The following is a 687602-nucleotide window of genomic DNA, read 5'->3' as shown; positions in this document are numbered from 1 at the left end:
TGCGCCAGTCTACAAGCCGGGTCCGACCGCTGCGTTCCACCCGAGGTGCGGTCCGGCTGTGATTTCCCCGGCAGGCTGCTCCCGCGCGCGAGCACGTCACGGCAAGTAGTGTGGTGGCCATGACCACATGGGAATACGCAACCGTTCCGCTCATGATCCACGCCACCAAGCAGATCCTCGACAACTGGGGGGAGGACGGGTGGGAGCTCGTCACCGTGCTGCCCGGCACCCAGGCCGCGGACACCCCCGCGGGCAACATGACGGCGCCCGTGCAGACCAACCCGATCGCCTACTTCAAGCGCCCCAAGAACTGAGCGCGAGGAGGATCACGCCATGAGTGAGGAAGTCGAAGCCAGGATTGCGCGGCTCGGCCTGCAGCTGCCCGAGGTGGCCAAGCCCCTGGCGGCGTACGCTCCGGCCGTGGTGAGCGGCAACCACGTCTACACGGCGGGGCAGCTGCCCCTCGTGTCCGGTTCGTTGCCGGCCACCGGCGTGGTGAGCGACACCGGCGCGGAGGGCACCGTGTCCCCCGAGCGCGCCGCCGAGCTCGCCGAACGCTGCGCGCTCAACGCCATCGCGGCCGTGAAGTCGCAGATCGAGGACCTGGACCGGATCCAGCGCATCGTGAAGGTCACGGGCTTCGTGGCCAGCGCCCCGGACTTCTACGGCCAGCCGGCCGTGGTGGACGGCGCGTCCACCCTGCTGGGCAGGGTCTTCGCGGGCGCCGGTGTGCACGCCCGCTCCGCCGTGGGTGTCAGCGTCCTGCCGCTGAACTCCCCGGTGGAGGTCGAGCTGATCGTCGAGTTCGCCTGAGCATGTCCGGTCACCGCGGCGGGGAGCGGATCTTCGCCGTGCCCCCCGCCCACGCCAAGGCGGCCCGGGCGTGGCTGGACCGCGGGATCGGGCTCAACGGTTCCTCGCCGCGCCACGGGGCGGCCACCGTCTTCGTGAGGGACGGGCAGCGCGGGGTGGAGACGCTCATGCTGCACCGCCCCGGGCGGCAGGCCATGGGCACGCTGTCGTTCCCCGGCGGCATCACGGAGGCCAGCGACGACGAGCCACTCGACTGGCGCGGGCCGTCCTCGGCGGAGTGGGCCCACAAGCTGCTGTCCGAAGACATCGGCCTGGCCCGGCGCAGCCTCGTGGCGGCGGCCCGCAAGACGTTCGTGGAGGCGGGGATCCTGTTCGCGGGAACCCCCATGCACGGGGTGGCGGAGAACGTGGAGGGCGTGGACTGGATGCGCTCGCGGGAGCTGCTGGCCACGGAGGACATCTCGTTCGCGGACCTGCTGGCCAAGCGCAGCATGGCGTTCCACAGCGAGTGCCTGCGGCCCCTGTCCCACTGGGCCACGTCGGACTTCGTGCACCAGCGGCTGGACCTGCTGTTCTTCGCGGCCGCGGTGCCCGTGGGGCAGCGCCACTGCGCGCTGGCCACCCAGCGCGGTCGGGCCTGGCTGGGATGGGTGGATGCCCGCGCGCTGCTCGAGGACCCCTGGTCAACGGACGTGCCCGAGACGTTCCGGCAGCAGGCGGAGGACTCCGCGCGCAGCGACGACCCCTGGCACTTCGACCTGGAGGAGCTCACCACACCGGGCGTGCGGTGCGCGGTGGAGGCCGTGGCCGAGGCGTCCTCGGCGGTGGCCTTCCTGGCGGCTCGGCGGGACATGCGCGTCAAACGGCCGCGGCTGGACCTGCGGGACGGTGAACCCGTCCTCGTGCTCGACGGCTGAGACCCGCCCGCACCCTGCGTGCGGTGCAGAACGCGAGACGCCCGCGGCACGTGCCGCGGCACGTGCCGCGGGCGTCGTCGTGATCCGGGGAACGGATCAGCGCGAGCGCTGCTTGAGGCGCTGCAGGTCCAGGATGACCACGGCGCGGGCCTCGAGGCGGATCCAGCCGCGCTGGACGAACTCCGCCAGCGCCTTGTTCACGGTCTCGCGGGAGGCGCCGACCAGCTGTGCGAGCTCCTCCTGGGTGAGCTCGTGGGCCACCAGGATGCCGTCTGTGGCGGGGCGGCCGAAGCGGTCCGCGAGGTCCAGCAGGGCCTTGGCCACGCGGCCGGGGACGTCCGAGAACACGAGGTCCGCGAGGTTCTCGTTGGTGCGGCGCAGCCGGCGGGCCAGGGCCTGGAGCAGCTGGGCGGAGACCTCGGGGGAGTGCTGGATGACCTTGCGCAGGTTCTCGTGCTTGAGCCCGGCCAGGCGGGTCTCGGAGACCGCGGTGGCGGAGGTGGAACGGGGACTGGGGTCGAACAGAGCCATCTCGCCGAAGATCTCGCCCGGGCCCATCACGGCCACGAGGTTCTCACGGCCGTCGCTCGCGGTGCGGCCGAGCTTGATCTTGCCGGAGACGATGAAGTAGAGCTGGTCGCCGGGATCGCCCTCGTGGAACAAGGTGGCGCCGCGGGAGAGATCCACCTCGGTGATCTCCTTGGTCAGAGCGGCGAACGCCTCGTCGTCCAGGGAAGCGAAAAGCGGAGCGCGGCGCAGGACGTCGGTATCCAAGGTAGATCTCCTCACGAAGAAGGGTGAGCCCGTGTGGGGGCCACGTGCTAGATGACGTTCCATCGTAACGAATTTCACACGGTCCGGGTCCAGCCCTCGGGTGGTGCTCAGAGTGAACGTTCAGGGAATTATCGGGTTCCAGGTCCGGGCCCATTGCGCGGAGCCGGGATTCATGGTCTGCCCCGTCACCCACCGTATGCTCGACCCGACACGCACCAGCTCCCGCGTGGCCCCCCACCTTTAGAGGACCTCCATGACCCTGGCCCTGAACCTCCTGGACGTGCTGCTGATCGTCGTGCTCCTGGCGTACCTGGTGGCCGGATACCGCCGGGGGTTCTTCCGGTCCCTGGCCGCGATCCTGGGGCTGGTCCTGGGGGCGGTGCTGGCGTTCTGGGCCGGCCCCGTGGTGGCCTCGTACGTGGACCCGCAGTGGCAGATTCCCGCCGTGCTGCTCACGGTGCTCGTGCTGCTGGCGCTCGGCGAGTACCTGGGCACCCTGCTGGGCCGGACGCTGTCGGGGCTGCTGGAGAAGTCTGGCGTGGGGCTGCTGGACCGGCTCGGCGGCGCGGTGCTCAACGTGGCGGTGGCGGCACTGGTCATCTCCCTGCTCGGTTCCCTGGTGGGCCAGTTCGGTCTGCCCGCGCTGTCCCAGCAGGTGGCGTCCTCACAGGTGCTGCGGGGCATCGAGCGGCTCACGCCGGACGCGGTGCGCCACGCCATGACACAGACACGCAACGCGATCAGCGGCGCGCAGGGCATCCGTCAGCTGGACGAGCTGCTCTTCCCCACGGAGGCGGCACCGGATCCCCAGGACACCCCCGACTCCCAGGTGGTCGCGGATGCCGGGCAGTCCGTGGTGCAGGTCTACGGCACGGCCGCACAGTGCGCGCAGAACCAGACGGGCTCAGGGTTCGTGGCGCAGCCAGGCACCGTGGTCACCAACGCGCACGTGGTGGCCGGGGTGGACCAGCCGGTGGTGGAGACGCGCGACGGTCGGGTCTACCAGGCCCAAACGGTGCAGTACGACGCCGCCTCGGACCTCGCCGTGCTGCGCGTCCCCGACCTGCCGGAGGCCCCGCTCCCCATGCAGAGCGAGGTGAGCCCGGGGGAGTCCGTGTCCTTCGCGGGATACCCCCTGGGCGGTCCCTACACCCTGCGTCCGGCCACCATCCAGGGTGAGGCGGTGGCACCCGTGCAGAACGTGACCACGGGTGAGACCCAGACTCGCAGCATCATCCAGATCGCCGGCAACGTGGAGCAGGGCAACTCGGGTGGTCCGCTGCTCAACGCCAACGGCCAGGTGGTGGGCGTCGTGTTCGCCAAGGCGGTGGAGGGTGAGGCCGGGTACGCGATTCCCGTGGAGCGGGTCACCGAGATCCTCGCCACCACCGGGGACTCCACGGTCCCCGTGCCCACGGGCCAGTGCGTGGCGGGCTGACCCTCTGCCCGGGGCCGTGGACGGACCGGACGCACCGAGCACGCCGCCGCGGGGTGGCGCACCGGGTGTTTCAGCCGATCCCGAGGTTACGGGCCACCACGTCCACCGCGAGCTCGTACCCGAGCACGCCCGCCCCGGCGATCACGGCCGTGGCCTGCGGCGAGACGAACGAGGTGTGCCGGAACCCCTCCCGCCGGTGCACGTTGGAGATGTGCACCTCCACGACCGGCATCTCGCACATCTCCAGCGCGTCGTGAATGGCCACCGAGTAGTGGGTCAGGGCGGCGGGGTTGATCACGATCCCGCAGGCCTCCGTGCGCGCCCGCTGGATCCAGTCCACGATCTGGCCCTCCCAGTTGGACTGCTCGAACACGACCTCCAGGCCGTAGCCCTGCGCCCTGGCGCGCACGTTCGTCTCCACGTCCGCGAGCGTGGTGCTCCCGTAGATCTCGGGCTTGCGGGTGCCCAGCGTGTTCAGGTTGGGGCCGTTGAGGACGTGGATCGGCAGCTCGCTCATGCCCCCATTCAAGCGCATCGGCACCGCCCACCGTGCCACGGACGCGCGCCGCCGCGGTGCCCCTCCCGGGCAGATCGTGCGGGCCGTTCCTCCGGCGGGTGGCGCCGCCCGGGCATCCGGCGGTCTCCGCCGCGCCGGCCCTCGGCACGGACGACGCCGCCGCGGTGCCTCCCGTGGGGAAGGCGCCGCGGCGGCGTCGTGGGTGGAGCGTGCGGGTGGGCTACTTGGCGCCCAGGGAGTCCACGATCTGCTGCATGACCGTCTGGTCCGCGAGCGTGGAGACGTCCCCCACGGGGCGGTCCTCCGCGACGTCCTTGAGCAGGCGGCGCATGATCTTGCCCGAGCGGGTCTTGGGCAGCTCGGGGACGATCAGCACCTTCTTGGGCTTCGCGATCGGGGAGATCTCCCGGCCCACGTGCGCCCGGATCTCCTCGGCGAGCTCGGCGGCGTCCCGGTTCTCGGCGGTGGCCTGGTCCGAGAGGATCACGAACGCGAAGACCGCCTGGCCCGTGGTCTCGTCCTTGGCGCCCACCACGGCGGCCTCGGCCACGGACGGGTGGGAGACCAGGGCGGACTCGATCTCGGGGGTGGACAGGCGGTGGCCGGAGACGTTCATGACGTCGTCCACGCGGCCCAGGATCCACACGTCCCCGTCCGCGTCCCGCTTGGCGCCGTCACCGGCGAAGTACTTGTCCCCGAACTGGCCCCAGTAGGTGTTCACGAAGCGCTCGTCGTCACCCCAGATGGTGCGCAGCATGGAGGGCCACGGCTTGCGGACCACCAGGAAGCCGTCCGTCTCGTTGGGAAGCGAGGTGCCGGCGTCGTCCACCACGTCCACGGCGATGCCCGGCAGCGGCACCTGCGCGGAGCCCGGCTTGGCGGTGGTGACACCGGGCAGCGGGGAGATCATCATGGCGCCGGTCTCGGTCTGCCACCAGGTGTCCACGATGGGGCAGCGCCCGCCGCCGATCACGCGGTGGAACCAGGTCCACGCCTCGGGGTTGATGGCCTCGCCCACGGTGCCCAGCAGGCGCAGGGAGCTGAGGTCCCACTCGCCGGGGATCTCCTCGCCCCACTTCATCATGGTGCGGATGGCCGTAGGGGAGGTGTAGAGGATGCTCACGCCGTACTTCTGCACGATCTCCCAGAACCGGCCGCGGTGCGGGGAGTCCGGGGTGCCCTCGTAGATCACCTGGGTGGCGCCGTTCACGAGCGGCGCGTAGGCGATGTAGGTGTGGCCGGTGACCCACCCGACGTCCGCGGTGCACCAGTAGACGTCCGTCTCCGGCTTGAGGTCGAACACGTTCTTGTGGGTGAACGCGGCCTGGGTGAGGTAGCCGCCGGTGGTGTGCAGGATGCCCTTGGGCTTGCCGGTGGTGCCGGAGGTGTACAGGATGAACAGGGGGTCCTCGGCGTTCTGCTCCGAGGGCGTGTGCTCGGTGGAAGCGTTCTCGGTGACCTCGTGCCACCACACGTCACGGCCGTCCTGGAACGCGACGTCCTCGCCGTTGCGCTTGACCACCACCACGTGCTGGACGGAGCTGCCACCCTTCTCCAGGGCGGCGTCCACGGCGGGCTTCAGCGTGGTGGGCTTGCCGCGGCGGTAGGAGCCGTCCGCGGTGACCACGAGCTTGGCCTCGCCGTCCTCGATGCGCGAGCGGAGGGCGTCCGCGGAGAAGCCGCCGAAGACCACCGAGTGGATCGCGCCGATGCGCGCGCACGCGAGCATGGTGATCACGGCCTCCGCGATCATGGGCAGGTAGACGGCCACGCGGTCTCCCTTGCCCACGCCGAGCGCCTCGAACGCGTTCGCGGCCCTGGAGACCTCGTCCTTGAGCTGCGCGTACGTGTAGGACGCGCTGTCCCCGGGCTCGCCCTCGAAGTACAGGGCCACGCGGTCACCGTTGCCGGCCTCCACGTGGCGGTCCACGGCGTTGTACGCGGCGTTGAGGGTGCCGTCCTGGAACCACTTGGCGAACGGCGGGTTGGACCAGTCCAGCACCTCGGTGAACGGGGTGGACCACGTGAGCAGCTCGCGGGCCTGGTTCGCCCAGAACTCCTCGCCCTGCTCCTCGGCCCGCGTGTACAGCTCCGCGGTGGCGTTGGCCTGGGCGGCGAACTCCTCGCTCGGGGCGAAGGTCTTCGGCTGGGCTGCGGGATCCGGGGTCATGGTGCTCCTTCACTGGGGCCGGTGCGCGCCGCTCGCGCGGGCGCGTGGTGCAGTTCACATTCTCCCGTCCAGCCTAGTGGAACCGCGCGGGCCCGCTCCATCGCGTGCGGGCGCATGTCGGGCCCGTGGCACAGCGCCCGGGCGGGTTTGACCCCCGTCACGGGGCACAGCATGATCGAGGGCATGGAGACCCCCGCCGCAGCCGAGCACGTGCGTTTCGTCCCGGCGCGGCAGGCGGAGCAGGCGGCCGCGCGGCGTCGTCGTGCCGGGAGCGAGACGGCCCTGTCCAGGACGCGGCGCGCACGGCGCATCCAGCGGATCCTCGCGCAGACGTACCCCTACGCCGTGGCGGAGCTGGACTTCGACGACGCCTGGCAGCTGCTCGTGGCCACCGTCCTGTCCGCGCAGACCACCGACATCCGCGTCAACGCGGTCACGCCGGGGCTTTTCGCCGCGTACCCGGGCCCGCGCGAGCTGGCCGAGGCGCCCGCCGAGGACGTCCAGGAGATGGTGCGCTCGCTCGGCTTCTACCGTTCCAAGGCACGGTCCATCCAGGCCCTGGCCACGCGCATCGTGGACGAGTACGACGGCGCCGTGCCCGGCACGCTCGCGGAGCTCGTGACCCTGCCCGGCGTGGGGCGCAAGACGGCGAACGTGGTGCTCGGCAACGCGTTCGGGGTGCCCGGGATCACCGTGGACACCCACTTCGGACGGCTCGCCCGCAGGCTGGGGTGGAGCACCCAGGACGATCCGGTGAGGGTCGAGGCGGACGTGGCCGCACTGTTCCCGTCCGCGCTGTGGACCGAGCTGTCCCACGAGCTGATCTACCACGGGCGGCGGATCTGCCACTCCCGCAGGCCCGCGTGCGGGGTGTGCCCCGTGGCGGACCTGTGCCCCTCCTACGGCGAGGGCCCCACGGACCCGGAGGCGGCGCGGACGCTGCTCGGCTACGAACTGAAACCCGGCCGCGAGGACCTGCTGGCCGGGTTCATGGCGGGACGCACCCGGCGGCAGCTGCGCGCCGAGGGACACACGCTCAGCGCGTGAGAGGACGGACGATGACCACTTCCCAGGCCCAGCCGGGCAGCCCGCGCGAGCAGCTCGTGGAGCTCGCGCGCCACGGCTCGTCCGTGATGATGCAGGACCGCGAGCCGTGGCGGATCGGGCAGCTGGACGAGAACTTCCGGCACTCGGCGGTGCTCATCCTCTTCGGCGCGCTGGACAGCGTGCCCTCCGCCTACGCCGAGCACGCGGAGGGCCCCGGGCGGGACCTGGACGTGCTGCTGGTGCAGCGCGCCTCCACCTTGCGGGCGCACCCCGGCCAGGTGGCCTTTCCGGGCGGGCGCCTCGACCCGCCGGACGGGGAGCTGGGCACCACGCTGGAGGTCCCCGGTGGGACCGTGAGCGCCCCGCACGTGCGCGCGGCGCGGCGTGAGGCCCATGAGGAGACCGGGGTGGACCCGGACGGGGTGGAGGTGCTCGGTGCACTGCACGAGGTGCCGCTGCCCGTGAGCAACCACCTGGTGACCCCCGTGATCGGGTGGTGGCGCAGCCAGTCGCCCGTGGACGTGGTGGACCACGCCGAGTCCTCCCTGGTGTTCCGCGTGCCCGTGCTGGACCTCATCAACCCCGCGCACCGCTACTACGCCACCGTGACCCGGGGGAACCAGACCTACAAGTCCCCGGCGTTCGACGTGCGGGTGGCCGGTGTCCCCGAGACCGTGACCGTGTGGGGCTTCACGGGCGTGGTGCTGGACCGGGTGCTCGAGTGGCTCGGGTGGTCCGTGGAGTGGGACCGCTCGGTGAAGCGGCCGGCGCCGGGGATGGGGCCGAAGGACTAGGGCCAGGCTGAGGCGCGCTCTGCGCCAGCCCAGAAAATAATTCGTGTGAGGTAGACCACCTGACTGCTAATCTCCGAGCTATCCACAGCGGTGTCCTCATGCGAGAAGAGCGGTCATGCGATCACAACGGATCATCAGTGTGGGCGGTCTTCAGGTGGAGTTCGTCACTCCCGTGGAGACCGTCCGCGCTGTGAACGGGCTCGACGTCTCCTTCGCGGAGGGGGAGTTCGTGGGGCTCCTGGGGGCCAGTGGGTCAGGCAAGACGACCTTCGTCAATGTGCTGGCCGGGTTGGAGAATGCCACGGTGGGTGTGGTCACCGTTGCTGGACACGACATGGGTGCGCTCAGCTCGACGGAGCGGGCCCGGTTGCGCCGTGAAGACATTGGTGTCGTGTTCCAGGACAACAACCTCATCCAGGAGTTCACGGCACGGGAGAACGTCGCCCTTCCACTGATCATGGGCGGGGTCCGGCGCAGGGACGCACACGCCGAGGCCGATGAGATGCTGGGTGTCCTCGGTCTCTGGGACCTTGGCGACAGGGTTCCCGGTCAACTCTCCGGTGGTCAGCAGCAGCGGGTGGGTGTCGCCCGGGCCCTGGTGGGCGGTCGGCAGGTACTTTTGGCGGATGAGCCCACCGGTGCGTTGGACACCGAGAACTCCCGGGCGATCTTAGGTCTCTTCGCCGAGCTGGCCAGTACCGGCGTGACGGTGGTGGTGGCCACCCACGACAGCCTGATCGAGGAATACGCCGACCGAATCCTTGTGCTTCGCGACGGCCACCTCGTCGAGGACCGGCCCGCCCACGGGGCGCCGGTGAGTGGACGGTGAAGCATCCCGTTGCCCACCTGGTGGGTTTCTACCTGCGCTCACGCGTTGTCCGCAGCATCGTGGTGATGTGCTTCATCGCGTCCTTCGCGGTGGTGGCAGCTTTCCAGACGGCGGCAGCTCTGCGTCTGGACGGGCCGCAGCAGGCGGCACAATATCTCGGGGATGCGCAGTACGCCGCGGAGGTTCCGACTCCGTCAGGCAGCATCCGGGCCCTCCACGATGAAGAGGACCGTCTCGGGGCTGCCGTGACTGGCGCTGGGGGCACCGTGGCCAGCATGGGCCAGGTGGTCTCGTTCCTGGACCTGGATGAATCATCTGAGCAGGTGACGCTGTGGGAAGGAGACTGGTCCGAGAACCCCTATCCCGAGCGTTTCTCCCTGACCGAGGGGCAGTGGCCGGACTCCGACAGGGATGTGGTGGTGCAGGACACCCTGGCCACCTCGTATCCGGTGGGAGACCAGGTCTCGCTGTTCTCTGGCGGGGTGAAGTTCACTGTCGTCGGAATCGTCCACGACGACTTGCAGAGGAAGGGGTCTCTCGTGCTGGCGGCCCCCGGCGGGTGGGACCGCGTTGTCCAGTACGCGAGCACGGGACCTGCCCGCTATGACGCCGACGAGGCACGGACCATGGTGCGCTGGAACGGTGGCGATGGCACGGCTGTGCAGTCAGCGATATCTGCCGAGCACGGGGGTGGAGACGCGGCCCCGGGGGAGCTGACGTCTTTCTCCTTCTACTCCCGGGAAGATTTCCTCACCTCGCCTGCACCGGGGCTGGCGACAGTGCCTGCGCTGATCGGGGTGGTGCCTCTGACCGTGGTTCCGGTGACGGTCGGTGGGCTGGGGGCGCTGCTGCTCACGCGTCTCATCCGGCGTTCACGGCTGAGCATGTGGCGGATCGGTGTGGATTCGCGCACCAGCGCCGTCGCCGGGTGGTTGGCTGTGCTCGTCGCCGTGGGCGGAGCAGGTTTGACCGGTGGTCTTCTCGGGGCTGGGGCGGCATGGGTGCTGCGCCCGGCCGTGGACCGCCTCTCCGATCACGCCCTGAGTCCCTTTGCGGACCCGGCCCCTGCCGTGCTGCTCGTGGTCGTCTCTGCAGCCGCCGGGGCAACGGGCGCCCTTCTCGTGGGTGGCCTGGGTCGTCGACCAGCAGGAAGTGCCCGGCCGGGAAACGCGGCCGACGGTCAGTCATCCCGGGCGAGGATGGTGGACACCGTGCTGGTCGTCCTCACAGCCCTGGCCTGCGCCGGGTTGTCCTGGGCGGCGTGGAGTGCTGTCACACAAGGTCTTGCCTCCACCGCTGCCGCCACACGCACCACCGTGGTGCTGTGCATCGCTCTGGCTCTGGCCGTGGGACTGCTGGTCCGCGGGGCGGTGATGCTGCCCACCGGTGGTCCCGTGTCCGCCCTGGCGCTGCGGCGTCTGCGTCGCACCGCAATCACCACCATGGTCACGGCGGCAACCCTGGCGTTGGTGGTCGCGGTGCCGGTGGCGCTGGCCACCACCACGGCCACCGAAGCGCAGGTGATCAACAGCACGATTGTCTCCGCCGTGCCCGCTGACCAGGTCGACCTTGGGTACTCCACCGCTTCCAGGGGCGGGGTGCCGGCCACGGTGCACCACCAGTTCGAGGACCACACCGGACTCACCGATCCGGTGGACCTGCGCACGGTGCTCGCCTCCTCTGATCCTGGAGACGGGGCGGAACCAGCCATGAGCGGACTCCCCACAGCAGTGGCGTCACCGGCCGCTCTGGAACGCGTCCTGGGCCGGGCACTGACCGCTGACGAGCAGCAGAGCTTCACGGCCGGGAAGATCCTCACCACCAAACCCGTGACCGTGGACCGGGTGGAACTCAGTTCTACACAGGGGCCATCAGCTACCTTCGCACTCGACGCCCTGAGCCAGGTGCCGCCGGAATACCGGGAAGCCACCGCCGGTTTCGTTGCCTCCCAGGCCGTGGCCAAGCTGCCGATGGAAGCCACGTACTACGTCTACACCGGGTTGACACCCCAGCAGATCGAACGAGCTCGTGCCGCACCCCTGGAACTGGGCTTCGACCCGTCCTGGGTCCGGACCCAGGAACCACCGGTGATGTTCGAGACCCCTCCCGCGTGGATCATCACCTCGTGGGTCATGGTCGGCGTCGTGGTCCTGATCGCGGCTCTGCTGGCCCGGGCACAGGCCAGGGTGCTCCAGCCCTACCTCGGTGGTCTCTACGCCGTGGGGGTGGGGCCGTCCATGCTGCGGCGGGTCGTGCTCGCCCAGATGGTGATCCTTCTCGGGCTTCCCGCGGCCGGGGGCATCCTCGTGGGGGTAGCCGCCACAGCCGCAGTGTGGGCACTGTTCCCCGAACCAGCCGCCGTGACCGTGCCTTGGACGGTCGTGGGAGTGGCCTCAGCGGGGTGCGTCATGGCCATGGTGATCGGCACCGTGACCGGCGCGGCGCGCCTGAATGCCCGCGCGCGCTTCACCGACTGACTCGGGGCCCGTCCACCGGGCCGGCCAGAGCCGCATCACCACAGACGCCCCGGGACGTCACCAGGACCAGGGCTTCTTCACGATCCGCGAGGCACACGCCGATGCCCAGCGGGGCTTCCCCGGAGTCATCCTGGACCGCGTGGGAGACTCAACCGCATGATGATGTGGCAGTCAGAGATCGGCCGGGTCCTGGAACTGGAGCGCGACCTGCAGTCACATTCCACTCGAGGTGATGTGGCGCGTCTCCGTGAACTACTCGCGCCGGATTTCGTCGAAATTAGTGCTTCCGGTCGCCAGTGGGACTTGGAGACGATCCTTGGTCTCTTGAACAAGGAATTGAGCGCACCTGACAGCACGGAAATCGAGATGGTCGGTTTGTCGGCACGCACTTTGGGCCCCGATGTCGTTCAGGTGTTCTGGGAATCTCGACGAGGGGAACGACGGGCTCGCCGGACATCCTTGTGGCGGCGCAGCGGCGGCAACTGGCAACAGGTCTACCACCAGGGAACGCCGCTGACTTGAAACCGCTGCACGGAAGCCTCACGTGCTGGCCTCGGAAGACGCGGCCGACCGCGTGTGCACTCCGACGGGGCGGTGCGGGGCGTTTTCGTACCCGGTCGCAGACCCCTGTCGGAGACTTCCCCTCAGCTCTCGTCGAGGCGCATGGCGCGGACGGGTCGTGACGTCACCAGCAGCAGGACACCCACGAGTCCCACGAGGCACACGCCCACGCCCAAGATGGCGCTCAGCCCGGCGGACACAGCGGCGCCGGAGAGCACCGGGGCCACCACGGATGCCAGTCCGCCTACCAGTCCAAAGGTGGCGAGCACGCGTCCCTGCATGCCGGATGCGGTGCGGGCGAAGACGTAGCCGAACAGCCCGCCGTTGAGAGCGGGGGAGGGCAGCATGCACACCACCGCGATCACGAACATGAGCACGGGGTGGGGTGGTGCCGCGAAGAACGCTCCGAACGCCACCACCATGAAACCCAGGCCGAGGATGGCGGTCCAGCCGGCGTGAACATGGTCGGTGATGACCGGGGTGATGGCGCTGCCGAGGATGCCTCCCACCGCGAACCCGGCCATGACCAGCCCGATCTGGAACGCAGGCATCCCTTCGGCGCGCAGGGAGAACACGGCCCAGGTGGTGGCGGTGAACACCATGAGGTTCACCAGTGGCGCGCTGATCAGCACCCGGAGCAACGCGGCTTCACTGGCGAGGTAGCGCAGACTCTCGCGATATCCGCTGCTGATCTGGCGGGGCAGCATGCGTTTCCGGGCGTCCGCACCGAGAGTGGGCGGAGGGCCCAGGTCGACGGTGATGGGACGCAGGCACAGCAGGAATCCGGCATCGCACATGCAGCGCAGAATGAACGGCAGCCCCGGGAGAACGCCGTAGAGGGCTCCTGATGCGGGGGACCCGACGATGGAGAGTGTTGCGCTTCGTGCGTGTCCTGCACTCACGGCCCGGGGGTACTCGACGGGCGTGATCAGCGTCTTGAGGGATCCATCCAGCGCCGGATCCGACAGGCCGGAGGCGGCCGAGGCCACCGCAGTGAGAGCGACGAGCGTCGCCGTGAAGCCCCAGGAAGGCCCCGCACCCGCCAGGGTGACGCCCACGAGCAGGACGGCCAGAGCGACGTCGGCGGCGCACAGCGCCAGGACGGCCCGGTTCAGGAGCGTACGACGCGACCTCAGGTCCGCGAGCCCACCGCCCACGATCCCTGCCACCAGTTCGAGTGCCGTGAGGCAGCCCGCTGCCACGCCGGCAACAGCGACATTCCCGGTGGCGTCGATGATGGCCAGGGAAACCGCCAGGTTGGTGCTGGACGACACCGTCAAGAACGTGGTGGCCCCGAACCACCGTCGGTAGGACGGATGACGGAACGGGTTGCGGGACTTCACCACTGTGCGCTGCGGGGCCTTTGCTGCTGGGAGCGGGACGCCTCAACATAGCACCGGTGTGTGCTGCAGCTCACTTCGCGTCCGCGTAGGACGTCACCACAGTGGTGGCCACCGGGACCTCCACCGGCACCGTGCCGAACACCGTGTGCACCGCCTGCTCCGCGGCATGCTCCACGATCTGCTGCACCCGGTCCGCGTGCTGCTCGGCGCAGTGCACCATGACCTCGTCGTGGAGGAAGAACACGAGCTCCGCGTCCACATCCGCGCTGTGGAGGCCCTGCCGGATGTGGCCGAGCCACGCGAGGGCCCACTCCGCCGCCGATCCCTGAACCACGAAGTTGCGGGAGAACCGCCCGTGGCTGCGGGACGCCTGCGCGGCGCGGCGCTCGCCGGCCTGCGTGTCCGTGGCGCGCTGCACCTCGAACCACTCCGGGCCCGGCGCGGGGGACCAGCGGCCCAGGTAGGTGCACACCTGCTGGCCGAGCTCGCCCACGCGCGCGGCGTGCTCCACGTAGCCCACGGCCCGCGGGAACATGCGGGTCAGCTGCGGCATGAACCGCCCACCCGCCCCGGACGTGGCGCCGTACATGGCCCCGAGCAGCGCGAGCTTCGCGTGGGAGCGCTCCGTGAGCTCGGAACCGCGGGCCTGGCCCTGCTCCGCGATGGCGGTGTAGAGGTCGCGGCCGCGCGAGGCCTCGGCCAGGGCGCCGTCGCGCGCGAGGATGGCGAGCACGCGGGGCTCGAGCTGGGCGGCGTCCGCGACCACGAGCGCGTGCCCGGGATCTGCACGCACCGCGTCCCGGATGTACTTGGGGATCTGCAGGGCACCCCCGCCGCGCGCCGCCCACCGGCCGGTGACGACGCCGCCCACCACGTACTCGGGGTGGAAGCGGCCCTCGTGCACCCAGGTGTCCAGCCAGTGCCACCCGGTGGCGGAGAAGACCCGGGAGAGCTTCTTGTACTCCAGCACCGGGGCCACGGTGGCCACGCGCTGCTCCTGCGGCTGACCGTTGACGAGCGTCCACTCCTGGAGCTTGAACGCGCGGGTGGTGTCCACGTCCACCCCGGCGTTGCGCAGGGCCTTGAGCAGCTCCACGGGCGAGTCCGGGTTCAGGGTGGGAGCGGCCAGCGCGGTGCGGACCTCCTGTGCGAGCTCCTGCATGCGTGCGGGGCGCTCCTCTCCCGCCGGGCGCGGGCCGAGCTTGTCCTCCAGGATCTGCTCGTGCACCGTGGGGTTCCACGGAATGCCCCGGTGGCGCATGTCCGCGGCCACGAGCGCCCCCTGGGACTCGAGGCTCAGCAGCCGTTCGAGGCGCTGCGGATTCCGGGCCGTGGCGCACGCGCTGGTCTGGGCCGCGAGCTCTTCGATCAAATCCGTCACGCCCGGCCCATGCTCCTCTGCCACCGCGAACAGCGATCCCTGGTTGCTCGCCGGTGCCAGGGGCCGGGGCCCTGGAACGTGCCGGGGGTCCGCCGGTTCGAGGACGGGACGGTAGGCGAGGGGGCGGGGTTCCCCGGCGTCGTCGGGCGCGCCTGAGCCCGGCGCGGTGGAGGCCGTGGCGAGGATGGTGGCGCACAGTCCCAGGTCCCGGCACCGCGTGACCCACACCCCCGCGGCGCACAGCAGCGCGGCGGGCACGGAGGTGTCCTGCCAGGTCCACACCGGGGGCTGCACACCCGCGCGGGCCGCCGCCTCCTCCCGCTGGGCGACGACGCGGGGCAGCTCCGCGTCCGAGACCGTGAGTTCCTGCCCCGCGCGCTCGCCGTTGGCGGAGACCACCTGCAGGACCCAGGTCCCGGGCTCGGCGGCGGCCACCACGATGTGCATGGGGTTCATTATGCGGACCGGTTCCGACACCGCCGGCCGCGCGGCGCCGGGGCGCGGGCGGCGTCGTGCTCCGCGGTGCCGGTGGGAGACTGGGAGGCATGACGAGCGAACCGAGCGAGGAGCAGGACGTTCCCTGGGCCATGCAGCTGGTCGTGCACCGGGACAAGGCCCTCCCGGCACGCGAGGTGGACGTGGCGGAGGCGGCCGCGAGCGCCGTCGTCACCCTGCTGGCCGATGAGCGCAGTGCCCCGGGCGGGCCCTGGCACGAGGCCGTGCGGACCTGGCGGGACGTGCAGATCCGCAAACTCGTGCGCCGGGCGGACGGCAAGCGCTGGGAGGACGTCCAGTCCCTGCCCGGCGTCACGGTGGTGCATGCCGCCACGGACGACGCCGCCGCGGCCGCCGTGCGCGCGTTCGTCCCGGCCCCGGTGCGCCCCCTGCCGAAGGAGCTGCACAAGCTGCAGGTGTCCGGAACGCAGTTCCCGGCGGGCGGCGCGTCCCGGAACGTGGATGCGGTGGTGACCGTGGAGGTGGCGCCCGGGTTGGGGATCTCCAGCGGCAAGCTCGCCGCGCAGTGCGGTCACGCCGCGCAGCTCGCGTGGGAGGACATGCCCGCCGACGTGCGGGAACGCTGGCGTGTGGACGACTACCGCGTGCGGGTGGTCTTCCCCTCGGTGCGGGAATGGGCCGAGGAGCGGCGGGCGGTGACGGTCACGGACTCCGGGCTGACCGAGCTGGACGGGCCCACGGACACCACCCGGGCGTGGTGGTGAGGGGGAATCCCCCTCACCGCGTGAGGGGAGTGCCTCTCACACGGTGTGAGGCGGCCCGGCGGTGTGGGACGGGGCCTGTGGCTGGAGGGATTCCCGGTGCAGGTCGCGCAGGAACTCGCGGAGGATCGTTTCGCTGCGGCCCCAGTCCGAGACCACGAACGGGACCACCGGACGGCACGTGGCCTCCACCTCGGAGCCACCGTCCGAGGACGGGCGGATGGCGAAGCGCAGACGCTCGCCCCACGTCCGGAACGAGGGCCCCGTTGCTGCCGTGCCGCCGTGGGCCGCGAGTGTCCGCAACCCCAGCTCTTCATTGCCCTGACACACCCGCTCCACCAGTGCCGGCACGTCCTCGGCGGGGACATCCAGATGGGCCCGGCCCTGGCAGCGGGCGCCGTGGACCGTGAGTTCCCACCCCTCGTCCCGGCGGACGCCGGGGCGCCAGGACACCACACTGAAGATGGCCGCCGACACGCCCGCCACCACGGCCCCGGCCACGACGATCGGGGCGAACTCGCCGCTGGCCCAGCGGAAAAGGAGCACCACGAGCCCCACATAGATGAACCAGAGGGCGAGGGCGCCGGCGACTGACGCGCGGGTGACGGGCCTGATGTCCATCACCTCATGGTCGCCGTCCGAGCCGGCGGAAGCAATGGACCTTCGGCCAGAGTCCACGGCGCGCGGCGGAGTCACTGCACAGCCGAATCTGCTCGGAACGGACACCGGCGGTGCTCCACAATCCCGAGACCGCCCGGCCGGTGGGCGTGGCGGGACCGTCACCGTGGGGCCATGACCACAGCACCCACGACCGCCCCGGTCGCCCCCGCCGCAGACAGCCCGCGCCGCGCTCGTCGCGCCGCGGGCCAGCCGTCGCAGGCCGACGGACCGACCTCGCCCCGAGGGCCCGTCGGCGTCCGGACGGGGAGCCACCCGGGCGGGCCCGCCTCGTGGGACGGGCCCATCGCACCCCGCCAGTGGGGGCGCACCCGCCCGGGGTCGTCCCCTGCCTCTGCCCCCGCCCCGGCCTCGGAACGGTCGGACCGTGGGCGGGGCGTTCGGCTGCTCACCATCTCCGCGGAGCTCACGGAAGCCGTGGAGGCCGTGTGCATCGGTGCCGGGGTACCGCTCGTGGTGGGGGATTCGGGGGCACGGGCGGCGTCGTCGGACGTGGTGCTCGTGGACGCCTCCTGGCCAGGCGAGGCCGTGCCTCCGGGGGCGGTGGTCGTGGCGCTCGCCGAGCACGGTGACGCGTGGGACGTCGCCGCACGGCACAGGGCGTCCGCCGTGGTGGTGCTGCCGCAGGCCGCCGCGTGGCTGGCCGAACTGATTTCCCGCTCCGTGGACGCGGAGGTGCCGCGGGCGCTGGGGCGCGTGTACGGCGTCGTCGGGGCCACCGGAGGGATTGGCGCGTCCACCGTGGCGAGCTGGCTCGCGGGGTACTTCGCCGCGCAGGGTCGCGAGACCGCCCTGGTGGACGGTGACCCGTTGGGTGTCGGGCTGGACCTCGTGCTCGGCGAGGAGGGCACGGACGGACTGCGCTGGCCCGAGCTGAACCAGTTCTCCGGCGCCGTGGCCGCAGATCAGCTGTGGGCCGCCATGCCGCGCGTGGAGACGCTGCGCTACCTCTCGTGGGACCGTCGCGCCACGCACGCGGAGACGGTTCCCGCGGCCGCGGTCGTCGCGGCCCTGCGCGGGGCGGCCGCGGTCCAGGTCGTGGATCTCTCCCGCGGCGATCTCGAGCGGCAGGCGCGGTGGTGCGACGCCGTGCTGGTGCTGACCCCGCGCACGGTGCGAGGTGTGCTCGCGGCCGAGCACGCCGTGGCCCGCTGCGGTGCGGTGCCCGTGCTCACCGCACTGACAGGGATCAACGTGGCGGACCTTGAACCGCGCGTCCTCGCCGACGCCACCGGGGTGCCCTGCGCCGCCACGATTGCCTTCGATGCGCGCGTGCCCCAGCACCTGGACGACGGCACGGTGCTGCGCCGCGGCCGGACCGCCAAGCACGCCAAGACGGTTGCGGTGCTCGCCCGGGCCCTGGAGGAGCTGTCGTGACTGCCGTGTCCAGCCGTGCGAGCCACGACCGTGCCACGGCCACCGACGCCGCCGGGAGCGCCACCGAGCTCGACGACGCGTTCGTGGAGCAGGTGCGTGAACGGCTGCTCGCCGAGGGAGGCGCCATCACGGACACCCGGATCGCCACCGCCGTGCGGGAGACCGGACGGGTGCTCGGCGCCGTGGGCTCGGTGCGCGCGGCCCAGCACGTCAAGGCGCAGCTGACCGGCCTGGGCCCGCTCGAACCCCTGCTGCCCGCCTCCGGGCTGAGCGACGTCTACGTCAACGGCCACGAGAACGTGTTCGTGGAGACCCTGGAGGGGATCCAGCGGGTGGCCTCCCCGTTCACGAGCGAGGCGCAGCTGCGGGCGCTTGCCGTGCGGCTCGTGACGGCCGCGGGGCGGCGACTGGACGACGGCCACCCCTGCGTGGACGTGCAGACCGCCGCCGGACTGCGCGTGCACGCCGTGATCCCGCCCGTGTCCACCGGGGGAACGCTGCTGTCCATACGGTTCAGGGCGCCGCAGCGGCTGTCCCTGGCGGACCTCGTGGCCTCCGGCACCGTGCACCCCTTCGTCGCGGACGTGCTCACCGATGCCATGGCGGCCGGGGCAAACCTCATGATCAGCGGGGCCACCGGCTCCGGTAAGACCACGGTGCTCTCCGCACTGCTGTCCCAGTGCCCGCCCGAGCAGCGGATCGTGCTGGTGGAGGACGCCGCGGAGTTGAACCCCGAGCACCCGCACGTGGTGGGTCTGCAGTCCCGCCAGGAGAACGTGGAGGGCGCCGGCTCCGTGGACCTCTCGGAGCTCGTGCGCCAAGCCCTGCGGATGCGACCGGACTGGCTCGTGGTGGGGGAGTGCCGCGGGGCGGAGGTGCGGGACCTCCTGACGGCGCTGAACACCGGGCACTGCGGAGCAGGCACGGTGCACGCGAACTCGGCGCGAGCGGTACCCGCGCGGCTCGCCGCGCTCGGATCCCTGGCGGGGCTCAGCCGGGAGGCCGTGGACCTGCAGGCGTCCAGCGCGCTGGACCTCGTGGCCCACGTGGACCGCACGCCCGCCGGTCGGCGATTGACCGAGGTGTGCGTCCTCGCCCTGGAGGCCGGTGCGCTGCGCACCCTGCCCGCACTGAACACCACGGACGGCCACCCGGTCCAGGGCCCCGGATGGCCCCGGCTGGCACAGCTTCTTGCGCGCGGACGGGAGCTGTCGTGACGGCCACCGTGCTCGCGGGCGGTCTGGTGCTCGCCGCTCTGCTGATCGGCTCCGGTGCCGCTGCGCCTGCCGGCCGGTTGAGGTCGGTGGGGGCTCTGTCCCCACGACGCGAGGGTGAGACGCCGCGCTCGCGCCTGCTCAGGACGTGGCGGCGCCGGGACCGGGCCACCGAGGCCATGCGCTGGGTCACCACGGTGCGCCGCCTGGCCGCGCTGCTGCACGCTGGGCGGGCGCCGTCCACGGTGTTTGCAGAAATCACTCCCGGGGCCTCCGCGACCGATCCCACCTCCCGGTGGATCACGCGGGTGTGCCAGGAGGTGCACGCCGCGGTACTCGTGGGCATCCCGGTCTCGACCACGCTCGGGCGGTTCGCCCGCCGGCCCGCCAGTGTGGGTGACCGCATGCTCGGCGCCACGGCCCGCTCGGTGTGCGCGCAGCTCGCGGCGTGCTGGGAGATCTCGGAACGTTCCGGATCGTCGCTGGCCCACACTCTCTCCGGGGTGGCGGAGTCCCTCGAATCGCAGCTGGACGCCCAGGCCGCCCGCGAGAGCGCCCTGGCCGGGCCGCGCGTCACCGTCCGCACCCTGTCCTGGCTGCCCGTCCTTGCCCTGGCACTCGGCATGCTCATGGGCACGGACCCGGTGACCACCCTGCTCACCACAGGGTGGGGGCAGATCGCGCTCGCCGCGGGAGCCGGTCTGAGCATCGCGGGCCGCCTGTGGACGCGCCGCCTCCTGCACCGCGCCGAGGCGGTGAACGGATCATGATGGCCGCCGCCCTCGCGGGTCTGCTCGCCGCCGCAGCCCTGCTGCTGTGGGTGTCACCGGGCATGCCCGGGGCCGGCCCACACGTTCCGGGCCGACGACGCCGCGCAGCCGGCCACGCTGCCCCGCTCACCGCTCCACCGGAGGCTGAAAAGTCTGCATTCCCCGCCCTCCCCGCTGCGGCTCTCGTCGAGCTCACGGCCTGCCAGCTGGATGCCGGGCTGCCGCTCGCCGAGGCCGTGGGGGTCCTGGCGGACAGCAGCGCGGGGCGCCCGTACCCGGCACTGTCCCGGGCAGCCGCCGCCCTGCGGCTCGGTCTCTCCTGGGAGGCGGCCTGGCCGCACGAGAAGGCGCTGCCGCAGGAGATCCAGGACTACCGCGACGCCCTCGAGTTCACGGCCACCTCGGCCACGGCGTCCGCCTCCGTGCTGCGCGGGCAGGCGGAGCTGGTGCGCCGCGCCGAGTACCGCCGGGCGGAGCGTGCCGCCGAAGCCCTCGCTGTGCAGCTCGTCCTCCCGCTGGGACTGTGCTTACTGCCCGCGTTCATGTGCTGGGGCGTGGTGCCCGTGCTCATGAGCCTGCTGCCCAGGGCGTTCGGCTCATGACCGCCCGGCGCATCCACCAGGTTTCTCGGGTCCGGGGACCGCCCGCTCGTGTGCGTGCGCGCGCCCACCACACCCCTTTTCACACCACGCATTCCACACCACAGTTCCACCCACCGAAGGAGACCCACATGTCCACGCTCACCTGCCCTTCCGCCACCCCCGATGCCTCAACTCCCGCGCACGACGACGCCACCCGCCTCGCTGACCTGCCGCCCCGGGCCGTGCCGGTCACCGAGCCGTCCGTCGGCGAGGGTACCGAGGTTCCCGCCGAGGCCACGGACCCGTCGCATCACCCGGTCGAGGACGCGGGAGATGCCGCGAACCCGGACGCCTCCGACCTCGCCTCCCTGGACCAGGACGACCCCGACCTCGGGGCGTCCACCGCGGAGTACGCGGTCATCGTGCTGGCCGCCGCCGCGTTCGGCGGGGTCATGGCCGCGGTGCTGTCCTCGGACTCCGTGTCCGGGATGCTGCTCGGGATCATCCAGAAGGCCCTGGCCATCTGAGATGCCCACCGGATCCGCGGGGTGCGGGGCGCTCGTCCCAGCGAATGAGCGTCCCGCACCCCGGTGGGCCGGTGCAGCGGAGACCGGGCTGCCGAGTCACCCACCACCCGTCAGGAGGAACCATGATCGACCGGACCAGAGCTCGTCCAGACCACACCGACCCGGACCGGGGCGCGGTGACCGTGGAGACCGCCGTCATCATGCCCGCCCTCGTGCTGCTGCTGGCGGTGCTGCTCGCCGCGGCCGCCGCCGGGATGACCACCGTCCGGTACGAGGAAGCGGCGCGGGCGTCCGCCCGTGCTGCTGCGCGCGGTGAGAACACGGCGGTGGTGGAGCGCACCGCGCGGGAGATCGCGGGTGAGTCCGCGAGCGTCGACGTCGGGGCCGCGGCCGGTCGTGTGACGGTGGCCGTCAGCGGCCCCGCCCCCGGAATCCTGGGGCAGTGGAGCGACTGGCGTCTCGACGCGAACGCGAGTGCGGCGGTGGAGAGAGGCGCGGGCGCGCCGTCGGATGACGGGCAGGGCGGAGCCGGGGAGCGCGAACTGGAGGGCGCCACGAACCACGCCGGTGGGACCGGGCCCACCACAGACAAGGACGGAGCCGGTGATGGAGGACCGTGACGAGGGCTCGGGGACGGTGCACGGACTGACCCTCGCGGCGGTGCTGTGCACGCTGCTGATCGCGCTGCTCCTCGTGGCGCAGGCGGGGATCGCCACTCACCGGGCCGCCAAGGCCGCGGACCTGGCGGCGCTCGCGGCCGCGGACGTCGCCCGCGGACTCACCTCTGGCATCCCGTGCGAGACCGCTCAGGCGGTGGCCCGGGAGAACGGGGCGGACGCTGTCGAGTGCGCGGTGCTGGCTCCGGAGAACACCACGGTGGACGTCACCGCGACCATCGATCTGCCGCCCCCGCTGACCCCGCTCGGACCCGCGCGCGGGGTGTCCCGCGCAGGTCCGCCACCGGGGGAGACGTGATGGCCACGACCCGGGGGAAGCGCTCAGGATCTCCGGGGTCGGGTGGACACGGATGGAACGGGCCGGCGTCGCGGAAGGAGGGCCGCCGGCGGCAGGAGTCCCCGTCCGCCCTCGCCCGCACGGAGACCGCACGAGGCGCCCACCCCGTGGAGGGTGGGCACCTCGCCTGCCCTCGTCCGCGCGGAGGCCGCTCAGGGTGCGAAGCGCAGCACCCCGTTGAGCAGCTTCAGCGCTCCGGCCTTGTCCAGCGGATTGTTGCGGTTGCCGCACTTGGGAGACTGCACGCAGGACGGGCAGCCGGACTCGCACTCGCACTGGGCGATCGCGTCCCGGGTGGCGGCCAGCCACGTGCGGAACATGTCGTAGCCGCGTTCGGCGAAGCCCGCGCCGCCGGGGTGGCCGTCGTGCACGAAGATCGTGGGCAGCTCGGTGTCCACGTGCAGCGCGGTGGACAGCCCGCCCACGTCCCACCGGTCGCACGAGGCCAGCAGGGGCAGCAGCCCGATCATGGCGTGCTCCGCGGCGTGCAGGGCGCCGGGGATGTCCGGCTCCTCGATGCCCATGGCGGCCAGTTGAGGCCCGGACACCGTGAACCACGTGGCCACCGTGGACAGCTGCCGGGGTGGCAGCTCCAGGGGTTCCTCGCCCGCCACTTCGTTGGAGGCCACGAGCTTGCGCTGGTAGCTGATCACCTGCGTGGTCACGTCCACGGCACCGCGGTGAATGGTCACGGGACCCCACTGCATGGAGTCCGCGACCGAGTCCACCCGCACCTCGGTCACGTCCCGCGCCACGGTGTAGAAGTCCGGGAACGCCCGCCGCACGGCTGCCACGTGCAGCTCCTCGTCCAGCTCGTCCACCAGGTAGGTCCTGCCCTGGTGCACGTACACCGCCCCCGGGTGCGCCTGGTAGTGGGACTGCGGCGCTCCCATGGTGCCCAGCACGGTGCCCGTGTCCGAGTCGATGATCTGCACCGGTCCGCCGTCCCCGGAACGGATCGAGACCATGCCCGCGGGCTGTTCGGCGCGGGTCCAGAACCACCCGGACGGGCGGCGTCGCAGGTGGCCCGCCGTGGAGAGGGAGTCCACCACGTCGCGGGCCGTGGGACCGAAGCGTTCCAGCTCCTCGGGCCGCAGCGGCAGCTCCGCGGCCGCCGCGCACAGGTGGGGTGCCAGCACGTAGGGGTTGGAGGCCTCGAACACGGTGGCCTCCACAGGGACGTCGAAGATTGCCTCCGGATGGTTCACCAGGTACCCGTCCAGCGGGTCGTCCCCGGCGATCAGCGCCGCCAGGGCGTGCTGCCCCGAGCGCCCGGCCCGCCCGATCTGCTGCAGGAATGAGGCCCGGGTGCCCGGCCACCCGGCCACGAGCACGGCGTCGAGGCCCGCGATGTCGATCCCCAGCTCCAGCGCGGAGGTGCTGGCCACCCCGAGCAGCCGGCCGTCCCGCAGCTGCTGCTCCAGCTCTCGCCGCTCCTCCGGGAGGAAGCCGGAGCGGTACGCCGCCACCCGGTGGCCGAGCGAGGGGTCAACCTCCTCCAGTTGCCGGTGGGCGGCCTGGGCAATCGTTTCGGCCCCGCGCCGGGAACGGATGAACGCGATGGTGCGGACCTGGCGCAGCACCAGGTCCGTGAGCATGTCCGAGGCCTCGGCGGTGACCGTGCGGCGTCGTGGGGCGCCGTTGTCCGAGCCGCCGGGGGACTGCTCCGGCTCCCACAGCACCACCGTGCGCGAACCGTGGGGCGAGGTGTCCTCGGTGACCGCCGTGACGTCCTCGGGAGGGCAGCCGATGAGCTTGGCGAACGACTCCTGCGGGGACGCACTCGTTGCGGAGGCCCCGATGAACCGCGGGGACGCCCCGTAGTGCGCCGCGATCCGCGCGAGGCGGCGCAGCACCACCGCCACGTGCGAGCCGAAGACCCCGCGGTAGGAGTGGGCCTCGTCGATGATCACGTAGCGCAGCCGCCGCAGGAACCGGGACCACCCGGCGTGGTTCGGCAGGACCCCGTGGTGGAGCATGTCCGGGTTGCACAGGATCACGTCCGCGTGCTCGCGGATCCAGCGACGTTCCCCGGGATCGGTGTCGCCGTCGTACGTGGCGGCCCGGACGTCGTCGAACCCCAGGGCGCGCAGGGACGTGAGCTGGTCCGCGGCGAGTGCCTTGGTGGGGGAGAGGTAGAGCGCGGTGGCCTCGTCCGGGTGGTGGAGCATCCCGGGGCGCTCGGCCAGGGCCAGGCGACCGCGGTGCACGGCGTCCACCACGAGGGTCTGGTAGACGAGCGACTTGCCGGAGGCCGTACCGGTGGCCACGATCGCGTGCCGCGGGGCGGTCAGTGCGGCCACCTGATGGGCGTAGGGCTCGTGGATGCCCAGCCGCTCGTAGGCGGCCACCACGTCCGGGTGCAGCCAGTCCGGCCAGGGCGCGTGCACGGGCGCCCGCTCCGGGATCTCCCGGACGTGACGGACCTGCTCGGGGCGCGGTCCGCGGCCGAGCAGGTCCACCATCTCCTGGGAGGTCGTCATCCCGTCATTGTCACCCACCCGGTGAGGGGCCACGAACGAGCTGCCCGGGCCCCGGGGGCAGAAGGCGGCCCGCACCGCATCGCCGCTGCCCCACGCCCCGGCCGTGCCGCGCCCCGGCCACATCGCACCTCGGCCGTACCTCACCTCGGCCCCACGGCGAACCGGCGGCGTCGCCCGACCCGGCCCTGCTGGTCTCCCACTCGCCTGCCTCGGGGTCGGGGTGCCGACGACGCCTCCGGCCACCCTCACCCACCGCGCGCACGTGCGTGGAATCATGGGGGCATGAGCAACGACGCACATCCCCACCCCATGAACATCTCCGGAGAGCACGAGGACGCCCCGCAGGGCTCGCCCATCTCGGAGCTCAGCGAGGAGCAGAGCTGGGAGCTGCTCCGGCAGGCCCGCTTCGCCCGGCTGGCCACCCGCGACGGGGACGAGATCGACATCACGCCCCTGAACATCGTGGCCGACGGCGAGAAGATCTACTTCCGCTCCGCCAAGGGCACCAAGGTGCTGCACCTGCAGCTGAACCCGAACGTGGCCCTGGAGATCGACCGCACCGCCGGTTCCGAGGCGCACTCCGTGGTGGTCCGCGGCACCGCGGCCATGATCACGGACGCGGACGAGATCAAGCGCGTGGAGGAGCTCGGGCTGCGTCCGTGGCTGAACACGGAGAAGATCGAGTTCGTGGAGATCACCCCCACCCGCATCACCGGCCGCGCGTTCCGGCTGGGTCACTGAGCGTGGCCGCTGCTGCCTCCGGTCCCGCCCCGTTCAGCACCGTCCCGGACGCACCCCGTTCCGACGACGCCGCCCTGGTCGCCGCCCTGCGCGCGGATTTCACGGCGGCGGGCTTCACAGTGGACCGTGTCACGGACCTGGTGGGCCCGGAGGCCATGTCCGCGTGGTCGCGGGACCAGGCGGTGCCCGCCCGGCGCGCGCTGCACGAGTGCGGATCGCAGGATCCTGTGCTGAGCACCCTGACGGCGTTCTTCCTCCTGGGCGATCCCGTTCAGTCCTCCGCGCTCGACGCCGCCCTGCCCACCGTGGGTGCCTCCGGGCTGGCGCGCCTCGGGCTGGTGGAGGACACCACCGAGCACACGGGCAGCGGCACGGCCACCGGTGCAGGCACCGACCCGTTGCTGAGCGCCGCCATGGACCTGCGCCCCTACGCCACGGACTCCTCCGAGGAGCTCTGGGTGGCGAGCGACCTGGGTGCCTTCCAGCGCCCGGGCGTGTTGCGCCACGACCACGTGCTGGGCATCGGCGGCGCCTCCACCACCCTGGTGCAGTCCACCCCGCGCCGCCCGGTGGCCACGGCCCTGGACCTCGGCACGGGCTGCGGGATCCAGACGTTCCACCTGCTGGCCCACGCCGAGCACGTCACCGCCACGGACATCTCCGAGCGTGCCCTGGCCACCACGCGCTTCAACCTGGTGCTCAACGCCCCGGCCCTGGGCCTGGACCCGGAGCACCTGAAGGACCGGGTGAGCCTGGAGCTGGGCAGCATGCTGGAGCCGGTGGCCGGGCAGCACTTCGAGATGGTGGTGTCCAACCCGCCGTTCGTGATCACCCCGCGCACCCCGCAGGAGACGGACGCCGAGCGCTTCACCTACCGGGACGGCGGCCTGCCCGGGGACCGGATCGTGCGGGACCTGCTCGCGGAGCTGCCCTCGGTGCTCACCCCGGGTGGCACCGCGCACCTGCTCGCCAACTGGGAGATCCCCCGCGATCCCCAGGGCGAGCCCGAGTCCACATGGTCCCGGGGGCCGGAGTCCTGGATCCCCGCGGGTACCGGGGCGTGGATCATCCAGCGCGAGCTGCAGGACCCGTGCGAGTACGCCGAGACCTGGTTGCAGGACGCCTCCCAGCAGCGCGATCCGCAGGCATTCGACCGCGCCTACGCCGCCTACCTGGACGACTTCGCCTCCCGGGACGTGGCCGCGATCGGCTTCGGCATGGTGTGGCTGCAGCGCCCCGAGGGCAGCGAGCGCACGGCTGAGCCCCACGACGGCGCCCTCAGCGCGGACGACGCCGCCGTCGCCCCGAGCCCTGCGCACGTCTGCTCCCAGTCTGATGTGTCCGCCCTCGCCGGGCCGGGCGCCGAGCGCGCGGCGAGCGGGAGCGCAGAACCCGGCCGTGCGGCGTCGTTCCCCCTGCCGCGGATCTTCGAGACCGTCCCGCACCCGATCCAGCAGCCGATCGCCCCCGCCCTGGCCGCGGAGTGGGAGCGGACGGTGTGGCTCAACAGGGAGGCGGTGGACGCCGAGAGCGGTGCCCCCGGCCAGCCCGCGTGGCTGGAGCGTCGTCTCACCGTGGCGCCGGATGTCACCGAGGAGCGACACGGCACCCCGGGCGCGGAGGACCCGTCCCTGATCCTGCTGCGACAGGGCGCGGGGCTGCGGCGCACCGTGATCCTCTCCAGTGAGGCCGCGGGTTTCGCCGGGGTGTGCGACGGCGAGCTCCGTGCCCAGCAGATCCTCACCGCCCTGGGTGTGCTGCTGGGGTGGCAGGAGGGCCCGTCGGAGCAGCTGGTGGCCGAGATTGCAGGTCTCATCGCGCACGGGTTCCTGCTGGAGGTGTCAGACTGACCCCGTGGGCGAGCCCGTGATCCTGATCCGGACCACGGCCGCGCACCGGGTGTGAACGCCTGCACAGTCACGAGGCTCGGCGGAGCCGGTGAGCCGCGTGACGTACGCTGACGTCTCAGACGCGGGACGAGACACACCACGAGCACCAGACCGGGCGCCGTCGCCTACGCTGAACGGCGACCACCAGCAACAGACCCGCCCCGCAAGCACGGGTCACGACGAGGAGCACCTTTGGCACCGAAGGCCACCAAGACCGCCGGCACGGGCAAGAGCCTGCTGATCGTGGAGTCACCGTCCAAGGTGAAGACGATCGCGGGCTACCTGGGGGACGCCTACGAGGTGGAGTCCTCCATGGGACACATCCGTGACCTGCCGCAGCCCTCCGAGCTGCCCACGGACATGAAGAAGGGCCCGTACGGCAAGTTCGCGGTGGACGTGGAGCACGAGTTCGACCCGTACTACGTGGTGAACCCGGACAAGAAGAAGAAGGTCACCGAGCTCAAGCGCAAGCTCAAGGACGCGGACGCCCTCTACCTCGCCACTGATGGGGACCGCGAGGGCGAGGCCATCGCGTGGCACCTGCTGCAGGTGCTCAAGCCCAAGGTGCCCGTCTACCGCCTGACGTTCCCCGAGATCACCAAGGAGGCCATCGAGCGCGGCTTCGGCCAGCTGCGGGACATCGACCAGGACCTCGTGGACGCGCAGGAGACCCGCCGCATCCTGGACCGGCTCTACGGCTACGAGATCTCCCCGGTGCTGTGGCGCAAGGTGTCCTCGGGTCTCTCCGCCGGCCGTGTGCAGTCCGTGGCCACCCGCCTGGTGGTCCAGCGCGAGCGCGAGCGGATCGCGTTCGTCCCCGCCGACTACTGGGACCTCACGGGCCAGTTCTCCCGCCCCGAGGGCCAGGACGCCGGACGTGCGTTCTCCGCGCGCCTGAGCTCGGTCAACGGCCGCCGCGTGGCCACGGGCAAGGACTTCGACGACCGCGGCCAGCTCAAGTCCCCGTCCTCCGGCAACGCACCGGTCACGCTGGACGAGACCGTGGCCACGGCGCTCGCGGCCGGCCTGCAGGACGCGCCCTTCTCGGTCCGTTCCCTGGAGACCAAGCCCTACACGCGCCGGCCCGCGGCACCGTTCACCACGTCCACGCTGCAGCAGGAGGCCGCGCGCAAGCTGCGCTTCACGTCCCGCACCACCATGCGTGTGGCGCAGCGGCTGTACGAGAACGGCTACATCACGTACATGCGAACGGACTCGGTGGCCTTGTCCGACCAGGCCGTCAACGCCGCCCGCGCACAGGCCAAGGAGCTCTACGGCCCGGAGTTCGTGCCGTCCTCCAAGCGCGTGTACGCCTCCAAGTCCAAGAACGCGCAGGAGGCCCACGAGGCCGTGCGCCCCGCCGGGGACACCTTCCGCACGCCCTCCCAGGTGCGCTCGCAGCTGTCCGTGGACGAGTTCAAGCTCTACGAGCTGATCTGGAAGCGCACCGTGGCCTCCCAGATGCAGGACGCCAAGGGCGACACCGCCACGGTGCGCCTGGGCGCCACGGCCACCTCCGCGGCCGGTGAGCACGCCGGGGCCGACGCCGAGTTCTCGGCCTCCGGAACCGTCATCACCTTCCGGGGGTTCCTGGCCGCGTACGAGGAGGGCCGGGACGTGAACCCGGACCTCACCGCGGACTCCGGCAAGAAGGGCGCCAAGGACGAGGACAAGCGCCTGCCCGTGATGGCCGAGGGCGATGCACTGGACGCCTCCGAGGTCACCGCGGACGGGCACACCACCACCCCGCCGGCCCGCTACACCGAAGCCTCCCTGGTGAAGACCCTGGACGAGCTAGGCATCGGCCGCCCCTCCACCTACGCCGCCACGATCTCCACGATCATGGACCGCGGCTACGTGCAGGTGCGCGGTTCCGCCCTGATCCCGTCCTGGCTCGCGTTCTCCGTGGTGCGGCTGCTGGAGGACCACTTCTCGGACTACGTGGACTACGACTTCACGGCGGAGCTCGAGGAGGACCTGGACCGGATCTCGCGCGGCGAGGCCGAGCGCGTGAAGTGGCTCTCGGGCTTCTACTTCGGGGAGAACCCGTCCGATCCCGGCCTCAAGCCCATCGTGGAGGACCTCGGGGAGATCGACGCCCGGGCCGTGAACTCCATTCCGATCACGGACGAGATCACCCTGCGCGTGGGCAAGTACGGCCCCTACCTGGAGTCCGGCGGCACCCTGGACCCGGAGACCGGGGAGATCACGGATCCCGTGCGCGCAAACGTCCCCCTGGACCTCGCCCCGGACGAGCTCACACCCGAGAAGGCGCAGGAGCTCATGGAGATCGGCAAGGCGGACGGCCGTGAGCTGGGCGTGAACCCGGAGAACGGCCGCACCATCGTGGCCAAGGACGGACGCTACGGTCCCTACGTCACCGAGATCGTGCCCGAGCCCACGCAGGAGGAGCTCGACGCGATCCCCACCGAGTACTACAAGAACGGCAACCCCAAGCCCAAGAAGATCGAGAAGCCCAAGCCGAACACGGCCTCGCTGTTCTCGTCCATGAACCTGCAGGACATCACACTGGAGGACGCCCTGAAGCTGCTGTCCCTGCCGCGCGAGCTCGGCCAGGACACGGACGGTGAGACCATCACGGTGCAGAACGGCCGCTACGGGCCGTACCTCAAGAAGGGCTCAGACTCCCGCTCGATCTCCTCCGAGGACCAGATCTTCACGATCACCCTGGAGGAGGCCAAGACCATCTACGCGCAGCCCAAGCAGCGTGGCCGCCAGGCCGCGCGGCCGCCGCTCGCGGACCTGGGCGCGGACCCCCTCACGGAGAAGCGCATGGTCATCAAGGAGGGCCGCTTCGGCGCGTACATCACGGACGGCGAGACCAACGTGACCGTGCCGCGCGCCGAGGCGATCGAGCAGATCACCGCGGCCCGGGCCTCCCAGCTGCTCGCGGAGAAGCGCGCCAAGGGCCCCGCCCCGGCCAAGGCCCCGGCGCGCTCGCGGGCCAAGAGCTCCACCGCCAAGAAGCCCGCGGCCAAGAAGCCGGCCGCGAAGAAGCCCGCCGCCAGGAAGCCGGCGGCCCGGAAGACGGCCACCACCAAGACCACCGCGAAGTAGGGTCCACCCTCGGCCCGGCACCCCTGGGGGTCAACCGACCGGCTCGCGCCCCCGAGCTGGGCCGGGCCGGGCACCGCACGTCTGCGAAAGTAAGGAACTCCCATGAGGCTCTCCGTCCTGGACGTCGGCTCCAACACGGTGCACCTGCTCCTGCTGGACGTCTACCCCGGCTCCCGCCCGGAGCCGTACGCGTCCCACAAGGTGGCGCTGCGGCTGGTGGACCACCAGGACGCGGACGGGCGGATCACGGACGAGGGCCGGGACCTGCTCACGTCCTTCGTGGTGGAGGCCCGGGACTTCGCGGTGGAGCACCGTGCGGAGGACCTGCTGGCGTTCGCCACCTCGGCCATCCGTGAGGCCACGAACGGCAACGACGTCCTGGAGCACGTGCAGTCCACCTCGGGGGTGACGCTCACGGAGCTGTCCGGGGACCAGGAGGCCGCCATCACGTTCTCGGCCGTGCGCCGCTGGTTCGGGTGGAGTGCGGGCCGGATCCTGGACTTCGACATCGGTGGCGGCTCGTTCGAGATGGCGATCGGCACCAATGCGCTGCCCACGGTGGCCACCTCCGTGCCGCTGGGAGCGGGCCGGTTGTACCGGACCTACCTGGCGGGGTCCGACGTCGCCTCTCCCGCCCAGTTCAAAGCTCTGCGCAAGCACGTGCGCACCACGCTGCGCCCGGCCGTGGACCGGATCGCCGGGGGCGGGCACCCGAACCTCGTGGCAGGCACCTCCAAGACCTTCCGCTCCCTCGCCAGGATCTGCGGGGCGGCGCCCTCCGCACAGGGACCGTACGTGGAGCGGCTCATGCACCTGGAGGACCTGCGGCTGTGGACCCGTCGCATGGAGGCCATGAGCGTGGTGGAGCGCGCGGACCTGCCGGGCGTCTCCGAGCACCGGGCCGCCCAGGTGGTGGCTGGGGCGATCGTCGCGGAGACCGCGATGGACATGCTCGCGGTGGACACCGTGCAGATCTCCCCGTGGGCGCTGCGCGAGGGCCTGATCCTGCGCCGCATGGACCGCCTGGTCCGGGACGCCACGAGCGAGACCGTCAACCCTAAGGACCTGGTGAACCGCCGATGAGCGAGACCCCTGCCGTCTACCGGCCCCACGTGGCGCTGTCCACGAGCTCGCTGTACCCCCAGGGCGTCCCGGAGACCTTCGAGGCCGCCACCCGCCTGGGCTACGACAGCGTGGAGGTGCTCGTGACCCACGAGCGCATGAGCCAGCTGACCCACCAGCTGCTGGACAGCGTGCAGAAGTACCAGATCCCCATCTCCACCATCCACGCGCCCACGCTGCTGTTCACCCAGCAGGTGTGGGGCAAGTCCTGGACCAAGATCCAGATGGCCGCGAAGCTCACCCACCAGGTGGGCGCCGAGGTGGTGGTGGCCCACCCGCCGTTCCGGTGGCAGCGCAAGTACGCCCGGAACTTCGTGGCGGGGGTCCGGGAGGTCTCCCGCATGACGGACACCAAGATCTCCGTGGAGAACATGTACCCGTGGCGCGTGGCCGGACGGGAAGCGGTGGTCTACTCCCCGCACTACAGCCCGCTGGGCCAGGACTACGACTGGGTCACGTGGGACTTCTCCCACGCCGCCACGGCCACGATGGACTCCCTCGCGGCCGTGCAGGAGCTCGGCTCCCGGCTGGGCCACGTGCACCTCACGGACGGTTCCGGGGAGACGCTCGCGGACGAGCACCTGCTCCCGGGCCACGGCGTGCAGCCTGTCGCGCAGACGCTCGAGTACCTGCGCGACCAGCGCTGGCAGTGCGTGGTGGGCGTGGAGGTCTCCACGCGCAAGTGCGAGACCCCGGACCAGCGCGACGAGTGGCTCGCGGAGTCCCTGGACTTCGCCCGCCGCCACATGACGGTCCAGGGCTGAGGCGGCCGCCCCGGCACGGGCACTGTCACCCGGCGAGCCGCGCGCTCGCACCGGCGGCGCGGCAGAGGACGCATCCGGGCGACGTCGCCGGGCTGGCACCGCGCGCGGGGACGGCCCCGCGGGTGCGAACCTACCCGGGCAGTCGCTCCCCGAGCCGCCGGGAGATGGCGGAGACGAGGAACGTCAGGAAGACCACGTGGAAGCCCATGGCCACGACCACGAGTGCGCGGGCCGTCTGCCCCACGGGGTGGATGTCCCCGTAGCCGATCGTGGCCAGGGTGACCACCGTGAAGTACAGCGCGTCGGTGCGCGTCTCCAGCCCCTCGAACTGGCCGGGGATCATGGACACCGCGTGGAACGACAGCGCGATCACGGCCACCGCCACCATCAGCAGCAGGAACAGCCGGCCCACGGGATCGTCCCCGCGGCGCAGGTGGCGGATGATCACGGCACCCACCACGGTCAGCCCCAGCAGTGAGGCGATGATGCGTCCACCGAGGTCTCTGTCCGGGTCCAGGGGGATCGCGTAGTACGTGACGGTCACCGCGAGCAGACCGACCAGGGCCCGGAGGGGGCGGATCGAACTGGTCCACCCGCGCCCGTGGGAACCACGCTGCACGCGGGTCGGTGTCTGGGTCTCAGCGGGCTCCGAGGACATCGCGCACCTCCTGTCCCGTCAGCGGATGCTGAGCCGCCGGGCGGGCCGCCCGGGGGTGCAGGGGTGCTACGGGAACCACCCGTGGGCGCAGTGCCACTCCGCGGACCACCCGCGGATGGTGAGCCGCCACGAGCGGACGCCGCGCGGCGCTCGTGGACGCGGTGGACGGGCTCCGCTCGGGGAGCCGGACGCGAGGGCACCGCCGCGAGGCACGGTGGAGGGAAGAGGACACGCGGGCTCCTGACTCGATGCGTGGTGTGCTGGGCCCAACCCTAATCGGGCAATCCGCGAACGCCCCCGCTGTGTCCCCGGAGTGCCTGCCGTTCCGTGGGCCCGGTGAACGCCTCCGGCGGGCCCAGGAACACTTCCGGTGGGTCCCACGAACGCCTCCCACGGGTCCCGCGAACGCCCCCGGTGTGCCCCGCGCGAACGGGACCGTCCTCCCTGGGTCCTCCCTGGGCCCCGCACACTCCCACGGGCCGCCGGGCCCCCAGTCGCGGGCCCCCGGGGCGGCGCGGTACCGTCGGGGGAGCTTCCCGACCACCACAGCCCGTGAACGGCGCCACCCGGCGTGCCCGCGGGGCCCGAGAGGATGAGACACCATGGCTGAGCTGACACTGACGTTCCTCGGAGCCGGTTCCATGAACGGCTCCATCCTGCGCGGCGTGCTGGCCGCGGGCACGGAGGCGGGCGGCGTGCGCGCGACGACCCGTTCGGCGTCGTCCGCGGAGGACCTGCACCGGGAGACCGGCGTGGAGGTCTTCGCCGGGGAGTCGGACCCGGAGGCCAACCGGAAGGCCGTGGCCGGCGCGGACGTCGTGCTGCTGGGCGTGAAGCCCTACGCCATCCTGGACCTGGCCCGTGAGGTCGCGCCCGCGCTGGACCCCTCCACCGTGGTGGTCTCCGTGGCCGCGGGCGTCACCCTGGACGCGCTGCAGCGGGCCCTGCCGGACGGCCAGCCCGTGGTGCGCTGCATGCCCAACACGCCCTCCAGCGTGGGCCGCGGGGCGCTGTCCGTGACGCCGGGGGAGCACACCTCGGCCGAGCAGCTCGCGCAGGTCAAGGACGTCCTCGCCACGGTGGGCACCGTGGTGGAGGTCCCCGAGCATCTGATCCGCGCGGTCACCGGCGTCTCCGGCTCGGGCCCCGCCTACGTGTTCTACCTGGCCGAGGCCATGCAGCAGGCCGGCGAGAAGCTGGGCCTGGACCCGGAGACCGCGCGCGTGCTCGCCAAGGAGACGGTCTCGGGTGCGGGAGAGCTGCTCGCCCCGGACGACGCCGATCCCGCGGATCTGCGCCGGGCCGTCACCAGCCCGGGCGGCACCACCGAGCAGGCCATCACCACGTTCGACGAGAAGGGTCTGCGGGACATCGTCGCCGCAGGAGCGGAGGCCTCCGCGACCAAGGGCGACGAGATGGAGAAGGAGTACGACGGGCAGTGACGCCCGCTCCCACGCCCACCCCACGAGACCAACAAGGCGGTACACCATGAGCACGTTCGGCATCGAGGAGGAGTTCCTCCTGATCGACCGCGGGGACAGGCTTCCCGCCCGCCCCACCCCCGAGCAGTCCGCGCAGCTGGTCTCCCTGGAGGCGGGCGGCGGCGCGGCCACGCCCGAGTGGCTCTCGTGCCAGGTGGAGGAGACCTCCCCGATCTTCCACGACGCCGCCGGGGCCGTGGCCTCGCTCGTGGACTTCCGCACCACGCTGCACGAGGCCACGGACGCCATGGGCATGGACGTGGTGGGCGTGGCCGCCGCCCCGGACATCCGCCCCGAGCCCGCGGACATCACGGTGAACGAGCGCTACCAGCGCCTCGCCGGGTACACGCCCGCGATCGCCGCGGACCAGTACATCAGCGGCATGCACGTGCACCTGGGCTTCCCGGACATGGAGGACGCCGTGCGGGCCCTGAACGGGCTGCGCGGCTGGCTGCCCGCCCTCGTGGCGATCGGCGCCAACTCGCCCCTGTGGCGGGGCGCGGAGTCCGGCTTCGAGTCCTGGCGCTCCATCCACTACCGCCGGTGGATCGCGAACGACATCCCGCCGCACTTCAAGGATCTCGCGGACCACGAGCAGCGTGTGGCCGTGCTCAGCGCGTTCGACGTGATGGAGAGCCCCTCCACCCTGAGCTGGCTGGCCCGGCTCTCCCACAGGCACGGCACCCTGGAGATCCGGGCGTGCGACGTCCAGCTGGAGGCCCAGGACTCCGTGGCCATCGCGGTGCTGATCCGCGCGCTCGCGGACTACGCCGTGGACGTGCCGCCCACCGTGGAGCTGAGCCAGGAGTACCTGGACATCGCCCTGTGGCAGGCGGCCCGGTGGGGTCTGAGCGGTCGCGTCCTGGACCCTGTGGCCGCGGAGCTCGTCCCCGGGGAGACCCTCGTGGACACGCTGCTGGAACGGGCGCGGGACTACCACCCCACGGCCGCGGACCGGGAGTTCGCGGAGACCGGCGTGCGCCGGATCGTGGCGCGCGGCAACGGCGCCATCCGGCAGCGCCGCGCGTTCGCCCGCGCCGGGATCCCCGGGCTCATGGACATGGCCACGCAGGCGATGACGGCGGACCCGCGCGCCTGAGCCGGGGAACCGCGCACGGTTGCGCTGCGGCGTTCACGCGTGTGCGGGCCGGTACGACGCCGCCGCACCCGCGGGTGCCGTTGCGCGTCTTCTCCCGCGGGCCGGGACGGCCGCCGACCTCCGGCGGGTGAAGGACGCCCGGGAGGCGACCGTGCGGCGTCGTGCTACGGGCGGGCGGCGAAGCGCTCGATGAGGTCCACGTGCCCGGAGACGATCAGCAGGTCCCGCGAGGAGACCGTGGTCTCGGGGCGGGCGTAGGTGAAGTCCTCGCCGGGGGACTTCACGCCCACCACGGTCACGCCGTACTTGGAGCGGATGTCGGACTCGCCCAGCGTGAAGCCCTGGGTCTCGCGGGGCGGGTACATCTTGACGATCGCGAAGTCGTCGTCGAACTCGATGTAGTCCAGCAGGCGCCCGGAGACCAGGTGGGCGGTGCGCCGTCCGGCGTCCGCCTCCGGGAAGATCACGTGGTGCGCGCCGATGCGCGCCAGGATCTTGCCGTGGGCGGGGGAGATGGCCTTGGCCCAGATCCGGTCGATGCCCAGGTCCACCAGGTTGGCGGTGATCAGCACCGAGGACTCGATGGACGTGCCCACGCCCACCACCGCGGAGGAGAACTCCGCGGCACCGATCTGGCGCAGGGCGTCCATGTCCGTGGCCTCGGCCTCCACCACGTGGGTGAGCTGCCCGGCCATCTTCTGCACGAGGCTCGCATCGCGCTCCACGCCGAGCACCTCGCGGCCCTGCTGGATGAGCTGCAGCGCCGTGGCGGCACCGAACCGGCCTAGCCCGACCACCAGGACGGGGGCGGCGTGGGAGGAGTTCTTAGCCAATGATCGGCCTCTCTTCCGGGTAGGAGTACAGACGACGGCGGGAGCGCAGCGCCAGGGCGGTGGCCACCGTGGTGGTGCCGATGCGCCCCACCAGCATGATGACGGACAGCACGTACTTCCCGGCGTCCGGGGACGCCGCAGAGACACCCGTGCTCAGCCCGCACGTGGCGTACGCGGAGATGACCTCGAACAGCACGTGGTCCAGGGGCAGGTGCGTGAGCGCGACCATCACGGCGGAGCCGGCCAGCACCACGGACGCACCCATCATGATCACGGAGATCGCGATGCGCAGCACCGAGTCCGGGATGGTGCGGAAGAACGCGATCACGGACTGGTCGCCGCGCGCCTCCGCGAGGATCGCCAGGAACACGACGGCGAGCGTCGTCACCTTGATCCCGCCCGCGGTGGACGCGGAGCCGCCCCCGGCGAACATCATGGCGTCCGTGAGCAGCAGCGTGACCTGGGAGGTGTCCGGCATGTCCACCAGGTTGAAGCCGCCGGAGCGCATCATCACGGACGCGAAGAACCCCTGGAAGATCCGCTCCGGGACGGACTTCCCGCCCAGGGTCTCCGGGTTGTTCCACTCCACGGCCAGGAACAGCACCCACGCGAGCAGCAGCAGGATGGCCGTGGTCACCACGGTGAGCTTGGCGTTGAGGTTCCAGCGGTTGAAGCGGAAGCCCACCTGGCGCAGCACCAGGATCACGGGGAAGCCCAGGGAGCCCATGATCACGCCCACGCACACCGGCAGCAGGATGAGCCACACCGTGGGCCCGGCGTGGTCGTAGGGCACCAGCCCGTCCGTGTGCGGGGTGAAGCCGGCGTTGTTGAAGCTGGAGACCGCGTAGAACACGCCGTGCCACAGAGCGGTGCCCAGGGGCTCGCCCTCTGCCAGGAAGCCCACGGAGAGCACCACGGCCAGTGCGGCCTCGATGGTGATGGAGGTGATCACGATGATCTGCAGCAGCGAGCCCACCTCGCCCAGGCGCCCGATGTTCAGCGCCTCCTGCGTGATGAGCTTGGACTTCAGCCCCAGTTTCCGCCCGATGGCCAGGGCCAGGATGGAGGTCATGGTCAGGGTGCCCAGGCCGCCCACCTGGATGGCCACCAGAATGACCACCTGCCCGAACAGGGACCACTGCGCGGCAGTGGACACGGTGGTCAGCCCCGTCACGGTCACGGCGGAGGTGGCGGTGAACACGGCATCGGCGAAGTCCGTGTGCCGACCGGGCTGCGCGGAGACCGGCAGCCACAGCAGCAGCGCGAAACCGAGGTCCACGATCACGAACACGATCACGGCCAGCCGCGCGGGGGAGGAGTCCGCGATCCGGTCCACGAAGTCGCGGATCCCGCGCGCAGTGCGCGTGGTCAGAGGTTCTGTGGCGGAGGCGTCGGCATCCTGCTCCTCCACGGCGCTGGGCTGTTCGAGCTCGCTCACGGCACCTCCTCGGGCGGTCACGGGGTGAACCGGGGTGCGCGGCGCGGATCCCGGGAGTTGCTGGGCGCAACGTCCTCCAGTATTCCCTGTCCCGGTGCGGTGCGGCGACAGCCCCGCAACCCGAGTGGTCTAATGGGTTTGTGAGCTCCGTGACAAAGGGCAACGACGCCCAGCACCCCACCAGCGTCTACTGGGACCCGCAGCTGCTGCAGTACAACTTCGGGGACTACCACCCCATGAGTCCCACGCGGCTGGACGCGACCATGCGCCTGGTGCAGGACCTGGGCCTGGACACGGCGGAGAACGTGCGGGTCACGGTGCCGGAGGTCCCGGAGGACGCCGTCCTGGAGCTCGTGCACACCCCGGAGTACGTGCAGTCCGTGCGCGCGGTCTCCGAGGACCCCACCCGTGAGATCCCGGAGTGCGGCCTGGGTACGGAGGACACCCCCGGCTACTCGGGCATCCACGAGTCCAGTGCGCGGCTGGTGGGCGGCAGCTACCAGGGGGCCATGGACCTGCTGAGCGGGAAGGTGGTCCACGCCGTCAACTTCAGCGGCGGCATGCACCACGCGGCCGCGGACAGGGCCTCGGGCTTCTGCGTGTACAACGACTGCGCCGTGGCCATCCAGCACCTGCTGGACAACGGCGTGCAGCGCGTGCTCTACGTGGACGTGGACGGCCACCACGGGGACGGCACGCAGTCCATCTTCTACGACGAGCCCCGCGTCATGACCATCTCCCTGCACGAGACGGGGCTCTCCCTGTTCCCGGGCTCGGGCTTCGCCAACGAGATCGGCGAGGGCGAGGCCGCCGGGACGGTGGTCAACGTGGCCATGCCCACGCGCTCCGACGACGCCCAGTGGCTGCGCGCGTTCGACGCCGTGGTCCCCCCGATCACGCGGGAGTTCGCCCCCGAGGTGATCGTCTCCCAGCACGGCTGCGACTCCCACTTCCAGGACGAGCTGACCCACCTGCGTGTGAGCGTGGACGGCCAGCGTCAGGTGGCGCTCGCCGTGCGTGACCTCGCGGACGAGGTCTGCGAGGGCCGCTGGCTCGCCACGGGCGGCGGCGGCTACGACGTCCACGACGCCGTGCCGCGTTCCTGGGCGCACCTGGTGGGCGTCGCATCGGGCCACCCCGTGGCCGTGACCACCAGGGTGCCGCAGTCCTGGCGGGACTACATGAGCGAGACGTACGGCGGCCGGCCTCCCGAGGTCATGGGTGACGACGTGGACCTGTGGTGGCGGTCCTGGGAGATCGGCTACGACCCCAACGACGAGACCGACCGCAGCATCATGGCCACCCGCAAGGAGGTCTTCCCCCACTGGGGGCTGGACCCCTGGTACGACTGACACGCCTGCCGGGCGGGGCGCACCGGGCAGCGGATTGGGGTGGACGCGCGCGCTCCCACTAGGCTGTTTCCCATGTCCCACGATGCATATTCCGCGCTCTCCGATCCCACACGACGCCGCATCCTCGCGGCCCTGCAGGACGGTGCGCGGCCGGTGGGCGAGCTCGTCACCGAGCTGGAGGTCTCCCAGCCCACGGTGTCCAAGCACCTCAAGGTGCTGCGTGACGCCCGCATGGTGAGCACCCGGGCGCAGGGGCAGAAGCGCTTCTACAGCATCGCCCCCGAACCCCTCGAGGAGGTCGTGGCCTGGCTGGGTGAGCTCGTCGTCGCCGCCGCGGATCCCGCACAGGGGACGACGCCGCCCGCGCCGGCCTCGGAGCCCGTCCCGCCGATCGCGTCGGACGATGCCGAGGAGGGAGACCGCTCCCCGGCCGCCGAATCCGCCCCCGAGCGGTCCGTGCCGTGGTTCACCGCGGAGGTCACCGAGGTGACGGAGGACGAGGAGTCCGGGACCGGCGTCGTACCGGCTGCCGTGGATGACGCGCCCGGGGCCGGTGTGGCGGACCACGAGTCCGGGGCGCCTGCCGTGTCCGACGCCCAGGACGAGGCTGCGGAGCACCGCGCCGGGTTGGGGGAGCCGGACCCCGCCGCCGACCGCGAGAGCGAGGACCTCGAAACCGCCGTGGAGCACTGGGTCGAGACCCTCCCCGAGGAGGAGGCCCCGGTCACAGCGGCTAAGGTGGACAACGATGTCCCCGCCGACGCACGCGCGCAGTCCGGTGCCGTGCGCGAGGCCGGCCCCCGCGATCTTGCAGGGCCCGACCCGTCCGAGAGCGCGGAGCTGCTGCGTCCGCGCGGTGGGGCGCATCGTCGTCAGAGCGGTCTGCTGTCCACTCTGACGGGGTTCCGGCGCCGTGGCCGCGGCACACGCCGCGACTGAGGGCCCCACCCACCGACACCACGAGACGGCAGGAGAGCCATGCACGAGAAACTGATCCCCATCCGGCAGATCATCACGGCACGCAACCCGGGAGAGTCCGAGTTCCACCAGGCCGTGGACGAGGTCTTCGAGTCCCTGGGACCCGTGGTGGCGCGGCACCCGGAGGTGCTGGACTCCGCGATCGTGGAGCGGATCTGCGAGCCCGAGCGGCAGATCATCTTCCGTGTGCCGTGGGTGGACGACCAGGGCGAGGTGCACATCAACCGCGGTTTCCGCGTGGAGTTCAACTCCGCCCTGGGCCCGTACAAGGGTGGGCTGCGCTTCCACCCCTCGGTGTACCTGGGCATCGTCAAGTTCCTGGGCTTCGAGCAGATCTTCAAGAACGCGCTCACGGGCATGCCCATCGGCGGCGGCAAGGGCGGCTCGGACTTCGACCCCTCCGGGCGCAGCGACGCCGAGATCATGCGCTTCTGCCAGTCCTTCATGACCGAGCTGTACCGCCACATCGGCGAGTACACGGACGTTCCCGCCGGTGACATCGGCGTGGGCGGCCGGGAGATCGGCTACCTGTTCGGGCAGTACAAGCGGATCACCAACCGCTACGAGTCCGGGGTGCTCACGGGCAAGGGCCTGTCCTGGGGCGGCTCACTCGTGCGCACCGAGGCCACCGGCTACGGCGCGGTGATGTTCGCCGAGGAGATGCTCAAGACGCAGGGCAAGAGCTTCGACGGCCGGGACGTGGTCGTCTCCGGTTCCGGAAACGTGGCCATCTACGCGATCGAGCGCGCCCAGTCCCTCGGGGCCAAGGCCCTCACCGCCTCGGACTCGGGCGGCTACGTGGTGGACAAGGACGGCATCGACCTGGAGCTGCTCAAGCAGGTCAAGGAGGTGGAGCGCGGGCGCATGAGCGACTACGCCGAGCGCCGCGGCTCCTCCGCCACCTACGTGGCCGGCGGTTCCGTGTGGGACGTCCCGGGTTCCGTGGCCCTGCCGTGCGCCACCCAGAACGAGCTCAACGGCCGCCAGGCCAAGACCCTGCTGGAGAACGGCGTGGTGGCCGTGGCCGAGGGCGCGAACATGCCCTGCACCACGGACGCCGTGCACCTCTTCCAGGAGTCGGACGTGCTGTTCGCGCCGGGCAAGGCCGCGAACGCCGGCGGTGTGGCCACCTCCGCCCTGGAGATGCAGCAGAACGCCTCGCGGGACTCGTGGAGCTTCGAGCACACGCAGGACCGGCTGCAGGAGATCATGCGCGGCATCCACGAGACCTGCGCCGCGACCGCCGAGGAGTACGGCATGCCCGGCAACTACGTGGCCGGTGCGAACATCTCCGGGTTCATCAAGGTGGCGCGCGCCATGGTGGCCCAGGGCATCATCTGAGACCGCGCACGAGAGCAGAGAGCACGAGAATACGGGGGCTCGCGACGGTGACCGGCCGCCGCATCCAGCGGTTGGTCACCCGTCGAGATTAGGGTGGAGACTATGGCAACGCATCGAGAGGTTCTGCAGTGGCTCGAGAACGAGCTGTTCGACGGACACCTGGTGCTGGGGCAGCGGCTGCCCACTGACAAGGACATGGCCGCGATCTTCCGCGTGTCCCGCAACTCCATGCGCGAGGCCCTGAAGATCCTCGAGGCGCAGGGGATCGTCAAGCTCTTCGAGGGCCCCCACCGCAGCATCCTGCCCATCCTGGTGCGGGAGCCCGCCGCGTCCGCCGGTCCGGCGCTGCAGCTGCACATGGCCACCTCCGAGCACCCCCTCCGGGACATCGTCCAGACCCGGGTGCTGCTGGAGACCTCCGCCCTGCACGCCTCCGAGCAGCGCTGGATCCCCCGGGACGAGCTGCAGGGGATCATGACGGAGATGGACCGCGAGGACCTGGGGCTCAAGCAGTTCCACGACCTCTACGTGAGCTTCCACATCGCCCTGGTGAAGTCCTGCGGCAACGCGGTCAGCACGGCGCTGTTCACCGCGCTGCGCGACTCGATCTACGAGTACACGATGGCGCTGGTGGGTCACGTCCCGCTGTGGTCCACCACGTCCAGCCGCATCCGCGCGGAGCACCGGGCGATCGTCGGGGCCCTGGACGCGGGGGACCGCACCCTCGCGGCCCGTCTGGTGCGCGAGCACATCGAGTACCAGTACGAGGAGGCCGGCGTGGACCCGGACCAGGCCCGCAGCACCGCGGCGGACCCGCGTGCCCTGGGCGACGCGGCGGCGTCGCCGGACCGGGCCACCGAGGACGACGAGCTCTCCACCGCGCCCCGCGCGAGCGCGTGAGCCCGGCCCCCGTTTTCAGGCGAGGCGGGGTCACGCGGTAGGCTATGGCGTAGTTTGCCGTTAATCGGATGTTGCCCCTGAGTTCGATGGGGCGGGGTGGCGTTGACTCGCAGCCCCCAGCAAACACACTGTCCAGAGAATTGTGAGGGATCCTATGGGTTCGGTCATCAAGAAGCGCCGCAAGCGCATGTCCAAGAAGAAGCACCGCAAGCTGCTTCGCAAGACCCGCCACCAGCGCCGCAACAAGAAGTAGGCAGCGCGCGTGCCAGGCCCCGTTCCCCGTTGGGGGAGCGGGGCCTTGCCATGTGCGTAGCATGGTCGCCATGACCGATCAGCCCCGATCTGCGCAGGCCCCCGCCGGCACCGGCCCGGGCTCGTCCGGGCGCACGGGTGGGCTACTGTCCGGTGTGGACTGGACCCGTACGCGTCCGCGGCACGAGGTCACGCTGCTGACCAAGCCTGGGTGCCACCTGTGCGACGACGCCCGGGACGTCGTGGAACGGGTCTGCGCACAGACCGGCACCGAGCTGCGCGAGCAGGACATCACCGGGGACCCCGCCCTCGTCCGGGACTACGCCGAGTTCGTGCCCGTGGTGTTCGTGGACGGCGCGGCCTGGGACCGCTGGCGGATCGACGGCGAGCGGCTGCGCGCGGTGCTCGCCTGAACCTCGGAGCCTGGACCTCGGATTGGGGCCTCCCGGCGGGGTTTGAGACACTGGGGCCATGCCTTCAGCTACCGTTCACCTCCTGCGCCACGGCGAGGTCCACAACCCCGAGCACGTGGTCTACGGTCGCCTGCCGGACTACCACCTCTCCGAGAAGGGCGCCCGCATGGCGGAGGCCGCCGCGGCGGACCTCGCGCAGCGCGTGCAGGAGGGGGAGAACATCGTGCTCCTCGCATGCTCCCCGCTGACCCGCACCCGGGAGACGGCCGCACCGGTGGCCCGTGAACTGGGCCTGGACGTCCGCACGGACGAGCGGCTGATCGAGCCCGCCAACCACTTCGAGGGCCTGCACGTGTCCGGCCGGGAGCTGGCCAGGCCCAAGCACTGGCCGCACCTGCTCAACCCCCTGCGCCCCTCGTGGGGCGAGCCGTACCGTCAGCAGGTGGAGCGCATGGCCCAGGCCGTGCGGGAGCTCGCCCGGGAAGCCGTGCAGATCGGGGGCGACGGCGCCCAGGCCGTGGCCGTGTCCCACCAGCTGCCCATCTGGCTGACCCGCCGCTCGGTGGAGGGACGCCCCCTGCCGCACGATCCGCGGCGCCGGCAGTGCAACCTCGCGTCGCTGACCTCCCTGACGTTCCGTGACGTGGACGCGGCCGAGGTCCCGCAGCTGCACTACCGGGAACCGGCCGCCCACCTCTATCCAGGTGTCAACCAGCTTCCCGGCTCATAATCGATGTCCCACTGCACCCCCTCACGTCTTCAGGTGATGACTCCGTGACCCCACAGCCCTCCTCCGCCCGGCGTCCGCGCGCCCGCACGCGTGTGCGCACGGGGCTGATCGCCGTGGTGGCCGCGGCGGGCCTCGCACTCACGGGCTGCTCGGCGTCCTCCGACGACCTCGCGGACCAGGCGAACTCCGGCGGGGACAAGGGGTACGTGGCCGGGGACGGTTCCGTGAGCGAGTACGCACCGGAGCAGCGCGGCGAGCCGGTGTCCTTCGACGCCGCCATGTACGACGGCTCCACCGTCTCCGCAGAGAGCCTGCGCGGCAAGCCCGTGGTGCTCAACTTCTGGTACGCCGGGTGCGCCCCGTGCCGTGCGGAGGCCCCGGACCTCGTGGCGCTGCACGAGGAGTACGGGGACCAGGCCCAGTTCATGGGCGTGAACCTGCGGGACCAGCAGGCCACCGCCGAGGCGTTCGAGCGCACCTTCGGCGTGGAGTACCCCTCCGCCACGGACCTCAACGGTGAGGTGCTGCTGGCCCTGAGCGAGTACGTGCCCCCGCAGGCGGTGCCCACCACCCTGGTGCTGGACTCGGAGGGCCGGGTGGCCGCCCGGATCCTCGGCAAGGCGGACAAGTCCACCCTGGACGCGCTCATCAAGGACACGGTGGCCGAGTCCGCATGAACGGCAATCCCTTCGCCGAGGTCATCCTCGACGGCTCACTGATTGCCGCGCTGCCCGTGGCACTGCTGGCGGGCTTCGTCTCCTTCGCCTCCCCGTGCGTGCTGCCGCTGATCCCGGGCTACCTGGGGTACATCACCGGGCTCACCGGGGCGGACCTGCGCGAGCAGCGCCGCGGCCGCATCTTCTGGGGGGTCCTGCTCTTCGTCCTGGGCTTCTCCCTGGTGTTCGTGCTCATGTCCGTGGTGCTCGCCCAGCTCGGGGCCTTCGCGTGGTTCCGGGGCCAGGAGTGGATCATGGTGGTGCTCGGGATCCTGGTGATGGTCATGGGCGTGGTGTTCCTGGGCGGGTTCTCGTGGTTCCAGCGGGACCGCAAGATCGAACGCCGGCCACCTCCTGGCCTGTGGGGAGCGCCCGTGCTGGGCATGACCTTCGGGCTCGGGTGGGCGCCGTGCATCGGACCCACCTTCGCGGCCGTGCAGGCGCTGGCCTACGTGGACGGTGCCTCCACGGGCAAGGCCGTGGTGCTGACCACCGCCTACTGCCTGGGACTCGGCGTCCCGTTCATCCTCATCGCCCTGGCCATGCGCCGGGGGATGGGGGCCATGTCCTTCTTCCGCCGCCACCGCCTCACCCTGCAGCGTGTGGGCGGCGTGGTGCTCGTACTCATCGGCCTGGCCATGGCCACGGGCGTCTGGTCCGCACTGGTCTCCTGGATCCAGTCCGAATTCGTAACCGATTGGGTGATGCCGATATGACGACAGCGCGCACTCCGCGTGAGCGGAAGCCGAAGCGCCCCGATGTGGAGGTCCCGGCACTCGGGTTCATCGGCATGCTGCGCTGGGCGTGGCGGCAGCTGACCAAGATGTCCACGGCGCTGGTGCTGCTGCTGCTCCTGGCGATCGCCGCGGTGCCCGGTTCCCTGTTCCCGCAGCGGGTGCAGGACCCTGAGGCCGTCACCAGCTACATCGAGGCCAACCCCACGATCGGGCCGGTGCTGGACACCCTGCAGCTCTTCGACGTCTACCAGTCCTACTGGTTCTCGGCGATCTACATCCTGCTCTTCATCTCGCTCGTGGGCTGCGTGATCCCGCGTGCCATCCAGCACTTCAAGGCCTGGCGCTCCAAGCCGCCCCGCACGCCCAAGCGGCTCACCCGGATGCCCCAGTACCGCAAGGTCATGCTGGGCGGCCGGGACGGCGGCGAGGGCCCCACCCCGGACGAGGCGATCGAACAGGCGGAGGCGGCGCTGAAGAAGCGCGGCTACCGTGTGCAGGTCCAGGACCTGGGCTCCGCGGCGCCGTCGGTCGCGGCCGAGCGGGGCATGCTCAAGGAAGTGGGCAACATCCTCTTCCACGTGGCGCTGCTGGCCGTGCTGATCTCCGTGGCCATCGGATCCCTGTACGGGTACAAGGGGCAGAAGGTCGTGGTGGAGGGCGAGTCCTTCGTGAACACCCTGGTGGCCTACGACTCCTTCGAGCCGGGCAACAACTTCGACGAGGACTCCCTCAACCCGTTCTCCCTGCAGCTGGACTCGTTCGAGGCCACCTTCAACCGTGACACCTCGGACCCCGAGCACTACGGACAGCCCACGGACTTCAACGCGGACCTCACCGTCACGGAGGAACCCGGGGCCGAGCCGGAGGACGTCCAGCTGGAGGTCAACAAGCCGCTGAACGTGGACGGCACCAAGGTGTACCTGGTGGGCAACGGCTACGCCCCCGTGCTGCGCGTGAAGGACGGCGAGGGCAACGTGGCCTACGAGGGGCCCGTGGTCACGGTGCCCTCCGACTCGGTCTACACCTCCTCCCTGACCCTCAAGGTGCCCGACGCCGCTCCGGACCAGCTGGGCTTCGTGGGTCTCCTGCTGCCCACGGCGGTCTCCCAGGACGGGCAGATCCCGCAGTCGGTGGACCCGGCGCTGAACAACCCCGCACTGCTGCTCTCCTCGTTCAGCGGTGACCTGGGACTGGACAGCGGCCAGCCGCAGAACGTGTACGTGCTGGACACCCAGAACCTGGAGGAGCTCAACTCCATGAGCTCGCCCAACGGGCCCATCGTGCTGGACGGCCAGCACCGCACGGCCACCCTGCCCGAGGGCAAGGGCAGCGTGGAGTTCGTGGACGTCAAGCGCTACGTGGGCCTGGACGTGCACTACGACCCGGGGCGGATCCCGGCCTTCATCTCGTTCCTGGTGGCGTTCACCGGGCTCATCATGAGCCTGTTCATCGCGCGCCGCCGGGCGTGGGTGCGGGCCGTGGAGACCGAGGACGCCCACGGGGTGCGGTGTACTGTTCTGGAGTACGGCCTGCTGGCGCGTGGCGAGGACCACCGCCTGGGTGCGGAAGCCGAAAAACTGACAGCTCTGTGGACGTCATTGTGGGAGGACCGCGGCGTGCGGGAGTTCCACCTGGATTCGTCGGATAAGGCGCAAAACAATGGGTAGCGACATCAATGTGACTTTGGGCAACTGGAGCGAGTGGTTCATGCTCCTGGCCGCCATGACCTACATGGTGGCGTTCGTGGCTTTCGTGTGGGACATGGCCACCCACTCCAAGACCCTCGCGGTCAAGGAGCGCTCGCGGGCCGCCAAGCAGGCCGCGGCCGAGCGGAAGTCCGAGCAGCTCGTGGGCGCCGGCGCGGCTGCTGCGGGCGGTTCCTCCGCGGCAGGTTCCGTGGACACGGTCTCCGGCCCGGCGGCGTCGGGCGCCAGCGGCCCGTCCACCGCGGCAACGGACGGGGGCGGAACGGTCTCCGACGAGTTCCGCACCTCCGCGCAGAACACCACCAAGGGTGCCGGCGAGTTCGAGGCGCTGAACTACAAGCACAACACCCGCCGCCCGGCGGCGCGCGTGGCCGTGGCCCTCATGGTCATTGCGTTCGTGCTCCACGCCTTCGCCGTGGTCTCCCGCGGGATCGCCGCGGACCGTGTGCCGTGGGCCAACATGTACGAGTTCTGCAGCACGGGTGCCCTGGTGGTCTCCGGCGTGTACCTGGTCACGCTGATCTTCAAGGACCTGCGCTTCGTGGGCCCCATGGTCTCCGGCCTGGTGCTCACCATGCTGTGCCTGGCCACCATCGCGTTCCCCACCCCGGTGTCCCCGCTGCAGCCCGCCCTGCAGTCCTACTGGCTGATCATCCACGTCTCCATCGCGGTGGCGGCGTCCGGCGTCTTCACCATCACGTTCGCCATGGCCGTGCTGCAGCTCATGCAGTCCCGCCGCGAGCGGCTGCTGGCCTCCGGGCAGGAGTCCCGCATGGGCTTCCTCCGCGCTGTGCCGGACTCGGTCACGCTGGAGAACTTCGCGTTCCGCCTGAACTCGGTGGGCTTCGTGTTCTGGACCTTCACCCTGGCCGCCGGCGCCATCTGGGCCGACCAGGCCTGGGGCCGCTTCTGGGGCTGGGACACCAAGGAGGTCTGGACCTTCGTGGTGTGGACCGTCTACGCCGCCTACATGCACGCCCGCGTGACCCGCGGCTGGAACGGCAACCGCTCCGCGTGGCTGTCGATCGCCGGCTACATGTGCGTGGTCTTCAACTTCACCGTGGTCAACACGCTGTTCCCGGGCCTGCACTCCTACTCCGGCCTGTGACGCGCGGGGCGGCGTCCACAGACATCATGACGCCGCCCACCGCCTTCCACGAACGAGCCCGCCTCCGCTGCTGCGGAGGCGGGCTCTGTCATGAGGTGCTGGCTGCGGGGTGCTTCGGGGCACACGAGGGGGGGGCGGGGTGCCCGGGTGCAGGGGGACACCGGGGCGCGCGGTGGCCGGGCGCCAGGACCGTCCGCGTGTGGCTGTTCAGCGACCGTGTCCCGGACGGAGGTCAGTCGTGGCGGGGAGGCTCTCCCTCGGGGCGACCGGGGCCGGTGCCGTCGCCGTCCGGGGTCTCGTCCGTGTGGTGGTCCCCGGCGGTGCTCCGTCCACTGCCCGGGTCCGTGTTCCCGCCGCCGTGCGAGTCGTCCACGGCGTGTGAACCGGTGGTGGGCTCCGTCCAGCGCGGGTCGGAGGGGTCCAGCGGCTCGTCCACCTGCGGCTTGGCTCCCGGTGCCCTACCGGTGCGCTTGAGCTCGTTCTCCCACTCCTGCAGCTTGCGTGCCTGCTCCTGCTGCTTGCGGCGCTCCTCGAGGTTGCGCAGGAACTGGGGATCGTCGTCCGGGCCGCGGCCGCGGGCGGCGTCCCGGGCGGCGTCGTCCGTGCGGGGACGGCCGAAGAAGAGCCACAGCACGGCCCCGACCACGGGCAGCAGCAGGATGATGAGCAGCCACGCGCCCTTGGGGACGGCACGCACCCGGTACCTCTCCGACTGTGCGCACTCGATCAGCGCATAGATGACGAGGCCCACTGCCAGTGCGCCGGACCCGATGATGAGAATGGCTCTGCCCATGCCGATCATCCTAGGGGAGTGCGCCGGCGCCACCGTGTTCATGGCCGCGGGTGTGCAGCGCCGCGCCCGGGGTGTGCACAGCGAGACCACCTAGAATGGGCCCGTGAACTTCTTGAAGTACTCCCTGCTGCGCCTGGGCATCCTGGTGGCCCTGTTCCTGCTGTTCATGCTCCTGGGGCTGGGACTGGTGTTCTCCGGGATCGCGGCCGTGGTGGCCGCGTTCGCCATCTGCTACATCTTCTTCCCCAAGCTGCACTACGCCGCGGGTCAGGACTTCCACCGCTTCATCGCGCGCTCGCCCAAGCCCACCAACCGCGTGGAGCTCGAGGACCAGGAGATCGAGGACTCGTACACGGATGCCGAGTCCCGCCGGGAGCTCTGAGCGGGCTCAGCCCACGTACTGCTGCACGAACACCGCCACCGCGTAGAGCACGGTGACGCCGAGGTTGATGAAGCCGCACATCTTGAGCACGGGGATCAGCTCGCGCCGCTCGGGGGTCTTGAGCACCGTGGAGCCCGCGTTCACGGCCAGGGGCGTCATGGCGTAGACCAGCAGCACCCACGGGTTGCCGGGGACCAGCAGCAGCGGCAGGACCATGCCCACGAACAGCTCCGCGGTGAACGCGAGCCTGGCCTTGGGATCCCCGAGCCGCACGGCCAGCGTCTGCTTGCCCACCTCACGGTCCCCGGGAATGTCCCGGATGTTGTTGGCCATGAGCAGGGCGCACGCGAAGAGCCCGGTGGACACCGCCATGACCCAGGCGTCCATGTTCAGCCGGCCGGCCTGGGTGATCGTGGTGCCCAGGGTGGCCACCAGTCCGAAGAACAGGAACACGAACAGGTCCCCGAGGCCCATGTAGCCGTACGGCTTCTTTCCGCCCGTGTAGCCCCAGGCCGCTGCGATGGCCAGCAGCCCCACGAGGGCGAGCCACCACTGCTGCGAGAGCACCACGAGGGCGGCACCCGCCACCGCTGCGATGCCGAAGCACGCGAACGCGGCGGTCTTCACCTCCCGCGGGGTGGCGGCGCCGGAACCGGTCAGGCGCAAGGGGCCCACGCGCTCGTCGTCCGTGCCGCGCACGCCGTCCGAGTAGTCGTTGGCGTAGTTCACACCGATCTGCAGCGCGAGCGCGACCACCAGGGCCAGCAGTGCGGGCACCACGCGGGCCTCGTACATGGTCTGCGCGGCGGCCGTGCCGGCGATCACCGGGGCCGCGGCCATGGGCAGCGTGCGCAGACGTGCCCCCTCGACCCACTGAGCTGGTGTGGCCACGGTGCAACCTTTCGTGAACGGACGAGGACGTTCCGTCATTGTTTCATGCTCTGTGCAGGTGCACATGACCTGCGGACGACGCCGGCGCGGGCGGCCTCGGAGCGCTCCGAGCGCGGGGCGGGGCGGGGCTCAGGGCACCTCCACCGTGACCTCTCGTGCGTCCGGGTCCCAGCGCCGCAGCGCGGTGACGTCCAGCGAGCGGGGTGGGGCGACGTCGCTCAGCACCTCCAGCGCCCGGCCCACGGCGGGGGCGTCCAGGCGTGTGCCGAGGGTGACGTGGGGAACCCAGGGATCGGACGGGGTGCGCTGCTCCGGCAGCAGGCCCCGCAGTTCCGCCACGGCGCCGAGCACCGCGGGCGGAACCGCGAGCGACTCGGCCAGCACGTACGGGCCTGTGCCCAGGACCGTGAGCCCGGTGACGGGAACGGCACACGGCAGCAGCGCACCGAACAGCTCCCTGGCCCGCCGCAGCACCGCCTCGGGGAAGCCCGGGGCGGAGACCACAGTGATGTGCGGGGCGTTGGACGAGCTGCGGTGGCGGGCCTGGCTCGGCAGTCCCGCACGGTTCAGGGCATCCCACCGGGCACGGACGAGGGCGTCGTCGCCCGGGGCGAGAACGAGGTCCAGGGAGTGCAGGGGCACGGTTTCTCCGCTCCGTCGTTCAGCGTTTGCCGGGGTGCGGGCCCAGCACCGCACCGGAGCTCGCTCCCGATTCCCCGGTGAACAGCGCGGCGGTCGCCTGGCGGTCGGGCTTGCCCGTGGCGAGCAGGGGGAGGCGGTCCACTCGGCGCCACCGCTTGGGAACGGCGGGCGCTCCGAGGCGTTCGCGCACCGACTGGGCCAGCTCTTGTTCAAGGAAGGGGTCGAGGTCGGGACCGCAGTCGGAATGGTGGTCGTCCGGGACGGGCTCGTCGTGCATGGGCCGCCGCACGGCCACCACCGCGGCCACCTCCTGGCCCCACTCCGGGTGGGCCACAGGGAGCACGAGCGCCTGTCGCACCCGGTCGTGGTCCAGGAGGACCTCGGCCACCCGGCCCGCGGAGACCTTCACACCGCCGGTGTTGATCACGTCGTCCGTGCGGCCCAGCACGGTGAGGCGGCCGTGCTCGTCCATCGATCCGAGGTCGTCGGTGCGGTACCAGCGTCGCCCCTCGAAGACCCGGAAGTGGGCGGCGGTCTGCGCGGGATCGTCCAGGTAGCCCGAGGCGACCACCTCGCCGCCCAGCCAGATCCGGCCCTCGGCCGGTGCCACCGGGGCCGGTTCACCTGCAGAACCTGCCGCGACGGAGGGAGCCTCCGCCGTTCCTGCCTCTGCAGGCAGGGTTCCCACGGGCACCTCCACGGCAGACGAGGTTCCTGTGGACCCCTCCTCGGCGGACCAAGTTCGCGCAGACGCCTCCTCGGCGGGCGGCGCGCTCGGTGCGGGGGCGTCCGCGAGGTGGGGAGCGGCGTCGTCGGGCAGGATGCGGACGGTGACAGTGTCCAGCGGGGCGCCGTTGTAGACGCAGCCCCCGCACGTCTCCGACATGCCGTACGTGCGGACCACGCGCACGCCGGCGACGTCGGCCAGGGTTGCCAGCGCCGGGGACAAGGGCGAGCCGCCCACGAGCACGGCGTCGAAGCGCGCGAGCGCCGCCACCGCGCGGGGGTCCGGGGAGCCGTCGGCCGGGTCCAGGATGCGCTGCAGCTGGGTGGGCACCACGGACACGTACCGCACGGGGTGGTCCATGCCTGCAGCGACATCTGCGAATGCCCCGGGGGTGAAGTGCTCGCCGGTCATGACCACGGGGGTGGTGCCCGCGAGGACCGAGCGGGCGAGCACCTGCACCCCGGCCACGTAGTGCGCGGGAAGGCACAGCAGCCACTGGCCGGGTCCGGAGGTCGCGCGCTCGGTTGCCCGCCCGGAGGCGGTCAGCGCCTCTGTGCTCAGCACGGTCTTCTTGGGGCGTCCCGTGGACCCGGAGGTGGCCACGACCACCGCGGGCCCCGGCCGGGACAGCGCCGCCCGCAGCCGGGGGAGCAGCTCGACCGGGTCGCCCGCCACGGGGCCGTCCAGCATGACGACGTCGCTCGGCAGCTCCGCGGCCCGCGGCGCCTCGAGTGGGTGGCCGAGCTCCGTTCCGGACGCGGAGGTGCCCGGCCCGGACGGGGCGACCCGCGGGTCAGCTCCGGGGGAGGGGACAACCGGTTCCGTGGCGGGTGACGTGGCACCGGCTCCCGGACCGGGAGCGGGGGTGCGCGGCCCGCGGTGGGCGGGAGCGGCGTCGTCGTGCGGAGGGGTGGAACCGTGGGGGCTCACGCGGCGGCTCAGAAGTAGTAGGGGAACGCGGACCAGTCTGGGTCCCGCTTCTGCAGGAACGCGTCCCGGCCCTCCACGGCCTCGTCCGTCATGTAGCCCATGCGGGTGGCCTCCCCGGCGAAGACCTGCTGACCGACCATGCCGTCGTCCGGGAGATTGAACGCGTACTTGAGCATGCGCACGGCCTGCGGGGACTGTGCCGCGATCTTCCGGGCCCACTCCAAGGCGGTGGACTCGAGTTCGGCATGGGGGACCACGCGGTTCACGGCGCCCATGCGGTGCATGTCCTCAGCGGAATACTCATCGGCCAGGAAGAAGATCTCCCGGGCGAATTTCTGACCCACCTGGCGGGCGAGCAGAGCGGAGCCGTAGCCGGCGTCGAAGGAGCCCACGGTGGCGTCCGTCTGCTTGAACTTGCCGTGCTCGGCGGAGGCAATCGTGAGGTCGCACACCACGTGCAGCGAGTGCCCGCCCCCGGCGGCCCAGCCCGAGACCGCGGCGATGACCACCTTGGGCATGGTGCGGATCAGACGCTGCACCTCCAGGATGTGCAGGCGCCCGGCGCGGGCGGGGTCGATGGAGTCTGCGGTCTCACCCTCCGCGTAGTGGTAGCCGTCCCGCCCGCGGATGCGCTGGTCCCCGCCGGAGCAGAACGCCCAGCCGCCGTCCTTGGCGGAGGGGCCGTTGCCGGTGAGGATCACAGCGCCCACGTCCGAGGACATCCGGGCGTGGTCCAGCGTGCGGTACAGCTCGTCCACGGTGCCCGGGCGGAAGGCGTTGCGCACCTCGGGGCGGTCGAAGGCGATGCGCACCCACGGGAGGTCCTTCACCACGGCACCACTGGCATCCCGCTCCACGCCGCGGTGGTAGGTGATGTCCTGCAGGTCGGTGAAACCCTCCACGGGGCGCCACTGCTGCGGGTCGAAGATCTCGGACACTCGGTCGGGAAGCTGCGCGTTGGTCATGGGTACCACTGTAGGACGGGGCGGGCGGTGCCCCCGCGTGCCCTCGGTGGCCCGCACCACCCACCCCCGCCCGAGCGCCTGCATTTGCTCCGTTGGTGCAGATGTCGGGCCGTTGGGCTGTCTTTGCTTCACTAGATTGTGCGGAGCGCCGGGGATGTTCTCCGCCCGTCACGCGGAAAGGACCTCCCATGACCCTGCTCCCGGATCTGAGCACCCTCGCCTGGGCCGCCCTGGCGGTGAGCGCGGTGCTCGTGGGGTTCTCCAAGACGGCGCTGCCGGGCATCAACACCCTGGCCGTCGCGATCTTCGCCGCGGTGCTCCCCGCCAAGCCCTCCACCGGCGCGCTGCTCCTGCTGCTGATCGTGGGGGACATGTTCGCGCTGTGGACCTACCGCAAGCACGCCCACTGGCCCACGCTGATCCGCATGCTCCCGGCGGTTCTGGTGGGTCTCGGGCTGGGTGCGGTGTTCCTCGCGTTCGCGGGGGACTCGCTGGTCCGCCGCGTGATCGGCGTGATGCTGCTGATGCTCATGGCTCTCACGCTCTGGCAGCGTCACCGGGACTCTGCACCCCGGGACGACGACGCCGCCCCGCCCGCCCCTGCCTCTCGCGCCGTGGCCGCGGGGTACGGCTCGCTGGGTGGGTTCACCACCATGGTCGCGAATGCCGGGGGTCCGGTGATGTCCATGTACTTCCTGGCCGCGCGCTTCCCCAAGCACGCGTTCCTGGGGACCGCCGCGTGGTTCTTCGCGGTGATGAACCTTTTGAAGGTCCCGGTGTCCGTGGGACTGGGGCTCATCACCACGCAGACTCTCGTGCTCGACGCCTTGCTGGTTCCCGGTGTGGTGCTCGGCGCGTTCGCGGGGAGGTGGGCGATCACCCGCATCCGGCAGCGGGTGTTCGACACCGCCGTGATCGTGGTGACGGTGCTGGGGGCGCTGTACCTTCTGGTCTGATGTGGCGGCACTAGGATGCAGCCGTGGACTCGATGACGCAGGTGCTCAGCGACTCGGTCGTGCAGATGCGGTCAGTGCTGGGTGCCGTCGCTGACCTCTCGTGGGCGGCCCCCGCCGGCGACCTGGAGTGGTCCTGCCGGGACACGGCGGTGCACGTGGCAGACGACCTGTTTTCCTACGCGTCTCAGGTGATCGCTCAACCCCAGGACAACTATCTGCCCATCGACGTGGTGGTGGATCAAAACGCAACCAACTGCCAGATTCTTGAGGCAATCGGCATGTGTGGCCGAATGCTTGAACAGGCCGTTGAGAACGCCCTCCCTGAGGTCAGGGGCTGGCACCCTTACGGTGTCTCAGACGGCCCCGGGTTTGCTGCGATGGGCGCGGTAGAGGTCCTGGTTCACACCTATGACATAGCCCGTGGCCTGGGTCTGGAGTGGAGGCCGCCCGCAACCCTGTGCGCACCGCTACTGAGTCGGCTTTTCCCCTGTTCGCCCGACGGTGACCCCACCGCTGTATTTCTTTACTGCTGTGGCCGAGCGCCCCTGGATGAGCATCCCCGACTGGAGGAGTGGTCATGGGACTCCAGTGTTCCTGTGGCGAGCTGACCTATTGCACTCATGAAGTGGTGCGGTTCCTCTCCTGCTCTGCCGGCGGCAAAGAAAAATGGCCTGTGGAGCTACGCAAGGATCGGTACAAGACAGTCGATCTCACCCTCGCGGCGGTAGTTCTCAATCTGCGGGCGTGTCGAGTCATGCTCCGCGCACGTGAAAAGAACTTCGAACGCTTCACCGATCTGCTCGTACACTGCTGGCACCTCACCTCGAAGGCGCAGGCGCAGGTACGACCCGCCTGGGATCACCGTCTCGTCCAATCCGAGAGGGTTGCCGGCGTCGCGGTCCAAGCGTGTCGAGCACATGCGGTAGATCTGCGATGTTCCGTAGACGAGACCCATCATGCGCCGCCCCTTCAGAGAGTCGAACCCATGCTCGAAGTCAGGCCACCCGGTCTGGATGCTCGGAAGGTTGAAAGGAACGTCCCGGCTCAGTGCCGGGAGGTCGTCGAGGGCGATGACATCGATCCGCCCCAGGGCATGACGACACGGATAGTTGCTCATGTGCCAGGTCTATCCAAGATTTTGGGATGTTTTCAAGCGCTCATGCCAGAGAGGTGCGCACGTGGTCATGTGAGCTACAGGGCCGTCGAGCGTTAGAGGTCGTCGCCGGGTCACGCCGACGCCTCTCGTGTCAGGGGAGGCTCAGCGCCTCGACCGGCTCGACGGGCACGAGAGACTGCAGCCGGCGCAAAAAGCCCGTGTCGACGGAGACCAGAGCGTCTGCCTGCAGGCGGGTGACGGCGGCGTACTCTGCCTCGACCAAGTCGCCCCAGTCCTGTTCCCGGGCTATCCGCCACGCCGTACGCCGCGAGACCCGATCGCCGAGAAGCCGCATCTTGACCTCCGTCATCCGGTCCTCGATCGCGAGGGCCTCCTTCTCGGCCATCCGGCCATCACGTACCGCTTCCAGCAGCAGCATCAACGCTTGTGAGCGGATGGCATTGGGCGCCACCAGCCGATGAGCCGCGTGGACCTCGACCCGTTCCGAGACGAGATGGATCAGCGTAAGAGCATCGATGACGAATCTGGTCACTCGGCCACCGTACGCCCCACCAGGACCACCTTGATCGAAACATCCGGGTGGAGTTTGTGTGGGAGGGCGACCGCTATGGGGAGGACCATGATCCGTGGTTCCGGGTCTCCTCCCACAAAGGGATCCACTCCGAGACCGGCGGCTGGACCACGGTCTACGACATCACCGGCGCCGACGTGCTGCAGGCGATCGACTGGGCCCAGCGCCGTATGCTCTAACGCCGCAATGACCTGATCCAGATCCCGGCCACCGCCCCACACCTGCTGCCATAACGGTCTTGTCCACCACGTCCCTCCATGCATTCGGATCTGAACATTCTTAGCGGGTTCCCTGTAGCGAGACTCAGGGCACGGCATGGTGGTGCACCGCGCCACCCCCACCGTGCTTCTGCTGTCTGCGGCCCATGCAACGCAGAGCCGCCAATTCAGGAAGGACGCACTTAGGGTGAGGCCATGGCTTCCCCATCCTTCGACCTGAACCGCATCGGCCGGGGTCTGCCGTTTGCGCGGGCCCTCCCGCGGCTTGAGCAGGCGCTCGTCGGCCGGGCCGCCGTGGTCCAGGCCCCTCCGGGCACGGGCAAGACCACGGTGGTCCCGCCGCTCGTGGTCAACCTGGTGCACGACGGCGACACAAAGGAGGCTGGCCGCGTCGTCGTCGTCCAGCCCCGCCGGGTCGCCGCCCGTGCCGCCGCGCGCCGGCTGGCCGCGCTCACGGGGACGGAGCCGGGCGGCGTCGTGGGCTGGACCGTGCGGGGCGAGCGCAGGACGTCGAGGGCCACCCGCGTGGAGTTCGTGACCCCCGGGATCCTGCTGCGCCGACTGCTGCGGGACCCGGAACTGACCGGGATCGCGGCGGTGGTGCTGGACGAGGTGCACGAGCGCGGCGTGGAGTCGGACCTGCTCGTGAGCATGCTCGCGGAGCTGCGGCAGCTGCGGGATGACCTGGTGCTCGTGGCGATGTCCGCCACGGTGGAGGCGGAGCGGTTTGCCGCCCTGCTGGGCGGGGACGCGCCCGCCCCGGTGGTGGACTGTCCGTCCGCGCTGCACCCGCTCGCCGTGGAGTGGACGCCGGGCCCGCAACGCCTCGATGAGCGCGGCGTCACCCCTGCTTTCCTCCGCCACGTGGCGCGCACCGCCGCGGCTGCCCACGCCCGCGCCGTGGCCGCGGACCCGTCAGTGGATGCCCTCGTGTTCCTCCCCGGGGCCCGGGAAGTGTCCCGCGTGGCGGCCGAGCTGCGGGGTCTCACCGACGCCGAGGTCCTGGAGCTGCACGGCCAGCTTCCCCCGCGCGAGCAGGACCGCGCCGTGGCGGGCCGCTCGCCGGGGGAGCGTCCGCGCATCGTGGTCACCACGTCCCTCGCGGAGTCCTCGCTCACGGTCAACGGCGTGCGCCTGGTGGTGGACTCCGGCCTGGCCCGCCAGCCCCGCCGGGACGCCGGGCGCGGGATCTCCGGGCTCGTCACGGTCTCCGCGTCCAAGGCGTCAGCCGAGCAGCGCGCGGGCCGCGCCGCCCGCCAGGGCCCGGGCACGGTGGTGCGCTGCTACGACGACGCCGCCTGGGGCGCCATGCCTGCCCACACCGTTCCCGAGGTGCGCACCGCGGACCTCACCTCCGCGTGCCTCGCGCTCGCCGTGTGGGGTTCCCCGGGTGGTGAGGGCATGGCCCTGCCGGACCCGTTGCCTCCCCGCGCCCGCGCGGACGCGGAGGCCGAGCTGACGCGCCTCGGCGCCGTGGCCGAGGACGGCCGCGCCACCGACCTTGGGCGCCTGCTGGTCTCCCTGCCGGTGGAACCCCGGTGGGGCCGCGCCCTGCTGGACGGCGCGGATCTCGTGGGCACCAGAACGGCGGCGGAGGTCATCGCCGCGGTGTCCGACGCCGCCCGCGTGCCCGCCGCGGACATCCTCGCCCTCGTGCGCGGTCTGCGCTCCTCCCGCGGCGGCGAGTCCGCCCGGTGGCGCCAGGAGGTGCAGCGCCTGGAACGGATGGCGGCGCACCCCGCGCTCGCGGTCGAGGAAGCGGCGAACGGGGCCGAGGAGAACGCGGATGCGCCGCCCCGCGGAACGGAACCGGACGTGCCCGCCGGCGTCCGGGAGGGCGTCGTCGTGGGCCTGGCGCGGCCCGAGTGGATTGCCCAGCGTGTGGACGCCCACGGCGACCAGTGGCTGCTCGCCTCCGGCACGCGCGCGGGGCTGGAGGCCGGGAGTCCCCTGCGGCACCACGAGTGGCTCGCGGTCGCTGACCTCAGCCGGGCCGCGGGACGAGCCGCCGCGGGCACGGGCGCGGTGATCCGCGCGGCGGCACCCCTGGACCTGGCGCACGCGCAGCTCGTGGCGGGCCCGCTCGCCCGCACCGAGACGCGCGCAAGCTTCTCGAACGGCCGCGTGAGCACCCGCGAGGTGCGGGCGGTGGGCGCGATCGAGCTCTCGGCCACGCCCGTGCGCGCGGACCCGGACACGGCCGTGCCCGCCATCCGCGCCGCGCTCGCCGCCGAGGGCCTGGACCTGCTGCCCTGGGACGACGCCGCCCGCGGGCTGCGCGCCCGCCTCGCCATGCTGCACCGCCACCTGGGGGACCCGTGGCCCGCGGTGGACGACGCCGCCCTGCTCGCCCGCGCGGACGAGTGGCTCAGTATCGAGCTGCGGGACGTGGCGCGCGGTGCCTCCCTGCGGTCAGTGCACGTGGCGGATGCGCTGCGCCGGCTGCTGCCGTGGCCCGAGGCTGCCCGCCTGGACGAGCTGGTCCCGCGGCGGCTGGACGTGCCCAGCGGGAACTCCGCCCGGATCGACTACCCGGAAGTCTGGGACGAGGAGGAGCCCGCGCGACCCCCCGTGGTGGCCGTGAAGCTGCAGGAGTGCTTCGGCTGGGCGGAGACCCCGCGCGTGGTGGACGGGCGCGTGCCCGTGCAGTTCCACCTGCTCTCCCCGGGGAAGGCCACCCTGGCCATCACCGAGGATCTCGCCTCCTTCTGGTCCGGGCCGTACGCCCAGGTGCGCGCGGAGATGCGCGGGCGCTACCCCAAGCACCCCTGGCCCGAGGACCCCTGGAACGCGGTGGCCACCGCCAAGACCTCGCGGGCCCTGCGGCGGGACGGCCGCGGACACCCCGTTTGAGATCGAATGTGACCTGGGTTACTGTGAAGTTTCGCCCGATCCCCGGGGCGCACCACCACGTGCGTCGTGGGCCTGCCCGTTCACCTCACGGGTGGGGCCCGGGCAGCACGACTGGCAGACGACCCGCACCAGCCGCCCCATCATCCAGGCTGGTCCGAGTGCTCGGCTGACCCGCGCCATCCCGCCTCACCCGTTCCACCGCGCGGACGGGCCGGTGGGCGACCACGGAGCACGCGCTCGGTGCCGCACACCGTCCGGACGTTCACCGGGATCGGGGGACCAGGGGGCGTGTCCGTTCTCAGACACAGATCGCGAAGTGACTTTCATGACCACCACCACTGCGGAAACCGCCATGACCATCGACCCCACCGAGATCCCCGCCGTGGGCCCCGAGCTCGCCCGTTCGTGGCTGCTCGTCAACGGCTCGCACGTCTCCCGCTTCGACCAGGCCGCCCAGAGCGCCGCGGACGCCGTGGTGCTGGACGTCGAGGACTCCGTGGCACCCGCGGACAAGGCCCAGGCCCGCGAGAACGTGATCGCGTGGCTCGGCTCCCGCAACCAGGACGGCCAGGTCAACCGCGCGTGGGTGCGCATCAACGGCTTCGGCACCGCGTGGTGGGAGGAGGACCTCCAGGCGTTGCGGGACGTCCCCGGCCTGGACGGCGTGATGCTCGCCATGACCGAGTCCCCCGAGCACGTCACCCGCACCGCGGAGCTGCTGCGCGGCACCCGGATCGTGGCCCTGGTGGAGACAGCCCGCGGGGTGCAGAACCTGCAGGACATCGCCACCGCCCGCTCCACGTACCGCCTGGCGTTCGGCATCGGCGACTACCGCCGCGACACCGGCTTCGGTGAGAACCCCATGGCGCTCGCGTACACGCGCTCGCAGTTCACCATCGCGTCCCGCGCCGCGAACCTCCCCGGTCCCATCGATGGCCCCGCGGTGGGCGCGCTCGGCGCCAAGCTCGCCGAGGCCACCGGCGTCACGGACGAGTTCGGCATGACCGGCAAGCTGTGCCTCATGCCCGAGCAGACCGCCACGGTCAACGAGGGTCTGTCCCCGTCCCTCAGCGAGCTGTCCTGGGCCAACGAGTTCCTGCAGGAGTTCGAGGAGGACGGCGGCCAGATCCGCAACGGCTCCGACCTCCCGCGCCTGGCCCGTGCCCGCAAGGTGCTGGGCCTGGCCACGGCGTTCGGCATGCGCCTGCCCGAGGGCTACGACATGCACTTCGAGGCCCCCACGGACACCTACCACTGCTGAGCGCGCGGCGCCCCACCCGGGCGTTCGTGCGGAACCCGGCGCGGCGGCGTCGTCATCCCCGGATGGCGACGCCGTCGCGCCGTCTCGTGCGCGCACGTCCCCTCCGCTGTCCCGTGATCTCGCCTTCCCGCGCCACCTGGTGCCCGCACTTTCCCGCGCCGTCGGGCACCCGCGCATCCCCGCACCGTCGGGACGGCCGCGGTGGGGCCGTGACGGAGGGCTCCCGGCCCGTGGGCGGGCCTTGATAGAGACACGCCGCTGCGGAGTGGGCTGCGTCATTGCCCGGGGCGGGGTGACGGCGGAAGATGGTGGTGGGAACGCATTTCGGTGCCACCTGTATCCGGCCTCGGCCGGGCGCGGAACGCGGAACCGGGAGGCGTTCCCGCCAGCCGGACCGTGTCCGTGCCGCCCAGGCGGCCGGGCGTGGCCGGGCAGTCCGCGTCGAATGGAGCAGTGACACCGTGAGCCCGTCCAACGAAACGACCGTCCGCCGTACCAAGATCGGAATCGTGGGAGCGGGGTCCGTGGGAACCTCGCTGGCCTACGCCGCGATGATCCGCGGAACGTCCACCGACATCGCGCTCTACGACCTGCAGACCGCCAAGGTCCAGGCCGAGGCCCTGGACCTCTCCCACGGGCAGATGTTCGCCCCGGGTGTCCGGGTGGAGGGCTCGGACGACGTCGCCGTGCTCAAGGACGCGGACATCGTGTTCGTGACCGCCGGCGCCAAGCAGAAGCCCGGGCAGACCCGCCTGGACCTGGCCGGCGCCAACACCGCGATCCTGAAGTCCCTCATGCCGCAGCTGCTGGAGCAGGCCCCGCAGGCGGTCTTCGTGCTGGTCACCAACCCCTGCGACGTGCTCACCGTGGTGGCCCAGCAGATCACCGGACTGCCGTACCAGCGGATCATGAGCTCCGGCACGGTGCTGGACACCTCCCGCCTGCGCTGGCTGATCGGCAACGAGGCGCAGGTCAACACCAGCAGCGTGCACGCGTACATCATCGGCGAGCACGGGGACAGCGAGTTCCCCGTGTGGTCCTCCGCGAGCATCGGCCAGGTGCCGGTCAGCGAGTGGGAGGTGGACGGGCGCCGCCCCTTCACCCCGGAGCGCCTGGTGGAGCTCAAGGACCAGGTGGTCAACGCCGCCTACCGTGTGATCGAGGGCAAGGGTGCCACCAACTACGCGATCGGTCTGGCCGGTGTGCGGATCGCCGAGGCCGTGCTCAAGGACCAGCAGTCGGTGCTGTCCGTGTCCACGGTGCTGGACGACTACTACGGCGTGAGCGGTGTGGCCCTGTCCGTGCCGTCCGTGGTGGGCGGCACCGGTGTGGGCCAGCGTCTGCGCATCCCCATGGGTGAGCCGGAGAAGGAGCAGCTGCGCGCCTCCGCAGAGACCATGCGCACGTCCCTGCGCGACCTGGGGTTCTGATCCCGGTCGCGGCAGGACCGCCACTGCCGTGGACGTGAGAACGCCCTCGCACCGGATGGTGCGAGGGCGTTCTGCCGTGTCAGCGCCGGGGCGCCGTGTCTGCTCAGACGGTCCCGGCGGGAGCCTCACCGGCAGCGGCCTTGGCGGCGGCAGCGGGGTCAGCCTCCTCGGGGTGGTTGACCAGGCGCAGGGTCTCGTCGAACTCGCGGTCGATCTCCGGGTTGTCCCGGTAGGTGATCAGGGAGACGACGATGCCCACCAGGCCACCCAGGATGAAGCCGGGGATGATCTCGTAGAGGTCGCTCCACGGGGTGTACTGCCACAGGAACACCGTGGCGGCGCCCACCACCATGGCGGAGATGGCACCCGCGTTGGTGAGCTTGCGCCAGAACAGGCTCATGAGCACCACGGGACCGAAGGCGGCGCCGAATCCGGCCCACGCGAAGCCCACGAGGTCCAGGATGGTGGAGTTCTGCTCCCACGCCAGGGCGGCGGCCACCACGGCCACGAGCAGCACGCCGCCGCGGCCCAGCCACACCTGGGCCTTGGGGGACGGGGTGCGCTTGGCGGCCAGGTTGTAGAGGTCCTCCACCAGGGCGGAGGAGGAGACGATCAGCTGGGAGGAGATGGTGGACATGATCGCGGCGAGCACCGCGGCCAGCACGAACCCGGCCACCAGGGGGTGGAACAGCACCTGGGACATGTCCAGGAAGATGGCCTCGGGGTCCGTGGGCTCCTCGCCGGGGCGGTTGCCGTAGTAGGCCAGACCCACCAGGGCGGTGCCGATCGCGCCCAGCACGCTCAGCGCCATCCACCCGATGCCGATCCGGCGCCCGGCCTTGGCGTCCGCGGGGGTGCGCAGCGCCATGAAGCGCACGATGATGTGGGGCTGGCCGAAGTAGCCCAGACCCCACGCGAGGGACGAGATGATGCCCACCGCGGTGCCGCCCGCGAAGAGCGAGAGGGCATCCGGGTTCACGGCCTCGATACGGTCCACCATCTCCGCCGGGCCGCCTACCATGATGACTCCCACGATGGGCACCAGGATCAGCGCCGCCAGCATGAGCACGCCCTGGAAGAGGTCCGTGTAGGACGCACCCAGGAACCCGCCGAAGAAGGTGTAGAGCACGGTCACGCCGGCCACCAGGAGCATGCCGGCCTGGTAGCTCGTGCCGAACGAGGACTGGAAGAACACACCGCCGGCCACCATGCCGGAGGACACGTAGAACGTGAAGAACATCAGGATGATCACGCCGGAGATCACGCGCAGCACCCGGGTGTTGCCCTTGAGGCGGTTGTCCAGGAAGGACGGGATGGTGATGGAGTTGTGTGAGACCTCCGTGTACGCGCGCAGCCGCGGCGCCACGATCTTCCAGTTCACCCACGCACCGGCGGTCAGGCCGATCGCGAGCCATGCCTCCACCAGGCCGGAGAGGTACACCGCACCGGGCAGGCCCATGAGCAGCCACCCGGACATGTCCGACGCTCCCGCGGAGAGCGCGGCCACGCCGGGCTTGAGGTTGCGCCCGCCCAGCATGTAGTCGTCGAGGTTCTTGGTCTTGCTGTTGGCCCACAGGCCGATGCAGATCATGGCGATGAAGTACGCCAGGATTGCCACGAATTGGTACGCCTGATCGGACATACGCGTGCCTTCCGGTACGGGGTCGTTGGACTGCGCCCACTGTATAGGGGGATGAAATGGTTCCCGGTTGCATGAAGTGAGGCAGAGCACAAGGGTACGCCGCCGGGTCCTCAGCTGGGGCGACGCTGGTTGGTCTCCTTGACTCTGCTCATACCGGCGCACCAGTCCCTGGTGGCTGGGCTGACAGCGGCTATGACGCGAAGAACATCCGTGTGACGTGCCGACACGTTGACGGTCAGCAACGGTTCCAGGTGGGAGACCCGGTTGCGCAGTGCGTGCAGGCGCCCCACGCGGTCAGCGAGAACGATCCCCAGGGGGTCGTGACTGTCGTTGTGCGGGAACGCAGTTCTCATGGCCTCGCTCCACAGGATGTGGCGCGCGCGGTACGTGGGGGCATCCTCATCCGGGGTGGGTAGCAGCTTCACGAACGCGCCGAAGGTCAGCTGGGCGAGTATGTCGTCGTGCGTGATGGGCGCGAACTTCCTGGGGTGGTTCTGAGGCCGGGCGGAGCGTGCAGCTTCGGCCTGTCGACGTGCATTGTCCCGCGTCCTGCGGGTCAGTGAGGCGAGCGGGCGGGCGGGGTCCTGGAGCCAGTGCGGGGAGTGCAGTCCTTCACCATCGGGGCGTGGTTGCCCCGCGTTCCATGTGCGCAGCGCGTGGTCCACCGCGTTGCGGAGGGTGATTTCTGTCACGGCGAGAACTTCCTGGAATGCCGCTCCCAGCTGGAGGTTCCACCGGTACAGGTCAAGTGCGCGGGCGACGTCGTTGTGGGTGGAGCCCAGGTAGGTGGCCATTCTGGCCGAGTGCAGCGTGTGCGCAATCTGCAGGAGGGAGGACCGTTGAGCCATTCTCTGATTCTGTGACAGAAAAGGGTCCTGGGGTAGACTGTGGGTCAACACGAGGACAAGGTCCCTCGTTCACTACATGGAGTTTCCCCCAGGGCAGATTGGTCCTGGGGGTTCTTCGTTTAATTCGTTTGACTCGTGCGGAATCCGCTCATCTGCGGGTCAGACCTGAGCCGCATCCCACGGCTCGAACACCGTGGGTTCCCTGGTCCAGCTGGAGGGATCCCAGTGCTCCAGCACCTCGGCGGCCGTGCGCACGGGGTGGGTGATCCCCAGCGAGCGGGCCAGCCACCCCACCACGTCCTGCGCCGTGTGCCCGAGCTCCTGCAGCTCCCGCAGGGTCACCGCGCCGTCCCGTTTGGCCAGCCGCTCCCCGGAGGGGCCCAGCACCAGGGGAACGTGCGCGTACTCCGGGACGCCGTAGCCCATGAGCCCCGCCAGGTAGGCCTGCCGGGGAGCGGAGGGCAGCAGGTCGTCCCCGCGCACCACCTGGTCCACGCCCTGCTCGGCGTCGTCCACCACCACGGCCAGGTTGTACGCGGGGGTGCCGTCGTTGCGCACGAGCACCATGTCGTCCACGGCACCCGTGAACTCGCCCGCGAAGCGGTCGTGCACCGTGAACTCACGCACCCCCGCGCGCAGCCGCACGGCGGGAGGACGCTCCCTGCGGCGTCGTGCCCGCTGCTCGTCGGTCAGGTTCCGGCACGTGCCCGGGTATGCGCCCGGGATGCCGTGGGGCGCGGAGGCCGCCGCGTGGATCTCCCTGCGCGTGCAGAAGCACTCGTAGGTGAGCCCGGCGTGCGTGAGGGTGCGCACGCGCTCCAGGAACAGGGGGATGCGCCGCGACTGCAGGTCCACGGGGCCGTCCCAGTCCAGGCCGATGGCCCGCAGGTCTGCCACGTTGCGCTCGGTGGCGCCCTGCTTCACCCGGTCCAGGTCCTCCACGCGCAGCAGGAACCGGCGGCCGGTGGCACGCGCGAATCCCCACGCGGCCAGGGCGGTGCGCAGGTTGCCCAGGTGCAGGTCCCCGGAGGGCGACGGCGCGAAGCGGCCCGCGGGGGCGGGGACGGTCTCGGGGTGGCGGGGAATCACGCGAGAGACAGTAGCACCGGGGGTCAGCGCACCGGATGGATGCGGGCGGGGCCGAGAAGGCTGCGCTCCCGTCCCCGCCCGCGCAGCGCGTGGCCCGCACCACGACTGCTGTGCCCCCGTCCCCAGGCTCCGCGGGGCCCTTCCCGATGCGGGACCGGTAGTGCGTTACGGATAGAGTGAAGCGCATGGCACGCACCCAGGAGCTGCGCCCCGGCGTCTACGTGATCGGCACCGACAACTGGAGACTGAACTCCGGTCTGGTGCTGGGCACTCAGCGCGCCCTGGTGGTGGACACGGGCGCCGGACCGCGTCAGGGCCGGGAGATCCTGGCCGCCGTCCGCGAGATCACGGATCTTCCGCTGACCGTGGTGAACACCCACGCGCACTACGACCACTTCATGGGCAACGCCGTGTTCGCGCGCGCCGGCGCCACCGAGTTCTGGGCGCACAAGGCCTGCGCGAGCGCGATGGCTGAGGTGGGGGAGTACCAGCGCAGCTTCGTGAGCACGCAGGAGCCGGAGATGGGCGCGGGCGAGGGGATCGACACCCGCCTGGTGCTGCCCACCAACACCCTGCCCGGCACAGGCCTGCGCCCGTCCCTCACCCGCATCGACCTGGGCGAGCGGCCCGTGACCCTGTTCTTCCTGGGCCCCGGCCACACGGACAACGACGTCTGCGTGGGCGTGGACGACGTCGTGTTCTGCGGGGACCTCGTGGAGGAGGGCGCGGACCCCAACTTCGAGGACGCCTTCCCCCAGCGCTGGGTGGAGTCCCTGCGCGCGCTGGCCACCCTGGAGCGCTACACCGCGTTCGTGCCCGGCCACGGGACTCCCGTGACCGTCAACTTCGTCTCCCAGCAGGCCGACACCATGGAGCTCGCGATCCGCCGCGCCCGCGACGTGCAGGTCACGGAGGAGGGCCCCTCCACCGCGGCGATGTACCGCCTGCCCTACCAGGCCGGCGTGGCCCGGGTGTTCCTGGACCGCTGGGCGCTCATCGAGTCGCAGAACGCAGCCGACGTGCCACCATCGACCATCCCAGAGCAGCTGCGGCCGCAATCCCCAGATACCCCGCCGTCAGTGTGACCCGTCCGCCGAACGTCCCCGCCACCGCGGGATAGGGCCACCACACCGCCACGGCCAGCAGCACTCCCGTGAACACGATCAGCGTGATGGCGGTGCCCAGCCGCGGCCTCGCGGGAACGCGCACGGTGGCGCCCCGGTACCCGTAGGGCTGCGGGTCCCACGCCGCGCGCGGTGCCCGCGGCTGGTTCCGGCGCTCCGCGTCCCTCGCCGCCGACGCCGCCCGCTCCAGTTCCCGGGCCTGCCGTTCGTGCGCGGGCGGAACGTAGGCGCTGTCCCCGCGGTCCTCGCTCCACGCGCGTGTCTGGCGGCGGTGGGAGCGCTCGTCCATGAACCGGCGGTAGCTGCCGGCCGGGGTGCTTCCGGTGCGGAGGCGGGCACGTGCCACGGCGGCGTCGATCAGCTGTGTGGCCAGCGCCGCCAGCACACCCCAGCCGCCCACGATGAGCAGGGCGGCCACGGCATCCGTGGGGCGGTGCCAGCCGTTGAGCACGGTGGTCATGCCCACCACGGCCGCGAGGAACGCACCCCACCGCCCGGCGCGGGCCCGGCGGTGCGGCGGGGCCACGAGCAGCGCGGCCATGAGAAGGGAGGCGGCCGCGGTGGTGTGGCCGGAGGGGAACGAGTTGGAGGTGATCTGCTGCACGCCCAGGTCCGGCTTGTCGAGGACGCCGTGCTTGAGGAACTGGGTGGTCACATTGGCGGCGACCACGGCCACCGCCGCGCACGGGGCGGCCACCCACCGGCGGTAGCGCACGGCCCAGACCAGCGCCAGGATCCCGGCGGCCACCGCCACCACCTCGGGCAGGAACTGGGCGGCCACGAGCACGAAGGACGGGAAGAAGGTGTTGCGGTCCGCCTTGGCCTGCTGCAGGGCGGTCTCGTCCAGGGCCTGACCGGTCACCGTGTTCAGCCCGGCCTGGGCCACGAGCAGCACGAGCCCCCACAGCAGGGCCACGGACAGCGCCGCGCCCACCACGGTTCCCGCGCTCAGCGGCCTGGCCGGGGGCACGGGCACGCGACCCGGGGAGCCGGGAAGTGGAGCGGGGGCGCCGTAGCCGCCGTAGCCGCCACCGCTGTAGGCGGGCGCGCGGTACTGGCCGCCGCGGTACGGGTCACCGTGCTGGGGGCCGGGGCGGTAGGGGTCGGAGCCAGGGGGGTACGGGGTGTGGGACACGGGCGGCGGACCTCATCGGAAGACAGCGGGCGGGTCCCCTCGGAGATGGTGGACCCGGCCCTCCATGGTGACACGATCCGCCGGGACCCGGCTGTGAGCCGCACGTCACCGTGCTGGATGCCCGCTCGGAGCGAACCGGGCCCCGGGCCCCGGGATCAGCGGCGGGAGCGCGTGAACGCGGAGACCCCCGTGATGGCGCGACCCACGATGAGCGCCTGGACGGAGTCCGTGCCCTCGTAAGTGGAAACCACCTCCATGTCCGTGAGGTGGCGGCCGATGTGGTTCTCCAGCAGCAGCCCGTTGCCACCCAGCATGTCCCGGGCGGTGCGGCACATGTCCAGGGCCTTGCGGGACGTGGTCATCTTCACCAGGGAGGCCATGGCGTCCGTGAGCTGGTCGTTCTCCTGCAGCTGGGCCATGCGGGTGCACATCAGCTGCAGGGAAGTCAGGTCCGAGAGCATGGTGGCCAGGCGCTCCTGCACCAGCTGGTAGTTGGCGATCGGCATGCCGAACTGCTCGCGCTGCAGGGCGTAGTTCGCGGCGATCTCGAATGCCGCCATGCCGTGGCCCACGGCTTCCCAGGACGCACCGCCACGCGTGGCCTTGAGGACCTTGTTGACGTCCTTGAAGCTGTGGCAGTTCTCCAGGCGGTTCTCGTCCGCGAGCCGCAGGTCCTCGATCACGATGTCCGCCTGGTTGATGGCGCGCTTGCCGATCTTGCCGGCGATGACCTCGGGGCGGTAGCCCTGCGGGTACTGGCCGTCCGCCTGCTTCTCCACCACGAAGCACTTGACCTGCCCGTCCGCCTCGTCCCGGGCGTAGAGCACGGTGACGTCCGCGGCGTGGCCGTTGCCGATCCACCGCTTGTGCCCGTTGAGCACCCAGTGGTCTCCGTCCCGGCGCGCGGAGGTCTCCAGGGACACCGAGTCGGAGCCGTGGGTGGGCTCGGTGAGGGCGAAGGCCCCGGTCTTCTCCATGGTGGCCATGGTGGGAAGCCACCGCTGGCGCTGCTCCTCGTTGCCGAGCATGTAGATGCTGCCCATGCACAGGTTGGAGTGCACGCCGAAGAACGTGTTGACGGAGCCGTCGATCCGACCCATCTCCCGGGCCACCAGACCGGCCGCCTGGCGGGAAAGCCCCGGGCAGCCGTAGCCCTTGATGAACGTGCCCACGATGCCCAGGTCCGCGAGGCCCTGGAACACGGGCAGGGGATGCTCACCGGCCTCCCACGCCTCGTTGATGGTGGGCAGCACGTGCTCCCGGCCGTAGGCCCGCACGCGGTCGCGCAGGGCGGTCTCCTCGGCGGAGAGCTCCTGGTCCAGGAGGAAGAAATCGGGGTTCTCGAGCAGTTCGCTCATGACGGGTCCTTTCGGTGGGAGCGGAGCCAGTCCACGACCTCCGCGCGGTCCGCGCCGAGGGCCGGCGGGGCCTTGTCGTAGCGCACCGGGGTACGGCTGAAGGTCACGGGGTTCTTGATCAGGGGCACGGCCTCGTCGCCCTCGCCCACCTGGACCACGGGCTCCAGGCCCAGGGACGCGGCGTACTCCACGCCCTCCGGGATGGTGAGGATGGGGGCGCACGGCAGGCCCTCGGCCTGCAGCCGGGACGCCCAGGACTCGGCGGTGTCCGTGGCCAGCGCGGCGTTGAGCAGCGGACGCAGCTCCTCGCGGTGGTTGTTGCGCTTCTCCACGGTGTCGAAGCGGGGGTCCTCGCCCAGCTCGGGCAGGCCCAGCACCGTGACCAGGCGGACGAACTGCGGGTTGTTGCCCACCGTGAGGATCAGCTCCTTGTCCGCGGTGGGGAAGGGGCCGTACGGGAAGAGACTGGGGTGCTCGTTGCCCATGCGCTGGGGGTCGTTGCCGCACGCGGCGTAGCCCGTGGTCTGGTTGACCAGGGAGGACAGTGCGGAGGAGAGCAGGTCCAGGTGGATGTGCTGCCCCTTCCCGGAGGAGTCCCGCTCGTGCAGGGCACCCAGGATGGCCACGGCGGCGTGCAGGCCGGTGAGGACGTCGAACATGGCCACCCCAGCGCGCTGGGGCGGGCCGTCCGGGGAGCCGGTCACGGTCATGAAGCCCGAGACCCCCTGCACCAGCAGGTCGTAGCCGGGCAGGTGCGAGCCGCCCGCCGTGCCGAAGCCCGTGATGCTCGTGTGGATGAGGGCGGGCCAGCGTTCGGCCACGGACTCGGGGTCCAGGCCGAAGCGGGCCAGTCCGCCGGGTTTGAAGTTCTCGATGAACACGTCCGCGGCATCGATGATCTCGTACGCGGTCTCCAGGTCCGCGGGGTCGCCCAGGTCCAGCACGATGGAGTGCTTGTTGCGGTTGACGGACAGGTAGTAGGTGCCCACCCCGTCCCGGCTGGGCGGCTTGAACCCGCGGGTGTCGTCCCCCGCGGGGCCCTCCACCTTGATGACGGTGGCACCCATGTCCGCGAGCAGCATGGTGCAGTACGGGCCCGCCAGCACGCGGGAGAAGTCCGCGACGACGATTCCGCTGAGCGGCCCGGGGGTCGACTCCTGAATGGGGGACATGAACGCTCCACTGGGACGGTGACTGTGTTACACCACACACAACCACCGGCATTGGGTTCTGTCCAATACAAGAAAAGCCCCTCAGTGATGCCCCTGTGGTAACAATCACGTAGGCTCGGGGCATGGAAGTCCACGAGGCCAAGGCGTTCCTGGCCGTTGCCGAGGAGCTGCACTTCGGTCGGGCCGCCGCCCGGCTGCGGATCGCGCAACCGCCCCTGAGCCGGCTCATCAAGAGCATCGAGAAGTCCCTCGGAGCTCAGCTGTTCGAGCGCAGCACCCGGCAGGTCTCACTGACCCCGGCCGGGCAGGCCCTGCTGGATCCCGCGCGCGACCTGGTGGCGGCGTCCGAGAACGCGCGCCGCGCCGTCGCCAAGTCCGTCACGGGGGAGACCGGGCGGGTGCGCCTGGGGTTCGCGGGCGCCTCGATCAACCGCAAGGTCGCGGAGCTGGCGCGCCACGTGCGCACCCACCGCCCCGGGGTGCACCTGGAGCTGCACGGCTCGCAGTTCTCCCACACGGCCATGCAGAAGGTGCTGGACGGCTCCCTGGACGTGGCCATCGGGCGCTGGGACTTCATCCCCTCGGAGCTGCGCTGCTCCGTGCTGGGCCACGAGGAGGTCATGGTGGTGCTGCCCAGCAACCACCCTCTGGCCGATTCCGCCCGCGTGGACATGGCCCAGCTGTCCGAGGAGTCGTGGGTGGTGCTGCCCGCGGGCCCCGGAGCGGCCCTGCAGAACAGGCTCACCTCCCTGGCCACCGCTGCGGGGTTCGTGCCGCGCGTGGCGCAGGTGGCGCCGGACTCGTGGACCCTGGTGGTGCTCGTGGCCGCCCAGATCGGCTGCGCCCTGAGCCTGGACACCGTGCGGGACAACGTGTCCTCGGACGGCGTGGTGTTCCTGCCCCTGGTGCAGCCGCAGCGGCCGCTGGACGTGCAGCTCGTGTGGCGCGCCGCGGATCCGAACCCTGCACTGCGCGCCGTGGTGCGCCTGGCCCAGAACCTCTACGGGGACCCCCGCGGCCAGGCCGCAGAGGTCCCCGGGAGCTGACGGGTCCTACTCGTAGTCGTACCAGCCGTGGCCGGTCTTGCGGCCGTAGTCACCGGCCTCGTACTTCTCCCTGACGGACTCCGCGGGCAGGCTCGCGGGATCACCCGTCTGCTCGTACTCGGCCAGGCGGATCAGGTAGACCACGTCGATGCCCACCATGTCCATGAGCTCGAACGGGCCCATGGGGTGGTTCAGGGCGGTCTTGGCCGCCACGTCGATGTCCTTGTAGTCCGCCACGCCGTCCTCGTAGAGCTTCAGCGCCTCGGAGCGCAGCGCACCCAGCAGGCGGTTGGCCACGAAGCCCGGGACCTCCTTCTTGAGCTCCACGGGGGCCTTGCCGATCGAGCGGGCCAGCTCCATGGCGGTCTCCACGGTCTCGCGGGAGGTGGCCTCGTGGGGGACCACCTCCACGCACTTCATCACCAGCGCCGGATTGAAGAAGTGCACGTTGCACACCTTCTCCGGGCGGTTGGTGGCATCCGCCACCCGCGAGGACACGATGTTGGAGGAGTTCGTGGCCAGGATGGTGTGCTCGGGGCACACCGCGTCCAGCTCCGCGAAGACCTGGCGCTTGATGGTGAGGTCCTCCACCGCGGCCTCGATCACGAAGTCCGCCTGCGCGGCGCACGCGTCCCGGTCCGTGGAGAACGTCAGGCGCTCGAACGCCGCGTCCACGTCCTGCTGGGTGCGCCGGCCCTTGCTGACGTCCCGGTCCATGCGGGAGCGCAGCTGCTCGGACGCCTTGTCCACGGCCTCCTGCTTGATGTCCACCACGTCCGTGTCGTAGCCGGCCAGGGCGCACACCATGGCGATCTGGGAGCCCATGGCCCCGGCGCCGACCACGGTGATGTGCCGGATGTCCTGCAACGGGTTCTCGCTCACTTGCTCACGTCCTTCTGTACGTTCTGCGGCGTCTGCTGCGGCGCGTCCTTCTGTGCCGCGGTGCGGAAATCCGGGGTGCGCTTCTCCAGGAACGCGGTGGTTCCCTCGGCCTTCTCCGCGCTGCTGTAGAGCACGGACTGGGCCAGGCGCTCCAGCAGGATCCCGGTCTGGTGGTCCACGTCGAAGCCGTGGCGGATCACGGTCTTGGCCAGCTGGATGGCCAGCGGGCCCTTGGCCATGATGGCCTGCGCCGTCTCGCGGGCGGTGTCCAGCAGCTGGTCCGGCTCCACCACCTGGGTCACGAGGCCCATGGCCAGGGCGTCCTCGGCCTTCACCCGGCGCCCGGTCAGCACGATCTCGGTGGCCCGGCCCAGGCCCACGAGCTTGGCCAGGCGCTGCGTGCCGCCCGCGGCGGGCATGATGCCCAGCCCGGTCTCGGGCAGCGCGAACTGCGCGTTCGTGGAGGCCACGCGGATGTCGCACGCCAGGGCCAGCTCGTGCCCGCCGCCGAACGCGTAGCCGTTCACGGCCGCGATGGTGGGCTTGGGGAACTGCTCCACCTGCTCGTACACGCCCTGCATGGTGGCCTTCAGCCCGTCCTTGGGCGTGCGCACCGCAAGCTCGTTGATGTCCGCGCCCGCCACGAACGCCTTGTCCCCGGCGCCCGTGAAGACCAGAACCTGCATGCCGTCGTCCTCCGCGAGCTGCGCGAGGGTCTCGGTGATGGCCCGCAGCACGGTGGCGTTGATCGCGTTGCGCACCTCCGGCCGGTTCACGGTGACCAGGGCGATCCCGTCCGTGACGTCCACGGTCAGGACGTCGGTGTTCTCTGTGCTCATGGGGCGTTCTCCTTGCTGTGCTCGTGCGGGATCGTGCGGCCCGCGCTCGTCGTCACCTTCTTTCATACCGCGCGAAGGTGACGCGGGCCGCACTCGTGGGGGATTCATTCCGATCCGGCATCAATCCGGTGCGGTGCGGGCAACGCGCTCGGGGGTTGCGCTCGGCAGCCGGTCACGCGCCCTGGGGAACCCGGGTGATCTCCCCGGTCTCGGGGTCGACGACGGGCCGAGGCTTCCTGAGGCGCGCCAGCGCGGCCGCGGCGACCACGAGGGCCAGCCCGATGACCGTGACGAGCACGCCGGGCAGGAACATCATGAATCCGCCCACGGCGAGAACGACCCGCAGGTACAGGGGCAGCTGCCGCTCCACGAACGTGAGCCACCCGCCCATGGCCCCGGCGATGGCGTAGACCGCCACCAGGCTGGAGAGGAAGGCCAGCACGATGTGCATCGGCTCCCCCTGGGCCACCAGCGCGGGGTTGAGCGCGAACCCGAACGGCACCACGTACTTCACCGCGCCGAGCTTCATGGCGGAGAAGCACGTGGCCATGGGGGAGGCCTTGGAGATGCCGGCTGCCGCGAACGCCGCGAGCCCCACGGGCGGGGTGATGTAGGAGACCGAGGCCCAGTAGATGACGAACAGGTGCGCGGCGATCGGGTCCACACCCAGGGCCGTGACGGCCGGGACCATCACGATGGCCAGGAACACGTACGCGGCGGAGATCGTGAGCCCCATGCCGAGCACGAAGCACACCACGGCGCCGGCGATCAGGATGAGCACCACGTTGTCGCCCACCAGGGCCACCAGATCGCGGGACAGGGACAGCGCCACGCCCGTGGCGGTGAGCCCGCCCAGGATCAGGCCCACACCCGCGATGATCCCCACGATCTGAGCAAGGGTCTTGCCCACGTCCACGCCCATGTCCACCCACTGGCGGGGGCCGAACGTGACGCTCGGTTTGATCAGGGCGATCAGCAGCAGGATGGCCACCACCCAGTAGGGCACCTGGGCCTCGGAGTCCGTGGTGAACAGCAGCACCGTGAGCACGGCCAGCGCACCCAGGTACGGCCAGCCCATGGCCAGGGCATGGCGGGCGCGGGGGAGCAGGTTCTTGGGCGTGCCCCGCAGCCCGCGCTGGGCGGCGTAGCCGTCGATCTGCAGGAAGATCCCCAGGTAGTAGAGGATCGCGGGGATCGTGGCCGCCACCAGGATGGAGGTGTAGGGCACGCCCACGAAGGAGACCATGAGGAACGCGGCAGTGCCCATGATGGGCGGGGTGATGGAGCCGCCGGAGGACGCGGTGGCCTCCACGGCGCCGGCCACCCGGGCGCTGAATCCGGAGCGCTTCATGGCGGGGATGGTCATGGGCCCCGTGGTCAGCACGTTGGACACCGCCGAGCCGCTCATCATGCCCATGGCGGCAGAGCTCGCCACGGCCACCTTGGCGGAACCGCCGCGGTAGCGGCCGAACACGGCCATGGACAGCTCGTGGAAGAAGTCCGCGCCGCCGGTGTGCTGCAGCACCACGCCGAAGAGCAGGAAGCCCACCAGGATGGTGCCCGCGGTCTGCAGGGGCAGGCCCAGGACACTGTCCACGCCCATGGTGTGCACCTGGGCCAGGGTGGGCAGGTCGTAGGAGATGCCCTGCAGGAAGGACAGCGGGATCATCCCCGCGAACAGCGGGTACACGGAGAACAGGAACGCGATGACCAGCACCACCAGACCGGCGGCACGGCGCAGGGTCTCCAGGATCAGGGCCCAGAACACGAAGCTCAGCACGGTGGCCAGGGTGGGGGCCATGTACTGCCAGCCGTACTCCTGGATCTCGATGCCGTGCACCGCGAAGTACCCGCACGTGCCCATCACGGCCAGCAGCAGCAGGACGTCGTACCACGGCACACCCCGGCGCTGCCGAGCGGCGGACCCGGGGGATCGCTTGCGCAGGGGCGTCACGATGAACACGATCGGCACGAACACCGCGATCAGCAGGTACAGGAACGAGTTGGTGGGCATGGTCACCCCGCCCACGTTCCAGAAGAACACCTGGTTCATGGTCAGCAGCACGCCCACCACGGTCAGCACGATCACCAGGCTGCGCCAGAACGGCGTCAGGCGCGGGCTCGCGTCGTGCAGGGAGACGTCCGAGGGCATGGTGGGCTGGGCGGCGTCGTCCCCGGAGGCGGCGGCGGACGCGGAGCTGCCAGCGCCCGCGGCGTGCGGGTGCAGGCGCGTGGCGGTGATCTCAGCGCCGGTGCGGGGGTCGATGGCCGGCCCGGGGGCGGTGATGGGGCCAGCGGTGCCAGCGGGACCCGCGGCACTGGTGGGGCCGGCGGCGTCGCCAGCCTGGTAGGGGGTGCTCATGCGTGGCCTCCGGAGGGTGCGGTGGTGGAGGACGTGCCGGGCAGGGTGCCGGGGGTCTCCGGGAGTTCGGGGAGGTTGGACTTCTTCCAGTCCACCCACTCCTTGCGCGCGGCCTTGGGGTCCTCCTGGTCCTTGTGGTCCTGCCAGAACGCGGGCCAGGCCTCGTGCATGTCGCGCTCGCGCTCCAGCAGGGCGTCCTGGCGGGTCTGCAGCTCCTTGCTCCAGCGGCCCTTGCGCTCGAGGAACTCCACCATGGCGTCGTGGAACGGGATCACCAGGGGTGTGAGCTGGATCTGGTCCGCGCCGAAGCGGTGGGCGTCCGGGGTGGTGTCCTTGTAGTCGGGGTAGTAGCGGTCCATGTCAGCCACCAGAGAGGCAACTTCCTCGTGGGGCCGGTCCGCCCGGGCCACCATCGGGATGGTGTACTGCATGTTCACCGCCGTCTCGCCCTCGGCCAGGCCCGCGCCCTTGGAGAACTCGCCGGGCTTGACCATGGGGGCGAGCTCCTTCCACGTGGCGTACTGGGAGGGTGTGCCCCCGCCCAGGTCCAGCCAGCGGATGGGGTACTGGGACGCCAGCTCGGACACGTTGGCGCCCACCACGTTCTGATACAGGGTGTCGATCTGCCCGGTCTTCAGCGCCTCGATCTGGCCGCTGTATGTCACATCCACCATCTGGACGTCCTTGCCCGTGAGGCCGCCGAAGTTGAGGATCGCCTCCATCTTGCGGTTGATGGACGTGCTCGCGATCAGCTTGGGGAACTTCCGGCCCTTGAGGTCCGCCACGGTCTCGATGCCGCTGTCCTTGCGCACCAGCACCCCGTAGTTGCCCGGGGGAGTCCACACCAGACGCACGGCCTGCGGACCCCACTGCTCGGAGCAGTACTCGTCGTTGCCCTCGAACGCGTAGTAGTACTCGTCCCCCGTGCGCGAGTACTGCGCCGTCCCGTTGATCAGCGGCGCCAGGCGCCCGATGCCGGTGTCCGAGGTCATCAGCCGGATCTGCCGGCCCGTCTTCTGAGTCAAGGTGTTGGCCACCGCGGCGAGGTCGTTGTACGTGCCCGTGCCCACCCCGAACGTGGACCACACGAGCTGCTGGGAGCCCCCGGCGGCCGTCGAGCCGCCCGAGCACCCGGCCACGCCGGCCAGCACGGGTAACGACGCCGCTGCGGCCAGGAGCGCGCGGCGGTTGAGGGTACGCGGCATGGTGCCTCCACTGAACTGGTCCGACGGATCAACCGGGCCCTGCTTCCCGCCCAGAGGGTGCGGCCAGGGGAACCGGAGGTTCTCATTCATACAGCCATGGAGTGATCCACGACACTTACTCGCGAGTTTTATGCGTAACGGGTATCAGTGGTGGTTGGGGTGGACAACGCCGCGCCGGGTTGCGACACGGGTGAGTGCCGTTGGCGCTCTCAGGAAGTGCGCTCGTGGCGCGGCGCGAAAGGGTCAGGCCCAGCCACTGGGATGGGCCTCAGGCACTCTTCCGTGCATGCACCTGCGGGAAAAGGCCGGAGATCCTCACCCCTTGGTGGGCCGCTCGACGGGTTCGTCGTCGTCCAGCCACTCCACGGGGTCGTTGCGAAGGCCGGCGGCCAGGGCGGTGGCCGTTTCTTTCCACGAGGTGAGTTCGGCGACGGCCAGGTGCGGCTGCCCGGTTGAGGACGACAGCCGTGCGGCCTGCAGAATGTCATGTGCGCAGTCCGCCCGCCCCTGCGGGGAGAGGTCCTGCATCCAGGGGAACGTCTCGTTCATGTCTTCATCGTAGATTCGACGGGCGCCTGGCAGAGATCCTCCGCCCGCGGCGTCTGAGGCTGTAGTTCCCCCGTTCGAGGCTGATCAGCGGTTGGATGGCGTCTCGACTCATCGCGCTCGGTGTCAGTGCCGTGCATCTGTGGCCTCCCCTTCTGCCACGGTGTGGCGATAGGCCTGCACATCCGCCAGCAGACGACGCCGCTGGTCCCGGACCCTGCGCTCCTCACGGTTTCGCGCGGCCTCCTGCGCCGCCCGCTTTCGGGCCGCCGTGCCCGGTGCTGGAATCTGCCCGATCATGAGCCCCAGCAGACCCACCATGAGCGCCCAGGTGCTCTCGTGCCACACGAATTGCAGGAGCAGCGCAACCACCACGCACAGCAGGGAGATGATCCCGGGCAGGAATTTCTCGATCTGGTTCACGGGCGCTCCTCGGGTGCTGGCCCCGCATGGCGCGAGGCGTGGGCTGGTCTTCCTCCACGCTGACAGACCCGAGCGGACAGCGCATCAGCCGAACGGCCACTCTCCCCGGCCGTTGGCCGTCTGCCGCGCCCCCGCCTGCCCTCAGCCGAGAGGTCTGCCGAGAAGACGGCCAGCACATGGTCGCCAGACACCACGGAGGCCCAGGCACCACGGAGGCCTCCGCGCCCTACCCCGCCTGCCCCCGCAGCCGCTCGTAGAACCCCGCCGCCATGGCCAGGGACACCAGCTCGTCGGTGGGCATGTCCTGCAGGAGCTTCGCGAACTTCTCGGAGAGGTCGTTGTGCCGCCACACGCTGTCCTCCAGCACCACCCGCAGCTCGGGGGAGCGGGCGAAGTCCGCTGGCGTGTTGTTGCGGGCCTGCTGGCGGAGGTTCTCGTTCTCCTGGGCCGGGGTGAGCCACAGCTCCACGGAGGTGACCTTGTACTCGTCCGAGGCATCCAGCCCGCCCAGGTACTTGTTGACCTTCTCCACCAGCTCGGCCTTGGCGGCACGTTCGCGCTCCGCCTGCTTGCTCATGCCCACCTCGGTGAGCCCGCGCAGCCCCTCGGCCTGGTCTTCCTGTAATTTCAAGTCTTCTTCGCGCTGCTTCTCCAGGTGGTAGTGCGTGAGCACCACGTCCTCCGCGGTGACCGTCTCGGGGATCTCGGTGTCCAGCCTGGCGTTGAGCTGGCGCCCCAGCAGGTCCGCGAACACGGAGAGCTTGATGAACTCCGGGTCCCCGAAGTTGAGGATCTGCGAGAAGAACGCGTAGGACGTCACGTACTGGCCCAGCAGGGAACGGAACTCCTCAAGCGTGTCCCGCTCTGCGGCGTCGTCGCCCGCGCGGTCCCAGCGGTCCATGAAACGGGAGACGGCGGGGTCCAGGCCCGGGAGCAGCGCGGTGTGGCGGCCGTGGACGTGGTTCCACGCCTGCCACACCTGATCGACCTCCGCCTCCGTGAAGATGGCGGCGGCCTTGAGCTTCTCCAGCTGCTTGATCACCAGGTCCAGGTCCGAGGGAGTCTTGATCTCGGCGTCCTCGTAGTACTCCTGGAACGCGGCGAGGATCTGGTCCGGGTCGTTCACGAAGTCCAGCACGTACGTGTCCGTCTTGCCGTCCATGCGGCGGTTGAGCCGGGACAGCGTCTGCACGGCGGCGATGCCGGAGAGCTGCTTGTCCACGTACATGCCAACCAGCAGGGGTTGATCGAAGCCGGTCTGGTACTTGTTCGCGACGATCAGGATGTTCTGGTCGTCCTGGTTGAACACCGCCGCGAGGTCCCGCCCGCGCACGTCCGGGTTCATGGACGCCTCGGTCACCTCGGGGCGCTCGCCGTCCCCGATCACCGCCACGTCCGGGTCCGGCAGCGCGCCGGAGAACGCCACCAGGGTCTTCAGCGGCAGGTTCTCGCGCTCGATGTGGCGCTGGAACGCGCGCTGGTACTGCACCGCGGCCGCGCGCGAGCCGGTGACCACCATGGCCTTGCCGCGCCCGTTCAGCGCGGGCTGCACAGTGGTGAGGTAGTGCTTGACGATCACGTCCACCTTGGAGCTCACGTTCGTGGGGTGCAGCTCCACGAACCCGATGTACGCGCGCGTGCCCCGGCGCACGTCCACCTCGCCGCCATCCGCATTCTCCCCGGACGACGACGCCGCTCCCGCGCCCTCCCCGCCGTTCGTCCCGTTCCCGCCGGGCACGTTCGCGGGGTCCGAACCCCGAAGCGCGATCTTGGCCACGCGCTCGTAGGTGGTGTAGTTCTTCAGCACGTCCAGGATGAAGCCTTCCTGGATGGCCTGCTTCATGGAGTAGAGGTCGAACGGCTCCTTCTTGCCGGCCTCGTTGGGGGTGCCGAAGAGCTCGATGGTCTTGGCCTTGGGGGTCGCGGTGAACGCGAAGTAGCTGATCCGGTGGCCGTCGTCCGCCTGGGCGGCCATGCGGACCAGGGCGTCCTGATCGGCGCCCGGTTCCAGCTCGCCGTTCTCGTCCACTGCGGGGGAGTCTGTGCCCGTGGCCGCGGTGGGGTCGTTGAGGTACAGCAGCTCCTTGACCGCGCTGGCCGCGTTGCCGGACTGCGAGGAGTGGGCCTCGTCCGCGATCACCGCAAAGCGCTTACCTGCGAACGAGCCGCCCTCCTCCTGGATCTTGGAGAGTGCATAGGGGAAGGTCTGCAGGGTCACTCCGATGATGGGCACCCCCGCCGAGAGCGCCTCGATGAGCTGCCCGGTCTTGGAACCCTCCGAGCCCGAGGTGATGGGCTGGAACTGTCCCGTGCTGTTGACCAGCTGGTCCACGGCGTCCTGGAGCTGGCGGTCCAGCACCTGGCGGTCAGCGATCACGAAGACGGTGTCGAACACCTTCTCGCCCGCCGCGGTGTGGAGGGTGGCCATGCGATGGGCGGTCCACGCAATGGAGTCCGTCTTGCCGGAACCGGCGGAGTGCTGGATGAGGTACTTGTGGCCCGGGCCGTCCTCCCGGGCGGCGGCGGTGAGCCGGCTGACCGCGCGCCACTGGTGGTAGCGGGGGAAGCGGATCTGAGCAAGGTCGATCTCCGCACCCGTGCGCGGATCCACCTTCTTCTGGTGGTTCACGTACACGAACTTGGTGAGGATGCTCAGCCACGTGTCCCGCTGCAGGGTCTCCTCCCAGAAGTACGAGGAGCGCGCACCGTGCGGGTTGGGCGGGTTGCCCGCGCCGTTGTGGTGGCCGCGGTTGAAGGGCAGGAACGAGGTCCCCGGGCCCTTCAGCTCGGTGGTCATGTAGACGTCGTGGTCCGTGAGCGCGAAGTGCACGAGCGCGCCCCGGAACGGGGTCAGCAGGGGCTCACCGGCGGGCGTGCGGTCGTTCTCGTACTGCTTGATCGCGGCTTGGAGCGACTGGGTGAAGTCGGTCTTGATCTCCACCGTGGCCACGGGCAGGCCGTTGAGGAAGAACACCAGGTCGATCCGGTCCGCCTTGCGGGTGGAGTACACGACCTCCTGGACCACGCGCAGCCGGTTCTGCGCGTAGCGAGCGGCAATCTGGGGGTTGCGGTCATCCGCCGGAGGCATCTGCAGCATCTTGAAGCGGCGGGCACCGGGCACCAGGAACCCCTTGCGGAGCACGTTCAGCACCCCGCCGCCATCCCGCTCGGGCTGGGAGAGCTGACTGGCGAGCCGGTCCAGGATGCGACGCTCGCCCTTGGCCCGGGCGGCATCGTCACAGTGGGGTGGGACGACCTTGGCGAAGTTCTCCGGGTCCGTGTCCTCGAGCCAGCCCAGGACGTCCTCGGGGAAGATCGCGCGCTCCTTGTCGTACCCCTCCGAGCTGGGGGAGTGGAGCCACCCGTGCTCCGCGAGGTAGGTGGCGATCTCCTGCTGGAGCTTCTTCTCCTGGTGCTGCTGACTCATGGGCTCTCCCTAGTTCTCCCTGTGCAGACCCTGTGCGATGTCGTCTTCCAGCTGCTCCGCGGCGGGCTTGTTCCGTGCGGTGACGTCGATCTGACCCGTGACCGCCGCCGTGATGAGGGCGGCGCGGCGCTGGCGGGCGAGGGCGATGGCTCGCTTCCCCTCGTCCCGCACTGCGTCCACGCGTTGCCACATAGCATCAAGTTCGTCGGCGATTTCGGTCTGCCGTGTGAGGTCCATGAGTGGGATAGGAGTGTTCGCAAGTTTGTCCACGGTGAAATGCGGCATGGACGTCACTGACGCGGCCATCTTCATGTATCCCCGGTGACGTAGAAGAAGAAGTGCATATGTGATGAACCTGCCATCTGCGTGGGCATTGGGCCTTAGTCGGAGGATCGAGTTTTGAAAGCCAGTTTCAGGAATATCCTCAGAAACATACGCAGCCCGACCGTAACCACCGACGCCACCCTCTACGACAAGTACGTCCCCACCTTTGATAGTCAAATGCGCAGCCTCGCGATGGGTGAAGCGCATGTGCTTGATGTCTTCGAGGGCCAGCTTCCCCATTGGCTGCACGTTGGCTGCTCGCAAATAGGGGTGCGTGGTGGAATCCGCGTCTTCCTGCCGCGCGTCGAGCATCTTCCCCAGGGCGATGTCCCCCAGGTACTTAGCTTTCACGATGCCAGAAGCGCACCCGTGGGACGTGCTGAGATCAGCCGGGTATGCAATGAGGTCGGAAACCTGCGCCATTTGCCGCTCTGTGTAAATGGTGTCGAATGACTGAAGATCCGCGATGAGTTTGTCGATTTCGGCGGTCTCGTGGTCGAGGTAGTCCGCGATCGCGTCCTGTGAGGCGATGGGCGGTCGGAACAGGAGGGTGCGCTCGAAAGCGGCAGGATCTAGGTCCCATTGGTTGGGCCGCACGCCCGTCGAGATACTGCCGTAGTGCTGGAAAAAAAGGCCCGAACGTAGTAGATAGTGTAAATACCTAGTGTTCATGCCTGCCGTGAGTGCAGGGCGGTAGACGAAATAGGCGGGGCTGATGATGCCAGCATGATCTGAGATGGCAACCGAGCCTTGCCAGGCTTTCATCTTGTTGACGACTAGATCGCCCATATCGACCTTCTGGTACTTGCTGAGGTCGTCTGATGCCTTGTTGAAGTTGTCGGAACGGCTGTTCTTGGGGATGACGCCATGGTCACGGTAGATTGACAACAGTTGCTCGGACCCGTCTCCCAATTTTTTGCTGCGCCGAAATAGGAATTTCAACGGCGTGGTGGCCCACCCGCGGTGGGTTGCAAGCGTTGTGACAGATTCGTTGAAGCTGGTAGTCATCACCTCTTGACCTCCTCCAGTCGCGCGTGGATGCGGCCCAGGACCTCGTCCAGGTCTCGGTCGATCTCCTCCAGCGGGCGGGGTGGGACGTACTCGTAGAAGTGGCGGGTGAAGGGGATCTCCGCGCCCTCCTTGGTCTTGGACTCGTCAATCCACGCGTCCGGAACGAAGGGCTTGACCTCGCGCTCCAGGTACTCGTGGATGTCCTCGTCCCAGGGGACGTTTTCGGTGTCCCGCAGCGTGGAGTCGGCCTCGGGCTGGTTGAGGCGACCGGTCTGCAGCTCGCCGTCCTCGTCCCGCTCGCTCAGCTCGTTCACGATCACCTTCACCAGGGCCGGCTTCAACCGCAGGCCTGCTTCGGTGGCGGCTTCCATGAACTCATTGGTGAACCGCGCGCGGTTGGTGCCGACCGTGCCGTCTCCACGCTGGGACAGGCCGGTGAGTGCGGAACGGAGCGCAGCGGCGTCGTCGTCAGGGAGCTTGGAGACCTGCTTGGCGGCCATGACGCGCTCGATGCGCTCGGGCGTGCACGCGAAGTTGAGCTTGAGCGGGCGCTCCACCGTAATGGTGCGGTAGAAGAAGTCCTCGGTGCGGAAGATCTTGGAGCATTTGGTCTCCGTGAAGTCCCGGTAGAGCTGGGCGATCTCCGCGATGTTCTCCACGGAGAGCTGCTTGCGCTTGGAGCCCACCGATTTGCGCATCTTCACGAACATGTCCGTGGCGTCGATCAGCTGGACCTTGCCGCGGCGCTCCTCGGGCTTGTCCTTGGACAGCAGCCACACGTACGTGGAGATGCCCGTGTTGTAGAACATGTCCGTGGGCAGGCCGATGATGGCCTCCAGGTAGTCGTTCTCCAGGACCCACTTGCGGATGTTCGACTCGCCGGAGCCCGCGCCGCCGGTGAACAGCGGGGAGCCGTTGAGCACGATGGCCGCGCGGCCGGCCGCCTGGTTCTCGTCTGCGGAGCCCGGCTCGCGCATCTTGGAGATCATGTGCATGAGGAACAGCAGCGAGCCGTCCGAGACGCGGGGCAGGCCGGGGCCAAAACGGCCGCCGAAGCCCGCGACCGTGTGCTCGCGCTCCACCTCCTTGCGGTTCTGCTTCCAGTCCACCCCGAACGGCGGGTTGGAGAGGCAGTAGTGGAACGTGCGGCCCCGGAACGCGGGCTCGGTGAGGGTGTTGCCCAGCACGATGTTGTCGATCGGCTGGCCCTTGACCACCATGTCCGCCTTGCAGATGGCGTAGGACGCGGGGTTGATCTCCTGGCCCAGCAGGTTCACCTGCGCGGACGGGTTCAGGGCGGTGATCTTGTCGTCCGCCACGGAGAGCATGCCGCCGGTGCCGGCCGTGGGGTCGTACACCTCGCGGATCAGGCCGGGGACGGTGAGGTCCGCGTCGTCCGTGAGCAGCAGGGTGACCATGAGGTCGATGACCTCGCGCGGGGTGAAGTGCTCACCCGCGGTCTCGTTGGAGGCCTCCGCGAACTTGCGGATCAGCTCCTCGAAGATGTGGCCCATCTGGTCGTTGCTGACCGCGTCCGGGTGGAGGTTGGCCTTGGAGAAGTGCTGGAGGATCTGCAGCAGCAGGTCGTGATTGGCGAGGTCCACGATGGTGTCCTCGAACCGGTACTTCTGGAAAATTTCGCGAACGTTCGGGGAGAACGCGTTCACGTAGTCCCGGAGGTTCTCCTCCAGGTTGTCCGGATCGCCCTGCATGGACTTGAGGTCGTGCTGCGAGCGGTTGAAGAAGCTGTAGGTGTGGCCCGCGCGGTTGCGGAGCATGGCGATGGGCGGCTCCACCCCCACGTACATGGGGCCGATGGCCTCCAGCACCGCCTCTTTCGTGGGGGCCAGCACCGCATCCAGGCGGAAGAGGACCGTGAACGGCAGGATCACATCCCCGTACTCGTGCTGCTTGTAGGTGCCGCGGAGGATGTCCGCGGCACCCCAGATGAAGGATGCGTGGTTGAACACTTGTGGGGCCTTACGTGGTGATCGGGGGGTGTCCCTATGTTCCGAGTCAAGCCGCGAGAGCGGTTGGTTCGGGGGTAGGGGCGGTGGGTGGTTGGTAGTAGGTGCCGTTGCGGAGCATCGCGAAGATGACGTTGCAACGACGACGGGCCAGGCAGATCACGGCGGCGTTGTGTCGTTTTCCTTCGGCTCGTTTGCGATCGTAGTAGGCCTTCGAGATCGGGTCGCGATTCGAGGCGATCCACGCGGAGTAGAACAGTGCGTTCTTCAATCGTTTGTTGCCCGAACGAGCGGGGAACTCACCACGGATCGACGTCCCTGATCGCCGTGTGATCGGGGCGATGCCCGCATACGCGGCCAGGTGGCCCGCGGTCTCGAACCCGGTGCCATCGCCGATCGCGAGGAGGATCTGGGCTGCGGTCTTGATGCCGATCCCCGGCATGCTCATCAAGACCGAGGCGAGAGGGAAGTCCTCCAGCATGGCCTCGACTTCGTGGGCGACCGTGGCCCGTTGCGCTTTCAACTCCTTGACCTGCCCGGCCACCCTGGGGATCACGAGCTCGACCGCCGCGGTCGCCGGCACTGTCACGGTCTGCTCGCTCAGCGCCGTGAAGATCTTCTCGACCAGCGCAGAGGGATCGCGGCGAGAATGGGAACGAGCGAACCTCAAAACCCGCCCCCGCCCAGCGGACGTGAACCCGGTGGGGCCTCCGAACTTCTCTAGCAGCTCCAGCACGAGGTCGGTGGAGAGGGTCCCGCCGGGGAAGACACGTTCTAGTGCGGGGTGGATCTGGGTGAGCAGCGAACGGATCCGGTTCAACGCCCTGGTGGTCTCGTGGGCGAGGTCCTCGTCGAACCCGGCGAGGACTTTCAGCGCGGAGAGGACCTCGTTGTCATGGTCGACCTGCCGCAGCGTGTGGGGCATGGTGCGGGCGGTGTCGGCGATGATGAACGCGTCTCTGGCGTCGGTCTTCGATCTTCCCGGATACAGGTCTGCTGCCTTTCGCATAGCTAACCCGGGAAGATAAGCCACAGCGCAGCCGGTGTCTCTGGCCACCGCGATCGGCAACGCCCCGATGGTGTTGGGCTGGTCCACGACCATCAGCACCTCACCACGCTCCTGCAAGCTGGTGAACAACTCACGCAGCTGGGTCTCGTCCTGCGGGAGGGGTTTGTCGAACAGTCTGTGCCCGGTCGCATCCAGCGCGCACCCGTGGTGGGCGGTCTTGCCCACATCCAGGCCGATGATCACCGCGAAACGGTTCTCCATGATGAGCCTCCTTGGCACACCATCGCTGGTCGCAGTCTTGACACCCGATGCCGGCACCCACGTTACGAAGAGACCTCGCCACCACGGCGGCGGGCCGTGTCCCTATCAGCGGTCAACGCGTGTCTCTCGACCGGGCGGCAACACCCCCCGGACCATCAATGGCAGGGCAACAAAGCCATACCCGGCCGAGCGACCAGACCCCCGACCATCGGAGGCACTCACAAGGTAACGGGTACTGCGAGTGTAAGGCGCGCGGGTGCCGGGGCGCGGAAGCCGGGGGAGCAGCGTCGTGCGAGCCTTTGGGTGGAGGCGCCGGGGTGCCGCTGTGGGTGCGTAACTCATAATGTGCCGTCGCATTTTTATGAGTAACTCAGTTGCTCATAATTTTTCGGAAGCCTGCTGATCAACTGAGGGGACAGATCAGGAGCACTCCTGGTTGAAGGCAGGGCAGCCAGCTCGGAGTGGAGTCTGCCGGCTCGTGGTTTTCATCATTAAGATGGTTCCATGCACACGAATGGAACGGTCGTTGAGCATGCGGGCCTCTGGCTTGAGAATGCCCTGCAGTCCGATGAGGGCGACGTGCTGCTGACCAGCCCGTACCTGTCCTTCACAGAGTGCGCACGGGTGGCGCGCGCCGCGCAGGAATCCACTCGGGAGATCATCCTCTGCACCGTCCTGGACCCCTTCGCGGCGGCCCAGGGGTACCTTTCGGTGGAGGGCTTGAGAAGGCTTGCCGCCGCGGGGGTGGAGCTGCGCCACGTGAAGCGGTTGCACGCCAAGTGCTTCCTGGTGGGGGAGCAGGGACTCGTGGGTTCCGGAAATCTCACGGGCGCTGGCCTGGGATACGCCGCCGAGCCGAATCGCGAAATCGGTGTGGAGCTGGCACCCGATCAGGTGGCAGCTCTGCGAGCCACCATCGAAGGCTGGCCCGCCCACGTGGTTTCCGACGCAGACCTGGATGATTTGGAGCAGAGGGCGCGGAGCGTCGCCCCCATGCCGGGGCGGATGCCGGACCCAGCCGACCCTACTGAATTGCGCCGCGCGGCCGAGCAAGTGCTCCTGGATGCGCAGAGTGGGGAACGAGAGCTGTGGATCAAGGTCGAGTACGGGGAGCCAAAGCCAGAGGCATGGTTGGCTCCGTACTTCTTTGCGAGCCCCAAAAGCGGTCGCCCGGGGTTCAGGGCTGGCGATCTGGTGTTGATCTGCGCGGGAGATACCAACGACTGCTACGCCATCGTGGAGATAACAGGTGAGGCGGAGTGGAAGACGGACATTCCCCTGTTCCGAGGTCAGGTGCGAAATGACGACGCCATCGAACGCTGGCCCTGGATCAACAGAACCCGCCCTCGCCTGGTGCCGCTGCACAATGTGGACTACAGGAAAGCTGACCTGGGCCTTCGCGCCCCGGTGCGGCGGGGCCACATGCGGCTACGTCTGGACCAGTTCGCTGAGGCCGTGAGGTGTCTGTATGTCGATGGGGTCGCGCCACGTTCTTGACGCAGGACTCTCGCTGACTCACGGCGGGGAAACCTTCGTTTCGGCAGCAGCCACCAGTTTCTTCGCCCACTCGATGCACCTCGTCGCGTTCGCCACTGTCAGACTCTGGACTCCGTACCCGGCGCGTGTCTTCAGGGTGAGCAGGCGACCAAGGGTGGTGTGGTCACCGCCAGCAGAGCGGAGGTACCGTACGGCGTCAACGTCGTTGCCTGCCTTGGAATGCCCTCCCAGGGTGATGAGGCAGAGGGCATCCGAGGCTGCGATCCCAGCATGTATGGCGTTGGTAGCCACGACATCCGCGTACTCGACCTGAGGGTGCATCACCATGATGGTCTCAGCGGCGTCGAGAAACGCCTGGGCATCTGCCAGGCGAGCGAGTGCATCCGATCGAGCGGACATCAGGCTGCCACCGTCAGGCCCACTCGCTGCCGCAGCCACTGCTGGTCTCCGTACACGTGGACACCGTCCCGCAAGATCGAGTCGAAGATCGGTGCGGGTAGGACCTCGGAGATTTCGTAGACCAGAGGGCGAACATCGTTCCCGGTCAGCGCGTTGGCATGGATGGCGAGGTCGTTCAGGTCCTCGAAGAACTCGTCGTCCGGGTCGTCCTCCACAATGACGAGGAGGTCGATGTCGGAGTCGTCCCTCATGTCTCCGCGAGCTGCGGAACCGAACAGTGTGACCTGCACGGGGTTGGTGCTCCACCGGGCGATCCGGGACTGCAGTTCGGACAAGAACTGGGCGCGAGCGTTTACTGCCTGGCTCACCACTCCGGCCAGAAGGTGCTCCTTGTTGAGCGAATATTCCCGTCGGTTCCCGACCGAGTGTTCACGGACCAGACCCCCACTGGTGAGCCGTTCCAGGCACCTCCGGGCGCCCGAGACGGATCCCGCGATGCCTTTGCTCCGTACCAGCTGGCCCGGGGTGAGGCCATCTTCCTGAGCGAGCGCCAGAAGGATCTCCGATTCCAGGGTGGGGCACAGCGCCCGAAGCGGATTCTGCAGTTGCATGGCACCTCCTATCGCTCACTATTGTACGCGTTCGAGCTCCCAATGGCCTCCGCGTCAGACGCATCCTCTGCTGGTGCCGCTCTACCCTAGACCCATGCCCACCCCGCACCTCACCCTCCCCCCGCTCCCGGACCTCCTCGACTCCGCCCACGTGGTCTCCCTCCCCATGCGCGTCACGTTCCGCGGCGTCACCGAACGCGAGGCCGTCGTCTTTCGCGGCCCCGCCGGGTGGGGCGAGTTCGGCCCGTTCCCCGAGTACGGGGACACCGAAGCCGCCACGTGGCTGCGCGCGGGAATCGAGGCCGCGTGGCAGGGCTTCCCGGAACCCCTCCGTGACCGCATCCCGGTCAACGCCACCGTCCCCGCGGTCCCGGCCGAGCGCGTCGCGGACGTCCTCGGCGGCTACTCCGGGCAAGTCCACGCCGTGAAGATCAAGGTGGCCGAGCGTGGCCAGAGTCTCGCGGACGACGTCGCCCGCGTCGCCGCCGTCCGCCACCTCCTCCCGGACGCCGAGCTGCGGGTGGACGCCAACGCGGGCTGGGATCACGACGCCGCCGTGGCCGCCCTGAGTGCGCTCAGCGAGTTCCAGCTCGCCTACGCCGAGCAGCCCGTGGCGAGCATCGAGGGCCTGGCGAGCGTGCGGCGTCGGCTGCGGGACAACGGCGTGGGCACGCTGATTGCCGCGGACGAGTCCGTGCGCAAGGCCGAGGACCCGCTGGCGGTGGCGCGCGCGGGTGCCGCGGACCTGATCGTCGTGAAAGTCGCGCCGCTCGGAGGAGTGCGCCGCGCCCTGGAGATCGTGGCGCAGGCGGGACTGCCCGCCGTCGTCAGCTCGGCCATCGACTCCTCCGTGGGGATCCGCGCGGGTGTCGCCCTGGCCGCGGCACTTCCCGAGCTGCCGTACGCGTGCGGGCTGGGCACGCTCTCGCTCATGGCGGCGGACGTGACCGCCGACCCCCTGCGCCCCGTGGACGGGTTCCTGCCGGTGCGGGATGTCGCCGTGGACGAGGCGCTGCTCACCGAGCACGCCGTCACCGGTGAGCGCCGGGACTGGTGGCTGGACCGGGTGCGCCGCACGCACGCGCTGCGGGCGGGGCAGTAGCGACACCCGGAACGACGCCGGTCGGTCGCCGCGCACACGCGGCTCGCTGTGCGTGGACGGCGTGGGCGGCGAGCCGCGTGTGACGGGCCTCTGTGCGTGTGCATGCACCTGCCGGTGGCGCAGTCCCGGGTTAACCCGCAGTTCGCTTCCAGGTCGCGTGATGATCACGCCCGGGTGGTGAGGTGGACCACGGAATCACTCGCTGACATGCACGGACGCATGTCTCACCCAGGGAGCCACTCCATGACCCAAGCACCCGAACGCCGCCGTCTCCTGCCCATGCTGGGCCACGTGAACGGCAAGCGCAGCCCGCTCACGTGCGAGCTCAAGTGCGGCAGCCAGTGCACCACCCCGGACACCAACACCTCCGGCAACGAGTACGTGCAAGACGTCATCTCCGCCGCGATGAGCCGCCGTGCCGCGCTCGGGCTCGGTGCCGCCGGAGCCGTCACGGTGGGTCTGGTGGCCGCCACCGCCCAGCCCGCGGAGGCCACCTACGGCTACTGGGGCAAGGGCAAGTCCCGCCTGGACTTCACCCCCATCAAGCCGGTGAACATGACGGTGGACGATCTCAACGTCCCCAAGGGCTACGACTGGTCGCCCATCATCCGCTGGGGTGACCCCCTGTTCTACGACTCCCCGGAGTTCGACCCCAAGAACCAGACCCCGGAGGCTCAGGCCAAGCAGTTCGGCTACAACTCCGACTACCTGGACATCATCCCGGACCCGAACGGTCTCACGGGCGTGCTGGTGAACAACCACGAGTACACCAACGAGAACACCATGTTCCCCACGGGGTACGAGAAGACCAACCTGACCAACATGGTCAAGACGGCCATCCAGGCCCACGGCATGGCGGTCGTGGAGCTCACCCGCACCAAGGTGGGGGAGCCCTGGACGTACGTGCGCGGCGGTGCCCGCAACCGGCGCATCACCCTGACCACCCCGTTCGTGGTAGACGGCCCTGCGGCCGGCTCGGACCTGCTGAAGACGCAGGACGATCCCACGGGCAAGCGCGTGCTGGGCACCCAGAACAACTGCTCCGGTGGCGTGACCCCGTGGGGCACCGTGCTTTCCGGCGAGGAGAACATCCACCAGTACTTCATCACCTCCGGCACTGCCGAGGAGAAGCGCTACGGGTTCCCCACCACCATGCCCTCCCGCCGCTGGCCCGAGGTGGAGAAGCGCTTCGACGCCCGCATCCCCGGGTACAAGAACGAGCCCAACCGCTTCGGCTGGGTGGTGGAGATCGACCCCCAGAACCCCAACTCCGCTCCGCTCAAGCACACCGCGATGGGCCGCTTCAAGCACGAGGGCGCCAACGTGCGCGTGGGGGACGACGGCACCGTGGTGGCCTACTCCGGCGACGACGAGAAGTTCGAGTACATCTACAAGTTCGTCTCCGCCAAGAAGTACAAGGAGGGCGACAAGAAGCACAACATGACCCTCCTGTCCCAGGGCGACCTCTACGTGGCCAGGCTCAAGGGCAACTCGCCCAAGAAGCAGATCACCGGTGACGGCACCCTGCCCAAGGACGGAGAGTTCGACGGCTCCGGCGAGTGGCTGCCGCTGGTCAAGGACGGCAAGTCCAAGATCAAGGGCATGTCCGTGGAGGAGGTGCTCGTCTACACCCGCCTGGCCGCGGACAAGGCCGGCGCCACCAAGATGGACCGCCCGGAGGACGTGGAGCCCAGCCCCCACACCGGCAAGGTGTACGCAGCGCTGACCAACAACTCGGACCGCGGGTCCAAGGGCAAGGCGGGCGTGGACGAGGCCAACCCGAAGACCGGCAACCGGGACGGCTACGTCCTGGAGCTCACCGAGCGCCACGACCTGCCGCAGGCCACGCGCTTCGACTGGAACCTGCTGCTGGTGTGCGGCGACCCCACCAAGGACTCCGGCACGTACTTCGGTGGGTTCCCCAAGGAGAAGGTCTCCCCGATCTCCTGCCCCGACAACGTGGCGTTCGACAAGGCCGGCAACCTGTGGATCTCCACGGACGGTGCGCCCTCCAAGATCGGCTACAACGACGGCCTGTTCAAGGTGACCCTCAACGGCTCCGAGCGCGGCCGCGTGCAGCAGTTCCTCTCCGTCCCGCAGGACGCCGAGACCTGCGGCCCGGTGATCCACGACACCGAGGGCATGGTCTACATCTCCGTGCAGCACCCGGGCGAGGACGGCACGTTCGAGCAGCCGCGCTCGTACTTCCCGGACTACGCGCTGCCCACGCGGGTCAAGCCCGGTGAGTTCTCCATGCCGCGCCCCGCGGTGGTGCAGGTCTTCCGCAAGAACAAGAAGAACCAGCCCCAGTTCCCGGGCGGTGTGAGCGATCAGCCCGGTCAGACCGCCAACCAGGACAAGAAGCGCAAGAACGGCGCCACCGGTCCGCAGTACCGCGGCTACGACGAGAAGCCCACCCCGGAGCTGCAGCAGCGCGCCAAGCAGGCCCCCAAGAGCTACGAGAGCTGAGACTCTCCGGCTCGGCCTGACCAGGTGGGCGGGATCGCGGACATCCGCGGTCCCGCCCGCTTTTCCATGCCCGGCCGACGACGCCGCCCGCGCGCCGCCATTCCGGTGCGGCCCGCCGGGAAGCCGGCGGAGCGGCGTCGTCGTGCCACCGAAGCAGCCTGTGACGTGGGAGGACACCGGATATGTGACGTGTTTGTGACGGGGGTTCGTGGGGGTTACCAGCCGGTCTGTACGTTGGAACGACTCGACCGGCCCTCACCCAAGGAGCACCCCATGACCACCTCCGCAGACACCCGGGAGGCAGCCCCCGCGGCCTCATCCGGACGCGTGCGCGGACCTCGCAAGGGCACCGATCTGGGCCAGTGGAAGGTCAGCGGGCGCACGCCCCTGAACCACAACGAGGAGTTCAAGGCGGAGGAGAACTCGCTCAGCGTGCAGCGGCGGATCATCGAGGAGTACTCGAAGACCGGCTACGCCTCGATCCCCGCGGACGACGTCCACGGCCGGTTCCGCTGGCTGGGCCTCTACACGCAGCGCAAGCAGGGCGTGGAGGGTGCCAGCACCTCCAAGCTGGATGCCGAGTCCCTCTCGGACGAGTACTTCATGCAGCGCATCCGCCTGGACGGCGGGCAGCTGAGCACCATGCAGGCGCGTGTGCTGGGGGAGATCTCCCGGGAGTTCGCGCGCGGCACCGCGGACGTCTCGGACCGGCAGAACATCCAGCTGCACTGGATCCGCATCGAGGAGGTCCCCGAGATCTGGGAGCGCCTGGAGGCCGTGGGCCTGACCACTTTGGAGGCGTGCGGGGACACCCCGCGCGTGTTCCTGGGCAGCCCGGTGGCGGGCGTGGAGAAGAACGCCGTCATCGACCCCTCCCCGGAGCTCGCCGCGCTGCGCGAGGAGTTCATCGGCAACCCCGAGTACGTGAACCTGCCGCGCAAGTTCAAGACCGCGATCACCGGCAGTCCCACGCTGGACGTGGTCCACGAGATCAACGACGTCAGCTTCGTGGGCGTGAACCACCCCGAGCTGGGCCCCGGCTACGACCTGTGGGTGGGCGGGGCGCTGTCCGTGGCGCCGCGGCTCGGCGAGCGCCTGGGCGCGTTCGTGTCCCGCGAGAACGTGGTGCCCGTGTGGGCCGGGGTGTGCGGGATCTTCCGCGACTACGGCTACCGCAAGCAGCGCACCAAGGCCCGCCTGAAGTTCCTCCTGGCCGAGTGGGGCCCGGAGCGGTTCCGCCAGGTGCTGCAGGACGAGTACCTGGGCTTCGAGCTGCCGGACGGTCCCGCCCCGGAGCGCGCAGTGGGCCACGCGGACCACGTGGGCGTGCACGAGCAGGTGGACGGCAACCGGTACGTGGGCTTCGCGCTCACCGCGGGCCGGCTCTCCGGGGACGCACTGGTGGCCCTGGCCGACGCCGCCGAGGCCGCCGGTTCCCGGCGCATCCGCCTGACCCCGCACCAGAAGGTGCTGGTGCTGGACGTCCCCGAGGAAAACGTCAACGGGTTGATCGAGGCCGTGCAGCCGCTGGGACTGCACGCCAAGCCCAGCCCGTTCCGCCGCTCGACCATTGCGTGCACGGGCATCGAGTTCTGCAAGCTCGCGTTCGTGGAGACCAAGGGCCTGGCCGCCCGGGTGGTCGACGACATGGAGCAGCGCCTGACGGACGTGGAGATCCCCACGCCCATCTCCCTGCACATCAACGGCTGCCCCAACTCGTGCGCCCGCATCCAGACCGCGGACATCGGGCTCAAGGGCCAGTACATCGGGGAGGAGTACGTGTTCCAGGTCCACCTGGGCGGCGGGCTGGCCTCCACCGACCGGGAGGAGGGCGGCCTGGGCCGCACCGTGCGCGGGCTCAAGGTCACCGCGGACGACCTCTCGGACTACGTGGAGCGCGTGACCCGCACGTTCCTGCGGGAGCGCCAGGACAACCAGAGCTTTGCCGAATGGGCGCTGAGCGCCGAGGAGGACTCCCTGCGATGACAGCCACCGACGTGACGGCATCCCCCGGGCGCACCCGCTCCACCGAGGAACTCAGGGCCCTCGTGGCGGAGGCGCAGCAGCGCTTCGGCGCGCGGGACGCGGACCCGGACGAGGTGCTCGCGTGGGCCGCGGAGACGTTCGGGCAGAAGCTCGCGGTCGCGTGCTCCATGGCCTCGGACACCGTGGTGCCCGCCCTGGTCAGCACGCACCTGAAGAACGTGGACGTGCTGTTCCTGGAGACCGGCTACCACTTCCCCGAGACCCTGCAGACCCGCGACGAGTTCGCCCGGGACTGGCCCGTGAACGTGCGCACCCTGCTGCCCGAGCTCACCGTCCCGGAGCAGGACGCGACGTACGGCGCGAAGCTCCACGACCGCGACCCCGGCCTGTGCTGTGGAATGCGCAAGGTCGCGCCGCTGGACAAGGCGCTGGCGGGCTACGAGGCGTGGGTGACCGGGCTGCGTCGTGAAGAGACGCCGCACCGCGCGAACGCCGCACCCGTGGAGTGGGACGAGCACCACCAGATGGTCAAGATCAACGCCATCGTGGACTGGACCTTCGACCACGTGGTCCAGTACGCCGAGCAGAACCTGGTGGTGGTCAACCCGCTGCTGAGCCAGGGCTACCCCTCCATCGGGTGCGCCCCGTGCACGCGCAAAGTTGCCCCCGGAGAAGACCCCCGCGCCGGACGCTGGTCCGGTGCGGGCAAGACAGAATGCGGGATCCACCTGTGAGCACCACGACTGCCCCCACGGCACTGACCCAGCTGCAGCGGCTCGAGGCCGAGTCCATCCACATCTTCCGCGAGACCGCGGCGGAGGGCGAGCGCCCCGTGCTGCTGTTCTCCGGCGGCAAGGACTCCGTGGTCATGCTGCACCTGGTTGCTAAGGCCTTCTGGCCCGCACCCATCCCGTTCCCCGTGCTGCACGTGGACACCGGGCACAACTTCCCGGAGGTCCTGGAGTTCCGGGACCGCACGGTGGAGGAGCTGCACATCCGCCTGGAGGTCGCAAAGGTGCAGGACTACATCGACGATGGCCGCCTCACCGAGCGCCCAGACGGCACCCGCAACCAGCTGCAGACCGTGCCCCTGCTGGACGCCATCACGAAGGGCCGTCACGACGTGGTCTACGGCGGCGCCCGGCGGGACGAGGAGAAGGCCCGCGCCAAGGAGCGGATCATCAGTCTGCGGGACGAGTTCGGCCAGTGGGACCCCCGCAACCAGCGCCCGGAGCTGTGGAGCCTGTACAACACGCGCCACCGCCCCGGGGAGCACGTGCGGGTGTTTCCGCTGTCCAACTGGACCGAGCTGGACATCTGGTCCTACATCACCGAGCAGGGCATCGAGTTGCCCTCCCTCTACTACGCCCACGAGCGGGACGTGGTGAGCCGGGACGGCATGTGGCTGGCCGTGGGAGAGCACGTGAGCCCGCGCGAGAACGAGACCGTGCAGACCCGCACCGTGCGCTACCGGACGGTGGGGGACATGAGCTGCACGGGCGCCGTCGAGTCCCCGGCCGCCACCGCGCAGGACGTGCTGGCCGAGGTCCGGACCAGCACGCTCACCGAGCGCGGGGCCACCCGCGCGGACGACCGCGTGTCCGAGGCCGCCATGGAGGACCGCAAGCGAGAGGGCTACTTCTAGAGATGAGCACCGAGAACCAAGCGAGCCTGCTGCGGATCGCCACGGCCGGCAGCGTGGACGACGGCAAGTCCACCCTGGTGGGGCGGCTGCTGCACGACACCAAGAACATCCTGGTGGACCAGCTGGAGGCCATCGAGCGGGTCAGCGAGTCCCGCGGGCTGAGCTCCGCGGACCTGGCCCTGCTGACCGACGGGCTGCGGGCGGAGCGCGAGCAGGGCATCACTATCGACGTGGCCTACCGCTACTTCGCGACGCCCGCGCGCAGCTTCATCCTGGCCGACTGCCCCGGGCACGTGCAGTACACCCGCAACACGGTCACCGGCGCCTCCACGGCGGACGCGCTGATCGTGCTGGTGGACGTGACCCACGGGATCGTGGAGCAGACCCGCCGCCACCTGGCCGTGGCCGCGCTGCTGGGCGTGCCGCACCTGATCGTGGCGGTCAACAAGATCGACCTGGTCCCGGACGCCCAGGACGCCTTCGAGACGCTGGAACGGGACCTGCACGCGCTCGCGGACGAGCTGGGGGTGCTGAACCTGCAGACCATCCCCGTCTCCGCGCTGCGCGGGGACAACGTGGTGGAGCCGTCCGGGGCCACGCCCTGGTACGCGGGACCGTCCCTGCTGGGCTGGCTGGAGAACCTCCCGGACTCCTCGCAGCTCACGCGTTCCGAGCCCCTCGCGCTGCCCGTGCAGACCGTGATCCGCCCGCAGTCCGCAGCGGTGTCACCGGAGTTCACGGACTACCGCGGCTACGCGGGTCAGATCGCCTCCGGGTCCGTGTCCGTGGGGGACTCCGTGACGGTGCAGCCCGCGGGGCGCACCACCACGGTCACCCGCATCGACGTGGCAGGCGCTCCCGCCGAGCACGCCGTGGCCGGGCAGTCCGTCACGCTGAGTCTCGCGGACCAGATCGACATCAGCCGCGGCGACCTGATCGCGGCCCCTGCCGAGTCGCCGCAGGGCTCCAAGACCGTGGACGCCGTGGTGTGCTGGCTGGATGATACGAACCCCCTGCGCGAGGGCCAGCGCGTGCTGCTCAAGCACACCACGCGCGTGGTCCGCGGCATCGTCGGTTCGCTGAACGGGCGCCTGAACCTGGAGAGCCTCGCGGCGGAGTCGGTGGGCGCGTTCGAGCTCAACGACATCGGGCGCGTGAGCATCCGCGTGGCCGAACCCCTGTTCACCACCGCGTACACGGCCTCCCACGCGCTCGGCTCGTTCCTGCTGATCGACCCGCAGTCCGGACGCACCCAGGCCGCGGGCATGGTCCAGGACGACAGCGTCCACACCCCCGGCGTGCTCGGCAGCCTCCGCGCGGACGCGGGGGAGTGGGCCATCTGATTCCCGCCTGACGACGCCGCCCGGTCCGGTTCCGCAGGGTCGCTGGGCGGGTACCGTGCCCGGCGCCGTCGCGCCCGCGGGAGACGGTCGCGCCGCCCGGTCCGGTTCCGCGGTGCCGTCGGGCGGGAGCCGTGCCCGGTGCCGTCGACCGGTCCGCCGGCGTCGGTGCGGCTGAGTACCCTCGGGAGGGTGATCACCCCCAGCATCCTCACGGCCACCACGGTTCTGCGCGCGCTCGCGGTGCGCGGGATGCGGCACCTGGTGGTGTCCCCGGGCTCCCGTTCCGCACCGCTGGCCTACGCCGCGGCCGCCGCCCACGCGAGCGGCGCGCTGAGCGTGCACGTGCGGATCGACGAGCGGGACGCGGCGTTCACCGCCCTGGGGATCTCCCGGTCCACGGGCCACCCGTGCGCCGTGCTCACCACGAGCGGCACCGCCGTGGGAGAGCTGCTGCCCGCCGTGATGGAGGCCTCCCACGCGGGCGTGCCCGTGGTGGTGCTCAGCGCGGACCGCCCGCCCGAGCTGCGCGGCACCGGCGCCAACCAGACCACCCGCCAGCCCGGAATGTTCAGCACCTTCGTCCGCGCGGAGGTGGACGTGCTGCCCCCGGACGGCACCGGGACCGAGGCCGAGCAGTGCGCCGAGGTGGACGCCGCCCTGCAGGCACCGCTCGCCGCGCTCGCCGGTGACCGGGACACCGCGCCGGGTCCGGTGCAGCTCAACATCGCGCTGCGGGACCCCCTCTACCCGGTGTCGGAGGAGGACCACGAGCACCTGAAGGACTGGGCCGGGGAACTGGCCGGAGAGCTGCGCCGCACCCGGTCCGAGGAACCGTCGGATCTCACGGCCCACCCGTGGTCCGTGCTGCCCGAGCCGTTCCTGTCCGCCGGGGCGCCCACTGATGACGCCTCGACAGATGGCGCGCCGACCAACGCCCCGACCGCACCGCTCCCTGACACGACCACGATCCCAGCGCCGTCGCACCCCGTGGTCTTCGCTGGCGACGGCGCCGGGCGGGCCGCCGCCCGATTCGCCCGGGAGCGCGGCCTCCCCCTGCTCGCGGAGCCCTCCTCGAACGCACGAGAGGGGGAGGCGATCGCCTCCTACGAGAGCCTCCTGGACACCACGCTCGGGCACCAGATCGACACCGTGGTCCTCGTGGGGCGGCCCACCCTGAGCCGCGCGGTCTCCGCCCTGCTCAAGCGTCCCGGGGTCAGGGTCACTGCGGTGCGCCCGCACCCTGCACCGTGGTTCGAGCCGGGGCGCCGTTCTGAGACCGAGGTGCGCGGCTTCGCGGAAGCCGCGAGCGCCGTCGGGCCCGTGGCGGAGAGCTGGCTCGATGCGTGGCGCGAGGCGGGGGACGCCGCCGACGCCGCCGTGCTGCGCTACGCGGACACCCAGGAGGAGCTGACCCGCCTGCACGTGGCACGCGCGGTCTGGGACGCGAGCTGCCGGGACGGCGCCGTGCTGGTGGTGGGCTCGTCCACGGTGGTGCGGGACGTGGATCTCGTGGCGCGGGCGGACTCGCCCGTGCCCGTGATCGCGAACCGCGGCCTGGCCGGGATCGACGGCACGGTGGCCACCGCGTTCGGCGTGGGGCTGGGCACCGGCCGCCCGGTGCGCGCGGTCATGGGCGACCTCACGTTCCTGCACGATGCCGGGGGACTGCTCGTGGGCCCGGGGGAGCAGGTCCCGGACGCGCACCTGGTGGTGGTCAACGACTCCGGCGGGGGCATTTTCCAGACGCTCGAGCACGGCGGGCTGGGCCTGGACGAGCGCTACACCGCCGCGGTGGAGCGGTTCTTCGGGACCCCGCACCGGGCGGGAATCGCGGACCTGTGCGCGGCCCACGGCGTGGAGCACGTGCGCGCGGAGACGGCCGTGGAACTGGCCGCCGCGCTCGCGGCACCCGTGGTGGGTCGCCGGGTCATCGAGGTGCCGGTGTCCCGGGAGACCCTGCGGGACGTCAACGCGGCCGCGCGGCAGGCGGGAGCGCGGGCGGCGCAGGAGCACCTCGCAGCACGTTGACCCCGCTGGCCCGAGGTGTGGGGCCGCTCGTTAGCATGGCGTCATGAGTGAACAGACCGCACAGCAGAGAACCCCTCGCACAGCCCTGGTCACGGGCGCGACCCGCGGCATCGGCCGGGCGATCGCCCGAGCCCTCGCCGCGGACCACGTGGTGTTCGTGGGCGGGCGCTCCGAGGAGGACGTCGAGCGCCTGCGCGCCGAGCTCGCCGGCACCGGACCCGGGACCCGCCCGTTCGTGGCGGACGTGACCGACGACGAGCAGGTGGCCGCCGCATGGGCGCCCCTGCGTGAGGAGTTCGGTGCGCTGAACGTCCTGGTGCACTCGGCGGGCATCGCCCCGCAGTCCCTCGTGGCGGACGCACCGCGCGAGATGTGGGAGCAGATCTTCGACGTCAACGTGATCTCCGTGGCGCAGCTGACCCGGCTCACCCTGCCCGAGCTGCGCGCGGCGCAGGGGGACGTGGTGGCCATCAACTCCGGCTCCGGGTTCACGTCCCGCGCGTCCTCCGCGCTGTACTCCGGCACCAAGTTCGCGCTGCGGGCCCTCACGGACGCGCTGCGGGAGGAGGAGCGCGAGCACGGTGTGCGCGTGTCCTCGGTGCACCCGGGCCGCGTGGCCACGGACATGCAGGAGCAGCTGCACGAGTACATGGGCCAGCAGTACCGCCCGGAGGAGTGGATCCAGCCCGAGCAGATCGCGGCCGCGGTCCGCATGGCGGTGGACGCCGAGCGCACCTCCGAGGTGGAGGTCATCTCCGTGCGCCCCTCCGGGATGCGCTGAGCACCACCGGGACGTGGATCCCGGCGGCCCGGAGCCGCGTTCAGGCTCCGTGCCGGGTCCGGGGCCGCGGGGCCCGGGTTCTCCACCCGGCGCCCGCGGGACCGACCGCGGGGTGTGCCTCCCCGACGCAACCAGCCCCTTCAGCCGCCCCGTACCTCCGTGCCTCAGACGCCGGCGGGCGGGGCTTCCGGCGCCTCCACCGTGGTGGGGTTCAGTACGCGGGAGAGGAACGACCGGGTGCGCTGGTGCTGCGGTGAGCCGATCACGTCCCGGGACGGTCCCTGCTCCACGACCACGCCGCCGTCCATGAAGACCACGCGGTCGGCGACGTCGCGCGCGAAGGACATCTCGTGGGTCACCACGAGCATGGTCATCCCGTCCGCGGCGAGCCCGCGCATGATGGCGAGCACGTCCCCCACGGTCTCCGGGTCCAGGGCGGAGGTGGGTTCGTCGAAGAGCATCAGGTCCGGGTCCATGGACAGGGCCCGGGCGATCCCCACGCGCTGCTGCTGACCTCCCGAGAGCTGGGCGGGGCGGTTGTTCGCCTTGCTCCCCAGCCCCACGCGCTCCAGGTTGGCCAGGGCCACGCGCTGGGCCTCGGCCTTGGAGCGCTTGAGCACCTTGACCTGGGACACGGTGCAGTTCTCCAGCACGCTCAGGTGCGGGAACAGGTTGAACTGCTGGAACACCATGCCCACGCGCCGGCGCATGGCGTCCACCTCCAGGTCCGGGTCCATCACGTCGAAGCCGTCCACGGTGATGCTCCCGGACTGCGGGGTCTCCAGGAGGTTGAGGCAGCGCAGCAGGGTGGACTTGCCGGAGCCCGAGGGCCCGATCAGGCACACCACCTCGCCGGTCTCCACGTCCAGGTCGATCCCGCGCAGCACCTCCAGCTCCCCGTAGGACTTGTGCAGCTCCCGCACGCGCACGGCGGTGCCGCTGCGCTCGGGGGAGGCGGTGCCCTGGGCTGTGCCGGGCTGCTCGCGGTCGGTGCGCGCGGCGGGTGTGGGCGGCGTCGTCGCTCCCGGCGCTGTCTCGCTGCCGGGGGTGGCAGTGGCGGACGACGCCGCCGCGCGGTCCGCTCCGGTGGACGTACCGGGGGCGGGGCGACCGGGACCGGGCGTGGGGGATGCTGCGGAAGTGGACACGGGGGCTCCTAGGACTGTGTGACCCGGTCGGTCTTGTGTTCGAAGTGGCGGGACAGCAGCCCCAGCGGCACCGTGATGATCAGGTAGCAGACGCCCGCGACCACGAGCGGGGTGAGCCCGGCGCCGGCGTCGGAGATGCCCTCGCGGCCGTACTTGGTGAGCTCGTACTGCTCCACGCTCATGCCCAGCAGGTACACCAGGGAGGAGTCCTTGGTGAGCAGGATGACCTCGTTGGTCAGCGGCGGGAGCACGATCCGCAGTGCCTGCGGGATCACGATGGTGATCATGGCCCTGCTGTGGGACATGCCCAGGGAACGGGCCGCCTCGTACTGGCCCGGCGGCACGGCCTGCAGGCCGGCGCGCAGGGACTCGGCGATGTACGCCGCGGCCACCAGGCCCAGCGCGATCATCACGGTCACGTAGTGGTTGAAGCGGAAGCCGAACGCCAGCGGGATGCCGTAGCCCAGCGCCAGGAAGACCAGCAGCGCGGGAACCCCGCGGAAGAACTCGATGTAGAGGGTGGCCAGCCACCGGTACGGCGCCACGGAGGAGAGCTTCATGAGCGCGAGCAGCACGCCCAGGGTCAGGCCCACCACGAAGCCCAGCACCGTGTAGATCAGGGTGTTCTTCAGTGCCACCGTGATGATCTCCGGGAACTGGGCCAGCGCCACCTCCGGGTTGAAGACCTTCTGGTAGAGCACCTCCCAGTCCGCGAGCACCACGAAGGCGATCAGTGCGATCACGAGCACGGCGTACTGGATGCCGCGTGACAGCCTGGCCCGCTGCCGAGTGGTCATGGCCATCGGTGTCTCCCTGTCCGTGGGTGGTCCACATGTGCGTGCCGGGCGGTGGTCACCGCCCGGCACGGGTGTTCGTCGGCGGGGCCTACAGGCCCATCCACTCTTCCTTCATCTTGTCCACGGTGCCGTCGCCGGTGATGCGGTCCAAGGTCTTGTTCACGGAGTCGAGCAGCTCCGTGTTGCCCTTCTTCACGGCCACCCCGAGGTTCTCGTTGGTGTCCACGGACTGCACGACCTCCAGGTCCGGGTTCTCGCTCGCGCGCTTGGACAGGGTGGAGATGTTGCCGGACACGGCCTGCACGCCGCCGGACTCGAGGGCCTGGAACATGAGCTCCACGTCCTCGAACTGCTGGGTCTTGAGGCCCTTGTCCTTGGCGTACTGCTCACCGGAGGTGGCCTGCTGAACGCCCACGGTCTTGCCCCCCACGCCGTCGAAGCCGGTGATCCCGGAGTCCTTGGTGGTCAGCAGGGCGATCTGGTCGTTGAAGTACGGCTTGGAGAAGTCCACGGACTCCTTGCGCGCGTCCGTGATGGTGATCCCGGAGATCGCGGCGTCGCACTGGTCGGTGTCCAGGGCGGCCCCGGACTCCAGGGTCTCGAAGTTCGCCTGGACCACCTTCTTCTCCTTGCCCAGGTCCTTGGCGATCTCGTCCGCGAGCGACATGTCGAAGCCCACGATCTCACCGTCCTTCTCGAACTCGAACGGGGCGTAGGGGGAATTGGTGCACACGGTGAAGGTGCCGGATCCGCCGCTGGCCTCGGAGTCCCCGCCGGAGGTGGACTCGCACCCGGTCAGGGCCAGTCCCGCCACGGAGACGACGGCGAGCGCGGGGACGAGCTGGCGCAGGGAAGGCATGGGGACTCCTCATCGAGTGGGGCGGATCGGGTGGTGCTTGCTGGCGATCGTACTATGCCGCAGATCACATCCAGCCCGTTTCTCGGCCCGTGACCGGCGCGCAGCGGTCCCGGCGTCCGGCCGGTGATGGCCCGCGGTGGCACCGCAGGTCGCCCTGACGCGGCCCCGGCGAGGCCCTGCCGCGTTCTCGCCGAGGGTCCCGGAGAAACCCCGGCGCTGCCCGACACGGACCCCGGCGCATCCTTAGGGGCCGGGTCAGGGTTCGTGCCGCGCGGGCAGCGACTCCAGCATGGGACGCAGCTTGGCCCACGTCTCGGCGAGCTCGGCCCGCGGGTCGGACTCCGCCACGATTCCGCAGCCCGCGCTCACCCGTGCCCGGTGTGCGTCCAGCTGGACCGCCCCGCGCAGGGCGATGCCCCACTCGCCGTTGCCGGCGCCGTCGAGCCAGCCCACGGGCCCCGCGTAGAGGCCGCGGTCCATGCGCTCGAGGTCCTCGATGACCGCGCCCGCGGTCTCGGTGGGGGTCCCGCACACCGCGGCGGTGGGGTGCACGGCCTCCGCGAGCTCCAGCGCGGAGGGCAGGGTGCCGTCCACACCGGTGCGCAGCTGCGCGGTGACGTCCGAGGCCAGGTGCCACACGTTGGGCAGGGCCAGGATGAACGGGTGCTCGCCGCCGGAGACCTCGTCCGCGTACGGGGACAGCCCCGCCACCAGGGAGTCCACGGCAAAGCGGTGCTCGCGCTGCTGCTTCTCGGACCCGCCCAGCTCGGTGCCCGCGAAGTCCTCCGGGTTCGCGCCCTCCGGGAGGTCCTGGCGGTCCAGCGTCCCCGCGAGCACACGGGCCGTCGCGGTGCCGCGGTGCACGCGGATCAGCATCTCCGGCGTGGCGCCGAGCAGCCGCCCCGCGCACGGCGAGACCTCCTCGCCCAGGCGCACGCAGTAGGTCCAGCACGTGTCGAAGCGCTCGCTCAGCCGCCCGAGCACCCCGCCCAGGTCGATGTCCGCGCCGGTGTCCACCACCACGTCCCGCGCGAGCACGAGCTTGTCCAGCTCTCCGGCGCGGATCATGCCCACGCCGTCCGCCACCGCCGCCATCCAGCGTTCCTCGTCCAGCGCACCGGGCACCGCCGTGGGGTGCGACGCCGCCGCACGGCCGGCGTCCGCGCGGGGCGCCGCGGCGGCGTCGTGCCCGTTGGGGGCAGCGTGCCCGGTCGGGGCCACGCGTGCGAGGCGGCGCCAGGCGGCGTCGAGGTCCGAGACCGTGGGGGAGGGGTCGGTGGTGACGAGCGTGAGCCACGCGGTGTCACCGCTGGTGCCGACCACGAGCTCGGGCACCATGAGCCCGGAGTCCACGGTGGAGGACGGGGCGAACGCGAACGCGCCGAAGGCCAGCAGCCCGGTGCCCGGCAGCCGCACCTCGTCCGTGACCCGAGCGGCCTCCCGCACGGCGTCCCACCACACGCGCGCGGACGTGAACCGCGTGCCGCCGCGCACCCGGTAGGCGGCGGTGCGCCCGAGGCCCACGAGGCCCTGACCGCGCACGATCCACGTGGCGGGGTCCTCGCTGCCGAGCAGGCGGCGGACGTCCGGGTCGCGCGCGAAGTCCGAGGCGGCGGGGACGTCCGAGAGGGGGAGGGTGAGCGCGCTCAGACGGGGCGCGGGGAACTCTGGTGTCATCGCCCACCAGCATAGGACGCGCGGGGCGCCGGGGGACGACGGGTGGGCGGGCGGCGTCGGCGGGCAGTGACACAATGGTCCGTGGATTCCAGGGCTCACGCGCGCCGGCCGGCGCGCGCCCGGGTGCACGAGGACGCGGAGGGCTGCGGCGCAGTGAAGGTTCTGATCAGCGGGGGCGGTCCCGCCGGCGCCACGGCGGCGTACTGGCTCGCGAGCCAGGGCATTCCCGTGACCGTCCTGGAGAAGACGGGCTACCCGCGGGAGAAGGTCTGCGGGGACGGGCTCACCCCGCGCGCCGTGCAGCAGATGCGGCTCATGGGACTGCCCCACGGCGAGGCCGAGGGCTACACGCACAACCGCGGGCTGCGGCTCGTCGCGGCCGGGCGCACCGTGGAGTTCGCCTGGCCGGAGCTCACCGACTTCCCCTCCTACGGTCTGGTCCGCACCCGCGCGGGCTTCGACGAGGACCTGATCCACCACGCGCAGCGGGCCGGGGCGCACGTGGTCGAGCACCGTGCCGTGAAGGACGTGCTGCGGGACGGCACCGGCCGCGTGGTGGGCGTGCGCGCCACCGTGATGGACCCCGCCACCGGCCGCCGCACCGCAGAGACCGAGGAGCACACCGCGGACCTCGTGCTTGCCGCGGACGGGAACTCCACCCGCACGGCCGTGGCCGCGGGCCTGCACCGGCGCACCGACCGGCCCATGGGCGTGGCCGTGCGCACCTACTACCGCTCCCCGCGCTCGGAGCTGGACTGGATGGAGGGCTGGCTGGAGCTGCAGGACGGCACCTCCCCGCAGCGCTCGCTGCTGCCCGGCTACGGCTGGGTGTTCGGCGTGGGGGACGGCACCGCGAACGTGGGCCTCGGCATCCTGGACACCTCCCCCGCCTTCGGCACCCTGGACTACCGCGCGGTGCTGCGCGACTGGGTGGCCTCCATGCCCGCGGAGTGGACCTTCGACCCCGAGCACCAGGTGGGACGCATCGGCTCCGCGGCCCTGCCCATGGCAGGCAACCGCACCCCCCACTACGTCCCCGGCCTGATGCTCCTGGGCGACGCCGCCGGGCTGGTCTCCCCGTTCAACGGTGAGGGGATCTCCAACGCCATGGAGTCCGGGCTCTTCGCCGCGTCCTGCATCCTGGACGCCGCCGGTGCCAACGGGGTGCAGCAGCGCGAGAACGCCCTGGCGCGCTACCCGCAGCTGGTGCGCGACGAGTGGGGTTCGCACTTCACGCAGGGCAGGGCGCTGGCCGAGCTCATCGGCCACCCCGCAGTGCTCTCCGCGGCGGTGCGCGCCGGGATGCACGTGCCCGCGCTGACGCGCTTTGCCGTGCAGGTGATGACCGAGCTCTCCGACCACCCCGCCCGGACCCTGACGGACCGCGCCATCGCGGTGCTGGACGCGCTGACGCCCGCGCGCTGAATTGTCGATAGAGTGGTGGACCGTGACTGATCCCAGCCGCCCCGAGGCCTCCCCGCGCCTGCCCGCGGGGTTCGAACTCATCGCCCAGGACCCTCGTCTGGGTCCCCTCATGCTGCGCTCGCTCGAGCGCGTGGAGCAGCGCCTGGGTGAATCGGTGCGCTCCACGGACCAGCTGGCGGACGTCACCGCGCGCCACCTGCTCAAGGCCGGCGGCAAGCGCATCCGACCCCTGCTCGCGCTGCTCGCGGCGGAAGTGGCCGGGTCCGTGAACGAGGACGTCGTCGAGGCTGCGGTGGTGGTGGAACTGACCCACCTGGCCTCCCTCTACCACGACGACGTCATGGACTCCGCCCCCATGCGCCGGGGCGTGGAGACCGCGCACACCGTGTGGGGCAACACGGTGGCCATCCTCACCGGGGACATGATCTTCGCGCGGGCCTCGTCCATGGTGTCCGAGCTCGGCCAGGAATCCCTCATGATCCAGGCCCGCACCTTCGAGCGTCTGGTCATCGGCCAGCTGCGCGAGACGGCCGGGCCGGCCGAGAGCGAAGACCCCGTGGCGCACTACCTGGACGTGATCGCGGGCAAGACCGGCTCGCTGATCGCCGCGAGCGGCCAGTACGGAGCCCTGCTCGGTGGTGCCCCCGCCCCCGTGGTGGACCTCATGGTGGTCTACGGCGAGAAGCTGGGGCTCGCGTTCCAGCTCGCGGACGACATCATCGACCTCACCGGCCACCCGGACGTCTCCGGCAAGACCCGCGGCACGGACCTGCGCGAGGGCGTGGACACGCTGCCCGTGCTGCTGCTGCGCCGCGAGGCCGCGGGAACCGACACGCAGGCGGCCGCCACGGCACGCGAGGTGCTCGCCCTCGTGGACGGGGACCTCTCCGAGGACGCGGCACTCGCCCGCGCCGTGGACGCCGTGTCCGAGCACCCGGTCTCTGCAGAGGCCTGGCGGATCGCCAACCAGTGGGCGGACGAGGCCGTGGCGGCGCTCGCACCCCTGCCCGATTCCGTGGCCAAGTCCGCACTCTGTGAATTCGCTCACGCCGTGGTCCACAGAACCGGCTGAGTTGTCAGTATCCTTGGGGCATTCACGATCCGCTTGCGTGCCCCGGGACCCCGGTGGCCGCGTCTATGGGACGAATTCCCCCGTGAGGTTCACACATGACCACTGACAAGCAACAGGGTGGCGCCGCGAAGGAAGCCTTCTCCGGCCGCACCATGTTCATCCTCGCCGCCATCGGCTCCGCCGTGGGCCTGGGCAACATCTGGCGCTTCCCGTACGTCGCCTACGAGAACGGCGGCGGCGCCTTCATCATCCCCTACCTGGTGGCACTGCTCACCGCTGGCATCCCCCTGCTCATGCTGGACTACGCGATCGGGCACCGCTACCGCGGTTCCGCCCCGCTGTCCTTCCGGCGGCTGCACCCCAAGCTCGAGACCATCGGCTGGTGGCAGCTCGGGATCTGCGTGGTCATTGCGGTCTACTACGCGCTGATCATCGGCTGGGCCATGCAGTACACCGTGTTCTCCTTCACCAAGGCGTGGGGGGATGATCCCGCCTCCTTCTTCATGTCGGACTACATGCAGGTCTCGGACGAGGTGACCATCGGCTTCGACTACATCTGGCCCGTGTTCCTGGTGACCGCGATCGCCTGGCTCGTGCTGCTGGTGGTGCTGATGATGGGCGTGCAGAACGGCATCGGCAAGCTCAACCTGGTGCTCCTGCCGCTGCTCGTGGTCATGTTCCTCATCATGGTGGTCATGGCCGTCACGCTGCCCGGCGCCTCCGCGGGGCTCAACGCGCTGTTCACCCCCAACTGGGCGGCCCTGGGTGACTCCTCCGTGTGGGTGGCCGCCTACGGGCAGATCTTCTTCTCGCTCTCCGTGGGCTTCGGCATCATGGTCACCTACGCGTCATACCTCAAGCCCCGCTCGGACCTCTCCGGCTCGGCCCTGGTGGTGGGCTTCGCGAACTCCTCGTTCGAGATTCTCGCCGGCATCGGCGTGTTCGCCGCCCTGGGCTTCATGGCCACGGCCTCCGGCGTGGGCGTGGACGAGGTGGCCACGTCCGGCATCGGTCTGGCGTTCATCGCGTTCCCCGCCATCATCTCCGAGGCACCGTTCGGCACCGCCCTGGGTGTCCTCTTCTTCGGTGCGCTGTCCTTCGCGGGCTTCACGTCCCTGATCTCCATCGTGGAGGTCATCGTGGCCGGCGTGCGCGACAAGCTCGGGCTCTCCCGCAAGGCGGCCGTGGCCACGGTGGTCCTCCCGCTCGCGGCCGTCTCCCTGCTGTTCTTCCCCACCACCACGGGGCTGAACCTGCTGGACGTGGTGGACGCGTTCGTGAACAACTTCGGCATCGTCACCGCCGCACTGGTCTCGGTGCTGCTGCTCACCTCCGGGTTCACCGCGCTGCCCACGCTGCGCGACCACATCAACTCGGTCTCGTCCTTCAAGCTGGGGCGCACCTGGATGATCCTGGCCGGCGGTGTGACCCCGGTGATCCTGGGCTACATCCTCATCGACCAGCTCACGCAGACCGTGGCCGAGGGCTACAACGACATGCCGCAGTGGTTCGTGAACGTGTTCGGCTGGGGCATGGCGGTCGGGCTCATCGTGATCTCCTTCCTGATCTCCCGGCTGCCGTGGAGCAGGCGCACGTCGGAGGCCTTCACGAGTCCTGCCCCCTCGGTGCAGGACGCCTACCTGGACCGCAAGGCGCTGGAGACCCAGGAGTCCCTGACCCACTACCCGGACACCGCCGGGCGCACCCCGGCACTGGGCCAGGACTTCTCCCTGCGCGCCATCTACCGCGGCACCGTGGTCCGGCGCAGGATGCCGTGGTCACGCTCGAACGCCGAGCGCGGCACCCGTGAGACCACCCCTGCGGGCAGCGCGTCCCGCCCCACTGAAGGAGACAACCGATGAACGGCAGCGCAATCGTCATGATGGTCGTGGCCATGACCCTGGTGTGGGGCGGTCTCATCCTGGCGCTGATCAACATCAAGCGCTCTCCCGAGCTGGAGGACGAGATCGACACTCCCGCCGAGGACGAGGGTGACCTCGTGGAGGCGCACCACGGCGGCGTCGACGACGCACCGGGCCGTTCGGGTGCACCGGCCGAGGGGTCCCAGGCTCCCGAGCAGACCACCGGTCGCCACCTCTGACCCGCCCCGCGCGCGAAGGCCACTCCCGGAGATCTCCGGGAGTGGCCTTCGTCGTCCACGGGCCGCGGCGCGCCATGGGGCTGGCAACGGTGCCGGAGCGCCGTCGTCCGGCGGGGGCTCAGCGGCGCGGGCTCAGCGGCGGGGCAGCCGTGGAGCCCGCGGTGCGCGCACGGCGTCGAGCACGAGCAGCACCACCGCGATCCACACGAGCACGAAACCGGCCCAGCGCTCCGGGGGCATGGCCTCGTGGAACACGGCCGTGGCCAGGATGAACTGCCCGATGGGAGCCACGTACTGGATCATGCCCACGGTGCTCAGGGGCAGGCGGGAGGCGGCGGCGCCGAACAGCAGCAGGGGCACCGCGGTGATCACGCCCGCGGAGAGCAGCAGCAGGAAGTGACCGGCGCCCTCCGAGACGAGCGTGATCTGCCCCTGCACCCCGAGCACCGCCACGGCCACCAGGGCCAGCGGGGTGATCATGGTGGTCTCCGCGGCCAGCGTGACGAGGGCGGGGTACCGCGACCCCAGCCGGGACTTCACGAGCCCGTAGAAGCCGAAGGAGAACGCGAGTCCCAGGGACAGCCACGGCACGGATCCGTAGAACACGGACATCACCAGCACGGCGACCACACCCACGGCGATCGCGGCCCACTGCAGGGGCCGCAGCTTCTCGTGCAGCACGAGCACACCCAGCAGGATGGCCACGATGGGATTGATGAAGTACCCCAGGGACGCCTCGAGCGTGTGCCCGGTGGTGGCGGCCACGGTGTAGAGCAGCCAGTTCCCGGCAATCAGCACACCCGCCGCGCTCAGGGCCAGGACGGCACGGCGGTCGCGGAAGACCCGCAGGTACTGCCGCAGCCCGCCCGTCACCGCGAGCAGGACCAGGCAGAAGAGCAGCGAGAAGACCACCCGCATGGCCACGATCTCGAAGGGCGTGGCGGGCGCCAGCAGCACGAAGTACAGCGGCAGCAGCCCCCAGATCGCGTAGGCGCCGAACCCGTAGCCGACTCCGGCCCGGGCCCGACCGTGCTGGTCGGGTCCCGGGCCGGGTGTCATCTCATCACTCACCGGAGCATCCTACCGCCGGTGGGCGGGCGCGCAGGACGCGCAGGGAGGGCCTACAGGTCGAAGAATCGGCTGAGGAAGCCGCGCTTCTTCTTGCCCTTGCGCTCCGCCTGCTCGTTGGTCTCGACCTCTTCGCCGTCCACCACGGCGGGGGCGGAGATGTCGTCGTCCGCGGCCTCGGGCCCTGCCACGGTCTCGCGGGCCACCACGGCCTCGCGCTCCACGTGGGCCTCACGCGTGCCGGCGGGGGAGACGTCCTCGCGCACCACGCGCTCCTCGGAGACAGTGACGCTCTCGCGCTCGGTGCGCACGTCCTCCTCGCGGGCGAGCCCGGCGCGGGTCTCCTCCTCGGCGGTCCCGGGCTGGCCGGCCGCGAGATCCGGATCCGGGATCCGGGACATGGCGGTGGTGTCCGGGTGCGGGGAGGCCTGCGGTCCGGCGGTGAGGGTCTCCTCCTGGTGGCCGGGCAGCACGGTGGTCTCCACGCGTCCGGGCTCGGCGGGCCCGGTGGGCTCCTGGTCGAACGGCGCGTCCGCGTCCCGCACCTGGCTCGCGGGCACGGCCACGTCCCCGGCGGGCTGCTCGGGCTCGGGCGCCTCGATGTCCTCGGGGGACAGCTCGGTGGGCAGCGGCTCCTCGTCCGTGGGCTGGGCCGCGGGGGCGGACGACGCCGCCGCGGCGGCCTCCTCCCGCTCGCGGCGCTTGCGCTCCGCGGCCTCCGCGCGCTGCTGCTCGCCCAGGCGCTCCGCCTGGGCCACGGCGGCCTGACGGTCCTGGACCAGAGCCTCGCGGTGGGTCTGCGCCTGACGCTCGAGCTCCCGCAGCTCGTCCTCGCCCACGGAGGGCTCGGCCGGTTCCACACCGGTGATCTGGTGGTCGTCGAACCAGAAGCGCTGGGCGCCGTCGTGGACCGTGACCACGCAGGTGGCGTCCGTGTCCCACGCCACGTGGGCGCCACGCAGCTTGGCGTAGCTGGCCACGGCCAGATTGTGGTCCACGGCGGTGTCCGTGGTGAGGGACTCCCCGATCACCTGCATCATCCGCTGCTCGGTGAGCCGCGGGAGCTCGAACTGCTGGCCGTCCAGCAGCAGCCACGCCGTGATGTTGCCCCCGGCACGCGCGGGGTAGTGGGCGTAGAGGCCGGTCACGGCCTTGGCCGCGAGGGTCACCCGGCGGGCGAGGCCCTCCTGCAGCGGCAGCTCGGCCGTGCTCAGCTCCGCGACCTCGTGGCGCTCCCCGGCCTGCTTGGCCTGCACCGCGGCGGAGACCACCTGCGGGTTGAAGTGGCCCAGCTCCTGCCAGCACCACACGAAGGACCCGCGGGACGCGGACTCGGTGCCCAGCAGGTAGGGCGTGAGGGTGACCGGAGGGCTGGTCTGCAGGGTGAACGACGGCGCGGAGAAGTCCACGTCCCAATCCGCACCCTGCGACAGCTCGGCCAGCACTGCCTGGTACTCGGTGGAGATGAAGATCGACGCGTCGATCAGCTCCTGCAAAGTTTTCGTCATGTTCCCAGGCTAACAACTGGTGCGGGGTCCCACCGCCCGGCCCGCCCTGCCGCAATGCCGGGTGCGCACCGCACGGGGTCGGGGAGCCGGGCCACGCGCGGGCGGTGCGCGGCGTGCGCGCCGGGCACAGCGGCGTCGTCGTGCGGGGTGGCCACCAGCGGGGCCGGGCCCGGTCGCACGGGGGGACACACCGCTCAGACGCACCGGGGGCGCAACGCACCCCTGCGCCGAGGTGACGCCGCGCACGTTGGCTAGGCTGGGGCCACGCGGCCCGGACCACCGACCGGGGGCCTCCGCGCACGCCCGAGACGAGACTGGCCCGGGGACACCGGGCCGAAGGGACACTGACGAGAACATGAGCTCCGCACCCGAGTCCGGCCCGACCCCTCCGACCCGCACCGAGCGCGAGCTCGTGGCCCAGGTGGGCGAGTGGGTGATGTCCGTGCTGCGCACTGATCCGGGCTGGGACTCCATGCTCGTGGAGTTCAAACCGCAGGGCGGGCGCGTGCACCTGCGGGTCATCGAGAACCGGGAGGGCGCCGTGATCCCGGGTGCCGCCGGGCCCATCAAGGAGCAGAGTCCCGTGCTGGAGCTGCTCTCGCAGCTGCAGCGCAGCTGCTGGTCGGCCGGGCGCGGCAGCTGGTTCTCGATGTCCCTCATGATCGCCGCGCAGGGCTGGCCCGAGCCCACCCTGCGCACGAACGCCACCTACGACTTCGAGCGGATGCCCGCCACCTACGCGCAGGAGGGCTCCTACACCGCCCAGGACGTCCTCACCCAGCTGACGGAGTTCCCCCGCACCCAGGAGCACGTGCCGCTGTGGGCCGTGGAGCTCGCGGACGCCGCGGGTCTCAGTCTCCCGTTCGCGGATCCCGGCCAGGACGAGACCCACGGGGACGTGCACCCCCGGCTGCGGGCCGCAGCGCAGGCACACGTGGACGCACCGGGGGACCGGTCGCTCGCGGGAGTGCTGCGGGAGGCGCTCGCGGGCACGGTGCTGCTGGACGTCTCCGGCTCCGACATGGTCCCGGGTGAGGACGGCCAGCCCATCGGCCCGGACTCCCACATCCGCGTGCAGACCGTGAACCAGCCGGACGGCTCCCGCGCGCTGGCCGTCTACACCAGCGCGGACCAGGCCCGTGAGATGTTCACACGCAGCAACCGGAACGAGGACCTGCAGGAACCGGTGCTGCTGCGCCAGCGGGCCAGTGCCATGGTGCAGATGGTGGTCCAGGACGGGCAGTACGACGAGATCGTGGTGGACCCGGCCTCCGCGCACGCCACCCGGATCTCCCGGCAGCAGGTCGAGTGGGTGGGCAGCTCCCCGCACAACGAGCCCCTCAAGCAGGCCCTGATCAGCGGCAACATGGCCAACGTGCTGGGTGCGCTGTTCAATCCGGACGCCCACCTGATGCTCGGCACCCGGGACCACGGTGAGGACGCCGTGCCCGTGATGGTCCAGCCCGAGCAGGAGGGCGCGGCACCCGACACCCTCCTGGTGTTCACCTCCGCCGCGGAGGTCGCCGCGCTGGACCCCGCCCTGACGGTGCGCTCCGCACCGGCCCGCCAGATCCTGCAGTTCGCGGTGGACTGCGGCGCTGCGGCCGTGTGCCTCAACGCCATGGCCCCCGTGGCCACCCTGCCCACCGAGCAGCTCAAGGAGATGCTCGAGCTCGTGACGCAGCGCGAGGAGGAGCGCGCAGGGGGCCAGGACTCCGAGTAGAGCCGGGGCACGCAACAGGCCCGTCCCCGCCGGAGCGGGAACGGGGCCTGGGGATCAGCGGCGCCGCGGCGCCGGGTCACCCGAACGGATCAGATGCCGTAGGCGTCCGAACCGGAGTTGCGGGCCTCGGCCTCGCGGACGCGGCGGCCCAGCTCGGGATCGACCTTCTCCCAGTACTGGAACGCGGCCTCCTTGATGGTCTCGTCCATCACGTCGCCCACGTGACCGGCGATGTTCTCCACCGTCTCCGCCTTCTCCTCGTCGGAGAAGACCTCACGGTAGAGGGTGCCGGCCTGACCGAAGTCGTCGTCCTCGGAGTGCAGGGTGGCGGCGGTGCGCAGCAGATCGCCGTCGGACTCCCAGCGCATGTTGTCCGCCACGGCGGAACCGGCACCGGCCACGGGGCCGCCCTGGGTGTTGGGCGCGTACACCGGCTGGTTCGGGTGCTTGAACGTGTACCGCATGGGGCCGTCCTGCGAGTACGAGTTCTGCTCCGAGCGGTACGGGAAGTTCACGGGAAGGTCCGCGAAGTTCGCACCGATGCGGTGACGGTGCGTGTCCGGGTAGGAGAACACGCGGGTCATCAGCATCTTGTCCGGGGAGATCTCCACACCGGGCACGGTGTTGCCGGGGGAGAACGCCGCCTGCTCGATCTGCGCGAAGTAGTTCAGCGGGTTCTGGTTCAGCGTGAACTTGCCCACCTTGATGCGCGGGTAGTCCTTCTTGGAGATCGTCTTGGTGACGTCGAACGGGTTGAAGCGGTAGGTCTTGGCGTCCTCGTACGGCATGACCTGCACGTACATGGTCCAGGACGGGAAGTCGCCCTTCTCGATCGAGTCGTAGAGGTCGCGGCGGTGCGCATCCGCGTCCTTGCCCGCGATCTCCTCGGCCTCCGGGCCGGTCAGGCCCTCGGCGCCCTGGTCGGAGACGAAGTGGTACTTGATCCAGAAGCGCTCGCCGGCCTCGTTGCTCCACTGGTAGGTGTGGGAGCCGTAGCCGTTCATGTGGCGGTAGGTCTTCGGGATGCCGCGGGGGCCCATGAGGTAGGTCACCTGGTGTGCGGACTCCGGGGACTGGGTCCAGAAGTCCCACTGCATGGTGTTGTCACGCATGCCCGAGCCGGGAAGGCGCTTCTGCGAGTGGATGAAGTCCGGGAACTTGATGCCGTCGCGCACGAAGAAGATCGGGGTGTTGTTGCCCACGATGTCCAGGTTGCCCTCGGTGGTGTAGAACTTCAGCGCGAAGCCGCGGGGGTCGCGCCAGGTGTCCGGGGAGCCCTGCTCTCCGGCCACGGTGGAGAAGCGCGCCAGCATGGGAGTCTTGGTGCCCGGCTGGAACACGGCGGCCTTGGTGTACTGGGAGACGTCCTCGGTGATCTCGAGCTCGCCGAAGGCACCGGCGCCCTTGGCGTGCACCACGCGCTCCGGCACGCGCTCACGGTCGAACGCGGCGAGCTTCTCGACGAGGTAGGAATCGTGCAGGACGATCGGGCCGTCCGCGCCCACGCTCAGCGAGTGGGCGTCGGCGTTCGTGGGGACCGGCAGGCCCTCCTGAGTGGTGGTGAACGAACCGGTCTTGCGCAGTCCGCGTTCATGGGGAGTGGTGTCAGACATGATTCCTCCTGGGTGATGGATGGGATCCGACGGGAAGTGGTGATGTGCTACGCCTCGAGGTCCGCCGCCGCATTCTGTCGGCACTGCGGGCAGACGCCCCGGTACACCACCTCGGCGGACAGCAGCTCGAAGCCGTGGTCCTGCGAGGGCGTGAGACACGGCGCGTGTCCCACGGCGCACGGCACGTCGCGGATGACGCCGCAACGGATGCAGTACGCGTGGTGATGGTTGTCCCCGGTGCGGATCTCGTACCGTGCCGGGGATCCGGGCGGTTCGAACTTGGACACCATGCCGATGGCCGCGAGGTCCGCGAGGACCACGTAGACGGACTGGACGGACATGTTCGGCAGGACCGAACGGACCTGCCTGACCGTCTCCTCCGCAGTGGCGTGCGGCACGGCGTCCACGGCGTCGAGCACCGCGAGACGCTGCTTGGTGACCCTGCGCCCGTGCGAGCGCAGATGCGAGGTCCACGCGTCCCGTGAGGGATGCGGTGCGATCTCGGCGGCGGTCTCCATGCCCACGACTCTAGTCTTATTCTGAGCGATTCACAATAGTTAGCCCACCCTTACCCTCGGTCCGCCGCGCCACGGCGGGGGGATGCGCCACCGTGGCGCGGCGGCCGGCACCACGCGTGCCGGACGACTCCGAGGGGTCGTGCAGTGGCCCCGCGAGGACCGGAAAACTTTTGTCGTGTTCTCGCGTCACGATCTGTGGAACCGGGTGTCTACACAGTGAATCCGGCGCGGGCTGCGCGGGATTCCGGACGGTCCGATCGCTCTGGGACCGACGAGCCGGTGCCACGGTCAGTACGGGGACGCATTACGCGGCACACGGCGGGCGAGAGCGTCTCTTCGCCGGGTGGGCTGCCCGGCACGGGGGAGAGGGAGCGGTGCTAGGAGACGGGGGCGAGGTCGGCGGGGGAGCCGACCCCGCCCCCGACCGCGACACTGCACGGCGCCCCATCTGTCATGCAGGCGACGGTCTGCTGCTTCTCAGCAGCGACTGTCACAATGGGGACATCTACCACGCGTCGTCAGAGAGAGTCATGCCCCACAGAGCAGACCCGGATTTTGGACGTCCCTCGCCCCAGGGCACTGAGCCCGCGAGCGACGAGCAGCTGCTCAGCGCCGTGCGCGAGGGGAACACCGCGGCCTTCGGCGAGCTCTACGAACGCCACCGCGGTGCTGCCCTGGCGGTCGCGCGCATGCACTCCCGCAACGACCCCGATGCCCAGGACCTGGTCTCGGAGGCCTTCACCCGTGTGCTCGCGCTGCTGCGGGAGGGTCGGGGCCCGCGCGAGTTCCTGCGGGCCTACGTGGTCACGGCGGTGTCGCGGCTGGCCGCGGACCGCGCCAACGACCTCACCCGCACGCGTCCCGAGGACCCGCAGCCGAACGGGCCGCTGGACCGCGTGGAGCTCTTCGACGACACCGTGGTGCGCCAGGTCGACGCCGCCGTGGTGGCCCGAGCCTTCGCCTCCCTGCCCGAGCGGTGGCAGGAGGTGCTGTGGTACCTCGAGGTGGAGCAGCGCCGGCCCCGTCAGGTGGCGCCCGTGGTGGGCGTGCAGCCGAACGCGGTGTCCGCGCTGGGCAAGCGTGCCCGTGAAGGTCTGCGCGCCGCGTACGTGCAGGAGCACGTCTCCGCACAGGCACTTGAGGACTGCCACCAGTACTCGTCGCAGCTGGGCGCCTTCACCCGGGGCTCCTTGACGCCCGCGCGCACGCGCGCCGTCCAGCAGCACCTGGACCAGTGCTGCCGCTGCACCGCCGAGTACCTGCAGCTGCAGGATCTGGGTCTGGGGATCCGCGCCTGGGTGCTTCCCGTGCTCGCCGCGCTGCCGCTGTGGAGCGGCGCGGGAAGCCGCCTCGCGGACTTGCTGGGCGGACTTCCCCTGCTCGGTGCGTCCTCGGGTGCGGCAGCCCAGATCGGCACTCCCCCGGACGGGAGCGTTCAACTCGGCACGCACGACGCCGCCGCCGCAGCTCCCGGTGCGGGCGCACCCGCCACGGTGGAGCTCGGTGCGGCCAGTGGGTCCGCGGCTGCCCCGGCAGCGGTCGCGGCGAACGGTTCCTCGGGTGGCGCGACGGCCACCGGGGGAGGCGTGGCGGCATTCGTGGGCTCAGGTACGGGTCTCGTGGTCGCGGTGGGATCGGCCCTCGTGCTCGCGGCCTCGGCGGTGGGCCTGGTGGCCTGGACGAATGCCTCGCAGGAAGCGGGCCCGGTCGCCGCGAGCGTCTCGGCGTCGGACGGTGTCGGGCGCAGCGCCCGTCCCCCCGCCGCGTCCGGCTCCGCCGGCACCGCACCGGACGGGCCCTCCCCGAGCGCCCCCGGGTCGGTGGGGGCCTCCGGGCCGGCGGGTGCCGTGGAACCTGAGGGCGAGGCCCGGGACGAGGTGCAGCCCGGAGCGGATGACGAGCCCGGCGTTCCGGAGGCTGCGGTGCCGCGTCCCGAGAACCCGGTGGCCCCCGCGCCCTTCCTGCCCGGACAGGAGCCCTCCCTGCCCGGCCCCGTGCGCAGCCTGCCGGTGATCGACCCCACGACCGCCACGACCTCCGACCCGACCCCCGACACCACCCAGGGCGGCGGTGAACCGAGCTCCGGCTCCGACACGACCGCAGACCCCGCACCGTCCTCCGGGAACACGGCTCCGCCGGCCACCCCGGCGCCCGTTCCCAGTGATGACTGCGACTGGGTGGTGGGCCCGGGCGGCATCGAGATCTGCTTCCCCTGGATCAGCGGCTGATCCGTCCCCCACGATCCAGAGACCCCCGACACTGAGGAGAACCACCTGATGCACCGTCACTTCAACGGCCTGAAAACCGTCCTGCTCCTGGGCGGGATGTGGGCGGTCCTGCTGGGAATCGGCTGGGCCATCTCCGGGGCCACCCGCAACTCCGTGTTCATCATGGTGTTCGCGGTGATGGGTCTGCTCGGCACCGCGATCAGCTACTGGAACTCGGACAAGCTCGCGATCCGCTCCATGCGCGCGGTCCCGGTGACCCCGCAGCAGGCCCCGGCCATGTACCGGATCGTGCACGAGCTGTCCCAGAAGGCAGGGCAGCCCATGCCCCGGCTGTACATCGCCCCGACCATGAGCCCCAACGCCTTTGCCACGGGCCGCAACCCGGAGAACGCCGCGGTGTGCTGCACGGAGGGCATCCTGCAGCTGCTGGACGAGCGTGAGCTGCGCGGCGTGCTGGGCCACGAGCTGATGCACGTCTACAACAGGGACATCCTGACCTCGTCGGTGGCGGCCGCGGTGGCCGGTCTGATCACGTCCGCGGCCCAGATGCTGCAGTTCGCCGCGATCTTCGGCGGGCGCGGCGGCGAGAACCGCGGCAACCCGCTGGTGGGTCTGCTCATGGCGTTCCTGGCACCGTTGGCCGCCACCGTGATCCAGCTGGCCATCTCCCGCACCCGTGAGTACGACGCGGACGAGGACGGGTCGAAGCTCACCGGCGACCCTCTGGCGCTTGCGTCGGCCCTGCGCAAGATCGAGGGCGGCGCCTCGCAGCGGCCCATGAACCCGGCCGACCAGAAAGTGGTCAACACGTCCCACCTGATGATCGCCAACCCCTTCCGCGGCGGCTCGGTCACCGGGCTCTTCCGCACCCACCCCGCCACGGACGACCGCGTGGCGCGGCTCGAGAACATGGCCCGCAACGGCGGGCGACCGGGCGGACGCTGAGCCTCCGCGCCCCCGGTGCGGTGCGGCGTCGTCGTGAGTTCGCACCCGGCGCGCAGCGGGTCCGGCGGCACCCCCGCCCGCGTAGGAGCGGGGCCGGGAGCGCGCACCCGGCAACGCACGAGGGGCCGGGACGGAGGAATCCGTCCCGGCCCCTCGCGTGTGACATCAGCGGTAGTTCACGAACTGCAGGTCGACCTCGAGGTCCGAGCCCTTGAGCAGGGAGATGATGTCCTGCAGGTCGTCGCGGGACTTGGAGGACACGCGCAGCTCGTCGCCCTGGATGGTGGCCTTGACGCCCTTGGGGCCCTCGTCCCGGATGAGTTTGGTGATCTTCTTGGCCTGGTCCTGGGCGATGCCCTCCTTGATGGAGGCCTCGATCCGGTACTCCTTGCCGGAGGCGTACGGGTCACCCGCGTCCAGGGACTTCAGGGAGATCCCGCGCTTGACCAGCTTGGACTGGAACACGTCCAGCACGGCCTGCGCACGCTCCTCGGAGTTGGCCTTGATGAGGATCTTCTCGCCGGAGAAGTCGATGTCCGCGCCCACGCCGCGGAAGTCGTAGCGCTGGGCCACTTCCTTCTGCGCCTGGTTCAGGGCGTTCGCCACTTCCTGCTTGTCGACCTTGCTGACCACGTCGAACGACGACTCTGATGCCATGCTCTGCTCCTCGGCTGTTCCGGTGCGATCGGCGGAGCGCGCGAGGCCGTGCGCTCACGCGTTCCAGAACTCTGTGACCCGGTCCGCGAGCTGACGCGCCTGCGCGAGACCGGCCTCGAACGAGGGTATCCGACGCGCCGGATCCAGCGGGTTCATCCCGAACGCCCGGTGGCTGGCCTGGTCCGCGGTGACGTGCAGGGCAGTGCCCGTCTCCCCGATCAGCCGCAGGGACTCGTCCAGGGTGGGGCCGAACGGGCTCGTGGGCGGCTCGGGGTTGCACGAGACCACGAGCACCCGGTCGAACCCTGCGGCCAGGTCCGCGTTGGTGGCCGAGCGCATGCCGCCGTCCATGAGGGCGCGGTCCCCGACGTGCACGAGCGGGAAGACCATGGGGACGGCGCAGCTCGCGGCCACGGCCTGCACGAGCGGCACACCGCTGTCCGCGTGGAACACCACGAACTCACCGCTGCCGGCATCCACCGCGGTCAGCGCGAGGCGCCCCGCCGGCCACTGCCCGGGCAGCATGCCCCCGATGCGAGCGAGCCACGCCTCCTCGGTCAGGGCAGGGGAGGTCGACGCCGCCCGCGCCCCGATCGCCGCGCGTCCCGCCTCGGGCGTGGTGGCGCCCTGTGCGGCCTCGCCCATCAGCTGCATGAACTGTTCTGCGTCGAAGGCCGGAGCGGCGTCGTCGGGGGCGGACTGCTGACCGTCCGCCTCGTGGCTCATCTCGGCGCGCAGGGCATCGAGGTGGAGCCCGCCGGCGCGCAGCTGCACGGCCACCGCGGAGCCCGCGGAGGTGCCGACCACGAGGTCCGCTGCTCCCAGGTCCGCCCCGGCCTCCAGGAACCCGGCCAGCAGACCGCTCTCCCACGCGATGCCGGCGGAACCACCGCCGCCGAGGACGATGGCGCGGGATGTCGAGGTGGTGTCGTGCATGGTGTTCCGCCTTCCTGGTACGGGTCAGTGCTCGGTCACGCTACCCGGCACCCGGGTCGGTGCGCCGGTAGGCCCGTTACCCGCGATTTTGGGCCCGCCCCGCTCGCCGTGTACTGTTGAGGTGCTTCGCCGCGCGGTGCCACCGCGTGCGCAGGGCGTCTCGGCAGGTTACCCGAGCGGCCAAAGGGGGCTGACTGTAAATCAGCTGGCAACGCCTACGGGGGTTCGAATCCCTCACCTGCCACCGAGGACGATGTCCTGGACATCACGAAGGGGCTTTCCGGATCACTGGATCCGGGGAGCCCCTTCGTCGTGCCGGGAGGGCGTCCCAGGAGCATCGGCGGGTGGCGGGCGGACCCGTGAGCTCGGGCGGGGCGTGCCACCGGTGGTGCGCGAGGCCGCCTCTCCCGCACGAGCCGGCAGGGGACGGCGCTTGCCTCTGCCAACACGCCCGGGAGGCGTTCCTTGTGCCACCAGTGAACGGTCTGGAGACGCTCGGGGGCGGCTCCTATGGTGGAGGGCATGGCTACCGTTGACATCACCCAGGACACCCTGGGCCAGACCATTTCCGACAACGACATCGTGTTGCTGGACTGGTGGGCAGACTGGTGCGGACCCTGCAAGCAGTTCGCGCCCACCTACGAGGCCGCCTCCGAGAAGAACCCGGAGATCGTGTTCGGCAAGGTGGACACCGAGGCCGAGCAGGGCCTGGCCGCCGCCGCCCAGATCTCCTCGATCCCCACCCTCATGGCGTTCCGCGAGGGCATCCTCGTGTTCTCCCAGCCGGGAGCACTGCCCGCCTCTTCGCTCGAGGAGGTCATCACCGCGGTCAAGAACCTCGACATGAACGAGGTCCGGGCAGAGGTCGAGAAGCAGGCGGCGCAGGCTGAGGCCGCCGCCGAGCCCGAGGCTCCGCAGAACTGATCCGGGTCCGCGCACCACTGCGCGGATCCCGCCCCGCGGACGCGGGGCACGGACACGACGAGGGCGGTTCCCCACCACGGGGAACCGCCCTCGTCCTGCGCCGGGGCACTGCGGGCCCTGGCGGCGTCGTGCGGCGCGCGCGTCAGGCTGCCGAGACGCCCAGCAGAGAGCCGATCAGGAACGTGGCGCCCAGCGCGATGGCACCGCCCACGACCACGCGGACGGCGGCACGCGCCACGTGGGGTGTCCCCCCGAGCCGGGCGCCGAGCGTGCCCGTGAGGCCCAGCGCCACGAGCACGGCGGCGAACGTCACCGGGATCCGCCACTCCGGGGGCGGCAGCAGAATGGCGAGCATGGGCAGCAGGGACCCCAGGAAGAACGCCAGGGCGGAGGAGATCGCAGCGGACCACGGGTTCACGATGTCGTCCGGGTCGATGCCCAGCTCGGCGTCCAGGTGCGCTCGCAGGACGTCCTTCTCGGACAGCTCGATGGCCACCTGCCGGGCGGTGGCCTCGCTCAGGCCACGCTCCCGGTAGAGCTCCGCGAGCTCGTCGAGCTCCGCCTCCGGCATCTCCTGCAGCTCCCGCTTCTCCTTCTCGATGAGAGCTTCCTCGGAGTCCTTCTGGCTGGACACGGACACGTACTCGCCCAGCGCCATGGACAGCGCCCCGCCGATCACGGCCGCGGAACCCGCCACGAGGATCGGGCCGGTGGCCGCGGTGGCACCGGCCACGCCCACCACCGTGGCCGCCACGGACACGATGCCGTCGTTGGCGCCCAGGACCGCGGCGCGCAGCTTGTTGAGTCGGTCCCCGGACTTCTCGGCATGGGGTTCTGCCATGGTGTGCTCTGTCATGCGAGTAGTGTGCGCCGGATTCGCGCGCACTTCCACGCAGGGCAGGCACACCTCAGCCGGGTGCCACCGTGGGCGCTCGTCGCCCGGGAGCCCACGGCACGGGGCAGGTGGCCGCCCGGTGAAACGCCCGGGTGGCGTCAGTGGTGCCGGTGGTCCTGCGGGCTCAGTCGCGGCCCGAAGGACGGTTTGCGGTGGCCGCTGGCCTTGATGAGCCGCACCACGCGCTGGCGGTGTCCACGCCAGGGTTCGAGCAGCTCGAGCATCCGCTGGTCCGAGCCCGGTGCCCGGTCGAAGAACCAGCACACGTAGTCCGCCAGGTGGTAGTCGAACACACTCACCCCGTCCGGGTCCCCGTGGGTGCACTGCGTGATCTCCGCGGCCGTCCACGGGCCGATGCCCGGGATGCTCTGCAGCGCCGTGCGCACCCGCGCCGGATCGGGATCGAGCGCGAGCCGTTCGAGCGCCGCGGCCCGGTGCATCGTGCGCATGACCGTGGCCGAGCGCGCAGGGTCCACCCCCGCGCGGTGCCACTGCCAGGACGGTGTGCGCCGCCACTGCTCCGGCGTGGGCGGAACGCGCATCCCGTGCGGGACGGGCCCGGGTGCGGGCTCGGCGTTCCAGCGCAGCAGCGCCCGGTACGCCCGCACGGCTTCCATGGCCGTGACCCGCTGCTCGAGAATCGCCACCACGGCCCGCTCCAGCAGGTTCCCGGTGGCCGGGAGCCGCAGACCGGGGTGCTCGTGCCGGGCACGGATCAGTGGGTGCGGCAGCTCGGAGAACGCGGCCGAGGAGTCGAAGTCCTCCCAGGAGTCCTCGTGCCCCACCCAGCGGGGAGCGGTGGACAGCCAGCCCTCGGCGCCGGGACCCCAGGCCTCCACCAGGACGTCGCGGTCCAGGGGATTCGTTCCGGTCACACCGGCCGGCCGGGTGAAGCGTGCGCTCACGGGCAGGCGGTTCCACCGGGTGGTGATCCACACGCAGTTCTCACCGAGCACCCGGCACGTGGGATCCTCCGCACCGCGCCCGAGCACGCGCAGTGTCTGCCCCAGGTGGAGCGGTCCCCGCGGGGACCAGCGCCACCGGGCGGGCGCGTGGTCCGTCCCCGTGCCGCGCGTGGTCACCTCCGTGGTCATGCAGCGATGATGTCAGCGGGTTCCGACACCCACACCGTGCGCGGTCCCGGCTGCCGGTAGTCTGCGTGACAGGCTCCGACGACCGCCGTCCCCGGCCGTTTACGTGCGATGCGACCCGGGCACGGTCTCGGCGCCGTTCCACGCGGCCCAGCGACAGCGGGGCCCGGCAGCGTCATTGCCCCGCCTGCCCTGCCTGCCCCGTCCCCCACGGGCCGCGCCCCCTACCCCCGGACGGAGGACCGTGGACCGCCAGAATTGCGCAGCCCCGGCGGTCGAACCTCCCGTTCCCGGCGCGCGGGGCTCGTACTGGGCGTGGCTGCTCCCCGTTCTGGTGGGCTCGGTGGCCACCGCGCTGTACTGCGCGCTGTCCTGGAGCCAGTGGATCCGCTGGGACGTGCCCTCGTGGGACAACGCGATCTTCACGCAGCTGCTGTCCTCCTACGCGGCCGGCGAGGGTCCCGTGGTGGACATCAAGGGGGACGGCTTCAACCTCCTGGGTGACCACTTCCACCCGCTGCTGATCGTCCTGACCCCGGTGTACGCGCTGTTCCCGTCCGCGCTGACCCCCATGATCGTGCAGGACGTCCTGTTCGGGGCGTCCGCGGCCGTCATCACCCGCTGCGCTGTCCGGGTGGTGCACCCGGCTCCCGCGGCCGCCATCGGGGTGGCGTACGCGCTGAGCTTCGGCCTGCAGAACGCGGTGGCGGTGCAGTTCCACGAGATCGCGCTCGCCGTGCCCCTGCTCGCCACGGGTCTCTGGGCCCTGCGGGAGCGCCGCTGGCTCGCCGCCACCCTGTGGTGCGCGCCGGTGGCGCTCGTCAAGGAGGACCTGGGGCTCACGGTGGCCGCGGTGGGAGCGCTCATGCTCGGCCACGCGGCACGCCCCGTAGTGCGGCCCTGGGCTTCGGAACTACGACGCCGCTGGGACGCCTTCTGCACGCGGCCCTCCCGCCCGGGATCGTCCCGGGTTGCGGCGGAACCGGGCCCGGCGGCGTCGTCCCCGCCACGCCGGGAGCGAGTGAGCGGGGAGCGGATGTCGCTGCGTGACCCGGCCGTGGTGTGCGGTGCCGCGCTCGTGGTGTGGGGTGTGCTGGTGTCGGCGCTCGCGGTGGGGGTGGTGCTGCCCGCGCTGAACCCCGCGGGCGAGTTCGCGTACGCGGACAAGCTGGACCTGGCGGGCCTGCTGCGGGACCCGGCGAGCGCCGTGATCCTGCAGGTGGTGCCCGCGCAGAAGCTCGGCACGTGGGCGCTGCTGCTGCTCGCGGGAGCGGTGGTGGCGGTCCGTTCGCCCATTGCGCTCGTGGCGCTGCCCACCCTGGCGTGGCGCATGCTCTCACCCAACGACGGCTACTGGGGTGCGGGGTGGCACTACAGCGCGGTCCTGATGCCGGTGGTGTTCGTGGCGCTCGTGGACGCGGTGGTTCGGCTGCGGAGGGACTCCGCGAGGGCGCAGGAGCGCGTGGTCGCGGGGACCGCGCGGTCGGGACGCAGCGGCCGGGCGGAGGCCACCGTGCTGTGGGCCATGGCCACGGCCGCCCCGTGGTGCGCCCTGCTGGTCGCTCTCGTGGTGGGGACGCAGCTGCCGCTCGCGCAGCTGGCCTCTCCCGAGGCGTGGCGACCCGACCCCCGGGCGGATGCGAAGAGCGCCGCGGTGGCCGAGATTCCCGCCGGCGCGAGCGTGGCCACGGACCTCTCGCTCATGAACGCCCTCGTGAGCCGCGCGGACGTGCACTGGATCGGCAACGGGGACGATCCCGACCCCCAGTACGTGGTGCTGGACCGTTCCGGCGCCACCTGGGGGACCACGCCGCCGGAGGACGTCGCCGCGTACGCGGGCCAGGTCTACGGCGCCCGGTACAGCGTGGTGAGTGACGAGCAGAACATCGTGGTGGCCCGTCTGGAGGGCTGATCCGGGGACACCGTGCGGTAGGCTGGAGTGTCATCATCCCGGTCTCATGTCCTCAATCCACCGTTTCGCCGCTCCGGCATGTCGGTCCAGGACTTCGGCGGAGGTTCCGCTCGCACCGGTGTCAGTCACTCCATTCCACCGAAGCGAGGTTCTTCCGTGCCCACTGAATCCACCCCCGAAGACCACACGACCGCCCAGACCGTTGCCCCCGCGAGCGCTCCGGGCGAGACCCAGGTCGTCGCCGACGACGCCGCCGCGAGCCAGGACGCGACGCCCGCCACCGAGCCGGGCGCCGTCGACAGCTCGTCCGCGCAGGCGGCGCAGGCACCCTCCGACGAGCCCCAGCTGCCCACGTTCGCCGAGCTCGGCGTGGACGGCCGAGTGCTGGCAGCCCTGGACGAGGTGGGCTACGAGTACCCCTCGCCCATCCAGGCGGCCACCATCCCCGCGCTGCTGAGCGGCCGGGACGTCGTGGGCCTGGCCCAGACCGGCACCGGCAAGACCGCCGCGTTCGCGGTGCCCGCGCTGTCCAAGCTCGCGGAGCTCTCCGACCTGCACGGCCCGCAGCGCAGCACCCGCGTGCTCGTGCTGGCCCCCACCCGTGAGCTCGCGCTGCAGGTGGCCGAGGCGTTCGGCTCCTACGCCACGCACCTGGAGGACTTCACCGTCCTGCCCGTGTACGGCGGCTCCTCCTACGGCCCGCAGCTGGCCGGGCTCAAGCGCGGCGCGCAGGTGGTCGTGGGCACGCCCGGTCGCGTGATCGACCACCTCTCCAAGGGCTCGCTGAAGCTCGACGACATCGCGTACGTAGTGCTGGACGAGGCCGACGAGATGCTGCGCATGGGCTTCTCCGAGGACGTGGAGAAGATCCTGGCCCAGACCCCGGAGGAGAAGCAGGTCGCGCTGTTCTCCGCCACCATGCCCAAGGCCATCCGCCGGATCGCGCAGCAGTACCTGCGCGACCCCAAGGAGATCACGGTCAAGGCCAAGACCACCACGGGCACCAACACCCGTCAGCGCTACATGCAGGTCATGGGCCCCCACAAGCTGGACGCCATGACCCGCGTGCTCGAGGTCGAGGACTACGACGGCGTGATCGTCTTCGTGCGCACCAAGGCCGCCACGGAGGAGATCGCGGACAAGCTCAAGGCCCGCGGCTACACCGCCGCGGCGATCAACGGCGACATTCCGCAGAACCTGCGCGAACGCACCGTGGACTCCCTGCGCGAGGGCAAGATCGACATCCTCGTGGCCACGGACGTGGCAGCGCGCGGTCTGGACGTCGAGCGGATCTCCCTGGTGGTCAACTACGACATCCCCCACGACACCGAGTCCTACGTGCACCGCATCGGGCGCACCGGCCGCGCCGGGCGCAAGGGTGAGGCCATCCTCTTCATGACGCCGCGCGAGAAGTACCTGCTGCGCGCCATCGAGAAGGCCACCCGCCAGCCCGTGGAGCAGATGCGCGTGCCCACCACGGACGAGGTCAACCAGACCCGCAAGGACAACTTCGCGCAGCAGATCGAGGAGACCATCGAGTCCGAGGACCTCGGACTGTTCCGCGAGATGGTCGAGCGCTACGAGGCCGAGCACGACGTGGACGCCGTGGAGATCGCCGCGGCCCTGGCCGTGATCGCCCAGAACGGCCGTCCGTTCCTGGTGGAGGACCTCCCCGAGGTGCCGCAGCGCAAGCGCGACCGCGAGCGCAAGGACGGGGACGGCCCCCGCAACCGGCGTTCCCCGGGCGACGAGGCCGGCATGAAGACCTACAAGCTGGCCGTGGGTCACCGCGACCGCGTGGTCCCCGGTGCCGTGGTGGGTGCGCTCACGCACGAGGGCGGACTCAACGGCTCGCAGATCGGCGCGATCGACATCCGCCCCACCTTCACCCTGGTGGGCCTGTCCGAGAACCTGCCCGCGGGCACGCTCGACAAGCTCTCCAACACCCAGATCAACGGCGCTCCCATCCGCATCCAGGAGGACCGTGGACCGGGTGGCGCCCGCAGCGGCGGTGGCAACCGGTTCCGCGGCGGGGACCGTGACCGCGGGCCCCGCACCGACCGTGGCGACCGCGGCGGGTACCGCGGTGACCGAGGTGGCTACCGGGACGACCGCGGTGACCGTGGCGGCTACCGTGACGATCGCGGTGGCGGGCGTCCCCGTGGCGGCGGTTCCTCCTACCAGGACCGGCCCCGCAAGAAGAGCTACGGCCGCACCAACGGCGGCTACTCCGGACGCTGATCCAGCCACCACTCACGCGCGGCCTCTCACGCCCCGGCGGATCCTCGGAGGATCCCCGGTGGGGTGAGGGGCCGCGCGTCGTTCGGGGGACCGGGCGGCCGGGCGTCCACCGACCCCGGGGTGCTCGGTCGTCCCCGGGGTGCTCGGTCGTCCCCGGGCCCCCGGGGGCGTGCATTTGCTCCGTTAGTGCAGAAATCGGGGCTCTGTGCTGCATTTGCTCCACTTCACAGCATCTGCGCCAGCCAGCCCCCGCGCCAGCCACTCCCCGCCGCGGCCGCCCACCCCTGCGCGGGCCGATTCACCGGCGCCGTGGCGGGCGCCCGTCGCGTGATTCAGGGGTCTGAGCCGTTTTGTGCATCGCGCGGGGATGCTGTTAGAGTGTTCCGCGTTGCCCCGATAGCTCAGTGGTAGAGCGCCATCTTGGTAAGATGGAGGTCCCGGGATCGATTCCCGGTCGGGGCTCTCATGATGACAACCTGCGGGACCTTGTGAACCGTGGGTTTCATCCATGACGTGGCGGTGTAGCTCAGCTGGTTAGAGCGCACGACTCATAATCGTGAGGTCGACGGATCGAGCCCGTCCACCGCTACCGTTCAGGCGCCGTTCCCCTCGGGGAGCGGCGCCTTTTCCGTGCCCGGCCCCGCCGCTGCTCCCACGCCCTGGTGGACCGGCGCACGTGTGCCCATGTGGATGCCGGTGGGGAGAACCCGTGCCATCCGCCCCAGTATCCGGTGCGGCGGCGTCGTCGGCCGGGCCCGGACGTGACAGGCGCGTGTGCACCGCCCCGGCGGCCACGCGTCGTCGGCGGACCGGAGGTGAGAGGGGCCGATAGGCTGGGCGGAAAGCCGTCCGTCGAATCGAGGAGACCATGGCCGTATCCCCTGACGTGGTGGGCACCACCTACCCGTCCATCCCCGCGTACCAGGTGGGCCGCGAGACGATCCGCGAGTTCGCCACGGCCGTGAAGGCCACGGATCCCGTGCACCACGACGTCGCAGCGGCGCAGGCCGCCGGCCACCCGGACCTCGTGGCCCCGCCCACCTTCGCGATCGTCGTGTCCCAGCGGGCCGACGCCGCCCTGGTCAACGATCCCGAGGCCGGGATCGACTTCTCGCGCGTGGTCCACGCGGACCAGCGCTTCACGCACCACCGGCCCATCGTGGCGGGGGACGAGCTGACGGCGGCGGTCACGGTGGACGCCGTGCGACCGCTGGGATCGGGAGCCATGGTGACGTCACGCGTGGAGATCACCACGGTGGACGGGGAGAAGGTGGCGACCACCGTGTCGTCGCTGCTCGTGCGAGGAGAGGACCAGTGACCGTGGAGTTCGAGAGCCTGGAGAAGGGCCAGAAGATCGGTGAGCGGCGGGTCGAGGTGTCACGGGCGGACCTCGTGGCCTACGCGGGAGCCTCGGGGGACATGAACCCCATCCACTGGAACGAGGACTTCGCCCGGTCGGTGGGGCTGCCCAACGTGATCGCCCACGGGATGTTCACCATGGGTGCCGCCGTGGGACTGGTGACGGAGTGGGTCGGCGACCCGGGTGCCGTGGTGGACTACCAGACGCGGTTCACCAAGCCCGTAGTCGTCCCCAACGCGTACGGCACGGAGGTCGAGCCGAGCACCGCGCTGTCGGTGAGCGGCGTGATCGGGGCCGTGGATCCGCAGGCCCGCACCGCGCGCGTGGACCTCACGGTGACCGCCCCGGACCTCTCGGACCCGGAGGCGCAGCCGGACACCGCCACGGCGCTCAAGGTGCTCGTCAAGGCCCAGGCCGTCGTGAGGTTCCCGCACTAGGATTGACCACCATGACTGCACCGTGCCTCTCCCAGCTCACGTCCACTGCCGTGGGCGGCCCCGTGTCCCGCTGCGTGGAGGCCGGCACGGAGGAGGAGCTCGTCGCGGCGGTCTCGCGCGCCGACCAGGCGGGGGAGCGCGTGCTGATCGTGGGCGGGGGGTCCAACATCCTCGCCTCGGACGAGGCGTTCGACGGCACGGTGGTGCTCGTGGGCACGCGCGGGTTCACGGTCACGGAACCGCGCCGCGCGGCGGGCGCCGCACCTGACGACGTCGCCCGCGAGCCGGCCGGAGCATCTCCCCACGGCGGGACCCACCACGGCACCGCCCGGTGTCTGCCCCGGGCCGCCGGTGGCACCGAGACCGAGACCGGGACCGCAACCGAGGCACAGACATGGACCGAGCCCGGGGGCAGCACCGGGGGCGACGCCGCGGATGAGCGCTCCGTGCTCGTGGAGGCCGCCGCCGGACACCCGTGGGACGACCTCGTGCGGGAAACCGTGGAGCACGGGCTCGCCGGGCTGGAGACCCTTGCGGGGATTCCCGGAACCACGGGTGCCACCCCGGTGCAGAACGTGGGCGCGTACGGCTCGGAGGTCTCGCAGAACATCGTGCGGGTGCGCGTGTGGGACCGGCAGGAGCAGCGGCACCGCACGTTCTCGTTCGAGGACCTCGAGTTCTCCTACCGTGACTCCCTGCTCAAGCGCAGCACGGACCACGGCTCACCGCGTCACGTGGTGCTCTCCGTGACGTTCCGGCTGGAGCGGCGCGAGGACTCCACTCCCGTGCGCTATGCGCAGCTGGCCACCGCACTGGGTGTCGAGGTGGGGGAGCGCGCCCCGTTGAGCACCGTGCGGGACACCGTGCTGCGGCTGCGCGCCGGCAAGGGCATGGTGCTGGACCCCGCGGACCGCGACACCTACAGCACGGGCTCCTTCTTCACGAACCCCGTGGTGCCCGAGCACGAGCTCACGGACCGGATTCCCGCGGACGCCCCCCGGTACCCGGTTCTGGACGCCCGGGGCCGCACCGTGGAGGGCGCGGTCAAGCTCTCCGCGGCGTGGCTGATCGACCACGCGGGCTTCGGCAAGGGCTTCGGGCTGCCCGGCACACGCAACGAGCTGCTGGACCTGGCAGGGGAGGACGTCGCCGGAGGGCGGGCGTCCCTGTCCGGCAAGCACACCCTGGCCATGACCAACCGCGGTGGGGCGTCCGGGGAGGACGTCGCGGCCGTGGCCCGTGCGGTGCAGCGCGGTGTGGAACAGGTCTTCGGGGTGCACCTGGAGCCGGAACCGGTGCTGCTGGGGCTGTCCCTGTGACACGCGTGCGCCCCGCGGCGGCGTCGTTCTCCGCGTCCCGGGCGGTGCTGGCGTGAGTTCTGAGCTCCACGAGGAGATCGAGCGCGGGGAACGTGGCGGGCGGGTGCACGACGCCGTCCTGCGGCTGCGGGCCTGGTCCGAGCGGCACCCCGTGCTCCGCGTCCTCCACAAGGGCATCGTGATCGTGCTCGGCGGTGTGTTCGCGCTCGCGGGCCTCGTGATGCTCGTGACCCCGGGGCCCGGGTGGCTGTTCATCTTCCTGGGGCTGGGCATCTGGAGCACGGAGTTCGAGTGGGCGCACCGGCTCAACATGCGCATCAAGCGGGCGGCGCTGCGGATGTGGCGCTGGTGGTCCAACCTCGTGGCCGAGTGGCGCTACCGGCGGGCGCGGGACAAGCCGCACGGGTGGGAGCAGGGGCCGCGGCACATGCGCGCGACCCCCGACCCCGACTAGCTGATCTCAGAGCGTCCCGAGGGCGATCTTGAGCATCCGGCGCACCGGTTCGGCCGCGCCCCACAGCAGCTGGTCCCCCACGGTGAACGCGGAGATGTGCTGCGGTCCCATGGACAGGGTGCGGATGCGCCCCACGGGGATGTGCAGCGAACCGGAGGCGGCCACGGGGGTGAGGTCCCTCATGGTGTCCTCCCTGGTGTTGGGCACCACAGTGGCCCACTCGTTGTCCTCGTCCAGGAGCCGCTCGATCTCGGGCACGGGGATCTCCTCGCGCAGCTTGAGGGTGAGCGCCTGGGAGTGGGAGCGCATGGCGGCGATCCGCACGCACAGTCCGTCCACGGGGATGGTGGTGTCACCGGAGCGGCCCAGGATCTTGTTGGTCTCCGCCTGCGCCTTCCACTCCTCGCGCGACTGCCCGTTGCCGAGGTCCGCGTCGATCCACGGAATCAGGGAACCTGCGAGCGGCACCCCGAACTGGGTGGTGTCCAGCTCCCCGCCGCGCTGGGCGGCCAGCACGGCGCGGTCGATCTCGAGGATCGCGGACGCCGGATCGGCCAGCTGCTCGGCCACGGTGTTGTTGAGGTCCCCGAACTGCCGGAGCACCTCGCGCATGTGGCGGGCCCCGCCGCCGGAGGCCGCCTGGTAGGTCATGGAGGTGGCCCACTCCACCAGCCCGTTGCGGAACAGCCCTCCCAGGCCCATGAGCATGCACGAGACGGTGCAGTTGCCACCCACGAAGTCCTTGACGCCGCGGTCCAGGGCGGCGTCGATGACGTCCCGGTTGACGGGGTCCAGCACGATCACGGCGTCGTCGTCCATGCGCAGCGTGGAGGCGGCGTCGATCCAGATGCCGTCCCAGCCGGCGGCGCGCAGCTTCCCGTGGACGGCGGTGGTGTAGTCCCCGCCCTGCGTGGTGACCAGCACCGGGAGCTTGGCGAGCGCCTCGAGGTCGTGGGCGTCCTGCAGCGTGCCGGTGTCGCCGAGGCAGTCGATCGCGGGAGCCGACCCCCCGGCGTCGGACGTGGAGAAGAACACGGGGTCCAGCTCGGCGAAGTCGTTCTCGGCGCGCAGGCGGTCCATGAGGACGGAGCCGACCATGCCGCGCCAGCCGACGAAACCTACGGCGGTGGGGTGTGAAGTCATGCGGGCCAGTCTAGCCAGGGGCCGTGCGGTGGCGGCCGGTGCAGGCAGTCAGGGTGCGGAGCGCGCTCCCGCGGCTCAGCCCTCGGCGCGCGGGTCCGGCGTGGTGGCCAGCAGATCCCGGTAGGCCGGGAAGCGGTCCATGAAGTCCCGCACGTAGCTGCACGTGGCCCGCACCTTCGTGCCGCGCTCGCGGTACTCGTCCAGCACGCGGGTCACGAGCGTGCGGGCGTAGCCCTGGCGGCCGAAGGCCTCGGAGATGATGGTGTGCTGCAGGTCCACGGTGGCGTCCGGGAGCACCTCGACCCCCAGGAAGCCGATGTACTGCCCGCCGTCCCACAGCTCGTAGCGGGAGTTGTCGTGGTTGGGCACGATCCTCAGCTCGGGACTCGTGATGGTGCTCGGTGTGCTCTCATCGCTCACGGGGGGCTCCTCCGGCTCGGTGTGTGTCACCTCACGCTATCCCACGGGAGTGCGGGTCCACTCGTCGATCCGGAACCGGGTTCCGTTGCGCGACTCGGCCCAGTCCGCGACCTCCCGGCGGGACCACGAGCCGCCCAGTACGGGGGCGTGGGTGTCACCGGGCACGTCCAGGTCCACGGTGGTCACCAGGGCGCGGGTGAGCGGCAGGGGACGGTGTGCCGCGGCCTCGCGCCACACTCCCGGGCCGCCGATCACCCACACCTCACGGGCGGTGTCCTCCTGCTCAGTCCCGGGTGCGGGGAGCAGGGACACGGCGAGGTCCAGCGCCTCGGCGTAGGAGCCCACGGCCCACACGCGCTCGCCGTCCGCGGGCACGGACTCCGGGCGGGAGGTGATCACGATGTTCGGTCGCCCCGGCAACGGTCGGAACCTCTCCGGGAAGGACTCCCACGTGCGCCGCCCCATGACCACGGGGTGCCCGATGGTGGTGCGCGCGAAGAACTTCAGGTCCTCGGACAGGTGCCACGGGATCCCGCCGTCCACCCCGATCACACCGTCCGGGTTCTGCGCCCAGATGCCCCCCACCACGACGCTGCCCACCACGACGTCGCCCGGCCCGGTGTCGGTCGCGGACGGGGCGTGAGCGGCGTCGTCGTCCGCCGGGGGCTGCGCGGGGTGCGGGGCAGGGAAACGGTCCACGCTCACACCGCCACCGGCGCCTTGATCCCGGGGTGGTGCTGGTAGCCCTCCACCGCGAAGTCCTCGAACGCGTAGTCGAAGATGGTCTCCGGGCGGCGCGTGAGCCGCAGCGTGGGGTACGGGTAGGGCTCGCGCGCGAGCTGCGTGCGCACCTGCTCCAGGTGGTTGGTGTAGATGTGGCAGTCCCCTCCGGTCCACACGAACTCGCCGGGCACCAGGTCGCACTGCTGGGCCACCATCACGGTGAGCAGCGCGTAGGAGGCGATGTTGAACGGCACCCCCAGGAACAGGTCCGCCGAGCGCTGGTAGAGCTGGCAGCTCAGGGCGTCCGGGCCGTCCGCGCGCGGCTGCACGTAGAACTGGAACAGCGCGTGGCACGGGGGCAGCGCCATCCGGTCCACCTCCGCGGGGTTCCACGCGGTGACCATGTGCCGCCGGGAGTCCGGGGTGGTGCGGATGGACTCGACCACGCGCGCGATCTGGTCGATCGTCTCCCCGTGCCCGGCGGGCCAGCTGCGCCACTGCACGCCGTACACCGGACCCAGGTCGCCGTTCTCGTCCGCCCACTCGTCCCAGATGCTCACGCCGCGCTCCTGCAGCCAGCGCACGTTGGAGGAGCCGGAGAGGAACCACAGCAGCTCGAGCGCCACGGAGCGGAAGTGCACGCGCTTGGTGGTCAGCAGGGGGAAGGAGGCGCCCAGGTCGTATCGGATCTGGCGGCCGAACACCGACAGCGTCCCGGTCCCGGTGCGGTCCGTCTTGGGCGTCCCGTTCTCCAGGACGTCCCGCAGCAGGTCCTCGTACGGTGTGGGGATCTCGCTCATGGCTCTCCTCTCACGACGCCGCACGCGCGCGTCGTCCTCTCTGCTTGCGGGGGTCGCGGCGGCGCCGCCGCGGGACGGTCAGTCGTCGAAGGGGGAGATGATTTCGAACGCCACGGCGCGGGAGCGCTGGGAACCGCGCGGCATGTGCATCACGATCATCTGCCCCGGGCTCAGGTAGGGGTCCGAGTCCGGCAGCCCCTTGGCCATCCCGGAGGGCATGTGCGCCGCGAGCACCTTGAGCACGGTGGGGAGCACGGGGCGGTGGGTGCACAGCACCACGGGGCGCTCGCTGTCGAAGAGCTGCTCGGTGACCTGCGCGGCCCGCTTGGGGTGACGCTTGTGGGTGGCCTCGGTGAGCTGCGGACGCTCCTTGACCTTCACGTTGTGCTTGGTGGCGTAGGGGACCACGGTGGACATGCAGCGCAGCCACGGGGAGGTGACCACGCGCTCCGGCTGCCACGCCGCGAGCAGCCGGGTCACGGCGAGGGCCTGTCGCTTGCCGGTCGCGGCCAGCGGACGGTCCCCCTCGGCCCGCTGCCAGGACGAGCGGGGCTTCGCCTTGGCGTGGCGGATCACGATCACGGGACGGGTGGGCAGCAGGCCCTGCGAGTAGAGCCGGGTGAGCCGCTCCAGCGGTGCGCGGTCGTCCTTGTTGCTGAGCATCTCGTGGGCGCGGGCGGGTGTGACCCACCGCATCTCGTCCACCTCGTCGTCCTCCGGGGCCGTCTGCGCGGTGGGGGAGACCTCCGCGGCCCAGTAGCGCACGAGCTTGTCGTTGCCGCGGACCTTGTACGCGGAGTCGCCCAGGTGGACCCCCAGGGTGATGCGCAGCCCCGTCTCCTCGCGCAGCTCGCGCACGGCCGTCTCCGGCAGCGTCTCACCGTCGTCCTGCTTGCCCTTGGGCCAGGACCAGTCGTCGTATCGGGGACGGTGGATGACCAGCACCTGGAGCTCGTTGTCCACCACCCGCCAGCAGAGACACCCCGCGGCGAGGATGTCGTACGTGCTCAGGGTGCTGCTCTTCGCCATGGTCTGCTCTCCGTGCTCGGAAACTCATGTCCCGCCCGCGGGGAGGGGGCGGGGATCCCGTACCGATGGTAGCGGGGCTCAGCCGCGGTACATGACGTCCACGTGCCAGCGCTCGAAGCCCAGGGACCCGTAGAGGGAGACGGCCGCCGTGTTGTCCGCGTCCACGTACAGCATGACCTCCCCGAGCCCCTCGCCGGCCAGGTGGTTGATGCCCGCGGCCGTGAGTGCCCGGCCCAGGCCGCCGCCCTGCTGATCGGGGTCCACGCCCACGGCGTAGACCTCGCCCAGGGCCGCGGCGCCCTCGCCGCCCGGGTGCACCTTGGTCCAGTGGAAGCCCACCACCCGGTCCGGGTCCTCGGTGGTCACCGCCAGGAGGAACCCGGCGGGGTCGAACCAGGACTCGCCCTCGCGCTGCTGCAGGTCGGACAGTGTCAGGCGGCCCTGTTCAGGGTGCTGGGCGAAGGCGCGGGAGTTGACCCGCAGCCAGGACTGCTCGTCCCGGCCCACCTCGAACGCGCGGATCTCCACACCCTCCGGCAGCGACACGTCGAGGGGCACGTCCTGGGCGTCTGTGACGGTGCGCCTGAGCTGCAGCAGGTCGCGCACCGCGGTGAGTCCGTGCAGCTCGGCGAGCCGCCGCGCCGCGGGCTGGTCACCGTGCGCCCAGGCCTCCACGGTGCCGTCCACGAGACCGCGCAGCTGGCCCGCGATGGCCGTGGCCACGCCCCGGTCGCGGTGCTCCGGGTCCACGGTGAGCTCCACGGTGAACGTGGAGGCGGCGTCAGGCTGGGGCATCACCACGGCGGCTCCCACCAGATCCTCGCCGTCGGTGGCGGCCACGCACGTGACCCCCGCCCGGCCGGAGCGCAGCTCCACGAGCGTCTGGTCCGAGAACGGCGGCTCGCCGTCGTGTGCGCGGGAGCGCTCCGCGAGGGCCACCAGGTCCTCGGGGAACGGGATGCTGTCGTACGGGGTCACGGTGACGGACATGGCAGTGCCTCCTCGGCGGTCGTCGGCGCGGTGCTCAGGCAGAGGTCTCCCTGCCTGCCGCGAAGCTGTACCCCACGTTACGCACCGTGGTGATCAGGTGCTCGTGGTCCGAGCCGAGCTTGGCGCGCAGCCGCCGGATGTGCACGTCCACGGTGCGGGTGCCGCCGTAGTAGTCGTAGCCCCACACCTCGGACAGCAGCTGGCTGCGGGTGAACACCCGGCCCACGTGCTGGACCAGGAACCGCAGCAGCTCGAACTCCTTGAACGTGAGGTTCAGGGCCCGCCCCGAGAGCTTCACCGTGTAGGAGTCCTCGTCGATGCTCAGCGAGCCCGCGCGCAGCACGCTCCCCTCGGGCTCCGGTTCCGGGGCGGCGCCGCCCGCGCTCACGAGTCGCAGCCTGGCCTCCACCTCGGCGGGCCCCGCGGTGTTCAGCACCACGTCGTCCACGCACCACGACGCCGCCACGGCCGCCATTCCGCCCTCCGTCACGCTCAGCAGCACGGGCAGGGGGCGCGGGGCGGCGGAGAGCGTCTGCGCCGCGTTGCGGGCGCCCACGAGATCCGCGGTGCCGTCCAGCACCACGACGTCCGGCCGGTTCGGCCCCGTGAGCCCCCCGGTGGCCGTCAGAGGATGGACCGAGACCGTGTGGGTGAGCAGCTCGAGGGCGGGCAGCGCGGTGTCCACCGCACCGGGGGCGGGGCTGAGCAGGGCGAGGTGGGACACGGCGTGCTCCGCTCGGACGCGTGGGGGGCCGGCCCCGAGCGGGCCCGGCCGATGACCGGGCCAGTATAGGCGGGGGCGCGCCGACGCCGCGGGGCACCCCACCGGGGCCCGGCCCTGCGGTGGTGCGGTCCTGACCACCGCCCTGCACCGCGTCCAGCGGGTGGCCGGGGCCCGGCGGGGGACGCGCGGCGGTTACCCTGGCACCAGGGCGCAGAACAGATCACCGCCCGCAGGTCGGCCCGGAGGAACCTCCCCATGAAGTACGCGCGCATCATCATCGCCGCCGTGGTGGCGCTGGTCCTCGCGCTCACGGCCGGCCTCGTGGGGGGCTGGGCGCCGTTCGTGGTCTCCGTGGGCATGGCGGTCACGATCGGCGTGGGGTGGCCCGCCGCGGCGGGCATCCAGGCCCGACGCCGCCACAACGTGCTCATCGCCTCGGCCGGCACCCTGGCGTGCCTGCTCGTGCAGCTCGTGCCGTCGCAGCGTCTCGTGTGGCTGCCCGCCGTCATCGGTGTCTCGTTCATGGCCGTGTGCGTGGCCGAGCTCGTGCGCGGTGAGGGTGCGAAGTACCGGCTGGAGTCCACCCTGGCGTCCGTCACGGGCGTGCTCGCGGCCGTGGCCGCCTCCGGGTGGATCGCGTTCTCCACCGTGGCCCACGAGCAGGGTCTCAGCGGGTGGCTCACCGTGGCCGGTGTGGGTGCGCCGCTGACCGTGATCCTCGTGGTCGCGGGGGCCCGGGTGATCTCCGCGGCCCCCGAGAACCTCCGGCGCAGGGGGATGATCACCCTCGGCGTGACCCCCGTGGCGCTGCTCGGAATGGTGGCCGTTTTCGCCAGTCAGGTCCTGGCCGCCGTGGTAGCGTGAAGCCATGCTTGCACTCGAAATCTTCTACCTGGTCCTCCTGGGTCTCGCGACCCTCGCCATCCTCGGAATCGGCGCGAAGGTCGTGTTCAGCCTCTTCAAGGGGCAGATGTAGCTCGTGCCCATCGAGATCCCCTCTGACCTGACACCCGAGCTCGTTCCCTTCTCGTGGCTCCTGGGCACGTGGGAGGGCAACGGCTTCATGGGGTACGGCGACGCCGAGCAGCGTGCTTTCCGCCAGCGCGTCACGTTCGAGCAGACCGGCCTACCGTTCGTGATCTACCGCGCGCAGACCACGCTCCTCGACGAAGAGGGCGAGCCGCAGCGCGAGGCCACGTACGAGCAGGGCTTCTGGGAGCTCGCGCGTCCCCGCGAGGACGGGGACATCGGTCCCGGCATGCTGCCGCCGGATCCCGTGCCGGTTCTCACGTCCGCGCAGGACGTCGAGGCGTTGCGCAACGCGGACGGCGGCTTCGACATCTCCGTGAGCATCCTCCAGCCGGGTGGCGTGGCGGAGCTGTACCTCGGGCAGATCAAGGGTCCCCGTGTGGACCTGCGCACCGACGCCGTGATCCGCGCCCAGGGCGCCAAGGAGTACCAGTCCGGCACGCGCCTCTACGGACTCGTGAACAACCACCTCATGTGGGCCTGGGACATGGCCGCCCAGGGGCGGGAGCTGGCCACCCACGCCTCCGCCGAGCTCACCAAGGTCGAGCCGGCGGCCGACCAGCAGTCGTGAGCGGAGCAGCTCCGGTGCACTCGTCCGTGCTGCTGGGACGCCACGGCGCAGTACCCGCCCAGGGCTTCGACGCCGGGGTGCCCGCCCACTACGGCGACCCCGTTCCGGAGCAGCGGGCCCTCGCGCGCGGGCGTGCGGTGGTGGACCAGTCCCAGCGCGGCGTGGTGACCGTGACCGGCCCGGACCGCCTGACCTGGCTCACAACGCTCTCCTCCCAGGTGCTGACCTCCCTGGAACCCGGCCGCAGCACCGAGGCCCTGTTCCTCAGCGTGCAGGGGCGCGTGGAGTACGCACCCCACGTCGTGGACGACGGCGCCACCACCTGGCTCATCACCGAGGCCGCCGAAACCTCCGGTCTCGTGGACTGGCTCAGCTCCATGCGCTTCGCGCTGCGGGTGGAGGTGCAGGACGTCTGCGCGCAGTGGGCCGTGCTGGCCGCCACGCAGGATCTCTCCGCCCGGATCTCCGCTCTGCTCCCGGACCTGCCGGGCCCCGCGGTGGCCGCGGTGTGGCACGATCCCTGGCCCGGGATCGCCACGGGCGGTCACGGGTACGCCGCTGAGCAGGACCACCCCGGTAGCGGCCGCACCTGGTTCGAGCACCTCGTGTCGAGGGATGCCCTGGCGTCCGTGGTCGAGGGCCTCGAAGGGGAGGGTTTCCAGCTCGCGGGATCGTGGGCCGCAGAAGCCCTGCGGATCGAGTCCTGGCGCCCCCGCTGGGGCGTGGACACGGACGAGAAGACCATTCCCCACGAGCTCGACTGGATGCGCACGGCTGTCCACCTGTCCAAGGGATGCTACCGCGGGCAGGAGACCGTGGCGCGCGTGCACAACCTGGGGCACCCGCCCCGCAGGCTCACCTTCCTGGACCTCGACGGCTCCCAGCACACCCTGCCGGAGGCGGGGGCGGCGGTGGAGCTGTCCGGGCGGGTCGTGGGTCGTGTGACCGCGGCCCAGCTGCACCACGAGGCGGGGCCCATTGCCCTCGCCGTGCTCAAGCGTTCGGTGGATCCGGAAGCGGTCCTCACGGTGCGGGAGGCGAGCAACGACCCCGGCGCGGAGGGCTCCGACGGGGTTGCTCCCGCCGCGGAGCAGTGGGCGGCCGCACAGACCGTGGTGGTCCCGCCGGAGGCCGGCTCGGTGGTCGGCCGTGCGGGTGGACTCATGCGCGGACCGCGCGGTGGAGGCATGCGGATCTGAGCCGCGCGGCGTCGGGGCCGGGAGCCACGGCGTCCACGCGGACTGACTGCGGCACAACGAACACGCGGGTCCTCGGAGGCAGTCCCTGCGAGGACCCGCGGTCGTTGGACGGGACTCAGCGGCCGAAGAGCTCCTTGGCCTCGTCGTAGCGGTCCCGGGGAACGGCCTTGAGGCCGTCGAGGGCAGCGGAGAAGTCCACGCGGACCACGTCGGTGCCGTGCAGGGCGCACATCTTGCCCCACTCCTGATCCGTCACCATGGTCACCGCCGCGATCCCCAGGCGCGTGGCCAGCACGCGGTCGAAGCCCGTGGGGGCACCACCGCGCTGGATGTGGCCCAGGATCGTGTTGCGGGTCTCGATGCCCGTGATGCTCTCGATCTCCTGGGTGACGAACTCGCCGATGCCTCCCAGACGCGGTCGGCCCGAGGCCTCCACGCCCTTGCCCGCAATGGCCTCCTCGCGATCGTCCGGGATGAAGCCCTCGGCCACGACCACCAGCGGGGACCGGCCGCGGTCGTGGACCTCGCGGACCCACTCGGAGACCTGTTCCATGGACTCCCGGAACTCGGGGATGAGGATCGCGTGGGCGCCGGCGGCCATGCCGGAGTGCAGTGCGATCCAGCCCACGTGGCGGCCCATCACCTCGGCCACCATGCAGCGGTGGTGGGACTCGCCGGTGGTGCGGATCCGGTCCATGGCGTCCGTGGCGATGGACACCGCGGTGTCGAAGCCGAACGTGTAGTCCGTGGCCTGGAGGTCGTTGTCGATGGTCTTGGGCACACCCACCACCGGGAGCCCGGCGTCCGCGAGGCGCTTGGCCCCGGCCAGGGTGCCCTCGCCGCCGATCGCGATCACGGCGTCGATGCCGTTGCTCTCGAGGACCTTGGCGATGTTCTCCGGCCCGCCGTGGGGACCGTCGAACGGGTTGGTGCGGGAGGTGCCCAGGATGGTGCCGCCCTCGCGGGCCAGGCCGCGCACGCTCTGGCGGGGCAGCTCCATGATGTCGCCCTCCACCACGCCGCGCCAGCCGTCGCGGAAGCCCACGAACTCGTGGCCGAAGGATTTGATGCCGTGCAGCACCGCCCCGCGGATCACCGCGTTGAGCCCGGGGCAGTCGCCGCCGCTGGTCATAAGCCCGATTCGCATGATGGGGTCAGTGCTCCTCTGTGGTGTCGTGGTCGATCTGACACCCTCCATCCTAGTGACCGGGGGTCCGCGCGGGGCGGGCGACGCCCCCGCACACTGACGGGTTCCGTGAACGTTCCCGCCACGGCACGCCCCGGACATTCACCCGGGGTTAATGCGGGGAACTAAGATCGGAGCCGAGAACTGTGAACACGCCGTTCGCGATGTCAGGCCACCAGGAGGATCAGATGACCGCCCAGCAAGAACCGGCCCGTGAGAACCTGCGCGAGTTCATCGACAAGCTCGTGGACCAGGGGTACACGGTGCGGGACGGGCAGTCCCCGGACCCGGACCTGATCGATCCGGGCGGAAGCGCCGTGGAGACGTGGCGCGAGGGCTACCCGTACGACGAGCGGATGTCCCGGGAGGACTACGAGCTGGAGAAGTACCAGCTGCAGATCGAGCTGCTGAAGTTCCAGTACTGGGGCCAGGACAACGACCTCAAGCACGTGGTGGTCTTCGAGGGTAGGGACGCCGCGGGCAAGGGCGGCACCATCAAGCGCTTCACGGAGCACCTGAACCCGCGAGCCGCCCGCGTGGTGGCGCTGAACAAGCCCTCGGACCGGGAACAGGGGCAGTGGTACTTCCAGCGCTACATCCAGCACCTGCCCACCAACGGGGAGATCGTGCTGTTCGACCGCTCGTGGTACAACCGCGGCAACGTGGAGCGCGTCATGGGCTTCTGCACGGACGAGCAGTACGAGGAGTTCATGCTGCAGGCGCCGGTCTTCGAGAAGATGCTCGTGGACTCCGGGATCCACCTCACCAAGTTCTGGTTCTCCGTGACGCAGCACGAGCAGCGCACCCGCTTCGCGATCCGCCAGATCGACCCCGTGCGCCGCTGGAAGCTCTCGCCCATGGACCTCGCGTCCCTGGACCGCTGGGAGGACTACACCGTGGCCAAGGAGGAGACCTTCCGTCGCACGGACACGGACCACGCCCCGTGGATCACCATCAAGTCCAACGACAAGAAGCGTGCGCGCCTGAACGCCATCCGCTTCTTCCTCAACCAGTTCGACTACGAGGACAAGGACACCTCCGTGGTGTACCCGCCGGACCCGCTGATCGTGCGCCGCGGCCGGGACGCCGTGGACGACTGACGGCTCCAGCACGCACGCGCACCCCGGCGGCTCGGCCACCGGGGTGCGCGTGCGTTCGGAACGGGCTCAGGCGGCGTCGGGCCCGAAGTTGTGACGGTCCACGAGCGCCCAGGATGCAGCGGCGTTGACCGCGGCCACCGTGAGCACCGAGGGCCACGCGCCCATCTTCTTGGCCAGCGGGTGGGACGCGCCGAAGCTCCCGCCGTAGAGCATCCCCAGGCTCGTGGCGGTCGTGGGGCCCGCGGACGCGAGCCACGTGCGGCCCGCTGCGGCGCCGCACGCCGCGAGGACCACGCCGCCCAGGGCGCGCACGCCGGTGACGCGCGCGATGCCGTAGCCGCCGATCAGCCCGGCGCCCACGAGGACCGCGCTCGGCACGGCCACGGGGGACGGCAGGTGCGCGTCCAGGGTCTTCACGGTGTCGGTGGTGGCCATGTCAGTTCTTCCCTCCCAGGAACGCCTGCAGCCGGGAGAGTCCCTCGGCGAGGTCGTCGTCGCCCAGCGCGTAGGACAGCCGCAGGTAGCCGGACGGGCCGAACGCCTCGCCCGGGACCACGGCCACCTCGGCCTTCTCGAGGATCAGCTCCGCGAGCTCGGCGGAGGTCTGCGGCGTGACGCCGTCGAACTCGCGTCCGAGCAGGGCGGTCACGTCCGGGTACGCGTAGAAGGCGCCCGTGGGTACGGGGCAGTTCACGCCCTCGATCGCGTTCAGCCCGTCCACGATCGTCCGACGACGCCGGTCGAACGCCTCCCGCATCTCGGCCACCTTGTCCATGGGGCCCTCCAGGGCGGCGAGTGCGGCGGCCTGTGCCACGTTGTTCACGTTGGACGTGAGGTGGGACTGCAGGTTGGTGGCGGCCTTGACCACGTCCTCGGGGCCGACCATCCAGCCCACGCGCCACCCCGTCATGGCGTAGGTCTTGGCCACACCGTTGAGCAGGATCAGGTGCTCGTGCAGCGCGGGGACGGCCTGGGCCATGGACACAAACTGCACGTCGTCGTAGGTGAGGTGCTGGTAGATCTCGTCGCTGATCACGAAGATGCCCTTGGCCGCGGCCCACTCGCCGATCGCGCGGGTCTCCTCCGCGGTGTACACGGAGCCCGTGGGGTTGGACGGCGAGCAGAACAGCAGCGCCTTGGTGGCGGGGGTGCAGGCGGCCTCCAGCTGCTCGGGGGTGAGCCTGTAGTTGTTCTCCGCCCCGGCGAAGACCTCCACGGGGTTGCCGCCGGCCAGGCGGATGGCCTCGGGGTAGGTGGTCCAGTACGGGGCGGGGAGCAGGACGTCGTCGCCGTCGTCCACCACGGTCTGGAAGGCCTGGTAGACGGCCTGCTTGCCGCCGTTGGTCACGAGCACCTGCGAGCTCGTCACGTCCCAGCCGCTGTCCCGCGAGGTGGCCCGGGCGATCGCCTCGCGCAGCTTCGGCTGACCGGCGGCGGGGGAGTAGCGGAAGTTCGCCGGGTCCCGCAGGGCCTCGGCCGCCGCCGCCACGATGTCGTCGGGCGTGGAGAAGTCCGGTTCGCCCGCGCCGAAGCCGATCACGGGACGGCCCTCGGCCTTGAGGGCCTTGGCCTTCGCGTCCACCGCGAGGGTCGCGGACTCCGCGATCGCCGCGATCCGGTGCGAGATGCGCTGCTGCGCTGGTGACATGGGGATCATCTCTCCTGGGCTGGCTGGCGTCGCCCGCGGCGGAACCCGGGCGCTGGTCTCCCAGCTTAGGTGCCGCGCCCCCGGCTTTGCACGGAACGAGACGGCCGCGTACCATAGTTGGTTGGTGCCGCCACCCGGGACCCCGTTGCCCCCACGGCGGAACGGATCCGGGTGACACGAGCCGGTGATAGGCTCGGGCACCGTTGCCGCGGTCGTGGTTGTCTCGACGCGGCAGATGAAGGGCAGTGGCGCAATTGGTAGCGCAGCGGTCTCCAAAACCGCAGGTTGCAGGTTCGAGTCCTGTCTGCCCTGCTTCACGACCCACCACGGCACGAACACCACCGCCGAGAAGCTGCTTCACGCAGGGGAGAGCCGATGTCGCACACCGTCACAGGACAGACCCCGGGTCAACCCGCCGGTTCGGAGCGCAAGCGCGGCTTCTTCGGACGGATCTGGCTGTTCATCCGCCAGGTCGTGGGGGAGCTCAAGAAGGTCGTCACCCCGTCCCGGCGGGAACTCGTCAACTACGTCCTGGTCGTGCTGGTGTTCGTCGCTTTCATGATGGTGCTGATCTCCCTGCTGGACCTGGCCTTCGGGCAGCTGGCCCTCTGGCTCTTCGGTAACGGCGACCAGGCCCAGTAAGACCGCGCAGCACGTCCAGCCGTCCACAGAAAGCAGGAGAAGCCAGTGACCGATCACGAGCTCGAGAACGACGACACTCAGCCCGCGCAGCTCGACACCCCGTCCGGGGACGCTGCGCGCGAGGAGTCGGCGGAGAGCGTGTCCGACACTGTCGCGTCCGCCGAGCCCACGGACTCGCAGGACGTCACGGACGAGAAGGCCGTCCAGGAGGCGGACCTCGACGTCGCCGAGGGCAACGGCGAGGCCACCCCGGTGCCGCTCGTGGAGGTCGAGGTCACCGAGGAGGCCGCCGAGGACCAGGTGGATCCCGTGGCCGAGTTCAAGGCCAACCTGCGCCGCCAGGAGGGCGACTGGTTCGTCATCCACACCTACGCCGGCTACGAGAACCGCGTGAAGACCAACCTCGAGACCCGCATCCAGTCCCTCAACATGGAAGAGGACATCTTCCAGATCGAGGTGCCCATGGAAGAGGTCGTGGAGATCAAGAACTCCCAGCGCAAGACCGTGCGCCGCGTGCGCATCCCCGGGTACGTGCTGGTCCGCATGAACCTCACCGACGCCTCCTGGGGCGCGGTGCGCCACACCCCGGGCGTCACGGGCTTCGTGGGCCAGGACGCCTACAACCCCGCGCCGCTGCGCCTCGACGAGGTGTTCGACATGCTCGCACCCACGTTCGAGACCCCGGACAAGGCCAAGGGCCTCGGCGAGACCGCCGGTTCCGGAGCCGGATCGCAGGGCGCCGCCGCCCAGCAGGTCACCGTGGACTTCGAGGTCGGCGAGTCCGTGATCGTGAAGGAGGGCCCGTTCGAGACCCTCCCGGCCACGATCTCCGAGATCAAGGTGGAATCCCAGCAGCTCGTGGTGCTGGTCTCCATCTTCGAGCGCGAGACCCCCGTGACCCTGGGCTTCAACCAGGTCACCAAGATCTAGCACCCCAGACTTCGGAGTTCCCCGGATGCGCTTTGGTCCGGGGCTTCTCCGTCCGGTCGCCGCGCCACGGCGACCACCCGCCGTCGTACGCTCCTGTGCGGCGGTACGCACAGCCAGAAAGAGGACCATCACATGGCTCCCAAGAAGAAGAAGGTCGCAGGCCTGATCAAGCTGCAGATCCAGGCAGGCGCCGCCAACCCGGCTCCTCCCGTGGGTCCGGCGCTGGGTCAGCACGGCGTCAACATCATGGAGTTCTGCAAGGCCTACAACGCGGCCACGGAATCCCAGCGCGGCAACATCGTGCCGGTGGAGATCACCGTCTACGAGGACCGCTCGTTCTCGTTCGTCACCAAGACCCCGCCCGCCGCGCAGCTGATCAAGAAGGCCGCCGGCGTCGCCAAGGGTTCCGGCGTCCCCCACACCACCAAGGTGGGCAAGATCACCATGGACCAGGTCCGTGAGATCGCCGAGACCAAGAAGGAAGACCTCAACGCCAACGACATCGACGCCGCCGCGAAGATCATCGCCGGCACCGCCCGCTCCATGGGCATCGAGGTCAACTGAGTCCTTTCGACTCACCAGCAACACACTTCATCGTGGCAGGGCCGAGCGCGGTCCGCAGACCACAACTGCACAAGGAGAAGAAGCAGATGGCACAGCGCAGCAAGGCATACCGGGCAGCTGCCGAGAAGATCGAGGCGGGCAAGTTCTACGCTCCCGCCGAGGCGGTCGCCCTGGCCAAGGAACTGGCCGAGGGCAGCAAGTCCGACCCCACCGTGGAGGTCTCCATGCGTCTCGGCGTGGATCCCCGCAAGGCGGACCAGATGGTCCGCGGCACCGTGAACCTGCCCAACGGCACCGGCAAGACCGCCCGCGTGGTCGTCTTCGCCACCGGTGACAAGGCCGCCGCGGCCGAGGCCGCCGGCGCCGACTTCGTGGGCAACGACGACCTGATCGCCAAGATCCAGGGCGGCTGGACGGACTTCGACGCCGCCGTGGCCACCCCGGACATGATGGGCAAGGTGGGCCGCCTGGGCAAGATCCTGGGTCCCCGCAACCTCATGCCGAACCCCAAGACCGGCACCGTGACCATGGACGTGGCCAAGGCCGTCAACGACATCAAGGGCGGCAAGATCGACTTCCGCGTCGACAAGCACTCCAACCTGCACTTCATCATCGGCAAGGCGTCCTTCGACGCGCAGAAGCTCGCCGAGAACTACGGTGCAGCCCTGGAGGAGGTGCTTCGTCTGAAGCCCTCCGCCTCCAAGGGTCGCTACATCACCAAGGCCACCGTGGCCACCACGTTCGGCCCGGGCATCCCCGTGGACCCGAACGCCACCGAGGTGACCGCCCAGGCGTGATCCCGGCTCGCCGTGGGGCCCTGCAGGACCCACGGCGCAGGAGTGACAGTAGGGTCCGTGCCGTCCCAGGCCGGGCCCTACTGCCATGTTCGGGGCCGGATCGCGGTGGGCGTTCCATGATGTACTGGAGGTGGAATCCCCGCGGGGATCCGCCACCGGGGTGTCGTCCGGGCTGTGGACGGCACGGAAGGAGAACACAGTGACGCAGTCGTCACCGGTACGTATCGAGCTCTTGCGCATCCCCGATGCGTTCGACGCGGACGCCCAGCAGCAGCTGGGGGACGTGGCGGCCCTGGTGCAGTCCTCCCGACGCCACGTGTGGGGCACGGACCAGCTGAGCAACGAGGCCCACGACATCTTCCGGGACCTCAAGGACCCCTACGAGCGCGTCAACATCCTGTGCGCCTTCCTTGACGAGCGCCTGGTGGGGCGCGCCGAGGTGCGGATGCCGCTGATCGCGGACACCGGGATGGCGCAGATCGTGGTGCACGTGGACCCGGACGAGACGTCGGAGGGCATTGGACGCGGCCTCCTGGGTGCTGCTGAGCAGCTGGCCCACGGGGAGTCACGCCGCCTGGTCCGGCTCGTCACCGAGCACCCCGCATCCGAGGCCCGGGATCCAGCGGGCCCCGGGGACGGCAGCGTGGACGGCAGCTCCGACGGCGAGGAGCCGTCCGGCGACCCGGCCACGCCGGTGCCGTGGCTGGAAGCCGCGGACGGCTCGGGCCGGCTGCCGGCCAGCCACCGCCAGACCCGGTTCGCGCAGCACGCGGGCTACGGCCTGCGCACGGTGAGCAGCTTCGCCCTGCTGCCCGTTCCTCTGGCGGAGTCCCGGCTGCAGCGCATCCAGGAGTCCCTGAGCTCCACCCCGTTCGCGGAGCACTACCGCATGCACACGTGGGTGGGAGAGGCCCCCGAGGAGCTGCTCGCCCCGCTCGCGCAGCTGCACGCGAAGATCCCCACGGACTCGTTCGTGCGCCCCATCGTGGCGGATCCCGATCCGTGGGACGGGGACCGGGTGCGCCGCACCGAGCAGCTGCGCCAGGAGGACGGCGACCGCTCGCTCATGGCCGTGGTCCAGGACCTGCGCACCGGTGAGCTGGTGGGCATGACCGAGCTGATCCTCGCGCAGCACCGCCCCGTGCTGGCGCTGCAGGACGAGACGCTCGTGGTGCGGGAGCACCGCGGCCACCGCCTGGGCATGCGTCTCAAGCTGGCGAATCTGGAGCAGCTCGCGGCCGTGGCGCCGGAGGTCACCACCGTGTACTCGTGGACCCACAGCGGCAACGACCGCATGAACTGGGTGAACGCGCAGCTCGGGTTCCAGGAGGCCGGACAGTCCGCGATCTGGGAGCAGGACTTCAGCGTCGTCTGACCGCTCCGGGGGACGTGCCGCCCACGCGGGGCACTCCGCCGGGTGTCACCAGGGCAACGGCAGGACCACGGAGCTGTCCCCTGGCGCGAGCCCCGCGCGCGGTACGCTCAGCAGCCCCTGCGCTTCGCTCAGACCGCGCAGCATGTTGGAGGAGACGGCGCGGCACGGCTCCCACGCGTCCCCGCGGCGTCGTGCGGGCACGAGCTTCTCCCGCCGTCCGCCCGCCGCGTCCGCGCCCACGGTGACGGGAACGAGCTGCGCTGCGGGGTGCCCCGCGAAGCCGGCGAGCAGCGGCCCTCCCACGAGCAGCAGCACCGTGAGCGCCGCCAGGGGGTTGCCGGGCAGGGCCAGCACCGTACTGCGCTCTGCCGCACCCAGCAGGGCGGGGTGCCCTGGCTGCAGGTCGAGCTGGTCCACGAGCACCCGGGTCTCCCGCTCCAGCAGCGGGCGGACGTGGTCCGCCCCGGAGCGGGACGTGCCCCCGGTGGTGAGCACCACGTCGTGCTCTGCACACGCGGCCCGGAACGCAGCGGCCAGGGACACCGGATCGTCGTCCACCCGGTGCACGGTGCCCGGCACGGCTCCGTACGCGGTGACCACGTGGGGCAGGGACATGCTGAACGCGTCGCGCACCAGACCGGGCCCGGGCACACCGCTCGTGCGCACCTCGGAGCCCGTGAGCAGCAGGGCGACCCGGGGTGCCCGCCGGACGGGGAGGTGGTCCAGCCCGGCCACGGCGGCGAAGGCGGCGTCCGCGGGGGACAGCACCCGGCCGGCGTGGAACAGCACCTCGTGGGCCTGGCACTCCGTGCCCGCCGCGCGGATGTGGCGGCCCTCCAGCTCGGAGGGTGGGGCGCCCGGCGCCGGGCGCACGCTGGAGCCGGAGCGGCACGAGAACTCCTCCCGGACCACGCTCGTGGTGCCCGCGGGAACCACGCCACCCGTGACCACCGGGACGGCAGTGCCCGGTGCGAGGACCACCGCGGAGGCCGCGCTGGGAAGATGCACCGTGGCACCGGGCCCCGTGTGGGCGGACGGTGAGCCACTGGTCACCAGCTCCCACGGACCAGGTCCCCTGACGGCGTAGCCGTCCATGGCACTGGAGGCGTAGTGCGGTACAGCGCAGGCGGCCCTCACGTCCTCGGCCAGGACCCGTCCGGACGCCCGTGACAGTGGTACCTGCTCGGTGGGCACCCCTCCGGGGCCGGCGGCCGACCCACGCCGCCCGGTGGCCGGGGCGGCTCCGGCGCGGTGGGCGAGGGCGGCTCCGACGCGGTGGGCGAGGTCCCGCGCGTCGTCCCGCCCCGCGTGACGTCGCACCGGGAGACCGCAGGCCCACGGGGGATCCGCTGGGGTGGGCACGGGCTCAGCCACCGGCGAAGGGTGGCAGGACGTCCACGGTGGCGCCGGGAGCCACGGGCGAGAACGGATCCTTGGCGGCGATCCCGTCCACGAGCCACGAGCAGCGGGGGAGCACCTGTGCGAGGGTGGGCTCACCGGGCGGAGCCACGGGGTGCAGGCTCACGAGCAACTGTGCGAGGTCGGTGCGGCTCAGCGCCGCCGGTGTGGCCACGTGCTCCTCCTCGGTGCCTGCGGCGGCGGCGGCCGCGGCGAAATACCTCACGCGCACCTCGTCAGCCCCCGATCGCGCTCATGCTGCGGTCCGGCTGGATGTAGTCCCCGGAGTCCAGCCCGGTGTGGTCCATCCCGTGCGCCCTGGGTTTGACCCACATGGCCTCGCGCCAGCGCTGGGTGACCTGGGCGTCGGTGGCGCCGGAGCGCAGAAGGTGCATGAGGTCGGTCTCGTGGTGGGAGAACAGGCACGAGCGCACGTGGCCCTCGGCGGTGATGCGGGTGCGCGTGCAGTCCTCGCAGAACGGCTCGGTCACCGAGGCGATGATGCCCACGGTGCCCACCACCCGGTCCTCGGCCTTCCGGCGCACGAGGTACTTCTCGGCGGGCGCGCCGGCCCGTGGTGCGGTGTCCGGGGTGAGGTCGAAGTCCCGGGAGAGGCTCTCACGGATCTGCGCGGCGGTCACCATGTTCTCCCGGGTCCAGCCGTGGTCCGCGTCCAGGGGCATCTGCTCGATGAACCGCAGGTCGCACGCGTTCTCGAGCGCCCAGTGCAGCAGCCCGGGCGCCTCGTGATCGTTGACGCCCCGCATCAGCACGGCATTGATCTTCACGGGGCTCATGCCCGCGCGGCGGGCCGCGGCCACGCCGTCCAGCGCCTCGGCGAGCCGCCCACGGCGAGCGAGGCGTTCGTAGGTCTCCGCGCACAGGGTGTCCAGGGAGATGTTCACGCGCGTCATCCCCGCGTCCGCGAGTCCCGGCGCCCGGGCGGCCAGGCCGATCCCGTTACTCGTCATGGACACGGGCACGCCCGGCAGCGCGGTGTGCAGGGCCTGCACCAGCTGCTCGAGGTCCGGCCTGATGAGGGGTTCGCCCCCGGTGAGGCGGATCTCGCGCACCCCGAACTCGGTCACGGCGATGCGCGCGAGCCGCACGATCTCCTCGACCGTCAGCAGGGACTCCCGGGGGAGCCACTGCATGCCCTCCGCGGGCATGCAGTAGGTGCACCGCAGGTTGCACTTGTCGGTGATGGAGATGCGCAGGTCCGTGGCGGTTCGTCCGAAACGGTCCGTCAACGGTCCCTGCCTGGGCACTCCCCGCGTGGGAAGCACGCGGGGGTTGCCGAGGAAAACGGACATGCGCCCCAGTGTAGGACTCCGCCCCGACACCCTCGCCGCCCCCGGGAGGGTGACTACCCTGGAGCCATGTCCCGCACCCCGTCCGCGCACCGCACCATCCCCGAGCACCGGGACGCGGTCCGGGCCCTGCTCGGCCGCGCCCGCTCCCGGGACCGGGAGGACGACGCCGCACGGCCGGTTCCGCTGGCGGCGGCCCACGGGTGCGTGCTCGCGGAGGATCTCGTGGCCCCTCTGGACCTGCCTCCCCACACCAACTCGCAGATGGACGGCTTCGCGGTGCGGGTCGCGGACCTCGCCCCCGCGCCCGGGGCAGGGGAGGTCACGCTCCCCGTGCACGGCACCCGCGCCGCCGGGGCCGCCCCGGCACCCCACGTCCCCGGTACCGCGACCGCCGTGATGACCGGGGCGGTGCTCCCCGAGGGAGCCGATGCCGTGATCCCCGTGGAGCGCGTCCAGCCCCCGCGCTTCGACACCCCCACCGTCACGGTCGCCGCCGCCGACGTCCCCCGGGAGGGCAGCTTCGTGCGGGAGGCCGGCAGCGACGTCGCCCGGGGGGACGTGGCCCTGCCCGCCGGAACGGTGCTCGGGACCGCCGCGCTGGGCGCGTGCGCGGCGCTCGGGCTCACGGGGGAGGATCCGGTGCCGGTGCACCGCGGGCCGCGCGTGCTCGTGGTCAGCGGCGGGGACGAGGTGGTTCCCGCCGGCAGACCGCTGCCCACGGGGTCCGTGTACGACGCGAACGGGCCGCTGCTCGAGGCGTGGCTCACCGGCCACGGTGCCGAGCACGTGAGCCGGCTGCGCGTGGACGACGACCCCCACGCGCTCCTCACGGCTCTTCGTGCGGGACTGGAGGAGTCACGCGCGGACCTCGTGGTCACGAGCGGAGGCATCAGCGCGGGTGCTTTCGAGGTGGTGCGTCAGGGCCTCGAACGGGCGGGCACGCAGATGTGGTTCGGCCACGTGGACATGCAGCCCGGCGGTCCGCAGGGCTGCGGGCTGCTCTGGGGGACACCCGTGCTGTGCCTGCCGGGCAATCCCGTGAGCACGTGGGTCTCGTGCGAGGTGTTCGTGCGCGCCGCGCTCGCGGACGTGTGGGCCTGCTGCCCGCCCGCGCGCTGGAGCTCTGCCCGGCTGGACGCCCCGGTGGAGCCCTTGGAGTCCCGCACCCAGCTGCGTCGGGGCACGCTGCTGCCCAGCGCTCCGCCGCGGGTCGCGCTGGTGGGCGGCGCGTCCTCCCACCTGCTGACCGCGGCCGCCCGGGCGGACGTGCTCGTCGGCATCCCGCCCGGCACCGGTACCCTGCCCCGGGGGACCGAGGTGGACGTGCTCCTCCTCGACGGCGGGGTGGTGGCCCGGAACCCGGAGACCTCGAACGCGGCGACCGGAGCGATGGCCTGTCGCTCGGAAACCTCGGACGCGGCGGCCGGGGCACCTCGCAGAGCCCGGAACGGACCCTGAACCCGGAACGCATGCCCGCCCGCCCGCCCGCCCGCGCCACACCACGCACGGCGCCCCACGGCCCACGACCACAAGGAGAACAGTGAGCGATCAGCCCGAGGACAGGACGCGGCAGCGTCTCACGCACGTGCGCGAGGACGGCACGGCGCACATGGTGGATGTCAGCGAGAAGGCCGTGACGTCCCGGGAGGCCACGGCCCAGGCAGTGCTCGTCACGCGCCCGGACGTGGTCGAGCTGCTCGCGAACGGGGACCTGCCCAAGGGTGACGCCCTGGCCGTGGCTCGGATCGCGGGCATCATGGCGGCCAAGCGCACGCCGGAACTGGTGCCCCTGTGCCATCCGTTGCCACTGAGCAAGGTGACCGTGGACCTCGAGCCGCAGCGGGACAGGGTGGTCGTGCAGGCCACTGTGCGCACCCGCGGTGTCACCGGTGTGGAGATGGAGGCGCTGACCGCCGCGAGCGTGGCGGCTCTCACGCTGTACGACATGGTCAAGGCCGTGGACAAGGCCGCCAGCATCGAGGACACCCGGGTGCTGGCCAAGTCGGGCGGCAAGAGCGGTGACTGGAGCGCATCGTGAGCGGACACGGCGAGCGGCACGTGGGCGCCCGGCGTCCGGCCCACCGGGACGAGATCGGCGACTTCCACCTGGTGGGACGCCGGGCGGAGGTCGTGATCGTCTCCAGTTCCGCGGCCGCGGGAACGGCGCAGGACCTGTGCGGACCTGTGCTGCGGGACTGGCTCGAGGGAAGGGGCCTGCGGAGCCGGGTGCACGTGGTTCCGGACGGACCGGAGGTGCTTGCCGCACTGCGGCGTCTCACTGCGCACTCCCACACGGAGGAGGGGCCGCGGTTCGTGGTCACCTCTGGGGGGACGGGGCTGAACTCGGACGACGTCACTCCCGAGGCCACCGCCGCGGTGCTGGAACGGCAGTCCCCGGGCATCGTGCACGCGCTGTGGGCGCAGGGACTTCAGAAGACTCCCACCGCCGCGATGAGCCGCGGCGTGGCCGGTCAGGTGGGGCGGACGTTCGTGGTGAACCTCCCGGGCTCGCGCGGCGGGGTCAAGGACGGGATGGCGGTGCTGGATCCCCTCATCGACCACATCAGCGCCCAGCTGGAGGACGTCCACGGCCACGGGGAGGACCGCTCGGTGACCCGCTCCGGGGACGAGGTTCTCCCCGCCGCCGAGGGCGACTCCCACCCGGCCGGGGCGGACGCCCAGGTGGCGGCCGGCAGCACGGTCGCCTCCGGGCCCGGGCCGGCGCACGACGCCGCCCGGGCCGCGGACCCGGACGCGGCGGCGTCGTCCCCGGGTGGCGGTGACCCGTGCAGCGGGTCGGAGGCGGCAGACCACGTGCTCCGGGCTCGGATCACGGAGGAACCGCTCGACGGGGACCTCGCCCGGCGCGAGGTGGCCGACCCCGGCTGCGGTGCGGTGGTCGGCTTCAGCGGGGTGATCCGCGACCACGACGGCGGCAGGAGCGGTGTGACGGGGCTCGAGTACAGTGCGCACCCCGCGGCCCAGCAGGTCATGACGGACACGGTGCGGGAGGTCGCCCGTGAGCACCCGGGGGTCCGGCTGTGGGCCGAGCACCGCATCGGGGCGCTCGCCGTGGGGGACAGCGCCCTGGAGGTCGCCGTGGCCGCGGCCCACCGAGCGGAGGCCTTCGCGGCGTGCTCCCGGCTGGTGGACCGCATCAAGGAGTGCGTGCCCATCTGGAAGCGGGAGAGCTTCGAGGACGGGCGGCACACCTGGGTGGGACTGGACGCCTGAGATGGTGGCGCGCAGAATCGTCCCCGCCCGCGTGCGGAGCTTCGACGCCTCGGGGGAGGTCGCCGCTGGGCCGGACCGGCTCGCGGGGGAGGAGCCGATGGAGATCCGCCTGGACGGTGAGCCGTTCACCGTGACCATGCGCACCCCCGGGGACGACTTCGAGCTCGTGACCGGCCTGCTGCTGAGCGAGGCCGTGATCACCGAGATCGCCCACGTGCTCAAGATGGACTACCGCTCCGGTGTGGACCAGGACGGGCACCGCACGTACAACGTGGTGGACGTGCGGCTCTCCCCCCGCGCTCCGGGCCCGGACCGCGGTGCGCGGCGCCAGGTGTTCACGAGCTCCTCGTGCGGGGTGTGCGGCACGCCGTCCCTGGACTCCGTGGCGAAGCCGAGCGCCCACCCGGTGGCCCCGCCCCGCCCCCTCGTGAGCGCGGCACGGCTCGTCTCCCTGCCGGATGAGCTGCGCGGGCACCAGCGGATCTTCGACGCCACCGGGGGAGTCCACGCCGCGGCCCTCTTCCCCGTGGGGCGGGACGAGCCCCTCGTGGTCCGGGAGGACGTGGGTCGCCACAACGCCGTGGACAAGGTGGTCGGGTGGGCCGTTCAACGAGAGCTGCTCCCCCTGGACGAGGTGGTGCTGCAGGTCTCCGCACGAGCATCCTTCGAGCTCGTGGGGAAGGCGGCCATGGCCGGGATCCCCGTGCTCTCGGCCGTCAGCGCGCCCTCGGCGCTCGCCGTCAGTGCGGGGCGCGAGCGCGGTGTCACCGTGGTGGGTTTCAACCGCCGGGGCCGGTGCAACGTCTACACCCTTGCGGAGCGCATCACGGGACGATGACCCGCGCGACCGTCAAGACGCGCCGTCACCTCGCTGGGCGGTCACTCCGCCGGGCGGCCGACGCAGCGCAACCGTCGCGCCGCGGGGAGGGGCCGCTCCCGACCCCACCCGTGCTCACGACCACGCCCCGGGTGGGCGGTGACCGCGGGAAATTGCGTGGGCCCACGCCCCTGGGGTACGGTGGTGGTACCAAAGACCGCCGGTCATCATGCGCACCTCGGTGCGCGTGGTCTAAGAGGTTCTCGGCAACGAGGACCGTCCAGCGCAGGTGAACCAGCACGAATCCTTCATCGGAACACGTACTCACGTGTGTGAATCCGAGCATGGTCGAGCCCCGGGCATCTGCGCGGGGCTTTTGTCGTGTCAGCCTCCGGCGGACACGGAGCCGGCATCCACATGTAAGGAAGGAGCACCATGGCGAATCCTGAAAAGGCTGCCGCGGTTGCAGAGTTGAAGGACTTGTTCTCCAACTCGCACGCTGCCGTCCTGACGGAGTACCGCGGGCTCACCGTGGCTCAGCTGAAGACGCTGCGCCGTGCACTCGGTGAGAACGCCGAATACGCCGTGGTGAAGAACACGCTCACCGCCATTGCCGCGCGTGAATCGGGCATCGAGGCGTTCGAGGGCCAGCTCACCGGCCCCTCGGCCATCGCCTTCGTGTCCGGTGACGCCGTCGAGGCCGCCAAGAGCCTGCGTGACTTCGCCAAGGACAACCCCCAGCTGGTCGTCAAGGGCGGTTACCTGGACGGCGTCGCAATGGACGAGAACGAGATCAAGAAGCTTGCGGACCTCGAGTCCCGCGAGGTTCTGCTGGCCAAGGTCGCCGGTGCCGCCAAGGCGTCGATGTCCAAGGCCGCCGCGCTGTTCCAGGCCCCGCTGTCCAAGACTGTGCGCACCGCGGATGCGCTGCGCGCCAAGCTGGACGAGCAGGGCGAGAGCGCTGCCTGATCCCCTCCGGGGAACCCCAGGTTCCGGGTGGTCGGGCCCCGTCCCGCACAGACCCGTGTTCTTCCCACGCACACCTCGTCGGAGCCACCCGCTCCGGCACCACGTACAAGTAAGGAGCCAACACCATGGCTAAGCTGACCACCGAAGAGCTCATCGAGGCCTTCAAGGAACTGTCCCTCATCGAGCTGTCCGACTTCGTGAAGGCCTTCGAGGAGACCTTCGACGTCACCGCTGCCGCCCCCGTGGCCGTGGCCGGTGCAGCCCCCGCCGGCGGCGACGCCGGTGCCGCCGAGGAGGAGAAGACCGAGTTCGACGTCGTCCTCGAGTCCGCCGGTGACAAGAAGATCCAGGTCATCAAGGAAGTTCGCGGCCTGACCTCCCTGGGCCTGAAGGAAGCCAAGGACCTCGTGGACAGCGCCCCCAAGGCCGTCCTCGAAGGCGCCACCAAGGAAGCCGCTGACAAGGCGAAGGAAGCCCTCGAGGGCGCCGGCGCCACCGTCACCGTCAAGTGATTCCCGGCGCCTCGCGCGCCTGCCGCGCCCGAGCGAGCGTTCTCTGACGCCGCCCGACCGGCTCCCTGCAGAACCCCGCACCGCACGGTGCGGGGTTCTGTGCGTTCCGGGTCTCGTGGGCCGCTCCTCGGCCGGGGGCGTTCACGTCGTCGGTGTGATGTGCGAAACTGTCTCCTGACCATTCGGCCGTCACAGTGCGGCGGGAGAGCGTGGCGGGTCGGGGGCGGGGAACCGTCCGGGACCGCGCCATCGCCGAAGGAGCAAACCCTCCCCGGGAATCTCTCAGGCACCCGTACCGCCGCACCAGGCCACTCTGAAGAGCTCACCGTCCTGCGGGCCGGGGAGCACCGGCGGGGCAGGTCGGTGGCACGCCGCGGGCGGCCCCGGCGAAATCTCTCAGGTCATGGAACAGAGCGGGGAGGACTCATCGGGCACGCCGTGCCCACGAGCAGCCCAGGAGACTTTCGCATGTCCTTCCTGTCACGCCACATCGGTCCCGACGCCGATGACCTCACCACCATGCTCGGCGCCGTGGGTGCCGAGAGCCTGGACCAGCTGATCGACCGCGCCGTCCCGGAGAGCATCCGGATGCGCGAGTCGCTCGACCTGCCCGAGCCCCTGGACGAGCCCGAGGCGCTGTCCGCGCTGCGCCGGATCGCCTCCCGCAACACCGTGATGCGCCAGATGATCGGCCAGGGCTACCACGACACCGTGACGCCCGCCGCGATCCGCCGCAACATCCTGGAGAACCCGGGCTTCTACACGTCCTACACGCCGTACCAGCCGGAGATCTCCCAGGGCCGCCTGGAGCTGCTGCTGACCTTCCAGAACGCGGTCATCGACCTCACCGGCCTGGAGGTCGCGAACGCGTCCCTGCTGGACGAGTCCTCCGCCGTGGCCGAGGCGGTGCTCATGATGCGCCGCGCCAACCGCCGTTCCAAGAGCATGCGTGTCCTCGTGGACAGCCGCAGCCTGCCGCAGACGCTGGCGGTGCTCACCGGACGCACGCGCGCCGCGGGCATCGAACTGGTGCTCGCGGACCTCGGGGATCCCCAGGCCGCCGCGCAGGCGATCTCGGAGGGTGACTTCTTCGGCGTCGTCGTCGCGCAGATCGGCGCGGACGGGGACGTCACCGATCCCACCGCCGTGATCGAGGCCGCCCACGAGGCCGGAGCGCTCGTGAGCGTGAGCACGGACCTGCTCGCCCTGACCATGCTGCGCAGCCCGGGGGAGATGGGCGCGGACATCGCGGTGGGCTCCGCCCAGCGCTTCGGTGTGCCCCTGTTCTTCGGCGGCCCCCACGCGGCGTTCCTGGCGTCCCGCAAGGGCACGGAGCGCTCCCTGCCCGGGCGCATCGTGGGCGTGTCCACAGACTCGTCCGGTGCCCCCGCCTACCGCCTGGCGCTGCAGACGCGCGAGCAGCACATCCGCCGCGAGAAGGCCACCTCCAACATCTGCACCGCCCAGGCGCTGCTGGCCATCGTGGCCGCGGCGTACGCGGTGCACCACGGCCCGGTGGCGCTGCGCGCCCTGGCCGAGCGGCTGCACGGCATGGCCGCGGACCTCGCGGCAGGACTGCGGGCCCGTGGCATCGAGGTGGCCCACGAGCGCTTCTTCGACACGGTGACCTTCTCCGTGCCCGGCCAGGCCGACGCCGTCGTGGCCGCCGCCGCGGACCGCGGGTACAACCTGCGCCGCGTTGACGGGGACACCGTGGGCGTGAGCTTCGGCGAGCCGCACACGGACCGGGACGTCGCGGAGGTGCTCACCGCGGTGACCGAGGCGTGCGGCGCGTCCGAGGGCGAGTCCGCCGCGGACGGCTCCGCGTACGAGCTGCCGGAGACGCTGCTGCGCACGGACGAGTACCTGACCCATCCGGTGTTCCACACCCACCGCTCGGAGACCTCGCTCATGCGCTGGCTGCGCGAGCTGTCGGACAAGGACCTCGCGCTGGACCGCACCATGATCCCGCTGGGCTCGTGCACCATGAAGCTCAACGCGGCCGCGGAGATGGAGCCCATCTCGTGGCCCGAGTTCGCGAGCATCCACCCCCTGGCCCCCGAGGACCAGACCCGCGGGTGGACCGAGCTCATCGAGCAGCTGCAGGACTGGCTCGCGGAGATCACCGGCTACGCCGCGGTCTCCGTGCAGCCGAACGCGGGCTCCCAGGGCGAGCTGGCCGGTCTGCTGGCCATCCGCCGCTACCAGGTGGACCGCGGCGAGCACCAGCGCAAGACCATCCTGATCCCCTCCTCGGCGCACGGCACCAACGCGGCGTCCGCGGTGCTCGCCGACCTCAAGGTCGTGGTGGTGGCCACCGCCCAGGACGGCACGATCGACCAGGACGACCTCCGGGCGAAGATCGACACCGTGGGTGACGAGCTGGCCGGCATCATGGTCACCTACCCCTCCACCCACGGCGTGTACGACACCGACATCACCGAGGTCTGCGCCGCGGTGCACGACGCCGGTGGGCAGGTCTACGTGGACGGCGCCAACCTGAACGCGCTCATGGGCCTCGCACGTCCCGGCCGCTTCGGCGGGGACGTGTCCCACCTGAACCTGCACAAGACGTTCTGCATTCCGCACGGCGGCGGCGGACCCGGCGTGGGCCCCGTGGCCGTGGCCGAGCACCTCGTGCCGTACCTGCCCGGCAACCCGGCCACGGCGGATCTGGACGAGCGCGGCGCGGGCTTCCCCGTGGCCCAGGCGCCGCACGGCTCCGCGGGCGTCCTGCCCATCACGTGGATGTACATCGCCATGACCGGGGCACAGGGGCTCACCGAGTCCTCCCGCACGGCCGTGCTGGGTGCGAACTACATCTCCCGCCGGCTCTCGGACGTGTTCCCCACGCTCTACACGGGGGACGGCGGGCTGGTGGCCCACGAGTGCATCCTGGACCTGCGTCCCATGACCAAGGTCTCGGGCATCACGGCCGAGGACGTGTGCAAGCGGCTCGTGGACTTCGGCTTCCACGCGCCCACGCTGGCGTTCCCCGTGGCGGGCACCCTCATGGTGGAGCCCACCGAGTCCGAGGGGATCGAGGAGCTGGACCGCTTCATCGAGGCCATGCGGACCATCCACGCGGAGATGCAGGAGATCGCGGACGGGAAGGTCTCCCTGGAGGAGTCCGTGATTCGCCACGCGCCGCACACCGCGCAGGTGCTCACCGCGGACGAGTGGGACCGTTCCTACTCCCGCAGCCAGGCCGGCTACCCCGTGTCGGGGCTGCGCCGTGTGAAGTACTGGCCCCCCGTGGGTCGCATCGACAACGCCGCCGGTGACAGGAACCTGGTGTGCGAGTGCCCGCCGATCGAAGCGTTCGACGCCGCGCACGCCGCCGCGTCCGGAGAGGAGAAGTGATGAGCGAGCGTCAGACCGCACTGCACGCGGCCCACGAGCGTCTGGAGGCCCGGTTCACGGACTTCGGCGGCTGGTCCATGCCCGTGCGCTACGCGAGTGACACCGCCGAGCACCACGCCGTGCGCCGCGGCGCCGGGATCTTCGACCTCTCCCACATGGGCGAGGTGGAGGTGACCGGGCCGCAGGCCGGGGCCTTCCTGGACCACGCCCTCGTGGGTGTGCTCTCCGGCATCGGCGTGGGTCGGGCCAAGTACTCGGTGATCGTGGACGAGGACGGCCGCGTGCTGGACGACCTCATCACCTACCGCCTGGGCGAGGACCGCTACCTCGTGGTGCCGAACGCCGGCAACCAGGACACGGTGGTCGAGGCGCTGCAGCAGCGGGCCGAGGGCTTCGACGTCACGGTGCAGAACCAGGGGCCGGAGACGTCCCTGATCGCCGTGCAGGGCCCCCGGGCGCTCGAGGTGCTCCGGGCCACCGGTCTGGACCCCGCCGAGGAGGTGGCCGGCCTGAAGTACTACGCGTGCGCCGTCGCCCGCTGCGGCGGTGTGGACGTGCTGGCCGCCCGCACGGGCTACACCGGCGAGGACGGCTTCGAGCTGTACTGCGCGAACGCCGACGCGGAAACCCTGTGGAACGCCCTGCTCGCGACCGCCGAGGAGCTCGGCACCGAGGACGCACCCGTGCAGCCGGCGGGACTGGCGGCGCGGGACTCCCTGCGCCTGGAGGCGGGCATGCCGCTGTACGGGCACGAGCTCTCGACCGAGATCACGCCCGTGGAGGCTGGACTGGGCAAGCTCGTGGAGATCGCCCTGCGCAAGAAGGACGAGGCCGGGACCCGCACCGTGGGCCACGACGCCCTCGCCGCCATGCTGCAGAACGCCCCCGAGCGCACCCTGATCGGGCTGGAGGGCCTCGGACGCAAGCCCATCCGTGCGGGGTACACGGTGCTGGCGGGGGAGCAGACCGTCGGTGAGGTCACGAGCGGCCTGCCCTCGCCCACGCTGGGCAAGCCCGTGGCCATGGCCCTCGTGGCCACGGACGCGCTCGCCGAGATCGAGGCCGGGAACGTGAGCGTCCAGGACGCCCGCGGCCGCGGCGTCGAGGTCGCGCAGACCGGAATGCCGTTCTACAAGCGGGGCTGATCGCACCGCGCACGACCCCCAGGGGTGGTGCCACGAGCGGGCCTGTCGGGAGTAGCCTCCTGGCAGGCCCGCTCCGTCGTGTGACACCCGACCACCGTGCGGGCCGGGAGAGGCCCGCCGCGCGTGAGCGGGGCGGGCGGAGAAGGAGACACCGTGTTCCTGCGAGACGTCGCCCCCGGGATCCACATGATCCAGAACCACCACGTCAACTGCTACCTGCTGGAGGACTCGCGCGGGCTGACGCTCGTGGATGCGGGACTGCCGCGGGTGTGGAACGAGCTGGGGTGGGCGGTGCGCGAGCTCGGGAGGACGCCGCAGGACATCCGGGCTCTCGTGCTGACCCACGCGCACTTCGACCACGTGGGGGTCGCAGCCAGGCTCGTGCGGCGCCTGGGGATCCCCGTGCACGCCCACGTGAACGAGCGCCACCTCGCGGCGCACCCCTACTCCTACGCCCACGAACGACCCACCGCGCTGTACCCGCTGCGCCATCCCCGGGCCGTTCCCGTCCTGGGATCCATGCTCGCGGGCGGGGCCGCCGCCGTGCGCGGGGTGGCCGTCACCCGGGAGCTCACCGCGGGGCAGATCGTTCCCGTCCCGGGCAGCCCCCGGGTGGTGGCCACCGCGGGGCACACCTGGGGACACTGTGCGCTGCACCTGCCGGACTCCGACGCGGTGATCACGGGCGACGCCCTCGTGACCCTCGACCCCTACACCGGTCTGACCGGGCCGCGCATCGTGGCCGGCGCCGCCACCGCGGATGCGGACATGGCCCTGGACTCCCTCGCTGCGATCGCGGACACCGGCGCGGCCCTGGTGCTGCCCGGTCACGGAGATCCGTGGCGGCTCGGGGCGGTCCGGGCGGCGTCGGAGGCGCGCGCTAACGGCGTCGCCTGAGGGACGGCCGGGCATCTTACGGCCCGGGTGGGGTTTCGTCCAGCAAGGGTGTGGACAAGCTCCGGCGGTTCGCCTAAGCTAGTGCTTTGCGTTGTCCCTTATACATGCGTGCCTTCATATAGCGGTGGGCGCCGCAGGGGCGGTCCGCGACACTCGTCGTCACCGGCCCCTTTCTCTCTCCCCGGGAACCTCGCGTATTCACTGCATGTCTGTGGAAGGATCACATCTTGGTCGCCTCGAGCACCGATACGAACGTCTCCGCCAACCACCCCACGAGCGACAACATTCCGCGTCGCATCTCCTTCGCGAAGATCCACGAACCGCTGGACGTCCCCAACCTGCTCGCGCTGCAGACCGACAGCTTCGACCGCCTGGTGGGCAACGAGCGCTGGCAGGCCCGCGTGGTCGAGGCCCAGGAGACCGGTGACACCAGCGTGTCCACCACGTCCGGGCTCTCGGACATCTTCGAGGAGATCTCCCCGATCGAGGACTTCCAGGGGACCATGTCCCTCTCGTTCTCCGAGCCGGAGTTCTACGACCCGAAGTACACCATGGACGAGTGCAAGGACCGCGACGCCACGTACTCGGCGCCGCTGTACGTCAAGGCCGAGTTCATGAACAACAACACGGGCGAGATCAAGCAGCAGACCGTGTTCATGGGCGACTTCCCGCTGATGACGGAGAAGGGCACGTTCGTGATCAACGGGTCCGAGCGCGTCGTCGTGTCCCAGCTGGTGCGTTCCCCGGGTGCCTACTTCGAGAAGGGCCAGGACCGGACGTCCGACAAGGACATCTACTCCGCCAAGATCATCCCCTCGCGCGGTGCGTGGTTCGAGCTCGAGATCGACAAGCGCGACCAGGTGGGCGTCCGTCTGGACCGCAAGCGCAAGCAGTCCGTCACGGTGCTGCTCAAGGCGCTGGGCTGGAGCGAGGCCAAGATCCTGGAGGAGTTCGGCGAGTTCGACTCCATCCGCGCCACCCTGGAGAAGGACACCACGGAGTCCCGCGAGGACGCCCTGCTGGACATCTACCGCAAGCTGCGTCCGGGGGAGCCGCCCACGGTCGACGCCGCGCAGTCCCTGCTGGACAACATGTACTTCAACCCCAAGCGCTACGACCTCGCGAAGGTGGGCCGCTACAAGCTCAACCGCAAGCTGGGTCTGGACAAGCCGTTCTCGGACCCGGACGCCTCCGTGCTGTCCCTGGACGACATCGTGGCCATGATCCGCTACCTCGTCACCCTGCACGACGGCGGCTCCACCATGCCCGGCACCCGCGACGGCGAGGCCCGCGAGATCCACGTGGACGTGGACGACATCGACCACTTCGGCAACCGTCGCATCCGCGCCGTGGGCGAGCTGATCGAGAACCAGATCCGCACCGGCCTCTCCCGCATGGAGCGCGTGGTGCGCGAGCGGATGACCACCCAGGACGTCGAGGCGATCACGCCCCAGACCCTGATCAACATCCGCCCCGTGGTGGCCGCGATCAAGGAGTTCTTCGGAACCTCCCAGCTGTCGCAGTTCATGGACCAGAACAACCCGCTCGCGGGTCTGACCCACAAGCGCCGCCTGTCCGCGCTGGGCCCCGGTGGCCTCTCGCGCGACCGCGCGGGCATGGAGGTCCGTGACGTCCACCCCTCGCACTACGGCCGCATGTGCCCGATCGAGACCCCTGAGGGCTCCAACATCGGTCTGATCGGCTCGCTCGCGACCTACGCGCGCATCAACCCGTTCGGGTTCATCGAGACGCCCTACCGCAAGGTCGTGGACGGCACCGTCACCGACGACGTCGTCTACCTCACCGCGGACGACGAGCGCGGGCTCACCATCGCGCAGGCCAACGCGCCCCTGACCGAAGACGGGCACTTCGCCGAGGACGCCGTCCTCGCGCGTGCCTCCGACGGCTCCGGCGAGGCCGTGCTGGTGGAGCCCACCGACATCGAGTTCATGGACGTCTCCCCGCGCCAGATGGTGTCGGTGGCCACCGCCCTGATCCCGTACCTCGAGCACGACGACGCCAACCGCGCGCTCATGGGTGCCAACATGCAGCGTCAGGCCGTGCCGCTGCTCACCTCCGAGGCGCCCCTGGTGGGCACCGGCATGGAGCGCTACGCCGCGCTCGACGCCGGCGACTCCGTTCTGGCCACCAAGCCGGGCGTGGTCGAGGAGGTCTCCGCGGACCTCGTCACGGTGCTCAACGACGACGGCACCACCAAGCTCTACCCGATCAACAAGTTCGTGCGCTCCAACCCTGGCAACACGTACAACCAGCGCGTGATCGTGTCCGAGGGCCAGCGCGTGGAGCCCCGCACGGTGATCGCCGACGGTCCCTCCACGGACCACGGCGAGCTCGCACTGGGCAAGAACCTGCTGATCGCGTACATGTCCTGGGAGGGCCTCAACTACGAGGACGCCATCATCCTCTCCCAGCGCATGGTCTCCGAGGACGTCCTCACGTCCATCCACATCGAGGAGCACGAGATCGACGCCCGCGACACCAAGCTCGGTGCCGAGGAGATCACCCGTGACATCCCGAACGTGTCGGAGGAGGTGCTCTCCGCACTGGACGAGCGCGGCATCATCCACATCGGTGCCGAGGTCCAGGCCGGCGACATCCTCGTGGGCAAGGTCACGCCCAAGGGCGAGACCGAGCTGACCCCGGAGGAGCGCCTGCTGCGCGCCATCTTCGGCGAGAAGTCCCGCGAGGTGCGCGACACCTCCCTCAAGGTGCCCCACGGCGAGTCCGGCACCGTGATCGGCGTGCGCGTCTTCGACCGCGAGGACGAGGACGACGACCTGCCCGCCGGCGTCAACCAGGTGGTGCGCGTCTACGTGGCGCAGAAGCGCAAGATCACGGACGGCGACAAGCTCGCCGGACGCCACGGCAACAAGGGCGTCATCTCCAAGATCCTGCCCGTCGAGGACATGCCGTTCATGGAGGACGGCACCCCGGTGGACGTCATCCTGAACCCGCTGGGCGTGCCCGGGCGCATGAACCTGGGCCAGGTGCTCGAGGTCCACACCGGCTGGCTGGCCAAGCAGGGCTGGAACATCGAGGGCGACCCCGAGTGGCTCAAGGGGCTCAGCAACTTCCCCAAGAGCTCCGGTCCCACCAACGTGGCCACCCCGGTGTTCGACGGCGCCCGCGAGGACGAGATCTTCGACCTGCTGGACCACACCAACCCCACGCGGGACGGTCAGCGCCTGATCGGGCGCTCCGGCAAGGCCCGGCTGTTCGACGGCCGCTCCGGTCAGCCGTTCCCGGACCCGGTCTCCGTGGGCTACCAGTACATCTTGAAGCTCCACCACCTGGTGGACGACAAGATCCACGCCCGCTCCACCGGCCCGTACTCCATGATCACCCAGCAGCCGCTGGGCGGTAAGGCGCAGTTCGGCGGTCAGCGCTTCGGCGAGATGGAGGTGTGGGCGCTCGAGGCGTACGGCGCCGCCTACACGCTCCAGGAGCTGCTCACCGTGAAGTCCGACGACGTCCACGGCCGCGTGAAGGTGTACGAGGCCATCGTCAAGGGCGAGAACATCCCCGAACCGGGTGTGCCCGAGTCCTTCAAGGTGCTCATCAAGGAGATGCAGTCCCTGTGCCTGAACGTGGAGGTCCTCTCCGCGGACGGCAACGCAGTGGAAATGCGTGATTCCGAGGACGACAGCTTCCGGGCTGCCGACGAGCTCGGCATCGACCTCTCCCACTCCGAGCCCAGCTCGGTCGAAGAGGTCTGAGACCCCGCTCGTCCACAGATCAGCTCGTCACACTTCAGGATTTTACGAAAGAGGGACAGGACCTTATGTCCAACGATTCTTCACTGGGTCTCATGCAGATCGGCCTGGCCACCGCGGATCAGATCCGCGGCTGGTCCTACGGCGAGGTCAAGAAGCCGGAAACCATCAACTACCGCACGCTCAAGCCCGAGAAGGACGGCTTGTTCTGCGAGAAGATCTTCGGTCCCACCCGGGACTGGGAGTGCTACTGCGGCAAGTACAAGCGTGTGCGCTACAAGGGCATCATCTGCGAGCGCTGCGGCGTGGAGGTCACGCGTGCCAAGGTGCGGCGTGAGCGCATGGGCCACATCGAGCTCGCCGCTCCCGTGACCCACATCTGGTACTTCAAGGGCGTTCCCTCGCGCTTGGGCTACCTGCTGGACCTCGCGCCCAAGGACCTCGAGAAGGTCATCTACTTCGCGGCGTACATGATCACGTCCGTGGACGAGCAGGCCCGTCACGACGACCTGCCCAACCTGCAGGCCGCGATCGACCGCGAGAAGAAGCAGCTCGAGGACACCCGGGACGCGGACATCAACGCGATCGCGCGTGATCTCGAGAACGACCTCGCACGCGTCGAGGAGGAGGGCGGCAAGGCCGCCGAGAAGCGCAAGCTGCGCGACTCCGCCGACCGCCAGATGGCCAACGTGCGCAAGCGCGCCGACCGCGAGATCGACTACCTCGAGAAGGTCTGGGACCGCTTCAAGAACCTCAAGGTCAACGACCTCGAGGGCGACGAGGCCCTGTACCGCCAGATGGTGGACCGCTACGGCATGTACTTCGAGGGCTCCATGGGCGCCGAGTCCATCAAGAAGCGCCTGGAGACCTTCGACCTCGCGGCCGAGGCCGAGGCGCTGCGCGAGACCATCGCCACGGGCAAGGGCCAGCGCAAGACCCGCGCCCTGAAGCGCCTCAAGGTGGTCAACGCGTTCCTCACCACGGACAACTCCCCGCTGGGCATGGTCCTGGACGCCGTCCCGGTGATCCCGCCGGAGCTGCGTCCCATGGTGCAGCTGGACGGTGGCCGGTTCGCGACCTCCGACCTCAACGACCTCTACCGTCGCGTGATCAACCGCAACAACCGCCTGAAGCGTCTGCTGGACCTCGGTGCCCCCGAGATCATCGTGAACAACGAGAAGCGCATGCTGCAGGAGGCCGTGGACTCGCTGTTCGACAACGGTCGCCGCGGTCGTCCCGTCACGGGCCCGGGAAACCGTGCCCTGAAGTCGCTGTCCGACATGCTCAAGGGCAAGCAGGGACGATTTCGTCAGAACCTGCTGGGCAAGCGCGTGGACTACTCCGGTCGTTCCGTGATCGTGGTGGGCCCGCAGCTGAAGCTGCACCAGTGCGGTCTGCCCAAGCAGATGGCGCTGGAGCTGTTCAAGCCGTTCGTGATGAAGCGTCTGGTGGACCTGAACCACGCGCAGAACATCAAGTCCGCCAAGCGCATGGTGGAGCGCTACCGCCCCCAGGTGTGGGACGTGCTGGAAGAGGTCATCACCGAGCACCCGGTGCTGCTGAACCGTGCTCCCACCCTGCACCGTCTGGGCATCCAGGCGTTCGAGCCGCAGCTGGTGGAGGGCAAGGCCATCCAGCTGCACCCGCTCGTGTGCGGTGCGTTCAACGCCGACTTCGACGGTGACCAGATGGCGGTGCACCTGCCGCTGTCCCCGGAGGCCCAGGCCGAGGCGCGCGTGCTGATGCTGTCCTCGAACAACATCCTCAAGCCCTCGGACGGCAAGCCGATCGCCCTGCCCTCGCAGGACATGATCATCGGCCTGTACCACCTCACCACCGTGCGTGAGGGCTGGGCGGGGGAGGGCAACAGCTACTCCTCCGTGGCCGAGGCCATCATGGCCAACGACTCCGGAGAGCTGCACCTCAACGCCAAGTGCAAGATCCGCCTCGAGGACTTCGTGCCCTACGCGGGCTGGGAAGCCCCCGAGGGCTGGGAGCCGGGTCAGCCCGCCGTCGTGGAGACCACCCTGGGACGCGTGCTGTTCAACGAGACGCTGCCCGAGGACTACCCGTGGGACGAGAACGTCGCGGACAAGAAGCACCTGTCCGCGCTCGTGAACGACCTCGCGGAGCGCTACCCGATGACCCGCGTGGCCAGGACGCTGGACAACCTCAAGGACGCCGGCTTCCACTGGGCGTCGCGCTCGGGTGTCACGGTGGCCATCTCGGACATCGCGACCCCGCCGGAGAAGCCCGCCATCATGGAGGGCTACGAGGCGCAGGCCGCGCGCATCCAGGGCCAGTACGACAAGGGTCTGATCGACGACGACGAGCGCCGCTCGGAGCTCATCGACATCTGGTCCAAGGCCACCGACGAGGTCGCGCAGGCCATGCGCGACAACCTGGAGCCCACCAACACCATCAACCGCATGGTGTCCTCGGGTGCTCGAGGCAACTGGATGCAGGTCCGCCAGATCGCCGGCATCCGTGGCCTCGTGGCCAACCCCAAGGGCGAGATCATGCCCCGCCCGATCAAGTCCTCCTACCGTGAGGGCCTGTCGGTGCTGGAGTACTTCATCGCGACCCACGGTGCCCGCAAGGGTCTCGCGGACACCGCGCTGCGTACTGCCAACTCGGGCTACCTGACCCGTCGTCTGGTGGACGTGTCACAGGACGTGATCGTGCGCGAGTCGGACTGCCAGACCGTGCGCGGTCTGACGCTGCCGCTGTCGGACATCACGGACACCGGTGTGCGCACCCTGGGCGAGGACGTGGAGAACACGGTGCACGGCCGCGTGCTGGCCAGCGCCGTGGCGGACGAGAACGGCGAGGTGCTGGCCGAGGCCGGTGCGGACATGTCCGACGCCATGATCGAGAAGCTCTACAACGCCGGTGTGGACCAGGTGCGCGTGCGCTCGGTGCTGACCTGCGAGTCCGCCGTGGGCGTGTGCGCCGCGTGCTACGGCCGGTCGCTGGCCACCAACCAGCTGGTGGACATCGGCGAGGCCGTGGGCATCGTGGCCGCGCAGTCCATCGGTGAGCCCGGTACCCAGCTGACCATGCGTACCTTCCACACCGGTGGTGTGGCGTCCTCGGACGGTGACATCACGCAGGGTCTGCCCCGTATCCAGGAGCTCTTCGAGGCCCGCACCCCCAAGGGTGTGGCCCCGATCTCGGAGGTGGCCGGTCGGATCCGCATCGAGGACACCGACAAGTCGCTCAAGATCGTGGTGGTCCCGGACAACGGCGACGAGGAGTTCGCCTACCCCGTGCTGCGCCGCGCCAAGCTGCTCGTGGCGGACGGCGACCACGTGGACGTGGGCCAGCAGCTCGTCACGGGCGCGGTGGATCCCAAGGAGGTGCTGCGCATCCGCGGTCCCCGCGAGGCGCAGAAGCACCTCGTGGACGAGGTCCAGGGCGTGTACCGCTCGCAGGGTGTGGGCATCCACGACAAGCACGTGGAGGTCATCGTCCGGCAGATGCTGCGCCGCGTGACCATCATCGAGTCCGGTGACACCGCGCTGCTGCCGGGTGAGCTGGTGGACAACGTGCGCTTCCTCGAGGCCAACCGCGGCGCGGTGGCGGAGGGCAATCGTCCCGCCGCCGGCCGTCCGGAGCTCATGGGCATCACCAAGGCCTCGCTGGCCACGGACTCGTGGCTGTCCGCCGCGTCCTTCCAGGAGACCACGCGTGTGCTCACGCAGGCCGCCATGGAGGGCAAGTCGGATCCGCTGCTGGGTCTCAAGGAGAACGTCATCATCGGCAAGCTCATCCCCGCCGGTACCGGTCTGGACCGGTACAACAGCGTGGACGTGGAGCCCACCGAGGAGGCGAAGGCCCAGATGTTCACGGACCCGTCCGCGTTCGCCGACTTCAGCTACGCGGAGGAGAACGCCGGCGGACTCGGCTCCGAGTTCCAGGCCATCCCGCTGGACGACTACGACTTCGGCAACTGAGTCGTCCGCACTGCCGGTCCCGCGCCACGGGCGCGGTGACTGCGTGGTGAGGAGCGCCTGAGCTCCGATCCGGCCCGGGTGGGTCCCCGCACGAGGGGACCCACCCGGGCTTCGTCGTGTCCTGGCATCTGCCGCTGCTCCGGATGCGGTCGGCCGCGGGGGAGGGGAGCGCCTCCACGAAAGCCACGATCACTGGACAAACGCATCCAGTTGACTGGGCTTCAGGGTCCCACTGCCAGTCCGACAGACAAACGAAAACAGTTGTCCGGACCAGCGGGCGTCGACGGGCGGGCAGCCGCACGAACTGCTGGCCGGCGGGACGCACACACGTGCGGCGAGGACAGCTCGTGGGCATTCCCAGGACGACCCGCCCCGGTTTCCCGGGCCGGACGGGTCTGATACGATGGGGCAGAATTGCTCGATTCCGGGCATTCTGCAATGAGATGGCAAATTGGACCCTGTCCAGTGGTACGCAGCTTGTACCCAGATGCCATCTTTCGTCATGCTCACGGGCGGGTCCGCAACGCGGAACCTGTTCACGAGCACCCCGGGATCAATGTTCCGTCACCGGCGGGCCCGGCAACCACCGGACTCCGCTCCAACAGGAGGCACAGTGCCAACTATCCAGCAACTGGTCCGCAAGGGCCGGCACTCCAAGGTCGTGAAGACCAAGGCTCCCGCGCTCAAGGGGAACCCCATGAAGCGCGGCGTCTGCACCCGCGTGTTCACCACCACCCCCAAGAAGCCGAACTCGGCGCTGCGCAAGGTGGCCCGTGTGAAGCTCAACGGCGGCGTGGAAGTCACCGCCTACATCCCCGGCGAGGGCCACAACCTGCAGGAGCACTCCATCGTGCTCGTGCGCGGCGGTCGTGTGAAGGACCTCCCCGGTGTCCGCTACAAGATCGTGCGCGGCGCGCTCGACACCCAGGGTGTCAAGGGCCGCCAGCAGGCCCGCTCCCGCTACGGCGCCAAGAAGGAGAAGAAGTAATGCCTCGTAAAGGTCCCGCTCCCAAGCGCCCCCTCGTCGTCGATCCCGTCTACGGCTCGCCCGTGGTCACGCAGCTGATCAACAAGGTCCTGCAGGACGGCAAGAAGTCCACCGCCGAGCGCATCGTCTACGGCGCGCTCGAGGGCGTGCGCAACAAGACCAACTCCGATCCCGTGGCCACCCTGAAGAAGGCCCTGGAGAACGTGAAGCCGGCCCTCGAGGTCCGCTCCCGCCGCGTCGGCGGCGCCACCTACCAGGTGCCCGTCGAGGTCAAGGCCGGCCGTGCCCAGGCGCTGTCCCTGCGCTGGCTCGTGGGGTACTCCAAGGCCCGTCGTGAGAACACCATGACCGAGCGCCTGCAGAACGAGATCCTCGACGCCTCCAACGGCCTCGGCGCCGCTGTCAAGCGCCGCGAGGACACCCACAAGATGGCCGAGTCCAACAAGGCCTTCGCCCACTACCGCTGGTAAAATTCGGTAGTCCTGTCGGCCCCGCGGATCCGCGGGGCCGACTTCCAGGGCCCGGCACCACCTTTTACGAAGGGAACCATCGTGGCACTCGACGTGCTTACCGACCTCAACAAGGTCCGCAATATCGGCATCATGGCTCACATCGATGCCGGTAAGACCACGACCACCGAACGCATCCTGTTCTACACGGGCATCAACCACAAGCTCGGCGAGACGCACGACGGTGCCTCCACGATGGACTGGATGGCCCAGGAGCAGGAACGCGGCATCACCATCACCTCCGCCGCGACGTCGTGCTACTGGCACGACTACCAGATCAACATCATCGACACCCCGGGTCACGTGGACTTCACGGTCGAGGTCGAGCGCTCCCTGCGCGTGCTCGACGGCGCCGTGGCGGTCTTCGACGGCAAGGAGGGTGTGGAGCCCCAGTCCGAGACCGTGTGGCGCCAGGCCGACAAGTACGAAGTGCCCCGCATCTGCTTCGTCAACAAGATGGACAAGCTGGGCGCGGACTTCTACTTCACCGTGGACACCATCAAGTCCCGTCTGGGTGCCACCCCGCTCGTGCTGCAGCTGCCGATCGGCGCGGAGAACGACTTCGTGGGCGTGGTCGACCTCATCACCATGAAGGCCCTGGTCTGGGAGGGCGACTCCAAGGGTGACGTCTCCCTGGGTGCCAAGTACGAGACCCGCGAGATCCCCGAGGACCTCCAGGACCGCGCCGCGGAGTACCGCAACCAGCTGGTCGAGGCCGTGGCCGAGGCCGACGACGACCTCATGGAGAAGTACCTCGGCGGCGAGGAGCTCACCGAGGACGAGATCAAGCTGGGCATCCGCAAGCTGACCATCTCCTCCGCCGCGTACCCCGTGCTGTGCGGCTCCGCGTTCAAGAACCGCGGTGTGCAGCCCATGCTCGACGCCGTGGTGGACTACCTGCCCTCCCCGCTCGACGTGGAGGACGTGCAGGGTCACGCCGTGAACGACGAGGAAGAGGTGCTCACCCGCACCGCCGACGCCGACGGCCCGTTCGCCGCGCTGGCGTTCAAGGTCGCCTCGCACCCGTTCTACGGCCAGCTCACGTACATTCGCGTGTACTCCGGCAAGGCCAAGGCCGGCGAGCAGGTCATGAACTCCACCAAGGGCAAGCGCGAGCGCATCGGCAAGCTCTTCCAGATGCACTCCAACAAGGAGAACCCGGTGGAGGAGATCTCCGCCGGTCACATCTACGCGGCCATCGGTCTGAAGGACACCACCACGGGTGACACCCTGTGCGACTCCTCCAACCCGATCGTGCTGGAGTCCATGAGCTTCCCCAAGCCCGTGATCTTCGTGGCGATCGAGCCCAAGACCAAGGGCGACCAGGAGAAGCTCTCCACCGCCATCCAGAAGCTCTCCGCCGAGGATCCCACCTTCACGGTGTCCCTCAACGACGAGACCGGCCAGACCGAGATCGGCGGCATGGGCGAGCTGCACCTGGACATCCTGGTGGACCGCATGAAGCGCGAGTTCCGCGTGGAGGCCAACGTGGGCAAGCCCCAGGTGGCCTACCGCGAGACCATCAAGAAGGCTGTCGAGAAGGTCGACTACACCCACAAGAAGCAGACGGGTGGCTCCGGCCAGTTCGCCAAGGTGCAGGTCTCCTTCGAGCCGCTGCCCCTGGACGCCGAGGAGCTCTACGAGTTCGACAACGCCGTGACCGGTGGTCGCGTGCCGCGCGAGTACATCCCCTCCGTGGACCACGGCATCCAGGACGCCATGCAGCTCGGCATCCTGGCCGGCTACCCGGTCGTGGGCGTCAAGGCCACGCTGGTGGACGGCGCCTACCACGACGTCGACTCCTCCGAGATGGCGTTCAAGATCGCCGGCTCCATGGTCTTCAAGGAGGGCGCGCGCCGTGCCAATCCGGTGCTGCTCGAGCCGCTCATGGCCGTCGAGGTGCGCACGCCCGAGGAGTACATGGGCGACGTCATCGGCGACCTGAACTCCCGCCGTGGCCAGATCCAGTCCATGGAGGACGTCACGGGCGTCAAGCTCGTGCAGGCTCTGGTGCCCCTGTCGGAGATGTTCGGCTACATCGGCGACCTGCGTTCCAAGACGCAGGGTCGTGCCGTGTACTCGATGCAGTTCGACAGCTACTCAGAGGTTCCCAAGGCCGTGGCCGAGGAGATCATCCAGAAGAACCGCGGCGAGTGAGCCATCGGGGTTCGCCCCGAGATTTCAGTAAATTCGTAATCCAGAAGTAGACTTGCACAGGTTTCGACACGCTCAGCGCCGATGCGCTGTGGTCACATGCTCCGGTGCCCGGAGCAGTCGAGCAAGTCTCACCTCAATGTTCTAGGAGGAACACATCATGGCGAAGGCCAAGTTCGAGCGCACCAAGCCGCACCTCAACATTGGCACCATTGGCCACGTTGACCACGGCAAGACCACGCTCACCGCTGCAATCTCCAAGGTCCTGGCTGACAAGTACCCGGACGTCAACGAGCAGCGCGACTTCGGTGCCATCGACTCCGCTCCGGAGGAGAAGCAGCGCGGCATCACGATCAACATCGCGCACATCGAGTACCAGACCGACAAGCGCCACTACGCCCACGTGGACGCCCCGGGTCACGCCGACTACGTGAAGAACATGATCACCGGTGCGGCTCAGATGGACGGCGCGATCCTCGTGGTCGCCGCCACCGACGGCCCCATGGCGCAGACCCGCGAGCACGTGCTGCTCGCCCGCCAGGTGGGCGTGCCCTACCTGCTGGTCGCGCTGAACAAGTCCGACATGGTGGACGACGAAGAGCTGCTCGACCTCGTCGAGATGGAGGTCCGCGAGCTGCTGTCGGACCAGGGCTTCGACGGTGACAACGCCCCCGTGGTGCGCGTCTCCGCTCTGAAGGCTCTCGAGGGCGACGCCCAGTGGGTCAAGTCCGTCGAGGACCTCATGGAGGCCGTGGACGAGAACGTGCCGGATCCCATCCGCGACACCGACAAGCCCTTCCTCATGCCCATCGAGGACGTCTTCACCATCACCGGTCGTGGCACCGTGGTGACGGGTCGCGCCGAGCGCGGCACCCTGCCGATCAACTCCGAGGTCGAGATCGTGGGCATCCGCCCCGTGCAGAAGACCACGGTCACCGGCATCGAGATGTTCCACAAGCAGATGGACGAGGCCATGGCGGGCGAGAACTGCGGCCTGCTGCTGCGCGGTCTCAAGCGTGACGACGTCGAGCGCGGCCAGGTCGTGTGCAAGCCGGGTTCCATCACCCCGCACACCGACTTCGAGGCCAACGTCTACATCCTGTCCAAGGAAGAGGGCGGGCGTCACAACCCGTTCTACTCGAACTACCGTCCGCAGTTCTACTTCCGCACCACCGACGTCACCGGCGTCATCACGCTGCCCGAGGGCACCGAGATGGTCATGCCCGGCGACAACACCGAGATGACGGTCGAGCTCATCCAGCCGATCGCCATGGAGGACGGCCTCGGCTTCGCCATCCGTGAGGGTGGCCGCACCGTTGGCTCGGGTCGTGTGACCAAGATCATCAAGTGATCATGTGATGATCGGGGAGAGGTTCTGAACCGATCCCTCGCGAAGCCCCGTGGTTCCTGAGGAACCACGGGGCTTCGTCGTACCCGGAAGCTCCGCCCGGGGTACCCGGTACCACGGAACGGTGCCGCAGCCGGCGGGCGGTCGCTGACGTCGCCGTGAGCCCCGGTGCCGGGGTGATGCCGACGCGTGCCGGTTGCGGCAGTCTTACCTCCCGCTGCCGGGTGGGGCAGGGCGACGCCGCCCGGCCTGGCTGACCGTGCCAGGTGCGGACCCGCAGGTTGCGCCGATACTGCTGTCTCTGGCAGAATGGTCGCTGTTGTTCGCTCAGCGGCGTGTGCTTCACGCGCGTTGGCACGAACGCCACGTCCGTCGCAGGAACCGGGTGCAATGCAGTTGTGCAGCCGAAGCACTCGTAATGGACGCAGCACCGCGCGGCCGCGCCGCGGACAACCACTCATCACCGGCACCATGTCATTGTGCGAGTTCGAGAGCGTCGTCCACCGCGACACGCCCGAGTTCGGGTGCCGGAGCCCCGACAGGGTGAGGAACCCGGAAGCGTCCGGATTCAGTCTGTGCGGGGTGGCGGCAGAGGCCGCCGGACACAAGGAGCCCTGAGCTCCATACAGGGAAGTACTTGAAGAAAGAGAGTCACGACGCCATGGCGGGACAGAAAATCCGCATCCGGCTGAAGTCCTATGACCACGAGGTCATCGACGTCTCGGCCCGGAAGATCGTTGAGACGGTGACGCGCGCAGGCGCCACGGTGGTGGGACCCGTTCCGCTGCCCACCGAGAAGAATGTGTACTGCGTCATCCGGTCGCCGCACAAGTACAAGGACAGCCGCGAGCACTTCGAGATGCGCACGCACAAGCGGCTGATCGACATCATCGACCCCACGCCCAAGGCCGTCGACTCGCTCATGCGTCTCGACCTGCCCGCTGACGTGAACATCGAAATCAAGCTGTAAAAAGGATCGCACCCCAATGACTACCACTTTCGAACGCCAGGTGAAGGGCCTGCTGGGCACGAAGCTCGGCATGACCCAGGTCTGGGACGAGAACGGGAAGTTCGTGCCGGTGACCGTGGTCAAGGCCGACTCCAACGTCGTGACGCAGCTGCGCAACGAGGACAAGGACGGCTACAACGCCGTGCAGATCGGCTTCGGTGCGATCGATCCCCGCAAGGTGACCAAGCCGCTGGCCGGTCACTTCGCCGCTGCAGGCGTGACGCCCCGTCGCCACGTCGTCGAACTCCGTACTTCCGACGCCGCCGAGTACGAGCTGGGACAGGAACTGTCCGTCGAGCTCTTCGAGGCCGGCGCCAAGGTTGACGTGGTCGGCACCACCAAGGGCAAGGGCACGGCCGGTGTGATGAAGCGTCACGGCTTCTCCGGCGTCGGCGCCTCCCACGGTGCGCACAAGAACCACCGCAAGCCGGGCTCCATCGGCGGCGCGTCGTACCCCGCACGCGTGTTCAAGGGCATGCGCATGGCCGGTCGGATGGGCAACGCCCGTCACACCACCATGAACCTGACCGTGCACGCGGTTGACGCCGAGAACTCCCTGCTGCTCATCAAGGGCGCCCTGCCGGGCCCCAAGGGATCGGTCGTCCTCGTCCGTTCCACCGTGAAGGGAGCTTGATATCCATGGCAACTGAAACCGTCAACGTCGAGCTGCCCGCTGAGATCTTCGACGCGCAGACCAATGTGGCGCTGCTGCACCAGGTCGTCGTCGCCCAGCTGGCCGCCGCGCGTCAGGGCACGCACAAGACCAAGACCCGCGCAGAGGTCTCCGGCGCCGGCCGCAAGCCGTTCAAGCAGAAGGGCACCGGCCGCGCTCGTCAGGGCTCCATCCGCGCCCCGCACATGACCGGTGGTGGCGTGGTCCACGGCCCGACGCCGCGTGACTACTCCCAGCGCACCCCCAAGAAGATGAAGGCCGCTGCGCTGCGCGGCGCCCTCTCCGACCGGGCGCGCAACGGCCGCATCCACGTGGTCGCGGACCTGGTGAGCGGCGCCGAGCCGTCCACGAAGGCCGCCAAGCAGGCGCTGCGCTCGATCTCCGAGCGCAAGAACCTGCTGGTCGTGCTGGGCCGCGGCGAGGACAACGCCGCGCTGTCCGTGCGCAACCTGGTCAACGTGCACGCCGTGTACGCCGATCAGCTCAACACGTACGACGTGCTCGTCTCGGACGACGTGGTCTTCACCAAGGCCGCTTACGAGTCGTTCGTGGCAGCCGCGTCCGGTAGCAAGCAGGAGGACGCCAAGTGAGCGCCATCTACAACAAGGACCCGCGCGACGTCATCATCCGTCCCGTGGTCTCCGAGAAGTCCTACGGCCTGATCGACGAGGGCAAGTACACCTTCCAGGTGGACCCCTCGTCCAACAAGACCGAGATCAAGTACGCAATCGAGCAGATCTTCGGTGTGAAGGTTGCGTCCATCAACACCCTCAACCGTCCCGGCAAGCGCAAGCGCACTCGCTTCGGCTGGGGACAGCGAAAGGCCACCAAGCGTGCCGTCGTGTCCCTTCGGGAAGGCTCCATCGACATCTTCGGCGGTCCGCTCTCCTGAGCGGAGACCACTTTAACGAGGAACTCAAAACATGGCTATCCGTAAGCACAAGCCGACAACCCCGGGCCGTCGTGGCTCGTCGGTTGCGGACTTCGTAGAAATCACGCGCACCACGCCCGAGAAGTCCCTGGTGCGTCCGCTGCCCAAGAAGGGCGGACGCAACAACACGGGCCGCATCACCACCCGTCACAAGGGTGGTGGCCACAAGCGCCAGTACCGCGTGATCGACTTCCGTCGTCACGACAAGGACGGCGTGGACGCCAAGGTCGCGCACATCGAGTACGACCCGAACCGCACGGCTCGCATCGCCCTGCTGCACTACGTGGACGGCACCAAGCGCTACATCATCGCGCCGAACCGCCTCAAGCAGGGTGACGTCGTGGAGTCCGGTCCCACCGCGGACATCAAGCCCGGCAACAACCTGCCGCTGCGCAACATCCCCGTGGGCACCGTCCTGCACGCCGTGGAGCTGCGTCCGGGTGGGGGAGCCAAGCTCGCCCGCTCCGCCGGTGCCTCGGTCCAGCTGGTGGCCCGTGAGGGCAAGTACGGCCAGCTGCGCCTGCCCTCCGGTGAGATCCGCAACGTGGACGTGCGTTGCCGCGCGACCATCGGCGAGGTCGGCAACGCCGAGCAGTCGAACATCAACTGGGGCAAGGCCGGCCGCAACCGCTGGAAGGGCATCCGCCCGACCGTCCGCGGTGTGGTCATGAACCCCGTGGACCACCCGCACGGTGGTGGCGAGGGCAAGACCTCCGGTGGTCGTCACCCGGTCAACCCCAACGGCAAGCCCGAGGGACGCACCCGTCGCCCCAACAAGGAAAGCGACAAGCTCATCGTGCGTCGTCGTCGTACCGGCAAGAACAAGCGCTGAGGAGCCTGAACAATGCCACGCAGTCTCAAAAAGGGCCCTTTCGTTGATCAGCACCTCTTCGTGAAGGTCGCCAAGGAGAACGAGAAGGGCACCAAGAACGTCATCAAGACGTGGTCCCGCCGTTCCATGATCATCCCCGACATGCTCGGCCACACCATTGCCGTGCACGACGGGCGCAAGCACGTTCCCGTGTTCGTCACGGAGTCGATGGTCGGGCACAAGCTCGGCGAATTCGCTCCCACCCGCACGTTCCGCGGCCATGTGAAGGACGACAAGAAGGGCAAGCGTCGCTGACCCCACGGGTCAACACGCTGCACTTCTTCGACAAGACGAGAGAAGGAAAGCAATGGAAGCCAAGGCATCTGCGCGCTACATCCGCGTGACGCCTATGAAGGCCCGGCGCGTCGTCAACCTGATTCGTGGCCAGCAGGCGAATGAGGCATTGGCGATTCTGAAGTTTGCCCCCCAGGCAGCTTCCGAGCCGGTGTTCAAGGTTCTCGAATCCGCCGTGGCGAACGCCCGGCAGAAGGCCGACCGCGAGGGACTCGCGTTCAAGCCGGAAGACCTCGTGGTCTCCGCGGCCTTCGTGGACGAGGGACCCACCATGAAGCGGTTCCAGCCGCGTGCCCAGGGCCGTGCGTTCCGCATCAACAAGCGCACGAGCCACGTGACCGTGGTCGTGGCGACCCCGGAGAAGGAGGAGGTCCGCTAAGTGGGACAGAAAATCAACCCCAACGGATTCCGTCTGGGTATCACCACCGACCACGTCTCGCACTGGTACGCCGACTCCAACCAGCCGGGTCAGCGCTACAAGGACTACATTCGCGAGGACGTCAAGATCCGCGAGCTCATGTCCAAGGGGATGGACCGCGCCGGCATCTCCAAGGTCGAGATCGAGCGCACCCGCGACCGCGTCCGCGTGGACATCCACACGGCGCGTCCGGGCATCGTGATCGGCCGCCGCGGCGCCGAGGCGGACCGCATCCGCGGTGAGCTCGAGAAGCTCACCGGCAAGCAGATCCAGCTCAACATCCTCGAGGTGAAGAACCCGGAGATCGACGCGCAGCTCGTCGCCCAGGGTGTCGCCGAGCAGCTGGCCTCCCGTGTCGCGTTCCGTCGCGCCATGAAGAAGGCCATCCAGTCCGCGCAGCGTGCTGGCGCCAAGGGCATCCGGATCCAGTGCGCCGGCCGTCTTGGCGGTGCGGAGATGTCCCGCTCGGAGTTCTACCGCGAAGGCCGTGTGCCCCTGCACACCCTGCGCGCGAACATCGACTACGGCTTCTTCGAGGCGAAGACCACCTTCGGCCGCATCGGCGTGAAGGTCTGGATCTACAAGGGTGACCTGACCGACAAGGAACTGGCTGCCCAGCAGGCGGCTGCTCCGTCCTCGCGTGGTCGCAACGACCGTCGCGGCGGCGGCGGTGGCGAGCGGCGTCGTCGCCCGAATGACCGTAACGACCGTGGCGGGCGCCGTGAGCGCGACTCCGCCGCAGCCCCCCAGCAGAACAGCGCTGCGGAGGCCAACAACGCAGAGGGTGGTAAGTAATGCTTATCCCACGTCGTGTGAAGTTCCGCAAGCAGCACCACCCGCGTCGTCGGGGTCAGGCCAAGGGCGGAACCCAGGTCACGTTCGGCGAGTGGGGCATCCAGGCGATGAGCCCGGCGTACGTCACGAACCGTCAGATCGAGGCCGCGCGTATCGCCATGACCCGCCACATCAAGCGTGGCGGCAAGGTCTGGATCAACATCTACCCGGACCGTCCCCTGACCAAGAAGCCCGCCGAGACCCGCATGGGTTCCGGTAAGGGTTCCCCCGAGTGGTGGGTCGCCAACGTCAAGCCCGGACGGGTCATGTTCGAGATCTCGGGCGTGAGCGAAGAGGTGGCGCGTGAGGCGCTGCGTCTGGCAATCCACAAGCTCCCGATGAAGGCACGCATCGTGCGTCGCGAAGGCGGTGAATGATCAATGGCTATTGGATCCAAGGATCTGAACATGGACAACCTCGCGGCTCTTGACACCGGTGCCCTCACCGACCAGCTGCGCAAGTCCAAGGAAGAGCTGTTCAACCTGCGCTTCCAGGCGGCAACCGGTCAGCTCGAGAGCAACTCGCGTCTGAAGTCCGTCAAGCGCGACATCGCGCGGATCTACACCGTGCTGCGTGAGCGCGAGCTCGGTATCCGCGAGGACGTGGCGCTGGCCGCAGCGAAGACCGAGAAGAAGGCCTCGAAGAAGGCTGCCAAGTCTGAGGGTGATGCCAAGTGAGCGAGCAGGTCAACAACGAGACGGCCACGGCCGAGCGCGGTGACCGCAAGTCCCGCCAGGGCTACGTGGTCTCCGACAAGATGGACAAGACCGTGGTGGTCCAGGTCGAGGACCGCGTCAAGCACGCGCTCTACGGCAAGGTGCTGCGCAAGTCCAAGCGCGTGAAGGCGCACGACGAGCAGAACTCCTGCGGCGTCGGCGACCTCGTGCGCATCGTCGAGACGCGTCCGCTGTCCGCCAACAAGAACTGGCGGATCGTGGAGATCATCGAGAAGGCCAAGTAGGTCCTTCCCCGCAGGTCTCGATGGCAGGCCCCCGTCCGGTGCTCCGGGCGGGGGCCTGCTGCATGTCCGCATGCCAGCGATTGGAGATCGGCGTCCCGACGCGGTAGAGTAGGCCGGTACGCGTGTCGACACACGTGTGCCCTCTGGCTTCGACCCTGCTGAGCCGGAATCCACAGCCGACCCTCGTGCCCCCGCGGTGCGTCCACGGGCCGGCGGCAAGTCCCGCGCTCCGCCGCGGAAGGCGACCCACCCGCTCGGTGGGAACGCTGCGAGAACTTGCCCGTTGATTCTGCGCTCAGTCACGAATCCGGGCAGGGCAGCAGGACGAGTTCCCTCGTCCACACGTGCGAGATCACCGCGTGCAAACTTCGCGCAGCGCCCCGGGCCCCTCCTACGGCCTCGGGGAAGACCGTGGCGCGAAGCGTTCACACGACCACCGTTCCGCAAGGCTCGACATTCAGCAGGTTTGGATGAGAACCGGCGCGACGACAGGAGTATTCAGTGATTCAGCAGGAATCGCGGCTGCGGGTTGCCGACAACACGGGTGCGAAGGAAATTCTCACCATCCGTGTGCTCGGTGGATCCGGACGCCGCTACGCAGGCATTGGTGACGTCATCGTCGCCACCGTCAAGGACGCCATCCCCGGCGGCAACGTCAAGAAGGGCGACGTGGTCAAGGCGGTTGTGGTCCGTACCAAGAAGCAGAGGCGCCGTCCCGACGGTTCCTACATCCGTTTCGACGAGAACGCCGCAGTGATCTTGAAGAACGACGGGGACCCCCGCGGCACGCGCATCTTCGGCCCCGTGGGCCGCGAGCTGCGCGACAAGAAGTTCATGAAGATCGTCTCGCTGGCTCCGGAGGTGCTCTGACATGGCTAAATTCAAGATCAAGACCGGCGACCTCGTGCAGGTCATCACCGGCAAGAACAAGGGCGAGCAGGGCAAGGTTCTGCGCGTGTTCACCGAGACCTCCCGCGTGGTGGTCGAGGGCGTGAACGTCGTGACCAAGCACAAGCGCGCCAACGCCCAGGGCGAAGCCGGCGGCCTCGTCAAGTCCGAGGCTCCGATCCACATCTCCAACGTGATGCTCGTGGACCCGGAGACCGGCAAGCCGACCCGTGTGGGCTACCGCACCGAGACCGTGGAGCGCGACGGCAAGCAGAAGACCGTCCGCGTTCGCGTGTCCAAGAGCACCGGCAAGGATCTGTGATGAGCGAAACGACCGAAACCAAGTTCACCCCCCGGTTCAAGACCAAGTACCAGGAGACCGTTGCTCCGGCTCTGCAGGAGCAGTTCGGCTACGCGAACGTCATGGAGATGCCGCGCGTGGTCAAGGTCGTGGTCAACATGGGTCTGGGCGAGGCGGCCAAGGACTCCAAGCTGGTGGACAACGCCATCAAGGATCTCACCGCCATCACCGGCCAGAAGCCCGTGATCAACCGAGCCAAGAAGTCCATCGCGCAGTTCAAGCTGCGTGAAGGCATGCCGATCGGCGCGCACGTGACCATGCGCGGCGACCGCATGTGGGAGTTCCTGGACCGTCTGGTCACCCTGGCGCTGCCCCGCATCCGCGACTTCCGTGGTCTGTCCGACCGCCACTTCGACGGCAACGGCAACTACACGTTCGGTCTCACCGAGCAGTCCATGTTCCACGAGATCGACCAGGACAAGATCGATCGCGTGCGCGGCATGGACATCACGGTGGTCACCACCGCCAAGACCGACGACGAAGGCCGTGCCCTGCTCAAGGCGCTCGGCTTCCCGTTCAAGACCAACTGATTCCATCGACGTCAAAAGGTCCCTGCGGGCTGCAACCGGCAGGGAAACCGTGACGAGGAAGGGCTGAAGCCCACATGACAATGACAGATCCCGTCGCAGACATGCTGACGCGTCTGCGCAACGCGAACTCCGCCTACCACGACACCGTGAGCATGCCGTACTCCAAGCTGAAGGCCCGCATCGCGGAGATCCTGAAGGCCGAGGGCTACATCGCGGACTGGTCCGAGGAGCCGGCCCGGGTCGGCAAGACCCTGACCATGTCGCTGAAGTACGGCTCCAACCGGGAGCGCTCCATCGCCGGTGTCCGCCGCATCTCCAAGCCGGGTCTTCGCGTGTACGCGAAGTCCACCAACCTCCCCAAGGTGTTCGGTGGCCTCGGCATCGCGATCCTCTCCACGTCCTCCGGGCTGCTCACTGACAAGCAGGCCGGCAAGAAGGGCGTGGGCGGGGAAGTCCTCGCGTACGTCTGGTAACCGGTAGCACAGAAGAAGAAAGGAAGAAGACATGTCACGTATTGGACGTCTCCCGATCTCTGTGCCCGCCGGTGTGGAGGTTTCCGTGGACGGTTCCGCAGTGTCGGTCAAGGGCCCCAAGGGCACGCTGACCCACACCGTCGCGGCACCCATCACGGTGGTCGTCGAGGACGGCACCGTGCAGGTGTCCCGTCCCAACGACGAGCGCGAGTCCCGCTCCTTGCACGGTCTCACGCGTTCCCTGATCGCCAACATGATCCAGGGTGTGTCCGAGGGATACACCAAGCAGCTGGAGATCGTGGGCACGGGTTACCGCGTGCAGGCCAAGGGGGCCAACCTGGAGTTCGCTCTGGGCTACAGCCACCCGGTTCCCTTCAACGCGCCGGACGGCATCACGCTGTCCGTCGAGGGGAACAACAAGGTCACCGTTTCCGGTATCGACAAGCAGCAGGTTGGCCAGGTCGCCGCGAAGATCCGCTCCCTGCGTCTGCCCGACCCCTACAAGGGCAAGGGCGTCCGCTACGCGGGCGAGCAGATCCGCCGCAAGGCCGGAAAGGCTGGTAAGTAATCATGGCTCTCGTAATCAAGGGAAAGTCGAAGGCTGCTCAGCGCGCACGGCGTCACCGCCGCGTCCGCAAGCACATCGCCGGAACCGCGCTGCGCCCCCGTCTGGTGGTCACGCGTTCCACCCGCCACATGGTCGCCCAGGTGATCGACGACGACAAGGGCTTCACCCTGGTCTCCGCGTCCACCATGGAGAACGACCTGCGTGCGTCGTCCGACGACAAGACCGCCAAGGCCAAGCGCATCGGTGAGCTGATCGCCGAGCGCGCCAAGGCTGCGGGGATCGAGACCGTCGTGTTCGACCGCGGCGGCAACAAGTACCACGGCCGTGTGGCCGCGGTGGCCGAGGGTGCCCGTGAAGGAGGTCTGGCGCTGTGAGCGAGCAGAAGAACGAGAAGGAAACTCAGGTGAGCGAAGCCACCAACGGTTCCAACGAGACGGCTGAGGCGAACGCCTCGCAGCGTGGTTCCGACGAGAACCGCGGTGGCCGCGGCGGTCGCAACGACCGCGGTGGGCGCAACGAGCGCGGCTCCCGCAACGACCGTGGCGGCCGTGGTGGCCGCGGCGGCCGTGACGAGGAGAAGGACAAGTTCCTCGAGCGCGTCGTGACCATCAACCGCGTCTCCAAGGTCGTGAAGGGTGGTCGTCGCTTCAGCTTCACCGCTCTCGTGGTCGTCGGCGACGGCAACGGCATGGTCGGCGTGGGCTACGGCAAGGCCAAGGAAGTTCCCGCGGCCATCTCCAAGGGTGTCGAGGAGGCCAAGAAGAACTTCTTCCGGGTTCCCCGCGTGGAGGACCGCACCATCCCGCACCGTGTGCAGGGTGAGGCCGCGGCCGGCGTCGTCATGCTGCGCCCGGCCACCCCGGGTACCGGCGTGATCGCCGGTGGTCCGGTGCGTGCGGTCCTGGAGTGCGCGGGCATCCACGACGTGCTCTCCAAGTCCCTCGGTTCCTCCAACCAGATCAACATCGTGCACGCGACCATCCAGGCGCTGCGTGAGCTCGAGGAGCCCGCGTCCGTGGCAGCCCGCCGTGGCCTGCCCATGGACGAGGTCGTCCCGGCGCCGTTGCTGCGTGACATCCAGAAGGCAGGTGCCTGATGAACGGAAAGCGCATCCAGGCCACCGGCGCGACCCTGCGCGTGAAGCAGGTCCGCTCCGTGGTCGGTCAGAAGCAGAACATGCGCGACACGCTGCGTTCGCTGGGTCTCAAGCGCCCCGGCCAGGTCGTGGAGCGCAAGGCCGATGCGGCCACCGTGGGCATGATCAACACGGTGACCCATCTCGTAGAGGTTGAGGAGGCTTGAGCATGGCTGAGAACACCCAGAACAAGCGCCACGCTCTGAAGGTTCACCACCTGCGTCCGGCTCCCGGATCGCACCAGGCCAAGACCCGTCTTGGCCGCGGTGAGGCCTCCAAGGGCAAGACGGCGGGCCGCGGTACCAAGGGCACCAAGGCGCGCTACCAGGTCAAGGCCGGTTTCGCTGGCGGGCAGCTGCCGCTGCACATGCGTCTGCCGAAGCTGCGCGGGTTCAAGAACCCGTTCCGCGTGGAGTACCAGGTGGTGAACCTGGACCGTCTCGCGGAGCTGTTCCCGGAGGGTGGCACCGTCACCGTCGCGGACCTCGTGTCCAAGGGTGCAGTGCGCAAGAACCAGCCGGTGAAGGTGCTGGGCAGCGGGGAGATCTCCGTGGCCCTGAACATCACCGCGGACAAGTTCTCGGCCTCCGCGGCCGAGAAGATCGCCGCGGCTGGCGGCTCCACGCAGAACGCGTGAGAAGTTTCCAGCATTCGGTTGTAGGGTGAATCCCTGAACTGGAAGCGGGCCCCGTGCCGGATCACCGGCACGGGGCCCGCTGTTTTTGCCGGGATGTGCGCACGCGGGCCGGGAGGGTCGCGGCACATCCTTCGCTAGACTTGCCCGGGGTCGGAACCCACCGGGCCACCACGTTTTGGAGGAGGACCAGTGCTCAGTGCTTTCGCGCGGGCGTTCACCACGCCGGAGCTGCGCAACAAGCTGCTGTTCACGCTCGCGATCATCGTGATCTACCGGCTGGGGACGTTCATCCCCGCGCCGGGCGTGGACTACGGCAACGTGCAGCAGTGTCTCGCCATGGGCAACACCACGGGTGGAGCGTACGACCTGATCAACCTCTTCAGCGGGGGAGCGCTGCTGCAGCTGTCGATCTTCGCCCTGGGCGTGATGCCGTACATCACGGCGAGCATCATCGTGCAGCTGCTGCGCGTGGTCATTCCGCGGTTCCAGGAGCTCCACGACGAGGGCGCACAGGGTCAGACGAAACTCACCCAGTACACGCGCTACCTCACGATCGGCCTGGCCGCCCTGAACGCCACCACGGTGGTGTCCCTGGCCCGCTCCGGCAATCTGCTCGGCAACTGCCCCCTGCCGGTGATCCCCGACGACTCCATCATGGTCATCATCATCATGATCATCACCATGACGGCCGGTACCACCGTGATCATGTGGTTGGGCGAGCGCATCACCGACCGCGGCGTGGGCAACGGCATGTCCCTGCTGATCTTCACCTCCATCGCGGCCACGTTCCCCTCGGCTCTCGGCGACATCCTCAAGTCCCGCGGCTGGGGAGTGTTCCTGGGTGTCTGCGCGATCGGCCTCGTGGTGATCACGTGCGTGGTCTTCGTGGAGCAGTCGCAGCGACGGATCCCCGTGCAGTACGCCAAGCGCATGGTGGGCCGCCGCACGATCGGCGGCACCAGCACCTACATCCCGCTCAAGGTCAACATGGCCGGCGTGATCCCCATCATCTTCGCGTCCTCCATGCTCACGCTGCCCACGATGCTCGCGCAGTTCGCCATGCCGGACGACGGCAGCCCCGCCCCCGGGTGGGTGGACTGGATCAACACCTACCTGGCCGGCGGCGACCACCCGGTCTACATGGTCACCTACTTCCTGCTGATCGTGGCGTTCACGTACTTCTACGTGTCGATCACGTTCAACCCGGAAGAGGTCTCCAACAACATGAAGCGCTACGGCGGTTTCATCCCCGGCATCCGCGCGGGCCGCCCCACGGAGAACTACCTGCGCTACGTGCTCACGCGCATCACGCTTCCCGGTGCGCTGTACCTGGGCATCCTGTCGTTGATCCCGCTGGTCGCCCTGGTGCTGTTCGACGCCAACCAGAACTTCCCGTTCGGCGGACCCTCCCTGCTGATCGTGGTGGGCGTGGGCCTGGACACCGTCAAGCAGATCGACGCGCAGCTGCAGCAGCGCCACTACGAGGGACTGCTGCGCACCTGAGCCGGTCGCCGGGAGACCGGGGCCGCGTGTTCGCGGACCGTTAGACTGGAGTCCACGTTCACGACGACGCAAGGAGAGAACATGACCCGCATGTTGATCATCGGACCGCCCGGTGCAGGCAAGGGCACGCAGGCCGCCCGAATCTGCGAGCGGCTGGGCGTTCCCGCCATCTCCACCGGGGACATCTTCCGAGCGAACATCAAGGACCAGACGGAGCTGGGCCGCGAGGCGCAGCGCTACACGGACGCCGGGAACCTGGTGCCGGACTCCGTGACGAACAACATGGTGCGGGACCGGTTGTCCCAGTCCGACACCGCGGAGGGCTTCCTGCTGGACGGCTACCCCCGCAACACGGCACAGGTCCAGGAGCTGGACAGGATCCTCGAGGACAACCAGGTCTCCCTCGACGTGGTCCTCCTGCTCACGGCGGACAACGACGAGCTCGTGTCCCGTCTGCTGGGCAGGGCGCAGGAGCAGGGCCGCACCGACGACACCGAGGACGTCATCCGGCACCGGCTCGACGTATACGACGAGCAGACCGCGCCCGTGGTGGGCGTCTACGAGGACCGCGGCATCGTGGTCCGGGTGGACGGCCTGGGCAGCATCGACGAGGTCACCGAGCGCATCATGGCAGTCCTGCCCCGCTGACCATGCGGAGCGGCGTCGTGCACCGCACGGGTGCCGCGGCGCGGTCCATGACAACAGATCCACCATTTCCGGGCCCCCGAGGCGGTGCGCGAGCACCGGTTCGGGGGCTCGTCCGCCCACCGCACCGGGAACCCGGGTGCGGTGCGATCGACACCACACGGGAGGAGCCGAGCACAGTGTTCGGACGCCGCAGGATCCAGTTGAAGTCCGACGCCGAGCTGGCGGCCATGTCACGCGCGGGCGTGGTGACATCCCTGGCGCTCGACGCCGCCGTGGCGGCCGCCGTGCCCGGGGCCACCACCGCAGACCTGGACACGGCCTTCCGCACCGTCCTGGACGAGCACGGGGCGAGCTCGAACTTCCTGGGCTACCACGGGTATCCCGCCACGGTGTGCACGTCCGTGAACGACGAGGTGGTGCACGGCATCCCGGGGGAGCGCGTGCTGCGGGACGGGGACATCGTCTCGATCGACGGCGGTGCCGTGGTCGCGGGCTGGCACGGTGACTCCGCGCGCACGGTCCTGGTGGGCGCCACGCACGATCCCGCGGACCAGCAGCTCTCCGACGTCACCCGGGCCGCCATGTGGCGGGGCATCGCCGCGATGGCCACGGGCACGCACGTGGGGGACATCGGCCTCGCCGTGGAGAACCACGTGCGGGCCACGGTGGGGGCCCGGCTGGGCATCCTCGAGGACTACGTGGGCCACGGCATCGGCACGGAGATGCACATGGCACCGGACGTCCCCAACTTCGCGATCAAGCACCGTGGGCCACGCCTGACCACCGGGATGGCACTGGCGATCGAGCCGATGCTGGTGCGCGGGGACATCGAGACCCGCGTCCTCGACGACGACTGGACGGTGGTCACCGTGGACGGTTCCCGAGCGAGCCAGTGGGAGCACAGCGTGTGCCTGCACAGCCAGGGGCTCTGGGTGCTGACCGCCGAGGACGGCGGAGCTGCGGAGCTCGCGCCCCTGGGAGTCCACCCGGTGCCCATCCCCGGCACCTGAGACCGGCAACCACCACGACCCTGGGACACTCGCAGGGAGAGGACAGCAATGACCACGCAACCCGTTGAGATCACCCCGCGGCCGGAAGCCGGCCAGCTCGTGTTCAAGCCCGCCCGTCGCGGCAAGCCCCCGCTGCACATCGCGGACTTCGACATGGCCGGACGCAAGACGTTCCTCAAGGATGCGGGGTACCCCGCCTTCCGGGCCTCCCAGCTGTCCAAGCACTACTTCGAGAGGTTCGAGGCGGACCCCGAGGCCATGACTGACCTGCCGGCGGACCAGCGCGAGGAGCTGGTGGCCAAGGCCATGCCCCCGCTGCTGCGGACCGTGCGGCAGCTGCGCGCGGACGAGGGCATGACGGTCAAGTCCGTGCACCGCCTCTTCGACAACGCCATGGTCGAGTCCGTGCTGATGCGCTATGACAAGCGGGTCACCATGTGCATCTCCTCCCAGGCGGGCTGCGGCATGAACTGCCCGTTCTGCGCCACGGGACAGTCGGGCCTCACCCGCAACCTCTCCGCCGCGGAGATCGTGGACCAGGTGGTCCAGGGTGTCCGCGCGCTGCGGGACGGCGCCGTGGGGGACCCCGAGGAGGCGCCCCAGCGGGTGTCGAACATCGTGTTCATGGGCATGGGGGAGGCCCTCGCGAACTACAAGGCCACCATGGGGGCGGTCCACCGCATCATCGACCCCTCGCCGGACGGGCTGGGCATCTCGGCACGCGGTCTCACCATGTCCACGGTGGGGCTGGTTCCCGGGATCCGGAAGTTCACGCTCGAGAAGCTGCCCATCACGCTCGCGCTGTCCCTCCACGCCCCGGACGACGAGCTGCGTGACGAGCTCATCCCGATCAACACCCGCTGGAAGGTGGACGAGGCCCTCGATGCCGCCCGGGACTACTACGACGCCACGGGCCGGCGCGTGTCGATCGAGTACGCCCTGATCCGCGACATCAACGACCAGGGCTGGCGCGCCGATCTGCTGGGGGAGAAGCTCAACAAGCGCGGGGGCGGCTGGGTGCACGTGAACCCCATTCCGCTCAATCCCACGCCGGGCTCCAAGTGGACCGCGTCCCGTCCGGGCGTGGAGCAGAACTTCGTGGAACGCCTTCGTGCCCACGGCATCCCCACCACGGTGCGGGACACCCGCGGCTCGGACATCGACGGCGCGTGCGGGCAGCTGGCCACGGACGTCTGACAGCGGCGGCACCGCCGCGCCATCGCTTGCGCAAACAAGCAGAACCGCGTAGTGTCGTCGGTTGGTTGTTTGTGCTCGCAGATCGAGTCATGCCCGGAACCCACCCCCTCGTTGCCACGTGCGGCGCGGGGTTGTTCATCTGGGGAGCTGGAAGCGGGCACCGCCGTCCGGATAGACACCCGGACCCCTCGAGAAGTTAGCGGAGGATATGGCCAAGAAAGACGGAGTCATCGAGATCGAAGGCACTGTGGTCGAGGCACTGCCCAATGCGTCGTTCCGTGTGGAGCTGACCAACGGGCACAAGGTGCTCGCCCACATCTCTGGCAAGATGCGCCAGCACTACATCCGGATCCTCCCCGAGGACCGCGTGGTGGTGGAGCTCAGCCCCTACGACCTCTCCCGAGGCCGGATCGTCTACCGCTACAAGTAGCATCCACGGCCCCGTGCTCGCGCAACCAGCGCCCGCACGGCAGGGGTCGGAGTGCACACGCCATTACTAGTACGCGAAGGAATGCGATGAAGGTCCAACCGAGCGTCAAGCAGATCTGCGACAAGTGCAAGGTGATCCGCCGCAACGGGCGGGTCATGGTGATCTGCGAGAACCCCCGGCACAAGCAGCGCCAGGGCTGACGGGAACGCTCCCGCCCACGCAAGTGGATTGACAAGAACGGACACCGCAGCCGCCGCCCCCGGGCGCGGCAACCCCCGGCACGGAGGCCGGAGACCGATCGGAGCACGATCGGGACGCGGTGTTCAAGACCTCCGGAACATCAAGGAGAACCGCCACTATGGCTCGTCTCGCAGGCGTCGATCTTCCCCGTGAAAAGCGGCTGGAAGTTGCGCTGACCTACATCTACGGCGTGGGCCGCACCCGCGCACTCGAAACCCTGGAAGCCACGGGCATCTCCGGGGACGTGCGCGTCAAGGATCTCACCGATCCGCAGCTCGTGGAGCTGCGTGACTACATCGAAGGCAACTACAAGGTCGAAGGCGATCTTCGCCGTGAGGTGGCCGCTGACATCCGCCGCAAGGTCGAGATCGGCAGCTACCAGGGCCTGCGTCACCGTCGGGGTCTGCCCGTCCACGGCCAGCGCACCAAGACCAACGCACGCACCCGCAAGGGTCCTAAGCGCACGGTCGCCGGTAAGAAGAAGTAATCGCGGCGGCCGTCCAGTGGACGGCTGACCGACGTCGAAGATCTTTGTAGGAGAATCCATGGCCCAGAAAACTCGCGCGACGGCCGCTCGCAAGCCGCGTCGCAAGGTGAACAAGAATGTGACCCAAGGTCAGGCTCACATCAAGTCCACGTTCAACAACACCATCGTGTCCATCACCGATCCCTCGGGTGCGGTCCTGTCGTGGGCCTCGGCCGGCGGCATGGGCTTCAAGGGCTCGCGCAAGTCCACTCCGTTCGCCGCGCAGCAGGCCGCCGAGGCCGCAGCGAAGGGCGCCCAGGAGCACGGCATGCGCAAGGTGGATGTGTTCGTCAAGGGACCGGGCTCGGGGCGCGAGACCGCGATCCGCGCTCTGCAGGCCACCGGGCTGGAGGTCGGCTCCATCCAGGACGTGACCCCGTCCGCGCACAACGGCTGCCGTCCCCCCAAGCGCCGCCGCGTCTGACTCGTGTCGCGTGGTCACCGGGCTCCCACGAGTCCGGTGACCACGCGTCGACGCGGTGACCTCGCCTGCTCACCGCGGCATCCACCCATTTTGTTTTCCACCACCTGCGTGCGTCATATGGCGGAGGCACGCTGAAAGGAAACATCAGTGCTCATCGCACAGCGCCCCACCCTCACGGAAGAGGCTGTGGCCGAGAACCGCTCCCGGTTCGTGATCGAACCCCTCGAGCCGGGTTTCGGGTACACCCTCGGCAACTCCCTGCGCCGCACGCTCCTGTCCTCCATCCCCGGGGCCTCCGTGACCAGCATCCGCATCGACGGCGTGCTGCACGAGTTCTCCACCGTGGAGGGCGTCAAGGAGGACGTCACCGAGCTCATCCTGAACATCAAGAAGCTCTCGCTGTCCTCCGAGGAGGACGAGCCCGTCACCGCGTGGCTGCGCAAGCAGGGCCCGGGTGAGGTCACCGCGGCCGACATCTCGGCTCCGGCCGGTGTCGAGGTGCACAACCCCGAGCTGCACATCGCGACCCTGAACTCGAAGGGCCAGCTCGAGATCGAGCTGACCATCGAGCGCGGCCGAGGCTACGTCTCGGCGTCCCAGAACAAGTCCGGTGACGCGGAGGTCGGTCGGATCCCCGTGGATTCGATCTACTCTCCCGTGCTCAAGGTGACCTTCCGCGTGGAGGCCACCCGTGTGGAGCAGCGCACCGACTTCGACAAGCTCGTCCTCGACGTGGAGACCAAGGAGGCCATCTCCCCGCGCGACGCGGTGGCGTCGGCCGGCACCACGCTGGTGGAGCTGTTCGGACTGGCTCGCGAGCTGAACTCCGCGGCGGAAGGCATCGAGATCGGTCCTTCGCCCACGGATGCGGCCGCCGCCGCGGACATGGCGCTGCCCATCGAGGACCTCGAGCTGTCGGTCCGGTCCTACAACTGCCTCAAGCGCGAGGGCATCCACAGCGTGGGTGAGCTCGTGGGCCGTTCCGAGGCCGATCTGATGGACATCCGCAACTTCGGTGCCAAGTCCATCGACGAGGTCAAGGACAAGCTCGGCGAGCTCGGTCTGGCCCTCAAGGACTCCCCTCCGGGCTACGACCTCGCCGCCCACGCGGCGTCGCTCGAGGACGAGGACGACAACAACAACCCGTTCGACGTCGATCTCGACTGACGCCCACACCACTTTCCGTGCCCCGCGGGCGATGAGTTGCCCGCGCGGGACCGATCACCAGGAGATCTACTATGCCTACCCCTACCAAGGGACCCCGTCTCGGCGCCGGGCCGACCCACGAGCGCATGATCCTCTCGAACATGTCCCAGCAGCTGTTCGAGCACAAGCGGATCACCACCACCGTGACCAAGGCCAAGCGTCTGCGTCCGGTGGCGGAGCGGCTCATCACCTTCGCCAAGCGCGGTGACCTGTCCTCCCGCCGTCGCGTCATGCGCCAGCTGACCGACAAGTCCGTGGTCCACGAGCTGTTCACCAGCATCGCGCCGGCCATGGAGGGTCGCGACGGCGGCTACACCCGCATCACCAAGATCGGCAACCGCAAGGGCGACAACGCCCCCATGGCCGTCATCGAGCTCGTGATGGAGCCCGTGGCCTCCAAGGCGACCGTGTCCGAGGCCGAGCGCGCCACGGCCAAGGCCGCCCCGGCTCCCGCTGCTCCCGTGGACACCCCCGCCGGTTCCACCACCGCGGACGTCCAGGAGAAGGAGATCCCGGCCGAGGAGCAGGCTCCCGCCGTGGGCTCGGAGGAGGCCGCTGAGGTCGCCGCCGAGAACTCGGACGCCGAGTTCCCGGGTTCGCACGCTCCGCTCGAGTCCGGTGAGGCCCCCGAGGGCTTCTCGGTCAAGGGCAACCGCAACTCCATGAAGTACCACGTGCCCGGTTCGCGCTGGTACTCCGGCACCACCGCGGAGATCTGGTTCGACTCCCCGGCCAACGCCGAGGCCGCCGGCTTCCAGCCCGCGGGCGGCGCCGCCGCGCAGAAGATCTCCGAGTAGTCTCGGAATCTCCGTCCGGACGGACACGACGACGCCGCCGCAGGCAACCTGCGGCGGCGTCGTCGTGTCCGGGGTGAGAAAGGCAGGAACGTGGGGCAGGAGCAGATCAGGCTGCGGATCGACCTGGCGTACGACGGCGCTCCGTTCAGGGGGTGGGCGCGGCAGCCGGGTCTGCCGAGCGTGCAGGCGGCCCTGGAGGACGCGCTCTCCCTGATCTTCCGTGAGCGGTGCTTCACCGTGGTGGCCGGACGCACCGACACGGGAGTGCACGCCCGGCACCAGACCGTGCACGTGGATGTGCCCCGGCAGCGCTGGGAGCAGCAGAGCAGGCGGCGTGACGTGGCACGCGGCGTCGTCCCCGGCACCGTGCCCGCGCAGCACGACGCCGGGGACACGGAGGCGGGCGCGCCCGTGCCGGAGCTGACGCGGCGTCTGAACGGGGCGCTGAACAGGGTGCTCGGCAAGGACCGGGCCGCGGAGGGCTGGGCGTCCGCCGTGGGCGCCGTGGTGGTGCGGGACGTATCCGTGGCCGAGGTGGGCTTCGACGCGCGCTTCTCGGCGCTGTCCCGCGGCTACCTCTACCGCGTGGCGGACGCCGTGACGGGCCACGACCCCCTGGCGCGCACGTACTCGTGGTGGGTGGACGAGGAACTCGATGTGGCCGCGATGGACCGGGCGGTGCGAGTCCTCCTGGGTCTGCACGACTTCCTGAGCTTCTGCAAGCCGCGCACGGGCGCCACCACGGTGCGCGAGCTGCAACGCGCGTCCGTCACGCGCGGGGCGGACGGCACGATCACGGTGGCACTCACCGCCGACGCCTTCTGCCACCACATGGTGCGCTCGATCGTGGGCGCGGTGGTGCGCGTGGGGCAGGGGCGGCACGACGCCGCGTGGCCGGCTCAGCGGCTCGAAGCCCGGGTCCGGGACGCCACCGTGGTGATGGCCCCGGCCCACGGCCTGGTCCTGGACGCGGTGCACTATCCCGATGCGTGGGGACTCGCCGAGCGAGCCCGCGTGACCCGGGCCCGGCGCGGCGCCGACTGACGAGGGGGGGAGTGCTCGGGTGCTTCCCTGGCGGCTCCGGCCGCGAGTGGCGGGCGGAGCGGGGATCCGGTATCATCGAACGCTGTTGTGCGTGTTCTGCCCCGGTTCACGTGTACCCGCAGCGGTCGCTCATGTTGCAGAGCGCAGGGCCGTGCGGTGCACCGGGTTGCGGACGCACGGATGCCGCCCGGATCTCACCCGGGCCCCGAAGCACAGCAGAACCGATCGACACGAGTAATCGTGTCTTCACCAGACAAACGAAGGCAGATCAACGTGCGTACGTACACTCCGAAGCCCGGTGACGTCCAGCGTCAGTGGCACGTCATCGACGCCACCGACGTCGTCCTGGGTCGTCTTGCCAGCCAGACCGCAACACTGCTGCGCGGGAAGCACAAGCCGACCTTCGCTCCCCACGTGGACACCGGCGATTTCGTCATCATCATCAACGCGGAGAAGGTGGCCCTCACCGGCTCCAAGCTCCAGAAGAAGCGCGCCTACCGTCACTCCGGCTACCCGGGCGGACTCAAGTCCACCAGCTACGCCGAGCTGCTCGAGAAGAACCCCACGCGCGCCGTGGAGAAGGCCGTCAAGGGCATGCTGCCCAAGAACAAGCTGGCAGCCCAGCAGCTGTCCAAGCTCAAGGTCTACGCCGGTGCCGAGCACCCGCACCAGGCCCAGCAGCCCAAGCCCTACGAATTCACGCAGGTCGCCCAGTAATTCGGGCCAACGAAGAACACATAAGGAGAATCGTGGCTCAGAACACTGAAGAGCAGATCACCGAGGACGTGGAGCTGACCAGCTACACCTCCGAGTCCACCGAGTCCTTGGCCGGCGGCGCCGCCATGTCGGAGCGCCCCGCCCTGACCGTCCCCGGCCAGGCCGTGGGCCGCCGCAAGCAGGCTGTTGCCCGCGTGCGCCTCATCCCCGGCTCCGGCAAGTGGACCGTCAACGGCCGCAGCCTGGAGGAGTACTTCCCCAACAAGCTGCACCAGCAAGAGGTGAACGATCCGTTCACCCTCCTCGAGCTGCAGGGCGGCTACGACGTCATCGCCCGCATCTCCGGCGGCGGCCCCTCCGGCCAGGCCGGTGCACTGCGCCTGGGCGTGGCTCGCGCGCTCAACGAGATCGACGCCGAGCACAACCGCCCCGCCCTCAAGAAGGCAGGCTTCCTGACTCGTGACGCCCGCGTCATCGAGCGCAAGAAGGCCGGCCTCAAGAAGGCGCGCAAGGCTCCGCAGTACTCCAAGCGCTAAACGACGCCACCCAGGCCTCGGCCGGGTTACGTCTCGCAGGGCCCCGTACCTCGGATTTGGCCGAGGCCCGGGGCCCTGCGCCGTTTGGCGTTTGGCTCCCCGCGCGCTGCACGACGCCGCCCAGGCCGTGGCCGGGTTCCGTGTCGCAGGGTCCCGTACCTCGGGTTCGGCCGAGGCCCGGGGCCCTGCATTTTTTACGTCCTGGAACTGCCAGACCATGGGAGAAGCGGGGCGCGCGGGGGCGGACGCGGCGTCGTCGTGCCCGGTGTTGCGTGGGTAACCGGCGCATGACGCGGGCGTAAAGTGTGAGGTGGAGCACCGCCGCTCCCACCGCACCGTCACGGAGAGGGCCCGCATGAGCAAGCAACCGGACCAGCAGCAGGAGAACGCGATCATCGCGAAGGCAGAGGACGAGGCGGCGAGGCACGCCGAGCAGGACAGCGCGGTGGACGAGGCGCTCAAGAAGGAGCAGCACCGGGTATCTGTGGTGGAGGACTACGCGGCAGAGCTGGACGAGATCTCCGAACTGGACAGGAAGCTCCACAAGAAGAGCGGTGCGGAGGAGTCCCAGGCCTGGAAGATCGGCTACCCGTACGACGAGAAGCTGTCCCGCAAGGACTACGAGCGCACCAAGCGCGCGCTGCAGATCGAGCTCCTCAAGCTCCAGCTCTGGATCAAGGAGACCGGGCAGAAGCTGCTCATCATCTTCGAAGGCCGTGACGCCGCCGGCAAGGGCGGCGCGATCAAGCGCTTCACGGAGCACCTGAACCCCCGCGGGGCGCGGGTGGTGGCACTCGAGAAGCCCACGGACATCGAGCAGACGCAGTGGTACTTCCAGCGCTACGTGCAGCACCTGCCGTCCGGGGGAGAGATCGTGCTCATGGACCGCTCCTGGTACAACCGCGCGGGCGTGGAGCGCGTCATGGGCTACTGCACCTCCCAGGAGTACTACGAGTTCATGCGCCAGGCGCCCGAGTTCGAGCGGATGCTCGTGAACTCCGGAACCCACCTGATCAAGTTCTGGTTCTCCGTGACCCGGGCCGAGCAGCTCGCACGGTTCCAGTCCCGCCGCACGGACCCGGTGCGCCAGTGGAAACTCTCGCCCACGGACGTGGCCTCGCTGGACAAGTGGGACGACTACACCGAGGCGAAGGAAGCCATGTTCTTCTACACGGACACCGGCGACGCGCCGTGGACCGTGATCAAGTCCAACGACAAGAAGCGGGCCCGCCTGGAGGCCATGCGCCACGTCCTGACGCAGTTCGACTACCCCAACAAGGACCGCGCGCTCGTGGGGGACGTGGACTCCAAGATCGTGGGCGGGGCCACGGACTTCACCGACGACAACGGCACCAACCCCGACGGCTTTCCCGTGGTCCGCCCCGGGAAGGACTGACGGGGTGCGGCTGCAACCGGCCGGATGGTCGTAGGATGATCTGCGATGTCTAGAATCTTTGGAACGGACGGCGTCCGCGGTCTCGCGAACGGCCTCCTCACAGCTGAACTGGCCATGGAGCTGTCGCAGGCCGCGGCAATCGTCCTGGGACACCGCCACGCGCCCGAGGGCAAGCGGCCCACCGCGGTGGTGGCACGGGACGGCCGCGCGAGCGGAGAGTTCATCGGCGCCGCCGTCACAGCGGGGCTCGCGAGCTCCGGCGTGGACGTGTACGACGCCGGCGTGCTGCCCACCCCGGCCGCGGCCTACCTGGTGGGCGACATCGACGCCGACTTCGGCGTGATGATCTCCGCGTCCCACAACCCGGCGCCGGACAACGGCATCAAGTTCCTGGCCCACGGGGGCAAGAAGCTGCCGGACGCCGTGGAGGACACCATCCAGCAGGTGTACGAGGCCAAGGACTTCGTGCGCCCCACGGGTGCCGACGTCGGCCGCGTGACACGGCTGTCCGATGCCGAGGACCGCTACATCCTGCACCTGGTGGGAGCCATTCCCCACAGGCTGGACGGCCTCTCGATCGTGCTGGACTGCGCGCACGGTGCGGCGTCGGGGGCGTCCCCGGACGCGTTCCGCGACGCGGGCGCCAAGGTGCACGTCATCGGCGCGGAACCGGACGGGCTGAACATCAACGACGGCGTGGGCTCCACCCACCTGGGTCCACTGAAGCAGACGGTTCGGGAGCTCGGGGCGGACCTCGGCATCGCCCACGACGGCGACGCCGACCGCTGCCTCGCGGTGGACCACACGGGCACGGAGGTGGACGGCGACCAGATCATGTGCATCCTGGCGATCGCCATGAAGGAGGCCGGGCGGTTGAACCAGGACACCCTGGTGGCCACGGTGATGAGCAACCTGGGTCTGCAGCTCGCCCTGGACGAGGCCGGGATCACCCTGGTGCGGGCCTCGGTGGGGGACCGCTACGTGCTGGAGTCCATGGTGGCCAACGGCTACAACCTGGGCGGCGAGCAGTCCGGCCACGTGATCATGGCGGACTACGCCACCACGGGTGACGGTCTGCTCACGGGGCTTATGCTGGCCTCCCGCGTGGCGCAGACGGGCATGCCGCTGCAGGAGCTCGCCACGACCATGACGCGGATGCCGCAGGTGATGATCAACGTGAAGAACGTGGACAAGGCCGCGGCCAGGACCAGTGAGCCGGTCCTCGATGCCGTGGCCCGCACCGAGGGACGGCTCGGGGCGGAGGGGCGTGTCCTGCTGCGCCCGTCCGGCACCGAGCCGGTGGTCCGGGTCATGGTGGAGGCCGCCACCCACGAGGACGCCCAGCGCGAAGCGGAGCAGCTGGTGGCCGTGGTCGAGGAGCACCTGAACCTGCAGGGCTGAGAGCCCAGCGCGGCGCGTGCCGAGATCCGAGATGAACGAGGGCCCCGCATCCGTGACGGATGCGGGGCCCTCGTTCGCAGCTGGGACGGGTGGATCAGACGGCGGGGCCGGAGTGGCGGCCCTCGGTGCCCGCGGTGCCAGGCTTGGCGGTCAGGGCGTCGCGGATCTCGGTGAGCAGCACCGTGTGGGGATCGGCCGGTTCCGCGGCGGGCTCGATGCCCAGACGACGGTTGCGGCGCTCGATCATCTTGTTCATGGGCATCACGATGCAGAAGTACACTGCGGCGGCGATGAGCAGGAAGTTGACGATCGCGGTGAGCAGCACACCGAACTTGAGGTCGTTGCCGTTGAGCGTGACCACGGCGAAGTCGTCGAAGTTGGGGGAGCCGACGAGAGCGGAGATGGCGGGCATGAGCACGCTCTCCACGAGGGCGTTGACGATCTGGGAGAAGGCCGCGCCGATGATGACGGCAACGGCGAGATCCATCACGTTGCCCTTCATGATGAATTCCTTGAAACCATTGAACATGCCGCTCAGCGTACACACAGGTTTCGATGAGGGGAAAATCAGTAGGTGACACACGGCGAACATCACGGTTGCACTGCGGAGGGCGAGCGAACCGGGTTCCGGCGCGGGGCGGTCAGTTCTTGCGCAGCAGCACCCGTCGGATCTTGTGGTCGTGGTCCTTAGAGAGGATCAGGCGGGCCCGCCCCCGGGTGGGGCGAACGTTCTGCTCCAGGTTGGGCTCGTTGATCCGGTGCCAGATGTCCGTGGCCACGTCCCGCGCCTCGTCGTCGGTGAGGTTCGCGTAGCGGTGGAAGTAGGAGTCGGGATCGGCGAACGCCGAGGACCGCAGGGCCTGGAAGCGCTCCACGTACCAGCGCTCGATGTCACTGGTGCGGGCGTCCACGTAGATGCTGAAGTCGAAGAAGTCGCTCAGCGCCAGTGCGGTGCGGTTGCCGCTCTCCAGCTTGGCGGGTGCGAGCACGTTGAGCCCTTCCACGATCACCACGTCGGGGCGGGTCACCACCACCTCCTCCTCCGGGAGGATGTCGTAGGTGACGTGGGAGTACTTGGGTGCTCGGACCTCGGCGGCCCCGGACTTGATCTCCGCCACGAAGCGCAGCAGGGCGCGCCGGTCGTAGGACTCGGGGAAGCCCTTGCGGTCCATCAGCCCGCGGCGCCGCAGCTCGGCGTTGGGGTGGAGGAAGCCGTCGGTGGTCACGAGCTGCACGTTGGGGGTGGAGGGCCACCGGGAAAGCATCTCGCGCAGCAGACGCGCGGTGGTGGACTTGCCCGCCGCCACGGAGCCCGCGATCCCGATCACGAAGGGTGTTCGTGCGTGGTGCTCACCCAGGAACGAGTTCGTCGCGGCGTTGAGCTGGGTGGAGGACATGTCGTAGAGCGTGAGCAGGCGGGAGAGCGGAAGGTAGACCTCCCGCACCTCGTCCACGTCCAGACGGTCGCCGAGACCGCGCAGGTTCTCGATCTCCTGCGCGGTGAGGGGGACGTCGATCTCGTGCGAGAGTCTGGACCACGTCTGTCGGTCCAGCTCCACGAAGGGAGAGACGCGCTGGGTGGAGGGCTGGGTGCTCATGCTCGGACCAGTGTAGGCCCGAGGTGGTGGTGGCACGCACATGCCGGGTGGCGTTTCCGGTAGAATGCATCTTCATGTGTGGAATTGTGGGATATGTGGGCTCAAAGGGCGTTGACGGGCGGTCGCACGGCGCACTGGACGTCATTCTCGAGGGGCTCCGCCGCCTCGAGTACCGCGGGTACGACTCCGCCGGTGTCGCCGTGATCGCGGACGACAAGGTCGAGTACCGCAAGAAGGCGGGCAAGCTCAGCAACCTGATCGGCGAACTCGAGGCGGATCCGCTGCCCGAGTCGACCATCGGGATCGGGCACACCCGGTGGGCCACCCACGGCGGCCCCTCGGACGTCAATGCACACCCCCACGTGGTGGACGGCGGCAAGCTCGCCATGATCCACAACGGCATCATCGAGAACTTCAGCGAGATCAAGCGCGAGCTGGCCGCCCAGGGCGAGACCTTCGTGTCCGAGACGGACACCGAGGTGGCCGCAGCGCTGCTGGCACGCACCTATGACGCGCAGGACCCCGAGCACAAGGACCTCACGGTCGCCATGCAGGACACGTGCCGCCGGCTGGAGGGTGCCTTCACCCTGCTGGCCGTCCATGCGGACCTCCCGGACCGCGTGGTCGCGGCCCGCCGCAACTCCCCGCTCGTGATCGGCCTGGGCGAGCACGAGAACTTCCTGGGCTCGGACGTCTCCGGGTTCATCGACTACACCAGGCGTGCCGTGGAGATGGGCCAGGACCAGATCGTCACCATCACCGCTGAGGACTACGCGATCGTGGACTTCCACGGCAACCCCGCCGAGGGCAAGCCCTTCGACATCGAGTGGGATGCCGCCGCCGCCGAGAAGGACGGCTATCCCTCTTTCATGGAGAAGGAGATCCACGACCAGCCCTCCGCCGTGGCGGACACCCTCCTCGGGCGTCTGGACGAGAACGGCCGTCTCACGCTGGACGAGATCAAGATCGACGAGTCCCTGCTGCGCTCGATCGACAAGATCGTGGTGATCGCGTGCGGCACGGCGGCCTACGCCGGCCAGGTGGCGCGCTACGCCATCGAGCACTGGTGCCGGATCCCCACCGAGGTGGAGCTGGCCCACGAGTTCCGCTACCGGGACCCGATCGTGAACGAGAAGACCCTTGTGGTTGCCGTGTCGCAGTCCGGGGAGACCATGGACACCCTCATGGCCGTGCGCCATGCCCAGGAGCAGGGCGCGAAGGTCGTGGCCATCTGCAACACCAACGGCTCCACGATCCCGCGTGAGGCGGACGCCGTGCTCTACACGCACGCCGGTCCCGAGATCGCCGTGGCCTCCACCAAGGCGTTCCTGGCACAGATCACGGCCGCCTACCTGCTGGGCCTGTACCTCGCGCAGCTGCGGGGCAACAAGTTCAAGGACGAGATCGCCACGCTGCTGTCCGAGCTGGAAGCCATGCCGGGGAAGATCCAGCGGGTGCTGGACGAGGTGGAGCCGCAGGTCAAGGAGCTCGCCACGAGCATGAAGGACGCCGGGTCCGTGCTGTTCCTGGGGCGTCACGTGGGCTTCCCCGTGGCCATGGAGGGCGCTCTCAAGCTCAAGGAGATCGCCTACATCCACGCGGAGGGCTTCGCCGCGGGCGAGCTCAAGCACGGTCCCATCGCCCTGATCGACCAGGGCCAGCCCGTCATCGTGATCGTGCCCTCTCCGAACGGCCGGGACTCGCTGCACGCCAAGGTGGTCTCCAACATCCAGGAGATCCGCGCCCGCGGCGCCGAGACCATCGTGATCGCCGAGGAGGGCGACGAGGCCGTGCGCGAGTTCGCCAACCACGTGTTCTACGTCCCCGAGGCCCCCACGCTCATGCAGCCGCTCGTGGCCACGGTGCCCCTGCAGATCTTCGCGTGCGAGCTCGCGGGAGCCAAGGGCTACGACGTGGACCAGCCGCGCAACCTGGCCAAGTCCGTCACGGTCGAGTAGTCGCACCCGGCTGCAGCACACGGCGGGTGGTGCCCCTTCCCGGGGGCGCCACCCGCCGTCGTCGTTCCCGGAACGGTGGCCGCGGGCCCGCGCTCCACGGCCGGGCGGCCACGAGAGCTCCGGAGGCCGGAACGCGGCGTGTCGGCGTCGGCAGCTCGGGGCCACGCCGTGGAGCGGCCGGCAGGGCGGTGGCACGACGACGCCGCGCAGTCGCCGCGCGGAAGACGGGCCCTCGTGCGTCTCGCCCGTTACCTTGTGAGTGCCTCCGATGGTCGGGGGTCTGGTCGCTCGGCCGGGTATGGCTTTGTTGCCCTGCCATTGATGGTCCGGGGGGTGTTGCCGCCCGGTCGAGAGACACGCGTTGACCGCTGATAGGGACACGGCCCGCCGCCGTGGTGGCGAGGTCTCTTCGTAACGTGGGTGCCGGCATCGGGTGTCAAGACTGCGACCAGCGATGGTGTGCCAAGGAGGCTCATCATGGAGAACCGTTTCGCGGTGATCATCGGCCTGGATGTGGGCAAGACCGCCCACCACGGGTGCGCGCTGGATGCGACCGGGCACAGACTGTTCGACAAACCCCTCCCGCAGGACGAGACCCAGCTGCGTGAGTTGTTCACCAGCTTGCAGGAGCGTGGTGAGGTGCTGATGGTCGTGGACCAGCCCAACACCATCGGGGCGTTGCCGATCGCGGTGGCCAGAGACACCGGCTGCGCTGTGGCTTATCTTCCCGGGCTGGCTATGCGAAAGGCAGCAGACCTGTATCCGGGAAGATCGAAGACCGACGCCAGAGACGCGTTCATCATCGCCGACACCGCCCGCACCATGCCCCACACGCTGCGGCAGGTCGACCATGACAACGAGGTCCTCTCCGCGCTGAAAGTCCTCGCCGGGTTCGACGAGGACCTCGCCCACGAGACCACCAGGGCGTTGAACCGGATCCGTTCGCTGCTCACCCAGATCCACCCCGCACTAGAACGTGTCTTCCCCGGCGGGACCCTCTCCACCGACCTCGTGCTGGAGCTGCTAGAGAAGTTCGGAGGCCCCACCGGGTTCACCTCCGCTGGGCGGGGACGGGTTCTGAGGTTCGCTCGTTCCCATTCTCGCCGCGATCCCTCAGCGCTGGTCGAGAAGATCTTCACGGCGCTGGGCGAGCAGACCGTGACAGTGCCGGCGACCGCGGCGGTCGAGCTCGTGATCCCCAGGGTGGCCGGGCAGGTCAGGGAGTTGAAAGCGCAACGGGAAACGGTCGCCCACGAAGTCGAGGCCATGCTGGAGGACTTCCCTCTCGCCTCGGTCTTGATGAGCATGCCGGGGATCGGCATCAAGACCGCCGCCCAGATCCTCCTCGCGATCGGTGATGGCACCGGGTTCGAGACCGCGGGCCACCTGGCCGCGTATGCGGGCATCGCCCCGGTCACACGACGATCAGGGACGTCGATCCGTGGTGAGTTCCCCGCCCGTTCGGGCAACAAACGATTGAAGAACGCACTGTTCTACTCCGCGTGGATCGCCTCGAATCGCGACCCGATCTCGAAGGCCTACTACGATCGCAAACGAGCCGAAGGTAAACGACACAACGCCGCCGTGATCTGCCTGGCCCGTCGTCGTTGCAACGTCATCTTCGCGATGCTCCGCAACGGCACCTACTACCAACCACCCACCCCAACCCCCGAGCCAACCGCTCTCGCGGCTTGACTCGGAACATAGGGACACCCCCCCGCAGCCCTCGTCTCACCAGTACCCACACCGTCGGGGGAGGGGCCGCCCCTGCGGGTCGGGCCCCGCCGTGCGCAGCACCTCCAGGGGTCGGAGGCCGGGGCTAGGCTGGCGGCATGATTGTGGGCACCGGCGTGGACATCGTGGACATCGCGCGCTTCGAGCGCCAGCTCGAGCGCACTCCCCGCTTGCGGGAACGACTGTTCGTGCCGCACGAGCGGGAGCTCGCCCCGCGGTCCCTCGCGGCGCGGTTCGCCGTCAAGGAGGCCGCGGCCAAGGCGCTGAACGCACCGCCGGGCATGATCTGGCAGGACTGCTGGGTCACCAACGACCCCCACGGAGCGCCCCGGCTGCACACCACGGGCACCGTGGAACGGCAGCAGCACGCACGCGGCGTGCAGACCTGGCACGTGAGCATCTCCCACGACGGCGGCATGGCCGTGGCGTTCGTCGTGGCGGAGGGGCAGGGAGGAACGAACCATGATTGAGGGATTTTCCGGGGCCGTCGTCCGCGCGGCGGAGCAGCCGCTGCTGGACGCGGGGCGGGGGGACGAGCTGATGCGCCGCGCGGCGCTGGGCCTCGCGCGCGAGTGCGAGCGGCAGCTGCGCGGGCAAACCCGCCGGGGCGCACTCGCGGGGAGCAGCGCGGTGGTGCTCGTCGGCCCCGGCAACAACGGCGGGGACGGACTGTGGGCCGGGACGTTCCTGCGCCGCCGCGGGGTGTCGGTGGTGGCCGTGCTCACGGGTTCACGCGCGCACGAGGCGGGTCTGGCGGCGTTCACCCGGGCGGGCGGCGTCGTCACGCGGCTGGTCGAGGACGAGCATTCGGAGTCGGCGGGAGCCACTGAGGACACGGTGGCCGCGGCGGATCCCCTCGGCGTGACCGAGGCGGCGGCGCTGCTGCGTTCGGGGGACCTCGTCCTGGACGCCGTCCTCGGCACCGGTGCGAGCGGCGGGCTCCGCGGGCCGGTCGCGGACCTGGTGCGGGCGTTCGCCGAGCAACGGGACGTGGACACGCGCGGGGAGCGCAGCCGCCCCCGGGTGGTGGCGTGCGACATCGTCTCGGGCGTCTCGGCGGACACCGGTGAGGCGCCGGAGCCGGTGCTGGCTGCGGACGCCACCGTGACGTTCGGTGGCGCGAAGACCGGACACGTGGTCTCCCCGGGGGAACAGGCCGCGGGATCGCTCACGGTGGTGCCGATCGGGATCGAGGACCTGCTGGGCTCTGCGGCGGTGCGCAGGCTCGAAGCCCGAGACGTCCTCGCCGCGTGGCCGCGACCCGGGGCCACCGACACCAAGTACACGCGCGGGGTGCTGGGCGTGGTGGCCGGGGCGCCGAGCTATCCGGGTGCGGCCATCATGTGCACCCAGGCCGCGGTGAACGCCGGCGCGGGCATGGTCCGCTTCCTGGGGGACTCCACGGCGCGCGCCATGGTGCTCGCCCGCAGCCCGGAGGTGGTGTGCTCCGACGACCAGCCGTGGGACGTGCACGTCCAGGCGTGGCTCGCGGGCCCCGGCGTGGTGGGGGACGAGGCCCAGGCGGCGCGCGTGGAGGCCGTGATCGAGGCCGCGGAGCCGGCCGTCCTGGATGCCGGGGCGCTCGACGCCGCCGCCCGTTCGGTCGCGGACGCCCGGCTGGGCCCGCACAAGATCCTCACCCCGCACGCGGGGGAGCTGTCCCAGATCTTCGAGTGGCTGCACGGCTTCGGGCTGTGCGAGACGGGGGTCGAGCGCACGGTGATCGAGGCGAACCCCCTGCACTGGGCCAGGGAAGCCGCCCGGCTGACCGGGGCCACCGTGCTGCTCAAGGGCGCCACCACCGTGATCGCCTCGCCGGTGGGCGTCACGGGATGCCACGAGGACCGCGAGTGCCTGTGCCTCAGCGTGGGCGGGGCCAGCCCGTGGCTCGCGACCGCCGGGTCCGGGGACACTCTCGCGGGGATCCTGGGCACCGTGCTCGCCCACGTGGCCGAGCACCCGGATGCCCTCTCCCACCTGGGCCCGTGGGCGCGCGGAGACGGCCGGTGGGCCGCGGCCGCGGCGCTCGGAGCCGGCCTGCACGCGCTCGCCTCGCGCGTCCACGGAGAGGGGCCCGTGCCGCCGTCCGTGCTCGCCGAGAACGTCCGCGCGGTGCTGACCCGTCCGTGAGCCGCACCCGGAGCGGCTATGGTTGGACGTTGGCCGAGGGCGGGAGACCCGCCCTCGGCCCCACCACACCTTTGAGGAGAACCACATGGAAGTTTGGCCCGGACACCCCTATCCACTGGGCGCCACGTTCGACGGCACGGGGACCAATTTCGCGATCTTCTCCGAGGTCGCGGACCGCGTGGAGCTGTGCCTGTTCGACGAGGACGGCGCCGAGACCCGCGTGGAGGTCACCGCCGTGGACAGCTACGTGTGGCACTGCTACCTCCCGGCGGTCCAGCCCGGTCAGCGCTACGGCTACCGCGTGCACGGCCCGTGGGATCCGTCCCAGGGGCTGCGCTGCAACCCGGACAAGCTGCTGCTGGACCCCTACGCCAAGGCCGTGGAGGGCGGGATCGACTGGGACGAGTCCCTGTTCTCCTACAACTTCGGCGACGAGGACTCCGAGAACCACCAGGACTCCGCGCCGCACATGATGAAGGCCGTGGTGATCAACCCGTTCTTCGACTGGGAGGGTGACCGCACCCCCCACACGCCGTACCACAAGTCCGTGATCTACGAGGCCCACGTCAAGGGCCTCACCGAGCAGCATCCCGAGGTCCCCGAGGAGCAGCGCGGCACCTACGCCGGGGTCTCCCACCCGTCCGTGATCGCCCACCTCAAGAAGCTCGGCGTCACCGCGGTGGAGCTCATGCCCGTGCACCAGTTCGTGCAGGACTCCACGCTGCTGGAGAAGGACCTGCGCAACTACTGGGGCTACAACACCATCGCGTTCTTCGCCCCGCACAACGAGTACAGCGCGGCCTCCCACCTGGGCAGCCAGGTGCAGGAGTTCAAGGCCATGGTCCGCGCCCTGCACCAGGCGGACATCGAGGTCATCCTGGACGTGGTCTACAACCACACGGCCGAGGGCAACCACATGGGCCCCACGCTGTCCATGAAGGGCATCGACAACAACGCGTACTACCGCACCGTGGACGACGACCACAAGTTCTACATGGACTACACGGGCACCGGGAACTCGCTCAACGTGCGCCACCCGCACTCGCTGCAGCTGATCATGGACTCGCTGCGCTACTGGGTCACCGAGATGCACGTGGACGGCTTCCGCTTCGACCTCGCCGCCACCCTGGCCCGCGAGTTCTACGACGTGGACAAGCTCTCCACCTTCTTCGAGCTCGTGCAGCAGGACCCGATCGTCTCGCAGGTCAAGCTCATCGCGGAGCCCTGGGACATCGGCCCCGGCGGCTACCAGGTGGGCAACTTCCCGCCGCAGTGGACGGAGTGGAACGGCAAGTACCGGGACACCGTGCGCGACTTCTGGCGCGGCGAGCCCGCCACGCTCGGGGAGTTCGCCTCCCGCGTCACCGGCTCGGCGGACCTCTACGAGAACAGCGGCCGCCGCCCGTTCGCCTCGGTGAACTTCGTGACCGCGCACGACGGCTTCACGCTGCGGGACCTGGTCTCCTACAACGAGAAGCACAACGACGCCAACGGCGAGGACAACAACGACGGCGAGTCCCACAACCGCTCGTGGAACTGCGGCGAGGAGGGCCCCACCGACGACTCCGAGGTGCTGGCCCTGCGCGCCCGCCAGCAGCGCAACTTCCTGGCCACCCTGATGCTCTCCCAGGGCACGCCCATGCTGCTGCACGGGGACGAGCTGGGACGCACCCAGAAGGGCAACAACAACACGTACTGCCAGGACAACGAGCTCACGTGGATCAACTGGGAGAAGGTGGACGGGCCGCTGATCGAGTTCACGGCAGCCATCACCCGGCTGCGCCACGAGCACCCCACGTTCCGGCGCTCGCAGTTCTTCGACGGCCGCCCCGTGGACATGGGCGAGCGCGCCGAGGGCGACCCCATGCCGGACATCGCGTGGCTCGACACCGACGGCACGCCCATGGTCCCGTCCGACTGGGACGAGCCGCTGGCCCGCTCGGTGGGGATGTGGCTCAACGGCCAGGGCATCGCCGGGGTGGACATGCGTGGCCGCCGCATCACGGACGACAACTTCATCATCTACTTCAACTCCAACCCGGAGACCGTGGAGGTGACCCTTCCGCCCGCGCAGTACGGGATGAAGTGGGAGGAGATTCTGGACACCGCGGGCCGGCACTCGGACGGCGAGGTGCGCGAGCACTCCAGTGTGCTGCAGATGGAGGGCAAGTCCACGGTGCTGCTGCGCGCGTGGGAGGAGCCCGAGGAGGAGCCGGACGCCTCGGTGGCCGCATCCGTGGCGGCGTCGGTCGCGGTCTACGCGGAGGACGGGGCCTGAGCGCCGGTCGCCTCGGCCCAGCGGCCTCACGACGCCGCTGAGCGCCCGTGACGAACGCGCCACCCTCCCGGGGGTGGCGCGTTCGTCGTGTCCGGTGCGGGGTGCTCGCCCTGGGCGGATGGACTGGCACGAGCGCGCGCACTCCGCGAGACTGGAGGGGTGCTGACTCCCACTTCCACGTACCGCCTCCAGATCACCTCCCAGCAGGACCTCCACCGCGCCGCGGAGCTGGTCCCGTACATCCAGCGCCTCGGGGCGGACTGGGTGTACCTCTCACCGGTCCTCCGGGCCACGAGCGGCTCCGACCACGGCTACGACGTGGTGGACCCCACCGAGGTGGACCCCGAGCGCGGTGGCTCCGAGGGGCTCCGGGCCCTTTCCGAGGCCGCGCACGCCGCGGGGCTGGGCGTGGTGGTGGACATCGTCCCCAACCACCAGGGCGTGGCCGAGCCGCAGCAGAACCCGTGGTGGTGGTCGCTGCTCTCCGAGGGGCGCGAGAGCCGCTACGCGGACGCGTTCGACGTGGACTGGGAGGCCGGCGACGGCAAGGTGCTGATCCCGGTGCTGGGGGATGGGGACGAGGACCTCTCGGCACTCACCGTCCAGGACGGCACGCTGCGCTACTACGAGAACGTCTACCCGCTCGCCGAAGGCACGTGGTCCGAGGGCGACGACCCCGCCGAGGTGCACGCGCGCCAGCACTACGAGCTGGTCAACTGGCGCCGAGGGGACTCGGAGCTCAACTACCGCCGGTTCTTCACCGTGGCCACCCTGGCCGGCGTGCGTGTGGAGGACCGTGCGGTCTTCGACGAGTCCCACGCGGAGGTCTCCCGCTGGTTCCGCGAGGGCCTCGTGGACGGCCTGCGCATCGACCACCCGGACGGGGTCCGGGACCCGCGCGGCTACCTGGAGATGCTCGGCGAGGTCACGGACGGGGCCTGGACCGTGGTGGAGAAGATCCTGGAACCGGGGGAGTACCTGCCCTCCGACTGGCGCACGGCGGGCACCACGGGCTACGACTCCCTGGGGTGGATCGACCGGGTGCTGACCGACGCGCGGGGCCACTACGAGCTCGCCTCCCTGGACACCAAGCTGCGCGGTGGCACACCCGTGCGCTGGGACGACCTGATCCACGAGACCAAGCGCCGCATGGCGGACGAGGGCCTCTCCGCGGAGATCCACCGCCTGGTGCGGGAGCTGCCCGAAGATTTCCCGCACGGCACGGACGCCTCATACGACGGGCTGGCGGAGATCGCCGCCAACTTCCCGGTGTACCGCACCTACCTGCCCGAGGGTGCGGAGCACCTGCGGGAGGCCGTGGCCGCGGCACGGGAGCGGCGAGCGGACCTCGACGGCGTGCTCACGGACCTCGCCCGTGCCCTGGGTGCCGATGCCTCCCGGGGGGCGGACCTGGCGGAGATGGCCCGGCGGTTCCAGCAGACCTCCGGCATGATCATGGCCAAGGGCGTGGAGGACACCGCGTTCTACCGGTACACCAAGCTCACGTCCCTCACGGAGGTGGGCGGCGACCCCTCGGTCTTCTCCCTGGCCCCGGAGCAGTTCCACGTCGAGGCCGCGAGGCGCCAGCGGGAGTCCCCGGCGACGATGAACGCGCTGACGACCCACGACACCAAGCGCTCCGCCGCGGTCCGCGCGCGGATCACGGTGCTCTCCGAGCTGCCGCGCGTGTGGTCGGAGACCGTCTCCACGCTCGTGGGCCGCGCGAAGGACGCCGGGATCTCGCTCACGGACGGGCCCGCCGTGAACCTCGTGCTGCAGGCCGTGGTGGGCGCGTGGCCCCTGGAGCGGGACCGCGCCGTCGACTACGCCATGAAGGCCGTGCGGGAGGCCTCCGTGTCCACCGCGTGGGTGGACGGGGACGAGGACTTCGAGCGGGAGCTCACCCGCTTCATCGACTTCCTGTTCACGAATCCGCGCGCCCGCGGCGTCGTGGAAGGCTGCGTGGCCCGCGTGAGCGAGCCGGGCTGGGCCAACGCGCTGGCCGCCACCGCGCTGCAGCTGACCCTGCCGGGTGTTCCGGACGTCTACCAGGGGCAGGAGCTGTGGGAACCCTCCCTGGTGGACCCGGACAACCGCCGTCCCGTGGACTTCACCGCGCGTGACGCCATGCTCTCCGAGCTCGACGCCGCCGCGCCGGGCTCCGCAGCGGCCACCCCCGCGGTGGACGAGACGGGTGCGGCCCGGATGCTGCTGACCTCCCGCGCCCTGCGGCTGCGCCGTGAGCACCCCGAGCTCTTCACGGACTACACCCCGCTGCAGGTCACGGGTGCGCTCGCGGAGCACGCGCTGGGCTTCGACCGCGGCGGCGTGGCCACCGTGGTCACCCGCTTCCCCGCCACGCTCGCCGCCGAGGGCGGTTTCACGGACGAGACCGTGGCGCTGGCCCCCGGCACGTGGCAGGACGTCCTGACCCTCCGCGAGGTCACGGCGACAGACGCCGGAGTGGCCCTCTCCCAGATCCTCGACACCTACCCCGTGGCGATCCTGCGCCGGAAGGACGGCTGAACCATGAACTCCGACCACCGCTTCGACGTCTGGGCGCCCCACGCCCGCAAGGTCACCGTCCGCATCGAGGGCGAGGACCACCCCATGGAGGGCCTGGCGGACCGTCCCGGCTGGTGGACGCTTCCCGCCGGCGACGCCGCCCCGCAGGGCACCGTGCGCTACGGCTACATCCTGACCAAGACCTTCGACGAGGGCACGCCCAAGGAGCGCGAGCAGGTCTCGGACGTGCTCCCGGACCCGCGCTCGCGCCGCCAGCCGCAGGGCGTCCACGAGCTCTCGTGCACGTTCGACGCCGACGCCTTCGAGTGGCACGACGCCGACTTCCGCCCCCGCCCGCTGCAGGACTCCGTGCTGTACGAGCTGCACCCCGGAACGTTCACCCCGGAGGGCACGCTGGACGCCGCCATCGGCAAGCTGGACCACCTGGTGGACCTGGGTGTCACCGCGGTGGAGCTGCTGCCGGTCAACGGCTTCAACGGCGAGCACAACTGGGGCTACGACGGCGTGGCCTGGTACACCGTGGCCGAGCCCTACGGCGGGCCGGAGGCCTACCAGCGCTTCGTGGACGCGTGCCACGCCAAGGGTCTGTCCGTGATCCAGGACGTGGTGTACAACCACCTGGGCCCCAGCGGGAACTACCTGCCGCTGTTCGCGGACTACTTCAAGCCGGGCGCCTCCAGCTGGGGTGACCTCATCAACCTGGACGGCTGGGGCGCGGACGGGGTGCGCGAGTACATCCTGGACAACGTGACCATGTGGCTGCGCGAGTACCACGTGGACGGCTTCCGCCTGGACGCCGTGCACGCGCTCGCGGACTCGCGCGCCACGCACATCCTGGAGGAGATCGCCGAGCGCGTGGCCGAGGAATCCGCACGCACGGGCAAGGACCTGGTGACCATCGCGGAGTCCGACCTCAACGACCCCCGCATGGTGGCTGCCACCGACCGCCATGGTCTGGGCATGGACGCCCAGTGGCTCGACGACGTCCACCACGCCGCGCACACGGCCTTCACGGGTGAGACCCACGGCTACTACGGGGACTTCGCGTCCCTGCACGCCCTGGAGAAGACCATGCACACCGCGTACTTCCACAACGGGACGTACTCCACGTTCCGGGGCCGTTCCCACGGCCGGGAGATCGACGCCGCCGAGCAGCGTCCGTTCCAGTTCGTCACGTTCCTGCAGAACCACGACCAGGTGGGCAACCGTGCCGCCGGTGACCGGATGAACCAGTCCATGAGCGTGGACCGGGCGGTCGCGGCGGCCACGTGGCTCATGACCCAGCCCTTCACGCCCATGCTGTTCATGGGGGAGGAGTACGGGGCCAGCACGCCGTGGCAGTTCTTCACCGCGCACCCCGAGCCCGAGCTGGGTGAGGCCGTGGCCAAGGGCCGCAAGGCCGAGTTCGCGCAGATGGACTGGGACCACGCCACCGTGCCGGACCCCCAGGACCCGCAGACCTTCGAGCGCTCCAAGCTCAACTGGTCCGAGGTCCACGAGGGTGACCACGAGCGGATCTACCGGGCCTACCGGGACCTCATCGCCCTGCGCCTGGGCACCCCCGAGCTCACGGACCAGCGCTGGGACACCGTGGCCACCCAGGCCAGCGACGACGAGCAGTGGTTCGTGCTCAAGCGGATGAGCGAGCCGGAGTCCGTGCACGGCGTCGTCGTGGCCATCAACCTGGGCGGCGAACCCCGCAACCTGCCGCTCATGGGCGGGGACGAACCCCAGCTGCTGTTCACGAGCGGCGCGGCCCCCGAGCCGGGCTCCGAGGGCACGGTGCGCGTGGCCCCGGAAACCGCCGTGGTGCTGCGGGTCTGAGACTGCCGCTGGGCCGGGCCCCGTCTGCCTGCCCCGGCCCAGTCGCGCAGCCCAGCCGCCCCGCCGCCACGACGTCACCTGGCCTCCCAGGCGCCGCGGCGCAACCGGCCCCCAAGGCGGCGCGGTGCCGCCGGACCCGCAGGACGCCGCTCCGACGAACCAGCACGACGCTGCCGGACGGAGGCACGAGCGCGCCCGGCGGCGTCGTGCGCCGTCATGCGGTGCGGTGCGCGGAGCCGAGCGGTGGCAGACTGGTGCCCATGCTGATCTATGGCGACGACACCGTGTGGACCCCTGCCGAGAACCGCTACGAGACCATGCCGTACCGGCGTGTGGGGGAGTCCGGGCTCAAGCTGCCCGCCGTCTCCCTGGGGCTGTGGCACAACTTCGGGGACGACAAGCCCGTGGCCGGGATGCGCGCCACGCTGCGCCGCGCGTTCGACCTGGGCATCACCCACTTCGACCTGGCCAACAACTACGGCCCGCCCGCGGGATCGGCGGAGATCAACTTCGGCCGCATCCTTAAAGAGGACTTCGCGGGGCACCGCCACGAGCTCGTGATCTCCTCCAAGGCCGGGTGGGACATGTGGCCCGGCCCGTACGGTGACGTGGGCGGTTCCCGCCAGTACCTGGTCACCTCCCTGGACCAGTCCCTGGAGCGCATGGGCCTGGACCACGTGGACGTGTTCTACCACCACCGCCCGGATCCCGAGACGCCGCTCGAGGAGACCATGCGGGCGCTGGACCACATCGTGCGCTCCGGCCGCGCCACGTACGTGGGCGTCTCCTCCTACGGCGCGGACCTCACGCTCGAGGCACAGCGGATCATGCGCGAGCTGGGCACCCCGCTGGTGATCCACCAGCCCTCCTACTCGATGCTCAACCGCTGGATCGAGCAGCCCAACGAGCGCGCGGGCGGGAAGAACCTGCTGGGTGCGCTGACCGAGACGGGCATGGGCTCCATCTGCTTCACCCCGCTGGCTCAGGGCATGCTCACGGACAAGTACCTGCACGGTGTGCCCGAGGGCTCCCGCGCGGCGGAGAACAAGTCCCTGGACCCGTCCTGGCTCAGCGAGCAGACGCTGGAGCAGATCCGTGAGCTCAACACCATGGCGCAGGAGCGCGGCCAGACCCTGGCCCAGATGGCGATCGCGTGGACCCTGCGCCCGCAGGACTCCGGGCAGGTCACCTCCGCACTGGTGGGGGCGTCCTCCGCGCAGCAGATCGAGGACTCCGCCCGGGCCGTGGCCAACCTGGAGTTCTCCGCGGACGAGCTGCGCCGGATCGACGAGCTCGTCACGGACGCCGGCGTGAACATCTGGGGTGCGGCCACCGAGTCCAAGCACGCATGACCACGGCGCAGTACGGGGCGCTGCTGGGACTGTGGGTCGCGGGGATCGTGGTCCCCGGCCCGGACATCTTCATCATCCTGCGCAACGCGTTCCTGTCCTCGCGGCGCAGCGCGGTGTTCACCGCCCTGGGCGTGATGGTCGGGAACTTCGCCTGGATCGCGCTGTCCCTCGCGGGTGTCACGGTGTTCATCAGCGACAACCACGTGCTGAAGCTCGCGGTGCAGATCGGCGGTGCCCTGTTCCTGCTGCGCATGGGCTACGGCTCCCTGCGCTCGGGGCTCGAGGGCCGGGCGGCCCGGCGGCGCGCCACCCTGGGCCCCGTGGTCCACGAGGCACAGGACGCAGACGGTGCCCACTCGGTCCAGGGCGGCGCCCCCGGGCGCGGTCCGGGCGGCACCGGGTCCACCGCGCAGGATCCCGTGGCGCACGCCGCCGCCGCGGAGCCCGTCCGGACGGGTCTCGCCACGGATCCGCTGCGTGCCGACGACGCCGCGGTCGTCGCGGAGCTCTCCGCCGGTGCCCGCCGGGGCCGGTTCCTCGGCCCGGAGGACCTCACTCCCGGACGGGCCCTGGCCCAGGGCACCGTCACGAACCTCGCCAACGCCAAGGCCGTGGTGTTCTTCGTGGCGCTGTTCGGCTCGGTGGTCCCCGCAGGGATCCTCTGGTGGGAGGCCCTCGCGGTACTGGGCATGATGGTGGCCGTGGGTCTCGCCTGGTTCCTCGCCGTGGCCTGGGCCGGGTCCATCCCCGCCCTGGCCCGCCGGTTCCAGGCCCGCACCGCGGAGGTCGAGATCGTCTCCGGCGTGGTCTTCGCCCTCGTGGCCGTGGGGCTGCTCGTGGAGGCCCTGCTGACGCTGTGACACCCCGGTGGGGCTCCGGCACCCGGATGACGCTCCGACAGCGTGCTGACGCACCGACGGCGTGCTGACGCACCGACGGCGTGCTGACGCACCGCCACCGTGCTGGTGCTCCCACGATCCGCCGCTCCCACGCCCCGCTGCTCGGCCGGGAACAATCGGAGCCATCGGGCGGGACACCGCCCCTGGCGGCGGGGCACCCGCGGGGCCGGGCGGCGTCGTCGTCCGCGCACGGGGTGGAACCGGTGGTGAGCCTGGTTACACTGTGAAGTCGGTCGAGTGCGGCGTGGCACGGTGGTGACTCCGTGGCCGCACGAGCGCGCGCGAGACGTGCGCGGGCCGTCATCCGCCGAGTCGAGGAGAACCGTGTCCGAACATCCCATCCGCGTGGCCGTTGCCGGCGTGGGCAACTGCGCCACATCGCTCATCCAGGGCGTGCACTTCTACCGTGACGCCGATCCCTCCGATGCCGTTCCCGGGCTCATGCACGTGCAGTTCGGCGACTACCACGTGCGGGACGTCCAGTTCGTGGCCGCGTTCGACGTGGACGCCGCCAAGGTGGGGCTGGACCTGTCCCAGGCCATCCTGGCCGGTGAGAACAACACGATGGAGATCGCCAAGGTCCCGCCGCTGGACGTGACCGTGGACCGCGGCCCCACCCTGGACGGGCTGGGCCAGTACTACCGCGAGACCATCACGGAGTCCGACGCCGAGCCCGTGGACGTGGCGCAGGTGCTGCGCGAGCGCGAGGTGGACGTGCTCGTGTCCTACCTGCCCGTGGGCTCCGAGGAGGCGGACCGCTTCTACGCGCAGGCGGCGATCGACGCGGGCGCGGCGTTCGTCAACGCGCTGCCCGTGTTCATCGCGGGCACGGACGAGTGGGCGCAGAAGTTCACGGACGCCGGGCTGCCGATCGTGGGTGACGACATCAAGTCCCAGGTGGGCGCCACCATCACCCACCGCGTGCTCGCCAAGCTGCTGGAGGACCGCGGCTACGTGCTGGACCGCACCTACCAGCTCAACGTGGGCGGCAACATGGACTTCAAGAACATGCTGGAGCGCTCCCGGCTGGAGTCCAAGAAGATCTCCAAGACCCAGGCGGTGACCTCCAACGTGCCGCACGAGATGCGCGCCAAGGACGTCCACATCGGCCCGTCCGACTACGTGGGCTGGCTGGACGACCGCAAGTTCGCGTTCGTGCGCCTGGAGGGCCACGGCTTCGGCAACGCCCCCATCTCCCTGGAGTACAAGCTCGAGGTGTGGGACTCGCCGAACTCTGCGGGCGTGATCATCGACGCCATCCGCGCGGCCAAGATCGGTCTGGACCGCGGCATCGGCGGGCCGCTGACCTCGGCGTCCTCCTACTTCATGAAGTCCCCGCCGGAGCAGTTCGACGACGACACCGCCCGCGAGAACGTGGAGAAGTTCATCCGCGGCGAGGTGGAGCGCTGAGCGGAGCCCGCTCCCCGGGACCGACGACGGCGCCCGGCGCCGATCTGCTCGGTGCCGGGCGCCGTCGCACGTCCGGGATGCGCCCGCGGCGGGACGGGTGGTTCAGGGGCGGTCCTGCCCGGCGAGCCCCGCGCGGGAGATGATGTAGTCCACCAGGGGGTCGTAGAGGTGCGGGGCCACGTTGTCGTCCAGGGGCACCACCACGTCCACCTGGTTCTGGGCCTCCGCCACGAAGATCCCGGGGTCGTTGCAGTCGCCCATCGCAATGGTGGGCAACCCGGCGCGGGACCCGGCCCAGCCCGCCATGCCGTGGTCGGAGACCACGAGGTCCGGTGCCTGCCGACCCTGCTCCGCCAAGTGCTCGAGCACGAGCCGCATGGGGTCGGGGAAGTGGGTGTGGCGCAGCCCGCCGTACTGCTCCACCATCACCACGTCCTCGATCTGCCGGACGTCCCCGTCCTCGAAGGGCAGGGCCTCGTCGAACCGGATCACGCGCGCCCCGGAGGCGCGTGCCACCCGAGCCATGCGGGCGTACACCGGCGCGAGCCCGGAGGGGTGGCCCGTGGCGAAGAGCAGACGCTTGCGGCCCCGCACCGCCCGGCTGAAGATGTCCGCGTACTCGTCCAGCCTGGCCACGCACAGCTGCGCGGAGATGGAGTCCTGACCGCTCACGTAGGCGGGGTCGTCGTTGATGCCCACGCGGTCCCGCATGAGTTCGAAGACGGAGTCGAAGTCCCACTCCCGGGTCCGCTCGACCCCCATGTGCTGGTGCTGGTCCCCGTCCAGGAACCCCTGGATGTTGCGGAGGTTGGCCTCGCGCGGGGTCGCGACGGCTCCGGTGATCCGGGAGCGGTCCAGGTATCGGGCGAGGGAGTCACGGCTCAGGTACGCGGTGGTCACAGTCGCGAGTTTAGGCGGTGGACCCGTCACCCGCACACGCGAGGTACGCGCGGGAGTGCTGCGCGGCGACGTCGTCCCAGGTCAGTTCGCGCGCCCGCCGAGCCGCCGCCTGTGACATCGCTCTCCACGCGGTGGGGTCCGCGGCCGCGCGGTGCAGGGCCTCGGCCCACACGTCCGGGTCCCTGCCGGGCACGAGCCGGCCGGTCTCGCCGTCCCGCACCGCGTAGCGCAGTCCGTCCACGTCCGTGGCGAGCACGGGGGTGCCGCACGCCTGAGCCTCCACGGCCACGAGCCCGAAGGTCTCCGACGAGGACGGCACGGCCACCGCGTCCACCGAGCCCATGAGCCGGGCGAGCTCCGGGCGGGGCAGGGACCCGCGGAGCACGACGTCGCCCGCGACCCCCTCCGCACGCGCCAGCTCGCGCAGGTGGTTCAGGAACTCCCGCGAACCCGTTCCGGCCAGGACCAGCCGCACAGGGGTCTCCGGGTGGGCGCGGCGCAGCCGACCAAGCGCACGCACGAGCACCTGCTGCCCTTTGAGTGGCTGCATCCGTCCCGCGCACAGCACGGTGAAGGGCTCCGGCTGGCCCGGGGACTGCGCACGAGCGCGCACTGCGGAGACCGGCCCGCCGGCTGGGTGCTCCCCGCCGCGGGGCACGGCCGTGGGCGGGGTGGACCGCGGGGTCCGGTCCTGGCTCGCGGGGCGGAACACGGTCGGGTCCACCCCCGGCGGGATCACCTCGATCCGCGCCGGGTCCGCGCCGTACAGCTCCACGAGCTGACGCTTCTCCGCCGGGGTGTTGACCACCGTGCGGCACGCGCGGGAGATGATGTGCCGCTCGGCGTCCTCGCGCTCCCGCGGCTCGGGGGCCTCGTCCGCTCCGGCGCGCAGGTTCTTCGCGGCCGCAGAGGTGTGCAGGGTGAGCACCAGGGGAGCGTGCAGGTGCCCGGCGAGCTCGAGCCCCGCCACCGCGGACAGCCAGTAGTGGGCGTGCAGCACGCGCGGCGCGGCGTCGTGGCCGTCGTAGAAGTGCGCGAGGGCGCGGCCGAAGGGCTCGGCGAAGCGCGGCAGGTCCTGTTTGGGGGCTGAACCCGCGCCGGGCAGCGACACCGCGAGCAGCCGGATGCCGGGTGCGAGGTCCGAGGGGTGCACGCCCTCGGCGTGGGAGGGGACTCGGTCCAGGGTGGCCATGTCCACGAGCCACCCGGCCTGGGCCAGGGCGCGCGCGAGGTGCCACACGTAGACGTTCATGCCCCCGGCGTCCCCGGAGCCCGGCTGGTCCACGGGGGAGGTGTGCATGCTGAGCAGCAGCACGCGGTCGGGGCAGGCGGGAGGCACGCGCCCAGCCTACCGGCGGCCACGGGGCACAATGGGGGGCGTGAGTGAGATGACCTCGGAGCAGAACCGGCAGGCAGACGGACCCAGCGAGCGCAGCGCGGTGGTGGACCTCGCCGCGGTGCAGCACAACGTGGGGCGGCTGCTCGATCTCGCCCGGGGCCGCACGCTGATCGCCGTGGTCAAAGCGGACGCGTACGGCCACGGTGCACCTCAGGTGGCGCGGGCGGCGCTCGCGGCCGGTGCGCACATGCTCGGCACGGCCCACGTGGCGGAAGCACTGGCCCTGCGCGCGCAGGGCATCACGGCCCCCGTGCTGGCGTGGCTGCACACCGCGGCCACGGACTTCAACGCCGCGGTGAGCCAGGACGTCCGCCTGGGCCTCAGCGGCGGGGAGCTGGACCTCGTCCTGGACGCCGCCCGGAAGACCGGCAGACCCGCGGTGGTCCACCTCAAGTTCGACTCCGGGCTGGGCCGCAACGGCGCCACTCCCGCGCAGTGGCCGCGGCTGCTGGAGCGCGTCCGCCGCGCCGAGTGCGAGGGGCTGCTCACGGTGGAGGGCGTCTTCACGCACCTGGCCGTCGCGGACGAGCCCACCCGCCCGGAGACGGCCGAGCAGCTCGCCGCGTTCCAGGACGCGGTGCGTGCCGCCCGGGAGGCGGGCCTGCACCCCACGCTGGTCCACGCCGCCAACACCCCGGGGCTGCTGTCCGCGGCCGATCTTCCGGACCCGGACGCCATGCTGCTCGACGCCGTGCGCGTGGGCCTGGGGCTGTACGGCCTGAGCCCGTTCGCGGACCGCACCCCGCAGGAGTTCGGGCTGGTGCCCGCGATGACCCTGCGGACCCGGGTGGCCAACGTCAAGGACGTGCCGGCCGGTGCCGGGGTGTCCTACGGACTCACCTACCGCACCGAGGGGCCCACCCGGCTCGCGCTGGTTCCGCTGGGCTACGCCGACGGCGTCCCCCGGGTGGCCACGGGGGCACCCGTGCGGATCGGGGACCGGATCTACCCGGTGGTGGGTCGGATCGCAATGGACCAGTGCGTCGTGGACCTGTCCCTGGGGCGGCCCGTGGGCGCCGGGACGGGGGAGCCCCCTGTGCGGATCGGGGACGAGGCCGTTCTCTTCGGCGCCGGGACGGACCCCTCCGTCGTGGAGTGGGCCGACGCCGCCGGGACCATCAACTACGAGATCGTCACCCGGATCTCGCCGCGCGTCCCCCGCGAGTACGTGGGGGTGGAACCGCAGCGCGCGAACGGCCGGGACCGGAACGCGCGGGCCAGTGGGCACCCCGGTGCGGAGACCGGCGAGGCGCCCACCACGGATTCCGTGGAGGCCCCCCGCGCGGACCGCGACCGCGGGTCGGACACCGGGCCGGGCGGCGTCGTGCCCGGGCAGGACGCGCAGGACGGTCCCGGGGAGGGGGCCGCGGCGGGGGAGAACTGGAGCCTCACCCGGGAGCTCGGGACCGCGGAGGAGACCCGCGAGCTGGCGCGCGCCCTCGCACCGCACCTGCGGGCGGGAGACCTGGTGCTGCTCAACGGCGAGCTGGGCGCGGGCAAGACGACCTTCACCCAGGGGCTCGGCGAGGGGCTGGGCGTGCGCAAGGGGATCATCTCGCCCACGTTCGTGCTCGCGCGCCGCCACCCGAACGTGGTGGACGGCCCCCGACCGGGTGGGCCGGACCTCGTGCACGTGGACGCGTACCGGCTGACCACGGCCGAGGACGTCGAGAGCATCGACCTGGAGGACACGCTGGACACGTGCGTGACCGTGGTGGAGTGGGGCACCGGCAAGGTGGAGCACCTCAGCGGCTCGCGGCTCGTGGTCGACATCGAGCGGGCCCGAGGCGCCGAGGCGGTTCCCGAGCAGCCGGACACGGACCTGGCCGGGGTGCTCGCGGACCTGGGCGCCCAGTGGCAGGACGAGGACACCGCCGACGAGGCGCGCCGGGTGACGCTGCGGGGGATCGGCCCGCGCTGGGCCCGGTGCCCGCGGTGGTGACGGGGCCGCGAGGTCCGAAGCACGGGTGGGGCGAGAACCAGTTCCCGTGACCACTCGGGTGCCGGTCCGAGGGGGTCGGGGTGCGTCGCGGATCACGCCCGGTCAGACCGGGAAAGGGCCCGGCTGCGTGACACAATGAGGGCGGACACCTGCACGTCCACCGCAGACGGTGAGACCCCAGGGGGACCCCGACGGCGTCGTCGTTCCATGGGCACTCGGCCGCCTGCGCGCACCGACCCGAGGAGAACCGCATGCCGCGGACATCGACACCCCACATCAAACCCGATGGCGCACCCATCGCCGAGACCATCCTGCTGCCCGGTGACCCGCTGCGCGCCAAGTACATCGCGGAGACGTTCCTCGAGGACGTGGTGCAGTTCAACTCCGTGCGCAACATGCTCGGCTACACCGGAAGGTTCAACGGCCGGGAGCTGTCCGTCATGGGCACGGGCATGGGCATCCCGTCCATCGCGCTCTACAGCTGGGAGCTGATCCACGAGTTCGGCTGCCGCAAGCTGGTGCGCGTGGGCTCGTGCGGCGGGCTCACCAGGAACCTGGCCCTCAACGACATCGTGCTCGCGCAGGCCGCGTCCACGGACTCCAACTACCTGGCGCAGTTCGACCTGCCCGGCACGTGGGCCCCCACCGGTTCCTTCCGGCTGCTGGACCACGTGTACCGCGGCGCCGCCGAGCGCGGGATCACCGCCCACGCGGGCAACGTGGTCTCCTCCGACACCTTCTACCACGCGCAGGACGACACCACGCAGCGCTGGGCCCGGATGGGCGTGCTCGCCGTGGAGATGGAGACCGCGGGGCTGTACGCCAACGCGGCCGCCGCCGGAGTGGAGGCGCTGGGCATGTTCACCGTCTCCGACAACCTCGTGACTCACGAGGAGATGAGCCCCGAGCAGCGCCAGACGGGGTTCGCACAGATGATCGAGCTGGCCGCAACCGTGACGGAGCTGTGAACGACATGAACCCCGAGAACCAGAACCCCGTCCCGCCCTCCGAGGCGGGACCCCAGAGCGCGGCCTCCACGCCCGCGGCCGCCGTGCCCGCCACGGCCACCGGTGCCGCCGGGGCCCGCACCACGAGCGGTGTGAACCCGCGCCGGGCCGTGCCCGTGCTGCTGTTCCTCTTCATCTTCTGCCTGGTGATCGACCAGGGCTTCAAGTTCACGTCCCAGCCCATGGCGGAGGCGCTGAACCTCAGCGAGTCCACGGTGAGCCTGCAGGCCACGCTCACCGGTGTGCTCATCGGCATCGGTGCCGTGGTGTACTCCGCGCTCGCGGACTCCGTGGCCATCCGCAAGCTGCTGTACCTGAGCATCGGGCTGATCGTGGTGGGCTCGGTGATCGGCTTCGTGGGCTCCGCGTCCTTCCCCGTGGTGCTCGTGGGCCGCGTGATCCAGACGGCCGGCCTGGCCGCGGCGGAGACCCTCTACGTGGTGTACGTGACCAAGCACTTCGAGGGCGTGGAGCTCAAGAAGTACCTGGGCTTCTCCAACATGTCCTTCCAGCTGGCCTCGCTGATCGGCACCCTGATCTCCGGCTTCCTGGCCACGTACGTGTCCTGGACCTGGATGTTCCTGATCCCGCTGATCATCCTGCTGTCCCTGCCGTTCATCAAGACCCGCGTGCCGGACGAGGTCCAGCAGAGCAGCTCCGGGGTGGACGTCTACGGGCTGTTCCTGGTGGGCGTGATCGCGACCGGACTGATCATGTTCATGCAGGAGTTCGTGTGGTGGTGGTGGATCCCCGTGGTCGTGGCCACCGTGCTGTTCGTGATCCACGTGCGCACCAACCCCAAGGCCCTGGTGGACGCGTCCTTCTTCACCAACCGCCCGTACATCAGCGCCCTGGTGGTCGTGTTCATCATCTACTCGGTGAACCTGGCGTTCGTCTTCCTGTTCCCCTTCGCGATCCACGGTGTGCACGACATGGCCATGGACAAGGTCTCGCTGCTCACCATCCCCGGCTACATCCTGGGCGCCTCCACGGCGGCCATGTCCGGGGGGGTCAGCAAGCGGCTCGACTCCAAGCAGGCCGTGACGCTGGCGCTGTGCCTGCTGGCGCTGTCCCTCGCGGTCGCGGGGGTGTTCATCAACGTCTCCGTGGTGGCCATGGTGATCGCGATGGCCATGTTCTCGGTGGGCTTCGGCCTGCTGTACGCGCCGCTGATGTCCAGCGCGCTGCTGCTCATGCCGGCCTCCAAGTCCGGCGTGGCCGTGGGCTTCTACAACCTGGTGATCAACGTGGCCTCCCCGATCGGCGTGGCGTACACCGCCACGCTGATGTCCGGCAAGCCCACCTGGTTCAGCGGGCTCAGCGTGGGCACCACGCCCGAGGGCGACTACTTCGCGACCATCCTGTGGCTGCTCGTGGGCATCACCCTGCTGGGCCTGGTGGCCTACCGCGTGCTGTTCGGGCTGATCGAGCGCAGCGACGCCCGGGCCGCCCAGCAGCTGACCACGCAGGCGTAGCTTCCCGCGCCGCGCACCGCAGCCCCTCCGCCCCGTTCCCCTCGCGGAACCGGGACGGAGGGTCTGCCGCGTTGCGGGCATAGACTGTCCGGGTGCTTGTGCTGAGTCTGGATTCCTCCTCGATCGCCTCCGTGGCACTGTCCCGCAACGGTGAGGTGATGCGGGAGTTCGCCACCACGGACACGCGCTCCCACGCGGAGGCGCTGGCCCCGGCGGTGCGTGACCTGCTGTCCGCGCAGGGGGTCACGGGCGCCGAGCTGGACGCGCTGCTCGTGGGCACGGGGCCCGGCCCGTTCACGGGTCTGCGCGCGGGTCTCGCCACGGCGTGGGCGCTCGGCTTCGCGTGGGACGTGCCCGTGCACGGGCTGTGCTCCCTGGACGCCGTGGCCCACCGCGTGGCCCCGACCGCCCGCTCCGCCGGGCACCCGGAGTACCTGGTGGCCATCGACGCCCGCCGCAAGGAGCTCTACTGGCGCCGCTACCGGGTGCACGACGACGCCGCCGGCACCTGTGCCGTGCCCGTGGCCGCCCCGCAGGTGGGCGCCCCGGAGGAGCTCCCGGACCTGCCGTGCGCGGGACCCGGCGCGGGTCTGTACCCCGACCGGATCGCGCGGCCCCTGACCGGGAGCCAAGAGCTGCACCCCACGGCCGCGGACCTCGCCCGCGCGGCCTGGGCGCTGACGAGCCGCGGCACGCCCCTCAGCACCGACACCTCCCCGCTGTACCTGCGCGAGTCCGACGCCAAGGTGCCCGCATCGCTCAAACGGGTCACCTCATGACGGGCGCCGAGAACACCGCGTCGGATCCCGACGACAACGCCACCGCGAGACCCCCTGCCGGACCCGGCGGGCAGCACGGCCCCGCAGACCGGCAGGGACGGGCCGCGGAAGTCACCGCGCACCCGCGGGAGGGGCACGGCGCGGCGAGTGCGGCGGCGTCGTCGATCCCCGCGGGACACGCCCTGCGGCCCATGCAGCCCGGGGACCTGGACGCCGTGCACGCCCTGGAGACCGCGCTGTTCCCCGAGGACGCCTGGCCCCGGCCCATGTTCGACGAGGAGCTGGCGCACCCCACCCGCCAGTACTGGGTGGTCACCCGTGACGGGGAGATCGTGGCGTACGCGGGGATGATGTGCATCCCTCCGGTGGGGGACGTCCAGACGATCGCCGTGGCCGCGGCCCACGAGGGCAAGGGTCTGGGGAGCGCCCTGCTGCGCGTGCTGCACGAGGCCGCCGTGCGCGCCGGGGCCACCGAGATGATGCTCGAGGTGCGCGCGGACAACCCCCGCGCCCAGGCCCTGTACCGGCGCTTCGGCTACGAGCACATCCACACCCGGGCCCACTACTACGGTCCGGGACACGACGCACTCATCATGCGCTGCGAGCTGGTCCCGCCCGGGCCGCAGCAGCGCAGCGCGGACGGAAGGACCATCCATGAGCACCGCTGAGCCCCTCGTGCTGGGCATCGAGTCCTCGTGCGACGAGACCGGAGTGGGCATCGTGCGCGGCACCGAGCTGCTGACCAACACCGTGTCCTCCTCCATGGAGCAGCACGTGCGCTTCGGCGGGGTGATCCCCGAGATCGCCTCCCGCGCGCACCTCGAGGCGTTCGTGCCCACGGTGCGCGAGGCGCTCGCCGCGGCGGACGTGACGCTCGCGGACGTGGACGCGATCGCCGTGACCTCCGGGCCCGGACTCGCGGGCGCGCTCATGGTGGGCGTGGCCGCGGCCAAGGCGCTCGCGGTGGCCACGGGGACGCCCCTGTACGCGATCAACCACCTCGTGGCCCACGTGGGCGTTGGCCTGCTGGACGGGGACGGCAGCCTCCCCGAGAACCTGGGAGCGCTGCTCGTCTCCGGCGGGCACACCGAGGTCCTTGCGGTGGGAGAGATCACCGAGGACGTCCGGCTGCTCGGTGCCACGATCGACGACGCCGCCGGCGAAGCCTACGACAAGGTGGCCCGCCTGCTCGGACTCGCCTACCCCGGGGGACCGGCGATCGACCGGGCCGCGAAGGACGGGAACCCCGAGGCGTTCCGGTTCCCGCGCGGGCTGAGCGCGGGCAAGTACATGGGTTCGGCGGAGAACCCCGGCCGGCACCGCTACGACATGTCCTTCTCGGGGCTCAAGACCGCGGTGGCCCGCGTGGTGGAGGCGTTCGAGGCCGCTGGTCAGCCCGTGCCCGTGGCGGACGTGGCCGCGAGCTTCCAGGAGTCCGTGGTGGACGTGATCTCCCGCAAGACCGTGCTGGCCTGCACCGAGCACGGGATCACCACCCTGCTCATGGGCGGCGGAGTGGCCGCGAACTCCCGGCTGCGGGAGGTCGTGACGGGGCGCTGCGCGGAGCACGGGATCCGTGTGGTGGTCCCGCCGCTGTCGCTGTGCACGGACAACGGGGCCATGGTGGCGGCCCTCGGCGCCCGCCTCGTCACGCGGGGCGTGGCGCCCACGGGCATCGAGTTCACCGCGGATCCGGGACTGCCCGTGACCACGGTGTCGGTGCCCGCCCCGGCCTGAGTCCGCCTCAGCCGGCGTGTGCCGGTTGAGGCGGTGTGACCGGCGCGTGCGGCCCGCCCGGTACGCGCGGTCCGGGTCCGACGGTAGGGAGCCCGAGCGGTGTGGAGCAACCGCGCTCCGGCGCCCGCCCGGAGGCGCGCTGGGTGTTCCGGACCGGCCCCGGGGTCAGCGGATCTCGCGGTTCTGCGCCACGATGTCCCGCACCACGGCCCGCAGGTCCCCGCCGTTCTCCTGGGCGATCCGGCGCTGGCGGAGGTAGCCGGCTTCACCGGTCAGCATGGTCTCCACGTAGGCCAGCTCCCGGGCGCAACCGAGCTCCTCGGCGAGCGGCTCCAGGCGGTTCAGCACCTCGGTGAGGTCCTCGGCGAGGGGCTCCTGGTGGTTCTGCGCGTCCCGGATGACCACGGCGTCCAGCCCGTAGCGGGCGGCACGCCACTTGTTCTCCTGGTGGTGCCACGGCGGCATCACGGGAATGCTTCCGCCCTGGTCCAGCGTGCGGGAGAAGGACTCCACGAGGCACTGGGTCAGGGCCGTCAGCGCACCCACCTCACGAAGGTTGGAGGGGCCGTCGCACACGCGCATCTCCACCGTGCCAAAGCGGGGGACGGGGCGGATGTCCCAGCGGTTCTCGGAGGTCTCCTCGATCACGTCCGTGGCGATCAGGTCCGCCACGTAGGCCTCGTACTCGTCCCACGAGTCGAAGTGGAAGGGCAGCCCGGCCGTGGAGAGCTGCTGGAACAGCTGCGCTCGCTGCGAGGCGTAGCCGGTGTCGTGGCCGCACCAGTACGGCGAGTTGGCGGACAGCGCCAGCAGGTGCGGGTAGTAGTTCATGAGCCCGTCCAGCACGGGCAGCGCCTTGTCCCGGTGGTCGACCCCCACGTGGACGTGCAGCCCAAAGATCACCATCTGACGGCCCCAGTACTGCGCGCGGTCCAGCACCTTGTAGTAGCGCTCCGCGTCCACCACCGGCTGGTCCGCCCAGTCAGAGAACGGGTGGGTGCCGGCCGCGAAGATCTCGAGTCCGCGCGGGTCCGTGACCTCCCGGAGCCTGTCCTGGGTATCGGACAGGTGCGCCAGGGCCTCGGGCACGTTCTGGCACACGCCCGTGACCATCTCCACGGTGTTCTGCAGGAACTCGCCCGTGACCTGGGGGTGGTCCCCCTCCTCACCGAGCTCCGGGTACTCGGACACCACGGCCTCGAGGACCTCCTGCGCCCGCTGCGCGAGCTCTCCGGAGTCCCGGTCCACCAGGGCGACCTCCCACTCGACACCCAGGGTGGAGTTGTCGGAGATCTCGAAGTCAATGTGCACGGCGTGGTCCTCTCATGGGTTCGCCGGGAGCGGCTGCTGCGTCCTGGAGCGTGGCCGCGGCGCGCGGTCCTCACACAGGGTCTCTCAGTGTAGGGGGTTAACAGCCAGCACCACACGACGCTCCCCGCCGGGCTCGGCCACGCGTGTCATCACCAGGGTGGCGCGCTGCGTGCCGCGCGGCGCGAGTTGGTGGCGCAGCTGCTCCGGGGTCACATCGGTGCCTCGCTTCTTGACGTCCAGGGTGCCCACGTCCTGCTCCCGCACCCACCGGCGCAGCACCTTGACCGTGTGGGGCAGCACCTCGCGCACCTCGTACGCGCGCGCCAGGGGGGTCTGCACCAGGGTCTCCGAGGAGAGGTACGCGATGTCCGGGTGCATCAGGTGCGCCCCGAGCCGCTGCGCGAGGTCGGTGACGAGCCCCGCGCGGATCACGGCGCCGTCGGGCTCGTAGAGGTAGCGGCCCACGGGCCCCAGCAGCGGCCCCTCGGGCGCGGGGGAGTCCCAGGAGCCGGAGGTCAGTTCCGCCGCCGACGACGCCGCGGAGCCGGGTTCCCCACCGCCGCCCAGCACGAGCGCGGAGCGCACCACGTCCGGGCGGCGCACGGCACCGAACCACAGGACGGCCTCCACCACGTCCCCGCGGTCGGAGATCCACTGGGCCTCCGCGCCCTCGGGCACGTGCTCGTGGGGGATCCCGGGTCCGATCTTCGCGCCCACGGCGAGTCCGGCCTCCGCGAGCGACGCGACGAAGGACAGGGGAGGGGAAAAGGCCTCGGGGTCGAAGATCCTGCGGGTGCGGCCACCGCCCGAGACGCGGCGGGCCGGGTCCAGCCACACCCCGTGGACGGGGCCGTTCTCGAGCGCGGAGAGATCCAGCTCCTGTGCGTCCGCGCACAGCACGCGGGCACGGGGCCAGCCCGTGAGGTTCACGGTGGCGGCCGCTGCGGTGAGGGGGTCCCGCTCGACCGCGGTGACCGTGCGGTCCAGGGCCGCGAGCGCCAGCGAGTCCGCGCCGATGCCGCAGCCGAGGTCCACCACGTGCGCCGCGCCCGCCTGGGCGAAGCGCTGGGCGTGCAGGGCGGCCACGGACCACCGGGTGGCCTGCTCCACGCCGTCGCGCGTGAAGACCAGCTGCCGCGCGAAGTCCCCGAACTTCGTACGGGCCTTCTCCCGCAGCCGGGACTGGGTGAGGGCGGCGGCCACGAGCTCGGGGTCGTGGCCCTGGGTGCGCAGGGACTGGTTCAGCGCGAGCGAGGCCGCGGCGTCGTACGGGGGCAGGGAGTCGAGCAGGTGGCGGCCCTCGGGAGTGAGGAGGCGGGCCAGTCCCCGGGCCTCGGCGTCGTTCGGTGCGGTGGGTGCAGTCACCTGTCCATCACATCACGAGCGACACATCTCGAATTACGAACTATAAGTCATACCTAATTAGGTTAGGCTCACCTGGTGGCCGGCCGCCCGTTCCCTGACCGCTCCATCAGAATGTGAGACACCCATGCTCTCCCACCGCCTGCTGCCCGGCGCGGCACTGTGCACCGTTGCCGCGCTGACCCTCGTGGGGTGCGGTTCCTCCGCTGAATCCGGGGACTCCACCGCGAGCTCCAGCGCCTCCTCCAGCACCGTGAGCATCGAGGACAACAAGGGCACCCAGGACGTCACCGTGCCTCCCAAGACCGTGGTGGCCACCGACAACCGCCTGTTCGAGACCCTCGCGGACTGGGACGTGCAGCTCGCCGCCGCCCCCAAGAAGCTGATCCCCGAGACCATCTCCTACGCCAACGACGAGAGCGTGGTGGACCTCGGCTCGCACCGCGAGCCGGACCTGGAGGCCATTGCCGGTGTGGATCCCGACCTCGTGGTCAACGGGCAGCGCTTCGCGCAGCACTACGACGACATCCACAAGCTCGTCCCGGACGCCACCATGCTCGAGCTGGACCCGCGGGACGACCAGCCCCTGGACTCCGAGCTGCAGCGCCAGACCACCGCCATGGGCGAGGTCTTCGGCAGGCAGGAGGACGCCAAGGCGCTGAACGAGGGCCTCGACAAGGCCGAGCAGCGCGCCAAGGACGCCTACGCGGGGCAGTCCACCATGGGCCTCATCGTCTCCGGCGGGGACATGGGGTACGTGGTGCCCAGCACGGGGCGCACGATCGGCCCGCTGTTCGACATGGTGGGTCTCAAACCCGCCCTGGAGGTCTCCGGCTCGGAGGACCACCAGGGTGACGACATCTCGGTGGAGGCGATCGCCAAGGCCAAGCCGGAGCTGCTGATCGTCATGGACCGGGACGCCGCCCTGAAGTCGGAGAAGGGATCCACCCCGGCCTCCGAGGTGATCGAGAAGTCCGAGGCCCTCAAGGACGTTCCCGCGGTGAAGAACGGCAACGTGGTCTACCTCCCCGCGGACACCTACACCAACGAGGGCATCCAGACCTACACGGAGATCCTCAACGCACTGGCGGACAAGCTCGAGGCGGACGCCAAGAACTGACCGGCCCGTCCCGGACCCACACCGTGGCCCCGCGGGGACGTCCCGCGGGGCCACGTCACGAGCACACGGAAGCACACAGGTGAAGATGGCCACCACAGCCACGGTCCCGACGTCCCGTCCCGCACCCAGGGGGGTGCTCAGGGACTGGACCTTCTGGGTGGCCTGCGCCGTGGTCGCGGGGCTGCTGGTGGCCTCCGTGCTCACGGGGGTCGCGGACCTCTCCGACCCCGAGGAGGGCGGGCAGTTCCTCGCGCTGACCCGGATCCCGCGCACCGTGGCTCTGGTCCTCGCGGGTGCGGCCATGGCCATGTCCGGGCTGGTCATGCAGCTGCTCACCCAGAACCGCTTCGTGGAGCCCACCACCACGGGCACCACGGAGTGGGCCGGGCTGGGTCTGCTGGTCATGATGGTCGTGGCCCCGGACGCCGGGCTGACCGCTCGGATGCTCGGGGCCGTGGTGGCGGCCTTCGTGGGAACCATGGTGTTCTTCGCGTTCCTGCGGCGGATCACCCTGCGCTCCTCGCTGATCGTGCCGATCGTGGGCATCATGCTGGGGGCCGTGGTGGGGTCCGCGTCCACCTACCTGGCGCTGGTCACGGACAGGCTGCAGAACCTGGGGGTGTGGTTCGCGGGCAGCTTCACGTCCGTGCTCAAGGGCCAGTACGAGACCCTGTGGATCGTGGCCGCCGTGGCCGTGCTGGTGTTCGTCGCCGCGGACCGGCTCACCGTGGCGGGGCTCGGGGAGGACGTCGCCACCAACGTGGGGCTGAACTACGACCGCATCATCCTGCTCGGCACGGGTCTCGTGGCCGTGGCCACGGGGGTGGTCACCGTGGTGGTGGGAAACCTGCCGTTCCTGGGGCTAATCGTGCCCAACGTGGTCTCGCTGTTCCGCGGGGACGACCTGCGCTCCAACCTGCCCTGGGTGTGCCTGCTGGGGGTCGGGCTGGTCACGGTGTGCGACCTCATCGGGCGGACGGTCATCATGCCCTTCGAGGTCCCGGTCTCGCTCATCCTGGGGGTCGTGGGAGCGGCCGTGTTCATCGCCCTGCTGCTGGGGAGCCGCCGCCGTGTCTGAGTCCCGCACCCGCCGGCCCGCCGTGGGCTCCGGCGCGTTCACCTCCGCCGCCCACCGGCGCCGCTACTGGTGGATCACCGTGGCACTGGCCGTGGTGGGGGCCCTGTGCTGCGCGGGGATCCTGGCGTGGGACAACCCGCTGCCGGCCGGCACGCCGGGCTTCTGGCGGGTCGCCGGGACCCGTGCCACCTCCGTGGTGGTGATCGCGGTGGTGGCGCTGTGCCAGGCCATGGCCACCGTGGCGTTCCAGACCGCGGCGAACAACCGGATCATCACCCCGTCCATCATGGGATTCGAGTCCCTCTACGTGCTGGTGCAGACCTCGGCGGTCTACTTCCTGGGTGCCGTGGGGGTCACCGCGGTGCAGGGTCTGCCGCAGTACGCGGCGCAGGTGACGGTCATGGTGCTCTTCGCCCTGGCCCTGTACGGCTGGCTGCTGTCCGGCAGGCACGCGAACGTGCAGGTCATGCTGCTGATCGGGATCGTGCTGGGCGGTGGCCTGGGGGCGGTGTCCACGTTCATGCAGCGGCTGCTATCGCCCAGCGAGTTCGACGTGCTGAGCGCCCGGCTCTTCGGCTCGGTGTCCAACGCGAACCCCGAGTACTTCCCCCTGGCCATCCCGCTGTGCCTGCTGGGAACGGCCGCCCTGTACCTGCGCTCCCGGAGGCTCAACGTCATGGCGCTGGGGCAGGACGTGGCCACCAACCTGGGGCTGCGGCACCGCCGCGAGCTCATGCTCACCCTGTTCTGGGTGTCCGTGCTCATGGCCGTGACCACCTCGCTGATCGGTCCCATGACGTTCCTGGGCTTCCTGGTGGCCACCCTGGCGTACCAGTTCTCGGACACCCACGACCACCGCTACGTGTTCCCCATGGCGGCGCTGCTGGGCTTCGCGGTGCTCTCCGGGGCCTATTTCATCCTGAAGAACGTCTTCTACGCGGAGGGCGCGGTGTCCATCATCATCGAACTGGTGGGCGGAACCGTGTTCCTCGTGGTGATCCTGAGGAAGGGCAGACTGTGATCCGGCTGGACGGACTGAGCAAGCAGTACGGGACGGACACCGCCATCGGGCCGGTGGACCTGGAGATCCCCGAGGGTGGGATCACCGCGCTCGTGGGTCCCAACGGCGCGGGCAAGTCCACGCTGCTGACCATGATGGGCCGTCTGCTCGGCCCGGACGCCGGCACCGTGGTGGTCGGTGGCCACGACGTCACCACCACCCCGCCGCGCACGCTCGCCACGGTGGTGTCCACGCTGCGCCAGGAGAACCACTTCACGGCGCGGCTCACGGTGCGCCAGCTCGTGGGCCTGGGCCGCTTCCCCTACACGCGCGGGCGGATCAACCGGGAGGACGAGAGGATCATCTCCGAGTCCATCGAGTTCTTCGACCTGGGCCCGCTCCAGGACCGCTACCTGGACCAGCTCTCGGGCGGCCAGCGCCAGCGCGCCTACGTGGCCATGGTGCTGTGCCAGGAGACCGGGTACCTGCTGCTGGACGAGCCGCTGAACAACCTGGACATGCGGCACTCCGTGCACATGATGCAGCACCTGCGCCGCGTGGCGGACGAGTTGGGGCGCACCGTGGTGATCGTGCTGCACGACATCAACTTCGCGAGCCACTACGCGGACCGGATCTGCGCGGTCAAGGACGGGCGGGTCGTGGAGTTCGGCACGCCCACCCAGATCATGACGGACGAGACCCTCACCCGCGTGTTCGACACCCCGGTCACGTGCCACGAGGGCCCCAGCGGGCGGCTCGCGGTCTACTACTGAGCGCGACGACGCCGCTCCTGCCGCGGGTGCTCGAGCCCGCCTTCCACGGGCGTGGAGCGGGCTCCGGCCGCCCGGGGTGCGGATGCGGCGGCAGCGCTCGGGGCCCGTGCCGGCGCCACCCCGGGGATGGTGCGTCGAGGCCGTCGACGGGGCCGGGCGGCGTCGTCGTGGGGTGTGCCGGACCAGCCTGTTCAGCCCACAGGGGAGTGGCGTGGGCGCGTCTTGACCGGGCGCGGCCCGCGTCCCTACAGTGCTATTAGCACTCTCCCATGGAGGGTGCTAAAGGCCAGGCGCTCAATCGGCACCGCGACGACGGTTGGCACGCCAACTGGCCTGTGGCGCTCGCCGTCATGGGACCCCATGGCACGCGGCGGACGCACACCGTCTCACACGCCTAGAAGAAAGGGAGAGATCGTGTCGGTCTCCATTAAGCCCCTCGAGGATCGCATCGTGGTTCAGCCGCTGGCCGCTGAACAGACCACCGCCTCCGGTCTGGTCATCCCGGACACCGCCAAGGAGAAGCCCCAGGAGGGCACCGTCCTGGCCGTGGGCCCGGGCCGCGTGGACGACAAGGGCAACCGCATCCCCGTGGACGTCAACGAGGGTGACCTGGTCATCTTCTCCAAGTACGGCGGGACCGAGGTCAAGTACAACGGCGAGGAGTACCTGGTGCTCCCGGCGCGCGACGTGCTGGCCGTCATCGAGAAGTAACTTCTCCACACCCTTTCGTACGCGGTGCCCGCCCGCCCGGGAACGGGCCGCGGGCACCGCGTGCGTCGTCTCCGCAGTCTTCCCGGTTCCCTAAGGAGCAACTCACATGCCCAAGCAGTTGGTGTTCGACGACACCGCTCGCAAAGCGCTCGAAGCCGGCGTGAACCGCCTGGCCGACACCGTCAAGGTCACCCTCGGCCCCCGCGGCCGCAACGTGGTCCTGGACAAGAAGTGGGGCGCACCCACCATCACCAACGACGGCGTGACCATCGCCCGTGAGGTGGAGCTCGAGGACCCGTACGAGAACCTCGGCGCCCAGCTGGCCAAGGAAGTGGCCACCAAGACCAACGACGTCGCCGGTGACGGCACCACCACCGCCACCGTGCTCGCGCAGGCGATCGTGAAGGAGGGCCTGCGCAACGTTGCCGCGGGCGCCGCCCCCAGCGACATCAAGCGCGGGGTCGAGGCCGCCGTGGCCACCGTGTCCCAGCGCCTGCTGGACAACGCCCGCCCCGTGGAGGGCAAGGACGTGGCCCACGTGGCCGCGATCTCCGCCCAGTCCGAGGAGATCGGCGAGCTGATCGCCCGCGCCTTCGAGACCGTGGGCACGGACGGCGTCATCACCATCGAGGACGGCTCCTCCACCGAGGTGGAGCTGGACGTCACCGAGGGCATGCAGTTCGACAAGGGCTACCTGTCCCCGTCCTTCATCACCGACCAGGAGCGCCAGGAGGCCGTCCTGGACGACACCTACGTGCTGCTGTTCCAGGGCAAGATCTCCTCGATCCAGGACCTCATGCCGGTGCTGGAGAAGGTGCTGCAGGCCAAGAAGCCGCTGACCATCATCGCGGAGGACGTCGAGGGCGAGGCCCTGTCCACCCTGGTGGTCAACAAGCTGCGCGGCACGCTGGACGTCGTGGCCCTCAAGGCGCCCGGTTTCGGAGACCGCCGCAAGGCGATCATGCAGGACCTCGCGGTGCTCACGGACGCCACCGTGACCACCCCGGAGCTCGGCATCTCCCTCGAGGCCGTGGACCTGAGCCAGCTGGGCTCCGCCCGCCGGATCACCGTGACCAAGAACCAGACCACCCTGGTGGACGGCGCGGGCTCCTCCGACGCTGTGGCCGATCGCGTCGCGGAGATCCGCTCCGAGATCGCCCGCACGGACTCCGAGTGGGACCGCGAGAAGCTCCAGGAGCGCCTCGCGCGCCTCGCCGGCGGCATCTCCGTGATCAAGGTCGGCGCCGCCACCGAGGTGGAGCAGAAGGAGCGCAAGCACCGCATCGAGGACGCCGTGTCCTCCACGCGTGCCGCGCTCGAGGAGGGCATCGTGGCCGGCGGCGGTTCCGCGCTGGTCCACGCCTCCAAGTCCCTGGACGGCACGGACCTCGGTCTGGACGGCGACGCCGCCACGGCCGTGAACATCGTGCGCCGCGCCCTCACGCAGCCCCTGCGCTGGATCGCGGAGAACGCGGGCCAGGACGGCAACGTGGTGGCATCCCGCGTGGCCGAGATGGAGCCCGGCAACGGGTACAACGCCCTGACCGGCGAGTACGAGAACCTGCTCTCGGCGGGCATCATCGACCCCGTGAAGGTCACCCGTTCCGCCCTGCAGAACGCGGCGTCCATCGCGGCCCTGGTGCTCACCACCGAGACCCTGGTGGCCGAGAAGAAGGACCAGGACGAGGACTGACCACCCCTCGTCGCTCCCGTGAGCGCCCGGCCCCCTGCGGCGGGCGCCACGGGCCGGACCAGCGATCGCCACGACGGCCTCCTCCTGCGGGAGGGGGCCGTCGTGGTGTTGTCGGGGGATCGGCGCGGCCCAACCGAAGGCCGCGCGGGTGGGAGTCCTGGTTGGACCTGCTTGTGCCCCCGGCCTAATCTGATGCGATGCGCTTCCCCCCGGCCCCGGTTCCTGAGTCCGCGAAGACCTCTCCTTGGGAGGCTGGAGATCGGGATGACGGCCGTGCCGGGGGGTCTTCACCTTCGGACCGGGTGTCCCGGTATTCGGGGTTCCGTCCGGAGGTGCAGGGTCTGCGCGCGGTGGCCGTGCTGCTGGTGGTGGTCTACCACGTGTTCATGGGCCGGGTCTCCGGTGGTGTGGACATCTTCCTGTTCATCTCCGCGTTCTTCATGACGTTGTCGTTCGTGCGCAAGATCGAGGGTGGGCGTCCGCTTGCGCTGGGGCGGTACTGGTTGCACACGTTCAAGCGGCTGCTGCCTCTGGCCACGCTGGTGATCCTGGGGACGTTCGTGCTGCTGTGGTTGTTCTACCCGGCGCAGGACGCGGCGTCCTTCCGCTCCGAGGGTGTGGCCTCGATCCTGTACGTGGAGAACTGGTCGTTGGCGTTCAACGCGGTGGACTACTACGCGGCGGATCATTCCAGTGCGTCTCCGTTCCAGCACTTCTGGTCGCTGTCGGTGCAGGGTCAGGTGTTCCTGGTCTGGCCGTTGATCTTCGCGTTCGCGTGGTGGGTGAAACGGTGCACGGGGCGCAGCAGCGTGCCCGTTCTGGCGGTGTGCTTCGGGGCGGTGTTCGTGGTCTCGTTGACGTTCTCGGTGATCACCACGAACACCCAGCAGGCGTTTGCGTACTTCGACACCCGGGCCCGGTTGTGGGAGTTCGCGTTGGGGTCCCTGGTGGCTCTGGCGATCCCGTATCTGCGGCCGAGCCGTGGGCTGCGGGTTCTCCTCGGGTGGGCGGGGTTCGTGAGCATGGTGTCCGTGGGCATCCTCGTGGACGTTCAGGGTGCGTTCCCGGGGTGGATCGCGTTGTGGCCGCTGCTCTCGGCGGCGGCGATCATCGTGGCTGGGCAGTCGGGTTCGCGGTGGGGTTTCGATCGTTTCCTCTCGTGGGGGCCGGTGGTGCGGATGGGTGATTCGGCCTACGCGCTGTACCTGGTGCACTGGCCGTTGCTGATCACGTATCTGGTGATCCGTGATCGTCCCGTGGCGGGGCCGCGTTCGGGTGTGGTGATCGTGGTGGTCTCGGTGCTGCTGGCGCTGCTGCTGACCCGTGTGGTGGAGACGCCGTTGAAGAACTGGGCGTGGCCGGAGGCGAGGAACTGGCGGCTGGGGCTGGTGATCGTGGTGTGCATGAGTTTGGTGCTGGCCGTGGCGGGGTCCTGGGCGGGTGTGGAGCGGCAGCGGGAGGCGCGGCTCGAGGCGCAGGCGGAGCTCAACAATCCTGGGGCGCGGGCACTGGAACCAGGTTTCGAGTTCCAGGGGGACCCCGAGGCGCCGGCACTGCCCACCTCCATGGCGGACCAGTGGGTGGGGCTGCCCGAGCCGTGCAGCGGGGAGTTCGCGTCCCAGAACCCGGTGGCGCAGGACTTCTGCCGCCAGACCGAGCCGGTGGAGAACCCCACCAAGGTGGTCGCCGTGGTGGGCAACTCCCACATGGAGCAGTACATGGGAGCCGTGATCCCGGTGGCCGAGGAGGAGAACTGGCAGCTGGTCTCCGTGCTGCAACCCGGGTGCGGACTGGGCGTGGAGGGCCAGACCCCGGAGTGCCAGAAGGGCAACGAGGCGGTGCTGGAGTACCTCGACCAGCTGCAGCCCGATGCCGTCCTGACCACCTCCACGCGGGCCGAACTCATGGACGGTGGAGCCGAGCACACCGTGGCCGGACTGGAGCCGATCGTCCGGGACCTCACTGCGGACGGCACCGCGGTGGTGGGGTTCCGGGACAACCCCCGTCTTGGCTACGACCCCACCCGGTGCGTCGCGGAGAAGGGGCGGGAGGATCCGTCCTGCACCACTTCCCAGGACACCGTGCTGGCGCCCGAGAACCCGTCCCAGTCTCTTGAATCCATCCCGGGCTACACGGGCATCGACCCCACCCCCCTGATCTGCCCGCAGAGCGTGTGCGCTCCCGTGATCGGCAACGTGAACGTGTGGCTGGACTTCCACCACCTCACGTGGGACTACGCGCGCAGCATGGCGCCGCTGCTTCGGGACGATCTCGTGGCGGCCGTGAATTCCGAGCCGTGAGGTGAGCTGGGACACACGGTGCCTCGTGGTCACGGGATCCACAGCGATCCGGGGGAGGCCCAGGTCCTGAACGAGTCGATCTCCGGGGGTCCTTCCCGGGTGGGAGTCCTGGTTGGACCTGCTTGTGCCCCCGGCCTAATCTGATGCGATGCGCTTCCCCCCGGCCCCGGTTCCTGAGTCCGCGAAGACCTCTCCTTGGGAGGCTGGAGATCGGGATGACGGCCGTGCCGGGGGTCTTCACCTTCGGACCGGGTGTCCCGGTATTCGGGGTTCCGTCCGGAGGTGCAGGGTCTGCGCGCGGTGGCCGTGCTGCTGGTGGTGGTCTACCACGTGTTCATGGGCCGGGTCTCCGGTGGTGTGGACATCTTCCTGTTCATCTCCGCGTTCTTCATGACGTTGTCGTTCGTGCGCAAGATCGAGGGTGGGCGTCCGCTTGCGCTGGGGCGGTACTGGTTGCACACGTTCAAGCGGCTGCTGCCTCTGGCCACGCTGGTGATCCTGGGGACGTTCGTGCTGCTGTGGTTGTTCTACCCGGCGCAGGACGCGGCGTCCTTCCGCTCCGAGGGTGTGGCCTCGATCCTGTACGTGGAGAACTGGTCGTTGGCGTTCAACGCGGTGGACTACTACGCGGCGGATCATTCCAGTGCGTCTCCGTTCCAGCACTTCTGGTCGCTGTCGGTGCAGGGTCAGGTGTTCCTGGTCTGGCCGTTGATCTTCGCGTTCGCGTGGTGGGTGAAACGGTGCACGGGGCGCAGCAGCGTGCCCGTTCTGGCGGTGTGCTTCGGGGCGGTGTTCGTGGTCTCGTTGACGTTCTCGGTGATCACCACGAACACCCAGCAGGCGTTTGCGTACTTCGACACCCGGGCCCGGTTGTGGGAGTTCGCGTTGGGGTCCCTGGTGGCTCTGGCGATCCCGTATCTGCGGCCGAGCCGTGGGCTGCGGGTTCTCCTCGGGTGGGCGGGGTTCGTGAGCATGGTGTCCGTGGGCATCCTCGTGGACGTTCAGGGTGCGTTCCCGGGGTGGATCGCGTTGTGGCCGCTGCTCTCGGCGGCGGCGATCATCGTGGCTGGGCAGTCGGGTTCGCGGTGGGGTTTCGATCGTTTCCTCTCGTGGGGGCCGGTGGTGCGGATGGGTGATTCGGCCTACGCGCTGTACCTGGTGCACTGGCCGTTGCTGATCACGTATCTGGTGATCCGTGATCGTCCCGTGGCGGGGCCGCGTTCGGGTGTGGTGATCGTGGTGGTCTCGGTGCTGCTGGCGCTGCTGCTGACCCGTGTGGTGGAGACGCCGTTGAAGAACTGGGCGTGGCCGGAGGCGAGGAACTGGCGGCTGGGGCTGGTGATCGTGGTGTGCATGAGTTTGGTGCTGGCCGTGGCGGGGTCCTGGGCGGGTGTGGAGCGGCAGCGGGAGGCGCGGCTCGAGGCGCAGGCGGAGCTCAACAATCCTGGTGCGCGGGCACTGGAACCGGGTTTCGAGTATGCCGGGGATCCAGACGCCGCGTCGTTGCCGCTGGCCCAGAACATCACGTCCGATGCGGCGTCCCTGGGGACGGAGTGCCCTGCAGACATCGAGCTGCCCGGTGACACGGCGCGGTTCTGCCACGAGGCGGTGGCCAACGAGGAGCCTGCCGCCACGGTTCTGGTGGCGGGCAACAGCCACGTCCAGCACTGGCTCCCGGCCATCACGGCGCTGGCCGAGGCCAATGACTGGCGGGTTCTCACCTACATCCAACCGGGGTGCTTCTACACGGTGGCGTCCGAGCAACCCGGATCACAGACGTGCGACTCCTGGTTCAGCGGTACCCAGCCGATGGTTGACGCGGTGGATCCGGACCTCGTGTTCATGCAGGGTACGTTCACAGACGTCAACCAGGAGAGCTGGAAACCAGGAATGGAGACACGCGTTCGAGAGCTGGTGGCCCAGGGTATTCAGGTGGTGGGCATCAGAGACGTGCCGCGGTTCGAGGAATCGCTGTCCGACTGCGCGCTCGAGCACGGTGAAGATGCCGCCGACTGCGTGACCACCCACTCCATGCTGGGCACGCCCAATCCTCAGGAGCCCCTGGCGCAGGAGCTGGAGGGATTCAGCACGGTGGACATGACGGACGTGATCTGCCCGCAGGGACAGTGCCACCCGGTCGTCGGCAATGTCTTCGTCTACATGGACGACGACCACATCACGAAGACCTACTCGAAGTCTGCGGCACCGCAGTTCTCGGAGCGCGTGGCAGAGGCACTGCTGCAGGACGGCTACACCGGGGTGCGAGAGGTCGAATGACTTCCGTGCACGGGGAGCGCACGAGGCCGGCGGCGTCGTCGTCGGACGTACCCGGGATCTCTGCGGCACCCAGGCGAGGGGAGCGCACGGTCCGGCCCGTAGACTGGGGGCGACATTCTCGCGTGGAAGGGACTACCCGTGTCTGACAACGTGCCCACGGCACTCATGGACGATCCGTTCGGCTTCACCGGACTGACCTACGACGACGTCCTGCTGCTCCCCGGCAACACGGACGTGATCCCCTCGGAGGCCTCCACCAGCACGCGGCTCTCGCGGCGCATCACGCTGCAGGCGCCCGTCCTCTCCGCTGCCATGGACACCGTGACCGAGTCCGCCATGGCCATCTCCATGGCCCGTCAGGGTGGCATGGGTGTGATCCACCGCAACCTGTCCGTCCAGGACCAGGCGGACCACGTGGACCGCGTGAAGCGCAGCGAGTCCGGGATGATCACGAACCCCGTGACGGTGTCCCCGGACGCCACGCTCGCCGAGCTGGACCGGCTGTGCGGCTACTTCAAGGTCTCCGGTCTGCCCGTGGTGGACGAGGACCAGCGGCTGCTGGGCATCATCACCAACCGCGACACGCGCTACCTGCCGGAGAGCGACTTCGACACCCGCCTGGTGCGGGACGTGATGACGCCCATGCCGCTCGTCACGGGCAAGGTGGGCATGGGCAAGGACGAGGCCCACGCGCTGCTCGCCCAGCACAAGATCGAGAAGCTGCCCCTGGTGGACGAGCAGGACCGACTGACCGGGCTCATCACCGTGAAGGACTTCACCAAGGCGGAGCAGTACCCGCTGGCCACCAAGGACGACGAGGGGCGGCTTCGCGTGGGTGCGGCCGTGGGCTTCTTCGGCGACGGCTGGGAGCGGGCCATGACGCTCGTGGAGGCCGGTGTGGACGCGCTGTTCATCGACACCGCCAACGGCCACTCCCAGGGTGTGCTGGACATGATTGCCCGGCTCAAGAAGGAGCCCGCCGCAGACCACGTGGACGTGATCGGGGGCCAGGCGGCCACGCGTGCCGGGGCCCAGGCGCTCGTGGACGCCGGCGCGGACGCCGTGAAGGTGGGGGTGGGCCCGGGCTCCATCTGCACCACCCGCATCATCGCGGGCGTGGGCGTGCCCCAGGTGACGGCCATCAACGAGGCCGCCCAGGTGACCATCCCCGCCGGTGTTCCGCTGATCGCGGACGGCGGACTGCAGCACTCCGGCGACATTGGCAAGGCCCTCGTGGCAGGGGCGGACTCCGTGATGCTCGGCTCCCTGCTGGCCGGCTGCGACGAGTCCCCGGGGGAGCTCGTCTTCGTCTCCGGCAAGCAGTACAAGGCCTACCGGGGCATGGGCTCGCTGGGCGCCATGCAGTCCCGCGGCAAGAACACGTCCTACTCCAAGGACCGCTACTTCCAGGCGGACGTCAACGACGACGAGAAGCTCATCCCCGAGGGCATCGAGGGCCAGGTGCCCTACCGTGGTCCGCTGGCCTCGGTGCTGCACCAGCTGGACGGCGGGCTGCGCCAGACCATGTTCTACGTGGGAGCGCACGACGTGGCAGAGCTCAAGCACAAGGGACGCTTCGTGCGGATCACCCCGGCCGGACTCAAGGAGTCCCACCCGCACGACATCACCATGACGGTGGAAGCCCCCAACTACCAGCGCTGACCCGCGCCGCACACCCTCGGCGCCCACTGTGCGCCGTGAAAGGACTCCTCGTGAGCTACGACATCGAAATCGGGCGCTCCAAGCGCGCACGCCGCACGTTCAGCCTGGACGAGATCGCCCTGGTGCCCTCCCGGCGCACGCGCGATCCCCGGGACGTGAGCACGGCGTGGCAGATCGACGCCTACCAGTTCGACATCCCCGTGGTGGGTGCGCCCATGGACTCGGTGATGTCCCCGGCCACCGCGATCGACCTGGGCCGCGCCGGCGGGCTGGGTGTGCTGGACCTCGAGGGTCTCTGGACCCGCTACGAGGACCCGCAGCCGGTTCTGGACGAGATCGCCGACCTCAGCTCGGAGAACCTGCCGCAGGCCACCCGCCGCATGCAGGAGCTCTACTCCGCACCGGTCCAACCCGGGCTGATCACCGCCCGGCTGGCGGAAATCCGCGAGGCCGGGGTGATCGTCTCCGGCTCGCTGTCCCCGCAGCGCGTGGTGGAGCACTACCGCACGGTGCTCGAGGCGGGCGTGGACCTGTTCGTGATCCGCGGCACCACGGTCTCCGCGGAGCACGTGTCCAGGACGCAGGACCCGCTGGACCTCAAGCAGTTCATCTACGACCTCGACGTTCCCGTGATCGTGGGCGGCGCGGCGGGCTACACCCCTGCGCTGCACCTGATGCGCACGGGTGCGGCCGGTGTGCTCGTGGGCTTCGGAGGGGGAGCGTCCCTGCGCACGGAATCCATCCTGGGCATCCACGCCGCGATGGCCTCGGCCATCTCGGACGTGGCCGCAGCCCGCCGCGACTACCTCGACGAGTCCGGTGGGCGCTACGTCCACGTGATCGCCGACGGCGGTCTGGGCACCTCGGGCGACATCGTCAAGGCCATCGCCATGGGCGCGGACGCCGTCATGCTCGGCACCCTGCTCGCCCGGGCGGAGGAGGCCCCCGGGCAGGGCTGGCTGTGGGGCGCGGAGGCGCACAACCCGCACTCCCCCCGCGGCGTGCGCACCCACGTGGGCACGGTGGGCCCCCTGGACGAGCTGCTCAACGGGCCCTCACGCCACGTGGACGGCTCCTCCAACGTGATGGGCGCGCTGCGCCGTGCCATGGCCACCACCGGCTACTCGGACCTCAAGGAGTTCCAGCGCGCCGAGGTGGTCATCCGCAGCTGAGCGGGCGCCGGGGGTTTGGAGAACGCCCAGGGCGGGCCAGTAGTGTTGGGTCGTGCTCAAAACCGCGTTGCGCCCCCGTTCACTGGCCTTCCTGGCCGTGGCGCTGCTCGTGGCGTCCCTGTTCGTGGGACTGAGCGCGTGGCAGCTGAACGCGTCCCGCAGCGCGGCCACCGTGGCGGACCCGGCCAAGGACCGTGTCTCGGCGCTGGAGACCGTGACGGCCCCCGGCGAGCCGACCTCGGCCCAGCAGGCGGACCACGTGGTCTCCGTGGTGGGGCGCTATGTCCCCGACTCCACGGTCCTGGTACCCGGACGTCTGCACGATGGCGACTCGGGGTACTGGGTGGTCTCGCAGCTCGTGATCCCCGGTTCGCAGGACCGCTGGGACGCCGCGGACGAAGACCTCTCCATCGCCGTGGCCCGCGGGTGGGTGGCGTCCCCGGACGAGGTGCCCGCCGCGCCGTCGGGCGAGGTCCGGGTGATCGGCAGGCTCATGCCCACGGAGTCGCCCATGCCGAGCGAGGCCCTGCCCGCCGACCAGGTGGCCACCGTGGCCTCGGCGCAGCTGAGCAACCTGTGGGACGCGCCCGTGTACGCCGGGTACGTGGCCTCGTTCTCGGAGAATCCTGCCGCGCAGCCGGCGCCCGTGACCCCGGAGGGCACCCTGGCGGCGTCGGCCGCTCCCATGGGGGAGGGGCTCGCGGAGCTGCAGATCGACCAGCAGCCCACGGACACGTCCGTCCACGCCCTGAACCTCTTCTACGCCGTGGAGTGGGTCGTGTTCGCGGGCTTCGCGGTGTTCCTGTGGTGGCGCTACGTGCGGGACGAGTACCTGCGGCGCCAGAACCCCGAGCAGTACTTCTACTTCGACGGCGACTACTTCTGGGACGAGTCCGAGCAGTCCTACTACTACTGGGACGCCCAGGACCAGCGCTACTACTACTTCGACGACCAGCCCGCGGTGGCCGGGGCGGACCGCACCGCCGGGCCCCGCGCCACCCCGCGATCCGACAACGGAGCCACTGATGACTGACCCCACGCCGCACTCCGATCCGCAGCCCCGCCCGGTCCGCCGCACCGACGGCGTGCGGGTGAGCGCACCCGAGGACGCCAGCCCCGAGCGCGCCACCGTGCCGGACAGCGTGCGCGCCAAGGCCGCCGCGCTCAAGCCCCGACGCCGCTTCGGCGGCACCGAGGCGCAGATTCGCGGCGCGCTGACGTTCTACAAGGTGTGCGCGTGGATCTCCGGCACCTTCCTGCTGCTGCTCGTGGCCGAGATGATCACCCGCTACGGGCTGGGATACGACCTCATCGCGGGCGGCACCGACAAGGTGACGGGTGAGACCGTCGCACTGGGCTGGCAGAACCTTGAGCTGGAGAACCTGGCCGGCGGCGTGAACATCTCCACGTGGATCCTGATCGTCCACGGCTGGTTCTACGTCATCTACCTGCTCTCGTGCCTGCGGGTGTGGTCCCTCATGCGGTGGCCGTTCGCCCAGCTCATCGTCATGGCGCTGGGCGGCGTGGTGCCGTTCCTCTCGTTCATCGTGGAGCGCAAGATCCACCGCTCCACCGAGGCGGAGCTCGCGGCCAACCCCAAGGCCGCCAAGCGCTACTGAGCACCACCGGTGGGACTCTGCTCGTGTTCTAGACTTGAGGGCGTGACTGAAACCCCTGACACCCTGAGCGAACTGGAGCAGCGCCCGGTCCTCGTGGTCGATTACGGTGCGCAGTACGCGCAGCTGATCGCCCGCCGGGTCCGCGAGGCGAACGTGTACTCCGAGATCGTCCCGCACACCTGGTCCACCGAGCAGATCCTGCGGCGCAACCCCGCCGCACTGATCCTCTCCGGGGGCCCCGCCTCCGTGTACGCGCCCGGTGCGCCGCAGCGCGATGCCGAGCTGTTCGAGGCCGGCGTGCCCGTGCTGGGCATCTGTTACGGGTTCCAGGTCATGGCCAACGCCCTGGGCGGCACCGTGGAGCGCACCGGTGTGCGCGAGTACGGCGCCACCACCGCCACGTGCCCGGACACCGCCGTGGGCACCCTGCTGGACGGCACCCCGGACGTGCAGACGGTGTGGATGAGCCACGGGGACTCCGTCACGGCCGCCCCCGAGGGGTTCACCACGCTCGCCACCACCGAGGGCGCTCCTGTGGCGGCCTTCGAGAACCGCGAGCGCCGCCTCTACGGTGTGCAGTGGCACCCCGAGGTCAAGCACTCCGCCCACGGGCAGAACGTGCTGGAGAACTTCCTCTTCAACGGCGCTCAGCTGACCCCCACGTGGTCCACCGGCAACATCATCGAGGAGCAGGTGGCCGCGATCCGTGCCCAGGTGGGTGACGGCAAGGCGCTGTGCGGTCTCTCCGGCGGTGTGGACTCCGCCGTGGCCGCGGCCCTCGTGCAGCGTGCCATCGGGGACCGCCTCACGTGCGTGCTCGTGGACCACGGACTGATGCGCCAGGACGAGGTGGCGCAGGTGGAGAAGGACTACGTGGCCGCCACGGGCGTCAAGCTCCACATTGCCCGCGAGCAGGACCGCTTCCTGGACGCGCTCCAGGGCGTCACGGACCCCGAGACCAAGCGCAAGGCCATCGGCCGGGAGTTCATCCGCGCGTTCGAGGCCGCGGAGGAGAAGGTGCTGCGCGAGGAGGCCCAGGACGGCCGGCCCGTGCGGTTCCTGGTCCAGGGCACCCTCTACCCGGACGTCGTCGAGTCCGGCGGTGGCGAGGGCGCCGCCAACATCAAGAGCCACCACAACGTGGGCGGGCTCCCCGAGGACCTGCAGTTCGAGCTCGTGGAGCCGCTGCGGGCCCTGTTCAAGGACGAGGTGCGCGCGGTGGGCCGCGAGCTCGGACTGCCCGAGAACATCGTGGGCCGCCAGCCCTTCCCGGGTCCGGGTCTGGGCATCCGCATCATCGGCGAGGTCACGGAGGAGCGCCTGGACGTGCTGCGCCGCGCGGACGCGATCGCCCGTGAGGAGCTCACCCGGGCGGGCCTGGACGACGAGGTCTGGCAGATGCCCGTGGTCCTGCTCGCGGACGTCCGCTCCGTGGGCGTGCAGGGTGACGGCCGCACCTACGGCCACCCGATCGTGCTGCGCCCGGTCAGCTCCGAGGACGCCATGACCGCCGACTGGTCCCGGCTGCCCTCCGAGCTGCTGGCCCGCGTGTCCAACCGCATCACCAACGAGGTCGAGGAGATCAACCGCGTGGTCCTGGACGTGACGTCCAAGCCGCCGGGAACCATCGAGTGGGAGTGATCCCCGCCCTCTGAGAGCCATCGTCAGTCCCGGTGCGCCGGTCGGCCCCACGTCCCCCGTGGCGCGCGGACCGGCGCACTCGTGAGTAGGAGCACCATGCCGACACCCCAGGACAGCCCGCGACCCACCCCCCAGGACACGGACGCCGCGCAGGGGCCCCAGGAGCACCCCCGCGTGTCCCTGCGCGCGTGGACCCAGCAGATGGACGCGTACACGGGGCCGGACACCCTCCTGGACTTCAACCAGGTGGACAACGTGTGCATCGACCTCACGGAGGCCAACTCCTCGGGGCAGGCGCAGCTGCTGATGCAGCGGCCCACGCGGCTGTCCACGATGATCCACCAGAACACGCCCGCGTACGACCGTGCGGTGCGCTCCGCCCGGGCGCTGCGCACCAAGATCCACGAGCTGTCCGTGGGTCACGGGCTGGACGCCGCCTACCTCGCGGCGGGCACCGCCTCCTGGCTCGCGGACCCCGTGGCGGACGGGCTGCGGCGCTTCATCGCCCCCGTCCTGCTGGCGCCGGTGACCGTGAAGCTGCGCCCGGACCACAAGGACTTCGAACTGCACATCGTGGGACCGGCGCACCTGAACCCCGCGCTCGTGCGCAGGCTGCGGGAGGACCACGGGGTGGAGCTGGCCACCGCGGAGATGTCCCGGCTGGCGTACGGCACCCGCAAGCTGGACCCCACCCCCGTGCTCGAGACCCTGCGGCAGCTCGCCGTGGAGGTCCCCGGGATGCACGTGGAGCACCAGCTGGTGGTCTCCACGTTCGCGGACCTGCACGAGCGTCCGGCGGACGAGCACGTGGTGGCGCGCACCCGCCTGGTGCAGGACCTGGCACGCCTGAAGGACTCCGAGGTGGGCAAGCTGCCCGTGGTGCGCAGCCTCTCGAACGATGCCCCCGCCCTGGACCGCCGGGATCCCGCGGACGAGCTGCTGCTCACGGACCTGGACGCGAACCAGCAGGAGGTCGTGGACCTCGCGGAGCAGGGGGAGAGCTTCGTGGTGGGCACCCCCGTGGGCACCGCCGCGGTGGACACCGTGGTCTCCACCGTGGGCGCCCTGGTGCACCGCGGGCGCAGCGTCCTGGTGCTGGGCGAGTCCCGCACCACCCTGGCCGCCTTCAACCGCGCCTGGAACCGCACGGGCCTGGACTCGCTCGTGCTCCCGCTGGGCTCCCACCTCAGCCCGGACGACGTCGCCGAGCGGCTCGTGCGCGCGGTGGCCCGCAACGAGCGCACGGAGGAACCGCACACCGAACCGATCCGGGAGGCGCTGCAGCGCACCCGGGAGCAGCTGCGCGTGCACGAGGAGTCGCTGCACACCCGCCGACCGCGCTGGCAGGCGTCCCCCTACGAGGCCATGCAGGCCCTCGCAGAGCTGACCGCACGGGACCCCGGCCCCCAGACCACGGTGCGCTTCCGGCGCTCCGTGCTCGACGCCGTGTCCCACCGCGGCGAGGTGCGGCGCCAGCTGCAGCGCGCCGCCGCCCTGGGGGCCTTCGACCCGGCCACGCTCGCCGGCCCGTGGCACGGTGCCCGCCTGGTCAACGACGACGAGGCCCGTCAGGCGCACGATCTCGCGAAGTCCCTGCTGCTGGAACTGACCACGCTGTCCACCGCCATGCGTCACGTCCTGGGGGTGTCCGGGCTGCGGGTGGGCTCCACGATCGCGGAGTGGGAGCAGCAGCTCGAGCTGGTGATCGACGTGGGCAACTCGCTGCGCCACCTCACCCCGGACATCTACGACCGCCCCGTCACGGACCTGATCGCCGCCACGGCCTCCGCGTCCTGGCGCCGTGACCACGAGATCGAGCTCAGCGGACTGCAGCGCTCGCGGCTGCGCAAGGCGGCCAAGGAGTACATCCGCCCGGGCGTGCACCTGTCGGACCTGCACGCCGCGCTCGTGAAGGTGCAGTCCGAGCGGGACCGCTGGCGGCAGTGGGCCACCACCCTGGAGCAGCCGGCCGTGTCCGACCGTGCAGAGGAGACTCTGCGCACCCACCGCCGGTTCCGCGAGGACCTCGAGGGCCTGGCCATCGCCCTGGAGGGCTCGGCCACGGCGGCCCGGCTGGAGACCGCCACCGTGGACGAGCTCCAGACGATCCTGGACGAGCTGATCAACGACGAGGCCCACCTGAGCACCCTGCCCGAGCGGACCGTGCTGCTCGAGGACCTTCGGGCCCGTGGGCTGGGGGAGTTCCTCGCGGACCTCGAGTCGCGGGGCGTGCCCGCCGAGCAGGTGGACGACGAGCTCGAGCTGGCGTGGTGGCAGTCCGTCCTCGAGGCCATGATCAGCGGTGACGACTTCGTGGCCATGCCGGACGGTTCCCAGCTGCGCAAGACCGAGTCCGCCTTCCGGCGCGCCGACTCCGCGCACATCGCCGCGGCCCCGGCACGGCTGGAGCACGAGCTCGCCACGCGGTGGGCCCGTGACGCCAGGCGGTTCCCGCGGGAGGCCCGCACCCTGCGCGACATGCTGCGCAGCGGACGGGTCCGCACCGAGGAGCTGGACCGGGTCCAGCACCTCACGCCCTCCCTGGTGCCCGTGTGGACGGCCAGTCCGCTCGTGCTCACGGCGACCCTCGGCGACGAGCAGGCCGTGGACGCCGTCGTGATCCTGGACGCCGAGTCCACGCCGCTGGCCGCAACGCTTCCCGCGGTGGTCAAGGCGGAGCAGGTGATCGCGTTCGGCGACCCCCACGCGGGCGGCCCGCAACCGTTCACGGTGGCTCCCCGCGTGAGCGCGCAGGACACCCCGCAGCCCGTGACCGAGGTGGACTCCGCGTACGAGACGCTGTCCCGCGTGGTGGACTCCCGCTCGCTGACCTCGGTGCGGCGCCCCATGGACCCCCGCCTGTTCTCCTACCTCAACGAGGCCTTCTACGACGGCGCGCTGACCCGCGTGCCCTACGCCTCCGAGCTCATGGGTGCCACCACGGGTCTCTCCGCGGAGTACGTGGTGGACGGTGTGGGTGTGCTCACGGCCGGGAGCGAAGGTGTGCAGGCCCCGGCGGCAGAGGTGCAGCGCACCGTGGACCTGGTCTTCGCCCACGCGGCGCGCCACCCGGAGCGCTCGCTGGCCGTGGTGACCGCGAGCGCGATGCACGCCGCGCGCGTGGCGCAGGCGGTGCAGCGCAGGCTGCGCGAGTCCGGCGAGTCCGCGGAGTTCTTCGCGCCGGGCCACGAGTCCTTCCGGGTGGTGGAGCTGCACCGGGCGGCCGGCATCGAACGGGACACCGTGATCTTCTCGCTGGGCTTCGGGCGGACCACGTCCGGGCGCAGCACGCCGCAGCTGGGCTCGCTGTCCGAGCGGGACGGCCGCCAGGCGTTCGTGCGGGGGATGACCCGCTCGCGCCGCCACACGCACATCGTGACGTCCATCCACCCCAAGGACACCGAGCTGCGGCGGCTGCAGCACGGGGCCAAGGATATGTACCACATGCTCGAGGTGCTGTTCGGGGAGGAGACCACGTCCGAGCGCGCACCGGCACCCGCGGACGACCCCGGGGCCGCGACCGATGCGCTCGTGGCCGACCTCGCGCGGCGGCTGCGTGCCGCCGGAGCCACCGTGCACACCGGCTACGCGCACGCCGTGGACATGGCGGCGCACGCGGACGCCGAATCACTGTCCGCCGGCGCGGTCCTGCACCGCGGGGACGACGACGCTCCCGTCCGGATCCCCGTGGCCCTGCAGTCGGACGGCTCCGACCGCAGCCGTGCCCTGAGCGTGCGCGAACGATCCCGGCTGATCCCGCAGCACCTCGAGCGCGCGGGGTGGAACTACGTGAGCCTGTGGTCCGTGGAGGTCTTCACCGATCCACAGACGGTGGCCGGACTCGTGCAGCGCTACCTGGGACTCCCGGGTGCCGAGGCCGGGGCAGCAGCCGCCCCGGCGCCGCGCGCTGCGCAGGGGAGCGCGGACCGTGACGGATGAGACCCCCCGCGCTCGACGGCGCGGGTCCCACCGTCGCGTGACCGGGGGGACCGCTCCCGATCAGGAGCGCGCCCTGGGCGGCTCCGTGTGGGGCGAGGACACGCCGTCGCTCGGCTCGGACGCCCCGGACCCCCGGGAGACCGGGACCTCGGGCGGGCACGAGCAGTGGCTGCGCGAGCAGCGGCCCCCGCACTGGGGCTGACTCTCCGTACCGGCTGCGCCACGGGTCCGCCCCGCCGCCCCGCGTGGGATGCTGCCGGTCCGAGCGGGGCGCGGTCACCGCTCGGAGGGTCACGGTGCCACGAGGACGAGCGACACCCGGCCGGAACCCTCCAGGACGGCGAGATCCGCGGCGGTCTCCCGGGGAGCGGCCAGCACCACCAGACCGGAGTCCGTGTCCGTCCCGGCCGGAGCGAGAAGGGATGTGTCGCCTCCGGACGCGGATCCCGAGGCCCACAGCACCGTGACCGAGCGGGCGACCGATCGACCGCGCGCGGCCGAGGCGTCGTCCGCGTGGTGCACGACGTCCACGGCGTCCCCGGGGCGGATGTGACGCAGCACCGCCGGATCGTTCACGCGAACCGTGGCGGCGGTCGTCCCCGGGGGCTGTCCGGTCAGCACCCCTGGCCCCAGCACACTGGTGGAGGTCACCGGCTGACCGGGGGAGAGCGCCACGGTGGTGGTCTGACCGCCCGCCTCGGGAATGCCGGTGAAGGCCGCTGCCGGAGCGAGGTCCACGGGGAACTCGGACACGGCGAGGTCCTCCGCGGTCAGGGCGGTGCCCGCGGGAACGTCGTGGGCGGCGGTCACCACGGGGGTGGTCCGGTCACCGGGCGGAGCGAGCCGGAGGACCACGATCGTGAGGGCCAGCGCGCAGAGGGCGGCCGCCACGAGCCGGTGGCGCCGGCGCACCGCGGTGCGCAGCCTCAGACCCAGGGGATAGTGCGGACGGGGTGGTGAGCTCATACCGGGACGCTAGGCCGACACGGAGCATCACTGGGCCGACACCCGGTGAGCGGTGCAGTGCGCCCAGGTCTGCCGTACCCGGTCCGAGACTGTGCAGGGCGCTCGCCGCGGTCCCGGAGCGACCGGCACGGGGGCGGATCGGGTCGACCCACGCGCCATGGGGTTACCGGGAGGAAGCGGAACCGCCCGACGTTCAGCTCCCGGAGCCCGAGCCCGTGGAGGACGCGGCCGAGGGGGTCGAGGCGGCGCTTCCCGAGGAGCCGGAGCCGCTGCCGGTGGCCGCGCTGTCCCCGGAGGCTCCAGAACCACCGGTGGCCCCGGAATCACCAGCGGATCCGGAACCGGAGGCGGTGCCGGCATCCCCGGACGCCCCGGAGCGGGAGTCGGTGCGGTAGAAGCCGGAGCCCTTGAACACCACGCCCACGGAGTTGAACTTCTTGCGCAGCACGCCCCCGCACTCGGGGCACACGGTCAGGGCGTCGTCGGAGAAGGACTGGCGGATGTCGAAAGCATGGCCGCAGTCTTTGCAGGCGTAGGCGTAAACGGGCACGGATGATTCCTTCGGGAGCGGGAGGGACGGTGGTTCACCGACGTCACATCCTACTCGCGGGCTCCCGCTGGACCGCGCCAACCTGGGCCTGGCCAACCCGGGCCACGCCCACCTGGCCCACCCGCACGGGTGCGCTCAGGCGGACCCGCCCAGCGCCACGACGCCGTGCTCGGTGAGGACCTCGGCCAGCACCGCGTCGTGGGGCTCCGCCGGGACCTCTCCGGCGGGGAGCACCTCGTCCGCGAAGCAGCACGCCACGGTCCGGGGCCGGTGCCCGGCGGTCTCGAGGGCCTCCAGGAACCGGTCGTAGTAGCCGCCACCAAAACCCAGTCGCACGCCGCCGCGGTCCACGGCCACCACCGGGACCACCAGGACGCGGACGGCGGCGAACACCTCCGGACCGTGCCGCGGGCCGGCGGGTTCGCGCAGGCCGGGCAGCGCGCCGTCCACCAGTGCGGCCCCGGGGCGCCACTGCACCCAGGCCAGCGCCCGCCGCGGGGCCACGACCGGCAGCCACACGCGCCGTCCCCGCCGGTGGGCGTCCTCGAGCGCGGGCAGCAGCGGAGGTTCGTCGGGCAGCGGGAGGAAGCCGGCGACGTCGCCCGCTCCCGTCTCTGCGAGAAGCCGGGTGAGGTGCGTCCCCAGGCCCGTCTGCGCCTCCCGGCGTGCCCCCGCGCTGCGGTGACGGCGCCGCTCGAGCACGTGCGCGCGCAGGGTCGCCTTGGCGGCGCGGTCCCCTGAGGGCTGTTCCATGGGCACGCTCCTGGCTGGCTGTCCGCTCTTGGGAGTACACGGAGTGCATTACCGCTCGGATCCGAGAGTTGGAACCGGGGGGCGGATGCCTCGTCGTTTACCCTAAGTCCATGAGCCCTCACGAAACCAAGCGCGTACACAAGGCCGTCATCCCCGCCGCGGGACTGGGCACCCGCTTCCTGCCCGCCACCAAGGCGATGCCCAAGGAGATGCTGCCGGTCGTGGACCGCCCGGCCATCCAGTACGTGGTCCAGGAGGCCGTGGACGCCGGCCTGGACGACGTCCTCATGATCACGGGCCGCTCCAAGCGGGCCCTGGAGGACCACTTCGACCGCGTTCCCGCGCTCGAGGCCCAGCTGAAGGAGTCGGGCAAGGACGCCCTGCTCTCCGAGGTGGAGCACGCCTCGGACCTCGGGGAGATCCACTACCTGCGCCAGCAGGACCCCCAGGGCCTCGGCCACGCCGTGCTGCGTGCCAAGATCCACGTGGGGGAGGACCCCTTCGCGGTGCTGCTCGGCGACGACCTGATCGACGAGAAGGAAGACCTGCTCTCCCGGATGATCGAGGTCCAGGAGCGCACCGGCGGCTCCGTGGTGGCCCTCATGGAGGTGCCGCGCGAGAGCATCAGCGCCTACGGCTGCGCCGACGTCACCGCGGTGGAGGGCGAGGACTTCGTGCGGGTCAACGGTCTGGTGGAGAAGCCGGCCCCGGAGGACGCCCCCTCCAACCTGGCGATCATCGGCCGCTACGTGCTGCACCCGGAGATCTTCGAGATCCTCGAGAACACTGCACCGGGCCGCGGCGGCGAGATCCAGCTGACGGACGCCATGCAGACCGTTGCGGATCGTGGCGAGGACGCCCACGGCATGTACGGCGTGGTGTTCAAGGGACGCCGCTTCGACACCGGTGACAAGCTCTCCTACCTCAAGGCCAACATCGAGCTCGCGTGCGAGCGCGACGACCTCGGCCCGGGTCTGCGGTCCTGGATCGCGGACTACGCCAAGACCCTCGACGCCTGAGGCCCCGCACCGGGTGAGCACGGCAGCCGAGTGGCCCGTCACCGTCCAGTGGGCGCAGCTGATGCTGCGCCCACTGGTCATGAGTGACCGCGGCGAGTGGGACCGGGTGCGCTACCGCAACCGGGAGTGGCTCGAGCCCTGGGAGGCGAGCAACCCCGAGGCGGCTGGCACAGCGCCGTCGTACCGCAGCTTCGTGCGGCAGATGCGGCAGCAGGCGCGGGCCGGGCAGTCGCTCCCGTGGCTGATCACGGAGCTGGACCCGGTGAGCAGGCGGCAGGAGCTCGTGGGGCAGCTGACCGTCTCGGGCATCACCCTGGGATCGTTCCGCTCGGCCAGTCTGGGGTACTGGGTGGACGGCGCGCAGGCGGGCCGGGGGATTGCCCCGATGGCCGTGGCCATGGCCACCGACTACTGCTTCCAGCACCTGCGGCTGCACCGGATGGAGATCAACATCCGTCCCGAGAATGTGAAGTCCCTGCGGGTCGTGGAGAAACTGGGGTTCCGGGACGAGGGTCTGCGGGAGCGTTTCCTGCACATCGCCGGCCGGTGGGCGGACCACCGCAGCTTCGCGCTCACGGCCGAGGAGGTCCCGGGAGGCCTCGTGCGCCGGTTCACCGGCGAGGACGAGGGCATCACCGTGCGGCGCGGGCTGCGCTGACCTGCCGCCGGGTGCGCGGGCGCGCCCGCCGAGCGACCGGCCCCGGGGACACGACGGCCGGGCCATGAACCGGACGACGGGTGGCTGACGGGCACTCGAACACCGCCCCAGGACCATCGAATTACATTGATGTGAGCAACACGCTCATTCCACCCCGGGAATCCTTCTCACCTGCCCTACCCTGAAACAGTGGGTTTGTCATGGGTGAGCAGTTCAGCGGTTCTGGCCGCTATCATCGTGCTGTGCGTGATCTGGTTCGCACCGCACGTGGCCAGGCGCACCAGCGTTCCGGTCCGCGCCCAGGTGGAGGCCCCGGACCTGTTGCTCCACCCGGCGGACCGTCCCCGCGAGCACGTCCGCAGCACGCCCAGTAGAGTGGAGGCCACGGCCTCAGTACAGCTTCATGAACGGGAGACGACAGCCATGGACACTTCGGCACATGCGCCGTCCGCCATCACCGTCCGCCGCGGATCCGTGGCGGGTCTCCGGATCAAGTGGGACCGCACCATCGTGTTCCTGACCGGTGCCGCGCTCGTCCTGGCCGCCGTGCTCACCGCCATCGCTGCGCCCTTCACGGCCGTCACGTGGGCCGTGCCCGTGGTGCTGCTCCTGCTGGGAGCCGGCTGCGTGGCGGGTCTGCGCTACCTCGCCGTCACCGACCGCGCCGGCGTGTCGGCCCGGGCCACCACGCGCCAGGCGGCCCCCGCCCAGCACGCCATCTTCGACAACGAGGACCAGGCACGCCAGGACCGCGAGGAGCAGGAGCTGCAGGCGGACGCCGCCCTGGACCTGCCCGCCGAGGGTCAGCTGCCCGAGACGGTGGAGCCCGAGCGCCCCGCCGCCGAGAAGACCTACAGCGTGGCGGAGCTGCGCGCGGAGGCACTCAAGGTGGCCCGCAGCTCGGCAGCCACGGGATCCACCGCGGCCACGTGGGAACCGGTCCCCGTGCCCAAGCCGCTCTACACCCAGGCGCCCGTGGTGCAGCGCCGCGCACCGGAACCGCTGCGGGTGCCGCAGCGCCCGGCAGCCACCACCACGTCCCTCAAGGACGCGGTCCGAGCAGGCGAGCAGGAGAGCGCCGCGCTGAACCTGGACGACGTCCTGAAGCGACGCCGGGCCTGAGGCCTCCAGCACCTACCGATTTGACGACAGCAGCGCGCCGCGGATCCCGAACAGGGCCGCGGCGCGTTCCACACAGGGAGCACCATGGTCACGCATCAGGTTGAGATCGAACGCAAGTACGACGTCGCGGGGAAGAAGAAGCCCAAGCTCAAGCTGCACAAGCTGGAGCACTTCACCGTGGGCGATCCCGTGGAGCACGACATGAGCGCCACGTACTACGACACCGCCGATCTGCTGCTCGCGCGCTCCGCGGTGGCCGTGCGGCGTCGTACCGGTGGCAGCGACGACGGCTGGCACGTGAAGTACGAGGCCGGCGCGGTGCGCGGCGAGCTGCACTACGAGCCACTCAAGACTGCCCCGACCCGGCTCCCGGCGGCGCTGCGCAAGGTGCTGCTGGGGCTGACCCTGGGCGAGGACCTGAAGCCCGTGGCCACCGTGGACACCCGGCGCACCCTGTACCCGGTCCTCGCCGAGGACGGGCAGTACGCCGAGCTGTGCCTGGACGCCGTCTCCGCGCGGGACGAGCGAGCGGGGGTGTCCCGGGAGTGGACCGAGTGCGAGGTCGAGCTCACGCGCGACGACCTCACGGAGAAGCAGGCCAAGGCCGTGTTCGAGGCCGTGGAGACCGTGCTGTTCGCCGCGGGCGCCGAACCGTCCTCCTCGGTGGCCAAGATCGCCCGGGCCCTCGGCCAGGACGGCGGGGACGCGGTGCGCGTGGTCTCGCCGGAGCACGCCGCCGTCACGTCCGACGATGCCGCGGCCGCCACCTCTCCGGGGTCCGCGCCGGGCGCGGGGGAGCCTGAGGGGGAGCAGCCGTCCGGGAAGGACTCGTCGAAGGACAAGGGCTCGGGGAAGAAGAAGGACAAGAGCTCGTCCAAGAGGAAGACGTCCACGGGCGGCAAGGGCACGAAGAACGGCAAGAACGAGAAGGACGGCAAGGGTTTCACGGGCGAGGCCGGACGCACCAAGGGCAAGGACGCGGCGTCGTCGTCCGACGCCGAAGAGCGGGGAGAACGGACGGGGGCGGACGTCCTCGCGGAGATGATCTCCCACCTGACCTCGCAGCTGCAGCGCTGGGACTTCGCGGTGCGCATCCGGGCCGAGGACTCGGTGCACCAGATGCGCGTGCGCTCGCGGGCGCTGCGCAGCGTGCTCCAGGCGTCCCGCGGATTCGTGGCCGAGGACGTGGTGGCGGACATGGAGCAGCGGCTCAAGGACCTGGCGCGTGTGCTCGGCGACGCCCGGGACCAGGAGGTTGCCCTGGAGCGGCTGGACGTGCTGCTCGACGGCCAGCCTGCGGGTGTGCTGAGCGGCGCCGCCAAGGAAGATCTGCGCGAGGCGGCCAGCCACCTGGGGACCGGCACCGGGCGGGCGGTCCGGCGGGAGCTGGACAGCCAGGACTACCTCCAGCTCGTCCGGGACCTGCACGCGCTCGGACGCGGTGAGGGCTTCACGGAGGAGGCCGCCGCGCTGTCCGACAGGAAGTTCGCCAAGGCGGTGCTCGGCGCGGCGCTGAACCGCGTGGTCGTCACGGCCAGCACCACCCCGCCCGAGCCGGGGTCCGAGGTCTCGCTGAGCGAGATGGCCATGGACGTGGGGGAGCGGATCGCCCTGCCCGGCAAGGACTCCCTGCAGACGGCGGCGGCGTTCGAGGTGCTGCACGAGACCCGCAAGGCCGCCAAGTCCGCGCGCTACGTGTCCGAAGCCCTGGGACGCGCGCACGCCAAGGCCGGGAAGAAGCGGATCCGCGCCGCCGTGGTGGCCAAGGACTACCAGGACGACCTCGGGGTGATCACGGACGCCGCGGTCATGGAGGAGTGGCTCGCCCGCGCCGCCCGCTCGTTCCAGCGCACCGGCAAGGACCGCTACGCGGTGGGCGTGCTCCACGGGATGGAGCTCACCGAGCTGCGCAACGGGATGCTGGAGGCCGCCGAGATCCTGGAGGACCTCGTGGAGGACCTGCGGGACGAGCTGCCCTCGCAGGACTGACCCGCTCGGGCGCCACAGCGCCCGTCACCACTGGGCTCCGGTGGTCTGCGGTGGAGACGGACGCCGGCTGCGGCCAGCGGCGGGCATGACCCCCGCTGGTCCCGCGGCCCCGGGACTGTGGCCAGGTGTGACGTGTGCAAGCGCCCCGTCGACGGGTGATCGTCGACGGGGCGCTTCGTCGTGCGTGTCCGCCCAGCGGATGGGCTCAGGCGCGGTGGCGCGGCGCCCGGCGTCCTGACCTGCGGGTCCGCTGGCCAGATCCCTCACCCGTGGAAACGGGGGTGGTGCTGGTGTCCGCCCCACCGGTGGCGGGCCGGGCGGCAACGGGCTCGGGCTCACGCTCGGCGGCACCAGTGGCTCCGGTGTCCGCCGACACCGCGGCGTCTTCCACACTGTCAGAGGCGTCAGAGGCGTCAGAGGCGTCGGAGGCGGCCGTGGCCCCGGACTCCGTGACGGTGGCCTGCACCGTGGAGATCTCGCCGGTCCCGGTGCGGTCCACGCGGGTGGCCAGGGGCTTCTCCTCCACGAACAGCAGCAGCAGGAACGCCACCACGGCCAGCGGGATCATGGCCAAAAAGATGGGCAGCAGCGCGTCATTGTAGGACTGGATCACGGGGTCCTGGATCATCGGCGGCAGCTCGTGCACGGTCTCCGGCGTGAAGGAGTTGGCGTCCACGGAGCCGGAGGCCTCAGGCGGCAGGGGCGGCAGGTTCTCCGCCATCAGATCCTTCAGGCGGGAGATGAACAGCGAACCCACCACGGCGGAGCCCACCGTGGCGCCCACCTGGCGGAAGAAGTTGCTGGACGCGGTGGCCGTGCCCACGATCCGGTTGGGCACGGAGTTCTGCACGATCAGCACCAGGATCTGCATGGTGAGACCGATGCCGATGCCGAACACGGAGAGGAACACGCACATCTTCCACGTGGGGTCGGAGACCTCCAGGGTGGACATGAGCCACAGACCCACGGCCATGATGGTCATGCCCACCAGGGGGAACAGCTTGTAGCGTCCCGTGCGGGAGACGATCTGCCCGGACACGATGGACGCAACCAGCAGGGAGCCCATCATGGGGGTCATGAGCAGACCGGCCTGGGTGGCGTCCACGCCCTTGACCATCTGGATGTAGGTGGGCATGTAGCCGATCGCACCGAACATGGCCACGCCCACGGCCAGGCCGGTGAGGGTGGTCAGCGTGAAGTTGCGGTCCTTGAACAGGGACAGCGGGATCACCGGGCTCGTGGCGCGGGTCTCGGCCACCACGAAGGCGATGGCACCGGCCACGGTGGTGGCGCTGAGCAGCAGGATCTGCGGGGAGGTCCACTCGTACTGGGTGCCTCCCCACGTGCACACCAGGATCAGGCACGTGGTGGTGGCGGCGAGCAGGGCCATGCCCAGGAAGTCGATGCGCGTGTTCTCCTCGCGGGGACGCGGCGGCACGCGCAGGAACACGGCCACGGCGGCGATCGCGAGCAGACCGAGGGGGATGTTCAGGGAGAACGCCCAGCGCCAGCCGGGGCCCTCCGTGAGCCAGCCGCCCAGCAGGGGGCCGGCCACCGAGGACACGGCGAACACGGCGCCCATGACGCCCATGTACTTGCCGCGCTCACGGGCGGGGACCACGTCCGCGATGGAGGTCTGGGCGAGGATGATGAGTCCGCCACCGCCCAGGCCCTGCACCACACGAGCGGCGATGAGCCAGCCCATGGTTCCGGCCGCGGCGCCCATGCCGGAGCCGATGAGGAACAGCACCAGGGCGGCGATCAGGACGGGCTTGCGGCCCAGGAGGTCGGAGATGCGCCCGTAGACGGGCATCATCACCGTGGAGGCCAGGATGTAGCCGGTGATGACCCAGCTCATGTGGTCCACGCCGCCCAGCTCACCCACGATGGTGGGCAGGGCGGTGGAGAGGATGGTCTGGTCCAGGGACGCGAGCAGCATGACGATCATGAGGCTCGCGAACAGCAGTCCCAGGTGTGGGGTTTTCTCTTCCGTCGCGGGGCCGGCGGCGGCCCGGGAAGCGGTGGCGGTCATGCAATCTCCTTGAAAGCGGTGCGGAAGACGCCGATGGCGTGGTCGAGAGCGTGCTGGACGGCGGCGTCGTCGGAGACGGTGGCCAGGTGCGTGTCGGTGCGGAAGACGAACTTGATCACGGACCCCGCCAGCAGCACGTAGGCGTGGGTGGTCTCCTCGGAGCGGGGCAGGGCACCCTGCCCGGCCTGTTCGGCCACCGTGGAGACCACGAGGTTCTCGGCGGCGTTGACGTGGATGCCGATGCGCCGCTTGAGCTCGGGGTACTGCTCCACGAGCTCGCGGCGGCGGGACACGAACTCGGGCGGCCCGGTGGACTCCCGCAGGACGTCCATGAACAGCCGCACGGTGCGGGCGAACTCGTCCCCGGTCTCGTGGTCCATGTAGCGCGCGTGCGCGCACTCGGAGATCTGCGGCGGGGTGATGCCCAGCACCGCGTCCTCCTTGCTCGCGTAGTAGTTGAAGAACGTGCGCCGGGAGATGCCCGCGCTCTCCGCGATCGCGTCCACCGTGGTGTCGGAGAAGCTGCCACCGGCGGCCAGCTCGAGGGCGGCCCGGTGGATCTCCGTGAGGGTGCGCACGCGATGGCGTTCACGCAACGAGGGTTGTGGATGTGTCACGCGCCAACATTATGCACTCGTGCAAACTTGCACAAGTGCAGAGTTTGCCCGGAGTGTATGATCCCGCTCACGGAGGCACGGCACGGCCCGTGAACGGAGGCCTGCGGGGCGGGGAGCGGACGGCTTTCGGTCGGCCCGAGACCGCACACCGCCCGGCGTCCCAGCGCCCCGGCCCCCACGGTGCAGGTCTGTGAGCCCCGATACAGTGGGCGTGTGACAGCACCCTTACTGGCCTGCGTGGGGCCCGCCCAGCACGGTGTGCGGATGCACGCGGAAAACCTCGCGGCGCACACTCCGCACGCACCCACGGTCGTGGGTCCCGCCGACCGTGTGCGCCCGGACCTGCTCGCCGGGCGCACCCCGGTGCATCTGCACTTCACGGACCGCATCTTCGGGTCCACGCCCGCCGGCGCCGCGGACGCGGTGGTCGAGATCGCGCGCGTCCGCCCGGTCACCGTGACGCTCCACGACCTCCCGCAGCCCGCCAACGGCCACGCGTTCGAGGCCCGTCGCGCGTGCTACGCCCGGGTGGCCGACGCCGCCCGCACCGTCATCGTGAGCAGCGAGTCAGAGCGGGCCCAGCTGGCGCGGCACGTCCCGGGCACCGCTCCCGTGCTCGTGGCGCCCCTGCCGGTCGACCCGCCGGAGCGCGGGGCGTGGGACGCCGCTCGACGCCACGCCGACTCGGGGCAGCGCCCCACCGAGGGGGCACGGCCCACCGTGGGGATGCTGGGGTTCCTCTACCCCGGCAAGGGCCACGACCGTGTGCTGGATGCGCTGGCGGACGTGCCGTTCCCGGTGGACGTGCTCGCGCTCGGCCGCGCGTCCGACGGTCACGATGACCTCGTGGAAGAGCTGGACCGCGCCGCGCGCCGCGCCGGTCACACGTTCCGCGTCACGGGCTTCCTGGACGACGCCGCCCTGACCCGCGCCGCGCAGCGGGTCACCGTTCCGGTGGTCGCCCCCGCCCACGTCTCGGCCTCCGGGTCCGTGGGCCGGTGGATCAGCGCTGGTCGCCGCCCGCTGGTCACGCTCCATCCCTTCTTCGAGGAGCTCGCCGCACGCGCACCGTGGGCGCTCACCCTCACCGACGACCTGCCCGCCGCGTTGCGCGACGCCCTGGCGGATCCCGGGAGCACGTGGATCGCTCCGGACGAGTGGCGCACCAGCGACCTGCCGTCCAGCGCAGTGGCCGCGACCGTGCAGTGGGAGCAGATCACCGCACCGGGAAGGCTCGCATGAGGGAGGACCCGGTAATCCGCCCCCGCGTGAGCGTGGTGATTCCCTACTTCGAGAACCAGCGCGGTCTGGACCGGCTGCTCGCCGCGCTCGCCCGCCAGGACATGGCGGCCCACGAGATCGAGGTGGTCGTGGCCGACGACGGTTCTGCCACCTCGCCCGTCCTTCCCGCCACCCCGTTCGCGTGCTCGGTGGTCCGGCAGGAGAACCGGGGCTTCCGGGCGGGTGCGGCGCGCAACCTGGGGGCGCGGGCGTCGTCGGGAACGGTGCTCGTGTTCCTGGACGGGGACATGATCCCCGAGCCCGGGTTCCTCACCGCGCTGCTCGCGGGCCGCGACGCCGCGGACGACGGCCACGGGGCGCTCGCCGTGGGGGCGCGCCACCACGCGGAGCTGTCGGAGCTGGAGATCCCGGACGTGCTGCGCTGGGTGGCGGGGGAGGATGTCCCCGGGGCGCGGCGCCTGGAGGACCCCGCATGGCTCGCGGACGGCTACGCACGCACCGCGAACCTGCGCGAGGCGGGCGTGGAGGACTTCCGGCTGGTCATCAGTGCGCTGCTGGCCGTGGACCGGGAGCTGTTCGAGCGCTGCGGCGGTTTCGACGAGTCCCTCGTGGGCTACGGCGGCGAGGACTGGGATCTCGCGCACCGGTGCCGACAGCTCGGGGCCAACCTCGCGCACGTGCCCGGGGCCGGCGCGTGGCACGACGGCCCGGACCTCGGCGGGCGCGCGGACACCCGCGTCGTGAAGGACGCGGAGACCCTCGCGCTCGCGCAGCGCATCCCGCTGCCGAGCACGCGCGGGATCAGCGTGGTCTTCGAGCAGCCCTGGGCGGTGGTGCGCGTGCACGGCCACCGGGACGACGCCGAGGCCTACCTCACCGCGTGCCACCTGCTCCGGGACACGGACGCCGGGCTGTGGTTCGTGGACCGCCGGGACGTCCCCGCAGCACTCGCCGCGGACCCGCGCGTGCGCACGGGCGAGCCGCCGGCCGGGGTGCTGGAGCGCGCCCTGGTGCTCGCGGACGCCCATGCTCCGCTGACGCTGGACGAGCCCCTGCGTGTGTGGTGCGAGCGCGGCGAGAGCGACGTGCCGGGGCTGCTCACGGTGCGCTCGGTGCGCGCCGTGCACCGCGGGGAGTCGTCCCCGGGGTGCATCCCGCACGAGCACGCCGACAGCGCGGTGCACCCCGCACACACCGACCGACGACTTGAGGACAGGGTGGGACACCATGGCTGAGCTGGGATTCGACCCGCAGGACGAGGGCCGCCGCGCCCACTACGGGGACTTCTACGGGCTGGGCGAGCTGCCGGACCGACCGCTGTTCGCGGTGCACGGCAACTGCCAGGCGGAGTCCCTGCGCGTGCTGCTGCACGGGGCGCTCGGCGGTGACTGGCACGGGGTGCGGATGCCCCCGGTGCACGAACTGCTGGAGCAGGACCTGCCGCACCTGCACGCCCTGCTGCCCCGGCTGTCCCTGCTGGTCACGCAGCCGATCGCGGCGGGCTACCGGGGGTTGCCGCTGGGCACCGACGACGTCCTGCCGCTGCTCGGCGCGGACGCCCGGGTGGTGCGGGTGCCCGTGATGCGCTGGACCGCGCTCATGCCCACGCTCGCGATCGTGCGAGCCCCCGGTGTGGGGGACCCGCCGATCGCTCCCTACCACGACCTGCGGGTGCTCACCGCGGCCGCCCGGGGGGAGCAGCGCGTGGACCTCACCCCACCGTCCGCCGACGCCGCCCGGGCCGCCCGCGAGGAGTCCCTCGCCCAGCTCCGGCTGCGCCAGGAGGCCCACCGCACGCTCGACGCCGCCTCCCTGCTGGACGCCGCCGGACCCAACGCGGTGCACGTGATCAACCACCCGGGCAACGGGGTGCTGCGCGCCGTGGCGTCCGCGGTCCTGGACGAGGCGGGGCTGTCCGCACCGGTCCCAGATCCGGGCCGCGTGCTGCTGGGCGGCATCCGGGCGCCCATCCTGGCCAGCACCCTCGAAGCCCTCGGGCACGACCCCGCCGAGCTGGAGGATGGGCCGCACGACGACTGGATCATCCACGGAGAGCACGTTCCCGCGCAGGACGTCGCCGCGGAGCACCTGCGCTGGTATGCGCAGCATCCCTCCGTGGTGGCTGCCGGGCTGCGGCGCCACGAGCACCTGATCGCACGGCTGGGGTTGAGCGCATGAGCATGGACGAGGCACGCGGGAACGGGTCTGTGGGACCGAGCAAGGACCGCGGCACCGGTTCTGCGGGACCGGGCGAGGACGGGCAGGGAGGCGGCGGAGCGGCGTCGTCGGGCCCGGAGCGCACCCCGGACGGGCACCACATCGTGGTCAACGGGCGGAAGTGGCGGGCCACGGACACCGGGATCCCCGAGTCGTTCAGTAAGGAGCTCGTGGCCGAGCTGATGAGCGCGCGGCGCGCCGTGAAGTCCAGGGACGAGCACGCGCGGGACCGCGTGCAGGATGCCAAAGTGGCGCTGGGTGAGCGCGGGGAGCCGTGGTGGGAGGAGCCCACCGAGGACGGGCTGCGCGCACGGGAGGCCGCGACCATCCGCGCGCTGCTGCGCCACCGGGCGGGGAAGACCATCTGCCCGTCGGACGTGGCCCGCACCCTGGGCGGGGACGACTGGCGGGACCTCATGCCGCAGATTCGGGACGTGGCGGGGGAGATGGCCGGTGTGGGAGAAATCACAGTCACCCAAAAAGGTGAGACAGTGGACCCTTGTACAGCCCGCGGTCCCATCCGGCTGGCACCGGGACCGGACCTCGCGGGGATGCCCGCGGACGGGGAGTGATCCCGCCCGCCGAGACCGAGGAGTCCGCACGTGAGCTTCCTGGACGACGCCCACCGGATGCACGACGAGCTGGTGGCGCTGCGCCGCACACTGCACACCAACCCCGAACTGGGCACCGACCTGCCGTGGACGCAGCATCAGGTCCTCGCCGCGCTGGAGGGGTACGGGCTGGAGCTCACCAAGGGGGAGTCGCTCACATCGGTGACCGCGGTGCTGCGCGGTGCGAGGCCCGGGCCCACGGTGCTGCTGCGCGGTGACATGGACGGGCTGCCCGTGGTGGAGCAGACCGGGCTGGACTACGCCTCGACCAACGGGGCGATGCACGCGTGCGGCCACGACCTCCACACCGCCGCCCTCGTGGGCGCGGCCCGGCTGCTGAGCGCGCGCCGGGACGAGCTCGCCGGGAACATCGTGTTCATGTTCCAGCCGGGGGAGGAGGGCCCGGGCGGCGCCAAGCCCATGATCGAGGAGGGCGTGCTGGACATCGCCGGGGAGCGCGTGGTGGCGGCCTACGGCATCCACGTGAACCCCGGGCCGCTGGGGCAGTTCAGCTACCGGCCCGGCACCGCGATGGCCGGCGCCAACAACCTCACCGTGACGTTCCACGGCCGCGGTGGGCACGGCTCGCAGCCCCACACCGCGCTGGATCCCGTGACGGCCGTGTGCGAGTTCGGTACCGCGCTGCAGACCATGGTCACCCGCCGCTTCGGCGTGTTCGACCCCGTGGTGGTCACCATGACCCGGCTGTGCGCGGGCGAGGTGAACAACGTGATCCCGGAGAGCGCCTGGATCTCCGGGGACGTGCGCACCCTGTCGCCGGAGACGTCCGCCCGCTTCCCACGGCTCGTGCAGCAACTCGCGGACGGGATCGCCGCGGCCCACGGGCTCACCGCGGAGGTGGACTGGTCGCCGCTGTACCCGCCCACGATCAACGACGCCGCCGAGGCCGCCCTCGTGAGCGACACGCTCGCCCGCGTGTTCGGCCCGGAGCGCGTGTCCCGCAACCCGGACCCCCGCATGGGCTCGGAGGACTTCTCCTTCGTGCTGCGCGAGGTCCCCGGGTGCTACTTCTTCCTGCACTGCACCCCGCCCGGGGTGGACCCCGCGGATGCCGGCTGGAACCACTCGCCCACGGTGCTGTTCGACGACTCCGTCCTGGGGGACCAGGCCGCCGCGCTCGCCGAGGTGGCGTGGGAGCGGGTGCGGCGGGGCTAAGCGGCCCGTACTTTTCCCGGCCCGGTCTGGGCGCTTTCCCGTTCGCCGACCCCCACCCACCCGTTCCCCCGTGAAGGAGTTCCACCATGACGTTCCTCGACCACGCCACCGCCCTGCAGCCGGAGCTGGTGGCCCTGCGCCGCTCGCTGCACGCCCACCCGGAGGTGGGCAACGACCTTCCGTGGACCCAGCAGCGGGTCGTGGAGGCCCTGGACGGACTGGATCTGGAGATCACCCTGGGGCGCTCGGTGTCCTCGGTGGTCGCGGTGCTGCGTGGCGCGAGGCCCGGGCCCACGGTCCTGCTGCGCGGTGATATGGACGGGCTGCCGGTGACCGAGCAGACCGTGCTGGAGTACGCCGCCACCAACGGGGCGATGCACGCGTGCGGTCACGACCTGCACATGGCCGGGCTTGTGGGGGCCGCGCAGCTGCTGAGCGCGCGGCGGGACGAGCTCGCTGGGAACGTGGTGTTCATGTTCCAGCCGGGGGAGGAGGGCCCGGGCGGCGCCAAGCCCATGATCGAGGAGGGGCTGCTGGAGGTCACGGGCGCGAAGCCGGTGGCCGCGTACGGGATCCACGTGTTCCCCGGTGAGCGCGGGCTGTTCACGTACCGCCCCGGCACCGCGATGGCGGGCGCCAACTACCTCCACGTCACGTTCCACGGCGAGGGCGGCCACGGGTCCCAGCCGCACACCGCCAAGGACCCCGTTCCCGCGCTGCTCGAGTTCGGCACGGCCCTGCAGACCATGATCACGCGGCGGTTCAGCGTGTTCGACCCCGTGGTCGCCTCCATCACGCAGCTCTCCGCGGGCGAGGCGATCAACGTGATCCCGGACCGCGCGAGCCTGGGAGCCAGCGTGCGCACGCTGTCCGCGGCCAGCGACGAGGCGTTCCCCGCCGCCGTGCGGGAGCTGGCCCACGGCATCGCCGTCGCCCACGGTGTGCACGCCGAGGTGGAGTGGACCGTGCTGTACCCGCTCACCCGCAACGACGACGCGGAGACGGCGTTCGTGGCGAGCACCCTCGCAGAGCTGGTGGGGCAGGAGCACGTGCGCCAGGACGCGGACCCGCTCATGGGCTCCGAGGACTTCTCGTTCGTCCTCCAGGAGGTCCCGGGCTGCTTCTTCTTCCTGGAGTGCAGCCCGCCGGACCTGGACCAGGAGAACCCAGGCTGGAACCACTCGCCCACGGTCCTGTTCGACGACGCCGTGCTGGGCACCCAGGCCGCGGCGCTCGCCGAGCTCGCGTGGCGGCGCCTGCAGCGGGACTGATCACCCGGTTGCGAGGGCCCGGGGCGGGGGACTCGGCTCAGGCGTGCAGGACCTCGTGGGACTCGGAGTCGCGGATCTCCGCGGTCTCGATCTGGAACGTGGAGTGGTGGACCGAGACGTCGAAGTGCTCGGCCACGCACGTCTTGACGTCCTTGAGCAGATCCGCGGCGTGGCCGTCCCGGAAGCACTCGTCCTCCACGACCACGTGGGCGCTGATGGTGGGCAGGCCGGTGGCGACGGTGGAGGCGTGGACGTCGTGCACGTCCACCACGTGGTGCAGCCCCATGATGTGCTCGCGGAACAGGTCCAGGTCCAGACCCCGGGGCGTGAACTCCATGAGCACCGCGGCGGTCTCCCGCATGATGGTGACCGCCCGCGGCAGGATCAGTGCCGCGATGAACAGGGCGGCCACGGTGTCCGCCTGCTGGAAGCCGGTGGTGGCGATGACCACCGCGGCCACGATGACGCCGAGGGACCCCAGGGCGTCGTTGGCCACCTCCAGGAATGCCGCGCGCATGTTGAAGTTGGCGTCGCGTCCGGAGGCCAGCACCAGGATGGCGACCACGTTGCACGCCAGGCCGATCACACCGAACACGAGCAGCTCGGTGGGCGGCACGTCCCGGGGCGCCAGCAGCCGCCGGATGCCCTCCACCACGGCGAAGATTCCCACGCCCAGCAGGAGGGTGGCCTGCGCGAGGGCGGCGATGACCTCCACACGACGGAACCCCCACGTGTGCTTGGAGCTCGCGGGGCGGCGCATCAGGTGGGCCGCCACCAGGGCGACCAGCAGACCGAGTGCGTCCGTGAGGGCGTGCACGGTGTCCGTGAGCAGAGCGAGGCTGCCCGTGAGCACAGAGCCCACCGCCTGCGCGACGACCATTCCGGCGGTCAGCCCGAACGCGATCCACAGCCGGCCGCGGTGGTCGCCCGCACCAGCGCTGTGATCGTGCGTGTGACCGGCGCCCATCAGAGGGACTCCTGCCGCGGCGTCGTGGGCGCGGGTGCGGCCCCGGTGAGCTGCTCACCCGTGGCCGAGTCCCCGACAGGGAGCCCGGCGGTCGGGCCGTCCGGGAGAGGGATCCGCGCGACGGGTGGGTGGTGCAAGTGTGAGCACAGCACCGCCCGTGTGCCGGTTGCGCGCAGCAGCTGCTCGGCCCCGGCAATGAGTTCCGCCAGTTCACGGGGATGCGTGAGCGAGTACCACGTGGCACGGCCCTCGGGGCGGGCACGGACGAGACCGCACTGCGCCAGGAAGCTCAGGTGCTTGCTCACCGTGGACTGGGCGAGGTCCATGTGCGCCACGAGGTCTCGCACGCGGTGCTCGCCGGAGGCCAGGTGCTGCAGGACGGCCAGGCGGGTGGGCTCACCCAGGGCCTGGAAGAGGTGCGCGTACGCGTGGGTGGCCCGTTCGTCGAGCGCGGGGAGGTCGGTGGGACTGATCGCCATACAGCGATGATATCGGTGGAAAGGGGACTGTGTCTGCAGGCGCGAGCCCTCCGCCGGGGAGGAAACGACACCGGCGGACCCGAGGTCACTTTGCGGCCGGATGGCCCAGTTCCCCGCGCCGGTCATCGGATCAGTGCCGCGAGCGGACTGCCCCGGCCCGAGCCGCACGGTGAACGACAGCCAGCCCGATGGCGTGCTCAGAACTGGGGTGGTCCCGCGTGCCGCGCGGCGGCGTTTACCACCGCGGCCAGGGCCTGGGTGATGTCGTCGAAGCTCAGTGCGGACTCCGCGTGCGCATGCTCCGGGTCGGTCTCGGCGCCGATGTTCGCCGCCCCCTGTGACCTCACCGCGGGCACGTGGATGAACGTGGCGGGCAGGTTCGTGTGGTGCAGGGCGGTCCAGAACACGGCATTGCACAGGAACGCGCCGGCGTCCTCGGAGACCTCGGCGGGGATGGCCGCGTCCTGGATGGCCCGGGTGAGAGCGGCGGGGTCGAGGCGGGACTCGAGGCGTTCGGGCCCGGGGGCCAGGGGAGCGGCATCGCGCACCACGCCGTCGTTGTCCGGGATGCGTCCGTCCCCCAGGTTCCTGGCCCAGCGCTCCGGGGTGACGACCGCGCGGCCACCCGCTTCTCCCACCGCGACAATCGCGTCCGGCTGGTGCGTCTCGACAGCCCGCAGCAGCGCCGGGCCGGCGCCCGACCACGTCACCGGGAGGATCGCCGTGGCGAGATGCACGCCGTTCGGAGCGGGGCCTTCGCCGAGTCGCTGGACGGCGATGCCACTCGCGTTCTCGGTCTCACCGCCGAAGGGCTCGAAGCCTGTCACGAGGATCTTCATGGGCCCACCGTATCCCCGCGCCGCCGTCCACTCTCTGACCACGGGGCCCGCGCATTCCCTGCGCATCACGATGCACCGGGTAGCGAGAAGGCCCCGGAACGGTGCGTTCCAGGGCCTTCTCGGTGATCCCCCGATTCTCCGTACGTGAGCACGTGACCGTGGGAGGGGTGTGGAGCCTAGGGGAATCGAACCCCTGACCTTTTCATTGCGAACGAAACGCTCTACCAACTGAGCTAAGGCCCCGAACAACAGGAGCCACTGTAGTCCCCCCGCGAGGATTTCGCACATTGCGGGGCCACAGACTCCCCCGCCCCCGTGACCGGCGCCGCCGCACTGGCTCTAGGGTGGGTCCATGACCGCAGCGGACCCCACGCCTTCCTCGCCCCAGCTCCCCTTCGCAGACCCTGCGGACAGCCCCGATGACCTGCGCGGCACCGCTGCGCCCACCCCGGGCCACGACGACGCCGCCCCCGCTCCGACCCGCGAGGACGCCCCCGCTCACGAGGACGCCCTTCCCGGTGAGGACCACGACGCCGCCGGCCCCGCCTTCACCGTGGGCTACGTCCCCGGGGTCATGCCGGGGAAGTGGCTCGGCCGGTGGCGGCAGCGTCGCATGCGGCCGGTCCTCCGGGAGGAGCTGCTGACGGCCGCGGGCTGGCGGGATGCCCTGGACGCCGGGGACGTCACCGCGTGCTTCGTCCGCCTCGGCTGGTCGCCCGACGACCCCGACCTGGACCACCTCCGCACCACCCACCACGCGGTGCACCTCTACGACGAGCTCCAGGTGGCCGTGCTGAGCACCGACGACGTCCTGGGTGTCCTGGACAGCCTCACCACCGCGCAGCTCCGTGAAGAGTCCACGCCCCAGGCGCACGCGGACATCGACGACGCCGCCATGGCCGTGGAACTCGCGGCCGCCGGTGTGGGTCCGGTGGTGCTGCCCATGTCCGTGGCGCGGCTGCACGCCCGCAAGGACGTCACCCACCGCGAACTCACGGACGCCCCGACCGTTCCCGTCCTCCTCGTCTGGCCCCGCGGCCTGGACGAGGACATGGAGGGCGCGGTGCAGCGCTTCGTGGGCATCGTGCGCGGGCGCAAGGAGTCCAGCGGCCGGGACGACGGCGCGGCGCCCGGCCAGGCGGCGTCGTCCGGGGGAGAGGGGCGGCCGTCACGGGAGACCATGAAGCCTGCGGCCGGAGAGAAGTCGCAGGAAAAGCAGTCCGCAACGCGCAGCGGCAAACCCCAGTCCGGCGGGTGGGCCAAGGCCGGCGCGAGCACGAAGCCGGGGCTGCGCCGCAAGCCCGGGCGCAAGGTCAAGAACGGCCGGTCCAAGAAGCGGCGCTGAGCCGGGGCGGCCCGCCCGGGTCAGGCGACACGGGCGGAGAAGAGGCCCGTGCGGCGTCGGGCGTGGGTCCGCTGAGACAGGGCGGCCGCGCAGGCCGGACCGCGGGCTCAGACGTCCCCGCGGCGCTCCGAGGACGTGGTGCCCTCGCCGGTCTCGTCGCGGCTGGGGGTTCTGCCGTCAGCAGTGTGGCCGCCCTGCGTGGCGTGGGGGTGCAGCGGGGTGGTGCGCACCTGGCCCGTGGTGGGCACGCGCGGCACGGGGAAGGACGTGGTGGGCATGTCCGCACTCGTCTCCGGTTCGGAGCCGGTGCGCACCGTGACCTGGTTGGTCAAAGGGATGCGCAGGCCGTCCCGGTCCAGCATCTTCTTGATCCGCACCCGCATGACCCGGGCCACGTCCCACTGCTCCAGCGGGGCGGTCTTGACGGCCAGGCGGATGGTGATGCTCTCCCCGGAGATGTTCTCCACGCCCCACACCTCGGGGTCGTCCACGATGCTGGGGCCCACGTCCGGGTCGTCGCGCACCAGCAGGGCCTCGTGCTCGATCATGTCCGCCACCAGGTCGATGTTCGTGTCGTACGGCACGGGAATGTCCAGCACGCAGCGGGCCCAGCCCTGGGACTGGTTGCCCACCCGCAGGATCTCGCCGTTGCGCACGTGCCACAGGGTGCCCTTGACGTCCCTCACCTGGGTCACGCGCAGCCCCACGTTCTCCACGGTGCCGATGGCCTCACCGAGGTCCACGGAGTCGCCGATGCCCAGCTGGTCCTCGGCCACCATGAAGATGCCGGAGAGGTAGTCCTTCACCAGGGACTGCGCGCCGAAGGACAGGGCCACACCGGCGATGCCCGCCGAGGCGAGCACGGGGGCGATGTCGTAGCCGAGCTCCGAGATGATCATGAGCGTGGCGATCGCCCACACCGCGATGGTGGTCACGGAGGAGAGCACCGCGCCGATGGTCTTGGCCCGCAGGGCCTGCCGCTCGGAGGCGAGTCCCGCGTCCTGCACCCACCGGGCCTGCCCGTGGTCGAAGCGCTTGACGATCCGCGACTGCGTGCCGCGCGCGATCCCGCGGGTGACCTTGCGGATCACCAGCCGCACCAGGGCGGAGACGATGACCGCCCCGAGCAGCACGGCCAGGACGCGGACGGGTTTGTCGAGCCAGAATTCGAGGTTTTGCATCGGGGCCAGCGTATCGGCCCCGGGTGGGCGAGCGCTCGGTGCGGCCGGGGTGGGGACTGGACGGGCGGCGTCGTGCGCCGGTGCGTTCCCCAGGTGGCTCAGGCGCGGTGGATCACAGCCAGTCCTTGACCTTGAACACCACGTACAGCGCCACGCCCACGAGCACCATGAGCACGAGCGCCATGGGGTAGCCGAAGGCCCACTCCAGCTCCGGCATGTGCGTGAAGTTCATGCCGTAGATGGAGCCCACGATGGACGGCGCGAACAGGATGGCCGCCCAGGAGGAGATCTTCTTCATCTGCTCGTTCTGCACCATCGCGGCCTCGTTCTGCCGTGCCGTGGTGAGCGTGGAGTCCAGGCTCATGGCGTCGGTCAGGGAGGAGCGCATGGACTCGAGCTTGCCGGTGACCGCGATCACGTGGTCCAGGACGTCGCGCAGCCGGTGCTGCAGCTCCTCGTGGGTGCCGTACTTGGTGAAGCCCGCGAAGTACCGCTGCATCACGGTGCTCAGGGGTGCCACGCCGCGGTGGAAGTCGTTGATCTCCCGGGCCAGCTCGTAGATCCGCTGGGACACGTTCGGCTCCCCGGCGAACAGCGCGTCCTCGATCTCGTCGATGTCGTTCTCCAACCCGGAGAGCACCGGGAAGTAGTCGTCCACGATCTGGTCCAGCAGTGCGTAGAGCACCCCGTCCGGGCCGAAGCACAGCAGCTCCGAGTCCGCCTCCACGCGCTTGCGCACCCGGCTCACGCCGCGGGACTCCGAGTGCCGGATGGTGATCACGAAGTTGGGGCCGGTGAAGATGTGGATCTCGCCGATCTCCACGGTCTCGGTCTCGTCCTGGTACACGGCCGGGCGGATCACGGTGAACAGGGTGTCCCCGTAGCGCTCCATCTTGGGCCGCTGGTGGGCCTGCACGGTGTCCTCCACGGCGAGCTCGTGCAGCTGGAAGTGCTCGGCGAGCGAGCGGATCTCCTCCGCCTCGGGGCGGTACAGCCCGATCCACGCCAGCACGGTGTCCTCACCGCTGCCCCCCTCGTCCGGCTGGTCCATGACCCGCCGCAGCAGGCGGTACGTCTCCTCCAGGGAGCGCGGGGACTCGACCTTGCGGCCGTTGCGATAGATGGCGTTCTCCACGATGCTCACCCGCCCATTATGGGGGTCCACCACCGCGCCCCGTTCCGGCACCGCACCACGACGACGCCGCTCGGCTGACTCCGCGCGCCGCTCACCGGGGTCTCCGCGTGCGGCCCGTCGGCTCCGGCGTGGTGACCGGGTCCTTGGCGCACCGGGCCGTGCCACCTGGCCCGCCCGCCGGCGTCGGGGGCCACCGGCCCACTCGCGGCGGGGGCCTGTCCGCCCACTTGCGACCGGGGCCCGCCCGCCCCTGCCAGGTGGCGCCCGGGGCTCGCCACTAGACTGGCCGCCATGAGCCAGCCGTTCGATTCCCGCGTGGGCGCCTACGCCCTGATCACCCGCGACGAGCACCTCCTGCTCACGCACTGGAACCCCCGCCACCCCGATTTCGAGGGTGCCTGGACGCTTCCCGGCGGCGGCATGGAACCGGGGGAGCAGCCCGAGGAGACCATGGTGCGGGAGGTCTTCGAGGAGACCGGGTTCCACGTGGCCTCGGACGGACTCGTGGGGGTGCACAGCTACTGGATGAGTGCGGAGCAGCGCCTGGACCCCACCACGCGCGGCAACCACGCGTGCCGCGTGCTCTACACCGCGCACATCACCGGCGGTGAGCTCGCGGTGGAGCAGGACGGTTCCTCGGACGACGCCGCCTGGATTCCGTTCTCGCAGCTCGGCTCCATCAAGCGCCTGGACCTCGTGGACCAGGGGCTGCGCCTCGCGGGGCTGAGCGACGTGGTGGACGCGGCGGCCACACCGCCGGAGAACGTGGCCGAGCAGGACGTCTCCACCGAGCCCGGCGGGGACCGGTGACCCACCCCGGGCGGCTCCGGGCCGTGGCCGTGCTCGCCACGGGTGCCCTGCTGCTGAGCGGCTGCTCCGCGGGGGACGAGCAGAACGGAGCCGATGGTGGAGAACCCAGCGCGGCGGCGTCGTCCACCGGGCCCGAGACCGTGAAGATCGCCGCGGGCGTGGACACCCAGACCCGCGTGCTCGCGCACCTGTACCAGCAGCGGCTCAGCGAGGACGGCGTTCCGGCCACCGTGGTGGACGTGGGATCGACCCGCGAGGAGATCTTCGACGCGCTGCAGGACGGGCGGGCCACCATGGTCCCGGACTTCACGGGCGACCTCTACGTCTACGCCAGGCAGCACGAGGTGCCGGCCTCGCAGACCTCCGGCGCGAGCCCCAGCCCGGCGCCCAGCGCGTCCGCGGACACCGACGCCCCGCGCGGGCTCCTGGACTCCCTCGGCCAGTTGCTGGGGATCACGGGGGAGACCGGCCCGTCCGAGGACGACGTCTACCGGGCCCTGCCGGATGTGATGCCCAGCGGTCTGGAGGTGCTGGACTCCTCCGGCGCCCAGCGCACGGACCAGGTGGTGGTCACCGCCGCCACGGACGCGCAGTACGACCTGCAGAGTCTGGACACTGCGAGCAAGCAGTGCGGCAAGCTGGCCGTGGGGATGCCCGCCGACTACGCGGACAGCGCCCAGGGTGAACCCGGTCTGAAGGCGTACTACGACTGCGACCCCAAGGCCACGCCCGAGTTCAAGACCACCGACGAGCTCGTGGACGCCCTGCTCACCGACCAGGTGCAGGCCGCGGTGCTGAGCTCCTCGGAGCCGGTGATCCAGGACAACGGGCTCGTGGTGCTGGAGGACCCCAACCGACTCTTCAGCCCCGAGCACGCCGTGGTGGTGGGATCGGAGGAGATGAGCGACCAGGCGGTGTCCAGCGTCAACGCCGTGACCGCGGAGCTCACCACCGAGGACCTCACCACCATCACCCGCCTTGCCGGGGGCGAGGACCCCGCCATGAGCCCCGAGAAGACCGCCACCTACCTCCGGGAGCAGCCCCGCTGATCCCCCTTCGCAGTGTGGGACTCCGCGCACGCTGTGGACCGATCCGGGGACTGCGGACAGGTGCGTCGCACCGCTGAACCGCCGGGGACCCGCGAGTAGTCTGGCCCCATGGCAAAGGTGAAGCAGTCCGACAAACTGAAGAACGTCCTCTACGACATCCGCGGCCCCGTGCTGGAGCAGGCGGAGAAGATGGAGGCCGCGGGTCAGCGCATCCTGCGCCTGAACATCGGCAACCCCGCACCCTTCGGCTTCGAGGCACCGGACGCCATCCTGGTGGACATGATCAAGAACCTGCCCAACGCGCAGGGCTACTCGGACTCCCGGGGCATCTACTCCGCGCGCACCGCGGTGGTGCAGTACTACCAGACGCGCGGGATCATGAACCTGGACACCGACGACGTCTACCTGGGCAACGGCGTCTCCGAGCTGATCACCATGGCACTGCAGGCGCTGTGCGATCCCGGTGACGAGCTGCTGATTCCCTCCCCGGACTACCCGCTGTGGACCGCGTCCGTGGCGCTGTCCGGCGGCACCCCCGTGCACTACGAGTGCGACGAGGAGAACGGGTGGAACCCGGACCTCGAGGACATGGCGTCGAAGATCACGGAGCGCACCAAGGGCATCGTGGTCATCAACCCCAACAACCCCACGGGTGCGGTGTACTCCAAGGAGACCCTGCAGAAGATCGTGGACCTGGCCAAGGAGCACGACCTCATCCTGTTCTCGGACGAGATCTACGAGAAGATCACGTACGACGACGCCGAGATGATCAACACCGCGAGCCTCACCGGTGAGGACGTGCTGTGCCTGACCTTCTCCGGGCTCTCCAAGGCCTACCGCGTGGCGGGCTACCGCTCCGGGTGGCTCGCGATCACCGGCCCCAACTGGCGTGCGGAGTCCTACCTGGAGGGCATCAAGCTGCTCGCCAACATGCGCATGTGCGCGAACGTCCCCGCGCAGCACGCCATCCAGACCGCGCTGGGCGGCTACCAGTCGATCAACGACCTCATCCTGCCCGGCGGGCGGCTCAAGGCGCAGCGGGACATCGCCCACCGCAAGCTCAACGAGATCGACGGCGTCACGTGCGAGCAGGCCCGCGGCGCGCTCTACCTGTTCCCCAAGCTGGACGTGGAGAAGTTCGGGATCGTGGACGACGAGCGGTTCGCCCTGGACCTGCTCAAGGAGCAGAAGATCCTGCTGAGCCACGGCACCGCGTTCAACTGGGGCAAGCCGGACCACTTCCGTCTGGTCACCCTGCCCGCGGTGGACATGCTGGACACCGCCCTGGACCGCCTGGGCGAGTTCCTCTCGACCTACCAGCAGTAGGCCGCTCCCGCTCCTACTCGGTGTCCGACGCCGCCTGGTCCCGGTTCTCCCGCCGGGCGCGGGCGGCGTCGAGACGTTCCCGGGCGCCGTCGAGCCACTGCTCGCAGCGGGTGGCCAGGGCCTCGCCGCGCTCCCACAGCCGCAGGGACTCCTCCAGGGAGGCGCCCCCCGTCTCGAGCTGGGAGACGATCTGCACGAGCTGCTCGCGGGCCTGCTCGTAGCCGAGCTGGTCCACGTCGGAGAGGTCCGGCGCGCCCTGCGCGGCGGCCTGGTGGGAGTCGGTGCTCTGGTTCTGCTGTGCCACGGTGTTCCTTCCGGTGGTGGTGCGTGGTGTGCGGTGTGCGGGTGCGGTGCGCCCCGGGGCGAGGGGCTCGCCCGGAGGCGGGGAGCGGTCGCCTCAGTGCTCGCCCGGCTGACGGGCGCTGGTGCCGGTGACGTCCACGCCGAGCTCGCCGGCGGCCAGCCGCACGGTGAGGGACTGGCCCGTCTCCGCGCGGGTGGCGTCCGTGAGGACGGAGCCGTCCGCGGTCTGCACCACGGCGTAGCCGCGGTCCAGGGTCTGCTGCGGGGACAGGGCACGGACCCGGGCGCGCAGCTGGACCACGGAGTCCTGGGCCCGCAGGGCCAGGGAGTTCGCGGCGGACCAGGAGCGGGAGCGCAGCCGGTCCACGTCCTCCTCGCGCACCAGGATCATGCCCTCGGGCTGGGCGAGCACGGGACGTGAGCGCACGGTGTCCAGACCGTGCTGCTCGCGGTCGATCATCGATCCCACGGCGCGGTCCAGTGCGGCGCGGGCCTGGCCGAGGCGCAGCCGCTCGTCCTGGACGTCCGGCACGATGCGCTTGCCCGCGTCCGTGGGGGTCGAGGCCCGGACGTCGGCCACGTGGTCCAGCAAGGGTTGGTCGTTCTCGTGGCCGATCGCGCTGACCACCGGGGTCCGCGCGGCGAAGACCGCCCGCAGCAGGGACTCGTCGCTGAACGAGAGCAGGTCCTCGAAGGCACCGCCACCGCGGGCGATCACGATGACGTCCACCTCGTCCAGGGCGTCGAGCTCCTGCAGGGCCCCGATGACGGCGCGTGCCGAGCCCGAGCCCTGGACGGGAACCTCGCGAATCTCGAACTGCACACCCGGCCACCGGTTGGTCGCGTTGCGCACCACGTCCTTCTCCGCGTCCGAGTTGCGCCCGGTGATCAGCCCCACGCGGTGGGGGAGCACCGGCAGGGGCTTCTTGTGGGCCTGGTCGAACAGTCCCTCGTCCGCGAGGGACCGGCGCAGCCGCTCCAGGCGCTCCAGGAGGTCGCCGAGACCCACGGGGCGGATGTCCCGGCCCAGCATGGAGAGCCGCCCGGTCTTGACGTAGAAGTCCGCCTTGAGGCTCACGACCACGCGCGAGCCCTGTTCCAGGGGACGCTCCAGCCGGGCCATCTCGTTCTTGAACAGGGTCACGCTCACGGAGACCTCCTCCTGGAGGTCCCGCAGGGTCACGTAGCAGACCCGGGCCCGCTCGTTGACCTCGATCACCTGGCCCTCGACCCACGCGTCCGGGGCCTTCTGGACCCAGCCGTGCAGGGAGTGGGAGAGCTTGCTCAGCGGCCAGGGGTTCTCGGGAGTGGTGTCCCGGGCCAGGCGGGGGAGCTCGGCCGGAGCACCCGCCGGGGCGGCGGAGCGCTCGGCGTCCGGGGGGAACGCGGCGCTGGGAGACGACGAGGTGTCCATGGGACATAAGTATCACCCGCCGCGGACACGCACAGCCGCTGCTCCCTAGAGTAGAGCGGTGAGCTCCTCGCCGTCCCCCCGCCCCTCCGACGCCCTCCGCAGCGTGGCCGCCGCCGTGCTGGCTCTGTTGGCCGGCGCCGGCTTCGCCCTGTGGTTGGGGGTGTCCTGGCTGCAGGACCACCTGCTCTCGCCCTCCGGGTTCCAGGACACCGCCGCATCCGTGATCACGGAGACGAGCTTCCAGGACGAGCTGGTCCGCACCCTGCTGGACCGGGCGACCTTCAGCGCCCTGGAGGACAAGGCCACCGGCATCGACGCCGTGGACCGGAGCATCGAGTCCATCCGCCAGACGGTGGTGGACTCCGCCCAGTCCTGGCTGACCGCGCCCGAGCAGGAGGGTGCGTGGCTCGCGGTGCTCAACGACACCCACGACGCGAACATCCCCCTGACCCCCTCCGCCGGGCACGCGCCGGACGAGCTCGTGGTGGACGTCAGCGCGCTCGGGGAGGCCGTGAACCGCCAGGTGGAGGATGCCGTGGGCTTCTCCCCGGGGATCGACGAGCAGAACTTCACCGTGACCGTTCCGGGCGTGCCCACGGGAGCGGTCGTGGACGCCCTGGTCCAGCTGGCCCAGTGGCGCTACGTCCTGCCGTGGCTCGCTGGCGCGGCAGGGATCGCCGCCGTGGTGGTGTCCCCGCGCCGTTGGCTCGGGCTCGCGGGAGTGGGAGTGGCGGGGGTGGTGTGCACCGGGATCGTCCTCGCCCTGGTGCTCGCGGGCGGACGCGCCGTGGTGGACGCCGCCGCCGTGGACCCGGTGGCGCACCTCGTCACCGAGCAGATCGTCTCCCTGTTGCAGGAGTCCGCCACGGAATGCGGCGTCACCGGCATGATCTGGGCGGGGGTCGTGGCGGCGGTGGGTGTGATCGGCGCCGTGGTGCGTGTCCGTACGGTCACTTACGATAGTGGGCATGTCCACCGTGGTTGACCTCTCCATGCCCACCGTTCCCCGGGTGCGTCGCACTCCCCAGGAGATTGCCGACGCCGCCCCGGTCACCGGTGAGCGCAAGGTGCTCCTGGCAGCACCCCGCGGCTACTGCGCGGGCGTGGACCGGGCCGTGATCGCCGTGGAGAAGGCCCTGGAGCACTACGGTGCCCCGGTGTACGTGCGCAAGGAGATCGTGCACAACAAGCACGTGGTGCAGACGCTGGAGGAACGCGGGGCCGTGTTCGTGGAGGAGACCGACGAGGTCCCCGAGGGTGCGCTGGTCGTGTTCTCCGCCCACGGCGTGTCCCCGGCCGTGGTGCAGTCCGCGCAGGACCGCAACCTCAACACCATCGACGCCACCTGCCCGCTGGTCACCAAGGTGCACCGCGAGGCCGTGCGCTTCGCCAAGAACGACTACGAGATCCTGCTGATCGGCCACGTGGGCCACGAAGAGGTCGAGGGCACGTTCGGGGAGGCCCCCGAGCACATCCAGATCGTGAACTCCCCGGAGGACGTGGACACCCTGGAGGTGCACGACCCCGACAAGGTGGTGTGGCTCTCCCAGACCACCCTGAGCGTGGACGAGACCATGGAGACGGTGAACCGGCTGCGCGCCAAGTTCCCCAACATGATCGACCCGCCCAGCGACGACATCTGCTACGCCACCTCCAACCGCCAGGCCGCGATCAAGGAGATCGCCCCCCAGGCGGATCTGGTGCTGGTGGTGGGCTCGGCGAACTCCTCCAACTCGGTGCGACTCAAGGAAGTGGCCCTGGAGTACGGGGCCCAGCGCGCGGAGCGCGTGGACTTCGCCAACCAGGTGGACGAGTCCTGGTTCGAGGGCGTGGCCACCGTGGGGCTGACCTCCGGAGCCTCGGTGCCCGAGGTGCTCGTGCAGCAGGTCCTGGACCTGCTCGCGGAGTACGGCTACGGGGAGGTCGAGGAAGTGGTGACCGCCCAGGAGGACATCCTGTTCTCCCTGCCCAAGGAGCTGCGCGCCAAGCTCGCCCAGGGCGGGGACACGTCCCGCGGCCTGGGCGGTCGCGGCACCAAGCCCTCGCGCTGAGACCTGACAAAACGACCTCGCGCTGAGCGTTGACGCCAGGCCCTCGCGCTGGGCTCTGGCACCAGCTCGTCCCTCTGGGCCCTCGCACCAGTTCTTCTTCTGGGTCCTGGCGTCAACACCTTGCCCTGAGCGGCGTCAGTCGTTCACGAACTCCGTGGCCGTGACCGGTCGCGGCACGGACTCCACGGTTGTGGTCTCCAGCGCCTCGGAGTCGGTGGCCGTGGGGTCCAGCTCGGCGATCCTCCGCGCCGAGGGCAGGACCCGGGACTCCAACGATCCCACCAGCTTGTTGTAGCCATCCACCGAGCGCCGCAGTGAACCGCCCATGTCGGACAGGTGCTTGCCCACGGCGCCCATGCGGTCGTAGAGCTCCCGGGACAGCCGGTACAGCTCTCGCGCGTTGTCCGTGAGGGTGGCCTGACGCCAGCTGAATGCCACGGCCTTGAGCGAGGCGAGCAGGGACACCGGGGACACCAGGGCCACGTTCGCCCGGGCCGCGTGGTCCAGCAGGGACGCATCAGCGTCCAGTGCGGCGGCGAGGGCGGATTCCACGGGGACGAAGCACATGACCAGTTCGGGGGAGTTCTCCTCCGCGGACCAGTACTTCTTGGTGCCCAGGGTGTTCACGTGGGCCCTCAGAGCCTTGGCGTGAGCGGTGAGCAGCTGGGCGCGGCGTTGCTCGTTCTCGGGGGAGCCGTCCGCGGGGACGGCCTGCGCATCCAGGTAGGAGGACATGGGGGCCTTGGCATCCACCACCACGGTCTGCGCGCCGGGCAAGTTGATCACCATGTCCGGGCGCTGGGTGCCGGAGTCTGTGGAGCGCACCGCCTGTTCCGTGAAGTCCACGTGGCGTGTCATGCCGGCCGCCTCCACCACCCGGCGCAGCTGCATCTCGCCCCAGGCACCGCGGGCGGTGGTGGAGCGGAGGGAGCCTTCAAGGGACGTGGTGGCGTGCAGCAGCTGCTGGTCCGTGGTGCGGGCGGCCTCGAGGGCCTGGGCCACGGCGCCGAACTGCTGCGCACGGTCCCGCTCCAGCTGGCTCACGTGACGACCCACGGAGGAGAGCTGGTCGTTGAGGGGCGCCAGGGCACGCATGACGTCCTGGTCCTGGACGGCCCGGGCCTCGAGGGACTCCACCCGCTCCGCGAGCTGCTCGGCCGCGGCCCGCGCGGATGCCGCTTCCTGGAGCGCACCCAGCCGCTGCGCCTGGGCCTCGTCCAGCTCGGTCTCCAGTGCGGCCCTCTTGGGATGCGCCAGGACGTACCCCAGGACAACACCCACCACGAGGGCGAACAACGACCACAACCACCACACCTGAGCCATCACCGAAGCATCCATGCGCTCACCATGACAATCCCGTCCGACACGCACAAGCACCCCGGCGGAGCTTGGTGCCTGATCCGGTGCGCTACAGCCACCCGTTCCGGTCCGCCACGGCCGCCGCCTCGGCCCGGTTGGCCGTGCCCGTTTTGCCGATCGCGGAGGACAGGTGGTTGCGCACCGTCCCCGCCGAGAGGTGCAGCGCCCGGGCGATCTGCCCGGCGGACGCACCTCCCGAGGCCTCGCGCAGCACGTCCTGCTCCCGCGGCGTCAGGGGGTTGGGGCCGGCCAGCAGGGACTTCTCGGCCAGCGCCGGGTCGATCACCCGCAGCCCGGCGTGCACCCTCCGGATGCCCTCCGCGAGCTCCGACGCGGGGGTGTCCTTGACCACGAAACCGGACGCACCGGCGTCAAACGCGCGCCGCAGGTAGCCGGGACGGTCGAACGTGGTGACGATCAGGCAGCGCGTCCCACGCCCCGCGGCCACGATCCGTTTGGTGGCCTCCAGGCCGGTGAGCCCGGGCATCTCGATGTCCAGCAGGGCCACGTCCACGGGGAGATCTGCGGCGAGGGCCACCGCTTCCTGGCCGTCGGCGGCCTGGGCCACCACGGTGAGGTCAGGCTCCAGGTCCAGCAGGGCGGCCAGCCCGGCGCGCACGAGGGCCTGGTCGTCCGCGATCAGCACCCGGATCTCGCTCATGTCCGCGTCACCTCCACCACGGTTCCGCCCTCGGGGCTCCGCCGGACGGTCACCTCACATCCTGCCGCACGCGCCCGTTCCTTCATGCCGCGGATGCCGTTGCCCTCTCGCAGCGCCGGTTCGGCGGCACCGGCCGCCGTGCTCACCTCGTCTCCGGAGAACGACGCCGCCGCGTCGCCGCGGTCCCCGGCCCGCACCGGCCGCTGCCTGTCCAGGCCTGCGTGCCCCACCCCGTTCCGTGGGGGCGCATCTGCTGCGGCGTCGTCCGTGCGCGGAGGGCTGGTCGAGGGCGCCGCGTCGGCTGGGCGAGCGACGGTGTCGGTCCGCGCAGAGTGGCGAGAGGAGGCACCACCGGCCCGTGCGCCGTCATCCGCGATGCGCAGGGACGAGCCGGTGAGCGTCACGCGGCAGTGCGCGGCACCCGAGTGGCGGACCACGTTGGTCACGGCCTCGCGCAGGATCCAGGCGAACGCGGAACGGGTGGCGGCGTCCAGGGGCGGGACCGAGGACGGCAGGTGCGGGGTGATCCCGGCGGCGCGCAGGGCCGCGCGCGCCTGGACGAGCTCGACGCCCAGGTCCAGGTCCCGCAGCTTGCCGACCGTGGCGCGCACGTCCGTGAGGGCTTCGCGGGACAGCGCCAGGACGTCGTCCAGCTCGGCGACGGCGCGCTGCGGGTCCGTCTCCACGAGCCGCTGGGCGAGCTGGGCCTTGACGGTGATCACCGTGAGGGAGTGGCCCAGGATGTCGTGGACGTCCCGGCCCACGGCCTCGCGCTGGCGGGAGACCTCGAGCTCGCGGGCCAGGCGTTCGTGGGTCTCCGAGCGCTCCACGGCAAAACGGGAGATCAGGATGATCAGCGCGGACGGGACCAGGCCGAACAGCGGCCAGAACCACTGCTCCCGGAGGAGCAGCGTGAGCAGCGGAACCAGGGCGGCCGCCTCGATCAGGAGCGCGGCCAGGATGCCCTGGCGCAGGGACAGCCGGAACGCGCACACGGCCACGAAGAACGGCGCCATGTAGGTGATGCCCCACGGGGAGGCCGGCAGCAGCAGGGTGAGCGGCACCAGCAGGATCAGGCACCACAGCGCGGCGTTGCCCGGCACACTCAGGCGCGGGACCAGGATCTGCCGGATCCAGGAGAACGTGTAGAGCCCGGCGAAGAGCACCAGTCCGAGCAGTCCCAGGGCAGTGGCCCAGACCGACTCGTCGCTCTGCAGCAGGGCCGCGGCGGGAAAGACGAGGAACACGAGCCAGACGGTGGCGAACAGCAGGTCGGACCAGTCGTGCTCGGGCTCCTCGGTGCGTGGGTGCGGGGCGGTCCGAGTGGGGGTGCTCATCGGCGGGCCGTGGACGTCCGGGAGGCCAGCAGCGCGATGATCCCGAACACGGCGGCCCAGGCCACGGCGTTGACCACGAGCCACAGCAGGCTGTCGGTCTGCGGGGCACCGCCCATGGTGGCCACCTCACCTTCGGTCACGGGATAGCGGGCGATCCCCACGATTCCATACATGGGGGTGAACCGGGCGATGGCCAGCATCCCGCCGGAGAGCGGCATGAACACGTTGCCGAAGAACGCGAAGACCACCAGGGCGCCGGAGGCGGCACCCACGGCGGTGTCCGAGCGGAAGATCAGGCCCGCGGCCAGCCCGTAGAGGGCGAAGACCACGGAGACCACCACGCACAGCACGGCGGCCAGCAGCCAGCGCCAGAGGTCGTCCATCGAGGCGTTGGTGAACGCCCCCACCAGGAACACGATGACCACGGGCAGCACGGCGATCAGCAGGGCCACCACCACCTTGGTGGCCGCGTAGCCGCCCGTGCCCATGGGGGTCAGCGCGAGCTGCCGGCCCCAGCCCTGCAACCGTTCCACGGCCGCGCCGGCGGAGATGGCGGTGGTGGCGGTGACGGCCCCGTAGACGGCCATGGACACCATCACGTACGCGGAGACGTTGCCCCCGGGCAGGCGGGCGTCGGACCAGCCCTGCGCCGCGCCGAACAGGATGTACAGCACGGCGGGAAGCAGGGCCACGAACACGAGGTTGGGGATCGCGCGGACGTTCCGCAGGACGTCGTGGGCGGTGTAGGTCAGGGACATGACGGTCTCCTCGGGATGGATCGGGGTCGGGGTGCGGTTCAGGGGGTGCAACGGGGATCGGGGCGGCGGATCGGCGCGCTCGCGGTGCGCAGGCCGTGACGGCGGCGCGACGGCGGATGCACGCGGGAGAGAGCCGCGTCCGCGGTGGCGCATTCCGTCGCGCGCATGCACGGGGAGTGCGGGGCTTTGTGCCCCGCTGAGAATGCGCGGCGGGCCAGTGGGGCGTCGGTGCGTCCCCGCCCGCGGTGCGCCGCGCGGGCTCACGCGGCGGCGTCGTCGTGCTGGACCAGCGCGGCGAACGCCTCGTCCAGACCGCCGCGGGAGATCTCCAGGGCGCTCGCCGGGGTGCGGGTCAGCAGCTCGCGGGCGAGGGCGTCCGCGTCCTCGGTGCGCAGGTGCACGCGGGACTCCGAGCGGCGCGAGACGGTGGCGCCCGCGAACTCGGGCAGCGGTTCGCCGGCCGGCCACACGAAGGAGACGGTGTGGTGCCGGGACGTGGAGCGCAGCTCGTCCACGGAGCCGTCGAACGTGACGCGCCCGGCGTCCATCAGGACGATCCGCTCGGCGACGTCCTCCGCCTCCTGGAGGTAGTGCGTGGCGAACACGACCGTGAGCCCGCGCTCCGTCTCGGCGCGCATCGCGTCCCAGAACTCGGTGCGGGACTGCACGTCCATGCCCGCGGTCGGCTCGTCCAGCACGAGCAGCTCGGGGCGCGGGAGCAGGGCCAGGGCGAAGCGGACGCGCTGCTGCTGTCCGCCCGAGCACTTGGCCACCTTCCGGCGCGCGAACGACGCCGCCCCCGCCCGTTGCAGCGCCTCGTCCACGGGCAGGGGGTCCGGGTAGAGGGACGCGATCATGGTCACGGTCTCGCGCACGCTCAGGTCCGCGAGCAGCCCGCCCACCTGCTGCACCGCGCCCACCTTCCCGTGGGCCACGGCCGCGCGCGGGCGCTCGCCGCACACGCTCACCTCCCCGGAGGTGGGCTCGCTCATGCCGAGCACCATGTCCAGCAGGGTCGTCTTCCCCGCGCCGTTCGGCCCCAGCAGGGCGACGACGCCGCCGCGCGGGATCTCCAGCGAGACACCCTGGACGGCGCGGACCGTCTCGGAACGTGTACGAAAGGTCTTGACGGCGTCCTGCACCTGGATGGCGGGGGAGTGGGGCTGCGGTGGGTGTGTGGTGTTCATGGGTTCAGGTTCCCGTGCGGCGGGGCCGCGCTGAACTGCGGATTGTCACGAGTGGGACGTGACATGTGTCAGGGGTGGGGGTGCGGGAGGGTGCCGCAAACCGCACGGGCCCGGTGCTCTGCGTGGACACGGCACGCTGGGGCCGCCGGGGCCTCGCGCCGGGCGGGATCGTGGGTGGGGACGGCACGGTGGTGCGGTGGCGCGCGGAGTTGCGTGGCGGCGTCGTCGGACGGCCCCGGTAAGATGGCGGACCGTGGCTCTTACTATTGGAATCGTCGGTCTGCCGAACGTCGGAAAATCAACCCTGTTCAACGCGCTCACGCGCAACACGGTGCTCGCCGCGAACTATCCGTTCGCGACCATCGAGCCGAACGTGGGCGTGGTGAACCTGCCGGACGAGCGGCTGGACAAGCTCGCGGAGCTGCACGGCTCGCAGAAGATCGTGCCGGCAACGGTGTCCTTCGTGGACATCGCGGGCATCGTGAAGGGCGCGTCCGAGGGGGAGGGGCTGGGCAACCAGTTCCTGGCGAACATCCGTGAGGCGCACGCGATCGCCCAGGTCATCCGCGTGTTCGACGATCCGGACGTGATCCACGTGGACGGCAAGATCGACCCGGCCTCGGACCGCGAGACCATCAACACCGAGCTGATCCTTGCGGACCTGCAGACGCTGGAGAACGCGATCCCCAAGCTGGAGAAGCAGGTCAAGATCAAGAAGGGCTCACCGGAGCAGCTCGCGGCGTACCAGGCCGCGGAGAAGGTGCTGGCGGAGGGCCGCACGATCTTCGAGGCCGCTGGGCCCGAGAAGCTGGACACCGACAACCTGCGTGAGCTGAACCTGCTCACGGCCAAGCCGTTCATCTACGTGTTCAACGCGGACGAGGGCGTGCTGTCCTCGCCGGAGCGTCAGGCCGAGCTGGAGGCGCTGGTGGCGCCGGCGCAGTGCGTGTTCCTGGACGCGAAGCTGGAGGCGGATCTGGTGGAGCTCTCCGAGGAGGAGGCCCGCGAGATGCTGGAGATGGAGGGCCAGGAGGAGTCCGGCCTGGACAAGCTGGCCCGCGTGGGCTTCTCCACCCTGGGCCTGCAGACCTACCTCACCGCCGGCCCCAAGGAGGCCCGCGCGTGGACCATCAACCAGGGCGACACCGCCCCCAAGGCCGCTGGAGTGATCCACTCGGACTTCGAACGGGGCTTCATCAAGGCGGAGATCGTCTCTTACGACGACCTCATGGAGGCCGGGTCGATGGCCGAGGCCAAGGCTCACGGCAAGGTCCGGATGGAGGGCAAGGAGTACGTGATGCAGGATGGGGACGTGGTTGAATTTAGATTCAATGTATAACTCAAGCACTAATGAGGGGTCACTGATCTTCTAATGTACAGTCTAATCATGGGCCCAACGAAGTTGGTCGATTCAGTGGACGCCGACCGAGTTCTGGAGCATACGGAGAAGAGCCTAGTTGGACTTTTTCGCACTGATTCGAGCGAGAGTTCCATTAACTGGGAGGCCCTTCTCAAGCTTCCTGTCCTCCTCATGCCAGAGACTCAAAATGCTCGGGTGGAGCAGGTGGCGCGAGTCGGCAGCGTTTCTAAGCTTCGGAAGGAGGCGAAGGGCTATGAGTATACCTTCGTGCCTGACCTTGAAATAGAACCCATTCCGACATCTGTGATCGAGGCGCATGCTGAGACATTCCAAATTGACGCGGAGCGTTGGGAATTTTCTCGCACGCATTGGGCTGTCAAGAATGTTGATCTTTACAAAGTTCTGGTGCGCCTTCGACTGGTCGGTGGCGACGGTGCAAGCGCGAACCTCGGGGGCGAAATCTCCGGCCCCATCCGTGGAGCCGAAGCCTCCAATGAAGGAGTTCCGACTCTATTCATAGGGTCGTCCGGGGAGGGGGTTGCGGTGGCGCGCGCCCTCCAGGCCCTACTGGATCAAGCCCTTGAGTGTACGGTGTGGGATCAAGGTGTATTTGCGTCAGGAGCGTCAAGCCTCACGAATTTAATTTCCCGTGCAAAATCTGCGGATTATGCCGCTCTGATACTTTCGCCTGACGACGTCGTCGTGACTAGAGGTATGGTTGGTGATACGCCGCGGGACAATGTGATATTTGAACTAGGTCTCTTCATGGGAGTGCTGAGCCCCGAGCGGGTCTTTATGTTGCTTCCACGTGAAAAGCCGACGAGGTTGCCCTCGGATTTGGCTGGCATCACCTATCTTACCTATCAGGCGAATCGTAGCGACTCGAATCTACGGGCAGCGCTCGGACCCTCTGCCTTAGACATCTCGGAGCGCGCCAAATCGCTTGGTCGCCGCTAGTAGAGCCCAGGTTCCTGGATGTGCAGTGAATGGCCAGGCGGGCGCGAGTGTTTTGTGATCCGGATGTCTCTAGGAAGTGAAACCCGGGGAGCTGCCAGCAACTCAGAGGGCAAGCGCCTGTGCTGGTTGCGCGATCAACTTGGGCCGCGCTTCGGTGATGGCTTGATTCCCGGGTCGGGTCCAACGGCTTACCGGGGCCGACGCTTTGGCGTCGTGCCACCCGCCTTGCTCGGTCTCAGACGCGCGAACCGCCGGGTGCCGGTCGGGAACAGGGTATCTGTGGCATAAGCGTTGTCCGGAATGTGGTGGAGTTTAGATTCAACGTATAGGCTCAGGAGATAAGATATGAATTGGTGGGAGCCGCTGATCTCGCTAGGGTCGGCAATCCTGGGTGCTTTTGTCGGCGGTTTCTTTGTTCACAGACTCACAATGCTGCGGGAAGCCATTGGTGCCAGACGGACTCAGAGGATAGCCTTTCTGCTAGACGCTTACCGTAAACTGATCGATGCATCAGAACGGGATCCTCTGACTCCGCAACGTCGAGATAATCTTGAGGGAGCGCTCGCAGACGTCATGCTTTTGGGTGGCGTGCAGGAAATCCGAGCCGCGAATCGATTCCAGCAAGATTTTGTGGGAAGAAATAATTCCTCCCTTATGCCTGTTATCGAGAGTCTGAGAAAGAGCCTTCGTGAGGAGTTGGATCTCCCTGAGGTGGCTCTACCAAGGCAATTCAACTTTCGTCTTAAGCTCAAGGATGATGAAGGACCAGTTTCTCACGGAAATATGCCAGCGACTGAGGTAGACGCCATTTTGGGCGACGGAGCCAATCTCTTGCGTCAGATCAATAACGCACAGAAATCCAAAACAGGTCGAGAACTTACCGATGTACGACGGCAGCAATTAGCAGACGTGTATGGGCGATTTGCAGGGGTCGACCATAAGTGCGTTCTGTGGGTGGACGATAACGAGGACTGGATCCAGGCCGAACGAACTATGCTAGAGGCGGCGGGCGTCTCGACGGTTTGGGCTCCGAATACTGAGTGTGCGTTGGAACTGCTGACCGGAAATAACTTCCAGGCCATCATTTCAGATATGGCAAGGGATGAGGGTGCGCAGGAAGGGTTCACTTTACTCGATGCAGTGAGGCAGCGCGGCGACAGTACACCGTTCATCGTGTACTCGGGAATAGATTCGTCGGATTTTGCTCGAGCCATACAGGACCGAGGCGGTCAGGGGGCGACGAATGACCCAAGCCGCCTTTTTGAACTGGTAATGAATGAGCTGTCCCGGTAAGTGGATTTGAGCAAACTCGTATTGGGGTCTGGCCTTGGACTTCGCGATTATAAATTTTCCGGTCAGATGCTCGGCGCCAGAGTGAGAAACCGGCCGCGGCCGGTCACTGTTGACTCGGTGTGGGTTCGGACTTATTGCTTCTTGAGACCGCAAGGTGAAAAGCACGCGAAGAAGGTTGTTTCTCCGTCGCGCTCAAGGTGCAACTGGCTTGTCGGGTAGCCTCTTGTTCCATGGCCCATCGTTGGCCGCCCCGTACCCCCGCGGAGGTGCGTCACCAAGTAATTTGGCGACTACTGGCACCAACAACGGGACCGATCGCCGAGTCTTACGCGACGAAGACGCCATGAGCGTTTTTGAGGAATCATGGTGGCGGGTCTAGAACTATCGTGGCGTGTCGCGTTTCCGGGTTCTCTCGGATGCCCAGTGACCACAGATCGCGGAGTTGTTGCCGCGCCGAGGGGCAAGCCGGGCCGGGAGTTCTCCGACGCACGCACGATGGTCGAGGGCATCGTATCTCGCTACTGCACCGGCATCGCGCGGCCCGGTCTGCCCGAGGTGTCCGGGCTGTTGCAATTGGTATGGACGTGCCACTGGTGCTTGGCGGTGGAGCGAACCTGTGATCCGGTCATACGGTGGGGAAGATGTGCGGGTCAATCTGCCGATGCCGTCCTGGGCCGTGTCCACTTGGCTTTTTCTCGTTTCCCCGTCCTTGATGCGCTGTGATCTTGGATGGGGCGCTCCCTGCTCAGTGCTCCGTCGCTAAAAAGCCCAGGTCGCATGGTTGTTTCGCCTCTTGCCGAAATCGCTCGCGGGCCCGTAGACACATCGGTAGTTTGGCTACGTAACGTGGTGAAGTTCCGGTTCAACGTGTGACCGGAGCAACCTTCTGAGTGTGATCAAATTCCGCCCCCCTCAGGAGGTCCGCCCTTGCTGGCTTGCTGCGGCGCTCGCCCAGTGGCCGCCGGGGGGGGGGCGTCCCCACAACCGAGCCGGGACCAGAGTTACTCGAACGCAGGGTGTGTGGTTCTCGACCCCATCTGGTCGAAGCGCGATGTCGTTCAAGGCGACCGATTTCGTGGCCGCTTGACGGGGTTCTGATGATTTCAGAGCAGGCGTTTCGATTAGTTCCCCACCTGCCAACGCTATGACTCGGCCATGTCGCACACCCGTCGCATCGTGTATTTGGAACTGGATAATTTTTTTTGCGAGGTGGCAGCCCTCCCCCGGGACGGCTCCAAAGCGGTGGGCAAGCCCGTGACGGCGGACCAGTGAGTGCCGTGGGCGGGCAGTTCCTTCTGACCGGCAGTGCGAGTCCACAGGACGGAACCGTGCAGCACTTGGGAGCCGGTTCGGATTGGCCGCCTGCGCGTGCGGCCGATGACGCGCGCTGAGAGTGGTCTGGTCACACCGACCGTGAGGCTGGCTGCTGTTCTGGCTGGACATTATGCGATCCAGAGCGAGTCACCGCTTGGGCTGCCTGAATACGTGGATGAGATCGTTGCCTCGAGTTTTCCGGGGATGAGCAGCTTGGGCCCCCGCGCCTGGGGCTTGCAGCTCGACTCCTATCTGCGCAACGCGGTGGAGCGTGACGTGCCAGAGCAGGGCCTGGCCGTCCGTCGACCCGAAGCCATGATGGCCTGGTTGCGTGCCTACGCTTCCGCCAGCTCGACGACGGCGAGCTACTCCCAGATCCTGGACGCCGCGACACCTGGTCACAGTGAGAAGCCGGCACGGGCGACCGCCGAGTCCTACCGCCAGGTGCTGGCCTCCTTGTGGCTTTTAGACCCTGTGCCAGCCTTAAGCCCGGCTGGCAGTCGACTGACTTGCCTCGGGCAGGCGCCGAAGCACCACCTAGCAGATCCTGCTCTAGCAGCTCGCCTCCTCGGCCTGAGCGCTGACGCACTGCTGGGCGGAAAGGGGGAGCCACTTCGTCCCCAGGCGGGTTCCATGCTGAGGATGCTTTTCGAGTCGCTGGCGACGCTGTGCCTTAGTGTCGCCGCGCAGGCGGCGGAGGCCGACATCACACGCTTGCGTACGGGCAACGGCGACCACGAGGTGGTCCTCGTCGTCGCGGGGCCCGACGGCGGAGTCGTCGGTGTAGAGGTAAAACTCGCGGCGGCTGTCAGCGACTGCGATGGCAAGCACCTGCGCTGGCTGCGCGACCGGCTGGGATCGCGTTTCGTGGACGGTTTGATCATCACGACCGGTCCAACTGTCGATAGGCAGAGGGACGGTATTGCCGTGGTGCCCTTGGCCCTGTTCGGCCCCTGAGCGATGAATTGGCCTGAGCAGAATCGTCTGAGGGCTCGGCGGGGAATCGCGTTCATCGAGTAGCGTGGGTGGCACGCGGCACGAGGCGGATTAATGGAGGTGCGGACAATGTCGGACTCATCGACTGCTGCTGTGCCTGACCTGATCGAACCGATCCATCCGGGAGAAGTCCTGATGGAGGACTTCATTGAAGGATTCGGCGTCACGCAGAACAAGCTCTCCGTCTCCATCGGGGTGCCTCCCCGGCGGATCAATGAGATTGTGCACGGCAAGCGGGGGATCACTGCGGACACAGCCCTCCGCCTGGCACGGTATTTCGGGACATCGGCCGAGTTCTGGCTCAATCTGCAGAGCCGCTGCGAGTTGGACTGCGCGGAGGACCGCGCGGGAGAGCAAATCGCGGCGATTACCCCTCTTGCCGTTGCATGACTCCTGCTCTGCCTCGTGCGGCCAACCCTGGAGGACCAGGGCCGTAGTATTCCCTCGCCTCGGCATCGTCCCCAGTGAGGGAGGCTCATGCCTGATCGCCGTCATGCGGACCACGCCATGATGTCGACTGGTACCATAAATGGGTACCAGTCGGCATAGGGAAGGTGCTCCATGTCCATCAGCGCAAGCGAGGCCCGCAAGACTCTCTTCCCGCTCATCGAGCGCGTGAACGGGGACCAGGAAGCGGTCGAGATCGTTTCTCGGAAGGGCAACGCGGTGCTCATGCCCGCCGACGAGTACGCGGCGTGGCAGGAGACCGCCTACCTGTTCCGGTCGCCGTCGAACGCCCGCAGGCTGCTCGACGCCTACGATCGTGCCCGTGCCGGGAAGACCCAGGTCCACGAGCTCGACCGTTCCCACGAGTCGGCCCGCCAGGCGCGGGACGTCTAAATGCGGCTGGTCTGGGATGAGGCCGCCTGGGAGGACTACACGTACTGGCAGACCGCCGACCGGAAAATTCTCAAGCGGATCAACCTGCTCATCGATGCCTGCCTGCGCGAGCCGTTCGAGGGCATCGGCAAACCCGAGCAGCTGAAATATGGGGCGCAGGGCTCGTGGTCCCGGCGCATCAACGAGGAGCACCGGCTCGTCTACCTCGTGGCTGGCGGGGATCTGGTGATCTTGCAGGCTCGCTACCACTACTGAGCCGGGCTGAACTGTCATTGTTCGGATCAGCCGTTCCGGTGACCTTGTTGCCGACATCCAAGGCGAATCTATGGGAAGCCCGCGAGGCGTGCCCGACCATTCACTGGTGAGGAATGTTGCCGTGCCCGATGAAGCCCTGTTCCTTCGTACATTGCGACAGTCGGACGCCTCAGCCGTGTTCGGGGCCTTCGCCTCCAACCTCGACATGGCCCGTCAGAGCGTGGTCACCACGGCCGAGGAAGCGTCGGCGTACGTCGCCCGCCTAGTGGACCCGGGGTCACCCCATGAACCCTGGGCCGTTGTCGAGTCGAACGCACTGATCGGCCTCGTCTGTATCACGGTGGACGAGGACAACAGGAACGGCTGGTTCTGGTACTGGATGACAGACCGGGCGCGCGGCAGGGGAGTGATGAGCCGAGTGGGCCCTCGAGGAGCGCGGAGTGGAACGCCTCGAACTCGGCCACCGCGTCAACAACCCGGCCTCCGGCGTCGTCGCGAGAAGAGCTGGTTTTGTCAAGGAAGGAACCCAACGCGGGAAATTCCTGGTGGACGGAGAACGCCTCGACGTCGACACCTACGGGCGGCTGAAAACCGATTCTCGCCCTGCCTTTTACGCGCTTCCCCTGACTCTTGTCGAACGGTGACGGGAATCACCAGACCGGTTGCCTCCACATGACCAGGGAACACTATTTCCCCTGGCCCCAGTCCTAGAATTGATGTGAAACAGGTGTTTCACGCCAGGGCGATTCTCGGAGGCTGTCATGCCCAGCAAGAAGGTTGATCCAACAACTGATTCCACATCCATGAGTCACGAAACCAAGTCCATGCTCTGGAAGTTCGGGCTCATGCTCCTCGTGGGGGCGGTGATCTACTTCATCCCCGCGCCGGAGGGCGTGGACCCCCGTGGCATGCACATGCTCGGCATCTTCGTCGCGACCATCCTGGGGCTCATCCTGCAGCCCCTGCCCACCCCGTCGGTGGCGCTGATCGGTCTGGCCACGGCCATGATCACCGGCGCCATGGACGTCAAGAGCGGGGAGGCCCTGAGTGGGTTCTCCAACTCCGCCGTGCTGCTGATCGTCGCGGCGTTCTTCATCGCGGACGGCTTCCTGCTCACCGGGCTGGGGCGCCGCGTGGCCCTGATGTTCCTCACGGTCCTGGGCAAGTCGCCCCTGGGCATCGCCTACGGCATGGCCGTCACGGACCTCCTGCTCGCTCCGGCCACGCCATCCAACACGGCGCGCGCGGGTGGTGTGATCTACCCGATCGTCCGCTCCGTCGCCGAGGTTCAGGACTCCACCCCGGACACCGACGAGTCCCGACGCCGCCTGGGTTCCTACCTGACCTTCACCGCAGCCCACGTCAACGTGATCACCAGCGCCATGTTCATCACCGCCATGGCCGGCAACCCGCTGGCCGTGGACGCCGCCGCCGATCTCGGTGTGGAGATCTCCTGGGGCCAGTGGGCCCTCGCCGCCCTGGTCCCCGGCCTGGTCAGCCTGGCCCTCGTGCCGTGGCTGCTCATGAAGATCTACCCGCCCACGCTCAAGGAGACTCCGGAAGCCCCGGCCATGGCGCGCCGTGATCTGGACACCATGGGCTCCATGACCCGCGGCGAGATCGTGATGGCCTGCACCTTCGTGCTGCTGCTCCTGCTGTGGGTCTTCGGCACGTTCCTGGGCGTCAGCGCCACCGCCGCAGCGTTCGTGGGCATCGCCATCCTGCTGCTGACCAAGGTGCTCACCTGGGACGACATGGCCAAGAACGCCTCCGCCTGGAACACCTTCATCTTCTTCGCCGTGCTCGTGGGCATGGCCGAGAACCTCAACAACCTGGGCGTCATCGACTGGATCGGTTCCGTGGTCTCCGGCCTGGTGGGCGGAATGCCCTGGGTCCTGGCCTTCGCGATCCTCGCGCTCGTGTACTTCTACGCGCACTACATGTTCGCCTCGAACACCGCGCAGATCGTCGCGATGTACGGCGTGTTCCTGGGCGCGGCGATCGCGGCCGGCACCCCGCCGATGTTCGCGGCCCTCGCACTCGGCTTCATCGGCAACCTCTTCGGCGCCATCACCCACTACGCCTCCGGTCCGTCCGGCGTGGTCTACGGCTCCGGGTACGTCAAGGTGTCCGAGTGGTTCAAGATCGCCTTCATCATGTCCGTGGCGATCATCATCATCTGGACCGTGGTGGGCAGCGCCTGGATGTGGCTGCTCGGCAGCTTCGCGGTGTAGCCCTCACCTCAACCCCACCCCGTACGACGACGCTCGGTGCCCTCCCAGGGGCGCCGAGCGTCGTCGACCCGGCAGTCAGGGGTGGCAGCACAGAACGAGCGCCGTGCACGGGGCACGGCGCTCGTTCTGCGTCTCCGGTAGAGCGGGGGTCAGTCGTCCTTGTTGCGCAGCACCTGCCGCAGCTTCTCCCGGTTGAGCCCGGCGATCGCGGTGATCGGGATGCCCGCCGGGCACACCTCCGCACACTCGCCGTACACGGAGCACGGGCCGAACTCCTCCTCGGCCGCGCGCGTGATGCCCTTGGCGCGACGGCTGCGCTCCTTCTGGCTGGAGGGCAGCGTGGCCAGGTGCATGGTCTTGGACCCGGCGAACAGCTGGGCGGAGCCGTTGGGGCACGCGGCCACGCACGCACCACAACCGATGCACGCGGCCAGGTCCAGGGCCCACTCGGCGGACTCGTGGGTCACGGGGATGGCGTCCGCGTCCGGGGCCGTGCCCACCGCGGTGGACACGAAGCCCCCGGCCTCGATGACCCGGTCCAGGGCGCTGCGGTTCACGGCCAGGTCCTTGACCACGGGGAACGCCCCGCTGCGGAACGGCTCGAGCTGCACGGTGGCCCCGTCCTCAAAGGAGCGCAGGTGCTGTCGGCACGAGGGGGTCTTGGCCTGCGGGCCGTGCGGCCTGCCGTCCACGGTCACCCCGCACGCCCCGCAGATGCCCTCGCGGCAGTCCGAGTCGAACGCCACGGGGTCCTCACCGCGGGCCACGAGGTCGTCGTTGAGCTTGTCGAGCGCTTCGAGCAGGGAGAACTCCGGCCCGACGTCCTCCAGCGGGTACTCGACGAAGTGCCCGTCCTCCGCACCGGATTCCTGTCGCCAGACTTTCAGCGTGAGTTTCATGAGGATGGTCCTCTCATCGGTAGTCGCGGGTCTCGGGCGTGACGCTCGGGAATTCGAGGTGCTCCTGGTGGCGCACGTAGCGCGGGCCGGGCGCGGCGGCGTCGTCTGACCCGACACGCTCCCAGGCCGAGGCGAAGAGCCAGTGGGCGTCGTCGCGCTGAGCCTCGCCGGTCTCCGTCTGGTGCTCCTCCCGGAAGTGCGCCCCGCAGGACTCGTCCCGGTCCAGCGCGTCGAGGCACATGAGCTCGGCCATGTCCAGGTAGTCGGCCACGCGGCCGGCCCGTTCGAGCTCCTGGTTGAAGGCGTCCGGGCGTCCCTGCACGCGCAGGTCCCTCCAGAACTCCTCGCGCAGCGCGCGGATGCCCTCCAGGCCCTCGGCCAGACCCTCTGCGGAGCGGGTGACACCGCACTTCGCGTAGAGCAGGTCGCCCAGGCGGCGGTGGAAGCGCTCCGGGCCCTGGGTGCCACGGATGTCGATCAGCGCCTGCACGTCGGCCTCGGCCTCGGCAACCGCGGCGCGCACGACGTCGTCGTCCACCGACAGGCGCGGCTTGCCGAGCAGCGGGGCCAGGTAGTTCGGCACGGAGTAGGGGAGCGTGAACCAGCCGTCCACGCACGCCGAGAGCAGGGAGTTCGCGCCCAGGCGGTTCGCGCCGTGGTAGCCCCAGCCGGCCTCGCCGCCCACGAAGAGCCCCGGGATGGAGGTCATCATGTCGTAGTCGTTCCACAGCCCACCCATGGCGAAGTGCGCGCCCGGGGCGATCCGCATGGGCTCCACGTACGGGTCCTCACCCGTGACGTCCGAGTACATCTCGAAGAGGTTGCCGTAGCGCTCCGCGATGACCTTCTTGCCGAGCCGCTCGATCGCGTCCCGGAAGTCCAGGTACACGGAGTTCTTCAGGGGCCCGACGCCGCGGCCCGAGTCGATCTCTGCGCGCGCCGCACGGCTGGCGACGTCGCGGGGCGTGAGGTTGCCGAACGCCGGGTACTTGCGCTCCAGGTAGTAGTCGCGCTCATCCTCGGGGATGTCGTTGGGGGCGCGCTCGTCCCCGGGCTCCACCGGGACCCAGATCCGCCCGTCGTTGCGCAGGGACTCGCTCATCAGGGTGGTCTTGGACTGCCACTCGCTGGAGACCGGAAGTGCTGTGGGGTGGAACTGGATGAAGCACGGGTTGGCGAACAGCGCACCACGCCGGTGGGCGCGGAACGCGGCCGTGACGTTCGAGTTCTTGGCGAGCGTGGAGCGGAAGTACACGTTGCCGTAGCCGCCGGTGGCCAGCACCACGGCGTCGGCCGTGACGGCGGAGATCGTGCCGGTGACCAGGTCCCGCACCACGATGCCCTGGGCGCGGCCGTCCGCGACGATCAGGTCCAGCATCTCCGTGCGGGTGTGCAGGTTCACCTGGCCCGTGGAGACCTGCCGCAGCAGCGCCTGGGCGGCCGCGACCTGCAGCTGCTGGCCCGTCTGCCCACGGGTGTAGTAGGTGCGGGAGACCTGCACGCCACCGAACGAGCGGGTGGCCAGCTGGCCGCCGTACTCGCGGGCGAAGGGCGCGCCGATCGCGTTCATGTGGTCGATGACCCGGACGCTCTCCTCGGCCAGGCGCCAGGCGTCCGCCTCGCGGCCCCGGAAGTCGCCACCCTTGACGGTGTCCTTCACGAACCGGGCCACGGAGTCGTTGTCCACCTTGCGGGCACGGGCCGCGTTGATGCCGCCCTGGGCCGCCACGGAGTGGGCGCGGCGGGGAGCGTCGTGGAAGGTGAAGGCCTCCACGTTGTAGCCCAGCTCTCCCAGTGCCGCCGCCGCGCCGCCGCCGGCCAGCCCGGTGCCCACCACGATCACGGTGAACTTGCGCCGGTTCAAGGGAGACACGAGGCGGTAGTGCAACCGGCGGTCCGCCCAGATCTCGGAGGCGGGGACCTCTGCGGACAGGCCGGGCAGGTCGGAGCCCACGGTGCGCAGCTCGTCGAGAAGGGCCTGGGGCGTCGAAGAAGCCGTCATCACTGAATCACTCCCAGAAGAACCATGATGGGGATGGAGATGTTGCCCACGCAGATGGCGATCGCCACCAGCCCGGCCACCCAGGCCGCGATCTGACGCAGCCGCTTGCCGGTGGCGCCCAGGTCGTTGGCGGCGGTCCACGTGCCGTGGGCCACGTGGACGGTCAGCACCAGCATGGTGAGCATGTAGAAGCCGGCCACCAGCGGACGCTGGAAGCTGGCCACGAGGTTGGCGTACGCGGAACCGGCCTCGAACGAGTCCGTGGCGGCGGGCTGCACGCCCAGCGTGAGGTCGAGGATGTGGAAGATCACGAACAGCAGGATCACGATGCCGGTGCCCAGCATGGATCGGGCCATCCAGGCCTCACCGCGGGTCAGGCCGGAGCGCCGGAACTTGCCCCGGGCGCGGCGGGCGCGGGTCCACAGCAGCAGGCCGCACCCGAGGTGCAGTGCCAGGCTGATCAGCAGGACCACCCGCAGGATCCAGAGCATGCCCTCGTAGGGCAGTAGCGGCATGGCGATCTCGCGCAGCCAGTGCGCGTAGTGGTCAAATTCTTCCTGCCCGCGGTAGATGTGCAGGTTGCCGTACATGTGGACGAACACGAATCCCACGAAAATGAGCCCGGTGACGGCCATCGTGGTTTTCGCCGCGAAGTTCGACACCGGCAGGCGTCTGCCCGGTGTGGAAGATGTCCGGTGGTCTCGGTGCACAGTTGCCGTCATGATCGCCCCTCGTCAGTGCCTGAACCGCAGTCTTTGAAGTCGTCAGGTACGTGTTTCACGCTACTCCTGGGAGCTGCGAAAGACGGCGAATGGGGCGGGCGGGTCAGCGTATTTCCCGCGTAATTGTCGACGCGTCAATGGTCAGTGCACTGCGCCTGTTTATCAGCAGTCTGAGCAATTCTCGGGATCGTTTTCGGTCGTCGATTCAGTCGCACTGGAGAAGCTGAACCGCTTCAGGGGACAGGGCCCACACGTCGAGGTATGGAACCACCACGTGACCGTCCACCTGCTCGTGCAGCCAGCGGGAGAGCGTGCGCAGCCCAGTGCTGTCACCGGGCGGCAGCTGCACCATGCGGCGGCCCAGGTTGTCGTGGACGAGAAGCGTGCGACCGCTCGCAGCCAGGGCCCGGATCAGGCGCTCGTCGTCGGCGCGGTCACCCAGGGTGCGCGGTGAGTCGTACTCGAACCACAGGACGTCGCAGCGGGAGTCGATGGCGTCCCAGTGGTGCACCAACACGTGGATGTCGAAGCCGTCGATGTCGCTCTTCCACACCACCAGGTCCTCGGGGGCGGGCATGGCCAGCAGCGATGCGGGGGAGACCCAGTCCTCGACGGCGTGCCCGCCGGCGCCCTCCTCCGGCTGGAACCCGCCCGTGGAGCCGGCGCGGCTGAAGGACACCCGCGTGCCCACCGGTCCCACGAACCCCTCCACCACGGTGGCGCGCTCGGCGTGCGCAGCCAGGTTGCGGGCCAGGTAGCCGAGGAACATTGGATCACCTTCGACGCTGATCACCGAGCTCCGTGGGTCCGAGGCGAGGACGGCGGCCGCGGTGTCTCCCACGTTCGCTCCCACGTCGATGACCGTGACGTGCCGGTTCCCGGCCGCGAGCCGGGCGAGCAGGTCGATGGCGTACGCGTCGTACGTGGGATCCCGGCGCTGGTAATAGGGGAGGTTGTGCTCCGGTGGCAGCACGATCTCCACGCCACCGATGGTGTGACGCTGCTCCTGACGGCGCCAGGTCCGCCAGTGCACCCGCACCGGGTTGGTGGCGTGCCCGATCATGCGCCCGATGAAGCGCTTCTTGCGGACGGTCAGGGCCATGGGGGACAAGCCTTTGGTCAGGGGGATGCTGAGGCACGGGCAGGACGGCGCGATCAGGACCGCACGACCCGCCTCGCGCGCCACGATACTGCCACGGGCGTGGCGGCGCCGTGGACGGGCCGCGATCACGGCGGCAAGAGGCCAGCCAAGGGAATGCTGCGGGGTCGCCCTCTCACCGCCGGATGTGTGCTAGACATGTGACCGTCCACACGGGAGCCCCAGACGCGGGGGCTGAGATCGGGCCAGTGCTGCCCGGGACCGTCGAACCTGAACCGGCTCGTACCGGCGTAGGAAGTGAGGAACGGCCTTGCCTTCGCACACCCCCAGCACATCTGCCCCTGAGACCTCCACGCAGGAGGGCGCCCAGAACCGCACCGGGGAGAACCCCGTCCAGCAGTCCGAGCAGCACGAGTCCCACCGCCTCAGCTGGGTGGAGGACGGGGAGCACGGCATCCGTGTGCCCGTCACGGAGATCCACCAGCTGGACGCTCCGGACGGCACCCCCAACGAACCGTTTCGGGTGTACCGCACCATGGGCCCGGGCAGTGTCCCGGAGGAGGGGCTGGAGCCCTGGCGCGCCGAGTGGATCGAGGCCCGTGAGGACACCGAGGTCCACCAGGCCCGCGGCCGCAAGCTCGAGGACGACGGCCGCGGCGCCGTGCGCCGCGGTGCACCGTCCCAGCAGTGGCGGGGGAGGAAGCCGGAACCCCGGCGGGCCCGGCCCGGCAAGACGGTGACCCAGATGCACTACGCGCGCCGCGGCGTCGTGACCCCGGAGATGCGTTTCGTGGCGCTGCGGGAGCAGTGCGACGTGGAGCTCGTGCGGGAGGAAGTGGCCGCCGGGCGTGCGGTGATCCCGCTGAACGTGAACCACCCGGAGTCCGAGCCGATGATCATCGGGCGCAAGTTCCTGGTGAAGGTGAACGCGAACATCGGCAACTCGGCGGTGACCAGCTCCATCAGCGAAGAGGTGGCCAAGCTGGAGTGGGCCGCCAAGTGGGGCGCGGACACGCTCATGGACCTCTCCACGGGCAACGACATCCACACCACCCGCGAGTGGATCCTGCGCAACTCACCCATCCCCATCGGCACGGTGCCCATCTACCAGGCGCTCGAGAAGGTGGACGGGGACGCGAATGCGCTCACGTGGGAGATCTACCGGGACACCGTGATCGAGCAGTGCGAGCAGGGCGTGGACTACATGACCGTCCACGCGGGCGTGCTGCTGCGCTACGTGCCGCTCACCGCCGAGCGCGTCACCGGCATCGTCTCGCGCGGCGGGTCGATCATGGCCGGCTGGTGCCTGGCCCACCACGAGGAGAACTTCCTCTACACGCACTTCGACGAGCTGTGCGAGATCTTCGCGCAGTACGACGTCGCGTTCTCCCTGGGCGACGGCCTGCGCCCGGGCTCCATCGCGGACGCCAACGACGCCGCCCAGTTCGCCGAGCTGGACACCCTCGCCGAGCTGACCAAGCGCGCGTGGGAGCACGATGTGCAGGTGATGGTGGAGGGCCCCGGGCACATTCCGCTGCACAAGATCCGCGAGAACGTGGAGCGCCAGCAGGAGCTGTGCGACGGCGCCCCGTTCTACACCCTGGGCCCGCTCGCCACGGACATCGCGCCGGGCTACGACCACATCACCTCGGCGATCGGCGCCACGGAGATCGCCCGCTACGGCACCGCGATGCTCTGCTACGTGACCCCCAAGGAGCACCTGGGACTGCCCAACCGGGACGACGTGAAGACCGGGGTGATCACTTACAAGATCGCCGCGCACGCCGCGGACATCGCCAAGGGCCACCCCGGCGCCACGGAACGCGACGATGCGCTGTCCAAGGCGCGCTTCGAGTTCCGCTGGCGGGACCAGTTCGGGCTGGGCCTGGACCCGGTGACGGCGCAGGAGTACCACGACGAGACCCTGCCGGCCGAGCCCGCCAAGACCGCGCACTTCTGCTCGATGTGCGGGCCCAAGTTCTGTTCCATGCGCATCTCCCAGGACATCCGGGACACCTACGGCAGCGCGGAGAACCAGGCCGCGATTGCCGGGATGCAGCGCAAGAGCCAGGAGTTCCTCGCCGCCGGGGGACAGGTGTACCTGCCGGAGCCCACGGTCCGGGGCGAGGAGCCGGTGCATCCCTGATTTCACGGGAGTCGATGCCTCCGAGATGTGTGACGGGCCAGCCGCGGGGTGCGCTCGTGGTGCCGGACAGCGGTCTTCTGATCGTTGTGCACCGTCCGTGAGCGCGCGCCGAGGCGCGGGCCCCCTCCTCGCCGGCGGGTCATGACGCCCGCCAAATACTGGGATGCCTGTTGTGCAGATCACCCTGCCTACCTACCCTCGGATCACGGGTCGGCCACAGGTTGTGCGCGGCCGCCGCGGCACCGCTGACGCGTGCCCCATCTGAGGTAGGAGCTCCCATGTCATTCACGCTTCCCGAATCGAACATTCCGGTGGATCTCACTTTTGACCCGCAAGAGATCCGTGATCGATTGCAGCGCGAAAGGCAGGGCCGCCTGCGAACGGATCCGCTGGAGCAGTTTCAGGGCCTGAACGATGTGTTGGAGATCTCGGACGATGATCCCTTCTCAGAGCCGATAGCGCGTGAGCCAGTGACCGAGGAACTCGATGTGCTGGTTCTCGGAGGGGGATTCGGCGGTCTCACCGCGGGCGCCTACCTCATGCAGAACGAGGTGACCGACTTCCGGATCATCGAATTCGGAGGCGACTTCGGCGGTACGTGGTACTGGAACCGGTATCCCGGGGCGCAGTGCGACATCGAGTCCTACATCTACCTGCCACTTCTCGAGGAGACGGGCTACATGCCCAGCAAGCGCTATGCCGATGGCGCGGAGATCTTCGAGCATGCGCAGCGGATCGGGCGGCAGTACGACTTGTACCAACGAGCGTATTTCCAGACGCGCGCCACCGGTGCCACATGGAATGAGAGAACGAATCGCTGGGACGTGGAGACCAATCGTGGGGACCGCTTCTCGGCTCGGTTCCTCCTGCGTTCCAACGGCGCACTCACAAAACCGCAGTTGCCCAAAGTGCCAGGCATCTCAGACTTCGGCGGGAAAATCTTCCACACGAGCCGCTGGGACTACGGGTACACGGGCGGTTCTCCGGCGGGCAATCTGGAGAACCTGCGGGACAAGCGCGTGGCCGTGGTCGGCACGGGAGCCACGGGAGTGCAGGTTGTTCCCTACCTGCAGAAGGACGTGAAGGAGCTCGTCGTGGTGCAACGCACGCCGAGTGTGGTGGCAGAGCGGAACAACCGGAAGACCGACCCGGAATGGGCTGCAGGTCTGCGTCCTGGGTGGCAGCACGACCGCCACCAGAACTTCAACGGCATCCTGGGTGGCAACCCTGTCGACGGAAACCTGGTGAACGACGGCTGGACGCACCTCTTCCCGGCGCTGAGCGGGCACCACCTGGTCGAGCAGGACGCCTCCACTCTGCCTGCGGGGGATCAGGCTCTTCTTGCCGAACTTGCTGACATGGAACTCCTCATGTCCGCGCACCGGCGAGTGGACCAGGTGGTGGCTGACCCTGAAACCGCCGAGGCGCTCAAGCCGTGGTTCGGCTACGCATGCAAACGCCCGTGCTTCAACGACGAGTACTTGAATGCCTTCAACGAGCCCAACGTGACTCTGGCATCGGATCCCCGGGGTGTTGACGGCATCACTGCCCGTGGAATCGTGGTGGGAGGAAAGGAATACGAGGTCGACTGCATCATCTTCGCCACCGGGTTCGAGGTCGGTGCAGGACCGGCGGGCAACTACGGCTACGACATCATCGGACGGGACGGGCAGTCCATGAAAGAGTATTTCGCTGACGGCGCCCGGACCCTCCATGGGCTGTTCACCCACGGATTCCCCAATTTCATGGACCTGGGACTGAGCCAGACGGCATTCTTCGTCAATTTCGTCTACATGCTGGATCGCAAGTCGCGGCATGCCGCCCGCGTCATCCGGCACGCCCTCGACGAGGGTGTCGACACCTTCGAGGCCACTCCGGAGGCCGAAGCGGGCTGGGTGGCCACGGTGCGGGCCTCAAACGAGGGGCGAGTTGCCTACTGGAGCGCCTGTACTCCCGGCTACTACAACGGGCAGGGCGCAGACGTCACCAAAGCCGCGTTCTACGAGGTCTACAACATCAGCGAGATCGATTTCTGGGATGAGATCGAGGACTGGTGGAACGAGGGTTCCTACGACGGCTTGATGTTTTCCACGATGGATGCCGCTTCCGCGGACGCCTGATCCGTGACCTCCCGGGGGCAGGTGTTCCGGTGCCTGCCAGGGACCGGGGGACTCGTGCCCGCTCCCTGGCTCACCGGATCATGCCCGATTCGACGGCTAAGGAAGGACACGCGGCAGCATCCCTGATCTCACCCACGGGTGTATTGCCTCACACTTGGCGATTTTCCCCGGGCCGTCGGGGTCCGATCGGCCCCCGCCGGACTAGCGTTGAGCCTGTGATCAAGGCGTCGTGGTAGTACGACGTGGCAAGGACGCCGGGGGTCCCCAGGGGCCCTCGGCGCACCGTGCGGCGCGTCTGCCCGACCGTGAGCGACCGAGGGTGCCCAGCGGCGTCGTCGGCGGCCTGGGTCGCAACCCGCCCACTCGCCGGACGTCGTGGAGGACGCCATGTGGACCCAATCGCTCGACACCCTGGGCAGCCTGCCCCTGACCGCCCTGGTGGCCGCCGTCCCGATCGTCGTGTTCCTCGCGTGCATGATGATCTTCAAGCTCACGGGTCTGAAGTCGGGCGTCATAGCCCTGGTGGTGCAGGTTCTGGTGGCGCTGTTCGTGTTCCAGATGCCCGCCACCGCGGTGGCCGGTGCCGGCCTGTTGGGCCTGCTGACCGCGCTGTGGCCCATCGCGTACATCATCGTGATGGCGGTGTGGCTGTACCGGCTGAGCGTGCGTTCGGGGCGCTTCGACGTGATCCGCTCTTCCATCGCCGGGGTCTCCGCTGACCAGCGGATCCAGGTGCTGCTCATCGCCTTCGCGTTCGGCGCGTTCCTGGAGGGCGTGGCCGGCTTCGGCGTGCCCATCGCGATCTGTGCCGCGCTGCTCGTGCAGCTGGGCTTCCCGCCCGTCCGCGCCGCGGTGCTGTGCCTCGTGGCCAACGTGGCGGCGGGTGCCTACGGCGCCATCGGAGTCCCCGTGCTCGTGGGCGCGCAGGTCACCGGCATGGAAGTCCAGGACCTCTCCCGGGCCATGGTCATCCTGCTGCAGCCCCTCACGTTCCTGGTGCCGTTCCTGCTGGTCTGGATGGTGGACGGACTGCGCGGTCTGCGCGAGACCTGGTTGCCCGCCCTCGTGTCCTCCGCGGTGTTCTGCCTGGTGCAGGGCGGTCTGCTCTGGTTCATGGGCCCCGAGCTCGCGGACCTTGCCGCCGGTCTGCTGGCCATGGTGTCCCTGTTCGCGCTGTGCCACGTGTGGTCCCCGCGCCGGGTGTCCCGCGCGCCGGAGGCCCCCGAGACCGCGGAGGCCAGCCACCCCTTCGGCGAGGTGGTCCGAGCCTGGAGCCCCTTCTACATCCTCACCGGCGTGATCCTCGTGTGGTCCATCCCGGCCGTGCAGCACCTCTTCACCCAGGGCGCCCTCGGTTTCACCACCCTCAAGGTTCCCATGCCCGGACTGACCGGCCACGTGACCACCGCTGCGGGCACCGTGGTGAACGCCACCTGGACCCTCTCGATCCTCGGCGCCACCGGCACCGCCATCCTGATCGCCGTGCTGATCACGTTCTTCACCACCCCGCAGCTGCACGTCAAGGAGCTCGTGGAGGAGCTGCGCGGCGCGCTCAACGCCCTGGGTCCGGCCATCGCGCTGATCGCCGTGATCCTCATGCTCGCGAACATTGCCAACTACTCCGGCGGCTCCACTGCCATGGGCACCGCGCTCGCCGCGGCCGGGCCGATTTTCCCGCTGTTCGCGCCCATCATCGGCTGGATCGGGGTGTTCCTCACCGGCTCCGTGGTCAACAACAACACGCTGTTCGCGCCCCTGCAGGTGGCCACCGCGGAGGGGATCGGGGCCAGCCCGGCCCTGCTGGTGGGCACCAACACCGCCGGCGGCACCACCGCCAAGGTCATCTCCCCGCAGTCCATCGCGATCGCCGCGGGTGCTGTGGGCCTCAACGGCCGGGAGGCGGAGATCATGCGGGGCTCGCTCATGTACAGCCTGGGCATGCTCGCGGTGATGTGCGTGTGGACGTTCGTGCTCACCATGGTCTGAGTCACCCCACGCGCCACACCGAACGAGCGGCGCCCGCCCTGTTGCAGGGTGGGCGCCGCGCGTCATACTGGCATCGCACACCCCCGCACCCCCACGCTCAGAAGGAGCCCACCATGGCCCAGAACCTGGCCACCTACATCGCCCTGCCCGGCACCGCAGCCGAGGCCATGGAGCACTGGCACGACGTCTTCGGTGGCGAGCTGCACATCCTGCGCTACGGGGACATGGACCTGCAGGGCATGCCGTTCGAGCCGGATCCGCAGGCGGTGGCCCATTCCACGCTGGACATGCCCTACGGCTCGGTGGCGGCGGGGGACTCCATGGGCAACGAGGAGTATCCCATCACCGGCACCGCCTACTCGCTGGTTCTCACGGCGGACTCCGCGGACGAGGCCCGCGGTCTGATCCAGAAGCTCGTGGACGGCGGCGGCCACGTGGGCATGCCGTTCGAGAAGGCCCCCTGGGGTGACTACTACGGCCAGGCGTACGACCGCTACGGCGTCATGTGGTCCTTCTCCGCGTCCGCCGAGTGACGGGCCCGGGGGCGTCCGCCCCGGGGGACGACGACGCCGCACCGCCGGTCCCGCAGCTGCGTCCCCTCGCGGAGGCGGATGCCCCCGCGGTCCTGTACGCGTTCCGCTCCGACCCGGAGATGTCTCGGCAGGGGAGGGTCACCACCCTGGACGAGGCGGAGGCCTACGTCCGCCGCGTCGTCGATCCCGTGTCCGGCTGTGCATGGACCGTCTGCGTGGGAGCAGGGCTGGCGGGACTGGTCGGCATCACTGCGGATCGGCCCAACAGGAACGGCTGGTTCTGGTACTGGATGACGGCGGGGGCCCGTGGCCGGGGGTGGGCCTCCCGTGCGGCGGCCACCGTGGCTGACTGGGCACTGTCCGCCGGTGGGTTCGAGAGGCTCGAACTCGGTCACCGGGTGAACAACCCGGCCTCCGGCGCGGTTGCGCGGACCGCCGGATTCGTCAGGGAGGGTACGGAGCGCGGCAAGTTCTTGATCCACGGCGCCCGCGTGGACGTGGACACCTACGGTCGCCTGAGGACCGACCCGTGGCCCCGGTACGCGCCCCTCACGATGTCCGGTGAGGCCGAACCCACCGGGTGACCCGGTCTCACCGCCTCACGACCGTGGTGCGGTGAGCCAGTCCAGGAGCTCGGGCCACACGGCCTCACCCACGGAGCGGCGCAACAGGCCGTGGTGCCCGATCCGGGACACCCCCAGCTGCTCCGGGGCGAACGTCCTGTGCTCCACACGAGCGGCGGTGAGGCGAGAGGTCAACGCCGTCATCTGCGCCGGGCTCGCCCAGGAGTCGTCCGCGGCGCCGAGGGCCAGGACCTCCTGCGTCACGGCGGCGGCCCGGGCAGGGGCATCCATGGAGGGGTCGTCGAAGAAGTAGCCCCGGTGGTGGGCCCACGCGCCCCACTCGATCATGGCCGCCGCCGGAATGTCCTCGCCGATCCCGAGCTTCTTCCCGGGCATGTAGCCGAGGGCCCGGCCGATCGCGGGCCCCACCACGTGGAGCATCGCGGCCACGCGCAGCTTCTCCTTCGTGGGGGTCACCGTTCGGGTGTCCGCCACGTGGGAGGACACGATGGCGAACCTGTCGAGGCCCTCGAGCCCCTGTCCCAGCACCATGGCGTGCCCGCCGATGCTGTGGCCCACGGCCGTCACGGGCAGGTCCGGGAAGCGGGCGCGGGTCCACGCGGCCACGGCCGGCACGTCACCGCCCATCCAGTCCCGCATCCGCAGGTGCCTGTGCTCACGGGGATCGCCCGAGCGCCCGGTACCCCGGTAGTCGTAGGTCACCGCGGCCAGGCCGCGCCCCACCACGTACTCGGCGAACGCCGCGTAGAACCGTTCCGGGGTGGCGGTGGCCGGGTGCACCACGACGACGCCGCTCGGCTCCTCCGCGGGAAGCCACACCGTGCCGACCACGGTCTCCGATCCCACGGGAACGGACAGGCTCTCGGTGCGCACGGGGGTGCTCTGGTCGTCTCGCATGGAAGTTACCTTAGGGTACGAAGCAGGGGCCGGCACTGGATCCAGCACCGGGCATGGCGCTGCGGCGGGAGTGGTCGGCGCTCAGCGCTGGTGCCGAGACCTACTCCGCCCGGTGGCCACCGGCGTCCGAGCCCAGGTAGAACCGGGCCGCGTTGGCCCAGAACACGTCCGCCGCGTGCTCCGCAGGAACAGCCCCCTCGATCACCCGAAGATCCTCGTCCCGGAACGGCCGCTCCGCCCGGGTGGAGGGCAGGTCCGTACCGACCATGAGCGCCGTGGGATCCACGTCCACGATCGCGCGCACCACGGCGGCCGGATCGAGGTGGGCACGGCCGAAGCCGGTGGCCTTGACCTTCACGCCGCGCTCCACGAGCCGCAGCAGCGCGGGCAGCCCGTCCTCGTGCATCCCCAGGTGGTCGATGCTTGCGGCAGGAAGTGCGGCAATGCGCCGCGAGAGCGTCTCGTCGATGCTGCGCGCGTCGATGTAGAACTCCGCGTGCCAGCCGGCCAGGTCGTGGACGCGCCGGGCCAGCCGTTCGAGGTCGTCCAGGTCGGCAGATCCGCCGCGGGCCACGTTGAACCGCACCGCGCGGACTCCCGCGCGGTCGAGATCGAGGATTCGTGCGTCGTCGACGTCTGCTGGAAGCTGGGTCACGCCCACGAAGCCGGGGCCAAGCGCTCGCAATGCTTCGACCAGGTATCCCTGGTCGAAGCCCTGGAAGGAGCCGGAGACGACCGCCCCGCCCGCGATGCCGAGACCGGCGACCCGCTGCCCGTAGTCCGCCACGGTGAACGGCTCGGGCAGGTACCCCCGGTTCTCCACCAGGGGGTGGGCCGGGTCGATGATGTGCAGGTGCGAGTCGAACACGCGCTGTTCCATGCAAACCCCTTCTCCTCGTGCGTGGTGGACCCCCGCTCGCGACGACGCCGCGCGGCCACGTCGTGCGCCGACAGCTCGGGGGCATGATTCCACGTCCTGCGCCTGAGCCGCAGCCCGCGTGCCGGTCCGATGCCCCGCCCCCGTGCGGGGGCAGGCGACCGCTGACACGCGGGCGGAACGCTCCGTGGCCGACGTGCCAGTCGCAGCGCTCAGGTCCGGCGGTCCCGCAGGTGCGTGGGCAGCCAGAGGGCCTCCCACGCGGGGGCCTCCTGCCGCAGGTTGGCCGTCCGCTCGGGCACCTCGTCCGGGAGCCAGTAGCGCCCGGCGTCGCGCTGCAGGTACCCGTACTCCACGAGTTCGCGGCGCCAGAACGCCCAGTCCTCGACCACGGGACGGAGGATGTCGTTCACCTCGGGTTCCGTGTACGTGCGTCCCGCCGGAAAGAGGGAGAGCAGGTGCAGCAGCACGTGCACGCGGGCCTTGCGGCGGGCGGGGACGGAGACCACCCGGCCGTCGCGGAGGAAGCGATCGAGGGCTCTGCTGTGCTCGGCCTCGGCGCGCTGCCACTGCTCGGAGGCCGCCCCCGGAACCGGCGGGGCGGGGCTGGGAGGTGGGGCGGCGGCGTCGTTCTCCCGCAGGAGGTCTGCGCGGGCCGCGGTGTAGGGCTGACCGGTGGCGCGCATGCGGGCGCGGACCAGTTGTTTGAAGTCGCTGTGGTGAGTCATCTCGTACCTGGACCGGGCCATGCACCCCCAGCGTGATCGCCCGGCGGGACGAGGACGGACAGCAGTTCGAGGAACCGAGGATCTTCTCCCCTTCACCGGGGCGCCGGAGCTGGGGTCCGTGCGCGGGCTGGGCGTCGGTTCACGCCGTCTGCCCGAGAGTATGCCACATCACATCCGGGTGCCCTACGGCGGCAGGGATCGTTCTCCGGGCCGGGAACCAGGTCTGTCCCGGGCGGCGTGCGCCGAATAAGCTGGAGATGCGGCGCGAGGACGGCCGTTTCGGGGATCGCCGAAGTGTGCCGGAGCTGCACCGCGGACAGTGCAGGAAGAACTCAAGGAGGAGTTTGTCATGGCACGCATGAACGCAGCAGAGGTCGAGGCCTTCGGCGAAGATCTGGTCGTCGGCGAGCACGAGATCCCCGAACCCGGACCCCACCAGGCACTCGTGAAGCTCATCGCTTCCGGGGTGTGCCACACGGACCTGCACGCGGCGGGAGGTGACTGGCCCGTCAAGCCCAAGCTGCCCCTGATCCCGGGACACGAGGGCGTGGGCGTCGTGGAGAAAGTGGGTGACGAGGTCACCGAGATCGAGGTCGGACAGATGGTCGGCAACGCGTGGCTGTGGTCCGCGTGCGGCAACTGCGACCACTGCCGCACCGGCTGGGAGACGCTGTGCGAGCAGCAGGTCAACGGCGGCTACGGCATCGACGGCTCCTTCGGGGAGTACATGCTGGTGGACGCCCGCTACGCCGCCGTGATCCCGGAGGGAGCGGATCCCTACGAGATCGCACCCGTGCTGTGCGCGGGCGTGACCGTGTACAAGGGACTCAAGCAGACCGAGGTCAAGCCGGGACAGTGGGTGGTGATCTCCGGCATCGGCGGACTCGGGCACCTCGCGGTGCAGTACGCGGTGGCCATGGGCATGCGCGTGGTGGCCGTGGACGTCTCCGACGACAAGCTGGCGCTCGCCACCAAGCACGGCGCGGAAATCACGGTCAACGCCTTCGCCGAGGACCCGGCAGACGTCATCCAGGAGGCGATCGGCGGCAGTCACGGGGTGCTCGTCACGGCCGTGCACCCGCAGGCTTTCGGTCAGGCGATCGGCATGACCCGGCGTGGCGGGACGATCGTCTTCAACGGTCTGCCCCCGGGAGACTTCCCCGCCCCGATCTTCGACATCGTCCTCAAGGGGCTCACCATCCGCGGGTCGATCGTGGGCACCCGCCAGGACATGATCGAGGCTCTGGAGTTCTACGCAGCGGGCAAGATCCACCCGACGTTCAGCAAGCGACCGCTCGAGGACATCAACGCGATCTTCGACGAGATGGAGCACGGCAAGATCGACGGCCGCGTGGTGATCGAGTACTGATCCGGGTGGTGCCGCGGCCCCGTCCACCGGGAGGGAGGCCAGCACACCGCGCGCCACGACGACGCCGCCCCGGGGGGATCAGTTCCCCGGGCGGCGTCGTCGCCGTCTACCACCCGAGGTCGAGCTCCGCGAAACCCGTCGCGGCCATCCAGAGGCCCACGAGCGCGGCAACCCACAGGAGCGTGATCTTCGCTTCCCGCTCGAGGACGGGAACGAGTTTCTCCAGGCGGGGCCAGATCCGATCGCCCAGGAAGAGGGCGCCGACGAGCAGGAGCACGGCGGGCAGCACCATCACCAGGCAGTACCCCGCGAGCAGCACGAGACGTGTGGGCCAGCCGATGGGCATCGCCGTGATGATTCCGTTCGCGGCCAGGTACGGCACCATCGTGGCCGCCTCCGTGAGCGCGGCTCCGCCACCCAGGGCGATCATGGCTCCGGGGTTCAGGGAGCGCGGGGCCTGGCGGGGTGTCTCCCGCGTGGTCGGATCGGGTGCCAGGACTCCGAACGCGAGCAGACCCACGCCCGCGATGAGCTTGAACCACTGGGCGGGTTCGCTGTCCCAGACCCTGCCAACGACGTCGGAGAGCAGATCGAAGCCCAGGGCGATGGCCACGCCGAGCGCGAAGTAGATCAGCACCACGGTGGCGAAGTAGAACACCAGGGGCACCACGTCGACGCGCCGCCGCGAGATCACCAGGACGATGGGAATCACCAGCGTCCCCAGGCTCATGCTGTCCAGCAGGGCCAGTCCGGTCAGTGCCAGGAGATCACCCATGAGCGACCCTCTCGTACGATCGTATGAACAGCCCTGACCATACACTTGTACGAGAGGTGGTGGGAAGATGCCGGAGCAACTGATGTCGGGTGACAGTGCACCGAGTCGCCAGCGCATCGCGGAGGCGGCGATCAGGGTGATCGCCCACCGCGGGTTCGACGTGGTGAGTGTGCGCAGCGTGGCCCAGGAGTCCGGGCTGTCCGCGGGGACCGTGCAGTACCACTACAGAACCCGCAAGGACCTCCTGGTCGCGGCCCTGGAGCGTTCCGTGGAGCGGCAGACGCAGCGCGTCATGGCTGCTCGCGGTCAACCGGGTCACCGCGCGTCACTCACACGTACCCTGAGCGAGCTGCTGCCGGGGGAGGGGGTGCGCGATGAGGACGCGGCCGTCTGGGTCAGCTTTGGCGCCGCTGCCTCCACGCGGGACTGGCTGGCCGACCTGTACTGGGACGAGATGCGCACGTTCCAGGCACAAGTGCGCGAGGCGCTGAGCCGGGCGCAGAAGGACGGAGTGCTCCGTGACGGGCTGAGCCCGGAGACCGCCGCGCCCCTGGTCACAGCCCTGGTGAACGGGCTGACACTGGACTGCCTCAATGCGCCGGATCCCGTGCGTCGCGGCGTCGAGGACGCTCTTGAACGTGGGCTCTCGCTGCTCCTGTCGGACTGAAACGGGTCGCACGCGGGCGGACTCACGCCGGGCAACGCCACCGGGTTCGGGCTGTCCGCGGGGCCGGTTGGGACGAGCTCGCTCGCGCCTGGGCGCCATGCCGGGGAGCGTGGGCCAGTCTCAGTGTGCGAACGTGTCCTGCAGGACGCCCTGGGGTGACCACAGGGCCACGGAGTCACCCACGTGGTCCGGGAGGTCCGCGTCTGGCTGCAGGGTGGTGGAGTCGGAGCTGCGCGTGCCCGGCCCGGTGTGCAGGTGCAGCTGCTGACCGGGGTCCAGGACGCAGCCCCGGTCCACGGTCATGCTGTGGCCGCGGGAAGCCCGGATGCTGTAGCCGGAGGCGTCCACCGGGTGCGGCGAGGTGTTGTGGAGGACCACGTGCCCGCGGGTGCACCGGCGCGGCTCCTGGTCCGCATCCTGGCCGTTGGCGCTCACCACGCGCAGCCCCTCGTTGTGGGGGAACGGTTCGGATCCCTGCACGTGGCGGGCCAGCTGCACGGGGAAGTCCCCGGTGATCCGGTCCACCCCGAGGGCGACCATCCGGTCACAGGCATCCGGGGAGTCCACGGTGTACACGCCCACGCTGAGGCCCGCGGCCTTGACCCGTTGCACGGCCGCGGCGTCCAGCGGCCGGTACTCGGTGCCCACTCCGTGCGCGTATCCGGCAATCTCCCCCAGCTCCGCAGCCGCGGGCACCTCGTCCGCCAGCTGCTGCAGGGGGATCTCCGGGGCCAGTGCCGCTATCGCCCGGTTGGAGGCGGCGTCGTAGCCCAGGACCTCCACCCGGCCCTCCCGCACCAGCGACTGCCACACGGGCTTGCGCTGCAGCGAGTCCGCCAGGACCTGCTCGATGCCCGGCGAGTTCTCGGGCGACTTGACCTCGATGAACACCCCGATCCGGTCACCGGCGACCGCGGCGGCATCGTCCAGGTGCGGGATCCTCTCACCGTGGAAGGTGTGCGCGAAGTGTGAGCCCACCTCGAGGCGCTGCAGCTCCGCCCACGTGAAGGAGGTGACGGGGTCGTGCTCCCGCCCGGGGAAGACCCGGGCCGCGTCGGTGGTGCGCGCGGGGGTGTCGTCGTGGAAGGCGAACGGCACGCCGTCGGCGGAGAGCTGGACGTCCAGCTCGAAGAAGTCCGCGCGGGACGAGCGGGCCTGCCGGAACGCGGCCACGGTGTTCTCGGGGGCGGTGCCGGCCGCGCCGCGGTGACCAACCAGCACGGGAGTGGGCGTGGGCCGCGTCGGGCAGGGCACGGCGGGATCCAGGACGGTCAACGGGGCGGCCGGGCAGGCTTCTGCGCGGTGGGGGCGACGGTCAGGGCACGCGGGTGCCGGAGCGGGGTGGGGCGTGGAGCAGGACACGGTGCGGTGGCCTTTCAGAGGGATCTGCAGAGGGACGTGCGAGCAGACCGCGGCCTATCCCAACGGGTCGCCCTTCGTGCGGTCCAGGGCCACGCGCACCAGCGCGGAGGCCAGGACGGGCAGCTGCTCGGGGGCCACGAGATCCGCCAGCGCGGCGGCGTCCTCCGGCAGGCCGATGCGGTGGGCACCCGCGAGGGCCTTCTTGTCGACGTGCGGGGCCAGCACCGGCCACACGCCCTGCACCTCGCGCGCGAAGATGGACGCGCCGGTGGGTCCGATGCCGGGGAACTCCTGCAGCCGCTGGAGGATCCCCGCGGTGTCGTCGGAGGCGTCCCGAAGCGCTCGCAGGTCTCCGCCCCAGGCGTCCAGGAGCAGGTCCGCGCCGTCGCCCAGCATGGTGGAGGTGCGCTCGTCGTACCGCTTGTACCCGCCACGTCCCAGCGCGCTCACCCGCTGTCGCCAGGACGCCGCGCGCATCTTCTCCGGCGTGCGGAACCCGGCGTCGAACAGCGCGCGGGCGGAGGCCACCGCCACGGGTGCCCCGATCCGGGCGGAGAGCAGGTTGGCCAGCACGAGCAGCTGGTAGAGGGGAGCGGGGGTGTCCCGCAGCTCGATCCCCGCCTCCTGCGCGTAGGTGCGGCCGTGCCGGTCCAGCAGCGCGTCCACGGTCTGCGCAGGGGTTCGGGCCACAGCGGCATTCCTCTCGGTGCGGCTCGGCGGGTTCCGGCCCACGGGGGACGACGACGCCGCGCGGCTCGCGGGGCGTTGTCACCGGTGGGTGGGCCGTCCGTCCAGCCTAGAACCGCCGAGCCCGGGAGGTCGAGCGGCCCGTGAGTGCCGGCGGTGGAACGCAGCGGGCCGGGCGGACGGCGGAAAGCCGGCCGATCGGCGTCGTCGCGCGGCGGGAAGCGGTGACCAGGGTGCGGAGGATTCCGCTGGCGGCCAACTCCTCGTGGGCAAGGTCACTGATCAATAGACTGATGATCGACGCCGCCCCGTTCTGCGCGAGCGATCGAGCACCCGGCGGGCGGCGGTCCAACTGATCGGTCACGACGGAAGGCAGTGCCATGGCAGAGAGCAACGAGAACATCCAGAAGGTCCGCGACATCATCAAGGGCACGCGCATCGCCATGCTCACGCACGTGGACGAGAACGGCCGCCTGGTCTCCAAGCCCATGGCCACGCAGGAGGTCGACTTCGACGGCACCGTGCGCTTCATCGCGGAGCGCGCCTCCGACCAGGGCATGGACATCCAGAAGAACCCGAACGTCAACGTGGCCTACGCGGGCAACGGCGCCTGGGTGTCGTTCAGCGGCACGGCGCGCATCGTCAACGACACGGACAAGCTGCGCGAGCTGTGGAGCTCCTTCACCGGTTCCTGGCTGGAGGGCGGCCCCGAGAACCCCAACAACGTGCTCATCGAGATCGACGGGGACACCGCCGAGTACTGGGACGCACCGGGCGGCAGCAAGGTCACCCAGGTGGCCAACCTGATCAAGGCCAAGGTCACCGGCGACACCGTGGACGGTGAGAACGAGGTCGTGGACCTCTGATCGCATCGGAGTCGTTGCGGACCTGACCGGGCCGCGCTCGCACCGTGCGGGCGCGGCCCGCGGCCGTTCCACGGTTCGCCACCCCACCAGGTGGCACCCAGCTGGTCCCCAGCTGCTGTGCCGGCTCTCGTGGGAAGATTCCCGTACGGGTGAGCCACAGGACCCACTCACCCGACCGCACCAGTGACCGGCCCCGCACGGGCCGAGAAGAGGAGCCCGATCATCATGGAGACGACCCCCAGCAGCGTGTGGACCTTCCTCTCCCACGTGGAGTTCCCCGCCGAGATGGCCCCGTTCCTGGTGGCCGGTGAGGTTCCCGTGGCCTCGTTCAAGACCGTGCGGGACACCGCCACCTTCACCAACCGCCGTCTGATCGTGCGGGATGCCCAGGGCCTGCGCGGCAAGAAGACCGAGACGGTCTCCATCCCCTACTCCAGCATCAGCATGTGGTCCACGGAGAACGCCGGAACCCTGGACTTCAACGCGGAGGTCCAGCTCTGGACCCGCGCCGGAGTCATGAAGATCAACGTGGGCCGCGGCATCGACGTGGTCGCCCTGGACCAGCTCATCGCCCACTCCGTCCTCGGCTGACCAGGTCGCCCGCTCGCCCCGGCGGGTGACCGGTTCACCGTGTGCCCCGTGCCGATGCGCGGGGCACACGGCGTTTCCAGCTCTCGCGCCGGGGCGTGCTGATGCGTCCCGACGTTCAGCGGTGGGCGACCGGCGGCGTCGGTGTGCTCGCCGGCAGCCACACCCACCCTTCGCGGGCGACGACGGACGCCAGCTCAGGTGGCGCGGACTCGCACCGGCCGAGATCCACCTCCCGTGCCACCAGGGCGGCGACGACGGCGTCCAGCACGTTGTCGTCCGCCCGGCACATCGACTCGTGCCCCGACCACTCGAGCCACGGCAGCTGCGCCACCAGGCGCGTCACCAGGTGGTGACGGTGGGCGGCGTTCTTGCTCCCCTTGTAGCCACGGTGCGGGAATCCCCAGCGGGCCAGCGCGGCCGCCGGGTACACCTCGCACGAGCGACCCGAGCCGTCCCGGGGCACGTGGAGCCCACCATCGAGGAGGCGACTCTCCAGGGCGGCCCAGCGCAGCGCCGGATACGCGATGCGGTCCGTGGAGACGCTGAGGGGGATCAGACCGGTGCGGGTGCGCACGTGCAGATCCGTGGTGCGCTGGGCCATGCTGCGTCGCCACGCCGGATCGGTCGCGGGCGGAGCGGGCACCTGCCCGGTGGCCTGGGCGCAGATGTAGGCCACGAACGGTGCGGGCCAGCCGAACGGGACGTCTATCCCGGCTCGGTGCACGTCGCGGACCACGGCCAGCACAGCGTCGTCGGCCGCTCCGAGTTCGACCCGCTCCACCACCACCCGGTCGTGATCCTCCCGGATCACGGCGATGCCCGTGCGCGCGGGGTCCGCCGCGAGGTCCACGCCTGCGTATCGGCGGCACCTCCGCGGCTGGCCATCGGACCCGTTGAGCAGAGCGGGAGCGTGGGAGGGGGACGAGGGCTCACCAGTCATGGGCCCACCGTAGGCCGTGGCGACCGTGCGGTGCCTACGATGGGGCCATGACCGTTCGTATGCTGTCGATCGAGACCGTGGTCCCCGGGACCGTCATCCGGCAGGAGGACGTCACCGGGCTGTTCGCCGGTCAGCCGGGGATGACGCGCCTGGGCTCGCGGCTCGTGCGCTCCGCGTTCGGGGGCGCCGGGGTGGCCGCGCGCCACACCGTGCTCCCCGAGCTGGCGGAGGCCGCCGCGCGCGCTGCGCACGCCCCCGACGAGGACCTCGCGGGCGAGCGGGAGCGCGGTCCGGCGGCGCCCCGGCAGACGCTGCGCGGGGAGACCTCGGGTGGCGACGCCGCGGCGTCGCCGTTCGTGGATCCCGTCACCGGGCACCTGCTCTCACCCGGCACCCACGCCAGGAACCGGCTCTACACGGAGAACGCCCGGGAGCTGTTCGTGGCCGCGGGCAGGGCGGCGCTGAGCGGCGTCGGGCCCGGGATCACCGCGGCGGACGTGACCCACGTGGTCACGGTGTCCTGCACGGGGTTCTTCGCGCCCGGCCCGGACGTCCGCGTGACCAAGGACCTCGGGCTGCCGGCGGACGTCAAGCGCGTGCACCTGGGGTTCATGGGGTGCAACGCGGCGTTTCCCGCGCTGCAGACGGCGGCGACCGCGTGTCGCGCGGACCCGGACGCCGTGGTGCTCGTGGTGTGCGTGGAACTGTGCACGCTGCACCTGCACGTGCGCAACGATCCCGACACCGTCATGGGCAACGCCCTGTTCGCGGACGGCGCGGCGGCCGCGGTGGTGACGGCGCGCGACGTCGCCGTCCCCGGCCCCACCCTGGAGCTCGTGGACTTCGAGACCACCCTGGCGCCCACGGGCGAGGACGAGCTCGCGTGGAGCGTGGGGGACGAGGGCTTCGAGATGATCCTGGGAACCTACGTGCCCCGCATCATCGACGACCACGTGACCGACGCGCTCGCGCCCCTGCTCCGGCGCACGGGTCTCCCGGTGGGGGAGATCCCCCAGTGGGCCGTGCACCCGGGTGGACGCAGCATCCTGGACAAGGTGGAGTCCCGGCTGGGGCTGAGCGCCGAGCAGATGGCGCCCTCGCGTGCGGTGCTCCAGGAGGCGGGGAACATGAGCAGCGCCACCATCCTCTTCGTCCTGGCCCGGCTGCTGCGGACCGGGACCCCCGGGCCCGTGGCGGCCATGGCGTTCGGGCCGGGTCTGAGCATCGAGTCCGCCCTGCTCCGGCTGTCTCCCGCCGCGCAGCGCTGATGGACCTCCTTCTGCGCCGCCGGTCCGTGGGCGAGCCCGAGCTCATGGACGACCCCGCGTGCGATCCCGTGGCCCTGGACAACACCTACCGGTTGTTCGGGGTGATCAACCCGCTCGTGGCGTCCTGGCGGCCGGTGTACCGGCGGCACCTGCGGCCCGTCCTGCGGGCCGCCGCGCGGCAGGGGTGCCCGGCCACGGTGCTGGACGTGGGGTGCGGGGGCGGCGACGTCGCCCGGGCCGTTGCGCGGTGGGCCCACCGGGACGGACTCGACGTGCGGATCACGGGCATCGACCCCGACGAGCGGGCCACCCGGTGGGCCGCAGCCCACGACCGTGGGGCCGGCATCACCTACCGCACGGTGGCCAGTGGCGCGCTGGTGGAGGCGGGGGAGAGCTACGACGCGGTGATCTCCAACCACATGCTGCACCACCTCACCCCCGCGGAACTGGCCGGGGTGCTCTGCGACTCCGTGGCGCTGACACGCGGGGTGGCCGTGCACAACGACCTGCGCCGCAGCCGAGCGGCGTGGCTCGTCTACTGGGTGGCCACGCTGCCCCTGGCCCGCGCCCGGACCTTCGTCCGCTTCGACGGGCTGCTCTCGATCCGGCGCAGCCACACGCCCGCCGAGCTGGCCGCGGCTCTGCCCCCTGGCTGGCAGGCCGTGCGGCAGCGGTTCTTCCGGGTGCTCGCGGTGTACCGGTCACAGGGGGCGAGGCCGCCGCGGAGGGGCGGGAGCCGCGCGTAGTCGGCACCACCGGGCAGGACTCAGGCGGAGCCGGGTCTCGTGTCCTGGTCCCAGCCCTGCTGCGGGGTGTCGCACGTCTCCCGGAACACGAACTGGGAGGGGCGCTTGCGCTCGCGGCTGGACCAGTCGATCGCGGGGCGGTGCGTGCGCTCGGGCACGTAGCCCAGCCGGTACACGGCCATGAGCTCCAGATCGTCCGGGACGTGCAGCATGTCCACGATCCGCTGCCACTGGTGCGGGGCCTCCATGGGGAAGGACACGAACTGGATGCCCATGCCCAGCTCCACCGTGGTCAGCCACAGGTTCTCCATGGCCGCGCCCATGCTGAACACGGAGTAGAACCCGGAGAGCTCCTCCGGCCGGTACTCGCCGCGTTCGAGCATCACCCCGATCAGCAGGGGTGACCCCGCCACGAGCTTGCGGTTCTCCTCGCCCAGGGTCTGCGGGACGCGCAGCTTGTTCATGAGCGCCTGCCCGGACGGTGTGAACGCCCGGGAGGTGAACGGACGCAGCAGTGCGGGCAGCTTGTCGAAGAGCATGCCGCTGCGCAGGGTGTCCATCTCCTTCTGGCTGAACCGGAAGTACTTCTTGTACCGGTCGAAGAACGTGCCCGCACCCATCACCTCGGTCATGCTCTCGCCACTGATGCGGGCGACCGTCTCGATGGTGTCCCGGTCCTCGATCAGCACGAACCGCCACGGCTGGCTGTTGAACTGGGACGGCGCCGCGGCGGCCGCACGGATCAGCAGCTGCTGGTGCTCGGGGCTCACCGGGTCCGGCCGGAACGGGCCGTTGGTGGTCCGCCGGTTGAACACGACATCCTGGAATTCCACGATTCACCTCCAGGCCAGTACGAGACCGGCCACGTAGCAGGGGGCCGCCGCGAGGGCGTCCCGGGTGTGTCGCCGCAGCGGGCGTGCGCCGTGGCGCTGCAGCAGGAACAGGGGAGCGAGGGCCGGGGTCAGCGCGAGCGGCGTCGTCGAGTGCGCCCTCAGCCCGGCGACGCACGCGGCCGCGGTGAGCGACGAGGTGGCGATGTACAGGCCGTGGTGGACCCACCGCACGTTCGAGGTGTCGAGCAGGCCGAGGGCCACCGAGCCGCCCAGGGTGCAGTTCGCCGTGTACGACGCCGCCGCGGCCGTCACGAGCGTTCGCACCGGGTCCATGGCTCTCCTTCACGACGGCGTGTGCTCCGCGGCCATGGTGTCACACGCCACACACCCGGGTGGTGGAACAGGCGTGACGATGTGAAATCGGGCCCAGCAGCATCATCAGGCCGCGCACGGGTGAAGCACGACGCGCGGGGTCGCCCACCAGGTGGTGGACGACCCCGCGCGTCGACTGGGCCGGGGTGTCGGACGCGGAGTCACTGCGGCGGGAACTCGCCGGTGTGCACCACGCTGCCCGAGTCTTCGTCGTAGTAGAACTCTGAGACGGCCTGGCCCCGGGGCGCCGCGTTGGCGTCCCCCTCGAGCGGGTACCGGTAGGTGACCCTGAGGTTGGCGTCGTCCAGGCGCTCCACCTTGGGCTCGAAACCGAAGTGCGTTGCGGACGCGGTGCCCAGGTAGATGCCGTGCGAGAACAGCAGGATGGCCTCGGGCGAGGACGCGGTGGCGCCGTTGGCCGCCACGGCGATCCAGGACAGAGCGGCGCAGCCGTTGTAGGTGGAGGTGTCCGCGGAGTCGATGGCCCACCCGGGATCATTCGGCACCTCCGGGCCGAAGGGCGGGGTCAGCAGGGGAGCGGCAGCCCGCAGCGCGTCCTCCGGCGAGTCGTTGGGGCAGCCGTTCGACGCGGCCTGCGGTGTGAGCTCCGCTACAGGGGTGGACGCGGTGGCGGGACCGGCGAGGCCCCCGGCCAGGAGGAGGGCTCCGGCGGCCACTGCGGTGGTGCGGGTGGAAAGACGGGTGAGGTGTCCCATGACGTGACTCCTTGGTGTTCTCCGTACGATCACCGTTCGGCGATCCGGTTCCACACTGGGACCTCATCGGGTCATGTGCAATAGCAAACACGGGATTCGGTGGGTTTCCGTGCCGGCCGAGAGTCGTGGGCAGTCGTGTCGTCGCAGGTCACGCCGGTGTCGTCCGCCGGGTCACAACTGCGTCACACTGCCGAACGGTGGCTCGTCAGAAGCGCCGTGGTCGGGTGTCAGCCAATGCCCGGAGGCCACTCTCCGGCGTGGTCGATGGACTCCGTGGTCCCGTTCCACGTGTACGTGGAGACCGCCCGACCGCTGGCCTCGGCGTTGCTCTCGCCGTCCTCGGGGTAGGTGTAGGTCACCTGGATGGAGGAGTCGGAGAGGCGCACCGTGGCGGGATGGAAACCAATGGGTTCGGCCGTGGTGGTTCCCAGGTAGTCGCCCTCGTGGAAGAGCATCTGCTGCCGCGGGGACGAACCCGTCCCGCCACCGCTCAGGGTGATCCAGGAGAGGTCTGCGCACGGATCGTAGCCGTCGCTCTCCTCGACGGTCCACGCCGACGGATCCGTGACGCCCGGCACGTCGGCCAGATGTGCACTCACGGCAGCATCCGCGCCGCTCGCGCCGCACTCGTCCTGTCCGGCCGGAGCGCTCGCCGACGCATTGTTCCCGTCCGAGTCTTCCGTGGGTTCTGGCGAGGACTCCCTGGTGCGCTCCGTGGTCGGCTGCTCGGCCGGTTCCGACGACTCCTCAGGCGCCGGCGACGCCGCCTGCGAACGGATGCCAGAGGTCGGGCCGGCCACCTGGGCGCTGGTGGCCACGGGCTGCGGTTCGTCCGAGGAGTCGGACCCGCACCCGGTGAGGGATCCAACCCCGAGAGCCAGCAGTGCCGAGGCGGCTGTGAGTTTCCGGAATCGAGGCATGGAGGCTCTCCTGGGGCAGGTGCGGACCCGTGTTCTCACGGTCTTGATCAGCGTGCCCGGTTTCGTTCACGGAAGCAACGACCGCATGATTTCGCATGGTCAGTGTCGCAGCGACCGGCACGCCGCCCTGACACGTGCCGGTGACGGCAGGCGGGGCTCGGTTCGTCGGTAGTCTGAGGAACCGACGGGCACCGGGGCCCGGACCGCTGAGGGGGAACCGAGGAATGAGCGCGAGCGGCAGTCGTGAACGGTCCGTTGCGGAGCTGGCGCACCGCGTGGGAGCCGTGCCGGGAGCGGGACGGCAGGGGTTTCCAGCACTGACCGAAATCACCGTGTGCCGGGTCACGGAGGACCACGGTGACATCCGCCCGGGGGATCTCTTCGTCGCGCGGCAGGGGCGTCGCCGTCACGGTGCCGAGCACGCGAGGGAGGCCGTTGCCAGGGGTGCCGTGGCCGTGCTCACGGACGCGCGCGGTCTCGGACTGATCGGCGAGAATCTGCCCGTTCCGGTCCTCGCCCACGATGATCCCAGCGCCGCGTTGGGCCCGATGGCGGCCCTGCTGCACGGGGAGCCGTCGCGAGAGATGCCCGTCTTCGGCATCACGGGCACCAACGGCAAGACCACCACGGCGTACATCCTGGAGGCCGCACTTCGCCGGCTGGGCAGGTTCCCGGGTCTGCTGAGCACACCGGAGACCGTGATCGGCTCCGATCGTCGGCCCAGCGCCATGACCACGCCCACCGCACCGCACGTCCAGGACCTGCTCGCACGCATGCGTGAGGCGGGCAACGACGCCGCGGTCATGGAGGTCAGCAGCCACGCGCTGGACCAGCGCCGCGTCAACGGTGTCCGATTCGTCTCCGTGGGGTTCACGAACATCACCCACGAGCACCAGGACTACCACGGGGACATGGAGTCCTACTTCCACGCCAAGGCCCGGCTCTTCACCCCGCAGCTCGCCTCCCGCGCCGTGATCGTGGTGGACGACGACGCCGGACGGCGCGTCGACAGACTCGCCCGGCGCCGGGGACTGCCCACCATGACTCTGAGCACGCGAGCAGGGACAGCCGCGGCGTGGCACCTCACCGGGAAGCAGGGGGCAGACGAGTTCGTGCTGCACGGCAGTCGCGGTCGCCTGCGGCTGCGTGCGCCGCTGCCCGGGGAGCACAACCGCGTGAACACGGCTCTGGCGGCACTCATGCTCACGGAGGCGGGCCACCCGATGGCGGAGGTGGCCCGGGCGCTCGACGGCCCGGTAGGTGTTCCCGGACGCATGGAACGGGTGGATCTGGGGCCGCGGTGGCCCACGGTCCTGGTGGACTTCGCGCACACGCCCGACGCCACCGCCAAGTCCGTGTCCGCACTGCGGGCCCGGACCCGGGGGCGGCTCCTCGCCACGGCCAGCAGCGGTGGCGACCGGGACAAGGCCAAGCGGGAGCTCACGGGACGCGCCGTCGTGGAGGCGGGCGCCGACGTCGTCCTGGTCACGGACGACAATCCCCGGTCCGAGGAGCCCGCGGCCATCCGCGCCGCAGTGATGCGGGGCGTCAGAGCGGCCGTCGAGGACCTGCGCGCCTCGGGTCGCCCCGAGCCCGAGATCCTGGAAGCGCCCACCCGGCGCGATGCCATTCGCGTGGCACTTGAGCTCGCGGGGCCGAAGGACACCATCGCCCTCTACGGAAAGGGGCATGAGCGCTGGATGGAGATCGGCCCGACCGGGACCCGGATCCCGTTCGTGGACAGCTACGAGGTGCGCAAGGCTGCGGCGCGGATGGCCACCCCGGAGCTCGGAGCCGAGGGAACGGGCGGTGCCGACGCACAGGGGCATGGAGGGTGGAGCGCGCCGCGGGACGCGCCGTAGGCTGACCGTGCGCGCGACCGCGCGACGGACGAGAACCTGGCGAGGAGCAACCATGACGCAGCCCATTCCCGACCCCAACCCGCTGGACGACCCCGAGGTGCAGGACCAGATCCTGGGCAAGGACGAGTTCGCCGAGACCTCGGGCGACGAGGACGACGCCTGGGAGGAGGACGACGCCCAGTGGGGGCAGGACGCGGACCCGCTGAAGCACCCCGAGGAGGCCGACGTGCGTCAGCTCGCCGACGACGAGACGCTGATGGCGGGCACCGACACCGACCCCGAGATGAACGATCCCGAGGTCACGGCACTCATGGAGGACCCGCAGGCGGACCGTGAGGTGAACCGGGGGCTCGAGGAGGTCGACGTGGACCCCGCGGACCCCGAGGGCTGACGGCGGCACGCGCGACGTCCCCGCGATTGTCGGATGACGGGTCTACTCTGATCCCATGTCACGATTCAGCCCGCTGGAGTGGCCGGTCATCCGCCAGCTCCGCACCGGGGACACCACCGGCCGCAGCAGTGCGGTGCAGTCCCGCAGGACCAGGGAGATCACCGCGCGCACGGCCACGGCGGACCGCGTGGTGCAGAGCATCTGCCCCTACTGCGCGGTGGGTTGCGGCCAGAAGGTCTACGTCAAGGACGAACGGGTCATCCAGATCGAGGGCGACCCGGACTCGCCGATCTCCCGCGGGCGTCTGTGCCCCAAGGGCTCCGCGAGCGAGCAGCTCGTCAACTCCCCGGGCCGTCAGACGCAGGTGCTGTACCGCGCGCCCGGCGCCGCCGAGTGGGAGCCCCTGGCCCGCGACACGGCCATCGACATGATCGCCGACCGCTTCCTGGAGTCCCGACGCCGCGGCTGGCAGGACGCGGACGAGCAGGGCCGTCCGCTGCGGCGCACCATGGGCATCGCCTCCCTGGGCGGTGCCACGCTGGACAACGAAGAGAACTACCTGATCAAGAAGCTGTTCACCGCGGCGGGGGCAGTGCAGATCGAGAACCAGGCCCGGATTTGACACTCCGCCACGGTTCCCAGTCTGGGAACCTCCTTCGGCCGCGGTGGCGCCACGCAGTCACTGCAGGACATGGCCAACGCGGACTGCATCGTCATCCAGGGGTCCAACATGGCCGAGTGCCATCCCGTGGGCTTCCAGTGGGTCACCGAGGCCAAGGCACGCGGCGCGCGGGTCATCCACGTGGACCCGCGGTTCACGCGAACCTCTGCGGTGTCCGACAAGCACCTGCCCATCCGGGCGGGCTCGGACATCGTGCTGCTCGGGGCGCTGATCAACCACGTCCTGAGCAACGACCTCTGGTTCCACGAGTACGTGCTGCACTACACCAACGCGGCCACCCTCATCAGCGAGGACTTCGAGGACGCCGAGGACCTGGACGGCATCTTCTCGGGCTACGACCCCGAGACCGGCACCTACCACCTGAAGTCCTGGGGCTACCAGACCGAGGACGAGGGGGAGGGCCACCGCGCGGACGAGGAGCGCAACAAGGGCGCCGAGGAGCGTGCCCAGGCCGGTGGTCAGCAGTACGGCAGCGGCGGCGCCCCCGTGGGTGCCGGCACGCCGGTGCGGGACGAGACCCTGCAGCACCCGCGCACGGTGTTCCAGATCCTCAAGCGCCACTTCTCCCGATACACCCCGGAGATGGTGCGGGACACCTGCGGCATCTCGGTGGAGGACTTCGAGTACCTGGCCCGTTCCGTCACGGAGAACTCGGGGCGGGAGCGCACCACGTGCTTCGCGTACGCGGTGGGCTGGACCCAGCACACCCTGGGCGCGCAGTTCATCCGCACGGCATCCATCCTGCAGCTGCTGCTGGGCAACATGGGCCGCCCGGGCGGCGGCATCATGGCGCTGCGCGGTCACGCGACCATCCAGGGCTCCACGGACATCCCCACCCTGTTCAACCTGCTGCCCGGGTACCTGCCCATGCCCTCGGCCACGCAGCAGAGCTTCGGGGAGTACGTGGACGGGATCCGCACCACCGCGCAGAAGGGCTACTGGGCGAACGCCGAGGCGTACTCGGTCAACCTCCTCAAGGCGTGGTGGGGTGATGCCGCCACCGCGCAGAACGACTGGGCGTACGACTACGTTCCGCGCATCAACGGGGCCCACGGCACCTACCAGACGCTAATGTCCATGCTGGAGGACCAGGTGGAGGGCTACTTCCTGCTGGGCCAGAACCCCGCGGTGGGCTCGGCCAACGGGCGGATGCAGCGCATGGGCATGTCCCACCTCAAGTGGCTCGTGGTGCGCGATCTCAACATGATCGAGTCCGCCACGTGGTGGAAGGACGGCCCGGAGATCGCCTCCGGCGAGCTGAGGACCGAGGACATCGACACCGAGGTCTTCTTCCTGCCCGCGGCCACCCATGTGGAGAAGTCAGGCTCCTTCACCCAGACCCAGCGTCTGGTGCAGTGGCGCCACCAGGCCGTGGCACCGCCGGGGGACGCCCAGAGCGAGCTGGAGTTCTTCTTCGAGCTGGGCAACCGGATCCGCGAACGGTTGGCAGACTCCACGGATCCGCGCGACCGGCCTCTGCTGGACCTCACGTGGGACTACCCCCTGGACGAGCAGGGTGAGGTGGACGCGGTGTCCGTGCTGGCGGAGATCAGCGGCCGCTTCGAGACAGGGGAGCAGGCCGGTGAACCGCTCAGCAGCTACGGTCAGATGCGCGCGGACGGCTCCACGTCCGGCGGCTGCTGGATCTACACGGGCATCTACGCGGACCGGGTCAACCGGGCGGCCCTGCGCGTGCCCGGGTGGCAGCAGGACGAGATCGCCTCGCAGTGGGCGTGGGCGTGGCCCGCGAACCGCCGCATCCTCTACAACCGGGCCTCGGCGGACCCCGAGGGCAGGCCGTGGAGCGAGCGCAAGAAGCTCGTGTGGTGGGACCCGGAGCAGGGAGCCTGGACGGGCAAGGACAACCCGGACTTCCCACTGGACCGTGAGCCCTCCGCGCGGCCGGGCCCGGACGCCGCCGGACCGGACGCCCTGGCCGGGGACGATCCGTTCATCATGCAGGCGGACGGCAAGGCCTGGCTGTTCGCGCCCAAGGGCATGATGGACGGGCCCCTGCCCACGCACTACGAGCCGCAGGAGTCCCCCGTGGACAACACCCTGTACGCGCAGCAGCAGAACCCCGCCCGGATCATGTTCCCGCGGAAGGACAACCTCTCCGCACCCAGCGGCGACACACCCGGCACGGGGACGTACCCGTTCGTGTTCACCACGTACCGGCTGACCGAGCACCACACGGCCGGCGGCATGAGCCGGTGGCTGCCCTACCTCTCGGAGCTGCAGCCGGAGATGTTCTGCGAGATCTCCCCGGAGCTCGCGGAGCTCAAGGGCCTGGAGCCGTACGGGTGGGCCACCATCATCTCGCCGCGCTCCGCGATCGAGGTCAAGGTGCTGGTCACGGACCGCATGACACCGCTCACCGTGGCGGGCAGGACCATCCACCAGATCGGTCTGCCGTACCACTGGGGCGCGGGCTCGGACGCGGTGGTCACGGGTGACGGCGCCAACGACCTGCTGGGCATCACGCTGGACCCCAACGTGCAGATCCAGAACTTCAAGACGGGTTCGTGCGACATCGTCCCGGGCCGCCGGCCACGTGGCGCGGCGCGGCAGGAGCTGGTGCGCGAGTACCAGTTGCGGGCAGGGCTCACCGTGCGCACGGGCATGGAGCGCATCACGGATCCGGAGCGGGAGCTCGACCAGGATCCGCTGCGAGGACGCGACAGCGGGGACATCGCGGGACAGTCCACGGCCTGGCGGCCGGGCACCCCCGCGACGGACCAGGAAGAAGAGCAGTGAGCACGGACAACCTCACACCCACCCCCAGTTTTGCGGACGACACCTCCTGGGAGCATCCGCACCACCGGCGCGGGTTCTTCACAGACACGTCCATCTGCATCGGCTGCAAGGCCTGCGAGGTGGCGTGCAAGGAGTGGAACCGCAACCCGGTGGACTCGGACTACGAGATCCTGGGCTCCTCCTACGACAACACCGGTGGTCTGGGCGCCGACACCTGGCGCCACGTGGCGTTCATCGAGCAGTCCCAGGAGCGCATCGAGCAGGCCCGCGAGTCCGGGCGCGCTCTCGTGGACCTGGGGATGCCGCGCGTGGGTCCGCCGGCGGCGTCGCCGGCCCCTGCCGCGGGTGGGTGCGCGTGCGGTTCCGCCCCCGCTGCGGCGGACGCCGCCGTTCCCGCGCCGGATCCCGGCGGGTGTGCGTGCGGGGCACAGCCGGCGCACGACGCCGCTGGGCCCGGTGGCGCGTGCTCCTCCCAGTCCACGCCGGGCGTCACCGCGCCGGTGGGCTGCGGATCCGCGGGCGGCTGCGGCTGCTCGTCCGGTGGCGGGGCGACTCCGGTGGCAGGCACCGGTGGGGACGACTCCCCGGTGCTGGACACCCCCGACTTCCGGTGGCTGATGTCCTCGGACGTGTGCAAGCACTGCACCCACGCCGGATGCCTGGACGTGTGCCCCACGGGGGCGCTGTTCCGCACCGAGTACGGCACCGTGGTGGTGCAGGAGGACATCTGCAACGGCTGCGGCACGTGCGTGGCCGGGTGCCCGTTCGGGGTGATCGAGCGCCGCAACGACGGGCTGGTGGAGCCGAAGACCCAGCGGGGTGCGCCTCCCATGCCGGACACCGTCAAGGTTCCGCAGGACGGCATCGCCCAGAAGTGCACGCTGTGCTACGACCGCATGAAGAACGACCAGACCCCGGCGTGCGCGCAGGCGTGCCCCACCACGTCCATCAAGTACGGGGAGCGGGAGAGCATGCTCGCCACGGCCCAGCAGCGGGTGGCCCAGCTGCACGAGCAGGGCAGGACCGAGGCACGGCTGTACGGCGCCAATCCCCAGGACGGCGTGGGTGGAACCGGGTCCATCTTCCTGCTGCTCGACGAGCCGGAGGTCTACGGGCTTCCGCCGGATCCCCAGGTTCCCACCAAGGACCTGCACCGCATGTACAAGCGCGCGGGTGTGGCCGTGATGGGCATGCTGGCCCTGGGCGCGGCGGCGTTCACGGCGGGTGACCGCTCATGAGCATCTCTCCGTACGACAGCTACCGGCCGCCCGAGGAGCCTCGGCGCAGGCGGCGTCGCCGGAACCGGGGGCCGGGCGGCGGCGCGTTCCGCCGCGGTGGCGGGGACGGTTCCCGCGAGATGCCCATGGTGCCGGACACCGAGTTCACTTCCTACTACGGCCGCCCGATCGTCAAGGCACCGCCGTGGGACTCCAAGATCGCCTCCTACCTGTTCCTGGGCGGACTGTCCGGGGGTTCGGCCATCCTCGCCCTCGGCGGGTACCTGACCGGTAAGCCCGCGCTGCGCCGCAACGCGCGACTGTCCGCGCTCACGGCCGCGGGTCTCGGCGGGGTTCTCCTGGTGGCGGATCTCGGCCGCCCGGAACGCTTCCTCCACATGATGCGCACGTTCAAGCCGACCTCGCCCATGAGCATCGGTTCGTGGGTCCTCGCCTCGTTCTCCACGAACGCGGGGGTTGCCGCGGCGGTGGAGGTGGACCGGATGACGGGGGAGCGGCTGCCGCTCGGCCCGCTGCGTCCGGTGCTGCACGCGGCAGAGCTGCCCACGAGCGTGGCCGCAGGCGTGCTCGGGGCCCCGATGGCCACCTACACCGCCATGCTCCTGAGTGACACCGCCGTCCCCACGTGGCACGAGATGCACGGGCACCTGCCGTTCGTGTTCGCCAGCTCCGCGTCCCTGGCGTCAGGGGGACTGGCCATGCTCACCACGCCGGTGGCGCAGGCCGGGCCCGCCCGGTTCTTCGCGGTCGCCGGAGTCGCGGGGGAGCTCGTGGCCATGCACGTGATGAAGGACGCCATGGACCCCGTCACGGTGGAGCCGCTCGAGCAGGGCAGGCCCGGACAGTGGATGGAGTGGAGCGAGCGTCTCTCGGTTCTCGGCGGGCTGGGCGCACTGTTCGGCGGACGACGCCGCTGGGTCGCCGCGGCTTCCGGGCTCGCCCTCGTCTCGTCCTCCGCGCTCACACGCTTCGGGGTGTTCTGGGCCGGAAAGAAGTCCGTGAAGGACCCCAAGTACACGGTGATCCCGCAGCGCAACCGGCTGAACAAGCGCCGCGCAGCAGGCATCACGCACGACTCGATCACCACGGCGGGCTGATCCACCGGGACACGTGCCGGGGCTGTGATCCGGGGTGGCCGCGCACGGCCACCCCGGCCACGCCGTGCGCAGGACCGGTTCAGCGCACGGTGACCAGGGTTTCCGTGGTCTCCGGGAGCGCCGTGGTCTCGCCGATCACGGGATAGCCCGGGACCTCGCCCACCACGAGCAGCCCACCCGAGGTCTGGGCGTCCGCGAGCAGCAGCAGGGTGTCCTCCGAGATGCCGTGGCCCGCAGCGAGGTGCGGACGCACCCAGTCGAGGTTGCGCCGGGTGCCGCCCGAGACGAACCCGTCCCGCAGGGCATCGGCGGCGCCGGCCACGAGGGGCACCGCGGCGGCGTCGATCGTGGCGCCCACGCCCGAGGCGCGGCACATCTTGTAGAGGTGACCCAGCAGCCCGAACCCGGTGACGTCCGTGGCCGCGTCGACCCCGGCCGCCAGCGCGGCGCGAGAGGCGTCCCGGTTGAGAGCCGTCATCGTGTCGACCGCCGCGGGGAAGACCTCGCCCGTGGCCTTGTGCCGGTTGTTGAGCAGCCCAACGCCGATCGGCTTGGTCAGGGTGATCGGCAGACCGGGCCGGGCGGCGTCGTTGCGCAGCAGGCGCTGCGGGTCCGCGGTGCCCGTGACGGCCATGCCGTACGTGGGCTCGGGGGCGTCGATCGAGTGGCCGCCGATCACCGGGCAGCCGGCCTGCGACGCGACGTCCAGACCGCCCTGGAGCACCTCGGACATCAGCTCCATGGGCAGCAGCTCACGCGGCCAGCCCACCAGGTTGATGGCGACCACCGGGGTGCCGCCCATCGCGTACACGTCCGAGAGGGCATTGGCCGCGGCGATCCGCCCCCAGTCGTAGGCGCTGTCCACCACGGGCGTGAAGAAGTCCGCCGTGGACACCACCGCGAGGTCGGGGCGCACGAGCACGGCGGCGGCGTCGTCGCCGTCGTCCAGGCCCACCAGGACGTCCGGGGCGTTCTGGCCCGTGAGGCCGCGGACGGCGTCCTCCAGCTCGCCCGGCGGGATCTTGCACGCGCAACCTCCGCCGTGGGCGTAGCTCGTGAGACGGTCGAGACCTGGAGCGGATTGCTGAGATGGGCTCTGCGTGGTGCGTTCACTCATGCGGTCAGTCTAGGAACGGGCGCAGACAGCCTGCCGGGAGAGGGCGTCCGGGCGCGGTGGTACATTCGGCCGCGGAGGCGTCCGTGTCCTGGTGGGCACCCCGGTCTTCAAAACCGGTGAGACCGAGCATCTCGGTCTGGCGGGTTCGATTCCCGTCCGCCTCCGCCAACCTGCCGAGGAGCACAGTGAGCACAGAGGACCCCCGCCGCCGCATCCCCCGCACGGATCGCGTCCTCGCGGATCCTGGCGTGGTGGCGGCGGTCGGCCATCTCGGCGACGCCGCCGTGCGGGCCGCCGTCGTCTCCGCCCAGGACCGCGCGCGGAACGGGGAGATCGCCCCGGAGGACGTGGTCGACGCCGTGGCCGCCGACCTCGCGTCCCGCCGCACGAGCTCCCTGACCCCGGTGCTCAACGCGACGGGCGTGGTGGTGCACACCAACCTGGGCCGCGCGCCCCTGTCCGAGGCCGCGCGGCAGGGCCTGCTCGACGCCGCCGGCTACGTGGACGTGGAGCTGGACCTGGACACCGGCCGTCGTTCCGCGCGCGGCGTCCCGGCGCGGCAGGCGCTGCTGGAGGCGTGCCCCGCGGCGGAGGACGCGCTGATCGTCAACAACGGTGCGGGCGCTCTCGTGCTCGCGACCACCGCGCTGGCCGGTGCCCGGGAAGTGGTCATCAGCCGCGGCGAGTTCGTGGAGATCGGCGCCGGCTTCCGGCTCTCGGACCTCATGGAGTCCACGGGGGCCCGGCTGTGCGAGGTGGGCACCACCAACCGCACGCACCTCGCGGACTACCGCGAGGCCCTGGGTCCGGAGACCGGGTGCATCCTCAAGGTCCACCCCAGCAACTTCCGGGTGGACGGGTTCACCTCCTCGGTGCCGCTGCGCGAGCTGCGGTGCCTCGCGGACGAGCACGGCGTGCCTCTCGTGGTGGACGTGGGCAGCGGTCTGCTGGGCCCGGACCCCGCGCTCCCGGACGAGCCGAGCCTCTCGGAGGCGCTGGAGGCCGGAGCGGACGTGGTGATCGCGAGCGGGGACAAGCTCCTCGGCGGCCCGCAGGCCGGTCTGCTGCTCGGCCGGGCGGACGTGGTGCAGCGCCTCGCGCGGTTCCCCCTGGCCCGGGCGGTGCGCGCGGACAAGCTCACGCTCGCGGCCCTCGAGGCAACCCTTCGCGGCGGCACCACACCGGTGGCCGCGGCTCTCCACGCCAACCCCCAGGGGTTGCGGGAGCGGACCGAGGCGCTGGCGGCCGCGGTGGGAGCGGAGGTCGTGCCGCACGAGGGGCGCGTGGGCGGCGGTGGTGCCCCGGGCGTGCCCCTGCCGGGATGGGCGGTCCGGCTGCCCGAGGCGACGGCCCGCCCCCTGCGCGTGGGCCATCCCGCTGTGCTTCCCCGGGTGCACGACGGCGCGTGCCTGCTGGACCTGCGCTGCGTGCCCGAGTCGCAGGACGGCGTGCTGACCGACGCCGTCGCGGCGGCGCTCGCGGAGGCGCACTGATGCACGTGGTGGCGACCGCCGGTCACGTGGACCACGGCAAGAGCACTCTGGTCCGGGCGCTCACGGGCATCGAACCGGACCGCTGGGACGAGGAGAAGCAGCGCGGGCTCACGATCGACCTCGGGTTCGCGTGGACCGAGCTGCCCTCAGGAGCTCACGTGGCGTTCGTGGACGTGCCAGGCCACGAGCGTTTCCTGGGCAACATGCTCGCGGGGGTGGGCCCCGCGCCCGTGGTCGTGTTCGTGGTGGCCGCGGACGAGGGGTGGCAGGAGCAGTCCGACGACCACCGGGAGGCCGTGGCCGCCCTCGGGATCACCCACGGTCTGATCGCGGTCACCAAGGCGGACCGTGCCCCGCAGAACGTGGAGGCGGTCCTGGCCCGGGCCCGCGCGGAACTCGCGGCCACGGGACTCGGGGACGCGCCCGGCGTCGTCGTCTCCGCGCGGGAGGGCACCGGCCTGGACGCGTTCCGTGAGGCGCTCGACGACGTGCTGGCCCGTGTCCCCGCGCCGGACCCCGAAGCGCGGGTGCGGCTGTGGATCGACCGGGCGTTCACCATCTCCGGCGCGGGCACCGTGGTGACCGGAACGCTCACCGCGGGGACGCTGCGTGTGGGGGACCGGATGACGCTGCGCGGGCCCGCGGGGGAGCAGAGCGTCACCGTGCGGTCCCTGCAGAGCCAGAACTCCTCGGTGGCGCAGATCGGACCCACCCACCGGGTGGCCGTGAACCTGCGCGGCACCGGCAAGGACAGGATCCACCGCGGTGACGTGCTGCTGAGCTCGGACTCCTGGCCGGCCACCGACGTCCTCGAGGCGCGACGCCACGGCGGGGACCCGTTCACGGAGGTCCCCGAGGACCTCGTGGTGCACGCGGGCACGGCGGGCGTGGGAGCACGGATCCGACCGCTGGACGAGGACCATGCCCGGCTCCACCTGGACCACGCCCTCACGCTGGTGCCGGGGGATCGACTGGTGCTGCGCCACCCGGGGGCCCGCGTGGCCGTGGGCGGCGCCCGGGTGCTGGACATCGACCCGCCCGCCCTGACCCGCCGCGGTGCGGGCACCCGTGAGGCCGCCCGGCTCGCGGGGATCCCGGACACCGGGGATCCGGTGGCGGAGACGGTCAAGCTTGGCGCCGTCCCGGTCTCCCGGCTGCGGCTGCTGGGGTTCGACACCGCCGCCGTCCCGCCCGCCGAGGACGTGGTGGTCGACCAGGGCTGGTGGATCCACACGCCGCGTCTCGCGCAGTGGGCCGCGGATCTGACCCGGGCCGTGGACGCCGCCCACGAGCGCGACGCGCTCTCCCGGGGACTGCCCCGGGGAGCGGCGGCAACCGTGCTCGGCGCACCGGGTGCCGAGCTCCTGGACACGGTGGTGCGCGCGGCCGGGCTGGTGGAGCGGGACGGTTTCCTCACCTCCCCGGGACGGGAGAACGGACTGGGCGCCGCAGAGACCGGGGTGACGCGGGTGGAGCAGCGGCTGCGTGCGGAGCCCTTCGCAGCTCCCGAAGCCTACGAACTGGCAGAGCTTCAGCTGGGCCCCCGCGAACTGGCCGCGGCGCAGCGGCTCGGCAGGTTGCTGAGGCTGCCGGGCGACGTCGTGCTCCTGCCCACCGCGCCCGCGCTCGCCATGCGTGAGCTCGCCCGGCTGCCGCAGCCCTTCACCACCAGCCAGGCGCGGCAGGCGTGGGGCACCACGCGCCGCGTGGCCATCCCGCTGCTCGAGCACCTCGACGCCAAGGGGTGGACGCGGCGGGAGGACGGCACCCGCCGGAGCATCGTGCGCTGAACGGATCCGGGCGGCGTCGAGCCCCGGGCGTGGCACGCGCACACGCTGCGGCTGGACGCCCGCGGCCCGCGTTCGCCGCACCCTCGGCGGCCGGGGCCAGCTGCGCGGGCACAGGGTGGCGGCGCGGTCGCGCGGCACGTCGACCCCGGCCGGGCTGCGCGCCGTGAGCGAAACCCCCTCCCCGGGGCGGCCGCGGAGCACTAGCCTCGGGGACACGACATCGGGCACCGCAGCACCGGACGAGTCCGTGCCGCACCGCGCGGCACGCCCTCCGCGGCGCGTTCCCGTGAGACCGGGGCCGGAGCAGACCGGCCCAGGAGACGATGGAGGAGCACCATGACCGACACCCCCGCCCAGGACCCCCAGATGCAGAACGAGCAGCCTCCCCTCGAGAACGGCACCCCGGACGGCTCCGTGCCCCAGGGCACCGCGCAGAACGGCGCACCCCAGAACGGTGCGCCGCAGGGTGAGACCATCGGCGCCACCGGGGACGCCCAGGACTCCACGCTGGAGAAGGACCCCTCGGACTGGATCAGCGGCGACGAGCCCATGACCGGCGCGCAGAAGTCCTACCTGGACACCCTCGCCAAGCAGGCCGGCGAGGAGCTGCCCGCAGACCTGACCAAGGCCCAGGCCTCGGAGCACATCGAGCGGCTCAAGGGCTCCTCGAACTGACCCCGCTGCAGGAACCACGCCCCGCGCGCCTGACATCCAGGCCGTCGCGGGGCGTTTTTCCTGTCACCTCTCGGTGCGGACCGCTGAGTGCGGGAGCGCGCCCGTCTCAGGTCAGCACCCTGCTGCGTGCTGGGAGCAGACAGGCCCAGCCGCGGCTCGGTGAGACGGGATGCCCGGGCGAACCGGGCGGCGTCGGCGGCTTTGGTGCGGGTTGGTGCGGCGCAGTAGATTGACGCCCGTGCCTCAGGATCCCAAACCCACACTCAAGACCACGCTGATCGGCTCCGGGGAGCACCGCGTGGTGTTCCTGCACGGGCTGTTCGGACGCGGCAAGAACTTCACGAACATCGCCAAGGGGCTGCAGCCCGAGTTCAGCTGCCTGCTCGTGGACCTGCCCAACCACGGGGACTCCGCGTGGACGGAGTCCTTCGGCTACGCCGCCATGGCGGACACCGTGGCCGAGCAGCTGCGCGCGGACTTCGCCGCCGCGGGCCCCGTGGACGTGGTGGGGCACTCGATGGGCGGGAAGGTCGCCATGGTGCTCGCACTGCGGCACCCCGAACTGGTGCACCGGCTCGTGATCGAGGACATCGCCCCGGTGGACTCCCAGGAGGCGGACACCACGTCCTCCCGCGGCAACTTCGAGCACCTGCTCGGCTCCCTCAAGCGCCTGGACCTCTCCGGCATCACTCACCGCTCCCAGGCCGACGCCGCCCTGCGCGCCGACATCCCGGACGACACCGTCCGCGGGTTCCTCCTGCAGAACCTGCGCCACCGGGACGGCGGGTTCGGGTGGCAGCCCAACCTGGACCTGCTGCACTCCGAGCTCGGGGACATCGGGGCGTGGCCCGCGGACGACGTCGCGGGGCGCACCTACACGGGGCCCGTGCTGTGGGTGGCGGGGGAGAACTCGCCCTACATCCAGGCCGAGGACGCGCCCGCCATGCGCGCACTGTTCCCCAGGACCGTGCGGATCACCGTGCGCGGCGCCAGCCACTGGGTGCACGCGGACCGCCCGGAGGAGTTCATCATGGCCCTGCGGACCTTCCTGCTCAAGGACCGCTAGTCGTGGCCCGTCCGGACGGCTCCCCACGCGCTGACGGCTCAGCGCAGGGGGTGACCCTGGTGGTGGCGGCGGCCTTCGTCACCCAGACGGGTGCGGCCATTGCCGTGGGGCTGTTCGACGAGGTCGGTGCCCTGGGGGCCGTGTTCCTGCGACTCGCGCTGGCCGCGGTGCTGCTGGGCGCCGTCGTCCGCCCTCCACTGCGTGCCGTGACCCGGCAGAACGTGGGTGTGGTGCTGGGCTTCGGGGCGGCGCTGGGCGGGATGAACATGCTCATCTACCAGGCCATCGCCCGGCTGCCGCTGGGGGTGGCGGTCACCATCGAGCTGCTCGGTCCGCTGGTGCTGTCCGTGGTGCTGTCCCGCAGGCTCAGCGGACTGCTGTGGGCCGGGCTCGCGCTCGCGGGGGTGCTGCTGCTCAGCGGTGTGGGCCCGGGGACGGAGATCCCCGACCTGGCGGGGGTGCTGTTCGCGCTCGCCGCGGCGGGGGTCTGGGCGTGCTACATCCTGCTGTCCCGGCAGGCGGGGCGGTCGTTCCCCGGCATCCAGGGACTGGCCCTGGCCATGGTGGTGGGGGCGGTGCTCGCGGCCCCGTTCGGGATCGTGAGCGGCGGCGCGGCGCTGCTGCGGCCGCACGTGCTGCTCGTGGGCGTGGCCGTGGCGCTCCTGTCCTCGGCGCTGCCGTACGCGCTCGAACTCGCGGCGCTGCGGCGGCTTCCCGCGGAGACCTTCTCGATCCTCGTGAGCATGGCGCCCGCGGTGGCCGCGCTCGTGGGGTGGCTGATCCTCGGACAGGGCATGGGACCGGGGGAGATCGCGGGCATGGCGCTCGTGATCGTGGCAAGTGCGGCGGCCGTGCGGTCCGGGCGGAGTCGGCCACCTCGCCCGCCCGAGGCCCTCGCGCAGCCCGCGCCGTGAACCCGGCAGCCGTCGAGGCTCGTGTCCGTCCCAGGCCCTATCCTCGGGTGCCATGGGCTTCACACGCGCAGAACTGGACTCCTACCGGGACCGCACCGTGCCGGACCTGATCCCGCACCCCCTGCGGCTGCTGTTCGTGGGGATCAACCCGGGGCTGTGGACCGCGGCCACCGGGGCGCACTTCGCCCGCCCCGGCAACCGCTTCTACCCCGCGCTGCACCGGGCGGGTATCACGAGCACCCGGATCGACGCCGCGGACGGCTACGACCCCGTGGAGCTCGCGCAGCTGACGGACCGGGGCATCGGGATCAGCAACGTGTGCCCCCGCGCCACCGCCCGGGCGGATGAACTCACCACGGAGGAGCTGCACGAGGGGGCGACACGGCTGGACCGGCTCATCCGGCGGGAACGTCCCGCCGTGGTCGCAGTGCTGGGGATCACCGCCTACCGGGCGGCCTTCGACCGTCCGAAGGCCACAGCCGGGCGGCAGGAGTCACCGTGGCCGGGCACCGAGTTGTTCGTGGCGCCCAACCCGAGCGGACTCAACGCCCACTCGTCCCTGGACGATCTGGCCCGGGTGTACGGGGAGATCGCGCGAGCCGCCGGAGTGGTGGACACCCAGAGCGACTGACCGGGCAGCGGGTGGATCTCCCGCACTGGCATCACCTCAGCGGGAAGATTCTCAGCCCGGCCTGCGCATCGCTCTCCGGGGCGTGACCACGCGCGAAGTCGGCCCACGCGCGGCGCAACCGGGCGCCGTCGTGCACCACCTGGGCCCACGTGTGGCCGTCCACCAGCGGGGTGTGCTCCCACACGTCGTGACCGGGGAACAGCAGGGGCAGCTCGGAGATGTGGGCGCCGGCCACGGGGTTGCGGCCCACGCCCCACGAGAACTCGTAGCGCCGCCCCGTGCCACCGGTCTCCGCGTGACGCCGGGCGAAACGCACGGCGCCCTTGCCGTAGAGGCGCTGGGTGAACGGGGTGATGACCAGCCGTTCCACACGGCGGGCCTTGCGCGGATGCTGCATGCGGGTCAGCAGGGGTGGAATGCGAGCCGTGAACAGGGCGGCCTCACGGGTGGTGTTGCCCACCAGGACCTCGACCTCGGGTGCGGCCGCCTGCCACGCCGCGTCGAGCTCGTTCTCCGGGGGCAGGGGATCGTGGCCGTACTGCAGTCCGAAGGGCATCTGGCCCTTGAGGCCGTGACGCACAGCGTCTTTGGCCACCCGCTGCTGCATGGCGCGCACCTCGTCCAGCGGGGCATCGCGCGCGAGGGGTGCCGCCGTGACCGCCATCAGGGCGCTCATCCTCGCGCGACCGGCCAGCAGCCCGAAGGGCGCGCTCTGGATGATCGCCCGCCGGAACAGCCCGCGTGCCTGCGGGACGAGCATGAGGTGTGCCACGGCGTCGCCGCCGGCGGACTGGCCGAACAGGGTGATGTTCTCGGGATCCCCGCCGAACGCGCTGATGTTCTCCCCGGTCCACCGCAGAGCGGCCACCATGTCCAGCAGGCCGAGGTTTGCCGGGATCTCCGTGCCGTCGCCCAGGAACCCCAGCAGTCCCAGCCGGTACGTCACCGCCACCACGATCACGTTCTGCTCCGCCACGAGCGCACCGGGATCGTAGAACGGTGCGTCCCCGCCGCCGGCCGCGTACGAACCGCCGTGGATCCAGACCATCACGGGCAGCCGTGCGTCCCCCGGGGTGCCGGCGGGAACGGTCACCGACACCCGGAGGCAGTCCTCGTCCTGGGGCAGGTCCCCGATGTTGCTGCCCACGATGTCGTCCAGGAACGGCATGGGCGGCTGGGGGCACGCGGGTGCGGGCTCGGTGGCCAGGACCGGGGTCGACGCCGCGGCCACCGGCTGCGGGCGCTCATAGCGGCTCGCACGGGCGTACCGAATGCCGGTGGCCCGGTCCACGGCCCCGTCACGTCGTCCGACGACCGTTCCGCACGGAGCGTTCCAGCGGGGCGCTCCGGCCGCGGTGGTGCCGGCGGTCCCGGAGGTCTCACCCACGGGGGTCCTCCAGGCGCATGCTCATCCCGATGGTGCGCGGCGCCCTGTCCTGGAATCCGTGCCGGGCGTAGAGGGCCTGGCCCGGACCGTCCGCCATGAGGCTCACGTAGGCGCCCGGGGGAGCGTCCGCGCGGATGGTGTCCAGCAGCCGCTGCAGCACCGCGGTGCCCAGCCCCTGCCCCTGGTGCTCGGGCAGCACCGCCATGTCGATCACGTGGAAGTACCACCCACCGTCACTGATCACTCGGCCCATGCCCACCGTTGCGCCCGTCCCCTCGTGGCGGACGTGGATGGCAGCCCACGCTCCGTGGATCCCGGCCTCCGCCTGCTCCTCGGTCTTGGGGTGCATGCCGCTGTCCCGACGCAGGGACAGGTAGTCGGCCACGGAGGGTGGGGAGTCCACCAGGGTGTATCCCGGACGCACATCTGTCATGTGACCAGTCTGACCGCTCCGTCCGACACGCGCAGCAGGCGGGCCCGCGCCCGCGGACCCTATGCTGGTCCCCGGACTTTCGGCGGACCCAGCACAGGAGGAGGCACCCGGTGGACATCGAGGCTGAGGTGGTCTTCGACCTCGTGGACCTGCTGGGGGTGCTCACCAACGGCATCCTGGGTGGCGTGGTGGCCCGGCAGCTGCGCATGGACCTCGTGGGCTTCGTGGTGCTGGCCATCGTCTCCGGCCTGGGCGGGGGCATCCTCCGGGACACGCTCCTGCAGCAGGGCTTTCCCGTGGCACTGACGAACCCGGCGTACCTCACCACGGCGCTCGCCGGCGCGCTGATCGCCTACCTCCTGGTGTTCGACAGCACGTGGACCTTCCGGGCGCTGTTCGTCGCGGACTGCCTGTCGGTGGGCTGCTGGGCCGCCACGGGCACCGTCAAGGCGCTGGGAGCGGGCCTCGCGTGGCCCCCGGCCATCCTGCTCGGGGTCGTGACCGCGGTGGGCGGCGGCATGATCCGGGACATCGCCGTGGGGCGGCAGCCCGCCATCTTCGGCGGCAACACGCTCTACGCCACGAGCGCCCTGCTGGCGAGTGCGCTGATGGCGCTGCTCTCCGAGCTGGGGCACCCCACGTGGGGCATGGCCGGGGCGATCGTGCTCAGCGCCGTGCTCAGTGTGTCTGCGCGGCGCTTCGGCTGGCGCCTTCCCGGCCCGGCGAACCTCAGCCCCGGCGCCCTGAAGAAGCTGCGCCTGCGTCCCGTCCTGGGCAGGCGCACGCGGCGCGAGTGACGCGCTCGTAGCCGGGCACGGCGCCGTCGACGACGCCGCGTGGCCGCCTGACCTGGCGGCTGCGGCAGGTCACCGGACCAGGGATTTCCAGCGCATGGCAGGTTTCTCCACCACCGTCCAGGACACCCACGCCGCAGCGAGGGCGCACAGCAGGGACGCGATCGAGTATCCCCAGTAGCCCAGCACCGTGTGTGCGCCCAGGACAGCCAGGAGCTGCTGGAAGGGGAAGGCGTAGATGTACGTCCCATAGGACAGATCGGTTCGACTTCCCATGCGTGTGGGGAGGGCCGCGCCGAGCCATAGAGTTGCGTAGGCGATGGGCAGGGCCGTGAGGGCCCAGCTCCACGGGGCCGGAGTCCACTGCAGGGCGATGACCGCCAAGCAGGCGGGGACCCCGAGCCACCACCGCGCAGGAACCCGGTCGCGCGCGGCCCACAGGGTCATCCCCGCCAAGAAGAACCCGGCGAGGCGCAGGGCCTGGAGGTAGCGTCCCGTCGAGATGTCCAGCGCACCTGGGGCGAGCACCTGCAGGACCAGCACCACCAGGAGCAGACCCGCAAGAAAGGGCAGCGGACGGCGACGCACCAGGCTGAAGCTCAGCAGCACTCCGGCCATCAGGTAGGCCATACCCTCGAACCACAGGGTCCACAGCGATCCGTTCCAGGCACCCGGGTACGGCACCGACGTCAGGAGCTCTTCGATGTGCCACTGCCGGATGTACAGAGTGGCATTGTTGACGACGTATCCCACAGCGCTCTGGGGGACCCACGTCTCACCCCCGATGAGAGCGGCAAGGGGTGCCACGATGAACGCCGTTGTGATCAGAGCAACCCAAAAACCGGGATAGATGCGAAGAGCACGCCGCCACAGGAAACCCTGCAGAGACGTGCGAACGCGTGACCCCGCAATCAGGTAGCCGGAGATGGCGAAAAACCCGTTGACTGCCGTACCGCTGAAGTCGTGCCAGTTGTGAGAGGGGAAACCTCCCAGCGGGCTGCTGTGGCCGAACACCACCAGCGCGGCCAGAAAGAGCCGCACCAGGTTCAGAGCATTGTCGTGTCCGGCCAGAGCGTGGCCCAGCATGGAGCGATGAGGCCCGTGCCCGGAGGATCGGGCCTCGACATGCGGGGGAGCGGAGGTCACTTGCGTAGCGTAACGGTTCTCACGCTGTCCTAGTCTGGTTCCATGTCCCTCCCCAAGATCGTGCTGTTCTACGTGTTCACTCCTCTGGCGGACCCGGAGGCCGTGAAACTGTGGCAGCTGAACCTCGCGCAGCGCACCGGGGTCAAGGGTCGGATCATCGTCTCGGAGCAGGGCATCAACGCCACCGTGGGCGGGGACATCCGGGATGTGAAGGCCTACGTCCGCGGCCTCAAGGAGTACGCCCCGTTCAAGCACGCGGACGTCAAGTGGTCCGACGGCGCGGGGGACGACTTCCCGCGGCTCAGCGTGAAGGTCCGCCCGGAGCTCGTGACGTTCGACGCCCCGGACGTCATCCGGGTCTCCGAGAACGGCGTGGAGGGTGGGGGCACGCACCTGAAGCCCCACGAGGTGCACGAGCTCGTGGAGCGGCGCGGTGAGGACGTGGTGTTCTTCGACGGCCGCAACCAGCTGGAGGCGGAGATCGGGAGGTTCCGCGGCGCCGTCGTCCCCCGCACCGAGACCACGCGGGACTTCCTGCGGGAGCTGGATTCCGGCGCCTACGACCACCTCAAGGACAAGGCCCTGGTGACCTACTGCACCGGTGGGATCCGTTGCGAGGTGCTGAGCGTGCTGCTGCGCAACCGCGGGTTCCAGGACGTGTACCAGCTGGACGGCGGGATCGTGCGCTACGGGGAGGCCTACGGGGACCGCGGCCTGTGGGACGGCTCGCTCTACGTCTTCGACGAGCGTCGGCACATGGAGTTCTCACCCGGGGCCAGGTCCCTGGGGCGGTGCGTGCAGTGCGGGGAGGCCACACCCTGGTACGTGAACTGCGCCAACCAGCAGTGCCGGCAGCTGTTCCTGTGCTGCGAGACGTGCACGGAGACCGGGGCCCGGACCCGGTGCACGGACTGCGTGCCCGTGGCGGCCTGACCCACCAGCCGGTCGCACGCACCGTGGCAGCGTCCGGCGTCACCCCCCTTGAGACGAGGAGACCACCGTGGAGAACCCTCAGCCCACCGTCACCGACGCCGCGGTGACCGCCCTGCACACCGGGGAGGTGCGGGCTCACCGGTGGGACGGCCGGGAGCTGGAGACCGCCGCCGAGAAGGCACCGCGAACGGGGAGGCTCTTCCTGAGCGGGACCGGGTTCATCGGGGACGAGCAGGGTGATCTCAAGAACCACGGCGGCCCGGACAAGGCGGTGTGCTGCTACGCGGCCGAGAACTACGACGCGTGGCGCGCGGAGGGGCGGGACCTCGGCCCCGGTGCGTTCTCGGAGAACCTCACCCTGCGCGGCGCCACGGAGGACCGCGTGTTCCTGGGCGACACGTTCCAGGTGGGCAGCGCAATGGTCCAGGTGACCCAGCCGCGCACCCCCTGCAACACCATTTCCCGCCGCTGGTCGGACTGGGACCTGCCGCGGGACATGGAGCGGACCGCCCGCACCGGCTTTTACCTGCGGGTCCTGCGGGAGGGCCACGTGGGGGCCGGGGACGCGTTCGAGTTCGTGAGCCGACCCTCGGGCGCGGTGTCCGTGGGCGATGTCGTGCGGATCATGGCCGCCGGGACCGCGGACCGGGAGGCATACCGCGCCCTGGCGTCCGCGCCCGAGTTCCCGCAGCAGTGGCGCCGCAAGATCCTGCGCCGGTTGGGGGAGGACGGTCTGCTGTGAGCGCGCGACGGCAGCCCGGGCCCGCGCGCGACGGCAGCCCGGTGAGCAACCACCGAGTCGAGACACCGAATCCCGAGGATGACGCCACATGATCCAGGACAACGCCTCCCAGCTGCCACATCCCCTCACCGGGCAGCCGTTCCCGTCCCCGGTGCCGCCCGGCTCGGGCTGGCCGGAGGACCCCGCGCCGGCGGACGCCCCCGTGGCGCACGACGCCGCCGGGGTGCGCGATCTCGCGTCCACCGCCTCGGACGTGGGCCAGCTCAATGCCATGGCCAGCGTGTGCCGAGCGTGCGACCGACTCGTGGAGTGGCGCGAGGACGTGGCCACGCGGAAACGCGCCTCGTTCGCGGGTGAGCCGTACTGGGGCAGGCCCGTGCCGTCCTACGGGGACCCGCAGGCACGCGTGGCGATCATCGGTCTGGCCCCCGCGGCGAACGGTGGAAACCGCACCGGGCGCATGTTCACGGGGGACCGTGCGGGGGACTGGATCTACGCCGCCCTCTACCGCGCCGGGTTCGCCGAGCACGAGACCGTGGGCACCGCGGGCGACGGCCAGGCCCTGCACGGGGTCCGCATGGTCGCCCCCGTGCGCTGCGCCCCGCCCGCCAACAAACCCACCCCCGACGAGAAGGCCGCGTGCGGCGGCTGGTTCGACCGCGAGATCGGCCTGCTCACCGAGCTCCACGGCATCCTGGCCCTCGGTGGCATCGCGTGGCAGACGGTCCTCGCCGCGGCTGTGCGCATGGGCTGGGAGGTGCCCCGGCCGCGGCCGAAGTTCGGGCACGGTGCCGTCGTGCCCCTGCGCACCCCGGACGGCCGGGACGTGCGGCTCGTGGGCTGCTACCACGTGAGCCAGCGCAACACCTTCACCGGCCTGCTCACGGAGCCGATGCTCGACGACGCCCTGGCCCTGGCCGCGGAGCCGCCCGCCTAGCACGGGGCCCACCATTGTCTCCCGCCGCCGGCCCCGAGGGGGGGCGTGCTCCGGCACGTGGACCCGCCCGAGACGCGACCACGGGTAATCGGCCGCCCTGTCAAATGCCCGGCCGGCCGGTCCGTGCCCGGCGGCAACGGTCGCTCTGCGTCGGAAGCCGGTGCGGGTACTCTCGGGGACCATGAACGTGTGTCCCTGCGGTGGCCTGCCCGCCGGTGCGTCCCTGAACGAGTGCTGCGGTCCTGCACTGAGCAATGAGGCGTGGCCGGACACGGCTGAGGCGCTGATGCGCTCGCGGTACACGGCCTACGCCATGGGTGCGGAGGACCACTTGTTCCGCACGTGGCACCCCCTGACCCGCCCGACGGAGGTCTCCATCGACCCCGACACCCGGTGGATGGGTCTGCGGGTGGACAGCACGGTGGACGGCGGACCCGAGGACGAGCACGGGATCGTGGAGTTCACCGCGGCCCACGTGAGCGAGGGGCGGTCTCTGGAGCTGCACGAGGTGTCCGAGTTCGCCAGGCGCGCGAAGCGCTGGATGTACGTGGGCCCCGCCTACGAGTGAGCGGCTGTACCCCGTGTGAGCCCGGCTCCGCTACCCGTTCGGTCGGTTCCCTCCACGGGACACCGCAGTAGGGTTGACCCCATGAACATCGAGATCCGCAAGGGCGACATCACCAGGGTCGAGACGGACGCGATCGTCAACGCCGCCAACTCCACGTTGCTCGGCGGCGGGGGAGTGGACGGTGCGATCCACCGGGCGGCGGGCAAGCAGCTGTTGGCGGAGTGCCGGCAGCTGCGGGAGACCACGCTCAAGGACGGCCTGCCCGCGGGTCAGGCCGTGGCCACGGACGGCTACGAGCTCCCGGCGCGCTGGGTCATCCACACCGTGGGGCCGGTCTACGCCAAGACCAAGGACAAGAGCGGCATCCTCGCCTCGTGCTACCGGGAGTCACTGCGCGTGGCGGACGAGATCGGTGCCACGTCCGTGGCCTTCCCCGCCATCTCCGCGGGCATCTACGGCTGGCCCATGGACAGCGCCACGCAGATCGCGGTGGACACGGTGCTGGACGCGGACACCCAGGTGGAGACGGTGGTGTTCGTCCCGTTCTCGGCGGACGCGGAAACCGCCTTCCAGGCAGCCCTCGACGCCGCGCGGGCCTGACCCGCCACACAGAACCTACCCACCAGCCACAACTGACCCGGCGCGGCACCCTCACGCCCGCACCACCCAGGATTAAGTGCAGCTTTTGCCGAAAATCGACCCGGTTTCGGCAAAATCTGCACTTTTTCCTGGGGACGCTGGCGGCAAGAGGGACTGAGCGGTGGCGGTACCGTGCCGTCCTCCGTTTTCGAGCCCATTCGCGCCGGTGACCGAGTCGAAGGACGCGCTGCTCCGGGTTCCGCAAGGCACCGAGTGCCAGGACATCCCGCGCGCCGAGGCCCGCCTGACATGGGCGGGGATCTCCACGCAGGAGATGCCGTCTCTACCGCGCAGGGAGCGGGATTCTCAACCCACGAAACCCGTGGGAACACCCCGCAATGACCGTGCGAGCCGCAGGTCATCTGCGGCCGGTCGTTGCCTGAAGCTCCCCCGGGCCCGTGAAAGTTCCACGAAGCCGAGGGACGAGTAGAGCTGGACGGCCGGGACATTGGTGGACAGAACCTTTAGCCAGACCTGGTGGCCGTCGTGCCGAGCGGCTCGATCCAACGCCGCACGCACGAGCTGGCGAGCCACTCCCTGTCTGCGCGCTGCCGGAGCTACCGCCAGTCCGGCGATGTACCAGTCGCCGAACGCCCCTAACTCCGGGCGTATCTTGATGTAGCCCACGATGCTCTCGGACCGACAGGCGACCAGCACGTCCTGCACCGTGGTTCCCGTGGGCGCTCCGAAGAACGGCCGGTCGGCACTCCAGAGCTCACCGGGATCGGTGCGCGGGGACCATCCGGCATGGTCGATCTGGGCCAGAATCCTGTCGTGCGCTAGACACGCAGGCCGGATGAATATCTCATCAGGCTCCGGCTGCTTGGCGCGCTCCTTGCTGCGGTCACTCACCTGGCACCCCTCCGCTGGCTTGCTCGGTCCACGACATCATGCAGGACAGATGGTGGCGTGGGCGGTCATGAACGGGTCGACCGGCTCTCGTGTGAAGCAAATGCAGATGGGCGAGCGCAAATCAGCATTAGCGGAGTTATTGCACTGGGAGGACGACGGAGGGAAGCAGCAGGGAACTGCTGCAGGGCCCCCGCGCACGCACCACCCAGGAATAAGTGCAGCTTTTGCCCACAATCGGCCCAGTTTCGGCAAAATCTGCACTTTTTCCTGGGGGAGGCCGCGTCCACGAGCTGTGCGGCCCCAGCTCCGGCACCTCGGCGCCCTCGCGGGCGCTCAGATCAGGCCCAGCTCCTCCACCGCGGCGCGCTCCGACTCCAGCTCCGCCACGGACGCGTCGATGCGCGCACGGGAGAACTGGGAGATCTCCAGGCCCTGCACGATGGACCAGTCCCCGCCGGACGTGGTCACCGGGAAGGAACTGACCAGCCCCTCCGGCACGCCGTAGGAGCCGTCCGAGACCACGGACATCGAGGTCCAGTCACCGCGGTGGTTGCCCAGCATGAGGTCCCGGGCATGGTCGATCGTGGCACTCGCCGCGGACGCGGCCGACGACGCCCCGCGGGCCTCCAGGATCGCGGCACCCCGCTTGGCCACGGCGGGGATGAACGTGTCCTCGACCCACTCGCGGGTGACCAGGTCCAGGGCCGGGCGACCAGCCACCCTGGCGTGGTCCAGGTCCGGGTACTGCGTGGCGGAGTGGTTGCCCCACACGGAGAGGTGCTTGACGTCGTTCACCGCCGCCCCGGTCTGCGCCGCGAGCATGGCCACGGCCCGGTTGTGGTCCAGCCGGGTGAGCGCGCTGAACCGGGAGGCGGGGATGTCCGGAGCGTTGCGCTGGGCGATCAGAGCGTTCGTGTTGGCGGGGTTGCCGGTGACCACCACGCGGATGCCGTGGTCCGCCACCTCGTTCAGAGCCTTCCCCTGCTCGGTGAAGATCGCGCCGTTGGCCTCCAGCAGGTCACCGCGCTCCATGCCCTTGGACCGTGGACGGGCCCCGACGAGCAGGGCCAGCTGGGCGCCGTCGAACACCTTTCGGGGGTCCGAGCCGATCTCCACGTCCGCGAGCAGGGGGAACGCGCAGTCCTGCAGCTCCATGACCGTGCCCTCCAGGGCGGGCAGCGCGGACGGGATCTCGAGCAGCCGCAGCCGCACCGGGCGCTCTCGGCCCAGGAGGTCTCCGTGGGCGATCCGGAAGAGCAGGCTGTAGCCGATCTGGCCGGCGGCTCCGGTGACGGCCACGGTGACGGGTGTGAGGCTCACGGGTTTTCCTCCTGGAACGGGTGACGCCTGTGTGGTGCGTCACACGGGGGTGCGGTGGCTCCGAGGCTATCAACCGCACCTGTTCAGCGCACGGCGGAAGCTCCTGTCGGCGTGTGCCGCGCCCGGTCAGAATGGGGTCATGGCTGAAACCGCAATGCAAGGAAATCCCGTGCACACCGTGGGCGAGCTGCCCGCCGAGGGCACGTCCGTTCGCCCCTTCGACCTGGTCGGCGCCGATCTGGGGCCCGTGGCCTCGGACGAGTTCACCGGCCAGCGCATGGTGCTCAACATCTTCCCGTCCCTCGACACCGGCGTGTGCGCCCAGTCCGTGCGCGAGTTCAACAAGCGCGCGTCCGAGCTGCAGAACACCGCCGTGCTGTGCGTGTCCAAGGACCTGCCGTTCGCCCAGGCACGCTTCTGCGGTGCAGAGGGTCTGGACAACGTGGTCACCGCGTCCGCGTTCCGTTCGTCCTTCGGTGAGGACTACGGCGTGAGCATGACGGACGGCCCGCTGCAGGGCCTGCTGGCGCGCGCCGTGGTGGTCGTGGACGAGAACGGTCAGGTGGTCCACAGCCAGCTGGTCCCGGAGATCTCGCAGGAGCCGGACTACGACGCCGCCGTGGCCGCGCTCTCCTGATCCGGCACCTCCCGCGTCGGGACCGGGGGTCTGAGCCCGCGCCCTCCTGACCCGTGCGTGGTGCGCTGCCCCCACGTGCTCGTTGCCCGCGCCGGGCCGCGCGCGTAACACCCCAGATAGAACGACGCCGCCGCGTCCCCGGGAAGGGGGCGCGGCGGCGTCGTCACACGAGCGCGCGGTGCGAGGACCACGGCGCGTGCGGAGCGGATCAGGCCGTGAGCGAGTCCATGATCCGGTTCAGCGTGGCGGACGGGCGCATGACGCCCGAGACCAGCTCCGGCTTGGGCCAGTAGTAGCCGCCCAGGTCCGCGGGGGAACCCTGCACGCCCAGCAACTCGGCGTTGATGGTGTCCTCGTTGGCGCGCAGCTCGGAGGCGACCTCCTGGAAGGCCTGGGCCAGCTCGGCGTCCTCGGTCTGCCGGGCGAGCTCCTCGGCCCAGTACATGGCCAGGTAGAAGTGCGACCCGCGGTTGTCCAGCTCGTTGACCTTGCGGGACGGGGACTTGTTCTCGTTCAGGAACGTGCCGGTGGCCCGGTCCAGGGTGTCCGCGAGGACCTGGGCCTTGGCGTTGTCGAAGCGCGTGGCCAGGTGCTCGAAGGACGCCGCGAGCGCCAGGAACTCACCGAGGGAGTCCCAGCGGAGGTGGTTCTCCTCCTGCAGCTGCTGCACGTGCTTGGGAGCCGAGCCACCGGCACCGGTCTCGAACAGGCCGCCGCCGTTCATGAGCGGCACGATCGACAGCATCTTCGCGGAGGTGCCCAGTTCCAGGATGGGGAACAGGTCCGTGAGGTAGTCGCGCAGCACGTTGCCGGTCACCGAGATGGTGTCCTCGCCGCGGCGGATGCGCTCGATGGTGAACTTGGTGGCCTCCACGGGGGAGAGGATGCGGATGTCCAGCCCGTCGGTGTCCTCCTGCGCGAGGTAGGTGTTGACCTTCTCGATCAGGTTGCGGTCGTGCGCGCGGGACTCGTCCAGCCAGAACACCGCGGGCATCCCGGACTCGCGGGAGCGGCGCACGGCCAGCTGCACCCAGTCCTTGATGGGGGCGTCCTTGGCCTGGCACGCACGCCAGATGTCACCCGGCTGAACGTCGTGGGACATGAGCACGTCCCCGGCGGAGTTGACCACCTGCACGGTGCCGGCCTCGGTGATCTCGAAGGTCTTGTCGTGGGAGCCGTACTCCTCGGCCTTCTGGGCCATGAGGCCCACGTTCGGCACGGTGCCCATGGTGGTGGGGTCGTACGCGCCGTTCTCGCGGCAGTCGTCGATCACGGTCTGGTACACACCGGCGTAGGAGGAGTCCGGCAGCACGGCCAGGGTGTCCTTCTGCTCGCCCTCGCGGCCCCACATCTGCCCGGAGGTGCGGATCATCGCGGGCATGGAGGCGTCCACGATCACGTCCGAGGGGACGTGCAGGTTGGTGATGCCCTTGTCCGAGTTCACGTAGGCGAGCTCGGGGCCGTTGTCGATGGCCTCCTGGAACGCGGCCTTGATCTCGGCGCCGTTCTCCAGGGCGTCGAGGCCCGAGAGGATCCCGGCCAGGCCGTCGTTGGGGGAGAGCCCGGCCTTGGCCAGGTCCGCGCCGTAGCGCTCCATGACGTCCTGGAAGAACGCGCTGACCACGTGGCCGAAGATGATGGGGTCCGAGACCTTCATCATGGTGGCCTTGAGGTGGGCGGAGAAGAGGATGCCCTCCTCCTTGGCACGGGTCACCTGGGCCTTCAGGAACTCGTCCAGGGCGGCGGCGCTCATGAACGTGGCGTCCACCACCTCACCGGCGAGCACGGGCACCGACTGCTTGAGCACGGTGGTCTTGCCGCCGCTGACCAGCTGGATGGTGAGGGTGTCGTCCGCCGGCATCACCACGGACTGCTCGTTGGTGCGGAAGTCGTCGTGGCCCAGCGTGGCCACGTTGGTCTTGGAGTCCTTGGACCACGCGCCCATGGTGTGCGGGTGCTTCTTGGCGTACTCCTTGACGGCCTTGGGCGCCCGGCGGTCCGAGTTGCCCTCGCGCAGCACGGGGTTCACGGCGGAGCCCTTGACGCGGTCGTAGCGCGCGCGGATGTCCTTGGCCTCGTCCGTGGAGGCGTCCTCCGGGTAGTCCGGCAGGTCGTAGCCGTCCGCCTGCAGCTCCTTGATGGTGGCCTTGAGCTGCGGGATGGAGGCGGAGATGTTGGGAAGCTTCACGATGTTGGCTTCCGGGGTCTTCGCGAGCTCACCGAGTTCCGCGAGGGTGTCCGGGACGCGCTGCTCCTCCGTGAGCCGGTCCGGGAACTGCGCGAGGATGCGGGCGGCCAGGGAGATGTCCCGGGTCTCGACCTCCACCCCGGCCGTGGACGCGAACGCCTCGACCATGGGCTTGAACGAGTACGTGGCCAGCATGGGTGCTTCGTCGGTCTCGGTGTAGATGATCTTGGGCATGGACAATGACTCCTTGCATCGACGGTCACTGGGGCTGCCCTCCAGCCTACCCGCAGTGGGCCCCCGCGGACCCTGCCGGTACGGGCCGTGATCGGCGGGTGGGCCCACGCTGCCGGGCGCCGCCGTGCCGCTTCCGGTGCACGCCGCAGGCATGACGACGGCGCACGGCCCCGCCCCGGAGGTCGGTCGCCGTGCGCCGTGGTGGGAGGAGCCTCTGAGCCCAGCCCCTGGGGAAGGTCAGTGCTGCAGGGTGTGCTTGATCCGCTCGCGCTCCCGTTCGAGCTTGCGCAGCCGGTGGCTCAGCGTGAACATCCGCACGGAGCCCACGAGGGCCATGATGAGCGCACCCGCGATCGCGGAGAGCAGCATGGCCACCCCCAGGGGCAGCGAGAACGTCCAGGCGAGGAACTCGAACTGGGTGGCCACGTTGTTCTGGATGATGAAGACCAGCAGCAGGATCAGCACGATCACGCCCACGATCAGCGCGGCCCACACCGTCCCGGAGACGCCGCGCTTGACCGGGGTGTCCAGGGCGGGGTCGTAGGTACCCGTGTACTCGCTCGTTCCCGTCTCCTCACCACGCGCAGCGCCTCCGGTGGGCGACGCCGCCCGCCCGGCTCCCGCGGGCCCGGTCCCGGTGGACGCGGCGCCCGCGGCTCCTGCCCGGGACGCGTCGGCGTCCGTGACCGAGTGCCGGTCGAGGGCGCCGTCCGGGCGGTCGTGACGGGCCGGCCCCCGGCCCTGCTGGGGCTGAGCCCCGGGAACGGGGCCGGCGCCGGCGGGTGCGGCAGCGGCGTCGTCGTCGGGAACGCGGGGTGCGGCGGAACGTTCGTGCGGGGTGTTGCTCACTGGGTGCCTCCCGGGGGTCGCGTGGTGGTGGGTCCAGCGTAGGCCAGCAGCGCCCCGGGCACAGGGGCGGGGCGGAGCAGCGCGACACGCCCGAGAAATCACGACACGCTTGCAATCTGCTGACATGTCGCACGGAATCGGTTATCGCTGGGTAACCTTTCGTTCATTGTGTGACGCACCACAATCAACGGTGACGCCAGTCACGGCTCGGGGCGACCACCTCCGAGGGTGCAACGCACATTCCATGGGCACCACATCAGGAGGAAACGTCATGGGCAAGTACACCTTCAAGGGGAAGGCCGCCGTGTCCGTCGCGGCGATTGCAGCACTCACTCTGACCGGCTGCGCCAGCGTGGGCGGCGGCGGGGACGAGGGCGGCGGTGAGAGCAGCGCGGCGGGCCAGGAGGGCGGCGTCGTGACCGTCGCGGAGACCAACGCGTTCACTGGCGCCAACCCGAGCTACGTCAAGACCAACCTGGACATCAACAACAAGATCGCCCAGATGACCCGCGAGGGCTTCTACACCGTGGACACGGAGCAGAAGATCCAGCCCAACGAGGGCTTCGGCACCTACAAGAAGATCTCGGACGACCCGCTCACGGTGGAGTACGAGCTCAAGGACCCGCAGTGGTCGGACGGCAACAAGATCGACAAGGCGGACCTGCTGCTCGAGTGGAGCATGCTCTCCGGCTACGCCAACGACTCCAGCGAGGACGGCAAGACCGGCAAGGACTACTTCTCGATCGCCGGCTCCACGGACATCCTGGGCACCACCGAGATGCCCACGTTCTCCGAGGACGGCAAGAAGATGACCATCACGTGGGGCAAGCCCAACGCTGACTGGGAGATCGGCTTCGGCGGCGTGACCGAGCCCGCCCACGTGGTGGCCAAGAAGGCCGGCATGACCGAGGACGAGCTGCTCAAGGTGCTCGAGAACCAGAAGAAGGGCGATCCCAAGAAGCCCCAGAAGCAGCCCGAGCTCGAGAAGATCGGCAAGGCCTGGGACACCGCCTTCAACTTCACCTCCATGCCGGACGACAAGGACCTCCTGGTCTCCAGCGGTCCGTTCAAGATCGAGAACATCGTGGAGAACAACTCCGTCACGGTGAAGAAGAACGAGAACTACCAGGGCGAGATGCCCGGCAAGCTGGACGAGATCACGGTGCGCACCATCTCCGATCCCACCGCCCAGATCCAGGCGCTGCGCAACGGCGAAGTGGACATCATGCAGCCGGGCAACGTCAACAAGGACACCCTGGACCAGGTCCAGCAGATCGAGAACGTGAACGTCCAGAAGGGCGACCAGCTCGCGTACGACCACCTGGACCTGAACTTCGGCTCGGACGTGTTCAAGGACCAGAAGGTCCGTGAGGCGTTCCTGAAGACGATCCCGCGCCAGCAGATCGTGGACCAGCTCATCAAGCCGGTCAAGGAGGACGCCTCCGTGCTGAACTCCCAGATGTACGTGTCCAGCCAGAAGGACGAGTACGGCAAGGCCGTGGAGAAGAACGAGGCCGAGTCCATGTACGGGGACGTGGACATCGAGGGCGCCAAGGAGCTGCTCGGCGGCAAGACGCCCACCGTGCGGATCCTCTACAACAACCAGAACCCCCAGCGCGTGGACACCTTCCAGCTGATGAAGGAGTCCGCGGAGAAGGCCGGCTTCAAGGTGCAGGACATGGGTGACCCCAACTGGTCCGAGAAGCTCTCCGACGGCGACTACGACGCCTCCCTGTTCGGCTGGGTCGCTCCGGGTGTGGGCACCGAGATGCTCTCGCAGATCTTCAAGACCGGCGGCGGCGGCAACTACAACAAGTACTCCAACGAGGACGTCGACAAGATCGTGGACGAGGCGCGCACCAACCTCGACGACGAGTCCCGCGTGGACCAGATCGTGGAGGTCGACAAGCACACCTTCGAGGACGCGTACGGTCTGCCGCTGTTCCAGTCCGTGGGCTACGTGGCCACCTCGGACAAGATCGCCGGCGTGGACACCTACCAGCCCAACCAGACGGGTGTGTTCTGGAACGTCTCCGAGTGGAGCCGCAAGTAGGTCTGCCGAGCTCCTGTTGACCGAGGCACTCCCCTCATGAGCACTGCGCGGGCGCGGATCTGCTGCGCCCGCGCAGTGTCGTGACCACCACTCGTACAGAGGCTGCGACATGATTTCTTACATTCTCAGACGGCTCGTCACCGCCGTCCTCATCCTGCTGGGTGCATCGTTCATCGTGTACCTCATGACGGCGGCGTCCGGAGATCCCCTGTGGGACCTCTACGGCAACCCCAACGCCCAGCAGCTGATCCCGGCGCGCGTGGAGGCCCTGAACCTGGACACCCCACCCGTGCTGCGCTACTTCACGTGGCTCGGCGGCGCGGCCGGGTGCCTGGTGCCCTTCGCGGACACCTGTTCCCTGGGCGTGAGCCGTGACGGCCAGGAGGTCACCGAACTGCTGGCCTTCGCCATGACCCAGACCATCATGCTGGTCACGGTGGGCACCATCCTGGCCATCGTGGTGGGCATCACCCTGGGCATCGTCTCCGCCCTGCGTCAGTACTCGGGGCTGGACTACGGCATCACGTTCTTCACGTTCCTGTGCTTCTCCCTGCCGAGCTTCTGGCTCGCGGTGCTGCTCAAGGAGATCGTGGCCATCCAGTTCAACGACTTCCTGCAGGATCCCGTGTTGTCCCTGGGTGCGATCGCGCTGATATCGCTCGTGGCGGGAGCCATCTGGTTCCTGGTCTCGTTCGGACAGATGCGCACCCGCCTGCTCATGGGCCTGCTCGGCTTCGCGGTGACCTTCGGGATCATCTACTTCGTGCTGGCCACCAACTGGCTCAATCACCCGTTCCTGGGCATTCCGCTGATCGCCCTCACGGGCATCCTGGTGGCGGTGATCGCCACGGTGCTGATCTCCGGGCTGCGCAACAAGCGCGCGCTCTACGCGGCACTGGGCACCGTGGCGGTGGGTCTGATCATCTACTTCCCGGTGCAGTACCTGTTCGCGGACGGCGGTCTGCTGACCGTGCTGCTCCTCACCCTGGTGATGATCGGTGTGGGCATCGGCGCGGGGTACCTGGCTGGTGGCTACGACCGCGGCCAGGGCGCACGGGTGGCCGGTGTCACCGGCTTCTTCGTGGCGCTGCTGATCGTCCTGGACCGGTTCATGCAGTCCTGGCCGGACTACGTGAACTCGAGCCACATCCGCGGCCGTCCGATCGCCACGGCCAACTCGGCCACCCCGGGCTTCACCGGTGACTTCTGGACCACAGGACTGGACCGGTTCACGCACCTGCTGCTGCCCACCATCTGTCTGACGCTGCTGGCGCTGGCCTCCTACTCCCGGTACTCCCGGGCCTCGATGCTGGAGATCATGGGCCAGGACTACATCCGCACGGCACGCGCCAAGGGCCTGTCCGAGCGCACCGTGGTCATGCGCCACGCCTTCCGCAACGCGCTGATCCCGCTGGCCACCCTGGTGGCCTTCGACATCGGCGGTCTGATTGGTGGCGCGATCATCACGGAAACCGTGTTCGCGTTCACCGGCATGGGGCAGCTCTTCGTCCAGGCGGTGCGCAACGTGGATCCCAACCCGGTGATGGGCGTCTTCCTCGTCACCGGCATCGTCGCCATGATCTTCAACCTGATTGCAGACCTGGTGTACTCCGTACTCGACCCGCGCGTGAGGGTGAAATCATGAGCCAGCCCCAACCCATCGACATCCCGCAGACCGTGGAGCAGCATCCTGAGGCCGGGCAGAAGCCCCAGGACGTGCGCGGCAAGAGCCAGGGACAGCTGGTGCGCGGGCGCTTCTTCGGCAACACCGGCGCGGTGGTCTCACTCGTCGTCCTGCTGTTCATCGTGCTGCTGTCCGTCACGTCCATCGGCATCGGTCCCATCCCCGGCTGGTGGAAGTGGGACCCGGACACCACGGGGCCCGTGGTGGACGGCGGCGTGCCCACGCTGACCCTGCTCCCTCCGAGCATGGGGGACCACCCCTTCGGGCAGGACAACCTGGGGCGCGACCTGTTCGCCATGGTCATGCAGGGCACGCAGTACTCGCTCATCGTGATGCTCGTGGTGGGTCTCATCACCGGCATCGTGGGCACCGTGATCGGTGGTCTGGCCGGGTACTTCCGCGGCTGGGTGGAAGCCGTGCTGATGCGCCTGACGGACGTCATCATCATCATCCCGCTGGTCATCATGGCCGCCCTGCTGGGCCGCATGGCGATCTCCTGGGTGCGCGCCCACGGGCTGCCGTCCTTCGCCACGGTCATCGCGCTGGGTCTGCTGATCGGCCTGGCCGCGTGGCCCGGCCTGGCCCGCCTGGTGCGCGGTGAGTTCCTGTCCCTGCGTGAGCGCGAGTTCGTGGACGCCGCCCGCCTCGCGGGGGCCTCCAGCGGCCGGATCATCTTCAAGCACATCCTGCCCAACACCGTGGGCGTGATCACCGTGAACATCACGCTGCTGATGTCCTCGGCGATCCTGCTGGAGACCTCGCTGTCCTACCTGGGCCTGGGCATCCAGGCCCCGGACTGGTCCCTGGGCCGGCTGATCAACGAGAACCAGACGGCGTTCGCCACCCGGCCGTGGCTGTTCTGGTGGCCGGGTGTGTTCATCGTGGCCATCGCGCTGACCATCAACTTCATCGGTGACGGTCTGCGTGACGCCTTCGACCCGCGCCAGCGCAAGTTCAACCCCAAGCGGGCCCGTGAGACGGGGGCCGCCCGCGGCGCAGCGCCTGCCGCGTCACCGCAGGCGGCGCAGTGACCCGCGTGCGCTCACACCGAGTACAGGACCACGCTCGCGGCGGTCAGCACCGCGACCGCCGCGAGCGGGCCCGGTACGAGGCGGGTGGTGATCGGCTCGGGGTCACCCTGCCGGGTGAAGACGTCCAGTTCTCCGGAGTCCACGCGGCGCTGCCACTGGATGCGGATGCGATTGGCCGCCGCGCCGGACGCAGTGGACGTCAGGTCACCCACGCGCACCGCTCCCTCGGGGCGGGCAATGGGGTGGTTGCGGTTCACGGCGTCGGCGTCGGAGCGGAACGCCGCCCCTGCACCGGCGGAGGGCAGCGCGAAGCTGGAGTACGAGCCCTGGTCCGTCACCACGGTCACCGCGAACCGGGTGCGCACGTCCACGATGCGCGCCCACGGGATGCTCACGGTGCGCGCGGGATTGACCAGCCGCACCCCGCTCCCACCCACCTCCAGCCGGGGCCGCCAGTACAGGGCGTGGGCGAGCGCCGCCAGCGCGAGACCACCGCACACCGCCCCCGCGTGCTGGGCGGCGGTGTGGCCCCAGCCGCCCACGAGCACCAGCACCCCCAGCACCACCAGGAATCCCGTCAGCCACGGCGTCGACGACGCGCGGAAGGTCTCGTGGTCAGGGGCGGGTCCGTCGGTTTCAGGCATGGCCACCATGCTAGGCAATGCGCGCGAGCCACGGCCGCGCGCCCAGTTCTCGACACGATGGAGCACACACGATGAGCACCTCGCACCAGCCCGACGGCATCCCCGAGGGCACTCCCGAGCCGCACGGCAGCCCCGAGAACCCTGCGTCGGCCGGGTACGACGACGCCCGGGCCGCGGGCGCGCAGGCCGGGCCGGCGGCGTCGTCGACCGGTGGCGCCGCGACCGCGTCCGGTGAGCCCACCGCCGCGGAGCACAACGCGCCCTGGAACGGGGCGCAGGCCGGAGACGGCCGCGTGGCGTCTCCGGACGCTGCCCCCGCGACGGGGGAGGGCGCCGTCGTGGCCGGGGCCACCGCGGCGGGTGCCGAGAAGAAGCGGGGCCGGCGTGCCCAACGCAGCGAGCCCGGAACGCGGCGGAGCAAGGCCAGGACGACCGTGGCGCGCGGTGAGCCCGTGCTGAGCGTCCGCGGGCTGTCCGTGGACTTCGGTGTGGACCGGGAATGGGTTCCCGCGGCGATCGACCTCACGTACGACGTGGCCGCGGGCGAGGTGCTCGCCATCGTGGGCGAGTCCGGCTCCGGAAAGTCCGCGAGCTCGATGTCCATGCTCGGGCTGCTGCCCTCCAACGCCCGCGTGAGCGGCTCCGCCAAGCTCGGGGACACGGAGCTGATCGGACTGCGCGGCAGCGGGCTGCGGCGTGTGCGCGGCGAGGAGATCGCCGTGATCTTCCAGGAGCCCATGACCGCGCTGAACCCCGTGTACACCGTGGGGCAGCAGATCGTGGAGACCATCCGGCTGCACCGGGACCTCTCGCCGTCGGAGGCCACGGAGCGCGCCATGCAGATGCTGACCATGGTGGAGCTGCCGGACCCGGAGAAGGCCTTCCGCTCCTACCCGCACCAGCTCTCGGGCGGTCAGCGGCAGCGCGCGATGATCGCGCAGTCGCTGTCCTGCGACCCCAAGCTGCTGATCGCGGACGAGCCCACCACGGCCCTGGACGTGACCGTGCAGGCCGAGATCCTGGACCTGATCCGCAATCTCAAGGACCAGCTGGACTCCGCGGTCATCCTCATCACCCACGACATGGGCGTGGTGGCGGACCTCGCGGACAAGATCGCCGTGATGCAGAAGGGCGTGATCGTGGAGCAGGGCTCTGCGGAGCAGATCTTCAGCTCCCCCCAGCACCCCTACACGATCTCCCTGCTCGAATCGGTGCCCCACCTGGGCGAGGGCGGCGAGTCGGACGAGTCCGTGGACCTGGCGGCCGTGCTCGAGCAGTCCATCGCGTCCCCCACCATCGTGGACCGCAGCACCGCGGAGGAGGCGTCCATGGACACCCTCGCCCAGCGTGTGGTGGCCCCGGTGCTGCAGCTCAAGGACGTGGCCATCGAGTACCCCAAGCAGGGGCGCAACCCCGCGTTCCGTGCCGTGGAGGGCGTGAGCATCACCGTGGCCTCGGGCGAGACCGTGGGTCTGGTGGGCGAGTCCGGTTCGGGCAAGACCACGATCGGCCGCGCGGCCGTGGGGCTGCTCCCGGTGGTCGAGGGCTCCCTGATCGTGGACGGCGTGGAGCTGGCCGGTGCGTCGCGCTCGACGCTCAACAAGGTGCGCAAGGACGTGGGCATGGTGTTCCAGGACCCGTCCTCGTCCCTGAACCCGCGCCTGCCCATCGGTGAGTCGATCGGTGAGCCCATGTACCTGGCCGGCGTGGCCAAGGGGGCGCAGCTGCAGACCAGGATCGAGCAGCTGCTGGACCAGGTGCGCCTGCCGCGCAACTACCGCAACCGCTACCCCCACGAGCTCTCGGGCGGTCAGAAGCAGCGCGTGGGCATTGCCCGGGCGCTGTCCCTGAAGCCCAAGCTGCTCGTGGCGGACGAGCCGACCTCCGCGCTGGACGTGTCCGTGCAGGCCACGGTGCTGGACCTCTTCGAGGAGCTGCAGGCGGAAATGGGCTTCGCGTGCCTGTTCGTGACCCACGACCTCGCGGTGATCGACCGGCTGGCCAACAGGATCGTGGTCATGCAGCACGGGCACATCGTGGAGCAGGGCTCGCGTGAGGCCGTGCTGCGCCACCCGGAGCAGGAGTACACCAAGCGGCTGCTCGCGGCCGTCCCGGTGCCCTCGCCCGAGGCGCAGCGTGTGCGCCGCGAGCTGCGGCAGCAGATGGCCCACCACGTGTCCTGAGCACCGCAGGTCCCCGCGGCCCGGTCCGTGCCCCCAGGGGTGGACCGGGCCGCGTCGTGCTGTCGCCCGGCCCGCCCCGGGTCTCCCACCCGGCCACGCGCGGCCAGTTCCGACCTAACATGTCCGCGCCATCGTGGATTGCACCCACCCGGCCACGCGCGATCAGTTCACTCGACCGGCCCCGTCCGCCGCGCCCGCCCGGGGAGCACTGTGGACTGCGCCGGGCACCCATGCGTCTCCCTGCCGCGCCACCTAGACTGCCCACCATGACTGACACCACACGTCTGACCGCCGTCCTCGACCGCCTGCTCCGCGAGCGGGACTCCTTCCTGGCCTCCGCGCAGGCCCTCTCACCCGAGCAGCTGCGCGGTCCGTCCGACTGCGAGGAGTGGGACCGCGCCCACGTGGTCGCCCACCTCGCGTCCAACTCGCGTGCCCTCGTGAACCTGGTGGACTGGGCCACCTCGGGGGAGCCCAAGCCCATCTACTCGTCGCGGGACGAGCGCAACCGGGAGACCGACGAGCTCGCGGCGCTGCCCCCGGAGCAGCTGCTGCGGACCTTCGTGGAGAACAGCCAGTACCTGGCCGAGCAGTGCGAGCGGCTCAAGGGTCCGCTCGCGGTGGAGGAGCTGGACCTCAACGGCAAGACCGTGCCCTCCGTGGGGATTCCCACCGTGTGGATCTCGGAGCTCGTGCTGCACCACCAGGATCTGAACACCGGGTGGACCGTGGCGCAGGCGGAGCCCGAGTCCCAGCTCAACGCCCTGGAGGGCGCGGTCCGTGCCATGCGGGCCAAGGGTGCACCGGGCATGACCCTGCGCACCACGGAGCACGACGAGTGGATCCTCGGTGACGGTGGTCAGCTCGTGACCGGTGACCGGGTGGGCATGATCATGTGGCTGGCCCGCGGCGACGCTCAGGGCGTCTCCTCGGAGGGACCGCTCCCGGAGCTGCCCGCGTGGTGATCCGTGGCCGGTAGACGCCGGTTCAGGAGAACAGCGTGAGCACGTAGGCCGAGAACAGCACCAGGTGGGCCGCGCCGTGGACGGCCGTGACCCGGGGTGCCGCGAACGTGACGGTGGAGAGCAGCAGGCTCAGCCCCAGCAGCATCAGGTTCACGGGGCTCTCGGCGAGCACCACGGGCTGGCCCGTGAGCAGGCCGATCACGAGCACCGCCGGGATCGTCAGTCCCAGGGTGGAGACCAGGGCCCCGTGGCACAGGTTGCTGACCCGCTGCATCTGACCGGCCCGTGCTGCGCGCACCGAGGTGATGGACTCGGGCAGGAACACGATGGCGGCGATCAGCACCCCGGCCAGGGCGGGCGGGGCACCCAGCCGGCCCAGACCGTCGTCGAGCAGGGCGGCCATCTCGTGCGAGAGCAGCACCACAGGCAGGGCGGTCGCCACCAGGAGCGCGAGCCGCGCGGGCACCTCTCCGCGCGGTCCGGCGGGAGAGCCTCCCCGTCCCGTCTCCCTCGCCGCGTCGGCGGGTTCCGTGCGGAAACGGGGGTCCACCTCCGTGAAGTCCGCCGCCTGTGCGCCGGTCTGGCGGACCAGGAAGAACGCGTAGGTTCCGACGGTGAGCGCGACCACCGGAATCTGCTGCCAGGTGCGGTAGGCGCCGCCCGTGCCGATGGCCACGGGCAGCACGAAGGCGAGCGCGCCCAGCACCGTGAGCAGGCACAGGTACACGGAGACTCCCGTGCGGTGGTGCTCCAGGTGGCCGTGCCGCAGTCCTCCCACCAGCAGGCACACGCCGATCACGAGGTTCAGGATGATCATGGACACGGCCATGACGGAGTCCCGGGCGATCGTGGCGTGCTCGCCGGGGCCGAGCATCACCGCGCAGATCAGCACCACCTCGATCACCACGATCGACAGGGTGAGCACCAGGGAGCCGAACGGGTCACCCAGCCGGTCCGCGAGGCGCTCGGCCTGCTGGACCACGCCCCCGGACGCCACGAGGATCACGCCCACGATCAGCACGAGGGCCGCGACCAGCAGCCCGGCGGGGACGGGCGGGAGCAGGACGTCTCCCACGAGCTGCAGGACCAGGACGGCGCACCACCCGGTCAGCAGACGGGCGGTGGCCGGTGGCGTCAGGACATGGCGCAGGGTGGGTTTCACGAGGGACCTCGTTCCTCGGGCCGGTGCGGGCGGGCCCGGTCGCGGGGTCGTCCCCAGGTGGTGTCGGACAGCTGGTATCAGACGGTGCGGGGCACGGGTCGTCCCGTGTCCCGGCGCGCGAGTGCGCTCAGTCGCGCACGCCGAACAGCCAGGGCTCGGCGCGGTCCGTGTGGGGGTCGTCGAAGTTCACGAACGTGCGGCCCTTGGCCTCCACGGCCTTGTACTCCTGCACGACCTCCAGGCTCAGGCGCTCGCGGTGCTCGACCTCCGCGATCACGGCCGAGGCGCCGGAGCGGTCGGGGAGGGTGGCCGGGTAGGCCAGTGCGGCCACCAGGATGGTGGGCGCCTTCTCCCGGGCGGTGGCCCGCAGGGAGTCCAGGATCTCCTCGGGGGACAGGCCCTCGGGATCCACGGAGTCGAGCTCGAACTCGCCGTCCTTGCCGCCCGTGACCAGGAAGGCCGGGAACGCGCCGAACTGGGAGACCTGGTCCTCCACGACCGCCTGCACGTGGCTCAGCGCGGTGTCCACCGACTCCACGGCGGAGTCCGAGACCCACTGCCGCCAGGCGTTGTCGTGATCGGCCCGGGCGCGGGCCGCCTCCGCCCTGGTCATCCGGGACGTGCCCCGGGACGGCGTGGAGCGGCGTCGTGAAGAGTGTGCGGAGGACTGGGCCACGGAGGAGGACTCCTTCGGAAGACAGGGGTGTGCTCAGTCCAGGGTAGGCGCTCGCTAGACTGGATCGGAACCACTGAAGCCAATCCCAGGAGCATGCATGTCTGCGATCGATCGCGAACAGGTGGCGCACCTGGCGGAGCTCGCACGGATCGAGATGACGGACGAGGAACTGGCCCGGGTGGCCGGGGAGCTCGAACTCATCGTCTCGTCCGTGGCCTCCGTCAGCCAGGCCGCCGGACCCGACGTCCCCGCCACGAGCCACCCCCTGCCGCTGCAGAACGTCTTCCGCGAGGACGTGGTGGGCCAGACGCTCACCCAGGAGGAGGCCCTCCTGAACGCCCCGGACGGCCAGGACGGCAAGTTCCGTGTCCCCGCGATCCTGGACGGTGAGTGAGCATGAGCGAGCAGATCATCGAACTCTCCGCCGCCGATCTCGCGGCAAGGCTGGCCTCCGGTGAGGTGTCCTCGGTGGACGCCGTGCAGGCGCACCTGGGCCAGATCGAGGCCACGGACGGCGCCGCGCTGGACGCCTCCGACCGCTCCCGCGGCACGGACGGGCTGAACGCCTTCCTGCACCGCAACACCGAGGAGGCGCTGCGCGTGGCCCGCGAGGTGGACGAGGCCCGCGCCCGGGGCGAGGAGCTGCCCGAGCTGGCCGGTGTGCCGGTCGCGGTCAAGGACCTGATCGTCACCAAGGGCCAGCCCACCACGGCGGCGTCCCGCATGCTCGAGGGCTTCATGAGCCCCTACGACGGCACCGTGACCCGCAAGCTGCGCGCGGCCCGGATGCCCATCCTGGGCAAGACCAACCTGGACGAGTTCGCGATGGGCTCCTCCACGGAGCACTCCGCGTTCGGCCCCACGCGCAACCCGTGGGACCTCACCAAGATCCCGGGCGGCTCCGGCGGCGGCTCGGCCGCGGCCGTCTCCGCCTTCCAGGCCCCGCTGGCCCTGGGCACGGACACCGGCGGCTCCATCCGCCAGCCCGCGGCCGTGACCGGCACCGTGGGTGTCAAGCCCACCTACGGCTCGGTCTCCCGCTACGGCGTGATCGCCATGGCGTCCTCGCTGGACCAGGTGGGGCCGTGCTCGCGCACCGTGCTCGACGCCGCCCTGCTCCACGAGGTCGTGGGCGGCCACGATCCCGCCGACTCCACCTCGCTCACGGATCCCGTGGGCGGCTACGCGCAGGCCGCGCGTGCCGGCGCCGCGGACGGCGGGCTCAAGGGCCTGCGCGTGGGCGTGGTCAAGCAGCTCACGGGCGAGGGCTTCCAGGCCGGTGTGCAGCAGCGCTTCGAGGAGTCCCTCGCGCTGCTGCGGGCCGCCGGGGCGGAGATCGTGGAGGTGGAGACCCCCAACTTCCAGTACGCGCTGGGCGCCTACTACCTGATCATGTCCTCGGAGGTCTCCTCCAACCTGGCCAAGTACGACGGCGTCCGGTTCGGTCTGCGCGTCACGACCGAGGGCACCCCGACCATCGAGAAGGTCATGGGTGCCTCGCGTGCCGCGGGCTTCGGGGACGAGGTCAAGCGCCGCATCATCCTGGGCACCTACGCCCTGTCCGCGGGGTACTACGACGCCTACTACGGTTCCGCCCAGCAGGTGCGCACGCTCGTGCAGCGTGACTTCGCCGCGGCGTTCGAGACGGCCGACGTGCTGATCTCTCCCACCGCGCCCACCACTGCGTTCGACATCGGCGGCGTGGACGAGTCCGCGGACCCCATGCAGATGTACCTCAACGACATCGCCACGATCCCCACCAACCTGGCGGGCATCCCCGCAATCTCGCTGCCCGGTGGACTGGCACCCGAGGACGGGCTGCCCGTGGGCATCCAGTTCATGGCACCGGCCCGGGAGGACGCCCGCGTGTACCGCGCCGGCGCCGGGCTGGAGCGGCTGCTCGCCGAGCAGTGGGGCGGCCCGCTGTGGCAGCACCGCGGGGACGTGGCCGGGACCGTTCGTGACTTTGCGGCCACCGCCGCGCAGGGAGGCAAGTGATGAGCCAGGACGTGCTGTCCTTCGAGGAGGCCCTCGAGCGCTTCGACCCCGTGCTGGGGTTCGAGGTGCACGTGGAGCTGAACACGAAGACCAAGATGTTCGACGCCGCGCCCAACGTGTTCGGGGACGAGCCCAACACCAACGTCACCCCGGTGTCCCTGGGGCTGCCCGGTGTGCTGCCCGTGGTCAACGGCAAGGCCGTGGAGTCCGCGATCAAGCTGGGGCTCGCGCTGAACTGCTCGATCGCGGAGAAGTGCCACTTCGCCCGGAAGAACTACTTCTACCCGGACACGCCCAAGAACTTCCAGACCTCGCAGTTCGACGAGCCCATCGCGTTCGACGGCCACCTGGACCTCGAGCTGGAGGACGGGACGCAGTTCCGCGTGGAGATCGAGCGCGCCCACATGGAGGAGGACGCTGGCAAGCTGACCCACATGGGCGGTGACGCCGGGCGCATCCAGAACGCGCAGTACTCCCTGGTGGACTACAACCGGGCGGGTGTGCCGCTCATCGAGATCGTCACCAAGCCCATCGTGGGCGCGGGGGAGCGGGCTCCGGAGCTGGCGCGCGCCTACGTGGCGGCCATCCGCGAGATCGTGAAGAACCTGGGCATCTCGGACGCCCGCATGGAGCGCGGCAACGTGCGCTGCGACGCGAACGTGTCCCTGATGCCCAAGGGCGCCACGCAGTTCGGCACGCGCTCGGAGACCAAGAACGTGAACTCGCTGCGCGCCGTCGAGCGCACCGTGCGCTACGAGATCCAGCGCCACGCCGCGGTGCTCTGCGCCGGGGAGGAGGTCACGCAGGAGACCCGCTTCTGGCACGAGGACACCCGCTCCACCACGGCGGGCCGTCCCAAGTCGGACGCGGACGACTACCGCTACTTCCCCGAGCCGGACCTGGTGCCCGTGGTGACCACCGCGGACTGGATCGAGGAGATCCGGGCCACGCTGCCCGAACCGCCCGCCGAGCGCCGCAAGCGGCTCAAGGCGGACTGGGGCTACTCGGACGAGGAGTTCCGGGACGTCGTGAACGCCGGCGTGCTGGACGAGATCGAGCGCACGATCGCCGCGGGCGCCTCGCCGGCCACCGCGCGCAAGTGGTGGATGGGCGAGATCGCCCGCCTCGCCAAGCAGCGCGAGGTCGAGATCGCCGAGCTGCCCGTCACCGCGGCGCACGTGGTGGAGCTGGATGGCCTCATCTCCGAGGGCAAGATCAACGACAAGCTCGCCAAGAAGGTCCTGGGCTTCGTCGTTGAGGGCGAGGGCACGCCGTCGGAGATCGTGGAGGCCCGCGGCCTGGCGGTCGTCTCCGACGACGGCGCGCTCTCCACGGCCGTGGACGACGCCATGGCGCAGATGCCGGACGTGGTGGAGAAGATCAAGGGCGGCAAGGTGCAGGCCGTGGGCGCCCTGATCGGCCCCGTCATGAAGGCCACGCGCGGTCAGGCGGACGCCGGCCGCGTGCGCCAGATCATCCTGGAGAAGCTCGGCGTGCAGGGCTGACGCCCGCGCCTGTGCCACGGCCCGGCCCGGCTCCCCGTGCGGGGGCCGGGCCGTTCTGCGTGTCCGGGTCAGCGCCGGCGCCTCACGAGGCCCCGTCCTCGCTCAGCCTCCACTCGTGCAGCCCGTGCTGCTTCGTGGAGTCCGTGCTCACGATCCCGTCGATGCGCTCGCGAATGGCGCGGTCCTCGGCCTGCGAGCGGCACACACCGGCGGGGGCGTCCGAGGCCACGGGGCACCACGTGTACGCCCCGCCCCGGGTGTTGGAGCTCGGCGCCCACGCCAGGTCACTCACCCGCCACTGCCCGTCTGCTCCGCAGGCGAACTGGAAGCGGGCCACGATCCCCTGGTTGTTGCTCTCGGTCGAGGGCGGTGCGGACTCGGTGACGTTGTTGCCCACTCCGTAGACGATCCACGTGCCGTGGTAGTTCTCGATGGGCTGCACGCTGTGGGAACCGTGGCCGTACACGGCGTCGAAGGCCCCGGACTCCGCGAGGGCGTGAGCGGTGCGCTGCTGGTAGGCGTCCGCGGTGTCCGTGTACTCCGTGATGGAGTGCATTGCGGCGACCACCACGTCCGCACCCTGCTCGCGGGCCTTCTCCGCCTGCGCCACGGCGTGCGCCACGTCCTGGGCTGCGGTGTCCTCGCCCACGCGCGGGTCCGCGCCGTCCCGCAGGCGGTCGATCCGCCACGGGGTGTCCTGGGGCTTCTCGTTGAGACTGTTGGTGCCCGTGACGATCGCCATCCGCCCGGTGGGGGTGTCCACGATCATGGGCTGCCCGGCGTCCTGCTCGTTCGCGTAGGTCCCGGTGTGCTGCAGCCCGGCGGCATCCAGCGCGGAGACGGTGCGCTCCACTCCCGCCACCCCCTGGTCCACCGCGTGGTTGCTCGCAGAGGTGCAGGCGTCGTATCCCGCGTCCTTCGCGGCCCGCAGGATCTCCGGGGGCACGTTGAACTCCGGGTAGGCCGAGTACGGCCCGCCGGCTTCTGCCACGGGGGTCTCGGCCTGGCACACGGCCACGTCCGCCTCGTCCAGGTAGGGCTTCTGCTGCGCGAACAGGGGAGCGAAGTCGAAGTTCGCGCCGCCGTGCGTGGCGGGGTCCACGGCGAACCGGCTCCACAGCCCCTCGTGGAGCAGCAGGTCACCGGAGACCGCCAGGCTCATGCAGGTGTCCTCCGGGCACTCGGGTCCCTTGCCGGGTCCGGTGGCCCGTGACGTGGTCTCCTCGGGGGTCGACGACGCCGCGGGGCCGCCGCTCTGCCCGGGGTCCGGGGTCGTCCGGGGCGCGGAGCACCCCGTCAGCAGGAGCGCCCCCGCGCAGAGGACCGCAACGCCGGTCCGCAGGGCGAGCCGCGGCGATGAACGGGGGCGGGAGAGATCGGCCATCCGGCGATGCTATCGCGAACGCGGGTGACGGGGACCACCCCTGAGGGGTCGCACACGGACACGACAGCATTTAGGTCATGCACATCTGACGAAATTGCTGTTTCGGCTTCCGTTTCGGCTCCTCAAGAGGTTAGGCTTCCCTAAGTTCTGAAGTCGAGTGAGCGGGGACGGTCGTGGATCGAAGCACCAGCGGGCGGCACCACGGGATGGCCTGCGTGGCGGACCGCGCGGTGTCCCTGGCCCACCGGATGCTGTCCGGTGCCGGGCAGGCCACTGTGGTGGCATACCGGATGCCCGGTCAGCCGGTGCTGACCTCCGTGGCGCACGGCCTCACGGCCAGCGGGGAGCTGGTGCTGGCCGCCACCGTGGACCCCGCATCGGTGGAGCCGGAGCTGCTGGTCACGGGGGAGTCCCTGGACGTGCGGATGGACATCACCAAGGTGGCTCCCGAGCCGGGGGTCCGGATCGTCGCCGCCACCGCCCACATGCTGGCCCGCCTGGAGTGGCTGGACCCCCTGGACGCCGAGCTCCTGGTGGGCACCGGCGAGGTGCCGGAGCTGGTGGCCGCCGTGGCCGCGGCACCGCGCGGGATGCTCGCCGTCCTGGACGTGGAGCGGGTGCTGCTGCACGACGGCTCGGGCGTGACGCCCATCGGGTACGGCGCCCTGCTGGAGCACCACGGCAGCGGGTGCGCCGGGACCGCGCAGGAGATCGAGGCCGCGGGTTTCGACGTGGTGGTGGACGTGGACCGGCTGGACCTGGCCAGCGTGTGCGACGCCGCGGAGCAGGGCTGGGTGCCGTCCCACCTGCTCACCCGCAAGCCGTCCGAGGGTGGGTGCGCGCACACGGTCGAGCGCGACTTCGTGGTGGACGTGGACCTCACGGGGGTCACCATCCTTCGCCACGGGGCGCGGCTCACGAGCGTCTACTTCGTCCCGTTCGTCTCGGAGTGCACCGGAGCGGCGGATCTCACCGACAATCTGCGCGAGCTGCTGGGGGCGCGTGTCGCGGCCTGAGCCGCCAGCGGGTGCCGGCCCCGCAGCGAATGACGAAGACCGCGAGTCGGGTGACTCGCGGTCTTCGTCATGGGTGAGGGTTCGGGCCGGACGCGGTGCACGTGCTCCGGTGGGTGGGCCGCGGTGCCCGCTGGAACGGCCCGGGAATCGCTGCGGTGGCCGATGGGCCGCCGCAGAGGGGGGCTTACGCAGCCTCGTAGCTGCTGCAGTCCGCGTCCGCGGTGACCTCGATGGAGGATGCCGTGCACATCAGGTCCTTGTTGTGCGTGCACTCGAGGCGCTGGCACGCACCCACCTGGCCGTTGGCCGTGGGGAGCCCGCCGCGGGCGTCCAGGGAGATGAACGTGGTGCAGGACGCAGCGGCGCCCTGGCCGCCCACCGTGATGGCGGGGGCGGTGCAGCCGTTGTCGTTGAAGGCGCAGCCGGCGGCGGTGCAGGTGGAAACAGCGGTGAGAGTTGCCATGATCTTCTCCTTCTGGTGCGGGTGGGCGGTGCCCGTCCCGGTGGTCGTGAAAGAAGAATATGGGCATTCCAAGAATTCGGCTAGTAAGCAAAACCTTAGGGTACGGCATTGTTTTCTAATACCGCCGTGGGTTGCCCCAGTAAATTCAGGCAGGACTCAGCAGATTAGGAAAACGCATTGTTTCTTAATCAGGTCAGCACCAGACCGGACAGGGAGTACGCCGCGAAACCCGCGATGAAGCCGATCAGGAAGTTGCGCGAGGCCAGGTTAACCAGCACGGACACCGCCGCTGCGAGCACCAGACGGGACAGCTGCACCCCGGAATCCGCCTCCAGCAGCGTGTAGGCTACCAGGATGAGCATGAGTCCCGCCGGAAGCAGCGCGGACAATTCCTGCAGGTCCTCGCGGTCGCGGTATCTGTGCGCCAGCTGCACGGGAATGAATCGCAGCGCAAAGGTGACGGCGGCGCACACTGCGATGGCGGCGAGCATCTCACACCCCGCTCTCGGGGGTGGGCACACCGTGGCCGGAGCGCGGTCTCTTCACCATGAGCACGCACAGCAGGGCGTAGCAGAGCATGGCGCCGAGCAGGAACAGGTCCCGGGGGAGCAGCAGACCCACGCCGATGGAGGCGAGGGCGGCCGCCAAGATCCTGGTCCGCTGCGCGGCCGCGGTGATGGCGCCCATGAACAGCAGGGAGAAGAGTCCGGTGAGGGCGAAGTCGAATCCGTCCCACGAGGCGGGGACGAGCCCGCCGGCCACAGCGCCCACGGCCGCGCCGAGCACCCAGTACAGGTGGGAGACGCCCTGGATCAGCATCAGCTCGCGCTCGGTGGTGGGGCGCACGCCGCTGGTGATGAGCGCGTAGGCCTCGTCGGTCAACGCGTAGGGGCCGTAGAACCTGGCGAACGGTGTGCGCAGCAGGTGTGTGGGGTAGGAAAAGCCGTAGAACACGTGGCGGGCGTTGACCAAAAGGGTGGTCACGGCGATCTGTGCGAGTCCCGCGCCGGCGGCCACGAGGCCCACGAGCAGGAACTCGATGGACCCTGCGAAGACCACCAGGGCGGTGAGGGGTGCGAGGTAGGGCGCGAAACCCAGGGACACCGAGTAGGCGCCGAAGGCCATGCCCAGGGGCAGGTACCCCATGGCCACGGGCACGGTGACCCGCAGGGCCCAGGCGAGGCTGCCCTTCGCGGAGGTCATGCGGGCACTCCTTGCTGCTGACCGGTGGGGATCCTGGGTCACGGTAGCGCGGACGGCGCCCTGTCACGGACCCGGGGTGGCCGAGGCCGTCTGTAATGTACGACACATGACTTCCGGTTACTCGATTCCCGAACAGCTCGTGACCGTCCCGCGGCTCTCCGGTCTGGCCACCCACCGCGCGGGGCCCGTGGTGGCCCTGCGGCAGGAGCTCTCCTCCGACGCCAAGCGCTACGTGAAGCACGCGTGGGCCGTGCCCCGTCACGGAGAGCCGGTGCAGCTCACCCACGGGGACCACGGAGTCCAGGAGGTCCGCCCCACGTCCTCGGGATCCGTGTGGTTCACCTCAGGCCGGCCCGTGGCCGGGGACGACGCCAAGCGCACCCGGCTGTGGCTGCTCCCCGAGCACGGCGAGGCGCGCATGGTCCTGGACGCCCCGGAGGGGGTGTCGAACCTCGAGCTCGGCGGTGACCGGCTGTTCTTCGTCTCCGGCCTGTTTCCCGCGGCCCGCGGGGCCCGGGAAGAGTTCGCGCGCAACCGCGAGATCCACGACCGCCGCGACGAGACGGGGGTCAGCGGGATCCTCTACGACAGCGCGCCCATGCGCTTCTGGGACCACGACCTCCCCGCCGCGCAGGACGCGCTGTGGTTCCTGGACACCGCCGCCGTGGCGGGCGGCGTCGACCCCGTGGAGGCCGTGCGGCGGGTGGAGCTGCCCGAGGGCCGGCTGGGCCAGTACACCGTGGCCCCGGACGGCACGTGGCTGCTGGCCACCGTGTCCACCCTGCTGCCGGAGGGCACGCAGCGTTCGCAGCTGTGGCGGCTGCCGGTGGCCGCGGAGCACGGTGACGAGGCCGTGCTGCTGCACGACACGGACGAGGCGCAGATGTGGGCTCCCGCCGAGATCAGCCCCGACGGCACCCGGGCGCTGCTCGGGCGCCAGCTGCTGTGGCGCGAGGGCGTGAGCATGGCCGTGTCCGTGTGGGTGCACGACCTCGCGAGCGGCGAGGAGACCGAGGTGGTCCCCGCGGACGAGCACTGGGCGCAGGACCCGCACTGGGTGGACGACGAGACCTTCGTGTGCACCGCCGACCACCGCGGCCGCGGCATCGTGCTGCGCGTGCGCTGCCCGCGTGGCGGAGCGAGCGTGGTCGAGACCGCCGCCGGCGGCCCGGACCAGGACGAGACCTACTCCTCGGTGCAGGTCGCGGGCGACCAGCTGGTGGGGCTGCGCGCGAGCTACGCCCACCCCTTCGAGCTCGTCCGGTGGCCTGTGACGGCCGCGACCGGCTCGGCCGAGCCGGCACCCGTGGCGGGCCTCGTCCCGGAGCACGAGGTCCCCGGTCGCCTGGAGGAGGTCACCACCACGGCGGAGGACGGCACGGAGATCCGGGCGTGGCTCGCCCTGCCGCACCCCGCCGACGACGCCGCGCGGCACCCCCTGCTCGTGTCCGTCCACGGCGGGCCGTGGGGCTCCAACAACCAGTGGAGCTGGCGCTGGAGCCCGTGGCCGTTCGTGGCCCAGGGCTACGCGGTGCTGCTGCCGGACCCAGCGATCTCCACGGGCTACGGACAGACGATGATCGACCGCGGTCAGCAGGAACTGGGTGGCGCGCCGTTCACGGACGTCATGGCCCTGACGGAGGCCGCCACCGCGCGCCCGGACATCGACCGGCAGCGGCAGGCCCTGATGGGCGGGTCCTACGGCGGGTACATGGCCAACTGGGTGGCCACCCACACGGGGGACCGGTTCCGGTGCATCGTCACGCACGCGTCCCTGTGGAACCTGGACACCATGGGCGCCACCACGGACAACACCCTGTGGCGCGAGGCCATGGGGCCCTCCCAGGCGGGCACCTACTCCCCGCACCGGTTCGCGGAGGACATCGAGGTGCCGCTGCTGGTGATCCACGGGGACAAGGACTACCGCGTGCCCATCTCCCAGGGCATCGAGCTGTGGGCGGACCTGCAGCAGCGCACGGGGGTGGAGGGGCACCGCTTCCTGTACTACCCGGACGAGGGGCACTGGATCCTCAAGCCAGCCAACGCGCGCACGTGGTACGAGACCGTGCTCGCGTTCGTGGGTGAGCACGTGCTGGGGCAGGAGAAGGAGCGGCCCGAGCTGCTGGGCTGAGCGGAGAGATCCGTCACGCGTGTGCGGGTGCGTGGGCGGAGGGGAGTAGAATCGCTACGATTCCCCTCTGCCTCTACCTGCGAAGAGAGACTCGTGTATGTCTGAAAACACCGCCCAGCGCGCCGATCTGCGCAACGTGGCCATCGTGGCCCACGTTGACCACGGCAAGACCACCATCGTCGACGCCATGCTCCAGCAGACGCACGCGTTCTCCAGCCACGGAGAGGTCGAGGAGCGGGTCATGGACTCCGGCGACCTGGAGCGCGAGAAGGGCATCACGATCCTCGCCAAGAACACCACGGTGTTCTACGACGGGCCCGCCGCGAACGGCGAGACCATCACCATCAACGTGATCGACACCCCGGGCCACGCGGACTTCGGCGGCGAGGTGGAGCGCGGGCTGTCCATGGTGGACGGCGTGGTGCTGCTCGTGGACGCCTCCGAGGGCCCCCTGCCCCAGACCCGCTTCGTGCTGCGCAAGGCCCTCGAGGCCAAGCTGCCCGTGATCGTGGTCGTCAACAAGGTGGACCGCCCCGATGCCCGCATCGAAGAGGTCGTCTCTGACACCATGGACCTGCTGCTGGGCCTGGCCTCGGACATCGCCGAGGACAACCCGGACCTGGACCTGGACGCCGTGCTGGACGTCCCCGTGGTCTACGCCTCCGGCAAGGCCGGGCGCGCCTCCACGGACCAGCCCGCCAACGGCGAGCTGCCGGACAACGAGGACCTCGAGCCGCTGTTCAAGACCATCATCGAGCACATCCCAGCGCCGTCCTACAACCCCGAGGGCGTGCTGCAGGCCCACGTGACCAACCTGGACGCCTCCCCGTTCCTGGGCCGTCTCGCGCTGCTGCGCATCTTCAACGGCACCCTCAAGAAGGGCCAGACCGTGGCCTGGGCGCGCCAGGACGGCACCATCAAGAGCGTGCGGATCTCCGAGCTGCTCGCCACCAAAGGCCTGGACCGCGTGCCCGCGGAGAGCGCCGGCCCCGGTGAGATCGTGGCCGTGGCGGGCATCGAGGACATAACCATCGGCGAGACCCTCACGGACCTGGAGAACCCGGAGCCGCTGCCCCTGATCACCGTGGACGATCCCGCGATCTCCATGACCATTGGCATCAACACCTCCCCGCTGGCCGGGCGCGTCAAGGGTGCCAAGGTCACCGCGCGCCAGGTCAAGGACCGCCTGGACAAGGAGCTGATCGGCAACGTCTCGCTGAAGATCCTCCCCACCCAGCGTCCGGACGCGTGGGAGGTCCAGGGCCGCGGCGAGCTGGCCCTGGCCATCCTGGTGGAGCAGATGCGCCGCGAGGGCTTCGAGCTCACCGCGGGCAAGCCCCAGGTGGTCACCAAGACCGTGGACGGCAAGGTCCACGAGCCCTACGAGCACATGACCATCGACGTCCCCGAGGAGTACCTGGGTGCGGTCACGCAGCTGATGGCCGGGCGCAAGGGCCGCATGGAGGGCATGAGCAACCACGGCACCGGCTGGGTGCGCATGGAGTTCAAGGTCCCCTCCCGCGGTCTGATCGGCTTCCGTACCAAGTTCCTCACGGACACCCGCGGCGCGGGCATCGCCTCCTCCTACGCGGACGGCTACGAGCCGTGGGCCGGGGAGATCGAGTACCGCACCAACGGCTCCATGGTCGCGGACCGCGCCGGCGTGGTGACCCCGTTCGCCATGATCAACCTGCAGGAGCGCGGCTCGTTCTTCGTGGAGCCCACCTCCGAGGTCTACGAGGGCATGATCGTGGGCGAGAACTCGCGCGCGGACGACATGGACGTGAACATCACCAAGGAGAAGAAGCTCACCAACATGCGTGCGGCCTCCTCGGAGACGTTCGAGAACCTCACCCCGCCGCGCAAGCTCACGCTCGAGGAGTGCCTCGAGTTCGCCCGCGAGGACGAGTGCGTGGAGGTCACCCCGGAGGCCATCCGCATCCGCAAGGTGGTCCTGGACGCCAACGAGCGGCTCAAGGTCGCCCGTCAGCGGGCGCGCGCCTGATCGTGGTCGACCCGAAGTACCCGGGCGGGGGACACGCCATCGCGGGCGCGGCGGACACGCTGCTGCCCGCGGGTGTGGACCCCGCCCGGGCGCGTCTGCTCTTCGTCCACGCCCACCCGGACGACGAGGCGATCAACACCGCCGCGTCCTTGGGCCACTACAGCGGCCTGGGCGCCACCACGGTGCTGCTGACCATGACGCGCGGCGAGCGCGGGGAGGTCATCCCGCCCGCGCTGCGCCACCTCGAGGTGGGCCAGCCGGGCTGCCCGGACACGGACGGCACCGCCCTGGGGCTGTACCGGATCGCCGAGCTCGACGCCGCCGCGGCCGCCATGGGTCTCACGGACCGGTTCTACGCGGGAGAGCCTCCCGCCCTGGACGCCTCTGTGGGCTTCGCCAACGGCGCGGGGAAGTATGTGGACTCCGGCATGAGCTGGGGCCCCGACGGCTTCGCCCAGCCGGCAGCGGACGTCTCCCCGGCCGCGCTGACGGCTGCGGACCCGGACGAGGCCGCGGCCCACGTGGCCGCCGCGATCCGTGCACTGCGTCCCCACGCCGTGATCACCTACGCGGACGACGGCGGCTACGGCCACCCCGACCACGTGGCCACCCACCGGATCACCGTGCGCGCGGTCGAGGCGGCCGCCGCGTCCGACGACGCCGAGGACCCCGCGTGGGACGTGCCCCTGACCTGGGGGATCGAGTCCGAGGTGGACCCGACGGATACGCGTCCCCAGGCCGCGATCCACGGGGACCTCGCGGTCAAGCGCGCCGCCATGGCCGCGCACGCCACGCAGATCGTGCTCGCGGAGGACCTCGACGATCCCTCGTACACGATGTCCAACGGCGTGCCGCAGACGATCCACTCCACGGAGACCTTCCGGCTGCTCCGAGGGGACCGGGGATGAGCGGGCAGGGCACCCCGCGCCGCGCTGCCCCCTGGGCGGCCAACTCCTCCGTCCCGCGCACCGGCTCCACTGACGAGGCGCCCGCCGGGTCCTCGGAGCGTGCCGCCACGGGGCCCGTGGACGGCGTGGCATCCGTGTCCACGCACGACACCTCCGCCGAGCGCACTTCCGGGGTCGGCTCCGACGCGGAAACCGTTGCGCACGGTGACACCGCAGAGACCGTCGCGGCCCGCGAGCGGCCGGGAACGGCGTCGTCGGTGCTGACCGCCGTGCTCACGGGGCTGCTGGTCGGCGCGGTGGCCACGGCCATGCACGGGAACATCTGGTACCTGGACGGCTGGTGGCTGCCTTGGGGACTCGTGTTCTCCGGTGCGCTGCTGCTGAGTGCCAGCGTGTGGTGCGGCACGTCCACCGAGCGTGTGTGGGCGGCGGCGGTGCCCGGACTCGTGACCTACGTGATCGCGTGGGCCGGGGCGTACCTGCGAGAGGGCTCCGCACTGGTGGTCACCACGTGGCAGGCCCCGATCGGCGTGGTGGGGATCCTGTGGTTCGTGGTGGTCTTCGTGGCCGTCATGTGCTCCGTGATTGTGACGGGCCGTTGGCTCGTGCGCCGGCGGGCGCGGTAGCGTCGGGAGCCCGTCGCTAGAATGAACGACAACTTGGGAACTGAAGGAAAGGTCCGTCACCCGTGACTTACGTGATTGCTCAGCCCTGCGTGGACGTCAAGGACAAGGCGTGCGTGGAGGAGTGCCCCGTGGACTGCATCTACGAGGGTGAGCGCACGCTCTACATCCACCCGGACGAGTGCGTGGACTGCGGTGCGTGCGAGCCGGTGTGCCCCGTGGAGGCCATCTACTACGAGGACGACACCCCCGAGGAGTGGGCGGACTACTACAAGGCCAACGTGGAGTTCTTCGACGACCTCGGCTCCCCGGGCGGGGCCGCGAAGCTCGGCAACACCCACAAGGACCACCCGCTGATCGCCGCACTGCCCCCGCAGAACCAGGACTGATCCGGTGAGCGAGCGGCGCGGCTTCGGCCTGGACCTGCCCGACTACCCGTGGAACGCGCTGGCCCCGTACCGGGAGCTCGCGCAGCAGCACCCGGACGGTGTGGTGGACCTGTCCATCGGGACCCCCGTGGACCCCACGCCACTGGTGGTCCAGGACGCCCTCGCGGCCGCCGCGGACGCTCCCGGCTACCCCACCACGCACGGCACGCCCGCGCTGCGGGAGGCCGTGGTCGCGTGGTACGCCGAGCGGCGCGGTGTTCCCGGGCTGGACCCGGAGGCCGTGATGCCCACCGTGGGCTCCAAGGAGCTCGTGGCGTGGTTGCCCCTGCTGCTGGGGCTCGGCCCCGGCGACGTGGTGGTGCGCCCCGTGGTGGCGTACCCCACCTATGACATCGGGGCGCGGCTCGCTGGCGCCGAGTCCGTGGCCGCCGACTCCCTGGACGAGCTGGAACCGTCCGTGCGCGAGCGCGTGCGCATGGTGTGGGTCAACTCCCCGGGCAACCCCACGGGCATCGTGCGCGACGCCGCCTCGCTGCGTGAGCTCGTGGACCAGGCGCGGGCGCAGGGTGCCGTGGTGGTTTCGGACGAGTGCTACACGGAGCTGGGCTGGGGCCGGTGGGATCCCGCGGAGGGCGGGGAGCCCGTGCCGTCCGTGCTGGACCCGCGGGTCAGCGGCGGGGACATGTCCCTGCTGCTCAGCGCGTACTCGCTGTCTAAGCAGTCGAACCTCGCGGGCTACCGCGCCGCGTTCCTGGCCGGGGATCCCGCACTCATGCCGTCCCTGATCAACTCGCGCAAGCACGCGGGGATGATCGTGGCCTACCCCGTGCAGGAGGCCATGCGCGTGGCCCTGGGGGACACCGCTCACGTGGCGGCGCAGAAGAGCCTGTACCGGCAGCGTCGTGCCGCGCTGAAGCCCGTGGTGGAGGCGTTCGGACTGAGCATCGAGCACTCCGAGGCGGGGCTGTACCTGTGGGGCGCGGCGGGGGAGGACACCTGGACCACCGTGGAGCGCTTTGCCCGCCTCGGCATCGTGGTGGGTCCGGGGACGTTCTACGGCGAGGCGGGGCACGGCTTCGTCCGGCTGTCCCTGACCGCCACGGACGAGCGCATGGCCGCGGCCGTGCAGCGCCTGGAACGGGCGGTCTGACAGCACCCCGCGCACCGGGGCAAGTGGAATCACGCTCGCACTAGCGAGTAGGTTGGTGCAGGATCACACCGTGTCCCGCCCGGTGTCCGTGCCCTCCCGCCGCCACGACGGTGTGGCGGCGTGCGAGGACACACCGATCAGCGGAACACCCGAGAAAAACGTGAAGGACTCACCATGGCAGAGGCCAAGAAGAACACCGGCAAGGTGGAACTGAGCTACGACAAGGACAAGACCCTGGACCTCCCCGTGCTGGAGGTGACCGAGGGCAACAAGGGCTACGGCATCGGCTCGCTGCTCAAGGAGACCGGCAACGTCAGCTTCGACCCCGGTTTCGTCAACACCGCGAACACCCGCTCCTCGGTGACCTACATCGACGGCGCCCAGGGCATCCTGCGCTACCGGGGCTACCCCATCGAGGAGCTCGCGGAGCACTCCAACTTCCTGGAGACCGCCTACCTGCTGATCTACGGCGAGCTGCCCACGCGTGAGCAGTACGAGGACTTCCAGCACCGGATCACCACGCACACCATGGTGCACGAGGACATCAAGCTGTTCTTCAACGGCTTCCCGCGCTCCGCGCACCCCATGCCCGTGCTCTCCTCGGCGGTCTCCGCGCTGTCCACGTTCTACTCGGACTCCCTGGACCCGTTCAACAAGGAGCACGTGGAGATCTCCACCATCCGCCTGCTCGCCAAGGTGCCCACCCTGGCCGCGTACGCGTACAAGAAGTCCGTGGGCGAGCCGCAGCTCTACCCCCACAACAACCTCAACTACGCGGAGAACTTCCTGCGCATGTGCTTCGGCGTGCCCGCCGAGGACTACGAGGTGGACCCGGTGGTCGCCAAGACCCTGGACATCCTGTTCATGCTGCACGCGGACCACGAGCAGAACTGCTCCACCTCCACCGTGCGACTGGTGGGCTCCTCCCACGCCAACATGTTCGCGTCCGTCTCTGCGGGCATCAACGCCCTCTACGGCCCGCTGCACGGCGGCGCCAACGAGGCCGTGCTGGCCATGCTGGACCAGATCCAGAACCGCGGGCTGTCCGCGGACGAGTTCATGGAGAAGGTCAAGAACAAGGAGGACGGCGTCCGCCTCATGGGCTTCGGGCACCGTGTCTACAAGAACTACGATCCCCGGGCCCGCATCATCAAGGGCTACGCCCACGACGTCCTGGCCAAGATGGGCGGCAACAACGAGCTGCTGGACCTGGCCATCGGCCTGGAGGAGAAGGCGCTCGCGGACGACTACTTCGTGGAGCGCAAGCTCTACCCGAACGTGGACTTCTACACGGGTCTGATCTACAAGGCCATGGGCTTCCCGGAGAAGATGTTCACCGTGCTCTTCGCGATCGGCCGCCTGCCCGGCTGGATCGCCCAGTGGCGCGAGATGATCGAGGACCCCGAGACCAAGATCGGCCGTCCCCGCCAGCTCTACGTGGGCGAGGGCGAGCGCCACTACCCCACGGCCAACTGAGCCGGCCGGCGCTGCCGGTACGACGCCGCCCCGGTCACCTTCTCGGTGGCCGGGGCGGCGTTCTCGTGGGGCCCGGCGCGGACGCCGGGACGGAGGCGGTCGCAGAGGTGCCGTGCGGCTCTCCTGCGCGTCCAGGCCCCCCTGCCCGGGCCGGCGCGCGGGCGGCGTCGGGCCCGGGACCGGGGAGGGTCTCAGCCCTCGTAGCCGTTGGGGTTGTTCTTCTGCCAGTTCCAGTGGTCCCGGCACATGGTGTCGATGTCCCGGTCCGCGGACCAGCCCAGCTCCGCGAGGGCGGACGCGGGATCCGCGTAGGACACGGCGGCGTCGCCGGGACGGCGCGGGGCGATCTCGTAGGGGATCTCCCGGCCGGAGGCCTTCTGGAACGCCTCCCGGACCTCCAGGACCGAGTAGCCGCGGCCGGTGCCCAGGTTCCACACGTGCACCCCGGGGTCCTCGCTGATGCGGTCCAGGGCCTTCAGGTGGCCGTCCGCGAGGTCCACCACGTGGATGTAGTCGCGCACGCCGGTGCCGTCCGGGGTGGGGTAGTCGTCGCCGAAGACCATGAGCTTCTCGCGCCGCCCCACGGCCACCTGCGCCACGAACGGCATGAGGTTGTTGGGGATGCCCGAGGGGTCCTCGCCGATCCGCCCGGACTCGTGGGCGCCCACCGGGTTGAAGTAGCGCAGCAGCGCCACGGACCAGCGCTCGTCCGAGGCCGCGAGGTCCGCGAGCATGTCCTCGATGTGCTCCTTGGTGCGCCCGTAGGGGTTCTGGGCGTCCATGGACAGCTTCTCGGTCAGCGGCATGGTCTCCGGCGCGCCGTACACTGTGGCGGAGGACGAGAACACGATGCTGCGGCAGTCGTTCTCCTCCATGGCCCACAGCAGGTTCACGGTGCCGGAGACGTTGTTGGTGTAGTACCACAGGGGCTTCTGCGCGGACTCGCCCACGGCCTTGAGCCCGGCGAAGTGGATCACGGCGTCCGGGCGGTGGTCCCGGAACACGGTGTCCAGGCCCGGGCGGTCCAGCAGGTCCACCTGCTCGAATGCCGCCACGTCACGACCGGCCAGTTCGGCCACGCGGTCCAGGGACGCGCGGGAGGAGTTGGAGAGGTTGTCCAGAACGACCACGTCGTGGCCGGCCTCCAGCAGGGCGAGGACGGTGTGCGAGCCGATGTAGCCGGTTCCCCCGGTGACAAGAATCTTCATGGGCTCCACCCTATCCAGTGCACCCGGGAAACACGGGTGGCCGGGCTCCCCGTCTCCCGGGAACCCGGCCACCTGCCGGCGGACGACGCCGCCCGCGTCAGTTCGCGTGCAGCTGCGCGTTCAGCTCCACGGTGCCGTTGCGGCGGGGCAGTGCCTCCACCGCGCCCGTGGTGGAGTTGCGGCGGAACAGCAGGTTGGAGACGCCCGAGAGCTCCGAGGCCTTGACCACGCGGGGTTCCGCGGCGGCGTCGAGCAGGGAGACCCGGGTGCCCGCGGTGACGTAGAGCCCGGCCTCGACCACGCAGTCGTCTCCCAGGGAGATGCCCACGCCCGCGTTGGCGCCCAGGAGGCAGCGCTCGCCCAGGGTGATGCGCTGCTTGCCGCCCCCGGAGAGCGTGCCCATGATGGACGCGCCGCCGCCGATGTCCGTGTGGTCGTGGACCACCACGCCCGCGGAGATCCGGCCCTCGACCATGGCAGCGCCCAGGGTGCCGGCGTTGAAGTTCACGAAGCCCTCGTGCATCACCGTGGTGCCCTCGCCCAGGTGCGCCCCCAGGCGCACGCGGTCCGCGTCCCCGATGCGGACACCGGAGGGGACCACGTAGTCCACCATGCGGGGGAACTTGTCCACGCCGAACACCGTGACGGCCCCGCCGGCGCGCAGCCGCAGCAACGACCGGGTCAGCTCCTCGGCGAGCACCGGACCGCGACTGGTCCAGGCCACGTTGGCGAGCAGACCGAAGATGCCGTCCAGGTTGAGCGTGTTGGGCTGCGCGAGGCGGTGGGAGAGCAGGTGCAGCCGCAGGTAGGCGTCGGCGGTGTCGCGGGGGGCCTCGTCGAGGTCGATCACCGTGGTCACGATCTCGGAGCGCACGTTGCGGTCCGGGTCCGTGGTCGCGGCCACGCGCAGGTCCGCCTCGTAGCTGGCGTCCGGGTTCGCGCTCAGGGCCGGGGCGGGGTAGAAGACGTCCAGGACGGTCCCCGCGCGCTCGCCGGCGTCCACCACGGTGGCCAGGCCCACGCCCGAGGCGACGCGGGAGTTGACGGTGCTCTTGCTCGTTGAAGTCATGGCTCCATCCTAAGTGCCGGGCGGAGACAGCAGAGGTGCCGCAGCCGCGCAGGACCGAGGGTGCACAACGGTGGCTAGGGTGAAGGCATGCTCACCGACGACGTCCGCGAACTCACCCGCCAAGTCATCGCCCACGCGCAACGGTTCCACGACGACGACGCCCACACCGTGGCGGCCGGCGCTCTGACGGAATCGGGGCGCGTGGTCCTGGGGCTGAACACCTACCACTTCCTGGGCGGACCGTGCGGGGAGATCGCCGTGCTGTCCAGCCATGCGGGCTCCATTCCTGAGGACCCCATTGCGGTGATGGCCGCCGCCTACGGGCCCACGGGGGACATCATCGCACCGTGCGGCAAGTGCCGGCAGATCGTCCACGACCTCTCCCCGGACATCCTCTTCGTGGTCCGCGACCAGGGCGGCCTGACCACACGGACCGCTCGGGACCTCCTGCCCCTTGCCTACGACCAGCACGCGGCGGAGCGCCCGCAGCGGGTCTACATGTGGGAGGGATACGAGAACGCCATCCGGTCCGGGGTGAAGCGGCAGACGATCCGCGTGGACGACCCCTTCCGGACGGGGCCCGCCGAGATCGTGTTCGACGGCGCCCGCGGCACCGAGGTGAGCTTTCCGGCGGTGGTCACCGACGTCCGGTCCACCCGTCGCTCAGACCTCACGGACGCAGACGCGCAACGGGACGGGTTCGACTCGCTCCGCGCCCTTCACGCGGCGCTCGACGCCCACTACCCGGGTCTCTCCGCAGACGCCGAGGTGGACGTCGTGGCGTTCAGGCTCCAGGACGACTGAGGCCGTGCGGTGACTATGCTGGCCGCCATGGCAGCCGATCAGCAGACACCCGTACTGGACCTCAGCATGGACCCCGCGGACCTCACGGCCGCGCTCGTGGACGTGGAGTCCGTCTCGGACCACGAGGGGCCGCTCGCCGACGCCGTGGAGGCGGCCCTGCGCGAGCTGCCGCACCTCACGGTGCACCGGGACGGGGACACCGTGGTGGCGCGCACCGAGCTGGGACGGGACGAGCGGGTGATCCTCGCCGGGCACCTGGACACCGTGCCCCTGCCCACCGTGGAGGGTGCCCTGGGCGCGGTGCCGTCCGTGCGGCGTCGTGAAGGGGACCGGGACGTGATCTACGGCCGCGGCACCACGGACATGAAGGGCGGGGTGGCCGTGCAGCTCGCGCTGGCCCACGAGCTGAGGGAGCCGAACCGGGACGTCACGTACGTGTTCTACGACCACGAGGAGGTCTCCAGCGACGCCAGCGGTCTGGGGCGCGTGATGCGCAACGCGCCGCAGCTGCTCGAGGCGGACTTCGCGGTGCTGCTGGAACCCACCAACGGCACGGTGGAGGGCGGGTGCAACGGCACCATGCGCTTGCGGATCACCACCCACGGCAAGGCTTCGCACTCAGGGCGCGCGTGGATCGGGGACAACGCGATCCACAAGCAGGCGGAGCTGCTGGAGCGGCTGGCGCGCTACGAACCGCGGACCATCACTGTGGAGGGGCTGGACTACCGCGAGGGGCTCAACGCCATCCGGATCGGCGGGGGAGTGGCCGGCAACGTCATCCCGGACACCGCGTGGGTGGAGGTCAACTACCGTTTCGCCCCGGACAAGACGCTGGAGCAGGCGCAGCAGCACGTCCGTGAGGTGTTCGAGGGGTACGAGATCGAGTGGCAGGACCTCTCCCCGGCGGCGCGGCCCGGACTGGACCGCCCGGCAGCCGCGCAGTTCGTGGCGGCGGTGGGCCAGGAGCCCATGCCCAAGTACGGCTGGACGGACGTGGCCCGGTTCTCCGAGGCGGGGGTGCCCGCCGTGAACTTCGGCCCCGGGGACGCCCTGCTGGCCCACACGGACGACGAGCACGTGGTCGACGACGCCGTGCGCGCGTGCCACCGTGCCCTGTCCCAGTGGTTGTCCTGATCCGCCACGTAGCCTGAGCCCATGACTTCCCAGCACACGACCCCCGATCCCCAGACGCCGTCCGCCGGCCCCGCCGAGCGCCACAAGGGCCCCGTGGTGCTGCGCCGCGGCCAGCTGCAGCGCCGCACCTCCGACCAGCGCTTCCTGGACCAGCGCCCCGCGGAGCCGGACGACTTCACCCGCACGGACCCGTGGCGCGTGCTGCGCATCCAGGCGGAGTTCGTGGAGGGCTTCGACGCGCTCGCGAACCTCGGCCCCGCGATCACCGTGTTCGGCTCCGCGCGCACCGCCCCCGGACACCCCGAGTACGAGCTGGGCCGCGAGCTCGGGCGGCAGATCGGCGCCGCGGGCTACGCCGTGATCACGGGCGGCGGCCCCGGTGTCATGGAGGCCGCGAACCGCGGTGCCGTGGACGTGGGCGCCCACTCCGTGGGCATCGGGATCGAGCTGCCCCACGAGCAGCACCTGAACCACTGGGTGGACCTGGGCATCAACTTCCGGTACTTCTTCGCGCGCAAGACCATGTTCATGAAGTACAGCCAGGGCTTCGTGGCGCTGCCCGGTGGCTTCGGCACCCTGGACGAGCTGTTCGAGGCGCTGACCCTGGTGCAGACCGGCAAGATCACCCGCTTCCCCGTGGTCCTGGTGGGCACCGAGTACTGGGGCCCGCTGCTGGACTGGATCACGGGCACGCTCGTGGCCGGCGGCAAGGTGGGCGAGGCGGACCTCGACCTGCTGCGCGTGGTGGACACCGCCGAGGAGGTCCTGGAGATCCTCACGTCCGTCCACGCCGAGGACCCCGGGATCCCGGTGGACGACGCCGCCGTCCCCCGTTCTGCGGCCCGCCCCGGTTCCCCCGACGTCACCCCGGACCACGACCTCCCAGGGGAGACCGCTCCCGGATCCGAGGCATGAGCCGGTCCCGGGACACGGGGCGGAGGCATTCGGGGGATCGGGACCGTAGGGACGCGGCCGCGCCCGGCGGCGTGGCCCCCGGGTCCGGCGCCGCCGCAGGATCGGACGACGCGCGGCGCCCCGCGGACGCGGAGCACCGGGCGGGCCCCGGGCACCCCTCCACCGTGAACGACGGGGCGCTCGGCGCATCGCGCGCCGCCGGAACGGTGACCGCCGAGGACGCCCTCACCGCGCGGCGTCGTCCGTGGCGGGCTGCCCTGAGTGGCGCGTGGGCCCGGAGCCCGTGGTGGCTCGCGGTGCTGCTGGTCTACGGGCTCTCCCGGGTCTGGGGGTGGGCGGTCTTCAGCGTGGTCGGCGGCCAGCAGGGCCCGGGGCCGTGGGGCGACGGCGCCCTGGGCTACCTGGACTTCGTGGCCACGTGGGACTCCGATTGGTACCGCACCATCTTCGAGCAGGGGTATCCCACGGAGCTGCCCCGGGACTCCCTGGGCACGGTGAGCGAGAACCCCTGGGCGTTCTACCCGGTCCACCCCCTGCTGGTGCGCGGGATCGCGGAGGTCACCGGGACCGGGTGGGCGGTCACTGCGGCCACGGTGTCCCTGCTGGCGGGGTTCGGGGCGGCGCTGGTGCTGTACCGCCTCACGTGCACGGCCCCGGTGATGAGCACCCCCCGCACCCGCGGGGGAGCGAGTGTGCCCGCGCTGTGGACGGTGGCGGTGTTCGCGTTCAACCCCGTGGCGCCCGTGCTGCAGACCCCGTACGCGGAGGCCCTGAGCATGCTGCTCCTGCTCAGCGCGATCCTGTGCGTGGTGCGTGAGCGGCCCGGCCGGGCCGTGGTGTTCACCGTGCTGCAGGCCCTGACCCGTCCCACCGGGGTGGCCCTCGCGGCCGCCCTCGGCGTGTGGTGGCTGTGGCGCAGCGTGCAGGACGTGCGCGCGCGGCGTCGTCCCTGGTACCGCTGCGCGGACCGCTGGCTCGCCGTGGCGCTGACCGCGTGCGCCGCGGCCCTCGCGTGGCCGGCGATCGCGTGGGCGGTCACGGGTGAACCCACGGCGTACACCGAGACCGAGGCCGCGTGGCGCGGTGCCTCGGACGTGATTCCCGTGCTCCCGTGGTTCCACCAGGCCACCGTGCTGCTCGGCCCGGTCGGGGGGCTGCTCGCTCCCGTGGCGCTCGTTGTCGCGGTGGTGCTCATGCTGCGCTCGGCTCCCGTGCGCCGGGCCCTGCCGTTCTTCGTGCGCGTGTGGATCGCCGCCTACGGGTGCTACCTGCTGCTCGTGCTCAACCCGCAGACCTCCACGTTCCGGCTGCTGCTGCCGTGGGCGCCACTGGCCGCGGCCCTCGTGCACGTGAGCGGGTCCAGGGCGTACCGCACGCTGCTCGTGGTCACGGGAGCCGTCCTGCAGATCGTGTGGGTGGGGTGGCTGTGGCACTGGAAGCAGCTGCCCGGCGGTGGGGACTTCCCGCCGTGAGCCGGGGGCGTGGGCGGGGTCACGGCCGGGGGTTCTGGTTCGGTAAGATGGTGCGGTCAGCACACACGAAGAGGAGCTCTTAAATGGCGGCCATGAAGCCGAGAACGGGTGACGGACCCATGGAGGTCACCAAAGAAGGACGCAGCCTGATCATGCGGGTCCCCCTGGAAGGCGGCGGACGCCTCGTGGTCGAGCTCAAGGCGGACGAGGCCGCCGAGCTGCGCGAATGCCTCGCGGGCGTGACCCAGTAGTTCCCGGTCCCCGCACCACCAGCGCGAGAGCCCTTCACTCCGGTGAGGGGCTCTCGCGCCGTTCCGGGATGAGGTCGTGGCCCGTGACCCGAGTGCTAGGAGGCCCAGTTCGCTGCGAGCATCATGCCCGCGGCAACCGCCAGCAGGCTCCAGAGCAGCGTGCCCAGCACCACCGCCGCGGCGGCTCCGCCCCGGTGCTCGCGGGCGAGGCGCACCGCGTCCACCATGGCCGTGGAGAACGTGGTGAAACCGCCGAACAGGCCGGTCCCCAGGGCGAGGGTCCACTCCGGGCCCAGGAGGATCCCCAGCCCGCTCACCACGCCGAGGCCGAAGGACCCCACCACGTTGACGAGGACCGTTCCCAGGGGGAGCGAGCCCCGCCGGTGCGAGGTCACGAACCGGTCCACCACGAACCTCAGGGCGGCGCCCAGCCCGCCACCCACCGCCACAGCGAAAGCCGCGATCACTGCTCGGGGCCTTCCGCAACGCCGCGTGCGTGCGACGACGGTCGGGTGCCCAGGCGCGTTCCGAGCACCATGCCGCCCGCGGTCGCGAGCAGACCCGCCACCAGGGTGACGGCCGCGTAGGCGAGGGCCTGGGTGGTGTCCCCAGAGCGCACCTGCTCCCACAGCTCCTGGGCGAAGGTGGAGTAGGTGGTGAAGCCCCCCAGCAGCCCGGTGCCCAGCAGCAACCGTGCCGTGTGCGTACGGCGGGACTCGACCCCCGGGCGGGTGAGGGCCTCGAGCAGCAGGCCCAGCAGGAGGGCACCGACCACGTTGACGGTCAGCGTGGACCAGTGCCACACGGAACCGGAGGGCAGCACGTGCCCCAGACCCCAGCGCAGAAGACTGCCAGCGGCACCACCCACGGCGACGAGCAGCACGTCAGTGACGACCGAGCGCGTCATCGCCGCACGGCCAGCAGCATCCCCGTGCCGGTGGGGAGCAGCGCGGTGGACAGTCGCGGCTCGTCCCGCAGGGTGCGCACGACCTCCCGCATGATCACGGTCTCCTCCTGGCGCTGCGCGGGCTGGGGGACGAGGTCCTGGTGCAGGGCGTCGTTGACCACGAGCATGCCCCCGCGGCGCAGCAGCCGGGCGCCCTCGATCACGTAGTCCGCCGTGTTCTCGATGTCCGCGTCCACGAACACCATGTCGTAGGCGTTCTCCGTGAGCCGGGGCAGCACGAGACCTGCCGCGCCGGAGATGGTGCGGGTGCGCTTGGTCTCGAAGCCCGCCTCGCGGAAGGTGTCCCGCGCCGCCCGCAGTGCGCGGATGTCGGTGTCGATCGTGGTCAGCACGGAGTCCGAGGGCATCCCGCGCAGCAGGGCCAGGCCCGAGACGCCTGCACCGGTGCCCACCTCCACCACGGTGGCCGGGCGGGCCGCGGAGACCAGCACCGTGAGCAGCGCGGCGGCCGCGGGCGTCACGGGGTCCAGCCGCAGGGCCAGGGAGCGCTCGCGGGCACGCAGAGCCGTCTCGTCCTCCGTGGCGTAGGCCTCGCAGTAGGCCCAGCTCGTGGTCTTGTCCGTGGTCATGGACGCGGGGTGTCCTTCGCTGCCGTGCGCTCCGGGGACCGGTGGCCCCCGGGACGTCGTTCTGACGGGTCCGGCGCGGTGCCGGTCGTTTCCGGGCCCAGCCTATCGCGGTCCGTGAGGGGGCCGGGGGAAACGCCCTGTGGCCGCCCAGAGCGCTGTCAGGCTCCTGTCCCAGAATGGAGCCGACAGCGGCACCGCGCCCCCTGGTGCGCCCGCGGAACCGGACCGACGAGGAGAGGACGCAGGGTGTCCACACGGGTGACTGAGCACCGCGCGCGGCGGACGCGGCGACCGGGCCGACGCACCATCGGGCTCGTCTCGGCGTTCACGGCGTGCCTGTGCGTGGCCGCGCTGACGACCACCGCGTGGAGTGTGGGGCGGCAGACGCAGTACGAGCACCGGGCCGGTGCGCAGGCGGAGGCCACGTGGAACCCGGGGCCACGGGCGATGATGGACACGGCCTTAAAGGCCGACATCCACGCCCTGCACGCCCAGGGCTGGACCGTGCCCGTCCTGGCGGCGGAGGGCCACCGGGTGGTGGACGTCCGTCAGGCGGTCTCGGCGGGCCAGCCCACCGTGACGGTCACGCTGCGCAACGACCACGGCACCGTGGAGATCGTGGAGCAGCGCGGCCAGGTCAACCCCGACAATCCCGTGGACGGCGTCTCCCAGCTCCCCGTGAGCGCCGAGGGGATGCACGAGTCCGCGGTCTCCGGCTCACGGCTGTGGGTGGAGCGCGGAGAGCCCTGGCGCGCGGTCATGGTGCGCCCGGACGCCGTGTACACCGTCACCTCCGACACTCCTCCCGCCACGATGGCCCAGACCGTGAGCGCGATCGTGGCCGAGGACCGCGGCCGGGTCAGCCTGCCCTCCGAGACCGACGACAGCTTCGGGGCCACCGTGCAGGACGGGCTTCGGGCGATGTTCGGGTGACACCCCGCCCGGGTGCCCTCCGACGTTGGTAGGCTCGACCCGTGTTCGGGATTACTGGCGGGGAAGCCATCATCATTCTCATCGTGGCTCTGGTGATCATCGGCCCCGAGCGGGTTCCCGAGTACGCACAGAAGTTCAAGGAACTGGTCAAGACCATCCGGGGCTACGCCACGGGCGCCACGGAGGACCTGAAGGAGACCCTCGGTCCGGAGTTCTCCGACATGGACTGGCGCAAGCTGGATCCCCGGCAGTACGACCCCCGCGTGATCGTGCGCGAGGCCCTCATGGAGGACGACCAGGAGCGGGCTAGCGGCTCGACCGCCTCGACCGCGGTGACCTCCGTGGCGGCGCCCACCGTGCGTCGCCTGGCCCGCGGGGAACGGGCGCCCTTCGACACCGAGGCCACCTGAGCGGCGTCGCCGTCCCGGGCGCGAGCACGCGCCGTCCACGGAGCGCAGCAGCCGACCCCGCGTCCCTGCCCCGCCCGACGACGCCGCTCGGCCGGCTCCCGCCCCGCCGCGCGCCTCAGCCCCGGGGCGTGATGCCCAGGGACTTCCCGGCGAGACCGCGGCCCTGCCGGTCCAGCTCCCGGGCGATCCGCCACAGCTGCGCGGCCGCGGGGGACTCCGGGTGGGCCCACACCGCGGGCACACCGCGGTCCGAGGCCTCGCGCACCGTGACGTCCAGGGGCACGCTGCCGAGCAGCGGGACGTCGTAGCCCAGCCGTTCGGTGAGGGAGGCCGCGATGGTCTCCCCGCCGCCCGCGCCGAAGACCTCCAGGGTGGAGCCGTCCGGCATGACCATGGCGGACATGTTCTCCACCACGCCCGTGACCCTCTGCTCCGTCTGCTCTGCCAGGGTTCCGGAGCGCTGGGCCACGCTGACCGCGGCGTGCTGCGGGGTGGAGACCACCACCACGCCGGAGCGGGGCAGCAGCTGGCCCACCGAGATGGCGATGTCCCCGGTGCCCGGCGGCAGGTCCAGGAGCAGGTGGTCGAGGTCCCCGAAGTGGACGTCCGTGAGGAACTGCTCCACCGCGCGGTGCAGCATGGGGCCACGCCACGCCACGGGCTGGGCGGGATCCACGAACATGCCGATCGAGATCACCTTGACCACCCCGCGGGAGCGGTGACCGTTCCCGGCCGCACCGTCACCGGAGGCGTGGTCCACACCCTCCGGAACCTCCACCACGGGAGGCAGGATCATGTCCCCCACGCGGGTGGGGGACTGCGTGATGCCCAGCAGCCCGGGGACCGAGAAGCCGTGCACGTCCGCGTCCACGATGCCCACGGTACGGCCCATGGCGGCCAGCGCCGCCGCGAGGTTCACGGTCACGCTGGACTTGCCCACCCCTCCCTTGCCGCTCGTGATCGCGTGCACGCGCGTCAGCGAGTTCGGATCCGCGAAGGGGTTGCTGCGGTGGTGACCCAGCCGCTCCTGCAGCTCCTGGCGCTGCGCAGGCGTCATGACCCCCACGTCCACCACCACGTCCGAGACCTCCGGGAGCGCTCCCAGCGCCGTGCGCAGATCCGCCTCGATGGTTCCGCGCAACGGGCAGCCGGAAATCGTGAGCAGCACGGACACCCGGGCGGTGCCGTCCTCCAGGGAGGCCTCGGGGATCATGCCGAGCTCCGTGACGGGGCGGCGCAGCTCGGGGTCGATCACGCTGTCCAGCGCGCCGCGCAGCCGCGGGTCGATGGTGCGGTCCATTCGGTTCTCGCTCACCGTCGCTGGTCCTTTCCGCCCTCGGTCCGCCTGCCACTCTCCGACCGCCTGCCACCGTCGGAGCGTCTGGTCTCGGGGCCGGGTTCGGAGGTCTCGTCGCGGCGGTCCTGGGCCTCGAGGATCTCCTCGAGCAGGCTGCGCAGCTCGGAGCGGACGTAGTCGCGCGTGGCGACCTCGCGCAGGGCGATGCGCAGGGACGCGATCTCCCGGGTGAGGTACTCCGTGTCCGCGAGGTTCTGCTGGCCGCGCTTGCGGTCCTCCTCGGCGACCACGCGGTCACGGTCGTCCTGCCGGTTCTGCGCGAGCAGCAGCAGGGGCGCGGCGTAGGAGGCCTGCAGGGACAGCATCAGCGTCAGCAGGGTGAAGTTCAGGGCCCGGGGATCGAACTGGATCTCCTCCGGGGCCAGGGTGTTCCAGCCGAGCCACAGCGCCACGAACACGGTCATCCACAGCAGGAACTGCGGTGTGCCCATCCACCGGGCGATCGCCTCGGTGGACTGCCCGAAGGCGTCCGGGTTGGGGCGGAACCTGGTGAGGTACCCCTGTCGCTTCTCCCGCGGCTGGTCCAGTGGACCGGGGGAGTACTGCGAGGAGGAGTTCTGCCGGGGGCTACTCATAGCGCTTGCCCACCTTCCGCACCGGGGTGCCGTCGTCGTACGTGCGCCAGTCCTCGGGCAGCAGCGCATCCAGGACGTCGTCGATGGTCACGGCGCCCACGAGCCGGTCCTGGTCGTTGACCACGGGGAGGATGGTGAGGTCGTACGTGGCCAGCTCGCGTGCGACGTCCGCCAGGGATGCCTGGTCCGAGACCGGCTCGATGGAGCGGTCGATCAGGTTGCCGATGGCCTCGGGCGGGGGATACCGCAGCAGCCGCTGCGTGTGCACGAAGCCCAGGTACTTGCCCGTGGGGGTCTCCAGCGGAGGGCGGCACACCAGCACGGCGGAGGCCGCAGCGGGGATGATCTCCTCCTGCCGGATGTGGGCCAGTGCCTCCGCCACGGTCGCCTCGGGGGAGAGCACGATGGGGACGGGGGTCATGAGAGAGCCCGCGGTGCCCTCCTCGTACTCGCGCAGCCGCCGGACGTCCTCCGCGTCCTCGGGCTCCATCATGGTGATCAGCCGCTCGGCCTCCGCCTCGGGCAGCTCGTTGAGCAGGTCCGTGGCGTCGTCCGGGTCCATCTCCTCGAGCAGCGCCACCGCGCGCTCGTTGTCCAGGTGCGTGAGGATGAACACCTGGTCGTCCTCGGGCAGCTCCTCGAGTACGTCCGCGAGCCGTTCGTCCTGGAGCTCGGCGGCGATCTCCAGCTTGCGCTTGTCCGGCATGTCCCGCAGCTCGTCCGCGAGGTCTGCCGCCTGGTCCTCCTCGTGCTGCGCGATCCACTGCGTGGCCGGTTGGTGGCCCGCACTGGAGGGGTCGTCGGTGTCCTCCCAGTCCACGATGAGCGTCTGGTTGCGGCGCCGGATGAGCCCGCCGGTGGACTGGGAGCGGCGCACGAACAGTTGCGAGATCACCCAGTCCCCGCGGTTGTTGGACTTCTCCATGGCCACGTCCTCGATGGTCGCCGTGCCGGAGCCGTCCAGCAGCACCACCGTGCGGTCGAACAGCTCACCCACCGCGAGGGTCTCCGCGCCGCGCTGCTCGAAGCGGCGCAGGTTCACGAGCCCCGTGGAGATGATCTGGTCCGCGTCGATGCTCGTCACCCGGGTCATGGGCACGAACACGCGCTTCTTTCCGAGAACCTCCACCACGAGCCCCACCACGAGGGGACGGGTCTTCAACGACGGTCGGCTGCCGGGGCGCAGCAGCACCACGACGTCGCGCAGCCGCCCCAGGCGGTCGCCCAGGGGGTCGAAGACGTCCAGGCCGATCAGCCGGGCCACGAAGATCTTGGAAAGGTTTGTGCTCACCCGCCCAGCCTAGTGACCCGGGGTCAATGGGCCCACTCGGTGCGGACCGGACGCCCCGTCGCCCGCGGCGGTGGTCACCGCAGCCACCGTGTTCACCCGCTGCGATGATTCAGGAACCTCCCTGGGAGCTTGCGGGTGGGTGGGGAACAATGGGGCGCATGAGCACCCCGAATCGCGCCCCGTCCCAGTTGTCCATCGCACCCGAGATGCCACGCGGCGAAGTGGTCGGCCGCTACCGCACGTACGCCGAGGCCCAGAAGGCCGTGGACTACATGTCCGACGAGCACTTCCCCGTGGCCATGGTCTCCATCATCGGCAGCGACCTGAAGTCCGTGGAGCAGGTGACCGGGCGGCTGTCCTACCCCCGGGTGGCCCTGCAGGGTGCGCTCAACGGCATCTTCTTCGGCGCGTTCCTGGGCCTGATCCTGACCATGTTCGGCGGCCCGGAGATGGCCGCCTCCATCGTGCCCACCATGCTGCTGGGTGGCGCGTTCTTCATGCTGATGGCCACCATCACCTACGCCATGTCCCGCGGCAAGCGGGACTTCACGTCCACCAGCCGGATCGTGGCGGGCAGCTACGAGGTGCTCGCGGCACCGGAGGTGGCCGGTCAGGCCCGCCAGGTGCTCGGTGGCATGCAGGGTGGCCCGGGCCCCCGTCCGCAGGGGCCCGGCCAGTACGGCGGTGCACCCGTGGGTGCGCGTGGCCAGGGTGGGGCCCCGCAGGCCCAGCAGTGGGCCCCGGGCAGCAGCCAGCACCCCGGTGCCGGCCACCCGCAGGGAGGCCAGCAGCAGACCGGCCCGCAGCAGGGACCGGCGGCCGGTCGGCCCCACCCCGCGGCCCAGGGCGGCAGCAGCGCCCAGGGAGCCGATCCCTCGCAGGCGGCCCCGCAGCAGGAGAGCACCCGCTCGGCGGCGTTCCCGGACCTGCCGGACGGACGTCCCCAGTACGGCATCCGCGTGGAGCCGGAGCAGGACGAGCGCTCCGCACCGTGGACGCAGACCGGTGGGCCCACGGGCCAGAACTCCGCGGCGGGCCAGGACTACGCGGCGGGCCAGGACAGCCCGTCCGGCCAGGACACGCACGGTGCTCCGGGCCCGGCCGCTCCGGAGGACCGCCGGTAGCCGTCAGCCGCTCACGAGAAACGCCCCGCACTGCAGTGCGGGGCGTTCTCACGCGCGGGGTCGGGTCAGGACGCCGGGCCCGCCGAGGGGCCCACGTTCTCGTCCCGGCTCCAGATGCCCTGGATCCAGGCCTCCACGTCCTCCGGGCGCCGCGGCAGGGCGGCGGAGAGGTTCTCGTTGCCCTGCTCGGTGATCAGCACGTCGTCCTCGATGCGCACACCGATCCCGCGGTACTCCTCCGGGACCGCGAGGTCCTCGTCCTTGAAGTACAGCCCGGGCTCGATGGTGAACACCATGCCCGGCTCGATCACGGCGTCCAGGTACAGCTCACGCTTGGCCTGCGCGCAGTCGTGCACGTCCAGCCCCAGGTGGTGGCTCGTGCCGTGGGGCATCCAGCGGCGGTGGTGCTGACCGGACTCGGACAGGGACACCTCCGCGGACACGGGCAGCAGCCCCCACTCGTCCAGGCGCTGGGCCAGGACCTTCATGGCGGCCGCGTGGACGTCCCGGAAACGGTTGCCCGGCACGGCCACCTCGAAGGCGGCGTCCGCGGCGTCGAGCACGGCCTGGTAGATCCGGCGCTGGACCTCGGTGTAGGTGCCGTCCACGGGCAGGGTGCGGGTGAGGTCCGCGGTGTAGAGCGAGTCCGCCTCCACGCCCGCGTCCACGAGGATCAGCTCGCCCGGCTTCACCGAGCCGTTGTTGCGGATCCAGTGCAGCACGGTGGCGTTGTTGCCGGACGCGGCGATCGTGTCGTAGCCCAGGTCGTTGCCCTCCAGGCGGGCGCGGGAGAAGAACGCACCCTCGACCACGCGCTCACCGCGCTCGCCGCCGATCGCCCGCGGCAGCACGGAGACGATGTCCTCGAAGCCGCGGATGGTGGCGTCCACCGCCACGCGCAGCTGCCCGATCTCGTACTCGTCCTTGACCAGGCGCAGCTCGCTGAGCGCCTCGGTGAGGGTGGCGTCCCTGGTGTCCGACTGCTCCAGGTCCACGCCCGTGTTGATCCGCGAGGTGTCCACGAGGGCGTCCATGTTCAGGTCCACGTCCCGCACCAGGCGGATGCTCAATCCGCCCAGGGCGGCGTTGCCGGCATCCTTGGTCACGGCCGTCTCCAGCGCGGAGAGGTCCTGCGTGGGCAGTCCGAACTCGTCCTGCAGCTGCTGGAGCGTGGGGCGGGAACCCACCCAGAACTCGCCGTTCTTGGCATCCGCGTAGAACTCGTCCGTGTCCCGCCCCGCCATGGGGTGGAAGTACAGCGTGGCCACGTGGTCGCTGCCGTCGTCCCCCTGGCCCGGCTCGGTGGGCGCCATGACCAGCACGGCCTCGGGCTCGTGGTCCACGCCCATGCCCGTGACGTGCGCGAACGCGGAGTGCGGGCGGAAGCGGTAGTCGGTGTCGTTGGAGCGCACCTTGGGGGCACCGGCCGGGATCACCAGGCGCTCACCCGGGAACAAGCGCGACAGCCGGGCACGGCGCGCGGCGGCGAACTCCGCGACCTCGGCGCGCGGCGTCGTCGTGTGCTCCGGCTGGGCCCAGCCCGAGGCCATGAACTCGCGGAACTGGTCGCTGTCCGGGCGCTGGGAGCGGTTGTCCACCCGCTCGTCCATGGGCTGCGCGGCGTCCTCGCTCGCGTGGTGGGAAACGGCGGTGTGTTCTGAGCCCTGGCTCATGGGCGCGGTCATCTCCTTCGCGGCGCGATCGCTCGCGCTCGGTGGGGTCGGGATCTGTCCCGTCCATGGTGTCACGCCGGTCAACCGCGCGGACGCCCGCGGGTATCGTGGGGGCGGTGAGAATCGACCTGCACACCCACTCGATCGCCTCGGACGGCACGGAGACCCCCGCCGACGTCGCCCGCTCGGCCCACGCGGCCGGACTCAGTGTCTTTGCGCTCACCGACCACGACACCACAGCCGGGTGGCAGGAGGCCGGGGACACCGCGGTGGGCCTGGGGGTGGCGTTCGTGCCGGGCATGGAGATCACCTGCACCACCTCGGACGGCATCTCCGTGCACATGCTGAGCTACCTGCACGACCCCACGCACCAGCCGCTCGTGGACAGGATCGAGGAGTGCCGCCGCAACCGGCTCACCCGGGCCCGGCGCATGGTGGAGCTGCTGGGGGAGGACTACGACATCACGTGGCAGGACGTCACCGCCCAGGTGGGCCCCGGCGCCACGGTGGGCCGCCCGCACATCGCGGACGCGCTCGTGGCGCTGGGCGTGGTTCCCACCCGCTCGGACGCGTTCTCGGACCTGCTGTCCGGGCGCTCCAAGTACTACGTGCGCCACGACGCCCTGGACCCCGTGGAGGCCATCAAGCTCGTGCGCGCGGCAGGCGGGGTTCCGGTCTGCGCGCACCCCATGGCACCGCTGCGGGGCCGTGTGGCCAGTGCCGCGGACTTCGGGGCCATGATCGACGCCGGGCTGGGCGGGCTGGAAGTGGCCCACCGGGACAACCCGGACGAGTCCCGCGCGATCCTCATGACCATGGCCGCCGAGCACGACCTGATCGTGACCGGCTCCAGCGACTACCACGGGGAGGGCAAACCCAACCGGCTGGGGGAGAACTCCACGTCCGCGCGGTCACTGACCCGGATCTGCGAGCAGGCCACCTCCGGCGTGGAGGTGCGCTGGCCCTGAGCCGGGTGCTCAGACGGTGCGCACGGGCACGTCCGGCAGACGCAGCCGCATGACCTCCACGGCCTCGGGATTGCTGTCCACGCACACGAACCGGCGGCCCAGCTCGGCGCTGACCGCTCCCGTGGTGCCCGAGCCCGCGAAGAAGTCCAGCACCCAGTCCCCGGGCCGCGAGGACGCGGTGACGATCCGCCGCAGCACGCCCGCGGGCTTCTGGGTGGGGTAGCCGGTCTTCTCCCGCCCGGTGGGGGAGACGATGGTGTGCCACCACACGTCCGTGGGCAGCTTCCCGCGCGCCGCCTTCTCCGGTCCCACCAGCCCCGGGGCCATGTACGGTTCCCGGTCCACGTCCTGCGAGTTGAAGTGGTACGCGGTGGGGTCCTTCACGTACACCAGGATGGTGTCGTGCTTGGCGGGCCAGCGCCGGGTGGTGCGCCCGCCGAAGTCGTAGGCCCAGACGATCTCGTTGAGGAAGCACTCGCGGCCGAACATGGCGTCCAGCAGCACCTTGACGTAGTGCACCTCGCGGTAGTCCAGGTGCACGTACAGGGTGCCGTGGCGGGCCAGCACGCGCCGGGCGTGCGCCAGCCGGGGCTCCAGGAACCCCAGGTAGTCCGCGAACGAGTCCTCGTAGCGGCGCAACGAGCCCATGATCGTCTCGTAGGATCGCCCCGCGAACCCCACCCGGTCCCCCTCGCCGTGGGCCACGGGAACCGAGCGGGTGGTGCGGCGCACCTGGTCCCTGCCCGTGTTGAACGGCGGGTCCAGGTACACCAGGGAGAACGCCTCGTCCGGCAGGGACTCCAGGACGGTGAGGTTCTCACCGTGCACGATGGCGCTGGTGCCCTCCGGGTCGAACACGAAGGGCTCCGGCACGCCCACCGCCCCTACTCTCCCGCGGCGGGGGACTGCTGGCCGTTCTGCCCGCTGCCGCCCTTGTTCTGCCCCGAGGGACGACGACGCCGCCTGCGCCGCTTGGCGCCGCCCTCACCCGAGGTCTCCACGGACTTCTCACGCGGGGCGTGCGCGGTCTTCTCGCGGCCGTTCTCCCGGCTCTCGGAGGACTGCCCCGAGCGCTCGCGGGAGCCGGAACCACCGGAACGGCGGCCGTCGGAGCCCGAGGCCCCCGAGCGGCGTCGTCCGCCGGAGTTGTTGCGGGACCCGCCCGAGGATCGCTTGTCGTCGCGGCGGGGACGGGCGTCCCCGAGGTCCTCCATCTCCTCGGCGTCCAGGCCCTCGAGCGTGCGCTGGGCCCTGGGCAGCTTGCCCTTGGCGGTGCGCGGGATGTTGAGGTCCGAGTACAGGTGGTCGGAGGAGGAGTAGGTCTCCACGGGCTCGGGGATGCCGAGCTCCAGGGCCTTGTCGATCAGGCGCCAGCGCGGGACGTCGTCCCAGTCCACGAACGTGATGGCGGTGCCCTTGTTGCCCGCGCGGCCGGTGCGCCCGGTGCGGTGCAGGTAGGTCTTCTCGTCCTCGGGGCACTGGAAGTTGATCACGTGGGTGACGTCCTCCACGTCGATGCCGCGGGCCGCGACGTCCGTGGCCACGAGCACGTCCACCTTGGAGTTGCGGAACGCGCGCAGCGCCTGCTCGCGCGCGCCCTGGCCGAGGTCGCCGTGCAGGGGAGCGGCCGCGAAGCCGCGGTGGATCAGCTCGTCCGCGAGCTTGGCGGCCGCGCGCTTGGTGCGCGTGAAGATGATGCTGCGCCCGCGGCCCTCGGCCTGCAGGATGCGCGCGACCACCTCGTCCTTGTCCAGGTGGTGGGCGCGGTAGATGACCTGGCGGATGTCCTTCTTGGTGGTGCCCTCGTCCGGGGCCGCCGCGCGGATGTGCATGGGCCGGGTCATGTAGCGCCGGGCCATCGCGACCACGGGGCCAGGCATGGTGGCGGAGAACAGCATGGTCTGGCGCACGGCCGGAACCGTGGAGAGCAGCTTCTCCACGTCCGGGAGGAAGCCCAGGTCCAGCATCTCGTCCGCCTCGTCCAGCACGACCATGCGCACGTGGCTCAGGTCCAGGAAGTGCTGGCGGTTGAGGTCGATCAGGCGCCCGGGGGTGCCCACCACGACCTCCACGCCCTTCTCGAGCTCGGCGATCTGGGACTCGTACGGGCGTCCGCCGTAGATGGTGGCCACACGCGCGTTGCGGGTCTTGGCGGCGATCGAGAGGTCGCTGCCCACCTGCACCGCGAGCTCACGCGTGGGGACCACGATCAGGGCCTGCGGGGCGCCCGGCTTCTTGAGCTGCGCCCAGCCCTCGTCGTCCCGGCCCACGGCGCGCTGCAGCGCGGGGATGCCGAAGCCCAGGGTCTTGCCGGTGCCGGTCTTGGCCTGGCCGATGATGTCCTGCCCGGACAGGGCGATCGGCAGAGTCATGGCCTGGATGGGGAACGGGGAGGTGATGCCGTGGGCCGCGAGGGCGTCCACGATGTCCTGGCGGACCCCGAAGTCCGCGAACGAGGACTCCTCCACCGGCTCGGCGGTCTCGATGGCCTGCGCGCCAGATTCGTCGAGCTCCGGGGCGTCCTGCTCGGGTGTTGCGGTGATGTCTGTCAAAACGGTCCTTCACGGGTGTCGGCGCGGGGCACCGTCACCGGCGCCCGTGCCGGGATCGCCGCGGTGGGGCGCTCTCGACGCGGGCCGGGGGCCACCGCGCGGGTGTGAGGAAGCCGATCGTGGAACGTACCCACCCGGGCGCTCATCGGAACGGTGCACGACCATCCGGGCGCGGTGCCGGAGCGGGTGAAGACTGAACGTGACGGTGTCCTGGGACGACCGGTCATCCTGCTGAAACACCCCCAGTGTACCCGCAAACGCACCGACGCCCCCGGGCGTGTGCTCCGGGGACGTCGGCGCGGGTGGGCGGGAGTGCCGGTGGCGGTCCCGCCCAGAGGGGCTCAGCCCAGCGGCAGGGGAGTGAAGCCGACCTTGCGCTTGGTCTCCTGCCCGGTCTCCACGTAGCCGATGCTCGCGGCCGGAACCACGGCCGTGCCGCCCTTGGAGTCCTGCAGCACGAGGGGAGCGCCGGAGCTCAGTGCCTCGGCCACCTTGGCCTGCACCTCGTCGGCGGTCATCTCGGCGTGGACCACGAGCTCACGGGCCACGTTCTGGATGCCGATCTTGATTTCCATGGGTACCTCCTGCGGGGGTGGTCTCCCCGCGGTGCTCGCGGGTCGAACGCTGTGCGGCGGACCGGTCGCGCGGGGTGTCCGCGTCCGGCGGGTCAGTCCTGGTCGTCGCCGCTCAGTCTAGGAGCCGCCTCCGCGTGCTCCTCGTTGAGGGACTTGATTCCGCCCCAGGCTAAACGGAACAGCCGGTCCTGGACCTCCTCGCGCGTGCCGGCCTCGGGGTGCCGGGTCCAGAAGACCGCGGAGGTCTCCACCAGGTGCACCAGACCCCGGGACAGCAGCATGGCCTGGGCCGGGGGCGCGCCGGTCCGCGGACCGAGGAACGCCGCCACGGTCTGGGCGACCTCCTGGTAGAACTCGTCCAGCTGCGCGGCGACCTCGGGGAAGGACATCAGGTCCGCGCTGAACACCAGGCGGTGGGCCTGGGGGCACGAGTGCACGAACTCGAAGTGCGTGTCGATCACGTTGCGCACCTGCGCGCGGTTGGAGTCCGCGGTGGCCAGGGAGTCGCCGATGCGCTGCGAGAGATCCGCGAGCGTGTGCTCGACAAGGGCGAGGAACAGCTCCCGCTTCCCCGGGAAGTGCTGGTACAGCACGGGTTTGGACACACCGGCCGCGGCCGCGATCTCGTCCATGGACGTGGCGTGGTAGCCGCCGTCGGAGAACACCCGCAGTGCCGTGTCCAGCAGCTGCTCGCGGCGCTGGTCCCGACTCATGCGCCGGGCGCGGACGTGAGCGGGGCGCGCGGGAGCGCCGGCGGCGTCGGAAGCTGTCACGTGGCCCTCCTCCGAGGACGAGCGGTCGGACATGGTCTCAGCCGACCGCGCGCGGGCGCGGGGCGTCCGAGGGGGACTGTTCGGCGGGAGGCTCCTGCGCGGCGTCGGAGGCCTCCGGAACGGCGACCTCCAGGCCGTAGAGAGCCTCCAGGCCGGTGATGTACTCGTCCGCGCGGCCCTCCGCCGCGAGCTGGCGGGCCCGGACCGTGGGGGTGTGCAGCAGCGAACGGACCATCCGGCGCATGGCCATTTCGATCTGCTCCTCGGCGCCGGTGCAGCCGTGGTGGGCGCGGACCTTGTCCAGCTCGGAGTCCAGCACCGCCATGGTGTGCTTGCGCAGGGCCACGATCGCCTGGTCCATGCTGCGCGCGTTCTGGGCCGTCTCGAACCCGCGGGCGGCGCGCTCCACGATCTCGCGCGCGGCGCTCACGGACTCACTGGTTTCCTCGGGCGCGGCCACGCGCACGGACTCCAGGGTGATCAGCTCCACGCCCGGCAGGTCCGCCACGGCGGGGTCGAAGTCTCGGGCCAGCGCGAGGTCCACCACGGTGCGAGGCCCGTCCGGGAAGGCGGCCGCGGGCATGGGAGCGGAGCCGCCGGAGCACCCGATGATCACGTCCGCCCGGCGCAGGGCCGCAGGAAGGCCCGCGTCCGTCACGGGGGAGCCTCCGCGCTGGTCCGTGAACTGCTCGGCACGTCCGGACCCGGAGTAGACCTCGATGTCCGCGCACCCGCGGTCCCGCAGGGCGGCCATGGTGGCGCCCGCGTACGCGCCGGTGCCGAACACCAGGGCGTGGCGTCCTGGCCAGTCGCCCGGGGTGACGTCGTCCGCGAGGTCCAGTGCCACCGACACGATGGAGCGCCCGCGTTCGCCGAGCCCCGTGCGGGCGCCCACCTCGCGGGCGGTGCGGGCCGCGGCCTCGAACAGCTGCACGAGGTGACCCGAGGCGGTGCCCGACTGGCGGGCCTGGGTGAGGGCCCGGCGGACCTGGCCCGTGATCTCGCGCTCGCCCACCACGGCGGACTCCAGCCCGGAGACCACGGTGAACAGGTGACGGGCAACCTCGGGACCCTGGTACGCGTCCATGGTCTCGAGCACGAACCGCTCGTCCAGGCCGGCGCGCTCCGCGATCCGCTCCGCGAGCTCCTGCTGGGCGCGGGCCACGTGGCGCGGGTCGTGCTCGGACAGCTCACCGTAGAGCTCGAGCCGGTTGCACGTGGAGAGGGTGATGGCTCCCGCCAGCGCACCGCGGGACACGGCGTCCTCGGCCACGCCGAGGGCCCCGGTGCTCAACCTGGCCACAGTGTTGAGGTCAACGGTGCGGTGCGATGCGACAAGACAGAAAAGAACCACAATCCCGCCATCCTAGACGAAGTCGTTCTGCTCCGCCCAGCATAGCCACCGGCGCACGGCACGGTTCCGGTCCCGCCCGCGCGGACGGATCGTCACCAAAACGCGTCGGACTCCTTTGGCATGATGGGACCATCATGGCTTCCCAGAACGCGCGCACCCCCGAGACCTTCGAACCCCGTCCGGCAGGGTCCGCCGCCACGGCGGACGAGGCGGCCCGACCGGACCTGGATCCCCAGGCCGAGGCCGCCGCGTGGCAGCGCCGCCTCGCCGCCCTGCCCGAAGCCCACCCGCTGCGCGTCGGCACCTCCGAGTCGCCGCTCGTGCGCACGCTGCGCGGACTGCCCTCGGAGCACCGCCCCGTGTGGTTCATGCGCCAGGCCGGCCGCTCCCTGCCCGAGTACCGGGCGGCCCGGGAGGGCACCGGGATGCTGGAGGCGTGTCTGACCCCGGCGCTCGCCGCGGAGATCACGCTGCAGCCGGTGCGCCGCCACGGCGTGGACGCCGCCATCTTCTTCTCCGACATCGTGGTGCCCATGAAGCTCGCGGGCGTGGGAGTGGACATCGTGGCCGGACGCGGACCGGTGCTGGAGCACCCCGTGCGCTCCGCCGCGGACGTCGCCGCTCTGCCCGAGCTCCCCGACTCCGCCCTGGACCCCATCCGTGAGGCCGTGCAGCGCACGGTCGCGGAGCTGGGGGACACGCCACTCATCGGCTTCGCCGGGGCACCGTTCACCATTGCCGCCTACGCGGTGGAGGGCGGTCCCTCCCGTGACCACCTGCGTCCGCGCACCATGATGCACGCTGACCCGGCGTCCTGGGACGCTCTCGCCCAGTGGGCCGCACGCACCTCCGGCGCTTTCCTCCGGGCTCAGGTCGAGGCGGGGGCGTCCGCCGTGCAGCTCTTCGACTCCTGGGCGGGCTCGCTGTCGCTCGGGGACTACGAGGCCCACGTGCAGCGCCACTCCGCGGACGCGCTGGGCGCGGTGGCGGACCTCGGGGTGCCCCGCATCCACTTCGGCACGGGCACGGGGGAGCTGCTCGCAGCCATGCGGGACGCCGGTGCGGACGCCGTGGGAGTGGACTACCGCATCCCGCTGGACGTGGCCTCGAGCCGTCTCGGCGGGCGTACCGTGGTGCAGGGCAACATCGATCCCGCTCTGCTCTGCGCGCCGCAGGATGTGCTCCACGAGCACGCCCGAGACGTCCTGCGTCGGGGCGAGAGCGCTCCGGGCCACGTGGTCAACCTGGGCCACGGCGTCCCGCCGGACACGGACCCGGACGTGCTGAGCGACCTGGTGACTTTCATCCACAAGGAGACCCGGTGACATCCTCCCCCCGCGACACACGGCCGTCCTCCTCCCGGCGTCCCCGCACCGCGCTGGTGGTGGGCGGGGGAGTGGCTGGTCTCACGGCGGCGCGGGACCTGGCCGCCGCCGGGCTGCGCGTCACGCTCGTGGAGGCCTCGGACCACTTCGGAGGCGCCGTGGGCGCCCACGAGGTCGCGGGGCTCGTGCTGGACTCCGGCGCGGAGTCCTTCGCGACCCGCTCCGCGGCCGTGCCCGAGCTGATGTCGGAGCTCGGGCTCTCGGAGCGGATGGTCACCCCCCATCCCGCGGGTTCCTGGCTGCAGCTGCCCGAGGGTGCGGTCCCGGCACCGCGTTCCGGGGTGCTCGGGATCCCCGCCGATCCCACCGCACCGGAGCTGCGCGAGGCCCTGGGCCGCTCCGGGGTGTCCCGCGCGCGGATGGACAAGGTGCTTCCCTCCCGCATGGGTGCGGGTGAGCGCACCGTGGGCGCCCTGGTGCGGGCCCGCATGGGCCAGCGCGTGGTGGACCGGCTCGTGGCACCGTTCGTCTCCGGCGTCTACTCCACCCACCCCGACCAGCTGGACGTGGACGCCGTGGCCCCCGGTCTGCGCGCGCGCATGCGGGAGCTCGGGAGCCTGGGTGCCGCCGCGGGCGCCCTGCGCGAGGCGAGCCCCGCGGGGGCGAACGTGGCCGGGATCGACGGCGGGATGAACCTGCTGAGCGAACGGCTCGTGGACGACGCCGAGCGGCTGGGCGTCAAGCTCGTGACCCGCTACGACGTGATCGCCCTGGACCGCGATCCCCGCCGACCGGGGTGGATGGTCATCCAGCGCCAGCCCACGGACGGGGACAAGACCGCGGTGGCCCGCGGGGAGCTGCTCGTGCTGGCCGCGGACGGCCCCACGTCCGTGCGGCTCATGGGCTCGCACGTGCCGGACGCGCAGAACTTCACGCCGCGCTCCGGTCCGCGGATCGCGCTCGCGACGCTGGTGCTGGACTGCCCCGCGCTGGACGACGCGCCGCGCGGCACGGGTGTGCTCGTGAGCGACGACGTCCGCGAGGTCCGCGCCAAGGCCCTCACCCACTCGAGCGCCAAGTGGGCGTGGGTGGCACGGGAGGCCGGGGAGCACCGCCACGTGGTGCGGCTCTCCTACGGACGCACTGCCCCCAAGGGCACCGGCGCCTCGCCGGAGGTCGCCCTCGAGGACCGGCACCTGATCTCGCTGGCCCTCGGGGACGCGAGCACGCTGCTGGGCGTGCCCATCGAGCCCGCCCAGCTGGTGGGCGCGGACGTGGTCCGCTGGCACGCGGCACTGCCCCGCACCGACGCGGGGCACAGCGTCCGGGCCGCGGGCTTCCGCCGCGCGCTGAAGGACGTCCCGGACGCGGTGGCGGTCGGCGCGTGGCTGTCGGGGACGGGGCTCGCAGCGGTGGTCACGGACACGCGGCAACAGGTCAGGAACCTGCTCGCCCGCCACGGGTACGACGTCGCCACGTGACGTCGCCCACGGGAGCGGCACGGGCGGCGTCGTGGACGCCGTCGCCGGTGACCGGGACCCGCGCGGGTGCAGCGAAGAAGAAGAGAAGACGGCGAGAGGAAGTGCACGATGAGTGAGCACGGAGCAGCAGACGCACAGGGCGCCGCGGGAGAGGGCGGCGAGACCCTGTACTGGGCCGCCTACACGGTGCTGGAGCGCACGGAGCAGCGGCCGCAGGACGCCGACTCGGCGGCCAACCGGGAGGCGTTCGAGGCCCTCGTGGCGGACCTCGAGCAGCGGGACGTGACCGTACGGGGCGTGTACGACGTCTCCGGCATGCGGGAGGGCGCGGACCTCATGGTGTGGCTCACCGGCAAGGAGCCGGAGGTGCTGCAGGCCGCGATCCGCGAGCTGCGCCGCCAGCCCCTGCTGGCGGGGACCCGGCAGTCCTGGAACGCCATGGGCGTGCACCGCGAGGCGGAGTTCACGTCCAACCACTCGCCCGCGTTCGCGCGCGGGGCGGAGGCCGGTGCATGGGTGTGCGTGTACCCGTTCGTGCGCTCCTACGAGTGGTACTACATGAACCCCCAGCGCCGTGGGGAGATGCTCAAGAACCACGGCATGAAGGCCCGCGAGTACCCGCAGGTGCTCGCCAACACCATCGCGTGCTTCGGGCTCAACGACTTCGAGTGGCTGCTGGCACTGGAGGCCCCGGAGCTCGTGGACCTGGTGGACATCATGCGCCACTTCCGCAACACCGAGGCACGCCTGCACGTGCGCGAGGAGACCCCGTTCTACACGGGGCGCCGGATCACCACCCACGAGATCGCCGAGGTGCTCGACTGAGATGACTGACACCCGAGAGACCAATGCCCTGAGTGCGGAGCGCGCCAACGCGCCGCACAGCTTCGACGCCCTGATCCTCTCCTCCTTCGGCGGGCCGGAGGGCCAGGAGGACGTGATCCCGTTCCTGCGCAACGTCACGCGCGGTCGCGGCATCCCGGACGAGCGGCTCGAGGAGGTGGCCACCCACTACCGTGCCAACGGCGGCGTGAGCCCCATCAACGCCCAGAACCGGGCGCTGCGCGATGCGCTCGAGGCCGAGCTGCGGCGTCGTGGGGTGGAGCTGCCCGTGCTGCTGGCCAACCGCAACTGGGATCCGTACGTGGCGGACGTGCTGCGTGAGAGCCACGAGCGCGGCTACCGGGACCTGCTGGTGCTGGCCACCAGCGCGTACTCCGGATACTCCAGCTGCCGCCAGTACCGCGAGGACTACGGCGTGGGCCTGGAGGAGACGGGGCTGCAGGACGAGCTGCACGTGGAGAAGATCCGGCAGTACTACGACTCCGAGGGCTTCCTGCGCCCGTACGCCACCAAGCTGCGGAACTCGCTGCTCGCCCTGCGCGAGCGCACCGATGGCCCCGTGCGCGTGCTGTTCACCACCCACTCCGTGCCCATGACGGACGCCAACGCGGCCGGCTCCCAGCGGATGAGCTTCGAGGGGAACTCCGCCTACGTGGCGCAGCACCTCGCGGCCGCACGCTGGATCATGGAGCAGGTGGGCGAGCCCATGAACGGGGTGGAGTGGGAGCTCGTGTACCAGTCCCGCTCCGGGCCCCCGCAGGTGCCGTGGCTCGAGCCGGACATCTGCGACGTCATCGAGAAGCTGCCCGGCAAGGGCGTCACCGGTGTGGCCGTGGTGCCCCTGGGCTTCGTCTCGGACCACATGGAGGTGCTGTGGGACCTCGACACCGAGGCCCGTGACGCCGCCGCCGAGGCCGGTCTGGAGTTCGAGCGCATCCCCACCGCCGGCACCGATCCCGAGTTCGTGGCCGCGCTCGCGGACCTCGTGGAGCAGCGGCTGGGCACGCCCACCGCGCCCCCGCGGGTCTCCGCGTGCGCCCAGGGCACGTGGTTCGACACGTGCGCCCCGGACTGCTGCGTGAAGGTGCTGCGCGGCCAGAGTGAACCCCGCCCCACGATCGCCCAGCGGCCCGTCGGCGAGCCCATTCCCGTGGGCCTCGACGAGAACGGCGAGGTGATCCACCGGTGAGTGGAGCCGTGTTCAGGGTGGGCACGCGCGGTTCGCAGCTGGCCATGACCCAGAGCCGGTGGGCGGCCGAGGCCGTCTCCCGTGCCGGGGGCATCGACCACGAGCTCCTCACGGTGCGCACCGAGGGGGACGTCCTCACGGGGCCGCTGTCCCAGATGGGCGGCACCGGGGTGTTCGCCACCGCCCTGCGGGCACAGGTGCTCGACGGGCGGGTGGACCTCGCGGTGCACTCGCTCAAGGACCTGCCCACGGCCCCCGTGGAGGGGCTGCGGATCGTGGCCCTGCCCGAGCGTGAGGACCCGCGGGACGCCCTGTGCGCCCGGGACGGCCTCACGCTGGCCGAGCTGCCCGAGGGTGCGGCCGTGGGCACGGGCTCGCCCCGCCGCGTGGCCCAGCTGCGGGCCCTGCGTCCGGACCTGCGCATCGTGGACATCCGCGGCAACGTGGGCACCCGCCTGAACCGTGTGGCGCCCGCGGACCCCGGGGACCTCGATGCCGTGGTGCTCGCGGCCTCCGGCCTCAAGCGGCTGGGCCTCGAGGGCAGCATCACCGAGTACCTGGACCCGCACATGATGCTGCCCGCGCCCGGCCAGGGCGCGCTCGCGCTCGAGGTCCGAGCGCAGCTGGACCCCGCCGGTGCGCTCATGCGGGGTCTCGAGGCCGTGGACCACCTGCCCACCCGCCTCGCGGTCACCGCTGAGCGGGCCGTGCTCGCTCAGCTCGAAGCCGGCTGCGCCGCACCCGTGGGAACGTTCGCCCGCGTGGCCGGTGACGTCCTGGAGCTCGACGTGGTCGTGGCCAACCCGGACGGTTCCGAGGTGATGCGCCGCAGCGAGTCCGTGCCCGTGCCGTCCGTCCAGGAGGCCGAGGCCTTCGGGCGCCGGATCGCGGACGACCTGCTCTCCCAGGGCGCCGACCGGTTGGCCCGGCTGAGCCTGTGACCACACGACGCGTGCTCGTGACCCGCGATCCCGCCGCCGCGCGCCCTCTGGCCGCGCTGCTGCGGGACCGCGGGTACGAGCCGTGCACCGCCCGGCTGCTGGAGGCCGCGCTGCCCCCCGACACCGAGCCCCTGCGCGAGATGCTGCGCGAGGCGGCTAGACCCACCGTGCCCACGTGGCTGTGCCTGACCTCCGCCACCGCGGTCCACGCCCTCGCGGCGGTCGCGGACAGTGCCGACTGGGGTGCCCGGCTCGACGCCGCCCGCTCGCCCGGTGCCGCCGCCCGTCCTGCCGGGGTCTCCGCCTCCGGCGCCGCACGGATCGGGGGACCGGAGACGGGTGCCGCCACCGCGTCTTCCCCCGCACCCGGGACCACTGCCCCGGCGTGTGCCACGGACGACGCCGCCCGGCCCGCCCCGCTGCGGATCGCCGCCGTGGGTGCCGCGACCGCGCGGGCCCTCGCCGAGCACGGTGTGGGCGTGGACTTCGTGCCCGCCGAGACCTCCAGCGCCGCGGGCATGCTCGCGGAGTGGCCGGAAACCCTCGACGTGCGGGGCACGACGTCCGCCGCACACCGCTCCGGCGGTCAGGACGCGACGGAGACGGACCCCCGATCGTCCGGTGCCGGCACCCGCGGGGTCGCCAGCGGCACCGAGCACAGCGGTTCCACCGCGGGTGCCGGGTCGCCGGGTGACGCCCCCCGAGCCCTCCTGCCCGTGTCCGCGCTGGCCTCCACCACGCTCGAGGACGGCCTGCGGGCCACGGGGTACCGTGTCTGCCGGGTCCGCGCCTACGACATGGTGCCCGCACCCGCCCCCCGGCCGCTGAGCACTCTCGTGCCGGAGCCGGACGACGCCCCGGAACTCGACCGTGCGGCCGCCCGGGCAGCATGCGCCTGCGGTGAGCTGGCGGCGGTGGTGGTCACGGCGCCGTCGCGGGCGGCGGAACTGCTGGACGGCAACCGGGCGGCGGAGGACACCGCGTGGATCGCGATCGGTGAGCCCACCGCCCGTGCGCTGCGCGACCGCGGCCTGAGCCCTGTGACCGCCGCGCATCCCGGGCCCGAGGCGCTCGCCGAGGCGGTGGAGCACGCCCTCGCAGACCGCCGAAGTGCTCCCAGAACGACTTCTCATGACGCAACGATTCGATGAACCAGGAGATCTGCAGATGAACGACGACGTGTCGTACGACATCGTGTCCCGCCCCCGGCGCCTTCGCACCACCCCGGCCATGCGCCGGTTCGTGGCCGAGACCCGGCTGGACGCCTCCGACCTGATCCTGCCGGTGTTCGTCAAGGAGAAGATCACCGAGCCCCAGCCCCTGTCCTCGATGCCCGGCGTGGTGCAGCACAGCATGGACTCGCTCAGGCGCGCCGCCGCGGAGGCCGTGGAGCTCGGTCTGGGCGGCTTCATGATCTTCGGTGTGCCCGAGACCCGGGACGCCGAGGGCTCTGCGGCCCTGGACCCGGACGGGATCCTCAACCGCGGCATCCGTGCGGTGCGCGAGGAGGTGGGGGACGGCGTCGTCGTGATGGCGGACCTGTGCCTGGACGAGTTCACGGACCACGGCCACTGCGGTGTGCTGGACGCCCAGGGCCGTGTGGACAACGATCGCACCCTGGAGATCTACGGCCGGATGGCCGTGGCCCAGGCCGAGGCCGGGGCGCACATGCTGGGCCCGTCCGGGATGATGGACGGGCAGGTGGGGGTGATCCGCGCCGCGCTGGACGCCGCGGGCCGCGAGGACGTGTCCGTGCTCGCGTACACCGCCAAGTACTCCTCGGCGTTCTACGGCCCGTTCCGCGAGGCCGTGGACTCCACGCTCACCGGGGACCGCAAGACCTACCAGATGGACCCCGCGAACCGGCGTGAGGCGCTGCTCGAGCTGCAGACGGACCTCGCCGAGGGGGCGGACATGGTCATGGTCAAGCCCGCCATGAGCTACCTGGACATCCTGCGCGAGGTCGCGGACGCCTCCCCGGTTCCGGTGTCCGCGTACCAGATCTCGGGGGAGTACGCGATGATCGAGGCCGCGTCCGCCAACGGGTGGATCGACCGCGAGGCCGCGATCCGCGAGTCCGTGCTGTCCATCAAGCGCGCCGGGGCCGACTCGATCCTGACCTACTACGCCGCTGAACTCGCCCGCCGCCTCCGCCAGGAGAACGGCCGGTAACTGCCCACCCGCCGCGCCCGCGCGGTGCCCGGGACACGGTCCCGGCGAAAGGAATGACGTGATCTCATGAGTGTTTCCCAGGAACTGTTCGACCGTGCCCGCCGCGTGATGCCCGGGGGTGTGAACTCGCCCGTGCGCGCGTTCAACTCCGTGGGCGGCACCCCGCCGTTCATCGCGGCCGCCAAGGGCCCGTACCTCACGGACGTGGACGGCCGCGAGTACGTGGACCTCGTGTGCTCGTGGGGCCCCGCCCTGATCGGGCACGCGCACCCCGTGGTCACCGAGGCCGTGCACGAGGCCGTGGAGCGCGGCCTGGGCTTCGGCGCCACCACGCGCGGCGAGACCGAGCTCGCGGAGCTCGTGGTGGACCGTGTGGCACCGCTCGAGGAGATCCGCATGGTCTCCACGGGCACCGAGGCCACCATGACCTCCCTGCGGCTCGCGCGCGGCTTCACCGGCCGTGACCTCGTGGTGAAGTTCGCCGGCTGCTACCACGGCCACGTGGACTCGCTGCTGTCCGAGGCCGGGTCCGGGCTCGCCACCCTCGCGCTGCCGGGCTCCGCGGGCGTCACCGAGGCGACCGCCGCGCAGACCCTGGTGCTGCCCTACAACGACGTCGCCGCGCTCGAGACCGCGTTCGCCGAGCACCCCGGCCAGATCGCCGCCGTGATCACCGAGTCCGCACCGTGCAACATGGGCGTGGTGACCCCCGAGGACGGCTTCAACGCCGCGATCCGCCGCATCACGCAGGCGGACGGCGCGCTCATGATCCTGGACGAGGTGCTCACCGGTTTCCGCGTCCATGAGGCCGGGTACTGGGGTCTGAGCAACGCCGCGGGCGAGAGCTGGGCGCCGGACCTCTTCACGTTCGGCAAGGTCATCGGCGGCGGGCTGCCCACGGCTGCCCTCGGCGGCCGTCGGGACATCATGGAGCACCTGGCTCCCACCGGTCCCGTGTACCAGGCGGGAACCCTGTCCGGGAACCCGGTGGCGATGGCCGCCGGTCTCGCCACGCTCAAGTGCGCGGACGCGGTGGCCTACCAGACCATCGACCGCCGCTCCGAGCAGCTGCGCGCCGGACTGCGCGAGGCCCTCGACGCCGCCGGGGTGGACTACTCCATCCAGGAGGCGGGCAACCTGTTCTCGGTCGCCTTCGGCACCCGGGCCACGGGCGTGCACGACTACGCGGACGCCAAGGGCCAGGAGGCCTTCCGGTACACCCCGTTCTTCCACGCCATGCTGGACGCCGGCGTCTACCTGCCGCCCTCGGTGTTCGAGGCGTGGTTCCTCTCCGCGGCGCACGACGACTCGGCGATGGACCGGATCCTCTCGGCGCTGCCGGCCGCCGCCCAGGCCGCCGCGGAGGCCCAGCCCCCGCAGGTCTGACCCGCCGTCGCGGTTCCCGCCCCGTTCCCAGTGGCAGGACCCGCAATTGCACGACCACGACGGCGCGGCACCCTCGCAGGGGTGTCGCGCCGTCGCGCTGTCGTCCCCACGCGGGACTCCCCACGGACGGAGGCTGTGCCCGCGGGGGCGGAGCTCCGTGCCAGGGCGACCCTGCGGCGTCGTCCTGGGCGGGGCATGCTGCCCGGCATGACGCTCCGCGGCCGGCCGCGGGCGGGAACGGCTACGGGCGTGGGTGGACGGGCCACGTGCCGTCCACGACCGCGGCGGGGTCCTTGCGGCGGAAGTACTCCTGCAGGGACGCGGCCTGTTCGGCGGCCCACCCGATCTGCGCCTCGTGCAGCGCGGTGGCGGGCTGCCGGAGTTCCGCGAAGCGCTCGGCCAGGGCTGCGGCGAGCCGCTCGGTGGCCAGGGCGTCCGCTGCGGAGGTGTGGGCGGCGTCGAGCACCACGCCGTACTCCTCGCACAGTGAGCCCAGGGTGCGCTTGCCGCGCCGGTAGCGGTGCACCTGCTTGTTGAGCACGAACGGGTCCAGCACGGGGAACGGCTCGGGGGCGGGCAGGCCGTGGCGCTCGGCCTCGCGCGTGAGCACCGTGAGGTCGTACGCGGCGTTGAACGCCAGCACGGGGACCCCGGTACGCCAGAACCCGGCCAGGACCTCGCCCAGCTCGGCCGTGACCTCGGCCGCCGGGCGGCCCTCCGCGCGAGCCCGTTCCGTGCTGACCCCGTGGACGGCCGCGGCCTCCTCCGGGATCTCGATGCCCGGATCGGCGAGCCACTCCCACTCCTGCTGAACCTCTCCCGCGGGGGAGACCAGCACCACGGAGGCCGTCACGATGCGCGCCTCCTGGGGGTCGCGCCCGGTGGTCTCCAGGTCGAAGCACACGCGGGGGCCCTGGTGCCACGGGGCGTCGGGCGCCACGACGCCGCCCGCGGCGGCACCGTTCGTGACCTCGCCGGTCGTGGCCCCGCCGTTCGCGGAGCCCGGCACTTGGGCCCCGGTGGGAGAGGCGTCAGGAACGGTCCGCCGCGGAGCCGGTGCCGCTCGCGTCACGGTCTCCGAGGACGTGGGCGTCTCCGAGGATGCGGGGGCCGCACCCGGCCCTGTCGACCCCGACCCGGTTGATCCCGCCCCCTGTGACGCCGGCCCGGTCGATCCGTCGCGGGGCACCTCGGCGGTTCCGGGGACCGGATCGAAGAGCGAGGGCTGCTCGGGCACGGGTTCGGCGCGCGCGGCGGTACCCGGCCCGGCGGGCGGTTCCGGGGCGTCGAAAAGGGCGGGCTGGGCGGCGTCGTCGGAGTGGTTCGGGGAGGACATGGCACCACGGTACTGGGTGTGACCCGCGCCCTTATGCGTGTCGGAGGCGCATGGTGGGATGAGCCCATGCGAACGCAGCGAGAAGCCTCCTGGCGTGTCCTCCCGCCCCGCGGCACGGACACCGACCAGGCGCCTGTGGAGCTGGACCCCGCGCAGCGGACGGTGGTGGACCTGCCGGCCGGGCACGGCCCCGTCCTGGTGATCGGAGCCCCCGGTACGGGGCGCAGCACCGTGGTCGTCGAGGGGGTGGCGCGCCGGATCGCCGCGGGCACGGACCCCCAGCGGATCCTCGTGCTGACTCCCTCACGCGAGTCCGCGGCCACGCTGCGGGACCTCGTGAGCCGCCGGGCCGCGGCCACCATCAGCACCCCGCTGGTGCGGGCCTGGCAGGCCTACGCCTTCGACGTCCTGCGGCGCGCGCAGTCGGAGGGGCTCATGCCGGGCATCGACCTCCCCCCCGTGCTGCTGTCCGGGCCGGAACAGGATGCGTTCCTCGCGGACATGATGCGCGGTCACGCCGCTGGTCTCGGTGGCTCCGTGGTGTGGCCCGCGGACCTCCAGGACGCGCTCGGCACGCGGGGATTCCGCGGTCAGCTGCGGGAGCTGTTCGACCGCATGAACGAGTACCGCGTGGAACCCGAGCAGCTCGTCGCATGGGCCGAGCCCCTCGGCCACCCGGAGTGGCGCACCGCGGCCGCGTTCCGCACCGAGTACCAACAGGTCCGGGCGCTGCGCATGCCCAACGTCTTCGACCCCTCCGAACTGGTGGACCGGGCCGCCCGTGTCCTCGAGGAGAACCCCGAGTTCCTCGCGCGGGAGCAGCAGCGCCTGGACGTGGTCATGGTGGACGACCTGCAGGAGGCCACCCGCTCCGTGCACCGGCTGATCGGTGTGCTGTGCCGCGGTCAGGACGCGGTGTTCACTGCCAATCCGGACACCACCGTGCAGGGCTTCCGCGGGGCACGCCCCGAGGCGCTGCGCACCCTGGAGGACCGTGTGGGAACACCCGCTCGCCCGGTCCAGCGCCTGCACCTGCGCACGAGCCACCGCATGTCCCGTGCCGTCAACGAGGCCTGGCAGCGTGTGGCGCGGGCCGTTCCCGTGGTCGCGGGAGCGCGCATCGACAGAGCACCGGGAGCGCCGGCCGGCTCGGACGCCGAACCCTCTGCCGAACCCACTGCCGATCCCCCCGCTGACCACCCGCATGAGCACACCACCGGACTCACCGCATCCGTGGCCCGTCCCGGGGGCGCCGAACCCGCGCTCGCGCCGGGCGGGGGGCGGGTGGCCACCTTCGAGTCGCCCACGGCCCAGTCGCGCTGGTGCGCGGACCACTTCCTGCGGCTCCACGTGCTGCACGGCGTCCCCTACCGGGACATGGCGGTGATCGTGCGCAGCGGCCCGCAGCTGTCCGCGCTCACCCGGCAGCTCTCGTCCCTGGGGGTGCCCACCACCACGTCCGCCGCGGAGACGCCGTTGCGGGACGAACCCTCGGTGATCCCCCTGCTGGACGCCCTCCGGCTCCTCCTGGCGGCGCAGGAGCTGTCCGGCGGCCAGGACCAGGCCGCCGGCACGTCGCCGTCCGAGGCGACGGACGACTCACCAGCGGAACGCACGGACCAGACCCTGGACGGGGAGACCCCGGACGAGGACACAGCCGTCCGCGACGAGCAGCCCAGCCCGCGCACCGTGCTCACCGCCGCCACGGCGGTCTCGCTGCTGACCTCGCGGATCGGCGGCGCGTCCCCCATGGAGGTGCGCCGCATCCGGCAGCGGCTGCGCGGCTACGAGCTGCGCACGGGCGGGGGGCGCACGAGCGACGACCTCCTCGTCCAGGCCCTCGGGGACGGACTCCTCCTGGAGCTCGCCGAGGTCCGCTCCGACGCCGCCGCCCGGGTCGCCGACATGCTCGAGGCAGGCCAGGCCGCACTGGACGCACCCGGTGCCACCGCGGAGTCCGTGCTGTGGGCGCTGTGGGAGGCCTCGGGTGTGGGGCCGCGCTGGCGGCGTCGTGCGCTGGCCGGGGGAGCGGAGTCCGTGCGGGCGGACCGGGACCTGGACGCGGTGGTCGGGCTGTTCGAGGCCGCCGAGCGCTTCGTGGACCAGGTTCCCGGGGCCACCGCCCGGGCGTTCATGGACTACATGGACCACCAGGAGCTGCCCATGGACACCCTCGCGGCCAGGGCACCCGCGGAGGACAACGTGTCCGTCACCACCCCCGCCGGAGCCGCGGGGCGGGAGTGGGCGCACGTGGTCGTGGCCGGAGTTCAGCAGGGGGTGTGGCCCAACACCGCCCTGCGTGGGCAGCTGCTCGGCACGGAGGTCCTCACGGACGCGCTGGACCACGGCCCCGAACAGGCCACCCGGCTCGGCGCCGTGGACCGGCTGCGCCAGGTGCGCTTCGACGAGCTGCGGCAGTTCGCCACGGCCGTCTCCCGCGCCCGCACGAGCCTCACCGTCACGGCGGTGGCCACCCAGGACGAGCAGCCGTCAGAGTTCGTGGACCTCGTGGCGCTGGGCCGCGGTGAGGACACAGGCATCGCCGTCGAGGAGCTCGACGCTCCGGAACCGCTCACCCTGCGCCAGCTGACCGGCACCCTGCGACGGACCCTCCACGCGGAGGACGCGCCCACGATCCACCGTGAGGCGGCCGCACGGCTGCTCCACGAGTTCGCCACGGCCGAGGACCCCGTGGCGGGTGCCGCCCCCGATCAGTGGTGGGGAGTGAACCCCCTGACCACGGAGGAGGCGCTGTTCGACCCCGAGGAGGCCGTCCGCGTGTCGCCCTCCAAGATCGAGACCGTGCACCGCTCGCCCCTCGACTGGTTCGTGTCCGAGGCCCGCGCCACGGAGACCACGGACCTCAAGCGCGGGCTGGGCACGCTCGTGCACGACATCGCCGAGCACATGCCGGACGCGGACGCCGTGGAGCTGATCGCGGAGCTGCGTCGCCGGTGGCCCTCCCTCGGGATGCCAGAGGGATGGACCGGTGCGCGGGAGCTCGAACGCGCCGAGACCATGCTGCGGAAGTTCGCGCAGTACGCCCGGGAGATGCGCACGCAGCACGAGCGGGAGCTGGTCGCGGTGGAGGGGAGTTTCCAGGTCCTCGTGCGGAACTCGGCGCGGGACGCACTGCTGACGGGGCGGGTGGACCGCTTGGAGGTGGACGCCCACGGCCGCCACGTGGTGGTGGACCTGAAGACCGGCAAGCACAAGCCCACCAAGGACGACATCCCCGAGCACCCGCAGCTCGCCGCCTACCAGGTGGCCCTCCAGGCCGGTGCCGGGCAGGCCATGCAGGACAGCGTTCAGAGCGAGGACCTGCACGGCACGGACCGCCCCGAGCGGATCGAGCTGCCCGAGGGCACCGTGCTCACACGGCCGGGAGGAGCGCTGCTCGTCCAGCTCGGCGACGCCACGGCCAAGCCCGGCGTCCAGCAGCAGGATCCGCTGGACGAGGACCACCAGTGGGCCCGGGAGCTCATCGCCCAGGCGGCGCTGCTGATGGCCGGGACCCGGTTCGAGGCCCGCCACATCGCGGAGCAGGAGAACGGCGGCCACGGCAGATCGTGCGCGGTGCCGTGGTTGTGCCCGTTGTGCGCGCAGGGCAGACAGGTGACGGAGAAATGACCATGCAGGACTTCACCCCGGAGGACATCAGGTTCTCCCCGCAGGACATCGCCGAGGCCCTCGGGGATCACCCGCCCACGGAGCAGCAGGCCGAGGTCATCGCCTCGCCCCTCACGCCGCGGCTCGTGGTGGCCGGTGCAGGCTCCGGCAAGACCACCACCATGTCCGACCGCGTCACCTGGCTGGTGGCCAACGGGCTGGTGCAACCCGAGGAGATCCTGGGCGTCACCTTCACCCGGAAGGCCGCCGGAGAACTCTCGCAGCGCATCGCGAAGAAGCTCCGCATGCTGCGCAGCACGGGCCTGCTCACCGAGCCCGAGGAGGACGAGGACGCTCCGGGGGCCGTGCAGGAGCCCACCGTGAGCACCTACCACTCCTACGCGAACTCCCTGGTGCGCAGCTACGGCCTGCGCCTGGGCATCGAGTCGGACACCGTGCTGCTCGGGCAGGCCCAGACGTGGCAGCTGGCGAGCGACCTCGTGCGCGGCTGGGACGGTCCCCTGCCCGAGTCTGTCCCCGCCGTGGACACCCTGACCGGGGGACTCATCACGCTGTCCTCGGAGGCCTCCGAGCACCTGGTGGACGCCCACCGGATCCGCGAGTTCGTCCAGCGCTTCCGCCTGGCGTGCCAGGACGTCCCGCCGGACGGCCGCAAGAAGTCCCCCGGGGACAAGGTGGTGAAGGCCCTGTCCCGGATGGAGCAGACGGACGTCCTCGCGCAGCTGGTGGAACGCTTCCACGCGGTCAAGCGTCAGGAGTCGGCGCTGGACTACGGCGACCTGCTCTCCCTCGCGGCACGCATCGTCCGGGTGGACCCCCACGCGCGCACCGTGGAGCGAGACCGCTTCAAGGTCGTGCTGCTGGACGAGTTCCAGGACACCTCGCACGCGCAGCTGGCGCTGTTCTCCGGTCTCTACGGGGACGGGCACTGCGTCATGGCCGTGGGCGATCCGCAACAGTCCATCTACGGCTTCCGCGGAGCCTCGTCCGGGCAGCTGTTCAGTTTCGTGGAGAACTTCCCGCTCCGCGGGGCGGACGGTCACTCCCAGTACGCCCCCACGAGCTTCCTCACCACCGCGTGGCGCAACAGCCTGTCCGTCCTGGACGTGGCCAACGCCGTCGCCGCACCGCTGCGCACGGCACCGTCCTGGAGCCGGTCCGCCGCGTCCGTGGACGTGCCGCCGCTGGACCCCGCCCCCGGAGCGGTCCGCGGTCGCGTGCGGGTGAGCCGCTACCTCACGGACACGGAGGAGGCCCAGGCCACCGCTGGGCTCATCCACGAGCAGCGGGCCGCCCACGAGGGCCAGACTCTCGAGGAGATGCCCACCATGGCCGTGCTGTGCCGCCGCAGGGCGCAGTTCGAGCCCCTCAGGCTGGAGCTCGAGGCCCTCGACATCCCGTACGAGGTCGTGGGGCTGGGCGGGCTGCTGCACACCCCGGAGGTCAGCGACGTGGTGGCCATGCTGCACGTGCTCACGGACCCGGGCCGTTCGGACGCCCTGGCCCGGCTGCTCGCGGGGGCGCGCTGGCGTCTCGGCGCGCGGGACCTCGCCGCGCTGGGGGACTGGGCGGCCGAGCTGGAACGGCGGCACGAACGTGCCGCGCGGGGCGAGCAGCCCACCTATTCAGAGTCCGAGGCCCCGGGAACCCGGGACACCCCCACGGGCGAGGTCGCCGCCGACGTGGTGATGGCCGATGCCGTGGACGGCTCCAGCCTGATCGAGGCCCTCGAGACTCTCCCGCGTGACGGCTGGGTGTCCTCGCGGGGCCGCAGCATCACCCCCGACGGCATGCATCGGCTCCGGTCACTGCTGGCGGACGTCAAGGCCCTGCGGGAGGTGCTCGGGGACGAGCTGACCACCGTGATCCACGAGGTCGAGACGGTGCTCGGGCTGGACATCGAGCTGGCCGCGCTGCCCGGGGAGGACCCCGCGACCGCGCGGCGCAACCTGGACGCCTTCACGGACCAGGCGGTGCAGTTCTCGGCCACCACGCGCACCCACGACGTCGCGGCGTTCCTCGCCTGGCTCGAGGCCGCGTCCCGGGAGGAGAACGGGCTGGACCTGCCGCCCTCCCACACCCGGCACGACGCCGTCCAGCTGCTCACGGTGCACGCGTCCAAGGGCCTGGAGTGGGACCACGTCTACGTTCCGGGACTGAACCAGGACGACTTCCCCTCCAAGAACTCCTCCGCGTGGACGGGGGATGCCGCCAAGCTTCCCTGGCCGCTGCGCGGCGACGCGTCGCAGCTGCCCGAATGGGCACCGCGGGTGGACGACGTGCGGGAACTCGAGGCGTCGTTCGCGGAGTTCACCGAGGACGTGGCCGAGCACGACCTGGGGGAGGAACGCCGCCTCGCCTACGTGGCCTTCACCCGGGCCAAGACGCTGCTGGAACTCTCCGGTTCGGTGTACCGCGGCACCGGCAAGAAGTCCAAGGCGGCCTCGCCGTTCCTGCAGGAGGCCCGGGACATGGCGGAGGCCGCCACCCCGGGGCTCGAAGAAGGGCCGTGGGCCGACGGCTCAGAGGCGGACGGCAACCCCCAGCTCGACACCCGGGTCAGCGCCCTGTGGCCCTACGACCCCCTGGAGGGCCCCACGATCACCCGCACGTCACGAGACGCGGACGGCAGATTGACCGAAACAGTTCTGCCACCGGCCCACGCGGGCCGTCGCGCTCGGGCGGAGGCGGCCGCGCGGGCCGTGCGGGAGGGCGGCTTCCCGGAGCTGCGCGAGCTCTCGCAAGAGGAGCTTGCCTCTGGCCCCGAGGGCGCCACCGTGCGGCGGTGGCGGCACGAGGCCGAGCTGCTCCTCGCGCGACGCGCCGACCCCGACCGTCCGCGCACGGTGCACATGCCCTCGCACGTTTCGGCGTCCGCGCTCGTGGCCATGGACAGCGATCCCGAGGGGTTCATCAGTGGGCTGCGCCGGCCGATGCCCCGGAAACCGGGATCAGCGGCCCGGGCGGGGACTGCGTTCCACACGTGGGTGGAGAACTTCTACGGGGACGCCGCCATCTTCGACCTGGACGAGCTGCCCGGTGCGGACGACCACGTGGACGAGGACCTCGACCTTCCGCGACTGACGGAGACGTTCCGGGCGAGTCCGTGGGCCACGCTGCAGCCCTTCGCGATCGAGCTGCCGGTGGAGACCCCCGTGGGTTCGCTCACGGTGCGGGGTCGCATCGACGCCGTGTTCAGCACCCAGGACGGATGGGAACTCGTGGACTGGAAGACCGGGCGGGTGCCGCACGGCCGGGACCTGCGGCAGAAGTCCGGCCAGCTGGCCCTCTACCGGCTCGCGTTCGCGCGCTGGCAGGGCGTCCCGGTGGAACGGGTCTCGGCGGCGTTCTACTACGTGGCCGAGGACCGTGTGGTGCGCCCCCACGACCTCGCGGACGAGGCACAGCTCGAGCGCATCGTGGCGTCCCTCTACCGTCGGGGGGCAGCGCCCTCGGCGGACGGGTCGTCCGAGTCCCCGTGACCGTGGGCTGAGCCCTCCACCTCAGAGGCCTCCTCGCTCGAGGCCGTGTCGCTCATGGCCTCCTCGGTGGTGGCCTCCGCGCCGGTGGTCCCTTCACCGGTGGCTTCCTCTGCGGGCCCGGTCTCGTCGGTGGGTGCATGCATGCCGGTCTGCGGCGAGTCCAGGGCGCTCGAGCCGGCCCCGGACGGGACGGGTTCGTCGACCGGGCCGGGGACTCCCGGGGAGGGGGACTCGCTCGCGCGGACGTCGCGCGCGAGCGTGTCCAGCATCCGGCGCGCGTTGTCCACCATGGACGGGATGTCCCGGTCCACGCCGCGCACCAGCCACTCGGCCAGTGCGAACTCGGCCTTGAGGTGCGCTCGGCGCAGCAGGTGGCGGTCGGGCGGCTGGACGGCGGCCACGGAGTAGGCCTCCAGCACGGTGTCCGCGAACGTGGCGTCGCTCATGCCCACGAGCCACGAGAAGTCCTCGGCGGGATCCCCCACGTGCAGGTCGCTCCACCCGGTGAAGGAGGCCAGGGAACCGTGGTCCACCGTGATGTTGTCCTCGTGCAGGTCCCCGTGCACCACACGGGTGGAGAACTGCCACAGGGTCGTGTCCTCCATGGCCTCCTCCCAGCGACGCAGCAGCTGGCCGGGGATCTGACCGGTCGTGGCGGCGCGGTCGAGGTCGTGGAGCATGCGCTTGCGGCACTGCTCGGCGCTGTAGGCGGGCAGGTCCGCGTCCATCACGAGTGCGCGGGGCAGCGAGTGCAGCGCACCCAGGGCCCGGCCGATCTGCACGGCGATCGGCGCTCGCGGCGTGGCACTCGGGGACGGGGCGTGCAGGGGCGGCTCGGGGTGGGTGTTCTGCCGCTGCAGCTCCGGCAGGCTGAGCGTGGAGCCGGGCAGGTGCGAGTAGACGAACGTCCGCAGCTCTCCCCGGGCCACGGAGCCGGCCACGGAGGGCAGGTGGAACGGCAGGTGGGAGCGGATGGAGGGCGTGAAGGCCTGCAGCACCAGGTGCTCGGTCTCCAGGCGCATGCTCGCCTCGGTGGTCAGGGGACTGCGGACGCGCCAGCGCTTCCCGGCGGCGTCCTGGACCACGCAGGACCGGAAGTCCGCGGCGTCGTCGGGAGAAGGACCGGTGGCCACGGGGGCCACTCCGGGCACGGCTGCGGCGGCAATGGCGGCTAGCAATTCGGGGGTCGTTCTCACCCCGTCCACCCTACCGCCCGAGCCCTTGGCGGGGGCTGTCCACACGGCCCGTGTGGGTGTCCGGGGCCGGGTCTACAGTGGTGCGGTGATCTCATCCCAGGACCCTGCCACCCCGCCCGCGCCGCAGCTCGGCCCCGAGGACCTGCCCTTCGCCGGTCGGCCGTTCGACCGGGATGCAGTGGAGCGCGAGCACCGGGACCTCGTGGCCGCGGCCGGGCAGTCGGGCTCCGCGCGGGTCCTCGTGCTCCGGGGGTCCCAGGTGCCCACCACGGTGAACGGGCCGTTCCTGCCACTGCTCACCGAGGTCCCGGACGCCACGGGGGAGCCGGCGCGGCCGGACGTGTACCTGGGCCGCACCGGGGACGGGACCCGGGTGGTTCTGCGGACCTTCCCGGAGCACGCCCAGCTGTCCGGGTTCGAGGCCGTGCAGTGGCAAGGGCTGAGCAGCCTGGCCACCACCGTGGACCCGGAGCTGACAGCGCTGCTGGTCACGGGCCAGGCCATCGCGCTGTGGCACCGCGACCACCCCCGGTGCCCCCGGTGCGGTGCCCTCACGGAGGTGGTGCGCTCGGGTTGGGCCCGCCGGTGCCCGGAGGACGAGTCCCTGCACTTCCCCCGCACCGATCCCGCAATCATCGTGGCCGTGGTGGACGACCACCCGGACCCCGCCCGGCAGCGGATCCTGCTGGGACGCTCGTCCTTGTGGAGCGGCAACCGCTACTCCACGTTCGCCGGATTCGTGGAGCCCGGTGAGTCCGCGGAACAGGCCGTGGTGCGGGAGGTGGGTGAGGAGGCCGGGGTCGTCGTGGACACCGTCCAGTACCAGGGATCGCAGCCGTGGCCGTTCCCCCGCTCTCTCATGCTGGGCTACCGCGCGGTGGCCCACACCGCGACGGTGCGCGCGGACGGCGAGGAGATCCTGGACGTGCAGTGGTTCACCCGCGAGCAGCTGCTCCACGCGGCCCGTCAGGGTGATCTCATCCTGCCGAGCCGGGTGTCCATCGCCCACGCGCTGATCGCCAGCTGGCTGGGCCAGGAGCTGCCGGAGACGGCCTGGTGAGCGCGGACGCGGCGGGGGAGCAGACCGCGGAGGAGCGGATCCTCGGGGGACTGGACCCCGAGCAGCGGGTGGTGGCCACCACGCTGCGCGGCCCGGTGTGCGTGCGCGCGGGGGCGGGCACCGGCAAGACCCGGGCCATCACCCACCGCATCGCGTGGGGCATCGCCTCGGGGGTCTACACCCCGCAGAAGACCCTCGCGCTGACCTTCACCGCGCGTGCCGCCAACGAGATGCGCCAGCGCCTGCGCGCGCTCGGCGCCCCCGGCGTGCAGGCGCGGACCTTCCACTCCGCGGCCCTGCGCCAGCTGCAGTACTTCTGGCCGCAGGCCGTCGGCGGGCCCCCGCCCGGGCTGGTGAACCACAAGGCGCGGCTGATCACGGAGGCGGGCCAGGCCATGCGCCTGTCCACGGACCGGGCCACGGTCCGGGACGTGGCCGCCGAGATCGAGTGGGCCAAGGTCTCCATGCTCACCCCGGACACCTACGTCCAGGCCGCGCAGAAGCGGGACATGCCCGCGGGCTGGGACGCGCGCACCATGCAGCGGCTCTACCAGTCCTACGAGGACCTCAAGGCGGACCGGCACCTGATCGACTTCGAGGACGTCCTGCTCATCACCGTGGGCATCCTGGAGGAGGACGAGCGGATCGCGGCGGCGGTCCACGCCCAGTACCGGCACTTCGTGGTGGACGAGTACCAGGACGTCTCACCCCTGCAGCAGCGGCTGCTGGACGCGTGGCTCGGCTCGCGGGACGATCTCTGCGTGGTCGGGGACGCCTCCCAGACCATCTACTCCTTCACGGGCGCCACGTCCCGCCACCTGCTGGACTTCCCCGCGCGCTACCCGGGGGCCTCGGTGGTCGAGCTGATCCGCGACTACCGCTCCACCCCGCAGGTGGTGAACACCGCCAACCGGCTGCTGGCCGCGCGCCGCCCCTCCCTCGGCTCCACCCCGGACACGTGGGCCACCCCGCTGCGGCTGGTCTCCCAGCGGCCCGCGGGCCCGGAACCCGCCTGGAACGAGTACCCGGACGACGAGGCCGAGGCCGCGGGCGTGGCCGTGCGCATCCAGGACCTGATCGACGACGGTGTTGCCCCGCACGAGATCGCCGTCCTGTTCCGTACCAACGGCCAGTCGCAGGCCTTCGAGGCGGCGCTCGCGGACGCGAACATCGGCTTCCAGCTGCGCGGCTCGGAGCGGTTCTTCAACCGACCGGAGATCCGCCAGGCCATCGTGCAGATCCGCTCCGCCGCGCGCACGGCGGGCGCGGACCGCGCGGACGTGCCCCAGCAGGTGCGTGACATGCTCGGCTCCCTGGGCTACACCGAGCGGGCACCGCGCTCCGACAGCGCCACCCGCGCCAAGTGGGAGTCCCTGCGCGCGCTCGTCTCGCTCGCGGACACCATGGCCCGCCGCGCGGCGGAGGACGGCGAGACGCTCTCGCTCGCGGGGTTCGCCCAGGAGATCGAGCGCCGCGCCGCCACCCAGGAGGCGCCGGTGGTGGACGGCGTCACCCTGGCCTCCCTGCACTCGGCCAAGGGCCTCGAGTGGGACGCCGTGTTCCTGGTGGGACTCTCCGAGGGGCTCATGCCCATCTCCTTCGCGGACACCCCGGACGCCATGGACGAGGAGCGGCGCCTGCTCTACGTGGGGATCACCCGCGCGCGGGAGCACCTCGTGTTCTCGTGGTCGCTCTCGCGCACGCCGGGCGGGCGCCCCAGCCGCTCGCGCTCGCGGTTCCTCGACGCCGTTCTGCCGCCGGAGCCGCGCACCCCGGCACGACGCCGCGGCCTGCGCTGACCGTCGAGCACGCCCGGGCCGTGCGGCGTCGTCAGCTGCGGTTTACCTGGGCCCAGAAGTCGGAGGCCAGGGCGGCGAACTCGTCCGCGCGCTCGATCATGGGTCCGTGACCCGTGTTCCGGAAGCGGTGGGTGCGCGCGCCGAGGGTCTGTGCGCCGCGGGCGAGGTGGCGGAAGGGCAGCACGGTGTCCTTGTCGCCCCACACGATGAACACCGGCACTCCCGTGGCGCGCACACGAGGCACCAGCGCCGCGCGCCACCCGCTCCTGACGCCCGCGGGCGTGCCCACGGAGCGCAGCATCTCGAGCATCGCCGCAGCACCCCCGGGCCGCTGCGACAGCCGGTGGTTGTGCGCCACCCGTTCAGGGGTCGCGAAGCGCGGGTCGTGGTACATGGCCCGCTCGGAGCGCAGGGCGCCCTTGCGGCTGGGTGCAAGGGCCCGCTCGCCCACGCCGGGGATGCTCGCGAGCCGCAGGGCGGGACTCACGCCGCGTCCGAAGCCCGCCGAGTCGACCAGCAGGAGGCTGCGCACGAGGTCGGGGCGGTCCGCGGTGAGCTGCATGGCCACGGCCCCGCCCAGCGAGTTGCCGACCACGTGCGCCGGTGCCATCCCGAGGGTCTCCACGAGCCCGGCCACCCGCTCGGCCAGGTGCTCCAGCCGCATCCCCTCGGGCGGGACCTCGGAGCCGCCGAAGCCCGGGAGGTCCACGCTCACCACGCGGTGCCCGGCGCTCAGCAGCTCGTGCTGCTCGTCCCAGTCCTTCAGGCTGCGGCCGATGCCGTGGATCAGGAGCACGGGGGTTCCCGCACCGGTCTCCCGGTACTGCAGCCCGTTCCAGTGCCGCAGGTCGGGCTGGTCGTGGACCTCGTCGGACGCGTGCGTGAACTCCAGCTGGTCGTCCCGCTCGGCGCCGGGGCGGAACAGGACCTTGTCCCGCAGGTAGTTCTGCCGCACGTTCCAGGCACCGTCGGAACCCTGGCGGGGGAGCAGGTGCGCACCGCGCTGGATGTACCCCGAGGCGAGGTCGATGAGCGGGCGCAGCCCGGTCCTCGGCCCCGAGTACCGGGGCGTCACGGCCACCGCCCCCGCTCGGTCCATGCGGTCCAGCACGCGGTGGAAGTACTCGGTCACGAGGTCCACGCGCAGCGTCCACGAGGAGTTCGTGTAGCCGATGGCGAAGGCCATGTTGGGCACCCCGTCCAGCATCATGCCCCGGTAGCTCACGCGCTCCGCCGGGTCCACGGTCTCGCCGTCCACCACGAGGTCCGTGTTCCCGAGGAACTGCACGTTCAGGCCCGTGGCGGTCACGATCACGTCCGCGTCCAGGTGGCGCCCGGATGCCAGCTGGATCCCGTCCGGCGTGAAGCGCTCGATGGTGTCCGTCACGACCTCGGCGTCCTCCCCGCGGACGGCGCGGAAGAAGTCCCCGTCCGGCGCGGCGCACAGCCGCTGGTCCCACGGGTCGTACTCCGGCGTGAAGTGCTCGTCCACCGGGAAGGTGGGGCCCAGGTGCTTCACCGCACCGCGGTGCAGCAGCTCGCGCATGGCCTGCGGGCGGCGTCGGCTGAACTCGTAGACCGCCATGCCGCGGGCGATGTTGCGCCAGCGGTTGGCCGCGCCGGCCAGGCGGGGAGGCAGGCGGCGTCGCAGCCTGATGCCCGCCTCGTCCCGGCCCGGCACCGAGGCCACGTACGAGGGGGAGCGCTGGAGCATGCTCACCCGGGCACCGCGGTCCACGAGCGAGGGGACCAGGGTGATGGCCGTGGCGCCGCTGCCGATGACCACCACACGCTTGCCGGTCACGTCCAGGTCCTCGGGCCAGTGCTGCGGGTGGACGACCGTGCCCCGGAACTCGGGGAGGGTGGGCCAGTCCGGAGTGAAGCCCTCGTCGTAGCGGTAGTAGCCGGTGGCCATGAACAGCCACCGCCCGCGCAGCCGGGAGACCTCGCCCGTGTGGACGTCCTCGTGCGTCACGGTCCAGGTGTGGGTGGCGGAGGACCACTCGGCCCGCCGCGCACGCTGCCCGAACCGGATGTCCTCCAGGACGCCGGCCTCCGCAGCGGAGGCACGGACGTACTCCAGGATGGTGTCCCCCGTGGCCAGGCTGCGCTCGCCGGTCCACGGGCGGCTGCGGTAGCCGAACGTGGCCATGTCCGAGTCGGAGCGGATGCCGGGGTAGCGGAAGAGGTCCCACGTCCCGCCGATCTCGTCCCGTGCCTCCAGGACGGCCACGGTGCGGCCCGTCCCGGCCAGTTCCCGCGCGGCCCCGATGCCGGAGATCCCCGCGCCGACGATGATGACGTCGACCTCGTGCGTGCTCATGCCGTCCTCCAACTGCCTGTGCTGTGGTGTGCGACGACGCCGCCGCGCGTCGGCCCCGCACCACAGGTTCGGGGTGGGCACGTCGAGCACCTGCCCGGCGACCGGTTCCGGCCCGGCGACCCGTTCCTGCCCACCGGGCCGGAGCTCGGGGAGAGTACTAACGCGCGTTAGTGTCGTGACAGCCGAGTGTAACAGCTCACATCCCCGGCCGGACAGGGCCGCTGCCGACCTGCCGGCCACTAGCATGTGGGCATCGACACACAGGGAGAGCACATCAGCATGGACGGCGGCAGCACCCCCGCACGGCGGGCCACGAGCGCGGACGTGGCGCGTCTCGCCGGGGTCTCACGGACCACCGTGAGCTTCGTGCTCAACGACACTCCCGCGCAGTCCATCTCCGAGCAGACCCGGCGTCGCGTCCTCGACGCCGCCCACAGCCTCTCCTACGCACCCTCCGCCGAGGCCCGCGCGCTGAGCAGCGGGCGCTCCACGTCCGTGCTGGTCTACCTGCCGCCCTCGGGCTCCCTCACGGAGGACATCGGCGACATCGTCGAACGGCTGTCCGTGCTGTTCGAGGAGGCGGGCCTGTCCATGGTGATCCACGCGTGGACCCGCCGCCCCGCCACGCACGTGTGGTCCTCCGTGACCCCGGCCGCCGTGCTCGCGTGGGACCTCGCGGACGACGACGCCGAGCGGATGCGCCGCAACGGGGTGCGCGGGGTGCTCTCCTGGACCGGCTCGGACAGCATGGGCCGGTGGATCACGGGTCCGCGCGAGGAGGACGTCGCCCGGGTGCAGGTCGGCCGCCTCATGGCCGCCGGCCACGAGCACCTGGGGTACGCGGTGACCGGCCGTGACCACATGCACGGCGTCTCCCAGCTGCGCTACTCCGTGCTGCGGCGCGAGTGCGAGGCCCAGGGTCTGCCCGATCCGCGGCTGCTCCCCGTCCCGGCCGATCCCCGGGGCGCCGCCGAGGTCCTGCGGGCCTGGCGGGCCGAGGACCCCGTGGCCTCCGGGGTGTGCGCGCACGACACCACCGCCGCGCTCGCCGTGCTGGCCGGGATGCGCGCCCTGGGCTGGGCCGCGCCCCGGGACCTGGGCATCGTGGGAGTCAACGACTCCGCGGCCGCCGCGCTCGCGGATCCTCCACTCACCATGGTGGCCGTCGACGCGGACGTCACGGCCCGGCACATCGTGGCCGTGGTCACCGCGCTCGTGCGGGGGGATCCGGAGCCGCCGGTGCCCCCCACCGGCGGGGCCTCGATCGTGGACCGCGAGTCCGTCTGAATCCGTCCGCGGATGCGGGCGGGTGCGACGATCCGGGCCAGCCCAAGCCGAACCGAACCGAAGCGACCCGGCTCGAACTGAACCGAAGCGAACCGAGCCGACCAGGCCCGGTTCGGTCAGCGGCGTGCGGCTCCGTCTCCCGTGGCCGGGTGTGGGCGCTGCGGTCGCGCGGGGATGCTGTGGGCCGGCACCCCGCGGTGATCTCAGCCACGGATGAAGGCGAGGGAGCACAGACATCCCGGGTCGGGCGCCAGACGGGCTCGAGCGAGACCCCGGCGGAGCACGAGCGCGTCCGACGGGTGGTCCTCGTGACCGTCCACGGCCGGGGACGGTGCGGCAGCGGCGTCGTCCGTGACGGCCAGGGCGAGCAGCCGCCCGGCGACGTCTCCCGCCACGACGGTGCGCGTGATGGCGGCCAGGGCCGAGCCGGCCCCCGGCGGGACAGGGTCTGCACCCTCGGGCGTGATGCGGCGGACCAGACGCCGTGCCTCCCGGGCGGCCGCCACCAGGCACCCGCAGCACGGGCGGTGGGCCCAGTCCGTGGCCGGCCACGTCACGGCGCTCGCGCCGTCCGTCACGACGTGCAGAGACGTCAGGGCGCCTTCGAGCGAGGGATCCTCCGGCGCCACGAGGTCGGTCACGAGATCGCCGGCCACGGCCCCCGCGCGCAGTACGACGGCGGCGGGGACGGCCGCGGAGGGGAAGAGCTCTGGGGCGCTGAGCGGCACGCAGCGGGCGGCACGGCGACGCAGCTCCCGGCGCAGCACCAGCTCGCGCGGCTGACCCTCCGACTCCGCGGGGTACGGACCGTGGCGGATGTCCGCGACGGACACGGGTGAGGGGTCGTGGACGTTGAGAAGGCACACCCCGGCCTCCGCGAGCCGGAGGCACACGGCCGCCGCGAGGGGGTCCAGACCGGAGACGAAGACGTGCACCTCGTCGACCGCCGGAGGGGAGCAGTGCTCCGGCGGGTGCTGACGCGCTGTCGGCCGCGGGCCCGTGGTGGGGGACCCGGAGGTACCCGGAACGCGGGGCGCAGCCGCGCGCCCCGGCCCGGGGGGAGGGCTCGGCGCCGCGGCCGGGACGGAGGTCTGGACGGGTGGACGGTTCATCCTCCCAGGGTGCGCGTCGCGGCCGCCGTCCGCCGGGCGGTCCCCGGAATCCACAGCACGGGTGCCGGTTCGCCTGGCGCGGGACCGCAGTGGTGAACTGGGGGCATGCCCAGAGCCCGAGCCAGAGCGAGCGAACCCCCGGAAGACCTGCCGGAGATCATCGTGCAGCGCAGCGCCCGCCGCACCAAGACCGTGAACGCGCACTTCAGCGGGGACGCCGTGGTGCTCGCCGTGCCGCAGCGGGCCACCCGAGCCCAGATCGCCCACTGGAGCGCCACCCTGGTGCCCCGCGTGGTGGCCAAGCGACGGGCGGCGGAGGCGGCCGCACGCACCCGGCACTCGGACGAGGCGCTCGCGGAGATGGCCAAGCGGCTGTCCCGCGTCCACCTCCAGGGCCGCGCGCGGCCCACGAGCATCACGTGGTCCACACGTCAGCACACACGCTGGGGATCGGCCACCCCGAGCACCGGGAGCATCAGGATCTCGCGCCGCCTCGCGGACGCCCCCGAGTGGGTCCTGGAGACCGTGGTGCTCCACGAACTCGTGCACCTTCTCGAGGCGCACCACAACGACCGCTTCTGGGAGCTGGCCCGGCGGCACCCCCGAGCGCGCGACGCCGCCCAGTTCCTGGACGGCGTCGCGTGGGCGGAGCGTCACCCGGCAGAGGATCCCGACCGGGGGTGAGGCGCCCGGTGGGCGGGCCCCGCGGGGTCAGGACCTCGTGACCGGGATCAGTTGTCCTTGGGCGTGGTGTCGGGGTCGTCCTGGTCGTCGTCACCCGCGTGGCCGGCGTTCCCGTCCGCGTCCGGATTCCGGGAGGTCCCGTGCGGGGCGTCATCGCCCTGGGCGGGGGAGCCCTGCGTGGGGGAGCCCTGCGCGGGGGAGTCCGTGCCGGGTTCCTGGCCGGCCTCGTAGCCGCCGGCCAGCAGCTTCTCCAGTGCGGCGTCCATCTCCTCGTCGCTGGCGGTGAGCAGACCGCGGCGCTCCTCGAAGCCCTGGGGGTCGTCGAGGTCCTCGTTGGTGGGCAGCAGCTCGGGGGACTCCCAGAGGCTGTCCCGCTCGGTGATCCCGCGCTGCTCGGCCACGTAGTCCCAGAACGTGGCGGCCTCGCGCAGCCGGCGCGGGCGCAGCTCGAGACCCACCAGGGAGCCGAAAGTGCGCTCGGCGGGCCCGCCCTCCGCGCGGCGTCGGGCCATCATCTCGGTGAGCGCCGGGGCGGACGGGATGTTCACGGTGGAGGCCACCGTGACCCGGTTGACCCAGCCCTCCACGAGCGCGAGCACCGTCTCCAGCCGGGCAAGCGTGACTTCCTGCTGCGGGGTCATCTCGGGGCTGAACACCCCGGAGGCGAGCGCGTCCTGGACGCCGGAGGGATCGGTGGGGTCCAGGTCCCGCGCGATCGACTCGATGCGCTCCATGTCGATGTGGATCTCGGAGGCGAACGCCGTGATGAGGTCGAGCACGTGCTGGCGCAGCCACGGGACGCCATGGAACAGACGGGCGTGCGCCGCCTCACGGATGGCCAGGTAGAGCAGCACGTCCGAGGCGGGCAGGTCCAGCCCCTCGCTGAACTCGGCGATGTTGGAGGGGACCAGCGCGGTGCGCTTCGCCGCCAGTGGGATGCCGACGTCCGAGGAGGAGAGCACCTCGCAGGACAGCCCGCCCACGGCCTGCCCCAGCTGCATGCCGAACATCATGGACCCGGCCCCGGAGAGCATCCCGGACAGGTCCGCGCCCCCCATGGCCTGGGAGAGCTCGGGCGGCAGCTGCTGGGTGAGCGCCTCGGACATGGCCTGGGAGACGGAGGCGGCCACGGGAGCGGACATCTCCTTCCAGGTCTCCCACGTGGCCTCGATCCACTCGGCGCGCGCCCACGCGGCGGGCATCACGGGCGCCTCGTCGAACGCGGTGTTGTCCCGCAGCCAGAGGTCCGCGAGCTTCATGGCGTCGCTCACGGCGCCCTTCTGCTTCTCGGTCACGGAGGGGTCGCCCTTCTGGGAGGCCACCTGCCGTGCGTGCTGGCTGGCCAGGTCCCAGTTCACGGGCTCGCCGGAGGACGACGAGCTCATCATGGACTGGATCTGCTGGAACATCATGGACATGGTCTGCGGGTCCACGGGCATCCCGGCCGGCATGTCGCCGGGCTTCATGGCCCCGGACCCCAGCAGACGCTCGAACATCTCCTGGAACGGGTCCTTGGGGTTCTCGCCGTTCTCGTCGTTCGGAGGATTCGAGGGCATGGGACCGCCAATCGTCGTGAAGAGGGAGTGCTGGAACTGCCGTCCAGGATATCGGGCGGCCCCTGGGGCCCACCATCCCGCACACCCACAGTTCGCTGATGGCTCAGGTTCCGTCACCCGGGCTCGACGCCGCCCGGTCACCTCGGCGTCGTCGTGGCAGGGTCACGGGACGGGTACGCTGGGCCCTCGTGAAGCGCGCGCAGAGCACAGGGAAGACCACGGCCGGAACCACGGCGGCCCAGGGACGGCCACGCCGGTGGTCCCTGCCCACGGTCTCGCTCGTGGCCACCTCGGCCCTGCTCGTCGCGGGAGTCGTGCTGCCCGCACCGTACGTGATCGAGGCCGCCGGACCCACCTTCAACACCGTGGGAGCGCACCAGGACAAGGAGCTCGTGGAGATCCAGGGCGCCCCCACGTATCCCAGCGACGGCCAGCTGGATCTCACCACCGTGTACGTCACGGGCGGGCCGTCCGGGCGGATCAACTCCATCAACGCCGTGCTCGGCTGGCTGGACCCCTCCGACGCCGTGATCCCCGAGGACACCCTGTACCCGCCCGAGACCACGGGCCAGGAGGTGGACGACTCCAACGCTGCGGCCATGGCCTCGTCCCAGGACGAGTCGGTCGCGGCCGCCCTGGACTACCTGGGCACCCCGTACACCACCACGCTCACCGTCCACGCCGTGGTCGAGGGCGGACCCGCGGAGGGCTCGCTCCGGGCGGGGGACGAGCTGGTGTCCGTGGACGGCAGCCCGGTGACCTCCCTCGAACAGCTGCGCTCGCGTCTGGACGAGGCGGGCTCCGAGGGGGCGGACGTCACCGTGCGCCGGGACGGCGCCACCACCACGGAGCACGTGGATCTCACCCGCGGCGAGGACGGCACGAGCTGGCAGCTCGGCGTGTACCTCGTGCCGAGCTACGACTTCCCCGTGGACGTGGAGTTCCAGCTGGACCAGGTGGGCGGACCCAGCGCGGGGATGATGTTCGCCCTCGGGATCATCGAGGAGCTGACCCCGGGATCCATGGCCGGGGACGAGCACATCGCCGGAACCGGCACGATCACCGCGGACGGCGCCGTGGGACCCATCGGAGGGATCCGCCAGAAGCTGGAAGGGGCGGCCGACTCGGGCGCCTCGTACTTCCTGGCGCCCACCGAGAACTGCTCCGAGGTCACGGGGCACGTCCCGGAGGGACTCACGGTGGTCGAGGTCGCCACGCTCGGGGAGGCGGTGAACGCGGTCGAGCAGGCGGCGGCGGGCAACGTCTCCGGGCTCCCCAGCTGCGGAACGCGGTGACACCCCGGTCCTGAAATGTCCGCGTGCAGGGTCCCCGACACCATAAGGTTGACTGTGATCATCCTCAGGTGATCGTCCGCGCCCAGGAAATTCAGAGGTAAGCAGTGACCGCCGGATCCACATCTCCCCGCCCGTCCGAGAGGTCCGCCGCGGGCCGCCCCAAGCGCGGGGCGCTGCTGCCCACCGTGATCGCGGTGGTGGTCCTCATCGCGCTGTTCGTGGCCTTCACCCAGGTCTACACCAACGTGCTGTGGTTCGAGCAGCTCGGGTACCTGAAGGTGTTCGTCACCCAGAACCTCGCCGCCATCGGCCTGTTCGTGGTCTCCGCCCTGATCGTGGCGGGTCTCATGTTCCTCAGCCTGTGGCTCGCGTACCGCAATCGTCCCCGGGGCGGTGAGGTCACGGACACCATGCGCAAGTACCAGCAGGCCCTGGACCCGGTGCGCAAGGTCGTGATGATCGCGGTGCCCGTGATCTTCGGCCTCTTCGCGGCCTCCACGGTGGCCACGCAGTGGCAGACCGTCCTGCTGTTCTTCAACCAGGAGCCCTTCGGCCAGACCGATCCCGAGTTCAACCTGGACCTCGCCTTCTACGTGTTCACGCTGCCGTTCCTGCGGCTGCTCATCGGGTTCCTGGTCACGGCGCTGCTGCTCGCCGGCGTGGCCGGTCTGCTGATGCACTACGTCTACGGCGGGATCCGCATCCACGAGCGCGGGATCTCCACCACGCGCGCCGCGCGCGTGCACCTGGGCTCGATCGTCGCGGCATTCCTCGCGCTGCAGGCGGTGAACTTCTGGCTGGACCGCTACTCCACCCTGATCTCCGACTCCGGCAAGTGGACCGGCGCGCTCTACACGGACGTCAACGCCGTGATCCCCACCAAGGGCATCCTGGCCGTGGCCGCGCTGCTCGTGGCCATCCTCTTCGTGGTGGCCGGGATCATCGGCCGCTGGAAGCTTCCCCTGATCGGACTGGCCATGCTGGTGGTCGTGGCCGTGGTGGCCGGCGGTCTCTACCCGTGGGCCATCCAGCGCTTCCAGGTGACCCCCACCGAGCAGGCGCTCGAGAACGAGTACATCCAGCGCAACATCGACATGACCCGGCAGGCCTACGGTCTGGACCAGACCGAGGTCACGCCGTACGACGCCACGACCCAGACGGAGAAGGGCGCGCTGCGCCAGGACACGGAGACCACCTCCAACATCCGTCTGCTGGACCCCAACGTGGTCTCGCCCGCATTCGCCCAGCTGCAGCAGTTCCGGCCGTACTACCAGTTCCCGGAGATGCTCGCGGTGGACCGGTATGAGATCGACGGCCAGATGCAGGACACCGTGATCGCCCCTCGTGAGCTGAACCCGGACCAGATCCAGGGCTGGTACAACCAGTCCGTGGTCTACACCCACGGCTACGGAGTGGTGGCCGCCTACGGCTCCCGGGTGCAGGAGGACGGCAAGCCGGAGTTCATGCAGTCCGGCATCCCCTCCACGGGCGAGATCTCCGACGACTACGAGCCGCGGATCTACTTCGGCGAGAACTCCCCCAACTACTCCATCGTGGGTGGCTCCCCGGAGGACGAACCCCTCGAGCTGGACCGCCCCCAGACCAACGAGGGCGACGCCGCGGACGCCAAGACCACCTTCACGGGGGACGGCGGTCCCAACGTGGGCAACTGGTTCAACAAGCTGGCCTACTCGATCAAGTTCCAGTCCACGGACATGCTGCTCTCGGACGCGGTGCGCCCCGAGTCGCAGATCCTCTACGACCGCAACCCCCGGGAGCGCGTGGAGAAGGTCGCGCCGTACCTCACCGTTGACGGCAAGCCCTACCCGGCGATCGTGGACAACGAGGTCGTGTGGATCGTGGACGCCTACACCACGGCCGCGTCCTACCCGTACTCCTCGCCCTCCGTGCTCCAGGAGGCCACGCAGGACACCCAGACCGCGCAGGGTACGGCCGCGGCGCTGCCCAACGAGCGCGTGAACTACATCCGCAACTCGGTCAAGGCCACGGTCAACGCCTACGACGGTTCCGTGGACCTCTACGCGTGGGACGACCAGGACCCGGTCCTGAAGGCCTGGCAGAAGATCTTCCCGGAGACCGTGAAGCCGTACTCGGAGATGTCCGCGGACCTCATGGCCCACGTGCGCTACCCCGAGGACATGTTCAAGGTCCAGCGCGAGCTGCTCAACCGCTACCACGTGACGGACGCGAACAGCTTCTACGCGAGCGACGACGTGTGGTCCGTGCCGAACGATCCCACCCAGCAGAACCAGGACGTCCCGCAGCCGCCGTACTACCTGTCGATGCGCATGCCGGGGGAGAAGGAGGCGAACTTCTCACTCACGTCCTCGTTCATCCCGCAGCAGAACGAGACGGGCAACACCCGCAACGTGATGTACGGCTACCTCTCCGCCAACGCGGATGCCGGCACGGGCAAGGACGGCGAGAAGAGCGACGAGTACGGCAAGCTCCGGCTGCTGGAGCTGCCGCGCTCGTCCGTGGTGCCGGGTCCGGGCCAGGCACAGAACCAGTTCAACTCGGACACGGACGTGTCCCAGGAACTGAACCTGCTGCGCCAGGGTGCTTCCGAGGTCATCAACGGCAACCTGCTGACCCTCCCGGCGGGCGGTGGCATGCTCTACGTCCAACCCGTCTACGTGCAGTCCTCGGGCGACGCCGCGTACCCCACGCTTCGCCGCGTGCTCGTGGGCTTCGGCGAGCAGGTCGGCTTTGCGCCCACGCTCGACGGCGCCCTGGACGAGGTCTTCGGGGGCAACTCCGGTGCCACCACGGACACCGGAGCCGGTGTGAGCGAGCAGGCGGCGGAGGCCGCCCAGGGCGGCGACACCGGGAAGAAGGACGACTCCGCGTCGCCGAGTCCCTCGGCGTCCGGCACGCCCGCGCCGCGCTCGTCCTCGCTCCAGGAGTCCCTGGACGCGGCCAACAAGGCCATGCAGGACTCGGACCAGGCCATGAAGGAGGGTGACTGGGCCAAGTACGGAGAGGCTCAGGACCGACTGCAGCAGGCCATCGAGGACGCGATGGCCCAGGACGGAGCCACGCAGTAGCACGGCCCGCACCGCACGCGAGGGGCGACCCTCGGGAACCAGTTCCCGGGGGTCGCCCCTCGATTTGCGCGACCCCCACGGCCTGCGTATAGTTGTCGATGTCGCCGCGGGGTGGAGCAGTTCGGTAGCTCGCTGGGCTCATAACCCAGAGGTCGCAAGTTCAAATCTTGCCCCCGCAACCACGAAGAAGCCCGGTTCCTCCAGGAACTGGGCTTCTTGCATGTCGGCGCCGTGCCTCTCACGCCCGAGAGTTCCCGCGCTCGGACCAGTCCCGCACCCCGATGCCACCGTCCACCCGGCCCGTTGTGCCCGGGAGGTGCAGGGCGCGTTCCGCTCCTGGTCTGACACTGCGCCACCGTGTTCCACAGCCACGACGCCGCCGTGCCCCGGGTGGGGCGGCGGCGGCGTCGCGGGTGGCGGGGGAGCCGGCCGTCAGCGGCGGCGCCGGGAGGTGCCGAAGAGGGAACGGGTGATCTCCCGGCCCAGGGTGGTCCCCGCCGAGCGCATCATCGAGCGCACGGCGGGATTGTCCATCACGGAGCCCAGGAAGCCGCCCTCGTCCTGGCGGGTGCGCGGCTGGTCCGCCTCCTGCCGACGCCGCTCGTCCGGCTCTGCGGCGCGGGTCTCCTCCGCGCGGTCCTCGGCCGCGCCCCCGCCGGCCTGCGCCCCGTCGAGGCGCGCGCGCAGCAGTTCGTAGGCGGACTCCCTGTCCACGGGCTGGCCGTAGGTCTCCATGAGGGGCGAGGCCTTCACGGCCGCCTCGACGTCCGCCACCGGTGCGGGCTTCATGAGGGACTGCGGGGCCCGCATCCGGGTCCACGCCACGGGCGTCGGGGCGCCGGTCTCGGACAGCACCGTGACCACCGCCTCACCCGTGGCGAGCTGGGTGAGCAGCTGCTCGAGGTCGTACTCGCTGCGGGGGTAGGTGCGCGCGGCGGCCTTCAGGGCCTTGGCGTCGTCGGGAGTGAACGCGCGCAGGGCGTGCTGCACGCGGTTGCCCAGCTGCGCCAGGACGTCCGTGGGGATGTCCTTGGGGGACTGTGTCACGAAGAAGATGCCCACGCCCTTGGAGCGGATCAGCCGCACGGTCTGCTCGATGGAGTCCAGGAACTCCTTGGAGGCATCCTCGAAGAGCAGGTGCGCCTCGTCGAAGAAGAACACGAGCTTCGGCTTCTCGGCGTCCCCCACCTCCGGGAGGTCCTGGAAGAGGTCCGCGAGCAGCCACATGAGGAACGTGGAGAACACACGCGGCTGCTGCTGCACCGCGGCCAGCTCGAGGCACGAGACGACCCCCCGGCCGTCCTCGGCGGTGCGCAGCAGCTCGGCGGTGTCGAACTCCGGCTCACCGAAGAAGACGTCCGCTCCCTCGTTCGCGAACGTGGTGAGCTCGCGCAGGATCACCCCTGCGGTCTGCTTGGAGAGCCCGCCGATGCTCGCGAGCTCCTCCTTGCCCTCCGGGGAGGTCAGGTGCACGATCACCTCGCGCAGGTCCTTGAGGTCCAGCAGGGCGAGCCCGTGGGAGTCCGCGTAGTGGAAGACCAGGCCCAGGGAGGACTCCTGCGTGGCGTTGAGCCCCAGCACCTTGGCCAGCAGCGTGGGCCCGAAGGAGGTCACCGTGGCGCGTACCGGCACGCCCGGTCCCTGCCCACCCAGGCTGTAGAACTCCGTGGGGCTCGCGGTGGGAGTCCACGTCTGGCCCACGGACTGCGCACGCTCGGCCACCTTGGGGTTGTCCTCCCCGGGCTGGCAGATCCCGCTGAGATCGCCCTTGACGTCCGTGAGGAAGACGGGGACACCCTGCGCGCTGAGCTGCTCGGCGAGCGCCTGCAGGGTCTTGGTCTTTCCGGTGCCGGTGGCCCCGGCCACCAGTCCGTGGCGGTTGAGGGTGGCCAGCGGGACCCGCACGGGAGCGTCCGCGTGCGCACCGGACTCGTCCAGCGCCGCGCCCAGGTCGAGGCACGGCGCCTCCGAGGCGTAGCCGGAGCGGATGGCCTCGAGCTGCTTCTGCGCCCCTGTGGGATCCTCAGCCATCCTCAGACCTCCTCCGCTGAGACGATGTTCTCGCCGTTGGTGGGGGAGCCACCGTTCTTGAGCGCGGCCAGCCGGGCCTCGATCTCGGTCTGCTGGCCCATGGACTCCAGCGCCTCGAACTGGCGGTCCAGCGAGGAGTCCGCGAGTTCCTGCTGACCGGCCACGCGGGCCTCCTCGCGGCGGATCTTGTCCTCGAAGCGGGAGACCTCGCCCGTGGGGTCCATCACGTCGAAGGACTTCAGGGCATCCTGCACCTGGGACTGGGCCTGGACGGTCTTCTGGCGGGCGGCGAGCTCGTCCCTCTTGGCGGAGAGCTCCTGCAGCTTCCCGCGCATGCTGTTCAGCCCGTCCTTGAGCTTGGCGACCGTCTCGGTCTGCGCCGCGATCTGGGGCTCGGCGCCGCGGGCCTCGTTCTCGGACTGGATCTGGCGCTGGATCGCCACCTTGGCGAGGTCGTCGAACTTCTGCGCCTCACCGGCCTTGCCGGCCGCGCGGAACTCGTCCGCCTTGTTGGACGCGGCGAGCGCCTTGGAGCCCCACTGCTGGGCCTCCTGCAGATCCTCGGCGTGGTCCTTCTCGAGCAGCCGCAGGTTGCCGATGGTCTGGGCCACCGCGGACTCGGCCTCCCGGATGTTCTCGGTGTAGTCGCGCACCATCTGGTCGAGCATCTTCTGCGGGTCCTCCGCAGAGTCGATCATGGCGTTGATGTTGGCCTTCGCCAGCTGGGCGATCCGGCCGAAGATGGACTGCTTGGTCATGGTGTTCTCCTCTTCTCGTCACTTAATTGGAGCTGAAATCTGTGGGGCGCTTCGGGCCCCGGGCGGATCAGAAGTTGCCGCCCACGCCGCCGTCGAAGCCGCCACCTCCGCCGCCGAAGTCTCCTCCGCCGCCGAATCCGCCGCCCCCGCCGAAGCCTCCGCCGTAGCCGCCGCCCCCGCCGTTGAGGATGCCGCCCAGCAGGATCCCGCCGAGCATCGCACCGCCCATGCCGTTGCTGCGGCGACCGTAGCCGGCGCCGCCGTACCCGGGGCCGCCGTAGCCCATGGGGGAGGTGAACTGGTCCACGTCCTGCTGCGCCGCGCGCTGGGCGGCGTCGGCCAGGCGGATGGACTGGTTGGCCTCGTTGAGGGCCCGCTCGGGGTCGGAGTTCTGCAGCTCGTGGGCGATCTCGAGGTGGCGCTCGGCCTCGGCGAGCTCGGTGCGGGCCCGCGCCCCCACTCCACCGCGGCGTGCCCACACATAGTCGGACGCGGTGGTCAGGCTGGCCTGGGCGCTCACCAGGGCGTGGGAGAGCGTCTCCCGCGCGGAGCGGGCGCGGTCGTTCGCGGAGCGGACGTCCTGCAGCCCTTTGTCCAGCTCGGCCTTTGCCTGCGCGAGCCGGCGGGTGGAGCCGATCGGGTCGTAGCGGCCCGTGGCCATCTGCTGGGTGACCGTCTCCAGCACGGAGCGCACACCTGCCGCGGCGCCGGCGAGCTCGGGGCGGGAGCCCTGCCGCACGAGGCCCTCGGCCTCGGCGACGTCCCGCTGGGCGATGCTCACGGCGTCCTTGAGGGACTCCTCCGCGCGGGCGAGCTCCCGGCGGGCGTTGTCCACGGAGTCGACGAGCCGGGCGGCCTGGCCCTGCGCCTCCTCGGCGGCACGGATGTCCAGCACGGCCTCGGAGATCCGCCCCGCGTCCAGGTGCTGCTGCGCCCGGGCGATGGCATCCTTCGCGAAGTCGAGACGCTCCCGCGCCTGCTCGCCGTTGTCGCGGACGGACGCGAGAGCGGCGTCGTCGTACTCGCCGTGCAGCGAGACGAGCTGGGCCTCGACGTCCTGCAGCCGTGGCGCGGTGGCGGCCACCGCGGAGCGGACGCGCTCGAGCGCCTCCGGGGCACGCGTCTCCAGCTGGCGCAGCCCGGCGAAGCTCTGCTCCTGCTCGGCCAGGGGAGCGCGGGCCTGCCGCGTGCGCTCGATGATCTCCCCGAGCCACGCGCGCTGGTCCGCTTCCGTGTCCGGGATGTGGTCCTCGAGCTTCTGCTGCAGCTCGAACGAGGCGCGCATGTGCTCCTTGGCCCGCGCGAGGGCCTCCTCGAAGGGGCGCGTCTGCTCGCTGCCGTACTGCAGCTGCGCGAACGCGAGCTCCTGCTCCGAGTGCTGGATGGCGTTGTCCGCCTCCACGAGCGCGGAACCGGCCTGCTTGTGCAGCTCGGGCAGCGGGACCAGCGGGCGCTGGGGTGCGGTGCCACCGGGGCCCTCGCCCCCGGACGGCCCGCCGGGGCCCGGCTGCCCGCCGTGGGCACCGCCCTGGGCACGACGCCGCCGCGAGCGCATCACGGTCGCGGCACCCACCCCGGCAGCCGCCACCCCGCCCGCCAGCAGCAGGCCGGTCACGGCGCCGCCCGCGCCGCCGAGCTCCTGGTCGATCCCGTCCACGGCGCCCTGGGCGGCAGCGTCCCAGTCCCCGGTGCGCAGCGCGGGCGCGATGTGCTCGTCGTAGATGTCCTGCTGCTCGGACGTGGACAGCGGTCCCGAAGAGTTGGCCACGAAGCGCGCCTGCTTGGACTGCGTGGCCACCGCCAGGACGGCGTCGTTGGTCCCGAAGCCGTTGGTCTTCGCGAACTTCTGGACCCACTCACCCGGGTCCGTGGGATCCGTGAAGGTGTCCACGTACACCACGTAGAGGGTGATGCTGTGCTCGTTCGCCAGCTCGGAGATGTCGTTCTGCAGGGCCGACGAGTCCCCGAGGGCGCCGCTGGTGTCCACCACGCGCTGGCCGGGGTCCACCCGGGAGGGCGGCTCCGCGTGCGCGGCCGGGCCCGCCACCAGGCAGGCGCCCGTGAGGAGGGCGGCGGGAATCGTGCGGTGCCAGGCGGTGCGTGGTGTCATGACCCTCGTTCCGTTCGGATGTCAGCCCGGTGGACGGGCGGCGCCCGGTGCGCCCGGGGAAGGACCCGCCGTCCGGTTCACAGGATACGCGTCGGTGTCAGCGGGGTCACACGAGGGCAATCGGTCGGCTGGCGCCCCCACGCGGCGGTGTCGAGGGGGACGTCCAGCGCCGCCCCAGTCGGAACGGGCATACTGGGAGTCCGCAACCTGTCGGGCCGGTCACCGGTACCCCGCTCTACGAGGAGAGAACATGGCTGATTCCCACGATCCGCGCACCGGGGGCGATCCCCAGGGGCCGGTGCCCCCGTACGGCCAGTACGGCGCGGGCCAGCAGAGCGGTTCCACGAACCCCGACGACGGTTCGGCGTGGCAGTCCCAGGAGACCCGTCCGATCCCGCCCGGGGGTGGGGAGGGCTCCCCGCAGTACGGTGGTGCCTCCTACGACGGCGCGCCCGCCGGAGGCCCCTACGGGAGCGGGCCGTACGACGGTGCCGGGTACAGCGGCGGCGGGTACGACGACGGCTCCGGGGCCGGCTATCCGCCCGCGGCGGGTGGACCGGGCTGGGACGGGTCGGAGGGCGGCGCCTATCCCGCTCAGGACGGCGCCGCGGCCCCCAAGCGGAAGTTCTCCGGGGGGACCATGATCGCGGGGATGGCGCTCGCCGGGCTGCTCGGTGCGGGTGTGGCGGTCGGTGCCGGTGCGCTGGGCGACGACAACGCCACCGGCGGCACCAACAGCTCGCCCGTGATCGTCAACGACACCGAGTCCGTCAACGAGATCACCGCCGCGACCGAAAAGGCCTCCCCGTCCGTGGTCACGATCTCCGCCGCCTCCGGCAACGAGGCCGGCACGGGCTCCGGTGTGCTGCTGGACGACCAGGGCCACGTGCTGACCAACACCCACGTGGTCACCCTGGACGGCGCGGCCTCGGACGCGAAGATCGAGGTGCAGGCCGCTGACGGGTCCGTGCGCAAGGCCACCGTGGTGGGCACGGACCCGGAGTCCGACCTCGCGGTCATCAAGATCGACCCCAACGGTCTGACCCCCGCTGTGTTCGGGGACTCGGACAAGCTCAACGTGGGGGATGCCGCGATCGCCATCGGTGCGCCGCTGGGACTGAGCGGAACCGTCACGGACGGCATCGTCTCCACGCTCAACCGCACCATCGCCGTGGCCTCCTCGGCCGCCGAGGACACCCCGGACGACTCCCAGCAGAGCCCGGGCGGTCCGCAGGACTTCTTCTTCAACTTCCCGGACAACGGCCAGTCCGGCTCGCAGTCCGCCAAGTCCAGCGTGTACCTGAACGTGATCCAGACGGACGCGGCCATCAACCCCGGCAACTCCGGTGGTGCGCTCGTGAACTCCGCCGGTGAGGTCATCGGCATCAACGTGGCGATCGCCTCCGCGGGCGGTTCCTCCAGCGAGTCGTCGGCGTCCGGCAACATCGGCGTGGGCTTCTCGATCCCGTCCAACACGGCCAAGCGCGTGGCGGACGAGATCATCAAGGACGGCAAGGCCACGCACGGCTACCTGGGCGCTTCCGTCTCCCCGTACGTGCCCTCCGGCAGCACCTCGGACCAGTTCTCCTCCGGCGCCCAGGTGCGCTCGGTGGAGTCCGGGTCCCCCGCGGCGGACGCCGGGTTGAAGACGGACGACGTGATCACGTCCTTCAACGGCAAGCCGATCACGGACGCGGACGCCCTGACCGCGGGCGTGCGCGAGCTCGCCGCGGGTTCGGAGGCCGAGATCGTCTTCAACCGGGGCAACGACGAGCAGAAGGCCACCGTGACCGTGGGCAACGCCGCGGACCAGAAGAAGTAGTCGCGTCACTGCGGTGACGGGCCGGCAGCCACCGGTCCGTCACCGGAGGTCTCACGGCACAGCAGGTGCGGCGCCAGGGACGGTGCGCAGCGGCGGGGAACGGAACGGGCGGCGTCGTCCCCCGTGCGTCACACCCCGTCCGGGAAGCCCAGCTGGCGCCACGCCTCGTAGAGGGCGATGGAAGCCGAGTTGGCGAGGTTCAGGGAACGGCGCCCCGCGAGCATGGGAATCCGCACCCGCTCGTGGACGTGCTCGTCCGCGAGCACCTCGTCCGGCAGCCCCGTGGACTCGCGTCCGAACAGCAGGACGTCACCGTCCCGGTAGGCCACGTCCGTGTGGCGCGTGCTCGAGCGGGACGTGAACGCGAAGACCCGCGCGTCGCCGAGGGCGTCCCACAGGGCCTCCACCGTGGGGTGGACGTCCATCACCGCGAGGTCGTGGTAGTCCAGGCCCGCGCGCCGCAGGTTCGCGTGGTCGAAGTTGAAGCCGAGCGGCTCCACGAGGTGCAGGCGGGCCCCCGTGCACGCGGCGAGCCGGATGGCGTTGCCGGTGTTGCCGGGGATCTCGGGGGTGTGGAAGACGAAGTGGAGCATGGCTGCGAGTCTAGGCCCCGTCGGCGCCTACGGACGCCGCGGTCTCAGCCCCGTGAGGGTGCCTGACGGACGGGGCCCGGGAGCGGAGCCGGTCGTAGGATGGGCCCATGCCCACACCCCGTGTCTACATGGACCACGCCGCCACCACGGACATGCTCCCTGAGGCCGTGGAGGCCTATCTGGAGCAGGCCAGGCGGGGCGGCAACCCTGCGTCCCTGCACTCCGGCGGTCGGTCCGCCCGCATGGCGCTGGAGACGGGGCGGGACGCCGTGGCGGCCGCCCTGAACGCGGAACCGGTGGAGGTCATCCTCACCTCCGGGGGGACGGAGGCGGACAACATGGCGGTGCTCGGCCTGTTCCGCGCCGCCCGGGAGGCGGATCCACGGCGAACGGTGATCGCCCTGTCCGCCGTGGAGCACCACGCCGTCTCCGAGGCCGCCGAATGGCTCGCCGCGCACGAGGGTGCGGAGCTCGTGTGGCTCCGCGTGGATGCCGCGGGTCGCGTGGATCCCGGCCAGCTCGAACGGCTGCTGGCCGAGCGGGCGGCCGAGATCGCGCTGGTCACCGTGATGTGGGCGAACAACGAGGTGGGGACCGTGCAGCCGGTGGCCGAGCTGGCCGCCCTGTGCGACGCCGCCGGGGTGTCCTTCCACGTGGATGCGGTCCAGGCGTTCTGCGCCGTTGCCGTGGACGCCCACCTGTCCGGGATCAGCACGCTCGCGGTCTCCGCGCACAAGCTCGGCGGGCCCATGGGGGTGGGCGCCCTCTACGCACCGCGCACCGTGCGTCTCGCCGCCACGAGCTTCGGCGGCGGCCAGGAGCGCAGCGTCCGTTCGGGCACCGTCAACGCCGCTGGCGCGGCGGCCTTCGGCGCGGCCGTGGAGACCGCGCAGCGAGGATTCCGGGACGAGTTCCTGCGCCGGGCCACCCTGCGCGACGCCCTCGTGGCGGGCATCCGGGAACGCGTCCCAGAGGCGGTGCTGCGCGGACCCGAGCCCGGGAGTCCTGCCGAGGAGTGGGAGCACCCCACCCGACTGCCCGGCAACGCGCACTTCACCTTCCCCGGCTGCGAGGGCGACTCCATGCTCTTCCTGTTCGACGCCGCGGGGGTGGCCCTGTCCACGGGCTCTGCGTGCAGCGCGGGGGTGCCCCGCGCCTCGCACGTGCTGCTCGCCATGGGTGTGGACGAGGAGACCGCCCGCGGTGCCCAGCGCTTCTCCCTGGGCCGCTCCAGCACTCCGGAGGACGTGGAGGCCGTTCTCGACGCCCTCGTGGACGTCCACGCCCGGGCCCGCGCCGCGGGGCTGTCCGGACACGTCCCGGGGTCCTTCACGTCCTGAGCCGACCCGTCGCGGGGAATAGCCGCCCCGGGACGCGGGTTGTTAAAGCGTCTCGTACAACCACAACCTTCAGAAGGGGACCCCGTGCGCGTTCTGGCAGCAATGAGTGGCGGTGTGGACTCCGCGGTGGCCGCGGCCCGGGCGGTGGCCGCCGGGCACGACGTCACGGGCGTGCACCTCGCCCTGTCCCGGACCCCGGGCACGCTGCGCACGGGAGCCCGCGGCTGCTGCACCATCGAGGACTCCCGGGACGCGTGGCGCGCGGCGGAGAAGCTCGGCATCCCGTACTACGTGTGGGACTTCTCCGAACGATTCCAGGCGGATGTCGTGGACGACTTCGTGGCCGAGTACGCGGCTGGGCGCACCCCCAACCCGTGCATGCGCTGCAACGAGAAGATCAAGTTCGCCGCCCTGCTGGAGAAGGCCCTCGCGCTCGGCTTCGACGCCGTGTGCACCGGCCACTACGCCAAGGTCGTGGAGGGCGCGGACGGCCACAGGGAGCTGCACCGCGCCGCGGACTGGGCCAAGGACCAGTCCTACGTGCTGGGCGTGCTCACCGCCGAGCAGCTCGAGCACGCGATCTTCCCGCTCGCCGAGACCCCCTCCAAGGCGCAGGTGCGGGCCGAGGCGGAGGAGCGGGGGCTGTCCGTGGCCAAGAAGCCCGACTCCCACGACATCTGCTTCATCCCGGACGGGGACACCCGCGGCTGGCTCGCTGACCACATGGACCTGGACCCCGGGCGGATCGTGGACACCAAGGGCAATGAGCTCGGGGAGCACCGGGGCGCGCAGGCCTACACCGTGGGTCAGCGCCGCGGCCTGCACATCGGCCGCCCGGCTCCGGACGGCAAGCCGCGGTTCGTGCTGGAGATCCGCCCCAAGACCAACGAGGTGGTGGTGGGCCCCGAGCAGCTGCTCGCGATCGACGTCATGGAGGGCATCCGTCCCTCCTGGGCCGGGCTGCCCCCGCGGGAGGTCGCAGCCCTCGGCGACGATCCCGAGGCCCGTTCCGAGGAGTTCGAAGTGACCGTGCAGGTCCGCGCCCACGGGGACCCCGCGCCGGCCCGGGCGTGGCTCACGCGCACGCAGGGCACCCCGCGGCTGCACGTCCGCCTGGACACGGCCCAGCGCGGCGTGGCCCCGGGCCAGACCATGGTGCTCTACCAGGGCACCCGCGTGCTCGGCCAGGCCACGATCGACGCCGCGTTCGCGGACCGCGCCCACCACGCGCCGGCCTGAGCGGAGTCCGTTCGTCGCCGGTGGGGCGGTCGCGACGACGCCGCGCGGCCGCGTGTCAGAGCTTGCCCTGCCTCCGGTGCGGGTGCCGGGTGTTCCGCGAAGAGTGCGCGGGGTCGGGTCCGCGAGCCCGTTTAGAGTGGTGGTCATGAGTTCCGCGACCGATCCCGCAGACCACGCGCCCCTCGATCCCGCCGCGGGCGGGGCGGGGCCCGGTGACACCGCGTCCGCCCAGGAGCGGCTGGACGCGATCCGGGGCACGATCGACAACATCGACGCCGCGCTGATCCACCTCCTCGCAGAGCGCTTCAAGGCCACTCAGCGGGTGGGCACGCTCAAGGCGGAGAACGACATGCCGCCCTCGGACCCGGAGCGGGAGAAGGCCCAGATCGAGCGGCTGCGCAGCCTGGCGGTGGCCGCCCACCTGGATCCCGAGTTCGCGGAGAAGTTCCTGAACTTCATCATCAGCGAGGTCATCCGCCACCACGAGGCCATCTCCGAGGACCACCAGCGCGGAACGGACGCATGAGCGGCTTCGCCACGGACGCCGTCACCGCCACCTTGACCCGGCCCCTGCGCGGCACGGACCTCGTGGAGACGTTCACGGTGCTGCGGGGCGAGCTCGGAGCCCCGCACCGCGCGGCCGTGCCCCTGCTCCCGGACCGCGGGCCGCACGCGGAGCTCGCGGCACGCACGTGCGCGGTCCTGGAGTCCCTGCACGCGGACCGCCAGCCGCACGGCTGGCGCGTGACCGGCGTCGCCGGGGACGACTCCCGCCAGGCCCGCGGGCTGCTCGCGAGCGACCTCAACGCGGTGGCCGACGTGCTCGGCGCGGAGTCCGGGGCGGACGATGCGCCGGTGGTCTTCACGCTTCTCGGGCCGGTGTCACTCGCGGCCACCGTCCACGTGCGCAACGGCGAGAAGCTGCAGTCGGACCCGGGGGCCCGGCGTGACCTCACGGAGTCCTGGTGCGCGGGGATTGCCGGTCTCATGGCCGCGGTCCGGCGCAACACCGACGGCCGCGGCGCGGTGCTCGTGCTCTCGGAACCGGAGCTGGACAGGGTCCTGGAGGGCACCATTCCCACCGCCAGCGGCTACCGCACCCTGCGTGCCGTGCCCCGCGCCGAGGTCCGCGACGCCCTGACCGCGGCGGTCGGCGCGTGCAGGGACGCCGGTGCGGCGTCGGTCGTGCTCGACGCCGGAGCGGCCGGGGCGCACTGGGCGCCCCGCTGCGGCGCCGACACCGTGGTGGTGCCCCTCCCCACGGGGAGCACGCGCGAGTGGGAACCGCTGGCGGCTCTGCGCGAGGCGGGGCTGCGGCTGTGCGTCGACTCGGTGGGGACCACCGCACCGGCACGAACCGCGGTCGAGCGGCTGCTCGGCCCGTGGTGCGAACTGGGCATGGAACCGGCGGCTCTGCTGGGAACCGTCCTGGCGCCGTCGTCCCGGATCAGTGAACTGGCACCCCCGCAGCTGCCCGCGGCGCTGCAACGGGTGACCGGGGCGGGCGGCGCGCTCACGGAGGCGTGCAACGAGGGTTGACCCCGCTCAGGCCGTAGAATCGGCAGACAGGACGCGGGTCGTCGGCCGCGGCCGACCCCGGAGCAGGAACGAGGGCGAAGGCGGGCCATGAAGGCGAGAATTCTGGTGGTGGACGACGATGCCGCGCTGTCCGAGATGATCGGCATCATCCTGGCGTCGGAGGACTTCGAGCCGGTGTACTGCTACGACGGCTCGAGTGCCCGCGAGGTCTTCCGGGCCTCGGAGCCGGACCTCATCCTCCTGGACCTCATGCTTCCCGGGTTGGACGGCATCCAGGTGTGCCAGCAGATCCGCGCGGAGTCGGACGTGCCCGTGGTGATGCTGACTGCCAAGTCCGACACCGCCGACGTGGTGCGCGGGCTCGAGGCCGGCGCGGACGACTACGTCCCCAAACCCTTCAAGCCCGCCGAGCTCGTGGCGCGCGTCAAGGCACGGCTGCGTCCCATGGACCGCGGCGCCACCCAGGAGATCACGCTCGGTGACATCGTCATCGACGTCACCGGTCACACCGTGACCCGGGACGGGGAGGAAATCTCCCTCACGCCGCTGGAGTTCGACCTGCTCGCCACCCTCGCGCGCTCGCCGCACCAGGTCTTCAGTCGCGACGAGCTGCTGCGGGACGTGTGGGGCTATCCCCACGCGGCGGACAACCGGCTGGTCAACGTGCACGTGCAGCGGCTGCGCTCCAAGGTGGAGCGCGACCCCGAGAACCCCGAGGTGGTGCTCACGGTGCGCGGCATCGGGTACAAGGCCGGCGGGCACCCGCATAAATGACGGCGAGCGCAGCACCGCCGGCGTCGACACCGGCACCGCGCCGCCGCCCCAGACGGTTCCGCAGGATCCGCCTGGGGCGCCGCGTGCTGTTCCGGCGCTGGCGGCAGTCGCTGCAGTTCCGCGCCATCGCGATCGCCCTCACGCTGACCTCCGTGGCGTTCCTCGCCACGGGCAGCTTCCTGTCCCACCAGATTGCGGACCGGCTGTTCACGGACCGGCTCAACCAGGTGCTCGAGGAAGCGCGCACGGACATCGGCATTGCCCAGGCGAGCTTCGACGCCTCCGACGCGTCGGACCGCACCGAGGTGCAGGCGCTGATCAACTCGACCATGGGGAGCCTGAGCCAGGACACGGACTCCACCGACCACCGGTGGATCCTGATTCCCCTGGACCAGGGCTCGGGCCAGTCCTTCGTGGGGGTCCAGGCGGAGAGTTCCTGGATGACCTCCGCCACCGTCCCCCAGCAGCTGCAGCAGCGCGTGGCCAACGCGGACGGCACCTACTGGCAGCCCGCCTCGGCCCGCATGACGGAGAACGGCCCCGAGCAGCCCGTCATCGTGGTGGGGGACGTGGTGCAGCTGAACCAGAACTCGCGCTACGGGCTGTACTTCGTGTACGACTTCTCGGATCCGCAGGCCACGCTGGACTCGATCCACGCGGTGCTGCTGCTGTCCATGGTGGCGCTGCTGCTGCTCGTGGGCACCATCGTCTGGTACGTCACCCGTGAAGTGGTCCGCCCCGTGTCCAACACGGCACGCGTGTCCCAGCGGCTGTCCGAGGGCGACCTCGACGTGCGCATGCAGGTGCGCGGGACCAACGAGGTGGCGCAGCTGAGCCGCTCCTTCAACCGCATGGCGGACTCCATCCAGACCCAGATCACGCAGCTGGAACAGCTGTCCTCGATGCAGCAGACCTTCGTCTCGGACGTCTCCCACGAGCTGCGCACGCCGCTGACCACCGTGAAGATGGCCGCGGAGGTGCTCTACAACGCACGCGAGGACTTCGACCCCGTCAACCGCCGCTCCGCGGAGCTGCTGCACAACCAGGTGGACCGGTTCGACTCCATGCTCTCGGACCTGCTCGAGATCTCCCGCTTCGACGCCGGCGCCGCCCGCCTGGACATGGCCTCCACCGACATCTTCTCCGTCATCTACGACGTGGTGGAGGCCGCGGCCCCCATCGTGCTGAGGTCCGGGTCCGAGCTCACGGTGCGTTCCACCCTCACCCGGTGCATGGTGCAGATGGACCAGCGCCGCATCGACCGGATCCTGCGCAACCTGGTGACCAACGCCCTGGAGCACGGGGAGAGCCGACCCGTGGACATCTTCGTGGCCGCCAACGAGAACTGCGTGGCGGTCGCGGTGCGGGACCACGGCATCGGGATGACCGAGGAGCAGACCGCCAAGGTGTTCAACAGGTTCTGGCGCGGGGACCCCGCGCGGGCGCGCACCGTGGGTGGCACCGGTCTGGGGCTCGCGATCGCCACGGAGGACACCCGGCTGCACGGCGGCCGGCTGGAGGTGTGGGCCGAGCCCGACAACGGGGCGTGCTTCCGGCTCACGCTGCCGCTGCTGCGTGCCCAACCCCTGGACCCGGAGCTGGCCAACCCGCTGGACATGCCGCCCGCCGAGAGCTTCACCGAGTCCACCGCCCGGGTCACCGACACGGGCTCGCTGCAGCTGACCGCCCCGCCCGTGCAGCCCGCCATGGAACCCGACACGGGGCAGATGCTCATCGCGTTCCCCTCCGCCCCGGCAGGTGGTGCCGGTTCCGCGAGCGCACAGCCGACGCCGCTCGGGGCCGGGGGCGAGCAGGGAGTGGACGGCGGTCAGGACGACGACGCCCGGCGGACCGGCTCAACCTCGGCGGTCCGCCGCGACGGGACGGAGAAACCATGAACCATCGGTGGAGAGCATCCCGACAGTCTCGGACCACGGGCGGCGCCACGGCGCCTCGTCGCCCGCGCCGTCGGCGCTGCGCTGCGGCCGCTCTCGCGGTGGGGCTGTCGCTGACGCTGTCCGCGTGCGGGGCCATGCCCCGTTCCGGGCCGGTGCACAAGGTCGTGGAACCCACCGAGCAGTCCCAGCAGAGTGCCATGGCGTACAACCCGCAGGCTCCCCGCCCCGGGGCGTCCGCCCAGGAGGTCGTTGAGGGCTTCCTGGCGGCGGGCGTGGGTGCTCAGGACGACTACTCGGTGGCGCGCCAGTACCTCACCCCGCAGCTGGCGACCACGTGGAAGCCGGATGCCCGGGTGCTGATCCACTCGGGTGAGCCCACCACGGTGCCGCGGCTGAACGAGGGGGAGTTCCGCACCACGATCGAAGTGGGTGCCATCCTGGACGCCGAGGGTGTGCGCACGGCTCAGCCCCGGGGGAGCACACGCGTGCTGGACTTCGCGCTGACCTCGGTGGACGGCCAGTGGCGCATCTCGCAGGCCCCGGACGGCGTGATCATCCCGGACACGGACTTCGAGCAGATCTTCTCACCAGTGGACCTGTACTTCTACTCGGCCAACGACAGCACCACCCTGGTCCCCGATCCGCGCTGGTTCGCCAAGCGGCCCACGGCGTCCACGGCCGCGGTGCGCGCGCTGCTGAGCGGACCCGCGTCCTACCTTGAGGACGCCGTCTCCAGCGCGCTCCCGCAGAGTGCCACCCTGTCCAAGTCCTCGGTCCCGGTGTCCGGTGGGACCGCGGCCGTGGACCTCAGCATGTCCGGTTTCGATCCCGCGGACGTGGAGCAGGCCCAGCGGATGGACCAGCAGCTGCGCGCCACCCTGCAGTCCGTGCCGTCCGTGGAGGACGTGGACCTCACGGTCAACGACGCACCCGTGGACACCTCCGGGCGGGAGGGAGCCGATCCCACGCGGTCCGTGACCGTGCCCAACCGCCAGATCGGCGTCTCGGACAACCAGCTGGCGTTCTACCAGGGGGGACAGACGGAGCTCGTTCCCGGTGTCTCCCTGCCGGAAGGGGCCAAGGTCACCAAGCCGGGGATGGACACCGAGGCCTCGACCTTCGGGTTCGTGGACTCCGCGAGCAGTGCGATGTACACGGTGTCCTCCGGTGAGCAGGCGCAGCGCCGCTGGACGGGCGCCTCGCTCACCCGCCCCAGCTTCGACCGGCAGGGCTGGGTCTGGGGATCCGACCGCTCCGGCACGGTCCACGCCGCGCCGACGGCCGCGGAGGGCGCCGGGCGCACCGTCACCGCGGACTGGTTGAAGAACCAGCACGTGGCGTCACTGCGCATCTCCCGGGAGGGCAACCGCGCCCTGGTGGTCACCACCGACGAGTCCGCCCAGCGCTCCACCCTCTGGATCTCCGGCGTGGTGCGCGATGACTCCGGCCAGCCGGTTGAGCTGAAGAAGGGCAACCCCGTGGCGGCGGACGTGGACGTGAACACGGCGCAGTGGATCGGCTCGGACGAGTTCGTGACCACGGCGCTGAACCAGGACAGCAACGCCCAGCCCCGCCGGTACTCGGTGGCGGGAACCTACGAGGACCTGCCCTCCCTCACCGGCGTCACGTCCATCACGGGTGGCAACGGACCCACGGCCGTCTACGGAGCATCGGACGGCAAGCTCTACATGCTGACCGGCAGCTCGTGGGCCCTGCAGAGCGAGGACGTCACGGACACCTCCTTCGCGGGGTGAGCGCACCGACGCCGGGCCCGGTGTCGCCGGGACGCGCTCGGGTGCCCGGCTGACGACCCTGGGCGGGCGGGCCCCCGAGGGCCCGGAACGGTGCTCCCTCCCACCTCTGCACCGGGCGCCCTCCGTCGGGGTCCGCTGCGGCACGGCGCCGCCGTGCGCGGGCGGGTCTCCGCGCGGCGTGCCGCGCCCCCGGGACACCACCGGCGCCACCGTGCGCTGGGCACTGCCCAGCACCGGCCCGGGGTCGCGGCTTCGGGGCCCACGAGCTGGAATGGACGGATGACAGCCGACCGCGTCCGCCAATCGTCGCCGACGATGCCCTCCGGCCCGTCTCGGGCACCCCTGCCCCGTCCCGTTCCCTCGGGCCGCGAGGGGTGCGGGGCCGCGGGGAGCGAGCCGGTGCGTTCTCACCGCCCGGCGCCACCTCCGGGCCCTCGTCGGCCGCAGGGACTCGCTCACCCGCACGATTCCGATTCGCCGCCGGTTCCCGTTCCACGTCGGCAGCCCGCGCGACCACGTCAAGCCGCCGACGCCGCCCGGCCGGGCAGGTGGGGCGGGGCCGTTGCACCGCAGTGGTTCACCGCCGACACCCGGGCGCGCTGGGACGCCGTGGCCGCCCGCCTCGGCGACTGGTGCGCGCAGGCCGTGGAACTGTTCCTGCCCGTCTCGTGCGCGGTGTGCGGGGAGCCCGGTCGCACCCTGTGCCGACCGTGCCGTCTCGTGCTGCGCCGCTGCACCGCCACCCCCGGGCGGGTCACGGCGCCGGAGGTGCTGCGGGAGCGGGGAGTGAGAGTCTTCGCGGCGGGGGAGTACGAGCACGAACTCGCGGCGTGCCTGCTGGCGTACAAGAACGGTGGTCGCACCGATCTGGCGCCCGTCCTCGGGGTTGTGCTCGGGGCGGTCCTCGCCACCGCGGCGCGGGACGTGGCGGAGCCGGGCCGGGGCCCGCTGCTGTGGGTGCCCGTGCCCACGAGTGCCCGCGCGCGTCGTCGTCGGTGGTTCGACCCCGTGGCCTGCCTGCTCGACGCCGCCGCGCTGCCTCCCGGAACCCGCGTGCGCCACGCGCTGCGCCACAGGGGACGCGCGGTTCGCGGTGCGGCAGGACCGCAGAAGGGCAGGGGGAGGAGGCAGCGGGCGCGGGCCGTGAGGGGTTCGATGCGCGCCCGGGACGTGCGGGGACGCACCTGCGTGGTCGTGGACGACGTCCTCACCACGGGAGCCACCATGGCAGAAGCCGTCCGGTGCCTCACCCGGGCCGGCGCGCACGTGCCCGCGGTGGTCACGCTCGCCGGGGTGCGGGCCGGGCGTTCACCCCGGGAGAACTCCCAGACGTCGGACACCGTTGTCCGTGAATTTCCCTGAGGTTTCATCTAGCGTTGGACCACGGGAAGCAATGAAGGTGTCCCGTGTGGGAGAGCAGCACATCCCGCGTCATCCTCAAGATGTGGAGGGTCTCATGGAACTGAACATCCAGGGCCGCAACGTCACTTTGCCGGACCGATTCAAGGAGTACGCCGAGGAGAAGAGCGAGCGTTTCCAGCAGCTCGGCGACAAGGTCCAATCCATCGAGGTCAAAGTCACCAAGGACAACGGCGCCTCCGGCCACCAGGGCATGCGCGTGGAGATCACCGTGGTCGGCCGCGGACCGGTGCTGCGGGCCGAGGCCCGCAGTGACGACAAGTTCGCCGCGTTCGACGAGGCCTACGGCAAGCTCGTGGAGCAGCTGAGGCGGGCCCGGGACCGCCGCAAGATCCACCGCGCCGGGCACCAGAAGCCGGTCGCGGTGCACGAGGCCACGGGATCGCTGCCCGTGGTTCCCACCACCGGATCGTTCACGGGCTTCGAGTCCCCGCAGGCGCTGTCCGCCGCGGAGGACGAGGCCTTCGACACCGAGTACCCCCTGAGCGACACCCCCACCCCCGTGGAGATCCGCCGCAAGCGCTTCCCCGCCCACCAGATCACGGTGGACGAGGCCGTGGACCAGATGGAGCTGGTGGGCCACGACTTCTTCCTGTTCGTGGACAGGGAGACCCGGGAACCGTCCGCCGTCTACCGCCGCAAGGGCTGGGAGTACGGTGTGATCAGCCTGAGCCAGGACGGACGGGCCGAGGAGGAGAAGGTCCGGGCCTACCAGTCCGAGACCTCCACCGCGGACTCCTGAGCCACCCCTGACGCGCGTCCACACGCGCACCAAGTCACGAGCGGGCCCTGCTACCACGTCGCGGGGCCCGCTCCGCTGTGAGGGACCGCTCGGACTCCCTCACGTACACTGTTCGGCGGTGCACCCTCAGTTCTGCCCGGTGCCCACCAATGATCTCTGAGGAGCGAACACACGTGGCGTCATTCCTGGAAACGGTTCTCCGCACGGGCGACAAGCGCGTCCTGAAGCGACTGAGGACGTACGCGGACGCCGTGAACAGCCTCGAGGACGGGTTCAAGGAGCTCACGGACGCGGAGCTGCGGGCAGAGACGGACGCGTTCCGGGAGCGCATCGCGGACGGCGAGTCGCTCGACCGGCTGCTGCCCGAGGCGTTCGCCGCTGTGCGCGAGGCGGCGTCCCGGACCCTGGGCCAGCGCCACTTCGACGTGCAGATCATGGGCGGCGCGGCGCTGCACCTCGGCTACATCGCGGAGATGAAGACCGGTGAGGGCAAGACCCTGGTGGCCACGGCCCCGGCGTACCTCAACGCGCTCTCCGGCAAGGGCGTCCACGTGGTGACGGTCAACGACTACCTGGCGGAGTACCAGGCCAACCTCATGGGCCGCGTCTACCGTTTCCTGGGCCTGGAGACCGGGGTGATCCTGGGAGGTCAGGAACCCTCGGTGCGCCGCGAGCAGTACGCCGCGGACATTACCTACGGCACCAACAACGAGTTCGGCTTCGACTACCTGCGTGACAACATGGCGTGGACCAAGGACGAGCTCGTCCAGCGGGGCCACCACTTCGCGATCGTGGACGAGGTGGACTCCATCCTCATCGACGAGGCCCGCACCCCGCTCATCATCTCCGGCCCCGCCTCGGGGGAGGCCAACCGCTGGTACCGCGAGTTCGCGACCGTGGTGAAGACCCTCTCCCCGGAGACCGACTACGAGGTGGACGAGAAGAAGCGCACGGTGGGTGTGCTCGAACCGGGCATCGAGAAGGTCGAGGACTGGCTCGGCATCGACAACCTGTACGAGTCCCGGAACACCCCGCTGATCGGTTTCCTCAACAACGCGATCAAGGCCAAGGAGCTGTTCCGCAACAACAAGGACTACATCGTCTCGGGCGGCGAGGTGAAGATCGTGGACGAGCACACGGGGCGTGTGCTCGCCGGGCGGCGCTACAACGAGGGCGTCCACCAGGCCATCGAGGCCAAGGAGGGCGTGGACATCAAGCCCGAGAACCAGACGATGGCCACCATCACCCTGCAGAACTACTTCCGCCTGTACGACAAGCTCTCCGGCATGACGGGCACCGCCCAGACCGAGGCCGCGGAGTTCATGAACACGTACGAGATCGGCGTGGTGGCCATCCCCCCGCACCGTGGCATCGCGCGCGAGGACAAGCGGGACGTGGTCTACAAGAACGAGGCCACCAAGTACGCGGCCGTGGTGCGCGACATCGAGGAGCGCCACGGCAAGGGCCAGCCCGTGCTCGTGGGCACGGCCTCGGTGGAGAAGTCCGAGTACCTCTCCCGGCTGCTCGCCAAGCGCGGAGTGCGCCACGAGGTGCTCAACGCCAAGAACCACGCCCGGGAGGCCGCGATCGTGGCCCAGGCAGGGCGCAAGGGCGCGGTCACCGTGGCCACCAACATGGCGGGGCGCGGCACCGACATCATGCTCGGCGGCAACGCGGAGTTCAACGCCGTGGAGAAGATGGCGGAGCTGGGACTGGACCCGGAGCGGGACGCCGAGGAGTACGAGGCGCGGTGGCCCGAGGTGCTCGAGGCCTGCGAGGAGGCCACCCGGACCGAGCACGACGAGGTTCTGGAGGCCGGTGGGCTCTACGTCCTGGGCACCGAGCGCCACGAGTCCCGCCGCATCGACAACCAGCTCCGCGGGCGCTCCGGGCGTCAGGGTGACCCGGGGGAGTCCCGGTTCTACCTGTCGCTGTCCGACGACCTCATGCGCCTGTTCAACCCCGGTGCCGCCCAGCGGCTCATGGCGATCGCACCGGACGACGTCCCCGTCACGGGGCGGCTCATCACCTCCGGGATCGCGAACGCCCAGAACCAGGTGGAGGGGCGCAACGCCGAGCAGCGCAAGAACGTGCTGAAGTACGACGACGTCCTGAACCGCCAGCGCGAGGTGGTCTACAAGGATCGCAAGCGGATCCTCATGGGCGACGACATCGAGGACCAGATCCGACAGTTCACGGAGGAGGTCATCTCCTCCGTGGTCCTGGAGCGCACCGGCAAGGGCCACCCCGAGGACTGGGACCTGGACGGCCTCTGGGAGGCACTGCGGGCCATCTACCCCGTGTCCCTGAGCCCCGAGGAGGTCACGGAGGAGGCGGGTGGGCTCCCGCGACTGACCACGGAGTTCCTGCAGGAGCAGATCCTCTCGGACGCCAGGGTGATGTACCAGGAGCGCGAGGAGGAACTCGGCTCCGAGGCCATGCGCAACCTGGAGCGCCGGGTGCTGCTGTCGGTCATCGGCCAGCGCTGGCCCGAGCACCTCTACGAGATGGACTACCTCAAGGAGGGTATCGGGTTGCGGGCCATGGCCCAGCGCGACCCCCTGGTGGAGTACCAGCGGGAGGGCCACGCGATGTTCCAGGACGTCATGGCAGCCATCCGTGAGCAGACGGTGGTGACTCTGTTCCACCTGGAGGTCCGCAAGCAGCGCACGGGAGCGGACGGTGGGGCCGTGCAGCTGAGCGCCCCCCAGCGCCCGGCGTTCCTGAAGTACACCGCCCCGGACGAGGACGGCACGCCCACGGCAGCCGTGGAGCGGGAAGGCTCTCTCGGTGCCGGTTCCTCGAACGCCACCGGCTCGCAGGACGACGCGGACTCCGTGGACGACGCAGGCTCCGCGGCGGCGGAGGGCGAGACCGCGACCGCGGCTATCTCGGAGAACTCCGAGGAGGTTGCCTCCAACCGGGCGCAGCGTCGCGGGAAATCGGCGAAGAGCAGCTCCAAGGCCAGGCGCGGCAAGCGCCGCTGAGACCGGTGCCGCCGTGGCGGGTCACCCCACCTCGAGGTGGGTGACCCGCCACTGCCGTGCCGAGCGCTCGATGCGCAGCGCCACGGCCCGAGCGCGGGTGGACTCCTCCACCACGAGCGACGCCTCGTAGCAGCCGGGGGCCGGGCTGCACACGCGGACCCGGCGGACGCGGGCGGCACGGTGCACCTCGAAGAGGTCCCGCCGCTCGGGGCACTGCTCCTGCACGAGCTTCAGCATTGCGGCACGCTGCGTGAACCGCTCGACCACGTTGGGTTCGGTCCACCGGGACAACTGGGAAGCGGGCCGGGTTCCGGCCAGGATCTCCACCGCGGCCTGACCGATGCTGCGGGCGATCGCGCCCACGCGCTCGCTCTCGCTGCGCCCGGTGAGAGCGGCGGCCGAACGGTCCTGCCGCCACGTGTAGCCGCCCGGTGAGGTGCGGGGTGTCGATGCGGGGACGGTGATGCTCATGGCGTGCTCCTTGGTGGGTGGGGCGGTGCATTCGGTCGAGAGGTCGGAGTGCCCCGGCTGTCGGCCCGGGATCTCGCGGGCGGCTGGGACGGAGCGGGGCGGCACGCGGCGGCGCTGCCCGGACCCCGGGGCTGCGGGGTAAGCGGTCATCCGGGAACTCCCGCGCTTCCCAGCAGCTGCGGTGGTACCCGCAGCTGCTGCCCGGGACGGATCAGGTCCCCGTCTGCTTCCAGGACGTTGAGCTCCAGCCAGGAGCCCAGGTGCCGGCACACGTCCTCGTCCGTGGCCCGCGCACCCAGCAGCTGCTCCGTGAGGTCCCACAGGGTGTCGCCGCGGACCACGGTGACGGAGCCGTCGACCACCCGCTCCGGTGCAGGTGCGCGCTCCGGCAGGGGAGCGGGCGTCGTCGTGCGCGGGGGGTGCGGCGAGTGTGGAAACCCGGAGGAGCCCGGACCCTCCGCACCGGTATCGGGGCTGCCCGGGGCTCCGCTGGCCGACTCGGGCTGCGGGACCGGGGGGACGTCCGGCTGCACGGCGGCGTCGCCCGGTGCGGGCACGACGTCGTCGACCGGCGCGAGCTGCTCCGTGCCCGTGGTCGGTGGACCCCAGAACGGGTCCACGGGGGCGTCTGCGGCGTGGGCGGGGACGACCGTGACCAGCTGGACCCCCACGAGGGCGGCGGTGGTGCGGGCGATGAGCGCGGGGGTGAGGCGCCGCGCCCAGCGCTCCGCGCCCCGCCACCGGAGCCGGTGCGCCACCAGGGCCACCCCGGCCATGACCAGACCACCGAGCCACCAGGCGGCCACCGCGAGGCAGGCTGCCGCCGCGGTGACGGCCAGGGACAGTTCCTGCGCATCGAGGGCCCCGGCGGCGCTCAGCTGCGCGCTCCAGCGCAGCCCCAGCACACCCGTGACGGCGGCCAGCACGGGAACGCCGGACCACAGAACGGCTGACCGGCGGGAGGTCGTGGAGGGGCTGAGGGAATGAAGTCTCATATTTGACTCCGAAACGTGTTGTTTGATGTCGTTTGACATTTTTAGATCATCCGGTGCCCGAGGCCTCGAGTCAATGACCCATGAATACGGATGCAACCCGGCCGGAGTGCGGCTGTGGGGCGACGTCACGCCCCCGTAGTGTGTGGCGCGGTGCCGGCAGAGCCTCGGAATCGGGGCGATGGCGCAGCTCGCGGGCGAGTCGCCGGTGCGATGCCGGTTCGCGAGAGCTCACCGAGCGCCGCCCACGGCGGCCATGGGAAGGAGATCAGCATGCGGTGGGACGAGCTGTTCCAGGACATGGAGTCGCAGCTGGAACGGGCCCGGATGAGCCAGGTGGAGCAGGAGGCCGTGGAAACGGCGCGCGCCGAGCTGGCCAGGCTCAGTCTGCTGGAGCGCCTGGCCGCGCACCGTGAATCCACGGTGCGGCTGCGCCCGGCCCACGGGGAGACGCTCGAGGGCGAGCTCGTGGACGTCGGCGCGGGCTGGGCCGTGGTGCGCGAACGCCACCAGCAGCACCTGGTGCCGCTGCACTCGGTGGTGTGGTGGGAAGGGCTGCCGCGACGGTTCGAGGTGCTCCCCGAAAAGTCCACCGTCCGCCGGCTCGGCATGGGTCACGTGCTGCGGGCCCTGAGCACCGCTCGCGTGCACGTGCGGGTGGCGCTGCGGGAACGGGGCAGCCAGGGCGAGCTCGAGGGCACGGTGGACGCGGTGGGCCAGGACTTCTTCGACCTGGCGGTGCACCCCGAGGACCAGTTCCGCCGCCGGACGGCGGTCACGGGAGTGCGGACCGTCCCGTTCCAGGCCGTGGCACTGGTCTCGTCAGTGGACCCGGGCTGAGGTCGTCACTGCAGAGTGCCCTCTCGGACGGCGTGCTGGGTGCGCTCGTACCCCTGCTGGATGTACTCCTCCAGCTTGGCCTTCTCCACGCGCCACTGGCCGCGGCCACCCACCTGGATGGCGGGCAGCTCTCCGGAGCGCACCATGGCCCTGGCCTGCGGAACGGAGATGCACAGGATCTCGGCCACGTCCGCGAGGGTGAGGAATCGTTGTTGCGACATGGTCGTGCTTCACGTCCTTTGGGGCGGGATACTGCGAGATGAGGTGGTTACCCTTCCCAGTGTCCCACGAGATGAGGGCAGGAGCTGCTTGTCAACATGTGGAGCGAGGAATGGAGCCGTGGCCTCCTGTGTCCACATGACGCGCGTCATGCTTCTGCCCGAGGCCCCGGCGCGGCACACTCGTGGGTAACCGGCGGGGCCGGGCACGGGGAAGGACACGGAGCATGGGACGTCAGGCAACACCGGAGCGGTCCGCGCACTCGAGTGCGTCGGCCGCCCGTTTCCGCAAGCCGTCGTGGCGGGATCCCAGGCTTCTGGTGGGGATGCTGCTGGTGCTGCTCTCCGTGCTGGGGGTGATCCTCCTGGTGGCCGCCGCCAACCGCAACGAGCCCTACTACGCCGCCGCGACCGACCTTGCCGTGGGCCAGCGGGTCACCGCCGATGATCTCACCACCGTGGACGCGCACCTGCAGGAGACCTCCTCCCAGTACATCCCGGGAACGCAGCCGTTGCACGAGGACGCGGTGGTCACCCAGCGGGTGTCGCGGGGGCAGCTGGTCCCCGCCGCATCCATCGGCACGGCCGACCACCTGGACCGGACCTCCGTGGGCATCGCCCTGCAGACTCCGCTTCCGTCCCAGGCCGATCCGGGGGCGCACGTGGACGTCTGGGTGGCCAAGCCCAAGCCCAGCGGACGCGGGTACGTGGAGCCGAAGAAGCTCGTCACCGCGGCGGAGATCGCGCGCGTCGAGACGACCGACACCGCACTGGGCGGCTCCGGGGGCGTCACCGTGCACGTGCTCGTCACCCCGTCGCAGGTGGCACCGCTCGTGGACGCCCTCGGCAACGACGCGAAGGTGACCCTGGTGCCCAACACCGCGGGGAGCGGCTCGTGAGCATCTCCGTGGTGACCCTCGGGTCCGGCACGTGGGAGCTGGTGGAGCGGCTCGAGCGGCTGCACGGGGAGGTGACCGTGGTCCGGCGCTGCCTCGAGCTCTCCGAGCTGCTCGCGTGCGCGCACACGGGCATGGCGCAGCTGGCGCTCGTGGCGGAGGGCGCCGAGGACCTCACGGCGTCGCTGCTCGACCAGCTCGCGAGCAGCGGCCTGCGGGTACTGGTGGTGGAGGGCCACGACGACCTGCGGCTGTCCCAGCTCGGCGTGGGGTCCGTGCCCGCGGTGGTCACGGGGTCCGAGCTGACGGCACGGATCCTCGGGGCCATGCAGGACCCACCGCGGCCCCGCGGCCGGAAAGAGCTCCGGGACGAGGCCCGGGACGAAGCGGGCGCTCCCGGCTCGGAGCCGCCGAGACACCCCGGTGCCGCGGACGGGTCCCGGACCGCAGGACCGGGTGGGAAGGACGCGCGGACCGTGGAGGTGCGGCAGGGCGACGTCGCCCGCGCCCGGGGATCCCGGGGCCACGCCGAGGGAGCCGGTCGCGGGACCGGTCCGGTGCCGCCCACCGCCATTGACGGTGCCGAGGAGAGCGCCGACGACGGCGGGGAGAGCGAGCCGTGGCACCCGGCGGGGGACCCGGGTGCGGCGCCGGGCGACGACGAGGAGGAGCCACGCCTCGTGGTGGTGTGGGGACCCGCCGGGGCGCCGGGGCGCACCGTGGTCTCGATCAACCTCGCGGCCGAGGCTGCCCTGCACGGCGCGCGCGTGCTGCTCGTCGACGCGGACACCTACGCGGCGTCGGTGGCCGCGAGTCTGGGCATGCTCGACGAGGCCGCGGGGCTCGCACAGGCCTGCCGGCTCGCGGACCAGGGGAGGCTCGACGCCGACGCCCTGCGCCGCTGCGCCACCCCGGTCTCCGTGGCCGGCGGATCCGTGGCGGTGCTGAGCGGTCTCACGCGCCATGACCGGTGGCCCGAGCTGAGGGCGTCGGCGCTCGAGCTCGTGCTCGAACGCGCCCGCCAGGTCTGGGACCTCGTGGTCGTGGACGTCTCCTCCCCGCTGGAGGCGGACGAGGAGATCAGCACCGACTTCCTGGCTCCGCGCCGCAATGCCGGGGCGCTGAGTGCCGTGGCGGCGGCGGACACGGTTCTCGCCCTGGGCGCGGCCGACGCCCTCGGGGTCCCCCGCCTGGTGAAGGCCCTCCCGGACCTCGAGGATGCGGCACCCGAGGCGGCGGTGCTGGTGGTGATGAACAAGCTGCGTCCCGCGGCCACCGGGCGCGCCGCCCGCGCCGCCGTGACCGAGGCGTGGGAGCGCTTCTCCCCGGGGCACCCGATCGCCCACACGCTGCCGTGGGACCCCGCGGTGTGCGACGCCGCCCTGCTTGCGGGAGCCGTGCTCGCCGAGACGGCGCCCCGCAGTGCACTGCGCCAGGAGATCACCGCGCTCGCGCTCGCGGTGCGCCGGGGCGAGACCGTGTCCGCCGCGTCATCGGGCGCGGCGACCTCCGGTGGGACGGGCACTAGGCTGGGGCGTCGGATGGGCGCGTGGTTGCGCCGGGACTGAGAGAAGAGGCGGCCGCACATGGCATTCACCGATCCGCTGCGCTGCGTGGCGGACTTCGACGCCGGTGACGCCGAGTGGCTCCACCTGCTCGTGGGGGACTGGCAGCTCGTCGCGGACCTGGGCTTCGGGGATCTGCTGCTCTGCTTCCCCCAGGAGGTGGTGGCCGCCGCTCAGAGCCCCACGGGCCAGCCGATCCCCAAGGAGGGCACGGACTTCCTGGTGCTCGCCCACGCCCGACCGACCACGGGACCCACCGCCTACCAGAAGGACCTGGTCGGGGAGCTCGTGGACGGGCCGGCGGCGGGCACCCTGCGCCGGGCGTGGATCGACCGGCGGATCGAGCGCACCGGGCCCTCGGAGTGGTCGAACCTCGCTTCCCGCTCCGTCACGCTGGTCCCACTGGTGCGCAACAAGCGGACGATCGCCGTGGTCAGCCTGACCACGGATCCGCAGCGTGAACGGCTGCCCTCCCGCATGGAGCTGGTCTACCGGGAATCGGCCGCCGACCTGCTGCGCATGGCGAACCAGGGGACGTGGCCGGACTTCGCGGTGCGCAGCGACTCCCGCAGGGGAGCCCCGCGCGTGGGGGACGGCATGCTGCGGCTGAACGCCTCCGGAGTGGTGGAGTTCTGCTCACCCAACGGTCTCTCCACGTTCCGGCGCCTGGGCTTTCGCGGAGACCTCACCGGGCAGAACCTGCTGGGGGTCGCTCGTCAGCTCCCGCTCACGGCCCCCGGGGTGGACGAGACCCTGGCGCCCGTGCTGGCGGGCACCATGCCGTGGCGGGCAGAGCTCTCGGGGGTCAAGGCCTCGGCGACCCTGCGTGCCATCCCCCTGCGCCAGGGCTCGGAGCGCACGGGGGCGCTGCTGCTGTGCCGGGACGTCACCGAGCTGCGTCGGCGAGACCTGCAGCTCGTGTCCAAGGACGCCACCATCCGTGAGATCCACCACCGGGTGAAGAACAACCTGCAGACGGTCTCAGCACTGCTGCGGCTGCAGTCGCGCCGCATGCACTCGGAGGAGGGACGCAACGGGCTCCAGCAGGCGATGCGCCGGGTCAGTTCGATCGCCCGGGTGCACGAATCCCTCTCCCACGAGATCTCCGAGGACGTGGACTTCGACGAGCTCATGCGCCACCAGGTGAAGCTCGCGGTGGAGACGGCCTCCGCGGGCCAGCGCGTGCGCACGGAGGTCCACGGCTCGTTCGGCCGCCTGCCCTCGAAGAGCGCGACGTCCGTGGCCCTCGTGGTCAACGAACTCGTGGCCAACGCCGTGGAGCACGGGCTCAGGGACCGGGACGGCACCGTGGCGCTGTCCGTGCGCCACCTCGAGGACGAGACCACGGAGACGGGGGAGACCGATCGCGTGCTGGATATCGCCATCGAGGACGACGGCAGCGGAATGGGGGCCACCGTCATCGAGGAGTCCGGCGTGAGCGCCTATCGTCCCCCTGCCGAGGGCGAGGGGCTGGGCATGCAGATCGTGCGGACCCTCGTGGCCAGTGAGCTGCGCGGCAGCATCCGGTGGCAGTCCGCGGAGCAGGGCGGAACGAGTGTGGTCATCACGGCCCGGTTCCGCCAGCCAGCGTCCGGGCGGAGATGACGGGGCCCACCTGCGGCCGGATACGCGAACGGCCCGTGTTCCACCGGGTGGCGGATCACGGGCCGTTGGACGTGCGTGCGGACCTCAGGAAGCGCGACGGGCGCGGGCGGCGCGGCGCTTGAGCGCCCGGCGCTCGTCCTCGCTCATCCCGCCCCACACACCGGCGTCCTGACCGGACTCCAGGGCCCACTGCAGGCACGTGTCCATGACCTCGCAGGTGCGGCACACGGCCTTGGCCTCCTCGATCTGCAGGAGGGCAGGGCCCGTGTTTCCCACGGGGAAGAACAGTTCGGGGTCTTTCTCCAGGCAAGCTGCGCGACTACGCCAGTCCATGACGATGACACCGCTCCTTTCAGGAATTCGTGGTGTGCCGGTCCGCGGGAACCCGGGGGGAGCGCGGCGACCAGCCGCGTGGGGGAACCTGGCCATGACACAGAAAAGGCCCGTGAGATCGGGCCTTTGGGGATCTGTCACTACTTTCCCACGTAAACACAGCGTAAACAAGAGTCTGAGCGCTACATCACACCCGGGGCCCGTATCCGCCCGGTTCCGTGGCTGCCCGGGGCATGCCGGGGCACCGGTGGGGGTGCTCTCACTACAGTGGACGTGTCCAGCTCCCCTTCCGAAAGGCCCGCCATGAACCCCCCGGTGTCCCGCTCCACCACACAGGCACCCGGCCCCCGACCCTGGACCGCGACGGTCATCGCCGTGCTGGTGGCGCTGGAGTCGCTCGCGCTGCTCGTGATGGCGGTGGGTCTCGTCGTGTCGCTCTTCACGGGCCACGTCCTGCCGGTTGCCGGCATCGTCTTCGCGTCCGTGGTCCTGGTGGGTGGAGCATTGTGGCTCGCCGCGGCGGCACGCGGGGTGCTCGGCGGTCTGCGCTGGCCGCGCGCGGCCGTCCTGGTCTCCCAGGCATTCCTGCTCGTCGTGGGGCTGTCCTTGCTGCAGGTGGCACTGGGCGGGTGGGGCATCGCGCTCGCGGTGGTGGCCGTGGTCACGATCCTGTGCCTGTTCGCCCCGCCCACCGTCGCGTTCATGCACCGCACCCGGGACGACGCCGCCCGCTGAGATCCCGGTGCGCGGCCAGGGTCGCATCCCCCGTCCGCGATTGTCGGTGCCTGCCCACCGGGCTGTCCGGGGCTGGGTGCCGCCCCAGCTGCCGGATGGCGCTGGTGAGTCACCGCCCCAGGTCCGCCGGGCACGACGTGGTGGCACGCCACGACGTTCGTCCGGCCCGCGTCGTCACCGGGAAGAGTCGGAGGTGCGCCCCCTCACTCAAGAACCGGTTGGCGGCAGGGGGCACTGCAGGGGGGTCACGGTGCCCCGGTGCACCCAGAACCCCCGTCCCGGCGGCCCACCCAAGGACTGTCCGGTGAAGGAGGCCCCGAACGTGTCCCCGTCAAAGCTGCGGCGGGGTCTCAGGACCAGGGCGTCTGCGTTGTGCCGCCACGTCAGCAGCGGTGGGAACGTGGTCGCGGGGGAGTCCGTGAGCTGGATGCCCACGATCAGCCGCACACCCGGAAGCAGCCAGGCCTCCTCGGCGGGAGGGGGCGCGGAGTCCGCACCGTGGAGCGGGAGGCCGTCCCCGTCAGCCTCCGCCGCGCGGGAACTTCGTGCGGATCCGCCGGAACCGGATGCCTCCGCACGGGGAGCCGTTGCCGTGGGTCTCGACGGTGCCGGGTGAGCCTTTCGGGACGCGGAGCCAGTGTCGGGTCTCCCTGTCCATGCCGCCGCGAGCGCCCGCACGACGTCGGGTGCCAGGCGGTCGGCGTCGTCCAGGACCACGGTGGTCGGGCCCCGCACCCCCTCCAGGCGACGCAGCAGGGCATGGACGTCCTCCGCGCTGTGCAGCACCGGGCGCAGCACGTCGTGGCGCAACGTGCTCGGTCGGTGGTGCGCGGCCCCGGCGTCCGCGGTGTCCGGGTCCAGGTGCGCGTGGGCGGCGGCCAGGAAGCTGCTGCGTCCGCTGCGCGCCGGGCCCGCGACGACGAGCGTGGACCCCGGGCCCCACGGATGGCAGCGCGGGGACCCGTCGCGGGTGACGCCCAGCACGAGACCCGTGGAACGCGGGACGGGAGGGGTCCACGAGCTCGGCAGCGGGAACGCGGCCGGCCACGGGTGGGAAGCGCCAGGTGGCTCGACCGCCAGGGCGGGGTCCGACGCCGCGGTCGTCGTCGGGCGCGGATCCGGTCGTCGTGCGGGACCGGCCGATGCGGCGTCGTCGCCACCGGCAAGCTGCACCACGGCCATCCGCTCCGCGCGGGGAGCAGCGGACCCCGGCGCACACCGGTCCGCGACCGGCCCGCTCAGTGCGGCGCGTCCCGGACGCGCCGAGAACGGCGGCAGGCGCGGCCAGTGCAGCAGCGCATCCGGACTCTGCCCCTCCGGCAGGTGCAGCCGGTTGGGGCCGACGTGGGAGGCCCTGCCCGCCGCGAGGGCCCGGTCGCCGGTGACCAGTGCGGAGAGCCCTCGGGCCGTGCCGGTGGAGACGAGGGCGAGGACGTCGTCCTCCAGATGCGCCCAGGACCCCGCCCGGAAGTGCTGGCAGCAGCGGTCCCAGTCCTCCACGGCCAGCACGGCGCGGGGCCGGGTGCCCGGGACGCATCCGTGCTGCCCGCCCAGCCCGGCGCGGAGCATCTCGAGCAGGTGCGCCACGTCACCCGGCTCGTCCGCTCGTGCCCATCCCCGCAGCGCCGGGTGCGCGGCCACGCCCTCCGCGCTGGCCACCCCGTACAGCGCCTGATCCGACGCCGTGATGACGTACAGCGCCACGGGGTGCGCAGCGGAGGCGCCGGGCAGAGCGAGCGCGGCGCAGCGCCGGAGCAGAGCCGAGAACCAGCCGTGCACGGCGGCAGGACGGCCGATGAGCGCGAGGGCCCCGTCCTCCCACGGCCGCCACGCGGCGCGCCCGCTCCAGTGCTCCGCGGGGTCCTCCGCCGGACCCAGGTCCACGGCGTCACCGACGCCGCTGGGGAGCGCGTTCGCGGTCGCGGGCAGGGTCGGTGGCACCGCGCGGCTGCCGCCTGGAGCACCCTGCGGATCGTCGGGCAGGTGCGCCAGTGCCCCGTCCGCGCTCGCCGAGGCCCAGGAATCGGCCACGTCACGCACTGCTGCCGCCACATCCGGAGCCGGCCCGGAGGCTGCAGGACTCGCAGGCTGAGCCACCTGCGGCGGCCCGTGGTCGGGCGCCGAGGCCGTGAACGTGATCACAGGGGGTTGGGGAGCGGGTGGCCGCATTCGAGTCAGCACGGCTGCCTGCACCTCGACAGCGGGTCCGTCTCCGCGGTCGAGGTATCCCCGGCCGGGCAGCCCGGACGGGATGCGGGCCGCCTGGGTGCCCCCGATGACGTCCACGGACTCCTGCTCCGTGCGCACGCGCAGGCAGAGCGCCTGGGTGACGTTGGCGCGGACGTCCGCGGGCAGGGCACCCTGGGGTCGCTGCGTGGCCAGCACCAGGTGGACCCCCAGGGACCGTCCCACGGTCGCGACGACCGCGAGTTCCTGTGCCGCTTCCGGAAACGCATCCGTCAGCATCTTGGCCTCGTCCACCACCACGACCAGCTCCCGGATCGCCGGGGTGTCGGCGCCCCGCCCCAGCACCTCGGCCATGTCCCGCAGCCCGTGCGCTGCGAGGACCAGCTCGCGGCGTCGCAGCTCGGAGCGCAGGAACACGAGCGCCCGCCGGATCTCGTCCGCACCCAGGTCCGTGAGCAGTGTGGTGAGGTGGGGCAGCCCGGTGAGGGGTGCCAGGGCGGCGCCGCCCTTGAAGTCGATGAAGACGAACTCCAACCGGTGCGGTGGGCACTGCGCGGCGAGGCCGACCACGATCGTGCGCAGCACCTCGGACTTTCCGCATCCCGTGGTTCCGGCGATCAGCATGTGGGGGTGCTCATCGCTCAGCTGGATGCGCTCGACCCCCGCTCTGGACACACCGAAAGCGGTTCCCAGCACGTTCGCCGGGCGTGCCGCCGCCAGCGAGCGCCCCGCCCTCGTGCACGAGGTGTTCGCGGAGACAGCGTCGTGCGACTCGTCCGAGCCCAGGGGGTGCGTCTGGGCGCCACGCTGCGCGCCCGGGCTGTGCGGCACCGATCCGTGCGGCACCGAGCCGCGCGGCGCCGGGAGGGTGGCGGCGTCGTTCGTGAGAGCCAGGAGCTCGTGCGATCCGAGACGGCGGGGCAACCGGCCGCCAGCCGTTCCGGCCCCCGCGCTCGACACGCGACTCCAGGCGGCCACCGCGCGGGCGGCCTGCTCGCAGCCCACCGTGTCCGGGACGAGATCGATGCTGAACCGCTGGTCCTCCCCGGACAGCCCCGGCACGGCGTCGCACCTGCGGGTGGTGAGGCGCAGCTGCGCACCTGCTCCGGCGAGGACGGCTTCCCCGTCGTCGTGCGCGCTCGCGCGGGCCACGACCACGCGCAGCAGATCGGGGTGCTGCGGGCGCGTGCGGGCGTCGTCCGCCGTGAGCACCTCCAGGCCTGCGGTGCCCGGTGGGTCGTCCTGCGGCGGGGAATCCGACTCGGCAGGAGTCTCCGCTCGTAGAGGGGCCTGCCAGCCGAGGCCCGGGGACACGACGAGGCGGCCCAACGCACCGGGGCCGGTGAACAGCTGGACCGCCAGGGCGTTGAGCACCCCCACGGCCCGTGGGTGCTCCAGGGCGAGGGTGAGTGACGGGAGCGCCGCGAGGTCCACGATCACGGGTGCGCTGGGGTGCCACACCTCCCGCACGCGTACACCCTGCGCCCGGGACACGTTGCCGGCCCGCGCCCCGTGACCCAGGCGGACCCAGCGTGCCGCGGCCGCCCGGTCCGGCTCTCCTATCGGACGACTGCTCACCGGGTGTCCCGCCCCCGTGGCGGCGCCGGGCACCACGGGTCCTGGCGCCCTTCGAGGCGCGAACGCGCCTCCCGTGACGGAGCCGGTGGGGGCTGCTGGCGAGGAACGACGGTCTGGAGCGAGCGCGCGGCAGCGGTGGAGGACCTCGGCGGCCGAGGGCGCGGCGTGCGCGCACCGGCGGAGATCGCGGTCCAGTGCGGCCCGCAGCCGGTTCCCCGTGTCCCTGCGAACGCCCCGTTCGCCCACCCATCCCACGACGGTCGTGACGGCCCCGAGCGCGCTGAACACCAGGAAGAACCACCAGTGGGTGACCACCGCAATGCCGATCCCCGCGAGCAGGGGCAGCGCACCCGTGATCATGGTGAGCCTGGCACGGCGGCGGGACGGGGCGTCCACGGTCAGAGGACGGGCTGGATCCGCCTCCCGCGCGGTGATGCCCGGGGGCAGTTGCTGCTCCCCGGGCCAGGACGGCGAGCTCCCCGGCGCTCCGGGCAGTTCCACCCGGAGCCAGCTGAGACGACCACCGCGGCGCAGCCGCACCCGGTCCCCGGAATCGAGGCGGGTCCCGGTGGGAAGAACACTGAGACCGGTGCCGTCGAGCAGCAGGGAGAGATCGGCTCCGGAGGTGGCGCGGCTGCCCGGGGGCAGCAGGACCGGCCCGTCGTCCTGGAGGACGATGTCGCAGCGGCCCCTGGTCAGGAAGAAGCGGGTGCCCGCCCCGGTGCCCTCGACGACCTCGACCGTGGTCGTGTTTTCGCCGCCACCCGGCGTCGTGGTGGCCGTGTCCGAGGCACCGGGCGACACCGTGGACAGAGGTCCGTGCCACCGTGCGACTCCCTCCGGCCGCCCGGTGGCGGCGGTATCCCGGTCGTCCGTCACGGGAAGCAGCACGACCGTGGCGCCGTCCACCAGCGGGGTGGCCCCGACCGTCAGCCGGGCCAGGTCGCGGCCCTCAACCGTGGCGCGGTGCTCGGTGCCGACCAGCCGGGCAAGCTCGGCAGCCAGCTGCGCGCCGTCGCTGGCGGGGGCGGCGGTGACGGTCGCGGTGTGGGTGGTGCGCGTCCCGCTCCAGACGATGTGCAGAGTCAGGTGCATGGCGGCAGTACACCGTGCGGGTCAGGGCCCAGGAGGACGTCGGGCGGGTGGCGTGGGATGTCGGCTGTCCAAGGCCCATTGAGGGGAGGTGGTGCAGGGGGATTGCCGTGCGCGGCCCCGGTGCCCCCGCGGGAGCTCCCCCCGCGACGGAACGGCCCCACCTCCGCGGATCTCGCACGAGCGAGCCTCCGTGGCACGTTCGTGAGACAGTGTGGGACATGAAACCCCGCAAGGTCGTGATCGTCAGTCGCATTTTCCTGCCCGAACCAGCCGCCGCGTCATTTCGTCTGGCGGCGCTCGCACGCGGCTTCGCCGCAGAAGGGGCACAGGTCACCGTCCTCACCACGCGTCCACCCAAGGCCATGGACGCGGACTCGGTGAAGGAGCCGTACGACATCGTGCGTGTTCCCGTGCTTCGCAACAGCGAGGACTATGTGCGGGGCGTGGTGCAGTACCTGAGCTTCGACGTCCAGGCGTTCGCACGCCTTCTCGTCATGGACGCGGACATCGTGGTCAGCGAGCCGCCGCCCACCACGGGACTCGCCGTGTGGCTCTCGAGCGCCCTGAGGCGTCGTCCCTACATCTGGTACAACCCGGACGTGTGGACCTCGGCGACGGTCAACATGGATGTCCCCGGTGTCGTCACACAGCTGATGCGAGCGGCGGAGACCATCGCGTCCCGCCGTGCCGGGGGAGTGATCACCGTGTCGGAGTCCATGGGCGAAGAACTGCATCGTGTGACCGGAACTCCGTGGAGCAGGATGTTCGTGGCGGAGAACGGCATCGACACCGACACCTTCACGCCCGACGGCCCGGCGGCAGACGAGCCTGCGCCGTACTTCGTGTACACGGGCTCGATCTCGGAGTGGCAGGGCGTGGACGTGTTCGTCGAGGCCCTTGCCCAGATTCTGCCCCGTCACCCGGAAGTGACACTGCACGTGCTGGGACGCGGACCCGACCTGAACCGGGTCCAGGAGGTCGCCGCGCGCCTGACCCCGCAGAACGTGGTGTTCCACGGCGTGCAGAGCCCGGCACGCACAGCATCGTTCCTGCGCGGTTCCGTGGCATCTCTAGCCTCCGTGATTCCGTACAAGGGCTACGACTTCTCCAAGCCCACCAAGCTCTACGCCGCGGCAGCGTGCGGTGCGCCGTCCATCTACGCGGGCGTGGGTGCCGCCGCCGAGATGGTGCGCGACCACCAGCTCGGGACGCCTGTGGACTTCACACCGGAGGCCGTTGCCCGAGCCATGGAGGACGCGCTCGCCGCGGCCCGCAGCGAGGACCGTCGGACGACGAGCGACCGTGTCAGCGAGTGGGCCCGCCAGCACGCATCTCTCGCGGCCTCCGGGCGTGCCGCTGCGGCATGGGTGCTCAGCGGATTCGAACGCTCTGCTCACTGAGACCTCCCGCGCGGCAGACTCTCGCGGGGCAGTCGAGGTTGGGGCCGGTGGTCCAGGGTCAGGGCTGGGTGCTCCCCGGACCGGGGCCGTCCGACGGCCGTGATGCTTCCCACGCTGGCGCGCAGTGCGCGTCACACGGGGTGGAGCCAGCGGCGTCCGGTATTTTTAGGCAGGACGATGTCCGTGCATGGATCACGGAGAACCCTAGGAGGGACACATGAACACTGATCTGGTGGTCGTGGGCTCGGGACTGTTCGGTTTGACCGTGGCAGAACGAGCGGCACGCGAATTGGGTTTGAAGGTCACCATGATCGACCGGCGGCCCCACCTGGGCGGCAACGCCTACAGCGAGAACGAGGAGCGAACCGGGATCGAGGTGCACCGCTACGGCGCGCACCTGTTCCACACCTCCAACGAGCGCGTGTGGGAGTACGTGAACCGGTTCACCCAGTTCACCAACTACGTGCACCGCGTGTACACCCGCCACCAGGGCGAGGTGTACCCCATGCCCATCAACCTGGGCACGATCAACCAGTTCTTCCGTGCCGCGTACTCGCCCGGCGAGGCCCGCGAGCTGATCCGCGAGCAGGCCGGTGAGCTGGCGGGCACCGATCCGCAGAACCTCAACGACAAGGGCATCCAGCTGATCGGGCGCCCCCTCTACGAGGCGTTCATCAAGCACTACACCGGCAAGCAGTGGCAGACGGACCCCAAGGACCTGCCCGCGTCGATCATCTCCCGGCTGCCCGTGCGCTACACGTACGACAACCGCTACTTCAACGACACCCACGAGGGCCTGCCCGTGGACGGGTACACCGCGTGGCTCGAGCGCATGGCGGACCACCCGAACATCGACGTCCGCCTGGACACCGACTTCTTCGACGACTCGCAGGAGTTCTCCAAGTCCAACGTGGTGGGCCAGGTCCCCGTGATCTACACGGGCCCCGTGGACCGCTACTTCGACTACGCCGAGGGCGACCTCTCGTGGCGCACGATCGATCTGGAGGAGGAGGTCCTGGACATCGAGGACTTCCAGGGCACCTCCGTGATGAACTACCCGGACGCGGACGTCCCCTACACCCGCATCCACGAGTTCCGCCACTTCCACCCCGAGCGGGACTACACCAAGGACGCGACCGTGATCATGCGGGAGTTCTCCCGTTTCGCGGAGAAGGGCGACGAGCCCTACTACCCGGTGAACACCTCCGAGGACCGCGAGAAGCTGCTGGCCTACCGTGACCTCGCGCAGGGCGAGTCCTCCGTGCTTTTCGGCGGGCGCCTGGGAACCTACAAGTACCTGGACATGCACATGGCCATCGGCTCGGCGCTGTCCATGGTGGACAACAAGATCGCACCGCACTTCACCTCGGGTGCGCCCCTGACCAGCGGAGGAGTGGACGCATGAGCATGGAGCGCGCCAACCAGGCGGAGAAGGCTCAGACCTCGTCCGGCGAAGGCCAGGAATATCTCGCCAAGATCAACACGCAACCCCGCGGAGACAAGGATCTACGCGAGGTGGCACGCGTTGTGTTCCCTGCGGACAAGGACCTGGACGCCCTGCCGCTCTACATTGACGGCCCCATCAACGTGGAGGGCCCCTCCTCCGTGGGCGCAGACACTGCCAATCAGCACCCGGACGACATCATTTCCCGTCGCTCGGTCCGCATCCGGCCGGGACGTCGCGTGTCCTTCGGCTCGTACTTCAATGCGTTTCCCGCTTCCTACTGGAGGCGCTGGACCGTGGCGGATTCCGTCACACTGCGGGTCCGGACTTCAGGGGCCGGTTCCCTGATCGTCTACCGCTCGAATGCCCGTGGGGTGTCCCAACGCGTGGAGGATCGACGCGTGAACGGGTCCACCACGTGCGAGTTCGAACTCACCCTCGCACCGTTCGGCGACGGTGGCTGGTACTGGTTCGACTTGATTTCCGACGAGGAGGGCATGGTCCTGGACTCGGCGTCCTGGCTCGTGCCTTCCCACGGCCGTCCCGTGGGTCGTGTGACGCTGGGCGTGACCACGTTCAACCGTCCCGACTACTGCGTGAACACGATCAAGACCATTGCACAGGCGGACGGGCTGGACGAGGTCCTGGACGAGCTGATCATCGTGGACCAGGGCAACAAGCTGGTCCAGGACGAGCAGGACTTCCCGGAGGCGCAGAAGGCCATGCGCGGAAAGCTGCGCATGATCCGCCAGGGCAACATGGGTGGTTCGGGCGGGTTCGCGCGCAACATGTTCGAGGTCGTGGAAGGCCGACAGACTCCGCAAGGAGTCGAGAAGTCAGACTATGTTCTCATCCTGGACGACGACATCCTTTTGGAGTCCGAAGGTGTCCTGCGGGCGGCCGCATTCGCGGACATGTGCCACACCCCGTCGATCGTGGGCGGGCACATGTTCGACATGTACAACAAGCCGCTGCTCAACGCGTACGCCGAGGTCGTGAATCCTTACCGCTTCCTCTGGGGCCCGGTTGAGGGTCTGGGGGCCGTGGACTTCGCGGAACGGGGTCTGCGTTCCCGCCCCAAACTGCACCGCCGTTGGGACGCGGACTACAACGGCTGGTGGATGTGCCTCATCCCGCGCGTGATCCTCGAGGAGATCGGGCTGTCCCTGCCGGTGTTCATCAAGTGGGATGACTCCGAGTACTCGTTGCGAGCCAAGGCAGCCGGCCATCCCACGATTTCTCTGCCGGGCGCTGCGGTGTGGCACGTCTCCTGGGCGGACAAGGACGACGCCGTGGACTGGCAGGCCTACTTCCACGAGCGCAACCGGCTGATCGCCGCCCTGCTGCACTCGCCGTTCGCCAAGGGTGGTCGCATGCTGCGGGAGTCTCTCACGACGGACACCAAGCACGTCGTCTCCATGCAGTACTACCCGGCGAAATCCGTGCTGCTCGCCATCCAGGACGTACTGGACGGCCCCGACCGGCTCCACGAGATGCTGCCCACCCGCATGCCCCAGATTCGCGCCATGAAGGACGAGTACTCGGATGCTCGTGTGGTCCAGGACCCCTCTGAACTGCCGCCTGTACGGCGGGCCAAGCCGCCGAAGACCATGGAGGCGCCGAAGTCCCCGACCAAGGCACAGCTGATCCCGTGGGCCGTCCGCACCGTGCTCAAGCAGACCTTGCGTCCGGTGCGCAGCATGGCCAAGGAGTACCCCGAGGCCAGCGTGGCGCACATGGATGGGCACTGGTCGTACCTGGCGACGCTGGACTCTGCCGTGGTCTCCAACGCAGACGGCACAGGAGCATCCTGGTACCGCCGTGATCCCGCGCAGGTCCGGGAGCTCATGGCCGAAAGTGTGAAGCTTCACGCCGAGCTGCTCTCGCGCTGGGACTCCCTGAGCGAGCAGTACCGCGCTGCTCTCCCGGAGATCACGTCGGTGGAGGCGTGGGCCCGGACATTCGCGGAGAATGGCTCCGAGCAGTAATTCGCACCCGCTCGACGCCGCACGCTCAGTTGGGTGTGCGGCGTCGGCGCGTCCGAAGCGGCTACGCGGAGGACGAACTGTGCCAGGAAAGGACGGCAGATGGAAACTCAAACTCCCCCCACGCACTTGCGGCCGCCGGGGCAGGATCGTGGTCTGCGCGACGTGTTCGCGAACAGGTTCCTGCTCAAGCTCATCGTGGACAAGGAGATCCAGATCCGCTATCGCGGGACCGTGCTGGGTTTGCTGTGGTCCTACCTCAAACCGGGTGTGCAGTTCTTGGTGTTCTACATCGCCATGGGAGTGTTCCTGGACCTCAACCGGGGTATTGAGAATTTCGCGGTGTACCTGTTCTCCGGCATTGTGGTGATGAACCTCTTCGGGGAAGTCTTTGGCAACGCCTCGCGCTCCGTGGTGGCGAACGGTGGACTGCTCAAGAAGATCTATCTGCCTCGCCAACTGTTTCCAGTGTCCAATTTGCTGGTGGCGTTCGTGCACTTCGTGCCCCAGCTGGTCATCCTGTTGCTGGCGTGCCTGCTCACGGGCTGGAGCCCAGGGATAAAGCAGCTTCTGGCCGTGATCGTCGGCACGCTCATCATCTCGCTCTTCTCGCTGGCGCTTGGCATGCTTTTTGCCACGTTCAACGTTTTCTTCCGGGATGCAGAAAACATCGTGGACCTGGTCATCATGGTGTCCACCTGGGCATCGCCCGTGCTCTACATGTGGACCATGGTGCAGGACAAGCTGTGGAGCTGGGTGTACTACGTGTACATGCTGAACCCGTTGACCGTGGCGGTCGAGCTGTTCCACTACGGATTCTGGTTTTCCACGACAGAGACGCCTCAGTCCTGGCACGTGCCGCCCCACCTCCTCACGGGGTGGACCCCTGTGGCCATCGTGACCAGCCTCATCCTCTACTTCCTCGCGGACAAGCTGTTCCGCTCCCAAGAGGGCAACTTCGCGCAGGAGCTGTGAATCATGTCTAGTTCATCCACTCAGCACACACCCGCACACGCGGATGCAGAGCTCGCCATCAGTGTCAGCCACATGACCAAGGAATTCGTGCTGCGCCACACGCGCTCCATGAAGGAGGCCTTCGTGTGGCTGGTGAAAGGGCGCAAGGGGGACCTGACCGCGAAATTCACCGCGCTCAACGACGTCTCTTTCGACATTCACGACGGCGAGACCGTGGCCCTTCTGGGGTTCAACGGCTCCGGCAAGTCCACGACCCTCAAGATGATCTCCGGGGTGATGAACCCGGACTCGGGGGAGATTCTCACCCGGGAGAAAGTCGCCGGGCTCATCGAGGTGGGCGCAGGCTTCCACCCTGACCTCACGGGGCGCGACAACGTCTACCTCAACGGCGCCATCCTGGGCATGACCAAGGAGGAGATCGATGCCAAGTTCGACGACATCGTGGCGTTCTCGGAGATCGCTGAGTTCATCGACACCGAGGTGAAGTTCTACAGCTCGGGCATGTACCTGCGTCTGGCGTTCTCCGTGGCCATCCACACCGATCCAGAGGTGTTCCTCGTGGACGAGATCCTCTCGGTGGGCGACGAGCCGTTCCAGAAGAAGTGCATCGGCCGCATCAAGGACCTGGTGCGCCGGGGCAAGACACTCGTGGTGGTCAGCCATGACCTCAACCTGGTCATGGACATCTGTGAGCGCGGCATTGTCATGGACCACGGTTCCAAGGTCTTCGACGGCAGCGTGTACGGAGCCGTGGCGCACATGCGAAATCAACCAGAGGAAGACGTCCGTCGCGAACACGTCGAAGGACTGGAACGGGCGTTGGAGGAAAAGCGCCGGAAGCGGGAGTGGCAGGCGCGGGAGGCCGCCGAGCGGGGGGAAGACTTCGTGCCCCAGTACGATCCCGATCTGGACGGCCCCCTGGCGGGTTGAGCGGGCCCGGTCCGCGCCCGGGTGAGAGAACGACGGCGCCGCGAGAGTCCTGCTCTCGCGGCGCCGTCGTTCTGGCGCGGGGGTCACCCGCACCCGGTGATCTTGTAGAGCTTGGCCTCAGGGCCGGTTTGTGCCACGAGTTCGAAGCCGTTCTGCGGGGTGAGCTGGTCGTAACCGGTGGTGTCGAATTCTGCGAAGAGGTTCACCCGCCGAGTGCCGAAGTCCAAGACATACTGGACATTGTGCTCCCTCAGAGCAGGGCAGACCGCGGGGTCCGTGGTCAACTCGTCCAGGTGGTGGATGATCACCGACACGCCCGGGTCCGCCACCAGCCCGTTGTGGGGGATGAGCACCTCGGTGCCCGAGACCGCGTAGGCCTGGGACGTTCCGGTGAGCGGGTTGCCGTAGACCACCGCATCGGAGGGCACGTACTCGGGCAGTTCCTCGAGTAGGGCGAGTTCTTCCGGGGACACCAGGGCGTACGGGTAGTCGCCGGCTCCCGCGTACAGGTTTTTGCCGTAATTCACCACATCCGTCATGGCCTGGGCCTGCAGCAGCTGCCATCCGAGAAGGACGGCCAGCGCGCCGCCGATCACCGCGGTGCCGCGAGAACGCATCAGGGACAAGAGTCGCGTAGCCGCAGCGCGCACTCCTTGGGTCGCCCGCGGGCTGCGGGCAGCCCGGGCCGCCGTGCGCCGGGCCCGAGACACCACCCAGTGCACCAGGGCTACGGCCCCGGCGCTAGCCATGGGAACGGCCACCACGGGGATCAGGGCCAGGATGCGGTGCACGTCGTTGTACCAGATGCCGCCCCAGTCGTAGCGCAGTTCCGCATTCCTGGAAGAGGCCACGAGCACGTAGAGCCACACCAGGAATGCCCAGGCCCCCACAACCCACCGGGAGCGGTGGCGCAACAGGGTGCCCGCGCCCAGGAGCACCACGATGACGAGGGCCCAGGGAAGGTGCGGGGCATTGGGGTGCACGGTCGCCAGGGCCTCGCCAAGGGCCTGGGCCTCCGTGACATGGGGCTTCCACGAGGAAGCCGTCTGGCTGGCCCGAGCCGCGAACCAAATTTGCTGCAGGATGGGCAGCCAGGCCACCAGGCCCACTCCGGTGAGGACCTTGAACCACCACGGTCTGGTGTGGCGCACCATGCGCCACCACGCCGTGAGGAGCATGATCCACAGCAGGGCCAGACCCACCACCACCGAGGATGGGTGAGCAAGTCCCATGGCCCCGGTGACGGCCAGGATCGTGACCCAGAGGGCGGCCTTGGACCGGAGATATGGCTCCCGAGAGAGGCCCAGCGCGTCCGTGAGCAGGCCCAGCCATACAGGGAGGAAGGCGATGGACATGGCGTTGGGGAACAAGTTGCCGTAGAAGCTCAGCAGGTAGGGGAATGCAGGAAAACTCGAGGCCATCAAGCCCGCGGCCACGGACACCGTGGGTCGGGAACCGAGCAATCGGGTGGTGAAGTAGAGGCAGCCCAGAACCCAAACTACGCCGCTAATCATCATGGTCATGGCGTTCCCCGTGAGGACCACCGGAAGGCCAGTCACCTGTGTCACGAACGCTGCGGTGTCGTGCCACGCCGCCGGGTAGAAGGTCGGTTCTACCACTCCCAGTCCGCCCAGCGTGAGTGAGGAGGCCTGTCCGGTCTCCTGGATGTAGCGCACAGCGTTGTAGTGGAAGTTCGCGTCGTACGTCTGCGAGTAGGCGTCTGGAGTTTGCATGATGAGGTGCAGGCGCTGCACCACGATGCCGATGCCGAGTGCCGCCGCGCACCACAGCCCCACGAGGGATGTGGTGATGCGCTCCCGCCAGGGGGTGGCGCCCACCCACGGTCCGGCCATGAGGCGGCGTCGAGCGGGGAGCAGTGCCAGCCACAGCACGAGCGCCACCACGACGAACGCGAGGGCGACCGTGAGAGGGTTCCACGGCACCCCCGCGAGCCCGAAGATCACGGCTGAGGCGCTGAACCCCGCGACGGACAGCGGGATCACCGCCGCGCTGCGGGCGAGCCCGCGCAGACCGAGGGCCACGCTGAGCAGCGCGCCCGGAAGGACCATCAGGATCCCCACCAGCGCGTACGAGGGAAGTGCTTCTAGCCAGCTCACGGGATCCATGACTCCAGACAGCGGGGGGCGGGTACGTGGGAAGTTTAGTGGACGGGGTGCGAGCACCCGGACGGGGTCCGCGGTGGAACTCGCAGAATTCTGCAAGGGCTCCGGCCATCCGAGGGGGAGTGGTTGCCGCCGCACGCTGTGGAACAATGGTCCCCGTGAGTCGAGCGTGGATAGTGATGCCCGTGTACAACGAGGCCGAGGTGGTGGGTGAGGTCCTGGAGAATCTCCGGAGGACCTTCCCGCACGTGGTGTGCGTTGACGACGGCTCCACGGACGACTCCGCACAGATCTGCCGGGACGCCGGAGCCGTGGTGGTCCAGCACCCCATCAACCTGGGGCAGGGTGCCGCGCTGCAGACGGGCTTCGAGTACGCGCTGCAGGACCCGGAGATGGACTGCGTGGTCACGTTCGACTCGGACGGCCAGCACCGCGTGGTGGATGCGTACGACATGGTTCAGCGCATCCGCACCGGCGAGGCCGAGGTGGTCCTGGGCTCGCGCTTCCTGGACGACCGCACCCAGGTGTCCAAACTCAAGCGCCTGGTGCTGCGCACGGCCGCTTTCGTGTCAAAGTTCACGAGCGGCATGGACCTCTCCGACGCCCACAACGGGCTGCGTGCGATCGACCGCTCCACCGTCGCCAAGCTGCACCTGCAGCAGAACCGCATGGCGCACGCCTCGGAGATCGTCAACCGGTTCGCGGAGCTCAAGCCCCGGTGGGTGGAGCACCCCGTGGAGATCATCTACACCGACTACTCACGCGGCAAGGGCCAGTCCCTGCTCAACGGCGTGAACATCCTGGCCGAACTGTTCGTGAAGTAGCGAGACGCACCGATGACCATTCTGATTCAGATCGCCCTGATCCTGGCCGTGGCCTACGGCGCACTCACGCTCGTGCGCGGAGGTGCCAACGCCAAGCACCAGGCCATCCGCCGTCTGGCGGCGGTCGCCTTCTTCTTCTTCGCCGCCATATCGATCCTGGTCCCGGACCTGGTGTCTCAGGCAGCCCGGTTCCTCGGCATCGGCCGCGGCACGGACCTGGTGCTCTATGGGCTCGTGGTGCTCTTCATGATCACCCAGTACACCTCCGCCCAGCGCCGCCGGGTGGACGAGGTCAACATCACGCGCCTGGCGCGGCACATCGCCATCTCGGAGGCGGAGCGCCCCTGGGCGCCCGACGCCGCCCACGTGGACCGCGCCTCGGTGCTCACCTTCGCCGCGGCGTCCCCCACGTCCCGCCCGGCGGAGGAGCCGCACACAGGCCCGGCAGGCCCGGGTGCGGGCTCCGCCCAGCCGGACGCCGGTCACGACGCCGCCCGGGGTGGTTCCACGGCGGTCTGACCTCGCGCTCGTCACCGTGACGCGTGTCACGATTCATGTGGATGCATTCTGCGACCGAGCATGACGTGCCGAGGGCGTTCCATTCGTGCAGGTCAGCGCGGTTATCCACAGAACGCGTCGGCGACCGTGTCCGCCGCGCCTGATTTGCCCTAGCGTTCCCTCCAGAGATGACCAGCCAGTAACGGGTTCGGGGGAACCCCAGGGGGAGCCATGGCCACGGGTGTCACCGAGGACGCGATCGGACTGATCGAGGCGGACGTGCGCGAGCAGATCCGCCGCAGCGGACTGGACCCGCTGCACGAGGTGGAGCCCACCCGCCGGATCGTGGCCTCGGTGGTCTCCGACTACGACGTCCGCTCCGCCCGTGCCGGGCTGCCCCGGATCCAGGACCTGGACGCCACCCGCAAGACCGTGCTGGACCTCGTGGCGGGCTACGGGCCGCTGCAGCCGTACCTGGACGACCCCGAGGTCGAGGAGATCTGGATCAACGGCCCCACCGAGATCTACGTGGCCCGCGGCGGCGAGTCCGAGCTCACGAGTCTGGCATTGAGCGAGTCCCACGTCCGCACGCTCGTGGAGCGGATGCTGAAGTCCTCCGGGCGCCGCCTGGACCTGAGTTCCCCCTTCGTGGACGCCTCCCTGCCGGACGGCTCCCGGCTGCACGTGGTCATCCCGGACGTGACCCGCGCCCACTGGGCCGTGAACATCCGCAAGTTCGTGGCGCGTGCGCGCAGGCTGCAGGACCTGGTCGCGCTGGGCTCGCTCACCACGCAGGCGGCCGACTTCCTGCACGCCGCGGTGGACTCGGGACTCAACATCCTCGTCTCCGGTGCCACGCAGGCCGGGAAGACCACCATGCTCAATTGCCTGTGCGCGGCCATCGGCCCGCGGGAGCGGGTGGTCACGGTCGAGGAGGTCTTCGAGCTCAAGGTGGCGTTGCGCGACGTCGTGGCCATGCAGTGCCGCCAGGCGAACCTCGAGGGTACGGGCGAGATCCCGCTGCGCCGGCTCGTGAAGGAGGCGCTGCGCATGCGCCCGGACCGGCTCGTGGTGGGGGAGGTGCGGGAGGCCGAGAGCCTGGACATGCTCATCGCCCTGAACGCGGGCCTGCCGGGGATGTGCTCGCTACACGCCAACTCCGCACGGGACGCCGTCACCAAGATCTGCACCCTGCCCTTGCTCGCCGGGGACAACATCAGCAGCGCCTTCGTGCTCCCCACCGTGGCGTCGTGCTTCGACCTGGTGGTCCACTGTCAGCGAGACGCCACGGGCCACCGGCGTGTGGCGGAGATCCTGGCGGTGGGCAACAGGGTGGAGAACGGCGTCATCGAGACCTATCCGGTCTTCCGGCTCGAGGACGGGGTCCTGCGCGCGGTCGCCTCCGAGGTCCCGTCCTCGGAGAAGTTCGTGCGCGCGGGGTACGCGCCCGCCGCACTCATCCGCGACGACGCACCGCCGCCCTCCCCGGGGATGGTCGAGGACGGGCCGGAAGCGTCTGCCACTGCGGTGGAACCTTCTGCGCCCCGTGGAACGGGTCGCGTGGCCGACCGCGGGGCGCAGAGCCGCACCGGGTCCGGCAGAACGCGTGCGGGACATCGCGGGAGCACCCGCGGCGGGCAGTCGCGGAGGAAATCCTCGTGAGCGCCCTGGTGGGTGCCCTGCTGGGCGCGGGGGTGTTCCTCGTGTGGTGGTCGTGCTGGACACGGCCCACGGGGACGAGAACGAGGCACGCCGGAGCCGGAAAATTTCGCACGGTCCTGCTGCAGGCAGGGCTGCCGGGGGTGGCGCCGGCCACCTTCGCGGCTCTCAGCCTGGCGCTGGCCGGTGTCGCGGGGCTGCTCACCTTCGCCGTGACCTCCGCGGTGGTGTTCGGGCTGTGCGTCTTCGTCGTCGCACTCGGCGTCCCGCTCTGGCTCGTACGACGCCGCGCGCGACGCCGCACGGCCGTCCTGCGGGAGGTGTGGCCGGACGTCGTGGACCACCTGAGGTCTGCCATCCGCGCGGGCATGGGCCTGCCCGAGGCCCTCATGCAGCTGCAGTACCGCGGGCCCGAACCGTTGCGGCCCGCCTTCGCGCAGTTTGCGGCGGACTACCGGGCCAGCGGCCAGCTGCACGGCTCCCTGACCCTGCTCAAGCAGCGCCTGGCGGATCCCGTAGCGGACAACATCGTGGAGGCGCTGCGCGTCACGCGCGAGGTGGGTGGCACGGACCTGGGCAAGCTGCTCGGCACGCTGTCGGAGTTCCTGCGGGAGAACGAACGAACGCGCAGCGAGCTCGAGGCACGCCAGTCCTGGACCGTCAACGCCGCGCGGCTCTCGGTGGCGGCCCCGTGGCTCATCCTGGCTCTCATGGCCACGCAGCCCGCCGCCGTGCAGGCCTACAACACGGCCGCCGGTGCCGTGGTGCTGCTGGGAGGACTGGTCGTGTCCGTGGTGGCCTATCAGCTCATGCTGCGCCTCGGCGCGCTCCCCGAGGAACAGCGGGTGCTGCGATGAACATCCCCGTGACCTCAGGAATCCTGGGACTTGTCCTGGCGTGGGGCCTCTGGCTCGTGTGGGTGGCCGTGAAGGCCGCAGGAGCGCCGAGCTTCGCGGACCGGATCGCGCCGCAGCTCCGGGCCGTGGAGCTCGGCGGCGGGATCCACGCCACTGCGTGGGGCGCGCCCCGCAGGCAGGGAAGAGCGCTCACCGGCACCGCGGGCAGCCACGTGATGGCCTGGATCCTGGAACGCGCGGCCCCGCTGTTCTCCGACGCGGAGATCCTGGCGCGGCGACTGGTGCGGGACGGGTCGCGCAAGGACCTCATGGACTATCGCGCCGAGCAGGTGCTGTGCGGCGTCGTCGGAGCTGTGGCGGGAGTCGCCTCCGGACTCGCGCTGGCCGTACGGGCCGACGTCCACCCGGCCGTGGTGCCGATTGCCGCTGTCCTGGGAGGCGGGTCGGGGATCTGGGCGCGCAACCAGTGGCTGACGCGCAGCATCCACCGGCGGGAGAAGCTGATGCTCGCCGAGTTCCCAGCGGTGGCCGAGCTCATGGCACTCGCCGTGGGTGCGGGAGAGAGCGCGGTGGGAGCGCTCGAGCGCGTGTGCCGTGTGGCCGAGGGGGAACTGGCCGGGGAGTTCCGCGCAGTTCTCGCCCAGACCCGGGCGGGTGCCGGGCTGAGCACAGCGCTGCAGGACTTCTCCGCCCGCACCGATGTGGTGGCCCTCGGCCGGTTCGTGGACGGCATCGTCGTGGCCATCGAACGCGGGACGCCGCTGGCGGACGTGCTGCGTGCCCAGGCCCAGGACGTCCGTGACCACGACAAGCGCGTGCTCATGGAGGTCGCGGGCAAGAAGGAGATCGCCATGCTGGTTCCCGTGGTCTTCTTCATCCTGCCGCTGAGCGTCGTGTTCGCGGTGTTCCCCGGACTCGCCGTGCTCAACCTCGGCTTTTGACGTCCCATGCTTCCCACCCCACGAATCCACCCCGAGAAGGAGACGACCATGAAACACCTGATGCGCTGCCACACAGGACTGCTGTGGCTGCTGACCGTTGCCGTTCCCGCGCGACTGGCCCCCACCGAGGACGACCCCGACCGCGGGGACGTCCCCGGCTGGGTCATGCTCACCCTGATGTCCGCGGTCCTCGTGGCCGGGCTGCTGCTGATTGCCCGGCCGGCGCTGGAGGGACTGTTCCAAGATGCCATCAACCGCGTCTCGGGACTCTGAGGTCTCCTGCGATCCGGACGCGGGCAACGCGGTGGCCGAGTACGTCATGGTGCTGGCCCTGGCGGTCGTGCTCTTCGGCATGATCCTGCAGCTCGGCTTCACGCTGCACGTGCGCAACACGCTCATCGACGCTGCGGCCGCCGGCGCCCGGTACGCGAGCCTGGCCGACCGCACGGACGCGGACGGAGCCGAGCGCACCCGGGCGATCATCACGGACGCCGTGGGAGCGGGGTACGCACAGGACATCACGGTGTCCCGCACGGGGGTGGGAGAGCTGCCGGCCATCGAGGTGCACGTTGTTGCACCGCTGCCCGTGGTGGCCACGTTCGGCCCATCCGATGCTCTGGAGGTGAGCGGGCATGCGGTGGACATGGACGCCTGACGGGTCTCCCGACCACGGGCAGCCGGAGGACCCGGATCGGGGCAGCGCGGTGATCGAGTTCATCGGTCTGGGTCTGCTGCTGCTGATCCCGATCATCTACCTCGTCATCACGGTGTCCCGTGTCCAGGCGGGTTCCTTCGCGGTGGTGGCCGCCGCGGAACAGGCCGGACAGGCCATCAGCGTGGCGGAAGCCGAGGACCTCGACCGCGCCGGGGTCCACGACCTCGCGGCCGTGGCCGCCCAGGACCACGGTTTTGCGCCGCAGGACCTCGCGGTCACCGTCTCGTGCTCGGATGGCTCGTGTGCGTCCCCGGGCGCGGTGACCACCGTCCATGCCAGCCTGACCGTCCAGCTGCCCGGCATGCCGGGGTTCCTCACGGCCACGGTCGCCACCCTGACCTCCGACGTCACGGTGGTCTCCGGGAGGTACTCGTGACGCCACGGATTTCCGCGTGCGCCAGAGGTGCTCGCAGCGTGCGTCCCACTCGAGGAAAGACCTCGTTCCGTGCACCGGTCCACGCCGGCTGCGGCTCGGTGGGAAGGATCATGAGTCACGTGGCCGCACGACGGTCCGCGGCGGCAGACGGTGATGCTGATCCGGACGGCGGTCAGACCACCATCGTGCTGATCGGCTTCGCCCTGGTCACCCTGCTGCTCGTGGTCACTGTCCTGGCGATCACGAGCGTCTACGTGGGGCAGAGACAGCTGCAGTCGCTCGCGGACCGGGCCGCCGGCGCCGCCGCGGACACCTTCACCACGGTGGACCGCTCCGGTGATGGGCCTCCCACGGCGATCCTGACGGACGACGCGGTGGCGACCTCCGCCGCGAGCTACCTGGGCACGGTGGGAGCGTTCCAGGACGTCAGCGGATTGTCCGTCGGCACCCCCACTGGTTCACCCGACGGCACGACGGCGCAGGTCACCCTCACGGCGGTGGTTCACCCTCCCGTGGTCAACGTGATCGTCCCGGCCGGGGTGCCCATCAGCGCCACCGGGGACGCCCGCGCCGTGATGCGCCGGTGACCACCGGTGGACCGCCAGAGATCCGCGCGGCCGGGTTCATGGTGGCTCGGCACCGTCCCGGGCAGCGCAACGGGCGAACAATGCCTCCGACCAAACCCGCCGGCAGGGCGCGCCGTCCGAAACTTGACGGGACGGCTGACCACCGGTGCTCGACCGGGCCGGAACAGGCACGAAGAAAGCCGGGGGCGGATCAGTGCATCCACGACGCCGCCCCCGGCCTTCTCACGTGGCGCGGATCAGTGCCCGCGCACCAGCCGCAGGGTACGAAGTGCCCGGTTGGCCCACCGGAACGGGGGGAGGAGCAGCAGGAGGCGGAACGCCTTGCGGGCTCCGACGTGGCGCACGGCGCGCCACAGTTCGGCGCGCAGCACGGGGCCCAGGGTCTTGCGGGACGAGCGGGACATGGTGGATCGGTCCTTTCGGATGGGGGTGGGTTCCAGGTGGAGACTGGTCAGTACTGTTCCCAGTCTCGGGGTAGCACCGCGGAGGTGTCGAACGGTTCCCGTTCGCTCACCACGCCGTGGCGGTCGATCACGGTGACGTGCTGGGGCGATCCCCGCCGGGAGCCGCCCGTGATGTGGGCGTCCGAATCCGCGACCACGTTGAGCAGCTCCACCCCGGAGCCCACGTGCACGCCGTCGAGCAGCACGCAGTTGCGCACCACCGCGCCGGCCTCGACCGTCACGTTCTCGCCGATCACGGAGTGCTCCACGGTGCCGGCCACGCGCGAACCGGGGGCCACCAGGGAACGGGACACGGCGGCGTCGTCAGCGATGAACGCGGGCAGCAGGGGCGCCTGGCCGCTCCAGATGGGCCACGCGGGATCGTCCAGGGTGGCGCCGTCCCCGTCCAGCAGCTGCTGCTGCGCGGTCCAGTAGGACTGGATGGTGCCGAGGTCCATCCAGTACCCCAGGTGACGGTGCTCCACCACGGTGTGGTGCTCCAGGACGTGGGGGATGAGGTCCTCGCCGTAGTCCCCCAGTTCGCCCAGAGTGTCCTGCAGGTGGTTCAGCGCGTCCAGGAGCACCGCCGTGGAGAACAGGAACATCTCCCCGGCCACCAGGTTGCTGCGCGGGTGCTCGGGCTTGTACTCGAAGCCGGTGACCTCACCGGACTCGCTGGTTTCCACGACGCTGTACCGGGAGGCGTCCTCGGAGACCTCCGTGGTGACCATGGTGAGGTCCGCGCGCCTGGTGAGATGGGTGTCGATCACGCTGCGGAAGTCGATGGTGTAGAGATGGTCCGCGGAGAGCACGAGCACCAGGTCAGGGTTCGCCTCCCGGATCAGCTCCGCCTGGCGGAAGATGGAGTCCGAGTTCCCGGAGGCGAAGCCCTCGCCCTCCGCGCCCTGGTACGGGGGCAGGATGTGCAGCCCGCCGTGGGAGCGGTCCAGGTCCCAGGGCCGCCCGTTGGCCATGTAGAAGTTGAGGTCGTGGGGCAGGTACTGCTGCACCATCCACACGTCCGGGACGTGGGAGTGCGCCAGGTTGGACAGCGAGATGTCAATCAGCCGGTAGGTGCCGCCCACGGGCAGGGCCGGCTTGACCACGGTGTCGGTGAGGGCTCCCAGGCGCGAGCCCTTGCCCCCTGCCAGGACCAGTGCGAGGACGGTGGGGCGCTGCATCGTCAGTCTCCTTGGTGTTCGTGGGTTCCACCGAGTTTAGCGGCTCACGGGGCCGGGAGACCATGACGTAAAGTGGTCTGTCATGGCCACCATTGACTACGCTGCAGAAATCCGTGCCCTCCGCGCCACCTACGACTCGGTGGCCGCGGTCAGCGACGCCGAGACGCTGCTGAAGGAGATCACGGAGCTCGAGCAGCAGGCCGCCGCGCCGGACCTGTGGGACAACCCGGACGAGGCCCAGAAGGTCACGTCCCAGCTCTCCCACAAGCAGTCCAAGGTGGACCGGCTGCGCAAGATCGAGAGCCGGATCGACGACCTCGAGGTCATGGTGGAGCTCGCCGAGGACGAGGACGACCAGGAGACCCGGGACGCCTCCGCCACGGAGCTGACGTCCATCCAGAAAGCTCTGTCCGAGCTGGAGATCCAGACCCTGCTGGCCGGCGAGTACGACGAGCGCGAGGCCGTGGTCACCATCCGTTCCGGTGCCGGTGGCGTGGACGCCGCGGACTTCGCGGAGATCCTCATGCGCATGTACCTGCGCTGGGCCGAGCGCCACGGCTACCCCACCAAGGTGTTGGACACCTCCTACGCGGAGGAGGCCGGGCTGAAGTCCGCCACGTTCGAGGTCAAGGCTCCGTACGCGTTCGGCACGCTGTCCGTGGAGGCGGGCACCCACCGCCTGGTGCGGATCTCGCCGTTCGACAACCAGGGGCGGCGCCAGACCTCGTTCGCGGCAGTGGAGGTCATCCCGCTCATCGAGTCGGACGACACCGTGGAGATCCCGGAGTCCGAGCTCAAGGTGGACGTGTTCCGTTCCTCCGGTCCCGGTGGCCAGTCCGTGAACACCACGGACTCCGCGGTGCGCATGACCCACATCCCCACGGGCATCGTGGTGTCCATGCAGAACGAGAAGTCCCAGATCCAGAACCGCGCCGCCGCGCTGCGCGTCCTGCAGTCCCGGCTGCTCCTGCAGCGCCAGGAGGAGGCCGACGCCAAGAAGAAGGAGATGGCGGGGGACGTCAAGGCGTCCTGGGGCGACCAGATGCGCTCGTACGTGCTGAACCCGTACCAGATGGTCAAGGATCTGCGCACCAACTACGAGGAGGGCAATCCCAGCTCCGTGTTCGACGGCGGGATCGACTCCTTCATCGACGAAGGCATCCGCTGGCGCGCCGGGGCGCGCCGCGACGACGAGAACTGAGTCTGCACCGCACCGCCCGGCCCACCCACGGTGGCGCCGGGAGAGCGGGGCAGCAGTGAGGGAAGAACAGGCCGATGGCCAAGAAGAACGCTGACGACGGCCGCCAGATCGTGGCCAACAACAAGAAGGCGCGGCACGACTACGCCATCCTGGACACCTACGAGGCCGGACTGGCGCTCATGGGCACCGAGGTGAAGTCCCTGCGCATGGGGCGGGCGTCCCTGGTGGACGCGTTCTGCCAGTTCGACAGCCGCGGTGAGCTGTGGCTCGAGCACGCCCACATCCCGGAGTACCTGCAGGGCTCGTGGACCAACCACTCGGCCCGGCGCCGCCGCAAGCTGCTGCTGCACCGCGCGGAGCTGGACAAGATCGCGGGCAAGACGCGCGAGGCTGGCTACACCATCATCCCGCTGTCGCTGTACTTCGTGGACGGCAAGCGCGTGAAGGTGGAGATCGCGGTGGCCCGCGGCAAGCGCGAGTACGACAAGCGCCAGACCCTGCGCGAGAAGCAGGACAACCGCGAGGCCCAGCGCGCCATGCGCTACCGCAACATGCGCGGCTGAGCTCCGCGTGCCTCACACGGCCGGCGCCTCCACACGGAGGTGCCGGCCGTTCCAGTTCCGTCGCAGCCAGCGGTCGTGGGAGGCGACGACGACGCTCCCCGGGTACTCGGGCACGGCCGCCTCGAGCTGCGTGGCCAGCACCAGGGACACGTGGTTGGTGGGCTCGTCCAGCAGCAGCACGTGGGGCGGGTCCGCGAGCAGGGCGGCCAGGGCCAGCCGACGCCGCTGGCCCACGCTGAGCTCACCCACGCGCCGGTTCTCGTCCCGCCCCGCGAGCAGCCCGAACGTGCCCAGCGGCACCGTCTCCGCGAGTTCCTCACCCACGAGGTCCAGGTAGACCCTCACTGCGGTGCGCTCCGGGTCCGCGTGGGCCACGGAGTCCTCCTGGCCGAGCAGTCCCACGCGCACTCCCGGGGCCCGGTGCACGCTGCGGCCCGTGGGCTCCGCACGGCCCGCCAGGAGGTTCAGCAGGGTGGACTTGCCCGCACCGTTCGGCCCGGTGAGCAGCCACTTCTCACCCGCCCCCACGGTCAGGGAGACCGGGGCGAGGCGGTGCTCCACGGTGGCGCGGGAAGCGGTGAGCACCGGGCCGGAGGCACGGAGGCAGCGCGCGGCGTCGTGGTCCGCGGCCGTCAGACCGCGGAAGAACAGCTCCTGCGTGGGCTTGCGCACCTGCTCCCGCTCGAGGGTGGCCAGGCGCGTCCGGGCGTCGTTGACGCGGCGGGAGACCACGGTGGCGTTGCGGTCCGCGTAGAACTTCTTCGCCGCCCGCGCCTCCGTCCGTGGGGCCCTGCCCGAGTGCCCGACGCTCTGCTGCTCCTGGACCGTGGCCCGCAGCTTCTTCAGCTGCTCCTGCTCGTCCCGGTAGGTGCGCTCCCAGCGCTCGCGAGCGTCCAGCCCGGCCAGCACGTACTGCGAGTAGGTGCCGCTGAAGCGGGTCACGCCGATTCCGGTGCCCGTGCCGTCGGCCACGAGGTCCGCGGTGGCGGCATGGGGGCGTGGGGCCGGGTCGAGGTCCACGAGCGATCCGACCGTGGCGTCCAGGAACGCCCGGTCGTGGCTCGCGAGCAGCACCGGTCCGTGCCACGAACGCAGCGTGGCTGACACGAAGTCGAGGGCGGAGTCGTCCAGGTGGTTCGTGGGCTCGTCCAGCAGCAGCACGTCCGGAGCACGGAGCAGGGTCCACGCGAGGGACAAGCAGGCCCGCTGGCCACCGGAGAGCTCCGCGGTGCGCCGGTCGCGGGCGACGCCGCCCAGCCCGAGGCCGTCCAGCGTGGCACCGATCGCCGTGTCCACGTCCCACGCGCCGGTGCGTTCCGCGGTCTCCAGCGCGTCGGCGTAGCGGGTGCCCGCGCGCTCATCGTGCGGGGCGGCGGCCAGGGCGCGGGCGGCGTCGTCCACGGCGCGGGCCGCGTCCCGTACGGGGCGCACCGCTGCCGCCACGGCCTGGGCCACGGTGTCCTGCGGTGCGAAGGGCGGTTCCTGGTGGAGCAGGCCCACGCGGACGGGCCCACCGCCGGGACCGACGGCGCGCACGGTGCCGGCATCGGGTGCGCGCAGACCCGCCAGAATGCGCAGCAGGGTGCTCTTGCCGGAGCCGTTCTCGCCGATCAGCCCGGCGGGGCGGCCCGTGGTGACGGTGAAGGTGATGTCCGTGAGGACGCGGTGGGTGCCGAACGAGGCGGATACCCCGTCCACCGTCACGTGGGTGCCCGTGGCGCCGGACGTGCTGAACGCTGTGCTTGCGCGCGCGGACGCGGGGAAGGGGATGGGGGAGGGGTTCACGAAGGTCCTCTGATGGTCGCGGTCCCCGCCGGGCAGCGGCCTCGGACGCGGGGATTCAGGAAGGACTCATCGGGACATGGCCCCCACCGTAGGGCACTGGACGGGGGAGGACAAGGGCTGGTCCACCGAGGACCGCACCACCGGCGCCGTTCCGCTCGGCCCTGCTCCTCCGGGATCGTCGGCACGGCCCTGCGGCGAGGCCGTGTGCTGTTGACGCGCGAGGACGTGCGGACGTAGTCTTGTGTGTCTACGACACGGCGCGCTGCGCGGTGACGTGGTGCTCATTGAAAAATGAATACGGGGATGATCGGTTTCGACGATGTGAGTTGAGACAGGGGAAGCGGGCCGAGGATGCAGAGTCATCTCGTCAACGCTCTCTGCAAAAAATATAAGTGCCAAATCCAAGCGCACTGACTTCGCTCTCGCTGCGTAAGTAGCCCGAGCAGTCTGTCAGCCCAGGTTCACCTTCGACCTGGAATCTGACATCAGCTAGAAGGTCACTGCTCTGGACGTACGTCACGGACGTCCAGGGGACTTCTACGTGACTGAGTCCGGCGGCCACTCGTGTGCGAGATGGCCGGGACTGAGAAACCTGCAAGCACACTGCGCCCGGAGAAGCCCTGACAATGCTGCATCGGACGGGGGTTCAATTCCCCCCATCTCCACCCGTGATGTCCACGGACATCGAGAACACCTCGGACCCTGCGGTCCGGGGTGTTTTTTCATGCCTCGCCCGGTGCGGGCCGCGGAGGGACCGCCGAGAAGCGGGTGCAGCTCGTGTGGGAGACTGGCTCACGACACGATTCACCACGACCGAAAGGCAGGCGCCTCCATGAGCGAGCGTTTCCCCGAGAACTCGGGTTCCTCCTCGGCCTCGAACGGCGAGCAGCCGCAGTACGGCCAGTACTCGGCGGACCGGGCTCAGACCTCTGCGGCCGGGCAGGACCGGTACGGCCAGGACTCCTCGGCACAGGCCACGGGCGCGGGACAGGAGGGCTTCGGCGCGGCCGGCTACGGCGACTCCGCGTCCTCGGGCTCGCAGCACGGTGGCTCGGGGTACGGCGGCTACGGCGACTCCCAGTACGGTGACTCCCAGTACGGTGTCGGCGGCCAGTACGGCCAGCAGTCCGGTGGGGGCCACGGCTACTCCGGGCAGCAGTACGGTGTGCAGGACCCGGGGAACCAGGGCTACGGCGGGCAGCAGTACGGCACCCAGGGGTACGGCACCCAGGGCTACGGCACCCAGGGCTACGGGGTGCAGCAGGGCTACGACTCCCAGAACTCGGACGGCTATCCCACGCACTACCAGGACGGCTACTCCCAGCAGCCGTACGGCCAGCAGCCCTACAACGGGCAGGATCCGTACGGCCAGAACACGGCTCCGACGCCGGGCAAGGGCCTGGCCATCGCATCGCTGGTCCTGGGCATCCTGGGCATCCTGACCTTCTGGTTCGGCGGTCTGGGTGGCCTGATCGGGCTCGTGGGTCTGGTGCTCGGCATCGTGGGCCTGGTCAAGATGCGCAAGTCCCGCCGGGAGTCCCCGGCGCTCGCGGTCGTGGGCGTGGTGCTCTCGTCCCTTGCGGTGATCGGCGGCATCCTCATGGCCGTGGTCTTCGCCTGGGCGTTCAGCTCCGTCAGCGACTGCCTGCCCTACGCGTCCCAGGGGGACGAGGCGAAGTACGAGCAGTGCATCACGGACTCGTTGCAGAGCGACTCGCCCAACACGTGATCCAATTCGGCGGACCCCGCACGCTCCGGGTTCTGCCGTCTGGCAGCGGTACGACGACGCCCGGCGCCTCCACAGGAGAGGTGCCGGGCGTTTTTCGTGCCGGACGGGTGCCGGCCGAACGCCGGGCCGGGACGGGACGGCGGGGGCCGAGCGCCGCGCTGGGGCCCCGGGACCCGCGTGATGGCTCAGTCGGCGCTGTCCTGACGCGTGCCGAGAACGTCGAGGGCGGCGTCGTGCAGGGTGCCGTTGCTCGCCAGGGCGTTCGGTCCGAACGGTCCGTCCTGCCCCGCGAGCGAGGTGAAGTGCCCGCCGGCCTCGGTCACGATGGGCACCAGGGCCGCCATGTCGTGGAGGTTCAGCTCGGGTTCGCACGCGAGGTCCACCGCGCCCTCGGCCACGAGGCAGTAGGACCAGAAGTCGCCGTAGGCCCGTGTGCGCCACACCCGGTCCGTGAGGTCCAGGAAACGGTCCCGGATCCCCAGCTCCTGCCAGCCGGACAGCGACGAGTAGGACAGGGAGGCGTCCTCTAGCGTGGCCACGGAGGAGACGGAGAGTCGCTGCGCCTGCGAGAGCGAGCGGCCCGTGAAGGCCCCGGAACCGGCGGCCGCCCACCAGCGGCGGTTCAGAGCGGGCGCGGAGACCACGCCCACGACCACCTCGCCGTCCTCCACGAGGCCGATGAGCGTGGCCCACACGGGGACACCGCGCACGTAGTTCTTGGTACCGTCGATGGGGTCGATGATCCACTGCCGCCCGCCCGAGCCCGTGGCCCCGAACTCCTCGCCGATCACGGCGTCCCGGTTGCGCACGCGTCCCAGCTGACCGCGGATCACCTGCTCGGCCTCCCGGTCCGCGTCCGTGACGGGGGTCAGGTCCGGTTTGGTCTCCACGGTGAGGTCCTGGGACTTGAACCGTTTCATGGTCAGGCCGTCCACGGAGTCCGCGAGGATGTGGGCCAGGCGGAGGTCGTCCGTGTGGTTGCTCGGTGCGCGCATGCCCCTACGTTATCGCCTGTCCGAGCTGCTTCTCGCTGTCACCCTGCTGGGTCTCCCCGCGCGACGCCGCCAGCAGCCTGCGCAGCGACTCCAGCCGCTCCGGCGCGGCGGGGGAGGCCTCCGGCCGGTGCACCCAGGCGTCCAGGGCGCAGCCGGGGGAGTCCTCGGTGTGCCGGCAGCCCCGCGGGCAGTGGGCGGTGGCGGGCACGAGGTCCGTGAAGGCGTCGAGCAGGTTCTCCTCGGACACGTGCGCGAGTCCCAGGGAGCGGATGCCGGGGGTGTCCACGACCCACGTGCCCGGGCTGGTCCCCGGGACCGTGAGGGCCCGGGCGGAGGAGGACGTGTGCCGGCCGCGCCCCGTGACGTCGTTGACGCCGCCCGTGGCCCGCTCGGCTCCGGTGAGGGCGTTGACCAGCGTGGACTTACCCACGCCGGAGGGGCCCAGGAACACGCTGACGTGCCCGTCCAGCAATTCCCGCAGCCGGGCGAGGGAGTCCTCAGAGACGGCCAGGGACTCCTCGTGCAGCCCGGCCTCCGGTCGCTGGCCCCGGTCCGTGGCGCGCTGGGTGGTCACGGTGAGGACGTCGAGGTCGTGCAGGTAGTCGAGGAACTCCGTGGGGTCCGCGAGGTCGGACTTGGTCATGCACACCACGGGGGTGATGTCCGCGTCCCACGCGGCCGCGAGGCCCCGGTCCACGAATCCCGTGCGGGGAGTGGGGGAGGCGGCGGCGAGCACCAGGACCAGACGGTCGGCGTTCGCCACGATCACCCGCTCCACGGGGTCGGTGTCGTCCGCGCTGCGGCGCAGCACCGTGGCGCGTGGTTCGATCCGCACGATCCGGGCGAGCGTGTCGGGCGCGCCGGAGACGTCCCCGACGACTCCCACCAGGTCACCGGGCACGATGGGGCGGCGGCGCAGCTCCTTGGCGCGCACGCACAGCACCGTGACGGGATCGGGGCCGTCCTCGTCCACCACGCACGTGTACCGGCCACGGTCCACGGCCACCACGCGGGCCACCACGGCGTCTTCGTGGGACGGGCGCTGCTTGGTGCGGGGTCGGGAGCCACGCTTATTTGCGCGCACCCGCACGTCCGACTCGTCCCACGTCCTGCGTGCCACCGCTCAGGCCCCCGTGCCCAGCAGAGCGGCCCACAGCTGTGGGAACTCCGGCAGCGTCTTGGCGGTCGTGGCGATGTTCTCGACCAGGATCCCCGGGACGCGGAGTCCCAGGATGGCGCCGGCGGTGGCCATCCGGTGGTCGTGGTACGTGTGGAACTCGCCGCCGTGCAGGGGCGCGGGGGTGATCTGCAGGCCGTCCTCGGTCTCGCGGACGCGGCCTCCCAGGGCGTTGAGCTCGGTGCTCAGCGCGGCGAGCCGGTCGGTCTCGTGCCCGCGCAGGTGGGCGATGCCCCGAAGCCGGGACGGCCCCGAGGCCAGAGCGCACAGTGCGGCCACGGTGGGGGCCAGTTCACCGGCCTCGGAGAGGTCCAGGTCCACGCCCTGCAGCTCGTCCGGGCCCGTCACGGTGAAGACTCCGTCCCGCACGGCCACGTGCGCCCCGAAGCTGGGGAGGATGTGGCGCCAGTGGTCGCCACCCTGCGTGGTGCGCGCGGGCCAGTCCGGAATGCTCACGGTGCCGCCGGTGACCACGGCCGCGGCGAGGAAGGGCCCGGCATTGGAGAGGTCCGGCTCCACGGTCACGTCCAGGCCGGCCACGGGCCCGGGCTCGACGCGCCACTCCCGCTCGCCCACGCGCTCGGCGCTTACACCGGCGTCGCGCAGCACCTGCAGCGTCATCTCGACGTGCGGCAGGGACGGCACCCCGCCGGGGGCGTCGTGGCGCAGCACGAGGGGGGAGTCGAAGCGCACCGCGGCCAGCAGCAGTGCGGAGACGAACTGCGAGGACCCGCTCGCGTCGATCCTCACGGTCCCACCGGGCACCGTTCCGGTGCCGACGACGCTCAGCGGCAGGGTGCCCCGGCCGTCGTCCTCCACCCGGACCCCGAGCTGCCGCAGCCCCTCGACCACGGGAGCCATGGGACGCACCCGGGCGGCGTCGTCGCCGTCCAGGACGACCGTGCCCGAGCACAGCGCGGCCACGGGGGGCACGAAGCGCATGACCGTGCCGGCGAGTCCGCAGTCCACGGCCACGGGCTCGTGCAGCGCAGCGCCCGGGGACACGGGGTCGATCCGCAGGTCCGGGCCGAACGGGCCCGGATCCGGAAGTGCAGTGACCGTGGCGCCCAGCTGCTCGAGCGCGGCGGCCATGAGAGCGCTGTCCCGTGAGTGCAACGGCTTGCGCACCACCGAGGGCCCGCTCGCCAGCGCGGCGAGCACGAGGTACCTGTTGGTCAGGGACTTGGACCCCGGCACCGCCACCGTGCCGCTCACGGGCGAGCCGTGGGCGGAGGGGGCGGGCCAGTGGGCAGAGTCCCGGGGGTGCGTCAAGCCGTTGCGCGTCACGTGGTGCGGCGGACTAGAAGGAGACGGCGTTCTGCACGGCCTTCTCGGCCTCGTTCAGCTTCTTCTTGGTGTCCTTGCTGACCTTGACCGCGTTCTTGCGGACGTCGTCCGCGAGGTGGCTCGCGCGCCACGCCAGGGACGGGTTGCCGGAGGTGTCCACGGCGGCGATCATCACGCCGCCCAGCAGCGACACGTTCTTCAGCAGGCCCGAGCGGCGGGCCGCCTTGCCCTCGGTGGTGCTCGCGTCAGCGGAGCGGTACTGGGCGTAGCCGTTGAGGGCGGTGGTGCCCAGCAGCACGGTGGAGGACAGCCGGGGCAGCTTGCTCACGGCCAGCAGGGATCCGGCAGCCACCTGGGCGGCCGCGAGGCCCTGCGCCACCACGGCGCGGTTGGCGGTCACGGGGCGCAGCTGCGGTGCGGCGCTCTCCACGGCCTTCAGCACGGGATCCAGCTGCCGGGCCGTGGTGGACGAGTTGCGGAACGCGTCCACCCCTCCGGCGATGAAGCCGGTGGCGAGCAGCGGGCGGGCGAGACGACGAACAATGCTCATGGTTCTCCTCCTTAGGGTCCCGGCATCTCCGGGAAGGCACGACAGCCATCCTATCGGCCCGCGGCCGGGGCTCCCCCGGGAATACCCGCGCGAGCAGCGTGTGTTGTCCCGGATGAACGGAAGCACCACACGTGTGGTGAGGCAGAAGGCGTGCGGGAGGGCAGGTGACGGTCCGGAGATGACGGCCCCCGCCTTAGACTTGGGCGTGATGAACGATCAGCGAAATCACGAATCCCACGCCGTGGAGCACCCCGAAGAGGTGCCGGCCGGCGAGGAGTCCACCCAGCAGCGGCGCGAGCGCTTCGAGCGTGACGCCATGCAGTACGTGGACCAGCTCTACGCGGCTGCGCTGCGCATGGCCCGCAACCCCTCCGACGCCGAGGACCTCGTGCAGGAGGCCTACACCAAGGCGTTCTCCGCGTTCCACCAGTACAAGCCCGGAACCAACCTCAAGGCCTGGCTGTACCGGATCCTCACCAACACGTACATCAACCTCTACCGCAAGCGGCAGCGTGAACCGCGCCAGGCCAACACGGACACCGTGGAGGACTGGCAGCTGCACCGGGCCGAGTCCCACACCTCCACGGGGCTGCGCTCCGCGGAGGTCGAGGCGCTGGACCACCTCCCGGACTCGGACGTGAAGCGGGCCCTGCAGGAGCTGCCCGAGGAGTTCCGCCTGGCGGTCTACTTCTCGGACGTGGAGGGATTCGCGTACAAGGAGATCTCCGAGATCATGGACACGCCCATCGGCACCGTGATGTCCCGGCTGCACCGCGGCCGCAAGCTCCTGCGCGAGAAGCTGGGCGACTACGCCCAGGAACGAGGATTCGACACGTCCAAGGCCGGCAGATCGGCCAAGGGCGGGGCACCGGCGAAGGATCGAGGCTGAGACATGACGCAGAACCCCTGCAGCGGAGGCTGCACCGACGAACGCATCCAGCGCATCTACGAGTACCTGGACGGCGCGCTGACCACCGAGGACCTCGAGGAGATCCACGCCCACCTCACCGGGTGTTCCGAGTGCGAGCGCGAGTACAACCTGGAGTGCGTGATCCGCTCCGTGATGAAGCGCTCGTGCTGCGAGAGCGCCCCCGAGCAGCTCAAGCGCTCGATCCTGGAGCGCATCGACGCGCAGTGCGGCGAGCACCCCGCGGCCTGAGGGCCCGGCCCACCTCTCCCACCCCTCGGACGGTGTCCGGACGGCGCTCGGGCGCACCGGCGACGCCGCTCGGTCGCCCCGGCCGCGCCGCGCCCCGTCCCGCTGTTCCGCCGTCCGCGACCCGGTGACCCGCGACGTTCGCGCCCACCGACGCCCCGGACATGCAGAACGCCCGCAACCATGATGGTTGCGGGCGTTCCGTGGTTCGTGCGCAGAACTTCAGGAGTTGGGCCGCTTGCCGCGGTTTGCCGAGTTCTTGCGACGATCCTTGCGCTTACGTCCACGCTTGCTCATGATGTGCCTCCTGTGGTGATTGGCTGGAACATCGTCCGTCAGTATCTCACATCTGCGGCGGCCCCAGAGCCACCCAGAGTCCCCGACCGTCCCCGCGGGGGGAGCGGGCCCTGCCCGGGCGGGACGCCGGGACGAACTCCCGGGGGCGTTCCCGGAACCTGCGTCAGCGGGGCTCGGGCAGCTGCAGCCAGTTGTACCAGCCGCGGTGCAGCACGAGCCACGCGATGAGGCCGTAGCCCGCCTGGCCGGGGTTGCCGTGGTTGGCGGCCAGGTCCTTGCGCCACTGCTCGTGGTGCTGCAGCGGGTTGAAGGTGTCCACGTACACGTGGTTGCGGCGCGTGGTGACGTCCCCGTAGGCCGCGGAGAGGTCCGCGATCTTCCGGTTGCGCTGCGGGTCCAGCGTGGGAGGCGGGCCCACCACCAGCACCTTCACGTTGTTCTGGGTGGCCTGGTCCACGATGTTCGCCATGTTCAGGCGGGAACGCGCGGAGGTGATGCCCAGGTCGATGTCCAGGGCTGACGGCGCGATGACCAGACGGTTGTCGCACGCGGGATCGAATCGGCGGGCCGCCTCGTCGAACCAGCGCTCGTTGAGGGTCTCGCTGCCCTCTCCCGGTGCGGCGAGGTTGTAGGCGTCCACGGGGACCACGTCACGGGGGGTGCGGGCCAGGACGCGACCGAACCAGCCCAGGGCGCGGGGGTCGTCCACTCCGGCCAGCAGTTCGTCGCCCACGGCCACAATGCGGATCCTGCGTTGGTCCACTCTTCTCGACATCCTTCAAGTTGTTGCGTGGCCCGGGGGCCGTCAGGTGACGGCCCCCGGGCAGGTCGGGTCCGGCGCGCTTGTCCGGCAGGCGCGGTCACCGTGGGGGACGGTGGAACGCGCCCGGTGCGGGATCACTCGCCGCGGTCGAACGCCTGCTGCACCAGGGTCTCCAACTCCGCGGCGTGGCGCTTGGCCGAGCCGTTGGCGGGGGAGGCGGAGGCCGGGCGGGACGCCAGCGTGACGGGGCGGTCCAGCTGCGGCACCAGGTTCACGGCCATGAACGGCCACGCACCCTGGTTGGCGGGCTCGTCCTGCGCCCAGATCACACGGGCCTCCGGGTAGCGCGCCAGCTGCTCCTTGATCTCGTCCGCGGGCAGCGGGTACAGCTGCTCCACGCGCACGATCGCGGTGGAGTGGTCCTCGGACTTCCTGCGCTGCGCGTCGAGGTCGTAGTAGAGCCGACCGGACACCAGGATCACGTCCGTGACCTTGGAGTCGTCCAGGTTCGTGACGTCGGGGATCACCGGCTGGAACGAGCCCTGCGTGAAGTCCTCCACGGGGGAGGCCGCGGCCTTCAGGCGCAACAGCTGCTTGGGCGTGGCCACGATCAGGGGCCGGCGGGGACGCGAGTACGCCTGGCGGCGCAGCATGTGGAAGTGGTTGGCCGGCGTGGACGGCTGGGCCACGATCATGTTCTTCTCCGCGCACAGCGCCAGGAAGCGCTCGATGCGTGCGGAGGAGTGGTCCGGGCCCTGGCCCTCGAAGCCGTGGGGGAGCAGCAGCACCAGGTTGGAGCGCTGACCCCACTTCTGCTCCGCGGAGGAGATGAACTCGTCCACGATGGTCTGTGCGCCGTTGGTGAAGTCACCGAACTGCGCCTCCCACACGGTCAGCGCCTCGGGACGCTCCACGGAGTAGCCGTACTCGAAGCCCAGCACGCCGTATTCGGAGAGCAGGGAGTTGTAGATCGAGAAGTGGGCCTGGTCCGCGGACAGGCTGTTCAGCGGCGTCCACTCCGCACCGTTCTCGGCGTCGAAGAACACCGCCTGGCGCTGGGTGAACGTGCCGCGGCGCACGTCCTGCCCGGACATCCGCACGGGCACACCGTCCATGAGGAGGGAGCCGAAGGCCATGAGCTCGCCCATGCCCCAGTCGATCCCGCCCTCGCGGGTCATGTCCCGGCGCTTCTCCGCGAGCTTCTTGAGCTTGCGGTGCATGGTGAAGCCCTCGGGCATCTCCACGTAGGAGTCGCCGATGCGCTGCGCGGTCTCCGGGGAGATCGCGGTGGTCTTTGGCACGGAGACGCCCGAGTCCGCCTGCTGCGCGGACGGGCGCTCGATGTTGGCGATGGCAGCGGCGTCCCCGGTGACCAGCGGGACCGTGGAGTTCTGGGCCTCGTGGGTCTCCGCGAACACGCGCTCCAGGCGCTCCTGGTAGTCCTTTAGTGCCCGGTCCGCCTCTTCCTGGGTGATGTCCCCGCGGCCCACGAGGTTCTCGGTGTAGACCTTGCGCGTGGAGCGCTTGCCGTCGATCAGGGAGTACATCAGCGGCTGGGTCATCGAGGGGTCGTCGCCCTCGTTGTGGCCGCGGCGGCGGTAGCAGACCAGGTCCACCACGACGTCGCGGTGGAAGCGCTGGCGGTACTCGAACGCGAGCTGCGCCACGCGGACCACGGCCTCGGGGTCGTCCGCGTTCACGTGGAAGATCGGGGCCTGCACCGTGCGGGCCACGTCCGTGGAGTACGTGGAGGTGCGTCCGGCGGAGGGAGCGGTGGTGAAGCCCACCTGGTTGTTGACCACCACGTGGATGGTCCCGCCCACGTTGTAGCCCTCCAGCCCGGACATCTGCATGACCTCGTACACGATGCCCTGACCGGCCATGGCGGCGTCGCCGTGGACCTGGATGGGCAGCACGGGGAACTCGCCGTTGCCCTCGGGGCCTGCGCCGAGCACGTCCGTCTTGGCGCGGGCGATGCCCTCGATGACGGGGTCCGCGGCCTCCAAGTGGGAGGGGTTTGCGGCCAGGTACACCTGGGTCTCGTTGCCGTTGTCGGAGGTGAACACGCCCTCGGTGCCCAGGTGGTACTTCACGTCGCCGGAGCCCTCGGAGGCGCGCGGGTCCTGGCTGCCCTCGAACTCGCGGAACACCTGGGCGTAGGACTTGCCCGCAATGTTGGTGAGCACGTTGAGACGGCCACGGTGGGCCATGGCGATGCCCACGCCGGCCAGCGAGGCGTCCGCGGCCTCGGACATGATCGCGTCCAGCAGCGGGATCAGGGACTCGCCGCCCTCCAGGGAGAAGCGCTTCTGTCCCACGTACTTGGTCTGCAGGAAGGTCTCGAAGGCCTCCGCCGCGTTCAGCCGCTCCAGGATGTGGAACTGCTCCTCGCGGGACGGCTTCTGGTAGTCGCGCTCCAGCTTGGACTGGAACCACTCGCGCTGCTCCGGATCCTGGATGTGCATGTACTCCACGCCCACGGTGCGGCAGTACGCGTCCCGCAGCCGTCCGAGGATCACGCGCAGGGTGAGCAGGCTCTGGCCACCGAAGCCGCCGGTGGGCCACTCCCGCTCGAGGTCCCACAGGGTCAGCCCGTAGGTGCGGATGTCCAGGTCCGGGTGCTTGCGCATCACGTACTCGAGCGGGTTGGTGTCCGCCATGAGGTGTCCGCGCACGCGGTAGGAGTGGATCAGCTGCTGGATCCGAGCGACCTTGTTGATCTGGATCTCGGGGTTGACCTGGTTGTCCACGGCCCAGCGCACGGGCTCGTAGGGGATCCGCAGCGCCTCGAAGATGTGGTCGTAGAAGTCGTCCCCGCCCAGCAGGTAGTGCTCCACGAGCTTCAGGAACTCGCCGGAGCCCGCACCCTGGATCACGCGGTGGTCGTAGGTGGACGTCAGGGTGATGACCTTGGAGACCGCGTTGTGAGCGATCGTGCGGGGAGAGGCGCCCTTGTACTCGGCGGGGTAGTCCAGGGCACCGACGCCGATGATGCAGGCCTGGCCCTTGGACAGCCGCGGCACGGAGTGCACGGTGCCGATCCCGCCCGGGTTGGTCAGGGAGACCGTAGTGCCGGAGTAGTCCTCCATGGTCAGGGCGCCGTTGCGGCCGCGCTTGACGATGTCCTCGTAGGAGGTCCAGAACTCCTGGAAGGACATGGTCTCGGCGGCCTTGATGCTGGGCACCACCAGGTTGCGCGAGCCGTCCTTGTTGGGGATGTCGATCGCGATGCCGAAGTTCACGTGGGCGGGGTGGATGGCCGCGGGCTTGCCGTCCGACTCGTCGTAGATGACGTTCATGGACGGGAAGTTAGCCAGCGCCCGGATGACGGCGTAGCCCACCAGGTGGGTGAAGGAGACCTTGCCACCCCGGTTGCGGGAGAGGTGGGAGTTGATGACCAGGCGGTTGTCGATCAGCAGCTTGGCCGGCACGGCGCGCACCGTGGTGGCCGTGGGGACGCTCAACGAGGCATCCATGTTGGCGGCCACGGCCTTGGCGGGACCGCGCAGCTTGACCACGGTGTCCTCCGCGGGCTTCTCCTTGGCCGGGCCGTCCTCCTTGCGGTCCTCAGGCTGCGCCCGGATGGGTCGCTTGGAGGCTGCTCCCTCGCTGCTGTCCGCTTCGGTGTCCACGCCCTCGGGCCGTCCTTTCGCCTTGGCGCCGGTCGCGGCGGGTGCCGGGGACTGCGCACGTTCTGTGGTCTGGGGAGTCTGCTTCCGGGCGGCCGGCTCCGAGGTGCGGGCCGGGGAGGCCTCGGGCTTCTTCGCGGCGGGAGCCGACGCGGCGGTGGTCGCGGAGGCCTTGCCGGCGGGAGCGGAGTTCGTGCCACCGGGGGCGGAGGCCTTGTCCTCGTCCGCCATCTGCTCGAAGATGGGCCACCACTTCTTGTCCACGGAGTTCTTGTCCGCCTGGTACTTCTCGAAGAGCTCGTCCACAAGCCATTCGTTGCCGGCAAATTCTTCGGGGATAAGGTGGTGCGGCTGGTCTGGCACGAGTGATACGCCTCTTCCATCTGTGCTGGGTGTCCCGGGTGGCGAGCTGGTCCTCGCGGCCCCTGTGCGGCTCCCACGGAGTTTACCGGCCGTGGGCGCCCTCGACGGGCTTCGCGCATGCAAAGCCGGATCCGGTTTTTCAGTCTAGTGAGGCGGCAGGACGCGTGCCACCCGTCGCACGGGCCCCTCGCCGTGCTCCGCGCACCGTGTTCCGGAGCCGACGCCGCCCGCGTGCGGGGCCACGACGACGCCGGCTGCGGGGAACGTCACCCAGGCGGACGCGGCCCAGGGCGACCGGGCGGCGTCGGGCCCGGAGCGTGACGGTGGACAGTAGACTGTGCGTCTGTGCGCTTCCTCACGAATCCCACCACGGACCTGACCTACAACGACGTCTTCCTGGTGCCCTCCATGTCCAGGGTCACGTCCCGCTTCGACGCGGACCTGTCCCCGCAGGACGGCACGGGCTCCACGATCCCGGTCGTGGCCGCGAACATGACGGCGGTGACCGGACGCCGGATGACTGAGACCATGGCCCGTCGGGGCGGGCTCGGCATCCTGCCGCAGGACATCCCGCTGGACGTGATCGCGGAGGTCACGTCCTGGGTCAAGGACCGTTCCCCGCGCTGGGACACCCCTGTGGTGCTGCGGCGCACGGACACGGTCCACGACGCGCTCGGGATCATCCACAAGCGCCCGCACGGACTGGTGGTCGTGGTGGACGAGCAGCGCCGGTACCTGGGCCTCGTGCTGGAATCCGACTGCCGGGACGTGGACCGCTTCACCCAGCTGGGCGATCTGGCCCGCAGCGACGGCCCGCAGTTCCAGGAGACCGAGTTCCCAGAGGACGCCGATCCCGCGGCGCTGCGTGCGCTCTACGAGAGCCTCGCCGACGCGCGGGTGAGCGCGGCTCCGGTGCTGCGGGGCACGGAGGTCGCCGGGATCATCACACGCCAGGGTCTCGTGCGCTCCACCATCTACACCCCCTCCGTGGACGCCCGGGGGCGGTTGCGCGTGGGTGCCGCCGTGGGCATCAACGGTGACGTGGGCGCCAAGGCCGCCCGGTTGCTCGAGGCCGGGGTGGACGTCCTCGTGGTGGACACCGCCCACGGCCACCAGCTCAAGGCCATGGAGGCCGTGGCCGCCGTGCGCGCCCTGGATCCCCAGGTGCCGGTGGTGGCCGGCAACGTGGTCACCGCCGACGGCGTGCGCGACCTCGTCTCGGCCGGCGCGGACATCGTCAAGGTCGGCGTGGGCCCGGGGGCCATGTGCACCACCCGCATGATGACGGCGGTGGGGCGTCCCCAGTTCTCAGCGGTTGTGGAGTGCGCGGAAGCCGCGCAGGACCTCGGTGCGCACATTTGGGCGGACGGCGGGGTCAAGCACCCGCGCGACGTCGCCCTCGCCCTGGCCGCGGGGGCGAGCCAGGTCATGGTGGGCTCGTGGTTCGCGGGCACCCACGAGGGGCCGGGGGAGATCACCGTGGACGCGGACGGCCGTGCCTACAAGGAGTCCTTCGGGATGGCCTCGGCCCGTGCCGTGAAGCACCGCACCCTGGGAGAGGACCGGTTCTCCCGGGCCCGCAAGGCGCTGTTCGAGGAGGGGATCTCCAACTCCACCATGTACCTGGACCCCCAGCGACCCGGGGTGGAGGACCTGCTGGACCACATCACCTCCGGGGTGCGCAGCTCCATGACCTACGCCGGGGCCACCACGCTGCGGCAGTTCGCGTCCCGCGCCGTGGTGGGCATCCAGTCCCAGTCGGGCTACGACGAGGGCAGGCCACGCTCCGAGTCCTGGTCCTGATCCGCCCGTTCTCATCACGCCGCTACATGAGAATGGTTCATGATATGCTCGCGCTCTGATTTGATGACATCCGTTCTCATCGGCACCCCGGGTGGTGCGGGGGGACGCCGAGCAGGGAGACGATGCGCGTGAGTGACCGCACCAACCGCCACGGAGCCAGGGCCGCAGCAGTCCTGGGGCTGCTGGGAGCGCTGGCCCTCACGGGCTGCTCGGGCGGATCGGCGCAGGAGGGCGGATCCGGATCGGAGGACTCCGGGAAGATCCGGGTGACCACCTCCACCAACGTCTACTCGGACCTCGCGGCCCAGGTGGGTGGCGACAAGGTGGAGGCCACGCCGGTGATCCACTCCTCAGCCCAGGACCCCCACTCCTACGAGGCCACGCCGCAGGACCGGCTGGCCGTGGAAAAAGCCGACCTCCTGGTGCGCAACGGCGGCGGGTACGACCAGTTCATGACCGATCTGGCGCCGGAGGGCGCGCGCGTGGTGGACGCCGTGGAGGTCTCGGGTCTGCAGTCCGAGCAGGACCGTGAGGCCGCCGAGGAGCACGACCACGACCACGGCTCGGGGGAGCACCACCACCACCACGGGGGATTCAACGAGCACGTGTGGTACGACCTGGAGACCATGACCGAAGTGGTCACGCAGATCGCCGGCCAGCTCGGGGAGGTGGATCCCGCCAACGCGGGCTACTACACGGACAACGCCGCACGGGTCGGGCAGGAGCTGACCGCCCTGGACGCGCGTCTCGGGGGCCTCGGTGCGGGCGGTGGCTATGTGGCCACGGAACCGGTGCCCGGCTACCTGCTGGAGGACGCGGGTCTGCACGACGACACCCCCGCGGAGTTCGCCGAGGCGATCGACGCCGAGACGGACGCGCCGCCGGCCGCCCTCAACGACACGCTGAAACTGGTCGCGGACGAGCACATTGCGCTGCTCGCGTTCAACCAGCAGACCTCCACGGGGCAGACGGAGCGTCTGCGCACCACCGCCCAGGAGGCGGGCACCCCCGTGGTGGAGTTCACCGAGACCGTGCCGGACGGCAGGACGTACCAGCAGTGGATGGCCGAGAACGTGGACCACGTGGCCGAAGCCGTGAAGAAGTAGCCCGTGGCATCCGAGAGAACACGTGACGGCGCGGCAGGGCCCACCACGGCGGCGGGGCCCACCACGGCTGCGGGGCACAGCGTTCCCGGCTCCGCGGGATCCACGGCGGGTGCTCCTGGCAACCATCCGGAGAAATGGCACGACCCGGTGATCCGGTTGCGCGGCGCCGAGCTCTCCTTCGGGGAGCGCACCCTGTGGTCCGGTCTGGACCTGGACGTGCACCCCGGGGAGTACCTGGCCGTGCTGGGCTCAAACGGCACCGGCAAGACGAGCCTGCTCAAGGTGCTGCTGGGGCTGCTGCCGCTCACCGCCGGGACGGTGAGCGTCAACGGCGTGCGTCCGCGGGCGGCGGCCTCCCGCGTGGGCTACGTCCCTCAGCAGCGCGGCTTCCCGGAGCGCACCCCGCTGCGGGCGCGCGACCTCGTGGCCCAGGGCGTGGACGGACACCGGTGGGGGATGCGTCTGCGCTCGCGGCGGGTGCACCGCAGGGTGGACGAGCTGCTCGAGCGGGTGGGCGCCACGGACTATGCGCAAGCCCCCGTGGGGCTGCTCTCCGGGGGCGAGCAGCAGCGGCTGCGGATCGCCCAGGCGCTCGCGGCGGAGCCCACGGTCATGCTGTGCGACGAGGCGCTGCTCTCCCTGGACCTGCGCCACCAGCACGTGGTCAGCGAGCTGGTGCACGAGCAGCGTGAGCGCACCGGCTGCGCCGTGGTGTTCGTGACCCACGACGTGAACCCGATCATCGAGCACGTGGACCGGATCCTGTACCTGGCCAACGGCTCCTTCCGGATCGGCACGCCGGACGAGGTGCTGCGCTCGGACGTGCTCACCGAGCTCTACGGCAGCCCCATCGAGGTGCTGCGCGCCAACGGCCGGATCCTGGTGGCCGGCAGCCCGGACAGTGCCCACCACACCGACCCCCCGGAGGAGACCGTCCCGTGATCACGGAAGCCATCGACTGGAACTCCTTCCTGAGCTCCGTGTTCGTCTTCGAGGACTACGCCGAGCTGCTCTCTCTGCTGCGCAACTCGGTGTGGGCCGGGGCGGTGCTGGGGCTCGTGGGCGGGCTCGTGGGCACGTTCGTGATGATGCGGGACCTCGCGTTCGCCGTGCACGGCATCGCGGAGCTGTCCTTCGCCGGGGCCGCCGCGGCGCTGCTGATCGGAGCGGACGTGATCACGGGTTCGCTCGTGGGCTCGATCCTCGCCGCCCTGATCATGGGGTTCGCAGGGCTGCGCGCGCGGGAGGGCAACTCGTTCGTGGGGGTTCTGATGCCCTTCGGGCTGGGGCTCGGCATCCTGTTCCTGTCCCTCTACGAGGGCCGCTCGTCCAACAAGTTCTCGCTGCTGACCGGTCAGATCGTGTCGGTCTCCTCGGTGCAGCTGACCTCCATGGTCCTGCTCTCGGCGCTCGTGGTGGTCACGCTCGTGGGTGTCTGGCGACCCCTCACCTTCGCGAGCACGGACCCCCTGGTGGCCCAGGCCAAGGGCCTGCCGGTGCGGGGGCTCTCCATCACGTTCATGGTGCTGCTGGGGATCACCGTGGCGCTGTCCGTGCAGATCGTGGGTTCGCTGCTGGTGCTCGCCCTGCTCATCACCCCGGCGGCCGCGGCCATGAACCTGACCGTGAGTCCCGTGCGCACGGTGGTGCTCTCGGTGCTCTTCGCGGAACTGGCCATGGTGGGCGGGATCCTGCTCGCGCTGGGCGGGAACATCCCCATCAGCCCGTACGTCACCACCATCTCGTTCACCCTGTGGCTGGTCTCCCGCCTGGTGCGCGCCGTGCGTGAACGCTCGTCCTCCCACCGTCGGATGACGACGCCGCGCGGCCCGGTGGGCGCGGGGGCGCCGGTTTCCACGGCCACACCGGTCGCCGCGGACACGGCAGGCGCACTCGGGCAGGGCTCACCCGGAGCGGGCGCCGGCGCAGGGACGGGCCCGGCTCAGAACAGGATCTGAACGGCCGCGGGGAGTACCCGCAGGGTCACGGGCAGGGGGCCGAGCCGCTCGCCGTCGCCGAAAGCCATGTCCCCGCCCGGGGAATGCCCGGTGGCGTGCGCGCTCACGGCCACGCTCGCCGAGACCGCCGGTTCCACCGCCACCTCGGGCAGGGTCACGTGGCTGCCGAGCCACAACCGGGGCAGGGACACCACGAACTTCACGGGCCCCACGTCCGAGACCATGAACAGCTCCGCGGTACCGTCCCCGGCGTCTGCGGCGGGCACGATCGTGAGGCCCCCGCCGATCGACGACGTGTTCGCGAGCGTGAGCAGCGTGAGATCCCGGCCGGCGGTGTGCTCGCTGCCGTCCGGGGAGGTCCAGCTCAACTGGTAGGGGCGGGCCCGCAGGCTCACGAGGTCCACGGCAAGGGCGACGACGTACTTGGCGGACGCGCGCACGCGGGACCAGCGGTTGGCGCGCGCGTTGATGCGGGCATCCAGGCCCAGGCACACGGCCGTGGCGCACACGTGACGGGTTCCGTCCGCACACTCCACCCGGAGCAGGTCCGTGCGGCGCGGCGCGGATTCCAGACCACGGAGCACGCGACCCGCGGCACGCTCCACGTCCTGGGAGGGCACACCGTGGTGGCGTGCGAGGTCGTTGCCGGAGCCCGCCGGCACCAGTCCGAAGGGCAGGTCCACGCCCTGCCGGTTCAGCGTGTCCAGGCACTGCAGCACCAGGTGGACCATCCCGTCCCCACCCACGGCCACGACGGCGGCAACAGCCTGGCTCTCCCGGCGCAGGGTGTCCGTGAGCAGCTCGGAGAGCCCTCTGGGCGTAGCCGATGCCAGAGGACGGGCTCGGTATCCGCCCGCCCGGAGGATGCCTGCGGCGCGCTCGCAGGCATCGCGGGACGCGCGGGAGGAGCCGTTGTGGACCAGCAGGATGTCGCGTGGGCCCGTGGTCACCGCGTGGGCCCCGAGGATCCTCGACCGGGGCGGGAGGTGCTCGGGGAGCTCGACGGGCGCTGCGCGGCCTCCGGGGAACCGCCACCGGGCAGCGTTGCGCCGCGGTCCTCGCTAACGGGGGTGTCCTCGGCCTCGAGCCGGGCGGTGCACTGCTCGCAGATTCCGGAGATCTCCACGGTGTGGTCCACGTCCGTGTAGCCGTGGCGCCGCGCCGTGTTCTCGGCCCAGGCCTCGATGTCCGGCGCCTCCAGCTCCACCGTGGCCCCGCACGAGCGGCACACCAGGTGGTGGTGGTGGTGCTGGGCCTCGCAGCGGCGGTAGATGGCCTCACCCTCCGCGGTGCGCAGCACGTCCACCTGGCCGAGCTCCGCCATGGACTGCAGGATCCGGTAGGTGGTGGCCAGGGACACGGACTCGCCCTGGTCCTGGAGCCGCCGGTGCAGATCCTGCGTGGAGATGAAGTCCTCCAGCCGGTGCAGTTCGGCGGTCACTGCCCGGCGCTGCTTGGTGTTGCGAACCTCCGCGGGTTCGGTGGTCTTGGTGCTCAACCCTGGCGTCCTTTCCGCGAGCGGTCGTCCGGGTCATCTTAACGCGCGGCACGGACATGCGCGGCGAGGCGGACCTCGGGCGGGTGGTCCCCGGTCCTCGACCACGGGCCCGGCTCGGGGAGCGGCCACCTGCACGGGTCAGGTGCGCCGGGGCCACCGTGGGCCGCGGAGACCCCCACGGAGCCGCGGCGGGCCGCTAGGCTGGCACCATGCTGCTGACCAAGTTCTCCCACTCGTGCGTGCGGCTCGAGAAGGACGGCGCGGTGCTGGTGGTCGACCCCGGAACGTTCTCGGAGGTCGAGGAGGCGCTCGACGGCGCGGACACCGTGCTCGTCACGCACGTGCACCCGGACCACTGCGACGTCCCCCGTGTCTCGGCCGTGCTGGAGTCGGCACCCGAACACTCGCTCCACGCCCCGGCCGCCGTGGTCGAGGAGCTCTCCCAGCACGTCACGGACACCTCGCGCCTGCACGCCGTCACCGCGGACACGGCGTTCGAGGCCGGCCCGTTCTCGGTGACCACCCACGGCGGCCAGCACGCGCTGATCCACCCCCTGATCCCCACCGTGGCCAACGTGGGGTACGTGGTCGACGACGCCGTGTTCCACCCCGGCGACTCGTTCACGGTTCCACGCGGGGTCACGGTTCCCACCGTCCTGGTGCCCCTGCACGCGCCGTGGTCGAAGATGTCCGAGGTCATCGACTTCATGATCGCCACCCGGGCCACCACCGCGTTCCAGATCCACGACGCCCTCCTCTCGGAGAACGGCTTCGGCGTGGTCGAGACGCAGGTCGCCCACTTCGCCGGACTCTACGGAACCAGCTACCGCCACCTGTCCCCGCGCGAGAGCGTGGAGATCACCACCAGCTGACCCGGCCGGCGGACCGTCGGCCACCCACCGAGGAGAGGACTCCACCGTGAGCTCAGTGTTCACCAAGATCATCGAGGGCGAGCTGCCCGGTCGTTTCGTCTGGGCCGACGAGCAGTGCGTCGCGTTCCTGTCCATCCAGCCGCTCGCCCAGGGCCACGTGCTCGTGGTCCCGCGCCGGGAGGTGGACGCGTGGATCGACCTCCCCGAGGAGCTGGCCACCCATCTCATGACGGTGTCCCGTGCCATCGGCCGGGCCGTGGACGCCGCCTTCTCCCCGAAGCGCGTGGGCCTCATGATCCAGGGCTTCGAGGTGCCCCACACGCACCTGCACGTGTGGCCCACCAACTCGATCGAGGAGTTCGACTTCGCGAACGTGGACCAGGACCCGGACGCCGCCGTCATGGACGAGTCCGCCCGGCGGATCCGCGAGGCACTCGTCTCCCAGGGGCACCAGGACACGGTGCCGTCGCAGGGCTGAGCGCACTCACGCTCCCGGTCTCGGAAGCGTGGTCCTCACCCAAGGAGGGGGTGCCCTCCTCGCTCGGTGCGGGGCGTGCCGCACTCGCGCACTGAGGGGCGCGCCTCCTGGGCCCCCGCCACGGCTGTCACTCGTGTTCCTGGGCCATGCCCCCGTGAACTGGGTGATGGTCCGTCGCGCGCTGGGTCTCAGCCCAGCTCGCGCAGCTTCTTGCGCAGCCGCTTCTCCGACACCGTGTGCGCGGTGCCCAGTTCCTGCGCGAAGAACGAGACCCGCAGCTCCTCCAGGTCCCACCGGATTGCCCTGAGCGCCGCGGGCGTGGGCACCGTGGGCGGCACTGCGTCCAGGGCCGCACGGTACTCGGCCTCGAGGTCGTGGACGGTGTGCATGGCCACGGCGTCGCGCTGCAGGTGCCCGGAGAGCTTGTCCAGCCGGGCGTTGACCCCGGCCAGGTAGCGGGGCAGGTGCTGCAGGGCCTGCCACCCGGTCTGCGCCACGAATCCGGGGTGGATGAGCCCGTCCACCTGCTCCGCCATGTCCGTGAACGCGGGCACCGCGCCCAGTGAGCCGGGCTTCTTCAGCCGTTTGCGCACCGTGGTGGCCTCGCTCAGCGCGGTGGTCACGAGCGCCGTGACCGCGAAGACCGTGTCGATGAGCTCCGCCCGCACGTGCTCGGCCAGCCGGTCGAACTCGGCCCGTGTGAACGGGGGGTCGTGGGGCACGAGCCGGTCGATCGCCGCGCCCGTGCAGTCGTGGATCAGGGCCTCCACGGAACCGTGGGGGTTCTGGGTGAACACCAGCCGCTCGCGCTGACTGAGGTGCTCCACCACGTAGCGGTGCGCGGACGGCAGCACACGCTGCAGCAGCGCGATCACGCCGTCGCGCTGGGCGGCGCGCTGCTCCTCGGGGTCGCTCAGGATCCGCAGGTCCACGCGAGGGGCCTCGGTGCCGCCCGGCTTCTCGGGCGCCACGGCCACGAGCGTGGGGTAGCCGGTGACCGTCTGGCCGGCCACGGTGGTCTCCACGCTGCGGGGCGGATCCGGCTCGGGCCACGCCCGCAGGTCCGTGCGTTCCAGGGACGCGCCCGACGCCGCCCGCTCGCCCGGATGCGCACCGCCCCGGCCCTTGCGGTCGCCGCCACCGGAGCGACGGCCGCGCCGCGAACCGGACGCGGCGGCGTCGTCGTCCCCGCCGGAGGCCGAGCCTGCGGAGGCACCCGCGGCGTCGTAGAGCTGGGCCGCGGCCTGCCCCAGCGACTGGGCGAGCGCCTCGCGCACGCGCGGACGCAATCGCTGCTTGAGCTCGGTGAGGTCGTCCCCGCGGCCGAGCACCGCGCTGCGGGCGTCCCGGACCTCGAAGCGCATCCGCAGGTGCGGGGGCAGCGTCTCGGGGTGGAAGTCGGAGGCCTGCACGGGGTGTCCGCGCATCCGGCGCAGCACCGTGGCGAGGGCCTCGAGCAGCGAGCCCGAGGGCGGGTCGAACTCCTCGTCCAGCCGGCGCACGGCCGCGGCCGCGGTGTCCGGGGCCGGCACGAAGTTGCGGCGCACGGCCTTGGGCAGGGACTTGATCAGCGCGGTGACCAGCTCCACGCGCAGGCCGGGGATGTGCCACTCGAACTGCTCGGGGGCGAGCCGGTCCAGGAACAGCACGGGTATCCGCACCGTGACGCCGTCCGCGGTGTCCGTGCCCGGGGCGAACTCGTAGTCCAGGTCCAGGCTCAGGTCCCCCTCGGGGGAGTGCACGTGCCACGAGCGCGGGAACGAGTCCGTGTCCAGTGCCGGGGCCTCCGGGGCGATGAGGTCCTCGGGGGTGAGGTCCAGCAGGTGCTCGTCCTCGTGGCGGGCCTTCTTCCACCACGCGTCGAAGTGTCGCTGCGAGACCACGTGCGCGGGGACCCGAGCGTCGTAGAAGTCGAACAGGACCTGGTCGTCCACGCGCAGGTCCTTGCGGCGCATGCGGTTCTCGAGCTCCTCGACCTCCGTGAGCGCCTTGCGGTTGCGCTTGACGAAGGTGTGCCGCGTCTGCCAGTCGCCCTCCACGAGCGCGTGGCGGATGAACAGCTCCCGGGACAGCTCGGGGTCGATCGAGGAGAACAGCACGGAGCGCTCGCTGACCAGCGGCAGCCCGTAGAGGGTGACCTTCTCGGAGGCCATCACGGCGCCGCGCGAGCGGGACCAGTGGGGCTCGGAGTAGGAGCGCTTCACCAGCGACGGCGCGATCTCCTCGGCCCACTCAGGCTGGATCGCGGCGTTCGTGCGGGCCCACAGCCGGGAGGTCTCCACGAGCTCCGCGGAGACGATCCAGTCCGGGGACTTCTTGAACAGGGCCGAGCCCGGGAAGATCGCGAACCGGGTGCCGCGAGCGCCCCGGTACTCACGGGTGCGCTCGTCCCGCACGCCGATGTTGCTGAGCAGCCCGGAGAGCAGGGACTTGTGGACGTCGTCCTGGTGGGCGGCCACGTCGATCTCCCGCGAGCCGCCCACGTCGATCCCCGACTGCCGGGCGATCTGGCGCAGCTGCGCGTAGAGGTCCTGCCACTCGCGGATGCGCAGGAAGTTCAGGTACTCGCGCCTGCACAGCTTGCGGAACTGCGAGGAGGACAGCTCCTCCTGCTGCTCCTGCAGGTACTGCCACAGCAGCCCGTAGGAGAGGAAGTCACTGGTCCTGTCCTTGAACCGCGCGTGGAACTCGTCCGCGGCCTGGCGCTTCTCCAGGGGGCGCTCCCTCGGGTCCTGGACGGTCAGGGCGGCGGTGAGCACGAGCACCTCGCGCGCGCAGCCGCGGCGGTCCGCCTCCACGATCATCCGGCCCAGACGCGGGTCCACGGGCAGGGCCGCGAGGATCTCACCCGTGCGGGTCAGCGGGCCCCGCTGTCCGCCCCGCCGGCCACGGTTCCGGCGGCCGCCACGGGACCTGCGTGCGGGGCGCGACGCCGCGTCGTCGCCGTCCGCCGCACCGCCCGGACCGCGCAGGGCGCCCAGCTCGCGCAGCAGCACCACGCCGTCCTTGACCGCGCGCGGGTCCGGCTTCTGCACGAACGGGAAGTCCAGGATGTCACCGGGCTCCCGGACCACGCCCACGGAGATCATCTGCAGGATCACCGCGGCCAGGTTGGTGCGCAGGATCTCGGGATCCGTGAACTCGGGGCGGGACTCGAAGTCCTCCTCCGAGTACAGCCGGATGCACACGCCGTCCGAGGTGCGCCCGGAGCGGCCCGAGCGCTGCTTGGCCGAGGCCTGGGAGATCCGTTCGATGGGCAGGCGCTGGACCTTGGTGCGCGCCGAGTACCGCGAGATGCGAGCCGTGCCGGGATCGACCACGTACTTGATGCCGGGGACCGTGAGGGAGGTTTCCGCCACGTTGGTGGCCAGCACGATGCGGCGGTGGGAGGACGGCGAGAACACGCGGTTCTGCTCCGCCATGGACAGCCGCCCGAACAGGGGCAGGATCTGGGTCCCGGCCAGGGAACGGTGGGAGTCGATGACCTTCTGCAGCGCGTCCTGCGCGTCGCGGATCTCGCGCTCGCCCGCGAAGAACACGAGGATGTCCCCGCGCGGCTCGCGGGAGAGCTCCACCACGGCGTCGCACACCGCGTCGATCGGGTCCCGGTCCTCGTCCGCGAGGCCGTCCCCGGTGTCCTCCTCGTCCGGACCGCCGTCCCCGCTGCGCTCCTGCGTGAGCGGGCGGTAGCGGATCTCCACGGGGTAGGTGCGCCCGGAGACCTCGATGATCGGCGCGGGGGAGGGATCCGCATCCGGGTGCTCGGGGTGCGGCTGCGCGAAGTGCTCGGCGAAGCGCTGCGGGTCGATGGTCGCGGAGGTGATGATGACCTTCAGGTCCGGCCGCTGTGGCAGCAGCCGGCGGAGGTAGCCCAGCAGGAAGTCGATGTTGAGCGAGCGCTCGTGGGCCTCGTCGATGATGATCGCGTTGTACCGCGAGAGCGTGGGGTCGTGGCTGATCTCGGCCAGCATGATGCCGTCCGTCATGAGCTTGATCCTGGAGTCCCTGCCCACCTCGGACGTGAAGCGCACCTGGTAGCCCACGGTGGCGCCCACGCGCTCGCCGAGCTCGTGGGCGATCCGTTCGGCGACCGAGCGGGCGGCGATCCTGCGCGGCTGGGTGTGCCCGATCAGTCCGCGCTCACCCAGGCCCAGCTCGAGGCACATCTTGGGCAGCTGGGTGGTCTTGCCGGAGCCGGTCTCACCCGCGACCACCACCACCTGGTTCTCCCGGATGGCGGACATGATGTCCTCCCGGCGCGCGGAGACGGGGAGGTTGTCCGGGTACACGATGCGGGGCGTGGTGATGGGCTCAGTCATGACAACCGTGCAGTCTACGGGCCGCCCCCGACACGCGCAGGGCCGCGCGTTCCCGCCCAGGTGACACGCGAAATTGTCCCTACATGTGAGCTGCGTCTCATTTTCGACCGATCGGCAGGTAGCATCCACTCATCATTGATCCGTGATGGAAGGAACCACCCCATGAAGCGTCTACTCCCGGTCGCCGCGGCGGCCACGACGGCCGCCCTGCTGCTCACCGGCTGCGGCTCCGGCGGCGAGCAGTCGGGCGACGGCAAGGAGACCAAGAAGGTCACCGTGGGCATCTCCCAGTTCGTGGAGCACCCCTCGCTCGACGCCGCGCGGGAGGGCTTCGTGGAGGCTCTCAAGGACGGCGGCTACACCGAGGGCGAGAACCTCACCCTGGACGTGCAGAACGCCTCGGGGGACCAGGCCACCGCCACGAACATCGCCTCCAACTTCGCGTCCTCAGGGGACGACCTCATCCTCGGCATCGCCACGCCGTCCGCACAGTCGCTGGCCCAGGCCGTCACGGACAAGCCCGTGCTCTTCACCGCCGTGACGGACCCGGTGGACGCCGGCCTCGTGGACTCCGCGGAGGCCCCGGGCGGCAACGTCACGGGCACCACCGACATGAACCCCGTGGCGGACCAGATCAAGCTGGTCAAGCAGCTCGAGCCGGGCGCCAAGTCCGTGGGCATCATCTACAGCTCGGGTGAGACCAACTCGCAGATCCAGGTGGACGAGGCCAAGAAGGCCGCCGAGGCCGAGGGTCTCAAGGTCGTGGAGAAGACCGTCACCACCACGGCTGAGGTGGCCCAGGCCGCGGAGTCCTTCGACACCGACGCCATCTACGTGCCCACCGACAACAAGGTCGTGGCCGGGCTGGAGGCCGTGATCTCCGCGGCCGAGGCCAAGAAGATCCCGCTCATCGCGGGCGAGGGAGACTCCGTGGAGCGCGGTGCGCTGGCCACCCAGGGGCTGAGCTACAAGGACCTCGGCAAGCAGACCGGTGAGATGGCGGTGAAGATCCTCAAGGACGGCGCCAAGCCCGGTGAGATGGCCGTGGAGTCCCAGAAGGAGACCAAGCTCATCGTCAACGCCAAGGCCGCCAAGGCCATGGGCGTGGAGATCCCGCAGAGCCTGCGGGACAAGGCCGACCAGGTCATCGAGTAGAACCGGTGATTGCTGGAATCGAACTCGGGCTGATCTACGCGGTCATGGCCCTGGGGGTCTACCTCACGTTCCGCGTGCTGGACTTCCCGGACCTCACCGTGGACCAGTCGTTCACCACCGGAGCCGCCACCTCGGCCATGGTGATCCTCAACGGCGGCAGCCCGTGGATCGCCACCGTGGTGGGTTTCGTGGCGGGCGGCCTCGCGGGGCTCATCACCGCCCTGCTGCACACCAAGGCCAAGATCAACGGGCTGCTCGCGGGCATTCTGACCATGACCGCGCTGTACTCCATCAACCTGCGGCTCATGGGAGGGAAGGCGAACCTCGCGCTGCTACGTGAGGACACCGTCTTCACCCCGCTGCGCGAGGCCGGGCTGCAGGGCACGGTCACCGGCGTCCTGCTGCTGCTCGTGGGAGTGCTGGTGGTCAAGGTGGTGCTGGACTGGTTCCTCTACACGGATGCCGGTCTGGCCATGCAGGCCACGGGTGACAACCCGGACATGATCCGCTCGTTCGGGGTCAACACGGACGCGCAGAAGATCCTCGGGCTGTGCCTCTCCAACGCCCTGGTGGGCCTCGCGGGCGCACTGATCGCGCAGTACCAGGGCTTCGCGGACATCGGCATGGGCATCGGCATGATCGTGGTGGGCCTGGCCTCCGTGATCCTCGGCCAGGGCATCTTCGGCCACCGCACCGTGGTGGTCGCCACCTTCGCGGTGGTCCTGGGATCCGTGCTGTACCGCCTGGTCATCACGGTGGCGCTGCAGGCCGGGCTGAACCCCTCGGACATGAAGCTGATCTCTGCGGTGCTCGTGGTGGTGGCGCTCGTGCTGCCCCAGATGGCCGTGTTCAAGCGCTGGAAGCGGCGCCGCACGCTCAAGGCCGCCCAGGAGGTGCAGGCGGACGTGGGGAGCAGCACCGAGCACCCCGTGACCGCCAGCATCGCCACAACCTCAGCCGGAAAGGGAGCGTGACCGCATGCTGACAGTCGACGACGTCCGCAAGACGTTCTTCGCGGGGACGGTCAACGAGCGCGTGGCCCTGAACGGGGTGAGTCTCACGGTGAACGAGGGCGACTTCGTCACGGTCATCGGCTCGAACGGCGCGGGAAAGTCTACGCTGCTCAACACGGTCTCCGGGACGATCATCCCGGACAGCGGGGAGATCCGGGTGGGGGAGCGGGTGGTCACCCGGCTGCCCGAGCACCGCAAGGCCAAGTGGATCTCCCGTGTGTTCCAGGACCCCATGAAGGGCTCTTCGCCCACCCTGACCATCGAGCAGAACATGGCGATCGCCCAGCGGCGGGGCCGTTCCCGCGGGCTGTCCCGCGGGGTCACCCGCGCCCGGCGGGAGGAGTTCAGGAAGGAGCTGGCCACCCTCGAGCTGGGTCTGGAGAACCGGCTGGGCGCCAAGGTGGGTCTGCTGTCCGGTGGTCAGCGCCAGGCGCTGTCGCTGCTGATGGCCACGTTCTCCGCCCCGGAGATCCTGCTGCTGGACGAGCACACGGCCGCACTGGATCCCCAGCGGGCGCAGCACGTCACGGAGATCACCGAGCGGATCGTGAACGAGCGCCACCTCACCACGCTCATGGTCACGCACAACATGGAGCAGGCCCTGCGCCTGGGCAACCGGCTGATCATGATGCACGAGGGCCGGATCCTCTTCGAGCTGGACGCCCAGCAGAAGGCGGAGGCCACCGTGGCGGACCTGCTGGCCGAGTTCCGCAAGCTGCAGGCGGCCACGGGCGAGCCGGCACTGGATGACGCTACGCTTCTGGAAACAGCTCGCAGCGCCGCACCGTCGGCCGCCCCCTCCCGGGGCGTCCCCGCCGGTGGCGCTCCCACGGGTGGCTCCTCCGCCGCGGAGGTGGCACCGGAAGGTCAGTGATCACCATGAGTCAGCCCCGCCGCAGACAGCGCATGACGTCCGTCATCACTGCGGTGGGGCTGATTCTGCTCTTCGTGTGCTGCTTCTCCCTGCCGGAGGGTCTCGTGGCGCTCAGCCAGGCGGCCGCGGACCACGGGGGCCAGCCGCTCACCGAGCGCGGCTGGGTGATGACCATCGTGGGATTCGGCACCCTGTTCGTGGGAGGGATCCTCACGATCGTGGGGGTCGTCCTGCGGCGCACCGCGCCGCCCGAGCCGGTGGCGGAGGACGCGCTGCTCGAGGAGCAGTACGGCTCCGAGTCCGTCATGAACGAGTACGACCCGCTCGAGCTGAACCCGAACTACAGGATCCGCGAGCAGCGGCGCGGTCGGCGCTGAGAGGTGCTGCGGGCCCGGACAGGACGACAGGCCCGGACATGACAACGGCCCCGGGGTCACCGGGGCCGTCGTCAACGGGTGGAGCTTTCAGGGTGCCCGCGACAGGATTCGAACCTACGACCTTCTGCTCCGGAGGCAGACGCTCTATCCACTGAGCTACGCGGGCATGCCGTGCCGTTCACCAACTGCTCGGCTCGCGACGACAACTCGACGATACTACCAGGTTGCGCGGGTGCACCAATCAGCGGGAGTCGGTGCGGCAGAACCCGCCCGGCTACACTGGCACGGTGACTCCTGAAGAACTTTCCTCCGCTGTGTCCGCATGTCTGCAGGACGCCGTGACCGCCGGTGAGCTCACCGTGGCGGACGGCGTCGACCTCCCGCAGGCGCGGGTGGAGCGACCCAAGAACCGCGAGCACGGGGACTGGGCCACCACGGTGGCCATGCAGGTGGCCAAGAAGGTCGGGCGCCCCCCGCGGGACGTCGCCCAGATCCTCTCGCAGCACCTGTGCGGGGTACCCGGTGTGAAGGCCGTGGACATCGCCGGGCCGGGCTTCCTCAACATCACGCTCGACGCCGCCGCCGCGGGTGAGCTGGCGCAGTCGGTCGTGGAGCAGGGCCGCGCGTTCGGCACCGGGCAGACGCTGGCCGGAACCACCATCAACCTGGAGTTCGTCTCCGCCAACCCCACGGGCCCCATCCACCTGGGCGGCACCCGCTGGGCCGCCGTGGGGGACTCGCTGGCGCGCGTGCTGCAGGCCCAGGGCGCGGACGTGGTGCGCGAGTACTACTTCAACGACCACGGCAACCAGATCGACCGCTTCGCCCGGTCCCTGCTGGCCCGTGCCCGGGGCGAGGCCGCCCCGGAGGACGGCTACGGCGGGCAGTACATCTCGGACATCGCCCAGGAGGTCCTGGCGCTGCACCCGGACGCGCTGGAGGCGGAGGATCCGCAGGAGGTCTTCCGCGCGGCGGGCGTGGAGCTGATGTTCTCCCAGATCAAGTCCTCGCTGCACGAGTTCGGCGTGGACTTCGACGTCTTCTTCCACGAGGACTCCCTGTTCCAGGGCGGTCAGGTGGAGACCCTGCTGGAGCAGCTGCGCTCCTCGGACTCGCTGTACTTCGAGGACGGCGCGTGGTGGCTGCGCTCCACGGAGCACGGGGACGACAAGGACCGCGTGGTCATCAAGTCGGACGGCAACGCCGCCTACATCGCCGGCGACATCGCGTACTTCAAGAACAAGCGGGACCGCGGCGCGGACCTGTGCATCTACATGCTGGGTGCGGACCACCACGGCTACGTGGCCCGGCTCAAGGCCGCGGCCGCCGCCCTCGGGGACTCCCCGGAGGGCGTGGAGGTGCTGATCGGCCAGATGGTCAACCTTGTCAAGGACGGCACTGCCGTGCGGATGTCCAAGCGTGCGGGCACCGTGGTGACCATGGAGGACCTCGTGGAGGTCGTGGGCGTGGACGCCGCCCGCTACTCCCTCACGCGCTACTCGGTGGACTCCAACATCGACATCGACCTGGACGTGCTCACCAAGCGGTCCAACGAGAACCCCGTGTTCTACGTGCAGTACGCGCACGCCCGCACGTGCGCGGTCGCGCGCAACGCGGAGGCCGCCGGCGTCCGTCGTCTGGACGAGGCGGGGGCCCCGCAGTTCGACGCCGCCCTGCTGGAGCACCCCCGCGAGGCGGACCTGCTCGCGGCCCTGGGGCAGTACCCGTCGGTCGTCGCGCAGGCCGCCGAGTTCCGTGAACCGCACCGCGTGGCCCGGCACCTCGAGGCGCTGGCCGGTGCGTACCATCGCTGGTACGACGCGTGCCGCGTGACCCCGCAGGGCGACGGCGAGGTGGAACTCGTGCACCACACCCGGCTGTGGCTCAACGACGCCGTGCGCCAGGTCCTGGCCAACGGGCTGGACCTGCTGGGCGTCTCCGCTCCCGAGCGGATGTGATCCGGTGCCCGAGCAGAGCGTGAGCGGCCACCCGCTCGCCCCCGCATGGCTGCCCGTCCCGCCGGACGCCGCCACTCTGGATCCCGTGGTCTTCACGTCCCAGTACGCCCGGGACGCTTCCGGGTGCGTCACGGTGGACGGGGTCCCGGTCACGGAGCTCGCGCGGCGGCACGGGTCCCCGGCGTACGTGGTCTCGGAGCGCACGTTCCGGTCCCGTGCCCGTGGCTTCCGGGAGGCGTTCGAACGCGCCCTGTCACCGCTCGGGGTGGACGTGGCCGTGTACTACGCGTCCAAGGCCCTGCTCACCTCGGCGGTGGCCCGCTGGGCACTGGCCGAGGGACTCAGCATCGACACCGCCTCCGGTGGGGAGCTGGCCGTTGCACTCGCAGCCGGGGTTCCCGGTGAGCGCATCGCCCTGCACGGCAACAACAAGTCCGCCGCGGAGATCACCACCGCGCTGCGCGCCGGTGTGGGGCGCATCGTGGTGGACTCCCTCGCGGAGATCGAGCTGGTGGCCGCGCTCGCGCGGGAGCTCGGCACCCGGGCCCCCGTGATGGTCCGCGTGACCCCGGGGGTGCACGCCTCCACGCACGAGTTCATCGCCACGGCGCACGAGGACCAGAAGTTCGGTCTCTCGCTCGCCGCCGGCGCAGAGGGCGAGGACTCCCCGGCCCTGCAGGCGGTGGTCTCGTGCCTCGACGCCGCCGACGCCCTGGACCTGCGCGGTCTGCACTGCCACATCGGCTCCCAGATCTTCGCGGCCGAGGGATTCGCCCAGGCGGCCCAGCGCGTCCTGGCGCTGCGGGAGGCCGTGGCCTCCCGCTGGGACGTGGTGCTGCCCGAGGTGGACCTCGGCGGAGGACACGGGGTCGCCTACACCGCCGCGGACTCCCCGCGCGGTGTCGAGGAGATCGCGGCGGACCTCGCCGCCCTGCTCCCGGCCGTCCTGGAGTCCTCCGCGCTGCCGGCACCGCACCTGTCCTTCGAGCCCGGTCGATACATCGCGGGGCCCGCGGGCTGCACGGTGTACACCGTGGGCACCGTCAAGACCGTGACGGTCGAGCAGGGTGTGCAGCGCCGCTACGTCTCCGTGGACGGCGGGATGAGCGACAATGCCCGTCCCGTGCTCTACGGGGCGGACTACACCGCGGTGCTCGCCAACAGGGTCTCCCACGAGGCCCCCGTGCTGTCCCGCGTGGTGGGCAAGCACTGCGAGTCCGGTGACGTGGTGGTCAAGGACGTCTACCTCCCCGGGGACGTGCGGCGGGGCGACCTCCTGGTGGTGCCCGTGACCGGCGCCTACTGCTGGTCCCTGTCGAGCAACTACAACTGGCTCCCGCGCCCGGGCATCGTGGCCGTGGGCGAGGGCGGCACCTCCCGGGAGATCGTGCGCCGCGAGTCCGTGGCGGATCTGCTGGCCCGGGACTGCGAAATCTGACCGCTCGGCGAGATCGACGACGACGGCGTGCGCACCAACCGCGGGCAGCCGTCACGAACCTGCGCGGCGTCGTCGTCCTTGCCATGATGGGGCGGGCATCCCGCGAACACCCGCCCTGCCCAGCTGGACCACCGCCCGGCCGGAGCACGGCGCGGGCAGCCCGCCCGGGGCCGCAGCGCACCACGGCGGCGGCCCACCCCATGTCACCGACACCCGTGAGACCACGGAGGAGCACAGGAGCCATGACCACCACTGCGACGACCACCCACGAGACTCCCGTCCTGAAGGTCGGCCTGCTCGGCGCGGGCACCGTGGGCTCCCAGGTGGCCCACGTCCTGCTCACGCGTGGGGACGAGCTGGCCCTGCGCAGCGGGGTGCGCCTGGAACTGAGCGGGATCGCGGTGCGGGACACGGCCGCCCCGCGGGACGTCGAGCTGCCCGCCGAGCTGCTGACCACGGACGCGGATGCCGTGATCGACGCCGCGGACGTCGTCGTGGAGCTCACGGGCGGGATCGAGCCCACCCGCACGCGCGTGCTGCGCGCTCTGGACGCGGGCAAGTCCGTGATCACGGGCAACAAGGCGCTGCTCGCGGAGTCCGGACGGCAGCTGCAGGACGCCGCGGGTGCCTCGGGCGCCCAGCTGTCCTACGAGGCCGCGGTGGCCGGGGCCATCCCGATCGTGCGCCCCATGCGGGACTCGCTCGCGGGCGACCGCGTGGACCGGTTCCTGGGCATCATGAACGGCACCACCAACTTCGTCCTGGACCAGATGGACACCACGGGTGCCGCGTTCGACGACGCCCTGGCCGAGGCCCAGCGCCTGGGCTACGCGGAGGCGGACCCCACCGCGGACGTGGAGGGCCACGACGCCGCCGCCAAGACCGCCGTGCTGGCGTCCCTGGCGTTCCACTCCAGCTACACGATCGACGACGTCCACTGCGAGGGCATCCGGGGTGTCACGGCGGAGGACGTCGCGGCCGCACGGGAAGCCGGGTACGTGATCAAGCTGCTGTCGGTGGGGGAGCGCTGCGGGGAGGGCGTGAACCTGCGCGTGAGCCCCGTGATGATCCCGCGCCAGCACGTGCTCGGCGGGGTGCGCGGGGCCTACAACGCGGTGTTCGTGGAGGCGGCCTCGGCCGGGTCCCTGATGTTCTACGGACAGGGTGCCGGCGGTGAGCCCACGGCGTCCGCGGTGCTGGGGGACCTGGTCTCCGCGGCACGCGCGATCGCCCTGGGGGCCCAGGGGATCCCGCTCGCGGACCACGCGGGACTGCCCGCGGTGAGCATGGCCGACGTCCGCACCCGGCTGGCCGTGACCCTGGCCGTGTCCGACCGGCTGGGTGTGCTCGCGCGGCTCGCCCAGGTCTTCGCGGACCACGGGGTCTCCATCTCCACCATGCAGCAGAGCGAGGACCCCCGGGTGACCGGAACCTCGATGCTGCGCCTGGTCACGCACGAGGGCCGCCACGAGGACCTCATGGCCACGGTCGAGACGCTGCGCGGCCTCGACGCGGTCCGGGACGTGGTGTCCGTGACCCCGGTGGAGACGGGAGAATAGAGCGCGAACCGGGCGGCGGCGTCGTCGCCCGGCAACCGGTGACCGCCCGGAGGCGGTCGGAGCACGAGCTGAACTGCAAGCACTTGACCCGAGGAGCAACACGGCATGGCACACGTCTGGCGGGGCGTCATCAACGAGTACAGGGACCGGCTGCCGGTGACGGAGCAGACCGAGGTCGTGACCATGGGGGAGGGCGGCACCCCGCTGATCCGTGCGCGGGCGCTGTCCGAGCTCACGGGCTCCACCGTGTGGCTCAAGTTCGAGGGCATGAACCCCACGGGCTCCTTCAAGGACCGCGGCATGACCATGGCCATCACCAAGGCCAAGGAGGCCGGGGCGCAGGCCGTGGTGTGCGCGTCCACCGGCAACACGTCCGCGTCCGCGGCCGCCTACGCCAAGCAGGCCGGGATGCGCAGCGCGGTGCTGGTGCCCGAGGGCAAGATCTCCATGGGCAAGATGTCCCAGGCCGTGGCCCACGGAGCGGACATCATCCAGGTGGACGGCAACTTCGACAACTGCCTGGAGGTCGCCCGCAAGCTCTCCGAGTCCTACCCGGTGTTCCTGGTGAACTCCGTGAACCCGTACCGCATCGAGGGCCAGAAGACCGCTGCGTTCGAGGTGGTGGACACCCTGGGCGACGCCCCGGACATCCACGTGCTGCCCGTGGGCAACGCCGGGAACATCACCGCGTACTGGAAGGGCTACCGCGAGTACGCGCAGGACACCCCGGCCACGTCCGGTGAGGTGCTGCCCGCCGTGGCCACGCGCACCCCGGCCATGTGGGGCTTCCAGGCGGAGGGCGCAGCGCCCCTCGTGCTGGGCCACCCCGTGACGGAGCCGGAGACCATCGCCACGGCCATCCGGATCGGCAACCCGGCCTCGTGGGACACGGCGGTCGCGGCCCGGGACGAGTCCGGCGGACTCATCGACGCCGTCACGGACGAGCAGATCCTGGAGGCGCACCGCTGGCTGTCCTCGCGCGAGGGCGTGTTCGTGGAGCCGGGCTCCGCCGCGAGCGTCGCGGGACTGCTCAAGAAGGCGCGCGCGGGGGAGGTGCCCTCCGGTGCGACGATCGTCGCGACCGTCACGGGCCACGGGCTCAAGGACCCGCAGTGGGCCGTCAAGGGTGCCGAGGCGGAGGATCCGCAGGCGGCGGAGCCCACGCGGGTTCCCTTCGACGTGGTGTCCGTCGCGGCGGCCCTCGGTCTCGCGTGAGCGCCCGGGAATCGGCGCGCCCGGCGGCCCACGGGGCAGGGCGCGTGGACGGCGGCGTGGCACCGGTGGGCGCCACCGTGCGCGTCACGGTGCCGGCGTCCACGGGCAACGTGGGTCCCGGCTTCGACTCCCTGGGCCTCGCACTGGAGCACCGTGACACCGTGAGCCTCACCCGCATCCGCGAGGGCCTGGAGTTCGAGCTGCACGGCGAGGGTTCCCAGGACGTCCCGCGCACGGGCGAGCACCTGGTGCTGCGTGCCGCGCAGGCCGCGTTCGACGCCGCCGGGGCCGGCGTCCTGCCCCCGGTGCGGCTCACGGCCCACAACGTGATCCCGCACGGGCGCGGGATGGGATCGTCCGCCTCCGCGGTGGTGGCGGGTGTGCTCGCGGGCAACGCCCTGCTGCCGGCATCCGCGCGGCTCTCCGACGACGCCCTGCTGCAGGTGTGCTCGCGGCTCGAGGGACACCCGGACAACGTGGCCCCCACCCTCCTGGGCGGTCTGACGATCTCCTGGGAGACGGAAGGGCATTTCCACAGTGTTCCGATGGCCGTGCACCCGGACGTGGTGCCGGTGGTGGCTGTTCCGGACTTCGAGGTGGCCACTGCGGTGGCACGCGGGCTGCTTCCCGAGACCGTGGCCCACCGCAGCGCGGCGGTCACCGCGGGCCGGGCCGCGCTGCTCGTGGCGGCCCTCGGGCAGCACCCCGAGCTGCTGCTGGACGCCACGCACGACCTGCTCCACCAGCCCTACCGCGCGCAGGCCATGGCGCCCAGCTGGGAGCTCGTGACCGGGCTGCGCGAGCGCGGTCACGCCGCTCTGATCTCCGGTGCGGGACCCACGGTGCTGACGCTCGCGAACGGTGGGCAGCGGGCGCGAGCGGCGCAGGAGGCGATCGGGGAGATCACCGCGGACCCGGCGTCGTCGACCCGCCGCCACGGGGGCGAGCCCGTGTCGTGGCGGGTGCTTGCCCTGCGGGTGCCCGGCGAGGGTGCTAAAGTGGAGGCATCCACGCAATAGGCCCCGGGTGAGCGTCCGCCTGTCGGATGACGCAGCCCCGCAGTTGAGCCCCGTGCGCAGTGACCCACCGCAGGTGTTCGAAGGCGTCGCCTCTCTGCGATCCTCTCCCGTGAAGCCCCGCCACCTCTGTGATGTGGCAGTTCGCTCGAGCGGGGGATTCGGGGGACTTCATTGCTGATCACGCGTGCTCACCGCGCGTGCCTCTCGTGGCCCGCCGCGCGCGGCCCACACCCACAACGCCGGGCTGCCGGCGATCTGAATGCCGCAGCCCCCACCGAGTCAGAAGGAACCTTCGTGACAGAATCCACCGCCCCCGAACAGGGAACGGAATCCTCCACCGCGCAGAGCACCGGACTGTCCGGTCTCAAGCTCGCCCAGCTGCAGGCGCTCGCCGCGCAGCTCGGCATCACGGGCGCGCGCCGCATGCGCAAGTCCCTCCTCGTGGAGGCCATCGAGGCCCACCAGCGCGGCGGCGCCGTCGCCGAGCGCGACAAGGCCGTCGAGGAGAAGATCCAGCAGACCGCCCGCAAGGCCTCCCAGCGCCACACCGGCTCCGACGACGCCGCTGAGCCCGCCGAGGGCTCGCAGCAGAAGTCCACCGAGTCCGCCGAGGACGAGTCCGGGGACCAGGGCGGCAAGCGCCAGTCCGGTTCGCGGCGCTCCCGCCGCGCCACGGCCTCCGGGGACCGCCACGGCGCCCGCTCCGGCCAGGACAAGAACGATGCGGAGCAGTCGGCCGAGCAGAGCTCCGCCCAGGACGGCTCCGAGCAGCAGTCCGACGAGTCCAAGGACGGCCGCGGCAACCGCAACCAGCGCGGCCGCGGCAACCGCAACGAGAAGTCCTCGCCGCAGGACCGCGACGCCTCCTCGCAGGACGAGAAGTCCCGCGAGGGCAAGCAGGACCAGAAGTCCGGCCAGGACAACCGCTCCGAGGGCGGCCGTCAGCGCCAGCAGGGCGATGCCAAGGACAACGGCCAGGACCAGGGGAACCGCCGCGGCGGCAAGGACAACGGGTCCAAGGACAACGGGTCCGGGGACGGCGGCAACGGCCAGGACGGCCAGAACCGCAACGACCGCAACCGCAACCGCAACGACCGCGGCAACAACGGCGGGGACGGCGAGGGCGGCTCGCGCCGCAACCGGCGCAACCGCAACCGCAACGACCGCAATGACCGCGGCGAGCGCGGGGACCGCAACGACCGCAACGAGCGTCGCAACCGCCGCAACCGGAACAACGGCCCGGACGTGGACGACGTGGAGATCACCGAGGACGACGTCCTGCTGCCCGTGGCGGGCATCCTGGACGTGCTGGACAACTACGCCTTCGTGCGCACCTCCGGCTACCTCCCGGGTCCCTCGGACGTCTACGTGAGCCTCTCGCAGGTCAAGAAGAACAACCTGCGCAAGGGCGACGCCGTGGTGGGCGCCATCCGTGCCCCGCGCGAGGGGGAGCAGCACAACAGCTCCCGCCAGAAGTTCTCCGCGCTCGTGCAGCTGACCTCGGTCAACGGTCGCACGCCCGAGGAGAACAAGGAGCGGGTGGAGTTCAACAAGCTCGTCCCGCTCTACCCGCAGGAGCGGCTGCGCCTGGAGACCGACCCCAAGAAGATCGGTCCCCGCGTGGTGGACCTCGTGGCACCGATCGGCAAGGGCCAGCGCGGCCTGATCGTCTCCCCGCCCAAGGCGGGCAAGACCCTCATGCTGCAGTCGATCGCCAACGCGATCACCACCAACAACCCCGAGGTGCACCTCATGATGGTGCTCGTGGACGAGCGCCCCGAGGAGGTCACCGACATGCAGCGCACGGTGAAGGGCGAGGTCATCGCCTCGACCTTCGACCGTCCCGCGGACGACCACACCACGGTCGCGGAGCTCGCGATCGAGCGCGCCAAGCGCCTCGTGGAGATGGGCATGGACGTGGTGGTCCTGCTGGACTCCATGACGCGTCTGGGCCGTGCGTACAACCTGTCGGCCCCCGCCTCCGGGCGCATCCTGTCCGGTGGTGTCGACTCCGCGGCGCTGTACCCGCCCAAGAAGTTCTTCGGCGCCGCCCGCAACATCGAGAACGGCGGCTCGCTCACCATCCTGGCCACCGCGCTCGTGGAGACCGGGTCCAAGATGGACGAGGTCATCTTCGAGGAGTTCAAGGGCACGGGCAACATGGAGCTGCGGCTCTCCCGCCAGCTCGCGGACCGTCGCATCTTCCCGGCCGTGGACGTCAACTCCTCCGGCACCCGCCGCGAGGAGAACCTGCTGTCCTCCGAGGAGATCAAGATCATGTGGCGCCTGCGCCGCGTGCTCTCCGGTCTGGAGCAGCAGCAGGCGCTCGAGCTGCTCACCAGCAAGCTGCGGGACACCCAGTCCAACGCCGAGTTCCTGATGCAGGTCCAGAAGACCACGCTGGCCGGCCACTAGGAACCGCACCCGCGGTCCGCTCGTTCCACCCGTCGATCAAGGAGTGCCCCACATGTCCGACCCCGTTCAGCCGCTGCTGGATGAGCACGCTCAGCTGCAGCGCGAACTGGCGGATCCCGCCGTGCACGCGGACGCGGGCCGGGCCCGGAAGCTCGGGCGGCGCTACTCCGAGCTCAACGGGATCGTGGAGGCACACCGTCGGGTGGAACGGCTGTCCGAGGACCTCGAGGCCGCGCGCGAGCTCGGGAGCATGGATCCCGAGCTCGCGGCGGAGGTCAAGCCCCTCGAGGACGAGCTCGTGGAGGCCCGTGAGGCGCTGCGCCGCAAGCTCGTCCCGCGCGACCCGGACGACGGCCGCAACGTGATCCTCGAGGTCAAGGCGGGGGAGGGCGGGGACGAGTCCGCGCTCTTCGCCGGGGACCTGCTGCGCATGTACGTGCGCTTCGCGGAGCAGTCCGGTCTCAAGACCGAGATCCTCTCCTCGACCCCCACCGAGCTGGGCGGCTACAAGGACGTCCAGCTCGCCGTCAAGGGCAGCTCCTCGGACCCGTCCGAGGGGGCATGGGCCCGCTTCAAGTACGAGGGCGGGGTCCACCGTGTGCAGCGAGTTCCCGTGACCGAGTCCCAGGGTCGGGTGCACACGTCCGCCGCGGGTGTCCTCGTGTTCCCCGAGGTGGACGAGCCGGACGAGATCGACATCAGCCAGAACGACCTCAAGATCGACGTCTACCGCTCCTCCGGTCCCGGCGGTCAGTCCGTGAACACCACGGACTCGGCCGTGCGCATCACCCACGTCCCCACGGGGATCGTGGTCTCCATGCAGAACGAGAAGTCCCAGCTGCAGAACCGCGAGGCGGCCATGCGCGTGCTGCGCGCCCGGCTGCTCGCGCACCAGCAGGAGCAGATCGACGCGGAGAACGCCGCGGCCCGCAAGTCCCAGGTCCGCACCGTGGACCGCTCGGAGCGGATCCGCACCTACAACTTCCCGGAGAACCGGATCGCGGACCACCGCACCGGCTACAAGGCCTACAACCTGGACCACGTCCTGGACGGCGCGCTGGAACCGGTGATCGCCTCGGCGGTCGAGCTCGACGAGAGGGCCCGCCTGGAGCAGCTGGGCCAGGACTCGGCGGAGCAGGGGTCCGCGGGCCGGAAGAGCTGAGCCCGGTGAGCAGCACTCTGGCGCAGGCCATCGCGTGGGGTCGAGCGGAGCTCGCCGCCGCGGGTGTCGCGTCCCCGGACGCCGACGCCGCTCTGCTCGCCGCCCACGCGCTGGGGCTATCGCGCGGTGAGACCGAGGCCCGCGCCATCTTGGGGGCCCCCGAGCCCACGGGCTACCGCGACCTCGTCCGGCGCAGGGCCGCCCGGGAACCGCTGCAGCACATCACGGGCACCGCGCCCTTCCGCGATCTGGAGCTCGCCGTGGGCCCCGGGGTCTTCGTGCCCCGTCCCGAGACGGAGCTGCTCGTGCAGCTCGCGCTCGACGACGCGCGGCTCTGGCGCGAGGCGGGCGAGACCCGCCCTGCCGTGATCGACCTGGGCACCGGCACCGGGGCGATCGCCCTGGCCGTGGCGAGCGAGGACCCCGCGTGCCGGGTCACCGCCGTGGAGCGGGAACCCGGTGCCCTGGAGTGGGCCCGCCGCAACCTGTCCGGTTCGCGCGTGCGACTGCTGGAGTGCGACTACCGGGACGTCACCCCGGACACTGCCGGGCGCTTCTGCGTGGTCGTGAGCAACCCGCCCTACGTTCCGGACGGCGAGATTCCCCGGGACCCGGAGGTGCGCGACTACGACCCGCCCACCGCGCTCTACGGTGGTGACCGGGCGGGGATGCGCCACCCGATCGCCGTGATGGAGACGGCTCTGCGGGTGCTGCGACCCGGGGGATCCCTCATCATGGAGCACGCGGAGTCCCAGGTGGAGCCCGTGGCGCTGGCTCTGACCGAGCGCGGGTTCCAGGACGTCCGCGTCCACCACGACCTGACCGACCGGCCCCGGGCCACCACGGCCCGCATGCCGGACGCACACCCGGACGATGAGCTGAGGAGCTGCTCGTGAGCGAGATCTTGCCCTGCGGGACCGAGGAGGAGCGGGAGACCGCTGTGGCGCGGGCCGCGGAGGTGGTGGCCGACGGCGAGTGCGTCGTGCTTCCCACGGACACGGTGTACGGCATCGGCTGCGACGCCTTCTCCGCACCGGGCGTGCAGGGCCTGCTGGGCGCCAAGGGCCGCACCCGCGAGATGCCGCCGCCGGTGCTGATCGCCCGCCCCGAGGTCATGGAGGCGCTCGCGGACCAGGTCAGCGAGGACGCCCGCGCCCTCGCCGAGGCCTTCTGGCCCGGGGCCCTGACGCTGGTGTGCTGGGCCCAGCCGTCCCTCGGCTGGGACCTCGGCGAGACGCACGGCACGGTGGCGCTGCGCGTGCCGGACGACGCCGCCGCGCGGGCCGTGCTCGAGCGGGTGGGTCCCATGGCGGTCTCCTCGGCGAACCGCACAGGGATGCCCGCCGCCCGCACGGCGCAGGCGGCCCAGGACATGCTCCAGGACCGGGTGCCGCTCTACCTCGACGACGGTCCCCGGCCGGTCGAGGAGCCCGCGGAGGACGCACGGGACACCGCCTCCACCATCGTCGACTGCACGGGGGAGACGCCGGTGGTGCTGCGCCACGGCGCCATCCCCCTGCAGCGGCTGCGCGAGGTCGTCCCCGCGGTCCACGGCGGCGGGCTCGACGACGCCGCGGCCCAGACCACCTCGCAGCGTCCCTCCGCGTCGGCCGGGGACGGCCGTGCCCACGAGGACGGCGCAACGGGCGGTGCTGGCACGGCAGCGGCGGCGTCGTCCGCGCGGGACTGTGAAGAACGTGCCAAGCAGAACGGCGTGGAGCCCACTGGCGCGGTGGCCGCCGGCCTGGCGGGCAGCGCCGTGCGGACCGGCCGGCCCGCTCCCGTGAACGGAGACGCCGAGGAGGGTGACGAGACGTCCGACGAGGAGCTCATCACCGCCATGGTGTGGGACGGCCCGTCACAGGATGCACGCCCGGTGGACCAGGTGCGGGACCGCAACCACCGGCACGAGCCCCGCTGGGGTGGCACGAGTGCGCTGAGCATGGCGGACGCCGAACGGCTCGTGGCCGACGGCACCCAGGACCCGCAGGCCTGACCCTGCCCCGGCACCCCCGCAAGCGCGCGGCGCAGGCGCAGTTCGCCCGGAGGCCGTCCCTGGCGCCGACGGTTTCGGCGCGGCGGTGCGGGCCGGGCGGTGTCGTCGCGGGGGAGTGCGCGGGAGCGCGTCTCAGCGGCCGAGGGCCAGGTGGGCCTGGCGCAGCACTTCCTGCACGTGCGGCTCCGGCAGCACACCGTTCTCGTGCGCCCAGCCCGGAACCTGCTGCTGGCCGAACCATGTGACCTCGAGCCGCCGGATGGCGCCGGCGTAGCGGTGCCCCGATGCCTGCGAGAGGAAACGCGCGGAAGCGATCGCGGCGCGGCACAGCCAGGGCGGGATGGACAGCGGCTCCCGGCGTCCGGCGTCGCGCAGGACGGAGCCGGTGGTGGCGCCCTCCCAGGGCTGCAGGATCACGGGCGGCAGGGCCCGGGGGAATTCGCCCACGGCCACGGTGAACTGCGCGAGCGCGGTCACCGAGGTGACGGGCGTGGGTGCGGAGCCGTCCCCGGCCACCGAGCTCAGCGGCGAGGAGGCGAAGCGCGCGAGCCTGCGCGTGGTCCGCCGCTCGCTGCCCATCACGGACGTGGCGCGGATCACGGTGAGCTGGGGTGCGCCCTTCTCGGAGCGCCACTCGGAGTGCAGCCGGTACAGCGCGGATTCTCCGAGCGCCTTGGAGAACGAGTACGGGGAGAACGGCGCGGTGCGGATGGACTCGTCCAGCACGGGGGCGTCCGCCTGCACGGACGCGGAACTCATGTGGATGACCCGCCGGACACCGGTGCGGTGCGCCGCGAGCGCCACCAGCACCGGCAGCAGGGCGTTGGCACCCGTCAGGGACTGCTGGTGGGTCTGGTCCGGTGCGGCCAGGCCGGCCGCGTTGACCACGGTGTCCGCGCCGGCGAAGGAGTCGGCCAGGTAGTCGATCACGGACTCGAGCCGCTGGGCGTGCTCCACGAGGTGGTGGACGGTGGTGGCCGGGGAGGCCAGGCGGGGTGAGGCCACGGGCGTGACCGGGATGCTCCGGGCCTGCAGGGCCGTGGTGATCGCGGAGCCGATGAAACCCGTCGCCCCGAGAACGCGCCAGCTGTGAACCGTCACTGTGTGTCTCCTCCCATGGTGGTTCGACCATCGTACGGTAGCGCCCGGCCGGGCAGGGTGGATGCCGTGACCGAGCCGCGGGCGTCCAGCGGACACCGAGGCATCGTCCGGGTGGGCGTTGATAGACTCCGGGAGTTCATCCGCGCCCGGGTGCCGCTGCCGCGACGCTCTCCGGCACGGGGTGAGCGAACACCGCCAGAATCACGAGTCGTCTCGGGGGCGTCAATGACGGAGAACAGTGCCAGGGCCACCGACCACGAGGGCGCGCGCGTGGGTGTGGCGTGCGTCACGCAGGACCGGCCCGGCGACGTCGACACCCTGATCGACGCGCTGCGCGTCCAGACCGAGCCCGTGGCGAGCCTGTGCCTCGTGGACGCGGGGCGCGCCGCTCTGGACGAGGACCGGCTGCGCCAGCGGATCGGGGGAGCGTTCGCGTTGCACTACCGCCGCTCGGAGGCGAACCTGGGTGGCGCGGGCGGCTTCGCGCTCGCGATCCTCACGGCGCTCGCGGCCGGCTCGGAGCAGGTCTGGCTCATGGACGACGACGCCCACCCCGAGGACCCCGAGTGCCTCGCCGTGCTGCGCACCGCCGCGCGGGAGCGCGACCTCGCGGTGGTCTCACCCCTGATCGTGGCACCGCAGGATCACTCGCTGCTCTCCTTCCCGTACCGGCTGGAGGGCGGCATCACGCACCGGCGGGCGGACCTCGAACCCCTGGGCTTCCTCGACTCCTACGCCAACTTCTTCAACGGCGCCCTGGTGGACGAGTCCGTGTTCTTCCGCGTGGGGCTGCCGGACCTCAAGCTGTTCCTGCGCGGGGACGAGGTGGACTTCCTGGTGCGGCTTCGCCGCAGCGGTCTGCCGTTCGGCACCGTGACCACCACGGCGGTCTCCCACCCCCCGGGGTGGGACGAGGAGCACGTGGTGGTTCCCGGCAAGCTGCAGGTGCTGATCCCGCCGGGGGAGTTCAAGCAGCGCCACTTCTTCCGCAACCGCGGGTACGTCTCGTGGCACTACAAGCGCGTGGTGCAGCTGGGGGCGGACGCGATCGGCTACCCGGCCCACTACATCAAGACCAGGGATCTCAAGGGCCTGCGCACGTGGGCGCGGCTCTACACCGACGGCATGCGCGGGCGGGGTTTCGGTGGCCCTCGCTGAGCCGCTGGACGCTGCGGGGATCCCCGTCCCGTTCTCGGTCCTGCTCCCCGTCTACCACGGGGACACGCCCGAGCGGCTGCGGCGCGCGGTGGAGTCCAACACCGTGGACCAGACCCGGCCGCCGGCCGAGGTGGTCCTCGTCCAGGACGGCCCCGTGTCGCCCCCGCTGGAGACCGAGCTGCGCCGTCTCGAGGCGGACTCGCAGATTCCGGTCCGTGTGCTGCGGCTCGCCCAGAACGGCGGTCTGGCTCGCGCCCTGCACACCGCCCTGCCGCAGTGCGCGCACGACGTCGTGGCGCGGGCGGACGCGGACGACGTCGCCTACCCCCGGCGCTTCGAGCAGCAGCTTCCCCTGATCGAGGACGGCGCGGACGTCGTGGGCGCGTCCATGCACGAGATCGGGGACGACGAGCAGAACCCCGTGGCACTGCGCGCGGCACCCGTGGGCGCGGAACGCATCGCGGCCGTGAGCCGTCGCCGCAACCCGCTGTCCCACCCCACGGTGGTGCTGCGCCGCAGCGCCGTGGAGGCCGTGGGAGGCTACGAGGACGTGCCCATGGCGGAGGACTACTGGCTGTGGGCGCGCATGCTCCACGCGGGGGCGGACGTGCGCAACGTGGGTGAGCCGCTGGTCGGGTACCGCGTCTCCTCCGGGTCCTACGAACGCCGCGGCGGGTACCGGGTCCTGAAGGCGGAGCTCGCGCTGCAGGCCAGGTTGCGGGCCCTGGGGCACGTGGGGTTCCTACAATGGGCCGTGAACGTCATGGTGCGCGGCGGCTACCGGTTCGTGCCCCTGCGGGTGCGCGAGACGGCCTACCGGCTCATGGTGGGCCACCGCAACGGCTGACCCGCGCGCACCCGAAAGGACAACGGCCCCATGGTCAACCCCCTCAGTCCCACCCCCCGAGCCGAGAAACCGGTCGCATGGCTGTGGATCCAGATGATCCTGGACTCGGCCGCGTGGATCCTGGCGCTGTGGGTGGCCGTGCTGCTGCGCTTCGAGCTCAACGTGGAGCTCGTGTCGGTGGGCGGGCTGGTGATCACGTGCGCCGTGGCCGTGGTGCTGCAGCTGCTCGTGGGGTTCTCCTTCGCGCTCTACAAGGGCCGCTACTCCTTCGGCAGCTTCGACGAGGCCAAGCTGCTGGTGGTCGTGACCGTGATCGTGACCGCGCTGCTGGAGGGCCTGCTGCTGGTCTTCGGCGTCTCGCTGAGCATCCCGCGCTCCGTGGGGTTCATCGCCTTCCCGTTCGCGTGCCTGCTCATGGCCGCGTTCCGCTACCTCAAGCGCATGTACCAGGAGTCCACGGCCAAGCCCGGTGACCAGGCCCAGAACGTGGTCGTCTTCGGCGCCGGCGCGCTGGGCACGTTCCTGGTGCACCGCATGATGCAGGACCCGGCCTCCGGCTTCCTGCCCGTTGCCCTGCTGGACGACGACCCCGCCAAGAAGCACCTGCGGATCTCCTCCGTGCCCGTCATGGGCACGCTGCACGACGCCGCCTCCGTCCTCGAGCACACGCGCTCGGGTGTGCTGATCGTGGCGGTGGCGGACGTGGACCCCCGCACCATGCGCCGCGTCTCCGACGCCGTGGAGGGAACGGGCACCCGCGTGATGACCGTCCCGCCGCTGAGCGAGATGCTCACGGGCGCGAACCAGGGCGTGGACCTGAGGGACATCTCCATGGAGGACCTCATCGGACGCCGCCCCGTGGACATCCACGTGGACTCGATCGCGGGCTACATCACCGGCAAGCGGGTGCTGGTGACCGGTGCGGGCGGATCCATCGGCTCCGAGCTGTGCCGTCAGCTCGTGGGCTTCGAGCCCGCGGAGCTGATCATGGTGGACCGGGACGAGTCCGGGCTGCAGGCCACGCAGATCTCCATCACCGGGCGCGGGCTGCTGGACGGCAACGACACCGTGCTGTGCGACATCCGTGACGAGGAGTCGGTGAACAGGGTGTTCGAGCAGCGCCGGCCCCAGGTGGTGTTCCACGCGGCGGCGCTGAAGCACGTCTCGCTGCTGGAGCAGTACCCGGACGAGGCGTGGAAGACCAACGTGATGGGTTCGCTGCACGTGCTCAGCGCCGCCGCCGCGGTGGACGTGGAGGTGTTCGTGAACATCTCCACGGACAAGGCCGCGAACCCCACCACCGCGCTCGGGCACTCCAAGCGCGTGGCGGAGAAGCTCACCGCGTGGACGGGAGACCGCACGGGCAAGCGCTACGCCTCCGTGCGCTTCGGCAACGTCTTCGGCTCGCGCGGGTCCATGCTCCCGCTGTTCGCCGAGCAGATCCGCCAGGGCGGGCCCATCACGGTCACGCACCCGGACGCGACCCGCTACTTCATGACCATTCCCGAGGCGTGCCAGCTGGTCATCCAGGCCGGCGCGATCGCCCGCGGGGGAGAGGTGCTCATCCTGGACATGGGCCAGCCCGTGCGGATCATGGACATCGCGCAGCGCCTGCGGTCCATGTCCGGGCGCGAGGACATCCGGATCGAGATCACCGGGCTGCGCCACGGGGAGAAGCTGCACGAGGACCTGATCGGCACGGGGGAGACGGACGAACGTCCCTTCCACCCCAAGATCTCGCACGCGAGGGCCGAGCGTCTGGACCCCGCCAACCTGGACCGCCACGTGTGGAAGGTCCGCGGCGGCATGCTGTTCACCGGGTCCATCCCGCAGGTTCCTGCCAGCACCCAGCCCCGCATCACGGACTTCTCCGTGCCGCGCGCAGCCGAGAGCGCGGCGTCGTCGGGACGCGGCGGCCGGAGCGCCGCCCCCGACCGCGACGGCGCGGCACCCCGCGACGGCAGTCCCCACCGGGGGAATGCGGTCCCGCGGGACGGCAGCTCTGCGCGAGGCGGCCACGTCGCACCCGTCGAGGGGTCGCGGGCCGCCCGCGACGGGGACGACCGGGGGAGCGGATCGTGAGCGCCGCGATGAGCCCCGCCGCGGTCCTGGCCACACCGCTGCCCGGACTGGTGACCGGTCCCGCAACCCTCAGCGAGGGCGAGGCCCTTGAGCTGCTGCTGACGCTGGCGCCCTGGACCCTGGGGGTGGCGTTCGTGCTGTCCGTCCTGCTCCCGTTCGCCGTGCGGCCCCTGCTCACGCGGTGGGGAGTGATCGACGTCCCCACCGAACGCTCGTCCCACACCCGACCGGTCCTGCGCGGCATGGGCCTCGCCGTGGCGCTCGCCCTGGTGGTCACGTACGCGGGGGCGCTGGTCTTCGGCCTTATCCCCGTGGACCGCTCCATCGCCCTGGTGGTGCTGGCCATGATGGTTGCCAGTGCCGCGCTCGGCTGGGCGGAGGACTACCGGGGAGTGCCGATCACCGTGCGCCTGGGCGTTCAGGCCCTGATCGGAGCGCTGGGCACGGCCGCGCTGATCGTGGCCCTCGGGGTTCCCGCGTGGTGGTGGCCCGTGGGGGTCGTGGCCACCGTGGCGTACATCAACATCGCGAACTTCATGGACGGGATCAACGGCATCTCCGGCATGCACGGCACAGCGGTGGGCCTGCTCTACGCGTGGGCCGGCGGCGTGAACGGCATGCCGTGGATGGTCTGCGCCGGTCTGGCCGTGGCCGGGGCCTTCCTCGGCTTCCTGCCCTGGAACCTGGGGCGCGGCACGGTGTTCCTGGGGGACGTCGGATCGTACGTCCTGGGGGGAGCGGTCGTGGCCACCGCGATCGGCGCGTTCCTCTCCGGCGTGTACGTGGAGTACCTGCTGCCCCCGCTGCTGATCTACCTCGCGGACACCGCGGTGACCCTCGTGCTGAGGATCCGCCGCGGCGAGGTCTGGTACAAGCCGCACCGCCAGCACGCGTACCAGCGGCTCACGGACGCGGGGCTCTCCCACGTCCAGGCGTCCCTGCTGGTCACGGGTGCCACGGTGCTCGTGAGCGTCATCTCCCTCTACGGCCTGCGCGCAAACGGCACGGGCTCCGCCGTCGCCGGTGTGGCGGTGGTCGCCGTGGTCGTCGCGTACCTGCTGGCGCCCACGCTGCTCGGACGCCTCCGCACCGCTCGGCGGGGCGTGGACACGTGACCGGGCCCGACCACACCCCCGCTCCCGCAGGTGACAGCTCCTACGGCCACGGTGCGAGAACCTGGTCCGCGGTCGCCCTCGTGGCGGCGGCGCTCGCGGTGGCGGCGGCCTTCGTGCTGGAGCTTCCGGACGGCGTCCGCTCGGCCGCGTTCGGGGCCGGTCTGGTCACGGCGAGCTCCGCGACCACCGTGCTGGTGGCCGCGCACATGTTCCGCGTCGCGCCCGCGGCCACCGCGCCTGCCCTCGCGGGCCTGTACCTGCTCAAGGTGCTCGTGGCCGGTGGACTGCTCCTGACGCTCGCGCCCCCCGCCTGGCTGGTCCCCAGCGTGTTCCTGGGCGCCGCGCTGGTCGGCCTCGTGCTCGCGCTCGTGCGCTTCGCCCGGCTCACGGGGCGCGTGTCCGGGCAGCAGACGCGCGCGCTCCTGGCCTCACGATCCGCCCGGGGAGCGGACTCCGCAGCCGCGCACGACGACGCCGCTGCCGCACCGTCCCCGCGCGACGCACCCGGTCCCCGGTCCGGTGCGGCCACCACGCTCCTCGGCCGGGAAGCACCCGGCCGCCACCACGACGCGCTCCACGGGTCCGGTCAACCGCCCGTGGGCACCCCTGAAAGGCACACCCCATGAACTCCTCGCCGGGCCCCCAGGACCCCCGGAAACCCCGCTCCGCGCGGGGCGCCTCGCAGCGACACGTCGACTCCGCGCGACAGGACTCCCTCTACACTGCGGGAGAGCTCGTGGAGCGCGGCGGCCTGAGCGGAGGACTCGCCGTGCTGCTGTATGTCGTGGTCGGTGCGGCGTTTTGGAGTTTGATAGGCTGGCTCCTGGATCACCTGCTGGGAACACGGTGGATTGTGATCGCGGGAGCCGTCTTCGGCGCGTCCGCCGGGGTGTACCTCGGCTACCTCCACATGAGGGACGCGCTGAATCGGAGCCACGCCCCGCAGAAGACCACGTCGGAGACAACGAAGTCATCTGATCCGGGCCACCGGCCCGGAGTGTGACCGGTCTGGATACCGCAGAAAGGACCCGTATTGAACCCCGCCCTGAGGATTCCGGCCGAATTCGTGGCCCCTTCCACGGAAGACATGCATCTTCCCCCGTTGTTCGAAGTGGGGTCCCTCGCCTTCGGTAAGCAGTCGCTGCTGATCCTCTTCTCCGTGGTGCTGATCGGTGCGGGCTTCATGTACATGATCCGCCGTCGCGCCATGGTTCCCTCCAAGGGCCAGTACCTGGGCGAGATGGGCTACGGCTTCGTCCGCAACCACCTGGGCCGGGACATCATCGGCGAGAAGGACTTCCGCCCTTTCATCCCGCTGCTGTTCTCCTTCTTCTTCTTCATCCTGGTGAACAACCTGTTCGGGTCCATCCCCCTCGTGCAGCTGCCCACCTTCTCCCACCCGGGCTCGGCATACGTCATGGCCGCCATCGCCTACGTCGTGTGGGTCTTCGTGGGCATCCGCCGGCACGGCTTCGGGCAGTTCATGGTCAAGATGACCATGCCCCCGAACGTCCCGAAGATCCTCTACGTGATCCTCATCCCCCTCGAGTTCCTCTCGAACCTCATCATCCGTCCCGTGACTCACGCGCTGCGTGTGTTCGCCACCATGTTCGCGGGCCACATGGCCATGATGGTGGCCGCGGGCCTCACCGCGTACCTGGCCACCGAGGTGGGCGGCATCGTGGGGATCGGCGGATCGGTCTTCGGCATCGTCCTCGGACTGTTCATCTACTTCCTGGAGCTGCTCATCCAGGTCCTCCAGGCCTACATCTTCACCCTGCTGTTCGCCGTGTACGTACAGGGCGCACTGCAGGAGGGGCACTAGCCCCACGAAGGAGCGCGACCCCCGGGCCGCTCACCCCTGACCATCGCCTGCTTACGATTCCCGTAACGGCACCACGGCCCGCACCCGCGGGCACCCAGAAAGGAAATATCCACAATGGAAGGTTCGCTTAGCGTCATTGGCTACGGTCTCGCTGCCATCGGCGGTGGCATCGGCGTGGGTCTCATCTTCGCTGCCTACATGCAGTCCGTGGCCCGCCAGCCCGAGTCCCAGCGCGTCCTGCAGCCCATGCTCTTCATGGGCTTCGCCGTGGTCGAGGCCCTGGCCATCCTGGGCCTGGTCCTCGCCTTCATCATGTAGGGCAATGCCCATCGGACAAGCCCTAACTAGAGAACAGGAATCGCGCTCATGAACGCAATGGTGATGGCAGCGGAAGAGGCTCAGAACCCTCTCATCCCGGACACCTGGGAAATGCTGATTACCTTCATCGGGTTCGTGATTCTGCTCTTCATCGCGATCAAGTACATCGTCCCGGCGTTCGAGAAGGTCTACAAGGACCGCTCGGAGGCCATCGAGGGTGGACTTGCCAAGGCCAAGGCCGCTCAGGCCGAGGCGAAGGCTGCTCGCGACGAGTACAACCAGCAGCTCGAGAGCGCTCGCCTCGAGGCCCAGAAGATCCGTGAGGAAGCTCGCTCCGAGGGTGAGAAGATCCTCGCGGACTTCAAGGACCGCGCCAACATGGAGTCCGCCCGGATCACCGAGAACGCTCACAAGGCCATCGAGGCCGAGCGTGCGGCGGCCGTGGTCTCCCTGCGCGACGAGGTCGGCACTTTGGCAACACAGCTTGCGTCCAAGATCGTCGGGGAGTCCTTGAACGACGACGACCGCGCCAACCGCGTGGTCGACCGCTTCCTGGCGGACCTGGACGCCGAGCAGAGCCGCACGGGAGCTGCACGGTAATGGCAGAAGCATCGAACGAACCGAATCGTCCGCTCACCGTGGACGTGGACCGCTGGGCACCGTCCGCGAGTCCGGAGATCGCACACCAGCTGTTCGAGATCCTGGACATCGTGGACCAGAACGGCGCTCTGCGCCGGGCCCTGACGGATCCCTCCCGCCCCGCTGAGGACCGTGCTCGTCTCGTGCACTCCCTCCTCGACGGCCGGGCCCACGAGGTGGCGGTGGACATCGCCGCGGAGCTCGCCTCCCAGCGCAGCACCACCGAGCGTCAGCTGGGTGATGCCCTCGAGCGCACCGCAGTGCTCGTGGCGGCAGCCGCCACCGAGAACCGCGGCGGCGGGGACGCCCTCGAGTCGCTCGTGGACGAACTCATCCGGTTCAAGTCCATGCTGGACCGGTCCGCCGAGGTGCAGAGCGCCTTCTCGGACTCCCGGGCGTCCGCGGAGGCCAAGGTCACCCTCGCCCGTCGGCTGAGCACGCCGGGTTCCGAGGAGGCCGCGTTGCTGATCGAACGCGCAGCCAGCGAGCCCCGGGGGGCCCTCCCCGGTCGCCTGCTGGAACAGTTCGCCCAGTGGGTGGCAGACCGTCAGCAGCGGTGGATCGCCCGTGTGGAGTCGGCCCGGCCGTTGCGCCAGGACCAGCTGGACGCCCTGCGCGACCGGCTGAACCGGCTGTATGGACGGGACCTCAAGCTGACCACCGAGACCAACCCGGCTCTGGTGGGTGGCCTGCGCGTGCAGGTCGGTGAGGAGATCATCGACGGTTCGCTCACGCACCGGCTGAACCAGCTGGAGCAGCGGATCGGAGCCTGATCCTCTCGTGGAGCGAGGATCGCGGGGAGCCGGTGCGAGCCGGAGTCCCGTCGCGTTGCCTCCACGGGCCGCACACGCGGTCGCACGGCGATGGGGCAACGCATCGCGACAAGAACAAGCTTGGTCATCGTCGAGTCGATGATCACACGACGTAGAGAGCAGGGACAGCAGATGGCCGATGTGACCATCAATGCCGATGAAGTCCGTAGCGCGCTGAACGATTTCGCGGCGTCCTACGATCCCGGCAACGTGGAACGAGTAGAAGTAGGACGCGTGTCGTCCGCAGCGGACGGCATTGCCCGTGTGGAGGGTCTGCCCTCCGTCATGGCCAACGAGTTGCTCAAGTTCGAGAACGGGGTGCTGGGCCTGGCCCTGAACCTCGACACCCGCGACATCGGCGTCGTGGTGCTGGGCGACTTCCAGGGCATCGAGGAGGGCCAGGAGGTCCACCGCACCGGTGAGGTGCTCTCGGTGCCCGTGGGCGAGGGCTACCTCGGCCGCGTGGTGGACCCGCTGGGCGAGCCCCTCGACGACCTCGGCCCCATTGCCACGGACGGCCGCCGCGAGCTGGAGCTGCAGGCTCCGGGCGTGACTATGCGAAAGTCCGTGCACGAGCCGCTGCAGACCGGCATCAAGGCGATCGACGCCATGATTCCGATCGGGCGTGGCCAGCGTCAGCTGATCATCGGCGACCGTCAGACCGGCAAGACCGCCATCGCGGTGGACGCCATCCTGAACCAGCGCTCCAACTGGGAGTCCGGTGACGTCGACAAGCAGGTGCGCTGCATCTACGTGGCGGTCGGTCAGAAGGCCTCCACCATTGCGGCCGTGCGTCAGACGCTCGAGGACAACGGCGCCCTGGACTACACCACGATCGTGGCCGCCCCGGCCTCCGAGTCGGCCGGTCTGAAGTACCTCGCCCCCTACGCCGGCTCGGCCATCGGCCAGCACTGGATGTACGGCGGCAAGCACGTCCTGATCGTGTTCGACGACCTCTCCAAGCAGGCCGAGGCCTACCGGGCCGTGTCCCTTCTGCTGCGCCGCCCGCCGGGACGCGAGGCGTACCCCGGCGACGTCTTCTACCTGCACTCCCGTCTGCTCGAGCGTTGCGCCAAGCTCTCCGACGAGCTGGGCGCGGGCTCCATGACCGGGCTGCCGATCATCGAGACCAAGGCCAACGACGTCTCGGCGTTCATCCCGACCAACGTCATCTCCATCACCGACGGTCAGATCTTCCTGCAGTCGGACCTCTTCAACGCCAACCAGCGCCCCGCCGTGGACGTGGGCATCTCGGTGTCCCGCGTGGGTGGTGCCGCGCAGGTCAAGGCCATGAAGAAGGTCTCCGGCACGCTGAAGCTGAGCCTGGCCTCGTACCGCTCCATGCAGGCGTTCGCCATGTTCGCCTCCGACCTGGATGCGGCCTCGCGCCAGCAGCTGACCCGCGGTGAGCGTCTGATGGAGCTGCTCAAGCAGCCCCAGTACACGCCGTACCCCGTGGCGGACCAGGTCGTCTCCATCTGGGCGGGCACCACCGGCCAGCTCGACGACGTGGACGTGGCCAACGTGGGCGACTTCGAGCGCGCCCTGCTGGACCAGGTGCGCCGGACCACCAACGTCATGGACTCGATCAACTCCACGGGCAAGCTCGAGGACGACGCGATCGAGGCGCTGAAGACGGCCGTGGCCGAGGTCAAGCGGGACTTCCACGGTTCCAAGCACGGGATCGAGGCCGGTGTCGAGGAGCACGAGTCCCTGGGCTCGAGCTCCGTGAACCAGGAAACGATCGTCAAGAAGTAACCGTTGAGGTGGTGCGCCGTCCGTCGGCGCACCACCGCGGTGCCGAAAGGAAAAGCCCATGGGAGCGCAGATTCGGGTCTACCGACAGAAGATCGCGTCCACCTCGTCCATGAAGAAGATCTTCAAGGCGATGGAGATGATCGCGACCTCGCGCATCAGCAAGTCCCGTCAGAGTCTCGAAGGTGCGTACCCGTACGCCAACGCGCTGACCCGCGCGGCCTCCCAGATCGCCACGCAGCACAACATCTCCCACCCGTTGACCACGGTCCCGGACCAGGTGCGGCGCTCCGCCGTCATGGTCTTCACCTCGGACCGCGGCCTCGCAGGGTCCTACTCCTCCAACGTGCTCAAGCGCACGGAGGAGCTGCTGGAGCTGCTGCGCTCGCAGGGCAAGGAAGCCCACATCTACCTGGTGGGGCGCAAGGCCAAGGCGTACTTCGACTTCCGGCACCGTGACTACGACGATTTCTGGACCGGCAACACGGACAGCGCGAGCACGGAGCGCGCCGAGGAGCTCACGGAGCGCCTCATGCACGACATCAGTGCCGCGTACGAGGAGAACGGCGTGGACGAGGTCCTCCTCGTCTACACGCAGTTCAACTCCATGGTGAGCCAGGAACCCCGTGTCCTGCGGCTGCTGCCCCTGGAGATCTCGGACGCCAACGACCTCGGGGACGACGTCTCGGAGCGGTTCGACGATCTGCGCGAGCACGCCAACCAGTTCGAGTTCGAGCCGAACCCGGAGGAAGTCTTCAACGAGATCCTGCCGAGGTACGTCCGGGCCCGGGTCTACTCCGCGCTGTGCCACGCGGCGTCGAGCGAGCTGGCGTCCCGTCAGCGCGCCATGAAGGCCGCCGGTGACAACGCCACCGAGCTCATCAAGAAGTACACACGCCTGATGAACAACGCCCGTCAGGCGGAGATCACCACCGAGTTGACAGAGATCGTCAGTGGCGCCGAGGCCCTCTAGGCCCGCGCTCTCCCCATTGCCAGCCGAAACGAAGTGAGAGAAATGACTGCCACTATCAACGACCAGGCGGCCCAGCCGGTTTCGCGCGGCGGCGTCGGCCGCATCGCCCGAGTCATCGGACCCGTGGTCGACGTCGAGTTCCCCGAGAACCAGGTTCCGGACCTCTACAACGCCCTGACCGCGGACTACGACTTCAACGGCAAGCCCCGCCGGATCACGTTCGAGACCGCTCAGCACCTGGGCACCAACGTGGTGCGTGCCATCTCCCTGCAGCAGACCGACGGTCTGGTGCGCGGCACGCCCGTGCAGGACACCGGCTCGCCCATCTCCGTGCCCGTGGGCGACGTGGTCAAGGGCCACATCTTCAACGTCCTGGGTGACGCCCTGGACATGCCCACCGACGAGCTGGACATCCAGGAGCGCTGGCCCATCCACCGCAAGGCGCCGTCCTTCGCGGAGCTCGAGGGCAGCACCGAGATGATGGAGACGGGCATCAAGTCCATCGACCTCCTGACCCCCTACATCAAGGGCGGCAAGATCGGTCTGTTCGGCGGCGCCGGCGTGGGCAAGACCGTGCTCATCCAGGAGATGATCACCCGTGTGGCCCGCAACTTCGGTGGCACCTCGGTGTTCGCCGGTGTGGGCGAGCGCACCCGTGAGGGCAACGACCTGTGGGTCGAGATGGAGGAGGCGGGTGTTCTCAAGGACACCGCTCTCGTGTTCGGCCAGATGGACGAGCCGCCCGGAACGCGTCTGCGCGTGGCACTGACCGGTCTGACCATGGCGGAGTACTTCCGCGACGTGCAGAACCAGGACGTGCTGCTGTTCATCGACAACATCTTCCGCTTCACGCAGGCCGGTTCGGAGGTCTCGACCCTGCTGGGTCGCATCCCCTCCGCCGTGGGCTACCAGCCGACCCTCGCGGACGAGATGGGCGTGCTGCAGGAGCGCATCACCTCCACCCGGGGCCACTCCATCACGTCCATGCAGGCGATCTACGTGCCCGCCGACGACTACACGGACCCGGCTCCCGCGACCACGTTCGCCCACCTGGACGCGACCACCGAGCTCTCCCGTGACATCGCGTCCCGTGGTCTGTACCCGGCGATCGACCCGCTGTCCTCGACCTCCCGCATCCTGGATCCGCAGTACGTGGGCCAGACCCACTACGACGTGGCCACCCGCGTGAAGTCGATCCTGCAGGAGAACAAGGAGCTGCAGGACATTATCGCGATTCTCGGTGTGGAGGAGCTCTCCGAGGAGCAGAAGGTCGTGGTGTCCCGCGCACGCCGCATCGAGCAGTTCCTGTCCCAGAACACCTACACCGCGAAGCAGTTCACCGGTGTGGAGGGCTCCACGGTTCCCCTCGCGGAGACCATCGAGGCCTTCGGCAAGATCTGCGACGGCGAGCTGGACAACGTTCCGGAGCAGGCCTTCTACAACGTGGGCGGCCTGGACGACGTCATGCGTCAGTGGGACGAGATCAAGGCCGAGACGGGCGAGAAGTAAGCCATGGCTGAACTCATCGTGGAAATCGTCGCCCTGGATCGCAAGATCTGGGCAGGTGCCGCGCGGCTCGTCCGCGTGCGCACCACCGAGGGTGACATCGGCGTCATGCCGGGCCACCAGTCCATGGCGGGGTTGCTCAAGCCGGGGGAGTTCGCCATCGACCGGGTGGAGGGTGACCGGCTGACCGGCCGCATCGACTCCGGTCTGGTGTCCGTGGACCAGAACCGGGTCACCATCGTGGCTGACACGGTCTCCCTGGACTCGGAGAAGCAGTCCGCCTGATTCATCAGCGCACCGGTCAGCGTCGACCCTCGTGCCCCGTGCGGGGTACGGGGGTCGACGTCGTTCGGGCACCGCCTGCGCACAGGTTCCGCGGCCCGTGCCGTCGTGGTTCCTTGCCGTGCAGGCCCCAGCCCCGCTCGCGGGGGTGGGGAGCTTGACCCACCGTTGCCGCACAACGAGTGCACCGCGAGTGAGGGTCGTGGACGAGGAGGAAAACGTGGAAGAAACCATCGAGGTTCACGGGCCCACCGTGGTCAACGGCGAGCTGCCGGTCCTCGGGGCAAAGAACAGCGTGCTCAAGCTCATGGCGGCGGCGCTGCTGGCCCCGGGGCGTTCCACCATCACCAACGTTCCCGAGATCCAGGACGTCACGGTGATGGCGGAGCTGCTGCGCCGTCTGGGCTGCGAGGTCGACTACTCGCCCGCCGAGCACGAGGTGGTCATCGAGGTCCCGGAGGAGCTGGGCCACCAGGCGGACTACGACCTCGTGCGGGCCATGCGCGCCTCCATCTCGGTGCTGGGTCCGCTGATGGCGAGGTGCCGCCGTGCAGAGGTCGCGCTGCCCGGGGGCGATGCCATCGGAACCCGGGGTCTCGACATGCACCGCGCGGGTCTGGAGGCGATGGGCGCGGAGCTCGGCATCGAGCGTGGTTTCCTGCGCGCGTCCGCCCCGGAAGGACTTGCCGGAGCTTCTTTCCGGCTCGGGTACCCCTCGGTGGGCGCCACGGAGAATCTCATGACGGCCGCGACCACCGCCCGGGGTACCACGGTGCTGGAGAACGTGGCGCGGGAACCCGAGATCGTGGACATCGGTCGCATGCTGCAGGCCATGGGTGCACAGATCGAGGGACTGGGCACCACCACACTGACGATCACGGGTGTGCCACGGCTGAGCCCGGTCACGCACCGCACCGTGCCTGACCGGATCGTGGCCGGCACGTGGGCCTTCGCCGCGGCCGTGACGGGCGGACGCGTGCAGATCAGGGGAGCGGAGCCGTCCCACCTGGGGGTGGTCCTCGACAAGCTGCGTGCCGCGGGGTGCGACGTGGACGTTGCGGAGGGCCGGTTCACGGTCCAGGGCCCCAGCCGGCCGCGTGCCATCAACGTCTCCACCCTCCCGTACCCCGGCTTCCCCACAGACCTCCAACCGTTCGTGGTGGCGCTGAACGCCGTGGCGGAGGGGTCGGGAATCATCACGGAGAACGTCTTCGAGGCCCGCTGGGGCTTCACCGCCGAGCTCGAGCGGCTCGGCGCGCGGGTGCGCCTGGACGGGCACCATGCGCGGGTGGACGGCGTGGCGGCCTCGCAGCTCTCCGGGGCACCCGTGGAGGCCATGGACATCCGCGCGGGAGCTGCTCTCGTGATCGCCGGCATGGCGGCGGGGGGAGTCACCGAGGTGTCGGGCATCGAGCACATCGACCGCGGCTACGAGCACTTCGTGGAGCATCTGGCCCGCGCCGGAGCGGACGTGCAGCGGCGCATCCACCCTTCTCGGGGCTGAGTGGTGTCGACCGCGCTCCCACGGGGTGACGCTGCACGGGCACGACGCCGCTCGGGTCACGGTGATTCCTGACGGCCCCGTGCACCCGCCCAGCGAGCTCACCCCCTTGTGCGCTCAGCTCGTTGGGAACCCAGGACGTCCTCTGCGGGGGACCCGAGCGCGGCGCCCGTCGCGGGCTGGCTGAGGGTGGCTCCACAGGCACGGCGGGGTTGGCACCGAACGACCTCGCCGTGACATGAGAAAATCCCCGGTGCCGTGTGGCACCGGGGATTTTCCGTGTTCGAGGGGGACTGTCAGATGACGGTCACGCCGGTGGCCTGGGGGCCCTTCTGGCCCTGACCGATCTCGAACTCGACGCGCTGGTTCTCTTCGAGGGTGCGGAAGCCGCCCGACTGGATTTCGCTGTAGTGCACGAAGACGTCGCCATCAGCGTCGTCCGGCGTGATGAAGCCGAAGCCCTTTTCTGCGTTGAACCACTTAACGGTGCCCTGAGCCATAATGGGGCATCTCCTTCTGGAGTAATAGTGCGTGCACATGGATGTGCACCTGAACTGGTACCGCGAGAAGGCTGTGGATGCGGCTCACGTAAGTGTTGTGCCACAGCGCCAGTCAGAACTTCACGCTCGCTACCATTCCTGCGAGCATGTCAAACATGATGCGAGAACGCTACAAGCATCACACACTGTTGCGCGGTGGTCAACAGTCATCAGACGGCTTAGCACGTGTGGCCGCGCCGACCCGCCCGGCCGTTCGGTCGACGTCGCGCAACAGGGCCCCGGCCCCCAGTGCCGTCGGGTCAGAAGAGCCGGGACTGGGTGTCCACGTTGCCGCGCATCTCGTCGTAGTCGAGACTCAGGCACTCGATGCCGCGGTCGAGCGCGAGAGTGCGCGCCTGGGGCTTGATCTGCTGCGCCGCGAAGACCCCGCGCACGGGGCGCAGCAGCGGATCTCTGTTGAGGAGTTCCAGGTAGCGGGTGAGCTGCTCGACGCCGTCGATGTCGCCCCGACGCTTGAGCTCCACGGCCACGGTGGCCCCGTTCGCGTCCCGGGCGAGGATGTCCACCGGCCCGATGGCGGTGGGGTACTCGCGCCGGACCAGCGAGACGCCCTCGCCGAGGAGTGTGATCTGCTCGGCCAGCAGCCGTTGCAGGTCTGCTTCCACGCCGTCCTTGACCAGGCCCGGATCCGCCCCGAGGTCGTGGTGCAGCTGGCTGTGCACCGTCATGACGTGGATGACCAGCCGGTCGTCGGACTTGCCCGCCTGGACCTCCCACACCTCGCTCACGCCCTCCGCCGCGAGGTCCTCGGAGGGCTCCCGGACGCGGAGGGTGGCCGGCGGGCTCATCCAGTTCAGCGGCTTGTAGGAACCGCCGTCCGAGTGGATGAGAACGGAGCCGTCGGCCTTGAGCATGATGAGCCGCCGGGCCAGGGGCAGATGGGCATTGAGCCGCCCCTCGTAGCGGACGGAGCAGTCGGCAATCACTAGGCGCACCCGGACAGCTTAACGGTCAGCGCACTCGTGGCGGACCCACCGGTCGCGCGGACCGTGCGTGGCCGTGGGTGGCGCTGGGCCCTGCCCCCTGGGGGCGGGGGCGGGGCGGCCACGCAGGATGCACGGAGGCGGCGCGGCGTCGTCGTGGGGGAAGGCTTCAGCGGGCGTCCTGGCGCGGCACGAAGACCTCGCGCACCAGGAGCAGACCGGCGACGGCCGTGGGGATGGCGATGAGCGCGCCCAGCACGCCCCACAGGGCGCCGCCGGCGGCCACGGCCACGATGGCCACTGCGCCGGGCACCGCGACCGCGCGGGACATGATCCGCGGTGAGACCAGGTAGGCCTCCACCTGCAGGTAGCCGAAGTAGCACAGGGCGTAGGGCACCACCGTGTTCCAGCCGCCGAGGGTGGCCACCAGGCTCACGACCACGCCGGCGATCACTCCGCCGACCAGCGGGATGAACGCGAGCAGGCCCACGAGCAGGACCAGCAGGGACGCGTAGGGGACCCCAGTGATGGTCATGAGCACGAACGCCACGGTGGCGTTGATGAGCGCCACACAGGCCTGACCCATCACGTAGTTGCCCACGCCGTTGACCATCCGGTCCCCGAGGTGGGTGACCCGGGCGCGCTTGCTGGCGGGCGCCAGACGGTAGCACCACGCCTTGATCGTGGGCCACGAGAAGAGGAAGTACAGCGTGAGGGCCATGACGATCAGGGTCCCCGTGATGCCGTTGAGCACCACCCCTCCCGCGCTCACCACGAACCCGAACATCCCGCCCAGGAAGTTCCCGTCCGAGGCCAGGCGCTCCTGCAGGCCAGCGGCACCGTTATGCACGGAGGCCTCGATGTCGAACCGCTCGTTCAGGGCGTGGTAGAGGTCCGAGTGCGTGAAACTGTCCACGAACTCGGGCACGCGCGCCGCCAGCTGCTGGGCCTGGTCCACCATCCGCGGCACCGCCAGCAGGATGAAGGCGGTCACCACGAGCGCCAGCGCGATGATGGCGGCGCTGGCCGCCAGGGAGCGGGGCATTCCCTTGGACTCCAGCCAGCGCACGAGCGGGTCCATGCCGAGACTGATGAACGCCGCCGTGACGATCCAGCCCACCAGTCCGCCCACGTTGGTCAGCACGTAGTACCCCAGGAGGGCGAACCCGACCCCCACCGTGAGCAGGAAGCCGTTCTGCACGGGATGGAAGCGGTCCGCCACGGGGCGGTCCCACGGCGCGCGCCGTTCCCGTTCCTCCGCGGGAACGGGTGCGGGTTCGGGCGGCACCTCGAACCTGTGGCGCGAGGGGCGCAAGCGGCTGGGCGGCTCGTGGGGACCGGAGGATGTGCTCACGCGGGAAGCGTACAACGCGTGCTGGGTGGGCTCGCTCCGTGCCGCCGTGCCCATAATGGGACCAGCAGGGCACGCGTGCGCTCACGCGAGCCGGATGGACCACGACCCCCGCCCCCGCAGTGGGCGGGACACCAGGAGGTACTCATGAGCGAATTCCCCGGTTCCCCGCGTCCCCAGGGTGCGCCGAGCTCGGCGGGACCGGTCGGCGGCCCGCAGCCCGGTGGAGCCGCGTCCGCAGCCTCCGGGGCGCAGAGCGCCGTGCCGGCCTCCGTGCGCGGCGCGGTGGACCTGGGCGCCCAGGGTGCCGGGCGAGGAGAACGCGGGGCAGCGGCGTCGTCCACGGGGGCGGGCACCAGCTACCGGGTGGTGCTGACCACCGGCAACTTCCAGCAGTACGCGGAGGCCTCCACCTCCTATCCCGTGGTGGTGGTGCTGCACGCCCCGCAGAGCCCGGAGTCGGAGTCGTTCGTGGACGTGGTGAGCACGGTCGTGGACGAGTTCCAGGGTCGTCTGCTCCTGGGCACGGTGGACGCGTCTGCGGAGCCGCAGATCGCGCAGGCCTTCCAGGCGCAGACGGTTCCCACGGTGGTGGCCCTGCTGGGCGGCCGGGTGGTCCCGCTCGTGAACTCCACCGTTCCCGAGCAGCAGGTGCGTGAGCTTCTCACGGAGCTCGTGAGCCTGGCCCAGCAGAACGGCGTGACCGGCACGGCCGAGCCCACCGCCACGGAGGAGCCCGCGCCCCTGCCCCCGCTGCACGCCGAGGCTGTGGAGAAGCTCGAGGCCGGAGACCTGGACGGCGCTCAGGCGTGCTACGAGAAGGCGCTCGCCGAGAACCCGGGGGACCACGAGGCCAAGCTGGCCCTCGCGCAGGTCCACCTGCTGCAGCGCGTCAGCGCCATGGACGCGGCGGCCGTGCGCGAGGCCGCGGCCTCGGACCCCTCGAACGTGCAGGCCGCCCTGGACGTCGCGGACCTCGACCTCTCAGGAGGGCACGTGGAGGACGCGTTCCGACGACTGCTCACCATCGTGCGCACCACGGCGGGTGACGACAAGGATGCCGCGCGCGCCCGGCTGGTGGAACTCTTCGACGTGGTGGGTGCGGACGATCCCCGTGTGGTGGCCGCGCGGGCCCAGCTGATGCGCGCCCTGTTCTAGGGGCCCGCCCGCCGTCTGCCCGGGCGGCCGTTCCAGGCTCGCTGGTCTGCCCGGCCCAGTCACCCGGGGCGGGCCCTGGCTGGTCATCCGGGCGGGCCAGCGATGCTCACTCGGGCGGGCCCGCGATGGCCACCCGCGGGGGTCCGCGCCGCCCGTCCGGGCGGGCCTGCGAGGTGGCCGGGCGCGCCGTCGTCGGTTCGTCCTGGGTGGGAGCGGCAGGCCGTTCTGCGGTGCGCGCCCCCCGCGGGCCGGGACACGCCCGGGGTCGGCCCGCCTCCCCTCCGTGCCGAGGGCGCCCGTCGCGTGCCTGGACGTCTTCTGGGACGTGCCTGGCGCCGTGCAACATGCCGCCCTCGCACCGGGCGTTGAGTACTTTGGGCCCATGAGCATCCCACCGAACGGACCCACGCCGCCGCGCCGCGAGCCCGCCGCGGACGCCACACTCCCGGCTGAGCGCGGAACCCCACGAGATCTTTCGGTGTCCGCGCCGTGGGCCCCGCACGACGACTCGGGGCCGGGTGCGCGAACCAGCGTGGCCCCGGGACAGGGGACGGCATCTCCCGAGGGCTCCCGGACCCGCACGCCCGAGCACGGCTCGGCCCTGGCACACGAACCGGTGTCGTCCCAGACGGCGGCACCGCATGAAGCCCCGGCGCCGACTCAGAGCCCGACCTGGCCGCAGGCCCAGGAGTCCGACGCCCCACGACCCGCGGTGCGGCAACCAGCCGCCGTCGCGCTCGTGGTGCGTCAGCTCACCAAGGTCTACGACCACGGGTCGCGGCCCGCTGCGGACCGGGTGGACCTCACGGTGCCGCGCGGCTCGTTCTACGGTCTGGTGGGCCGCAACGGTGCGGGCAAGACCACCACGCTGTCCATGGCCACCGGCCTGCTGCGCCCCACCTCCGGGCAGGTGCTCGTGGGAGGCGGCCGCCGGGACGAGCTCGCGGACGTGTGGCGCGACCCACTGACGGCCAAGCGCCGCATGGGCGTGCTCCCGGACGGCGCCCACCTCTTCGACCGGCTCACGGGCCGTCAGCTCGTGGCCTACTCGGGTCTGCTGCGCGGCATGGACCGGCAGCTGGTCAAGGAGCGCACCGAGGACCTCATCACCGCCATGGACCTGCAGGACGCCGCGGGGCGCCAGGTGCAGGACTACTCGGCGGGCATGACCAAGAAGATCGCGCTCGCCGCGGCCATGATCCACGCGCCCAGCCTGCTCGTGCTGGACGAGCCGTTCGAGTCCGTGGACCCGGTCTCCGCCGCCAACATCCGCTCGCTGCTGCACCAGTACACGCAGTCCGGCGGCACCGTGGTGGTCTCCAGCCACGTGATGGACCTGGTGCAGCGCATGTGCGACCACGTGGCCGTGATGGACCAGGGGCGCGTGCTGGCCCAGGGCACCATGGAGCAGGTCTGCGACGGCATGTCCCTGGAAGACCGCTTCGTGTCCTTCGTGGGCGGTCGCACCGAGGCGGGGGAGGGACTGCAGTGGCTTCGTCCGGAGTGAAACACACCCCCAGCGGCGGGCTGCCGGAGCCGGCGGCGGAGGGCCACGAGGGCGCGGCCGCCGTGCCGGGCGGCGTCGACCCCGGGACCCGTGCCTCCGCCAGGACCCATGGCACGGCGGGGCCCGGCGGGGCGATCGACCGTCCTGTCGCGCCCGACGGGCAGGAACCCGTGCCCGACGCCGCCGTCCCCGAGTCCGTGCGCCCGGCGTCGTCCGGGCAGGAGCGTGGAACCCACCGCATGGGTGTGCTGGAGGAGGCCCGGCGGCTGGCGGGACTGAAGTGGCGCATCCTCGTCAACACCCTCACCCGCTCCACGTGGGTGCTGGTGGGCACCATCCTGGGCGGGCTGTACGCCCTGTCCGTTCTGGCGATGCTGCTGAGCGCGATGTTCTTCCTGGGCTCCGAACCCCTCGAGGTGGTGACCGCGGCATCCACCCTGGTGGGCGCCACGGTGCTGCTGGGCTGGTGGCTCGTCCCTGTGCTCACCTCCAAAGCAGACGCCACGCTGGACCCCGCCCGGCTGGGCCTGTTCCCGCTGAGCACCACGGGTGTGCTGGCTGGTCAGACGGTCGGAGCCGTCATCGGGATTCCCGGCGTCCTCACGGTGATCGCGCTGGTCGGATGGCTGCTCTGCTGGCGCTCCTCCGCCCCCGCCGTGGCCGCCGCCGCGCTGTGCGCTGTGCTGGCCGCGCTGCTGGCGTTCACGGGGTCCCGTTGCGCCGCCGCGCTGGCTGCCCGGATCGCCAAGAGCCGGCGCTCCACGGAGATCCTCTCCATTCTCAGTCTGCTCCTCATCGTCCTGCTGGCCCCGATCTTCACCTCCGTGGCCACCGGGGTGGAACGCGTGTGGGACCGGCTGCCCGGGTGGGCCGCCGTGCTGTCCTGGACGCCCCTGGGTGCGGTCTGGGCCATTCCCGGTGACGTGGCGGCGGGTCGTTGGGGCGCCGCCCTGCTCCGGCTGCTCATCGTGCTGGCCACCCTCGCGGTGCTCGTGGGGCTCGCCCGGTTCGCACTGGACCGGGCACTGGCCGACGCCGCCGGGGGAGCCGCCCGTGCCACGGGCAGGTCCGTGGCGGGCATCGGCGCGCTCGACCGCTTCCCCGCCACGCCGTGGGGAGCGGTGGCCGCGCGCTGCCTGATCTACTGGCTCAGGGACCCGCGGTACTCGGCGTCACTGCTGATGATCCCGGCCATCAGTGCGGCACTGTGGTTCCTGGGTGGCGACGGGGGCTTCGCCATGTGGCTGCTGCCCATGATGATCGCCCTGCTCATGTCCTACGCCATCTCGGCGGACATCTCCTACGACAACAGCGCGTTCAGCCTGCACCTGCTGGCCTCCGTGCCCGGGCGGGCTGACCGGCTGGGCCGGGTGGTGGCCATGCTGATCGTGGCCACGCCGCTCGTGGGTCTGGGCGTGGTGCTGTGGATGCTGCGGGTGCACGAGTGGCAGGCCCTGCCCGCGCTGCTCGGCACGTGTGCCGCTCTCCTGCTCGGCGGCGCCGGAGTGGTCTCCGTGGTCTCGGCGCGCTACACGTATCCCACACCGCCGCCGGGCGCCTCGCCCATGAAGACTCCACAGGGTTTCACCATCCTCAACCTGGTGGTCCAGTTCGTCGTCATGGGACTCATGCTCCTGCTGGCACTGCCGCCCCTCGTGCTGCTGTTCGTCCACCTCGGCTCAGGGGCTGCGGTGTGGAGCTGGCTGGCGCTCGCGGTGGGGCTCGTGGAGGGCCTCGTGCTGCTGTGGCTGGGCGTACGACTGGGCGGGAAGTGGCTGGACGCCCGCGGTCCCGAGCTGCTGCAGGAGGTCTCCGGGTACCGGTGACCCGGACACCCGCCCACGGCGCACGGGGTAGAGTGGACGGCATGGACACCACCGAAGCCCAGCACGTCGGGGGCCCCTTCTCGCGGTCCTCCCGGGTTCTGAACAGCACCGAGTCCGGCACGGAGACCGTGGGGGGAACCGCCACGATTGAGCGGGAGGAGACCCGCCAGTTCGCGGAGCCCGGTGACCACGAGCGGTTCGCCCACTACGTCCGCAAGGAGAAGATCATGGAGTCGGCACTGTCCGGCGAACCCGTGATCGCGCTGTGCGGCAAGGTGTGGACCCCCGGACGCGATCCCCAGCGCTTCCCGGTGTGCCCGGAGTGCAAGGAGATCTACCAGGGTCTGCGCCCCGGCAAGGACAAGCCCGAGAACTGACAGCACCACCGCAGCACCCCGTCCCGCCCCGCGGGACACCGGCGGCGCCCGCACAGCGGGCGCCGTTGCCGTGCCGACCGGTGGCGGCCTGGACGACGCCGCGCGGCGGCACGGCCCCGCCCCCGGCGTGTCTGCGTCACCGGAGACTGTCGCGGTGCGTCGGCGCCCGGCCGCAGCGCGTGCTGGCACGGGGTGCCGGCACCACACGAGAGGCCGCGGTTCTCGAGCCGCGGCGTCGTGGATGGACCACGGGTCCGCGGACGCGCGAACGGATCGGGCAGGCGAGCGGACGGGCAGGGCGCACGCCGGGGCCGCGGACGGGACCGGGCGGCGTCGTCCGGGGAAACGGTGCCCGGAGAAACGGTGGAAACTCGCGCCACAGGGCGCGGAGAGGACGAGCACCACGTGTCAGACAGCGATCAGATGTCCCTTTTCGGGGCGGCAGCGGACCTGCCTCCGGCGTACCCGGACCGGGCCGCGTGGGGCACCGCACCCAAGCTCCGTGCGTGGCAGGCGGAGGCCATCCAGCGCTACGAGCAGGCTCAGCCCCGGGACTTCATGGCCGTGGCGACCCCCGGTGCCGGCAAAACCACGTTCGCGCTCACCGTGGCCAAGAAGCTGCACGACGCCGGCGTGGTCCAGCGGGTGACCGTGGTGACCCCCACCGAGCACCTCAAGCGCCAGTGGGCCGATGCCGCGGCACGCGTGGGGCTCGCGATCGACCCCAACTTCAAGAACGCGGACGGTCAGCACGGCCGCGGCTACATGGGCGCGGCCGTGACCTACGCGCAGGTGGCGAACAAGCCGCTGCTGCACCGGGCCCGGACCGAGGCCGGACGCACGCTCGTGATCATGGACGAGATCCACCACGCCGGCGACGCGCTTTCCTGGGGCGACGGGCTGCGCGAGGCTTTCGAGCCGGCCACCCGGCGGCTCGCGCTCACCGGTACGCCCTTCCGCTCGGACACCTCACCCATCCCGTTCGTGCGCTACGAGGAGGACGGGGACGGCATCCGCCGCTCCACGGCGGACTACACCTACGGCTACGGCAACGCCCTGCAGGACCACGTGGTGCGCCCCGTGATCTTCATGGCCTACTCCGGGCAGATGCGCTGGCGCACCTCCGCGGGCGAGGAGATGGCCGCCCAGCTGGGGGAGGGGTTCACCAAGGACATCACGTCCCACGCGTGGCGCACGGCCCTGGACCCGCAGGGCCAGTGGATCCCGTCCGTCCTGCGCGCCGCGGACCAGCGCCTGACCCAGGTGCGCCGCACCGTGCCGGACGCCGGAGCGCTCGTGATCGCGACCGACCACCAGGACGCCAAGGCCTACGCCGAGCAGCTGCACGCCCTTACGGGGGAGCGGCCCACCGTGGTGCTCTCCGACGACAAGGCCGCGTCCAACAAGATCGACCAGTTCTCGGAGTCGGACAAGCGCTGGATGGTGGCCGTGCGCATGGTCTCCGAGGGGGTGGACGTGCCCCGCCTCGCGGTGGGCGTCTACGCGACCTCCACGTCCACGCCGCTGTTCTTCGCCCAGGCCGTGGGCCGCTTCGTGCGCGCCCGCAAGCGCGGGGAGACCGCCTCGGTGTTCCTGCCGTCGGTGCCCGTGCTCATGGCGCTCGCCAACTCCATGGAGGAGGAGCGGGACCACGCCCTCGACAAGCCCAAGAGCGTGCCCGACGTCGTGGACTTCGACCAGCCCATGGAGAGCGGCTGGGACGACGACCTGCTGGAGGAGGCCAACCGCGAGGAGCGGGCGTCGTCCGCGCTCGCACAGGGCAACTTCCAGGCCCTGGACTCGGACGCGTCCTTCCACGGTGTGCTCTTCGACGGCGGTGCGTTCGGTGGCGGCGCCGCCGTGGGCTCGGAGGAGGAGGCCGAGTACCTCGGCATCCCCGGCCTGCTGGATCCCGAGCAGGTCTCCGAGCTGCTGCGGGAGCGCCAGTCGCGCTCGGCGCAGCGCCAGGGCGGTGGCACGGCCCCCCAGCAGCCCGCGGTCCCGGACCACCGGCGGCTCAAGGACCTGCGGGCCCAGCTGTCCAAGAACGTCTCGGCGTGGTCCGCCCGCACGGGCACCCCGCACGGTGTGATCCACAACGAGCTGCGCACCAAGTGCGGTGGTCCGCCCGTGGCCCAGGCGTCGGAGGAGCAGCTGAACGCGCGCCTCGCAATGCTGCAGCGCTGGTTCATCGGCCGCAAGTAGGTCCCGTGCACGACGCCGCTCGGCCGGGTCCTCGACGCCCCGCGCGCCATCCTGCGGGCGCTCGGCCCTCGCAGACGCGCGCGGACGCCCTCGGCACCGCCTCCCGATCCGAGCCGGTTCCCTTCCCACGCCGAGCTGCGGCCCACTGGGCCGCGCCCGGCAGGGACACGTCAGGCCAGGTCGGTGACGACCTCCACGCCCGCGGCTTCCAGCTCCGCGACGGCGCGCTGGCCGCCTTCCGCTGAGACAGGCGCCGTGAGCGGCAGCAGCAGCCGGGTCTCGTAGCCGGCATCTACTGCATCCTTGGCGGTGGCCAGCACGCAGTGGTCCAGGGCGAGCCCCACCACGTCCACGGCCTCGACGTCCCGCTCCCGGAGCCAGTCGTCCAGGCTCACACGGTCCTCGTCCGCGGCTTCCTCCGGCTCTCCCATGGGCACGTCCACGTCCGGGGCGGACAGCCCCTCGAAACCCGAGTAGGCGGCGTCGTACGCGCCCTTGCGGAAGAACTCGGTGACGTGCTCGGTGTCGAAATCGGGGTGGGTCGCCGCGCCGGGGGTGTCCGCCACGCAGTGCACGGGCCAGCTCGTGGCGAAGTCCGGGGTGTCGCTGAAGTGCTCTCCCGGGTCCACGTGCCAGTCCTGGGTGGCGGCCACGGCCACGTAGTCCGCGTGGTGGTCCTCGAGGTGCTCGGAGATCCCCGCGGCCACCGCGGCGCCCCCGGCGACGGCCAGGCTGCCGCCCTCGCAGAAGTCGTTCTGGACGTCGACGATCAGCAGTGCAGTGCGCACGGTGTCCTCCCTGCTCAGTGAGCGGTTCCTGGTTCGATGACGGTGGGGATCACGGGCTCGCCCTCGGAGAGCCTGCGTGCCGCCCGCGGCAGCTCCGCCACGGACTCGGCGTGGCGCCGTCGGGCCCGCTGCACACCCTCGGGGCCGGTGAAGCCGTCGTGCAGCTCCCCGCCGGTGACGTAGTCCACGAGGAGGGGACGGTCGTCGCCGTCGTCGTGGGGCTCGTGGGAAATGCCCACGAGCTCGTGGGTGGCCAGGCCCTCGGCGCTGCGGCGCCGCAGAGCGTACTTCTCGCCGCCCACGGAGGCCTTGCCCGAGGAAGCCTTGGCCACCGGCTCCATGGTGCCCGACGCGCCCTCCCGCGAGACGAGTTTGTAGACCATGGAGGACGTGGGGGCTCCCGAGCCCGTCACCAGGCGCGTGCCCACGCCGTACGAGTCCACGGGTACGGCGCGCAGGGCGGCGATCGCGTACTCGTCCAGGTCGCTCGTGACCGTGATGCGAGTGTTCGGGTTGCCGAGCTTGTCGAGCAGCGCACGCACCGACGCCGCCTGGGTCACCAGGTCGCCCGAGTCCAGACGCACCCCGCCGAGGTCCGGACCGGCGATGTCCACGGCGAGGCGGACGGCCCGCTCGACGTCGTACGTGTCCACGAGCAGTGTGGTGGACACTCCCAGAGCGTCCAGCTGGGCTCGGAAGGCCTGCTCCTCGGAGTCGTGCAGCAGGGTGAAGGAGTGGGCGGCGGTGCCCACGGTCCGCACGCCGTAGCGGTAGCCCGCCTCCAGGTTGGACGTGGACTCGAAACCGGCCACCACGGCGGCGCGGGCGGCGGCCACGGCAGCCTGCTCGTGGGCGCGGCGTGAACCCATCTCGATGCACGGCCGGTCCCCGGCGGCGCCCACCATGCGGGACGCGGCCGAGGCCACGGCGGAGTCGTAGTTGAGCACGGACAGGATGTAGGTCTCCAGGACGCACGCCTCCGCGAAGGAGGACTCCACGCTCAGCAGCGGGGAGTGGGGGAAGTAGGTCTCGCCCTCCGCGTAGCCGCGGATCTGGCCCGTGAAGCGGAAGTTCTCCAGGTAGGCCACGGTGGCGGCGTCCACCACGCCGGTGTCCCGCAGGAAGCGCAGCTGCTCGTCCGTGAAGCGGAACTGCTCCAGGCCCTCCAGGACGCGACCCACCCCGGCGAAGACCCCGTAGCGCCGACCGTGCGGCAGGCGGCGGGTGAAGACCTCGAACACGCTGCGGCGTGAAGCCGTGCCCGCTCGGAGGGCTGCCTGCAGCATGGTCAGCTCGTAGTGGTCCGTCAGCAGGGACGTGGCCTGCGGGTGCCAGGAATAGCTGTGCTCGTTCACCCTGCCAGCCTAGTGGGGCGCTCGCCGTGCGCACATCACCACGCCCCCGGCTACCATGGAAACGATGCTCACTTACCAGTTCCGGGGCCGTGTCCCCGCCCCCGCCGTGCTCATGAGTGCCGCGCCTGCGGAGTCCCCGCAGCTCACGCGGGAGGAGCAGGCGCTCACCGCCGTGAACGTGCCGTGGAACGTGGTGGTCTGGGACGACCCCGTGAACCTCATGAGCTATGTGGTGTACGTCTTCCGCTCGCACTTCGGGTTCACGGACGCCAAGGCCCGCACGCTCATGCTCGAGGTCCACCACCAGGGCCGGTCGATCGTCTTCACCGGCTCCCTGGAGGAGGCCGAGGCCCACGTGAGCGCACTGCACGGCTACGGCCTGTGGGCCACCTACGAGAAGGCGGGGGAGAACTGATGGCGCGCGGGTTCAAGCGCACGCGCAAGGGCATCGTGGGCCGCTTCGAGGCCCCCGAGGTGCGTCTGCTGCAGAAGCTGTTCTCGGACGTGGCAGAGACGCTCGCGCCCGAGCCGCGCGACACGGACGACCCCCTGGAGGCGCTCGTGGGTTGGGACGAGGACGTGGCCGAGCCCACGGACCCCGCGCTGCGCAGACTGCTGCCCGCGGCGTCGTCGGACCCCGAGCAGGCCGCGGAGTTCCGCAGGCTCACGGACCGCTCGCTGCGCGAACGCCGGATCGCGGCACTGCGGGCGTCCTCGCTCGCCCTGGAGTCCGATCCCGTGGTGCTGACCACGGAACAGGCGCAGGACGTTGCACGCGCACTCAACGACGTCCGCCTGGTGCTCGCGTCCCGGCTGGGGATCGACTCCCCGCAGGACGCCGAGCGGGTGGCGGAGCTCACGGACTTCGGGACGGCGCAGACCGTGGAGCAGTACATGGGCGTGGTGTACAACTTCGTCTCGTGGCTGCAGGAGACGCTCATGGAGGCGCTGCTGAAGACCCTCCCGTCCTCGTGACGCGGCATCGGAAGCACGCCTCGTCTCATGTTCGGGGTGCTCACCCGGACGCACTACAGTTTTCCGTTATGCAGGCTGAGCACCGTTCTCCCACCGGTCCGAACCCCAACTCGCCCATCGGGGTGTTCGACTCCGGAGTGGGCGGTCTCACGGTGGCCCGGTCCATCATCGACCAGCTGCCCAACGAGGAGATCCTCTACGTGGGGGACACCGCCCACGGCCCGTACGGTCCGCTGCCCATCGCCCAGGTGCGTTCGAACGCGCTGCGGATCATGGACGACCTCGTGGACTCCGGCGTGAAGCTGCTCGTGATCGCGTGCAACACGGCGTCCGCCGCGGTGCTGCGCGACGCGCGCGAACGCTACACGCGGGGCTACGACATCCCGGTCACCGAGGTCATCCAGCCCGCCGTGCGCCGCGCCGTGGCCACCACCCGCACCGGGCGCGTGGGCGTGATCGGCACCGAGGCCACCATCGGGTCCCGCGCGTACGACGACACGTTCGCGGCGGCACCCCAGCTGGACATCACCTCGGTGGCGTGCCCCGAGTTCGTGGAGTACGTGGAGCGCGGGGTCACCTCCGGTCCGGAGCTGCTGCGCACCGCCCAGGAGTATCTGCAGCCCCTCAAGGACGCCCAGGTGGACACCCTCGTGCTCGGCTGCACGCACTACCCGCTGCTCACCGCGGTGATCTCCTACGTCATGGGGGAGAGCGTCAACCTGGTGTCCTCGGCGGAGGAGACCGCGCGGGACGTGTACCGCAGCCTGCTCGACAACGGCCTCGAGCGTGATCCCGCGCTGGCACCCCACCACGAGTTCCTGGCCACGGGCGACCCCGTGAGCTTCGAGGGACTGGCCCAGCGGTTCCTGGGCCCGGAGGTGCTGCGCGTCCGCCACACCTCGTCCGTGGCCGAGCAGTACCCCACCGGCTCCCTCTCCACGATCCACCCGGCTCAGCGCTGAGTCGGCAGCAGAAAGGTCGCAACTCCATGATCCTCACCGTGGTCGGCAACTCGGGCAGCTTCCCGGGCCCGGACTCCCCGGCGTCCTGCTACCTGGTGTCGGGGGAGGACGCAGACGGACGGATCTGGCGGATCGTGCTGGACATGGGCAACGGCGCCCTGGGCACGCTGCAGCGCTACATCGACCTGCACGAGATCGACGCGATCATGCTCTCCCACCTTCACCCGGACCACTGCGTGGACGTGGGCGGTCTGCACGTGGCGGTCAAGTGGGATCCCCGTGGATGGAACGCAGGGACCATCCCCCTCTACGGGCCCTCCGCGACGCACACCTACCTGAACCAGCTGCACATGCTGCCCCCGGAGCACTCCATGGCCACGGAGTTCGACTTCCACGTGTGGCAGCCCCGGCAGCCCGTGACGGTGGGCCCGTTCACGGTGACGCCGTTCCCCGTGAACCACCCGTGCCCGGAGCCGTTCGCCCTGCGGGTCGAGCACCGGGGTCCGGAGGGTGTGGAGGTGCTCACCTACTCCGGGGACACCGATTCCTGCGAAGAGCTCGTGGTGGCGGCCCGGGACGCTGACGTGTTCCTGTGCGAGGCCGCCTACGAGGAGGGACGCGAGGACCACCTGCGGGGGATCCACCTCACGGGCCGGCGCGCGGGCCGGACGGCCGCGGAGGCGGGAGCGCGGCGTCTGCTGCTCACGCACCTGCCCGTGTGGAACGACCCGCGCACGGCAGAGGCGGAGGCGTGCGAGGCCTTCGACGGGCCGGTCTCCGTGGCGCGGCCGGCCAGGAGCTACCGCCTGTCCGGCCCGACCGACCGGTCGTTCGATGCGTTGGCACGCGCCGGGGCCGACGACTAGGCTGATCCGCATGACTGCGCCTACCGATCCGGCACGATCCACCGCGAACTCCACGGGCCAGGGCGAGCGCTCGACCACGGACGTGGTCCGCGCCGACGGGCGCACGGTGGCCGAGCTGAGGCCCATCACGATCACCCGGGGCTGGTCCGAGCAGGCGGAGGGCTCCGCGCTGATCGAGTTCGGAGGCACCCGTGTGCTGTGCACCGCCTCGCTCACGGAGGGCGTGCCCCGTTGGCTCAAGGGAGAGGGGCGCGGCTGGGTGACCGCCGAGTATGCGATGCTCCCGCGCGCCACCTCCACCCGGTCCGCACGAGAGTCCGTCAAGGGCAAGATCGGCGGGCGGACCCACGAGATCTCCCGGCTGATCGGGCGCTCGCTGCGCTCCATCATCGACCTCGAGGCCCTCGGCGAGAACACCGTGGTGCTCGACTGCGACGTCCTGCAGGCCGACGGCGGAACCCGCACCGCCTCCATCACGGGTGCCTACGTGGCGCTCGCGGAGGCCATCAACTGGGCCCACGACAACGGCGTGCTCAAGCGCCGCGTGAACCCCCTCACCGACTCGGTGGCGGCGGTGTCCGTGGGCATCATCGACGGCGTCCCCATGCTGGACCTGCCCTACGTGGAGGACGTCCGCGCGGAGACCGACATGAACGTGGTCGTCACCGGCTCCGGCGACTTCGTGGAGGTGCAGGGCACCGCCGAGGGTGTCCCGTTCCGCCGCGACGAGCTGGATGCGCTGCTGGACCTGGCGGTAGCCGGGTGCGCCCAGCTCGCCGAGATCCAGCGCGAGACCCTGGAGAGCACCCGTGGTCGGTGAGGTCCCCGGCGCCCGCGTGGTGCTGGCCACCCACAACCAGGGCAAGGTGCGCGAACTGCGCGCCATGCTCGCCGCCGCGGGTCTCAGTGACCCGGAGCTTGTGGTGGACGCCGGCACGGCCGGGCTGGGCGACGTCGTGGAGACCGGCGTGACGTTCCAGCAGAACGCGCTGCTGAAGGCGCGTGCCGCAGCCGCGGAGTCCGGCCTCGTGGCGCTCGCCGACGACTCCGGACTGGCCGTGGACGTCATGGGAGGATCCCCAGGGATCTTCTCCGCGCGCTGGGCCGGGCAGCACGGCGACGACGCCGCGAACCTCCGTCTCCTTCTCGCCCAGCTCGGGGACATCGCCCCCGAGCACCGCGGCGCTCGCTTCGTGTGCGCGGCCGCTCTCGTGGACCCCCGTGACGGCACCGAGCACGTGGTCACGGGAGAGTTGCCGGGAAGGATCCTCCCGGGTCCGGTGGGCGAGAACGGCTTCGGCTACGACCCGGTGTTCGCGCCCGAGGGGGAGGGCGGCGCGAGCTGCGCCCAACTCGGTGCGGAGCACAAGAACCGCATCAGTCACCGCGGCCGGGCCATGGCGGCGATGCTGCCCCACCTGCTGCGCGTCCTGGGCCACGAGGAGCGCGCAGCCGCACCCGTTCCGGGTGCCTCGCCCGAATCGGAGCCCGAGGCCTGACCATGACCTTCGCCTGCGGACACCTCCCCTTCGCCAACGCCGTGGAAGCGGTTCTGGCGGAGGCCGGTGTCTCCGTGGAGCGCTCCGACTGGGAGCTGCACGCGGGCGGCTCGGCGCACATCGTGGTCAACGCGGGCCACATGATGAGTGTGCGCATCGCCAAGAACCCCACCTCCGGTGAGAACGTCCGGCGTCGGACGCGGGCGCTGTCTAAGCTGCCGGAGTTCGACTTCACTGTGCCCCGACCACTGACGCCGGTGATCCAGGACGGCCGCTACACGGCCGTCGGAATGACGTGGATCCCCGGGGCACCCCGGGCTCCGGGACCCGTGGACCCCCGTCAGCTGCGCCGAGTGCTGGAACAGATCGGCCGCGCGGACGCCCGGGCCGCCGAGCCGTGGCTCGACCGCCCCGGGCAGCACTGGGGCGGGCACCGGCGTCGCCACGTCCTGCTGGAGCAGGTGCTTCCCCGGCTGCTGCCACGCAGCAGGGACCGGGCGCTGCACGCCATCGAGGACCTCGTGGCGCTCGAGAACGTGACGCCACAGCTCGTCCACGGGGACCTCATGGGCTCCAACATGCTGTGCCAGGGGGAGCACCTGGTGGGCGTCATCGACTGGGACCACGCGTGCCTGAGCGACCCCGCGTACGACATTGCCTCCCTGGGACTGTGGTTCGGCTGGCCCAGTGTGCGCGATGCCACGGACGAGGTCGGCTACGAACGGGCGCGTCTGCACGCCCGGATCTTCCCGCTGCAGGCCGTGGCCTACGCGCTGCACCACGAGCTCGACGCCGCCCAGGTCCGCCAGGCGGTCGAGAAGGCGGACGCCTGGTACGAGTCGCGCGCCGTGGCGGCCGTCTGAGCCACCCTCATCGTGTCGGAGCGGGGCCGTACGCTCACAGCGTGTCCGTCAGCTTCACCGCCATCGACTTCGAAACCGCCAACCGCAGCCTCGCCTCGGCCTGTGCCCTGGGAGTGGTGCGCGTCCGGGACGGTCGGGTGGTCGACACCAGGTACTCCCTCATCCGGCCTCCCGCGGGCCACGACGGTTTCGAACGGGGCAACGTGCGCATCCACGGGATTCAGCCCGCGGACGTGGCGGACGCCCCCACGTTCGACCAGCTCTGGGACTGGATGTGCGACACCATCTCCCCGGAGGACCCGGACTCCGTCCTGGTGGCCCACAACGCGGTGTTCGACACCGGTGTCATCAAGGCCGCCAACAGCGCGTGCGGGGGTGCATCCCGGGTCTGGGACTATGCCTGCACCCTGAGGCTGGCGCGGGCGGCGTACACGCTGCGCTCGTACTCCCTCCCGAACGCCTCGCGCGCGGCGGGAGCGGAGGTGCGTGATCACCACAACGCCCTGAGCGACTCCCTTGCCTGCGCAGGCATCGTGCTGGACCTCGCCCGACGCAGCGGGGCGGAGAGCATGGCGGAACTGGTGTCGCACTACGGCGTGCGGATGCAGCGCGCGGACCTGTAGCCGGTTCGGGCGCGCCCTTCCACGTCGCCTGACCACTGCGACCCGCCGGGCACCCCTGGTGCGATCCGCTCGGAGGCCTCAGCCCCGGCCTGCCACGATCACCACGGGGTCAGGCGCACCAGCGGGAGATCCACTCGTCGGCCAGCGCCAGGAGATCGGCCCGGGTGGCATCACGAGCGGACGTCCCGGGTGCTTCGGGGGCGGCCGGATCCGTGCCGCTGAGCCCCCACATGGCAGCGGCCACCGTGGTGGCCACGACTCGGGCCGCGATGTGGACCGGGGTGTCCCCGGGCAGCGCCGCAGAGGCGCGTCGAGCGGCGTCGTCCCCCGGAGTGGCTGAGGCCGGGGACTGCGAGGAGGCGGCGTCCGCCAGTGCGGCAAGTCCTAGAGCCAGGGCCGTCGACGCCGCGTGCTCGCCTCGTACGGCGAGATCCGGTGCCGCGGCCAGCAGCTCGCGCCGTGAGTCCGGTTCCGTGCACTGCGCCAGCAGCTCGAGGGTGCGGGGTGCGGGGCGGGTGACGACGGCGCACACCCGAGCGGTCTCGGCCAGCACGTCTTTCACGGTGGCACCGGTCTCTGCCGCGCGGGCGGCGGCGTGGACCGCGAGGGCCATGCCCACGGCGGCGGTCTGCGCCTCCGGGCTGCCGTGGGTGATGGCGGCCGAATCCACGGCGAGAGCCACGAGGGTCTTCCACCCGATGGTGGGGACCATGCCGTAAGGAGCCGTGCGCGCGAGAACCTCGGGGCTGTCCGCGGCGGGAAGCACAGGTCGCACGACCTCTCCGAGCGAGCCGGTGGCCAGCGCGTCGAAGGAGTCGCCGGAGTGCTCTCCCGGGGCGGCGAGGACTGGATGGTGGCGGTCCAGGTCGTCGGATGGCGGGTGCGGGGCGTGGTCGGGCAGCTGCGCGCCGTTGGTCACGGCCCACCGGAGGTAGGACAGCCAGGCGCACGCGGTGGGGTCTGCACTCTGGCCGTCGTTGGCCCAGCCCGCCACCTCGTCCAGCGCGGCCACCGTGCGTGCGGCGAGCTGCGTGGCCTGGTCGGGCCGGTCCGTGCCCGCGGCGATCCACGGCGCGAGAACCACTCCGCGGACCAGGTCCGGGTACCGGTGCGACGTCGCGTCCAGTCCTTGGTCTCGTGCCAGCAGCTCGGGTGTGTTCTCGATGGTCATGGGACCAGTCTAGGAAGACTCGCCGGTGTGATGACCATGAGGGCATGGCGAGCACACGAACACCGCAGACACACGGCCCCGGCGGGCAGGAGGACGAGGTGGTCTCTCACCCTGGCGAGGTGCCGCGGGCTTGGAGGCGTCCCAAAGGTCAGCGGGAGGCCCCGGGACAGCCCACCCCGGCGGGATTCACCCGGCAGTCGTCCGCAACGTTGTGCACGGTGGCACGCCAGACGCTCAGCTGCACGGGGGCGGAGGCCACTTGGTTGTATCCCGCCACGGGCTGCCACCCCGTCCCCGCGATGTTGTACTCACCGTAGAACCAGGTGGTGAGGGTGACCGAGTAGTCACCGGTTGAGGTGTACACGTGCGAGGTGTCCGTGGGAGTGTCCCACGCACCCTCCGGCAGGGGAGCACCGGTGAGGGGAGTGGGGCCCAGGGACGCCCCGTCCCCGTAGTTCCAGGTGTACTGGGCGGGGTAGGCGCGCACCGACACGGGGTAGCCACCCAGGGTGGTCTCGAACGTCTGAGGCTGCGCCACGGCGTAGACATTCGTGTTCATGTTCTTCAAGGTGTCCGGGGCGGGCTGCACGTGGTTCTCCGCCGGAGCCACCGCGAGGCGCTGGAAGTCCTGAAGGGTGAACGTGGGCAGTGGCACGTAGCCGTCGTCTCCCGCGCCGTCGGCCTGGGCATCAGAAACGCACATCTGAGTGCCTCGAGGTGAACGCGCGCCGTCCGATGCCCCGCCCACGACGATGTCCATGGACACCCCGGTCTGGCCGGAATCGTCCGTGCACTCCTGCTGGGCCCGGCAGCTGCGCAGGGCGGCGCCCTTGTCGCCGGTGCAGGGATCCTGGAGGCCGTAGACCGTCTTGTTCTTGGCGGTGTCCATCATGCGGGCGTTGAAGAAGATGGAGTCGTCGTCGGACATCAACCGGTCGCGGAGAGCCTTTTGAAAGGCCGGATCGGTGTCGGGGTTCCATGCTCCGCCAGGTGAATCTCCCCCCGATGCTCCAGAGGCGTCGGACGCGTTCGAGGTGCCCGGAATTCCGCGCCCGGAAAACTTCACCCGTCCTTCGATCTTGACGTCGATTATGGACCCGTGTGCACTAGATTCGGTAAATAGCTGGCTCTCCTTGGAACCTATTCCAAAATCTGGAAGCGTCGGCTCGTCGGCCACTGCAGGGGGCGTAATGGTTAGACAGAAAGTTGAGGCCGCTATAGTCAACAGCGCCGCAGGTCGTCGTTGGGTGCGCATCAGAGTGATCCCCTGGGGGACCCGGTGAGATATACCCATTGGGCGTTCTCTCGGTATAGGTAAACATCGAAGCCCTCGGATGAGTCGAACGGTAGTTGGCGTCGCGGTATCTTGCCGTCAACGATCGCTGTCGCACCTGAACTCTTAATCCTTACCGGCAAATTGTAGCCACCATCTGGGCGCTTTGTGAATGAATGTGGTTCGATTTTCGCAGTTTCAAATCCACCTGCGGCCCAGTTTCCTTCGCTATACATCTTTTCGTATGCCTCGTATTGTTCAAGACATTCTGCACAGTCAGTCGAGGTAATTTCCATGACGAGCGAAGTATCCCCTGTTTGTATGGAGTACCACTGCGCATCCGCTCGGTAGTTGAGGAAGGCCTGCGCGCCCGCCTCAGTCTCCTCCTTTGCCTCGGGGGGCATGACCGGCTTCGGTACGTTGCGTGCGGGGTGCTCCAGTGTGGCGGGCTCGTAGTCGTCTGGCACCTTCTGCCCAGTGGCCAGGACGGTGGGCTCCTCAGGCCGCCAGTCCTCGGGCAGGGCCGCTTTGCTCGATGCCGTGGGGGTGGCTGTGCTTGCGGGCTTCGCGGAACCGGTGTCGGTTCTTTCTGGTGAGGGTGACGCGGAGGAGGACGTCTCTGCGGCCTGGGTGCCGGCGGTGTTGTCCTGCGGGCTGGTCCCGCAACCACCCAGAACGAGGATGCCGAGGCCCACCAGGGCCAGAGTCCGCGCTCGCGTTCGTGCCGTACCCGTGTGCAGCATCTTTCACGCACTCTCCCTGTTGTCGTTGTCGAATCGGTGTGATGCACCTGACAATCACCAGAGCATAGGGTGAAGACTGCCGCCGCGGGAGTGGTCGGCGAGCAAATGTGGACAACTCCAATGATGCAGATGCACGACTGCACGTCAGGGGGGGGTGACGCCCCGCCCGTGCCTGAATGGGTCTCGACGTGGCCGCAGACGTCCAGGCGCGGTTCATGAGAAATCACGGAGAACGCAGGGCCCGACCCGGTGCACGTGGGCGCGATGCCGCCGACCGGGAGCGGGACACGGGCGCGCCATGTGTGAGAGCCCTTATGAGTGTCTGAGACCCCCGTTACGTTTGATGCATGCTGATACTGCACACCTCCGACTGGCACCTTGGCCGGACGTTTCACGGGGTCGACATTCTCGACGTCCAGCGTCAGGCGATGTCCGAGATCGTGCAGTGGGTGAAAGAGCGCGGGGTGGCCGTGGTTCTGGTCTCAGGGGACGTCTACGACCGGGCTCAACCACGCACGGAGGTGGTCGAGCTGCTCAACGCCACCCTCGGAGGGATTCGTGCGGCGGGGGCGCAGGTGGTGTTCACCAGCGGCAACCACGATTCTCCGGCGCGGCTCGGATTCGGGGCAGAAATCATGGCTCACGGCGGTGTGCACCTCCTGACATCCGTGGCTGGAGCAGAGCGGCCCGTGGTGTTCCGCCAGAGGAACGGCTCGGTGACAGCGGAACGAGCGCCGTCCGTCGCCCTGAAAGACGCGGGAGATCACGGGGATACTCACGAGGACGCCGTGGCGGTGTACGGCATCCCGTACCTGGAACCCCGGGCCGTGGCGCCGTTGCTCGGTTGCCCTCCAACGCACCAGGCAGTCCTCGGTGCGGTGGCCCAGGGCATTGCCGTGGACAAACGGACCAGGGCTGGCATCCCCAGCGTGGTGATGGCGCACGCCTTCGTCACGGGCGCCGAACCCACGGACTCGGAACGAGTGGTGGACTCCGGGGGGTTGGGCACCGTGTCCGCCGAGGTCTTCGCCGAACACGACTACACCGCTCTGGGACACGTCCACCGGAGGCAGCGGGTCACGGACACCGTGCGCTACAGCGGTTCTCCGGTGGCCTACTCCTTCTCGGAGGCGTCCCACACCAAGGGTGCGTGGCTGGTGGACATCGGCGCCCCGGGGGTGAGGAAGGTCGAGGAACTCGAGCACGAAGCCGGACTTCGCCTCGCGCGACTGCGTGGACCTCTGGCCACGCTGCTTTCCGCCCCGGAAAACGCCGCCGCGCAGGATGCGTGGTGCCAGGTGGTTCTCACGGATCCCGAACGGCCGGCGGCCGCGATGGAGCGCGTCCGCACGCGCTTCCCCCGCACGGTGGAACTGCGCTGGGAGCCCGAGGGAGGACGCAGCCTGTCGCCGCGCAGATACAGTGCCCAGGTGGCAGAGGCGGCCAGCCCCGAAGAACTGTGCGCCAGGTTCTACGACCACGTCCGGCACCGCGGGCTGTCACCAGAAGAGGCCCAGGACGTGAACGATGTCGTGGCATCGGTGACGGGCGCAGGGGCGCAGAGATGAAGCTGCACCGGATGGAGATCACCGCCTTCGGGCCTTTTGCGGGTCATGAATCCGTGGACTTCGAGGCGCTCAACGCCGCCGGCGTGTTCCTTCTCAACGGGGAGACGGGCTCCGGCAAGACGAGTGTCCTGGATGCCATCTGCTTCGCGTTGTACGGCACCGGCCCCACTACCGCGGCCAAGGGTGGCCGCAAGGCCGGGCACAGCGATCACGCGGATCCGCACACTGCGCCTCGCGTGGAGCTGGAGTTCACGGCCAGCGGCCGTCGCTGGCACATGAGCAGGACTCCCGCGTGGCGGGAGCCGTCCACCCGGGCGGCGTCGGGTTGGAGCGAACGGCACGCCACGGTGCTGCTGCGCGAGCTCGTGGACGGAGAATGGTCGGAACGGGGGTACCGCCCGGATGACGTGGGGCAGATGATCCACCACGCGATCGGACTGGACCGAGAGCAGTTCACCCAGGTGATGATGCTGCCCCAGGGCAAGTTCGCCCGTTTCCTGCAGGCGGGCTCCAAGGACCGGGAGGAGCTGCTGGAGACCCTGTTCGGAACGGATGTCTACGCGCGGATCCAGGACGAGCTCAAGGTGCGCGCTGACAGTGCACGGGCGGATCTGCGCGAGGCGGAAGCGGAGGCTGAGCGCACCCACGACCAGCTCGAGCGGTTCCGTGATCGGGTGGCGCTCGTGGTTGAGCACCTGCCCTCGGACGCCCAGGAAAACGTCCCCGGACATGCGGACGGGGCGTTGGCGGAGGGGCTCTTTGGTGGAAACAGGCGGGCAACCACCGGGATGGCCGACGCTCCGCGGGACGGCGGGCGAACTCCCGCACCCGGGACGTTCCCGGCCGACGGCGCTCCGACCGCCGAGGACGACACGGCCGAGGTGCGCTGGGGTCACCTCCAGGCATCCTGCCGTCTGGTGGAGGACACCCTGACCACTGCGCGGTCCCAAGCAGCCGAGGACCACGCGGCGGCCCAGCAGCAACTGGCCCAGCTGCAGCGCACCCAAGAGCAGGCGGGGCGGTATGCCCGGCTGGAACACCAGCGGATGGAACTTGCGCAGGACGCCGATCGGGCCGAGACCACAGTGGCCCGGCTGCGGGACCACCAGGCCGCGTCGGGTCTGCGGGAGATGATCACCGGCGCGCAAGAGGCTGTGGCCACGGTCAGCGCCGCGGCGGCGCGCGTCACGGGGCTTCGGGAGGGCCTTGCGGTCAGCAGCGCGTCGGGAACGACAGCCCGCCGGGTCCTGGGGGATGCGGCCACGCTGCTGGACGAGCAGCTCGACCGCGGGGAGTTCTCCTCCGAGCTGCGAGATGCCGTCGTGGCCGCCCGAGAGACCGCGCGCGCTCTGGTCGAGCGTGCAGAGGCCGCGCAGCGCGAGCACCAGGACATGCTGGCGCAGCAGGAACGGCTCGGGGCCCTCGAGACCGAGGAGCACCGTGTGCGCGAGGGTCTGGGCGCGGCACGGACCGAGCTGGCCACGACCGAACAAGCCCACAGCGCGCTCCTGGCGGGAGTCAAGGACGAGGCGCTGGTGCGCGACCGGGCCCGCGCCGCCCGGGACGCGGTGGCCGCGAGTCGTGAGTATGCGCAGGCGCGTTCCGTGGAGGAGCGGTGCCGGAGCGCCTATGAACAGGATGAGAAGTCGCGGCGCGGCGCGGCGCAGCGCGCGGAGGAGCTGGAGGGGCGGCGCTATGCCCGGGCGGCGGCGTCGTTGGCCGAGGAGCTCAGCCCCGGGCACCCCTGCCCCGTCTGCGGGTCCACCGAGCATCCGGAGCCGGCAAGCGCCACCTCTGGCGAGGACGTGAGCGCCGACGCCCTGGAGAAGGCTCGAGCCGCCAGGGAAGCCGCTCAGGCGGCGGTGGACCGCTCGCACGCCGCGTGGCAGGACGCGCGGGACACCGCATCGCAGGCGCTGGCGCGCGGGGCGGATCCGGATCTCGAGGCGGTCGTGGAGCGCGCAGGCGTTGCCGAGGCCGCGGAAGCAGAGCTGGACGCGCGGCTGTCGGAGGTGGAACGCACCGCCACCGCTGTGGCCTCGGGCCGAGACCGGGTCGCGCAGTGCGAGGCGGTGCTTGCCCGGAAGGTGGCGAATGTGACAGCTGCCAGGACTCGGGTGGAGGCCATGGCGGAGCACGACGAGCAGGAACGGGCTCACCTCGCCACCAGCCTGCGTGGCTTCCCCTCTGCCGCCTCGTTCCTGGAGAGCGCGGAGTCCCTCTCGGAGGCCGTCGAGGCATGGGACACCGAGCACCGCGTGCTGGAACGCGCGCGTCACGAGGCCCAGTCCGCCGAACGCGCGGTGGAGAAGGCCCTGGAGGCCTCGCCGTTCGTATCGGAGGACGCGGTGCTGCGAGCCATCCTGGAGGACCGCGATGCCGCTGAGCTCACAGCATGGCACGAGGAGTGGACGCGTGAGGTCGCGCGGGTCGAGGCCGAACTCGCGACCCAGGACATGCAGCGGGCCGCGCGGCTCTCCGAGGAGGACCGTGCGCAGCTCACGGACCACGCGATGGAACGGGCTGCGGCCCGGTGCCGAGACCTGGAGGAGCTGCGTGACCGGCTCACCCAGCAACTGGGGGGTTTGCACGCGCTGCGCCGCGATCTCGACGCCGCTGCGGCTGACGTGCCGGCGCAGGAGGCTGCGCACCGGGTGGCACGGGAGAGAGCGGAACGTCTGGGCGGACTGGCGGACGTCGCCACCGCCACCTCCTCCGAGAACACGCTGCGCATGACACTGACCTCGTTCGTGCTCGCGGCGAAGCTCGAGCACGTGGCGGCGGTCGCGTCCGAACACCTCTCCCGCATGTCCTCGGGTCGTTTCACCCTGGTTCACACGGACCAGACCCGCGGTGGTGGCAAGTCGGGGCTCGGACTGGAGATCGACGACTCCTGGACCGGGGCGCGCCGAGGAACCGGGACTCTCTCCGGTGGTGAATCCTTCTTCACCTCTCTGGCGCTGGCGCTGGCCCTGGCCGATGTGGTGCGAGCAGAGGCCGGCGGTCAGGAGATCGACACGCTCTTCGTGGACGAGGGTTTCGGGTCCCTGGACGAGCAGACCCTCGAACAGGTCCTCGAGACTCTGGACGGGCTGCGCCGCGACGGCCGCGTGATCGGTGTGGTCTCCCACGTGAGCGAGATGAAGCAGCGCATCGACACCCAGCTGGTGGTGACCAAGACTCCCCAGGGTTCGTACCTGGCGGTCACAGCCGGTCCCCTGACCGCCCAGTAGGCTGGCGGCGTGAACTCTCTGACCTCGCGCGCCGCCCTCCAGCGCCCCTCCGGTGCCCCGACTCCGCGGGAGCGCTGGGTGCGCAGCGACCGTCAGCTCAGCGCCATCACTCTGCTGCTGCGTCTGCCCCAGGTCATGGCTCCTCTGGGCGTGCTGACCTGGCTTGCCGTCACCTCGTCCTCGGCGTGGGCCGCTGCGCTCGGTTCCGCAGCACTCTGCGCGGGCATGGCGGTGTGCGCCATGGGCATGGCGGTCTTCGCCACGGTGCGGTGGCGGTTGTGGATCCTGGCGGCCGTCGCGGTGATCCAGTGCACGGTCATGTGGCAGCTGTCCCGGGTGGACATCACCACGGTGACGCCCTCGTGGGACGCGGTGCTGGAGTTCCTGCCCTTCTTCATCGCGGGCCTCTCCCTGGCACCCATGGGTCTCGCGGCGCGGCTCCGCTGGGCCTCGGTGTGCGAGGGGGAGGACCGCCCGCAGGCCTTTGGAGCCGCGATGCGGCGCGAATCGGTGAACGAGGCGCTCGCCACCGTCCTCGGTGCCGCCCTCACCGGGCTGCTCGCTGTGGTGACGGGCCCCTCGTCCGTGCTGCGGGTCTCGGCGGTGCTGTCCGTGGTGTTCATGGCACTGTTCGTCCTGCACCCCTCCGCCCGGCACCCCCAGGCCAACATGCCGGTGAACCTCTGGTTCCGGGGATCGTGGTCGTGGCACCGGGAACAGGCCGCCGTCTTCCGGCTCCGGCACAGCGTGCTGTTCGGCATCGCGGCGTTGAACGCGCTGCTGGGCGCGGCCCAGGGGTGCCTGGCGGTCTACTCCGTGTCCTTGGACACGGTGGAGTCCATGGGTGTGATGTACGCGCTGCTGGGTTTCGGGGCCGCCGTGGGCTCGAGTCTCGCGGTGCGGTTCCGCCACAGGATCACGGCGTCCAACACGTGGGTGCTCGTGGCCACGGGTGCCCTGCTGACCACCATGCTGCTGTCCGGACCCTCCGGGACCGTCGGCTACGCCATGGTGCTCATGACCGTGGGGTTCTTCTCCGGCCCGTGCCTGCTGGCGATCCACAGCTGTGCGGGGCAGGTGGACATGGCCCACGGCTACATGGGGCTCGTCGCGCTCATGAACGTGGCCACGGGAGCGGCCACCGCGATCGGACTGATGGTGTGCACCTACCTGGGGGTGTACTTCGACTACATGACCGCGGCCATGATCCCCGTGGCCGCGGCCATGCTGCTGCTGGGCAGCGCCCTCGTCTTCAGCCACGGGTTGCGCCGCGCGCCCGGGGCGGACCCCACGATCTGAGAAGATCTTCGACCCACGGGGCCGTGGGGGAGAGGACGGGGACAGAGGCCCTTGCGGAAGCGGGCCCTCAGTAAGCGGCCCCGGAGACAGCAACTCGAGGGACGTGGGCCAGGAGACAGCGGCTCCCGCAAAGCCGGGCCGGCCGACCTCGGGTCCGTCCGGGCACGCGGAGGGCCGTCGCTCAGCAGGACGACGGCCCTCCGCGTGGGGTGCCGGCGGGTCAGTGACCGCGCGCGATCCACTCGGGGAGGTGCGGCTTCTCGTCCCCGATGGTCGTGGAGTCACCGTGACCGGGGAGCACGAGGGTGCCCTCGGGCAGACTCAGCAGGCGCTCGTCGATCGACTCGATGATCGTGGGGAAGTCCGAGTAGGAGCGCCCCGTGGCCCCGGGCCCTCCCTGGAACAGGGTGTCGCCGGTGAAGAGCACCCCGTGGTCTCCCAGGTCCGGAGCATGGAAGACGACAGAACCGGGGGAGTGCCCGGGGGTGGCCAGCACGGTGAGGGCCACCGATCCCGCGAGGAGCTGCTGACCATCGGAGAGCGGCTCCGGAGCAGGGCCGTCGGGGTACACCGCATGCCACAGCATGAGGTCCTCGTGGCTCATGAGCACGGGGGTCTCCCCGCCCAGGCGGTCCACGAACTGCCGCACGGCCTTGATGTGGTCGTCGTGCCCGTGGGTCAGCAGCACGTGGGTCACGGTGCGGTTCGCCACCGCCTCCAGCACGGCATCGGGGTCGTGGGCGGGGTCGATCACGGCGCACTCCGCGGCAGTGCCCACGATCCACACATTGTTCTCCACCTCCCACGAGCCGCCGTCGAGGTTGAAGGTCCCCTCGGTGACACACTTCTCCACGGTCACGCCACCGCGGGGGTCGGTGAGCACGGTCTCGGGCTGCCGCGTCATCGGTCGAGCTCCACGACGGAGCGCAGGACCTTGCCGGAGGACATGGTCTCGAAGGCCTGGTCGACGTCGTCGAGCGCGATGCGCTCGGACACGAAGGCGTCGAGGTCCAGGCGCCCCAGGACGTACTGGTCCACGAGCATCGGGAAGTCCCTGGAGGGCAGCGTGTCCCCGTACCACGCGGACTTGATGGAGCCGCCGTGGGAGAACACCTCGTCCAGGGGCAGATCGACCGTGGTGCCCGGGTTCGGAACGCCCACGAGCACCACGCGCCCCGCGAGGTCCCGTGCCTGGAACGCCTGCATGAACGTGTCCGCGACCCCCACGGCGTCGATCACGAGGTCCGCACCGAACCCACCCGTGAGCTCGCGGATGCCCTCGACCGGGTCGGTGGTGCGCGAGTTGATCGTGTGGGTGGCACCGAGGCGCTGCGCGGTCCGCAGCTTGTCGTCGTCCACGTCCACTGCGATGATCGTGGTGGCTCCCGCGAGCGCCGCCCCGGCAATCGCGGCCGTGCCGACGCCGCCGCAGCCGATCACGGCCACGGACTCGCCCCGCTGCACGGCCCCCGTGTTGATGGCGGCGCCGATTCCGGCGGTGACGCCGCAGCCCAGCAGCCCCACGGCCGCGTACTGCTCGTCCTCGAGGGGCGTGCCGATCGGCGTGCACTGACCGGCGGCCACCAGCGTCTTCTCCGCGAAGGCCCCGATGCCCAGGGCCGGTTCGAGCGCGGTGCCGTCCTCCAGGGTCATCTTCTGCGTGGCGTTGTGGGTGTCGAAGCAGTACCAGGGTTCACCCCTGCGGCACGCGCGGCACTCTCCGCAGACCGCGCGCCAGTTGAGGATCACGTGGTCGCCCACGGAGACCTCGGTGACACCCTCGCCCACCGCGCTGACCACGCCGGTGGCCTCGTGCCCCAGCAGGTAGGGGAAGTCGTCCCCCACCCCGCCCACCTTGTAGTGCAGGTCCGTCTGGCACACGCCGCACGTGAGCACGTCCACCAGGGCCTCTCCCGGCCCCGGATCCGGAACCAGGATGGTCTCCACCGTGGCGGGCTCGTTCGCCGCCCGCACCACTACTCCCTTGACCTTGTGCATGCAGTTGCCTCCGTCGTGCTGCTCGGTTGCCTGTCGCTCCCAGTATGCGCGGTCCGCTCCGCGCCGCGCAGCCGCTCCGCGGGGATTCGCCGCGCGGTGAACACCACGGTGCTGCGCCGCGCAGGAACAGCTGACCACGACGACGCCGCCCACCGCCCCCGGTCACGGATCCCGAGTGCGCGACGGGGCCCGCACGATCGTGTCGTGCGGGCCCCGGGGTGGCGATCGCCTGGGCGGTCGGGAGGGTGCGGGTCAGTCCTTCTCGGAGTAGTCCACGTGCTCGGTGTGCAGCCGGATCTTGCGACCCTCGGCCTCGAGCTTCTCCTCCTTGGTGCGCAGCTTCTTCACCTGGGTGGTGTCCCGCGGGGGGAGCTGGATGGTGCGCTCGGCACGGATGCCGCCCTGCAGCTGACGACCGCGTTCGAGCTCGGCGTCCACCTCGGCGCCGAAGAGCAGCGCGTTGTTCATGATCCAGAGCCCCAGCAGCAGGATGATCACGGAGCCGATCACTCCGTAGGTGGCGTTGTAGGACGCGAAGTTGGAGACGTAGAACGCGAAGCCGAGGCCCGCGACGATCGTGAAGACCAGGGCGATCCCCGCACCCGGGCTCATCCACTTGAACTTGGGCTGCTGCACGTTCGGGGTGGCGTAGAAGAGAATGGCGATCAGCAGGACCAGCAGGAACAGGGCCACGGGGATCTTGACCCAGGACCACACGGTCACGGCGGTGGAACCCAGCCCCACGGCGTCGCCGAGTGTCTGGGCGAGGTCACCCGAGAGCAGGACCATGACCATGATGGCGGCCACGATCAGCACCACGATGAGGGTGATCAGCAGCATGACCGGCTTGAGCTTCCAGAACGGGCGCCCCTCGGAGACCTCGTAGATGCGGTTCATCGAGCGGGAGAAGGCCCCGGTGTACCCGGACGCGGTCCACAGGGCACCGGCCACACCGACAACGAGGGCGAGACCTGCGCCGGACTGGGTGGTCAGCTGGGAGATGGGCTCAGACAGCAGCTCCACGAGGGACGAAGGGGCGTACTGGTTCAGGAAGTCCAGGATCGCCTTGGTCGTGGCCTCACCCTGGCCGAAGACGCCGAGGAGCGAAACCAGCGCGAGCAGCGCCGGGAAGATGGACAGCACGGCGAAGTAGGTGAGGGTGGCCGCGAGATCGGTGCAGCCGTCCTTGGTGAACTCGGACAGGGCGCGCTTGAGGACATACCCCCAGGACTGGCCCTTGAGCTTGCCGGGGGAGTCGGGCTTGGAGTCGTGGTCCGGGTGGGGAGCGGAGTCCTCCCGGGCCGCGGTCGACTCCAGGTTCTGGTCGGTCATGGGGGTCCTCTCGAGGGGGAAAGAGACGGGGCTGCGAGGTGCAGGCGCTGCGAGTCAGTGTACTAACTGTGCGCGGCCTTCCTGCGTGTGTCACCGAATGGGAGCGCGACCGCGCCCGTGGACTGGCACGGTCGCGGTCGCGCGGGTTCTCCGCCGGGCGCCGGCCCGGTCCCTCCTAGCGGGACAGGGACAGCGCGTACTGGTGGATGCGTTCGCTGAGGCGTGTGAGCACGCGGATCTCCTGGGCGTCCAGCGCCGTGCTGACCACAGCCGCGACCTTCTGGTCGTTGTCCGCCGAAATCTGCTCGTAGAGCTGCGCCCCCGCCTCCGTGAGTCCCACTCGCACTCCTCGCAGATCCTGCGAGTCCTGTCGGCGGGTCACGAGCCCCTTGTTCTCGAGACGCTCGAGCATGCGGGACAGACTGGACTGGGTCAGCAGCACGTGGCTGTTGAGGTCCCGCAGCCTCAGTCCGCTGCGATCCGACCCGTACAGCGTGGCCAGCACCTCGAACTCGCGGCGTGACAGCCCGCGGAGGTCAACGTCCCGCTGCAGTTGTCTGGTCACTGACACATGGCAGCGACTCAAAGCATCCCACGCCTCGATACTCCCCCTTGACGTCATTCTTTCCCCCTTTGTAGCAACGTTCACCCCCTATGAACGTTATCTACATGTTACGAGGGCGGGCTTTCCCATATCTCCCGGGACGTGTCCACACTTCTGGCCGGGGGCCTCGTGCCTGTCCACGCAAAGGGGCACACGACGGCGCGGGGGCCGTTGCGCACGCAGCGCAACGGCCCCCGCGGGAGACTGTGGTGGTCTCAGTCGATGCCGAGAACGGACGCGGTGTGGCCCATGATCTCGTCAGCCAGCCGCGGGTTGTCGTTGAGCTTGACGCCGTAGGCGGGAATCAGCTCCTTGATCCGGGGCTCCCACTCGGACAGCTTGGCCGGGAAGCAGCGGGAGAGCAGGTTGAGCATGATCGGCACGGCCGTGGATGCTCCGGGGGAGGCGCCCAGCAGGGCCCCGATGGAACCGTCCGCGCTGGTGACCAGCTCGGTGCCGAACTGCAGCACGCCGCCCTTCTTGGGGTCGGACTTCATGACCTGGACGCGCTGCCCGGCCTCGATGAGCTCCCACTGGGACCCGTCCGCCGTGGGGTAGTACTCGTGCAGGGCGTCGATCCGCTGGGACCGGGTCTTGGTCAGCTCGCCCATGAGGTACTTTACGAGGTCGAGGTTGGCCATCCCGGCGCGGGTCATGGGGTAGAGGTTGTGCGCGCGCACGCTCTTGGGCAGGTCCAGCAGGGACCCCTTCTTGAGGAAGTTCGGCTTGAACCCTCCGTAGGGGCCGAACATGATGGCGCGGCGTCCGTTGACGTACCGGGTGTCCAGGTGGGGGACGGACATCGGAGGCGCGCCCACGGAGGCCTGGCCGTAGACCTTGGCGTTGTGCTGCGCGGTGACGGTGGGGTCGGTGTTGCGCAGGAACAGGCCGGACACGGGGAAGCCGCCGAAGCCCTTGGCCTCCTTGATGCCCGACTTCTGCAGCAGCGGCAGCGCACCGCCGCCCGCGCCCAGGAACACGAACCCGGCGCGGATCACGCGGTTGTTGTCGCTGTTGAGACGGTCCTCCACGGACACCAGCCACGAACCGTCGCTCTGCCGCTTGAGGGTGGTCACCTGCTGGCCGTACTGCACGGAGACGTTGCGCCCCCGGAGGTGGTCGAGAAGCTGGTTGGTGAGCGCGCCGAAGTCCACGTCCGTGCCCTCGGGAGCGAAGGTGGCGGCCACCCGCCCCGCGCCGCGTCCGTGCATGGTCAGCGGAGCCCAGTCCGCGATCACGCTGCGGTCCTCGGTGAACTCCATGCGCTCGAACAGCTTGTTCGGCTTGAAGGCGTCGTAGCGCGCGCGCAGGTAGTTCGCATGCTCCTCACCGAAGACCATGGAGATGTGGGGCACCGAGTTGATGAAGGAGCCGGGGTCCTGCAGCGTGCCGTTCTCCACCAGCGAGCTCCAGAGCTGGCGGGTCACCTGGAACTGCTCGTTGATGTTCAGCGCCTTGTCCGCGCTGACGGTTCCGTCGGCAGCCTGCGGGGCGTAGTTGAGCTCGCACAGGGCGGAGTGCCCGGTGCCGGCGTTGTTCCAGGCGTTGGAGCTCTCCAGCCCAGCCGCGTCCAGACGCTCGAGGACCACCATCTTCCAGTCGGGCTGGAGGTCGTTGAGCAGGGTGGCGAGCGTGGCGCTCATGATGCCGGCGCCCACGAGGACGACATCGGCGGTTTCGGTGGGCTGAGGTGAAGTCACTGTTTCTCCCGTGCGTGCATGTGCGGCGCGGCACTGCGCCTGGACGTTCACGGTCCAGGATATCCCCAGCCAGGGTCAACTCCCAACGCGCGAGCTGGCAGCGAAGCGGCTCAGGCGAGCTCCAGATCGTTGAAGCGCTCGAAGCCCGTGGAGGTCAGCGGGTAGTTCACCACCCGGGAGCTCACGGCCACCGCGGAGTCGGGGTGGGACAGCGGCACGGCCGGCATCTCCTCGGACACGCGGTCGTTGAGGGTCTTGTACGCGCTGGTGCGGGAATCGCCCTGGGGCATGCCCGCGGCGCGGTTGACCGCGGTCATCAGCCCGGCGTCGTCGAACCCCAGGCGCGCCTGCGGTGCGCTGAGCAGCGGGGCCATGAAACTGTCCGGGTCCCGGAAGCTGCCGCTCCACCCGAGGAGACTGAACGCGTGGTCCCCATCCGGGGTGGACACCGCATCGAGGTAGCCCTCGTCCCAGTCCATGGGCACCGGCTGCAGGCGGAAGCCCACGCGGGTGAGTTGCGCCGAGATCTGGGCGTACACCCGTTCCGGTTCCTGAAGGTACAGCCTGGACGTGTGGCGGGGGTAGAGGAAACGCAGCCGTTCGCCACGGTAGGAACTCTTCTTGAGCAGGTCCTTGGCGTGCTGGGGGTCGTAGCCGGGGATCTGCAGGTTGTCCCCGTTGACGTTGAAACGTGCGGGCACGAACTGGTCCGCCACGTTGGTCCCGTTGGGGTACAGGGACTTGGCCAGTGACCCGCGGTCGATGGCGGCGGCGACGGCTCGGCGCACGTCCAGGTCCTGGAACGCACGGACCCGCTGGTTGAGTCCCAGGTAGGACACGGCGTAGGGGTCACGGTAGAGCACCTGGATGCCCTCTCGGGCCAGCGGGGCGAAGGCGTCCAGCCCCACGAGGTCGTAGGCGTCCACCTCACCCGTCAGCAGGGCGGCGCAGCGGACCTCGGGGTCGGGGACGACCCGAAACTCCAGAGTTCCCACGCTGCCCAGTTCACCCCAGTAGTCCTCGTGGGCGAGCAGCTTCACGGACTCGGGGCTCGCGGAGTCCAGCCGGAAGGGGCCGGTGCCCACCAGGTGCTGGTCCTCGGTGCCCGCGCGGATGCTCTCGGGGGAGCACATGGCGAACGCGGGCTGGGTCAGCGCGGAGAGCAGCGGCGTGTAGGGGCGGGTCAGCCGGAGCACCACGGTGCGCTCGTCCTCCACGTCCACTCCCGCGTAGCACGTGCTGACCCTCGGGTCCGGTGAACCGTGGCGCAACGTGGTGGCGAAGGCGCACTGGCGCGCCCAGGTCTCCGCGGATTCCGCCTGGGCCTGCCACTTGTCGAAGTTGGCCTTGACCGCTGCCGCGTCGAACTCCGTGCCGTCGTGGAACCTCACGTCCTCGCGCAGTGTGAAGGTCACCGAGCGCTGGTCATCGGCGACCACCCAGGACTCCGCGAGGGCCGGGGAGGGCTCGCCCGTGGACCGGTCCGCGGCTACGAGCCCCTCCAGGACCTGCGTGGAGACCCGTGAGGTCTCCTGCGAGGTGCGCCGAGAGGGATCCAGCCCCGTGGGCGCCGCGGCGTGGGCCAGCACGAAGGAAGCCTGCGGCGCGGGCGCGCTCGCTCCCGACCGGGCACCCCTGTCCCCGCAGCCCGTGAGCGAGAGACCGAGGCCGAGGCCGGCGGCGGCAAAGAGCGTGCGCCGCCCAAATGCCTTCTCAGCCGTCACCCGCGCACCTTCCTGCCGTTCTGGTCGTCTTCTGCGTGGCGGTCCCCAGCCGTGCTGTGCGCAAGACGGGAATCGAACCCGCACGCCGTGAGGCACAGGAACCTAAATCCTGCGTGTCTGCCAGTTCCACCACTCGCGCCGTTCTCGGAAACGTTTCGGTGCCACAGCACCTCCCGAGATCGTCCCCATCCTAACCAGTTGCCGCCCGGGGAACGCCGGGAGCAGCCCGAACCGCCCGTGCCGCGGCGCAGGTGCCGACGGCGCCCGGGCTGGACGGCGCTCGCGTTGTGGTGCTCATGTCTCACCTGTCCCCGGCGCGCTCACAGCCCCGCGGCGTACCGCGCGGGGTGGCCGCGCCCCGGGATCGGGACGGGTTCCGGGACCGGTGCGGGACGGAGGTCAGGAGGCGATGCCCAGGTCCCTCCGGAGCTTGGCCACGTGCCCCGTGGCGCGCACGTTGTACTGGGCCAGGGCCACTGTGCCCTGCTCGTCCAGGACCACGGTGGAGCGGATGAGCCCTTCGGAGACCTTGCCGTAGTTCATCTTCTCGCCCCAGGCGCCGTAGGCCTCCGCCACGCTGTGGTCCTCGTCGGAGAGCAGGGGGAAGCCGAGATCGTGGTCGGCGGTGAAGTCCGCCAGGGCGGCGGGGGTGTCGGGGGAGATTCCGACCACGCGGTAGCCGGCGGCGGAGAGGGACGCCAGGTTGTCCCGGAAGTCGCAGGCCTGGGTGGTGCATCCGGGGGTGGCCGCACGCGGGTAGAAGTAGAGGATGACTTTCTCCCCGCGCAGCTCACCGAGGGACACCGAGCAGCCGTGGGCGTCGGAGAGGGTGAAGTCGGGGGCGGTGTCCCCGGGGTTCAGGCGCGCGGTCATGCTGCAGTCCTCCGTGTGTGGTGACAGATGTTCCCTAAATTGTGCAACCTCGCGTACAGTGCAGGGGTGCAGATCGAGCATGCCATGCTCGGGGGCGCTACGGGGATCTCTGCAACCGGGTGGCTGCCGTTGTGGGTCGATCGAATCGTCGTCGTGCGCCTGCGGAAACGCCACATCGGAGAGCGGCTCCTCGCGGCACCTTGACTGCTCTCGCACTTTACTGTAAAGAGTCCGGAACGCACCGAGTGGATACAATCGCCTTATGTCGTACAGGAACCAGTGGCCCACGAACCGTCTGCTGTCCACCGCGGCACGGCTCGTGGAGCACGCGTGGAACGAGGAACTCGCGTCCCTCGGGATCACCCACGCGGGCGTGATGGCTCTGGACGTCCTGCACTCGAAAGGCAGCATGACCCAGGCGCAACTGGCGCAGGAGGTGCGCGTCCAGGCGCAGACCATGGGCAAGACCCTGCACCGGCTCGAGGTCCACGGACACATCTCCCGCGCCAAGAACGAACGCGACCGCCGTTCCCACGTGGTGAGCATCTCTCCGGCGGGGGAGCACGTGCTGGAACGTGCCGCACACATCGAACAGGGTCTGCTGGGCGGCGACCAGGATTCCGACGAGGAGTTCCGGTGCCGGCTCGTGGAGATCATCTCCACCCTCGGTGGTGCGCGCTGGCGCCGGGAGGTCGAGGAGGACCGCGCCGCGTGCGACGCCAAGGACTCGGGAGATCTGCAGGCCCGCTGATCCCGGCGCTGCGTCGCTGATCTTTCCTGCTCCGCCGGTGACTTCGCCCGCGAGGCGTGGCGGCCGGTGGTTGCGGTGGGCAAGGATGCCACCCCGTGAAGTGTTTGCACTGCGAACACGACGAAAGCCGGACCGCTGCTGCGGCCCGGCTTTCGTCGTGTGGTGCGCCCCCAGGGACTTGAACCCTGAACCCATTGATTAAGAGTCAATTGCTCTGCCAATTGAGCTAGAGGCGCGGGTGCTGCCGGTGCAGGTTTCGGCGTTTCGCCGTTGCCTTCTCCCTCGCAACGAGAGATAACTTTAGCAGTCCGCCGGGGGGAGTCAAATCGGGAGCCGGAGCCTCTCCTCGCCGGTCGCCTCCCGGCTCCTGCACCCCTGCTCCCGCCGTAGAATCACGGGCATGAGTGACCTCGCTGATCGTGTCCCGCTCGACTCCCTGACGGTCCTGTCCCTGCCGGAGCCGGGACTTCTCGAGGAGGTCGCCGCCGAGGCCCCGGACTTCCGGTGCGTGCTGTGGGACCTGGTGGGTGAGCCCCAGGGCTGCTCGCGCGACGAGGTGGACATCGCGGTGGCTCCCTACGACAGCAACCGGTGGCGCAAGGACCCCTCGGTGCTGCGGGACATCTCGCTCCTGCAGCTGCAGTCCACGGGGTACGACGGCGTTCCCGAGCTCCTGGGGGAGGGCACCGCTCTCGCGGCGGCCGGCTGGGTGCACGCCGCGGGGACCGCGGAGATCGCCCTGGGGCTGATCATCGCGGCGCAGCGGGAGCTGGACCGCGGTGTGCGGCAGCAGGCCGAAGGTGTGTACCGGACTTACCACTCCCGCGCGGTCGCGGACTCCCGGGTGACCGTGGTCGGGGTGGGGGAGATCGGCGGTGCCGTGGTTGCGAGGCTCCAGCCGTTCGAGGTGCAGCTCACGCGCGTTGCCTCGTCCTCGCGGGACGACGCCGACGGCCACGTCCACGGCATCGACGAGCTGGACGAGATCCTTCCCCGCACGGACATCCTGGTGCTCGCGCTGCCGCTCACGGCTTCCACGGCCGGTCTGGTGGATCGGGAGCTGCTCTCCCGGCTGCCCGACGACGCCCTGGTGGTCAACGTGGGGCGGGGGCCGGTGGTCGACACCGCCGCACTCACGGCAGAGGTGTGCGCGGGGCGGCTGCGGTGCGCGCTGGACGTGGTGGATCCCGAGCCGCTTCCGGGCGAGCACCCTCTCATGGGCGCGGCCGGTTCGATCGTGCTGCCCCACGTGGGCGGCTCCAACGCGTCCTACCGGCCCCGGATGCGGCGCCTGGTCCTGGAGCAGCTGGAGTGTCTGCGGCAGGGGCGCCCACCGCAGTTCCTGGTTCAGCCGGGCCGTCTCATGATCTGAGATGAGTTGTCCGCCAATTGACACTCGGGTTCGCTGCGTCACACCATGGGGACATGAATTCGGCACAGCGCATCATCCAGGTCCTCGTCCTGGTCGTCCTCATTGGACGACCGGCCTGAGGAGCTGCGACGCGCACACCGCCAAGGCCCTCAGCCCACGGAACCCGTGGACAGGGCCTTTATTCATGTACGAGGACACCACCCCCGTCCTCTCCCGCCGAACACCACCCCGTCCGGCACCGTCACCACCACGCACGTAAGGACACAGCCCCATGAGCAAGGACCAGCCGATCTCACCGGCGGTGATGGCCCAGCGGAGCACCCCGTCCGGGCCCACCGCCCAGACCGCGGACTCGGACCGGGTCCACCTGACGGGCCACGCCGCGGACGTCGTTGCCCCTGAGCAGATGACGGGCTCCCAGGCGATCATCCGCTCGCTCGAGATGCTCGGCGTCACGGACGTGTTCGGGCTGCCCGGCGGCGCGATCCTTCCCACGTACGACCCGCTGCTGGACACCGAGAAGATCAACCACGTGCTGGTGCGCCACGAGCAGGGCGCCGGCCACGCGGCCGAGGGCTACGCGCTCGCCTCGGGCCGGGTGGGCGTGTGTATCGCCACCTCGGGCCCCGGCGCCACCAACCTGGTCACGGCGCTGGCGGACGCCAACATGGACTCCATCCCCATGCTGGCCATCACGGGCCAGGTGGCGAGCTCCTCGATCGGTACCGACGCCTTCCAGGAGGCGGACATCGTGGGCATGACCATGCCGGTGACCAAGCACTCCTACCTGGTGACCGACCCCGAGGACATCCCCCGGGTGCTCGCCGAGGCGTACCACCTGGCCTCCACGGGCCGGCCGGGCCCGGTGCTCGTGGACGTGGCCAAGGACGCCCAGCAGGGGCAGCTGACCTTCAGCTGGCCACCGCACGTGGAGCTGGCCGGCTACCGCCCGGTGACGCGCGGGCACTCCAAGCAGATCAGGGAGGCCGCGCGGCTGATTGCGGCCGCCGAGCGTCCCGTGCTCTACACGGGCGGCGGCGCCATGCGCGCCAACGCCCCGGCAGAGCTCGCAGAGCTGGCGGAGCTCACGGGTGCTCCCGTGGTCACCACGCTGACCGCCCGCGGGATCTTCCCGGACTCCCACCGGCAGAATCTGGGGATGCCCGGGATGCACGGCACGGTGCCCGCTGTGTACGCCATGCAGCAGGCGGACCTGCTCATCACGCTGGGTGCGCGCTTCGACGACCGCGTGACCGGCCAGCTGGACACCTTCGCTCCGAACGCCAAGGTGATCCACGCGGACATCGACCCCGCGGAGATCTCCAAGAACCGGATCGCGGACGTGCCGATCGTGGGGGACCTGGCCTCCGTGATCCCAGACCTCACCCTGGCGGTGCGCCAGGAGTTCGAGGAGAACGGGGCGCCGGACCTCAGCACCTGGTGGCAGGGCCTGGACTCCCTCACGGAGACCTACCCTCTGGGCTACACCCGCACGGAGGACGGCCACGGCAGCCCCCAGCACGTGATCGAGCGGATCTCCGCGCTGACGGGCCCCGAGGCCGTGTACGCCTCGGGCGTGGGCCAGCACCAGATGTGGTCCGCGCAGTTCGTGGACTACGAGCGGCCCCGGCAGTGGCTGAACTCGGCCGGTCTGGGCACCATGGGCTTCGCGGTTCCCGCGGCCATGGGCGCCAAGGTGGGTCAGCCGGACCGCGTGGTGTGGGCCATCGACGGGGACGGCTGCTTCCAGATGACCAACCAGGAGCTGGCCACGTGCGTGATCAACGACATCCCCATCAAGGTGGCGGTGATCAACAACTCCTCGCTGGGCATGGTGCGCCAGTGGCAGACCCTGTTCTACGACGGGCGCTACTCCAACACGGAGCTGAACACCGGCCACGACTCGCGCCGCATCCCCGACTTCGTGAAGCTCGCCGAGGCCTACGGCTGCGCGGCCCTGCGGTGCGAGCGGGACGAGGACGTGGACGCCACCATCCAGAAGGCGCTCGAGATCAACGACCGCCCGGTGGTCATCGACTTCGTGGTCTCCGCCGACGCCATGGTGTGGCCCATGGTCCCCGCCGGGGTCTCCAACGACCAGATCCAGATCGCCCGCAACATGACGCCCGAGTGGAACACGGAGGACTGATCCATGAGCCGACACACCCTCTCCGTCCTGGTGGAGGACAAGCCGGGCGTGCTGACCCGGGTGGCGGGGCTCTTCGCCCGCCGCGCCTTCAACATCCACTCACTGGCCGTGGGCCCCACGGAGCTGTCCGGAATCTCCCGGATCACCGTGGTGGTGGACGCGGACGGTGAGCTGCTCGAACAGGTCACCAAGCAGCTGAACAAGCTGATCAACGTGATCAAGATCGTGGAGCTCACCCCGGAGTCCTCCGTGCAGCGCGACCACATCATGGTCAAGGTCCGCGCGGACGCCGCCACCCGGCTGCAGGTCACCCAGGCCGCGGACCTGTTCCGTGCGACCATCGTGGACGTCTCCACGGAGTCCGTGGTGATCGAGTCCACCGGCTCCCGCGACAAGATCCACGCGCTGCTCGACGTCCTGGAGCCCTTCGGGATCCGGGAGATCGTCCGCGCCGGCACCGTGGCCCTGGGCCGCGGCCCCAAGTCCATGTCCGACCGCGCACTGCGCCACTGATCCACCGGGCCCTGCCCGCTCGCGCCGTCGAGCGGGCACCCCGGACCGGTCCGCCGCCCCGCGGCGTCGGGCCCCACGAGAACCCACCCGCTACCCAAGGAGACAGAGCAAGCTCATGGCACAGATCTACTACAACGACGACGCCGACCTCTCGATCATCCAGAACCGCTCCGTGGCCATCATCGGCTACGGCTCGCAGGGCCACGCCCATGCGCTGAACCTGCGCGACTCCGGCGTGGACGTCCGCATCGGGCTCAACGAGGGCTCCTCCTCCCGTGCCAAGGCCGAGGCCGAGGGGCTGCAGGTGATGAGCATCGCCGACGCCGCCAAGGAGGCGGATGTCATCATGATCCTGACCCCGGACCAGGTCCAGGCGCAGGTCTACGAGGAGTCCATCAAGGACAACCTCGAGGACGGCGACGCGATCTTCTTCGCCCACGGCTTCAACATCCGCTTCGGCTACATCGAGGCGCCCCAGGGCGTGGACGTGGCCATGGTCGCCCCCAAGGGTCCGGGCCACACCGTGCGCCGCGAGTTCGAGGCCGGGCGCGGTGTGCCGGACCTCGTGGCCGTGGAGGTCGACGCCTCCGGCAACGCCCTGCAGCTCGCCCTGTCCTACGCCAAGGGCATCGGCGGCACCCGCGCCGGCGTCATCGAGACCACCTTCACCGAGGAGACCGAGTCGGACCTCTTCGGCGAGCAGGCCGTGCTGTGCGGCGGCGTCTCCCACCTCGTCCAGTACGGCTTCGAGACCCTGACCGAGGCCGGCTACCAGCCCGAGATCGCCTACTTCGAGGTGCTCCACGAGCTCAAGCTGATCGTGGACCTCATGGTCGAGGGCGGGATCGCCAAGCAGCGCTGGTCCTGCTCCGACACCGCCGAGTACGGCGACTACGTCTCCGGCCCCCGCGTGATCCAGCCCGAGGTCAAGGAGCGGATGCAGGAGGTCCTCGCGGACATCCAGAACGGCGCCTTCGCGGACCGCTTCATGAAGGACCAGGCCTCCGGCGCCAAGGAGTTCAAGGAGCTGCGCGCCAAGGAGGAGAAGCACCCGGTGGAGACCACGGGCCGCAAGCTGCGCTCGCTGTTCGCGTGGGAGCAGACGGACGCGGACTACACCGAGGGGAACCGCCGCGCGCTGATCCGCGCTCGCGCGGTCCCGCAGCCCCCGGCGGCGGGACACGCCACACCCCACGACGACGCCGCGGTGCGCCTCCCACGGGACGGGCACCGCGGCGTCGTCCTACCCGGTGGCGGCGGGCCCGGTAGCGCCGTGCGCGGGGCGCCGTGCCCGGTAGCGCCGTGCGCGGGGCGCCGTGCCCGATGGCGGGTCCGGCACCGGTGCGCGGCGGAGCACGGGGCGGGGAAGGTGGGCGCGGGTCGATAGAGTGGAGGGGTGACTCAGCAGAACCCCTTCTACGCGACCACGGCCATCTCCTACCCCAACGGGGCGCCGCACATCGGCCACGCCTACGAGGCGATCGCCGCGGACACGCTCGTGCGCTTCAAGCGCCTGGACGGGTTCGACACCCGGTTCCAGACCGGCACGGACGAGCACGGGCAGAAGATGCAGCAGACCGCGGAGAAGCTCGGCACCACCCCGCGCGAGCTCGCGGACGCGAACTCGGCACGGTTCCGGGAGATGGACGACGAGCTGGGGATCTCCTACGACCGCTTCATCCGCACCACGGACGAGGACCACGCCGCGGCCTCGCAGGAGCTGTGGAAGCGGATGGAGGCGAACGGGGACATCTACCTGGACACCTACGCCGGGTGGTACTCCGTACGGGACGAGGCCTACTACGCCGAGGACGAGACCGAGGTGCGGGCGGACGGGCAGCGCTACTCGATCGGCACGGGAACCGAGCTGACCTGGACCGAGGAGGAGAGCTACTTCTTCCGGCTCTCCCGCTACCAGGACCGGCTGCTGGAGCTGTACCGCACGGACTTCGTGCAGCCGGAGACCCGCTCTCACGAGATCGCCTCCTTCGTGGGCGGGGGACTGCAGGACCTCTCCATTTCCCGCACCACCTTCGACTGGGGCGTGCCTGTTCCGGGCAACCCGGATCACGTCATGTACGTGTGGGTGGACGCGCTCACCAACTACCTCACCGGGCTGGGCTTCCCGGACACGGACGCGCCGCTGTTCCGCGAGTTCTGGCCCGCGTCCGTGCACCTGATCGGCAAGGACATCGCGCGCTTCCACGCCGTGTACTGGCCGGCGTTCCTGATGTCCGCGGGGATCGAGCTGCCGCAGAAGGTCTTCGCCCACGGCTTCCTGTTCAACCAGGGAGAGAAGATGTCCAAGTCCGTGGGCAACGTGATCGACCCCCACGCGATGGTGGAGGAGTACGGCCTGGACCAGCTGCGGTTCTTCCTGCTGCGGGAGGTGCCCTTCGGCCAGGACGGCAACTACTCGCACGACGCGATCGCGGGGCGCATCAACTCGGACCTGGCCAACGACCTCGGCAACCTGGCCCAGCGCAGCCTGTCGATGGTCGCCAAGAACCTCGGCGGGTCCGTCCCCGAGCCCGGTGAGTTCACCCCCGAGGACCTCGCGATGCTGCAGCAGGCCGAGGACGTGGTGGCCGACTACCGGGCGGCCTTCGACGCCCTGGCCTTCCACCGCGGGCTGGAGTCCGTGTGGCGCGTGATTGCCTCCGCCAACCGCTACTTCACGGCGCAGGAGCCCTGGGTGCTGCGCAAGACCGACCCCGAGCGCATGGCCACGGTGCTGTACGTGACCGCCGAGGTGCTGCGCATCGTGGCCGTGCTCGTGCAGCCGGTGATGCCCGGCTCCATGGCCCGGCTGCTGGAGCAGCTCGGGCAGCCCGAGGGCGGGGCCCGGATGTTCTCCGCTCTGGGCACACGCCTGGCACCCGGCACGGCCCTGCCCAAGCCGAGCGGCGTGTTCCCGCGCTACGAGGAGCCCGCCGCACTCGCGGACTGACCCCTGCGGGCGGGCGCGCCCCGTCCGTGGTCCGAATCCTCCTCGCGGAGCACGCGCGCGTCTGCGGGCCGACGCCCGCCCCGCAGCTCGACCGCGCCCGCCGGTGCCGCACCCCGCGGCGTCGGCGGGCGACGTCGTTCCAGCGAATGTCCGTGTCCGTCACGACCGCGCGGCAGGCCACCGTCCAGTCTCACGATGTGGAACGGGCGTTCATGATGTGGATGTGACCGCCCGCACGCTCCTACTGTGGGCGCATGAGCGAAACCACTGCCGCCGAGACCGCCCGCCGCCACTCGATCGCCGTCCTCCCCGGTGACGGGATCGGTCCGGAGGTGGTGGCCGAGGCCGTCAAGGTCCTCGACGCCGTGACGGAATCCGCCGGGATCACGCTGGAGAGGACGGAGTACCCGCTCGGCGCCGAGCACTGGCTGGCCACGGGCGAGGTGCTCGACGACGACACCATGGACCGGCTGCGCGGCCACGACGCGATCCTCTTCGGCGCCGTGGGTGCCGCCCCCAACGACAAGCGGGTGCCCTCCGGGATCCTGGAACGGGACCTGCTGCTCAAGCTGCGCTTCGGCTTCGACCACTACATCAACCTGCGCCCGGCCACCCTGTACCCGGGCACCACGAGTCCGCTCGCGGAGCCCGGCGACATCGACTTCGTGGTGGTGCGCGAGGGCACCGAGGGGCTCTACGCGGGCAACGGCGGCACCCTGCGCACGGGCACGGAGCACGAGATCGCCACCGAGGTCTCCGTCAACACCGCCCACGGGGTGCGCCGCCTGGTGCGCTACGCGTTCGAGCTCGCGCAGAGCCGGGAACGGAAGAAGCTCACGCTGGTCCACAAGCACAACGTGCTGGTCAACGCGGGAAGGCTCTACCAGCGCACCGTGGATCAGATCGCGGAGCAGTACCCGGACGTCACGGTGGACTACATGCACGTGGATGCGGCCACGATCTTCATGACCACGGACCCGGCGCGGTTCGACGTGATCGTCACCGACAACCTCTTCGGGGACATCCTCACGGACCAGGCCGGGGCCGTCACCGGCGGGATCGGCCTGGCGCCGAGCGGCAACATCAACGCGGACCGCACCGCCCCCTCCATGTTCGAACCCGTGCACGGCTCCGCCCCGGACATCGCCGGTACCGGCACCGCCCAGCCCACCGCCGCGATCCTCGCGGGGGCCATGATGCTCGACCACCTGGGCCACCCGGAGCTCGCCGCGCGCATCGACCGCGCCGTCCGCGAGGACCTGCGTGTGCGCGGCACCACCCGCCGCAGCACGGCCCAGGCGGGGGACGACGTCGTGGCGCAGCTGAGCGCGAACGGCGAATAGCTGCCGCGACAGGCACGCACAACCCTGCATACTGGGAGAGACACACATCACGCCGCCCGTACACGCCGCGGGTGGGGCGTGCCCCCGAACGGTCGAAGGAGAACACTCGTGGCCACTGAATTCACCAGGCAGCTCAATCCCCACCCCGCCACCGACGAGGTGCGTGAGGCCGTCCTGCAGAACCCCGGGTTCGGGAAGTTCTTCACGGACCACATGGTCTGCATCGACTGGCAGGGCGACGTCCAGCAGGGAACCGGCCGCTGGGACAATGCGCGGCTGCAGCCCTACGGCCCGATCAGCCTGGACCCCTCCACGTCCGTGCTGCACTACGGCCAGGAGATCTTCGAGGGCCTCAAGGCCTACCGGCACGGGGACGGCTCCGTGTGGAGCTTCCGCCCGGAGGCGAACGCCGCCCGCCTGAACCGTTCCGCCCAGCGTCTGGCGCTGCCCACGCTGCCCGAGGAGACGTTCGTGGACGCGGTGCGAGAGCTCGTGACCCAGGACCAGGCGTGGGTTCCCTCCGGTGACGGCGAGTCCCTGTACCTGCGACCGTTCATGATCGCCACCGAGCCGTTCCTGGGGGTGCGCCCCTCCAAGGAGGCGCTGTTCTCCGTGATCGCCTCCCCGGCGGGCAACTACTTCGGCACCGTGGAGCCCGTGGACATCTGGCTCTCCGGGACGTACGCCCGGGCCGGAAAGGGCGGAACGGGAGCCGCCAAGTGCGGCGGCAACTACGCGGCGTCGCTGATCGCCCAGATGGAAGGTGACGCCCACGGCTGCAGCCAGGTGCTGTTCCTGGACGAGGAGCGCGGGGGCGCCGTGGAGGAGCTCGGCGGCATGAACGTGTTCTTCGTCTTCGACGACGGCCGCGTGGTCACCCCGGAGCTCACCGGGACCATCCTGGAGGGCATCACCCGGGACTCCGTCATCCAGATCGCGAAGGACCGTGGGCTTCAGGTGGAGGAGCGCGCCTTCACCCTGGACGAGTGGCGCGAGGGCAAGCGCTCCGGGCACCTCACCGAGGTGTTCGCGTGCGGCACCGCGGCCGTGATCGCACCGGTGCGCCGGCTCGTGAGCCACGACGAGGTCATCGGCTCCGAGGACGAGAAGCCCGGTGAGGTGACCATGGCCATCCGGCAGCAGCTGCTGGACGTGCAGACCGGTAAGGCCGAGGACACCCACGGCTGGCTGACCCGCCTGGTCTGAGCCGGAACTGCCTCCGAGAACATGAGGCCCCGAACCGACACGGGGCCCGGCAGCCGCCCCCGGTCCGTGGTGAACGGACCGGGGGCGGCTGTGTAGCCTGTGGGCATGCGCATCGCACGGTTCACACACGACAACGAGATCCACTACGGCACCGTCCACGGGGAGCCGGGGCAGGAGATCCTGCGCTACCTCACCGGGGACCCGCTCTACGTGGGGGTCCAGGAGCTGGACCGCACCGTGGCGGTCTCCGAGGCGCGGCTGCTCTCGCCCGTGATCCCGCGGTCCAAGATCGTGTGCGTGGGCCGCAACTACGCGGACCACGCCGCCGAGATGGGCAACGACGTCCCGAGCCGTCCGCTGCTGTTCTTCAAGCCGAACACCGCGGTCTCCGGCCCGGGGGACCCTGTCACCCTGCCGGCCTGGACGGAGGAGGTCTCCTACGAGGCCGAGCTCGCCGTGGTCATCGGGCGCATGTGCAAGGACGTCCCGGTGGAGCGCGTGCCGGAGGTCGTCTTCGGCTACACCGCCGCGAACGACCTCACCGCCCGCGACGCCCAGCGCACGGACGGGCAGTGGGCCCGGGCCAAGGGCTTCGACGGCGCGTGCCCCCTGGGCCCCTGGATCGAGACCGAGCTGGACCCCTCCGCGCTGACCGTGCGCTCGTCCGTGAACGGCGAGCTCAAGCAGGACGGCAGCACCGAGGACATGGTCTTCGACGTCCCCACCCTGGTCTCCTACGTCTCCGAGGCGTTCACCCTGCTGCCCGGTGACGTGATCCTCACCGGCACACCCGCGGGCGTGGGCACGGTGGACGAGGGCGATCAGCTCTCGGTGCAGATCGAGGGGATCGGCGAGCTCACCACGGTGCTGCGCCGCTAGCACCCGGGATCGACGTCCAGCTGTGGACGACGACGCCGCGGCACCGCGGCGTCTTCGGTGGCGTCCGTGAGGCGGCGCCACCCGGCGTCGTAGAATGGCGCCATCATGACTGACGACGCCTCCACTCTGCACCCCACCGTTCCCGCCGACGCACCCGTGCGCGTGCGCTTCTGCCCGTCGCCCACAGGCACCCCGCACGTGGGCCTGATCCGCACCGCCCTGTTCAACTGGGCCTGGGCGCGCCACACGGGCGGCACCCTGGTGTTCCGCATCGAGGACACCGACGCCGCGCGCGACTCCGAGGAGAGCTTCCAGCAGATCCTCGACGCCCTGGACTGGCTGGGCATCACGTGGGACGAGGGCGTGAACGTGGGCGGCCCGCACGAGCCCTACCGGCAGTCCCAGCGCGGCGAGATCTACCAGGACGTCCTGGCCAAGCTGGTGGAGAGCGGGTACGTCTACGAGGACTTCTCGACCCCCGACGAGGTGGAGCAGCGCCACCGCGCCAAGGGCGAGGACCCCAAGCTCGGCTACGACAACTACGACCGCGACCTCACGGACGAGCAGGAGGCCGCCTTCCGGGCGGAGGGGCGCCAGCCGGTGCTGCGGCTGCGCATGCCGGACGAGGACATCTCCTTCACGGACCTAGTGCGCGGCGAGATCACGTTCAAGGCCGGCTCCGTTCCGGACTTCGTGGTGGCCCGGGCCAACGGCAAGCCGCTCTACACCCTGGTGAACCCCGTGGACGACGCCCTCATGGGCATCACGCAGGTGCTGCGGGGCGAGGACCTGCTGTCCTCCACCCCGCGCCAGATCGCGCTCTACCGCGCGCTCGTGGCCATCGGTGTGGCCGAGTTCATCCCCGAGTTCGGTCACCTGCCGTACGTGATGGGCGAGGGCAACAAGAAGCTGTCCAAGCGGGACCCCGAGTCCAACCTGTTCCACCACCGGGACAACGGCTTCATCCCCGAGGGCCTGCTCAACTACCTGGCTCTGCTGGGCTGGTCCCTGTCTGCTGACGAGGACATCTTCACGGTCGAGCAGCTCGTGGCGAACTTCGACATCCACGACGTCCTGGCCAACCCGGCCCGCTTCGACGTGAAGAAGGCCACCGCCATCAACGGCACCCACGTGCGCATGCTGGACCCGCAGGACTTCCGCGACCGCCTCGTTCCGTACCTGCAGGCCGCCGGACTGGTGGGGGAGACCCTGACTCCCCGCGAGAACGAGATCCTGGACCAGGCCGCGCCGCTCGTGCAGGAGCGCATGAACCTGCTGGGCGAGACCGAGGGTCTGCTGGGCTTCCTGTTCCGCTCGGACGACGAGATCGTGCTGGCCGAGGACGCCGCCAAACAGCTCAAGGACAGCGCACCGCAGGTCCTCGACGCCGCACTGGCCGCGCTGGAGCCGCTGGAGGACTTCACCGCGGCGGCCATCGAGACCGCACTGCGCGAGGCCATCGTGGACGGGCTGGGCATCAAGCCGCGGCTCGCGTTCGGCCCCGTGCGCACGGCCGTGTCCGGCCAGCGGATCTCCCCGCCGCTCTTCGAGTCCCTGGAGATCCTGGGCAGGCAGTCCACGCTCGCGCGCCTGACCGCGCTGCGCGCACGTCTCGCCCAGGACTGAACGGCTCCGTTCCGGGCCGCCGGCGCACGACGCCGCCCGGTCGCCACGCGCTCGACGCCGGCAAGCGGCCCGGGCGGGGACGCACCCCTGAGAAGGGGGAGCGGCCCCGCCCGGGCCGGTTTGGCAGGGGGGCGCCGAATGGGTATAGTTGTTGCTCGTTGCGCGGCACTGAGCAGCTGAGCCGGGTGACAACCATTGGGATATGGTGTAATTGGCAACACAGCGGTTTCTGGTACCGTCGTTCTAGGTTCGAGTCCTGGTATCCCAGCGCTGGTCGCATCCCCACTTTTTAGAGTGGACATGCGCATGCACGGCAGGTCCTCCGGCCACTCCGGTGGAATTGGACCACCACGGCGTTGATGTTACTGTTTGGTGCGTCAACGAAGGAATGAACGGAACAGACGTTTCCAGATCATTCTGAAAGTACACGGCCCCATCGTATAGCGGCCTAGTACGCCGCCCTCTCACGGCGGTAACGCGGGTTCGAATCCCGCTGGGGTCACGCAGTGAAAGCCCCGGTTTCCCTCGGAAGCCGGGGCTTTCTGCATGCCAGCTCCGGGTGCCTCCCGGTGCCGCGCCCGCGCTGCCGGCCGGCCGTGGGGCGTGAGTGCTGCTCGCCGCACGTGCGGCGAGAGTGCGGGACCGTGACGGCTGGCACAATGACCGTGTGAACATCGAGACCACGCCCGCCGTGCCACTCATCGACGCGCTGGAGGAGGCCCGCGACCTGCTGCGCGCCACCACGCTGCCGCTGGCCACCGCGAGTGCCCCGCAGCAGCGCGAGAGCGCGGCCCGCGCCGTGGCCCAGCTGGACGACTACGTCCTGCCCCGGGTCCGTTCCCTGGACGCACCGCTGCTCGCGGTGGTGGGCGGCTCCACGGGTGCGGGCAAGTCCACGCTCGTCAACGCCCTGGTGGGCCACCCCGTGACGCGCTCCGGCGCCATCCGCCCGACCACGCGGCGGCCCCTGCTGATCCACCACCCGCGGGACGCCGGGGCGTTCACCACCCAGCGGGTGCTGCCGCACCTGGCGCGGGTGCGCGGCACGATGACCGACCCCCCGGCGGCACCGGGGACGGCCCTCGGCGGCTCCGACCCCGTGGAGGACACCGGCTCGCTCGTGCTGCTCGGGGACGAGAGCATCCCCGAGGGCCTGGCGATCCTGGACGCCCCGGACGTCGATTCCGTCTCGGACGACAACCGTGCGCTCGCGGCCCAGCTGCTCTCCGCCGCCGATCTCTGGCTGTTCGTGACCACGGCCAACCGCTACGCGGACGCCGTCCCCTGGCAGCTGCTGCGCAACGCCGCCGGCCGGGACATCACGGTGGCCGTGGTCCTGGACCGGGTGCAGGCGGCGTCGGCGTCGGAGATCGAGGAGGACCTCAGGCGCATGCTGGATGCCGAGGGACTGAACGGGGCACCGATCTTCGTGGTGGAGGAGTCCCCGCTCAACGAGACGGGCATGCTGCCGCCCGCCGCGGTGGCGCCACTGCGGGACTGGCTCGAGGCGCTCGGCGCGGATGCGCACGCGCGCTCGGACATCGCCGCGCGGACGGTCGGCGGCGCGGTGCGCGAACTCGCGGAGACCACGGAGCGCACCGCGGAGGCCGCCGCGGCCCAGGAGCACACGGAGGAGCACCTGCGCCGCGAGGTGACCACCGCGTTCGACGAGGCGCTGCGGGCGATCGTGGACTCCACGCGTGACGGCACGCTGCTGCGGGGAGAGGTGCTCGCGCGCTGGCAGGACTTCGTGGGCACCGGGGAGTTCTTCCGCGGCCTGGAGGCAGGAATCGGACGGGTGCGCGACCGGATGTCCGCGTTCTTCACGGGCCGCCCGGCGCCCGAGGTGCGCGTGGAGGAGGCCATCGAGACGGGTCTGCAGGCGGTGGTCGTGGAGAGCACGGCGCGCGCGGCCGAGCTCTCGGAGCGACGCTGGCGGGACGAGCCGGCAGGGCAGGTGCTGCTCGCGGGGCGCGACCTGGCGGCGCTGCCGCCCGAGTTCCCGCAGGAGGTCGCGCAGAGCATCCGGGACTGGCAGTCGGACGTGATGCTCATGATCCAGCAGGAGGGCGCGGGCAAGCGCACCCGGGCGCGGGCCATGTCCATGGGCGTCAACGCCCTGGCCGTGATCCTCATGATCGCGGTGTTCTCCACCACGGGCGGTCTCACCGGCCTGGAAGTGGGGATCGCCGGCGGCTCCGGTGTGGTGGGCACCAAGCTGCTCGAGGCGGTGTTCGGGGAGGACGCCGTGCGCCGGATGAGCGAGCAGGCGCGCCGCAACCTGGAGACCAGGATCAGGGCCCTGCTGGACCACCGCGCGCGCACGTTCCTGGACCGGCTGGACGAGCTGGGGGAGCACCCCACGGCGGAGGCGCTGCACGCCGTGGCTGCCCGCGTGCGCACGGAGGGTGAGGCCCTGTGAGCCCCCGTACCCGCACCGCCCCCACGCTCTCCGAGCGGATCACGGGCCTCGCCACGGCCACGGACATCGCGGAGGGCCGGCTCGACGCCGCCGTGGTCCAGCAGGCCCGCCAGACCCTCGACCGCGCGGGCCAGCGGCGGGCGCTGTCCGCCGACCACACGGTCGTGGGGTTCTTCGGCGCCACGGGATCCGGCAAGTCCAGCCTGTTCAACGCGGTGGTGGGCCGGGAGCTCGCCCGGACGGCCGCGCGCCGGCCCACCACCTCCGCGCCGCTGGCCGCGGTGTGGGGTGACGAGGGCAGCCAGCCCCTGCTCGACTGGCTCGACGTGGCCGACCGTCACGTGGTCGGCCCGGCACTGAGCACGACCTCGGGGAGCGGTCGCGGGGCGGCCACCACCACGGGTGGTCTCGTGCTGCTGGACCTGCCCGACTTCGACTCCGTGACCCGCGAGCACCGGGACGTCGTTCAGCGCATGGTGGGTCTCGTGGACGTGGTGGTGTGGGTCGTGGACCCGCAGAAGTACGCGGACGCGGTGCTCCACCAGGACTTCGTCCAGCCGCTCTCCCGCCACGGCGCGGTGACCATGGTGGTCCTCAACCAGGCGGACCGGCTCGCGGAACGGGACGTCCCCACCGTGCTCGGCTCGCTGCGGGAGCTGCTGGCCCAGGACGGGCTGCCCGCCACCGGGCCCAGCGCCCCGGCGGCCGTGTCGGCCCGCACGGGGGAGGGCGTGGACGCGCTGCGCACCCGCATCCACGAGGTGGCCGCCGGACGGGCCGCGGCGGGTGCGCGTCTGGAGGCGGACGTGGTGCACGCCGCCCAGCACCTCGCCCACGCCGCGGGGGAGGGTGATCCCCGCGGGATCGACAAGGACGCGAGCGAGCGGCTCACCGCCGGGCTCGCCCGCGCGGCGGGGATCGACATGGTGGCCGACGCCGCCGCCCGCTCGTACCGGCTGCGGGCCGGGCGCCACACGGGCTGGATCGCCACCCGGTGGCTCTCCCGGTTCCGCAAGGACCCCCTCAAACGGCTGCACATCGAGAGCCACGACCGGCACTCGGACCCCGGGGTGCACCGCACCTCCCTGCCCCCCATGAACGCGGCCCAGAAGGCCTCGGCGGACTCCGCGGTGCGCGGTTTCGCGGACCAGGTCTCCCAGGGTGCGGGGGAGCCGTGGCGTCGCAGCGTCCGCGGTGCCGCCCGGCGTCACGAGGAGCGGCTGCCCGACGCACTGGACCAGGCCGTGGCGCGCACGAAGTTCTCCGCGCGCACGTCCTCGTGGTGGTGGATCGTCTTCGACGTCCTGCAGTGGCTGGCCATGGCCGTGACCGTCCTGGGCCTGCTGTGGCTGCTCGGGCTGTTCCTCGCGGACTACTTCCAGCTGCAGCTGCCCCCGCCGCCCACGGTGGAGGGCTTCCCCCTGCCGGTGCCCACGCTCATGGTCGTGGCCGGGGTGGTGCTCGCCCTGTTCCTGGCCCTCACCGGCGCCGTGCTCGCCTCCTTCGCCTCCCGTGTGCGGGCCTCTCGGGTACGACGCCGCCTGCTGCGGTCCGTGCGCGAGGCCGCCGCAGAGGTGGTGGAGGCCCCGGTGCGCGCCGAGCTCGACGCCCACCGGGAGTTCCGCGAGGCACTCGTCCGAGCGACCACGACGGTCTGAGACACCGGACTTCCCCGCGCCCCCCGGCGTTCACGCCGCGCTGACGCGCACGGCCTCCGTGAGCTGCCGGGCGGCCTGGACCACCACGTCCGCGTGCTTCTGACCGGGCTGCTTGGACAGCCGCTCGATCGGACCGGAGATCGAGACAGCGGCGATCACCCGGCCCGAGGGCCCGCGGACGGGTGCGGAGACGGACGCGATGCCCGCCTCGCGCTCGCCGATCGACTGGGCCCAGCCGCGTCGTCGTACCCCGGCGAGCGTGGTGGCGGAGAAACGGGCGTGCTGCAGACCCTCGATCAGGCGCGCGTGGTCCTCCCACGCCACGAGGACCTGGGCCGCGGAACCGGCCTTCATGGACAGCTGCGTGCCCACGGGGATCGTGTCCCGCAGACCGATGGGCCGCTCGGCCGAGGCCACGCACACGCGCCACTCGCCCTGACGGCGGAACACCTGGGAGGACTCGCCCGTGCTGTCCCGCAGCTGCAGCAGCACGGGAGCGGCTGCGGAGATGAGCCGGTCCTCGCCCGCGGCGGAGGCGAGCTCCACCAGACGGGAGCCCAGGACGAAGCGCCCCTGCACGTCCCGGCCCACGAAGCGGTGGTGGGCCAGGGCGACCGCGAGCCGGTGTGCCGTGGGGCGCGCGAGTCCCGTGGCCTCCACGAGGTCGGCCAGGGACGCCGGCCCGGCCTCGAGGGCGTCCAGGATGAGGGAGGCCTTGTCGATGACGCCCACCCCCGAGGAGGAGCGCGTGGCCTCGTCGTTCAGCCGTGACCCCGTGCCCAGCCCACCCAGGGGAGAGCCCAGGGGGGCGCCGGTGGGATCCATCGCGTGTGTGGTGTCCATGCTCCGATACTGGCGTCTCACAATGCGAGAAGCAAGTCCACGAGGTGGAACTGGCCGCGAGCAGTCGGGACGATGGGTCCAGCGGCCGCACCCGTCGGCCCCCCGACGCCCGGGCCCCGGGGACGCCCGGGACCCGAGAGGCAAGGAGAGCAGAGATGAGCACCACGGACACCGCCGCACCGCGCACGCTCGCGGAGAAGGTGTGGGACGACCACCTGGTCCGCCGGGGCGAGGCGGGCCGCCCGGACCTGCTCTACATCGACCTCCACCTGCTCCACGAGGTGACGAGCCCCCAGGCCTTCGAAGGCCTGCGGCTCGCCGGTCGGGGCCTGCGGCGCCCCGACCTGACGATCGCCACGGAGGACCACAACACCCCCACGGAGAACATCTTCTCCACCATCGCGGACGAGACCTCCCGCAAGCAGATCGAGACGCTGCGCGGCAACTGCGAGGAGTTCGGGGTCCGGCTGCACTCCCTGGGGGACGCCGAGCAGGGAATCGTGCACGTGGTGGGCCCGCAGCTGGGCCTGACCCAGCCCGGGATGACCGTGGTGTGCGGTGACTCCCACACCTCCACGCACGGGGCGTTCGGGGCGCTCGCGTTCGGGATCGGCACCTCGGAGGTGGAGCACGTGATGGCCACCCAGACGCTGCCGCTGGCACCGTTCAAGACCATGGCCATCACGGTGGAGGGCACGCTCAAGCCGGGGGTGAGCTCCAAGGACATCATCCTGGCGGTGATCGCCGAGATCGGTACCGGCGGCGGTCAGGGGTACGTGCTGGAGTACCGCGGCTCCGCCATCCGGGCGCTGTCCATGGAGGCCCGCATGACCATCTGCAACATGTCCATCGAGGCCGGTGCCCGGGCGGGCATGATCGCCCCGGACGAGGTGACCATGGACTACGTCCAGGGACGCCCCCACGCGCCGCAGGGTGAGGACTGGGATGCCGCCGTGCAGTACTGGCGCACCCTGCACACGGACGAGGGTGCGCAGTTCGACCGGGAGGTCGTCATCGACGCGGACCAGCTGGAGCCGTTCGTCACGTGGGGCACCAACCCCGGCCAGGGCGTGCCGCTCTCGCAGCCCGTGCCGGACCCGGAGGACGCGGGCGACGACAACGCCAAGGACGCCGCTCGACGCGCCCTGGACTACATGGGCCTCGAAGCCGGCACGCCCATGAAGGAGATCCCGGTGGACACGGTGTTCCTGGGCTCGTGCACGAACTCGCGGATCGAGGACCTGCGCGCCGCCGCGGACATCCTGAAGGGACGCCGCAAGGCCGAGAACGTGCGGATGATGGTGGTCCCGGGCTCCGCGAAGGTCCGGCTGCAGGCGGAGGCCGAGGGCCTGGACCGGGTCTTCCGGGACTTCGGTGCGGACTGGCGCTTCGCCGGGTGCTCCATGTGCCTGGGCATGAACCCGGACCAGCTGGCCCCGGGGGAGCGCTGCGCATCCACCTCCAACCGCAACTTCGAGGGACGCCAGGGCAAGGGCGGGCGCACCCACCTGGTCTCCCCGGTGGTCGCGGCGGCGACCGCCGTGCGCGGGACGCTCAGCGCGCCGTCGGACCTGGAGCCCGTGCATGAGGAGACTGCGGCGCCGTCCGGGCTCCAGCCCGCCGTCTGAGCACCACCTTCGCCCGCAGCACCAGCAGAGAGAGGGACACAGCCATGGAGAAGTTCTCCACCCACCGCGGCGTGGCCGCCCCGTTGAAGCAGTCCAACGTGGACACGGACCAGATCATCCCCGCCGTCTACCTCAAGCGCATCACCAAGACGGGTTTCGACGACGCCCTGTTCGCCGGGTGGCGCAAGAATCCCGACTTCGTGCTCAACCGTCCGCAGTACGCCAACGCCTCGGTCCTGGTGGCCGGTTCCGACTTCGGCACCGGGTCCTCCCGCGAGCACGCGGTGTGGGCCCTGCGCGACTACGGCTTCACAACCGTGATCTCATCGCGCTTCGCGGACATCTTCCGTGGGAACTCGGGCAAGCAGGGCCTGCTCGCCGCGCAGGTGGAGCAGTCGGACGTCGAGCTGCTGTGGAAGCTCGTGGAGGAACGGCCCGGCACTGAGATCGAGGTGGACCTCGAGTCCCGCACCGTGACCTGCGGAGCCGCGACCGTGCCGTTCCAGATCGACGACTACACGCGCTGGCGCCTCATGGAGGGCCTGGACGACATCGGACTCACCCTGCAGCGGGAAGAGGACATCGAGGCGTACGAGCGGAGCCGGCCGGCGTTCAAGCCCACCACGCTCCCAGCCAGAGTCTGACAGCCGGCTGGACCGCGAGCCGGTCCGGGCCGGTAGAATGTCGAGGTCCCGTGCGTGTTCCGCGCGCGGGAGATCACTTCCCCCAGATCGGTAGGTCATGACTTCTTTGCGCATCACCGGCGGAGTTCCGCTGACGGGTCAGGTGACGGTACGCGGCGCCAAGAACCTGGTCCCCAAGGCCATGGTGGCCGCGCTGCTCGGCGCCTCGGCCTCCACCCTGGGCAACGTTCCGGAGATCAAGGACGTCAAGGTGGTCACCGATCTGCTGTCGCTGCACGGGGTGGAGGTCACCCGCGACGACGTCCTGGGGCGACTCACGCTGGATCCCACCAACGTGACGCGCGCGCGCCACGCCGACATCGACGCCCACGCGGGGGACTCCCGCATCCCCATCCTGCTGTGCGGTCCGCTGCTGCACGCGCTGGGCGAGGCGTTCATCCCGGATCTCGGCGGCTGCCGGATCGGGGACCGCCCGATCAACTACCACCTGGAGGTGCTGCGCAACTTCGGCGCCAAGGTGGAGAAACTGGAATCCGGCATCCGGATGAGCGCCCCGCACGGGTTGCACGGCGCCAAGATCGACCTGCCCTACCCCTCCGTGGGCGCCACCGAGCAGGTGCTGCTCACCGCCACGCGTGCCGAAGGCCACACCGAGCTGCGCGGCGCGGCCACCGAGCCCGAGATCATGGACCTCATCGCGATCCTGCAGAAGATGGGCGCGCTCATCACCGTGCAGACGGACCGCGTGATCCGCATCGAGGGTGTCCCCGAGCTCCAGGGCTACGTGCACAGCGCCCTGCCGGACCGCATGGAGGCGGCGTCGTGGGGTTCCGCGGCCCTGGCCACCGGTGGGGACATCTTCGTGGCAGGTGCCCAGCAGGCGGACATGATGACCTTCCTCAACACCTTCCGCAAGGTGGGCGGCGGACTGGACATCCGTGAGGACGGCATCCGCTTCTTCCACCCGGGCGGGGACCTGAACCCCCTGATCGTGGAGACGGACGTCCACCCCGGGTTCATGACCGACTGGCAGCAGCCGCTCGTGGTGGTGCTGACCCAGGCAAAGGGCGTGTCCATCGTGCACGAGACCGTCTACGAGAACCGCTTCGGCTTCACCCGCGCCCTGAACCGCATGGGAGCGACCATCCAGGTGCACCGCGAGTGCCTGGGCTCCGTGCCGTGCCGTTTCGGGCAGCGCAACTTCCTGCACTCCGCCGTGATCTCGGGCCCCACGCCGCTGCAGGCCGCCGACATCAACATCCCGGACCTGCGCGGTGGCTTCTCGCACCTGATCGCGGCGCTCTCCGCCGACGGCGTGTCCACCGTGACCGGGGTGGAGCTCATCAAGCGGGGCTACGAGCACTTCACCGACAAGCTGAGCGGACTGGGCGCCAACTTCGACGTCACCGAGCAGTGACTTCCGGTGCCCTGAGCGCCCGGCACCGCGGCCCTCGGGCCCTGGTCCTCCCGGGCGCACCGCACGCCGCGGGGGCATCCCGCGCACCGTTGCCCGAGGAGGGGTTGCCCGGATGAGCAGAACATCGCAACGATCCACGTTCCGGCTGATCGCGGCCGCCGTGATCCCGGTCTACCGCTCGCTCGCCGTGCCGCGCTGGCGGGGCACGGAGAACGTCCCCGCGTCCGGCGGCTTCGTGGTGGTGTCCAACCACCTCACGGAGATCGACCCGCTCACCGTGGCCTACGCGGTCTACAAGGCGGGGGTGATGCCGCGGTTCCTGGCCAAGGAGTCGCTGTTCCGGGTTCCCGTCCTGGGACGGGTGCTGTCCCGGATCGGGCAGGTTCCCGTCTATCGCGGCACCTCCCGGGCCAAGGACTCGCTGGAGGCCGCTTTCACGGAGCTGGCCAGCGGGGGAGCGATCATCGTGTACCCCGAGGGAACCATCACGCGCGATCCGCGGATGTGGCCCATGCGGGGACGCACGGGTGCCGCACGCCTCGCGCTGCAGGCGGACGTCCCCGTGGTGCCCATGGTGCACTGGGGGGACCAGGAGATCGTCTACCGGGATCCTCAGGGCCACCGCAGCGCCAAGCCCTTCCCGCCCAAGCGCGTGGACGGAATCGTGGGTGAGCCCCTGCGCGCCGCCGATCTGGTGCCCGGTGGGCTGAAGCACCCGGGGGAGCCCAGCGCCGAGGAGCTCGCGACCGCCACGACCACGATCATGGCCACGCTCGCCCGTCTGCTGGGTGAGCTGCGTGGTGAGCCCGCGCCCCAGGAACTGTTCGATCCGCGCGCGCCCCGCCGGGCGGCGTCGTCGGACGCCGGCGACGCCGCGGCTCCCGAGGACGACCTCGGCTCCGCCGGCGGGAGCGTGGCTCCGTGAGCGCGCGTCCCCAGGGTCCCGCAAAGATCACGGTGCTCGGCGCCGGATCCTGGGGCACCACGTTCGCCAAGGTCCTCGCCGACGCCGCCGCGCAGGCGGGTGCCGAGCGCACGGTGTGCCTGTGGGGACGCGATGCCGAGGCCGTCGAACGCATGGCGGCGGGGCGACGCAACGAGCGCTACCTCCCGGAGATCGAGCTGCCCGCAGCACTCACGTTCTCGAGCGACCTCGTGGCAGCCCTGGACGGTGCGGAGCTCGTGGTGGCCGCGATCCCCGCGCAGGCGCTGCGTGCCCAGCTGGAGATCGCCGCCCCATCGGTGGCGCCGGACGCGGTGGTGCTGTCCCTGGCCAAGGGGCTGGAGTCCAGCACCGGGCTGCGGATGACCCAGGTGATCGCCGAGGTCCTCGCGGAGGGCACGGGGGTCCCCGAGCAGCACTGGCCGCGGCGCACGTGCGTGCTGTCGGGGCCCAACCTGGCCATGGAGATCGCCCGGGAGGAGCCCACGGCGTCCGTGGTGGCCGCCCCGGACCACGAGACCGCGGCGTGGGTGGCCCGTTGCTGCGCGGCACCCTACTTCCGGCCCTACACCAACACCGACGTGGTGGGCACGGAGATCGGCGGTCTCGTGAAGAACGTGATCGCCCTGTGCGTGGGAATCTGCGACGGCCGCGAGTACGGGGACAACTCCAAGGCCTCCGTGATGACGCGCGGCCTCGCGGAGACCACGCGGCTCGCGCTCGCCCTCGGCGGGCACACCACCACCCTGTCCGGGCTCTCCGGCATGGGGGACCTGGTGGCCACGTGCTCCTCCTCCCTGTCCCGCAACCACACGGCCGGAAGGCTCCTGGGCGCGGGGCTGTCCCTCGCGCAGGTGCAGGACGCCATGACCCAGACCGCCGAAGGGATCAAGTCCGCCCCCGCGGTGCTGGAGCTCGCGCGGCGCCACGGCGTGGACATGCCCATCACGGAGGCCGTCGTGAGCGTGCTGCGCAACGAGACACCCGTCCACGAACTGGCGCCCCGACTGCTGGGCCGCGATCTGAAATCCGAAGGGAACACCGCATGAGCACCACCCACGAGACCCCGGAGGCCACGGCGGAGAGCGACAAGCCCTGCATCGCGGTGGTCTTCGGCGGCCGCTCGTCCGAGCACTCCATCTCCCTGATCACCGCCCGGTCCGTGCTGCGCGCGATCGACCGGGACCGCTGGGACGTGGTGAGTGTGGGGATCTCCCCGGACGGCGCGTGGTTCCTGTGCTCCCAGGAGGAGCTCGAGGCGCTGCTGGACGAGCAGCCCATGGCGCAGCTGCCCGTGGGTGCCCACCGCGTGAGTCTCCCGCTGCAGGCGGGGGACAGCCGGCTACTGATCCACGACACCTCCGAGCACGGGGCTCCGCTGTCCCGCGGGCGGCACATCGACGCGGTGTTCCCGCTGCTGCACGGGCCGTTCGGCGAGGACGGCACGCTGCAGGGCATGCTCGAGCTCGCGGACCTGCCGTACGTGGGGTGCGGCGTGGCGGCGTCGGCCATTGGGATGGACAAGCACTTCATGAAGCTCGCGTTCGAGGCCGCCGGCCTGGAGGTGGGCCCGTACACCGTGGTCCACGACCGCACGTGGCGCACCGATCCGCAGGGCGTGCGCGAGCGCGTGGCAGGGCTCGGCTTCCCGGTGTTCGTCAAGCCGGCGCGCGCCGGCTCGTCGTTCGGGATCACGCGCGTGGACGAGCCCTCCCAGCTGGACGCCGCGATCGCCACGGCGCGCGAGCACGACCTCAAGCTCGTGGTCGAGGCCGGCATCGACGGGCGGGAGATCGAGTGCGCCGTGCTGGGCGGGCACGGCACGGACGAGGCGCGCGCTTCGCTGCCCGGCGAGATCGAGGTGCACGGCCACGCCCTGTACGACTTCGAGGCCAAGTACGTGGAGTCCGACGGCGCCACGCTCTCGTGCCCGGCGCGGCTGCCGGAGGACGTGATCGAGACGCTGCGCCGTGACGCCGTGCGCGCGTTCCACGCCGTGGACGGCGAGGGGCTCTCGCGCTGCGACTTCTTCGTGACCGAGGACCGGCGCGTGGTCATCAACGAGATCAACACCATGCCCGGGTTCACGCCCATCTCCATGTACCCGCGCATGTGGGCGGCCTCCGGGATCGACTACAGCACCCTGATCGACGAGCTCATCACCCTGGCCCTGGAACGGCCCGTGGGACTACGCTGACCGGCAACCGCCCCGTGCCAGGGGCCTGACGGCAGAGAGGCACACCGTGTGGTGCAAGCGCGAGGACATGATCGTCCACGAGAGCGACCCGTACAACGCCGAACCCCCGCGAGCCGGACTGCACCAGACACTCACCCCGGCGGACTCCTTCTACGTGCGCAACCACGGACCCGTTCCGCAGCTCGACGCCGCGACGTGGACCCTGGAGGTCACCGGCCTGGTGGCCGAGCCCGCGCGGTTCACGCTGGAGCGGTTGCGCGAGGAGTTCGCGCACCACACGGTCACTGCCACGATGCAGTGCGCGGGCAACCGTCGGGAGGGGTTCCTGGAGGTCCGCGACGTCCCTGGCGAGGACCCCTGGGGTCCCGGTGCCACGTCCACGGCCCGGTGGACGGGCGTGCGTCTGGCGGACGTGCTGCGCGCGGCGGGCGTCCACGACTCCGCGGGGCACGTGGAGTTCGAGGCGCCCGACGTCTCTGAGATCGCCAACCCGCCCCAGCACTACGGCGGCTCGGTGCCGCGGTCCAAGGCGCTGGCGGACGAGGTGCTGCTCGCGTGGGCCATGGACGACGCCCCGCTGCCCGCGGTGCACGGCGGGCCGGTGCGCGTGGTGGTCCCCGGCTGGATCGGGGCGCGCAGCGTCAAGTGGGTCACGCGCGTCACCGTGCGCGCCGAGCCGTCCGAGAACTACTTCCAGGCCACCGCGTACCGGGTGCTGGAGCCGGAGGCGGATCCGGACGCGGCGGGGCCGGGGGACGGGATCTCCCTGGGCCCGGTGGCCCTGAACTGTGACATCCTCGCCCCGGAGCCCGGCCAGGCGGTGGGCACCGGGCAGGTACGGGTCTCGGGCTACGCGCACGCGGGGGAGGACCGCGGCGTCGCCCGCGTGGACGTCTCCGCGGACGGCGGGCACTCGTGGCAGGCCGCGGAGCTCGGGCCCGAGCCGTCACCGTGGGCGTGGCGGCACTGGGAGACCACCGTGGACCTGGCCGGGCCGGGACCCCACACACTCGTGGCTCGCGCCTGGGACACCACCGGCGCGTGCCAGCCCGAGTCCGCGCGGACGCTGTGGAACCCCAAGGGGTACGTGAACAACTCGTGGGCCCGCGTGCGGGTCAACCCAGCGGGGGATCAGGGCTGAGTCGGCCCCTGCTCCACGTCCGCCACGGACTCGCACTTGCGCTCCTGGGGGATGCTCTGCACGGCGGAGCCGGTGTCCACCAGCGCGGTCGAGGACGGCACGCGCTGCCCGTCGAAGAGCACCTCGACGGCGGGTGAACGACCGTAGGTCACGGCCCGCCACTGGTTCTCCTGGCCGGGCACCTGCGAGATGAGCCAGTCCACGCCGCTCACGTCGGTGCACGGCTCCGTGGTGGGTCCCGGCTCCGCCACGCCGCAGCGCACGATCATGGCGGACGGGTCCCCGTAGGCGGTGGTGCCCTGGCTGGACGTCTCCCGCTGCTCCATGCCGCTGACCTCGTCCGGCATGGCGAGCATCACGGGCGCGCAGTCCGGGTTCGCGGCGTCCGGAGCGGGGTCCACGGTCACGGTGGAGCCGCAGCCGGTGAGCACGACGGCGCTCGTGAGGGCCGCGGCGCCCACGGCCAGGCGGCGTCGTGGGCCGGTGGACGACGCCGCCGGGTGCGTCCCGCGCTCGGCCACCCCAGTGCGCCCGTTCCGGGGCGCCTCCGTTCCCGGGGTCTCCGTCTCCGGGGTTGCTGAGACGCCGGTGGCGGTGCGTGCGGTGGATAGGACGGAGCGGCGTCGGAGCGGGGAGACCATGGCGCCCAGGATAGTGGACCGGGCCTCGGAGCCGGGTGGGCGCGGGTGCGCTCCAGCGCGTCGGAGCCGCTGGTTAGGGTGCGGGTATGACGCACGAGAGCGCCGACACGGCCACGGTCTCCGAGGTGGGTGAGGCGCGCCTGCTGGAAGCCTTCCTCCCCGTGGCCACCACGGACGGACCACACGTGGAGGTGGGTCCGGGGGACGACTGCGCCGTGGTCACCACCCCGGGGGGACGCGTGGTGATGACCACCGACACCCTCACCCTGGACCAGGACTTCCGGACCGTGTGGCCCAGTGGGGTGCGCACCTCGGGAACGGACCTGGGCCACAAGTGCGCGGCCCAGAACCTCGCGGACGTGGCCGCGATGGGCGCCGTCCCCACGGCCGTGGTCGTGTCCCTGACCCTGCCCGGGGACACGCCCGTCGCGTGGGTCACCGAGTTCGCCGCCGGGCTGTCCCGGGCGTTCGAGACCCTCGGGGCGAGAGAGTGCGCCCTGGTGGGCGGCGACCTCGGAAGGGGAGAGGAGCTGTCGATCACCGCCACCGTGCTGGGACGCTGCGAGCAGAGCCCCGTGCTGCGCAGCGGTGCGCGGACCGGGGGAGTGCTGGTCCACGCGGGCGTGCTGGGGTGCGCGGCCGCCGGGCTGGACGCCCTGCAGAGCCCCGTGCCGGGGAGCTGGGACGCGGTGCCCGCGGACGAGCGGCGGGAGCTGCACGTGGCGCAGCTGCGGCCGCAACCACCCGTGACAGCCGGGCGGGAACTCGCCCGGGCCGGCGCCACCGCCATGCTGGACGTCTCCGACGGCCTGCTGAAGGACGCCGGGCGGATCGCATGCGCTAGCGGGGTGCGCATCGACCTCGATCCGCGCGCGCTGGAACCGGACGTCGCCCGGCTGCGGCGGGCCGGGGAGGCCGCCGGAGTGGACCCGTGGCAGTGGGTTCTCACGGGCGGGGAGGACCACGGTCTGCTCGCGGTGCTGCCTGTGGATTCCCGGCTGCCTCCCGGGGTCCGTGCGATAGGCTCGTGTGCGCCCGCGGACCCCGCGGGAGAGCGGCACAGGGAGGGGTCCACCGCAGATCCGCGCCCCGGAACGGATGCGCCGAGCCCGGCCGTGACCATTGCCGGCCGGGCCCCCGCAGAGTGGCTCGGGCGCGACGTCGTTGAAGGATGGGATCACTTTGAACCATAAGCCAGGCTCCTCCACCACCGAGGTGCGCGACTGGCTCGACACCGCGCACCGGGAGTTGCGCCGGCACGCGGACGTGCTGGACAACCTCAACGTGTTCCCCGTGGCGGACGCGGACACGGGCTCGAACCTCAGCATCACGGTGGGCCACGCGGCGGAGGCCGCCCACCTCATCGAGGGCAGGGACGTGGGGGAGTTGCTCGTGTACGCGGGGCAGGCCGCGCTCGAGGAGGCGCGCGGGAATTCCGGGATGCTCGCCGCACTCACCCTCACCGCCATGGGCGGCGTGGTGGAGGGCAGCACCCGGCTCACGGCGGAGCAGCTCAAGACCGCGCTCATGGCGGCCCACGTGCGCTGCTCGTCCGCCCTCACCGAGCCCGTCCCGGGCACCATGCTGTCCGTGCTCGACGCCGCCGGCGCCGTGCCGGTCCCCGACACCTCCGCGGACGGCTCCAACCAGCAGCTCGTGGAGTGGCTCGACCTCGTGGTCGCGGCCGCCACGTGCGCCGTGATCGATTCCGTGACCCAGATCCCCGTGCTCGCCGAGCGCGGCACCGTGGACTCCGGTGCCCTGGGCATGCTGATCGTGCTCAGCGCGCTGCGCACCGCGCTCGCGGGCCATCCCACGGCCGAGGACCCCGTGGCGGAGGTCATCCGCCAGCACACCCACCCCCTCTCGGACACCACCGTCGAGCGTCAGGACGGGTACGAGGTCATGGGCACCATGGACCTCTCCGCCCTGGACGCCGCCGAGCTGCGCCACGAGCTGGACGACGCCGGCAGCAGCGTGATCGTGAGCGCCGTGGGAGACCACGAGGACGGCTACACGTGGCGCGTGCACGTCCACGTGGCAGACCCGGAGACCGCCCTGGACCTGATGCGGGGCCGCGGAACCGCGCGAAACGTCACCGTCACCACCCTCGCGGCGGAGCCCCGGTGACCACCCGGGACGTGCCCGAGCCGCTGCCCCTGGACATGCCGCCCGGGAACGGCCGCTCTGCGCGGACGACCGCTCCGGAGCCGCAGGAGGAGCTGTCCCCGGATGCGCAGGCCACCGCAGAGACGGCCCCCGCCCCGACCCCCGCGCCCACGCGGTCCCACTCGGCCTTCGTCGGGCTCCTGGACCAGCCGCTCACCCGCTACATCCCCGGCTCCTCGCCGCGCTCCACCGTGGCCCTGCTCGCCAAGGACCTCGGAATCACCACCGTGGGCCAGCTGCTGGACCACGCACCGCGGCGCTACATCCACCGGGGCAGGATCCAGGCGCTCACGGACCTCGTGGCCGGGGAAAGGACGTCGTTCGTGGCCCGCGTGGAGTCCTCGAGCACCCGCCGGATGCGCAGCGATCCCCGGCGCAGTCTCACGGACGTCGTGGTGGCGGACGACTCCGGGGCCCAGCTGAAGATCACGTTCTTCAACGCCTACTCCGCGCAGAAGGACCTCCCGGTGGGGTCCCTGGCCCTGTTCACGGGCAAACCCGAGTTCTACCGGGGTGAGCTGTCCATGACGGGGGCGGACTACGCACCCGTGGAGACCCCCGAGGCCGTGTCCGGAGCCTCGTCGGAGACCGGTGAGCTGATGCCCATCCCGGTGTACCCGGAGGCCGGCAAGCTGACCACGCCGCGGATCGGCAAGGTGGTGCAGCAGCTGCTGCTCACCGCTGACCTGGACTCTCTCGAGGACCCGCTCTCCCCGCAGCTGCGGGACGCAGAGGAGCTGCCGCCCCTGGGCCAGGCCTACCGGGACCTGCACCGCCCCGAGACGGTCGAGGCGTACGAGCGGGCCCGCCGTCGGTTCCGCTTCCAGGAAGCATTCGTCCTGCAGACCGAGCTCGTCCGCCGGCGGGCGGAGCACGCGTCCCACCCGGCGGATCCGCGCCCGCCGCGCAAAGATGGACTCCTCGCCCGGTTCGACGCGGCCCTGCCGTTCGCGCTGACCCCTGGACAGCGCGAGGTGGGGGAGCAGATCTCGGACGAGCTCGCGGGCACCGCGCCCATGAACCGGCTGCTGCAGGGTGACGTGGGGTCCGGCAAGACCGTGGTGGCCCTTCGTGCCATGCTGCAGGTGGTGGACCACGGTGGCCAGGCCGCGATGCTCGCGCCCACCGAGGTGCTCGCCACCCAGCACTACGAGAAGATCACCTCCGCGCTCGGGCCCCTCGCGGAACCCGGGGTGCTCGGCGGGGACCCTCGTGCCACCGGCGTCACCCTGCTCACGGGCAGCATGTCCGTGCCCGCCCGACGCAAGGCCCTGCTGGACATCGCGAGCGGGGCCTCCGGGATCGTGGTGGGCACCCACGCCCTGATCCAGGAGACGGTGCAGTTCGCGGACCTCGGGCTGGCTGTGGTGGACGAGCAGCACCGCTTCGGCGTGGAGCAGCGAGACGCCCTGCGGGGCAAGGCCGGCAGCGCCCCGCACACGCTCGTGATGACCGCCACCCCCATTCCGCGCACCGTGGCCATGACCGTGTTCGGGGACCTGGACGTGTCCACCCTGCGCGAGCTGCCCGGGGGTCGCCGCCCCATCGCCACGCACGTGGTGGGCCTCGCGGAGCACGGGCCCTCGTGGGAGCGCCGGGTCTGGACGCTCGCGGCGGAGCACGCCGCCGCCGGGCGGCAGGTCTACGTGGTGGCCCCCAAGATCGGCGACGACGCCGCCCTGCCGCCCTTCACGTCCCTGTGCGCCTCCCTGGAGGCCCAGCCGGAGGAGCCGGAACCCGCCACCGTTGCGTGGCTCGCGGAGCTCATGGCGGCCCAGCCCGAGCTGCGCTCCGCGCGGACCGCGGTGCTGCACGGGCGCCAGGACGCCGGGACCAAGGCCGAGACCATGGCGGCGTTCGACGCCGGGGAGATCGACGTGCTCGTGTCCACCACCGTGGTGGAGGTGGGCGTGGACGTGCCCAATGCCACGCTCATGGTGGTCGTGGACCCCGAGCGGTTCGGGATCTCCCAGCTCCACCAGCTGCGCGGCCGGATCGGGCGTGGTGAGCACGCGAGCACGTGCCTGCTGGTCACCCGCGTGGCGTCGGAGCACCCCGCCCGGGCCCGCCTGGACGCGGTGGCCGCCACCACGGACGGCTTCGAGCTCGCGGAGGCGGACCTGAAGCTGCGCAAGGAGGGGGACATCCTCGGAGCCTCGCAGTCCGGTGGCCGCTCCGGGCTGCGCTGGGTGGGTGCCCTGCGGGACGAGGCCCTCGTGGCCCGCGCCCGGGCCGCCGCGGAGGCCGTGGTCCGCGAGGACCCGCAGCTCACGGACCACCCCGTGCTGCGGGAGAGCATCGGGCGTGTGCTGGACGAGGACCGACAAGCATTTCTGGAGCGAGGATGACACGCATCATTGCCGGCCGCGCCGGAGGACAGCACCTCAAGGCCGTGCCGGGCTCGGCCACCCGGCCCACCACGGACCGCGTCAAGGAGTCCCTGTTCGGGCGGCTCGACGCGTGGGGGATGTGCGAGGACGCCCGCGTGCTGGACCTCTTCGCCGGCTCCGGGGCCCTCGGTCTGGAGGCCGCCAGCCGGGGAGCCGCCACGGTCACGCTCGTGGAGAAGGCCGGGGCCGCGGCCAGGGTGTGCCGGGAGAACGCGGCGCTGCTGGCGGCGTCGTGCCCCGGGACGAAGATCACCACCGTGCACGCCGGTGTCGCGGGCTACCTGGGCCGGGCCCCGTTCCACCGCTGGGACCTCGTGCTCGCGGATCCGCCGTACCCCCTGGAGAACGAGGAGCTCGTGCGGATGCTGTCCCTGCTCAGGGGACGGCTGGGCCCGGGCGGGGTGGTCGCGGTCGAGCGTTCCGCGCGCACCGAGGAGCCGGTGTGGCCGCGGGGCCTGCGGCGTTTCGAGAGCAGCGCGCACGGGGAGACCGTCATCTGGTACCTGGAGGCGGACGAGGAATCGGCCCCGGAGTCGGCCACGACGACCACGGAAGACGGGGCGGAGGACGAGGCCGCGCGCGGCTGACGGGCCGCCGACGGACAGGCACTGCCGCCCACGACCGGGGCTCCGCTGCAACCTTGGGGTGCGCACTGCGGGACCGTCTCCCGAGGCTGCAGGCATCGCCGGGCGGAGCGCCGCGGTGCTCGCGCTCGATCTGGCGCGTGCTGCCCCGGCTGCTGTGGGGCCTAGACCCACGCCCCCGCTCAGGGCCCGGGGAGCGTCAGACGGCCGCGACCAGCCCCGCCATCGCCGCGCGCAGCACGTCCGTGCGCTTGCAGAATGCGAGCCGCAGCCAGTCCGCGTACAGCCCCTGGTTCGCGGGGCCGGCGAACGCGGAGACCGGAATGCCCACCACGCCGGCGTGCTCCGCCCAGTGCTGGGCGAGCCCCGCGGCGTCACTGACACCGGCCAGGGGGTAGTGGTCGCTCACGTCCGCCACGGCGAAGAACGTGCCCCGCGGCTCGGGTGGGGTGAGGCCCGCGGCGCTCAGCCCGGACACCACCACGTCCCGGCGCTCGCGGTAGTCCTCCCGCAGGCCCTCGAAGAACTGCGGAGGCAGCGCGAGGGCCTCGGCAACCGCGTGCTGCAGCGGGGCCGCCGCACTGTGGGAGAGGTAGGTCTTCACGGCCACGACGCCGCGCAGCAGCTCGCGCGGTCCGGTCACCCAGCCCACGCGCCACCCCGTGGCGGAGAACGTCTTGCCCGCCGAGGACACGCTCAGCGTGCGCGACGCCGCGCCGGGGAGAGTGCTCAGCGGCCGGTGGGGGCCGTCGAAGCGCAGGTGCTCGTAGACCTCGTCGGTGATGACCACGGCGTCGAACTCGGTGGCGAGCTCCACGAGGAGCTCCTTGAACTCCCGGGAGGCCACCGTGCCCGTGGGGTTGTGGGGGTCGTTGAGCACCACGGCGCGGGTGCGTGGGGAGAACGCCGCGCGCACGTCGTCCGGGTCCGGGGTGAACGTGGGCGGCAGCAGCGGCACGGGAACTGCGGTGGCGCCCGCGAACTCCACGAGAGCACCGTAGAGGTCGTAGCGCGGTTCGAACAGCACCACCTCGTCGCCGGGTTGCAGCAGGGACAGCAGGGCCGCCGTGACGCCCTCGGTGGCCCCAGCGCACACGAGCACGTCCGTGTCCGGGTCCAGGTCCAGACCGTAGTGGGTGCCCTGGTGCGCGGCGATCGCCTCCCGGAGGGCGGGGACCCCGATGATGGGGGCGTACTGGTGGTGACCGGCGTGCAGGGCGGCCGCCGCGGCGTCGAGCATCGGCTGCGGTGGGTCGAAGTCCGGGAAACCCTGGCCCAGGTTCACGGACCCGGTGCGCCGGGCCAGGCCCGTCATCTCCTCGAACACCGTGGAGCGCAGGCCCCCGGCGGCGTCCAGCAGCCCTCCGCCGGCGGCCATGCGCTGCCAGGGCGCGCGGGCCGTGGACGTGGGGGAGGAGATGTTCTCAGCTGCGGATGTCATGGACCCAGTCTAGGAACTCCGGCCCCGCGGCATCCCGGTCCGGGCGGAGCGCACCCTCCCGTGGCCTCAGGAGCGGGCCCCACGGGAGGTCAGGGGCCGCTAGGGTGGGCCCATGCGACGCGCCATCTGCCCGGGTTCCTTCGACCCCCTGCACCTCGGTCACTGCGCGGTCATCCGCCGTGCCACGCTGCTGTTCGACGAGGTGGTGGTGGCGGTGTCCACCAACCCGAACAAGACCCACCGCTTCAGCGAGGCGCAGCGGATCGAGCTGGTCCGGGAGGTCTTCGCGGACGATCCCGCCGTGGTCGTGGAACCGCTGGAGTCCGGGCTGATCGCCGACTACGCCGAGCGTCGCGGGGCCGTGGCGCTGGTCAAGGGCCTGCGCAACGGCGCGGACTACGACTACGAGCTGCCCATGGCCACCATGAACCGCTCGTTGACCGGTGTGGAGACCGTGTTCCTGCCCGGGGAGCCCTCGCTGCTGCACGTGTCCTCGTCCCTGGTCATGGAGGTCGCCGCCCTCGGCGGGGACGTCACGTCCTTCGTGCCGCCCGAGGTGCTGCGCGCCCTCGAGGACGAGTGACGCGCCGCACCGTGCGCGGGGCCTGCGAGAGGCCCCCGGCGGCGTCGTTGCCGGGGTGGATGCGCAGACGACGACGCCGTGCCCGGCCCGCGCGCGGCAGGGCACCGGGATGATCCCCGAGGCCGCCGCGTGCTAGGATGTTCTGTCGGCCAGTGTCGTTAGCCAGGAGTTCCGTGAATCACCGCAACAGTTCAGCCCTCGCGTACAGCGTCAGGGAGCTGCAACACCGCCCGGGGACCATGGACACCCTGGAGGTCGAGGCACCCGCACCGAAGGACTTCGGTACGGCGCTCATCGGTTCGCCCGAGGGCGCGCCCATGGAGCTGCAGCTGCGCCTGGAATCCGTCCACGACGGTATCCTGGTCTCCGGAACCGTGATCGTCAGTGTTCACGGGGAGTGCAGCAGATGCCTCGATCCCATCGACTACGAACTACCGGTCGACGTGCAGGAGCTTTTCGTCTTCGAACCGTCCCCGCAGGGCGACGAGAACGTCGAGGACGAGCAAGTGTATGAGGTGCGGGACGAGGAGATCGACCTCGAACCGATGCTTCGGGACGCAGTGATCACACAGCTGCCGTTCCAACCGGTGTGCCGGGCCGACTGCCCGGGCCTGTGCGCCCAGTGCGGCGCACGGCTCGAGAACGACCCGAACCACCACCACGACGTGAAGGATCCCCGCTGGTCCGCCCTCGCAGGGCTGCTGACCGACTCGGAGGACCCTGAACCGTCGGAGCCGACAACCGACACGAGAGAAGAGAGATAGCCGTGGCTGTTCCCAAGCGGAAAATGTCCCGTGCGAATACCCGGATGCGCCGGTCCCAGTGGAAGGCTCAGGCCCCCAAACTGGTGAAGACCGTGGAGAACGGCAAGGTCAGCTACAGCCTGCCGCACCAGGCCAAGCTGGTCTCCGATTCCGCCGGCACCCCCTTGTTCTACGAGTACAAGGGCCGCAAGGTCGCTGACGCGTAAGGTGACCGCTTTGCCGGATCCCGGCGAACTGCTTGAGCGTCTCGGTGTCGATCTCGACACCGAGACGCTTCGCATTGCGCTGACGCACCGCTCCTACGCGTACGAGCACCCGGGGGAGGTGCACAACGAGCGCCTCGAGTTCCTGGGGGATGCCGTGCTGCAGCTCGCGGTCACGGACGAGATCTACCACCGCTACCCGGAGTGGGACGAGGGGCGCCTGGCCAAGCTGCGCGCCTCGGTGGTCTCCGCCCGCGCGCTGGCCGGTGTGGCCCGTTCCCTGGGCCTTGGTCCGCACATCCGCCTGGGCAAGGGCGAGGTCCGCACCCACGGCAGCGACAAGGCCTCGATCCTCGCGGACACCACGGAGGCCGTGATCGGCGCCGTGTACGAGTCCCTGGGGCCCGTGCCCGCCCGTGACCTGGTGCTGCGGATGATGGTCCCGCTGCTTGAGGACACCCGCGTGCTGCACGAGGGCCGGGACTGGAAGACCCACATCGTGGAGCTCGTGGCCCGGCACGGTCTGGGCACCGTGCGCTACGAGGTGGAGGGCACCGGCCCCGACCACGAGCGCCACTTCACCGCGGACGCCGTGGTGGACGGGAACGTGCTCGGCCACGGGGAGGGCAGCTCCAAGAAGGCCGCCGAACGCGCCGCCGCCGCCAACGCGTGCGAGGCGCTGGCCGCGCGATTCCCCGAGAAGGGCTGAACGCACGGTGCCCGAGCTCCCCGAGGTCGAGGTGGTCCGCCGCGGCGTCGAACGCTGGGTCGTGGGCCGCACCGTCGAGTCCGTGCAGGTCTTCGACGCCCGGTCCCTGCGCCGTCACACGGCCGGTGTCCTGGACTTCCAGGAGCGCCTGGCCGGGCTGACCGTGGAGTCCGCGCAGCGGCGCGGCAAGTTCCTGTGGCTCCCGCTGCGCGAGCACACCGGTAGCAAGCCGTCCCAGGCGCTGCTCGTGCACCTGGGCATGAGCGGTCAACTCCTGGTGGCCCCCGCGGACCAGCCGCAGCCGCGCCACGAGCGCATCCGCCTCGCGCTTTCTCCGGCCCACGACGACGCCGGTGCCGCCCTCCCGGAGCAGGCCCGGTTCGTGGACCAGCGGATCTTCGGAGGCATGCTGCTCGACCCGCTCGTGCCCACCACGGACGGTCACGGCACGGTGCCGGAACACGCCGCGCACATCGCGCGCGACCCCCTGGACCCGCTCTTCGACGTGGACGCCTTCCACACCGCCCTGCGACGCCGCCGCACGGGCCTGAAGCGTGCGCTGCTGGACCAGGGGCTGATCTCGGGGATCGGGAACATCTACGCGGACGAGGCCCTGTGGGCGGCCCGGCTGCACTGGGCCGCACCCACCGAGACGATGACCGCGCCCCGCACCCGCGAGGTGGTGGCGGCGTGCCAGGAGGTCATGCGCCGCGCTCTGGAGGCGGGCGGCACGAGCTTCGACTCGCTGTACGTCAACGTGAACGGGGAGTCCGGGTACTTCTCGCGGTCGCTCAACGCCTACGGCCGGGCCGGGCAGCCGTGCCCGCGCTGCGAGGCTGCGGGCCTGGACGGCGTGATCGTGCGCGAGCAGTTCGCGAACCGTTCCTCGTACCGGTGCGCGCGGTGCCAGAGGAAGCCGCGGCGGGCGCGGGTCTGAGGAGGCCCACCCACGAGCACCCGCTCACCCCTGATCGAGCGGGCCTCCTCGGCGAGCCGCTCATGCCGTGGTTGCCCGCGCTGTCCACGGGCGCGGTGCCATGGCCCGTCAAAACGGTTCTCCTCCGTGACCCCTGGTGTGTCCGGCAGACTGTGAGCCAGGGGTGTTCCCTCCGATCTTGCCGGGCCGCCTCCGAACAACGCACCGCTGCCTCATCTCCCGCGCAGGGCACTGGCTGCATTCGGGGTAAGTGCCTAGGTCGACGGGCCCGCGGTAACCAGTCAAATGCGTGTGGAACGCACACAATCTCCGTCATGAGCTTGGAGTCGGATGAAGCAGTCAGTGGGGCCCGCCTGAGCGAGGCCGGGTCGGAAGAACTGCTGTTCAGTTTCGTCAGGCACTGGGCGCGATCTTCCGCTACTGGCGACGGTGCCACCCCGGAACAGGGCAGGCTGTTGTTGCTGGTCGAGGCCGTGGCCTCACTGAGTGAGTGTGGGCAGTCGGCGACTGTGAGTGCGGTTGCGAGCGAGATCGGTATCGACCAGAGTGACACGTCCCGGTTGGTGAAGAGCGCGGTTGAGGGCGGCTACGTGGCGATGACGACCTCGATTTGTGATCGTCGTAGACGGGAGATCACCTTGATGTCAGGCGGTGACGTGCTCTTGCGAGAGGCTCATGCACAGCATGAGCAGGTGTTCGACGAGCTGACTGTGGGGTGAGGCCGGCTACGGCGCGAACAGTTCCACTCTGCGATGACGGATCTCGTTCGACGGTCGCACCTCGTGGATATGGCGCCGCGAGATGGGGTCACCCGGGAGTTGATGGTTCTGTCGATCCCTAACGGCGACGGTGGCGATTGCCGGAGACGCCTGGCTGGGTGCAAGTGAGGCGGCGGTGCGGGCCGGTTGCTCTGCGTAAGCGATTCGTCGATGGGTCAGAGAAGGGAAGCTCTCGGCGTGGAAGAGGGTGGCGTGGGGTACGGACGACCGGCGGGCTGTGAAGGGGGTTCGTCCGCAGGTCTGAGATCGATGAGAAGTTCCGACCCGACCGCGCGGCTGAGCACGAGGCGCGGATCCATGAGGGGGGACAGCGCCTCTCAACGATGCTTGAAGACAGCTCATCCGACAGGTGTACTTAGACCAGGCGCTCGAGCGTGAGCATGGCGGGTCGCCAGAGTGGAGGGAGCGCATGAAGCTGGAGAAGGTAGCAGGATCGCCTCCGAACAACGAAGCCCACGCAGCGTTCACTAAGGGGCAGGGAGTCCGACGCCGCGGAGCCGCCTCGCAGACGCGACAGGGGCCTGTTGACGCCTGAGCTTCCCGAGGTCGAGGTGGTGCAAAGAGGGCTGGACGACCACGTATCCGGCAGGGCGCTCGCCTCGGTGGTTACTCACCATCCGCGGGCCGTGCGTCGTCATCCAGCCGGCGGTAAGGATCTTGCCTCTCGGGTCGCCGGTGCGACGATCACGGGGATTGTGCGGCGGGGCAAGTACCTCTGGCTGGTCCTGGATGATCGAGACGCGTTGCTCACGCATCTGGGGATGAGCGGGCAGATGCTCATCACGTCGCCCGACGCCGGGATCGCTCGGCACGAGCGGGCACGGTTCACCTTCACCGATGGCGGCAGCGAGTTGCGCTTCGAGGACCAGCGCACGTTCGGTCACCTGATGTACCACGACGGGGGAGCGGCGCTCCCGTCCCCGATCTTGCACATTGCGAGAGACCCGTTCGATCCGCAGTTCGACCAGGCGGCTGCGGTGGCGCGCATCAAGACCCGGCGGACCGGGATCAAGCGCGCGCTGCTGGACCAGACGCTCGTGTCTGGTATTGGGAACATCTACGCCGACGAAGCCCTATGGGCCGCCAAGGTGCACGGCGAGACGACGGCGTCGTCGATGTCCAAGACGAGGATCTCGGCGGTGATCGATGCTGCGCGGGACGTCATGGTCGCAGCGCTCGCCCAGGGAGGCACGTCCTTTGATTCTCTCTATGTGGATGTTTCCGGGAGCGGTGGCTACCTTGCCCGGAGCCTGAACGTCTACGGGCTCGCCGGTCAGCCTTGTCCGCGCTGCGGCACGCCTATCGTGCGCAATCAGTTCATGAACCGCTCAAGTCACTACTGTCCTAGTTGTCAGCGGAGACGATAGCCGCGCCTCCGCTGTTCGCCCGGAATCCTTACGTAGACCAATCCCGTCGCGCAGAATGGAGTGCATCGTGAACGAGTCACTTGAGCCCTTCGTGCATTGGTGCGAGGTCTGCGGCGTAGAGGGGCTGTCGACCTCCGAGGAGACGTTCGAAGCCGGTTGAGACTTCCCACCGCGCTCCGGGTCCTGGGGAGTCGTCAGTCTGCGGACCTGTGGCAAGTGCCCGATGACCGCCACCGTCTAGTGGGCGGTGGCCGTGGATGGCTACGACCAGACGCAACTGAGCACGCAGCAGCGCGAAGTCATCGCGCGGATCATGGCCGAGGTTCCTGATCCTACGTCGGTAACGCAGGACTCCGTCGCGCTCTCAGAGCGCCGAGATCAACTTGCTCTCGAGGACGAGGGCACATGGCTGGTTGTGACCAGCTCAGGCACCGAGTACCTGTTCCGGCTCGACGGCGCTGTGCGCACCGTGGTCCGGCTGATCGCGAACGAGGCGAATGCTCACTCTGGTGAGAGGACGGTGATGCATCGCGACGGTGAAGTGCTGCCACTGCTGGGGCTGATCGAGCCGCCGATTCAGGTGGGACGACCGGCGTACCTCGTGGTCGGCAACGTCAGTGACGACGAGGGGTATGTGTCGACGACTCGGGCCACCACGCCTGTCGTGCGCATCCGTTGGCTCGGTTGACTAGCCTGCCCTGGGAGGTATGGGCAACCAGAGGTCCCCGGCGGCGCACGGACCTGGGTGCGAGGATGCGTCAAGCGGGCGGCCCGACGTGATCGACGCGGACCAGGAAACCTGGGGTAAGGGAATTTTTCAGGACTGCGTTCACGCAGACTCGATAGACTATGGCTACGAACATACCCACCCTAGCGATCTGATGCCGCCGCCCGGCGAGCACGCCTCGCGCCAGCCTTTCAACAAATGTACCTAAGGACTCCAACCAAGTGACGATCACCCAGCAAGAGCTCGAGTCCAGGCTTTGGGACGCGGCAAATGCCCTGCGTGGCCCCGTCGACCCGGCCGATTTCAAGACCTATGTCTTCCCGATGTTGTTTTGGAAGTGGATATCGGACACGTGGGTCTACGAGCATGATGAGGCCATCGCCGAGTTCGGCGATGAGTTGGACGACGAGGTTGAGGCCGACTACCACCGGTTCGAGATGCCTGAGGGCACGCTGTGGTCCGAGGCCACTGGGAAGGTCAAGAACCTCGGCGCGGAGATTGCGAAATCGTTCCAGCGCATCGAGAAAGCCAATCCACGGTCCCTGGCGGGAGTATTCGGAGACGCCTCCTGGGGCAACGAGGAACGGCTCCCAGAGTCGGCACTCCTGGCGCTAATCAGGTCCTTTAATGAGCTTCCGCTCGATCCGACCACCGTCTCCCACGACCTGCTCGGCGCTGGGTACGAGTACCTGCTGAAAGACTTCGCCGACGAGTCGGGAAAGAAGGCGGGGGAGTTCTTCACGCCGCGATCTGTGGTCAACTTGCTCGTCGGTATCCTCAAGCCTGAGCCGGGCGAGGCCGTGTACGACCCAGCCTGTGGCTCTGGCGGAATGCTGGTCGCGACCATTAACCAGCTGCGAGAGGCAGGCAAGGACCACCGCTCGCTGCGGCTTTACGGCCAGGAGATCAATCTGACCACTGCCTCGATCGCCAGGATGAACCTATTTCTTCACGAGATCGAGGACTTCGTCGTCAAACGCGGCGACACCTTGCGCGCACCTGCCTTCAAGGACACCAAGGGAGCCGTCCGGACCTTCGACGTTGTCATCGCCAACCCGCCGTTTTCGCTGTCCAACTGGGGCGCGGACCGGTGGGCAACCGACCCGCGCGCTTTTTGCGGCGTGCCGCCGGCGAAGAACGGTGACTTCGCCTTCGTGCAGCACATGGTGTCGTCGATGAAGAAGGGGACTGGGCGCGTGGGTGTCGTCATGCCTCACGGTGTCCTCTTCCGGGGCGGGAAGGAGGCGACTATCCGGCAGTGCCTAGTCGAGCAAGACCAGCTCGAGGCTGTCATCGGGCTGCCGCCGAACCTTTTCTACTCAACTCAGATACCTGCCTGCTTGTTGATCTTCCGCGACCAGAAGCCCATAGAGCGCAAAGACCATGTCCTATTCATCGACGGTTCTGCTCGGTTCAGTAAGGGTAAGAAACAGAACGTCATGTCCGATGACGACGTACGTGCCGTCGTCAGCACATATGACGCGGGTGCGGACTCCGATTGCGAGCGCGGCGCGCAGGCCCGACTCGTGCCGTTCGAAGAGATTGAGTCCAACGGGTTCGACCTGAACATCGGGCGATACATCAGGGTAGCCGTGGAGGAGACCGCTGATCTTGATACGGCGCTCCTCGCCTACGCAACAGCTCGTCGGAATCGGATTGACACAGAGGCGGTCATGCTCGAGCGCCTTGCGGCTGCGGGCGTAGACCTGAGCGCGTTTGGGGAGACCCATGAGTGAGTGGGGGGTAACGTCGCTCGGAAGCCTCTTTGCTTTGGATAACACCAAATTGGGAGCACATGCCGAAGAGCCGACGGTGATGAGTCTTTCGAAATACGACGGCTTTGTCCGTGCTGACGAATATTTTGACAAGCGGATCGCGTCGTCAAAGCTAGATGGCTACAAAGTCGTCCAGCCAGGGGAATGGGCGTTCTCTACCATCCACATCAATGAAGGATCTATAGCTCGAAATAATATAGGTGAGAGAGGCGTCATCAGTCCGATGTACACCACCATGAACTTCGTTGCGAACGATTGCATACCTGAGTACGCAGAGCTAATAGTGCGACAGCCCGAATTGCTGGCTGAGTATTCTCGTCGGGCACAAGGCTCCGTCAACCGACGCCGCAGTCTTCCATTCAAGGAATTCGCTAAAATTGAGGTGAGCATCCCGCCTCTGGCGGAGCAGCGTCGCATCGTCGACGTCATGACGGTGGTGGACGCGCAGATTCAGGCTCTGGAGGAAGAAGCCCAGCGCGCAAGTTCCGCGCTCGCTCGACTGAATTCTGATCTGATCGAGGTGCTTCCGACTTCGCGGCCTCTCGGGGACTTCACGGCGACCCGATCGGGCCCCTCGTACTCGGCCGCAGATGTCTCGCCGACATTCAGTAGTGACTCCGTTCCGGTGATCGGGATTCCGAACACGAAGCCGGATGGGTCAATCGATCTCTCGGAGATAGGTTATGTAGCCGGCCTCCCTGAGTCTGTGGGAAGGATCGATGGTTCGAGCCTGGTGCTCATCCGAACCAATGGCAACCGGCAGCGAATCGGCAATGTATACATTCCGCCAGCGGCTGCGCACGACCACGCGGTTTCGGCATTCCAGTTCCTGATGAAGGTCGACAATCCATCGGACCGTGAGTTCGTGTATTGGCTCCTGCGCGAACCGTCAATGCAAGCGGAAATGAGCCAGGCGGCGTCCGGAACCACGGGGCTGGGCAACCTCGCAGTCCGATGGCTCAACGCTGTTCGAGTTCCTTGGTCAGATGACTCCGTTATGCGAGCATCCATCGTCGCCCCGCTTCGTTCATTGCAGGACTCGATCAATGCGTCCACTGAGGAGCTCTCGCGCCTCCGAAGCTCTCGGTCAGCCCTTCTGACTTCGTTCCTGACCCAGGAGATCGAGATTCCCGAGTCCTACGACAGTCTGTGTGAATTTGAGGAGGCCTCCTGACATGAGCTGGACTGAGGCGAGCACCATCCAGCTTTCCCTGCTCGAGTGGGCAGAGGAGGCCGGCTGGGAACGAGTCTGTGGCGAAAACCTGCCGCGCGTCGAGCACGACGTCGTCATCGATAGCTGGGCGCGCGAGGCGCTGCTCGCGCTTAACCCAGAGTTGGTCGATGAGCCAGAGTCCGCCGACCTTGTGATCCACGAGATCAACCAGGCGATCCTCGACGCGCACAACGGTCTCGTGTCCGCGAACGAGCGGCTCACCGTGATGCTCCGCGGCGACCACTCATTCACGACGATTGAGGGCGGACACGTCCCGCGACGGCTGATCGACTTCGAAGCGCTCGACAATAACCGGTTCACGGTCGCCGACGAGGTGACTATTTCGGGTGCGGTAAAGCCGCGCCGATTCGATGTCGTCTACTACGTCAACGGCTTCCCACTGGTTGTGGGGGAGACGAAGACGCCAGTGAAGCAGCAGGTCTCCTGGGTGAACGCGGCTCGAGACATCCATGACGTCTATGAGGACGAGTACCCGAACTTCTTCGCGACCAACGTCTTCACGGTTGCCACCGAGGGCCTCGAGTTCCGCATGGCACCGCTACGCGCGGTGCCGGATCCAGACTCCGAGATCTGGGCCCCATGGGGCTCGACGCAGGACGACCCGAAGACGGTCACCGGCCCGGCCCGAGTCGAGCGCGCCGCCCGTCTGCTGCTTCGTCCCGAGACCATCCTACCGATGCTGAAGGACCTGGTGATGTTCCGGCACGCGCGGGACGCTTCCGAGGTCGACGTCAAGTTCCTACCGCGCTACCCGCAGTTCGAGGCCGCCCTCGCGATCCATGACAAGGTCCTCGCCGATCGGTCTGGAGGGCTGATTTGGCACCACCAGGGCTCCGGCAAGACCGAGTTGATGGCCTTCGCGGCGGCCCGGTTGCTGCGGGACGACAAGGTCGTCGAGTTATTCGGCGGAGCGCCGACCGTGATCGTCATCGCGGACCGCAAAGATCTCGTGCGCCAGACCGCGGAAATGTTCGAGACGGCCGGCATGCCCCGGATGTCGGTGCCCCGAAACCGGCGCGAGCTGCACGACCTGCTCCGCTCCAGCGAGCCGGGGATCGTGATCACGACGGTGCACAAGTTCGCCGAGGCAGGGCACTTGAACGATCGATCGAACATCATCGTCTTGGTCGACGAGGCGCACCGCTCGCAGGAAGGGAAGCTTGGCGATGCCTGGCGGACGGCCGTGCCCAATGCCAAATTCTTCGGCGCAACCGGCACCGCGATCCAGAGCAAGGACCGTTCGACCTTCAAACTGTTCGGCGACCCGACGGATCCGGAGTTTGTCATGTCGCGGTACACCCCCGAGCAGTCGATCGCGGACGGGTTCACCAAGCCGGTCATCATCGAGGGCTGCTCGGTGGGCTTCAACCTGGACAAGGAAGCTCTCGACGAGGCGTTCGACGAGCTCGCCAAGGAGAAGGAGCTTGACGAGGGCGAGAAGGTCTATCTCTCCGGCAAGGCCTCCCACATCGAGACGATCCTCTCCAACCCCGACCGCGTCGCGGCCGTGTGTGTCGACATCGTCGACCACTACCTCGCCTACGTCGCCCCGCTGGGCCAGAAGGCACAGGTCGTCGCCTACAACCAGAAGCTGGTCATCGCCTACGCGGACGCGATCGAGTTGGAGCTAAAGAGGCGCGGGGCAACGATGCCCGACGGCCGGCTCCGGGAGGTCGGGGTCGTGATGCACGTCGCCGACAGCAAGGAGACCCCGAAGGAGTATCGCAAGTACCTGCTCACTTCCGAGCAGGAGGAGGCCCTCAAGCTCCGGTTCAAAAAGGTCGACGACCCGATGTCGTTCGTCGTGGTGACGGCGAAGTGGATGACTGGCTTCAACGCGCCCATCGAAGGCGCACTCTACCTGGACAAGCCTGCCAAGGAGGCGAACCTCTTCCAGACGATCACGCGTCCAAATCGGCCCTGGAAGAACCCGATCACCGGTCAGCGCAAGGACTACGGGCGCGTGGTCGACTACATCGGCCTTGCTAAGGCCATCGGGACCGCGATCGCCGGCCCCAAGGCGACGCCGGATGAGGACGACGAGTTGAACGTCGTTGACGCCTCCAAGTTGGCCGGCAAATTCGTCTCCGACCTGACGAAGCTGCTCCACCTCTTCGCCGGCATCGACACGACGGACGCCTCGTTCGAATCGCTGGCCGACGCGCATGAGCGGATCCCCGAGGGTAGCGCGCAACGCACCGAGTTCGTTGAGGGCTACGTGGCGCTGCAGACAGTGTGGGAATTCCTCGACCCGCACCCGATACTGCTGCCATTCAAGCCGCAATACCTATGGCTGGCGAAGGTGTACGAGTCGATCCGGCCCAAGGATGTCTCGAAGGCCTTCCTATGGGCTCGGCTGGGCGCGAAGACCACCAACATGATCCACGGCCACATGAACCAAGTCGTCGTAAAGTCGATAGCTTGGCGCACGGTCACGCTGGACGCCGCGGGGCTCGCGCTCCTCAAGCGGATCACCGAGCAACTGCGGCTGCCGAATGAGCCGGCGCAGGAGGAGCAGGCGGATGTGTACCAGCAAGTGCTCGACTCGATCGAGGCTCGCCTCCGGCGTCGGCTGGCCCAGGGCGACGGCCCTGTCTACAAATCACTCGCTGAGCGGATCGAGAAGCTCCGGACGAGGGCGATCGAAAACGTCGAGGACTCCCTGGCCTTCCTTGAAGAGGCGCTGAAGATCGCGCAGGACGTGGTCGCCGCCGACCGAGCGGCCGAGGAGGGCGACGAGGAGGCGCTGGCCCGGCTCGCCGATCCGAAGCGCGGTGTGCTGACCCAGATCGTCGAGGAAAACACCCCTCCAGGGCTGCACAAAATCGTCCCGGAGATCGTGGACCGGATCGACACCATCGTCGTGGAGGTCGCCTACTCGGGTTGGACGTCGAGCGACTTCGGCGACAAGGCCGTACGCCGCGAGCTGCGCGCCGTCCTCAAGAACTACGGCCTGCCGATCAAGGGCGCGCTGTTCGACCGGATCCACCAGTACGTGCGGGAGAACTACTGAGTCAGTCTGCAGGCTCGGAATGCAAGACAGGCGTCTTCGGGTGAAGTGCGAGTGCGCGAATCGTGTGGCATACTGAAGTTCGTGGCCGGCCGAACAGTGCCGACTCGAACTGTCCTTCAGGAGGTACGCGCATGGTTCCGGACTCGCCCTTCCAAGCTCTCGGGTCCCACGCCCCCGGCGTACGCGATCTGGTCGTCGAGGTTGTGCGCGCCGTGCACGGCCGGTTCGCCGAGGCGCATCTTGTATCGGGGTCGAAGTACGCGATGGGATTCGGCAGCCAGTGGCGCGATCTCCTGGACGAGACTCACGATGCCCTGACCGAGCGTGGCTTTCAATCTCACACGCTGGCTCCTGGCGGCCACAAGGTCGGGCTCGTCAACGACAGCCTGGTCTACGTGTGGCGCGCCCCGGACGACCCAAACGCGATCCGCGACTTCGCCTCCAGCCCTACCCGGCAGAGCGGGTTTATCACCTCGCCGCCTGACCCGATGCTCTGGGAGCCCAGCCTCGACGAGCAAGGATTCGAGGTTTCCGCTAATAGTTCGGACATTGCCGAGACCGCGGCTCTAATGGCGGCCGTGAACGACACGATGCCGGTCGTCCTGGTGATGGTCCACTCCACCCCGCGGCAGCTGCAGTCGGTCGAGTGGGCGGTCGCCGTGCTCGACGGCGACGGCAAAGTCCAACTTCGCGGCCACGAGGCCATCTGGGAGCCGGAAGTCCTCGCCGGCGGCTCGGCGTCCAACGTCGAGTCGTTCGACAGCGGTGCGCCCGTCGTACCCGTCGTGGAGCTGCAGGAGCAGGAACGGGGGGGAACCGATGCATGACGGCCCAGGGCTCTTTGACCTTCCGATCCCGGCGGGCGACCGCTTCGAGCCAGCACGGCTGACCCAGGCCCGCGTTCGCGTCGGGGTAAGTAAGACCGATCTGGCCCGCGAGGTGGGCGTCTCGGCCGCAGCGATCGGTCAGTACGAGGCCGGCGTCAACTCGCCGCGGCCCGAGGTGCTCGACCGGCTGGCCAGTGCGCTCAAGGTACGCCCGGGGTTCTTCAGTGTCGGCCGTCCGCTCGCGCGAATTGACACTGTGAACGCCTATTTCCGCAGCCTGCGGTCCGCTCGAGTGGGCGACCGGCAGAAGGCTCTGGCGACGGCGACGCTCGTATGGGAGCTGACCTTCGCGCTCGAGAGATATGTCAAGCTGCCCGAGGTCGATCTTCCAGCTCTCCCTGCCCGAACGACGCCGTCGGAGGCCGCCGCCGCGCTCCGTGCGCACTGGGACCTGCCGGACGGCCCAGTGAAGCATCTGGTCGTGACGGCGGAGTCTCACGGCATCGTCATCGCCGTGCGTCCTCTTCGGGAGATCGACGCCGTCGATGCTTTCTCTGTCGTGATCGTCGACCGACCGATCATCATCACGACGCCACGCCGCAGCGAGAACGTCTTCCGGCACAGGTTCTCGACCGCGCACGAGATCGGGCATCTGCTCCTGCATGGCGACACCGGCGAGCACAGTGCCGCGCTCGAGAAGGAGGCCGACGAGTTCGCAGCCGCTTTCCTGACGCCGGCCGCCGCAATGGACAAAGTCCTTCCGCAGCGGCTAGACCTGGCTGCTCTCAACCGGCTTGGCCGGACGTGGGGCGTCTCGCCGCACTCGCTTATCCGGAGGATGGTCGAGCGCGGCCGCACCACAGAATCGTCGGCGCGACGGGCCTATCAACGCCTGGCTGTGATCGACGACCCGCTGGCCGACCCGACCAGCGCGTACCCGGGGGAGACGCCGTCTCTCCTGAAGAAGGCCGCCGAGCTCGCCGGCGACCACGGTGCCGGCGTGTCCGTCCTCGCCGAGGCGCTGAAGCTCAGCCCTGTACAGGTGCGTGACCTGCTCGGCGACTTCAACAAGCGTCCGGTTCTGCGTCTCGTCGGCGACGAGGGCTGACGGCAATGGCATCCGTGCGGCAGCAGGTGCAGAGCGTCAACGGCGTGATCTGCCAGAGCATCGCCCGATTCGGCGACGATCGTGCGTTCCTCTCCCAGAACGTCCTCGCCCAGCTCCGGAATTTGGTCGAGGCGCTCGTGGTCTGGGCATACCTCGATGATCCGGACGCCGAGTTCCACTACAACAAGGTGGCCCCGGCACTGGAGGAGATCAAGGCGAAGGCGAAGTTCCGGTTGCTGAGCAGGTTCCACAGCCTGCTCCAGGCCAGCGTTTCTCACTACACGTTGGACGGCGATCCGTCCGAGCGGCTGATGCTGAAGTACTACGAGTACCTGCTCCGCACGCGCGACCTCGCGCTGAAGGAGTTCGGCATCGCGATCCTCGGCAACCTCGAGAAGTACCCTCTGGACCTCGACCCGTCGCTCCGCGAGTACCACGAGAAGATCGCCGGCCGTATTGACGCTGTTCGGGCGACGCGGGCCCAGCCGCGTCGCGAGCGCTACTACGTGCACAGTTCCCGACCGTTCTTCGTCCAGGGCAGGGTCTACTATGAGGTCACCTTCTCAATGGCCCACAACTGGACGAGCAAGTTCGACCGCACGATCGCGTTCACCGACATCGACATGACCGACCGGTACTCGGCCTACCTGGACCTGTCGAGTGAGTCGATCACTGTGCTCGGGCAGACCATGCCGATCCTGATCATCCGGTCATGGGAGGTCTCGATCCGCCCATGCGAGTTCGACAACTTCGCCCGGTTCTTCGGCGACTCATCCCGCGTCCAGTCGAGCCACACCGAGTATCGCAACCTGATGCAGTATCTGACGGCGACTCGCTCCAGCCTTCTCGACCTCGTCGACATGTCCGACGCCAGTTACAACCAGATCCGAAACTGGGCCCTCAATGCCTCGCGCCGTGATCCGGCGATCTTCCCTGTGCTTGACCAGGCCCGCACGATCATTCGCGCGAACTGCCCGGGATCCCGAGTGCTGCGGTACCTGATGCTGCAGATGCGCAACCAGTGGATCAAGGCGCAATTCGATCCAGCGGAGAACCACTGGCTCTCGAACCTCCGATTCACGTCTCGGAGCAGCCCGTTCGACAAGATGCCGTTCTGCACGTCGCCGAGCGGGCACAACCCGCGCTTCGCCGATCTCGCGGAGAGCCTCGATGCCAAGGGCCGCGAGCACGAGCTGCTGGCGCGCCGGGTGCGGAACAACGTCGAGCAGCGCGGCATGATCTACACGACGGACGCGGAGTGCGAAGACCTTGGTGACGTCGACGCGCTCATCAAGACCTACAACAGGCTGCTCCCGCCGACTCCGCGTCACGCGCCGCGGAAGCTCGCCCATGCGAACGGGCACGTCTTCATCGTCGGCTACGAGGACGACACGGTCGCGATCATCGAGAAGCTGCAGAAGGCCGCCGGCGAGGGCCTCGACGGTCATGCCGACGACGTGCAGGTCTGGCTGGATGCGAATCCCGACGTGATCGACGATCCCCCGAAGGCGGATGCTCTGAAGCGGCTGTTCGGACAGTCGAACGTCGCGATCGTCGCCGGAGCCGCCGGCACGGGCAAGTCGACCCTGGTCAACCACATCGCCAACTACCTCTCGGACGAGAGCAAGCTCTTCCTTGCCCAGACGAACCCGGCCGTCGAAAACCTGAAGCGGCGCGTGGATGCCACGAACACCCAGTTCAGCACGATCACCAGCCACGTCTACCGGAGCGAGGACTTCGGCTCGCGGTATGACGTGCTGGTAATTGACGAGTGCAGCACGGTCGACAACGCGAACCTGCTCAAGGTGCTGGACTGCACGAAGTTCGACCTGCTCGTGCTCGTCGGGGACGTGTACCAGATTGAGTCGATCCAGTTCGGCAACTGGTTCAGCATGGCCCGCTCTTACCTCCCGAAGGGATCGGTCTTCGAGCTGACGAAGCCCTTCCGTACCGATGACGACGGGCTCCTCACCCTTTGGGACAGGGTGCGCAAACTCGACGACCGCATCGAGGAGTCACTATCGAAGAACGGCTACTCGGCTGTGCTCGGTGCCGCCCTATTCGAGCACCGCAGCGCGGACGAGATCGTGCTCTGCCTGAACTACGACGGTCTCTACGGCATCAACAATGTCAACCGCTTCATGCAGGCGAGCAATCCCGGCCACGCTGTGACCTGGGGCGAAGCGACATACAAGGTTGGAGACCCCGTGCTATTCAACGACATCGACCGATTTAAGCCCGTGATCCACAACAGCATGAAGGGCACGATCGTCGATATCGAGCGGGTGCCCGGTCGGATCACGTTCGAAGTCGAACTCGAACGCGAAATGACAGCGTTCGGCGTGTCCGGGACGGAGCTGCGCTGGGTCGGCGGAGCCGTCGTTCAGTTCGACGTCTTCGAGCGGGCGAGCAGCGACGACGATGACGACAACCTCAATACTCTGATCCCGTTCCAGATCGCGTACGCGGTGTCGATCCACAAGGCCCAGGGCCTTGAATACGACTCGGTGAAGGTCGTCATCACAGACGCAAACGAAGAGCGGATATCGCACAGCATTTTCTACACGGCGATCACTCGCGCGCGCCGCCAGCTGGGAATCTTCTGGACTCCGGAGACACAACAGCGGGTCCTGAGCAGACTCACCGTGAAAGAGAACACCAAGGACGAGGCTCTCGTTCAAGCGCGCCGTGGTGTGACAGCTTTGACGAGCCGACCGCGACGGAAAATGATGCGGTCGAGGTTGTAGCCGCATTCCACTTCAGGGCGGGGCGCGTGCGGCTTTCCACAGTAGTCAGCCCTGAGGTCATCGGCCGATCGGGTTGACATAGGTGTTCCACGTTCATTCGAGCGTGGAGAGAAGGTTCTCCGGCCTCACGTCGAGGCCGTGTGCGAGCTTGACGATGACGTCAAGGGTTGGGTTCCGCCGTCCCCGTTCCAGCCCGCTGATGTAAGTGCGGTCCAGGCCCACGTGGTGCGCGAAGGCCTCCTGTGGCTCCCACCCGTGCTCGCGGCGCAGCTCGCGCAGATGATCGCCGAAGGCGACGCGATGGGCAGGGATGGTCATGCATTCAAAGATTCCGATACGCTGACGATGAGCCCACGGACTATAAGTCACATCGATGTGTTCGGAGCAGTGGCAGTCACCTCGGCCTTCTCTGGATGCTCAGTAGATCTGGAAGAGCCATGACGCACCTAGACGAGTGGGTCAGCGTCGTGTCCGTGGCGAGGCGGTTCAATACGAGCACTCAGGCCATCCGGCGGCTCGTGAAGCTCGGGGTCGTGCCAGGGCGCAGGGACCAATAGGCGGAAGCGCAAGGGATATGGCCCATCTGGACCTTCGTCCAGGTCGACAGTCTTGACGAGTGGTTCGGTGAGACTGCGGGCGTCGAACACGTGCGGAGGATTCGAGTGACGGCACGACCGTTCACAAGGGAGTAGAAGATCGCCATCGCAAGGGTGTTCATCGACCATCTGGAGCGGCGCGAAGCGAGTGAGCGGCGAGCCAAGGAGCAGCCCGGAGGACCGAAGCTGTAACTACCGCGAAGCAGGACGCATGGTGTCCATGTCGTGCCTAGCGCAAATGAGGTGCAGCGCCGAGAGGCGGTCGTTAGGGTGGGAGCGTGGCGTGCCCGGAATCAGACAGGCTGGGTAGGGCCTGCGGTCACACCGTCGGCCTAACCCCAGCTGACACCTGATCGCGCATCAGTCCCTGCCGGCGGCTCGTCATCGTTTAGGTTCCATAGGGCGTCGTTCATGTCCACCACTCATCAACAGGGGCGCGCCAGCCGGGTCAGCACGATGCGGTTGCGGACTCTGGCCCGGTGGTTGCCAGATCGCGCAGGCGTTGCTCCGCTCGGTGCACGGGGGTGGACTCGACGAAAGCTTCGCGGCAGGTCGAGCAGCAGATATTCCGGCCATCGGGCAGCAGGCACGTGGGGGAGCCCATGCCGTTCTGGCGCACGCGTTCGCCCGTACAGACTGTCGCATGCTCCCGGCACAGCGCCGCGCCGCAGTGCCGGCAGAATGCGACGGCGGGGACAGGACCCTGCCCGGCCGTCTCGTGTTCCCAGCAGTCCATCTGCCAATCCTTGATTCGATGATGATCTATATAGAATCTACGCGACGCATCGATAGACGTCAATATCATCTGCGCCATCGATACATCCGACAGCAGCCTTAAGCCCTAGCCATCCGAGCGCCGATCTCGGCGACGGCGGGCTTGGCGGTGCGGGCCGCGCCGATGATGGTGGCGGAAGCGAATCCGGTCCAGTCGCCGTAGCCGAGCAAGTGCAGCCCGCGGTGGTCGATGCTTCGAGTTCCGTCGGTGGCGGGATGGCCGTGCTCGCGCGTCAGTCCGAGCCCGCTCAGGTGGTCGAGGTGTGGGCGGAAGCCGGTGCACCAGATGATCGCATCGCACTCGTGCTCTCGGCCGTCGTTCCAGGAGATTCCCGTCGGGCTGAGGCGGTCGAACATGGGCGAACGGTCCAGGACGCCGCGATCGCGCGCGGCCTGCACGGGAGGCACCATGACGATGTCTCCAAGTCCGGCCACACCGTCGTGGTCCCGGCCAGAGCGACGGGCTGCCTCGCGGGCGGTAGCGACGTCGAAGAGCGCTCTGCCGTCGACATCGTCTGGCATGAATCGCGGTGGGCGCCGGCTGACCCACAGCGTTTCGGCGACCGTGGAGACCTCGGCGAGGATCTGCGCGGCGGAGTTCCCTCCTCCGACGACCACGACCCGTTGGCCGGCGAACATGTCGGGCGAGTCGTAGCCGACGGTGTGCAGCTGCCTGCCGGAGAACGTGTCCTGACCGGGGACGTACGGCAGGTAGGGGCTCTGCCACGTGCCGGTGGCACTGATCACCGCAGCGGCCTTCAGAGAGCCTGCGTCCGTCTCCACGATCCAACGCTCGTGCTCCCGGCGGACGCTGGTGACGCCGACCGACCGGCGCACAGGCAACTCGTAGCGCTCCTCGTATCGTTCGAGGTAGTCCACGACGTGGCCTGCGGTGGGGAACGTCTCGCCGGTCTGGGCGGGCATCGGCCATCCGGGCAGAGGACTGTACTGGGCTGGGGAGAACATCCTGAGCGATTGCCAGCCGTGCTGCCAGGCCCCACCCGGTCGTTCCTGTTCGTCGAGGATGACGAAGTCCAGGCCTGCGCGGCGGAGGAAGTATCCGGCGGCGAGTCCGGCCTGGCCTCCTCCGATGACGACGACGTCACTCACGCCAGCGCCGGGTCCTGGCCGAGCAGCTCTGAAGTGAGCGTCTCGATCCGGGACCTGATTTCGTCGCGGATCGGGCGCACCGCCTCGATGCCCTGGCCAGCGGGATCGTCGAGCTTCCAATCCTCGTAGCGCTTGCCGGGGAAGAACGGGCAGGCGTCACCGCAGCCCATCGTGATGACGACGTCGGAGTCCTGCACGGCCTCGGTGGTGAGGACCTTGGGCTCCTCGGCGATGATATCGATCCCCTCTTCAGCCATGGCCTCTACAGCGACCGGGTTGATCTGCTCGGCGGGCATTGACCCTGCCGAGCGGACCTCGATGCGGTCCGCGGCGAGGTGGCGCAGCCAACCGGCGGCCATCTGGGAGCGGCCGGCGTTGTGGACGCAGACGAACAGGACGGAGGGTGTTTGATCGCTCATGTCTGTGCTTCTCTCGTTCATTCGGTGGTGAAGGTGGCGAGGAGCCGGCTGACGCGTGCAGCGATGTCGTCGCGTATAGCGGCGAGTCCCTCCGGCGATGCCAGTGCCGGGTCGCCGACAGCCCAGTCTTCGTACCGGACTCCGGGGACGATGGGGCAGGCGTCGCCGCAGCCCATGGTCACCACGACATCGGCAGCGCGAATGGCGTCGTCGGTGAGCGGCTTGGGGAACGCCTCGTCGGCGGCCTCGCGGTCGATGTCGGCGACGAGGTCGCGCACGTGCGGGTGGATGCCCGTCGCCGGGGTCGAGCCGGCGGACCGGGCGATGACCCTGCCCTCGGACAGGCTGCGGGTCAGCGCCGCGGCCAGCTGGGAACGACCTGCGTTGGCGACGCAGACAAACAGCACCTGAGGCGGTGCGGTTGCTCGGTTGCGGGTGAGGTCGGCCAGTCGCTGCCGGGCGAAGCGCTCGGTCAGGGGCACCAGGTAGCGTGTGATCTTCGCCGACCGGGCCAGCGCCGTGTACGATTCCCGGACGATGCTGGTGACGGTCTCCCGCGGCAGCTGTGACGTCGCGTCCGCGAGGTCGGCGGCCAGACGCCTGATGTGCTCGTCCATGCTCTCCAGCTCCGCGTCGGCCGTCGTCTCCGGTTCCACGCTGGGGGCAACGGCCGCGGGCGCGAACCCCTCGAGCAAGGCGGCGACGGCGGCACTCTTCCCTGGCGCGATGCTGTACCAGACCCAAGTCCCACGGCGCTCGGAATTGAGCAGCCCCACTGTCCGGAGGACCTTGAGGTGGTGGGAGACGGTCGGCTGTGAGACCTCGGCGAGGTCGGCGAGATCGCACACGCACGACTCTCCGCGAGGATCGGCAGCGATTGCCGAGAGCATCCGCAGACGCAATGGGTCGGCGAGGGCCTTGAGTGTGCCCGCGAGAGTCGCGGCAACCTCCTGGCCGAGGGCTGTTGATATCGGCGGCACCTGGGGTGGGCAGTCTTCATCGGGGGCGGCTGGCGTCAGCGCGATGTCGGTCATGACGTTCGTACCTCCTGGTTATAGGGATCGGTGCGGAACCACGCCTTGGCGGCCCAGAGGGAGACGTAGACGAGGCCGACGAGGACGGGCACCTCGATGAGCGGTCCGACGACGCCGGCCAGAGCCTGGCCAGAGGCCGCACCGAAGGTGCCGATCGCGACGGCGATGGCGAGCTCGAAGTTGTTGCCCGCCGCGGTAAATGCAAGTGTGGTCGACCGTGCATAGCCGAGGCCGATGCCCTTGCCCAACAGCAGACCCGCGAACCACATGACGGCGAAGTACACCAACAGCGGCAGGGCGATCCGGACGACGTCCAGCGGCCGGCTCGTGATCTGCTCACCCTGGAGGGCGAACAGCAGCACGATGGTGAACAGCAGCCCGTAGAGCGCCCACGGCCCGATCTTCGGGACGAACTTCTCCTCGTACCAGTCCCGGCCCTTGCGCTTCTCGCCGATCCAGCGCGAGGCGAATCCCGCGATCAGGGGTAATCCGAGGAAGACGAGGACGTTGAGGGCGATCTGGCCCATCGACACCTCGAGCCCTTGTGTGTCCAGGCCGAGCCAGCTCGGCAGGACGCTGAGGTAGAACCAGCCGAGGACGGAGAACATGACGACTTGGAAGACCGAGTTGATCGCCACCAGCACCGCGGTCGCCTCGCGGTCGCCGCAGGCCAGGTCGTTCCAGATCACGACCATGGCGATGCACCGGGCCAGACCGACGATGATGAGCCCGGTGCGGTATTCGGGAAGGTCGGGCAGGAGCAGCCAGGCCAGGGCGAACATGATCGCCGGCCCGGCGAGCCAATTGAGCACTAGAGAGGAGATGAGGAGCTTCTTGTCGCCGGTGACCGCGGCGACCTTGTCGTAGCGGACCTTGGCCAGGACCGGGTACATCATCACCAGCAGGCCGAGTGCGATCGGCACTGAGATGCCGGCGATCTCGAGCCGGGCGAGCACGTCGGAGACGCCGGGCACCAGGCGGCCGAGCAGGAGGCCTGCGACCATGGCGAGTCCGATCCAGGCCGGCAGCCACCTGTCGAGGGTTGAGAGCCGTCGGGTCACGGGAGGTGCGGCGAACGCCGCTTGATTCGACATGCTTCTATGTTGACAGGCTTCGATGCAGTGGGCAACTTCGGACCTCCAGAGGTGAGCAGCTACCTGCCACCGCAGGACATCGCCGCTGGATCGAGTTCCCTGCCGGGCGGCGTCGGCCTAGGGAAGCGCCGGTCCCGGCCGATTCAGGAATCAGGATCGCCAGGCGGGTTCGTCGCGGAATTCGAAGTCGATATATGCCTTCTCCAGGCCGGCCAGGGCTTCGGCGGTGGTCTCGAACAGCGCCTGGGCCCAAGAGTCGTCGATCTTGGTGACGTTCTGACACAGGTGTGCGGTCACCTCTGACAGCCGCTCGCGGACCTGGCTGGTGTGGCGGCGGGGGTCGTGCTCGGCCAACTGTGTCGGATCAGACATGACTGGCTTCCTCTCGTTGACTGGGCCTTCAATATCGGCATCCGATAGATCAGGGAAGGGGACTGCGATGCATGTATGGGGATCGCCGGAGACGCGAACCTTCGGCCGGTTGCGGGTGGATGTGGCCGTCGGGCCGATCGCCCGGATGTTCGACGCCGAGGACTGGCAGCAGCCGGCCAATGCGGGCGGCGGTGCCGTGTTCGCCGGCCGGGCGGACGAAGTGGTGGAGAACAGCGCGGCCGAGCCCGGCCCGGCAGATCCACCGGCGGATCTGTTCAACCTCGACGCACACATCTACGACGTTGACACCGGGCATCCGGTGCCGTACCTCGACGTCGCCGTCGACGTCATCCGCCTCGACGGCGACGATGACGATAGACCGGAGTTCACGGGGCTGGGGCTGGTGCCGGTGGCCCGGCCCCGCAAGGGCACGGCCGGTCTGCACTACGGCAACAACGTCGCCCTCGACCCCGAAGGCAGCTATCGAGTGTGGGTCCACATCGGCGCGTCGGCGCTGACCGGCACCGACGAGCCCTCGAGCCTGGACTTCACCCTCGATCTCGGTGCCGCCGATGAGTGAGTTCATCCGGGGCGCGGTGCGGATGCACATCCTGCATCACGCCGCCGAGGGCGAGATCCACGGCGCATGGATGGCCGAGGAGCTCGGCCATCACGGATATCAGATCAGCCCCGGCACCCTGTACCCGACCCTGCATCGCTTGGAAGACCAGGGGCTGCTGACCTCGCGGCAGACCACGGTGGAGGGGCGCAACCGGCGGCTGTACCAGATCACCGACGCCGGCCGGGCCGTATTGGCCGACGAACGCCAGGCCCTGACCGAACTCGCGCGCGAAATCCTCCACACCGAAACCCCCGACGCTCCCGATGGGATGACACCTGATGAGTGAACCGACTCCGCAGTTGGATCGACGCCTGGGCACCGGCGACGCGGTGATCATCGGGCTCGGGTCGATGATCGGTGCCGGCATCTTCGCCGCCTTCGGGCCGGCGGCCCAGGCGGCCGGCACCGGCCTGCTGATCGGCTTGGGAATCGCGGCGGTGATCGCCTACTGCAACGCCACCGCCTCGGCCCAGCTCGCCGCGGTCTACCCGACCTTGGGAGGCACCTACATCTATGGCCGAGAGCGCATCGGTCACTGGTTCGGGTTCACCGCTGGCTGGGGCTTCGTGGTCGGCAAGACCGCCTCCTGCGCGGCGATGGCGCTGACCTTTGCCACCTACGCCGTGCCCGGCCCCTGGTGGGCCCAGCGGTTGGTGGCGGTGGCCGGCATCGTCGGACTGGCCGCGTTGAACTACCGCGGGGTGAGCAAGACCGCCGGCCTGACCCGGATCCTGGTCGCCATCACCCTGGTCGCGCTGGCGGTGCTGGTGGTCGGCATCTTCGCCGTCGGCCAACCCTCGCCGACGAACCTGGGCGGCTGGCCGGCGTTGACCGTCGGCGGGCCGTACGGGATCCTACAGTCGGCCGGGCTGTTGTTCTTCGCCTTCGCCGGCTACGCCCGGATCGCGACCATGGGCGAGGAGGTCCGCGACCCGCAGCGCACCATCCCGCGCGCCATCCCCATCGCCCTGATCATCGTGGTGATCATCTACCTGGTCGTCGGCGTGAGCGTCCTGCTCGCCGCCGGGCCGGACAAGATCGCCGCCGCGACAGCACCCCTGACCACAGCCGTGCAAGCAGCCGGGGTCGGCGGGCTGGGCCCGGTGGTCCGGATCGGCGGCGCGGTCGCCAGCCTCGGGGCGCTGCTGGCGCTGATCGCCGGCATCGGCCGCACCAGCCTGGCCATGGCCCGGCATCGCGATCTGCCGTTCTGGCTGTCGGCGGTCCACCCCCGTCACAAGGTGCCCCACCACGCCGAGATCGCCCTCGCCGTCGTCGTGTCCGTCCTGGTGCTGACCACCGACCTGCGCGGCGTGATCGGATTCTCCTCCTTCGGCGTGCTCATCTACTACGGCATCGCCAACACCGCCGCATTCACCCAGCCGCCGTCCGACCGCCGCTGGCCACGCTGGCTCAACGTCCTCGGCGTCCTCGGCTGCCTGGTCCTGATCGCGACCCTGCCCTGGCAGTCGATCATCGCTGGACTGGCCATGTTCGCCGTCGGCCTGCTCGGCCGCTGGATCGTCCTGCATCGACGTGAAAAGCCCGGCCCAGGGGCAGAGTCGGACTGACCTGCCGCGCCCCGGGGGAGTGAGGCGACTGGGCGGAAGTGCACGCTTACCCGACGTCGAGGGCCGCGAGCTGCTCCGCGCTGCCGGTGACGACGAGGCGCAGGTCGGCGTGGCTCTCGTCGATCGACCAGTCGACGAACGAACAGCAGGCGCTCTTGACCGCCACGAGGTCGTGAAGACGCTGGACGGAGTCGTCGGCTTTCGCGTAGTGGACGATGATCCGGGCGTCGCCGCGTTCGACGTCGAGGAGATATCCGTCGTCGAAGGCCCGCCATTTCTCGACCTGCTCCTTGCCGGCGTCCGGCGTGAGCGTGCAGGCGATGAGCACCGCGTTCGGCAGACCCTGCAGGGCGCTCTCGCGGACGTCCCGCGAGGCCCCACGGATGGCCGTGCGCAACTGCGCGACGGTCGGCGACCCGGCCCGCCCGTCGGGAGTCCGATACATGCGGCACGCGAGGCCGACCGGCGCACTGTCTTCGGCGAACGGGTCGACGCCGTCGATCAGTACGGTCGGGGAGCCGTGGAAGCCGAGGCGCGAGGCGTCCTCGGGTGTCTCGACCCGTTGGTGGACGACCTCCGCGCCAGATCGCCCGTCGAGGGCTTCGGCAATCTTGGAGTCGAGGATCTCCCAGTTCGGGCAGCCGTCGAAGTACTGGAGCGTGATCTTCATGGTCGTGGTCCTTTCCGTCGGCGTCGGGTCTCCTCGAGCGGCTCCCGGTTCGGGCGTCTCCCGAAGCGCTGGGCCTCGATGGTCATCGGTTCGCCTTCGTCCCGTGCGCCGGCTGGAGGTCCGAGGCTGCAGGCAGCCCTCGGCTCGCCGCGATGGGCCTGCGCGCGGCGCGTACGCCATTGAGGATGACGACGACCTCGGCAACCTCGTGGACGAGGACGACTCCGGCCAGGCCGAGCACCCCGAAGAGGGCGAGCGGGAACAGGACGACGATGATCGCCAGCGCGAGGACGATGTTGGCCGTCATGATGCGCCGGCCTCTGCGAGCATGCGCGAACGCGGCGGGGATCAGGCGCAGATCGTGGCCGGTGAAGGCGATGTCGGCGGATTCCACCGCGGCCGCGGAACCGGTGGCTCCCATCGCGATGCCCACGGTCGCGGTGGCCAGCGCGGGGGAGTCGTTGATGCCGTCGCCGACCATCGCCGTCGGCCGCGCTGCGGCCAGACCTGTGATCGCCTCCGCCTTGTCGGCTGGCAGCAGTTCGGCGCGGACGTCGTCGATGCAGGCCTGGGCGGCCAGGGCGCGGGCGGTGCGGGCGTCGTCGCCGGTGAGCATGACCGTGCCGATTCCCTGGTCGTGGAGCATGCGCACGGTCTCGGTGGCCTCGGGGCGGAGTTCGTCGCGCACGCCGATCAGGCCGGCGACCTCACCGTCGGCTTCCACCACGACGACCGTCATGCCCATTTCGGCCAGCTCGTCGGCGTCGGTCCGCAGGCCGGCCGGGGCGATCCAGCGTGGACTGCCGACCCTGACGAAACGGCCGGTGACCCGGCCGGCGATGCCGTGCCCGGCGTCCTCGGCCACCTCGCTCGCCGCCGGGGAGTCCGGCGCGGCCGCTGTGATCGCCGCCGCCAGGGGATGGGTGCTGGTCGCCTCGAGGGCCGCCGCCCACGCGAGGACGTCCTGTTGGCTGCCGCCCGGCGCGGTGCGGGTCTCGGTCACCTGCGGCTGGCCCTGGGTGAGGGTGCCGGTCTTGTCGAAGGCGACCGTGCGGATGGTGCCGAACTGCTCGAAGGCGGCCCCGGACTTGATGACGACGCCGAACCTTGAGGCGGACCCGATCGCGCTGATGACGGTGACCGGCACGGCGATCGCCATCGCGCACGGCGACGCCGCGACGAGGACGACGAGGGCCCGTTCGACCCAGGTCCACGGGTCGCCGACGACGAGCCCGAGCAGCGCGACCAGGGCCGCGGCGACGAGGACGGCAGGGACGAGGGGACGGGCGATCCGGTCGGCCAGCCGGGCGCGCTCTCCCTTGCGGGCGTGGGCCTGCTCGACCAGGGCGACGATCTGTGTCAGCGAGTTGTCCCGTCCGTCTGCGGTCGCCTCGACCAGCAGGGACCCGGACCCGTTCACCGCGCCTGCTGGCACGGGGTCGCCCGGTCCTACCTCCACGGGGATCGACTCCCCGGTCACGGCGGAGGCGTCGACGCTCGAGCGGCCCTCGGCGACCACGCCATCGGTCGGGACATGCTCACCGGCTCCGATCACGAGCAGGTCGAGTTCGCGGAGGTCGGCCACCGGCACGGTCGCGACTCCGCCCATGCGGGAGACGCGGGCGGTCTGCGGGACCAGCGAGAGCAGCGCGCGCAGTCCCTCCTTGGCGCGGTCCATCGCCCGATCCTCCAGGGTCTCGGCCAGGGAGAACAGGAAAGCCAGGGCGGCGGCTTCGGCGACGTGGCCGAGCAGCACCGCGCCGACCGCGGCGATCGTCATCAGCAGGCCGACGCCGAGCCGTCCACGGATCAGGCGGCGCACCGCGCCGGGCACGAACGTCCACGCGCCGGCCAGCAGCGCGATCCACTGGGTCACCAGCGCGGCGACGTCCAGGTCGGACCAGTCCAGCGCGTACCCGGCGACGAGGAACAGGCCGGCGACCGCTGAGGGGAGCAGGGCGAGGTCCCTCCACCACGGCGGGCGGGACTCCGGTTCCGCGCCAGGTTCCGATGGGCTCCGCGCCGGGTCTGGCCCGCAGCAGGCGTCGCCGTCGTCGTGTACCGCAGCCGGGACGGTCTCTGGCCCGCAGCAGGCATCGCCCGATGCCCTGGGTGCGTCCGTGCCGATCGGCTGCAGGGACGAGCGGCGGTTTTCCGCCCTCGGATGGCGCGGCTCGTCGACGCCGCAGCACTCATCGTTCATCGCACAGCCCCGTCGGCGTCGCAGCAGCCGGGCACCGAGCACTCCGGGTCCAAGCACGGTGCGCTCTCGTCCACCGCCAGCGTCACGTCCACGAGCGCGGTCAGGGCTGCGGCGATGTGCGGGTCGGCGATCTCGTAGCGGGTCTGCCGGCCCTCGGGCTCGGCGACGACGATCCCGCAGCCCCGCAGGCAGGACAGATGGTTCGACACATTCGTGCGCGTTAGCTCGAGCTCCCGGGCGAGTCTTGCCGGGTACCCAGGCTCATCGAGGAGGGACAGCAAGATCCGTGAGCGTGTCGGGTCGGACATGGCGCGGCCGAGGCGGTTCATGACGTCGACGCGTGAAGCAATGGTCAGCATGTACTGACCATACAGTGTTTGCTGACCGATTGGCCAGCCCGTGCGATCAGCCCTGCTGGGCAGCCGTTCCGGCGAAGGCCCTGAATGCGCACTCCGACCGGCAGGGCTCGTCACTGTCGGGGCAGCCGTCGACGTGGTCCCGCGCCTGCCGCAGCTGGTCCTGCAGCCGTGTCAGTGACCGAAGCTGTTGCTCAACGGCAGCGATCTGCTCGGCCAGCAGCGGCTGCAGCGTTGCCTTTACCCCCGTGCAGGTCCCGTCGTCGACGAGCTCGATGAGCCGGCGAATCTCGGGCAGCTCGAGGCCGAGCCGCTTCGCCGCGGTGATGAAGTCCAGCCGCTCGAGGTGGCCCTCGTCGAAGTCCCGGTACCCGTTCGGGCTCCGGTCCGCTGCGAGAATGCCGAGGCGCTCGTAGTAACGCAGCGTGCTCGCAGGCACCCCGGTGCGCTCGGAGACCTCGGAGATCTTCATGTTCCGACCATAGGGCGCTCCGGCTTGACCTTCAACCCGGGTTCAAGGTCTAGCGTTTAAAATGGCGCAGTGCATGCGCCCAGCCCGACAGAGAAGGAGACCCATGCGCGCGAGTATGGAATGGATGGTTAGGCACCAGGTCGCGCTCTACGTCGCGGGACTGGCCCTCGGGGCCGTCGTCGACTGTCCCGGCCCACGATCGCCCACCCGGCAGAGCACGCGATTCACCCGGTGCTGGCGCTTCTGCTCTACGCCACGTTCCTCAGCATCCCGTTCGGCAGGCTCGGCCGGGCATTCAAGGACTGGCGCTTCCTCACGACGGTCCTCGTCGTCAACTTCGTCCTGGTGCCGCTGGTCGTCTGGCCGCTGTCGCGGATCGTCGCCGGCGACCAGGCGCTGTTCGTCGGGGTGCTGTTCGTGCTGCTGACCCCGTGTATCGACTACGTCATCGTCTTTTCCGGCCTCGCGGGCGGCGACGAGGAGCGCCTCCTGGCGGCGGCCCCGCTGCTGATGATCGCCCAGATGCTCCTGCTGCCGCTGTACCTGTGGATCTTCATCGACGCGGAGTTCGTCGGCTCCGTCGAGTTCGGTCCCTTCGTCGAGGCCTTCGTCCTGATCATCGCCCTGCCGCTGGTCGCCGCCGCGCTCACGCAGCTCGCCGCCGCCCGATGGCGCATCGGGCGCAGGGTCGAAGAGGTCGTCATGGGCGCGATGGTGCCGCTGATGGTCGCCACCCTGGCGGTCGTGGTCGCCTCGCAGGTCGCCGGGGTGAGCGCCCGGTCCGGCTCCCTGCTCCTGGCGGTGCCGGTCTTCGTCCTCTTCGCGGCCGTCATGGTGCCGGTGGGGATGCTGGTCAGCCGCGCGGCGGGCCTCGACGTGCCCGGCAGGCGCGCCGTCGTGTTCAGCGGCGCGACTCGGAACTCGCTCGTCGTGCTCCCGCTGGTGCTCGCGTTGCCCGCGGCGTTTGACCTGGCACCGCTGGTCGTGGTCACCCAGACGCTCGTCGAGCTCGTCGCCATGGTCGTGTTCGTCCGGTTCGTGCCGCTGCTGGTGCCGGAACTCGTGCCGGCTGCCGACGCGTCCGCGTAGGTTTCGTAGTCGAAGCTGCCCTCGCGCCTCAACGGGTCGGCAGGAGTCCTCGGAGGGCTGCCGCACTCCGACGGTCAAGCAATGAGCGCCTTGGCGGCGGCGAGGATGTCGATGGTCGGCCGGTACTAGGCACTGCTTGATTAGACATGCATCCATTTTTGAAGGATGTCGATGCCGGCTACACGTCGACCGGATGGTGTTCGTGAAGGCGGGGCTCTCTGATCGTCGGTGATCCGCACTTCCTCGGCGTCTTCAGCATCCGGGCGTCACGTCAGTTGGAGAGTGGTTAAGCAGGTGGGGTCGTCGAGGCGGGTCGAGATGTCCTGTTTCGCGGTGCGGTCTTCGGTGCTGACCGTGAGCGTCGCATCAATACCGCGGGGCAGCCAGAGTCCGATGAATCCGTTGTCGTAAGTCGTGAGCGAATCTTCGAGGATGGTCTCGCCCGACGTCGTGTTGACCACTGTGACATCGACGTCAGTGTTGGCGAGCTCGCCGAGACAGGTAGTGAGGCTGTGGAAGTAGCACTCGTGGGTCTGCTCGAGATACGGGGCGATAGAGACGTAGAAGTCGTCCTCTGGCATCGGCAGAGTGGTTTGGTTGTTCTGATCGTCGGTGAGGACGAGTTGGTCGGGCTCGATCGAAGCCATGAGTTCGGTTGAGCGGTCTATGACCGGCATCGTGTCAAGACGCTTGATGATTTCCCGGGCGTCCAGGCCATCGAGGCCGTGGTGGGCTACCAGAGACTGATCGGATCCTGCGGAAGGGGATGGGTCAGCACCGGCGCAGCCGCTGAGCAGGAGGACGGCGCTGGCTGCCAGCGCGGTTATGGTCGCGCCGAGTCCCTGCCGGCTTCTGGAGGGTCGGATTGGTGCGGCAAGGGTAGGGGTCATATCGAGCTCTTCTCTCGGGTAGATGTTGGTCATGTCGTCAGGCCCGATCTCCGCCTCCGTCCCGCCCCGGGACCGAAGGCGGGACGATGCTCAGCTCACGCCTGCGCGGAGCGAAATCCCAAGGTGTTAGGAGCGGACGAGGCGGTTGATGGCGTCGCTGGCTTCCTGGATCTTGGCGATAGCCGCGTCCTCATCGCCTTGCTTGGCGGCGTCGAGGACGCAGTGCTTGAGGTGGTCATCGAGCAGGCCGGTCGCCACACCCTGCAGGGCCCGGGTGAGGGCGGAGACCTGGGTGAGGATATCGATGCAGTACTTCTCGTCGTCGATCATCTTCGTAATCCCCCGGGCCTGGCCTTCGATGCGCTTCATGCGGTTGCGGTAGCGGTCCTTGTCGCTGATGTAGCCGTGCTGGTGGGTCCCGGTGTCGGTCCTGATCTCGGTGCTGTCGGTGGCAGTGTCGTTGGCCATGGTTGTGTCCTTCACTTCTGGCGCTCCAGGACGGAGCGGGTGCTGGCTTCGGGGGTGAGGTCGATGCGCCGCAGCAGCTGGGCGTTGAGGGCGACAACGACGGTGGAGATCGACATCAGGATCGCGCCGACCGACATCGGCAGGACGAACCCGACGGGTGCGAGGACGCCGGCCGCGAGCGGGACGGAGATGAGGTTGTAGCCGGCGGCCCACCACAGGTTCTGCTTCATCTTCCGGTAGGCGGCCCTCGACAGCTGGATCACCGACAAGACGCTGCGCGGGTCGGAGCTGGCGAGAATGACCCCGGCCGAGGCGATGGCGACGTCGGTGCCGGCTCCGATGGCGATGCCGACATCGGCCTGGGCCAGCGCGGGGGCGTCGTTGACGCCGTCGCCGACCATGGCGACCTTCTTGCCCTCGTGCTGGAGCGCGGCGACTTTCGCGGACTTGTCCTCGGGACGAACGCCGGCGAAGACGCGGTCGATGCCGAGTTCCTGGCCGACCTCGTTCGCCACCGCTTCGGCGTCACCGGTGATCATGACGACCTCGACGCCGAGCTCATGGAGGGCGTCGACGGCATCGCGGGACTCTGGGCGAACCTCGTCGGCGAGCTTGAGGCCACCGATCACCTTGCCATCACGGAGGACGTGCAGGATGATCGCGCCCTCTGCCCGCCACGCGTCTGCCGTGTCGACCTCGTCCTGCCCGGTCTCTTCGAGCAGCCGGGGTCCGCCGACGCGGATCTCCTGGTCGGCCACCGTCGCAGTGACGCCGACCGCGGGGGAAGAGGTGAATCCGCTGGACGGCTCGAGGGTGAGGCTCTTCTCCTTGGCGGCGGTAACGATGGCCTGGGCGAGGGGGTGCTCGCTGTCGGCCTCGGCGGATGCGGCCAGGGCGAGCACCTGGTCGGCATCCATGCCTGCGGTCGGTTCGACGCCGGTGACGGTGGGCTCGCCCTTGGTCAGGGTGCCGGTCTTGTCGAAGAGGACCGCGTCGACTTGGCGCATGGACTCCAGGGCGAGGCGGTCCTTGACCAGGACGCCGCCGCGGGCGGCGCGCTCGGTGGCGATGGAGACGACCAGTGGGATCGCCAGGCCCAGAGCGTGGGGGCAGGCGATGACGAGGACGGTGATGGTGCGGATGACCGCGTCGTCGGGCAGTCCGAAGAGGGTCCAGACTGTTGCGGTGATCAGGGCGGCTACGAGGGCGAACCAGAACAGCAGGGCAGCGGCGCGGTCGGCGATGCGCTGTGCACGGGAGGAAGAGCCCTGCGCCTCAGCGACGAGCCGGTTGATGCCCGCCAGCGCCGTGTCGTCGCCCGTGGCGGTGATCTCCACCCGCAGGCCGGAGTCGGTGGCGACGGTGCCGGCGGTGACGTTCTCGCCCTCGCCGCGGGCGACGGGGCGTGACTCGCCGGTGATCATGGACTCGTCCATGTCGGCGCGGCCGTCGACGACGATGCCGTCGGCGGGGACGCTGCCACCGGGGCGGACGATCACGACATCGCCGACGCGCAGCTCGGCCGGGTCGACCTTGACGACGTCGTCGCCCTCGATCCGCTCGGCCTCATCGGGCAGCAGCGCGGCCAGGGAGTCCAGCGCCGAAGTGGTCTGGGCCAGGGAGCGCATCTCGATCCAGTGGCCCAGCAACATGATGACGATCAGCAACGCCAGCTCCCACCAGAACTCGAGCTCGTGATGGACGAGCCCGAGAGTGGCGGCCCAGGAGGCGAGGAACGCGACGGTGATCCCGAGCGCGATCAGCAGCATCATCCCGGGCTGGCGGCTCTTCAGCTCGCTGACGGCACCGGTGAGGAACGGGGTGCCGCCCCAGGCGTACATGACGGTGCCGAGCACTGCGGCGACCCAGCCCGCCCAGCCGGGCACCGAGTAGCCCAGCAGCATGGCGAACATGGGAGAGAACGCGACCACCGGGATGGCGATGACGAGGTTGATCCAGAACAGTCGACGGAACTGGCCGACGTGGTCGCCGTGGCCCGCATGACCACCATGGCCACTGCCGTGATCGCCGTGCCCGGCATGGTCGCCGTGTTCCATGGTGTGGCCTTCGTGCTCGGCATGCGAGTCGTCAACGTGGCCGGACTCGGTGGTCTCGTCGGCGACGTCGCCGTGGTGATGGTGATGCGTGGTCGGGTCCGTCATTGCTCTTCGCTTCCCCTCGTTCTTCCCCGGTCTTCCCTTCGATCGGGTCGTGTCTCGCCGCGGACCCTTCAGGGCCCGCGGCGGCCGGCTCAGGAGGCCGGCTTGATCTCGCTCTCGACGACCCACTTGTGGTTGGTCATCTTCATGCCGTCGGACTCATAGTCGACCATGTAGACGGTCTCGTCGGTGGAGGAGGCGATGGTCGCCTTCGCGCCCTTCATGCCCTCCATGTGCTCCGCTTCCAGCGTGACCTCGGTGCCGTCGGCCACTCGCTGGTCTCCGGCATCCTTGATCTCCTCCTGCACGACCCACTTGTGATCCTTGACCGGATCCCCGCCGGTGGTGGGCGTGAAGTTCACCGCGTAGGTATAGGTGTCGTAGGCCCCGGCGATCGTGGCCGGTGCGCCGTCCATGCCCTCCATGTGATCGGCGGTGAGCTTGACCTCGGTGCCGACCGGATACTTCGGCGACGCGGCCTTCTCGATGCCCTCGGGGGCGGGGCCGCCGTCCATCGGATGCTCCATCCCGCCGCTGTCAGAACTGCTGCCACTGCTTCCGTGGCCCTCGTGCTGGCTGGTCGACGAGGGGGTCGCTTGGTCCTGGTCTCCTCCGGTGCTGCAGCCGGAGAGCACGAGTGCTCCGCCGAGCACTCCTGCGGCGACGGTGGTCATGAGGCGCTTGCGCATAAAGTCTCCTATCCATTCATTGTAGTCCGATCAACATTATACCCCTATGGGGTATAGGTCAAATATCGATCGGTGGGCGTGGAATCGCTCAGCTTCGATCCAGTCGCCCCGGGCAGCAGTAGTAATACTGCAGCCCCGGGGCATCGAAGGATCAGGCCATGTTGGCGGCGTACTTGGCTGGATCGGAGTCGAAGGTCGGTCCGCAGCCTGGGCAGCAGAGCCAGTAGCGCTGCCCGTCGTAGTCACGGAAGAGGCCCTTTTCTTCGGCGTCCTGTTTGTTGACCGGATTGCCGACCATGACGGGGCAGGTGGTCATGTCGTCGCTTCCTTCGACGAGAAGGTTTTCGCGATGGCCGGAATTCGCGGCGTGGTTCTCTGCGCCGGTCGTGCCGCAGCAGCCGGATCCTGCGCTGACCGGTGCCTCGGCTGCGGATGTCTCGGTTGCGGGGGAGGTGCTGCAGCAGCTGGTGGGTGCCTGGTCTTCGATTCTCATTCTCGGTGGATGCCTTTCGTGTGTTCGGATGATGGTTGGTTCTGCGGCGTCACTGCTTGGCGACGCTGCGGAACCCGCGCAGGCGGAGGCTGTTGCCGACGACGAAGACGCTGGAGAACGCCATCGCCGCGCCTGCGAGCATGGGGTTGAGCATGCCCAGCGCCGCGACCGGAATGGCCGCGACGTTGTAGGCGAAGGCCCAGAACAGGTTCGACTTGATCGTGCCCAGGGTCCTGCGGGAGAGCCGGATCGCGTCGACCGCGGCCCGCAAGTCGCCCCGCACGAGGGTGATGTCCGAGGCCTCGATGGCGACGTCGGTGCCGGTGCCCATCGCCAGGCCAAGGTCGGCCTGGGCGAGGGCGGGGGCGTCGTTGACGCCGTCGCCGACCATCGCGATGACCTTGCCCGCGTCCTGGAGGCGGGTAACGACATCCACCTTGTCCTTGGGCAGGACCTCGGCGATGACCTTTTCGATGCCGACCTCGGCGGCGATCCGCTTGGCCACGGCCTCGTTGTCGCCGGTGAGCAGGACCGGGGTGAGGCCCAGGTCTTTCAGGCCCTGGATCGCCTCGGCGCTGGTGGGCTTGACGGCGTCGGCGACGACGAGGATTCCGCGGGCCTGTCCGTCCCAGCCGACGGCGACGACGGTCTTGCCCTCGTCCTCGGCTGCGGCCTTGGCGGCGGCGACGTCGGAGGAGAGGTGCTGCGACCAGTCGGCCAGCAGGGACTCCCGGCCGACGAGCACGCCGCGGCCGTCGACGACTCCCTGGACGCCCTTGCCCTCGATGTTCGCGAAGTCCTCGGGAGTGGGCAGCTGCCCGATCTCCTGGACCGCGCCCTTGGCGATGGCCTGGGCGATGGGGTGCTCGGAGGCGTCCTCCAGAGCGCCTGCCAGGCGGAGCAGCTCGGCGCGGTCGACGCCGGGCTCGGTGATCGCCTCGACCAGGGTCATCTTGCCGGTGGTGACGGTGCCGGTCTTGTCGAGGACGATAGTGTCGACCTTGCGGGTGGATTCGAGAACCTCGGGACCCTTGATCAGCACGCCCATCTGCGCGCCGCGACCGGTGCCGACCAGCAGGGCGGTGGGAGTGGCCAGGCCGAGGGCGCAGGGGCAGGCGATGACGAGGACCGCGACCGCTGCGGTGAAGGCGGCGGAGACGGGGAACCCGGCACCGAGCCACGCGCCGAGGGCGATGACCGAGATGGCGATGACGATCGGAACGAACACGCCAGAGATCCGGTCGGCCAGGCGCTGGACCGCGGCCTTGCCAGTCTGGGCGTCCTCGACGAGCTTGGCCATCTGTGCCAGTTGGGTGTCCGACCCGACGCGGGTCGCGCGGATGACCAGGCGGCCGCCGGCGTTGACGGTCGCGCCCGTGACCGGGTCGCCGGCGACGACCTCGACTGGCACGGACTCTCCGGTGAGCATGGACGCGTCCACGGCCGACGTTCCGGAGGCGACGGTGCCGTCGGTGGCGATCTTCTCACCTGGGCGGACGACGAACTCGTCGCCGACGGCCAGATCGGAGGTCGGGATCTTGACCTCGGCCCCATTGCGCAGAACCGAGACTTCCTTCGCGCCGAGCTCGAGCAGGGCGCGCAGCGCGGCACCGGCCTGGCGCTTGGAGCGCTTCTCGAAGTAGCGGCCGGCGAGGATGAACATCGTCACCCCGGCCGCGGCTTCGAGGTAGATGTTGCCCGCGCCGTCGGAGGGAGCGATGGTGAACTCGAAGGGATGCGTCATGCCTGGCGTCCCGGCGGTGCCGAGGAACAGGGCGTAGAGCGACCACAGGAACGCCGCGGTCGTGCCCATGGAGATGAGGGTGTCCATGGTCGCGGTGCCGTGGCGCAGGTTGGTCCACGCTGCCTTGTGGAACGGCCAGGCCGCCCAGACGATCACCGGTGCGGCCAGGGCCAGGGAGGCCCACTGCCAGTAGGTGAACTGGAGCGCAGGAACCATGGCCATGGCGATCACCGGGACGGTGAGCACGATTGCGCCGATGAGGCGGTGCTTGAGCGATGTCAGCTCGGAGTCGGGAGCCTCACCATCGTCCGTGGTCGGGCCCGACGGCGTCGCGTCCTTGGGCTTGGGCATGGCAGCGGTGTAGCCGGTCTTCTCGACCTCGGCGACCAGCAGGGCGGGGTCGTACCCGTCGGGCACGGTGACCTTGGCCTTCTCGGTGGCGTAGTTGACCGTGGCGGAGACACCGTCGAGCTTATTGAGCTTACGCTCGATCCGGTTCGCGCAGGAGGCGCAGGTCATCCCGCCAATCTCGAGCTCGATGCCGGCGTCCGCGACTAGCGGCGCTTGGGTGTTCGCTGCAGCTTGGGTGCTCACCGCGTGTCCTTTCCTGTTGCTTCTTCGTCGACGGACTGGCCCTTTGGGGATCAGTGGCCGCCCGAGTGTGATTCGTCGTCTGCCTGGGTGCCGTCGCCGTGCCCGGCGTCGACCACGAACTGTGCGGTGCGGACCTTGCCGTCGATCTGGAAGTCCAGGTACAGCAGGTATCGGCCGGCGGTGGGGACCTCGGCGGCGAAGCTGACGTCTGGTCCTCCGGTCGACCCCGCTTGGGGTTCGTCGCCGGCGGGGTGCACGTGCAGGTAGGCCAGGTCACCCTCGCGCAACGCGACCAGGTGGCCAAATGCGCCGAGGTACGGCTCGAGCGCGGTGACCGGCTTGCCGTTGCGCTCGACGGTGGCCGTCAGGTCGCTCGTGCTCCCGGCGTTTAATTCTCCGTCCAGGGTGACGGTGTACCCGTCGACCTCGTCGGTGCGCGAGACCGTCGCCTCGACCGGGGCGTAGTCGCCGGCGACCTCGACGGCACGGGTGAGCGTGACGCCCTCGGCGTCCTTCCCGGCGGGGGTGAAGTCGGCGTAGACGCGGTAGGTTCCTGCCTCGTCCCAGTTCCACGACGGCACCGACCAGGTGCCGGTGGCCTCGTCCAAGTCCGGGTGCACGTGGCGGAACTGCGTCCCGTCGGTGCGCACCACGATCAGGTGAAGATCCTTCTCATGAGTCCTCGTGTACTCCGTCACCGGCTTCCCGTCCTCATCGAGGATCCGGAAGCTCAGTTTGCCGGCATCATTGGTGCCTGATGGGGCCGTGACGGGAGAGAGGACGTAGCCGGCAGCGCTGGCCGAGACGCCGTTCATCGCGTGCTCCATGTTCTGCTCCTCCGTGTCCCCGTGACCCTCGCCGTGCGAGCCCGTGTCGCTGCTCTTGGCCCAGGCGGCCAAGACGCTGTCGGGGACGACGACGCCGGCGAGCCCGAAGGCCGCGCCGAACGCCACCACCAGCCCAGCGCCGTAGGCCGCGAGCCTGACCGGTGCCTTTATCAGACGCGAACCGCCGTATAGCCGGCTTCCTCGACCGCGGCCAGGACCTTCGCGTCGTCGACCTCGCCGGAGGCGGAGACGACGAGCTTGCCGGTCTGCGCGCTGACCTGGATATCGGTGACGCCAGAGATCTCGCTGACCTCCTCGCGGACCGACATCTCGCAGTGCCCGCAGGTCATGCCCGTCACCTGGTACTCGTTCGCAGTCATCGCATAACCTCCTCAATTTGGGTACCCCCGGTGGGTACCTGTGTGAGTGCAACCGTATACCCCTGACGGGTATTCCCGCAAGGGGATGCGGACTCGCCGCTGAATGATCCCCACGTGTCGAGGGGATACACCACCGGGGTATGCTGGGGCTGTGGAGACCGCGACCGATGAACCCTGCCGTAGCCGGCACTGGCTGCAGCTGATCATTCTTACGGCGCTGCTGATCACGGGTCTCCTCGGCATGCACGCGCTGGTCGGCGGACCGGCAGCGGCGACGACCCCCATGGCGTCGCCGGCTCACGCGTCCTCCCAGTCGCCCGGCATGACGGGCATGACGTCTATCGCCTCCATGTCGAGCGCGACCGGAGCACAGGGTCCGGTGCACGGCTCCGGAGGCTGCGCAGACGCCATGAACAGCGGCGACTCCACCTGTGTCTCCGCGCCTACGACCCAGAGCATTCCGGCCCTCCCCGTTCCGTCCGTCGCAGCTGTGCCCACACTCGTCTCTGCGCCCATGCCGTCGTCGCCGTCCGAGACGCCCCGCCGGTTCGCGCTGACGCATCTGGAGCTGTCGATCTACCGAACGTGAGCACTGAGGAGCGCCGATGCGGCGCTCCTCAGTCAGCCACCTCGGCGGGTCCACGACCCTGCCGTGCCTGCCACGACACCGTGTCCCAAAACGCTGGCCCATCTTCCGGGCCCAGGCGGCTCTGTGCCTCCGATCACCCGTGTTCGTCGAGCGCGCGGGCGCGATGTCGTGGTCCCGTTCACCATCGACACAGAAGGACATCACCCATGCATTCCACCCTGAATCGTCGACAGTTCCTGTCTGTCGGCGCATTGACGCTGACTGCCGCCGGCTTCGCCGGATGCAGCACCACTGCCACTAAGACAACCTCGTTCATTGGGTCCAGCAGCACCGCAGTCACTTCCGCCGAGGCGAAGCGCCGCCGCACCGGAACGATCGTGCGGCGTGCGCTGACCGCCGAGCCGGTCACCCTGGACCTCGGAGGGAAGACCGCCAAGACCTGGGCCTATCGGGGAGCGTCGGCGACCAAGCCGCTGCGCGGCAACGTCGGTGACTCCCTGAAGGTCGACTTCACCAACGACCTGCCCGATCCGACCAGCGTCCACTGGCACGGGCTGGCGCTGCGCAACGACATGGACGGAGTGCCGAGCCTCACCCAGGAGCCCATCGAGCCCGGTGGGTCGTTCGACTACGAGTTCACGCTGCCCGAGCCGGGCACGTTCTGGTTCCACCCGCATGTCGGCGTGCAGCTCGACCGCGGCCTGTATGCGCCGCTGATCATCGACGATCCGCACGAGAAGGGCGACTACGACCAGGAATGGGTGATCGTTCTTGATGACTGGCTGGACGGCGTCACCGCGACGCCCGACGAGGTCCTCGCCGAGCTCGAGAAGGGGATGATGGACCACGGCGGCATGGACATGGGGCCGATGCGGATGGGCAACACCCTGATGGGCGCGACCTCGCCGCTACTCGGCGGCGACGCCGGCGACGTCTACTACCCCCTCTACCTGATCAACGGCACGCCTGCGAACGACCCCCAGACCTTCACCGCCAAGCCCGGGGAGCGGATCAGGCTGAGGATCATCAACGCCGGCGGCGACACCGCCTTCCGCTTCGGGGTCGGCGAGCACCCGCTGACGATCACCCACACCGACGGATTCCCCGTCGAGGCCTTCGAGGCCGAGAGCGTCGTGCTCGGCATGGGGGAGCGCTACGACGCGATCATCACCGCCGGCGACGGCGCGTTCGCGGTCGTCGCCGAGGCCCTGGGGAAGCAGGACCAGGCCCTCGCCGTCCTGCGCACCGCATCGGGCAGCGCACCCGCGAAGGACACGACGCTGCCGCAGACGAAAAATCCCGCCACAGCGGCCGACCTCAGGGCAGCCGGCGAGGTCGCACTTCCCAAGCGCGGCGTCGACCGCACGCTCACCCTCGAGCTGACCGGAAGCATGGAAAAGTACGACTGGGCGATCAACGGCAAGCGCATGAACATGGACCAACCGATGCGCGACGCCCTCGGCATCGCCGACGGGGAGCGGGTCGCCCTCGAGTTCAAGAACTCGACGACGATGTGGCACCCGATGCACCTGCACGGGCACACCTACCAGCTTCCCGGCGGCGGGCCGCGCAAGGACACCTCGATCGTCCTGCCCGGCACGACGCTGCGCGTCGAGTTCGACGCCGACAACCCCGGGCGGTGGCTCACCCACTGCCACAACGTCTACCACGGGGAAGCCGGGATGATGACGACGATCGCCTACCAGGAGAACTGACGCATCAGGGCCGCGCACCTTACCGGGTGCGCGGCCCTGCGCCTCAATTGCGCGGACATGGCGTCTTCGTGACCCGGGGGAGACGGTCCGATGCCCCCGACGCGGCGCATCGGAACAGACAGTGCAGCACACGCCGCAACGTCGGTGAGTGTCGGACAGTGTCGATGGTGGTTCTGAGCGTGGTCATCGGGACTCCTTCGGCGTGTTTCGGCGGCCTCGTCGCGGGACGGGTCAGCCGCCGTCTCGGTGTACCTGCGGCGGGTGTCGGCGTTCGTGTCCGGCGGACTCATCCGTCCGCCGGACACGAACGGTCGAGGATGCGTCACGACTCCTGAGCGGGCTCCTTCTCGGCGTCGACGTGAGCCTGCCCGGTGGGGCGGATGTGCCGCAGACCGATCGCGGCGATGAGCGCGGCAAGGGCGGCGATGATCGCGGAGGTGATCCCAGCGGCGTTCAGTCCGCTGGTGAACGCCTGCTGGGCCGCGGTCGTCAGTGCCTCTCCGACGTCGCCCGGCAGCTGTCCGGCGGTGGCGATGGCCCCGTCGATCCCGGTCTCGGCCGCGGCCGCCGCCTCCGGTGGCAGCCCATCGGGCAAGGAGTCGCTGATCTGGCTGCGATAGGCGGCGATCCCGATGCTGCCGATGACCGCGACACCGAGTGAGATGCCCAGGTCGTTGACGGTCGTCGCGAGCCCGGAGGCACCGCCGGCCTTCTCCGGCGGGACCGAACTCACCACCAGGTCCGTGGTCAGCGCCATGGACGGCGCGACCCCGGGGTAGGTGACGACGAAGCTCGCGATCACCAGCGCAAGACCGGTACCGGCATCGAGCTGAGCGAACAGGACGTAGCCGACGACCTGGGTGAGCAACCCGACGGCGATCACGTTCCCTGGCCGGAATCTGCGGGCGAGCATGGGCGAGAGGGTCGAGACCACGATGAGGACCGCCGCGGCGGGCAGAATCGACAGCCCAGCCTGCATGGGCGAAAGCCCCTGGACCTGCTGCAGGTACTGGGTGAACAGCGAGTACACCCCGCCCAGCGCCGCGGCCGAGAGCAGGAACACCGCAAGTGCCCCGCTGACGGTGCGATTGGCGAACAGGCGCACGTCCAGTAATGGCTGCTGCGCACGCAGCTGCCGAATCACGAACCACATCCCGACCAGTGCTCCGGCGATCAACAGGCCGATTGACGGACCGGCCGGCTCCTGGGTCGCGAGGCGTTTGACACCGTAGATGATGGCCAGCAGCGACGCGACCAGGAGCAGTGCGCTGAACAGATCGATCTTCGCACTCGGATCCTTGTGCTCGGGCAGCAGAAGCGGCGCGCCGATGGCCACCAGTGCCATCACGGGCACCGCGACGAGGAACGTCGCCTGCCAGCCGAAGGCTTCGAGCAGCAGCCCGGACAGAAGCGGTCCAAGGGCGACGCCGGCGGAGATCCCGCCGGCCCACACACCGATCGCGACACCCCGAGCCTTCGGGTCGGCGAAGAGCACGAAGATCAGTCCCAGCGTGGACGGAAGCATCATGGCTCCTCCCACGCCGAGGACGGCGCGCCAGGCGATCATCAGCTCGGGACTGGTCGTCAACGCTGCAGCGATGGACACGATCCCGAAGAGAACCGCGCCGATCACCATGAGCAGCCGCTTGCCTATCCGATCGCCGAGAACGCCCATAGCGACCAAGAATCCGGCCATGACGAACCCGTAGATGTCGAGGATCCACAGCAGTTGTGCGCTCGTCGGGTTCAGGTCGGCAGCCATGTTCGGGGCCGCCAGGAACAGGATCGTCAGCATCATGAACAGCAGGGTCGACGGAATCACGAGGACCGCGAGCCCCCACCACTGCTTCGGCCCGGTCCTGGGTGCGGGTGCATTCGTCTCAGACATGGCGCACCTCCTTGTTCTGCATCGTCGTTCTCATGGCTGCATTGGTCCTTTCGTTCTCGACAGGGGTGTCACGGGCGAGGTGCCCTTAACCGAAGTCGATCATTGGTGTACGACATCCAACCGCTATACTAGCTCGTATATTCCCGTACGAGTTAGAGGTGGAGCATGCCGAACGGTAAGGGTGCGACCGGCGCTGGTGGACAGCAGCCGGTGCGTCGAGGAAAGACGGCCAACCAGCGGGCCGACGCCCAGCGCAACCGGGCGAAGATCCTCGCGGCGACGCCGGACGCGCTCCGGAAGGATCCCGATGCCTCCGTCGCAGACATCGCCGCCGAGGCGGGCGTCGGCCGGATGACCCTCTACGGGCACTTCAAAACCCGGGCCGAGCTCATCGATGCAACCCTCGTCGACGGCCTGGAAGGGGCGGAGGCCGTCCTGGCCGACGTGCCCCTCGACGGTGATCCAGGCGAGGCGTTCGAAGCCCTGATCACCTCGAGCTGGATGCTCTTGGAGCGCATCCGCGCCGTGCTCGTGGTGGCTCAGCGCGAACTGCAGCCGGCCCGCATCCGCGAGATGCATGAGAAGGCCGAAGCCCGGTTGAGGAGCCTTCTCGAGCGCGGCCAGCGCGAAGGGGTCTTCCGTGCGGACCTGCCGGTCGGCTGGCTGCTCGCGGTCACCCACCTCACGATGAACGCCGCAGCCGAGGAGGTCACCGCCGGTCGACTCGACCGTGATGACGCGGCTCGCGTCATCGTCGCCACTCTGCACTCTGCCTTCGCTGCCAACGATCACAACTGACCCGCCGAATCGCCGGCCAGGGCAATTCGTCGTCCTCGCGAGCCGAACGTGGGGCGGCCGGTGGCGTCTCGTGGGGCACTCATCGATGCGCACTTACGTTCGAGTATGCAATAATCTGTGTATGGACGCAGATAAGCAGATATGCGGGCTCGACCCCGACAGTCAGTACGTGGAACTTGCCGTCGAGGTGTTCGGGCTCCTCGCCGACGCGACCCGAGTCCGGATCGTCCTCGCGCTGCGTCGCAGCGACGAGCTGTCGGTGAACCACCTCGCCGAGAGCGTGGGCAAGTCGCCGGCCGCGGTGTCGCAGCACCTGGCGAAGCTGCGGATGGCCCGGATCGTGTCGACCCGGCAGGAGGGGCAGCGGGTGTTCTATCGGCTGGAGAACGAGCACGCCTCCCAGCTGGTGTCCGACGCGATCTTCCAGGCCGAGCACTCTGTCGCCAATGGGCAGGTCCCGGCACACCACCACGAGGAACGAGCAGAAGCATGACGGAGCACAGCCACGCCCATCCGCACGCTGACCACGAGCAGGAGAGCGGAGCGTCCGCGCACGATCACGCGGATCGTGATCACGGCCAGGACCACGGGCATACGCACGGTCATGGCCATTCCCATGACCACGGCGAGCACGGTCACTCCCACCCGACGGGGTTCAAGGGCTTCCTGTACGGGATCTTCGTCCCGCACTCCCACGACGCCGCCGACTCGATCGACGACGCGATGGAAGCCCACTCCGAGGGAATCCGCGCGCTGAAGATCAGCCTGGTGCTCATGCTGGCAACGACCGTGCTGCAGGCCGCCGTCGTCGCGTTCTCCGGATCGGTAGCGCTGCTGGCCGACACGATCCACAACCTCTCCGACGCCCTGACCGCGGTGCCGCTGTGGATCGCGTTCGTGCTGTCCCGTCGGGTCGCCACGCGGAAGTACACCTACGGCTTCAACCGGGCCGAGGACCTCGCCGGGCTGTTCATCGTCCTGATGATCGCCCTGTCGGCAGTCATCGCCGTTTGGGAGGCGATCGACCGCATGCTCAACCCCAGGCCCATGGAGAACATCGGCTGGGTGATCGCCGCCGGCATCATCGGCTTCCTCGGCAACGAGGCGGTCGCGGTCTACCGCATCCGCGTGGGCAGGAAGATCGGCTCGGCCGCCCTGGTCGCAGACGGCATCCACGCCCGCACCGACGGATTCACCTCTCTGGCCGTCGTGGCCGGCGGGATCGGCGTGCTGCTCGGCTTCCCGCTCGCCGACCCGATCGTAGGCCTGCTGATCTCGGCCATGATCGCGGTGCTGCTGGTCGGTACCGTGCGCTCGGTCGGCCGACGGCTGATGGATGGCGTCGAGCCGGAGCTCGTCGACCGCGCCGAGCACGCCCTGGAGCATCTGGCCGAGGTCGAGTCGGTGGAACGGGTGCGGATGCGCTGGGTCGGGCACAGGCTCCATGGCGACGCGCTCGTCCGCACCTCCGCGACGAGCCTCTCCGACGCCGACCGGCTGGCCGCGGAGGCGGAGAGTTCGGTGAAGCAGCACATGCCGAATGTGGATGAGATGTCTGTCCGAGTGGCCCCGGTCTGGCGGTGACTGGCTCCGTCATGCGGCTGGTCGTTTAGGAGCGGCTCGTATGCATCTCCTTCTCGAGACGAGACCGATGCCCCGCGATCATGCGAGGGCCGGTCTCAGAAAACTGTCCAGTTAGGGCGAGCGTCCAAGGCGGGCTACAGGAGGCGACGACCGGCAGGTGTTGAAGATCTGGAGGAGCGCCGACGCCCGAAGAGGAGTGGCTCGACGTCGCCGCCGCGGCCGAATGCCTCCATTGAAGCGCCCGGACCACCCCGGCGACTCACCTCAGTATCATGGTCTTCAACGCGTCCTGCCCTGCTGGATTGGGAGTGCGAGTCGAGTGCCGATTCATTCGCGAGTCGACTGGCGACTCGACTCGCTTGTGAGTGAACGTCACAAACTTGTCGAGTCGGGGTACTTCTCACGGTCGCTCAACGCCTACGGCCGGGCCGGGCAGCCGTGCCCGCGCTGCGAGGCTGCGGGCCTGGACGGCGTGATCGTGCGCGAGCAGTTCGCGAACCGTTCCTCGTACCGGTGCTCTCGGTGCCAGAGGAAGCCGCGGCGGGCGCGGGTCTGAGGAGGCCCACCCACGAGCACCCGCTCACCCCTGATCGAGCGGGACTCCTCGGCGAGCCGTTCATGCCGTGGTTGCCTGCGCTGTCCACGGGCGCGGTGCCATGGCCCGTCAAAACGGTTCTCCTCCGTGACCCCTGGTGTGTCCGGCAGACTGTGAGCCATGGGTGTTCCCTCCGATCTTGCCGGGCCGCCTCCGGTCAACCCGGCGCTGCCCGATCTCCTGCGCAGAGTCCTGGCTGCCCGCGGTCTCTCCGAGGCGTGCGCCAGCGCGGTGTGACAGAACGGGGTCGGCGGTCTGACGTTCGCCGTGGCGAGCGGTGGTCCCGGGAGCCCGGCCGACGTCTACGCCAAGTGGAATCCGTCCGGGTCGGGGGAGTCGCTCGTGGACGAGGCGGAGCGGATGCGGTGGATACAGGGCCGCCACCCTGCGCCCACCGTGGTGGAGCTCATCGCCGACGGGGGCGAGAAGGTGCTTCTCACTCAAGCTCTGCCCGGCGAGTCTGCGGTCTCAGCACGATGGCGGGAGCACCCGGACACAGCGCTGCAGGCCCTCGGCACCGGACTGCGTGAACTGCACGACGTGGCCGTTGACGACTGCCCCTTCGCGTGGGACGTCGACTCCCGGATCCGCCTGGCGGGTGCTGACGCGCGAGTTCTCGGTGATGCTCCGGATGTTGATCGGCTGGTCCTCTGCCAGGGAGACCCCTGTGCCCCGAACACGCTGCCCGCGAGGGACGGGTCGTTCCTCGCCCACGTCGACCTTGGACGCCTTGGAGTGGCGGATCGGTGGGCCGATCTGTCCGTCATGTCCATGTCCCTGGCCTGGAACTACCGCGCCTACGACAAGTCCGTCTTCTGGAGGGCCTACGGGGGTCGAGCCTGATCCGCAGCGCATCGGGTACTACAGGGAACTCTGGAACCTCGCCCAGGGTGCCCCGGGTGGGCCCGGGGCACCGTCCGTGGGCGGGGCTCAGTGCACCGAGCGCACGCTCTGCAGGTCCGTGGTGGCATTGCCGGTCGTGCGGTCAGAGGCCACGGAGGAGTCCTCCGCACGGGCGCGCTGCTCGTCCGCGACGTCCTCCACGCGCTCCAGGGAGACCGAACCGGTGTGCTGGTGCGGGCGCGGGTGGTCCTGGTAGTACGCGGCCAGGCGCGAGAAGCCCTCGTCCAGGCTCACGGACGGCGTCCAGTCCAGCAGCTCACGGGTCTCGCGCTGGTCGAACCAGTGCGCGGTGGACAGCTGCTCGGCGAGGAACTCGGTCATGGGCGGCTCGCCGTCGCCCGCGCGCAGCTTGGCAGGCAGGTGCGGCCACACGGTCTCGATCACGCGTCCCGCGAGGCGTGCCGCCTTGCCCGGGACCGATCGGGTGGGCGCGGGGGAGCCGGTGGCCTGGCACATCCGGGCGATCAGCTCGCCCACGGGGCGCGGCTCGCCGTTGGTGAGCACCAGGGCCCGGCCGTGCACGTGGTCGATGCGCTGCAGCGCCCGGACGATGCCCTCGGAGGCGTTGTCGATGTACGTGGTGTCGATCATCGCGGCACCGTGGTCCAGGTTGGGCATGCGCCCGGCGGCCGCACGGTCCGCCACGCGCTCCACGAGCTGCGTGTCCCCGGGGCCCCACACGATGTGCGGACGCACGGCGGCCACCTTGAGGTCCCGCTGCCCGTCCATGCTCAGGGCCAGCAGCTCGGCCGCGGCCTTGGAACGGGCGTAGTTGCCGCGCGCCTTCTGCGGGTCCGCGGGCTCCGCACCCGCGCCCTCGATCGAGACCCCGGTGTGGGCCACGGAGGGGGAGGACACGAACACCACGTTCTTCACCCCGGCGTTCTGCGCCTGGCACAGCAGGATGCGCGTGCCCGTGACGTTGACGCGCACGAACTCGGACCAGTCCCCGGTGAAGGAGACCTTGGCGGCCAGGTGCACGACGTCGTCCACGCCGTCCAGCGCGCGGGCCACGTCCTCGGGATCGGTCACCGAGCCGAGCACCTCGTCCACGCCCTCGCGCTCCGCCACGGGAGCGTGGCCGCGCTGGAACACGCGCACCTTCCAGCCGCGCGCGAGCAGCACGCGGGCGACGTCGCCGCCGAGCATCCCGGACGCGCCCGTCACCAGGACGGTGCGGCCCGTGCCGTCGAGCTCGCCGTGGGTCACCGTGGCACCGCCGCGGTCCGGGTCCGCGGTCTGCACGGAGCCGGCGTCGCCGGCGTCCGGGGAGCTGGGCCGGGCGGACGGCTCGGACGACGGAGAGGACGCCGAGGAGGTGGGCCGGGACGCCGCAGCCGGGCGGGCGGCGTCGTCGGCGGCCGGAGCGCGGTGGCGCCCGGTGCGCCCGGGCTGCGCGGAGGTGTCGCGGGGATCGTCGCTCACAGTGCACTCAGCTTTCCGGTGGCCAGGGCGCGCTCGGCCCAGTCACTCAATTCGGCTCGGTCAATCTTGGAGTTGTGACGGATGTCGGTGGGGTGCTCGGGGATCACCAGCACGGCGCTGACGGGCAGGCCCGTGGCGAACTCCACGGTGGCGCGCACGCGCTCGCTCAGCTCGGCGGAGGCCAGGGCCGGGGCACTCGCCGGCGGATCGGTCTCGACGACCGCCACGGCGGACTGGGAGCCCGCGGGGCCCACACCCACCACGGCGGCGCGGCCCACGCCGGGCACCGTCTGCGCGGCGTGCTCGGCGGCCACCGAGGAGACCGGGCCGCCGGACATGGTGATCACGTGGGCCAGCCGGCCCTCGTACCAGAGCCGCTCGCGCGCGTCGAAGTGCCCGACGTCGCCCGTGCGGTGCCAGCCTGGGGTCTCGTCCGAGGCGCGCTCGGTGATCCACAGCCGGTCGTAGTGGTCCTTGGCGTGGGGTGCCCGGGCGACGATCTCACCGGTGACGCCCGGGGTGGTGACGATCTCCGGGGAGACGGAACCGTCCGCGCGCAGGGGCAGTACACCCAGCTCGGCACCCTCCACGGGGGTGCCCACGCACACGCCGCCCCCGGCGCCCTCCACGCCCGCCTGGGCGTCCTCGCGGGCGGCGCGGATCACGTCCAGGCTGACGTCCGTGAGCGGCAGCGCCTCGGTCATCCCGTAGGGCGTGTGCAGCTCGGCGGCGGGCATGAGCTCCTGCAGCCGGGTCAGCAGCTCCTCGGGGATCGGGGCGCCCGCGGAGAGCATCAGCTCCACCCGCGCCAGGGCGTCCCGCTCGGCGGGGGAGAGCTCGTCCGCGGTGGCGAGTACGTTGGCGATCGCGGCCGGGGAGGCGAACACGGCGCTCGCGTGGATGGCCATGGTGGCCTCGGCCAGCGCTCGGGCGGTGAGCGTCTTGGGGCTGGTGACGTCCATGTCCGGGGTCACCGAGGCCGCGCCGAGGGCGGGGCCCAGCAGGGCGAACGGCGCGAAGCCCGCTACGAGGCCCGTGCCCGCGCGCAGCCCGTAGGTGTCCCGGATGGTGTCGCGCATCCCGGCCATCTGCCGGTGCGTGTACACCACGCCCTTGGCGGGGCCGGTGGAGCCGGAGGTGAACAGCACGGCGGCCTCGGCGTCCGGGTCCACGGCGGGGATCTCGTCCGGGTTCACCGTGGTCACGGAGTCCATCAGCTCGGGCACCGTGTGGGCCACGCCCAGCAGCTTCTTGGACACCGGGTCCAGGGCGTCCGCGGCGATCCGCGTGCCCGGCCAGCCGAGGGCGCGCGCGCCCACGAGGGCCTTGCGGATGCCGATGAACCAGCGCGGGGAGGAGCCGCGCAGCGCCCTGGTCAGGCCCTTGCGCCCGAGCCCCTGGTCCGCGACCACGATCACCGCGCCGATCCGCAGGCACGCGTAGATCAGGGTGGTGAGCATGGACCCGGGCGGCACCATGAGGTTCACACGGTCCCCGGGACGCACCCCGGTGCGCAGCAGCGCCACGGCCAGCTGGTCCACGGAGGCGGAGAGCTGCGCCCAGCTCACGCTGCGCTCGACGTCCAGTGCGGGGGCGGAACCGTCCACGGTGGCGGCCACCGGACCCATGTCCACCACGGCGGGGGAGCCGTCACGACGCCGCGCGTCCAGCTCCGCGAAGAACGGCACGAACGCGGCGCGGCCGCGGGCCCGCTGCTCGCGGTGGGTCTCGACGACGGGCTCGGCGTCCCCGAAGCGCTCCTCGAGCCACGTGAACAGCGGGGTGGCGATGTCCCGGGCCTCGGGCAGCAGGTGCTTGGCGCCCTCGAAGCGGTGCACGTCCGCGTGCGGGGCGCGGCGCATGAGGTCGTCCAGGTAGCGCTGCTGGAAGACCGGGTCCCCGGTGCCCCACAGCAGCAGCGTGGGGACCTCGCGCGCGCTCATCCGCCCAGCGATCCGCTCGTAGGCGGCGTGGGACGGGTGGTCCTCGGGGGCGGGGATGTCCGCGACGAAGTGGGCGATGCCCTCGCGGCGCTCCCGGGAGCCGTAGGGGGCCTTGTAGGCGCGCTTGACCTCCTTGGAGGCCGCCGGGTCGCACAGTGCGAGCGTGGTGTCCAGGAACGCCGTGCTCCCGGAGGTCAGGGGCTCGTGCACCGCCCTGTTCAGCGCCAGGCGCAGCGCGGAGGGGATGGGCTCGGCGTTGTCGTGGTGCACCGCGGTGTTGGTCAGCACGGTGGCCGCGTGGATGGCGGGGTGTTCCTGGGCCCAGCCCTGGGAGATCAGCCCGCCCCAGTCGTGGGCGAGCGTGACCACCGGCAGCGCGGCGTCGTCCAGTCCGAGGGCGGCGGTGAGGTCGCCGAGGTCGTGCACGCGGTCCTCGAGGCGGCGGAAGAGTCCCGTGCGCTCGGAGAAGCCCATGTCCAGCTGGTCCACGGCCACCACGCGCCAGGGGCGCTGCGGGTGAGCCGCGGCACGCAGCACGTCCCGCCACAGGTAGGACCACGTGGGGTTGCCGTGCACGGCCAGGATGACGCCGCGCGGGCGCAGCCCCGCCCGTTCGAGCTGCTCGCGGTTGTCCAGCACGTGCCATCGGCGCCTGCGCCCGGCCACCGGTTCGACCGGGGCGGTGGAGGCCACGGTGAGTACCGTGGACCACGCGGGGTCGATGCCCGGCAGGGGGGTCTCGGTGAAGGGCAGGCGCTCGGCGCCGGAGTGCTGCGGGGACACGGATCCTCCTGCGGGGTGCGGGGCGCTCACCAGGCGATCTCCATGAGCGTGGTGTTCAGACCGGAGCCCACGCCGAGGCACAGCACGCGCGCCCCGGGCTCCAGCCGCTCGGCCTCGAGGGCCAGGGTCATGGGCAGCGCGGCGGCGGCCACGTTGCCCCAGTAGGGGAACGTGAGGGGCACCTTGGCGGCGTCGATGCCCATGTCCTCGATGAGCTTGTTGGTGTGGGAGTTGGACACCTGGTGGGTGACGTAGGAGTCCATGTCCCGCCAGTCCCAGCCGTCGCGCTCCGCGTCCAGCCAGGCCTCCACCACGAGGCCCACACCGTGGTTGAGCAGCCCGGTGGCGTCCGTGAACATCCCGTCCCCGCCGCCGATGCACAGCCGGCTGAACTCCGTGCCGGCACGGGTCACGGAACCCACGATCCGGTGGCCGTCCGGGTGGCGGTCCGCGGGACCCACCACGGCGGCCGCGGCACCGCAGCCCAGGGTCAGGGTGGCGAACTCCTGGACCACCTGCTCGCGGGTGATGTCGTCCTCGCGCAGCCGGGCGATCGCGGCCTCGTGCCACGGGGAGGGGTCTTCGCCCGCCACCACGAGCGCGTACTCGATGGCACCGGCGTCGATCATCGAGGACGCCACGGTGAGGGCGTTGACGAAGCCCAGGCACGCGTTGGTCATGTCGAAGTTCAGGGCGGAGCTGGGAAGGCCCAGGCGCTCGTGGATGCCCACGGCCACCGCGGGCTCGTAGTTGTCGCGGGTCACCGAGGCGTTGATGAACAGCCCAATCTGCTCGGGCCGGATCCCGGACTGCTCCAGTGCCGCCTGCCCGGCCTCGGTGGCGCCGTCCGTGAAGTGGCGGCCGGGTGCCCAGCCGCGGCGCTCCTTGATGCCCGCAAGGCGCTCCAGAAGCCCCTTGGGAAGCCGCAGCCGCTTGAACGTGTGGGCCAACTCCTCATCGAACCGGGTGGAGGGGATCACCACGTCCGCTTCCGTCCTGGTCACCGACAGGACGGCGGCGTTTCGGTTTCTGATGGTGGAGTTACCGGTCAATGTGGCGCTTTCGATCAGACGCCACCCGTACCGTCAAGGAATCGATCGTGTGATGGACCTCGGCGCTCGGGTGAACAAGCGGGCTGGACCGGCCCAGTCTAGCGGCCCAATCTGACAGCACCATCAGCGCCCCGCGCCCGCCGCCGCGCTCCCGGGCCGGTGCGCCACCCGCACCGCGCCACCCGTTTCCGGACCGGGGTCGCGGACCGGTCGCCGGGTAGACTCAGGGGTCACCCCCGCCGACCACAGGAGTTCCCCCGCGTGCACTTAAAGACCCTCACCGTGCGTGGTTTCAAGTCCTTCGCCTCCGCCACCACGTTCCACTTCGAACCGGGTGTCACGGCCGTGGTGGGCCCCAACGGCTCCGGCAAGTCCAACGTGGTGGACGCCCTCGCGTGGGTCATGGGGGAGCAGGGGGCCAAGTCCCTGCGCGGCGGCAAGATGGAGGACGTCATCTTCGCGGGCACCTCCGCCCGCTCCGCTCTGGGCCGCGCGCACGTGTCCCTGACCATCGACAACGCCGACGGCGCCCTGCCGATCGAGTACTCCGAGGTCACCATCTCGCGCACCCTGTTCCGCTCGGGCGGCTCCGAGTACGCGATCAACGGCCGTTCGTGCCGCCTGCTGGACATCCAGGAGCTGCTCTCGGACTCGGGGCTGGGCCGCGAGATGCACGTGATCGTGGGCCAGGGCCAGCTGGACCGGATCCTGCAGGCCACCCCGGAGGACCGCCGCGGGTTCATCGAGGAGGCCTCCGGGATCCTCAAGCACCGCCGCCGCAAGGAGAAGACCCTCCGCAAGCTGGAGTCGGTGCAGACCAACCTGGACCGGCTGGAGGACCTGACCGGCGAGATCGAGCGCCAGCTCACGCCGCTGGGGCGCCAGGCCCGCACGGCCCGGAAGGCCCAGCGCATCCAGTACGACGTGCGGGACGCCCGCGCCCGGCTGCTCGCGGACGACGTCGTGGCGGCCCGCGCGGGGATGGAGGCGGACGAGGGCGCCGGAGCGGCCGCGCGGGAGCGCCGTGACGAGCTGGAGAGGACCACGGCGGAGCTCGCCCGTCGGCTGCAGGAGACGGAGGCGGCCGCCGCCCGCACCGCTCCGGCACTGAACGAGGCGCGCACGAGCTGGTACGAGCTGAGCACGGTGCGGGACAGCTACCGGGCCCTGGCCACCCTGGCCCAGGAGCGGCGTCGGCTGCTGGGCAGCACCGAGGAGGCCCCCGCGCAGGGACGGGACGCGGACGCCCTGGAGGAGCAGGCCGCGCGCACCCGTGCGGAGGCAGAACAGCTGGCCGAGCGGGTCACCGAGGCCCAAAAGGGCTTGGAACGCGCCCAGCAGTCCCGTGCCGAGGCCGAGGACGCGGCGCGGGCCGCCGAGAAGCGCTCGGCGGAGCTCGTGCGGCAGGCCGCGGACCGGCGCGCGGGCCAGGCGCGGCTCGCGGCCGCCGTGACCGCGGCGCGTTCCGGGGTGGGCTCGGCCGAGGCGGACGTGGACCGCGTGCGCCGGGAGATCTCGGACGTGGTGGAGCGCGCGGAGCGGGCCCGTCTGGAGACCTCCTCCCTGCAGGAGGCCGCCGAGAGCGCGACGGCCCGGGCCGAGCAGGCCGCCGAGCGCGCCCGTGACACCGAGGAGAGGGCAGACGCCGCCCGCGCGCTGTCCCGCGCGGCGGACACCCGGCGGCAGGAGACCGCGAGCGAGCTGCACACCCACACAGTGCGGGTGGACACCCTTCGGCAGTCCCTGCGCCAGCCGGACGGCTCCGCCTCCGTGGCGGACGTGGTGCCCGTGCTCGGGGACGTCCCCCGCTCCGTGCGCGTGGCCCCCGGATGGGAGCGCGCGGTGGCCGCCGCACTGGGGCCGTGGTCCGACGCGCTCGCGGTGGCCTCCCACACGGGCGCCGCACGGATCCTCGCCCACCTCGCTGATGCCGGTTCCGGGCGGGTGCACCTGCTGGTCGCCGACGAGGCCCACGCGTCCGAGCCCCCGGAGCTCCCGCTGCCCGAGGGCTGCGTTCTCGCGCGGGAGGTGCTGTCCGCCGCGGTGACGGACGACGCCGCGGCCGCGGACCGTGTGCTGGCCGCCGTGCGTGCCGAGCTGGCCACCACGGTCCTGGTCCCGGACGCCTCCGCCGCACTCACCGTGCTCGACGCCGCCCGCGCCCTCGGCAGCGCGGGTCGCGGCGTGCGCGTGGTCACCCGGGACGGGGACGTCTACGGCGGGCACCGCGTGCAGGGCGGCGCCACGGAGGCGGCGGGCAACCTCGAGATCATGGCGCTGCTCGACCAGGCCGAGGCGGAGACTGCCGCTCTGGAGACGGCGGCGCGGCGCGCCGCGGAGGCCGCCCGGAGTGCCGAGCAGGACAGCGCGGCCGCCGTCCAGGAGGCGCGCGAGGCCACCCGGGACCTGCAGCGTGCGCAGAAGGACGCCGCCGCGGCAGGTGCGGCGTCGAGCAGGGCGGAGGCCACGGCATCGTCGGCGGACTCCGAGCTGGCGCGGCGCCGGGAGGTGCTCACGACCGCCGAGGAACGGCTCGCCCGGCGCGCCGTCGAGCTGGACGAGGCGCTGCGGCGCGCGGAGGCCGTGGAGACCGGCGACGAGGAGAGCCTGGAACGCGAGCAGCTCGAGGCCGCCGCCGAGCGCAACCGGGCCGAGGCGCGGGCCAAGGCGGCCCGGGAGGCCGAGACGCAGGCGCGGCTCGCGCTGCGCGGGCTCCAGGAGCAGCACCGTCACATCGTGTCCCGGGCGGAGGCCCAGGCACGTGCCGCGCGCTCCGAGCGCGCGGCACGCGCGGAAGCGGCCCGGCGTGCCGAGCGGCGCCGGGTGCAGGCCGCGGTGGCGCGTGCCGTCGAGACCGCCGCCGCGCACTTTCGGGAGTCCGCGGAGGCATCGGCCAGGGAGGCCGCTGCTGAGCGGGACGAGATCGAGACGCGCCGCGCCGGGCTGGACGAGGCCGCCCAGCGGCTGCGCACCGAGCGTGACCGCGTGGGGGCGGAGCTCGCCGAGCTCACGGAGAAGCTGCACCGCGCGGAGCTGGACCTCGCGCAGCGCCGCGCCAGGCTGGAGGGGCTGGAGGCCACCGCTCTCGAGGAGCTCGGGATGACGCCAGACTTCCTGGTGGACCACTACGGTCCCCACCTGCCGGTCCCGGACGCGGACGCCGCGATCGGGGCCGCCCAGACCGCGGAGGAGTCCGGCGGCTCCGTGCAGCTCGCCCTGCCGAGCATGACCGATCCCGGCACCCCGTTCCGCCGCGAGGAGCAGGAGACCCGTCTGCAGCGGGCCCAGAAGCAGCTCAAGGCCCTGGGAAAGGTGAACCCGCTCGCACTCGAGGAGTTCGCGGCTCTCGAGGAGCGGCACAAGTTCCTGGTCACCCAGCTGGAGGACGTCAAGAACTCGCGCACGGACCTGCGCAACATCATCCGCCAGGTGGACCAGCACGTGGAGGAGGTGTTCGCGGAGGCCTACCGGGACACCGCCGAGCAGTTCGTGTCCGTGTTCGCCACCCTGTTCCCCGGGGGTGAGGGGCGGCTGCGCCTCACGGACCCGGACGACCTGCTCAACTCCGGCGTGGAGGTGGAGGCGCGCCCCGCGGGAAAGCAGATCAAGCGGCTGTCCCTGCTCTCGGGCGGAGAGCGCTCGCTGACCGCACTGGCGCTGCTGGTGGCCATCTTCAAGGCCCGGCCGTCCCCGTTCTACGTGATGGACGAGGTGGAGGCCGCCCTGGACGACCGCAACCTGGGCCGGCTGCTCACCATCTTCGAGCAGCTCAAGGAGAGCTCGCAGCTGATCATCGTGACCCACCAGAAGCGCACCATGGAGATCGCGGACGCCCTCTACGGGGTGTCCATGCGCGGGGACGGGGTGAGCCTGGTGGTGGGTCAGCAGCTCTCGGAGCTGCGCTAGTCGGTCCCCGCGGACGACGCCGCCCGGTCGCCCTGGCGGCCATCACGTCAGCCGTCTGTGGTCGGGGCTTCGGTGACGGCCCGTGCGCGACGGATGAGGGCCGCGCCGCGACGCAGAACTTCGTTCTCCACGAAGAACTCCGGGGGTTTCTCGTACCACCCCAGATCGTCCCGGGCCAGCGCCACGATGCCGCACCCGGTCGGAGAGGCGGTGAGCACGAGGTCCACGGCGAGTGGCAACGCCTCCCAGCCCTTCATCGACCCCGCACCCCGCCACCGGAAGGTCTCGTCGGAGCCCGTGGCGATGTGCAACGCCGACTCCGTGGCGACCGTCCGGAACTCCGGGGCGACGAACTCCGTCCGCAGCCGCTCGATCACGGCCCCGGGTGCCAGGGGAGACGCCCAGCGGGCCTCCGTGACAATCCGCTCGTGCTGCGGACGGGCACGGGAAACGCGGGGAAGCCACCAGTGGCGGAGGAGGACCCAGACACCCGGCAGGACGACCGCAAGAAGTCCGAACAGCATCGGGGTGGTGAGGATGCCCCGGTTGCGCAGCTCCTTCAGGACACCGTTCAGCACCAGGGTGACGACGAACATCACGAGGAAGCGGATCAGCGCACTGTGGCGCGGGGACGGTTTCCCCGACCTCGTCATCTGCCGTCCGTCCCGCCTGGACGGGGTCGGCGCGCCTCTGACAGGGCGGTCTCCGGCAGCGTCTCCCGCACCGGCAGCCACGCGAGTGCGGCGAGCAGCATGAGCGCCCCGGACACACCGAAGGCCCAGCCGAAGCCTGCGGCGTCCGCCAGCGCACCGGCAATGACCGGGCCCGCAATCTGGCCGGCGTCCGCGCACATCTGATACCGGGAGAGCACCTTGCCGCCCGCCCGGTCCGGGCCGATCACGTCCGCCACCGCCGCCTGCTGGCCGGGGTTCAGCGTTCCGGAGCCCACACCGGAGAGCAGGGACAGCACCGCGAACGCCACCACGGAGGTGCTGAAGCCCACGCCGATGGTCGCGAGCCCGCACACCACCAGACCCGTGAGCACCAGGGGTTTGCGGCCGAGCCGGTCGGTCAGGCGCCCCGTGACCGTGAGCGCCGCGGCGTTGCCCACCGCGAACAGTGCGAGGGCCAGTCCGGCCACGGCGGGCCCCTCGCCCACCACCTGGGCCGCGAGCAGCGGTACGAGTGCCACGCGCACGCCCATGGCCGTCCACCCCGTGGAGAAGCTGGAGGCGAGCGCGGCACGGTAGGCGCCGGCGTCGAGCGCGTCGCGGACCCGCATGGGTGGCTGGGCGGCACCGGTCCGCTTGGCCCCGAGGGTCTCGTCCCTGAGCCGCAGCCACACCACGAGCACCGCCACGACCAGGGCGCCCGCGTAGATCAGGAACGGTGCGTGCATTCCCAGCCCGGCCAGGAAGCCGCCGAGCACCGGGCCCAGGATCCCGCCCAGCAGGAACGCCGTGGCGTAGTAGCCGGACACCCGCCCGCGCATGTGCCGCGGGGCGAGCCGCACGATCAGGCCCATGGCGGAGACCGTGAACATGGTGGAGCCGATCCCGCCGAGCCCCCGGAACACGAGCAGCTGCCAGTAGGTCTGCGCGAACGCGGTGGCCGCGGAGGACAGGGCCACCACGATCAGCCCGATCAGATAGGTGGGGCGCTCGCCGATCCGGTTGACCACCGCACCGCTCGCGGGCGCGAACACGAGCCGGCACAGGGCGAAGGCGCTGATCACCGCGGAGGACGCCGCCACACCCACCCCGAAGCTCGCGGCGAACTGCGGAAGCACCGGGGCCACGAGGCCGTAGCCCAGGGCGATCACGAAGGCCGCCGCGATCAGGACCTTGATGGGCTCGGGGACCTTCTGCACCGTGGGCGCGGCGGGCGCGGAGGCGTCCGGTGCCGGGGCGTCAGAACCCGGGGCGTGCGGGAGGGGAGAAGGGCCCGGGAGGTGCCGTGCGGCGTCGTCGTTGGAAGAGCCGGAGGAGCCGGGAGAGCGGGGCGTGGGGTGGGACACGCCTGGCAGTTTATGGGAGATTAGACGGGTGATGACTCCTGAACTGATGTGGATCGTGATTGCCGCCGCGGTGGTGGTGCTGCTCGTGGTGTTCGGCGTGCTGCTGCTGCGCAAACCCAAGGCCCCGAAGGGCGGGTACCAGGGCACCCGGGACCTTGACGACGTCCCGGGTCTGGACGAGGGCGAGGTGGTCGAGGACCGCCCCGTCAGCACCCTGGAGCGCCCGGAGTCCGCGCGCGGTCGGCTGGCGCGTCTTCGCGGTCGGCTCGCGAAGTCCAACAACGTTCTCGGCAAGGGACTGCTCGTGCTGCTCTCGCGGGAGCGCATCGACCAGGACACGTGGGACGAGATCGAGGACACGCTGCTCATGGCGGACCTCGGCACGGACGCGTCCCTGGAGCTCGTGGAGAACCTCAAGAAGCGCGTCCGCGTGGACGGCACCAAGGACCCCGCGGAGCTGAAGACCATGCTGCGCGAGGAGATGCTCGCGCTCGTGGACCCCACCCTGGACCGTTCCCTGCGCACCGAGTCCGCTCCCGGCAAGCCCGCTGTGGTGCTCGTGGTGGGCGTCAACGGCGTGGGCAAGACCACCACCGTGGGCAAGCTGGCCCGCGTGCTCGTGGCCGAGGACAAGGACGTCATGCTCGGCGCTGCGGACACCTTCCGCGCCGCCGCCGCGGACCAGCTCGAGACCTGGGGTGCCCGCGTGGGCGTGCCCACGGTGCGCTCCGAGCAGGAGGGCGCGGACCCCGCCTCCGTGGCGTACGACGCCGTGCAGGCCGGGATCGAGCAGGAGTCGGACGTCGTGCTCGTGGACACCGCCGGCCGGCTGCAGAACAAGGCCGGACTGATGGACCAGCTCGGCAAGGTCAAGCGCGTGATCGAGAAGCCCGCCGCCGTGGACGAGGTGCTGCTCGTCATCGACGCGACCACCGGCCAGAACGGCATGACCCAGGCACGGGTCTTCGCCGAGGCCGTGGACATCACCGGCATCGTGCTCACCAAGCTGGACGGCACCGCCAAGGGCGGCATCGTGGTGGCCATCCAGCGCGGGCTCGGCGTGCCCGTCAAGCTCATCGGCCTGGGGGAGGGCCCGGACGACCTCGCCCCGTTCAACGCCGAGCAGTTCGTGGACGCGATCATCGACTGACGCGCTCTACCCGTCCGCGGACCACGACGGCGCCCGCTCCCTTCCCGGGGCGGGCGCCGTTCCCGTTCCGCCGGGTGACGCGCGCGAGCGTTTACGCGCCCGCAACATCACCGGGTGAGCTGAAACACAACCGTTACGCCCCGGCGAACCCGTCGGTAACACGGGAGCCGTTGACTGGTCCCCGGAAGCGCAAAGGATGTGCTCGCACGAGACAGGGACGAGGTGATCCGGGTGGAACTAACCGCCGGACACGTGTGGATGGTGGTGGCAGCGGGGCTCGTGTTCTTCATGACCCCGGGGCTCGCACTGTTCTACGGAGGCATGACCCGGGCCAAGGGCGTGCTGAACATGATGATGATGAGCTTCGCGGCCCTCGGCGTGGTGGGGGTCGTGTGGGTGCTGTGGGGAGCCTCGATGCTCAGCGGTGACCCCGTGCTGGGTGGGCTCACGGCCAACCCGTTCGCGCACGTGGGGCTGCAGGGTCTCCTCGGCACGGAGGACCTGCTCGCCTCGGACTTCTCCGTGACGTTCGCCATCATCACGGTGGCGCTGATCTCCGGCGCGATCGCGGACCGCACGCGCTTCGGCACGTGGGTGGTGTTCACGCTCGTGTGGGTCACCCTGGTCTACTTCCCCCTGGCCTACATGGTGTGGGGGGACGGCCTGTTCTCCGAGGAGGGCGCCCTGGGGCGGATCTTCGGTGAGCCCATCGACTTCGCGGGAGGCCTGGCCGTGCACATCAATGCGGGCATCGCGGCCCTCGTGCTCATCCTGCTGATCGGCGCTCGCCGCGGCTTCGGCCGGGACTCCGGGCAGCGCCCCCACAACCTGCCCCTGGTGATGCTGGGATCGGCCATCCTGTGGTTCGGCTGGTTCGGCTTCAACGCGGGTGCCGCCACCACCGTGGAGCAGGCCGCGCTGATCTGGACCAACACGCTGGTGGCCCCGGCCGCCGCCATGCTGGCCTGGCTGCTCACCGAACGGGTCCGGGACGGCCACGCGACGTCGCTCGGGGCGGCCTCGGGCGTCGTCGCCGGTCTGGTGGCGATCACCCCGGCGTGCGCGAACGTGACCCCCCTGGGTGCGATCGGGCTCTCGGCCGTGGCCGGGGTGCTCTCGGCGCTCGCTGTGGGGTTCAAGTACCGGATCGGGCTGGACGACTCCCTGGACGTGTGCGGCGTGCACCTGGTCTCGGGCATCGTGGGCACGGTGGCGCTGGGATTCCTGGCGATCCCCTCCGAGGGACGCGCGGGCCTGTTCCACGGCGGCGGCTGGGGCCTCATGGGCTCGCAGCTCGCGGCCACGGTGTTCGTGGCCCTCTACACGGGCGTGCTCACGCTGCTGATCGGACTGGTGCTCAAGGCCACCATGGGGCTGCGCATCACGCGCCGTGACGAGATCATCGGCGTGGACCTCACGCAGCACGCGGAGTCCGCGTACTCGCTCAAGGACGAGGCCACCGGCTCGTTCGCCGGCCACGGCACCCACCGCCCACTGCCCGGCACCGCCGAGGCTCCCGTCCCCGTGAAAGGAAGCAACTCGTGAAACTCGTCACCGCAGTGGTGCGCCCCGAGAAGTTCAGTGACGTCAAGGACGCCCTGGAGAGCTACGGGGTGCAGGGGATGACCGTGCTCACCGTGCACGGCTACGGCCGGCAGCGCGGGCACCGGGAGGTGTACCGGGGCGCGCAGTACTCCGTGGACCTGCTGGAGAAGGTCCGCATCGAGACGGTCGTGGAGGACGCCGAGGCCCAGGAGATCGTCACGGTGGTCGTCGGTGCCGCCCGCACCGGTGAACCCGGGGACGGCAAGGTGTGGGTCACCCCCGTGGAGCACGCGGTGCGCGTGAGCACCGGGGAGCGGGACGACGTCGCGCTCTGAGCCCCGCGCGCAACGCACCGGAGCCCGGCCCCGCACCCGCGGAGCCGGGTTCCGTGCGCGTTCGCGGTGCCCCCGGGTGCGGCAACGCTTGCTAACCTGGGACACCGAATCATCCGTCGTCCGAGGAAAGCAGCGACCTCCCCGTGTTCAATTCACTGTCCGACCGGCTCACAGCAACGTTCAAGAACCTGCGCGGCAAGGGCAGGCTCTCTGAGGCGGACATCGACGCCACCGTGCGGGAGATCCGCCGCGCCCTGCTCGAGGCGGACGTGGCCGTGCCCGTGGTGCGGGAGTTCACCGCGGTCATCAAGGAGCGCGCGCTCGGCGCGGAGGTCTCCGAGGCGCTGAACCCCGGCCAGCAGGTCGTGAAGATCGTCAACGAGGAGCTGCAGAACGTCCTCGGTGGCGAGACCCGCCGGATCAACCTGGCCAAGTCCGGTCCCACCGTGATCATGCTCGCGGGCCTGCAGGGTGCCGGCAAGACCACCCTGGCCGGCAAGCTGGGCAAGTGGCTCACGGACCAGGGGCACAAGCCCGTGCTCGTGGCCTCCGACCTGCAGCGCCCCAACGCGGTGACCCAGCTGAAGGTCGTGGGGGAGCGCGCGGGCGTGCCCGTGTTCGCCCCGGAGCCCGGCGCCACCTCGGAGTTCGACGACCCCACGGGTGACCCCGTGAAGGTGGCCCGGGACGGTGTGGACTTCGCCCGCTCCAAGCTCTACGACGTGGTGATCGTGGACACCGCCGGCCGTCTGGGCATCGACCAGGCGCTGATGAACCAGGCGCGGGACATCCGCGACGCCGTGGACCCGGACGAGGTCCTGTTCGTGATCGACGCGATGATCGGTCAGGACGCCGTCAACACCGCCAAGGCCTTCGACGAGGGCGTGGACTTCACCGGCGTGGTGCTCTCCAAGCTGGACGGCGACGCCCGCGGCGGTGCGGCGCTGTCCGTGCGCGCGGTGACCGGCAAGCCCATCATGTTCGCGTCCACGGGCGAGGGCGTGCGGGACTTCGAGCAGTTCCACCCGGACCGCATGGCCTCCCGCATCCTGGACATGGGTGACGTCCTCACGCTCATCGAGCAGGCCGAGCGGCAGTGGGACAAGACCGAGGCCGAGCGCATGGCCAAGAAGTTCACCGACCAGGAGGACTTCACGTTCGAGGACTTCCTGGCGCAGATGCAGCAGCTGCGCAAGATGGGCTCCATGAAGAAGATGCTCTCCATGATGCCCGGCGCCGCCGGCATGCGGGAGCAACTGGAGAACTTCGACGAGCGGGAGATCGACCGCGTGGAGGCCATCGTGCGCTCCATGACGCCGCACGAGCGCGTGGCCCCCAAGATCATCAACGGCTCCCGCCGCGCGCGCATCGCCCGCGGCTCGGGCGTCACGGTTTCCGAGGTCAACCAGCTCATGGAGCGCTTCGCCCAGGCCCAGAAGATGATGAAGCGTCTGGCCTCCGGGCAGGGCGTCCCCGGCATGCCCGGAGGGATCCCCGGCATGGGCCGCGGCGGTGCCGCCAAGAAGGGCAAGGCCAAGAAGAAGGGCTCGCGCTCTGGCAACCCGGCCAAGCGCGCGCAGGAGCAGGCGGCCCTCGCGTCCGGGAAGAAACCGGCCGCCACGGGCAGCGCGTTCGGCGGGCAGGGCAAGGACCTGGACGCCGAGTCGCTCAACCTGCCCAAGGGCTTCGAGAAGTTCCTCGGAAAGTAGGCATCCATGGGTTCATACCTCCCCGACGACGAGCTGCGCGAGTTCATCGCCACGCTGCCCACCCGGCGGCTGGCCTCCGCCGCGGTCATCCGTGACGAGCACGGCCGGGTGCTCGCGGTGGAACCCAACTACAAGGACGGCTGGACCCTGCCCGGCGGCACCGTGGAGGCGGGGGAGGACCCGCGCACCGGGTGCTTCCGCGAGGTGGTCGAGGAGGTCGGACTGCACCTTCCCGAGGGTCGGCTGATCGCCGTGAGCCACGGCGTGGCCATGGGCATGTGGGGGGACTCGGTCTCGTTCCTCTACGACGGCGGCACCATCCCGTCCGACACCCCGATCACCGTGCAGGAGGAGGAGCTGCTCTCCTACCGCTGGGTGGCACCCGAGGACCTGGAGACGGTCATGCCCGCCGGGATGGCCGAGCACCTGCGGGCCGCCATCGAGGCCCTCGAGGCCGGCACCGTGGTGGAGCGCGTGATGCACGGGGGTTCCCGCTCATGACCGAGCGGCCCGCACCGCGCACCGTGGTGCTCGTGCGCGCGGACGCTCCCGAGCTCCCGTTCGTGGCGTCCGCCCTCGGCATCGGTTTCACCGCCGTCTCACGGGACGGCTGGTCCGCGGTGCTGCTTCCGGAGGGTGCGGAGCCTGCTGCGCTGGCCGCCGCGGGGGATCCGCGCAGCATCGCCGTGCGCCTGGACTCGGACGGCAGCTCACGCGCGCTGCGTGTCTACCCGCCCGTGGCCTCGCTCGATGCCCGTCGAGACTGGTACGCCCAGTTCGCGGAGCTCGAGGAGTCCACCACGCTGCGCTGGCCCGCCGTCCAGGAGGACTCCGTGGCAGAGCTGCTGGCAGGCGCGCGTGACGCCTCAGGACCGGACGAGACCCCCGAGGCCCGTGGCACGGACGGCGACGCCGCGGCGTCGGCTCCCGGGGACAACCTCACGGCCGCGGCCAGCATTGCGTCCCTGTGCGACCTCGATCCCGCCCAGACGGCACGGCTGGAGAACTACGCCCGCACCCCGAGCTCGGCCCTTCTGCTGGAGTCCGTGCTGCAGCTGCTCGGGCTGCCCGCGGTCGCCGCGAAGATCGTGGAGGGCCAGCGGGAGGTCTCGGAGCTGGACGGCGTCACCCACCACGAGCCCCGTCCCGCGGCGCTGTCCGTGCTGGACGCCGCGAGCGTCGAGCCCAGCGGCTCGGACGTGCTCTCCCGCCTCCAGCGGGCCTACGTCCGCCGACCGGGACTGCTGCTCGCCCTGGGTGGCGCGGAAGCCGCGCTCGGAGCGGGGCTGGCCGGTCTGGCCGCTCGGGGAGGACGCGGTGCCAGGGTGCTCGGCTCGGCCTCCGCACTCATGCTGTCCGACGCCGCCCTGCAGGCCGCGCTGTGGGCGTCCGTCCGCTCGCGCAGGAAGCGCTGAGCGCTCCGTCACCCCACTCGTGTCCCGCCACCGCGTGCGCCGCCCGGTTTGACAGCTGTGGCACAATGGACGGGTACTCGAACCGTGCGGACCCTCTCACCGCGCGTGACTTCGTGTCCACAGGAAACCCACGTGCTGCCCGCCCCACGGGCCGGCGTGTGCGGTGACCGATTCCATTCGAAACAGGAGTAACCACACAAGTGGCAGTCAAGATTCGTCTCAAGCGTATGGGCAAGATCCGCGATCCCCGCTACCGCGTGGTCGTCGTCGATTCCCGCAAGAAGCGCGACGGTCGCGTGATCGAGGAGGTCGGCGTGTACCAGCCGACCGAGAACCCCTCGTACATCAACCTGGTGTCCGATCGCGTGCAGTACTGGCTCGGTGTGGGCGCGCAGCCTTCCGAGGCCGTGCTCGCTCTCATGAAGATCACCGGCGACTGGCAGAAGTTCAAGGGCCTGCCGGGTGCCGAGGGCACGCTGAAGCAGCCCGAGGGCAAGACCCCGTTCGTCGCCCCGGACAACGGCTCCGTGATCATTCCCGAGGCCATCACCCCCAAGGCTGAGAAGGCCGAGGAGGCACCCGCCGAGGACGCCGCTCCCGCAGAGGACGACGCCGAGAAGGCAGAGTGAGCATGCTCGCGGAAGCCCTGGAGCACCTGGTCCGTGGCATCGTGGACAACCCCGAGGATGTCTCGGTGCGTTCCCGCGACAACCGCCGCGGCGAGACGCTCGAGGTGCGCGTGCACCCGGATGATCTGGGTCGCGTGATCGGACGCTCGGGACGCACGGCCAAGGCCCTGCGCACCGTCGTCTCGGCACTGGCTTCCGGCGAGAGCGTCCGCGTGGACGTGGTCGACACCGACCGCCGCCGCTGAGCGGACGCACCACTCGTCACGGCCCCCGTTCCCTCCCGAGGGGAACGGGGGCCGTGTGCATACCGGCTGCGGTCCCCGGACACGGACCGTGCAGCACTCAGCAGGACGTCCCTGGAGGAGAAGACATGAGCGTTCGGGTGGCCCGGATCGGCAAGCCGCACGGTGTGCGGGGGGAAGTGACCGTGGAGCTGTTCACGGATGATCCGCAGTCGCGCTTCGCGCCGGGCTCGGTGCTGAGCGTCCAGCAGGCCCGCGGTGGCCGGCGGGGTCAGGGCACCGACCGCCCCGAGCCCCTGCGGGTCGAGAGCCTGACCGTGGGCGGGCACCGCTGGAACAAGGACGTCCTCGTGGCCCGGTTCGACGAGATCCGCGACCGCAACGCCGCCGAGGCCGCCCGCGGTCTGGAGCTCTACGCGGAGGTCGCGGACCTTCCGCTGGAGGACGACGAGTGGCACCAGGACGACCTCCTGGGCCTCGTGGCCGTGGACCTCACCCGCGACGAGGCGCGGATCGGCACCGTCAAGGCCCTGATCCAGGGCAGTGCCCAGGACCTGCTGGAGATCACCCCGGAGAAGGGCGGTCGTGCCGTTCTCATCCCGTTCGTCGAGGAGATCGTCCCGGAGGTGGACCTGGAGCGCGGACTGGTCCTCGTGACCCCGCCCCCCGGTCTGCTCGAGCTCGGCGAGGACGACTGAACCGTGCGCATCGACGTCCTGAGCATCTTCCCCGAGTACCTGGAGCCCCTGAAGCTCTCCCTGATCGGCAAGGCCGTGACCGACGGCCTGCTGAGCCTGCAGGTCACCGACCCCCGCGAGTTCGCCACGGACCGGCACCGCACCGTGGACGACACCCCCTACGGCGGCGGCGCGGGCATGGTCATGAAGCCCGAGCCGTGGGCGCAGGCCCTCGAGACCGTGGTGCGGGCGGGTGCGGGAGCCGGCCGTGCGGCGTCGTCGCGCCCTGTGCTGGTCGTGCCGTCCCCGGCGGGGGAGGTGTTCACCCAGGAGGTGGCGTACGAGCTGGCCGAGGAGGAGCACCTGGTCTTCGCGTGCGGGCGCTACGAGGGGATCGACGAGCGCTTCATCGACTGGGCGCGGGACGAGGTGCGGGTGCGCCCCCTGAGCCTGGGTGACTACGTGCTCAACGGGGGAGAGGTTGCCGTGCTCGCGATGGTCGAGGCCGTGACCCGGTTGATCCCGGGCGTGATCGGCAACCCGGAGTCCCTGGCGGAGGAGTCGCACACCGGCGGGCTGCTGGAGTACCCGGTGTACACCAAGCCCGCGCAGTGGCGCGAGCGCACCGTGCCGGACACGCTGCTGTCCGGGCACCACGGGCGGATCGCGCGCTGGCGGCGCGACCAGCAGCTCGTGCGCACCGCCCGGCGCCGCCCCGACATGGTGCTGGCCCTGGACCCCGCCACGCTCGATCGCGCGGACCTCGCGGTGCTGGCCGAGGAGGGGTTCACCGTGGTCGGTGGGCAGTGGCGGCGCTGCGATCGGACCACGCCGCAGGGCGCGCCGGAGGACCCGTCCGATATGGCATAATGGTGGGCTGTGTGTGCGTCGGGCACGCCCCTGCCGCAGGGGGGAGAGCGACCAACGGCGCACCGCCCGGGACGGCCACTTCACGTCCTGTCCCGGTACCTGGAGCACGTCCACCCCGCGGGGTGGCGCGCGAACCACACGTGAGAGACCTGCGGCGATCACGAGGAGTCACATCATGAACATTCTTGATCAGCTTGATGCCAAGTCCCTGCGCGACGACGTCCCCGACTTCCGTCCCGGCGACACCCTGAACGTGCACGTGAACATCGTGGAGGGCAACCGCTCCCGTGTCCAGGTATTCAAGGGCTTCGTCATGGGCCGTCAGGGCTCCGGCGTGCGCGAGACCTTCACGGTCCGCAAGGTCAGCTTCGGTGTGGGCGTGGAGCGTACCTTCCCGGTGCACTCCCCGATCATCGACAAGATCGAGCTCGTGAGCCGCGGCGACGTCCGTCGCGCCAAGCTGTACTACATGCGCGATCGTCACGGCAAGGCTGCTCGCATCCGCGAGAAGCGCGAGTCGAGCGCCTCGAGCAAGTAGGACTCACCGGGTGCCTGAGCACACGGAACACGCGGAGGACCCGGCAGCTGCCGGGTCCTCTGCCGTGAGACGGCCCGTTTCCACCCGGCGCTGGTGGCTGCGCGTGATTGCCGCCGCCCTCGCGACCGCGCTCGTGGTCACGGTGCTCGTGCGCGGGTTCGTGCTGGACGTGTACTGGGTGGGCTCCGACTCCATGGAGCCCACGCTGGAGGGCGGGGACCGGGTCCTCGTCAACAAGCTCGTGTCCGAGGAGGACATCCAGCGGGGAGACCTCGTGGTCTTCGACGGCCGGGGGTCCCTGGATCCCCTGCACTCCACCGACCCGTGGTACGAGCAGGCGGTGGACACCGTGGGCCAGTGGCTCGGTCTCACCGGATCGGACACCATCTACGTCAAGCGCGTGATCGCGGTGGCCGGTGACACCGTCTCCTGCTGCACCGCCGAGGGACTGCTCACGGTCAACGGTCAGCCCCAGCACGAGGACTACGTCTACCCTGGTGATGCACCGTCGGACATCCCGTTCACGGTGCAGGTCCCCCCGGGACGGGTGTGGCTCATGGGCGACCACCGCAGCGTGTCGGTGGACTCCCGCTCGCTTCTCGGTGCCCCCGGCGGTGGCCTGATCCGCACGGAGCGCATCGTGGGCACGGCCGAGAGAGTGGTGTGGCCGCTGGACCGGGCCCGCTCCCTCGAGGAGTGAACCGCATCCGCACGGGGTCGGTGAGGGCGGCAGTGCCTCCTGACGCCTTGCACCCGGAACCGTCAGAACGCAGAGAAGGACAGTGCAGTGGCTGAGCAGCACGACGCCGGCGCGAACGGCGCCCACCCCCAGGACGACGCCGCCCAGCCCACGCGGCGCGGCAGCGGCGGCAGCGCCGCGAAGAGGTCACCGGGATGGAACGCGGTCCGGGAGATCCTGATCGTCATGGCGCTCGCCGTGGTCATCGCCTTCGTGGTCAAGACCTTCCTGGTGCGCGGCTACTACATCCCCTCGGGCTCCATGGAGCAGACCCTCGAGCTGGACGACCGCATCTTCGTCAACGTCATCGGGGCCAAGACCGGGCACATCGACCGCGGGGACATCGTGGTCTTCGACGACACCCAGGGCTGGCTGCCCGAAGCCCCCGAGACTCGCACCGGGCCCGTCCGCGAGGGCCTCGAGTTCGTCGGTCTGCTGCCGGACAGCAGCCAGCAGGCCCTGGTGAAGCGCGTGATCGGCGTGGGCGGCGACCACGTGACGTGCTGCGACGCCTCCGGCAAGGTGTCCGTCAACGGCCAGCCGCTCGACGAGCCCTACATCTACCCCGGAGCCGCACCCTCCGACTTCGCCTTCGACGTCACCGTTCCCGAGGGCAAGGTCTTCGTGATGGGCGACCACCGCAACGCCTCGGCGGACTCGCGCTTCCACATCGAGACCGGCACGCAGTTCGTGAGCGAGGAGGACATCGTGGGCACCGCCTTCGTGATCGCCTGGCCGCTGGACAGGTTCCAGTTCCTCCACAACCCCGAGGAGACCTTCCAGGACGTCCCTGCGGCCGGCGGGCAGTGAGCGCCGCGCGCGCCACCCCGGTCACCACTCTCGACGTGGAGGTGTCGCTCGCGCAGCGCGGGGCACGCTTCGTGGCCGGGATGGACGAGGTGGGCCGCGGCGCGCTGGCGGGTCCGGCGAGCGTGGGGGTCGTGGTGCTGGACGTCCCATCCCTGTTCGTGGGCACCCCGGCGGCGGGTGCCTCCCAGGGTGAGCGGGCGCCGTCGACGCCGGACGGTCCGGGACCGCACGCACCGCGCCCCTGGGAGGGGGTGCGGGACTCCAAGGCCCTCAGCCCCGCACGCCGCGCAGCCCTGGCGCCCACGATCGGCGCGTGGGCCGCGGCAACGGCCGTCGGCCACGCGCAACCGCGGGAGATCGACGAGCTGGGCATCAACGCCGCGCTGCGGCTCGCCGGTCTGCGCGCCCTGGACGCGGTGCAAGGTGCGGGTGTGCCCGTGGACGCGCTGATCCTGGACGGTTCGTACAACTGGCTGGACGCGCCCGCGGTGCTGGGCCAGGCCGAGGACCCGGTCGAGCTGCCTGCCGTGGTGCACACGCTGGTCAAGGCGGACGCGCAGTGCGTGAGCGTGGCCGCCGCGTCCATCCTGGCGAAGGTCGAGCGCGACGCCCTCATGGGGGAGCTGCACCGGGAGCACCCGGACTACGACTGGGCGTCCAACAAGGGATACGGCAGCGCTGCCCACCGTGCCGCGCTCGCGGAACGGGGCACCACCGACCACCACCGGCTGAGCTGGAACCTGGGCGCGGGGTAGGTCGCGGTGAGTGCGCTGCGGAACTCCGGCCGGCGTTTGCGTGGCGGGCTCCGCGGCGGTGTTGGTCCGGCGGGCTCCGCGGCGGGGCAACGGTTACGGCCTGGGTGCACGCGGCTCCGGGACAGGCAGTGCTGAGCGGGCCGGTCGGGCGGTCGATTGGCCCGGCCGGCCGGTCCGGGGAGCAAGGGCGTGCCCCGCGGCTCGGCGAGCTCCTCGCCCTGGCTGCCCCACCCGCCCTCCACAGCCGCGGGCCGGGGGTGCCGCCGTGCCGCCATGAGCCCCACAGTGGAGTCATGACCGCGCCCGCAGCCCAGCGCCCCGACCACCAGTCGACCTCGAACCCTCCCGGGGCTCCCCACATCAGCACCGGGCGAGCCGGCGAAGATTTGATCGCCGGCCTGCTGGAGCGCTCCGGATGGACCGTGAGGGACCGCAACTGGAGGCCGGCGCCGGCCCCGGGGCGCCCACGGGGCGAGCTGGACATCGTGGCGCAACGCCACGGCGCGGTCACGGTCTTCGAGGTCAAGACACGCACCGGAGGGGACTTCGGCCACCCGTGCGAGGCCGTGGGTGCCGAGAAGCTGCGGCGCCTCCACGTCCTCGCCCGTGCCTGGGCCCGTGAGAACGGTCAGGCCGGGATCCCGTCCGTGGATGTGGTCGCCGTGCACTGGCCCAGAGGGTCCTCGCCGCGTGTGGAGCACGTGGGTTCCATCGGCTGGCTCTGACCACGGGGCTGCCCGGGCCGGAGATCGCCCGGCTGGTCGCAACGGAGCGGCCCACCGCGCTGTGACACGCCTTGTGGCCCGCAGCTGCTGCCCCGGGGCTGGACACATTCACGCGGGTGCGCCGAGCATTAGGAGATCCCCTGTGCCGCGTGTCACGGTATGACGGGGCAGGTACCGGGCGTCCGTGGACGGGGGAATCGCATGAGAACCGTTGCGTGGTTGCCGCATGCGCTGTCGGCCACCGCTGTGGCGGCAGCTGTGGCACTGGGCGTCGTCGCCTGCTCCCAGACCGGGGGCGCTCCGAGCGGTGCCCCCACCGTCAGCTCGTCCGTGGTCTCGGCAGACGGAGACCTGCACCCCGGCACCTTCCGCGCCGCACTGCCCAACGGTGCCACTGTGCGGATCACGGTCCCAGCGGCAGTCCCGTCCAGTGACGAACTCGAACGGCTGCGGCGGGAGGCGGGGGTCGAACGAGCCACCTACGCCTCGGTGGAGATCGACGACACCGTGGGTCGCTCACCCGTCTCCGTGAGCCGCCTCATCCTCACAGCCAGGGACGGCGCCACCTACCAGCTGGAGCACGTGTCACGGGCGGTCAAGAAGTGGCAGCCCCGATCCTTCGAGGGCGCCTACCGGGCACCGGACGGCTCGGCCCTCTCCAAGGAGACCGCGTGCCAGGTGAAACGCCGGATCGCCCACGCCGCCAAGTCCGCCACGGGCTCCGTCCCCGCCGGTCAGAAGGGACGCAATGTCCTGGTGGGGGACATCGACGGAATTCCCGAAGGCTTCGCGAGCCTCGAACTGGTGCCGGTGATCGGGGACCGCGAAGTGGCACCCGTGCGGCTCCACCCCGACACGGGGCGCCACGGGGGTGCGGGCACGGAGTCGTGGGACTCCAGCATTCCGCTGGAGCATGACGAGTACCAGGAGGACCCCGGGAACGGGTCGAGTGGGGGGCCCGGCGGGGATCTTGCGGATCCGCGGCCGGAGGAGCCCGTGCCGTCCGGCAGTCCCGCGCCGGGTGCGCCGGTGGACCCCGCCCTTCCCGGGCCCGTGGTGCCGGATCCGATCGTGCCCGGCCCCGAGGAACCCGGTCCGGTTGACCCAGGTCCGGTGGACCCGGGGCCCGTCAATCCAGGGCCCATTGACCCGGGTCCCGTGGATCCCGGGCCCGTGGACCCGGGGCCCACCAACCCCGGGCCCGTGGAGCCCGGACCTGGAGACCCCGGTGGCGGGGAACCGGGCGCCGGAGCTCCGTCTCCCGGAGTGCCCGACCCGAGTGCTCCCGCGCCCATCAGAACGGTTCCTGCGACTGTGGCCCCGGCGCGTCCGGCGCAGCCTCCCACGGTGCCGGGTACCTCTCCGACGGCTGCTCCGGCTCCCACGGTGCCGGGGTCATCCCCCGTCGCGACCCCCGTTCCCGGCGTGCCGGGGGCGCGTCCGGTGCCGACGCACGGTCCCACGGTGCCCAACTCATCTCCGGCACTTCCGCCTCCGGCTGCTACGGCGCCCAGGACGACTCCGGCGCCCTCGCCCGCTCCCGGCGTGCCCGGGTCATCCCCAACTCCCGAACCCAGGGCGCCGGAAGCGCGTCCGGAGCCGACACCTGGACCCGCGGCGCCCGGGTCGTTCCCGGTGTCGACCCCCGCGCCGCCAGGACCAGGGGAGTTGCCGCCGCCGGAAACCTGCCCTGAGGATCCCGCTGCTTGAGTTGGCGAGGCGCGACCCCTCGGCGGCTCCCACGCCCAGCTCCGAGATGCCGTCGAGCCCCGGGCAGTCGAGGGGCCCGTGGAGCGGCCGCGCAATGTGACACTGCCACCGGGCCGTCGGAATTCCAGGATCGCGTCCCCGGAAGTCCCCAAGCCTGGCCGCGGACCGGCAGGAGTGCGTTCGGTGGCACCGTGCGTCCCGGATCGGTCATGGCGCCATCCCTGCATCGGTAAGGCACCTCCGTGGTTCTCGTAGGAGGTCCGGGCCCCGGGTGGACCCCACACATCCTGAGCGCGGGCCGTGATGGGAGGCACCCGTCTTGCGTCGCGCGACTGATCCCGTGCGGCACCCAGGGCGTCTTTGACGCCGCTGGAGCACGGTGAGCGCCCTGCACACTGCGTGAAAATCGTGGAGGGGTGTGCGGCGGGAAGGCACGGTGGGTGCCATGACTTCAGTTCTCGCCCAACCGCCCCTCGCCGCGCTGGCAGGTGCCCGGTGAAGGGGTTCGCCCGCAGCCGCAGTGTCGCCCTGATCGGCCTGGAGGGGCACGTGGTGGACGTGGAGGCGGACATCGGGCAGTCGCTGCCGGGCTTCACGATCATCGGGCTGCCGGACCAGGCGGTCAACGAGTCCAAGGAACGCATCCGTTCCGCGGCACGTCACGCCGGCGCCCCGCTGTCCCCGCGCAAGATCACGGTCAACCTCTCGCCGGCCACCCTTCCCAAACGAGGTTCGCACTTCGACGTCGCCGTCGTGATGGCGGTCCTCAGCGCCCAGGGCGTGGTGCGAGTTCCCCCGGACACCGTCTTCTATGCCGAGCTGGGGCTGGACGGCTCCCTCCGCCCGGTCAGGGGAGTGCTCCCGGCGGTTCTCGCGGCCGTGCGGGACGGTTGCCCGCACGTCGTGGTGGCGGATGCCAACCGGGCGGAGGCCGAACTCGTCACGGGCGCGACGGTGAGCTCAGCCGAGCACCTGGCCCGTCTGCTGGTCGAGTTCGGGGCAGATCCCACGCTTGCGGCCCGGGCGGAGCCCGCCGCGCGGGGAACGGCACCCTCGCAAGCCCCGCGACCCAGGGCGATCTCCCTCGACCAGGACACGCGGGACCTGAGAGACGTGGTGGGTCAGATCGAAGGACGCAAGGCCCTGGAGATTGCGGCAGCCGGGGGTCACCACCTGCTCATGGTCGGCCCACCGGGCGCGGGCAAGACCCTCCTCGCGGAGCGCCTGCCGGGAATTCTGCCGGACCTCGAGGACGAGGACTCGCTCGAGGTCACCTCGGTCCACTCCCTGCGTGGAGACTCTGCGTGCTCGGCCCTCATCAGGCGGCCCCCTTTCCAATCCCCGCACCACGGGACCACGATGCCCGCCATGTGCGGGGGTGGCAGTGGCATGCCCCGGCCCGGTGCCATCTCCCTGGCCCATCGCGGCGTGTTGTTCCTGGACGAGGCACCCGAGTTCGACCGCCGGGTGCTGGACGCGCTGCGGCAACCCCTCGAGTCCGGCACGGTCACGATCGCGCGGGCCCAGTCCGTGGCGCAGTATCCCGCAGCGTTCCAGCTCGTGCTGGCCGCCAACCCCTGCGCATGCGGCCACGCGGGCGGCACCGGACAGGCGTGCACGTGCAGCTCGGTGCAGCGCCGCCGCTACTTCGGGAAACTCTCGGGCCCACTGCTGGACAGAGTGGACGTGCAGCTGCGGGTGCCCGCGGTGACCTACCAGGAGCTCAGCGCGGTGTCGGGGGATGCTCCCGAGAGCAGCGCGAGCGTTGCGCAACGGGTCGTCTGCGCCCGGGCCGCCCAGCAGGAACGGCTCCGTCCCCTGGGTTGCCGGGTCAACGCGAGCGTCCCCGGTGCACTGCTGCGCCGCAGACTCTCCCCGGGTGTTGACGCCGTGGAGCCGCTGAAGGCCGCTATGGAGCGCAGGGTGCTCACCGCCCGAGGATTCGTGAAGGTCCTGCGCGTGGCCTGGACCCTTGCGGACCTCGAAGGCGCCACGGTTCCCACCCGCGAGCACGTTCAACTGGCCCTCTACTTCAAGACCACGGTGACGACATGACCGGTGACCAGCACGGTGACAACGTCGCAGATGTCCAGCACCCGGCCGGTCCCTCGGAGGACGTGCGGGCGTGTCGCATTCGTCTGGCGCGCATCATCGAACCGAGCGACACAGCCGGGCTGCTCCTGCTCCAGGCGCTCGGACCCCAGATGCTGTGGCGAAGCATCACCGAGCTGCAGGAACCCACTCGCTCACTGCGCTCAGTGCTGCACAAGGCTTCCCAGGAGTGGCTTCCGGGCTCACGCACTCCCGACCTGACGGCACGTTTTGAAGCATGGCGGTCCCGGTTGCCGGTCCCCGCGACGGACGTCGAGCGCCGCCACGCTCTGCGGATCGGAGCCTGGACGGTGATTCCGGAGGACCCGGACTGGCCCGCGCAGCTGGCTGATCTGGGGCTGCAGCAGCCGATCGTCCTGTGGGGACGCGGAGACCGGGCGCTACTGGGACTGCTCCAGGGCAGCGTGGCCGTGGTGGGGTCCCGCAACGCCAGCGCGTACGGCGCGGCCGTGACGCGGGGCATCACCCGGGAACTGGTGGCCGCCGACCGGTGCGTGGTGTCCGGGGGGGCCTTCGGGATCGACGCCGAAGCGCACACCACGGCATTGCAGACCGCGGCGGGACCCGGCGCCACCGTGGCGGTCCTGGCCTGCGGCGTGGACAGGTTCTACCCCGCGGGCAACGCCGAGCTGCTCGGGCGGATCTGCGAGCACGGACTGCTGCTGAGCGAGGTGCCCTTCGGATGCGCTCCCACCCGGTACAGGTTCCTGCAGCGCAACCGGATCATCGCGGCTCTCACGTGCGCCACGGTGGTCACGGAGGCCGCGTGGCGCTCGGGATCCCTGAACACGGCACGGCACGCCGCGGGGCTCTCCCGGGAGGTGGCGGCCGTGCCCGGAGACGTGCTCGTGGGCAGTTCGGCGGGTTGCCACCGCCTCGTGCGGGAGGACCACGCGGTGCTCGTCAACAACGGGAGCGAAGTTCTCGAGCTCGTGGAGCCACTGGGCACCCCGCCCGGTGCCACCCACGCAGGCGCGAGCGGCCGGGACCTTCGTCCCGAGGACGATCTGGACCCCCAGCTGCTGCGCCTCTTCGACGCCCTGCCCCTGCACCGCGATGCGGATCCCTCGTCACTCTGCCGCGTCTCAGGGCTGGCACCGGGGGACGTCCTGGCCGGTCTGGTCACTCTGCGGGAGCGCGGCCTGGCCATGGACTCACTCCTGGGCTGGCGACGGGTAGGCTCCCAGCATGGCCGGCCAGGACGAAACTCCCGCTGACGGACGCACCTCCACGGGCGGGCGCACATCCGCCGGCGGACGCCCCTCCACGGTCGAGCGCACCGCCACGGGGGGACGAGCGACGACGAACGGGAGAGCCGCGTCTCAAACACGCTCCTCCCGATCCGTCGACGCCGCGGAGCGAACGGCCCCGGCGACGAGCCCGGAACCCGGGCCGCTCGACCACTACCTGCCCGGATTCCGTGCCCATCTCGGTCTCGAGCGCTCGCGCAGCGAGAACACGGTTCGGGCTTACACCACCGACATCGCGGACCTGTCGCGCTGGATGCGCGTGACGGGCATCGACGACATCGACCTGCTGGACCGGGACGCTCTGCGCGGCTGGCTCGCCGACCGGCACCAGCGGGGGCTGGCCCGCAGCTCGATCACCCGGGGCATCGCCGCGGTGCACACGTTCTTCCACTGGGCCGTGGACACCCAGGGGCTGCGTCACGATCCGGCCGCCGGGCTCAAAGGCCCCCGCCCTGCACGCCACCTGCCGGAGGTCGTCGGAGCCACCGCGCTGTCCACCATGCTGGACACTCTCGCGGACACGGCGCTGGGGGAGCACGAGGACGAACGGGCCGCCGCGCTGGCCGCGCGGGACTGGGCTCTGCTGGAACTGCTCTACGCCACGGGTGCGCGCATCGGCGAGCTCGTGGGGGCGGACCGCGCCCATCTCGACCGCGCGCAGCACGTGCTCACCGTGACGGGCAAAGGGAACAAGCAGCGGCGAGTGCCCTACGGACAGCGGGCGGGGGAGGCACTTGACCTCTGGGAGCACCGGCGGTCTGCCCTCGCAGGGCCGCGCGCCGCCGACGCCCTGTTCCTCGGGGCTCGTGGGGCGCGCATCGATCAGCGCGTAGCCCGGGGGGTCGTGGCGAGGGAACTCGGCAGCGTTCCGGACACCGGCGCTCGCGGCCCGCACAGCCTGCGGCACAGCGCGGCCACCCACCTGCTGGACGGGGGAGCGGACCTGCGCACCGTGCAGGAGCTCCTGGGCCATGCCACCGTGGCCACCACGCAGATCTACACCCACGTGTCCGTCGATCGGCTCCGACGGGCGTACTCACAGGCACACCCCCGAGCTTGACATTCAAGCTCGCAGCGCCCACCAGGTTGACCGTGGGTGGGCCCTGCTGGACAATGAACCCGAGTGAGGAAGTTCGCACCGGCCTCGAATCCGTGGCGAACGTCACCTCACTCGCTTCAACTGCATCACGGCGCCGGGCTGACAGCACTGAACTTCCGAGCAGGACGTTGGGGAAGACGTACCTACACGACGGAGGAACAGGCTATGTCTTCACCCACCACGCGCGGAGTGCTCTACGTGCACTCCGCGCCCCAGGCGCTCTGCCCCCACATCCAGTGGGCACTGGAATCCGTGTCGCATCGGCGGACGGATCTTGAGTGGACCCCGCAGAACGCCGAGCCCGGTTGCGTCCGCACCGAACTCGAGTGGTCCGGCCGTGCCGGCACCGGCGCGCTCCTCGCGTCTGCCCTGCGCACCCTGGGCCGGGTCCGCTTCGAGGTGACCGAGAACGCCAGCCAGGGCAGCGACGGGTCCCGGTGGTCCTTCACCCCGGACCTGGGCATCTTCCACGCCACCACGGACGTCGCCGGGAACATCTGCGTGAGCGAGGACCGGATCCGCTACGCCTTCGAGGCGGCAGGGGGAGATCCCGCCGCCGTGGTGGAGGAGCTCTCGCTCGCGCTGGGTGAGGCCTGGGACGAGGAGCTCGAACCGTTCCGCCACGCGGCCGAGGGCGCTCCCGTGCGCTGGCTCCACCGCGTGGGCTGATCGAGGGCATTCCCGAGCACCCGCACCCGCGCCTCCCGAACAGCGCAGCCGCACCTCCGTCCGCGGCGCGCGCTGCACCTCTCACCTCAGGGAAATGGCGGGGTGACGACGTCTGCGGTGAGGTGGCGCGATCGCTGACGTGGCGGTTCTGGTCCCTCCGGAAGAACCGGCGTGGGGCGCTGGTGTCCCACGGCTCCCTCACCGCGAACCGGTGTGCCCAGCCCCCGTCCAACCACGCAGCTCAACCCCGAGACAACAGAGCCCGGCGCTCCCCGCAGAGGGGAGCACCGGGCTCTGTCACAGGTGCGCGTCCCGACCCCGCGAGGGGGCCGGGGACGCCATCACACGGTTCGGAACGCGGCGACGGAGTTGTGTCCGCCGAACCCGAAGGAGTTGGAGATCGCGACCATGTCACCGGCCGGGAGCTCCCGCGCCGTGGTGACCACGTCCAGGTCGATGCGCGGATCCTGGTTCTCCAGGTTGATGGTGCAGGGCGCCATCCGCTCGGTCAGGGCGAGGACGGCCAGGACACCCTCCACGGCACCCGATCCGCCGAGCAGGTGGCCGGTCATGGACTTGGTGGCGGACACGGCCATCTGGTCCACCGCGTCACCGAACGCCACGCGCAGGGCACTCGCCTCTGGCACGTCACCCACGGGGGTGGAGGTGGCGTGGGCATTGACGTGCTTGATGTCCGCGGGCGCGAAGTCCCCGGACTCCATGGCCTCCCGCAGGGCACGAGCGGGGCCGCCGTCCTCCCCGGTGGCCGGCGCGGTGATGTGGAACGCGTCCGAGCTGAGCCCGGCACCGGCCAGTTCGGCGTAGATCCGGGCGCCGCGTGCCCTCGCGTGCTCCTCGGACTCGAGGATCACCGCTCCTGCGCCCTCGCCCATGACGAACCCGTCACGGTCCATGTCGAAGGGGCGGGAGGCGCGCTCGGGCTCGTCATTGCGGCGGGACAGTGCCTGCATGGAGTTGAACGCGGCCACGTTCATAGGGTGGATGGCGCTCTCTGCGCCGCCCACGATCATCACATCCGCCTTGCCGGAGCGGATCAGCTGCAGACCCTGGAAAAAGGCCTCGGTCCCGGAGGCGCACGCCGACACCGGTGTGATGGCGCAGGCACGGGCCTTGAACTCCATGCTCACGGAGGAGGCGTTTCCGTTGGGCATGAGCATGGGAACCGTCATGGGCTTGACCCGGCGGGGGCCCTTGGTGCGCATGGTGTCCCAGCCGTCCAGGAGGGTCCACACGCCGCCGATGCCCGTGCCGAAGGCTACGCCCAGGCGCAGCGGGTCGACGTCGTCGCTGGTGTCCGCGTCCTGGCCGGAGAACCCGGCATCGGTCCACGCTTCGCGGGCCGCCGCCACGGACAGCTGGCCGGAGGGATCCAGACGCTTGGCCTGTACGCGGGAGACCACGTTCTCCGCGGGCTTGGGGCACTGGGCGCCGATGCGGACGGGGAGGTCGTACTCCTCGACCCAGTCCTGTTCGAGGGCGTGAACGCCCGAGACGCCCTTGAGTGCGTTCTTCCAGGTCTCCTGGACGTTCTCACCGATGGGCGTGATGGCACCCAGGCCGGTGACGACTACTTTGCGGGACATGTTCTGCACTTCCTCGTGTCCGAAATCGCAGGTGTTCCAGGAGCTGCTGCTGTCCAGCCACCTGGCGTGACGGCGGTGGCGCACCTCCTGCACAGGGGGTGCGCCACCGCTCGCCCGGGCATCAGGCCTGGGCGTTGTCGATGAAGTTGACGGCGTCCTCGACGGTCTTGAGGTTCTTGACCTCTTCGTCGGGAATGGTGACGTCGAACTTCTCCTCGGCGTTGACCACGATGGTCATCATGGAGATCGAGTCGATGTCGAGGTCCTCGGTGAAGGACTTGTCGAGCTGCACGGCTTCGGTCTCGAGGCCGGTCTCTTCGTTCACGATCTCTGCCAGGCCGGCCAGGATTTCGTCTTTGCTCGCCATTTCGGCTTCCTTTCGTTGAGGTCGCGCAACGCAACCGTTCTTCGTGACCACGGGGCTTCGGTGGAACCCCCGTTCGGAGCCCCCGATCGCTCGGGCGGTCCGTGGACAAGAGGTGTGCGGTCTAACCCTACGACACCCCGGGGACTGGATCAGGGCAGGAGCACCACCTGGGCGCCGTACACCAGACCGGCCCCGAAACCGATCTGCAGGGAGGGCTTGCCGGACAGCTCCGGGTGCTCCGCGAGCAGGCGGTGGGTTGCCAGGGGGATGGAGGCCGCGGAGGTGTTGCCGGCCTCGGCGATGTCCCGGGCCACGATCACGGACTCGGGGAGCTTGAGCACCTTGGCCATCTGGTCGATGATCCGCATGTTGGCCTGGTGCGGCACGAACGCGGCGAGGTCCTCGGGTGCCAGACCGGAGGCGTCCAGTGCTTCCTGGGCCACTCGGGCGCCCTCCCACGAGGCCCAGCGGAACACGGTCGGCCCGTCCTGGCGCAGCGTGGGCCACATGGTGGCTTCCGGGTCCATCTCGCCGGTCTCCGGGTCCACGAGATCCTTGGCGAAGCTCCGCTCACCCCCGCGCTCGACGGCGCGGATGTCGGTGAGCGGGTGGGTCATGCGGATGGCGTCCCACTTGGAGCCGTCCGAACCCCAGACCGACGGCCCGATGCCCGGGACGTCCGACGGGCCGATCACGACGGCCCCGGCGCCGTCTCCGAGCAGGAAGGAGATGGAGCGCTCCGAGTTCTCGATCACGTCGGAGAGCTTCTCCACGCCGATCACGAGAACGTTGGTGGAGTCACCGGAGCGCACGAGCGCATCCGCCTGGGCGATCCCGTAGCAGTACCCCGCGCACGCCGCGGAGACGTCGTACGCGGCGGCGGGCGTGGCCCCGAGACGGTCCGCGAGCTTGGCGGCCACGGAGGGCGTGAGGTACGGGAAGGACACCGTGGAGACGATGATCGTGCTCAGCTGGTCACCGGTGAGACCGGAGTTCTCGAGCGCCTCGCGTGCCGCGTGCTCCGCCATGTCCAGGACCGACACGTCAGCCGGCGCGCGGTGGCGGGTGTGGATGCCGGTGCGCTTGACGATCCACTCGTCCGAGGAGTCGATCCACTGGCAGACGTCGTCGTTGGTCACGATCTCCGACGGCCGGTAGGCGCCGATGCCCAGGATGCGCGTGTGGGCGTGGGGAATGTTCTGTTTGATGGTCGCCACGGGAGGCCGACTCCTTCGATGGTGCGGATCTCAGCGAGTGCGGGTGGATCACCCTTCTCAGGTCAGCGTACTCCGCACGAGGTCCAGGTCCTGCGGGGTGTTGACCGCCGTTGCGGGGACACCCTTGAGACCCCTCTTGGCCAGTCCCACGAGGGTTCCGGCGGGCGGCAGCTCCACGACCTGCGTGACGCCCATGTCCGCGAGGGTGGCCATGCAGGCGTCCCAGCGCACGGGGCGGCACACCTGCTCCACGAGGGAGTCCAGGAAGGCCGCGCCACCGGGGGTGCGGGCGCCGTCGTGGTTGCTCAGCAGTGCGTGCTCGGGGTCTCGTGGGGAGAGCTCGGGAACGAGGGCCCGCAGCGGCTGCAGGGCCGGGGCCATGTGCTCCGTGTGGAAGGCGCCGGCCACCTTGAGCCTGACCACCTTGGCGCGGGTGGGCGGGTTCTCGGCGAGCGCGTCGAGCTGCTCGAGGGTTCCTGCGGCCACCACCTGACCGGCCCCGTTGGCGTTCGCGGCCGTGGCGCCCACGGCGGAGATGGCGGCGGCGACGTCGTCCGGGGTGCCACCGAGGACGGCGGCCATGCCCGTGGGGGTTGCCGCGGCGGCGGCAGCCATCTCGGTGGCGCGGACCCGCACGAAGCGCATGGCGTCGGCCTCGGTCAGCACGCCGGCCAGGGCCGCGGCCGTGATCTCACCGACCGAGTGCCCGGCGAGCACCACGTCGGAGCGTCCTTCGAGCTGGGGGGCGAGCAGCCGCCCGGCGAGGAGTCCCGCGGCGACGATCAGCGGCTGGGCCACCGCGGTGTCCTTGATGGTGTCCTCGTCCGCCTCGGTGCCGTAGTGCGCGAGGTCCAGCCCGGCGGCGTCGGAGAGCTGCGCGAGGTGCTCGGGAACGCCCGGCACGGTCAGCCACTCGGAGAGGAATCCTGGTTTCTGTGACCCCTGACCGGGGCAGACGAGTGCATTCACCCGTTCATTCCACCAAGTCGGGGGGCCGCCGCGGCACAGTGGGCCGCACCAAGCCGAGCAGGGGGATTTGTGGCTTCCCTA

General features: G+C 70.5%; 605 protein-coding genes, 12 tRNA genes, 1 other RNA gene, 5 pseudogenes and 2 riboswitches. Of the genes and pseudogenes, 416 read left to right on the top strand and 207 right to left on the bottom strand.

Annotation, left to right across the window (positions count from 1 at the left end; genetic code table 11):
• The first annotated feature begins 119 nt into the window (after positions 1-119).
• Genes AABM36_RS12140 through AABM36_RS12130 form a run of 3 tightly spaced genes read left to right on the top strand, consistent with a single transcriptional unit; the run spans position 120 to position 1730 of the window.
• On the top strand, positions 120-314 hold the full coding sequence (locus AABM36_RS12140; RefSeq protein WP_019310048.1) for a DUF4177 domain-containing protein: 195 nt from the start codon (positions 120-122) through the stop codon (positions 312-314).
• A gap of 19 nt (positions 315-333) precedes the next feature.
• A complete protein-coding gene (locus tag AABM36_RS12135) occupies positions 334-813 on the top strand; it encodes a RidA family protein (RefSeq protein ID WP_406921326.1) in 480 nt (159 codons plus the stop codon).
• Between the two features lie 2 nt (positions 814-815).
• Positions 816-1730: a hypothetical protein gene (locus tag AABM36_RS12130; protein ID WP_406921325.1), complete on the top strand. Its 915-nt coding sequence runs from the start codon at positions 816-818 to the stop codon at positions 1728-1730.
• A gap of 96 nt (positions 1731-1826) precedes the next feature.
• On the opposite strand, the gene AABM36_RS12125 is transcribed toward AABM36_RS12130, so the two are convergent.
• Positions 1827-2504, bottom strand: coding sequence for a Crp/Fnr family transcriptional regulator (locus tag AABM36_RS12125; protein ID WP_019310051.1), 678 nt, complete (start codon positions 2502-2504; stop codon positions 1827-1829).
• A gap of 253 nt (positions 2505-2757) precedes the next feature.
• Here AABM36_RS12125 and AABM36_RS12120 point away from each other — a divergent pair, with 253 nt between their 5' ends.
• Positions 2758-3942 (top strand): MarP family serine protease, encoded by a 1185-nt coding sequence (locus AABM36_RS12120; RefSeq protein WP_423446553.1) that lies wholly within the window; start codon positions 2758-2760, stop codon positions 3940-3942.
• Between the two features lie 70 nt (positions 3943-4012).
• On the opposite strand, the gene aroQ is transcribed toward AABM36_RS12120, so the two are convergent.
• Both aroQ and acs read right to left on the bottom strand, forming a co-directional pair.
• Positions 4013-4459, bottom strand: a complete 447-nt coding sequence (gene aroQ / locus AABM36_RS12115) for a type II 3-dehydroquinate dehydratase (protein ID WP_423446551.1) — start codon at positions 4457-4459, stop codon at positions 4013-4015.
• Positions 4460-4679: 220 nt separating this feature from the next.
• Positions 4680-6629 (bottom strand): acetate--CoA ligase, encoded by a 1950-nt coding sequence (gene acs / locus AABM36_RS12110; RefSeq protein WP_423446549.1) that lies wholly within the window; start codon positions 6627-6629, stop codon positions 4680-4682.
• Positions 6630-6812: 183 nt separating this feature from the next.
• Here acs and nth point away from each other — a divergent pair, with 183 nt between their 5' ends.
• The 5 genes from nth to AABM36_RS12085 all read left to right on the top strand — a co-directional run bounded on the left by nth (position 6813) and on the right by AABM36_RS12085 (position 12298).
• Complete coding sequence (gene nth / locus AABM36_RS12105; protein WP_423446547.1) at positions 6813-7676, top strand: endonuclease III; 864 nt, start codon at positions 6813-6815, stop codon at positions 7674-7676.
• Between the two features lie 11 nt (positions 7677-7687).
• Complete coding sequence (locus AABM36_RS12100) at positions 7688-8470, top strand: NUDIX hydrolase (protein WP_423446546.1); 783 nt, start codon at positions 7688-7690, stop codon at positions 8468-8470.
• A gap of 190 nt (positions 8471-8660) precedes the next feature.
• Positions 8661-9299, top strand: a complete 639-nt coding sequence (locus AABM36_RS12095; protein WP_423446544.1) for an ABC transporter ATP-binding protein — start codon at positions 8661-8663, stop codon at positions 9297-9299.
• Positions 9296-11776, top strand: coding sequence for a hypothetical protein (locus tag AABM36_RS12090; protein ID WP_423446542.1), 2481 nt, complete (start codon positions 9296-9298; stop codon positions 11774-11776). Before AABM36_RS12095 ends, AABM36_RS12090 begins: the two co-directional genes overlap by 4 nt.
• 156 nt (positions 11777-11932) lie before the next feature.
• Entirely contained in the window at positions 11933-12298 is a 366-nt protein-coding gene (locus tag AABM36_RS12085; RefSeq protein WP_423446541.1) for a DUF4440 domain-containing protein, read from the top strand.
• Between the two features lie 122 nt (positions 12299-12420).
• On the opposite strand, the gene AABM36_RS12080 is transcribed toward AABM36_RS12085, so the two are convergent.
• Together AABM36_RS12080 and AABM36_RS12075 are read right to left on the bottom strand one after the other, a co-directional pair.
• A complete protein-coding gene (locus AABM36_RS12080) occupies positions 12421-13611 on the bottom strand; it encodes a hypothetical protein (protein ID WP_423446539.1) in 1191 nt (396 codons plus the stop codon).
• Between the two features lie 139 nt (positions 13612-13750).
• Positions 13751-15508: a bifunctional 3'-5' exonuclease/DNA polymerase gene (locus tag AABM36_RS12075; protein ID WP_423446537.1), complete on the bottom strand. Its 1758-nt coding sequence runs from the start codon at positions 15506-15508 to the stop codon at positions 13751-13753.
• Positions 15509-15606: 98 nt separating this feature from the next.
• Here AABM36_RS12075 and AABM36_RS12070 point away from each other — a divergent pair, with 98 nt between their 5' ends.
• Positions 15607-16281, top strand: a complete 675-nt coding sequence (locus AABM36_RS12070; protein WP_423446535.1) for a peptidyl-tRNA hydrolase — start codon at positions 15607-15609, stop codon at positions 16279-16281.
• Positions 16282-16317: 36 nt separating this feature from the next.
• Here the strand turns inward: AABM36_RS12070 and AABM36_RS12065 are convergent, their stop codons facing one another.
• Positions 16318-16899: a hypothetical protein gene (locus AABM36_RS12065; protein WP_423446533.1), complete on the bottom strand. Its 582-nt coding sequence runs from the start codon at positions 16897-16899 to the stop codon at positions 16318-16320.
• Between the two features lie 474 nt (positions 16900-17373).
• Between AABM36_RS12065 and ssd the strand changes: the two genes are divergently transcribed.
• The 7 genes from ssd (at position 17374) to AABM36_RS12030 (ending at position 22400) form a co-directional block, all read left to right on the top strand.
• Positions 17374-18333 (top strand): septum site-determining protein Ssd, encoded by a 960-nt coding sequence (ssd, locus tag AABM36_RS12060; protein WP_423446531.1) that lies wholly within the window; start codon positions 17374-17376, stop codon positions 18331-18333.
• The gene (locus tag AABM36_RS12055; RefSeq protein WP_423446529.1) at positions 18330-19550 is read left to right on the top strand and encodes a TadA family conjugal transfer-associated ATPase; all 1221 of its coding nucleotides are present in this window, start codon (positions 18330-18332) and stop codon (positions 19548-19550) included. Before ssd ends, AABM36_RS12055 begins: the two co-directional genes overlap by 4 nt.
• On the top strand, positions 19547-20317 hold the full coding sequence (locus AABM36_RS12050; protein WP_423446527.1) for a type II secretion system F family protein: 771 nt from the start codon (positions 19547-19549) through the stop codon (positions 20315-20317). The genes AABM36_RS12055 and AABM36_RS12050 overlap by 4 nt, the downstream gene beginning before the upstream one ends.
• The gene (locus AABM36_RS12045) at positions 20314-20919 is read left to right on the top strand and encodes a type II secretion system F family protein (RefSeq protein WP_423446525.1); all 606 of its coding nucleotides are present in this window, start codon (positions 20314-20316) and stop codon (positions 20917-20919) included. The genes AABM36_RS12050 and AABM36_RS12045 overlap by 4 nt, the downstream gene beginning before the upstream one ends.
• A 128-nt stretch (positions 20920-21047) precedes the next feature.
• Complete coding sequence (locus tag AABM36_RS12040) at positions 21048-21425, top strand: DUF4244 domain-containing protein (RefSeq protein ID WP_423446523.1); 378 nt, start codon at positions 21048-21050, stop codon at positions 21423-21425.
• 122 nt (positions 21426-21547) lie between these two features.
• Positions 21548-22045, top strand: coding sequence for a TadE family type IV pilus minor pilin (locus AABM36_RS12035; RefSeq protein WP_423446522.1), 498 nt, complete (start codon positions 21548-21550; stop codon positions 22043-22045).
• On the top strand, positions 22032-22400 hold the full coding sequence (locus AABM36_RS12030; RefSeq protein ID WP_423447960.1) for an Rv3654c family TadE-like protein: 369 nt from the start codon (positions 22032-22034) through the stop codon (positions 22398-22400). The genes AABM36_RS12035 and AABM36_RS12030 overlap by 14 nt, the downstream gene beginning before the upstream one ends.
• Positions 22401-22591: 191 nt before the next feature.
• Here the strand turns inward: AABM36_RS12030 and AABM36_RS12025 are convergent, their stop codons facing one another.
• Complete coding sequence (locus tag AABM36_RS12025) at positions 22592-24922, bottom strand: DEAD/DEAH box helicase (RefSeq protein ID WP_423446520.1); 2331 nt, start codon at positions 24920-24922, stop codon at positions 22592-22594.
• A 282-nt stretch (positions 24923-25204) separates the two neighbouring features.
• Here AABM36_RS12025 and AABM36_RS12020 point away from each other — a divergent pair, with 282 nt between their 5' ends.
• From AABM36_RS12020 to AABM36_RS12000, 5 genes are all read left to right on the top strand, one after another.
• A complete protein-coding gene (locus AABM36_RS12020) occupies positions 25205-25663 on the top strand; it encodes a pyridoxamine 5'-phosphate oxidase family protein (RefSeq protein WP_423446518.1) in 459 nt (152 codons plus the stop codon).
• Positions 25664-25665: 2 nt separating this feature from the next.
• Positions 25666-27513, top strand: coding sequence for a DUF7059 domain-containing protein (locus tag AABM36_RS12015; protein WP_423446516.1), 1848 nt, complete (start codon positions 25666-25668; stop codon positions 27511-27513).
• A 231-nt stretch (positions 27514-27744) separates the two neighbouring features.
• On the top strand, positions 27745-30630 hold the full coding sequence (topA, locus tag AABM36_RS12010) for a type I DNA topoisomerase (RefSeq protein WP_423446514.1): 2886 nt from the start codon (positions 27745-27747) through the stop codon (positions 30628-30630).
• 102 nt (positions 30631-30732) lie between these two features.
• A complete protein-coding gene (locus tag AABM36_RS12005; RefSeq protein ID WP_423446513.1) occupies positions 30733-31713 on the top strand; it encodes a Ppx/GppA family phosphatase in 981 nt (326 codons plus the stop codon).
• Entirely contained in the window at positions 31710-32516 is an 807-nt protein-coding gene (locus AABM36_RS12000; RefSeq protein ID WP_423446511.1) for a sugar phosphate isomerase/epimerase family protein, read from the top strand. The genes AABM36_RS12005 and AABM36_RS12000 overlap by 4 nt, the downstream gene beginning before the upstream one ends.
• A gap of 130 nt (positions 32517-32646) precedes the next feature.
• Here AABM36_RS12000 and AABM36_RS11995 read toward each other — a convergent pair whose 3' ends face one another.
• Complete coding sequence (locus tag AABM36_RS11995) at positions 32647-33174, bottom strand: potassium channel family protein (protein ID WP_423446509.1); 528 nt, start codon at positions 33172-33174, stop codon at positions 32647-32649.
• Between the two features lie 602 nt (positions 33175-33776).
• On the opposite strand from AABM36_RS11995, the gene proC reads away from it, so the two are divergent.
• Positions 33777-34616, top strand: coding sequence for a pyrroline-5-carboxylate reductase (proC, locus tag AABM36_RS11990; RefSeq protein ID WP_423446507.1), 840 nt, complete (start codon positions 33777-33779; stop codon positions 34614-34616).
• 46 nt (positions 34617-34662) lie between these two features.
• Positions 34663-35754, top strand: coding sequence for a carboxylate-amine ligase (locus AABM36_RS11985; RefSeq protein WP_423446505.1), 1092 nt, complete (start codon positions 34663-34665; stop codon positions 35752-35754).
• A gap of 164 nt (positions 35755-35918) precedes the next feature.
• Here the strand turns inward: AABM36_RS11985 and AABM36_RS11980 are convergent, their stop codons facing one another.
• Together AABM36_RS11980 and AABM36_RS11975 are read right to left on the bottom strand one after the other, a co-directional pair.
• Positions 35919-36587: a potassium channel family protein gene (locus AABM36_RS11980; protein ID WP_019311110.1), complete on the bottom strand. Its 669-nt coding sequence runs from the start codon at positions 36585-36587 to the stop codon at positions 35919-35921.
• Positions 36580-38025 carry a TrkH family potassium uptake protein gene (locus AABM36_RS11975; protein WP_423446503.1) on the bottom strand — a complete coding sequence of 482 codons (1446 nt, stop codon included), beginning with the start codon at positions 38023-38025 and terminating at the stop codon, positions 36580-36582. The genes AABM36_RS11980 and AABM36_RS11975 overlap by 8 nt, the downstream gene beginning before the upstream one ends.
• 140 nt (positions 38026-38165) lie before the next feature.
• Between AABM36_RS11975 and AABM36_RS11970 the strand changes: the two genes are divergently transcribed.
• The 11 genes from AABM36_RS11970 to ccsB all read left to right on the top strand — a co-directional run bounded on the left by AABM36_RS11970 (position 38166) and on the right by ccsB (position 48258).
• Positions 38166-39377 carry an acetoin utilization protein AcuC gene (locus AABM36_RS11970; RefSeq protein ID WP_423446501.1) on the top strand — a complete coding sequence of 404 codons (1212 nt, stop codon included), beginning with the start codon at positions 38166-38168 and terminating at the stop codon, positions 39375-39377.
• A 72-nt stretch (positions 39378-39449) separates the two neighbouring features.
• Entirely contained in the window at positions 39450-40316 is an 867-nt protein-coding gene (locus AABM36_RS11965; RefSeq protein WP_423446499.1) for a metalloregulator ArsR/SmtB family transcription factor, read from the top strand.
• Between the two features lie 39 nt (positions 40317-40355).
• A complete protein-coding gene (gdhA, locus tag AABM36_RS11960) occupies positions 40356-41696 on the top strand; it encodes an NADP-specific glutamate dehydrogenase (RefSeq protein WP_423446497.1) in 1341 nt (446 codons plus the stop codon).
• 102 nt (positions 41697-41798) lie between these two features.
• Positions 41799-42596 (top strand): FadR/GntR family transcriptional regulator, encoded by a 798-nt coding sequence (locus AABM36_RS11955; RefSeq protein ID WP_423446495.1) that lies wholly within the window; start codon positions 41799-41801, stop codon positions 42594-42596.
• A gap of 154 nt (positions 42597-42750) precedes the next feature.
• Positions 42751-42849: a 30S ribosomal protein bS22 gene (locus AABM36_RS11950; protein WP_005504750.1), complete on the top strand. Its 99-nt coding sequence runs from the start codon at positions 42751-42753 to the stop codon at positions 42847-42849.
• A 70-nt stretch (positions 42850-42919) separates the two neighbouring features.
• The gene (locus tag AABM36_RS11945) at positions 42920-43261 is read left to right on the top strand and encodes a glutaredoxin family protein (RefSeq protein ID WP_423446493.1); all 342 of its coding nucleotides are present in this window, start codon (positions 42920-42922) and stop codon (positions 43259-43261) included.
• A 58-nt stretch (positions 43262-43319) separates the two neighbouring features.
• Positions 43320-43991 (top strand): histidine phosphatase family protein, encoded by a 672-nt coding sequence (locus tag AABM36_RS11940; RefSeq protein WP_423446491.1) that lies wholly within the window; start codon positions 43320-43322, stop codon positions 43989-43991.
• A 44-nt stretch (positions 43992-44035) separates the two neighbouring features.
• Positions 44036-44668, top strand: coding sequence for a TlpA family protein disulfide reductase (locus tag AABM36_RS11935; RefSeq protein ID WP_423446489.1), 633 nt, complete (start codon positions 44036-44038; stop codon positions 44666-44668).
• Positions 44665-45423 carry a cytochrome c biogenesis CcdA family protein gene (locus tag AABM36_RS11930; RefSeq protein ID WP_124109086.1) on the top strand — a complete coding sequence of 253 codons (759 nt, stop codon included), beginning with the start codon at positions 44665-44667 and terminating at the stop codon, positions 45421-45423. Before AABM36_RS11935 ends, AABM36_RS11930 begins: the two co-directional genes overlap by 4 nt.
• Entirely contained in the window at positions 45420-47111 is a 1692-nt protein-coding gene (gene resB / locus AABM36_RS11925) for a cytochrome c biogenesis protein ResB (RefSeq protein ID WP_423446487.1), read from the top strand. The genes AABM36_RS11930 and resB overlap by 4 nt, the downstream gene beginning before the upstream one ends.
• 16 nt (positions 47112-47127) lie before the next feature.
• Positions 47128-48258, top strand: coding sequence for a c-type cytochrome biogenesis protein CcsB (ccsB, locus tag AABM36_RS11920; protein WP_423447958.1), 1131 nt, complete (start codon positions 47128-47130; stop codon positions 48256-48258).
• A gap of 232 nt (positions 48259-48490) precedes the next feature.
• On the opposite strand, the gene AABM36_RS11915 is transcribed toward ccsB, so the two are convergent.
• The gene (locus tag AABM36_RS11915; protein ID WP_423446485.1) at positions 48491-49051 is read right to left on the bottom strand and encodes a PLD nuclease N-terminal domain-containing protein; all 561 of its coding nucleotides are present in this window, start codon (positions 49049-49051) and stop codon (positions 48491-48493) included.
• Positions 49052-49154: 103 nt separating this feature from the next.
• Between AABM36_RS11915 and AABM36_RS11910 the strand changes: the two genes are divergently transcribed.
• Positions 49155-49433 carry a hypothetical protein gene (locus tag AABM36_RS11910; protein WP_423446484.1) on the top strand — a complete coding sequence of 93 codons (279 nt, stop codon included), beginning with the start codon at positions 49155-49157 and terminating at the stop codon, positions 49431-49433.
• Between the two features lie 6 nt (positions 49434-49439).
• Here AABM36_RS11910 and AABM36_RS11905 read toward each other — a convergent pair whose 3' ends face one another.
• From AABM36_RS11905 to AABM36_RS11890, 4 genes are all read right to left on the bottom strand, one after another.
• Positions 49440-50324 (bottom strand): 1,4-dihydroxy-2-naphthoate polyprenyltransferase, encoded by an 885-nt coding sequence (locus AABM36_RS11905; RefSeq protein ID WP_423446482.1) that lies wholly within the window; start codon positions 50322-50324, stop codon positions 49440-49442.
• A 129-nt stretch (positions 50325-50453) separates the two neighbouring features.
• The gene (locus AABM36_RS11900) at positions 50454-50966 is read right to left on the bottom strand and encodes a 2'-5' RNA ligase family protein (RefSeq protein WP_423446481.1); all 513 of its coding nucleotides are present in this window, start codon (positions 50964-50966) and stop codon (positions 50454-50456) included.
• 19 nt (positions 50967-50985) lie between these two features.
• Positions 50986-52623: an AMP-binding protein gene (locus AABM36_RS11895; RefSeq protein WP_423446479.1), complete on the bottom strand. Its 1638-nt coding sequence runs from the start codon at positions 52621-52623 to the stop codon at positions 50986-50988.
• 8 nt (positions 52624-52631) lie between these two features.
• Positions 52632-53588, bottom strand: coding sequence for a 1,4-dihydroxy-2-naphthoyl-CoA synthase (locus AABM36_RS11890; protein WP_423446477.1), 957 nt, complete (start codon positions 53586-53588; stop codon positions 52632-52634).
• Positions 53589-53776: 188 nt separating this feature from the next.
• On the opposite strand from AABM36_RS11890, the gene AABM36_RS11885 reads away from it, so the two are divergent.
• Both AABM36_RS11885 and AABM36_RS11880 read left to right on the top strand, forming a co-directional pair.
• A complete protein-coding gene (locus AABM36_RS11885; RefSeq protein WP_423446475.1) occupies positions 53777-54544 on the top strand; it encodes a sulfite exporter TauE/SafE family protein in 768 nt (255 codons plus the stop codon).
• A 32-nt stretch (positions 54545-54576) separates the two neighbouring features.
• Positions 54577-55152, top strand: a complete 576-nt coding sequence (locus AABM36_RS11880) for a maleylpyruvate isomerase N-terminal domain-containing protein (protein WP_423447956.1) — start codon at positions 54577-54579, stop codon at positions 55150-55152.
• 71 nt (positions 55153-55223) lie between these two features.
• Here the strand turns inward: AABM36_RS11880 and AABM36_RS11875 are convergent, their stop codons facing one another.
• Together AABM36_RS11875 and AABM36_RS11870 are read right to left on the bottom strand one after the other, a co-directional pair.
• Positions 55224-55661, bottom strand: a complete 438-nt coding sequence (locus AABM36_RS11875; RefSeq protein WP_423446474.1) for an AraC family transcriptional regulator — start codon at positions 55659-55661, stop codon at positions 55224-55226.
• 130 nt (positions 55662-55791) lie between these two features.
• Positions 55792-56193, bottom strand: a complete 402-nt coding sequence (locus AABM36_RS11870) for a hypothetical protein (RefSeq protein WP_423446472.1) — start codon at positions 56191-56193, stop codon at positions 55792-55794.
• A 47-nt stretch (positions 56194-56240) separates the two neighbouring features.
• Between AABM36_RS11870 and AABM36_RS11865 the strand changes: the two genes are divergently transcribed.
• From AABM36_RS11865 to AABM36_RS11850, 4 genes are all read left to right on the top strand, one after another.
• Positions 56241-56411 carry a hypothetical protein gene (locus AABM36_RS11865; protein WP_423446470.1) on the top strand — a complete coding sequence of 57 codons (171 nt, stop codon included), beginning with the start codon at positions 56241-56243 and terminating at the stop codon, positions 56409-56411.
• A 234-nt stretch (positions 56412-56645) separates the two neighbouring features.
• Positions 56646-59303, top strand: coding sequence for an ATP-dependent helicase HrpB (gene hrpB, locus AABM36_RS11860; RefSeq protein WP_423446468.1), 2658 nt, complete (start codon positions 56646-56648; stop codon positions 59301-59303).
• 325 nt (positions 59304-59628) lie between these two features.
• On the top strand, positions 59629-60564 hold the full coding sequence (locus AABM36_RS11855; protein ID WP_423446466.1) for an HpcH/HpaI aldolase/citrate lyase family protein: 936 nt from the start codon (positions 59629-59631) through the stop codon (positions 60562-60564).
• Between the two features lie 461 nt (positions 60565-61025).
• Complete coding sequence (locus tag AABM36_RS11850; protein WP_423446464.1) at positions 61026-61994, top strand: L-lactate dehydrogenase; 969 nt, start codon at positions 61026-61028, stop codon at positions 61992-61994.
• A 103-nt stretch (positions 61995-62097) separates the two neighbouring features.
• On the opposite strand, the gene putP is transcribed toward AABM36_RS11850, so the two are convergent.
• The 3 genes from putP to gluQRS all read right to left on the bottom strand — a co-directional run bounded on the left by putP (position 62098) and on the right by gluQRS (position 65573).
• Positions 62098-63636, bottom strand: a complete 1539-nt coding sequence (gene putP / locus AABM36_RS11845; RefSeq protein ID WP_423446462.1) for a sodium/proline symporter PutP — start codon at positions 63634-63636, stop codon at positions 62098-62100.
• A 110-nt stretch (positions 63637-63746) separates the two neighbouring features.
• Positions 63747-64484 carry a hypothetical protein gene (locus tag AABM36_RS11840; protein ID WP_423446460.1) on the bottom strand — a complete coding sequence of 246 codons (738 nt, stop codon included), beginning with the start codon at positions 64482-64484 and terminating at the stop codon, positions 63747-63749.
• 159 nt (positions 64485-64643) lie between these two features.
• Positions 64644-65573 carry a tRNA glutamyl-Q(34) synthetase GluQRS gene (gluQRS, locus tag AABM36_RS11835; protein WP_423446459.1) on the bottom strand — a complete coding sequence of 310 codons (930 nt, stop codon included), beginning with the start codon at positions 65571-65573 and terminating at the stop codon, positions 64644-64646.
• Between the two features lie 185 nt (positions 65574-65758).
• Here gluQRS and AABM36_RS11830 point away from each other — a divergent pair, with 185 nt between their 5' ends.
• Positions 65759-66658, top strand: coding sequence for an MBL fold metallo-hydrolase (locus AABM36_RS11830; RefSeq protein ID WP_406018280.1), 900 nt, complete (start codon positions 65759-65761; stop codon positions 66656-66658).
• Here the strand turns inward: AABM36_RS11830 and AABM36_RS11825 are convergent.
• The 3 genes from AABM36_RS11825 to AABM36_RS11815 all read right to left on the bottom strand — a co-directional run bounded on the left by AABM36_RS11825 (position 66567) and on the right by AABM36_RS11815 (position 70362).
• The gene (locus AABM36_RS11825) at positions 66567-67832 is read right to left on the bottom strand and encodes a phosphatase PAP2 family protein (protein ID WP_423446458.1); all 1266 of its coding nucleotides are present in this window, start codon (positions 67830-67832) and stop codon (positions 66567-66569) included. The genes AABM36_RS11830 and AABM36_RS11825 overlap by 92 nt on opposite strands.
• A gap of 155 nt (positions 67833-67987) precedes the next feature.
• Positions 67988-69190 carry an acyl-CoA dehydrogenase family protein gene (locus AABM36_RS11820; RefSeq protein WP_423446456.1) on the bottom strand — a complete coding sequence of 401 codons (1203 nt, stop codon included), beginning with the start codon at positions 69188-69190 and terminating at the stop codon, positions 67988-67990.
• Positions 69187-70362, bottom strand: a complete 1176-nt coding sequence (locus AABM36_RS11815; RefSeq protein ID WP_423446454.1) for a CaiB/BaiF CoA transferase family protein — start codon at positions 70360-70362, stop codon at positions 69187-69189. Before AABM36_RS11815 ends, AABM36_RS11820 begins: the two co-directional genes overlap by 4 nt.
• Positions 70363-70484: 122 nt before the next feature.
• On the opposite strand from AABM36_RS11815, the gene AABM36_RS11810 reads away from it, so the two are divergent.
• Entirely contained in the window at positions 70485-71408 is a 924-nt protein-coding gene (locus AABM36_RS11810; protein WP_423446452.1) for a LysR family transcriptional regulator, read from the top strand.
• 6 nt (positions 71409-71414) lie between these two features.
• On the opposite strand, the gene AABM36_RS11805 is transcribed toward AABM36_RS11810, so the two are convergent.
• From AABM36_RS11805 to AABM36_RS11760, 10 genes are all read right to left on the bottom strand, one after another.
• A complete protein-coding gene (locus AABM36_RS11805) occupies positions 71415-72290 on the bottom strand; it encodes a 3-hydroxyacyl-CoA dehydrogenase family protein (protein WP_423446451.1) in 876 nt (291 codons plus the stop codon).
• Positions 72287-73129 (bottom strand): enoyl-CoA hydratase/isomerase family protein, encoded by an 843-nt coding sequence (locus AABM36_RS11800; protein ID WP_423446449.1) that lies wholly within the window; start codon positions 73127-73129, stop codon positions 72287-72289. The genes AABM36_RS11805 and AABM36_RS11800 overlap by 4 nt, the downstream gene beginning before the upstream one ends.
• A gap of 172 nt (positions 73130-73301) precedes the next feature.
• Positions 73302-75491, bottom strand: a complete 2190-nt coding sequence (locus AABM36_RS11795) for a TRAP transporter permease (RefSeq protein WP_423446447.1) — start codon at positions 75489-75491, stop codon at positions 73302-73304.
• The gene (locus AABM36_RS11790; protein ID WP_406018265.1) at positions 75488-76696 is read right to left on the bottom strand and encodes a TAXI family TRAP transporter solute-binding subunit; all 1209 of its coding nucleotides are present in this window, start codon (positions 76694-76696) and stop codon (positions 75488-75490) included. Before AABM36_RS11790 ends, AABM36_RS11795 begins: the two co-directional genes overlap by 4 nt.
• A gap of 315 nt (positions 76697-77011) precedes the next feature.
• Positions 77012-77245 (bottom strand): hypothetical protein, encoded by a 234-nt coding sequence (locus AABM36_RS11785; RefSeq protein ID WP_423446445.1) that lies wholly within the window; start codon positions 77243-77245, stop codon positions 77012-77014.
• 123 nt (positions 77246-77368) lie between these two features.
• A complete protein-coding gene (locus AABM36_RS11780; protein WP_423446444.1) occupies positions 77369-77665 on the bottom strand; it encodes a hypothetical protein in 297 nt (98 codons plus the stop codon).
• A 226-nt stretch (positions 77666-77891) separates the two neighbouring features.
• A complete protein-coding gene (locus AABM36_RS11775) occupies positions 77892-81092 on the bottom strand; it encodes a type I restriction endonuclease subunit R (protein WP_423446442.1) in 3201 nt (1066 codons plus the stop codon).
• A gap of 9 nt (positions 81093-81101) precedes the next feature.
• A complete protein-coding gene (locus AABM36_RS11770) occupies positions 81102-82424 on the bottom strand; it encodes a restriction endonuclease subunit S (RefSeq protein WP_423446440.1) in 1323 nt (440 codons plus the stop codon).
• Positions 82424-84397 carry a type I restriction-modification system subunit M gene (locus AABM36_RS11765; RefSeq protein ID WP_423446438.1) on the bottom strand — a complete coding sequence of 658 codons (1974 nt, stop codon included), beginning with the start codon at positions 84395-84397 and terminating at the stop codon, positions 82424-82426. The genes AABM36_RS11770 and AABM36_RS11765 overlap by 1 nt, the downstream gene beginning before the upstream one ends.
• 46 nt (positions 84398-84443) lie before the next feature.
• Positions 84444-85664, bottom strand: coding sequence for an IS110 family transposase (locus tag AABM36_RS11760; protein ID WP_423446436.1), 1221 nt, complete (start codon positions 85662-85664; stop codon positions 84444-84446).
• Positions 85665-86168: 504 nt separating this feature from the next.
• Between AABM36_RS11760 and AABM36_RS11755 the strand changes: the two genes are divergently transcribed.
• Positions 86169-87161, top strand: coding sequence for a hypothetical protein (locus tag AABM36_RS11755; RefSeq protein WP_423446435.1), 993 nt, complete (start codon positions 86169-86171; stop codon positions 87159-87161).
• 18 nt (positions 87162-87179) lie between these two features.
• Here the strand turns inward: AABM36_RS11755 and AABM36_RS11750 are convergent, their stop codons facing one another.
• Positions 87180-87560, bottom strand: coding sequence for a hypothetical protein (locus AABM36_RS11750; protein WP_423446433.1), 381 nt, complete (start codon positions 87558-87560; stop codon positions 87180-87182).
• Entirely contained in the window at positions 87560-88171 is a 612-nt protein-coding gene (locus tag AABM36_RS11745; protein ID WP_423446431.1) for a nucleotidyltransferase domain-containing protein, read from the bottom strand. Before AABM36_RS11745 ends, AABM36_RS11750 begins: the two co-directional genes overlap by 1 nt.
• A gap of 94 nt (positions 88172-88265) precedes the next feature.
• Between AABM36_RS11745 and AABM36_RS11740 the strand changes: the two genes are divergently transcribed.
• The 8 genes from AABM36_RS11740 to AABM36_RS11705 all read left to right on the top strand — a co-directional run bounded on the left by AABM36_RS11740 (position 88266) and on the right by AABM36_RS11705 (position 99525).
• Positions 88266-89273 carry an o-succinylbenzoate synthase gene (locus tag AABM36_RS11740; RefSeq protein ID WP_423446430.1) on the top strand — a complete coding sequence of 336 codons (1008 nt, stop codon included), beginning with the start codon at positions 88266-88268 and terminating at the stop codon, positions 89271-89273.
• A gap of 243 nt (positions 89274-89516) precedes the next feature.
• On the top strand, positions 89517-91742 hold the full coding sequence (locus AABM36_RS11735) for a PhoX family protein (protein ID WP_423446428.1): 2226 nt from the start codon (positions 89517-89519) through the stop codon (positions 91740-91742).
• A 273-nt stretch (positions 91743-92015) separates the two neighbouring features.
• The gene (locus tag AABM36_RS11730; protein WP_423446426.1) at positions 92016-93728 is read left to right on the top strand and encodes a nitrite/sulfite reductase; all 1713 of its coding nucleotides are present in this window, start codon (positions 92016-92018) and stop codon (positions 93726-93728) included.
• The gene (locus AABM36_RS11725) at positions 93725-94462 is read left to right on the top strand and encodes a phosphoadenylyl-sulfate reductase (RefSeq protein WP_423446424.1); all 738 of its coding nucleotides are present in this window, start codon (positions 93725-93727) and stop codon (positions 94460-94462) included. Before AABM36_RS11730 ends, AABM36_RS11725 begins: the two co-directional genes overlap by 4 nt.
• Positions 94444-95373 carry a sulfate adenylyltransferase subunit CysD gene (gene cysD / locus AABM36_RS11720; protein ID WP_423446423.1) on the top strand — a complete coding sequence of 310 codons (930 nt, stop codon included), beginning with the start codon at positions 94444-94446 and terminating at the stop codon, positions 95371-95373. The genes AABM36_RS11725 and cysD overlap by 19 nt, the downstream gene beginning before the upstream one ends.
• A 2-nt stretch (positions 95374-95375) precedes the next feature.
• The gene (locus tag AABM36_RS11715; RefSeq protein WP_423446422.1) at positions 95376-96716 is read left to right on the top strand and encodes a sulfate adenylyltransferase subunit 1; all 1341 of its coding nucleotides are present in this window, start codon (positions 95376-95378) and stop codon (positions 96714-96716) included.
• Between the two features lie 189 nt (positions 96717-96905).
• Positions 96906-98744, top strand: coding sequence for a 2-succinyl-5-enolpyruvyl-6-hydroxy-3-cyclohexene-1-carboxylic-acid synthase (menD, locus tag AABM36_RS11710; protein WP_423446421.1), 1839 nt, complete (start codon positions 96906-96908; stop codon positions 98742-98744).
• Between the two features lie 43 nt (positions 98745-98787).
• Complete coding sequence (locus AABM36_RS11705; RefSeq protein ID WP_423446419.1) at positions 98788-99525, top strand: SDR family oxidoreductase; 738 nt, start codon at positions 98788-98790, stop codon at positions 99523-99525.
• A 164-nt stretch (positions 99526-99689) separates the two neighbouring features.
• On the opposite strand, the gene AABM36_RS11700 is transcribed toward AABM36_RS11705, so the two are convergent.
• The 4 genes from AABM36_RS11700 to AABM36_RS11685 form a co-directional block, all read right to left on the bottom strand.
• Positions 99690-100454: an amino acid ABC transporter ATP-binding protein gene (locus AABM36_RS11700; protein ID WP_423447954.1), complete on the bottom strand. Its 765-nt coding sequence runs from the start codon at positions 100452-100454 to the stop codon at positions 99690-99692.
• 227 nt (positions 100455-100681) lie between these two features.
• A complete protein-coding gene (locus AABM36_RS11695; protein WP_406018235.1) occupies positions 100682-101476 on the bottom strand; it encodes an amino acid ABC transporter permease in 795 nt (264 codons plus the stop codon).
• An 82-nt stretch (positions 101477-101558) separates the two neighbouring features.
• Positions 101559-102329, bottom strand: coding sequence for an ABC transporter substrate-binding protein (locus AABM36_RS11690; RefSeq protein WP_423446417.1), 771 nt, complete (start codon positions 102327-102329; stop codon positions 101559-101561).
• A gap of 255 nt (positions 102330-102584) precedes the next feature.
• The gene (locus AABM36_RS11685) at positions 102585-104006 is read right to left on the bottom strand and encodes an isochorismate synthase (RefSeq protein WP_423446415.1); all 1422 of its coding nucleotides are present in this window, start codon (positions 104004-104006) and stop codon (positions 102585-102587) included.
• A 153-nt stretch (positions 104007-104159) separates the two neighbouring features.
• Between AABM36_RS11685 and AABM36_RS11680 the strand changes: the two genes are divergently transcribed.
• The 4 genes from AABM36_RS11680 to AABM36_RS11665 all read left to right on the top strand — a co-directional run bounded on the left by AABM36_RS11680 (position 104160) and on the right by AABM36_RS11665 (position 108604).
• Positions 104160-105431: a geranylgeranyl reductase family protein gene (locus tag AABM36_RS11680; RefSeq protein WP_423447952.1), complete on the top strand. Its 1272-nt coding sequence runs from the start codon at positions 104160-104162 to the stop codon at positions 105429-105431.
• Positions 105432-105540: 109 nt separating this feature from the next.
• Positions 105541-106503 (top strand): polyprenyl synthetase family protein, encoded by a 963-nt coding sequence (locus AABM36_RS11675; RefSeq protein ID WP_423447950.1) that lies wholly within the window; start codon positions 105541-105543, stop codon positions 106501-106503.
• Between the two features lie 95 nt (positions 106504-106598).
• Entirely contained in the window at positions 106599-108365 is a 1767-nt protein-coding gene (locus AABM36_RS11670; protein WP_406018226.1) for a sodium-dependent transporter, read from the top strand.
• Positions 108362-108604, top strand: coding sequence for a methionine/alanine import family NSS transporter small subunit (locus AABM36_RS11665; protein ID WP_406018224.1), 243 nt, complete (start codon positions 108362-108364; stop codon positions 108602-108604). The genes AABM36_RS11670 and AABM36_RS11665 overlap by 4 nt, the downstream gene beginning before the upstream one ends.
• A 132-nt stretch (positions 108605-108736) precedes the next feature.
• On the opposite strand, the gene rarD is transcribed toward AABM36_RS11665, so the two are convergent.
• Together rarD and AABM36_RS11655 are read right to left on the bottom strand one after the other, a co-directional pair.
• The gene (rarD, locus tag AABM36_RS11660; protein ID WP_423446412.1) at positions 108737-109675 is read right to left on the bottom strand and encodes an EamA family transporter RarD; all 939 of its coding nucleotides are present in this window, start codon (positions 109673-109675) and stop codon (positions 108737-108739) included.
• Between the two features lie 50 nt (positions 109676-109725).
• A complete protein-coding gene (locus AABM36_RS11655; RefSeq protein ID WP_423446411.1) occupies positions 109726-111180 on the bottom strand; it encodes a DUF6882 domain-containing protein in 1455 nt (484 codons plus the stop codon).
• A 355-nt stretch (positions 111181-111535) separates the two neighbouring features.
• On the opposite strand from AABM36_RS11655, the gene AABM36_RS11650 reads away from it, so the two are divergent.
• Positions 111536-112903, top strand: a complete 1368-nt coding sequence (locus AABM36_RS11650; RefSeq protein ID WP_423446409.1) for an SseB family protein — start codon at positions 111536-111538, stop codon at positions 112901-112903.
• An 89-nt stretch (positions 112904-112992) separates the two neighbouring features.
• Here the strand turns inward: AABM36_RS11650 and AABM36_RS11645 are convergent, their stop codons facing one another.
• Positions 112993-114516 carry a catalase gene (locus tag AABM36_RS11645; RefSeq protein WP_406018217.1) on the bottom strand — a complete coding sequence of 508 codons (1524 nt, stop codon included), beginning with the start codon at positions 114514-114516 and terminating at the stop codon, positions 112993-112995.
• A gap of 47 nt (positions 114517-114563) precedes the next feature.
• On the bottom strand, positions 114564-115034 hold the full coding sequence (locus AABM36_RS11640; protein WP_406018215.1) for a Fur family transcriptional regulator: 471 nt from the start codon (positions 115032-115034) through the stop codon (positions 114564-114566).
• Between the two features lie 530 nt (positions 115035-115564).
• Here AABM36_RS11640 and AABM36_RS11635 point away from each other — a divergent pair.
• Together AABM36_RS11635 and htpX are read left to right on the top strand one after the other, a co-directional pair.
• The gene (locus AABM36_RS11635; RefSeq protein WP_406018213.1) at positions 115565-117262 is read left to right on the top strand and encodes a sigma-70 family RNA polymerase sigma factor; all 1698 of its coding nucleotides are present in this window, start codon (positions 115565-115567) and stop codon (positions 117260-117262) included.
• A gap of 48 nt (positions 117263-117310) precedes the next feature.
• Complete coding sequence (gene htpX, locus AABM36_RS11630) at positions 117311-118207, top strand: zinc metalloprotease HtpX (protein WP_406018211.1); 897 nt, start codon at positions 117311-117313, stop codon at positions 118205-118207.
• A 165-nt stretch (positions 118208-118372) separates the two neighbouring features.
• Here htpX and AABM36_RS11625 read toward each other — a convergent pair whose 3' ends face one another.
• Positions 118373-118864 carry a YajQ family cyclic di-GMP-binding protein gene (locus AABM36_RS11625; RefSeq protein ID WP_047978427.1) on the bottom strand — a complete coding sequence of 164 codons (492 nt, stop codon included), beginning with the start codon at positions 118862-118864 and terminating at the stop codon, positions 118373-118375.
• 54 nt (positions 118865-118918) lie between these two features.
• Positions 118919-119800, bottom strand: coding sequence for a patatin-like phospholipase family protein (locus AABM36_RS11620; RefSeq protein ID WP_423446406.1), 882 nt, complete (start codon positions 119798-119800; stop codon positions 118919-118921).
• Between the two features lie 162 nt (positions 119801-119962).
• Between AABM36_RS11620 and AABM36_RS11615 the strand changes: the two genes are divergently transcribed.
• Positions 119963-120044, top strand: a tRNA-Tyr gene (locus tag AABM36_RS11615).
• Positions 120045-120322: 278 nt separating this feature from the next.
• Complete coding sequence (locus tag AABM36_RS11610) at positions 120323-120724, top strand: thioredoxin domain-containing protein (RefSeq protein WP_191872419.1); 402 nt, start codon at positions 120323-120325, stop codon at positions 120722-120724.
• 142 nt (positions 120725-120866) lie between these two features.
• Here AABM36_RS11610 and AABM36_RS11605 read toward each other — a convergent pair whose 3' ends face one another.
• The gene (locus AABM36_RS11605) at positions 120867-121580 is read right to left on the bottom strand and encodes a VIT1/CCC1 transporter family protein (protein ID WP_423446405.1); all 714 of its coding nucleotides are present in this window, start codon (positions 121578-121580) and stop codon (positions 120867-120869) included.
• 137 nt (positions 121581-121717) lie between these two features.
• Positions 121718-122713 carry a DNA-3-methyladenine glycosylase family protein gene (locus AABM36_RS11600; RefSeq protein ID WP_423446403.1) on the bottom strand — a complete coding sequence of 332 codons (996 nt, stop codon included), beginning with the start codon at positions 122711-122713 and terminating at the stop codon, positions 121718-121720.
• Positions 122714-122954: 241 nt separating this feature from the next.
• Between AABM36_RS11600 and AABM36_RS11595 the strand changes: the two genes are divergently transcribed.
• The 8 genes from AABM36_RS11595 (at position 122955) to AABM36_RS11560 (ending at position 130433) form a co-directional block, all read left to right on the top strand.
• Entirely contained in the window at positions 122955-124622 is a 1668-nt protein-coding gene (locus tag AABM36_RS11595) for a DUF2079 domain-containing protein (protein ID WP_423446401.1), read from the top strand.
• 156 nt (positions 124623-124778) lie between these two features.
• Positions 124779-126863: a DEAD/DEAH box helicase gene (locus tag AABM36_RS11590; RefSeq protein WP_423446399.1), complete on the top strand. Its 2085-nt coding sequence runs from the start codon at positions 124779-124781 to the stop codon at positions 126861-126863.
• A 390-nt stretch (positions 126864-127253) separates the two neighbouring features.
• Positions 127254-127325: transfer RNA gene (locus tag AABM36_RS11585), tRNA-Thr, on the top strand.
• Between the two features lie 53 nt (positions 127326-127378).
• A tRNA-Met gene (locus AABM36_RS11580) sits at positions 127379-127452 on the top strand.
• 279 nt (positions 127453-127731) lie between these two features.
• Entirely contained in the window at positions 127732-128181 is a 450-nt protein-coding gene (locus AABM36_RS11575; RefSeq protein ID WP_423446397.1) for an FAS1-like dehydratase domain-containing protein, read from the top strand.
• Complete coding sequence (locus AABM36_RS11570; protein WP_423446395.1) at positions 128178-128660, top strand: MaoC family dehydratase; 483 nt, start codon at positions 128178-128180, stop codon at positions 128658-128660. Before AABM36_RS11575 ends, AABM36_RS11570 begins: the two co-directional genes overlap by 4 nt.
• Positions 128661-128671: 11 nt before the next feature.
• Positions 128672-129979, top strand: coding sequence for a UDP-N-acetylmuramate dehydrogenase (locus AABM36_RS11565; RefSeq protein WP_423446393.1), 1308 nt, complete (start codon positions 128672-128674; stop codon positions 129977-129979).
• Between the two features lie 52 nt (positions 129980-130031).
• Positions 130032-130433, top strand: coding sequence for a PGPGW domain-containing protein (locus AABM36_RS11560; protein ID WP_423446392.1), 402 nt, complete (start codon positions 130032-130034; stop codon positions 130431-130433).
• A 6-nt stretch (positions 130434-130439) separates the two neighbouring features.
• Here the strand turns inward: AABM36_RS11560 and asd are convergent, their stop codons facing one another.
• From asd to AABM36_RS11525, 7 genes are all read right to left on the bottom strand, one after another.
• Positions 130440-131576: an aspartate-semialdehyde dehydrogenase gene (asd, locus tag AABM36_RS11555; protein ID WP_423446391.1), complete on the bottom strand. Its 1137-nt coding sequence runs from the start codon at positions 131574-131576 to the stop codon at positions 130440-130442.
• 75 nt (positions 131577-131651) lie between these two features.
• Complete coding sequence (locus AABM36_RS11550) at positions 131652-131996, bottom strand: GNAT family N-acetyltransferase (RefSeq protein ID WP_423446389.1); 345 nt, start codon at positions 131994-131996, stop codon at positions 131652-131654.
• A gap of 36 nt (positions 131997-132032) precedes the next feature.
• Complete coding sequence (locus AABM36_RS11545) at positions 132033-132701, bottom strand: dihydrofolate reductase (protein WP_423446387.1); 669 nt, start codon at positions 132699-132701, stop codon at positions 132033-132035.
• Positions 132698-133519, bottom strand: a complete 822-nt coding sequence (locus AABM36_RS11540) for a thymidylate synthase (RefSeq protein WP_423446385.1) — start codon at positions 133517-133519, stop codon at positions 132698-132700. The genes AABM36_RS11545 and AABM36_RS11540 overlap by 4 nt, the downstream gene beginning before the upstream one ends.
• Before the next feature lie 78 nt (positions 133520-133597).
• The gene (locus tag AABM36_RS11535; protein WP_423446384.1) at positions 133598-134548 is read right to left on the bottom strand and encodes an NUDIX hydrolase; all 951 of its coding nucleotides are present in this window, start codon (positions 134546-134548) and stop codon (positions 133598-133600) included.
• A gap of 78 nt (positions 134549-134626) precedes the next feature.
• Positions 134627-135538 (bottom strand): mycothiol synthase, encoded by a 912-nt coding sequence (gene mshD, locus AABM36_RS11530; RefSeq protein WP_423446382.1) that lies wholly within the window; start codon positions 135536-135538, stop codon positions 134627-134629.
• Positions 135539-135572: 34 nt separating this feature from the next.
• Complete coding sequence (locus AABM36_RS11525; protein ID WP_423446381.1) at positions 135573-136262, bottom strand: response regulator transcription factor; 690 nt, start codon at positions 136260-136262, stop codon at positions 135573-135575.
• Between the two features lie 255 nt (positions 136263-136517).
• Here AABM36_RS11525 and AABM36_RS11520 point away from each other — a divergent pair, with 255 nt between their 5' ends.
• From AABM36_RS11520 to AABM36_RS11510, 3 genes are all read left to right on the top strand, one after another.
• Positions 136518-137126, top strand: coding sequence for a hypothetical protein (locus AABM36_RS11520; protein WP_423446379.1), 609 nt, complete (start codon positions 136518-136520; stop codon positions 137124-137126).
• Positions 137127-137241: 115 nt separating this feature from the next.
• Positions 137242-137862: an FABP family protein gene (locus AABM36_RS11515; protein WP_423446378.1), complete on the top strand. Its 621-nt coding sequence runs from the start codon at positions 137242-137244 to the stop codon at positions 137860-137862.
• Positions 137859-139061: a YgfZ/GcvT domain-containing protein gene (locus tag AABM36_RS11510; RefSeq protein ID WP_423446376.1), complete on the top strand. Its 1203-nt coding sequence runs from the start codon at positions 137859-137861 to the stop codon at positions 139059-139061. Before AABM36_RS11515 ends, AABM36_RS11510 begins: the two co-directional genes overlap by 4 nt.
• Before the next feature lie 115 nt (positions 139062-139176).
• Here AABM36_RS11510 and AABM36_RS11505 read toward each other — a convergent pair whose 3' ends face one another.
• On the bottom strand, positions 139177-140208 hold the full coding sequence (locus tag AABM36_RS11505) for an ATP-dependent 6-phosphofructokinase (protein ID WP_423446375.1): 1032 nt from the start codon (positions 140206-140208) through the stop codon (positions 139177-139179).
• Positions 140209-140435: 227 nt separating this feature from the next.
• Here AABM36_RS11505 and ppk2 (AABM36_RS11500) point away from each other — a divergent pair, with 227 nt between their 5' ends.
• Positions 140436-141347, top strand: a complete 912-nt coding sequence (gene ppk2 / locus AABM36_RS11500) for a polyphosphate kinase 2 (protein ID WP_029603156.1) — start codon at positions 140436-140438, stop codon at positions 141345-141347.
• A 66-nt stretch (positions 141348-141413) separates the two neighbouring features.
• Here the strand turns inward: ppk2 (AABM36_RS11500) and AABM36_RS11495 are convergent, their stop codons facing one another.
• Both AABM36_RS11495 and AABM36_RS11490 read right to left on the bottom strand, forming a co-directional pair.
• Positions 141414-141782 (bottom strand): hypothetical protein, encoded by a 369-nt coding sequence (locus AABM36_RS11495; RefSeq protein ID WP_423446373.1) that lies wholly within the window; start codon positions 141780-141782, stop codon positions 141414-141416.
• A 1-nt stretch (position 141783) separates the two neighbouring features.
• Positions 141784-142995, bottom strand: a complete 1212-nt coding sequence (locus AABM36_RS11490; RefSeq protein ID WP_423446371.1) for a pyridoxal phosphate-dependent aminotransferase — start codon at positions 142993-142995, stop codon at positions 141784-141786.
• Positions 142996-143234: 239 nt separating this feature from the next.
• On the opposite strand from AABM36_RS11490, the gene AABM36_RS11485 reads away from it, so the two are divergent.
• The 6 genes from AABM36_RS11485 to AABM36_RS11460 all read left to right on the top strand — a co-directional run bounded on the left by AABM36_RS11485 (position 143235) and on the right by AABM36_RS11460 (position 147303).
• A tRNA-Trp gene (locus tag AABM36_RS11485) sits at positions 143235-143307 on the top strand.
• A 63-nt stretch (positions 143308-143370) separates the two neighbouring features.
• Positions 143371-143637, top strand: coding sequence for a preprotein translocase subunit SecE (secE, locus tag AABM36_RS11480; protein ID WP_019309671.1), 267 nt, complete (start codon positions 143371-143373; stop codon positions 143635-143637).
• Positions 143638-143682: 45 nt separating this feature from the next.
• Positions 143683-144567 (top strand): transcription termination/antitermination protein NusG, encoded by an 885-nt coding sequence (gene nusG, locus AABM36_RS11475; protein ID WP_423446369.1) that lies wholly within the window; start codon positions 143683-143685, stop codon positions 144565-144567.
• A gap of 132 nt (positions 144568-144699) precedes the next feature.
• Positions 144700-145131 carry a 50S ribosomal protein L11 gene (rplK, locus tag AABM36_RS11470; RefSeq protein WP_019309669.1) on the top strand — a complete coding sequence of 144 codons (432 nt, stop codon included), beginning with the start codon at positions 144700-144702 and terminating at the stop codon, positions 145129-145131.
• Positions 145132-145217: 86 nt separating this feature from the next.
• Positions 145218-145928 (top strand): 50S ribosomal protein L1, encoded by a 711-nt coding sequence (gene rplA, locus AABM36_RS11465; protein WP_423446367.1) that lies wholly within the window; start codon positions 145218-145220, stop codon positions 145926-145928.
• A 199-nt stretch (positions 145929-146127) separates the two neighbouring features.
• The gene (locus tag AABM36_RS11460) at positions 146128-147303 is read left to right on the top strand and encodes a GNAT family N-acetyltransferase (protein ID WP_406018189.1); all 1176 of its coding nucleotides are present in this window, start codon (positions 146128-146130) and stop codon (positions 147301-147303) included.
• A gap of 45 nt (positions 147304-147348) precedes the next feature.
• On the opposite strand, the gene AABM36_RS11455 is transcribed toward AABM36_RS11460, so the two are convergent.
• From AABM36_RS11455 to moaA, 3 genes are all read right to left on the bottom strand, one after another.
• On the bottom strand, positions 147349-148497 hold the full coding sequence (locus AABM36_RS11455; protein ID WP_406019555.1) for a molybdopterin-binding protein: 1149 nt from the start codon (positions 148495-148497) through the stop codon (positions 147349-147351).
• A 172-nt stretch (positions 148498-148669) separates the two neighbouring features.
• The gene (locus tag AABM36_RS11450) at positions 148670-148933 is read right to left on the bottom strand and encodes a MoaD/ThiS family protein (protein ID WP_406018187.1); all 264 of its coding nucleotides are present in this window, start codon (positions 148931-148933) and stop codon (positions 148670-148672) included.
• A gap of 4 nt (positions 148934-148937) precedes the next feature.
• Positions 148938-150014 carry a GTP 3',8-cyclase MoaA gene (gene moaA / locus AABM36_RS11445; RefSeq protein WP_406018185.1) on the bottom strand — a complete coding sequence of 359 codons (1077 nt, stop codon included), beginning with the start codon at positions 150012-150014 and terminating at the stop codon, positions 148938-148940.
• 66 nt (positions 150015-150080) lie between these two features.
• Here moaA and glp point away from each other — a divergent pair, with 66 nt between their 5' ends.
• The 50 genes from glp to glmM all read left to right on the top strand — a co-directional run bounded on the left by glp (position 150081) and on the right by glmM (position 197298).
• Positions 150081-151472, top strand: coding sequence for a gephyrin-like molybdotransferase Glp (gene glp / locus AABM36_RS11440; protein WP_406018183.1), 1392 nt, complete (start codon positions 150081-150083; stop codon positions 151470-151472).
• An 82-nt stretch (positions 151473-151554) separates the two neighbouring features.
• The gene (gene moaC, locus AABM36_RS11435) at positions 151555-152052 is read left to right on the top strand and encodes a cyclic pyranopterin monophosphate synthase MoaC (RefSeq protein WP_406018181.1); all 498 of its coding nucleotides are present in this window, start codon (positions 151555-151557) and stop codon (positions 152050-152052) included.
• The gene (locus AABM36_RS11430; RefSeq protein ID WP_406018179.1) at positions 152049-153248 is read left to right on the top strand and encodes a molybdenum cofactor biosynthesis protein MoaE; all 1200 of its coding nucleotides are present in this window, start codon (positions 152049-152051) and stop codon (positions 153246-153248) included. Before moaC ends, AABM36_RS11430 begins: the two co-directional genes overlap by 4 nt.
• A gap of 1 nt (position 153249) precedes the next feature.
• Positions 153250-154086: a formate dehydrogenase accessory sulfurtransferase FdhD gene (fdhD, locus tag AABM36_RS11425; protein ID WP_259905782.1), complete on the top strand. Its 837-nt coding sequence runs from the start codon at positions 153250-153252 to the stop codon at positions 154084-154086.
• A 414-nt stretch (positions 154087-154500) separates the two neighbouring features.
• Positions 154501-155034, top strand: a complete 534-nt coding sequence (gene rplJ, locus AABM36_RS11420; protein WP_019309659.1) for a 50S ribosomal protein L10 — start codon at positions 154501-154503, stop codon at positions 155032-155034.
• A 125-nt stretch (positions 155035-155159) separates the two neighbouring features.
• The gene (gene rplL / locus AABM36_RS11415) at positions 155160-155546 is read left to right on the top strand and encodes a 50S ribosomal protein L7/L12 (protein ID WP_259905781.1); all 387 of its coding nucleotides are present in this window, start codon (positions 155160-155162) and stop codon (positions 155544-155546) included.
• Positions 155547-155736: 190 nt separating this feature from the next.
• Positions 155737-155854: riboswitch (glycine riboswitch) on the top strand.
• A gap of 160 nt (positions 155855-156014) precedes the next feature.
• The gene (gene gcvP, locus AABM36_RS11410; RefSeq protein ID WP_259905780.1) at positions 156015-158909 is read left to right on the top strand and encodes an aminomethyl-transferring glycine dehydrogenase; all 2895 of its coding nucleotides are present in this window, start codon (positions 156015-156017) and stop codon (positions 158907-158909) included.
• Complete coding sequence (gene gcvT / locus AABM36_RS11405; protein ID WP_423446362.1) at positions 158909-160054, top strand: glycine cleavage system aminomethyltransferase GcvT; 1146 nt, start codon at positions 158909-158911, stop codon at positions 160052-160054. Before gcvP ends, gcvT begins: the two co-directional genes overlap by 1 nt.
• A 153-nt stretch (positions 160055-160207) precedes the next feature.
• Positions 160208-160951, top strand: a complete 744-nt coding sequence (locus AABM36_RS11400; RefSeq protein WP_259905778.1) for an MBL fold metallo-hydrolase — start codon at positions 160208-160210, stop codon at positions 160949-160951.
• A 227-nt stretch (positions 160952-161178) separates the two neighbouring features.
• The gene (rpoB, locus tag AABM36_RS11395; protein ID WP_259905777.1) at positions 161179-164688 is read left to right on the top strand and encodes a DNA-directed RNA polymerase subunit beta; all 3510 of its coding nucleotides are present in this window, start codon (positions 161179-161181) and stop codon (positions 164686-164688) included.
• Between the two features lie 65 nt (positions 164689-164753).
• Complete coding sequence (locus AABM36_RS11390; protein ID WP_406018173.1) at positions 164754-168641, top strand: DNA-directed RNA polymerase subunit beta'; 3888 nt, start codon at positions 164754-164756, stop codon at positions 168639-168641.
• A gap of 613 nt (positions 168642-169254) precedes the next feature.
• The gene (rpsL, locus tag AABM36_RS11385) at positions 169255-169629 is read left to right on the top strand and encodes a 30S ribosomal protein S12 (RefSeq protein ID WP_012397684.1); all 375 of its coding nucleotides are present in this window, start codon (positions 169255-169257) and stop codon (positions 169627-169629) included.
• Positions 169629-170099 carry a 30S ribosomal protein S7 gene (rpsG, locus tag AABM36_RS11380; protein WP_012397685.1) on the top strand — a complete coding sequence of 157 codons (471 nt, stop codon included), beginning with the start codon at positions 169629-169631 and terminating at the stop codon, positions 170097-170099. Before rpsL ends, rpsG begins: the two co-directional genes overlap by 1 nt.
• Before the next feature lie 81 nt (positions 170100-170180).
• Positions 170181-172295, top strand: coding sequence for an elongation factor G (gene fusA / locus AABM36_RS11375; protein WP_406018170.1), 2115 nt, complete (start codon positions 170181-170183; stop codon positions 172293-172295).
• 157 nt (positions 172296-172452) lie between these two features.
• Complete coding sequence (gene tuf, locus AABM36_RS11370; protein WP_019309651.1) at positions 172453-173643, top strand: elongation factor Tu; 1191 nt, start codon at positions 172453-172455, stop codon at positions 173641-173643.
• A gap of 658 nt (positions 173644-174301) precedes the next feature.
• On the top strand, positions 174302-174610 hold the full coding sequence (gene rpsJ, locus AABM36_RS11365) for a 30S ribosomal protein S10 (RefSeq protein WP_003803825.1): 309 nt from the start codon (positions 174302-174304) through the stop codon (positions 174608-174610).
• Positions 174611-174626: 16 nt separating this feature from the next.
• Positions 174627-175283, top strand: a complete 657-nt coding sequence (gene rplC / locus AABM36_RS11360) for a 50S ribosomal protein L3 (RefSeq protein WP_019309650.1) — start codon at positions 174627-174629, stop codon at positions 175281-175283.
• Between the two features lie 5 nt (positions 175284-175288).
• Positions 175289-175912: a 50S ribosomal protein L4 gene (gene rplD, locus AABM36_RS11355; RefSeq protein ID WP_406018166.1), complete on the top strand. Its 624-nt coding sequence runs from the start codon at positions 175289-175291 to the stop codon at positions 175910-175912.
• Positions 175909-176214: a 50S ribosomal protein L23 gene (rplW, locus tag AABM36_RS11350; RefSeq protein ID WP_423446352.1), complete on the top strand. Its 306-nt coding sequence runs from the start codon at positions 175909-175911 to the stop codon at positions 176212-176214. The genes rplD and rplW overlap by 4 nt, the downstream gene beginning before the upstream one ends.
• Before the next feature lie 31 nt (positions 176215-176245).
• Positions 176246-177085 (top strand): 50S ribosomal protein L2, encoded by an 840-nt coding sequence (gene rplB, locus AABM36_RS11345; RefSeq protein WP_019309647.1) that lies wholly within the window; start codon positions 176246-176248, stop codon positions 177083-177085.
• 12 nt (positions 177086-177097) lie between these two features.
• Positions 177098-177379 carry a 30S ribosomal protein S19 gene (rpsS, locus tag AABM36_RS11340; RefSeq protein ID WP_019309646.1) on the top strand — a complete coding sequence of 94 codons (282 nt, stop codon included), beginning with the start codon at positions 177098-177100 and terminating at the stop codon, positions 177377-177379.
• A 52-nt stretch (positions 177380-177431) separates the two neighbouring features.
• Entirely contained in the window at positions 177432-177797 is a 366-nt protein-coding gene (gene rplV, locus AABM36_RS11335; RefSeq protein ID WP_012397693.1) for a 50S ribosomal protein L22, read from the top strand.
• A complete protein-coding gene (gene rpsC / locus AABM36_RS11330; RefSeq protein WP_012397694.1) occupies positions 177798-178631 on the top strand; it encodes a 30S ribosomal protein S3 in 834 nt (277 codons plus the stop codon).
• Positions 178631-179047 (top strand): 50S ribosomal protein L16, encoded by a 417-nt coding sequence (gene rplP / locus AABM36_RS11325; protein WP_019309644.1) that lies wholly within the window; start codon positions 178631-178633, stop codon positions 179045-179047. Before rpsC ends, rplP begins: the two co-directional genes overlap by 1 nt.
• A 3-nt stretch (positions 179048-179050) precedes the next feature.
• Positions 179051-179347: a 50S ribosomal protein L29 gene (gene rpmC / locus AABM36_RS11320; protein WP_423446349.1), complete on the top strand. Its 297-nt coding sequence runs from the start codon at positions 179051-179053 to the stop codon at positions 179345-179347.
• On the top strand, positions 179344-179631 hold the full coding sequence (gene rpsQ, locus AABM36_RS11315) for a 30S ribosomal protein S17 (RefSeq protein ID WP_019309642.1): 288 nt from the start codon (positions 179344-179346) through the stop codon (positions 179629-179631). Before rpmC ends, rpsQ begins: the two co-directional genes overlap by 4 nt.
• Before the next feature lie 501 nt (positions 179632-180132).
• Positions 180133-180501 carry a 50S ribosomal protein L14 gene (rplN, locus tag AABM36_RS11310; protein ID WP_012397698.1) on the top strand — a complete coding sequence of 123 codons (369 nt, stop codon included), beginning with the start codon at positions 180133-180135 and terminating at the stop codon, positions 180499-180501.
• 1 nt (position 180502) lies between these two features.
• Positions 180503-180841 (top strand): 50S ribosomal protein L24, encoded by a 339-nt coding sequence (gene rplX, locus AABM36_RS11305; RefSeq protein ID WP_423446346.1) that lies wholly within the window; start codon positions 180503-180505, stop codon positions 180839-180841.
• A complete protein-coding gene (gene rplE / locus AABM36_RS11300) occupies positions 180841-181410 on the top strand; it encodes a 50S ribosomal protein L5 (protein WP_019309640.1) in 570 nt (189 codons plus the stop codon). Before rplX ends, rplE begins: the two co-directional genes overlap by 1 nt.
• A 74-nt stretch (positions 181411-181484) precedes the next feature.
• Complete coding sequence (rpsH, locus tag AABM36_RS11295) at positions 181485-181883, top strand: 30S ribosomal protein S8 (protein ID WP_059281412.1); 399 nt, start codon at positions 181485-181487, stop codon at positions 181881-181883.
• Between the two features lie 31 nt (positions 181884-181914).
• Complete coding sequence (rplF, locus tag AABM36_RS11290; protein WP_019309638.1) at positions 181915-182451, top strand: 50S ribosomal protein L6; 537 nt, start codon at positions 181915-181917, stop codon at positions 182449-182451.
• Positions 182452-182453: 2 nt separating this feature from the next.
• Positions 182454-182825 carry a 50S ribosomal protein L18 gene (gene rplR / locus AABM36_RS11285; RefSeq protein WP_012397703.1) on the top strand — a complete coding sequence of 124 codons (372 nt, stop codon included), beginning with the start codon at positions 182454-182456 and terminating at the stop codon, positions 182823-182825.
• Positions 182822-183547: a 30S ribosomal protein S5 gene (gene rpsE, locus AABM36_RS11280; RefSeq protein WP_019309637.1), complete on the top strand. Its 726-nt coding sequence runs from the start codon at positions 182822-182824 to the stop codon at positions 183545-183547. Before rplR ends, rpsE begins: the two co-directional genes overlap by 4 nt.
• Positions 183547-183753, top strand: a complete 207-nt coding sequence (gene rpmD, locus AABM36_RS11275) for a 50S ribosomal protein L30 (protein ID WP_012397705.1) — start codon at positions 183547-183549, stop codon at positions 183751-183753. Before rpsE ends, rpmD begins: the two co-directional genes overlap by 1 nt.
• 2 nt (positions 183754-183755) lie before the next feature.
• Positions 183756-184223, top strand: coding sequence for a 50S ribosomal protein L15 (gene rplO / locus AABM36_RS11270; protein ID WP_019309636.1), 468 nt, complete (start codon positions 183756-183758; stop codon positions 184221-184223).
• 189 nt (positions 184224-184412) lie between these two features.
• Complete coding sequence (gene secY, locus AABM36_RS11265) at positions 184413-185726, top strand: preprotein translocase subunit SecY (RefSeq protein WP_423446342.1); 1314 nt, start codon at positions 184413-184415, stop codon at positions 185724-185726.
• Between the two features lie 81 nt (positions 185727-185807).
• Positions 185808-186374: an adenylate kinase gene (locus tag AABM36_RS11260; protein WP_423446340.1), complete on the top strand. Its 567-nt coding sequence runs from the start codon at positions 185808-185810 to the stop codon at positions 186372-186374.
• A gap of 176 nt (positions 186375-186550) precedes the next feature.
• Positions 186551-187384 (top strand): type I methionyl aminopeptidase, encoded by an 834-nt coding sequence (gene map / locus AABM36_RS11255; protein WP_423446338.1) that lies wholly within the window; start codon positions 186551-186553, stop codon positions 187382-187384.
• Positions 187385-187432: 48 nt separating this feature from the next.
• Entirely contained in the window at positions 187433-188581 is a 1149-nt protein-coding gene (gene rlmN, locus AABM36_RS11250) for a 23S rRNA (adenine(2503)-C(2))-methyltransferase RlmN (RefSeq protein ID WP_423446337.1), read from the top strand.
• A gap of 208 nt (positions 188582-188789) precedes the next feature.
• Complete coding sequence (gene infA, locus AABM36_RS11245) at positions 188790-189011, top strand: translation initiation factor IF-1 (RefSeq protein ID WP_012397711.1); 222 nt, start codon at positions 188790-188792, stop codon at positions 189009-189011.
• Between the two features lie 86 nt (positions 189012-189097).
• On the top strand, positions 189098-189211 hold the full coding sequence (rpmJ, locus tag AABM36_RS11240; protein WP_012397712.1) for a 50S ribosomal protein L36: 114 nt from the start codon (positions 189098-189100) through the stop codon (positions 189209-189211).
• Between the two features lie 158 nt (positions 189212-189369).
• The gene (rpsM, locus tag AABM36_RS11235) at positions 189370-189738 is read left to right on the top strand and encodes a 30S ribosomal protein S13 (protein ID WP_012397713.1); all 369 of its coding nucleotides are present in this window, start codon (positions 189370-189372) and stop codon (positions 189736-189738) included.
• Positions 189739-189796: 58 nt separating this feature from the next.
• On the top strand, positions 189797-190201 hold the full coding sequence (rpsK, locus tag AABM36_RS11230; RefSeq protein WP_012397714.1) for a 30S ribosomal protein S11: 405 nt from the start codon (positions 189797-189799) through the stop codon (positions 190199-190201).
• Positions 190202-190348: 147 nt separating this feature from the next.
• Positions 190349-191368 (top strand): DNA-directed RNA polymerase subunit alpha, encoded by a 1020-nt coding sequence (locus AABM36_RS11225; protein WP_423446333.1) that lies wholly within the window; start codon positions 190349-190351, stop codon positions 191366-191368.
• 71 nt (positions 191369-191439) lie between these two features.
• Positions 191440-192204, top strand: a complete 765-nt coding sequence (gene rplQ / locus AABM36_RS11220; protein ID WP_423446332.1) for a 50S ribosomal protein L17 — start codon at positions 191440-191442, stop codon at positions 192202-192204.
• Between the two features lie 90 nt (positions 192205-192294).
• The gene (locus tag AABM36_RS11215) at positions 192295-193248 is read left to right on the top strand and encodes a tRNA pseudouridine synthase A (RefSeq protein WP_423446330.1); all 954 of its coding nucleotides are present in this window, start codon (positions 192295-192297) and stop codon (positions 193246-193248) included.
• 273 nt (positions 193249-193521) lie between these two features.
• Positions 193522-193965: a 50S ribosomal protein L13 gene (rplM, locus tag AABM36_RS11210; protein ID WP_019309628.1), complete on the top strand. Its 444-nt coding sequence runs from the start codon at positions 193522-193524 to the stop codon at positions 193963-193965.
• 32 nt (positions 193966-193997) lie between these two features.
• Entirely contained in the window at positions 193998-194501 is a 504-nt protein-coding gene (gene rpsI / locus AABM36_RS11205) for a 30S ribosomal protein S9 (protein WP_423446329.1), read from the top strand.
• A 355-nt stretch (positions 194502-194856) separates the two neighbouring features.
• Complete coding sequence (ppk2, locus tag AABM36_RS11200; protein ID WP_423446327.1) at positions 194857-195897, top strand: polyphosphate kinase 2; 1041 nt, start codon at positions 194857-194859, stop codon at positions 195895-195897.
• 45 nt (positions 195898-195942) lie between these two features.
• On the top strand, positions 195943-197298 hold the full coding sequence (glmM, locus tag AABM36_RS11195; protein ID WP_423446325.1) for a phosphoglucosamine mutase: 1356 nt from the start codon (positions 195943-195945) through the stop codon (positions 197296-197298).
• A 94-nt stretch (positions 197299-197392) separates the two neighbouring features.
• On the opposite strand, the gene mscL is transcribed toward glmM, so the two are convergent.
• Positions 197393-197827, bottom strand: coding sequence for a large conductance mechanosensitive channel protein MscL (mscL, locus tag AABM36_RS11190; RefSeq protein ID WP_423446323.1), 435 nt, complete (start codon positions 197825-197827; stop codon positions 197393-197395).
• A 112-nt stretch (positions 197828-197939) separates the two neighbouring features.
• Complete coding sequence (gene coaA, locus AABM36_RS11185) at positions 197940-198896, bottom strand: type I pantothenate kinase (RefSeq protein WP_423446321.1); 957 nt, start codon at positions 198894-198896, stop codon at positions 197940-197942.
• A 74-nt stretch (positions 198897-198970) separates the two neighbouring features.
• Here coaA and glmS point away from each other — a divergent pair, with 74 nt between their 5' ends.
• The 10 genes from glmS (at position 198971) to AABM36_RS11135 (ending at position 215007) form a co-directional block, all read left to right on the top strand.
• On the top strand, positions 198971-200854 hold the full coding sequence (gene glmS / locus AABM36_RS11180) for a glutamine--fructose-6-phosphate transaminase (isomerizing) (RefSeq protein ID WP_423446319.1): 1884 nt from the start codon (positions 198971-198973) through the stop codon (positions 200852-200854).
• A 477-nt stretch (positions 200855-201331) separates the two neighbouring features.
• The gene (locus AABM36_RS11175; RefSeq protein WP_290147500.1) at positions 201332-202549 is read left to right on the top strand and encodes an IS110 family transposase; all 1218 of its coding nucleotides are present in this window, start codon (positions 201332-201334) and stop codon (positions 202547-202549) included.
• Between the two features lie 137 nt (positions 202550-202686).
• Entirely contained in the window at positions 202687-203058 is a 372-nt protein-coding gene (locus tag AABM36_RS11170; RefSeq protein WP_423446317.1) for a holo-ACP synthase, read from the top strand.
• Complete coding sequence (locus tag AABM36_RS11165) at positions 203051-204718, top strand: bifunctional ADP-dependent NAD(P)H-hydrate dehydratase/NAD(P)H-hydrate epimerase (RefSeq protein ID WP_423446315.1); 1668 nt, start codon at positions 203051-203053, stop codon at positions 204716-204718. The genes AABM36_RS11170 and AABM36_RS11165 overlap by 8 nt, the downstream gene beginning before the upstream one ends.
• An 85-nt stretch (positions 204719-204803) precedes the next feature.
• Complete coding sequence (glgX, locus tag AABM36_RS11160; RefSeq protein ID WP_423446313.1) at positions 204804-206996, top strand: glycogen debranching protein GlgX; 2193 nt, start codon at positions 204804-204806, stop codon at positions 206994-206996.
• A 159-nt stretch (positions 206997-207155) separates the two neighbouring features.
• Positions 207156-209522, top strand: coding sequence for a malto-oligosyltrehalose synthase (gene treY, locus AABM36_RS11155; RefSeq protein WP_423446312.1), 2367 nt, complete (start codon positions 207156-207158; stop codon positions 209520-209522).
• Positions 209523-209525: 3 nt separating this feature from the next.
• Entirely contained in the window at positions 209526-211346 is a 1821-nt protein-coding gene (treZ, locus tag AABM36_RS11150) for a malto-oligosyltrehalose trehalohydrolase (protein WP_423446310.1), read from the top strand.
• Between the two features lie 260 nt (positions 211347-211606).
• Positions 211607-212698: an L-glyceraldehyde 3-phosphate reductase gene (gene mgrA / locus AABM36_RS11145; protein ID WP_406018122.1), complete on the top strand. Its 1092-nt coding sequence runs from the start codon at positions 211607-211609 to the stop codon at positions 212696-212698.
• Positions 212695-213558 (top strand): LysE family translocator, encoded by an 864-nt coding sequence (locus AABM36_RS11140; RefSeq protein WP_423446308.1) that lies wholly within the window; start codon positions 212695-212697, stop codon positions 213556-213558. The genes mgrA and AABM36_RS11140 overlap by 4 nt, the downstream gene beginning before the upstream one ends.
• Positions 213559-213921: 363 nt before the next feature.
• On the top strand, positions 213922-215007 hold the full coding sequence (locus AABM36_RS11135) for an inositol-3-phosphate synthase (RefSeq protein ID WP_191873377.1): 1086 nt from the start codon (positions 213922-213924) through the stop codon (positions 215005-215007).
• 102 nt (positions 215008-215109) lie between these two features.
• On the opposite strand, the gene AABM36_RS11130 is transcribed toward AABM36_RS11135, so the two are convergent.
• Entirely contained in the window at positions 215110-215907 is a 798-nt protein-coding gene (locus AABM36_RS11130) for a phosphatase (RefSeq protein WP_423446306.1), read from the bottom strand.
• A 10-nt stretch (positions 215908-215917) separates the two neighbouring features.
• Positions 215918-217246: a glycosyltransferase gene (locus tag AABM36_RS11125; protein ID WP_423446304.1), complete on the bottom strand. Its 1329-nt coding sequence runs from the start codon at positions 217244-217246 to the stop codon at positions 215918-215920.
• A 49-nt stretch (positions 217247-217295) separates the two neighbouring features.
• Here AABM36_RS11125 and alr point away from each other — a divergent pair, with 49 nt between their 5' ends.
• The 6 genes from alr (at position 217296) to tsaD (ending at position 224246) form a co-directional block, all read left to right on the top strand.
• Positions 217296-219248, top strand: coding sequence for an alanine racemase (gene alr, locus AABM36_RS11120; protein WP_423447948.1), 1953 nt, complete (start codon positions 217296-217298; stop codon positions 219246-219248).
• A gap of 251 nt (positions 219249-219499) precedes the next feature.
• A complete protein-coding gene (deoD, locus tag AABM36_RS11115; RefSeq protein WP_423446302.1) occupies positions 219500-220216 on the top strand; it encodes a purine-nucleoside phosphorylase in 717 nt (238 codons plus the stop codon).
• Between the two features lie 5 nt (positions 220217-220221).
• Complete coding sequence (locus AABM36_RS11110; RefSeq protein ID WP_423447946.1) at positions 220222-221730, top strand: MFS transporter; 1509 nt, start codon at positions 220222-220224, stop codon at positions 221728-221730.
• A gap of 92 nt (positions 221731-221822) precedes the next feature.
• A complete protein-coding gene (gene tsaB, locus AABM36_RS11105; protein WP_423446300.1) occupies positions 221823-222509 on the top strand; it encodes a tRNA (adenosine(37)-N6)-threonylcarbamoyltransferase complex dimerization subunit type 1 TsaB in 687 nt (228 codons plus the stop codon).
• Positions 222506-223177: a ribosomal protein S18-alanine N-acetyltransferase gene (gene rimI / locus AABM36_RS11100; protein WP_423446298.1), complete on the top strand. Its 672-nt coding sequence runs from the start codon at positions 222506-222508 to the stop codon at positions 223175-223177. The genes tsaB and rimI overlap by 4 nt, the downstream gene beginning before the upstream one ends.
• The gene (gene tsaD / locus AABM36_RS11095) at positions 223164-224246 is read left to right on the top strand and encodes a tRNA (adenosine(37)-N6)-threonylcarbamoyltransferase complex transferase subunit TsaD (protein ID WP_423446296.1); all 1083 of its coding nucleotides are present in this window, start codon (positions 223164-223166) and stop codon (positions 224244-224246) included. Before rimI ends, tsaD begins: the two co-directional genes overlap by 14 nt.
• A 165-nt stretch (positions 224247-224411) precedes the next feature.
• Here the strand turns inward: tsaD and AABM36_RS11090 are convergent, their stop codons facing one another.
• Together AABM36_RS11090 and AABM36_RS11085 are read right to left on the bottom strand one after the other, a co-directional pair.
• Entirely contained in the window at positions 224412-225557 is a 1146-nt protein-coding gene (locus tag AABM36_RS11090) for a glutamate--cysteine ligase (RefSeq protein ID WP_423446294.1), read from the bottom strand.
• A gap of 84 nt (positions 225558-225641) precedes the next feature.
• Positions 225642-226922, bottom strand: a complete 1281-nt coding sequence (locus AABM36_RS11085) for a THUMP-like domain-containing protein (RefSeq protein ID WP_423446292.1) — start codon at positions 226920-226922, stop codon at positions 225642-225644.
• A gap of 124 nt (positions 226923-227046) precedes the next feature.
• Between AABM36_RS11085 and AABM36_RS11080 the strand changes: the two genes are divergently transcribed.
• The 15 genes from AABM36_RS11080 to AABM36_RS11010 all read left to right on the top strand — a co-directional run bounded on the left by AABM36_RS11080 (position 227047) and on the right by AABM36_RS11010 (position 248106).
• Complete coding sequence (locus AABM36_RS11080) at positions 227047-228039, top strand: siderophore ABC transporter substrate-binding protein (RefSeq protein WP_423446291.1); 993 nt, start codon at positions 227047-227049, stop codon at positions 228037-228039.
• Between the two features lie 85 nt (positions 228040-228124).
• Positions 228125-229117 (top strand): ABC transporter permease, encoded by a 993-nt coding sequence (locus AABM36_RS11075; RefSeq protein ID WP_423446290.1) that lies wholly within the window; start codon positions 228125-228127, stop codon positions 229115-229117.
• Positions 229110-230138: an iron chelate uptake ABC transporter family permease subunit gene (locus AABM36_RS11070; RefSeq protein WP_423446288.1), complete on the top strand. Its 1029-nt coding sequence runs from the start codon at positions 229110-229112 to the stop codon at positions 230136-230138. The genes AABM36_RS11075 and AABM36_RS11070 overlap by 8 nt, the downstream gene beginning before the upstream one ends.
• A complete protein-coding gene (locus AABM36_RS11065) occupies positions 230135-230890 on the top strand; it encodes an ABC transporter ATP-binding protein (protein ID WP_423446286.1) in 756 nt (251 codons plus the stop codon). The genes AABM36_RS11070 and AABM36_RS11065 overlap by 4 nt, the downstream gene beginning before the upstream one ends.
• Positions 230891-231304: 414 nt before the next feature.
• The gene (groES, locus tag AABM36_RS11060; protein ID WP_012397747.1) at positions 231305-231601 is read left to right on the top strand and encodes a co-chaperone GroES; all 297 of its coding nucleotides are present in this window, start codon (positions 231305-231307) and stop codon (positions 231599-231601) included.
• A gap of 106 nt (positions 231602-231707) precedes the next feature.
• Positions 231708-233294 carry a chaperonin GroEL gene (gene groL, locus AABM36_RS11055; protein WP_423446284.1) on the top strand — a complete coding sequence of 529 codons (1587 nt, stop codon included), beginning with the start codon at positions 231708-231710 and terminating at the stop codon, positions 233292-233294.
• Between the two features lie 302 nt (positions 233295-233596).
• The gene (locus AABM36_RS11050) at positions 233597-235594 is read left to right on the top strand and encodes an acyltransferase family protein (RefSeq protein ID WP_423446282.1); all 1998 of its coding nucleotides are present in this window, start codon (positions 233597-233599) and stop codon (positions 235592-235594) included.
• Positions 235595-235846: 252 nt separating this feature from the next.
• Positions 235847-237871: an acyltransferase family protein gene (locus AABM36_RS11045; protein WP_423446280.1), complete on the top strand. Its 2025-nt coding sequence runs from the start codon at positions 235847-235849 to the stop codon at positions 237869-237871.
• Positions 237872-238036: 165 nt separating this feature from the next.
• A complete protein-coding gene (gene guaB, locus AABM36_RS11040; RefSeq protein WP_423447944.1) occupies positions 238037-239533 on the top strand; it encodes an IMP dehydrogenase in 1497 nt (498 codons plus the stop codon).
• Positions 239534-239583: 50 nt separating this feature from the next.
• On the top strand, positions 239584-240705 hold the full coding sequence (locus AABM36_RS11035) for a GuaB3 family IMP dehydrogenase-related protein (RefSeq protein ID WP_423446278.1): 1122 nt from the start codon (positions 239584-239586) through the stop codon (positions 240703-240705).
• A 52-nt stretch (positions 240706-240757) separates the two neighbouring features.
• The gene (locus AABM36_RS11030) at positions 240758-241738 is read left to right on the top strand and encodes an SURF1 family protein (protein ID WP_423446276.1); all 981 of its coding nucleotides are present in this window, start codon (positions 240758-240760) and stop codon (positions 241736-241738) included.
• Positions 241731-242324 carry a DUF3817 domain-containing protein gene (locus AABM36_RS11025; protein ID WP_191873409.1) on the top strand — a complete coding sequence of 198 codons (594 nt, stop codon included), beginning with the start codon at positions 241731-241733 and terminating at the stop codon, positions 242322-242324. Before AABM36_RS11030 ends, AABM36_RS11025 begins: the two co-directional genes overlap by 8 nt.
• A 42-nt stretch (positions 242325-242366) precedes the next feature.
• The gene (gene guaA, locus AABM36_RS11020) at positions 242367-243965 is read left to right on the top strand and encodes a glutamine-hydrolyzing GMP synthase (protein WP_423446274.1); all 1599 of its coding nucleotides are present in this window, start codon (positions 242367-242369) and stop codon (positions 243963-243965) included.
• Between the two features lie 96 nt (positions 243966-244061).
• Positions 244062-247904: a hypothetical protein gene (locus AABM36_RS11015; protein ID WP_423446272.1), complete on the top strand. Its 3843-nt coding sequence runs from the start codon at positions 244062-244064 to the stop codon at positions 247902-247904.
• A gap of 37 nt (positions 247905-247941) precedes the next feature.
• Positions 247942-248106 (top strand): hypothetical protein, encoded by a 165-nt coding sequence (locus AABM36_RS11010; protein ID WP_423446270.1) that lies wholly within the window; start codon positions 247942-247944, stop codon positions 248104-248106.
• A gap of 89 nt (positions 248107-248195) precedes the next feature.
• Here AABM36_RS11010 and cpaB read toward each other — a convergent pair whose 3' ends face one another.
• From cpaB to AABM36_RS10995, 3 genes are all read right to left on the bottom strand, one after another.
• Positions 248196-248870, bottom strand: coding sequence for a Flp pilus assembly protein CpaB (gene cpaB, locus AABM36_RS11005; protein ID WP_423446268.1), 675 nt, complete (start codon positions 248868-248870; stop codon positions 248196-248198).
• Between the two features lie 193 nt (positions 248871-249063).
• Entirely contained in the window at positions 249064-249420 is a 357-nt protein-coding gene (locus tag AABM36_RS11000; protein ID WP_423446266.1) for an FmdB family zinc ribbon protein, read from the bottom strand.
• Between the two features lie 135 nt (positions 249421-249555).
• Complete coding sequence (locus tag AABM36_RS10995; RefSeq protein WP_423446264.1) at positions 249556-250173, bottom strand: 5-formyltetrahydrofolate cyclo-ligase; 618 nt, start codon at positions 250171-250173, stop codon at positions 249556-249558.
• Positions 250174-250283: 110 nt separating this feature from the next.
• Between AABM36_RS10995 and galU the strand changes: the two genes are divergently transcribed.
• The 4 genes from galU to AABM36_RS10975 all read left to right on the top strand — a co-directional run bounded on the left by galU (position 250284) and on the right by AABM36_RS10975 (position 254961).
• Entirely contained in the window at positions 250284-251192 is a 909-nt protein-coding gene (gene galU, locus AABM36_RS10990) for a UTP--glucose-1-phosphate uridylyltransferase GalU (RefSeq protein WP_423446262.1), read from the top strand.
• A 13-nt stretch (positions 251193-251205) separates the two neighbouring features.
• Positions 251206-251850: a GNAT family N-acetyltransferase gene (locus AABM36_RS10985; protein ID WP_423446260.1), complete on the top strand. Its 645-nt coding sequence runs from the start codon at positions 251206-251208 to the stop codon at positions 251848-251850.
• Between the two features lie 423 nt (positions 251851-252273).
• The gene (locus AABM36_RS10980; protein ID WP_423446259.1) at positions 252274-252972 is read left to right on the top strand and encodes a hypothetical protein; all 699 of its coding nucleotides are present in this window, start codon (positions 252274-252276) and stop codon (positions 252970-252972) included.
• Between the two features lie 84 nt (positions 252973-253056).
• The gene (locus AABM36_RS10975; protein ID WP_423446257.1) at positions 253057-254961 is read left to right on the top strand and encodes a CHAD domain-containing protein; all 1905 of its coding nucleotides are present in this window, start codon (positions 253057-253059) and stop codon (positions 254959-254961) included.
• Between the two features lie 205 nt (positions 254962-255166).
• Here the strand turns inward: AABM36_RS10975 and AABM36_RS10970 are convergent, their stop codons facing one another.
• Both AABM36_RS10970 and AABM36_RS10965 read right to left on the bottom strand, forming a co-directional pair.
• Entirely contained in the window at positions 255167-256993 is a 1827-nt protein-coding gene (locus AABM36_RS10970; protein WP_423446256.1) for an MDR family MFS transporter, read from the bottom strand.
• Positions 256990-257610 (bottom strand): TetR/AcrR family transcriptional regulator, encoded by a 621-nt coding sequence (locus tag AABM36_RS10965; protein WP_423446254.1) that lies wholly within the window; start codon positions 257608-257610, stop codon positions 256990-256992. The genes AABM36_RS10970 and AABM36_RS10965 overlap by 4 nt, the downstream gene beginning before the upstream one ends.
• A gap of 213 nt (positions 257611-257823) precedes the next feature.
• Here AABM36_RS10965 and AABM36_RS10960 point away from each other — a divergent pair, with 213 nt between their 5' ends.
• From AABM36_RS10960 to AABM36_RS10935, 6 genes are all read left to right on the top strand, one after another.
• Positions 257824-258852 (top strand): hypothetical protein, encoded by a 1029-nt coding sequence (locus AABM36_RS10960; RefSeq protein WP_423446252.1) that lies wholly within the window; start codon positions 257824-257826, stop codon positions 258850-258852.
• A gap of 26 nt (positions 258853-258878) precedes the next feature.
• Positions 258879-260087: a glycosyltransferase family 2 protein gene (locus AABM36_RS10955; RefSeq protein WP_423446250.1), complete on the top strand. Its 1209-nt coding sequence runs from the start codon at positions 258879-258881 to the stop codon at positions 260085-260087.
• Positions 260080-261030, top strand: coding sequence for a WcbI family polysaccharide biosynthesis putative acetyltransferase (locus AABM36_RS10950; protein ID WP_423446248.1), 951 nt, complete (start codon positions 260080-260082; stop codon positions 261028-261030). Before AABM36_RS10955 ends, AABM36_RS10950 begins: the two co-directional genes overlap by 8 nt.
• The gene (locus AABM36_RS10945) at positions 261027-261641 is read left to right on the top strand and encodes a DUF3253 domain-containing protein (RefSeq protein WP_423446246.1); all 615 of its coding nucleotides are present in this window, start codon (positions 261027-261029) and stop codon (positions 261639-261641) included. Before AABM36_RS10950 ends, AABM36_RS10945 begins: the two co-directional genes overlap by 4 nt.
• A gap of 30 nt (positions 261642-261671) precedes the next feature.
• Positions 261672-262856, top strand: a complete 1185-nt coding sequence (locus tag AABM36_RS10940; protein WP_423446244.1) for a M20 metallopeptidase family protein — start codon at positions 261672-261674, stop codon at positions 262854-262856.
• Between the two features lie 86 nt (positions 262857-262942).
• Positions 262943-264127, top strand: a complete 1185-nt coding sequence (locus AABM36_RS10935) for a M20 metallopeptidase family protein (RefSeq protein WP_423446242.1) — start codon at positions 262943-262945, stop codon at positions 264125-264127.
• A gap of 37 nt (positions 264128-264164) precedes the next feature.
• On the opposite strand, the gene AABM36_RS10930 is transcribed toward AABM36_RS10935, so the two are convergent.
• The 4 genes from AABM36_RS10930 to AABM36_RS10915 form a co-directional block, all read right to left on the bottom strand.
• Positions 264165-265094: a cation diffusion facilitator family transporter gene (locus AABM36_RS10930; protein ID WP_423446240.1), complete on the bottom strand. Its 930-nt coding sequence runs from the start codon at positions 265092-265094 to the stop codon at positions 264165-264167.
• On the bottom strand, positions 265094-265573 hold the full coding sequence (locus tag AABM36_RS10925; protein ID WP_423446238.1) for an ArsR/SmtB family transcription factor: 480 nt from the start codon (positions 265571-265573) through the stop codon (positions 265094-265096). Before AABM36_RS10925 ends, AABM36_RS10930 begins: the two co-directional genes overlap by 1 nt.
• A 197-nt stretch (positions 265574-265770) precedes the next feature.
• The gene (locus AABM36_RS10920) at positions 265771-266412 is read right to left on the bottom strand and encodes a pyroglutamyl-peptidase I (protein ID WP_423446236.1); all 642 of its coding nucleotides are present in this window, start codon (positions 266410-266412) and stop codon (positions 265771-265773) included.
• Between the two features lie 170 nt (positions 266413-266582).
• Positions 266583-266655, bottom strand: a tRNA-Ala gene (locus AABM36_RS10915).
• Between the two features lie 109 nt (positions 266656-266764).
• Between AABM36_RS10915 and AABM36_RS10910 the strand changes: the two genes are divergently transcribed.
• A complete protein-coding gene (locus tag AABM36_RS10910) occupies positions 266765-267757 on the top strand; it encodes a hypothetical protein (protein ID WP_423446234.1) in 993 nt (330 codons plus the stop codon).
• 107 nt (positions 267758-267864) lie between these two features.
• Here the strand turns inward: AABM36_RS10910 and AABM36_RS10905 are convergent, their stop codons facing one another.
• Positions 267865-268938 (bottom strand): mechanosensitive ion channel family protein, encoded by a 1074-nt coding sequence (locus AABM36_RS10905; RefSeq protein ID WP_423446232.1) that lies wholly within the window; start codon positions 268936-268938, stop codon positions 267865-267867.
• 112 nt (positions 268939-269050) lie between these two features.
• Positions 269051-270082 (bottom strand): magnesium/cobalt transporter CorA, encoded by a 1032-nt coding sequence (gene corA, locus AABM36_RS10900; protein ID WP_423446230.1) that lies wholly within the window; start codon positions 270080-270082, stop codon positions 269051-269053.
• Positions 270083-270364: 282 nt separating this feature from the next.
• Between corA and AABM36_RS10895 the strand changes: the two genes are divergently transcribed.
• The 3 genes from AABM36_RS10895 (at position 270365) to AABM36_RS10885 (ending at position 273258) form a co-directional block, all read left to right on the top strand.
• Positions 270365-270883 carry an NUDIX hydrolase gene (locus AABM36_RS10895; RefSeq protein ID WP_423446228.1) on the top strand — a complete coding sequence of 173 codons (519 nt, stop codon included), beginning with the start codon at positions 270365-270367 and terminating at the stop codon, positions 270881-270883.
• The gene (locus AABM36_RS10890; protein ID WP_423446226.1) at positions 270880-271932 is read left to right on the top strand and encodes a glycine betaine ABC transporter substrate-binding protein; all 1053 of its coding nucleotides are present in this window, start codon (positions 270880-270882) and stop codon (positions 271930-271932) included. Before AABM36_RS10895 ends, AABM36_RS10890 begins: the two co-directional genes overlap by 4 nt.
• A 108-nt stretch (positions 271933-272040) precedes the next feature.
• Positions 272041-273258 (top strand): pyridoxal phosphate-dependent aminotransferase, encoded by a 1218-nt coding sequence (locus AABM36_RS10885; protein ID WP_423446224.1) that lies wholly within the window; start codon positions 272041-272043, stop codon positions 273256-273258.
• 13 nt (positions 273259-273271) lie between these two features.
• Here AABM36_RS10885 and AABM36_RS10880 read toward each other — a convergent pair whose 3' ends face one another.
• Positions 273272-273562: an exodeoxyribonuclease VII small subunit gene (locus AABM36_RS10880; protein WP_423446222.1), complete on the bottom strand. Its 291-nt coding sequence runs from the start codon at positions 273560-273562 to the stop codon at positions 273272-273274.
• Positions 273563-273655: 93 nt separating this feature from the next.
• The gene (xseA, locus tag AABM36_RS10875; RefSeq protein WP_423446221.1) at positions 273656-274975 is read right to left on the bottom strand and encodes an exodeoxyribonuclease VII large subunit; all 1320 of its coding nucleotides are present in this window, start codon (positions 274973-274975) and stop codon (positions 273656-273658) included.
• A 58-nt stretch (positions 274976-275033) separates the two neighbouring features.
• Here xseA and AABM36_RS10870 point away from each other — a divergent pair, with 58 nt between their 5' ends.
• Entirely contained in the window at positions 275034-275960 is a 927-nt protein-coding gene (locus AABM36_RS10870; RefSeq protein ID WP_423446219.1) for a hypothetical protein, read from the top strand.
• A complete protein-coding gene (locus tag AABM36_RS10865) occupies positions 275944-277026 on the top strand; it encodes a 4-hydroxy-3-methylbut-2-enyl diphosphate reductase (protein ID WP_423446218.1) in 1083 nt (360 codons plus the stop codon). The genes AABM36_RS10870 and AABM36_RS10865 overlap by 17 nt, the downstream gene beginning before the upstream one ends.
• A gap of 135 nt (positions 277027-277161) precedes the next feature.
• On the opposite strand, the gene AABM36_RS10860 is transcribed toward AABM36_RS10865, so the two are convergent.
• From AABM36_RS10860 to AABM36_RS10840, 5 genes are all read right to left on the bottom strand, one after another.
• Positions 277162-278364 (bottom strand): DNA recombination protein RmuC, encoded by a 1203-nt coding sequence (locus tag AABM36_RS10860; RefSeq protein ID WP_423446216.1) that lies wholly within the window; start codon positions 278362-278364, stop codon positions 277162-277164.
• Positions 278365-278434: 70 nt separating this feature from the next.
• On the bottom strand, positions 278435-279046 hold the full coding sequence (locus tag AABM36_RS10855; RefSeq protein ID WP_423446215.1) for a response regulator transcription factor: 612 nt from the start codon (positions 279044-279046) through the stop codon (positions 278435-278437).
• The gene (locus AABM36_RS10850; protein ID WP_423446213.1) at positions 279043-280383 is read right to left on the bottom strand and encodes a sensor histidine kinase; all 1341 of its coding nucleotides are present in this window, start codon (positions 280381-280383) and stop codon (positions 279043-279045) included. The genes AABM36_RS10855 and AABM36_RS10850 overlap by 4 nt, the downstream gene beginning before the upstream one ends.
• On the bottom strand, positions 280380-281141 hold the full coding sequence (locus AABM36_RS10845) for an ABC transporter permease (protein ID WP_423446211.1): 762 nt from the start codon (positions 281139-281141) through the stop codon (positions 280380-280382). Before AABM36_RS10845 ends, AABM36_RS10850 begins: the two co-directional genes overlap by 4 nt.
• Positions 281142-281401: 260 nt before the next feature.
• Positions 281402-282328 carry an ATP-binding cassette domain-containing protein gene (locus AABM36_RS10840; RefSeq protein WP_423446210.1) on the bottom strand — a complete coding sequence of 309 codons (927 nt, stop codon included), beginning with the start codon at positions 282326-282328 and terminating at the stop codon, positions 281402-281404.
• 253 nt (positions 282329-282581) lie between these two features.
• Here AABM36_RS10840 and ychF point away from each other — a divergent pair, with 253 nt between their 5' ends.
• The 10 genes and pseudogenes from ychF (at position 282582) to AABM36_RS10790 (ending at position 291577) form a co-directional block, all read left to right on the top strand.
• A complete protein-coding gene (ychF, locus tag AABM36_RS10835) occupies positions 282582-283667 on the top strand; it encodes a redox-regulated ATPase YchF (RefSeq protein ID WP_423446208.1) in 1086 nt (361 codons plus the stop codon).
• 48 nt (positions 283668-283715) lie between these two features.
• Positions 283716-284645, top strand: a complete 930-nt coding sequence (locus AABM36_RS10830; RefSeq protein WP_423446206.1) for a TIR domain-containing protein — start codon at positions 283716-283718, stop codon at positions 284643-284645.
• Positions 284646-284990: 345 nt separating this feature from the next.
• A complete protein-coding gene (locus AABM36_RS10825; RefSeq protein ID WP_423446204.1) occupies positions 284991-285938 on the top strand; it encodes a response regulator in 948 nt (315 codons plus the stop codon).
• Between the two features lie 1485 nt (positions 285939-287423).
• Complete coding sequence (locus AABM36_RS10820; protein WP_423446202.1) at positions 287424-288209, top strand: DUF4143 domain-containing protein; 786 nt, start codon at positions 287424-287426, stop codon at positions 288207-288209.
• Between the two features lie 108 nt (positions 288210-288317).
• The gene (locus AABM36_RS10815) at positions 288318-288638 is read left to right on the top strand and encodes a HigA family addiction module antitoxin (RefSeq protein WP_423446200.1); all 321 of its coding nucleotides are present in this window, start codon (positions 288318-288320) and stop codon (positions 288636-288638) included.
• A 171-nt stretch (positions 288639-288809) separates the two neighbouring features.
• Entirely contained in the window at positions 288810-289088 is a 279-nt protein-coding gene (locus AABM36_RS10810; protein WP_423446198.1) for a type II toxin-antitoxin system Phd/YefM family antitoxin, read from the top strand.
• Positions 289089-289343, top strand: a complete 255-nt coding sequence (locus AABM36_RS10805; protein WP_423446196.1) for a Txe/YoeB family addiction module toxin — start codon at positions 289089-289091, stop codon at positions 289341-289343.
• 70 nt (positions 289344-289413) lie between these two features.
• Positions 289414-289698: pseudogene (locus AABM36_RS10800) on the top strand (hypothetical protein); the annotation flags it as partial.
• Between the two features lie 85 nt (positions 289699-289783).
• Positions 289784-289987 carry a GNAT family N-acetyltransferase gene (locus AABM36_RS10795; RefSeq protein ID WP_423447964.1) on the top strand — a complete coding sequence of 68 codons (204 nt, stop codon included), beginning with the start codon at positions 289784-289786 and terminating at the stop codon, positions 289985-289987.
• Between the two features lie 159 nt (positions 289988-290146).
• Positions 290147-291577 (top strand): anion permease, encoded by a 1431-nt coding sequence (locus AABM36_RS10790; protein WP_423446194.1) that lies wholly within the window; start codon positions 290147-290149, stop codon positions 291575-291577.
• A 149-nt stretch (positions 291578-291726) separates the two neighbouring features.
• Here the strand turns inward: AABM36_RS10790 and AABM36_RS10785 are convergent, their stop codons facing one another.
• The 4 genes from AABM36_RS10785 to AABM36_RS10770 all read right to left on the bottom strand — a co-directional run bounded on the left by AABM36_RS10785 (position 291727) and on the right by AABM36_RS10770 (position 296302).
• The gene (locus tag AABM36_RS10785) at positions 291727-292476 is read right to left on the bottom strand and encodes a succinate dehydrogenase/fumarate reductase iron-sulfur subunit (protein ID WP_121566393.1); all 750 of its coding nucleotides are present in this window, start codon (positions 292474-292476) and stop codon (positions 291727-291729) included.
• Between the two features lie 13 nt (positions 292477-292489).
• Complete coding sequence (locus tag AABM36_RS10780; RefSeq protein ID WP_423446193.1) at positions 292490-294478, bottom strand: fumarate reductase/succinate dehydrogenase flavoprotein subunit; 1989 nt, start codon at positions 294476-294478, stop codon at positions 292490-292492.
• Entirely contained in the window at positions 294478-295140 is a 663-nt protein-coding gene (locus AABM36_RS10775; RefSeq protein WP_423446191.1) for a succinate dehydrogenase cytochrome b subunit, read from the bottom strand. Before AABM36_RS10775 ends, AABM36_RS10780 begins: the two co-directional genes overlap by 1 nt.
• A 265-nt stretch (positions 295141-295405) precedes the next feature.
• Positions 295406-296302 carry an FkbM family methyltransferase gene (locus AABM36_RS10770; RefSeq protein ID WP_019309552.1) on the bottom strand — a complete coding sequence of 299 codons (897 nt, stop codon included), beginning with the start codon at positions 296300-296302 and terminating at the stop codon, positions 295406-295408.
• Positions 296303-296501: 199 nt separating this feature from the next.
• A riboswitch (TPP riboswitch) is annotated at positions 296502-296613 on the top strand.
• Here AABM36_RS10770 and thiC point away from each other — a divergent pair.
• The 5 genes from thiC to AABM36_RS10745 all read left to right on the top strand — a co-directional run bounded on the left by thiC (position 296610) and on the right by AABM36_RS10745 (position 303668).
• Entirely contained in the window at positions 296610-298445 is a 1836-nt protein-coding gene (gene thiC / locus AABM36_RS10765) for a phosphomethylpyrimidine synthase ThiC (protein WP_423446189.1), read from the top strand. (Overlaps the previous riboswitch by 4 nt.)
• Positions 298446-298723: 278 nt before the next feature.
• Positions 298724-300565, top strand: coding sequence for a flavin-containing monooxygenase (locus tag AABM36_RS10760; protein WP_423446187.1), 1842 nt, complete (start codon positions 298724-298726; stop codon positions 300563-300565).
• A 387-nt stretch (positions 300566-300952) separates the two neighbouring features.
• Entirely contained in the window at positions 300953-302551 is a 1599-nt protein-coding gene (locus AABM36_RS10755; RefSeq protein WP_423446185.1) for an L-lactate permease, read from the top strand.
• A gap of 113 nt (positions 302552-302664) precedes the next feature.
• A complete protein-coding gene (locus AABM36_RS10750; protein ID WP_423446183.1) occupies positions 302665-303084 on the top strand; it encodes a VOC family protein in 420 nt (139 codons plus the stop codon).
• A complete protein-coding gene (locus tag AABM36_RS10745) occupies positions 303081-303668 on the top strand; it encodes a GNAT family N-acetyltransferase (protein ID WP_423446181.1) in 588 nt (195 codons plus the stop codon). Before AABM36_RS10750 ends, AABM36_RS10745 begins: the two co-directional genes overlap by 4 nt.
• A 15-nt stretch (positions 303669-303683) precedes the next feature.
• Here the strand turns inward: AABM36_RS10745 and AABM36_RS10740 are convergent, their stop codons facing one another.
• The 3 genes from AABM36_RS10740 to AABM36_RS10730 form a co-directional block, all read right to left on the bottom strand.
• Positions 303684-304565 (bottom strand): serine aminopeptidase domain-containing protein, encoded by an 882-nt coding sequence (locus tag AABM36_RS10740; protein ID WP_423446179.1) that lies wholly within the window; start codon positions 304563-304565, stop codon positions 303684-303686.
• Positions 304566-304665: 100 nt separating this feature from the next.
• Positions 304666-305445, bottom strand: a complete 780-nt coding sequence (locus tag AABM36_RS10735; RefSeq protein ID WP_423446177.1) for an amidohydrolase family protein — start codon at positions 305443-305445, stop codon at positions 304666-304668.
• A gap of 209 nt (positions 305446-305654) precedes the next feature.
• On the bottom strand, positions 305655-306170 hold the full coding sequence (locus AABM36_RS10730) for a DUF2087 domain-containing protein (protein WP_423446175.1): 516 nt from the start codon (positions 306168-306170) through the stop codon (positions 305655-305657).
• Positions 306171-306519: 349 nt separating this feature from the next.
• Between AABM36_RS10730 and adhP the strand changes: the two genes are divergently transcribed.
• Complete coding sequence (gene adhP, locus AABM36_RS10725; protein WP_423446173.1) at positions 306520-307539, top strand: alcohol dehydrogenase AdhP; 1020 nt, start codon at positions 306520-306522, stop codon at positions 307537-307539.
• Positions 307540-307645: 106 nt separating this feature from the next.
• On the opposite strand, the gene AABM36_RS10720 is transcribed toward adhP, so the two are convergent.
• Positions 307646-308314: a GAP family protein gene (locus tag AABM36_RS10720; RefSeq protein ID WP_423446171.1), complete on the bottom strand. Its 669-nt coding sequence runs from the start codon at positions 308312-308314 to the stop codon at positions 307646-307648.
• Positions 308315-308381: 67 nt separating this feature from the next.
• Here AABM36_RS10720 and AABM36_RS10715 point away from each other — a divergent pair, with 67 nt between their 5' ends.
• Complete coding sequence (locus AABM36_RS10715; protein WP_423446169.1) at positions 308382-308981, top strand: TetR/AcrR family transcriptional regulator; 600 nt, start codon at positions 308382-308384, stop codon at positions 308979-308981.
• A gap of 120 nt (positions 308982-309101) precedes the next feature.
• On the opposite strand, the gene AABM36_RS10710 is transcribed toward AABM36_RS10715, so the two are convergent.
• From AABM36_RS10710 to AABM36_RS10700, 3 genes are all read right to left on the bottom strand, one after another.
• A complete protein-coding gene (locus tag AABM36_RS10710) occupies positions 309102-310202 on the bottom strand; it encodes a glycerophosphodiester phosphodiesterase family protein (protein ID WP_423446167.1) in 1101 nt (366 codons plus the stop codon).
• A gap of 195 nt (positions 310203-310397) precedes the next feature.
• Entirely contained in the window at positions 310398-311033 is a 636-nt protein-coding gene (locus AABM36_RS10705; RefSeq protein WP_423446166.1) for an endonuclease, read from the bottom strand.
• A 106-nt stretch (positions 311034-311139) separates the two neighbouring features.
• Positions 311140-311394, bottom strand: a complete 255-nt coding sequence (locus AABM36_RS10700) for a hypothetical protein (RefSeq protein WP_423446165.1) — start codon at positions 311392-311394, stop codon at positions 311140-311142.
• A 16-nt stretch (positions 311395-311410) separates the two neighbouring features.
• Between AABM36_RS10700 and AABM36_RS10695 the strand changes: the two genes are divergently transcribed.
• The gene (locus AABM36_RS10695; protein ID WP_423446163.1) at positions 311411-311896 is read left to right on the top strand and encodes a pyridoxamine 5'-phosphate oxidase family protein; all 486 of its coding nucleotides are present in this window, start codon (positions 311411-311413) and stop codon (positions 311894-311896) included.
• A gap of 225 nt (positions 311897-312121) precedes the next feature.
• The gene (locus tag AABM36_RS10690; protein WP_423446161.1) at positions 312122-312487 is read left to right on the top strand and encodes a PH domain-containing protein; all 366 of its coding nucleotides are present in this window, start codon (positions 312122-312124) and stop codon (positions 312485-312487) included.
• A gap of 115 nt (positions 312488-312602) precedes the next feature.
• On the opposite strand, the gene AABM36_RS10685 is transcribed toward AABM36_RS10690, so the two are convergent.
• Positions 312603-313427 (bottom strand): DUF429 domain-containing protein, encoded by an 825-nt coding sequence (locus tag AABM36_RS10685; protein ID WP_423446159.1) that lies wholly within the window; start codon positions 313425-313427, stop codon positions 312603-312605.
• A 47-nt stretch (positions 313428-313474) separates the two neighbouring features.
• Here AABM36_RS10685 and AABM36_RS10680 point away from each other — a divergent pair, with 47 nt between their 5' ends.
• Positions 313475-314695, top strand: coding sequence for a type III polyketide synthase (locus AABM36_RS10680; RefSeq protein WP_423446157.1), 1221 nt, complete (start codon positions 313475-313477; stop codon positions 314693-314695).
• Positions 314695-315441, top strand: a complete 747-nt coding sequence (locus tag AABM36_RS10675; protein ID WP_423446155.1) for a class I SAM-dependent methyltransferase — start codon at positions 314695-314697, stop codon at positions 315439-315441. Before AABM36_RS10680 ends, AABM36_RS10675 begins: the two co-directional genes overlap by 1 nt.
• A gap of 20 nt (positions 315442-315461) precedes the next feature.
• On the opposite strand, the gene AABM36_RS10670 is transcribed toward AABM36_RS10675, so the two are convergent.
• From AABM36_RS10670 to AABM36_RS10655, 4 genes are all read right to left on the bottom strand, one after another.
• Positions 315462-316274, bottom strand: a complete 813-nt coding sequence (locus tag AABM36_RS10670; RefSeq protein WP_423446154.1) for a nitroreductase family protein — start codon at positions 316272-316274, stop codon at positions 315462-315464.
• 3 nt (positions 316275-316277) lie between these two features.
• The gene (locus AABM36_RS10665) at positions 316278-316607 is read right to left on the bottom strand and encodes a hypothetical protein (RefSeq protein WP_423446152.1); all 330 of its coding nucleotides are present in this window, start codon (positions 316605-316607) and stop codon (positions 316278-316280) included.
• 200 nt (positions 316608-316807) lie between these two features.
• The gene (locus tag AABM36_RS10660; protein ID WP_423446150.1) at positions 316808-317362 is read right to left on the bottom strand and encodes an LppP/LprE family lipoprotein; all 555 of its coding nucleotides are present in this window, start codon (positions 317360-317362) and stop codon (positions 316808-316810) included.
• Between the two features lie 227 nt (positions 317363-317589).
• The gene (locus AABM36_RS10655) at positions 317590-317961 is read right to left on the bottom strand and encodes an LppP/LprE family lipoprotein (RefSeq protein WP_423446148.1); all 372 of its coding nucleotides are present in this window, start codon (positions 317959-317961) and stop codon (positions 317590-317592) included.
• A 545-nt stretch (positions 317962-318506) separates the two neighbouring features.
• On the opposite strand from AABM36_RS10655, the gene AABM36_RS10650 reads away from it, so the two are divergent.
• The 5 genes from AABM36_RS10650 to nrfD are packed head-to-tail and all read left to right on the top strand — an operon-like array spanning position 318507 to position 326309.
• On the top strand, positions 318507-320144 hold the full coding sequence (locus tag AABM36_RS10650; protein WP_423446146.1) for a Mur ligase family protein: 1638 nt from the start codon (positions 318507-318509) through the stop codon (positions 320142-320144).
• Positions 320145-320196: 52 nt separating this feature from the next.
• A complete protein-coding gene (locus tag AABM36_RS10645) occupies positions 320197-320535 on the top strand; it encodes a hypothetical protein (RefSeq protein ID WP_423446144.1) in 339 nt (112 codons plus the stop codon).
• Positions 320536-320590: 55 nt separating this feature from the next.
• Positions 320591-323974, top strand: coding sequence for a formate dehydrogenase (gene fdh / locus AABM36_RS10640; protein WP_423446142.1), 3384 nt, complete (start codon positions 320591-320593; stop codon positions 323972-323974).
• A complete protein-coding gene (locus AABM36_RS10635; protein WP_423446140.1) occupies positions 323971-325212 on the top strand; it encodes a 4Fe-4S dicluster domain-containing protein in 1242 nt (413 codons plus the stop codon). The genes fdh and AABM36_RS10635 overlap by 4 nt, the downstream gene beginning before the upstream one ends.
• Positions 325209-326309: an NrfD/PsrC family molybdoenzyme membrane anchor subunit gene (gene nrfD / locus AABM36_RS10630; RefSeq protein ID WP_423446139.1), complete on the top strand. Its 1101-nt coding sequence runs from the start codon at positions 325209-325211 to the stop codon at positions 326307-326309. The genes AABM36_RS10635 and nrfD overlap by 4 nt, the downstream gene beginning before the upstream one ends.
• Before the next feature lie 79 nt (positions 326310-326388).
• Here nrfD and selD read toward each other — a convergent pair whose 3' ends face one another.
• A complete protein-coding gene (gene selD / locus AABM36_RS10625) occupies positions 326389-327426 on the bottom strand; it encodes a selenide, water dikinase SelD (protein ID WP_423446137.1) in 1038 nt (345 codons plus the stop codon).
• Between the two features lie 73 nt (positions 327427-327499).
• Here selD and AABM36_RS10620 point away from each other — a divergent pair.
• From AABM36_RS10620 to AABM36_RS10590, 7 genes are all read left to right on the top strand, one after another.
• A tRNA-Sec gene (locus AABM36_RS10620) sits at positions 327500-327594 on the top strand.
• 17 nt (positions 327595-327611) lie between these two features.
• On the top strand, positions 327612-328919 hold the full coding sequence (gene selA / locus AABM36_RS10615) for an L-seryl-tRNA(Sec) selenium transferase (protein WP_423446135.1): 1308 nt from the start codon (positions 327612-327614) through the stop codon (positions 328917-328919).
• Complete coding sequence (selB, locus tag AABM36_RS10610; protein ID WP_423446133.1) at positions 328919-330709, top strand: selenocysteine-specific translation elongation factor; 1791 nt, start codon at positions 328919-328921, stop codon at positions 330707-330709. The genes selA and selB overlap by 1 nt, the downstream gene beginning before the upstream one ends.
• 336 nt (positions 330710-331045) lie before the next feature.
• Complete coding sequence (locus AABM36_RS10605; RefSeq protein WP_423446131.1) at positions 331046-331384, top strand: DUF3072 domain-containing protein; 339 nt, start codon at positions 331046-331048, stop codon at positions 331382-331384.
• Positions 331385-331622: 238 nt separating this feature from the next.
• Positions 331623-332450: an alpha/beta fold hydrolase gene (locus AABM36_RS10600; protein ID WP_423446129.1), complete on the top strand. Its 828-nt coding sequence runs from the start codon at positions 331623-331625 to the stop codon at positions 332448-332450.
• A 2-nt stretch (positions 332451-332452) separates the two neighbouring features.
• Complete coding sequence (locus AABM36_RS10595) at positions 332453-333364, top strand: EamA family transporter (RefSeq protein ID WP_423446127.1); 912 nt, start codon at positions 332453-332455, stop codon at positions 333362-333364.
• A gap of 52 nt (positions 333365-333416) precedes the next feature.
• Positions 333417-333995, top strand: coding sequence for a mismatch-specific DNA-glycosylase (locus AABM36_RS10590; protein WP_423446125.1), 579 nt, complete (start codon positions 333417-333419; stop codon positions 333993-333995).
• A gap of 31 nt (positions 333996-334026) precedes the next feature.
• Here the strand turns inward: AABM36_RS10590 and AABM36_RS10585 are convergent, their stop codons facing one another.
• Both AABM36_RS10585 and AABM36_RS10580 read right to left on the bottom strand, forming a co-directional pair.
• Positions 334027-335382 (bottom strand): carboxylesterase family protein, encoded by a 1356-nt coding sequence (locus AABM36_RS10585; protein WP_423446123.1) that lies wholly within the window; start codon positions 335380-335382, stop codon positions 334027-334029.
• Positions 335375-335815, bottom strand: a complete 441-nt coding sequence (locus AABM36_RS10580; RefSeq protein WP_423446122.1) for a GNAT family N-acetyltransferase — start codon at positions 335813-335815, stop codon at positions 335375-335377. Before AABM36_RS10580 ends, AABM36_RS10585 begins: the two co-directional genes overlap by 8 nt.
• A gap of 110 nt (positions 335816-335925) precedes the next feature.
• On the opposite strand from AABM36_RS10580, the gene AABM36_RS10575 reads away from it, so the two are divergent.
• A complete protein-coding gene (locus tag AABM36_RS10575; protein ID WP_423446120.1) occupies positions 335926-336612 on the top strand; it encodes a trimeric intracellular cation channel family protein in 687 nt (228 codons plus the stop codon).
• A gap of 69 nt (positions 336613-336681) precedes the next feature.
• Here AABM36_RS10575 and AABM36_RS10570 read toward each other — a convergent pair whose 3' ends face one another.
• Entirely contained in the window at positions 336682-337695 is a 1014-nt protein-coding gene (locus AABM36_RS10570) for an acyltransferase family protein (protein WP_423446119.1), read from the bottom strand.
• 102 nt (positions 337696-337797) lie between these two features.
• On the opposite strand from AABM36_RS10570, the gene AABM36_RS10565 reads away from it, so the two are divergent.
• The 5 genes from AABM36_RS10565 to AABM36_RS10545 all read left to right on the top strand — a co-directional run bounded on the left by AABM36_RS10565 (position 337798) and on the right by AABM36_RS10545 (position 341535).
• Positions 337798-338688 (top strand): rhodanese-related sulfurtransferase, encoded by an 891-nt coding sequence (locus AABM36_RS10565; RefSeq protein ID WP_423446117.1) that lies wholly within the window; start codon positions 337798-337800, stop codon positions 338686-338688.
• A gap of 67 nt (positions 338689-338755) precedes the next feature.
• Positions 338756-339430 (top strand): MOSC domain-containing protein, encoded by a 675-nt coding sequence (locus AABM36_RS10560; RefSeq protein ID WP_423446115.1) that lies wholly within the window; start codon positions 338756-338758, stop codon positions 339428-339430.
• 88 nt (positions 339431-339518) lie between these two features.
• A complete protein-coding gene (locus AABM36_RS10555) occupies positions 339519-340367 on the top strand; it encodes a uracil-DNA glycosylase (RefSeq protein ID WP_423446113.1) in 849 nt (282 codons plus the stop codon).
• 181 nt (positions 340368-340548) lie between these two features.
• Complete coding sequence (locus tag AABM36_RS10550) at positions 340549-340935, top strand: YchJ family protein (protein ID WP_423446111.1); 387 nt, start codon at positions 340549-340551, stop codon at positions 340933-340935.
• Positions 340936-341016: 81 nt separating this feature from the next.
• On the top strand, positions 341017-341535 hold the full coding sequence (locus tag AABM36_RS10545) for an O-acetyl-ADP-ribose deacetylase (protein WP_423446109.1): 519 nt from the start codon (positions 341017-341019) through the stop codon (positions 341533-341535).
• A gap of 345 nt (positions 341536-341880) precedes the next feature.
• Here AABM36_RS10545 and AABM36_RS10540 read toward each other — a convergent pair whose 3' ends face one another.
• Positions 341881-342426: a GNAT family N-acetyltransferase gene (locus AABM36_RS10540; RefSeq protein ID WP_423446107.1), complete on the bottom strand. Its 546-nt coding sequence runs from the start codon at positions 342424-342426 to the stop codon at positions 341881-341883.
• Between the two features lie 333 nt (positions 342427-342759).
• Positions 342760-343746, bottom strand: coding sequence for a malate dehydrogenase (locus AABM36_RS10535; protein WP_423446105.1), 987 nt, complete (start codon positions 343744-343746; stop codon positions 342760-342762).
• Between the two features lie 139 nt (positions 343747-343885).
• Here AABM36_RS10535 and tpx point away from each other — a divergent pair, with 139 nt between their 5' ends.
• Positions 343886-344383 (top strand): thiol peroxidase, encoded by a 498-nt coding sequence (tpx, locus tag AABM36_RS10530; RefSeq protein ID WP_423446103.1) that lies wholly within the window; start codon positions 343886-343888, stop codon positions 344381-344383.
• 208 nt (positions 344384-344591) lie between these two features.
• On the opposite strand, the gene AABM36_RS10525 is transcribed toward tpx, so the two are convergent.
• Complete coding sequence (locus AABM36_RS10525; RefSeq protein ID WP_423446101.1) at positions 344592-346805, bottom strand: NADP-dependent isocitrate dehydrogenase; 2214 nt, start codon at positions 346803-346805, stop codon at positions 344592-344594.
• Between the two features lie 237 nt (positions 346806-347042).
• Entirely contained in the window at positions 347043-347654 is a 612-nt protein-coding gene (locus tag AABM36_RS10520; RefSeq protein WP_423446099.1) for a LapA family protein, read from the bottom strand.
• A gap of 271 nt (positions 347655-347925) precedes the next feature.
• On the opposite strand from AABM36_RS10520, the gene AABM36_RS10515 reads away from it, so the two are divergent.
• From AABM36_RS10515 to AABM36_RS10505, 3 genes are all read left to right on the top strand, one after another.
• Positions 347926-349707, top strand: coding sequence for an ABC transporter family substrate-binding protein (locus AABM36_RS10515; RefSeq protein WP_423446097.1), 1782 nt, complete (start codon positions 347926-347928; stop codon positions 349705-349707).
• A gap of 109 nt (positions 349708-349816) precedes the next feature.
• Entirely contained in the window at positions 349817-351352 is a 1536-nt protein-coding gene (locus tag AABM36_RS10510; RefSeq protein ID WP_423446095.1) for an ABC transporter permease, read from the top strand.
• Positions 351349-352422 carry an ABC transporter permease gene (locus tag AABM36_RS10505; RefSeq protein ID WP_423446094.1) on the top strand — a complete coding sequence of 358 codons (1074 nt, stop codon included), beginning with the start codon at positions 351349-351351 and terminating at the stop codon, positions 352420-352422. Before AABM36_RS10510 ends, AABM36_RS10505 begins: the two co-directional genes overlap by 4 nt.
• Before the next feature lie 11 nt (positions 352423-352433).
• Here the strand turns inward: AABM36_RS10505 and AABM36_RS10500 are convergent, their stop codons facing one another.
• Complete coding sequence (locus AABM36_RS10500) at positions 352434-353066, bottom strand: PH domain-containing protein (protein WP_423446092.1); 633 nt, start codon at positions 353064-353066, stop codon at positions 352434-352436.
• A gap of 71 nt (positions 353067-353137) precedes the next feature.
• Here AABM36_RS10500 and AABM36_RS10495 point away from each other — a divergent pair, with 71 nt between their 5' ends.
• Together AABM36_RS10495 and AABM36_RS10490 are read left to right on the top strand one after the other, a co-directional pair.
• Complete coding sequence (locus AABM36_RS10495; protein WP_423446091.1) at positions 353138-355249, top strand: ABC transporter ATP-binding protein; 2112 nt, start codon at positions 353138-353140, stop codon at positions 355247-355249.
• Positions 355250-355515: 266 nt separating this feature from the next.
• Positions 355516-356214: a maleylpyruvate isomerase family mycothiol-dependent enzyme gene (locus AABM36_RS10490; RefSeq protein WP_423446089.1), complete on the top strand. Its 699-nt coding sequence runs from the start codon at positions 355516-355518 to the stop codon at positions 356212-356214.
• 22 nt (positions 356215-356236) lie between these two features.
• Here the strand turns inward: AABM36_RS10490 and AABM36_RS10485 are convergent, their stop codons facing one another.
• Both AABM36_RS10485 and AABM36_RS10480 read right to left on the bottom strand, forming a co-directional pair.
• Positions 356237-357376, bottom strand: coding sequence for a calcium:proton antiporter (locus AABM36_RS10485; RefSeq protein ID WP_423446087.1), 1140 nt, complete (start codon positions 357374-357376; stop codon positions 356237-356239).
• Positions 357377-357503: 127 nt separating this feature from the next.
• Positions 357504-358052 carry a hypothetical protein gene (locus AABM36_RS10480; protein WP_237573738.1) on the bottom strand — a complete coding sequence of 183 codons (549 nt, stop codon included), beginning with the start codon at positions 358050-358052 and terminating at the stop codon, positions 357504-357506.
• 97 nt (positions 358053-358149) lie between these two features.
• Here AABM36_RS10480 and gatC point away from each other — a divergent pair, with 97 nt between their 5' ends.
• The 3 genes from gatC to gatB are packed head-to-tail and all read left to right on the top strand — an operon-like array spanning position 358150 to position 361555.
• A complete protein-coding gene (gatC, locus tag AABM36_RS10475) occupies positions 358150-358446 on the top strand; it encodes an Asp-tRNA(Asn)/Glu-tRNA(Gln) amidotransferase subunit GatC (RefSeq protein WP_019309493.1) in 297 nt (98 codons plus the stop codon).
• 2 nt (positions 358447-358448) lie between these two features.
• Positions 358449-360050, top strand: a complete 1602-nt coding sequence (gatA, locus tag AABM36_RS10470; RefSeq protein WP_423446084.1) for an Asp-tRNA(Asn)/Glu-tRNA(Gln) amidotransferase subunit GatA — start codon at positions 358449-358451, stop codon at positions 360048-360050.
• Positions 360050-361555 carry an Asp-tRNA(Asn)/Glu-tRNA(Gln) amidotransferase subunit GatB gene (gene gatB / locus AABM36_RS10465; RefSeq protein WP_423446082.1) on the top strand — a complete coding sequence of 502 codons (1506 nt, stop codon included), beginning with the start codon at positions 360050-360052 and terminating at the stop codon, positions 361553-361555. Before gatA ends, gatB begins: the two co-directional genes overlap by 1 nt.
• Positions 361556-361637: 82 nt before the next feature.
• Here gatB and AABM36_RS10460 read toward each other — a convergent pair whose 3' ends face one another.
• Positions 361638-362939: a CapA family protein gene (locus AABM36_RS10460; RefSeq protein ID WP_423446080.1), complete on the bottom strand. Its 1302-nt coding sequence runs from the start codon at positions 362937-362939 to the stop codon at positions 361638-361640.
• A 173-nt stretch (positions 362940-363112) separates the two neighbouring features.
• Between AABM36_RS10460 and AABM36_RS10455 the strand changes: the two genes are divergently transcribed.
• On the top strand, positions 363113-363955 hold the full coding sequence (locus tag AABM36_RS10455; RefSeq protein WP_223246050.1) for a hypothetical protein: 843 nt from the start codon (positions 363113-363115) through the stop codon (positions 363953-363955).
• Positions 363956-364139: 184 nt separating this feature from the next.
• Here the strand turns inward: AABM36_RS10455 and AABM36_RS10450 are convergent, their stop codons facing one another.
• From AABM36_RS10450 to AABM36_RS10440, 3 genes are all read right to left on the bottom strand, one after another.
• Positions 364140-364418, bottom strand: coding sequence for a DUF1540 domain-containing protein (locus AABM36_RS10450; RefSeq protein ID WP_039101730.1), 279 nt, complete (start codon positions 364416-364418; stop codon positions 364140-364142).
• Between the two features lie 188 nt (positions 364419-364606).
• Complete coding sequence (locus tag AABM36_RS10445) at positions 364607-364909, bottom strand: AzlD domain-containing protein (protein ID WP_019309487.1); 303 nt, start codon at positions 364907-364909, stop codon at positions 364607-364609.
• Between the two features lies 1 nt (position 364910).
• Positions 364911-365621 carry an AzlC family ABC transporter permease gene (locus AABM36_RS10440; protein ID WP_102613187.1) on the bottom strand — a complete coding sequence of 237 codons (711 nt, stop codon included), beginning with the start codon at positions 365619-365621 and terminating at the stop codon, positions 364911-364913.
• A gap of 106 nt (positions 365622-365727) precedes the next feature.
• Between AABM36_RS10440 and AABM36_RS10435 the strand changes: the two genes are divergently transcribed.
• The 7 genes from AABM36_RS10435 to AABM36_RS10405 all read left to right on the top strand — a co-directional run bounded on the left by AABM36_RS10435 (position 365728) and on the right by AABM36_RS10405 (position 374303).
• Complete coding sequence (locus AABM36_RS10435) at positions 365728-367752, top strand: S9 family peptidase (RefSeq protein ID WP_102613186.1); 2025 nt, start codon at positions 365728-365730, stop codon at positions 367750-367752.
• A 97-nt stretch (positions 367753-367849) separates the two neighbouring features.
• Positions 367850-369757 carry a translational GTPase TypA gene (gene typA, locus AABM36_RS10430; protein ID WP_102613185.1) on the top strand — a complete coding sequence of 636 codons (1908 nt, stop codon included), beginning with the start codon at positions 367850-367852 and terminating at the stop codon, positions 369755-369757.
• A 2-nt stretch (positions 369758-369759) separates the two neighbouring features.
• Complete coding sequence (locus tag AABM36_RS10425) at positions 369760-370665, top strand: PIG-L family deacetylase (RefSeq protein WP_019309483.1); 906 nt, start codon at positions 369760-369762, stop codon at positions 370663-370665.
• Positions 370662-371291: a hypothetical protein gene (locus AABM36_RS10420; RefSeq protein ID WP_019309482.1), complete on the top strand. Its 630-nt coding sequence runs from the start codon at positions 370662-370664 to the stop codon at positions 371289-371291. Before AABM36_RS10425 ends, AABM36_RS10420 begins: the two co-directional genes overlap by 4 nt.
• A 62-nt stretch (positions 371292-371353) precedes the next feature.
• Positions 371354-371677, top strand: coding sequence for a ferredoxin (gene fdxA / locus AABM36_RS10415; protein WP_019309481.1), 324 nt, complete (start codon positions 371354-371356; stop codon positions 371675-371677).
• Positions 371678-371681: 4 nt separating this feature from the next.
• Positions 371682-372827: a succinyldiaminopimelate transaminase gene (dapC, locus tag AABM36_RS10410; RefSeq protein WP_019309480.1), complete on the top strand. Its 1146-nt coding sequence runs from the start codon at positions 371682-371684 to the stop codon at positions 372825-372827.
• Positions 372828-373001: 174 nt separating this feature from the next.
• Positions 373002-374303: a citrate synthase gene (locus AABM36_RS10405; RefSeq protein ID WP_081477418.1), complete on the top strand. Its 1302-nt coding sequence runs from the start codon at positions 373002-373004 to the stop codon at positions 374301-374303.
• Between the two features lie 191 nt (positions 374304-374494).
• Here AABM36_RS10405 and galE read toward each other — a convergent pair whose 3' ends face one another.
• Both galE and dapD read right to left on the bottom strand, forming a co-directional pair.
• Complete coding sequence (galE, locus tag AABM36_RS10400; RefSeq protein ID WP_019309478.1) at positions 374495-375511, bottom strand: UDP-glucose 4-epimerase GalE; 1017 nt, start codon at positions 375509-375511, stop codon at positions 374495-374497.
• 97 nt (positions 375512-375608) lie between these two features.
• The gene (gene dapD / locus AABM36_RS10395; RefSeq protein ID WP_019309477.1) at positions 375609-376580 is read right to left on the bottom strand and encodes a 2,3,4,5-tetrahydropyridine-2,6-dicarboxylate N-succinyltransferase; all 972 of its coding nucleotides are present in this window, start codon (positions 376578-376580) and stop codon (positions 375609-375611) included.
• Between the two features lie 87 nt (positions 376581-376667).
• Between dapD and AABM36_RS10390 the strand changes: the two genes are divergently transcribed.
• The 5 genes from AABM36_RS10390 to AABM36_RS10370 all read left to right on the top strand — a co-directional run bounded on the left by AABM36_RS10390 (position 376668) and on the right by AABM36_RS10370 (position 381156).
• A complete protein-coding gene (locus AABM36_RS10390; protein ID WP_019309476.1) occupies positions 376668-377384 on the top strand; it encodes an ASCH domain-containing protein in 717 nt (238 codons plus the stop codon).
• A gap of 27 nt (positions 377385-377411) precedes the next feature.
• Complete coding sequence (gene dapE / locus AABM36_RS10385; RefSeq protein ID WP_035885096.1) at positions 377412-378518, top strand: succinyl-diaminopimelate desuccinylase; 1107 nt, start codon at positions 377412-377414, stop codon at positions 378516-378518.
• A 21-nt stretch (positions 378519-378539) separates the two neighbouring features.
• A complete protein-coding gene (locus AABM36_RS10380) occupies positions 378540-379433 on the top strand; it encodes a TIGR00730 family Rossman fold protein (protein ID WP_019309474.1) in 894 nt (297 codons plus the stop codon).
• Between the two features lie 71 nt (positions 379434-379504).
• Positions 379505-380905, top strand: a complete 1401-nt coding sequence (locus AABM36_RS10375) for a hypothetical protein (protein WP_259273857.1) — start codon at positions 379505-379507, stop codon at positions 380903-380905.
• 83 nt (positions 380906-380988) lie between these two features.
• Positions 380989-381156 (top strand): DUF3117 domain-containing protein, encoded by a 168-nt coding sequence (locus AABM36_RS10370; RefSeq protein ID WP_012397900.1) that lies wholly within the window; start codon positions 380989-380991, stop codon positions 381154-381156.
• Positions 381157-381251: 95 nt separating this feature from the next.
• Here the strand turns inward: AABM36_RS10370 and crcB are convergent, their stop codons facing one another.
• From crcB to AABM36_RS10355, 3 genes are read right to left on the bottom strand one after another with little or no spacing between them, the layout of a single operon-like run.
• Positions 381252-381623 carry a fluoride efflux transporter CrcB gene (gene crcB / locus AABM36_RS10365; RefSeq protein ID WP_039101742.1) on the bottom strand — a complete coding sequence of 124 codons (372 nt, stop codon included), beginning with the start codon at positions 381621-381623 and terminating at the stop codon, positions 381252-381254.
• Positions 381620-382063, bottom strand: a complete 444-nt coding sequence (locus AABM36_RS10360) for a camphor resistance protein CrcB (protein ID WP_019309471.1) — start codon at positions 382061-382063, stop codon at positions 381620-381622. Before AABM36_RS10360 ends, crcB begins: the two co-directional genes overlap by 4 nt.
• Positions 382060-382692, bottom strand: a complete 633-nt coding sequence (locus tag AABM36_RS10355) for an O-methyltransferase (protein ID WP_019309470.1) — start codon at positions 382690-382692, stop codon at positions 382060-382062. The genes AABM36_RS10360 and AABM36_RS10355 overlap by 4 nt, the downstream gene beginning before the upstream one ends.
• A 258-nt stretch (positions 382693-382950) precedes the next feature.
• On the opposite strand from AABM36_RS10355, the gene AABM36_RS10350 reads away from it, so the two are divergent.
• Positions 382951-383625, top strand: coding sequence for a hypothetical protein (locus AABM36_RS10350; RefSeq protein ID WP_100205663.1), 675 nt, complete (start codon positions 382951-382953; stop codon positions 383623-383625).
• Between the two features lie 41 nt (positions 383626-383666).
• Positions 383667-384035 (top strand): twin-arginine translocase TatA/TatE family subunit, encoded by a 369-nt coding sequence (locus AABM36_RS10345; protein ID WP_019309468.1) that lies wholly within the window; start codon positions 383667-383669, stop codon positions 384033-384035.
• Positions 384036-384150: 115 nt separating this feature from the next.
• Here AABM36_RS10345 and AABM36_RS10340 read toward each other — a convergent pair whose 3' ends face one another.
• From AABM36_RS10340 to AABM36_RS10330, 3 genes are read right to left on the bottom strand one after another with little or no spacing between them, the layout of a single operon-like run.
• The gene (locus AABM36_RS10340) at positions 384151-385335 is read right to left on the bottom strand and encodes an Mrp/NBP35 family ATP-binding protein (RefSeq protein WP_423447942.1); all 1185 of its coding nucleotides are present in this window, start codon (positions 385333-385335) and stop codon (positions 384151-384153) included.
• 11 nt (positions 385336-385346) lie between these two features.
• On the bottom strand, positions 385347-385967 hold the full coding sequence (locus AABM36_RS10335; RefSeq protein ID WP_019309466.1) for a DUF1003 domain-containing protein: 621 nt from the start codon (positions 385965-385967) through the stop codon (positions 385347-385349).
• Positions 385960-387258, bottom strand: a complete 1299-nt coding sequence (locus AABM36_RS10330) for a magnesium transporter MgtE N-terminal domain-containing protein (protein WP_019309465.1) — start codon at positions 387256-387258, stop codon at positions 385960-385962. Before AABM36_RS10330 ends, AABM36_RS10335 begins: the two co-directional genes overlap by 8 nt.
• A 158-nt stretch (positions 387259-387416) precedes the next feature.
• Between AABM36_RS10330 and AABM36_RS10325 the strand changes: the two genes are divergently transcribed.
• Positions 387417-388382 (top strand): general stress protein, encoded by a 966-nt coding sequence (locus tag AABM36_RS10325; RefSeq protein ID WP_181950976.1) that lies wholly within the window; start codon positions 387417-387419, stop codon positions 388380-388382.
• A gap of 65 nt (positions 388383-388447) precedes the next feature.
• On the opposite strand, the gene AABM36_RS10320 is transcribed toward AABM36_RS10325, so the two are convergent.
• The gene (locus AABM36_RS10320) at positions 388448-390055 is read right to left on the bottom strand and encodes an aminopeptidase P family protein (protein WP_035885087.1); all 1608 of its coding nucleotides are present in this window, start codon (positions 390053-390055) and stop codon (positions 388448-388450) included.
• Positions 390056-390171: 116 nt separating this feature from the next.
• On the opposite strand from AABM36_RS10320, the gene AABM36_RS10315 reads away from it, so the two are divergent.
• Entirely contained in the window at positions 390172-391023 is an 852-nt protein-coding gene (locus tag AABM36_RS10315) for a PHP domain-containing protein (RefSeq protein ID WP_029603143.1), read from the top strand.
• A 9-nt stretch (positions 391024-391032) separates the two neighbouring features.
• On the opposite strand, the gene AABM36_RS10310 is transcribed toward AABM36_RS10315, so the two are convergent.
• From AABM36_RS10310 to AABM36_RS10290, 5 genes are all read right to left on the bottom strand, one after another.
• Positions 391033-391902 (bottom strand): DNA-methyltransferase, encoded by an 870-nt coding sequence (locus AABM36_RS10310; RefSeq protein WP_019309461.1) that lies wholly within the window; start codon positions 391900-391902, stop codon positions 391033-391035.
• 5 nt (positions 391903-391907) lie between these two features.
• Positions 391908-393575: a DEAD/DEAH box helicase gene (locus tag AABM36_RS10305; protein WP_019309460.1), complete on the bottom strand. Its 1668-nt coding sequence runs from the start codon at positions 393573-393575 to the stop codon at positions 391908-391910.
• 341 nt (positions 393576-393916) lie between these two features.
• Complete coding sequence (locus tag AABM36_RS10300; RefSeq protein WP_019309459.1) at positions 393917-394150, bottom strand: DUF3107 domain-containing protein; 234 nt, start codon at positions 394148-394150, stop codon at positions 393917-393919.
• Between the two features lie 92 nt (positions 394151-394242).
• Entirely contained in the window at positions 394243-394956 is a 714-nt protein-coding gene (locus tag AABM36_RS10295) for a TetR/AcrR family transcriptional regulator (RefSeq protein ID WP_019309458.1), read from the bottom strand.
• A 4-nt stretch (positions 394957-394960) separates the two neighbouring features.
• Positions 394961-396277 carry a glutamyl-tRNA reductase gene (locus tag AABM36_RS10290; protein WP_423446065.1) on the bottom strand — a complete coding sequence of 439 codons (1317 nt, stop codon included), beginning with the start codon at positions 396275-396277 and terminating at the stop codon, positions 394961-394963.
• 134 nt (positions 396278-396411) lie between these two features.
• Here AABM36_RS10290 and hemE point away from each other — a divergent pair, with 134 nt between their 5' ends.
• From hemE to hemL, 8 genes are all read left to right on the top strand, one after another.
• Positions 396412-397602 carry a uroporphyrinogen decarboxylase gene (gene hemE, locus AABM36_RS10285; protein ID WP_423446063.1) on the top strand — a complete coding sequence of 397 codons (1191 nt, stop codon included), beginning with the start codon at positions 396412-396414 and terminating at the stop codon, positions 397600-397602.
• Positions 397599-399083, top strand: coding sequence for a protoporphyrinogen oxidase (gene hemG / locus AABM36_RS10280; protein WP_423446062.1), 1485 nt, complete (start codon positions 397599-397601; stop codon positions 399081-399083). Before hemE ends, hemG begins: the two co-directional genes overlap by 4 nt.
• Before the next feature lie 108 nt (positions 399084-399191).
• Positions 399192-399908, top strand: coding sequence for a hydrogen peroxide-dependent heme synthase (gene hemQ, locus AABM36_RS10275; protein WP_423446060.1), 717 nt, complete (start codon positions 399192-399194; stop codon positions 399906-399908).
• A 1-nt stretch (position 399909) separates the two neighbouring features.
• Entirely contained in the window at positions 399910-401115 is a 1206-nt protein-coding gene (locus tag AABM36_RS10270) for a ferrochelatase (protein ID WP_423446058.1), read from the top strand.
• Complete coding sequence (gene hemC, locus AABM36_RS10265) at positions 401112-402056, top strand: hydroxymethylbilane synthase (protein ID WP_423446056.1); 945 nt, start codon at positions 401112-401114, stop codon at positions 402054-402056. The genes AABM36_RS10270 and hemC overlap by 4 nt, the downstream gene beginning before the upstream one ends.
• Positions 402053-403207, top strand: a complete 1155-nt coding sequence (locus tag AABM36_RS10260) for a uroporphyrinogen-III synthase (protein WP_423446054.1) — start codon at positions 402053-402055, stop codon at positions 403205-403207. Before hemC ends, AABM36_RS10260 begins: the two co-directional genes overlap by 4 nt.
• Positions 403208-403223: 16 nt before the next feature.
• Complete coding sequence (hemB, locus tag AABM36_RS10255) at positions 403224-404228, top strand: porphobilinogen synthase (RefSeq protein ID WP_423446052.1); 1005 nt, start codon at positions 403224-403226, stop codon at positions 404226-404228.
• Between the two features lie 66 nt (positions 404229-404294).
• Positions 404295-405614, top strand: coding sequence for a glutamate-1-semialdehyde 2,1-aminomutase (hemL, locus tag AABM36_RS10250; RefSeq protein WP_423446051.1), 1320 nt, complete (start codon positions 404295-404297; stop codon positions 405612-405614).
• A gap of 241 nt (positions 405615-405855) precedes the next feature.
• Here the strand turns inward: hemL and AABM36_RS10245 are convergent, their stop codons facing one another.
• A complete protein-coding gene (locus AABM36_RS10245; RefSeq protein ID WP_423447940.1) occupies positions 405856-406554 on the bottom strand; it encodes a 3'-5' exonuclease in 699 nt (232 codons plus the stop codon).
• Between the two features lie 462 nt (positions 406555-407016).
• Here AABM36_RS10245 and AABM36_RS10240 point away from each other — a divergent pair, with 462 nt between their 5' ends.
• Together AABM36_RS10240 and AABM36_RS10235 are read left to right on the top strand one after the other, a co-directional pair.
• Positions 407017-410580, top strand: a complete 3564-nt coding sequence (locus tag AABM36_RS10240) for a PD-(D/E)XK nuclease family protein (protein ID WP_423446049.1) — start codon at positions 407017-407019, stop codon at positions 410578-410580.
• On the top strand, positions 410577-414062 hold the full coding sequence (locus AABM36_RS10235) for an ATP-dependent helicase (RefSeq protein WP_423446047.1): 3486 nt from the start codon (positions 410577-410579) through the stop codon (positions 414060-414062). The genes AABM36_RS10240 and AABM36_RS10235 overlap by 4 nt, the downstream gene beginning before the upstream one ends.
• Here the strand turns inward: AABM36_RS10235 and AABM36_RS10230 are convergent.
• Complete coding sequence (locus tag AABM36_RS10230; protein ID WP_423446045.1) at positions 414011-415258, bottom strand: macrolide 2'-phosphotransferase; 1248 nt, start codon at positions 415256-415258, stop codon at positions 414011-414013. The genes AABM36_RS10235 and AABM36_RS10230 overlap by 52 nt on opposite strands.
• Before the next feature lie 85 nt (positions 415259-415343).
• Here AABM36_RS10230 and nudC point away from each other — a divergent pair, with 85 nt between their 5' ends.
• A complete protein-coding gene (nudC, locus tag AABM36_RS10225; protein ID WP_423446043.1) occupies positions 415344-416318 on the top strand; it encodes an NAD(+) diphosphatase in 975 nt (324 codons plus the stop codon).
• Entirely contained in the window at positions 416312-418117 is a 1806-nt protein-coding gene (locus AABM36_RS10220; protein WP_423447938.1) for an ATP-dependent helicase, read from the top strand. The genes nudC and AABM36_RS10220 overlap by 7 nt, the downstream gene beginning before the upstream one ends.
• Positions 418118-418148: 31 nt before the next feature.
• On the opposite strand, the gene AABM36_RS10215 is transcribed toward AABM36_RS10220, so the two are convergent.
• Positions 418149-420440: an alpha/beta fold hydrolase gene (locus AABM36_RS10215; RefSeq protein WP_423446041.1), complete on the bottom strand. Its 2292-nt coding sequence runs from the start codon at positions 420438-420440 to the stop codon at positions 418149-418151.
• A 279-nt stretch (positions 420441-420719) separates the two neighbouring features.
• On the opposite strand from AABM36_RS10215, the gene AABM36_RS10210 reads away from it, so the two are divergent.
• Positions 420720-421727 (top strand): LacI family DNA-binding transcriptional regulator, encoded by a 1008-nt coding sequence (locus tag AABM36_RS10210; protein ID WP_289929050.1) that lies wholly within the window; start codon positions 420720-420722, stop codon positions 421725-421727.
• A gap of 203 nt (positions 421728-421930) precedes the next feature.
• Here AABM36_RS10210 and AABM36_RS10205 read toward each other — a convergent pair whose 3' ends face one another.
• Positions 421931-422662 (bottom strand): hypothetical protein, encoded by a 732-nt coding sequence (locus AABM36_RS10205; protein ID WP_019309440.1) that lies wholly within the window; start codon positions 422660-422662, stop codon positions 421931-421933.
• A 282-nt stretch (positions 422663-422944) separates the two neighbouring features.
• On the opposite strand from AABM36_RS10205, the gene AABM36_RS10200 reads away from it, so the two are divergent.
• Positions 422945-423523, top strand: coding sequence for a M48 family metallopeptidase (locus AABM36_RS10200; RefSeq protein ID WP_081477417.1), 579 nt, complete (start codon positions 422945-422947; stop codon positions 423521-423523).
• 47 nt (positions 423524-423570) lie between these two features.
• Here AABM36_RS10200 and AABM36_RS10195 read toward each other — a convergent pair whose 3' ends face one another.
• A complete protein-coding gene (locus AABM36_RS10195; RefSeq protein WP_019309438.1) occupies positions 423571-425079 on the bottom strand; it encodes a zinc-dependent metalloprotease in 1509 nt (502 codons plus the stop codon).
• A 98-nt stretch (positions 425080-425177) separates the two neighbouring features.
• Here AABM36_RS10195 and AABM36_RS10190 point away from each other — a divergent pair, with 98 nt between their 5' ends.
• From AABM36_RS10190 to AABM36_RS10180, 3 genes are all read left to right on the top strand, one after another.
• Entirely contained in the window at positions 425178-426374 is a 1197-nt protein-coding gene (locus tag AABM36_RS10190; RefSeq protein ID WP_100205648.1) for a YlbL family protein, read from the top strand.
• Between the two features lie 104 nt (positions 426375-426478).
• Positions 426479-429442 carry a UPF0182 family protein gene (locus tag AABM36_RS10185; RefSeq protein ID WP_019309436.1) on the top strand — a complete coding sequence of 988 codons (2964 nt, stop codon included), beginning with the start codon at positions 426479-426481 and terminating at the stop codon, positions 429440-429442.
• Between the two features lie 105 nt (positions 429443-429547).
• Positions 429548-429624 (top strand) — tRNA-Met (locus AABM36_RS10180).
• Positions 429625-429874: 250 nt separating this feature from the next.
• On the opposite strand, the gene AABM36_RS10175 is transcribed toward AABM36_RS10180, so the two are convergent.
• The 3 genes from AABM36_RS10175 to AABM36_RS10165 form a co-directional block, all read right to left on the bottom strand.
• A complete protein-coding gene (locus AABM36_RS10175) occupies positions 429875-431473 on the bottom strand; it encodes a helicase HerA-like domain-containing protein (protein WP_019309435.1) in 1599 nt (532 codons plus the stop codon).
• Between the two features lie 2 nt (positions 431474-431475).
• Positions 431476-432231 (bottom strand): PspA/IM30 family protein, encoded by a 756-nt coding sequence (locus tag AABM36_RS10170; RefSeq protein WP_019309434.1) that lies wholly within the window; start codon positions 432229-432231, stop codon positions 431476-431478.
• Between the two features lie 67 nt (positions 432232-432298).
• Positions 432299-434341: a TPM domain-containing protein gene (locus AABM36_RS10165; RefSeq protein WP_019309433.1), complete on the bottom strand. Its 2043-nt coding sequence runs from the start codon at positions 434339-434341 to the stop codon at positions 432299-432301.
• 250 nt (positions 434342-434591) lie between these two features.
• Here AABM36_RS10165 and AABM36_RS10160 point away from each other — a divergent pair, with 250 nt between their 5' ends.
• Positions 434592-436163, top strand: a complete 1572-nt coding sequence (locus AABM36_RS10160) for a S1C family serine protease (RefSeq protein ID WP_019309432.1) — start codon at positions 434592-434594, stop codon at positions 436161-436163.
• Positions 436164-436291: 128 nt separating this feature from the next.
• Here AABM36_RS10160 and AABM36_RS10155 read toward each other — a convergent pair whose 3' ends face one another.
• Positions 436292-436756 (bottom strand): tRNA (cytidine(34)-2'-O)-methyltransferase, encoded by a 465-nt coding sequence (locus AABM36_RS10155; protein ID WP_019309431.1) that lies wholly within the window; start codon positions 436754-436756, stop codon positions 436292-436294.
• Between the two features lie 107 nt (positions 436757-436863).
• Here AABM36_RS10155 and AABM36_RS10150 point away from each other — a divergent pair, with 107 nt between their 5' ends.
• The 10 genes from AABM36_RS10150 (at position 436864) to secA (ending at position 450448) form a co-directional block, all read left to right on the top strand.
• Entirely contained in the window at positions 436864-438096 is a 1233-nt protein-coding gene (locus AABM36_RS10150) for a cysteine desulfurase family protein (protein ID WP_019309430.1), read from the top strand.
• An 84-nt stretch (positions 438097-438180) separates the two neighbouring features.
• A complete protein-coding gene (gene mnmA / locus AABM36_RS10145; RefSeq protein WP_019309429.1) occupies positions 438181-439335 on the top strand; it encodes a tRNA 2-thiouridine(34) synthase MnmA in 1155 nt (384 codons plus the stop codon).
• A 145-nt stretch (positions 439336-439480) separates the two neighbouring features.
• Complete coding sequence (locus AABM36_RS10140) at positions 439481-439861, top strand: chorismate mutase (protein ID WP_035885085.1); 381 nt, start codon at positions 439481-439483, stop codon at positions 439859-439861.
• Complete coding sequence (locus tag AABM36_RS10135) at positions 439858-440874, top strand: hypothetical protein (protein ID WP_019309427.1); 1017 nt, start codon at positions 439858-439860, stop codon at positions 440872-440874. The genes AABM36_RS10140 and AABM36_RS10135 overlap by 4 nt, the downstream gene beginning before the upstream one ends.
• 87 nt (positions 440875-440961) lie before the next feature.
• The gene (gene mtrA / locus AABM36_RS10130; protein WP_019309426.1) at positions 440962-441648 is read left to right on the top strand and encodes an MtrAB system response regulator MtrA; all 687 of its coding nucleotides are present in this window, start codon (positions 440962-440964) and stop codon (positions 441646-441648) included.
• Positions 441649-441731: 83 nt separating this feature from the next.
• A complete protein-coding gene (mtrB, locus tag AABM36_RS10125) occupies positions 441732-443546 on the top strand; it encodes an MtrAB system histidine kinase MtrB (protein ID WP_019309425.1) in 1815 nt (604 codons plus the stop codon).
• Positions 443547-443644: 98 nt separating this feature from the next.
• Complete coding sequence (locus AABM36_RS10120) at positions 443645-445300, top strand: LpqB family beta-propeller domain-containing protein (RefSeq protein ID WP_224764825.1); 1656 nt, start codon at positions 443645-443647, stop codon at positions 445298-445300.
• A gap of 609 nt (positions 445301-445909) precedes the next feature.
• Positions 445910-446662: a ComF family protein gene (locus tag AABM36_RS10115; protein WP_019309423.1), complete on the top strand. Its 753-nt coding sequence runs from the start codon at positions 445910-445912 to the stop codon at positions 446660-446662.
• A 94-nt stretch (positions 446663-446756) separates the two neighbouring features.
• Positions 446757-447461, top strand: coding sequence for a ribosome hibernation-promoting factor, HPF/YfiA family (gene hpf, locus AABM36_RS10110; protein ID WP_019309422.1), 705 nt, complete (start codon positions 446757-446759; stop codon positions 447459-447461).
• Positions 447462-447634: 173 nt separating this feature from the next.
• On the top strand, positions 447635-450448 hold the full coding sequence (gene secA / locus AABM36_RS10105) for a preprotein translocase subunit SecA (protein ID WP_019309421.1): 2814 nt from the start codon (positions 447635-447637) through the stop codon (positions 450446-450448).
• A gap of 21 nt (positions 450449-450469) precedes the next feature.
• Here the strand turns inward: secA and AABM36_RS10100 are convergent, their stop codons facing one another.
• Together AABM36_RS10100 and AABM36_RS10095 are read right to left on the bottom strand one after the other, a co-directional pair.
• Positions 450470-450919 (bottom strand): Rv3235 family protein, encoded by a 450-nt coding sequence (locus AABM36_RS10100; RefSeq protein ID WP_019309420.1) that lies wholly within the window; start codon positions 450917-450919, stop codon positions 450470-450472.
• A 146-nt stretch (positions 450920-451065) separates the two neighbouring features.
• A complete protein-coding gene (locus AABM36_RS10095) occupies positions 451066-451914 on the bottom strand; it encodes a LysM peptidoglycan-binding domain-containing protein (protein WP_158217860.1) in 849 nt (282 codons plus the stop codon).
• A gap of 270 nt (positions 451915-452184) precedes the next feature.
• Between AABM36_RS10095 and AABM36_RS10090 the strand changes: the two genes are divergently transcribed.
• Complete coding sequence (locus AABM36_RS10090; RefSeq protein WP_019309418.1) at positions 452185-452751, top strand: hypothetical protein; 567 nt, start codon at positions 452185-452187, stop codon at positions 452749-452751.
• Positions 452752-452756: 5 nt separating this feature from the next.
• Here the strand turns inward: AABM36_RS10090 and AABM36_RS10085 are convergent, their stop codons facing one another.
• Positions 452757-452972 carry a helix-turn-helix domain-containing protein gene (locus AABM36_RS10085; protein ID WP_019309417.1) on the bottom strand — a complete coding sequence of 72 codons (216 nt, stop codon included), beginning with the start codon at positions 452970-452972 and terminating at the stop codon, positions 452757-452759.
• Between the two features lie 224 nt (positions 452973-453196).
• Here AABM36_RS10085 and AABM36_RS10080 point away from each other — a divergent pair, with 224 nt between their 5' ends.
• From AABM36_RS10080 to AABM36_RS10070, 3 genes are read left to right on the top strand one after another with little or no spacing between them, the layout of a single operon-like run.
• Positions 453197-453868 (top strand): hypothetical protein, encoded by a 672-nt coding sequence (locus AABM36_RS10080; protein WP_029603139.1) that lies wholly within the window; start codon positions 453197-453199, stop codon positions 453866-453868.
• On the top strand, positions 453865-455433 hold the full coding sequence (locus AABM36_RS10075; RefSeq protein ID WP_019309415.1) for an AAA family ATPase: 1569 nt from the start codon (positions 453865-453867) through the stop codon (positions 455431-455433). The genes AABM36_RS10080 and AABM36_RS10075 overlap by 4 nt, the downstream gene beginning before the upstream one ends.
• Before the next feature lie 18 nt (positions 455434-455451).
• Positions 455452-457035, top strand: a complete 1584-nt coding sequence (locus tag AABM36_RS10070) for a sensor histidine kinase (RefSeq protein ID WP_019309414.1) — start codon at positions 455452-455454, stop codon at positions 457033-457035.
• An 84-nt stretch (positions 457036-457119) separates the two neighbouring features.
• On the opposite strand, the gene AABM36_RS10065 is transcribed toward AABM36_RS10070, so the two are convergent.
• Positions 457120-457368 carry a WhiB family transcriptional regulator gene (locus AABM36_RS10065; RefSeq protein ID WP_019309413.1) on the bottom strand — a complete coding sequence of 83 codons (249 nt, stop codon included), beginning with the start codon at positions 457366-457368 and terminating at the stop codon, positions 457120-457122.
• 303 nt (positions 457369-457671) lie between these two features.
• On the opposite strand from AABM36_RS10065, the gene AABM36_RS10060 reads away from it, so the two are divergent.
• Complete coding sequence (locus tag AABM36_RS10060; protein WP_019309412.1) at positions 457672-458103, top strand: hypothetical protein; 432 nt, start codon at positions 457672-457674, stop codon at positions 458101-458103.
• A 207-nt stretch (positions 458104-458310) separates the two neighbouring features.
• Here AABM36_RS10060 and AABM36_RS10055 read toward each other — a convergent pair whose 3' ends face one another.
• Entirely contained in the window at positions 458311-462963 is a 4653-nt protein-coding gene (locus tag AABM36_RS10055; protein ID WP_039101780.1) for an FtsK/SpoIIIE domain-containing protein, read from the bottom strand.
• 218 nt (positions 462964-463181) lie between these two features.
• Here AABM36_RS10055 and AABM36_RS10050 point away from each other — a divergent pair, with 218 nt between their 5' ends.
• The 5 genes and pseudogenes from AABM36_RS10050 to AABM36_RS10030 all read left to right on the top strand — a co-directional run.
• Positions 463182-464363, top strand: coding sequence for a glycosyltransferase family 4 protein (locus AABM36_RS10050; protein WP_029603138.1), 1182 nt, complete (start codon positions 463182-463184; stop codon positions 464361-464363).
• A gap of 217 nt (positions 464364-464580) precedes the next feature.
• Positions 464581-465768 carry a UDP-galactopyranose mutase gene (gene glf, locus AABM36_RS10045; protein ID WP_019309409.1) on the top strand — a complete coding sequence of 396 codons (1188 nt, stop codon included), beginning with the start codon at positions 464581-464583 and terminating at the stop codon, positions 465766-465768.
• Entirely contained in the window at positions 465765-467795 is a 2031-nt protein-coding gene (locus tag AABM36_RS10040; RefSeq protein ID WP_019309408.1) for a glycosyltransferase, read from the top strand. Before glf ends, AABM36_RS10040 begins: the two co-directional genes overlap by 4 nt.
• 99 nt (positions 467796-467894) lie before the next feature.
• Positions 467895-468767 (top strand): ABC transporter permease, encoded by an 873-nt coding sequence (locus AABM36_RS10035; protein ID WP_019309407.1) that lies wholly within the window; start codon positions 467895-467897, stop codon positions 468765-468767.
• A 3-nt stretch (positions 468768-468770) separates the two neighbouring features.
• Positions 468771-469532 (top strand): annotated as a pseudogene (locus tag AABM36_RS10030) (ABC transporter ATP-binding protein); the annotation flags it as partial.
• A 248-nt stretch (positions 469533-469780) separates the two neighbouring features.
• Here the strand turns inward: AABM36_RS10030 and AABM36_RS10025 are convergent.
• On the bottom strand, positions 469781-471823 hold the full coding sequence (locus AABM36_RS10025; protein WP_019309405.1) for a DUF6541 family protein: 2043 nt from the start codon (positions 471821-471823) through the stop codon (positions 469781-469783).
• A 176-nt stretch (positions 471824-471999) separates the two neighbouring features.
• Between AABM36_RS10025 and AABM36_RS10020 the strand changes: the two genes are divergently transcribed.
• From AABM36_RS10020 to AABM36_RS09980, 9 genes are all read left to right on the top strand, one after another.
• On the top strand, positions 472000-472644 hold the full coding sequence (locus AABM36_RS10020; protein ID WP_035885049.1) for a glycosyltransferase family 2 protein: 645 nt from the start codon (positions 472000-472002) through the stop codon (positions 472642-472644).
• 12 nt (positions 472645-472656) lie between these two features.
• A complete protein-coding gene (locus AABM36_RS10015; protein ID WP_019309403.1) occupies positions 472657-473163 on the top strand; it encodes a DUF2304 domain-containing protein in 507 nt (168 codons plus the stop codon).
• A 210-nt stretch (positions 473164-473373) separates the two neighbouring features.
• The gene (locus AABM36_RS10010; protein ID WP_019309402.1) at positions 473374-474804 is read left to right on the top strand and encodes a CpaF family protein; all 1431 of its coding nucleotides are present in this window, start codon (positions 473374-473376) and stop codon (positions 474802-474804) included.
• Positions 474801-475658, top strand: a complete 858-nt coding sequence (locus AABM36_RS10005; protein WP_019309401.1) for a type II secretion system F family protein — start codon at positions 474801-474803, stop codon at positions 475656-475658. The genes AABM36_RS10010 and AABM36_RS10005 overlap by 4 nt, the downstream gene beginning before the upstream one ends.
• Positions 475655-476599 (top strand): type II secretion system F family protein, encoded by a 945-nt coding sequence (locus AABM36_RS10000; RefSeq protein WP_019309400.1) that lies wholly within the window; start codon positions 475655-475657, stop codon positions 476597-476599. The genes AABM36_RS10005 and AABM36_RS10000 overlap by 4 nt, the downstream gene beginning before the upstream one ends.
• A 48-nt stretch (positions 476600-476647) precedes the next feature.
• Complete coding sequence (locus AABM36_RS09995; RefSeq protein ID WP_019309399.1) at positions 476648-476872, top strand: hypothetical protein; 225 nt, start codon at positions 476648-476650, stop codon at positions 476870-476872.
• Positions 476844-477254, top strand: coding sequence for a TadE/TadG family type IV pilus assembly protein (locus AABM36_RS09990; RefSeq protein ID WP_192807214.1), 411 nt, complete (start codon positions 476844-476846; stop codon positions 477252-477254). The genes AABM36_RS09995 and AABM36_RS09990 overlap by 29 nt, the downstream gene beginning before the upstream one ends.
• On the top strand, positions 477232-477690 hold the full coding sequence (locus tag AABM36_RS09985; protein ID WP_237573756.1) for a hypothetical protein: 459 nt from the start codon (positions 477232-477234) through the stop codon (positions 477688-477690). The genes AABM36_RS09990 and AABM36_RS09985 overlap by 23 nt, the downstream gene beginning before the upstream one ends.
• 110 nt (positions 477691-477800) lie before the next feature.
• Complete coding sequence (locus AABM36_RS09980) at positions 477801-478277, top strand: pilus assembly protein TadG-related protein (RefSeq protein ID WP_029603136.1); 477 nt, start codon at positions 477801-477803, stop codon at positions 478275-478277.
• A gap of 236 nt (positions 478278-478513) precedes the next feature.
• Here the strand turns inward: AABM36_RS09980 and AABM36_RS09975 are convergent, their stop codons facing one another.
• Positions 478514-478681 (bottom strand): hypothetical protein, encoded by a 168-nt coding sequence (locus tag AABM36_RS09975; protein ID WP_019309395.1) that lies wholly within the window; start codon positions 478679-478681, stop codon positions 478514-478516.
• A gap of 47 nt (positions 478682-478728) precedes the next feature.
• Positions 478729-479901: a glucose-1-phosphate adenylyltransferase family protein gene (locus tag AABM36_RS09970; RefSeq protein WP_019309394.1), complete on the bottom strand. Its 1173-nt coding sequence runs from the start codon at positions 479899-479901 to the stop codon at positions 478729-478731.
• 82 nt (positions 479902-479983) lie between these two features.
• Here AABM36_RS09970 and prfB point away from each other — a divergent pair, with 82 nt between their 5' ends.
• Together prfB and smpB are read left to right on the top strand one after the other, a co-directional pair.
• On the top strand, positions 479984-481102 hold the full coding sequence (gene prfB, locus AABM36_RS09965; RefSeq protein WP_019309393.1) for a peptide chain release factor 2: 1119 nt from the start codon (positions 479984-479986) through the stop codon (positions 481100-481102).
• A gap of 74 nt (positions 481103-481176) precedes the next feature.
• A complete protein-coding gene (gene smpB, locus AABM36_RS09960) occupies positions 481177-481665 on the top strand; it encodes an SsrA-binding protein SmpB (RefSeq protein ID WP_019309392.1) in 489 nt (162 codons plus the stop codon).
• A 12-nt stretch (positions 481666-481677) separates the two neighbouring features.
• Here the strand turns inward: smpB and AABM36_RS09955 are convergent, their stop codons facing one another.
• The gene (locus AABM36_RS09955; RefSeq protein ID WP_019309391.1) at positions 481678-483450 is read right to left on the bottom strand and encodes an ABC-F family ATP-binding cassette domain-containing protein; all 1773 of its coding nucleotides are present in this window, start codon (positions 483448-483450) and stop codon (positions 481678-481680) included.
• A gap of 76 nt (positions 483451-483526) precedes the next feature.
• Between AABM36_RS09955 and AABM36_RS09950 the strand changes: the two genes are divergently transcribed.
• From AABM36_RS09950 to AABM36_RS09940, 3 genes are all read left to right on the top strand, one after another.
• Positions 483527-483664, top strand: a complete 138-nt coding sequence (locus AABM36_RS09950) for a hypothetical protein (RefSeq protein ID WP_158217859.1) — start codon at positions 483527-483529, stop codon at positions 483662-483664.
• Positions 483665-483749: 85 nt separating this feature from the next.
• Positions 483750-484118: a transfer-messenger RNA gene (ssrA, locus tag AABM36_RS09945) on the top strand.
• Between the two features lie 164 nt (positions 484119-484282).
• Positions 484283-485179: a DUF4190 domain-containing protein gene (locus AABM36_RS09940; protein ID WP_050899429.1), complete on the top strand. Its 897-nt coding sequence runs from the start codon at positions 484283-484285 to the stop codon at positions 485177-485179.
• 185 nt (positions 485180-485364) lie between these two features.
• Here AABM36_RS09940 and hisN read toward each other — a convergent pair whose 3' ends face one another.
• Genes hisN through AABM36_RS09920 form a run of 4 tightly spaced genes read right to left on the bottom strand, consistent with a single transcriptional unit; the run spans position 485365 to position 489188 of the window.
• Positions 485365-486174, bottom strand: a complete 810-nt coding sequence (gene hisN / locus AABM36_RS09935) for a histidinol-phosphatase (RefSeq protein ID WP_019309390.1) — start codon at positions 486172-486174, stop codon at positions 485365-485367.
• Between the two features lie 4 nt (positions 486175-486178).
• Entirely contained in the window at positions 486179-487294 is a 1116-nt protein-coding gene (gene rsgA / locus AABM36_RS09930) for a ribosome small subunit-dependent GTPase A (RefSeq protein ID WP_019309389.1), read from the bottom strand.
• 3 nt (positions 487295-487297) lie between these two features.
• On the bottom strand, positions 487298-488638 hold the full coding sequence (aroA, locus tag AABM36_RS09925) for a 3-phosphoshikimate 1-carboxyvinyltransferase (protein WP_121240994.1): 1341 nt from the start codon (positions 488636-488638) through the stop codon (positions 487298-487300).
• 13 nt (positions 488639-488651) lie between these two features.
• Positions 488652-489188, bottom strand: coding sequence for a DoxX family protein (locus tag AABM36_RS09920; protein ID WP_121240992.1), 537 nt, complete (start codon positions 489186-489188; stop codon positions 488652-488654).
• 208 nt (positions 489189-489396) lie between these two features.
• Between AABM36_RS09920 and AABM36_RS09915 the strand changes: the two genes are divergently transcribed.
• Positions 489397-490077 carry a sigma-70 family RNA polymerase sigma factor gene (locus AABM36_RS09915; protein ID WP_121240990.1) on the top strand — a complete coding sequence of 227 codons (681 nt, stop codon included), beginning with the start codon at positions 489397-489399 and terminating at the stop codon, positions 490075-490077.
• A gap of 3 nt (positions 490078-490080) precedes the next feature.
• Entirely contained in the window at positions 490081-490347 is a 267-nt protein-coding gene (gene rsrA / locus AABM36_RS09910) for a mycothiol system anti-sigma-R factor (RefSeq protein ID WP_019309385.1), read from the top strand.
• 219 nt (positions 490348-490566) lie between these two features.
• Here rsrA and AABM36_RS09905 read toward each other — a convergent pair whose 3' ends face one another.
• The 3 genes from AABM36_RS09905 to AABM36_RS09895 all read right to left on the bottom strand — a co-directional run bounded on the left by AABM36_RS09905 (position 490567) and on the right by AABM36_RS09895 (position 495396).
• Positions 490567-490641, bottom strand: a complete 75-nt coding sequence (locus tag AABM36_RS09905) for a 50S ribosomal protein bL37 (protein ID WP_098054049.1) — start codon at positions 490639-490641, stop codon at positions 490567-490569.
• 163 nt (positions 490642-490804) lie between these two features.
• The gene (locus AABM36_RS09900) at positions 490805-491404 is read right to left on the bottom strand and encodes a GDSL-type esterase/lipase family protein (RefSeq protein ID WP_121240988.1); all 600 of its coding nucleotides are present in this window, start codon (positions 491402-491404) and stop codon (positions 490805-490807) included.
• Between the two features lie 134 nt (positions 491405-491538).
• Complete coding sequence (locus AABM36_RS09895; RefSeq protein ID WP_423446020.1) at positions 491539-495396, bottom strand: multifunctional oxoglutarate decarboxylase/oxoglutarate dehydrogenase thiamine pyrophosphate-binding subunit/dihydrolipoyllysine-residue succinyltransferase subunit; 3858 nt, start codon at positions 495394-495396, stop codon at positions 491539-491541.
• Positions 495397-495741: 345 nt separating this feature from the next.
• Between AABM36_RS09895 and AABM36_RS09890 the strand changes: the two genes are divergently transcribed.
• The 4 genes from AABM36_RS09890 (at position 495742) to AABM36_RS09875 (ending at position 500263) form a co-directional block, all read left to right on the top strand.
• Positions 495742-497199: a GuaB1 family IMP dehydrogenase-related protein gene (locus tag AABM36_RS09890; RefSeq protein WP_047979021.1), complete on the top strand. Its 1458-nt coding sequence runs from the start codon at positions 495742-495744 to the stop codon at positions 497197-497199.
• Positions 497200-497321: 122 nt separating this feature from the next.
• The gene (locus tag AABM36_RS09885) at positions 497322-498305 is read left to right on the top strand and encodes a metal ABC transporter solute-binding protein, Zn/Mn family (protein WP_259900794.1); all 984 of its coding nucleotides are present in this window, start codon (positions 497322-497324) and stop codon (positions 498303-498305) included.
• Positions 498306-498308: 3 nt separating this feature from the next.
• Positions 498309-499247, top strand: a complete 939-nt coding sequence (locus tag AABM36_RS09880; RefSeq protein WP_259900793.1) for a metal ABC transporter ATP-binding protein — start codon at positions 498309-498311, stop codon at positions 499245-499247.
• Between the two features lie 11 nt (positions 499248-499258).
• Entirely contained in the window at positions 499259-500263 is a 1005-nt protein-coding gene (locus AABM36_RS09875) for a metal ABC transporter permease (RefSeq protein ID WP_260857903.1), read from the top strand.
• On the opposite strand, the gene AABM36_RS09870 is transcribed toward AABM36_RS09875, so the two are convergent.
• Both AABM36_RS09870 and AABM36_RS09865 read right to left on the bottom strand, forming a co-directional pair.
• On the bottom strand, positions 500248-501213 hold the full coding sequence (locus tag AABM36_RS09870) for a diacylglycerol/lipid kinase family protein (RefSeq protein ID WP_059281187.1): 966 nt from the start codon (positions 501211-501213) through the stop codon (positions 500248-500250). The two genes, AABM36_RS09875 and AABM36_RS09870, sit on opposite strands and share 16 nt — an antisense overlap.
• Positions 501214-501353: 140 nt before the next feature.
• Positions 501354-501761: pseudogene (locus AABM36_RS09865) on the bottom strand (Fur family transcriptional regulator); the annotation flags it as partial.
• A gap of 209 nt (positions 501762-501970) precedes the next feature.
• Here AABM36_RS09865 and AABM36_RS09860 point away from each other — a divergent pair.
• A complete protein-coding gene (locus tag AABM36_RS09860; RefSeq protein WP_423446017.1) occupies positions 501971-502633 on the top strand; it encodes an MBL fold metallo-hydrolase in 663 nt (220 codons plus the stop codon).
• A gap of 46 nt (positions 502634-502679) precedes the next feature.
• A complete protein-coding gene (locus AABM36_RS09855; protein WP_019309375.1) occupies positions 502680-503111 on the top strand; it encodes an HIT family protein in 432 nt (143 codons plus the stop codon).
• A gap of 188 nt (positions 503112-503299) precedes the next feature.
• Here AABM36_RS09855 and hrpA read toward each other — a convergent pair whose 3' ends face one another.
• Positions 503300-507430 (bottom strand): ATP-dependent RNA helicase HrpA, encoded by a 4131-nt coding sequence (gene hrpA / locus AABM36_RS09850; RefSeq protein ID WP_423446014.1) that lies wholly within the window; start codon positions 507428-507430, stop codon positions 503300-503302.
• 162 nt (positions 507431-507592) lie between these two features.
• On the opposite strand from hrpA, the gene AABM36_RS09845 reads away from it, so the two are divergent.
• From AABM36_RS09845 to AABM36_RS09830, 4 genes are read left to right on the top strand one after another with little or no spacing between them, the layout of a single operon-like run.
• On the top strand, positions 507593-508585 hold the full coding sequence (locus AABM36_RS09845; RefSeq protein ID WP_059281184.1) for an ABC transporter substrate-binding protein: 993 nt from the start codon (positions 507593-507595) through the stop codon (positions 508583-508585).
• A 5-nt stretch (positions 508586-508590) separates the two neighbouring features.
• Entirely contained in the window at positions 508591-509559 is a 969-nt protein-coding gene (locus tag AABM36_RS09840; protein WP_019309372.1) for an ABC transporter permease, read from the top strand.
• Between the two features lie 4 nt (positions 509560-509563).
• On the top strand, positions 509564-510472 hold the full coding sequence (locus AABM36_RS09835) for an ABC transporter ATP-binding protein (protein WP_019309371.1): 909 nt from the start codon (positions 509564-509566) through the stop codon (positions 510470-510472).
• A gap of 5 nt (positions 510473-510477) precedes the next feature.
• Positions 510478-510849, top strand: a complete 372-nt coding sequence (locus AABM36_RS09830; protein WP_406019500.1) for a hypothetical protein — start codon at positions 510478-510480, stop codon at positions 510847-510849.
• 93 nt (positions 510850-510942) lie between these two features.
• On the opposite strand, the gene AABM36_RS09825 is transcribed toward AABM36_RS09830, so the two are convergent.
• A tRNA-Arg gene (locus AABM36_RS09825) sits at positions 510943-511015 on the bottom strand.
• Between the two features lie 121 nt (positions 511016-511136).
• On the opposite strand from AABM36_RS09825, the gene argS reads away from it, so the two are divergent.
• The 9 genes from argS (at position 511137) to AABM36_RS09780 (ending at position 523611) form a co-directional block, all read left to right on the top strand.
• The gene (gene argS / locus AABM36_RS09820) at positions 511137-512807 is read left to right on the top strand and encodes an arginine--tRNA ligase (RefSeq protein WP_039101982.1); all 1671 of its coding nucleotides are present in this window, start codon (positions 511137-511139) and stop codon (positions 512805-512807) included.
• A gap of 4 nt (positions 512808-512811) precedes the next feature.
• Positions 512812-514245 (top strand): diaminopimelate decarboxylase, encoded by a 1434-nt coding sequence (lysA, locus tag AABM36_RS09815; protein ID WP_423446011.1) that lies wholly within the window; start codon positions 512812-512814, stop codon positions 514243-514245.
• 242 nt (positions 514246-514487) lie between these two features.
• The gene (locus AABM36_RS09810; protein WP_070638435.1) at positions 514488-515804 is read left to right on the top strand and encodes a homoserine dehydrogenase; all 1317 of its coding nucleotides are present in this window, start codon (positions 514488-514490) and stop codon (positions 515802-515804) included.
• Between the two features lie 105 nt (positions 515805-515909).
• Positions 515910-517019 carry a threonine synthase gene (thrC, locus tag AABM36_RS09805; RefSeq protein ID WP_039101955.1) on the top strand — a complete coding sequence of 370 codons (1110 nt, stop codon included), beginning with the start codon at positions 515910-515912 and terminating at the stop codon, positions 517017-517019.
• Between the two features lie 56 nt (positions 517020-517075).
• Positions 517076-518038 carry a homoserine kinase gene (gene thrB, locus AABM36_RS09800; RefSeq protein WP_082142012.1) on the top strand — a complete coding sequence of 321 codons (963 nt, stop codon included), beginning with the start codon at positions 517076-517078 and terminating at the stop codon, positions 518036-518038.
• Between the two features lie 294 nt (positions 518039-518332).
• Positions 518333-520453: a transcription termination factor Rho gene (rho, locus tag AABM36_RS09795; RefSeq protein ID WP_059281182.1), complete on the top strand. Its 2121-nt coding sequence runs from the start codon at positions 518333-518335 to the stop codon at positions 520451-520453.
• A gap of 52 nt (positions 520454-520505) precedes the next feature.
• Positions 520506-521615, top strand: coding sequence for a peptide chain release factor 1 (gene prfA, locus AABM36_RS09790; RefSeq protein WP_019309363.1), 1110 nt, complete (start codon positions 520506-520508; stop codon positions 521613-521615).
• Positions 521616-521620: 5 nt separating this feature from the next.
• Positions 521621-522511, top strand: coding sequence for a peptide chain release factor N(5)-glutamine methyltransferase (gene prmC / locus AABM36_RS09785; protein WP_423446008.1), 891 nt, complete (start codon positions 521621-521623; stop codon positions 522509-522511).
• Positions 522508-523611 (top strand): L-threonylcarbamoyladenylate synthase, encoded by a 1104-nt coding sequence (locus AABM36_RS09780; RefSeq protein WP_047978488.1) that lies wholly within the window; start codon positions 522508-522510, stop codon positions 523609-523611. Before prmC ends, AABM36_RS09780 begins: the two co-directional genes overlap by 4 nt.
• A 132-nt stretch (positions 523612-523743) precedes the next feature.
• Here the strand turns inward: AABM36_RS09780 and AABM36_RS09775 are convergent, their stop codons facing one another.
• On the bottom strand, positions 523744-524712 hold the full coding sequence (locus AABM36_RS09775) for an NAD-dependent epimerase/dehydratase family protein (protein WP_047978489.1): 969 nt from the start codon (positions 524710-524712) through the stop codon (positions 523744-523746).
• A gap of 225 nt (positions 524713-524937) precedes the next feature.
• Between AABM36_RS09775 and AABM36_RS09770 the strand changes: the two genes are divergently transcribed.
• From AABM36_RS09770 to murA (AABM36_RS09700), 15 genes are all read left to right on the top strand, one after another.
• Complete coding sequence (locus AABM36_RS09770; RefSeq protein WP_019309359.1) at positions 524938-525870, top strand: glycosyl transferase; 933 nt, start codon at positions 524938-524940, stop codon at positions 525868-525870.
• Positions 525857-526717 (top strand): glycosyltransferase, encoded by an 861-nt coding sequence (locus tag AABM36_RS09765; protein WP_019309358.1) that lies wholly within the window; start codon positions 525857-525859, stop codon positions 526715-526717. The genes AABM36_RS09770 and AABM36_RS09765 overlap by 14 nt, the downstream gene beginning before the upstream one ends.
• A 30-nt stretch (positions 526718-526747) precedes the next feature.
• A complete protein-coding gene (locus AABM36_RS09760; protein ID WP_059281180.1) occupies positions 526748-528799 on the top strand; it encodes a polysaccharide biosynthesis protein in 2052 nt (683 codons plus the stop codon).
• The gene (locus tag AABM36_RS09755; RefSeq protein WP_082019320.1) at positions 528796-529914 is read left to right on the top strand and encodes an MraY family glycosyltransferase; all 1119 of its coding nucleotides are present in this window, start codon (positions 528796-528798) and stop codon (positions 529912-529914) included. The genes AABM36_RS09760 and AABM36_RS09755 overlap by 4 nt, the downstream gene beginning before the upstream one ends.
• Entirely contained in the window at positions 529911-530540 is a 630-nt protein-coding gene (locus AABM36_RS09750) for a hypothetical protein (protein ID WP_059281179.1), read from the top strand. Before AABM36_RS09755 ends, AABM36_RS09750 begins: the two co-directional genes overlap by 4 nt.
• Positions 530537-530917: an AtpZ/AtpI family protein gene (locus AABM36_RS09745; RefSeq protein WP_019309354.1), complete on the top strand. Its 381-nt coding sequence runs from the start codon at positions 530537-530539 to the stop codon at positions 530915-530917. The genes AABM36_RS09750 and AABM36_RS09745 overlap by 4 nt, the downstream gene beginning before the upstream one ends.
• A 30-nt stretch (positions 530918-530947) precedes the next feature.
• Positions 530948-531739 carry a F0F1 ATP synthase subunit A gene (gene atpB / locus AABM36_RS09740; protein ID WP_019309353.1) on the top strand — a complete coding sequence of 264 codons (792 nt, stop codon included), beginning with the start codon at positions 530948-530950 and terminating at the stop codon, positions 531737-531739.
• Positions 531740-531853: 114 nt separating this feature from the next.
• Positions 531854-532057, top strand: coding sequence for an ATP synthase F0 subunit C (gene atpE, locus AABM36_RS09735; RefSeq protein WP_019309352.1), 204 nt, complete (start codon positions 531854-531856; stop codon positions 532055-532057).
• Between the two features lie 48 nt (positions 532058-532105).
• Positions 532106-532657, top strand: coding sequence for a F0F1 ATP synthase subunit B (locus AABM36_RS09730; protein WP_019309351.1), 552 nt, complete (start codon positions 532106-532108; stop codon positions 532655-532657).
• Complete coding sequence (locus tag AABM36_RS09725; protein WP_047978492.1) at positions 532657-533469, top strand: F0F1 ATP synthase subunit delta; 813 nt, start codon at positions 532657-532659, stop codon at positions 533467-533469. Before AABM36_RS09730 ends, AABM36_RS09725 begins: the two co-directional genes overlap by 1 nt.
• A 171-nt stretch (positions 533470-533640) precedes the next feature.
• Positions 533641-535266: a F0F1 ATP synthase subunit alpha gene (atpA, locus tag AABM36_RS09720; RefSeq protein WP_019309349.1), complete on the top strand. Its 1626-nt coding sequence runs from the start codon at positions 533641-533643 to the stop codon at positions 535264-535266.
• 58 nt (positions 535267-535324) lie between these two features.
• The gene (locus AABM36_RS09715) at positions 535325-536236 is read left to right on the top strand and encodes a F0F1 ATP synthase subunit gamma (protein ID WP_059281178.1); all 912 of its coding nucleotides are present in this window, start codon (positions 535325-535327) and stop codon (positions 536234-536236) included.
• A 42-nt stretch (positions 536237-536278) separates the two neighbouring features.
• Positions 536279-537745, top strand: coding sequence for a F0F1 ATP synthase subunit beta (gene atpD, locus AABM36_RS09710; protein WP_019309347.1), 1467 nt, complete (start codon positions 536279-536281; stop codon positions 537743-537745).
• Positions 537746-537748: 3 nt separating this feature from the next.
• Entirely contained in the window at positions 537749-538027 is a 279-nt protein-coding gene (locus tag AABM36_RS09705) for a F0F1 ATP synthase subunit epsilon (RefSeq protein ID WP_019309346.1), read from the top strand.
• A gap of 217 nt (positions 538028-538244) precedes the next feature.
• Positions 538245-539528 (top strand): UDP-N-acetylglucosamine 1-carboxyvinyltransferase, encoded by a 1284-nt coding sequence (gene murA / locus AABM36_RS09700; protein WP_191872636.1) that lies wholly within the window; start codon positions 538245-538247, stop codon positions 539526-539528.
• A gap of 293 nt (positions 539529-539821) precedes the next feature.
• Here murA (AABM36_RS09700) and AABM36_RS09695 read toward each other — a convergent pair whose 3' ends face one another.
• The 3 genes from AABM36_RS09695 to AABM36_RS09685 form a co-directional block, all read right to left on the bottom strand.
• Positions 539822-540025 (bottom strand): cold-shock protein, encoded by a 204-nt coding sequence (locus AABM36_RS09695; protein WP_012398055.1) that lies wholly within the window; start codon positions 540023-540025, stop codon positions 539822-539824.
• Between the two features lie 299 nt (positions 540026-540324).
• The gene (gene nucS, locus AABM36_RS09690) at positions 540325-541020 is read right to left on the bottom strand and encodes an endonuclease NucS (protein WP_019309344.1); all 696 of its coding nucleotides are present in this window, start codon (positions 541018-541020) and stop codon (positions 540325-540327) included.
• A 157-nt stretch (positions 541021-541177) separates the two neighbouring features.
• Positions 541178-542362, bottom strand: coding sequence for an AI-2E family transporter (locus AABM36_RS09685; RefSeq protein WP_423446000.1), 1185 nt, complete (start codon positions 542360-542362; stop codon positions 541178-541180).
• A 144-nt stretch (positions 542363-542506) separates the two neighbouring features.
• Between AABM36_RS09685 and AABM36_RS09680 the strand changes: the two genes are divergently transcribed.
• The 5 genes from AABM36_RS09680 (at position 542507) to AABM36_RS09660 (ending at position 549432) form a co-directional block, all read left to right on the top strand.
• Positions 542507-543517, top strand: a complete 1011-nt coding sequence (locus AABM36_RS09680; protein WP_039101941.1) for a tetratricopeptide repeat protein — start codon at positions 542507-542509, stop codon at positions 543515-543517.
• 712 nt (positions 543518-544229) lie between these two features.
• Positions 544230-545024, top strand: a complete 795-nt coding sequence (locus AABM36_RS09675) for an ABC transporter ATP-binding protein (protein ID WP_224764821.1) — start codon at positions 544230-544232, stop codon at positions 545022-545024.
• A gap of 170 nt (positions 545025-545194) precedes the next feature.
• The gene (locus AABM36_RS09670) at positions 545195-546850 is read left to right on the top strand and encodes a hypothetical protein (protein WP_223110304.1); all 1656 of its coding nucleotides are present in this window, start codon (positions 545195-545197) and stop codon (positions 546848-546850) included.
• A gap of 32 nt (positions 546851-546882) precedes the next feature.
• Complete coding sequence (locus AABM36_RS09665) at positions 546883-547227, top strand: DUF3039 domain-containing protein (protein WP_019309339.1); 345 nt, start codon at positions 546883-546885, stop codon at positions 547225-547227.
• A 423-nt stretch (positions 547228-547650) separates the two neighbouring features.
• On the top strand, positions 547651-549432 hold the full coding sequence (locus AABM36_RS09660; protein ID WP_047979171.1) for a DEAD/DEAH box helicase: 1782 nt from the start codon (positions 547651-547653) through the stop codon (positions 549430-549432).
• Positions 549433-549602: 170 nt separating this feature from the next.
• On the opposite strand, the gene AABM36_RS09655 is transcribed toward AABM36_RS09660, so the two are convergent.
• Both AABM36_RS09655 and AABM36_RS09650 read right to left on the bottom strand, forming a co-directional pair.
• Positions 549603-550220 carry an isochorismatase family protein gene (locus AABM36_RS09655; protein WP_102613440.1) on the bottom strand — a complete coding sequence of 206 codons (618 nt, stop codon included), beginning with the start codon at positions 550218-550220 and terminating at the stop codon, positions 549603-549605.
• A 14-nt stretch (positions 550221-550234) separates the two neighbouring features.
• Complete coding sequence (locus AABM36_RS09650; protein WP_102613441.1) at positions 550235-551575, bottom strand: nicotinate phosphoribosyltransferase; 1341 nt, start codon at positions 551573-551575, stop codon at positions 550235-550237.
• Between the two features lie 64 nt (positions 551576-551639).
• Between AABM36_RS09650 and clpS the strand changes: the two genes are divergently transcribed.
• From clpS to AABM36_RS09610, 8 genes are all read left to right on the top strand, one after another.
• Positions 551640-551990, top strand: a complete 351-nt coding sequence (gene clpS / locus AABM36_RS09645) for an ATP-dependent Clp protease adapter ClpS (protein WP_019309335.1) — start codon at positions 551640-551642, stop codon at positions 551988-551990.
• Entirely contained in the window at positions 551990-552550 is a 561-nt protein-coding gene (locus AABM36_RS09640) for a DUF2017 domain-containing protein (RefSeq protein ID WP_019309334.1), read from the top strand. Before clpS ends, AABM36_RS09640 begins: the two co-directional genes overlap by 1 nt.
• A gap of 68 nt (positions 552551-552618) precedes the next feature.
• Positions 552619-553512: a glutamate racemase gene (murI, locus tag AABM36_RS09635; protein WP_039101935.1), complete on the top strand. Its 894-nt coding sequence runs from the start codon at positions 552619-552621 to the stop codon at positions 553510-553512.
• Positions 553513-553538: 26 nt separating this feature from the next.
• Positions 553539-554378: an MBL fold metallo-hydrolase gene (locus AABM36_RS09630; RefSeq protein WP_239355922.1), complete on the top strand. Its 840-nt coding sequence runs from the start codon at positions 553539-553541 to the stop codon at positions 554376-554378.
• A 10-nt stretch (positions 554379-554388) separates the two neighbouring features.
• Positions 554389-555198 (top strand): ribonuclease PH, encoded by an 810-nt coding sequence (gene rph, locus AABM36_RS09625; RefSeq protein ID WP_223110310.1) that lies wholly within the window; start codon positions 554389-554391, stop codon positions 555196-555198.
• Positions 555188-555877: an RdgB/HAM1 family non-canonical purine NTP pyrophosphatase gene (gene rdgB / locus AABM36_RS09620; RefSeq protein WP_047979172.1), complete on the top strand. Its 690-nt coding sequence runs from the start codon at positions 555188-555190 to the stop codon at positions 555875-555877. Before rph ends, rdgB begins: the two co-directional genes overlap by 11 nt.
• Before the next feature lie 2 nt (positions 555878-555879).
• Positions 555880-556740: a phosphotransferase family protein gene (locus AABM36_RS09615; protein WP_423445995.1), complete on the top strand. Its 861-nt coding sequence runs from the start codon at positions 555880-555882 to the stop codon at positions 556738-556740.
• A gap of 41 nt (positions 556741-556781) precedes the next feature.
• Positions 556782-557363, top strand: coding sequence for an exonuclease domain-containing protein (locus tag AABM36_RS09610; protein WP_062946280.1), 582 nt, complete (start codon positions 556782-556784; stop codon positions 557361-557363).
• Between the two features lie 109 nt (positions 557364-557472).
• Here the strand turns inward: AABM36_RS09610 and AABM36_RS09605 are convergent, their stop codons facing one another.
• The 3 genes from AABM36_RS09605 to AABM36_RS09595 form a co-directional block, all read right to left on the bottom strand.
• Positions 557473-558534 carry an ADP-ribosylglycohydrolase family protein gene (locus tag AABM36_RS09605; protein ID WP_135009947.1) on the bottom strand — a complete coding sequence of 354 codons (1062 nt, stop codon included), beginning with the start codon at positions 558532-558534 and terminating at the stop codon, positions 557473-557475.
• 148 nt (positions 558535-558682) lie between these two features.
• Positions 558683-559462, bottom strand: a complete 780-nt coding sequence (locus tag AABM36_RS09600) for a PKD domain-containing protein (RefSeq protein ID WP_070638398.1) — start codon at positions 559460-559462, stop codon at positions 558683-558685.
• A gap of 326 nt (positions 559463-559788) precedes the next feature.
• Complete coding sequence (locus tag AABM36_RS09595; RefSeq protein ID WP_124108963.1) at positions 559789-560274, bottom strand: DUF6318 family protein; 486 nt, start codon at positions 560272-560274, stop codon at positions 559789-559791.
• A gap of 623 nt (positions 560275-560897) precedes the next feature.
• Between AABM36_RS09595 and AABM36_RS09590 the strand changes: the two genes are divergently transcribed.
• From AABM36_RS09590 to AABM36_RS09580, 3 genes are read left to right on the top strand one after another with little or no spacing between them, the layout of a single operon-like run.
• Positions 560898-562118 (top strand): exonuclease SbcCD subunit D, encoded by a 1221-nt coding sequence (locus tag AABM36_RS09590; RefSeq protein WP_124108964.1) that lies wholly within the window; start codon positions 560898-560900, stop codon positions 562116-562118.
• Positions 562115-565351, top strand: a complete 3237-nt coding sequence (locus AABM36_RS09585) for an AAA family ATPase (RefSeq protein WP_423445991.1) — start codon at positions 562115-562117, stop codon at positions 565349-565351. The genes AABM36_RS09590 and AABM36_RS09585 overlap by 4 nt, the downstream gene beginning before the upstream one ends.
• A 9-nt stretch (positions 565352-565360) precedes the next feature.
• On the top strand, positions 565361-566650 hold the full coding sequence (locus tag AABM36_RS09580; RefSeq protein WP_423445989.1) for a hypothetical protein: 1290 nt from the start codon (positions 565361-565363) through the stop codon (positions 566648-566650).
• Between the two features lie 220 nt (positions 566651-566870).
• On the opposite strand, the gene AABM36_RS09575 is transcribed toward AABM36_RS09580, so the two are convergent.
• From AABM36_RS09575 to bcp, 8 genes are all read right to left on the bottom strand, one after another.
• Positions 566871-567554, bottom strand: a complete 684-nt coding sequence (locus tag AABM36_RS09575) for an MBL fold metallo-hydrolase (RefSeq protein WP_423445987.1) — start codon at positions 567552-567554, stop codon at positions 566871-566873.
• On the bottom strand, positions 567551-568648 hold the full coding sequence (locus AABM36_RS09570; RefSeq protein ID WP_259906466.1) for an S-(hydroxymethyl)mycothiol dehydrogenase: 1098 nt from the start codon (positions 568646-568648) through the stop codon (positions 567551-567553). Before AABM36_RS09570 ends, AABM36_RS09575 begins: the two co-directional genes overlap by 4 nt.
• A gap of 252 nt (positions 568649-568900) precedes the next feature.
• Positions 568901-569980 (bottom strand): YihY/virulence factor BrkB family protein, encoded by a 1080-nt coding sequence (locus AABM36_RS09565; protein WP_423445985.1) that lies wholly within the window; start codon positions 569978-569980, stop codon positions 568901-568903.
• 175 nt (positions 569981-570155) lie between these two features.
• Positions 570156-570545, bottom strand: coding sequence for a MarR family winged helix-turn-helix transcriptional regulator (locus AABM36_RS09560; RefSeq protein WP_019309319.1), 390 nt, complete (start codon positions 570543-570545; stop codon positions 570156-570158).
• A 254-nt stretch (positions 570546-570799) separates the two neighbouring features.
• Positions 570800-572335 (bottom strand): malate:quinone oxidoreductase, encoded by a 1536-nt coding sequence (locus AABM36_RS09555; protein ID WP_289929848.1) that lies wholly within the window; start codon positions 572333-572335, stop codon positions 570800-570802.
• 59 nt (positions 572336-572394) lie between these two features.
• Entirely contained in the window at positions 572395-574008 is a 1614-nt protein-coding gene (locus AABM36_RS09550; RefSeq protein WP_423445982.1) for an ABC transporter substrate-binding protein, read from the bottom strand.
• Positions 574009-574065: 57 nt separating this feature from the next.
• Positions 574066-574147: transfer RNA gene (locus tag AABM36_RS09545), tRNA-Leu, on the bottom strand.
• Positions 574148-574407: 260 nt separating this feature from the next.
• A complete protein-coding gene (gene bcp, locus AABM36_RS09540) occupies positions 574408-574881 on the bottom strand; it encodes a thioredoxin-dependent thiol peroxidase (protein WP_423445980.1) in 474 nt (157 codons plus the stop codon).
• 262 nt (positions 574882-575143) lie between these two features.
• Here bcp and AABM36_RS09535 point away from each other — a divergent pair, with 262 nt between their 5' ends.
• A complete protein-coding gene (locus AABM36_RS09535) occupies positions 575144-575632 on the top strand; it encodes a MarR family winged helix-turn-helix transcriptional regulator (protein ID WP_423445978.1) in 489 nt (162 codons plus the stop codon).
• Between the two features lie 160 nt (positions 575633-575792).
• Here the strand turns inward: AABM36_RS09535 and AABM36_RS09530 are convergent.
• Positions 575793-575868: transfer RNA gene (locus tag AABM36_RS09530), tRNA-Lys, on the bottom strand.
• Positions 575869-576032: 164 nt separating this feature from the next.
• Between AABM36_RS09530 and AABM36_RS09525 the strand changes: the two genes are divergently transcribed.
• The 13 genes and pseudogenes from AABM36_RS09525 to AABM36_RS09465 all read left to right on the top strand — a co-directional run bounded on the left by AABM36_RS09525 (position 576033) and on the right by AABM36_RS09465 (position 591750).
• On the top strand, positions 576033-577004 hold the full coding sequence (locus AABM36_RS09525; protein WP_423445976.1) for an NAD(P)-dependent oxidoreductase: 972 nt from the start codon (positions 576033-576035) through the stop codon (positions 577002-577004).
• Positions 577005-577275: 271 nt separating this feature from the next.
• Positions 577276-579153, top strand: coding sequence for an acetolactate synthase large subunit (locus tag AABM36_RS09520; protein ID WP_423445974.1), 1878 nt, complete (start codon positions 577276-577278; stop codon positions 579151-579153).
• Positions 579154-579156: 3 nt separating this feature from the next.
• Complete coding sequence (ilvN, locus tag AABM36_RS09515) at positions 579157-579666, top strand: acetolactate synthase small subunit (RefSeq protein WP_102613450.1); 510 nt, start codon at positions 579157-579159, stop codon at positions 579664-579666.
• Positions 579667-579781: 115 nt separating this feature from the next.
• Positions 579782-580795, top strand: a pseudogene (gene ilvC, locus AABM36_RS09510) (ketol-acid reductoisomerase); the annotation flags it as partial.
• A gap of 267 nt (positions 580796-581062) precedes the next feature.
• Positions 581063-582616 (top strand): methionine--tRNA ligase, encoded by a 1554-nt coding sequence (gene metG / locus AABM36_RS09505; RefSeq protein WP_019308933.1) that lies wholly within the window; start codon positions 581063-581065, stop codon positions 582614-582616.
• 254 nt (positions 582617-582870) lie between these two features.
• Entirely contained in the window at positions 582871-583959 is a 1089-nt protein-coding gene (locus AABM36_RS09500; RefSeq protein WP_019308935.1) for a 3-isopropylmalate dehydrogenase, read from the top strand.
• Positions 583960-584067: 108 nt separating this feature from the next.
• On the top strand, positions 584068-585165 hold the full coding sequence (locus tag AABM36_RS09495) for a branched-chain amino acid aminotransferase (RefSeq protein ID WP_019308936.1): 1098 nt from the start codon (positions 584068-584070) through the stop codon (positions 585163-585165).
• 105 nt (positions 585166-585270) lie between these two features.
• On the top strand, positions 585271-586044 hold the full coding sequence (locus AABM36_RS09490) for a fumarylacetoacetate hydrolase family protein (RefSeq protein ID WP_019308937.1): 774 nt from the start codon (positions 585271-585273) through the stop codon (positions 586042-586044).
• Between the two features lie 105 nt (positions 586045-586149).
• Entirely contained in the window at positions 586150-587670 is a 1521-nt protein-coding gene (gene gltX / locus AABM36_RS09485; RefSeq protein ID WP_019308939.1) for a glutamate--tRNA ligase, read from the top strand.
• Positions 587671-587866: 196 nt separating this feature from the next.
• Positions 587867-587938 (top strand) — tRNA-Gln (locus AABM36_RS09480).
• Positions 587939-588099: 161 nt separating this feature from the next.
• Positions 588100-588172, top strand: a tRNA-Glu gene (locus tag AABM36_RS09475).
• A gap of 165 nt (positions 588173-588337) precedes the next feature.
• Positions 588338-590092, top strand: a complete 1755-nt coding sequence (locus tag AABM36_RS09470; RefSeq protein WP_423445970.1) for a dynamin family protein — start codon at positions 588338-588340, stop codon at positions 590090-590092.
• Entirely contained in the window at positions 590089-591750 is a 1662-nt protein-coding gene (locus tag AABM36_RS09465) for a GTPase (protein WP_423445968.1), read from the top strand. Before AABM36_RS09470 ends, AABM36_RS09465 begins: the two co-directional genes overlap by 4 nt.
• 30 nt (positions 591751-591780) lie before the next feature.
• On the opposite strand, the gene AABM36_RS09460 is transcribed toward AABM36_RS09465, so the two are convergent.
• On the bottom strand, positions 591781-592593 hold the full coding sequence (locus AABM36_RS09460) for an IclR family transcriptional regulator (protein ID WP_423445966.1): 813 nt from the start codon (positions 592591-592593) through the stop codon (positions 591781-591783).
• Between the two features lie 155 nt (positions 592594-592748).
• Between AABM36_RS09460 and leuC the strand changes: the two genes are divergently transcribed.
• The 7 genes from leuC to AABM36_RS09425 all read left to right on the top strand — a co-directional run bounded on the left by leuC (position 592749) and on the right by AABM36_RS09425 (position 600563).
• Positions 592749-594221, top strand: a complete 1473-nt coding sequence (gene leuC, locus AABM36_RS09455) for a 3-isopropylmalate dehydratase large subunit (protein ID WP_423445964.1) — start codon at positions 592749-592751, stop codon at positions 594219-594221.
• A gap of 44 nt (positions 594222-594265) precedes the next feature.
• Positions 594266-594865, top strand: a complete 600-nt coding sequence (gene leuD, locus AABM36_RS09450) for a 3-isopropylmalate dehydratase small subunit (RefSeq protein WP_423445962.1) — start codon at positions 594266-594268, stop codon at positions 594863-594865.
• Between the two features lie 97 nt (positions 594866-594962).
• Entirely contained in the window at positions 594963-596282 is a 1320-nt protein-coding gene (gene murA, locus AABM36_RS09445) for a UDP-N-acetylglucosamine 1-carboxyvinyltransferase (RefSeq protein ID WP_423445960.1), read from the top strand.
• Between the two features lie 112 nt (positions 596283-596394).
• Positions 596395-597207 (top strand): lysophospholipid acyltransferase family protein, encoded by an 813-nt coding sequence (locus AABM36_RS09440; RefSeq protein ID WP_423445958.1) that lies wholly within the window; start codon positions 596395-596397, stop codon positions 597205-597207.
• Positions 597204-598274: an NAD(P)H-dependent glycerol-3-phosphate dehydrogenase gene (locus AABM36_RS09435; RefSeq protein WP_423445956.1), complete on the top strand. Its 1071-nt coding sequence runs from the start codon at positions 597204-597206 to the stop codon at positions 598272-598274. Before AABM36_RS09440 ends, AABM36_RS09435 begins: the two co-directional genes overlap by 4 nt.
• Positions 598271-599422: a D-alanine--D-alanine ligase family protein gene (locus tag AABM36_RS09430; RefSeq protein ID WP_423445954.1), complete on the top strand. Its 1152-nt coding sequence runs from the start codon at positions 598271-598273 to the stop codon at positions 599420-599422. Before AABM36_RS09435 ends, AABM36_RS09430 begins: the two co-directional genes overlap by 4 nt.
• A 46-nt stretch (positions 599423-599468) precedes the next feature.
• Positions 599469-600563, top strand: a complete 1095-nt coding sequence (locus tag AABM36_RS09425) for a sulfite oxidase (protein WP_047978528.1) — start codon at positions 599469-599471, stop codon at positions 600561-600563.
• Here the strand turns inward: AABM36_RS09425 and AABM36_RS09420 are convergent.
• Positions 600554-601204, bottom strand: coding sequence for a DUF3515 family protein (locus AABM36_RS09420; protein WP_308219532.1), 651 nt, complete (start codon positions 601202-601204; stop codon positions 600554-600556). The genes AABM36_RS09425 and AABM36_RS09420 overlap by 10 nt on opposite strands.
• 86 nt (positions 601205-601290) lie before the next feature.
• Here AABM36_RS09420 and thiL point away from each other — a divergent pair, with 86 nt between their 5' ends.
• Genes thiL through AABM36_RS09400 form a run of 4 tightly spaced genes read left to right on the top strand, consistent with a single transcriptional unit; the run spans position 601291 to position 606350 of the window.
• A complete protein-coding gene (gene thiL / locus AABM36_RS09415) occupies positions 601291-602397 on the top strand; it encodes a thiamine-phosphate kinase (protein ID WP_047978526.1) in 1107 nt (368 codons plus the stop codon).
• Positions 602387-603334 (top strand): DAK2 domain-containing protein, encoded by a 948-nt coding sequence (locus tag AABM36_RS09410; protein ID WP_223246097.1) that lies wholly within the window; start codon positions 602387-602389, stop codon positions 603332-603334. Before thiL ends, AABM36_RS09410 begins: the two co-directional genes overlap by 11 nt.
• Positions 603331-605721, top strand: a complete 2391-nt coding sequence (locus tag AABM36_RS09405) for an ATP-dependent DNA helicase RecG (RefSeq protein ID WP_423445950.1) — start codon at positions 603331-603333, stop codon at positions 605719-605721. The genes AABM36_RS09410 and AABM36_RS09405 overlap by 4 nt, the downstream gene beginning before the upstream one ends.
• Positions 605718-606350: an RsmD family RNA methyltransferase gene (locus tag AABM36_RS09400; RefSeq protein WP_012398110.1), complete on the top strand. Its 633-nt coding sequence runs from the start codon at positions 605718-605720 to the stop codon at positions 606348-606350. The genes AABM36_RS09405 and AABM36_RS09400 overlap by 4 nt, the downstream gene beginning before the upstream one ends.
• 196 nt (positions 606351-606546) lie before the next feature.
• Here the strand turns inward: AABM36_RS09400 and AABM36_RS09395 are convergent, their stop codons facing one another.
• Complete coding sequence (locus tag AABM36_RS09395; RefSeq protein ID WP_047978524.1) at positions 606547-607788, bottom strand: aminotransferase class I/II-fold pyridoxal phosphate-dependent enzyme; 1242 nt, start codon at positions 607786-607788, stop codon at positions 606547-606549.
• Between the two features lie 112 nt (positions 607789-607900).
• Here AABM36_RS09395 and coaD point away from each other — a divergent pair, with 112 nt between their 5' ends.
• The 14 genes from coaD (at position 607901) to AABM36_RS09325 (ending at position 624561) form a co-directional block, all read left to right on the top strand.
• Positions 607901-608371: a pantetheine-phosphate adenylyltransferase gene (gene coaD / locus AABM36_RS09390; RefSeq protein WP_012398112.1), complete on the top strand. Its 471-nt coding sequence runs from the start codon at positions 607901-607903 to the stop codon at positions 608369-608371.
• 173 nt (positions 608372-608544) lie between these two features.
• The gene (locus tag AABM36_RS09385) at positions 608545-609135 is read left to right on the top strand and encodes a YceD family protein (protein WP_012398113.1); all 591 of its coding nucleotides are present in this window, start codon (positions 608545-608547) and stop codon (positions 609133-609135) included.
• Positions 609136-609137: 2 nt separating this feature from the next.
• Entirely contained in the window at positions 609138-609341 is a 204-nt protein-coding gene (gene rpmF / locus AABM36_RS09380; RefSeq protein ID WP_012398114.1) for a 50S ribosomal protein L32, read from the top strand.
• 1 nt (position 609342) lies between these two features.
• Positions 609343-610047 carry a ribonuclease III gene (rnc, locus tag AABM36_RS09375; protein ID WP_121240926.1) on the top strand — a complete coding sequence of 235 codons (705 nt, stop codon included), beginning with the start codon at positions 609343-609345 and terminating at the stop codon, positions 610045-610047.
• 7 nt (positions 610048-610054) lie between these two features.
• Entirely contained in the window at positions 610055-610984 is a 930-nt protein-coding gene (gene mutM, locus AABM36_RS09370; RefSeq protein ID WP_102613462.1) for a bifunctional DNA-formamidopyrimidine glycosylase/DNA-(apurinic or apyrimidinic site) lyase, read from the top strand.
• 314 nt (positions 610985-611298) lie between these two features.
• On the top strand, positions 611299-611703 hold the full coding sequence (locus AABM36_RS09365; RefSeq protein ID WP_082142114.1) for a MarR family winged helix-turn-helix transcriptional regulator: 405 nt from the start codon (positions 611299-611301) through the stop codon (positions 611701-611703).
• A gap of 584 nt (positions 611704-612287) precedes the next feature.
• Entirely contained in the window at positions 612288-613130 is an 843-nt protein-coding gene (mutM, locus tag AABM36_RS09360; RefSeq protein ID WP_082142113.1) for a bifunctional DNA-formamidopyrimidine glycosylase/DNA-(apurinic or apyrimidinic site) lyase, read from the top strand.
• A gap of 253 nt (positions 613131-613383) precedes the next feature.
• Positions 613384-613818 (top strand): hypothetical protein, encoded by a 435-nt coding sequence (locus AABM36_RS09355; protein ID WP_128973341.1) that lies wholly within the window; start codon positions 613384-613386, stop codon positions 613816-613818.
• A 260-nt stretch (positions 613819-614078) separates the two neighbouring features.
• A complete protein-coding gene (locus tag AABM36_RS09350; RefSeq protein ID WP_047979393.1) occupies positions 614079-615593 on the top strand; it encodes a type I restriction-modification system subunit M in 1515 nt (504 codons plus the stop codon).
• On the top strand, positions 615586-616806 hold the full coding sequence (locus AABM36_RS09345) for a restriction endonuclease subunit S (protein WP_146008579.1): 1221 nt from the start codon (positions 615586-615588) through the stop codon (positions 616804-616806). Before AABM36_RS09350 ends, AABM36_RS09345 begins: the two co-directional genes overlap by 8 nt.
• A gap of 1 nt (position 616807) precedes the next feature.
• On the top strand, positions 616808-619879 hold the full coding sequence (locus tag AABM36_RS09340; protein WP_102613464.1) for a type I restriction endonuclease subunit R: 3072 nt from the start codon (positions 616808-616810) through the stop codon (positions 619877-619879).
• Positions 619880-620010: 131 nt separating this feature from the next.
• Positions 620011-620706, top strand: coding sequence for a hypothetical protein (locus AABM36_RS09335; protein WP_047978449.1), 696 nt, complete (start codon positions 620011-620013; stop codon positions 620704-620706).
• Complete coding sequence (locus AABM36_RS09330; RefSeq protein WP_047978448.1) at positions 620699-621814, top strand: XRE family transcriptional regulator; 1116 nt, start codon at positions 620699-620701, stop codon at positions 621812-621814. Before AABM36_RS09335 ends, AABM36_RS09330 begins: the two co-directional genes overlap by 8 nt.
• Before the next feature lie 5 nt (positions 621815-621819).
• Positions 621820-624561: an ATP-dependent DNA helicase gene (locus AABM36_RS09325; protein WP_423445942.1), complete on the top strand. Its 2742-nt coding sequence runs from the start codon at positions 621820-621822 to the stop codon at positions 624559-624561.
• Between the two features lie 93 nt (positions 624562-624654).
• On the opposite strand, the gene AABM36_RS09320 is transcribed toward AABM36_RS09325, so the two are convergent.
• The 6 genes from AABM36_RS09320 to AABM36_RS09295 form a co-directional block, all read right to left on the bottom strand.
• Positions 624655-624879 carry a helix-turn-helix domain-containing protein gene (locus AABM36_RS09320; protein WP_047978446.1) on the bottom strand — a complete coding sequence of 75 codons (225 nt, stop codon included), beginning with the start codon at positions 624877-624879 and terminating at the stop codon, positions 624655-624657.
• 1112 nt (positions 624880-625991) lie between these two features.
• Positions 625992-627041 carry an ArsO family NAD(P)H-dependent flavin-containing monooxygenase gene (locus AABM36_RS09315; RefSeq protein ID WP_102613465.1) on the bottom strand — a complete coding sequence of 350 codons (1050 nt, stop codon included), beginning with the start codon at positions 627039-627041 and terminating at the stop codon, positions 625992-625994.
• Positions 627038-627460 (bottom strand): arsenate reductase ArsC, encoded by a 423-nt coding sequence (locus tag AABM36_RS09310; protein ID WP_030014560.1) that lies wholly within the window; start codon positions 627458-627460, stop codon positions 627038-627040. The genes AABM36_RS09315 and AABM36_RS09310 overlap by 4 nt, the downstream gene beginning before the upstream one ends.
• Positions 627461-627477: 17 nt before the next feature.
• A complete protein-coding gene (locus AABM36_RS09305) occupies positions 627478-628494 on the bottom strand; it encodes a metalloregulator ArsR/SmtB family transcription factor (RefSeq protein WP_102613466.1) in 1017 nt (338 codons plus the stop codon).
• A complete protein-coding gene (arsB, locus tag AABM36_RS09300) occupies positions 628491-629588 on the bottom strand; it encodes an ACR3 family arsenite efflux transporter (RefSeq protein ID WP_030014556.1) in 1098 nt (365 codons plus the stop codon). The genes AABM36_RS09305 and arsB overlap by 4 nt, the downstream gene beginning before the upstream one ends.
• 150 nt (positions 629589-629738) lie before the next feature.
• Positions 629739-629960, bottom strand: coding sequence for a hypothetical protein (locus tag AABM36_RS09295; RefSeq protein ID WP_030014555.1), 222 nt, complete (start codon positions 629958-629960; stop codon positions 629739-629741).
• Positions 629961-630027: 67 nt separating this feature from the next.
• Between AABM36_RS09295 and AABM36_RS09290 the strand changes: the two genes are divergently transcribed.
• Genes AABM36_RS09290 through AABM36_RS09280 form a run of 3 tightly spaced genes read left to right on the top strand, consistent with a single transcriptional unit; the run spans position 630028 to position 632153 of the window.
• A complete protein-coding gene (locus tag AABM36_RS09290) occupies positions 630028-630540 on the top strand; it encodes an iron transporter (protein WP_158596684.1) in 513 nt (170 codons plus the stop codon).
• Positions 630533-630868, top strand: a complete 336-nt coding sequence (locus tag AABM36_RS09285) for a PadR family transcriptional regulator (RefSeq protein ID WP_030014553.1) — start codon at positions 630533-630535, stop codon at positions 630866-630868. Before AABM36_RS09290 ends, AABM36_RS09285 begins: the two co-directional genes overlap by 8 nt.
• Positions 630861-632153: an APC family permease gene (locus AABM36_RS09280; RefSeq protein WP_047978443.1), complete on the top strand. Its 1293-nt coding sequence runs from the start codon at positions 630861-630863 to the stop codon at positions 632151-632153. The genes AABM36_RS09285 and AABM36_RS09280 overlap by 8 nt, the downstream gene beginning before the upstream one ends.
• Before the next feature lie 46 nt (positions 632154-632199).
• Here the strand turns inward: AABM36_RS09280 and AABM36_RS09275 are convergent, their stop codons facing one another.
• The 4 genes from AABM36_RS09275 to AABM36_RS09260 form a co-directional block, all read right to left on the bottom strand.
• Entirely contained in the window at positions 632200-632823 is a 624-nt protein-coding gene (locus AABM36_RS09275; protein ID WP_223841873.1) for a hypothetical protein, read from the bottom strand.
• Positions 632824-632905: 82 nt separating this feature from the next.
• Positions 632906-635026 (bottom strand): heavy metal translocating P-type ATPase, encoded by a 2121-nt coding sequence (locus AABM36_RS09270; RefSeq protein ID WP_082142010.1) that lies wholly within the window; start codon positions 635024-635026, stop codon positions 632906-632908.
• Complete coding sequence (gene cmtR, locus AABM36_RS09265) at positions 635023-635385, bottom strand: Cd(II)/Pb(II)-sensing metalloregulatory transcriptional regulator CmtR (protein ID WP_030014549.1); 363 nt, start codon at positions 635383-635385, stop codon at positions 635023-635025. Before cmtR ends, AABM36_RS09270 begins: the two co-directional genes overlap by 4 nt.
• A gap of 46 nt (positions 635386-635431) precedes the next feature.
• The gene (locus AABM36_RS09260; RefSeq protein WP_030014548.1) at positions 635432-635854 is read right to left on the bottom strand and encodes a MerR family transcriptional regulator; all 423 of its coding nucleotides are present in this window, start codon (positions 635852-635854) and stop codon (positions 635432-635434) included.
• A gap of 231 nt (positions 635855-636085) precedes the next feature.
• Here AABM36_RS09260 and AABM36_RS09255 point away from each other — a divergent pair, with 231 nt between their 5' ends.
• A complete protein-coding gene (locus AABM36_RS09255; RefSeq protein WP_375543060.1) occupies positions 636086-636943 on the top strand; it encodes an arsenic resistance protein in 858 nt (285 codons plus the stop codon).
• Between the two features lie 266 nt (positions 636944-637209).
• On the opposite strand, the gene AABM36_RS09250 is transcribed toward AABM36_RS09255, so the two are convergent.
• From AABM36_RS09250 to AABM36_RS09215, 8 genes are all read right to left on the bottom strand, one after another.
• Complete coding sequence (locus tag AABM36_RS09250) at positions 637210-637866, bottom strand: CueP family metal-binding protein (RefSeq protein WP_223246099.1); 657 nt, start codon at positions 637864-637866, stop codon at positions 637210-637212.
• Between the two features lie 93 nt (positions 637867-637959).
• Positions 637960-638301 (bottom strand): metal-sensitive transcriptional regulator, encoded by a 342-nt coding sequence (locus AABM36_RS09245; protein ID WP_202410719.1) that lies wholly within the window; start codon positions 638299-638301, stop codon positions 637960-637962.
• Positions 638302-638312: 11 nt separating this feature from the next.
• Positions 638313-640463: a heavy metal translocating P-type ATPase gene (locus AABM36_RS09240; protein WP_030014545.1), complete on the bottom strand. Its 2151-nt coding sequence runs from the start codon at positions 640461-640463 to the stop codon at positions 638313-638315.
• Between the two features lie 89 nt (positions 640464-640552).
• Positions 640553-641149, bottom strand: a complete 597-nt coding sequence (locus tag AABM36_RS09235) for a YdhK family protein (protein ID WP_030014544.1) — start codon at positions 641147-641149, stop codon at positions 640553-640555.
• 151 nt (positions 641150-641300) lie between these two features.
• A complete protein-coding gene (locus AABM36_RS09230; RefSeq protein ID WP_030014542.1) occupies positions 641301-641642 on the bottom strand; it encodes a hypothetical protein in 342 nt (113 codons plus the stop codon).
• A gap of 49 nt (positions 641643-641691) precedes the next feature.
• Complete coding sequence (locus AABM36_RS09225; protein ID WP_030014541.1) at positions 641692-643980, bottom strand: heavy metal translocating P-type ATPase; 2289 nt, start codon at positions 643978-643980, stop codon at positions 641692-641694.
• A 50-nt stretch (positions 643981-644030) separates the two neighbouring features.
• Entirely contained in the window at positions 644031-644936 is a 906-nt protein-coding gene (locus AABM36_RS09220; protein ID WP_259897471.1) for a hypothetical protein, read from the bottom strand.
• Positions 644937-644977: 41 nt separating this feature from the next.
• Positions 644978-645187, bottom strand: a complete 210-nt coding sequence (locus AABM36_RS09215) for a heavy-metal-associated domain-containing protein (RefSeq protein ID WP_030014538.1) — start codon at positions 645185-645187, stop codon at positions 644978-644980.
• A gap of 151 nt (positions 645188-645338) precedes the next feature.
• On the opposite strand from AABM36_RS09215, the gene AABM36_RS09210 reads away from it, so the two are divergent.
• Both AABM36_RS09210 and AABM36_RS09205 read left to right on the top strand, forming a co-directional pair.
• A complete protein-coding gene (locus tag AABM36_RS09210) occupies positions 645339-645776 on the top strand; it encodes a DUF6153 family protein (protein ID WP_030014537.1) in 438 nt (145 codons plus the stop codon).
• Positions 645777-645982: 206 nt separating this feature from the next.
• Positions 645983-647491 (top strand): multicopper oxidase family protein, encoded by a 1509-nt coding sequence (locus AABM36_RS09205; RefSeq protein ID WP_030014536.1) that lies wholly within the window; start codon positions 645983-645985, stop codon positions 647489-647491.
• 322 nt (positions 647492-647813) lie between these two features.
• Here AABM36_RS09205 and AABM36_RS09200 read toward each other — a convergent pair whose 3' ends face one another.
• Positions 647814-649379 (bottom strand): MFS transporter, encoded by a 1566-nt coding sequence (locus tag AABM36_RS09200; protein ID WP_047978439.1) that lies wholly within the window; start codon positions 649377-649379, stop codon positions 647814-647816.
• 165 nt (positions 649380-649544) lie between these two features.
• On the opposite strand from AABM36_RS09200, the gene AABM36_RS09195 reads away from it, so the two are divergent.
• The 5 genes and pseudogenes from AABM36_RS09195 to AABM36_RS09175 all read left to right on the top strand — a co-directional run bounded on the left by AABM36_RS09195 (position 649545) and on the right by AABM36_RS09175 (position 653199).
• The gene (locus tag AABM36_RS09195) at positions 649545-650177 is read left to right on the top strand and encodes a TetR/AcrR family transcriptional regulator (protein WP_047978438.1); all 633 of its coding nucleotides are present in this window, start codon (positions 649545-649547) and stop codon (positions 650175-650177) included.
• 121 nt (positions 650178-650298) lie between these two features.
• Positions 650299-650670, top strand: a complete 372-nt coding sequence (locus tag AABM36_RS09190; RefSeq protein WP_047978437.1) for an ArsR/SmtB family transcription factor — start codon at positions 650299-650301, stop codon at positions 650668-650670.
• The gene (locus tag AABM36_RS09185; RefSeq protein WP_082142008.1) at positions 650667-651761 is read left to right on the top strand and encodes a cation diffusion facilitator family transporter; all 1095 of its coding nucleotides are present in this window, start codon (positions 650667-650669) and stop codon (positions 651759-651761) included. Before AABM36_RS09190 ends, AABM36_RS09185 begins: the two co-directional genes overlap by 4 nt.
• A gap of 385 nt (positions 651762-652146) precedes the next feature.
• Positions 652147-652317, top strand: a pseudogene (locus AABM36_RS09180) (DNA-formamidopyrimidine glycosylase); the annotation flags it as partial.
• 306 nt (positions 652318-652623) lie between these two features.
• On the top strand, positions 652624-653199 hold the full coding sequence (locus tag AABM36_RS09175) for a phosphotransferase (protein ID WP_158596683.1): 576 nt from the start codon (positions 652624-652626) through the stop codon (positions 653197-653199).
• Positions 653200-653286: 87 nt separating this feature from the next.
• Here the strand turns inward: AABM36_RS09175 and AABM36_RS09170 are convergent, their stop codons facing one another.
• Genes AABM36_RS09170 through AABM36_RS09160 form a run of 3 tightly spaced genes read right to left on the bottom strand, consistent with a single transcriptional unit; the run spans position 653287 to position 658462 of the window.
• Positions 653287-654684, bottom strand: a complete 1398-nt coding sequence (locus AABM36_RS09170) for an NAD-dependent epimerase/dehydratase family protein (protein WP_311199708.1) — start codon at positions 654682-654684, stop codon at positions 653287-653289.
• Positions 654681-657410: an alpha/beta fold hydrolase gene (locus AABM36_RS09165; RefSeq protein ID WP_102613692.1), complete on the bottom strand. Its 2730-nt coding sequence runs from the start codon at positions 657408-657410 to the stop codon at positions 654681-654683. The genes AABM36_RS09170 and AABM36_RS09165 overlap by 4 nt, the downstream gene beginning before the upstream one ends.
• A gap of 26 nt (positions 657411-657436) precedes the next feature.
• Positions 657437-658462, bottom strand: a complete 1026-nt coding sequence (locus tag AABM36_RS09160; RefSeq protein WP_102613693.1) for a 3-oxoacyl-ACP synthase III — start codon at positions 658460-658462, stop codon at positions 657437-657439.
• A gap of 261 nt (positions 658463-658723) precedes the next feature.
• Here AABM36_RS09160 and smc point away from each other — a divergent pair, with 261 nt between their 5' ends.
• Complete coding sequence (gene smc, locus AABM36_RS09155; RefSeq protein ID WP_259901635.1) at positions 658724-662368, top strand: chromosome segregation protein SMC; 3645 nt, start codon at positions 658724-658726, stop codon at positions 662366-662368.
• 47 nt (positions 662369-662415) lie between these two features.
• On the opposite strand, the gene AABM36_RS09150 is transcribed toward smc, so the two are convergent.
• Positions 662416-663021, bottom strand: coding sequence for a hypothetical protein (locus AABM36_RS09150; protein ID WP_019308964.1), 606 nt, complete (start codon positions 663019-663021; stop codon positions 662416-662418).
• On the bottom strand, positions 663018-664385 hold the full coding sequence (locus AABM36_RS09145; RefSeq protein ID WP_019308965.1) for an MFS transporter: 1368 nt from the start codon (positions 664383-664385) through the stop codon (positions 663018-663020). The genes AABM36_RS09150 and AABM36_RS09145 overlap by 4 nt, the downstream gene beginning before the upstream one ends.
• 31 nt (positions 664386-664416) lie before the next feature.
• On the opposite strand from AABM36_RS09145, the gene ftsY reads away from it, so the two are divergent.
• From ftsY to AABM36_RS09050, 19 genes are all read left to right on the top strand, one after another.
• Positions 664417-665535: a signal recognition particle-docking protein FtsY gene (gene ftsY, locus AABM36_RS09140; protein ID WP_423445927.1), complete on the top strand. Its 1119-nt coding sequence runs from the start codon at positions 664417-664419 to the stop codon at positions 665533-665535.
• Between the two features lie 231 nt (positions 665536-665766).
• Positions 665767-667080, top strand: a complete 1314-nt coding sequence (locus tag AABM36_RS09135; RefSeq protein ID WP_423445925.1) for an ammonium transporter — start codon at positions 665767-665769, stop codon at positions 667078-667080.
• Complete coding sequence (locus AABM36_RS09130; RefSeq protein WP_423445923.1) at positions 667077-667415, top strand: P-II family nitrogen regulator; 339 nt, start codon at positions 667077-667079, stop codon at positions 667413-667415. The genes AABM36_RS09135 and AABM36_RS09130 overlap by 4 nt, the downstream gene beginning before the upstream one ends.
• A 143-nt stretch (positions 667416-667558) precedes the next feature.
• Complete coding sequence (ffh, locus tag AABM36_RS09125; protein ID WP_423445921.1) at positions 667559-669124, top strand: signal recognition particle protein; 1566 nt, start codon at positions 667559-667561, stop codon at positions 669122-669124.
• A gap of 6 nt (positions 669125-669130) precedes the next feature.
• On the top strand, positions 669131-669625 hold the full coding sequence (locus AABM36_RS09120) for an NUDIX hydrolase (RefSeq protein WP_191872745.1): 495 nt from the start codon (positions 669131-669133) through the stop codon (positions 669623-669625).
• Entirely contained in the window at positions 669622-670539 is a 918-nt protein-coding gene (locus AABM36_RS09115; protein WP_423445919.1) for a hypothetical protein, read from the top strand. Before AABM36_RS09120 ends, AABM36_RS09115 begins: the two co-directional genes overlap by 4 nt.
• 200 nt (positions 670540-670739) lie before the next feature.
• On the top strand, positions 670740-671168 hold the full coding sequence (rpsP, locus tag AABM36_RS09110) for a 30S ribosomal protein S16 (RefSeq protein ID WP_019308972.1): 429 nt from the start codon (positions 670740-670742) through the stop codon (positions 671166-671168).
• A 2-nt stretch (positions 671169-671170) separates the two neighbouring features.
• Positions 671171-671413, top strand: a complete 243-nt coding sequence (locus tag AABM36_RS09105) for an RNA-binding protein (RefSeq protein ID WP_029603087.1) — start codon at positions 671171-671173, stop codon at positions 671411-671413.
• Between the two features lie 125 nt (positions 671414-671538).
• The gene (gene rimM, locus AABM36_RS09100) at positions 671539-672108 is read left to right on the top strand and encodes a ribosome maturation factor RimM (protein ID WP_423445917.1); all 570 of its coding nucleotides are present in this window, start codon (positions 671539-671541) and stop codon (positions 672106-672108) included.
• Between the two features lie 3 nt (positions 672109-672111).
• On the top strand, positions 672112-672957 hold the full coding sequence (trmD, locus tag AABM36_RS09095) for a tRNA (guanosine(37)-N1)-methyltransferase TrmD (protein ID WP_423445915.1): 846 nt from the start codon (positions 672112-672114) through the stop codon (positions 672955-672957).
• A gap of 175 nt (positions 672958-673132) precedes the next feature.
• Positions 673133-673495, top strand: a complete 363-nt coding sequence (rplS, locus tag AABM36_RS09090; protein WP_012398134.1) for a 50S ribosomal protein L19 — start codon at positions 673133-673135, stop codon at positions 673493-673495.
• Positions 673496-673559: 64 nt separating this feature from the next.
• Positions 673560-674195 carry a signal peptidase I gene (gene lepB, locus AABM36_RS09085; protein ID WP_223110341.1) on the top strand — a complete coding sequence of 212 codons (636 nt, stop codon included), beginning with the start codon at positions 673560-673562 and terminating at the stop codon, positions 674193-674195.
• Positions 674196-674282: 87 nt separating this feature from the next.
• Positions 674283-675044 (top strand): signal peptidase I, encoded by a 762-nt coding sequence (lepB, locus tag AABM36_RS09080; RefSeq protein WP_423445913.1) that lies wholly within the window; start codon positions 674283-674285, stop codon positions 675042-675044.
• Positions 675041-675799 carry a ribonuclease HII gene (locus tag AABM36_RS09075; protein WP_423445911.1) on the top strand — a complete coding sequence of 253 codons (759 nt, stop codon included), beginning with the start codon at positions 675041-675043 and terminating at the stop codon, positions 675797-675799. Before lepB (AABM36_RS09080) ends, AABM36_RS09075 begins: the two co-directional genes overlap by 4 nt.
• 293 nt (positions 675800-676092) lie before the next feature.
• Positions 676093-676524, top strand: coding sequence for a YraN family protein (locus AABM36_RS09070; protein ID WP_423445909.1), 432 nt, complete (start codon positions 676093-676095; stop codon positions 676522-676524).
• Between the two features lie 2205 nt (positions 676525-678729).
• The gene (locus AABM36_RS09065; RefSeq protein WP_423445907.1) at positions 678730-680289 is read left to right on the top strand and encodes a YifB family Mg chelatase-like AAA ATPase; all 1560 of its coding nucleotides are present in this window, start codon (positions 678730-678732) and stop codon (positions 680287-680289) included.
• Positions 680286-681563 carry a DNA-processing protein DprA gene (gene dprA, locus AABM36_RS09060; RefSeq protein WP_423445906.1) on the top strand — a complete coding sequence of 426 codons (1278 nt, stop codon included), beginning with the start codon at positions 680286-680288 and terminating at the stop codon, positions 681561-681563. Before AABM36_RS09065 ends, dprA begins: the two co-directional genes overlap by 4 nt.
• A gap of 190 nt (positions 681564-681753) precedes the next feature.
• The gene (locus AABM36_RS09055) at positions 681754-682656 is read left to right on the top strand and encodes a tyrosine-type recombinase/integrase (protein WP_423447934.1); all 903 of its coding nucleotides are present in this window, start codon (positions 681754-681756) and stop codon (positions 682654-682656) included.
• Between the two features lie 204 nt (positions 682657-682860).
• A complete protein-coding gene (locus AABM36_RS09050; RefSeq protein ID WP_019308985.1) occupies positions 682861-683364 on the top strand; it encodes a DUF3145 domain-containing protein in 504 nt (167 codons plus the stop codon).
• Between the two features lie 341 nt (positions 683365-683705).
• Here AABM36_RS09050 and AABM36_RS09045 read toward each other — a convergent pair whose 3' ends face one another.
• The 4 genes from AABM36_RS09045 to AABM36_RS09030 form a co-directional block, all read right to left on the bottom strand.
• Positions 683706-684968 carry a beta-ketoacyl-[acyl-carrier-protein] synthase family protein gene (locus AABM36_RS09045; RefSeq protein ID WP_423445903.1) on the bottom strand — a complete coding sequence of 421 codons (1263 nt, stop codon included), beginning with the start codon at positions 684966-684968 and terminating at the stop codon, positions 683706-683708.
• A gap of 121 nt (positions 684969-685089) precedes the next feature.
• A complete protein-coding gene (locus AABM36_RS09040; protein WP_019308987.1) occupies positions 685090-685335 on the bottom strand; it encodes an acyl carrier protein in 246 nt (81 codons plus the stop codon).
• A 149-nt stretch (positions 685336-685484) separates the two neighbouring features.
• Entirely contained in the window at positions 685485-686552 is a 1068-nt protein-coding gene (locus AABM36_RS09035) for a beta-ketoacyl-ACP synthase III (protein ID WP_423445901.1), read from the bottom strand.
• Between the two features lie 57 nt (positions 686553-686609).
• Positions 686610-687521 (bottom strand): ACP S-malonyltransferase, encoded by a 912-nt coding sequence (locus AABM36_RS09030; protein WP_423445899.1) that lies wholly within the window; start codon positions 687519-687521, stop codon positions 686610-686612.
• Positions 687522-687602 lie beyond the last annotated feature (81 nt).

Origin of the sequence: Kocuria sp. KSNUG, from assembly GCF_049532735.1 — a bacterium.
GTDB lineage: Bacteria > Actinomycetota > Actinomycetes > Actinomycetales > Micrococcaceae > Kocuria > Kocuria rhizophila.
Note: the sequence above shows the minus strand (reverse complement) of the source record. Positions and strands in the feature narration are given on the sequence as shown.

What these genes read in the sequence shown, in the direction of transcription:
- AABM36_RS12140 (WP_019310048.1), top strand. Translation starts at nt 120, where the DNA reads ATGACCACATGGGAATACGCAACCGTTCCGCTCATGATCCACGCCACC.
- AABM36_RS12135 (WP_406921326.1), top strand. Translation starts at nt 334, where the DNA reads ATGAGTGAGGAAGTCGAAGCCAGGATTGCGCGGCTCGGCCTGCAGCTG.
- AABM36_RS12130 (WP_406921325.1), top strand. Translation starts at nt 816, where the DNA reads ATGTCCGGTCACCGCGGCGGGGAGCGGATCTTCGCCGTGCCCCCCGCC.
- AABM36_RS12120 (WP_423446553.1), top strand. Translation starts at nt 2,758, where the DNA reads ATGACCCTGGCCCTGAACCTCCTGGACGTGCTGCTGATCGTCGTGCTC.
- aroQ (WP_423446551.1), bottom strand. Translation starts at nt 4,459, where the DNA reads ATGAGCGAGCTGCCGATCCACGTCCTCAACGGCCCCAACCTGAACACG.
- acs (WP_423446549.1), bottom strand. Translation starts at nt 6,629, where the DNA reads ATGACCCCGGATCCCGCAGCCCAGCCGAAGACCTTCGCCCCGAGCGAG.
- nth (WP_423446547.1), top strand. Translation starts at nt 6,813, where the DNA reads ATGGAGACCCCCGCCGCAGCCGAGCACGTGCGTTTCGTCCCGGCGCGG.
- AABM36_RS12100 (WP_423446546.1), top strand. Translation starts at nt 7,688, where the DNA reads ATGACCACTTCCCAGGCCCAGCCGGGCAGCCCGCGCGAGCAGCTCGTG.
- AABM36_RS12085 (WP_423446541.1), top strand. Translation starts at nt 11,933, where the DNA reads ATGATGATGTGGCAGTCAGAGATCGGCCGGGTCCTGGAACTGGAGCGC.
- AABM36_RS12075 (WP_423446537.1), bottom strand. Translation starts at nt 15,508, where the DNA reads ATGCACATCGTGGTGGCCGCCGCCGAGCCCGGGACCTGGGTCCTGCAG.
- AABM36_RS12070 (WP_423446535.1), top strand. Translation starts at nt 15,607, where the DNA reads ATGACGAGCGAACCGAGCGAGGAGCAGGACGTTCCCTGGGCCATGCAG.
- AABM36_RS12065 (WP_423446533.1), bottom strand. Translation starts at nt 16,899, where the DNA reads ATGGACATCAGGCCCGTCACCCGCGCGTCAGTCGCCGGCGCCCTCGCC.
- AABM36_RS12045 (WP_423446525.1), top strand. Translation starts at nt 20,314, where the DNA reads ATGATGGCCGCCGCCCTCGCGGGTCTGCTCGCCGCCGCAGCCCTGCTG.
- AABM36_RS12040 (WP_423446523.1), top strand. Translation starts at nt 21,048, where the DNA reads ATGTCCACGCTCACCTGCCCTTCCGCCACCCCCGATGCCTCAACTCCC.
- AABM36_RS12035 (WP_423446522.1), top strand. Translation starts at nt 21,548, where the DNA reads ATGATCGACCGGACCAGAGCTCGTCCAGACCACACCGACCCGGACCGG.
- AABM36_RS12030 (WP_423447960.1), top strand. Translation starts at nt 22,032, where the DNA reads ATGGAGGACCGTGACGAGGGCTCGGGGACGGTGCACGGACTGACCCTC.
- AABM36_RS12025 (WP_423446520.1), bottom strand. Translation starts at nt 24,922, where the DNA reads ATGACGACCTCCCAGGAGATGGTGGACCTGCTCGGCCGCGGACCGCGC.
- AABM36_RS12020 (WP_423446518.1), top strand. Translation starts at nt 25,205, where the DNA reads ATGAGCAACGACGCACATCCCCACCCCATGAACATCTCCGGAGAGCAC.
- AABM36_RS12005 (WP_423446513.1), top strand. Translation starts at nt 30,733, where the DNA reads ATGAGGCTCTCCGTCCTGGACGTCGGCTCCAACACGGTGCACCTGCTC.
- AABM36_RS12000 (WP_423446511.1), top strand. Translation starts at nt 31,710, where the DNA reads ATGAGCGAGACCCCTGCCGTCTACCGGCCCCACGTGGCGCTGTCCACG.
- AABM36_RS11995 (WP_423446509.1), bottom strand. Translation starts at nt 33,174, where the DNA reads ATGTCCTCGGAGCCCGCTGAGACCCAGACACCGACCCGCGTGCAGCGT.
- proC (WP_423446507.1), top strand. Translation starts at nt 33,777, where the DNA reads ATGGCTGAGCTGACACTGACGTTCCTCGGAGCCGGTTCCATGAACGGC.
- AABM36_RS11985 (WP_423446505.1), top strand. Translation starts at nt 34,663, where the DNA reads ATGAGCACGTTCGGCATCGAGGAGGAGTTCCTCCTGATCGACCGCGGG.
- AABM36_RS11965 (WP_423446499.1), top strand. Translation starts at nt 39,450, where the DNA reads ATGTCCCACGATGCATATTCCGCGCTCTCCGATCCCACACGACGCCGC.
- gdhA (WP_423446497.1), top strand. Translation starts at nt 40,356, where the DNA reads ATGCACGAGAAACTGATCCCCATCCGGCAGATCATCACGGCACGCAAC.
- AABM36_RS11955 (WP_423446495.1), top strand. Translation starts at nt 41,799, where the DNA reads ATGGCAACGCATCGAGAGGTTCTGCAGTGGCTCGAGAACGAGCTGTTC.
- AABM36_RS11950 (WP_005504750.1), top strand. Translation starts at nt 42,751, where the DNA reads ATGGGTTCGGTCATCAAGAAGCGCCGCAAGCGCATGTCCAAGAAGAAG.
- AABM36_RS11945 (WP_423446493.1), top strand. Translation starts at nt 42,920, where the DNA reads ATGACCGATCAGCCCCGATCTGCGCAGGCCCCCGCCGGCACCGGCCCG.
- AABM36_RS11940 (WP_423446491.1), top strand. Translation starts at nt 43,320, where the DNA reads ATGCCTTCAGCTACCGTTCACCTCCTGCGCCACGGCGAGGTCCACAAC.
- AABM36_RS11930 (WP_124109086.1), top strand. Translation starts at nt 44,665, where the DNA reads ATGAACGGCAATCCCTTCGCCGAGGTCATCCTCGACGGCTCACTGATT.
- resB (WP_423446487.1), top strand. Translation starts at nt 45,420, where the DNA reads ATGACGACAGCGCGCACTCCGCGTGAGCGGAAGCCGAAGCGCCCCGAT.
- AABM36_RS11915 (WP_423446485.1), bottom strand. Translation starts at nt 49,051, where the DNA reads ATGGGCAGAGCCATTCTCATCATCGGGTCCGGCGCACTGGCAGTGGGC.
- AABM36_RS11890 (WP_423446477.1), bottom strand. Translation starts at nt 53,588, where the DNA reads ATGACCAACGCGCAGCTTCCCGACCGAGTGTCCGAGATCTTCGACCCG.
- AABM36_RS11885 (WP_423446475.1), top strand. Translation starts at nt 53,777, where the DNA reads ATGACCCTGCTCCCGGATCTGAGCACCCTCGCCTGGGCCGCCCTGGCG.
- AABM36_RS11880 (WP_423447956.1), top strand. Translation starts at nt 54,577, where the DNA reads ATGACGCAGGTGCTCAGCGACTCGGTCGTGCAGATGCGGTCAGTGCTG.
- AABM36_RS11875 (WP_423446474.1), bottom strand. Translation starts at nt 55,661, where the DNA reads ATGAGCAACTATCCGTGTCGTCATGCCCTGGGGCGGATCGATGTCATC.
- hrpB (WP_423446468.1), top strand. Translation starts at nt 56,646, where the DNA reads ATGGCTTCCCCATCCTTCGACCTGAACCGCATCGGCCGGGGTCTGCCG.
- AABM36_RS11855 (WP_423446466.1), top strand. Translation starts at nt 59,629, where the DNA reads ATGACCACCACCACTGCGGAAACCGCCATGACCATCGACCCCACCGAG.
- putP (WP_423446462.1), bottom strand. Translation starts at nt 63,636, where the DNA reads ATGTCCGATCAGGCGTACCAATTCGTGGCAATCCTGGCGTACTTCATC.
- AABM36_RS11840 (WP_423446460.1), bottom strand. Translation starts at nt 64,484, where the DNA reads ATGGCTCAACGGTCCTCCCTCCTGCAGATTGCGCACACGCTGCACTCG.
- AABM36_RS11830 (WP_406018280.1), top strand. Translation starts at nt 65,759, where the DNA reads ATGGCACGCACCCAGGAGCTGCGCCCCGGCGTCTACGTGATCGGCACC.
- AABM36_RS11820 (WP_423446456.1), bottom strand. Translation starts at nt 69,190, where the DNA reads ATGAGCGAACTGCTCGAGAACCCCGATTTCTTCCTCCTGGACCAGGAG.
- AABM36_RS11815 (WP_423446454.1), bottom strand. Translation starts at nt 70,362, where the DNA reads ATGTCCCCCATTCAGGAGTCGACCCCCGGGCCGCTCAGCGGAATCGTC.
- AABM36_RS11810 (WP_423446452.1), top strand. Translation starts at nt 70,485, where the DNA reads ATGGAAGTCCACGAGGCCAAGGCGTTCCTGGCCGTTGCCGAGGAGCTG.
- AABM36_RS11800 (WP_423446449.1), bottom strand. Translation starts at nt 73,129, where the DNA reads ATGAGCACAGAGAACACCGACGTCCTGACCGTGGACGTCACGGACGGG.
- AABM36_RS11795 (WP_423446447.1), bottom strand. Translation starts at nt 75,491, where the DNA reads ATGAGCACCCCCTACCAGGCTGGCGACGCCGCCGGCCCCACCAGTGCC.
- AABM36_RS11790 (WP_406018265.1), bottom strand. Translation starts at nt 76,696, where the DNA reads ATGCCGCGTACCCTCAACCGCCGCGCGCTCCTGGCCGCAGCGGCGTCG.
- AABM36_RS11785 (WP_423446445.1), bottom strand. Translation starts at nt 77,245, where the DNA reads ATGAACGAGACGTTCCCCTGGATGCAGGACCTCTCCCCGCAGGGGCGG.
- AABM36_RS11775 (WP_423446442.1), bottom strand. Translation starts at nt 81,092, where the DNA reads ATGAGTCAGCAGCACCAGGAGAAGAAGCTCCAGCAGGAGATCGCCACC.
- AABM36_RS11770 (WP_423446440.1), bottom strand. Translation starts at nt 82,424, where the DNA reads ATGACTACCAGCTTCAACGAATCTGTCACAACGCTTGCAACCCACCGC.
- AABM36_RS11760 (WP_423446436.1), bottom strand. Translation starts at nt 85,664, where the DNA reads ATGGAGAACCGTTTCGCGGTGATCATCGGCCTGGATGTGGGCAAGACC.
- AABM36_RS11755 (WP_423446435.1), top strand. Translation starts at nt 86,169, where the DNA reads ATGCACACGAATGGAACGGTCGTTGAGCATGCGGGCCTCTGGCTTGAG.
- AABM36_RS11750 (WP_423446433.1), bottom strand. Translation starts at nt 87,560, where the DNA reads ATGTCCGCTCGATCGGATGCACTCGCTCGCCTGGCAGATGCCCAGGCG.
- AABM36_RS11745 (WP_423446431.1), bottom strand. Translation starts at nt 88,171, where the DNA reads ATGCAACTGCAGAATCCGCTTCGGGCGCTGTGCCCCACCCTGGAATCG.
- AABM36_RS11740 (WP_423446430.1), top strand. Translation starts at nt 88,266, where the DNA reads ATGCCCACCCCGCACCTCACCCTCCCCCCGCTCCCGGACCTCCTCGAC.
- AABM36_RS11735 (WP_423446428.1), top strand. Translation starts at nt 89,517, where the DNA reads ATGACCCAAGCACCCGAACGCCGCCGTCTCCTGCCCATGCTGGGCCAC.
- AABM36_RS11730 (WP_423446426.1), top strand. Translation starts at nt 92,016, where the DNA reads ATGACCACCTCCGCAGACACCCGGGAGGCAGCCCCCGCGGCCTCATCC.
- AABM36_RS11725 (WP_423446424.1), top strand. Translation starts at nt 93,725, where the DNA reads ATGACAGCCACCGACGTGACGGCATCCCCCGGGCGCACCCGCTCCACC.
- cysD (WP_423446423.1), top strand. Translation starts at nt 94,444, where the DNA reads ATGCGGGATCCACCTGTGAGCACCACGACTGCCCCCACGGCACTGACC.
- AABM36_RS11715 (WP_423446422.1), top strand. Translation starts at nt 95,376, where the DNA reads ATGAGCACCGAGAACCAAGCGAGCCTGCTGCGGATCGCCACGGCCGGC.
- AABM36_RS11705 (WP_423446419.1), top strand. Translation starts at nt 98,788, where the DNA reads ATGAGTGAACAGACCGCACAGCAGAGAACCCCTCGCACAGCCCTGGTC.
- AABM36_RS11695 (WP_406018235.1), bottom strand. Translation starts at nt 101,476, where the DNA reads ATGGCCATGACCACTCGGCAGCGGGCCAGGCTGTCACGCGGCATCCAG.
- AABM36_RS11690 (WP_423446417.1), bottom strand. Translation starts at nt 102,329, where the DNA reads ATGCCTTCCCTGCGCCAGCTCGTCCCCGCGCTCGCCGTCGTCTCCGTG.
- AABM36_RS11685 (WP_423446415.1), bottom strand. Translation starts at nt 104,006, where the DNA reads ATGACACCAGAGTTCCCCGCGCCCCGTCTGAGCGCGCTCACCCTCCCC.
- AABM36_RS11675 (WP_423447950.1), top strand. Translation starts at nt 105,541, where the DNA reads ATGCTGCGCTCGCTCGAGCGCGTGGAGCAGCGCCTGGGTGAATCGGTG.
- AABM36_RS11670 (WP_406018226.1), top strand. Translation starts at nt 106,599, where the DNA reads ATGACCACTGACAAGCAACAGGGTGGCGCCGCGAAGGAAGCCTTCTCC.
- AABM36_RS11665 (WP_406018224.1), top strand. Translation starts at nt 108,362, where the DNA reads ATGAACGGCAGCGCAATCGTCATGATGGTCGTGGCCATGACCCTGGTG.
- AABM36_RS11655 (WP_423446411.1), bottom strand. Translation starts at nt 111,180, where the DNA reads ATGACGAAAACTTTGCAGGAGCTGATCGACGCGTCGATCTTCATCTCC.
- AABM36_RS11650 (WP_423446409.1), top strand. Translation starts at nt 111,536, where the DNA reads ATGAGCTCCGCACCCGAGTCCGGCCCGACCCCTCCGACCCGCACCGAG.
- AABM36_RS11645 (WP_406018217.1), bottom strand. Translation starts at nt 114,516, where the DNA reads ATGTCTGACACCACTCCCCATGAACGCGGACTGCGCAAGACCGGTTCG.
- AABM36_RS11640 (WP_406018215.1), bottom strand. Translation starts at nt 115,034, where the DNA reads ATGGAGACCGCCGCCGAGATCGCACCGCATCCCTCACGGGACGCGTGG.
- AABM36_RS11635 (WP_406018213.1), top strand. Translation starts at nt 115,565, where the DNA reads ATGCCCCACAGAGCAGACCCGGATTTTGGACGTCCCTCGCCCCAGGGC.
- htpX (WP_406018211.1), top strand. Translation starts at nt 117,311, where the DNA reads ATGCACCGTCACTTCAACGGCCTGAAAACCGTCCTGCTCCTGGGCGGG.
- AABM36_RS11625 (WP_047978427.1), bottom strand. Translation starts at nt 118,864, where the DNA reads ATGGCATCAGAGTCGTCGTTCGACGTGGTCAGCAAGGTCGACAAGCAG.
- AABM36_RS11620 (WP_423446406.1), bottom strand. Translation starts at nt 119,800, where the DNA reads ATGCACGACACCACCTCGACATCCCGCGCCATCGTCCTCGGCGGCGGT.
- AABM36_RS11610 (WP_191872419.1), top strand. Translation starts at nt 120,323, where the DNA reads ATGGCTACCGTTGACATCACCCAGGACACCCTGGGCCAGACCATTTCC.
- AABM36_RS11605 (WP_423446405.1), bottom strand. Translation starts at nt 121,580, where the DNA reads ATGACAGAGCACACCATGGCAGAACCCCATGCCGAGAAGTCCGGGGAC.
- AABM36_RS11600 (WP_423446403.1), bottom strand. Translation starts at nt 122,713, where the DNA reads ATGACCACGGAGGTGACCACGCGCGGCACGGGGACGGACCACGCGCCC.
- AABM36_RS11575 (WP_423446397.1), top strand. Translation starts at nt 127,732, where the DNA reads ATGGCCGTATCCCCTGACGTGGTGGGCACCACCTACCCGTCCATCCCC.
- AABM36_RS11565 (WP_423446393.1), top strand. Translation starts at nt 128,672, where the DNA reads ATGACTGCACCGTGCCTCTCCCAGCTCACGTCCACTGCCGTGGGCGGC.
- asd (WP_423446391.1), bottom strand. Translation starts at nt 131,576, where the DNA reads ATGACTTCACACCCCACCGCCGTAGGTTTCGTCGGCTGGCGCGGCATG.
- AABM36_RS11540 (WP_423446385.1), bottom strand. Translation starts at nt 133,519, where the DNA reads ATGAGCGAGATCCCCACACCGTACGAGGACCTGCTGCGGGACGTCCTG.
- AABM36_RS11535 (WP_423446384.1), bottom strand. Translation starts at nt 134,548, where the DNA reads ATGGCGAAGAGCAGCACCCTGAGCACGTACGACATCCTCGCCGCGGGG.
- mshD (WP_423446382.1), bottom strand. Translation starts at nt 135,538, where the DNA reads ATGTCCGTCACCGTGACCCCGTACGACAGCATCCCGTTCCCCGAGGAC.
- AABM36_RS11520 (WP_423446379.1), top strand. Translation starts at nt 136,518, where the DNA reads ATGAAGTACGCGCGCATCATCATCGCCGCCGTGGTGGCGCTGGTCCTC.
- AABM36_RS11505 (WP_423446375.1), bottom strand. Translation starts at nt 140,208, where the DNA reads ATGCGAATCGGGCTTATGACCAGCGGCGGCGACTGCCCCGGGCTCAAC.
- ppk2 (WP_029603156.1), top strand. Translation starts at nt 140,436, where the DNA reads ATGACCGCCCAGCAAGAACCGGCCCGTGAGAACCTGCGCGAGTTCATC.
- AABM36_RS11495 (WP_423446373.1), bottom strand. Translation starts at nt 141,782, where the DNA reads ATGGCCACCACCGACACCGTGAAGACCCTGGACGCGCACCTGCCGTCC.
- AABM36_RS11490 (WP_423446371.1), bottom strand. Translation starts at nt 142,995, where the DNA reads ATGTCACCAGCGCAGCAGCGCATCTCGCACCGGATCGCGGCGATCGCG.
- secE (WP_019309671.1), top strand. Translation starts at nt 143,371, where the DNA reads ATGTCGCACACCGTCACAGGACAGACCCCGGGTCAACCCGCCGGTTCG.
- rplK (WP_019309669.1), top strand. Translation starts at nt 144,700, where the DNA reads ATGGCTCCCAAGAAGAAGAAGGTCGCAGGCCTGATCAAGCTGCAGATC.
- rplA (WP_423446367.1), top strand. Translation starts at nt 145,218, where the DNA reads ATGGCACAGCGCAGCAAGGCATACCGGGCAGCTGCCGAGAAGATCGAG.
- moaA (WP_406018185.1), bottom strand. Translation starts at nt 150,014, where the DNA reads ATGTCCGTTTTCCTCGGCAACCCCCGCGTGCTTCCCACGCGGGGAGTG.
- glp (WP_406018183.1), top strand. Translation starts at nt 150,081, where the DNA reads ATGTCCCGCACCCCGTCCGCGCACCGCACCATCCCCGAGCACCGGGAC.
- fdhD (WP_259905782.1), top strand. Translation starts at nt 153,250, where the DNA reads ATGGTGGCGCGCAGAATCGTCCCCGCCCGCGTGCGGAGCTTCGACGCC.
- rplJ (WP_019309659.1), top strand. Translation starts at nt 154,501, where the DNA reads ATGGCGAATCCTGAAAAGGCTGCCGCGGTTGCAGAGTTGAAGGACTTG.
- rplL (WP_259905781.1), top strand. Translation starts at nt 155,160, where the DNA reads ATGGCTAAGCTGACCACCGAAGAGCTCATCGAGGCCTTCAAGGAACTG.
- gcvP (WP_259905780.1), top strand. Translation starts at nt 156,015, where the DNA reads ATGTCCTTCCTGTCACGCCACATCGGTCCCGACGCCGATGACCTCACC.
- gcvT (WP_423446362.1), top strand. Translation starts at nt 158,909, where the DNA reads ATGAGCGAGCGTCAGACCGCACTGCACGCGGCCCACGAGCGTCTGGAG.
- AABM36_RS11390 (WP_406018173.1), top strand. Translation starts at nt 164,754, where the DNA reads ATGTCCAACGATTCTTCACTGGGTCTCATGCAGATCGGCCTGGCCACC.
- rpsG (WP_012397685.1), top strand. Translation starts at nt 169,629, where the DNA reads ATGCCTCGTAAAGGTCCCGCTCCCAAGCGCCCCCTCGTCGTCGATCCC.
- tuf (WP_019309651.1), top strand. Translation starts at nt 172,453, where the DNA reads ATGGCGAAGGCCAAGTTCGAGCGCACCAAGCCGCACCTCAACATTGGC.
- rpsJ (WP_003803825.1), top strand. Translation starts at nt 174,302, where the DNA reads ATGGCGGGACAGAAAATCCGCATCCGGCTGAAGTCCTATGACCACGAG.
- rplC (WP_019309650.1), top strand. Translation starts at nt 174,627, where the DNA reads ATGACTACCACTTTCGAACGCCAGGTGAAGGGCCTGCTGGGCACGAAG.
- rplD (WP_406018166.1), top strand. Translation starts at nt 175,289, where the DNA reads ATGGCAACTGAAACCGTCAACGTCGAGCTGCCCGCTGAGATCTTCGAC.
- rplB (WP_019309647.1), top strand. Translation starts at nt 176,246, where the DNA reads ATGGCTATCCGTAAGCACAAGCCGACAACCCCGGGCCGTCGTGGCTCG.
- rpsS (WP_019309646.1), top strand. Translation starts at nt 177,098, where the DNA reads ATGCCACGCAGTCTCAAAAAGGGCCCTTTCGTTGATCAGCACCTCTTC.
- rplV (WP_012397693.1), top strand. Translation starts at nt 177,432, where the DNA reads ATGGAAGCCAAGGCATCTGCGCGCTACATCCGCGTGACGCCTATGAAG.
- rplP (WP_019309644.1), top strand. Translation starts at nt 178,631, where the DNA reads ATGCTTATCCCACGTCGTGTGAAGTTCCGCAAGCAGCACCACCCGCGT.
- rpmC (WP_423446349.1), top strand. Translation starts at nt 179,051, where the DNA reads ATGGCTATTGGATCCAAGGATCTGAACATGGACAACCTCGCGGCTCTT.
- rplX (WP_423446346.1), top strand. Translation starts at nt 180,503, where the DNA reads ATGGCTAAATTCAAGATCAAGACCGGCGACCTCGTGCAGGTCATCACC.
- rplE (WP_019309640.1), top strand. Translation starts at nt 180,841, where the DNA reads ATGAGCGAAACGACCGAAACCAAGTTCACCCCCCGGTTCAAGACCAAG.
- rpsH (WP_059281412.1), top strand. Translation starts at nt 181,485, where the DNA reads ATGACAATGACAGATCCCGTCGCAGACATGCTGACGCGTCTGCGCAAC.
- rplF (WP_019309638.1), top strand. Translation starts at nt 181,915, where the DNA reads ATGTCACGTATTGGACGTCTCCCGATCTCTGTGCCCGCCGGTGTGGAG.
- rplR (WP_012397703.1), top strand. Translation starts at nt 182,454, where the DNA reads ATGGCTCTCGTAATCAAGGGAAAGTCGAAGGCTGCTCAGCGCGCACGG.
- rpmD (WP_012397705.1), top strand. Translation starts at nt 183,547, where the DNA reads ATGAACGGAAAGCGCATCCAGGCCACCGGCGCGACCCTGCGCGTGAAG.
- rplO (WP_019309636.1), top strand. Translation starts at nt 183,756, where the DNA reads ATGGCTGAGAACACCCAGAACAAGCGCCACGCTCTGAAGGTTCACCAC.
- AABM36_RS11260 (WP_423446340.1), top strand. Translation starts at nt 185,808, where the DNA reads ATGACCCGCATGTTGATCATCGGACCGCCCGGTGCAGGCAAGGGCACG.
- rlmN (WP_423446337.1), top strand. Translation starts at nt 187,433, where the DNA reads ATGACCACGCAACCCGTTGAGATCACCCCGCGGCCGGAAGCCGGCCAG.
- infA (WP_012397711.1), top strand. Translation starts at nt 188,790, where the DNA reads ATGGCCAAGAAAGACGGAGTCATCGAGATCGAAGGCACTGTGGTCGAG.
- rpmJ (WP_012397712.1), top strand. Translation starts at nt 189,098, where the DNA reads ATGAAGGTCCAACCGAGCGTCAAGCAGATCTGCGACAAGTGCAAGGTG.
- rpsM (WP_012397713.1), top strand. Translation starts at nt 189,370, where the DNA reads ATGGCTCGTCTCGCAGGCGTCGATCTTCCCCGTGAAAAGCGGCTGGAA.
- rpsK (WP_012397714.1), top strand. Translation starts at nt 189,797, where the DNA reads ATGGCCCAGAAAACTCGCGCGACGGCCGCTCGCAAGCCGCGTCGCAAG.
- rplQ (WP_423446332.1), top strand. Translation starts at nt 191,440, where the DNA reads ATGCCTACCCCTACCAAGGGACCCCGTCTCGGCGCCGGGCCGACCCAC.
- ppk2 (WP_423446327.1), top strand. Translation starts at nt 194,857, where the DNA reads ATGAGCAAGCAACCGGACCAGCAGCAGGAGAACGCGATCATCGCGAAG.
- glmM (WP_423446325.1), top strand. Translation starts at nt 195,943, where the DNA reads ATGTCTAGAATCTTTGGAACGGACGGCGTCCGCGGTCTCGCGAACGGC.
- mscL (WP_423446323.1), bottom strand. Translation starts at nt 197,827, where the DNA reads ATGTTCAATGGTTTCAAGGAATTCATCATGAAGGGCAACGTGATGGAT.
- coaA (WP_423446321.1), bottom strand. Translation starts at nt 198,896, where the DNA reads ATGAGCACCCAGCCCTCCACCCAGCGCGTCTCTCCCTTCGTGGAGCTG.
- glmS (WP_423446319.1), top strand. Translation starts at nt 198,971, where the DNA reads ATGTGTGGAATTGTGGGATATGTGGGCTCAAAGGGCGTTGACGGGCGG.
- AABM36_RS11175 (WP_290147500.1), top strand. Translation starts at nt 201,332, where the DNA reads ATGGAGAACCGTTTCGCGGTGATCATCGGCCTGGATGTGGGCAAGACC.
- AABM36_RS11170 (WP_423446317.1), top strand. Translation starts at nt 202,687, where the DNA reads ATGATTGTGGGCACCGGCGTGGACATCGTGGACATCGCGCGCTTCGAG.
- AABM36_RS11165 (WP_423446315.1), top strand. Translation starts at nt 203,051, where the DNA reads ATGATTGAGGGATTTTCCGGGGCCGTCGTCCGCGCGGCGGAGCAGCCG.
- glgX (WP_423446313.1), top strand. Translation starts at nt 204,804, where the DNA reads ATGGAAGTTTGGCCCGGACACCCCTATCCACTGGGCGCCACGTTCGAC.
- treZ (WP_423446310.1), top strand. Translation starts at nt 209,526, where the DNA reads ATGAACTCCGACCACCGCTTCGACGTCTGGGCGCCCCACGCCCGCAAG.
- mgrA (WP_406018122.1), top strand. Translation starts at nt 211,607, where the DNA reads ATGCTGATCTATGGCGACGACACCGTGTGGACCCCTGCCGAGAACCGC.
- AABM36_RS11140 (WP_423446308.1), top strand. Translation starts at nt 212,695, where the DNA reads ATGACCACGGCGCAGTACGGGGCGCTGCTGGGACTGTGGGTCGCGGGG.
- alr (WP_423447948.1), top strand. Translation starts at nt 217,296, where the DNA reads ATGACCTCGGAGCAGAACCGGCAGGCAGACGGACCCAGCGAGCGCAGC.
- deoD (WP_423446302.1), top strand. Translation starts at nt 219,500, where the DNA reads ATGCCGCGGACATCGACACCCCACATCAAACCCGATGGCGCACCCATC.
- AABM36_RS11110 (WP_423447946.1), top strand. Translation starts at nt 220,222, where the DNA reads ATGAACCCCGAGAACCAGAACCCCGTCCCGCCCTCCGAGGCGGGACCC.
- rimI (WP_423446298.1), top strand. Translation starts at nt 222,506, where the DNA reads ATGACGGGCGCCGAGAACACCGCGTCGGATCCCGACGACAACGCCACC.
- tsaD (WP_423446296.1), top strand. Translation starts at nt 223,164, where the DNA reads ATGAGCACCGCTGAGCCCCTCGTGCTGGGCATCGAGTCCTCGTGCGAC.
- AABM36_RS11080 (WP_423446291.1), top strand. Translation starts at nt 227,047, where the DNA reads ATGCTCTCCCACCGCCTGCTGCCCGGCGCGGCACTGTGCACCGTTGCC.
- AABM36_RS11075 (WP_423446290.1), top strand. Translation starts at nt 228,125, where the DNA reads ATGGCCACCACAGCCACGGTCCCGACGTCCCGTCCCGCACCCAGGGGG.
- groL (WP_423446284.1), top strand. Translation starts at nt 231,708, where the DNA reads ATGCCCAAGCAGTTGGTGTTCGACGACACCGCTCGCAAAGCGCTCGAA.
- guaB (WP_423447944.1), top strand. Translation starts at nt 238,037, where the DNA reads ATGGACGATCCGTTCGGCTTCACCGGACTGACCTACGACGACGTCCTG.
- AABM36_RS11025 (WP_191873409.1), top strand. Translation starts at nt 241,731, where the DNA reads ATGACTGACCCCACGCCGCACTCCGATCCGCAGCCCCGCCCGGTCCGC.
- AABM36_RS11015 (WP_423446272.1), top strand. Translation starts at nt 244,062, where the DNA reads ATGCCGACACCCCAGGACAGCCCGCGACCCACCCCCCAGGACACGGAC.
- cpaB (WP_423446268.1), bottom strand. Translation starts at nt 248,870, where the DNA reads ATGAGCTCACCACCCCGTCCGCACTATCCCCTGGGTCTGAGGCTGCGC.
- AABM36_RS10995 (WP_423446264.1), bottom strand. Translation starts at nt 250,173, where the DNA reads ATGGAACAGCCCTCAGGGGACCGCGCCGCCAAGGCGACCCTGCGCGCG.
- galU (WP_423446262.1), top strand. Translation starts at nt 250,284, where the DNA reads ATGAGCCCTCACGAAACCAAGCGCGTACACAAGGCCGTCATCCCCGCC.
- AABM36_RS10980 (WP_423446259.1), top strand. Translation starts at nt 252,274, where the DNA reads ATGGACACTTCGGCACATGCGCCGTCCGCCATCACCGTCCGCCGCGGA.
- AABM36_RS10975 (WP_423446257.1), top strand. Translation starts at nt 253,057, where the DNA reads ATGGTCACGCATCAGGTTGAGATCGAACGCAAGTACGACGTCGCGGGG.
- AABM36_RS10970 (WP_423446256.1), bottom strand. Translation starts at nt 256,993, where the DNA reads ATGACCGCCACCGCTTCCCGGGCCGCCGCCGGCCCCGCGACGGAAGAG.
- AABM36_RS10950 (WP_423446248.1), top strand. Translation starts at nt 260,080, where the DNA reads ATGGCTGAGCTGGGATTCGACCCGCAGGACGAGGGCCGCCGCGCCCAC.
- AABM36_RS10945 (WP_423446246.1), top strand. Translation starts at nt 261,027, where the DNA reads ATGAGCATGGACGAGGCACGCGGGAACGGGTCTGTGGGACCGAGCAAG.
- AABM36_RS10935 (WP_423446242.1), top strand. Translation starts at nt 262,943, where the DNA reads ATGACGTTCCTCGACCACGCCACCGCCCTGCAGCCGGAGCTGGTGGCC.
- AABM36_RS10930 (WP_423446240.1), bottom strand. Translation starts at nt 265,094, where the DNA reads ATGGGCGCCGGTCACACGCACGATCACAGCGCTGGTGCGGGCGACCAC.
- AABM36_RS10925 (WP_423446238.1), bottom strand. Translation starts at nt 265,573, where the DNA reads ATGGCGATCAGTCCCACCGACCTCCCCGCGCTCGACGAACGGGCCACC.
- AABM36_RS10920 (WP_423446236.1), bottom strand. Translation starts at nt 266,412, where the DNA reads ATGAAGATCCTCGTGACAGGCTTCGAGCCCTTCGGCGGTGAGACCGAG.
- AABM36_RS10910 (WP_423446234.1), top strand. Translation starts at nt 266,765, where the DNA reads ATGACCGCAGCGGACCCCACGCCTTCCTCGCCCCAGCTCCCCTTCGCA.
- AABM36_RS10905 (WP_423446232.1), bottom strand. Translation starts at nt 268,938, where the DNA reads ATGCAAAACCTCGAATTCTGGCTCGACAAACCCGTCCGCGTCCTGGCC.
- AABM36_RS10895 (WP_423446228.1), top strand. Translation starts at nt 270,365, where the DNA reads ATGAGCCAGCCGTTCGATTCCCGCGTGGGCGCCTACGCCCTGATCACC.
- AABM36_RS10885 (WP_423446224.1), top strand. Translation starts at nt 272,041, where the DNA reads ATGGCAAAGGTGAAGCAGTCCGACAAACTGAAGAACGTCCTCTACGAC.
- xseA (WP_423446221.1), bottom strand. Translation starts at nt 274,975, where the DNA reads ATGGACACCTCGTCGTCTCCCAGCGCCGCGTTCCCCCCGGACGCCGAG.
- AABM36_RS10865 (WP_423446218.1), top strand. Translation starts at nt 275,944, where the DNA reads ATGTCCACCGTGGTTGACCTCTCCATGCCCACCGTTCCCCGGGTGCGT.
- AABM36_RS10860 (WP_423446216.1), bottom strand. Translation starts at nt 278,364, where the DNA reads ATGGATGCTTCGGTGATGGCTCAGGTGTGGTGGTTGTGGTCGTTGTTC.
- AABM36_RS10855 (WP_423446215.1), bottom strand. Translation starts at nt 279,046, where the DNA reads ATGAGCGAGATCCGGGTGCTGATCGCGGACGACCAGGCCCTCGTGCGC.
- AABM36_RS10850 (WP_423446213.1), bottom strand. Translation starts at nt 280,383, where the DNA reads ATGAGCACCCCCACTCGGACCGCCCCGCACCCACGCACCGAGGAGCCC.
- AABM36_RS10845 (WP_423446211.1), bottom strand. Translation starts at nt 281,141, where the DNA reads ATGTCCCTGACCTACACCGCCCACGACGTCCTGCGGAACGTCCGCGCG.
- AABM36_RS10840 (WP_423446210.1), bottom strand. Translation starts at nt 282,328, where the DNA reads ATGAACACCACACACCCACCGCAGCCCCACTCCCCCGCCATCCAGGTG.
- AABM36_RS10830 (WP_423446206.1), top strand. Translation starts at nt 283,716, where the DNA reads ATGGGCCCAACGAAGTTGGTCGATTCAGTGGACGCCGACCGAGTTCTG.
- AABM36_RS10825 (WP_423446204.1), top strand. Translation starts at nt 284,991, where the DNA reads ATGAATTGGTGGGAGCCGCTGATCTCGCTAGGGTCGGCAATCCTGGGT.
- AABM36_RS10815 (WP_423446200.1), top strand. Translation starts at nt 288,318, where the DNA reads ATGTCGGACTCATCGACTGCTGCTGTGCCTGACCTGATCGAACCGATC.
- AABM36_RS10810 (WP_423446198.1), top strand. Translation starts at nt 288,810, where the DNA reads ATGTCCATCAGCGCAAGCGAGGCCCGCAAGACTCTCTTCCCGCTCATC.
- AABM36_RS10805 (WP_423446196.1), top strand. Translation starts at nt 289,089, where the DNA reads ATGCGGCTGGTCTGGGATGAGGCCGCCTGGGAGGACTACACGTACTGG.
- AABM36_RS10790 (WP_423446194.1), top strand. Translation starts at nt 290,147, where the DNA reads ATGAGTCACGAAACCAAGTCCATGCTCTGGAAGTTCGGGCTCATGCTC.
- AABM36_RS10785 (WP_121566393.1), bottom strand. Translation starts at nt 292,476, where the DNA reads ATGAAACTCACGCTGAAAGTCTGGCGACAGGAATCCGGTGCGGAGGAC.
- AABM36_RS10780 (WP_423446193.1), bottom strand. Translation starts at nt 294,478, where the DNA reads ATGACGGCTTCTTCGACGCCCCAGGCCCTTCTCGACGAGCTGCGCACC.
- AABM36_RS10770 (WP_019309552.1), bottom strand. Translation starts at nt 296,302, where the DNA reads ATGGCCCTGACCGTCCGCAAGAAGCGCTTCATCGGGCGCATGATCGGG.
- AABM36_RS10760 (WP_423446187.1), top strand. Translation starts at nt 298,724, where the DNA reads ATGTCATTCACGCTTCCCGAATCGAACATTCCGGTGGATCTCACTTTT.
- AABM36_RS10755 (WP_423446185.1), top strand. Translation starts at nt 300,953, where the DNA reads ATGTGGACCCAATCGCTCGACACCCTGGGCAGCCTGCCCCTGACCGCC.
- AABM36_RS10750 (WP_423446183.1), top strand. Translation starts at nt 302,665, where the DNA reads ATGGCCCAGAACCTGGCCACCTACATCGCCCTGCCCGGCACCGCAGCC.
- AABM36_RS10740 (WP_423446179.1), bottom strand. Translation starts at nt 304,565, where the DNA reads ATGCGAGACGACCAGAGCACCCCCGTGCGCACCGAGAGCCTGTCCGTT.
- AABM36_RS10735 (WP_423446177.1), bottom strand. Translation starts at nt 305,445, where the DNA reads ATGGAACAGCGCGTGTTCGACTCGCACCTGCACATCATCGACCCGGCC.
- AABM36_RS10730 (WP_423446175.1), bottom strand. Translation starts at nt 306,170, where the DNA reads ATGACTCACCACAGCGACTTCAAACAACTGGTCCGCGCCCGCATGCGC.
- adhP (WP_423446173.1), top strand. Translation starts at nt 306,520, where the DNA reads ATGGCACGCATGAACGCAGCAGAGGTCGAGGCCTTCGGCGAAGATCTG.
- AABM36_RS10720 (WP_423446171.1), bottom strand. Translation starts at nt 308,314, where the DNA reads ATGGGTGATCTCCTGGCACTGACCGGACTGGCCCTGCTGGACAGCATG.
- AABM36_RS10715 (WP_423446169.1), top strand. Translation starts at nt 308,382, where the DNA reads ATGCCGGAGCAACTGATGTCGGGTGACAGTGCACCGAGTCGCCAGCGC.
- AABM36_RS10695 (WP_423446163.1), top strand. Translation starts at nt 311,411, where the DNA reads ATGGCAGAGAGCAACGAGAACATCCAGAAGGTCCGCGACATCATCAAG.
- AABM36_RS10690 (WP_423446161.1), top strand. Translation starts at nt 312,122, where the DNA reads ATGGAGACGACCCCCAGCAGCGTGTGGACCTTCCTCTCCCACGTGGAG.
- AABM36_RS10685 (WP_423446159.1), bottom strand. Translation starts at nt 313,427, where the DNA reads ATGACTGGTGAGCCCTCGTCCCCCTCCCACGCTCCCGCTCTGCTCAAC.
- AABM36_RS10680 (WP_423446157.1), top strand. Translation starts at nt 313,475, where the DNA reads ATGACCGTTCGTATGCTGTCGATCGAGACCGTGGTCCCCGGGACCGTC.
- AABM36_RS10675 (WP_423446155.1), top strand. Translation starts at nt 314,695, where the DNA reads ATGGACCTCCTTCTGCGCCGCCGGTCCGTGGGCGAGCCCGAGCTCATG.
- AABM36_RS10665 (WP_423446152.1), bottom strand. Translation starts at nt 316,607, where the DNA reads ATGGACCCGGTGCGAACGCTCGTGACGGCCGCGGCGGCGTCGTACACG.
- AABM36_RS10660 (WP_423446150.1), bottom strand. Translation starts at nt 317,362, where the DNA reads ATGGGACACCTCACCCGTCTTTCCACCCGCACCACCGCAGTGGCCGCC.
- AABM36_RS10650 (WP_423446146.1), top strand. Translation starts at nt 318,507, where the DNA reads ATGAGCGCGAGCGGCAGTCGTGAACGGTCCGTTGCGGAGCTGGCGCAC.
- AABM36_RS10645 (WP_423446144.1), top strand. Translation starts at nt 320,197, where the DNA reads ATGACGCAGCCCATTCCCGACCCCAACCCGCTGGACGACCCCGAGGTG.
- nrfD (WP_423446139.1), top strand. Translation starts at nt 325,209, where the DNA reads ATGAGCATCTCTCCGTACGACAGCTACCGGCCGCCCGAGGAGCCTCGG.
- selD (WP_423446137.1), bottom strand. Translation starts at nt 327,426, where the DNA reads ATGAGTGAACGCACCACGCAGAGCCCATCTCAGCAATCCGCTCCAGGT.
- selB (WP_423446133.1), top strand. Translation starts at nt 328,919, where the DNA reads ATGCACGTGGTGGCGACCGCCGGTCACGTGGACCACGGCAAGAGCACT.
- AABM36_RS10605 (WP_423446131.1), top strand. Translation starts at nt 331,046, where the DNA reads ATGACCGACACCCCCGCCCAGGACCCCCAGATGCAGAACGAGCAGCCT.
- AABM36_RS10590 (WP_423446125.1), top strand. Translation starts at nt 333,417, where the DNA reads ATGGGCTTCACACGCGCAGAACTGGACTCCTACCGGGACCGCACCGTG.
- AABM36_RS10580 (WP_423446122.1), bottom strand. Translation starts at nt 335,815, where the DNA reads ATGACAGATGTGCGTCCGGGATACACCCTGGTGGACTCCCCACCCTCC.
- AABM36_RS10570 (WP_423446119.1), bottom strand. Translation starts at nt 337,695, where the DNA reads ATGCTGGGCCACGCTCTGGCCGGACACGACAATGCTCTGAACCTGGTG.
- AABM36_RS10565 (WP_423446117.1), top strand. Translation starts at nt 337,798, where the DNA reads ATGTCCCTCCCCAAGATCGTGCTGTTCTACGTGTTCACTCCTCTGGCG.
- AABM36_RS10555 (WP_423446113.1), top strand. Translation starts at nt 339,519, where the DNA reads ATGATCCAGGACAACGCCTCCCAGCTGCCACATCCCCTCACCGGGCAG.
- AABM36_RS10550 (WP_423446111.1), top strand. Translation starts at nt 340,549, where the DNA reads ATGAACGTGTGTCCCTGCGGTGGCCTGCCCGCCGGTGCGTCCCTGAAC.
- AABM36_RS10545 (WP_423446109.1), top strand. Translation starts at nt 341,017, where the DNA reads ATGAACATCGAGATCCGCAAGGGCGACATCACCAGGGTCGAGACGGAC.
- tpx (WP_423446103.1), top strand. Translation starts at nt 343,886, where the DNA reads ATGGCTGAAACCGCAATGCAAGGAAATCCCGTGCACACCGTGGGCGAG.
- AABM36_RS10525 (WP_423446101.1), bottom strand. Translation starts at nt 346,805, where the DNA reads ATGCCCAAGATCATCTACACCGAGACCGACGAAGCACCCATGCTGGCC.
- AABM36_RS10515 (WP_423446097.1), top strand. Translation starts at nt 347,926, where the DNA reads ATGGGCAAGTACACCTTCAAGGGGAAGGCCGCCGTGTCCGTCGCGGCG.
- AABM36_RS10510 (WP_423446095.1), top strand. Translation starts at nt 349,817, where the DNA reads ATGATTTCTTACATTCTCAGACGGCTCGTCACCGCCGTCCTCATCCTG.
- AABM36_RS10505 (WP_423446094.1), top strand. Translation starts at nt 351,349, where the DNA reads ATGAGCCAGCCCCAACCCATCGACATCCCGCAGACCGTGGAGCAGCAT.
- AABM36_RS10500 (WP_423446092.1), bottom strand. Translation starts at nt 353,066, where the DNA reads ATGCCTGAAACCGACGGACCCGCCCCTGACCACGAGACCTTCCGCGCG.
- AABM36_RS10495 (WP_423446091.1), top strand. Translation starts at nt 353,138, where the DNA reads ATGAGCACCTCGCACCAGCCCGACGGCATCCCCGAGGGCACTCCCGAG.
- AABM36_RS10490 (WP_423446089.1), top strand. Translation starts at nt 355,516, where the DNA reads ATGACTGACACCACACGTCTGACCGCCGTCCTCGACCGCCTGCTCCGC.
- gatC (WP_019309493.1), top strand. Translation starts at nt 358,150, where the DNA reads ATGTCTGCGATCGATCGCGAACAGGTGGCGCACCTGGCGGAGCTCGCA.
- gatA (WP_423446084.1), top strand. Translation starts at nt 358,449, where the DNA reads ATGAGCGAGCAGATCATCGAACTCTCCGCCGCCGATCTCGCGGCAAGG.
- gatB (WP_423446082.1), top strand. Translation starts at nt 360,050, where the DNA reads ATGAGCCAGGACGTGCTGTCCTTCGAGGAGGCCCTCGAGCGCTTCGAC.
- AABM36_RS10460 (WP_423446080.1), bottom strand. Translation starts at nt 362,939, where the DNA reads ATGGCCGATCTCTCCCGCCCCCGTTCATCGCCGCGGCTCGCCCTGCGG.
- AABM36_RS10450 (WP_039101730.1), bottom strand. Translation starts at nt 364,418, where the DNA reads ATGGCAACTCTCACCGCTGTTTCCACCTGCACCGCCGCCGGCTGCGCC.
- AABM36_RS10445 (WP_019309487.1), bottom strand. Translation starts at nt 364,909, where the DNA reads ATGCTCGCCGCCATCGCAGTGTGCGCCGCCGTCACCTTTGCGCTGCGA.
- AABM36_RS10440 (WP_102613187.1), bottom strand. Translation starts at nt 365,621, where the DNA reads ATGACCTCCGCGAAGGGCAGCCTCGCCTGGGCCCTGCGGGTCACCGTG.
- AABM36_RS10435 (WP_102613186.1), top strand. Translation starts at nt 365,728, where the DNA reads ATGACTTCCGGTTACTCGATTCCCGAACAGCTCGTGACCGTCCCGCGG.
- typA (WP_102613185.1), top strand. Translation starts at nt 367,850, where the DNA reads ATGTCTGAAAACACCGCCCAGCGCGCCGATCTGCGCAACGTGGCCATC.
- AABM36_RS10420 (WP_019309482.1), top strand. Translation starts at nt 370,662, where the DNA reads ATGAGCGGGCAGGGCACCCCGCGCCGCGCTGCCCCCTGGGCGGCCAAC.
- AABM36_RS10405 (WP_081477418.1), top strand. Translation starts at nt 373,002, where the DNA reads ATGGCAGAGGCCAAGAAGAACACCGGCAAGGTGGAACTGAGCTACGAC.
- galE (WP_019309478.1), bottom strand. Translation starts at nt 375,511, where the DNA reads ATGAAGATTCTTGTCACCGGGGGAACCGGCTACATCGGCTCGCACACC.
- dapD (WP_019309477.1), bottom strand. Translation starts at nt 376,580, where the DNA reads ATGACTTCAACGAGCAAGAGCACCGTCAACTCCCGCGTCGCCTCGGGC.
- AABM36_RS10390 (WP_019309476.1), top strand. Translation starts at nt 376,668, where the DNA reads ATGCTCACCGACGACGTCCGCGAACTCACCCGCCAAGTCATCGCCCAC.
- dapE (WP_035885096.1), top strand. Translation starts at nt 377,412, where the DNA reads ATGGCAGCCGATCAGCAGACACCCGTACTGGACCTCAGCATGGACCCC.
- AABM36_RS10380 (WP_019309474.1), top strand. Translation starts at nt 378,540, where the DNA reads ATGACTTCCCAGCACACGACCCCCGATCCCCAGACGCCGTCCGCCGGC.
- AABM36_RS10370 (WP_012397900.1), top strand. Translation starts at nt 380,989, where the DNA reads ATGGCGGCCATGAAGCCGAGAACGGGTGACGGACCCATGGAGGTCACC.
- AABM36_RS10360 (WP_019309471.1), bottom strand. Translation starts at nt 382,063, where the DNA reads ATGACGCGCTCGGTCGTCACTGACGTGCTGCTCGTCGCCGTGGGTGGT.
- AABM36_RS10355 (WP_019309470.1), bottom strand. Translation starts at nt 382,692, where the DNA reads ATGACCACGGACAAGACCACGAGCTGGGCCTACTGCGAGGCCTACGCC.
- AABM36_RS10340 (WP_423447942.1), bottom strand. Translation starts at nt 385,335, where the DNA reads ATGGACCGCACCATCGACCCGCGGCTGCGCGGCGCGCTGGACAGCGTG.
- AABM36_RS10335 (WP_019309466.1), bottom strand. Translation starts at nt 385,967, where the DNA reads ATGAGTAGCCCCCGGCAGAACTCCTCCTCGCAGTACTCCCCCGGTCCA.
- AABM36_RS10325 (WP_181950976.1), top strand. Translation starts at nt 387,417, where the DNA reads ATGAGCACCCCGAATCGCGCCCCGTCCCAGTTGTCCATCGCACCCGAG.
- AABM36_RS10320 (WP_035885087.1), bottom strand. Translation starts at nt 390,055, where the DNA reads ATGAGCCAGGGCTCAGAACACACCGCCGTTTCCCACCACGCGAGCGAG.
- AABM36_RS10300 (WP_019309459.1), bottom strand. Translation starts at nt 394,150, where the DNA reads ATGGAAATCAAGATCGGCATCCAGAACGTGGCCCGTGAGCTCGTGGTC.
- AABM36_RS10295 (WP_019309458.1), bottom strand. Translation starts at nt 394,956, where the DNA reads ATGTCCGACCGCTCGTCCTCGGAGGAGGGCCACGTGACAGCTTCCGAC.
- hemE (WP_423446063.1), top strand. Translation starts at nt 396,412, where the DNA reads ATGGCTTCCCAGAACGCGCGCACCCCCGAGACCTTCGAACCCCGTCCG.
- hemQ (WP_423446060.1), top strand. Translation starts at nt 399,192, where the DNA reads ATGAGTGAGCACGGAGCAGCAGACGCACAGGGCGCCGCGGGAGAGGGC.
- AABM36_RS10270 (WP_423446058.1), top strand. Translation starts at nt 399,910, where the DNA reads ATGACTGACACCCGAGAGACCAATGCCCTGAGTGCGGAGCGCGCCAAC.
- hemB (WP_423446052.1), top strand. Translation starts at nt 403,224, where the DNA reads ATGAACGACGACGTGTCGTACGACATCGTGTCCCGCCCCCGGCGCCTT.
- hemL (WP_423446051.1), top strand. Translation starts at nt 404,295, where the DNA reads ATGAGTGTTTCCCAGGAACTGTTCGACCGTGCCCGCCGCGTGATGCCC.
- AABM36_RS10240 (WP_423446049.1), top strand. Translation starts at nt 407,017, where the DNA reads ATGCGAACGCAGCGAGAAGCCTCCTGGCGTGTCCTCCCGCCCCGCGGC.
- AABM36_RS10235 (WP_423446047.1), top strand. Translation starts at nt 410,577, where the DNA reads ATGACCATGCAGGACTTCACCCCGGAGGACATCAGGTTCTCCCCGCAG.
- AABM36_RS10215 (WP_423446041.1), bottom strand. Translation starts at nt 420,440, where the DNA reads ATGAGCACGCACGAGGTCGACGTCATCATCGTCGGCGCGGGGATCTCC.
- AABM36_RS10210 (WP_289929050.1), top strand. Translation starts at nt 420,720, where the DNA reads ATGGACGGCGGCAGCACCCCCGCACGGCGGGCCACGAGCGCGGACGTG.
- AABM36_RS10200 (WP_081477417.1), top strand. Translation starts at nt 422,945, where the DNA reads ATGCCCAGAGCCCGAGCCAGAGCGAGCGAACCCCCGGAAGACCTGCCG.
- AABM36_RS10195 (WP_019309438.1), bottom strand. Translation starts at nt 425,079, where the DNA reads ATGCCCTCGAATCCTCCGAACGACGAGAACGGCGAGAACCCCAAGGAC.
- AABM36_RS10190 (WP_100205648.1), top strand. Translation starts at nt 425,178, where the DNA reads ATGGCTCAGGTTCCGTCACCCGGGCTCGACGCCGCCCGGTCACCTCGG.
- AABM36_RS10175 (WP_019309435.1), bottom strand. Translation starts at nt 431,473, where the DNA reads ATGGCTGAGGATCCCACAGGGGCGCAGAAGCAGCTCGAGGCCATCCGC.
- AABM36_RS10170 (WP_019309434.1), bottom strand. Translation starts at nt 432,231, where the DNA reads ATGACCAAGCAGTCCATCTTCGGCCGGATCGCCCAGCTGGCGAAGGCC.
- AABM36_RS10165 (WP_019309433.1), bottom strand. Translation starts at nt 434,341, where the DNA reads ATGACACCACGCACCGCCTGGCACCGCACGATTCCCGCCGCCCTCCTC.
- AABM36_RS10160 (WP_019309432.1), top strand. Translation starts at nt 434,592, where the DNA reads ATGGCTGATTCCCACGATCCGCGCACCGGGGGCGATCCCCAGGGGCCG.
- AABM36_RS10155 (WP_019309431.1), bottom strand. Translation starts at nt 436,756, where the DNA reads ATGCTCCACTTCGTCTTCCACACCCCCGAGATCCCCGGCAACACCGGC.
- AABM36_RS10150 (WP_019309430.1), top strand. Translation starts at nt 436,864, where the DNA reads ATGCCCACACCCCGTGTCTACATGGACCACGCCGCCACCACGGACATG.
- AABM36_RS10140 (WP_035885085.1), top strand. Translation starts at nt 439,481, where the DNA reads ATGAGTTCCGCGACCGATCCCGCAGACCACGCGCCCCTCGATCCCGCC.
- AABM36_RS10135 (WP_019309427.1), top strand. Translation starts at nt 439,858, where the DNA reads ATGAGCGGCTTCGCCACGGACGCCGTCACCGCCACCTTGACCCGGCCC.
- mtrA (WP_019309426.1), top strand. Translation starts at nt 440,962, where the DNA reads ATGAAGGCGAGAATTCTGGTGGTGGACGACGATGCCGCGCTGTCCGAG.
- hpf (WP_019309422.1), top strand. Translation starts at nt 446,757, where the DNA reads ATGGAACTGAACATCCAGGGCCGCAACGTCACTTTGCCGGACCGATTC.
- AABM36_RS10100 (WP_019309420.1), bottom strand. Translation starts at nt 450,919, where the DNA reads ATGAGCATCACCGTCCCCGCATCGACACCCCGCACCTCACCGGGCGGC.
- AABM36_RS10095 (WP_158217860.1), bottom strand. Translation starts at nt 451,914, where the DNA reads ATGAGACTTCATTCCCTCAGCCCCTCCACGACCTCCCGCCGGTCAGCC.
- AABM36_RS10090 (WP_019309418.1), top strand. Translation starts at nt 452,185, where the DNA reads ATGCGGTGGGACGAGCTGTTCCAGGACATGGAGTCGCAGCTGGAACGG.
- AABM36_RS10085 (WP_019309417.1), bottom strand. Translation starts at nt 452,972, where the DNA reads ATGTCGCAACAACGATTCCTCACCCTCGCGGACGTGGCCGAGATCCTG.
- AABM36_RS10080 (WP_029603139.1), top strand. Translation starts at nt 453,197, where the DNA reads ATGGGACGTCAGGCAACACCGGAGCGGTCCGCGCACTCGAGTGCGTCG.
- AABM36_RS10070 (WP_019309414.1), top strand. Translation starts at nt 455,452, where the DNA reads ATGGCATTCACCGATCCGCTGCGCTGCGTGGCGGACTTCGACGCCGGT.
- AABM36_RS10065 (WP_019309413.1), bottom strand. Translation starts at nt 457,368, where the DNA reads ATGGACTGGCGTAGTCGCGCAGCTTGCCTGGAGAAAGACCCCGAACTG.
- AABM36_RS10060 (WP_019309412.1), top strand. Translation starts at nt 457,672, where the DNA reads ATGAACCCCCCGGTGTCCCGCTCCACCACACAGGCACCCGGCCCCCGA.
- AABM36_RS10055 (WP_039101780.1), bottom strand. Translation starts at nt 462,963, where the DNA reads ATGCACCTGACTCTGCACATCGTCTGGAGCGGGACGCGCACCACCCAC.
- AABM36_RS10050 (WP_029603138.1), top strand. Translation starts at nt 463,182, where the DNA reads ATGAAACCCCGCAAGGTCGTGATCGTCAGTCGCATTTTCCTGCCCGAA.
- glf (WP_019309409.1), top strand. Translation starts at nt 464,581, where the DNA reads ATGAACACTGATCTGGTGGTCGTGGGCTCGGGACTGTTCGGTTTGACC.
- AABM36_RS10040 (WP_019309408.1), top strand. Translation starts at nt 465,765, where the DNA reads ATGAGCATGGAGCGCGCCAACCAGGCGGAGAAGGCTCAGACCTCGTCC.
- AABM36_RS10035 (WP_019309407.1), top strand. Translation starts at nt 467,895, where the DNA reads ATGGAAACTCAAACTCCCCCCACGCACTTGCGGCCGCCGGGGCAGGAT.
- AABM36_RS10025 (WP_019309405.1), bottom strand. Translation starts at nt 471,823, where the DNA reads ATGGATCCCGTGAGCTGGCTAGAAGCACTTCCCTCGTACGCGCTGGTG.
- AABM36_RS10020 (WP_035885049.1), top strand. Translation starts at nt 472,000, where the DNA reads ATGCCCGTGTACAACGAGGCCGAGGTGGTGGGTGAGGTCCTGGAGAAT.
- AABM36_RS10015 (WP_019309403.1), top strand. Translation starts at nt 472,657, where the DNA reads ATGACCATTCTGATTCAGATCGCCCTGATCCTGGCCGTGGCCTACGGC.
- AABM36_RS10010 (WP_019309402.1), top strand. Translation starts at nt 473,374, where the DNA reads ATGGCCACGGGTGTCACCGAGGACGCGATCGGACTGATCGAGGCGGAC.
- AABM36_RS10000 (WP_019309400.1), top strand. Translation starts at nt 475,655, where the DNA reads ATGAACATCCCCGTGACCTCAGGAATCCTGGGACTTGTCCTGGCGTGG.
- AABM36_RS09995 (WP_019309399.1), top strand. Translation starts at nt 476,648, where the DNA reads ATGAAACACCTGATGCGCTGCCACACAGGACTGCTGTGGCTGCTGACC.
- AABM36_RS09990 (WP_192807214.1), top strand. Translation starts at nt 476,844, where the DNA reads ATGCCATCAACCGCGTCTCGGGACTCTGAGGTCTCCTGCGATCCGGAC.
- AABM36_RS09985 (WP_237573756.1), top strand. Translation starts at nt 477,232, where the DNA reads ATGCGGTGGACATGGACGCCTGACGGGTCTCCCGACCACGGGCAGCCG.
- AABM36_RS09980 (WP_029603136.1), top strand. Translation starts at nt 477,801, where the DNA reads ATGAGTCACGTGGCCGCACGACGGTCCGCGGCGGCAGACGGTGATGCT.
- AABM36_RS09975 (WP_019309395.1), bottom strand. Translation starts at nt 478,681, where the DNA reads ATGTCCCGCTCGTCCCGCAAGACCCTGGGCCCCGTGCTGCGCGCCGAA.
- AABM36_RS09970 (WP_019309394.1), bottom strand. Translation starts at nt 479,901, where the DNA reads ATGCAGCGCCCCACCGTCCTCGCACTGGTCCTGGCAGGGGGCAAGGGC.
- prfB (WP_019309393.1), top strand. Translation starts at nt 479,984, where the DNA reads ATGGCCACCATTGACTACGCTGCAGAAATCCGTGCCCTCCGCGCCACC.
- smpB (WP_019309392.1), top strand. Translation starts at nt 481,177, where the DNA reads ATGGCCAAGAAGAACGCTGACGACGGCCGCCAGATCGTGGCCAACAAC.
- AABM36_RS09950 (WP_158217859.1), top strand. Translation starts at nt 483,527, where the DNA reads ATGGCCCCCACCGTAGGGCACTGGACGGGGGAGGACAAGGGCTGGTCC.
- AABM36_RS09940 (WP_050899429.1), top strand. Translation starts at nt 484,283, where the DNA reads ATGAGCGAGCGTTTCCCCGAGAACTCGGGTTCCTCCTCGGCCTCGAAC.
- hisN (WP_019309390.1), bottom strand. Translation starts at nt 486,174, where the DNA reads ATGCGCGCACCGAGCAACCACACGGACGACCTCCGCCTGGCCCACATC.
- AABM36_RS09920 (WP_121240992.1), bottom strand. Translation starts at nt 489,188, where the DNA reads ATGAGCATTGTTCGTCGTCTCGCCCGCCCGCTGCTCGCCACCGGCTTC.
- AABM36_RS09915 (WP_121240990.1), top strand. Translation starts at nt 489,397, where the DNA reads ATGAACGATCAGCGAAATCACGAATCCCACGCCGTGGAGCACCCCGAA.
- rsrA (WP_019309385.1), top strand. Translation starts at nt 490,081, where the DNA reads ATGACGCAGAACCCCTGCAGCGGAGGCTGCACCGACGAACGCATCCAG.
- AABM36_RS09885 (WP_259900794.1), top strand. Translation starts at nt 497,322, where the DNA reads ATGCGCGTGAGTGACCGCACCAACCGCCACGGAGCCAGGGCCGCAGCA.
- AABM36_RS09860 (WP_423446017.1), top strand. Translation starts at nt 501,971, where the DNA reads ATGCTGCTGACCAAGTTCTCCCACTCGTGCGTGCGGCTCGAGAAGGAC.
- hrpA (WP_423446014.1), bottom strand. Translation starts at nt 507,430, where the DNA reads ATGACTGAGCCCATCACCACGCCCCGCATCGTGTACCCGGACAACCTC.
- AABM36_RS09845 (WP_059281184.1), top strand. Translation starts at nt 507,593, where the DNA reads ATGAAGCGTCTACTCCCGGTCGCCGCGGCGGCCACGACGGCCGCCCTG.
- AABM36_RS09835 (WP_019309371.1), top strand. Translation starts at nt 509,564, where the DNA reads ATGCTGACAGTCGACGACGTCCGCAAGACGTTCTTCGCGGGGACGGTC.
- AABM36_RS09830 (WP_406019500.1), top strand. Translation starts at nt 510,478, where the DNA reads ATGAGTCAGCCCCGCCGCAGACAGCGCATGACGTCCGTCATCACTGCG.
- AABM36_RS09810 (WP_070638435.1), top strand. Translation starts at nt 514,488, where the DNA reads ATGACCACCACTGCGACGACCACCCACGAGACTCCCGTCCTGAAGGTC.
- thrC (WP_039101955.1), top strand. Translation starts at nt 515,910, where the DNA reads ATGGCACACGTCTGGCGGGGCGTCATCAACGAGTACAGGGACCGGCTG.
- prfA (WP_019309363.1), top strand. Translation starts at nt 520,506, where the DNA reads ATGTCCGACCCCGTTCAGCCGCTGCTGGATGAGCACGCTCAGCTGCAG.
- AABM36_RS09770 (WP_019309359.1), top strand. Translation starts at nt 524,938, where the DNA reads ATGACGGAGAACAGTGCCAGGGCCACCGACCACGAGGGCGCGCGCGTG.
- AABM36_RS09760 (WP_059281180.1), top strand. Translation starts at nt 526,748, where the DNA reads ATGGTCAACCCCCTCAGTCCCACCCCCCGAGCCGAGAAACCGGTCGCA.
- AABM36_RS09745 (WP_019309354.1), top strand. Translation starts at nt 530,537, where the DNA reads ATGAACTCCTCGCCGGGCCCCCAGGACCCCCGGAAACCCCGCTCCGCG.
- atpE (WP_019309352.1), top strand. Translation starts at nt 531,854, where the DNA reads ATGGAAGGTTCGCTTAGCGTCATTGGCTACGGTCTCGCTGCCATCGGC.
- AABM36_RS09730 (WP_019309351.1), top strand. Translation starts at nt 532,106, where the DNA reads ATGAACGCAATGGTGATGGCAGCGGAAGAGGCTCAGAACCCTCTCATC.
- AABM36_RS09725 (WP_047978492.1), top strand. Translation starts at nt 532,657, where the DNA reads ATGGCAGAAGCATCGAACGAACCGAATCGTCCGCTCACCGTGGACGTG.
- atpA (WP_019309349.1), top strand. Translation starts at nt 533,641, where the DNA reads ATGGCCGATGTGACCATCAATGCCGATGAAGTCCGTAGCGCGCTGAAC.
- AABM36_RS09715 (WP_059281178.1), top strand. Translation starts at nt 535,325, where the DNA reads ATGGGAGCGCAGATTCGGGTCTACCGACAGAAGATCGCGTCCACCTCG.
- atpD (WP_019309347.1), top strand. Translation starts at nt 536,279, where the DNA reads ATGACTGCCACTATCAACGACCAGGCGGCCCAGCCGGTTTCGCGCGGC.
- AABM36_RS09705 (WP_019309346.1), top strand. Translation starts at nt 537,749, where the DNA reads ATGGCTGAACTCATCGTGGAAATCGTCGCCCTGGATCGCAAGATCTGG.
- AABM36_RS09695 (WP_012398055.1), bottom strand. Translation starts at nt 540,025, where the DNA reads ATGGCTCAGGGCACCGTTAAGTGGTTCAACGCAGAAAAGGGCTTCGGC.
- AABM36_RS09680 (WP_039101941.1), top strand. Translation starts at nt 542,507, where the DNA reads ATGAGCGAATTCCCCGGTTCCCCGCGTCCCCAGGGTGCGCCGAGCTCG.
- AABM36_RS09660 (WP_047979171.1), top strand. Translation starts at nt 547,651, where the DNA reads ATGTCCCTTTTCGGGGCGGCAGCGGACCTGCCTCCGGCGTACCCGGAC.
- clpS (WP_019309335.1), top strand. Translation starts at nt 551,640, where the DNA reads ATGCTCACTTACCAGTTCCGGGGCCGTGTCCCCGCCCCCGCCGTGCTC.
- AABM36_RS09640 (WP_019309334.1), top strand. Translation starts at nt 551,990, where the DNA reads ATGGCGCGCGGGTTCAAGCGCACGCGCAAGGGCATCGTGGGCCGCTTC.
- murI (WP_039101935.1), top strand. Translation starts at nt 552,619, where the DNA reads ATGCAGGCTGAGCACCGTTCTCCCACCGGTCCGAACCCCAACTCGCCC.
- AABM36_RS09630 (WP_239355922.1), top strand. Translation starts at nt 553,539, where the DNA reads ATGATCCTCACCGTGGTCGGCAACTCGGGCAGCTTCCCGGGCCCGGAC.
- rph (WP_223110310.1), top strand. Translation starts at nt 554,389, where the DNA reads ATGACTGCGCCTACCGATCCGGCACGATCCACCGCGAACTCCACGGGC.
- AABM36_RS09615 (WP_423445995.1), top strand. Translation starts at nt 555,880, where the DNA reads ATGACCTTCGCCTGCGGACACCTCCCCTTCGCCAACGCCGTGGAAGCG.
- AABM36_RS09605 (WP_135009947.1), bottom strand. Translation starts at nt 558,534, where the DNA reads ATGACCATCGAGAACACACCCGAGCTGCTGGCACGAGACCAAGGACTG.
- AABM36_RS09600 (WP_070638398.1), bottom strand. Translation starts at nt 559,462, where the DNA reads ATGTCCGACGACGACTCCATCTTCTTCAACGCCCGCATGATGGACACC.
- AABM36_RS09590 (WP_124108964.1), top strand. Translation starts at nt 560,898, where the DNA reads ATGCTGATACTGCACACCTCCGACTGGCACCTTGGCCGGACGTTTCAC.
- AABM36_RS09585 (WP_423445991.1), top strand. Translation starts at nt 562,115, where the DNA reads ATGAAGCTGCACCGGATGGAGATCACCGCCTTCGGGCCTTTTGCGGGT.
- AABM36_RS09575 (WP_423445987.1), bottom strand. Translation starts at nt 567,554, where the DNA reads ATGACGCGGCAGCCCGAGACCGTGCTCACCGACCCCCGCGGTGGCGTG.
- AABM36_RS09570 (WP_259906466.1), bottom strand. Translation starts at nt 568,648, where the DNA reads ATGCACAAGGTCAAGGGAGTAGTGGTGCGGGCGGCGAACGAGCCCGCC.
- AABM36_RS09565 (WP_423445985.1), bottom strand. Translation starts at nt 569,980, where the DNA reads ATGACCGACCAGAACCTGGAGTCGACCGCGGCCCGGGAGGACTCCGCT.
- bcp (WP_423445980.1), bottom strand. Translation starts at nt 574,881, where the DNA reads ATGACCGCGCGCCTGAACCCCGGGGACACCGCCCCCGACTTCACCCTC.
- AABM36_RS09535 (WP_423445978.1), top strand. Translation starts at nt 575,144, where the DNA reads ATGTCGTACAGGAACCAGTGGCCCACGAACCGTCTGCTGTCCACCGCG.
- AABM36_RS09525 (WP_423445976.1), top strand. Translation starts at nt 576,033, where the DNA reads ATGAGTGACCTCGCTGATCGTGTCCCGCTCGACTCCCTGACGGTCCTG.
- AABM36_RS09520 (WP_423445974.1), top strand. Translation starts at nt 577,276, where the DNA reads ATGAGCAAGGACCAGCCGATCTCACCGGCGGTGATGGCCCAGCGGAGC.
- ilvN (WP_102613450.1), top strand. Translation starts at nt 579,157, where the DNA reads ATGAGCCGACACACCCTCTCCGTCCTGGTGGAGGACAAGCCGGGCGTG.
- AABM36_RS09500 (WP_019308935.1), top strand. Translation starts at nt 582,871, where the DNA reads ATGAGCGAAACCACTGCCGCCGAGACCGCCCGCCGCCACTCGATCGCC.
- AABM36_RS09490 (WP_019308937.1), top strand. Translation starts at nt 585,271, where the DNA reads ATGCGCATCGCACGGTTCACACACGACAACGAGATCCACTACGGCACC.
- gltX (WP_019308939.1), top strand. Translation starts at nt 586,150, where the DNA reads ATGACTGACGACGCCTCCACTCTGCACCCCACCGTTCCCGCCGACGCA.
- AABM36_RS09460 (WP_423445966.1), bottom strand. Translation starts at nt 592,593, where the DNA reads ATGGACACCACACACGCGATGGATCCCACCGGCGCCCCCCTGGGCTCT.
- leuC (WP_423445964.1), top strand. Translation starts at nt 592,749, where the DNA reads ATGAGCACCACGGACACCGCCGCACCGCGCACGCTCGCGGAGAAGGTG.
- leuD (WP_423445962.1), top strand. Translation starts at nt 594,266, where the DNA reads ATGGAGAAGTTCTCCACCCACCGCGGCGTGGCCGCCCCGTTGAAGCAG.
- murA (WP_423445960.1), top strand. Translation starts at nt 594,963, where the DNA reads ATGACTTCTTTGCGCATCACCGGCGGAGTTCCGCTGACGGGTCAGGTG.
- AABM36_RS09440 (WP_423445958.1), top strand. Translation starts at nt 596,395, where the DNA reads ATGAGCAGAACATCGCAACGATCCACGTTCCGGCTGATCGCGGCCGCC.
- AABM36_RS09430 (WP_423445954.1), top strand. Translation starts at nt 598,271, where the DNA reads ATGAGCACCACCCACGAGACCCCGGAGGCCACGGCGGAGAGCGACAAG.
- AABM36_RS09420 (WP_308219532.1), bottom strand. Translation starts at nt 601,204, where the DNA reads ATGGTCTCCCCGCTCCGACGCCGCTCCGTCCTATCCACCGCACGCACC.
- thiL (WP_047978526.1), top strand. Translation starts at nt 601,291, where the DNA reads ATGACGCACGAGAGCGCCGACACGGCCACGGTCTCCGAGGTGGGTGAG.
- AABM36_RS09400 (WP_012398110.1), top strand. Translation starts at nt 605,718, where the DNA reads ATGACACGCATCATTGCCGGCCGCGCCGGAGGACAGCACCTCAAGGCC.
- AABM36_RS09395 (WP_047978524.1), bottom strand. Translation starts at nt 607,788, where the DNA reads ATGACATCCGCAGCTGAGAACATCTCCTCCCCCACGTCCACGGCCCGC.
- coaD (WP_012398112.1), top strand. Translation starts at nt 607,901, where the DNA reads ATGCGACGCGCCATCTGCCCGGGTTCCTTCGACCCCCTGCACCTCGGT.
- AABM36_RS09365 (WP_082142114.1), top strand. Translation starts at nt 611,299, where the DNA reads ATGAGCTTGGAGTCGGATGAAGCAGTCAGTGGGGCCCGCCTGAGCGAG.
- AABM36_RS09345 (WP_146008579.1), top strand. Translation starts at nt 615,586, where the DNA reads ATGAGTGAGTGGGGGGTAACGTCGCTCGGAAGCCTCTTTGCTTTGGAT.
- AABM36_RS09340 (WP_102613464.1), top strand. Translation starts at nt 616,808, where the DNA reads ATGAGCTGGACTGAGGCGAGCACCATCCAGCTTTCCCTGCTCGAGTGG.
- AABM36_RS09335 (WP_047978449.1), top strand. Translation starts at nt 620,011, where the DNA reads ATGGTTCCGGACTCGCCCTTCCAAGCTCTCGGGTCCCACGCCCCCGGC.
- AABM36_RS09330 (WP_047978448.1), top strand. Translation starts at nt 620,699, where the DNA reads ATGCATGACGGCCCAGGGCTCTTTGACCTTCCGATCCCGGCGGGCGAC.
- AABM36_RS09325 (WP_423445942.1), top strand. Translation starts at nt 621,820, where the DNA reads ATGGCATCCGTGCGGCAGCAGGTGCAGAGCGTCAACGGCGTGATCTGC.
- AABM36_RS09320 (WP_047978446.1), bottom strand. Translation starts at nt 624,879, where the DNA reads ATGACCATCCCTGCCCATCGCGTCGCCTTCGGCGATCATCTGCGCGAG.
- AABM36_RS09310 (WP_030014560.1), bottom strand. Translation starts at nt 627,460, where the DNA reads ATGAGCGATCAAACACCCTCCGTCCTGTTCGTCTGCGTCCACAACGCC.
- AABM36_RS09305 (WP_102613466.1), bottom strand. Translation starts at nt 628,494, where the DNA reads ATGACCGACATCGCGCTGACGCCAGCCGCCCCCGATGAAGACTGCCCA.
- arsB (WP_030014556.1), bottom strand. Translation starts at nt 629,588, where the DNA reads ATGTCGAATCAAGCGGCGTTCGCCGCACCTCCCGTGACCCGACGGCTC.
- AABM36_RS09295 (WP_030014555.1), bottom strand. Translation starts at nt 629,960, where the DNA reads ATGTCTGATCCGACACAGTTGGCCGAGCACGACCCCCGCCGCCACACC.
- AABM36_RS09290 (WP_158596684.1), top strand. Translation starts at nt 630,028, where the DNA reads ATGCATGTATGGGGATCGCCGGAGACGCGAACCTTCGGCCGGTTGCGG.
- AABM36_RS09285 (WP_030014553.1), top strand. Translation starts at nt 630,533, where the DNA reads ATGAGTGAGTTCATCCGGGGCGCGGTGCGGATGCACATCCTGCATCAC.
- AABM36_RS09280 (WP_047978443.1), top strand. Translation starts at nt 630,861, where the DNA reads ATGAGTGAACCGACTCCGCAGTTGGATCGACGCCTGGGCACCGGCGAC.
- AABM36_RS09275 (WP_223841873.1), bottom strand. Translation starts at nt 632,823, where the DNA reads ATGAAGATCACGCTCCAGTACTTCGACGGCTGCCCGAACTGGGAGATC.
- AABM36_RS09270 (WP_082142010.1), bottom strand. Translation starts at nt 635,026, where the DNA reads ATGAACGATGAGTGCTGCGGCGTCGACGAGCCGCGCCATCCGAGGGCG.
- cmtR (WP_030014549.1), bottom strand. Translation starts at nt 635,385, where the DNA reads ATGCTGACCATTGCTTCACGCGTCGACGTCATGAACCGCCTCGGCCGC.
- AABM36_RS09260 (WP_030014548.1), bottom strand. Translation starts at nt 635,854, where the DNA reads ATGAAGATCTCCGAGGTCTCCGAGCGCACCGGGGTGCCTGCGAGCACG.
- AABM36_RS09250 (WP_223246099.1), bottom strand. Translation starts at nt 637,866, where the DNA reads ATGACCAACATCTACCCGAGAGAAGAGCTCGATATGACCCCTACCCTT.
- AABM36_RS09245 (WP_202410719.1), bottom strand. Translation starts at nt 638,301, where the DNA reads ATGGCCAACGACACTGCCACCGACAGCACCGAGATCAGGACCGACACC.
- AABM36_RS09240 (WP_030014545.1), bottom strand. Translation starts at nt 640,463, where the DNA reads ATGACGGACCCGACCACGCATCACCATCACCACGGCGACGTCGCCGAC.
- AABM36_RS09235 (WP_030014544.1), bottom strand. Translation starts at nt 641,149, where the DNA reads ATGCGCAAGCGCCTCATGACCACCGTCGCCGCAGGAGTGCTCGGCGGA.
- AABM36_RS09230 (WP_030014542.1), bottom strand. Translation starts at nt 641,642, where the DNA reads ATGAGAATCGAAGACCAGGCACCCACCAGCTGCTGCAGCACCTCCCCC.
- AABM36_RS09215 (WP_030014538.1), bottom strand. Translation starts at nt 645,187, where the DNA reads ATGACTGCGAACGAGTACCAGGTGACGGGCATGACCTGCGGGCACTGC.
- AABM36_RS09205 (WP_030014536.1), top strand. Translation starts at nt 645,983, where the DNA reads ATGCATTCCACCCTGAATCGTCGACAGTTCCTGTCTGTCGGCGCATTG.
- AABM36_RS09200 (WP_047978439.1), bottom strand. Translation starts at nt 649,379, where the DNA reads ATGTCTGAGACGAATGCACCCGCACCCAGGACCGGGCCGAAGCAGTGG.
- AABM36_RS09195 (WP_047978438.1), top strand. Translation starts at nt 649,545, where the DNA reads ATGCCGAACGGTAAGGGTGCGACCGGCGCTGGTGGACAGCAGCCGGTG.
- AABM36_RS09190 (WP_047978437.1), top strand. Translation starts at nt 650,299, where the DNA reads ATGGACGCAGATAAGCAGATATGCGGGCTCGACCCCGACAGTCAGTAC.
- AABM36_RS09185 (WP_082142008.1), top strand. Translation starts at nt 650,667, where the DNA reads ATGACGGAGCACAGCCACGCCCATCCGCACGCTGACCACGAGCAGGAG.
- AABM36_RS09150 (WP_019308964.1), bottom strand. Translation starts at nt 663,021, where the DNA reads ATGACGAGGTCGGGGAAACCGTCCCCGCGCCACAGTGCGCTGATCCGC.
- ftsY (WP_423445927.1), top strand. Translation starts at nt 664,417, where the DNA reads ATGACTCCTGAACTGATGTGGATCGTGATTGCCGCCGCGGTGGTGGTG.
- AABM36_RS09120 (WP_191872745.1), top strand. Translation starts at nt 669,131, where the DNA reads ATGGGTTCATACCTCCCCGACGACGAGCTGCGCGAGTTCATCGCCACG.
- AABM36_RS09115 (WP_423445919.1), top strand. Translation starts at nt 669,622, where the DNA reads ATGACCGAGCGGCCCGCACCGCGCACCGTGGTGCTCGTGCGCGCGGAC.
- AABM36_RS09105 (WP_029603087.1), top strand. Translation starts at nt 671,171, where the DNA reads ATGCTCGCGGAAGCCCTGGAGCACCTGGTCCGTGGCATCGTGGACAAC.
- rimM (WP_423445917.1), top strand. Translation starts at nt 671,539, where the DNA reads ATGAGCGTTCGGGTGGCCCGGATCGGCAAGCCGCACGGTGTGCGGGGG.
- rplS (WP_012398134.1), top strand. Translation starts at nt 673,133, where the DNA reads ATGAACATTCTTGATCAGCTTGATGCCAAGTCCCTGCGCGACGACGTC.
- AABM36_RS09070 (WP_423445909.1), top strand. Translation starts at nt 676,093, where the DNA reads ATGACCGCGCCCGCAGCCCAGCGCCCCGACCACCAGTCGACCTCGAAC.
- dprA (WP_423445906.1), top strand. Translation starts at nt 680,286, where the DNA reads ATGACCGGTGACCAGCACGGTGACAACGTCGCAGATGTCCAGCACCCG.
- AABM36_RS09050 (WP_019308985.1), top strand. Translation starts at nt 682,861, where the DNA reads ATGTCTTCACCCACCACGCGCGGAGTGCTCTACGTGCACTCCGCGCCC.
- AABM36_RS09045 (WP_423445903.1), bottom strand. Translation starts at nt 684,968, where the DNA reads ATGTCCCGCAAAGTAGTCGTCACCGGCCTGGGTGCCATCACGCCCATC.
- AABM36_RS09040 (WP_019308987.1), bottom strand. Translation starts at nt 685,335, where the DNA reads ATGGCGAGCAAAGACGAAATCCTGGCCGGCCTGGCAGAGATCGTGAAC.